Here is a 922746-nt window from a genome sequence, read left to right on the forward strand (position 1 = left end):
TCGAATCGCCTGGGTAAAATAATTCTTCAAGGCGTTTGGCGATACCAATTATTGTAATTTTACCACGTAAACCCAGCTCATCTATACTTTTTAAGGCTGATGATAATTGTCCTTTTCCACCATCGATAATAATAAGTTGTGGTAATGGTTCATTCTCTTCTAGTAATCTTTTGTAACGGCGGTATACTACTTCGGTCATAGACGCAAAGTCATCTGGACCTTCGACGGTTTTTATATTAAAATGGCGATAATCTTTCTTGCTAGGCTTTCCATCTTTAAAAACGACACAAGCCGCAACAGGATTTGTTCCTTGTATATTAGAGTTATCAAAACATTCTATATGACGGGGTTCAACAGGCAAACGCAAATCTTTTTGCATTTGTGCCATTATTCGTTTAGTATGACGATCCGGATCTACAATTTGTAACTGTTTGAGTTGTTCGATTCGGTAAAATTTAGCGTTTCTAATTGATAGATCTAGAATTTGTTTCTTATCGCCCAATTGCGGAACAGTAACCTTAATATTTTCTCCTAAATCAACTTCAAAAGGGACAATTATTTCTTTGGAGAGTAATTGGAATCGTTCACGAAGTTCTATTATAGCTAGTTCGAGTAATTCTTCATCAGTTTCGTCTAATTTCTTTTTGATTTCTAAAGTATGTGAACGAATAATAGAACCGTGTGAGATTTGAAGAAAATTGACATAGGCTGAACTTTCATCCGAAATTATTGAAAACACATCAATATTGGTAATCTTTGGATTTATAATGGTTGATCGCGATTGATAATTTTCGAGTACTTCTATTTTTTCTTTTATTTTTTGAGCTTCTTCAAATCGTAAATCTTGTGCTAATTGGGTCATAAGGCGCTTGAAATCTTTCATACTTTCTTTGAAATTACCTTTCAAGATTTCGCGAATTGCATCGATTTGTTTTTGATAATCTTCTAGTGTTTCTAATCCTTCACATGGACCTTTACAGTTACCAATATGAAATTCTAAACACACTTTAAATTTTCCGCTATTAATATTTGATTGGCTCAAATCATAATTGCAAGTTCTAAGTGGGTAAAGCTCTTTAATAAGATCTAAAATCGTATGTACTGTTTTAAAACTGGTATAGGGACCAAAATATTCAGAACCATCTTTTACCATTCTACGTGTAGAAAATATTCGAGAAAAAGGTTCTTTTTTTATACAAATCCAAGGGTAACTCTTATCATCTCGTAATAATACATTATAACGGGGCTGTAAGGTTTTTATAAGATTGTTTTCTAATAAAAGTGCATCAGTTTCTGTAGGAACTACAATGTGCTTTATCGTTACTATTTTTTTTACCAAAACATTGGTCTTGGCAGTATCATGAATTTTATTGAAATAGGAGGAAACTCTCTTCTTTAAATTTTTTGCTTTACCTACATATAAAATTTTTCCATCTTTATCATAATATTGATATACGCCAGGGTTATCTGGTAAGGTTTGGATTTGGAGTTCGAGAGGAGTATGCATATAACAAAATTAAACTTTTGAGTTTAATATATATAATTCTTTTGATTTTCTTCAAATAAAAAAGAGTCCGTTTTCTATAGAAAACGGACTCTTTTTTATTATTATGTGTTTTACTTTATCGTAAAGTATTCCGTTTGTAATAAATGGGTTCTTTCGTCAAATGAGAAGTCTACATATTTGGCATTATCTTTTTTAATATCAACTTCCAAGCTACTTCTACCTATCTCTTTTTTGTTGGCGTCAAATGCTTTTAAAATTATATTCCCTTTAAAGTCATTTTTAGCAATCAAGTAAATAGTTACTTTTTTTTGCTTATCAGTATCTGCTCCATAGATTTTCTCAGCCTTGCACTCTTCGAAGTTAGCTTTAAAAGCGGGTTCAGAAATTACTTTTGATGTATTTATACTTTCGGTTATCCCTGAATTTATCCCTTTAATTACATCTCCAATTCCTTTTGAAGCGCTTTTGGCAGCTTCTTTTCCTTGTTCTTGAAGTGCTTTTCCGGCGCCTTCTATTAGTTTAGATTTTACAGCGATTGCTTCGTTTCCATCAGCTTCTGCTTCTTTCATTTTTTCTTCTTTGCTCATGCAAGAAATCAATAGAGTTAATGCACCAAATAAAATTGCAATTTTCTTCATTTGTGTTATAGGTTAAATGATTCTACTTAGGAAATTTTGCGTTAAATGTCAAATATACAAATATAAAATATAATTTCTATATTTAGCTTTTATTATTGAATATGAGAAACAGTATACCATTGGTGATTTTTGGAGAATCCATTTTACCAGGTGAGAGTAAAACCATCAATGTCGAAATAGCCCGACTGCATACTACAACCAAACTTAATATTCCTGTTATTGTAAGACGTTCTAAGGTTGAAGGGCCTGTAGTACTTTTTTCGGCAGGAATTCATGGGGATGAAATTAACGGTGTAGAAATTGTTCGCCAGATAATTAGCAAGAGAATAAATCGCCCTCAAAGAGGAACTATTATTTGTATTCCAGTTATAAATATGTACGGTTTTGTAAATAAAGCTCGTGAGTTTCCTGATGGACGCGATTTAAACCGTGTTTTTCCTGGAAGCAAAAAAGGATCTTTAGCTAGTCGATTTGCTTATCATATTGTTAATGATGTATTACCAATTGTTGATTATGCAGTAGACTTTCATGCAGGTGGTGCAAGCCGCTTTAATGCGCCACAGATCAGACTTTCTGAAAACAATATGGATTTAAAAATACTAGCCGACGTATTTAGTGCGCCTTTTACGTTGTATTCTAAAAATATTTCGGGCTCGTTTAGAAGTATAAGCGAAAAATTAAAAGTGAAAATGTTACTTTTTGAAGGAGGAAAATCATTGGATATTAATCATGATATTGCCAATATTGGGATTGATGGTGTTAAGCGTTTATTATCTCATTTGAGAATGCTAGATGCAGGCCATTTTGTTGAAGCTCCAGAGAAACCTTCTATTTATATTGAGAAATCGGTATGGCTGCGAGCTAAATGTTCTGGGTTATTACATGACTATGATACAATTGGAAAGTTTGTTAAAAAGGGTACTATTTTAGCAATTATTACCGATCCATTCGGTAAGTTTGAAAGAAAGGTAAAAGCGCCGCATGATGGTTATATTATTAATGCAAATCATTCTCCGATTGTATACGAAGGTGATGCTATTTATCATATGTCCAAAACCAATCTAGATGATGATGACAACTAAAAAAGAATTACGCTTACAAAAAAAAGGATTGAGAAAACAGTTTACAGAAGAGGATATAGATGAAATTAGTTTGATAATTGCTAACCATGTTCTTTCCTTACCAATTTGGGATAAAACTTATTTTCATGTTTTCTTACCAATAGTTGAGCATAATGAAGTAAATACAGAATTTATCTTGCATTTACTTGCAGGAAAAGATAAGGAAATTGTAGTTTCTAAAAGTGATTTTGAAACTCGAAAAATGACTCATTATTTGCTTACAGATAACACAAAAATAAAAAAGAACGAATATAATATTCCTGAGCCTGTAGACGGTTTGGAAGTTCCATCAAGTAAAATTGATGTTGTCTTTGTTCCTCTTTTGGCTTTTGATACTTTTGGGAATAGAGTAGGATACGGAAAGGGATTTTATGATAAATTTTTATCAGAATGTAAACCTGAAACTATAAAAATAGGGCTGTCTTTTTTTGAAGCCGAAACGGAGATTAAAGATGTATTTGAAGGGGATGTAAAACTTGATTATTGCGTCACTCCAAAGAAGGTTTATCAATTTTAGATTCTTTAACCACAAAGTCAGTAAATAAGTTTTACGCTTTGCTCACAGTTTAAACTTATAAATTTGAATGAGTAACTGTTGAATGTATGACAGAATATATTTACCATAAGAAACATATAAATTGATGTTTCTTATGGCTTTATAAAAGATTATTTGACTTCTTTTACAGCCGAACTTTCTATCCAGCCTTCAGTTCCATCAGTCAATTCAATTTTTTTCCAGTTTTGTAATGACTGCTTTACATATACTTTTGCTCCTTCATGAAGTGTTAGAATAGGAGATCCAGCCTTTTGTGGCTCGCTGCGTACTTCAGCAATTTCGGAAAATACGATTGCGGGTCTTTCATTATCGAAATGGCTTTTTTCTAAAAATCCAGATATTATACTTACTAGTAAAGCAAGTAATATTAAAAACATACCAATAAAATAAACTCTTTTTGTACGTGTACGTTGTGAAAAATAATAGCCAATAAAGAATAGTAAAAACAATACTGCTATGCTTACAGAAATCCATGCCCAGGTATTGTAATGATATATTCCAGTAAAGTTTCGGATGAGTTTTGCAAAGCCTACTTTAGGAACTTCTTTTATTTCGTCGATAGTTAGCTTTTTTGCAAATTTTAAATTGTTTAACGTCCCAATATCATTAGGTTTCAAGACTAAGGCTTTCTCGTAATTATATATTGCAGGTGCAACTTTATTTAGCTTATAATAACAATTACCTAAATTAAAATACAATTCAGCTGATTGTTTTTTTTCAGTTTTTATAACATTTTCATATTCTTGAACAGCCTGTTCGTATTGCCCTTTTTGATATAAAGCATTTCCTTTTTCAAAGCTATTTTGAGCAAAGAAAACTTGGGATAATAATAAGAATAGATATAAAAGAATGTTTTTCATTTTTAGTGATATGTAATAAGAATTTTAACTTTTTGAATCTCGATTCTGCATAAGCTAAATTTAATTTTTAGCGTGCTTTTGGGTTAAAAACCATTAAACAATTTGTTTTTCTAATTCTGAAATTATCAATACTGCTTTATCAAAATCTTGTTGGATAGAAGCACTAGATGCTGGTGCATATCGTGCAAACTCGCAGTTTTCTGTCAGGTTAATGAAATTCTGAACTGATTCTGGATTTGCTTTTCTAGATAACAAAAGTTCTTTGATATTATCCTTGCTCATTTCTGATGTCTCAATATGTAATTTGGCTTTCAAGAAATTATGCATTGCTTTTTCAAGCGCAATGTAAAAGGCCTCTTTATTATTGATTTGTTTTTTAGCTTGTGATAGATATTTCTTGGCTAGTTTATTATTCATTCTAATTCTGTTTCCAGTGATATCACCATCGATTGCTTCTTTTTTCTTTTTAGCCAAAACAATAATTGGTAAAATTAAGAATGGTACAAATAATAATGCATAATATAAATTAGAACCATAGAAATCATCTTTTGCGACTGAGACGAAATTGCTTTTCAGTTTGATGTATTTGAATTGCTCATTAGCTGATACTTTATTTTTTGCTGTTGGACTAGATGCTACATTAGCGTCTGATGGTGTTGGACCATCAAGAACGTTTACCATTATTTCTGGAGAAGTAATTGTTTTATAGCTTCCTGTATTTAAGTCAAAATATGAGAATTGCATAGGTTTTATGGCATAATTCCCTTTGTATTGTGGTATTATGGTATAGGTATCAGAAATTTTCCCTGACATGCCACTAAGAGTTGTATTTACTTTTTCATCATGTACGGGGTCATACATTTCCAAAGCATTTGGCACAACTGGTTTTGGTAAAGTAAACAGTTTCATGTTTCCGCTACCAGCAGCACTAACTATTAGCTCTAAGCTTTCTCCATTTTTTAATGTTGTTTTAGATGGAGTTACTTTGAAATCAAATCGGCCAACAGCTCCTGAGAATCCTTCTGGTTTGGTGGTTTCAGGAAGTGCTTTTACATAGATTGTTTTTGTACCAGCAGATACACGTTTGTTACCCTCTGTAATTACAACCTGTCCAAACATATTTCTTCGGTTGGTAGGCAATTGTACATCAATATCTAATGATAGTGGTTCGATTACTAGTTTTCCTGATTTCTGAGGATATAATACAGTCTTTCTAAGTACTACATAACGATATCTTTCTCCTTTAAACATACCTTCCTCTGCAACAAGTTGTTTTATGTCGATGTTCTGACTCCAAAAATCATTGTATTTTGGTTTGTCTAATTCTCTCCAACTTGTGATACCAATGTTGTGACTGAAATATAATTTATAAACCACAGTAATAGGTTCATTTATGTAGGGTGTCGTTTTAGAAATGTCTGCTACTAAATATAGATTATCATCAGCAGATATTTGTTGAGGATCATTAGGGTCTCTTTCCTGTGCGACAGCAGCAGTAACATTTATTTTTATTGGCGAAGTTTTGTAAATCTGACCGTTATATTCTATTGCAGCTTGTCTTATTACAAGACTTCCTTTTTGGTTTGGTAATAAAAAATAAGAATAAATTTTTTCAAATGAACTTCTTCCGTTTACCCATGATTGACTGACTTGTTGACTTGGTCCTCCAACAATTCGAAAACCATCAAATGAAGGTTGAACAAAATTATCGCCATCAACGTTCATAATGAAGTCAATTCGAAGTCTTTCGTTTAGACCAAGCGTAGTTTTGCTTACTCTGGCTTCAAATTGTACTTGAGCCATAAGCCCTTGGAAACTTAATAGTAATAGAATTAAATATCTTTTCATTACTTGTTTGTCAGTTTTTTTAACCGTTTGTTTTTAAAAGTTTAATTGTTTAATCGTTTGCTGTGTTCTAATTTTAAATGAACACAGTAAGGATTCATCTTATATTTACCAGTCTTTCTCTGTTTTTTTAGGAGCTCCTTTTACTTTTTGAGCATTTACTTTGTCTTGAATTTTCTTTTCTTCATTATTTACGGCGTCTAGAAGATTCTGTAAACGTTCTTTTGATATTCCTCCAGGTGCAGGTTTTGGCTCTCCTTTGTTATCTTCTTTTTTAGGGTCCCCTTTATCATCTTTTCCGTCTTTTTTATCTTTATTAGGATCGCCCTTGTCATCTTTTTTATCTTTGTCCTTATCGCCTTTGTCGTCTTTTTTGTTTTTATCGCCGTCTTTTTTGTCGTCTTTCTTATCCTTGTCCTTGTCTTTATTCTTGTCTTTGTTTTTATCTTGTTTAGGAGGATTCTCTTTTAGCATTTTCTTTGCCAATGCATAGTTATAACGTGTTTCATCATCAGAAGGATTGTTACGTAATGCATTTTTATAGGCCTCGACTGCTTGACCATAATCTTTCTCTTTCATGAAAACATTTCCAAGGTTATGAAAAGCTTTGTGTTTTTGAGACGGTGTTTTGGCATTTTTTATAGCTTTTGCATAGGCATATTTGGCTTCGCTTGCTTGGTTTTGTTTATAAATAGCATTTCCTAAGTTATAAGGCGCAACGGTACGATTTGGAAATTTAGATTGCGAAACTCTATAATTAGCTTCTGCATCTGCAAATTTATTCTGTGTATATTCTTCATTAGCTTTTGGCAACGCTTTATCCTTTTCTTGAGCCGAAATGGTCAAAGAAAGCGTTAATAAAATATATAGAAGTAAATTTCTCATTCTAATTTTTTTGTTTTTTGTTTCAAAAGATACTAACTGTCTTGAAACAATTATTTTTTTTCGTTAAATAAATTCAACTCTTTTATCCAATTTGTTTTTCTTTCTAATAAGAATAGATCAATGAACAGTAAAATAAATGCAATACCAATAAACCATTGGAACTGTGATTGAAAATCGGCCATTTGTGTAGCTTCAAATTCTGTTTTTTGGATATTGTCTAAAGCATTTTTTACATAATCTAAGACTTCTTTCGTGCTACCGCCATAAACATAGCCCCCTTTAGTTGCTTTCGCAATAGCTTTTAAGCCTTCTTGATTTAGTTTTGTTATAACAATTTGGTTATTGTTATCTCTTTGAAAACGTTCGACAACACCATTTTTTTTCAATGGGATTGTAGCTCCTTTTTCAGTTCCAATACCAATAGTAATGATTTTCATTCCTAATTTGTTGGCTTCTTCAGCTGCGGCTTCGGCTCCTTCAGAATGATCTTCACCATCAGAAATCAAAATTAAGAGTTTGCTTGTTTTGCTTTTTTCGTCAAAATAAGTTGCTGATAATCGTATAGCTTCGTCAAGAGATGTTCCTTGTGATGAAACCATATCTGGACTCATACTTTGCAAGAACATTTTGGCAACGCTATAGTCGGTGGTAATTGGTAAAACTGGAAATGCGCTTCCTGCGTAGGCTACAATTCCGATTCGGTCATTCCCTAACTGGTTGACGATTTGTGAAACTAGTTGTTTACTTTTTTCTAAACGACTTGGAGCGACATCTTCTGCGAGCATACTTTTAGAAACGTCTACTGCAAACACAATATCGATTCCTTCTCGTTTCACAGTTTCCATTTTTGTTCCAATTTTTGGATTAACCAATCCTAAAATTAGTGTTGCTAAAGCCAAAAGGATAACTCCTAATTTTAAAAATGGTTTAAAAACAGAATGCTCAGGAGTTAGTTTTTTTACTAATTCCAAATCTCCAAATTCACGTTGTTTTTTTCTTTTCCAGTACATATTGAAAAAGAAAATGCAAGCCAAAATTGGAAGCAGTATAAGAAGGTATAAATATTTTTTTTCGTCTAATTCCATTTTTTAATTCTAGTTTTCACTTTCAATCAATGCCTTTGTTAATTCTTTAAAAACTGTGACTGAAAACGGTAACATTATATAAAGCTTCTGTAAACAGTATTTCGTAATCCAATTTCCAATAATAGCAATATACCTGCTAGTATTACAAAAGGGCGGAATTTTTCATCGTAATCATAGAATTTTAATTCTTCGATTTCGGTTGTTTCCAGTTTATTAATCTCATTATAAATAGAGGCTAGTTTTTCATTACTTGTAGCTCTAAAATATTTTCCTCCAGTTTTGTTTGCAATAGTTTTCATCATTTGCTCATCAATTTCTACTTTCATCATTCTAAATAGAAACTGTCCATTAGGAGCAATTGCATACGGGAATTCGGCCATTCCATTAGTTCCAATTCCAATTGTGTATACTTTGATTCCGTACTGTTTTGCAATATCTGCTGCAGTATCGGGTTCAATAAATCCTGCGTTATTAACACCATCTGTCATTAAGATAATCACCTTGCTTTTGGCTTTACTATCTTTAAGTCTGTTTACGGCTGTTGCTAGTCCCATTCCGATTCCTGTTCCATCTACCAAAACATTGTCGTACTTTATACTTTTAATAGCTTCAAGTATAATTGCTTTATCACTTGTTACAGGTATTTTAGTATAGGCTTCAGATGCATATAAAACAATTCCAATTCTGTCATTTGGTCTTTCAACCACAAATTCAGAAGCTAATTTTTTAAGTGCTTGCATACGATCTGGCTTTAAATCTCGAGCAAGCATACTTCCAGAAACGTCTATAGACATTACAATATCTATTCCTTTTGTTGTTTTTGTCTTGTTGCTTACATCTACCGTTCTAGGTCTTGCAAGTGCAATTATCAATGAACTTAATGCTAAAATTCGAAATACGCCCAAAAATGGTTTTAGTTTTGCCAGCAATGATTCTGAGGATTTAAAACCTTGCAATGAACTCATTTTTAACGTTGCCGATTGCTGATTTCTTTTCCAGAATAACCAAGCAATTGCAATGGGAATCAAAAGAAACAACCAGAAAAACTCAGGGTTTAAAAAAGTTATTTTATCCATTAATTAGTTGCTTTTTTTAGTTCTACTGAGTTTAATATGCGGTCTGCAATATCATTAGCATAAGTGTCTCCCTCTTCGTGGAAAATCATTATTTGTTGTAACCCGCCTTCTTGGCTAAATAAAAGAATCTCGTAATACATTTTGGTGCTTGATTTGCTGCCTTCATCTATACTAGAGAATGTTCCATATCCTTTGATTCCACGAATTCCTTCTTTAGTTTCAAAGTCTTCTTCTTTTACAATCATGTTTCGAGCTCCTTGAGCTTCGATAGTTTTGAGGGTAACTTCTAGTGATTTTGATAAATCAATTTGAGTTTCTTTTTTGTATTTTAAAGTAGAAATCATCAATGAGAAATTATCTACTAAGCTTCCATATCCAAAAGATTGCATTTCTTTAATTAGGGCTAAACCTTCTTTCGGTAAGGTTTTGGTTAAATCCATTCGTTTTAAAACCTTTGGAGTCTCAATCAATATACCTGGATTTCCATATTCACTTTTTACCCATTCGCCTTCTAATAGTTCTTTAGATGGATGTCCTATGATATTGTCTTTTACATAAGTAAAGCCTTTAGTCGCGATAAAATAGCCAGTTACAACAATTATCAAGAATAAAACTGCTGCTACAGATAAAGCAATGCGTTTGTTGCGTTTTTTTAGTAATTGAAGTTTTATTTGTTTTTGTCTTTGAGCTTCATTTAATAAAGTGTCTTCTTCAACAACTACTTCAACAGGAATTGCACTGTCAAGAGTAAGAATTACTTTTTGAATTTTATTTCGGTCATCAGTAATTTCAAAATCTAATGGTTTAGATTTTGCAAATTTTACTAAATCGGCTTGTTTTAGTACTCGTTCTAAGTTTTCGACAGTCTCGGGTGTTAGTGTCATTTTCTTTTTTACAGAAGCTGCTCTAATACCTTGTATTAATTCAGAAGTAGTGCTTTCCATTGCAGGAATTTCTATTGCTTCCTCAATGTAATTTCTAGCGATATCGGTTAATTCACTATAATATGCTTTGACTTCACCTTTTTGCCAAAGTTCTTTTTTCTCTAATGTATTAAGTAAACTAGTTGCTTTCTCGATAGGAGTTTTATAAATTTCTTCTTCGATTTTTTTCTGTTGTCTTTTTTTGATCAACCAATATACTAAAGCACCAATTCCTAAAATTAAAACGAGAGCCAAAAGGTATTTCCACCAGTCGCCAATCTCATCTTCAACTTTAGTAATGTCTTTAATGTCATACATTTTTTGTTGTAAAGTGTCTACCTTCACATTTGCAACTTCTACTCGAATAGAATCAGATAGGTAAGGTTTTTTATCAATAAGGATTTGAATGCTTGGAATCGTATATCTTCCAGAATCAAATTGTGTTAAGCCATATTTTTTAATCAATTCATAACGATCATCTTTTTTGACAGTATCAATTGGATATGATTTAATTACCTCAAGTGGGCCAATAGTTTTAAGTTTAGGAAAAACAACTTTCGACTTAGAGTCGACCGTAGTTTTAAGTGTTAACTTAAATTCAGCTCCAATTTTATTTTTAGTAGTATCTATGCTAGTCTCAATTTGTTTTTGTTGTGCAAAAACAGTTGCAGAGAGCAAGAATAAAAATATGTAAAGTTTTAATTTCATTTGATTAACGATTTCAGATTTTAGTCTAAAATGAATGCTTAAATAGGAACATTAATGTTACAGGTTTAAGCGAATTTTATTTTTTAATTTTTGTCTTCAGATTTTGTTTAAATCTAAGAAGTCTAATAATCCAATTTCTTTATCTCGATTTAAAATAGCCTAATAATTTGGTTACATAACTTTCATCAACACGAGTATTTACAACACCAGCACCCGATTTACTAAAAGTTTCTTTAAAATAATTTACTTTACTATGGTAATGTTTTTCATAGTTAGTACGTATTGTTTTTGAGCCAGTATTGATTAATTGCGTTTTGCCAGTTTCGGCATCAAGCATAGAAACCATTCCGATATTTGGTATTTTTTCTTCTCGTATGTCATATACTCGAATGCCAGTAATATCGTGTTTTTTGGAAGCAATTTTCAATGTATGTTCATAATCATCAGACATGAAATCAGAAATCATAAAAACAATCGCTTTCTTTTTTTGTGTACCCGATAAAAATTTTAATGCCTGAGCAACATCAGTTTTATGACTTTTAGGCTCAAATTCGATTAATTCACGGATGATACGTAATACGTGAGATCTTCCTTTTTTAGGTGGAATATACAATTCGATTACATCCGAAAATAAAATCAAGCCTATTTTATCATTGTTTTGTGTTGCCGAGAACGCCATTGTTGCGGCAATTTCGGTTACGATATCTTTTTTAAACTGACTTTTTGAACCAAAATTTTCAGAACCCGAAATGTCTACCATAAGTACCATGGTAAGCTCGCGTTCTTCTTCAAAAACTTTTACGTGAGCTTCATTATAACGTGCAGTTACGTTCCAATCGATAGCACGTATGTCATCACCATATTGGTATTGACGCACTTCGCTAAAAGTCATTCCTCGTCCTTTAAATGAAGAATGATACTCCCCCGAAAAGATATGATTGCTCAATCTTTTGGTTTTTATTTCTATTTTACGTACTTTTTTTAACAGGTCTTTTGTATCCATTTTTTTAGTTTTCAGTCGCAGTTTTCAGTCTCAATAAGTTTTAATTTCTTTACTGAGAATGAAAACCGAAAACTATTTTTTAAGGTACTTCAATTTCGTTTACAATTTTATTGATGATGTCTACAGAAGTTATATTTTCAGCCTCTGCTTCGTAAGTGATACCTACTCTGTGACGTAATACATCGTGTACAACTGCACGAACATCTTCCGGTATTACATATCCACGACGTTTAATAAAAGCGTAACATTTAGCAGCATTGGCTAAGTTGATACTTCCACGTGGAGATGCTCCAAAACTGATAAGTGGTTTTAAATCGGCTAGTTTGTATTTTTCAGGGTAACGTGTTGCGAAAATAATATCTAGAATATATTTCTCTATCTTTTCGTCCATATAAACTTCACGAACAGCTTCTTGTGCACGTAAAATTTGGTCTACAGAAACAACAGGGTTTACTTTTTCGTAACTTCCTTTTAGATTCTGACGAATTACTAAACGCTCTTCATCCATTTTTGGATAGTCAATTACAGTTTTAAGCATAAAACGATCGACTTGCGCTTCTGGAAGTTGGTATGTTCCTTCTTGTTCAACAGGGTTTTGAGTTGCTAGTACTAAAAACGGACGATCTAGTTTAAAAGTAGTGTCCCCAATGGTAACTTGTTTTTCTTGCATCGCCTCCAAAAGTGCTGATTGTACTTTGGCTGGAGCACGGTTAATTTCATCGGCAAGGACAAAATTAGCGAAGATTGGTCCTTTTTTGATAGAAAATTCATTTTGCTTAATGTTGTAAATCATCGTACCAACAACATCGGCAGGTAATAAGTCGGGTGTAAATTGAATACGGCTGAACGAACCTTGCACTGCCTGTGACAGTGTATTTATGGCAAGAGTTTTTGCTAATCCAGGAACTCCCTCTAGCAAAATATGGCCTTGACCAAGAAGTCCAATTAACAAACGTTCGACCATATGTTTCTGACCCACAATAACTTTGTTCATTTCCATTGTGAGAAGGTCTATAAAAGCACTTTCTCTTTCGATTTTTTCATTGATCGCTCTAATGTCTAAAGTCGTTGTATTTTCTTCCATATAAATATTTTTAAAACCTTGAATTTAATGCCTTACTTTTGAGAGTGCAAATTGAATATTTTTTGAGAAGTAAGATGTTAAAGAATGGTTAAAACTTCAGACAAAGCTCTAATTTTAAGGACGAATTGTGATTCTATTTTTATATTTTTAAGAACTTTGATGATTATGCTTTAGAAAGCAAGATTTATTACTACAAATAATGTTATATTACCATGAGCAAAACACTATTATCGCCTATAATTGTGGGCACTATGAATTGGGGAGTTTGGGATAAAAACCTGAGTCCAAACGAAATGGAAAATCTTATCCAAGTATGTTTAGAGAATAAAATAAGCACCTTTGACCTTGCTGATATTTATGGTTCCTATACCACCGAAGCTGATTTTGGAAAAGCATTCGCGGCAAGTAAAATCTCAAGAGAGAAATTACAACTGATTTCTAAGTGTGGAATTCAGATGATAGCCGAAAATAGAAAAAATACAATTAAGCATTACGACTATTCGAAAGAATATATCATTTGGTCTGTAGAAAATTCTTTGAAGAATCTAAAAACTGATTATTTAGATGTTTTTTTACTACATAGACCTAGCCCTTTAATGCAAGCTGATGAAATCGCTGAAGCTATTGAAAAGCTTAGAACAGAGGGTAAAATTGTTGATTTTGGATTGTCAAATTTTACAACTTCACAGACAGAATTAATTCGTCAAAAAATAGAGGTTAGTTATAATCAAGTGCAATTCTCGGCTACAAATTTTGAACCGATGGTAGACGGTAGTTTTGATTATATGCAAATGCACGGAATTCGTCCGATGTCTTGGAATCCATTAGGTACTATTTTTAGAGAAGACAATAAAAAAACAAGAAGATTAAAGAAATTATTGGCAACATTGGTTTCTAAATATAGCTTAGGTTCAGATACTATTTTGCTAAGTTGGATTTTAAGTCATCCTGCAAAAGCTATTCCTATTGCTGGAACAGTAAATGTAGCTAGAATTCAAGCTTTGATGAAAGCTGTAGAGTTACAATTAGAAAAAGAAGATTGGTTTGCTATCTGGACAGAAAGCATGGGCGATGATGTGCCTTAAATTTTAGTTTACATTATTTTGATTTCCAGATGTTATAAATTAAAAATAAACACATAGAAATATAGTTTTCTAGAAATAAAATCAATATTTCTATGTGTTAAAAATAAAAGAGAATGAAAAAAACAGCTTTAATAACTGGAGCAACAAGTGGTATAGGTAAAGCTACAGCACAAATATTAGCCAAAAACAATTATAAAGTTATTCTTTGCGGAAGAAGACAAGATCGATTGACAGAGCTGGAGAAAGAACTTTCAGAATATACTGAAGTGCATATTTTAGCATTTGATGTTCGTGATAAAAAAGCCGTTTTAGAGTGCATTGGTTCGTTGCCAGAGTCGTTTTCTGATATTGATGTTCTTATTAATAATGCAGGAAATGCACATGGATTGGATCCGATTCAAACTGGTGATTTAGAGGATTGGGATGCTATGATTGATATAAATGTGAAAGGACTTTTATATGTTTCTAAAGCGATTATACCACAAATGACTGCAAGAAAATCTGGGCATATTATCAATATTGGATCTACTGCTGCCAAAGAAGTATATCCTAACGGGAATGTGTATTGTGGTACAAAACACGCTGTTGATGCTATTAGTCAAGGAATGCGCATAGATTTGAATCCATTCGGAATAAAAGTAGGAGCAATTCACCCAGGGATGGTTGAAACGGAATTTAGTGAAGTGCGTTTTAAAGGAGATGCCGATAGAGCTTCTAATGTTTATAAAGGATTTACTCCACTACAAGCGGAAGATATTGCTGATATTATTCATTTTGTGGTTTCAAGACCGTATCATGTGAATATTGCCGATTTGGTTGTTATGAGTACGGCTCAAGCTTCATCGACAATCGTTAATAAAAATATTTAATACATTTTTAGATTATTAGACTTCTTAGAGTCATAGATTTGTAATTGTCTAGAAATCGGAAGTCCAATAATCTAACAAGTTTAATTCTATGATTAATAAGCGCCTTTTAATAAAAAATTTGCTCGCACATAATGATGAGAGTAGTTTTTATGATAAAAAAAGGCAATTGAATTTGCATTCTCGTGAAGGGAAAGCTAAGTTTTTAAAACACATTTGTGCGTTATCCAATTCTAATCCAACGAATAATTCTTATATAGTTGTAGGGGTTGAGGATCATGATAATGAGATTGTAGGGGATGATTTTTTTGACGATAGTAGAATTCAGAATCTAGTCAATGCTTTTCTTGAAAATCCACCAAAAATTCAATATGAAAATGTACCTTTTCCGAATCTTCCAAAGGATAAGGTAGTAGGATTAGTTACAATTAAACCTAAAAGAAAAGTATCTTATTTTAAAAAAGGAATTCATACCATTATTGCCAATAGCGTTTTTATTAGGCGAGGAAGTAATTCGGTTCCAGTTGAAGAAGGAGAAGTTGAGAAAAATTATCAGAATACTGAGACGGTAATCGGAATCGAAAATAATTCACGCAATAGTATAGAGTATACGTTAGACGGTGTAATTGATTTTATGAATTTTCGACATAAAGATATGTCGCCAAAGTATAAAGTTTTCAAAGAGTTATTTGTGATTTGTTGGGCTGGTGTTCCGAATAAATCTCGTGATAAAACATTTTTATCCAGAGTAGATATCGAATTGATAAACGAACAAATCAAGCTGTTTTATTCCGCTCAGGATGTGGTTACCATTACTTATAATGAGGATACTTTTACTATTCTTGAATACGTTCCGTTAGGACTAAATGATAAAACTAGTTATTATCCGTTGGAGCAACAAACTATTCATTTTTTTGATAACGGTTATTATAAAATTGATAGAGAAATACTTTTTCAGCCACCGGAGTTTAATAGAAAAATGCTGTTTCATATATATAATTCCAATATCGCATTACTAGCCAAATTACAAAAAGGACAGGTCTTGTCTAATCGAGAAATGTTAGACTTAGAGAATTTGCCTTCTACTTTTATGATTTGTTATCTCAATGGTTTTGAAGATGCTAAGCAAAAATTAATTGATGCAAAGCTACTTTTAAAGCCTTTTACACAGGTTTATCTATCTTTTAAAGAAGCTTTACGAATCTTGCGAAAGATGAAATATGATGTAGTGCAGTAATATTTTTTTTTATTTTAAAGAGTTAATTATTTAAAAGCCAAGTAGCTACTAACTTTTTCATAAGGTAATAGTAATTCTTTTGGACCATCAGCATACGAAGCGACTTCATAAGAATTGTAATAAAGTAATAGTCCTTCTTTTGTGTAAAAAATATTTAAAGGCAGATTGAATTTTTCATTTTCAAACATTAAGCCAGTCGCATTAATACTTCCGGTAGCAGGAATTTTATATTTTGCTCTGAATTGTTTTTCTGCAAAAGTTTTAAAATCTTTTTCGTTTACAAATAATTGGTTATTTGTAATTGTTTTTCCTGTTTTTGGATTAAATAATAAAGAACGGTATCCTTGGTAGCCATGAGCGCCACCAGTAAAGGTGTAGTGATTAATTTTTATGTTTAAGATACTATCTGACTGGTACTCTACATTGCCTTCAATTTTGGCTTCCCAGCCGAATTTGTCATCAGGGAATTTTTTATGCATCTCTTCATAAGAGTCAATAAAGGAAGTTGTTAAGTTATTGTAGTCAGTGGATTCAAAAGGTTTTTCTCCAAAATAAACGATTTCTTTTAAAACAGAAAACACTTTTTTATTAATACTATCTGCTGCGATTGGAGCATTTTGAGCAATTGGAATTTTTAAGCTAATTTGTGGACAATTGCTTTTACAAGGTAAAGTCGATTTCTTTTCAAACGTTTGTTCTTTAAACGAAAGTTCTCTAGTGCAACTTGTTAAAACAAAAAAGGTTACGAGTAAAAAAGTATAATGTCTCATCTTGAAAATGTTAATTAATTACAAAGGTATTAACTTGTAACTTGATTAAAATAAATTAAAGGGTAAATTTGTAAAACATTTTAGAGTTACAAAAATATAAAGATATGAAATTCAATACAAAAGTTATACATGGTGGACAGCATCATGATCCAAGTACAGGAGCAGTAATGCCTCCAGTATATCAAACATCGACATTTATTCAAACAAGCCCAGGACAGCCTTTAGGAGATTATGAGTATAGTAGAGCTTCAAATCCTACTAGAACAGCTCTTGAAAATGCTTTGGCTAGTATTGAAAATGGAACACGTGGATTGGCTTTTTCATCAGGATTGGCTGCCACTGATTGTATTTTACGTTCATTTAAAGCAGGTGATGAAATCATTGCTATGGATGACTTATACGGAGGGACATATCGTATGTTTACTCGTATTTATAAAGATTCAGGAATAAAATTCCATTTTGTAGATATGAATGATATCGCAAAATTTAAGTCTTTGATAAACGAAAATACAAAGTTGGTTTGGGTAGAAACTCCAACTAACCCATTAATGAAGTTGGCAGACATTCAAGAGATTGCTAAAATCACTAAAGAGAAAAAAATATTGTTTGCAGTAGATAATACTTTTGCAACACCATATTTACAAAAACCTCTTGATTTAGGAGCAGATATTGTAATGCATTCTGCAACTAAATATTTAGGAGGACATTCAGATGTTATTGCAGGAGCTTTAATTGTAAAAGATGAGGCTTTGGGAGATCAATTGCATTTTCAGCAATTTGCTACTGGTGCAACTCTAGGCCCAATGGATAGTTTCTTGGTTTTGAGAGGAATTAAAACACTTCATTTACGTGTGCAAAGACATTGTGAAAATGGAGAAAAAGTGGTTGAATTTTTAAGCAATCATCCTAAAATAGCTACTGTTTATTATCCAGGTTTACCTAGTCATCCGTTTCATGAAATTGCCAAAAAGCAAATGAAAGCTTTCGGAGGAATGGTTTCTTTTACTTTTGTTTCGGGTAAAAAAGAAGATTCGATTGACTTTTTAGAAAAATTAAAAGTATTTACTTTGGCCGAATCGCTAGGAGGTGTAGAGTCTTTAGCAAATCATCCTGCTTTAATGACACATGCTTCGATTCCGGCAGATAAGAGAAAAGAAGTTGGAATTACGGATGATTTAGTTCGATTAAGTGTTGGTATAGAAGATGCAGAAGATTTAATTGCGGATTTGAAACAAGCTTTAGAATAATAAATAAGCTTAAAATATAAAAACCCCAACATTTATTAAATGTTGGGGTTTTGTTTTATATGTGATGTTTTTAAAAATCTAGGTAGTATACATATCCAAAATTAAACCAGATTTGATTGTCATTGGATTTGTTCTCTTTATATATGTCTTTGTTTGGGTTTAGTCCATCAATCCAGTCAGAGTTGTAATATTGAAATCTGACCTCGAATAATAAATCATGTAAAGGAGCTAATTTATAATGTACTCCAGCTCCATAGGTAACTGATAAAACGGTTCCTCTTTGGCTAGAAAAACCATATTTATGTCCATCTGAAGGGGTTAGGTATTTGTAAAAAGTACTTGCGGTATTTCCTAAGGGACCCAACGTTGAACTCACTTTGGTGTTGTAATAACTAAACTGAACTCCTGCACTTATATAAGGGCTAAATCCTCCAATAGTATTTTCATAAGCATGTATTCTCATGAATGGAGAATATTCTAATTGGAAACCAACATTCGCTAATGTTGATTTTCCGCTCATAGCTTTGAGTTGTTTAACACCAAGTTTGTTAGGGTTGCCATCTACAGTTGCTCCAAAATGTTCTAAATTGGTTTGGTTGAATGAAATTTCAGAACGAACTTTAAAGTGTTCATTAAAATAATTTTCTCGTCTAGAATTGTATGAAAAGTTTAAAAAATGGACAAGACCAATACCGAATCCTGTGTTTCCAACATTAGTTGAAAAATCATCTCTTTGCCCATAATCAGACTTGAATGAAATAGGTCCGGCTATAACGCCGATTTCATGTGCCAGTCTAGATTGGGCCTCTAAATTGTGTGAAAAAATAAACGAAATTAATAATGATATTATTGTGCTTTTTAACATTCTGTTTAATTTTCTAATCCGGGCAAAGATATAAATATCTCTAAGAAATCATAAAATTTTCAAAAAAAATATAATTAGTAAGAAGTGTGTCTTTTTGTCTTGAAAACTATAACGTTTTCGTGTAAGACATTGCTTTAAAAATATGTATTTTAAAAAATTGGTATTAATAACATAATTCTACTTATAAATTGCGAAATAATAAGCCCAATTTCTTTATTAGATGTATATTTGTGCAAAATAACAAAAGACAACTTTTATGTGAGTTTTTTGTTATTTTGGTTGAGTAAATAATAAGATTAATTTATTTGATAATTTTTTATAAAATGAAACAAAAAATAAATGAATTTATGGCTCTTGTAGAGTCAAAAAATCCAAACGAACCTGAATTCATTCAAGCAGTTAGAGAATTTGCTGAAACAGTAATTCCATTCATTGCTGAACAAAAAAAATATGATGGGAAGAATTTACTTCTTAGAATTGCAGAGCCAGAACGTTCTATCATCTTTAGAGTTCCGTGGGTTGATGATAAAGGAGAAATTATAGTAAATAGAGGATTCAGAATTCAGATGAATTCAGCAATCGGACCATATAAAGGAGGAATTAGATTTCACCATACAGTAAATTTATCAGTTTTAAAGTTTTTGGCTTTTGAACAAGTTTTCAAAAACAGTTTAACAACACTTCCTATGGGAGGTGGAAAAGGTGGTTCTGATTTTGATCCAGAAGGAAAATCAGATGGTGAGATTATGCGTTTTTGCCAATCATTTATGACAGAATTATGTCGTCATATTGGACCAGATTTAGACGTTCCTGCAGGAGATATTGGAGTAGGAGCTAGAGAAATTGGATACTTATTTGGTCAATACAAAAGAATCAAAAATGAGTTTACAGGAGTTTTAACTGGTAAAGGAATTGCTTATGGTGGTTCATTAATCAGACCAGAAGCTACTGGATACGGTGTGGTATATTTTACGGATCAAATGTTGCGTACTATCGGACATGAGATTAAAGGAAAAAGAGTTGCGATTTCTGGTTTCGGAAACGTTGCTTGGGGAGTAGCTTTGAAGATAAATGAATTAGGTGGAAAATTGGTAACAATTTCTGGGCCTGATGGATATATTTATGATGAAGAGGGAATCTCTGGAGAGAAAATCGAACATATGGTCGAAATGAGAGCTAGTGGAAATAACAGAGCAGAAATGTATGTTAAGAAATATCCAAATGCTCAATTCCATAAAGGAAAAAGCCCATGGGAAGTAAAAGTGGATATTGCTATTCCTTGTGCTACTCAAAATGAATTGAACGAAGAAGATGCTAAGAAATTAATTGCAAATGGAGTTTTATGTGTTACTGAAGCAGCGAATATGCCATGTACACTTGATGCAATAAAACAATTTGTAGGTAAAAAAGTTCTTTTTGCGCCAGGAAAAGCTGCAAACGCAGGTGGGGTTGCTGCATCTGGATTAGAAATGACTCAAAACTCAATTCGTTTAAACTGGACTAGTGAAGAAGTTGATCTTAGACTAAAAGATATAATGGTAGGAATTCATAACCAATGTAAGAAATACGGTGTTGGTGCAGATGGTTACGTAAATTATGTTAAAGGTGCTAATATTGCTGGATTTGTAAAAGTAGCAGATGCTATGCTTGCTCAAGGAGTAGTATAGTTTTTATATACAATTAAGATGCCTCCATTCGAGTTTCGAATAGGAGGCATTTTTTATTTATAGTATATCGAAATCCAAATACTCTCGTTTGTATTATATTTGTGAAACCAATTGTTAGGTATAAATAATGGAAAAAAAGTTTCTTTACGTTTTGATTTTGTTGCTAATGCAATTTGGTTTTGCACAAAATAAACTCTTATGGCAAGGGTATTTTTCATATAACCATATTAAAGATGTTTCTGATTCGCCTGTAGCAATTTATGCAGCTACAGATAATGCATTGTTTTCTAAAAATACTGCAACTAATATTGTCAAGACTGTAAATACTGTAGATGGTCTTTCTGGGCAAACTATTTCATCCTTATATCATAGTGAGTTATTTCGTAGAACCCTTATTGGATACGAAAATGGATTGATGACCGTTATAAACGAAGCTGACGGAAGTATTGTAAAAGTGGTTGATATTATTAACAAACAGCTTCCATCCAATCTTAAAAGAATTAATCATTTTGCGGAATATGATGGAATGGTTTATGTCTCATGTGATTTTGGAATTGTTCAGTTTAATTTAAAGACTTTACAATTTGGAGATACTTATTTTATTGGAGATATCGGAGCTCAGATTAATGTGAGGCAAGCTGCAATCTATGACGGATTTATTTACGCAGCTACTAACAATGGTATTAGGAGAGCTAGTATTACAAATGCTAATTTAGTTGATTATAGCCAGTGGGCTGTTGTTGCTGGAGGAGATTGGTCTAGTGTTGAAGCGAACGATACAAAGCTAACGGCAATCAATACTTCGGGCTATGTTAATAATTATGATCCAAGTCAAAGTACTTTTGTTGGTTTTACGTCACTTCCATTGCCAGCTAAAGATATGAGGGCTAAAAATCATAATTTATTTATAACCACTGCAAATACGGTTTACGTATATAACAATCAAATGGTTTTGCAACGCCAAATAAATAATAGTGATGTTTCAACAATAGCGTTAAGCTTTACCTGTGCAACTGCAATAGGAGATAATATATATATTGGTACAGATGAAAACGGGCTTTTTGTTTCAACACTTTCTGGAGCTTCAGTTTTTGAGAATACAATGCCGATAGGTCCATCGCGAAATGATATTTTCGCTATAGACGTTACGCCAAATGTATTATGGGCTGTTTATGGGAATTATAATTCATCTTATAACCCATATCCTTTAGATAGTTATGGCGTTAGTAAGTTCAGTACTACAGGCTGGTTGAATATACCATACGAAAAAGTGCTTCAAGCCAAATCAATGACAAGAGTTATTGTTAATCCTAATAATGAGAATCAAGTGTATGCAAGTTCATTCTTTTCGGGATTATTAAAAATAGAAAATGATACACCTTCAATTTTATACAATCAATCAAATAGTGGGTTGGAGACTCTTACTTTCTTAGGGCCTGGTTATATAGATGTTCGAATAAATGGAACTGCTTTTGATAAGTCGGGAAATTTATGGGTAACCAATAGTTTAATAAAAAATGGATTAAAGGTTTTAAGAACTAATGGGCAGTGGCAAACCTTTTCTGTAAGCACAGCTCTTATTAAGGCTGAAGACACAAGTTTTAGTACTATGGTTATTGATAATAATAGTACAAAATGGATTGGTACAAATAGAGATGGTATAATTGGCTTTAACGAAAGTACAAATACGGTCAAAAAAATTACTGAAGGGATAGATAGTGGTAATTTACCATCAATAGATGTAAGAGCTGTTGCTGCAGATGCTAAAAATCAGCTTTGGATTGGTACTACAAAAGGACTGCGTGTTTTGAGTAATGTAAATAACTTTCGTACAGAGAATCAATTAAAAGCCAATCCGATAATTATTATGGATGATGGTTTGGCTCAGGAATTACTTTATGAGCAATTCATTACTACAATTGTTGTTGATGGGGCTAATAATAAATGGATTGGGACTGCAGATTCAGGGGTGTTTTTTGTTTCGCCGAATGGTCAAGAAACTAAGTATCATTTTACTATAAATAACTCTCCATTACCAAGTAATCAGATCAATGACATTAGTATAAATAGTGCTACAGGAGAAGTTTTTATAGCAACAAATAAAGGGATGATTTCATATAAAGGAATTGCTACCCAAGCTAATGAGAATTTGAACAATGTATATGTGTATCCAAACCCTGTTCGTCCCGAGTTTTATGGAACTGTAAAAATTGCTGGATTACTTGATAAGGCCAACATAAAAATTACGGATATAGAAGGTAATTTGGTGTATGAAACAACTTCAGAAGGAGGAACAATAGAATGGGATACGACTGCTTTCGGAAAACACAAAGTAGCTTCTGGAGTGTATATGATTATTGTTTCGGCAGAAGATGGAGGAGAAACTAAAGTAAAGAAAGTAATGATTATTAGGTAATTATTAGTGTTCGGTACTTGTATTCAGTCTCAGGGTTCTGTCCCAGTAATTAGTTTTATAAAAATCTAAACATCAAATTTTGCAAGTAAAAACTAAGGCAATTGTTATTTCGGCTATAAAATTTCAGGAAAAAAGCTTGATTGCTAAGTGCTTTACGCTTTCTCATGGGCTGAAAACTTATTTTGTCAGAGACGCTTTTTCTGCTCGGAAAGCTAGCCAAAAAATTGCCTACTTCCAGCCACTAACTATTCTTGAGATTGAAGCTGTACATAAAAACAAAGGAACATTAGAGAATTTTAAGGAAATAAAAATTGGAATCCCCTTCCAAACCATTCATACCGATATTGTCAAAAGTACGATTGTAATGTTTCTTTCAGAGATTTTACATTATTCTATTCAAGAAGAGGAGAAGAATGAGTCTTTATTTATTTTTTTGGAAACAGCTTTGTTTTGGCTTGATCAACATGATGAAATCACCAATTTTCATTTGATTTTAATGTTGGAGACTACTAAATATCTAGGTTTCTATCCTGATGTTTCGGATGCGGACTTGCCGTTTTTTGAAATGAACGAAGGAGTGTTTACCCTTTTTCATGGACTGAGCGCGTTAACTGAGCATGAAACAAACTTGTTAAAGAAGCTTATTGACTTAAAGTTTGATAACGATCAAAAAGTTTTTCATGTAGTTGAACGACAATTGCTTTTGAAAATTTTAATAGACTATTATAGCTTCCATTTAGACGGCTTTAAAAGGCCAAAATCACTAGAAGTTTTGAAAGAAATATTTTCTTAAAACCGAATCCTATTTTTATATATTTGCGCTGTAATTTTTATAAAATTTTGAGGTTTTCAATCTTTTATAATTAATTTCAAGAACATTATTTATTCTTAACTATAAAATTTTAAAAAAACCTATGAGGAAAATTACTTTTTCGATTCTTTTACTTTTACTTGTGAGTGTATCTGCTTTCTCACAAAGAAAATATGATGAAATCATCAAAACAGAAAATAGTGTACAGGACATGGTACAAAACGAAATTACAGGTATCGTTGTTTTTAAAGAAGGAGGTACTGTAAAAGGATTGGATCCAGAAACGAAGCAAATAGTTTGGACTTTGACCAAAGAAGATTTTGGGACAACTTCTGCAGGTGACATTTTGAGTGATCCAGATTTTGGTAAAATGTTTAAAGATAAAAGGGATCTAACAAGTGTTCCAGAAAGCCCTTATGTAGAGGCTTATATTAATTCAAAGTATTTAATCATTAATACTGATACTGGTAAAGTTGTGTACAACTCTTCTAAAGAATCTTTTTGGGTTACTCAATCAGATTTTATTCCAGAAACAAATGAATATTTGCTTACTCTGAAAAAAGATGGTGATATGGCTATTGCTTTATTAGATATGACAACTGGAGAGTTAAAATGGAATACAACTGTAGATAAAGCAAAGTCTTTGTTTAGTTTTTCTCTTAAGGCTACTATAAATAAAGCTAAGATAAACGGAAATGTAGTTTATTATTTATTGTATGGAAAATTGTATTCTTTTGATAGAAATTCAGGAAAATTAAACTGGAAAGCAGATGAAGAATATACTAGATTTTTTGAAACACAAAATGATAAAAATATAGTTGTAGTTAATAGCGCTGGAATTTTTTCAACGAAAGAGTATTTAAATGTTTTGAGTACAGAAACGGGAAAAAGTATCTGGAAAGAATCTATTAAAACAAAACGTGTTGTTTATTTAGAAGATTGGGGAACAAAATTATTAATAGCGCATTATAGCGGATTTAACTTTTACGACTTAAAAACAGGAGAGAAAATCTGGAAAAAAGATGCTCGTGGTGATGGATTGAAAAGAGTAATTCCAATTGAGCAAGATTTTTTATATGTTGCAGAGAATGAAATGATGTTGATTAATAAAGATGGAGAAAAGCTTTGGAAAAAATTTATTGAGATTTCAGACGATAAAGAAGATCCAATTTATTATTTAGGTAAAGTGGGTGATAAAGTAATGTATTTAACGGGTACTTACGGAAATATGGTAGATTATAAATCGGGAAAAAAATTATGGAAACGTAATATTCAATTTGATAAAAATCGTCCAGTTTTACCAACCTTTGATGAATTAACAAATTCATATTTAGTTTACAACGATGAAAAGCTATATAAGTTTGATCCAAGTATTAGTGATAAACCAGAGCCTTTTGCTAAAGTAAATATCAAAAAAGAAAAAGAATTAAACAATATCGAATTGTTTCCTTGGGGAGTTGTACTTTCTGGGCCAGTTGAGCTAATGGGAGTTAATATGGATGGAACAATAAAATACCACCATATATACACACAACCAGGTGAAGGAACAAGACGTTTACTTAAAAGCGCTGCAATTGCAGGAAGCATAGGTTTAGGAGTTGGCTCAGCAGTTAGTGCTGTACAAGCTTCTGAGTTAACAATGACATATCGTGATTCTGACGGAAATATGAGATCTGCTGTTATTAAAGAAGAAGATAAATCAAAAATGAATCAGGCTAAGAATATGGCAGGAGCTTCAGCTGCTCTTGGTATTGTAGCTGCTAAATTTAATTCTCGTTTTAATGCGATGAAACAAAACAGAGATTTTTCTTATATTTTTGCAAAAGCAGATAGTGGAGAAAAGATTCTTGTAAAAGTTAGTAAAGCTGAAGGTGTTGAAGTTGATAAAATTATTTTCAATAACACAAAACCAGTTTATGAAGTAGATCCTGCAACACAGAATATTTTTTATGTGTCAGATAAATCAATTCAAATTTTCAATAAAAAATAATCATAAAAACCCCAAAAGCCATCAGGATTTGTTTCTGATGGCTTTTTTTTTTGCCTATGAAAAAAATAGTACTCTTATTACTTTTTTTTGGTTTCTCAGGGATTCAAGCACAAGAAAAAGTTAGCTATAAAAAAAAGAAATTTTTTATTCCTTCAGTTGTTTATTCAAAATATCCAATTCTTGATAATGTGATTACACAAACATCTTTTTATCAAATAGATAAAGGATTGCGTGAGCAAGAACAGTATTTAAAGAAAAAATATTTTGATATAGAAGGGTATATAAAAGACCCTGCTAATGGTAAGCTTAAGATTTATGTTACTATTGCAATGCCAAAATACACAGCAACGAAGATTGATAGCACATATGATAAAAAATATAGAGCTTGGAAGTACCAGCCTCAATCACGATTTGATGTTAAAGTTAATGTAGAGGTAAAATATGCCGATAAGATGCTTCTTTCAGAAGTATTTGTTACTTCAGAGGCATTTGATTTAGAAGCAACGTACCAAAGGTCAAATTTGAAAGATATAGTAGCGTTAAATGATAAGAAACTTAGAGATGCAGATTTAAAAGAAGAATATGGTGATGATTCAGGAGTTGAAGCTGTGATATACGCTTCCATGGATAAAGCGCAAAATTTCTTGAATTATAAATTGAAATATTATACTACAGAGACTAAGGAAAAGTTTGAGTTTATGACCTCTAAAGGGCATCCTGAATACAAGCAAATGCTTGATTTTGAGAATGAAATAACCACTCAACTTCAAAAAGTAACTTTAGAAAAAGGACTTGATGAAAAGTTATTGGCACCTCATTTAGCATATTTAGATGGATTGTTGGTTAAGTATCCACAGGTACCAGAAAACGAAGCTATTCGATTTATAATTACAAATGATTTAGCTTTAACTTATTTGTTGTTAGAGAATAAGGCAAAAGCATTGTTTTATGCTGATTTACTTATCAAAAATGATAAACGAGATTCTAGAGGTTCAGATATTATAGAAAGAGCTAATAGTGCCGATTTTGTAGATAAAAAGATAAGAACACATACGAACCGTTTTGTAGATTTAAAAAAGTTAGGTTTTAAAATAAATGAGGAAAAAGAAGAATTAAGGCTTGCTTTTTTTGAAAAAATAGATAGACAAGAGGCTGATTGGGAACAAGAAAAAGTTACGAGAACTGAGTTTTTAGAAAAAAGTAAAATTCAAAGAGATAATATGCTTGATTCTATTGCTTATCAGAGTAATCCAGATTTGTTGGCCAAAATAATAAGCAGATTAGGAGGAAGTGAAAGCTTGAAAAAAATAGATAAAACGCATTTGACATCTAAGTTGTTATTAGAAGAAAGTAATGTGCCTCAAACTGAAGAAAGATGGGCGACACAAACTAATTTTCTTCTTAAGAAGAAAATGCCTGAAACGTATTATCAAGTTGTGAATGGTCCTGAATCATGGAGTCATGATGATAGAGAAAAAGGTATAGGAGTAAAATGGAAAAAATTATCTGCTGCAGATCATTCAAATCTTACGACGAATCTTGATCCGATTAATTTGATCTCAGGTTTTAGGTTTGATTTATGGAATAAGTACGAATTGTTAGGTGAAGAAATGGCAGGAGGAAAATTATGTTATCACCTAACTTATTTCGAAAAAACATTAAATTCAAGCAATAGAACAATTCCTAAAACGGAGTATCATCTTTTTATTGATAAAGAAAATTTTAATGTTGTTTCAGCTGAGAAAACAGAGTTTGATGATGGGAATAAAAGCTTTTTTGAGAAAAGAACTTTTAAAGATTATCGTGAAGTCTCAGCTTTAAATAATGGTAAGATTCCTTATAAGATTCAATATGAAATAGAAGATTTTTATGGAGATACGGTTTATGAAGAGCATAGAGATAAAATAGAAATTAACCCAATGTTTGCTAATCGAATTTTTATAAAGGAAGTATATTTTGGGTCTTTTAAATAAAAAGGTTGGGCTATTTCTGTAAGTAATTTTACCTACAATAGGTTGTAGTGTTTTACTTTTTGAAAAGTAATAATAAATATTTTCTCGAAGATTGAAGTCTCATGATTTTCAATTTTCGGGAAAATATTTTCATTTAAATCAATAATTATTTTTTGATAAATGTAGAATTATAAATGTATTAACAAATTTAATTAGTGAATTGGTGGCTAAAAAAATCAAAATTCCTTACTTTCGCACTTCGATTTAAGAAAAGGATAAAATGAGCACAAAATTTACTGAATACAAAGGACTTGACTTGCCAACTGTAGCGTCTGAAGTACTTGACTTTTGGAAGAAAGAAAATATATTTGAAAAGAGTGTTACTACTCGCGAAGGTGCAGTGCCTTTCGTATTTTTCGAAGGACCTCCTTCGGCAAATGGATTACCAGGAATTCACCACGTGATGGCACGTGCTATTAAAGATATTTTTTGCAGATATAAAACTCAAAAAGGCTTTCAGGTAAAACGTAAAGCTGGATGGGATACTCATGGATTGCCTGTAGAATTAGGTACTGAGAAAGAATTAGGTATTACCAAAGAAGATATCGGAAAAACAATTTCTATCGAAGAATATAACGAAGCGTGTAAAAAAACCGTAATGCGTTATACAGATGTATGGAATGACTTAACTGAAAAAATGGGATATTGGGTAGATATGGAAGATCCATATGTAACTTATAAACCAAAATATATGGAATCGGTTTGGTGGCTTTTAAAACAAATCTATAATAAAGATTTGATGTACAAAGGTTACACGATTCAACCGTATTCTCCTAAAGCAGGAACGGGATTGTCTTCACATGAAGTAAATCAACCAGGAAGTTATAGAGATGTTACTGATACAACAGTAGTAGCTCAATTTAAAGCATTAAATGAAACATTACCAAGTTTCCTTCAAGGATTTGGAGATGTGCATATTTTGGCTTGGACAACAACTCCTTGGACATTGCCAAGTAATACTGCATTAACAGTTGGTCCAAAAATTGACTACGTTTTAGTTAAGACTTTCAATCAATATACATTTGAGCCAATCAATGTTGTTTTAGCTAAGAACTTAGTTGGAAAACAATTCAGTAAAGGCTTCTTTGAGAGTAGTGATGTTGCAGATTTTGAAAATTTCAAAAGCGGAGATAAAAAAATTCCATATCAAGTGCTTACTGAATCAAAAGGATTGGATTTAGTAGGTATTCGTTATGAACAATTGTTGCCTTTTGTATTACCATATCAAAACCCAGAGAATGCTTTTAGAGTAATCTCGGGTGATTTTGTAACTACAGAAGATGGAACTGGTATTGTACATACTGCGCCTACATTTGGAGCAGACGATGCTAAAGTTGCTAAAGAAGCTAAACCAGAAGTACCACCAATGTTAGTATTGGATGAAAATGGAAACCCAGTTCCTTTAGTGGATTTACAAGGAAAATTCACTTCACATGTAGGTGAATATGCTGGTAAATATGTGAAAAATGAATATTATGATGAAGGTACTGCACCAGAACGTTCTGTAGATGTAGAAATTGCGATTCGTCTTAAAGAAGAAAATAAAGCATTTAAGGTAGAGAAATATGTGCACAGTTATCCGCATAGCTGGAGAACAGATGAGCCTTTACTGTACTATCCTCTTGATTCATGGTTTATAAAAATTACCGATGTTAGAGATAAAATGTTTGATCTTAATGAAACAATCAACTGGAAGCCAAAAGCAACTGGAGAAGGTCGTTTTGGAAATTGGTTAAAAAATGCTAACGATTGGAACTTATCACGTTCACGTTATTGGGGAATTCCATTGCCAATATGGAGAACTGAAGATAAGCAAGAAGAAATTCTTATTGGATCAGTAGAAGAATTATACAATGAAATCGAAAAATCTATAACGGCAGGTTTTCAAACAGAAAATCCGTTTAAAGGTTTTGAAATCGGAAATATGAGCGAAAGCAATTATGATTTAATCGATTTGCATAAAAATATAGTTGACAAAATTACTTTGGTTTCTCCATCAGGAAAACCAATGCAGCGTGAAGCTGATTTAATAGATGTTTGGTTTGATTCAGGAGCTATGCCTTATGCGCAATGGCATTATCCTTTTGAAAATAAAGATAAAATTGATGGGAATAAAGATTTTCCAGCTGATTTTATTGCTGAAGGAGTAGATCAAACACGTGGTTGGTTTTATACATTACATGCAATTGGGACATTGGTTTTTGATAAGGTAGCTTATAAAAATGTTGTTTCAAACGGATTGGTTTTGGATAAAAACGGACAAAAAATGTCTAAACGTTTAGGTAATGCAACAGATCCTTTTAAAACATTAGAAGAGTATGGACCAGATGCGACACGTTGGTATATGATTTCAAATGCAAATCCTTGGGATAATTTGAAATTTGATATTGAAGGCATTGCTGAGGTACGTCGTAAATTCTTTGGAACATTATATAATACTTATTCGTTCTTCTCATTGTATGCAAATATTGACGGATTTAAATATGCAGAAGCAGAAATTCCGTTGAATGAAAGACCAGAAATTGATCAATGGATTATTTCTGAATTGAATACGCTTATAAAAGAAGTGGATACTTTCTATGCTGATTATGAGCCAACAAAAGCAGCTCGTGCGATTTCAGATTTTGTACAAGAGAATTTAAGTAATTGGTACGTTCGTTTATGTCGTCGTCGTTTTTGGAAAGGAGAGTATGCGCATGATAAAATAGCTGCATATCAAACGCTTTATACTTGTTTGTTAACTATAAGTAAACTAAGTGCTCCAATTGCTCCGTTCTTTATGGATAAGCTTTACAGAGACTTAACAATTTCAACACAGTCAGAAAATTATGACAGCGTACATTTGGCTGAGTTTCCAAAATACGTTGAAAACTTTGTTAATAAAACGTTAGAGAGCAAAATGCAGAAGGCGCAAACAATCTCATCGCTTGTTTTATCACTCCGTAAGAAGGAGATGATCAAGGTACGTCAGCCATTGCAAAAGGTAATGATTCCAGTACTTGACGATAACCAACGTAGTGAAATTGAGGCTGTTTCTGAGTTAGTGAAAGCTGAGGTTAATGTAAAAGAAATAGTTCTTTTAGATGATGCTTCAGGTATTTTGGTAAAGCAAATCAAACCTAATTTTAAGGCATTAGGGCCTCGATTTGGTAAGGATATGGGCTTGATTTCCAAAGAGATACAGTCTTTTACTGCGCAGCAAATCAGTCAGTTAGATAAGGAAGGAGCATTAGACATTGTTATTGCAGGAAAAAGTGTAACTTTATCATTAGAAGATGTCGAAATTACGTCACAAGATATCGAAGGTTGGTTGGTTGCAAATTCAAACGGAATAACAGTTGCGCTTGATATAACAATCACGGAAGAATTGAAAAATGAGGGTATCGCAAGGGAATTGGTAAATAGAATTCAAAATATCCGTAAAGATTCTGGATTTGAAGTAACCGATAAAATAAAGGTACAAATAAAAAGAAGTGGCATATTAGAAAATGCTATTCTTAAAAACGAAGACTACATCAAGTCTGAGACATTAACAGATAGCTTGGTTTTCTTAGACGAATTAGAAAGCGGCATAGAAATTGAGTTTGATGATATAAAAACAATGATATTAATTTCAAAATAAATATAAGATGGTAGATGAAATTACAAGATACTCTGACGCTGATCTAGCGGAATTTAAAGAGATCATTTTGGGTAAAATACAAAAAGCGCAAGCAGATTTAGACTTGATTAAAAGTGCTTATATGAATGATTTAAATAATGGTACTGATGATACATCTCCAACATTTAAAGCATTTGAAGAAGGAAGCGAAACGATGTCCAAAGAAGCAAACTCGCAGTTAGCTATCAGACAAGAAAAGTTTATTCGAGATTTAAAGAATGCGCTATTCCGTGTAGAGAATAAAACATACGGTGTATGCAAAGTAACAGGGAAATTAATCGGAAAAGAAAGATTAAAAATAGTTCCTCATGCTACAATGAGTATTGAAGCTAAAAATTTACAACGATAATTTTTTAAACATAATTTAAACGCCACTTTTTTATTGAAAAAGTGGCGTTTTTAGTTGTATTCAATGTGTTAGATGCGGTCTTGTTCTTCCGTTTTTTTGATGTTTCTTTTGGTTTTGATGGTTTGATTGCCAAAGTTGTATTTCAAAGAAATAGAAACTCTTTGAGTGTCACGGTAGTCTAAAAAATAATTATTCTGATTAGCATAATTAGTAGATATTTTAGATTTTTCAGTTTTAAAAATATCACTAAATTGTATACTTGCCTCTATCTTTTTAGCTGAAAACTTTTTATTCATTACAAAATAAGTACTAGACTCTTTACTAATTGTGAAAGTTCCTTGTATAGTAGGAGTGCGGTAATAGTAGCCTATTTCCATATTCCAATCAGTTTCTTTATCTAGAAGAAAGTTGCTACTTGTTTTTCCATAAAACATCCAAATGTTATTTTTATACAGTTCTTTGTCTACTCCGAAAAAATAATTTTCATTATATTCTGTTGATAGATATGTATTTAAAGTCCACCAAGAATAAAGATCGAAATTTTTGCTAATATCTATTCCTCCTGCTTTTCCTTCTTTAATATTTGTGTAGTGATAGATTAAATTATTGGTCTCTGGGTCTTGAAAAGATATTTCCATAGAAGGTAATTTTTCATTTCTAAAGTATAAATCAACATTCCAATTATTCCAAGAATAGGTTAAATTTAAATTGTGAATAATCGTTGCCTTCAGTTGTGCATCTCCTTGAAAATAGGAAAACAAATTATAATAGGATTTTGCAGGATTCAACCAAGAATAGGAGGGTCTGTCGATTCTTTTACCATAAGATATTCCAAATTGATGGTGATTTTCTGTTTCATATTGAGCATATAAAGTAGGGAACCACTTTAAATAATTTTGTTGATTATGCTCTTTTGGTTGTGAGACGTCACCAGTTAAATCAGTGTATTCTGCTCGTAATCCTCCTTTAAAACTCCATTTTTCCCATTTATATGCTACAGTGGTATAGGCAGCAAAATTATCCTCCTTATAATTAAATATATTGCTTTTCTCAGGTCTAAATGCCAGAGTGCCATATTCATCGTCAAAAAAGTTCAAAGCACTATTGGTTTTTACTGTACTGTATTTTAAACCGCTATCCCAATTCCAAGTCGTCCTTTTTAAACTGTAATCTAATTGAGTGGAAAAGAGCTTTACTTTACTCGCATTGTCATTTTCAAATGTTGATTCAGAAGGTTCTTGTTCTTTAAAATTAAGCTGTGTATGTACATTTTGAAATTTATTCTTGTGATTATTGGTTAGATAATTGGTCCAAATTATTTGATTGCCATTACTCCATTTTTTATCGGCTTGTAAATAAAAATTATGATAATCAGTAGTGTTCGTATGTTCATTTCTTGTATTGTAGTTCGATTCTATTTCTCTGTCTTTATTGTAGATTAATGTTGGGACATTATAAATTCCTTCGCCTTTAAGACTTGTATATCCATTAGCACCAAAAGTAAAATTTGTTAAGCTGTCTAAGTCGTATTCCATATTAAATGTATAACTGTTTTGGCTTTTATCTGTGTCTTTTCGTGTCATCTTGCTCTCCCATGTTGTTTTGTCTTCAACGAAGTTTACAACATCAAACCCCTCTCTTAAATAGGTTCCCATGCCTAGATAATAAGATCCCATAAGAGAGAGTTTGCCTTTTTTATAATATTGTGACAGTCCAAAGACTTCCTTATCGTATTTACTCTGTATATATCTGCCGTATAGTACGCCTCTGTATCCTTCGAGGTTGTTTTTTACCATTTTAATATTTAAAACAGCACTTCCAGAAGCATCATAATTTGCTGGTGGATTAGTGATTACTTCGATAGATTTAATATCTTTTCCTGGAGTGTTTTCTAATAAACTCTGTAATTCATCCCCAGTCAACATGACTTTTTTGTCGTTTATAGTTACTAAGATTCCTTGGCTTCCTTTAATTTTCAAACTGCTTCCTTGGGTTGTAATACCCGGAGTTTGTTTTAGAATTTCCCAACCGCTTAAACTAGATAAGGTGCTATTTTCTACATCAAATTCTAATCGGTCTATTTTTCGTTTTATAAGAGGTTTTTTTCTTTTGATTATCAACTCGTTTAATTCATGTTCCTCACGTAGTAAAACTATATTTAATTGTTTCTTTAATTCGTCAATATTAAAAACACGTCTATATTTTAAATACCCCACATAAGTAACGTCTAAAATAATAGAATCATTCTCAATGTTTTTAAAATGGAAAATGCCTTCAAAATTAGTAGTAACGATTTGCTCATTTAGTTTGCTCTTATTTATTACTACCGTTGCAAAAGAAAGTAGTTCTCCGGTTTCATTGGTTACTTTGCCCTCAAAAGTCTTGGTTTGCCCTTTAATTAAAAAGGGAAAAAGGAGTAAAAAAAGTAAATTTTTCATTGTTTATGTTTTTGTCAAATGTGTGACAATTTCTATTTGTATGAGGTTAATGAACGGTTAATGATGGGTTAATGTGAATTAATGGTGGGATAATTATTATGTTTGTTCTAATGAAAAATAACAACTCATTATATGTAGGTGCTTTTACTTTGCTTTTTTCGCTTTTAATAGGGATACATGCATATTATTTTTATAATTCTTATAAATTAAAAGAGAAGGTTATTCTTAATACAGTACATGCTCAACTATCAAACTTAGAAGATGAAGTGCCTTATTTTTTTGAAAATGATACTCTGGATGATGAAATAGCCCTCTTGTTTTCTGATTTTAAAAATAAGAAGATTGATTTCGCTACTGTAACTCGATATTTTCAGAATAAAAATCAAAAATTGAGTCCACTTATAACAAAATATATTGATAGCCTTTTTCAAAAACAAGGCTATCAAATAGCTATAAGAAAGGAAGTGAGGGATTTAATTTCTTTGCCATCAAAAGACACCTTAATTAATACACCCTTAGTGCTCTATCAGACTACTACGCCTATTTCTAAATCTAGAACTATTACCGAAGGTAAATGGACAACTATTAGTTCCAATTCAAAAGCGGACCTACTCGATTATAAAAATCACAAAAGAGATAAGAAGCCTGAGTATCATTTTCAAATAAATAAGCTAACTCATTATGATATTATAGACCTGCCTTTAATTGTTTTAAAAGAATTGATTCCTTTGATGGTTTCTTCTGTATTAATTTTGATATTGGCGTTAGTTCTTTACTATTTGACCTATAAGAATTTAGTTAAACACAGACAAGAATCTATGATTTTGCATGATATTGTAGATAATATTTCACATGAGTTTAAGACTCCTATTGCTACTTTGAAAATCGCAGCAAAAACACTTTATAAAGAAGATTCTTTAGAGGTACTTCCTTTGATTGATAGGCAAATAGATCGTTTAGAAAAGCTTTTAAAGCCTATTCATATTGATGAAGAATTGGATACAGCACTGGATCTTCTTGAAGAGAATGATATCACAAGTCTTTTAAATGATTTTGTCTTTAGTAACAGCAAAATAATATTTAAACAGCAAATCGATATTACGATTCCGATGCCGTTGTATAAGATAGAAGCCCAGACAATAATCGAAAATTTAATTAATAATAGTATTAAATATGGGGCAAATGAAATTGATATTCAGATAAACAGTCGGTTAAATGAGTTAGAGATTATTGTAAGTGATGATGGAATTGGGATGGCAAACAATGAGTTTAAACATGTTTTTAAGAAATTCTATCGCATTCAAAAAAATAATGTTCAAAATACTAAAGGGCTTGGATTAGGGCTTTATCTTGTTCATAAAATCGTTATGAAATACCACGGAACGATCCAACTTAAAAGTAAATTGAATGTAGGTACAACAGTTAAAATTAAAATTCCGTATGAAAATTAATTTACTTTTAATTGAAGATGATGATGACTTTGGATTAATTTTAAAGCAGTATTTAAACTTGTCTGATTTTGAGGTAACTTGGATAATAAATCCTTTAGATGTATTAGGATTAATTCATCAAAATTTTACTTATGACATTATTATTTTAGATGTCATGATGCCTCAATTAGATGGTTTTAGTTTGGCGCAGAAAATTAAAGAAATTCATCCCGATATCCCCATTGTTTTTTTAACGGCCAAAAATCAAAAGATAGATAGACTCACTGGGTTAAAAATCGGTGCAGACGATTATCAAGCAAAACCATGTGATCCAGAAGAATTAATTCTCAGAATACATAATATCCTTAAAAGATATCAGCCTTTACGTGCTTCTAAAACATTATTTATTGGATCTTATTGTTATGATCACCATAACTTGCTTTTAGTACATCCAGAGGAAAAATTTCGTCTTACACAAAGAGAAGCTGACTTGTTGCAGCTTTTACTGCAATACAATCATAGTGTAATTAAAAGAGAAATTATTTTGAAGACTATATGGAATTCGGATGATTATTTTTCAGGTAGAAGTATGGATGTATTTATAAGCCGACTTCGTAAATGTTTTTATCGTGACAAAAGTATACAGATTATTTCGATTCGCGGAATTGGTTTTGAAATAAATTTCCCTCTTTGAGGTTTAATAAGGAGGATTTTCTGTTGAAGTAATGATAATTTTAAATATAAAAAACGCTCCTGTTAAGGGGCGTTTTTTTTTGCAATAATATCTAAGGAGGGAGCTAAGATTTAAAAATTAGCTAAGACTTATTGTGTGTTACTTATTTAATTAAAACTATCTAAGGTAAAGACAGTTTTAATTAAAAATAGTAATGTTGTTATGCTAGGTTTTTTTCTAAATCTGCTTTGTGCTTTCTTAAAACAGCTCTTGTCATCCCTAAATTAGCTTTTGTAGAGTCGGCAACTAGATAAACCATGAATTTATTATTTGGAGAAATGTCAATAATATGAATTTGACTGGTAAGAGTAATCAGGATGTCCTCGATGTCTTGGTTTAAATTCAATGCCTTTACAGCACTTAATTTTGCTTTAACTACTTCAAGATTGTAGGCTGAGGCTAATTCGGGGTCAAATGCTGAGTCGATACTAATATTACCATAGCTTAATCCTGTTTCAATTTCGGTTACAGCTACAGCTATAAAACCATTCACATTTGTTTTCATTTCAGTTAGAAAAACATTTAAGAAGTCGTTGCTCATAATTTTGGGGATTTGTTGATTATTAATTATTTTAAAAGACTGATTTTGCTAAGTTGAGTGGCTAGTTCATCGATATTACGTAAAAACAATCCAAGGTTACTTCCGTCATTAGAGAAAACAATAATACCGTGAGAATTGTTTATTTTGTTCATTACAGCAACACCGTCAGTGGTTTTAAGATATAATTGCTTTAAAGAGCCTTTGTCTAAATCGGTTAGGAATTTGTCACTCATAGATAGAATTGCATCACTCATTGCAGCAACACTGTCGCTGTAATCTAAATGCAAAGAAGTGATTAGTTTTCCTTTTGTACCGGATATTAGTGCTGATGTTGATTTGGTTTGAATTAAAAACTCATTTAGGATGGTAGTGATTTCATTCATAGTGAGGATATTTGGGGAGTTGTTAAAAAATAATTGATTTAGCTAATTTAATCAAAAAAACATATCATTATCATGAATTATCTCGTTAATTTATTTAATAAATAAAAAATAATTGTGTATTATTGTAAGTAAGTATGGGAAATCAATAAAATTTTAATTTAATATAAAACGTTATGGCTAAAGTATTGAAGTTTAGAGATGTTAAGTCGGATGTTGATGGTAGAATGAAAGATTTTGAAAAGATAAGGATTAAGCTGAATGTTGCTCGGTCAAAAAGTACTCAGAGTAATACAGTTACAACTGGAGAATTGAAAAAAGAAACAAAAGGATTGTTTAATTCTATTTCAAGTTTTTTTTCAGAGGGGTCAAAACCAGTTAGGAATAATGGAAGAAATTAATGAAACATTTTGTTACGAAATAATTAACGCTCCTAAGGGGGCGTTTTTTTTGATTTAATTGTTACTTTTGCGCCAATAAAAAATTATAAAATGTCACTACGAAGAGCGTATTTACTTATTTTCATTATTTTAATTATTGATCAGATTTCTAAAATTTACATTAAGACTAATTTTGTCTTAAGTGAAGAGGTAGAAGTTTTTAAATGGTTTAAGATTCTTTTTATTGAAAACGAAGGAATGGCTTGGGGGACAAAAATCCCAGGAGAATATGGAAAATTGATTCTGACTGTGTTTAGGATTTTTGCTGTTTTTGGTATTGGATATTGGCTATATGATTCAGTTAAAAAAGAAAGTTCAACATATTTGATTGTTGCTATTTCTTTGATTTTGGCAGGAGCAGCAGGGAATATTATTGACTCTGTTTTTTATGGTGTGATTTTCGATGATAGTTACAATAATTTAGCAACATTATTTGCTCCAGAACATTATGGAACTTGGTTTCATGGTAAAGTAGTCGATATGTTGTATTTTCCTATTTGGGAAGGGATTCTACCAAGTTGGTTGCCAATATGGGGAGGACAAGAGTTTAAATTTTTTAATGCAATTTTTAATTTTGCCGATATGGCAATTTCTACAGGTGTTGGAATCTTAATTGTTTTTAATAAAAAAGCATTTAACAAACACTAATAAATTTTACTTCATAGAATTTTAGTTTTCTGCAGTCAATAGTTCTTGGGATGTTTTACTTTTGTAGTGTAAAAAAAGTAAAAAATGCAAAGACCCTCTTTCTCTATATATGATGCATCTGCGGGTTCTGGGAAAACGTATACTTTAGTTAAGGAATATCTTAAAATTATTCTTTCGGCACCCAAAAATGATGCATATCGTAATATACTTGCGATTACATTTACCAATAAGGCGGTGCATGAAATGAAAAGCCGTATTGTAGGCAGTTTGTCAGAGTTTGCAAAAAATGAGCCATCTATAAAGGCGATAGATTTGATGCAAGACTTAGCTCGAGAAACAGGGCTTTCAATCATTGAATTAAAAACTAAATCACAAAATATCATTAAGCATATTATTCATAATTATGCAGCTTTTGATATTTCTACAATTGATAAATTCACACATAAAGTTATTCGGGCTTTTGCGCACGATCTTAATTTGCCAATGACTTTTGAGGTAACTCTAGATACCGAAAATTTACTTATTGAGGCAGTTGATGCTATTATTGCACAAGCAGGACAAGATGAAACTTTGACCAAGTTATTGATTGATTTTACGATGGAAAAAACTGACGATGACAAAAGTTGGGATGTTTCTCGTGAAATTCTTGAAACTGGAAGATTGATCTTGAATGAGAACAATCGAAACGAGATTATACATTTTCATGATAAATCAATAGGGGAGTTTGTTGAAATAAAAAAGAAACTTAAGGTTTTGTGTAAAGATCTAGAAGAAGAGAATACAGTATTTGTTACAGAGGCTCTTTTACTAATTGAAAAAAATGGAATTGATTTAAAATCTTTTTCAAGAGGAACATTTCCAAATCACTTGGAAAGCATCCGAGATGGAAAATTCAATCCTAAGAATAAAACATTTCATGAGTTTGATGATATTGCAATAAATAAAACAGCAAAAGACAGGGCTTTAATCGAAAATATTATCCCAGAGTTACTTCAGATTCTGAGTAAGGTTTATAAAAATTTTGAGAAAAGGGATTTTTACAATGCATTTCTTAAAAATATCACGCCACTTTCCTTGTTGAATACAGTGAGTAATGAGTTAGAAAAGATTCAAAAGGAGCAAAATGTTTTGTCTATTTCCGAATTCAATGCTATTATTCATCGCGAAATCCAAAATCAACCAGCACCTTTTATTTATGAACGTCTAGGGGAAAGATATCGTCATTTTTTTATTGATGAGTTTCAGGATACATCCGAGATGCAATGGCAGAATTTAATTCCGCTAATTGATAACGCGCTTTCGGGTCAAGATGATTTTGGAGTAAAAGGTACTTTGATGATAGTGGGGGATCCAAAGCAATCTATCTATCGTTGGAGGGGAGGAAAGGCGGAGCAGTTTATTGAATTGAGTAAGGATTTAAATCCGTTTAATAATCCTGATAAAACAATAACACATTTAGATACTAATTATCGTAGTTATAGCGAGGTTATTGAATTTAATAATGGTTTCTTTAAATTAATCTCGTCAGAGTTTGAGAATGCAGATTATAAGGATTTGTATGAAAATCATAGTTATCAAAAAACAAATGCGAAGAAAGGGGGCTATGTAAATGTCTCGTTTCTTCCAATAATTGATAAAAATGATCAGATTGAGGACGATACGATGTTAGAAAAAACGGATTTGTATGTCTTGGCAACTTTAAATATAATTCAAAAAGTACTACGAGAAGGATTTGAGTATAAAGATATTGTTATTTTGACTCGAAAAAGGAGTCAGGGTATTGCTGTCGCAAATTACTTAACAGAGCAAAATATTCCATTATTGTCTTCTGAGACATTGATGATTCAGAGTGCTACTGAAGTTCGATTGATTGTGCATCTGTTGAAGTATTTGAATAATAATGCTGATTTAGAAGCGAAGGCTAACTTTTTGCATTTTTTAGCTAAGAATACAGCTATTGAAAAGCCAATCCATGATTTTATAGCAGAGGGAATGGCAGAAAGAAATGAAATTGCTTTTGAGAAATGGTTGGAGAAATTTGATGTTTCGCTTTCATTTGAAAGTATTCGAAAAAAATCACTTTATGAGTCAGTTGAGACTATAGTTTCGAAATTCGTACGTCCAGAGTATAATAATGCATACGTACAATATTTTCTTGATATAGTCTTGGAACGGGATATTCGGAACCAAGCTGGTATTTCGGATTTTTTGAGCTACTGGGATAAGAATGCAGAGAAATTTAGTATTCCGTCCCCAGAGGGAAATAATGCAGTTCGTATTATGACTATTCATAAATCGAAAGGATTGGAATTTCCTGTTGTTATTATGCCTTTTGCAGAAGAAGATTATAGTCGAAAACCCAAAGATAAGTTGTGGTTAAATGCAGAGGAGGAAGAGTTTGGTTTACCAAAAGTATTAATAGATAATAGTAGTGCTGTAGCTGGATTTGGAGAGGGCGCGGCAGAGGTTTTTAATTTAAAAAAACAAGAAGAATTACTTGATAATATTAATGTTTTGTATGTTGCGTTAACTCGAGCAGAAGAACAGTTATATGTTATTTCTCAGGAGATAAAGCCTAGAAAGGACGGTGATTTCCCTGATAATATGGCTTCTTTTTTTATAAAATATCTCATTAATATAGGGGTTTATGATGAAGGAAAGTTAGAATATGAATTTGGAAGTTCAGTTAAATTGTCTTCGGGAGATAAGCATGCCTCATTTACAAAAACAATTCCGTTAGTCTCTGAGGTTTTAAATCCTAAGAATATTAAAATTGCTCAACGTGAAGCGTTAATGTGGGGAACACATCAGCAAGAAGCTATATCTTACGGAAATGTAATCCATGAAATATTGGCTTTTGTAAAGTATAAATCTGATATTGATTTGGCTATTGTAAAAGCGTTAGAGGATGGGTTGATTACTTTTGAACAAAAAGATATTGTTTTAAAGACAATTCAGGAAATTGTGAATCATCCTGAAATTAGCATTTGCTTTGAAGGGAATAATAGGGTTCTAAATGAAGAAACGATAATTCAAAAAGAAGGAAAGGTGTTAAAGCCTGATAGAGTGGTTATTACTCCGAACAGAGAGGCGTATCTTTTAGATTATAAAACGGGGCTAAGTAACCCAAAATATAAACAACAAGTAGAAGAATATCAGCTTGCAATTGAAGATATGGGGTTTAAAGTGTTAAAAAAGGCATTGGTGTATATAGGAACCGATATCGATGTAGTAAATTTGTGAAAAAATTAGTCAGTCGTTAAAAAACTGAATTTGGATAACTTGTTAAAATTTAACATATTAAATAAGTAAAAATGTACGGAAAAATTAAAGAGCACTTGCAGAATGAGTTGCAAACTATTGAAGAAAACGGAATTTTTAAGAGAGAAAGAATAATAACTTCTGCTCAGGATGCTGAAATAACGATTTCTACGGGAGAGAAGGTTTTGAATTTTTGTGCAAATAATTATTTAGGATTGTCTTCACATCCAGAAGTTGTTCAGGCAGCAAAAGATGCAATGGATACGCATGGTTTCGGAATGTCATCTGTGCGTTTTATATGTGGTACGCAAGATATACATAAAACATTAGAGAAAAAGATTGCTGATTTTTATGGAACAGAAGATACGATTTTATATGCAGCGGCCTTTGATGCTAATGGGGGTGTTTTTGAACCTTTATTGGGTGAGAATGATGCAATTATTTCAGATAGTTTAAATCATGCTTCTATTATAGATGGTGTTCGCTTATGTAAAGCGGCTCGTTATCGTTATGAGAATAGCAATATGGAGGATTTAGAACAGCAGCTGATCAAAGCGAATGAAGCTGGAGCTCGCTTTAAATTAATTGTTACTGATGGTGTATTCTCTATGGATGGACTTGTAGCTCCGTTAGATAAGATTTGTGACTTAGCAGATAAATATGATGCTATGGTTATGGTCGACGAATGTCATGCTGCTGGATTTATTGGAGCAACAGGAAAAGGAACTCTTGAAGCAAAAGGAGTAATGGGTAGAGTTGATATTATTACAGGAACTCTTGGTAAAGCTTTAGGAGGTGCTATGGGAGGTTATACTACGGCTAAAAAAGAAATCGTAGAATTGTTACGTCAAAGATCAAGACCTTATTTGTTTTCAAATTCATTAGCGCCAGCAATTGTAGGGGCTTCTATTAAAGTATTTGAACTTCTTGAAAAAGACACAGTATTAAGAGATAGATTAGAGTGGAATACTAATTATTTTAAAGAAGGTTTGAAGAAAGCGGGATTTGATATAATAGATGGAGATTCGGCTATTGTTCCAGTTATGCTTTATGATGCAAAATTATCGCAAAATATGGCAAATGAACTTTTAAAAGAAGGGATTTATGTAATTGGTTTCTTCTTTCCTGTAGTTCCAAAGGAAAAAGCAAGGATAAGAGTACAATTATCTGCAGCCCACACAAAGGATCATCTGGACAGAGCTTTAGAGGCATTTGTTAAGGTAGGTAAAATGTTAAAAGTTGTATAATTCCCACTTTTTGCATTTCTTATTGCTTTTTTTTAACATTTCATTTTGTAGTTAAAAATTTACGCATTACTTTTGTCTATAATTAACTAAATTGTAATTAAATAAATTAAGTATGAAACATCTTAACAAACTTTTAGTTGCTGTGATGATGGTGATGGGGTTAAGTTCTCACGCACAAGACAGTAACAATCCATGGGCTATCTCTTTTGGAGTTAATGCCGTTGACACTAAAACAAGTGCTGGTGGAGGAAATAACTGGGCAGATAAGCATTTCTCTCAGCCTTTCGCGGCGAAAGACAACTGGAACGTTCTTCCTTCTGTATCTTACATTAGTGTATCTAGATACGTAGGTAGCAATTTTTCTGTAGGATTACAAGGTTCTGTGAATAAAATTGATAAATACGTTAAATTTGACCCAACTGCACCTGGTCACGATTCTCGTGGTTATGTAGTTTCTAATCCTGGAGATTTGATGTATTATGGTATTGACGCTAATATTAGATATAGCTTCATGTCATTAATTAAATCTAAAGTAATTGACCCTTCGTTACGCGTTGGTGGAGGTTATACTTTCTTTGGAGATAGCAGTTATGGTACTGTTAACCCAGGAGCTGGTTTAACTTTTTGGTTTACTGAAGCAATTGGTTTGTCTTTAGAAACTACTTATAAAAAATCTTTCGGAGATAGAGAAGATAAATTTGGTACTCCAGATGCTCCATCTCATTTCCAACATTCAGCTGGTCTTACTTTCAAATTTGGAGGTAAAGATACTGACGGTGATGGTATCTACGATAAAGATGATGCTTGTCCAGATGTTGCTGGTTTAAAACAATTCAACGGATGTCCTGATACTGACGGTGATGGTATCGTTGATGCAAGTGATGCTTGTCCTACTGAATTTGGTTTAGCTGCTTTAAACGGTTGTCCTGATAGAGACGGTGATGGTGTTGCTGATAAAGATGACGCTTGTCCAGATACATTTGGTTTAGCTGCTTTAAAAGGTTGTCCAGATGCTGACGGTGATGGTATTGCTGATAAAGATGACAAATGTCCTACTGTAGCTGGTCCTAAAGAAAATGGTGGATGCCCTTGGCCAGATGCTGATAAAGATGGTGTTCTTGACAAAGATGACGATTGTCCTACTGTAGCTGGTCCAGCTAGTAACAGAGGTTGTCCAGAAGTAACTACTGCTGTATTAGATGATCTTAAAGTTCAAGCTAGAGCGGTATTCTTTGACACTGGAAAAGCTACTTTCAAAAAAGGAGATGCTACTACTCTTGCTAGATTAGATGCTATCAAAGAAATCCTTAAAGCTTATCCAAATGCTAAATTTAGCATAGAAGGACATACTGATAGTACAGGTTCTGCTAAAATCAACAACAAATTATCTGAAGATAGAGCTAATGCTGTAATGAATGCATTAATCGAAAGAGGTGTAAGCCCAGATAACTTAGTTGCTAAAGGATTTGGTTCATCTCAACCAGTAGCAAGTAACAAAACTGCTAAAGGTAGAGCTGAAAACAGAAGAACTGAAATCAGACACATAGGTTCTAAATACGAAGGTAAATTGTAATTTACTTTTCTAAATAATTTTAAAAAGCCATTCTTAATTGAATGGCTTTTTTTATTTTTATACAATGACAGAGATTTACTTTTTAGATAGCATTGCGAAAGTTATAATTGAAGGATATTCGGGTAAATTGGCAGAGACAACAATTGTCTTACCGAATAAAAGAGCCAAAATTTTTCTTGTTGAGGCTTTAAAAAAACAAATTCATAATACAGTTATTAGTCCGAAGATAATTAGTATAGAAGACTTCATTCAGGATATTGCTTCAGTGCGTTCAATTGATTCAATAGAATTGTTGTTTGAATTTTATGAAGTATACCTATCAATTACAGATAAAAAAAATCAGCAGTCTTTTGAATTGTTTGCCAATTGGGCTAAAACATTGTTGCAAGATTTTAATGAGATTGATAGATACTTATTAGATCCATCACATGTTCTTTCTTATCTTAAGGATATCGAGGATATTAAAAAATGGGGAATTGAGGTCGAAAATAAAACACAATTACTAGAGAATTATATCGATTTCTGGAAGTTACTTCCTAGTTATTATGAATCCTTATATGTCCATTTGTTGAATAAGCAAATTGGCTATCAAGGGTTGATTTATAGAGAAGCAGTAAATAATATAAATCATTTTACAAATTCTGTTCCAAATCAGCATTTTGTTTTTGCTGGATTTAATGCTCTAAATGCTGCGGAAGAAAAAATTATTCAGCATTTAATTGCTTCAGATCAGGCTAAAATATATTGGGATATTGATAAAACATTTTTAAACGATCCGTACCATGATGCGGGGCTGTTTGTAAGACGTTTTAAGCAAGATTGGAAGCATTATAAAGCAAATCCTTTTGAATGGATATTTGATGATTTCTCTCAGTCTAAAAACGTACAAGTTATTGGAACTCCAAAATCAATTGGTCAAGCTAAGATAACAGGGAGTATAATAGAAGAAATTATTACTAATAATCCGGGTTCATCCTTGGATAAGGTTGCTGTAGTATTAGGTGATGAAAATTTATTAGTACCACTTTTGTATGCTTTGCCATCTACAGTTGGAGCTTTAAATATTACGATGGGATATTCAAGTAAGAATAATCCAACTCAAATTTTAATTGCTAAATTGTTTAAGATGCATACTAATGCATTGTCAAGAAATAGTAGTTCTTATGTCTTTTATTACAAAGATGTTTTGGATATCTTGACACATCCTTTAGTTGAGCCTTACGCTAATGTGAACGAGCTGGTAAAAAAGATAAATCAGAATAATTATACTTTTATAGCGCATTCTAAAATTGTTGAACTTAATGAGAGTCATTCAGATTTGTTTTTGTTATTATTTCAAAAGTGGGATTCTGGATCTGTTGCTGTCTTAAATAACATATCAGCACTTTTGCTTGTTATAAAAGAGAATTTGAGTAATGATAGTGAGGAGGATAAAATTGCTAAAACATTTGTCTTTGCTATTTTTAAAGTAATTAATAAGTTGATTAATTATTACTCACAACACCAACATATTGATAAAATAGAGACACTATATGCTATTTATAAGCAAGTGATAGAGGTAGCAGAAGTTTCGTTTGAGGGTGAACCGCTCAACGGGTTGCAGATAATGGGAGTTTTAGAAAGCCGTGTTTTGGATTTTGATACTGTAATTGTGACTTCTATGAATGAAGGTAAATTTCCTGCAGGTAAATCGATGAACTCGTTTATTCCTTACGATGTAAAACGAGAATTAGGCTTGCCTACTTTTAAGGAAAAAGATGCTATTTATACCTTCCATTTCTATCATTTATTGCAACGTGCAAAGAATATTTATTTGCTGTATAATACCGAAAGTGAAGGATTAGATGCAGGAGAAAGAAGTCGTTTTATAACGCAATTAGAGGTTGAAAAGCAGCCACTACATAATTTAACTCATGAAATTTACAATGCAGTTTTACCAGAAAACGCATATGAGCCAATGGTTATTCCGAAATCTGAAGCAGTAATGGTACGTTTGAAAGAAATCGCAACTACTGGATTTTCACCATCGGCTTTAACAAGCTATATTCGAAATCCTATTCAGTTTTATTTTCAAAAAATATTACGAATTCGTGAAGTTGAGGAAGTTGAAGAGAATATTGCCTTAAATACATTGGGAACGATTATCCATGAAACGTTAAAAGCACTATACGAACCTTTTATTGGGAAGTTTATCTCTGAGAATGATATTTTAAATTGTTTTAAGTTGTTGGATAATGAAGTTCTGAAACAGTTTAAGTTGGTTTATAAAGAGGGAGAGATAAAAAAGGGGCGTAATCTTTTGGCTTTTGAAGTGGCTAAACGAAATGTTTCAAATTTCTTGAAAGTTGAACTTGATAGTATTAAAAAGGATGATGCTATTAAAATTTTGGCAATCGAAGAAACTTTTGAAAGAACATTAATGCATCCCAGTTTACCATTTCCTGTTTTAATAAAAGGAAATGTAGATAGGATAGAGGAGCGTAATGGTATCATTAGAATTATTGATTATAAAACCGGTAAAGTAGACAAGGCGAATGTTGTTCTTAAAAATTGGGATGGTCTTGTGACTGATATAAAAAATGATAAAATTATTCAGGTTTTAGCGTATGTTTTTATGTATGAGAATAATGCCAAAGGATTGCCTATTGAAGCAGGAATTATCTCTTTTAAAAATTTAAAATCAGGATTTTTACCCTTTGGATTCAAAGAAGATAAAGATATTAATGCGATTATTACTGACGAGATAATGCGTGACTATTTAGAGCAAATAGTGTTGCTTTTAAATGAAATCCTAAATATTGAAATAGCCTTTGAGGAAAAAATATTGTAATGTTGTTTTAAATTTTATTGAAAAAATCTAACAAAACAGCAGTCAATTCTGTCTCATTTTCGATAGAGCTCATATGCCCATCAGGGAATGTAACCAATGATACATCTGTGTTTTCTATTTGTAAAATAGTTTCTTCATAGTTTAAAACGGGATCCATCTTGCCTAAAATTAATAGCTTCGGAAAAAGATCAGTATGTAAGATGAGTTCTTTGTCTTTTCTTATTTTCATTCCTTCTAATGAAGCTATTATGCCTTGAAGTGGAGTTTTTAAAGCTTCTTCCTTTACTAGTTCTATATTTGTGGCAAGTCTTTCTCGGTTGTTTTCACTAAATAAGTTGCCTATGGCTAAGCCTATAAAAGTTGTATAGTTCTGTTTGACGGCTTTAATGGCTCTGTTTCTGTTTAGCTTTCGTTCAGTACTATCGGGTTTAGATGTAGAATTCAATAAAACCAAACCTTGTACATTTTCAGGATATAATTCAGCGAAAGCTAATGCTATATATCCTCCCATAGAGTGTCCTACAAAAACGGCTTTATTGATCTCAAGATGAGATAAGACTTCTTTAACTACATCAGCATTATCTTCCATTGTATGAACGTAACCTAGGGGTTCCGTTTTTCCGTGACCTAATAAATCAATAGTAACAACACGGTAATTTTTAGAAAATACATCAACATAATGATTCCACATAGTTTTGTTTTCTAAGAAACCATGAAGCAAAACTATTGTAGTGCCTTTTCCTGTGTCGGAATAAGAGATATTGGTGTTTTTGAAGAGGATATTTTTCAATGAGATGAATTTATGTTGTAAAAATAGGAGTTTGTGATAATTAGAAAAGCAAAAACGGTCTACAAATATGTAAACCGTTTATTTTTATTATCGAAATGGACAGTAATATTAAACGTTCATCAAGCTTTCAATTTCATCAGCTTCGATTGGGATGTTGCGCATTAAGTTAAATGGTTCTCCAGTTTCCTGAATTACAACATTGTCTTCAAGACGAATACCAAAGCCTTCAGCAGGGACGTAAATTCCAGGCTCAACAGTAAAAACCATATTGGCTTTCATAGGCTCGTGTAGTAATCCATAATCGTGAGTGTCTAATCCCATATGGTGAGATGTTCCGTGCATGAAATACTTTTTATAAGCTGGCCAATCTGGGTTTTCATTTTGCACATCGGCTTTGTCTATTAGTTTTAAATCTAATAATTCCGATGTCATTATTTTTCCAACTTCTAAATGGTATTGTTTCCAAAGTGTTCCAGGAGTAAGCATCTTTGTAGCTTCATCTTTCACACGCAATACTGCATTGTAAACGGCTTTTTGACGAGCAGTAAATGTACCAGATACAGGAATCGTACGTGACATATCGCTAGAATAATTAGCATATTCGGCTGCTACATCTAGCAAGATTAAATCTCCAGCTTTACATTGTTGGTTGTTTTCGATATAGTGTAATACGTTTGCATTATTTCCAGAAGCAATAATTGGAGTGTAAGCAAAACCTTTTGAACGATTACGGATAAATTCGTGGATAAGTTCCGCTTCAATTTCGTATTCAGTTACATTAGGTTTTACAAAAGGCAATAATCTTCTGAAACCTTTTTCGGTAATGTTACAAGCTTGTTGAATCAAATCGATTTCTTCGCTTTCTTTTACCGAACGGATGCGTTGTAATATAGGGTTGCTTTTTGCAACTTGGTGTGCAGGATATCTTTCTTTCCACCATTTTACAAAACGAGCTTCACGAGTTTCAGTTTCCACCGTTGCGCGATAATGTTCGTTAGTATTAATATACATAGTATCAGAATAAGTCATCATTTCGTTCAGGACTTTTTCAAAATCTTGTAACCAATAAACAGTTTTTATTCCAGAAACTTCAAATGCACGTTGTTTAGTAAGTTTTTCGCCTTCCCAAACAGCAATATGGTCATTCGTTTCTTTTAAAAATAAAATCTCACGTTGATTTTCGTATGGTGCGTCTGGAAAAAGCAATAAGATGCTTTCTTCCTGATCAACCCCACTTAAGTAAAAAATATCTCTATGTTGAGCAAAAGGTAATGTACTATCAGCGCTAACTGGGTAAATATCATTTGAATTAAATACCGCTACACTATTAGGCTTCATTTGTGCCATGAATTTTTCGCGATTTTTTATAAAAAGAGAACTGTTTATTTGATGATATTTCATATTAATTGTGTTTTATACTTTGAATACTCAAAAATACTAATTTTAGAAATACTAAAAAGGGTTGGTTTATTAAAATTTTCTTATTTATTTGAGATTTTTTTCATGCTGATTTATGTAATCTTGTCAATTTCGATGGAGGAGAAATCTCTTTAGGTAGCTCAACAATGATTGGTAATTATGTTTCACGCAGATTTAGCAGATTTTTTTAATCCTAGTAAATTAGAGTTTTAATAATGATGTGTCCCTTCGGGACGGCTTTATCTTTTATTCCGCTATCGCTGCATAAAAGAATATCGCCTCAGATGAAATTTACTGAACTTCAATTAAAATAAAGTAATGTGAAGTAATCCCCCATGCATCAGGTTTCATAAGAATTTTAAGATTGCAAATAGTATTACTTAAAATGTTATTTTAGCAACTTTAGAGGTAAAATGAAAAATGAGATTTAAAAGCGATAGGAAATTTAGAATTTGGATATATACTGTAAGTCATTCTTCTTTGATAATTAGAAATGAAATGCAATACAATGATGTTGGTTTTCCCGTTGAATATAATCCTGCATAATACAATAGACCTTGAATTCTCTTTTGTCGAGTTTATATCACTCCCAGAAAGGTTTAATGTAATTGATCTTAGAAAAGAAAATGATGAATATTTTTTTAATGATAATAAAGAACATTTTGTAATTGCAAGTACTTGTAGAATAGGTATGAGTCAGTTTGATTGTACGGAAGATATAATTAGTAATTTTAGTCTTAAGTATGATCAAATTTTAATGGTTATTTAGAATGATAAATTTATAGAAAGTCAAAATGAATGAATTAGGTTTTAAGTTAATTACAATAAAAGAGGTTAAAATAAAATATCCTTTTCTGATAGAGCGAGAAGGGTTTGATTATTTTGATGAATGGGATGATCAGGATTTTTTTATTGTAGCAAATGGAGATGTAAACTTTGAAGGTAACTTTTATTTAGATCTTTATGAAGATAAAGAGAAAAAATGGCTGGCTAATTTATTGAATCTATCATTAAAAGGAATTGATGCAATAAGAATTGAGGGCGTTTTAATAAATGGAAATTTATCAACAACAGGAACTATTATAAATGCTGAGGGTGATTATGGACCGTATGTTTTTATTACAGGAAACGTTACTTGTCAAAGTATCTTATTAGGAGGTTCGTATGTAGAGATGAAAGGCAATGTTACGGCTCAGGAAGTAGTTATGACCTCTTATAATCATGGTAATTTTAAATGCGAAGGACTAATTGATGCTCCTGTTTTTATAGTCGAAGATCATTATACAATATTTGCGGAGCGTAAAAACAACCTATTTTATTATAATGACAGAGCAGGTGATTTTGATACCGAAAACGAATGTGAATACGATGAAGTTTCAGGAGAAGATATTATCTCGATAGAATTGCGTAAACATTTTGATAACCCATTAATAGAGACTTTTGAAGAATTAAAACGGGAATTAGAATTTGGAGAATTGATTTTAAAACAAAATAATCCTCCTGTTAAAAGTTATGAATATTGGCATAAAAGAGTATTGTCAAATTATAGAGACCTTAAATTGGTTCCGAAACAATTTAAAACCGAGGAGCTTTGTAATCTGGCGTTAAATATTACCTATCATGCTTTGTCATTTATTGATGAGAACTTGATAACTTTTGAATTCTGCGATAAATTAGTTGGCAAAGATGGTTTTGCAATTCAAGTTATTCCAGATGAATTTATGACAAAAGAACTTTGTTTTAAAGCTGCTGAAAAAGGAACGATGTTAAGGTTAATTCCGGAAGATTATTATTCTGAAGAATTGATTTTGTTAGTTTTTAAGAATGGAAAACATCAACCAGATATTAATGATGTTCCTTCGGAGTTTATTACTGAAAGGTTGCTCAAAGAATATGTGAAAATTGGAAAAGGATTATGGCTTGATAAGGCTTGTAAAGAAAATGAAATAGATAAATTATCTGTTTTGAAACAAGTAATCAATTCAGGGATAGAATATTTAGATACTGTTTTCGGTAATCATTGCAGTAAAGAAGTCGTGGATTATGCTGCATCTATTTATAAGAATGAAGAGTATAAAGAAGAATGGAATAGCTATGTCTTAAAATATAAAGTTAAATTTGAACGTCTTGGCTTGAATTATTAATGAGAAATATGAAAGAATTAAATCCATCAATAAAGAACCATTTAATAGTTGGTATTCTAATTAGTTTATGGGTTTTTGTTTTTGCATTTATTATAAAACCTTTTGATGATGGGACTTTAAATTTTAGATCTTGGTTTTTAATAAGTTTAGGCTTTAGTCTGGTAGCGTTTTTGTGTTACACTATTCTTGCTGTCCTTCAGAAAAAGATTTATGAAAAAATAGCAAAGTGGAGTATTGGTTTGGAAATAGCTAGTATTGCCTTTTTTTATTTAATCTATTTGATTGGAATTTATGGATATTATAAAAGCCCGATTTTGAAGGGAGGATATAGTTTTACAGAATTTTTTTCGATAATATTTATTAAAGTTGCTTTGGTTTTGACACCAGTAGTTGTTCTAGCGAGAAGATATTTGATTAAACTTATTCCGATAAAAGATGATTTTTTGATATTTAAGGGAGAAAATAAATTAGATATTCTGAAAATTAAAAAAGCAGATTTAGTTTGTATCTCTAATGCTCAAAATTATGTGGAGATTTTTTATACAGAAAATAATGTGCTCCGTTCAAAATTAATTCGTTCTTCACTCAAAAAAGTTCAACAAGATTTTGATTTTTTAGTCCAGATACATCGTTCACATCTAATAAATCCAATTCATTTTAAGTCTTGGAGAAACCCAAACACTATTATTCTTACTCAAATAGAGCTTCCAGTTGCAAAAAACTATAAAGAAGCTTTATTGTCATTATAATATTCATACCTAAAAGGCTATGTTTTGTACCTAAGTCAATGATGGCGGTATTTGACTAAGTCTCTTGTTTTAGTTTTGTTTTCTCAATTTAAAACTTAATTATGAAAACAAAACATCTTTGTCAGATTGGATTACTATTTTTTCTTATCAGTTATTTATTATTTTCTAAGGTTTTGCCAGATTTTCAAAAACCAGTCGATTTTGCGCATTGGTTTAATTTAATTGGAGCATGTTTGTTATTGTCATTTAATTACATATTCCCTAAAAATAAATTGAATTCTGTAGCTTCAGTAGTAACAGCTTTGGGGGTTATTGCTCACATAGGTCTTTGTACTATTGACTTTATAATGTGGAGTTTTGGGGATAATGATTTTGCTAGAAATGAATTAAGCAAGCATATCAGTAATACACCATCTATTTTTTACCCTTTTATTGTTATTGGTCCATCTTTGCTTTTTGTTGGTTTGGCCATGCATGCGTTTAATTTTATTAGAACAAATACGATGAGTGCTGCAATGGTGGTTCTTGCTGCACCAGCAATAGGTTTCTCTTTTTTTGTATTAAAAGATGGAGTTTGTATGTTGTTGAGTTGTATGGTTTTTGTCTTGGGATTAGGTCTTTTACTTTATAATACTGAAGAAGAAAGGGGATAAATAAAGAATCTGTGTTTTGTTTTCACGCAGATTCTGCAATTTTTTTTTATCAATGAAAATCTGTGTAAGTATTTTTTTTAAAATAGTTTAATGGCAAACGGAGTGCATGCTGAAGATACAAGAATTAAAGGGAGTCAAAACTATACTGAACAGTATAAGAAAGATTAATCTTTATTTTATAAAATATGTTTGTTGTACAAATTTATTTACATTAGCATCACAAAAAAACGCAGAGAATACTTATTATAAAGTAGAGTATCTGCAAACCAAAAACTAATTTAACACCAAGATTATTATCTATGAAAGCAAAAATCTATCGATTTGCAACCCTGTTATTTTCTTCTTTCTTAATGTTTTCATGTGCTTCAGAAAGTGTGCCATTACGTACGGAAAATAAAATCTTATCATTTACTATCACTAAAGGCGACCTCTCTAAGAATTTTGATATTTCAGGAAATTCAATAACTGGTAAGGTTGAGAGTAAATTTGAATTGAATGATATTAATTTAAAAGTTTTAATTTCTGAAGGAGCAGTGATATCTCCAGATCCAAGTACAATCAAATCGATTACTGGTTCATTTACTTTGGCGGTTAAAGCAGAAAATGGTGATGAAAAAAAATATGAAGTGACTATAAATAGAGAACCAAGTATTGAAAATTCTATTTTGGAATTCAATATTAAGGACAAAAATCTGTTAACAAATGTTGAAATTAATGAGCAAACAGGAATAATAACCAAAAGATTGCCTGAATTTGTTGACTTAAAAAATTTAAATATTAATTTGAAATTTTCAAAATACGCTTCAATTTCACCAGAACCGGGTACAATTAAAGATTATTCGTCTCCAGTAATTTATACCGTTAAATCGGAATCTGGAGTAGAAAAAGTTTATCAGGTGAAGTTTACACATATGGATACTGATAGATTTGAGTCATGTTCAGAAGCAAACGCATGGAAATGGTTTGGAGGTGATGACAGAACAAATGCACCAGATATTTTGCCTTATGACAGAAATATTGGTACTGGACAGGCAATTGTGTTTGATAAAGATTTTGTTCCTTCAGCTTTTAGTATACATCTTCGTGAAGGGTTTAAATATTCTGGAGCTAACACTGATTATCGTCAAGATGTTGTCTTAAAATTAATTATAAGAGATGCAAGCGATAAATTTATAGCGTCGACAACAGCAAATGTTTTAGGAAATTTTAGTGGTGGTTTTGTTCCTTTTAATCTAGAAAGATTGAATGTTTTTTTAGAAGCTAAAAAAACATATGTTTTTTATTGGTACCTTGTAAATGGGGAGGCATTAGGTGTTGTAGCAAGCAGTTCAGGTAATAATAATGATGGATCAGGATTCTGTTTTAATTCAGGTTACGCAGGAGAGTCTAAAAAGAGTGCTAACAACACGCTTGAAAATGTAAACGTTTGGTATAAACATAACTGGCATTTTAATATAGAAATAAAAGGAAAAGAATAAAAAATTAATTTAATACAAAAAACCGAAGCAATTAAACTTCGGTTTTTTGTATTAAATTAATCAATCCATTTATAATATCTCGCTCCAATTAAATTCGGAATTTCTTTTTCGATTCGATCCAGAATCCATTCTTGTTTTGGTGTTCTGATACTTTCTTTTTGTTCTTTTTTATGAAGTCTTTCGTAAGTTTCAAAATCAATTTCTACACTTTCTTCTAAGTTCTCAAAAAGTTTAATTTGGCTTAAAGCCGATTGCCACTCGAGCTGAATTGTTCCTTCGAAAACTTTTGATTTTGATCCACTTCCATATGCTAAAAACCCGAACTTAGTTCCGGAAATGTCTTTTTTGGTATCATAAAAATGAGCCAGAGTTGATAATAATCCCATGAAAATAGAACCAGTATAAAGGTTTCCAATTAATGAAGAAGCTAATTCGGCAGGCTGTAATTTATCGGTAACAAAAGCTTTGTATTCTTCGGATTTACTTGTTTCTTTTAGTTTGTTTTGGTATTCAGATGTAGATTCATCTCCTGAGATAATTTTGGATTCACTGTCCAAAGCATAAATCTCTGACAACATTCTCCTTCCTTGAAAAGAGTAGGGAAGATGCATGATGATACTATTCCAAGTTTTGTATAAAGTTTCAGTAGTGTTTTTTAATTTTTTGAATGAAAAGTATGCATTACGAGTACGATCCATATAACATTGGTTAGAATATTGACCATCAAAAACGGGTTGATCTTTGTGGATTTCAATTTCAGTTTCTAAATTATCAAACCAAGAATCGTTGTTTTTGTTTTGTGTAATTGTTTCCTTGGAGAGACTTCTGTATGGTTTGAAAAAGTCAAAAACACCTTTTGTGCTTGTTGCCCAGTTTTCGTCAAAGGCAATAATTCTAGGGTTTGCAGTTACCAACATAGCCAATGCTCCAGCACCTTGTGTGTATTCACCAGTTGAGTTTAAATCGTATTTAGCGAAATCGGTTGTAACAACAATTGCTTTTTTTGTTGGATTCAGTTTTATAAAATCAATACAGTTTTGCAAAGCATCAACACCACCTATACAGGCAAAGGTGAAATCGACAACATCACATTCGGACAAAGAATCTTCTCCAAATTTTTGTTCCATTAATGCGATTAAAAACGAACTAATGGGTTTTGAACTATCTATAGCACTTTCAGTTCCAACATAAATTCGACTTATTTCATTTAGGTTTATTTGATTCTCAGTAATTAGTTTTGTTAATGCATTTGCACCAAAAACTACTGGATCTTGATAAGTGTCTGGGAGTGTCATTTTGATTAAACCCAAGCCTTTTTCTAATTTTTCGGGTTCAATATTTCGGGCAGTTGCCAAAGTTTTTATGGGCAAATGTATGTTGGCTACATCAAAAGAAATAGCATCAATTCCTGTTTTCATTCTGGTTTTTTTGAGGCGATAAAGGTAAAATTAAGCTTTCAGACTTCGGTTGTTTTAAATAGATAAAATTTGGTTTTGGGGTACTTTTGAGGAAAATAAATTAAAAAGCTGAAAAAAATAGCAATTTGGTAATTACATAAAAAGCAAGAATTATCTATACTGTAATTTTTTCAAAACTTATTTTGTTGTTTTTAAATTAATTGCAAAGAAGTCTATGAAAACTCTTTAAAATCATTATAAATAACAACGAAATGGTTGTAGTTCATTAGTATTTAAGTTATTTTTGTATAATTTTTTAAAACAAACTACTTAAACTCTTATGGCACAATCTGCACTATTGAATGCTTCCATCTTAAAGAAAGTGGCTATGGCTCTTTCGGGAATATTCTTAATCACGTTTTTAGCGCTGCATGTTTCCTTAAATTTCATTTCTATTATAAGTATAGACGTCTTTAATGAGGCTTCTCACTTTATGGGATACAATCCGCTGATTCAATATGTAATGCAACCAGTTTTGGCAATCGGTGTAATTTTCCATTTTGTAATGGGATTTGTATTGACGGTTCAAAATAGCGCGGCAAGACCAATTGCATATGCAAAATACAACGGAGCTGCTAATGCTTCATGGACATCAAGAAATATGATTATTTCTGGATCTGTTATTTTAGCATTTTTAGTATTGCATTTTTATGATTTTTGGTTTCCTGAAGTTACCTATAAATATATCGTAGGTACTGCACCAGATGCTACAAGGTATTACGGTGAATTAGTTCATAAGTTTCATGATCCAATTCGTACAGGATTGTACTGTATTTCTTTTGTGTTATTAGGTTTTCACCTTTGGCATGGATTCAGTTCTTCTCTTCAGTCAATGGGGATGAACAATAAGTACTCTAGATCTTTAAGTAGATTCGGTTATGGATTTGCGGTAGTAGTACCTGCCCTTTTCGTAATAATCGCATTATTTCATCATTTCAATAATTAATATAAATTATAATGGCATTAGATTCAAAAATTCCACACGGCCCAATATCGGACAAATGGACAGATTATAAAGATCATATTAATTTAGTAAACCCTGCTAACAAACGTAACTTAGATGTTATTGTTGTTGGAACTGGTTTAGCTGGAGGTTCTGCAGCAGCGACTCTTGCTGAATTAGGGTATAACGTAAAAGCATTTTGTTTTCAAGATTCACCACGTCGTGCGCACTCAATTGCAGCACAAGGGGGAATTAATGCAGCAAAAAATTATCAAGGAGATGGGGATTCAGTTTTCCGTTTATTTTATGATACTGTAAAAGGGGGTGACTACCGTGCGCGTGAAGCAAACGTTCATCGTCTTGCCGAAGTTTCGGCTAATATTATTGACCAATGTGTGGCTCAAGGAGTTCCATTGGCTCGTGAATACGGTGGTTTGTTAGATAACCGTTCTTTTGGAGGAACTTTGGTTTCTAGAACTTTTTATGCAAAAGGACAAACCGGACAACAATTATTATTAGGAGCATATTCTGCAATGAACCGTCAAATCGGTCGTGGAAAAATCAAAATGTACAACCGTCACGAAATGCTAGATTTAGTTATCGTGAACGGAAAAGCAAGAGGTATTATTGCTCGTAACTTGATTACAGGAGAAATCGAAAGACATTCAGCTCATGCTGTTGTTATTGGTTCAGGTGGTTATGGTAACGTATTCTTCTTATCAACAAATGCGATGGGAAGTAATGCAACTGCTGCTTGGAAAATCCATAAAAAAGGAGCGTTTTTTGCAAATCCTTGTTACACACAAATTCACCCTACATGTATTCCAGTTTCAGGAGATCATCAGTCTAAATTGACTTTGATGTCTGAATCGTTACGTAATGATGGTCGTATTTGGGTTCCAAAATCATTGGAAGATGCAAAAGCTATCCGTGAAGGAAAGAAAAAACCAACAGATTTGTCTGAAGACGAAAGAGATTATTACTTAGAAAGAAGATATCCTTCATTTGGAAATTTAGTTCCTCGTGACGTTGCATCTCGTGCTGCAAAAGAGCGTTGTGATGCAGGTTTTGGAGTAAATAAAACAGGTGAAGCAGTTTACCTTGATTTTGCTGCAGCGATACAACGTTATGGTAAAGAACAAGCTTATGTTAAAGGTTTGGATGCTAATGACAAGAACTTAGTTATTAAATTAGGAACTGAAGTTGTAGAGAATAAATACGGAAACTTATTCCAAATGTATTTAAAAATCGTTGACGAGAATCCATACGTAACACCAATGATGATTTATCCTGCGGTTCACTATACAATGGGTGGAACTTGGGTTGATTATAATTTAATGACTACAATTCCAGGATGTTTCTCTATTGGAGAATCTAATTTCTCTGATCACGGAGCAAACAGATTGGGTGCTTCTGCATTAATGCAAGGTTTAGCAGATGGTTATTTCGTATTGCCTTATACTATTGGGGATTATTTATCACCAGATATTAAAATGGGAGAAATTTCTACAGATTTACCTGAATTCGTAGAAGCGGAGAAAAATGTAAAAGACCAAATCGAGAAATTCCTTAACAATAACGGAACACATTCTGTTGATTATTTCCATAAGAAATTAGGAAAAATTATGTGGGACAAAGTTGGTATGGCTCGTAATGCAAAAGGATTAAATGAAGCTATTGTAGAAATTGCCGCTTTACGTGAGGAATTTTATAAAGATGTAAAAGTACCAGGAAAAGCGAATGAGTTTAATCAAGAATTAGAAAAAGCAACGCGTGTTGCCGATTTCTTAGAGTTAGGAGAATTGTTTGCGAAAGATGCTTTACACAGAAATGAATCTTGTGGAGGTCACTTCCGTGAAGAATACCAATCTGAGGATGGAGAAGCACAGCGTGATGATGAAAACTTTGCATATGTAGCAGCTTGGGAATATAAAGGAAAACCTAGCGATGCAGTATTGCATAAGGAAGAATTAGTTTTCGATAATATTAAATTGGTAACTCGTAGTTATAAATAGCAATTAGTTAAAAGACAAAAGCCTTAAAGTTAAATGACTGAATGTTAATTGACTTTCGACTTTCGACTTTATGACTTTCAAACTAAAAAAGTATGAAACTTACATTAAAAATATGGCGTCAGAAAAACGCTGAAGATAAAGGAGCAATCGTAGATTACCCAATCGACGGTATTGAACCAGATATGTCTTTCCTTGAAATGTTAGATGTTCTTAACGAGCAATTAATAAACAAAGGAGAAGAGCCAGTTGCATTTGATCACGATTGTCGCGAAGGAATTTGTGGAATGTGTTCATTATTTATTAACGGAGAGGCACATGGACCAGATAGAGGTATAACAACTTGTCAATTGCACATGCGTATGTTTAAAGATGGAGATACGATTTTTATCGAGCCATTTAGAGCAAAAGCTTTCCCTGTAATTAAAGATTTAGTTGTAGATAGAAGTTCTTTTGATAGAATTCAACATGCAGGAGGATTTATCTCTGTAAATACTTCAGGAAATACAATTGATGCAAATACAATTCCGATTAACAAACACGATGCAGATGCAGCTTTTGATGCAGCTACATGTATTGGTTGTGGAGCTTGTGTTGCCACTTGTAAAAACTCATCAGCAATGTTATTCGTTTCTGCTAAGGTATCTCAATATGCTTTATTACCACAAGGTCGTATTGAAGCTACGGATCGTGTTTTAAACATGGTTCATCAAATGGATGTTGAAGGTTTTGGTAACTGTACCAATACTGGAGCTTGTGAAGTAGAGTGTCCTAAAGGAATCTCTCTTGAAAATATTGCACGTATGAACCGTGAGTATTTATCAGCAAGCTTGAAAGGATAAATCTGAAATAAAATTCAATTTAGTTTTTATAAAAAACGCATTCGCCTTGGCGAATGCGTTTTTTTGTTTTTGCCTATTCGTAATACAATTGAGAAGGACTTATTTCTTGTTTTTCTTTGCCTTCTTGTCTGATAAAGCACTGCAAGGTTGAACTTCCAGCAGCATCAAAATAGCTAATGTTTATTTTATGAAACCCCTTTTCGAGTTTTGCGGCTCCAAATGCTTCATTGATCCAATGTCTTCCATCGTTATCAACTATAAGTTGGTTGTCAATAAATAATTTGGCACCATCATCTACAATAGTAGAAAATTCATATTGAGCAGTTTCGGGAATGTAGATATAACCTTCAAACTTTAAACCCATATATAAGTTTTCCTTTGACTTGTATTTCTTCATTTCGATTACACCTTCATGTATCCCAGATTTTGCAAACTTTATAGTATCTAGTTCAAGGGTTTGTTGTACAAGTTTATTTGTATAGAAATATTTCAAACCATTTTTTGTTGGTTTAATAGCTAAAGCAGGCTGAGTTTCTGAATTTTTAATAGAAATAGTAGTAATAGAACTTCTTCTGCCACTAGGACTTATTTGTACTACTTTTATCTTTCTAAATTCTCCTTTTGGAATGTAAATGGCAACTGGTTTTTTGTAATTACTACTTGTTTCATCAGGATTATAACCATCAATGGTGTAGAAAATTTGCCCATTTTTAATTGTTGGTTGCATCTCTAATGTGTATTTTGAGGCTATAACAGTAGTATCTTGTATTCCAAAAGGGGTAGGGACTTTGTATAGTCTTTTTTGAGATTCCAACTTTTCTATATGATGCGGGAATCTTTTTAGCATCAAATTAGGATAATTTTTATTTTTAGTTTCCGTCCAAGCGATTTCTGCAAAGGGAAATAATCTAGGATAAAGCATGTAATTTAGTTTTGCAGGACTTGTTACATATTCAGACCAAATATTTGCCTGAACTCCATAGATATATTTTTGTTGATCAATAGTTAAACTATCTACTGGTGTTGGGTTGTAGTTGTATACTTCGTGAACAGTAGTTAAACGTCCAACAGATAATGGTTCTTGTAATGAATATCCTTGGTTATGATCAAAATAAACATAGTCTTCGGGAGTCATAATTACTTTGTGTTTTTCTCTTGCGGCTGCAATTCCACCAGATTCTCCTCGCCAAGACATAACAGTAGCATTAGGAGCAAGTCCACCTTCTAAAATTTCGTCCCATCCAAAGATTTGTCTTCCATTTGCATTAAGGAATTTCTCCATACGTTTTATGAAGTAACTTTGAAGTTCGTGTTCGTTTTTTAAGCCTAATTCCTTTATTCTTTTTTGGCAATTTGGACATTTCTCCCATCGAGATTTCGGGCATTCATCCCCACCAATATGGATGTATTCGCTAGGGAAAAGTGCCATTACTTCTTTTAAAACATCTTCTAGAAAAACAAAAGTTTCTTCTTTACCTGCGCAAAAAACATCTTCAAATACACCCCATGATTCAATTACCTTTAGGTCAGATGAAGGAAAGCAGGCTAGATTTGGGTAAGCGGCAACAGCGGCAGATGCATGCCCAGGCATTTCAATTTCTGGAATAATGTTTACAAAATGATCTTCGGCAAATTTCACAACCTCTTTAATTTCTTCTTGGGTGTAATACCCTCCATAAGGGATATTGTCAAAAAATCTTGGGAATCTCTCGAACTTATTTCCAACAAGTGTTTGTGCTCTTATAGATCCAATTTCGGTGAGTTTCGGATATTTTTTTATTTCAATTCTCCAACCTTGGTCATCTGTTAAATGCCAGTGAAAATTATTTAATTTGTAATATGACATTTGGGCAATGAAGTCCTTAATGACAGCTGCTGAGAAAAAGTGTCTGCAAACATCTAAATGTAAACCTCTATATGGATATCTTGGTTGGTCTATAATTTCTGCAGTTGGTAGTTTTATCTGAGAATTAATGGATGGATTATTTGGTAGAAGCTGGAGTAAACTTTGTACTGCATAAAATAAACCTTGTTCTTGACCGGTAACAAAAATTCCTTTAGAAGTAATATTTATTTTATAGGCTTCTTTGTTTGTTGGTACCGAGGCAGGTTCGGTTGTAAATTGAACAAGAATGTTAGCTTTACTTTTTGGGGTATTTTTGTTTATGACAGATTCGAAAATTTGAGCAGTTTTAAGTTCTTTAGGTGTGTATTTGTTGTTTTTGAAAACAATTTTTATTTGTCCTTTTATGGTAATGCTATCGCCAGTTTCTTTGTAGAAATTTGGCGCTGGTATTATTGTGGTATTGTTTAATGACTCTTGGGCATTTCCTAAAGAATAACATAGTATTAGAATGAATAAGAGGGTTTGTTTCATGTTTGGGTTTTGATTGGTTAAAAACAAATTTAAAGCTTATAATGGGATTAGTTGTTTTTTGTGCAAAAAAATTGCACGCTGTGTTTTTGTATTTAATGTATTGTAAATGATAAGATTGTCTTGTTTGTTTGTTCTATTTTTATTTTGGTTAGCAATATAATTGCATTATTTTCTTATTTTTGTTTTAGTAAAAAGAACCTTATGAATGATAATGAATTGGTTAATTATACCAAGGAAGAAAGAAAAGCTCATATTTTAAAAGAGATTAATTTACATACCCGAGTGAGTTTTGATACACTTTCTAATAAGTTGTTTGTTTCAGAAGATACTATACGAAGAGATATAAATGAACTTGAATCTGAGTCTTTATTGATAAAAGTGAAGGGTGGAGCTATGACAAAAGCATATCATCATTCTTCGGTATCACAAACTTATGCTGGTGAATCTAAGCAAATAATTGGAAAAAAAACAGTAGGATTGCTTCATGACGGGATGGTTCTGCTACTTGGTGGAGGTACTACTATTAGAGAGTTCATCCGATTAATTCCTAACGATTTAAATCTTACAATTTTTACTGTGACAGTTTTGTCTGCAGTAGAACTTTTGGATAAACCCAACGTTAAAGCTATAATGATTGGAGGTAGTATTTCTCCTTATAGTCAAATGTGTGTTAGTGGAGATGTGTATCATCAGTTATCAAGTATTAAGGTTGATTTATTAATTTTAGGAACAAATGCACTAGATATCGAGGGTGGTTTTTCAGATTCAGATTGGGACACTGTTCAGGTAAAGAAAGCAATGATTCAAGCTTCTAGAAAAACGGCTATACTTAGTATATCTGAAAAATTAGATACTGTTTTAAAGATGAAAATCGCGAGTTTATCTGAAGTTGATTATGTTATAACTGAGATAGATCCGGATCATGAAAAATTAAAACTATACAAGCAAGCCGTTCCAGGTTTGACTTTAATTTAAGACCAATTTTTCATTAAAAAGTTAATCCAGTTTTGATGGAATATTTTTTTTAGATCTTCTTCTGCATAACCATGGCTTCTAAAAATGAAAACTAATTTTTGTAAATCGGCTATGGTATCCAAATCATATGGTGTTTGCTCAGTTCCGAATGCGCCATCTAGGTCTGAGCCTATACCAATGTGATCTGCATTTCCAGCTATTTGACAGATGTGATCCATGTGTTTGAAAGCTGTTTCTAGATTGCATTGCATACTGAGTGGAGTAGAAATTCCTCTTTGCCAATTAGGTACTAACATCCAGGCATCTAATGCTCCTCCTATCACAGCGCCTCTGGAAATAAGTTCTTTTATTTGTTCATCACTATATTGTCTATTATGATCAACTAAGCTTCTGCAATTATTATGGCTTGCCCAAATAGGGCCATTGAAATTTTCTAATGCTTGCCAGAAAGCATCATCACATAAATGTGTTGCGTCTAAAATAATATTTAAACGTTCCATTTCTTTAAGTAATTCGATTCCGTTTGCTCCCATTTTTCCAGTCGAATCGGTTCCGTTGGCATAACGACCTGGGCCATAATGGGCGGGGCCAATAGCTCTTAGCCCGTAGTTGTATGCTTTTTCGAGGTATGGAATGTCAATGATAGAATCGGCACCTTCTAGGCTTAAGATATAGCCTATAGGTTTTTTATCATTTGAGGTACCATCATTCCATAATTCAATTTGTTGCTGTAGCGATTTTTTGTCAGTGATTGCAACCATTTCACCTTCTTCTTCCATGGATTTGTACCATGCCACTTGTGCTTGAGTTTGTGCCCAAGCTTGTTGTGGAGAATTCCAACCAGGAATTGTGCTGCCAGGCTTGACAAATCGTGCAATTTGAGTTGCTACCACAATACCAATGTTCCCTTTTCTTAAATCAGGAAATGAGACCGTAGCTTTTTCTCTGTCGGGTTTGTCATTCATCCCTTTTTCTAGATGGCGTAATGTAGTTACATCATTTCTTAAATCTCTGTTCCATTCCATAGCATTCATGCTTAGGTCAAGATGGGCATCAAATATGAACATAGTGTTTTTTTTAAAAATTTATTTTTCTATTACGGGCAAGAACAGTCCATTGATCGTGAATTTCTTGCTGAGAGTTTACTATTTGAACTGTTTCGTATAGCGCACAAGTTGGACAAATATGATAAGGGATAGCATAAATAGTATCTCCTATATTGTATGGTTTGGCTCCTTTGTTCTCTAATACTAAGTGTTCTTCTGAATGTGATATTGGAATTAATTTGTCGTCATTTAAAATAGTCAAACGCTTGTCTAATGGGTTTTCAGATGCTACAGATTTGTATCCGATATCAATACATAGAGTGTTTTTTGTAGGTTTAGATATAACTGTTCCAACTAAAACTGCTGCAGGTTTGAAATTTTGTTCTGGCAAATTGTTTTGGTAATTAATATCCCAGAATACAAATGTGCCTGGGCTGCATTCGACATTTTTTTGACTGGTATAAAAAGGAAATGTATTGGAGCCACCAGCAACAACCTTTAGTTTGCAATCTAGTTTTTGCTCTAGTTTGAAAAGTTTATCAATTATTTGAGTAAATGTATCTGATGCTATTTTGATTCGCTCATCAGCTGAGCCTTTTAAATGACCATCATAGATATGTAATCCAAGAAATTTTATATTGGATAAATTGATTATTTCGCAAGTTAAATGATCCCAATTACTTTTATAGTCTACACCAGTTCTATCCATTCCGGCATTTATATCCAGATAAATATTTAATGTTATATTGTTTTTTTTACCTAATTCTGATAATTCATTTGCTGTCTCGAAATTGTCAACAATGGTTGAGAAAATAAGATTAGGGTATTTTTGCAATAAACTAATCCAACGCTGTTGTTTTAATTTGGTTGGTTGGTAGGCTAATAATATATCTGTAATATTATGAATCGCACATAATTCTGCCTCAGCAATAGTTGCACATTTAACCTTGTCTATCTTATATGTTTTATACAAATCAAGAATTTCTCCTAATTTATGTGTCTTTATATGTGGTCTTAATTTTTGAATATCGCCTTTTACAGATTCAATTAAATGCTCGATATTGTATTGAATACGATCAGTATAAAGTGCTAAAAAAGGAGTGTCAATAAGAGTTTCCGGTTTTATTTCCCACCAATTATTTTTCATGTCTTCAGTTTCTAGATTTTTCAACTATAGTGATTAAGTTTTTAAAAGCTGCAAATGATTTGTCATAATCTAATTGGGATAAAACTTCTTTTGAAAACAAATGTGATCCTATCCCTACGCAAACAACTCCTGCTTTAAACCAGGGTTTTAAATTATTCTCTTCTAATGTTACACCACCACTAGGCATCAGTTTTAAATTTGGGAACGGTGCTTTTATGGCCTTAACGTAACTCGGTCCTCCTATTTTATCGGCAGGAAATAATTTTACAATTTCGGCTCCTAATTTGTTGGCATGAATGATTTCGTTTAATGTAGCTGCACCGGGAATCCAGTATAGATTGTTTTTAAAGCAAAAGTTACCTATTTCAGAATCTGTATGTGGACATACTATGCAATCAGCGCCTAGTTTATGATATGCTTCAGCATCATTTAAAGTTAAAATCGATCCTACAGCTAACTTAATATTTAAATTATTCGTGTTTCTAAAATTTATCATTTGGGCAAAAACTTCTTTTGCATCTGGTGAACGAGCTGCAAATTCGATGATTTTAATCCCTGAATCTGAAGCGGATTTTAGTATTATTTCGGCAGTTTTAATCCCAATTTGTGTTACTAAAGGGAGTACTCCTTGCGTTTTTAAAATATCGTACATTTTGTAATTATGTTTTATCTATTAATTCTATTGCTTGAGCCATTTTTGATAAAATGGTTTATTTCTTCAGGAGTGGTTATGGCAAAATCTCCTACTATACTCTGTTTTATAACTCCGCATGCTGTTGCCCAATCTATGCATTCTTGCCCGGATAGATCATTTTTAAGGCTGTAGAGTAATCCTGCGGTGAAGGCATCTCCTGATCCGATTTGATCAGTTACAAGATGTATCAAGTAGGGTTTAGATTCGTAAAAAGTACCTTTATGTAGTAACATGCCTGAATACAAATGAGTTTGGCCTTCTGATTTTCTGAAACTCATGGCTAGTGTATCCAGATATGGCATTTTTTCTTTTAGAAGATCATAGGTTTTTAGAAACCGATCTGAATCGGAATCATTTTTGTCAGTTTTGATATTGAAATATATTTCGGTTGAATCTAAATCGGCAATAGTAATTGTGCTGTAATAGAGTAGTTCAGGCATGATTTCTGAAGGTTTTTTTCCATATTGCCATAATTTAGTACGGAAATTAAAGTCAGATGATATTGTTATGCCTTTGCGATGAGCAGCTAATATTGCTTCTTTACATACTAAATTGGCTTCGTTGGAAACACCAGGGCTAATGCCTGACCAATGAAAATGTGTTGTGTTCTCTAGAACTTCATCCCAATTAATTTCATTTTCATTAATCGTTGCAAATGCTGAATTGCTTCGGTCATAGATTACTTGCGATTGTCGTATTTGGTTACCAGATTCAATAAAATATAAGCCAATCCGATCTCCTCCATAAATGCAATTAGTCGTGCCTACTTTGTATTTATGGAGTTCGTTTAATGCGAGTTGGGATAAATCGTTGTTAGGTAGGCGAGTAATATAATTGGTCTTTATACCTAATTGTGAAAGTAATACACAAACATTTGCTTCAGCTCCACCTATGTGAATCTGCATTTCTTTGGCTTGTGTAAATCGATTGCCATGAGCTACACCCATTCGCAATAATAACTCACCAAATGTTGTAATTTTTGTTTGTGAAGATTTCGTTTTCATTTCAAATGGATTTAGTGTAATTCAAAAATAGCTTCAACTTCAACAGGAATATTATCGGGTAATGAGCCCATTCCTACGGCACTTCTTACTCCAATTCCATTTTCTTGTCCCCATACTTCAGCAAATAGTTCACTGCAACCATTGATTACATAAGGATGTCTTAAGAAATCAGAGCTACAATTAACCATTCCGAGTACTTTGATGACTCTTTTTACTGCGTTAAGACTATCAAAGTTGGTAACAATAGTAGATAGCATTGTTAGTCCTACTTGTCTTGCTGCTAATTTCCCTTCCTCAATGTCCATGTCGTCCCCAATTCTTCCAATAATTAATGATTTATCATCTCTTACAGGTCCGTGTCCAGATAGGTATAAGTATTTGCCATCTATTAAAAATGGTTTGTATATTCCAAGAGGCATTGGTGCTGGAGGTAACGTTAGGTTAAGCGTCTCAAATTTTTCTTGTGGTAATAAATCCATAGTAGTTAATGTATAAAAGTGTTTAATATAAAAATAAAAATAATTCCAAGAATAGATACAAATGATTCCATTACTGTCCACGATTTAATTGTATCCTTCATACTGGTTCCAAAGTATTCTTTGAACATCCAGAATCCGGGATCATTTACATGTGAGCACATAAGGCTACCTGCACCTATTGAAAGGACTAGTAAATTTGGGTCTAGCCCTTGTAGTTTTAGTAAAGGTAATAATACACCGGCTGTCATTAAACCGGCAGCAGTAGCTGAGCCAACACAAATTCGTATTAATGCAGCAATTAGCCAAGCAAGCAAATAAGGGTGGATGTCTATTTTTATTAAAGAATCAACAATAGTCTGGCTAACACCACTTACCATCATTATTTCTTTTAAACTCCCAGCTCCACCAATTATAAGTATTATCAAGGCAACGTCTTTAATGGCTATTGCATATTCATCCATGATTGTTTTCATGTTTTTACCTGTACGAAGACCTAGTGTATATGTACAAATTATTAATGAGATTAGCATAATAATACTAGGCTCTCCTATTGTTTGACATACTAACTTTACTTGTTCGTCTTTCCAAATTAAAGGAAGTAACGAGGTAATTGTTAAGCCAAAAACAGGGAATAGAGAAGATGTTATACTAGTAAAAAAGCTAGGTTTTGTTGTTAAATTTATAGGTTCTTCTGTTGGGACTATGGCATTCTTATCATTAGATTTAATATTCTTGAGTGTGTTTGAGAATAACAAACCAGCAATAAGAATGGTAGGTATGGAAACTACGATACCGTAAGTTAAAACCAGACCGATATCTGCATTTAATATATTGCTCAACGCCATTGGTGAGGGGTGAGGAGGCAAGAAACCATGTGCTACCGAAAGTGATGCTAGCATTGGAATAGCTATATAAACTTTGGGTAATTTAAATTGATTGGCTACAGAAAATATCAAGGGTACCAAAAGGATAAAACCTACGCTGTAAAATAAAGGTATTCCAACTATAAATCCTGTAATCATTAGGCCTAGGCGAACATATTTCTCACCTGTCCATTGCATCACTGTTTTTGCGATTACAGATGCTGCACCAGAAGTAACGGTAAGTTTACCAATGCAGGTACCAAAAATAATGATTAAGGAAATTGACCCGAGCATATCGCCTAGCCCTTTTTGAACTGTCCCTGTTAATGTTGTTATTGGCAGACCTAATGCGAGGCCTGCCAGTAAAGATGTTATGATAAAGGCAATAAATGGATTGATTTTAAACCATGTTATTTGTAACACTAAAAAAATAATGCATGCCGAAAGAATTATTATGCTCATTTAATTTATTTTACTATTTATCCCACCACATTTTTGTTGTAAATGAATCGCTACCCTGACGTTTTATGGCTTCAGCTAAGTTAGCTGAATTAACTGAATATTCGCCAGTTGGGTATTTGATACGCCTAGGAATTGTTCCGTTTGTTACATTTCCTGGAAAATTAACCGGAACTAATATTGGGTAGCCAGTTCTTCTCCAATTTGAATAAACTTCTTGCTCATCTACAAATAAGGTAATCCAAAATTGGGTATGTATTTGATTCATTTTTTGATCAAATGTGCCACTTGCCATGTATGGATTTTCAGTTAAGTATGGTGTTGCATCCGTTATGGTGTAAGAAATACCATAAATCCCAGCATTTAGAAAAGAGGCTTTTACGGCTTTTTCGTATAAACTCTGATCGCTTTCTCCCGTATACCAACCTCTTAAAGCCGCTTCGGCCAGATATAAATTTGTTTCAGCATTACTAAGTATAATAAGAGGAGAGTCAACTCTTAGAACAGTGCTTTGATTGGGCTCTGAGTAAGTAGCTTGTTCAATTGGAGTTGGTGCTGTTTTAAGCCCATTTGGAAAACCTTTTTGGACTTCTGGATTTGTGTTTTGCACCGTGCCTTGCCAAACGCCAGCATATACGCTAATTCTTGGGTCGTTGGTTGATTTTAATACGTCAATAAAGGTTTTGCTAAGTTTTCCACCTTCATTGTTTGTTTGCCCATACGATCCTTTTGAATAATCAAGTCTTATTGGGTCAAAAGCAGAAGGATTGCGATTAAAATCGTTAGGTCCATTAGTATATTTCATGATAGCATTGTCTGCAGTATTGAGGATTACTCCACCTGTAATTGCTTTGTTTACCCAAGTTTTAGAGAGGGCAGGGTCGACTTTGCTTAATCTCATTCCTAGACGAAGCATTAATGAATAAGAGAATTTTTTCCATTTATTGATATCTCCATCATAAATAAAATCAGCTTTTCCAAAACTAGGTTTGGAAGCGTCCAATGCTAATGCTGCCTCATCTAGTTCTTTTAGTAAGTCTTTGTATATAGACTCTTGGCTGTCATATTTAGGTAGAAAAATATTTTCAGTTCTTGCTTTTGCAGCTTCAGAATAGGGTACATCACCGTATAAATCTGTAAGACGATGATATAGATATGCTCTCCAGATTCTGGCAATGTTTAGCTTATTGCTATCATTCGGATTGTTTTTTAATGTGTTTATGACAATAGTTATCTGATTTATTGAATTTGGATAAGCTTGTGCGAAGTATGCTGAGTAGTAAACTTCATTATCAAGATATTTGTCTCCAACTCCGGAAGCTTCTTTATAGGTTGAATAATGCTGGATCATTTGCCCGGATTGAAGAATTGCTGTGAAAAAATAATTATTATTTAAGCCTTCTAGTTGGGATCTGCTAAAGATAAAATTTGGATTGGGTTTGTCTACTGAGTTTGGATCTGAATTGATTTCTTCAAAATCTTTTGAGCAGGCAGATATAGTTAATATAAGGATGCCTATTATGTATATGGATAGTATCTTTTTCATGTCTTTTAATTTATTGAATCATCATTAAAAATTAGCTTATATTTTAACATTTAAACTTAAACCGAAGCTTCTAGTTTTAGGCACTCCAAATTGTTCTATACCTTGAGCGTTACCTGCACTGAATACAGATTCGGGATCTACATTTGGAGTTTTTTTATAAAGAATGAATAAGTTTCTAGCAACAAATGAAATTGATGCACCTTGTATTTTTGAAAGTCCTTTTATCTTGTTTAGTGGTAACTGATATCCAATGATTATTTGTCTCAGTTTTATAAAACTTGCATCATATATAAAGGTTGATGAAATGTTTCTTAGCCCATCATAATAAGTTCTTAGGTTTTCTGGAGCAATAACCATGTCAACAGGGGCGCCATTTACATCGACACCTTTTATAGGTAATCCATTTTCACGACCATCCAATGTAAGCTTTGTTAATCCCATTCGAGTTCCGTATAAGTCGGTGCCAGAATATAAGCTTCCACCAAATTTACCATCTATAAGGAAGCTAAATGTTAGTGCTTTGTATCTAAATTCATTACTGATTCCTGCTCCCCAAGGATGTACACCTTGACCTAGTTCTTCAAGCGGTCCTCTTGCAATAGTTGCTGAGCCACCACTTACATTGTAGACAGTGTTTCCGTTTGCGTCTTTAAGAGGTTTGTATCCTTTTATTATACTGTAGGGTCTGTTAACGTCACTTGTAATTGTGGCGTAGCCATTTACAGAAGTTGCCATTGTTATAGAGCTCAATTGATCGGTTAAGGCTACTACAGTATTTTTATTGTAAGAGCCGTTTAAGGTGATGTCCCATGAAAAATTTTCTGATTTCATGATTTTTCCATTTATTAAAAGTTCAATACCTCTATTTCTCATCTCGCCAAGATTTAATAGAGACGTGGATGCTCCTGATGCGTTAGAGATTGTAGTTTCTACAATGTCGTTGGTAGTTGCACGATTGTACCATGCAAAATCGATATTCATGCGATTGTTGAAGAATCCTAAATCAGTTCCTATCTCAAATGTGGTTGAAGTTAAAGGGCTTAATGTAGGATTAGGTACTCTTGAACTAGTTGGGCCTTGTAACTGCTGTCCGTTATGCCCGCCTTGTAGCATAGAGTAAGAAGCATTTAATGCATATGGATCTGGAGTCGCTCCTCCTACTTGTGCCCAAGAACTTCTTAATTTGGCAAATGAAATCCAATGAGGCATTGTTACTATTTCCGAAAGGATTAAGCTACTTCCAATAGAAGGGTAGAAGACGCTATTGTTTCCTTTGGAAAGAGTAGAGAACCAATCTTGACGACCTGTAAAGTTTAAAAAGAATACGTTCTTGTAGTCTAAATCTATTGCGCCATAAACAGAGTTGGTTTTTGTTTTTCCGTATGGATAAGTATAGCTTAATGTGGCTAAGTTTGTTAATGAGTAGAAATCATCTAATACAAATCCAGAACCTTCTGCTCTAACTTCGTCTCTTAATGTAGTTCGAGAGTTAACTCCTAATAAGGCAGTTAAGGAAATGTCTTTGTAAATGTTTTTCTTGGTGTAATTAAGTATAGCCTCAGAGTTTATATTGGATAATGTTACTTTTGAGCTTTGAGCATATCCAATTGGATTGTTTAATGTTGTTTTTGGAATGTATCCAAAAAAGTCATAATTAGTATAATCTTGTCCAATACGTCCTTGTAAAAACAAATCGGGTGTGAAATTTAATTTTACGTTCAACATTCCTATGAAACGGTTTTTCGTATCGTTATTTCTGATTTTATTAATTACATATTGAGGGTTAGTTGCTATTGGAACAGGATTCCAAGCTACTTCTTTTCCGTTTTCATCATATCCAGGGGCAAGGTTTCTAATGTCAACCGTATTAGCAATCATATAAGTTCCCCAGTTTGGATTCGCCTCTGCATCAGATACAGTTGGTCGATTGTTTGATTTTTCAATATTATATTGAGTTACTATATCAAATTTTAACCAATCAGTTAAGTTCACATTGCTCGCTAGATTGATTGTTTTGCGGTTAAAGTCAGAGTTGGGAACAATGCTTTCGTTGTCCATATTCGAGAAAGAAAGACGCCCATTAGCGTTTTCAGCACCACCTGTTAATGCAATTGAATTGATATAGGTGGTTCCGGGTCTGTAGAAATTTTTGATGTTGTCTTTTTGCGGGCTATAGGGTCTTTTTACTCCGTCAAATTGTATTACATCTGTTCCGTCCATTTTAGCTCCCCATGACCAGCGTCCTGCATCTACAGCCTCAGCTTGTGTTAGTGGTTTCTTTCCACTAGCACCAGATCCGTATTCGTATTGCCAATCTGGAATTACCGATGGAGTTTCCAATGTAAATGAAGTGTTGTAATCTATTCCTATTCCTTTTTGGGCACCACCTCTTTTGGTTTGTATTAAAATTACTCCATTTGCAGCATTTGCTCCATATAGAGCTGCAGCGGTACCGCCTTTAAGTACTGTTATGGTTTTAATGTCATCGGGGTTTATAAGTGAAGTACCATCACCTCTGTCTACGTTTATTCTTGTTGAATTTGCACCATTACCAATGTTGGGTAAATTAAGTTGTGTGTTGTCTATTGGTAAATCATTTACAACATACATAGGTTGGTTGTTTCCGTTTAATGAACCGTTTCCTCTTATTACAACTCTGCTGGATCCATTTGGACCTGTTGCGGTGCTGCTAACATTTACTCCAGCAATTTTACCAACTAATGCATTGGCTATGTTTGCTTCTTTTGCCTTGTTGAATTCAGATCCTTTTAGTTCGGTTACTGCGTATGTTATGGATTTGCTTACTTTTTTAACTCCTAATGCAGTAACAAAAACTTGGTCCAAAACATTTTCAGATGGTTTTAAGTTTATGGATAATTGAGTTGTACCGTTTATTTTTGATTCGATTGTTTCGTAGCCCATGTAACTAACAATGATATAGTTTTCATTTTCTGGTACACTTAATTTAAAGTTTCCGTTTTCGTCCGAAATTGTTGCTATTTTGTTGTTGCTCTTAGCGTATATAGTTGCTCCGGCAATGGGCATTCCATCATCTTGGCCAATTACTTTACCGCTAATCTCAATTTGGTTGGTATTTTGTTCAATAAAGTGCTTTTTTATTGCAAATTCATGAGCGTTTACTGAAAACATCATTCCTCCGATAAATACTAGGGATAATAACTTTTTTTTCATAATTCACTGGTTTACATTAATTTAATGTTTATTTGGTTTTTGATTAGTATCCAAATATATATAATTAATTTTCATACACGCAATATTTTTGCATTAAATATGCAAAAATATTGCACATTTTTTTTGCATAATGTTTTTTTATTCCCAAAAGACTGATGTTTGTTGAGTTGGGTGTTTTTTTTAAAAGGATAATTTTTAAATTTGAGTTTGATAAAAAAATTAATCTTAAAAAGAGTATTTTTATAATATGAAAATAGCACTAATTCAATCTGCCCTTCATTGGGAAAACCCTGAGAAAAATCGAAATCATTTTGAGCGTGAAATCAATGAAATTAACGAAGCTGTTGATTTGATTGTATTGCCTGAAATGTTTTCTACAGGATTTACGATGAATCCTTCTCAAGTAGCCGAAACTATGAATGGGGAAACCGTTTTGTGGATTAGGTCATTAGCTAAGGCTAAAAAAACAGCAATTACTGGGAGTTTAGTAATTGAAGAGAATGGAAATTTTTATAATAGATTATTGTTTGTTTTTCCTTCGGGAGAATTACAGCATTATGATAAACGTCATTTGTTTACCCTTGCAGGTGAAGATAAAGTGTATACTAAAGGAACACAGAAGTTAATTGTAGATTATCTAGGTTGGAAAATTTGCCCACTTATTTGTTATGATCTTAGATTTCCTGTTTTTTCTAGAAATACTGAGGCTTACGATTTAGTTTTATATGTAGCCAATTGGCCTAAAATAAGAACTAATGCTTGGGATACATTGCTAAAAGCACGCGCTATTGAAAACGTATGTTATTCGATAGGAGTAAATAGAGTGGGTCTTGATTATCATCAATACGAACACATTGGACATTCGCAAGCCATTGATTTTTTAGGAGAATATCTAATTAAACCCCAAGAAGCAGAAGGTGTTTTTATTGTTGAATTGGATAAAGAGATAATGTATGAAACCAGAAAAAAACTTGATTTCCTAAATGATAAGGATCGTTTTGTAATTGAAGGGTTATAAATTATTTCTTTTTATCAGTTTTCTTTTTTTCGGGCTCAGGAGTATAGGGAATGCTTAAGTCGAAAACTTGTTCAACATCCCAGTTGGCTCGAACATCAACTTCTTTTGAGAAATAAATTACCTCTTCGGAATATCTTTTTTCTAGAAAATTTCCTGGGTCGTATTGTTTGTTTTTATTGTCGTCGTAAATAGCACGAAGTGTAAATAATGTTGGTTCTAAGAGGTTGAACTCAATTTTTGTATTGCCTTCGGTATATTCGCTAGCAAAAACTTTTTCTCCTTTTTTATCTGTTAGCTCTATGATTACAGGAAAGCGTTTTACATTCTGTAAATTAAGAGTTAAATTTCCGTAGTCGGCAGTATTTCTTGTGCTTAGATTGTATTTTAGAGTGTCATTCGTTTTTTCATAAAAATCATTCAATGCACCAGGTAAAAGAGTGAATGCATACTTTTCTGCGGGTTCTTTTTTAAAGTCTAAAAATAGTTGTTGATTAAAATCATCGTATTCTATCTTGTAAGGAACAGCAATGGAATCTTTGTTTATTAGTTTTATTTTTGATTCATCAAAACGTACTAAGGGAGTTGCGCTTTCTAATGTAAATCGATCTCTAAAATGTATGATTCCATTTTGTAGTGCGCTAATACGCAAAGTGTCTTTTTTCTGGTCTTTTATTTTAAAAGTGTAATTCTTTTTGTAGCTGTCTTTGTTTATTTCGATTGATAGGGAGTCAGCTTTTAAAGGTTTATACCATATTTGTAAGGAGTCCTTTTTAGGGAATTGTGTAACAATTGAAGATAGAACTTCGGTGTTGTTTTTCAAGACAATCTTAGGTTTTGAGTTCTTGAAGTTTTGCTTACCATCGTATCCTACAACTAATCTGTTTCCTGAAACTTGAGCAGGTTTGTGCGTTTTTAAAGGAAGTACTTCTTTGAATAATTCCAATTCATAAATAGTGTCATTAGGAATTGTAATAGGATGTTTTATGAAACCAATTTTGTCGTCTTTAGGGTTGAATTTATTGTTGTTTCCTTTGTCTTTTAATGCAACTAAAAGATATTTCCCAGCTTTTAAATTTTCTAATCTAAACGTTTTTAAACTGTCTAATGTATTGGTGATATATCGTGGGCTTTCTTTATAAATAACAGAATCCTTATAGGTGTCGTTTACTTCGTAGAGCATTACAGATACAAACGAATCAGCTTCTTTATCATATGCGTCTTTTATTTTTCCGCCTATAGCTAAAGAATCAATATAAGTTCCTGTAGAGAATATATATTTAAATTGGTTGTATGGGTTTCCTTCATTATTATCGGTAATACTTTGTCCAAAATTGAAACTATAAGTAGTATTGGGTTGTAAAGTATCAATTATCTTGATGTTGATGAATTTACTTGCTGTAGTAGGAGTTATAAGAGGCTCGTGTTTCATTGGTGGTGAAATAATCAATTGCTTATTTGCATTTTTTAATTTCACGTACTCATCAAAGGTTAATTTTATAGTGTTTCCTTTAAATTCAGTGCTGAAATTCTCAGGAATGCTAGATTGTAGAGTAGGAGCAATGGTGTCTTTTAATCCGCCAGTTATGCTTCCGCGCTTGGCGCAACTTACCATAAATAAGGTCAATAAAAAGAAAATATATTTTGAGTTGCTCTTCAACATAATGAGTTTTGATTTTGAATCCACAAAATAACAATTATATTTGCTTTAATTGAAATTTTTTATCGAATTATTAGGAGTTATTGTTCTGTTTGAAAATATAAAGAGGTACGCTTTGTTTTTTGTCTGTTTATAGAAAAACATACCTAATTTTATTAATAAAATAAAATGTATTCTTACATTTGACTGAGAATCTAATTTAGAATATTTTGAAACTTCGTGTTATTTTTGGTGTTTTGTTTTTGCTATTGATTTCATGTAATAAGCAAGAAAAGCCAGTTGCCGCTTTTTATTATTGGAAAACTGTTTTTAAATTGTCTGCAGAAGAAAAACAGGTGTTGCAGCAAAATGAGGTCAGTAAGATTTATATTCGATATTTTGATATTGATTTGCATCCTAAAACGCAAGAGCCATTTCCGTTAAGCCCAATTCATTTCGAAAGTAAAACACAAAACTTAGAGATTGTTCCTGTAGTATACATCAAAAATAAAGTGATGTTGAAGAAAGGAATTGATGTAGAAAGTTTGGCTAAAAAAACATTTGATTTTATCGAATTAGTAAATAGTAAGAATGGAATTTCTTGTCAAGAAATTCAAATCGATTGTGATTGGACCTTGGCAAGCAAATCGAATTATTTAAAATTCATTGAATCATTTAAGAGGATTTCTCATAAAAAACTTTCGGCTACAATACGATTGCATCAGGTTAAATATTTTGAAAAAACCAAAATTCCTAATGTTGATTCCGGAGTGTTGATGTATTATAATATGGGGACAATTGCTCCTGATTCACTTAATTCTATTTATGATAGAAGAATAGCACAGCGATATATAAAAAGTTTAAAAAAATATCCATTACCACTTGATTTTGCATTGCCTATTTATTCATGGGTGATTCATATTCGAAATAATAAAGTAATAGGGGTAAAAAGTAAAATAGACATAAGAGAGTTGCAGAATGACACTAATTTTGTGCAAAAGCAAAAGAATTATTTTGCTGTAAAGTATTCAAATTATAAAAAAGACTCTTTTTATAAACAAAATGATGTTTTAAAAGTAGAGGCAATATCTAAAGATGATTTGCTGGAAATGGCTTCCGATTTAGAGGAGAATACAGCTCAATATCCTAAAGAGATTATTTTTTACGACTTAGATGAATTCAATTTAATAAATTATGAAAAAAATATTTTTAAACAAGTTCTTTCTTGTTTCTAGTGGTGTTTTATTATTTGCTTATGGTATAATCTATGCTTGCGGTGGTGGCGATGATTGGGGTATGGGATATAGTTCAAATTTTACTCCAGAAACTTTTGTGGAGAAATCGTATAGACCATTGTTTTTGTCTGGAGAGGTTTTTTATGGAATTGGGTTCGATACCGAACATAATTCTAGATTTAATAATAATATCAAATCAGATTGGAGTGTATATTTAAAAACGAAAGCTGATACTACAACGGTAAATTATTTTTTAATTGGTGATGAGACGCCAAGGTATTCTTATGATAGTGATAAAACTTCAAAATACAAGGATGAAATCACTCAGCTTCATGTGTTTTTCAAGACCAAGAAAAATAATCAGGCCTCTTTAAAATGGGGTAAGAAAATGAATTTGAAAGATGATAAAATAAAGGCTTTTGTCGAATTTTTGTATTTGGCACAAAAAATAGAAACAGTATCAGTTGGAGAGAATTATTGGAGCTATGAGCCTGTTGTTGCTAAAACTTTTAAGGATTTGAAAGTGATTCAGTCTATCGAAAATGTATATAACACGATGTCAGATCCGTTCTTAAAAAACAGGTATTGGTTTCTTACTATGAAAGCTTATTTTTATAGTAGCAATCAACAAAAAGCAATTGCATTTTTTAATAAAACATCAGCGTCGGTTCCAAAAAATGTGTTGTATTATCGAGCGCTTTCGTATGTGGCCGGGATAAATTATCAACAAGGTAAATATTCAGTGTCTAACTATTTATATGCGCAGGTATTTGATAAATGTCCTGAAATGAGGGTTGTTACTGCTTATAGTTTTCGACCTAAAGATGAAAGTGATTGGAATAAGTCGTTGGCAATGGCTAAAAATAACAAAGAAAAAGCAGCACTTTGGGCAATTCATGGATATTATAAGGATGAGGTGCAGGCAATCGGGAAAATTTATGAATTAGATCCTAAAAGCGAACATTTAAACTATTTGCTTACTAGGTTGGTTAATCAGCAAGAGCAAGGTATAAATAATTCGTTTGAAGTAAGTCTTAATGATAATCAGCCATCAAAAAAACAGACAGTTGCAGAAAATAAAGAGACAAATAAAAGCAAAATAGATACAAAAGCATTCGATTTAGTGTCAAAAATTGCTGTGGCGGGAAATACAGAGAAACCTTATTTATGGGATATTGCTTTGGGGTATTTACAAACGCTAAAAAGTGATTTTGTTAAAGCAGATGAGAATTTTGCTAAAGCTGAAAAGACAATGCCTAAAACGGAATTGGCAAATAATCAGCTTAGATTACTTCGATTTGTGAATAATATGAGTAAGATTGAGAAGTTAAATTCGAATAATGAAAAGACGATTCTTAAAGACTTGAATTGGCTGTATAAAGAGCTTCCGAAACGAAATGTAGGTGATTTTCGCTATGAAAATGCTTCTAGTTGGAGTAAAATGTATTTGGCAACTCTTTATAAAGAGCAGAAGAACTATGTAATGGCGGAGTTATTTACTAATAATTCAGCTTATAGTTATGGCTATTGGGGAGAAGGGAACTCTTTTTATGATGTCGAAAAGGATTTGTTAGGAATGAAAGAGTTTTTGGCTAAACCGGATAAAACGGAAATAGAAAAGATAGGAGCTGGTATTTATAACTTGAATTTGAATAATATCAATAATTTTCAGGCTATACAGGCTACATATCAGAATAAAATTCCAGAAGCAATAGCTTTTATGAAGCAAACAGATACATTGCAAAATGCAGTTTTTTACGGAAACCCATTTAATGGAAGTATTAAAGATTGCCATGATTGTGATCATGCTGCATTCCAGAAAAAGAAATATTCTCAGATAGATTTCTTGACGACGATAAAAACCATGCAGGACAAATTGGCTAGCAATGAAGATGTGTATACAAATAGTTTGTTGTTGGGAAATGCATTTTATAATATTACTCATTTTGGAAATGGAAGAAGTTTTTATGAAATTGGTATCGTTGGGTATGGTTCAAGTCCGTATTCATTTAGAGGTTCTATGAAAAAAATGATAACAAATTGTTCGCTTCCTAAAATGTATTATCAAAAAGCATTAGAGGCTGCTACTACAAAAGAGCAAAAAGCAAAATGTATTTATATGTTGGCTAAATGTGAGCGAAATGAATATTATAATAAGAAGTATATTTCGGTAGAAAATTGGTGGAGTGCTACTGATGATAAGGTGAATTTTTTAGCGTGGAATGGTTTTAAAACGTTGAAAAAAGATTATTCGGACACAAAGTATTATCAGGATGTTATTGCTGAATGTGGGTATTTTAATACGTATGTTAATCAGTAAATTGAATTTATTATTTAAAAAATCAAATTGGGATGATGAATAAAATAGAACATATAGGAATTGCAGTTAAAGATTTAGAAGTTTCGAACCTTTTGTTTGAAAAACTTCTAGGGGTTTCTGCTTATAAATCTGAAGCAGTGGAAAGTGAGGGGGTTGTCACTTCGTTTTTTCAAAACGGACCAAATAAAATAGAGCTTTTGGCAGCAACTAGTCCAGATAGTCCTATTGCTAAGTTTCTTGAGAAAAAAGGAGAAGGAATTCATCATATAGCATTTGATGTAACAGATATCGTTGCTGAAGTAGAGCGTCTCAAAAGTGAAGGTTTTGTAGTTTTAAACGAAATTCCTAAAAAGGGAGCCGATAATAAACTCGTTGTTTTCTTGCATCCTAAAAGCACAAATGGGGTTTTGATAGAGTTGTGTCAAGAAATTAAATAATTTTTAAGTGGTTAATGAGAGAATTAGTTACTTAAAAATCAGTTAGTTTTAATTTTAGTTGAATTAATTAATGAAATTAACGTAAAAATCATGTCTAAATATTTGCTACAAACGAAAAATAGTGGTAATATTGCAACCTCAAAACCGGTCCTATAGCTCAGCTGGTTAGAGCACCTGACTCATAATCAGGTGGTCCCTGGTTCGAGCCCAGGTGGGACCACTATTAAAATCAAGCCTTTACAGCAATGTAAGGGCTTTTTTGTTTTCATCAGTACAATATATGTATAACAAATTGCTGACCTCGTAAAGATAGTAAACTTTTCATTCTGTTTCAATTAGCTGTGTTTTTTAGTATTTTTACTTTTCAATTAAAAAATAATTAGCGTTATGGCAAGAATAATTGAAAAAATATTTTTCTTTCTCCATCAACAAGTACAAAAGGTAAATGCTAAAATAGCTTCCAAAAAGGTTTCACTTATTTTAGCCCCGGTATTACCTATTTCGGTAGTTATTCTAAGTACTTTTCAGTTATACAATGGTAATTTTATTTTATTCCATTTAATACTTCTAATTTTAGGAGTAGTTTTTTCATTTTTACTTACGGTATCATCTATGTATTTTTTAAAAGGTGATAATATTTTTAATCGATATAATAGAGAAAAGTCTAATAGTAATTTATCTCAGTTTCAAAATACATCAAAGTCTTCAAACAATATATCTGAAAAAAAAGTAGCTGATTTAATTGAGGCTAATAAAGAGGCAATAAATTACTATTATATTGAATTTAAAAAGATTGAACTATTTAACGATGACACATTATTAATTGACTTTCAAAGTTTTATTGCTAATTGCTTAAAAAACTCTAAGAACAATTATTTTTTTAAATTAGAAATTAGTGCTCAGGAAACACACGGTTTTATCAATGAATTTATGATTCCTTTCTTGATAAAATTAGATTCAAACCGTGTAATTCCTAAAAAAAGTATAGCTTCTCTGTTACAATATAAGAAAGCAGGTAAATATATCCCTGTAAATGAAAAATCATTATCCGATAAGAATAGAATAACCGTTACCCTTTGTCAAAAAAAGGCATACGAAAGTGTTCAAAAAATGTAAATTCTTCGAATTATTATGCGACCAAGTCGCAATTCCACGTTTCATTTAGTTTCATTCCAATAGTTTAGCCTCATAATTCTAAAACAAAAATTATGAACCCACAAAAAATTATTGAACAGTTAAATGAAATTAAAATGATGATTACAAAAGGTAATCAGTTCCAAAAAGAGATTTTTACTATTAAAGATCTCATGAACTATACAGGCTTTTCCGATAGTACGATTCACAAATTATCTGCTAAAAAATTAATCCCTCATAACAAGCCAACCAACGGAGCTTTATTCTTCGATCGAGTTGAAATAGTTGAATGGATTAGAAAGCACAAAGTCTATTCAGATGAGGAAGTTTTGTCTAAATTTTCCAAGCAGTTAAAAAAATAAAAGCATTCCATTCCAACAAATTGCAACGCTTTATTTTAACTCTAATTATGTTGTATCCTCCAAGTATACAATAAAAAACATTGTACAAAATGAAAGAGAAATATTTACGAATAGGAACTTCCTATTTTAAGAAATCCCTGTACCCTTTATCTTCGGGTGATTTTGTGGAAATTTTGGTTATATGGTCTCCGGAATTGATAAGGCAAGATCATGGTAAAAATGTTCTTTCAGAAATTGAAAGATATGATGGTTTCATTTGTATTCCTGAGAACCGCCCTGAATTTTTTTTAAAAAGAATTGAGGATTATTATAATACTTATCATCAAATAAGTAAATCGCCTTGCGAAGGAGAAATAGAAAATACCCTTAGTTTTTTAACTCATATTTTTGGAGAGCAATTGGAATTAGGAATTGACTATCTACAATTGATTTATTTAAGGCCAACTCAAATTCTTCCAATTTTATGTTTAGTGAGTAAAGAACGTAATACAGGTAAGTCTACTTTCTTAAAATGGCTTAAAGAAATATTTGAATACAACCTCACTTTTCTGACCAATAGTGATTTCACCTCAAATTTTAACGCTGATTGGAGTTCCAAACTTTTAATTTGTATTGATGAAGTACTATTTAAGACAGATGAACTAACCGAGCGAATAAAATACCTATCTACCACTAACACTCATAAAACAGAAGCAAAAGGGAAAGATAAAAAAGAAGCATCCTTTTTTGGAAAATTCGTTTTGTGTTCAAACAACGAAACCTCATTTATTAAAATTGATGCGGACGAAATCCGTTTTTGGGTAATAAAGGTTAATAAATTTCAAAAAGAGGATGTTGATATTTTACAAAAACTAACCGATGAAATTCCAGCATTTTTACATTTTTTAATCAATAGAAAACTATCTACTGAAAATCAATCACGAATGTGGTTTACTCCAAATCAGATTAAAACAAAAGCTTTGTTAAAATTAGTCAGGTATAATTCAAATCAAATTGAAAGAGAATTAGTCAATGTTTTATTGAATACAATGGAAAGTTTGGACATTGAAAATTTAGATTTTAGCTTCTCCGACTTATTAAACATTTTAAACAAGTTTAAGATTAGATATGATGCTGCTGAAATAAAAAATATTATACGTAAAAATTGGAAGCTAGAGCAAGCAAAAAATTCAAACCAGTATCAAAAAGTAAGCATCACAAACGACCTTGATTTTTATCAAAACTTAACAAAAGGTCGTTATTATTCGATCACTAGAGATTTTTTATCTGATTATAATGATGAATTGATGACAATGTAGAATTAAGTCAACAACAGTAAGGCTTTTTTTTGTCATCACTTTGTCATCAAAAAATAAAATGATGATAAAAAATGATGACTGAATTTTAAAAGTGATGACATGATGACAAAATGATGACGTGTAAAACGCTGTTATTATTGGGCTGATTGTACTTTGTCATCAATTCATCATTTTTTTTTAATTTTTTAAACCGCCAAAAAATATTGAAATGAATACAACACAAGCAAGAGAAATACCAATAGAAAAAGTTCTTCAAAATTTAGGTTGTGAACCCACTAAATGTAATGAAACCGAAAGTTGGTACCTGTCTCCATTTAGGATTGAAAAAACAGCTTCATTTAAACTCAATAGAAAAATTAACAGATGGTTTGACCATGGGGAACAAGTGGGAGGAAACGTAATAGATTTTGTAATTCAAAAGTTTGGATTTAATGTTACAGAAGCTTTGCGCTACTTAGAAAAATTTGACACTCTTTTTTCTTTTCAAAAGCAAATTTCTGAAATTCCAATTAAAGAAAGTGATGCTAATCAAATTGAAAAAATAATTCCAATCCAACATTTTGCTTTATTACAATATCTGGAGAGTAGACATATAAAATTTTATAAAAATATTGAACAGCTAAAAGAAGTACACTATATCATCAATGATAAAAAATACTTCGGTATTGGATTCCAAAATAATAGTCAAGGTTGGGAAATAAGATCCAAGTATGCGAAAATTTGTTTGAAAAAGAAAGATATAACTTTGATTAACAATAATTCACAAATACTTAGGGTTTATGAAGGTTTTTTTGACTATTTGTCGTTTCAGCAAATTTGGAATAATCTACCAATGGAGGAATCAGATTCTTTGATTTTAAACTCTGTAACATTACTTGAAAAGAATACTTCTATTCTAGAAAATTATAAAATAATTGAATTGTTTCTTGATAATGATGAAGCTGGAGACAGATACACTAAATTGATTTCAGCTCAATTTCCAGGAGCCAAAGATGGTAGAGTAACTTATTCAGAATGCAAAGATTTAAATGAATTTTTATGCAAAAGATATGTCTAAAATATTAGAAATCTATAAAATAGCGCAATCTAAATGTCTCTGAAAGAGTAGCAAGTAGGACAGGGGCGGAAAAACCCCTATCCTACTTGCTCTGCGAGGCTAGAGCCTTGAAAATAAGGCTTTCTTTAAGAATGAAGTTTATAAGATTTTATAATTTAAATATAATTAGAGGCTTAACTCATTGATTAACAGTATTAAAAATTATAATTATGACTAAAAAAAGTATTATTATAGATGAAAAAGCTCATACAGAACTTGGAAAATTATCTGAAAGTCTGCGAATGAACTTAGGGGCTCTTATACAAGAAATGATTTATTATTTCAAGAAAACTGGTATCGACCCTAAAGATGCTGTAAACAAAGATCCATCTTTAATGGTTGCTGCTTTAGATAAAAGAATAGTCTCTTTTTTAAAAGTTCAAGAAAGAGATATTTTGAAACCATTAAGACAAGATATTTTTAATTATCAAAATGCTCAAAAGGAAGAAATATCAAAATTAATTATTTCAATCAATAAACTCTTAGAACAACATTCAGAACGAACTACTGAAATAAAAAAAGCTCATTTTGAGAATCTGAATAAAATAAATAGCAATGATGTAGAAAGAGTTAAAATGGTAGTTGCTGAATTACAAAAAAACCGACAAGCCATTTTACTTCTTTGTCAACTATTAGACGATAAAAATAAATCTGGCACTTTGAGTAAAATTAAATCTCTTTTTTCATAATGCCAATATCTAAACCACATAGTACACTTGGAGCTGACAACAAAGGAAGTTGTTCCAATTTGGCAATTTACTTAGAAAAGGAAAATGAAGAATTAGATAAACTCATCAAAAAGTCTTCCTTAATGAATGAAATATTTAAGCTAGAAAACATGAAGCAAGGTTTCTTTACAGCTTCAGAGATTAATATCAGCACGATAGATGTTATTAGTTCTATCGATAATAATAAAAGAAAATTAGGAGCAAATGATGCTAAATATTTTGCTCCTACAATTAGCTTCAGCGAGAATGAGTTGAGTCATATTGCTTTTCTAGCCACTGGTAAAAGAGAAGTAACAAGTGTTTTAGAATTAAATTCATCCGAATTAGAGCAATTTAATAACCTTATTAGAGAGTATGGTCGCAAAGCGATGGATAACTATGCTTTGAATTTTAATCGTCAAGACAAAGGAATAAAAACGGGAGCTGATTTAGTTTATTTTGGTAAAATTGAACATTTTAGGAAATTTAAGGGTACAGATAAAGAGGTTGTTGACGGAAAGGAAATTTCTGGACAGTATAAAAAAGGATTGCAATCTCATATTCACATAATTGTTTCCAGAAAAGACAAAACTCAACAATTAAAATTAAGTCCGACTTGTAATGAAAAACATACCAATAGAAAAATTGGTAATAACGAATATCAAGTAGGATTTGATAGAGTTAAATGGATTAATTCGAACGAAAAAATTTTTGACGAACATTTTAATTATAAAAGAAAAGAACTGGAAAAATTTCAAAATCAAAATATTTTAAAAAATGGAAGCCCTCAGGACAAACATGAAATCAATAAAAAAATAGAACTAGAATCGATTAATATTGGTGATATAAAAAAACAAATTGTGAATGCTCATTTCAATGTTTTGATGATAAAACCAAAGAATTTAAAAGAGTATCAAGAGCGAATGATAAAATTTGCTATTCAAGTTTTACCAATAATAAATAAAGGAGGTTTTATCCAGGAGAATCACTTCTTTCATGAACAATCAGGTATAGATTTCAAAGAGGGTGAAGTTGATCAAAACTTAAAACTCCATGAATTATTTAGTGCTGATAATAAAATAGACAATCAAATGAAACAAACTGAGCAGTCATTGGCAGATTGGCAGATTAACACCGAAAAATTAGCATCTATTTTATTATCTCCTTCCTTTGAAATCGATCCACGTGTTGATGATGAATTGCTAAAAAGAAAAAGAAAGAGAGCCATAAAAAGATGATTTAATATAAAATACAACAATATAAGAAATCAAAAATATGGGAATTATCCAGTTCTGGACTAATTTCTTTCCTTATCAGGATAGAAATATGACTCTTCATCATAAATTATCAAAACTAAACAAAGAAGAGGTTTCTCATATGAATATTATAGTGGAGAAGTTGATGGATGAACTGCACAATTTGGTTATTGAAGACGGGTTATTGAGCTTTGAGCAAGATGAACCAGATTAGTAAACGACAATTTTGGAATAAAACTAATTTTTAATTCAAAATCCATGATGAAAATAAGAAATAATACAAAATTGTTTTCATAAGACGGAAGAGCCTCGCTATTATTGCGGGGTTTTTCTCATTTCAGTGATTTAAATTCATAATTTCTCATCTATTACTAAAGGATGTATTGGTTTTATAATTAAGTGTGTCAGAATAAATATAAGTATCAGATAAACTACATTCCTTTTGGGGTATTTTTTAATATCTTAGCAATTAAAATATCAGGTTTCAATCTAAACCGCATTCCTCAAAATTGTAACATAATGTACTTATGAACATTGCCCAAATAGAACAGAATCTTCAAGACTTGATTCTGGATTTCAATAAAGAAACTTTTATTTTTGAGTTACTCTTGGCTTATGGTTCGCCAAAAGCTTCCATAACACGATTGCAAAAAGGGAATTTAAATCTTTCAAAAATAGAAGGAGAAATATCGTGGAAGAAAAAAGTATTTTTCAAACAAGTCTTTGATCAAGATTTACATCAAGCCATATCAGAGATAAAAAGCGCGTTGAAACAAGAGCAACGTTTCGTTATCGTTACCGATTTCAAAACTTTGTTGGCAATAGATACAAAAACAAACGATAGTTTAGACATCGATTTTATATTGTTACCCAAGCACTTTGATTTCTTTTTGCCCTGGGCAGGTATGGAAAAAGCACAACACCAAAACGAGAATCCGGCTGATGTAAAAGCGGCTGAAAAAATGGCAAAGCTTTTTGACGAAATTAAAAAAGATAATCCCGATAATTCTCCTGAATTTATTCACGGATTGAATGTATTTCTTTCCCGCTTGTTATTTTGTTATTTTGCTGAAGATACAGGGATTTTTGAAAAGAATTTGTTTACTCATTCCATTCAAAACCACACACAAACAGATGGTAGCGATTTAAGCGACTATCTCGATAAAATGTTTGAGGTAATGAATACCCCATCAAATGTTAGAAATAATCTGCCTGTTTATTTGGATGCATTTCCATATGTAAACGGTGGTTTATTTCAAAACAAGCACAAAGCTCCCGTTTTCACAACCCGAAGCCGACAAGCTGTTTTGAATAGTGGTGAGCAAAATTGGGAAGCCATAAATCCCGATATTTTTGGCTCGATGTTTCAAGCTGTTATTTCAGTAGATCAACGAGGAAGCTTAGGACAGCACTACACCAGTGTCCCTAATATTATGAAAGTAATAGAGCCTTTGTTCTTGAATGACTTATATACCGAATTTGAAAATGCCAAAAGCAATAAAAACAAGCTCGAAGCATTACTAAAAAGAATATGGAACATCAAACTATTTGATCCTGCTTGCGGTAGTGGAAATTTTCTGATTATTGCCTACAAAGAATTACGAAAATTGGAAATGGTAATCTTTAAGGAAATAGATACTGTAAACAAAACCTATACGACCCAATATTCAGGTATAAGCTTAAATAATTTTTATGGTATAGAGATTGACGATTTTGCTCACGAAATTGCCATACTCTCGCTTTGGTTAGCTGAACATCAAATGAATCAGGAATTTTTTAAGGCTTTTGGTAGGACAAAACCGGCACTACCATTGCAACAAACAGGTTCGATCATTCACGGAAACGCTACAAGAGTAGATTGGGAAATAGTTTGCCCGAAAAATGAAAGTGATGAAGTTTACATTATGGGTAATCCACCATTCTTGGGTTCGAAAAATCAAAATGAACAACAAAAGGAAGATATGAAGTTTGTATTCTCAGCATTTGAAAACTATGCAAAGCTGGATTACATCGCATGTTGGTTTAAAACTGCTTCAGATTATTTTAGAGCAATAAATGGAAAATTCGCTTTTGTTTCGACAAACTCGATTTGTCAAGGTGAGCAAGTTTCAATTATTTGGCCTTTTATATTTAATAAAAATCAAGAAATTAATTTCGCATATAGATCTTTTAATTGGGCTAATAACGCTAAAGACAAAGCAGGTGTTACTTGTGTAATTGTTGGAGTTGCCCCTTCAAGTTTGATAAAAGAACGAAAACTATTTAATGATAAAAACATTCTTTCTGTTAAAAGTATAAGCCCATACCTTGTGGCAGGAAGTCCGCTTTGTGTTTTTCCTAGAAATAAACCAATTTCTAAAATTCCATTGATGGTACGTGGAAGCCAGCCAACAGATAATGGGAATCTATTACTATCAGAAGAAGAAAAAAATAATCTACTCGCAAAACACCCTGAATCACAACAATTTATAAAAGAGTATATGGGGGCAGATGATTTTATAAATGACAAAAAAAGATGGTGTCTTTGGATTTCAGATGATCTTAGAGAAGTCGCCGAAAAAATATTGCCAATCAAAGAACGTATAGAGAATTGTAAAATATTCAGATTAAACAGTAAAAAAGAAGCAACAAGAAAAAAATCTGCAACTTCTCATAAATTTGACGAAAACAAGCATAAAGACTCACCTTCTATCATCTTTCCTGTAATTTCTTCAAGTAGAAGAAAATATGTACCAATTGGATTTCTAGATAGTAATACGGTAATTAGTAACAAAGGTCAAGTAGTTTATGATTCCCAACCATTCATTTTTGGAATACTAACTTCAATAATGCACATGTTATGGTTGAGTATTACAAGCTCAAGAATGAGGAATGATTACCAGTATTCAAATACCCTTAGTTATAATACTTTTCCATTTCCTCCAATTTCTGAAGCCCAAAAAGAAGAACTAACACAATGCGTTTTCAGAATTCTAGAAGAAAGAGAAAACCATTCTGAGAAGACCTTGGCACAATTGTACGACCCAGAAAAAATGCCAGAAGGTTTGCGTGAAGCACACCGTTTAAATGATTTGGCAGTAGAACGTTGCTATCGTAGCAAAGATTTTGAGAGTGATGAAGAACGATTGGAATATCTTTTCAAATTATACGAAAAAATGATTGCAGAGAAAAAAGAAAAAGATATGTTGTTTTCGAAAGAAAAGAAAGTAAAACAAGTGAAGGATTAATGAAAAGAGAATATTATTCTGTTCGTACAGGGGACGGTAAAATTGATTTTGAAATGTTAAAAGACCTTTTTTTGAGTAATTATAATATTCTTAATAAAGAGGGATACTTTCAAGAGTATATTGGGTTTTGGTGTAATAACGATCATATACAAGGAAAAGTGAGTAATCATTTTAGCGATTATATTTTCCTGAAAACACGAAAAAAAAATTTATTTCCAATATCAGCTTCTCTTTACAATTATACTGAAGAAGATTTTTTTGATGTTTTAGAATTTTTATACGACCATTGTTCAAAAGGTCACAATGGTAATTATTGTGATGAAAGTAGATTTGGATGTGGCAGATATCATTATGAATCTTATAGTAAACTAGATGGACAACTACATTTCAGAAATACGATGAATATTATTTTAGTCGACTATAAAGATGGATTTGAAATTTCAGAAAACGGAGAGATCTTAATTTTGTCCGATAATGGGCTAACTAATTTGTTTGAAGCTGATATTCCAACAAATGATGTCGATAATATTTCTAATAAAATGAATGCTGCAATACTAAAGTTTAGGAAAGCTAAATCTACATTAGATGATAGAAAAGAAGCTATTAGAGAATTGGCCGATGTACTAGAATTTATAAGACCTGAAATAAAAAAACATTTGGATAAGAAAGATGAAAATGACATTTTCAGTATTGCTAATAATTTTGGCATAAGACATCACAATGCTGACCAAAAAACTAATTATAACAAAGCGATTTGGTACAGCTGGATTTTTTATTATTATTTAGCAACATTGCATACTGTTTTAAGAATAAGTAAATTAAAATCTTAAAAGGTAGAAAAAAACTAAAAATACACAATGATAAACACAGAATTAGTAGAACTTATAGACGAGCTGAGAGCTTTACCCAAAGAAAACGAATGGGTAGAGTTTAAAAAAGGCACTGCAACTACCAACGACAAAATTGGTCAGTATATTTCTGCCATATCAAATGCGGCTTGTATTAACAATCAATCTTTTGGTTATTTTATTTTTGGTATCGACGATAATACGCATCAGGTTACAGGAACAACTTTTAAACTTAAAAATAAGAAAGAAGGCAACCAAGAACTAGAATTGTATTTGCGCCAATATTTACATCCTTCGGTTCGTTTCAATCATTTTGTTTGTCAGTATGATAATCTTCATGTCGAAATATTTAGAATTCCTGCTGCTAAAGGAGAGCCTACACATTTTAAAAAAATACCATATATCAGATTTGATAGTAGCTTAACTGATTTAAGAAATTATCCGGAGCATGTTAAAGCAATTTACAATTCAGAGGAAGATTGGTCTGCAAATTGTATTGACAATGCAACTATTGACGATTTAGATCTTGATGCTATTGCAAAAGCTAAAGACAAGTTTAAAGAAAAAAATGCAGGTACAGCCATTTATGATAAAATAGACGATTGGGATGCAAAAACATTTCTTGACAAAGCCAAAATAACAATTGGAGGAAAAATAACGAATACAGCAATAATACTTTTAGGAAAACCCGAAGCATCACATTGTATTTCGCCATCAGTAGCACAAATCACTTGGAAATTGGATACCGAAGAGAAAGCCTATGAGCATTTTGATATTCCTCTATTTGTTAGTATTAACGATATTTTAAAAAGAATACGAAACGTAAAGTATAAGTTTTTCCCAGACAATCAACTGCTTTCAACCGAAGTGAATAAATACGATACAAAAGTAATTTTAGAAGCTTTAAATAATTGTATTGCACATCAAGATTACAGCCATAATTCACGAATAGTATTGACCGAACAAGTTAATAAACTGATTTTTTCTAACGAAGGAGGTTTCTTTGAAGGAACAGCCGAAGATTATACAACTGGAGAAAAAACACCCAAAAAATACCGAAATCGTTGGTTAGTCAATGCAATGGTTAATCTGAATATGATTGATACAATGGGTTATGGCATTTACAGAATGTATGTAGAGCAACGCAAAAGATTTTTTCCATTACCAGATTATACAAAATCATCTAGAGACAATGTAGTTTTAGAGATTTATGGACATACAATAGATGAGAATTACTCTAAACTGCTAATTGAGAAAAAAGATGATTTAAGTTTAACAGAAGTAATCCTTTTAGACAAAATCCAGAAACATTTACCCATCAATGATGATGCTGCAAAACTATTAAAGAAAAAAGAACTTATTGAAGGTAGAAAACCAAACTATTATATATCAGCAACGCTTGCAGAACTTACAGGACAAAAAGCCAATTACACTAAAAACAAAGGATTAGACAAAGATGTTTATAAAGGTTTTGTTATTCAGCATATAAAAAACCACGGTTTTGCTACCCGTGAAGAAATTGATTCTATACTATTTACTAACCTTCCAGATTATAAAAATGAAAAGCAGAGAAAAATCTATATCAATAATTTAATTCAAGAAATGGCAGGAAATACTATTGAGAATATTGGTAGTAGAATAAAGTCCAAGTGGGTATTGATAAAAAATATTAAATAAAAAATATTAAATAAAAAATAAAAATATTAAATAAAAATATTAAATAAAGCAGTAGTAATACAACGTAAACAACTGTTAATCAATGGATTGCTTGTGTTTTGTTAATTAATTAAAGTGTTTAAAATTATTAAATAAACTACCGTTTTATTAAAAAATCAAGCTCATAATAGAGACAAACCATTAACCATCAACCATCAACAACGAAATATATGCCAGATATAGTAAATGTAAATTATCATAAAACGGGAAACAGTACAAAAACAAATCCGATGGGTATGAGAGAAATGCAAACTCGTGCCTTTGAATCTCGTGATGCACAGTATTTATTATTAAAAGCACCTCCGGCATCAGGAAAATCACGTGCCTTAATGTTCTTGGCATTAGACAAACTAGTAAATCAAGGAATTAAAAAAGTAATTGTTGCAGTTCCAGAGCGTTCTATTGGTAGTTCATTCTCTTCAATGGATTTAAAAAAAGATGGTTTTTTTGCCAATTGGGAACCAAACGATGTGTACAATCTTTGTACACCAGGAGACGAAGGAAGCAGCAGTAAAGTAAAAGCATTCCATAAATTTATGGATAGCGACGAGAAAATATTAATCTGTACACACGCCACTTTACGCTTTGCTTGTGAAGAACTTGATGAAACAAAATTCAATGATACACTTCTTGCAATCGATGAATTCCACCACGTTTCTGCCGATGCGAATAATAGATTGGGAGAATTATTAAAATCTATAATGAGCAAATCTACAGCTCATATTGTGGCAATGACAGGTTCTTATTTTAGAGGGGATAGTGTGCCTATTTTAACACCTGAGAACGAAGCAAAGTTTACTAAAGTAACTTATAATTATTACGAACAATTAAATGGTTACAACTTTCTAAAATCTTTGGGAATTGGATACCACTTTTACACAGGAAAATATACTTCGGCTATACTTGAAATTCTGGATACCAATAAAAAAACAATACTCCATATTCCAAACGTAAATTCAGGAGAATCTACCAAAGACAAACACAACGAGGTCAATTTCATTTTAGATGCCATTGGAGACGTAATCAAGCAAGACTCCGATACTGGTGTGATTCATATCAAACGCCACGGAGACGGTAAATTATTGAAAGTAGCCGATTTAGTGGAGGATAGTTCAAGAGAAAGAGATAAAATTGTCAACTACTTACGCAACATCAAATCAGTTGATGATATGGATTTGATTATTGCATTGGGAATGGCAAAAGAAGGTTTCGACTGGCCTTTTTGTGAACACGCTTTAACGGTGGGGTACAGAGGTTCCTTAACCGAGATAATCCAGATTATTGGTCGTTGCACTAGGGATAGCAACAATAAAACCCACGCCCAATTTACCAATCTTATTGCCAGTCCTGAAGCCATCCAGGACGATGTAAAAATTGCTACTAATAATATGTTGAAAGCCATTACTGCTTCATTGTTGATGGAACAGGTATTGGCTCCAAATTTTAAGTTCAAGACTAAAATCGATAATGAGGACGAAGATGTCAAATCTGGTGAAATCAGAATAAGAGGATTTAAAGAGCCAAGCTCTAAAAGAGTCAAAGACATAGTCGAATCAGATTTAAACGACCTGAAAGCTACAATATTGCAGGACGACACTATGCTGAAAGCAATGCCGGGAAATATTGATCCCGAAGTAATCAACAAAGTTTTGATACCCAAAATTATTAGGGTCAAATATCCTGAATTGTCTGATGAGGAAATTGAAGAAATTCGTCAATATGTTGTGGTGGATTCAGTTGTCAAAAACGGAGAAATTAAAGAAGTGGGTGACCAGCGGTTTATCAGGATGGCCGATAAATTCATAAACATAGATGACATACATATCGATTTAATTGATACCATTAATCCTTTTCAGAAAGCTTTCGAAATCCTTTCGAAATCGGTGACAACAAAAGTGCTGAAAGTAATTCAGGACACCATTGAAGCCACAAGAATCAAAATGGATTTTGAAGAAGCCAAAATTCTGTGGCCCAAAATTGTTGAGTTCAAAAAAATGTATGATAAAGAACCTAGTCTAAATGCAAACGATCCATTGGAAAGAAGAATGGCCGAGTGTATTATTTATTTGAAGGAGGAAAAAAGAAAACGAATGCCAAATGGATAAGAATAAAGTTCTGGATGATATTTTTAATAACGATGAGTTTGACATTCTAAATGTCAAACCAAAGATTTCTAATGCTCGTAATGCAGAAGAAAGATTGGTGGCTTCTTTTGGCGAAATTAATGATTTTTTCAAAAAGCACAATCGGGAACCTCAACCCAATCCGGCTAACATATCCGAATACCAACTTTATACACGATTAAAAGGAATAAGAGCCGATATTAATAAATTAGAATCTTTACTAAGGGAAGATGATCACGGTTTATTGAAATTGGAAGTGAAAACAATTGAATCCTTTGATGATATTTTTGCCGATGATACTTTCGATTTATTGGATGATAGTACCGATTTGTTTGATTTCAAACACACTCCGAAAGATGACGATAGAGCAGCTGCCGATTTCGTAGCAAGAAGAAAATCAATAAAGAAATTTGACGAGTACGAACGCTTGTTTAAGGGTGTTCAAGATGATTTGTCCAATGGGAAAAGAAAATTAGTCGATTTTAAACAAGGCAATTTGCGTGAAGGAACTTATTATGTTCATAATGGAGTTTTGTTTCTATTGGAAAAAATTCGTATAACCAAAAAAGAGCATTACAAAGAAGACGGTACCCGAGTTCGCGAAGACGGCCGAACCAGATGTGTTTTTGAAAACGGAACCGAATCGAATATGTTGAAAAGGTCTGTAGAGAAAATTTTGTATGCCAATGGGAAAGTCGTTTCTGAAAACGTTGATGAAGTAAATGAGGCTTTTATCGAAAAGTTCAATGACATTACCGATGAAGACAAAGAAGCAGGCTTCATCTATGTGTTGATCTCGAAAAGCAAAGACGAAAAAATCAGTACGATAGAAAATTTATATAAAATAGGTTATTCAAAAGATGAGGTTCGGGAAAGAATCAAAAATGCCGAAAAAGAACCAACCTACCTGATGGCTCCGGTACAAATAGTCAGTGCTTGGAAATGCTACAATATGAATCCCCAAAAACTGGAACAGCTGCTGCATAATTTCTTTGGAAAATCTTGCCTTAATATTGATATTTTTGACGAAAATAAAAAGCGCTATACCCCTAGAGAATGGTTTATCGCCCCACTGGTAGTTATTGAGCAGGCTATTGAATTAATTATTAGCGGGGAGGTTATTAAGTATGAATATGATGCGGGGAATAGTGTGATTGTCTCAAGGTAAAATTTATAATAAGATTTAGATCTTAATAATTACAAACCACCAAAATGTATAATATATTACTAAATCAAAAACTATGATAAAATTAAGACTTCCTGCATTAGAAAAAAATTATTGGAAAAAAGTTGGTAACAAAAATTTTGTAAAACAACTACTCTCACCAAGTTTAGAAGTTAATTTTAATTTCATTTCTAGCCACAGGAGCCATTCAGTCATAGAGAAAGATGGTGTAAGATATTGTTTATCCAGTAATAGAATTAATATTCCAGAAGAATTTGATTATATTCTATTAACTAATCAAAAAGCAACAGAAGCTAAATTAATGTCAAATAGTATCAAGTTAAAAGAATGGTTAAAGCACCCACTTGATATAGAGTACACAAATGACGAAATTTTAACTTCGTGGAATAATGATTTTAATTTTATCGAAGAAGATTTAAGTGTTCCGCAATTCGGTTTAAGGGAACCTCAAATTGCAGCATTATATTCAATATTGAGTCATTTAAAAGTTTATGATGAAATAGGTACAGTTGTAATGCCAACCGGGACAGGGAAGACAGAAACAATGTTAACTACCCTAGTTGCTAATAAATGTAATAAGGTAATAATAACAGTCCCTTCTGATGCCTTAAGAAATCAAATCTTTAAGAAATTCTATACTCTAGGCCTTTTAAAGCAATTTAATATTGTTGGTGAAAAATCATTATATCCAAAAGTTGGAATTATTCAAGAAAATTTTAGCACAGTTGAAGAATTAGAAGAGTTTATTCAAGAATGTAATGTCCTAGTTACTACAATGGGTATCCTTTCTAATAGTTCAAATGAATCCTTATTAAAATATTCTGATTTATTTTCACATCTTTTCATTGATGAAGCACATCATATAGAGGCTAATTCTTGGAATAGAGTCAGAACGTTTTTTTCAAAAAGTAAAATATTACAATTCACAGCTACGCCTTTCAGAAATGACCGGAAGAGATTGGAAGGAAAAATTATATTCAATTTTTCATTGAAGAAAGCGCAAGAACAAGGATATTTTAAACCTATTAATTTTCTGCCTATTAGAGAATATGACTTTAAAAAGGGAGATAAATTAATTGCAGAAAAATCTGTGTCTCAATTAAAGAAAGACATTGAAAATGGTTTTGATCATATTTTAATGGCAAGATGTGAGAATAAAATACGGGCACAAGAAGTTTACGAAATATATAAAGAATATGAAGAGTTGAATCCTGTCTTAGTTCATTCAAGTGTTCTTAATAAAAAAGAAATATTAGATAGAATTGTAAAAGGTGAGCATAAAATAATTGTCGCAGTTAATATGCTTGGAGAAGGTTTTGATTTACCACAATTAAAAATTGCGGCCTTTCACGATATTAGAAAAAGTCTTCCAATTACACTACAATTTGCAGGTCGTTTTACAAGAACATCAAAAGATAATGAACTTGGTAATGCAACATTTATAGCCAATCTAGCTGATTCGAACGTTGAAGAAGAATTAAGTGAATTATATGCACAAGATTCTGATTGGAATTTATTATTATCAAAACTGAGCTCTGGTGAAATTGACGAGCAAGTAGATTTTGATGAATTTATAAATGGATTTCAACATTTGGACAATTCAAAAATTCCATTTCAAAATATTCGATTTGCATTAAGTACAGTTGTGTATAAAAATAACTTTGATACATCCGTCGAAGATTTAAACATCTTAGATATGTATGATTTAAAGAAATTCAAAAAAGGAATTCCAAACTTTGATGAGTTTGAATACAAGTTTGCAGATTATAATCCTAACTCAAATACGGTAGTAATAATTACTGCAAACAAAAGTGAAATCGAATGGGTAAATTATAAAGAAGTTTTCGGGTTGGATTGGAAATTAACAGTTTTATATTATGATTCTGATACAAATCTATTATTTATTCATAGTTCTGATAAATCAAGTTTATATCAAGAATTGGCAAATGCTGTTCTTAATGACAATGCGGTTTTAATTAATCAAATAAATGTGTTTAAAACTTTCTATGATATAAAACGAGTTTCCTTACAAAATGTAGGCCTTAAAGAATTTTTAAATCGAAAAATTAGATTTACAATGAGAGTTGGAACCGATATAGAGGAAGCATTGTCTATATCTGAACAACAAAGTGGTCAAAAAGCGTTTGTATTTGGTTCTGGATATGAAGAAGGTAATAAAATCACATTAGGTTGCTCCTATAAAGGACGTATTTGGAGTTATTTAAAAGGTGATTTAAAAGAATTTATAAATTGGTGTAAGAATATTGGAATCAAATTAATTGATGATACAATTGATCCGAATCAAATTTTAAGAGAGACATTAATTCCTGAAATAATAAACGAAATACCCAACATACATCCTACACATATCGATTGGGATGAAACTGTTTACAGTTATTCAGAATCAAAAGTTTCGATAATAGTTGACGGTAGAGAATTTAATCTTGTAAATTGTTCTCTTAATATTATAAACCCATCAAATAATCAAGAAATACATTTTGAAATTGAAACTCCAAATGCAAAAATTCACTTTCAAAAAGAATTATTCATAAATACTACATTAGAGCCCAATTTCTCCGATTTCAGGATAATTAAACATAGTATAAACAATGTATCTATAAAAATTGGCACTAAAGAAATCGGTATTATTGAATATTTCAAGTATAATATCCCTACTGTATGGTTCGCAGATGGTTCAGCACTCCAAGGTAATTATTACGTTGTTTTAAAACAATTAATTAATTCTTACCCAATTGAAAATTTGATTGGATGGAAATGGGGTGGTATTGATTTGAGTAAAGAGGCACAAGGAGTACTTCCATTACAGACAGATTCCATTCAATATAAAGTTATTCAAGAATTAAAAAAAGAAGACTTTGACATCATATATGACGATGATTATTCAGGAGAAATTGCGGATATAATTACAATTAAAGAGTATGATAATAGACTCGACATACAATTTTATCATCTGAAATTTGCCAAAGATGGTTTAGTGAATACTCGTGTAGACAATTTTTATGAAGTATGTGGGCAAGCACAAAAATCTATTCATTGGAAGCATAAAAAAGGGAAAGAATTCTTTGAGCATCTGTTACGTAGACTAATAAAAACAAGAAGTGGTGAAGAAAGAAGTCGTTTAGAAAGAGGAACTAAACCTGATTTAGAAAGATTATTGACAATAGCTAAGAATAGTAAACCAATGAATTTTGAAGTTTTTATTGTTCAACCTAGCTTATCGATAACTAAGGCATCTGAGAGTATATTAACATTACTTGGAGTTACCGAAAATTATTTGAAAGAAGTCGGAGATATTAACCTGAAGGTAATAGTAAACGAATAAATATTGTTCAAAATGAGCAGTTTTTATTTGCATATCCAATTTGAGTTTGAAGGAAAAAAGAATGTGTAGAGAACAGATAGTCATAAAAAAATGAGAACAGCATTATTTCCTAAATTTAGAGAATTATATCAAATCTATAAAATTTCTAATGATTATACTGACCGAAAAAAGCAGTTTGCGGTTGTAGCACTAAACAAACAAATTATTGAAGAAACGTTAAAGAATAATCCATTAGAGAACGAACATCTAACAGGATTAATTCAGATGTTTAAATACGGTTGTAGTGACAAAACCTTTGATAAATATTTAAAACTAAATGTTTCAGATGGAACACGACTTGAAGAATTGTCAGTATTAGCTGCTAAAATAGACCTGTGGGGTTATACAGGTGCGGGATTAAATGCGATAACCAGTCTAGATTCACAACAACTTATAAGTATCAGTGATTTTCTCAAAAAAGCCTTCACTATTAATACAATTGAAGAGGCTGCAAAGTTTTGCGCTGATTTTGATAATCTAGGGATACCATTAGTGAAATCAGGAATTTATTCACCCTGGTTGTATTATATCAATCCTCAAGTATTTCCAATCCTCAATAACTCGCATATAAAATTCAGGGAATGGATAGATATTCCTGCTGATTATCCTAGCTGTATAAAATATTTTAATGAATTAAGAGCATTGGCAAATGAAACCGATTTAGGTTTAATAGATATGTTTGCCCATAATTTTGATAAATATATCAATGTTCCAAATGAATTAGCTACTCTAGACATAAAAGGCAACAAACTCTATAAAATATCACATGGGATTTTTAAAAAAGAAAAACGTTTATATAATTCTGGATTTGCTCGTGTTTTAGAACAAAACAATTGGATTTGTTTATTTAGTAAAACAGGTAAAAGTCAAGGTTTCAACTTTGAAAGTAAACTTCAAATAGGAGATTATGTGTACGTCTGCTACGGAGGAGATGAGGTCTACACAATTGGAAAAATAATTTCCAATTCGAAACCATTAGATACAGATAGTGATGATTTAATTGAAGGAAAAGGAGAATGGATATACCGTGAAATCAAACCTTTTTTCTACCCTATAAATAATTCTGTTCGTGAATTTAAAAAAGACAAACGTTTTTTTATGCCAAGTGGTAATTCAACTTTTTATGAAGTGCCCAAATGGGAACTTGATTTCATGAATAAAAACATATTTCAACCAAAATACAATGTGAATATAATAGATGGAGGAAATGGAACTATTCTACCAGTACCGCCAACTATTGAAAAACAAAATAAACAAAATAATAATCCATTTGATATGACACTAAACACGATACTTTTTGGACCTCCGGGTACAGGTAAAACATACAGTACAATTGATTTAGCACTTGAAATATTAAATGTTAACATTGGAAATCTTGAAAGAGAACGAAGAAAAAGTCTTTTTACAAATTTTCAATATGAAAATAGAGTTTACTTCACTACATTTCATCAAAACATGGCTTATGAGGATTTTATAGAAGGAATAAAACCAATAGAACCTAAAGATGACGATGAATTTCTTAAATATGAAATTCAAGATGGGGTATTTATGAAAGCGTGTATTGAAGCAACATACAATTTCATCAAAAGGAATTTTCCGGAAAACGAACAGGAAATTCAAATCAGAACTTTCAATCAATTGTATGACCAATTATTTGATGATGTGGAACAAGCGGGTGAAAGTGCATTAAACACATTAAATGGTGGCAATGTTTTAGTATCAGTAACAGACCAAGGCAATTTTAGTGTTAAGCACGTAAATGGGACAAGAACTTATACAGTTTCAAGAAATAGATTAGCACCTTTGTTTGAGAGATTTCCCGACCTAACTGAAATTAATAACATCCATGAGGAATTCAGAAATATAATTGGAGGTTGTAACTCTACTGCTTTTTGGAGTGTATTGAATGCAATTCATAATTTGCAGCCAAACCAACAGCCTGTAAACGAAGATGTAATTGATTTAAAATATGAAGACAAAAAAAGTATCGTAAGATCCTATTGGAAAAATGCAGAATATAAATTAATAGAAGATGATAATAGTGAACCGTATGTTTTTATTATAGATGAAATTAACCGTGGCAATGTGGCACAGATATTTGGAGAACTAATAACGTTAATTGAAGAGGATAAAAGATTAGGAAAATCTGAAGAAATTAGATTAGAATTACCATATTCAAAAACTGCATTTTGCGTCCCCCCTAATTTATACATCGTTGGAACTATGAATACGGCTGATAAAAGTGTAGAAGCATTAGACACAGCATTAAGAAGAAGGTTTTCGTTTGTTCCAAAACTACCCGAAGAAGACAAACTTAGTATAACTACAGATGATATTAATTTAGTCTTAATGTTGACTAAAATAAATGAAAGATTAAAGGTATTGAAAGATAATGATCATACAATTGGTCATGCTTGGTTATGGAACATTCATAATGTGGCTGATTTAAGAAAAGCCTTTGCAGATAAAATTATTCCATTGTTACAGGAATATTTTTATAATGATTATGAAAAATTAGGATTAGTATTAGGGGATAATTTCTTTGAAATAAAAGAACAAATATCAAGCAATATTTTTGCAACATTCAGTGGCGGAAATGGAATAGCAGGACAGTATGATCAGTCTTGGCAATATAAATTAAAAGATTGTGACGCCATAAGTATTAGTGATTTTCAATCATTGTATTAATAAATTTTAAAAACATCAAATGCGTATTAATAAGCCCATACAAGTTTTTGAGTGCAAAACACTCACTATTAATTCTAATGGCTTTAAAGAAAATCATTGGAAAGCTTTGGGTTGGTATAATGAGAAACATGGTGGAAATTTTTTTACGCTTACTCCCAATGGTGTGAGATTTAATCAATATGTTGGAGTAATACAAGTTGGTGATTTAACTATTGAAGTGCTACCAAAAATTGGACAAGCTGAAGAAGAAAAAGACAAAGCAAAATGGCAAAAAGTATTAATAGACATGCTAAGAGAATGTCGATGGATGAATGTTTATTCTCATGAAAAAGCAAATTTAAATTTTAAACCAAATAGCATTCTTGAAGTGTACTTAGAACTTTTCATAAATGAATGTGAAAAAATCCTTCGTATGGGTTTACTTAAAAAATACCGTTTTGAAGGAGGGAATTGTAAAGCGCTAAAAGGAAAACTACTATTCAATATTCAAATTCAAAAAAACCTGGTTCATCAGGAAAATTTTTACACTAAACATCAGGAGTACGATAGAGAAAATGAATTTAACCAAATACTTTTTAAAGCATTAAAATTAATCCCTAAAATAAGTTCAAGTCCATTTTTAAAAGATAAAGTCAGTAGTCTTATTCTATCTTTCCCAGATTTAAAAGACATTCAAGTTAGCGAAGAATTGTTTACTAGGTTAAATTATAATAGAAAGAACAATCATTATCGTGAAGCTATTGAAATTGCAGCTATGTTATTGCTAAACTTTCGTCCAGATATCAGTAGTGGCAAAAATCATGTGCTTGCAATCCTTTTTGATATGAATAGTTTGTGGGAAGAATATGTTTACCGTCAATTATTCAAAGGAAAACATAGAGATTGGGATTTAAAAGTCCAGAATTCTAAACCCTTTTGGAGATTATCAAATTCGATAAGAAGCAAATCTATTCGACCCGATATTGTCATTGAGCACAAAATAACAAAATGCACTATCATCATAGATACTAAATGGAAATTGGCAGAAAACAATATTCCATCGGATGATGATCTAAAACAAATGTTCGTTTATAATGAATATTGGAATGGAAAAAACGCAATTCTTTTATATCCTAAATCAAAATATCAAGTGGAACCTGAATATATAAAAGGGAATTTTACAAACAAAGGAGGAAATACTAAAACACATGAATGCGGGTTAATGAAAATATCAGTGCTCGATGATACTAATTCAATGTTAGACACGAAAATGGGTATTCGTTTAAATAAATATTTAGAACGTAATATAATAATTTAATTTTCAAGACATACGCCAAAGTAAAACCTGACGTTCTGGATATTGCAGCACTTGGATAGTACGAAATTTATTTTCATACCAGTAAATAGAAGTAAGGTAATCAGCTAAAGACTACTTCCAAAAAGAGACCTGTTTTAAGAAGTCAGAATAAAAAAATTCCGCTTCAAAACACATCACGTATAGCATTACGGGCAATCAAGCGGTCTCACTCTGGTCGTTCACTTTGTTCCGTTCGGCTGTGTCAGTCGTAAGTATAGTGTTGGCCTGCCCCGAAAAAGGCCAGGGCGCGACTACGCTTTCTCGACCTCATCTTCGCATGCTCTCTTCCTATGTTACGTTCGGGGGTATACTATAAAGTATAATTGGAAAAAGTAAATGTAAAAGTAAATGTAAATGTAAATATATTCAAGTAAGGCACTATCTCATCAGCTACTCAAAATCAAATTTAATCCAATATTTCTAAACTCGCATTTTTTGGTTGTTCACTTTCATTAATTAAAAAAAAAAGTAATGTCAAAATGACATGTTGTTTTTTTGGTTTAGTATTTGTAGATGATTATGTGCGCGTGGAAATGTCCAAGCGGTTAAATGTTTAAGTTGATGAATTGTTGATAGACCAGCAACAACTGTACCAATGCTTCCATGTTAGCTGTCAGACTGTCTGACAGACCCACTAATATAAGACATAATACTGCTGTTGTCAAGTATATTAATTTATTTATTGATTTCATAACATTTACTTTGTTAAAAAGACCTCCTAAGCATTTTGTTTAGTATGTCCGAGCAGATAGGAAACATATTCTGCGAGGTTTCAAGGGATAAAACCAACGCAGTTCCAGTCAAACTGTTAGTAATCTTGAAAGGGTTAGAGGAATCTAATCTGAAGTGTCACATAAAAGCATTTATGTTTTTATGATTGGCCAAGTGAGGATTAAGGCATGTAGAGGTGAAAATCCTTGATGATGGAGGCAAGTCATCAGCCAAGCAATGTATAACATTGTGCATTAGCGAGTATTGAAAATGACTGATATTGCTTACTCGCTAATGTCCCTATAAAACTATGGCAGTTAAATCATTATACACAGATGAACTTTGGAAAAGATATTATGACAAAGTTGTTGATGGCAAAGCGGAATTTGCTATTAAAAAATATCCTCAATTAGATCCTTTTTTTGACTTTCAAAACCAAAGTGATAAAATCAAAGATTTAGTTTCCGATGCAACTTTAAACTCTGTTGCCAATCATCCTTTTTTACCTTTTGTTAAAATTCTAACTAAAACTCCAAGATTTAGATACCAAGAGACAGAAAAACAATATGCATTGGATACTAAAATTAGACCAATTGCCTTTGCTTCTCATTTTGATACCTATATTTATGGTTTTTATGCATTTGCCCTAAATGAAAAGTATCAAGATTATATTAAATCCAAAAAGTTTGACGATTGTATTTTAGCTTATCGTACCGATTTAGATGGAAAGTGTAATATACAGTTTGCAAAAGAAGTTTTTAATATTGTTCAGGATAGAATTAAAAACAATAAATCTTGTTCAGCAATTGCTATTGATATAACTGGCTATTTTGATAATATTGACCATTCAATATTAAAAGAGAAGTGGCACAAAATTCTCGGGACACCTATATTGCCAATTGACCAGTATAAAGTATTTCGGTCATTAACTAAATATAGTTACATCAGTAAGAATAGTATTTTAAAACATTTTCAAATAGATTTAGATAAATACAGCAAGCATTGGCAATCTCTTTTAGATTTGATACCTAATAGTATTAATGGTTCTACATTTAAAGAAAAATTTGATTTATTACGCAAACGAAAATTAATAGTAACCAATCTGCCAAAAAAGAATAAAAAGGATGGTCGCTTAGAAAACCGTGGTATTCCTCAAGGTTCTGCAATGAGTGCAGTTCTTTCTAACATTTATCTAATAGATTTTGATAATTGGTTAAAAGAACAAAGTATAAATCTCGATTTTACATATAGAAGATATTGTGATGACATTATCATAATTTGTAATACTATTGATGCTAAAGACATAAATCAAAAATTAGTCGAAGAAATTGAAAAATACAAAGTTACAATTCAAAGTAAAAAGACAGAGTTAATTGAATTTAAAGTAAATTCTAAAGGGGTTATTAGAGGATTTAATAAGAGTAAAATAATTAAAGAAAATGCAACAATAAATAGCCAAAACGAGCAACAGTATTACAAAAATTTACAATATTTGGGTTTTGAATTTAATGGTCAAAACATATATATTCGTCCAGGAAGCTTATCGAGATATTTTAGAAAAATGAAAGGCAGAATTATTAAGTCAATAATGATGTCATATAGTGATAAATCGAAAAAAGACAAAATACTCAAAAAACAAATATTTGAAAGATATTCCCATTTAGGAAAAAGAAACTTTCTTTCTTATGCTATAAATTCTTCAAAAGAATTTTATTCTAATTCAAAAGGTGTAAAAAAAGAAGGAATGAATTCTTTGAGTATAAAAAGACAGCTAACCTCCCACTTTAGTATAATGGAACAATCAATTAATAATAAGTCATTTCAGAGATATGAATTCAAAATAGTCAAAAGAAATGCCAAAATTGAAGCAGGTAAAAGGGTAAAAGAAGTTATTTATAAGGAATAAACTTTTTTCAGCTCATTTACTGCACAAAATCTTAGTCTAGTCCAATTATTCCTAAACTCACATCTTTGTTTGTTTCAATTCGCTAATTTTATTTTTCAAACAACATTTTGTATCTTTAATTCCGTCTTTTAAAGAGGTATTTTTTTATGGAAACTATCGAATTAACTAGAAAAGAATTATACGATATAGTATGGTCAACAACACTTTCAAAGTTGACGCACCAGTATGCATATACAAATGACGGAATTAAAAAACTGTGTAAACAATTTGAAATCCCTATGCCTGATGGTAGTTATTGGTCAAAACTCAAATTCAATAAAAAGTGTAAAAAAGAAAAGCTCAATCCAATCTTCGGTGGAGTTGATAAAATCGTTTTAAAGATAAGGAAAGAAGGTGATCCCATCAATGTAGATCAAACACCACTAACCATTAGAAGTAAAGAGATTGAGAATGATCACAATGCGCCTTTAATTGTTCCGGATGAAATAATAAAACCGGACATTCTAACCATTCAAACCAAACAATATTGGAAAGAAAAAATTTCTTTCTCCTCATATAGAGAGGATAATAGAATTATATACCCTATCCGAGTTGAAAAAAAAAAATCGGGAAAGAGCGTTGCGATTTATGGATACATTCACAAAATTAATTAGATATAGAGGACATACAATTTCTAAACAATATTATGATACTGGCGTACTTATAGATGAAATTTTCATTGAAATAGATTTAAGAGAGGCATCTAAAAGAGTCCCAGCAAAACCTCCGTATAGCGGAACAGAATTAGTCCCAATTGGTGAATTTATTTTTAAAGTAGGTAAATATTCAGGAGAAAAAGAATGGCGTGACGGTAAAGTAAAATTAGAAGAAATACTATCGAGAATAGTTGCCAAAATAGAGCTTTTAGCACAAAGTGAAAAGGAATGGAAAGAACGTTCAAGAATTGCAAGTTTAATAAGAGAGGAAGAGGAAAAACGCTTGGCAGAAATTAAAAAACGTAGAGATGAAGAAGTAACCAAATTCAATAAGCTAGTAGCACTATCAGAACAATACAACAAAACGCTTTTAATCAGACAATATATAGAAGCCACCAAACAGAAGGCTATCGACACTAATAGTTTAACTTCTGAAAAACAAGAATGGATCAATTGGGCAACTGATAAAGCGGATTGGCTTGATCCATTAATCAACAAATCAGATGTTATTTTAGATTCCTGACCTATTACTAATTAAGCATTTTACATTTAGTTAAAATCAAGATTTGATTTATGTTTTTTCTCTAATTTTATATTAAAAATGGAAAATCCTTTTGAACTTATTTTAGAAAGATTAGATGAAATTGAAAAAGCAATTTCAAAACTTAACATAAATACTCCAATTGCCGAAGTAAATCATCCAATGGATATTAAAGAGTTAACAGCATATCTAAAAAATAGTAAGTCCGCTATTTATAAAATGACTGCCTCGAATGATATTCCACATTATAAAAGTGGTAAAAGACTCTATTTTAAAAAATCAGAAATAGATAAATGGATATTTTCAAATAAGATAAAGACCAATGATGATATCGAAAGAGAAGCAATGGAATACATAAGGAAAAATCCAAGGAGATAAAATATATCATTCCCTAAGAAAGTTTTGCATTCCAAAGAAACACGGGTAATCAAGCGGTCTCACTCCAGTCGTTCGCTTTGTTCCGTTCGGCTGTTCCGTTCGTTCGTTGGCAGAAAAAAGCCACCTTCCTTCATTCCACAGTCCACTCGTCAGCATAGCGTCGGCCAGCCCCGAAAAAGGGCAGACCGCCACTACGCTTCCTCGCCCTCATCTTTACACGCTCTCTTCCTGCGTTCGGCGGGGCTATTACATCCACAATACAGCTTCATTCCATTTCTCTCTGCAGGCTCCGCTCCATTATATTCAGCAGTATTATGTCTGTCGCCCCTAGTTTTTTCAGCGGTTTCTCCTTCGCCAGCCATCGGGGGTAGTAACCCCGCAGTTTCATGCTCATACCCGCTCCGTGTCTCCCTTGTACTCCTACGTCTATGGTGACAGTTCGATTGCCACAACCCCACCACTGGACTCCTCGTCCCGTCAGAAAAAGACGGGACTGCGGTGCTTGGGGGTGTTTATTGCCGTTTTTACAAGAACTTTCCCGAAAAGTGCTAAACAACAATATCCATCTTTGAAAAAAAATAAAAATAAGATAGTAAAGTAAAGTTCCTATTTCAAAAAGTAAAGTTCAAGCCCTCCGGGTTTTTGATAAAATCTCCACCCATTCGGGTTATATTTTATCAAAAAAACTTGACTTCTTTTGAAATCTCCACTAATGCGAGGACTTTCTTTTTTTTTTTCTTTTTTTCTTTGTGAAAATTATAAAGGAAAAAACCGTGGATTGATAATCCTTCTGATTATAAAAAAGTAAGTTTATCGGAGACTATAATTACATTCGTAAAAAGATGAAGTTTTTGTATTTTAAAGTTCCAATAATTTTAGATCAAGTTCTCAAAGGCGAAATCTAAATCTGTAGTGTTGAAATCTTCTAAATAAGTTTCAGTTGTTTTAATAGATTGATGTCCTAAGGCTTGCTTAATCATGACGGTATTGATGCCTTTTTTTAAAGATATTGTTGCAAAGGTGTGTCTAGCAGTATAAAAAGTTACTTTGTTTTTAATACCACATTGGAGTGCAATAATGTTGAGAAGTTTTCCATAATAATTTAAAACACTTTTTTTTCTATCTCTCAATTCTTCTTTTGTATAGAGTTTTTCATTTTTGTCTAAAATTGGAAAAATGTAATCGGTATCAAATGGCCGATAAATTTTAAAGTAGTTTAGAATAGTTCTCGTATAATTATTATTTGGTATTTTTACATTTAATTTTACTTGCGTTTTGTTTCTAATATACGAAAAACTGCTTAAATCAACATCTTCCCATTTTAACTCAGCTACATCTGTAAAATTCATGCCTCGGCAGTAAAAACTAAATAGATAAGCATACAATGCTTTCGTACCCTCTTTGTTTTCAGAAACGTCATAGTCCAGTAATAGTTGTAACTCTTGTTTACTTAAAGCCTTCTTTACTTTACTGGATTTCAATTTTGAAATTATATAATCTTTAAAAGGATAAAACTCACTAGAAATAATTTTAGATTTTATTGCTGAGTTATATATTGCTCTAATATTGCGCATATATACGCCAATACCACCATCGTTACAGTTATGAGCTCGCAAATGAGATTCGAAAGCTATCAGAAGATCGTAATTAATTTTTGTAAAATCGTAAGTTATAATTGTTGGTCTAAATCTCATAAGAGCAGAAATGGTGTCACGATAGGAACAGCTTGAACTAATTTTTCCAGATTCTTTTAATTGAAGTTTTCTCTCCTCAAAATAAGCGATAAAGCTTAGTTTTTTAACTTCTTCAGGTCTAAATAAAGAGTCAAATGATTCAAGAGAATAGTTATGACCTTCCTCAATCATAATATTTAATATTTTGGAAGCATCTTGTTTTATTGAATTTAATATTCGATTACATTGTAAATAATTTGGGAATTTAGATGTAAATTCATTTGCTTTGTTGTTCCAAAATTTTGGTAATACATTGTAAGGGGTTTTGTAGAATTTCGATTTTCTGTTTATGGTTATCCTTAAATTAATAGGAAAAGTGCCGTCATTAAGAATTGTTTTTTTTAGGATGATTTTTACACTAGCTTTCATTTTTAATATTTTTAAAAGTTCAACATACGTACAACAAAGGCATACATATTGTGAAGCAGGATGAAACAAAAATATTTTTAAAAAATGATAAATAGCTATAATATAGTAGCTTTGAAGCTAAATGAAATTAAATACAAACATTAATAGTCTATCTCATAATCAGGTGGTCCCTGGTTCGAGCCCAGGTGGGACCACAGTTTAAATCAAGCCTTACAGAAATGTAAGGCTTTTTTTGTGGGTTTTTGTTTTAGGTTTGATTTGTGTTTTAGCTAGAGATAAAATGCAACGAGTGTTTTTGGGTAATCTATAATTGTTTAAGAGTTTGGTTGGGAGGTTGTTTTCTTTTTGGCTTTAAATTCAAAATAAAATCTGTGTTGTGGCTTTTTTGATGATTAGATAGTAGTATTGGAGTTTGTGATTTTGTTTTTAGATATCATTGTGTAAGATTTTATTTATTTTAACGATTGGTTTTTTAGTAGTGATTGTTTTCTTTTTTGGTTTAATGTATTTGGATGCCAGTTAATTGTATTTGTTTTATTGAGTTTTATGAAGCTTTTTTATTAGTGGTATTGTAGCTTTCTTTAAAAATGATACATTTGTTGAGTAATTCTGTTTGGAATTTATAGTCTGCGGAATTTAGTTTTAAAAAAAAAACAGATTTTCCGATTTATTGCATTTAATTTTAAAGGATTAAATTTTTTGTATGAAAATTATTTCACGTAGGTTTTTAATGGCTATAATAGCCTTGTTTGGAGTCATCAGTGTTTTTTCAGCTCCTGCTCCTCCTGCCCCTCCTATTCAGCAACGTACTGGTCCTCCAGTGCCGCCAGAGGAGCAACTGCCTATTGATCAGGGCTTGGTGTTTCTGATTGTGGCTGCATTAATATTTGGAACGTATATAATATACAAGCATAAATTAAAGCAAAAAACTCCAGCGTAAACTGGAGTTTTTTTTGTTTTTAAGACAATTTTCTTTAATTGTTTTGGTAAAGTCTTGAGACGTATTTGCCGATTACATCAAACTCTAAATTTATTTTTGTTCCAACTTTAAAGTCTTTGAAATTAGTGTTCTCAAATGTGTATGGAATTATTGATACGCTAAATTGATTCTTTTTAGAATTCACAACAGTTAAGCTAACTCCATTTACGGTAATTGATCCTTTTTCGATTGTGATGTTGTTTAGTTTTTCATCGTATTCAAAAGTGTAGTTCCAGCTACCATTGGCTTCTTCAATAGAAATGCAGTTGCCTATTTGGTCTACATGACCTTGAACAATGTGTCCGTCAAGGCGGTCGCTTAATTTCATGCCTCTTTCTAGGTTGATGATATCTCCGACTTTCCAGTCACCAATGTTTGTTTTTTGGATTGTTTCAGCTATGGCTGTAACGGTGTAAAGTGAGTTCTGTGTATTTACAACAGTTAAGCAGATGCCGTTGTGGGAGACACTTTGGTCTATTTTGAGTTCGTTTGTAATAGAAGAATCTACAGTTATGTGAAGATTATCTCTGTCTTTTCTTATTTCGACTACATTGCCAAGGGTTTCTATGATTCCTGTAAACATTTCTTATTTTATTTTACTAAATTTGCACATCAAAATTAGTAATAAATAACCTGTGGTCATGATAAAAAATGCAGAAAATATAATCGTCGGAATTTCAATTGGAGATTTAAACGGTATTGGAAGCGAAGTTGTTCTTAAAACATTCGAAGATTCTCGAATGCTAGAGCTGTGTACCCCAGTTATTTTTGCAAATGTAAAAATACTGTCGTTTATAAAAAAGAATTTCACGTCATCAGTAATGTTGCACGGAATTGATAAATTGGATCAGATTTTACCAGGAAAAATTAATGTTTATAATCTTTGGAGAGAAGGTATTGATATTAATTTGGGGACTAATGATGATAAAGTAGGAGGGTATGCGATACGATCTTTTGTTGCTGCAACAAAAGCTTTAAAAGAAGGAATTGTTGATGTTTTGGTTACTGCGCCTATTAATAAATATAATATTCAGTCAGAAACATTTAAATTTCCGGGGCATACTGATTATTTGGATCAAGAGTTAGAAGGTAATGCTTTGATGATGATGGTTCAAGATAATTTAAGAGTTGGTTTGTTGACAGATCATATTCCGTTAAGTGAAGTAGCTTCACATCTTACAGAAGAATTAATCGAGCGAAAAATCCAAACGATAAAGCAGTCGTTGATTCAAGATTTTAGTATTAATAAGCCAAAAATTGCAGTTTTAGGACTAAATCCACATTGTGGAGATGGTGGTGTAATTGGTAAAGAAGACGATGCTGTTTTGAAGCCAGCATTAAAGAAAATATTTGATAAAGGAACATTGGTTTTTGGACCTTTTCCTGCAGATGGTTTTTTTGGAAGTAGTCAATATGAAAAATATGATGCAATTGTAGCGACATATCATGATCAAGGATTGATTCCTTTTAAGACATTATCATTTGGTAAAGGGGTTAATTATACAGCAGGTTTAAATAAGGTCAGAACCTCGCCAGATCACGGTACGGCGTATGATATTGCTGGGAAAGATATTGCAGATTACAATTCATTTAAGGAGGCTGTTTATTTAGCAATAGACATATTTCGCTCTCGTAATCAATATGAGGAGATTAGCAAAAAACCTCTCAAAATAAAAGAAAAACAGTTATAAACAAAAAAAGGTGAATAAGATTATTAGTTTTACAATAATTTTATATCTTTGCACCCCGATTCAGAGTTCTGTGACTCAGAATATGAATTAGGAAAAATGATGTTGAAATGAGCAAAACAAAAGAATATTTAATTCCATTCGTTGGGTTAAAGTTAGGTAAACACCATTTTGAGTATCAAATAAGTAATGTGTTCTTTGAAGACTTTGATTATGATGAATTTCAAAATTCAGATATTAAAGTAAATTTAGTTTTAGAGAAGAAAAGCAACATGTTAGAGTTGAGTTTCAAACATATAGGGACAGTGAATGTGCCATGTGACTTAACGAGTGAAGATTTTGATTTGCCTTTAAAAGGTAAAATGAAGTTATTAGTTCGTTTTGGAGAAGCTTTTAATAACGACAACGAAGAACTGCTTATTCTGCCTTATGGTGAATTCGAAATAGATATTGCACAATATATCTATGAAATGATTGCACTTTCGGTACCTCTAAAAAGGATTCATCCAGGGATTAAAGATGGAAGTTTAAAGACGGAAGCTTTAGATAAACTGAATGAGTTGACTATAAAAGAACAAAAAGAAGAGAGTACAAAAGAAGAAGATATTGACCCTCGTTGGGACAAATTAAAGAAACTATTAACGGATAAATAATATAGTAAAATGGCACATCCTAAGAGAAAAATCTCGAAAACAAGAAGAGATAAGAGAAGAACACATTATAAAGCTACTGTAGCTCAAATCGCTACATGTCCTATTACTGGAGAAGCACATTTATACCACAGAGCTTACTGGCATGAAGGAAAAATGTACTACAGAGGGCAAGTTGTTATAGATAAATCTGTAGCTGTTGCTTAATACATTTTTGTAAATGATATTAGAACTCTCACTATGTGAGAGTTTTTTTTGTTGGTTATAATTTTCTTTATTTAAGAAAATTAAGACAATACGTTTAGAATTTTTTTTGTAATTTTCAAGTCTTTTAAAAATTTTTCAAATACCAGTATTTGAAAGGAAATAATTGAATATAATGAATACAATCACAGCCGCAATAACCGCTGTTGGAGCTTATGTTCCAGACTTTGTACTTTCAAACAAAGTCTTAGAAACTATGGTAGATACCAACGATGAATGGATCACTACCCGCACCGGAATAAAAGAAAGAAGAATTCTTAAAGATACTGATAAAGGAACCTCATTCCTTGCTATAAAAGCAGCACAAGATTTAATAGCCAAAGCTAATATTGATCCATTGGAGATTGATATGATAATAATGGCAACAGCTACAGCAGATATGCCAGTAGCTTCTACAGGAGTTTATGTGGCTACAGAAATTGGAGCAACAAATGCTTTTGCATATGATTTACAAGCAGCTTGTTCTAGTTTCCTTTACGGAATGTCTACAGCAGCAGCATATATTCAATCAGGTAGATACAAAAAAGTATTACTAATAGGAGCAGATAAAATGTCTTCGATAGTAGATTATACAGATAGGTCTACTTGTATTATATTTGGAGATGGAGCAGGAGCAGTTTTGTTTGAACCAAATTATGAAGGTTTAGGATTGCAAGACGAATACTTGCGAAGTGATGGAGTTGGTCGTGATTTTTTAAAAATACCAGCTGGAGGATCTTTAATTCCTACTTCTTTAGAAACAGTTCAGAATAACAGACATAATATTATACAAGACGGGAAAACCGTTTTTAAATATGCTGTTACTAATATGGCAGATGCAAGTGAATTAATTCTTAAGAGAAATAATTTAACAAATCAAGATGTAAATTGGTTAGTTCCGCATCAGGCAAACAAACGTATTATTGATGCAACTGCAAGCAGAATGGACTTAGAAGACTCAAAAGTATTAATGAATATCGAAAGATATGGTAATACAACATCGGCTACATTGCCATTGGTACTTAGTGATTTTGAGCATTTACTAAAAAAAGGAGATAACATTATTTTTGCCGCTTTTGGAGGTGGATTCACATGGGGATCTATTTACTTAAAATGGGCTTACGATAAAAAATAAATTTAAACTAAAAACGAATATTATGGATTTAAAAGAAATTCAAAACCTAATCAAATTTGTAGCAAATTCGGGAGTTGCTGAAGTAAAGTTGGAGATGGATGATGTTAAAATCACTATCAGAACTACTTTAGAAGGTAATGTAACTGAAACCACGTATGTTCAACAATTGCCTACTCAAGCAACTTTACCGCAAGCTGTAGTGCCACAGCAAGTTGTGCCAGTAGTAACAACTACAGAAGCTCCAGCTGCTGCAGAAAACTCTAATTTGATTACTATAAAATCACCAATTATTGGAACTTTTTATAGAAAACCTTCACCAGACAAACCTGCATTTGCAGAGGTAGGTTCAACAATTGCAAAAGGAGATGTTCTTTGTGTTATTGAAGCAATGAAATTATTCAATGAAATTGAATCTGAAGTTTCTGGTAAAATTGTTAAGATTTTAGTAGATGATATGTCTCCAGTTGAGTTTGATCAACCATTGTTTTTAGTAGATCCATCATAAAAATTAGATTTTAGATTTTAGATTTTAGAAATTTTCTATAATCTATTAATCAAACTATCTAATTATCTAATTATCTAATTTTAAAAAGATGTTTAAAAAAATATTAATTGCGAATAGAGGGGAAATTGCACTTCGTGTAATTCGTACATGTAAGGAAATGGGGATTAAGACTGTAGCAGTTTACTCTACAGCTGATGCTGAAAGCTTACATGTTAAATTTGCAGATGAAGCGGTTTGTATAGGTCCTCCTCCGAGTAACTTATCGTATTTGAAAATGTCAAATATTATTGCTGCTGCAGAAATTACAAACGCAGATGCAATACATCCGGGATACGGATTTCTTTCAGAGAATTCAAAATTTTCTAAAATCTGTCAGGAACATGGAATCAAATTTATTGGTGCTGCTCCTGAGATGATTGACAGAATGGGTGATAAAGCTTCTGCGAAAGCAACAATGAAAGAAGCAGGAGTTCCTTGTGTACCAGGTTCAGAAGGATTATTAGAATCATTTGAACAAACACAAAAATTAGCCGAAGAATTTGGTTATCCAGTAATGCTTAAAGCTACTGCTGGTGGTGGTGGAAAAGGAATGAGAGCTGTTTGGAAAGCTGAAGATCTTCAAAAAGCTTGGGATAGTGCACGTCAGGAATCATTAGCTGCTTTTGGTAATGACGGAATGTATCTTGAAAAATTAATTGAAGAGCCTCGTCATATCGAAATTCAGATTGTTGGTGATTCTTACGGAAAAGCATGTCATCTTTCAGAAAGAGATTGTTCTGTACAACGTCGTCATCAAAAATTAACTGAGGAAACTCCTTCTCCTTTCATGACAGATGAATTACGTACTAAAATGGGTGAAGCTGCTGTAAAAGCTGCTGAATTTATTAAGTATGAAGGTGCAGGAACAGTAGAATTTTTGGTTGATAAACACAGAAATTTCTATTTCATGGAAATGAATACACGTATTCAAGTAGAGCACCCTATTACAGAGCAAGTTATTGATTATGACTTGATTCGTGAGCAAATTATGGTTGCTGCTGGAATTCCAATTTCTGGGAAAAATTATTTACCAGAACTACATGCTATAGAATGTCGTATTAATGCAGAAGATCCATATAATGATTTTCGTCCTTCACCAGGAAAAATTACTACGCTTCATATGCCAGGAGGTCACGGTGTACGTTTAGATACCCATGTGTATTCTGGTTATAGTATTCCACCAAATTATGATTCGATGATTGCTAAATTAATTACTACTGCACAATCTCGTGAAGAAGCAATTAGCAAGATGAGAAGAGCTTTGGATGAATTTGTAATCGAAGGTGTGAAAACAACGATTCCTTTTCACAGACAATTAATGGATGATCCACGTTATATTGCAGGAGATTATACGACTGCTTTTATGGATACATTTAAAATGAAAGATCTGGAATAGATTATTACATATAAACAAAAAAAAGCCTCACAGTAATGTGAGGCTTTTTTTTGTTTATGATTTTAGCAATCAACTTATGTGTATTTTTTATACACTTTTTATCCACTTTACACACTTTGTAACTGGCTATTGTTTATTTTTAAAAACACAAAATACTGATAATCAACAAGTTGATTTGTTTTGTTTTTTTCTGATTTTTGCGGCATAATAATTTCTTTATCTGAAGTGTAAAAACAATACAAATAATTTAAAATCTATTATTATGAAAAAGTTAATATTATCAGCCGCTATCGTATTAGGAAGTTTATCTTCATTTGCAACAACTTTACCAACTTCAGTTATAGATGTTAAAACTATATCGGTTCAAGAAGAATATACTGAAATTAAAATTGAAGAATTGCCAGCAGCAATCCCAGAAGCTTTGAAAAAAGCATACCCAGATGCAGTGATTAATAAAGCATATGTAAATGCAAACAAAGAGTACAAATTAGATGTTACTGTAGGGGACAAAGTAGGTAACCTTTTTGCAGATGCAACAGGAAATTGGATTAAAAAATAATTCAATTTAGAAAATCAAAATAAATTAAAAACATATAAAATTATATCATTATGAAAAAGTTAATCTTATCAGCAGCAATCGTATTAGGAAGTTTATCTTCATTCGCAACAACTTTACCAACTTCAGTTATAGACGTTAAAACTACATCGGTTCAAGAAGAATATACTGAAATTAAAATCGAAGAATTGCCAGCAGCTATTCCAGCAGCTTTGAAAAAAGCATATCCAGATGCAGTACTTAATAAGGCGTATGTAAATGCAAACAAAGAGTACAAATTAGATGTTACTGTAGGAGATAAAGTAGGTAGTCTTTTTGCAGATGCAACAGGAAACTGGATTAAAAAATAATTCAATTTAGAAATTTATAAACACTAAATTTAGTATCATGAAAAAGATAATCTTATCAGCAGCAATTGTATTAGGAGGATTCTCAGCTAATGCTACCACGGTAGCTCTTGCAGAATCAACTGTAAAAGTAGTTAGTATTCAGGATGAATATGTAGAGATTAGTGCAGATGCACTTCCAGCAGAAGTAAAATCTACTCTAGAAAAATCTTTTCCAGATGCAAAACTTGAAAAGGCTTATAAAAACGAAAAAAATGTATATAAATTAGAAATCGTTCATGGCGATAAAAAATATACTATTTTCTCTGATGCGTCAGGAAATTTGATCAAAAAATAATTGATTACAAATCAAAGAAGTTAAAATTAAACATATCATTATGAAAAAAGTAATCTTATCCGCAGCAATTGTTTTAGGGAGTCTGTCAATTTATGCAGCAACCACAACAGTTACAGAGCCAGTTGTTAAAGTTGCAATTGTGCAAGACGGCTACACGGAAGTTAGTGAAAGCGCAGTGCCAGTGGCAGTAAAAACTGCTTTACAGAAGGCTTATCCGGATGTGAAACTTGATAAGGCATATGTGAATGAAAAGAAAGAATATAAATTAGAAATTTCAGTTGGTGACCAAAAGGCTACTGTCTATTCAGATGTCAATGGCAATTGGATAAAAATATAATTTAGGTAGATTAGTTTAGGTTTTTTTGAAAGAGATTGCATCTGCAATCTCTTTTTTTTTGCAAAATTTTATGAGAATACAATTAATTTAGTCTTATTTTAGCATGAAAAGTTCAAACACTAATGCCAAAGATTTTATTAATAGAAGATGATATTTCGTTTTGTAAATTATTAGATAAGTTTCTAACAAAAAAAGCATACACAGTTGTGACTGCTTTTTCTGCAAACGAAGCTCGAAATATAATTAAGAACGAATCTTTTGATCTTATTATTACCGATTTAAGACTTCCAGATTCAGATGGAATTGGATTAATGTCTGAATTTAAAAAAATGTACCCTGAAATTCCAGTTATCTTAATGACAGGGTATTCAGATGTAAATACAGCAGTAAAAGCAATAAAAAATGGTGCTTCAGATTATATCTCGAAACCATTTAATCCCGAAGAGGTTTTATTAGTAATCTCAAATGCACTACAAAATTCTGAGGTAGTTCCAGAGAAAGAGCAAAAAGTAAAGTCTCAAAAAAAATCAAATGAATTTGAGTTTGTAAAAGGAATTTCCAAAGCTTCAAAGAAATTAGCTGAGCATATTAAGTTGGTTAGTCCAACTAATATGTCCGTTTTAATAATTGGAGAAAGTGGTACTGGAAAAGAAATCATTGCCAAGAGTATTCACGAACAAAGCCCTAGAAAAGGAAATAATTTTATTGCAGTAGATTGTGGTGCAATACCTAAAGAATTGGCAGCAAGTGAGTTTTTCGGTCATTTAAAAGGATCTTTTACTGGAGCGATAACAGATAAAATTGGTTATTTTGAAGCTGCTAATGGAGGGACCATCTTTTTAGATGAAATTGGAAATCTTTCTTATGAAAATCAAATTCAACTTTTAAGAGCTTTACAAGAACGAAAGATAAAACCTGTTGGAAGTAATAAAGAAATCGATGTTGATATTCGTATTGTAACAGCAACCAACGAAGATTTGCGAGAGGCTGTACAAAAAGGAGATTTTCGTGAAGACTTGTATCATCGAATAAATGAGTTTTCTATTCATTCTCCTTCATTGATTGAAAGAGAAGAGGATTTAATGGTTTTTGCAGATTACTTTCTTGAAAGAGCTAATGAACAGTTAAATAAAAACATTATTGGCTTTTCGGATGAAGTAGTCGCTGTTTTTCAAAAATACAGATGGCCAGGAAATTTAAGGGAACTTCAAAACTGTGTCAAGAGAGCAACCCTATTATCACAGGGAGACTTTATAGAAACAAATGTATTGCCGTTAGAATTCTTTCAGATTCAAAAACAGGTGCCAAATGATTTTTCGTTATCTGAAAATGAAAAAGAAGCGATTATTCATGCTTTAGCAAAGGCTAAAAATAATAAATCGGAAGCAGCAAAAATGCTGAAGATTACCCGAAAAACACTATACAATAAGTTAAAACAATATAATATAGACTAAGTTGTTTCTTTTTCCAAAGTTAGAAGTAGTGTATTAATTTTAGTTTTTAATTTATTGAAAGCTATTTCTAAGTTAGCATCAGAGTATTTATTTTGTTCTAAATCATTTAATATTTCACTGATTTCAGAGGCATTTATTTGCTTAAACATTGGAGACATTCGGTGTGCAACTGCATTTATCTCTATGGTGTCTTTATTGAGGATGCTCTTTTCTAAAGCGATTAAGTTTTCTTTAGTTGTTTTTATAAATGTCTTAAGCACTTCTTGAAGGGCTTCTTTGTCATTGGCTAGAAATAATTTTAGAGAATCAAGTGAGAATCCTTTTTCTAAATTAGAAATGCTAATATCTTTATCTTCAGACTCAATTTTAGAAGTACTATCAAATAATGAAAGTATTGTTTTTAGTAATATTTTAGGTGAATATGGCTTTTTCACAACAGTTGTAAATCCAGCATCTGTATAAGCTTTCAGATCCAAATCATCTCTTCCTGTTAAAGCTATTATGGGTTGATTTTGATATTGAGAATTACGTATTTCTTTTAGTTTTTCTAAAAATTGGAATCCATCAATTTCCGGCATTTGAATATCGGTTATGATAAAATCAAAAGGAGTGTCTTGTATTGTTTTTAATGCATCATAGGCGCTATTAAAAGCCAAAACGGTGTAATTGTGTTGTTTTAAAACCTCAGAAGTTAAACCTAATAAATTAGTGTCATCGTCTATTACAATTGCAGTTTTAGAAGAAGTTATAGGAGCAATATGGTCATCTAAAATTGGTTCTTCTTGTTCAGATTTTGAATCGTTGTCAAAAACTAGTGGAAGTTGAATTTCAAAAGTACTGCCTTTGCCAAAAACACTTTTTAAGTGTAAATCACCACCCAAGAGGGTAGCTATTTTTTTTGATATGGCAAGACCTAAACCTGTTCCGCCATATTTTTTTTCAATGTTTTCATTCGCTTGAGCGAATTCTTCGAATATTAGATTTTGATTTTTTTTCTCAATTCCGATACCAGAATCTTCTACTTTGATAAGTACAAAATCTCCTTTGTCGTTAATTGTAGCGTTGATTTTTATAAAACCTTTTTCAGTAAATTTATAAGCATTACCAATGATATTACTTAGGATTTGTTTCAGTCGAAATGAATCCCCGATTATTCTTTGATTTAATTTTTCTTCAGCAAGAATGATGAGTTCTATGTCTTTTTGATTGTAAACAGATTGAATGTTTTTTGCAACTTCGGTTATAATTTCAGGAAGCAAGAAAGGTTTTTTCTCGATTGTAATTTTTCCAGCTTCAATTTGAGAAAAATCAAGTAAGTCTTGTACTAATTGCGAAATATATTTGGATGAGTTTTTAATGTTCTTGATAAAATACGATTGCTTTGTATTTATATCAGAATTGTCTAAAAGTTCGGTGTAGCCTACAATTGTACTCAATGGAGTTTTTAAGTCATGACTTACTGTAGAAATAAGTTGTTCGCGGCTCTTTAAGAGGTTTCTCGTTTTGAAGTTGGCTATTTCTAATTGTTTTTTATAAAGCTGTGTTTTGGAGAAATCACTCGCAATAAGAATCGAAAAGAAGATAGTAAGCAGTAAACCTACAATGGCTGCACCAGTTACAATCTGGTTTATTTTTTTTAGTGATTTTTCTTTGTCAGTGTTGTATTTTATGGAGTTTATTATAATTTCTCTTTCAATAATGCGCAGTACTTTTCGGAGTTGTTCAGAAATTAAAATTTCATTTTTAAGAAGCTTATTTTCTTGGTAATTGAGGGATTCCTTTTTCTTTTCAGTCTCTCTTTTTACTGAACTTAATAATTTTTTAGAAGTAGATAAAATTGAATCAGTTGCTTTTTTGCTTAATGTGTTTGTACTGTCATCAGGAATATTCTGATTGAGATAATCAACATATTTTTGGAGTACATTACGTTGATAGGTGCCTAGTTTTTCTGGATTTTTGGTGAAATCTTCAAGCTGTAATTTGCGTAATGAAAATTCGAGTTTTGTTAATTCATCAATGGCATTATTTACAGTAACTTCATCACTAGCTTTGTTTTTGATGGATTTTAATTGTCGAATATTTTTGGTTTTTTCTGCCAATAAATAATTAACACTATCCAATAAAATAATTTGAGATTGGGTAGTAACTATTTTTTTTAAGGAATCAATTCGAATTTGTAAGGAGTCAGATTCTTTGATATAGAGTTCAAAGTCGGTTTCGGAATTAGACTGAATTGTTTTTCGAGCTAGACTTTCAGTTTTGTATACATTAGAAAAGAGTTGACTAACTTTTATTATTTTGGTTTTTTCAAAAGCAATTTTGCTTTCTATGCTTGAATAAATTACATTCTCTGTATATAAAACCCAACCCACACTAATTACAAGCGAAGCTAATGCGATGTAACTTATAAAAACTTTAAGCGGAATGTAGCTGTTTTTACTCTCCATAGATTATAATTGTAGGGATTTTGTTTTTTTTATATTCTCGCAATTTATTTAAAATTTTCTGATTAAGGCTTATAAAACGTTGTCAATATGTTATATGATTTTAATTAGAAATTGAAAAAAGCCACAGATACATATTAAGTATCTGTGGCTTTTATATAAAACTATTTAATTGTTTTAGTCTTGTTTAGAGCAATTTGATTAAAGTGTTTCGCTTAACCATTTAAAAAATTCACCTTGCCAAACTTGAGCATTTTGTGGTTTCAACACCCAGTGATTTTCTTCTGGAAAATATAATAATCTACTTTTTATTCCACGCAATTGAGCAGCTTGAAATGCTTCTTGAGATTGTCCTATTGGTACACGGAAATCTCTTCCACCTTGAATAATCAAGATTGGTTTATTCCATTTATCCACATAATTTATTGGGTTAAATGTAGTGTATGCTTTTTGAGCAGCTGCATTGTCTTTTTCCCAGTATGGACCACCAAAATCCCAGTTGTTAAAGAAAACTTCTTCAGTAGTTCCTAGCATACTTTGTGTGTTGAAGACACCATCATGAGCAATAAAAGTTTTAAATCGGTTGTTGTGAATTCCTGCTAAAAAGAAAGCTGAATAACCACCATAACTTGCACCTACGCAACCTAAACGAGTTTTGTCAACGTAGCTTTCTTTTGCTACATCGTCAATAGCAGATAGGTAATCATTCATAACCTGTCCACCCCAATCTTTACTAATTTGCTCATTCCATTCTACTCCGTGACCTGGCATTCCACGACGATTAGGCGCTACAACTACATAGCCTTTAGCTGCCATTAATGAGAAATTCCAACGGTAAGAATAGGATTGTGTTAAAGCAGATTGTGGTCCACCTTGGCAATATAAAAGTGTTGGGTATTTTTTTGAAGCATCAAAATTTGGAGGTAAGATTACCCAAACCAACATTTTTTTACCATCTGTTGTAGTTACATAACGTCTTTCTGTTTTACTTAACGTAAGTGTGTTGTATGTATTTGTATTTACATTTGATAATTGATTCCAAGTATTCTTTTTTAAGTTAAAAGAAAAAATCTCGTTAGCATGATTCATATCTGATCTGGTAACAATGATATTATCACCTACAAAACCAACTATATCATTCACATCAAAATCACCATTTGTAATACGATGAACGTTTACTGCAATTTTTGTTAATCCAGGGAAATTCACTTCAAAAAGTTGTTTTGTACCATCAATAGGTGCTACAAAGAATACTTTTTTACCATCTTTACTCCACATAAAGCTATTTACTGTTCCATCCCAATTAGCAGTTAGGTTTATTTTCATACCTCTAAAATCAACAATAATGTCGTTTTTATCAGCTTCATAACCATCACGTTTCATTTGCAACCAAGTTAGATTTCCTGATGGAGAAAATTGTGGTGCCATATCGTAACCTAAATTCCCTTCAGTTCTATTTGTTGTTTTACCAGTTTCAAGGTTGTACTCGTAAATATCAGTATTAGTTGAAATTGCATATTGTGTTCCAGCTTTCTTTTTGCTTACATACAGAATACTTTTACTATCAGGAGACCAGATGTAATCTTCGTCTCCACCAAAAGGTTTTTGAGGACTATTAAAGTTCTCTCCTTTTAAAAGATCAATCCCAACAGCACCATCTTTGTTCTCTTTGTAAAAAACATGGTTAAATTGGCCTTCGTTCCAAGTATCCCAATGACGGTAATCTAAACCATCGTAGATTTGTGCATCAGATTTATCTAGATTAGGGTAAAAATCCTTCCCTAAAACTTTGTCGATTTTTACTTCTTCGTTATACACTAAAAATTTTCCGTCTGGAGAAATGTTTTTATCAGCCAAAACGGTTTTTATATCCGAAACTTCACTTGCATTTCCACCATTTACAGGTAAAGAATAATATTTTGATTGCGAATTGTTTTCGGCAATTGAAGGCGTTGTAACCTTATAGACAACGTTTTTTCCATCTTTTGAAAGACCAAGAGCTGTAACTCTTCCTAATTTCCATAATAGTTCTGGTGACATTACATTCTGTGCCATGGTGCTTAAGCTCATCATTACTAAGGTTGTAAGTATTACTTTTTTCATAATTTAAACTAAATTTTTAAGATTCTAAAAGTACAAAATTTATTCCAGCATCCTGATGATAATAGAGTAGGTATTGTTTTAAATAAAAGATAAAAGTTAATTAGGGCTATATAGAAAATAGTAGAATGATACAAGTAATTTTTGACAGTTTTATATATGAATTACTATTTGTTAATGTTTATAGGAAACACATAATCTGTAAAAATCTTCTTATTGTAAATACTCAAAAAATCACTATTTTTATAAAAAATATCAAATGGAGTTAAGTTATTGGGAACTTAAAAATTGGTTCACAAATGTAGATTTTACTATTGTGGGTAGTGGAATTGTAGGCTTGCATGCGGGATTACGCTTACGCGAAAAGTTTCCAAAAGCTAAAATTCTGATTTTAGAAAAAGGAATGCTACCTCAAGGGGCAAGTACAAAAAATGCTGGCTTTGCTTGTTTTGGTAGCTTGTCGGAAATAATTGAAGATTTAAAGTTTCATAGTGAAGAAGATGTAATTAAGCTTATTGAAAAACGTTGGAAAGGATTGCAATTATTACGTAAACGATTGGGAGATCATGCAATTGATTTTAAACCTTATGGAGGATATGAGTTATTTTTAAAAGATGACGAAATAGGATATAATGAATGCTCTAGCAAATTGCCTTTTGTAAATGAAATACTTAAACCATTTTTTAAGACAGATGTTTTTGCCAAAGAAATAGATTCTTTTGAGTTTAAAGGTATTCATGAGTATTTAGTTTTTAATCCTTTTGAGGGGCAAATAGATACTGGTAATATGATGCAGGCACTGTTAAAAGAAGCAATTGAAGCTAATATTTTAATTTTGAATCAACAAACTGTAACTTCTTATTTAGATAGGGGAAATGCTGTTGAAGTTGTACTGGGGGATTTTAGTTTTGTTACAAATAAGATTCTTTTTGCGACTAATGGATTTGCAAGTAAGCTTACAAACGGAGAGGTAAAGCCAGCAAGAGCACAGGTTATAATTACAGAGCCTATCCATGATTTAGAAATTAAAGGTACATTTCATTTAGATAGAGGGTATTACTATTTTAGAAATGTGGGGGATAGAATCTTATTGGGAGGTGGTAGAAATCTGGATTTTGAAACAGAAACGACAGCCGAATTTGGGCATACAGAAATAATACAAAATAAATTGGAAGATTTGTTGAAAAATGTAATTTTACCAAATCAAAAAATAGATATTGCTCATAGATGGAGTGGGATAATGGGAGTAGGAAATACTAAAAATCCAATTGTAACTCAATTATCTGAAAATGTATATTGTGGCGTTCGATTAGGAGGGATGGGAGTAGCAATAGGTAGTTTAATAGGAACAGAATTAGCAGATTTAATATAATGGCGACTAAAAAAGCAGCACCAAAAAAAACAACAACAAGTAAAGGAAAGCCAACTTCTAAAAAGAATAATCGATCGTTTGGTAGTAAAATTATCCGCTTTTTTTGCAAATTACTTTTGTGGTTCTTTGGGGTTTCAATATTTTTTGTGGTTCTTTTTAAATTTGTGCCTGTACCTTTTACTCCTTTAATGGTAATTCGTGGCATTGAAAACAAAATGGCAGGTAAAGAAAATTATTTTAGCCATGATTGGGAACCAATTGAAAATATATCCATGAATTTGCAAAAAGCAGTTATTGCGAGTGAAGATGGAACATTTTTAAAACATAATGGTTTTGACTTTAAAGCATTACAAAAAGCATACAAAAGTAATGAGCGTGGTAGAAAAATTAGAGGAGGAAGTACCATATCTCAACAAACGGCTAAAAATGTTTTTTTATGGCAAGGAAAAAGTTATTTCCGTAAAGGACTCGAAGCCTATTTTACTGTTTTAATAGAATTGGTTTGGGGAAAAGAGCGTATTATGGAAGTATACCTCAATAGTATCGAAATGGGTGATGGTATTTATGGAGCTGAGGCTGCAACGCAACATTGGTATCGTAAGAGTGCAAAGAGTCTTACGCCTATTCAGGCAGCAGGAATTGCTGCTATTCTGCCAAATCCACGTAAATTTAAAGCAACAGGATCTTCAAGCTATATTAATAGAAGAAAAAATAAGATTGTCATAATTATGCGTAGCGTTGGTAAAATTGATTATTAATGATACTAAAAAAAGCATTAAGCGCTATCTTGATATTTATTGTAACTTATGGTTTTGCTCAAAGCAGAACTCAAGAGATAGGTTTTGTCACAGACAATGATTTATATACATCATCTAAAAATGATAAGTATTATACCAATGGACTGGAACTTTTTTACAGGTTTTTGTCTGAAAACAATAATGAAAAAGTAAATAAAAAAATCACTGAGTTTAGAGTAGGTCAGTATATTTATAATCCACATACTATAAATGCTGATGATATTGCTTCAAACGATAGGCCGTTTGCAGGCTATCTTTTTGCTGGAATAGGCCGTAATATTTTTTATCAAAATGAATCAGTCTTAAAGCTTGATTTTCAGTTAGGTTTTGTTGGTAAGAACTCATTTGGAGAAGAGATGCAAGAACAATTTCATAATTTCTTCCAATATAGAGCTGTCCATGGTTGGCAACATCAGATTCAAAATGCTTTAGCAATTCAAACACACTTTTTATATTCTAAAAAATTGTTTCCAAAGAAAGCTTACAATTATATCGATTTTAACTTTCAATCAGAAGCTAATCTAGGGACTATTTTCACAGGAGTAAAAACAGGGTTTATGACAAGAATTGGTTTTAAAAAACTAGTTCCAATTTACGATTCCAATCTTCATGGCGCTTCAATGAATGTTAATTCAGGGCAACAAAGCGAATTTTATTTTTATGCAATTCCTAGTATTAATTGTCAACTGTATGATGCTACAATTCAAGGAAGTCTTTTTAACGATAATAGCCCAGTAACATATAATTTAATCCCGCTTCGTTTTAATGCTGAAGCAGGTTTAAAATACCGCAAGAACAGTCTTAATTTATCTTATGCATTCATCTATAGAAGTAAAGAAATAAGAAATGATGTTAATACAGGTTATTTTTATGGATCAATTCAAGTTTCTTATTTGTTGAAATAAGGTTTGTAGTGTGTCCTATGAAGTTAGAGTTATTATAAAACTACAAGCTTTAATTTATTAGCATAAAAAAACCGTAATCACTTATTTAAAGTTAGATTACGGTTTGACGTTTGTTTTTCTTTTAATAAACACTTTTAATATTGTGTTTTATTTCCACTTACTAATTCAGAAATATATAAAATATGTTGTATTTTATTTGAAAAACAAATATTTCTCTTTTTTGTAAAATTCTCATCATTCTCTTGACTTAAATAAGCCAGTTGGTATACTATAAAAATCATTATTTCGATTCTTATGACTGAGCAAATATAAAGCTTTTTTCTTACTAAACAATTAAAAATTGAATTAAATTGTAAGTTTATATTTATTTAAAACAAATTACACGTTGTTTTAAACTGTGTTATTTAAAATTGATCAAGTAACTTATAACTAGTTAAACTAATTTAAAGTAACAGTCAATTTCGTTTGTAGCATTAATTGTGCCAAAAAAGAGTAAAAAGGGATTTAATTAAATATTATTTTTTGGTTATCAAGAGATTGAAAAACAAATTTCACGGAAACTATTTTATTATTTGCTATCAGATGTTATGGTAATGAACATTTATTATGGAGTGTTCCTCAAGAAGCTTTTGAATTAAGGCTTAGAATTATGTAGGATTGTAGTCAAGATAATTGTAGAGGAGGTTGCTAATGAGGCTAAATAAAATAGGGTTCAACTTTAACTAAAAGTTGAACCCTATTTTTTAAATGGATGGTTTTAACTGCTGCCGTATTTTACTTTCTAAATTATTTTGTGGTTTTAGGGATAAGGAAATTTTGTTGGAAACAAAAACACATTTTTTTATATAAATACTTTAGCGTAAAAGGGATCATTTATTGTTCTTGTCTTCTTTATAATATTTTGAAATAGAGAGGTTTTGTGCTGTTTACTTACTGTGTCAGTAATTATTGCTTTGTATAGTTTCCGGGTAGATGTCCTTTTGACTCTATTGTGATATCTGTCTTCTTTAAAAAGTTGAATCTGATTACTGATCCATCAAGACCCTGACCAAAATCTACGATATATAAGTCATCGGTTTTGGTTATTTGTTGTAGTATGCTTTGCTTTGATGCGTTTTTAATTTGATTTCTACTGAAAGAATAAATACTTCCATTCGAATTGTATTTTATATCATTTTTAGTAAAGGTTAAGGTCGCTCCGGTTGTATTGTCTATCCAGCTTCCTTGTATCCAGGAGGGAGAATTGAAAACACCTTGTGTATCTTCGTCACTTGATGAACAAGAGGTAATTAAAATAAGGCTGAGTAGTAAAATTAAATTTTTCATCTTTTTTTGGCGTTTAAAAATAGTAATAGTCAAATCTAACAAAAAACAATTTCGGGCTCTATTTCCTTGAGAGGTTTAACTTAGATTTATAGGTATAGACCCATTTTTTATGAAATTATTAAAATAAATGCCTTTTTAATAATGAAGGAAATAGATAGTAAAGAGTGCTGTTCTGTATTAGTAAAATATGCTACTTTGAATTCTTGTAATGTTAAGGTTTAACCTTTTGTGATGTTGCAAAAAATCTAAATTTTCATTTTTAGATTAAAGTTATGGAAATCAATAGGATATTTTTAGGGGTTGTTGCGGTAATAGTAATTGTTTTAATTTAGGTCTCCATTAGAAAAAATCAGAGAAAGAAGATGTTGATTTTGAAGATTCAGCAAATGAAAGATAATTAAAAACAGAATTATCTGAAAACAACAAACCCTTGTAAAATTTACAAGGGTTTGTTGTTTTGTGGAGAATATCGGATTCGAACCGATCACCTCTTGCCTGCCAGGCAAGCACTCTAGCCAAATGAGCTAATCCCCCAATCCGATAGCAAATAAAGTCATTTAATTAGCAAAAAGCAAATTTCAAAACGCATCACCTTAAAATAGTTACCAAAATCGTAACTTTACAATCAAATCTATTTTTTATGAGTTCAGAAAACACAAATGGTACACTTCATACCATAATCCAAAATAATGTAGCTTCGGTGGAGTTTAGTCATCCTGCAAGTAATTCTTTTCCTAGAGTTTTGCTGAATAAACTAACTGCCGAAATAGATAATTTGAGTAAAAATAGCACTGTCACTGTTATTATTTTAAGAAGTGAAGGTAGTGGTGCTTTTTGTGCGGGAGCTTCTTTTGATGAACTCTTAGCAGTTGAAAATGAAGAACAGGGAGCCGAGTTTTTCTCTGGATTTGCACATCTTATCAATGCTATGAGGAATTGTTCTAAAATAATTATTGGACGTATTCATGGTAAATCAGTTGGCGGAGGAGTTGGAATTGCTGCTGCTTGTGATTATGCTTTTGGTACACAAGAAAGTGCTGTGAAACTCTCAGAATTGGCTATCGGAATTGGACCATTTGTTATAGAGCCTGCTGTTTCTAAAAAAATTGGAAAAACTGCAATGGCTGAGATGACACTTGCTCCTCATGAATGGAAATCGGCTACTTGGGCAAATCACAAGGGTCTTTTTGCTAAAGTATTAGAAAACGAAGTTGAGTTGGATGAGGAATTATCTCATTTTGCGTTGAAATTAGCAAGTTACAATCCAGTAGCATTAGGAGAAATGAAGAAAATTATCTGGCAAGGCACAGAAAATTGGGGTTCATTACTTTTGGAACGTGCTCAGATTTCAGGAAAATTAGTTTTGTCAGATTTTACAAAATCGGCTTTATTGCAATTTAAAAAACAATAGTTATGAATGTTATTCTATTCGTTCAGCAAGTGGATGTTGCGGAGAAAATAAAGACTGCTCCCGATAGTAGTTATCAAATAGGAGTACTTATAGGTTCCTTTATTCCATTCGTTATTTTGGTTGGAGTAGCCTACTGGATGTATAACCGCGCTAAAAAAAGAGATAAAAACGGTTTTTAATTTAGTAAATTTGCAACCTAAAATACAACTCGATGAGTAATATCAGAATTACAAAACAATTTAGTTTCGAAACAGGGCATGCACTTTATGGTTATGATGGAAAATGTAAAAATGTTCACGGACATAGTTATAAGCTTTCAGTAACGGTTATTGGTTCACCAATTACAGACCGTAATAACGTAAAGTACGGAATGGTAATTGATTTTTCGGATCTAAAGAAAATTATAAAAGAAGAAATCGTAGATCAGTTTGATCATGCTACGGTTTTTAATGAAACAACACCACATATTGAATTGGCAAACGAACTAAAAAATCGTGGTCACCATGTGATTTTAGTTGACTATCAGCCAACAAGTGAGAATATGGTTGTTGATTTTTCAACAAGAATCATCAAAAGATTACCAACAAATATCTCTCTTTTCTCTTTAAAACTTCAAGAAACTGAATCATCATTTGCAGAATGGTACGCAAGCGATAATTTGTAATCGAAATCTATTTTCATGCAATTACCCAATAATAAAAAAGTTTATTTTGCTTCGGATCAACATTTTGGAGCACCTACACCCGAATTAAGTTTTCCTCGCGAACAAAAATTTGTTGCGTGGCTCGATGAGGTAAAAAAAGATGCTGAGGCAATTTTTTTATTAGGTGATTTATTTGATTTTTGGTTTGAATATAAAACAGTTGTTCCAAAAGGATTTATTCGTGTTTTAGGTAAACTGGCAGAAATTCGTGATAGTGGAATTCCAGTATATTTCTTTGTAGGAAATCATGACTTATGGATGAATGATTATTTTGAAACGGAACTTAATATTCCTGTTTATCATGATAATATGGAATTTACTTATGGTGAAAAAACATTTTTGATAGGACATGGTGATGGAAAAGGTCCTGGGGACAAAGGGTATAAAAGAATGAAAAAAGTCTTTACAAATCCATTCTCAAAATGGATTTTTAGATGGCTTCATCCAGATGTTGGTGTGAAATTAGCGCAATATTTATCTGTAAAGAATAAATTGATTTCTGGTGCCGAAGATGTGAAATTTTTGGGTGAAGAAAATGAATGGTTGGTGTTGTATGCTAAGCGTAAATTAGAAACCAAACATTATAACTACTTTGTTTTTGGTCACCGCCATTTGCCTATGATTATTCCAGTAGGAGAGGACTCTAATTATGTAAATTTAGGAGATTGGATAGGGTATTTTACTTATGGAGTTTTTGATGGGGAAACTTTTGAACTTAAGAAATTCGAAAAATAACTATTTTTATTAATACAAGTATATTTCGGATATATTCAAAATATACTTGTATTATGAAAATTCATGTGTTACACAGAAAGAAATTTGTCTTAGTTTAGGCCTACTCCATAAACATATTCTTCTAATTGGATTTTAAATAAAGAACCTTTTACTAAGTCCTCAATCGCTTTTAATTCATCCATAGAGACTGCCAAATCTATTTGAGAACAAGGAGTTTTCAATAAAAATTTATGGCACTTGTTTTTTAAGGCACATTCATCACAGCATGCATTTGTCATCAAGCTATCTTCAATTAAATCATCAAAATCTTTTAATTCGGAAACAGAAAAGTAAAATCCAGTTTCTTTAAAGATCAATTGTATTTTATCAAAAAGAGTCTCATTATGGCTCTTCCAATAAAATGAAATTCCGAAGTCGTTGTGATATATTTGTTCTATTTCTCTCATGATCAAAAATTATAGAAACAAATATAATTATTATTTATATTAATTCTAAATAAAAAAATAATAAAAAAGGTTAAATTTTGTTAACTATATAAGTAGCATAAATTCAGTCAAGATTGGCGGTATAAATCTTTACAGGAATAGCTCCTGTTCATATTGCTTAAGAGAAAGTAAAAAACTAGGTTTTAAGCCAGTTTTTTAAGGTATTAAGAAATTCCTTTTGCTGGTCTACAAATAGATAATGAGAGCAGTTTTCTATAGCTACAAAATTTTGTTTTCCTACAATGTTTTTTAAAGCATCAATTTCTGAAACAGAAAAAATGCCATCTTGTTTTCCATATATAGCATAAATGGGTAGTCCTTTTGCTTTTAATTTTCTTAAAATAGACTTTGTGTCAATATTGTTTTTCTTTTCGTTTTTATAAAACAAGAGCGGTGCATTTTTATTTCTAATATTAGTTTTATAAAAATCACTTATTTCATATTGATGGTATAATGCAATGGATTCTGAAGTTGGATTTGGTATTTTAAAGAAATTATTTTCTCCAGCCAGTTCGAAACACCCTTTTCTATATTCGGCAGATTTTTTATCAAGTTTTTCTACATGAGCAACTTTATCAAGTTTAACCCGATCATTATTCTTCTTGTAAATTTTTTTGACAGAATCTAAAATATGATTGTATGTTTTTTGTTGTGAAAACAAAGCGCCTGCAAGAATGAGAGCGTTAATTTTTTCAGGATATTTTTCAGAATAAAGAGTAGCAACTAAGCCACCAAAACTGTGTGCAAGTAGCGTTGCTTTTTTTAAATTATATGTTTTATAAATAGTGTTTAAATCCTTGAAGGCTTCATTATAAGTAAATGTAGCATTCGGATCTATGGATCTTCCTTCCCCACGACGATCGTAAGCAATTACATAAAATCCTTTTTTAGCGAGTGCTTCAGCGGTATTAGTGCCTTCAAAAAGAGTTGCATTACCACTTGGGCCTCCATGAATAAATATAATCGGAGCATCGGTTTTGTTTCCATACGCTTTTATATAAAGTGTTTGACTATTGGCTAAAAAGGTTATAAAGAGAAGGTAGAATAAAAATGCTTTTTTCATTTATTAATTCATGTTTTGATGGTCTTCCATGTCTTTTTGTAAATCTAGGTTTCTAAAAGTAGGTGATTTTATTCCGAAACCTAAAACGGTTAAAAGAGTCATGCTTCCACCAAAAACAACTGAAGTAACAGTTCCCATAAGTTTAGCGGTTAAGCCACTTTCAAAAGCACCTAATTCGTTAGAAGAACCTACAAACATCGAGTTTACTGCTGCAACACGACCACGCATATGATCTGGTGTTTTAAGCTGTAAAATGGTTTGTCGTATAACAACAGAGATTCCATCGGCAACACCACTTAAAAATAAAGCTGCAACTGAAAGCCAAAAAATAGTTGATACACCAAATACAATGATACATAGTCCAAAAACAAAAATTGCAGCCAAAAGTTTCATTCCTGCTTTTTTATACAAAGGAACATAGGCGGAAATTAGCATTGTGATAAAAGCCCCAACTGCTGGAGCAGCCCGCAAGATACCAAAACCTTCAGGACCCACTTTTAAAATGTCTTGAGCAAATACGGGTAATAAGGCAACAGCACCGCCAAAAAGAACGGCTACCATATCTAGTGACAGTACGCCTAAGATGGTTTTGTTGTTAAATACAAATTTGATTCCTTCTTTTAAGCTTTCCATGACTGGCTCACCAATTTTTGGGTTTAAAATAGGTTTTTTGCTAATTTGAGATAAGGCAATTAATGCAAAAAGAGAACAGGCAAAAACAGAACACATAGACCAATGAACACCTATGTAGTTAATTGAAAATCCTGCAATAGCGGGACCTAAAACGGAACCCACTTGCCAAATAGAGCTACTCCAAGTAGCAGCGTTTGGATATAATTTTTTAGGTACGATCAATGATAGAAGAGAGAAAATTGTTGGTCCTAAAAAGGCTCTTACCAATCCACCTAGAAATACCAAAAAGTAAATAGAGTATAAAATGGTTTCTTTAGAAAATCCACCTACTATTTTTGGCCATGTTAGTAGAAATAAGCCAAAACTAATAACTGAAAACCCCAGAATACATTTTACCAGCAATCCTTTTTTCTCATTTTGATCTACAATATGACCAGCAAACAAAGCCATTGAAACAGCTGGAATTACTTCCATTAAGCCAATAATCCCTAGCGAAAGAGGATTTTTAGTTAAGCTATATACTTCCCATTCGATAACAATAAATTGCATAGACCAGGCAAAGACCATGGCGAAACGCAATAATAAAAAAACATTAAATTCTCTGTAGCGAAGCGCTGCATATGGATCGTTTTTTTTGATTTTATCTGTCATCTTATTGGATGTCTTTTAACATTAGCTGAGTAGAAATTGTACCATTCCATTCGTTTTCTGAGATAGAATATACAGCTTGAAATGGTTTCTGATGTGTTGTTAAGTCTAATTTTTTGCCTAAGCCAAATCCAATTGCCGCTATTCCTTCGGAGCTGTTTTGCTTTACAAAAACTTTAAGATGGTCTTCATCTGCTCCCATTGCTTTGGCATAACCAGTATCTTTTATGCTTTTGGTCATAAAAACAGGAGTCATGTTGAGAGGTCCAAAAGGTTCGAATTGTTTTAAAATCCGAATTAATTTTGGAGTAATATCGGTGAAGTTAATCTCGGCATCAATTTCGATTTCGGGAGTTAACATCTCAGGTAGAATAGTTTTCTCTACTTGTTTCTCAAAGGCTTCTTTAAAAGAAGGATAATTTTCTTCCTTCAAAGTCATTCCAGCTGCATACATATGTCCTCCAAATTGTTCTAAATGTGAAGAGCAGGCATCTAATGCATTGTATACATCAAAGCCTTTTACAGAACGAGCAGAAGCAGCATATTTATCACCACTTTTTGTGAAAACAAGTGTTGGTCGGTAATACGTTTCTATTAATCTAGAAGCTACAATACCAATAACACCTTTGTGCCAATCTTCCTGATAAACTACAGTAGAAAACCGATTCTGTTCTTGATTTTTTTCTATTTGCTGAAAGGCTTCTTTGGTAATCTGTTTGTCCAGATCTTTACGATCGGCATTGTATTTTTCTATCTCCGATGCAAATTGTTGTGCTTGCTCAAAGTTGAACTCGGTTAATAATTCTACAGCATGGTTGCCATGTTTGATACGACCAGCAGCATTAATTCTTGGTGCTATGATAAAAACAACATCAGTAATATCGAGTGTTTTTTTCTTAACTTGATGAACCAAAGCTTTGATTCCGGGTCTTGGATTGCTATTGATGACTTGTAAGCCGTAATAAGCCAAAACTCTATTTTCTCCAGTCATTGGTACAATATCTGCAGCAATTGCAGTTGCAACCAAATCTAAGTAGGGAAATAAATCATCAATAGTCTGATTGCGATTAGTTCCTAATGCCTGAATTAATTTAAAACCTACACCGCAACCACATAACTCATCGTAAGGATAAAAACAATCCTCCCTTTTTGGGTCTAGTACTGCAACAGCATCGGGAAGAGTATCTCCAGGACGGTGGTGATCACAGATTATAAAATCGATATTTCGTTCTTTTGCGTAAGCAACATGGTCAATAGATTTTATACCACAATCTAGTGCAATAATGAGTGAAAATCCATTGTCATCGGCAAAATCAATTCCCATATAAGAAACTCCATAACCTTCGGCATAACGGTCCGGAATATAAGTTGCTACATTTGGGTAAAGGGATTTTAAGTAAGAAGAAACCAAAGAAACGGCAGTTGTACCATCAACATCATAATCACCAAAAACAAGAATATTTTCTTGATTAGTAATTGCTTCTTCGATTCGTGAAACAGCCTTATCCATATCTTTCATCAGATAGGGATCGTGCAGATGTTCTAATGATGGACGAAAGAAATTCTTAGCGTCTTCGAAAGTTTCGATTCCACGTTGAATTAAAAGAGTTGCTACAAAGTCTTCTACATTTAGTGCTTGTGCTAAATGATTGATCTTATCTTCAGAAGGTTTTGATTTTAATGTCCAACGCATTTTAATTCTTGATTTTTAATGCCACAGATTAAAGGATTCTTCGAGGATTTCTTTAGTAGAAATAATCTCTAATTATTTTTTAATCTGCATTAATTCATAAAATCTGTGGCAACAATTATTTAGAGACTAGCCTTAGCTAATCATTTATTTTAATTCTAAAGCTTCCCCTTCAAATTTAATTCCATCCCAACCTGTGTTAATGAAATTGCGAATGTTTTGATGGTTTGTTCCTGTTGGATCTCCTAAAACTTCTTCAAAATAGTAGGCTCCAAAACAGGCTAAAGTTTCTTCTACAGTAAGGTTTTGTAATTTCGCGAAAGCAAATAATTTACAAGAACCTGAGTTTTCGCCAGCAGCATTGTATTGAGTGCCGTTTTGAAAAGCTGTTGGAGTAAAGTTGTAATTGTCTTCTATTACAGCTAGAGTATCAGGAAAAGTAAATGTTGTAGGGTACTTTTTTAGTTTTTCTAAAAAAAAATCGATTGTCATAATTATAAAGCTTTATTCTTGTTCTTCTTCTTTTTCATCATCCTTAGAAAATTTACTTTTCTTAGGTTCTTTTATTATTGTTTTTCCAGCAACAACTACGACAATTTCTCCACGTGGTGCTGTTTTTTCAAAATGAGCTAATACTTCTTGAGCAGTTCCGCGAACATTCTCTTCATGTAATTTGGATAATTCTCTGCATACACAAACTTGTCTGTCTTCTCCAAAATAAGTGATGAACTCAGCTAGTGTTTTTAGTAATTTATGTGGAGAAACATACAAAATCATTGTTCGGGTTTCTTCGGCAAGAACCATAAAGCGGGTTTGACGCCCTTTTTTATCAGGTAGGAAACCTTCAAAAACAAACTTGTCGTTTGGTAATCCGCTATTAACCAATGCAGGAACAAAAGCAGTTGCGCCAGGCAAGCATTCTACCTCAATTTTATTTTCAACACAAGCACGCGTAAGTAAAAAGCCAGGATCTGATATTGCAGGAGTTCCTGCATCTGAGATCAAGGCGATGGTTTCTCCTGCTTTTAATCTTGCGATTAAATTCTCGGTAGTCTTGTGTTCGTTATGCATATGATGGCTGTACATATGTGTGCCAATCTCAAAATGTTTTAAGAGTTTGCCACTTGTACGCGTATCTTCGGCTAAAATTAAATCTACTTCTTTAAGAATGCGAATGGCTCGAAAAGTCATGTCTTCTAGGTTGCCAATAGGCGTGGGAACAATATATAATTTAGACATATTTTATATTTATAACACGAATTTCACGAATTCACACAGATTACAAGTGTTTTTAAAAATTTCACAAAGAAAAATTCGTGTTAATTCGTGAAATCTGTATTTTATTTTTTTAAGAGAATTTTTTCTCGATAATTCCAACGAAACGTTCTGCATATTCATCTTTGCCATCCCAGTTGTTATAATCTGGTTTCACCATGTTTTCAATAAAATCATTGGCTTCATCAAAACTATCAAACGTGATTAATTGATTTAAAACACGGTTGTAATCCTCAGGGCTGTTTCCAAAAAGATGTTTTGTAAATGCAATACGATCATTAAGATCAATATGAAATCCTTTAGAAAGTTTTTCGTTTAAAGAAACAGGTTTAGGTTCTTCTAGAACTGCTGTCGATACTACTTCTTTCTTCTTTTCTTTGAATTCTGTTGGAGCAGGTGGGGTTGGAGTAGGAGGTACTGCTTCAAAACTATCTACTTTTACAAATTGTGCATTGCTATAATCAATACCCATTAAATCTTCGAACGAAATATGAACAACATCCGATTTATCTGGAGTTTCATTTTTTGTTTCTGGGGTAAAATCAAATGAAGGGGTGAAATTAGCAATTGGAGTTTCTGCAACTACTTCTTCTATTTTTTCTTCTTCAACAGTAATTGCTTCAGGAGTTACTTTAATTTCTTCTTCTACAACCTCTTCTGTTTTACTCTCGATTACTTCATCTACAATTGGCTCAGGAATCTCTTCGATTGGCTCAGGAATTTCCAGAACAGTTTCTTCAATAATTTCTTCAGCCTTAGTTTCGATTACTTCATTTACAACTGGTTCAGAAACTTCTTCGATAGGAGCTTCTAAAACTTCGTTTACAATGATTTCTTCTTTTGCAATAGGTTCTTCAATTACAATAGTTTTCTCAGATTGAATTACTTCTTCTTTTTCAAATGCAGTTTCAATTGTAGTATCTATTTGGCTGCGACCAATAGTAGGTTTAGCATCTTCGAAGTTTTCATCAATAAATTTTAAAACAGCTAGTTTTTCATATAATTTCTGCGTTTCAAGATATAATTGATTGATATCGGACTTGTTTTTAAGTTTTAAAATTCGATGTGCAATGCTGATTAAATCGGCTTCCAATTTTTTTTTCATAACGTTTGAAAATTATAATGTGTTAGGCATATTTATTAATGTGTATTCTTTTGAATGAAATCTGAAAATGAAAGAAACGTTGTGCAATATTCTTTTTATTTATTTAAATAACTGCTCTTGAATCTTCGATTTGATAAAAATTTTCTACTTTTGAAAAAACGTAAAAGCACAGAATTTTTATGTTGATTTATTACTTGTACAAAGTAATGAAAACTATTCATTTTTAAAGGTAGAAAAATACAAAATGTTTCTCGAAAATACAGTAAATCACAAAGAACAGTTTGGTTGGATTGAAGTTATTTGTGGGTCAATGTTTTCGGGTAAAACCGAGGAGCTTATCCGCAGATTAAAACGCGCTCAATTTGCCAAGCAAAAAGTCGAAATTTTTAAACCAGCTATTGATACCCGCTATCATGACGAAATGGTTGTGTCGCATGATTCCAACGAAATTCGTTCAACGCCAGTCCCTGCAGCTGCTAATATAGCTATTCTCGCACAAGGTTGTGATGTTATTGGAATTGATGAAGCTCAGTTTTTTGACGACGAAATTATTACAGTATGTAATGATCTTGCCAATCAAGGAATTCGTGTAATTGTTGCAGGATTAGACATGGATTTTAAAGGTAATCCGTTTGGTCCAATGCCTGGACTTATGGCAACGGCTGAATATGTGACCAAAGTGCATGCAGTTTGTACAAGAACAGGGAATCTTGCTAACTATAGCTTTCGTAAAACAGATAATGATAAATTGGTCATGTTGGGTGAAACCGAAGAATATGAGCCATTAAGTCGTGCAGCATATTATAACGCAATGAAAAAAAATCAGGAAAAATAGATTGTTTTCCTTCAGATATTCTAAATAATTTTAAGCTTTAAAAACGATGCAAGAAAAAACGAGTAAAAGAAAACAGAATATTTGGTTAATAGTTCCAATTGTAATTGCAGTAATTTTAGTAGGTTTCTTTCAGATTTATTTTTATGAAAATGCCGATGAGGTAAAAACTGAAGTAACAGAATTGGTGGCTAAGTACAATAAAAGTTGCCCTTTAGCAATTCAAGAAGGAATTCGTTTAGATAGTGTGAGCTTGCATCCGGATAGAGTTGTACAGTATAATTTAACTTTATTAAATGTAGAAAAAGAAACAGCTGAAGTTGCAGTTATACATGAAGAAATTGAAAAAAGTCTGTTGAGTACAGCCAAAGCAAATTCAGGTCTTAAAGTTTTTAGAGAAAATGATTTTACATTGGTTTATAACTATAATGACAAAAAGAAGGTGTTTTTGTTTAAAGTTACCATCTTGCCAAGTCAGTATAAATAAGTAAATTTTATATAAAAAAAACCGACACGTTTGACTTGTCGGTTTTTTTATGTTTTAAAGCGTAATTAATTATATTTTTTTACGCATTCTTGCTACAGGAATATCAAGCTGCTCACGATATTTTGCAATAGTTCTTCGAGCAATAGGGTATCCTTTTTCTTTTAAGATTTCAGCAAGTTGATCATCTGGAAGAGGTTTTCTTTTGTCTTCTTCTTCAATTGTATTTTGTAAAATTTTCTTGATTTCTAAAGTTGAAACATCTTCACCCTGATCGTTTTTCATCGCTTCAGAAAAGAATTCTTTTATCAATTTTGTTCCATAAGGGGTTTCTACATATTTGCTGTTGGCAACACGCGAAATAGTCGAAATATCTAACCCAACCATATCAGCGATATCTTTAAGAATCATTGGTTTTAGCTTGGTTTCATCACCCTCTAGGAAGTATTCTTCCTGATAATGCATAATCGCATTCATGGTTACGTATAATGTTTCCTGACGCTGACGAATAGCATCTATAAACCATTTAGCCGAATCCAGTTTTTGTTTTATAAATTGTACTGCATCTTTCTGTGCCGTCGATTTATCTCTGGAATCTTTATACGTCTGCATCATTTCTTGATAATCTTTAGAAACGTGTAGTGATGGAGCGTTTCTTCCGTTTAAGGTCAATTCAAGCTCACCATCAACAATGCGTATTGCAAAATCTGGAACTACATTCTCAGTAACTTTATTGTTTCCTGTAAATGCACCTCCCGGTTTAGGATTTAATCGTTCTATTTCATGAACTGCTTTTTTGAGCTGCTCATTCGAAACATTGTATTTTTGTAACAGTTTATCGTAGTGCTTTTTTGTAAAAGCATCAAATTGATTTTCGATAATATCGATTGCCAATTCTACATATTCTGTTGGAGTTCTGTGTTTTAATTGTAATAATAAACATTCTTGTAAATCACGTGCACCAACGCCCGAAGGTTCTAGTTCATGAATTACATGTAACATTTTTTCGACCATGGCTTCATCGGTATAAATACCTTGCGTAAACGCCATATCATCTACAATGTCTGGAATACTTCTTCGAATGTATCCCATATCATCGATGCTTCCTACAAGGAACTCAGCTATTTCACGCTCTTCATCAGTTAAGATAAAAGTGTTTAACTGATTGATTAAGTCTTGATGAAAGCTAACGGGTGATGCAAAAGGAGTTTCACGCTCTTGATCGTCATCACTATAATTATTGGCTTGTGTTTTGTAATCTGGAGTATCGTCGTCGCTTAGATATTCGTCGATGTTAATATCATCAGCTTCGATTCTGTCGGACTCTGCATCATCATAATCATCGTATTCTTCATTTGAAAATTCATCAGCTTCGTACTCTTCTTCTTTTCCAGCTTCTAAGGCTGGATTTTCGTTCATTTCTTCTAATAAACGTTGTTCAAATGCTTGCGTAGGCAATTGAATTAACTTCATCAGCTGAATTTGCTGTGGAGATAATTTTTGGGATAATTTTAAATTTAAAAATTGCTTTAGCATTTATTTTTGTTTGAAAGTTCAAAGTTTCAGACTTCAAGTTAGGGGTAACTCGAAGTCTGAAACTTAAAACATTTTTTACTTTACTTCTTCTTAAAATTCTGCATTTCCAGGAGTTCTTGGAAAAGGAATTACGTCACGTATGTTTGTCATTCCTGTTACGAACAATACCAAACGCTCAAATCCTAAACCAAACCCAGAGTGAGTTGCTGAACCAAATCTTCTAGTATCTAAATACCATGATAATTCTTCTTCGTCAATCTCTAATGCTTTCATTTTTTCTATTAAAACGTCATAACGTTCTTCTCTTTCTGAACCACCAACGATTTCTCCAATTCCAGGGAAAAGGATATCCATTGCACGAACCGTTTTTCCATCTTCATTTAAACGCATATAAAACGCTTTTATGTTCGCTGGGTAATCAAATAAAATTACTGGACATTTAAAGTGTTTTTCAACCAAGTAACGTTCGTGTTCTGATTGTAAATCAGCACCCCACTCGTTGATGATATAGTTGAATTTTTTCTTTTTATTTGGAGTTGATTCTCTTAAAATGTCAATTGCTTCAGTATAAGAAACACGTTTGAAATTGTTTTCTAATACGAAGTTTAATTTTTCTAATAAAGCCATTTCGCTTCTTTCAGCCTGAGGTTTTGATTTTTCTTCGTCTAATAGTCTAGTTTCCAAAAATTTCAAATCATCCTGACATTTGTCTAACGCATATCTAATTACATACTGAATAAAATCTTCAGCCAAATCCATATTGTCATCCAAATCATTAAAAGCAACTTCTGGCTCAATCATCCAAAACTCAGCCAAATGGCGAGAAGTATTTGAATTTTCAGCTCTAAAAGTTGGTCCAAAAGTATAAATTTGGCCTAATGCCATTGCATAAGTTTCTCCTTCTAATTGTCCAGAAACTGTTAAGTTTGTTTCTTTTTCAAAGAAATCTTCTTTGTAATTTACCTTTCCATCTTCGGTTCTTGGTGTGTTGTCAAAAGGCAAAGCAGTAACTTTAAACATTTCTCCAGCACCTTCAGCATCAGAACCAGTGATGATTGGTGTATTTACATATACAAAACCTTTTTCTTGAAAATAGCTATGTACAGCATATGATAATACCGAACGTACACGCATTATTGCTCCAAACATATTCGTACGTACACGCAAATGTGCATTTTCACGTAAGAAGTCTAAGCTTGGTTTATTTTTTGGTTGTATCGGAAATTTTTCAGCATCCGAATCTCCTAATATTTCTAGTTTTGCAACTTGAATCTCAACACTCTGACCAGCACCTTTACTTTCTATCAAAGTTCCAGTTACCGATACCGCAGCACCAGTAGTGATTCTTCTTAAAGTTTCATCTGGTGTATTCTCAAAATCAACAACACACTGTATATTATTAATGGTAGACCCGTCATTAAGAGCGATAAATTGATTGTTTCTAAATGTTCTCACCCAACCCTTTGCATTTACTTCCTGAAGCGTCTTTGTACCGTTTAGTAAGTCTTTAACTTTAGTATGTTTCATTTTAAGTATAAAATTGATATTAAAAATTGTCTTTCAATCGAATTGCAAATATAATCGAAATGTTTGTAAATGCCATAAGGAGTTGTGAAGTAAGGAGCTATTTACTTTATCAATTTGTTCAACTCCTGTCCCGCTATTCGCTATATCTTTATGTTTTTAAAGAAAAAACATAAAGGATGCCACTGCTATCGGGGCTAAGTGAGATTGTTTTAAATAAAAAAGCCAGTATTAATGTAATGTGCATAATTAAATGCAACTACAATCAATACTGGTTTTGAGTATAAAGTAAATGTTTTTTAAAATTAAATTATTTTAGCTCGCTCCTATAGCAGTAAGTATGATGGCTAATAATACAAGAGCTGCTACCATTATAAAAATAACTTTTGCAATCTTCATGACAATTACATGGAAAGGACTTTTGGGTCTTATTCCTACTACTTTTCCATTATGTCCATTTACATACATTTGGTTTATTTTACCCTTATACTCATAGGTAAGTATATAAAGAGGTAATAAAATATGCTTGAACTTAATATCGTTATATTGAGATTGAACAGATTTTATCTTTAAACTTCTATCGCCAGATTTCGATAAGATATTATTTCTAATCGATTGATCAATAACTCCTTTCGCTAGATAAAAACCTTGCTTTAGATCGGTTGTGTATTTCTCAACAATATAGTCTTTTAAATACTCATCATTAGTGTTGGCTAGGTTTTTTGTGTTCCAAGGCCCTGCCTGTGCTAATAAAGCGTTGTTTGTGTTTTTTGAAGCAGGAACCAATATATCATCAAAGAAAATTGAAATGTTACCTGTAAAAGATTGTGTGTAAAATTTATCGCCGTTTTTTTGTGTTTTCTCTAAAAGATAATTAGAATTAGTCTGGATATCATACGTCCAATGTGGAACATATAGGCTTGTTAGTGTTATTGATGAAGACTGAATCTCTTTTGTATACCAAGTGTCTTTAGCCCAATTAAAAGCCAACTCTTTCGCTTTCTGTTTGTCAATTTTAAAAGGCAATAAATAAGTGGGCTTAATCGCGCGGTTTTCTTTTGTATCGCCTTCAATTAAAGGGGTACTACAGTACGGGCAATTAGATGATTTTGCATTTATATTTACAGTTGAAGCAGCACCACAACTTTTGCATTGTAATGTTTCTTCAACAACAGAATTTGCTGCTTCTAGTTTTTCAAGATAGGCTACAAAATCAGTTTCTTCAACAATAGTTTCTTCCTTCGGAATATTGTTTTTTGCGTTACAATATTCACACACTAAAGTAGTAGTACCAGGCTTATATTTTAATCCAGCTCCACAATTAGAGCAGTCGAAAGCTTTTAAGGTTTCATTTTTTATTTCGGCGTTTTCCATTTTATAAGTTAGATGTTAGGTAGAGGAGGAGGGGTTTGAGAAAATAAATTTTGCAGTTCAGGAACAGTTGAGGCTTTTTGCCATCCCGTCATTCCTTGATTCCATACCAAGCTATCCGCAGAAAGTTGTTTGTTTTGAATTAAAGCTAAAAGTTGGTTTTCATTAAAAGGTCCTGACTGGGCATTATTAATAGCTACAAAAAATGTTTTCCCTTCTGTTGGTAATGGAGGGGGCATTTGGTGAAATGAGGTCGAAAATGAAGATTGCGTTGAAGATGAATTTTGTGATAAATCATCAAAGGATTGCATCATTTGTCTTGCCATATTCATGCCTGTTCCAAAACTAAAAGCAGTTCCCGCTATTCCAGAAGGATTTTCGGCAGCCTTTTCTATAGATTGGGCTGTTTTATACTGCGTAAACTTTTTCATGTCAACTTTGTTAAGGCGGCTTAGTTCAAAAATCTCTTTCTTAACTTCATCAGGCATAGAGGTGTTTTCGAGTAAAAACTTGCTAAGTTCTATTCCATAAACAGCAAAATCATCCTTCATGATACCTAAGATGGTAGCCGAAAGCTCATTGGTGTTGCTTACATAAGATTCTATAGGTAAGTTAGCTTCTCCTATTGCATCAGTAAATCGAGAAACTATAATGCTTTTTAATTGTTCTGTAATTTCGTTAGTCGTAAATTGACCATCAGTACCAACAATTTCTCGGATGAATTTTTGAGCATCAACAATTTTAAAAGTATAGGTTCCGAAAGCTCTAATTTCAAGCATACCAAAACGTTCATCATTTAAAATTAGTGGGTTTTTTGTTCCCCACTTTTGGTCAATGAAATTTCGAGTGTTTATAAAGTAAACTTCTGCTTTAAAGGGGCTATTAAAATCATATTTCCAACCTTTTAAAGTAGATAGTATAGGTAAGTTTTGAGTATTTAAGGTATATGTTCCAGCATTAAAAATATCTGCAATTTTACCTTCATTCATAAAGATTGCTTGCTGACCTTCTCTGACGATAAGTTTACTATTATTTTTTATTTCGTTCTGAAATCTTTCAAATCTATAAACAAGTGTATTGTTGCTATTGTCTATAAATTCGATAATATCTAGAAACTCATTTTTTAGTCTGTCAAATATTCCCATTTTAGTTTTGATTTATTTTAAATTCAAATGTAAGAATAATTTATTCTCTTGTTTTAAGAAAAAAACTTTTATTGTTCTCAAAGCCTTTCCAGTTTTGGCTTTTTTAAATGTTGAATTAACTAAATAAAAAGAATGAAATAGGTTAATCAGATAATTATGAATAAGAAAGCGGCCTTGACTAGTAGAAAAACAAAACCCCGATAGAGATTTAAATCTATCGGGGTTTTTTGTAATTTTTTTCAATGATTAATTTCGTCTTCCTCCCATATATATTGAAACATAATATAACAAAGTGGCAATCGAACCAATAGCAGCTACTACGTATGTTCTAGCAGCCCATTTTAAAGCATCTTTTGCACCGGCTTGCTCTTGTTGAGTAAGCATTCTTTTATTTTCTAGCCATGCAAGAGCACGATTACTTGCATCGTATTCTACAGGCAAAGTCACTATCGAAAATATAGTTGTTGCAGCAAAAATGATTATCCCGATCAATAATAATTGCGGAAAAGTTTTAAGCATTAAAATACCTGCAAGCAAAATCCATTGCATATAAGAAGAGGCAACGCTTACAATTGGCACTAGTTTAGAACGCATTGTTAGCCATTGGTAACCTACAGCATGTTGTACAGCATGTCCACATTCGTGAGCAGCAACTGCAGCCGCTGCAGCATTGCGCTGGTTGTAAACAGCTTCGCTTAAGTTTACTGTTTTATCTGCTGGGTTATAGTGGTCTGTTAACTGGCCTGGTGTCGAAATCACTCTTACATCACGAATCCCATTATCAGCAAGCATTTTTTCCGCAATCTCAGCACCAGTCATTCCGTTTTGTAATTGCAATTTCGAATATTGTTCGAATTTACTTTTTAGTCTTGAACTAACTAACCAGCTAAATAGCATAATTGCTCCAGCAAGAATTAAATAACTCATTCCCATATCATTTGTTTTTTAGTTTATTATTTAAAGTTACTAGATAAATAGCAATTTCTGAACCAAATTAAAAAAATGTCATTTTGTCACCATAAACTTTATTTAGTTTAGAAGGTTATTTTTAAGAAGATGAATCATCAATTCGGCAACATTTTTCATTTTGTATTTCTGTAAAATATTTCGTCTATGCGTTTGTACAGTTAGAAAGCTTAAAAATAATTCATCTGCAATTTCCTGAGTTGATTTCCCTTTAGAGAGTAGCATAACGATATCTTTTTCTCTACGACTAAGGCTTGGGACCTTTTCTAAATCTTCAGATAATGGCTGGCTAATAATTGTTTTGACTTCATCGCTAAATACAATTTCACCATCAATGGCTTTATAAATACAAGACTTGAATTCTTCGAATGAAGCATTTTTAAGAATATATCCATTTCCTCCGTTCTGGATAAACTGCATTACCAAACTCCTTTCAGACTGGCTGCTCATACCAATAATAATAGTTTTAGGATACTTCTGTTTTATTGTTTTACATAAATCGACACCATTAATTACGGGTAAAAAAATATCCATTAAAATAAGATCTACTTCATTCGTATCAATATAATCGTGAAGTGTAATACCTGAATCTAATTTTTGCACGATTTCAATCGCATCCAAATCATTTAAAAGTCCAGCGATTCCAGAAATCACTATTGGATGATCGTCTACAATTACAGTTTTATATTTAGTATTCATTATAGTTTTTGTTTAAACTTTTAATTCGATATATACCGAAGTTCCTTTCTCTATAGCACTTTCTATTTCTAGCTTTCCATTTAAAAATGCCACCCGATTTTTAATGTTTCGTAATCCCATTCCTTGTTTATTTTTAGCTTCGGTAATATCAAATCCAATTCCGTTGTCTTCTACCGTGATAAAAAAAATATCTTTATTTTGAGAACAAGAAATCAAGATGTTTGAGGCATTGGCATATTTCAACGCATTGTTCAACAATTCTTGAATTATTCTATAAATCATGATCTCAAAATGTTTTGGTACGTTTGATTTTTTAATTAAATACTGAAACTCCACATCGGTTTTTGCATTAGAATTAGCCAAGCATAAATCTCTTAACGCGTCTTCTAAACCTAATTTCAAAAGGCTTTCAGGCATTAAATTCTGCGAAATATTTCGAAGTTCTTTTATCGATTCATTCAGTAATAAATTAATATTTGGGGCATTCACTGCATTTTCTTTATCCGCTAAATTTAAATGAATCTTTAATCCAGAAAGCATACTTCCGAGTCCGTCGTGTAGCTCTCTTGCAATTCTTTTTCGTTCTACTTCTTCACCTTCGATCAAGGCATTCGAAATGGATAATTTCTGTTGATTTTCAAGTGCCCTTAAATCCTGTTGATGATTTCGTTCTTTTTGAAAACTTAATTTCTTCTGATTTTTATTCAAGATCCATAAAAACAAAACTGTAAGAAATAAAAGAAAAGACAATACAGCAAAAAGAACAGAATTCAATTTATTATTATTCGCTAATAAAATGGAATTCTTATTTTCAGACTGAAGTAAGGATATTTTCTTCTCACTCTCTGCTTTCTTATATTTTGCTTCAAGTTCTATAATTTCATTTTTAAACTTAGTGCCATTCAGACTGTCATTGATAATATTGTATTTGTTTGAATAGAAATAGGCTTTATTGTATTCTTTAGTAGCGTTATACACTTTTGCCAATTCATTATAATAATCCTTTTTATCTATAATAGAAGGCGTGTTTTCTATAAGATAATCCAAATTACTTCTGGCTTTTGAATAATTTTTTAATTTAAAAAGAACTTGATACTCTGCAAACTTTAATCGATTTAAAGCAATGAAATTTTGATGTTCTTCAGCTGATTTTATTCCTTTTTTATAACTTTCTAATGCATTGTAATTTTTATTTTGTTTTGCATAATAGATTCCTTCCGAATAAAAATAAGAATCGTTTAAGTTGGATTTGGGAAATTTTTTTAAAGTAGAAAATGCTTTGTCTAATACTTTTTTTGCATCGTAAAAATGCTTAAGCTCAACGAGATTTTCAGCATTAATAATATAGGTTTCCATTTTTGACTCTGCGACTGTTGGTGTTTTTTTTATTGCTCTTTCAATATAATTTTGTGCTTCATTTAAATATTCACTTGCCTTTTCACGTTCATCATTATCCATAAAAATAATTGCAACGGCCTTATATAAACTACTTATAAGCTCATAATCACGGCTTTTTTTTGCAATAGGAATAGCTTCATTCACCAGCAGTTTCATGTATTCTCTTTCATTGTTTTTTTGTTGCTGTATGACTCCATAATTATGCAGTATACTAGCTCGGAATCTGTAAGCTTCGGTATTATTATATTTTTTAAATCTTTTATTAGCCTCAAGAAGTGTATTCTCAAATCCTTCTGTGTCACCTTTATCCATAAAGCTAAAGGAATTATAATAGAGTGCTATGTCGTTTAAATATGGAGATTTAGTTTTAAGTCTATTTGCCTGAGCAAGGTACTTTTTAGATTTTTCGATATCCTGAACAATTAAATACAGTTTTGACAATCTAAAACTATAAAGACTTTTTAAGCTGTCTGATTTTATGTCTTTAGTGACTTTAGCAATACTATCAATATAAGGAGAATGATCTTCAAGGGAAAGGATAACTTGAGAATTTGTAATGACTGATATAAATAGGAATAGTATATAAAAGTAAATCTTCTTCATGAAACGGTATTTGCTCAAATTTATTAAAATTTAAAATATTCTAAAAAAAATCATCTTTTTTTACCTGATATCAGGTAATATAAAATACATTTTATCAGGTATTGCCCTCTTTTTAGTTAGCTTTTAACTTTGTCATTAGCAAATATTAACTATTAACGAATTTAATTATGAAATCAATTTTGAAAACTTTAGCGATTGTAATGACTCTTGCTTTTACAGTAGTGTCTTGCAGCAGCGACAAGGATAATGACGGTGATCCAGTGTCAGCTTCAAGAGATGTAAAATATGAAGTAACTGGGAATTTTGGAGGAGAACTTAGTGTGATTTATATGGAAAAAAGCACTGCTCCACTTAATGAAGATATTGAGAAATTACCTTGGACTAAAGAGTTTACAGCCAATCCTGATGCTACTGGAGCATCAATGAATGTAAGTGGTAATGGAGGGGTTAAAGGACAAACTCTAACAGGTAAGATTTATGTTGGAGGAAAAGTGGTTAAAGAATTAACTGCAACAGCAGATAACAGTGGGATTATTATACTAATGCCAGGTACTTATGTTTTTCCTAGATAAGGAAGCATAAGAATAATAAAAAAGAGCGGTTTGTAATTCTACAAACCGCTCTTTTTTTGCTTAATGGGCATTTTTGTATTACTGATTGGAGTTTAATTGATTGTTTATTGTTTCAAATTTGGCAATCAGACTATTGATTTTATTTTGTTGTTTTTTGATTTCTTTGGGTCTTAGATAAAACCAAGTAAAACCAATCCATGCTAACATTACACCGTATGAAAAAATTCCCCAAAAAAGAGTCATTTTGTACACGTACTCATACATATACAAGCTTAATCCAGATCCGAGTAGTATAAAGTACAAACTCAATATGGTGGATTGTAAAAATTGTTGCTTTGTTTTAATGCTAACTAGTTTTCGTAGGTATTCGTTATTGCTTTGTGTGCTATCAATGTTTTGATAAGAGAGAATTAATTTATTGTAAACGAATAAATACATGACCATTGCCAGAACAGTTAGAATAATTCCAATTTTAGTTGAGATAAATTGTGGTTGATAATGATACCAGATGAAAACAATAAACGCACATGTTGTAAGGAGTATTATGTTTGTGATAATTAATATTCTCAAACTAACTCTTTTAAAATGTTTTAGTTTAGAAAGTAATTCCTCTATGTTGGGTTGACTTACAGATTGTTTTTTCCATAAATCTTTAAAGTCTATATTATTGTCCATTTTCTTTGAATTTCTGAGTTAGTTTTTCTTTTATTCTATGAATTTTCACTCTTGTATTAGCCTCAGTAAGCCCAACAATACTAGCTATTTCGGCTTGTTTTACGTCTTCGAGTTCTAATGAAATAATAATACGGTCGGTTTCAGGTAATTCGGCAATACATTTATATAAAAATAGGATTTGAGGTTCTAACGATTCCTGCTTTTCTTCGGTAATATATGTAGGTAATTCTGATTTTTGAAAACGTTTATCCTTTTCTATTTGACGTAAACAATTGTTAGACGCAATCCTGAAAATCCAAGTTCCTATACTTGCTTCATTGCGAAAAGTATCAAGTTTTTTCCAAACAATGATGAATGTTTCCTGAGCTAAATCCTGAGCGATATCGTAGTTATTTACATAACCCATACATAAACGAAATACCTTTTGCCAGTATAATTTGTATAGTTCTTCGAACGCCATTATTTAGCTTTTATAAAGTTGTTTAAATGGTTAAAATAAAAGTCTTTGTCATCATACATGATAAAATGTAAACCTTTGTTCGCATATTGAAGATTGGCTTGTTTTAAGTTTTTATATTGTGCTTCAATAGCAGGTTTTAAATTTACAAAATAAGACTCAAGCAATATTAATGATGGACATTTTATAGCTGCAATTTTCTCTCTTAAATCTGTATTTGAAAAATCACAAAATATCTCTCCAAAAGTTTTTCTGTCAGATTTTACACTCCAACTAAGTAACAAATCGTATTTTGAAGTATCCTCAGAAAGTTTTGGAAGATATTTTTTTTGATTCTCAGAAAATTGATTATCACTAATACTAGTCATTTGATTAACAATCGGAGTGCAATCATTATTTTCTTTTGATTTAAAAGTAGGATTCATCAAAGCAGCCAAACAAGGTAGTGCATCTACAACTACAATTCTGTCAACTAAATTCGGATAATCTGCTGCGATTGCTAGTGCTAATCCACCACCCATGCTATGTCCAATTAGTATTGGTTTTTCGATTTTATTGTCTTTTATATAAGTGGCAATTGCATCTTCCCAATTTTTGAATGAAGCGTTTGGTTGTGGTTTGACTCCGGCGAAACCAGCCATTGTAAGTGTGTAACAAGTGAAATTCTTTTCGAAGTTAGCCTTAGTGTCGTTCCAAACTTCTCCTGAAGAGGCAAAGCCGGGAATAAATAAAATAGCCTGTTTCCCTTTTCCTGATTTAATAACCTCAAACGGATACGATTTTGTTTGTGCAAACACATTTAAACATACTGCTGAAAATAATAATGCAATAACTAAGATGATATACTTTTTCATTTTAATGGTTTTAAATTGTTAATTAATCAAATTCGCCTTTTGGATACAGAAACAATTAAAATGTTACAAAAGTTAAAATATTTTTTTCAATTAATTGATTAAAAACACATTGAGGCTTTTAAATACAATAGTTTTAAACAAAAAAATCCAAATCCCAACATACATTGGAATTTGGATTTTAAATATTTAAAGCAGGAATTGTTATCCTACTAAGTTGATTATTTTTCCAGGAACAATAATTACTTTGTTAGGCGTTCTACCATCCAATTGTTTTAAAGTTCTTTCATCTTTCATAATGATTTCTTCGATTTGAGCTGCGGTTAAATCCAAAGGCAATTCGATTGTGAAACGCATTTTTCCATTAAATGAAACTGGGTATTCTTTGCTGCTTTCTACCAAATATTTAGGTTCAAAAGTAGGGAATGCAACAGCTGCAATAGATGTTGTGTGCCCTAATAATGACCATAGTTCTTCTGCAATATGTGGAGCATAAGGCGAAATTACAATTGCCAAAGGTTCTAATACTGCACGTGAATGACAGTTTTGGGTTGATAATTCGTTTACACAAATCATAAACTGAGAAACAGAAGTATTAAAAGAGAAATTTTCGATATCTTCTACTGCTTTTTTAATGGTTTTATGTAATGATTTTAAGTTGTCTTTTGTAGGTTCGTCATTAGTAATAATCAAACCATTGTCATCAAAATACAAACGACATAATTTCTTAAGGAAACCAAATACTCCCGAAATACCTGCAGTGTTCCAAGGTTTAGCTTGCTCTAATGGACCTAAGAACATTTCGTACAAACGTAATGTATCAGCTCCATATTCATTACAAATATCGTCTGGTGTAACTACATTGTAATATGATTTCGACATTTTTTCAACCTCGCGACCTACTACATATTTACCATTTTCATCCGTAATAAATTCAGCATTTTGGAAATCATCTCTCCAAGCTTTAAATCTTTCAATGTCTAATTCATCAGATGAATTTACCATTGAAACATCTACTCGAAGTGGTTGTACGCTCTTGTCTTCAATTTTATTTTTAGATACAAATGTATTTGTTCCTTCAATTCTGTAAACAAAAGCAGTTGTACCCAAAATCATTCCCTGATTAATCAGTTTTTTGAATGGCTCTTCAGTAGGAGCAAAACCTTTATCTTTTAAGAATTTATTCCAGAAACGAGAATATAGTAAATGTCCAGTTGCATGTTCGCTTCCACCAATATACAAATCGACACTTTCCCAATAAGCTAAAGCTTCTTTGCTAGCAAATTCAGTTTCGTTATGAGCATCCATATAACGCATCCAATACCATGAACTTCCTGCCCAACCTGGCATAGTATTCAATTCTAAAGGAAAAATCGTTGTATGATCTACTAAATCTGTATTGACAACTTTATTTTGTTTGGTATCCCAAGCCCAAACAGCTGCATTTCCTAAAGGAGGCAAACCGTCTTCTGTTGGTAAATATTTCTCAACTTCTGGTAAAATGATTGGCAAATGTTGTGCATCAATCATTGTAGGCAATCCGTTTACATAATAAACTGGGAAAGGCTCTCCCCAATAACGCTGACGTGAAAATACGGCATCACGCAAACGGTAATTGGTTTTTCCAGTTCCTTGGTTGATTTCCTCCAAAGCGATAATTGCTTTTTGAGTGGCTGCTTTATAATTTAATCCGTTTAAGAAATCAGAATTAGCGATTTCAACATTGTCTTTAGAACCGTAAGCTGCTTCAGAAATATCAACATTTGCGAAGATATTTTTGATTTCTGGCATTCCGTTTTGACCTTTAAAGAAATTTGTAAATGCATAATCTCTTTCGTCTCCACAAGGAACCGCCATTACAGCACCTGTTCCATATCCAGCTAGAACGTAATCACCTATCCAAACCGGAATTGGTTCTTTGGTAAAAGGATGTTCAGTATAAGCTCCAGTAAATACTCCAGAAATAGTTTTTACATCAGCCATACGCTCACGTTCAGAACGTTTTGCAGTTTTTTCGATATAAGCTTCAATTGTTTCTTTTTGTTCAGGAGTAGTAATCTCGGCTACCAAAGGATGTTCAGGAGCCAATGTCATAAAGGTAACTCCAAAAATAGTATCAGGACGAGTGGTAAAAACTTCAATGAATTTTACATCCGACTTATCACTATTTACTTGAAACTTCACCATTGCACCAACCGATTTTCCAATCCAGTTGCGTTGGCTTTCTTTGATGCTTTCGCTCCAGTCGATATTATTAAGACCTTGTAACAAACGTTCTGCATAAGCAGAAATACGCATGCTCCATTGTGTCATTTTTTTACGAATTACAGGATAACCACCACGCTCAGAAACTCCGTTAATGATTTCGTCATTTGCTAAAACCGTTCCTAAACCAGGACACCAGTTAACTTCAGTTTCTGCTAGATACGTTAATCTGTATTGTAATAGTATTTTTTGTTGCTCATCTGATGAAAAAGAGTTCCAATCATTAGATGTGAAAGGAGCGATATTGTCATCAGAAACGGCATTTACAGTTGCATTTCCTTCATTTTCGAAAACAGCAATCAAAGTCGAAATATCTTCAGCTTTATCTGAATTCTTGTTGTACCAAGAGTTGAACAATTGGATAAAAATCCATTGTGTATGTTTATAGTAGTCTGGATTTGAAGTACGGATTTCTCTGTCCCAATCAAATGAGAATCCAATTTTGTCTAATTGTTTTCTGTATCCAGCAATTTGCTTACCTTCTTTATCTACACCACCATCGATGTTTACACGAGTAGTATCTTCTGGACGTTGCCCCGTTTGTATCGCATATTGTTCAGCAGGCAATCCGAAGCTATCATAACCCATTGGATGCAAAACATTAAAACCTTGATGTCTTTTAAAGCGAGAATACACATCAGAAGCAATATAACCTAGCGGATGTCCTACGTGTAATCCTGCTCCAGATGGATAAGGAAACATATCGAGTACATAATGTTTTGGTTTTTCGGAGTTATTCTCGGCTGCAAAAGTTTTATTGTCTGCCCAATATTTTTGCCATTTGGCGTCTATTTCAATCGGATTGTATTTCATGTCTAAGGTTCAAAGTTGCAAAGTGACAAAGTTTTAAGGTTTTTCCACGATGAATTATAAGTTCGCAAATTTACATTTATTGTGGATTGTACCAAAGTAATTCTTTCAGATATAATAGAATGATAAAAATCAGTATTTAAATAACCATGAATATTTAATTTTACACTTCTATGATGTAGATAAGTGTTTTTTATCTTTTTAATAAATAAGTAATTCAAAGAATAACTTCACTTAGAAATGGATTGTTTTAGTATTGATTTATAAAGAATAAAATGGGTAGTAGCAAAAAATATTCTATCAAAGTGCGACTTTGGATTGAAGAAGCCGAAGGCCCATTTTTAGGAATTGGGAAAGTTTGGTTATTAGAAAATATTAAAAAAACAGGTTCTATAACCAATGGTGCCAAAGAAATGAAAATGGCATATCGACAAGCGTGGCAATTGGTTGAGGAGATGAATCAGAGAGCAGAATCACCTTTGGTAGAAAAACTTCTAGGAGGCAAAGGGGGTGGAGGTGCACGACTAACTGAAGCTGGAGAAACAGCAATTGCAGTTTTTTATGAAATCGAAAAACGAATCAGAGATTATGCTGAAAAAGAAGTACAGAATTTAAAGTTCTAAATTTTTTAATATTCAGTATTCATTTTAAAACATATTGAAAATTGTTATCTAATTGTGGATCGCAAATAAAAACACCAACTATCAGTGTTCTTTTAAAAACATACTGATTAATTATTAAAATTATGAAATTAAAGATTTTAACTTTTTTACTATTTCCACTTATTGGTTTATGCCAACAAAACAATTCGGTTGCAACTGATTCTGTAAAAAATGCCAATATGTTTATGTTAGGTGAGGTTGTTATAATAAACAACAAAACTAAAGATACGTTAAACAGAGTGACGACCAAAAAAATGGAATCACAAAATAAAATGAATGTTTCTCAAGCCTTAAATATGCTTCCGGGAGTAAGTTTAACCACTTCGGGACCTAGAAATGAATCTATGGTTTCGATTCGAGGATTTGATTTAAGACAAGTTCCTGTATATATGGACGGAATTCCGGTTTATGTTCCTTATGATGGTTATGTTGATCTGGCTCGATTTACCACTTTTGATTTGGCAGCAATAGATGTTTCAAAAGGATTTTCATCAGTACTTTATGGTCCGAATTCGCTCGGAGGTGCTATTAATCTTATCTCGAGGAAACCTTCTAAAATATTAGAATATGATGGGTCGTTTGGGATGATTAATTCAAATGGGTATAAAGGGAATATTAACCTAGGGTCTAATTTTGGTAAGTTCTATGTTCAGGGTGGTTATTCTTATTTACACCGCGATTCATTTAGGATGTCTTCTAATTATGTTTCTTCAAAAAATGAAGATGGGGGAAAAAGAGACAATTCCTATCAGACTGACCAGAAAATTAGTTTTAAAGTAGGGTGGACTCCCACTGAAAAAAGTGAGTATGCAATAGGGTATATTAATCAGAAAGGCGAGAAAGGAAGTCCTGTTTATACAGGGAATGATATTCTTAATGCACTTTATGCAAAGCCTCGTTATTGGCAATGGCCAAATTGGGATAAGGAGAGTTATTATTTTATTTCCAATTCAAAATTTGATGACAAGAACGGTTTTAAAGCAAGAGTATATTACGATAGATTTAAAAACAAGTTAGATAGTTACGATGATAACTCCTATTCTGCCCAAACCAAACCATATGCATTTCAGAGTAATTATAATGACTATACTTATGGAGGGAATTTGGAATACCACACCCAGATAATTCCGAAAAATGATTTCAAAATTGCATTTCATTTTAAAGAAGATGTACATAGAGAGAATAACCTTGGAGAACCAGTGCGTAATTTTACAGACAATACAATCTTGATTGGAATTGAAGATGTTTATAAAATTTCAAATAAACTAACATTAGTTCCAGGTGTGAGCTACAATATCAGAAAAAATAAAGAAGCAGAAGATTATAATAGTACAACAAAAGTAATTTCAGATTATCCAACAGCTGAAGCCAGTGATGCTTTCAATGCGCAAATAGGTGTTTTTTATATGCTAAATGAAAATCAAAAACTAGGAGCTACGGTTTCTCAGAAAACACGGTTTGCAACAATCAAAGACCGTTATTCATACCGAATGGGAACAGCAATTCCCAACCCAGATTTAAAGCCTGAAAAAGTAGTGAATTATGAAATAAATTATACAACAAACCTTTTTAGTAAAATAACATTTCAAACTGCTTTATTTTATAGCAATCTTACCGATGCAATTTTAAATGTGAGTAATGTTGCCCCAGGAAAATCGCAAATGCAAAACTTTGGTAAAGCTGAATATATGGGAGTAGAAGCACAAGTGAATTATTCGATCCTGCAAAATTTATCTTTGAATGTTAATTATACTTACATTGAAAGGAATAATTTAACTGATCCAACGATTCACTTTACTGATGTGCCAAACACAAAAGTGATGGGTATATTAGAATATCAGCCTATTAAATTATTGAAGTTAATCGTGAACTCTGAGTTTAACTCCTCTAGAATTAGTACTAGTTACGGTACGAGAGTTTCAGATTATACGCTTTTAAATATGTATGGTTCAGGTAAAATCGCTAAAAACTTTAGTATTGATGCTGGAGTAAATAATATATTCGATAAAAATTACAGTCTTGTAGAAGGATATCCTGAGGAGGGGCGTAATTTTTTTGTAACACTACGTTTTTTTAACTCTAAATAATTATAAAATAAATCAAATTCATATGAAAGTACAAACTTACATTCTAGTTCTTTTTATTGCATTAACATGCAGTATGTGTAATACTTCTAAAAAAGAAGATGTTGTTGCTACGGAAAAAAACACTGCAATGGGAAAAGAAAGTTGTAGTTCGCCATTAACAGTTGCTGATAGTTTAAAATTGGTTAATCATCAGATTGAAGTAAAAGGGGAAGTTGAGTTTCCATTACAATTAATTGTAGATTCATTGCGTAAAATGAAAGTAGCGACAATATCTGATTTTAAAGTGATCTGTCAGAGTGGAGGAGTTAAGAAAGATGACAAAACAGCTAAAGGAGTATTGCTAAAAGATATTTTGGAGAAGGCTAAAATCAAACAAAGCGGACATAAAGACCGTAACTTTTATATCGTAGCTAGAGCTTCAGATGGTTATATGGCTACATTTTCATGGGCAGAAATTTTCAATAATCCAACGGGAGAAAATGTCTATGTTCTTTTTGAAGAAAACGGAAAACCTGTAAGAAATGGAGAGATGATTATAATTTGTAAAAATGATATTAAAACAGGTCCACGTCATGTGTCTTGGCTTAAAAGCATTGAAGTTTATAAAGTAAAATAGTTTTTTTCAAGGTTTAAAGCAGTAAAGCGACATAGATTCAAAGCTTCAGACACAATAATAATACGTTCGCAAATTTGTATTTATTGTACGAAAGTTAAAACTTTGGTCGTTATTAACTTTAAATAATGAAATTCTTTATTATTTTTACCACATAATTTAAGCAAACTATGAGTTCTAACTTTGATAAATTTCAAAAACGCAGGTTAATTTCCTCTTATTTTTCGGTTGTATTAAGTGTATTTCTGGTTTTATTCCTTTTGGGAGTACTAGGATTATTTATTATTAATTCTAAAAAACTAGCGGATGACTTTAAAGAAAAAATCGCGATGACGGTTTTCTTTAAGAACGAGGCTAATGATAGTATCATAAAAGCATTCAATGCCGAATTAAAAAGAGCTCCTTTTGCAAGATCATTTGTTTATGTAACTAAAGAAGAGGCAGCTAAACAACATACTGATATTATTGGTGAAGATTTCTTAACATTTTTAGGAGAAAATCCATTATTGAATTCATACGATATTCACTTAAAAGCAGACTATGTAGTTAAAGATAGTATTGCTAAAATAGAAGGTCGCTTACGTAAAAATGTTATGATTTCGGATATTGTTTATGATAAACAATTGGTGAATTTGGTGAATGATAACATCAAGAAAGTAAGTATGTGGATTTTAATTGTGAGCGGGTTTTTGACTGTAATTGCGGTACTACTTATTAATAGTTCATTACGTTTATCAATACATTCAAATCGATTTATCATTAAAACAATGCAAATGGTTGGTGCTACAAAATCGTTTATTCGTAAACCATTTGTAATGCGAAGTATAAAATTAGGACTAATTGGTGCTGGTTTGGCAATTGTTGCTTTAGTTGGACTTTTGATTTACGTAGATACGAACTTCCCGGGACTTGGAATACTGGAAGATAAAGCACTTATCGGACTTGTTTTATTGACAGTTCTAGGAATCGGAATTTTAATAACTTGGTTAAGTACACACTTTGCAACCCAACGATTCTTGAATTTAAGAACTGACGATTTATATTAATAAAACACTGATTTGCCTTTGATCTTGTTCAAGGTGACAAAAAAATAAAAATGAAAAATAAAGAAGAACAAAATAAAAAGGAATTTCTTTTTGATAAAGTAAATTATAAAATTTTATTGATTGGAATTGGTGTAATTGCATTAGGTTTTATCCTGATGGCAGGTGGTGGAAGTAATGATCCAAATGTTTTTAATGAAGCTATCTTTAATTTTAGACGTATTCGTTTGGCCCCAACTACTGTTTTAATAGGTTTTGGAATTACAATTTATGCTATTCTTAAAAATCCTAAAAAAGCATAAATGAATACTTTACAAGCTATTGTTTTAGCCATTATTGAAGGAATTACAGAATTTTTACCTGTTTCTTCAACTGGCCACATGATTATTGCCTCATCTTTTTTTGGAATTGCCCATGATGATTTTACAAAACTATTTACAATTGTAATTCAGCTAGGAGCTATTCTTTCGGTAGTAGTTTTGTACTTCAAACGTTTTTTTCAAACACTTGATTTTTATTTTAAATTATTGGTTGCCTTTATACCAGCTGTTGTTTTAGGATTATTATTAAGTGATTTTATAGATGGTTTATTAGAAAATCCAGTAACAGTTGCAATTTCACTTTTAATAGGAGGACTTATTTTATTAAAGGTTGATGAATGGTTTAATAAACCAAATACAGCTGAAACTTCACAAGAAATAAGTTATTTGCAAGCTTTTAAAATTGGATTGTTCCAGTGTTTGGCAATGATTCCAGGAGTTTCAAGAAGTGGTGCAAGTATAGTAGGAGGAATGTCGCAAAAATTGTCAAGAACAACAGCTGCAGAGTTTTCATTCTTTCTAGCAGTTCCGACCATGTTTGGAGCTACTGCAAAAAAATGTTACGATTATTATAAAGCTGGATTTGAATTATCACATGATCAGGTTAATTTATTGATTATAGGTAATATTGTTGCTTTTATAGTAGCACTTTTGGCAATTAAAACCTTTATAGGATTTTTGACTAAAAACGGATTCAAAGTATTTGGATACTACCGTATTATTGCAGGAATTGTATTGTTGTTAATACATTTCTTTATTCATCCGCTTACCATTATATAATGATTACTCCCGAAGATTTTTTAAACGGACAAATTTTACTGATAGATAAGCCTTTAAATTGGAGTTCTTTTCAAGCAGTGAATAAATTAAAATACGCATTAATAAATAAAGTTGGACTTCCTAAGAAATTCAAAATTGGTCATGCAGGAACGTTAGATCCTTTGGCAACTGGATTATTGCTTATTTGTACTGGGAAGTTTACCAAAAGAATTGCAGAGTTACAAGGTCAGGCCAAAGAGTACACTGGTACTTTCTTTATTGGAGCTACGACACCTTCTTATGATTTAGAAACCGAAATAGATCAAACTTTTCCAACAGAACATATCGATGAGGTATTGATTCATGAAACGGTAAAGCAATTTTTGGGCGAAATAGATCAAAAACCACCAATATATTCGGCTATTAAAAAAGATGGAGTTCGTTTGTATGAGCATGCTCGTGCAGGAGAAACCGTTGAAATTGCAAGTCGAAAAACTACAATTCACGAATTTGAAATTACAAGAATTGCACTTCCAGAAATCGACTTTAGAGTGGTTTGTAGTAAAGGAACTTATATTCGCTCACTTGCCTTTGATTTTGGAAAAGCAATGAATTCAGGCTCGCATTTAACAGCTTTACGAAGAACCAAAATTGGAGACTACGATGTAAAGAATGCTACTGATGTTACTTTGTTTGAAGAGAGTTTATAAAGACTTTTATTTTGAATAGCAGCTTCTAGATATATCTATGAGATTGTTTTAAGATTCTTGGTTTCGTTTTTTTTTTGTAATTTAGAATTATGCTTTGAAAACAAAAAATATGAAGAATCTATTTCAGATGGTTTTTTTGATATTGACAATGTCGTGTTATTGCCAAATTAAAAATCAAAAAATTGTATCTACTGATATTGATAATTTTTGGAATGCTTACGAGAAAATTATTTCTACAAACGATAGCGTAAAACAATATAATTTTTTGAAAGAATTATATATTGACAAAGGAACCCTAGGTTTAAAAAGTTTAATAGAAGTTCGAAATTATACTTCAAAAGATTTCATTAATGCTATAAATAAATATCCTAAATTCTGGAATTCGTTAAAGTTAAACACTTTAAATTGCGAAAATCTTTATCCAGAAATTGAAGCTGATATTAATAAACTCAAAGAAGCTTACTCTAGTTTAAAACCTGCAACTATTTATTTTTCTATTGGGGCATTTAGAACCAATGGTACTGTGCGAGAGGATCAGATTTTAATTGGAAGTGAGTTGAGCTTGGCAGATGAAACTACTATTATTGATGAATTACCTCAGTGGAGACAGTCTTTTTACAAAGAATATAATCCAAGAAAAAATATTGCGTTGCTATGTACGCATGAGTATATACACACGCAACAAAAAGAATTAGTTGAAAAATTACTTTCAATGTGTTTGTACGAAGGTGTTGCTGAGTTTATTTCTTGCAAAGTAACGGGTAAGGAAACAAATACTCCAGCAATAGCATATGGGAAAAATAATCAAAACAAAGTAATAGAGCAATTTATTTCAGATTTATATATTGTAACTAATAATTATAATTGGTTATGGGGTGAGAATAAAAACACTTTAAAAGTTAGGGATTTAGGGTATTATGTTGGTTATGAAATTTGCGAGCGTTACTACAATTTATCAAAAGACAAAGTTAAGGCTATTAAGGATCTTATAGAGCTTGATTATAATGATGAAAAAGAAGTAGAACGAATCGTCGATGCGACAAAACTATTTCCAGAAAGATTAGAAAAATTAAAACGCAATTACGAAAAAATGCAACCAACAGTTGTAGCAATATCGCCCTTTAAGAACGGTAGTAAAAAAGTAAAATATGGATTAACTGAGATTACAATCACTTTTTCAGAGTCATTAAACGGATATAATACAGGTTTAGATTTTGGGCCACTAGGTAAAGAGTTTTGCCCAAAAATAGAAGCTGAAAAAACTTGGACGGAAGATTTTAAATCTTGGACTTTTAAAGTTGATTTAAAACCAAATCAAAAATACCAAATTTTAATTACAGATAGTTTTAGAAAGCAAAACGGAATAAGATTAAAGCCGTATTTGATGGAGTTTCAAACTGGTGAATAATCCATACCTTATAAAAACAACAAAGCACATTACAATAAAGATAATGTGCTAAGTCATAATTTTAAAAGTATTGTTATTCATACTGTGCTTTTAGAAGTTAATAATGAGACATGTTTTTCCCTCCGAATAAAAATGTCGAAAAAAAATTGTAAAACCTTTCAAATAACTTTTTCATAATAGGTTGTTTTTAAATTGTTAGACATTAAATAAACACTAATAAAAAAAGCAAATAATAGAAATGGGATTCTTGCTACAAGATACGATTTTTTTTATTAAAAACAAATAATTTTAAGCATTAGTTATTTGTTGTCAGTATGTTAGGTGTTTTTTGGTCTTGGAGGTTTATGTTGTAATGATTAAAATTGTGATTGTATTTAACGGTTTCCCATTATTTCCATGATCTCATTTTGAGTTGAAATTCCTTTATCGTGCAAGTACCACAATTGTAAATTTGTTTTGACAGTTTCATCAAATGCTCCAAACTCTTTTTTGTAGTTATTCACTAATTCGCTTGCACCTTTTGGGCGAGGCCCCCAATCAGCAAGAACTTCAAGTTTTTCTTTGTCAATTATAATTAACTTCGGAATTGCTTTTCCTCCATTTGTTAAAAACAAATTCATTAGATCTGGATTTTCATCACGAAGTACAATTTTTAGTTCGATTTTATCATTAGATGCTGCTGCCATTTTATAAATAATTGGTAATAATTGTGCAGCATCTCCGCACCAACCTTCAGAAATAACGAGCCAAATGTAGTCTCTATGAAGGTTTTGCAGCTTAGAAATTGTTGTTTCGGTAATTTTTATTGTTTTTTCTAACCGATTCATTCGAGTTTCGTTCAAACTACTATAATGTGTTAGATCTACAGACTGTTCGGATCCTGTTGATTTTCCTTCTGCCAATAAATCAGTAACTAGTTTTCGATATTCGATGTATGAATAGCTGTTGGACAGTGCATTGGTGATACTCTTTTGCATAAATTTATTTTTTTATGTGGAATACAAAATTACAGATTTAAAAGAAATGGATACTGATTTTTGTCATATTGCATCCTAAATGTATTATTTAAATCAAGCTTTTTAAGTAAAAGATAGAAGATAAATTAATTTTTTTAAAACACTATTTTTAAAAATCAGAATATGTCTATATTTGCACAAACCAACGCAACATAGAAATGAAATACAAAAGAATTCTTCTTAAGTTAAGTGGAGAAGCTTTAATGGGAGATTTACAATACGGAATTGACCCAAAAAGATTGGACGAATATGCTGAAGAAATTAAGCAAATTCATGCTAAGGGAGTAGAAATTGCCATTGTAATTGGAGGAGGAAATATTTTCAGAGGAGTTTCTGGGGTAAGTTCAGGAATGGATAGAGTACAAGGCGATTATATGGGAATGCTTGCTACCGTAATTAATGGAATGGCATTGCAAGGAGCTTTGGAGAATAAAGGAATGTTAACACGTTTGCAAACGGCTCTAAAAATCGAATCAATTGCAGAACCTTATATTAAAAGAAGAGCAGTACGTCATCTTGAGAAAAACAGAATTGTGATTTTTGGGGCTGGTACAGGAAATCCATACTTTACAACAGATACTGCAGCAGTTTTAAGAGGTATTGAAATTAATGCAGATGTGATCTTAAAAGGAACACGCGTAGATGGTGTTTATGATTCTGATCCAGAAAAAAATGCAGCTGCTGTAAAATTTGACTTCATCTCTTTTGAAGATGTACTTAAAAAAGGATTAAATGTAATGGACACTACTGCCTTTACATTAAGTCAGGAAAATAAATTACCAATCGTAGTTTTTGATATGAATAAAATCGGGAATTTATTGAGAATTTGCGAAGGTGAAAATATCGGAACTGTAGTAAATATATAGATTGCTTGAATTAAGGATTTTAAGAAAGTAATAATCCTTAAAAGAAAGAATCTTTTTAAAAAATTAAAGTATATTAGTTGTATTCATTTTTAGAAAATCAAACAATCTAAAAATTTAAAAATCTAGAAAAAAAATGACTGAAGAAATCGAATTTATCTTAGATAGCACTAAAGAATCAATGGCAAATTCTATCGCGCATTTAGAAAAAGAATTTCTAAATATTCGTGCAGGAAAAGCATCTCCAGCAATGCTAGGAAGTGTTTTTGTAGATTATTATGGTTCAGCAACACCATTATCACAAGTAGCAAAAATTAGTGTTCCTGATGCAAGAACAATTACTTTGCAACCTTTTGAAAAAAATATGTTGCAAGCAATTGAAAAAGCAATTATGGTAGCCAACATTGGATTCAATCCAATGAATAATGGAGATGTGATTATTATAAGTGTTCCACCATTAACAGAAGAGCGTCGTAGAGATTTAGCTAAACAAGCAAAATCAGAAGCAGAAGATGCTAAAATTGGTGTGAGAAACGTTCGTAAAGACGCTAACACAGAAATTAAAAAATTAGAAAAAGAAGGAACTTCAGAAGATGTTTGCAAAAGCGCAGAAGAAGAAGTACAAAGCCTAACTAACAGTTATATTAAAAAAATTGATGAGTTATTAGCTAATAAAGAAGCTGAAATCATGAAGGTTTAACCTTTTTATAATAATTAGAAAATCCGTCTTGTTAATTTTATACGAGACGGATTTTTTTATGCTTACTTTTGTGTTAGTAAAGCCTAATCTGTAATATTGTTTTCTGTATGAAGTTATTGTGTTTCTTAGCATTATTTTTCACGCTTTCTATACAAGCGCAATTCCAGATAAACGGAATTGTAACAGAAAAAGCTACTAACAAACCACTTCCCTTTGCTACAATCGTTGCCGATGATGGGATGAATACCATCACTGATGTTGATGGAAAATTTATATTGCAATCTACCTCTAGTATCGAGTATTTTACGGTTTCTTATATTGGTTATACTCCAGTTGTACTATATACTTCTACTAATAAAAAGTTTTATAAAGTTGGTTTAGTAGAATCTACAGCTGCTTTGAAAGAAGTTGTTATCTCAAACGAAAATCCTGCTCTTGCCATTATTAGGAAAACCATTGCGAGTAAGAATATAAATAATCCACAAAAAAAGCTAACTAGTTTTGAGTATAAAGCATATAATAAATTAATTGTAACAGCTAATCCAGATTCTATAAATTCAAGGCTAGATTCTATCTTTGTTCAAGAAGCAATAGGAAGGAGATTTGTTAAAGTTGATTCGGCCAATTATAAATTCAAAGAGATTTCTAGTAAGCAACATTTGTTTCAGACAGAAAAAGTATCGCAATATCAATTTGGGAATAATAAACTAAAAGAAACTATTTTAGGGACGAAAATGGCAGGGTTTAAGCAGCCTATTTATGAAATTATTGCTTTTAATTTACAGTCTATTTCTATATATGATTCGAATTATGAACTTTTCGAAACAAAGTATAATAGCCCAATTGCCAAAGATGCTTTAAAAGATTACAACTACAAATTACTAGATACAGTTCTGATAAAAGGTAGAAAAACCTTTATGGTTTATTTTAAAAACCGAATGAAGAAATCGGAGTTAGGGTTAGAAGGACTGCTTTATATAGATCAGGATAGTTATGCTATTGCAAAAGCAGTAATGCGGATTAAAGGCGTACTTGATATTAGTGGAACTCATGAGTTTGATTATATTCCAGAAGAGAAAATATGGTTTCCAAAGAGTACTTCTTTCAAAATTATAAAAGGTAAAAACGACGACGATATTAAGATTCTTGGTGGGACAATCCAGTTTGATGGAGATGCTGAGCAAGAAGATACACATAGAAAGAAAGGAGCTTCAGATTACACTTATTTAGAGTCAGAAAGCAACAATTTTGATGTGCATTATAATACACCAATAGAAATAAAAAATTCTTCTTTATATATTGAGATTAAAGATGATGCCATAAAGAAACCTGAAAGTTTTTGGAATAAGTATCGAAAAGATAGTTTGGATATACGCTCCCAGAAAACGTATATGTTACTAGATAGTATTTCCTTAAAGAAAAGGATTGAAAGCAAAATTAGATTTGGAAGAAAGATTATTAATGGGTATTTGCCAATAAGCGTAGTTGATTTAGATTTAAGAAAATTATTCAGCTATAATAATTACGAAGGATTCCGATTTGGCTTAGGAGGTGTTACTAATGAACTTTTTTCAAAAAAATATAAGATTGGTGGTTATACTGGATATGGAACTAAAGATGGAGGTTTTAAGTATAATTTAGACTTGTCAACTCGAGTAGAGCGATTTTCAAATACATGGGTAGGGGCATCCTATACTAACGATGTAAGAGAGATTGCAAGTACTGTTTTTGCTGTTGATAAAAGAGTGTTTAAATTGTATGATCCTCGACCTATCAATATTAGTACATTTTATAAGTATGTTAGTTGGACTGGTTATTTGGCAACACGTATTGTACCGAAGACAGAAAGTATTTTTGAACTTTCGCGATCAGCCATTGAGCCTAAATTTGATTACGCTTACAATCTAAACGGAAGACTGTATTCTAATTATGTTATGACTACAGCCATGCTTTCATTGGCTTGGAACCCTTTTAGTGATTATATGCAGACTCCAACAGGACGAATCGAAATTGAAAAGAGGTTTCCAAAGTTTACAATACAATACACACAATCGTTGCCCAAAGTAGCAGAAAATGATTTTAATTTCTCCAAAATAGACTTTAAAACAGAATATGAGAAAAAATATTTGAACGGACAAAAAACGAGTTTGCTCTTGCAAGGAGGGTATGCAATGGGAGACGTGCCTATTACTCATTTGTATAATACCTCGCCGAATAATATCACCAAAGAAACAATGATTCAGAGGGTGACATTTGCTGGTAGAAACAGTTTTGAAACGATGTTTTTTAATGAGTTCTTTTCAAGTGAATATGCGATTTTTCAAGTTAAGCATGGTTTTAACCGATTTAAAATAATTAAAAAAGTAAGACCATCGTTAGTGTTGGTTTCGCGTATGGCATGGGGTGATATGAAAAACCCAGAGCAACACGTTGGGATTGATTATAAAACATTAAATAAAGGTTTTTTTGAATCGGGTGTAGAAATTAACCAGATTTTCAGTGGTTTGGGATTAAGCGGGTTCTATCGTTATGGGCCTAACCAGTTGCCAAGATTCGAAGACAATATAGCTGTTAAGTTGAGCTTTGTACTTAATTTAGGTATCTAGATAAAAAAAATCCCATTCAACTGAATGGGATTTTTTTATCTATTAGGGTTTAAGAATTAAAACGGATGGTGTATTATTAAGCCATGTGCTTTGAGATTCGATTAGTTTTTTCCAACTGTCTAAACTAATAATCATTAAATCCTGACTCTCTAAAAACTCTTTTTTAATAGTTCGATCATGCATTAGCATAATATGATTGGGTGCTATTTGTTCAATAGATCGGATAGATTCCTGCATATCACGGGTATTCTTTAATTCACCACTTGCATCCAAAATGGTAATTTGTGAGCCATTATTATTAATTAATTTTTTAGCATATTCAATAAGAAAAGCATCTTCTTTGCTGAAAATAGGCATGAAAACCTGATTTATTTCCTCTAGTTCCTTATTTATAAAAATTCCGACAGGCATTTTACTCTTAGTGATAACATGCCTTGTTCTTTCGTCAAAAGGAGAGTTTTCGAACAAACCTTCCTTTCCTGTGAATTTATCGATTAAACGGTCTGGATTTACTATTCTAGTTGTGAATCCAAGTATCTTACCTAATAAAGTTCCTTCAAAAATAGATTGTCCTAAACTAACCAATAATAAATCGTATTCGCCTTGATTTGCTGTTTCGGTTATATCGGCATCAATATCATTAGATAATTTAAAAAGACTAATCATATTTTGATTTAAGTTTTCAGATTCAGAAATGATAGGCAAAAGCATTTCTCTTTCATGATCTTTCACTTCAAATGGATGTAACTCTGAGCTTAATGATAAATGTAATGCGGTTACAATAGTGTTGTCTGGTTGTTTTTTAGTTAAGCTATTTGCAATTCGTAATAGTGTTTTTCCTTTCTCAGGAGTCTCAAACGAAAATAAGATTTTGTATTTGCTTTTGTTGCCTATTTCTTCTGGAATAATAGTTTTTTTCTCTTTAAAAATAAAATTGATAAAATCTAAAGCGGGTCCAGTCATAAAGGTGGTAACTAATGCCATAATCACCATCATGGTAAAAATCTCAGTAGATAAAACACCTAAATCATATCCTATGTTTAAAACAACCAACTCCATTAAACCACGGGTATTCATTAAAGCTCCGATGGCCAAACTATCTTTCCAGCTTTGCCCCATGAATTTGGCAGCAAACGCACTTCCGAAGAATTTTCCAACTACTGCTACTGCAATAATTACTCCAGTAACTTTCCATAAATAAGGGTCGTTCAGTAAGCCTATTTGAGTACGTAATCCTGTAAAAACGAAGAATAAAGGAAGTAAAAGTATAACAGATACATCTTCTACTTTTTCGATAAAAATATTACGGAATTTATGGTTTTGAGGCATAATAGCTCCTGCTAAAAAAGCACCAAACAAAGCATGAATTCCTATTAGTTCAGATGCATAAGAAGAAAATAAAAGCGTCAAAAAGAAAATAGCAACAACAGGTTTGTTTAAGCTTTCACGTGTTGAGTTTAAGTCACCTACACGTTTTAAAAACGGGCGTACTATTTTAAGCATTACAATTACGTACACTATGGCTAATCCAATTACGTATAATGAGCTAGTAAAAGAACCTGCTTTTACAATAGCAATAACTACAGCTAGAATACACCAAGCGGTAATGTCATCGGCAGCAGCACAAGTTATGGCAATGGTTCCGAGTTTGGTTTTTTGTAAACCTCGTTCTTGAACGATTCTGGCTAAAACAGGGAATGCTGTAATACTCATGGCAATACCCATAAATAGTCCGAAAGAAGAAAATTCAACTCCAATAGGAGCAAAAGTATGATAAATGAAATAGGCTAAAGTTAGACCTAAAGCAAATGGAATTACGATACTAGCATGACTAATTACAACAGATTCATGCGCTTTATTTTTAAGTACTTTTAAGTCTAGTTCCATACCAATTACGAACATAAAAAGTATTAAACCAATTTGGCTTAAAAACTGTAAATTTCCTAAAGACTCTTGTGGAAACAAAGTAGATGAAAATTCAGGAAAGTACATTCCGATAAGGGATGGTCCTAAAACAATACCAGCAACCATTTCTCCAATTACTGATGGTTGACCAATTTTTCTAAAAACCCATCCAAAGAAGCGAGCTACCAAAATAATCGTAATAATTTGGGCAAGTAATATAGCAAGCGGATGTTGTAGGTTTTCTACCATTGCCGTAAGGAAATCATTCCAATGGCTACTCTGAGTTTTTTTCTCAACGATTTCTCTTCCTATTTCTAATGCTTTTCCTTTTGAGATTACCAAATAAATTAAAGCAGAAAATCCACCAATAATTATGAGATAAAATAATGAGTTTTTGATGTTCTTCATATCACGTCATTTTTGAATTATTGTGTAAAGATGAGAAGTGACCCTTAAGTAAAAAAGAAAATCGAAAGCTAATTCTTATTAGATGTAATAAGATGGGGAAATTTTGTAATAAGTTATATTTTTACTTTAAGCAAAAAATCAGATCGGTAGGTTTCGCTTAAAGAAAGGGTAATGTTTTTTCCGTTTTTTCTTTGATGGTGTAGTACAATTTCATTGTGATTGAAAAACTGAATCGCACTCATCGCAATGATTTCCTTTTTGTTTACCCTACAAAAATGAGCATCAGGCAATTGTTTTAAAAGTGTACCGAAGTTAATGTTTTTTAAAGTAAGTAAGCTCCCATCTGTAAGAAGTACAGTTTTGTCACGACTATCAGTTATAGCAGTTTCTATGTATTGAATTTGGCTAAAATACAATAAGGTTTTGCCTTTGTCTGTATTTAAATGCATGAAGTTTTTGACTGCTTCGGGTTTGTTGTATTGCTCAAGTGCTTTGGAAATAGCTTTTTGTAAACGCTCTAGTTTTACAGGTTTTGTAATGTAATCTACAGCATCAATATTAAAAGCTTCAGCAGCATATTCTTTGTAAGCAGTACAAAAAATAACTAATTTACCCTCTAGTAAACGGGCTAGATTCAGTCCGTCAATTCCAGGCATTTCGATATCAGATATTAATAAATCGAATTCTAAATTTGGAATTTCAGACAATAATTTTTCAGGATTATTAAAAGCTTTTACAATCTCTAATGCTGGAATTTGCTCGCATAACATTTTTAGATAAGTTAATCCAGGTAACTCATCATCCAGTAGTAAGCATTTGAGTTTTGTATTCAAGTAGATTAATTTTTAAATGAGCAATGTAAGTATCGTTCTCTACAAATTTATCAAGTTTGAATTGATTTTTGTAGATAATTTTTAATCGTTGTTCTAATGTGGCATTTCCAATACCGCTTCGTTCTTTCTTTAAAACCTTTTTGTCTGAGATTTTATTAGATACAGTTAGAGAAAAATGATTGTCTTTAAGTTCAAATATTACCGAAATAAAAGCATCTGCATTTTGGATATCAGCATGTTTAAATGCATTTTCAATTAAATCGATAGAAATTAAAGGAGCAAGTAAGGGTTGCTCGTATAGTTTTTCATCTTCTCCAATAATCGTCTTGACCTTTAATTCAAAAAGCGGACTAATTTTAATTTTGTTAATTTCAATTAAATTCAATGCAAATTCAATTTCTTCTTTTGGAGTTACCAACTTTTTTTTGCTTTCGTAAAGGATGTAATCAAGTACATTGGCCAATTTGTCTAAAGCAAAATAAGTTTGATAAGCATGCGATTGAATCGAATTAAGGATATTCTTGAAAAGATGTGGGTTAAGTTTAGATTCTAATGTTTCTAATTGTAGATCATTTACTTTCATCTCTAGCAAGTAAAAATTCTTTTCGGCTATTTCCTTGGCTTTTCTAGATTGAACCAACTGATAAACGATATAGCCAATCAAGGCTACTAGCAATAGAATTATTGCTAGTAGAAGATTAGTTATAGTAGTAGTACTTGTTTGCATGTTATTAATGGCTAGAAACAAATTTTAGCCCAATAATTGAAGCTATTAAAGTTGTTAAGAAAAATATTCTCCAAAATGTTGCTGGTTCTTTAAAAATAAGGATTCCAACCAAAACAGTTCCTACAGCTCCAATCCCAGTCCAAACGGCATAGGCGGTTCCTATAGGTAAAACTTGAGTTGCCTTGTATAATAAAAGCATGCTTATTGTAAGGCATACAAAAAATCCAATCATCCAGTAGGTGGCTACCATTCCAGATGATTCTTTGGCTTTGCCAAGACAAGAGGCAAAACCTACTTCAAATAGACCAGCTATTACGAGTAAAATCCAATTCATTTTTTAAGGTTTAATAATTAATACAGAAGGCACATTGCTTAACCAAGTGCTTCTAGAGTCGACTAATGCTTTCCAGCTTTCAAGGCTAATGATCATTAGGTCTTGTTTGTCTAAAAACTCTTTTTTGATGATACGATCGTTCATCATTGATATGTTTTTAGGGAATTTTTGCTCCAAGGTAGTAATAGCACTCTTGATTACAAAATTGGTCTCAATGTTTCCATTCACATCTAGAATCATAATGTGTGAATTGTTGTTAAAGATTAGTTTCTGTGCGTAGTCAATCAAGAACATATCTTCGATGCTAAATATTGGTATAAAAACCTGATTTACATTTTGTAATTCTTTGTCGATTAATATTCCTAAAGGCATTTTTGTTTTAGAAACGATTTGTCGCGTTCTTTCGTCAAAAGGAGAATTTTGAAACAAGCCTTCCTTACCAATAAATTTATCAATCAATCGGTCAGGGTTAATAATTCGAGTTGTAAACCCAATTACCTTTCCTAATAGCGTTCCTTCAAAAATAGATTGTCCTAACCCTACTAATAATAAGTCGTAATCTCCTTGATTGGCAATGTCAGCAATATCAGTTTCGATATCAATAGTTGCTTTAAAGATAGTTGTGATTTCTTGCTTAAGAATATTAGATTCCTCAATAATAGGATTGAAGCTGTTCTTTTCTTTATCTTCAATGTTGAAAGCGTGCATCTCATCGCTTAGGGATAAGTGCATGGCGGTAACCTCAGAAGTGTTTTGTTGTTTTTTTACTAGACTATGGGCTAATCGTAAAAGTGATTTCCCTTTTTCATTGTTTCCAAATGAAATTAAGATTCGATATTTGTTATTTGTAGATGGCTCTTCGAGAGCAGGAACTTCTTTGCTCTTAAATACGTAGTCAATTAAATCTAATGCTGGCCCGGTCATAAAGGTAGTTACTAAAGCCATAATTACCATCATTGTAAATACTTCGGGTGTTAAAACTTTAAGTTCTAATCCAATATTTAATACAACCAATTCCATTAATCCTCTGGTATTCATTAAAGCACCAATGGTTAAACTATCTTTCCAACTTTGTCCTACGAATTTAGCTGCTAATGCGCTTCCAAAAAATTTACCAACAACTGCCACCAAAATAATCATCCCGGTCACAGTCCATAAATAGGGGTCATTAATAAGTCCGATTTCAGTTTTTAATCCAGTAAAAACAAAGAATAGAGGAAGTAATAAAATCACAGATACATCTTCGACTTTCTCGATAAACATCGTTCGGAATTTAGGAACATCAGGCATGATTGCACCAGTCATAAAAGCTCCAAAAAGGGCATGGATACCAATAACTTCAGTCGCGTATGAGGAAACAATAAGGGTAAGTACAAAAATGGCAACAACAGGTTTGTCAATGCTAGATTTGGTTCCGTATAAATCACCTATCCTTTTTAAGAACGGTTTTACGATGTACAACATTGCTAGGACATAAATGACGGCTAAAAAAATGATGTATATTGAACTGACAAAAGAGCCCGCTTTTACAATGGCAATAACTACAGCAAGTAAACACCAAGCGGTGATATCATCTGCGGCGGCACAAGTAATAACAATGGTACCTAATTTAGTTTTATGAATGCCTCGTTCCTGAACAATTCGGGCTAAAACAGGAAATGCAGTTATACTCATGGCGATACCCATAAATAAACTAAATGATAAGAATTTTACACCTTCAGGAGCAAATCGGTTATATACAAAATAAGCGAGTCCAATACCTAAAGCAAATGGAATTACGATACTGGCATGACTTATTACAACAGCTTCATTTGCTTTGTTTTTCAATGCTTTTAAATCAAGTTCCATTCCAATAACAAACATGAAAAGAATCAACCCAATCTGACTTAAAAATTTCAAATTACCTAATGATTCAACTGGAAATAGAGCCATGGAAAATTCAGGGAAATATAATCCTAATAAGGAAGGGCCAAGAACAATACCAGCAATAATTTCACCAATTACTGATGGCTGACCTATGCGTTTGAAGAGCCACCCAAAAAAACGGGCTACAAAAATGATTGTTATTATCTGGGCTAACAAAATTGCAAGTGGGTCTTGAAAGTTTGATTGCATTGAAGCAATAAAATCATACCATGAACCTTTTCCAGATCCTAAAACTTCTATTGTTTTATTTGCTTCTAAGTATTTTCCTTTAGTGATAATCCAGTATATTAAAGCTGTAAAACCTCCAGTTACTCCTATATAAAACAACGCGTTTTTGTAGTTTTTCATCCTGTATTTTAAATAATGTAATTATTTTCTCAAAAATAATACAAATATCAGAAAAGGGAGCTAAGAAATAGCATCAATTTTAATTAACTTATTGTAAAAAATTAACGGTAATTTATAGATCTAACAACATAAAAGTTTAACCAAAATTTATCCTTTCCTGTGTTTTTCATTACATTTGCAACCATTTTAATACTTTTATGAAAAATAAATTATATGTAGGTTTCTGGGAGTTAGTCGCCAGAATTATACTTAAAAATAGAGTTGCAATTTTAGGAGGTATAATTGCAATTACACTTTTCCTTGGTTACCAATGGAAAAACCTTGCTATGACTTATACAGAGGCTAACTTGCTTCCTAAGAATCATATTGCAAATAAAGACTATCAAAAATTTTTAGATAAGTTTGGTGAAGAAGGAAATCTTATTGTGATAGGTTTTAAAGATCCAACTTTTTTTACTCCAAAAAATTATGCTGCCTGGAATGAATTAATGACGGGTTTAAAAAAGGCTAAAGAAGTAGATTTAGTAGTTTCTTTAAGTGATTTGAAGAAATTAGAAAAAGATACTGTAAATGAGAAATTTGTTTTAGCTCCGTTTATTGATCAAAAGAAAGCGCTTGATCCTGAGTATTTAAAAAAGATAGAATACGATTTGTTTCATAATTTGCCGTTTTATGAAGGGCTATTATTTAATAAACAAAGCGGAAGTATTCGATCTGCAGTTTACATGAATAAGAAACTTGTAAATACTGCTGAACGTAAAACCTTTATTCTTGAAAATCTAGTTCCTAAAATCGATAAATTCGAGAAAACAACAGGGATCGATTTGCGTGTTTCAGGAATGCCATACATCAGGACTATTAATGCAGATAATATGAAAGGTGAAATAGGTCTTTTTATTGGAGCTGCTTTACTTACTGTCTCATTGATTTTCTTTTTCTTTTTCCGTTCGTTCAGAGCCACATTTATTTCTATTTGTATTTTAATTGTAGGTGTAGTTTGGTCTTTTGGAACACTTGGATTGTTTCATTATAAAATCACAGTTTTAACGGCTATTATTCCACCTTTGATTATTGTAATCGGAATCACGAATTGTATTTTCTTGATTAATAAATATCAACAGGAAATAAAACTTCATAACAATCAGGCAAAAGCTTTACAGCGTATTATTTCTAAAATTGGGGTTTCGACTTTGATGACGAATCTAACAACTGCAATTGGTTTTGCTACGTTTATGATTACGGGCAACGATTTGCTTTTTGAGTTTGGTTTAGTGACATCGATTAATGTTATCTCGGTTTATTTATTGACACTTTTAATTGTGCCGATTGTGTATAGTTTTATGTCAATTCCAGACGAAAAACACTTGAACCATTTAACCAAGACTTATATTTCGGTATTGTTAAATAGAGTAGAAAGCATAGTTAGAAATAGAAGAAAAGTTATTTATACCATCTACGGATTGCTTTTATTGCTTAGCGTTATTGGAGTTTCGCAAATGAAGGTTTCAGGAAGTTTGATTGGAGAAATGCCTAAGAGTGCTTCTTTCTTTAAAGATATTTTATTTTACGAAAAGGAGTTTAATGGAGTGATGCCTTTGGAGATTATGATTGATACCAAGCACAAAAAAGGTGTTATGAAATTATCGACAATGCGTAAAATGGATGAACTTCAAAGTACTATTGAAAGTATGCCTGAATTGTCTAAGCCAGTTTCAATAGTGAATTTGGTTAAATATTCGAAGCAAGCTTTTTACAATGGAAAACCTGAATATTATCAATTACCAACTTCACAAGAGCAGACATTTATATTGGCTTATGCTAAAAATGCGGTGAAAAATAGTAAGGATAATTTGATGAAGAGTTATGTAGATTCGACTGGACAATACGCTCGAATTACAACTTTTATGAAAGATATTGGTACTGATGAAATGGCAAGAGTAGAGAAGAAGCTTCATTCTAGGATAGATGAAGTTTTTCCTAAAGATCGCTATGAAGTTACAGTAACAGGTAAAGCATTGGTTTTTCAAAAAGGAACTTCTTATCTAGTGGATAATTTAATCGAATCGCTAATTTTTGCCATCTTTGTTATTGCAGCACTTATGTTGTATTTATTCAGATCGTTTAAGATGGTTTTCGCATCAGTTATAACAAATATTTTACCACTTTGTATTACGTCTGGATTAATGGGGTATTTTGGGATACCACTTAAGCCATCAACGATTTTAGTGTTTAGTATTGCATTTGGTATATCTGTAGATAATGCAATTCAGTTTATGGCAAAATACCGTGATGATTTATTGCAGAATAATGGAAAGGTAAAAAAATCAGTTTTCAGTGCATTGAGAGAAACAGGAATTAGTACTTTTTATACTTCCGTTGTATTGATTTTAGGGTTTGCTACTTTTACACTGTCAAGTTTTAGTGGGACAATTGCACTTGGAGGATTAATTTCTTGCACTTTGGCATTTGCAATGTTTGCAAACTTATTAGTCTTACCAGCTTTGGTATTGACATTTGAGAAGAAAAAAACAAAAAAAGAAGATAATATTGAAGGAGAGATTTAATCTCTCCTTTTTTTTGTAATGAAAATGATAGGAAAAGGTATGTTGTCTTAAAATTGGTAGCTCTGATGATTTATATGAAATAATGTGACGTATTTTATTATGATAAAATAAGATTGACAGAGAGAAGGAATATTTCTGGATGATAGATAGGACTTAACATGGTAAATGTTATCCTTTATATAGAATTAATGAGTATGGGGAGTGTAAGAGCCACGTAAGTGAAGCCTACGAATCTATATAGAGTTAGCGTACTTAAGGGCAACGAATGTTATCGTTATTCATAACCATCTTAGTAGAAATATGACTCCATCTGAAACAAGTTCTGGAAATGAAAACTGAGATGGAGAAAATAGAGAAGCTTAAGGTAAAAACAAATAAACTTATAGAAGAAGTAAGAATAGGAGCAGTAAAAAAAACAGCAAGATACTCTCGAAATGACTGTTATTAATCTATTAAAGAAGAGTATGACAAATAGCTGTTATCTTGAGTCTTACTCCAAAAGAAGTGGAAGAACTTAGTAAAAATAAAACAGTATAATAGCTATAATAGTTCTTTGTTTTTGCATATAGTTTCTTCACTATCTTTTTTTCTCTTATTTGCAGACTCAGTTAAGTCTTCATTTTGCGAAATCTCTATAGTTTCGTTAAAGTATTTTAGGCTATTTTCACAATCAGCTAAATGGTCATAACTAATAGCTAAATTGAATAGTAAAAGTGATTTAAGATGTAGGTTTTTATCACTTGTGAATTTTTTTCCTTTTAATAATATCTCGTTTGCTTTTTCAAAATATCCTGTATTCAAATAATTGGCTCCTAGATTTATATAAGTGCCAGCAAATGTGCTGTCAATTAAAATAACATTTAATAACATTTTATTAGCTAGTTCTCTATTTCCTAAATTAAATTCTGCTTCAGCAATACCATTAAGTATTGCAATGTTTTTGCTTTCTATTTTGTCAGCTTGAATAAATTTTTCTCTTGCAGACTCGTAATCTCCAAGATCTACATCTTTTAAGCCTTCTCCAAATATTTTTTTAGCTGTTTTGTTTTTTATTCCAGAGTATCCAATAAATAGTATTTCATTTGTTTTAGTTTTGTATTTAACTTCTTTTTCCTTTTTCTCATTACAAGAAACAATCACTATAATAATGGCAAATAGATATACTGCTTTTTTCATTGTTTATAATACTCTAGGTTCTTTTGGCTTTTTCTATTCTCATTCCTTTTTTTTGATGTTTATCAATGACTATCACTCTTTTAGTAAGCCTAGTTTCATGGATAATTAGTCTATCCATAGGTTTTCCATTTTTGCTTTTAGCTCCATGTGATATGTATACTTCATCGGTAATTATACCATCAATATAATTAATACCTAACTTATCAAATCGTATACTATATATGGGAATTAGTCTATTGTTTTCTGCAATACACGTATCATTTACTATCTTTTTTAGATGCTCATCGTTATAATTGATATCTTTAGTTGTTATGAGAGTATATCGAAGAAATCTAGTGTTTTTTTGTAATTTCCGAATTTCAGTTGTTAATGTGTCTAAGTTATTTTTATAATTTATCTTGCCGTTATACCATGTATTTATATACACAGTATCTGGGAAAATAATGCTTATTTCACGAATAGCAATTTTATCCTTCTTTGTTGTCTTTTTCTCTTCTTTACAAGAAATTAGTACTAAGAGTATTGTTGTTAAAAATAAGGCTACTTTTCTCATGGTGCTATTGTTTGTAATAATCTAGTTTCTTTTGAAATTCGTCGTTCTTTGCATCTCTTTCTTTTTCTGCTTTTCTGCGATTTTCTTCATTGATTCTATTTATAGTTCCCTTTTGAGAGACTTCTACAGCTGTATCTTTTGCTTTCGTTTCATGAAGTTGAGAAGGGTTTCCGCCAAAAACATCGGTAGCAGTATAATTATATAATTCCATTAAATGCATTTCTGGATCAGACGGAACTGTGGTTTTAGTATCGGACGATTGCGGTTTAGGAGTGCCATATTTCAATCGAAGCTGAAATTCTAAAAGCCATGGATACATCATTGATGGATTTGGAAATAATTTCCCTAATAAGTAACCAAGCTCAAAAAGGCCATTATAGCTATGTCCTGGAAAATCAATTGATCCCCTACCTCTGTCATTTTTCATATTCCCGCTTCCTGCAACCGCATCTCCACCTACTCCCCAAAAATTTCTACCATCTTGTTTGACAATTGTAGCAATTAAATGTTTAATTACCACGGGATTCAATTCTGTAGCTTCAGTCCAAGTGCCGTTCATGTTTCCTCTATAGATTTTATTGTCAACTTCATCAAAATAAACTTCACCTCCAGTAGCTGTTCTGCTTGGAGGGTTAGAAAAGAAATCTTTGGTCTTTCTTTCTCCCAGCATTTTTTCTAATACACTTGGCCTGTCCCATATATCATCATCCATAAAATTGTTATAATCAAACAGATTTTTGTTCTTCTTTTTGTCTGATTCAAAATGTCTATTCATAATAAAAGTATTGGTTTTTACTGATTTTTAATTTGTAACAATCGTAAAGTTGTATACGAGTGAAAACAAATTTTTATAGTAAATATACTATATAATTATTTACGGCATGATTAAATTTGTAAGATTTTTACTTTTAAAAAAAAGAGTTATATATTGTTTGATGATTTTAATTATCGGAATAATAGTGTTTTTATGTTGGATTTAAGGGTGTTAATGCGTTTTTTCTAGGGTTTGTGAAATAGAGTAAATACTCTATTTTTTTGAAGAAAATGAAGCATAAAAATAAATAGGTTTATCTAATAGCATTAATGTGCTTATGGTAGTTATCCAAAAAATTAAAGCTGAATTTGTCTGTCTATTTGTTGATCTAAGGAAATGAATGTTTCTGTTCTTGAAACGCCTTCTATTGCTTGAATCTTGGTGTTTAATAACTGCATGAGGTGTTCGTTGTCACGGCAGATAATTTTGATCAATATTGACCAGTTTCCTGTGGTGTAATGGCATTCTAAAACTTCAGGTATTTTTTTTAATTCTTTTACCGCTTCGGGATTTCGAGCTGCTTTGTCAAGGTATACGCCTACAAACGCCATTGTGTTGTATCCTAATACTTTGTTGTTGACGGTAAATTTCGAGCCTGATATCACACCAGATTGTTCTAGTTTACGTAGCCGCTGATGGATGGCAGCACCAGAAATTCCAATTTTATTTGCAATTTGTAAGATTGGCTTTCGTGCATCTTCCATTAGGTGTCGTAAAATTTCTTTGTCGATGCCATCTATTTCAATAACTAGGGAATTAATCTTCATATTATTTCGATTTAAAACTAATTTGAATGAATAAGTTTAAATTATAAATCAAATCTAATGATAAAAGTTTAAATTTTAAAACGAAGTGGGGTATAAGGCTGAATTTTTAGTCTCAGTTTCCAGTTTCCATTCTCAGTTTATATTTCACATTTCACATTTTACAACGATCATTTCACAGTTTTCATTTCACAGTTAAAATAAGACTATGAATTCCTTGCGGTTAAATGGGAAGATTAGGAATCTTAAAGCTGAAATTTAGGCATAAAAAAAGCCGCGAAATTCGCAGCTTTTTTTTATTTAGGTAAAAGGATTATTTTCCTTTATTTGCTTCAGCAATATATTTTTCTAACGCCATTGTCATTGATGGAGTTTCTGGAGTTGGAGCAAGAATATCTATTCTTAAACCATAATCTAAAGCCTCTTTTTGAGTAGTGCTTCCAAAAACTGCTATCCTAGTTTCATTTTGTTTGAAGTCAGGGAAGTTTTTAAATAATGACTTTATTCCAGTTGGACTGAAAAAAGCTAAGACATCATAATAAACATCCGCTAAGTCAGACAAGTCACTCATTACAGTTTTGTAAAAAATTGCTTGAGTCCAATCAACTTTTAAATTATTTAAAGTGATAGGAGCATCTGCGTTTAATTGATCAGAAGCTGGTAGTAAGAACTTTTCGTCTTTGTACTTTTTGATTAATGGAGATAAATCTGCAAAATCTTTTGCGCCAACGTAAATTTTACGTTTTCTGTACACTACATATTTTTGTAGGTAAAAAGCAACGGCTTCAGATTGACAAAAATATTTTAATCCTTCAGGAACTTTGTAACGCATTTCCTCTGCTACTCTAAAAAAATGATCAACAGCATTTCTACTTGTTAATATGATTGCAGTGTAATGATTAAGGTCGATTTTTTGTAGTCGAATCTCTTTCGCGTTTACTCCTTCCACGTGAATGAAAGGTCTGAAATCAATTTTTATTTTGTGTTTCTGTTGGAGCTCAAAATAAGGGGAGTTTTCCACTTTAGGTTCAGGCTGTGACACCAAAATTGTTTTCACTTTCATAAGTTGTAATATTTTCTAAGCACTCCCTTTGGTAAACCAATAATATATAAAATAATAAGGTGCTATTTCAAGAGTGCAAAGATATAAAATAAAATAAAATAACTTACTCAATATTACGTTTTGATAGTTTTTAATTGAAATAAAATAAGAGAATAGGCTAATACATAGTGATATAGCTAGTATTATTAATAGCACATTTTTAGAAATATCATCATAATAGAACAAAATCGCGTTAATTGGGAGTATTAAAATACCAATATATGCCCTATAAGTTACTTTTTGTAGGTTAAAGTGCTCGATAAATTCTTCAATATTGAATGAAGTCGCTACTATTTTTTCTATTAAATACTTTGATAAAATAAAGAATGCTAATAAAGTTACTATTTGGATGTATTGAAGCCAATCGGTTTTTGTTGCATATCCAAAACTACTAAGCGTAAGTTGTATGAAAAAAGCAAAAGAAATGATTTGTAAGAAGAATAAAGCAATTGTAAAGCCGCTTTTTATATGACTACTATCTCGATATATTTTAGCGTATTTATCAGAAAAAATCAATTTAGTAAAGTCACCAAAACGACTTTCGTAGATAGATTTTGTCATAGCAATAACTGCAAAGCATAACACAAACAAAAGTGTTGCCCAGTCTTTATTTTCAGTAATTCTTGGATGAAGGTGTTCAATCATAGCGATGCAAAATTAGTAATTTTTTGTATCATTACTTTTATTATAACTTTATTATGAATGAAATGCTATAAAAAGTTTACTTTTGCGTTGAAATTACTCAGAAAAATGAATGATTGTATTGTTATAATTCCCACTTACAACGAAATTGAAAACATTGAAAGCATTATTAGAGCTGTGCTTTCGCAACATAAATCTTTTCATCTTCTTATTGTTGATGATAACTCTCCAGATCGTACTGCAGATAAAGTTGTTATGCTTCAAGAGGAGTTTGAGGGGAAGTTGTTTATAGAAAACAGAGCTAAAAAAGCTGGATTAGGTACTGCTTATGTTCATGGATTTAAATGGGCTTTGGATCGAAAATATAATTATATATTCGAAATGGATGCCGATTTTTCACATAATCCTAATGATCTAGAAAAACTTTTTGACGCTTGTCATTTTGGAGGTGCTGACTTAGCTATCGGATCTAGATATGTAAAAGGAGTAAATGTAGTAAACTGGCCATTAAGTCGTGTATTGATGTCATACTTTGCATCAGTTTATGTGAAATTCATAACTGGTATGAAAATACATGATGCTACAGCAGGTTTTGTTTGTTACAAAAGAGAAGTTCTGGAAGCTATTAATCTTAACAAAATAAAATTTGTTGGTTATGCTTTTCAAATTGAAATGAAATATAGAACATATTGTAAGAAATTTGAAATTACAGAAGTTCCTATTATTTTTACAGATAGAACAAAGGGAGTTTCTAAAATGAGTAATGCTATTATCAAAGAAGCAATTTTTGGGGTTATTTCACTTCGACTAAAACAATTAGTCAATTCTTTATAAAACAATTAGAATGAATAGGATATTAATAAAAAATGCTAAAATCGTAAACGAAGGGTCAATTTTTGAAGGCGATTTGTTAATCGAGAATGATTTAATTGTAGAAATTTCAGATAGTATAAGTCTGAAATCGTCTAACTGTATTGTTATTGATGCTGAAGGAAGTTATTTAATGCCAGGTGCAATAGACGATCAAGTACATTTTAGAGAACCAGGATTAACACATAAAGGAGATATCGAATCGGAGTCTAAAGCAGCAGTTGCTGGAGGAATCACATCGTTTATCGAGCAGCCTAATACTGTTCCTAATGCTGTTACTCAGGAAATATTAGAAGAAAAATACCAAATAGCTTCAAAGAAATCACATGCGAATTATTCGTTTATGATGGGAGCTACCAATGATAATTTGGATGAAGTTTTAAAAACAAATCCAAAGAATGTTGCGGGAGTTAAAATATTTTTAGGTTCATCAACCGGAAATATGTTGGTTGATAATGAAACGACACTTGAAAAAATATTCTCAAGTACTCCAATGCTTATTGCAGTACATTGTGAAGATGAGACAACAATCCAAAATAATTTAGCAAAGTATAAAGAAGAGTATGGCGAAGATGTTCCTGTTACAGCACATCATTTGATTCGCAGTGCTGAAGCTTGTTACATCTCATCATCCAAAGCTATTGCATTGGCTAAGAAAACAGGAGCGCGTTTGCATATTTTTCATCTTTCGACTGCAAAAGAAATGGAATTGTTTACGAACAAAATTCCTTTGGAAGAAAAGAAAATCACTGCCGAAGTTTGTGTTCATCATTTGTGGTTTACAGATGAGGATTATAAAACTAAAGGTAATTTTATAAAGTGGAATCCCGCTGTGAAAACTGCTGATGATAGAAAAGCTCTTTGGGAAGCTTTGATTGACGGACGAATAGATGTTATTGCAACAGATCATGCGCCACATACAAAAGAAGAAAAGAAACAATCATATTTAAAAGCACCTTCAGGAGGACCTTTGGTTCAACATGCTGTTGTGGCTATGTTTGAGGCACATCATCAAGGAAAAATCAGTATTGAGAAAATCGTTGAAAAAATGTGTCACAATCCAGCTAAGATTTTCAAAATCGAAAAAAGAGGATTTATCAGAGAAGGATATTATGCCGATTTGGTAATTGTAAATGCTGGCTTGCCTTGGAGTGTGAATGCAGATAATATTTTGTCTAAATGCAAATGGTCACCATTTGAAGGATATACTTTTAAATCAAGAATTACACATACTTTTGTAAACGGACAATTGGTTTACAATTCTTTTAAAGTGAAAAATGTTCATGCAGGGAAGAGATTATTGTTTGATAGATAGAATATGAAAAAAATAATCATAATTATTTCGATATTAATCTTTGCTGTTGGCTGTAAAAAAGAACTGGTCAAAAAGCCAGAACGACTTGTTGATAGAGACAAGATGATAGATATTATGTATGATTTGTCATTATTGGAAGCAATAAAATATCAAAATCCATTATCACTTGATTCTTGTGATACAAACCCAACTAGATTTATATTGAAGAAATATAAAGTAGATAGTTTGCAATTTGTTAAGAGTAACATGTATTATGCGGCTGATTATAATGATTATAAACTCATGTTTGATGAGATTGGTACGCGTTTAGAAAAAAACAAAAAGAAAATTGATTCATTAATTAAGATAGAGGAAAAGAAAAAGAAATTACTCGATAAAAAGACTAAACTAGTTAAAAAGGACTCGATTAAAGGTGAAAAAGAATTACTAAAAGTAAACCCAGATTCACTTAAAAAAAATCCTAAGTTAAAGTAATTAAGAGGTCTTTTATAAAATTGAAATTTCTTTGATGTATTCGTGAATGTCTTTAAAGTCAGTTTTTAAAGTCGTTTTTATTTTCTCATTTGAATATACATCTTTCGTATAAGAGGATTTTGCTGTTGCTTTAGTAATCTGTCTTTTCTTCAAGAAAAAAGCAGATAGAAACCAATCTATTCTCCATATTATTTTCATAAGTAAAGGACTTGCATGATTTGCAGGTCTTTTTACTTTTAATGCATCGGCAATAGTATTTAATACATCTTGAAAAACAACATTATCCGAAATCAGAGTAAAACGTTCGTTTTTTATTTCACTTTTCATTAAAGTTGCTGCAATTCTAACAACATCATCTACAGTAACAAATCCAGTACTTCCTAGTGTGTAAAAAGAAAGTCCGTTGGCTACTTTTGTATAAAGCTCAGCGCTTCCTTGCTCATTACTTTTAGATTTTGGAATAGGCCCTAAAATAACACCGGGATTTATAATAACAACATCTAGACCTTCTTGCCAACCGCGCCAAACTTCCATTTCAGCACCATATTTAGATATTGCATAGTCGCTATGAGGTTTTTCGGGATTCCACTCAGTCTCTTCGGTTATAATAGATTCATGAGGAGCGAGGTCTCCAAGAGCAGCAATTGAACTTACGAAGCATAATTTTTTTACTTGCTTAGCGATACAAAAGTTCACAATGTTTGCTGTACCTTCAATATTGGTTTTTCTAACCAAGTCTTCATCTTTTGGATCAAAGGAGATTACAGCGGCACAATGATAGACATATTCTACATCAATAAAAGCAGTTTCTAGAGAAGGAACATCAAGCACATCAGCTTCTATCCATTGTATTGATTCAAATAAATGTGATTTTTTATATAAATCAAAAACAGACTTTGTTCTTTCTATTTTTTTTCTATTTCGATAAATTGCCCGAACACTATCTCCATTTTCAATTAAATGAAGTAATAAATGTGCACCAACTAAACCTGTTCCTCCTGTTACTAAAACCATTTTGTAAAGATAATTAGATTGTTGGATTTTTAGATAGATAGATTTTCAAATTGTGCAATTAAAACTATCTTTGTGGAAATTGATTAAAAGATGAAAAATTTTATTGAAGAAGTGACTTGGAGAGGAATGCTTCACGACGTTATGCCAGGTACCGAAGAACATTTGATGGAACAAATGAGAGTGGCATATGTGGGAATTGATCCAACTGCGGATTCATTGCATATAGGCCATTTAGTTGGGGTAATGTTATTGAAACATTTTCAGTTATCAGGACACAAACCATTAGCGTTGGTTGGTGGTGCAACAGGAATGATTGGAGATCCATCAGGGAAATCGAATGAAAGAAATTTACTTGATGAAACAACATTGCGTCACAATCAAGAAGCGATAAAAGGACAATTATCTCGATTTTTGGACTTTACTTCAGATGCTGCTAATGCTGCCGAGTTGGTAAATAATTACGATTGGATGAAGGAATTCTCATTTCTAGATTTTATTCGTGATGTAGGTAAGCATATTACAGTAAACTATATGATGGCTAAAGATTCTGTAAAGAAAAGATTAACATCAGAGGCGGCCGAAGGAATGTCGTTTACAGAGTTTACTTATCAGTTGGTTCAAGGGTATGACTTCTTGCATTTGTATAAAAACAAACAATGTACTTTGCAAATGGGAGGAAGTGACCAGTGGGGAAATATTACCACGGGAACTGAATTAGTGAGAAGAATGGAAAGTGGAAAAGCTTATGCTTTAACTTGCCCTTTAATTACAAAAGCGGATGGAACAAAATTCGGAAAATCAGAAGGAGGAAATATCTGGTTAGATGCTGTAAGAACATCTCCATATAAGTTTTACCAATATTGGTTAAATACGTCAGATATTGATGCTGAAAAATATATTAAAATTTTCACTTTCTTATCAAAAGAAGAAATTGAATCTTTGACAATCGAACATAGAGAAACACCTCATTTGCGTATATTACAAAAAAGATTGGCTGAAGAAATTACTGTAATGGTACATTCTGCTGCTGATTTAGAAAATGCAATTAAGGCTTCAAACATATTATTCGGAAATTCTACTTCTGATGATTTAAAGCAATTAGATGAAGCAACTTTCTTAGATGTTTTTGATGGTGTGCCTCAAGCAGAAATTGCAAAGGCAGATCTAGAAAATGGATTAGAGATTATATCTGTTCTGAATGAGAAAACAGGTTTCTTTAAATCAAACGGAGAAGCAAGACGTGCTCTAACTGCTAATTCTATTTCTGTAAACAGAGAGAAAATAACGGAAGAGTTTGTTCTTTCTAGTAAAGATTTAATTAACAATCAGTTTGTATTATTACAAAGCGGAAAGAAAAATTATTTTGTGGTAAGAGTAGTTTAACTACTTATTTATATGACTTAGATTTAAAATACAAAAAAGCATCAGCTTTGGCTGATACTTTTTTGTATTAGTTCAAAGAATGTTTTTATTTAATGACTTTTCGGGTTTCATCTTTAGATTTAATGATGTAAATACCACTTTTTAATGAATCTAATGATTTGTTTTCTTCTCCTTTAGAATTAACTTCTTTGGTTAAAACTTTTTGTCCATCAAAAGTATAAACATTTATAAAATAAGGTGCTGCAGGTTGCTCACTCTCTAATGTAGCGGTTGCTATTTTTGCAAAAGGATTATAGAAAGTTACAGGAATAATTGTTATATTGTTGTTTTCGTTTGATTCTGTAATTATTTTAGAGTCGTCAACAACCATAAGGATGTTCCAGTTTCCAGTAAATTTTGAGCCAATGTTACCAAAGTTTGAGGGAAAGAGTGTACTTGATACTTTAATCGATGTACCTGGATTAATGGCTTTTATTGCAATGCTATTTTCTGTGTATTTTAAATCAGCAGAATCAAGAATGCCATCTTGAGATAAATAAAACTGAAGATTTGTTGGTGATGCTACAACATCGCCTATGTTTTTAATGGTTATTGTTTGCAAATTGATGCTCCCAGATTGATTATGTATTGTATGTCTTTTGTTTCCTAAATCACTTAATATCGAATTACAGTCACTACAATTACTAGAAATAAATGTATTATTTGGATCAATAGTTAAATCTGGTTTTCCTGTAGGTGTTGATGTTTGATTAATAGTAAAAGTTGAAATTGATGAGATTGTGTTGTTACTAATATCTATGTCTTCACTATTAATTAGCTTCATAATTATATAATAAGTGCCGTTGCTGATATTTGTAGGAATAGTTATTGAAGGATATTCACGTTTTGTTGCGTTAGGATTTAGTGGTTCGATAGTTATTTCTTTTATAAATATATCATCTGAACTTAAAGTAGAATCGTTTTTAGAAAAATAAATTAAGCAACGAGAAGGGTTAAAAGCTCTTCCTCCAATATTTTTTATTATATAAGAAGCTGTTGCTGTAGCTCCAGTATTCATTGAACCTGAACTTGGACCAAAAGTAATAGCTACGGCTTGTATATCGGGTTTTGGACAATTAAGTGAGCTAGATAAAACAGGAGAAAATATAGAATTACTATTTGTAGAGTCTAATTGATACTCGCTATCTCCAGCTTCAATGGCTGATCCACTAATTAAATAATAATTAGAACCTTTACCGAAATCCATTAAATACACATTACCTATAGTTAAAGGTTTGGTTGTTCTAATGTTTACTTTTTCTCTTATGGTATTTGCTGTTAAATTGGAACAATAATTGCCTTGAGCTTCTTCTAGAGTTGATCCTAGTAAGATTGGTCTTGCGTATTTCCAAGATAAAGAATTACATAAATCAGGAATTAGTTCAAAATTTGCTGGCTCATCTATATCACTTCCTTTGTCAAGATAATAATCTACAGCGTAAAGAACCCTATAATACCTTGATCCAGAAGTTGAACCTAAAATAAGGTCTGATTTGTAAATTTTACCAACTTCTAATTTAAAACTTTGATTTAGATTCACATCTCTATTTGGTCCAACTGTGACACTTTGAGCGCATCCAGCAGAAATAGCTATTTCAATATTAGGTCCTAAATCCTGAAGGGTGTGAAACTTGTATGTCTGAGACCAACCTGTGAAATTTAAAAAAACAAACAATAATAAAGTAATTTTTCTCATAATTTTATATTTAAATATTTTTTAAATATAAATCTTAGGTATTAGTATCGTGTTTTCTGAGTATTAATTGTTGGTTATTAAATCATGTAAATTCGTGTTAATTTTACCTGTGTTAGAATATTAAATAGTATAAAGTAATTGTTTGTTTTTTACAAAACCATCAGGTTACAACCTCGAATATCTGAGTTGTCAAAACGTCCCAATACCTCGAAAGAGTTGTTGGGATATTTTTTGCCCAAATCTTGCGTAGCGATAAATGAACAAGAATTAATATTGGCTAGATCGATTACGTTTATACCACCTGTTTTTCCTTCTTTTACGTAGGTTAAGGCATCTTCAGTATCTCTAACAAGTATTTGTATCCATGAAGGACATTCAAATATTCCTTCGCCTAGAGAATAAGCTTGTGATAATAATTCGGTCATACCATATTCAGAATGTATTGCCGACACACCAAATCCTTCACATAATTGTTTGTGTAATTCTTCACGAATCATTTCTTTGCGTTTGCCTTTCATTCCACCAGTTTCCATTATGATGGTGTTTTGTAATTTAAACGAGTTTTTTTCGATTAAATCCAATAAAGCATACGTTACTCCAATTAAGATGGTGTTTTGCCCTGATTGATCTAATTCGATAAGCTTTTTAGTAAGCTCTTCGTGGTTGTGTAAATAGAAGCCGCTTTCTGGATGATTTGATAGTTTTATTAAATCCTCGACCATATAGATTAATGAAGACCCGTCACGCTCTAAATAGGATGGAAGTAGTGCTAATACAACATAATCTTCGATATTGCCATAAAATTGAGAAAAACCTTTGCGATAGCTTTCTTCGTATAAGGAAACATCGGTTACTATGTGTTTACTTGTAATCATTCCTGTTGTACCACTGCTAGTAAAAGTAACTTGTGCAGGATCAGAATTTGAAACCACTGAGTGGCTCTTAAAAAACTGAATTGGTAAAAAGGGAATCTGAGTAAGAGATTTTACTTTTTGAGGATCTGTTTTAAGATAATCACAGAAAGTTCGATATACTACGTTGTTTTCATATTGAAAGCGGAATACTTTCAATGCTATTTTTTCAAATTGTTTTTGACTAGAAATCGTAAATATATCAGTTGTTGTAATCAAGATCTTTTTTTTTGCAAAGGTAATTTATTTAAAAGAAAAAAGCCCCAATATTACTTTGGAGCTTTTTTATGTTTTTATTTCGAAAATTTACCTGACAATTAGTTTTCTAGTTGCAGTTGCATTTTCTTCATTGATTTTTATGATATAAACACCAGGTGAAAGATTAGAAATATTAAGCTCTTTTGAACTTAATTGTGTTTGTAATACTTTTTTTCCTAGTATATCAAAAATAATTATTTCTTTTTCTAAATCATTTTTAGATGATATGTATACTTTACCATTACTCACAGGGTTTGGGTACAAACTTAAGCCCTCTATAACGGTGCCGTCTGTTTTTGGCTGTTGTTTACTGTCTTGTGCCGAAACACCTGCAGTAATAAAGAAAAAAGCCAATAAGAGTGTAATATAAAAGTAGTTTTTTGCCATCGCTCAATTTTATGTCTAGTAAATATACAAAAAAACTTTTCAAAAACTACACCAAAAAAAAACATCCTAGAAATTTAGGATGTTTTTAACATTTTGTTTCGAAGTTATTAGAAATCAACTAATCAATAAGTAATTGTGTCTTTTTCTAAAACTTTATTTAATTACTTAGTCCAGTTACCCCAAGTAGGTAATTCAGCACCAGCACCAGCACCAGTTGCACCAGTAGTTATTCCTGATAATTTAGCACCATCAAAAACAGTTACAGAAGCTCCAAAAGTATAGTTTGTGATAGTAAAGTTACCAGCAGCGATATTTGCAGTTGCACCAACATCAGTAGATAATTTAGTAAGGTCTTTAGGCATTCCATCAGCAACATATAAGTTTGTGTAAGTTTGTTTTCCACCACCTTCTTTATAATTGATTGCTTTTTCGTCAGCTGTGAAAGCCGCATCACCTTTAATGATAGAGATATTAATGATTTTAGCGTCAGTCATTGGAACAGCTGTACTTGGATTTTTTTGGTTGGTAGATCCTTCAACACCTGCTTTAGTAACACCTTTGATGTAAACGTTTGTAGCAGTACCTTGCCATCCGTCAGCAAAATCTAATGAATCATCATAAGAATTGATAATTACTAAGTTAGAAGCATTTACTGCTCCTCCGAAGAACTCAATTCCGTCATCACCACTTTCGAAAGTGTAGATATCAGATACTACTGTTCCTGAACCTACTCCGAAGAAAGAAACTCCATTGTATTCTTTATCAGCAGTGTATTTAGAACCTGTGTAAGAAATTTTTAAGAAGTTGATATTTCCAGAAGAATCTGCATTGTTATTACCTCCATAGCTTAAAGCACCTACTTCAGAAGTACCATTGTCTCCTGTGTTCACTTTAGCATTACCAGCGATAATTAATCCACCCCAATCACTTTGAGCAGGAGTAGCTTTTCCAGATGTCATAATAACTGGTTTAACAGCAGTACCATTGATGTTAATTTTAGCATTTCTCTCTACAGCAATGAATAAAGAAGTAGCTTCTGCAGTAGCAGAACTTTTAATTACCGTTCCGGCAGGAATTACTAAAGTAGCTCCACCTTTAACGACTAAACCTCCAGTTAAAGTGTAAGTTTTTGTAGGGTCTAAAGTTACAACACCTTCATTGATGTCTCCTTTTAAATCGTCAGCCTTTAATACGAAATTACTTTTGTTTCCGTCGGTTTTGTTGTTATCATCAGAACTACAGCTTGTTAAAGCAAGTCCCAATATTGCAGCCATTGCAAAAAATGATTTTTTCATTGTTGTTGTGTTTTATTGTTTTGATTTATTCATGGCAAAGTAAATGAACATATGTTTTTGCTGAGTTAAGACCGCATTAACAATATATTAAGTATATTGGGTAAAAGATAAATCTGCTTAATGTAAAATTTACATTGAGTTATTGATTAATAAAAAAAGGTGATTAGTATTATCTAATCACCTTTTTGAATTTTTTATGGTTTTACTTTTAGAATGTATAGCTTAAAGTAAGCCTAAAATCTGAACCTGTTTTATATGAAATTGCAGTAATATCACCAACAGATTCCTTTCCTGGTACTTTTCCTTGCTCTTGTACACGATTGAAAGCAGGGTTTAAAATATTGTTGTAAATAAAGCCTAATTTTAAGTTTTTAGTCAAACTTGCATTTGCGATAAAGTCTAGTTTATTTACAGCTTTATCAACCATGTTTCCTACTTGTCCAGTTCCAATAACAGCTAATTTATCTGAAAAATAAGAGTATGATATTGTTGTAGTTATATCTTGGCCTTCTCTGAATTCATTTAAAAATGATAAGTTAGCATTGGCAAGGAAATTAGAAGCCCCTGTTAATTTACTATCTGTAAAAGTAAAGTTTGCTCCAAAATCATTTTCGTTATTCACTTTCTCATTACTTAAATCCTGATTTGTATAAAGGTAAGACCCGTTGGCATCAAACGAAAGTTTTGTCTTTAGGTTGTTACTATTTTTAATTTCAAAAATGTCTTTTCTAAATTCTAATTCTACCCCCGCTACAGTTGCTTTGTCTCCTGTATTGGCATAAGTAATATCATTTGAAGATGAATTAAGGAACATTTCGTTGATTGGGTTTTGAATAATTTTTCCAAATGCTGTAACAGAAATTAATTCGCCTGCCTTAGGGAAAAATTCCCATCCTAAATCAAAGTTGTAATTTGTTGAAGCATACAAATTAGGGTTTCCTTCGTATGCCTGTGCGACATCTTCGTAAATAATAGGCACTTTTTCTTTAAATTGAGGTAGTGTATACGTTTTACTTGCTGAGAATTTTAAATTCTGCTTTTCATTCAAGGTATACTTCGAAATTAAACTTGGTAATATGTTTAACTTTGACTCATCAGAACTATCCCCATCAGGAACTGTGGTTGTGACATAGGAAACATTTTGAGTCAATTGTTCCAATCTCGCACCTAATATCAAACTCAATCTATCAGTTAAAGAGTATTGAACATTAGCGAATGCAGCATTAATATATAAATTACCATTATACAATTGGTTAATTCTGTTTGAGTAAGATGAACCCCAATGTGCAGGATCTAAATAGTTGTCTACTCTATGTATGTCTTCTTTAGGAAAAGAGATTGTAGTTCTGTTTGGGAAGAATGAATATTGTTCCATTTTGTAATCTACATCCTTGAACTTTCCTGAATAACCAACAGTTACTTTTCCTTTGTATGTATCATCGCTTTTTTTGTTGAAATTATACGATAATGCAATATTAGCAGCGATTTCATTCTCTTTTAAGTCCTGAAAAAATCGGTGATTATTGATGTTTGAATTGGTGAAAAATGTATAATCTATACCATTAGGTGCATGTACAAAAGAGTTTTGCATACGATCTGGGATTGCGCTGTCAGACATGCTGTATCCTACTCCCCAATTTAAATTCCACTGATCGTTGAATTTGTTTTTTCCTGTTAATTGGTTTACAATTAATTGAGTTTTTTCAAAAGTTCCACGTTTGATAAAACCTGAAATTTGTTGAAGAGCATCTCCACCACCATCAAAATTCTGATTTGTTCCTTCATATTCACTGTAATCCTGATCAGTTGAGTTTAAGAATAAAGAAGTAAAGAAGATTGAGTTTTTATTGTTGATTTTATAATCAGCTGTAGCCATAACTGTTGTAGTAGTGCTATGTTTGTATGCTGTTCTGTAAAAATCAGAAAAGATATCTCCGTCAGCACTAATTCCACCTCTGCTGTATCCTTCTGTAAATTTATTTCTTGCACTAAAAGATCCTGTAACAAAAGTTCCTATTGAGCTTTCGTCGTTTATATTAAACTTCTTTCCAGCAGATAGTGTGTAGAATGCATTCAATACATTTTTGTTTTCTTGTCTGTCCCAGCTCGTTGAATAATTATATGGTTGAAGTGGAGAATTAGGAACACCTGCTTTTTTGAATCCAGTGTAAGACGGTCCGTCTTGTAAATAGAAATGATCTTGTCCTAAAACGTTTGTATTGGCACCTGTTCCAATTGAAAAGCTGATAAAAGGTTTTCCGCTGAATTTTTTTGAACTAATATCAATATTTGCTCCTCCAAAATCGGCATAGTTTTGAGCTTCAAATGTTTTACTTACTCCAATATTATCCACAATATTTGTAGAGAATATGTCTAGAAGTATATTTTTATTTGCAGGATTGTTTGACGGTAATGGAAGACCATTTAAAGTAGTAACATTGTAGCGATCCCCTAATCCTCTTACAAATACATTTCCTGAGTCATCATTTTTAGAAACTCCACTTACTTTAGATACTGCATTAGCAACATCGTTAATTCCTTTCCTTGAAATTTCTTCTGCACCAATGGCTGCTTTAAAAGCAACAGCATTTTTTTGTTCTAAAAGTAAAGCAGATTCTTTTTGTTTGCTAACAGCTGATGCTTTTACCACTACATCTTTAAGAGTGTAACTTCCTGAAGATAATGTTTGATTAATAGTTGTAGTTTCATTTGCTTTAACAATTACTACTGCTTCAATAGTCTCATACCCCAAGAAACTATAAATCACAGTATAGCTACCAGGAGCTATATTTATCGAATATTTACCGTCGATATCAGTGTTTGTACTGTTGTTAGTTCCTTTGATAAGAACGTTTGCAAATGGAAGTGCTTCATTATTAGTTTGTTTGTCTGTTAAAACCCCAGAAATTGTACCTTTGGTCTGAGCCATAGAAACAGCGCAAATAAATAATGTAATAAATAGAAATTTTAAGTTGAATTTCATTTTCGTTTGTTGTTTGTTTATTTTTTTGCAAATAAAGGACGGCTTTGTAAAGTTCATGTTAGCTGCTTGTTATTCTTTTGTCTCCAATATATTATGAAATTGTTATGAAATTAAATTACCGTTAACACTACTTTTTAACAGTCGATTTATTATTATCTTTACACTCGCAACTAGAATCATTGAATACTATGTAGTATAAGAATCAATGAGATAACCCAATTTTTGCTATTTTATGAAAAAAACACAAACTAAGATTTTACTAGTAGATGATGAACCGGATATTTTAGAAATTGTTGGATATAATCTTTCACAAGAAGGGTATCAAATAATTACTGCCTCTAACGGAAAAGACGCAATTGCTAAAGCTCAAAAAGAATTGCCAGATCTTATAATAATGGATGTTATGATGGCTGAAATGGATGGTATGGAAGCTTGTGAGCATATTCGAAAAATTCCTGAACTAAATAATGTTATTATTACTTTCTTAACAGCAAGAAGTGAAGATTATTCGCAAGTTGCTGGTTTTGATGCTGGAGCAGATGACTATATTACTAAGCCTATTAAACCAAAATTATTAGTAAGTAAGGTAAAAGCATTGTTAAGACGCTTAAAAGAACAAGAAGTTAGTAGTGATACATTAAATGTAGGCGGTATCGAAATTAATCGCGAAGAATATAAAATCGTAAAAGATAATATTGAGATTGCTTTGCCTAGAAAAGAATTTGAACTATTCTATTTATTGGCTTCAAAACCAGGAAAAGTATTCAAGCGTGATGAAATTCTTGATAAAGTTTGGGGTAATGAAGTAGTTGTAGGTGGAAGAACGATTGATGTGCATATTCGAAAATTGAGAGAAAAAATAGGAGAAGATTTATTTAAAACCATCAAAGGAGTAGGTTACAAATTCGAGGTTTAAAATAAAGATTCCTAAACAAAAGCATAATGCAAAGAAATCAGAATTATCTTTGTAGAAAGCTATCCATGAATTAAATGAAAATAAGTTTTAAAAAAACCTATAAGTTTGCTGTAAAGTCAGCACTATACATAAGTCTCTTTGCTACAGGATTCGTAATAATTTTGATTTTATTATTCTTCAAAAATAAAACAATAAATTTATTACCATTTAGTCTTGTTTTTCTCATATCAGTATACGCGTTCTCATTTCTCGTATTACAATATCGTGTAGAACGTTTTATTTACCGAAGAGTAAAAAAAATCTATGATGAGGTTTCGTTACTAGAATCTAGTACCCTTATTAACCAACCGATTACAACTGATATGGAAACGCTTTCGCGTGAAGTCAAAAAATTTGCTACTGATAAAAAGCTGGAAATTGAGATGCTAGAAATTCGTGAAGAATACCGACGTGAATTTCTTGGTAACGTTTCACATGAACTTAAGACTCCACTGTTTACCGTTCAAGGATATGTTTCGACATTATTGGATGGAGCAATGGAAGATAAAACCATTCGAAAAAAATATCTTAAACGAGCTGAAAAAGGGGTAGAGCGATTAATTTATATCGTTGAGGATTTAGATATGATCACTAAATTAGAATCAGGCGATTTAAATTTGGTCATTACCAATTTTGATATCATAGAACTTATCCAAAATGTTTTTGATTTATTGGAAATGAAAGCCGATAAAAAGAAGATAAAATTAACTTACGAGAAGAAATTTCAGCAGTCTATTTTTGTAAAAGGAGATAAGGACAGAATTCAGCAAATACTAGAAAATCTGATTGTAAATTCTATTAAATACGGTAAACAAGGAGGAACTACTGAAGTAGGAGTAGTAAATCTTACAAAGAAAAAAGTACTTATCCGTATTAGCGATAATGGAGAAGGAGTCGAGAAACAAAATATACCAAGACTTTTTGAACGTTTTTATAGAGTAGATAAAAGTGGTGCTCGTACTGAGGGAGGTTCAGGATTAGGACTTGCTATAGTTAAACATATTATCGAAGCTCATAAAGAGAAGGTGTATGTAGAAAGTGAATTTGGTATTGGTTCAGAGTTTTCATTTACCTTAGAGAAAGCTTATAAAAGCATTAATGGTGAAGTTAAATAAATGTAATCTGAATACCTTGATTCGGCATTAAATATCCCCCTTTTTACACCAATTTAAAATTGCCGATAGCCTCTTAATATTAAATTCTCATTATGATAACATCTTGGTAACGTTATGTTAACCTTGATGGGTGATTTTTGCATTTTGAATGTGGAGTTAAAAAAATAAGATGAAAAAAATTTTAGTTGTAGCTTTATCTTTAGTGGCGGGTTTTGTTCATGCACAAGAGGTAAACAAGGAGGAGATCAAGAAGGAGGTAGTTCGTATTTTAGATTCTATAAATAAGGCAAAAGAAACGGTAACAATTATGGAACCAAAGATTGAACCTAATTTTCATAAAGAAGAAAAGGATCGTTGGTATGATAAAATATCACTACGTGGTTATGTTCAGATAAGATATAACGGGCTTTTTTCTACCAATGATAAGGTTTCCTGCGAACAATGTGATAAGTCTTGGGGAACTACTTCAACAGAACCAGATGCGAAATCTAATAATGGGTTTTTTATTAGACGAGCACGATTAGTATTTTCTGGACAAGTGCATCCTAATGTGTTTTTTTACTTCCAACCAGATTTTGCAAGTTCACCTAGTACAGGAATTAATAATTTCGTTCAAATTAGAGACATATATTTTGATATTTCTTTTGATCCTAAAAAAGAGTATCGTGTTCGTGTAGGGCAAAGTAAAATTCCTTATGGTTTCGAAAACATGCAATCAAGTTCAGTTCGACTTGCTTTGGATAGAAATGATGCTATGAATAGTGCTATATTAAACGAACGTGATTTAGGAGTGTTTTTTTATTGGGCACCAAGCAAAATCAGAGAACGTTTTGAAATGTTAGTAAAAGAGGGGTACAAAGGTTCGGGTGATTATGGTGTATTTGCTTTCGGAGCTTATAATGGTCAATATTCTAATAAACTAGATAGTAACAGAGATTTAAATGTTGTAGCGAGAGTTACTTATCCTTTCGTAATAGGAAACCAAATTATCGAACCAGGACTTCAAGCTTATACAGGAAAATGGGCATTTACTAATGAAATTTCAACAGGAGTAGCAGTAGATGCTAATAAACAATATGTTAAAGATCAAAGAGTAGGAGCAACTTTTGTTTTATATCCAAAGCCTTTTGGAATACAAACAGAATATAATATTGGTAAAGGCCCTCGCTATAATAAGGAAACCAATACTGTTGATGTAACAAATATAAATGGTGGTTATGTTTTATTAAATTATAAGTGGGATTTAGGAAAACAACTATTATATCCTTTTGCAAAATTTCAATATTATGATGGAGGGAAAAAATATGAAAAAGATGCCCGAAGCTATGTAGTTCGGGATTATGAAATTGGGATTGAATGGCAACCACTAAAAGCATTAGAGTTCACCGCAGAATATGTTATTGCTGATAGAACTTTTGAGGATAGTGTATTACCAAATAATCGACAACAAGGAAATTTATTGAGAATACAAGCTCAATTCAATTTCTAAAAAAATATAAAAATGGAGTTTATTGTTTTTCAAAAACGGAAAATAATGAACTCCATTTCGCTTTCTTTTTATATTGAGGCAATCCTTCATACTCATGGATTTTTGCAATATCCTCAATCTTAAAATCATCCTGCAATGCATAAGGAACAAGTCCTTCTTCTTGTAGTTTCTCAGCAAGATATATTTGCTCATATTGACCCGGAGTTGGTATGAAAAAAGCTTTCTTTTCTAGTTTGACCAAGTCCATAACGGTTGTGTAACCAGAACGACACAGGATTTGTTCACTTTCATTAAAGGTTTGTTCTAGTTGTCGAGTATTCATGAAATTGTAATAGGTAACATTCTCAATGATTTCCTTTTTTTGGTCTTTTTCAACGACACCTTTTACAAAAACAACTTTTCCTTTATAGCGAAGTACTTCTTTCTTTAACTTTTCCTCAAGATAGCCTCGTTGAGGTTCTGGTCCAGATAAGATTACCATTAAATCATATACTTTTGGTGTTTCTTTCTTGCGCATTCTGCTTAAAGGACCAATGTATTTTAACTTAAGTTTTTTGGTTTTTAAATGGCCTAATTCCCCCGTTAAGTTAGGTTTCTTTTTTATGTCAGGAACCCAACATTCAGTATATTTTTTTATAATATATTGATGGCATTTACTGGTAAACCAAGTTGTGTTTCCTGTCATCACATTCAGTTGGTGAGTAATAAAAACTGAGGGGATTTTGTTAGAATAAACACCTAAACGATTATCAGAAATAATACCATCGATACCATATTTTTTTATCCAAGACTTTACCATCTTTTTCTCATCCAAGACGGCTTCAATCATTTTAGGACAATTTTTGATTAATTTCCATTTGAAGTTCTTACCATTTTTTGCATACTCTATTTGGTAAGAAGGCAATTCGAGAGTTTGGATATAAGGAAATTCTTTTCGTAATAATTCTAAAGCAATACCATCTGAGGCAATTATCGGTATGTAATTATTTTCCTGAAGAGCCTTAATTATAGGGATGCATCTAGTGGCGTGGCCTAAACCCCAATTTAATGGAGCAATTAAAATAGTTTTATTGGTTGAATCTAAATTCATATAGAATTGGGTTATATTAAGTTAACCCTGCGAAAGTTACAAATAGTAAGTGTTTTCCTTATTTATAAATGATTACTAAAATATTAAGTTATTATTTTAGTAAAAGCAAAAAGGTTAGACGCTATAAGAAGTCTAACCTTTTTTGTCTATCAAGAATAAGTTATTTAGTCTTGAATATAAGTTTTATTCCCATTAGAATTAATGTAGTATTTACCGCCTCTTGGACCAGTATACACTTTTTTACCATTATACTCTCCAGTAACTTTATCAGCTACTTTAGGTGCTTTTTCATTAGTTTCTTTAACCTTTTTTGTAGCAGTTTTTGATGCTGTTTTAGTATCAGCCTTAGCCTTTTCTACTTTTTCAGTAGCTGCTTTAGTATCAGCTTTGGCTTTTGTTACTTTTTTAGTAGCATCATCGCTTGCACTTTTAGCATCTGTTTTTGCTTTAGCTGCTTTTTTTGCAGTAGACTCTTCTGCTTTAGTGGTTTTAGCTTTAGCATCACTTTTGGTCTTTGCAACTTTGTCATCTACACTTTTTGTAGCGGTTGCTTTTTCTTTAGCTGCTTTTTTCTCTGCAGCAGTTTTAGAGTCAGTAGCCTTTTTTTTCTCTTTAGCTGCTTCTGTTTTAGCTTTTGCTTTAGTCGTTTTTACAGCAGTTTCTTGAGCGTAAAAATTACTAGAGAAAACAAACATAAAACAAAGTAATAATAGTTTTTTCATGTCTTAAAGTGTTAAAATTCATAATAAAATTAATCAATTAATTGTAATGTTTTTGAAAATGAATCAAAAATAAGCTCTCAATTGGATGTTCCCAGTATGGATAGTAGTTCCAGTTTCTCCTTTACGTCCTTGATAATTTACATTAACATCCAAAAATTGGGTGATATTTTTTTGTAATAACAATCTCCATACCAAATTTTGTCCCGTTTGCAATCCCTCCAACATTTGGAAGCCCACGGATGAAAATTCATTACCAGTGAATTTATTTTGGTAAAAAGAAAACTCCCCATTTAGTGTTATTTTTTTATCCCCAGCGTAAGAGAATGATGTTCCTAATCGGGTTTGTTTTAAGGTTTCTTCATCGCCAATTTGATTGTCTTTGTTTTGGATCTCATAAAAGAAATCCAAGCTAGTACTCTTAGAAAATAAATAACTAATTTTTGGTGCTAGTTGGTAACCAGTAAGTTTATAATTCTTTTCAGGGAAACTTTCAGATATAAGATCAGTTTGGATGGTTTTGGTAAAAATGCCTAATAGCCAACTTTTATCATATAAATGTGAATATTGCAATTGATGTGAACTGTTTGTAGCTTGTTGGGATCCTATTGTAAGTAGGTTTCTGCTTTTGTTTTGTAAATAGGTATAAGTTGTTGAGTGTTTTTGCTTACCACGATTATAGAATAAACTGTTCCTAAAACTAGAATTTAATCCCAGTACATTTTCATCAGAGGAATTAAAAGGATTAAGTTCAAAACGATCGCCATTACTTTTTACTTTTCGATCTAATATAAATGAGGTTTGATTATAAAAATAAGAGATTACTTTTTTTATACCAGTTTCATTTAACCATTGATTTGGATTCAAGGTTACCGACTGAGAAAATTTATTCTGATTTGTTTTAATATAAACTCGATTTGGTAAAAAGATTCGGATATATTTTGCTTGGTCAATAAATGCTGCTACTTCAAATTCTTGTAATTCCTGGATTCCATTGTTATTATAATCAATCCAAGTATAGACTCCTTGTCCTGCTGGAACTTCTACGTATGTATAGTCCTGCTGAGGCATTGTTCCTGAGCTGGTTTCATAAGCAGTAGTAGTCTGGATAAATTGATTAAAGAAACGATCATTATAGAGAATTCTAGAATTTAGGGATGGTTCTTTTTTCTTTGTAGCATCTTCATAATTCAAGACCCTATAACTTGCATATACAGATAAATCACTTTTGGTTGTTTGTATCAATTTTGATTTAAAGTAATAAGTTTGAGAGTTGTTTACATGTTGTAATAATCCGTTCTGCAAACTATCATTACTACGTCTTAAAAAACCTAGTTCTACAAAAACTTTAGTACTATCGCCTCGACCTACAAATAAGCCATATTCATTAAATCTTTGACTTAAAGCCGAAAATTGATTGGTATTTTTGTTTTTCTCTTGATTGTCTTCAAGTTGTATTGTACCACCAATCCAGTTTTTATTAAAATGATAACGAGCTTGGGTTTGGTTTCTTAAAAATTTAGATGTCGATATAGTACTGCTGCTATTGAGCAAGCTACCTTGGTTCTGGATAAACCAATTTTTTAGTTTAAAGAGGCCATTAATGGTATGTCGACTTCCAGAATAGTTTTCGGTAAAATCTAAATTTTCAAATTGATAGGTTACCAATCCTATGTCAGAGGATTTTTTTTGAGGAAGTAAATCGAAGTTTAAACCTGAGATTAATAAGCTCTGATTCCCAAATCGAATTGCAGGAAGGTTCCAATCTCGATCAAACTCAATATTATAAAGCCGTTCAACCGATTTAAAATTTTCCTGAATAAATTGATAATTTATAAAAGCGTCCAGATTCCAACTTTTGGTAAACAAGCGTTGTTTAGCATTTATTTTGGTAGCAATACCTTTGTTGTTACTATCCTGTATATTCGAAAACAGGTTTGCATCATTATTACTAACTCCAATTTCGAAATCAAAATTTGTTTTTTCGGTTGGATTGTATTTGCCTAAAAAAGTAGCTACTTGTAGCTTTATTGGAGCAACGAGTTTGATAACTGGAGCATAATTTCCTTGCGGAATACCATTTATAGGTGGAACATATTCATAAATACGATCTATAGTATTTACATTCTTAAGAATATAGTCTCCAGACTGAGCACCAATTAAATTAAATCTTACATTGTATAATTCATCTTTTGGATTGTTAGAGAATTCGTAAGCTTCCTCTCCATTTACCATTATTTTTTTGTAGAGAATTTTGTTATCCGAATAAGTATCTGCGTATGCTGAGGGAGCAATCATAGCATTAGTATCATCTCCAGCGTTATTTAATATTTCAACTTGTTCCTTGGTTAAATTTTGTTGTAGAGGCTGATTTTTTAAATCATTTTCAGAGTACAAATACCCTCCAAAACTCCATTTTTTATTTTCATGAGTAACACCAGCATACGTTACAAATCGGGTATAGTTTTGATTTGAATATTGGTATTCGATGCTTATTCGCATTTCGGAAGTAATGGTAAAAAGAGAAGTAAAAGTAATTTCACCAGCATTATAGTCGATTGTATAATCTTTATTTTCGCCTCGTTTTAATAAAACACCATTTACATACACCCTTTCAGAACCAGAAATTACCAATATATATAATTCACCGTTTTGACCAGTTAATTTATAAGGACCTTGATTTCCTTCTTGCCCAGTAAGGTTGCTTTTAGCATATTGTCCTCTTACCAATGCGGCTGAAGCAAATACATTTGTTTTGTTGTCTTCATCACCAAAATTAAAATTGACTGCAAGACCTTGGACCTTTTTGTCAAAATTAAGGAATTGTGTCTTTTTGTTCTCAAGAAAAATATCCCCAGCTCGTAACGCCCAATTATTACTAAAGAGTTCTATAAAGATATTATCGAATTGATCTAGTTTTTGTGAGTAGCCACCATCTTGTAGCGGAATATTGTTGTCTTGTAATGAAGCACGAATACTTACGTTGTCTGATATTTTTCCTGTAATTTGAAGGTCAAGATTGGAGTTTAATACAGTGCTTTGATTATTGCCAATAGTGATTCCACGAGTAATACTTCCCGAAGTGGTTAATCCGTCAAATGGAGTAACCGTTTTAACGTTTTTGGGCTTTATTTGGTACAAAGATTCAGCAGTTGCACCATTGTTTACAATTCGATTAGAATCATAAATTTTATATTCTTTGGTTAGGATGTCGGGAAGTTTCAAATACTCAACTGTAAGTGAGTCAGTACCCAAAGTTAATTTTTCATTTAAAAGTAATGTCCCTTTCTGGAAATCTATTTTGTATAAACTACTATCAATAAGTTTTTTATTGGTATCTAAAAGCTGAAAATAATTGGAATTAATACTGAAACTCTCTAGATGTATAGTATCTCTAGTAGCAACAACCTTTTTGGTTTTATAGTACGAGTTTATTTCCTGGGCGTGAAGTCCAGAACAAAAAATAATTACAATCCAAAAGAGTAATTTTTTAATCATAAATACTTTAACTCCAAAACCTCAAAAGTAGTATTTATATTCGGGAAATTATGGTGCTGGTTTTTATCAATGAATTTGAGAATATTGTAAAGTGGTGTTTTGTTGATTTTGATGAGGAATGAAGAATAGAAATTATGATATATAGGAATAATTCAGTATCTAAAAGTTTTAATTTTCAGGCAGTTTAACGGATAGTTTTACTTTTTGAAGTAAAATCCGGAAGTAATTTGAAATAATGCTAATGCAAAAATTGGTTATTTTTAGTCTAATTCTGAAAAATAGTAAAATATTTCTTATTTTTATACTGACTAAACTTTTGATTATGAATGAATCAGTAGGAAATAAGCTAAAAAAATTACGAAAAAGCAAAGATCTATCACAAGAACAAGTGGCAAGTTCGTTGCATGTGTCACAATCTACGTATGCACGTATAGAGAGAGGGGAGAGTAGTTCATGGGCAAGCCATATTAATAAAATATGTGAGGTCTTTAAAATAAGTCCAGAAGATTTGGTAAAGGATGAAATAGGAGAGGATAAAGAGGATAACAGCGATTTAAATGAAACATTTATTATCAATCAATTGTCAGATAAAATAATAGAACAATACGAAGCTCGAATAAAAGAGTTGAAAAAAGTGATAAAAGATTTAAGGAGAAAGCGGAATATATAAAAAGCAACAAGGTTTCACCTAAAGTGAAACCTTGAAAGGATGTGAAATAAATTAAGTTATTCAGAAATAGAATGTTTGTTTATCTCATATTTAAGTTAATTTTATTTTGGAGGAGGAAATTTAAAACAAGATAGTATTCCAACATGTATAAAAAGTGCAGATATAAATGCATATAATAAAGCAATATACATTTTTATGTCTTCGCGATGTTTATATATAGTGCTCCAACTAAATTCTTTATCACTAAAAAAATATGACCAAAAAAACATTATTGTTGTTATTAAAATAAAAAAAACAAACTGACGTATCCCTATTTTGTGTATTTTTTCAAATATTGTCATTTATTCTAGTATAAAAGTTAATGAAGTTTTTTCAGATGCTTCTAATATAGAATTAATAAATTTAATTTTTTCTAAACTTAATTCTAAGCGTTCTTCAGGGAATTTTTCTAATTGTTGTTTTAGATTTGATGAACAATCTGCAGCAGCCCAAACAGCAGCTACAGCAGCTCCTCTTACTGCTCCTAAAGTACTTCCAAACACAGCTCCCCAACCGCACCAGTTATAGTTCCAATTCCAGGTAATGCTACTGTACCTCCTGTTGCTCCAGTATAGGCACCTGCTATAGCTCCTCCTATGGCTCCTGTTGCAATGCCCCTCCCTATGTCTTTTCCTTTTCCTCCCATACAACTCCAAAAACCGGTACCTTTTGAATAAAGTGTATTTTCTTTATATAAAATGGGATAAATTTTAGAAGTAGTTTCTTCGATTATGTCAAAAAGAAGATTTACTTCTTGTTTGAAATTAGAAGGGAATGAAGTTTTATTAAGTACTTTTCTTTTTGAATCAAGTAAATTAAAAATATCTTTATCATATGAATTAGCTAAATCTTGATAAAAAGCTAGCATAAATGTCGCCTCTTTTATATTGTAATGTGGAGCTAAAGAAATTTTAAAATTTAATTGCTCTGTGAATTTTACTTGTTTAGAATAAGATTGTTCTTTTATAGTGAAATATTTAGATATTTCATTTTCTAAAGCAACGTTGCTATTTATTTTTTCTTCTAATTTAGAAATGTTTCTAATCGCGTCGAGTTTGATTTCAGAATAATTTATAGCGTCCGATAAGTTCTTTTCGGGAAAATTTTCCTTATTATCACATGAATACAATAACTTAATTAAAAAGATTATTAGTAAGGTAAATTTTAACTTTTTCATATCACGATGGTTTAATAGTTGGTAAAAATTTATTGTAAAGGACAAATCTAAACGAGAAATTAAATAAGACTTATGTGAAAAACGGTTATTCTTACCCTGAATTTGAGTGTTTTTCCTTTGTTGTATGAAAAAGTTAGATTTACTGAGTATTTGTTTAAAAATCTGTCCTCTATGTTTTTATAGAGTTATTTGGGGTATTAAAATGGTAGATAGTATGAATGTGATTATCGGAAATAAGTTAAAAGAACTCAGAAAAAGTAAAAACATTTCACAAGAAGAGGCAGCAGATTATTTGCATTTATCTCAATCAGCTTATGCTAGGATCGAAAGTGGTCAAAGCAATTCTTGGGCAAGCCATATTAATAAAATATGTGAGATCTTTAAAATAAGTCCAGAAGATTTGGTAAAGGATGAAATAGGAGAGGATAAAGAGGATAATAGCGATTTAAATGAAACATTTATTATTAATCAATTGTCAGATAAAATAATAGAACAATATGAAGCTCGAATAAAAGAGTTGAAAAAAGTGATAAAAGATTTAAAGAGAAAGCGGAATATATAAAAAGCAACAAGGTTTCACTTTTGGTGAAACCTTGTTTTTAAATTATGTAATTAACTTCTAAATAAAATTAATCTACTTCTTTCGTTACCACTTGCATAGTTTCACGGCTTACTTGTTTTAATAAAACAACTTTGTTTTCTTCTACTGTTTCAGCAGCTTTATCGTCAAAATGACGAATGGTGTATAAGGTTACATTTTCGCTGAAATCAACTTTGAATTTTTTAGAAAGTATTGCATTCAAGTCATTGAAGTTCTCAAATTTGTCTTCTACACAAACAGAAAAACTAATTGCTGAGTTTTGAATTAAATTTACTTTAATCTTAAATTCATGGAATAAGGCAAAAATCTCACTGATATTTTCTTCCATAATAAAAGAAAAATCTATTGATGAAAGAGAAATTAAAAGCTGGTTTCTCTTTACAATAAAGCAAGGTAAATAAGGTTCTAGATCTACTCCTTTAGAAACACTTGTTCCTTTTAATAATGGGTTTATAAAAGATTTTACATACAATGGAATCTCTTTTTTCTGTAGAGGTTGTAATGTTTTTGGGTGTATAACTGTTGCTCCATAAAAAGCTAATTCTATAGCTTCACGATATGAAATTTGATTAAGTAAACTTGCATTTTCAAAATAACGTGGGTCAGCATTCATTACTCCAGGTACATCTTTCCAGATAGTAACACTTTCTGCATTTAGGCAATAAGCAAAAATAGCAGCAGTATAATCAGATCCCTCACGACCTAAAGTTGTAGTAAAGTTGTTTTCATCAGCACCTAAGAATCCTTGTGTGATGTTTAGCATGTTTCGTTTTACGTTTTTGCCAATATTTTTTTGGGTTAATTCCCAATCTACTTCTGCATCTCTGTAAGTTGCATTGGTTTTTATAAAGTTACGTACATCAATCCATTGGGTCTGAACGCCCATAAAATTCATAAAATGACTTAAAATAGTAGTTGAAATCAATTCTCCAAAGCTTACAATTTGGTCATAAACAAAGTTGTAGTTAGGAGATTTGTTATGAGCAAGAAAATATTCTAACTCTGAAAAAAAAGCATTTACAGCAGTAAAAACTTCATGTTTTTCATCCTCAAATAAATCCAGCAATATCTGATTATGGTATTTTTTTACTTCTTGCACTGACGAATTTAACTCGCTAGATTTCTCGAAATAATTCTTTATTACAACCTCAAGAGCGTTTGTGGTTTTTCCCATAGCCGAAACTACAAGCAATACATCTTCATAACCTACTTTTTGCAAAACGTCATATACGTTTTTAATTCCTTCAGCATCTTTTACTGAGGCACCACCAAATTTGAATACTCTCATTATTTATTATTATATATTGTGTCTTAATTTTTGTTTTTCTCTAAAAATGTATCGATTCCAGTTTCGTCCATTTGAACGACACGCCACTCTTCAAATATTTTAGCACCAGTGTTTTCGTAGAATTTAACTGCAGGGGTATTCCAATTGAGTACATTCCATTCAACTCTTCTTACTTTATCTTTTTTTGCCTGCTCCATTATTTCGGAGTACAATGCCATTCCTAAACCAGATCCACGCATTTTGTCTTTAACGATCAAATCCTCTAAATGTATTGTTTTGCCTTTCCAAGTCGAGAATCGATAATAGTATAAGGCAATTCCAACTATTTCGGTATCGACCTCGGCTACAAATACATGAAAAAGAGGATTTTCGCCAAAGCCATCCCGAACCAAATCGCTCTCAGTAATCAAAACTGCATCGGGTTCATTTTCGAATATGGCTAGTTCCTGAATCAAGCTTAAAACAGCTTTCATGTCTTCAGGATTCCCTTTTCTAATATTCATAAATTCTTATTATTAATATGTTTATATCTAAAATAATGGTTTTTTTGAACTTGTTTTTTACTTTTGATTAACAAATATACAATACGCGCAAACTAACTAAATAATTTTTAATTCAATTTCACAAAAAAGGCGATATTTGTGACTTCAAAAAAAAATCTACAACGATATAGTATAATGGAAGAACGCAATAAAACATTAGGTGAGTTTATCATCGAAAACCAAAAAGCATTTCAATATTCGTCTGGGGAGTTATCCAGAATCATTAATTCTATACGATTGGCTGCAAAAGTGGTTAATTATAAAGTTAACAAAGCCGGCTTGGTGGATATTGTTGGAGCAGCAGGAGAGCAAAACATACAAGGTGAAGATCAGCAAAAACTGGATGTGTATGCAAATGAAGTTTTTATTCAAACTTTAATCAATCGTGAGATTGTTTGCGGAATTGCTTCAGAAGAAAACGATGATTTTATTACTGTTCAAGGAAGTGATAATAGTCATAACAATAAGTATGTAGTATTGATGGATCCGCTAGATGGCTCGTCTAATATTGATGTAAATGTTTCTGTAGGAACTATTTTTTCGGTTTATAGAAGAATTACACCAATAGGGACTCCAGTTACGCTTGAGGATTTTTTACAACCAGGAGTAAATCAAGTTGCAGCAGGATATGTAATTTATGGAACTTCAACAATGTTGGTTTACACTACAGGTCATGGTGTAAATGGATTTACTTTGAATCCTGCGATTGGAACATTTTATTTGTCACACCCGAATATGAAATATTCAAAAGATGGAAAAATTTATTCTGTCAATGAAGGAAACTATGTTCATTTTCCTCAGGGAGTAAAAGATTATATTAAATATTGTCAGCATGAAGAAGATGACAGACCTTATACTTCAAGATATATCGGAAGTTTGGTATCTGATTTTCATCGAAACATGATTAAAGGTGGAATTTATTTGTATCCAACAAGTAGTAAAGCACCAAAAGGAAAGCTTCGTTTATTATACGAATGTAATCCGATGGCATTTGTTGCAGAGCAAGCTGGAGGGAAAGCATCGGATGGTTTTAATAGAATCATGGAAATTAATCCAACCGAATTACACCAACGTGTTCCTTTCTTTTGTGGAAGCTATAATATGGTCGAAAAAGCAGAAGAGTTTATGCTTAAAGCTAAATAATAAAAAAACAAAACCCGATTAGTCTATAATCGGGTTTTATTTTTTTGATCGTAGTATTCAGTATCAGTTTAAAAACTGTAAAGTATTACTGTGAACTTTTTTATTTATTCATATTCTGCATTTCGAAAGTAAAAGTATCTAAATCTACTTTTTTATCTACTAATGAAAGTGCTTTTGCAATGATGTAGTTTACGTTTCCAGGAGTAAATCCTAGTGCTAATCCAAATCTTCTTAACATAATTTCTTGACTGTCTCCCATTTGGTGATCTACATGTACCATACGAGCCAAATCGTATAAACGCTCTAAACGTTGAGAATACAAATAAGGTGCGTTTATTGGGTGTTTCATAGGGTCAGCAAGAATCTCTTTGTATTCTTCATCTGAAATTTCTAATCTAGAAGCTAACTTATCTAAAAAGGCTTTTTCTTCTTGATTAGTTTTTCCATCAGCAAGGGCTACGCGAACAATAGCCGAAAAGTGACCTTTATTTCTTAGTTTAAATTCGCTATCAAATAAATCTGAAAATGACATAATTAATTGGTTTTTTGTATCACAAAGATAAATCTATTTTTAAATTATTAATTTTAATTTTTTTATAATTTTTATAATTCAGAAAACGGCAATTTTAACTTATTTTTATTTAATCATTTTAGAAAAGCAATCTATCACTTTTCAAAATTAATCGTAAGTTTACACACCCTTTATCAATTTTAAATTAAAATACCCATGTCAGATTTTTGGATTTATTTTCAAATAGGATTAAAACACGTTCTAGATATTCATGCATACGATCACGTAATGTTTTTAATGGCCTTAACCATTCCTTATGCGTTTAAAGATTGGAAGAGAATTTTGCTGCTTGTGACTGTTTTTACTGTTGGTCACACATTAGCTTTATTGCTTTCGGTTTATGGAATTATTACTATTAAAGTAAATATTGTCGAATTTTTAATTCCGATAACTATTTTAATAACAGCCTTTTTTAACTTTTTTACAGCAGGAAAATCATCTAAAACGGAGAGTATTAATTTAGTGTTTTTTATAACACTTTTCTTTGGAATAATTCATGGTTTGGGGTTTTCTAATTATTTTAGAACGATATTAGGGGGGAGTCCAACATCAAAATTGTTGCCTTTGGCAGAATTTGCATTAGGGATTGAGGCGGCTCAAATTATTGTGGTTTTTGTAGTTTTAATAATCTCATATATTGTTCAAACAATTTTCCGTTTTTCAAAACGTGATTGGACTTTGGCTATGTCGGCTTTTATAATAGGAGTTGTAATCCCGATGGTTATTGAGAGCGAAATATGGAGTAGATAAAAATGAAAAAAGAAAAATTAAATAGATACGACAAAGCTTATTTGCGAATTGCAAAAGAATGGAGCCTGTTGTCGTATTGTAAGAGAAAGCAAGTTGGTGCAATTATCGTAAAAGACCGGATGATTATTTCTGATGGATATAACGGTACGCCATCTGGGTTTGAGAACTGTTGTGAGGATGAAGAAGGGTTAACACGCTGGGATGTTTTACATGCCGAAGCCAATGCTATTTTAAAAGTAGCCCGATCAACTCAATCTTGTGAAGGAGCAACTTTGTATATAACGCTTTCCCCTTGTAAAGAATGTAGTAAATTAATTCATCAATCGGGAATAAAAAGGGTAGTTTACCAAAATGGATATCGCGATGACGCTGGGATTCAGTTTTTAATAAAAGCAGGAGTAGAAGTCGAGCATATCCCCGTATTAGAAGAGTAGAAAGTTGCAGTAATTTCAAACACATGGTTACTTATGAAGAATAGCAATAGTATATTCTCGTAAAACAAATATTAGCTACATATGAAATTCAATACTAAATATTTGCCAATAGTTATTGGAGCAGCTTTAGCTCTAGGAACTGTACTTGGAAGCTTGTTAAGTACTCCAGCGCAGGACCAGTTTTTGGCTAAAAATAACTCTAAGAACAAGCTCAATAAATTAATTGATTTCATTAATAATGAGTATGTCGATAGTATCAATACAGATTCTATTGTTAATCTTACAGTTGATAATATTCTATCGAAATTAGATCCTCATTCCGTTTATATTCCGCCAAGCGAACAAGCAGAGGTTGCCGAAAGCATGAAAGGTGATTTTGTGGGAATTGGGGTGAATTTTTATATGTATAGAGATTCAGTTGCCATAATTAAACCAATAGAAAATGGTCCTTCGGCAAAAGCAGGAATTCAGGCAGGAGATAGGATTTTATACGTTGGAAAAACTAAATTATTTGGGCGAAGACTTCCGTCAGATAGTTTATTTGCTAAATTAAAAGGCAAAAAAGGGACAGAAATAGAACTTACTGTTTATCGAAAATCAGAACAAAAGAAATTAAAGGTTAAGATAAAAAGAGACATTATTCCTATAAAGAGTGTTGATGTCTCAATGCTATTGGATAAAAGTACTGGATATATAAAGATAAATCGTTTTGCAGAAACGACTTATGCTGAGTTTAAATCAGGTTTAACCAAGTTAAAGCAAAAAGGGATTCAGTCTCTCATCATAGATCTTCGTGACAATGGAGGAGGATATATGGAAGAAGCAGTTGCAATTGCTGATGAATTCTTGAAAGACAAGCAGCTTATCGTTTTTACTAAAAATAAAAATGGCGAAACTGAAAAAACGTATGCTACAGGAAGTGGTAGTTTTGAAAACGGAAAAGTGTCAGTTTTAATCAATGAAAATAGTGCTTCGGCAAGTGAAATCTTGGCAGGGGCAATTCAAGATAATGATAGAGGAAATATAATAGGTCGTCGTTCATTCGGAAAAGGGTTGGTACAACGTGAAATGGATTTTAACGATGGATCTGCTGTTCGATTAACTGTTGCGAGGTATTATACACCTACAGGACGCTCTATTCAGAAGCCTTATAGTCATGGAAACGAAGACTACTTTAAAGAGTCAGATTCGCGTTTCAATAATGGAGAATTATACAGTAAGGACAGTATTAAAGTTGTTGATACATTAAAGTATAAAACACCAAAAGGTAAAATTGTTTATGGTGGCGGTGGTATCGTTCCAGATGTTTTTGTGCCTATTGAAATAGAACATGGTAGTGAAGGTTCTGCTTATTTATTGCAAACAGGAATTGTAGGGCATTTTGTTTTTGAGCAATTGGATAAAAACCGCAAGGCATTCACAGGATTAAATTATCAAGAATTTGTTGCTAAAATGAAGGCAACAGATGACTATTTTAAATTGTTCCAGAAGTATCTTTTTAAGAACGGGTTGGATTTAAAATTAGAAAAAAATAAAGAAATCATTAGTCGTTATATTACAGCCGAATTTGCTAGACAATTGTATGGTGAAATTTATTATTACGATACGATTCTTAAAAATGATGCAATGATTAAGGCTGTTTTAAATCCGAAAAAATAATTCTAATTTTTTTTGAAATGGAAATAAATACTGTTGTAAATGCTGAAATTGAGCTATTAACTGCAATTAAAAACGCAGATGTTTTAGCTTTAGAAAAAATTCTCCATGATGATTTGTTGTTTAATTTACCTGATGGACAAACAATTGATAAGGAGTTTGATTTAGATTCGTATCGTTCAGGTAAGATGAAAATCGATGTATTAGAAGCCTCAGATCAGGTTATTAATGTAATTGATGACACAGCTGTTGTTGGAGTTACTGTTTTATTAAGAGGAAAATATGATGGTAAACCTCTAGATGGTATTTTTAGATATAGCAGAGTTTGGAAACGATTTGGAGAGAATCTGAAAGTTATTGCAGGAAGCTGTGTGCAGTTGAAGTAGTATTAATGTAGCTAAGTAGATTTAGCGGTAAAAATATAAAAAATGAAAAATGCCAAAAGAATAAGTTTTCTATTTGTCTTGATGGTTTTTGTAATTTCTTGTGCAACGATGAAAAGCAGCAGTACGATTTCTGGGAAAGTTGAATCTATTGAGTTTGGTAAAGATGGATATACAGCCAAGATTAAGACAGAGGGAAATAAAGTTTACTATGCTACAGTTAGTGTTGTAAACATGGGTGGTCCTGAAAATTACAAAAAGCTTAAAGAAGGTGATGTAGTTTCTCTAAAAGGAGAGGTCTGGAAAGCAGATACAGAAAAGCATATAAAGGTAAAGAAGATTCTGTCTGTCAGATAGAGTAAATTTGATTTAAAAATAAAAACCATTAAGAGGATAAGAAAAGCATACTGCTTAAAACGTAATCTCTTAATGGTTTTTTTGTATTTATAGGTGACTATCGAGTGCTATCGTGAGCATGAGTTTGAACTCCGTTATTCCATACAGTTAAAATATCTGTTGCAACGGCAGCTCCACTTCCTGCAGCAATTGCCAGTTGACTTCTCCAGCCAGCCAGAGTACCTATAACATAAATGCCTTCGGTGATTTTATGGTCAATATTTTTTAACTGAATTCGTTGTTTTTCGGGAAGTGCTTTTTTATGAGGTTCAATGTATTGTGTTAAACCTTCGATAGCAAATGTGTTTGCAGATCCAATCCCTACAACTATCATTTTGGTTTTGTATGTGCTTTTGTTGGTAGTGATTAAAAATTCAGGATATTCTCCTTCAACTTTTATTACTTTCTCATTTGGTATCTGTGTAATATGAGGATATTCCTGATTTAAATGCTCAGTACTTTCTGATAATAATTCAGACCCTAATTTTCCAGGTGCAATACCATAAGCATTGTTGAAAAGGGCATCTTGGAGAGAAGAACTTTTTTGATGTGTAAAAATTCCAATTTTTTTGTCAATGGCAAAAGGTTTGTTTTGTGCAGATCCTAAAACAAGTGCACAGGACATGCTCGATACGCCTCCGCCAATAATTAAAACGTCAAACATATTATTGTTGATCGTTCATTTTTTCTTCTATTTTTTTAGAAATTCTAAAAATCAAAAGAATTAGTACGGCACAAAAAGAAGCTGCTATTCCAATAAAAGCTACCATGCTATCTCCTTGTAAAGGATTTTGAAAGTCAAGCAAAGTAATATTGAAAATAATCAAAGCTACTGCTAAAAGCACTAATATGGAAGTAAAAATTTTCATAGGATAACTATTTATTTCTAAATGATTAAAAGAAATATTTAAAAAAAGAAATATTGTTTTTGGTGAATCCGCAAACGAGTATTTCGACATTTAAGTATTTCTAGTGGGTAAATTTATGAAAATTAATTTTAGACAAACAAACCTTTAACATTAGCTGCGAATAATTTAACAGCAATTGCTAAAAGTACGACTCCAAATGTCTTACGAACCACGCCAAGTCCGTTTTTTCCTAGCATTTTCTCGATTTTTGAAGATGATTTTAAAACGATATATACAAGAGTTATATTAAGGATGATTGCGATTACAATATTTATAGTATGAAATTGTGAGCGCAATGAGAGTAATGTGGTCATGGTTCCTGCTCCTGCAATTAAAGGAAAAGCTAATGGGACAATAGAGGCCGAGCTAGCTTCTTCGTCACGATATATATGAATTCCAAGAATCATTTCTAAGGCAAGAAAAAATAACACAAATGATCCTGCTACAGCAAAAGAGTGTACGTCGATACCAATTATTTTTAGGAACCCCTCTCCAATAAAAAGAAAGATGATCATAATTAAACCAGCAACTATAGAAGCTTTTTCGGATTCTATATGACCAACTTTGGATCTTAGGTTAACAATAATAGGAATAGAACCAACGATATCAATTACAGCAAAAAGTACCATTCCAACAGTAATTATTTCTTTTAAGTCTATTTCTAGCATGTTTTTCTATTTAGGAGTTAAATATGGGCAAAGGTAAAAAATAAATGGCTTTTTTTAACATTTTAGGCTTAATCTGTGATTTTTTGTTATAAAAATGTGTTTTAACGCCTCTTGTGTGATGTTTGTAACAAGATGTAGCTTTATTCTGTTAATTCGATAGGTGGAATTGAAGTCTGTGTTTTTGATTCAATTTATCTAGTCGGCATCGAGATAGATTGACTATCTTTGCACTTTATAATTCAGTACTCTATTATCATGTTTCAATTAGGAAAAACTATCATTTCTGAGGATATTCTTGAAAAAGAATTTGTTTGTAATTTATCTGCTTGTAAAGGCGCTTGTTGTGTCGATGGTGATGCAGGAGCTCCGTTGAGTGAAGAGGAGACAAAGATTTTGGAAGAAATTTATCCAAAAGTAAAACCATTTTTACGTAAAGAAGGGATTGCTGCTATCGAAGCGCAAGGAACTTGGATTAAAGGTACAGATGGCGATTTAGAAACGCCGCTAATTGACAATAAAGATTGTGCCTATGTGATTTTCGATGGTAAAACTGCGCTTTGTGGTATCGAACAAGCATACAATCAAGGAATCGTGAGCTGGAAAAAGCCAGTATCATGTCATTTATATCCAATTAGAGTGAAAGACTTTACTGAGTTTGCAGCGGTTAATTATGACAAATGGGATATTTGTGACGCTGCCTGTTCTTTAGGTCAGGAGCTTGAAGTTCCGGTTTATAAATTTGTCAAGGAAGCGCTAATTCGTAAGTTTGGTGAAGATTGGTATGCTGAGCTTGATAAAGTTGCGCAAGAGATTAAGCGTACTTAAAAATTAATCTATTTTCATTATTAAATAAAGCTGAGATTGTAATAAAAAATCTTCCAAATGAGTAGGAAAAAAAGATTTTTAAAATTTATAAAAAAGGCTTGCGTTTTATTATAAAAATCCTATATTTTACGGACGGTTGTATGAATTTGAATGGTTTTAACTGTTTCATTTTCAGAAAGTTAATATTTGTATGAAAATTATTCTGTTTTTAGCCCTTTGTTAAAAACTAGAGTCGATTGTGAATAAGTTTGGCTTTTATTTTAGCCAACAAATGACAATCTTTGTAGTCTACAGAAATGGATGAAAATTCATTGAAATTTTTTAAAATAAAACACAACAAAATGTCACAAGTCGAACCAATTTTACAAGAAAATAAGAACCGTTTCGTAATTTTTCCAATCAAGCACCATGATATTTGGGATTGGTATAAGAAGATGGAAGCGAGTTTTTGGACAGCTGAAGAAATTGATTTACATCAAGACTTGAATGATTGGAATAACAAGTTGTCAGATGATGAAAGATATTTCGTTAAACATATATTAGCATTCTTTGCTGCATCTGACGGAATTGTAAATGAAAATCTTGCTGAGAACTTTGTAAACGAAGTACAATATGCTGAAGCTAAATTTTTCTATGGTTTTCAAATCATGATGGAAAATATTCATAGTGAAACGTATTCGCTTCTTATTGATACTTACGTAAAAGACGAAGCCGAAAAAGATCAGTTGTTTAATGCGTTAGACGTTTTTCCTGCAATTGCAAAGAAAGCAAATTGGGCATTAAAATGGATTGAATCTGATTCGTTTGCTGAGCGTTTAATTGCTTTTGCTGCGGTAGAAGGAATCTTTTTCTCAGGGGCTTTCTGTTCAATTTTCTGGTTGAAAAAACGTGGATTAATGCCAGGTTTGACTTTCTCAAATGAATTAATTTCTCGTGATGAAGGAGTACATTGTGATTTTGCAGTGCATTTACATAATCACCATTTGTTAAACAAAGTTCCAAAAGATAGAATTAAAGAAATTATCGTTGATGCTTTAGACATCGAAAGAGAGTTTGTTACGGAATCTCTTCCTGTAAGTTTAATTGGTATGAACGCAGTTTTAATGACACAATATTTAGAATTTGTTGCAGATAGATTACTTGTAGAATTAGGTTGTGATCGTGTTTATGGCTCATCAAATCCATTTGACTTTATGGATATGATTTCACTTCAAGGAAAAACTAATTTCTTTGAAAAAAGAGTTTCAGAATATCAAAAAGCAGGAGTAATGAACAGTAGCTCAGCTGGTGATAGTGATTCTCAGAAAATTAGCTTTGATGCAGATTTTTAGAGAACTGTAAGTTTTAGTGATTACCACGATACTAAAAACAATAAAATTAAGAAACGAAGGTTTCATAACTAGACAATTTAAAGATTGAATCTCTTTTCCCAAATCGTAGATTCAATGGTATTACTGATTGATTTTCAAACTATATATTAGATTGAGGACAGGCAAACTATTGGGAAGCTACTAATTCCTATAATTAATAATAAAACACACAATGTTTAAGTGCTGAAATTCGTTATTTCAGCGTCTTTCATTTTTTCAATAACAATAAAAAAGTAAGCTTATGTATGTAATAAAGAGAGATGGACGTAAAGAGCCAGTAATGTTTGATAAGATTACAGACAGAATCAAAAAATTGTGTTACGGCTTAAATGAACTTGTAGATCCTGTTAAGGTAGCCATGCGTGTTATTGAGGGATTGTATGATGGAGTTTCGACTTCAGAACTAGATAATCTTGCTGCCGAAACTGCGGCTTCTATGACAATTGCGCACCCCGATTATGCACAATTAGCTGCTCGTATCGCTGTTTCTAATTTACATTCTAATACGACAAAATCTTTCTCTGAGACAATGTCAGATATGTATAATTATGTTAATCCAAGAACAGGCAAAGAGGCACCTTTGTTAGCAGATGATGTTTACGAAGTAATTAAGAAAAACTCACAGGTTCTGGATTCAACAATTATTTATAACCGTGATTTTAATTACGATTATTTTGGATTTAAAACTTTAGAACGCTCTTATTTATTAAAAATAAATGGGAAAATTGTTGAGAGACCACAACATATGTTGATGCGCGTTTCTATAGGAATTCATAAAGACGATATTGAGTCTGCGATTGAAACGTATGAATTAATGTCTAAAAAATTCTTTACTCACGCTACACCAACATTGTTTAATTCTGGAACACCAAAACCACAAATGTCATCTTGTTTCTTATTAACAATGAAAGATGATAGTATTGATGGAATTTACGATACGCTAAAACAAACAGCTAAAATTTCACAATCTGCAGGAGGTATTGGTTTAGCAATACACAATGTTAGAGCAACTGGATCTTATATCAGTGGAACTAATGGAACTTCTAACGGAATTGTTCCAATGCTTCGTGTGTATGACATGACAGCTCGTTATGTAGATCAAGGAGGAGGAAAACGTAAAGGAAGTTTTGCTATGTACATTGAGCCTTGGCATGCTGATATTTTTGATTTCCTAGATTTGAGAAAAAACCACGGTAAGGAAGAAATGAGAACACGTGATTTATTTCTTGGAATGTGGATTCCAGATTTATTCATGAAGAGAGTTCAAGAAGATACAACTTGGACATTAATGTGTCCAAATGAGTGTCCAGGATTGTCAGATGTACACAGCGAAGAGTTTGACGCTTTGTATTTAAGCTATGAAGCAGCTGGAAAAGGAAGAAAAACAATTAAAGCAAGAGAAATTTGGGAAAAAATCCTTGAATCTCAAGTAGAAACTGGACTTCCATACATGTTGTATAAAGATGCAGCAAACCGTAAATCAAATCAAAAGAATTTAGGAACAATCCGTTCATCAAATTTATGTACTGAAATTATTGAGTACACATCTCCAGATGAAGTTGCGGTTTGTAACTTGGCTTCGATTTCATTACCAATGTTTGTTGAGAATGGACAATTTAATCACCAAAAATTATTTGATGTTACTAAACGTGTAACATTCAACTTAAATAAAGTAATTGATAGAAATTACTATCCAGTAAAAGAAGCAGAAAATTCTAATGTTCGTCATAGACCAATTGGTTTAGGAGTTCAAGGGCTTGCTGATGCTTTTATCATGTTAAGAATGCCTTTTACAAGCGATGATGCAAAACAATTAAATCAAGAGATTTTTGAAACTTTATACTTTGCTGCTGTAACTGCATCTATGGAATTGGCAAAAGTTGAAGGTCCATATTCTACATTTGAAGGATCTCCGATGTCAAAAGGAGAATTCCAATACAATATGTGGGGAATGAAAGACGAAGAATTGTCAGGACGTTGGGACTGGGCTTCATTGCGTAATGAAGTTGTAGAGCACGGTGTTCGTAACTCTTTATTAGTTGCACCAATGCCTACAGCATCTACTTCTCAGATTTTAGGGAACAACGAAGCTTTTGAACCATATACATCAAATATCTATACAAGAAGAACCCTTTCGGGAGAATTCATCGTGGTAAACAAACATTTACTTCATGATTTAGTAGAAAGAGGATTGTGGAACGAAACGTTGAAGCAAGAAATTATGCGTCATAACGGATCAGTTCAAAATATTGATGGAATTCCAGTTGATCTTAAAGAATTGTATAAAACAGTTTGGGAAATGTCAATGAAAGACATTTTAGATATGTCGCGTCAAAGAGGTTATTTTATTGACCAATCGCAATCATTAAACTTGTTTATGCAAGATGCAAACTATTCTAAACTTACATCAATGCATTTTTATGCATGGCAATCAGGTTTAAAAACAGGAATGTATTACTTGAGAACAAAATCGGCTGTAGATGCAATTAAATTTACATTAAACAACGATAAAAAAGAAGAAATTGCACCAGTAGCTAAAGCACCGGTTGCAGTTTTAACTCCAGAAGTAGAGCCAATCAACGTAGAGGATTATAAAGCAATGCTATTAAAAGCACAAGCAGCAGGTCCAGATGATTGCGAAATGTGTGGATCTTAAAAAACATTTAGCGAGTTCGAGTATATTAGTTAACGACAGAAACGCTCGCTTTTGAATAAAGTATTCTGTCTTGGATTAAATTTAGCTGGGGTAATCTTGGCGACCTAAAACTAAATGGCTTATGTATATTAAGTTCAAGAAGTTTGAAGTTAAAATATCGATAATTGACATTGCAATTTTATATGTTCTATTATCTTAAATTATTTTAAAGACTGATGTTTAACATCAGTCTTTTTTATTTAGTTTAGTTGCAAATGAAGCTTATAATTAGAAAAAATTTCAACGATATAAAAAATAGTTTGCAATGAAGAAAATTGTATTTATTCTCCTTCTTAAGATGAGTATTGTTTCTGCTCAGAAAAAAGATATTATTTATAGAATGTCTTATGATTCTTATCCTACGGTTGGCTATTCTTATGAAGTTGGTGTGTTAAGATTGCACGAAGATTATAGTTACAGTCTTTTATGGCAAAAATACAATTCACGGAAAATGGCAAGAAAAAGCATTTTAAATAGTTCTAATAAAGAAATTGGTATGTGGAAAACGTCAGGTGATACTTTAGAACTTCATGATAACAATGATAAAAAATCTAGAAAGTTCATTGTAATTGGTGATAAGAAAATGGTTTTCTTAATTGAAGGAACTGAAAGATCAGATAAATATTGGAGAAAAATAAAATACTGAAGAATCTCTGTGATTAAATTCCGTAAAGGTTGATGATTTTGATTGTCGAGTTTCTAGTGTGATTTCTCTGCTTCGCTCGAAATGACAAACAAGCTGAATGTTATTTTCCTTTCTGTAAATAACAATATTTTAAAACCAATTCTCGTTTAAACTATTCTGTACGATTCACTATGGAAAACTTAGAGCCTTTGCAACTAAGAATCTTAGAATCTTGCCTAATTAAACCTTTTAAAAAAACAAAAGTCTTATTTCAATATAATTCCAGTTGTTATGAAAAAAAGCAATCTTTGGTCGTTACGATTAGGTTTCTCAGGGAAAGAAGCTAGTGAAATCGAAAAGTTAGGATTAGAAAAATTCCTAAAGAAATCGTATAGCTTAAAGGTTGATAAGCAGCTTCCAGCTTTTTTAGATGATGATCCTAAAACACTCCTAGAGCTTAAGGAACTAAAACAATCTATAAAAAACGCAGATACAGAAGCTAAAAAGAAAATCCTAAAAAAAGAGATTTATTCAGCAATTGAACTGCGAAGATGGTGGATTGATAAAATGCGGAATGATGAATTTCCGTTGCTGGAGAATATGGTTTGTTTTTGGCACAATCATTTTGTTGCAACCTCACAAAAAGTAAAAGTCAACTACTGGATTTATCAGCACAACATGATTTTGCGTGAAAATGCTTTTGGTAATTTCAAAGACCTGATCAAGAAAATAATAAAGTCGAATGCAATTGTCAAATACTTAGATAATGTCGACAATAAGAAAGATAAAATTAACGAAAACCTAAGTCGGGAATTACTGGAGTTATTTACAATAGGAATAGGGAATTATTCTGAGAGTGACATTAAAAACGGTGCGCGAGCTTTGGCAGGATTGAATTACGGTGATGATAACGCTGTTTATAGAAAATTTGCTGAAGACAATACTGATAAAACTTATTTTGGTAAAACGGGAAATTGGAAAGCCGATGATTTAGTTGATATTATTTTTGAGCAAAAAAACATTCCCTACTTAATAACCCGAAAAATTCTGAAATGGTTTGTTTATGATAATCCATCAGAAGAATTGGTGACTTATTATGGCGATTATTTTCGAAAGAAGAACTTTGAAATAGAACCTCTGCTTACTAAAATTTTTATAGAAGAATACGCTAAAGATAATGTGGGAACAAAGATTAAAAACCCTTTAGTATATCTGCTTCAGCTTATTGATGAACTAGAAATTGAAGATTTTGATAATGCATTAATTGCTTATTTTCTGAGGCAGCAAGGAATGGATCTGTATAATCAAGTAAATGTAAAAGGATGGGATGGCGGAAACTCATGGTTGACCTCACAGATATACTTGCAACGAAATAATACGTCAGATTTGCTTTGTAATGGTCGGAATATTTCAAGAAAAGTTTTGGACACAATGGGAGATGAAGCAGGGAAGCCAAAACTAGAACTCGATAAAATTGATGTAAAGATTGATTTTGATTCTAATGGAAGTAATAAAACAATCATTACTGAATTGTCAAATAGATTGTTATTTACTGTAACAGAATCATCACAGAAGGATATGGAAAATTTACTGAAATATGATTTTGATCCGAAAGACTCCCATGCCAATTTTGCTGTGATTCGATTGTTTAATTACATCTCAAAATTGCCAGAATACCAATTAATCTAGAAGTCTAAAGCTATGAACAGAAGGAATTTTATATCGATAACAGGGACATTTACTGGTGGAATGCTTTTACTTCCTGATTTTTTGCATGCCTATGGTACGCAAAGTAATTTGATGATTGGAGAACAATGCGTTGTATTTGTTCAGCTTAATGGAGGGAATGACGGATTGAATACTTTTATTCCATATGAGAATCCATTGTATTATGATTATAGGACTAAAATTGCTTTGAATAAAGATGTAGTCGTGAGTAAAAATAAAGGGATGGCATTTCATCCATCGTTAAAAGATTTTGCTCAAATGCAACAGAATGGCGATTTAACAGTAATTCAGAATGTAGGTTATCCAGAGCCAGTTCGCTCTCATTTTCGTTCTCAAGAAATTTGGCAAACGGCTACAGATTCTAATAAATACATAAACGAAGGTTGGCTTGGGCGCTATTTAGACTTGCAATGTAAAGAGCATAATCCAACAGCAGGGATAAATTTAGACTCTATTGATAATTTGGCTTTAAAAGGAATTGAACCTAATTCGATAACAGTAAAAGATCCCAATCGATTTAAAGTGAAATCAGACAAGGAAGAGAATGTAATATTGTCTAATAATCCTCAATTGGATTTTGTTCGTAAAATTGCTAATTCAGTTACAGAGGGTTCCGATGAAATTCAGAAAGCATTGGTTAGATCAAAAAACGAAATTAGTTATCCAAAAACTGGATTATCTAAAAACCTAGAGTGGATTGCAAGATTGATAAAAGGAAATTTAAATTCTAAAGTGTATTATACTTCTCTTGGAGGTTTTGACACGCATGATAATCAGTTGGCAATTCACGAACGAAAATTAACAGAATTAAACGATGCTATTTTTAGTTTTTATCAGGATTTGAAACAAGCTAAAATGCTTCAAAATGTTACTGTTGTTGTTTTCTCAGAATTTGGAAGAAGAGTAAAAGACAATGGAAATGGTACGGATCATGGAACTGCGGCACCAATGTTTATTATTGGGGGAAGTAATAAAGGTACTATTTTAGGAAAGAATCCAGATTTGTCTAATCTTGATAATGGCGATTTAAAATATGAAATTGATTTCAGAAGTGTTTATGCATCCTTATTACAGCAAAAAATGGATTTCGATTATTCTAAAATAGGAATAAATAATAAACCAGTTGCAGGATTGTTTTCTTGATTTTGATGTTTATCGAGCTTCTAGTATCATTTCTTCTTCTTCGAAATGGCAAACTAAGGATGCAGATTTTTAAAGAATGACTGAAAAATAGAAAATCTTTGAGTCTCATCGACTCAGAATCTCAGCAACTTATGAAAAAACCAATTAGCTATATCTCATTTTTGGCTTTATTTTTTTAGATATCATACAAAAAAAATCAAATTTGTTAAGAAATCCCTTTTTGTTTCATAAAATTTCTTTTTTTTTTTGGTGCAGTAAAAATAATGTATACATTCGCAAAGAATTTATTGAAAAACACAAACAGAAATGTCACATAACCGTTTTTATTTTAGCAACACTTATTATTTCTTCTTTAGTAGAAGTAAGGATTGTGCTATGGTTATTTGAGAAAATTTTAAAGACAAATAAAACTAATATACAATCCTGATATCTATCAGGATTTTTTTTTGAGTATATGACAACAAAAATTGCAATACAAGGTATTAAAGGCTCATTTCATCATCAGGTAGTGAATGAGTATTTCTCTGGGAACGTGGATATTGACGAATGTTTATCATTTGAAGAATTAATTGATAGTGTTCTTTCTGGAAAATCGGATCAGGCTGTAATGGCTATCGAAAATTCAATTGCAGGGCCAATTATCCCTAATTATGCTTTGATAGATAAGAATAATTTACACATAATTGGAGAGCATTATTTAAGTATTCATCAGAATTTAATGGCACTAAAAGGTCAGAAAATGGAGGATATTACAGAGGTTCATTCGCATCCAATGGCATTGTTACAATGTATGGATTTCTTGAAAAAGTATCCAAATGTTAAATTGGTAGAAGATAAAGATACTGCTGAAACTGCTAGAAGAATTCAGGAAAAACAATTGACTGGGATTGCAGCAATTGCAAGTAAAACGGCTTCGGTTATGTATGATTTGGAAATTCTGGCGCCAGAAATTCAGACGATTAAAAATAACATGACTCGTTTTGTGATTATCAAGAAAGAGAACTCTTTTTTGCCAGTTAAAGAAATAAACAGAGCGTCGATTAAATTCGAATTAAATCATAAACGAGGAAGTTTAGCAGCAGTTTTGAACGTAATGAGCGATTGTAAATTGAATTTAACAAAAATTCAATCGTTGCCAAAAATAGAGACACCTTGGAAATATTCGTTTTTCGTAGATGTAACTTTTGAAGATTATGAAGATTATGCAAAGGCTAAATCACTAATAGAAATTATGGCTGAATACTTTAAAGTCTTAGGTGAATATAAAAACACAAAACCTTAAGAAAGTTTGAAGTTACTAGTAAAAGGACAACAGTTAAAAAGGATAGCATAAAGTTTAAGGCCTAAAGGCTAAAGCTGATAAAATATAAAATAGAACCATGATTACAACAGCAAAAAGATTAGATGTCGTAGAGGAATACTACTTTTCTTCAAAATTGAGAGAAGTAAGACAGCTACAATCAGAAGGCAAACCAATTATCAATATGGGAATTGGAAGTCCAGATTTAAATCCTTCTAAAGCAGTTATCGAAGCAGTAGTTTCGGCAATGCAAGATGAGAATGCGCATCAATATCAGAGTTATCAAGGATTGCCAGAATTGAGAAAAGGAATGGCCGATTTTTATCAGAATAATTATGGTGTTGTTCTAAATCCTATTAATGAGATTTTGCCATTGATGGGGTCAAAAGAAGGAATTATGCATATTTCATTGGCATTTTTAAATGAAGGTGACCATGTTTTAATTCCGAATCCAGGGTATCCAACGTATACTTCAGTAACTAATTTGGTGGGAGCAGTTCCAGTTTATTATGATTTGAAAGAGAACACTAATTGGGAGCCAGATTTTGAGGCTTTAGAAAAATTAGACCTTTCGAAAGTAAAGATTATGTGGTTGGGTTATCCTCACATGCCTACGGGGGCAAGAGGAAGCTTAGAGTTATTTGAAAAATTGGTTGCTTTTGCAAAAAAACATAACATTTTATTAATTAATGATAATCCGTATAGTTTTGTTTTGAATGACAAACCAATGAGTTTGTTGCAGGTAGAGGGAGCAAAGGATGTAGCGTTAGAACTTAATTCATTGAGTAAGACCTTTAATATGGCAGGATGGAGAGTTGGAATGATTTTAGGAAATGCTGCTACTATTGATGCTGTTCTGAAAGTGAAAAGTAATATGGATAGTGGTATGTTTTACGGAATCCAGAAAGGAGCGGTTGCAGCTTTAAATTGTGATAAATCATGGTTTGAAGATCAGAACAAAATTTACAGACGCCGTAGAGAATTAACTGAGAAACTAGCAGAAAAATTGGGTTGTAAAGTTTATGCAGCAGGAGTTGGACTTTTTGTTTGGGCAAAATTACCAGAAGGAATCGAATCATCAGAAAAGTTCATCGACGAAATATTATACGAGAAACATATTTTTATCACACCAGGAACAATATTCGGAAGCAATGGTGAAGGGTATATTAGATTCTCATTGTGTGTGAAAGAAGAAAAAGTACAAGAAGCAATTGACCGATTTTAAATCTAATAGTTGTTGCAAAACGAAAAAGTATAGCCCTGATGGAAGCGACATCCTTTTTCTAGCTTCTTTAGCAAGAAAAAGATAGAGTTGGACAGCAGGATTAGCTTCAAATAAAAATAAAAAATGAATATACACGTAATAGGAATAGGGTTAATAGGAGGTTCAATGGTTTTAGATATCAAAGAATTATATCCAAATGCTACTATTTACGGAATTGATAATAACGAGGCACATTTGCAAGAAGCAATCGCATTAGGAGTTATTGATAAAGCGTCAACTTTTGATGATTTAGGAAATGCTGATTTTGTAATTGTTTCGGTTCCTGTAGATGTTGCGCTTACCGTTTTACCTAAGGTTCTGGATGTAATAGGTGAAAATACAATAGTTTTTGAAGTTGGATCGACTAAAAAACCTATTTGTGAAGCTGTAGCCAATCATCCAAAAAGAAGAAACTTTATTGCAACGCATCCGATTGCAGGAACAGAGTTCTCTGGACCGTCGGCAGCGATAAAAGGGCTTTTTAAAGGGAAAACGAATATTATTTGCGAGGTGGAAAAAACCACTTTTAAATTGCAAGAAAAAGCCTTGCAGCTTTTTACAGCTATAGGAATGCGTATACGATACATGGATCCAACATCGCATGATAAACATATTGCTTATGTATCGCATTTGTCACACATAAGTTCGTTTATGCTTGGAAAAACGGTTATCAATAAGGAGAAAGACGAACAAGATATTTTTGATATGGCGGGAAGTGGATTTGAAAGCACTGTTCGTTTGGCCAAAAGTTCACCAGCAATGTGGACACCTATTTTTAAACAAAATAAAAAACAGGTAATCGAAACCTTAGAAGAATATATATCAAATCTTACCCAGTTTAAAGATTTGCTGGTTGCAGATGACTACAATGCCATTTATGAGGAAATGGAAAGTGTAAATAAAATAAAAGAAATATTAAACGGAATTACAATAAAAAAATAAAACTAAAGAAAAGATGGAAAATAAGAAAGAAATGAGAAACTGGTTAGATGCATTCAAATTGGATCACCCATTAGTAATAGCAGGACCTTGTAGTGCTGAAACTGAAGATCAAGTGTTAAAAATTGCACATGAATTAAAAGATTCAGATGTAAGTATTTTTAGAGCTGGAATCTGGAAACCAAGAACACGTCCAGGAGGATTTGAAGGTGTAGGAGAAATTGGTTTGAAATGGTTACAGAAAGCAAAAGCTGAAACTGGTTTATTAATGGGAACTGAAGTTGCAACTGCAGCACATTGTAAGCTTGCTTTAGAGCATGATATTGATGTTTTATGGGTTGGTGCTCGTACGACAGCAAATCCATTTGCAGTTCAAGAAATTGCTGATACTCTTAAAGGAACAGATAAAATAGTTTTGATTAAAAATCCTGTGAATCCAGATTTATCTTTGTGGTTAGGTGGTGTTGAGCGTTTGCATATGGCAGGAATCGAAAAACTAGGTGTAATACACAGAGGATTTTCTACTTACGAAAAAACAAAATACAGAAATATTCCAGAATGGCAGATTGCTATCGAATTACAAAATAAATTCCCTGATTTACCATTAATCATTGATCCATCTCATATTACAGGAGATCGTAAAATGATTCTTGAAGTAACTCAAGAAGCGTTAGATTTAAATTATGATGGTATGATTATCGAAACTCATACTGATCCAGATAATGCTTGGAGTGATGCTGCACAACAAGTTACTCCAGATGCTTTGAAGCAAATTTTCAAAGATTTGAGAGTAAGAAAAACAGATGATAAAACAGATGAATACAGCCAAAAAATGTCAAAATTAAGAGCTAATATCGATGTTTTAGATGCTAATTTATTAGACTTGTTAGGAAAACGTATGAAAGTAGCTGACGAAATTGGTCAGGTGAAAAAAGATGCAAACGTTGCTATTCTTCAAAACAATCGTTGGAATGAAATTTTAGGAAAAATGATTCTTGAAGGAGAGAAAAAAGGATTGTCTGAAGAATTTGTACTTAAAATGTTCAAAGCAATTCACCAAGAAAGTATTAGTCACCAAGAGAGAATCCTTAACGCATAGTTTTTTAACACATCAGTGATGTAGAAGTGTATAAGGAATAGTACGTGATTTTTTAAATATTCTGCATTGCTTTTGTGGTTAATAATTCTCAGAAAATGAATCCCCATAGGTTTTTAGAGCTTATGGGGATTTTTTAATTTGAAGCAAGTATCAAAAACTTTGAAGTTTTAAACTTTAAAGCTGAAACAAAATTTTATCTTTGCACTATGACAGGAACCGTTTACAAATCTACAGGGAGTTGGTACACCGTAAAATCCGAAAGTGGTGATTTTATAGAGTGTAGAATGAAAGGAAAGTTTAGGATGAAAGGTATTAAGAGTACCAATCCTATAGCTGTAGGCGATGTTGTGGATTATGAGCTCGAAGAAAGTTCAGATACTGTAACAGGTACAATTCATCATATTCACGAAAGAAAGAACTATATCGTTCGGAAATCAGTGAATTTATCTCATCAGATGCATATTATTGCATCTAATATTGATTGTGTATTTTTATTAGTAACAATCAATAATCCACCAACAACATTTAATTTTATTGATCGCTTTTTGGTTACTGCCGAAGCCTATGGTATTGAGACAATATTGATTTTTAATAAAATTGATACTTTTGATGAAGCCACGCTTGATGAGCAATTGTATATGCAACACGTATATCAGGAAATAGGATATAAATGCTTGCGTATTTCATCGACAGAAGGAAAAGGTGTTGAGGAATTAAAAGGAATGATGATTGGTAAGGTAACGATGTTCTCAGGACATTCTGGAGTGGGTAAATCGACTCTTGTAAATGCGATGGAACCTAGCTTGCATCTTAAAACCAAAATGATTTCGACTGCGAGTAAACAAGGGCAACATACAACAACATTTGCTGAAATGTTTGATTTGTCTTTTGGTGCACGTATTATTGATACACCAGGGATTAAAGGTTTTGGTATTGTTGATATGGAGAAAGAAGAAGTTAGTGGTTATTTTCCTGAATTCTTTAAATTAAAAGATCAATGTAAATTCAATAACTGTTTGCATAAAGACGAACCTCATTGTGCTATAAAAGCAGCTCTGGAAAGAGATGAAATTGCTTGGTCACGTTATAATAGTTATCTTAAAATCTTAGAAGGTGATGATGAGCATTACCGTACAGATATTCATAATGAGGATCGCGCTGCCAGCGATGAAACAAGGAAATAAGTATTAATTCATAATTTGCAATAATTTTGAGAGTTGTTCTTCAAAGAGTTTCTTCTGCTTCGGTAGTCGTTGATAATAATAAAGTAGCTGATATTCAAAAAGGATTACTTGTTTTTGTAGGGATTGAAGATGCCGACAATCAGGAAGACATTGATTGGCTAGTTGGGAAAATAATCAAAATTAGAATTTTTAACGACGAAAATGATGTCATGAACTGCTCAGTTCAAGATGTAGATGGTGAGATGATTGTGGTTAGTCAGTTTACACTCCATGCTTCTACCAAAAAAGGAAATCGCCCTTCATACCTAAAAGCTTCAAAACCAGATACTGCAACCCCAATGTATGAGAATTTTGTAGCTACTCTGGAGAGAGAATTTGGAAATAAAATCCAGACTGGAATCTTTGGTGCAGATATGAAAATCAGTCTATTAAATGATGGCCCCGTAACAATAACGATGGATAGTAAAAATAGGGAATAAAAAGTATTAATTTTTTGTTAAGTAACTCTCGAAATAATATATATATTTGGAGAAAATACTTACTAATGAAAAACCCTTGTTGCGTATTATTTTTCTTCTTCTTTACACTTCTTTCTTCCGCTCAAAAAAACGACTATTTAATAGGTCCTATTGCTGATAGCCTTAAAGAAAATGCTAATGCAGTTATTCGTTTAAATCAAATAGATATTGTGATTGCTTCTCAGAGAAGTATGAAAAGGAAGCATACAAGAATTATAACTGTATTTAATAAAAAAGGTTTAAATGCTATTGATGCCGTTGAATATTATGATAAATCTACAACTGTTAAAAGTATAGAGGCTATTGTATATGATTTACAAGGCAAAGAGTTAAAGAAGATAAAGCGTAAGGATTTCAGAGATGAAAGTGTTATCAGTGGAGGTACATTTTTTTCTGAAAGTCGTTATATTTATTTAGATTATACACCTATTCAATATCCTTTTACTTTAGTATACGAAAGTGAAGTTGAAACTTCTACAACTGCTTTTATCCCTAAGTGGTTCCCTATTGATAATTATTACACAAGTGTAGAAAAAAGTATCTTGAATGTAACTTATCCGAATGACCTAGGATTCAAGAAAAAAGAATTTCGTTTGTCAGGATTTGATATAAAAAAAACTACGGATACTAATACTCAGATTTCTTATATAGCTACTAATATAATAGCTCAAAAAAATGAAGATTACAGCCCTATATTTAGTGATGTTTTTCCTTTTGTTATGATGGGGTTGGAAAGTTTCCATCTCGAGGGAGTAGATGGAAATGCAACCACATGGGAGGCCTTCGGGAAATGGTACGCCGATAAAATTTTATTGGGTACTACAGTTTTGCCTAATGAAACTAAAATTAAAATAAAAGAATTGGTAGGTAACGAAAAAGATCCTGTGAAAAAAGCAAAAATAGTTTATGACTATGTGCAAAAAAAATCAAGATATGTAAATATAGCCATCGGTATTGGTGGATGGAAGCCAATGTTTGCTAATGACGTAGATCGTTTAGGTTATGGAGACTGTAAAGCATTAACAAATTATACAAAAGCGCTTTTAGACGTGGTTGATGTCCCTTCTTACAACACGATTTTATATGGGAACTCTTATAAAATGGATATAGATTCAGACTTTGTTTCTATGCAAGGAAATCATATGATATTATCAATTCCTAATGGGGATAAATATATTTGGCTTGAATGTACAAGTCAAGACGATCCTTTTGGATATCAAGGAACTTTTACAGATGATAGAAATGTCTTGGTAGTTAAGCCAGAAGGTGGAGTAATTGTTAGAACTAATATTTATGAAGATAAAGGGAATTTTCAAGTAGATAAAGGAGTTTATACTATTGATGAAGATGGTAATTTTTCAGGTTCCATATCGATTACTTCAGAAGGTTCTCAATATAGCTCAAAAGCTAGAGTTGAGCCTTTACAACCGACAGAGAAAGAAGCACACTATAAAGCATATTGGAACAATATCAATAATCTTAAATTAGTGAAAATAAACTTAACCAATGATAAAGAAAATATTCGTTTTACGGAAGGTATCCAAGTAAGCGCAATAAATTATGGAGTGATTTCTAATAATAAAATGATATTTGCAATCAATGCTTTCAATCAATATAGAGGAAGTGTTAATCGTATTAGAAATCGAAAAAATCCATTTCAGATGCAACGTGGCTATTTAGATACTGATGAAATTGAGATTAATTTACCAGTAGGTTTTACTATTGAATTTTTGCCTTCAAATTTTGAATTAAAAGGAAAGTTTGGAGAATATAAAACAGAAATCATTAAAATAGAAAATAATAAACTAACATACAAAAGAAAAATGCTTCTTAATAATGGGAAATATTCTAGTAAAGAATATGACGAATACCGTCTTTTTATGGAACAGGTTTCAAGAAATGATAACGCCAAAATTATATTAACCAAGAATTAAACCAATGAAATCTATTAAATATTTTAGTTTATTATTAGTGTTGTTAATTGCCTCAAAAATTACTGCACAGGAATTTAAATTAGGAAAAGTATCTATTGATGAGCTAACAGAAAAAGTACATCCCAAAGATTCAGCTGCACCAGCTGCTATTTTGTATAAAAAAGGGTATATAAGAATTGAATTTGATCCCAATGATGGTTTTGTTACATCGACAGAGGTTGAAACTAGGATAAAAATTTATAAAAAAGAAGGTTACAATTGGGCTAATCAGGCTGTTTGGTATTATAGTTATTCGGGTTTGTCAGAGAAAGTGTTTATTAGTGACGCTGTGACTTATAATTTAGTAGGTGGTAAAATTGAGAAAGTGAAGCTTAAAAGTGATGGAATATTCGATGAGAATATTAATAAATATCGCAATCAAAAAAAAATAACAATGCCTAATGTAAAAGAAGGATCGGTTATAGAGTTTAAATATACAATAAGAAGTTCAAGCGATGGAATGATTAGAGAATGGGATTTTCAGAGCAGTATACCAGTTAATTTTTCTGAATTTAAAACTTTTGTGCCAGAGTTTTATGTGTTTAATTCTAGACAAAAGGGATATGTTTTTCCTAAAGTAGTATCTGAAAAGGTAAGTAAATCTGTAGTTTTTACATCTAAAAATCGTTCTGATGGAGGAGCTTATATTGGTCCACGTACATCAGATAAATTTGATTACTTTGAAACACAGACAACCTATACGGGAGTGAACTTACCCGCAATGAAGGAAGAAGCGTATGTAAACAATATAGATAATTATACCTCGAGTGTTCAGCATGAATTGGCAATGATAAAGTTTCCTAATCGACCAATTAAACCTTTTTCTACAGATTGGAATTCTGTTGTTAAAACGATTTATAATTATACTGATTTTGGACCAGAATTAAACAAGACAGGTTATTTTGAAAATGATTTAAAAGTGCTATTAGAAGGGAAAAAGACTTCTGAGGAAAGAATTTCAGCAATTTTTAATCATGTCAAAAATAGTGTGAAATGGAATGATTATCATGGGTACAGTTGTGATAATGGAGTTAAAAAGGCATATAAAGAAAAGACAGGAAATACCGCTGATATTAATTTAATGCTTACTGCGATGCTTCGATATGATGGTATAATAGCTAATCCAGTTTTGGTAAGTACACGTTCTAACGGAATTTCATTATTTCCTAACAGAAATGCTTTTAATTATGTAATTGTTGCAGTTGAAACTGCTGATGGTAACATTTTATTAGATGCATCGGACAAATTTTCTATTCCAAATATTTTGCCTTTTAGAGCTTTAAACTGGATGGGTAGGTTAATTCGTAAAGACGGTACTTCAGAAGAAGTTGATTTAATGCCTAAAAAACCTTCAAATGATGTTGTTTTTATGAGCTATAGCATTGATCCAGATGGGAAATTATCAGGGAAAATTAGAAGGCAATACACCGATTATAATGCAATGGTTTTTAGGAATAAAGTTGATAATGTTAAAGAAGATTCTTATTTAGAAAAGTTAGAAAACGATAATGATAAGATTGAAATAAGTGAATATAAACGAACCAATGAGAAAGAATTAGAGTTGCCTACAGTTGAGACTTTTTCATTTACAGGTTCTAATCTTTGTGAAGTCATTGGAGAGAAAATCTATATAAACCCAATGTTGTTTTACACAGAAAAAGAAAACCCATTTAAACAAGAAGAGAGAGAGTATCCAGTAGATTATGGTTTTCCTTCATCGGATAAATATAGTATAACAATTCAAATTCCCGACGGATACACGGTAGAGTCGCTTCCTGAACCAATAGCAATAGCTATGGAAGATAATTTAGGGATGTTTAAATTCATAGTAGCTGCTAGTCAAAACACATTACAATTGGTTATAACACATCAGATAGATGCAGCGATTATACCAGTAGGACATTATTCGATGTTACAGGAATATTACAAAGGGATGATTGCGAAAATGAATGAAAAAATAGTTTTAAAAAGAATATAATATGAGGTTTTGGAGTTTAGTAATGGTTGTTTTTTTATTTTTTAAAATTTCAATAATCAATGCTCAAAGTTATGATTTAGGGAAAGTTACTGTTGCAGAATTAAAAGAGAAAGTAAATCCAAAAGATACAACAGCTCCAGCTGCAATTTTGTTTAAAAAAGGAAGAACATTTTATACTTTTACTAAAGACAAGGGGTTTTTTGCCAATCATGTTTATGAATTTAAAATTAAAATTTATAAAAAAGAGGGACTAAGATGGGCTGATCAAAAAGTGCGTTTTTATATTGGCTATGAAAATTTGAATGAGGATAGATTAGAGTTTTCTAATGCGGTAACGTATAATTTAGAAAATGGATCTATTGTAAAAAACAAATTGGACAATCAAGGCACATTTAAGAAGAAAGTAAATAAATATTGGAGTGAAAAAATAATAACACTACCAAATGTAAAAGTGGGCTCTATTATTGAGTACAAGTATATTCTTAAATCTGAAAATATTGTAAAATTACCAGATTTTGATTATCAATATGATATTCCTGTAAACTATTTTGAATATAAGACAGATATTCCAGAATACTATATTTATAAGGCAATTTTGACTGGTGGACATAAAATTGAAACAGATTCAAAATTAACTAATGTAAGGCAGTCATTTGATGATGATTATAGTAAAACAACTTTAATTTCGTATAATCAAATTAGTGCTTTTTACAGAGGAAACGATATTCCAGCTTTAACACAAGAACCTTATGTAGATAATATTGAGAATTATAAAGGTTCTATTCAGCATGAATTAGAAAGGGTTCGTTATCCAGATCAGCCTGTAAAAGATTATGCAATGACATGGGAAGGTGTAGCGACGAGTATTTTTAAAAATGAGAAGTTTGGGAAAGAATTAAAAGAAAATAGTTTTCTTTTAGAAGATGTCAAAAAACTACTAACTAATGTTGAGTCTCTAGAGGAGAGGTTGAATATCATCTTTAAATTTGTTCAGAACAAAATGAATTGGAACGAAGTTAGGGATTGTTACACTGATAAAGGTGTGATAAAGGCTTATGCGGATCAAACAGGAAATATAGCCGAGATCAACTTTATTTTAATTAATATGCTCAAATTGGCTGGTATTGATGTAAGCCCTGTTTTAGTAAGTACAATAGAAAACGGAGTACCAGTTTATCCCACAAGAATAGGTTTTAATTATGTAATAGCTGCTGCTCAGATTGATGGGAAACAAATATTTTTAGATGCAGCTCATAAATTTACTTATCCTGGTGTTTTGCCTTTAAATGTTCTCAATTGGGAAGGAAGGTTGATTAAAGATGATGGAACTTCAAATGAGGTTAATTTAATGCCGACAACAAAATCAGGAGTGCTTACAAATTTGATGGTTAAAGTTGATAATCTTGGTAAAATAGAAGGTAAAATTAGAATTCAAAGAACCGATTATGAAGCATATCGTTTTAGAGTTGAAAATGCCAATAGTAATCAGGAAAATTATCTCGAAAAATTGGAAGGCCGATTGGGTGATTTGAGAATTTCAGATTATACGATTGAGAATAAGAAAACAAATTTTCAAGATCCTGTAATAGAAACATTCTCATTGGTTTCAGACAATCAAGTAGATATTATTGGAGGAAAGATTTTTATAGAACCTTTGTTGTTTTTTACAAGATCCAAAAATCCTTTTAATCAGGAAGTAAGGCAAATGCCCATTTATTTTGGATATCCAACTCAAGAAAAAATTAATTTAAATATAGAAATCCCCGAAGGTTATGTAGTTGAATCATTGCCAATTCCTATTCGAATTTCGTTAGAGAATAAAGAAATAGTTTATCTTTTAAATATATCAAGTGAAGGAAACAAAATTAAAATAAGTAGTTTAAAAGAAATTAACAATAGTATTTTTGCTGCTGAGAAATATAGCGGATTAAAAGCTTTTTTTCAAAAAATAACTACTAGTCAAAATGAAAAAATAGTTTTAAAAAGAATATAAAGATGGATTTAAAAAATGCCCAACTAGATGTTGATACTTGGATAAAAGAACACGGAGTTCGATATTTTAACGAATTAACAAATATGGCACAGCTTACAGAAGAAGTAGGTGAGGTAGCCAGAATTATTGCTCGCAGATATGGCGAACAATCGGAAAAAGAAAGCGATAAGAATAAAGATCTTGGAGAAGAATTAGCCGATGTTGTTTTTGTGGTTTTGTGTTTAGCTAACCAAACAGGAATTGATCTTCAGGCTGCTTTTGATAAAAAAATGGATTTGAAGTCGATTCGTGATAAAGATCGTCATAAAAACAACGATAAATTAAAATAATGTGATAAGTTAGGGTAAAGCTTTGGAGTATCCTTTTTTTGAAATAAATTTGCCAAAACGCATAAAACAATTACCCTACAATGAATTTACTATTAAAAACATCTCAAGCTAATTTACAAGGACAAATTGCAGTAACTGGCTCAAAAAGCGAAACCAATAGATTATTATTGTTACAAGCGTTGTTTCCAAATATTAGTTTGGCAAACACATCAAACTCTGATGATAGTGAAGTAATGCAAAAAGCATTAGTTGGTAATGAAGAAATAGTAGATATTCATCATGCAGGAACAGCCATGCGTTTTTTAACAGCTTATTTTGCAGTTAAAGAAGGTAGAGAAGTTGTAATGACGGGTTCAAGCAGGATGCAAGAACGTCCGATTAAGATTCTTGTTGAAGCTTTGGCTCAGTTAGGAGTAGAAATTTCATATTTAAAAGATGAAGGATATCCTCCGATTCGTATCAAAGGAAAGAAAATAACAGCTTCAAAAGTTACATTAGCTGCTAATGTGAGTAGCCAATATATCTCGGCATTACTACTTGTAGCACCTAAGTTAGAAAATGGTCTAGAGTTGACATTAGAAGGAGAAATCACTTCTATTCCTTATATTAAAATGACTTTGGCATTGCTTAACGATTTAGAAATCAAAACTAGTTTTGAAGGAAACGTAATCAAAGTATATCCAAAGGCAGAAGTGACTGCAAAAGAAATGGTTGTAGAGTCTGATTGGAGTTCGGCTTCTTACTTTTTTAGTTTGGTGGCTCTTGCAGATACAGCATCAATCACACTTAGTAGTTACAAAGAAAATAGTTTGCAAGGAGATTCAGCATTAGTATCGCTTTATGAGAAAATGGGAGTTCAAACTACATTTCAAGATAACAAGATGACTTTGGTTAAACAACCAGGTTTTAAATTTGAAACTGTAAATTTTGAGTTGAACAACACTCCAGATATTGCACAAACTATTGTGGTTACTTGTCTTGGTTTAGGAATAGGCTGTCATTTAACAGGTTTACACACTCTAAAAATCAAAGAGACAGATAGATTGGAAGCTTTAAGAATTGAACTAACTAAATTGGGAGCTAATATTTCGGTTACTAACGATAGTTTAACACTTATTGCTACAAACGAGATTAATTCAAATATAAAAATTGCTACTTATAACGATCATCGTATGGCAATGGCATTTGCTCCGTTAGCATTAAAAGTGCCAATAATTATAGAAGATGCAGGGGTAGTTTCTAAATCGTATCCAGATTTTTGGAAAGATTTAACAAATTTAGGTTTTGAGACAGCAGAAATAGTTGCGTAATAATCAATGTTTACGGCTAAAAACGTGAATAAACTTTGAAGTTTGCAATTTTTAAACTAAATAAAAGCCAAAAGACTTGACAACGCCTATCTCACAGTCGTATATTTGCACTCTAAATAAATAGACTACATGAAATTATCTCATTTTCAATTTAATTTACCAAAAGAACTTTTAGCTGAATTTCCAGCTGAAAACAGAGATGAGTCTCGTTTGATGGTAATTGATCGTAAAAAACAAACTATAGAGCACAAAATGTTCAAAGATGTAATCAATTACTTTGATGATGGTGATGTTCTTATTTTAAATAATACTAAAGTTTTTCCTGCTCGTTTGTATGGAAACAAAGAAAAAACTGGAGCAAGAATTGAAGTTTTCTTATTGAGAGAATTAAATTCAGAGCAACGTCTTTGGGATGTTTTGGTTGATCCAGCTCGTAAAATCCGTATTGGAAATAAATTATACTTTGGTGATGACGATTCGTTAGTTGCTGAGGTTATAGATAACACTACTTCTCGTGGTAGAACATTACGTTTCCTTTATGATGGTTCTTACGAAGAATTCAGAAATAAATTAACAGAACTTGGAGAAACTCCAATTCCTAAATATATCAGTAGAGAGGTAACTCCAGAAGATGCTGAAAGATACCAAACGATATATGCTAAAGAAGAAGGAGCTGTTGCAGCACCAACTGCTGGATTGCATTTCTCTAAACACCTTTTGAAAAAATTAGAAATTAAAGGAGTAAACTTTGCTGAAGTAACACTTCACGTAGGTTTAGGAACTTTTAATCCTGTTGAGGTTGAAGATTTATCAAAACACAAAATGGATTCTGAAGAGTTAATTATTACTCCAGAAGCTTGTGAGATTGTAAACAATGCAAAATCAAAAAAGAAACGTATTTGTGCTGTAGGAACAACTTCAATGCGTGCTATTGAAAGTTCTGTTTCATCACAAAACACATTAAATCCTTTTGAAGGTTGGACAAATAAATTTATTTTCCCTCCTCATGATTTTAGTATTGCAAACTGTATGATTACAAATTTCCATACTCCAAAATCAACATTGTTAATGATGATTTCAGCGTTTTGTGGACATGATTTAATGAAAAGAGCGTATGACGAAGCTATAAAAGAAGGATACAAATTCTACTCTTATGGTGATGCAATGCTTATCATCTAAGAAATATAGAATAAGGTTAATTCAAAAATCTCGCTAGTAATAGCGAGATTTTTTTTTAAATTCTAATTAACTTGATAAACTAGTTTTACAGTAATATTAGCAGTTTTGTTTTTGGAAGTTGTATTAAATGACCCTCCATAAGAAAAATCTTCAGATGAATTTTGTGCTATTATTTGAAAAACCCCCATATCAGATTTCTTTAATTTTCCTAAAGAAGCATCTGCATTTTCGGCAATACTTTTGGCTCTAGAAGAAGCATCTTTAGTCGCCTCTGCAATCATTTTTATTTTAAGTTCAGCCAGCTTGGTGTAGTAGTATTCAGGAGGATTAGAATAGAATTCAATTCCAGAATTTATTAGCTCACTAGATTGTCTAGAAATATCTTCAATTTTATTTACTTCTTTAGATTGGATAGTTACACTTTGTGTTAATGTGAATCCTGTGAAAACTTGTTGTTTTGGAGTTCCGTTTTCATTGTAAGAAGTGTCAAAATCTTTATTGAAGTTGACAGCTGAAAAAACGATTTCAGAAGATTGAATCCCCTTACTGGTTAAGTAAGCTTTTATTTTGTCTCTATCGTTGTCCAATGAGGCATAAGCTTCTTTTAGGGTAAAGCTGTTTTTAGAAAATGTACCGCTCCAAACAATTAAATCTGAAACGAAATCTGTTTTTCCTAAACCAGTAACGCTAATGGTGTCATTATTTTTATTTCTATTCTGAAATGCGTTTGAAAATAAATAGGCAGAGATAATAATTGCTAACGAAATGATAGTAATATTTAAATGGTGTTTTAACATGGCTTATAATTTTAGATTAAATCAAATATACCGAAATTAATTGTATTTATTTTTAACACAGGCTTATGGCTTTCTTTTTTTGTGTTAGGTCTTTTTTTTCTACATTTACCAAACAAAATTCAAACAATGACTTTCGAAAACACCCGTGAATTTGCACAAAAGCTTGATTCAGAAGATGTATTACATAAATATCAGGACGAATTTATTTTTCCTGAAGTGAATAATAAAAAGGTTATTTATTTTACTGGAAATTCTTTAGGATTACAGCCTAAACGTACAAAATCATACGTTGATGAAGTAATGACGGATTGGGCAAATCTAGCCGTTGAAGGACATTTTTATGCCGAAAAACCATGGTGGGATTATCAAGAGCGTTTCGCTAAACCACTTAGTAAAATTGTGGGAGCTTTGCCAAGCGAAGTCACTGTGATGAATACATTAACAGTTAACCTTCATTTATTGATGGTTTCTTTTTATAGACCTACAGCAACAAGATATAAGATCATTTGTGAAGAAAAAGCATTTCCTTCAGATCAATACATGTTTCAGAGTCAAGTACATTTTCATGGTTATAAAACCGAAGATGCTATTGTGGAAATTAAACGTCGTGAGGGAGAACATAATATCCGCTTAGAAGATGTTCTGGCAAAGATCGAAGAAGTTGGTGAAGAGTTGGCTTTGGTATTAATTGGTGGAGTAAATTATTATACAGGACAAGTCTTCGATATGAAGACAATTACTGCGGCTGGACATAAAGTAGGAGCCAAGGTAGGTTGGGATTTAGCTCACGCTGCAGGAAATATAAAATTAGAATTGCACGATTGGGATGTTGATTTTGCAGCTTGGTGTAGTTATAAATACATGAATTCAGGGCCAGGAAATGCATCTGGTTGTTTTGTGCATGAAAAGCATCACAACAATTCAGATCTGCCTCGTTTTGCAGGCTGGTGGGGTCACAATAAAGAACGCCGTTTTAAAATGGAACCTAATTTTGACCCAGTTCATGGAGCCGATGGTTGGCAGATTAGTAATTTACCAGTACTTTCTTTAGCACCTTATCTGGCATCAGTAGAAATGTTTGATGAAGTAGGTATGGATACTTTAATAGTAAAAAGAGATAAGATAACAGCTTATCTTGAATTTATTCTTCATGAAATAGACAAGGAAGTAAAGGGGAATTTTGAAGTTATTACACCAACAGAGCCTAAAGAAAGAGCATCGCAATTATCAGTTTTTTTACACGGTGAAGGGCGTAGTTTATTTGATTATTTAATGAAAAATGGTGTTATTACAGATTGGCGTGAGCCTAACGTTATTCGTTTAGCCCCAGTTCCGTTGTACTGTTCTTTTGAAGATATGTATGATTTTGGACAAATTCTTAAAAAAGGAATTTTAGAATAACCTAGATATAAAATATTTTAAAGCCGACTAATTCAGATTGTTATGAATTAGTCGGTTTTTTTGTATCGTTTAATTTTATAACGATCCCTCGTAATTATGTAATTATTAGGTAGTAGTATACACTTTACTTTGTTATGTTATAAAAACTAAAAATTACGATCATGAAAACATTATATTTAATAGTACTTTCTTTTGCTATTTTTTCTTGTCAAAATCAAGGAAAAATGGATATCCAAAAGGCAAAACAAGCCAGTATTGATTCAATGAAAATCGAAATGAATAAACAAATGGTTATTGATTCGATGAAAACTGAAATGGCAAAAGTTCAGGAAGAGAAAGAAAAAGAGAAAATTCAAGCGGAAGCAGTACCTCAAAAAGTAGTTGTTGTAAATCAGCAAGCGCCGGCAGCAGTTACACCGAAGAAAAAAGGATGGAGCTCAACTGCAAAAGGAGCTGTAATTGGTGCTGGAGTTGGAGCAGTTACAGGAGCAATTGTTAGTAAGAAGAAAGGCGAAGGCGCAATAATAGGAGGATTGGCAGGTGCAGGTGTAGGTGCGGGAACTGGAGCAATAATAGATGGAAGAAAGAAAAAAGAATAGAGGAAGCGCTATTTTTAATAAGTGTTAGTTAGATTCAAATAGAAAACACCTCAAATTAATTTTTGAGGTGTTTTTTTATGCAATACTTTTTTCCTTTTATGCAGGAATCGCAATAGCAATTAGCTTAGTTCTGTAATCATTAAATTGATTTTTGATTTCTGATTTTTCATTCTTAAAGTAAGAAGAAGAGGTAAGCAGATTTTCGTAATATGCAATTCCGCTTAAAAGATTGTCTTTAAAAGCTTGTAATTTTTTAGTTTGCGCAGCAGTTATCTCTGCCGAAAGATTTTCGATTTCTTTCTTAAAATAATCGAGATACATTTTTAATTCCTTTACAAACAAGTTTGGGCGATTTTCAACACGTATAACCGATTTGTTTCCATAAATATGCTGTATCATGTCAGTCAAAGAGACTTCTTGGTCAAAATAGGCCATATTAGGACCAGGGCAGATAACAACGCCTTGCGCTTGTCCTTTTATTTTAATATCATTCTCTAAATAAGATGCATTTGCTAAACCTACACATAAACATGACTTCTCAGTAATGGCCGCTTTATTTTTCTCAAAAGCTTCTGGAGAGAAAGTATCTTTTTTGCTTTCTAATTCAGCTAATTTTAAATCTTGGTATTTCTTTGATGCAGAACAAATTCCTTTTGGGTCATATTCTTTGCTTAATGCTAAGAATTTTTTTGGACAAGAGCTTCCTGCTTTATTATCATGGATCCGTTTTTGCTTAAGGATTTCGTTGGTAGTACCTTTTAATGTATTAAATGGCACTCCTAGAGGTGAAATATGACTTAAGTATAAGTCCTCTTCTTGTGCTTTCATTAATAAGTTTCGTGTAGTTTGGTCAACAGATGTTGCTTCTGGAACTAATAAAAAAGGAGTTCCCCAACCCACAGAATCGACACTATAATTGTCTAATAAAAATTCATGTTCTTCAGCAGTTCCTACTCCTCCTTGTACAGTTATTTTAAGAGGTAAAGGTTTTTCGGGAACTAGGAATTGTTTTTGCTGTAAAGCTTTTACCATTAAATCATGGGCAGATTGAATCAATTGGTCTTTCTTTTCTTTAAACTCTTCTAATATAGGTCCTAGTAGCAAGCCTTCGGTAGCAAAAGCATGTCCACCACAATTTAATCCAGATTCAATACGATATTCAGAAACCCATAGTCCTTTTTTTGCTAAAAAATTACCTTGAATCATAGCTGACCTAAAGTCGCTTACTTTTAATATTATTTTCTTTTTAAGCTCATTATTGCTATTTGGAAAAAAGTCCGGAAAATTCTCAAAGTAGCTATATAATCTAGGATTCATACCAGCAGAAAGGACTAAAGAAGACTCAAGATTGCTGTTGGCAAAACCGCGAAGTGCAGCATGAGCATCATTAAATTCAATTGGTAATTGTTCGTCTTTGATAAAATTATCTTTATCAAGCTTTGTCATTATATTTACATCGATAGCACCTGCAGAAAGGTGTGATTCGATATAGTTTTGAATGTTTTCTTTGAAAGAAATCCCATCTTCCATTAAGTTTAGAATCCCTTTTTTTATTTCAGAACTATTAGGCAGCATTGAGATATAGTTCTCTAATGCTAATTTGCTTTCAGATAATTCGGTTTTAAAACTTTCAAATTTTTGCTTTACAATTTTGTCAACTAAATTTAAGTAGGTTGTAATACGTTTGGCTCTGTAATCATGAATTTTTTGACTTATTTCCTGATAAGAAGAATTGAATTTTTCAGAATAAAAAGCAGTCATCTTTTCAATTAATTCGTCATCAGCAATTGAAATTACAGATGAGATACCGTATTTGGCTACTCGAATCGGACTGTCAATAGTATAAGCAAGTCCCATTACAGGAATATGAAAAGAGTGTATTGGAGTTTTAATCATTTGCTATTATTATAAAATTTAATAAGTGACAAATGTTGTAAAATCATTTTGGATAAAAGCTGATATATATCATGTTTATAGATGATTAAGTTTGTTTTGTAGCGTAATTAAATTAAAATCTTCTTCAAGGATTCGGCTATGCTTCTCCATAAAAAATTATAAAATGACTTTTCTTGAATTCGTTCCAGTTCTATTTTTGCCTTTTTAGCTTCATTATCAGAGTCTTTTTTAAGGATTAAATTAGCTATTGAGCTTTTTAATTTTGCTTCTTTTTCAGGGTTTTTCTTTTTGTATAGTGTAACTTTTAAGTCTTTATATTCTAAACTAGCATTTCCTGTAGCCCTTTTATCGTTCCCGGTAATGTCAAAACGATAATCATCAAAAGTACCCTTGAATGAAGTGTTAGTATACGGTTTTGTAAAAGCATACATTGCTTGAACATCAAATTTTGAAATGCTTCCTTTTATATGAAATCCATCATTTTTGTCTAGTACATTTAATGTCCAATGTACTTTTAATGGAGAATTTTTCATAAAAAGACAGTTGATTTTGATGTCTAAATCAGCGGCTTTTTTTAATCCATAACCACTCTGGATATTTGTTGCATTTAGATTAAAACGCCCAAAATTTAATATTGCAGGACCTTTCTGAAAATTGATTTCTTCTTCATAAACTAGTTTTGAATTTTGGATAGAGAGCGTGTCAATTTTTAAAGGGAATGGAATTTTTCGTAACAAAGTATTATATAGTGGTTTTTTGCTTACATCATCTTCAGGTAATTTATTTCGATAGATATTTGCATTTAAATCATCAAAAACAATTGAATTTGCATTAAAGAAGAACACATTGTTCTTGAATCCCCAATCCATAGAATTGATGTTTATATCAGTAGCTTTAATGGTAAAAATGTCTTTCTCTTTGGCTATTTTTTGTACAAATTGATGACGGGTATATAAAGGGATGTAACTAAAGTTTTTTATTTTTAAAGAATGATTATTGGTTGTTATTTGTGAAGCATTGATTGTGTAAAAAGGATTGGGCTTATAATAGATACTGTCACAATTAAGTGCATATTTCTGAAATGAAAAAGGAATCTTTTGTTTAAGAGTTGTTTCATTGATAATAATTTCTTCTAATACAATTGCGATATTTCGAGTGTATAAAATAGGCTTGTTTGTTTGGGTAGACATGATATCTAAACTTGCTTTATTAAGATAAATGTTAGAAACAACAATGATTTTTTGGAACGGCTCAATTACTTGTGTACGGATGCTGTTGCTGTTGTCAATAGCATTTTCATCTTTTTTGTACAAAATCACACGGGCATGATCAATTGTAATGCTTTTGGCATGTAGGACATCGTTAAAAATTAGATTCCAAATGCTAAAATCAGTTATGGCAACGGTTTTAATTTTAGAATAGATTCCAATTTTAGTTGCACTATCTTTAGGAGCATTCTTAGGATTGATAGCAATATTAGATGCATAGATATCTGCAGACCAAAGGTCAATTTTAATATCTTCGTAAGTGATTTGATAAGGAGTTGTATTGTTGTCTTGGATGATTTTAGGCAGCTGTTTTTTTACCCAAAAATTTAATCCTGAATTTATTAATAACAAGAGGGTTAGAAATGAAAAGATTCCTATGGTTATTTTTTTATTTAAAGACATTTAGTGTTATTTTATTTTAAATATATAAATTTAAAGACTTGAAAGAAATAATTTTTAGATACAATTGTGATTTTGATAATAAAGAATTTCGTTAAAATATTTACTTATTTAATTTAGAAACATGAAAAAAATTAAAAAAATACTGCTTGTTTTGTTCTTACTGCTTATTGTTTTAGGGATTGTTTTGTGTACTTATATTTTTCATTTAAAACCAAAATATGAAGGAGAAGTAAAACTGAAAAATATTCAAAAAGAAACAACTGTATACTTTGATGATTTTGGTGTGCCACATATTTATGCAGATTCTCAAAAAGAAGCCATGACCGTTTTGGGTTATGTACATGCTCAGGACCGTTTGTGGCAAATGGAGTTAATGCGACGAATAGCTTCAGGACGATTGTCGGAAATTTTTGGTTCGGTAATGCTTAAAAATGATAAGTTTTTCTCTGGTTTAGGAATAGAAGAAGCGTCAGAGAAAGCAATAGCGCAATTAGATAAAAACAGTCAGAGTTATCAATTAACAATGGCTTATTTAGATGGAATAAACCAATATATGGATGAAGGGGTTACACCAATAGAGTTTCAATTGGTTGGAGTGAAAAAACAGAAATTCACTATAAAAGATGTGTATAATATTTTTGGATATATGTCATTTAGTTTTGCAATGGCACAAAAGACAGATCCCTTAATGACTGATATTCGTAATAAATATGGAGATGAATATTTAAAAGATTTTGGTTTAAATGGAGAATTGAATACTACTCAAATAAGAAGTGCAAAAGAGAAGCCTGAGGAATATGCAGCAATTTCAAAATCGGTTGCTTCACTTCTTGAAAAATCTCCAATTCCACCTTTTATAGGAAGTAATAGTTGGGTGATTTCTTCTCAGAAAACAAAGAATGGGAAAGTTATTTTTGCTAATGATCCTCATATTGGGTTTTCACAACCAGGAACATGGTATGAAGCTCATATTGTAACTCCAGATTTTGAATTGTATGGTTGTTATTTGGCAGGAACGCCATATCCTTTATTAGGACATAATAGAGAATATGCATATGGATTGACAATGTTTGAAAATGATGATATTGATTTTTATCAAGAAGAAGATAAACAGGGTGATTCTAATCAATATAAAACACCAAATGGGTTTGAAAAATATGAAATTAGAAAGAAGACTATAAAAGTAAAGGATTCATCAGATGTTGTAGTAAATGTAAAGATAAGTCGTCATGGACCTGTTATGAATGGGTTGATAGAGGATTTAAAAAATAGCAATAAGCCAATAGCAATGTCTTGGGTTTATACGCAGCAACCTATAAAAATTCTAGATGCTGTTTATGGTATTTCGCATGCTAAAAATAAAAGTGATTTTAAGAAAGCGGTTAGTCTTATTGCTGCCCCTGGATTAAATGTAATGTATGGTGATGCAAAAGGAAATGTAGGCTGGTGGGCTACAGGAACGTTATACAAGCATAATAAAGGAGTGAACCCTAATTTTATTCTTGATGGCGCAAGTGGCAAGGATGATATTGCCGAATATTTGGATTTCTCTAAAAATCCTTCTGCTGAAAATCCAGAATGGGGTTATGTATATTCTGCAAATAATCAGCCAGAAGCTATCGATGGGTTTTTATACCCAGGATATTATCTTCCAGAGGACCGTGCTAAAAGAATCACACAATTACTTGATGCAAAATCAGATTGGGATAAAGAAGCAGTGAGTAAAATGATTTTTGATAATACTACAATAGTAGCTCCAAAGGTGGTTGAGAATTTAATTTTGAATATCAAAAATGAAACGCTTACAGCAAATGAAAAACAAGCATTAGGTATTCTTAAGGATTGGAAAGGAACTAATAACTTGCAAGATGTAGCGCCTACAATTTATAATAAATGGGTGTACTCTTATTTAAGTAACACTTTTGAAGATGAATTAGGGAAAGACAGTTTTAAAGACTTTTTAGGAACACATCTTGTAAAACAAATTATTGCAAAACAGATGCAAAATGAAAACTCTGTTTGGTGGGATAATATATTGACTAAAGATGTAAAAGAAACTAAGAAAGAGATTCTAGTAAAGTCATTTCATGAGGCTGTAGCAGCTTTAGAGAAACAATTAGGAGCAAATGTTCAAGATTGGAAATGGGAAAAAGTACATACAGTAGAGTATCATCATCCATTAGGGCAGGTGGCAGCTTTGCGAGGCATTTTTAATGCAGGACCTTTTGCAACTTCAGGTTCGTCGGAAGTAATCAACAACCAGTTTTTTGATTTTACTGATAAAGGGGTTTATGATGTAAAGGGTGGTCCATCGACAAGAAGGATTGTAGACTTTTCGGACATAGAGAATAGCTGGAGTATTTTACCAACAGGACAATCAGGAAATCCGTTTAGTAAACATTATACAGATCAAGCAGAACTTTATAATGAAGGAAAGTTCCGAAAAATGAAACTAAACAAAGATGAAATTATAAAAACGTCTACTAAGTTGATTTTTAAGCCTAAATAGAAAAATGGAAGGTTTTGTGTTTTAATTTATTTCATTATGTAATTGATTGCGTGAAGGATTGAAGTGGAAATCCTTTTTTGAGGAACGAAAAAAGATTGTAAAGAAAAGCCTGACCTGACCTTTTGGGAGGGTCACGCCCAAACATTTCTTTGATTTATAGTCTATTCTATAGATTATATACTTATTTTTACGATTCGTATAATTACATTTTTTCTTTAATGCAAACTCCACTTAAAATTGCTGTTGTAGGTTCTGGATTAGTTGGCTCATTGTTGGCAATTTACCTTAAAAAAGAAGGACACGAAGTTCATGTTTATGATCGAAGTCCAGATATTCGTAAAATTAATTTTTCGGGACGATCGATAAATTTAGCTATGTCTAATCGTGGTTGGAAAGCGCTTGATGGTGTTGGTGTGGGAGATGCAGTTCGTGAGATTGCTATTCCGATGGATAAACGAGCCATTCATTTAGTTGATAAGCTTAATTTTCAGAATTATGGACAAGAAGGAGAAAGCATCTACTCAATTTCGAGAGGAACACTGAATCGTAAAATGATCGATTTAGCAGAAAATGCTGGAGCTGAGTTTTTCTTTGAACAAAAAATATGGGATGTAACATTGAGTGATGCGACATTACATATTGGTGAAACGGAAAGAGGAGAATGGGAAGAGAAAAAATATGATATGGTTTTTGGAGCCGATGGTGCTTTTTCGAGAATTCGTCATCGTATGCAACGCCAAAGCATGTTTAATTATTCACAAGAGTTTTTGAATATGGGATATAAGGAATTGAATATTCCTGCAAATCCTGATGCGACACATAAACTAGATAAAAACTCATTTCATATTTGGCCACGAGGAGAGTATATGCTTATTGCATTGCCAAATTTAGACGGCAGCTTTACGTGTACTTTATTTATGCCTTTTGAGGGAGAAAACTCCTTTGCCTCGCTTACTGATAGAAAACAGGTAGAAGATTTCTTTGAGAGAAACTTCCCCGATTCTATTGAGGTTATACCAAAATTAGCGGAGGATTTCTTTAATAACCCAACAAGTACATTGGTGACAATGAAGTGCTTTCCTTGGACGTATAATGATAAGATAGCATTGATTGGGGATGCCTGTCATGCTATTGTTCCTTTTTATGGTCAGGGAATGAATGCTGGTTTTGAAGATATAACCGTTTTGTATGAGATGATGCTCAAATACGGAGACGATTGGAAGACAGTTTTCTCTGAATATGAAATTTCACGTAAACCAAATGCAGATGCAATTGCGGAACTTTCGTATCGAAATTTTATGGAAATGAGTACCAAAACTGCTGATGAAAAATTTTTATTGCAAAAGAAGATAGAAAAAGCTTTTTCGGATAAGCATCCAGACAAATGGATTCCGCTTTATAGTCGTGTTACTTTTAGTGAACGACCTTATGCCGAAGCATTGGCAATTGGAGATTTCCAAAATACAATTATGGAAGAAATTTTAAGAATGGATAATATAGAGACAATTTGGGATAGTCCCATTGTCGAAAATAAAATTCTTGATTTGTTGAAATAAATAAAAGCAGCCACAGTTTACAGTCTTGGTTTTAATTTAAAACCTGAGACATTTGCTTTTCTGTAAATAGTGTGAGTTAACTTTATAAAAAGAAACCCTTTTGATATTATGTCAAAAGGGTTTCTTTTTTATTTACTTCTTGAACATTTTTGATAAAACGCCAAAGACACCTCTTATAAAGGTAGCACTTGTTACTACTTTTAGTACCGATTTGCCAACGACACTAGCAGTACTTGGTTCGTTGCTTGCTTTCTTTGAAGGTTTTTCTTCTTCTTGTGAAGCAGCAGCTTGTTCGGCATCGCTAATTTTTTTGGTTAGTATTTCGTAAGCGCTTTCACGGTCGATTACTTCGCTATATTTCTTTACTAATTTTGATTTCTGATTGATTTCTTGGATTTCACTTTCTGTAAGTACATCCATTCTACTCATTGGGGCTCTCATCATAGTAGCTACCAATGGTGTAGGGACACCCTTTTCGTTTAATGCTGTTACCAATGCCTCTCCAATACCTAAACTTGTAAGGAGTTCATCAGTTTTGTAATATTTAGAAATAGGGTAGTTGTCTGCGGTTTTTTTGATGGCTTGTCTATCATTCGCTGTAAAAGCTCTCAAGGCATGTTGGATTTTTAATCCTAATTGTGCCAGAACTCCACTAGGGACATCCATTGGGTTTTGAGTTACAAAATAAACTCCAACTCCTTTTGAACGAATCAGTTTTACAATAGTCTCAATTTGTTCTAATAATACTTTACTAGCTTCATTAAAGATTAAATGGGCTTCATCTATAAAGATGACTAACTCAGGCTGATCAACATCTCCTTTTTCAGGCATTTGTTGGTATATCTCAGCAAGTAGGCTTAGCATAAAAGTCGAGAATAATTTAGGTTTATCCTGAATATCTGTTAAGCGAATAATGTTTACGTATCCTTTTCCATTTTCGTCAATACGCATTAAATCATCAATCTCGAATGATAATTCTCCAAAAAAGATATCCGCTCCTTGCTGTTCAAGTTCTATTATTTTTCTTAGGATTGTTCCAGTGGTAGCGGTAGATATTTTGCCATAGCTGGCTGCAATTTCATCTTTTCCTTCCTCTGTAATATAATTAATGACCTTTTTAATGTCTTTTAAATCTAGTAAAGGCATTTTATTGTCGTCACAATATTTGAAAATAACAGAAATAACACCTGATTGTGTATCGTTTAATCCTAATATTCTAGAAAACAATACAGGTCCAAATTCCGAAACTGTAGCGCGCAATCTCACACCACTTTGCTCAGAAAGTGTCATTAATTCTACTGGGAATTGTGATGTTTTATAGGGGATATCAATTTTAGCATGACGTTCGGTAATAAAGGATTTTTCTTCACCTTCTTTTGCAATACCACTAAAATCTCCTTTTATATCCATCATTAAAACTGGGATTCCTGCTAGAGAGAGCTGTTCAGATAATACCTGAATTGTCTTTGTTTTCCCAGTTCCTGTTGCCCCAGCAATTAATCCGTGACGATTTAATGTTTTTAAAGGTATTTTTACATGTGCATTTAGAGGCTCCCCGTCATAGATTGCTCCACCAAGAATAATGCTTTCTCCCTTGGTTTGATAACCGTCATTTATACTTTGAATAAATTCGTCTTTTTGGCTCATATTTGTGTAACATTAATTCAGTTGCAAGATATCGTTTTTTTCTTAAATCGTTTAATTTAGAGATGTTAGCGTGAAAAAAAAGTGTTTTTGTTAAAAATAAAAGTAAAAAATATTTTCTTAACATATTACAAAGATTTTGGAAGATTGTGTTTCTTTTTACTAAATCGTTGTAAATTTTATCATAAATAATTATTTTTTAACTTCGATTTTATTTAAAATACAATTAATGTGATTAGATATTTTTTGTGTTTAGGTTAAATTAATTGGAATAAAACTGAAAAAAGTTTTTTTATTTAAACTAAAAATATAAATTTGCTCCACTACAAGTTTATTATAACTAAAAAATAAAAATTATTTAAAACTATTAAAATTAAAAAAAATGGCAAACGTTAAAGTTAAAAAGGAAAGTACTTCAAATGGCGGAGGAATGGTGTCAGGGTTGATTATTGCAGCATGTATTTTTGTGGGTTGGTGTATTTGGAATTTCCTTATGGGTTCTCCTTCGAATTTTGAAGGTGGTACTGTTGAGGGGCATCCATTAAATATATTAGGTATGGTTTACCATGGTGGTATTATCGTTCCGATTTTGTTAGGTATGTTATTAATGGTTCTTGTATTTTCTATCGAAAGATATACAGTTATCACTAAAGCTGCTGGAAAAGTAAACTTGGATAAATTTATGAAAAGTGTTCAAGGAAGTATTAAAGAAGGAAACATTGATGCAGCTATTGCTTCATGTGACAAACAACAAGGTTCAGTTGCAAATGCAATTAAATCAGCTTTAATTAAATACCAAGAAGTTAAGAAAGAAGGATTCAATAGTGAAGAAGCTTCAGAAACTATTCACAAAGAAATCGAAGAGGTAACTTCATTAGAAATGCCAATGTTAGAGAAAAACATGACAATTATCTCAGCTTTAGTATCTTTAGGTACATTAGGAGGATTGTTAGGAACAGTATCTGGTATGATTAAAGCATTTAGCGCGTTAGCTTCTACAGGTTCTCCTGACCAAGCTGCATTAGCAAATGGTATTTCTGAGGCACTTGTAAATACTGCAACAGGTATTAGTACTTCTATCTTTGCTATTATTGCTTACAACTTCTTTACATCTAAAATTGATGATTTGACTTACTCTATTGATGAGGCTGGTACTACTATCGTAAATACTTACAGACATTTCAGAGGAAGTTTAAGACAATAAATAATTTTTTAGCATGATTATTGCTAAATTTAAAAATAAAAGATAATGGCAAAAATAAAAATGAAAAAAAAGTCAATGTCTACGGACATGACTGCCATGTGTGATGTTGCGTTTCTTTTGTTGACATTCTTTATTTTGACTGCTACCGCAAAAGTGCCTGAGGCACTTCCTGTAGACACGCCTTCATCTACTGTACAAACTAAATTACCTGAAACGGATTTAGCTACTATTACAATAGGAAAAGGAAAAGTATTTTTTGATTTAAAAGGAAGAGAAGTTCGTACAAGAACTTTGGAGCTAATGGGAGAAAAATATGGTGTTGCTTTTTCTGATAAAGATAAAAGTGAATTTGCTTTGATGGAAGGATTTGGTGTTCCAATTACAAGTTTGAAACAAATCATCGACATGAAAGCAGCTGATAGAAGTAAAGCTGGTCAACCTGGTATTCCTAAAGATTCTTTAGATAATCAGTTAAAAGAATGGATTTACAATGCGCGTATTGCAAATATTGAAGTTGCTGATAAGGAATTACAATTCGCTATAAAAGGTGATGCTAAAGAAGAGTATCCAGCGATTCGTAAAGTAATGGATATCTTGCAAGATCAAAAAATCAATACCTTTAACTTGGTTACTGGTTTGAGAGGAAAAGACTTTTAATTAAAAAACATACACTAAAATGGCTGAATTAAATACCGGCGACGGTGGAGGCGGAAAAGGTGGTAAAGTAAGAAGTAAAAAGCAAAACGCAAAAGTAGATTTAACTGCGATGGTGGATTTGGCTTTCTTATTGATCACGTTCTTTATGCTTACCACAACGTTGTCAAAGCCTCAATCGATGAGCTTGGGGTTGCCAGATAAAGAGGATAACAAGATAGATCAAAAAATTAAAGTTGATGAAAATCGTACAATGACTTTAATGTTGGGGCCTGACAATAAGTTAGTTTATTATATGGGATTGCTTGCAACTCCTATCGCTGGGCCTAAAGACATTGCTTATGGTAAAGACGGGATTCGTAAAGAATTGTTAAGCAGAAAAAAATCTGTTTTAGAATATTCTGCTGCAAAAGGGAAACCGAAAAACGGAATTATTGTAATCATTAAACCGACTAAAAAATCTTCTTACAAAAATTTGGTTGATATCTTGGATGAAATGGCTATTACTGGTGTAGAAACCTATGCGATTGTTAATGATTTTTCACCAGAGGAAACAAAATTGGTAGATAAAAAATAAGAGCAATCTTATATTTTAACACCCTAATAATCAAGAAAAATGAAATTAGATATTATAAAAAACCAGTGGCTTGATATCGTATTCGAAGGGCGTAATAAGATATATGGTGCATATGAGCTAAGAAAATCTAACAAAAAGACTACGGTAAGAGCACTTATCATAGGATCTGTTATTTTTTCACTTCTTATTGCTGCTCCAGTTATCGCGAGCCTTTTGCCAGATTCTAAAACAGAAGAAGGAACTAAGGATATTAAGATTACCACTGTAAAGTTACCGCCTAAAAAAGAGGAGGTAAAACCTAATCTTCCGCCGCCACCGCCGCCACCTCCAAAAGTGGATCAAGTGAAGTTTGTGAAGCCGGTTGTAGCAAAAGCTGATGAAGTGACTGAAGAGCCACCAAAATTAGTTGAGCTTAAAGAGAAAAAAATTGGTGCTGAAACTATTAAAGGAGATCCAGATGCAGTATTAACTGTTGAACCAGTAGGTACAGGAACTGCAGCAGTAGTTGAAGAAGATAACCAAGTATATAACACTGCTGGTATCGAAGTTAAACCAGAATTCCCTGGAGGAATTGAGAAATTCTACAAATTTGTAGGAAATAACTACAGAACTCCAGAAGAAGAAGGATTAAAAGGTAAAGTATATGTTACTTTTGTTGTTGAAAAAGACGGTTCATTAACAGACATTAAAGTTTTAAGAGATATTGGTTATGGAACAGGAACCGAAGCTATTAGAGTTTTAAAGAAATGTCCAAAATGGAATCCAGGTGAGCAAAATGGTAAAAAAGTTAGAGTATTATATTCTCTTCCTATTACTATCCAATCTGCAGACTAATGTTGAGACAACTGCTTGATAATATTAAGAAGAAATCGCTAAAAGAGCGATTTCTTCTTGTTTTAGGAATGTTCTTCTTCCTAATGTATTTCGTGATAGGTTTAGCGATCATTTTTTGGAAAACTTTACCAATTACGATGGAATATAAGTACAGAGTTGCTTTTGGTGTATTATTAATTGTATATTCGTTTATAAGATTTGTTAGATTTTTTAATTCAAACACAGATTAGACATGCTTAAGAATAGTAAAATTTTGTTATTAGTGGCGTTTGGCTTCTTGTTTATTACTTGTAATCAGAAAGATAAGAGTAAAGATGAAAAGGAGACTATACTTAAAGGGACTATGGATATTGCGGTGGACGAAACATTGGTTCCCATTGTTGAAGATCAGGTAGCTGTTTTTGAAGGAACTTATGATGCAAAGATTACTATTAAGCCTAAATCTGAAGCTGAAATTATTAATGATTTATTAAATCAAAAAGCTACTGTTGCTTTTACTGCAAGAGATTTAACTAAAGAAGAGAGAGCTATTTTTAATCAAAAGAAAATAGTTCCTAAAGTAACACCAGTTGCTACAGATGCAATTGCATTTATTTCAAACAAAGGCAATAATGATACGTTAATCGCGTTGAAAAGTGTAATTAATTTTATGCAAGGTAAGCCAGAAGCAAATATCAAAGGATTAGTCTTTGATAATCCGAACTCGAGTACAGTGCGATATTTGAAAACTTTAGCAGGGATTAAAGATATTCCTAAAGAAGGTGTTTTCTCATTTAAAACCAATGAGGAAGTAATTAAATTCGTGTCTGAAAATGCAGGAATGATTGGAGTTGTTGGTGTAAATTGGTTATCACAACCATCTCCTGAATTAAAAAATTATGTAGCTAAAGTAAATGTGTTGAGCGTAAAAGGCCTTACTAGTGATAAATTTATTGCTCCAACTCAAAACAACATAGCAGAACAGACTTATCCTTTGGCACGTGATTTGTATATTATAAACTGTCAGGGATACTCTGGATTAGGTATTGGGTTTGCTTCTTTTGTAGGAGGGGATATTGGACAAAGAATAATTTTAAAATCTGGATTATTGCCAATACGAGTTCCTGGAAGAAAGCTCATTATTAGAAATGAAATTATTAAAGAAAAAGAATAAATTAATTATAATAGAGATGAATAAATTTAAAATTTTTAGTGTTGCGTTAATGGCGACAGCTGCGGGAGCTTATGCGCAAGACATAAGCCAGGCTAAAAAAGCTATCGATGCAGAGCAATTTGAAAAAGCAAAAACAGTTCTACAATCAATTATTAAAGCAAAACCAACAGATGGTGAAGCTCCATTTATATTGGGTAATGTTTACTTAAGTCAACAAGTTGCTGACTCAGCTAAGATATATTATCTTAATAGCGTAGCTGCATCAAGCCGTGCTAATCTTGGTTATATTGGTTTAGGTCAATTAGATTTAGATAATAAAAATACAACGGCAGCTCAGGCTAATTTTGCTTCAGCTACTAAGCCAATGAAAAGAAAAGATATAGAAGAGTTTATCTATATTGGTAGAGCATACATGAATTCTGTTAACCCAGATTACAAAAATGCGATTGCTACTTTAAACCGTGCATTGGCAATAGATCCACAAAATGCTCAAGTACTTTTAGCACTTGGAGATGCATATTATGGAGATAACAATCAAAATGAAGCTTATAAATCATATCGTAATGCATTCCAAGCAGATCCAACTTTGTTGAGAGCAAAAATGCAACTTGGAGTATTGTTAAAAGGTGCAAAATCTTATGACGAGGCTATTAAAGCGTTTAATGAGGTTATTGCTTTAGATGCAAATTACGGTCCTGTTTATAGAGAATTAGCTGAAACATATTACAAATGGGCAAGAAATAAGCCTTCTACAAGAGAAGCTAATTATCAAAAAGCGATTACTAATTATGAGAAATACTTAAGTCTTACAGATTATTCTATTCACTCTAGAATGCGTCATGCAGATTTCTTAATTTTAGTTGAAGACTATAAAGCTTTAGAGAAAGAAGCGAATGAAATGGTTAAGCTAGATAAAGTTAATCCTAGAATTTTTAGATACTTAGGATATGCTGCTTATGAAAATGGTAATGTAGATGTTGCTATTAAATCATTAGAAGATTATGTAAAAAACCCTGCAAACAAGATAATTGCTAAAGATTACTTGTATTTAGGTTTTGCAAAAATTAAAAAAGGAACAAGTGCTGATGGTGCTTCAATTGAGCCAGCTGCATTCGAAGCAGGTTTAGTTGACATTAGAAAAGCTGTCGCAATGGAGCCTTTAGCTGTTCAGGATTTAGGTGATCTTGGAAAAGCTTTGTTTACTAAAAAATTATACAAAGAAGCTGCTATGCTTTTTGAATTTGGAACTAAAGTTCCTGAGTCTTCAACTTACTTAGATGATAATGTTTATTACGGATTGTCTATATTTTATGATAACAATAAAGCTAATGTGAAACCAGATGCAATTGCTTTGCAAAAAGCAGACGCTGCATTTGTAAATGTAATCACAGCTTCACCAAATTATCAAGAGGCTTATCTTTACAGAGCAAGAACAAACAGATTGCTTGAAAATGATGAGGAGATGACTAAAAATTACGAGACATATATTGCAAAATCTACTGAAAAAGGAGCTGAAGAACTTGCTAAACCAGCAGTTAAAGCTAAATTTGTAGAAGCTTACAATAATATGGCTGCAAGTTATGCTAATACTGACAAAGCAAAAGCAATTGAGTTTTTCAATAAAACTTTAGCATTGGATCCTACTAATGCATACGCAACACAGTCTTTGAATACTTTAAAATAATTTAAAGTTTACTAATATTTTAAAACCGATAACTCTTTGAGTTATCGGTTTTTTTATTGTTCCATTTTTTATTGACTATCTTTGCACTTTAAATTTTAGTAATGTTATCAAAAGAAATACAATTAGAAGTAAATAAAGGTGCGATGTTACCCTTGATGGAAGAATTTTATACGATTCAGGGAGAAGGATTTCATACAGGAACAGCAGCTTATTTTATCCGTATTGGTGGGTGTGATGTGGGTTGCCATTGGTGTGATGTTAAAGAAAGTTGGAATGCAGAACTGCATCCGCCAACAAGTGTTGATTTAATTGTGAGTAATGCAAGTAAATATGCTGATACAGTAGTTGTTACCGGTGGAGAGCCGTTAACATGGGATATGACTGTACTGACGAAGGAATTGAAAAATAAAAATTTGAAAGTCCATATCGAAACCTCAGGCGCTTATCCGCTAACAGGAACGTGGGATTGGATCTGTCTTTCGCCAAAAAAGAATAAATTACCTACACAAACAGTTTATGATAATGCTCATGAATTAAAGGTAATCATTTATAATAAGCATGATTTTATCTTTGCCGAAGAACAAGCTGAATTGGTAAATGGAAATGCAATATTGTTTCTTCAGCCAGAATGGAGTAAGAAAGAAGAAATGACTCCGCTTATTGTTGAGTATGTCATGAACAATCCAAAATGGAGAGTATCACTTCAAACGCATAAATATTTAAATATCCCTTAAGAGGATGTTTGTAAAGAAAAAGCCTTTTCATGCGTGAAAAGGCTTTTTTATTTATTGCAAGTTATATAGAACGATATGAGTAAAAAGTATACGTCTTGTATAAAAAGGTTTCAATTTGTATTTAGTAGGTGATTCTTTTTGTGATTACCACCCTTTTTGTTTCTTTAAAGTTGTAATATGAGCCAAATGGTGATTTCCATGCCAAGCGTAGGTTCCTATTATTTGTTTAAGAGGAACTATTGAGTTATTTTCGGGGTGAATAAATGTTTTTTCTAAATCGGCTTTAGAAAGATTCTTCATGATAAATCCTAAACGGAAATGCAAACTTTCGAGTAAAGACAAAGTTGGTTGGATAGGCATTGTTAAATTGTCTGGCAATTCAGCCCAAAGATCTTCATGATACGCTTTTATTATTGGATTGTCTTCAGTCAAAGTCCATTTTATTCTTATAAAACAATTCATATGACTTTCTGCACAATGATGAATGAGTTGTCTTACTGTCCATCCACCTGGTCGATATGGAGTGTTGAGTTGTTCGTCGGATAAATTAATGACTTCCTTTTTTAGTCTTTCTGGAAAAGAAGAAATCTCTTCGATTTTGTTCGAGATATAATCAGCCGAATAAGTATCAGGTGCTATAAATTTTCCGATTGGGTATTTTAATTTCTCTAAATCTAAATTTTCCATTTTTTTATGTTTTATTTTTTAAACCGTAAGTCTGGCCAAATAATCATAATGCTCTCCTTCTAAAACAAGCTCACATTTAAATCCGTTTGCTATAGCGGCATTTTGTAGCGTATTGTAATCTAAATATAGCCATTCAAAAGCAGATTCTTTTTCTCCTTTATAAGAGATGTTAAAAATAACTTCGCCATAATATTCAGTGTCAGATGGAATCCATTTGCCACCGTCTTCATCTTCGTCAAACATATATATGATGTCAGAGCTGTCTAGTAAGATCTGACCCCCTGGATTTAAGAGTGATTTTAGCTTTGATAAAAATTTATTACAATTTTCTAGTTTCCCAAAAATCCCAACACCATTCATTAAAGATATAATTGTGTCATATTTTTCTCCTTCAAGAGTTAGTACATCTTGTACCCTAGCATCATTAACTCCACGAAGCTTACAGGTTTCGATGGCTTTTTCAGAAATGTCTATCGAAGTTACGTCTAATTTCTTTTGATTCTGTAAATATAAGCTATGACTTCCTGCTCCACAGCCTACATCAAGTATTTTTCCTTTGGCAAGTTCTAATGCTTTTTGCTCCAGTTTGGGCATTTCGTTAAAGGAACGAAACAAATAAGCAACGCTCATTTCGTCAGCCTCAGAGATTGTGGTTTCGGTAATTAAATCTTCAGGCGAGTTGTTGGTCTGGAAATCAAGCATTGCTTTCCCAAAAAGGTCTTTCATTGTATTTTAGTTCAAAGTTTAAGGTTTCGAGTTTAAAGTTGTTTAATTTTGCAGTTCAACTTTAAATCTTAAACTTGAAAGAAATTTTAAACAACTTAAATAAGTTGGCCAAAGATAAGCATATCGAAAACAAAAAGTATTTCGATAAGCTCAAAAAGAAACAACCTAAAAATTTAGATTATGTAATGCAGGAATTACATGATGCTGAATTTAAGAAAACGGATTGTTTAAAATGTGCTAATTGTTGTAAAACAACTGGTCCATTATTTACAACTGCCGATATTGAACGTATCTCAAAACATTTACGACAAAAGCCACAGCAGTTCATTGAGCAATATCTTCGAATTGACGAAGACAAAGATTATGTTTTGCAAAGTGTTCCGTGTACTTTCTTGGATAATGAAAACTATTGTATGATTTACGATGTACGTCCAAAAGCGTGTCGTGAGTTCCCACATACAGACCGTAAAAAGTTTCAGCAAATTTCAGACCTAACACTTAAAAATGTTGCAATGTGCCCAGCAGCATTTAATATCGTTGAAGCAATGAAAAAACGCATGCCTTTATAAGGAGGTCTTTTGCCTTAAATATTTCGTAATTGTTTTTGCGAGTAATTTAAGTTTACTTATTAAACCGTATTTTTGAATTTATAAAAAGACAACCCAATCAATTTGAATCTAGAATATTTTATAGCCAAAAGACTTATTACTGCCAAAGATTATAAAAGCAGTATCTCCGCACCAATTATAAAAATTGCAATCTCAGCTATTGCAATCGGAATAATAATGATGTTGGTTTCAGTAGCAACTGGAATTGGCTTGCAGCAAAAAATTCGGGAAAAAGTGTCAGTCTTCAATGGACAGGTGATTATTTCTAATTACGATAATAATCAATCAGAGGTAACAATAAGTCCTATTTCTATAAAACAAGATTTCTATCCTAAGTTTACTTCAGTTCCTGAGGTAAACCATATTCAGGCAATAGCAAGTAAAGCGGGGATAATAAGAACCGAAGCGGCTTTTGAAGGAATCATATTTAAAGGAGTTGGTGCCGATTATGATTGGAATAATATAAAGGAGTATTTGGTTGATGGAAAACTTCCAGATTTCTCTAAAGCTATTAATGAAGAAGTGTTATTGTCTCGTTTTCTTGCCAACAGATTGAATCTTAAAGTAGGGGATGAGTTTAATACATTCTTCATGAAGGAAGATCAGAATAAATTACCGAATGTTCGTAGGTTTAAAATTGCTGGAATTTTCAATTCAGGATTTCAGGATTTTGATGCTACCTATATAATAGGAGATATTCGCCATATACAACGTATTAATAAATGGGCTCCAGATCAGGTTGGAGCATTTGAAGTTTTCCTGAAAGACTTTGGAAAGATAAAAACAATAGGAGAGGAAATCTACCAGCAAACATCATCGACACTTGATACGAAAACTATAATAGAGAAATACAGTTATATTTTTGATTGGTTAGAACTCTTTGATTTTAATATAGTAGTCATTTTAGGTATCATGATTATTGTAGCTACGATAAATATGGTAGTTGCGTTGCTAGTCTTGATATTGGAGCGTACTCAAATGATAGGTATTTTAAAAGCATTAGGTGCTAATAACTGGGTCATCCGTAAAATATTCCTTTATAATGCGCTTTACCTTATATTGAGAGGATTGTTCTGGGGGAACCTTATTGGGATTTCACTTTTGTTAATTCAACAGCATTTTGGGATAGTTCAACTTAATCCGGAGAACTACTATGTCAATCAAGCGCCAGTTTATCTTAATTGGGGATATGTGTTGTTGTTGAATCTGCTTACTATAACGGTTTGTTTTCTGGTGTTATTGATTCCTTCCTATATAATAACGAAGATTTCTCCAGTCAAAGCAATACGATTTGATTAATTTCTAGGAGCTTTAACCTGCTATTCGCTGTAATCTTTCTCTTTTTAAAGGAAAAAGAGAAAGGATTTTCGCTGCTATCAGGGCTAGGGGAGCAAAACAGAAACAGCCAAACCCCAGAAACCCCAGCAAAACCAAAGGCAATCTAAACACCCCCACAGAAAAACCCCACAAAACCTAAAAACGAGAAGTCTGTAAAGTTGGTATTATCAGATGGTTAAGAATTAAAGCTAAAATAAACTAAAAATAGTGATTTAAAAGTATTGTTTATCTAGATAAAGGTGGTAGTTTTGCACCCGCAACAAACAAAAACGTTCATCTGAAATACTGACAAGAGACTTTAATCAAACGGAAAATTTTTCTGAAAAAAAGATTAAAAAAAGCTTGTGAGTTTGGAAAACGAAAGTTACATTTGCACCCCGCAAAACACGGAGTTCTTTGAAATACTGCTAAGATTTACGAATGATTTTTGAGAGAAAAATTTCTTAAAAAAAACTTCAAAAAAATCTTGCCAGTTAAAAACAAGTTCACTACTTTTGCACCCGCTTTGAGAAACAAGCGGCACAAACAAAAAGAACACGTTCCTAGACATATTGAATTGACAGCCGTTTCGAAAGAGATTTCGAAACACAGAATAAAGAGTAATAGAATCGCAAGATTTGAATATAACCGATAGAATCATTAGTCGCAATATAATATAAAAAATATACGATGAAGAGTTTGATCCTGGCTCAGGATGAACGCTAGCGGCAGGCTTAACACATGCAAGTCGAGGGGTATGCTTCTTCGGAAGCAGAGACCGGCGCACGGGTGCGTAACGCGTATGCAATCTACCTTTTACAGAGGGATAGCCCAGAGAAATTTGGATTAATACCTCATAGCATAGCAACTTCGCATGAAGTCACTATTAAAGTCACAACGGTAAAAGATGAGCATGCGTCCCATTAGCTAGTTGGTAAGGTAACGGCTTACCAAGGCTACGATGGGTAGGGGTCCTGAGAGGGAGATCCCCCACACTGGTACTGAGACACGGACCAGACTCCTACGGGAGGCAGCAGTGAGGAATATTGGACAATGGGCGCAAGCCTGATCCAGCCATGCCGCGTGCAGGATGACGGTCCTATGGATTGTAAACTGCTTTTATACAGGAAGAAACCCTGGTTCGTGAACCAGCTTGACGGTACTGTAAGAATAAGGATCGGCTAACTCCGTGCCAGCAGCCGCGGTAATACGGAGGATCCAAGCGTTATCCGGAATCATTGGGTTTAAAGGGTCCGTAGGCGGTTTAGTAAGTCAGTGGTGAAAGCCCATCGCTCAACGGTGGAACGGCCATTGATACTGCTAAACTTGAATTATTAGGAAGTAACTAGAATATGTAGTGTAGCGGTGAAATGCTTAGAGATTACATGGAATACCAATTGCGAAGGCAGGTTACTACTAATTGATTGACGCTGATGGACGAAAGCGTGGGTAGCGAACAGGATTAGATACCCTGGTAGTCCACGCCGTAAACGATGGATACTAGCTGTTGGGAGCAATCTCAGTGGCTAAGCGAAAGTGATAAGTATCCCACCTGGGGAGTACGTTCGCAAGAATGAAACTCAAAGGAATTGACGGGGGCCCGCACAAGCGGTGGAGCATGTGGTTTAATTCGATGATACGCGAGGAACCTTACCAAGGCTTAAATGTAGTTTGACCGATTTGGAAACAGATTTTTCGCAAGACAAATTACAAGGTGCTGCATGGTTGTCGTCAGCTCGTGCCGTGAGGTGTCAGGTTAAGTCCTATAACGAGCGCAACCCCTGTTGTTAGTTGCCAGCGAGTCATGTCGGGAACTCTAACAAGACTGCCAGTGCAAACTGTGAGGAAGGTGGGGATGACGTCAAATCATCACGGCCCTTACGCCTTGGGCTACACACGTGCTACAATGGCCGGTACAGAGAGCAGCCACTGGGCGACCAGGAGCGAATCTATAAAACCGGTCACAGTTCGGATCGGAGTCTGCAACTCGACTCCGTGAAGCTGGAATCGCTAGTAATCGGATATCAGCCATGATCCGGTGAATACGTTCCCGGGCCTTGTACACACCGCCCGTCAAGCCATGGAAGCTGGGGGTGCCTGAAGTCGGTGACCGCAAGGAGCTGCCTAGGGTAAAACTGGTAACTAGGGCTAAGTCGTAACAAGGTAGCCGTACCGGAAGGTGCGGCTGGAACACCTCCTTTCTAGAGCCTTAGTGTTAGCATTTATGCACGCTAGGGAAAGAAGACGAAATGTCTATTTGTTACATCTCTAAAGATTATATTACTCTGCTGTTAGTTCAAATAATACAATTTAAGTAAAAACAGAGTCTCGTAGCTCAGCTGGTTAGAGTACTACACTGATAATGTAGGGGTCGGCAGTTCGAGTCTGCCCGGGACTACTATTTTAAACTTAAAAAAAAGGAAATTCTAGAAGTTGGAATTCACCAAAAGAAATTGAATCTGAAATAGGGTTTAAAATCTGAATTCAAAATTCTAAAATTGAAATTGGGGGATTAGCTCAGCTGGCTAGAGCGCCTGCCTTGCACGCAGGAGGTCAACGGTTCGACTCCGTTATTCTCCACTATTCCGAAAGGAAAAAAGTTCATTGACATATTGAGATAAGAAAATAATAAAAAGTAGAAAGCATTTTTTATTGACGGTAGTAATACTGTAAATAAAGAAAACGGTCTTAATTAATTTTAAGGCTGGTACAATAAGCAAAATAAGGGCGTATGGGGGATGCCTTGGCTCTCAGAGGCGATGAAAGGCGTGATAAGCTGCGAAAAGTTACGGGGATCGGCACACACGAATTGATCCGTAAATACCTGAATGGGGCAACCCACTATGTTGAAGACATAGTACACCGATAGGTGGGCAAACCCGCTGAACTGAAACATCTAAGTAGGCGGAGGAGAAGAAAACAAAAGTGATTCCGTAAGTAGTGGCGAGCGAACGCGGATTAGCCCAAACCAATGTTGTTACGGCAATGTTGGGGTTGTAGGACCACGACATTTCTTGCACAAAGAATTAGAATCTACTGGAAAGTAGAACCATAGAGGGTGATAGTCCCGTATAGGTAATGAGTGTAAAGGATAGTGGTATCCTGAGTAGGGCGGGGCACGTGAAACCCTGTCTGAATTTGGCGGGACCATCCGCTAAGGCTAAATACTCCTGAGAGACCGATAGTGAACCAGTACCGTGAGGGAAAGGTGAAAAGAACCGTGAATAACGGAGTGAAATAGATCCTGAAACCATACGCTTACAAGCGGTCGGAGCCCTTTCGTGGGGTGACGGCGTGCCTTTTGCATAATGAGCCTACGAGTTAACGTTGCTGGCAAGGATAAGTGGTTAAGCCACGGATCCGTAGCGAAAGCGAGTCTGAATAGGGCGCTTTAGTCAGTAGTGTTAGACGCGAAACCGTGTGATCTACCCATGGGCAGGTTGAAGCTGTGGTAACACACAGTGGAGGACCGAACCGGTTGACGTTGAAAAGTCTTCGGATGACCTGTGGGTAGGGGTGAAAGGCCAATCAAACTCGGAAATAGCTCGTACTCCCCGAAATGCATTTAGGTGCAGCGCTGAATTTAAAGTTATATAGAGGTAGAGCTACTGATTGGATGCGGGGGCTTCACCGCCTACCAATTCCTGACAAACTCCGAATGCTATATAATGTTTCTCAGCAGTGAGGGCTTGGGTGCTAAGGTCCAAGTCCGAGAGGGAAAGAACCCAGACCATCAGCTAAGGTCCCCAAATATATGTTAAGTTGAAAGAACGAGGTTTGTCTGCCCAGACAGCTAGGATGTTGGCTTGGAAGCAGCCATTCATTTAAAGAGTGCGTAACAGCTCACTAGTCGAGCGGACGAGCATGGATAATAATCGGGCATAAACATATTACCGAAGCTATGGATTTTGACTTAGGTCAAAGTGGTAGGGGAGCATTCTAACAGGGTTGAAGGTGTATCGTAAGGTATGCTGGACTGGTTAGAAAAGAAAATGTAGGCATAAGTAACGATAATGCGGGCGAGAAACCCGCACACCGAAAGACTAAGGTTTCCACAGCTATGCTAATCAGCTGTGGGTTAGTCGGGACCTAAGGCGAACCCGAAAGGGACAGTCGATGGACCACGGGTTAATATTCCCGTACTACTTATTACTGTGATGGGGTGACGGAGTGATGAAAGCGCCGCGAACTGACGGAATAGTTCGTTGAAGTACCTACCTATAAGCTGTGCAGGCAAATCCACACGGCTTGGGGAAATACGATAGTACTCGGAGACTTCGGTCAAAGAGATAGTGCGCCTAAGGGCTTCCAAGAAAAACCTCTAAACTTCAGGTAATAAGTACCCGTACCGCAAACCGACACAGGTAGTCGAGGAGAGAATCCTAAGGTGCTCGAGAGATTCATGGCTAAGGAATTAGGCAAAATAGACCTGTAACTTCGGGAGAAAGGTCGCCAGCAGCAATGCTGGCCGCAGTGAAGAGGTCCAGGCGACTGTTTATCAAAAACACAGGGCTCTGCAAAATCGTAAGATGAAGTATAGGGCCTGACACCTGCCCGGTGCTGGAAGGTTAAGAGGAGATGTTATCTTCGGAGAAGCATTGAATTGAAGCCCCAGTAAACGGCGGCCGTAACTATAACGGTCCTAAGGTAGCGAAATTCCTTGTCGGGTAAGTTCCGACCTGCACGAATGGTGTAACGATCTGGACACTGTCTCAGCCATGAGCTCGGTGAAATTGTAGTAGCGGTGAAGATGCCGCTTACCCGCAGTGGGACGAAAAGACCCTGTGCACCTTTACTATAGCTTAGTATTGACCTTGGATAAATGATGTGTAGGATAGGTTGGAGACTGTGAAGTGGCGTCGCTAGGCGTTGTGGAGTCATTGTTGAAATACAACCCTTTGTTTATCTGAGGCCTAACCCCGCGTTGCGGGGGACATTGCTTGGTGGGTAGTTTGACTGGGGTGGTCGCCTCCAAAAGAGTAACGGAGGCTTCTAAAGGTTCCCTCAGTACGCTTGGTAACCGTGCGTAGAGTGCAATGGCATAAGGGAGCTTGACTGAGAGACATACAGGTCGATCAGGTACGAAAGTAGAGCATAGTGATCCGGTGGTTCCGCATGGAAGGGCCATCGCTCAAAGGATAAAAGGTACGCCGGGGATAACAGGCTGATCTCCCCCAAGAGCTCATATCGACGGGGGGGTTTGGCACCTCGATGTCGGCTCGTCACATCCTGGGGCTGGAGAAGGTCCCAAGGGTTGGGCTGTTCGCCCATTAAAGTGGCACGCGAGCTGGGTTCAGAACGTCGTGAGACAGTTCGGTCTCTATCTACTGTGGGCGCAAGAAATTTGAGTGGATCTGATTCTAGTACGAGAGGACCGAATTGGACAAACCTCTAGTGTATCTGTTGTTCCGCCAGGAGCACCGCAGAGTAGCTACGTTTGGAAGGGATAAGCGCTGAAAGCATATAAGCGCGAAACCCACCACAAGATGAGATTTCTTTTAAGGATCGTGGGAGATGACCACGTTGATAGGCTATAGATGTAAAGGCAGTAATGTCATAGTCGAGTAGTACTAATAATCCGTAAGCTTATGTACGCTTTTCCCCACACTTCGGTGTGGGGGAGAAACTTTCTAATAGTATTTATGTTTCTTTATCTCAGTATGTTAAGATATTGTTTGATTGCTTGTTATCCTAGATGATAACAAATGATTGAAAAGTTGTCCAAAGCAACTAACGACCTTAAGGTGGTTATTGCGGCGGGGCTCACCTCTTCCCATCCCGAACAGAGAAGTTAAGCCCGCCTGCGCAGATGGTACTGCAGTTATGTGGGAGAGTATGTCGTCGCCTTTCTTTAAAACCCTGTTCTAACGAACAGGGTTTTTTTCTACAAATGTAGATATGGTACCTTAGCTCAGATGGTAGAGCAATGGACTGAAAATCCATGTGTCCCTGGTTCGATCCCTGGAGGTACCACTATAATGCTCGGATGGTGAAATTGGTAGACACGCTGGACTTAAAATCCAGTGAACAGCAATGTTCGTGCGGGTTCAAGTCCCGCTCTGAGTACTAAAAACTTCAATTGGCTTTGCTAATTGAAGTTTTTTTTTGTCTATTACTTAACGAGACAAGATGTACGATTGATTGGCTTATAAACTATTTCATGTTTTAGGAATCAATATATACCCAAAGAGTATGAAACTAGGCTATGGTTAGCCTAAAAAGGAAAATCTATACAAGTCCTCATACTTCAATCTAAACCCTCTTTATTTTTCCTCAGAATGATTCTGTTCAAGTTTTCAGTATTCCAATTGACAAAGTAATTTAAAATGTTTGATAGGGGCTTATAGGTATTTGTAATTGTTCGGGAGAAATGTACAGAAAGACTTGAATATAGATTGATTTACTTTATGTCTAATACGTGAAGTGCTGTTGATTTGGATTGTCAAAAGAATAGCAATTTTTTTAATTTTATAGTGTTATAATTAGTTTTACAGGTTCATACATCTCTAAGTTATTAGAGCGCTTTAAAACAAAGCTAGATGTGTATAAATATTATTTCATATGTATAAATAAAAAAACCTGCTCAAGGAGCAGGCTTAGTAACTATTTTAAATTTTAGATTAATCTTCGGTATCTTTAGTTTCTTCTAGATCTTCTGATTTTCTTCCAATTTTTATTTTAGGGTTGTCTTTGGTTCCTTTGATTATTAATGGAATCCCTATGATTCCTAAAGGTGGTAATCCTAATCTCATTTTAATATTTAATTTACCATCTAAACTAGTTGTTCCTTCTATTCTTGGTCTGAAACCTGCAAATTTGAATTTGAATCGTTCTAGGGTAATTATATTATTTTTGATACTACTCTTAATATCAACTTTAGTGATTTGTGGATTTTTTATTGCTTCATGGCTTGTTGTTTTGCTTACAGCATTAAACATTTTCATACCATAGAGTTTAATGTCATTTACAGAAATTACACCTTCGCCAACTAATGATGGGTAAACAGGTTCCATATTGGCATTAAGTCTTCCTTTTAATTTGTAATCTAGAGAAACGGTTCCTTGTGCTTTTTCTGCTGCACTAGCCATTTTTCTAAACATTTCAATTTCATTATAGGCTTTTTTAACGTCAAAATCTGTTGCTTTAATGCTATAGTCAAATAAAGCTTTTTTCATTGTTAAAGCTTGATAAGTTGCGTCCATCGCTACTTCACAGCCTATTAGATTGAAACCTGTATTTTGCATGGTTAAAATCCCTTTGTTCATTTTGAGATTTCCTTTTGCGTTATTTAAGGCAAGTTTATTGAAGTTAACTTTTTGAGCGTTTGCTTGAAATTGTAAATTGAAATTCTTCGGAATCATGATAACTCCTGTTTGTGTCACTTCTACTTTAGGAGCTTCAGTATTTGTATCAGTGCTTGCAGTTGTATTACTTGTCTCAGTAGTTGTACTTGACATAAATTCATCAACATTGATGTATTTTGAATTTATAACAAATGATCCTTTTAAGACACCATTTTTGGTTGTCATGAAATTAAAGACATTTTGTAAATATCCATTCATTTTAAAATCGGACTGACCATACGTTGACATAAAGTTTCTGAAAAACATTTTGTCTTGGTTTATTTTAAAGACTCCTTCTTTAATAATAAACTTCTTAGGCAGGTATTCAGATACAATTCCTATATTCTTAATTGCTAAAGTCCCTTTATTATTGAGCTTGCTGTAGTTTCCTTTTTCGGCATCACTTTGCTTTCCTTTTAAAACTAAATCGGCTTTAATTGAGCCATCTAAATCTAGTCCTTTTTGAGAAAAAACTCTATATATTTTACTTATATCCAATTCTCCTTTGGCTTTAATGTCATAAGTTAGATCATTAAAGTTGCTTAGGTCTGCATTAATATAAAAGGGTTTTCCTTCAAAGGTTATCTGTGCTGGAGACAATTTAACTTTCAAATCATCAAAAGTTCCTTTTTCATTATTAATTTTTGAAACAATAGTTATATCAGTAATTGGATTTGGATAATATTTAGTTTTTATATATCCATTTTTTAAGTCTATAGTTCCTGAGGTTACTGGGAAAAGTTTGTTTTTTAAATCAAATATTCCTTTTGCTTTGACATCTCCAATAAGATTTCCTTTTAACTCAATGTCTGGGATTGCAAATGCTTGAATTAGTTTTTCTATATCTATTTGACTGTTTAGATCAATGTCTACTTCTGGGGTATTAACTCCTTTTACATGAAATTTAGATCTTAAATAATCTTTATTGATGTTTAAGGCCAAGTTTTTTGCATCTACAACTAGAAGATCTGGATTTAACGAAGGTAATTTTGTGTTTATATCTAGATTTAAATTGGAAATAGGAAATGAACTTTTATTATAGTTTACATACCCATCTTTTATTTTTAAATCTACGTTTAAATCTGGTGCAATATTCTGAGAGGCGATATATTTACCTTTTAGGGTAAGTAACAGGTTTGTATTTCCTTTTAAATCTGTTTTTGATAGCCAAGTAACAAATTTTGGTGGGAATGCTGTAAATACATCATGCAATTGACTGTCGTCTGATTTTATTATGAAATCAATATTATAACCGTCTTTTAAAAAGTCAAATTTCCCTTTAAAATCAACTATTAGCTGATTTATTTTTAAGTTATTTTGCTCAAAAAGAAAAGATAAAGAGTTTACATTTACTTTGGTGATTAAGTCTGCATCTACCTTTTTATTCATTAGGTAGGGCTCATTTTCATATAAGATATTAAGCTTTTCGATTTTAGCTTTTGAATATAAATCGAAGATGTCTTTACTTAAATCTCCCTTTCCTGAATAATTGAATCCAAAAACATCTAGATGTACATTGGTTGATAAATCATCATAGATTATTTTGCTATTGATAATTTCAATCTTTTCTAATTTTAAAGATGTATCATCACTACTCTCTGTAGTTTTTTCTGCTTCAGCTGATTTGTAAATGTTATAATTTGCTTCACCATTTTTATTAACTTTTACATTAATAAAAGAATTAGACAGATAAATTTGGTCGATGCTAATAGTTTCTCCAAAAAGCAAACTACTTATGTTGATACCAAAAGAAACTTCTTTTGCAGTAACAAAGTCTTCTTTTTGAAATGGAGCTGATCCATTTAATTTTAAATCATTTAAAGTTAACGTTAATGATGGGAAATGGTGAAAGAATGAAATATTAGCATCTGAATAATTTAGCTCAGCATTAAGTTTTCTATTTGCTGTTTTTTTTATCTCTTCTTTTATCTTATCTGAAAAGATATAAGGTGTTACAAAAAGTAGTGCTAAAATAACGACAAACGCTATTCCAATGTATTTTACTATTCTGTATAAAATGGGTTTCAAATTACTTTTTGCCATGATATGTGTTTTGAAAAAAATTAGTTTTTATCCGTGAATAGTTTCTTGTTTACCATAATTTGTTATGATTGAAGTCTCAAATTCAATCCACTCAGCCCAACGTTTATCAACATCTATATTATCTGTGTACTTTCTCGCAAAACCAAGAAAAGTGGTGTAATGTCCTGCTTCAGATATCATTAAATCACGATAGAATTTTGCTAATTCCTGATCTTGTATGTTTTCTGAAAGAACTTTAAAACGTTCACAACTTCTAGCTTCAATCATAGCAGAAAATAATAAACGGTCAACTAATGCATCTTTACGGCTCCCATCTTTTTTCATAAATTTAAACAACTCATTTACATAATGATCCTTGCGCTCACGGCCAAGGGTCAATCCTTTTCTTTTAATTAAATCATGTACCATTTGTAAATGTTCTAATTCTTCTCTTGCAATTACCAATAATTCCGTTACTAATTCCTCTAATTCTGAATTGTAAGTAATTAAACTAATAGCATTTGAAGCAGCTTTTTGCTCACACCAAGCATGGTCGGTAAGAATCTCTTCGATGTTCGATTCGACAATGTTTACCCAACGTGGGTCTGTAGCTAATTTTAATCCTAACATGATATTTAATTTATAACCTACAAAATTAGTGTTTTATTCCCGATTTTTGGTTTTTATGATGATTTTGCGACTTAAATAGTATTATTTTGTAGTTGAAATAAAATAGGGTATGAGTAAGCTTAAAAAGCTTTTAATAATTGGTTTTGTATGGCCTGAGCCTAATTCATCGGCAGCAGGTGGAAGAATGATGCAATTAATTTCAATTTTTCAAGAACGAGGATTTGATATTACTTTTGCTAGTCCAGCTTTGGATAGTGATTTTATGATTGATTTGCCAGCGTTGGGAATTGATAAGAAAACCATTGCATTAAATTGTTCTAGTTTTGATGACTACATAAAAGAACTAAATCCATCGATTGTTTTGTTTGATCGGTTTATGATTGAAGAACAGTTTGGATGGCGTGTGTCTGAAAGTTGTCCTGAGGCGTTACGTATTTTGGATACTGAAGATTTACATTGTTTGCGTCAGGCACGTCAAAAAGCATTCAAAGAAAATAGAAATTTTGTAGTTACTGATTTATTCTCAGAGGAAGTGGCCAAACGTGAAATTGCTAGTATTTTGCGTTGTGATTTGTCATTGATGATTTCTGAGTTTGAAATGGAGTTATTACAAACTGTCTTTAAAATTGATACTGCATTATTGTATTACTTGCCTTTTTTGTTAGAATCAATTTCTGAGGAAACATTAGATGAATTGCCTTCTTTTGAAGAAAGAGATCATTTTATTTTTATTGGTAATTTTTTGCATGAGCCCAATTGGAATACTGTTCAATATTTAAAAGAATCGATTTGGCCTTTGATAAGAAAACAATTGCCTGATGCAGTTTTAAATATCTACGGAGCATATCCTTCACAAAAAGTTTTACAATTGCATCAGCCTAAATTTGGTTTTTGTATTATGGGTCGTGCAGAGGATGCTCAAGAGGTGGTGAAACAATCCCGAGTAGTTTTGGCTCCAATACGATTTGGTGCAGGATTAAAAGGAAAATTAGTTGAAGCCATGCAAGTTGGAACACCAAGCGTAACGACAGCAATAGGTGCTGAAGCGATGAATGGAGATTTGCCTTGGAATGGTTTTATTGTTAACGAGGCTCTGGATATTGCAAATGCGGCTGTTGCTTTATACCAAAATAAAAGCCTTTGGTTAGAAGCACAAAAAAAGGGAGTAGAAATTATTAATTCTCGTTATCTAAAGGATAATTATGCAATAGACTTCATTAAAAAAGTACTGTATTTACAATCTAATTTACTCTCGCACCGTAATAATAATTTTATGGGAAGCATGTTACAGCATCATACTTTAAGAAGTACAAAATATATGTCTAAATGGATTGAAGCCAAGAATAAAAATTAAATTATTGTCTTGCCAAATCCTACCGTTTCTCTATATATCTGTGGCGATACATCGGCATTTGTTTTAAAGAATCGGCTAAAATAATGCTCGTCATCATATCCTAATTCATAGGCAATTTCTTTTACTGTCTTGTTTGTCATGTATAATTCTCTTTTGGCTTCGATGATGATTCTTTCAGCAATAAGATCTGTGAGTGTTTTGTTGAAATAATTTTTAGATAGTTTTGCTAATGCTTTAGGAGAAATATTTAGTATTTCGGCATAATTACCTGCTGAATGTTTTGTTTTAAAATTAAGTTCAATAGCATCTTTAAGACTTTGAAGTATGAATGGTTCTTTAGAATCCGGGGTTAATTTTATTTCTTCTTGCTGTTGTTTTTTAAGTCTAGAAGCTGTGATTAAAAATATCTTTAAATAAGAAATCAACAATTCATATTGTGCCAATGCTGTGTTTTGCATTTCTGCTTTCATTTGGTTCACAACCATTTTAAAAGTTTCTGCTGCTTGATCTGTAATGTGTGTAAATGGTGGTTGATATACGTTGTTGAATAAAATACCATTGCAAGAAACTTCTTTTTGATGCATGTGGATGCAGTAAAAATCTGGATGAAAATGGATGGCAATACCTTGAATATTTTCTTTTACACATAACATAAAAGGTTGGTAAGGAGAAAACGCTAGTAGTGAATTTTCTTCAAAAGCATGCTCTGCAAAATCAGCTTTTACTTTTCCGTGTCCTTTGGTAACCCATATTAATGAGAAATAATTGTTGCGTTGCAAATGATCATAATGACTATTGTTGTCAAAATAAAATAATTTGAAAGCTAGATTTCCATTCTGAGGATTAATTATAGTGTAAACATCTTGGTTGTTCATTTCAAGTACAGATTTGTAGATTACAGTATGTTTCTTTAAGTTGATTAAAGAGTATGTAAATCGTTTGTGTATTTTATACTAAAGGTAGTCATGAAAATTTTTCAGAACTACCTTATTGTATATTTTTTATTAAATAAGATTGAGAAAATTATACTGTTGGAAAATCAATTTCGGTATTTGCAGTATTATTAAAATAATTGGTAAGAATGTTTAAAGCTACATGTGCGACAATTTCTCCAATTTCTCCGTCTGAATAACCTGCGGTTTTAACGCTTTGTACATCTTCATCATTTACCAATCCGTTTTTGCTTATTAATGTTTTTGCAAATTGTAGCGCAGCATTCGTTTTTGAATCTGTTGAAATTCCTTTTCTAGCATCTTGTAAAATAGTTTTGTCAATTTTTACTAATTTTTCGCCAATGTAGCTATGTGCTGCAATGCAATAATCGCATGAATTACTTTCTCCGATTGTTAATGCAAGTAGTTCTCCTGTTTTTGTCCCAAGTTTACCATGACTCAATGCACCGCTCAAATTTAAATACCCTTCTAGTACTGCAGGTGAGTTTCCCATAGTTCTCATCATATTAGGAACTGTACCTAGTTTTGTTTGTACAGCGTTAAATAATTCTTTTGTTTTTCCTGTTGCTTCTTCTGGTGATAATGCTTTTAATCGTATCATTTTTATTTGTTTTTATGTTATGCCTTATGACATTACAAAGATGCGACGATGCTTAATCTTAGAACATGGAGAATTTACGCTATGTGATGGACAATTTTTCTTGTTGGTTTTTGGATATAAAAAAATCCCGATTATTTTAAGTAATCGGGATTTTTATAAATCTATTGTTTTAGCAAGTTTTCTACACTTTGAATTGTGGTTTGGTGATAACCTGATTTTGCTTTGTCAAAAATTTGTTTTGCCCAAGCTTTGCCTTCAGGAGTTTTTACCATTTCTTTATAAAGTGTCATTAATGAGCCTGTTCTACTAGTGGCAATCATAAATTGTTCTATTGCTGGATAAGCTACTGTATATTTATGACGAATAGAAGGAACAAACCATTGGCGCTTAATCACGAAGTTACCTCCTTTTGTGAAGTTAAATTCAGCATCTATTTCACCCATCTCTTTTGGAGTTATATCTTCTGGAAGATAATCTATGAAATGTTGTTTTTCTGTAGTTGATTTTATTTTTTGACTCAATCCTTTAATTCCTGTTTTTCTCCACGTTTTTTGGATTTGGTCTATTGCATTAAAATCTTCAGAATTTACAGGAGTTATGTTTGATGGTACACCAGGTTTGTAAATCCATTCTTCTGCTTTTATTTTATCTGCTAAAGCTTTGTCATTTTTTATCAGGTTTTCGTTTAAGTAGCTTACGAAATCTTCTGTTGTTATTGATTTAAATGCATGCGCATTAAAGTAATTTTTAATGAAAGCATCAAATTTTTCACGACCTACGGCATGTTCGATTACTTTTAAAAATTCATATCCCTTTGCATACGGAATTTGATTTATTCCATCATCAGGGTTTTTTCCTGTAAGAGATACTTTTAAACGGGTATCTGGATTTGTTTTTCCAAATTCTGCGATATTGTCATCTAATTCTTTGCGGCTTATAACGGCTTGCATTTCAGCTTCTTTTTTGCCAAAAATTTCCTCACCAATTCTATGCTCTACATAAGTTGTGAATCCTTCATTTAACCAAATATCATCCCAAGTAGCATTGGTAACTAAGTTTCCGCTCCAGCTATGTCCTAATTCATGTGCTAATAAACTTGTTAGTGAACGATCCCCAGCCAAAACTCCAGGAGTTAGGAATGTTAAATTTGGATTCTCCATTCCGCCATAAGGGAAACTTGGAGGTAAAACCAATACATCATATCGACCCCAACGGTATGGACCGTACAATTTCTCAGCAGCAACTACCATTTTTCCTAGTTCTGCAAATTCCCATGCTGCTTTTTTAAGAACTGATGGTTCTGCGTAAACACCTGTTCTGTTATCTATAGATTGAAATTGAATGTCTCCAACTGCAATTGCCATTAAATAAGATGGTATTTCTTTGTCTTGCTTAAAAGTATATACTCCTGTATCGTTTTTTTGTTGTGGATTTACAGCGCTCATTACTGCCATTAAATCTTTAGGCACAGTAACTTTTGCAGAATAAGTAAAACGAACGCTAGGGGAGTCTTGACATGGAATCCAAGTGCGTGACCAAATACTTTCTCCTTGGGAGAAAAGAAAAGGATGCTTTTTATCTGCTGTTTGTTGTGGAGTTAACCATTGTAATGCAATAGCTTCTTTGGTTGTGCTGTAATAGATGTTGACTTTGGTTGTAGTTGGCTCTATTGTTACGTGAAGCGGTTTTCCGTGTAATTCAACTTCTTTCCCAAGTTCGAATTTGGTTTCTTTTTCGTCATCGCCTAATGTTACTTTGGTGATGTTAAGTGTGTTTTCGTCAAAAATAATTTCGTTGCCTTTGCTAACATTGTCAATTAACCAAGATGCTTTTCCTGTAATTGATTGTGTTTCAAAATCAACTTTAATATCAAGATCTAAGTGTTTTACAACAGCTAGTTCTGGTTTTGAGAATGAATGTTCGTCTTTAACGATTGTTGGTTGTTTTGTTTCGTCTTTTTTCTGACAAGCCAAAGCCGTCAAAAAGAGGGTTAGTAGATATAGTTTTTTCATTTTTATAAGGAATTGGTTTAAAATGTAAAATAAATAAAAAAATCCCATTTTGAAACTTCAAAATGGGATTTTTAATAAATATAACCTTCGATTTTACTCAGGTTGACAAAATTATGCCAACATTGTAACTGGGCTTTCGATGTATTGTTTCAATGTTTGTAAGAATTGAGCACCTGTTGCACCATCAATTGTTCTGTGGTCACAAGCTAATGATAACATCATTGTGTTTCCTACTACAATTTGACCGTTTTTAACCACTGGTTTCTCTACGATAGCACCTACTGATAAGATTGCTGAGTTTGGTTGGTTTATGATTGAATTAAATTCAGTAATACCAAACATTCCAAGGTTAGAAACTGTGAAAGTACTTCCTTCCATTTCTTGTGGTCCAAGTTTTTTGTTCTTAGCTCTTCCAGCAAGATCTCTTACGCTAGCGCCAATTTGAGATAAGCTCATAGCATCTGTAAATTTCAATACAGGAACTACTAATCCATCTTCAACAGCTACTGCAACACCAATATTTACATGGTGGTTGATGATGATAGCATCTTCTTTCCACTGTGAGTTAATTTTTGGGTGTTTTTTCAATGCCAAAGCACAAGCTTTGATTACCATATCATTAAATGATACTTTAGTATCTGGAACACTGTTTATTGTAGCTCTTGATTGCATTGCTTCATCCATGCTTACTTCTATCACTAAGTTATAGTGTGGAGCTGTAAACAATGATTCTGCTAAACGTTTTGCAATAATTTTTCGCATTTGCGAATTTTTGATCTCTTCTGTGAAAACTTCACCAGCAGGAACAAAAACTTTAGGAGCAGCAACTGTAGCTTCTGGAGCTTTAGCAGTTGTTGCAGCTGGTTGTAAAGGAGTAGCAGTTGCAGGTGTGAAGTTTTCGATATCGCTTTTTACGATACGTCCGTTTTCACCAGTTCCTTTTACTTGTGATAATTGAATTCCTTTATCAGAAGCAATTTTTTTAGCTAATGGTGAAGCAAGAATTCTTTTTCCATCACTAACTACTTCAACAGTTTCGGCAGTTTCTTGTGCAGGAGCTGCTTTAGTTTCTTCTGTTGCTTTTGCAGGAGCAGTTCCTCCAGCAGTATAGTTTTCTGAAATACCTGAAATATCTGTTCCAGCAGGTCCAATGATAGCTAATAAACTATCAACAGGAGCTGTATTTCCTTCTTGTATTCCAATATATAATAATGTTCCTTCGTTGAAAGACTCAAATTCCATTGTTGCTTTGTCTGTTTCGATTTCAGCAAGAATATCTCCTTCAGCAACTGCATCGCCAACTTTTTTCAACCAAGTTGCAACTGTACCTTCGGTCATAGTATCACTTAATCGAGGCATAGTAACTACAACAACACCTTTTGGTAATTCTGTTGCAGCTTTTGCAGGAGCTGGTGTTTCTGTAGTTGTAGCTGGTGCAGCTTCAGCTTTTGGAGCTTCAGCAGCAGGAGCATCTCCTCCAGCGATTAATGCCGTAACATCTTCGCCTTCGTTTCCTATAATTGCTAATAATGAATCAACAGGAGCAGTTTCTCCAGCTGGGATTCCTATATATAAAAGAGTTCCTTCATTGAAAGACTCAAATTCCATTGTTGCTTTGTCAGTTTCAATTTCAGCAAGGATATCTCCTTCGCTAATTTTGTCTCCTACTTTTTTAAGCCAAGTTGCTACCGTTCCTTCCGTCATAGTATCGCTCAAACGAGGCATTGTTACTTTTATCGCCATAATATTTTATAGTTTATGAGGGGTGAATGGATAGTTTTCTTGTGCGTATACCACATCATAAAGTTGTTGTAAGTCTGGATATGGTGATTCTTCAGCAAATTTCACACATTCTTCTACTAAGTCTTTAACTCTTTGGTCAATAACTTCAATTTCTTCTTCTGTAGCAAATTTTTGATCTAGAATTACATCAAGTACTTGTGTAATTGGGTCAATTTTTTTGTATTCTTCTACTTCTTCTTTAGAACGATATAATTGTGCATCAGACATTGAGTGTCCTCTGTAACGGTATGTTTTCATTTCTAAGAATGTTGGACCATCACCACGACGAGCTCTTTCAACTGCTTCGTACATAGCTTCTGCAACTTTCACTGGGTTCATTCCATCAACTGGTCCACAAGGCATTTCGTAACCTAAACCAAGTTTCCAAATATCAGTGTGGTTTGCAGTTCTTTCAACAGAAGTTCCCATTGCATATCCGTTGTTTTCAACAATAAACACTACTGGAAGTTTCCATAGCATAGCCATGTTAAAAGCTTCGTGTAGAGAACCTTGTCTTGCTGCTCCATCACCAAAATAAGTCATGGTTACACCACCTGTTTCAAAATATTTATCTGCAAAAGCTAAACCAGCTCCTACAGGAATTTGTCCACCTACAATTCCGTGACCTCCGTAAAAACGGTGTTCTTTTGAGAAAATGTGCATTGAACCACCCATTCCTTTAGATGTTCCAGTTGCTTTTCCTAAAAGTTCAGCCATTACACGTTTTGGGTCAACACCCATACCAATTGGTTGCACGTGATTTCTGTAAGCAGTTATCATTTTATCTTTTGTCAAATCCATGACATGCAATGCACCAGCTAGTACAGCTTCTTGACCATTATATAGGTGAAGAAATCCTCTTACTTTCTGTTGGATGTACAATGCTGCTAGTTTGTCTTCAAACTTTCTCCAAAGTAGCATGTCCTCATACCACTTTAAATATACCTCTTTTGTAACTTCTTTCATCTGAATTCTTTCTTTTGCTAAAGTGTTTCTGTTATCAATTGTTGCCTATAACGCAAAATAGTTTCCTCCCACAAATTTGCGCCCGATGGGTCGGGATGCAAAAATAAGACTTTCCTACTTAGAACTAAAATTTATAAGCTAATTTTTGGTTTTTTTTACAAGAACTTTTTATCAAACATGAAAGGAAGTAAATTTTTTAGGGATGCAGATTGATAAATTTGACCTATTTCGCCCATGAAATAAATTTCGATAGGGGTGTCTTGTTTTATCTCATATTCTGCAATTGATTGTCTGCAAGATCCACAAGGTGGAATAGGGGCTATTGTTTGATTTGTATCTGAAGCTGCTGAAATTGCAATTTTTAAAATTTTAGCTTCAGGGTAAATGGCTCCTGCATGAAAAATAGCTACTCGCTCTGCACAAAGACCAGATGGATAAGCAGCATTTTCTTGATTTGAACCTAAAACAATTTTACCATTATCTAAAAGTAAGGCAGCACCAACTCTAAATTTAGAATATGGAGCATATGCTTTTTTACGAATAGCGACTGCTTCGTTCATTAAGTCTTGAATGTCTTTTGAAAGTTCGTCGATAGATTCAAAAACTGAAAATTGTGTGGTAATAGATATTTCTTTCATTATGTATTTAGGAAAAAAAATCCAAATTTCAATATTTTTGAAATTTGGATTGTTATAATTGTTTATAAGTGCTTTTATTAATATACTTCGTATTTGTCCCCAAAGTTAAACGTTAGAGAGAAACGAAGTGTGTTTTCTAATGGATTTTTTACGTTTGAAGTAGAGAATAGGTATGAAACATCTACTTTAACTACGTTGTATTTGAAACCTGCTCCTAAAGAGAAGAATTTTCTAGCTCCTTTTTCTGGGCTTTCATGAAAATAACCAGCACGAAATGCAAATGAATCTTGATACATGTATTCTGCACCAATACTATAGGTTATCTCTTTTAATTCTTCACTAAATCCGCCTGGTGCATCACCAAAAGATTTAAAAATTCCAGATGCCCAACCTATTGATCGGTAGTTTTCTCTATTTTCTCTTATTTCTTGTGTTGTAGTTGTACCGTCTCCATCTAAATCAGGGTTTTGTGGTGTTGGAACTAATAATTTTCCGAATTCTACACCTACACCGATTTTGTTGTAATCATCTAAGATAAAGTCAAATCCTCCACCTACTTTTAAATTTGCAGGTAAGAAGTTAGCATTGATTTCATCATTATCGTATTTAATCTTTGGTCCTATGTTTTGAATATTGAAACCAGCTCTCCATCTTCCGTTAAAATCGCTATATGCAATTTCTTCTGATTGATAGAAACCAGCAACGTCTACAGCAAAAGAACTTGCTGGAGATGCATCTATATTTTCTGATGCAATTTTCAGATTAGAACGAATATATCTTCCTGCTACTGCCATAGAGAATTTCTCGCTTAGCTTTAATGAGTAGGATCCGTCAAGAGCAAACTCATTTGGAGATACAATTCTTTCTTGTTCTAGTGGATTATCTGTTTCTCGTAATGCAATATCACCAAAACCAAAATAACGGAAACTCGCTGCAAAAGCATTACGATCGTTTAGTTTGTTGTAATAGGTGATTTGACCTAATGAAACATCGTTTACTAAATCAGTAAGATAGGGGGTGTAACTGACAGAAAATCCTTGTTTGTCTTCGGAGAAGGCATACTTTGCGGGATTCCATTGTTGAGAAAAAGCGTCTACAGATGTGGCGACTCCTTGGTCGGCCATACCTGCTGCTCTAGCGTCGGCAGCTACTAATAAAAATGGCACTGCAGTTGTGATTGTTCTTTCTTGTGCCTTTGCTAGGGTAGCAATGAAAAGGCAAATTAAAATGAGGGTAGTTTTTTTCATCTAGGTTTCTAATAGTAAACAAATATAATATTTAATTAAAGTATGACAAGTTTTTCAATTTTTTCTGCTTTTTTATTTGTTGTGTTCGATTTGACTGTTAGTTTATAAATATAAACTCCTTTACCAATTCGATCTCCAAAATCGTCTCTTCCGTTCCAAGTTATGTCCCGAGATAAAAAACCTTCGGTAGTAATAATTTGGTTTTTTGTCCAAACAACTTTTCCAGTAATTGTCATTACTTGTATCTGAACTTCTAAGGGTTCATAAGGTCTGTTGTGTGAAAACCAAAACTCAGTATAGGTTGTGAACGGATTCGGGTAATTTAAAACATGCGTTAACGTAATTGTATCATCTCCCGATACTATAAATTGAATTTCGGCTGTTACTGGATTGTTGTAAACATCCCAAGCTGTAACCGAAACGGTGTGCAATCCTACTGCTAAATTACGGAATGGAAAGCGTAATGTTCCATGCGTATAATCATCTAACTTGGTTTGGTAGTAATCGTTTAATATATAAGGATTACTTACGTCTCCGTCTAAAATTGCAACTATGTCATGCCCGATTCCACTTGCAGTGTTGATCCCGTTTTCATCTTCAAGATTCGCAAGTAAAAAAGGAGATTCATTTGTAACCCCTCCTGATACAAATGTTTCATCATTCATATATAACTGCACTTTTGGACTATTATTGTCCTTGGGTGCATTTTCATTTATTCCTCCTATTTTTATTGTAGAATCATAGCCTGTCTGGTTCTCGAGAAGCTGTTGTTTTTTTGAATAAAAGCTAATTTTTCCGTTGCCTAGTGGAATTCTAATGTCTCTTGGTACTACAAAGCTAAACTCAAATAACCCATTTGTGATTGAGGCACTTCCTCTAAATATTGTTTCTCCTAGGGTGTTGAATTGCATTGGTGAGCTAAAACCGTTGTTATTAAGAGTTGAAGCTGTGATTATTTTATCGAATATCGCAGTTGTTAATTCTCCATTGTAGTTTGTTAGTAAATTATTGTTTTCATCTGTTATTTCGCCTGATAATTTGATTTTTGCTAGTGATTTAAAATCGTCAATTGGTTGAGAAATAACAACATCGTTTACTTTTGTTAGTTTTATTTTTGGTTTTGGGATTGCGAGCATTATGGCTGGATCACCAATATATACAATAACATTGCTAGAAGAGCTAGGATTACTGTTTTTAGAAATTCGTAATGATTCAGAAATAGTAGTGTATTGGTTAGATCCGTACGATAAGAGGTTTTTGGATAGAATGTCATTAAAGTTTTCGGCACTGTATTGTCCGATAGATCTTGTAGTTGTAAGCATGGCTATGGCGCCTCCTCTTGGATTCCAGTAGGTATATTCTCCTGCGGTTGGTCTTGTTGGGTCGTCAAATCTTGAGAATTCGCAAGTGATAGTTATAAATAAAGGATATTTGTATTGATTGTTTAAATTTTGTCCATCCGATTTTTCCCAGATTCGTTCTCCTGCTAAGCCATCTTCACCACCATGACCTAGGTAATTAAAGACTAGTGCTCCTTTTTCGAAAGCATTAAATAGGTCGGTTCTTGCTTTAGGATATCGAGCTCCCCCTGCAGAAGCTTCTTCTACATAAGAGTCTAGGAATATCTTGTCTACATTAAAGAAGGGTTTTTCGGTAGTGATAACATCAGCTAGTTTGTTTTGTCGGCTTTGCAATGTAGCGTCCGAAGCTTTGTCGGAGTCATCTGCGATTAATACAAAGTTGTTTTTCCAGTTTCCGAATGATTTTATATCGTGGTATTCGAGTACTTTATTGACCATTTCGCTTGCTTGTTTTGTGTCGTTAACAAGCATTCTTCCTACGGCTAAGTCTATTCCTCCGAAAAAGGAAGTTATATTTCCTTCATTGTTATCCATTAATCCATAAAAGTCGTCTGATGCAAATGAAGATTCTCCTGAAGTATTACTTTTTAATGAATGATATATAGGTACAATGTTTCCGTTGTTGTTGATTCTGTTTTTGTAATCGTAAGAAGCATCTCCAAAAAGATTGACATATTTAATTCTTTTTTCTGGCGTAGATGCGTTGTCGTAGATGTATTTAATGCAATTTCGAATAGCGGCTATGTCTTGTTTTCCAGATGAGAATTCTTGGTATATGGATTCTATTGTAATTACTTTTACACTTAAGTTAGAATAAGACCTGTGGAAAGTGGCTAGCTTTTCGGCTTGATTGAATAAAAAAGAAGGAGTGATGATGACATAATCAATGTCTTGAAAAGCGCCTTGGTTGTTCTTTAATAGTGTTCCTTTTAAGTTTTGATTGGAAATTTTGCTTTTGTTTTCTTTGTACGGTATGTAGTAATCCGAAGGGTCAAGGGCTATGTATTTCCGTACTTCTCCTAATTGCGCTTTAAAGTTGATTGTACTTTGATTTGAGTTTTCAATAGTAGTTACATTATATAGGTCTGTAACATCCCAAATTTGTGTAATTCCTGCTGTGTTTGTGATGTTGTAGTTAATAATCCCAATGCTTGAATCTGCTAAATCATATTGAAAAGGAAATTGTTTTCCATAACCTTGTAGTTTTCTTTTTGCAATTAGGCTTATCCTATCTAGGTATCCTTTAGATCCTGGAACTCCACTGTTGTTGTAGCTTAGTTTTATTTTTATGTTTTCGGCTCCTGTAAATGTTTTGTTTGAGGGTAAGGAATCAGTGAAGAATTTAATGTCAGAAGTTGGGCTTAATGAGCCTAAATTGATGTTTCCGATATCTTGCCCATTTGCGGTAATTTTAAAAGATGTATTTGTAAAGGAAGCAGCTGCTGTTTTTACTTGTATTTTGACAGGGATTGAGGTGTCAATATTTGGAAAGCCAAAATCGAATTCTTGTTCGTTATTGATGTCAAATGCTTCTCCGTACCATTCTCTACCTAAGTGAGCAATGTTTGTAAGGTCCTTTTCATGGAATTGACGGTCATCAAATGTTGAGATATTTATTGTGCTACTTCCTGTTGGAGGTTGCATTTGTGAAATTCTTTTCCCATCTCCTCCCTGAGTCGTTATATAATAGTATGATTTGTTGTCGTATAAATTATTGTAGGTTTTACTTTCGTTACTCCAAGTGTCTACGCCTTCTGCATAAAATAAGATGTAGTCATCATTGTCAAAGCTTCCGTCGTTTTCTCCAATAATTTGAATGGCATTTTCTATTAAGTCATTTGGGTAATAGGTGGCATTAGATAAAGGAAGCATTCTTCCTCCATTGCCGTATATTTTTATTTTTTTGGGATTGGTTTTTGTTAGGTCTGAGTTTATGCTTTGTAAGAAGCTTTTAGAGATTTTATAAACTCCTGATTTTTCAACATAAAATCGGTACCAATCTCCTGATGATAATACCGAATTGGAAATGCTTGCGCTTTTTCTAGTCAATGATGTTCTTGAAGAAGTGTTGTTTTGAGAGCTAGCTACTATATTATAGGTAAAGGATTTTACCCTTTTGTATCCATTTCCATCATTGATTATTGGAGATAGCGTTAGTAAAGCTTGATTTATTCCTCTTGCAGATGAAATTCTTATCGACTCATTGGTTGCTTTTGGTATGTTTTTTAGGGTTAAATCACCAAGTTGATTCTCTGAAATTGTTTCATAGATTATATTGGATAATTGAACGCTGCTGTTTTCAGAATAATTAGATTGTGTAAGGTTTAAAGTATATAAAATAGACTTTGTTTCGGCGTTTAAATAGTAATTATTACCCGAAAACAAAGGAGCATTTACAATAAAGTCTCCAAAATACATGTCTTTTTTGTCAAGCCAATTTAAAATGACATCGTCTTTTGTTTGAGCAAAAGAGTTGATATATAATAAGATAAAAAAAGTAAGTAGTGTCTTTTTCATTGTATGTGTTAACGAAAATATCATTGTTATATTATGGTAAGTAAAAATATGGTATTTAGTGTTATAGTAAATAATAAAAAGTATATTTTTGCGTTCGAGTAATGTAAGATGATTTGACAAAAATCGGGTACATGAAATATTTATAATTGTTTTTATAATTGATGTTGCAAATTAATTTTAATTATTATATTGCAGCACCTAAATTATTACCTACTAAAGAGTATGAAAGTAAACAAAATTATGGCCTTACAGTTAATGTTATCGATGACATTAGTTCTGGGAATGGCTAGCTGTAGTAAAAAATCTAGTTCAAGTGCATCAAGAGCTACGGGTTGGGATGTTAATAGTATTAATGGAACAGCACAAAATGTTTCTAATAAAAAACAACAAGCAGGACCGGGATTAGTTTTTGTAGAAGGAGGAACATTTACCATGGGTAAAGTTCAGGATGATGTTATGCATGATTGGAATAATACGCCAACACAACAACACGTTCAGTCTTTCTATATGGATGAGACTGAGGTGACAAATATGATGTATTTAGAATATCTTGAGTGGTTGAAAAAAGTTTTCCCACCTACTGAAGATAATTACAAACATATATATGAAGGAGCTTCGCCAGATACTTTGGTTTGGAGAAATCGTTTAGGTTATAATGAAACAATGACTAACAACTACTTAAGACATCCTGCATACGCAAACTACCCAGTAGTAGGTGTAAACTGGATTCAAGCAGTTGAATTTAGTAAATGGAGAACAAATCGTGTGAACGAAGCTGTTCTTGAGAAAAACGGATACCTTAAAAAAGGCGCTAAAACAAATGATGTTAACGCTGAAAGTAACTTTAATACAGAAACATATTTAATCGCACCTACATCTACATTTGGTGGAAACGAGGAAATTGTTTTAAAAGAAGGTAAAAAAGTAAGAAGAGCTAAAAAAGGAGAAACTGCTGAAGAGCCTAAAAATGTTTATGCACAGCGTTCTTCTGGAATTATCTTGCCAGAATATAGATTGCCTACAGAGGCTGAGTGGGAATATGCTGCTGCTGCTGATGTTGGACAAAGAGAATACAATATCTATAAAGGACAAAAGAAATATCCTTGGTCTGGAGATTATACTCGTTCTGGAAAAAGAGCAACTAGAGGAGATCAATTGGCAAACTTTAAACAAGGAAATGGTGATTATGGTGGTATAGCTGGATGGTCTGATGACGGTGCAGATATTACAAACGAAGTTAAAAAATATCCTGCAAATGATTTTGGATTGTATGATATGGCTGGAAACGTAGCCGAATGGGTTGCCGATGTTTACAGACCTCTTATTGATAATGAAGCAAATGACTTTAACTACTTTAGAGGTAACCTTTATGCTAAGAATAAAATTGGTAAAGATGGTAAAGTAGAAATCGTTACTAAAGAAACTATCAAATACGATACATTAAGTAATGGTAAAATTGTTGCTAGAAATTTCCCTGGAGATATCGCACAAGTACCAGTTGATGAGCAAGAAACTTATTTAAGACAAAACTTCTCTACAAGTGATAATATCAACTATAGAGATGGAGATAAGCAATCGACTAAGTATTATGATTTTGGTGGATCTGGAGAGGAAACTGCTGCAGAAAAAGCAAAACAAGCTATGTATAATTCTCCTAAACATAATGTAACAACAGATAGTTTAGGTAACATGGTTAGAAAATATGACAAGTCTAGCAAAAGAACAACTTTAGTAAATGACAATGTTAGAGTTTACAAAGGAGGTTCTTGGAGAGATAGAGCATATTGGTTAGATCCAGCACAAAGAAGATATTTGCCTCAAGATATGGCAACTGATTATATTGGTTTCAGATGTGCAATGTCAAGAGTAGGACCAAAATCTGAAAAAAGAAAATCACCTAGAAATTAAGAAATTTAATAATAGTAATAAAAGCCCTTTGATTAGGGCTTTTATTGTTTTAAATCTGTTTTAAAATGGATATTGCTTACATTCATAATTTATTTTTACAATGCCAGTCAGTTTCTACTGATACGCGTAAAATAGAGTTAAATTCAATGTTTTTTGCTATTAAAGGAGATAACTTTGATGCAAACACATTTGCAGAAGAGGCTTTGGAAAAAGGAGCCTTATTTGTAGTAATTGATAATGCATCTTACTTTATTGATCAAAGAACAATTCTGGTTGAGAATAGTTTGATTGCGTTGCAAGAATTGGCAAAATTTCACCGAGCTTATTTGCAATTACCTATTATTGCTTTAACAGGAAGTAATGGTAAAACAACTACCAAAGAGTTAATAAATGTTGTGCTTTCAAAAAAGTACAAAACCAAAGCGACAATTGGGAATTTAAATAATCACATTGGTGTTCCATTAACATTATTGTCATTTACAAAAGATACTGAAATTGGTATTGTAGAAATGGGTGCAAATCATAAAAAAGAAATTGAGTTTTTATGTGAATTGGCGCAACCTGATTTTGGATATATAACTAATTTTGGGAAAGCACACCTTGAAGGATTCGGAGGAATAGAAGGTGTTATAGAAGGAAAAAGCGAACTGTATAAGTATCTTTCTGTAAACAATAAAATCGCTTTTGTTAATCTTGACGATCCAATTCAAGTAGAAAGAACTACTGCAATCAAGAATTTTACATTTGGTTATAAAAAAGCCAATGCTGATGTTGTTATAAATACTATTACAGCTAATCCTTTTGTGGTTTTAGGTTTTGATCACCAAACAATTACTTCGCATCTAATAGGGCTTTATAATGCTAATAATATAAGTGCTGCGCTATCAATTGGTAAATACTTTAAAATAGAGGATTCGGCTATAAAAGAAGCTTTAGAAAGTTATATTCCTGAGAACAATCGTTCGCAATTATTAACCAAGGGAACTAACGAAATTATTCTTGATGCATATAATGCAAATCCTAGTAGTATGGCGGTTGCGATTGAAAATTTTATTCAATTAGAGAAGCCAAATAAAGTTATGATTTTAGGGGATATGTTTGAGCTTGGATCTGAAAGCGAGCAAGAACATAAAGCTATTGTAACATCGCTTTTGGATGAGAATAAGACCAAAAGTTATTTTATAGGACCTTCTTTTTACAAACATAAAATCGAAAAAGCGAACCTGTATTTCTTTGATTCATTTGATGCTTTTGTAGCTTATCTTGTAACGGTACCTTTTAATGAGCAAACAATGCTTATTAAGGGCTCTCGTGGGATGGCTCTAGAAAGAACATTGAATTTTATATAATAAGACTAATATATAAAAAAGCCATCTAAATTTAGATGGCTTTTTTTGTTTAGATACTCATCAAAAAACCAATAAGGTTTTCTTTTTTGTTTAGTTCTAGTTTTTTTCTTAATCGGTAACGAGCTAACTCAACTCCTCCATTTGAAATATTCATGATTTCGGCAATTTCTTTGGTTGACATATTCATTAATAAATAAGTCGCTAAATCTAGTTCTCTAGGTGAAATTTTAGGGTATTTTTCTTTTAAGCGCTTCAAGAATTCAAAATGCACATTTTTTATGTGCTTTTCTAAATCTTTCCAACTCTTATCCGTATTTACTTCTTTGGTAATGCTTTTATTAAGCTTGGTGAACTGAAATTTTGTTGACTCATCGAATGTTTCACTGTCAATTTCTTTTAGTTTATGTATAATCCCGTTTAGTATTTTATTTTTCTTTACTACTTGTAACGAGTTATTAACTAGTTCTTTGTCTTTTGTGAGTATTTTTATCTGAAGCTTGTCATTTTTTAATTTTTCAATTTCTTTTTCTAATTGATATTGTTCTTGTCTTATTTTGGATTCTTTCTCAAGATATAGTCTTCGTTGCTCAATGGTTTCGTAATATTTGTTTTTTCTAATTTTCATTTTGATACGATAAGAGGTAGAATAGATCCCCATCAGTATAAGAATAAAATAAATGATGTAGGCTAAAGGATGTCTGTACCAAGGTGGGGAAATGATAAATGGTATCATATCTACTTCGGACTGTATTCCGTAGCTGTTTCTTACCTTTACTTTCATATTGTAATGCCCCTCAATTAAGTTGGTGTATTCTTTTACTGATATTGTTGACCAATTACTCCAATTTTCATCAAAAGGTTCCAATTGATAGGAGTATTCTACATTTTCAAGACTTTCATAAGTAGGGGATGAAAAAGTAAATCGTACATGATTTGATGCGTAAGGGACTGAATATTTCTCTTGAACTTTTGTTTGATTTCCAAACGTCAAAGTGTCGTTTGCGTATGTAAAGGTTCGAATGAAAACAGTAGGCTTTGTTACAGTATTGTTTATTAGTTGTGAATCATAATGGGCTAATCCATTCGTTAGTCCAATGAAAATATTTTCTGGGTCAATAGTGTTGACAGAAAGATAGTTGGTTACTAGGTTGCCTGTTAAGTTTGAAAATGGAGCAACAACATTTTTATAACTACCATCCGATGATTTAACAAGTTCGCCTAAAGATTCGTTGAATACATACCAGAGATTACCATTTGAGTCTTCAAAAAGTGAGCTAATAGTTGGGATGTCTTTAAAAACTTGAGTCATTTTTTTATCCTTAAAGAAAGCTTCTTGTTCTTTTGAGTATTTATAAAAATGATTGTTGGTTTGAAAATAAAGACTCTTATTTATTTTTTGAATGCTTCCCATACCTTTTTCGCCGGGTAGATTATGAATTTTTTTTATTGATTTGAATCTCTTTAAATCTTCAGATAATTCCATTTGATATAAAAACTCGTCTTTTTTTAACCATAAATAGTTGTTGTCAAGTTCAAATAAATTAGAGGAGTTGCTAAATCCCGTAATTTGATTTCGAAATTCTATTCCAGTAGTCGTTTTTTCAAATAGTGCAAAACCATTATAATTTGATCCTATTATGTAGTTGGGGTGATTAGGAATTGTTTTAAAACCAAAATAGCCATTTTTGTCTAATATTTTTATTGCCTTATTGCCTTTTATAATTAACGCACCTCTATTGTTGGCGCATATTAATTCGTTATTAATAACCTGAATATTCCATGTCTGTGTATTTGTACCTTCTACAAGTGAGAAAGCATCTTCTTTAAAAGCGGTATTCCATGCATGATAAAAGACACCTTGATTTGTTGCTACATATAAATAGCCATCATAGATAATCGATGCATAGACTGTACTAATATCATAACTAAATCCAAAGTATGTAAATGGGGAACTCTCATTAATAAATGCAATACCGTTATCTAGTCCTAACCAAAGATTGTTTTTGTTGTCAATATACGATGTGAGTACAGTATTATTCTGTAACCCTTTTTTTCGATCTATATGTTGAATTATTTTCCCATTTAAATCGGATATTATAATACCATTTAATACAGAATTTAAAACAATAAATTTATCTTTTATGGTAACACCTCCTAAGGAACTGTTTTTTCTTATAAATGCATTCGCTTCAGTGTCCCATGAGGTTAATTTTTCATTGCTGTAAATAAAGAGTCCTTTTTCTAAAGTAGCGATAAGGATTTTGTTGTCAGGCATTTTAAACATAGCCCATACCTCAATATTGTTTAATGATGTTGTACCTTTTAATGGATATAACTTTTCATTCTTATATTCTAATATACCAAGTGATTTGTCTTGAATATAGACTTTGTTATTTATTTGAAATGAAAACTGAAAGCGTTTAGGCGCTTGAATGATTTTGATTTTATTGTCTTTGAAGATGTATATCTTGGTAAACGATTGAAAAATCACTTCGTCTTTAGTGATATGAATTTTCCATAAAAAATCTAGTTCTTGATTATTTGTAGATTTAAGTAGTTTAGATAATGAGGTGTATTTTAATTTGCCTTTCGAGTCTGCTTGAAAATAACCAAATTCTTTATAGCCACCTACATATATCCTGTCAGCATTGTCAACTTTTACAGATCGTACAGATGTAGAATTAGGTAAGAGGTATTTAGTCCATGAGGAACCATCAAATTGTAAAAGACCACTATTGTTGGCAAAATATAGATTTCCATTTTTATCCTGATCGATATCCCAGTTTTGAGTCGCGCCTTTGTATTCCGTTCGTTTGTAGTTTTGGATGTCTGGAACTCCAATGTTTTTAACTTGGGCTAATAATGCAGTTGAAAGCAATAACAAGGAAACTGTTGTGATCTTAAATTTTACAAAATTCATAATTTCATTATAATAGGTTTAAAGATTTGTTTCGTTTTTAAATGATTCTAAAAACCTTAAAATCTTAGGCTTAATACTGTTTTATTTTTGAAAATATACCTTACTAAAGCTAAAGTAATCGATTAATACTTATTGTAGTGTTTATTTTAATTTTATATTTTTTTTAAATATCATAATATGTTTTTTAAATATTTGTATATTAAGTAATTATTTTTTTTTTGATGTGTTTTTGTCTAGTCAGTTTTTCTATATTGATGTGTTTTTGTAGTGATTATTAATTGTATATAGTAAAATAAACTTCCTATTATTGTTTCAAATTACTAATTAATTAACCAAAATTTTTAGAAAAATGAAATTAACAAAATTGCTTATTTTTTGTTTTTCATCTATTCTATTCTCAGTTTATGCTCAAGCACAAGATGTAACAGTAAACGGAATAGTTAATGATGAAAGTGGTATGCCAGTACCAGGTGCATCTGTTATAATAAAAGGAACGGGAAAAGGGACGTCATCTGATTTTGATGGTAAGTTTCAACTTCAAGCGCCTTCTAATGGAGTTTTGACAATTACTTTTATAGGTTACGCTACTATTAATGAACCGATAAATGGTAGAAATAAAATCGTTGTACAGTTACGTCCAGAATCACAAAACCTAAATGAGGTTGTTGTTATTGGATATGGTACTCAAAAGAAAAGTGTAGTAACAGGGGCAATCTCAAAGGTAAAATCTCAAGATATTGAAAACTTGCCAATATCAAGGGTCGAGCAAACCTTACAAGGTAGAGTTTCTGGAGTTACCATTGCCGCTAGTTCAGGACAACCAGGTTCTGCTTCTACCATTCGTGTGCGTGGAATTACTACTCTTGGAAATAATGATCCACTATGGGTTGTTGATGGTGTGGTCGTTGATGCTGGTGGAATTGGTTACTTAAACCAATCTGATATAGCATCTATGGAGGTATTAAAAGATGCCGCCTCTCAAGCTATTTACGGTGCAAGGGCCGCAGCGGGGGTTATTATCATTACTACCAAAAAAGGAAAATCAGGTAAACTGAGTGTAAGCTATAATGGTTATACTGGTTTTTCTTCAGCAGCAAGGAAATTAGATCTTTTAAATGCTACAGAATATGCAACTTTAAGAAATGAGAAGTATGCAAACGGATACGTTAAAAAATCTCCTACCGATACTTTTACATTGCCTTTTCCGAATCCTAATGCATTAGGAACAGGAACAGATTGGCAATCGGTTATTTTTAACGATAGTGCAGCACGCATTGGTCAAGAGTTAAGTTTATCTGGTGGAAATGATGTTTCTACTTTTTATGCTTCTTTTGGTCTTTTGGAACAAGAGGGTATTGTAACAACAGATATTTCTAAATACAATAGAAAAAATATGCGTTTAAACTCTACGCACAAAATATCTAAATGGATAACTTTTGGTCAAACACTAGGTTATTCGAGAGAGAAAGTAGTTGGATTAGGAAACACAAATAGTTTATACGGAGGACCTTTGGCATCTGCAATTAATCTAGATCCTATTACTCCTGCCATAGTTACAGATCCTAATATGGCTGCGCTACCACCATATTCTGTTGGGATTGCTGATGGTAAAGGAATTTTAAGAGATTCTAATGGAAATCCTTATGGAGTTTCGACAATAGTTACTCGAGAGATGTCAAATCCATTGGCTTATACCCAAACAAGATTAGGAAATTATGATTGGTCAGATAATTTTGTTGGAAATGCTTACCTCGAAGTGGAGCCTATAAAAGGATTAAAATTTAGAACTACATTAGGAGGTAAATTAGCTTACTGGGGTTATGAAAATTTTACACCAGTTTCTTATTTGAATTCAGATAATATAACTAAACTGAATAATCTTTCAAGAAATACAAACAAAGGTTTCGGATGGAATATTGAGAATGTAGTTTCATATACAAAAAGTGTAGGTAATCATAATTTTAGTGTGTTACTAGGTCAAGGTGCTTATGTAGATAACCAAAATAGTGGTTCGACAATTACTTATACTAATTTGCCAGTAGATAATCGTAATGATGCCTCTTTTAATTTTAATCTTCCTAAGGATCAGATAAACGCTACTGCTAAAACAGGAAATGAGCATAGAGTAACTTCTATATTTTCTAGATTAACATATGATTATAAAGAAAAATATTTAGCAACAGGTATTATTCGTAGAGATGGATCTTCAAGATTTGGGGCAAATAATAAATATGGAACATTCCCTTCATTTTCTCTAGGATGGGTTCCTTCAAAAGAAGATTTTTGGATTGAAAATAAAGTAGTAAACCAGTTAAAATTCAGAGGAGGTTATGGAGTAACGGGTAATGATAATATTGGAGATTTTAAATATTTGGCAACAGTTGGGGATGGTCGTAATTATACCATAGGAACTTCAGGATCTGTAACCATAGGAAATAGCCCTGATGCACCATCAAATCCAGATTTAAAATGGGAAGAAACAAGTCAGACAAATATTGGTTTAGATGCTACTTTCTTTTCTGATTTTAGTTTATCAGTTGATTGGTATATTAAAAAAACTACAGGAATTCTTCAGGATATTCAATTACCAGGTTATGTAGGTTCAGGGAATCCAACAGGAAACGTTGCCGATATGGAAAATAAAGGTATCGATTTAGAATTAGGATACCGTAAAAAAGTAGGACAGGTTAATGTATCTCTTAGTGCAAACATATCTTATTTAGAAAATGAAGTAACTTATTTAGGGCGTGGAATTGATTTTCTTCCATCAGGTGAGCAATATCAAGCGTCTACATATGATATTACAAGAACTCAAGTTGGACAGCCTTTTGGATCATTCTATGGATTTAAAACAGCTGGAATTTTCCAAAATCAAAATGAAATTAACTCTTATAAAAACGCAGCAGGAGGATTAATTCAGCCAGATGCTAAACCTGGAGATTTCCGTTGGACAGATATCAATGGGGATGGAAAAATTACTGCTGATGACAGAACATTTATTGGTAGTCCAATCCCAAAATACACTTTTGGATTTACAGTTAATTTAGATTACAAAAACTTTGATTTATTGATTTTTACACAAGGAGCTGCAGGAAATGACATCTTTCAAGGATTACGTAGGTTAGATATTGAAAATTCTAATTACCAAACGGCAGCTTTAGGGCGTTGGACAGGTGAAGGTACATCTAATACTTACCCAAGATTAACATCTGATGATACCAACAAAAACTTTAATAATCCTTCTAATTTTTATCTTGAAAAAGGAGATTACATAAGAATTAAAACAATTCAGTTAGGATATTCATTACCAACTAAAGTTATTGGACAAATTGGTTTAGAAAAAACTAGAGTGTATTTAACAGGTGAGAACTTATTCACTTTTACTAAGTACACTGGATTTGATCCTGAAATTGGAGCAAGTGGTACTAGTAATGTTATGGGTATTGATAGAGGTTTTTATCCTCAGGCTAAAACTATAATGTTAGGAGTTAATTTACAATTTTAATAAAAACAAGAATCATGAAACTAAAAAATATAAAATATTCACTTGCTGTTTGCGGCGTACTTTTTACTGTCCTGTCTTGCAGTGATGATTTTTTAACTGTAGAACCAAAAGGGACTTCACTTGAGGCTAACTATTATAAAAATGAAAGTCAAGCTTATGCAGGATTAGTAGCCGTTTACGATATATTGGGTAAACAATCTAAAGGTTTTGAAAATATGATCTGTATGTTAAATGCAGGTTCAGATGATTTTTACGCTGCAGGAGGAGGTGCTACAGATGGTGCAGGAATACATGGTTTTTCAGATTATTCACTTAGTCAATCAACAATTCCACGTAGTTATTGGGATGATTTTTATCGAGGGGTTTTTAGAGCAAATGTATTGCTTAAAAAGTTGCCAGCTGTACCTATGGATGAAGCTAAAAAAGCAAGATTTGCAGCAGAAACAAAGGCATTACGTGCTTATTATTATTTTGAATTAGTCCGTACTTTCCGAAATATTCCATTGATTTTAGAGCCAATACCTACTGCTGATATTTTTAATGTGGTTCAGGCAACTCCCGAAGCTGTATATGCACAAATTGAGCAAGATTTGAAAGAATCACTTCCTGCATTACCAGTTATAATCACAAATATGGGAGATGAGGCAGGTCGTTTATCTCAAGGTGCCGCTAAAGCATTACTAGGAAAAGTTTATTTATACCAAGGAAAAAATGCATTGGCAGCAGCAGAATTGGTTGATGTAAATGGTACTCCTGGTGGAACAAGTATGTATGGATATAAGTTGGTAGCTAATTATGCAGATTTATGGAAAATAAGCAACAAATTTAATTCAGAAGCAATTATTGAAATTTCACATACAGACAAAAGTAATGCCGATTGGGATTTTTGGGGTGGAGGAAAAGATGAAGGAAACTCAGTTTGTGTTATGGTAGGTCCTAGAGGGTATAATAGATTATTAAATTCTGCACCAGATTATGTTTCGGGATGGAGTTTTAATACAGTAACTCAAGGGTTGTATGATGTTTTAAAAGGAGATCCACGTTTTGATGCTACAATCCTTGATATGAAAGCTTTAAAAGCTGCTGGACAAGCTGATTGGGCTCCTGGTTATGATGATACAGGGTATTTTTTGAAAAAATTCATGCCTTTAAAATCAGATATCTCAACAGGTGGTGGAGCAGCAGATTTAAATTATAAACAAGATGTTTATGCAATTCGTTTAGCAGATACTTATTTAATGGAGGCAGAAGCACTAGGAGCTACTGGGACAAGAGCACAAGCTTTATTAGACGCTGTAAGAGCACGTGTTGGTTTAGGGTCAATTCCAGTTTCTATGGATGCAATTATGTTGGAAAGAAGAAAAGAATTAGCTGGTGAGGGACACCGTTGGTTTGATTTAGTAAGAACAGGTAGGGCAGCAGCTGCATTGGCTTCTAGAGGATTTATGCCAGATAAAAATGAAATTTGGCCAATTCCTTTTAAAGAACTAGAAAACACTAAACTGGATCAGAATCCTAATTATAACAATTAAATAAAATTTGAAATCGTATGAGTTTAAATATAATTTTTAAAAAGAGCATATACCTATTGTTTGCTTTAGCAACATTAGGTTCATTAATAAGTTGTGAGCCTGATAAAGCAGGTGCAGATAACGGATTGTCTGATCCAAGTGTCGATCCTTCATTTACAATTACTCCAGTAGAAGGAAAGGTAAATATGTACTTATTAGAGTCGGCTACAAAAAATGTTCTAAATTCTTATTGGAAGGTAGGAAAGGTAGAATATTTCGGAAAAATGGTACTTGAAATTTCTTTACCAGATGCAGGAAAATATACTGTCGAACATACAGCTGTAGGCCGTGGAGGAACAAGAAGTTTTGCAACTAAAGAAATTATTGTTGCGACTTCAGATCCAGAGAAAGGAAATTTAGTTAAAGGAGGTAATTTTTCAGATGCAGCAGATCAAGCAAAATGGACAATTTTAAATCTTAATACTAACGGATTGGCATCATGGACATTTAACTCAGGAAGCGCAATTTTAAATGCAACTGGAACGACTTGGAATCAAGAGGGAATTTATCAGGCAATAGATGTTGTAAAAGACAAAGAATATACAATAGATATGTTTATATCAGCAAAAAGCGGATCTCCAGATGCTTGGTTTGAGGTCTTTGCAGGAAAAACGGTTCCAACTTCAGGAGTTGAATATGGAGACAATAAAGTTATGGGAATGAGTTCTGGGGATGGTTGTGCAAAAGAAGCATTTGAAGGACAATTGTCGCTTATAGGATGTGTTAAAAATAGTGCAACTGGAAAGGTGAGTAACGTAGTGAAATTTACAGAAACAGGTAAAGTCTATTTAGTAATTAGAGGTGGTGGTAATGGATTTACTCCAACTGGAATGGTAATTACAGCGGTAGAATTTAGAGGGAAATAATTAAGTTAAGTTTAAGTTAGGTTGTAAAATAGCCCATATTCCTTATGACTATGGGCTATTTTTAAATGGATTAGATATTAAAAGTATGTTTTAGTGACATTGAAAATGCCATTAGAATTTGCATATTAAAAATTAAATAATGAAAAAAAACAGCTATAAGATTCTTTGCTTATTGGTTACGTTGACCGCTTTTTCGCAACAACAAAAAAACAAGCAAGAGTTTACAACAAATGGAAAAAAAATTGCAGTTTATACAACAGCAGATAATTCAAAATTAAGAATTACACCAACAGATAATTTAGTTTTTTCTACCTCAAAACAACCATTAGAAACCGAAATATCAATTTTTGTAGAACCTAAAAAGACCTATCAAGCCTTCATGGGAATTGGAGGAGCAATCACAGATGCAAGTGCTGAGGTTTTTGCCAAATTATCAAAAGAAAAGCAAGCCGAATTTTTAAAAGCGTACTACGATACTCAAAACGGAATAGGCTATTCGTTGCTAAGAACAACGATTCATAGTTCTGATTTTAGCAGTGGAAGCTATACTTATGTTGAGGAAGGAGATAAAGATTTAAAAACCTTTAATATTGATCATGACAGACAATATCGCATACCTATGATTAAAGAGGCAATGAAAGCTGCTAATAATAATCTAGTTTTATATGTAGCACCTTGGAGTCCACCAGCATTTATGAAAAGCAATAAAGACATGCTAAAAGGAGGAACTTTATTGCCAGAATACAATCAAGCTTGGGCAAATTATTATGTGAAATTTATAAAGGCATACGAAAAAGAGGGAATGCCAATTTGGGGGACATCAGTTCAGAATGAACCAATGGCAACACAAACATGGGAATCTTGTATTTATTCGGCAGAAGCAGAGAGAGATTTTATTAAAAACTTCCTTGGTCCAACGATGAAAAAAGCAGGTTTAGGCGATAAAAAAATTATTGCTTGGGATCATAATCGTGATTTAATGAGCCAAAGAGCTAATGTAATTTACTCCGATCCAGAAGCTTCAAAATATGTTTGGGGAATGGGCTTTCATTGGTATGAAACATGGACAGGTGGAACGCCTATGTTTGATAATGTAAAACAAGTAAATCAAGACTATCCAGATAAAAAATTAATGTTTACAGAAGGGTGTGTTGAAAAATTTGATGCTGCTAAATATCAATTTTGGCCAAACGCTGAAAGATATGGAATCGCTATGATTAATGATTTTAATAACGGTACAGTGGGTTGGACAGATTGGAATATTCTTTTGGACCAAAACGGAGGACCAAATCACGTAGGTAATTTTTGTTTTGCCCCAATACATGCAAATACAACCACAGGAGAATTAATCTATACGCCATCATATTATTATATCGGGCATTTTTCAAAATTTATTCGCCCAAATGCAAAAAGAGTAAGTACAGCAGTAAGCAGAAGTTCTTTATTAAGTACCTCATTTCTTAATGCAGATGGTAAGATGATTACTGTTGTAATGAATCAAACGGATTTAAGCGTGACTTATAATCTAATTATAGCATCAGAAAAAACAGTTGTTACAATACCTGCTCATGCCATGCAAACTTTAGTATATTAATTATAATAAGAGTCAGGAGATGAATTTGTCTAGCCATTTTTAACTCCTGATTTTCTTTAAAACCCAATCTACCTAGATGAATAATATAATAAAACGGATAAGAAATATTTCACCAATATTGATAACAGTTTTTGCATTTGGCTGTTCTTCATCGAATGTAACAGACATCAATTCAAAAAACGAACACAATCAAAACCATCAAAAGATTGAAGTATTTACAACAGCAGAGAATACAACATTTAAGCTATCCAAAACAGATGGTTTAGTTGTTACTTCTGCCATTAAAGATTTAAAAAATACAATTACTGTAAATCTTCAAAAAACAGATCAGACTTTCTTAGGAATCGGAGGAGCAATTACAGATGCAAGTGCTGAGGTTTTTGCTAAATTAAGTGCTAAGAAACAACAAGAATTTCTTAATGCTTATTATGATAAAGACAAAGGAATAGGTTACTCATTGGCGAGAACAACGATTCATAGCTCTGATTTTAGCAGTGGTAGTTATACATACATCAAGGAGGGAGATAAAGATCTAAAAACGTTTAGTGTAGAACATGATCGAAAATATCGTATTCCTTTATTAAAAAAAGCAATTGCAGCTGCAGGAGGAAAACTAACACTTTTTGCAAGCCCATGGAGTCCTCCAGCATTTATGAAGACCAATAATAATATGCTAAGAGGAGGCACATTATTGCCAGAATATGCACAATCATGGGCCAATTACTATGTGAAATTTATTCGGGAATATGAAAAAGAAGGTATTCCTATTTGGGGACTATCTATTCAGAATGAACCAATGGCAACACAAAGTTGGGAATCTTGTATCTATACTGCTGAGGCAGAAAGAGATTTTCTTAAAGACTTTTTGGGGCCAACAATGGCAAAGGAAGGATTAGAATCTAAAAATATTATCATTTGGGATCATAACCGTGGAGACATGTTGGTACAAAGAGCAAAACTGAATTTTTCGGATCCAGAAGTATCTAAATATGTTTGGGGAATTGGATTTCATTGGTATGAAACGTGGAATGGTGGACCTCCAAAATTTGAGTCAGTTGCAGAAGTTCACGAAGCATTCCCAAATAAGAATTTATTGTTTACAGAAGGATGTATCGAAAAATTTGATGCTTCAAAATATCAATTCTGGGGGAATGCAGAACGATATGGAATTAATATGATAAATGATTTTAATAACGGAACAGTTGGTTGGACAGATTGGAATATCCTTTTGGATCAAAATGGAGGACCAAATCATGTAGGTAATTTTTGTTTTGCTCCAATTCATGCCAATACAAATACTGATGAATTACTATACACTCCGATGTATTATTATATTGGCCATCTTTCAAAATTTATTCGACCTAATGCCAAAAGAATCGTAGCCGAAGTAAATTCAGATGTTTTGATAAGTACTACATTCATTAATACAGATGGAAAAATTGCAACAGTTGTAATGAATAAAAATGATAATGAAATAACATATTCTTTAGTAATTGCTTCTGAGAAAAAAGCAATCACAATTCCGGCTCATGCAATTCAAACTTTAGTTTATTAAAAAATAAAAAAATAGAGATGAATCAATATTTTAAAAAAATTATAAAAGTAGCATTATTCGCAGCAATAGTAATCTTGCAGCTTAAATGCTCTTCTTCTAGTGATACTGTAGATCCAGCAGCAACTCTGCCACCAGTAGTAACAAATCCACCAGTTACAGTAACAAATGAGGTAGATTTTTGGTTAACCAAAGGAGATCAAACAGTATTGCTAACCAAACAAAATGGAGTTCTTGGATTTAATACCACAACAAACTCATACACCAATATAGAGGTAAATGAATCTCAAAAATACCAAACGATTGATGGTTTTGGTTATACATTAACTGGAGGTAGTGCTGCCGTAATTAATCAATTAACGGCTCAGAAAAAAAAGGATTTATTGCAAGAACTATTTGGTTCGACAGAAACATCAATTTCAGTAAATTATATAAGAATAAGTATTGGAGCATCAGATTTAAATGCAACGCCTTTTACCTATAATGATTTACCAAAAGGAGATACAGATCTTGAATTAACTCGGTTTAGTTTAGATCCTGATAGAAATGGAGTACTAGCACTCTTAAAAGAAATTTTGGCAATTAATCCAAATATTAAAATTTTAGCGACTCCTTGGTCAGCACCGCTTTGGATGAAAGATAAAGATAGCTTTATTGGTGGAAGTCTGAAAACAGAATATTATAACGTGTATGCAAAATATTTTGTAAAATACATTCAGCAAATGAAGAATGAGGGAATTGTTATTGATGCTGTAACACCACAAAATGAACCATTGCATGATGGTAATAATCCAAGTATGCATATGACAGCTGTAGAGCAAGCAAATTTTATTAAAAATAATTTAGGACCCGCTTTTAAGGCTGCCAATGTTGCAACAAAGATTATTGCTTACGATCATAATTGTGATAACACACAATATGCTATGACGATTCTAGGAGATCCTATTGCAAGCCCTTTTGTAGATGGATCAGCCTTTCATTTATATGCAGGAAACATCAATGCACTCACAACAGTTCATAATGCATTCCCAAATAAAAATCTATACTTCACAGAGCAGTTTACATCTTCGACAGGAGATTTTAAAGGAGATCTAAAATGGCATCTTAAAAATGTGATTATTGGCTCAATGCGTAATTGGAGTAAAAATGTATTAGAATGGAATTTGGCAAATAACGGTTCTTTTGCACCCCATACTCAAGGAGGTTGTACCACATGTAAAGGAGCATTGACAGTAAATTCGAGTGATTCATTTAATCGCAATGTGGCTTATTATATTATAGCCCATGCTTCAAAATTTGTTCCAGTAGGATCTATAAGAATTTCGAGTAATATAAGTGGGAATTTGCAAAACGTAGCTTTTGTAACACCAACTGGGAAGAAAGTTTTAATTGTAGAAAATGATGGAGATACCAACGTGATATTTAATATAAAATTTAATGGGAAGTGGGTTACTACATCATTGGACGGAGGTTCAGTAGGGACTTATACTTGGAAATAATAGCAGTTAATAATAATAGTCATTTTAAGATTGAATAAAAAAAACAGCAACATGAAAAAAATAATATTCCCATTACTAGTATTGTTTTCATTGACATCATTTGGACAAGGATTTTTGCACCAAAGCGGACAAAATATTGTAGATGGAAAAGGTAAAAATATAGTATTAAGAGGATTAGGATTAGGAGGTTGGATGGTTCAGGAAGGATATATGATTCAGACCGAACCATTTGCAAGTCCACAATATGTAATAAAACAAAAAATAACAGATTTAATAGGAACTGAAAAAACGAAGAAGTTTTACGAGGCATATAGAGCCAACGGAATAACCAAAAGAGATATCGATTCGTTAGCCAAATGGGGGTTCAACTCCATACGTTTGCCAATGCATTATAATTTATACACACCACCTATTGAAGCAGAAAAAAATGGAGAAATCACTTGGATAGAAGAAGGTTTCACAATGACTGATAACTTATTAAAGTGGTGTGCTGAAAATAAAATATACCTTATTTTAGACCTTCATGCTGTACCAGGAGGGCAAGGAAAAGATGCTGCAATTTCAGATTATGATGAAACAAAACCATCCGTTTGGGAAAGTGAAGCCAATCGCAAAAAAATGATTGAATTATGGAGAAAGCTAGCTTTACGTTATAAAGATAATCCATGGATAGGAGGGTATGATATTATAAACGAGCCCAATTGGAATTTTACAGGAACAAATAAAAATGGTTGTGATGAAACGTTAAATGCGCCTTTACGTGAACTTCAGGTTGCTATAACAAAAGCAATTCGAGAAGTAGATAAAAACCACATGATTATTATCGAAGGAAACTGCTGGGGTAATAATTATAATGGCATGTTTCCGCTGTGGGATGATAATATGGTGTTAAGTTTTCACAAATATTGGAATTATAATACAATAGCCTCAATTCAGAAAATGCTAGATTATAGAAAACAATATAATGTGCCAATCTGGATGGGAGAAGGAGGAGAAAATTCGAATGTTTGGTTTAAAGAGGCTATTTCTTTATTTGAATCAAATAATATAGGATGGGCATTTTGGCCGATGAAAAAAATAGAAAATATTGCAGGAATTGCTTCTGTTACCAAAACGCCAGAATATGAGAAACTACGTTTATATTGGAAAGATGGAGGAGAAAAACCAAGTCCTGATTTTGCAGAAAAAGCATTGATGCAATTAGCAGAAAATTTTAAATTAGAGAATACCACAATAAAGACAGACGTACTTGACGCAATGTTTCGTCAAGTACGTACAAATGAAACAAAAAGTTATAAAAAACGAGTTTTACCAGCGAGAATATATGCAACCGAATACGACTTGGGAACAAATGGATTCGCCTATTCGGATAAAGATTTTGTGAACTATCGCGTAGAAACAGGAACATTTGAAGAATGGAACAAAGGGAAAACAATGCGAAATGATGGAGTAGATATTTTGCCTTGTAAAGATGATTCCACAAATGGATATCAAGTATCGTTTATTGAAAACACCGAATGGTTACAATTTACAGCAACCACAAAAGCAACCACATTTGATGTTGCAATTCGTTACTCGAGCGAAAAAGAGGAAGGAAGATTACATCTGGAAAATGAAACTGGAAAAATATCCAATACAATTACACTTCCAGCAACAGGAAATAATGCAACCTGGAAAACAATTATACTCTCAGGAGTAAAGCTGAAAAAAGGAGAAAACAAAATAAAAGTTGTTTTCGATAACGGAGGATTTAACTTGAACTACTTAGATTTTACGCTGGCTAAGAAGTAAGTTGCTAAAGAAAAGCGAACTAAAATGTATAATAGAGTTTGTTATTAATATTTTGTTAGATTAGTTTTCTCCATTAAATGCTTTAGAATAAATCTGAAGCATTAATGGATTAAAAACCTTAATTATGAAAAGAGTAAACAAGTTAATTGCCTTAGTGATGTTTTTGTCCTTTTGTGGAGTTTATGGACAGAATTTAAAAATAATGACATACAATATCCGTTTAGATGTTGCTTCAGATGGAGAGAATGCATGGGCAAACCGCAAAGATTTTTTTACATCACAAATACAATTTTATGCTCCAGACATATTTGGAGTACAAGAAGCAATGCCAAATCAAGTAAATGATATTGCATCGGCATTGCCAAGTTACAATCATGTAGGTATCGCTCGCGAAGGAGAAGGCAAAGGCGAATCATCTTCGATATTCTATAAAAAAGATAGGTTTTTAGTACAGCAATCTAGTACATTTTGGCTTTCACAAACACCAGATGTAATCTCAAAAGGTTGGGATGCAGCTTATAATAGAGTTTGTACATACGCACTTTTTAAGGACTTAAAAACTAAAAAAACATTTTGGGTTTTTAATACACATCTTGATCATATTGGTGAAGAAGCCAGAACCAAAGGATTAGAACTTATTCTTTCTAAAATGGCAACAGTGAATACTAAAGGATATCCCGTTTTCCTTATGGGAGATTTTAATTCAGAGCCAGATACAGACCGCATTGTTTCACTAAAAAAAGCAATGAACGATACTCGTGAAATTTCTGAAGAAAAACCATTCGGACCATCAGGAACCTTTAATGATTTTAAGCATGATAAACCAGTTACACTATTACTGGATTATATCTTTCTTTCTAAGAATAACAATCTAAAAGTAAAAAAACATGCAGTTTTAAGTGATTCAATAGATTTAAAATATCCATCAGATCATTTTCCTGTTTTAATTGAAATTAACTAAACCATGAAAAAAATAAACAACACCTTGCAAATTTTGATTTTGCTGCCACTTATTGCAATACAAATAAAGTGTGGTTCATCAAAAAATGCCAGTACTACTAAAACAGACAGAGTCGAATATTGGGTTACAAAAAGTGACCAAACAGCAAAGCTTCAAAAACAAGCAGAAGCATTGGTTTTTACTTCAGTAGTAAACTCAAATCCAACGATAGAAATTGATGCTTCTAAAAAGTTTCAAACTATTGATGGGTTTGGATTTTCATTGACAGGAGGAAGTGCCGAAGCGATCAACAAATTAGAGAAATCAAAAAAAGCAGCGCTATTACAGGAATTATTTGGTTCAAAAGATAATTCAGTTGGAATTAGTTACCTGCGTATTAGCATTGGAGCATCAGACCTTAATGCTTCGGTGTTTTCTTATGATGATATGCCAACAGGAGAAACAGATTTAAAACTAGAACATTTTAATCTAGGTCCAGATGCTACAGAGTTAGTTCCACTTTTAAAAGAAATTATTGCTATAAATCCAAAGATTAAAATTATGGGATCACCTTGGTCACCACCAGTTTGGATGAAAGATAACGGAAGTACCAAAGGAGGTAGTTTGCAACCACAGTATTATGAAGTGTATGCTAATTATTTTGTAAAGTACATTCAAACAATGAGAGGTGAAGGGATAGTAATTGATGCAATAACACCACAAAATGAGCCATTACATCCAGGAAATAATCCAAGTATGTATATGACAGCGTTACAACAAACAGATTTTATTAAAAACAATTTAGGCCCCGCTTTCGCAAAAGCAAAAATCAAAACCAAAATTGTTACTTACGATCATAATTGTAACAAACCAGAATATCCGTTAACGATTTTGAATGACCCAAAAGCATTGCCTTTTGTAGATGGTTCAGCTTTTCACTTATATGAAGGAGATATTAGTGCACTATCGACAGTTCATGATGCATATCCGAATAAAAATATTTATTTTACAGAGCAATATACAGGTTCGGGGAGCAGTTTTGAAACAGATCTAAAGTGGAATGTGAAAAATGTTGTGATAGGCTCAATGCGTAATTGGAGCAAAAATGCTCTTTCATGGGGCTTAGCCAATGATGAATTTTACAAACCTTTTACTCCAGGCGGATGCAGTACTTGCAAAGGAGCTTTGATGATTGATAAAGAAGGAGTAATAAAAAGAGAAGTTGGATATTATATTATTGCACATGCATCAAAATTTGTACCCGATGGTTCAGTACGAATTGCAAGTAATGTGAGTGGTAATATACATAATGTAGCTTTTAGAACTCCAAAAGGGAACATAGTTTTAATTGTTGAAAATGATGGTGAGACAACAGAAACATTCAATATTAAATACAATCAAAAACAAATAGTAACTTCGTTAGACGCAGGTTCGGTAGCAACTTACGTTTGGTAGAAAAATCAATACCAATTTAATATTTATTTCATGAAAAAAATTACAACATTGACTTGTTTGATGCTATCCTTTTTTGCGATAGCACAACAGCAAACAATCGATCAGAAAGTAAATGCGTTATTAAATAAAATGACGTTAGAGGAAAAAATAGGTCAGCTTAATCAGTATACAGGTAATAATGCAGCAACAGGACCTATTACTATAAATCCAAACAAACAGGCAGAAATCAAAGATGGTTTAGTTGGTTCAATGCTTAATGTTGTTGGAACAAAATATACTCGCCAATATCAGGAATTAGCAATGCAATCCCGTCTTAAAATTCCGTTGTTGTATGGTCAGGATGTAATACATGGATTTAAAACAACATTCCCAATTCCGTTAGGAGAAGCAGCAAGTTGGGATATGGCAGCAATCGAACTTTCGGCTAGAATTGCAGCAACAGAGGCTGCTGCTAGTGGGATTCATTGGACATTTGCTCCAATGGTCGATATAGGGCGTGATCCGCGATGGGGACGCGTAATGGAAGGAGCAGGAGAAGATACTTATTTGGGGTCAAAAATAGCATATGCTAGAGTAAAAGGATTTCAAGGAGATAAACTAGGAAGCTTAAACTCAGTGATGGCATGTGTAAAACACTTTGCAGCTTATGGGGCAGCTATTGGAGGTAGAGATTATAACTCAGTAGACATGAGTGAAAGAATGTTATGGGAAACATACTTGCCACCTTTTAAAGCAGCCCTTGATGCAGGAGCAGCCACATTTATGAACTCGTTTAATGATATTAACGGAATTCCAGCAACAGGAAATGTCCATCTACAAAGAGATATTTTAAAAGGAAAATGGAATTTTCAAGGATTTGTAGTTTCAGATTGGGGGTCTATTGGAGAAATGGTTGCTCATGGATATTCTAAAGATAATAAAGAAGCAGCACTCGCAGCAATTACTGCTGGTAGCGATATGGACATGGAAAGTAATGCATACAGGTATAATTTAGCTGCATTGGTAAAAGAAAATAAAGTTTCGATAGACTTGATAGATGATGCAGTAAAAAGAATCTTGCGCAAGAAATTTGAATTAGGGTTATTTGATGATCCATATAAATATTCTAATCCTAATAGAGAGAAAAAAGAATTAAATAATCCAGAGCATCGTAAGGTAGCTCGCGATGTTGCAGCAAAAAGTATTGTTTTATTAAAGAATGAAAACGCGACTTTACCACTTTCTAAAGATATAAAAACAATTGCGTTTATAGGACCAATGGTAAAAGAGTATAAAGCCAATATGGGGTTCTGGGCAGTTGAATTACCAGAAGTAGATTATAATAAATGGGTAGTTTCACAATGGGATGGTTTACAAAATAAAGCAGGCAAGAATACAAAGTTGTTGTATGCAAAAGGATGTGAGGTAGAAGGAGATAATAAAGATGGTTTTGCAGAAGCTGTTGCTACAGCTAAACAAGCAGACGTAGTAATCTTAAGTATTGGAGAGCGACATGATATGAGTGGGGAAGCCAAAAGTCGAAGCAATATTAATTTGCCAGGAGTTCAGGAAGAATTAGTAAAAGTGATTCAGGCAACAGGAAAACCAGTTGTAGTTTTAGTTAATGCCGGAAGACCTCTTGTTTTTAATTGGACAGCCGATAATGTTCCTGCTATTCTCTATACTTGGTGGTTGGGTAGTGAAGCTGGAAATGCTATTGCCGATGTCTTATTTGGAGATTACAATCCGTCAGGAAAATTACCAATGACATTTCCAAGAGAAGTAGGGCAAGTTCCTATTTACTACAATCATTATAATACAGGAAGACCAGCAAAAAGTGAAAATGATATAAATTATGTATCAGCTTATATCGATTTAAAAAACAGTCCTAAATTTCCTTTTGGATATGGATTAAGCTATACTAAATTTGATTATTCAGATTTAAAATTGTCTACAACAAAAATGAAAAGCAATGAGAAAATTCAAGTTTCTTTTCAGTTAAAGAATGCTGGAAAAGTAGCTGGAGAAGAAGTAGTTCAATTGTATTTAAAAGATAAATTCGGATCAGTTATAAGACCAGTTTTAGAACTTAAAGATTTTCAAAAAGTGAAATTAAATGCAGGAGAAACCAAAACAATTCAGTTTACAATTGATAACGAAAAATTATCTTTTTATAATGATAAAATAGAATGGGGTTCAGAGCCAGGAGATTTTGAATTGATGATAGGTGCCTCGTCTGCAGATATCCGTTTGAAATCTAATTTTGAATTACAATAAGAATTCATTTGATAAAAATAAAGGGGCTAGAAAGCCCCTTTATTTTTTATAGAATAGCAATGAAGCTTATTTAAATATTTTTTTGAAATTAAATTTCAACGTATTCATAAGACCTTGTTCAACAATGTCAATTCCAAGACCAGTATTACTGTCAGCAATAATATGATGTGCCGATCTGAATGCTTCAAAATCACTTTCAGGGATTTCTAAATTAACTAACGGTTTGAAGTCGATATAAACAGTTCCTCCATTTTTAGTAATTTTTTTGCGAGTCACATAATCAAAATAAGGATTGTTGATTGTACATTCCTGTATAGTATATTTCTCTTGAGTATCTATTTTTTGATCTGTATAAACATTGATTTCATATTTTTCATTATCAAAATTATGCCAGAACGGATAGTCTTTGTGCATAAAATCTCTTGCATTTTCTTTAACCATATTGCGGTCAAAGTACATCATAAAGCGATTCTTTTGGTCATCTACAAAGTACGGGTTCTCAATAGTTGCATTGTATTTAATGGTAAATTCATTCAGTTTTTTATCATCGCTTATAATTTCAATAACAGCATCGGTAAAAATATTTCTAATATCAGTTCCGTTTCTATCATTATTATAATTCAGAGTATAAAATAAAAAATTATTCCAACTATCGATAACTTCTCTTTTATTGGTATTTTTAAAATACCTACGCATGCTATTAGCACGGTTCCCTTTATAAGTTGTTGTCAGCTTTAATTTTCCAGTAGTATCTTTTGCATTGAATTCTACTTTTTCATTTATACAGTAATAAGGAAATTTATAAGGCTTTCTTACTTGTAATTCTTGGTTGGGGTTAATTTCTAAGTAATGTCTAAAAAAGATGAATCCACGATTTTCAATTAAACCAAACTCATCTCGAATGGTGGCATCAATAAAATAAGTTTCCCCTTTATAATTAATTTTGACAATTACATGGTTGAAAGTAAGCAGTGATGGTAAGTAGTATTTAATATAATAATCAGTATTAAAATTGACCAAAACGATTGAAGAATCAACATCAATATAATCTAAAATTACTTTTAACAAAACAGATTTTGCTTTACAATCCCCTTGTTTGTTTTGATAAGTTATAGATGGTTCTTGCGGTTTATGACCGTTCATTTCATCAGCATTATAGACGTAATAAACGTGATTTTGAACATAATCTATAGCAAATTGTAATTGTTCGTCTTTATCTGCTATAGCATCTAGTTTCTCAACAAGATTAGGTGCAAAATCTTTTAAAGAAGATTGATTATAAATGTCCTCATATATGGGATAGATATAATTAGATAAATCCATCCAATTGCTATGAGTAGCAAAATCTATAAAAGGAGATAATTCTCTGTTTATATCAACAGTATTTATATAGTTTTCTTTTTCAATTGTAAATCTTTCTCCTTTTTTTAAGAGGTTTATTTCAGGCTCCAGTACGTTTCCTTCTTCATCTCTAAAAAAAGTTTTTTTGTAAGCAATGGTTTTTTCACGATCATTGATAAAAGAGAATTTATAACTTCCATAGGCCCAATAAGTATCAGGGCTAAACCAAACATATTTAGAAAACTCCTTGCGTAAAAAATCACGTTCAGTAAAAATCTTTACTCTAGAATCTTCCATAATCAAGACATCATATAAACGCAAGTCTTTGATAGTAATGTTGATTTTTTTATTACTGTTCAAAATACCTCCGCTACTCTGATTTTCACTATCCAGAACTTTAATTTTGGTGTCAGAAATTTTGTCTATTAAAACTCCTTCACGCAAAACACTTATTCTATGTATGATGTAAGTTTCATTTTCTTCGACCACAATATCCACCACAGATGCTCTTTCTAGATTGGCAGGTTCATTAAGAGTATAAGCTAAGCAGGCGTATTCACTGTTTTCATCATCACTCGTATAATAAATTTTATCTAAAAAGAAGCAATAATCGCGGCCTTCATCTATTTGTTTACTAGAAAAGTCGGATTCCTTTATATACTCAATAAGTTGATTGTCATTAATAACTGTTGCCCAATGTTGAGGCTTTTGAATTTTGTAGTGTTCTAATTGAATTAGGTTTTCTATATTAGTATCCATAATCTAAGTAAAATCTTATTTTTGTTAATTGCAAAAATATGAAATTTATAGGTATTTACGGCTTATTGTAGTTGAGTAAAAGAGGATTGTTTAAATAAATGGATTTATTTAAAAGAGAAGGATTCTAGACTGTTGATTTAAAAAATAATAATGAATCAATCTCTAGATTGAATTGGAGAAATAATAGAACTTTTTATTTTAAAGTATTCATAAAATCCATAACTCCAATGCCTTTATACGATTCGTTAATGGCTTTTTCGTATGCATCTTTTTTTGCTTTTTTGTCTTTAGAATCTACATTACTTAAAAGCTGATCAGAAATTTTTTCTTGCCTGATACTATACTTTAATGATTCTTCTAAAAGGTCATTTTTAGACACTAATCCAAAAGAGGAATATATTTTTCTAATAAGCTTCTTGTTCAGTTTTTCTAGATTTGGAATGCCCATATTACAATTAGTTATGTTTTCAATTAATAAGATTGTTTTTATTACAAACAGCTCTCTTTTTAATTCTACATTAATTATTTATGTGTTTTATAATTAGCTTCTTATGGGTTATTTTATGAAAAAATAACAAACGAGATATTAAATGTGTTATTATGACGCAATGTACTTATTTTTTTTAAATCGATTAATGTTTGATTGTAAATTTGACATTAATTTATGATTTACATAAAGCACAATTAACTTGTGTTCTAGACATCTAATTATAGAGATAGATTCAGCAAATAAGAAAGGTTTTCTTTGTATTGAAAATACAACTAAATTGCGCCTTGATTTTATATTGAATAAATAATGATTGCATGATAAGTACCACTTTATATAACCATGAAGATTACCAGCCAGGACTTTCTATTGATTGTGTGATTTTTGGCTTTCATGACAACCAGCTTAAGGTTTTACTAATTAAAACTCCGTATGAAAACAAATGGTCATTACCAGGTGGATTTGTTCCTGTAAATGAGGACATAGATGATGCTGCAGTAAGAGTTCTTAAAATTAGGACAGGAGTAGAGGGGATTTTTTTAAGACAATTTGCAACTTTTGGTAAGGTAAAAAGAAACGACAATCATTTTGGAGAGGCACTTTTAGATCATTTGAAAATACCTAGAGAAGCTGGAAAATGGCTTTCTCAACGATTTGTAACTATAGGATATTATGCTTTGGTTGATTTTTTACAAACTGTTCCACAACAAAGTAATAAAGAAGAATTAATAGAATGGATTGATCATAAAGAAGTCCCCGAATTAATTTTGGATCATAAAGAAATTCTAGATAAAGCATTAATCACACTTCGCTATGAGCTGAATTTAATGCCAATTGGGTATAATTTATTACCAGAAAAATTTACAATTCCAGAGCTTCAAAAGTTATATGAAACAATTTTAGATAGAAAATTAGATAGAAGAAATTTTCTGCGAAAAATAACCAACATCGGAATCTTGAATAAACTAGATGAAAAGAAAAGCAATGTGGCGCATAAAGCACCCAATTTGTATACTTTTGATAAAGATAAATACGATGAGGTTCTCAAGAACGGATTGAATCAAGGTTGGTAAAAGTAAAAGTTTAACTTAAAATAATTGATTATGGTATCGATTGAAACATTTAGAACTTTAGCCATGTCATTTTCTGAAGCAACCGAAGAGCCACATTTTGAAAAGACTTCTTTTCGAGTGAAGAAGAAAATATTTGCAACTTTGGATGTAAATAAAAAATTGGGAGTATTGAAATTTAGCGAAATAGAACAATCTGTTTTTTCTGCTTCAAGCGAAAAGTTTTTTTACCCTGTCCCTAATAAATGGGGACAACAAGGTTGGACAATTGTAGATCTTGCTAAGGTGCCAGAAGCGATGTTGCTAGACGCATTGTCTGTTTCATATCATAATGTTCTACCAAAGAAGTAACCATTAAAATTACTCAACAATAGTTCTAAAAGTTAGATTTACTCTAGGTTTTGAGGTAGTTTTTGTTGGAGGTAAACGGTGCAACCAATGGGTTTGAGTTGTATCTTTCATTACCAATAAACTTCCATGTTCTAAGATTAAAGAAATAGTCTCTTTGGTATCTTTATGTTTAAAAGCAAACTTTCGTTCAGCACCAAAACTTACCGAAGCGATAGCTCCATTTTTCTTTAAATCTTTTTCGGCATCGCTATGCCACGCCATTCCTTCGTCACCAGAATGATATAAATTGAGCAAGCAGGAATTAAATGTTTCTCCAGTTTTTTCTTCTATAAAAGCTTTTAATTCTAATAATTCTGTAGTCCACGGGAGGGCTTTCTTAGTAGTATTAGAATAGGAGTATTCAAAACTAGAATCACCATACCAAGCGACTTTTCTTTTAGTAATTATTAATTTACCAAAGATAATAGCTTCATCATTTTTCCATTCGATAGTGTTTAACAAAGTATCGCGATAGGAGTCTGCTTTTTCTCTAGAGAGTAGTTTCCCATAATAGTTTACAGTACCATCTTTTGGTAATAAATTAGTGTCTTCGTTTGTTTCAGGATTAAATAAGTCCATTTTTCCAGTTTTGATATTTGGTTTTCATACAATGACCACAAGGTCTAAAACCATTTTTTTTAGCTTCAGTTTCAGATGTGAAAAACACTCTATTTTCAAGTTTCATTCTTTTTCCAGAAGCACATTTTAGCGTTCCGTAAATTTTTAGTTTCTGATTTCCACCAAAGCAAATTTCGCCATTTTTAATTTTATTCCGTAAATCAGAATCAGAAATTTTATTGTGTTCAATCATTTTTTTTGAGGTTCAAAGTTACAAAGATGTAGAGGAATAGAGGTTTTAAAAAAACTTTGAACCTATGTTCCTTAAGAAAGAGCATCATGAAATATAATACCTAATGTATGTCGCTCACCACTATGAATTTCGCTTACCCCATGTTTCATATTTACCCGATAATAGCCTTTTGTGCCTTTTACAGGTCTAAAATTGGTGGTAAAAACTAGAATATCTCCCTTTTTAGGTTTTAGAACAATAGCTTTAGATTGTGCTCTGGGTGTTTGTTGGGTGAGAACAAATTCACCACCAGTAAAATCTTCATCAGGTTCATTCAAGAAAAGAACGATTTGTATCGGGAAATAAATAGTACCATATAAATCCTGATGTAACGTATTGAAACCGCTTTTCCCGTATTTTAAAATCAAAACAGTAGCTTTTAATTGATCATTTTGATGGCATTGTTCTAAAAGTTCCTCGTGTGTTTCAGGAAAAGCAGTATTTATGTTCAAGGCTTTCATCCAAGCATTTGCAATTGGAGCAAGTTTAGGATAAACCGAAGTTCGAATCGTTTGAATTAAATCAGGTAGCGGATAATTAAAATATTTGTATTCACCCAAGCCAAATCGATAACGCTCCATGACAACCGTTTTTCTGTATAAATTAGGATCCGAATAATCCTTTTTTAAGGCTTCACATTGATCGTTACTAAGGATATTCGGAATGATTGTAAATCCGTTTTCGTGCATAGATTCGGTGATGCTTTCCCAATTAAGAGAGGCAATTTTTGATTGTATAATTTCCATGAAGATGAGTGTTAAATTTCCAAATTAGATTGAACACCTTCCCAGCCAATAATAGCTGTTTTGCGTGTGTTTCCCCACATATAACCGCCAAAGGTTCCAGTAGATTGAATGACACGGTGGCAAGGGATTAAGAAAGCAACAGGGTTGCTGCCAATTGCAGTTCCAACGGCACGTGAAGCATTTGGCTTCTCTATTTTTTGTGCAATTGAACCATAGGTTGAAAGCTGTCCCATTGGTATTTTAAGCAATGTCTCCCAAACTTTCAATTGAAAATCAGTACCCTTTAAGTGTAGCTTTATTTCGGATAATTTACTCCAGTCATTCTGAAAGATAAACAATGCATTTTGCTGAGCTAAATCTAGTTTTCGTGTAAATGTTGCATTGGGGAATTTTTGCTTTAAATCTTTAAAACCGATTTCTTCACTTTCGGCGAAAGCCATAAAACAAATTCCTTTTTCGGTTGAAGCAACAATGAGATTCCCAAACGGGCTTTCGGCAAAACTAAAATTAATGACTAAGTTTTTACCACCATTTTTGTATTCCGCAGGGGTCATTCCTTCTATATTTACAAATAAATCGTGCAAACGGCTTGTGCCCGAAAGCCCAGTGTCAAAAGCAGTATCAAATAAAGTAGCTTGATTGTTCTCTTTAAGTATTTTTTTTGCGTGTTCAACACTAATATATTGTAAGAACTTTTTCGGACTCGTTCCAGCCCATTCAGTAAATAAGCGCTGAAAGTGAAACGGACTTAAATGTACTTTTTCGGCAACCTCATCTAAGTTAGGCTGCTCCTTGAAGTTGGCTTTGATATAATCTATTGCATCGGCAATGCGATTATAATTGATGTTTTCCTGTGTCTTCATTTTGTTCAATTTTATAATACAAATATCGACAAGGCTCTACAGTTATAAAATCCGAAACTTGCGGTCTTTTTTTTGTTCTCTTTTGTTCTTTTTGTTTCAGGTTTCAAGTTCCACAAAACTTCAAACAACTATTCGTTTTTTAGGCTTTTTTCCATTTTATAATTAATGAGTTCTACTCCTAATCTTTCTATTCTTTGTTCGGCTTTTACAATAAATCCTTTCTTTTCAAAAAATGGTTTTGCTGTTATACTTACATCAGCAGTTATAGTTTTAGAATGTAGTTTTTTTGCTTCAAGGACTAATTCATTCAAAATTTTATTGGCGATTCCTTGTTGCTGATACTCTTTATGGATGTAAAAGAGATCAATATAATTTCCTTCTTTTAAAGTTCCATAGCCTACAATTTTATTTTCGATAATTGCCAATAAAACAAACTGAGTATTAATAACGGCGACCCAACGCTCGGTATTATTTACTCCAGAAATCCAAACCTCAATTTGTGCTGGATTATAATCTTTTTGACAAACAGTTTTAATGGTGTCAATATATAATTCTTGCATTTCTTTTAAGTCAAGAATAGTAGCATTTCTGAAAATCATTATTTTAAAAATTGATTCGTTTTATATTCTTTGATAGCATCATTTGACGCTATCAAAACATCTGTTTTTAATTAATGAGCAGTAGTTTGCGAAAAAACATTAATTACAATAACCCCAATTAGTATTAAGGCTAATCCAATAATTGCAGGTAAATCAGGAATTTGTTTGAAAAAAACGGCGCCAATAATAGTAATCAAAACAATACCAACTCCAGACCAAATTGCATAGGCAATACCGATTGGAATAGTTCTAATTGCAAAACTCAAAAAATAAAACGCCCCAAAATACCCCACAATCGTAATAATACTTGGAATTAATTTAGTGAATTCTTCAGATTTTTTTAGTGCTGAGGTTGCAATGATTTCAAATACTATAGCAACAGCTAAGAATAAAAAGTTTTTCATATTCACGTTTTTTACAAAGTTAAGATTTGTATTTAAGTGAAAAGAAGAATTTGATATGTTTTATTAAATAGTTTGAGTTACAAGAATTATTAGAAAATAGGCGGGTGTAATTTATTTTTTTAGTTCTTTAATTCTATTTTCGAGTGTTCGTTTTGTCAATAAATACTCTTTTGCGGTAATATTATATCTGTTTGCCTCTAATTGAGTAAGTTGCTTATACAGTTCGATTATTTGTTTCTCCTCTTCTGAATGTTCTATCTCAGGGTAGAGCTTGTCAAGCTCCTCTTCAATATTAATTGTTTTACAGAGCATCTCTTTCAATGTTTCGCCAATAACAACAGTACTTTCATATTCTAAATTACCAGCAGCTACAGCAACAAGGTTAATGTTTGTAGGATTTCTAAAATCGTAGGCATAAAATATTCCACCTCCATTAAGGGCAATAGGCATAAGGAGAGGGGCGTATTTATCAAATTCATAGTCAAGATAAAAGGTGCTTATTTCAACTAAGGAGAAATAGCCAAATTCTCTTTCTCCGTTTAATATTCCACCACCATTTGAATACTGTAATAATTCGTGTAATTCAACAGGTAAGAAAAACGCATTGGGAAGTGTAGTATTCCAATTTTTTTCAAGGGATGTTCTATTTAACGCATCAGTTAATCCTTTTTGTTTATCAAAAAAAGTATAGTTATTGTACCACATAATTTAAGATTGTTTTATTTCATTTAAATCTATTTTATGAAGAAGTTTTTCTGAATTTGGGTCGTAATAGCGATAGGGAATGCTTGGCCCTAATGCGCGAAAAGGACCGTCTTTGTGATTTAGAAAAGCCGAAAATCTTCCGCAACATTCTAATGTTATGTAACTAAAATTAGAATCACAACTACTAACTTGAACATTAATCCATTGTGGGACTTTACTATTTCGCCATAAATAATCAATTACAGTCGATTCAGTAGCAGGATTAATAGAACTGGTTTCGTCGATTTTATCATGAGGATAAACTTCCTCATCGGCTGTTAATTCATTTCCATCGTATGAACAATTGGTTTTGATTATAAATTTATGCTCATAAGGTAATTTGTTGGTTACCATTTCTTGAGTAAAATTGATAAGTCCATCAAGGGCTTTTTTTAGATTAATTTCAAAATCTTCCTTTTTCATAATTAATTTTGCGATTTAGTACAAAAACTATTTAAGTTCTCCTTTTCGTATTGTCACACTTATTAATTTATAGCCACTTTCAGTTCTTAAAAATTCAAAATGATCTTGGGTAATATCTTTTTTATCACGGTGGGAAATAACAATGTTTTTTACTGGATAAATCCATTCTTTGGCTTGATAACAATTGTCAAAATAGTGATCATATTTCTTGTTTTCATATATAAATGGATTTAGACGTTCGTTAAAAACGGTATAATCACAACTAGTTGATTTAAGTTCTAATAATTTGTTTTTTATTAGCTTATAATTACGTTTTATAAATACTGTTTTTGGGTTACTAATCCAACCGTTTGGTTCTTTCCAATAAAAAATTTCATCATCAGAATGTTTGAGTAAATTAGCTATAGACAAATCAGAGAGTAAATCGTTTGTTAGCCAAGATTTGAATTCTTTTTCATAATTTATAAACGAATAGTATTGCCCATCAACTCCTTGAAAATTTTCTCTTATTGAATCCTTACTAGGGGCAATTGATTTCTGTAGGGAATAGAAATTAAGTTCATCACTATAATCAAAATTCTCAATTAATATTTTATTGTTGGTGTCAATAAGATATTGCTTGCCACCAGTCCAACCAAAATGATTGCAGCCTCCTCCATGAGTGTCATTAACCTTCTCGGCACCTTTTAATACGATGACCATTCCGTTGTGCGCTTTGGTTAAGCTGTTGTATTCTGCAGGAATTACAATTTCACCATCACTGTTAAACATTCCCATCTTGTCCGTTTTAGGATCACTAAAACGAATAAAACCTTCATTCTCACAATCAGAACCATTGTCAAAAACATACAAACTATCTCGACCAACTATTTTGCCAGATTTAGTTAAGTAATAATTTTTCCAACTATTATTAGTCTCTTCACTAACTGCAATAATACCATCAAATTTATAGGCAGAAGTCATGCCCATGAATTTAGGTTCTATTTTGACATTACCGTTTTTATCTTTAAATCCGACAAGAGTAGTATCCTTATTCCAAAAGGAAACCCATATGTCTTTATCTTGTGCAAATATTGTACAGTTTGTAAAGAGAACCATAAGGAGAAGAATGTGTTTCATAGTTGGCTATCTATTAAAAGTTGTATTCGTAGTTTATTTCTTTTAAATCTTCTTCTAGTAATTCCCAATCTTCAATTTCTTCAACAATAGATAAAACCATTTCTTTAGTTAATGGTTTACCTTGATAAATTTCAGTTACAGTTTTTAAAGGGATTCCAGTTTCTTCAAAATACTCACTAGCCCAATCAATATAGGTCTGAGGATTTCCGTCAAAAATAGCGAGTAAGTCTTCAGAATTATCGTTGAAATCTTTAATCTCTCCAACTTCCCAGTTTTCGGATTCATTTGTCCATAAACAAAATGTTGTGCCGTTTGTGGCAACTGGTTCATCAAAAATAAACTGATTGTAAATTTCAGGTAGGTTCTTAGTCAGGTCACTTTTTTGGTTATGCTGAAATTCGTGTGCAAAACCACTAATTACACAATGATTTTCAAGAAAAAGGATATCCATCAAATCGCCAGATCCATCTCTCATACCAAAGTATTCTTCATCCTCTGCCCATTTAGAGTTGTATAAATAATAACGATATTCCCATTCTTGACAAATAATAGCGTCTAATACAGAAATTGCTTTACAGATATTCTGTAATGATTTTTTATCGGGTAATAATCCAAAGTGTTTAGTAGAAATCATATTCTTAATTAAATTTTATCAGGTCCAAATTGAATTTCTTTGGCTTCGTCATAACAATCGGAGCATAATATTTTAAAATCGGCTAGAGTTTCAAATGCTTCATTCCATTCTTCACCATTATCTAGCAGCCATTGTTCGCATGATCCACACCATGCAATTTGAGGGAGGTCTTCTTCGGCTTCAGAATAAAAGAATCCGACCTTTTCTTTTTTGTCTATTGCCATTGCGATATGAATACAGGCAAAAGACATGTCTTTTGAACCATGTTGTTCACATAAAACTTTTTCAATCATATTTTTTAATAGTTATCAGTTTAATTACCGATAGTTTCTTAGCTAATATATAAATATAATCTGCAATTTACTTCTTGAATAAAAGAAAAACCCTTACTATAATTGATTATACTAAGGGTTAGTTATGTTGCTGAAATGAATTGCTTACTTTTTTAGTGCTTTCTTTTGTTGTTCTTTTTCGTTCTTCTCTTTTTGTTTTTTCTCTTTCTCTTCTTCTCTAGCCTTTTTTTCTTCCTCGTGTTTTTTGGTGAGTTCTTCTTTTTCTTTTTTAGACTTTTCTACTTGTTCTTTTAGGTCTTCTACTTTTTTCGAACTCGATTCTAGTTTTGTTCTGCTTTTGTCTCGTTTCTCTTCAGACTTTGTTATTTCCTTTTCAGATTTTTCGATATTTTTTTGAAAGTCAGAATTATTGCTGTCTTCTGTATTATTTTTAAGACTAGCTAATTTCTCTTGCTTTGTATTTAAATCGGCGTTTAATTTCTCCGTTTTTTGTTCAAGTTTTTTTCTGTTTTTTTCTTCTTTAGCTAATTTATTTTCAGCAGTCTGAATCTTGTTTGTCTGAGACATCATAGTTCTCATTTGCCATTGCTGATTTGCCATTGAACGTTCACTTGCCCATTTTTGATTTTGGTTGTTCATTTGTTGATGCATGGCCCTTGCTTGGTTGTTGAATTGTGCAGAAGCAAAAAAGGGTAGCATTATTAATACTATTAAAATAAAGCATGTTCTCATAATTTGGGTTTAAGTTTGTTTTGAATCCAAATGTAGATTTATATTTTAAAATTATTCAAAAATATCTTATTAATTTTTAGGTGTCCTTGCCGTTTGCGTGAAGGATAGGAGGAAGCTACCGAAGTAGCCCGGATAGCCTGACAGTATTAAAGAAAGAGCCAATGAACGTAATGCTCATCGGCTCTTTTTTTAATGGTGGCACGCCCAAATTATAAATTTTATATTTATGAGTTTTTTAAGGATTGAGTGATAATCCGACGCTAAAAAACAATCGTACTTTGTCGATATTATTTATCCAAGAAGTATCAAAATGAATAGGTCCCAAAATTGACTGATAGCAAATAGCGGCTCCTCCAGATATTACAAGGCTAGGGTCAAAGTTATCATCCCAATTTCCTTTTGGGCTAAATGCCTTGTTAATGTATTTGTCAAAATTTTCAAACCCAACGGTCGCGATATTAAAATGGGGAGTTAGATAGATTTTTCCGATAAGATTTATTTGAGAAGCGATTTTTAGGCCCATATATTGCGTAACATTGAGCTCGTCTTCATGTAGGCCGGGAAATGAAAAACGATTACTGCCAGAAGTTGGAATAACCCCTCCTAAGAAATATTTTGAAGCATAACTAAGATCTGAAAATGAGATTTGATTGTCTTTAAGTTTATCCTGAAAAATAAAATAAGAATCAAATCCAATGATTCCTGTGATTTTCTTTTTTAAGAGTGCTCTCTTTTCAAAGCTGAAACCAAATTTTGTATAACCATTGGTTCCACCAGATATGCTTGTTAGCTCAGGGTCATTAAAAGAGGTGTAGACATTCGATAACAATGATCTGGATACATTTGCTTTTATAATTGTTCCATTTTCAGCAAAGAAAACTTTATCCATATTATTGTATGAATAATGCATGTTTATTTCTATACTGTTTAGAGAATAATTGTTGATATTGATTGAGTTTGGGTTGTATTCTCTGTCGTATTTTGGTTTTAAATTAGTGTAATGATAGTTTAAACCGTAGCCAAAATAGCTTTTTAGCGAATTTAAATTTCTGTTCATCTCATTATTAAATTCAAAAGAATTGTAAAGTACATTATCTGATGCTCTACCATTGATGTAAATTTCTTGTCTTAAAAAGGCTCCATAAATTTCAGATGCCCACCACCAATCTCGGTTTTTTCCAAAATTTTTCTGAAAATTGATTCGTGCTTTTGGTTGCTCAGCAATATCGACAGTTAAAAGAAGGCGAGATGCTCTAGCAAGAACATTTCTGGCAGTGTAGTTAAAAATGATTCCAACTCCTCGGTAGGTATCGTAATGTACTGATGTGTTCAGTTGGTTTTTAGCACGTTCATGTCCAAATATTGTAATTCCTAGTTTGTTGCCATCTTTGATGAAATAGCTATATGTAATCTCGTCAAAAAGATTAGTACCCATTGCTCTATTAATACCTGCTATTAAATCTTTGGTAGTATATTTTGTATTGGTTTTGAGATTTGTTCTTCCTAATACTAGAGCAAGATTTTCCGGACTGATTTTTTTGTAAACAATAGTGTCAAAAATAAATTCTGCAGGCATGTTTGGCAATTTGTGAGTTCGTTGAGTATATCCTTTTAATTTTTCAGATAATGCAATTAAAGCCGGAAGGTTTTCTGCTGTTGCAATTTTACCATCTTTGTAGATTTCATCACTGTCTGCAAAATCAGCAGTAGAAAAGCGTAAGTTTGGCAGGTGATCTACTAATATTGTACAAAGTGCTCGGTTTGAAGGATTTTTTATGTTACTTGGAAACATACTGGTTTGAGTCAATATAGTTACAAGGTTATTCAGTTTGTCTATTGGTTGCAATCCACCACCTACATCACTACCAATAATAATGTCAGCACCCATTTGTTTAGCAACGTCAGTTGGAAAATTATTCATCACGCCTCCATCAACCAATACTGTTTTTTCATAAGGCATAGGCTTAAAAATCGCTGGTAAAGACATACTGGCTCTCATGGCATAAGCTAAACTACCTTTGCTTAGAATAACCTCTTTTCCTTCAGACAAATCGGTAGCCATAGCTCTAAACGGTATTGGCAGGCTATCAAAATCTTTAATATTATACACCGGATAGGTTAATTCTGAGAGATATTCTCTTAAGTTTTGATCATTTAAAAGTGAGCCAATGCTGTTTAGTTTTTTATCTTTAATCCCTATTCCTATTAAATATCTCTGGAATTCTCTTTTTTCCTCTACGCTTGCGGATGTTAACGACTGGCCTCCGCCAAGTAATTTATCCCAATAAATGTCTTTGGTTAATTTTTCGATACTATCACCAGAATATCCCATCGAATACAAACCTCCTATAATGCTTCCCATACTATTTCCAACAATAAGATCAGGAACGATGTGTAAAGAATCTAGTTTTTGTAAAAGTGGAATATGCGCAATTCCTTTTGCACCACCACCACTTAAGACTAAAACCACTTTAGGTTTCTTTTCCTGAGAAAAAATAATTTGCGGGAGAACAAGTAAAAATAAAAAGACGAGTAGATAAGATGTTTTTTTCAAGAGTACAACGTTTATGTATTTGAGAAATTGAGACTTATTTTATAAAGGTATAATTTTTTTATAAGAAATTTTTTTGTGCATAAAAATAAACGATTTGCTTATTTTTAAAAGAGGTCTAAAATAGAAAACCCTCACATTTCTGCAAGGGTTGTATCTTAATTACTTAGTAGTAAAAACTTAATACTAGTATCTGTAATATTCTGGTTTGAAAGGACCTTCAACAGGAACACCAATATAAGCAGCTTGATCGTCACGTAAAGTTTCCAATTCAACTCCTAATTTAGCTAAGTGTAAAGCAGCAACTTTTTCATCTAAATGTTTAGGTAACATATAAACGTCATTGTTGTAAGCAGCACTGTTTTTCCATAATTCAATTTGAGCCAAAGTTTGGTTTGTAAATGAGTTACTCATTACAAAACTTGGGTGACCTGTAGCGCAACCAAGGTTAACTAAACGACCTTCAGCAAGAATGATGATATCTTTTCCAGCGATAGTATATTTGTCAACTTGTGGTTTGATTTCGATTTTAGATGCACCGTGGTTTTTGTTCAACCAAGCCATATCAATTTCGTTATCAAAGTGTCCGATGTTACAAACAACAGTTTTATCTTTCATTTGTTCGAAGTGCTCACCAAGAACGATATCTTTATTTCCTGTAGTTGTAATGATGATATCAGCATTAGCAATAACAGTATTTAATTTTTTAACTTCATAACCGTCCATTGCAGCTTGTAAAGCACAAATTGGGTCAATTTCAGTAACAGTTACAATAGATCCAGCACCTCTAAAAGAAGCAGCAGTTCCTTTTCCAACATCACCGTATCCACATACGATAACTCTTTTTCCAGCAAGCATTAAATCAGTTGCACGACGAACAGCATCAACAGCAGATTCTTTACAACCGTATTTGTTATCAAATTTAGATTTAGTAACAGAGTCATTAATGTTAATTGCAGGCATTGGTAAAGTTCCAGCTTTTACTCTTTCGTAAAGTCTGTGAACACCAGTTGTAGTTTCTTCAGATAAACCTTTGATTCCAGGAACCAATTCTGGGAAACGGTCAATAACCATATTAGTTAAATCTCCACCATCATCAAGAATCATGTTCAATGGTTTTCTATCTTCACCAAAGAATAAAGTTTGCTCAATACACCAGTCAAATGATTGCTCATCTAGACCTTTCCAAGCATAAACTTGAATTCCAGCAGCAGCAATAGCAGCAGCAGCTTGATCTTGAGTAGAGAAAATGTTACAAGAAGACCAAGTAACCTCAGCACCAAGAGCAATTAAAGTTTCGATTAAAACTGCAGTTTGGATAGTCATGTGCAAACATCCTGCAATACGAGCACCTTTAAGAGGTTGCTCATCTTTATATTCAGCACGAAGTGCCATTAAACCTGGCATTTCAGCTTCAGCTAGTTCAATTTCTTTTCTTCCCCAAGCCGCTAGAGAAATGTCTTTTACTTTGAAAGCCACAAAAGGCGTAGTTGTAGTACTCATTTATAGTATATTTGTAATTACTTTGTCCGTTTGCCTTCTAGGCTCGGGCGTAAAATTTTTGCAAATTTACGTAATAACTTTATAATTTAACTAATTTCTAAAAGATTTGTGAAATGTTTAATTGCTTAATCTTTTGAACATTAGCTAAATTATTTTTATTCGAAGCTATTTCCTGCTGTTCACTATATCTATTGCGGCGAACCCCGCCACAATAGGATGCCGTTACCATCAGGGCTAGAAAAAAAGAACCGATGCTAACAACTTATAAAAATATTTAGTAGATAAATTAAATATCGCTTAATTGGTTTAAAATAAAGCGGAATGTATATTTTAGTACTGTGTTTAATTTATAACGAGTAATTTATAATTCACAATTTAAAAAAAATGCCTTTACATCAAACAATACAATTTAACCCAACAACCCAAATTTTAGTTTGGAAGATAACTGAGTCTTTCGAAGAGTTGTTTGATAAAGTGGTTTTAAAAGAAAAAACGCAACTGAGATTAAACGGAATGAAATCTCAAATGCACCAACGTGCTTTTCTAAGTGTACGTATGCTGATTCAGGAAATGGGTTTTACGGATCATGATTTGCATTATGACGAATTTGGAAAACCGTACTTAAGTTGTCATAATTATATTTCGATTACGCATTCTCATAATTTTGCTGCAATTATTATCAGCGAAGAAACTGTAGGGATTGACATGGAATTACAGCGTGAAAAAATCCTCAGAATTGCCGATAAATTCGTAGATAGAGAATTCGATTATTTAAACCCAGATGTACTAGAAGAATACATAAAAAAACTAACAGTGATTTGGGGAGCAAAAGAAGCAATCTTTAAAATCAGAAACGAAAAGGGAATCAGTTTTAAAGATCATATTCGTGTAAACCCTTTTTCATTAAAAGAAAATAAAACTCAAGCCAGTCTTCATTTTGAAGATTTAATAAAAGAGTTTAATGTGTATTACGAAGAAATCGAAAATTTCACTTTAGTTTATGCATTTGAGAAATAACTTTTTGCATAAAACATTGAAGAAAAATAGAAAGAATATTATTGATGAGAAAACAATTTTTTATAGTTTGGCTTTTCTGTTTCTCACTATCAATTTATGGACAGAAAAATGATTTAGAAAAACAAGCCAAAATTGATAGAGTTAATTATTTAGTCAAATCAATAGATAGTATAGCTAGAGAAAAAAGAGAAGGTATAATTGAAGGAGTTGTTGTTTATTCACATGGATTAAAGAAGAATTTTGGTTGGGAAGCTTATTTTTTGAATGATGAAAATGAAAAACGCCCCTTAAGGATTAAATACAATGAAAATAAGCCAACTGGACTTGAATCTTTGAGCTTATATTATCATGAAGGGGAGTTGATATATTCAGAATTAATAGAAGTTGTAATAAATAAAAAGTCAAAACCAATAAGGGAGATAATTAAAAGAATATCTTTTGAAAAGGGAGAGCCTTTAAATTTTGATGATACATTATTAGATCGAGATTTATTTTATATTCTTGAAAAAGAAAAAGAGCTTTTGAAATCAATATATTACAAGTAATTTTACTTAAAATAATTTAGTGATTAGAGGCAAGATTTTTAATAAAGAATGAGATAATAATCTGCCAAATCAGCGTGCAAAAAAACAGTCTCCGTGTGAAACTTAAAACAAAAATTAACAGTTACACTTTAAATTTTTTAGCGAGCCTTAGTGATTTCTTTGTGAAACTTTGCGTAATACTCATCTAGCTTTTTGAGCGGTTTTCAAACATACTTAAATACAAAAACGTACTCATTTTTCGAGCTCTTCGTTTAAGTATATCTACATTTTCACCTTCAAAAAGCTCGTCTAATGTTTCAAACCATATATTTAGCCAAATCCCAAACTCATGTGATGAAATCTGATGGTTAAAATTATCGTCGATTTTATTATGTGCTTCAATGGGATTTCCTTTGTATTTTTTGACAGCAAATAAATTGGTTTCCCAAAAATCAATTAGCTTCTCCAAGTGTTCGTCCCAATCTTTAATCATATCATTAAAATAAAAGCCAATTTCAGTATTGGCTCTTATTTTAGTATAGAAAGTGTTTACCAGAAGCGAAATGTCTTCTCTGTTTTCTATTTGTTTTTTCATAACTAAATGTTATTTATAATAATGAACAAGATACTAAAAAAGACACTTGTTATAATCAGGTTAAAAACCGTTTTATGGCTCATTTGCGCCAAAATAGAAGTATTAGCAATAATATTAGCAAATACAATTATAGCAAGCTGAATCATTTGTGTTAAAGATGTTCCATTAGCAAGGATAAACATTGCAGCGGCTGCACCAAGACAGCTTTGTCCAATTATTGCCATAGTAGCAGAACCGATGTAGCTTTTATCAAAATTTTCGAATGTTGAGTTATAGAGTGTCATGATATATAATTTTAGAGTAACAAAGTTACATGCATCATATACCTCACATTTATGACTCAAATCATAAAGGGATAATTATCGATATACTTTTCTGTTTATAATTTTTAGCTCCCCCTTTTTTTCAAGTGATTTTATAGCACGTATAACAGTTTCAACACGTAGTCCAGATAAATCTCCAATTTGTTGTCTAGTAAAATTGATGAGGTAGCCGTTAGCATCTTTTTTAAAGTTAAAATTTGCAATAGCATAATCTATCAATCGCAACACACGATGTTCAGGTTCATGAGTAGATATTTCGGCAGCCATTACAGATTTGTAATACAATCGCTGTGCTAAATTTTCGATGATTTTGATACTTATTGCAGGATTTTCATTTAGCAGTTTCATGAAGTTTTCCTTAGAGACACAAAGTATTTCAGCATCTTCTACAACAACAGCATTTGCAGGGTATTTTTGATTTAAGAACAAAGGAGGCTCACCAAAAGATTGGTTTTTATAGAAGATACCTTGAATGAATTCTCGTCCGTCATCATTGTAATTATTCATTTTTACTTCGCCGGAAAGAATTTGATAATAATGTGTAGGCAATTTTCCTTCACCAAAAACAGAAGTTGCTTTTGCATAAGATTTTTGTGTTGCACCATATTTTTCAAGCAATTCAATAGTAATCATAAATTTGTTTCTTTCATTAGTGAAAGCGAATACACAAATATAATTGATTCAAAATAGTTCTCTTGCATTAAAAAACTTTTACTTTTACACTCGTTATGGAACAAAAAGTACAAGACATATACAAACAAATACGATTAGCGAAGGTCGAGAATCGAAAATTACTTGCGATTCTTTTGGATCCAGATAAAATAAATTGGGAAAATTTTGATGATTTGTTGTTAAAAATAAATCAATCTCCAGCTACACATATATTTGTAGGCGGGAGTTTAGTTGAAAGTACCATTTTGGAAGATTTGGTTTTTCAGTTAAAGTTAAAAACGAACTTACCAATCATAATTTTTCCGGGAGATCCATCGCAAATTTCAAGTCAAGCCGATGCTATTTTATTCTTGTCGTTATTGTCAGGTCGAAACCCAGATTATTTAATAGAATATCAGGTTCAGGCAGCGCCAATTTTAAAGAAAATGAATTTGGAAATTATTCCAACAGGATACCTTTTAATAGAAAGTGGGAATGAAACGGCAGTTGCAAGAGTGAGTAAAACAAAGCCAATGGATAGAGCAAATCTTGATTTGGTGTTAGCAACAGCACAGGCTGGGGAAATGTTAGGCAACAAATTAATTTATCTCGAAGCGGGGAGTGGAGCGAAACAATCTGTTCCGTTAGAAATGATTCGATTGATTTCTCAAAATGTACATATTCCTATAATTGTTGGTGGAGGAATTGTAGCTTTGTCACAAATTCAAAAAGCTTACGAAATGGGAGCTGACGTAGTTGTTATAGGAACAGCTTTTGAAAATGACATTCATTTTTTTGAATCATAAACAAAGTATTGTATAATGAAAACAAACAAACTCAATGATTGATTTTTTTCTTAATGCGTATAAAAATGTTCCACTTTGGCATATTGGCTTAGAGTTTCTTGTTTTTGTTTTCGGAATATTAAGTGTTTGGTTTGCCAAAAAAGAGAATATTTTGGTATATCCTACAGGATTAATTGCTACAGTAATTTCTGTTTATTTATTATACATAGCGGGTTATTTAGGCGACATGATGATTAATGGATATTTCTCTATTATGAGTCTTTATGGCTGGTACAACTGGTCAAAAGGAACGAGTCAGGAAGATAATTTGCCTATTACTCGTACCAATAATAAAGAAAAATTAATAGGTATCGCCTTGTTCTGCATCACAATTTTTGTAGTTTTCGGAATCTATAAATTTTTTGATTACAAGTTACATAAAGATAACTATGTCGATATTCTTGCTTCAGGTATATTTTTTACTGGGATGTGGTATATGGCAAAGAAAAAAATAGAGAATTGGACCCTTTGGATTATTGGTGACATTATTGTAGTGCCTTTATATGCATACCGTGGGTTAGGAATGTTATCGTTCCAATATTTAATTTTTACAATTTTGGCTATTTCAGCTTATTTAGAATGGAAGAAAATCTTAAACAACAAGATACAGGAATATTAAAATTTGCTTTATTCGGTCCAGAGAGTACCGGTAAAACAACTTTAGCTCAGCAACTTGCTTCGTATTATGAAACAGAGTGGGTGCCTGAATTTGCACGTGATTATCTTCAGCAGAAATGGGAAGAAAACCAGCATATTTGTGTAGAGGCAGATATGATGCCAATTGCTTATGGACAAACCAAATTAGAAAATGACAAATTAGTTTCAGCAAATAAATTTTTATTTTGTGATACTAATCTCATGGTGACTAAGGTGTTCTCAGAGATGTATTATAACTATTGTAATCCATTGTTAAATGAAGCAGCATTAGAGCATGAATACGATTTGTTTTTTCTTACTGATATAGATGTTCCTTGGGAAAAAGACGACATAAGAGATAGTCCAAAAGAAAGAGAATCTGTTTTTTCTGTTTTTAAAAGAGCATTAATAGAGGCTAAAAAGCCTTATATAACCCTTTCGGGAAATAAAAAATCGCGCTTGGCAAAAGCAGTAGGAATTATTGATAACTTAGTTCTTGCTAAAGAGTTAGGTTTTTCTTCAGCAGATTTTGTTCAAATTTATGAGCATGGTATATCCTTTGAAAAGATAAAGGAACAATTACAGATTTTTAAAAACGGAATAAATAAAAGTCATCTAATAAGTCCAGCAACAGTTTCAAATGGAATTTTAAGTTTGTCAGAAGCAGACTTTGAAACAAAAGCAGCCTTGTTTGATGCGAATAAATCAAAATTAAAATTAAAAAAATTCGTTCCTGCATCGGGAGCTGCGAGTAGAATGTTTAAGTTTTTGAGTGCCTTCTTAAATGATTTTGATATTGAAAAAGAAAGTATTAATGCCTATATCAACAGAAAACAAGAAAGCCAATTGTCTCTTTTTATTATAGGGATGGATAAGTTTCCTTTCTTTGAAATGGTAGATAAGAAATTAAAAGAGGTATATCCTGATTTTGATTCTCTAAACGTAGATTATAAAAATTATTATTTTATAAAGATGCTACTGGCTTCGGATTATTTTGATTTTGCTAATAAGCCAAAAGCAGTTTTACCATTTCATAAATACAAAACACATACTGCAAATCCCATAGAGGAGCATTTGCACGAATGTGCTCATTATGCTAGTTCAAATTCTGTATCTAATTTACATTTTACAGTTTCAGAAATACATCAGAGTCAATTTGAAGAATGTGTTAAGGCAGTTAAAGCAAAATCCGAGAAAGAGTCTGGAACAAAAATAGATATTAGTTATTCATATCAAAATAAAAGCACTGATTCAATTACAGTTGATTTAGAGAACAAACCAGTTAGAACAGAAGAAGGGAAATTGATTTTTAGGCCAGGAGGACATGGTGCTTTGATTGAAAATTTAAATAACCTTAATGCAGATGTCATTTTTATTAAGAATATAGATAATGTAATTCAGAATCATATTGAGAAAATTTCTTTGTATAAAAAAGCATTAGCTGGTATTCTAATAGAATTGCAGGATAAGGTTTTTGATTATTTGCAGGATATCGAAAATAAGAAGATTACAGAAGATAAGATTACAGAGGCAGCTTTATTTTTAAAACAGAATCTAAATATCGAAATAGATTTTGAAAAGCTAACCTTTGAAAGCAAAATAGATAAAATTAAAGAAGCATTGGATAGACCAATTCGCGTATGTGGAATGGTTAAAAATGAAGGAGAACCAGGAGGAGGACCATTTTGGGTTCAGAATGAAAATGGAGTTATATCACTTCAAATCGTCGAAACTTCTCAGGTAGATTTGACAGATAAAAATCAAATGGCAATACTAGCTAATGCAACACATTTTAATCCAGTAGATTTGGTTTGTGGAACCAAAAACTATAAAAATGAAAAGTTTGATTTAATACAATTCGTAGATCATAATAGTGGTTTTATTGTAGAAAAGAGTAATTTAGGTAAGAGTGTCAAAAGTTATGAATTGCCAGGATTGTGGAATGGAGCAATGGCAAATTGGTTAACAGTTTTTGTCGCTGTACCAATAATTACTTTTAACCCTGTAAAAACAGTAAACGATTTATTAAAACCAGCACATCAATTGCAATAATGGAAATAGAAAAAATTGTTACAGAACTAACTTACAAAGCTGTTCGTAGTAGTGGTGCGGGTGGACAAAATGTGAACAAAGTATCCTCAAAGGTAGTTTTGACTTTTGATTTGCGAAATTCACAAGCTTTATCAGATGAAGAAAAAATACTTTTAGAAATAAAATTAGCAACCAGATTAACATCAGATGCTATTTTAATTCTGACCTGTGATGAAGATAGAAGTCAATTAAAAAATAAAAGTATTGTGACAAAACGGTTTTTAGAATTGATTAAAAATGCTTTAATAATTCAGAAACCTCGAAAAGCGACAAAGATTCCAAAATCAGTAATTCGTAAGCGAATTAAGGATAAAAAAAATGTTTCAGAGATTAAACAATCCCGTAAAAAACCAAATTTAGATTAGTGCTTTTTGATTTTAATTAATTTAAAAAATCAAATGCGTAAAGAGTTCAAATATCTAAAAATCTTTTCTACTTTTGCGACGTCTCAAAGGGGTGCTCTAAATAACGAGCTGAGATCATACCCAAAGAACCTGAGCGAGTAATGTTGCTAAGGGAAAAAAAATGACAATTGTTGGCGTATATGCTATATTTTGTCATGGAACAATCATTTATTAATTTAACAAAAGAATAATTCCCCCTTTTATTCGTAATCTTTTTACGGATGAAAACTATTTTAAGTTTTAAAAAAGGTACTGAGGTACTAAGTTACAAAGCTTCTAAGCTTTCTAAAAAGCTAGACTACAAGTTGTTTTGCTTTTTTTTATTCACTTTTTTTTATTCACTAATTTCTTTCTCTCAAGTACAAGATACGACCAAGGTAAATCAGCTAGATAATGTATTGGTTTCTGCAGTGCGTGTTACTACAAAAACGCCAGTTTCCTTTAGTAATATGGATAAAAAGGAAATCAAATTTAGAAATCTAGGTCAAGATATTCCAATTTTAATGAATTACTTACCCTCAGTAGTTACTACTTCTGATGCAGGAAATGGTATGGGATATACCGGAATTAGAGTGCGTGGTAGCGATGCAACGAGAGTTAATGTTACAATCAACGGGATTCCGTATAATGATTCCGAAAGCCAAGGTACATTTTGGGTTAATATGCCCGATTTTGCTTCTTCGGTAGAGAGTCTGCAATTACAGCGTGGTGTTGGGACTTCTACAAATGGTTCAGGAGCTTTTGGAGCCAGCTTAAATATGCTTACAGACAATTATGCTTCAAAAGGCAATGGCGAAATCTCAAATTCTTTCGGGAGCTTCAACTCTCATAAACATAATGTAAAGTTTAGTACAGGTCTATTAAATGATCATTTTGAAATCGCAGGACGTTTGTCTGTAATAAAATCGGATGGTTATGTGGATAGAGCAAGTTCAGATCTAAAATCCTATTTTCTGCAAGGAACTTATGTAGGTAAAAAGACTTTAATTAAAGCATTGGTATTTGGAGGGAATCAAAGAACATATCAATCTTGGAACGGAATTGATGCTGAAAAACTAAATACAGATCGGACTTACAATTCTGCTGGAAAGTACAAAGATGAAGCTGGAAACATTCGTTATTATAATAATGAAACAGATAATTATAAACAAGACCATTACCAGTTGCATTGGAATGAATCTGTTTCTGATAAATGGAGTACTAATTTAGCATTTCATTATACAAAAGGGTTAGGTTATTATGAGAATTATAAATACGATACGCCTGTTGAAGGTTATGGAGGAATCGAGCCTACTAAAATGGTTGAAAATGATAAGGGAGAATTAGTTCCAGGAACAGATTTAATTCGTCAGAAATGGTTAGATAATGATTTTTACGGAACCACTTTTTCGGCAAAATATAAAGAGGAGAAGTTAGATGTTATTTTGGGTGGTGGTTGGAATAAGTACGAAGGAGATCATTTCGGAAAAGTAATCTGGGCACGAAATATGGGGAAGGTTGAGTTAGGAGATCATTATTATGATGATTATTCCGCTAAGACTGATGGAAATGTTTTTGCGAAAGCCAATTATCAATTTACAGAAAAATTGAGTTTTTACGGAGATTTACAATACAGGCGAGTTACTTATAAAGCCAACAGTCATGAAACGGGTGTAGTAGATGATACTTTTAATTTCTTTAATCCAAAAGTGGGTTTGAATTATGAGCTTAATCAAAACAGCACTTTGTATTTTTCGTATGCAAGAGCTAATCGAGAGCCAAACAGAACCGATTACGAAGGAGGGAATGTCAAGCCAGAGAAATTAAATGATTTTGAATTAGGCTGGAGATTCAATTCAGAGAAATTCCAATTGAGTTCGAATGTTTATTATATGGGATACAAAGACCAATTGATTCTAACAGGAAGATTAGATGATGTTGGTGCGCCAATACGCGCTAATACTGATAAAAGTTACCGTTTAGGGTTGGAAGTTGATGCGACGATTAAATTGTCTGAAAAATTATTATTTCGACCAAACTTTACATTAAGTAGTAATAAAAATGTTGATTTAGCTGTTGAGGGGCAAAATTACGGAACAACAGATATTGCCTATTCTCCGTCTGTAATTGCAGGGAATATTATTGTTTACAGTCCGATTAAGAATTTACATCTTTCATTATTGCAGAAATTTGTTGGAGAACAATACATGAACAATATAGAATTACCAGAAGCTAAACTAGCAGATTATTTTGTAAACGATTTTAATGTTTCTTATGAGATAAAACCAAAATCTATTTTCAAATCAATTTTGATTACAGGGTTAGTAAATAATATTCTGGACAAAAAATATGTTTCAAATGGGGCAATGTGGGATATTTATCCGTCCTATTACCCACAAGCTGGAATTAACTTCTTAGCTGGAGCTACGTTAAAGTTTTAGAGCCATTTAGTTAATAGCAACAAAAAAGCCTGAGAGATTGTACTTTCAGGCTTTTTTGTTTTTTAATTGTAAATGCGTAATATATTTCCAGCTGCATCGATGCGATATTGTTTCATAGGATACTCTAGATCACCTAATCCTGTATATAGATTATAAGTGCTTTTATCACAAGAGCAAACAGCCATTATACCATCAATAGTCATGGCTTTACATGTTGAGATAGCCTGATTAGGACAAGCAGCATCAAAAACATTATAAGTTCCTTCTCCTGTTTTCATCACAATTAAGCCTTTTGCTCCATAGTTAGGAATGTAAACTGGATTGCTAATAAATTTTAGATTGTTGTACAAAGGTAAATTAGTATCTACAGTAAGATTAACGGAGTAATTTGGAATATTAGGGTTCTTACTTCTTTCACGACTATCACTACAGGATATGAGTAAGACAATAAACAGGGATAAAAGCCAGATTTTTTTCATTATTGTAAAAAGAATTAGTGAAACAAAAATAATTTAATTAGATTTGAAATCTATATGATTAACATATAATTATGTACTATTAAAAATAATAGTATCTTTGTAATAAGAAATCCCGTCCCGATGGGATTTTTTCTATTTATATAAACGATGAAGTTATGAGTAAAGTATCTTATTATACAGCAGAAGGATTAAAAAAGTTAAAAGATGAATTGGAGCACTTAAAAAGTGTAATGCGTCCAAAGGCATCTCAAGATATAGCCGAAGCAAGAGATAAAGGTGATTTATCTGAAAACGCAGAATATGATGCAGCAAAAGAAGCCCAAGGGTTGCTTGAAATGCGAATTTCTAAGTTAGAAGAAGTGTATTCGAACGCTAGATTAATTGATGAGTCGCAATTAGATGTTTCTAAAGCATTGGTGCTTTCTAATGTAAAAATTAAAAACCAAAGTAACGGTATGGAAATGACTTATACCCTTGTTGCTGAAAGTGAAGCAGATTTAAAAACAGGAAAAATATCAGTTACTTCTCCAATAGGAAAAGGATTGCTAGGTAAGTCTGTTGGTGAGGTAGCCGAAATCACAGTTCCTAATGGAGTTTTGAAATTTGAAATCCTTGAAATCACAAGAGACTAATTTTTTAACTGTCTAATCATTTATTGGGGCAACCAATTATTTGATTAAACAAATAACAAAATAAACAATGAGCATATTTACCAAAATAGTTAACGGAGAAATTCCAAGTTATAAAATTACTGAGGATGCTAATTTCTTAGCGTTTTTAGATGTAAATCCAAATGCTAAAGGACATACACTTTGTATTCCGAAGCAAGAAATCAATAAGATTTTTGACATGGACGATGAACTATATCTTGGGCTAATGCAGTTTTCTAAAAAAGTTGCAATTGCTTTAGAAAAAACGGTTCCATGTAAAAGAGTAGGAATGGCAGTAGTAGGACTTGAAGTTCCTCATGCACATGTGCATTTAATTCCGCTTAACGAAATGGATGAAATGCGCTTTCATAATAAAGTATCACTTACTAAAGAAGAATTTGAAGATTTAGCCAAAAGTATTCAGGCAAATTTATAGTCTTAATTAGCAAGTTTTAAATAAAATAAAACCACAAATTCAATAATGAGTTTGTGGTTTTTTATTTTTTATGAAAGAGAATTTATTTTATAATTCAATTGAATGATTGTTCCTTTCCCTATTTCAGATTGCAAGACTTTTATTTTTCCACCATGGTATTCCTCGACAATTCTTTTTGTTAGTGAAAGACCCAAACCCCAACCTCTTTTCTTGGTCGTAAACCCAGGTTCAAATATGGTTTTGAATTGGTTTTTAGGAATTCCGATTCCAGTGTCAGAAACATTTATCTTCACTAGATTTCCGTCTTGTTCAATTTTTAATGTCAGATTGCCTTTTCCTTTCATAGCATCAATGGCATTTTTTACCAAATTTTCTATGGTCCAGCTATGAAGAATTGGGTTAATCATAACCATAATTGGAGTTTTGGGCATCAGACAAGAGAAATTAACCTGTTTAGAAAAACGAGATTGTAAATAATCATATGTATTTAATGTTTCCTGAACAATATCTTTATTTTCAAGAACAGGAGTAGATCCTATCTTCGAGAAACGATCTGTAATAGTTTGTAAGCGTTCGATGTCTTTCTCAATCTCAGAAGTAATCGATTCATCAATATTTTCAGTTTTTAATAATTCGACCCAACCAATTAATGAGGATAGTGGGGTTCCTATTTGATGAGCTGTTTCTTTTGCCATCCCCGCCCAAAGTTTATTTTGGGTAGCCATTTTTGTGCTTCTGTAAAAATTGTACACTAAACCTGCAAACAAGAAAATTATCAATAATAAAGCAACTGGATAATATTTGAGTTTGTTTAATAGTTCAGAATTACCATAATAAAGTTCCTGATGTTTTCCTGGTGCATATTCAATTACTATCGCTTCGTTTTCACGTTTTAATTTCTTTAAAAAGGAAGAGGCTTTATAGTGGTCCTTTATAATCGTTTCATCAATATTTATAGCACTTATAATACTGTCTTTCTCAGTTAAAATAATAGGAATTGAAGTGTTGTTGCTAAAGATCTGAAGAGGTAATTCGACATCACTATTTTCATCAGCATTAATCAATGTTTTTTGAGCATTTGCCCAAAGATTCATTTTTAGTCGTTCTTCGTTTTTGAAAATCTGAAAAAAGGTATAAGTGTTCCAAAGGATTAAGGAAATAATCAAAAAGGAAGCGCAAATAATGATCCAGCGGGTTGTATTTCTTCTTTCTGAAAAAAACATAAATTAAATTTTGAGGTATAAATATAACGAAATAAACACAGTATATATTTTGTATGCAAACAAAGATTTTTATTTTTAAAATGGATAGACTTCTTTTGAAACTTAAACGATTTATGTACTTTTGTTGTCTTCTAAAAACGATTAGAAAAATAAAACTATGATTAGTATTGATCCAAAGGAAATTCCGACTGCAAAATTGCAAGGCTATTTACAAAGTGCGGTTGGACCGAGACCGATTGCTTTTGCAAGTACTATAGATAAAGACGGAAATCCGAATTTATCACCATTTAGTTTCTTTAATGTTTTTAGTGCCAATCCGCCCATTTTGGTTTTTTCACCATCTCGAAGAGTACGTGATAATTCTATTAAACATACTTTAATAAATGCTGAAGCGACACGCGAAGTAGTTATTAATGTTGTTAATTATGATATTGTACAGCAAACATCGTTGGCAAGTACAGAATATGGCGATGGAGTAAATGAATTTATAAAATCGGGATTAACACAGATCCCATCGGATATTGTAAAACCGTATAGAGTAAAAGAATCACCTGTACAGTTTGAATGCAAAGTAACTCAGATTATTCCATTAGGAACAGAAGGGGGAGCTGGAAATCTTATTCTTTGTGAAGTAGTAAAAATTCATATTCACGAGGAGATATTAGATGAAAATGGAGCAATAGATCAATATAAAATTGACTTGGTTTCTCGCTTAGGAAGTAACTGGTATTCAAGATCGAATCAAGGGCTTTTTGAAGTCGAAAAACCGCTTACAACACTAGGAGTAGGAGTGGATGCAGTGCCAGATTTTGTAAAGGTAAGTCCTGTCTTTGATGGGAACGATTTAGGTAAATTGGGCAATATTGAATCCTTGCCTACAACAGAAGAAGTTAGTATATTTGTGAAAGAAAACTTTTCTGTGAAGGGAGTATTGAGCTCAGATGATGAGGTAAAAGTGCATCAGGAGGCCAAAAAGTACCTTGATGAAAATGATGTAATATCAGCTTGGAAAGTGCTTTTGGCTAAAAAAATAAAAAAATAAATAACAATTAAATAAAAACGGAGATGGAAGTTACAGGAAAAGTAAAAGTTGTTAATCCAGAACAACAAGTTAGTGCATCATTTAAGAAAAGAGAACTTGTAGTTACTACAGAAGAGCAATATCCTCAACATATCATGATCGAATTTACTCAAGATAAATGCGATTTGTTGAGTAATTATAAGACAGGAGATCCAGTAAAAGTTTCAATTAACTTAAGAGGAAGAGAGTGGGTTAATCCACAAGGAGAAACGAGATACTTTAATAGTATTCAAGGATGGAGAATTGAAAGATTAGATACTGCTGCTCCAGCTCAAACACCTCCAATGCCTGCTGCAGAAGCTTTTGCACCAGCAACAAATTTAAATGAAGACGAACCAGACGATTTACCATTTTAATCAATAGGTTTTGATTTTATAATAAACAAACCCGACAATTTTTTAAATTTGTCGGGTTTTATATTTTACTTTAAATGTATCATTTATCTGAAGTTTTATTTTTTCCGCCAGTTTCAGAAGCTAACTATGAAGGAGTTTTGGCAATTGGAGGAGATTTATCTACCAAGCGATTGCAATTGGCTTATCGTAGTGGAATTTTCCCTTGGTTTAATGAAGGTGAACCCATAATATGGTGGTCACCTGATCCTAGAATGGTTTTGTTTTTGGATGAATTAATTGTGTCCAAGAGCATGCGCAATATTCTTAATAGAAATAATTTTAAGGTTACTTTCAATCAGAGTTTTAGAGATGTAATTTCAAATTGCCAGAAGATAAAACGGGATGGTCAAAACGGAACATGGATTTCTAATAATATGATCGATGCCTATTGTAAGCTTCATGAGATGGGTTTTGCTAAATCAATTGAGGTATGGCAAAATGATGAATTGGTAGGTGGTTTATATGGAGTAGATTTAGGACATGTTTTTTGTGGAGAAAGTATGTTCTCTAAAGTGTCGAATGCTTCAAAAATTGCTTTTATAGCTTTGGTTGAATATTTAAAAAGAGGTAATTATAAACTTTTGGATTGTCAGGTTTATAATGAACATTTAGAAAGCTTAGGCTGTCGTGAAATTGATCGAAAAGAATTTATATCGATTTTAAAAAAGGAGTAAAATGAATCATATTGTAAAAGAAATTTATATCTATCCGATAAAAAGCTTAGCAGGAATAAACTGTAAACAAGTTTTAGCCGAAGAAATGGGATTTGAAAATGATCGCCGCTGGATGTTAATTGATGCCAAAAAGCTTCATGTAACACAGCGTGAGTATCCTATTATGAGCCAGTTTTATCCACAGATTTTGGATGGAAAAATTCAGATTACTTTTCAAAATCATAAACATGAATTTTTTATAAACGAACAATTAGATATTCCAATAGAAACCAAAGTTTGGGATGATAAAAGTGAAGTAGTTGAGGTAAATAAATCAACTTCAGAATGGTTCAGCAAACATTTAGGTTTTGAATGTAAATTAGTCAAAATCATGAAAAATGGTGACAGGAAACATGAAAATTCAAGACTAAATGAAACTTTCAATGTAAGCCTTGCTGATGGTTATCCTTATTTGATGATAGGTACAGAAAGTCTTGATTTTTTGAATGAAAAACTAGACGATAAAATTTCCATTTTAAGGTTTCGTCCTAATATTGTAGTAAGTACGCAAAATGCTCACGAAGAAGACGATTTTGATACTTTTGCAATTGGCGAAGTAAACTTCAAAAATATAAAACCTTGTGGCAGATGTATTATGGTAAATAATGATCCGCAGAAAGGCATCATCAAAAAAGAACCTCTGAAAACATTAAGCAAATACAGAAATTTCAATAACTCAGTTTTATTCGGAACTAATATTGTGGCTTTAAATAATGGAATTATATGCGTAGGTGATGAGATTGTTTTCTAGAAATTCAATTTGTTAAAACTCCAATTTAAGGTATTAAAAAGAACCAATTCATTTCTTAAAGTAGGCAATTCTAATATTAGTTTTAAAGTTTCATGCGCCATCATAGTACCGATAATTCCAGGTAAAGTTCCTAAAACACCATTTAAATTACAATTAGGGACGTCTTTTGGATTGGGCATTTCAGGAAATAAATCACGTAAATTTTTACTGCCATTATGATTAAAAACGGCTACTTGTCCTTCAAATTTTAGAATGCTTCCGTAAACCAATGTTTTGTTTAAACTCACGCAAGTATCATTAACTAAATAACGGGTTTTAAAATTATCAGAACCATCTACTACAATATCAAAACCTTCAATAATAGTAGATGCATTTTCAAGAGTTAGTTTTTCTTCAAAAGCGATAACAGTAATTAAAGGGTTCAACTTCTCGACCATAACTTTGGCGGTCGACGCTTTGGTTTGTCCAACTGTATTTTCGGTATATAAAATCTGACGGTGTAGATTATGAATTTCTATTATATCAAAATCTACAATGCCAACGGTTCCGACCCCTGCAGTTGCTATATATTGTAAAATAGGACAGCCTAGACCTCCAGCACCAATAACTAGGACTTTTGCCTTTTTTATTTTTTCTTGGCCATCGTCCCCAATTTCAGGTAACATCATTTGGCGGTTGTAACGTAAAAAATCTTGTATAATACTCATTGGTTATGTGTGTGGTAAAATGTATTTAGATAGTTTGACTGAAAGTTCGATCCCAATCTTTCCAAACAGGTTCGTAGCCAGATTTTCTTATAATTTGAGATATTTCTTTAGCAGAACGCTCGTCGCTAATTTCAAATTGCTCTAAAGATTGCGGATCAACAACATAACCACCGGGATTTGTTTTAGAGCCTGCACTCATGCTTGTAGTTCCAATTGGGATGATATTGTTTCTGAATTTTTCATTCTCACGTGTTGATATCGAAATTTCTAAATCTTCATTCCACAAGCGGTATGCACAGATAAGTTGCGTTAAATCCTTATCATCCATAATAAAATTAGGTTCGATAATTCCTTCTGCAGGACGCAATCGAGGAAAAGAAACAGAATACTTTGTTTGCCAATATTTTTTTTGAAGGTAATCGATATGCAACGCATTAAAAAAGCTATCTGTGCGCCAATCTTCTAAACCTAAAAGAACACCTAATCCAATTTTATGAATGCCAGCAGTTCCAATTCTATCAGGAGTTTCTAGTCTAAAATCAAAATTTGATTTTTTGCCTTTCGTATGGTATTTTTTATATACTTCCTGATGATACGTTTCTTGATACACTAAAACAGAATATACACCAGCTTGATGTAAACGTTCGTATTCTTCGGAAGACAGAGGTTGAACTTCAACAGAAATAATAGAAAAATGCTCTTTTATTTGAGTAATTGCATTTAGAAAATAATTAATGTTTACAGTATAATTTGCTTCACCTGTAACTAATAAAACATGGTCGAAGCCAACGTCCTTTAAAGCTTCAACTTCTAGTTTAATCTCAGTATCAGTAAGTGTTTTTCGTTTTAGTTTATTGTCTAAACTAAAGCCACAATACGTGCATATATTTTGACATTCATTACTTAAGTATAAGGGGGCATACATTTGAATTGTTTTCCCAAAACGTTTCTTGGTTAATTCATGACATTCTTGTGCCATTTGCTCTAAATAAGGTAATGCTGCTGGAGAAATTAAAGCCAGAAAATCATCCAGATTTCGTTTGTTCTTAGACAACGCACGTTCGACCTCCTTAGCCGAGGTTTGGTATATTTTAGATTGAATAGTATTCCAATCGTAATTAGCAAATATGTCTTTGAAAGTTTTCATGTTGTTTGTGTTTAACCGCAAAGTGCGCAAAGGTTTTGTTTACTTGTAAGGTTCGCAAGGTTTAGTAAACCATGTAAAAATATTTATAGACAACGTGGATTAGATTTTGTTTACTATTCGGTTAATATTATCTAGAATATTTACGCAATTAAAGTTGACTAGTAATCCAAGTTTTTTATCTGCTAATTTTAAATATGTTGTTAATTGTTTGTAATGAATAGATTTTAATTCTTCAACAGATTTTAATTCAACTATTACTTTGTCTTCAACTAATAGATCAAGCCGAAATGAAATGTCTAAAACAATATTATCATATTTAACAGGTAAATCAATTTGTTTAATAACTTTTAAACCATCTTTTTTAATTGATAATGTAAAGCGTTTTCGTAAATGGATTCTAATAATCCAGGACCTAATGTGTTGTATACTTTAAAAATAGCACCTCTTATTTTATATGAAATCTCGTTTTCTGTCATAATTTTAAATTTTGATTACCAAAACATAAAATTAAAGAATTTTCTTTCATTTAGAATAACTCACGCAGATTTTGGAGATTAAGCAGATATCTGAAATAAAGCTTAAAAAAATCAGCCTAATCTCCAAAATCTGCGTGATAAACTAAAACTATTCATATAAAAAAGAAGTCAAAGGACTCGAAGCAACGGCATGATTGTATTGCTTTCCTAGTTTGGCTTCATACGCCTTTCTACCAGCGATTACAGCTTCTTTAAAAGCTTCTGCCATTAATTCTGGATTTCCAGCTACAGCAATTGCAGTATTAACCAGAACAGCATCGGCACCCAGTTCCATTGCTTTTGCAGCATCGGATGGAGCTCCAATTCCAGCATCAATAATTACGGGAACATTACTTTGTTCAATAATAATCTCTAAAAAATCGATAGTTTTTAATCCTTTATTGGTACCTATAGGAGAGCCTAAGGGCATTACAGCTGCTGTTCCTGCATCTTCTAATCGTTTGCATAAAACAGGATCGGCATGAATATAAGGCAGAATAATAAAACCTAGTTTTGCTAATTCTTCGGTAGCTTTTAGGGTTTCGATAGCATCTGGCATTAAATATTTTGGGTCAGGGTGGATTTCGAGTTTTAACCAATTTGTTTCAAGTGCTTCCCGAGCCAATTGTGCTGCAAATATTGCTTCTTTTGCATTTCTTGCTCCTGAAGTATTCGGTAATAAATTAATTCTCGGATGTTTCAAATGTGATAAAATAGCATCAGTTTCAGTCTCTAAATCAATACGTTTTAAAGCTACAGTAACCAATTCACTTCCTGAGGCTAAAATGGCTTTTTCCATTTCTAGATTAGAGCCAAATTTTCCTGTTCCTAAAAACAAACGGGATTCTAGGAGTTTATCGCCTATTTTAAATGATGACGTTTGCATATAATTTTTCGTTAAGTTGTGTAATAAGATTTCCTTTTTGGGAACTTTCAGTAATTATTCCAGAAACGGCGATTCCATGTACCCCGATTTCCATTAATTTATCGATATCATCTATAATAACTCCACCAATGGCATAAATTGGAATCTCAAGATTGTTAGTTTTTAATTTTTGAAGAATCTCATGGTAGCCTTCAAAACCTAAAATTGGGCTTAGTTTTTCTTTAGTTTTGGTGAATCGAAGAGGGCCAAGACCTACATAATCACAGCCATTTTTTATATGATTTGCAATATCTTCAAATGTGTTGGCTGTTCCTCCAATAATCTTGGTATTTCCTAAAGTAGTTCGAGCTTCCTCAATTTTTGTGTCCAAAAGACCTAGATGAACTCCATCAGCAGCAATTTGTTGCGCTAGGTAAACATTATCATTTACAATGAAATTGGCTAGGTACTCTTCGCATAAAAATTTTACAGCTTCGGCTAGAGCAAAACAGTTTTTAGCATTTTGGTTCTTGAATCGCATTTGTATCCAATCGCAACCATTGTCTAACGCTTCATGGATGTTGTATAATTGTTCTTTGATTGTATTTCCTTGTGAGATATATTGCAGTTTGTTATACATAGTGATAGCCGATTAAAGTTGACGTTGTATTCAAATATTTTTCGATATAAATTTTAGCATTACTACAAGCAGACTTCATTTCTAGGCCCAAAGCTAAATTGGCTGCAATTGCAGATGATAGTACACAACCTGATCCATGTTTTGCATGACAGTTTGTTTTATTAGGTGAAAGCATAAAGACTTCATTCTGAGTATACAAATAATCGGTTCCAATTGCTTGAGAATTGTGGCCGCCTTTTAATAAAATTGCGGTTGGAATTTCTTTATTTAGATTGTCTTTTTCAAAAATGAAATCAGGAAATAGTTTTGTTATTTCATTATAATTTGGTGTAATCAAATCTATCTTGGATAGTATTTCCTGTAAATCTGATTTGTTTTCGATTGTTATAAAATTAAATTCAGTGGTAGATTTTAAAACAGTGTCCCAAACGATAAGAGTTGAAGGTGAAAGATTTTTTATGCTAATAATAATTTCTTTCAAATAACTTAATGAAGGAACAATTCCAATTTTTACCGCCTTTATATTATAATTTTCAAAAAGTGTTTTTATAGATTCTAGTACAAAATCAAGAGCCGTCCATTCTATTTTAAAGAATTCTTTTTCTGTCTGAATAGTGTTTCCAGTATTGATAGCAAGTCCATAAACTCGATGTTGTTCGAAAGTTTTACAATCTGCTAAAATCCCAGCAGAACCCGAAGGATCTAAACCAGCTATTGTAAGGACGAAAGGGCGATTCTCTGACATGACTTAAAATTTTTAATTGGGTTTTCAACATTCCAGATGGCTCCTAATAGTGCTATATTATCAAAACCATTTGTAAGTGTTCTTGCTGTATTTTCAGAGCTTATTCCTCCCAAAGCAACTAGTTTTGTTTTGGTATTCGTTCTGGTTTTTATAGCTTCAAATAAATTTTCTTTAGGGAAATAACCTTCTTTAGAGATACTTGGATAAACAGGACTCAAAAAAGCATATTCAAAATCGGGAGCTAATGCGTTAAAATCTGCAATTGAATGTGTAGCTGTAGACAATTGAATATTTCTGTTTCTGTATTCTTTTAAATCGATTGTTTTCCTTTTCTCTTCGGTGAAATGAATTCTATTAATTTTAAATTTTTCTATTAATTCATGATGACTGTGCAATACCAATTGTGGTCGGAATTCAGGATTTACCTGAGCTACAAACGAAATCATTTCCTTAAGTGAGTATTCTGGTTTTCGTATATGAAACAATTGTAATCCTTCCTCAAAAAGAGAATGGATTACATTGATTTCATTTGCTATAGCAGTTGGATTTGAAATTACGATCATTTGAGGTGAAATATTTTTTGTAAAATCTAAAATGAAGAAGAACTTTTTAATCATTTTATATCCCACAAAATTTATCATACTAAATATAGATTTCCTTTCCTTGTTCGATAAACTCTTCTGATTTTTCTTGCATGCCTTTTTCGGCTGCAGCCACATCGCGTATTTCCTGAGATATTTTCATAGAGCAGAATTTTGGTCCGCACATAGAACAGAAATGGGCTATTTTGGCGCCTTCTGCAGGAAGTGTTTCATCATGGAATTCTCTTGCTGTGTCTGGATCTAGAGATAAATTAAATTGATCTTCCCAACGGAATTCAAAACGTGCTTTGCTTAATGCATTGTCACGATATTGTGCACCTGGATGACCTTTGGCCAAATCAGCAGCATGAGCTGAGATTTTATATGTGATTACGCCATCTTTTACGTCTTTTTTATTAGGCAATCCAAGGTGTTCTTTTGGTGTAACATAACAAAGCATTGCACAACCGTACCAGCCAATCATTGCAGCTCCAATAGCCGATGTGATGTGGTCATAACCCGGTGCGATATCTGTTGTTAATGGTCCAAGTGTGTAAAAAGGCGCTTCATTACAATGTTCTAATTGTTTGTCCATATTTTCTTTAATCATATGCATTGGCACGTGACCTGGACCTTCAATAAATACTTGAACATCATGTTTCCAAGCAATTTTAGCTAATTCACCTAAGGTTTCTAATTCGGCAAATTGTGCAGCATCATTAGCATCAGCAATAGAGCCTGGACGTAAACCATCACCTAATGAAAAAGCCACATCATATTGTTTCATGATTTCGCAAATTTCTTCAAAATGGGTGTATAGGAAATTTTCTTTGTGATGAAATAAACACCATTTTGCCATTATAGAACCTCCACGAGATACGATTCCAGTAACACGTTCAGCAGTAAGATGTATGTAGCGTAACAAGACACCAGCATGAATCGTAAAATAAGAAACTCCTTGCTCAGCTTGTTCGATAAGAGTATCACGGAAAACTTCCCAAGTTAAATCTTCAGCAATTCCTTTTACTTTTTCTAATGCTTGATAAATTGGAACCGTACCGATTGGTACTGGCGAATTACGAATAATCCACTCTCTAGTTTCATGGATGTTTTTTCCTGTAGATAAATCCATTATTGTGTCAGCACCCCAGCGACAAGCCCAAACAGCTTTTTCAACTTCCTCTTCGATGGTCGAAGTCACAGCGCTATTTCCAATATTGGCATTTATTTTTACCAAGAAATTACGTCCTACAATCATAGGCTCACTTTCTGGATGGTTAATGTTGTTTGGGATAATGGCACGACCAATAGCTACTTCACTTCGGACAAATTCAGGAGTTATTTTGCTTTTTGGAGTATTAGCACCAAAACTATGACCTGCGTGTTGGCATTGCATTGCTTTGGTTTGCTGGTTTAAAAGCTCAATTCGTTGGTTTTCACGAATAGCAATGTATTCCATTTCAGGAGTAATAATTCCCTGTTTGGCATAATACAATTGTGTTACGTTTGCACCTTTTTTGGCACGTTTTGGTTGGTGTAAGTATTCGAAACGAAGATGATTTAAGTTTTCATCTTTTAATCGCATTTGTCCGTAATCAGAAGTTATTTCATCTAGTATTTCTACATCGTTTCGGTCTAAAATCCATTCTTCTCTTAAACGAGGCAATCCTCTGCGAATATCGATTTCGATGTTTGGATCGGTATACGCACCAGATGTATCGTAAATTGTTATTGGTGGATTTTCTTCTATTCCGCCATTTGAGAGTCTTGTGTCACTTAGTGCGACTTCACGCATAGCTACTTTTATAGGATGTATTTCTCCGTTAACATATATTTTTTTAGAATTCGGAAAAGGGGTTCTTGATATTTTTTCTTCGTTTGTCATTTCTAGTGAGTTGTAAAATGTTAGATGTGAAATGTTAGATTTGAAATGTTGTATGTAAAAGGAGATACCAAATGATTAGGATATTCTACGTTTACAGAAAGTATTTTATAAGAAAGATTATGGCATGAAATAGATAGCCTAATTATCCTCCTTGTGTGGCTGAAATAATTAGAATTTCGTCGGTTTCGTTGATGAAGTGGGTATTCCAGTTTGGTTTTGGAATTATGGTGCTGTTTATAGCAATGGCAATTCCAGTCTGTTTGTTAGGAATTTCGAGATCGAGTAATGCTTGAACGCTAAGAGTTTCAGCATTAAATTGTTTGGTTTGTTGGTTGATTTTTAGTTCCATTCCTTCAGAATTTAGTATATAGTTATACTTTAGGAATGGCTACAATTGCACATAAAAATGCACGCGGAAGTCATCTTACTTTTCCCTACGCTAGTATAAACTAGATCAGGTTCAGAGGGTAAAATCTCAGCCTACAATGTTGTAGGCACCCCTAAAGTGTGAAGCAAATGTATGAAAAAAATGTTTGAGAACTAAAAAAGTTTCAATTTTCAGGTTTCGAATTTGTCAAAATAGACTGAAAAACTGTAGCTGAGAACTAAAAACTGAGACTGTTTACTTAGCTCGTGTCCAGCAATCTTCAACATGGTCGTTGATCATTCCTGTGGCCTGCATGTGTGCATAAATAACAGTTGAGCCCACAAATTTAAAGCCTCTCTTTTTTAAATCTTTGCTGATTTCATCTGAAAGTGGAGTAGTGGCAGGAACATCTTTTAAGGTCTTTGGGTTGTTGTCAATAGGTTTTCCATCTGTAAATTTCCAGATATAATCAGAAAAACTTCCAAATTCTTCTTGTATTTTTATAAATGCTTGTGCATTGGTTACAGCCGAACGTATTTTTAGTTTGTTGCGGATTATCCCTGTATCTTCTAATAGCGATTCTATTTTCTCTTCGGAATATTGTGCTATTTTTTTATAGTCGAAAAGGTCAAAAGCAGTTCTGAAATTCTCTCTTTTGTTTAATATGGTTATCCAACTTAATCCTGCTTGAAAGGTTTCAAGAATTAAAAATTCAAACAAAGAAGCATCATCATAAACAGGAACTCCCCATTCTTCATCATGGTATTTTTTGTACAAATCACTTGCTGAGCACCAGCCACATCTTATAGGTTCTTGTGTCGTCATTATTTTCCAATTTTCCAATGGTAGCCTTTTACCGAAGGGATATAGGCAGAAGTTCCAATGATTATTAAGTCGTTATAGATTTTCTTATTGTGTTTTATTCCAATGGCTTTTCCAGAGGTATGCATTTTGTTTGCTTCAAATCTGATCTTTATTCTAGCATCGGCAAATTTAGCATCCGAAATTTTTTCGATAAACCAAGTTGAATTCCATTTAATGTCGATTTCATCTTCGGCAGTCTTGGTAATACTTTTTATTAGTCTAACCCCTTCTTTTGGGATATTATGATTTTCAATTAACTCTTTTTGTGTTAGCGTTTCACCTGTTTTGCAAGTTGATAGTAATTTTTTAAAATAGATAAAGCCTTTGAGATTTTCTGTTTCAAAGTTTTCTGTTTCTGTACTATTTTCTAAGTTAGTTGCTTCTTCTGTAATTGTTTTATTAGTTTTAATTTTATCTGATGTAATTACTGTTTTTGTAATTGAATCTTTAACAGTAGCTATGGTTTCTATTGCATTTTTTGAGATGTCTTTTATTTTTTCGGTAACACTCGATGTTGACTGTAATAATTGTTCTCTATCATTTTTATTACAGCTTGAGAGGGAGCATATAATTAAAATCAATAAAAAAATGGGATTGTAATTTTTCATGCAATTTAATTGTCTTTTTTTTCTTTTGGATGATCTTCTTTCAAGTAATTTTTGATTAAATGATGTCCAAGATAAATTAATGGTGTCAACAAAACAGCGACAGTAAGTTTAAATGTATAGCCTGTTAGTCCAGATGAAATAAAAGTATCAAAATCTATTTTTCCGGGCAACCAAAATGCAATTCCTAAAACAATAAAAGAATCGAACAATTGCGAGATTACAGTAGATCCAGTAGTTCTAAGCCAGATTTTCTTTTCACCAGTTCGTTTTTTGAAAAACCAAAACATCCAAACATCTATTAGTTGTGATGCCATAAATGCAATAAGGCTACCTATAATAATCCACATACTTTGCCCAAATACAGCTTGAAATTGATTATCATTTACAGGACTAATCCCTTTTGCAGCGGGAACTACTATTGCCATGAACAATATGATAAAGGCATAAGCAATTAAACAAGCAGTTATAAGTGAAAGTTTTTTAACGCCTTTTTCTCCAAAATACTCATTGATTAAGTCGGTTGTTAAAAAAACAATTGGCCAAGGCAAAATTCCAATACTCATTACAAACGGACCAATTTGAATTAGTTTCCCTCCAATTAACTCAGCTACAACGGCATTGGTAATAAAAATTCCGGCAAGGATTACAAAGACAATTTCTTTTTTGGTCTTAAACATAAATAAAATTTTATTTTTCAAATTTAAGATATTATTCGGAGTATTTATTTTTATAAAAAATATAGTTGTGATGCTATTTTACTTATGATTTTTCTCAGTTTGTTAAAATCGATTGATAGTTGTATTTGATTGTTATATTTGCTTTTAATATATTAAATAATGCACATGAAAAAAATTGTTACAATTCTAATTATGGCTACTTCTTTAACTTCCGTTCAAGCACAAACAAATTCTACAAATCCATTATTACAAAAATGGACAGGTCCGTATGGTGGTGTGCCTGCTTTTACAGAATATAAAGTAGCTGATTTTAAGTCTGCTTTTGATGTTGCTATTAAGCAAAAAAATGAAGAGATTGAGGCTATTGCAAATAATTCTAAGCCTGCAACTTTTGACAATACTATTGCTCAATTGGAGCGTTCTGGAAAGACGTTGTCAAGAGTAATGACTGTTTATGGAATTTATTCTTCGAATATTAGTACTCCAGAATTGATGTCAATAAAAAAGGATATTGAGCCATTGTTAGCCGCTCAATCTACACAGTTTTATCAAAACAGAAAATTGTTTGGTCGAATTGAAAAGCTTTATAATTCTCCAGATAAAAAGAAATTGACTAGTGAGCAACAAAGGCTTATTTGGGTTTACCATACAGAATTTAATAAGCAAGGTGCTAATTTAAGTGATGCAGATAAAGCTAAAGTTGGAGAAATAAACAAACAATTATCAACACTTTTTTCTCGATTTAGCCAAAATTTATTGGCTGAAGAAAATGACCAATATGTTGCATTATCAACGGAGGCTGATTTTGATGGTTTGCCAGATGAAATAAAAAAAGCAGCTATAGCTCAAGCTAAAGAAAGAAAGCTTTCTGTAATGGGATGTATTGCAAACACACGTTCATTTGTGGAGCCTTTCTTGACTTTTTCTACTAATAGAGGATTGAGAGAAAAGGTTTGGAGAATGTTTATTAATAGAGGAGATAATGGTGATGAGCATGATAATAAATCGACTTTGGTTGAAATATTACAACTTCGCGCTGCAAAAGCAAAACTTTTAGGGTATCCTACTTTTGCACATTGGAATTTAACCAACAGAATGGCAAAAACTCCAGATAGAGCTATGGCTTTAATGGAGGCAGTTTGGGAGCCTGCGGTAGCACAGGTTCACAAAGATGTTGCCGATATGCAAAAGATTGTTGTAGCAGAAGGAGGAAAGTTTGAAATAGAGCCTTGGGATTACCGTTATTATGCTGAAAAAGTTAGAAAAGCAAAATATGATTTAGACCAAAATGAGGTTAAAGAATATCTTCAACTTGAAAATCTACGTGAAGGGATGTTTTGGGTTGCGGGGGAATTATTTGATTTGAAATTTAAGCAAATAACAGATGTTCCTGTTTATCATCCAGACGTAAGAGTTTGGGAGGTGTCTAATTCAAAATCGGGTAAAGTAGTAGGATTGTGGTATTTTGATCCTTATGCGCGTAAAGGAAAACGTTCTGGAGCTTGGATGAATGCTTATAGACAACAACAGAAACTTGATGGTAATGTGTTAACTATTGTTTCTAATAACAGCAATTTTATTAAAGGAAATGATAATGAACCAGTTTTAATTTCGTGGACAGATGCAACTACTTTGTTTCATGAATTTGGACATGCGTTGCATGGTTTATGTTCGAATGTCACTTACCCAACTCTTTCAGGTACTGCAGTGGCAAGAGATTATGTAGAGTTTCCATCTCAAATCTTAGAGCGTTGGTTAGAGACTCCAGAGGTGTTGAATAAATTTGCTTTAAACTATAAAACGGGAAAACCTATTCCTAAAGATTTAGTAGATCGTATTGCAAAAGCAGCAACGTTTAATGAAGGATTTTCTACTGTAGAAACAATTTCAAGCTCACTTATAGATATGAAATTGCACTTAGCGGGAGATACGCTTATCGATCCTACTGTTTTTGAGAAAGAAACATTGACTAAACTTAAAATGCCTAAAGAAATTGTAATGCGTCATCGTATTCCTCAATTTGGACATATTTTTTCTAGTGATGGGTATGCGAGTGGGTATTATAGTTATTTATGGGCAGACGTAATTAGTGCAGATGCGTATGAGGCGTTTACCGAAGCCAAAGGACCATACGATAAAGAGGTAGCAAAAAGATTGCATGATAAAATATTTAGTGTTGGTAACACAACAGATCAAGAGGAAGCTTACAAATCATTTAGAGGACACAATCCAGAGATTAATGCCTTAATGAAAGCGAGAGGTTTTGATGTTCCTGTTGCAAAACCAAAGAAGTAATTAGCATAAAAAAGAGAGACATTTGTTTCTAGTTAAAGTCGGAAGATATTCTTCCGACTTTTTTTATTCTATTAACCTGAGTTTAGGTTCGTGTTATTATTTACGTAGATATAAATAAAACAAAAGCAGCCTTGTTATTGGCTGCTTTTTAATATCTAGTACGTAACATTATTAGTGTCCCCATGGTTTTTCAGGTACAGGGATTTCTTTACTGAAATCAAAACGAACTTGAAAATGATTCGGAGAATTGGCTTTTCTTAAATTATAAGTATATTCCTTTTCGTCTACTGTTACCCACCAAACATTAGCTGCGGCAGCAGGTATTAAATCAGTTGTTTCTTGATCGGCAGGGAAGAATTGAATTTGTGCTGCTCCTGTATTTGTTGTAGTTCCTCCGTATTGTGTGATTTTATCTTCTGATCCATCTTTTAAACGATGGTCATGTTTTAATTGAATTCCGTTTTTTGTTTTGGTAAATACCCAAGTTCTGGAATGGTCATCGCCTACATAAAAAGGAATTTTTATTTCTGAATCTGAGCAACTCATTACATACATCGATAATTTTTTATTGGCAAAATCTTTGGGTGCAGGTTCTGTACTCAGTTTGCCTGAGTAAGCTTTACCACAATGTGCTTGTAATTGTTTCCAAAAGTCATCTTGAGCATTCTTGTTTTGTGCAAAAACAGAACCCATTGTAAAAAGCAGAACGAGTAAAAAATAATTTATTCTCATTATTTTATTTATAAATGTTATTTTCAAATATAGCCTTTTTATCTAAAGTAATCTTTTATGTAGTGATGGTTCTGCGTTTTTATCCGATAGGAGTCTGTTGTTTATGGATTAGATATGCTTTAAAACAAAAAAAATGATGAAGTTTTAAAGCCCCATCATTTTTAGTTCACAGATTTACTGCGGTATTGTTTAAACTAAAAAAGGTTGGAATTTCTTCCAACCTTTTTTATATATAATTTAAAATATAGATTATCCTAAAGCAACTCTTTTGAAACCTGTAATTTCAACGTTGAATCCTTTAACATAATCACCAACTTTTTTACTATCATCTTTGATAAAGTTTTGATCTAATAAAGCTTTCTCTTGATCTAAAGTAGTATTGTCAGAGATGAAACGTTGAACTTTTCCTGGAATAATTTTGTCCCAAATTTGTTCTGGTTTACCTTCAGCTTTTAATTCAGCTTTAGCATCTTCTTCAGCTTGTTTTAAAACTTCTTCAGTTAATTGAGAGAAAGAAATATATTTAGGAACATTTTTTAAAGTTTTTCCTAAACGTTTTGCCTCTTCATTTTCTTTTTCGATTACAGCAATACGAGCAGCAAGTTCAGAAGCAACGAAAGCTGGATCAAAATCTTTGTAAGATAATGTATCAGCTCCCATAGAAGCAACTTGCATAGAGATGTCTTTAGTTAAAGTTTCAGCGTTAGGAATTGGAGCAGAAATTGCAGTTAAAGCAGCAATTTTGTTTACGTGAACGTAAGATCCAACGAAAGCACCTTCTAAAATTTCAAAACCACCGATTTCGATTTTTTCACCAATAACTCCAGTTTGCTCAATTAATTTTTCAGCAACAGTCATTCCGTTGAAATCTGAAGCTAAGAATTCTTCTTTAGAAGAGAAGTTGATCGCTTTTTCTACTAATTCTTTAGCCAAAGTTACGAAAGCCTCATTTTTACCTACGAAATCTGTTTCGCAGTTTAAAGTGATGATAACTCCTTTAGTTTTGTCAGCATTAATAAAAGAAACAGCAGCTCCTTCAGAAGACTCACGGTCAGAACGGTTAGCAGCAACTTTTTGTCCTTTTTCTCTAAGGTTTTGTATAGCTTTATCGAAATCTCCTTCAGCTTCAACTAAAGCTTTTTTACAGTCCATCATTCCGGCACCTGTAACTTGTCTTAATTTATTTACGTCTGCAGCAGTAATTGTTGCCATATTGTATATTTTTTATGAGTTAAAAGTAAAAATTCCAATCCTTAAATCTCAAATTCCAGTTTTATCAAATTATCAACGTAATGTTTCTAATTTTTTATGGGATTTGGAATTTAAAAATTGGAATTTAAAAGTTTATTTATTCTTTTGTTTCAGCAGGAGCCTCAACAGCTTCAGCAGCAGGAGCCGCTTCTTCTGTAGCAGGTAATAACGCTTCAGCCTCTTTGTCAGAACCTCTGTCAGAAAGACCTTCAACGATAGCAGCAGTAACTAAAGATAAAATTTTATCAATTGATTTAGAAGCATCATCATTTGATGGGATAACATACTCTACTTCTCTTGGATCAGAGTTAGTATCCACCATTGCGAAAACTGGAATGTTTAATTTTTGTGCTTCTTTTATTGCGATATGTTCAGCTTTGATATCTACTACGAACAATGCTGCAGGTAGTCTAGACATGTCTGCGATTGAACCTAAGTTTTTCTCTAGTTTAGCACGAAGACGATCTACTTGTAAACGCTCTTTCTTAGAAAGTGTCATGAAAGTACCGTCTTTCTTCATTTTATCAATAGTAGCCATTTTTTTAACAGCTTTACGGATAGTTACGAAGTTAGTTAGCATTCCACCAGGCCATCTTTCAGTGATGTAAGGCATGTTTGCAGCTTTTGCTTTATCAGCAACGATGTCTTTAGCTTGTTTTTTGGTAGCTACGAATAATATTTTTCTACCTGATGCAGCGATTTTTTTCAAAGCTTCATTAGCCTCTTCAATTTTTGCTGCAGTTTTATATAGATTGATAATGTGAATACCATTACGCTCCATATAAATGTAAGGAGCCATGTTTGGATCCCATTTTCTAGTCATGTGTCCAAAGTGAACACCTGCTTCTAGTAATTCTTTTACGTCTATTTTGTTTGCCATTTTTGTACTAGTTTACGTTCTGTTGATTAGCAATGCATAAATGGCGGTTTCCCAGGCTTTATACATTTAGATGCTAAACTATTTCCTACCTCGATAGGAGAGCAACAACAACTGTGTTTTTTAAATTCAATAATAATTGATATGCCTTGTTCGTAATGAACAAGACAGGTAATATTAACGTTTAGAGAATTGGAATCTCTTACGAGCTTTCTTCTGACCGAATTTCTTACGTTCAACCATTCTTGGATCTCTTGTTAATAAACCTTCTGGTTTTAAGATAGCTCTGTTTTCAGCATTTACTTCACACATAACACGTGCTAATGCCATTCTTACAGCTTCTGCTTGACCAGTTGAACCACCTCCATAAACGTTTACTTTTACATCAAAGTTGTTTACATTTTCTGTCATAGACATTGGTTGTAAAACTTTGTATTGCAAAGTTGCAGTTGGGAAATAGGTTGCGAATTCTTTTTTGTTTACAGTGATTTTTCCTGTTCCTTCTGAAACATAAACACGTGCAACAGCGGTTTTTCTTCTACCGATTTTGTGAATAACTCCCATTACTTAAGATCGTTTAGGTTAACAGTTCTAGGTTTTTGAGCTCCTTGTTTGTGCTCAGATCCTACAACAACATTTAAATTTCTGAAAAGTTCAGCTCCTAATTTGTTCTTAGGTAACATTCCTTTTACTGCTTTTTCTACTAATAATGCAGGGTTTTTTGCTTGCAATACTTTAGCAGTTAAAGTTCTTTGTCCTCCTGGGTAACCTGTATGACGCATGTAAATTTTGTCATCCATTTTTGTACCTGTAAGGTTAATTTTTTCTGAGTTGATAACAATTACGTTATCTCCACAGTCAACGTGTGGTGTGTAACTAGGCTTGTACTTACCTCTTAAGATCATTGCAACCTTTGAAGCAAGACGACCTAAGTTATGACCATCAGCATCTACAACAATCCACTCTTTAGTTACAGTGGCTTTGCTAGTTGAAACTGTTTTGTAGCTTAATGCGTCCATAATATTATTTTAATTAAACATTCCATCCCCAATAAAGGGGTTGCAAAAGTACAATTAATTATTTTAAATACAAATACCTTAAAAGATTATTTTAACTGCTGAAAATCAGGAGGTATCTTTTTATTTAAAAGAATAAAAAAACCACCTTTACAATTAAGTAGAGATGGTTCGGATATTTTGGTGTAAATTTTGTTACACAATAAACAAATTTACTATGTCTACAACCTGTTGCGTTGTAAGTGGTTCGTCGTATGCTTCAGACCCAGCAGCAGCTCCAAATAGTGTTGCTGTGTTGTATCCTGCTTGAATAGTAACCTGTTCTCCATCATAACTTGCTTGAGTCGCTGGTGGCATTCCTGCGCCTCTCTCGTTTCCAGTAATCCACCCTTTAAGTCCGCGCAATCGTCGCACTTCAGATGCATGACGAGCTTCTACCGAATGTATTTGTAGCGCTGCTGTTAATAAATCGGGTGTCGAAATTAAATTTCCTGCTTGACCTTTATAGGCTCTTACTCCTGTATCTTCAAAGGCTTGTGCCAATGCTAGAAATGTTGGATAGTCGTTAAATGGGTCAAAAGCTCCACCAACAGTAAAGTCAAAAGTAGGCTTTGGAACAAAGTTGGCACTTGCTGGTCCGCCTAATCCTGCAATTAAAAATTTAACATGATCTGATTCGTGAGCCGCAATTTGTTGAAAAACTTTTAAATCGCGTCCTCCATTTTCAGATGCAGGAATAACTCCATGATCTAATGCCATAGCATAAAACTCATTTTCTAGATATTCTAATGTTAATGCAAATTGCAATGCTCCTATAGGAGTTGCTGGAGTTGCAGTTATATCTTTTGCCAAAGCTTTATTGGCTAATGAAGATAATCCGAATGGGATTGAGGCTATTGCCAAAGTCTTTCCGATATTTCCAAATTGTGTAAAGCTATCTCTTCTTGAACCTGTGTTTCTCATCGCGCTTTCGTCTGCAAAGGTTTCTATAAATTTTAATATATTCATAATTTCTAAGATTTAAAAGGGTTTAGATTAAGGTAAATACTTGGCTGTAAATGGAGTTGTTATAAAACTACCAGCAATAGGTAAGATTTTAGATGGGTCTTTAGCTACATCCAATCCAGTAGTAGAATTTACGATATCGTCACCCGCAAAATCTGCAGAATTTGGGTTAATTAAACTTCTAATTGCAGATGCATGTCTTGCTTCTACAGAAACAATTTTCCCTGCTAATAACAAATAGTCAGCACTCTTGATTAGTTTTCCTGCACCGTTATATGCCGCTACTCCTGTGTCTTCAAGAGCTTTGGCAGTAGCGAGTACTTCTGCACGGCTGTTAAAGTTCATGGAGCCATAATTAAAAGCTAAGCTAGGGAGTAATTGTGTACTTGGGTTAGGAAGGGCTCCTGTTAAAGCAACTTTAAAAAAATCTCTATGAATTACTTCGTGATGGTATAAGTCGGTAAGCACTTGTTTTTCAATGTCATTAAAAACTGAATTAAAGCTTGATGCATTTACAACTTTAGTATAAAAGTCAGCTTCTAATTGTTCCAAGGCATATGCGTATGTTAGTATACCGAAATCTCCAGAACCTAAGTCGAAGACACCATTTCTAATTCCGGGTAGTGAAGTGTCATCAACTGGCATATATTCATTATCGTCGTGACTACATCCTGCCAAAAGTAAGCCAGTGGTAACAAGCGTTAGGCCACTGATCTTAAGGAAACTCCTTCTGTCGTTCAGTAAGGGGTTAACTTCGTGAATTTTAACTTCGTTTTTCATAATTCAATTTCTTTAAAATGGTTGTTAATAGTAATTTAATCATGCGTAAATAGGTATAAACGAAATTTTTAGGGAGGCGGTTTTAAAATTTTTAATTTTTTTTAATTTTTCTTTAAAGTATTTTATGGGAGAGCTGTAATTACTTGAAATTTTAAAGCATGTTTTGTCTGTTTTTTGTTTTAATTTCCGTAATTCTACTATATTTGTATTAATTCAATAAAATTATCTTATAATGAAAGCTAAAGCAACTCTAAAACAAATCGCAAAAGAACTTAATGTTTCCGTGTCTACAGTTTCTAAGGCACTTAATGATAGTCCTGAAATTAGTGAACAGACTAAAATTAAAATTAAAGAGTATGCCAAACTAAAAAACTACAAGCCAAACGTTATCGGTTTGAATTTAAAAAACCGTAAAACAAAAACGATTGGGGTTATTATACCTAATATATTGAACTCATTTTTTGCTAAAGTTTTTAGTGGTATCGAAAAAGTAGCAGACAAAAAAGGATATAATGTAATTACATGTATTTCAAATGAATCTTTGGAGAAAGAGATTCATACTCTAGAAATGTTGAGTAATGGAACTATTGATGGTTTTATATTGTCAGTTTCTGAAGAGGCTCAAAAACTACAAGAATACAATCACTTTAAAGAGATTATAAATGATGGAACGCCAATTGTAATGTTTGATAGAATTGCAGAGGGGGTAGAATGTGACAAAGTGATAGTTGATGATTTTGACTCAGCTTTAAACTCAACACAGCATTTAATTAATTTAGGGTGCAAAAATATAGCCTTGATTTCATCTGTAGATAATTTAAGTGTTGGGAAATTGAGAGCAGATGGATATTTGAAAGCTTTGGAAAATAATAATATTCCAGTAAATGAAAATATTATTCTTCGTACCGATTCTGAAGAGGATATGAAAAGTAAAATCGACGCTATTTTTGATAATAAAATTGATGCTATTTTTGCTTTAGATGAAAATGATTCGGTTGCGGCTTTAAGAGTTAGTTTGAAGAAAGGATACAGAGTTCCAGAAGATATATCGATAATAGGTTTTGCAGACGGAATTTTGGCTTCGAGACGTTTGTCGCCAAGTCTGACTACAATAAGTCAGCACGGAATAGAAATTGGGGAAGTAGCTGCCAAACGATTAATCTCAAGATTAGAAGAAAAAGAAGGCGAGAGTAGCGATTACGAAACCATCGTAATTAAAACCAAATTAAAAGAAAGAGAGTCAAGTAAAAAATCTAAATAATAAAAAACCATCAGTTTAACTGATGGTTTTTTTATTTGTTCTAAGTTGTAAGGAAACTTTGGGTTTTTATATTTTTTTTAGTTTTTCAAAAAGAGCTAAAAATGAATGCTCACAAAATTTGTTTACTCTAGCAAAAGTGGTTGTAAATTCAATACCTTTTTTATAAATTACAGTGTGAATTTATTTAAGAATTTACAATCATAATTAACCCCAATATAAGCAACGGGAGAGCATAAAAAGCTAATAGGACATAATTAGTATTTCTCAAATATATTTTATTCTTCTTGTTAAGGTTAGAAGCCTCAATTAAAAGGGCAACAATTATTAAAAAAAGGATAAAAAGTGAGACGAAAAAAGCTATAAATACTATTCCTATGTCGTTTGAATGTTCTACAAACGAGTATAATAGAAAAAAAATAAAAAATGGGATTATTGTTCTGATCAAGAGATGAATAACTATATCGAATAGATCCGAGTCTGTGCCTTCTTCTAGTTGAGTATTTTTAATCTCAAAAAGTTCATTTAATTCTTCATTCATGATAATTTTTATTTATTGTTTTTTGTATAATGTCACAAAAAAAGGTAATAATCCAACATACGCTATTAATTCTAGAAATCTTGTAATTTTTGAAAACTGATAGGATATTTCTGAATCTATTGATATTGACGCAATGGATATAATAAACCAAAATAAATTTACTGTTATAAGTATGCAAATTGATATTATTACTAATAAGGTAGGTTTTTTCATTTTTATTTTAGAAAAGATTAGTCTTGTTATTTTATGTTTTAATAAGGTATAAATTTTCTCATTCCTAATTTTGACTTTTTAATGAAGAGATCAATTGAGGAATAAATGTAGCATTTTTTTATTTTTAATGCGCCTCTAACCAATCTCTACCTAAGCCTAATTCTACTTCTAGTGGAACTGCCATTATAAACGCATTTTCCATTTCGTGTTTAATCATTGGTTGGATTTTTTCAAGTTCATCGTTGTGTACGTCAAACACAAGCTCATCATGTACTTGAAGCAACATCTTAGATTTCCAGTTTTCGTCAGTTAATTTTTTATGAATGTTAATCATTGCAATTTTAATCACATCGGCAGCACTTCCTTGAATTGGTGCATTTACAGCATTTCTTTCGGCTCCACCACGCACAATTGCATTTTGTGAATTAATATCTTTTAAATAACGACGACGACCTAAAATAGTTTGTACATAACCATTTTCTCTGGCAAAATCTATTTGTTCTTGGATGTATGATTTTAATCTTGGATATGTTTTGTAGTATGCTTCAATCAAAGTAGCGCTTTCGCTTCTTGATAGTGAAGTTTGATTACTAAGTCCAAAAGCCGAAACACCATATATAATACCAAAGTTTACTGTTTTGGCATGGCTACGTTGTTCACGAGTCACTTCTTCTAATGCTACATTAAATACTTTTGAAGCAGTAGATTTGTGAATGTCTTCATGGTTCTGGAATGCTTTTATCATGTTTTCTTCGCCACTTAAAGCAGCAATGATTCGCAATTCAATCTGAGAATAATCGGCTGAGATTAAAGTATAATTTTCATCACGTGCGATAAAAGCTTTACGTATTTGTCGGCCTCTTTCAGTACGAATTGGAATATTCTGTAAGTTAGGATTGTTTGAGCTTAAACGACCTGTTGCAGCTACAGTTTGCATATAATCGGTATGCACTCTTTTAGAAACAGGATCTACTTGTAACGGTAAAGCTTCTACGTAGGTGTTTTGTAATTTTACAAGAGAACGCCAATCTAAAATTGCAGCAACAATCTCGTTGTCTTTGGCTAGGTAGCTTAAGATTTCCTCGCCAGTTGCATATTGACCTGTTTTGGTTTTCTTTTGCTTAGCTCCACCAATTTTTAGTTTATCAAATAAAATATCACCTAGTTGTTTAGGAGATGCAAGGTTGAATTGTTCTCCAGCAATTTCATAAATTTTAGCCTCTAATGTTTTAATATCATTGCCTAATTCTTCTGATAGTGATTTTAAGAAATCAACATCAAGGTGAATTCCTTCCGTTTCCATTGCAGCTAGAACGCTAACTAATGGAATTTCGATTTCGTCGAATAACTTTTTGGTTTCGGTTTTGTCTAATTCAGTTGTGAATATTTCTTTAAGTTGTAAGGTTACATCAGCATCTTCAACTGCATATTCTTTTATGTCTTCGAGTGCAACTTCGCGCATCGATTTTTGATTCTTTCCTTTTTTACCAATTAAATCCTCAATAGATTTTGGGGTATATTTTAAATAAGTTTCAGATAGAATATCCATATTATGACGCATATCTGGATTAATCAGATAATGAGCAATCATAGTATCAAATAATTTTCCTTTTACCGAAATACCATAATTCAATAATATTTTTAAATCATATTTTAAATTCTGACCAATTTTTTCGATTGCTTCGTTTTCAAAAAACGGAATAAACTTTTCGATTAATGCATTTGCTTCATCTTGATTTTCTGGAAACGGAACATAGAACCCTTTTCCTTTTTCGTAAGAAAATGAAATTCCAACCAATTCAGCATGCAGAGCATTTAATCCAGTAGTTTCTGTATCAAAACAAACAGCAGCTTGGTTTTGTAAATTTTGTAAAAGTAACTTCAATCCTAAATCACCTTGTATGATTTGGTAGGAGTGAGGCGTGTTTTCTAAATTAGTATAGAAAGAAGTTCTTTGAGTTTCTGGGTTTTCATCAGTAGTAGCACTTCCAAAAAGGTCAAATTGATCTTCGTTTTTAGGTTGTGGTTTTTTGTATAATTTCGCGTCAGGAGTAGTAGGAGCATTAGATACTAATCCGCTTCCGTCAGTTTTAAAAAGATTGTCAAATTGCTCAGCCATTCTTCTAAATTCCAATTCTTGAAAAATAGCATCGGTTTTTTCGATATCAGGACGAGTTAATTCGTAATCAGTTTCATTGAAAGTTACAGGGCAATCTAGTAAAATTGTTGCCAATGTTTTAGATAATAACCCTTTCTCAGCATTCGCTTCGATGTTTTCTTTCATTTTTCCTTTTAGCTTGTCAGTGTTGGCCAAAAGGTTTTCCATAGAACCATATTCTTTCAATAGTTTCTTGGCTGTAACTTCACCAACACCTGGAAGTCCAGGGATATTATCGGCAGCATCCCCCATCATTCCTAGAAAGTCAATTACTTGCTCAGGACGCTCAATTTCAAATTTAGCTAATACTTCAGGAACTCCCCATATTTCTATTCCGTTACCCATTCGGGCAGGTTTGTACATAAAAATATTGTCGGAAACTAGCTGAGCAAAATCCTTATCAGGAGTTACCATAAATACCTTATAATTTTCTTTTTCGGCTTGTTTAGCAATAGTTCCAATTAAATCATCGGCTTCATAACCGGCAACTTCTATAATCGGAATATGCATTGCTTTTAATAATTCATGTATATAAGGTACAGCAATTTTTATTGCCTCAGGAGTTACATCACGATTGGCTTTGTATTCAGGGAATATTTCATTTCGTAAAGCACTACCACCTTTGTCAAAAGCTACAGCTAAATGATCCGGTTTCTCTCTCTTAATAACATCCAAAAGGGAGTTCATGAACCCCATAATTGCAGAGGTATCCATTCCTTTGGAGTTGATTCGTGGGTTTTTTATAAAGGCATAATAACCACGAAAAATTAAGGCGTAGGCATCAAGTAGAAAAAGACGTTTTTGAGTTGACATAAAAAAAATATTAGTCTGTAAAAATAAACAATTGGGTTTTAATAACGATTCGGTTATCAAAAATTTAATCTGGATTAGTCTTAATTTGGATTAAAAGACTCAGTATGAAAGGGTTTTTGAATATATAAATTGTATAAGACAATATAAGCAAGCAGCGTTGTTGCTTTGTTAATGGCATTTCATTGTTTGTATGTGTATATAGGGTTAAGAGTGTTATGTTAGGTGCAAATCGTTAATAACAAGTTAAAATTTCTATATCGCTATTATCTTCATTTGGTCTTCATATTACAGGTGTACATTTGATCTATAAATAAGTAAGATAATTAATTTAAATATTAGAAATCATGAAAAATTTAGCAATGTTATTAGTAGCAGTTTTAGGAACAAGTGTAATGGTTAGCGCAGCTCCAACACCAGTAAAAACAACTCCAGTAAAAGAGGTTAAAGCAACTAAACACCCGAAAGCAAAAACAAACAAAAAAGCAAAAACTGCAAAAACTGCAAAAACTGTAGCTCCTACAGCTGCGCCAATGAAATCTGAACCAATGAAAACAAAAAAATAAGTGTCGTTTTTGTTTTGTTTTCAATGATATTAGTAATGGTCGACAAAACAAAAAGGATAATTATTGATAAGGCTGATAAAGAAATTTATCAGCTTTTTTTATATTCAGATAGGCGTTAAATTTTTAATAATTTAAAAATTACGTTTTCATTATTTGCTTACTTTTAATTAATAAAATACAGTCTATGAATATTCTTATTGTCGAAGATAATAAAGAGCTGGCTATCGAGGTTCGTGATTTTTTGAGTGATGGTGGTTATGTATGCAAAATTGCAAATACTTGTGATGAGGCATTAGATGAAATAGGAGGGAATGATTATGATGCGATGCTACTCGATTTGGGTTTGCCAGATGGTGATGGTTTTGATGTTTTAAAAGCAGTTCGGAAAACCAAATCCAAAATAGCAGTAATCGTTATTACAGCACGTGGAGAGTTGGACGATAGGATAGATGGTTTACATCTAGGGGCAGATGATTATCTTACGAAGCCTTTTGCATTGACAGAATTAAGCGCACGTTTGTTTGCTGTTATTCGTAGAATGCATGGGTATACATTAAATGATTTGGTAGTACATGGGTTTTCTTTGCAATTGCAAGATTACAAAGTGAGTTATGAGGGAACGCCTATTAATCTAACCAAGAAAGAATTTGATATTTTTCAATATTTGGTCTTGAATAAAAATCGCGTAATTACAAGATTACAATTAACAGAACATATTTGGGGGGATATATTAGAGATTAATTCAGATTCTAATTTTATAGATGTACATGTTCGGAATCTTAGAAAAAAATTAGACAAGCACACTACTATAGATTGGTTTGAAACAGTAAGAAATGTAGGGTATCGTATTAATACTTAAATAAATCAACGTGAAGATAAAGCATCAATTAGCCATTTTTAATGCACTAACACGATTGTTGTTGATTTTAGTTCTATGGCTAATGTTGCCTATTTTGATTCAAAATGTAGTTTATAGACACATTAATAATGGACTTGTAGAAAAGAAGAAGAAGTTCATCGAGCATTTAAATCAAAATGAGATAGATGATTTTATTGAAAATGCAGGAGATTCTACCGAAACGTATTCACAGTTTTCGAGCTTGCATAGTGAGTTTTTGGTGCTTTCGAGATTGTCAAAACTGCCAAGACAAGAAAAAAGCACCTTTGTTGATGAGAACAGGATAATCGAAGGAGAAGAAAATGAATACAGGATATTAAAATATCATTTTACGTATGAAAATATAGGGTATGAGTTAGAGATAGGAAGCAGTTTGGCAGAGGTAAAAGATCTTACCTTTATTATTAAGCTCTTTATCATTATAGTTTTGGTTGTAGTAGTTTTGATTACATTCTTGGCAGATACTTTTTATATAGAGTATTTACTCAAACCTTTCTATAAAATTATTGATACAAAAATTAGACGAGTTAATGAGCCGGAAGCTTTTGATCACACTCCAATAAAGGCACATTCAGCAGATTTTAGGGAATTAGATTCGGTTTTAAACCAAATGATGGATAGGATTGCTGAATTGTTTAAGAAAGAAAAACAATTTATATCAAATGTTTCTCATGAGCTGTTAACACCAATTGCATTATTGAAAAATAAATTCGAAAATTTATTGCAAAATGAATCTTTGAACGATAATGCTGTAGATAAAATAGCCAGTTCGCTCAAGACATTGGACATGTTGAAGAAAATAATCAATAATTTATTGCTAATCTCTAGAATTGATAATAATCAATATGCCGCTAATGAGGCTATCGATTTTCATGAAATTGTAAATGGTTTGTATGAAGATCTTCAAGACAGAATTGATGACAAAGGAGTAGCGTTTATTAATGAGATGAAGCATGAATTTGATTTTAGAGGCAATAAAACTTTAATACATATCTTATTGTATAATTTGGTTACAAATGCAATAAAGTATAATAAAGAGAATGGAAGTATTATTGTTAGTGATGGCTTCTTAAATCAGCAGTACTATTTGTCTATTTCCGATTCGGGAATAGGAATGAATGAAGCCCAAATCGAAAATATTTTTAATCGATTTACTCGTATTAGTTCAGATCAGGATGGGCAAGGTTTAGGGCTTGCTATCGCTGATAGTATTGCATCATTTCATCATATAGATATTAAGGTAACTTCTAGTCCAAATAAAGGAACAACGTTTTTATTATTATTTCCAAATAGTGCTAAAGCTTAATTAAAAGTTAAAATTTTTGGGTAGGGCAAATCTTCATTTAATCTTCATTTTGTGATTATATCTTTGACCTATAAATAATGAGTTAATAATCATAAAAACCACAATCATGAAAAAAGTATTAATGCTAGCTATAGCAATTTTAGGAACAACAGCAATGGTAAGTGCTCAAACAACACCAGCACAAACAACACCAGCAAAAGAAGTAAAAGCAACTAAACATGCTAAAAAGAAAGCTGATAAAAAAGCAGAATCTGTGAAAATGGAAACTGCTAAGCCAGAAGCTGCAAAAGCAAAAAAATAAGGGTTTGATTAATGTTTTACTTACTGTAAATTAGGGTTAATAATTTACATAAGGGGGTAAGTAGAATAATAGTTTTAGTAGGTGAAAGGCTGGTGAATTTATTCATCAGCTTTTTTGTTATTGGTTGCGTTAAATTTTTGATAATTAAAAGTTTTTGCATTTTCATTCTTTGTTACTTTGCCTAAAAATTTACCAATGATCATTCGTTTTATAATTATTTGTGCTCTTTTTTTATTTATAGAGTTATATTCTTTTCAGGCTATTCGAACTTTGATTAAATTAAGATGGCTCTTGATAAGTTACCAAGTAATAAGTTTATTGCTTTTTGTATTTATAATATATTCATTTACACAATTTGATCGTTCGGTTGGTCAAACCAAACAAACCATGTTTACAATGGGGTTGATGTTATTGGTTTATGTGCCTAAAATTGTGATAACATTAGTGCTTTTGGGCGAAGATATTTTTCGTGCAGGAGTTGGGATTGTTAATTATTTTATCGAAAATCCAAATACAACAACAAATAGTGTAATTCCTAGTCGAAGAAAATTTGTAAGTCAATTGGCAGTAGGGCTGGCAGCAGTTCCTTTTTTATCTTTGATTTATGGGATTTTTGAAGGAAGATATAATTTTAAAGTATTTAAGCAGACAGTGTTTTTTCCAGATTTGCCAGATGCTTTTGATGGATTTACAATTACACAAATTTCAGACGTACACTCAGGGAGTTTTGATAATCCTGAGAAAATAAGTTATGCAATTGATTTGGTAAATGAACAAAATTCGGATATGATTTTGTTTACTGGAGATATTGTTAATACCCATGCTACCGAAATGCATCCTTGGTTGGAAACATTTAATAAAATCAAAGACCATAAGTATGGTAAATATTCAGTTTTAGGAAATCATGATTATGGAGAGTATGTTACTTGGCCATCAGAGAAAAAGAAAGAAGAGAATTTTGAGGACATAAAAAAATTATATGGACAAATAGGTTTTCAATTACTGTTGAATGAACATACTTATATTCAAAAAGGAGATGACAAAATTGCTTTGGTTGGTGTTGAAAACTGGGGACATAATTTTAAAAAAGCAGGCGATTTAAATAAGGCTTCGCAAAATGTTCATCAAGATGATTTTAAAGTTTTAATGAGCCATGACCCAAGCCATTGGGAGTATGAAATAAAAGAGCACCCTAAGAATTTTCATCTTACTTTGTCAGGACATACTCATGGAATGCAATTTGGAATAGAAATTCCGGGTTATTTTAAATGGAGTTTGGCACAATATGTGTACAAACAATGGGCTGGTTTGTATGAAAATGCAGGTCGCTATGTATATGTAAATCGCGGTTTTGGTTTTCATGCTTATCCAGGACGTGTAGGGATAATGCCAGAAATTACCGTGATTGAACTAAAAAAAGGCAAGAATGTGTCATAATTCGTTAAAAATGCTACATTTGTATATAATAAATTCTTTTTAGTAGATTTAAAAAGATTAAAATTTTTGGTTTTATGTCAAAATTCGGAGAACTTATAAATGCTCAAGTTCCAGTGTTAATAGATTTTTACACCGATTGGAACGAATCATCTGTGTCCATGCATCCTGTAATTAAGGATGTTGCAGCTGCTCTAGGCGATAAAGCCAAGGTGATTAAAATAGATGTGGATAAAAATCAGGAATTAGCCGATGCTCTTAGAATTAAAGGGCTTCCTACTTTAATGATATATAAAGAAGGTCAAATGATTTGGAGGCAATCTGGCGAACTAGATGCAAATACTATTATTGGAATTGTGCAAGAACAATTCTAATTTCTTCTATTTACCACAAACTCGTGGTGTTTTATACTTTATAGGATGTTTTATGCTTAATAAATAACATCAAATATAAAATTGTTTTCCTTTAAATAATCTAATGTTTTTGGTAATGCAAATTTAAGGTTTTGCGATGCTTTTACGCTATCGTGAAAAACGATTATGCTTCCTGATTTTACATTTTTGATTACATTCTGCAAGCATTTTTCAGGAGATATGCTTCGGTCAAAATCTGCACTTAAAACATCCCACATTATTATTTTATACCCCAATTGACGTAATTGAGTCGATTGTGATTTTGTTATTTTCCCATAAGGAGGACGGAAAATTTTTGGTTCAAGGTTTTTGGTTGAAGATTTTTGAATCTGTTTATCGCATAAAAGGCTATTGTTTAAATAGGCGTCTGTGGTAGTTTTCCAGCCTTTTAAATGATCATAAGTGTGATTTCCTATAATGTGTCCCTCATCGATTATTTTTTTGAATATTTCAGGATGTTTTTCGATGTTATTCCCAATGCAGAAAAATGAGGCTCTGGCATTTCGTTTTTTTAGTTCAGATAAAACCCATTCTGTAATTTCGGGAGTAGGGCCGTCGTCAAAGGTCAAATAAACTTTATTCTCTTTATTAGGGATGTCCCAGTAATAGTTAGAAAAAAAATATTTGATTAGCTTGTTTGTCTTAATCCAATAAAAACTCATTTTCAGAAATTTTAGGTTATGTAAAAATAAAAAATGTAGCGGTATTTTTCAATAGCGCTACATTTTTTAATTATTATATTTTGAATATTATTTATTCCTTTTCACGACCAAATCGTTCGAAAACATTCACATAAGTATTAAAGATAGTCTTTTGTTTGTTATAAAACGGTAAGTCTTTACTGTCTTTCATTACTTGTAATAGGCTTCTGTATCTTTCGATATCGGTAATTATATCGATAGCTAAGCTTGATTGATCAGAAGGAGTTAAATGACTGTAGTAGTCAAGGTTCTCTTTGTATTTGTTTATTAGTCTTTCTAGTAAATCATGTGCTTTGGCTTTTTCACCAACATCATAGTATCCTTTTGCAAAAGGTTCTACTAATGAGTAGTAGCCAAATTTATCCAATGGCATTTTAGTCATTGCTAAATTGATGATGTTCTTGGCTTTGTCGATTTTGCCTTCAGCGATTAATTGTTTCATCAATCTAGAAAGATTAGTACGGTATGTGATGCTGTTACGTCTGGTTTCAGGATCATGATAAATTTTGTCACTATCGCTATTACCCCAATCCCATTTCATTACGATATCATACATTTTATCAGAGTCAATTTGTCCCATATCCATTGGCCCACCTTCTTTAGAAGGAGTGTTTTTGATAGGTACAAGTTTGTATACCATTCCGTCAAGTTGAAGGTAGCTTTTTAGCCATAGGTAATCTTCATCATCAAAAGCACCACCACTAAAATAAATAGGTCTTTTCCAGTCGTTGTTTGCTAGTATATCAAGCATCATCAAACGATTTTTGTATATAGCACTTCCTTTAATGTCAATGTCGATATAAGGAACTATAGAGTCGTAATACTTTGGAGCTACTACTTTGTTCTTAATAATATTGTCTTTATTTATAGTAAGACGGATTTTATTAGTTGGGTAGAAATGTATTGTTTGCCCATTTTGCATTTCAACAGTTGACTTTGGATTTTTTATAAAACTTATGAAATCTTTAATGTCCCATCGGCTGTCAATTTTAGGAATGTGAGCTACATAATCTCGTTTGTCTCCCACGTACTGATCGTGTGTGAAAGAAATTGGTAACGGATCTGATTCGTAAGCTTTCATTTTCATCTGATCAATATACCAATCAGTCATGAATAGACTTGTGTTTACAATTTTCACATCGGTTCTAATGTTTTCAATTTCTTGAGCATACCACAATGGGAATGTATCATTATCACCAATAGTATATAAGATAGCATTTGGATCACACGAGTTTAAATACGCTTTAGCCATTGCTACAGCAGTATATTTGTTTGATCTGTCATGATCATCCCAGTTTTGAGAAGCCATTAATACTGGTGCCGCTAGAAAAGTAGCAGCAATAATTATTGGTCCAGCAATTTTTGGAGCTAAATATTTCTGTAAAGTTTCGTAGAGGGCGTATACACCAAATCCAATCCAGATTGCAAATACATAAAAGGATCCTACTAGAGCGTAATCTCTCTCACGAGGTTCAAAAGGTCTTTCGTTTAGGTATATTTTTAAGGCTAAACCTGTAAATAAAAATAGAGCTAGTAAGACATAGAAGCTTTTTAGGTCTTTATTTGCATGGTACATTAATCCGATTAAACCAAGGATGAACGGTAAGAAGAAGTAAACATTTCTTCCTTTATTGTTTAATACATCTGATGGTAGGTTGTCTTGAGAACCTAAATGTATAGAATCCATAAATTTGATTCCGCTAATCCAGTTTCCATCTAAGTTGTCGTATTTTCCTTGAACATCACTTTGACGACCAGCAAAATTCCACATTAAATACCTCCAGTACATATATCCGAATTGATATTCGAACATAAAGCTAAAGTTGTCTACAGTTGTTGGTTTCTCAACGATTAAGTAATCACCATAGCTTTTTAAGAATTTAATGTAACCATCGTTGTCAATTTGTTTCTGAGCATATGCTTTTTTGAATTCCATGACAGTTTTTTCAACTTCATGTCTTAATTGAGCAGTTGCTTTATTGTATTCCTCTTCAGATAGTTGACTTGGGTCGATACCGTATTTTTGCAAATCATCTTCGTAAGGATAGTTTGGATTTATCTTAAATGCAGGAGGATTGGTAAAGTTAACATAGTTCTCTGCATGTTCAGTACTCCACATTCTTGGTAAAAATGCTTTTTGCGCATCATCAGTATTTTGCACTGCATTTTTATAATTGTTGGTAATAATATATTTACCAGTTGTGTAGTCTCTTTCGTAATTTGGTTTTTTGTCAAGATAAGGAGTGTTTTTATCTAGTCCAGAAAACATTTCTGTGTATTGAGGACCATAAAACAATGGGTTTACACCATATTGTTCACGATTGTAATAAGCAAGAACTTCAGTCGCATCCGAAGGCTTGTTTTCGTTAATTACAGTATTGGCATTGGCTCTGATAGGTAACATTAACCAAGTAGAGAATCCAATTAAGATAAATAAGATACAAAGTATTATTGTGTTGTAAAAAACAAGTCCTTTTTGTTTTGTGTAGCGTAATCCGAAATAAAAGAAAGCAATAAATACTAAAGCAACAAAAATAGTTCCTGAGTTAAAAGGCATTCCCATTTCATTAACCATGAAGATCTCAGTTTTACCAAAGAAAGCCATTGTTAACGGAAGTAATAATATAAAGATGAATAGTAGGACAGCTACTACTACAATATTGGCAATAATAAAATTCTTAATTGTAACTTTTTCGTAGTTCTTAAAGAAATAAAGGAACCCAATTGCAGGAATTGTAAGTAATGCCATGAAGTGAACTCCAAATGAAAGACCTACTACTAATGATATAATTAGTAACCATTTATTACCCCTTGGAGTATGCATGTCTTGTTCCCAACGTAATCCCAACCAAAAAAGTAAAGCTATTAATAAGGATGCCATAGCGTAAACCTCTGCTTCAACAGCATTAAACCAGAAACTGTCAGAAAAAGTATAGGCAAGTGCTCCAACAAAAGAGCTACCTAAGATAACAATAGCATTGTTTTTATTGATTTCTGAAAAGCGAGCTATCATTTTTTTAAGAATAATAGAAGAAGACCAGAACATAAATAATATTGTAAAGGCACTTGAAAATACAGACATCATATTAACCATTAAGGCTACATGCTGATCATCCATTGCAAACATTGCAAAGAAAGCACCCATCATTTGGTATAAAGGAGCTCCGGGTGGGTGTCCTACTTCAAGTTTAGCTGCTGTAGCGATGTATTCACCACAATCCCAAAAACTCATTGTGGGTTCGACAGTAAGGGTGTAAGTTATTAAAGCGATTGTAAAAGTTAACCAACCAATAATTGTATTCCATTTATTAAAGTTGAATTGTGCCATATTTAGGTGTTAAAAATTTGTCCTTATTTAATCTTACAAAGAAAATGTTTTTTTGTGTAACCAAACCAGCATTAACAAATTTTTCTATAAAAGTAATTGATTGGAGTAATGTATTGTGTATGAATTGGTTTCGTGCTACCGTTGAGATTGTTTGAAGAAAAAACGATTTTTTTTGAAATTTTTTGCTTCAAAAGTTTGTACAAACTAAAAAAAGCTTTAAATTTGCACTCGCTTAACAGCACTGCTGGTCTATGGTGTAATGGTAACACAACTGTTTTTGGTGCAGTCTTTCAAGGTTCGAGTCCTTGTAGACCAACATAAAAAGCCTCTCAATCGAGAGGCTTTTTTTATGCAATAAAGTTTGTGAAAAAAAATTTGTGTAAATCAAATAAAACTGTAAATTTGCACTCGCTTAACAGCACCGCTGGTCTATGGTGTAATGGTAACACAACTGTTTTTGGTGCAGTCTTTCAAGGTTCGAGTCCTTGTAGACCAACTGGCAATTTTGAAAACCCCGTAAACATTACGTTTACGGGGTTTCTTCTTTTAGTATTATTTCAACTTTTTACTTCTAGTATTGCATTACTAATTGACTTGTTAGTCCCTTGGTGTTGTGAGTTTATTGTGCTTGTTTTTCTGGATTTGCGATATCAGAATGTATAGTCATAAACTGTTTTGTTTTTTCTAGGGGGTTATATGTGTCCTGTGTTTTTCTCGGCCCTGAATAAATTTATCATTGCAGGGTAGGGGTAGGTTTTTCTCTGTTATAGATAATGATATTGATTCTGTTTTTATTTCTATAATCCAAATCTGGATAGTTATCTCGTTCTTTCTAATAAAAAAATTAGCCTAAGATGTTGATTTGTAAAATTTTATCTATTTTTAATTAGTGGAATAGTGGTAGAAATGTTTTTTTATTGCAAAATCATAAGTATCGTCTTACGTGTATAAGTGAGTTTTAAATTTTTTTTTCGATGTGCTTATTCATGTTGAAGATAGATATATTGGGATGTGGTTGTGGTTTTGATATGTTTTGAGGCAGTTTAGCTACTAATATATTTTAATAGAATATTTGCGCAGTTAAATAATTGCATATATATTAGCAGTCAAATAACTGCACAATGAAATTAAGAAGAGATGTTTTTCAAGCAATAGCTGATCCAAACCGTAGAATGATAATTTCTTTGCTGGCTATTCAATCTATGACACCAACGGCAATAGCTGAGAGTTTTGATTCGTCAAGGCAAACTATTTCAAAGCACATACAAATACTTACTGAATGTGATATTTTGAAACAAGAACATAAAGGGAGGGAGATATATTATCATTTAAACCCAGATGGGATGAAGCAAATAGCTGACTTTATTGAACCTTTTAGAAATATGTGGGAAGAACGATTTGATAAATTAGAAACTTTAATGAAAAATCATCAGTTAAAAAAATAAAACAAAATGGAAGCTAAAACAAATATTGATGCGCTAGAAGGAAAGCAAGATTTAATAATAAGAAGAGAGTTTGATTTGCCTGTAGAATTACTCTTTAAGGCATATAGCGAACCTGAACTTATAGAACAATGGATGGGGACAAAAGTTGTGAAATTTGAGAATGGAAATCAAGGTAGTTATCAGTTTGAAACTTCGTATAATGGCAATGTTGTGTTTAGAGCAAGTGGGACAATTCATAAGATAGTACCAGATCAAAAAATAATTCGAACCTTTGAAATAGAAAATGCTCCTATTGATGTGCAGCTTGAATTCCTGGAATTTGAAAAACTTAGCGATAGTAGAAGTAAATTGACTATTCAGATAATATATAAATCAGAACAACACAGGGCAGAACAGTTAAAATTACCTTTTACCAATGGCTTAAATATGGCTCATAACAGACTACAAGAATTATTAACTAATTTAAAATAATCTAAAATGAAAAAAACAAATGTTATTATTTATTGGGTATCTACCATTTTGCTTTCAATTGGGATGTTTTCAGGAGGAATAGCTCAATTGTTAAAAGCAAAAGAGACAGTTGATGGAATTGTTCATCTGGGTTATCCAATTTACTTTACAAGTATAATTGGTACATGGAAAGTTTTAGGGGTGATTGTATTGTTGATTCCGAAGTTTGCTTTAATGAAAGAATGGGCGTATGCTGGTTTCTTTTTTGCAATGTCTGGAGCTGTGTTTTCTCATGTAGCCAGTGGTGATGCTATATTGAACTACTTAGCGCCTTTTGTGTTTGCATTGCTTACGGTAGTGTCTTGGTATTTTAGACCGGTGGATAGAAAAATAATAACTAAGTAATAACAAGCGAAACTATGACTGCAAAAGTAGATTTTAAAGACGTATCTGTATCTGGCTTAAGTTCGTCGCCAGTTGCAGAAGCACTGGCAGGTTTACGGGCACATGAAGCTCGTTATTTTATGAATAAATATAATCTTGATTTTGTGGTTGTGTCAGCTAATGAAAGTCAGGGTGTTATTGATTGGGTGAGTCAAATTTTAAAAAAAGAAAGAGATATTGAAATTGCATCTAAGCCACTAGAAACGGCAAGTTTGCAAGTGGAGAATATAAAGTGGGTATTCGTTTTTTATGAAAGCGGTCTTGCAATCAATATTCCTTATACAATTGATAGTGCTAAACAACGAGCAGTTGGATTCAAGCTTTCTGAAGGTATGGAAATTCCGAAAGAATTAGAAAGTAAATTTAAATTTGCTAGACAAAAATCGAAATTGGCTGGAACCATTCGAGGTTCGTTTTTTGTTATTAAAGGCGAATATTAAAAAGAGAAACAATAATCATTAGGTGTTTGAAATTTTAGAAATCTACTCTTGATTAGGATAATAAAAAAAACCTCTCGACTGAGAGGTTTTTTTGTGATAATTTTATTAGGGTTGGTTTAAATTTTGAAAGTCATTACTGGTCGTATAGCATGATTTACTAAATCTCCGCTAATGCTACCATTAAAGAAGTAGGAGAATCCGGTTCTTCCGTGAGTACACATACCAATTAAATCGGCATCAATACTATTAGAGAAATTAATAATTCCGTTTTCGATGTTAGTATCGTTGTAAATATGAGTCGAATAGTTGTCAAGGTTAAATGGTGCGATAAAATCAGTCATTATTTTTTCGGCAACATGAGTCGGTTTGAAGGTATTTGGAGTACAAATCATTACCAAATGCAATTTAGAATCAAAGAATTTTGTAAACTCTATCAATTTTTTAAAAGGTTTTTCAGTTTCTTTTGAAAAATCTGAAGCAAAAACAAAATTTGTAGTTTTGAATGCATCCATGTGTTTTTTGATTACTAAAACTGGGATTTCAGAATGGCGAACTACTTTTTCTGTGTTGGATCCGATGAGTAATTCTTCAAAGCCAGAAGACCCATGTGAGCCCATGACGATTAGGTCAATTTCGTGTTCATTACTTACTTTTGCAATTCCTTCAGCTGGTCTGTCGAGTTTTACCATCTCAATTATTGTAAGTCCATCTAGGTAGGCTCTCTCGGCGATTTTTGAAAGCATTTCATTAGCCTTTTTCATGAAAAGCATAGTCTCAGGGATGCTAATTCCGCCCGTAATTGCATCGCTCATTTGACTAGGTAATTCTAGCGTATGAAGTATGATAATCTCAGAATTATTTTTTTTTGCGATTTGTGCTGCGACTTTTAAAGCGTCTTCAGCATGTTCAGAAAAATCGGTAGGAACTAATATGCGTTTCATAACTTTTTGATGTTAAATTATATGAAAAATTGTTTAATTTGGTGCTTATATAAAGATAAGAAATATTTTTAGAGCAATCAATTTATTTTGATTTATAAAAAAACACTATATTTGCACCGTTATTTATTAAAATCTAAATAATGAGGGGACTAAATGTCCCCTCTTTTTATAAAAGTATGACATTTAAAGAAAAAGTAAACGTATTAATAGCTGAGGGTCTCTTAGAAAAACCATCAATTTTTTTAATCGACCTGACCATTACCGATGCTTTCAAGATAATTGTATCTTTGGATGGAGATAATGGTGTGCTCTTGCAAGATTGTATTGATGTTAGTCGCGCTATCGAGAATAATTTGGACAGAGAAGAACAAGATTTTTCTTTGGAAGTTGCTTCGGTAGGAGTTGGTTCTCCTCTAAAATTGGTTAGACAGTACAAGAAAAACATTGGTAGAACATTGATAGTTAATACTAATGGTGAAAAAATTGAGGCTGAGTTGGTAGATGCTAATGAAGATTTCATAATTTTGTCTTGGGAAGCAAGGGAACCTAAGAAAATAGGAAAAGGAAAAGAAACAGTTCAAAAAGAGCAACAAATACCTTATACAGAAATTAAAGAGGCAATTGTTACAGTAACATTTTAATTAAAGAATTCGCATGGAAAATTTAGCATTAATCGATTCATTCTCAGAGTTTAAAGATGATAAACTTATTGATCGTGTAACGCTTATGGCAATCTTAGAAGATGTATTCAGAAATGCATTGAAGAAAAAATACGGTTCAGATGATAACTTCGATATTATCATAAATCCTGATAAGGGAGATATGGAAATTTGGAGAAGGAGAGTAATCGTTGCTGACGAAGATCTTGATTTTGAAAATGAGGAGATTACTTTGACAGAAGCAAGAAGAATTGAAGCGGATTTTGAGATTGGAGAAGAAGTTTCTGAAGAAGTAAAATTGATTGATTTAGGTAGAAGAGCTATTTTAGCTTTACGCCAAAATTTGATTTCTAAAATACATGAACACGACAATACAAATCTTTATAAGCAATTTAAAGATATTATTGGTGATATTTATACTGCCGAAGTGCACCATGTTCGCCCAAGAGTTGTAATTTTGGTGGATGATGAAGGGAATGAAATTGTATTGCCAAAAGAAAAACAAATCCCATCTGACTTTTTCCGTAAAGGAGATAACGTTCGTGGAATTATTGAAAGTGTTGAATTAAAAGGAAATAAACCACAAATTATTATGTCTAGAACTTCAGAGAAGTTTTTAGAAAAATTATTTGAACAAGAAATTCCAGAAGTATTCGACGGATTGATTACAGTTAAAAATGTAGTTAGAATACCAGGAGAAAAAGCAAAAGTAGCGGTTGATTCTTATGATGATAGAATTGATCCAGTTGGAGCTTGTGTTGGTATGAAAGGTTCTCGTATTCACGGAATTGTACGTGAGTTAGGAAATGAAAATATTGATGTTATTAATTATACTAGTAACATTCAGCTATATATTACAAGGGCTTTAAGTCCTGCAAAAGTATCTTCAATTAAGATTAATGAAGAAACTAAAAGAGCCGAAGTTTTCTTGAAATTAGAGGAAGTTTCTAAAGCTATCGGTAGAGGTGGTCATAACATTAAACTAGCAGGCCAATTAACAGGCTATGAGCTTGATGTTATTAGAGAAGGAGATGTAGCAAGCGGTGAAGACGATGATGTCGAATTAACAGAGTTCTCTGATGAAATCGAAGGATGGGTTATCGAAGAGTTTGCTAAAATAGGATTGGATACTGCAAAGAGTATTTTAAAACAAGAAGTAGAAGATTTAGTAAGAAGAACAGACTTAGAGGAGGAAACAATTCTAGATGTAATGCGTATACTAAAAGAAGAGTTTGATAGTTAATCTATCTTTCTCACAACACAACGAATAGGTAATAATAAAAAGGTTTTATGTCTGAAGAGAGAGTAATAAGAATAAACAAGGTTTTAAGGGAATTAAATATTTCATTAGAAAGAGCTGTGGATTATCTAAAAGATAAGGGAATTGCTATTGATGCAAATCCAAACGCAAAAATTTCTAATCAGGAATTTAATATCCTACAAAGCCAATTTGCGGGCGATAAGGGAAATAAGGAGGCTTCTAAAGAAGTTGGTGAGGAAAAGAGAAAAGAGAAAGAAGCATTGCGTGTAGAGCGCGAAAAAGAAATTGAAGACAAACGCAAACAAGACGAAGAGCGCCAAAAACAACAAGAGGTTATAAAAGCGAGAGCTGTTGTAACTGCTCCTGTTCAAGTTGGTAAAATTAATCTAAATCCAAAAAAACCTGCAATTATTCCAAACACTCCTTCAGTAGCGGCAGAACCAGAAAAAGTTGAAACACCTAAGGAAGTTGTAAAGGAAGAAAAACCTGTTGAAAAAGAGGTAGTTCAACCTGTACAACCACCAGTTGCTGTTACTGAGAAAAAAGAAGAAAAACCTGTTGTAGAGAAAAAGGAAGTTAAGCCAGAAGTAGTGGTTCCTGTAGAAAAAGCACCAGTTGCAAAAACAGAACCTGCTGTGGTAACACCTCCAGTTGAAGAATCTATAACAACACAATATCAAAAATTATCTGGAACTACTCTTACAGGTCAAACAATTGATTTATCTCAATTTAATAAACCTAAAAAGAAGAAAGAAGATCCAAAGATAACTCCTAATAAACCAGGAGCTCCAGGAGCAGCGAATAACGCTAATAAAAATAAGCGTAAAAGAATTGTTCCTAAACCAGGTGCACCTAGACCGGCAACGCCTCCGGGAACACCAAATCCTAACAAAATTACTCCTAATACAGGAGGAGCTGGAGGAGGATTTAATGCTAACAGAAGTTCAAGACCAGGTTTTGTAAAAGGAAACCGCCCTGCAATTGTAGCTAAGGTTGAGCCTACTGAAGAGGAAGTAAAAAACCAAATTAGAGAGACACTTGAAAAACTTCAAGGTAAAGGTGGTAAATCAAAAGCTGCTAAATATCGTAGAGATAAAAGAGATACGCACCGTCAGAAATCTGATGATGAGCAAAGAGCTTTAGATGAAGGAAGTAAAACTATTAAGGTTACTGAATTTGTTACTGTAGGTGAAATTGCTATCATGATGGATGTGCCAATTACCAAAGTTATTGGTACTTGTATGTCACTTGGAATCATGGTTACCATGAATCAGCGTCTTGATGCAGAAACATTAACTATTGTAGCTGATGAGTTTGGTTACGAAGTTGAGTTTATTACTGTAGATATCGAAGAAGCTATCGAGGTAGTTGAAGATAGAGAAGAAGACTTAGTAGTTAGAGCGCCAATTGTAACTGTAATGGGTCACGTCGATCACGGTAAAACATCTTTACTGGATTATATCCGTAAAGAAAATGTTATCGCTGGTGAGTCTGGAGGTATTACACAGCATATTGGAGCATACGGAGTAACATTGGATAATGGTCAAAAAATTGCATTTTTAGATACACCAGGTCACGAAGCGTTTACTGCGATGCGTGCACGTGGAGCTCAAGTTACGGATGTTGCTATTATTGTAATTGCGGCTGATGATGATATCATGCCACAAACAAAAGAGGCAATTAGCCATGCGCAAGCAGCTGGAGTGCCAATTATATTTGCTATCAATAAAGTTGATAAGCCAAATGCTAATCCAGAGAAAATAAAAGAAAAATTAGCAAGTATGAATTTACTTGTTGAGGATTGGGGAGGAAAAATCCAATCACATGATATTTCTGCAAAAACTGGATTAGGTGTTAAAGAATTATTAGAAAAAGTATTATTAGAGGCAGAGATTTTAGATTTAAAATCGAACCCAAATAAACCAGCACAAGGAACTGTTGTTGAAGCTTTCTTAGATAAAGGAAAAGGATATGTTTCTACTATCTTGGTTCAACACGGAACACTTAAAATTGGAGATTATATGTTGGCTGGAAAGCATCATGGTAAAATTAAAGCCATGCATGATGAAAGAGGGCATACAGTTTTAGAAGCGGGTCCATCAACTCCAGTATCAGTTTTAGGTTTAGATGGTGCAGCAACTGCTGGTGATAAGTTTAATGTATTTGCAGATGAAAAAGAAGCGAAACAAATTGCTTCAAAACGTTCTCAATTAATGCGTGAACAATCTGTACGTACTCAAAGACATATTACGTTAGATGAAATCGGACGTCGTATTGCTCTTGGTCAATTTAAAGAATTGAACGTAATCCTTAAAGGAGATGTTGATGGTTCTGTAGAAGCATTGTCAGATTCGTTCTCTAAATTGTCTACTGAAGAAATTCAAATTAATATTATCCATAAAGGAGTTGGAGCGATTACTGAAACTGACGTTATGTTGGCTTCTGCATCAGATGCGATTATTATCGGATTTAATGTTCGTCCAGCAGGTAATGCAAGACAATTAGCAGATAAAGAAGAAATTGATATCCGTTACTACTCTATTATCTATGCTGCTATCGATGACTTGAAAGATGCAATGGAAGGAATGTTAGCTCCAGAGATGAAAGAAGAAGTTCTTGGTACTGCAGAAATTAGAGAGATATTCAAAATTTCTAAAGTTGGATCTATTGCAGGATGTATGGTAATGGATGGTAAAATAGCAAGAAACTCTAAAATTAGAGTTATCAGAGATGGTGTTGTTGTATTTACTGGAGAATTGTTAGCATTAAAACGTTTCAAAGATGATGTTAAAGAAGTTAGTAAAGGATACGATTGTGGTATTCAAATTAAAAACTTTAATGATATCGAAGAGCGTGATGTAATAGAAGCTTACCACGAAGTAGCAATCAAAAAGAAATTGAAATAAGATTTTATAGATTTCAAATTAAAAAATCCCGACTTGTCGGGATTTTTTTTGCTTAATACTGAAAGTTCTTTTTTTGAACGAAGAGAAAATAATTAGTGATGGTTTTTGTTTTAGTTTATGAGTAGAGATATTGTGAATGAAGGTTAGTGTTTTTTGTATGATGGACAATTATGTTATTGATTAATGATTGGAAGTTTGTTTTGTAGGTGACTTTTAATGTTGTTTCTCGGATTTGTGTTTTAAGAGCGGGTTTGGCTTGTTTGTTTGATTTACTAAGCTAGCCGTGATAATATAGGATTGAGCTTGTATTTGACTTGAATAAGGGGTTAAAATCTCAATTTGTAGGGTAGGGGTGGTTTTGAGTTTAAGTCTAGTTTTGATAATGTTTGCCGTTGTTGGCATATTTAAAATAGGGATGTATTGCTAAAAGGTTGATTTTTTTAAATCAAATTGTGTTGCCAATGTGATGTTGTTTAAAATTGAAATGATTATTTGTCATAAGTTCGTGGAGTCATAGTTTGGTTTTTGGTTAGATTTCTAAGAATTAAAAGGATCAATTAAGAGATGATATTGGATATGGAGTTTAATAATATGTTCTTGGTAGAGTATTGTGTTTTTTTATTTACTGCTTCAGTTTTTAAAGTAAATACGCTGCTTCAATTTCTTTTGGAGTTGTGTTTTTATGTAGGATTAGAGATGAAAAAGGGTTTGTATTTTGTCTGTTTAAGTTTATCGGTATCTTTTTGAGTGTGTTCTTTGAGTGTGTTCTTTGAGAGAGTAATTATGAGTATGTGAGAATGAGGATTGTTCATGTTTTTTTGAATTTATTATTGCTGAAACAATGTTTTGCTCCAGATTTTGGATGAGTAATGTACTGTTTCGATGTTAAAATCAATTGTTGTAATCGCTTTATAGAAGATAATCAAGCACGATATTGTTGTTAATTATTTGTTGTATTTAAATAAATGAAATAAAATAGAAGTCATTTTGTGAAGGAATAAGTTGCTCTTGGGAGAGCTAATAAATATGAAATTTGATTGTTGTTTTGATTAATCGTTTTCTTATTGGTGATGAATTAATAGTCTGTTCTTTGAGATTTGTAAAAAGCGGTCCAATTGGATTGATTTATCTGCTTGATTTTAGAGTTAGGAATGTAATTTAATGTTTCTTTTATTTGTTTTAGTGTTGGAATGATGCTCTTGTAACATGTCGGTTTTTGATTTTAATTTTTGAATTAAGCTTCAAGCTTATGATGTTTTAGAGATTTGTTGAAAACAAAAAAGCCATTCAAATTGAATGGCTTTTTTGTTTATAACGAGGTGCTTTTTTTAATAGCTACTTTTTATTTGCTTGGTTTGATGAGAAATACGTTTTTGTATCTTCTTTTGATCTCAATTAAGTTTCTTTCAGCTTCAATTTTGCTTTTAAAATTACCAACTAGAACTTTGTAATTTGGTGTATTGAAAATAATGGTTCCATCTATGTTTTTGAACTCTTGTTTAAAGTCGCTCAAGGTTTTTTTTGCTTCGTCACTCTTACCACTAAAAATCTGGATTTTATAGCTGTCGTTAACGCTAATTGACGCGTTAATTTTTCGTTTTTCGTTCAGTAATTGTTCGAATTTTGGGTCTTGATTTAGTGTAATGTTTTGATCTTGCGCATTAATGTTATAGGCTGAAATCAGTAGTAATAATGTGTAAAGTGCTTTTTTTCTAGGAGTTAAAATTCTCATAATGTGATGGTTTTTATGCAAAAATAGTATTTAATATATAAATGGATATTAGAAAAATTATTTAGAATTGATATAAATTGGTATTTAAGGCTGTTTTAAGGTTTTGAGAATAGTTCTTAAATTGTATTTTTGTGCAAGTTTTAAAAGAAGGTATTCTATTTTGTGTAATTTATATACAGAAAAAACCGTACCAAATTTTAGTAGATAATCATTATACAATATGGAAAAGGTGGGTAACCATAATTCGATCTCAAGGAAATTATTTTTAAGCTTAGGGCTAACGTTAATTTTCTCGCTAACTTCATTTGCACAAGATGCTGCTGCTCCAGCAGCGCCTGAAGCTGCTCCAGTAGCAACTCAGGGAGGTGATCCGGTAAAGGGTAAAGAACTTTTTAATGCAAATTGTGCTGCATGTCATAAACTAGATGCTAAATCGACAGGTCCCGCTTTGAGAGGGGTGTCGGAAAGACATGATAAAGCTTGGCTTTACAAGTGGATTCATAATAGCTCTGAAATGATCAAGGCAGGCGATCCTCTAGCTGTTAAACTTTTTGAAGAAAACAACAAGTCAGTAATGACTTCGTTTCCTCAATTATCTACAGGAGATATAGATAATATTATCGCATATACTTCTGAGCCTAAGGCTGAAGCTCCAGCTGCTACTGCTACTACAGCCGTACCAGGAACTGGAGGAGAAAGTGGGGCTATTTCTAATAATGTTATCCTAGGAGCTCTTGCTCTAGTAATGGGTATGTTAGTAGTAATGCTTTACTTAGTGAACAACGTATTGAGAAAGGTTGCGAAAGCAAACGGAATCGATGTTGCTCCAAAGGAACCTAGAGTTTCTTTATGGAAAGCATTTGCTAGAAATCAATTTTTGGTTTTAGTTGCTTCTATATTCTTGCTATTGGCAAGTGGTTATTTTGTATACGGTTACTTAATGCAAGTAGGTGTAGATCAGAATTATGAGCCAATTCAGCCAATACATTATTCTCATAAAATTCACGCAGGTGATAACGAGATCAATTGTAAATATTGCCACTCTGCTTCACGTGTAAGTAAAACTGCTGGTATTCCATCTTTGAATGTTTGTATGAACTGTCATAAAAACATTTCTGAAGTTGCTGAATCAACTGCTACTCCTGAGTACAGCAAAGCGTTCTACGACGAACAAATACAAAAATTATACAATGCTGTTGGTTGGGATAAAACAACTCAAACATATACAGGGAAAACGCAACCAGTAAAATGGGTTCGTATTCATAATTTACCTGATTTTGTGTATTTTAATCACTCACAACACGTTACTGTTGCTGGTATCGAATGTCAAACTTGTCACGGTCCAGTACAAGAGTATGAAATCATGAAACAATATTCTAAATTAACAATGGGATGGTGTATTGATTGCCATAGAAAAACTGATGTTAAGATGGAAGGGAATGAGTATTATACTAAAATACATGAAGAGCTTTCTAAGAAATACGGTGTAGAGAAATTGACTGCAGCGCAAATGGGAGGTTTAGAGTGTGGTAAATGCCACTATTAATCAAATTATTAAGATTTTAATATTTATATACAATGTCATCAAACAAAAAATACTGGAAAAGTGTTGAAGAGCTAGACGAAAATAGTTCTATTGTTGAGGCGCTTAGAAATAACGAATTTGTTGAAGAAATTCCTACTGATGAATTTTTAGGAAATGCTGGAGCTTTGGCTTCATCTTCAACATCACGTCGTGACTTTTTAAAGTACGTTGGGTTTAGTACTGCGGCAGTTACACTTGCAGCTTGCGAAGGCCCTGTTCACAAATCGATACCTTATGTACTACAACCAGAACAAATCATACCTGGAGTAGCAGATTATTATGCGACTACTGTTTTTGATGGTTTCGATTTTGCTAATCTTTTAGTAAAAACACGTGAAGGGCGTCCTATTAAAATTGACAATAACACAATTTCAGGAGCGAAATTTTCAGCCAATGCTAGAATTCATGCGTCTATATTATCGTTATACGATAGTATGCGTTTGAAAGAACCTAAGTTGGAAGGAAAAAATGCAACTTGGTCTGCTGTTGATTTAAAAATTAAATCTAGTATTGCTGAGGCAAATGCTAAAGGTGGGCAAATTGTATTATTAACAAATACTTTGGCAAGTCCATCGACTGAAAAATTAATAGCTGAGTTTATAGCTAAAAACCCTAATGCAAAACATGTTGTTTATGATGCAGTATCGTCATCATCTGCTCTAGATGCATTTGAAACGGTTTATGGTGAAAGAGCTTTAGTTAATTACGATTTCTCAAAAGCATCACTTATCGTTTCGGTAGGAGCTGACTTTTTGGGTGATTGGCAAGGAGGAGGGTATGACTCTGCTTATGCACAAGGTCGTATTCCTAGAAATGGGAAAATGTCTCGTCACTTCCAATTAGAAGCAAACATGACTTTGTCTGGTGCTGCTGCTGATAAGCGTTTGCCTATGTCAACTGCAAATCAAAAACAAGCATTAGTACTTATATATAATATTGTAACAGGTTCTTCTGTTGCTGTTAATTTAGACAGCCAGTTTAAAGCTGAAGTTACAAAAGCAGCTCAACAATTAAAAGCAGCTGGTTCAAAAGGAGTATTAGTATCAGGTATTCAAGATAAAAATGCTCAGTTATTAGTTTTGGCTATCAACCAAGTGTTGGCAAGTGAAGCTTTTACTACTTCTGAAACAAGACAAATAAGAAAAGGATCTGACGCAAAAGTTGCTCAATTAATTAATGATATGAAAGCTGGAAGCGTTCATACTTTACTTATGAGTGGTGTTAATCCAATTTATACATTAGCAGATAGCGAATCTTTCGCTACAGGATTGAAAAAAGTTAAAACATCAGTTGCTTTTTCTTTAAAAGAAGATGAGACTGCTTTACTTTCTACAATTGCTGCTCCAGTTCCTCATTACTTAGAAGCTTGGAATGATGTATCTATCACAAAAGGAACTTATGGTCTTACTCAACCGACTATTCGTCCTATATTTGATACAAAACAATTTCAAGATGTTTTATTATCTCTAACAGGAGCTTCTGGAACTTTTTATGATTATATCAAAGCAAACGCTTCTGGAATAATTGCAGGTTCTAGCTGGAATAAAGTATTACATGATGGTATCTTTGTTGGAAGTTCTACGGCACTTTCTGCAGGTTCTGTTGATTATAGTGCGGCTGCAAATGCAGTATCACAATCAAAAGCTTTAGGTGATTTCGAATTAGTATTGTATACTAAAACGGGAATGGGAGATGGACAACAAGCAAACAATCCTTGGTTGCAAGAGTTTCCAGATCCAATCACAAGAGTTTCTTGGGATAATTATGTAACAGTTTCTAATGCGGATGCTAAGAAATTAGATATAACTAATGAAATTGTTGCTAATGGTGGTTTAAACGGAAGTTATGCTACTATCACAACAGCTGATGGAGTTAAACTTGAAAATGTACCAGTAATTGTTCAACCAGGACAAGCGGTAGGTACTATCGGATTGGCTTTAGGTTACGGACGTAAAGCTGCTCTAAAAGAAGAAATGATTGTAGGTTTAAATGCTTACTCTTTATATAAAGGTTTTAATGACATTCAATCTGTGAAGCTTGCAAAAGCTAGTGGAGAACATGAGTTTGCTTGTGTACAAGGTCAAAAAACATTAATGGGAAGAGGAGATATTATTAAAGAAACCTCTCTTGAAATATTCAATACTAAAGATGCTGAATTTTGGAACGAACAACCAAAAGTATCTTTAGATCATAATGAAGTAGCAGCTACATCTGTAGATTTATGGGATTCATTTGATCGTTCTACAGGACATCACTTTAACCTTTCTATAGATTTAAATGCTTGTACAGGATGTGGGGCTTGTGTTATAGCTTGTCACGCTGAAAACAATGTACCAGTAGTAGGTAAATCAGAGGTAAGAAGAAGTCGTGATATGCACTGGTTGCGTATCGATAGATACTATTCTTCTGAAAGTACTTTTGCTGGAGATAACGAAAGAAAAGAAAATATCGCGGGATTGTCAAGTTCATTGTCTACATTTAACGAAATGGAAAAAGCTGGAGATAATCCACAAGTTTCTTTCCAACCGGTAATGTGTCAGCATTGTAATCATGCGCCTTGTGAAACTGTTTGTCCAGTTGCGGCAACTTCACATGGTCGTCAAGGACAAAACCAAATGGCTTATAACAGATGTGTTGGTACTCGTTACTGTGCTAATAACTGTCCGTATAAAGTACGTCGTTTTAACTGGTTCTTGTACAACAAAAACAGTGAATTTGATTATCACATGAATGATGATTTAGGTCGTATGGTATTAAACCCAGACGTAAACGTTCGTTCTCGTGGAGTTATGGAGAAATGTTCTATGTGTATTCAAATGACACAAGCTACAATATTAAAAGCTAAGAATGAAGGTAGATCAGTAGTTGATGGAGAATTCCAAACAGCTTGTTCTAATGCTTGTTCTTCTGGAGCGATGATATTTGGAGATGTAAATGATAAAGATAGCCAAGTGACTAAATTAGCCGCTGATGATAGAATGTATCATTTATTGGAGCATGTTGGAACAAAACCTAATGTGATTTATCACGTTAAAGTTAGAAATACTTAGTACAAAAAATTATTAATTAAGAAACAATATAAAGGATTATGTCGTCTCACTACGAAGCACCCATTAGAAAACCTTTAGTTATAGGTGATAAATCTTATCACGATGTAACTGTAGATGTAGCTGCACCTGTTGAAGGTAAAGCAAATAAACATTGGTGGATTGTATTTACAATCGCATTAACAGCTTTCCTTTGGGGATTAGGCTGTATAATTTACACCGTATCTACAGGTATCGGAACATGGGGATTAAATAAAACAGTTGGTTGGGCTTGGGATATCACAAACTTTGTTTGGTGGGTAGGTATTGGTCACGCCGGAACTTTGATTTCAGCAGTATTATTACTTTTCCGTCAACGATGGAGAATGGCGATTAACCGTTCAGCTGAAGCAATGACAATTTTCTCTGTTGTACAAGCAGGTTTATTTCCAATTATTCACATGGGACGTCCATGGTTAGCATACTGGGTATTACCTATACCAAACCAATTTGGTTCATTATGGGTAAACTTTAACTCACCATTACTTTGGGACGTTTTTGCAATCTCTACGTATCTTTCAGTATCATTAGTTTTCTGGTGGACTGGTTTATTACCTGATTTTGCTATGCTACGTGATAGAGCAGTAACACCTTTTAATAAAAGAGTTTATTCTATCTTGAGTTTTGGATGGAGCGGTAGAGCAAAAGACTGGCAACGTTTTGAAGAAGTATCTTTAGTACTTGCAGGTTTAGCTACTCCACTTGTACTTTCTGTACACACAATTGTATCTATGGACTTTGCTACATCTGTAATTCCAGGATGGCATACTACAATTTTCCCTCCTTACTTCGTTGCAGGAGCGGTTTTCTCAGGATTTGCAATGGTAAACACCTTGTTGATCATTATGAGAAAAGTTTCTAACCTTGAAGCTTATATTACAGTCCAACATATCGAATTAATGAATATCGTAATCATGATTACGGGTTCTATCGTAGGGGTTGCTTATATTACTGAGTTATTTGTAGCTTGGTATTCAGGAGTAGAATACGAGCAATATGCATTCTTAAATAGAGCTACTGGACCTTACTGGTGGGCATATTGGTCAATGATGACATGTAACGTTTTTTCTCCACAATTCATGTGGTTCAAAAAACTAAGAACAAGTATCATGTTCTCATTTATAATTTCGATTGTTGTAAACATCGGAATGTGGTTTGAAAGATTCGTAATTATTGTTACTTCTTTACATAGAGATTATCTTCCATCTTCTTGGACAATGTTTTCACCGACATTTGTTGATATTGGAATTTTCATCGGAACAATTGGATTCTTCTTCGTATTGTTTTTACTTTACTCTAGAACATTCCCAGTTATTGCTCAGGCAGAGGTGAAAACTATTTTGAAAGGAACAGGAGATAATTACATAAGAGAAAGAGCAAATAAAGATTCACATCATGAGTAATAAAGTAATATACGCCATTTATAATGACGATGATATTTTGATGGATGCTGTAAAGAAAACTAGAGCTGCACATCATCATATTGAAGAGGTATTTACTCCATTTCCGGTACACGGATTGGATAAAGCAATGGGCTTAGCGCCAACAAGATTAGCAATATGTTCTTTCTTATACGGATGTGTTGGTATAACTGTAGCGACTACGATGATGAGTTATATTATGATTCATGATTGGCCTCAAGATATTGGTGGAAAACCAAGTTTCAGTTTCATTCAAAACATGCCAGCATTCGTGCCAATTATGTTTGAAATGACTGTGTTTTTCGCAGCTCACTTAATGGTAATTACTTTTTATATGAGAAGTAGATTATGGCCATTTAAAGAAGCAGAAAACCCGGATGTTAGAACAACAGATGACCATTTCTTAATGGAAGTTGCTGTTAACAATAACGAAGAAGAATTAGTTTCTTTTTTCCAAAACACGGGAGCTGTAGAAGTTAAAGTAATAGAAAAGAATTAATTGTAGCTATGAAAGGTATATATAAAATAACACTTTTAGTTGGTATAACTATTTTAGTTTCATCTTGCCACAATATTTCGGCACCAAACTATCAGTACTTCCCTAATATGTATGAGTCTTTAGCGTATGAACCATATGCAGAAGCTAGCATTTTTAAAGGAGGAAAGGAAGCTCAACTTCCAGTAAACGGAACTATAAATAGAGGTTTTGAGCCTTATGAATATGAGAATTCTACAGCAGGTTATGAATTGGCTAAAGCTAATTTAAAATCACCTTTAGATTCTTTAGATAGAAAATCAGAAAAAGGAAAAGAACTTTTTGAAATCTATTGTATGAGTTGTCATGGTGCAACTGGAAATGGAAAAGGTAAATTGGTAGAAAGAGAAAAATTCCTTGGAGTTCCTAGCTATAAAGATAGAGAAATCACTGAAGGAAGTATTTTTCATGTTGAGACTTACGGATTAAATGCAATGGGTTCTCATGCAAATCAATTAAGTACTCACGAACGTTGGTTAGTTGCTGACTATGTTCTAAAACTAAAAAGCCAATTATAATAATTGTTGAACAAACTGATCGTATTAGATATGTATACATTTTCAAGTAAATTAAAAACTTTTTCTATCATCTTAATGGCTTTAGGTCTTTTGGGTATTGGGTATGGTTTTTTAAATGCACCTAAAGATATTCAAGAAGTTGAAAAAATACTAGCTGCTGAGTCTGAGTCACATGGTGGTCACGGAGAGGCGACTCATGCTACTGCTGAGCCTGCTCATGGTGCACACGCTGAAGCTACTCATGATGCTGCTGAGCCAGCACATGATGCACATGCAGAAGGAGGAAAAAAAGAACACGCTCAAGTTAGCGCTGCAGATGAGCATAACAAGCATTTAACGCATGTTTTGCACCAATTGCAAAACAAACCATGGTCAGCATTATACGTTGCAAGTATCTTCTTTTTGTTACTTTCTATGGGAGTTCTTGCATTTTACGCTATTCAACAAGTAGCACAAGCAGGATGGTCTCCAGTATTATTTAGAGTTATGCAAGGTATTACGGCTTATTTGCCTGTTGGTTCTGCAATATTTTTTGTAATCCTAATTCTTTGTGGACTACACTTTAATCATATTTTTGTATGGTTAGGTGAGGGAGTAACTGATCCTACTAGCCCTAATTACGATGCAATTATCGCTAATAAAGCGGGGTATTTAAATTTCCCTTTTTGGATTATTAGAGCTGCTATATTTTTAATAGGATGGAATTTATATAATTATTATTCAAGAAAAAATTGTCTTGCACAAGATGAGGCTAAAGATGATTTATTCTACAAAAAGAATTTCAAATTAACTGCTGGATTCTTAGTATTCTTCATCGTTTCTGAGTCTATCATGTCTTGGGATTGGATTATGTCTATTGATCCACACTGGTACAGTACATTGTTTGGATGGTACGTATTTGCTAGTTTCTTTGTAAGTGGTATCACTACAATTGCATTAGTAACTGTTTACTTGAAATCTAAAGGGTATTTAGAACATGTAAATACAAGTCATATTCATGATCTTGCTAAATTTATGTTCGGTATTAGCGTTTTCTGGACTTATTTATGGTTCTCACAATTCATGTTGATTTGGTATGCTAATATTCCAGAAGAGGTAACTTATTTTATAACTAGAATACAACTTTATAATCTTCCTTTCTTTGGAGCGGTTGTTATGAATTTCCTTTTCCCATTATTGATTTTAATCAATACAGATTTCAAGAGAATCAGTTGGGTTATTGTTATGGCTGGAATTGTAATTTTATTAGGACATTATCTTGATTTCTTTAATATGATTATGCCTGGTACAGTAGGTGATAGATGGTTTATTGGTGTTCCAGAAATTGCATCAGTACTTTTCTTCTTAGGATTGTTTATTTTTGTAGTTTTCACTGCATTAACTAAAGCTCCTTTGTTACCAAAAAGAAATCCATTTATAGAAGAAAGTAAACATTTTCATTATTAATATTTAAAGAAATAAACAGATGACAAGTTTGTTGGTAATTATAGTTTTAGTTTTATTGGCTGTAGCATTATGGCAATTGACCAAGATATTTGATCTTACTCAGGTAGGTGCAAATTCGGACGATTCTCAGGTTGCATCTGATAACGATAATAATATTCAAGGATATTTGATGTTCGGATTTTTAGCGTTCATATATATATTTACGATATATGGAGTGTTTAAATGGGGACCATTAGTATTACATACACCAGCTTCTGAGCATGGTAGTTTGGTTGATAGCCTTATGAATATTACTTGGGTTTTGATTTTCGTAGTTCAATTTATTACTCAAGGTTTACTTTATTATTTTTCTTTTAAATATAAAGGTGATAAAGATAAAAAAGCATTGTACTTTGCAGACAATAATAGATTAGAAGCACTTTGGAGTGTTATCCCAGCTGTAGTTTTGGCAGGATTGATTCTTTACGGATTATATGCTTGGAATAATATTATGTTTGTTGACGAAGATGAAGATACAATCGTTATCGAATTATACGCTCAACAGTTTAAATGGACAGCAAGATATGCTGGACCAGATAACGTTTTAGGAAAAGCTAACGTTAGATTAATTGAAGGAGTAAACACTTTAGGTGTTGATATGTCTGACCCATATTCACAAGATGATATCGTGGTTTCAGAATTACATATTCCAAAAGGAAAGAAAGTACATTTCAAAATGCGTTCTCAAGACGTATTACACTCAGCTTACATGCCTCACTTTAGAGCGCAAATGAACTGTGTTCCTGGAATGGTTACTGAATTTGCTTTTACACCAGTTTATACTACTGCAGAATATAGAGAATTGCCATATATGATCGAGAAAGTTGCTCATATTAATTCAATACGTTCTAAGAAAAGTGTTGACTTAGTTGCAAAAGGAGAAACAGCTTTAGATCCTTATACTTTTGATTATTTGTTACTTTGTAATAAAATTTGTGGTACATCACACTACAACATGCAAATGAAAATTGTAGTTGATACTCCAGAAGAGTATAAAAAATGGTTAAGCGATAAAGCAACATTGGCTCAGGATATTAAGGCAGCAGTAGCTCCAGCTCCAGCAGAAGGTGCAGCAGGAAGTACTGATACTACTAAAGTAGATACTACTGCTAAAGTAGAAGCTCCTAAAGTAGCTATGAAATAATATTTATTTAAGAAATTTAAAGTATACATATATGTCAGCAGAAGGTCACGATCACGGACAAGATCACGAACACGAACACCACCATAAAGAGACATTCATTACTAAATATATCTTTAGTATTGATCACAAAATGATTGCCAAACAATACCTACTTACGGGTATTATTATGGGGGTAATAGGTATTGCAATGTCCTTGCTTTTTAGAATGCAATTAGCATGGCCTGAAGAGTCTTTTAAAATATTTAATGTTTTATTAGGAGATAAATTTGCACCAAACGGTGTTATGACTAATGATGTTTATCTAGCATTGGTAACCATTCACGGTACAATCATGGTATTCTTTGTTTTAACGGCCGGTTTGAGTGGTACGTTTAGTAACTTATTGATTCCACTTCAAATTGGAGCACGAGATATGGCTTCAGGATTCATGAATATGGTATCTTATTGGTTGTTTTTCTTATCAGCAGTAATAATGTTATGTTCTTTATTTGTTGAAGCTGGACCTGCTTCTTCTGGATGGACAATCTATCCACCATTAAGTGCTTTACCACAAGCAATTCCTGGTTCAGGAACAGGTATGACATTATGGTTGGTTTCTATGGCAATCTTTATTGCTTCGTCATTAATGGGATCTTTAAATTATATCGTTACTGTTATTAATTTAAGAACAAAAGGGATGTCTATGACTAGATTACCTTTAACTATATGGACTTTCTTTGTAACAGCTGTTATTGGAGTTATTTCATTCCCAGTATTATTATCAGCAGCATTATTGTTGATTTTTGACAGAAGTTTTGGTACTTCATTCTTCTTATCAGATATTTATATAGCTGGAGAAGTTTTACATTACCAAGGTGGTTCACCAGTTTTATTCGAACACTTATTTTGGTTCTTAGGACACCCTGAGGTATATATTGTAATTTTACCTGCAATGGGACTTGTTTCTGAAATTATGGCTACGAATTCACGTAAACCAATTTTTGGATACAGAGCGATGATTATGTCAGTTTTGGCAATTGCTTTCCTTTCAACAATCGTTTGGGGTCACCATATGTTCGTTTCAGGAATGAATCCATTTTTAGGATCAGTATTTACATTTACAACTTTATTGATTGCAATCCCTTCTGCTGTAAAAGCGTTTAACTGGATTACAACTTTATGGAAAGGTAACTTACAATTTAATCCTGCAATGTTATTTTCTATCGGAATGGTTTCTACTTTCATCACTGGAGGTTTAACAGGAATCATATTAGGAGATAGTACTTTAGATATCAACGTTCACGATACATACTTTGTAATTGCTCACTTTCACTTAGTAATGGGTATCTCTGCACTTTACGGAATGTTTGCTGGTATTTACCACTGGTTCCCTAAAATGTACGGTAGAATGTTAAATAAAAACTTAGGATATATTCACTTTTGGGTAACTGCAGTTTGTGCTTATGGAGTATTCTTCCCAATGCACTTTATTGGATTAGCTGGTTTACCAAGACGTTACTATACTAACACAAGTTTCCCTTTATTTGATGATTTACAAAACGTAAACGTTCTTATAACTGTATTTGCTTTAGTTGGTGGAGCTTTCCAATTAGTGTTCTTGTATAACTTCTTTAGTAGTATTTTCTACGGTAAGAAAGCAGTACAAAATCCATGGAGATCTACAACTTTAGAATGGACTACACCAGTTGAACATATTCACGGTAACTGGCCAGGAGAAATTCCTCACGTTTACCGTTGGCCATATGATTATAGTAATCCAAACTATGATGTAGATTTTGTACCACAAAACGTACCAATGAAAGAAGGAGAAGAAGTTCTTCATCACTAAAAATATTTAAAACCTCTGCTGTTAGTAGAGGTTTTTTTTTGTCTTCCTTTTTCTTTATCTATCTTTGTCCAATGAATGAGAATTTAGATCCAACAACGAACCGCTATAACTCTGAAGAATTTGATCTTGAGAAAAAATTAAGACCACTTTCGTTTGATGATTTTGCAGGTCAAGATCAGGTTTTAGAAAACCTGAAAGTTTTTGTTGCGGCAGCCAACCAACGTAATGAAGCATTAGATCACACTCTTTTCCATGGACCTCCGGGACTTGGAAAAACTACTTTGGCAAATATACTTGCTAATGAATTAGAGGTAGGTATTAAAATTACATCTGGACCAGTTTTGGACAAGCCAGGAGATTTAGCAGGATTACTAACTAATCTAGACGAGAGAGATGTTTTGTTTATAGACGAAATCCATCGTTTAAGTCCAATCGTTGAAGAATACCTATATTCTGCAATGGAAGATTTTAAGATTGATATCATGATAGAGTCTGGGCCAAATGCAAGAACTGTACAGATTAATTTAAATCCATTTACTCTAATTGGAGCAACAACGCGTTCAGGATTGCTTACGGCGCCAATGCGTGCTCGTTTTGGTATTTCGTCACGATTACAATATTATACTACAGAACTTTTAACTACAATTGTAGAAAGAAGTGCTACCATATTAAAAATGCCAATTTCATTAGACGCAGCAATTGAGATTGCTGGCCGTAGTCGTGGAACACCTCGTATTGCAAATGCGTTATTACGACGTGTCCGAGATTTTGCACAGATCAAAGGAAATGGAACCATTGATTTGAGTATTTCGCAATATGCGTTAAAAGCTTTAAATGTCGATGCACATGGTTTAGACGAAATGGATAATAAAATCCTTCTTACGATAATTAATAAGTTTAAAGGAGGACCAGTTGGCTTGTCTACACTTGCAACGGCAGTTTCCGAAAGTAGCGAAACCATCGAAGAGGTGTATGAGCCATTTTTAATTCAGGAAGGGTTTATTATGAGAACTCCAAGAGGGCGTGAGGTTACCGATAAAGCATATAAACATTTAGGTAAAATAAACACCAATATTCAAGGCGGATTATTTTAATTTTTTGAAGCTATTTCCTGCTGTCCACTATATCTTTTTCTTGTAATCCTTCATTCGTAGGATGACAAGAAAAAGGATGTCGTTTCCATCAGGGCTAAAACCGTTTCATATTAAATTCACGTTGATAAATTCAAAAACTACATATTCGCAATTTATAAAATCCGAAGCCAAAAGACTCGGCTTTTTATCTTGTGGTATCTCAAAGGCAGGTTTTTTGGAGCAAGAAGCTCCGCGATTAGAAAATTGGCTTAATAAAAACCATAATGGGCAAATGGCCTATATGGAAAATCACTTCGATAAAAGATTAGATCCTACTTTATTAGTTGATGATGCTAAAAGTGTAGTGTCACTTTTACTTAATTATTACCCTTCAGAAACTCAAGAAAACGATAGCTTTAAGATATCAAAATATGCTTATGGGCAAGATTATCATTTTGTAATTAAAGAAAAACTTAAAGAATTACTTTATTCTATTCAGGAAGAAATAGGTGAGGTTACTGGACGTGTATTTGTAGATTCTGCACCAGTTTTAGATAAGGCGTGGGCGGCCAAAAGTGGATTAGGTTGGATAGGTAAAAACAGTAATTTAATCACACAAAAAGTAGGTTCCTTTTATTTTATTGCAGAGCTTATTTTAGACTTAGATTTAGAATATGATTATGCTACAACAGATCATTGCGGTTCATGTACAGCTTGTATAGATGCATGTCCGACAGAAGCAATTGTTGCGCCTTATGTTGTTGATGGAAGCAAGTGTATTTCTTATTTTACAATCGAACTCAAAGAGAATATTCCGCAAGAAATGAAAGGTAAGTTTGATGATTGGGCATTTGGTTGTGATACTTGCCAAGATGTTTGTCCATGGAACAGATTCTCCAAAGCGCATTCAGAGCCACTATTTAATCCTAATCCAGATGTTATGGCGATGTCCAAAAAAGAGTGGTTAGAGATTACCGAAGAGACCTTTCGAGTGGTGTTTAAAAATTCACCCATAAAGAGAACAAAATTTGATGGGCTCAAAAGAAATATTAATTTCTTGAAATAGCTTTTATCGTAAATTTTTATGTTAATTTTTGTTGATTTTACCGCTTTAATTGTTAATAAAAAGGGTTTATTTAGCTAGAGGTGAGATCGAAATAAAGTAATTTACTGTTAAAATATTTTCAGACGCAATTTTAAATTGCGTCTTTTTTTTTGATCTATTATTTGAATTTTAATTAGTTATGAATTTTGTTGACAGAATTTGTTCGATAAAATACCTTATGTTGCTATAATAAAAATTTATTGTTGCTGAAAAGTTAATTTTTTTATCTATTGAAGGCAAAAATGTTTGTCAAAAAGAGTATTTCAACGACAAAACTGGTAGTTCGACGAATAATCTAGTAATTACTTTACTGTTTATATACTTTCGCCCCACCAAACTACCTATTTCTATAAACTTTAAGACTAATTTGAGTCGAACTTAATGTATTTATGGCGCTTATCTTATTTTATTTTTATGAAATTTCAGAAAATCTTGTCCTAAGATTTTCAGGTCAACGGTCCCCTTTATTTAATTTAATTTTTTCGGATTCCTTTAGTAGGTTTTCGACTTACTATAGTATTACCCTTAAGAAAACTGTCTATGCAAAATTGTACTCTTAAAAAGCTTAATTTTTTTAAGCTAATATCTTTTATTGTATTTTTTTTATTCTCAACTAGCTTATTTTCACAAATTTGTGGAACACCTGGAGGTGATGGTCCTGTTACGGTATCTAGTTCTGTAAATACATATTATCCTATTGCAGGTAACATCACATTGAATGCAGGTGGGCAATCTATAGTGTTAGGTAAAGTCCCTGACACTGATGTTCATGGTAATAATTTTGGAGGAATCCAAATTTCTGTTGGAGATTTAATCTTGATTATACAGATGCAAGATGCTACTATAGATTCTAGTAATAGTTCTTTTTATGGTTCAGGAACTGCGAATAGTGGTCTAGATAATTTAGGAGGTACTGGGTTTACAGATATCGGAAATACAGGTATTTTTGAATACGTTATTGCAACTAATAATGTTCCGCTTTCTGGTGGAAATTTAACATTTAAAGGTACTGCTGCCAATGGTGGTACTTCAAATAGTTATTTTAATGCGGATGCAACAACGGCAAGAGGTAAGAGAACATTTCAAATCGTTAGAGTGCCTCAATATTCTAATTTAACATTAACAAAAGATATAACAACACCACCTTTTAATGGGGTAGCAGGAGGTATTATCGCTTTTAATGTTTCTGGTGCTTTTGATTTTAAAGGATTTAAGATAAATGGAACAGCAAGAGGTTTTAGAGGAGGTTATAGTCCTATAGCTAGATCTGATGAAAATAATGCATCAACTTATGTTGGTGATGCTAAGACTACAACTATTTCTGGAAAAGGAGAGGGAATTGCAGGAACACCAAAGTTCATGTGGGATGGATATAATCAAGTAGATAATGGAGATGAAGGATTGCCGGGAGGATCTTCAGGAAGAGGAGCTCCTGCTAATGCCGGTGGTGGTGGTAATGATCACAACTCCGGTGGTGGAGGTGGCGGTAACGGTGGTTATGGTGGTAACGGTGGATACGGATGGCAAGGTGCTGGAGGAGCATCTTGGTCAGCTAATCCTCGCTTAACAGGAGGTGGAAGACCAGGCTTCTTGTCTTTTCGCACGACTACCCCTGAGTTGGCAAGACTTATTATGGGAGGTGGCGGTGGAGCCGGAGATGCTAATAATGCTATAAATGGAGTAAAAGGAGGTGTTGGTGGTGCTATAGTACTTATTAATGCGGGTACCGTTATAGGACCAGGTATGATTGAAGTAAATGGTGGTGCTGGAGCAGCTGGTGCTTTTCAAAGTTCATCGGATGGTGCAGGGGGTGCAGGTGCAGGAGGAACTGTTCTTTTGAATATTTCTGGTGCTACAACTGGCGGAAAAATTACAATTAATGCAAAAGGAGGTAATGGAGGACATACTGATAATGATACTAATAATGAACACGGACCCGGTGGAGGAGGAGGAGGTGGTATTATTAGACACAATATTGCACCAGCGAGTGTTACAGCTTCTGTAATTGGAGGATCAGCAGGTTTAACAAACGGGAGAGGTTCTAATAATCATGGAGCTGAGGCAGGTACTGTAGGTTATGTCGCAACGTTTGCTAATAATGAGATGCCACCAAATTTACAAGTTAATTCAAATTGTTTTCCTATTCTTGATACGAAAGTAAAAGCTCTGCCTACAGCATCGGCTTGTAATTCGATTGATGAAAAGGTTACTTATGAAATCCAAATAAAAAATACAGGTGTTGGAAATGCAGCTGGAGTTGTTTTAGATTTTAGCTTTCCAGCTAATATTGCATTTGATTCTGCTGTAGCAGTATATTCTGATGCATCAGGACCTTTAGGTAATTTGACAAATACTGCTACTGGCAATAGACCTTTATTTGGAGGGTTTAATATTGCACAAAACGGAGTGGTTACAATAACCTTAATTGGAAAAATAACTGGATCTATTGCTGCAGGTACGTATAGTTCTAGTGCGCAGGCTTTATATTTGGATCCAACACGTTTAACGGGTAGTGATAATAGAAAGATAACTGCAGTTCTAAATAACTCTGGAGGAACAAATACAAAATATCAAGGTGCTAATCAAGCAGATGTTCCAGGTTCAAATTTTAATGGAGCTACAACAACTGTAGATGATATAACAATTTTAGCTTTACCAGCAACACCAAAAACTTCGATTGCACAGTCAAGCTGTGCTGTACCAACAGGAACGATAACTGTAACGAATCTCGTTAATGGTTCAGTTTATACGATAAAAGGAACGAATCCAGTAACGACACCAATAAGTAATACAACAGGTGTTTTTTCTGGATTGGCACCAAATACGTATGTGGTCACTACAACAAATCAAGAAGGATGTATTTCGCTTCCTACTAGTGGTATAGTTATCAATGCAGTTGCTGGAGCACCAAAAACTACAGGAGCTTCTGTATGTGAAGGAGACACAAATGGGGCTTTACTGACAGCAACTTCTACTTCATGTTCAAGTGCTAATATAAAATGGTATCTTGATGCTTCAGGAGGAGTAGCAATAGCTACAGGACCTTTCAATCCATTTAAAAACACAAGTTCAGGTTTAACATCTACTAGTGCACCACAGACTAAAACGTATTATGCGGCTTGCGATGATACAAGTTGTAGAACAGCTACTAATTTTGTTATTAATGCAAAACCTACTATCACTGGAACGACTCCAGTGTCAAGATGTGATGCGGGAACAGTAATTTTGGAAGCTACAGCATCAGCAGGAACAATTAACTGGTATGCTGATCAAACAACGACTGCAGTATTGGCTACAGGAACGAGTTTTACAACACCAAGTTTATCTGTAACAACTACATATTATGTTGGTGTAACTGATAATGGTTGTACTTCTGCTAGAACAGCAGTTGTAGCAACAGTAAATGCTTTGCCAACAATTAATTCTACGACTCAAGGCTCTAGATGTGGTGCTGGAGATTTAACATTACAAGCTACTGCATCAGCAGGTGCGACAATCAATTGGTATGCTGCTCCAATAGGAGGAGTGTCATTAGGAACGGGACCAAGTTTTGATATATCAAATTTATCGGCAACTACAACTTATTATGTAGGGGCTACTACAGCCGCAGGTTGTACTACGACATCAAGAATTGCGGTTGCAGCAGTTGTAAATACAGCTTCTACAATTGTATTTACTAGTGGTACACAAAGTCCTGCAGTTTGTATAGCAACAGCTATTCCTACGACTGTTTATACTTTTGGTGGTAGTGCTACAAATGCTATAGTATCAAACTTACCAGCTGGATTGACAGCTGTTGTAGATGCTACAGCAAAAACAGTGACAATTTCAGGAACTCCAACTATAGGTGGTACTTATACAATAACAACTGTTGGCCATACAGCACCTTGCACAGAAGTGACTATAAATGGGACTGTGACTATAAATGCATCAATTCCTACACCAACAACAAGTGCAGTAACACAACCAACTTGTGCAACAGCTACAGGAAGTTTTACAATCATAAATTATAATTCATCTTATACTTATACAATAACCCCTTCAACAGGAGTAGTGCAAACTGGTAGCACAATTACAGCACCAGTAGGAAAATATAAATTAACTGCTAAATCTGGAAATTGTATTTCAGGACAATCAGTTGAAGTAGTAATCAACGCACAACCAGCAACCCCAAGTCAACCAACAGTAAGTGCAGTAACACAACCAACTTGTGCAACAGCTACAGGAAGTTTTACAATCACTAACTATGACGCAGCGTACACTTATACAGTAACACCATTAACAGGAGTAACTCAAGCAGGTAATAAAATAACAGCACCAGCAGGAAGCTATAAAGTAACAGCTACATTAGGAGCTTGTATCTCAGGAGAATCAGTTGCTGCAGTAATCAATGCACAACCAGCAACTCCAAGTCAACCAACAGTAAGTGCAGTAACACAACCAACTTGTGCAACAGCTACAGGAAGTTTTACTATCACTAACTATGACGCAGCGTACACTTATACAGTAACACCATTAACAGGAGTAACTCAAGCAGGTAACAAAATAACAGCACCAGCAGGAAGCTTTAAAGTAACAGCTACATTAGGAGCTTGTATCTCAGGAGAATCAGTTGCTGCAGTAATCAATGCACAACCAGCAACTCCAAGTCAACCAACAGTAAGTGCAGTAATACAACCAACTTGTGCAACAGCTACAGGAAGTTTTACTATCACTAACTATGACGCATCTTACACGTATACAGTAACTCCATCAACAGGAGTAACTCAAACAGGTAACACAATAACAGCACCAGCAGGAAGTTATAAAGTAACAGCTACATTAGGAGCTTGTATCTCAGGAGAATCAGTTGCTGCAGTAATCAATGGACAACCAGCAACTCCAAGTCAACCAACAGTAAGTGCAGTAATACAACCAACTTGTGCAACAGCTACAGGAAGTTTTATTATCACTAACTATGACGCAGCGTACACTTATACAGTAACACCATTAACAGGAGTAACTCAAGCAGGTAACAAAATAACTGCACCAGCAGGAAGCTATAAAGTAACAGCTACATTAGGAGCTTGTATCTCAGGAGAATCAGTTGCAGCAGTAATCAACGCACAACCAGCAACTCCAGTTCAACCACTGTCAAAGGAGCAAATTTTTTGTTTTATAGATGCAAAAAGAGTAAGGGATTTAGTTGCTACTGGAGCAAACATCCAGTGGTATAATGCTTTAACAGGTGGGACTTTATACGATATAAATGATTTATTAGGTTCGAATACATATTATGCTAGTCAAACTACTGATGGATGTGAAAGTGCGAGAATTGCAGTAAATGTAATTGTAACAGCAACTCCTTTAGCTGGAACATTATCAGGAAAACAAAATATTTGTTTAGCTGAAAGTACTGTTTTCTCATCAACAGGAGGTGATGCTGGAGGAGTATGGAGCAGTAGTAATACAGCAGTGGCTACAGTAGATGCCTTAACAGGAACAATTACTGGAGTCAGTGTAGGAATTGCAAAAATTAAATATACCGTAATAGGAAAACAAGGTTGCGATGATGCTACAGCAGAAAGAGAGATAAATGTTAATTCTTTACCTACAGCTTCAATAACAGGTGTATTAAATGCTTGCTTGACGACAACATTAACCGCAGTGAGTGATGCAGATTCTCCAAGTTATGTTTGGTATAAAGATAATTCAGTTATTAATGGGCAAACAGCATCAACATTAGTTGTAACGTCTAATGGAGATTATAAAGTAAAAGTTATAAATGGTTTAACTTTTTGTGAGCAGACTTCAGCTAATTCAGCTGTAATCGTAGCCGATACAGAAAAACCAGTTATTACATGTCCAGTAGCAATTGCGCAAGCAGCAGATGCAGGAAAATGTAGTGCAGTTATAACTATTGTAAACCCAACAGCAACGGACAATTGTTCAGGAGTTGTAAGTTTTACAGGAGTTCGTTCAGATGCATTATTGCTTACAGATGCTTACCCAGTTGGAACAACAACAATTACTTGGACAGCAACAGATGCTTCAGGAAATGTTTCAGCAACATGTACGCAAACTATCACAGTTACCGATACAGAGAAACCAGTTATTACATGTCCAGTGGCAATTGCGCAAGCAGCAGATGCAGGAAAATGTAGTGCAGTTATAACTATTGTAAACCCAACAGCAACGGACAATTGTTCAGGAGTTGTAAGTTTTACAGGAGTTCGTTCAGATGCATTATTGCTTACAGACGCTTACCCAGTTGGAATAACAACAATTACTTGGACAGCAACAGATGCTTCAGGAAATGTTTCAGCAACATGTGATCAAACTATCACAGTTACCGATACAGAAAAACCAGTTATTACATGTCCAGTGGCAATTGCGCAAGCAGCAGATGCAGGAAAATGTAGTGCAGTTATAACTATTGTAAACCCAACAGCAACGGACAATTGTTCAGGAGTTGTAAGTTTTACAGGAGTTCGTTCAGATGCATTATTGCTTACGGATGCTTACCCAGTTGGAACAACAACAATTACTTGGACAGCAACAGATGCTTCAGGAAATGTTTCAGCAACATGTACACAAACTATCACAGTTACCGATACAGAGAAACCAGTTATTACATGTCCAGTGGCAATTGCGCAAGCAGCAGATGCAGGAAAATGTAGTGCAGTTATAACTATTGTAAACCCAACAGCAACGGACAATTGTTCAGGAGTTGTAAGTTTTACAGGAGTTCGTTCAGATGCATTATTGCTTACAGACGCTTACCCAGTTGGAACAACAACAATTACTTGGACAGCAACAGATGCTTCAGGAAATGTTTCAGCAACATGTACGCAAACTATCACAGTTACCGATACAGAGAAACCAGTTATTACATGTCCAGTGGCAATTGCGCAAGCAGCAGATGCAGGAAAATGTAGTGCAGTTATAACTATTGTAAACCCAACAGCAACGGACAATTGTTCAGGAGTTGTAAGTTTTACAGGAGTTCGTTCAGATGCATTATTGCTTACAGACGCTTACCCAGTTGGAACAACAACAATTACTTGGACAGCAACAGATGCTTCAGGAAATGTTTCAGCAACATGTACACAAACTATCACAGTTACTGATACAGAGAAACCAGTTATTACATGTCCAGTGGCAATTGCACAAGCAGCAGATGCAGGAAAATGTAGTGCAGTTATAACTATTGTAAACCCAACAGCAACGGACAATTGTTCAGGAGTTGTAAGTTTTACAGGAGTTCGTTCAGACGCATTATTGCTTACAGACGCTTACCCAGTTGGAACAACAACAATTACTTGGACAGCAACAGATGCTTCAGGAAATGTTTCAGCAACATGTACACAAACTATCACAGTTACCGATACAGAGAAACCAGTTATTACATGTCCAGTGGCAATTGCACAAGCAGCAGATGCAGGAAAATGTAGTGCAGTTATAACTATTGTAAACCCAACAGCAACGGACAATTGTTCAGGAGTTGTAAGTTTTACAGGAGTTCGTTCAGATGCCTTATTGCTTACAGACGCTTACCCAGTTGGAACAACAACAATTACTTGGACAGCAACAGATGCTTCAGGAAATGTTTCAACAACATGTACGCAAACTATCACAGTTACCGATACAGAGAAACCAGTTATTACATGTCCAGCAGCAATTGCACAAGCAGCAGATGCAGGAAAATGTAGTGCAGTTATAACTATTGTAAACCCAACAGCAACGGACAATTGTTCAGGAGTTGTAAGTTTTGCAGGAGTTCGTTCAGATGCCTTATTGCTTACAGATGCTTACCCAGTTGGAACAACAACAATTACTTGGACAGCAACAGATGCTTCAGGAAATGTTTCAGCAACATGTACACAAACTATCACAGTTACTGATACAGAGAAACCAGTTATTACATGTCCAGTGGCAATTGCGCAAGCAGCAGATGCAGGAAAATGTAGTGCAGTTATTACTATTGTAAACCCAACAGCAACGGACAATTGTTCAGGAGTTGTAAGTTTTACAGGAGTTCGTTCAGACGCATTATTGCTTACGGATGCTTACCCAGTTGGAACAACAACAATTACTTGGACAGCAACAGATGCTTCAGGAAATGTTTCAACAACATGTACGCAAACTATCACAGTTACCGATACAGAGAAACCAGTTATTACATGTCCAGCAGCAATTGCACAAGCAGCAGATGCAGGAAAATGTAGTGCAGTTATAACTATTGTAAACCCAACAGCAACGGACAATTGTTCAGGAGTTGTAAGTTTTACAGGAGTTCGTTCAGATGCATTATTGCTTACAGACGCTTACCCAGTTGGAATAACAACAATTACTTGGACAGCAACAGATGCTTCAGGAAATGTTTCAGCAACATGTACACAAACTATCACAGTTACCGATACAGAAAAACCAGTTATTACATGTCCAGTGGCAATTGCACAAGCAGCAGATGCAGGAAAATGTAGTGCAGTTATAACTATTGTAAACCCAACAGCAACGGACAATTGTTCAGGAGTTGTAAGTTTTACAGGAGTTCGTTCAGATGCCTTATTGCTTACAGACGCTTACCCAGTTGGAACAACAACAATTACTTGGACAGCAACAGATGCTTCAGGAAATGTTTCAACAACATGTACGCAAACTATCACAGTTACCGATACAGAGAAACCAGTTATTACATGTCCAGTGGCAATTGCACAAGCAGCAGATGCAGGAAAATGTAGTGCAGTTATAACTATTGTAAACCCAACAGCAACGGACAATTGTTCAGGAGTTGTAAGTTTTACAGGAGTTCGTTCAGATGCCTTATTGCTTACAGACGCTTACCCAGTTGGAACAACAACAATTACTTGGACAGCAACAGATGCTTCAGGAAATGTTTCAACAACATGTACGCAAACTATCACAGTTACCGATACAGAGAAACCAGTTATTACATGTCCAGCAGCAATTGCACAAGCAGCAGATGCAGGAAAATGTAGTGCAGTTATAACTATTGTAAACCCAACAGCAACGGACAATTGTTCAGGAGTTGTAAGTTTTACAGGAGTTCGTTCAGATGCATTATTGCTTACAGACGCTTACCCAGTTGGAACAACAACAATTACTTGGACAGCAACAGATGCTTCAGGAAATGTTTCAGCAACATGTACACAAACTATCACAGTTACCGATACAGAGAAACCAGTTATTACATGTCCAGTGGCAATTGCACAAGCAGCAGATGCAGGAAAATGTAGTGCAGTTATAACTATTGTAAACCCAACAGCAACGGACAATTGTTCAGGAGTTGTAAGTTTTACAGGAGTTCGTTCAGATGCATTATTGCTTACAGACGCTTACCCAGTTGGAATAACAACAATTACTTGGACAGCAACAGATGCTTCAGGAAATGTTTCAGCAACATGTGATCAAACTATCACAGTTACCGATACAGAAAAACCAGTTATTACATGTCCAGCAGCAATTGCGCAAGCAGCAGATGCAGGAAAATGTAGTGCAGTTATAACTATTGTAAACCCAACAGCAACGGACAATTGTTCAGGAGTTGTAAGTTTTGCAGGAGTTCGTTCAGATGCCTTATTGCTTACAGATGCTTACCCAGTTGGAACAACAACAATTACTTGGACAGCAACAGATGCTTCAGGAAATGTTTCAGCAACATGTACGCAAACTATCACAGTTACTGATACAGAGAAACCAGTTATTACATGTCCAGTGGCAATTGCGCAAGCAGCAGATGCAGGAAAATGTAGTGCAGTTATTACTATTGTAAACCCAACAGCAACGGACAATTGTTCAGGAGTTGTAAGTTTTACAGGAGTTCGTTCAGACGCATTATTGCTTACGGATGCTTACCCAGTTGGAACAACAACAATTACTTGGACAGCAACAGATGCTTCAGGAAATGTTTCAGCAACATGTACACAAACTATCACAGTTACCGATACAGAGAAACCAGTTATTACATGTCCAGTGGCAATTGCGCAAGCAGCAGATGCAGGAAAATGTAGTGCAGTTATAACTATTGTAAACCCAACAGCAACGGACAATTGTTCAGGAGTTGTAAGTTTTACAGGAGTTCGTTCAGATGCCTTATTGCTTACAGACGCTTACCCAGTTGGAACAACAACAATTACTTGGACAGCAACAGATGCTTCAGGAAATGTTTCAACAACATGTACGCAAACTATCACAGTTACCGATACAGAGAAACCAGTTATTACATGTCCAGCAGCAATTGCACAAGCAGCAGATGCAGGAAAATGTAGTGCAGTTATAACTATTGTAAACCCAACAGCAACGGACAATTGTTCAGGAGTTGTAAGTTTTGCAGGAGTTCGTTCAGATGCCTTATTGCTTACAGATGCTTACCCAGTTGGAACAACAACAATTACTTGGACAGCAACAGATGCTTCAGGAAATGTTTCAGCAACATGTGATCAAACTATCACAGTTACCGATACAGAAAAACCAGTTATTACATGTCCAGCAGCAATTGCGCAAGCAGCAGATGCAGGAAAATGTAGTGCAGTTATAACTATTGTAAACCCAACAGCAACGGACAATTGTTCAGGAGTTGTAAGTTTTGCAGGAGTTCGTTCAGATGCCTTATTGCTTACAGATGCTTACCCAGTTGGAACAACAACAATTACTTGGACAGCAACAGATGCTTCAGGAAATGTTTCAGCAACATGTACGCAAACTATCACAGTTACTGATACAGAGAAACCAGTTATTACATGTCCAGTGGCAATTGCGCAAGCAGCAGATGCAGGAAAATGTAGTGCAGTTATTACTATTGTAAACCCAACAGCAACGGACAATTGTTCAGGAGTTGTAAGTTTTACAGGAGTTCGTTCAGATGCATTATTGCTTACGGATGCTTACCCAGTTGGAACAACAACAATTACTTGGACAGCAACAGATGCTTCAGGAAATGTTTCAGCAACATGTACACAAACTATCACAGTTACCGATACAGAGAAACCAGTTATTACATGTCCAGTGGCAATTGCGCAAGCAGCAGATGCAGGAAAATGTAGTGCAGTTATAACTATTGTAAACCCAACAGCAACGGACAATTGTTCAGGAGTTGTAAGTTTTACAGGAGTTCGTTCAGATGCATTATTGCTTACAGACGCTTACCCAGTTGGAACAACAACAATTACTTGGACAGCAACAGATGCTTCAGGAAATGTTTCAGCAACATGTACGCAAACTATCACAGTTACCGATACAGAGAAACCAGTTATTACATGTCCAGTGGCAATTGCGCAAGCAGCAGATGCAGGAAAATGTAGTGCAGTTATAACTATTGTAAACCCAACAGCAACGGACAATTGTTCAGGAGTTGTAAGTTTTACAGGAGTTCGTTCAGATGCATTATTGCTTACAGACGCTTACCCAGTTGGAACAACAACAATTACTTGGACAGCAACAGATGCTTCAGGAAATGTTTCAGCAACATGTACACAAACTATCACAGTTACTGATACAGAGAAACCAGTTATTACATGTCCAGTGGCAATTGCACAAGCAGCAGATGCAGGAAAATGTAGTGCAGTTATAACTATTGTAAACCCAACAGCAACGGACAATTGTTCAGGAGTTGTAAGTTTTACAGGAGTTCGTTCAGACGCATTATTGCTTACAGACGCTTACCCAGTTGGAACAACAACAATTACTTGGACAGCAACAGATGCTTCAGGAAATGTTTCAGCAACATGTACACAAACTATCACAGTTACCGATACAGAGAAACCAGTTATTACATGTCCAGTGGCAATTGCACAAGCAGCAGATGCAGGAAAATGTAGTGCAGTTATAACTATTGTAAACCCAACAGCAACGGACAATTGTTCAGGAGTTGTAAGTTTTACAGGAGTTCGTTCAGATGCCTTATTGCTTACAGACGCTTACCCAGTTGGAACAACAACAATTACTTGGACAGCAACAGATGCTTCAGGAAATGTTTCAACAACATGTACGCAAACTATCACAGTTACCGATACAGAGAAACCAGTTATTACATGTCCAGCAGCAATTGCACAAGCAGCAGATGCAGGAAAATGTAGTGCAGTTATAACTATTGTAAACCCAACAGCAACGGACAATTGTTCAGGAGTTGTAAGTTTTACAGGAGTTCGTTCAGATGCATTATTGCTTACAGATGCTTACCCAGTTGGAACAACAACAATTACTTGGACAGCAACAGATGCTTCAGGAAATGTTTCAGCAACATGTACGCAAACTATCACAGTTACCGATACAGAGAAACCAGTTATTACATGTCCAGTGGCAATTGCGCAAGCAGCAGATGCAGGAAAATGTAGTGCAGTTATAACTATTGTAAACCCAACAGCAACGGACAATTGTTCAGGAGTTGTAAGTTTTACAGGAGTTCGTTCAGATGCCTTATTGCTTACAGACGCTTACCCAGTTGGAACAACAACAATTACTTGGACAGCAACAGATGCTTCAGGAAATGTTTCAGCAACATGTACGCAAACTATCACAGTTACCGATACAGAGAAACCAGTTATTACATGTCCAGCAGCAATTGCGCAAGCAGCAGATGCAGGAAAATGTAGTGCAGTTATAACTATTGTAAACCCAACAGCAACGGACAATTGTTCAGGAGTTGTAAGTTTTACAGGAGTTCGTTCAGATGCCTTATTGCTTACAGACGCTTACCCAGTTGGAACAACAACAATTACTTGGACAGCAACAGATGCTTCAGGAAATGTTTCAGCAACATGTACACAAACTATCACAGTTAGCGATACAGAGAAACCAGTTATTACATGTCCAGTAGATGTTGTTGCTAATACAGATAGCGGTTTATGTACTGCAACAATTGTTCTAGGTACGCCATTGGCTACTGATAATTGTGGAATTGCTTCTGTAGTAAATGATGCACCAGTTGCATTTTCTATCGGAGTTACTACAGTAACTTGGGTAGTAACAGATAATAATGGAAACGTTTCTACTTGTCAACAAAAAGTTACAGTATTTGGTCCAATCAAATCTAACGATGATATGGGGATTCCTATAAATAGTTATGTAGGAGGGATTGCAGTTTCAAGTGTTCTAAATAATGATTTATTGAATTGTGTTAATTTAACACCAGATCTAGTAAAAATAACTTTAGCTACTACATTACCATCTGGAGTGAATTTTAACACGACTACTGGAGAAGTAAGTGTAGACCCACATACACCATCAGGTACTTATACATTTGATTACACTATTTGTGATGTTTCAAATATTTCAAATTGTAGTACATCTACAGTTAAAATAGTAGTAAACAAACCAGTAATTGAGGCTATAACCGAAACTACCGATTCAATCAATGGAATCACAGGAGGAATTACTCCGCCATTAACATCAAATGATACATTGAATGGAGCTAAAGTAGTAATTGGAACAAACCCGGGTGATGTAATATTAACACCAAAGAATGTACCAACAGGACTTACATTAAATCCTGACGGAACAGTAACGGTAGCTCCAAATACACCAGCAGGAAATTACAATGTTGAATATCAAATATGCGAAGTAACAAATCCATCAAATTGTAGCACAGTAACTTCAGTTGTTGTTGTAGGTGCAGCAATAATTGATGCAACAGATGACAATGTAATTTTTGCAGATGGTATTAATGGATCATTAGAGGTAATCAATGTTTTAGATAATGATAAATTAAATGGTGGTAAAATAAATAATCCAGCTACTGTTATCTTGAAAGATCTAACAAAGATACCTGGAATCACATTAAATGTAGATGGAACAATTGATGTAGCGCCGAATACTCCAGGAGGAACTTATACACTTACATATCAAATTTGTGATGTTGTAAATAGATCAAACTGTGTTACAGCGAAGGTTGTAATCTTTGTAGAAGTTCCATCGATTGCAGTTGTAAAAACAGCAGTGTTTAATGACGAAAATAAAAGTGGTTATGCTAATGCAGGAGAAACGATAACGTATAAATTCAAAATCACAAATACAGGAAATACACCTCTTTATAATATTACTATAGATGATCAACTTCCTGGACTTGTTATGACAGGAGGACCGATAACATTAGGAGTAAATGAAATAGACGAACATTCTTTTATAGGTACTTATGTTATCAAACAATCAGATATCAATTTAGGTAAGATTAGTAATCAAGCAACGGTATTTGGAACAAGTGCAAATGGAATTACTGTTGAGGATCAATCAGATAATCTAAGTGAAGTGGATGACAATCCAACTGTTTCTCCAATAGAAGGATGTGTGATTAAAGTGTTCAATGCGATATCACCAAATGGAGATTCACAAAACGAACGATTCTATATCCAAGGTCTAGAATGCTATCCAGATAATACAGTAGAGATCTACAATCGTTGGGGAGTTTTAGTATTTGAACGCGAAAGATACAACAATGAAGATAGAGCTTTCAGAGGCTTTTCAGAAGGGCGTACAACAGTTCGAAAATCAGAAGGATTACCAGTTGGAACGTATTATTATGTTCTGAAATACAAGGATAGTGAATCTAATGCGCATCAAAAAGCAGGATATTTATACATTAATAAATAATAGTAAAAACAAATAGAAAAGGCTTAGTGATAAAAAGCTAAGCCATTCTTAAAAGAAAAATAAATGAGAAAATTAGTTTTAGTTTTTATGTTTTTTTCAGCGATGGGATATGCGCAACAAGACGCACAGTTCACGCAATATATGTACAATACCATCAATATAAATCCAGCATACGCAGGTTCAAGAGGAGCAATGAGCATCTTTGGACTCTATCGTACTCAATGGGTAGGACTCGATGGAGCACCAGAAACCAGTAGTTTTTCATTAAATACTCCATTAAATAACAGTAACCTTGGATTGGGAGTTTCATTAGTAAATGATAAAATTGGACCAACAAATGAGAATACCCTTTCTGCTGATTTATCTTATACAATTCCAACATCAGAAACCTTTAAGCTATCTTTTGGAATCAAGGGAACAGCAAACTTGTTTAATTTAGATATCAATAAACTAAATCCAGAACACCAAGGAGATCCACAGTTTCAAAACCTAAATAGTAAATTCACTCCAAATGTAGGAGCAGGGGTGTATTGGCATTCAGATAAAGCATACATCGGATTATCAATTCCAAACTTCATCGAAACCAACCGATATAGTGATAAAGATAATGAAGTAGCAATTTTTAAAGACAAAATAAACTATTATTTAATAGCAGGTTATGTGTTTGATTTAGATCCATACATTAAGTTTAAACCAGCTGTACTTACCAAAATGGTCGAAGGATCACCATTACAAGTAGATCTTTCAGCAAACTTTATGTTCAATGATAAATTTGTTGCTGGAGTTGCTTATAGATGGAGTGCAGCATTAAGTGCAATGGTAGGATTTCAAGTAAGCGACGGATTGTATATAGGATATGCATACGATCGAGAAACTACTAGATTGAATAATTATAACTCGGGATCACATGAGATATTTTTACGATTTGAATTCTTCAATAATTACAGCCGTATAACCTCACCAAGATTCTTCTAAATCCCCCAAAGATGAAAATTAAATATATAGTTACTGCCATTTTTTTAGTACTGATAGTACTAGAAGGAAAAGCACAAACGGCAACAGAAAAAAAAGCAGACAAAGATTATGCTCAATATGCCTATATCGATGCAATTGCTACTTATGAAAGAGTAGCCGAAAAAGGCTATAAAGACGAGAAGATGTTCCAGAAACTAGGGAATGCTTACTACTTTAATGGAGAACTAAGCAAAGCTGCTAAATGGTATGATGCTCTTTTTGAAATGAACCAAGAGCAAGAATCAGAATATTATTACCGCTACGCACAAACATTAAAAGCTACGGGAGATTATGCCAAAGCAGATAAAACCCTAGAAGCATTCAATAAAAAAATAAATACAGATAAAAGAGGGATATTATTTGAAAAAAATAAGAACTACCTAGAACAAATAAAAGCTAATTCAGGTCGTTTCGAAATAGCAGATGCAGGAATTAACTCTACACAAACCGATTACGGAAGTGCTTATTATGATAATAAAATAGTATTTGCATCAGCCAGAGATACGGGAGGAGTGGTTAAAAGTAAATTTAAGTGGACAAATAAAACATTTACCAATCTTTACTCGGCTGAATTAAAAGCTGATGGAACAGTTGGAAAGCCAGAACGATTTGAAAAGAAAATTAATTCAAAATTTAATGAATCAACACCTGTTTTTACAAAAGATGGGAAAACGATGTATTTTACAAGAAACAATTTTCTAGATGGAAAAAGAGGAAGAGATGAACAAAAAATCACTCTTTTAAAACTTTATAAAGCAGATTTTTCTAATGGGAAATGGACTAATGTAACTGAATTACCATTTAATAGCAATCAATATAGCACAGCGCATCCAGCACTAAGTAAAGATGGAAAGAAGCTTTATTTTGCATCAGATATGCCAGGAACTCTAGGACAATCAGATTTGTATAGTGTAGAAATTAATAGTGATGGAAGCTACGGTAAACCCGAAAACTTAGGAGCTGCAATAAATACAGAAGGGAGAGAAACTTTTCCATTTGTCACAGCTGAAAATGAGTTATATTTTGCAAGTGATGGACGACCAGGTTTGGGAGGATTAGATGTGTTTGTATCAAAAATTAACAATGACGGAACCTATGCAGCCGTACAAAATGTAGGTGCACCAATAAATAGCAAACAAGATGATTTTGCATTTATCATTGACAGCCAAAAAAGAAATGGTTTTTTCTCGTCAAATAGAGAGGGAGGAAATGGGAATGATGATATCTACCGATTTACAGAAATCAGAAAATTACTTTGTGAGCAAGTGCTAATAGGAACGGTAGTTGATTTAGAAACTAACAAAATTGTAGACAATGCCAAAGTAATTTTGTTAGACGAGCAATTTAAAACAATTAGCGAAGTTGTAACAGGAGTAGACGGAAGTTATACATTTAATGTAGATTGTGGTAAAACTTACCATGTAAGAGCTAGTAAGCAAGATTACGAAACCAAAGAACTTTCAGTTGTAATTAAAACAGAAACAGGAAAAACGAGACTAGTAGTTCCTTTAGAAAAAAGAATAAAACCAATAGGAGTAGGAACAGATTTGGCGAAAACGCTTGATATTCCGATTATCTATTTTGATTTAGATAAATCACACATCCGTAAAGATGCTGCTTTTGAATTAGAGAAAATTCTAACGGTAATGAACCAATATCCAAAGATGAAAATCGATGTACGCTCACATACAGATAGCCGACAAACAGTTAAATATAATATTGCTTTATCAGATAGAAGAGCAAAATCAACAGTTCAATGGTTAGTAAAAAATGGGATTGCTCCAAATAGAGTAACAGGGAAAGGTTATGGAGAGAGTCAGTTAGTAAACAACTGCTCAGATGGAGTGCCATGTACAGAAGCTGAACATCAGCAAAACAGACGAAGCGAATTTATTATCGTTTCGATGCAATAATATAAGTAGTACATCTAAAGTAAATACCACATTTACAAACAAAGCCTTTTCTTCATTAAGAAAAGGCTTTGTTTGTTTTAGATAGTCCTTAATTGTTGTAGATAAATATGCAATAAATACGTTATAAAAATATAATAAATGCTTTGTTTTGCTGGTTTTTATGATAAATTGAGTGTATTTTTAAGTTTAAATTAAAATTAATGTTATTTGTAACGTGTTTTTTTTTAAATTTATAGTTCTTAAAAATATCAGATATGACTGTTAATCAAATACTAAGCGCGAAAGGAAAAGAAGTTTATTCAGTACTTTCATCGACCACCGTTTACGAAGCATTGAAAGTAATGGGTGATAAGAACATTGGTGCCATCTTAGTTATAGATGGAACAGAGTTAAAAGGTATATTATCGGAGAGAGATTATGCACGAAAAATTGTGCTGAAAGACAAATCTTCAAAAGAGACTTTTGTTCATGAAATTATGGAAAGTAATGTCATTACAATAAGCCTATCCGATAGTTTAGATTCATGTATGGAATTGATGAGTAGTAAAAGAATAAGACATCTCCCAGTAGTGGATAATGGTATTGTGGTCGGAATTGTTTCTATAAGTGATGTTGTGAAATCAATAATAGAAATTCAAAAAGACACCATTAATCATCTAAATTCTTATATATCACAGTAAAAAAATAAACTAAATGTATATTGTAAAATAACCCGAAATTAATCGGGTTATTTTTTTGTAGATTAAGATCAAATATCATTTTAAATAAAAGAACAGTAAAAAAGCTTCCTTTTTAAACCAAGTCTTATATCTTTGTAAGCTAGAATAAAATCTAAAAACAATGAATAAAGATAGTAAAAGAAGCGAGGCGTTATTGTATCATTCAAAGCCTACTCCAGGTAAAATTCAAGTAGTTCCAACCAAAAAATATGCAACCCAAAGAGATTTGTCTTTGGCGTATTCACCAGGTGTTGCTGAACCATGTTTAGAAATTGCAAGAGATGTAAACGAAGTATATAAATACACTGCAAAAGGGAATCTTGTTGCTGTAATAACTAATGGAACCGCGGTTTTAGGTTTAGGAGATATCGGTCCTGAAGCATCAAAACCAGTAATGGAGGGGAAAGGATTGTTATTTAAAATATTTTCGGATATCGATGTTTTTGATATTGAAATCGGAACAAAAGATATTGAAGAATTCATTCAAACAGTAAAGAATATTGCTCCAACATTTGGAGGAATTAATCTAGAAGATATTAAGGCACCAGAGTCTTTCGAAATAGAAAGAAGATTGGTAGAAGAACTTAATATCCCAGTGATGCACGATGATCAGCACGGTACAGCAATTATATCTTCAGCAGCTTTAATAAATGCATTAGAGTTGGCAAATAAAAAAGCCGAAGATGTAAAGATGGTAGTTTCAGGAGCAGGATCAGCAGCTTTAGCTTGTGCTGATTTGTATGTTTTATTAGGAGTAAAAGTAGAGAATATCTTAATGTATAACAGTAAAGGGCTTTTAACAAAAAATAACCCTTCATTATCTGCTTTACAATTAAAATATGCTAAAGATATTGAACCAATTGGTTTAGAAGAAGCTTTAAAAGGAGCAGATATATTCCTTGGATTATCATCAGGAGATATCATGACAGCAGATATGTTGTTAGGGATGGCAGAAAATCCTATTGTTTTTGCAATGGCAAATCCAGATCCAGAAATCAATTATAACCTAGCTATTACAACTCGTAAAGATGTTATTATGGCTACTGGTCGTTCAGATTATCCAAATCAAGTAAATAATGTATTAGGATTCCCTTATATTTTTAGAGGAGCTTTGGATGTAAGAGCTACTAAAATTAATGAAGCAATGAAAATGGCTGCTGTTAGAGCACTAGCTTCATTAGCTAAAGAATCAGTTCCAGAGCAAGTAAATGTTGCTTATGGAGCTACTAAATTAGGATTTGGAAGAGAGTATATAATTCCAAAACCATTTGATCCAAGATTAATTACCGTAGTTGCACCAGCAGTAGCCAAAGCAGCAATGGAGTCAGGAGTAGCTTTAAACCCAATTACAGATTGGGAAAAATATGAAGAAGAACTTTTGGCACGTTTAGGTAATGACAATAAAATGGTTCGTTTGATTACAAACAGAGCAAAAATGGATCCGAAAAGAATCGTTTTTGCAGAAGCAGACCATTTAAATGTATTAAAAGCAGCTCAAATTGTACATGAAGAAGGTATTGGTTTCCCAATATTATTAGGAAATAAAGAAATCATTCTTGAGCTTAAAGCAGAATTAGGTTTTGATGCAGATGTAGAGATTATTGATCCAAAAACAAAAGATCAAGAAGAAAGAAGAAATCAATTTGCAGCATCTTATTGGTCAACAAGAGAGAGACGTGGTATATCTTTACTAGACGCTCAAAAATTAATGCGTGAAAGAAATTATTTCGCTGCAATGATGGTTAATGAAGGAGAAGCAGATGCATTGGTAACTGGACATTCAAGAAGTTATCCATCAGTTGTAAAACCAATGTTACAACTTATAGAGAAAGCGCCAGGAGCTTCACTTGTTGCTACAGCAAACATGATGATGACAAATAGAGGACCAATGTTCTTATCAGATACCGCAATTAACATCAATCCATCTGCAGATGATTTGGCTAAAATTGCTGTTATGACTGCTAAAACTGCAAAAATGTTTGGTGTAGAGCCAGTAATCGCTATGGTTTCGTATTCTAATTTTGGGTCTTCAACAAATCCAGGAGCATCAAAAGTGAGAGAAGCAGTAGCTTATTTGCATAAAAATCACCCAGAATTAGTTATAGATGGAGAAATTCAAGCAGACTTTGCTTTAAATCCAGAATTACTTCAAGAAAAATTCCCTTTCTCTAAATTGGCAGGAAAAAAAGTAAACACACTTATTTTCCCTAATCTAGAATCGGCAAACATTACTTATAAATTATTGAAAGAACTTAATAAAGTAGACTCAATAGGTCCAATAATGCTAGGAATGGGTAAACCAGTTCATATTTTCCAATTAGGAGCAAGTGTAGAAGAGATGGTAAACATGTCTGCTATAGCAGTTATAGATGCTCAAGAAAAACAGATTAAAAAGAATAATTTAAATAAATAACATGATGTAATTAAGTATTGTTTTTAGTTGTCGTATTTTTACTTCAAATTTTGTTATATTTGGCAATTATTAACATTATATTATGATTACACATTTGCAAGGAAAATTGGTAGAAAAGACCCCTACCGAAGTTGTTATTGATTGCGGGGGAGTTGGGTATCACGTAAATATATCCTTGCATACCTATTCTTTAATTCCAAATAATGATCTTATAAAATTGTATACGCATCTTCAAATAAAAGAAGATGCGCATACATTATTTGGTTTTGTAGAAAAATCTGAAAGAGAAATCTTCAGAATGCTACTATCCGTATCGGGAATTGGGGCAAATATTGCCAGAACAATGTTATCTTCGTTAGACCCGAAACAAATAATTAATGCAATAGCATCCGGAGATGTTGGTGTAATTCAATCAATAAAAGGTATTGGGAACAAAACTGCCCAACGAGTAATCCTTGATTTGAAAGAAAAAATTGTTAAATTGTACGATTTAGATGAAGTTTCGATGCTTCAAAACAATACAAACAGAGATGAAGCGTTATCAGCTTTAGAAGTTTTAGGATTTGTTAGAAAAACGTCTGAAAAAGTGATTGAAAAAATCATTAAAGAAGACCCTGAAGCGACTGTTGAGTCAATAATTAAGAAGGCTTTAAAAAGTTTATAAAAAACGTACATAAAAACACACAGGATATATGCATAAAATTTGTATTTCTTTACTGGTTTTATTTTGTGGGTTTGTATCCAAAGCTCAGGTTAAACAAGAAGCTCAAGATACAACGAAAGCAGGGTATTCTGTTGGTAAAATACAAATAAAAGATCCGCAAAGTATTCTTTCTGCATATACTTATGATCCAGTAACAGATCGCTATATCTATACTAATACTGTAGATGGATTTTCAATTAATTATCCTATTGTCTTAACGCCAGAAGAGTATGAGAAACTTATCTTAAAGGAATCTCGAAGAAACTATTTTAAGAAAAAAGTAGATGCTATTGATGGTAAAAAAGATGGAGCCGAAGATGCCAAAAAAGATTTATTACCTCGATATTATATTAGATCTGGACTTTTCGAATCTATTTTTGGAAGTAATACCATCGATGTAAAACCAACTGGTTCTGTCGAAATAGATTTAGGAGCTCGTTATACAAAACAGGACAATCCATCATTTTCTCCTAGAAATAGATCAAATCTTTCTTTTGATTTTGATCAACGTATTAGCATGAGTTTGCAAGGTAAAGTAGGTACGCGTTTAAATGTAAATGCGAATTACGATACGCAATCAACATTTGCTTTTCAAAATTTAATAAAATTAGAATATACCCCATCAGAAGACGATATCATCCAAAAAATTGAGGTTGGTAATGTAAGTTTGCCACTTAATAGTACTTTAATTAGAGGAGCACAAAGTTTATTTGGAGTAAAAGCGCAATTACAATTTGGAAAAACTACGATTACAGGTGTTTTCTCAGAACAAAAATCACAAGCCAAAAGTGTAGTAGCAGAAGGTGGAGGTACAGTTCAGAATTTTGATTTGTATGCCTTGAACTATGATAATGATAGACACTTTTTCTTATCACAATATTTTAGAAATAAGTACGATTCTTCATTAAGAAAATATCCTTTTATAGATAGCCGTGTCCAAATAACACGATTAGAAGTTTGGGTTACTAATAAGCAAAATCGAGTTAGTACAACAAATAATAATTTAAGAAATGTTATTGCACTACAGGATTTGGGAGAAGCACAAATAGCCGGAATTCCAGATAGCGAAATTGTAGTTTTAAACCCTTCGGCAGGGATTTTCCTTAAGTCAGTAGGTTCACCAGTAGATAATGGTAATAATAAATATGACCCTAAATTAATAGCTGGAGGGACAGGTTTATTGAATAGTAATATTCGTGAAATTGTTACTTCAAGTTCAGGATTTAATACTACAGTAAGTGAGGGACAAGATTATTCAAAATTAGAAAATGCAAGAAAGTTAAATTCAAATGAATATACCTTTAATGCGCAATTAGGATATGTATCATTGCAACAACGATTAGCAAATGATGAAGTTCTAGCAGTTGCCTATGAATATACAGTAGGTGATCAGGTATTTCAAGTCGGAGAATTTGGAAACGACGGTGTAGATGCTACAGTAGTGACAGGAAATAATCCTTCGAATCAGGCTATCATAACACAAAGTTTGATATTGAAGATGCTGAAAAGTAATTTGACCAATGTCAAAAATCCAGTTTGGAACTTGATGATGAAAAACATCTATCAAATCCCTGGAGCATATCAAATAAAACAAGAGGACTTTAGATTCAATATTTTATATACAGATCCGTCTCCTATAAACTATATCACACCAGTTTCAGGAACGCCATTTCCTCCAAATCCTACTCCAGATAACAAAGTAGCTGAAACGCCTTTGTTAAAAGTATTTAATTTGGATAAGTTAAATTATAATAATGACCCTCAAGTAGGAGGTGATGGTTTCTTTGATTTCTTACCAGGATTGACAGTCGATGCTCAAAATGGTAGAATTATATTTACGACCAAAGAACCTTTTGGAGAATTGTTATTCTCTAAATTGTCAAATAGTACAGCTGAAGATTATCGTAATACGAGTACATATAATGCGAATCAAAGAAAATATGTATTCCGTAATATGTATTCTAATACACAATCGGGAGCTTTACAGGATAGTGATAAAAATAAATTCTTATTAAGAGGTAAATATAAATCCACTGGTGGTGACGGAATCCCTATTGGAGCTTTTAACGTTCCACAAGGATCAGTTGTTGTTACTGCCGCAGGTCGTGTGTTAGTCGAAGGAATTGATTATAGTGTAAACTATCAATTAGGAAGAGTTCAGATTTTAGATCCATCACTTCAAGCATCAAATACACCAATTGAAATTTCATTAGAGAATAACTCTATTTTCGGACAACAAACCCGAAGATTTATGGGAATAGATGTACAACATAAAATTTCTGAAAATTTTACTGTTGGGGGTACTTTCTTGCAAATGACAGAGAAACCTTTTACACAAAAATCAAGCTATGGGCAGGAATCTGTAAATAATATGATTTATGGTTTCAATACAAATTTCTCTACAGAAGTTCCTTTCTTTACCCGATTGGTAAACAAATTGCCATTTATGGATACTGATGTTCCTTCAAATCTTTCGATAAGAGGAGAAGTTGCTTTCTTAAAACCAGGAACACCAAAAGCAGATAATTTTGAAGGAGAATCAACTATTTATGTAGATGATTTTGAAGGATCGCAATCTACAATTGATATGCGTTCAGCTTATGCATGGAGTTTAGCATCAACACCAGAAGAGAATGCAACAAGTACCTACAATTTTAACGCAAAAAATAATGATTTAAGTTACGGTTTTAAAAGAGCGAAACTAGCATGGTATTCAATTGATCCAATTTTTTATGCTTCGAAACCTTCAGGAATAACTAACGATGATTTATCATTAAACTCGACTCGTAGAATTTATAGTGAAGAGTTGTACCCATTAACAGATATTGCACAAGGACAATCACAAGTAGTAAATACGTTGGATTTAACGTATTATCCTTCAGAAAGAGGACCGTATAATAATGATTTGAATTATGCATTAAATCCGAAGGATAATTTTGGAGGTATAATGCGTTCTTTGAGTTCAACAGATTTTGAACAAGGAAATGTCGAGTATATTCAGTTCTGGGTATTAGATCCATTTGTAGGAGTAGGACAAACAGATCAAACAAATACAGGAAAGGTATATTTTAACTTAGGTGAAATTTCAGAAGATATTTTAAAAGATGGTAGAAAACAATATGAAAATGGTTTAGGACCAAATCAGATAGTAGTAAAGCCACAGCCTTTATGGGGAGATGTTCCAGCGTCACAATCTTTAATTTATGCATTTGATAATAGCAGTTCAAATAGAGCAAATCAAGATGTTGGTTTAGATGGTTTGCCAAATGCTAAAGAAGGAACAGTTTATAATAATTTTGCTTCAGAGGCAGATCCAGCAGCTGATGACTATAGATATTATTTAAACACTACAGGAGGGGTTTTAGATCGTTATAAAAATTATAATGGAGTAGAAGGAAACTCAGCAGTAGATATAAATGACGCCAATAGAGCATCAACAACACTTCCAGATGTAGAAGATATCAATAGGGATAACACTATGAATACGATTAATGCATATTATGAGTATAGTATAGATGTTAAGCCAAACATGAAAGAAGGACAAAACTATGTTACGGATATAAGAAATACACAAGTGACAATGGCAAACGGAACAGTTACAGATGCCAGATGGATACAGTTTAAAATTCCAGTTTCTCAGCCTCAAAATACAATTGGTAATATATCTGATTTTAGATCAATTCGTTTCATGAGAATGTTCATGACAGGGTTCGCAAGTAATGTTACAGTTCGTTTTGGAGCATTAGATCTAGTAAGAGGAGAGTGGAGAAGATATACAAATACATTGGATCCTTCAGATGTTAATGTGGATGATGATAATACAACTTTTGATGTTGCAGCAGTAAATATAGAAGAGAATGGGGCTAGATGCCCAGTAAATTATGTTTCACCTCCAGGTGTTGCGCGTGAGCAATTGTATAATAACAATACAATTATCAATCAAAACGAACAGGCACTGGCATTACGAGTTTCAGGAAATGGTTTACAGCCAAAAGATTCAAGAGCAGTATTTAAAAATGTAAGTGTTGATATGCGTCAATACAACAGATTAAAAATGTTTTTACATGCAGAATCATTACCAGATGAAATCGTATTGAGAGATGGACAAATGGTAGGTTTTATTCGTTTTGGAAATGACTTTACACAAAATTTCTACCAAATTGAGGTTCCATTAAAAGTAACAATTCCAACCTCTACAACAGGTTCAAATTGTTCGCCTTTAAGCCCAGAAATTGTTTGGCCAGAAGAAAACAATATTGATTTGTCATTGTCTTTATTGACAAAGATGAAAATTGAGGCGATGAAGATTGATCCGAATACGCTTCCGCTTGACGGGATTTATTATCCAGATGATGATATCTCTAAGCCAGATGGTGACGGAGATAGTAATTTGCGATTAGGTATAAAAGGTAATCCGAATTTTGGATTAGTTAGAAACTTAATGGTGGGGGTTAAAAATGCAGAAACACACCAAGATATTAAAGGTGAAGTTTGGTTTAATGAGTTGCGTTTAGCCGAAATGGATAACAAAGGAGGTATGGCAGCAGTGTTAAATATTGATACCAATTTTGCCGATTTTGCAACTGTTTCTGCAACAGGAAGAAAAAGTACAATAGGATTTGGTTCACTAGAGCAAGGACCAAATGAAAGAAGTAGAGAAGATATTCAACAATATAACATTGTAACTAATTTAAATTTAGGAAAGTTATTGCCACCAAAATGGGGAATTAATTTACCTTTTAATTATGCAGTAGGAGAAGAGACAATTACGCCAGAGTATGATCCGTTTAATGAAGATATTAAATTGAAACAGTTATTGGATGTAACAACAGATTCTGCTGAAAAAAATAATATCAAAAATCGCGCTATTGATTATACAAAGCGTAGAAGTATTAACTTTATTGGAGTTAGAAAAGACAGAGCACCAGAACAAAAACAGCATATTTACGATCCTGAAAACTTTACATTTTCACAATCATATAACGAGGTAGAGCGCCATGATTATGAGATAAAAAGCTATCAAGATCAACAATCTAGCACAACTGTAAATTATGCTTACAGTTTTCAACCAAAAACAGTAGAGCCATTTAAGAAAAGTAAATATTTCAAGAAAAGCGACTATTGGAAGATGTTGAGTGATTTTAATTTTAATTATTTGCCATCAAATATTACATTCAATACTAACATCATAAGACAGTATAACCGTCAGGAATTTAGACAAGTTGAGAATGTTGAGGGTATCGGATTAGATCCAATGTATAGAAGAAATTTTGCTTTTAATTATCAGTATGGATTTAATTTTAATTTAACAAAATCATTAAAAATAAACTATACAGCATCGTCAAATAATATCGTTAAAAATTATTTGAATGCCGATAATGAACCAATTGATAGCTTCAGTATTTGGGATAGTTATTGGGATATTGGTACGCCAAATCAGCATATGCAACAATTGGTTTTAAATTATGAAATTCCGTTATATAAAATTCCAGTATTAGGATTTTTAAAAGCGAGTTATTCTTATACGGGTGATTATAGTTGGCAGCGTACATCAGAAGCATTATCAAGTTTTGAAGATGATAAAGGGGTTTTATATGATTTAGGAAATACAGTTCAGAATGCAAATTCGAATACATTTACTGCAGCAATGAATATGAATACGCTTTATAAGTATTTAGGACTTACAAAAGGAGGTGCTAAAACTCCTAAGGCAAAACCAACTGTACCAAAACCAGGGGAGAAAGTAGTAAATACAAATCAAGCATTGGCAAAGAATAGTGCTTTCCAAGATGGTTTAATAGGAGTGTTGACAAGTATAAAAAATATTCAGGTTAATTACACTGTTAATAGTGGAACAGTTTTACCGGGATATACACCAAGTGTTGGATTCTTAGGTTCGTCTAGACCATCATTAGGATTTATTTTTGGAAGTCAGGATGATGTGCGTTATGAGGCAGCCAAAAATGGTTGGTTGACTAATTATCAGGATTTTAATCAGAACTTCTCACAGGTAACGAATAAGATGTTTAAAGCAACGGCTAATATTGATTTATTACCTGATTTAAAAATCGACTTGAATGCAGATCGTGCTTATTCGTCAAATTTCTCAGAGCAATATGATGTTGATGAAACAGGATTGTATCATGCGAGATCACCATATAATTATGGAATGTTCTCTATTTCGACAATTTTAATAAAAACAGCATTCTCTACAAGTGATCAGAATTTTTCATCTGCGTTTGATGACTTTAGATCAAATCGTTTAGTAATTGCAAATCGTTTGGCAGAAAGTTATTATGGATCAGAAGCCAATATTCCAAGATATGGAGATATACTTAATCCTATTCCTGCAGTAGGTGATTCAAAATATGCTTTGTATAATGGAAATGTGGGATACCCAATTGGATTTACAAAAAGTAATCAGGCAGTTTTGCTTCCTTCATTTTTGGCAGCTTATTCTGGAGGGAATGCTTCTAGTAGTTCAACAAGTATTTTTAAAAGTTTTCCACTTCCAAACTGGAGTATAAAGTACAACGGATTGATGCGTTATAGATACTTTAAAGAAAAGTTTAAGCGTTTTTCATTGCAACATAATTATAGAGCATCTTATACAATTAATCAGTATCGTTCTAATTTTAAATATGATCAAAACCCAGGAGGAAGAGATCCAGAAAGCGATAACTTTTATAATGCAACAATCATGTCTAATGTGAATTTAGTGGAGCAATTTAGTCCGCTTATCAGAATGGATTTTGAGTTGAAGAGTTCTTTAAAAGTGCTAACTGAAATTAAGAAAGATAGAGCATTGTCAATGAGTTTTGATAATAATTTATTGACAGAAGTTAAAGGAATGGAATATATCATAGGTCTTGGATATCGTATTAAAGATGTGATTTTTTCATCGACATTGGCAGATAGTCCAACAGGAATTATAAAAAGTGATATCAATATAAAAGGAGATTTCTCATATCGAAATAATCAAACAATGGTTCGTTATTTGGATTATGATAATAATCAACTGGCTGCAGGACAGAATATTTGGTCAGTAAAAATAACTGCAGATTATTCGTTCAGTAAAAATCTAACAGCAATCTTTTATTATGACCATTCATTTTCTAAAGCAGTTATATCGACATTATATCCTTTAACGAATATTCGATCAGGATTTACCATTCGATATAATTTTGGAAATTAATTTTCAGATTCTAAAGAGAATTTGATTAGAAGATTGTTACATTTGCCCTATTAAAATTCTATTATCAATTATCAATAAGTATTTATTATGAATATACCAACAAATTTAAAGTACACAAAGGATCACGAATGGGTTAGCATTGAAGGTGATGTTGCAACAGTAGGAATTACTCATTTTGCACAAAAAGAATTAGGAGATATTGTTTATGTTGAAGTAGAGACTTTAGATCAAACACTTGATAAAGATGAAGTTTTTGGAACAGTTGAAGCTGTAAAAACAGTTTCAGATTTGTTCTTGCCTTTGTCTGGAGAAATTATTGCTTTTAACGAAAGTTTAGAAAGTGCTCCAGAAACAGTAAATTCTGATCCTTATGGAGACGGATGGATGATTAAAATTAAAATTTCAGATACATCAGAATTAGATTCTTTATTATCTGCTGAGGCTTATAAAGAATTAATAGGTGCTTAAAAAAATATTTTTTTTATGTTTGGCTTTATTATGGACAGGGGTTATTATTTTTCTCTGTTTGACCGAGTCAAGTAATATACCGGTTGTAAGTATACCTCACATAGATAAATTAGTTCATTTTTGTTTTTATTTTGGTTTTGCTTTTCTGTGGTTTTTGTATTTTAAAAAACAATTTAAGAATGCAGATGATTTTAGACCATTATTACTTTCTTTTGTTTTTTCGACCTTTTTTGGAATTACAATCGAAATCTTGCAAAGTGAATACACTTTAACAAGAAGTGCAGACATGATGGATTTTTTGGCAAATTCGCTAGGAGCAACATCAGCCATAATTGCTGTATTGTTGTTTAATAAGATAGTCACTAAAATAGTAAATTAAAAAATCCCACTTCGGTGGGATTTTTTGTTTATTGGAACTTATATAATATACTATTTGTAGTCAAAAAACACTTCCATTTAAGCTTGATTAAAAGTAGCAGTTAATTCTAAACTTATCTCAATATAAAATGTATTTTTGTCAATCAGGATTTAATACAATTAATTTATTTATGGCTATGAATATTAGACAATACTTAGACTCAACATATTTAAAAACGGCTGCTCAGGCAAATTTGACAGAAGCAGAAAATACACAGATAGTTAAGGATACTATTGAAGAAGCTATAGCAGAGCAATTCAAATTGATAATGATTCGTCCAGACAAAGTAAGTTTAGCTAAGGAAATGATTTCGGAGGCTAAATCGAGTCTTTTAATAGGGACAGTAATTGATTTTCCAGAAGGAAAATCAAGTTTAGAAGCAAAGTTAGCGGAGGCAAATGTAGCGATACAAGATGGAGCAAATGAATTGGATTTTGTATGCAACTACGAAGCTTTCAAAAATGGAGAAATTGATTTAGTGAAGAATGAAATTTTACAGTGTACACTATTAGGATTGACTAATAATAAAGTTGTAAAATGGATTATTGAAGTTGCTGCGCTTAATGATAAAGAAATTATACAATTGTCAGCATTGATAAAGAATATAATTATTCAAAATTTTGAAGAGAATGAATACTCTTCAGTTTTTGTAAAATCATCGACAGGTTTTTATAAAACAGAAAATAACTTGCCAAATGGCGCTACAGTTCCGTCAATTATAAAGATGTTAGAAAATGCTTCACCATTACCTGTAAAAGCAGCAGGAGGCGTGAGAACATACGAAGAAGCTGTTGAAATGATCAATCTTGGAGTGAAGCGCATAGGAACATCAAATGCCAAAGCAATTGCAAACGGGGAAATTTCGCAAAACCAATACTAAATTCACAACCAAAACCATATGAATAAAGGTTTCTTAACTTTTCTTATAACATTATACTCATTACTAGCTCTTTCACAGGAAACACATAATCTAACAGTTAATTCTGGTTTTACTTCAGAAGAGTTCCCGATTTTTCCAACCTGTGAAAATTTAAAAGGCAAAACCTTGGAACGTTGTTTTTATGATAAGGTGCAGGATTTTGTATTTAATAATTTCCAAGTTCCATCAACTTTAAAGCAGAATAGTTATAAAGGTGATGTAAGAGTGCTTTTTGAGGTTGATAAAACCGGTGAGTTTAAGGTTATATATGTTAATGCAAATAATGAGGAATTAGTTCAGGAAACAAAACGTGTTTTTGCAGCATTTCCCAAAATTAAGCCATCGACTTATGATGGGAAGCCTACGTATTCAAAATATACAATCATAATTAATATACCATTAAAAACAGCAGGGCAAATTTCAGAAGAAGCTATAGCTGCTGCTAAAATTATTAAACCAGCTACTAAGCCATTAACAGAATTGGATAGTATTGTTTATAAAAAATATACAAATCCAGAATTTGAAAGCCATTTAAATGTTCCGTTTTCGCATAGTTATTATGCCCAGTTTGACGGTGCTATGAATAGAGTAGGAAGTAATAATCATACAGCTTCAAAGCCATATACCTACGCCGAAGTTTCAAAGTACTATAATCTTAAAGCGGTGAATGAATCGCTTAAAAAGAATGTTTCAAGTTGGTTAGGGCGCAAGCTTTGGAATGAAAGTTTAGTCGAAGTTGAAGGAGAAGGGTATTGGTTTACATTAAATGCTATCATGGATTTACAAGTAGGTAAGGACACAAAAAGTGATGTTTCTTATACTTACGTAAATACACGAGCACTTAATTTTAGAGGAGGGCTAGGTAAGCAACTTAATTTTACCACAACAGTTTTTGAAAGCCAAGGAAGATTTGCAGATTATTATAATAGTTATGCGCAGTCAATAAAGCCTTCAGGAGGTAACCCTGGGGTTGTTCCGGGGATCGGTATAGGTAAGGAGTTTAAAACAAATGGTTTTGATTTTCCTTCAGCTGAAGCAAATTTGACCTATACACCAAGTAAGATTTTTAATTTTCAATTGGGTTATGGCAGAAATTTTATAGGAGATGGATATCGTTCTTTATTGGAAAGTGATGGGGCGAGCCCTTATCCATATTTTAAAATGAATACTACCTTTTGGAAAATAAAATACACGAACACTTATATGTTTCTAAAAGATATTCGACCAGATGCAACAGTTGATAAAACGTATGCTAGTAAATTCATGGCGAACCATTATTTGAGTTTGAATGTTACAAATAGATTGAATTTAGGTTTCTTCGAATCAGTAATTTGGACCAATAATAATGATAGAGGATTTGATATGGCATTTGCTAATCCAATTATTTTCTATAGATCCGTAGAGTTTGCTTCCTCATCTAGAAGTGGTAATGCTTTGTTAGGTTTAACGGCAAAATACAAATGGAATGACCAAATAAATTTATATGGACAATTCCTTTTGGATGAATTTTCGGTTAGTGATATGAAAAGCGGAGAAAAAAGCTGGAAGAACAAATTTGGATATCAATTAGGAGCTAAATATTATAATGCTTTCCAAGTACCAAATTTATTGTTGCAGTTAGAGTACAATCATGTTCGTCCATATGTATATTCACATAGCGCAGTTATTACAAATTACGGGCATAATAATCAAAGCATAGGGCATCAATGGGGAGGTAATTTTAGTGAACTTATTGCAATTGCTCGATATCATAAAGGAAGGTATTTTGCAGATGCAAAAATTACAACAGGAACAAGAGGTTTAGACTTTGACACAGCTGAAGATTCATTTAATTATGGCTCAAATATTTATAAAAGTTATGATGAAAAAAGACCCTATAATAAAGGGGTGAATGTGGGTCAAGGAAATAAAACATCAGTTTTTATTGCAGACATACAGGCAGGATATTTGGTAAATCCAGCGACTAATTTAAAATTATTCGGAAGTTTGATTTACAGAAGTTTTGATCCTACTAAAGATACTGTGACTACTTTTAAGCAAAGTACCACATGGTTTACTTTCGGATTAAGAGCAGATGTCTTTAATTGGTATTTCGATTATTAGAATATTTAGTAAGATTTTTTGCAGATGATTGGCTTTTATGGTAAAATTGAGGTGTATTTGATCGCTTCATTTGAAAAAATGTAATTTTATCATCCTAAATTCTGCAATCTAATTTGTACATTTGCACCAGTTTTGAAAAAACAAAAATAACAACGCATTGGACGCAACACAAAATACACTTTCACTCAAATCTATTTTTAATGATTTCAAAGAAATCACAAAAGCAGGACTCGCTGTAAGTGTTTTGTTTTCTTCAATAGCAGGTTATTTACTTGGTTTTGATGACAAACATCCTTTTCAATGGACAGTACTTCTAATTTTAGCAATTGGAGGATATTGTATGGTAGGGGCTTCAAATGCCTTTAATCAAGTTATCGAAAAAGATCTGGATGCCTTAATGGACAGAACAAAGAATCGACCAGTTCCTTCAGGAAGAATGTCTCCAAAAGTGGCTTTGTTTGTAGCGAGCTTACTTACAATTATTGGATTAACTTTACTTTATACAATCAATCCAAAAACAGCAATGTTTGGGGCGATTTCCATATTTTTATATACCAGTGTTTATACCCCATTAAAGACAGTAACATCGTTATCAGTTTTTGTTGGAGCTTTTCCTGGTGCAATTCCATTTATGTTAGGATGGGTTGCAGCAACAGGAGATTTTGGTATAGAAGCAGGAACGCTTTTCTTAATTCAGTTTTTCTGGCAATTCCCTCATTTTTGGGCGATTGGCTGGTTTTTGTATGAAGATTATGAAAGAGCAGGATTTTTTATGCTCCCTACAGGAAAAAAAGATAAAGGAACTGCATTGCAGGTTATTTTGTATACGGTATGGCTTATAGTGGCATCATTATTACCAGCTTTAGGATATACAGGTAAATTGTTTATTACGCCAATAGCGGCAATTTTAGTGTTCTTATTGGGTGTTTGGATGTTGGTTTATGCCGTTCGTTTGTATAAGCTGAGAACAGCCAAAGCAGCAAGAACATTAATGTTGGTAAGTGTTTCTTATATTACCTTGTTGCAGTTGATTTATATATTAGATAAATTTTTAAGATAGTTATGGAAATGACAATGACAGCAGATGAAAATAGAGCTAGGAGCGCTAAGTCATCTAAATTAATTTTATTGTTTGCAATGGTTAGTATGACCATGATGTTTGCAGGACTTACAAGTGCTTTTGTGGTTAGTAAGTCAAGAACCGATTGGTTGAAGGATTTTCAATTACCTCCAGCATTTTTTTATAGTACATTGGTTATTATAGGTTGCAGCGTTACTTTTCATTTAGCGAAAAAGGCAATGCAAAAAGATAATAGAACAGCTACAACTAACTTACTTTTGACTACATTAGCATTAGGAATTTTGTTTGTGATTTTACAGTTTGTTGGATTTGGACAAATCGTAGCAAATGGGTATTATTTTACAGGAGCTGAGAGTACAATAACAACAACTTTCTTGTATGTTGTAACAGTTACACACTTATTTCACTTAGCTGGAGGGATTATTTCTCTTTTAGTTATTATTTATAATCATTTTAAACAGAAATACAATTCGACTCAAACTCTTGGAATAGAACTAGGTGCAATGTACTGGCACTTTCTTGATTTCTTGTGGGTCTATTTATTTTTATTTTTATATTTCTTTAAATAAGAAAAAAACGTAAATTTGGGAACTTTTTAACGAATATCTTTTATGGAAGCGACAGTTACTACTGCAAATAATGAAGAAAAAACTTGGGGAGGCGGCAATGAGCCATTAGGAGCAAGTTATGGTAAAATGATGATGTGGTATTTTATCGTATCGGATGCCTTAACGTTCTCTGGATTTCTAGCGGCTTACGGTTTTTCTAGATTTAAATTTATTGAAACTTGGCCATTGGCTGATGAAGTGTTTAATCACTTCCCTTTTATGCATGGTGTATCTGCACCAATGTACTATGTCGCATTAATGACATTTATTTTGATTTTCTCATCTGTAACAATGGTTTTGGCTGTTGATGCAGGACATCAAATGAAAAAAAACAAAGTTGCAGTATATATGTTTTTAACTATTATTGGAGGTTTGATTTTCGTTGGGTCACAAGCTTGGGAATGGAAAAACTTTATTAAAGGATCATACGGAGCTATTGAAACAAAAGGAGGAAGTTTACTTCAGTTTGTTGATAAAGATGGTCAACGTGTTGCTATTGCAGATTTTGCAGTAAAGTTACCAGAAGGAAGAGAGGTATTGACTAGAGATAAAGGTAAATGGTTTATGAGCGATGCTGAAACATTGCCAACATATTCAGTTGCTGAAGTACAAGCAGGTTTTAAAGCGCATCCAGAATTATTAGTAAGAACTGAAAAACTTACTGAGAAAAAACAAAAAACTATTCTTACTAGAGAAGAGTCAGAGTCAAGATTAGGTGACGCACATTATGTTGTAGAAGGTGCTAATTTAACTAGAAACGAATACGGAAATAAATTGTTTGCTGATTTCTTTTTCTTTATTACAGGTTTTCACGGTTTCCACGTGATCTCAGGAATTATCATTAATATTATTATCTTTTTTAATGTATTGATAGGTACTTATGAAAAAAGAAAAAGCTATGAAATGGTGGAGAAAGTTGGTTTATACTGGCACTTTGTCGATTTAGTTTGGGTATTTGTATTTACAGTTTTCTACTTAGTTTAATTTTAGATTTATATTATTATGTCACACGAATATGTATCACATACAAAAAGAATCTGGTTTGTTTTTGCACTTTTATCAGTTGTAACAACAGTGGAGGTTCTCCTTGGTATTTACAAACCAGGAGTATTAGAGTTTAATCATTTTATAGGTTTGAATTTATTGAATTGGATATTTTATATTCTAACAATATACAAAGCTTATTATATAGTTTGGGCATTTATGCACATGGAAGGTGAAAAAAGTGGTCTTAGATGGTCGGTTGTTTCAACGGTTATTTTCCTAGTTTTGTATTTATTGTTTATACTTTTAACCGAAGGACATTATATTTTTGGGGTTTTTAAAGATTCTACCATTAAATGGAATTTTTAACATGATATTAATTCAAAAAGAGGGTACGCATTGCGTACCTTTTTTTATTTTTGTACTTTAATTTTTTCCCTTGTATAATGAAAAAAAATATAGTTCTTTTTGTTCTCTTCGTTTTGCCTATAGTTGCTTATCTCTTTTTTGCATCTGGCGTGAATGGCTTTACTAAACTACCTGTTGTAACACCTAAAATTGCCAACTTAGGAGATTGGAAATCCTTAAGAGGTGAAAAAGTTGGTTTGGATAATAAAATAACAATACTAGGTTTTTCAGGATCAGAAATTTTAAAAAATCGTGGTAATTATTTTAATCTAAACGAAAAAGTTTATCAACGTTATCATGGTTTCCAAGATTTACAGTTTGTCGTAATTTGTCCCTTAGGAACAGAAGAAGATACACGTAAAGTTGTAGACGCTTTAGCAGCATTTACTGATGTATCACAATGGCATTTTGTTTTTGCTTCTCCAGCCGAAATTAGTGCCTACTATGATCAATTGCATTTAGTTGGAAAACTGGATCAGTATCTAGGAACGCCTAATGTCTTTATTGTTGACAAAGAACGAAATTTAAGAGGGCGAAAAGATAAAGAAAATTACAAGGAAGGGTATAATACATTCCATCCTTCAGAATTAAGCAATGAAATGCTAGATGATTTTAAGATTATTCTTTATGAATATCGTGCTGCTCTTAAGAAAAATCATAACGCAACAAAACAACTTTAAAATTATATTATCATGTTTAAAAACAAATCATACATCGGTATTTCATTTATAGTATTGATTTTTGGTATTTATGCTGTTCCTAAAATTATAGATAGAGTAAAAAATGATACTGTCGTAAAAGGAAGCCGTTTAGATAGTGTTAGTGGGAAAAATGTTAAGGATGACGGGAAATTAGTAAAAATTGGTCCAGCTCCTAAATTTGAATTAACAAATCAGGATAACGTCAAAATAACTAATGAAACTTATAAAGGCAAAGTTTATGTTTTAGAGTTTTTCTTTACAACATGTCCATCAATTTGTCCAAAGATGAATTTGAGTATGTTAGAAATAGAGAAAAAGTTTTTTGGAAATCCAAACTTTGGAATCGTTTCAATAACAATTGACCCAGCTCATGATACAGCACAAGTTTTAAAAGACCACGCGAAAATACTAGGAGTTAAGTCATCTAATTGGAATTTCTTAACAGGAGATAAAAATGTTATTTTAGATTTATCTAATAAAGGATTTAATTTATATGCAGGAGCAAATAGTAAAGTAAGCGGAGGTTTTGAGCATTCAGGCTTATTTGCTTTAATAGATAAAAATGGAGATATCCGTTGTCGCAAAGATGATTTTGGAAACCCAATACTTTATTACGATGGATTGGATAAAAAAGGAGTTAGAGACATACAACAAGATATAAATATATTATTAGAAGAATAAAATGGAGGATAATTCATTAGAAAAAAAATACAACAAGTACATCGTGCTTGTTTCAATTGTAATTCCTGTTGTAGTAGCTATCTTGTTTGGAGTAAAACTTAAAGATTTTGGGTATAATGTAGAGCCACTTACTTTTTTGCCACCTATTTATGCTACAATAAACGGTATTACAGCCTTGGTTTTAATTATTGCAGTAATGGCTATTAAAAAAGGAAATCGAAAGCTACATGAGCGTTTGATGACTACAGCAATTGCTCTTTCATTGGCTTTCCTAGTGATGTACATCGCATATCATATGACATCAGATTCTACTAAATTTGGTGGAGAAGGAGTGATTAGATATGTGTATTTCTTTATTTTAATTTCTCACATTTTATTGTCAATTGCAATCGTTCCATTGGTTTTGATAACATATGTTCGTGCAATTGGAAAGAACTTCAATAGTCATAAAAAAATTGCAAGAATTACATTTCCACTTTGGTTATACGTTGCTATTACCGGAGTGATTGTTTATTTAATGATTTCCCCTTATTATGTTTAATATAAATACAAACAACAAGAAACATAATGTTTCTAGACTAGCAAAGATTAGTTTCTTGTTGGTTATTTTTTTCTTTAGTTTATCTACCAATGCGCAATGCGCAATGTGCCGTGCAGCTCTTGGTGGTGATGAAAATACAAAACAAGCCGAAGCAGTAAATGATGGAATTGTCTATCTAATGGTAGTGCCGTATTTACTTGTTTTAGTAATTGGTTACTTGATTTATAGAATGTACCAATCTAAAAAGAAAAACGCGTAAGCTAGATTTTATTTCAATCCGTTTACCGAGACATTTACAGTTCCATTAACTTTTATAAAAGCAATAATGGCTTGATTTGTCAATTCTACTTTTTGAAATTCGATATCTTCCATTTTTCCATTTACAAAAACACCAGGCATAGGAGAATAATTTTTAAGATAGGTAAGCATACTTTGTTTTCCTTCTTCTAAGTTTGGTTGTATTGAGTAACGGCAGCTTTCCTCCATTTTCTTTAAAATGTAGCCCTGCATAAGCCAGTTAGCTGTGCGGGTTAGTCTACTTTTTGTATCAAGAACGTAGTCGAGTTTGTCAAAATAAAGTTCTTTAGATTGTGGGTTGTATTTTGGAAAACCATTTAAATATAAGGTTCCGTTTACAGCTCCTAAAACATCTAAGGCAATAATCATTTTTCCTTCCTTGTGCCAAATTTCAACATTCTTTACTGTGATTTTTTTGCTTCCAGAACCAAATTCTTGTCCAGAAAAATTTCTAGTCATGATTTTAGAAGCGTCCTTATAGCTTGAAACTGCAGCGATATTAGCAGTAATTTGTTTTGGAATTTTTGCTACAGGTTTCAAAACAATTTTGGAAGCATTAAATTTGCTTTCAGGTTGCTTGCCAATTATAGTCTCCATATTACATTTCATACCCATTTCTAACAAAAAAGAATCGTTTTTTAGTAAGGCATCAGTAGAGTATATTTCTATAGGTACAATTCTCAGCCAGCTTTCGTATTGTTCATTCATTTGGAAAGGAGTACAAATTTTTTCCAAAGCTGCTAAAACATTAGGTTTAAAATCCATCGATTTTTCGATTGCTGCATCAATACTTTTTTCTATTTTTGATTTGAAAATAGAAACAGCCGGATTTATAAGATAAGTTACTGGCATATTTTTTCCAAAAACACTCATTGTTGGGCTCTCATTCCAATCTAATGATTTTAATTCGGTTTTAGTGTTCAGCTTCCAGTTGGTTAATCCTACTGAGCTAATTAATGTAATTACCCCATTCAAATTAAATTCTCGCGTGTCGTATAATTCGACGCCTAATTGTTTAGTGCCTATTCGGTACTTTACAAGCGCTTTTAAAGGTAAAATAGTTTTTATTTTTTTGCCAGGATTAGTTGGGTCAGCTTCAATTTTTATAGGAGCTAATTTCCATATCTTGATTTCAATATCGTCATCTTCAATGTTGTTGTCTTCGTAAATTAAGCCATTAAGGATGGTATTGGTTTGGTTTTCAATGTCTTTTAGTTTTACGGTTATGGGTAAATTAATAAATGAAGGGGTGTTGTCATATAGTAGTGGACTGGCATCATCTGGTTCGGGTTTTAATGTTGTTAGTTTTTGAGAAGAAGAACAACTGGCTATAAACAGTGTAACCATTGAGAGAATTAGAAACGAGAATAATTTCTTCATTATATTTTTTTATTTTAGATGCAAAATTAAGAAAACAAATATATTTTAAGATTAAAGTGTAACATTTTGATGGAAATTTAGTCTTATTGATATGATAGATTAAAGCTATTAACATTTTATTGTAGTAAATTGCTAGCCAAAATAGGTATTATTGTTTTAAAATTAACAAACCATGATTGAGATTAAAGACTTACATAAATCCTACAAAATGGGAAAATCAGAATTGCATGTACTGAAAGGTATTAATTTCAATATAAAAGAAGGAGAGTTGGTTGCAATTATGGGGTCATCAGGTTCTGGGAAATCAACGTTGCTTAATATTTTAGGAATATTAGACGAAGCAGATTCTGGAGAGTATATTCTGGATAATGTACCAATCAAAAACCTGAATGAAACTATTGCTTCTAGATATAGAAATAAATTTTTAGGTTTTGTTTTTCAGTCATTTAATTTAATTAATTATAAAACAGCCTTAGATAATGTAGCTATGCCTTTATATTATCAAGGTATAAAAAGAAAAGAGAGATATGAAATAGCGCTTAACTACTTAAAAAAAGTAGGTCTGGATTCACATTCGCATCACTTGCCAAACGAACTTTCGGGAGGACAGAAACAACGTGTAGCAATTGCTAGAGCATTGGCGTCTAATCCAAAAGTTTTATTAGCAGATGAGCCAACAGGAGCCTTAGATACAAAAACGTCGTATGAAGTAATGGAATTGATTCAAGGAATCAATGATGAAGGAAAAACAATCTTGATTGTAACACACGAGCCAGATATTGCAGCAATGTGTAAGAGAAATGTAGTCTTAAAAGACGGACTAATTATAGATGATAAATACGTAGAACAAGTAAGAGCATCAGCTTATGTTTAATATTGAGCGTTGGCAGGAAATATTTGAGGCAATTGCTAAAAATAAATTAAGAACGTTTCTTACAGGAGTTTCTGTAGCTTCGGGGATTTTTATATTGGTTATCCTTCTTGGAGCAGGTAAAGGGCTTCAAAACGGAATTGAAAAACAATTTGAACGTGATGCTGCTGGTATTATAGAAGTTTGGACAGGTACTACTGCAAAACAATATAAAGGACTAAATCCAGGAAGACAAATTCAGTTTAGAAATAGTGATTACACACAATCAGTTCAAAAATTTGAAGATAAATTAGATAAAAGAGCGTCAACTTATAACTTTTGGGGAGCTTCAGTTAGTTATGGAAAAGAATCTTCAACGTATCAATTTAGAGGTGTTGATCCTGATTATTTGGGTATTGAAAATGGTACAGTTGTGATGGGAAGATTTATAAATAGCAAAGATTTGGCTAATTATGAAAAAGTTGCTGTTATTGGGATGAAAGTAAAAACGGATTTGTTTAAAGATAAAAATCCACTTGGAGAACAGATAGCGATTAATAATATTAATTTTAAAGTAGTCGGTGTTTTTACTGATCCAGCAGGTGAAAGAGAAGAAACAAGAGTTTACTTGCCAATGTCAACAACACAAAGAGCCTATGGAATTGGTGACAAAGTAAGTAATTTGTTCTTTACATTAAATAAGAAAGCTACTTATGAAGAAGCGTTAGCAGAGTCTAAAAAATTCACAGCAGAATTAAAAGCTCTTTTAAAGAACAAAAATGTTGTTGCTCCAGACGATGATAGTGGTATTGGTTTATACAATTCAGTTGAGGATGCAAAACAGGTATATGATTTAAATCTTTACATCAGGCTGTTTTTTTGGTGGGTAGGAATTTGTACAATCATAGCTGGTGTTGTTGGAGTTAGTAATATTATGCTAATTATTGTAAAAGAAAGAACCAAAGAAATTGGTATAAGAAAAGCACTTGGTGCTTCTCCAATATCGATTGTGGGGATGATATTACATGAATCTATTTTTATTACTACAATCGCAGGTTTTATAGGTTTATTGGCTAGTTTATTATTGCTAGAAGTGGTAGGCCCAATGATAAAAAGTGAATTCTTTTTAAATCCTCAAGTTGATTTTAGTGTGGCATTAACCACTCTAGTTTTACTTGTATTTGCAGGAGCAGTTGCTGGTTTTTTTCCAGCATATAGAGCAGCAAAAATAAAACCTATTGTAGCACTTAGAGACGAATAATTATGTTTGATAGAGATAATTGGGAAGAGATTTTAGAAGCTTTAACGGCTAATGTATTTAGAACGGTACTTACCGCCTTTGGTGTATTTTGGGGAATATTCATTTTAGTAATATTACTCGCTGCCGGAAATGGTTTGGAGAATGGAGTTAAAAAAGGATTTGACGGGATTGCGACAAATACTATGTTTATGTGGAGTCAAACCACATCAAAAGCATATAAAGGGTTGCCTAAAACGCGTCGTTATGATTTTAGGAATAGCGATGTGATGGCCCTAAAAGAAGCTTTTCCAGACTTATTATATGTTTCTCCTCGAAATCAGTTAGGAGATTTTAATGGAGCGAATAATGTAGTTCGAGGTACAAAAACTTCCGCTTTTACTATTTATGGCGATTACCCAGAGCTTATTAAGCAACAGCCGATGACAATAATAAAAGGACGTTTTATAAACCAACAAGATATCAAGCACAACAGAAAAGTAGCAGTTATTGGAAAAGGAGTTATAAGCGAACTTTACGGAAAAGCAGAAGAAGTTATAGGGACTTATGTTAAGGTAAATGGAATAAGTTTTATGGTTGTTGGAGTATATCATTCTAAGAATCAGAATAATGGAGGTGCAGAGGCAGAGCAGAAAAATATATTTGTTCCTTTTACTAGTTTTCAGCAAGCCTTTAATTATGGAGATAAAGTAGGCTGGATGGCATTAACAGCCAATGATAAAGTTTCGATTACAGATCTAAAACCTAAAATTATAGATCTAATAAAAGAAAGGCACTCTGTTAATCCTATTGATGATAGAGCAGTTGGGAATTTTGATTTGTTTGAGCGATTCAATCAAGTGCAAGGATTGTTTACAATCTTGACATTTATTGCTTATTTCGTGGGTACGTTGGTTTTAATTTCAGGAGTTATTGGTATTTCTAATATTATGCTTATTGTAGTAAAAGAGAGAACTAAAGAAATAGGAATACGACGAGCCTTGGGAGCAACCCCAGGAGCAATTCGAAGACAAATACTTTCAGAATCTATATTTTTAACTATTATTTCAGGAATGTTAGGTATTGCAGTTGCTACAGGAGTTATTGCAGTTCTTAATATGGTGCTGGCTTCGATGCCCCAAGAGGGAGAAACGATGTTTGCTAATCCAACGGTAGATTTAAGAGTTGTTTTTGTAGCATTATTAATTTTAATAGGATCAGGTTTGTTAGCAGGATTTATTCCAGCTCAAACTGCAATAAACGTAAAGCCAGTAGACGCTTTACGATCAGAATAAATTATCAATCAATAAAATAATCGATTAAACTAAAAAACAAAATGAAAAAAGGAGTAACGATAACCATTTTAATTTTTATTGCAATAGTTTTCTTTGGTGCTTTGTATTATTTGTATGCAAAAAATCAAGAGTCACCTATTGTTTATCAAACAGAGAAAGCTGAAATAAAAACGATAGTTAAAAACACAATCGCAACAGGTAATATTCAGCCAGATGAAGAGGTACTTATTAAACCAAATATTTCAGGAATTATTGAGGCTGTTTATATCAAAGCAGGAGAAAGTATCAAAGCGGGAGATATGATTGCAAAGATAAAAGTTGTTGCAAATGTTTCGAATGTAAGTAGTACTCAAAATCAGGTTCAAACTGCTAAAATTGCATTGGATAATCAAGAAAAGTTATACCAAAGACAAAAAACATTGTTTGATAAAGGGGTAATCTCTGCAAATGATTTTGATGCAGCACAATTAGCTTACAAACAAGCGAAACAGACTTATTTGTCATCAAAGCAAAGTTTTGATATCGTAAAAACAGGAACTACATCAGGACTTGGAAATTATGCAAATACCTTAATTCGCTCTACAGTAACAGGAATGGTGTTAGATGTACCAGTAAAAGTAGGAAATCAAGTTATTGAGAGTAATAACTTTAATGAAGGAACTACAATTGCTAGTGTTGCAGATGTTGGAAGGATGATTTTTGTTGGAAAAATTGATGAATCAGAAGTTGGAAAAATCAAAGAAAAAATGCCAATCGAAATTACAGTTGGAGCTATTGAAAACAAGAAATTTGATGCAATTTTACGTTATATTGCACCAAAAGGAGTAGTAGAAAATGGAGCTATCCAATTTCAAATAAAAGCATCATTAGAAAATAGAGATGATACATTTATTAGAGCGGGGTTAAGTGCTAATGCATCTATTATATTAGAGAAAGCGGAAAAAGTTTTGGCGATAAAAGAATCATTAGTTCAATTTGATAAAAAAACTCAAAAACCATATGTTGAAGTAGAAACTGCACCGCAAAAATTCCAAAGAAAAGATCTTGTTTTAGGAGTTAGTGATGGAATTTACGTTCAGGTAAAAAGTGGAATTACAGCTACAGACAAAATAAAAATCTGGAATCAGGGCTTAGTAAAAGAAGAAGAAAAAAAATAAGTAGCAGTTAAAAAAAAAGAATTTTTGGTTTTTAAAGAATGTTAAATTTGTATAGTATCTTTGCTATGCTTTGATTCAAAGTTTATGAAAAATAATAAATATATTTATCTTGTTTTTGTCTTACTACTAGGAGCGTCAATACAGGCGCAATCAAAAAAATGGACTTTAGAAGAATGTGTAAGGTATGCGTTGGAAAACAATATCTCGATTAAACAATCGGAATTGGATACTCAAACTATTGCTATCGATAAAAAAGATGCATTTGGAAAATTTCTTCCTACAGCCAATGCACAACTGTCACATTCATGGAATATTGGTTTAAATCAGGATATCACAACAGGGATTTTACGTAATCAAACTACACAGTTTACCTCTGCTGGGGCAAGTGTAGGAATTGATATCTATAGAGGATTGCAAAACCAGAATGCGTTAAGAAAAGCAAATTTATCTATAATGGCTTCTAAATATCAATTGTTGAAAATGCAAGAAGATATTTCGCTTAATGTGGCTAATGCTTTTTTGCAAGTTCTTTTTAATAAAGAAAATTTAAAAGTACAACAGGAACAACTTGCAATTAGTGAAAAGCAATACACACGTTCTGATGAATTAGTAAAAGCAGGAACAATCCCTAGAGGAGATTTGCTAGATATTAAAGCCACAGTAGCAACAAATAAGCAAAATGTTGTTATTGCAGAGAATACATTGTTAATCTCTAAGTTAAGTTTAGCGCAGTTATTACAATTAAAAGAGTTCGATGATTTTGATGTAGTAGATAATACAAATATTAGTGCAGGAGAAACTATTTTAGCTCAGTCACCAGTAGCAATTTACGAAAAAGCTAAAGAGACCAGAACAGAATTAAAAATTGCTAAGGCCAATCTTGAAATTGCAGAGAAAAATGTAGCTATTGCAAGAGGAGCTTATCAGCCTTCATTAAAAGGTTTTTATAACTTTAATTCCAGAGTATCAAATTCAGATAGAACCACACTAGTTGGAGGAACAGCTGTAGTAACAGGCCCTGCTCCTTTTTGGAATCAGTTTAGTGATAACAAAGGACAGTCATTTGGAGCAGAATTATCTATTCCAATTTTTAATGGATTCTCAGTAAGAAATAATGTAGAACGCAATAAGGTAAGTTTAGAGAAATCTAAAATTGAATTAGAACAAAAAAACTTAGATTTGCAACGTAATGTTTATACAGCTTTTACTGATACTAAAGGTGCTTTAAATGCACATGAAGCAGCAGTTGTAGCTTTAGAAGCAAGACAAGGAGCTTATGATTATGCAAAAGAAAAATTTGCAGTGGGTTTAATGAACGCTTTTGATTTTAATCAATCGCAAACATTACTTACCAATGCACAATCAGAAGTAATTAGAACTAAATACGATTATATCTTTAAAACAAAAATATTAGAATTCTATTTTGGAATTCCTATTGTTCCGATAGTTAAAAACTAGTTTATTATGTCAAAAAAAACAATTTATTTCTTATTAGGAGGCTCAATTATAGTTATTGCTGCCTTAATTGGATTTTCGAAAGCAGGTGTGATAGGAAATAAAGATACAGGTACAGAAGTAGAAGTTGCAAAAGTTGTAGCGTCGACAATTGTAGAAACAGTATCGGCAACAGGGAAAATCCAGCCAGAAATTGAAGTGAAAATTTCATCAGAAGTTTCGGGAGAGATCATAGCACTAAATGTAAAAGAAGGACAAATCGTTAAGAAAGGGGACTTATTGGTAAAAATAAATCCTGATTTATATACATCAAGTTATAACCGTACAGTTTCTAATTTGTCAGGAACTAAAGCTAGTCTAAGTCAATCAGATGCATCATTTAAAGAAGCAAAGTCTAGTTATGAGAGAAACAAAAAGTTATTTGAGAAAGGAATAATTTCTAAGTCAGATTGGGATAAAGCTATAGCTTCTTTTGAAGTAGCAAAAGCTGCTAAGCAGAATTCTTATTTTGCAGTACAAAGTGCTTCAGCATCTGTAAATGAAGCTAAGGATAATTTAAGACGTACTACTATTTATGCTCCTGCAGATGGAACAATTTCGGTACTTAATGTAGAGTTAGGTGAGCGTGTTTTAGGAACGCAGCAAATGGCTGGAACTGAAATTTTAAGAGTTGCGAACTTAAATAACATGGAAGTTGAAGTAGATGTAAACGAAAATGATATCGTAAAAATTAAAGTTGGAGATCAGGCAAATGTAGAAGTAGATGCTTACTTGAAAAAACAATTTAAAGGTATAGTAACTAGTATTTCTAATTCAGCTAGTACTACTTTAACATCAGATCAGGTAACTAATTTTAAAGTTAAAGTAAGAATTCTAAAAGAGTCTTATAAAGATTTAATAGAAGGGAAACCACAAGCATATTCTCCTTTTAGACCAGGAATGACAGCTACAGTTGATATTATAACAAATACAAAAAAGAATGTGTTGGCAGTGCCAATAAGCTCAGTAGTTGTAAAATCGGATACGGCAGCAGTAAAAGAAATTAAAATTGAAGATCCAAATGATAAAAAAATACTTCCTAAAAATGACAAAAAGTTCGAATGTGTTTTTGTAAAAGAAGGAGATAAGGCTAAAATTAGGATCATAAAAACAGGAATACAAGACGATACAAATATCGAAGTAACTTCAGGACTTAAAGCAGGAGATGTGGTTATAACAGGGCCATATACAACCGTTTCAAAAGATCTGAATTCAGGAGATAAGGTTAGTCTTAAATCCGATAAAGTAGAAAAATAATAATGACAAAACAATGTAGTTCTATAATAGAACTACATTGTTTCTTGTTACCATAAAATATAAAATTAGTTTGGCTTACATTCTTAATATTGAAACCGCTACAAAGAACTGTTCTGTTGCTTTAGCAAAAGAAGGAAAAATAATTTTGTGCAAAGAAATCTCAGAAGAAGGCTATTCTCATGCCGAAAGATTACATGTTTTTATCGAAGAATGTATTCAGGAAGCTGGAATTTCTTTTCAGGATTTATCTGCAATTGCGGTTAGCCAAGGCCCGGGTTCATATACAGGATTACGTATAGGAGTTTCGGCAGCAAAAGGCTTATGTTTTGCATTAGAGATTCCATTAATTGCTATTGATACCTTGCAAACATTGGCTTCTCAAGTAAATAATACAGATGGCTTAATTGTTCCGATGTTAGATGCAAGAAGAATGGAAGTATATAGCGCAGTGTTTAACTCAAAATTGGAAAAACAAAGAGAGATTTTGGCTGAAATAATCACTGAAAATTCTTTTGAAGAGTATAACGAAAAACTTTATTTTGTTGGAGACTGTGCAGAAAAATGTAAAACAGTCTTGACAAAAGAAAATTTTATTTTTCTAGAAGATATTAAATACCCTTCGGCAAAAGAAATGAGTGCTATAAGTTTTGATAAATACAAAAAAAGCGACACTGTAGATGTCGCTTATTTTGAACCTTATTATTTGAAAGACTTTATGGTTACAACTCCTAAAAAACAATAAAAAGTATTTTATTTTTGTAGAGTATAAGGCTGAATTGAAATTCCCGCTTCATCTAAAGCAATTTTACAATTCTCTAAAGTCTGAGAAAAAACTATTCCATAATTTTCATTTTTTGCCCAAGGACGTACAGCAAATTCTATGGAACTAGTTGTTAAGTTTTTTACGAAAACTTCCGGAGCAGGATTCTTAAGCACATTCGGATTGTCGTTTAAAATTCTCTCAAGAATGTCTTTAGTTTTTTTAATATCAGCATCATAGGCAACAGCAAATGTTAAGTCTGCTCTACGTTGTCCTTGCATAGAATAGTTAATAATTGTACCATTAGATAAAGCTCCATTTGGTATAAATACCGTTTGGTTGTTTCCAGCTAACAATTTAGTTACAAATATTTGTATTTCAGATACAGTTCCAACCATGCCTTGTGCTTCAATAGTATCACCAACTTTAAAAGGTTTGAAAAGAATAATAAGCATACCACCTGCAAAATTAGAAAGAGACCCTTGAAGAGATAAACCTACAGCAAGACCCATAGCTCCTAGAATGGCAACAAATGATGATGTTTCTATACCCAGTTTAGAAATGAATGAAACAAATAGTAATATTCGTAAAGCCCATAATAAAATATCAGCTAGGAATTTCGTTAAGGTAGGGTCCAGATTTCGTTTTACCATTATTCGACGTATTAATCTATTGATTACACGAATAATGTAAAGCCCTACAAATAGGATAAGAAAGGCAGATATTAGTTTAGGTGAATAATCAACTAGTACTTGAATTAATTGATTAGCGTAATTACTGATTTGATCAGGATTTAAGTTCATTTTTTTAGTATAAAAAAACCTTCTCAATGAGAAGGTCTGAATTAGTTAGGCAAAGATAAAAATTAATTATTTTATTAATAAATATTGCTGTTATCTTTAACTATTTATTTAATACTTCATCTGAAGCTTCATCGGCAGCATCAGTTGTAAGAGATTTAGCTTCTTCGACAATTGTACTAGAAGTGGTATTTTCTTTAACTGAGTCAACTACTTTATCTAAATTATCTGAAGCTTTCTCAGTATTATTTAATACAGGAGCTGCTACTTCCTTAACTTTTTCTATTGTTTCTTCGGCTAATGTCTCCGCTTTTTCAAGATATGGAGCAGATACTTCTTTAACTTTTTCTATTGTTTCTCCAGCAAATGTTTCCGCTTTTTCAAGATATGGAGTAGACACTTCTTTTATTTTATCTATTGTTTCTCCAGCTAGTGTTTCAGCTTTTTCGATATAGGGTGCTGCAGCTTCTTTGGCTTCTTCAAATGTGTTTTCGGCTTGGCTTGCAAACTCTGTAGCAGATTCCTTAGCAGTGCCGAATAAATTCTTAAAAAACGATGATAATCCCATAATAGTTGTTATTAGTTAATATAGAATACAATATTAATCTTTTTTTAAAGAATTATAGTGACTGTTGAGTTATAATTTATTGATAGTGAATAATTTGTGTTTCGTTTTAGGTAATAAAAAAAGCGCTTCATATGAAGCGCTTTTTAAATTTTTATAAAAGATGTTTATGCGTTTACAGCTTCTACTTTAATATTGTCATCATTTAACATGCTTTTTAGCATGTTTTCTATACCACTTTTAAGAGTAAAAGTCGAAGAAGGACAACCACTACAAGCCCCTTGCAAAATTACTTTTACAGTTTTATCAGTTTCATTATACGAATCAAAAGCAATATTTCCACCATCAGCTGCTACAGCAGGTTTTACGTATTCTTCTAATATATTAATAATCTGTTGTGATGTAGTATCCAGTTTGTCAAAAGCTTCATCTTTAGTAACATCATTTTTGGTTGCTACTTCAATTAAACTTTCGTCTAAAACGGTTCCTCCATTTTCAATATATTGTTTGATGAAAGTTCTTAGTTCAAGAGTGATTTCCTGCCAGTCGTTAATTTCATATTTAGTTACCGAGATGTAATTCTCATCGATAAAAATTTCTTTTACGTAAGGGAATTTAAATAATTCTTTAGCTAGAGGCGAAGAGGCAGTTTGATCAATATTCTTGTATTCAATTGCATTTTTTGTCAACATTCTGCTTACTACAAATTTTAAAGCAGCAGGATTAGGAGTTGATTCACCGTAAACAGTTATAGGTTGTTTCTTTGGTTTATTTTCGTCAATAGCAATAATTACTCCACCATCGTTTACAAATGTTTCGATTTGGTCAACTACAGCATCTTTTACATCATCCCATTCAACAATACTGTATTTCTCAATGGCAATAAAATTACCTGAGATGTATACTGTTTTTACGAACGGTAAATAGAATAGTTTTTGTGCTAGTGGAGAACTTTTAGCTTCATCAATGTTTTTAAATTCAAAGCTCTCATTTTTAGTTATAAAGTCTGGAAATTCAAATTTTAATATACTAGGATTTTGTGTTTCTTTTATAGTGAGTTTTGTCATGATTTAGTAATTTTTTACAAATTTACTAAAGTTATTTTCTACTAATAGTTATATTTGATTTTTAATATAAAAATAACGTATTATTTCCTGTATCTCAGCAATATTTACTTTAGTATGATATGGAAATAAGTTTTTAACATCTATTTTAAATAAAGCTACCTTTAATGTATTCTAAAATTAAATATTCAATTTTTATTTTATTTATATTTTCATATGCTTACTCACAAGAAGGTATTCCCGTTTATTCAGATTATTTATCAGATAACTATTATTTGATACATCCTTCGATGGCAGGAGCAGCAAATTGTGCAAAACTTAGATTAACAGCACGCAAGCAATGGTTCGGCCAAGATGATGCACCAGCACTTCAGACTTTAAGTTTTAATGGTCGTATTGGTGATAGATCAGGGGCAGGAGTTATACTTTTTAATGATAAAAATGGATATCATTCTCAAAAAGGAATCAAACTTACTTATGCTTATCATATTCTTTTTTCGAGAGATGAAATAGATTTAAATCAGCTATCATTCGGTATTAATGCAGGAGTAATTCAGAATCAGTTAGACGAAACTTCATTTGGAGAATTTGATCCAATTGTTTTTGGAAACATCCAAAAGGATTCTTATTTTAATGTAGATTTTGGAGCATCCTATAATTTTCTTAATTTCTATGCACATGCTACAGTCCAAGGTGCGGTAGAAACAAGACGACAGATATATACAGACTTTGAAAGCGATAATCTCAGAAAATATCTTTTGAGTGCAGGGTATGTTTTTGGAAATAAAAGAAAACTATTATGGGAACCTTCGGTGCTTTTTCAATTGTTTGATAAAACGAAAGAGAAGTTAATCGATTTTAATCTAAAAGCTTACAAAAACATGGATTTTGGTAGTGTTTGGGCTGGATTATCATATAGAAGAAGTTTTGATGGAGCTCAGTATTATAATGGTTCAAGTATGTCTACTCAAAAATTACAATACATAACACCTATTTTAGGAGTTAATTATAAAAATTTTATGTTTGCCTACACATACTCACAAGTTACAGGTAATGTAAAATTTGATAATGGAGCATATCATCAAATTACATTGGGGCTTAACTTATTCTGTAAGCGTGAAAAATATGATTGCGATTGCCCTGCGATAAACTAATTTATAATTCAATTTTAAAAAATAATAAACTCATGCTGATAAAAACTGTAAACGGAAAAACACCAAATATTCCAAATGATTGTTATGTAGCCGAAAATGCAACAATTGTAGGAGATGTTTCTTTTGGAGATTCATGTAGTGTTTGGTTCAATGCTGTAATTAGGGGAGATGTTAATTTTATTAAAATAGGAAATAAAGTTAATATACAAGACGGGGCTATTATTCATTGTACTTATCAAAAACATCCAACAATTATAGGAAATAATGTTTCTATTGGACATAATGCAATTGTACATGGTTGTACAATTCAAGATAATGTATTAATAGGAATGGGAGCAATTGTAATGGATAATTGTGTAGTCGAAAGCAATGCTATTATCGCTGCTGGAGCAGTAGTAACTCAAAATACCATCGTTACTTCAGGCAGTATTTATGCTGGAGTACCAGCTAAGAAAGTCAAAGACATTGACCAATCAGATTTTGCTGGCGAAATCGAGCGTATTTCTAATAATTATGTAATGTATTCGAGCTGGTTTAAGGAAGAGGAGAAATAGTTATAAATTTATTTTTTCGAAGAAAGCATTTTTATAGCTTTCACTAATAGGAATTCTTTTATCTCCAATCAAAGCTTTGTTTTTTTGGATTGATTTTACATGCTTAATATTAATAATATACGATCGATGAATTCTGGAGAAACCTTTACTAGAAAGTAGGTTTTCAAGCTTCATAAGGCTTATTAGAGTTAAAGTATACTTGTTGTCTGTAGTATAAATTTTCACATAATCTTTTAATCCCTCAATAAATAAAATATCCGAAAAGTTTAGTTTTATATTCTCATATTCAGCTCTAACAAAAATGAAATCCTGATTAATCTCAGGAGCAGAAATAGGGTTTACACTTGCAGGAATATGTAACGGATTGAATAATTGTTGTGCACGTACAACCGATTTTAAGAAACGATGAAACGGAATTGGCTTAACTAAATAATCTACAGCTCCTAGATTAAATCCTTCAACGGCATAATCAGAATAGGCTGTCGTGAAAATAACTAAAGGTTTTTTCTCGATAGCATTTAGAAAATCTATTCCTGAAAAATGAGGCATTTCAATATCCAAAAAGATCAAATCGATGTTTGTTTGATTTATAATAGAAATAGCATCAATTGCATTGTTAAAAGTGCTTACTAATTCTAAAGAATCAATTTTACTAACAAAATCTTTAAGTAATTCTACCGCCAACGGTTCATCATCTATAATTACACATTTCATTGGTTGTCTTTTTTAGATAAAATTTATGATGCGAAAATATAACTTGACATCTAAAGACAAGTTAAAATTAGATTCTCAATAGTTAATTTGCTGTTATAATTTTTTTCAACTATAACATTGTTAATTAGGCTTTTGGTAATGGCGTTTGTATCTGGTCAAGTTTTAAGTTGAGATGTACATTATAAAACTTTTTAGTTTCAGTTATTTTTAGTTCATGTGCTTCTGGATATAGAAGATCCAAACGACTCTTAATATTCGTTAATCCAATTCCAGAATTTTCAGGGTCCTTTTTATAGTTTTCAACCTTATTTTCGACCCAAAAATCTAGGCTGTTTTCTTCGATAACGATTCTTATTTTTACAAAAGCAGCACCTTTATAGTCTGTTCCATACTTAAATGCATTCTCTACAAATGATATTAATAATAGTGGTTCAATGAATTTGTTTTTAGGTTCACCATGAACATTAATTGTGATATTCTCGATGTTGTTTAATCTTAATTTTTGTAGTTCGATATAGTTTTGAATATAGTTTATCTCTTTCTCGAGAGCTACAGTTTTATTATCGGTTTCATATAACATATAGCGCATCAATTCAGATAATGTGACGATTGCATCAGGAACTAAATCTGATTTTTTATGAGCCAAAGAATAAATACTATTTAATGAATTGAATAAAAAATGAGGGTTTGTTTGTTTTCGTAAATAAATTAATTCGGTAGTTGTTCGATGAGTTTCAGCTATTAATTTGTTCTGTTGGTTATTATAAAATTCTGACAATGTTTTGATGATAGCACTTATTGTTACTATTAGGATATAAAAGAAGGAAGGTGCTATTTTAAAAAACAATGGTTGTACAGCCATAGTGGTTCTAAATTTTAAGTTTTTAGGGATTGGATGCCCATCTTCGTCTATAGCTAGCATTTTTGGGGGAAGAATTCTTTTCGCCATTTGGATTTCTGGGATAAAATAGCTTGCTCGAATAATCATAAAAGTGATAATAAGTGCTACTATGAAAGCCGAATAGAGCCAGTATTTTTTCTGCAAAAGCAACGCAGGCACTAAATAGAAATAGTTTAGATAAAATAATATAATTCCAGTAATCCATTGGACATAAAAATCTGAATTTATCTGAAAGGGGCTTTCGTAAAATTGAATCAATGAAGTAAGGATAAAGAAAGTCCATATCACACTGTGAAATAGAATCTTGTTTGTATTTGTATTTTTGGTTATTTCAATATTCATTTAGATACTTATATCTAATAAAATTAAATCTTTTTTTGTTATTGTAGGAGATAAATTAGCTTCAAGCTTCTTAACCACTAAATGAGCTGTTTTTAATGCATCCTTTTCAGTTGTAAAACTCTTGTTAGTATTAATGACAGGAACTACGGTTTGTTTAATTATGATTCTCTCATCATTGGCAATTGTATATCCCCAACCATTGGCCGTTTTTATGGATTCTACATGATAGTTTTCTTTATTATTACAAGCTGTAATTAGCAGTACAGTAGCTATTGTAATAGTCTTTGAGAATAAGCAAGAATAATTCTTCTGGATTTTTACCCAGAAGAATTGTTTTTTTAGATTAATTATCATCATCATTTTGTTCTTCAAGTGGTTTAAATTCCCATGCATCATCAAAATAAGAAGAGCCAGATCTTCCTAATAAAACAAATCCTCTATCATTAATTGCAAATCCTATAGCATCAGTTCTAGAAGACCCTTCTAATGCAGTTCTTTCTTTCCAAATATCAGTAATTGGATTATATTCCCAAACTGATTTTAAACCTTCTCCACAAAGTATATATCCTAAACCGTTCATAGTGAAACTAGAAGCATTTGAACGTTTTATATAATAGGTATCATGGTCGCTTTCACTGTCATCTAAGTTTCTTTTTTTTGTCCAAACATCAGTACTTGGATCAAATTGCCAAAAATCATTTTGGTTTACACCATTGTTTACACCAGTGCCTAAATAGGCTTTATTATTAATTACAAAAACAGTTGCATTTCTTCTTTTATCCCCGCTAAAACCATTAACTTGAGTCCAGGTATTGGAGTCTTGATTGTATTGATAAAAGTCTTTTAAATAATTTCCGTCGTAACCAGTCCCGAAATAGGCCTTTCCTCCAACTTGAAACCCTACAGCCGAATAACGTGCACTACCTGTAAAATCTGCTTTTTGTTCCCAAATATTTGTTGTTGGGTTGTATTCGTAAAAATCTTTCAATCTATTAGTTCCATCATAACCAAGTCCAATATATCCTTTTCCGTTTAGCTCAAATGCAGATGCTGCATTTCTTGCAACTCCTATAAAGTCTGCTTTTTGCTCCCAATAATCTCCCGTTGAATTATATACCCAAAGATCTTTTAAACGTTCATCACCTGTATATCCAGTTGCTACATAGGCATAGGCTCCAATTACAAAACTTGTGGCACTGGATCTTGCTGGACCATCAAAAGCAGATTTTTTAATCCAGTTTCCTATCAATTCATCATCAGAATTATCGTTACTACAACCCACAAAAGTGAGACTTATAATAAATGTTGCGAATAATATTCCTTTTTTTAAGCTATTCATAATGTATAATATTTGTTAGTGTTTGTATTTTATGCCAATGTTTAGAATGTAGCTATTGCCAATATTGAAATCATAAACATTGTCATTGCTATGATTTGATAGATGGTATTTTTTATTAAAATTGTAACCACTTTTAAAATTTACAAACCAATTTCCATCCATATTTCTTTCGTATTCAAATGCAGTAGTAATTTGGGATAAACTAACTTTTGTGGCTGCATTATTGTTTAGATAGGTAGTGTCCAGATTAAAAAAATCACCATTAAAATGATTCGTAATGCTAAATGCATTTCGTATGTTGTTAGAATATGTAATTGCTGTATTGGGAAAACCAATAGTCATTACAGCCTTATTATTTATTTTATGATAAAAAGAAAATGTAGGTGTTATTTTTGGTAATCCTAAAGCATTTGTTCTTTTTACTCCAATAGTTATTGCGCTATTTTTGTTTAAAATCTGATTAATTTCTACTCCACCTAAAATTGATAAATCAGAAAAATTAATATTTTCTTGAAAGTTCAATGTTGGTTCTATTTCTAGATTAAATGTTGTTTTTTGTGTCAATTGATGTTCTATTGATAACGTGTTTTTAATGCTATTATAAGAACTGTAATTGTATTTATAATCATAATCCTCTATGTCGTACTTTGCTTCAATGTTCTTGTATTGTAGCGTATTTGTGACCTTATTTTTTGCATTGATGTTTTTATATGCTGAAATCCCGATGCTAGTTTCATTTAAAGTGATTTTATCTGCAGGTTCAGTTTTTATATTCAAATCCATGCTGAAACCATCTTGAGCATAAATTGTAAACATAGGAGCCATAATAAGTAAGGATAGTAAAGGTTTTATTTTCATTATTTCTTTATTGGCTCAAAAGTAGTTATGATATTATTTTCAAAAAAAGAAGATATATGTACGGGGCTTTCCTATAGACTAAATGGCAAATTTTAGTGCCGAATGGGGTATTTGTCCCTGCTTTGAGGTTATAGATTGTTTTTAGGTATTTATAGATGTAAAAGCCTAGGCTGTATATGTTATGATGTTGTCTAGAAAACACCATTTTATATTTGTTCAAAAAATATTTATGTACAAATTATTGTTGCTATTGTTTCTTGGTTTTTTTGTGGTCTCCTGTAATACCGATGCCGATGCAGGAGAATTTGTTGTTGGATCAGATTATTTATCTATTGGAAATAAAGTGATTTTGATCGATACATTAACGGTTGATATGTCTACAATCAATTTTGATTCATTGGTTACATCTAGCCAAAATAGAATCTTGCTAGGCAACTATGATGATCCTATTTTTGGGAAAGTAAAATCGGATAGTTATCTTCAATTATTGGCTAATGATTACAAATTGAATATAGAAGATTCAGACACGAATTTGCCAAACTATGTCTACGATTCCATAGCAATGATTTTAAAGTATGACAATTATTTTTTTGGAGATACTACTCAAATTCAGACTTTAGATATCCACCGATTGACTCAAAAAGTAAAGCCAAATAAAGAGGATAAAAATTTTTATAATAATTCAACTTTAACTTATGCTCCAGAAAGTTTAGGTATGATTTCTTATAAGCCAAGACCAACTGAAAAGGATTCTATTAATATAAGAATGAATGATGCTTTTGGTTCAGAACTTTTTCAGAAGTTAAAGAAAAGAGAGGTTGTTAATTTGGATGAATTTACAGAATATTTAAAAGGAATAGTTCTCACTTCCACAGGAGCAAGCTCATCGAGTGTTATTGGATTTAAAGGTGCTACAAGTGTAGTAAGGCTTTACTATTCAAAATACCAAGGAGATGCTGAAACTTCTTTAGTGAAGGATTTCTCTATTTTAGATGCTACCAAGCAATTTAACGCAATCACATTAGATAAGACAGGTACTATTATTCAAAACTTACCAATTTCTTCAAGTAAATTATCTAGTTCACAAACAGAAAACAAAGGCTTTATTCAGTCAGGAACGGGAATCGCATGTAGAATTGATTTTCCCAATATAAAGCAACTTAAATATATCGCCGAAAAGGGAGCAATCGTTGATGCGGTACTGTTTATAAAACCGGTTGCGAATACATATTCCAAAATCTATCCTTTGGCAGATTCATTGCGAGTTTATGTTGGAGATAATTTAAACAGAATTAGTGGTACGCTTAATAATTCGTCGGGTACAGCCATGTATGCATTATTAAATAAAGCAAGTGATGAGTTTAATGAAAATGTAGGCTATAAAATTTCGATAGGAGGTTTTTTGCAAAAAGAGATGTTGAAACAATCAGATTCGAAATCGTCATTAATCCTTACGCTACCTAATATTAATAAAGCGGTTAATCGGATTGTTTTAGGGGATCAGAAATTCCCAAGCAATAAAATGGAATTGAAAATTTATTATATTACTTATTAAATGAAAAATAAAATAGCGTTCGTAGGTTTACTAGTTTTAATGTCAGTGACTTCGTTTTCTCAAAGTATTTCCACTTCTCCTTATTCGCTCTATGGATTAGGTAGTTTGTATGATTCAGATTTTGGTTCGCTTCCTTCTATGGGGTCTTCAGGGATTGCCTTGCCATCTAATCAATTCATCAATAATCTTAATCCTGCTTCATTGGGATTTATGTCACAAAATCATTTTTTGTTTGATATTGGGGGCAAATTTATAGAGAGCACATATCAAAACAATTTAAAATCGGAGAACCGTAATAATGCTCAGTTCTCACACATAGCATTTGCTTTTCCGATTACTCAAAAATCTGCTTTTAGTGTAGCTTTACGACCTTATTCAAGTGCATCATTTAAAATTTTAAATCTAAAGATTCCTATAGAAAATAGTCAGGAGCAATATAATTTGGATGCAACAGGTTCGGGAGGTTTGAATAATTTTGACTTTTCATATGCCTACAAAATCAATAAAAAATTGTCTTTAGGACTTTCTGCAGCTGTGCTTTTTGGAAATACTACTGATGATAGATATTATACCATTAATAACTCAGTAACTAATATTAATAAAAAAACAAATTATAACGGATTTAGGCCAACGCTTGGAGTGCAATATCAAATAGATTCAACACTAACCATTGGTTCGACTTTTAAATCACCCTCAAGAGTTAAGGCTTCCAAGGTGCAAACTGTGACAATTGTAGGTGATTCAGGTACAACAACTACAGATTCAAACACAAATTCGGATGTTGATGATTATTACTTGCCTTCAGAAATTGGAGTAGGAGTTAGCAAGCTTTTTAAGAATAATTTGAATATTACTTTTGATTATGAAAAGAGCCTTTGGAACAATACGAGACAATCTGAGTTGTATGGAAATTTTGTGAATCAAGACCGATTTGCTTTAGGCTTATCTTATAAAAGCAATAAGAATGCTCGGAAATATATAGATCGTATTCGTTATGCGACAGGGATTAATTATGATGCAGGGTATCTTGAAGTCGACAATCAAAGAGTTAAGAATGTATCTTTTTCGTTAGGATTAACTCTCCCTTTAGAAAGCAATACTTTTTCAGCTCTAAATATTTCTTACTCTTACGGACAAAAAGGTAAAATAGGGGATGGTCTTATTAAAGAAAATTATCATAAATTATCACTCAATTTATCATTGGATGGAATATGGTTTGTGAAGAGTAAATTTGATTAATTGTTTAGAACTCTTTTTCTAAAACTTTGTATTTGTTTTCTAGTATGTCCGATAAAACTTTAGGATTACTATTGCAGTAAAAGATAGGTTCGTTTACAGGACCGTTATTAAAACCAACTTTTTCGCGTAGTATGTTCTGGGTTTGTTTCGCTACAGCTTCTCCAGAATCGATGATATGAATGTGTTTTGGAAGGATTTTTTCTATCTGTGGAATCAGATACGGATAATGACTACATCCTAACACTAAATAATCAATATTAGCCTCAACCATAGGTTTGAGGTACGATTCTAGAAGTTGTGTCATCTCAGGAGAGTATAAGTCCCCATTTTCAATTAACTGTACTAAGCCATGACCAACTTGCTCGATGATTTTAGTGTCTTGGTACATTTCGGTTGCTTTATTAAAAAGCTCACTGTTTAGAGTACCTTGAGTAGCAAGTATTCCTATAGTTTGTGTTTTTGATTTTGTTGCTGCTGGTTTTATAGCAGGTTCAATTCCTATAAATGGAATAGTATATTGTTCTCTTAATTCTTTAATCGCATTTGTAGTTGCTGTATTGCATGCAACGACAATCAATTTGCAATCCATATCTAGTAAAAAGTCTACATTTTTTTTGCTTAAAGCAACTATTTCCTCTTTGGTTTTTTGACCATAGGGAGCATTTTTACTGTCAGCTAAATAGATTGTTTTTTCGTTTGGAAGTAATTGATGAATTGCATTCCAAATAGAAGTACCACCAATGCCAGAATCGAAAACGCCTATAGGATTATTGTTTGTCATAAAAACAAAGTTAAGTATTTTTTAGAATCAAAAAAAAGGCTTTATTTAAGATTTTTGATTAGAATGGAATTAATTTTTATGCATAAAAAAAAACTGCTCGAACCATTTATTGGTGAGCAGTTTTTTTTGTTATTAAGACAGGTTTTTAGAAACCTAAATCTTTTTTTACGTCAGCTGTAACGTTTGGACCATCAGCTAATAAAAGAGTAGAACCATCTAAAACATATTGGTATCCTTTTGCTTTTCCAACTTTTTGGATAGAAGCTCTCACTTTTTCCATTAATGGTTTAACGATATCAGATTCTTTTTGTTGTAATTCTTTTTGAGCATTGTCTCTATAGTCAACAATTCTTTTTTGCATATCTTGAACTTCTTTCGAACGCTCTCCATTAACTGCATCTGTTACCGTAGCTGATTCAGCTTCGTATTTTTTTAATTTTGCTTGGTATTCTTCTACCATTTTCTTGTAATCTGCATCATATGTTCCGCTTAATTTCTCAAGTTGTTTTTGTGCATCTATCATTGCTGGCATTTTAGACATAATTTCGCTTACGTCAACGTGAGCTACTTTAGCTTGAGCATTCATTTGGTTTGCTCCTAAAACTAGTATTGCAGCAATTAGTAAAGTTTTGATTTGTTTCATCATCATTTTAAAATATTAATTAATTATTGGTCGTATTTCCTTTTTTTTCCTTTTCCTCTTTTGCCTTTTGCTCTCTCGCTTTTTTGGCAGCTTCTCTTTCTTCTAAGATTTTATTTCTTCTTTCTTCTAAAGCTTTTTTACGTTCATCATAAAGCTTTTGTCTTTCTTCGGCTTGTTTAGCTCTCGTATCATCAGTTACAGTTGTTTTGGCTGCTTCTGTGGTTGGAGTAGTTACTGCTGGACTGCTTTCCTTTTTTACTGTTTCAGAAACCGTGCCATTTTTTTTAGCTTCCCTTGCTTCTCGAATCGCTTTTTTGTTTTCTTCGTATAATCTTATTTTTTCTTCTTGAGCTGCTTTCCTGTCTTCTAGGATTTTATCTCTTGCAGCTTTCCTTTCATCTAAGATTTTTTGTCTTTCCTGTAAAGCAGGACTTTCATCAATCGCAGTTTCTTTATTTTCCTTTTCTTCTTCTATAGCAAGTTGTTTCTTTGTCAACTGCTCTCTTTTATCAGTTCTAGTGATAACTCGTAAAACTTGATCACTAACATCGAATCTTTTTGCTGCAAAAAGCATTGTTAAATCAGATGATCTATCAAATATGAAATCATATTTTCTAGCTTCTGCTATATCTTGAACAGCAGTAAAAACCTGATCTTGTATTGGTTTTGCTAAAGCCGACTTTTGTCTAATTAAATCACCGTTAACACCAAAACGTTGTTGCTGATAGTCTAATGTTTCTTTTTCAAGAAACTTGATTTCAGTTTCTCTTTCATCAATTAACTCATTCGTTAATAATGCTTTTTCAGCTTTCAAAGCGTCTTTAAGTTTATTGATTTCTAATTTCTTAGTTTCAATTTCTTGTTTCCACTTTTCGGCTTTTTGTTCTAATTGTGTTTGAGCCTCTTTATAGTCAGGGACATTTTGTAAAATATACTCCATGTCGATGTATCCTATTCTTGTCGATTTGGTTTGTGCTTGACTTGTATTTACTACTATCAAAGCCAAAATTATAAATAAAAATTGTTTTCTCATAACATTAATTTTATTTGAAATTTTTTAACCAATACGATTAAAATTGTTGTCCAATAATAAAGTGCGTGCGTAAACCGCTTGGTTTTGTTTGTCCTGGTAATGTATCAAATCCGTAACCAAAGTCAATTCCTAATAATCCAAATGCAGGCATAAATACACGTAAACCAGCACCAACAGAACGATTTAAGTCAAAAGGATTATAGTTTTTGAAATCAGCATAAGACGAACCTGCTTCAGCAAATGTAAGTACATAAATCGAAGCTGATTGTTTTAATGTAATTGGATAACGTAATTCTAATGAGAATTTGTTATATATCGTTGCTCCAATTTGTTCTCCTTTTAGTACTGGCGTTAATGAGTTATTTTCATATCCTCTTAACGCTATTGTTTCTCTACCATCCATAGAATAGTTAGCCATACCATCTCCTCCTAAATAAAATCTTTCAAAAGGAACTACTCCTCTAGATTGATCATATGCTCCTAAGAAACCAAATTCAGTTAGCGTTCGTAGTACTAATTTACCATAAACTTTTGTATACCAATCAGCTTTGAACTTAATTTTGTAGTATTCTAGCCAATTAAATTTCTTTTGGTCAACTTTTCCTTGATCTGTAGCGGCTTGAGTGTAGTCGTCAACCTTATTACCTCTTGTGTCAACATAGTCTCCAATTTGCACGACTCTGTTGTTTTCGTCCAATTGATTTCCTCTATCAACAGTATTTCTTAATTTGTATTCTTTTTGATTTGCTAAATCACTGTAATTAATTCCATTAAATAATGAGTATGGAGGAGTAAGTTTAGCAGAAATACTAAATTCCGAACCATATGTTGGGAAGATTGGATTCACCCCTTTATTACTTCTGGTTAATCCAATAGTATAAGCTAAGTTTCTTGAAGTACCATTACCAAAAGTAAATAACCCTGTGTTGTAATTATGTAAGTCGTAGTGTTGGTAACTAATCGATTGTGACAATACGAAGAAATCATCTGGCACTGATAATCTTTTAGCTTTACCAACAGATAAAGTCAAAATATTAAAGCTTTTACTTCTGTCTACTTTTTGTGTGATATAGTTATTTAAAAACTGTGTACTATAAGATATCGATGTGCTAAATTGTACTGGTTTTTTTCCTCCAAACCAAGGCTCTGAGAATGATACACTATAGGTTTGGAAATAAGTACTTCCTTGTAAACGAAGTGCTACTTTTTGTCCATCACCCATTGGTAATGGTTTGTAAGCTTTTTTGTTGAATAAATTTCTAGCAGAGAAGTTGTTGAATGAAAGTCCTAAGGTTCCAATGAAACCACCTCCACCATAACCACCTTGAAGTTCTATTTGGCTTGATCCTTTTTCTACAAGATTATATTCTATATCTACAGTTCCTGCAGCAGCATCCACATTCTTGAATTTTGGGTCAATTGCTTCTGGATCAAAAAATCCTAATTGTCCAATCTCACGAATTGTTCTTACTAATAAGTCTTTACTGTATTTCTCACCTGGTTTAGTTCTTAACTCACGGTAAATTACTTTATCATTAGTTTTGTCATTACCTACAACTGATATTTTATTAAAATATGCAATTGGACCTTCAGTAACTCTAATTTCAAAATCAATGGTATCATTTACTGTTCTTACCTCTACAGCATTAATGTTAGAGAATAAATACCCGTTATTTTGGTATAGATTGGTAATGTCTTCAGCATCAGGTTTTGTTTTGTCAGCAATCCTTTTTTCTAAAAGTACACCATTATATGTTTCTCCTCTTTTGATACCTAAATAGCGAGACAATAATTGATCCGGATATACTGTGTTTCCTAAGAATTTGATGTCACCAAAGTAGTATTTGTTTCCTTCTTCAACATTTATTTTTATAGCTAAAGTGTTTTTCTTTTTATCGTAAGCAATAGTATCAGATAATATTCGAGCATCTCTATATCCTTTCTCTTTGTAGTTAGCGATAACTTTTTCTAAATCACTTTTGTATTTGTCTTTAATGAATTTAGATGCTTTAAAAATACGAATAGGGTTCTTTTGCTTCGTATCTTTCATTGCACTTCGCAAAGCAGCGTCTGACAATTGTTTATTGCCTTCAAATTCAATTTTGCTGATTTTTACTTTATCCCCTTTATCTACACGTACCAACATATTTACTTGGTTTGTAGTGGTGGTGTCAGCGGTAGTGGTAATGGTTACTTTGGTATTGTAGTAACCTTCTTTTTTATATTTATTTTCAATGTAATTCTTGGTAGTTGTAATTAAATTTTCGTTTACAATTTTGTTTTTTGTTAAACTATTGTCTTTAATTAACCCCTCAATTTTACCTTTTTTTACTCCAACAATTTTAACTTCGTTTAATTTAGGAAGTTCAATGATGTTTAAGTCTAGGTATATGCTATCATTTTCAATTCTATTTACATAGAACGAAATTTCGTCAAAAAGACCAAGCTTTCCCAGCTTTTTGATGGCTCCACTTATTTCTTCACCAGGAACAGTTATTTCCTGTCCTTTTTGTAGGCCAGAAAAAGTGACAACTGTATTCTCATTGAAGCTTATTTTACCAATTACAGATACGTCGGCAAGAATGTATTTTTTCCCTTGATCAAAAGGAAGTTTCTCTTGCGCTTTTATTTGTGAAAAACTACTAAAAACCAATAAGGTAAGTACTATTTTTATTCTTTTTTGTAACACTAAAAAATCATTTAATTTGTTCACTTGTTTTTCCAAATCTACGTTCTCTTTTTTGATAACTAATGATAGCCTCATATAAATCTTTTTCTTTAAAGTCTGGCCATAAGACATTAGTAAAATATAGTTCTGCATAGGCAATTTGCCATAACAAAAAATTACTTATTCTATGTTCTCCACTTGTTCGTATTAATAAATCTACATCTGGTAAATTTTGCGTGTAAAGATGCTCATTTATAATTGAATCGTCAATAGTGTCTATTGAAATTATATTATTTTTAACTTTATTACTGATGATTCTAACAGCGTTCACGAGTTCTTCTCTTGAGCCGTAACTCAAAGCTAATGTGAGCGTTAGTCTTGTGTTGTTTTTTGTTTTTTCTATAACATCCAACAGCTCTTTTTGAGCAGATTTAGGTAGTTTTTCTAGATTACCAATTGCATTAAGTTTGATGTTGTTTTTCTGTAATGTACCAAGTTCCTTTTTTAATGAATTTATAAGTATCTTCATTAAAGTTTCAATCTCTAATTTGGGTCTATTCCAGTTTTCAGTAGAAAAAGCATATAATGTTAGGTACTCGATTCCTATTTTAGCACAGGATTCGATGGTTTCTTTTACAGATTTTGTTCCATTTTCATGACCAAAAGCTCTTAAGAATCCTTGTTGTTTGGCCCAGCGCCCATTCCCATCCATTATGATAGCTAAATGTCGTGGTAAGTTTGTTTTATCTATTGTGTCTAAATTCATTTTTTTAATATGGGCAATAGCAAGGTTTGTTTCCAAATGTATACGTTAAAGTTACTCCTGAAAAAACATACCAGTCATTATTATTTAAGTCTCCAAAACGTAATGATTTTAAATTATCATTATCTGGATTGCTACCATCAAGATTATCTGTAAAGGTATATCGTGCACCAACTTCTAGTCCCAAAACAAAATTAGTGGTTAAATTTGTTTTTATGCCTACTATCATCGGAATTGCAATAGAACCTGTCTTTTTTTCTTTTTTTGTTTCGCCAGCTAAGATATATAATTCATCATATCTGAAATAGCTAAGCCCTGAAAATACATATGGAGTGAATTTTCTTTTGGATTCATGTAAATTGAAGTCAAAAAAATTGAATTCAAGTCCAGCAGAAAGTTCTCTAATTGTATTATCAAAACGATATCCTCTTAGTTTTCGTCCTCCTTCTTTCGAATCTAAATCATTTGCTGTGATTGTCGATTGAGTGTATGAAAAACGATAGGCATGTCTCGGACTTTTATTCCATCGGTACAATAGGCCAAAAGCCGGCTTGTCTGGTGAAATATAAGTTGTACTTCCAACATCTCCAATATAGTTACTACCTCCTAAAAAAACACCAACCTCATGTATCTGAGCATTCATGCTTGTAAAGAAAAAGAAACATAACAATAAATTAAAAATTTTGTTCATTTAATTAAAAATTGCGTGCAAATATAATAATAATCAATACTAATCAATGCTCATTAAGTTAAAACTGTCTTTTTTTGAATTATAGACGAAATATATCAATGATTACTGGATATTTAATACTTGCAAAACGAGAAAAACATTACAAATAGTATAAAGTATGCTCAAAAAGAACTTAATTTCTTTTGTCTTCTCCCCAAAGTAGTTTATTACGTAAGGTTTTTAAGAAGGTTTCTCCAGGGATTTCAACCATGTTTATTTTAAAATTGGTTTTCTTTATTGTTAAAATAGATTCGTTTTTTATTGAAGCTATTCTTGAGTCTAATGAAACAAGATAATGATCTTCTCTTCCAGATACTCGAAGTTTAATTTCGGTATTGTCTGGTATTATAAGTGGTCTGGCTGTTAAATTATGAGGAGCAATTGGTGTAATAACTAGGCTGTTTACATCTGGAGTCAATATTGGACCGCCACAACTTAATGAGTATCCTGTTGAACCTGTAGGTGTCGATATAATTAATCCATCTGCCCAATATGAATTTAAGTATTCACCGTTTAAATAAGTGTCTACTGTTATCATCGAAGTAGTGTCTTTTCGACTTACTGTAACCTCATTCATGGCAAAATTTAACTCTTCTATCGCTTCATTTTTTGGCTCAGTCGTTAAACTTAAAAGAGTTCTTTCAGAGATGGTATATTTTTTATCGATTACAAATTGCATAAATGCAGCTATGTTTTCTTTTTGTACAGTAGCAAGAAATCCTAATCTTCCTGCATTAATACCTAAAATAGGAACACCTGAATTACGGATTAAGGTTGCAGCTCTTAAAATAGTTCCATCGCCACCAATACTTATTAGCATTTCAAAGCTACTGTCTAATTCAGTATGAGAGGAGAACGTTTTGTATTCTTTTTCAATTATCTTTTTTTCATGGAGCATCTTCAAGAAATTAACTTCGATGATCATTTCGACATTATTTGTGGTAAAAAAAACAAATATGTCTTTAATAATTGGGTCTGTACTATTTAAATAGTATTGTCCGTAGATAGCTACTTTCATTCTTTTTGATTAGATAATGAGAAATTAGGTAATTTGTCAATGTGAAAATTAGATCAGTTGAGATTGTATTCTAATTCCCTAATTGACACATTTAATCTGTTTTCTAATTTATATGTTAAGGTACTTGTCTAAATAATCAGATCGTTCCTTTAAATTATTAATATATGTGTCTTCTTGGTGTTCTGATATAATTTCGTAATTATATCTTCGGAAGGTTTGAATGATTTCATTCATCGCTCCTAAACTAATTTTAATGGTTATCTGAACGCTATCTGTATTGGCATCAGAAGCAAAGGCGCCTAAAATTCTACCATTATTACTCTCTACAATTTGAGTAATCTCGCTCATTGAATAATCGAGAAGTCCTTTCTTTACGATTATTACCCCACCTGGTTCTTTTAAAAAAGGTGTTTCATGAAAAAATTTGATGATATCACCTATTTCATAAAACCCAAGATAAGCATTGGTTTCATCTAAAACAGGGATTAAATTGGTGTGGTTTTTAGCAAAAACTTCCAACACATCAAGCCAAATCATGCTGTTTCGAGCAAAAAAATGTTCGAGGGTATATTTGTAATCAATTACTTTTTTGTCGCTATCAAAAGTTTCAATATCATCGGAGGCTATACAGCCAATGTATACTCCGTCTTCCAGAACAGGAAAATGAGAGAAGCTTAAATCAGCAAAGAAATCCTGTACCGAAGCAATGGTTTCTTGGCTATTAATAGCTCTGTAGTCATTGGTAATATAATTAGTAATATCTGTCATAATTCAATTAGCAATATTTGATGCAAAATAATCAAAAAATAGCAAAAACTCCTAAGTTTTACTTTGTATTTTTGTCGTAACAAATATAGTGTTACTAGAATTAATATCCATTTATATGACAAAGTTAAGTGTAAATATCAATAAAATTGCAACGTTACGTAACGCACGTGGCGGAAATGTGCCTGATTTATTAAAAGTTGCTACCGATATTCAGAAGTTTGGAGGGGAAGGAATAACTATACATCCTCGTCCGGATGAGCGTCATATCCGTTATCAGGATGCGCGTGATTTAAAAGCAATCGTATATACCGAATATAATATCGAAGGGAATCCTCAACATAATTTTATCGATTTGGTTTTAGAGTGTAAACCAACACAGGTAACATTAGTGCCTGATGCTATTGGTGCTATTACATCTTCTGCAGGTTGGGATACTGTGAAAAATCAAGCGTATTTAACTGAAGTTATACAAGAATTTCAACGCAACGGAATCAGAACTTCGATTTTTGTTGATCCAGTTTTAGAAATTATTGAAGGGGCTAAAAAAACGGGGACGGATAGAATTGAATTATATACAGAGGCTTTTGCACATCAATATGGTTTAGGAAATAAAAATGGAATAGATCCTTATATAGCTGCTGCAAAATTGGCAAACGAACTGAATTTAGGAATCAATGCAGGACATGATTTAAGTTTGGATAATATAGAGTTCTTTAAACAAAATATTCCAGGTTTATTAGAAGTTTCAATAGGGCATGCTTTAATTTCAGAGGCTATTTATCTTGGTTTAGATAATGTAGTTAATATGTATTTGCGAAAACTAAAATAATTATGTTATACTCAAAAATAGAAGGAGAAGGCAAACCATTATTAATTCTTCATGGATTCTTGGGAATGTCTGATAATTGGAAGACATTAGGAACACAATTTGCCACTGATGGTTTTCAGGTTCATATTCTGGATTTACGGAACCATGGGCGTAGTTTTCATTCAGATGTATTTACATATGAAGCGATGGTACAGGATGTTTTTGAATATTGTCAAGCTAATAATTTAAGCAAAGTTGATATTATAGGGCATTCTATGGGAGGTAAAACTGCGATGTTTTTTGCAACAACACATCCTGAAATGGTTAATAAGTTGATAGTAGCTGATATTGCTCCTAAATATTATCCACAACATCATCAAGATATTTTGGCAGGATTAAATGCAGTCGATTTTTCAGTAAAACCAAGTCGTAATGAGGTCGAAGCTATTTTGTCAACTTATATTTCTGATTTCGGAACACGACAATTCTTGATGAAAAACCTGTATTGGATAGAGCCAGGGCAATTGGCATTCAGATTCAACTTACCAGTTTTTAATACTAACTTAGAAGCTATTGGAAAAGAATTAGATGCTCATTTAGTTTTTGACAACCCTACTTTGTTTATTAGAGGAGGTGCTTCGAGATATATTTTAGATTCTGATTTTGAGAATATCAAGCAGCATTTTCCAGACTCGAATATTGCGACAATTCCGAACGTTGGACATTGGTTACATGCCGAAAACCCTAAGATGTTTTATGAACTGTCTATAGAGTTTTTGAAAAAATAATTGCTTCTTTTAATGAAAAATTTAGTACTTTTAAAGTAAATTTTAAAACGAAAAAATATGAAATTACTACTCAGAATATTGATTACCGCAGGTTTGGTATTGCTAATTGCTCATTTTATGCCAGGCGTTCATGTAGCTAGTTTTACTATTGCTTTAATTGTAGCTGTGGTGCTAGGTCTGCTTAATGTTTTTATTAAACCGCTCTTAGTATTGTTCACATTGCCAGTTACTTTGGTTACGTTTGGATTGTTCTTATTGGCTATTAATGCTATAATTATTTTACTGTGTACTAAAATTGTTGGTGGATTTACAGTCGATTCGTTTTGGACGGCACTAATATTTAGTATCGTACTGTCTATACTACAGTCTATTACATATAAAGTATTAGGAGAAGATAAATAAATGAATAAGAAGCAAGTGTCTTAAAAAACACTTCTTATCAATATATTAAAAAGCTTGGTTGGGTTGCAAAAATTTTATAATTTTGCAACCCAATTTTATTATGTAAATTAAAGAAGAAGATGGATATTAAAAGAGTAGCAATAAACGCAGTAAATGAGACAATTGTATTGAACGTTGTTCATATGGATTACAAAGGTCAAGTTCAAAAAAGATTAAACGAAAAAATGCCTTTGGCAACTGTAAAAGGTTTTAGAAAAGGACAAGTACCTAAAGATCTTGTTGAAAAACAATACGGTAAAGGAATTAAACAAGAAGAAGTTAAAAAAGTAGTTGATTTGGCTTTGGAGCGTTATGTACAATCTGAAAGATTAAATCTTCTTGGAACTCCTCTTGCTAAAGAAAACGAAAATTTTGATTGGGATGCTGAAGAATTAGTATTCGAATATGAAATTGGTTTAGTACCAAACTTCGAAATTGATCTTGAAGCTAAAAATGATATCGTAAAATATATCGTTACTGCTGATGATAAATTAATCGATGGTCAAGTAGAGCGTATCCAAAAACAATTTGGAAAAGCAATTCCTCAAGACGTAGTTGTAGCTGATTCTGATATTACAGGAACTTTTGCAAACGAAGAAAAAGGAATCAATAATACTACAACAATCTCACTTTCTATCTTTAAAGATAAAAAAACTGCTGATAAATTTATCGGTAAAAAAGTTGGAGATGTTGTAACAGTAAACACAAAAGGTTTATTCGAAGATGATCACCAATTAATGGATTACTTAAAAGTAAGTCATGATGATGTTCACGGTTTAGATGCAGATGTTAACTTTACTATCGAAGCTATCAACGGAGCAGAATTGGCAGAATTAAACCAAGAATTGTTTGATAAACTTTTTGGTGAAGGTAAAGTAGCTTCATTAGAAGATTTGAAAGCAAAAATTAAAGAAGATGCAGAGCTTCAATTTGCACAACAAGCAGATCAAAAATTATTAGCAGATGTTCAAAATTTCTTAATTGAGAGCACTAAATTTGAATTGCCAGCTGAATTCCTTAAAAAATGGTTGCAAACTGTAGGAGAGAAAAAATTATCTCCAGAAGAAGCAGAAGTTGAATACACAAGATCAGAAAAAGGATTGCGTTTTCAATTAATTGAAGGAAAAGCAATGGCTCAAAGTAATATCCAAATTACATTTGAAGATTTGAAAGCATTTACTACAAACGCAATCAAACAACAAATGGCTCAATTTGGACAAACAAATCCAACAGACGAAGAAGTTCAAGGAATTGTTGCAAGAGTATTATCAAACCAAGAAGAAGTGAAAAGACTTTCAGAGCAAGTTGTAGCTGAGAAGTTATTGGTATTGTTCAAAGAAAAAGCAAATCCAACAACTAAAGAAGTAACTTACGAAGAATTTATTGCAGCTTCTTACGGAGAATAATTTCTAAAAAAATAAGTATATTTGAGCGTCAAAAGAATAATATTCTTTGACGCTCTTTTTTTAGGTTATAAATTTAGAATAAGACATATTGGCATTGTTTATAAAGAGGTATGACCTTTGATTAAATAAAATATATAATATAGTAACGTACAACTTAGAACAAAAAAATATGAACTACGGTAAAGAATTTAAAAAATTTGCTACAAAGCACCAAGGAGTGAATGCTATGTATTACGATAAAATCGTAAGTGCAATGACTCCAACTAATATGACTCCATATATTATAGAAGAACGCCAGTTGAATATTTCACAGTTGGACGTTTTTTCAAGATTAATGATGGATAGAATTATTTTCCTTGGAACAGGAATTGATGATCAAATTGCAAATATCGTTCAAGCGCAATTGTTATTCTTAGAAAGTGCAGATGCATCTAAGGATATTCAGATTTATCTAAATTCACCAGGAGGAAGTGTTTATGCAGGATTAGGAATTTATGATACAATGCAATATATCAAGCCAGATGTAGCTACAATTTGTACAGGTATGGCTGCTTCAATGGGAGCTGTTTTATTATGTGCAGGTGCAGCAGGAAAACGTTCGGCATTACCACATTCAAGAGTAATGATTCACCAACCATCTGGAGGAGCACAAGGAGTTGCTACAGATATGGAAATTAACTTACGCGAAATGTTGAAACTGAAAGATGAATTGTATAATATCATTTCTCATCACTCAGGACAAACTTTCGATAAAGTACATAAAGATAGCGAGCGTGATTATTGGATGATTGCTGATGAAGCTAAAGAATATGGAATGATTGATGAAGTTTTGAGAAGAGGATAATTTTTTAAGATTCAAAGTTGCAAAGGCACTAAGATTCAAAGTGCTTTGCTTTATGAATTTGAAGATGAAAAATTTAGGTTAAAATAAAATGAAGTTATAGGTTATCTTAGTTCTGAGTTTCCAATATAGGCAACTCAGAACCTTAGAGCCTTTGTAACTTTGCAACTAAATATAAATGGCAAAAGAAGTATTAGAGTGTTCGTTTTGTGGGAGAAAAAAGCCAGAAACCAATTTATTAATTGCTGGTATAAATGCACATATCTGTGATAAGTGTATCGAACAAGCACACGGAATTGTTTTAGAAGAATTAAAATCAAGTGGAAACTCAAAACTAGTTGGGGATTTAATATTAAAGAAACCAAAAGAAATTAGAGCGTTCTTAGATCAATATGTAATTGGACAGGATCAAACTAAAAAAGTAATGTCAGTTGCGGTTTACAATCACTACAAACGTTTAATGCAACAACAGTTGGATGACGAAGTAGAGATTGAAAAAAGTAACATCATCATGGTTGGACAAACAGGAACAGGAAAAACATTAGTTGCAAAAACTATTGCAAAAATGTTAGACGTTCCATTGGCAATTGTTGATGCTACAGTTTTAACCGAAGCAGGATATGTTGGAGAAGACGTAGAGAGTATTTTGACACGTTTGCTTCAGGCTGCCGATTATGATGTGGCTAAAGCCGAAAGAGGAATCGTATTTATTGATGAAATAGATAAAATTGCACGTAAGAGCGATAATCCATCAATAACGCGTGATGTTTCGGGAGAAGGTGTACAACAGGCATTATTGAAATTGTTAGAAGGAACAGTTGTAAACGTACCACCAAAAGGAGGACGTAAGCATCCAGATCAAAAATTTGTTGAGGTAAACACACAAAATATTTTGTTTATTGCCGGAGGAGCTTTTGATGGAGTAGAGCGTATTATTTCAAAACGTTTAAATCGTCAAGCAGTAGGTTATAGTACATCTAAAAATGTGGATAACATCGATAAAGACAATTTATTGCAATACATCATTCCAAAAGATATTAAAGATTTTGGATTGATTCCAGAGATTATTGGTCGTTTACCAGTATTGACACATATGGATCCTTTAGATAGAGAAACATTACGTGCAATTCTTACTCAACCTAAAAATGCATTAATCAAACAATATCAAAAATTGTTTTTAATGGATGAAGTAGAGTTTACAATTACCGATGAAGCATTAGATTTTATTGTAGACAAAGCACTAGAATATAAATTAGGTGCACGTGGATTGCGTTCATTATGCGAAGCAATCTTAACAGATGCAATGTATGATTTACCAAGTTCAGATGTTAAGACATTAGAAATTGATAAAGATTACGCTAAAGAAACATTAAATAAAAACTTATTGAAACGATTAGAAATCGCTTCTTAGTTTTTTTTAGAATTATATTTAAACCTGCTCATTATTTGAGCAGGTTTTTTTATTTTTTATAAAATAACTTTAAAGCTAAAAAGTAATATTTTATTGATTAAATTTTGTTACATGACAAAATTTGTTAAGTTTGTAATTTTAAACTTACAATTTAATTCTAAATTTTGGAAGATCATGAATAAATTTTTATCAATTCTAGCTTTAATAGGTGTTTTTTCTTTGTTGCTATTAAGTTCATGTGCTACAGAAGATTATATTAATGAAAAGCCGATTGATCCTACTATTGTAAATCAGGCTAAATATTATTTCGAAAAGAATTCAATTGAATTAAAAAATAATATTTATTTTTTAGGGAATCCAGATTGGCAAAAAGGGATTTTTGTAAATGATACATTGTTGGTTTTACTTATTTCTGAGGATCCTATTTTTATAAAAGATGTAAATAAGGACATAGAATTTGGATATTTGAAGTCATCTCTTGTTATTACAAAGAACAAATATGACAATGGCTTTGATTATAATTTGAAAGTTTCTTTTTATTCTGATATAAATACTTTTATTATAAAACGTTATCATTTGTATGATAATAAGAATGTACTAATTTCTGACAATGGAAAAAAGCCAAGAAAAAAAAATAAAAATCAGTCTATAACAAGTAAGACAAGTTGTGTACATTGGGGAACTTTTTTAATTAGAGAAGGTGGACAAGATATATTATTACGTGATTGGTGGGAATGTACTGGGACTGTTGACGATGATGAGCAAGCTCCTCCAGATGGTGGTGGAAGTGGTGGAGAAGTATTAACAAAAGCTCAACTTATAGAAGATTACATATACGATGCAAAACTTGATCCTTGCCCAAAAGCAATTTTAGCGCAGTTAAAGAATGCTACGAATTGTGATATAGCTAATATATTGACTAAGTTAGGTGCTAATTCTGTTTATAGTGTTACAATTTCTTCTGGAGATGCAGGAATGGTACCTGCATTTTCAAAAGCAGTATCACCTAATAATTATGAGATTGTTATGAATAATGAAAGATATACGTCTTCTACTCAATTGTATAAAGCAGCTAATTTAGTACATGAGTTGGCACATGTTTTTTTTATGAGTTTAGTGGATGATTATAATAGTTCACAAAATCCAAATGTATTTAATGAGTTTCCAGTGCTTTTTCAGAAGTATGTTGATACAAAATATCCGGGAGGAAAAGAAAATGCTCAACATGAAGAAATGGCTGATAATTATGTAGATGCAATTGGAGCTACTTTGCAAGAATTTCAAACTGGAGTTGCAGTTCCTTATGGAAAAAAACCGCTTCAAGTTTATGTAGATTTGGCTTGGGGAGGATTAAGAGATGCACCTATTTTTGGAAAAAAATTTCCAAAAGGATCTGCTGAAAGATTAAGGATAGAAAATAGATTGGCTTCTGAACAAACAGGGAATACTGTTGGTACAGGTACTCCACAACAACAAAACACTATAGGTAAACCTTGTAAATAAACGAATATGAAAAGGCTTTTATTCATTATTATTGTTTTTCAATTTCTTTTTAGTTGTTCGGTAAATAAAGATCAACAGGCACCTATTAATGATTATATATCAAGTTTGAATCTGAAAGAATCAGATAAAATTGTGATTATCCAAGAAAAAATTAATAATAATGTGACGATTGATATATTTAAAGGAAAGACATTTTATTATCAAGGGATTAATAAATTTATAAAAGTTGAAGGAGTTGATAAACCTCTATATGATGAAAAATATTGGGAAAAAATGAAATTGAAATATGAAGATAAATATATTCAAGATTATTGGATTAAAGAAGTTTATTGGACTTTGAAAGATTTCAAACATCAAAATATCATTTTTATCAAACATGAAAAATTTGTTGATTTTTTGGAATACGAAAAGGCCAATTTTAATGAAAACTACAGCGTTTTTTCATTTTCTACTCCAATTTATTATAAGCATAATAAGTATGCCACTTTTACTATAAAATCAACCACTATCGATCATGAAAACATCGACTCCACTTCGATATTAATTATGATTAAGGTTAAAGGTAAATGGGTTGTTGTTGAGGAAGTCGGAGATGGTATTTACCGCTAAAAATAAACATCATTTTGTTCGGATGATCATAAAAAAAATCCCAGTTCTTCTTTACTGGGATTTTTTTTTATCTTACTCTAAATTTCTCCCGATATTCAATCGGTTTCATTCCTACCATTTTGAAAAATACTTTTCTAAAAGATTTGGGGTCATTATAACCTGTTTTTTCGATAATCTCAGATATTGAAAGTTGTGTTTGCTCAAGATATTTCTTAGAACTTTCTACGCGAATGTTTTGCAAATATTCTATAGGTGGAATTCCAACTACTTGTTTGAATCTTCGAGTCATATTGCGATTACTAGTCGGAATATCTTTAGTAATCTCTTCTAGTTTTTCTATGGTACTGTATTCGTTTTCTATTTTGTGCTGCAATTGAGAAACTAGAGAATCATTATGTAAATGATTAGGACGAAAAGTACTAAAGTAACTTTGTTTGTGACGGTTTAAGTCGATAGCAAATATTTTAGCAATTTGAACAGCAATTTCATTTCCACAATACTTTTGAACTAGAAGAATTAGCAAATGAAAAGATGAGGTAGATCCACCACTGGTGTAAAGTGTACCATCGGCAGTTAAAGTTTCCTCAGGCTTCAAGTTCACTAAAGGAAATGATTGGTTAAAAGCACTACAAGCATCAACATGCGTTGTCGCTAATTTTTCATCCAATAGACCAGAAGCACCAAGTAAGAAAGCTCCAGTGCAAAAACTGGCTATTTCTGCTCCAAACAAATGTTGCTTTTTTAACCAAGGAATAAAATTACTATTTTTTAAAATCATACCTCTCATGTCATCCGTGGTGAATGCAGGAATTAAAATCAATCCTAATTTTTCTTCAGAAGATTGAATGGAATTAACGTTATAATTAAATAATTTTTCTTGCTCTATCTGTTCAGAAGATTGAAAAATAAATATTTCAAAAGGTTTTTGGTCTTCAGAATGCAGTTTATTGGCAGTTTCAAAAACTTCAAGTATGGCTGCAATACTCAATAATTTATAGTCATGCGGAACGATTAACCCAACTTTTTTGCTCATTATTTCTATGTTTTTAATGAAAATTACCTGTACAAAAATAGTTTTTTTGTCTTAAATGACCCTAAAAATGACTTTTATTATGGTCTAAAGGCTAGATGATTACTTTAAATTTGCTTTAAATAATTTGTAAATTTATATAAAAATGAAAACAGAAATTTTCTTAAATCTTCCAGTGAAAGATTTAAAACGTAGTATGGGCTTTTTTACAGAATTGGGATTTACATTCAATTTAAATTTCACAGATGATAAAGCAGCTTGCTTAGAAATCGGGGAAAATATTTTTGCAATGCTATTGTTAGAGGAATTTTTTAAAACCTTTACTAAAAAACAAATTTGTAATACAGCAACGACAAGCGAAATTTTAATGGCATTATCAGTTGATAGCCGAGAAAAAGTAGATGAAATAATTGCATCAGTAGTAAAAGCTGGCGGTACCGAATATATGGAAGCTAAGGATTATGGCTGGATGTATCAAAAAGCATTCTTGGATTTGGATGGTCATCATTGGGAGATATTCTTCATGGATGAAAGTCAGGCTCCAAAAAATTAAAAGACAATTTATAAAGTATAATTTTAAAACGATTCAATATGATAACAGTTAAGAGTACAGTAAAAGCACCAATAGCTAAAGTTTGGGAAATGTGGAAAACTCCAGCACATATACAAGAATGGAATAGTGCTTCGCCAGAGTGGCATACTCCATATGCAGAAAATGATTTACAGACAGGAGGTAAATTCAAATCTACTATGGCAGCTAGAGATGGTAGTATGAGTTTTGATTTTGTAGGAGAATATACTTTGGTGAAAGAAAATGAAGCCATTGAATATGTAATTGGAGATGGGAGAAAGGTCGAAATTGTTTTTAGAGAAACTCCAAATGGAGTAGAGGTAATTGAAAGTTTCGATCCAGAGACAGAAAATTCAGAAGAGATGCAACGTGGTGGATGGCAAGCTATTTTGGATAATTTTAAAAATTATGTTGAAAATAAAACAACTTAAAATATCAAAAAAATGGCAAAACAGATATGGCTCAATCTGCCAGTAAAAGATATAGAAAAATCAAAAGCTTTTTTTTCGAAAATTGGATTTACTTTTAATGAAGATCACGATACACCAAAATCAACTTGTATGCTAGTTGGTGAAGGTAAATTTGTAATAATGCTTTTTGAAGAGAATATGTTTGCCGATTTTTCTCAAAATAAATTAACAGATACAAAAACAAGTTCAGAGATATTAATTTCTATAGATGCCGAAAATAAAGGAGAAGTAGATGCGCTTGCTAAAAAAGTTGAAGAAGCTGGTGGGACCGTTTTTGCTCCTCCTGCCGAGAGTCAAGGGTGGATGTACGGTTGTGCTTTTGCCGATTTAGATGGACATCGTTGGAATTCTTTATTTATGGACTTTAGTAAATTATCATAAGAAAATAAGATATGGAAACATTAAAATTCATCATTAAAATAAAAGCATCACGCGAAACAGTTTGGACTGTTTTATGGGGTGAAGAAACCTATAAACAGTGGACAAATGTTTTTTGTGAGGGAACTTATGTTGAGACTACTTGGAATGAAGGTGATAAAATCCATTTTTTAAATCCGAATGGAGAAGGAATGAATAGTATCATTGAAAAGAAAATCTCCAATGAATTCATGGCGTTTAAGCATATAAGTGGGTTGAAAGATTTTAAAGAAATGCCTATTGATGCTGAAACAGAAGAATGGACAGGCGCAATGGAAACCTATCGATTAACTGAGGAGAATGGGTTTACAATTCTTGAAGTTAATATTGATACGCTCGAAAAATATATTGATTATTTTAAAACAACCTTCCCAAATGGATTAGAGGTACTAAAAAAACTCTCAGAAGAAAAATCATAATAGCAATTAAACAAAAAACAAATAAACAAAAAATATCATGACAGCAGTAAATCCCTATTTAATTTTTAATGGAAATTGCGAAGAGGCATTTCTATTTTACAAATCAGTTTTTGGAGGCGAATTTGCATTTATTGGAAAATTCAAAGATATGCCTGCAGACGAAAATTGCTCTAAAGTGTCAACTGAAGAAGCAGAAAGAATTATGCATGTTAGCTTGCCAATTGGTCAAACCATTTTAATGGGAAGCGATAGTACCGAACAATCAGGCGCTGTGAAATTTGGAGGAAATTTTTCGGTTTCAATTAATGTCGAAAGTACAGCAGAAGGAGATAGAATTTTCAACGGACTTTCAGCTGGAGGAAATCCATTTATGCCAATGGGCAAGACCTTCTGGGGGGCTTATTTCGGAATGTTTACTGATAAGTTTGGAGTAAATTGGATGGTGAACTTTGATGAAAATATGTAAAGTGCCTAAACAAGATAATTGTGATTAAGCAATTAATATAAAGAGATTATTTAAGACAATTTTAGAACATGATAAGCATGTTTTTTCAGTTGTCTTAAATGATCTCTTCTTATTTGTAGTCTCACAAATTCAGCTTATTTTAAGCAATAGAAATAAAGAGTAAATTATTTAATTAAATCACATTGATTTGTGTTTTTTCTTTACAAGAAAACAAAGCATAAGTTTTTTTATCAACAATAGATTGCCGATTTTTGTCACTTCTAAAACAATAAAGATAAAATGGCAGCAGAAGATAAAGAGATTATTTTATTAAAGGTTTCAGGTCATGATAAACCAGGAGTTACAGCTGGTTTAACCGCAGTATTGGCTACTTATGATGCTATTATTTTAGATATTGGGCAAGCCGATATCCATGACACACTTTCTCTAGGAATTTTGTTCGAAATCGAAGCCGGTTCCAATTCAGGGCCCGTTTTAAAAGATTTATTGTTTAAGGCCTATGAATTAGAAGTTAAGGTTAAATTTATTCCAATTTCTGTTGAAGATTATGAGATGTGGGTAAAAACGCAATCTAAGCAACGCTACATCATCAATATTCTAGGAGAAAAGTTAGCAGCGTCACAATTGGCAGCTGTAGCTAAATTATTGTCCGACCAAAACTTAAATATTGTTTCGATAATTCGATTAACAGGGAGAACATCAGTTGTAGAAACAGAAGAATATCCACGGTCATGCATACAATTGTCACTAACAGGAGATGTTGTAGATAAGATTGCTATGACGGCAAGTTTCATGGAAATTTCCAGAACATTAAATGTAGATATCTCTTTTCAAGAAGATAATATTTATAGAAGAAACAGACGTTTGGTATGTTTTGATATGGATTCAACCTTAATTCAAACCGAAGTAATAGACGAGCTAGCTGAGTTGAATGGAGTAGGCGAGCAAGTAAGAGCAATTACAGAATCGGCTATGAATGGCGAAATAGATTTTAATGAAAGCTTTAAGCAGCGTATGGCATTGTTAGAAGGGCTGAGCGAAGATGTGCTGCAATCTGTTGCCGAAAAGTTGCCAATAACCAAAGGAGCACATCGATTAATGAAAGCCCTAAAATATTACGGATATAAAACGGCTATACTATCGGGAGGATTCACCTATTTTGGAGAATATTTACAAAAAGAACTAGGTATCGATTACGTGCATGCCAACCAATTAGAAATTAAAGATGGTAAATTAACGGGTAAATATTTAGGCGATATTGTAGATGGTCAAAAGAAAGCAGAATACTTAAGAGCTATTGCCGAAAAAGAAGGGATTCACATCAATCAAACCATAGCGGTTGGAGATGGAGCAAACGATTTGCCAATGCTTAATTTAGCAGGTCTAGGAATCGCTTTTCATGCAAAACCTACAGTAAAAGAAAACGCAGCAACTTCTATTTCAAGTTTAGGACTAGATGGCGTTTTGTATCTATTAGGATATCATGATAGGTATATCGATATGATTAATAAATAGAAGATTATTAAATACAATCTTGTTGCTTCGAAGAAGAAGGCACTTGATAAAATATATAAAAAGAGAAACCTCAGCTTAAATTAAAGTTGAGGTTTTTTTATGGGCATGCCCCGCAGAAAAAGCGGGTCGGGCTATACATTTCAATCTTTTATGCCATCCCGATTGCTATCGGGACCAGCACAAAAGGATTTCCATTGCTATCCCTCATGCGATATAGTACATTTGTTTTTAAAATAGAGTAAATACTCAATCTCTAAACCTTGTCACTTCGACAGAGGAGAAGTCGCACGAGTAGTTCAAGTCGACTAAAACTAATTAGATTTCTAACTCATCTGTTTCAACTGTTCCAAATAATCTCTTTGATTCGAAAGCCTTGGGATTTTATGTTGTCCGCCTAGTTTATCGCGTTCTTTTAACCAGTCGTAAAATAAATTCTCTCTGGCAACATTAATCACCAAAGGATTTAGTGTCATATTATTGTAACGTTTGGCTTCGTAATCAGAGTTCAAAGATTGTAAGGTTTCATCAAGTGCTTTTTGAAAAAGACCAACATCAGCGGGTTTTTTCTTAAATTCAATCATCCATTCGTGAGCCCCTTTTTCTTTGTCTTGCATGAATATCGGAGCTACAGTATAATCTATAACTTCGGTATTTGTTAATAGGCATGCTTTGGCAATAGCTTGATCGGTATTTTCGACCATTAGCTCTTCGCCAAAAACATTGATATGGTGTTTAGTTCTTCCAGTAACTCTAATTCTATATGGATTTAAAGAAGTGAATCGAACGGTATCACCAATTAAATATCGCCATAAACCCGAATTAGTAGTAATAACGATTGCATAATTTTTGTCTAATTCAACATCGGCTAATCGAATAACTTTTTGTTCCGGTCTTCCAAAAGTTTCCATTGGAATGAATTCGTAAAAAATTCCATAATCCAACATTAGTAATAAATCGCTAGAATTATTTAAATCCTGAATAGCAAAGAACCCTTCAGAGGCATTGTATATTTCGTAGTATTTAAAATCTTTTTTCGGTAATATGTTTTTGTATTGTTCTCTGTACGGAGAGAAACTCACACCACCATGGAAATAGACTTCCAGATTAGGCCATATTTCAAATAAATTTCCTTTTCCAGAATCTTCCAGAACGCGGTTCATTAATACCAACATCCACGACGGGACACCAGCAAAACTGGTCACATTCTCATTTTTTGTTTCATTTATAATAGCAGCAATTTTAGTTTCCCATTCGCTCATAAGCGAAGTTTTATTACTAGGAGTGCTGCTAAACTCTGCCCAAATAGGCATGTTTTCAATTAATATAGCCGATAAATCTCCAAAGAAAGTATTGTTGTTCTCGTAAATTTGAGAACTTCCGCCTAAACGAAGGCTCTTACCCAAAAATAATTCAGAGTCCTCATTGTTGTTCAAGTATAAGCACAATAAATCTTTACTTCCTTTATAATGGCAATCTTCTAAAGCTTCATTACTTACAGGTATAAATTTGCTTTTTGCATTTGTAGTTCCGCTAGACTTAGCAAACCATTTTATAGGAGTTTCCCAAAAAACATTTTGCTCCCCCTGACGCGTACGTTCAATTAAAGGTTGTAATTCTTCATAAGTAGCAATAGGAAGCCTTTCAGAAAAAGTTTGATAAGAGTTAATCGAAGCAAAATCATATTGTTTACCAACAATAGTATTCTCGGCAGCCAATATTAAATTATGAAGTAGCTCTTCCTGTACTTCATTTGGGTATTTAAGAAAAAGCTCTATTTGATGAATTCTTTGTTTAAGAACCCAAGAGGCAAATGAATTGATTATTGATAGAGGCATGAATGATTTTAGATTTTAGTTCAGATAGTTATCAGAAGCTGATTTTTCTATTAACGCAAAAAGTCAGGAATTTAAGATTTGAATATCGGTAGACAAATACTAACTTTGTCGTTGTACCAAAAATAGTGTTTTTTTATAAATGACAATTCTATTTATGGCAAAGATTCCAATTCAAAAATGGAATTTTAACAATAAAAAAATTAAATTCCTCGAAGAGAGTTTAAAATTCAAAAGTAACTTCCGATGGCTCGGAACTAAAAACTAAAATCTAATGCAATATCAAGGAGTACTTACAAAGATGCAAACCGAAATGGGGAGCCCAATTCAATATTATTTAGTTTTTGAAGACAGCTTTATTAATGTCAATCAATTATTGAATAAAGAAATTGAAATCAATTTTGTAGGTTACCAATGTTTGAATTGTGGTAAAAAGAAAAAAATATTCCGTCAAGGATTTTGCTACGATTGTTTTTATTCAAGTCCAGCAGTTGGCGATTGGATTATGAAACCAGAATTAAGCACAGCACATTTAGGAATTCAGGATCGTGATTTGGTATATGAAGAAAAAGTACAATTACAGCCTCATATTGTATATCTAGCTTTGTCTAGTGAAGTAAAAGTAGGAGTAACCAGAAAAACACAAGTACCAACCCGTTGGATAGATCAGGGAGCAACGCAAGCTTTGGCAATTGTAGAAGTTCCAAATCGATATTTAGCAGGAATTACTGAGGTAGCTTTAAAGAGTCATTATGCGGATAAAACAAATTGGCGAAAAATGCTTCAGAACAATATCGAAAGTGTTGATTTAGTTTTAGAAAAAGCTAAAGTCGAAAGCTTGATTCCAAATGAAGTTCGTGACTATTTCTTTCCGGAGAAAAATGATTTGTATGAAATGCATTATCCAGTTTTAGAATATCCAAAAAAAGTAGCAAGTTTAAGTTTAGATAAAACACCAACATTTCAAGGAAAACTTACTGGAATAAAAGGGCAATATTTATTGTTTGCAGACGGAACCGTTTTTAATATCCGTGGATCAGAAGGATACGTGGTAACGATTAACGTTTAGTCATCCTTATTATCTCATCGTTGATTCTCTCTCGATAATAAGTGTTGGAAGTTCGATGGTTTCATGTGTAACCGGAAGACGTTCCTTAATTTGAGCAATTTCATTTATTAATATAGCAGCTGCCCGTTGACCAATATCATAACCAGGTTGGTCAATAGTGGTTAGCTTCGGAGAAATTACAGTAGACATAAACCAATTGCTAAAACCAAAAACAGCAATTTGCTCAGGAATCTTAATCTGCATATCGTTAAGGTATTTAATAATACCAATAGCTACTAAATCTGTGATAGCAAAAACAGCATCTACATCCTTATGTTCCTCAACTAGTTTTTGCGCATTGGCGTAACCATCTTCAAAATCAGAATTGTGATCACACAAATAAACTAGAGAAGGGTCGTAAGGAATATTATGATCCTCAAGAGCTTTTTTGTATCCAAGAAAACGATCAATAGAATTTTGAGGAGTATAAGAACCTCTAAAATGAGCAATTTTTTTATACCCTTTATTTATTAGATAAGTTACTGCATCGTAAGCAGCTTTACGGTCATTTATAATCACTTTCGAGCAATCGACAAGCTTGGCTATTTTATCAAACAATACTACAGGAGTATTCTTTTTTATAGCATCGTTAATATGAGAGAAATCATCCGTTTCGTTAGACAATGAAATTAAAATTCCATCTACTCTTTTTTGTTGTAACAAGGTAATCTGCTTTTTTTCAAGTTCATATTTTTCATTAGATTGTAAAATAATCACAAGATACCCCCTGTTTTCAGCTTCATCTATAATACCATTTAAAACACTCGAAAAGAAATGATGAACCATTGTAGGAATAACAACTCCAAGAGTTTTGGTTTCGTTTGTCCTAAGGTTTACTGCATTAGCATTGGGCTTGTAATTCATAATAGCGACCATTTCAAGAACTCTTGCTCTGGTAGTATCGCTAATATCAGTATAGCCCTTTAATGCTTTCGAAACAGTTGTAACGGATATTCCTAAAGCAGTCGCAATGTCTATAAGTCTGGTATCATTCATTTAATAAATGTAATAAAACTAATTGATAATTATTTAATTTTAATTAATCGAAAACGTTTTCGGCGAAATCGAAAACGTTTTCGGTAAAAATCAGCATTGAGATGAAAAAATAGGCAATAGTTTTACCCTAACTAATAACCTAACCAAATAATAAATCATGAAACAGTTTAATTCAAACACAATAACATCGTTTTGGATGTTGTTGTTATTTATCATTCCAGCAATGGTTTTTTCACAAGAAAAAGGCAGTGTATCTGGACAAGTATTTGATGAAAATGGGCAAACAGCTCCAGGAGCAAATATTGTTATTCAAGGCTCTTCAATAGGGGTAAGCTCAGATGTAGATGGAGGATTTACACTTCTTAATCTTTCAGGAGGGACTTACATTATTCTTGTTACAAATATTGGATATAAATCAACTCAAAAGAGTGTTGTCCTTAAAGATGGGGAAAACATAAAGCTTGATTTTCATTTAGAGGCAGAATCTCAAAGTTTAAAGGAAGTAGTTGTTACAGGTTCATCAAATCCAAGGTCAAAATTAGAGTCAAGTATTGCAATTACTACTTTGGGAGCAAAGGCTATTGAGAATAGAGCTCCTATTAGTACGGCAGATATTCTTCAGACTATTCCGGGGTTTGTGGTTGAAACATCGGGTGGAGAAGTAGGGAATAACCTTTTTGCGAGAGGAATTCCATCAGCAGGAGCTTATGAATATGTGCAAATTCAAGAAGATGGTTTAGCAGTTTTTGAAGATGGAGCTTTGCAGTTTGCAAATGCAGATAACTGGTACAGACTAGATGAAACGGTGAGCAAAATGGAAGCAGTTCGAGGAGGTTCAGCATCAATTTTTGCATCAAATGCTCCAGGAGGAATTGTCAATTTTATTTCGAAAACAGGACAGAATGAATTTCAAGGAAAAGCAAAATTGACTGTTGGAGATTATGGTTTATTCCGTACCGATCTTAACTTAAGTGGTGCATTGGTTAAAGATAAATTGTTTTTTAATGTAGGAGGATTTTATAGAGCCGATGACGGAATTAGAAAAACAGGTTTTACTGCAAATAAAGGGGGGCAAGTAAAAATGAATCTTACCTATAAGTTTGATGATGGAGGATATTTGAGATTAAATTACAAAAAATTAGATGATAGAAACACCTTCTATTTACCAATTCCATTAAAAAGTAATAATGGAAAGGTAGAAGGCGTAAGTGGTTTTGATCCAAATTACGGAACGCTTACTTCTGCAAATTTCTCTCGTTTGAGTGTGCCACAATATGGAGGAGGAACTTTTAAAGCTGATTTAGAAGATGGAGTACATCCAGTTGTAAATGCTATAGGAGCTGAATTTAAAAAGAAAATAGCCGAAAAAGTTACTTTAAAGAATGCATTCAGAAACACAAAAATAGATTTGAATTACAATGCAATTTATAGTAGTGGCGGACCGTGGACACAAGCAGGTTATGCAACAGATGTACAAAACTTAGCTCCAGCAAATACAGGAGATTTAAGTTATACTTATGTAGATAATAATACAGCCTTAAATCCAAATGCATTGATTATGAGAGCAGATCATTGGTACATAAATAAACAAATGGATAATTTCGCCAACAATTTGTCTTTTAACTTCGATTTAAAACCTGTTAATCTTACAGTTGGATATTATTATTCTAATTGGAAATCAAATCAATACTGGAATTGGAGTAATTATCTAGTAGATGTTACTGATAATCCAAGATTGGTAAATGTAAACAATACCGCAAGTGGGGTAGCCCATACTTGGAACGGAATAGAAAGAATTACATGGTTAGAAAGAGATGCACAAACAAAAGGGAAACTAAACGATTTTTATGTGGATGCTGAAATCGAAGCAACAGATAAACTAACATTTAATGCAGGTTTGAGATACGACAAAAATATATATTCAGGATATAGAGATAATGCACGTTTTGGAGCTGAAAATTTAGGAGTTTTAGATAATAACACAGCAGATGATGCAGTAACTACAATTCAAGGAAATCCATATACGTATTGGAGATATGATGTAAGTGAGATTTCGTATACAGCTGCAGGAAATTATAAGTTCAATGATAATATGGCCTCTTATTTAAGATATAGCCACGGTTTTAGATCACCAATCGAGGAGTCATTTTATGACAATGCTAAAGATTTAAGCAAACTAAAAAATACTTTCGTAAATCAATTAGAGCTAGGTTATAAATATGCCAACTCATTCCTTTCTGTGAATGCCAACTTATTTCACATGAATTTAAAGAATGTAGCCTTTACGGATATATTAGCGGATGGATCATCTGAAAATAAATTCGCGGATATAAACAATCTAGGATTAGAAGTAGAAACGAATCTAAGATATAGTATAGCGAGACTGAATTTTAACTTCACAGTTCAAAATCCAAAGTATGATAATTTTACAGGTCAAAATGCCGATGGAAGCACTTTCGATTTTAACGGAAATACAGCCCGTAGAATACCTAAATTCTTCTGTACGATAAGACCAGAAGTGGATATAACCAAAAGATTAGCAGGGTATGTTCAGTATACTTATTTTGATAAAAAATATACAAATCAGGATAATAAGCAAGTTTTGCCAGCTTTTAAAGAAGTTGGAGCAGGTTTAAGCTATGTAGTTAATAATTTAAGATTTGCTGTAGATGGGACTAATTTATTCAATGAAATTGGCTTAACAGAAGGAAATCCAAGACAATCAACATCAGATACAGATGTGTTTTTAGCAAGACCAATTTTGGGGCGTGCATTCAGATTTTCAGTAGCAATCAACTTTTAGTTTTTTTATATTAATTAGTTCAGCCAAATGCTGTTGTAATAACGGCATTTGGGTTTTTGTTACATTCGTTAGTAAATCAATATGTTAAGATGAAAAAAGCAGGAATAACAGCAGTATTATATCTCAATTACTTTGTGTTTGCAATATTGCTGAATAGTGTTGGGATTGTAATTTTGAAATCACAAAAAAATTATGGTGTAAATGAATTACAGGCTAGTATTCTAGAAGCTTTTAAGGATTTACCCATTGCAATAGTGTCTTTTTTAATAGCCTCTTTTTTGCCAAGAATAGGATATAAAAAAGCAATGCTTATCGGTTTAGGGTTGGTAACTTTTGCCTGTATTGCTATGTTTTATGGCAATTCGTTTAATTATGCCAAATTGCTTTTTGCAACCGTTGGAGTTTCTTTTGCACTAATAAAAGTATCAGTTTACTCGCTTATAGGTACAGTAACCGAAAATCAAAAAGAACACAATGCATTAATGAGTAGTGTAGAAGGGGTTTTTATGATAGGAATTGCATTGGCATATTTTTTATTCCCAGCGTTTAACACAGAGACAAATCCAGATTCATGGCTTAATGTGTATTGGTTTTTGGCTTTGTTGACCTTACTATCCTTTGGCTTTTTGTTTTTTATAAAAATAGAGAAACCAGTAGAAATTCCGGGAGCAAATCTAGCTGATGATTTTGTACAAATGATTAAGCTAATGGCAAAATCGCTTGTAATTGTTTTTGTTGTTAGTGCCTTTTTATTTGTAATGATCGAGCAAGGAATCATGTCATGGCTACCAACATTTAATGATAAAGTACTTCACTTATCTGAGAACAATAGCATAATGATGGCGAGTATTCTCGCAATTTCTTTGGCAATTGGACGAATTCTGGCAGGAGAAATTACTAAGAAAATAAATTGGATTTGGGTACTGAGCTTCTGTATTATATGTGCAATGCTTATCGTGGTTTTTGTATTGCCAAAAGCGGTTGGACTAGAAGTTAAGACGATTCATTCCTTTAGAGATATTCCATTAATAGGATTTGCATTTCCACTTGTAGGATTATTTATTGCACCCATTTATCCGTTGCTTAATTCAGTTATATTAAGTGCTTTGCCTAAAAAGTTGCATAGTTCAATGACTGGACTAATTGTAGTGTTTTCTGCTTTGGGAGGAACAATAGGTTCAAGGATAATTGGTTGGTTATTCCAGAACCAAGGTCCACAAAATGCATTTTATTACACCTTGATTCCAATGTCATTACTATTGGTCTCATTCTTTATATTAAAAAAAATAACGACTAAAAATGAAATTTAAATTAAACATAAATCAGACGCTTCAAAGTTTATTAGCCCAAGAAGATACAGATGGCGATAAAAAGATTACGATTGATGATAAAGGGCCTAAAAGTTTTTTATTAGAAGATGAAAATGGAAATTCATTGAATGTCGAGGGAACCTATCATTTATCTAATTTATTACAGGAATTAGCATTGTCTAAAAAAAGCAATTCAGAATTTGCTGAAATAAACAGTTCCGAAATAATCGAAAGCCCAGTAAGTCGAATTTCTAGAAAAATAAAGAATTTATATTGGAAAGGCTTAACGAGAACCATTGATGGCAAGGGAGTCGCTAAAATTGTAGAAGATGAAAAAATAGAAAATGCAATCTCTTATTTATATGTTCCAGCAACAGATGATGTCGCTTTTGAGTATTTTAAAGCGTTAGAGCAATCCATTCCAAAATTAAAGGTAGTTCAGTTAGCCGAAGATATTTCTTCGGAGTATGTACTCACGTTGAATAAAAAACCAGGGATTTTGGCTTTGGCATTGCAGCAAGAAAATAAAGAGATAAAAGGCGTTCCTTTTGTCGTTCCGGGAGGTAGGTTTAACGAGATGTATGGTTGGGATAGCTACTTTATTGCTATAGGGCTTTTGTTAGATAATGAACCAGAACTTGCTATTGGGATTGCAGAGAATTTTAAATATCAAATTGATCATTACGGAAAAATTCTTAATGCAAACAGAAGTTATTATTTAACCCGAACACAACCGCCATTATATACATCTCTGATTGTTGCAATTACAAAAGAAGCAAAACCAACGAAAGATTGGATTGCAAAACACCTTCATACTGCAATAAAAGAATATCAAACGGTTTGGATGGAAGAAGGAAAGCGACTTACATCAAATGGACTAAACCGATATAAAGCAGAAGGAATTGGGCTTCCGTTTGAGGTTGAGGTAGGACATTTTGATGATGTTCTTGAAAAATATGCACAGTTATACAATTTGCCATTAAGAGATTTTGAAAAAAAATATCTTGATAGAGAAATTACCGATGCTAGTCTGGATGCTTATTTTGTGCATGATCGTAGTATGAGAGAAAGCGGACATGATACCACCAATAGGTTTGTTGATGTTTGTGCAGATTTAAATACGATAGATCTAAACAGCCTACTTTATAAATACGAAACAGATATTGCTTTTTTGATTGAAACAGAGTTTGAGAATCGTTTTGTAAATGAGAAACAAACAACTTATACTGCGGAGTATTGGAAAGAGAAAGCGGCTTTAAGAAAAGAGAAAATTAATGAATTGCTTTGGGATAGGAGTGCAGGAATTTATTATGATTATAATTTTGTGAAAAAAGAACCGCATCTATTTGATGCAGCCGCAACATTCTATCCACTTTGGGCAAAATTATGTAATACTGAACAAGCAGATATTTTAGTAAAAAGCGCGTTGCCAAAATTTAAATTAAAGGGAGGAATTGCTGGAAGTACAAAAGAAGCAATAGAAGATTTAGACGCAAATTCACCACAACGACAATGGGATTACCCTTTTGGATGGGCACCGCATCAAATGTTCCTTTGGGAAGGACTATTAAACTATAATTATATAGATGAAGCCCAAGAAATGATTTATCGCTGGTTATGGCTTATTACTCGCAATGCAGTAGATTATAATGGAACTATTCCAGAGAAATTTAATTTAGAGACTAGTTCTCTTAAGATTTTTGCAGAGTATGGAAATGTTGGTACCGCATTCGATTATATAACTGAAGAAGGGTTTGGTTGGATGAACGCATCCTATCAACTAGGACTTAGTATTTTAAAGACAGAGTTAAAAGCAGAGTTAGAAAAGTTAACGGATCCAGACCAGTTGTTTTAACCACAATAAAAAAGCCTAAGAGTATAATTTCTTAGGCTTTTTTATTATTTAATGATATGGTTTTATGGAGTCGTTGCAGGCTCTTCTTTTTTCTTTTTCTTAAACAAACCGTTTAATAAATCAGCAGCTTTGTTTACCTGTTCGGTAGTTTTTTCTTTATTGGTAGCTGCTTTTGTAGTATCTTTTGATTTGGTGTTTTTATTAATCAAATCAGTTAAAGCAGTTGTACCTTGTTTAGTCAGTTTCTCTTTTTGTTGATTAACCAATTGTGTAGTTAAGTTAGTAACAGCACTTTTCATATCGGTAGAAACTTTTGGATTAGAAAAATTCCCCGTCAATAATGCATTAATCGGAATGCTTTGCAGTTTTGCTGCATCAGCAGGAGACATTTTAGCTAAAAAAGCATTTGCTTCAGATCCAAGGTATTTTGCTGGAACATCTAGTTTTATGTTGTAGTTCATCGTTTGGTCAAAACCATGTGTTCCACCAATTGTAGCTTTTATGTCTTGGTACTTTATGTCAAATGGTTTAACGTTTACTTTACCATTGTCAAATGTAAGACCTACTTTCAAGTCATTTAAGTTTAGCTTATTAATATCAAGAAATTTAATATTAGAAGTTAAAGCATTTAAAACAGTCGAGTTCTTAGCATTTACAGTCGTAGAAAGTAATTGACCTAATAAATCACCTGATATAGATTTTAAGTCAGGAGTTAATTCGGTAGCATTAAGATTTCCGTTAAGTTTTATCGTTGAATTTATTTTACCATTGATAATTCCTGCTATTGGAGCAATCTTTTTCAACATGTCTAATTGCGTAAACGATTGTGCAATATCTACTTGGTTGAATCCTAAATTCATATCAAAAGTAGGTACTTTGGCTTTTGTAGAAACAGCTCCGTTTAAGGCAATTGTACCTCCAAAAATAGATGTTTTGAAGTTCTCTAAAGTTGCTTTTTCGTCTTTTACAATTATCTTCCCAGAAACATCTTTTAGTTTTAAATTATCATATAAAACAGTATTTGCTTTTGCTGTTAATGTACAATTTAAGAAAGCAGGGATTTTCATTGCTTCAGCTGGTTTGCCTTTAGCTTTAGAATCTGCTTCAGCTTTAGCTGGTGCAGGCTCTCCAGTAGTCATAAAGTCATCAACAGCCAATTGGTTTGAACTCATGTTGAAATTTCCTCTTAGTTCTTGTTTTTTAAACATAAAACCATAGAAATTTTCAAGAACACCATTGATGCTTAAATCACTTTTCCCAGTTGTTGCATCAAATTGTTTTAAGTTGATTGTAGTTGGACTAAACTGAACCAATGCAGTACTGATGTTCATTGATTTGTTATTCTCATCTGTGTATTTAAATCCAGACAAGCTCATTGTACCAGCATTTTTAATATTTTGATATTGACTTTTTTCTACTGAAGCCATATCGAAATTAGTAGTTACATCAGCTTTTAGAATACCAGACAAAGGTTTGTCCATTTTTATAGGATAAGCTTTAGAAAGGTTAGCTAAGTTAATAGTTCCTTTTAATGCAGCATCTACAATAGGATTTACAGTAATGTTCTTGATGTTTGCTTTAGCATTAAAAACATCCTGATCAATTTTAAACGAAAGTTTGTCCAAGTTTACATAAGTATCATTTAAGACACCAGTTTCGTTTATGATTCTAGTATCGATGACAATGTTCTGAACTGATTTTGGTAAGTTTGGATATTTAAATGAAGCATTGTTAGATGCAATCTCAATATTGAATTTAGGAACAGTAGTGTCTGAATATATTCCTTTGGCAAATCCTGCAACAGTAAAATCTCCAGTAGTTTTTACACCATCTAATCCAGAAGAATAGGCTGATGGAATTAAACCTAAGAAATTTGTAAATGATGAGGTAGGTGTTTTAAATTTTAAATCATATTGTTGACCACCTTTAACTATTTGAATGAAACCATCAAATTCTAGTGGTAACTGATTAATTAAAGCTTTGTTTTCTTTAAATGTATACTTGCTTTTTTCTAAATCGATGCCTAAAATAGCATCAAGAGTTAGCGATACATTTTTCATGTAATTTATTTTATCCATGTCCAAAGATACTTTGGCAGTCGATTTTGTAGTTAAATCTAACTTGGAAGCTGTAAAATCACCTTTCCCTTCATGGTTCAAGCTATCGATAACCATTTTTATTTTTGAACCTTGGTCAAAATATCTAAAAGTGAAATTTTCAATTTTATAACCTTGGATTTTTAGAGCAAGTGGCTTGCTGGCTGATTCGTCTTTTTTTGATTCGTCCTTTTTTAGTGCAATATCAAAATTTCCAACACCGTTTTTATCAAATATAATATTGACTAATCCATTTTTAGTGTCAATTCCTTGAATATTTAAAGCTTCATCTTTTCCTTTGAAAAGTTCTTTGATACTCATCTTTAAATTTAATTCGCCTAATGAAACCAAAGTATCCCCTTCAAAAGGAGCTTTGTTTATAATCACTAATTTCTCTATAGAAACGTTAGCATTCGGGAAGTTTTTAAATAAACTCAAATCGGCATCGACAAAACTAACTTTGGCGTCAACGCTTTCATTGATAGCTTCGGATATTTTGGCTTTGATCTGATCTTTAAAAAAAAACGGAAGGGCAAACAACGATGCAATCAGTAAAACGATTACTATTCCTGCGATTTTCAGAACTTTCTTTAGCATATGTATAGTTATTTGAATTCAATTATTACAAGCAATTTTTGTGCCTGATTATTGCAAAAATAAACTTTTATGCGTGATTCTTTTTGTGTTTTCTTCATAAAAAGAAAATTATGCAAATTCGTTTGTAGGCTTTGTCTTCTTTTTAATTAGAAAAAATAGCCTACTACATATCGAGGGGCAGATATGAGTAAGCTATCCAAAAAAATAAACAGGGTTATAATCGTTATGAATTCTACTAGCGAAAAATGTCTTAAATGCTGGTATAACTGACCTTGTAATATTCTGCTAAAGTAGCTATAACATCTGCTTACATGTGTTACCAGTAAATTAAACCTGAGTTAACTTTAAGCGATTTATATAAAACAAAAAATCCGTTTAAGTTTAACCTTAAACGGATTTGAAATTGTAATGAAGTTTATTTATTGAATGTTAATTTGAAAAGGCAACATAGCTTGAACGCCTTTTTTAGCTTGTAATCTTTTTACTTGCTCGATAATAAAATAATTTTCTTCACCTATTTCTTCTTTGATGAAATTCTCTTTTGATTTTGCAAAAGGTAAATTTTGTAACAAATCATTAAATTTCTTATCGTATTCAGGGTAGTTTTGAGTGCTGTAATCTTTTATTTTGGCAAGAGTAGCAGCTTCAGCAATTGCATCATTTAAACCTCCAATTTTATCCACAAGACCAATTTTTACAGCTTCAGAACCAGCCCAAACTCTTCCTTGAGCAATAGCATCAACTTGGTCAAAAGTCATTTTTCTTCCTTCAGCAACATGAGTTACAAAAGTTCTGTAAATATGTTCAACACCTTCTAATGTTACAGCTTTGAAGTTTTCATCCAAAGGTACAAATGGACTATAATTAGCTGCATTTTCATGAGTTTTTACCTGCTCAGTATTAATACCTAATTTGTTAGCCAAAGGAGTGAAATTTGGCAATACTCCAAATACTCCAATAGAACCAGTTATTGTATTGCTCTCAGCAAAGATTTTATTAGCATTACATGCAATATAGTATCCTCCAGATGCAGCATAATTACCCATAGAAACAACCACAGGTTTTACTTTTTTAGTCAATTCAACCTCTCTCCAGATTAAATCTGAAGTTAAAGCACTTCCACCCGGACTATCAATTCGTAGTACAATAGCTTTTACATCTTTGTTTTTACGAGCTTCTTGTAAAGAACGACGCATAGATCCTTCTCCGATAACAGTAACATCACCTTCACCACTTTGGATTTCTCCTTGAGCATAAATAATAGCTATTTGGTCACCTGAAGTACTAGAACTTGAAGCAGTTGTAATGAAGTTTTGAGTATAATCAGAGATAGAAATTTTATTATAGTCATCATCACCAGTTACTTTCAAGGCTTTTTTAATGGCATCATGATATACATCTTCATAAGCTATAACATCTACAAGACGTTCCACTTTTGCCATTTCTGGTGTTCTAGCCAAAAGACCGTTTGCGATTTCATTTAATCGAGCAACAGGAATGTTACGGCTTTTAGAAATGTCGGCAACAACAGTATTCCATATTGAGTTTAATAAAGCACCAGTTTGCTCTCTGTTGGCATCACTCATTTTATTTTCAAGAAATGGTTCAACAGCACTTTTGTATTTTCCATGACGAATTACTTCCATGTGAATACCTGATTTATCTTGAAAATCTTTGAAGAACATAATTTCAGAAGACAATCCTTTAAAGTCTAAATCTCCAACAGGATTTAAATAAATTGTATTTGCAACAGAATTTAAATAATATTCTTTTTGAGAATACCCATTAGAATAAGCCATTACAAATTTTCCTGATTTTTTAAAGCTTTCAAGAGCATTTCGTAAATCTTTACTTTGTGCCATTCCTAAAGAGGATGCATCGTTAAGAATAGAAATTCCTTTAATATTATCATCAGTTTTTGCGACATCTATAGCATTAATGATATCTGTTAGACCAATACCTTTTTGCTCAGAAAAAATAGTAACCAAAGGGTCTTTGTATTTTCCGGCATAATCATTTTGTATTTTTCTTAAATCAAGTTCAATTACAGAGTCACTTTTTACTGTAACAGCATTACTATCACCTCCAAAAAGAGCAGCTAATAACATTATTCCGAAAAAGGAGAGCATGAAAAAAACAAAAATACCGATTACGGTAGCTATTACATTTCCTAAAAATTTCATAATTACATTTTTTTAATAAGTAGCTAAAAAGCTAAAATGTTACAAGTCGAGACTTTATATTTTTTATTTTGTTATAAGTCGTTATACAAATATATTGTTATTTCTAAAATACTTTTAGTTAATTTGCATCTAATTATGAAATCACAATATCAGGTCGTTTTATCCCTAGGAAGTAACCAAGGAAACAGGTTGGAAAATATCAAAAACTGCATTAATTTGATACATCAGGAAATTGGTACTGTTGTTCAAGTTTCGAGGTTGTATGAGACGCCAGCTTGGGGTTTTGAAAGCGATGCATTTTATAATTGTGCCTTGATTTTACACACCAATGCATCGGCACAAAAAATATTAAATCAGGTTCTAAAAGTAGAAAAACAATTAGGACGTATTCGTTCAGAACAACAAGGATATCAATCCCGACTTATAGATGTTGATTTAATTATTTATGAAGATGAGGTTATTGATACTGATAAACTTAAAGTGCCACATCCTTTGATGCAAAACCGAAATTTTGTCTTGATGCCAATTCAGGATTTAAATTTAAATTGGAAGCATCCAATCTTTCAGAAAACAATTTCAGAATTAATTGCAATAACACCTGACGATAGTATATGTACAGTGGTTCAGGATCTAAAAAGTCCATTGCAGGAGATTCCGATGCAGCGATTTAATTATATCGCTTTTGAGGGAAATATAGGAGCAGGTAAAACAACTTTGGTGCATAAAATAGCCGATGATTTTAATGCTAAAACAGTATTAGAACGTTTTGCAGATAATCCTTTTTTGCCAAAATTTTATAAAGACCAAAACCGATATGCTTTTCCACTTGAAATGTCATTTCTGGCAGATCGTTATCAACAATTATCAGATGATTTAGCTCAATTTGATTTGTTTAAAGATTTTATCGTAGCCGATTATCATATTTTTAAATCATTGATTTTTGCTAAAATAACACTTGCTGAAGATGAATATCGCCTGTATCGAAACTTGTTTGATATTATTTATAAAGAAATGCCAAAGCCTGATTTGTATGTTTACTTATATCAAAATACAGAACGCTTATTGCATAATATAAAAAAGCGAGGCAGAAGCTACGAGCAAAACATTTCAGCTGATTATTTGGATAAAATCAATAATGGCTATTTAGAATATATTAAATCACAGACAGATTTAAATGTTTTAATTATTGATGTTTCTGACCGTGATTTTGTAAAAAAGCATGAGGATTACCTTTTTGTTTTGGAGGAAATCCAGAAAAAAATAGGATAGTTATTCCTTTCTTAACCAACCTAAAATACGATCATTGTCAATTGTCCATTTGCCTTCTTTCTTAAGTAAAGGGAAAACTTCTCTGGATTTGCTAAACGGACCTGGATTTTGCTGAATTATTTCAATCTCATTATCAGTAACGTTCGAAACAATTGCAACGTGCCCAAATCGGTTAAAAATAGTTCCGCTATAAATTAAAAGATCATCAACTTTAGGTTTGCTTGTACTTGGATTAGTATATTGTGTTAAATCTCTTTTTTCGTTTTTTTGACCATCAGAAAGTTCAGCGTTAAAAAAGTCTTTGGCATGACCGTAACTATCAGGCATTTTGTGATTAAAATGTTCGTAATAATATCTCTTCACAAACTCTACACATTGGTATTTTAAACCAAGATTGTAATTGTCTGCGGTAAGATTTCTATCCGTAACATTATTCACGCCTCCATTGTAGTAAACGCAAATACCATTTAGGCTATCCAAAGGCTGTCCTATTGTGTATTCAGAATTGAAATTAAATTTTTTAAAAGCCCATATTCCTGAAAAAAGAAATAATAATAATCCAATTAAGAAGTAAGTCCAGCGTTTGGTTTTCATTGTAATAGTAGAGTTATTTTAAGTTTTATTATTTCAAAATTGAAAATTTCTAGTTCAATATTCAATCTTGTTTTTGTGTGTGTTTCTGTATTAAAAATTCTTGAAACTATTTAGAGCCTATTTTTATTTAGGCCAATTCATTTTTTGAAATAAATCCCAAACAACAATACCTGCGCTTACAGATATATTCAGTGAATGCTTAGTTCCTAGTTGTGGAATTTCGATACAACCATCACAAATAGCAACTGCTTCTTGAGCTACTCCATATACTTCATTTCCGAAAATTAAAGCATATTTTTTGTCTTTCTCTACTTCAAAATCTTGCAGAAAAATAGCACTTTCAACTTGTTCGATTGCTAGAGTGGTAATGTTTTCTTTTTTAAGATTTTCGATTACCTCTAATACGTTTTCATGATGTTCCCAAGTAACAGTTTCAGTAGCGCCAAGTGCCGTTTTGTGAATCTCTTTGTTGGGTGGAGTAGCAGTGATGCCACATAATATTATTTTTTCTATCAAAAATGCATCTGCCGTTCGAAACACAGAGCCTATATTGTGCAAGCTACGAATATCGTCTAATACTAATATAAGAGGTGTTTTGTCTGATTTTTTAAAATCAGCAATAGATTTTCTTTCAAGCTCGCTGTTTTCGAGTTTTCTCATAATTATTTAAATTCTAGTAATAAAAAAAAGCTTCCAAATATAAGGAAGCTTTTCGTTTATTTTGTTGTTTTACGATTTAGCTTTTTGGAGCTTCATCTGATGCTAAAACGGTACCTTTAATAGTAAGTATTTTAGTAGGTTGTCCAGTTGCATTAGATGTAACTGTTACAGTTTTTGTAAAAGCACCTACTCTATCAGTAGCATATTTTACACCAATAACACCTTTTCCACCTGGAGCGATAGGCTCTTTTGGAGAAGTTGGTACTGTACATCCACAAGATCCTTGTGTATTAGTTATAATTAATGGTTTGTTACCATTGTTAACAAATACAAACTCACGTTTTCCATCAGAATTGTGTGCAATTGTTCCGTAATCGATAACTTCATTAACGAAAACCATTCCAACACCATCAACTTTAGGCATCGTAGTTTTAGCCTTTGCTTGAGCATTAGATGTAGCAACGCCTAACACTGTAAACATTACAAGTAAAATTATTTTTTTCATTTTCAGTTTTATTTTTAATTATTAACAAATTTATGTAAAATAATGAAAGTGTAACTTAAAATTGCCTTAAAAATATTTTAATTTTTTTCTAAGATTCTTTATTCGCTTTAAAATTTATAAATTCGCTGTCATAATTTTTCATTTAAAAAACACAGTAATTTGGCAGCGAAAGAGAAAGTGGTGAAAGAAACACCGTTAATGAAACAGTACAATGAAATCAAGAGAAAATACCCAGATGCATGTTTGCTTTTTAGAGTTGGTGATTTTTACGAAACCTTTGGAGAAGATGCTATTAGGGCTTCAAAAATCCTTGGTATAACATTAACAAAACGCGGCGCTGGTTCTGAAACAGAAACGGCTTTGGCGGGTTTTCCACATCATTCTATTAATACGTATTTGCCAAAATTAGTAAAGGCAGGACTTCGTGTGGCGATTTGTGACCAGCTAGAAGATCCTAAAATGACTAAAACAATTGTTAAAAGAGGTGTTACAGAACTAGTAACTCCAGGAGTTTCTCTTAATGATGAGGTGTTGCAGTCTAAAACTAATAATTTTCTGGCATCTGTTTATTTTGCCAATAAGAATATAGGAGTTTCATTTTTGGATGTTTCTACAGGAGAATTCCTTACAGCCCAAGGAAACGCTGAATACATTGATAAATTGTTGCAGAATTTTAGACCAAGTGAGGTTTTGGTTCCAAAACATAATAAGAATGACTTCAAAGAAGCTTTTGGAGAGGATTTCCATAGTTTTTACTTAGAAGATTGGATTTATAAAGAAGATTATGCCCTAGAGATTTTAACGAAGCATTTTCAAACTGTTTCTTTAAAAGGTTTCGGAATCGAAGAGTTAAAAGAAGGAATAATTGCTTCTGGAGCTATTTTGTATTATTTGTCCGAAACGCAACATAATAGAGTACAGCATATAACTACAATTCAGCGTATAGCAGAGGATGCTTATGTGTGGATGGATCGATTTACGATTCGAAATTTAGAATTATACCACAGTTATAATCCCAACGCAGTTACACTTCTAGATGTTATTGATAGAACGCTTTCGCCAATGGGAGGACGTTTATTAAAACGTTGGCTTGCATTGCCTCTTAAGGATGGAGATAAAATTAAGAGTCGTCATGAAGTAGTTTCGTATTTGAAAGAAAATCAAGAAGTGCTACATGATATCCAATATCAAATTAAGCAAATTTCAGATTTAGAACGTTTAATATCAAAAATAGCCGCAGGGAAAGTTTCTCCCCGAGAGATTGTTTATCTGAAAGAATCGTTAGATGCTATAATTCCGATAAAAGATCTTGCTCTTAAAAGCCCACAAGCAGCAGTAAAAGTAATAGGTAATAATTTGCATGGTTGTGAATTATTGCGAGAGAAAATCAAAACGACTTTAAATCAAGAGTCGGCACCAGTATCTATTAATAAAGGTAATGCTATTGCAAAAGGGATTAGTGAAGAGCTTGATGATTTACGAGATATCTCGACTTCAGGAAAAGAATACTTGGAAGGGATTGAAAAAAGAGAATCAGAGAGAACAGGAATTTCTTCTTTAAAGATATCTTTTAATAATGTTTTTGGATATTATATTGAAGTTAGAAATACACATAAAGATAAAGTACCCGCAGAATGGATTCGTAAGCAAACTTTGGTAAATGCAGAGCGCTATATTACTGAAGAATTAAAAGAGTATGAAACTAAAATTTTAGGAGCAGAAGAAAAAATTCACAAAATAGAGCTAGAGCTTTTTGAGCAATTGGTTTCATGGATTACAACATACATTAAGCCAGTGCAAATGAATGCAAACTTGGTGGCACAACTAGATTGTTTGTGTTCGTTTACCCAGTTGGCAATTGAGAATAAATATGTTTGTCCAGAAATTGATGATACATTCGAATTAGAAATTAAAAACGGAAGACATCCTGTTATTGAAAAACAATTACCAGTTGGAGTACCTTATATTGCTAATGATGTTTTCTTAGATAGAGAAACACAACAGCTCATCATGATTACAGGACCGAATATGTCTGGTAAGTCGGCTATTTTGCGTCAAACAGCTTTAATTGTACTGTTGGCTCAAATGGGAAGTTTTGTTCCTGCAGATAGCGTTAGAATGGGAATGGTAGATAAAATCTTTACTAGAGTAGGAGCATCAGATAATATCTCGATGGGAGAATCGACTTTTATGGTTGAGATGAATGAAACAGCTTCAATCTTGAATAATATTTCAGACAGAAGCTTAGTGTTACTAGATGAGATAGGAAGAGGGACTAGTACATACGATGGAATTTCGATTGCATGGGCTATTGCCGAATTTTTACATGAGCATCCATCAAGACCAAAAACTTTATTTGCTACGCACTATCACGAGTTAAATGAAATGACAGATTCGTTACCAAGAATCCAGAATTATAATGTTGCTGTAAAAGAATTAAAAGATACAGTTCTTTTTATTAGAAAGCTTGTAAAAGGTGGAAGTGCACATAGTTTTGGAATTCATGTGGCAAAAATGGCTGGAATGCCACAGATAGTGATTTTAAAAGCACAAAAGCTTTTAAAGAAGTTGGAGAAAGACCATTCAAGCGATGCGTTAAACGGGATTAAATCGGATAATGATGAAATGCAAATGAGTTTCTTTAATCTAGATGATCCATTGTTGGAAGAGATTAAAGAGGAGATTTTAAATCTTGATATAAATGCAATAACTCCAGTAGAGGCGTTAATGAAGCTTAATGAGATTAAAAGAATGATTACTAGAAAATAATTCAGATTTAAAGTTTAGGTTATCAATAGGTTATAAAATAAGTGAAATTTTTTTTCAAAAAACGCTTGTGTAACTCAATAAATGTCTTAAATTTGCACTCGCAATACAGAACAAGTTGTGTGTTGCAGTTCTTAATTAGAATTTGAAAGGCGAAAATAGCTCAGTTGGTAGAGCGCGACCTTGCCAAGGTCGAGGTCGCGGGTTCGAGCCCCGTTTTTCGCTCAAAGCCATATAATGCTCGGATGGTGAAATTGGTAGACACGCTGGACTTAAAATCCAGTGAACAGCAATGTTCGTGCGGGTTCAAGTCCCGCTCTGAGTACAAGAAACCTCTTCTTTTTGAAGAGGTTTTTTTATTTTACAAAGGTTTGTAATCTGTAAGTAAACTTATAATACTTGATTTCAAGCTTTAAATAAATCTTCGTTGATTCTGAAATCAACAATCTAAAAAAATCTAAAAAATAAATGGGTGCTTTCGTAATAAGTAAGAGGTTTAATGATGAGTATAAATTTGTGTTTACCTCCAGAAAAGGGAAGGTCATCTTTACAAGTCTTAGTTATGAGCTTAAATTTGAGTGTGAAGAGGAGATTGAGAAATTTAAAGGGGATATTGGCTCTGCTCAATTTTTGAAGTTTAAATCGTCTGGAGGAAAGTTCTTCTTTAAGTTGGTTTTTAATGATGCTCATTTTGCGACAAGTAGAAAGTATACAACCGAGTTGTTGCTTCAGAAAGGAATAAAGGAAATTGTTAATTATGGGTCTAAAGCTGAGATTTTGGATTTCTCTGTAAATGATTTTGTTTTTGAGGATTAGGTAGAGCGGATTCGTAAATAAAAAAAAGAGAGCATTTTGATTTATCAAAATGCTCTCTTTTTTTTGCTTAAAATATAATACGATACTTTAATCCAATAAAAAAGCCATCTCGCTAAGCGGATGGCTTTAAAAATTTTAGAATCTAAGTTCTAATTATTTTTTTACAGCTTCAGTTGCAGTTTTAGCAGCTTCAGTAGCAGTAGCAGCAGCAGAATCAACTACAACAGCAGCAGAATCAACTACAGCAGCAGCAGAATCAACAACTACAGCAGCAGAATCAACTACAGCAGCAGCGTCATCAGCAGGAGCTGCATCAGCTTTTTTACAAGAAACAACAGTTAAAACAGCAACAACAGCTAAACTTAAAAATACTTTTTTCATCTTACTTTATTATAAAAGGTTAATTATTAATTCGTGGCAAAGATATAAATTTTTTAATATGTAAAATATTTTTTTATTTTTTTTTTAAAATATTCTTCAATGCCTACGTTTATCTTATTATCAATTAACGTGCCAAAAACGTTAAAAAGCTTTTTTAGGTAATGAATTAGTGTTTAATTAAATGTTTCTTAAAGCGAAATGCTTGGTAATGCTAGTAAACAAGGCACTTTTCTCTTTTTTAGCTGAATTTAGTGTAATAAAAAAGAGTAGGAGTTAGTTGTGATATATTTAAAAAAATAAAATGATTTTATCTTCAAGCAATGAAAAAATTATGATTTGGATAACATATTTTATGGTAAAATAGGGAGTGAGATTAAATTGCGCTCATAATTGTGTCTGTTGCACCCTTTTTATTTTGAACATATGACTTACAAATTAGCCCTTTTTCATCAAGGTAATTTTGATTAGAAATAAGCTTGTTGAAAGCAGTTTCTAATTCAGTTGCATTACTAATAGAAATACAGCCTCCTAATTGAACAAGTTCTGTTGCTTCGGCAAAATGAGAGTAATTTGGACCAATTATAATTGGAAGACCAAAAGTTGCAGGTTCAAGGATATTATGAACGCCAGGGTTTCCAAAACCGCCACCTACATATGCAATTGTTGCATAGCTGTATATTTTGGTAAGTATTCCAACAGTATCAATGATAAAGACGTCGTAATCCGTTAGGTTTTTGCCTTCTTTTTCAGAAAATAAGATTGACTTTTTAGTAATAGAATGTTGTAGAGCGGTAATTTGTTCAGGTTTGATGTTATGAGGAGCAATGATGAATTTTACGCGTTCTTTCGTAGAGTTGATGTATTCAGTTAGCAACGCTTCGTCTTTGGGCCATGAGCTTCCAATAACAATAGTAGGAATATTGTTTTTAAATTCAGCAATAAAATCTAATGTGTTGTTTCGTTCTAAAATAGCTACCACACGATCAAATCTAGTATCGCCTGAAATAATTACATTTTTATAGCCAATAGATTCGATTTTGTTTTTTGAACTCTCGTTTTGAACGAAGAAATAAGTAAATGCGTCAAGGGCTTTTTTGTAAAAACCACCATACCACTTAAAGAATATCTGATTGTCTCTAAATATTCCTGAAACTAAATAGGTTGGAGTATTGCTCTTTTTTAATTCATTAAGATAGTTTGGCCAAAATTCATATTTGATAAAGAAAACAATCTCAGGATGAGCTAATTTTAAAAATTGTTTAGCATTTTGTTTCGTATCCAATGGTAAATAAAGAGTTACATCGGCAACGGTATTGTTTTTTCGAACCTCGTAGCCAGAAGGAGAAAAGAAGGTAACGATGATTTTATGAGAAGGGTATTTTTTTTTAATTTTTTCAATAACAGGTAAGCCTTGTTCGTATTCGCCTAGTGATGCGGCGTGAAACCAAATTGTTTTGTCTGAGGGTTTTATTTTTTCTTGTAGGGTGCTAAAAACGGTTTTTCTGCCATCTACAAAAAGGTTGATTTTACGGCTAAAAAGCGCTACTGTTTTTAATAAAAAACTTACAATAATAACGATTAGATTGTATAAGAAAAGCATAGTTGGATATTTGGGGCTAAAATACGTTTCTTTCAATTATTTTCATTGGTTTGAACTCATTAAATAACTATTTTTGTTCCTCGTTTTCGGAAGTATTATTTTGAAAGTCAATTAAGATGTGGCTTTCTTTATTCGGAAACGCAAACTTTAAATTAGAATATCGAAATGAAAAAAATTCAAATGGTTGACTTAAAAAGTCAATATGATAAAATAAAAGGAGCTGTAAATGCTTCTATTCAAGAAGTTTTAGATACAAATACATATATTAATGGACCATTGGTACATCAATTTCAAAAAAATCTAGAAACATATTTAGGAGTAAAACATGTTATTCCTTGTGCAAATGGTACTGATGCATTGCAAATAGCAATGATGGGTTTAGACTTAAAACCAGGTGATGAAGTTATTACTGCCGATTTTACTTTTGCTGCTACTGTAGAGGTGATTGCTTTATTGCAATTAACGCCAGTTTTGGTAGATGTTGAAATGGATAGTATGAATATTTCTATTGACGCTATTAAAAAAGCAATAACTCCAAAAACAAAAGCAATCGTTCCAGTACATTTGTTTGGACGTGCAGCTAATATGGATGCGATTATGGAGCTGGCAGCAGCGCATAATTTGTATGTAATTGAAGATAATGCACAAGCAATTGGAGCAGATTATATTTCTAAATCAGGAGCAAAAAACAAAGTAGGAGTTATGGGGCATGTGGCTGCAACTTCTTTCTTTCCATCTAAAAACTTAGGTTGTTATGGAGATGGTGGTGCTATTTTTACTAATGATGATGCCTTGGCGCATATTATTCGTGGGATTGTAAATCACGGAATGTATGAGCGTTACCATCATGATGTTGTGGGAGTTAATTCGCGTTTAGATAGTATTCAAGCAGGAGTTTTAAATGTGAAACTTCCGTTATTAGATGAGTACAATAAAGCGCGTCGTGAGGCTGCAACAAAGTATAATGCTGCATTAGCTGGACATCCTAATATTATTACTCCTTCATTTAACGTTAATGAAAACGATCACGTTTTTCATCAATATACATTGCGTATTATAAATGCAGATAGAAACGGATTATTGCAACATTTACAGGATAAAGGAATTCCTTGTGCAATTTATTATCCAATTCCGTTGCATTCACAAAAAGCTTATGTTGATGTTCGTTATAAAGAAGAGTATTTCCCAGTAACCAATCAGTTGGTACAAGAAGTGCTTTCATTGCCAATGCATACAGAGCTTGATGATGAGCAAATTAAATTTATTACGGATAGTGTAATTGAGTTTTTGAAATAAACCAAATCAAATAAATAGCCAAAAAACAACCAAGAAATGAAAGTATTAGTAACAGGAGGATTAGGATTTATCGGATCGCATACTGTAGTCGAATTGCAAAATGAAGGCTTTGAAGTTGTGATAATCGATAATCTCTCTAATTCCTCAGAAGATGTTTTAAAGGGAATCGTAGCCATCACAGGTAAAACTCCACTATTCGAAAAATTAGATTTAAGAGAAAAAGCTGCGGTACAAAATTTCTTTAAAAAACATGATGACGTTACTGGGGTAATTCATTTTGCAGCTTCAAAGGCAGTTGGTGAAAGTGTTGAAAATCCACTTTTGTACTATGAAAACAACATTAGTAGTTTGGTGTATCTTTTACAAGAATTACAGGAAAAACCAGAAGCTAGTTTTATTTTTAGTTCATCTTGTACTGTTTATGGTCAAGCTGAAAAAATGCCAATTACAGAAGATGCTCCTGTACAGCAACCAATGTCTCCATACGGAAATACCAAGAAGATAGGAGAAGAAATCATTAGAGATACTGCAAAAGCGACTAATATCAATGCTATTTTATTGCGTTATTTTAATCCAATTGGGGCGCATCCTTCAATAAAAATTGGAGAATTGCCAATTGGTGTTCCTCAAAATTTAGTTCCTTTTATTACACAAACAGGAATTGGATTGCGTAAGGAGTTATCAGTATATGGAGATGATTATCCTACAACAGATGGTACTTGCGTTCGGGATTATATTCATGTCGTCGATTTGGCAAAAGCGCATGTTGTGGCTCTGCAAAGATTACTGAATAAAAAGAATCTAGCCAAAGTGGAAACCTTTAATCTAGGAACGGGAACAGGAAGTTCTGTTTTAGAAGTGATTACTAGTTTTGAGAAGGTAAGTGATAAAAAACTACCATACAAGATTGTAGCACGCAGAGAAGGAGATATTACTGAAGCATACGCAAATACAGCAAAAGCTAATGATGTGTTGGGTTGGAAAGCTCAATCAACGCTAGACGAAGCAATTAAGAGTGCTTGGGAATGGGAACAAAAGATAAGAAATGAAGTTTCTTAATTTAAAATAGATAGTATTTTAAAAGTCCCAAATTATACAATTATAATTTGGGACTTTTTTATTAAAGACATATTACATACACAGCGTCAAGCAATGAAACAAAATCCGGATTATAAATTATTTCTCTGTATGGCAACAGTAGGAATCGTATGGGGAACTACTTTTTTAGGAATAAGGGTTGCGGTAGAAACAATTCCGCCATGGTTTGTTACTTCTATTCGTCAAGGCTTGGCAGGATTCATTATAATGGTAATTTTATTGTTTAAAAAGGAGCTGAAATGGATTGGTTGGGAGAATTTTAAACACCAATTAATTCCATCCATATTAATGATTGTTATTGCAAATGGGTTTACTACCGTTGCTGAACAAACTTTGCCAAGTGGGTTAGCATCTATAATGAGTGCCTTATCGCCAGTGCTTATCTTTATAGGTAGTGTTTTGTTTGGATTACAAAAGCCAAGTTTAAAGGGCTTTATAGGTGTTATAATTGGTTTTATGGGAGTTGTATTTATTTTTAAAGAAGGACTTGGGTCATTTTTAGACTCTAATTATCAACACGGACTTGTATTTATGAGTTTGGCAATTTTAGGTTGGGCTTCAGGAACAATTTACACGAAGACTCACGCTCATAAATCGAATAATATTAAACTGAATTTATTTTATCAATTTACAATTGCTACTTTGGTGCAGTTAGTTTTAGCATTTATTTTTTCTCCAAATCCAGATGTAAGTTCATGGAGTTCGAGAAGTATTTTTGCAGCGTTGTATTTATCTGTTTTTGGATCTATACTTGCTTTTTTCTCTTATCATTATGCTTTAAAACGAGTAACAGCCATTCAGGTTTCTATTTTGTCTTATATCAATACTATAATAGCAGTTTTTCTAGGTTGGTTGTTGTTAGATGAAGTAATTACAGTCGATTTTATTATTGCAACTGTACTAATCATTTTAGGAGTCTTCATCATCAATTATAAAAAGAAAGAAAAAAAGATGGTCTAAAAGATGTTTTTTTTGAATATATAAGAATCTCAAATTGTCGATTTTGATAATTTGGGATTTTTTTTGTGAAATTACATAACTGATATTTAACTTAGTACTAACGATAGTTACGATAAAAATGAATTTATTTGTTAAAAAAATATAAAGTATGAGTTCTATTATAAGTTTAAGAAATGCTATTTTTTTAGGGGGAGCTGTTTTTTTATTATCTTGTACTACAGATAATAATAGTCAGCCAGTGGAAAATGTAAAGTACCCAACTTTAACAGGGGCAAATCCTATTGTGGTTGCTCATAGAGGAGCATCAGGTTATTTGCCAGAGCATACCATCGAAGGGTATACTAAGGCGATTGAGATGGGAGCCGATTTTATAGAGCCAGATTTAGTAATGACAAAAGATGGACAACTTGTTGTACGACATGAGCCAATGTTATCGGGAACAACTAATGTTGCCGAGATTCCTGCTTTTGCTTCCAAAAAAACGACAAAGAACTTAGATGGAGCTATGGTGACTGATTGGTTTGTTTCAGATTTTACTCTAGCAGAAATAAAACAATTAAAGGCAAAACAGGCTTTTGCAGAGCGTTCACAAGAGTACAATAATAAGTATGCGATCCCAACATTTGCAGAAGTAATAGCTTTGGCAAAACAAAAATCGAAAGAATTAGGACGTGTTGTCGGAATTTATCCAGAAACAAAACACCCTTCTTTTCATGAAGCCTTAAGTCTAAAAATTACCGATAAGTTATTAGAAATGCTAACTGCTGAGGGGTGGAATAGTGCTGCATCTCCAGTCTATGTTCAGTCATTTGAAGTCTCAAATTTGCAATACATTAGAAGTAAATCAACAGTAAAAACAATTCAATTATTAAGTTGCTACAATGTGGCAATCAATGGAGATTTGATTTTTAAAGTTCCGCAAGGCGAAGCTATCTCTGATGGGCAACCGTATGATTGGTATCTAAAAGGAGATACTAGAGATTTTGGTTTCTTTAGAACACAAGAAGGATTGGATTTCGTTAAAACGTATGCGACAGGAATAGGTCCTTGGAAACCATTTATTATTTCTTATAAAGGAACAGATGCTAATAAAGATGGTAAGGCAGATGATATAAACGGAGATGGTAAAGTTGATGATGCTGATAAAGAAGCGTTGTTGCCAACGACTTTAATAACAGATGCGCATAAAAAAGGATTGCAAGTACATGCATATACGTTTAGAAACGAAGCAAAACGATTATTGCGTAATTACAATAATAACCCAATCTTAGAATATCAAGCTTTTTATAAGTTAGGATTGGATGGTGTGTTTTCAGATTTTACAGATACAGCAGTTAAGGCAAGATAATTTTTGCTTCAGCATAAAAAATAAACCCCAACTATTATATAATGGTTTGGGGTTTTCTTGATTTAATAGCTAATTGTTAATGAGAGTCAAAAGTTTGAGGGATTTTTTGATTCTCTCTTTCTTTGTCAAATATCCATGATATAATCCACCATCTCCCTTCGCTGTAATAAAGTTGAATGCTGTTAATGCCTCTTCGTACTACAGGGCCATTTTTTACTAATCGAGTTTCATACGTGCTCCAAACATTGGCAATAGTACCAAATACACGAACTTCTCGGTTTATTTCATTTTCATAAAAAGCTGTTGTAGCAACCATATTGTCTGTTTCTTTATGAAATTCTTTAAGAGACATAGTAGTTTGCTTTGGGCTTCCTGCTGTTTTTTCTGAAGGAAAAGAATAAATAGCATTTGGATCGTGAAGGGAAAGGTCACGCTCCCATTGTCGTTTTTCGCCAGCTTCTCCTGAAACGGCTTCGTAAGTTGCTTTTATAATTCCATTAATAGAAGCTACATCTTCTTTTAAGGGGTATTTTTGAGCATTCGAAATTTGTGTAGCCATAATAATAGTTAATGTGGTTTTTAAAATTACTTTAAACATTGCTAAATTTTTAATATTCAGACAAATGAAGGTAAAGTACAGATCACAAGGAACTATTTTATACAGACGTGTGTAAAAACTATACACATGGCTTGTTTCTTTATGTTGATGGTTACAGCATGAGTTTATCGAGCGTATTAATCAAGCACTCTTTGTAGGTTTTGCCAATAGTTACTTTGTTCCCTTTGGCGATAATATGATTGTCCTCGATACTATCAATAGTAGTTAAATTAACTATATATGAATTGTGAACTCTCATGAATTCATTGGGTAATACTTCGATTAAATCTTTCAGGGATTTGTAATAAGTATATTTCGTATTGTCAACAGTTATTATTTGGACATAATTCCCCAAACCTTTAATAACAGCGATAGTGTCAAAGTATAATTTGATTATCTTTTTATCGGTTTTTATAAATGTGAATTTTTCATCTGTCATTTTCGAAATATACATTTTGTTATGATTATCAAAATTACATTAAATATGGAGTGAATTTAAATAACTTGATGTTATTTAAATAAAAAAATCCCCACAAACTATTGTTCGTGAGGATTCTATTTTTGTTGACAATTTTTAGACTGATTTAAAATTGTAACAGCAACTAAAATTATGCATTTGCAGTAACTGCTTCTTTGTTAATTTTTCCAATTAATCCAGCTAAAACTTTTCCTGGACCTACTTCAGTAAATAAAGTAGCGCCATCAGCAATCATTTGTTGTACAGATTGAGTCCATTTTACAGGAGCTGTAAGTTGAATGATTAAATTCTTTTTTATTTCATTTGCGTCAGAAACTGCAGTAGCAGTTACATTTTGATATACAGGACAGATAGGAGTAGAGAAAGTTGTTGCTTCAATCGCAGCAGCTAATTCTTCTCTTGCAGGCTCCATCATTGGTGAGTGAAATGCTCCACCAACAGGTAATAACAAAGCACGTTTTGCACCAGCAGCTTTCATTGCTTCACAAGCTTTTTCAACAGCAGTTGTTTCACCAGAAATTACTAATTGTCCAGGACAGTTGTAATTTGCAGCAACAACAATTCCATCTATTGAAGCACAAACCTCTTCAACTACATTATCAGCTAATCCTAAAACAGCCGCCATTGTAGATGGAGTAATTTCGCATGCTTTTTGCATTGCCAAAGCACGTTGTGAAACTAATTTTAATCCGTCTTCAAAAGACAAAGTACCGTTTGCAACCAAAGCAGAGAATTCTCCTAAAGAGTGACCAGCTACCATTTCTGGTTTAAAGTCTTCTCCTAAAGTTTTGGCTAAAATAACCGAATGCAAGAATACTGCAGGTTGAGTTACTTTGGTTTCTTTTAGTTCCTCAGCAGTACCTTCAAACATGATATCTGTGATTCTGAAACCTAATATTTCGTTCGCTTTTTCGAATAATTCTTTGGCTAAAGCCGAATTTTCATATAAGTCTTTGCCCATTCCTGTAAACTGTGCGCCTTGACCTGGAAATACGTATGCTTTCATTTCTTTTAATTTAAAAATTTAATGATTCTAAAATTGAAAAATTAGTTTCAATTGAAAGGCAAAAATAGTATTTTTTTAGCTTGAATAATTCTTAAACATGTAAATCCATAACAATCTCGAAAGTCGGATATTAAAAAAAGAAAAAGCAATGATTACTACGGCAATAATTGGGATAATTCTTAAATCAAAATTCTTTTCAAAGAAAAATTGAGCAATGCAGTAAGTAGCAATACCTTGTGCAACTGTTAGTCCATAGCTCATGTACATGGCGCCGAAAAAGAAACCTGGTTCTTTCTCGAATTTAAAACCGCATTCGCTACAGACTTTGTTCATTTTTGGAAATTTGAATGTGAAAAATATATTTTTCTCATCAAGTACTTTTCCTTTGTGACAATTAGGACATTCATTTCGTAAAACATGGGTGATCATATATGACATAATTGATTCGTTTTTTATTATATACAAAGATACTTTACAGGGTTATTAATTTAGTTTTTATATCTTCGCTTGTTATAGCACAATAAAGACATTAGTAGCCATGAAAAAGTATCCAATTTATAGTGTTGCCAATTTTAGTTGTGGTGATACAAGAAGTGATTTTTATGTAAATTCTTTTACTGAACATTTAAAAACGCATAGTTTTGTTGAGAAGCCACATCGACATGATTCCTATTTGATGGTGTTTTTTACAGCAGGTTCAGGAATTCATGAGATTGATTTTGATCGTTTTGAAATAAAAGAAGGGAGTTTGTTTTTACTTCAGCCTGGGCAAATTCATTTCTGGAGTTTGTCACAAGATGTAGAGGGATTTGTGGTGATCTTTTCTCAGGAAATGTACAACCTGTATTTTGGTGAAAAAAAAATCAATGATTATGCTTTTTACAGTTCGATTAATAATAAGCCCGAAGTTTATTTTGATGCTAAAGCTATAAAAGGAATTACGCCTTATTTTGAATTGCTAATGCGAGAAAGCAAGCAAAAAAATAAATACCAATTGGATAAAATGCTTAATCTATTGGATTCCATTCATATTGAAATTGCAAGAAAATATAATGATTCTGAGGTTCATCAGGTGCATTCGTATAATGTGAAAATAAAAAAATTTGAAGAACTCCTAGAGCTGTATTTTAAGGCAAATAAATCGCCTTCGTTTTATGCTGAACAATTACATATTACCTTAAAACACCTTAACAGGATATGTAATGATATCTTGAAAAAAACTGCTACAGAAGTAATTACAGATCGTGTTGTTTTGGAAATAAAAAGAATGTTGATTGATAAACAGCTAGCAGTAAATGAAATTGCTGAAGAGGTGGGCTATGAAGATTATTCGTATTTCTCTCGAGTTTTTAAAAAATCTACTAATTTGTCGCCAACAGAATTTAGGAGCTTGAAGAAATGATTTTTTGTGAGAGGTAAGATGTAAAATGATTTTGGGTTGATTAAATATGATAATGCTTAAAACGAGAAAAAATAAAACCCCATACTTCTTTCAAAGCATAGGGTTTTGGCCAAATTAAATACTAAATTTATGATAGGATAATTATTGTTTTGCAAATTGTAATTCAATGTTCAAACGAACATCATCACTTACTAAAACTCCACCAGCTTCTAATGCTGAATTCCAGTTTAATCCCCAGTCTTTACGGTTGATTTTTCCTGTAATATTCAAACCAACTTTTGTGTTTCCCCATGGGTCAGTCATGATTCCGCTAAATTCTACCGGAAGTTTAACTTCTTTTTCAGTACCTCTTATGTTTAATTTACCAGAAAGCTCATAGTTTCCGTCATTTACTTTGGTAAAAGAGTTTGATTTGAAAGTCATTTTTGGACTGTTTTCAATATCAAAGAAATCAGCACTTCTTAAGTGATTGTCTCTGTCAGTATTTCCAGTATCGATAGATTTGATATCTGCAGAAAAATTGATTGTTGCATTTTCGAAGTTATTCTCATCACTAGCAATAGTTGCTTCGTAATCATTAAATTTACCAGAAACATTTGTAAACATCATGTGTTTTACTTTAAAACCAATTTCTGAGTGTGTTGGGTCAATTGACCATTTTGTAGTTGCCATAATTTTTTGTTTTTATTTAAATAATAATACTTTCGTTTTGATAGGACAAAGTTACTTCGAGAGTAATCTAGTTGCACTTAACCTAGATTAAGAAATGAAAAGTGAATTGTTTTTTGATTGTTACTTTTTTTTATTCATATAAAATGACAAAGCACCAGAAGGACATTTCTTTACTGTTTCAATGATTTTATCTGTATTTGAGTTCTCAGGTTGTATCCAAGGTTTTTCTTTGGGGTGAAAGACATCAGGATTGTTTCTTACGCAATTTGTAGAATGAATACATTTTCCAGATTGCCATACTATGGTTACTTCTCCATTAGTATATTCTTTTGTTAGGTCGTTTGGATTCATGATTGAAAATTTTGCGGTTCAATTAAATCGATTAGTCTTATAAAATTAATCTTTCTTTTTGGGTTTTGTGAATGATTATAAAGAAAAAACAGCGTTAATAATTTAAAATTCAAATCATTAACGCTGTTTTAGAAGTGTTGTTATTATAGGTTGAATTAATAATTCATTGGAATTTCCATTAAAAGAAATTCAGCATCAGTATTTGCTTTAATAGCTACAGTTTTGAAATCTGTAATTCCAATAGCATCACGTGTGTTTAATTCTTGACCATTTATAGTTACGTTTCCTTTTAGAACAAAGGCATATAAACCGTTTCCTTCTTTCTTAATAGAATATTCTGACGCGGTTCCTGCATCAAAATTCCCCATGTGAAACCATGCGTCTTGATGGATCCAAACTCCATCATCATCTGGATTTGGAGATAGAACTTGTTGTAACTTATTGTGTCTGTCTTCAGTGTTTAAAGAAATTTGTTGGTAACGAGGGGTAACATTACGTTTGTTTGGAAATAACCAAATTTGTAATAATTTAGTTTGTTTATCGGCATTTGGATTGAACTCACTATGCTGGATTCCAGTTCCTGCACTCATTACCTGAATATCTCCATGCTTGATGATTTCAGTATTGCCCATGCTGTCTTTATGTGCTAAATCACCTTCAAGTGGAATGGTGATAATCTCCATATTGTCGTGTGGGTGTGTACCGAATCCCATTCCTGCAGCAATAGTATCATCGTTTAAAACACGAAGTGCTCCAAATTGTATGCGCTCAGAATCATAATAAGCTGCGAAACTAAAACTGTGATAAGCATTTAACCAGCCGTGATTTGCATTTCCTCTTGTTTCTGCTTTGTGAATTACTATATTTTCCATGATTGTGTGTGTTAATTGTTATTTGATAGGGCAAATTTACAACCAAAGAGGAGGGAAAGCACTTAACCTAGATTAAGAAGTGATTTTTGAGGTTTCTGTTGTGAAGGTTCAAAGTTACAAAGGTTCTGAGTTGTTGAGTTGCTAAGTTGCTAAGGTAGTGTTGGGTGAATTATAGAGTATTTACTCTATTTTATAGGTAGCCCAATCACAGACCAATCACAGACCAATCATTTCGAAGAATGAGGAGTCACATAATCTAATAAAATGCTGTATGTCAAATTAAACGAACCATAAACCTAGCGTACTGAGGTACGAGGCATCTTTACAATAAATCAATGCAAAATATCTCTATATTGTCGAGTTGCTTAATGTGATGTCTCATTCTTCGACATGACAAGATTATGTGTGAAAATTGTCTAATGATCTAGCGGTCTAAATTGTTAGCTATATTTCGCAATATATTGTTGTACAACTAAATCGGTGTTTTCGTGGCGTTTTTTACTTTCTAATTGTTTTGGAGGAGAAGCTCTTTCTAGGCAGTTTTTAACAGCGCAAGTTTCGCAGGTAACACCAACGATTTGTTTTACAATTGGTTTTGCATCTATGAATTTGAATTTCTTTTTCATAGCTGGAGTAATTAAAATTCCAACCGAAATACTTCGCATGCAATTTTCTACAAAAGGATCTTTGGTAGCTGATGAAAAAACTAAATATTCGTTTCCGCTATTTTCGTAACTTGAAATTTGAGCATCAAAAAAATGGGCTTTCTTTTGCTTGATGGCTTCATCTATAGTTTTAATAGATACCCAACGACGGCAATAATGCTCATTCATTTCATTAGCATGCGGTTCCTGTTGATTGGTAATGTGAAGCTCTTTTTTTATTTGATACGTGCCAGAGCCAATTTGGTGTGACATTCTCAGGAAAAACAAGTTTTTTAGATGGAAATCTTTCGGTAAAAGATTGGTTAATCTCTGATAGAAAGATTCAGGAGAAACATTAAATTTTTCGATTAATGCAACAAACTCTTCCGGTCTTGGGTTTTCTTTGGTTAAGAAAAGATTGATATCGTCAATTAATAGTTTTCTAGGTAATAATAGTGCTCCGGCAAAATAGGAAGCATAGAAATTATGCAAGACCTGATCAAAATTATCAAACTTTATCCAGCTAAATGTTAGTAAGCGATCTGTTATTTCTAAGTAGTTGTATGCTATTTCTTTGGCTAATATAAAAGCCCTTTGTGGATCGTCTATTTCTTTAGAGAGCAATAATGTTTTGCTTTTTGGAACATAAATAGAACGCAAATCACCTAAAGCTTCTTGATCTTTAAAAAGAAGTTCTTTAATAGTGTATCCATATTCCTCTTTCAGAATGGCGCTTAATTCAAGCGTCGAGATTTGATTTTCCAGATTAATCTGAAATGATTTAGAGAAAGCAATTACTTTATTTTCTAAATCTTCGAAGTAATTGATATGTGCTTCTTGGTAGGAACGTAATGATGCCAAGAAGAAACTCTCTCGACTTAAATTGTAATGTTGGGCAATTTCGATTATGGTACTAATAAAGGCATTGACCTTTGCAGGGGCATTAGCAATAATATCAATTAGATCGTTCTCATGAATACCAAAAAGTTCTAAGGGAATTTCTTTAAGAATTCCAGATTTTAAAATTTCACCTATCGGGGCTAAGTTATTATCCAGCTTTAAAGAAACCATTTGATCGTAACTAATGTCAAGTTTTTCGCACAAGAGTAAAATCTTATCAGTCTTAGGGTATTTTTTACCTTTTTCTATTTCGTTCAAATAGGATTTAGAAAGGTTCGTGAGTTTGGCTAAGCCAAATAACGAAAGGTTTTTTAGGGTTCGGACCTGCTTGAGTTTTAGCCCAAAAATAAGCTTGATGTAGTCTTTTTCGATATCCATATATCAAATGTAACCAATAAAAAAATAATCGCCAAAAAAATATTTTTAAAATTTAGCGAACGTTCGCTTGTTTTGTATAAAACTTTTTTATAACATTGTAGTGTAAAACATATTAGCTATGAAAAATCAATTAGAAACTACAGAGTCGGCAATGGAATTTTTAGCCGAAAAAAACAATTCTTATGCTGCTATTTGGACAGAAGAAGCGGTTGCATTTATCACAGAACTGCACCTAAAATTTGATTCTCAACGAAAATTATTGTTGTTACAAAGAGAGGAACAACAAAGTTTATTTGATAAAGGAGTCATGCCAACTTTTCCAGCTGAAACAAAATTAGTCAGAGAAGATAATTGGACTGCTGGAGCTATTCCGAAAGATTTATTAGACAGAAGAGTGGAGATTACAGGGCCAGTTGATAGAAAAATGATTATCAACGCTTTGAATTCTGGAGCTAAAACTTTTATGGCCGATTTTGAAGATAGTACTTCTCCAACATGGGGAAATCTAATGAGTGGACAAGTAAACTTAATTGATGCAGTAAATAAAACAATCAGCTTAACAGATGAGGTGAAAAATAAGACCTATCAGTTAAATGAAAACATAGCGACTTTAATTGTTCGCCCTAGAGGATTGCATCTAACAGAAAAACATGTTCTGGTAGAAGGTCAGGTAGTTTCAGGATCATTGGTGGATTTTGGTTTGTATGTTTTTCACAATCATAAAAAATTACTTGAAAACGGAACAGCACCTTATTTCTATATTCCAAAATTAGAGCATTATCTAGAAGCACGTTGGTGGAACAACGTAATTGAGTTTACTCAAAACTATCTAAGAATTCCGCAAGGAACTATTAAGGTAACCGTGCTTATCGAAACAATAACTGCAAGTTTTCAGTTGGATGAAATTATATTCGAATTAAAAAATCATATAGTTGGACTGAATTGCGGTAGATGGGATTATATATTTTCATACATAAAAAAATTCCACAAGCATCCATCATTTTTGGTTCCAGACAGAGATCAAGTAAATATGACTTCGCCTTTTATGAAAGCTTATTCAAGCTTGGTAATTCAGAGATGTCATAAAAGAGGAATCCATGCAATTGGAGGAATGGCAGCTCAAATTCCGATTAAGAATAATGATGAAGCCAATGCGATTGCTTTTGCAAAAGTAAAAGCTGATAAAGAGCGTGAAGTAAGCAATGGACATGACGGAACTTGGGTGGCGCATCCAGATTTGGTTTCATTAGCAAGAGAAGTATTTGATGCAGGAATGCCAACACCAAATCAGATTCATGTAGTAAGACCACATCTTACAATTACAGAGCAAGATTTACTTCAAGTGCCAAAGGGTACTATAACAGAAGAAGGAGTTCGAAAAAATATTAATGTAGGTGTTTTGTATTTGGCTTCTTGGCTTAACGGGCAAGGTGCAGCAGCTATACATAATTTAATGGAAGATGCAGCAACGGCAGAGATTTCGAGATCGCAATTGTGGCAATGGTTATATAATAAAGTGGTTTTGGATAATGGCAAACAATTGAATTTGGCTTATTATCACGAATTGGCTTTGGATGAATTCAGAAAAATTAAAAAGGAATTGGGCGAAGAAAACTATGAAAAACGCTGGTTTCCTTTGGCTGAAAAAGTACTAGAAAGATTGGTCGTTACACTCGACTTTGTGAACTTTCTTACTATCCCATGTTACAAATATTTATAAAAAGTGCTTACTAACAACCAAATAACTATACGATGAAAACAACAGAAGACAGAATTCAAGAATTGATCAAGGATTGGCTAACAAACCCAAGATGGGCAGGAGTAGAAAGACCTTATACCGCAACCGAAGTGGTTACATTACAAGGGTCTTATCAAATAGAACATTCTATTGCTCAAATGGGTGCTCAAAAATTATGGGGAAAACTTAAAAGTCAAGATTTTGTAGCTGGGTTGGGTGCCTTGACAGGTAATCAAGCAATACAAGAAGTTGATGCAGGTTTAGAAGCTATTTACCTTAGTGGATGGCAAGTCGCTGCAGATGCAAATTTGGCTGGCGAAATGTATCCTGATCAATCTCTTTATCCTGCTAATAGTGTACCAATGGTGGTTAAGAAAATAAACAATGCTTTATTGAGAGCCGATCAAATTCAGGTTGTTAATGGAGTAGAAGATAAAAAGGATTATTTAGTGCCAATTGTTGCTGATGCTGAAGCGGGTTTTGGAGGAAATCTAAATGCTTTCGAACTGATGAAAGCAATGATAGAGGCTGGAGCTTCAGGAGTTCATTTTGAAGATCAATTGAGCTCTGCTAAAAAGTGTGGGCATTTAGGAGGGAAAGTTTTGGTACCAACACAAGAAGCTATTAATAAATTAGTAGCAGCAAGATTAGCAGCAGATGTTATGGGAACACCAACACTTATTGTAGCTAGAACAGATGCCGATGCAGCTAATTTATTAACGAGTGATGTTGATCCTAGAGATGCTCCATTTATTACAGGTGAGAAAACTAACGAAGGTTTCTTTTATGTAAAAAGTGGAATCGACCAAGGAATTGCAAGAGGCTTGAGCTACGCGCCTTATGCTGATTTAATTTGGATGGAAACAAGTAATCCAGATTTAGTATATGCTAAGAAGTTTGCTGATGCCATGCGTGAGCAATTCCCAAATAAGATGTTGGCGTACAATTGTTCTCCATCATTTAATTGGGCAGCTAAATTATCTGTTGCTGAAATGGAAACTTTTAGAGAAGATTTGGCAGCAATGGGGTATAAATTCCAATTCATTACTTTGGCAGGTTTCCATGCTTTGAACACTAGTATGTTTGAATTATCTAAAGCATACAGAGAAAGAGGAATGGCAGGATATTCTGAATTACAAGAAAGAGAATTTGCTTTGCAAAATAGTGGATTTAGAGCTGTAAAACATCAAGCGTTTGTAGGAACCTCTTATTTTGATGCGGTTCAGAATACTGTTACGATTGGTAAATCAACAACAACAGCAATGAAACATTCTACAGAAGTAGAACAATTTTAATTTTTAATTCAAAAAAAACACGGCTCAGTTACGAGCCGTGTTTTTTATTTTTTTAAAAGTCTTGCTTTCATTTTACTGAAAAATTCAGGGGTAACACCAATGAAAGAAGCAATATGCTTTTGAGGTACTTTCTGGATAAGCGTTGGGTGTTTTGCGCAGAATTTTTCTAAACGTTCTTCGGCAGATAAACTCAAGTTATCCATTAAGCGTTGTTGATTGGCAACTAAAGAGTTCTCGGTTAAGATTCTAAAAAAACGTTCCAATTTTGGAATGTCAAAATACAATTGTTCTTGATTTTCTTTAGAGAGAACCACAACTTCGGAGTCTTCCAAAACTTCTATAAATAATTGACCTGGTTTTTGTGTAATTAAGCTGTACATATCACTAATCCACCAACCTTCACACGAAAAACTCAATACATGCTCTACAATATTGTCATTGATATTAAAGCTTCGAATGATTCCTGAGTTTATGAAATAAGATTCTTTACAAACATCTCCAGCATTTAATAAAATAGTCTTGGCTTTATAAAAACGGGTTTCAGTCTTAGATAAAAAATGTGCTTGCTCTTCAGGTGTTAGGGAAACGTGTTTGGCAATATTTTCTAGAATTAAAGCCATTATTTTTCTTTTAGTAATGTAAACGAAGTTACTTTGTATCGGTTATTTTCTATTTTTCCAGTAACTGATGCTTTACGTATAGCATTGCAAAAACCATCTTTTGCATGAGCATCTCCATGTTCGTCAATTTTGGTTCCGTCTACAAAATAAGATTTGCCATCAATGCGAACGGCTAAATCACAACTGTTGCCTTTCATTCCAAATTGGCATTCTCCACAAGCAGCTTCTACAACTTGAGGTTTTTCGGTAGTTTTTTTATCTTGAGCATTTATTGTGATACTTAAAAATAGGAACATCACGGCTGTTATTTTTTTCATGTTTTATGAATTTACGGTTATTAATTGTGCGGTTTTTTTTGCTCTTTCTATGACTTCTTCAATCGGAGTTTCTAAGATATCGTGTGATAAAACAACTCCCATACGGCGATAAGGTCTTGAAGTTGGTTTTCCAAAGATACGGAAGTCTGTTTTAGGTAATGCAGCTACTTTTTCTATTCCAGTATAAGTAGGATTGTTTGATTCTTTTGAAGCCAAAATTACAGCACTAGCTCCTGCTTTTTCTAATGTAATTTCGAAAATAGGCAAACTCAGGATAGTTCTTAAATGCAATTCAAATTCATTGAAGTTTTGTGTTCCTGCTAAGGTTACCATTCCAGTATCATGCGGGCGAGGGGAAAGCTCAGAGAAATAAACACCTTCGTCAGTCAGGAAAAACTCTACTCCAAAAAGTCCTGCTCCACCTAAAGCTTCAGTAATTTTCTCGGCCATATCTTGGGCTTCGTACAAATCTTTGTCGGATACCCTAGCTGGTTGCCAGCTTTCTTGATAATCACCACGTTCTTGTCGGTGACCAATTGGTGCACAAAAAAGTGTTGGATTGTTATTTTGAGTAATTGTTAGTAGGGTAATTTCAGAATGGAAATTTACAAAGGCTTCTGCGATTACTTCAATAACGTCTCCACGAGAACCAGCAACAGCATATTCCCATGCTTTTAAAATGTCCTCTTGATTTTTTATGGTTGATTGTCCTTTTCCTGATGAACTCATTAAAGGTTTTACTACACATGGCATGCCTACTTCCTGAACAGCCTTTTGTAATTCCTCGGCTGAGGTTGCATATTGGTATTTGGCAGTTTTAAGTCCGAGTTCTTTAGCGGCTAAATCACGGATTGCTTTACGATTCATGGTGAAATTTGCTGCTTTTGCAGACGGAACAACTGTAATGCCTTGTTTCTCATAATCGTAAAAGCGTTCAGTACGAATGGCTTCTATTTCAGGAACTATAAAATCGGGCTTGTGCTTGGCTACAATGCGATCAAGTGCTTCGCCATCGAGCATATTAATGACCTCAAAGCCATGAGCAACTTGCATTGCTGGAGCATTCTCGTAATTATCAACAGCAATTATGGTTTGACCAATTCGTTGTGCGGCAATGGTAAATTCTTTACCTAATTCGCCTGAACCTAGAAGTAGTATTTTCATTTTTTTTGAAATCTAAATTGAATAGTAAAAGTAAAAAAATGCTTTTTATTATTGCTTAAATATTGGTAGAGATTTTAAGGTAATCTAAAGAGATGTCGTTTGAATTGTGTGTTTTGACGAGTAGGCCAACTCCCTTGGTTTTAGTAGTAAAATTGTTAATAAATAATAAGTAGATTAATTTGAAGAACCCCTTGAAACGATGTGATATTTATATATTTGCCGGCTCATAAATAAAATAATTTAAAGTAATGAAAGTAAATGTTTTTTTAATAATTGGTGTTTTATTGGTTACATCTGCAGCACAGTCTCAAGCTGCTGGATTAACATTTAGATTTGGAATGGGGCAACAAAAAGCAGACGCCATAATTTTTAAAAAGGACAATCAAAAAGTTACTGGAATTGTTCAGTTTCCAGGTTTTGAAGATAAAAAAGTGAAAATTAAAGTTGGTGAAGAGAATGAGAAATATGCTAGTAAAGACATTGACTCCATTCAGATTTTTGACCAAAATAAAAAATTGTCTTATACTTTTATATGGACAAAATCAAAAGTGTACAAATCAAAAGGGAAAGAATTTAAAGTTATTGATGAAAAATGGTTGTGTAAAACAATCAGCGGAAAAGCTTCTTTGTATTTAGGCGGTGAAGAATATGGAATAAAAGAAGTTAAGGTAGAAGATGAGAAGACAAAAACTAAGGTAAAAGAAGATAAGATGAAAGTCGTTTCTAAAGAAGTTAATCATTATCTGAAAAGAAGCAAGGAAGACTATCCGATATTGGTTTCTTTGAGTTCAAATGCTTTTTCTGCGGGATACAACGCTTTTTTTAGAGAGTATGGAGTTTATTATTTTAGTGACAATCCAGAGATTGCTAAAAAAATAGAAGAAAAAGAATATAAGTATGATGATATTGAAGCGATTCTGATGTTATACAATAAGAAATCGGAGCCAAAACCAACACCAAAACAAGAACAAAAAAGCACAAAAACAAAGGCAGTAAAAACTCCAAAAAAGAAATAAATAAAAAAGCGATACTTTCTAGAAAGTATCGCTTTTGTTTTTTTAATGAAAATGATCTTCTTCAATTTCAAATTCGGCATCTTTTTCCCAAATTTCCATTTCACAAGGTTTACAGTTGAATTTTAGTTTGTATTCTAGTTCGCCTTGTTTTAATACCAATGGTTCTTTGACTTTTACACCTACAATATCTTTTTGGTGTATTGGGCATTTTTTTAATTCGTATTTGATGCAATATTTGGTAGTCATTACACGAGATTTTCCTGGATCCCATTGTAACTCAAATGCTTTTTCGATTTCGGTTACGCCATGACGTTCGTAAAACTTACGAGCCGTTTTGTTTGAAACGTTGTACATAAAGTCCAATTTAGTTTCTGGGTAAGGATGTGAAGTTTTTACCATTTGGTGTTCTTCACGTTTGTAATTGGCTAAACGAATTTCTGATAATTGTTCGTAAACCGTTCTTCTCATTTCGTTGACTTTTGAAATAGGAAGGAACCAGTTTTGAGAGAACATTACAGTAATTTCATCAGCACTATAAGGTGTAAAACCTGTTTTTGCTAAATTGGTTTTAAAGTTTTCTGCGATAGATTCGTTGTTTTTGGTTTGCTCTTTAGGGTGAACTAAATTCACAATACTTACATTTCCATCTTCGTCAGTAGCGATTAATTCGAAACCATTTTCATTTTCTGTAAGCAATAAAGTAGTGCTGATTTTACGAATCGCACTGTCTTCTCTTTCTACAATTTTGATGAAAGCAGCATCGTTATTACGGTAAATAAAAGTACCGTCTTTAATTTCTTTTAAAACGTTAGGATAAGCCAAACCATTTTCTGATTTGTTAACGTAAATTCCCTCTGCTTCATTATTTTCATTGATAAAACAAAGTCCGTCACCATTATTTAATAATTCGCCGTTCTCAATTTCGTAAGCGTTTCCAACGGTTTTAATTAATTTACCAATATATTGTCCTTTTGATTTTGGACTTTCCCAAGAACCGATTGAACTATGTCTTTCGTTTACAAAATAGTCAGTGTAACCGCGGTTAAAACTTTTGTCTAGAGCAGAATCAAAAGTATAGGTGCATTTTCCAGAAGAAGCTTTAGTGTATTTATCACTTCCTTCTAGGAAAGTGTCTAATTTTTGGCGTAAGTACGAAACGTTATTTTTTACATAAACGATATCTTTTAGTCGGCCTTCGATTTTGAAAGAAACAATTCCTGCTTCAACCAGATTTGGAATTTGGTCTGAAACATCAAAATCTTTAATAGAAAGTAAGTGACTGTTTTTGATTAATGTTTCTCCGTTTCCGTCGATTAAGTTATAAGGTAAACGACAGTTTTGAGCACAAGAACCACGGTTTGCACTTCGTTCTCCATTAGCCACACTCATATAACAGTTTCCACTGAATGATACACATAATGCACCAGTAACGAAAAATTCTAATTCAACATCAGCTTTGTCGTAGATGTCTTTTATTTGATGCAAGTTTAATTCGCGTGCTAAAACCACACGTTTTATTCCGGCATCTTTTAAGAATTTTATTTTATCAGCATCACGATTATTGGCTTGTGTACTTGCGTGAAGTACGATAGGAGGTAAGTCCATTTCCATAATCGCCATATCTTGAATAATCAATGCATCAACACCAATTTTGTATAAATCCCAAATCATTAAACGACACGTTTCTAGTTCGTTGTCGTATAAAATGGTATTGATAACTACAAAAACCTGAGCGTTAAATAAGTGTGCGTATTTTACCAATGCGGCAACATCTTCAATTGAGTTTGTAGCATTAGAACGTGCTCCGTATAATGGAGCACCAATATAAACGGCATCGGCGCCGCTATTTATGGCAGCCATTCCTTGGATTAAATCTTTAGCTGGAGCTAATATTTCGATCTTCTTCTTCATTTTTAATACTTTAGGCTTTTGTGGGATTCACGGAAAAAAGTCTGCAAAGTTCTTATAAATAAATCGAGTTTGCTAATGCTGAAGTGACTTTTTTTGAAATACTTAACTAATATGGAATGATGATGTTTAAGGTTTGTTTTTATTTGCTTCGTAAGTAAGCTGAACAACTCCCGATTTGAAAACATTGGTATTAATTAAACTCAATTCTATTCGTTCTTTTAAGTTTTCAAACAATGGTTTTCCGCTTCCTAAGGCTATTGGGTGTACTGATATTTTGTATATATCTATGAGGTTTAATTCAATGAAAGTTTTAATAAGACTTGCTCCACCATATAACCATATATCTTTTCGCCTTGTTTTTTAATTTCAGTTACTTTGTTGACTATATCAGTATTTATAAAAGTGGCTTTGTCATCGTGTTTAGTTTGACTTGAAAAAACAAATTTTTCCTTTGAATGTAATGCTTTCCATAGCGTTTGTTCTTCTGGACTAGCATTAGTTTCCGGTTGGTAATTGCCCCATATATCATAACTTACTCTACCATAAAAAATAGTATCGACGCTTGATAAAAATCCATCAAAATCCATATCATCATCCATGATACACCAATCAACTTCTCCGTTTGGACCTTCAATAAAGCCATCTAATGTTACAGCTAAATCTAGAATTACTTTTTTCATTTGTAAAATGTTTAATGTTTGTCTTACTTGGTTTTTTTGATATAAAATATAGGTTTTTCAATTTATATAAAAAACAAAAACTACTTGATTTAGTAGCTAATTAGTTTTTTGGGTGGTACCGGTTTTAATCAAAATAATTGCCTTTTTTCTCTAGTTAAATTTAGGAGAGAATTGAAATTAGTAGTTTTTTGGTATTACCATTTCACAGGGAAAGTAAAGCCTATGGCCGCTGCTCCTGAAAATTGTTCTGCAGCTGATGTGTAATAATATGTAAATGCCACATCGAAATTATTTTTGCGACCTAATGCTAAACCAATACTGAAAGGTACATGCATCAATAGTCCCTTCTTTTTTATTGTAGTTAATGGTGTATAGGTTTCAAATGAGCCAATAGAAGTACCAATACCAATCTCGACATATGGAGCAACCCATGGTAGAGGTGCACAAATACGGGCTTTTCCACCAATTAAAAAAGCATTAGTTGTTACTTTGTACTCAGGTTGGTTCTGGTGATTGGAATTTTGATTGGTTGATGTTAAAACAAGTCCGACATAAGGCCTTAAGCTGAACCATTTGGTAAAACCAAATACATATTCTCCTTGTGCATAAAAACCAGTGCCGTCTATGTCAGTTTCGTCATAAGGGGAGGTCAGTCCTAAGCCTGCTGCGACATTAATAAATTCGCCTTTTCTTGGTTGGGCTTTTGTTAGATTAGAAAAAAATAGTGTAAAAGTAATAATGATAAAAATTTTCTGAAATACAGAAGTCATAATTTAGATGTTTTTTTGGTTTGTAATGTTTTATAGTTTTATTGCGTTTAATGTCCGTAACTAATTACTCTTGAAATTTTCCAGCCTGTTGGCGTTTTTTTCCAGACATGGGTGAATTTATAAGTTCCGCAATTTATAAGTTCTCCGTTTTCAAGCCGACAGAATTTATGTACTCCAGTTTGTATTGCTCCATAATCTTTAATAGGGTAAACTTCAATACTTCCTTCTACAAGAACTCTTCTGGTATATCCATAATTGGTGAAAATTCGCTGAAAGTTTTCCATTGTTTTTGTATAATTGTCGAGTCCTCCTGTGTCATGAAAGAATTCAAGATCTTCGGTAAATAAAGTTTTTAGTTTTTCTAAATCACCTTTGTTAGCAGTATCAAAAACAATATGATCCATTTTTACAATAGTGTCGAATAATTCCTTAGATACTGGTATGTAAGGTTTCGATTCATTTGATGTTGTGCCTTTTTGGGCATTACATGGTATTGTTAGCATTTCTATTGTTAGCATTAATAAAATTGCAGAAATTGTATTTTTCATTTTTGTTGCTTTATGAGAGTTATACAAAAAGAGCATGGTAAAAAAGTTTTGTGCTGTAAAAAAGAGGTCTTTATTTTTGTTGCTAAAAATACTAATAAAAGTAATGTCATAAACTTTAAATTTTGGGCATGTTTCTTTTTGTTTTGTAACCAAAAGGATATTGAAGCCGTCAAAGTTTTCATCAATCACTAATTAATCGCAAAATGAAAACAATCTCAAAATTTTTTATTGTACTATTTTTAATTTCGAATTTGGCACTATTTGCTCAAAATCTGGATAGGAAAATAGATAGTTTAATAACTTCAAAGTTCAAACCTGGAAATCCTGGAGCTGTTTTTATGGCTGTTAAAAAGGGAAAAATCATATATCGAAAGGCTTTTGGAATGGCAAATCTAGAATTTGATATAAATATGAAACCTGAATTTATTTTTGAAATTGGATCGATGACAAAACAATTTACGGCTGTTTCTATTTTGATGCTAGCTGAGCAAGGAAAGCTTAAACTTAATGATGAAATCACAAAGTTTATTCCGGATTACCCAACGAACGGAAATAGGATTACAATTCATCATTTATTAACACACACTTCGGGAATTAAGGATTTTACAAGTATGGAATCAATTAAAAATATCGCTAGAAGTGATTTATCGCCTAAAGAATTAATTGATTTTTTTAAGAATGAACCAGTAAATTTTAAACCTGGCGAACAGTTTAAGTATTGTAATTCAGGTTATGTTCTCTTAGGGTATATTATTGAAATTGCATCGGGTCAGACGTATCAGGAGTTTGTTAGTCAGAATATCTTTGAGAAGATAGGAATGATGAATACCCATTATGCAAGCCATGAGAGAATAATAAAAAATAGAGTTTCAGGATATCGAGATAAAGAGGGGATTGTAAATGCAGCTTATATTAGTTTTTCTATTCCTTATGCATCAGGGTCGATAATGTCAAATGTGGATGATATGTTAAAATGGCAAAATGCAATTGACACTAACATATTGCTTAATTCTAATACTACAGAAAAGGTATTCACTAATTATAAATTAAATAATGGTGATAAAATTGATTACGGATATGGCTGGCATATAAAAGAGTTGAATGGAAAACTTGTACGCGAGCACGGAGGCAGTATTTTTGGTTTTAAATCGATGGGTGTTTATGAGCCTACTAAGCAAATTTATGTAATAGGACTGAGTAATTGTGATTGCAACTCTCCAACCGCACTCACAAAAGATATAGCGGCTTTGTTAATCGATTAACTATAAAAAAAAACTGCTTAGTTATAATTAACCGAGCAGTTTTCTTTGCTTTAATTATAAGGTCTATTAATGTTGATTGATGTCATTAAACTCCCAAAGAACATTGATGATCTTCCAAGAACCGTTGATTTTAACAAGATGCATATAATCAATCCAGTCATCGGCAATCAATTTTACAGAAGCTGTTCGTTCTGAAACATCAAGAAGTTTGACATCCTTTTTTGGTAAAGGTGGAAACTTATCTCCATTCTTGTTGTAACTTTCTGCAAGTAAAACCATAGATTCTGTAGTTGTTTCACGAACATAATCTTTGCCTGTTGCTTTGTCTTTCCAAAATGTTCGCTTAACCATTCTTGGATGTAATGCTCGTTCCATTTGTTTTGGGTTTGGTACGTGCTGCGATTCGATATAATCAAGAGTGGCTCTTTTTATTTCCAGACTATCTTGTTTAGTTTGCCCAGAAATGAAATTACTAATCAAAAATAAAATAAAACAGATAAGTGGTTGTTTCATAGTTAATCAAATTGGTTTAGTTATTGATTTTTATTTTTAGGAGATTTAGAATACTACTATTACAAAGGGATGTGGTTAACGAATGTTCTTATGATTTGTTATCAAATATAGTAATATAATTTTGTCGATTTTTTAAATGTAATGTTAACAAAAAAAGCCTCAAGAAAATTCCTGAGGCTTTGATTTATATAATTTGAATCTTGATTAAGCTGTTAAAGCTTCTTTGATTCTGCGTAAAGCTTCTTTTAAAATGTCTTCGCTTGTTGCATAAGAGAAACGAATACAGTTTGGATTTCCAAAAGCATCACCTGTTACAGTTGCTACGTTAGCTTCTCCTAAAAGATACATTGATAAATCGTTTGCATCTTTAATTTCTGTTCCTTTTAATGTTTTTCCGAAGAAAGAAGAAACGTCTGGGAATACATAAAATGCTCCTTCTGGAACGTTGATTTTTACTCCAGGAATTTCTTTTAATAATCCCACAACTAAGTCTCTACGACCGTGGAAAGCCTTAACCATGTGGTTTAATACACTTGGATCAGCATCTACTGCAGTAATTGTAGCACGTTGTGCCACAGAATTTGCTCCAGAAGTTACTTGTCCTTGAATTTTTGTACATGCTTTTGCAATGAATTCAGGAGCTCCAATATAACCAACTCTGTATCCTGTCATTGCGAATGCTTTTGCAACTCCATTTACAGTGATTGTTTTTTCTAACATTCCCGGAATTGAACCGATGCTGCAGAAAGTTCCAGAGAAATTGATGTGCTCATAAATTTCGTCAGCAACTACGTATATATTTGGGTGTTTTTCTAAAACTTTTGCAAGGGCAGTTAATTCTTCTCTACTGTAAACAGATCCAGAAGGATTACAAGGAGAACTAAACCACATCATTTTTGTTTTAGGTGTGATTGCTGCTTCTAATTGCTCAGGCGTAATTTTAAAATCTGTATCTACAGATGTTGGAACTTCAACAGGAACACCTCCTGAAAGTTTTACGATTTCAAAATAAGAAACCCAGTATGGTGCTGGCAAAATAACCTCGTCACCATCATTTAACATTACTTGTGCAATGTTGTATAAAGATTGTTTTGCTCCTGTAGAAACTACAATTTGAGTAGGTTTGTAATCTAATCCGTTATCTCTTTTGAATTTTTTGCAAATTGCTTCTCTTAATTCTAAGTAACCTTCTACTGGAGAATAGGTGCTGTAATTTTCGTCAACTGCTTTTTTAACAGCCTCTTTAATAAAATCTGGTGTATTAAAGTCTGGTTCACCTAAACTTAAACTTATAATGTCTTTTCCTTGTGCTTTTAATTCACGTGCTAAAGCAGCCATTGCCAAGGTTTGTGATGTAGCTAAATTGTTAATTCTGTCCGAAAGAATGTGATTCATTGCTGTAGTTAATTGTGGTTTGTTATTAGATTATTGTCGTTAAGATGTTGTGTCTTTATCTTAACAATTATGCTAGTTTAGGTTTCATTCCTAAATCTCGTAAATGTTTGTAGTGTGCCAAAATTGCGCTTCTCGTAGTTTTAAATTCATGATATGGCAAGTTGCATTCGATTGCAGTTTGTTTTACAATTTCTGCAATTTTCCCGTAATGGATGTGGCATATATTAGGGAAAATGTGGTGTTCAATTTGGTGATTTAATCCGCCTGTAAACCAGTTTATTACTTTGTTCTTTGGAGCAAAATTAGCTGTAGTATACAATTGGTGAATTGCCCAAGTGTTTTCAATTTCGCCATCTTCATTTGGAACTGGGTTTGCAGTCTCTTCAACTACGTGTGCTAATTGGAATACAATACTTAAAATTAATCCTGCTGTATAGTGCATTACAAAGAATCCAATAACAACTTTCCACCATACAATACCTAAAAGCATTGGTAGTGCCATCCAGATTAATACATAAATAATTTTTGTGATTACCAATACAGTCCATAATTTGGCAGGACTTTGTGGTGTTCCATAAGATAATTTTCTTTTTATGTAGTTTTTCATTTGCTTAAAATCGGTTGTTAAAGCCCAATTGAAAGTCAATAATCCGTAAAGGAAAAATGAATAGTAATGTTGGAATTTATGAAAACGGTGCCATTCAGCATTTTGTGTAAAACGAATAATTCTTCCTGCGTCAAGATCTTCGTCATGACCATGGATATTAGTATAGGTGTGGTGTAACACATTGTGTTGTACTTGCCAGTTATGTACGTTTCCTGCAAGGACATAAATACTTCCTCCCATGATTTTGTTTACCCAACTTTTGGTCGAGTAAGAACCGTGATTTCCATCATGCATTACATTCATTCCAATTCCAGCCATTCCAATTCCCATAACGATGGTTAATAGTAAATGAGCCCAAAACGGCATATTGAGTGTAAGTATCAAAAAATAAGGAGCAAGAAAAACTGTAAATAGGATTATAGCTTTTAAATGAAGTTTCCAATTTCCTGTCTTTTGGATATTATTGTCTTTAAAGTAACTGTTCACCCGCGAGTTAAGCGTTCTGAAAAACTTTAAATTGTCTTGCTTAGCAAATGTTGGTATGGTCTTATTCATAAGAAATTTAAATAGTGCTCAAAGGTAATTATTATAAATTTTCAATTTACAAAATTGAGTTAAATATTTCAACTGTAAAGTAGTACTTTTGTTAAAAAAATAGACCGATGGATGAGATTCTGAAATATTTTCCTGATTTGACTGACACTCAAAAAGAACAATTTCAAAAATTAGATTTTTTATACCATGATTGGAATGAAAAAATAAACGTAATATCACGTAAAGATATTGACGCATTATACACTAAACATATTTTGCATTCTCTTGGAATTGCAAAAATCACAAAATTTGAACCAGGGACTTATGTTCTTGATGTAGGTACTGGTGGTGGATTTCCTGGAATTCCTTTGGCGATTCTTTTCCCAGAAACTCGTTTTTATTTGATTGATGTTATTGCTAAAAAAATAAAAGTGGTTCAGGGTGTTGTTGATGCTTTGGATTTGAAGAATGTAAAAGCAGAACAGCTTCGTGCTGAAAATGTAAAAGGAGATTTTGATTTTATTGTAAGCCGTGCAGTGACTAATATGCCTGATTTTGTTTCTTGGATTAAAGACAAAATCAAGAAAAAACACAAACACGAACTTAAAAATGGAATTTTATACCTTAAAGGTGGAGATTTAACTGAAGAACTAAAAGATTTTCCTAAAGCAACAGAATATAATTTAGCAGATTTCTTTGAGGATGAATTTTTTGAAACCAAAAAAGTAGTTCACCTCCCTTTGAAGTTTACTGTTTAACTTTATCGAATACGATTTAATATAAAAACCCTATCATTTGATGGGGTTTTTGCATTTTAAGTTGATGTTTGATTGTCATAACACAAAGATAATTTTGTTGCTAAGTGTATTTTTTTATCTTTGAAATACTTACCAAACAAAGAAATGATGGATAGAAGGAAGTTTTTTAGAAATGGCTCTTTATTTACAATTGGAGCAGCAGTGATGAATCCTTTTCAGGGTTCAGCTAATATTTTGGATTTAGAATCAGTTAATAAAAATAAGAAAGCCAAAAATATTATTCTTTTAGTTAGTGATGGGATGAGTACGGGGACATTAAATATGGCCGATTTGTACCTAAATAGAAAAACAGGAAAAGGATCCAATTGGATTCAGTTGTATAAAGACAATAGAGTTTCGAGAGCGTTGATGGATACTGCTTCTGCCAGTTCTATTGTGACCGATTCATCGGCTGCTAGTTCTTCATGGGGTGGTGGTTTTAGAGTAAACAACGGAGTGCTTAATGTGAGTCCTCAAGGAGAACCGCATTTACCTATTTGGCAAAAATTCAAAAAGGCTGGAAAAATGGCTGGTTGCGTAACTACAGTTCCAATCACTCATGCAACTCCTGCAGGTTTCTGTGTAAACAGTAAAAGTAGAAATGCTCAAGATGATATTGCCGAACAATATTTAGATCTTGGTTTTGATGTTATGATGGGTGGAGGGGCAAATTATTTTAGCTCAGAGGTGAGAAAAGATAAAAAGGATATGTATGCTGCTTTTAAAGCAAAAGGATATCAGGTTGTAAAAACACGCTCTGATATGGATGCGGCTTCTAATTCTAAACCTATTTTAGGAGTATTTTCAGAAGATGGTCTTCCATATTATGTAGATAGAAATAGTGATGAGAATCTTAAGAAAACAATTCCAAGTTTAGCCGAAATGGCTCAGAAAGCTATTGATAGAATGAAAGACCATAAAAATGGTTTTGTTTTGCAGATAGAAAGTGGAAAAGTGGATTGGGCTGCTCACGGAAATGATATTGCAGGTTTGATTAACGATCAAATTGAGTTTGATGAAACGGTAAAAATTGCAATTGATTTTGCTGAAAAAGACAAAGAGACTTTAGTTATTATCACTACTGACCACGGGAATGCCAATCCAGGAATTATTTATGGCAAATACGCAAATGAGAATTTTGATAGTATCCAGAAATACACTCAGACTAACGAATGGATTTTAAATCAAATTAAACCAGATTCTTCAATCTCTCAAGTAAAAGAGATTATTGAAAAGGCAAATGGACATTCTGTTTCAGATGAAGATGCCAAAACAGTTTTGAGTTATTATGATGGATTGCATAAGGAAGACGGATTGTATAACTACAAAAAATTACCTTATAAAGCTTTTGCAGAAATGCAGGGTAAAATAAACTCTGTAGGCTGGATTAGTATGGATCACTCTGCTGATTATGTTGAGTTGGCAATGTTTGGTCCAGGAAGTGAACTTTTAAAACCTTTTGTAAAAAATACTGACTTGCACTATTTGATGTTACAAGCTGCAGAAGTAGAGAATAAATTTTAATTTTATTTGATAAAAAAAAACACAAGTTTCAAATCAATAGAAACTTGTGTTTTTGGTTTTTAGATATAATATATCTGTCTAGCGAGCTTCGCTTGGATAGTTTAAAAAAGGATTTATTTCGTAGTCTAATCTTGCTATAAAATTTTTAATTGCAATTTCTGAAGATTTTGCGGTGTGCTTATAATAAGGATCAAAGAAAAAATCACGACATATTACAGGTTCTGCAGAAGGATTATATACTTCATCGTTATTGTTTAAATCGTCATAAGCATATTGACAAGGAAATAATTGTGTAAGTTGTTTTAAAGTATTTTTAAGCCATTGATTAAATATTTTTTTCTTAGGTGAGACATGACGTGCGAGCAGTGCGAGACCAACAATTTCGCTTTGTAAATAGTAAGATCCTTTTCGGCGTAGTACATCTATCATTCTTACATTCATAAGTGCAACCCACAGTGGTCCGTCTACAGGTCCAGATGCAGGAGCATTCATATTGAGGTCAAAAACTAGTGGTTTGGTATGTTCAGGATTTGATACAGAACACCACAGTGCTTCAATACGCTGTTTCATTTCTTGAGATGATTCGCTATGGTTTTTATATCGCCAATATACCCATTCGAGTAGAGCTGCTGTTAATCCTAAAGAAGCTTTGTGACTAATACCTGTTAAGGCAAGTTCTAGCTTGTTATGATTTTCAGCTGGATCGATAAGTTTCTCCATTATTTTTCCATTCCATTTAAAATCAATTGGATGATTTATGCTTTTGGCTTCGCGGATTATTTTAGGCGCTTTTTCAATAGTTTGCATAATTTCTTAAATTTAATTTTTACATATGAACATTTGTTTTGTTTCTTAAGTTTATTAGGTTAATCAAGAATTCTCAAATTTACAGGAGTGCTTCATTTTTTCTATATCATGATAAGTTTTAAAAATAGCACGATAGGGTATTTTATTGGCTGTATGTTTTTGAAAATCAGTAAAGAACGAAAAGTATTACAAATAAAACAGCTGTATGATTAAATTTTTTATATGAAAAGCAAAACCCACAAGTTTCAAAATATTTGAAGCTTGTGGGTTTTTTTATAGTTTTTTAAACTTTAGAGATTATTCTCCTAAAAACGGATATCTATAATCTTCTGGAGTTACAAAAGTTTCTTTTATTGTTCTTGGAGAAGCCCAACGCAATAAGTTTAATGCAGAACCTGCTTTGTCATTTGTTCCTGATGCTCTAGCACCACCAAATGGTTGCATTCCTACAACAGCTCCTGTTGGCTTATCATTAATGTAGAAGTTACCTGCAGCATTCTGTAGTTTAGTTGTAGCTACTTCAATAGCGTAACGGTCTTGACTAAATACAGCTCCAGTAAGAGCATATTCAGAAGTAGTGTCAACTAATTCTAAAGTCTCTTCCCATTTTGCATCTTCATACACATAAATAGTGATTACTGGTCCGAATAATTCGGTTTCCATTGTAGTATATTTAGGGTTTGTAGTTACAATTATAGTTGGTTCAATAAAGTATCCAACTGATTTATCGTAATTTCCACCAACAATAATTTCAGCATCAGCATCTTTTTTAGCTTGGTCAATAAAACTAGCTAATTTATCAAATGATCCTTCGTGAATAACAGCAGTAATAAAGTTTCCAAAATCTTCTGGTGAACCCATTTTCATAGATTTCACATCAGTGATTAATTGTTCTTTAATAGTTGGCCATAAACTTTGTGGAATATAAGCTCTTGAAGCAGCAGAACATTTTTGTCCTTGAAATTCGAATGCTCCACGTACAATTCCAGTTGAAACTTGTTTTGCATTAGCACTTGGATGAGCAATGATAAAATCTTTACCACCAGTTTCACCTACGATTCTTGGGTAAGTTTTGTAATGGTGAATGTTTGCACCGATTTTTGCCCAAATGTCTTTAAATACATGAGTTGAACCTGTAAAGTGAACTCCTGCAAAATCACGACTTGCTAATACAGTATCAGTAATCATTAATGCATCACCAAAAACTACATTTATTACACCGTCTGGAACTCCAGCTTCTTTAAATACATCGATGATAATTTTAGTAGAAAATACTTGGCTATCACTTGGTTTCCATATTACAACATTCCCCATCATTGCAGCACTTGCAGGAAGATTTGCAGCAATAGCAGTAAAGTTAAAAGGAGTAATCGCGTAAACGAAACCTTCTAGAGGTCTGTATTCAAGGCGATTCCAAGTTGTAGAATCTGATTTTGGTTGATCTGCATAAATTTGAGTCATGAACTCAACATTGTAACGCAAGAAATCAATCAATTCACAAGAAGCATCAATCTCTGCTTGGTGAATGTTTTTTGATTGTCCAATCATTGTAGCTGCATTTATTCTAGCTCTGTAAGGACCAGCAATAAGTTCAGCAGCTTTTAAGAAAATAGCAGCACGTTGTTCCCATGCCATATTTGCCCATGCATCTTTTGCTTCAAGTGCATTAGCGATTGCTTTTTCTATATGTGTTTTTTCGGCTAAGTGGTAAGTTCCTACTACATGTTTGTGGTCATGAGGAGCTGTTATGTTTTTAGTATTTCCGGTTTTAATCTCTTCACTTCCAATATATAAAGGAACATCAATTTTAGAGTTCCACATTGAAGTATAAGCTGCTTGTACTGCTGCTTTTTCTGGTGAGTTTGGTGCATATCCTTTTACGGGTTCGTTTACCGCTTTAGGTACATGAAAAAATCCTTTTAGCATATTGTTTAAAATTAGATAATTAGACAAATTAACAGTTGGATAATTCATTTTATACGAATTATCTAACGCTCTACAAAAGTACGAAGGTTAAATTAATAATCTGATAATTTTGTTATAAGTTAATTATAAAATATTTCTATGCGATAAAGAAATTAGTTCAATGCAAATGGTGCACACATTCTAAAAGTAGGCACTATAACTTTGAAAATTTTTGTAGTTGTAAAGTTTACCATATTGAAATATCCTTTCATTGCTCCGTATGGAGATGATAGTAAGCAACCTGAACTGTAGGTATGAAATTCGCCAGGTTTTAAAACTGGTTTTTTGCCTATTACGCCTTCACCATCAACTATTTCGATATCATTTAATGAATCAAAAATTTCCCAATGGCGTGAAGTAAGTTGTACAGAATCTTTGCTATGATTTTCAATAGTAACTACATAGCTAAAGGCAAAATGAATCTTATAGTTCTTGAAGTAAGTACCTTCAAAACTAGTTAAAACGGAAATTTTTATGCCTCTTGTTATTTGAGAAACCATACTAAAGTGTTATATATGTGCGTAATAGAAGCAAATTTACAAAAAAAAATGATTTAAAAGAATCATTTCCTAAATGTTTTTTAGTTGATGATATTCAATGAGTTAGCAGATCCTTTTCCGATTACATGGTCATAACGGTCACTGCTCTCACGATAATAAACCAATATGGTATATTCATTCTCGGTTTGATAAAAATTACCATCAATCGCATTTTCAAAATCGATTACTCCTTTTCTGTCTGCTATTTGATACTGATAATTAGTAAATCCCTGCTTTATCATTATTGCTTTTTCATAGACGCCTTTCTCAGAATTATACTCCATTTTATTCTCAGGAGTTAATCCGTAATTATTGAACATTCCGTTAATATAAATGTCTTTATTAAGACGGAAAGCAGGTGCCGAAAGTGTAAAATAAACCCATGCATAATCGGCTTCAACCTCATTATTTGAGGCATTTATGTTTTTTACAACAAAGTTACCGTTTATGTCCTGATAGTTTGTGTAAGGAAAGTTTCCTCTAGCTTGGTTAGTATATAGGTAAGAATTATAAATGTCTTTACTTGAATCTACTTTTCCTACGTTGTTACCAGCGTTACGGATGTCTTTGTTCTCAAAATATAAAAATTCATTTCCTGCCCAGAATTGAGTTTCGTCATTGTATTTGTATATCAAGTCATTCCCAATAGTATATTGCGGTGGAACATTTTTTATTCCTGTGTTAAAATTACCATTTTGTAATAAAAGCACTTTTACACTTTGTAAAGGGGTTTGAAAATTAAGAGTATTGGATTTTATGGCAAAATCTAGATTGTGTTTATATTCGATATTGCTTACTGTTCGACTTCTTTTTACTTGTGCAGGAACTGTAACTAAATTTTCATAGACAATAAACTTTCTAGAAAAAACAACTTCTCTATCTTCATTCAGAATTTTTAGAATGTAATTCCCTGTAATCAATAATTGAGTGTTTGGGTTTGGGAATGAGAGCTTATAGTGTGAATATATTTGTAATGTATTAAAGGAATTGGTGTAATTGGTAATTCTTTGTCCATCGAATCCTTGTAGGTAATCAGTTTTAGGAATATCAGATGGAATCCAATTATAATTACAGTGTGTTATTTCGTAGTAATAATCAGCTTCATTGCCAAAAAGATCATCAAATTGTAATTGAATTTCACTTCCTAATTCGAATATCGGAACAACATTTTGTCCGCTTTGTACAAACGTAACCGTTTTGATATTATATGGTGGGGTAATTTCAGATTGTACTTGGGCAGCTGCCGAAGTAAAAACAAAAACAAAAATTAATTTTCGGAGGATAGATTTTAGCATAATATATTACGTTGCAAAAATGTAAATATAACAAATAATGCAACGTAATAGTATGCAGTTTTTTAAGAACCTAATATGTATTCTAAATTAACTCCAATCTCGTCGTTAATATAACTTTCTTCTAATAGGGAATCAGATAATAGTTTTTTGTTTTCCTGTAGTTTAATTATTTTTTCTTCTACTGTGTTTTTCGAAATAAATCGGATAACATTTACTTTGTTTAATTGCCCAATTCGGTGTGCTCTTCCCACACCTTGTTTTTCAGCAAAAGGATTCCACCAAGGATCTAAGAATAGAACATAAGAGGCTTTGGTGATATTTAAACCAACACCACCTGCTTTGAGTGAGATAAAAAATAGTAAAGGATTTTCGTTTGTCTGAAACAGATTTACTTGTTGTTCTCTTTTCTTAGAAGGAGTTTCGCCTGTAATCTCACAAAAATCTATTTTGTTTTCTTTACACCAATTCGTGTAAAAGCTCAAATTGGTAACGAACGAACTGAAAATGATTGTTTTTTGTTTCCCTTTTACTAAATTTTCTAGATAATTAGTGACCGCAATATATTTTCCAGAATCAATTTCTGACTCCTGATCTACCATTTTCGGATGATTGCTCAACTGTCTTAACTTCATCAAAGTATTGATAATGCTAATTTTGTCTGGGCTGGAACCATCTGTTTTTAGTAAAAAATTACGTGCTTTTGATTTCTCTTTTTCATATAATTTCTCTTGTTCAGGATCCATTTCGCAGTAATAAATCTGCTCTGTTAATTCAGGCAAATCTTTTAAAACCTGCTCTTTGGTTCTTCTTAAAATATAAGGCTGAATTAGATTTTTTAATTCTGATAAACTGATTTCGTCTTGTTTCTTTTCAATTGGAATTTTAAAATTCTCTGCAAAAAAATTATAAGTGCCCAAAATGTCTGGATTTATAAATTGCATTTGCGACCATAAATCATCCAAAGAGTTTTCGATTGGAGTACCGCTTAGCGCTATTTTGTGAGCTGTATTTATTTTGTTAATCGCTTTAAAAATTTTAGAATTTTTATTTTTAATATATTGACTTTCGTCCAAAATTAAATAGCGAAAATTATATTTTTCTAAAATAGAAATATCGCGATGAATGATGTTGTAGCTAGTGAAAATTAAATCTGTTGATTCTAATCTATTCACTAATAGTTTCCTGTCGTTACCAACATATTGCATTTTTGAAAAATGTGGTGTGAATTTTTGAGATTCGTTGTACCAGTTAAAAACCAACGAAGACGGTAAAACAATCAAGGTTTTTAAGGGGGCTCTTTCGATAATAGTTTCATTTTGAAATAAATCAAAATTTGTGGTTTTTGTTGTAAATCCAAGTTGTTCTTGTACTGCAACCAAAACAGCTAAGGTTTGTAAAGTTTTACCAAGTCCCATATCATCGGCCAGACAGGCACCTAAATTGGAGTTAAAATGACTTAAAAGCCATTTTACACCATCAATTTGATAAGGTCTTAAAGATGCTTTTAGTAAATCAGAAGATACATATTCAGCTTCTTGAATTGGATTTACATCGTTCTTGATTTCTGGGATCGCATCTAAAGCAGCAAAATTACTTTTACGCAAAAGCAGATTTCCATTTTCTGTTTTGGTTAATTTTGCCAGCGAACTATATTTACTAAGCCATTCTAAAGGAATTAAAAAATAGTTTCCATCAGGCAATAAAAAGAGCCTCTCTTTGTTTTTTATATTTGGAATAATTTCACTGAAGTTGATTGTATAGGCTCCAATAGAAATGATTATCTTGATGTCAAACCAATCTTCTTTTGTTTCTCCTTTCGAAAATAAAACAGTGTGGTTTTCTGTAATGATTTCTTTGCCTTCCAGTTGTAAATTTTGGATTGTAAAACCTAAGTTTTCTAGCTCTTCTTTACGATTAATAACCAGTTGAATATTAGCATAAGGATCGGGAGTTTCTGTATCTGAATTCCATCCAAATAATTCGTTTTTAATTTTTACGAAACCAATTTCAAGTAGTTTTTCGGTGTATAAATCTTCGTCTGCGCTTCGTTTAAACTGAATTATTTTAGGCTCATTAGCAAGGCTAAAATCAACAAACGTATGTGTTTTTTTAGTTTTACTGGCATCAAATGAATACCCATTATAATCGAAATGAAGGTTGAGATAGTAGCAATTTTTAAAGAAATCATAGACGGGTTGAATCGTACATGAAATAATTTTATCACGTAGTTCTATTTCAAAACCTGTTGCTTCAATGTCAGTTTTCTTGGCTATTTCAGGAATGAAATTTTTAAAATAATCATCAACTAATCTTGATGGTATTTCGATTGATTTTTTCTTTAAAAAAGGAGAAAGCTTCTTAGAGTTTAGCTCTTTTAGCTGTCCTAGTTTTTTATCAATAATCAACCAGCCTGGTTCGTCCAGCAGCATATCAATACTACTATTCATAGGTGAAAATGTAGTTTCGTTTTCTTTTAGAGATAGGGTATATGTAATCCCTTCTGAATGTTTGTCAAATTGAATTTGAGGCTCAAAATCGAGAGGATTGATGCTAACTCGCGAACGATAAAAATCCTTTTCAGCTCCCATGTTAATAGATAACGGAAATTGTTCTTTTACAATTAAGGTGTAAAAGGAATCTAAATTTAGTTGCAGATGCTGGCGAATTGCAAAATCAATTTTAGAGTCTTTTTGTAAATCAGCAATAGTTTTTGCTGATTTGATTTTTGCGCTAAATTTCTTGAAAATAAATTCAGACTTTAAAGATTCACAAGCCGTTAGTATTCTTTTGGTATTGGAATCTAAATTTTCGAAAGCAATTCCAAAACTTTTAAGAACGTCTGTACTTGCTTTTTTATTTAAATAACTGATTTCGTTGGTTTCTTCAACAATATAAGCGGTTGGGATATATGCATTCAGATTTTTTTCAAAACTGACGTCAAAACAAAATTGAAATGATTTAGGAAGTTCCAAGATTAGTAGGTTTAGTTTTAATTTGGGAAGTTGTCTAAAATTTAAAAAGTTTTCAAACTATTGCTATTTTGAAAACTTTTTAGATGAAATTATATGGAGAAAAACGGTTTAGTTTTCCTGTTTAAAGCAAAGTGGGATAATTTCGCCTTTGGCTAAACAATATTTTTCGACTAGTTCTGGAGTTATTCTGTTGGTGTAATCTTCTTCAATAACTATAAAACCAATGCTTCTTAATTTGTCAAAATAATCACGTCCGTATATACGTACATGGTCGTATTGTCCGAAAATTTTAGCACGTTCTTTTTGATCAGTTATTGTGTCATCTGCAAAAGTGGTTGCTCTTGACAAATCTTGTGGGATTTGTAAAACAGCCATTCCACCTGGTTTTAAAACACGAAATAATTCCTGCATGGCTTTGGTGTCATCTGGAATATGTTCTAAAACGTGATTACATAATATAACATCATATTCGTTATCCTTGAAAGGTAGATTACAGATATCTGCTTTTACATCTGCCAAAGGCGAAAATAAATCAGTTGTAGTGTAATCTAGGTTTTTCTGTTTACGGAATAGTTTGTAGAAAGCTTGTTCCGGAGCAAAGTGCAATACTTTTTTTGGAGCTGTAAAAAAATCGGTTTGATCGTTTAGATACAACCATAACAAACGATGTCTTTCTAGAGAAAGAGTACTTGGTGATAATACATTGTTACGTTGTGTTCCATAACCATACGGTAAAAACATTTTGAAACTTTTACCATCTATAGGATCAGTAAATTTATCTCCTTTTAATGTAAAAGCTAAAATTGGGCGTGCCACATAACTCAATCGAATTAATAATGGACGTGGAATGGTATTAAGAACTAGTTTGAAAAGTTTTTTCATAAATTTTAAACACGAATTTCACTAATTAACACAAATTAAAAAAAATGCGAAATGTAAATTTCATGGATTTCAATGGTTAAAGTATTATTCTACGATATTTAAGGCTATCTTCTCCAAAATTAACTAATAAGCCTAATTTATTTTTTGAAGCAGCTAAGTAATTTAATGTTTGTTTTATTTCACTATTAGAAAGACTTTGTATTGCTTTTAACTCTAAAATTATTTCGTCAAAAACTACAAAATCAGCAAAGTAATAACTTGGTAAAATAACATCTTTATATGATATGTTGAATTTTGATTCTCTATTGTAAGAAATGTTATTTTTCTTAAATTCATATTCCAAAGCATCACCATAAACAATTTCACTATGTCCTTTTCCAAGAATCTTATGAACTTCCATGCAAAGACCTATAATTTTATATGATTCTTCTTTTAAATAAAGATCATCCATTATTATGTTTTTGTTTTAGATTTTCTGAAATTTTAATTTGTGTTAATTAGTGAAATTTGTGTTACAATATCAAGGGCACTTTTCTAAACTCATCTTCTTCATTACTCTCGATTCCTAATGCTTTATAGATGTAAGCAAATGTGGATAAGATTTCTGGTTTACCATCGATTAAAGCTACATCATGCTCAAAATGGGCACTTGCTTTTCCGTCTGCGGTTGTAATTGTCCAGCCATCTTTATGTTGCTTTATATTTCTTGTACCAAGGTTGATCATTGGTTCAATAGCAACAACCATCCCTTCAACAAAAAGTTTACCTCTGCCTTTTTTTCCATAATTAGGCATTTCTGGATCTTCGTGCATTTTTTGCCCAAGTCCATGACCAACTAATTCACGAACAACTCCGTATCCATGTGCTTCAGTGTATTTTTGTATTGCGTTTCCAACATCTTCTACGCGGTTCCCAGCTTTAAATTCACGGATTCCCACATATAAAGACTCTTTAGTAACTTGTAGTAGTTTTTTAACTTCTGGAGCAACTTCTCCTATTTCAAAACTATAAGCATGATCTCCGTGATAACCGTTTTTGTATGCACCACAGTCTACCGAGATAACATCACCACTTTTTAAAGGAGTGTTATTTGGAATACCATGAACAACTTGTGAGTTTGGACTCATACATAACGAGTTTGGAAAGTCGTATAAACCTAAAAAACTAGGTACTGCACCGTGATCACGAATGAATTCTTCGGCTAGTTTATCAAGATATAATGTGGTAACTCCTTCTTTTATCTCAGAAGCAATCATTCCTAATGTTTTTGATACGATTAAGGCACTTTCGCGCATTAATTCTATTTCTTCACGTGATTTTACAATAATCATAATTTCGGATTTTCAGATGGCAAAAGTACAATTTTTATATTGTTTTTTTAAAATAGCTTTTCTATTTAATTGGATCAATCATAATTCTAGTCCTATAGTAATCTATAAATATATAGAAAGTTTGTAAAATTATCTTATTAAAATGAAATCACTTGTAGAAACAATTGAATAAATTAGCTTATTAATTAATTCTTCATGTCATGAAAAATAGTAATAACCAAGAGGGTAAAAGCAAGGCAGCTGGTTTGATCAAAATGAAAAGATTTGCTTTGGGAGTATTGGGAGTAGCTGTTATTCTTTTTCTAATTGCAATTTATTTTAAAATAGGCTGGCTTAAAGCTTTTAGTGAAGCAGCTATGGTTGGTGGAATTGCTGATTGGTTTGCAATAGTGGCGTTATTCAGGCATCCTTTGGGATTGCCAATTCCGCATACCGCTTTGATACCTAATAATAAAGATGCTATTGGGCAGAATCTTGGCACTTTTGTTTCTGACGAGTTCTTGATTAAAGATAAATTAGAAGCAAAAATTGAACAGTTTAATTTTGCGGAAAAAGCAGCTCATTGGCTTTCTGAAAAAAATAATGCCAATACGATTGCGTCCTTAATTATTGAAGATGTAATCCCAGGGATTTTAAAAACAATTGTTGATGAAGATGTTCAGAAATTTATTCAGGTCAAATTTGAAACCAAATTGCGAGAAATAAATTTTGGAGAATGGATTGCAGTTGGATTGGAGTCTTTGAGTAAAAGCGAAAAACAGGAGCAATTAATCACCAATGTTCTCAAAATACTTACAGAAGAATTGCAGAATAATAGGGATGTAATTCGTGAAAAAGTAAATAAATCAACTCCTTGGTACACATTAGGGGTAGCAGACAAAAAAATTGCAGATGGTATTTTTAATGGACTTTATGAGTTCATTGACGAAGCAAAACATTCTGATAGTTCTATTCGAAGAAAAATAAATGCATACGTTCTTGATTTTATTTCTGAATTAAATAGCTCGCCTGAGTTGCAGCAAAAAGTAAATGATTTAGTTATCGATTTTGCTCATAAAAGCGAAGTAAAAGAGTACGTCAATGCAATATGGAGTCAGATAAAGGATGCAATTACTACCGATTTAGAAAAAAAGAACGATTCTAAAATAAAAAATAGAATCATTAGTATGGTTCAGAATTTTGGAATCAGCATAAAGAATGATCCAGTTATGTTAAGTAAAATAAATGATTTTATAAAAATTGATTTGCTTGGTATTCTTTTGAAAAATAAGCAGATGATAGGGGACTTAATAGCTTCGTCAGTAAAGAGCTGGGACAAGGAAGAGATTTCTAATAAACTAGAATTAGAAATAGGTAAAGACCTTCAATTTATTCGCATTAACGGAACTGTAGTAGGAGGGTTTGTTGGACTATTGATTTATTTTGTAGAGCACATTATTACCTAGATTCCTTTTAATAAAAAAGAGACAAGTTTTAAGGATTGTCTCTTTTTGTTTTTTCTTAAGTTTAGTTTTAATCAGGGTTTGCCATAATTTTAAAGAGCTCAGAATTTGAGATGTAAAATCGGTTTTCTAAAGCAATCGCTGCAAGTTTAGCACTTACTAAATTATTTTCCCGAGTATTAATTAAAAACAAAGAGCTTTCTCCAAATGAAAATAAGCGTTCTTCAGAGAGGAGCATTGTAATATTGTTTTCGACTAAATCTTTGGCAAGTTTCTTTTGTTTCAACAGTGAAGTGATTTCTGTTTTTTGCGCAATTATCTTATTTGTTAGCTGTACTTTTTCTAAAGCCAAAGCAAATTGATTTTCTTGAAGTTTGTATTTTGCTAACTTCAAACTCCCGCGTTCTTTTCTTAAAAATAAAGGGAAATAAAATTCTACTCCAACTTTATAATCTTGAAAACGATAATTATCTATATAGCTGGGTTCAGATAAATAGGAGTAGCCTACATTTATTTTGGGCAGCAGCATATTTTGTTTTAGATCTTTTTCTACATTCAAAATGTCTATTTTGTTTTGTAAAGCACTTATCTTAGGATGAGTATCTAAGCTAATGTCTTTTTGTAATAGATCATTGGTTTTTAGAGTCTCTTGCAAGCTGTTTTCTAATGTGGCTTCTGGTATAAGATTTTCTGAAATTTCTAAAGGAATATTGTTTTCTAGCCAAAGAAAATTAGATAGTTCTAGTTTGGATTTGGTTAGTTTTAATTTAGAATCTTCAAAGCTAAGTTGTCTGTTTTTTAAACTAATTCCTGCTTCTATACTGTCTATTGCAGGTTTGTCTCCTTGACTTATTAAAGACTTAATTGCTGTTAAGCGTATTTCAGCATTATTATTGTAGGTTTCGTACAGCTTCATCTCGTCAAAATTCTTCTTCCAATTAAAATAAGCGATCGAAGCATCGTATAAAATAGCAATGGCTTGAAGTTTTCTTTCGGATTCGCTTAATTTTATTTGAATTTTGGCTTTTCGAACATCGGCCATTCTTTGATTAATGAACAATCCTTGCCCAATAGGTACACTGATTCCAAAAGAGGTTAGTCCTTGATTTGGAGTTGTATTCTCGGGATTTAGATAAACGCCTTCGTTATTGTCAAATCCTGCCTTTAATTCTATTCCATACCAAGTTGGAATTTTAAAACTACTGTTTAAGATGGAGTAGTATTCTTTATCTTTAAATTCTTTTTTACTGAAATCTACTTCAATTTTTGGGTCGAAACCTCCTCGAGCCATCATTAAATTTGCTTGAGCTTTACTTAGTTCTAAATTAGCATTTTTAACCAGAGGGTGGTACTTTTTCACATATCCGAGAAATTCATTATAAGTGAATTCTTTTGAGATTGGTTCTTGGCCAAAAAGGGTAAAACCAATAAATAGAAAGGCTAAATATATCGGTTTCATTATTTTTTTTCTTTAGTGTTTTTTGTCTCGCTTTTATAATAATTAGGAGGGAATCCGTTGAGAGTTCTCCATATCTCAAACCAAATTGGGACAGTGTCTAATAAAGCAAGTGTTTGTGCACCAGAGCCAATGCTAAGTTGTTTTGGCCATTTTGCCTCAGATGGATCTGGAGCAATAAGTATTCTGTACTTACCATTTTCGCTAATAAAATTTTCTATAGCTACTACTTTTCCTCCAAATGTTCCATAAGAAATGTCGGGCCATCCAGAAAATACAATAGTTGGCCAACCATCAAACCAGATGCGTACTTTTTCTCCTTTTGACATTAAAGGCAAATCGATAGGGTTTATAAAAGTTTCAACAGCAATATCATATTCAGATGGCATTATAGTCACAATTGGAGTTCCTTCTTTTATGGTTTCGCCTATACCCGCCATCAAAGCTCTGTTGATGTATCCATTTTGAGCTGCTTTGATATAGTACATGCCATTTCGAACACTGTAATTTACGTACTGGTTTTCTAATTTATTGACCTGAGCTTCTGTATCAAATTTATTACTCAAAGTTGTAAATTGATCGCTTTTTGCTTTAGCTATTTTTTCAGAATATTCAGCAGTAATCCTGTTGATCTCAACTTTAGAATTAATGTATTCATTTTTACTAGTCAGGTATTTGTTTTCCTGAGTTATAATTTTAGCATCAACATCTTGTAATTTCAAGCGTTTTTCCTCAACATCAGTTAGCGGTTTTAGTCCTTCTTTGTTTAGTTGTACTGAACGATTGTATTGCGTGTTTGCAATTTTTAATTGAGTTTTTACTGCAATAAGGTCAATGCTGTCACTTTTTATTTTAAAAAGAGATTGTTTTACTTTATTTTTTGCTTGTTCTAATTTTAAGTTTTTCTCGTTTTCTATAAACTCTATTTGTTTAGAAAGAGTGTTTACTTTTGAGTCGTATGATTCTAATGAGTGCTTCTTTGCATTTACTTGGTTTTTGGTGTTCTCTACTAAATTTGGATCCATGTAGTCTTCCTTTATCTCAGATATGTACATGATGGTATCTCCCTTTTTTACAAAATCACCTTCTTGTACGTACCATTTTTCAATTCGACCAGAAATAACACTCTGAATAGATTGTGGTCTTTGGTTAGGCTTTAGCGTTGTTACAGCTCCTGATCCAGAAATGTTCTGTGTCCATGGTAAGAAAAGAGCAATTATTCCAAAGATTGAAGTCCCAATTATTATTTTGTTTAAAATTTTATAATGAGGTCTGTTGCTTAGGTTTTTTACAGTTTCATACTTGTCAAGAGGCTGTATTTTCGTTTTGTTGTCAGAAATATTTAGCATAACTTTTATTTTTTTTGATCAAGTATGACGTGACCGTTTTGCATCGTTAATTTTCGAGTAGATTTAGTTTCCCAATAAGGGTTCTTAGAGGAAACAATAATGGTCCATTTGTTTTTGTCAGAAGTTATAAAATCGATAATCTCATTGGCAACTTTATCATCCATAGTATCAGTTGGATCTTCATAAAAGAGGATTTTTGGTTTATGGATAATGCTTCTTGCTAAGAGTAATTTTTGAGCATTAGATGATGATAACTGCTGTCCTTCAGGAAAAATATGAGTGTCTAACCCTTTTGGTAATTGCTTGATGAATGAGCCAAGTTGAACCCCTTCAATAGCCCATTTCAGGTCTTCTGAATTTATTGTGGGGTCATTAAAAGTTAAGTTTTCTAAAATAGTTCCCTCAAATGGAGTTTCATTGTAATTGATGTAACTAATCTGTGAGCGGTATTGCTTTAAATCTATTTTTTTATAGGTGTCATCATTGATATAAAGGGAGCCAGAATTTTGTTTTAGAACGCCTGATAATAATCGAATGAGTGTTGTCTTTCCGGAACCGTTCTGGCCATCAATTACTACTTTTTCGCCTTGTTCTATTTTAATATTAATGTTTTCTAAAATATAACTTTCTGAATCTGGAAATTTAAAATTTAAGTTCTCGGTTTCTAATGTTATGTTAGTATAATAAGTGTCTTTTTTTGAATCTGAATATTCTTCTAATTCTAAGTCAGTGATTTGTCCTATTTTTTCAACAGAACTCAAAACGTCATAGAAAGTCTGAAGTCCTAAGATGATTTTTTCAACAGAGTTTATTACAAGTAAGATTATGATTTCGGCTGCTACAAATTGACCAATATTCATTTCCTGACTCAGTACTAAAAAACCTCCGATGGATAGTAAACCAGCACTTATTATAATTTTAAAAATGATTAATTGTGAGAATTGTTTTTTAATAACACTAAAATGTTTCTCACGATAAGTAAGGTAATCAGTGATTAAGGTGTCGTTTTTTTGAAGTGCAAAATCATGGTTGAGTTCGTTGATAAAACTAAAGCTATTGCGTGCTATTTCCTGTAACCAACTCACAACATTGTATTTGGCTTTTGATTCTTTTAAACTTGTTTCTATACCAGGATTGTAAGAGAATTTAAAAATAAAGAATAAAAGTAAAAGCAAAAGAACTCCGAAAACAATAAAATAAGGATGGTATAGGGATAGCAAAATAATTCCAAAAACAATTTGAAGCAAGGCTGCCGAGAAATCAATTAATAATTTTGAAGTCCCTTTTTGAATGGTTAGTGTATCAAAAAATCGATTTGTTAATTCTGGAAGGTAATGCCCATATATTTGGTTTGATTTTATTTTTGGTAGTCGAGCAGCAAATTCAAATGAAAATCGAACAAATATCTTTTGTTGTAAATTTTCGGTAATACGTAATTGCATTAAAGATAAAATTCCTACCAGAGCAACACCAATCACAACCAATATAATAAGTACAATCCAAGAAGCACTTACTCTACCAGATTGTATAAAATTTATGATTGCTTGAATACCTAACGGAAGTGATAAGCTGACTAATCCTGCAAAAATTGCATAGAAAAAAATTTGATAGATATCTTTTTTATCTAGCTCTAGTAAATTATAAAATCGTTTTATTGGAGTCATAATTGTTGTTTTTTAGCGCAAAACGTTTTCTGCAAGGTTTAAGTAAAATTGGGTAGTGGTAACAGTTTCATTGCAATCTGTGATTGTTTTTAAATGATCCGTCAGGAAATGTTGGTGTAAACTTCCTTCGACAATAGTCGATACTAAAGATTTTGCAAAGGGATATTCTGGGTTAACTTCCTTCACAATAGCAACAATTCGATTAATAACTCTTTTGTATATTAAGAAAAAGCCTTCTTTGTTTTCTTGGTCAACTTCCTTGGTATGAAGTGTTTTTGTGAATTCTGCAATTATAATTTTATTTAAAATTGCCTCATTAATATGTTCTGTTGATGTGTCGTCTGTTATTTTTTCGGTAACAATGGTTATGGCTTTATTGAGCTTTTCTTTCTTGTCTACAATGTTAGTAGTGCTAAAGACCAGCTTGTATTCCATCCAGCTCCAATACCAAGAAGATAGGTAGACTAATAATTTGTGTTTGTTTTCAAAATAACGATAGATAGAACTTTCGTTAGAGCCTATTTCTTGACCTAATTTTTTAAATGTAAAGTTATCAAAACCAATGGTATCAATGAGAAGAATACTTTGTTCAATGATTTTTTTTCCTAATACAGATGTTTCAGGATCTTTTACATAGATCTTTTCATTGACTTGGATTTTTAAATTTGATAGTATAATTTCCATAATAGTTGTTTATAATGCAAATGTAATAGTATTACTTTCAATTATGCGAATATTTATCTTTAATTTATGTAAAAAAAAACTGCTCTTATGATTAAGAGCAGTTTTTTAATTATTTGTTTGAGATTATTTTACAACAACGAGTGACAAGTCATTGCCGCAGGTTGTGGTATTCCCATTAATTCAAGAATAGTAGGGGCGATATCGCCTAAGACACCATCATGTATTGTTTTTAATTCTTTGTCAACTAAAATAATTGGAACAGGATTAGTTGTGTGGGCTGTATTTGGGCTCCCATCAGGATTAATCATGGTTTCGCAATTTCCGTGATCGGCAATTACAATAGTGGTGTAGTCATTTGCTAAGGCAGCTTCAATAACTTCTTTTACGCAAGCATCAACAGCTTCACAGGCTAATATTGCAGCACTCATGATTCCAGTATGTCCTACCATGTCTCCATTGGCAAAATTCAAGCATACAAAATCTACTTCACCTTTATTTAATTCAGGAACTAATGCATCTTTTAATTCAAAAGCACTCATTTCTGGTTTTAAGTCATAAGTCGCTACTTTTGGAGAATTTCTTAAGATTCTAGTTTCGCCTTCAAAAGGAACTTCTCTTCCGCCAGAAAAGAAAAAGGTCACGTGAGGATACTTCTCAGTTTCGGCAATACGAATTTGTTTTTTATTGGCTTTTTCTAAAACTTCCCCTAAGGTTTCTGTGATGTTGTCTTTATTGTAAACAACTTTTACATTTTTATACGTTTCGTCATAATTTGTAAGCGTAACATAGTACAAGTTTAGTTTGTGCATGTTTTGCTCATGAAAATCTTCTTGCGAAAGCGCTTCAGTTAGTTCACGACCTCTATCGGTTCTAAAGTTGAAGAAAATAACAACATCGTCTTCTTCAATAGTTGCTAATGGTTTGTCATTTGCATCAACCATAACGATTGGAGCAATAAACTCATCAGTAATATCATTTTTGTAGCTTTCTTTTATTGAAGCAACAGCATCTTTTGAGTGTGTACCCAATCCGTTTACTATTAAATCGTAAGCTAATTTTACACGTTCCCAACGTTTGTCACGATCCATTGCGTAATAGCGACCTATAACCGACGCTATTTTTACTGGAGTATTTGCAATATGATTTTCTAAATCTTGAATGTAAGTTGCGCCAGATTTAGGGTCTACATCGCGACCATCTGTAAAGGCATGAACAAATACTTTGTCTAAGCCATATTCTTGTGTAGCATCTATTAATCCTCTTAGGTGAGAGGTGTGTGAGTGAACACCACCGTCAGAAACTAATCCTAAAAAATGTACTTTTTTGTTGTTTTCTTTTGCGTAAGTAAAAGCTTCTACAAGTACTTGCTCTTTGGCTAGAGTATTGTGAGCTACTGCTAGGTTGATTTTTGCTAAATCTTGGTAAACGATTCTTCCTGCACCAAGGTTCATATGACCAACTTCACTATTTCCCATCTGGCCTTCAGGTAAACCTACGTTTAAACCGTCAGTACGAAGTTGTGCGCTTGGGTAGTTTTTGTAAAGGCTATTTATAAATGGAACATTTGCATTGTCTATTGCGGATACTTTAGGGTCAGGAGATTTTCCCCAACCATCTAAAATCATAAGGATTACTTTTTTGTTCATCAGAATTTATTTTCTACAAAGATAAGCCATTTATAAAACGTTTAAGGACGACCTGGTTACAATTATGCTTTATAAAGGGAACCGTATCAAAAAATAATAATTTAATTATAGAAGCTTATTTTTTTTAAAATATATGCAGATTAGATTTTCTTTTTGATGGTATCATAGTTTGTGAAATGACGAATGTTTGTTAAAAAAACAATTTTAAGATAGTAACACTAGGGGGAGTTGTTTTTTAGTAAATGATTCTTCTTTTTTTATCTTTTTTTGATTGTTGTGTAAGCTTGTTAAATGTGTATTTTATTGATAATAAATGAGTTAATTTTATTGATTTAAGACGATATATTTGGTTTAAATGACAAGGTTTAGTTTGTACTTTGCTGTTTTTCAGCACTTTTATTTATAATTTTATTAAGAGAATGCAATAATTATTAGGTTAGATTCGTTAAAAAATGATTAAAAAGCACTTTGTTTTCCTTTTAAAATTTTGAAAGCTATGATTTTTTTATACATTTGCGAACCCAGAAATAAATTATAACCTAAACATATTCAATGATTTATAAGATTTATCCCGCATTGCTTTTTCTGTTTTTGTCATTTACCACGGATACAAAAACTGATGCTGAAATTAAAAAAGTTGAAAAGAAAAACATTGCAAGTACAGTAATTACAAGTTTAGACTTAAGAGTTAAGGCGGCTTATAGCACGCTTAATACAAATAATTTTGATTTACCTGATATTAAAAGTTTTACAGAAGCTTTAAAAGGGTTTTATCTATTAAAAGAAAAAGGAGTTATACAAAAGGATCTTTTGACTCTGATTGATTTTAGTTTGTCTTCTAATATGAAGCGTCTTTGGGTTATTGACCTTTCTACTAATACAATATTATTTCAATCTTTAGTTGCTCACGGAAAAAACACAGGAGACGAATTTGCTTCGGATTTCTCAAATGCGAATTCATCTTTTAAAAGCAGTCTTGGATTTTATGCAACTGCTGAGGTTTATAAAGGGAAGCACGGAATTTCGTTGCGTTTAGATGGTTTAGAAAGAGGAATTAATGATAATGCACGAGAAAGAGCAGTTGTAATTCATGGAGCTGATTATGTTTCTGAATCATTTATCAGAGGCAATAAGAGACTAGGGCGTAGCTTGGGTTGTCCAGCTATTCCGGTAGAATTAACAAATGCAATTATCGAAACAATCAAAGATAAATCATGTTTGTATATCTATCATCCATCAAGAACTTTTGCGATGGAGGAGAGGCTAATTTCTTAGTTTAGCATATAAATCAGCATCTAGATTATAAATATCATCTCTAAACTGTAAAGAGTTGTCTTTGCTCCAAGCAGTCCAATACCATTGATATATTGCATATTTTCTAGCAATTCTAACGTTGGTGGTCTTTTTGGTTACAATGATAGAATCTATTTTTTCTTTTGACCAATTATTAGAGTCTAATATATGTTCAGCTAATTCTAACGGATTTTCGACACGAATACAACCAGAGCTTAAAGAGCGGTTGCTTCTACCAAATAAACCACGATGATTTGTATCATGTAAGTAGACACTATGATTGTTTGGGAATAAGATTTTCATTAATCCCAGAGAGTTGCTACTTCCGGGGCTTTGTACATAACGGTACCTGCCTGGAGAGTTTTCGTTCCAATCATTCGGTTCTACTACCGAATTATCTTTATCATAAATTGTGATGTTCTTATTCTTTAAATAATTTCGATTTCGCTTCATTGCAGGAACAACATCTTCTTTTAGAATGGTTGGAGGAACGGTCCATGTAGGGTTGAGAACTACAGTTTTAAGAGTCGAAGTTAGAATTGGTGTTTTTCGACTAATAGTTCCAACAACAATTTTTCGAACTACGGTGGTATCTTTGTTCTCAACAACGTTTAAGCTGTAATCTGGAATGTTTATTATAAAATAATTTTCAGCTAGAGTATCTGCATACCATTTCCAACGCTCTATGTTAGCAATAATTTGATGCTTTCTTTTGTTTTTAGAAAAGTTCAAAGCATTAACGGTTCCTCTACCAATTACACCATCGGCTGCTAGTCCATGACGTGTTTGAAATTTTTTAATAGCTTCAAATGTTTTGCCATCATAAATAGATGTTAAGCTGTCTCTCCCTGTTAGATCTTTCCAATATAAAAGTCGTTTTTTTACCGTAATCATAGCGTTGTTAGTATCGTGTAGAACTACTTTATCTTTGATGTCGATTGTATTTATATTGTCATTTGGAAACTCATTTAGCAACGCAAGAGTTTTTAAAAGGTTCTTATAGGTGTATGTTTTAGGTTGGCTTTGCTCAATAGTAAGGGCTAAATCATTATCATTAAAAGCTTTAATAAGGATAGTATTTACATCAAATGGTTTTTCGTTTAAATCCCAATCATTATATAGTTTCTTTGGATTTAGTTTCCCTTTATGTAAATGCGTTAAGTATTTTTGAAAATTATAAGTAAGTAAAACATCATAAAGCGCCAAATCAGTGTCGTTTAGCTTGCTTATTCTGCTTTCGAAGTCTTTTAATTTTGTTATGTTATAATCGTTTGGCTCTAAACCAAGTGTTTCTGAGTTTTTTAATTCATCTATAATGAATGTTCTTTTTTCTAGGTTTCCCCAAACAGTTTCGTTCTTTGAAGCGATATAAAACTTTTGAAGAGTTTCACTTTTAAAAGAACCAATCAATGCAGTGTCAAGCTGAATTTTTCGTTCATCAGTTTGAATAATTGCAGGAAGAGGTTCCGTTTTTTTTGCTGGAATTACTTTTTCTTCTTTCTTGCAACTAATGACAACAATTGATAATACTATAAAAAAGTAAAGTTTATTCATTTATTTAAGTTTTTTAAACATTAGTAGATGTTCTCCAACATCTTTTATTTCAAAAGCAGGTCCCGTTTTTTGATAGCCCATTTTTTCATAAAAACCGACAGCCTCGGTTCTAGCGTTAAACCATATTAACTCAGAATTGTTGTTAATGCAGTATTCTTCACAATAATTTACCAAAGCTTCTCCGAATCCTTTCTTCCTGAAATCGTCTAAAATTGCCATTCCTCTAATTTGAGATTGGAAATTTTCTGCAAATGTAATGTTAGAATTTTTGAATAACGAAATAATTCCTACTAAACTTTTATCCTCAAATAGACCAAAGTGATGAGTTGTGTCTAAATCATCGCCATCAAAGCGACAACTTTCTATAGGTTTTCCTTTTCTTAGGACTGGATTGCGTACCAAATATGTTTCTTGGGCGGGTATTTCTTGTATGTTTGACATAGTATTTTATAAAAAAGTAAAATTATAACTTTTTAGTTTTAAATATATTATAGAATTTGAATAAAATTTTATGAAATTTTAATAAAAAAAACTTGTTTACAAGTTAACTTATTATCTATATTTGCACCACAGTAATGCGAAAGTAGCTCAGTTGGTAGAGCTCCAGCCTTCCAAGCTGGTTGTCGCGAGTTCGAGCCTCGTCTTTCGCTCTAAGAGTTAAAATTTAATCGTTTTAACTTCGTTTTGAAAAGAATTATTGTTTAGATAATTAATTAAATTTGTTTTGGATATTTAAAATAAATTTTTATCTTTGCAGCCTGTTAATGCGAAAGTAGCTCAGTTGGTAGAGCTCCAGCCTTCCAAGCTGGTTGTCGCGAGTTCGAGCCTCGTCTTTCGCTCTTAAAAAGCCGAAACTTAATTGTTTCGGCTTTTTTATTGCAGATAACTCAAATCTGTTTGAGGTTCTAATTCTTCAGGTTCCTGATTTTGTCTAAAAAGACGAGCAGACAAGTTTCCTTTCAAAATGATTTTGTCTCCTTTTACATCCAGCCAGCTTCCTTCTCGTAATCCTAAAACAGGTAGTGTATTAAAAGCATGAAATTCTTTTATTCTTGTTTCGCGTGTTTCTCCCATATGTTTAGATTGAGAATCTGGGTCTAGGTAATGAGGGTTCAGGTTAAACGGAATTAATCCTAAGGTTTGAAAGCTCGGAGGGTAAATAATAGGCATATCATTAGTGGTTTGCATTGATAAACCGCAAATATTACTACCAGCACTTGTTCCTAAATAAGGTGTTCCGTTTTTAACAGCTTCGGCAAGAGTGGTCATGATGTTGTTCTTGTATAGCTGAGTTACTAGCAAAAAAGTATTACCGCCACCAGTAAAAATCCCTTGTGCGTTATTAATTGCTGCTGTTGCATCTTCAAATTCGTGAATTCCTTTTACGCTAATATTTATTTTTTTGAATGCTTGAGAAACCGTATCGGTATATTGTTCGTGCGAGATGCCTCCGGGTCTTGCAAAAGGGATAAAAAGAATAGATTCGCAGTTCTTAAAATGCACTTCTAATTGGGGTAATAAATAATCTAAATAGCTGCCTCCGTGTAGCGTAGACGTGCTGGCAATGATGATACTTTTCATAGGTGTTGTACTGTTTTTATTTAAGTTAAAGATATTAAATTGTAGATTTTAAAGCTGTAAAATAAAGCTTTAATTAACATATTTTTACCAAGTCATTAGTATTAAATTTGGAATACATTAAGATACTTTTACAACTTATCCTTATAATGATTTGATGAACAAAGCGGTATGTATATTTTTTGTTTTTCTTGCGAACAATCTTTTGGCGCAAGTTGAGGTGCCTACTGTTTTGAAAGGGAGAGTAGATGCTAATATAATGGATTTAGAGGGGATTTATGTGGTGAATGTGAGAACAGAAGCCTCGGTGGTTACCAATTCTAATGGTTCATTTTCAATATCAGCTCAAATAGGAGATACGCTCATTTTTTCGTCAGTACAGCTTAAAGAACGACGAATTGTTTTGGTAGATGAAGATTTTGCTTCGACAAATTTTGTTGTAAAGATTGAGGTAGGGATGAATCAACTGCGGGAAGTTGTCATAAAAAGATATGATAATATTAATTCGGTTGCTTTAGGGATAATTCCGGCAGGACAACGTTCATATACGCCTGCTGAGCGTAAGTTAAAAGCAGGTACAGATTTGGATACTAAAGTAGGTTTAGGAGGATCTGTGGCTTTGGATCCTTTACTGAATATGTTTTCAGGAAGGTCAAAAATGCTCAAAAAAGAACTTGCTATAGAGAAGAAAGAAATCTTTATGCAGCTTTTGGAAAAAATGTTTAATACAGATCATTTTGTACGAAACTTAAGTATTCCTTTAGACTATGTAAAAGGGTTTGAATATTTTGCTGTAGAGAATGAAAGTTTTACGAAGATTTTAAATACAAAGAATAAAACCACAACGGAGTTTTTGTTAGCAGAACTTGCCGTGAAATACAAAGAAATAATAGCCTGTGAAAATAATTAATATTTTATTTCTGTTTACTTTATCTTTATTCTTTCAAGTAAGTTTGGGGCAGACTATTGTCACAAAAGAAATTTTGGGTAAAGTTACAGCTGATTCGAGTTCGGTTGAAGCGATAACAATTGTTAATAATACAACTCAGGAGACTACAATTTCAGATAATAAAGGACAGTTTTCTATAGTTGTAAAAGAAGGAGATGTATTGGTTTTTTCGGCAGTAAATCTAGAGCCACTTCGAAAGCGAATTACAGCCAATGATTTAAAATTGGATTTGTTGTTGATTAAGATGACGGCTAAAAATTTTGAATTAAAAGAGGTGGTTATAAATGAGTTTTCGAATATAAATGCCGAAAATTTGGGAATCATACCATACGGGCAGAAAAAATATACTCCAGCAGAACGGAAGCTATATACGGCTAAGTCATCCATTACAGAAAGTCTTTTGAATAAAATATCAGGAAGGACAGCTATGCTGAAAAAAGAAGCAGCTGTAGAAAAAAAAGAAATTTTGTATTCAAAAATTGAATACCTTTTCGAAGAGAATTATTATACAGAAAGATTAAAGATTCCACTAGAACATATAAAAGGGTTTCAACTTTATTGCATAGATGATCCAGAGTTTGTAAATTCGTTGAATGCAAAGAATAAAACAGTTTGCATGTTTTTGATTACAGGCCTTGCACAGAAATATTTAACAATTATAGCGAATGAAAAATAAAATAGGAATACTCGTTTTAGGTTTATTATGTCAACTTAGTTTTGCACAATCTTTAGTAAGAAAGCCATTGCATGGACGGGTAATAAACGATTTTATTGCAATAGAGAATGGGTATGTGGTGAATATTAATGCAAATGTTAGAACGTTTATTAATGCTGATGGGCTGTTTGATATTGTGGCAAAGCCAAAAGATACTTTGTTGTTTTCAGGTTTAGCATTTCAATCTAAGAAGATTGTTTTAACAGAGAAAGATTGCGCTCAGGTGCTTTTTATGGTAAAGCTAGATTTGGTAAATAATCAGTTAAAAGAGGTGGTTATTCAAAAGGATTTAAAAGTAAAAGCTTTTCAGGGTGGATCTCAGCAATATGTTGACATGCAATTTGAAGATGACAAACAATCTACGGCAAAAAATACTGCAATGTATTCTGATCAAACTATAAAATATGGAACTGATTTTGTTCGAATATTTAAAGATGTTTCTAAATTGTTGAAGAAGAAAAATAATGTTCAAGAAGATTATGTTAGTGATGTAGCCTTTTCTGAATATGTAAAACTTCATTTTAGCCCTAAGTTTTTTGCAAAAGATTTAAATCTTAAAGATGATGAAGTTGAATTGTTTCTATTATACTGCTCTAATGATGCCCATTCTAAGGAATATTTAAGACCAGAAGATCAATTTCAGTTAATGGATTTCTTAGTTAACAAGAGTAAAGAGTTTAAAAAGTTAAATGACTCAAAATAAATGAGAAAAAGGATAATTATTCCTGTTCTTTTTATGTTGTTTATATTGAGTACTGCTTTTTCTTTTCATAAGTTTTATGTTGGAGTTTATCAAATAAATTATGCTCCTGAGAAAAAAATGCTACAAATTACCTCCCGAATTTTTATCGATGATTTAAATAATGGAGTTGAGAAAAAATACAAAACGAAAACTAATATTGGCACAGGAAAAGAAACAGAAGCAGATCTTGCTCTTCTGAAAAAATACTTAGCTGAGAATTTTATCATTAAAGTAAATGGTCAGTCAAGACCAATTGTGTTTTTGTCTAAAGAGGTTGAAGCAAATGATGTTTTAGTTTGTTACTCCAGAATAAATGATGTGAGTAAAATTAAAACCTTAGAAATTTCAAATACAATTTTGGTAGATTGGAATTCTGATCAGCAAAATATTACGCATGTTTCAGTGTTAGGAACTAAGAAAAGTGTGCTTTTTACGGAGTCTTCAAGGAAAGAATTGTTAAAATACGAATAAATCGATACGAATATTCTTTTAATTGCTATTTTCACGGCTTGACAAAACTCCAAAAACCAGTTATGAGAAGAATTTCATTTTTATTATTTTTCCCTGCTATCCTTTTTGCTCAGGAAAAAAATACCACAAATGTAAGGCAACAAGGAAAGTACGATACTAATAAATTTAGCCAAATGTATGATTTGTTGGCTACTCCGAATATGTTTCGTACAGCATCAGGGGCACCAGGCCCAGCATATTATCAGCAACAAGCCGATTATAAAATAGATGTTGAATTAGATGATAAAAAAGCAAAATTAACTGGTTCAGAAACGATCACTTATTCTAATAATTCGCCAGATAATCTAGAATATTTATGGGTGCAATTAGACCAAAATCAAGCTAAAAAAAATACACAATCTACATTGGCAGAAAGCGACAAAATTAGTCAAGCATTACCATTGGCTGGTTTTTCGAATAAATACTTAAAAGAAGGATTAGAACGAGGTTTTAATATCGATTATGTAAAAGATGCTAAGGGAAATCCAATGTCATATACTGTTAATGAAACGATGATGAGAATTAATTTGCCTACGCCATTAAAGGCAGGTGAAAAAATTTCATTTTCTATTAAGTGGTGGTATAATATCAATAATTACAGACAAGATGGAGGACGTTCAGGGTATGAATTGTTCGAAAAAGATGGAAACAGATTGTATGTAATCGCACAATTCTATCCAAGAATGGCAGTTTATAATGATGTAGAAGGCTGGCAGAATATGCAATTTTGGGGTGGAGGAGAATTTGCTTTGCCTTTTGGAAATTTTGATGTAAATATTACAGTTCCTGCAGATCACGTAATGGAAGCTACAGGAGAATTAATGAATAGAAGTGAAGTCTTTACTCCAGAACAAGTAAAAAGATATGAGTTAGCTCAAAAATCATACGATAAACCAGTTATTATTGTTACACAAGCAGAAGCAGAGGCAACAGAAAAAGGGTTTTCAGAGAAGAAAAAAACATGGAAATTCAGTGCTAAAAATGTTCGTGATTTTGGAATTGCAACTTCAAGAAAGTTCATTTACGATGCAATGGCTGTAAAACTTGGAGATAGAACAGTAATGGCAGCTTCAGTATATCCAAAAGAAGCAAATCCGCTTTGGGAGGAAACTTCAACAAGAGTAGTTGCGCATACTTTAAAAAGTTATTCTTCGCACACATTTGATTATCCTTATCCAAAAGCAGTTTCAGTTTCGGCAGAGGATCAAGGGATGGAATATCCTATGATTTGTTGGAATTATGGTCGTCCAGATGAAAATGGAGTTACTAGCAAAGAGATGAAAAACGGAATGATTGGTGTGGTGATTCACGAAGTAGGACACAACTTTTTTCCGATGATAGTAAATTCAGATGAGCGTCAATGGAGCTGGATGGACGAAGGTTTAAATTCTTTTTTAGAATATTTAGCAGAACAAGAATTAGATCCAAATTTCCCTTCAAGAAGAGGTCCTGCAAGGAATATAGTTCCTTATATGAGCGGAGATCAGAAATTCTTAGAGCCAATTATGTCTAATTCAGAAACGATTATTCAATTTGGAAATAATGCATACGGGAAACCAGCTACAGGGCTTAATATTTTAAGAGAAGTAGTTATGGGAAGAGAACTGTTTGATTATGCTTTTAAAACATACGCAAACAGATGGAAGTTTAAACACCCAACACCAGAAGATTTCTTTAGAACAATGGAAGATGCTTCGGCAGTCGACTTAGATTGGTTTTTTAGAGGCTGGTTTTACTCAACAGATTTTGTAGATATCGGAATTAAAGAGGTAAAACAATATTATGTAAGTGAAACGGCAACTGCTGAATTAAAAAATGTTAAAATCAAAAAAGGACGTTTTGGTTTTGAAAAAGGGCCTTTCGTGTATTTAATTGATGGTGATAATCAAGAGTTAAAAAAATCAGATAAAAAAGCTTTAAAAATTGATGAAGTAAAGTTATTGTCAGATTATGTAGCGGAGACTTTTACTGCAGAAGAAAAAGCAAATATAAAAGCTCCAAAATATTTTTATGAAGTTGAGTTTAATAAGCCAGGCGGAATGATTATGCCTATTCTTGTTGAAATCACGTATGAAGACGGAACAAAGGAAGAATTTAAATACCCAGCGCAAATTTGGAGAAAAAATAATGATACTGCCAAAAAAGTATATGCTACAGAAAAGGCTATAAAAAGTATTCAAATTGACCCAAAATTACTTACGGCAGATATTGATGTAACTAATAATACATGGCCAAAAGTAGAGGTAAAATCAAAATTTGATTAAGAGTAAAACTAAAAGAGACTTGCAAGAGTCTCTTTTTTTAAGTTAATTTTAAAGCAGTAGGCTACAAAATTTAATATCTTTGTGGCACATAAAAATAAAAAAGATATGTTTGGTATAGGAGGAGGAGAATTAGTTTTCATACTATTTGTGGTACTTATGCTTTTTGGTTCAGATAAAGTGCCGGAAATTGCTCGTACAATGGGTAAAGCTATGGCGCAACTTAAGAATGCAACTAATGATATTAAAAGTGAAATCCAAAAAGGTGCAGAAGCTAACGGTTTCGATGCGAAAACTTTGGATGATATGACAGGTAATATCAATTCTGAAATAGAGAAGGCAAAAACTAATTTATTAGGAGATGCTACCACACAATTTGAGAAAACAAAAGAAGATATTGATGCCATTACAGGCCCTATAAAACGTCAGATATAATGCTTGAAAAATTACAAGAATTAGACACAAATCTATTTGTATTTCTTAATGGATTAGGTTCTGAAACATATGATAAACTTTGGTTGGTAATCACTAATCAGTTAAATTGGACTCCACTTTTTTTACTATTACTTTATCTTATCTATAAAAAATTAGGGACAAAACAAACCTTGTATTTACTCTTGTTTTTGGCGATTTTAATTGCATGTACAGATCAATTAACCAATGCAGTTAAGTATAGCGTACAGCGTTTAAGACCTTGTAATAATCCTGATATCAATTCGTTTATTCGAATTGTACAATCTCGACAATCATTTAGTTTTTTCTCAGGTCATGCAGCAAATTCATTGGCAGCAGCTACGTTTTTATATTTAGTCCTTAACAAACACTTTAAGTATTTTGGACTCTTATTTTTATGGCCGTTAATTTTTGCTTATAGCCGTATTTACTTAGGATTGCATTATCCATTGGATATTCTTTGTGGTTATTTGGTAGGGATAATAATGGGATTCTTAATCTACAAACTATACCAGAAAGCAAAAGCGAAGTATTTTCCAGTTTAGTTTTTAGGAGTATTTCCAGTTGTATATTCGATTCTTTCTATTGCATAAACTACAACTTTAAGGATTACTAAAGTAATTCTTAACTACATTTGATTTTAAGCAACTTGTTGGCTTTTAATCAATTCTTCTTGTGCAAAATAATTTATTCAAATCAGGTTTTAGTATAAAAAAAATAACTAAATTCATCATACTTAATAGTAGTGCTATAGATGAAAGTTAGTGAGATAATACGCCTGATAGAGGAAAATAATCTGGTAGAAAAAACGATTACGATTGGACGTAATGAATTTCTAAAAGTCAAAGGAAGCATTGATACCAATATCTATTTTATAGAAGAGGGCAGTCTCCGAATTTTTGTACTTGACAATTATGAAGAACGTATTATTCGCTTTGGGTATAGAAACAATATTATTGTTTCTATAGATTCATTTTTATCCGAGAAGCCATCAGATTTTTATATCCAAGCCATAAAGAAAACGGTGATAAAAGTAATTCCGAAAAAGGGTTTTATGGATTTTATCAATCAAAATGAAGATAATCTCAAGCTTTGGATAAAAATCATGGAGGACTTGATTTTGCAGCAAATAGAAAGGGAGAAAGATATCCTTACTAGCTCACCTAAAGAACGTTTTGAAAGGGTTTTAATGAGAAGCCCACAACTATTTCAGGAAATTTCAAACAGACATATCGCAAATTATTTAAGGATGAGTCCTGAAACTTTGTCAAGATTAAAAAAGCGTTGATTTCAATCAATGTTTTTTGGTTAAAAGTTTGAGAAATTTGTCAAAAAATAATGAGATGAAAATTGAATCAGATGTTTTAATATTAGACTTAATTGAGCGTACCCGTTTGATTATGAATAAAGCTGAATCTTTGAAAGCCGAAAGCGATACAGTGCTTAATCACAGAGTAAGCTCTGAAAGTTGGAGTGCTCTAGAATGTTTGGAACACCTTAATTTGTATGGTAGGTTTTATCTTCCAGAAATTACAAAACGAATATATGGAGTGACTACTGAGGGAGCTGAATTATATTTTAAAAGCGGTTGGCTAGGAGATTATTTTGCAAAAAGCATGCTGCCAAAAGAGAAGCTCAATGCAATGAAAACCTTTAAAAGTATGAATCCGATAAATAGTAAACTTGATAAAACTGTTATTACTGAGTTTATCAATCAGCAAATTCAGATGCTAGAGTTACTTAATAAAGCTAAAGATGTGAGTCTTAATAAAACCAAAACAGGAATTAGTATCACAAAGTGGATACAGCTGAAATTAGGTGATACATTTAAGATTGTGATTTACCATAATCAGAGACATGTTATGCAAGCTGAAAAGGTAGTAGGTAGTTGTTTTATAGAATGATTTAATTTTTTATAAAATGCTTCTCGCTCCATTCTAATCCGTTTGGAAGTTCAAGATTACTGAATTCAATATGAATAACTCGTCTTCTTTCGTTATTAGTAGTTTTATTTGAAGCATGGAAAAGTAATGGTTTCATAATCATTATTCCACCTTTGTCGACTTCACAAATTGTCTCCTTTTCATTTTTTAAGTCCATATTTTCAACTCTATAAATTCCTTTAGAATGGGAGCTATTAATTACTTTTAAAGCTCCATTGTCTTTTGTTGTTTTGTCAATATGAATTCTTATTGTGAAATTTTTTTCAAGAATTTCTTTTGGAGGTTGCACAGCAAATTGATTTTGCTTGGTGGTCCAATTTTCAAAATTCTTGATATCTATTTTTTTATCCACAGAGATTGTTAAATCTTGGTGATAAGCAACAAACCAATTTGATTTTTCTGGTTTGTCAAAATATATTGATTTAGTTATAAAATAATTTTCTCCAAAGTTGGATTGAATAATATCCTTTAAATTTTGATTAAAAATATAATCTAGGGTTTCGGGAATTTCTTTGTGGAATTGTCTTATCGCAAATAAATCTTCTGATTTTCTGAAAGTTGTTTTTTCGGCTTTGTTTTCTGTGCTACTTTCAATTATTGAAATCAGTTTTTCAATTTCACTTTCGTTATAAACATTCTCTATAATCGTAAAACCATCAGCGTTTATTTCGTCGATATATTTCATTCTGAATTTTGTTTTTCTAATCTCAATAACTTTGTTTCAAAACCTGTGCAACGAAGGGATTCAAAACCTCGTTTTAAAGAACTCTACTAACAGTTAATCCGTCTCGAATAGGTAGTAAAACCGTTTCTACTCTTGGGTCATTCTTTAAAAGAAGGTTGTACTCTAAAAGGATCTTTGTACTAATGTCATTTGGATGTAATGGTTCTAAAACTTTACCACTCCATAAAACATTATCAGATAAAATGATACCGCCTTTATTCATTTTAGGAACAATCATTTCGTAGTAATTAATGTAGTTTTCTTTATCAGCATCTATAAATACTAAATCAAATTTTACATCAATCGTAGGGATAATGGTTGTGGCTTCGCCCAAATGTTGGAAAATTTGTTTTCCCCATGGAGATTGGTCAAAATATTTTCGTTGAAAATCTATTAATTCTTCTTTAATGTCAATTGTATGTAATTGCCCGTTTTCTTGCATTCCTTCGCATAGGGATAAGGCAGCATAGCCAGTATAGGTTCCAATTTCAAGAATGTTTACTGGGCGAATTAATTTAGATAACATGCTTAAAACACGACCTTGAAAATGCCCACTTAGCATACGTGGCAATAGTATTTTTTGGTAAGTCTCTTTGTTTAAACGCGCTAGTAACTCAGGTTCTTTTTCAGAATGTTGTTCTATGTAGTCTTCTAGGTCTTGTGATATAAAATGCATGATATGTATAATCTAAAATTGAAATGCAAAAATACAAAAATATCTACTACACTTTTTTGCATAAAAAAAACCATCCGCGGTGGCGAATGGTTTTAACTTTCACATGAAATGAAAATTATTTTTTTAAAGCGTCATTAACTTCTTTAGCTGTTTTTACAGTTCCGTCTTTTGCAGCTTTTGCAGCTTCTTCTACTTTTTTAGCTCCTTTTTCTGTAGCATCTTTTACATCTTCAGCAGCTTTTTTAGTAGCGTCTTTCACATCTTTTGCAGCATCTTCTACTTTAGTTACTGCAGTGTCTTTTACTTCATCAATGTCAGTAGTCAATGAGTCAACTTTGTTTCCAAGTGTTAATTCATCTTCCGTTGGTTTTGGCTCTTTCTTTTCGCAAGATTGTACTCCGAATGCTAATAAAGCGATAACTGCTAAGCTTAAAATTTGTTTTTTCATAATTAATTAATTTTTTTGGGTTGATACAATGTTAAGTGTATGGTTCTAAGAAATAACAATTTACATAAAAAAACGTGACCTAGTATGTTTTTTTGTAAGACGATCTCTCTTTTGAGTGTAAATACAATTCTTGTACCAAACTTTTATTTTTTAGATTATTATATGAAAAGTTTTTTTGAAGCTGTTTAATTAGTTTTTATACAAACTAAAGTCTATTGTTATTTGATCTTTCACTTTTATAAGCCCAGCCATCTTTACGGGTGGCTTAAGGCCAATATCAGAAAAATTCAAATTGAAGGTTCCTTGGATTTTATTGCCAGTGGTATTTAATATAAAGTCTTTGTATTTAAGCGTTTTGTCTGTTATTACAAAAGTAAGATTGCATTTGTAGTTTTTACCACAAGGTCTAATTTCAGATAGGGTTACATAGCTACTAGGGTATGTTTTTGTTTTTACTGTAGCTTGCAAGTCCTTGGTCATTATTTTGTTTCTGCAATCAAAGTTAGACATTGGAATTTCTGCCGAAATACTATTTTTTTTACTTAAGTTTAAAAAGATGCTATCTTTCTTAATTAATGAATTACCACAGTTATAATCTCCAACAGTTGATTTTCCACTAATTTTAATTTCAATTTTATTAATAATTAAAATTGAATCGTCAGGGAAAAAAGTGGGCTTAGCACTTCCTAAACAGAGGAATAATGCTAAACCCAACAATCCAATTGTAAATAAATTTTTCATTGAGTAAATTAGAATGTAATAACTGCTTCAAACATTACACCGTTGAATTTTCCTTTGTATAAATCATTTGGATTTCCAGCAGCATTAAATTGGCTGTAATTTTTATAGCGTTGGTCTACATAACCCACTTTAGCCAAAATGTTTTTAGTCATAAACCAACCTGCACTAGTTTCAAATCTAGTTATGTTAACAGCTTCGGCATCAGAGTTTCTTAATTTCCCGTCAACTAAGTTGTATTTTGCTCCAACAAATAGGTTCTCGTTTGTACCAAATCGGTATACGATGTCTCCTGCATATTGGTTTACTGAACGTGAAGATTCAACACCTTTTGCATCACCACCAGAAGTAAACTCTAAGGTACCAAAGAACTCAAGTCCTTTATATTTAATAAATGGGTTAATCATATATGATGTTGCCCAATTTCCGTATCCAGGATTGAAACGTCCAGTGTCTTTATTTGCAGTTGGGTCAAAGTTGTCAGCAACAGGAGCTCCATTGGCACCAGTATAATCACTGTGACTCATTACACCATAAAAACGGCTTCCAGCTCTATCTGATGCATATAGGTTTCCACTTGAATTTGCAGTGTGGTATAAAGATCCTGTTAATCTTATTCTTAAATCTGGGTCAAGTTGTTTGTCGAAACCAATTTTTGCCAAGATAGTAGGGCTAACAGTTGTGTTATGTGTTGGGCTAGCTTGTTTTACTTCTTTAACATCTTGATCTAGTTTAGAGTTTGTAACTCCAATCATACCCACAAAACCACTTCGGTTATAGTAAAGTTCGGCACCCATTTCTGTAATAAATGCATCCATGATATTATTCCCAATAAAAGGGTTCATTAAAGCATTACCATTATCAGATCTTCTAAAGTGAGCGTCACCATAGTTGTTCTCCATTTGACCAATTTTAATAGTGGCATATTTCATGAAATCGGCTAAGAAATCTTTTTTAATGAAATCTAATTTATCAATTTGTAAATAACCTCCTTTTACCCAAGTTTCATGATGGTGTCTTGAAGCAAGATATACATCTAGATTTACACGCACCCCATCAAATAATTGTGCTCCAATGGTAAAGTTTGCAGTAGGTAGATTAAAATTATTTTCAAGATTGTTTAATCTGTAGCCAGAAATTGGTGCACTCAGATTTTCTTGTCCATTAAATGAATTTACTCCTTGGAATTGTAATGCAAATGCCGCTCCTATATCGATACTTAATCCTTTGTATTGAACAGTATCTTTTTTTACGTCAAATTGATTTATTCCATTTTTGTCTCGTGAAATTTGATTCTGAATTTGTCCAAATCCAACTTGAGCTGTTGCTGTAGCCATGCTTAATAAAACGGTAGCTATGAGATAGATTTTTTTCATGTGGTATTTATTTTAGAATGATATTGAAATTTAATGTAAGATCCTTTCCTGTTTTGATGGTTCCAAACAAAGCTTTTGGTGGAGTCATCCCAAAATCGGCAAAAGTTATTTTATTAGACCCCTGAAGTGTTACAACTCCATTGTTAACAGTTGTTTTTACTTGAGTTTTATACTCTTTACTAACTCCAGCGATAGTGTATGTTCCTGTTAAGTTCCAAGTTGTTTCATTTACTTTTTCGGCAGATTTTAAAACGTACTTAATGTTTTTGTGTGTTTTAGTTTTTAATGTTTCGTATGCTACCTTATCCATACTAGTTTTCTCACTTTTTATGCTTTCAGTCAAAAGGGTTATGGCTAGGCTATTAATGTCTGTTAGTTTAGCATCTGTAACAGTTAAAGTTCCTGTACCAGTTCCAGAATTAGATTTCATTTCCCAATCATGCATAGTAGATGTTCCTGCCACCGAAAAACTCGATTTTGCATCTACGGTATAATTCTTTTGTGCACTCATGTATGTTGACATTGCTAAACAAACTACTGTTAAAAAAATAGATTTAATTGTTTTCATTTTTATTAATTTATTCGTTAATCATTTAATAAGACATTGTTTGTAAGTTGGCGTGTATGTTGACTTCGCGAGCAATACTTATTTTCTTTTTATCAAATTTATTATGTATGCATAATAAAAAGCATGATAATAATCATTGTTAAAATTTTAATAAAGAGTTATATTAATAGTCAGTGCGGAAGTTCATTGAAAGAAACAGTCATTATTAATTAAATGCTGTTTTATATATGGTTGTTAGTTAGTTTGTTGTGAGGTTATGTGTAGGAACTATCGGATTTTATTTGAATGAAATTTTAAATGCGATTTTATGATAAAAAATGTTTTTATGTTCAAATGACAAGAAGTGAGGGTTTATAGGCTTTTACGTCTCATATAACGATTGAAATTTTTTTGAAAATAATTTCATGAAATTTGACATTTTAGCAAGAATGCATCTAAAAAACATTAAAAAACAACAAAAGTGATTAAATTTGCAGCATGCAAATGGAGAAAAAAGACATACGAGCCTTATCAAAAGAGGAATTACGCGAATTTTTTGTTACTAATAATGACAAAGCGTTCCGTGGTAATCAAGTTTACGAATGGTTATGGAGCAAAGGAGCACATAGTTTTGAAGACATGACGAATGTTGCAAAAGCAACACGTTCTATGCTTGAAAATAATTTTGTTATCAATCATATTAAGGTTGATACAATGCAGCGTAGTAATGATGGTACAGTAAAGAATGCCGTTCGATTACACGATGGATTGGTTGTAGAGTCGGTTTTGATTCCTACTCAAACTAGAACTACTGCTTGTGTATCTAGTCAAGTTGGTTGTAGTTTAGATTGTAATTTTTGCGCTACAGCGAGATTAAAAAGAATGCGTAATCTAGAGCCAGCAGAGATCTATGATCAGGTAATTGCTATAGATAAAGAAAGCCGTTTGTATTATAATCATCCGTTGTCTAATATTGTTTTTATGGGAATGGGAGAACCGCTCATGAATTATAACAATGTTATGAAAGCTATTGATATGATTACGTCTACTGAAGGTTTAGGAATGTCGCCAAAACGTATTATGGTATCAACATCGGGGATACCTAAAATGATCAAAAAAATGGCAGATGATGATGTTAAATTCAAATTAGCAGTTTCATTGCACTCGGCAATAGATGAAATCCGTTCTCGAATTATGCCTTTTAGTAAAAATTTCCCTTTGGCAGATTTACGTGAGTCATTAGAGTATTGGTACAGAAAAACGAAATGTAAAGTTTCATACGAATACGTAGTTTGGAAAGGAATTAACGATGATAAAGCATCAATTGATGCCTTGGTTAAGTTTTGCAAATACGTGCCTTGTAAGGTCAATTTAATTGAGTATAATCCAATTGATGATGGTGAGTTTCAACAAGCTTCAGAAGAATCAATTAATGCATACATAAAAGCACTTGAAAATATTGGAGTAGTAGTAAAAGTACGCCGAAGTAGAGGAAAAGATATTGATGCTGCTTGCGGGCAATTGGCTAATAAAGAAGCAGAAGTTTAATATAAGTTAAGCATAAAATAAAAAAGCATTAAAAACGAGATTACCACTTGTTTTTAATGCTTTTCTTTTGGTAAAAAGAGTTGTTATTTTTTTAAATGAATTTCTTCAGATACGCCATCTCTTGTTACAACAGCAAGATCATCACATTCGCCATTTCCAAAATCAATTAAAGCAGTGGCTTCGTTTTTTGTAATTGAGATAGAACCTTTTACAGGGAATGGTTTTTTGCATGCCATTGAGAATTGTAAAGGAAGTTTAATTTCACTCGAAATTTTATCGCCATTTGGGAAGGTGGTTTCTCCAGCGCCAGTAATAACAAAAATGTTATCGTCCCAGTTGAACCAAGTATCAAAACCAGCAATCATTTCTTTTGTTAAAGTGCCTGTTCTTTTATAAATCTTTCCATCTTCAAATGTAATCGTCATATCGATGGCTGAAATAGATACAGGATGTACAGTTGCTAATAAGTCGGTTGCTTTTTGAGTTAGACTTATGCTTTTGCTCCCTTGAATCTTATTGCCATTGTGATAAAAATCTTCAAAACTATACATGATTGTATGTTCGGAGCTGGTGAAATCATTGGTAAACGAAATGGTAATTTTTCCTTTCAATATATTTCCGTTAGATAGTGTACAGCCTGCTGTGCCAAAATCGATAGTTTTTGTCCATGTATTATCAGTTAATACAGTTGTAACGATGGCACATTCGGGTAAGAAGTTCTTAATAGTTCCAGTTGCTTTTTTTGAACTATTTTGTTGTGTGCTAAATTGGTCTTCTGCAATATTTGAAACATCATCAATTGATGCATCAATTTTTGAATTTGTAGCTATTTCATCATTTGAAATAGTTTTAGATGAAACATCTTGTCTTGTCTCATCTGAATTGCAACTAATAAAAAATGTAAAAGCTGCAATAACTCCCAATAATAAAAATTTTGTTTTCATAATAAGTAATTTAATTTTTTTGTAATAGATGAATTAAATTAAAGTGGAGATTATAATGTAGATTTTGAGTTAATGCTATTTTATAACGGGGAAATAAAATAGTAACAGTGCAATTAGACGCGAGCTAATAATGAACTTTCAAGTAAATTAGGCTTACTTGAATAAGAATAGTGTATAAAAAGTTCTAAATGTTGATATACTTCTATAAAATACACAACGTTTTTTTATTTAAAATAGTATATTTGGAATCGAAATGAATATTACTTCTCAAATAAAACAGCCCATTTTTAGCGAGATGGAACTTTTTGAAAAAAAGTTCCATGAATCGATGACTTCAAAGGTGGCTTTGCTCAATAGAATTACTTATTATATTGTAAATAGAAAAGGAAAACAAATGCGACCTATGTTTGTTTTCTTGACAGCAAAAATGGTGTCAGAAGGAATTGTAAACGAACGCACTTATCGTGGGGCTTCGGTTATAGAATTAATTCATACCGCAACCTTAGTTCATGATGATGTAGTTGATGATAGTAATCGTCGACGTGGCTTTTTTTCGATTAATGCACTATGGAAAAATAAAATAGCAGTTCTAGTTGGAGATTATTTACTTTCAAAGGGATTGTTGCTTTCTATAGATAATGGAGATTTTGATTTACTTAAAATAATTTCTGTTGCAGTACGTGAGATGAGCGAAGGAGAATTGCTTCAAATAGAAAAAGCAAGAAGACTTGATATTACCGAAGACGTTTATTACGAAATTATCCGAAAAAAGACAGCAACACTTATTGCTGCTTGTTGTGCGCTAGGTGCAAAATCGGTTATTGAAGATGAAGTTCAGGTAGAGAACATGCGTAAATTTGGAGAACTCATAGGAATGGCTTTCCAGATTAAAGATGATTTATTCGATTATAGCGAAGAAGCTATTGGAAAACCTACTGGAATAGACATCAAAGAGCAAAAAATGACTTTGCCCTTAATTCATGTTTTAAATAATTGTACTACCAAAGAAAAGAATTGGCTTATTAATTCTATCAAAAACCATAATAAAGACAAAAAGCGTGTAAAAGAAGTTATTGCTTTTGTGAAAGATAATAATGGTTTGACTTATGCCGAAAATAAAATGGTAGAATTTCAACAAGAAGCACTCTCTTTACTTGATAACTATTCAGATTCAGACTTCAAAGCAGCTTTGACTTTGATGGTGAACTATGTAATTGAAAGAAAAAAATAACAAATAATTTTTAACGGTCAATAACTTTAAACACTTGTAAGACAGTGTTTTACTTGTTGTTTGTTTTTGTTGAAGGTTTTAATTATTATTTTTTTTCATTCCCATGCAACCTTTTTTAATTGTAAATCGTCTATGCTAATAGAAGTCAGTTTGGTTTTTAGCTGGCAATTTATAATGCTATTATTTGAATTAATTTTACCGAATCATTTTTTTAAAATTTCTACTGAGTTTTTATGAAAGTAATCCAATTGCATCAAGAAGAAGCTGAAATCATTCAGTTGGCTATCGATAATAATCGACAGGCACAACAGCAGATATACAGTAAATTTTCTTCAAAAATGCTAAGTGTTTGCCGACAGTATATCAAAGACATCCAATTGGCCGAAGATGTAATGATAACATCATTCATGAAAGTTTTTACCAATCTTAAAAGATTTGAAAACAAAGGAAGTTTTGAAGGATGGATTAGAAGAATAATGGTAAATGAATGCATTTCATATCTACGAGTTCAAAAAAAGGTAAAGTTCATCGAGGATGAGAATTATGCAGAAGAGAGTTTTAATGGTATCGAGAGCCAATTGTCAACAGATCAAATTCAGTTTTTAATAGATGGCTTGCCAGATGGGTATAAGATGGTTTTTAATCTTTATGCTATCGAAGGATATAAGCACAATGAAATTGCAACAATGTTAGGGATTAATGAAGGAACGTCAAAATCGCAATTATCACATGCTCGCAAAATGTTGCAAAAGCAAATAATTACATTAAAAAAACAAGAAAATGGAACCGAATAAATTAGAAAGAGAGTTTCGTGAAAAACTAAATGAAAGAGAAATTAATCCTAGCGATAGAGCTTGGGATCGATTGGATGCTATGTTGCAGGTGGCAGAGGAGAATAAACCTAAACGAAAATATACTTGGATGTATGTTGCGGCAGGTTTTATAGGATTCTTGTTAATCAGTACTATTTATTTTAGCCAAAAAGAAATACCTAATGACCGTATAAATAATCCTGTAGTTGTTAAAGAAGAGCAACCGAAAGATTCGGTAGGGGAAGTTAAGAATGAGCAAAACAAAATAATCTCAAAATCTTTAAATAATGATGTACTCGTGATAAAAGAAACAGAGAAAGTTTTAGAAGAAAAAAATCAACAAATAAAGCAACATAAAACAAATCAAAATCAAGTAGAGGAGCGTTCAATCATCAAAGAAGCCAATAACGAAAATTGGAAAAACAATCAAAAAACAGAATCAAAAATCAATCAAACTGCAATTGTGGAGAATTCAAAAAATGTAACCGTGGATCAACTGTTGGTTTCGGCAGAAAAAACATTGGCAATGGATAAAGGAATTCAACAAAAAAACAAAGTTAAGATAAATGCAAACGACTTACTCTCACAAGTTGATGGAGAGTTGGAACTTTCATTTAGAGAAAAAGTAATCAATAAAGTCAACAAAAACTACCAAACTGTAAAGGTTGCTTTAGCAAACAGAAATGCCGAAGAATAAACCTTTGCGAGTATTAAAATCATTTACATTAAAAATCATCAATCAATCAATCTTTAAAAAAATCATCATGAGAAATTTTACCATTTACTTAGTCCTCATCCTATTTTTATTTGTTAGTAAAATGATAGGCCAGGAAACATTTGAATCTAGAGCGAAACAAATTGCTAATAAAATAGAGAGAGTAACCAAAGAAGAAAAAGCAGCTTTAAAGGAAGAAGTTGAAGTTGTAAATGTTCAACTTTCTGAGGGGAAAATTACAAAAGAAGAAGCCGATAAAAAGAAAAGACAATTGGCAGAGGCAAGAGCAATTATAATCGAGCAAAAAGTTACAGTTGCTCAAAATGAATTAAATGATTTAGTACAACAAAAAGTAGACGGAAAAATTATGGAAAGAGATTCTACTAGTAGATATTCAATTGGAAGATGTTGGAAAGGAAAAGATTCAATTTATAGAGAAAAGAGAACGACATCACAATTTGTGTTTGCAGCAGGATTAAATAATTTGGTAACCGATGGAAGGTTGAAAAATTCAGATTATAAATTTATGGGTTCACATTTTTACGAATGGGGTTTTACATTTAATTCAAGAATATTAAAAAACCATAATCTATTGCATGCTAAATATGGTTTGTCAGTGATGTACAATAATATTCGACCTACAGAGAATCGTAGTTTTGTTGTAGATGGAAAACAGACAGTTCTAGAAGTTAATCCGATAAATTTAGATGAATCTCGTTTTAGAAATGTTTATTTAGTTATGCCAGCACATTTAGAGTTTGACTTTTCGGGAAGTAAGACAGAAAATGGGAAAACTTATTTTAGAACACATAAAAGCTTTCGTTTTGGTATAGGGGGGTATGCAGGAATCAATGTTAAGTCAAAACAGATTCTGAAATATGATCAAGAGGATATAAAAGAAAAAGTAGTATCAAAAGGAGATTATAATGTAAATAATTTCATTTATGGATTAAGTACATATATGGGGTATAAAGACATGAGTTTGTATTTAAAATATGACTTGAATCCTTTATTTGCAGATAATGAGATAAAACAAAACAATGTTTCGTTAGGATTACGTTTTGATTTTAATTAATTAAATTGAGTTAGTTTTTTAGTAATGAAGCACTTCGAAAGGAGTGCTTTTTTTGTGTCATATTTAATTTAAATATGAAGTTTGATTTATGTAATTTTACAGGCTTCAATCTTTAAAAAATAAATACGTTTTGATTTCACAAAATACCATAGATACTGTTTTTGAAACTGCTCGTGTAGAGGAGGTTATTGGCGATTTTGTGCTTTTAAAACGAGCAGGAAGTAATTATAAAGGATTGAGTCCGTTCTCTGATGAGCGCTCTCCATCGTTTATGGTGTCACCTGTAAAAGGGATTTGGAAAGATTTTAGTACAGGAAAAGGAGGGAACTCAGTTAAATTTTTAATGGAGCATGAGCATTTTACCTATCCTGAAGCCATTCGATATTTGGCCAAAAAATATAATATCGAAATTGAAGAAACCGAACAAACGGATGCTGAAAAAGCCATAACTGATGTTCGTGAAAGTATGTATCTAGTTTCAGAGTTTGCCAAAAAATATTTTCATAATGTACTTTTAAATACAGATGAAGGTCAGGCAATAGGATATTCGTATTTTAAGGAAAGAGGATTTACAAACGAAACAATCAAGAAATTTGAATTAGGATATTCTCCAGAAACCTGGGATGCTTTTACTAAAGAAGCGCTTGGTCAAGGATATAAACTAGAATTTTTGCAAAGTACTGGACTAACAATTCCTAAAGATGATCGTCCTTTTGATCGATTTAAAGGACGTGTTATGTTTCCGATACAGAGTATGTCGGGACGTGTACTTGGTTTTGGAGGGCGAATCCTTACAAATGATAAAAAAGCGGCAAAATACTTAAACTCACCAGAGAGTGATCTTTACCATAAGAGTAAAGTATTGTATGGTATTTTTCAAGCCAAACAATCTATTGCTAAACAAAACAATTGTTTTTTAGTAGAAGGATATACCGATGTAATACAGTTTAATCAAGCAGGAATAGAAAATGTAGTTGCTTCTTCGGGAACTGCCTTGACACCTGATCAGATTAGATTGATAAATAGATTAACAAAAAACATTACAGTACTTTTTGATGGGGATGCAGCTGGATTACGTGCATCTATTCGAGGAATCGATTTGATTCTAGAAGAAGGTATGAACGTAAAAGTATGTACTTTTCCTGACGGAGACGACCCAGATAGTTTTGCTAGAAAGACTCCGTATGATGATTTAGTAGCTTATTTAGATGAGAATGCTAAAGACTTTATTCAGTTTAAGGCATCGCTTTTAATGGATGAGGCCAAAAATGACCCCGTTAAGAAGGCCGATTTAATTCGGGATATGGTTACGAGTATTTCTAAAATACCAGACCGTATTCAGCGCGAAGTCTACATTCAGGAGTGTGCTAGAATTATGGATATTTCAGAGCAAGTACTTGTAAGTACTTTGGCGCAGCTTCTTCAAAAAGATGTTGCTGAAGTTGGAAAAAAACAAAAGCAGGAGCAAAAACCTTTTGAGGTTTTAAGAAACCAGAAACCAAAAAATACAGGCTTTTCGGGAGGAGATCCAGAAGATCCAAGAGGTGCACCAGATGATTATTATCCGGGAGAGCCAGGATATCCAGAACAGCAGCAAGCAGAAAAAATAGATATCCTTTATGGTTTAGAAAGAAAAATAATCGAAATTTTATTGCTTTATGGAGATAAAGTAGAGAAGTTTGAAGATGCTTTTTTTAAGGCAAATGAAGAAGGGGAAGTTGTGCTTGTTAGTGAAATTAAAGAATATAAGGTTTATCAAAGAATCTACCTGAGTTTACAGGAAGATGAGGTGGAGTTGTCTAATACGCTGTTTAGAGATGTTTTTACAAATTTAATAGCATTCTATAACCAGCATGAAAAGTTTAATTTAGAGCAATATCTAATGCGTCTGGAGCCTGAATTTGCTCAGGAGGTAACGGATATTTTAATGGAGGATGAAAAAGTGACACTTCATGACTGGGAAGGACAAAATATTTTTTCGAAGGGGAAGTCAGAATCAATAAGTCAATACGTGACAGAGACAATCATGTCTATGCGTTGGTTTTTGGTGGATAAGATAATTGAAGAACTAAAAAGCTCCATAGTATCAGACCCTAAGGAAGATAATATGGAGCTTTTAATGATGGTTATGGACTACTCAAAATTAATTAATTCGTTTTCAAGAAAATTAGGGAGAGTGATGTCCCGTTACCATAATTAAATAATTTCTAGTGTTTTGGCTTTATTAACTAAATCTACTAGATTGGTAACGTTTAATTTAGTTAGTAACCTTAGTTTGTAAGTACTAATTGTTTTTTCGTTAAGATTTAGAATTTTAGAAATCTCATTGTTTTTCTTACCATCGCTTAAGTAACGTAATACTTCAATTTCTCTGTTTGATAATTTTCGGTATAGACGTTCGCTTTTGCTCTGTTTTGCAATCAATGCCATGTTTTTACGTACAGTTTCATTGATGATAATTTTCCCTTCATGTACTTTGATAATCGAAATCCCCAGAGTTTCTAATTTTTCTGTTTTGTGAATGTATCCAGAAACACCAGCTTTTATAGCATTTGGAGCATACATTTGTTCAGATAGATTACTGAAGATGATGATTTTTGTTTTAGGGAAGTTTTTGAGAATAGACTTAACTTCAAAAATACTTGCAAGACCTTCTAATTCTAAATCTAAAATAAGAATATCAATGTCTTTAGTTTGAAGAATGTCTTTTACCATCGTAAAGTTACCTACATTTGCAACGATTGAAATGTCATCATGGTCTTTAAAATACGACTTAACGCCAAAGTGCGTCACAGGGTGGTTGTCTGCTAAACATACTTTAATCATAGTTTTACCTTTTTAAGAATTGTTCATTTTTTTTTGGAATTGTAAAATTAATAAATAAATTCTGTAATTTATTGTAAATCAACATAAAAATGATTATTTTAACTTTTTAGGTAAAGAACACACAGGTATTGGGTTCATTTTGTGCTGATTGGCTGTGTTTAATTTCTTGTATATTTCGAAAACAATTTTTTCTCTTCCAGTGAAGTCAGTAGCTGATTTTCCTAGTTCATCGGCTAACATTGCCCACTCTAATTCGTCATAATTTGCACCCAATTGGTCTTCATCTGTTCGGTTATCTCCAAACAAACCATCAGTAGGTGCAGCTGTTAAAATTGAGTCAGGAATTTTAAGAAATACCCCTAATGCATACACATCAGATTTCATTAAATCGGCAATTGGACTCAAATCTACGCCACCATCTCCGTATTTTGTGTAAAAACCTACTCCAAAATCTTCAACTTTGTTCCCTGTTCCAGCAACTAATAGACCATGAATACCTGCTAGATAGTATAAGCTAGTCATACGCAAACGAGCACGAGTGTTGGCTAGTGATAAATTAACTTTAGCAATATCACCATCGCTAGGGGTTGCCGCTTTAAAAGCTTCAAATGTACTTGTTAAGTCAGTTTCGATATTAGAAACATTTGGGAAACGTTTTTTTAATTGATCGATATGTTCTCTTCCTCTAGAAACTTGATTTGGAGCTTGATATATTGGCATTTCTACACATAAAACCTTTAATCCAGTTTGAGCACATAATGTTGAGGTTACAGCTGAGTCAACACCACCAGAAATTCCTATAATAAAACCATTCACTTTAGCATTGTTGGCGTAATCTTTTAGCCACTCTACAATGTAGGTATTTACTTTTTCTGTTTGAATAGTGCTTTTTTTAGCCATAATAGTTTAAGTTTTAAAATGCAGGAATGTATATTTGCACAATTATATTTAAGTAGTCAGTACTTAATAAAATTTGCAACACAAACTTAATTAAAATAAAATGAAAATATATCGGTTTGCTATCGCTCTAGGTGTCTTTTTTTTGTCCTGCGATAAAAAAAGTGAAATTGAAAAAGCGGTAGAAGAAATTCCTGTTGATATTAAAGTGGAGCGTTTTGATAAAGTGTTTTTTGAAACCCAACCCAAAGATTTAGCGAAGGTGAAAAAAGAATATCCTTTTTTCTTTCCGCAAGGGAATGATGACTCGGTTTGGTTAGAGAAAATGCAAAATCCGCTTTGGAGAGAGTTGTATGCTGAGGTTCAGAAAAAATATGGAGATTTTGAGCCGGTTCGTAAAGAATTTAATAGCTTGTTTCAGCATATCGAGTATTATTTTCCTAAAACAAAAACACCAAAAGTAATTACTATAATTTCTGAAATGGATTATAATAATAAAGCAATTTATGCAGATAGTTTAGTTGTTGTTGCGCTTGAGTTGTATTTAGGAAAAGAACATAAGTTCTATACATTTCCAAATTATATAAAGGAGAACTTTGAAGAGAAGCAAATTATGCCAGATGTAGTTTCTAGTTTCTCACTGAAGAAAATTTCGCCAATTACCGATAAAAGTTTGATAAACAAAATGGTGTATTATGGGAAGCAATTGTATCTAAAAGATTTGCTTTTGCCAGATTATACGGATGCAGATAAAATAGGTTATACGCCAGAGCAAATAAAATGGTGTGAGGAGAATGAAGGCTATATGTGGCGTTATTTTATAGAAAAAGAGTTGTTGTATAGTGATGATGTAAAACTTACAACACGATTTATAAATACAGCACCATTTTCTAAGTTTTACCTCGAAATAGATAATGAATCACCAGGGCGTGTTGGAACCTGGATTGGGTGGCAAATTGTACGTTCGTACATGAAAAACAATGATGTGCCGATTGAACAATTATTAAAAACCAACGCAAAAGAAATTTTTGAAAAATCAAAATATAAACCTAAGAAGTAATGTCAGATAATACACAAACATCAGAAATTAAATTCCTTATAGAATTAGACGAAAATAGAGTTCCAGAAAAGCTAAAATGGTCTGCAAAAGATGGAGGAGTCGAAGCGCAAGATGCAAAAGCAATTATGCTTTCTATTTGGGATAGTAAAGTGCAGGAAACCATGCGTATTGATTTATGGACGAAAGATATGCCTGTAGATGAAATGAAAATTTTCTTTCACCAAACCTTAGTAGCAATGGCAGATACATTTAAGCGTGCTACAGATGATGAGAAGATGTCGGATACAATGAAGGATTTCTGTGATTATTTTGCAGAGAAACTTGAATTGAAAAAATAAAACCCGAAAAAATTTAATACAAATCCTGAATTCCAGTTTTGCGACTAGGGATTTGGGATTTGTTTTTTTATTGAAATTAATTAGAACTTTATGTATATTTATTCGGTAAGCTATATTGAAAAAAGTAAAGTTGTAATTTAATGAAATCAATTATTATGTTATTTCCTTTTATTATAAGTCTAATTGGATTGTTCTTTTTACTTGTAAATAGTATTTGCTTTTGGTTGAAACGAAAGAGCAAAGATGTATTGTACAATATAATTACTATCTATTTAATTCTTTTATTTATAGAAGAGTTATGTTGCAATATTATTGGGTTTTTGAATCCGGGAGCTAATTTTTTTCTTTCTCATTACTATTTTGTTTTTCAATTTATAGTATTGAGTGTTTTTTTTTACAACATATTTTCAAGTGTTGTTTTAAAAAGAATTGTATTGTTTTTTTTAGCAGTGGTTTTGATTTTGCTAAGTGTACAATATTATATTACACCAGGTCTTTATTGGCGTTTTAATATGTTTGAAATTGGAGTAATTTCGACATTGTTGATTTTCTACTCCTTAGTTTTTTTGATACAGAATTTCAAGAAAGTTAAGCATGATTATTTTTATTTCTGTAACGGCTTAATACTTTATTTAGCTAGTAGTGCTAGTATTTTTTTGAGTGGTAATAGTGATTCAGTGCTTTTTACAGAGCCATTTATTTTGGATTTCTGGTTCTTTAATTCCCTATTTTATATTTTGTATCAGTTTTTAATTTTTAAAGAATGGAGGGCTTTAAATGCTAAAAGAAAAATGGAAGAAACTGAATTGGTTGATTCTTTATCCTATTTTGAAAAGAAAGAAGAAGTATAATGATATAAAAAAATCCCAAATTCTAATCTTAGAATTTGGGATTTTTTTTATGTTTTGAAGTTTTAATCTAAAACCCTGAGTTGTTTTTGAATACCTCTTGGTTTACTTCGTCGATGTAGTTTAAGACATCATCTTTACCTGTAGATTCTGTTGCGGATGTTACAAAATAATGAGGCATTTCGGCCCAGTTGTTGGCAAACATTTTCTTTTTGTAAGCTGCAATATGAGAATCAATTTTAGTTTTACTGATTTTATCAGCTTTGGTAAAAATGATACAAAATGGAATTTCGCTTTCGCCCATGTACGACATGAATTCAATATCGATAGATTGTGCTTCGTGGCGAATATCGATTAATACAAAAGCACAAACTAATTGTTCGCGAGTTTCAAAGTAATCGGTGATGAACTGTTGGAAAACAGATTTTGTTTTTTTGGAAACTTTGGCATAACCGTATCCTGGTAAATCGACAAGGAACCAATTGTTGTTAATCAAGAAGTGATTTATCAATTGTGTTTTTCCAGGACGACCAGAAGTTTTTGCTAAGTTTTTATGATTGGTCAACATGTTGATCAAAGAAGACTTTCCTACGTTTGATCTTCCTATAAAAGCATACTCAGGCAAGAAGTCCTTAGGACATTTGCTAACATCTGAATTACTAATTATAAATTCGGCGGTATTTATTTTCATATCTATACTATTTCTAAAACCTCCTCAAATTCGAAAGTGTTTATTATAAATTGGTTTTTTTCAACCATTCTTCAAGAATTTTATTAAACTCTTCTGGATGTTCCATCATGGCAGCATGTCCACATTTGTCAATCCAATATAAAGAAGAGTTAGGAAGTAATTTGTTAAACTCTTCGGCTACGTCCGGTGGAGTTACTTTGTCATTTTTACCCCAGATGATACAAGTTTCTACTTGCATTTTTGGTAAGTCTTTTGCCATATTATGACGAATGGCACTTTTTGCTATGGTAAGTGTTTTGATTAATTTTATACGATCATTTACTGAGGCATAAACTTCATCAATAAGTTCGGGAGTTGCAATCTTCGGATCGTAAAATACATCTTCGGCTTTTCTTCTTATGTATTCGTAATCTCCTCTTTTAGGATAGCTATCACCCATTGCACTTTCGTAAAGGCCAGAGCTTCCTGTTATTACTAGTCCCGCTACCTTTTCAGGATATAATTTTGTGTGATATAGAGCAATATGACCACCTAATGAATTTCCTAGTAAAATAACCTTATCAAATCCTTTGAATGTGATAAAGTCTTTAACATATTTGGCAAAACTTTTTACGTTGGTTTTTAAAATGCTTTGTGTGTATATCGGTAAATCGGGTATTACTATTTTGTATCCTCTATTTGAAAAATATTCGGCTACGGCATCGAAGTTACTTAGTCCTCCCATGAGGCCATGTAATATAACAATTGGTGTCCCTTCTCCAGCTTCATAATAGCTGTATCTGCCTTCTTTTTTGTAATGTTTATCCATCTAACTAAATACCGATTTCAATTTGGACAAATATAGGGTTTAATACATAAATATGGATTTTTGAAAACAATTTTTAACTAGATAATTTTAGTCGAAGAAATAAATAGCTAAAAATCAGTTGCTAGATGTTTTAATTTTTTTTCTTTTTCTCATGAAAATTGCCAAAAACCACCCCATATTTTTTAATAGCTGGACTTCATTTTTTGTTATGTAGAATCATTCTTACAGTAATTTTTGAATTACCTAACGATCTGACTGTGCATAATTTAAGAGTTTTTGGGTAAAAGTGGTTAAACTTATCAACAAAGTGGTATAAAGTGGTAAATTGTGGTGATATTTTTTATATTTTTGCTGTATAACATAACCATGCATTTTTTTGAACACAATTGTAGGAACATATGAGTGTAAAGTCGATGCTAAAGGGAGGCTGCTAATGCCAGCTCCCCTAAAAAAGCAGTTGGCAACCTCACTTCAAAACGGATTTGTTTTGAAGCGTTCCGTGTTTCAGACGTGTTTGGAGCTGTATCCGATGGAAGAATGGGATTTGATGATGCAGAAAATTAATAAACTGAATCGTTTTGTAAAGAAGAACAATGATTTTATCAGAAGGTTTACCGCTGGAGTTAAGATTGTTGAGATTGATGCATTAGGGCGTTTGTTAGTTCCGAAAGATCTAATGGCATTTTCTGGTATTTCGAAAGACGTGGTGTTTTCATCTGCGGTGAATATTGTTGAAATATGGGATAAAGAGTTATACGAAAAATCAATTAGCGGCGAAGATATGGATTTTGCAGATTTAGCCGAAGAAGTAATGGGAAATATAAATGACGACGACAATGGAATATCATAATCCGGTTTTGCTTCATCCAACAGTAGATGGCTTGAATATTAAGCCTGACGGCATTTATGTAGATGTGACGTTTGGTGGTGGGGGACATTCAAAAGAGATTTTAAGTAGGCTAGGGCCAAACGGAAAATTATTTGCTTTTGATCAAGATGAAGATGCTTTGGCAAATGCTTTGCCAGACGAAAGGTTTACTTTGATAAATGAAAATTTTAGATTTATAAAAAGGTTCTTGCGTTTTCACGGTGTAAGAGGGGTAGATGGAATTTTAGCAGATTTAGGTGTTTCATCACACCAATTTGATGTTGCCGAAAGAGGATTTTCTACTCGTTTTGATGCAGAGCTAGATATGCGAATGAGTCAGAAGAATGATTTGAATGCGTATCGTGTAGTAAATGAATACGACGAACAAGATTTGCGTAGAGTTTTCTTTGATTATGGAGAATTGAAAAATGCTCCTGTTTTAGCGAGAACAATTGTAGAGGCTAGAGAAAACAAGGCTATCAAAACTACAGATGAATTGAAAGAAGTTTTGGCAAAATATTTACCTGAAAGAGTTCGTAATAAAATATTGGCTCAGATTTATCAGGCGATCCGTATCGAGGTAAATCAAGAGATGGATGTATTAAAAGAATTTATTGAGCAATCGTTAGAGATCTTGAATCCAGGTGGAAGATTAAGTGTTATTTCATATCACTCATTGGAAGATAGATTGGTGAAACGTTTCATTAAAAACGGAATGTTTGAAGGGGAGCCAGAACGTGATTTTTATGGAAATTTTTCAGTTCCATTTAAAACCATCGGAAAGCTAATAGTTCCTGATGATGCAGAGATTAAAATGAATAACAGAGCTAGAAGTGCAAAGTTAAGAATTGCTGAAAAAATGTAGTACTATAATAAGGTATAATGAAAAACGGAGTATTTGATATATTAAAAGCAAGATTTCTTATTAATGATGACGCTATGAAAAATTGGCGTTTTATCGTTTTTATAATTCTGCTAGCGATAATAATGATTGCAAATACACAACGATACGAACAAAAGGTTTTTGAAATTGCAAAATTGAACAATGAAGTAAAGGAATTGCGATCAGAGTTTGTAGACAGACGTTCGGAATTGATGAAGTTAAAAATGGAATCGACAGTATCGGAAAAAATGCTTGCTAAAGAAATTTATCCATCAACAGTTCCACCAATTAAAATTGAAGTAAAGAAAGAAAAAGAAAAAAGCTTTTTTAAACGCATATGGCAGTAGACGATAAAAATATATCCTACAGAGTTTATCTGGTAGCAGCCTTCATCTTTTTGATGGCGATTGGTATTGTCGTGAAGTTAACTAATATTCAGTGGGTTGAGGGTGATTATTATAGAAAATTGGCCAAACAACGTACGGTGAAAAATTTTGTTATTCCGGCAAATAAAGGAAATATTTATTCTGCAGATGGGAGTCTTTTGGCGACTTCTATTCCTAATTATGAAATTCGATTCGATGCGGTTGCACCAAAAACGGAAGCGTTTGAAAAGAATGTAAAATTACTTGCAGATTCACTGTCGGTTGTTTTGGGTAGACCTAGTGGGTATTACCAAAATGAGTTAAGAAAGGCTAGAGCGAATAAGAATAGGTATTTCTTGATAGCTCGTAAACTGAGTTATACAGATTATGTAAAAATAAAAGGGTTTCCGTTGTTTAAACTAGGACCTTATAAAGGAGGAATTATCATTGAACAGGAAACAGTGAGAGAGCATCCTATTGGAAAAATTGCCGAACGAACAATTGGTTATGATAAAGGCGGTCCTAATGGAGATCCGACGGGGAAAGGAATCGAATGGGCGTTTAGACAATACCTGAATGGGAAGGATGGTAAAATTCTAAAACAAAAGATTGCAAAAGGACAGTGGAAACCTATTCGTGATGTAAACGAAGTAGACCCGCAAGATGGATACGATGTAATATCGACTATAGATGTTTTTATTCAGGATATCGCACATCATGCCTTGCTAAAACAATTAGAAGATTATGAGGCAGACCATGGTTGTGTAGTGGTAATGGAAACTGAAACAGGACATATTAAAGCAATTTCTAATTTAGGGAGAGCAGATGATGGTTCGTATTATGAAACAACAAATTATGCTATAGCAGAGTCGCATGAGCCAGGATCAACTTTTAAATTAGTTGATTTAATGACAATTTTAGAGGATAAGGTTGCTGATACCAGTACAGTTTTCGATTGTAATAATGGGGAAGTTCGTTATTACGGAAGAGCTGTTCGTGATTCAAAAAGAGGCGGGTATGGTAAAATATCATTGGCTAGAGGTTTTGAATTATCATCTAATACAGTAATGGTTCAGGCGGTGTATGATAATTATAAAAATAATCCATCCAAATTTGTGAATCGCATTAATAGTTATGGATTAAATAAAACATTAGGATTGCATTTTCAAGGAGAAGGAAAGCCTTATATACCACAGCCTGGAGACAAGCATTGGTCAGGGGTTTCATTGCCATGGATGGCATTTGGATATGGAGTTTCGGTAACGCCATTACAAACCTTGACTTATTATAATTCAGTTGCAAATAATGGGGTAATGGTTAAACCACAGTTTGTTTCGGAAATAAAAGAATGGAATAGAACCATTAAAAAGTTTGATGTTGAAGTTTTAAATCCTAAAATATGTTCGCAAGAAACCATTAATAAGCTAAAAGCAGTTTTGGCAAATGTGGTAAAAAGAGGAACTGGGTCTAAATTGTATTCAAAAGACTTTTCTATGGCAGGTAAAACAGGAACGGCTCAAGTTAATTACGGAAATAAAGACAGATCAGGCTTGTATTATGCTTCTTCGTTTGTAGGGTATTTTCCAGCAGATCATCCTAAGTATTCTTGTATTGTAGTCGTGCATAAGCCAAATACATCACGTAATAATTATTATGGAGCCGATGTTGCAGGTCCGGTTTTTAAAAGAATCGCTCAAAAGATTTTTACAGATGCACCATCAACGAATGAAATAAAAAAATTGGATGTAAAGATTCCAAAACAAGAAAATAATTACAACGCTTATTATACGCAAGTACAAAAAAAGCAATCTATTCCTGATGTAAAAGGAATGTCGGGTATGGATGCAATTGCTTTACTTGAAAATTTAGGGCTTAAAGTGAAAGCTGTTGGAATAGGAAAAGTGAAAAAACAATCGCTTCAGGCAGGAGAGAATATAGCTAAAAACACAACTATAGTATTAGAATTATCGTGAACATATTAAAAGACATATTATACAAAGTAGCTATTGAATCAGTAACTGGTTCAACAGATATTGCTATTCATAAAATAGATTTTGATTCTAGAAAGATAGAAGCGAATGATGTTTTTGTTGCCATTCGTGGTACGCTTTCAGATGGTCATGATTATATTCAAAAAGCAATTGAACTTGGAGCAACTGCTGTCATTTGCGATACATTGCCAGAAGTTTTAGCAAAAGAAGTTACTTATATTAAAGTTAAAGATACCAACTCGGCTTTGGCTTTTATGGCGGCAAACTATTTTGGTGACCCATCAGGAAAATTAAAATTAGTGGGTATTACAGGAACAAACGGAAAAACTACGATTGCGTCCTTGTTGTATCAATTATTTAAAAAAGCAGGATTTAAAGTAGGTTTATTATCTACGGTAAAAATATTAGTTGACGAAACAGAATATAAAGCTACACACACAACCCCAGATTCAATTACAATCAATCATTATTTAAATGAAATGATAGAAGCTGGAGTTACGTATTGTTTTATGGAAGTGAGTTCACATGGAATTCATCAAAAACGTACAGAAGCTTTGCATTTTGTAGGTGGGATTTTTACAAACTTATCTCATGATCATTTGGATTATCATCCAACTTTTGCTGAGTATAGAGATGTTAAAAAATCATTTTTTGATTCACTGCCTAAAACAGCCTTTGCATTATCGAACATCGATGATAAAAATGGTCCAGTAATGTTACAGAATACTGTTGCTCAAAAACGTACCTATGCTTTAAAATCTTATGCTGATTATAAAGCACAAATTTTAGAAAATCAATTATCAGGTTTATTATTAAAAATAAATGATAATGAAGTTTGGGTAAAATTGATAGGGACATTTAATGCTTATAATTTATTGGCTATTTACGGAACAGCAATCGAATTAGGAATTGATAGTTTAGAAGCTTTGCGATTGTTATCGGATTTAGAAAGTGTTTCAGGACGTTTTCAGTTTATCGTTTCAGATTCTAATATCACAGCTATTGTAGATTATGCTCATACACCAGATGCATTAGAGAACGTGTTGAAAACCATAAATGATATTCGTACTAAAAACGAACAATTAATTACGGTTGTAGGTTGTGGAGGAAATAGAGATAAAACCAAGCGTCCTATTATGGCACAAATTGGGTCAGAGCTAAGTGATAAAGCAATATTTACATCTGATAATCCTAGAAATGAAGATCCAGAAACTATAATAAGTGAGATGGAAAAAGGGGTTGAACCACAAAATTATAAAAAAACATTGGCAATTACAGATAGAAAACAAGCAATAAAAACAGCTTGTCAATTGGCACAGCCAAACGATATTATTTTAATAGCAGGCAAGGGGCACGAAACATATCAAGAGGTAAATGGAGTACGTCATGATTTTGATGATATGCAGATTGTTAAGGAGATTTTATTACAACTAAACAAATAAAACCAGATATATGCTATACTATTTATTTGAATATTTAGACAAAACATTAGACATACCGGGAACAGGTGTTTTTCAGTACATTACTTTTAGATCAGCATTGGCATTTTTGCTTTCGCTGCTTTTGTCTACAATTTATGGAAAAAGAATTATTAATTTCCTAAGGAATCAACAAGTTGGAGAAACTGTTCGTGAACTTGGTCTTGCAGGTCAAAACGAAAAAGCAGGTACACCAACCATGGGAGGTTTAATAATCATATTTGCTACGCTTGTACCTGTTTTGTTGTTTGCTAAACTTCATAATATTTATATCGTGTTGCTTATTGTGACTACGCTTTGGATGGGAGTAATTGGTTTTGTAGATGATTATATTAAAATTTTCAAAAAAGACAAACAAGGACTTAAGGGAATCTTTAAAGTAATAGGACAAGTAGGTTTAGGTATAATTGTAGGTTCTGTACTTTATTTCAGTCCTAATGTTACGGTAAGAACAGATACAGGAAATAGTGATATTTATAGAGTTCAATCAACAACGAGTGTTATAGTTCCAGCGTTAATTGAAGAAAAATCAACAGTAACAACTATTCCTTTCTTTAAAAATAATGAATTTGATTATGCTGAGTTATTGGCTTGGACAGGTGAAGGATATGAGAAATGGGCTTGGTTAATTTTTATTCCAGTTGTAATTTTCATCATCACAGCAGTTTCTAATGGAGCTAATCTAACAGATGGTATAGATGGTCTTGCGGCAGGAACTTCAGCAGTTTCGGTGCTCGCCCTCGGGATATTTACATTTCTTTCAGGAAATATTATTTTCTCGAATTACCTCAATATTATGTATATCCCTAATTCGGGAGAGATGACAGTTTTTATATCCGCCTTTGTAGGAGCATTAATTGGATTTCTCTGGTATAATTCATTTCCAGCATCTGTATTTATGGGTGATACGGGAAGTTTAACAATAGGAGGGATTATAGCTGTTTTGGCAATTGCGGTTCGTAAAGAAATGCTGATTGTTTTATTCTGTGGTATTTTCTTAGCAGAGAGTGCTTCGGTAATTATTCAAGTAGCTTATTTTAAATATACAAAAAGACGTTTTGGCGAAGGTCGAAGGATTTTCTTGATGTCGCCATTGCATCATCATTACCAGAAGAAGGGGTATCACGAAAGTAAGATTGTAACCCGATTTTGGATTGTTGCCATCATGTTAGCCATATTATCTATTGTAACATTAAAACTAAGATAATATGAGGTTAGTAGTCTTAGGAGGAGGAGAAAGTGGTGTAGGTACTGCTATTCTTGGAAAGAAAAAAGGATATGATGTTTTTGTTTCCGATTATGGAAAGATAAACGAGAGTTATAAAGAAGTTCTTATCATTAATGGGATTGCTTGGGAAGAAGAAAAGCATACAGAAGATTTGATTCTGAATGCCGATGTGGTAATGAAAAGTCCAGGTATTCCTGAAAAGTCACCAATAGTTAAAAAACTGGTAGAGAAAGGAATTAAAGTAATCTCTGAAATAGAGTTTGCAAAGCCTTTTACAGAAGCATTAACAGTTGGAATTACAGGAAGCAACGGTAAGACAACCACAACGATGTTAACGTATCATTTGCTGAAATCAGCAGGACTAAATGTTGGATTGGGAGGTAATATCGGAAAGAGTTTTGCATGGCAGGTAGCCGAAAACAAATTCGATTTTTATGTGCTGGAGTTAAGCAGTTTTCAATTGGACGGAATCATAGATTACAAGCCAGATATTGCTATCATAACCAATATTAGTCCAGATCATTTAGATAGATATGATTATAAGTATGAGAATTACATTAACTCGAAGTTTCGAGTAACAATGAATCAGACGGAGAGTGATTATCTTATTTATGATGGCGATGATGAAGCATCAGCCGAATGGTTAAAAAATAATACGACAAAAGCAAAACTAATTCCTTTTTCATTGACTAAAGAATTCGATGAAGGAGCATTTATAAAAAACAACAAAATGGAAATTAAGATTAACCAAGAAGAGTTTACAATGGATACTGAGTACATTGCTTTAGAAGGAAAACATAATTTGAAAAACGCAATGGCAGCAAGTTCAGTAGCTAAATTGATGCAAATAAGAAATGCAACAATTCGTGAGAGTTTATCTAATTTTCAAGGCGTTGAACATCGCTTAGAAAAAGTTCTGAAAATTCAGAACGTACAATATATCAATGATTCAAAAGCAACAAATGTAAATGCTACATTTTTTGCATTGGATAGTATGAATGTTCCAACAGTTTGGATTGTTGGAGGAGTTGATAAAGGAAATGATTACAATGAGTTAATGTCATTGGTTCGTGAAAAAGTAAAAGCAATTATTTGCCTTGGTGTTGATAATCGAAAAATAATTGATGCTTTTGGTAATGTAGTTGATATCATGGTTGAAGTTAATAATATGGCCGATGCTGTAAAAACAGCACAGCGTTTAACTGAAAAAGGTGACGCAGTATTATTGTCTCCAGCATGTGCAAGTTTTGATTTATTCGAAAACTACGAAGACAGAGGAAAACAGTTTAAGCAAGCAGTACATAATCTATAATAAGAGTAAGGACTAAGGTTTAAAACACGTTAATCAAAAAAAAGATATTATAGAGTATGACGACAGATGGAATGAAAGTAAGAACAAAGAAATTTTCTTTGATGGTAATAAATTTGGCAGAGAAATTACCAAATTTTGGTTCAAGTGAAATAATTGCAAGTCAAATTATTAAAAGCGGAACTTCGGTTGGAGCAGATTATAGAGCGGTTTGTAGATCAAAAAGCGACGAAGAATTTGCATCAAAAATGGAGATTGTTTTAGAGAAAGCTGATGAAACTTTATTTTGGATCGAAATCATAGCAGAAAAAAAATGGATTGGAATATCTGAATTAGAAACAATTTGGAAAGAAGGAAATGAGCTAACCGCTATTTTGGTTAACAGTCTAAAGGCAGTTAACAATAGAATTAGTGTAATGAGCTAGAATTAAGAATTTATAAAAATCTAAATTCATAAATCTAAAAAAATAAAATGAAAGAACTAGTAAACAAATTAAAAGGAGATAGAGTAATATGGTCATTCGTGGCTTTATTGGCTTTGTTTTCGTTTATGCCTGTTTTTAGTGCGAGTAGTAATTTGGCTTATATAGGTCATGGAACTGGTAATACATTGGGGTATTTGGTAAAACACTTAGCTCATATTTGTATCGGGTTTTTAATTATTTACTGGGTGCACAAAGTGCCATACCATTATTTTAGAGCTATTTCAAAAGTAGCTTTACCAGTGGTTTGGATTTTGTTGGCTTACACGCTTTTAAAAGGAACTGTTATTGCTGGAGCAAATGCAAGTCGATGGATTCAGGTTCCGTTTATCGGAATCACATTTCAGACTTCTACATTAGCATCGATGGTGTTGTTTATTTTTGTGGCGCGTTATTTATCGAAAACCAGAGATGAAGATGAGCCTTTTCAAGCCTCGTTGATACAGCTTTGGATGCCGGTTTTTGTTACGTTGATGCTTATCTTACCAGCCAATTTTTCGACAACAGCACTTATCTTTTCAATGGTATTGATGCTGACTTTTATTGGTAAATATCCTTTAAAATATATCGGAATCATTATCGGCTCGGGAGTAGTAATGTTTTTGTTCTTTCTTCTCTTGGCGAAAGCCTTTCCTGAATCTCGCTTTTTTAGCAGGGTAGGAACATGGGGAAGCCGAATCGAGAATTTTACAACAGATAAACCAGATGAGGATGATTACCAGATAGAAAAAGCAAAAATTGCTATTGCATCAGGAAAATTAGGAGGTTTAGGACCTGGGAAAAGTGTTCAGAAGAACTTTTTACCACAATCATCTTCCGATTTTATTTATGCGATTATTGTAGAAGAATATGGATTGATTGGAGGACTTACAATATTGGGCTTGTATTTATTGTTGATGTTTCGATTTGTAATTGCATCGCATAAAGCCAATACGCTATTTGGGAAATTAGTCGTCGTCGGGCTCGGTTTTCCAATGATATTTCAGGCGATGATTAATATGGCTGTTGCAGTCGAATTATTGCCCGTAACAGGACAAACCTTGCCGCTTATTAGTAGTGGGGGTAGTTCGATTTGGATGACTTGTTTTGCACTAGGTATCATTATTAGTGTCACCAAAAAAGATGAAGAAATAGAAGAAGAGCTGAAAGAAAAGGAAAAAAGAGAAGAGGTGCTCAAAAGAATGATAGATAGACAATTGCAGGAGGAGAATGAATTAGAGAGTGAAGAAGAAGTTGGAGGGTATTCAATCGAAGATAATGCTAAGAATCCAATGGATGCAGTTATGAAGTGATTGCAGTTGAAAAAAGAGAATATAATAATTTTTAAAATGTAGTAACATTTAAAAATATGACAAAATATAAATTCATATTAAGCGGTGGAGGAACAGGAGGACATATTTATCCTGCAATTGCAATTGCGAATGAATTAAAATTACAATATCCTGATGCTGAATTTCTTTTTGTTGGTGCAAAAGACAAAATGGAAATGCAGAAAGTACCACAAGCAGGATATAAAATAAAAGGACTTTGGATAGCTGGATTGCAACGAAAAATAACTTTCCAGAATGCTATGTTTCCTTTTAAGTTAATCAGTAGTTTATTGCAATCAAGAAGGATAATAAAAGCATTTAAACCTGATGTCGTAATCGGTACAGGTGGTTTTGCTAGTGGTCCGTTGTTGCAAATGGCTGGTTCTGCTGGAATCCCTACAGTTGTTCAGGAGCAAAATTCGTTTCCAGGCATCACTAATAAATTGCTTAGCAGTAAAGCAAGTGCGATTTGTGTAGCGTATGAAAATCTAGAACGTTTTTTTCCTGCAGATAAAATTGTTTTAACGGGTAATCCAGTTCGTCAGGATTTAATAGATATCGATAGTAAAAGAGATGAAGCTGTTGTATTCTATAATCTAGATGCTAATAAGAAGACGTTGTTGATTCTTGGTGGAAGCCTTGGCGCTCGTAGAGTAAATCAATTAATAGAAAAAGAATTGCAAAATATACTTTCTCAAAATGTTCAGATTATCTGGCAATGCGGAAAATTATATTTTGAAGATTATAAAAAATACAATCAACCAAATGTAAAAGTGGTTGATTTTATAGAGCGAATGGATTTTGTTTATGCGGCTGCAGATGTTATCATTTCAAGAGCAGGAGCATCATCGGTTTCGGAATTATGTATAGTTGGGAAGCCTGTTATTTTTATTCCATCACCAAATGTTGCAGAAGATCATCAAACAAAAAACGCGCAAGCAATTGTAGATCAGAAGGGTGCAGTTTTATTAAAAGAATCTGAGCTAGACAGCGAGTTTAGCATTGTTTTTGAAGCACTGTTGAAGGATGAAGGAAAGCAAAAACAGCTTAGTGAGAACATAAAACGATTGGCAAGACCAGGTGCAACAAAAGCAATTGTTGCGGAAATTATAAAGTTGATTAAATAAAAAAATAGTCTGAAGTCGAAAGACATAAAGACAATATGACCTAATTATGAATTTAAACCAAATACAGAACGTCTATTTTATAGGAATTGGAGGCATCGGAATGAGTGCCCTGGCTCGTTATTTCAAAAATATTGGAAAACAAGTTTCAGGTTACGACAAAACGCCTTCAACACTTACAAATGAACTAATCGAAAGTGGAATTAATATTCATTTTGAAGATAATATCAATTTAATTCCAAGTGATTATTTTGTAGAAAATACATTGGTTATAATCACGCCAGCAGTTCCAATTACACATTCAGAGTGGAATTACTTTTTAGAAAGAAATTATGTAGTTAAGAAAAGAGCAGAGGTTTTAGGAATCATTACAAAAGATACCTTTTCATTTGCTGTAGCTGGTACGCATGGTAAAACAACTACATCAAGCATCTTAGGACATATTCTCTATGAAAGTGGAGCTGATGTTACTGCTTTTGTAGGTGGAATTGTTGAGAATTATAATTCGAATTTAATAGGGAACGGAAAAACGGTTACTGTTGTTGAAGCAGATGAATTTGATCGCTCGTTCTTGCATTTACATCCGAATATTGCTTGCATCACATCAATGGATGCAGATCATTTAGATATTTACGGAACAAGTGAAGCTATAGAAGAATCTTTTGTTGAGTTTGCTTCAAAAGTTGAAAATAAAAATAATCTTTTTATAACCAAAGAATTGCCTTTGGAGGGAGTTCAATGTGCTATAAATGAAGATGCTCCGTTTAAAGCATTTAATGTTAGAATAGCAAATGGAAGTTATGTTTTTGATGTGCAAACGCCATCAGAAATTATGAAAGATTTGCATTTTGGTTTACCAGGAAAACATAATTTGATGAATGCGCTAATGGCAATTGCTATGGCAAAAACATACGGAACCTCGACAGCAGCAATTGCAAATGCTATTGCTTCATTTAGCGGAATAAGAAGACGTTTTTCATACCAAATAAAAAAAGATAATCTGGTTTATATAGATGATTATGCACATCATCCAACAGAAATAAATGCAGTAAACCAAGCAGTTAGAGAGTTGTATCCAGGGCAAAAAGTGTTAGCTGTTTTTCAGCCGCATTTGTTTAGTAGAACGAGAGATTTTGCTGATGGTTTTGCCAAAAGTTTATCTGCTTTTGACGAAGTGATTTTATTAGATATTTATCCTGCAAGAGAATTGCCGATGGAAGGAATTACATCGCAATGGTTAATGGATAAAATGAGTAATTCTAACAGGAAAATAGTTGCTAAAAATGATTTATTAGCCTCAATTAAAGCGAGTAATGCAACGGTAATTGTAACTATTGGAGCTGGTGATTTAGGAGAATTAGTACCGTCAATTAAAAATATTTTAAATGAAACTAATTAATTGGGTAAATGTTCGTTTAATCCTTATGTTTGGGGTGGTTGTTTTTTTATTTTCGTTTACTTCACATAGAAATGGAGCGCGAAATTTAAAGAAATCTACCGTTGTTTTTGTAGGGGAAAACGCTATTTTTGTCAAGCCAGAAGCGGTTAATAAATTGTTAATAGAAAATAAAAGAGATGCTTCTAGCATTAAAAAAGAAGGGTTAGATTTGAATAAGATAGAGAAAGCCCTTAATACGCAAGAGATGATTGAAAAATCGGATGTATTTGTGAGTATTGATGGCGTTCTAAAAGCAGTAGTAAAACAGAAAACGCCGATAGCCCGCATTATGAACGGGAATGAGTCGTTTTATATTGATTATGAGGGAGGTAAAATGCCTTTGTCTGATAATTTTACGGCTAGAGTTCCTCTTGTTTCGGGGGATTTAAAAAAAGAAAATAACGGAGAATTGGCTACATTATTCCGCATGATTTATGACGATACATTTTTGAAAAAAAATATCATTGCGATTCAAATTATGCCTAATGGTAGCCTAAAAATGCTCAACAGAAATTTTAATTACGAGGTAGATTTCGGAAGAATGATAAATGTTGAGCGAAAATTTAATAATTATAAGGCCTTTTTTCAAAAGGCAGTTTTAGATAGTTCGTTATATAAATACAAAAAGATAGATCTTAGGTTTACGGAACAAGTAGTTTGCACAAAATAATAGATAATGGGAAAAGATAATATTGCAGTAGGTCTAGATATTGGTACAACAAAAATTGTTGCCATGATAGGTAAGAAGAATGAATATGGTAAGCTTGAGATCCTAGGAATAGGAAAATCAAAAAGCTTAGGTGTTGCGAGAGGTGTTGTAAACAATATTACTCAAACAATACAATCTATTCAGCAAGCGATACATGAAGCGGAGAATAATTCGGGTTACAAGATTAAAGACGTAGTCGTAGGTATTGCAGGACAGCATATTCGCAGTATTCAGCATACAGATTACATTAGCAGAAGCAATCCTGAAGAGGTGATTGGTGAAAATGATATTCAACTTTTAATAGATCAAGTTAATAAACTTGCAATGTTACCAGGGGAAGAGATAATTCACGTTTTACCACAGGAATTTAAAATTGATGGACAATCGGAGATTAAAGAACCGATTGGAATGTATGGTGGAAGATTAGAATCAAGTTTTCACGTTGTAGTTGGACAAGCTTCATCTATTAGAAACGTAGGAAGATGTATTCAGAGTTCAGGAATTGAATTATCAGGCTTAACACTAGAGCCATTGGCTTCGGCAGATGCAGTATTAAGTCAAGAAGAAAAAGAAGCAGGAGTAGCACTTATTGATATAGGAGGCGGTACAACAGATTTAGCAATTTTTAAAGATGGAATCATTCGTCATACAGCTGTAATTCCTTTCGGTGGAAATGTAATTACAGATGATATAAAAGAAGGTTGTTCGATTATCGAAAAACAAGCTGAGTTATTGAAGATTAAATTTGGTTCGGCATGGCCGGGTGAAAACAAAGACAATGAAATTGTTTCTATTCCAGGATTAAGAGGAAGAGAGCCAAAAGAAATTTCTTTGAAGAATTTATCAAAAATAATTCATGCACGTGTAGTCGAAATTGTTGATCAGGTTTTTACTGAAGTAAAAGCATACGGACATGAAGATCCTCGTAAAAAATTAATTGCAGGAATCGTTCTTACAGGTGGTGGAGCTCAACTAAAACACATTAAGCAGTTAGTAGAGTACATTACAGGTATGGATACCAGAATTGGATATCCAAATGAGCATTTGGCAGGTAATTCAAACGAAGAAATATCAAGCCCATTATATGCCACCGCTGTTGGTTTAGTAATGAACAGTATTGAAAACAGCACTCAAAGTGCCATAAGAATGGATGTTGTAGAACAACCAAAGGCACCTGTATATAGAGCCCCGGTACAACAGCAACATCATGAGGTTGAAGAATCTTATGTAGAAGCAGTTGAAGAAGTGAAGAAAGTAGTTAAAGAAGAATCGACTGAAACAAAAATAAGAAGATCATTTTTTGACCGCTATGTCGATAAAATCAAAGATTTTTTAGACAACGCTGAATAAGCGATTATAAAACAAGACAAGAATTAATATTTAATATCAAAAAACCAAAAATATGATGGGCAACTCAGAATTTGGAAGCATTTCATTTGATTTACCAAAAAATCAATCAAATGTAATAAAAGTTATCGGTGTAGGAGGTGGAGGTAGTAATGCTATAAACCACATGTTTAAGCAAGGAATTAAAGGGGTAGATTTTATCGTTTGTAATACCGATTCACAAGCGCTACAAAATAGTTCTGTGCCTAATAAAATTCAGTTAGGAGTTAATCTAACAGAAGGTTTAGGAGCAGGTGCTAACCCAGATGTAGGACAACAATCGGCTATCGAAAGCATTGCAGACATCGAAAAGATGTTGGATCGCAATACTAAGATGGTATTTATTACTGCAGGAATGGGTGGAGGTACCGGAACAGGTGCTGCGCCAGTAATTGCACAATTATCTAAGGAAAGAGAGATTCTTACAGTTGGAATCGTTACTATTCCGTTTCTTTTCGAAGGAAAAGTACGTCAGGAGCAAGCGCTTTTGGGTATCGAAAAGTTACGTAAGCAAGTTGATTCATTAATTGTAATCAATAATAATAAATTAAGAGAAGTATACGGGAATCTTGGATTTAAAGCAGGATTTTCTAAAGCGGATGAAGTTTTGGCAACAGCCTCAAGAGGTATTGCTGAAGTAATTACGCATCACTATACTCAAAATATCGATTTACGTGACGCCAAAACGGTATTGTCAAACAGTGGAACCGCTATAATGGGATCATCTACTGCATCTGGAGAAAACAGAGCAAAAGATGCTATTATTTCAGCATTGGATTCTCCATTGTTAAATGATAATAAAATTACTGGAGCCAAAAACGTATTGTTGCTTATCGTTTCAGGTTCTAATGAAATCACACTTGATGAAATAGGTGAGATCAATGATCACATTCAAGTAGAAGCTGGTTTTAATGCTAATATCATTATGGGGGTTGGTGAAGACGAAACTCTTGGTGATGCTATTGCTGTTACAATCATTGCTACAGGTTTTGATGTTGAACAACAAAATGAAATTGTAAATACAGAGCCTAAAAAAATTATACATACGTTAGAAGATGAGCAAAGAAGTGTTCATAATTTGACGAATAAAACACTTACTTCTTTTGATTTAAATGCTGAAACACCATCAACACCAAAAGCAGAAGAAAAAATTGTTTTTGAATTACTTGACGATGCACCTGAACCTACAGCAGTAGCGCCAATTGTTCAAGCACCAGTGATTAACGAAGATGAATTAGTTGTAATGTCTGAATTTATTAAAAATTTGGATGTAACTTTTGAAATCGTTTCTCCGATTACAGATATTGATTTTACAATTTCAGCTCCGGAAGTTGCCCCTGTAAGAGCTGTTCAACATAAAATCGTAGAAAAAGAAGAGCAAACTACTTTTTCTTTTGACTTGCCTCTTTTTAGAGCTGAACCAGAAGTGAAAGCAGAGCCAGTAGTAGAAGATACTAGAGTTTTGTTTGAATTAACAAATGAAACACGTGATATTAAAGTAAATCAGCCAGTACAATTCGTACCAGTTACGGAGCTTTCTGATAACGGAATTATCAAGTATTCTCTTGAAGAGTATATGGAACTTGAAAATGATTTAACTTCATCAAAACCTGCTGAAAAAGTAATTGAAGAAGTTATTCCAGAAGAGTTGAATATTACAGTTCACCAAAGAGCAGTAGCGCCAGAAACTAATTTTTCTGAAGAAGTATCTCCAATGGAGTTAACTATCGAAGAAACATTACGATTAAGAGCTGACGAAAGAAGAAAAAAATTAAAAGAATTTAATTATAAGTTCCATAATAATGTTTCTAGAGTAGAAGAATTAGAGAAAGAACCAGCCTACAAAAGATTAGGTATTGATCTTTCAAACAGTTCACAAAACAATACAAACTCAAGAATCTCTGTAGGAACAGATAGTAATAATGATTTGCAGTTGCGTTCTAATAATTCATTTTTGCACGACAACGTAGATTAATACGCTAAAATCAAAATGAGGTAACCCGAAAATTGAATTTAATTTTCGGGTTATTTTTTTTATCTTCGCACAGAATTAAGAAATTTGACTTTCTTTTGAAGTTTTAAAAGAATTTTTAATTTCATGGAGACATAAAGTCCCGTATAATAAAATGTCAATCTATAAGCCTAGCTTATTTAAAAATAGAACTAAAATGAGTTTACAAACAACCATCATGGACGAAATTAAAAACGCCATGAGAGCAAAAGATACTGTAGCATTGGAGGCTTTAAGAGCTATTAAATCAGAAATGTTATTGGCTGCTACAGCTTCAGGAACAAAAGAAGAATTAACAGAAGACGATGAAATTAAATTACTTCAAAGACTAGTTAAAACTCGTAAAGAAAGTGCTAGAATTTTTACAGAACAAAATCGTCCTGACTTGGCTGAACCAGAATTAGCACAAGTAGCGGTAATCGAAAAATTCTTACCAGCACAATTAAGTGAAGAAGAAATAGAAGCTGTAATTGCTAAAATTATTGCTGAAACTGGAGCTTCAGGAATTGCATCAATGGGGAAAGTTATGGGATTAGCTTCTGCTCAATTAGGTGGAACTGCTGAAGGAAAAACAATCTCAGCAATTGTAAAGAAATTATTAGTATAAAAAATAGATCGTAGTATTCAGATTCTAAATGAGAATTTAAAATCTGAATACTATAATCAAAATGACTGCGTAGTTCAACTGGATAGAATATCAGATTTCGACTCTGAGGGTTGTAGGTTCGAACCCTACCGTGGTCACTGAATAAAAAAAGCCTGAGAATTTATATTCTCAGGCTTTTTTTGTGGTTCGAAAATTTTCAATATTTTCTTATAGACCTTGAAAATGCCTATATTTAAAGGAGATTTTGGTTCGAACCCCTTCATGGATTTGTTAAGTTTTACGATTCTATTTTAGAGCCTTAAGTTAAAGTTTAGTCTCATTGAACTCTTTTTTAAGTTATCTAATTCAAATAAAAATAACATTTTTCCTTTAATTAAGTAGTAAAATCCGTTGTAATAGCTGTCACGTAAAAGTTTTTATAATCCTATAAAAAGTGTGTCGTTAAAGTGTTCTTTAGCAAAATCCATTGAGAGAATTTCAATAGTTTCGATTTTAAAGTCAGGAATAGTTTTGCCATCAATAGTAGCAGAGTAAATCTTATCTACGAGTTTAACTGGTGGATAAATTACTAAACCGTCAAAAGGATATTTTGTAAAGAAGCTATGATCTAAATCAAAGCCAAAATTACTCTCAGCTTTTATAAGTTCGCTAATTTTTGAACCAATTCCAAAACCATTTAGTAGTTTTCCTTGGTAACCTTTTTCACAAACCATTGAACTTATTTGACCTGAAAATATATCTATCTCAATTTTAAATTCATTATTATTTGTTCTTAGAGTCAGATATAAATATTCATTATCTAATGTATGTTCAATAACTTTCTGAATGTTTTTTTTGTTTAAAAGTTCATTTGTCAATACATATTCAAAGTCAGTCAAAATGTTTTTAAAAGTTACGCCACCTACACCAATTTCTGGAACGATGTCTGAAGTTATATCAAATTGAGTTAATCCTTTTATCTTTTCTATGCGTCTAGTGCTTTCATGTCATATAATGTTCTAGTACTACAGCGGGTTTGGTATAAATTGGAGCCATTCTTCGGATTTGCCAAATCATTTAAAATGCAAAATTATTTTTCCATAAATCCTATTGCTCAAATTCGTTGTAATGGCTATTAGCTGTAGTTGCTTTTGCAGTCAGTTTTATATCTACTTTATTATTTCGTCAAGATGCGCTTTAACATAGTTAATCCTTAATTGTACATAATGATCTAATTCATAAAATTTGTTGTCAAGAGGATCAAAATAAGGGTTCCGGTCATCAGCATATAGCTCTCTGTCTCGTAAATAAATTTCTTTTGATTTAATTGCAAGTTCAAGAAATTCATTTGCACCAAATTCGCTCAATCCACCAATTGCGTCGTCAATATATTCGTTTTCATTGTTAAAGTAAAATTGGTCAAACCCGCCATTGAAAACTTCATTGTCAAGAATATTAGTTGATACAACTCTTCTTTGGATTTGATTAAGAATCTTTCCTTCAAATTTTATAGTTAACAAATAATCAGCTACTTCAAAGTCAAAATCGTCGTCAGATTGAGTTTTAAGTTTTTCTTTCAATTTTATCAAATCAATGCTCATATGTTTTTAATTTGCAATTAAAGCTAAAGTTAGGGTGCTACAGAGGGTTTGATACTAAATTAAGTCCATTCTTAGAATTTTTAAAATCATGCAAATACAAAATTAATTTCCATTAGTCTTGATAATCAGATTGTTGAATTCGGTATTAGCATTGACTTTTTTGTTTTTCATAGGTATTCAGTATGTTTTCCATTATATTGTAAAATCCCTCCTTATTAAAATCCTTTGGCTTTCTTTTTAAGTCGTCATAATCGTTTATGCCTTCGAGTATTTTTGCTTTCAATAATCGATATTGTTGCTGTTCATCAAGTTTTTTTATTTCCGAATAATCAAGGTGTTTTACTACAAGATAGTTTTTGTATTTAGTTCCGTATCTTTTATAGTTCTCTGTTTGTTTCAAAAATGTTGCAAAGCCACCATTGAAGTCATAAAGTTCAAATCCAAAGTCTACGGTAGTAACAGATTTACCGAATGTTCTGCCAGCAATCTTATTATTTATATAATCCTGAACTTCGTTAAGGTCAAAATAGATTTTGCTTTTGTCAACTTCGATTGTTTCTGTTCTTCTAAAAATAAAACGAGTGGTGTCAAAAAATTTGATAACAGCTCGATCTGTTTCATTTTGGTCTAATAACAAACATTGGCTTTTTAAATATTGTTTGTAGTCTTCAAACAAATTGTCTGCATTAAAATCCTTTGGCAAAGGAACTCTTTGTTCTAAATATTTAACTAGAACTAAAGACGCATTGAGAAGTAACTTCAATTTTTCGTCATCATTTGCTGTGTCAAAAAGTTGCTTGTCAACATGAGCAGACAAGTGAGCGCAAGTAGAATAAATACTATCAGTTTGTCGATCAAAATTTACATTTTGTTCAACATAAATATCAAAACGAAAAAGTCCGACACCTACTCCATAATTTTTATCGGAAATAAAATCAAGGAAAACATTTATAGCTTTTTGTTCAATTACCTCAAATTCTTTTTCAAAAATATGCTGGTTGACTAAAAACCAACATCCATATTTCTTTTTGTTGTCATTTTTCATTTTAGACTTTCGGCTCTTTTTATACTATTTGTTATCTGATAAATATCAGTTGATTTTTATTTCGTAAACTATCAATTACACATCTATTAGAATCTTTAAATCCTCTAACAAAAGGTTCGAATTCTGTACCGTCAAGGTCACAAAATAAAAAAAGCCTGAGAATTTATATTCTCAGGCTTTTTTTTATAGCTTGAAGTTTATTTTAGGCTCTGCAAAGGAGGTTACTTTTTAGGTAGATAATCAAATTACGGTTGCATTAGATGTTAATAGAATTCCTTTTTTTAATTCTATTTTGATAAAGCAAAGTTGTACTCAAAATAAGTTTTATTTTATAGATTAAGAGTACGGTATTATAAATTAAAACCTTTAAAATATTTTTATACTGGATATTTGCACTCATTATTAACAATTTAAAATTTTAAAAATGAGAAAAGTATTTTTATTTATTTCCCTTTGTTTTTTGTCTTTTAATACGAATGCCCAAGCTACTGATGCTGACAATGACTGGCTTTTGGTTCAAAAAACACTCAATCTTTACATAGATGGTCAAGCCACTGGAGATTCACTTATGGTCGCTACGTCATTTCATGACTCTTGGCAACTGAAATATTTTGCTGAAAATAAATTTAATATTGTACCTAAATCAAAGTATATTGTAGGTTATAAAAAACATCCTAAATCTAATAATTGGTCAGGGCGTATTGTGTTTATGGATATTACAAACGACATAGCCAATGCCAAAGTCGAAATTAGTACTTCAAAACTTTTATTTGTAGATTATTTCCATCTTATGAAAATAGATAAGAGTTGGTTTATCGTAGACAAGATTTCAACAAGAACACCTCATAAAATAGTTGAACTGCCAGCTCCCAATACAAAAGGATAGGTCAATTTATTTTTTATACAGTTTTACCTCATTTTAATTCAAGTATTATATATGATGTGATTATGAACGAAACTAAAAACACAATACTCTGGATCTTCCAAGCTTATTAGCAATTTTTATTGTAATATATATAGACGATATAAACCAAAGTATATAGATAATCAATACAGTAATTAAGAATGATGTTGTAATATGATCCATAACTTTTTATGTGAAATTATTGATGTTTTATGCAATTTATCAATTACTAATGTATTTGAAACCAAATGATCTAATAATCTTCTCTTAGAAGTTTGTAGGCTTCCCTGAAAGACTTTCAAGCCCTTCAGGGAAATTCTGCATGAAGTCTAGTGTCATGATTTAAAGTTTTTGATTATTTTTTAGTAACAAATATATTTTTACAGGATATGTATGCATCATCTTTTCTAGTGTTTCTTAATTCATAGTCAGTTGTTGCCAAACCATTATTGTCTATATGTACTAATCTGGAATCGAACCCATATTTTTGTCCACATCTTGTTGCATTATTTAACTAGGAAACAAAATCTGAATGCTCTCCGAAAGATTTGAGTTTTAATGTAATTTCTACGTCCGATGTGTTGTTTAAACAACTTATTTTTAATTATTTAATAAATAAGAAAACCTATGAATAATTAAAAGACAAATACTATGAAAAAATATTTGTAAGAATTTTTGTTATATATTTACTCAAATTAAAGTACCTATAACTTCTGAATTAAGAATCTTGAAGTACAAAATCTTAGTAACCAATAACCATAAATAGATGAAAAAAATCAAATTAGGAGCGATCCTTGTTTTAATTTTATTAGTGTTTTCTAACTGTAATTATGAAACATCAGAAAATGCGCAAGCGGTAAGCGCGACAACAAAATTATTATCTGGGATAAAAGAAGAAAATATAAGTCTTGATGAAATTAAAAAAGATTACTATTTAAGTCCAATTTTACAAAACACCTCAAAAAAACTTAAACAAAACACAAACAATTTAAAAAATCAAAATCAAAATTTATTTAATTTAGATTTATCAAACCGAGTAAAAAAATATATACTAAACGATTATACTTCTTATACAATACCTATAATTAATGATTCTGGAAATTGTTATATTTTTCAAAATCTTGTAATTGAAAAAGATGCCCTAAGGGATGCCGCTTATCTTGTGACATACTATCCCGATGAAAATTACAAAGAATCTATACAAAAGCATCTTGTAAATCCAGATGACAATATTGATTTCACAGGAAGTAAAACGATTGAATATTTATACTATAAACGAAAAGTAAACATTGATAAAACAACAACTAATACAAATAAAGGTACAATTGAAATAGGTTCAGATGGAGTAATAGATGAACCTCTAACCATTTGCGTAACAACCTACACCCCTAAACAATGTACTGCAGGAGGGAATCATTCTCCAGGACAGTCATGCACTGGCACGACTGGGCAACAACCTGGTTGGATTGTCTCCGAAAGTTGTACTCCTATTCCGCGTCCTACTGATCCTGGTCCTGGTCCTTATCCTGGTGGATGTAAGGGTTGTGTAACAACTCCTACAACTCCAAGTCAAGGATCAGGTGCTTTTTTCCCTCCAACTAGCCCAAGCCCAGATTGGACACCAGAATTTATTTGTGTTGCTACAGGTCCAGGAGGAGCATGTACTAAAGTAATACCTTATACTCCTATTTTAACTATACCTATGTATGATCCTTATAATTACTACACTAATGTACTAAGCCGCGAAGAAATTGACCTATTGCTAAGAGCTGAATATCATGATGCTAGAAAAAGTATTGATTTTTATTTAGAAAGCAATAAAACATTAGAAGGTGGTTACACTCGAGAAACTGGAATTTTTGTATCTTGGACACTTGATTATTTCAAGAATAATCGTGATACAACATTTGAACAATTCGAGAATTGGTTTATGGGAACGTCTGAGGGGACTGATGGGGATTATGATGCTACTTATTGGGAAAATCCGAATCTTATTTTTCAACAACAAAATTTACCGACATTTGAAAATTTCAAAAATGCGTGCCCAAGTAAATACACAAACGCAGAAACTCTTTGTACTAATATTGGTGGAGAAGTCTTAAAAATGTATAATGATGTTATTGCAAGTGGGGCTAAACTAAATACTTGTGCAATTCGAATGTCAAAAGCATTTAATGATGCAAATGTAATAATTCCTTCATTGCCTGATAATCCAAATGGAACTAAAAACACCATCAAGGATAAAGATGGCAGAAATTATATTATAAATGCGAAAGCTTTAAATACTTGGATGAAAAAAACCTTCGGGACAAACCCATCAAATTACCAGCACTATGATGCTTCTAAAGGAGGAAATAAGGGAGAAATTTTCCCTAGTTTATTTACTGGTAAAAACGGTATCTATACAATGGTTGCTAGAGATGCAATTCAAAAAGATTGGGGATCAGGACATGCTGATCTATTAGAAAATGGTAGTTGCTTACTAAACTGTCATTTTTATGATATTACGAATCAATTTGTACCTGTTAAATTTATTGATGTATGGTATTTAAACTAAAAAACATAAAGAGCAAAATAGTTTTAATAACTAGTTGTTTATTAATTTCATGTGGGACTTATAAACGAGATAAATTTGAATACCACTTTGGAGATGAGAACAATAAATGGATAAATATGTTTAAAACAAGAGTTTATTTTTCCTGTATACAGAAAGGGTATAAGGATAAAAATATCTTCGAATTAATATCCAAAGAAGACCTTATGGTGCCTTACGATCCTATTTATTTTGAATATGGAAAAATAGATACTTTAACTACAAAAATAATAAAAAACATACCTAAGCCAATTTATCCGAATTGTGACGATTGTAGTGAAGAAGAACAACAAGAAATAATTAAAAAAAATTATATCTGTGCAACCTGCTTAAATTATTATGCAAGTCGAGAGTTAGATTCTATTGCTAAAGCAGCATATAAAAAGTATCAGAAAACAGAATAATATAAAAAGAATAATTATTTATTCCAATTAGCAGCATTTCAATATTTTGAATGCTGCTTTTTTTATTTTAACTGAGAATAGACTTCAAGATGATGTCTTTATCATTTTAAATATGTAGAAAGTTTATTTGTGAAGATTGGTTTTGTGTTTTTAAGTTGATTTTAATTTTGTACAGTTTTGCCTCATTTTTATTTAGATAATATTCTTAGATGTGTATATTGCTTCAGTATGAAACAAGAGGCTTAAATTTGAGCTTATTATGATATTTAAATAATTTATTTTTCCTCTGAAAGCACGAGGTTCGATGTATTTTTCGCCTTAAATTAAAATACCATTTATTGTGAAAACAAATAACAGCGAAAGAGAAGAAATTATTAGAGATAATAGAGTAGCTAGACTGCTTTGGTTTGGTTTAGGATTTGTGTTTTCGCTTATTATTTCCCGTTTGTTATAAATCAAATAACTTTGATATTGGGAGAATGTAAATGATTTCAATGAAAAAATATATTATGAAGTGGGTAGGAGTATGGTAGTTCTGGTTTTGAAGTGTATCTCTTTTTAAATAATCGGTTTTTAATAAAAAGGTATTTCTATTACTTTGCCTAGTTTTATTTTAAATAATTCGGGGACGTACAGAAACAACTTCGCCCACTCATTTATATAATCTGATTTTTTTACATCTATCTTAAAGTCATTTGGATATTGTAATTCGTTTTGAATATATTAGTAGATAAGCGTTAATAAGGGATTAACTAAACCTATTTTGCCCTGTAAAATGTAAAATGAAAGGAGAAAAAATTATCAGAATAACAAACGAGAAAAATTAAGAACTTCAAAAAGTATAATTCTTTTTTACTTTAGCATTAATGTTAACTAATTGAGAGGTTGAGGATGATGTAGCAGAGTAGTTACAATTGTAATTAAAAAGTTGATTATCAATGTTAAGAATAAGATTTTATTAAAAGTGAATTATTTTGAAAAACAAAAACTAAAAACAAGCAATATAATACTATGAAAAAAAGTTTTTTCCTATTCATTTGTATAGTTTTAAATTTCAACATTATTTTATCTCAAAAAATAGAGTTAGATACTACACAATTTACAAAATTTGACAGCATTAATCATAAAAGAATTTATGAAATTGGAATAATTGATTATCCACTAGGTTTTGAGTTGATTGAAATGAATAATGGAGATTTTGTTGGGAATGTAAAAATAGCATTGATTAGGAAAGAAGGAAAAAAATCAAAAGAATTTATTACAAAAATTTCAATAGACAAAGTTATAGTCAAAAAATTAATGGCTAAATTAAATAAAATTGGAATTGAAACAATTATAAATTGTGAAGAGAACAACGACTGTGTTATTGGATATGATGGAAGTTGGATGGGTTTTAAAATTAGAACACATTCCTTAAATAGGAAGTATTTATTTTGGGGACTAATGTTATACTATGATTTTGAAACCGAAATGCCTTATAATAGAAAACAAGCATACAAAATATTGAAGGTTTTAGATAAAAGTATAAATTTTAAACGAACATTTTTCGAAGTAGAGAAAGAGCTATCAATTGGGAAATATTACTATTATTTTGGAGGTGGTGCAGAAACAAGTTTCGAGAAGAAATAATGTTTTATAAAAAGCAAATAGATTTTAATTTTGATAAAAGATCTAGAGGTAAAGAATTTCTGTGGATAAAAGAAGATAGTGAAAAGTATCTACTTTGGTTTAGGATTTGTGTTTTCGTTTATTATTTCCCATTTGTTATAAATAAAATGACTTTGATATTAGAAAAATGTAAATGATTTCAATGAAAAAATATATCATTAAGGGAGGTAGAAGTACGATACGTTTTGAAGCTTGAAGCATATCTTTTTTTAAATAATCAGTTTTTACTTGTGATAATATCTAGATCTTTAAAAACAGATTTAGTGATATCTTTTCGGCAGTTCCCAAAATTAGGAGTATTGGATTTTCTGTCTTGTAAAAGGCGTGTTGCAAAAAAGTAAGTGCCTTTTTTATTTATAATGTAGCCAGTCCACCAGCCTGTATTAATATTGTTTTCTCTTGTCCAACCTGTTTTTGAGTGGATAGTGTATTCTTTGTTTTGTTCAGTTATCATTACCCTTTTTACTATCTCAATATTTCGTTTTGAAAAGGGTAATTTTTCTTCGTAAAGTTTTTTAAGGAATTTCACTTGATTGATTGGTGAAATCGCAAATGCACCAAAATTCCAAAAATCAGCATCTGTTTGGGAGAGGTTACCATTTCCGTAATTGCAAAGCGTTAAATACTTTTTGTAATTCTCCTTGCCAATTTTCTTTGCTAATTCTATAAATGCCCAGCCTGCTGATACTTCAAAGGCTTCTTTTACTGTTATATCGTGATAAATAGAGGGACGATAATCATATTTTAGAGTATCTGTAGTTCCAGGCCATTTTACAATGTCATTTTCACTAGAAATAGTGTTTGTTTCTAATGCAATAAGTAGATTGATGATTTTAAAAGTTGACGCGGGTAAGGTTTCTTTTTTTGTACCAATTGTATCCGATAAAATCCATGTGTGGGAGTTGGTATCATAGATTGCAATTGAACCATCGACATTGCAGTTTTCAAAATATTTTTTAAAATCTTGACGCACCACAATTGTACCACCATTTTTTAAGAGTGAATTACTAGCAATTCTATTACTTGATGCACAAGAGAAAAAAAGCCCAATGCATATAAATCCGATAAATACATATTTCAATTTCATTTGCTGCGGTTGAATATTGTTCGTACTTATTTATAAACTTAAAAAAGGAGAGACGATTATTAGTCGTCTCTTTTTCTTGAAATATTTTTTAACCTAAACGGATAAAAAGTAATGAGATTATACTTTAAAAATAAGTTTCTTTTTATAGAAAACCCATAGAATAAGTGACCAAAATATGGCGTATGATATAGCGTATGCTAATGATGAATTCAGTGGATTTTCAAAACAAGGAGCAATACCAAATTTATAAATTAAAGTTTGTAGGTTGATTTCTTCTGTAGCTATTTCGGGATTCTGTACTTTAATAGAGCTTAAAACTCTTGGTATGATACCTGAAAAGAAAAATACAATCATCGGGTTTACTCCCCAAATTAAAAAGAGTTTTGTCCATTTTTTATAGTTTGCTACATCTATGATGTAATACAATATCGTTAAGCATACTGTTGCAATACCGGCTGTATACAAAACGTATGAGCTTGACCATAATGATTTGTTTATTGGGAATATAATGTTCCAAAGTAAACCAGTAATCACTAGAACAATTCCAGCGATGGCTAATTTTTTTACAATTTCAATTTTAGGGATTTGTAAGTTTAGTATTTGTCCAATAAACATTCCTAAGATTCCTGTGCCTATAGCTGGTAAAGTGCTCAAAATCCCTTCAGGATCCCAAGTTTTAGAGTAGCTCCATAAATGTCCGTTTAATAATAAATTGTCTAACCAAGCTGCTAGATTTGTTCCTTTTTCAAAATTGGGTGCGCCAAATCCTGGTACTGGAACAAAAGCCATTAGAGTCCAATACCCTAATAAAATGGAAACAGCAATTAGAAGTTGTGTTCTTAGATTTGTTTTTAAATACAATAGGGATGCAAAGAAATATACAATTCCTATTCGTTGTAAAACACCTGGGATTCTTACATCTTGATATGCTTCTATTTGACTGTACGCTAAGAATAATAGTATAGCAAAGATTCCTAAAATGAGGTAGGTTTTTATCTTTAAAGTAAAATTTCCTAAAAGGGCATAAGCTACCCCAAAGGTTATTGCTAGTCTAAGTAGTAATAATGGGATTCCTTCTAAACCAAATAATTGGATTCTGCTGAAGTAAGCTAAAAACAATCCTAAACAGAAAATTCGCAAGGAGCGAACTAAGATTTTATTAAAAACACTAAAGTCTAAATGTTTTGTTGGCATCGCAAATGGGATTGCTGTTCCCATTATAAAAACAAAAAAAGGAAAAACTAAATCGGTAGGAGTACAGCCATTCCATTCTGCATGTTCTAATGGTGGATATATGGAGGCCCAGCTTCCCGGGTTGTTGACTATTGTCATTAATAAAATAGTAAATCCTCTAAATACATCTAGCGATATTAAACGTTCTTTGGTCATTGGTTTGGTTTGTTTTTGGTTTCGTTATTTATTTAAATAAGGAATTTTTAGCTTGGAAAAGAGATTTTGCCCATTGCTACTGATGGAATGCCTTTGCGTGTTCCAAAATCTGAAGTTCCTCCTGAAACAGTTTCATTTGCCAAAACAGCAAATAATATGGCTTCTTTTGCATCTCCAGAAATACCTAACTCGGCAGTGTTTGAAAACTCACAAGGTAATAGTTCTTTGAGCCAGCTTACTAATAAAGGATTGTGTGCACCTCCACCTGACATATAAATAGTGAAACTCTCAATAGAATAGGATGTGTTTTTTATAGTTGAATGTATGGCACTGGCAATAGTCTCGGCACTAAATCGTGTTAATGTTGCCAATAAATCTTCAATAGTACTATTCTCTGTGTTGCTTTGGATTTGCGCTTTTCTAACATATTCAATATTGAAAAGTTCTGGTCCAGTTGTTTTTGGAAATGGAGCATGAAAGAATTCATTTTCTTTTAAGGCTTTCAGAAGAGCAGGGTTTACGGTGCCTTTTTTTGCAATTTCAGCATCTTTATCGTAAGATTTCTCAGGAAACGAAAGTCTGGTAAAAGCATCGATTAAGGTATTTCCTGTTCCTGTATCTGTAACAAAAACTTCTTCTGGATTACTACTTGATGGCAAGTAGGTGAAGTTTGCAATTCCGCCCATATTAAGCATAATACGATTGGCTCCTTTTTTTGTAAATAGAAAATAATCTCCATAAACAGCCAGTGGAGCACCCTCGCCACCTGCTGCAAGGTGTTTTTGTCTGAAGTCAGAAAGAGTGATGATTCCTGTTTTTACTGCAATATGATCTCCATCGCCAATTTGTAAAGTTGCATTTGGAAATTTTTCTTGTTGATGTAAAATCTTTGGGGCATGAAAAACGGTTTGTCCGTGTGAGGCAATTAAATCAACTTGGTCGGTTGGGATGCTCCAACGTTTCAAACAGTCCAAAATGATATTGGCATGAAGAACGCCAATCCACTCATTTAATAATACGAGTTTTTGAAAATCGATTGTTTGCTTAGCAAATACACTTCTAATTTCTGATTTTATTTCTTCTGAATAATCAACAGTATCAAATTGAGTTAATTGAACAGTTGTATTTTCGCCTGAACCTGAAATCTCGCATAAAGCTACATCCAGACCATCCAAAGAAGTACCTGACATTAATCCGATAATATTTCGGGAAGGTTTTTGGGCAATTTTATACAGTAATTCCAGATTTGCGTTCATGATCTTTGTTGTTTAATAAATAGAACTATTCTTTAACTTGTTGGGTGTGTGTTTATTTTATAATAGCGTCCTGAATTATTTGCTGGATATCTTCTCGGATTTTTCCTTTTGATAATTTATTCTCGTCATTAATAACACCCGGATAGGTTCTGTTGGATAAAAATACATAAACAATTTCTGTTTCTGGATCTACCCAAGCAATGTCTCCTGTAAATCCTGTATGTCCAAAACTAGATGGAGAAACACAAGCACAAGTAGGTCCGCCTTTTTCTATTCTTTTATCAAAACCTAAACCTCTCTGTACTCCTTTATCGGCATAATAACAAGTATTGAATGCATCAAATGTTTGCTCTGAGAAGTATTGTTTATTGCCATAATTTCCTTTTTGTAAAAAGAGCTGCATCATTTTGGCAACATCCATGGCATTAGAAAATATTCCAGCATGACCAGCTACTCCGCCTTCCATTGCTGCTGCCATATCGTGAACATATCCTTGAATCACTTGATATCTGAAATAATTATCTATTTCGGTAGGGGCAATGTTATTTTTGTCGAATTTGTTTAATGGATTGTAAAGCGTGTTATTCATTCCGAGTGTGCTATAAAAATTTTGCTGGCTCAGATCTTCTAATTTTTTATGTGTTTTTCTTTCTAAGTATTCTTTCAGGATAATGAAAGTGAAATCACTATATCTGTATTCTTTTTTAGCCGATACTGGACTATCAGCAATAATCTTCATGATGGTGTCGTGATAGTCATTTCTAATAAAAAGACCATCTGCTACCTTTGTAGAAAATTCAGATTCGGCTACTCTACGATAATATTTAGCCGAAGGTTTGCCTTGACTGTCTAGTGTTGCTTTGTAAAACGGAATCCAAGCTTGTAGCCCTGCATAATGGGTTAGTAAATCCTTGAAAGTGATATTCTCTTTGTTTGTTTTTGCAAAAAGAGGTACCATATCTTTTAATTTGGTATCTAGATTTACTTTATCATTATCGTATAGTTGCATTACATTAGGTAGTGTCGAAATCATTTTTGAAAGCGAAGCGACATCATATAAATCGGAATTGGTTACTTTTCTTGTATTATCATAGGTTTGATGACCATATGATTTTTGGAAAATAACATTTCCTTTTCGCGCTACAAGTACTTGCATACCGGGAGTCATTTTGCCATCAATTGCTTTTTGAGCAATAGCATCTATTTTAGATAAAATTTGTGGATTCATACCTACATTTTCGGGAGTTGTAAAACCCAAACGATTTAATTTCTCCGTTGATAATCCATCATTTACATTAAAAGAGGTATTGATAGATACAGGTAATTTTCCTTTGGCTGGGATGGCTCCAAATAGTAATTCTGCCGAAACGATCTGGCTGATATCTGAGTTTTGATAAGAAACTACTAATCCTTCTATATCATCAAAATTAGTGATTGGTAATAATGAATATGGTTTTGTAAAAATATCTAGTATCACTTTGTTGTGCTTTGCAATTTCTTGCAGCCAAACCAATTCGGTTTCTGTAAAATTCTGCTTTTCCCAAGTTTTATTTACTTTATGGAAACCAATGATAACAACATCATATTTTCTTAACTCATCGTTTAGGCTGTCAATATTAGTGTTAGCAACTTCAGTAACGTCTGTGTATTTTTTTAATGTAGTTACAAAATCACTGTTGACATCTTCTCCTAGTTTTACATAAGCGATTTTCTGATCTAGATTTTTGATAGGAAGTATTTCCTTTTCATTTTTTAGAACCGTAATAGCATTTTCATATAATTTATAATGTAAAGCATCATTCTGCGATGGATTAAGATCGTTGTAAATGTTTGCCATATTTATTGGGTTGTATTTATTTAGCCCAGCTTTAAATTTATAATGCAAGATCTTTTTAACCGAATGCGCTAAACGTTCTTCGGTGATGATACCATCATTATAAGCTACTTCAAGTTTTTGAACTGCCACAGGTACATTTTCTGGGCAAAGTAAAATGTCATTTCCAGCAAGAAGTACAGCTATTTCCAAATCACCAGGACCTTTAAAATTACTTGCGCCTTTCATTGCTAAACCATCTGTAAAAATTAAGCCTTCAAAACCTAATTCTTTTTGAAGCAGGTTGGTTACTACATTATAGGAAGCCGAAGAAGGAACATTTGGAGTAGGCTCTAAACTTGGAATATTAAGATGGGCAACCATAACTGATGCTAAGCCCTCATTGAAGATTCGTTTGTATGGATATAACTCAACTAATTCTAAGCGATCTTTTGAGAAATTCACCAAAGGTAAAGCGTAGTGTGAGTCGGTTGACGTATCACCATGTCCCGGAAAATGTTTTCCAGTGCTAAAAACGCCTTGACTTTGTACCCCTTTCATTAAGGCAATGGCTTTATCGCTAACATTAACTTTGTCTTCACCAAAAGAGCGGTTCCCAATAATAGGGTTTTTAGGATTGGTATTGATATCAAGTACTGGAGCAAAATTAAAATGAACTCCGATTCGCTTGTTTTCATTGGCCATATTTCTTCCAACATTCTCAATTAAACTCAAATCTTTAATAGCTCCCAAAGTCATATTCCAAGGATAACGATAAGTAGAATCTAATCGCATACCTAATCCCCATTCGGCATCAATTCCTATGAATAAAGGAACTTTTGCTTTTGATTGGTATTGGTTGGTTAATTTAGCTTGACGTACAGGACCACCTTGAAAAAAGATTACTCCGCCTACTTTATAGTCTTGAATTAATGTATTGACTTGATTTGTATGAATTGAATCTTTATTAGAATAAGCTGAAATCATAAACAACTGACCTACTTTTTCTCGAAGTGACATTTTGTTGTAAATGCTGTCAACCCAATTAGTTTCTTTATCTGAATCTTTAAAAAAAGTTTTTTTCTCCGATTTATTCGGAGCAATATAAACAACAGTATCTTTTGTAAGAGCGTCTTTATTTGAATCTATAATTGTATTGTTTTTTCTGGTAGCACAATTGATAACCAAAAATAAAAATGTGGCGTATAGGCTAATTTTTATGAAGGAATTTTTCATATAATTATTTTTTGAATCAATTAAAAACTACTTGCTCGTAGTTTCTAATTGATTTGTCGATTAGTTATGTTTTTAACGTGGTTTTAAAAACTTATTTTTTCACTGCTGCGAGAGCTAGTCAGATATAATCCTAGATAAGTTATTAATCCATTTAATACTATTAATTCATTATCAAATACGTATCCTGCAAATAATACTTTTGAGTTTTCATTTATCAGATAAGTGAAGAAAGGGGATAATAGGCAGATGAGTGGAACCAGTTTATCATTTACATTTCTTGTTTTTTGAAACAGTCCAAAAGCATATAATCCTAGTAATGGGCCATAGGTATATGAGGCAACTTTAAATATCATTCCAACAACAGAACTGTCATTGATAGAATTAAAGATGAGTATTACAAAGAAGATTAATGCTGAGAAACTGATATGTACCAAATGCCTTATGCGTACAGTATTTTTCTTTTTACTATTTTCGGCTTTATCCATACCTAAGAAATCAACGCAAAATGAAGTTGTTAAGGCTGTTAATGCTGAATCGGTAGTAGCAAAAGTTGCAGCAATGATTCCAAGTAAAAATACAATTGCAGGAACTATAGCCAAATGGTTCAAAGCTATTTCAGGAAAAAGTAAATCGGTTCTTGGTTTGCCTGTAACTAAGTCAGTAGGAATTGCGATTCCGTTTTTGTTAGCATAAATGTATAGTAAAGCGCCAACACTCAAAAAGAAGATGTTAATAACAACAAAGATTCCTGTAAAGGTGAACATGTTTTTTTGTGCTTCGCCAATGTTTTTACAGCTCAGATTTTTTTGCATTAAATCTTGATCTAGCCCTGTCATTGCTATCGTTACAAACATTCCTCCTAATATCTGCTTTATAAAATGGAATTTGCTTCCTAGGAAATCATCAAAGAAAAATATTTTTGAATAGTTACTATTTTTCACTTCTTCAAAAGCACCGATTGCACTTAAATCCATGCGGTCACAAATAAAATAAATAGTAAGAAATACTGAAGTAACTAAGAAAAAAGTCTGTAAAGTATCAGTTATAATAATTGTTTTTAGTCCACCTCTATAGGTATAAGAAAAGATAAGAAGCAGGGAAATTAATACGGTGAATGCAAAAGGAATATTATAATAATCAAATACAAAGCGCTGCAATACGATTACAACTAAATAGAGTCTAAATGCCGAACTTACGGTTCTACTGATTAAGAATATTGAGGCTGCTGTTTTATAGCTGTAAAAGCCCATTCTTTGTTCAATATATCCGTAAATAGAAGTTAAGTTCATTCGGTAATACAGGGGCAATAATAATTTTGTAATTATTATAAATCCTATAGCATTACCTAGTACAAATTGAAAATATTTGAATTGTTCACCACTCGCAGCTCCTACTTCTCCCGGAACCGATATAAAAGTTACTCCAGAAAGAGCAGTTCCTATCATTCCAAAGGCAACTAAATACCATTTTGAGTTTTTATTAGCTGTAAAAAAGGCTTCGTTTCCATCATCTTTTCTGCTGACTCTGTGCGAGATATAGAATAATGTTCCGAAGTAAATGATGATTAGGATTAGGATCGTGCTTGGTGTCATTTTATATCTTTAAAGGTTTATTCTTTTATAAAACTATAAAAGATTTTGAATAGTTTGCTTGTTAAACTTCTAGATTTTTATTTTCTGCTAGTAAAACCGCTCTAACGCTTTTATGTTTTTTTAGTAATTCAGAGGCTAGTTTTTCATCAATCTTAAGCTCTTCTACAATCATTTCGACCCCTCTTTGTACCAGTTTTTTGTTAGACAATTGCATGTCTATCATTTTGTTACCGTAAATTCTACCTAGCTTAATCATAACTGATGTTGAAATCATGTTTAGGACTAATTTTTGAGATGTTCCAGCTTTCATTCTTGTACTTCCGGTAAGGAATTCTGGGCCTACAATTAGCTCAATAGGATGATCTGCCTGCTTTGATATTAAACTAGCACTGTTGCATGAAATACTACCTGTAACGATATTATTTTCTCTAGCTTTTTTTAGTCCGCCAATAACATAAGGCGTATTTCCTGAAGCTGCAATTCCTAGGACTACATCTAAACTCGAAATGTCATAAGCAGATAAATCTCTCCACGCTTGATCAATATCGTCTTCGGCATTTTCTACTGCTTTTCTGATAGCTGAGTCACCACCTGCTATGATACCAATAATCCAATTGTCAGGAACTCCAAAGGTAGGAGGACATTCAGAAGCATCAAGAATACCAATTCTTCCAGATGTACCTGCTCCGATATAAAATAGTCTTCCGCCAAGTTTCATTTTAGAAACAATAATATCTACTAATTTTTCAATATTAGGAATTTGTTTTTCAATTATATCGGCTACTTTTTTGTCTTCATTATTTATATTTGAGAGTAATTCATTAGTACTCATTTTATCTAAATTCGAATAAAGAGATTCTCTTTCTGTATCAGGATTTATTTTTGCCATTTTTTATTTTTTTTACTGATTTCTTTACTGTTTAATTTCTTTTTTGATGGGTTCAATGGTACTATTTCATTGAGTTTTAGTCTGATTTTATTCTATAATAAATAAGGGCATTGCTTTAATAGACTAAATATTTCATGCGCATTTTTTTAAAAGATTCTAAATCCTTTTGCCAGCTCTTTCTTATTTTGCTTTCAGAAATTCCACTTTCAATTTGCTGTTGTAATTTTTTTGTTCCAGCTAGTTTTGTGAAAAAGGGATTGAAGAATTTCGTTTTATCAGAAGTATTTTGATAGGCTTTAATTAGCCATTTTAGTTCTAATCGTGTTAGTTTAGGATAAGCTGTTAGATCTTCACCAAAACATTCTTTTCCATTATATAGGGGATCTTTGGCTCCAAAATTTGGTTTAGGAGTAAAGCTGAAATTTGTTTTTGCTAAATAGGGAGAACCATAAATCTGAAATTGTTTTTCGGTTCCACGTCCCATACTCACATTAGTACCTTCAAAAAGACATAAACTTGCGTATAGGTTTATAGATTGGTCATTGGGTAAATTTGGAGATGGTTTTGCAAGTAAGCTATATTCCATTTTTCGGTTATAATCCAGACATGGTATTACAGTCAATTTACATTGAATTCCATTTTTAAGCCATTTTTCTCCATTAACCATTTGAGCATATTCTCCAATAGTCATTCCGTGAAGTAACGGAATAGGGTGCATGCCTACAAAGCTGGTGAATTCTTTTTCTAAAAGTGGCCCATCGACAATACCTCCATTAGGATTTGGTCTATCAAGTACCATAAGCGGAATCCCGTTTTCTGCACAAGCCTCCATTACATAGTGTAAAGAAGAGATATAGGTATAGAAACGTGCTCCTACGTCTTGTAAATCAAAAATCATAACATCGATTCCTGCTAGCTGTGCTGCCTTTGGTTTTTTGTTGTCCCCATAAAGAGAAATAATTGGCAGTCCTGTTTTAGTGTCTTTTGCATCTACTATATGTTCGCCTGCATCTGCTGTTCCTCTAAAACCGTGCTCAGGAGCAAAAATAGTTTGAACAGCAATTTTTTTCTCTAATAAGAAATCTACCAGATGTGTTTTGTTAGATAAAATTCCTGTCTGATTAGTTACGATTCCTACTTTTTTATCTTTCAATAAAGGCAGGTATTTTTCATAATTATCGGCTCCAGTTTTAATACCAGGATTGTTGATTTCTAACAGGTTGTTTTTTGCAACTGGCTGAAATGTATTCGAATATGATGGAACGTAAAATACAGTTGCTATAAGAAGAGCGCTTTTTGCTATGAATTTTATCATTTTAATTTACGGTTTAGTGGTTAGAAGGCTGAAATTGACTAAATAAAGTTTTTAAATTATTGATTGATTGGTATTCAGTTTTTTGATTGTTGTTGTGAGTTGTAGTTTATTAAAGGTACTGTTTATCTGCAATTTCAGATAGGTCTTTTTATTTTCGTCGAATTATTTCATTTACATCTTCGGTTTGCGAAGATATGATTTTATAATACTACCTCTGGGTGTCTATGTCCAGAGGTAGTTTGTTATTTTATCAGATTAAGTAATTACCAACCTGTGTTTTGTTTTAATTCTACACCTTGAGCTTTATACAAATCAATATCATTAGTAGGGATATTCATTAAGTAGTGTTTTGCTTCAAAGTTTCTAGTGCTTGTTGGGTATATTTTTACATATCCATTAGCATCTACAGTTGTTTGTGATCCAACAGGAGTACCAATTCTCGCTCCAAGATTTACATCTAAGTTTTTAGAAGTATCTAAATAATCTCCTTTTTTCCAACGGTAAATGTCCATTTGTCTTAAAGTAGTCCAGCTCATGAATTCAATTTGGCGCTCACGACGAACTTCCCAGATTAGAGGGCTAACAGCTCCAGAAATTTGCTCTAAAGTAGAAGTTCTTCTTGGGTCGTTAATTTGAACACCGCCAGCAAAAGCATTGCTTCCATCAGTAGTTAAAGCAGCTATTCCAGCACGTGCACGTACTTTATTGATAGACATATCAAGATCTGTATTGGTAGCAGTACCAAGTTCAGCACAAGCTTCAGCATAATTTAAATATACTTCGCTTAGTGTAAACAATGGACTGTCTGTGTAATTACGTCCACCTGTTGTAACATCAGGACCTGTTGTTGCAGGGTTGTTGTATAATTCAAACACATATCCAGACATAGAAACCAATGCAGCTGTACTAAAAGGCTTTCCTTTATAGCCATAATTGGTAGGGTTAACTGTTTTTCCAAAGCGAGGATCTCTATTAGCAAAAGTTTTTGTAACATCATCATCACCTGTATATTGTGCATTTCCTGCTTGCTGTATAGGTAATCCATTAGTAGTTACATAACTATCGGCAGCCCATTTTGTTAAGCCATATTGTATGGTTGATGAATTTGTATAATTTTGAAGAGAGTGCATTAATACGTTTGTTAAATAACGTTTTGCAAGTATCACCTCAGTATTACCAGCCAATTCAACAGAGTTATAAAGAGATTTCCAATCTGCGTTTAATTTATACCCACCATTATTTATTACAGCTAATGATGCAGTTTTTGCTTTGTTAAGATAAGCGCTTCCATCTTGACCCAAATGGTATTTTCTGTAAGTTCCTTCATAAAGACAAGCGTTACTCAAAGCTGCATAAGCAGTATATTTATTAACGGTTACGTTTTTGTCGTCAACAGGAAGTAATAGGTTAGCTGCTTCTTCTAATTCGGCAATAACTTTATCGATAATTTCTGCTCTTTGTTTTGCTGGAGCATAAACCGCAGGATCATTTTGAGATAGATAGCGATCGGTATATGGTACGTCACCAAATTTTTGTACTAAGCGAAAATAGGTATAGGCTCTGAAAAATTTAGCTACTCCTATATAATGATTCTTTTTTGCCTCTGACATTGGAACAGTAGGTATTTTTTCTAGCATTAAATTACAACGACGGATAAGTGTGTAATATTCATTCCAAGAATAAACATTAGTCGTACTTGCTGTAACTGGCATCTGATAGAAAGTGAAAGCAGATAGATTATCGTCTACTTTAAAATCGCTACCGTGATAGTAAAAAGAGGAAAGTCCAATTGTTGTACCATTTCCGTAACCATAAAATGTATCATAATTAACCCATGAAAATGTCTTTACGTTATCTTCTGATTGCCAAAAGTTTTCGTTTGTAAATTTATCTGCTGGATCATCTGATAAATAGTCGTCACAACTAACTGAGGTTGTTGCTACAAAAGCAGTAGCAAACATCAGTAGTAATTTAGATTTTATAATTGATTTTTTCATTTTAAAATTTTTGAATAGTTAGTATTAGAAAGATAGCTCAACACCAAAAGACCATGTTTTGGTAAAAGGATAACTTCTTCCCCAGAAGATTTCTGTTTCATTAATTTCTGGATCTACAGGTAGACGGCTATCAGCCCAAGTCACTAAGTTCTCTCCTGAAGTATAGATTCTTACTTTTTCTAAGCCTGCCTTTTTGATGAAGTCTTTTGGTAAAGAGTACCCAAAACTAAAATTCTTAAGACGTAGGTAAGACATATCAAGTAGGTATCTTGATTGTGTAATGAAGTTATTCATACCGTTAGTACTACCTCCAAAAGCAACAGATTCACTAGCGTAAGAAGGATTAGGCCAGTACGCACCTGTATTCTCTGGTGTCCAATAGTCTGCTTGATTTGCATACATTTGTTGAGGCGAACGGTAAAAAGGCAATACAGCATCAGAAGCTGCCCAATAATCACGTTTAGCTACTCCTTGGAAGAAAGCAGAAATGTCAAATCCATGAAACGTACCACCTAATGTTATTCCGTATTTGTAACGAGGAGTTGTGTTCCCAATTTTCTTTAGATCTCCATGATCATCTGCAGTTCCAGCTCCACGAGAGATAACACCATCGCCATTAGTATCTACATAATGAACATCTCCAGCTCCGTATTTGAAGTTACCAACTATTGTTTTAGAATAGTCTACACCATTTACTGTTTTGCCATTATTGGTGAACACGTCATCAGATTGTAAAAGTCTATCACTTGTTAAACCCCAAATTTGACCAATTTCATATCCATCATAATAAGTAGATAGTAATTTTGAGCTATTGTTCCATTTTGTAACCACTGATTTATAGTCAGATAAAGCAAGGTCTACAAATACTGAAGCATTCTCGTTTATTTTTTTGTTGAAATTCAAAGCCAATTCCCATCCTCTTGTTCTCATGTTTCCTGAGTTGGTTTGAGCAGCAGTTTGACCAAATGAACCAGGAAGAGTTATACCAGGAGCTAGCATTCCTTTTGTGTCACGTTGGTACAAGTCAAATGAAGCACCAAGCATGTCAAATATTCTAACATCTATACCTATATCTTTTGTGTATACTTTCTCCCAAGTTAATGATGGATCAACATTAGTTGGCAAATCAGTAGAAGGAGGTAAAACAGCTCCACTATTAATCCACGATGGATTTTTAGCATTTAATACAGATAAGAAAGCATTGTTTCCAATGTTTTGATTTCCAATTGCTCCCATAGATGCACGTAACTTAAGGTCATTTAACCAGCCACGTGTGTTTTCCATGAATTTTTCATTGCTAATTCTGTATCCTACAGAAGCCGATGGGAAGAATCCCCATTGTTGATCTGTTGGGAATTTAGAAGAACCGTCATAACGAGCATTCAATTCTAACAAATAAATTCCGTTATAATCATAATTTACACGAGCAAAGAAACCTGCAATTGAATAGTTTGTTTCTGCTGGATTCAAAGTGGTATTTGCAGCTCCAGAAACAAATTGTTCCCCTACTGCAAGGTTGAATTCTGGTTTAGACTTGTCTAGAAGGGTATTTCTTCTTGCATAAGTACGTGAGAAATCTTGCCATTCTGAGTTAAAACCTCCTAAGAATTTAAAATTGTGATTGTTGAATTGTTTTTTGTAGTTAGCATAGATGTTAACCACATTTGTTTTTGATTCTGCTTTTGATTGCGCAACAAAATCATTTCCTGCTTCAAGAGTAGTAGGAGTTGCTGTTTGTATTGTTGTAGCATCATAAGGCATAGCTGACCAGCTGTCCCAAGCTTGAAATTTACCGCCGTTTTGTTTTCTCGAATAATAATCAGTTACGCTACTTACTTCAGCTATTAAGTTAAGATCTTTTGCGATTTCTGCAGTGAATTTTGCACTTAATCTACTGTTATATTGATCATTTTCATTCATAGAAGCATTAGATAAATATCCTCCAGCAGTACGGAAATTATACCCTCTATACGTACCAAAATTTGGTGTGTATTGTCCCCAGCGAAGTGCATAACCAAGATATCCTCCATAGCCTGTATCATCTGTACCGGCACCTCCATAATAATTAAATGGTTGTTCGTAGGTATTACGAATGGTCATTACTTTGAAATCACCAGTAAGCCAATCGGCTAATTTTGTTGTGAATCCTAAATTTATATTTGTTCTCTTTCTAGTTTCTTGATTTACTCTTAGCATTCCTTTTTGATCAGTAAGACCAAATGAAGCAAAGAAAGAGCTGTTGTTTCCTAAGTTACCTTGTGCAGAGAAATTGTGGAAAGTTTGAACAGCATTACTTGCATATAATTCTTTATTAGCATCCCAAACTCTGTAAAAATAAGGAGTACCATTTTTAATTTCCCAATCTTCGCCATAAACCATTTCATTGCTAGTACGGTTGTTTGCGTATTTTTCTTTCCAGTTTTTAATTCCTGTAAGTAATGTGTTGTAATTTGCTCCAAAAAATTCTGGTACAGCACCATCAGTACGTGTTCCTGCTGCAATTAATCCCGGAATTTCCTCAGTTGGGTCTAAGAATTCTAGTGTAGAAATTGGGTTGGTTAAAGCAGTGTTTCCACTATAAGAAAATCTAACTTTTCCTTCTCCTGTTTTACCTCCCTTTGTGGTAATAAGGATTACACCAAAAGCAGCACGAGCACCATAAATAGAAGCCGAAGCTGCATCTTTAAGCACAGACATCGTAGCCACATCATTTGGATTAATAAGCGATAAGTCAGTTGGAACACCATCTACTAATACAAGAGGAGAGTCAGAACCATTAATAGTTCCGGCACCACGTATATTTATATTTGCAGGGCGATTAATGTTTCCAGAGTTAAAATTAATATTTACACCCGGAGTAGTACCTTGCAATGCTTTACTTACGTCAGTTAACGGTCGGCTTCCTAGTGTTTTACTAACATCTATAGAAGCAACGGCACCTGTTAAATTGGCTTTTTTCTGAGAAGAAAACCCTACGACTACTACTTCATCTAATTTTGAAGTGCTTTCTGAAAGGTCAACATTGAGCTTTTGTTGTCCCTCAAATTTTATCACTCTGGTTTCAAATCCCATATAGCTAAAGCTAAGGCTTTGTCCTGGGGATACAGCGATACTGTAATTTCCATCAAAATCAGTTGAGCTACCATTTGCAGTTCCTTGAATAAGGACACTAACTCCTGGTATAGGAATCCCATCTGCTTTGTTTTTTACAGTTCCGGTAATTGTTTTTGTTTGCCCAAATGTTACTTGAATGAACAAAACCAACAATGAAATAAGGAATAATTTTTTCATGATTATTTGGTTTTTTTAATGGTTGTTGAGCAAATATATTTATTTATTGCATATAAATGCGGTATATTGTAATTATTTTCAAAAATTAACTAAAATAACGCAAAACAATGCAGTTTTTGTTCTGAATTAGCTTTGTTTTGTTTTTTGTAATTAAAATATGCAAACTATTGCAGTTGTTGAGGTGCTCTCTGCTTTTGAATTGAAATATTTGATATATTTGTGCTAAATCTTTAATTTATAAAAAATGCTAAAAGCCGAAAGACATAAATATATAATGACTAGACTCTTTGAGGATCAAAAAGTTGTTACGACAGACTTGGCTTTGGCTTTAGATTTGTCGGAAGATACAATACGTAGAGATCTGAACGAATTAGACAGTAAGAATCTTCTTGAGAAAGTTTATGGCGGCGCAATACAACCTACAGAAAAGTCTGCTAATGTTTTTGATATAGCGATATCGGCTGAAGAAGAGAAGAAAAAAATAGTAACAAAAGCATTGTCATTATTGCATGATGGGCAAGTTATTATAATGAGTGGAGGAAGTACTAATTTGGTTTTTGCAAAATTAATTCCTTCTGATTTGAAAGCTACTATATATACGTATAGCTTGCCAATAGCGATGCAGTTGTCTCAGCATCCAAATATAGATTTGATATTCATTGGTGGGAAAATGCAGAAAAATGCAATGGTTACTATAGGTATGGATGTAATACAGGTCCTGTCTAAGATCAAAGCTGATATTTGTTTTATAGGAGCTAGTAGTATTAATGTAAAACAAGGGTTGACAGAGATAGGCTATGAAGTTTCTATTGTTAAAAAAGCAATGATAGAATCCTCAGATAGAGTTGTTTCTATGTTTTCTTCAAATAAATTAAATACAAAAATGCCGCACGTTGTTTGCGAACTTAGCCAGCTAGATACTATTGTGACTGATTTAGATCCAGAAGATTTAGCACTGGAAGAATATAGAAAATCTGGCGTTTTTGTGTTGTAATCTGAAATTCAATCAATGATTTCTGCATTATTTTACGGTATTTTAATTTATTTTTGTTAAATAACGCAAAATAATGTATTCGTTTTGTTTTTTGTATATATTTGTTAAACTAATTTTTTAACTAAGAGATATATTATGAAAACCAATTCTTCTTTGGCTTATGACATACCTGGGAAATTTGAAGAAACTCGATTTGAAAAAAATCATAATGTGATTTTTGAAAGTTCAATTGAGGCTTCAAAAGTTGTTGCTCAGGAAATAGCCGAATTAATCCGTTCAAAACAAGCTAAGAATGAATCTTGTGTGCTAGGACTAGCCACAGGCTCATCACCTATAAAAGTATATGAAGAATTAGTTCGGATGCACAAGGAAGATGGGCTTAGTTTTAACAATGTAATCTCTTTTAATTTGGATGAGTATTATCCAATGACCAAAGAGAACCGTCAGAGTTATCATTATTTCATGAATCAGTATCTATTTAACCACATAGATATTAAGCCTGAAAATGTAAATATTCCAGATGGAACAGTTGTGCTAGAAGAACTTAATCAATATTGTGTTGATTATGAAATGAAGATAAAAGAGGCTGGAGGACTAGATTTTCAGTTATTAGGAATTGGTCGTACTGGGCACGTAGGTTTTAATGAGCCAGGTTCGCATATCAACTCAGGAACCAGAATTATAACCTTAGATCATATTACGAGAGTCGATGCATCATCAGATTTTAATGGTATTGATAATGTTCCGAAAAGGGCAATTACTATGGGAGTTTCAACAATTCTTAGATCAAAAAGAATTGTTTTAATGGCATGGGGGCAAAATAAAGCAGCAATCATCAAAAGAACAATCCAAGGAGATATAACTTCAGAAGTTCCCGCTACTTTTTTACAAAACCATTCTAATGCAACGTTCGTTTTAGATAAATTTTCTGCATCTGAATTAACCCGATTCGAAACGCCATGGCTAGTTGGAGGTTGTACTTGGACACAAGAATTAAAAAGTAAAGCAATCGTTTGGCTTTGTAAAGAAACCAAACAATCGATATTAAAACTTACTGATAGAGATTATAACAATAACGGAATGTCTGACCTTTTGGCTCAAGAAGGTTCTGCTTATGATTTGAATATTAATATGTTCAATGTTTTGCAGCATACCATTACGGGCTGGCCAGGAGGAAAACCAAATACTTCAGATTCACACAGACCAGAAAGAGCTAATCCTGCTAAAAAAAGAGTAATCCTTTTTAGTCCACACCCAGATGATGATGTGATATCGATGGGAGGAACATTTTCTAAATTAATAAAACAAGGACATGACGTGCATGTTGTGTACCAAACTTCAGGAAATATTGCTGTTACAGATGATGAGGCCTTAAAGTTTGCAGAAGTATGTAATGATTTTATAGGGAAAGAGATAGAGGGAGTTAATTTCTCAACAGTAATTGATTTCCTAAATAATAAGACAGAGAATCAAGTAGATTCGTTAGAAGTTCGAAAATTAAAAGGGTTGATAAGAAGACGTGAGTCCTATGCAGCCACTAGATATATTGGTTTAAAAGATGAGAATACACACTTTTTGGATCTCCCTTTTTATGAAACGGGGCAAATAAAGAAAAATCCTTTGGGATTAGAAGATATTGCAATCGTTAGAGATATTATTGCAAAAATAAAACCACATCAAGTATTTGCAGCAGGAGATTTAGCAGATCCACATGGCACGCATGAAGTATGCTTGAATGCTATATTTGCAGCAATGAAGGAATTAAAAACGGAAGCATATATGTACGATTGTTGGTTATGGTTGTACAGAGGTGCTTGGCATGAATGGGATATTCATGAGATAGATATGGCTGTGCCATTAAGTCCAGACGAAGTAACTATTAAAAGACACGCCATCTTGTATCATCAATCTCAAAAAGACAGAGTAATGTTTCAAGGAAATGACTCCCGAGAATTTTGGGTACGAGCAGAAGAACGTAATAAAAACACAGCAAAACTGTATGATGATTTAGGTTTGGCAGAATATGAAGCAATTGAAGCTTTTAAGCGTTTTTACTACTAATAACCAGATATCAATTAACAAAATAGTAATTTCTATAAGAATTATAATCCTGCAAGATTTTTTACCGCAAACCGAACAAGTTTTTAAGATCAATTAGGTTTAATTTTGCAAACCTACAAGATCAAAAAAAGACCTTGAAAGGCGATAATAAAGATTAATTATTTTGTATTTTTAAAAAAACAATAGCACCAATTAAATGTCCGACTCTCTTCAATTACAACAACTATCCAATTCATTAGAAGGAACACTTTTTTATGATGAACTTCATAAAAAATTATATGCTACTGATGCATCTGCTTATAGAATTATGCCAGTTGCAGTGGCGGTTCCAAAGACAGAAGAAGATATTGTTAAAATTATTCGCTTTGCAGCAAAAAATAAAATTTCAATAACACCTAGAACAGCAGGAACTTCTTTGGCTGGGCAAACGGTGGGTAACGGAATAATTGTAGATGTCTCTAAACATTTTACCAAGATTGTCGCTTTTGATCCTATTAAAAAAACAGTAACAGTTCAACCCGGAGTAATTCGAGATGAACTGAATTTATATTTAAAACCACACGGCTTATTTTTTGGACCTAATACTTCGACTACAAATCGATGTATGATTGGAGGAATGGTAGGGAATAATTCATCAGGGACAACATCCATTCGCTATGGAGTTACCCGAGATAAAATAGTCGAGATAAAAGCTATTTTAAGTGATGGTACTACTGTTGTGTTTAAAGAAATGTCTTCAGAGGAATTTATAGAGAAGACAAAGGGAGACACACTTGAAAGTAAAATTTACAAAGCAGTTTACGAAGAGCTTTCTAATAAAGAAAACCAAGAAGAGATTGTAAAAGAATTTCCAAAACCAGAAATACACAGAAGAAATACAGGTTATGCAATTGATTTATTATTAAAATCAGAACTGTTCTCGGGTACAGAAAGCACAATAAACTTAGGAAAATTGCTTTGTGGAAGTGAAGGAACTCTAGCATTTACCACAGAGATTACATTGAAAGTAGATGATTTGCCACCAACAAATAATGTTATGGTTGTGGCTCATTTTCATACTATTCAAGAAAGCTTAGAAGCTGTAGTTACTGCAATGAAACATCATTTGTACACCTGTGAAATGATGGATGATACAATATTAGATTGTACTAAAACCAATAGAGAACAGGCTAAAAACAGGTTTTTTATACAAGGAGAACCAAAGGCAGTTATTATGCTGGAAGTGGGTTCGCATATCAGTATGGAAGACGCCGAATCACAGGCAGATGCTTTGGTAGAAGATTTGCGAAAAAATAATTTTGGGTATGCTTTACCTAAAATTTATGGAGCAGATATTGATAAAATTAATGAATTGCGAAAAGCTGGTCTTGGTCTTTTAGGAAGTATTGTAGGCGATGATAAAGCGGCAGATTCTATTGAAGATACAGCAGTAGAATTAAGTGATTTACCGAATTATATTGCTGATTTCTCTGCCATGATGGAGAGTCATGGGCAAAGTGCAATTTATTACGCACATGCAGGAGCAGGAGAAATTCACTTGCGTCCAGTTTTAAATTTAAAAACAAAAGAAGGATTACACCAATTTAGAAACATAGCTACTGAAGTGGCTATTTTGGTGAAAAAATATAGAGGTTCGCTAAGTGGAGAGCATGGCGACGGAATAGTTCGTGGAGAGTTTTTACCTTTTATGATAGGGGATAAAAATTATGAATTATTAAAACGAATTAAAAAAGCTTTTGATCCAGATACAATTCTGAATGTTGGAAAAATTGTAAACGCTTTTAAGATGGATGAAAATCTTCGAGTAGAAGCGGGTAGAGTAGAACCAGATATTAAAACCATTCAGGATTTCTCAGATAGTATGGGGATTTTACGTGCTGCGGAAAAATGTAATGGTTCAGGTGATTGCAGAAAATTACCTTCGGCTGGAGGTACTTTGTGTCCGAGTTACCGAGCGACACGAAATGAAAAAGATACAACTCGTGCTAGAGCCAATGCTTTGAGAGAATATTTAACACATTCTGAGAAAGACAATAAATTTGATCACGAAGAATTGTATAAAGTATTTGAGTTGTGTGTGAGCTGTAAAGCCTGTGCAAGCGAATGCCCGAGTAATGTAGATGTAGCAACTTTAAAATCAGAGTTCTTGTATCAATATCAAAAAGCAAATGGGTTTTCAATCCGTAATAAAATATTTGCTTTTAATTCTAAACTTAATAAGTTAGGAAGCATTGCTCCATCAATGACTAATTTTGTAGCCAATTTGGCTCTGGTTAAAAAAGGAATGGGAGTAGCATCAAAAAGGCAAGTTCCATTATTAGCACCAACGACTTTTAGAAAATGGTATCAAAAGAATAGAAGATCAGCAGATAAGAATTCTTTCGAAAACGGAAAAGTCTATCTTTTTTGTGATGAATTCACGAATTATTATGATGTTTCGGTTGGAATTGATGCCTATGAACTGTTAACCAAATTGGGTTATGAAGTGGTTGTAATAGATCATGAAGAAAGTGGAAGAGCTTTTATTTCTAAAGGGTTTCTAGAAGAAGCACAAGTTATAGCCAATAAAAACGTAGCTATTTTTAAGGATTTAATTTCAGAAAGTACGCCGTTGATAGGAATAGAACCATCAGCTATATTGACTTTTAGAGACGAATACATTCGATTAGTAAAAGACAAAGAGAGTGCCGAAAAATTGTCAAAAAACACATTTACTATTGAAGAGTTCTTTAAAAGAGAGATAACAAAAGAGAAAATTCATTCAGAGCAATTTTCGGATGTAGAGAAAACAATTAAAATTCACGGACACTGTCATCAAAAGTCATTGAGTACAATTGAAGCTTCATTTGCTATGTTGAATTTACCAAAAAACTGTTCAGTTACCATTTACAATTCAGGTTGCTGTGGTATGGCAGGTTCATTTGGTTATGAAAAAGAGCATTATGAAATTAGTATGCAAATGGGAGAGGATACTTTATTCCCAAAAATCCGCACAACCGAATCCACAACAGCAATAGCAGCTGCGGGAACGAGTTGCCGTCATCAGATTTTTGATGGAACCAATAGAAAAGCAATGCATCCAGTGACAATTTTGAGAGATTGTTTGAGATAAAATTCTCAAATTTTATTTTTATATTTTTTGTAAAATGTATGAGGGAAGTTTTTTCTTCATACATTTTAAAGGAAGTTTATTGCTTTTTTTTAAAGAAAAACACACCATGATTTTATGAAAAAAACAATTTATATAGTACTCTTAATATTCGTATTTTTTTCTGCTAAAGCTGCTAAAATAGACACTTTACAAGTTTTTAGTACAGTAATGAAAAAGAATATAAAAACCTGTGTTATTACTCCAGATAGTTACAAAAAGAACAAGAAAAAAATGCCAGTTGTTTATCTACTTCATGGGTATAGTGGAAATTATGCAACATGGGTAAAAAGCTTTAAAGAGGTAGCACAACAGGTTGATAAATATGGTTTTATAGTAATAGGTGTTGATGGGGGATATTCAAGTTGGTACTTTGATAGCCCAATGGATCCTGCTTTTAAATATGAAACATATATAATCGATGAATTAATTCCGTTTATAGATCAGAAATACAAAACGATTGCAAGTCGGGAAGGTAGAGCTATTTCGGGACTTAGTATGGGAGGTCATGGAGCATTGTATTTATCATTTAAGCATCAGGAAGTGTTTGGGGCGGCAGGAAGCATGAGCGGAGGAGTTGATTTTCGTCCATTTTCTGAAAAATGGGATATAAAAAAACGCCTAGGTTCAATAACTGAATTTCCTGAAAATTGGGATAAAAATACAGTTGTTGCAATGTTAGAATTAGTAGAAAGTAATAGGCTAAATCTTATTATTGATTGTGGTGTCGATGATTTTTTTATCGATGTAAACAGACAGCTCCATGAGAAGATGCTTGCTTTAAAAATAAACCACGATTATATAGAACGTCCAGGAAAACACAACATCGAATATTGGGAGAACTCCTTGAAATTTCAATTGCTATTTTTCTATAATTTTTTTAATAATCAGGTTAAACAAAATAAATAACAGCTTATGAAATATCTATATTCCAAAATTCTGTTCCTTTTTATAATGGCATCTTGCTTTTCTCAAAAAACAGAAAAAACAGGAAACATGAAGTTTGTACAGCTTACTGATTTACATGTTTCTGTAGGGAATGAAAATGATTATTTATTGCAAAATATTATAAAAGAAATTAATAATTCGGATAATGAATTTGTTGTAGTAACAGGAGATTTAACCAATCGTGGGGCAGATGATGAGTTAAAACAAGTACATTCTATACTGGCGAGTTTGAAAACTTTGCGAACCTTACGTAAGCCTTTGCCAGCTTTGCGATTAGATTTTTAAAAAGACTATAATGATTTTAGAACGTATTAATAAACCAAAAACAGTAATTATGAAAAGTATAAAACTTTTGATTCTAGTGCTATTGTTTCAAACCAATCTTTTTAGCCAAGAATCGCCAAAAAGAGAAATGCGGGCGGCTTGGATATCAACCGTAGATAATATTGATTGGCCATCAAAACCAGGTCTTTCAGACAAAGAAATGAAAGCCGAAATGATAACGATTTTAGATAATCTACGATCATATAATCTGAATACAGTAGTTTTTCAAATCCGTCCTACGGCTGATGCTTATTACAAATCGACCAAAGAACCAGCATCACATTGGATAACTGGAACTCAAGGAGTAGCTCCCGGTTTTGATCCGTTGCAGTTAATGATAGATGAAGCAGGAAAAAGAGGAATGAGTGTACATGTTTGGTTGAATCCCTATCGTGTACAAAAAGATACAACCAAAGATGTACTTGCAAAAACACATTTGTATTTTAAGAAACCACAGCTATTTGTTACTTATGGAAAAACAAGATATTTTAATCCGGGTTATGAAGAAACTAGAGATTTTGTTTCTTCAGTAGTGGGTGAAATAGTTCGAAATTATGACATCCAAGCCATACATATGGATGATTATTTTTATCCTTATAGAATCGAGGGGCAAGAATTTCCAGACCAAGTAGCATTTGAAAAAGAACCTCGCCAATTTAATGATAAAGAGGACTGGAGAAGAGATAATGTAGACTTGATAATTAAACAAATAAGAGATACGATAATTGCAAATAAACCAGAGGTCGAATTTGGAATTTCGCCTTTTGGAGTTTGGCGCAATAAAGCCAAAGATTCCGATGGTTCAAACACTAGGGCAGGAGCTACGAATTATGATGATTTGTATGCTAATGTTTTGAAATGGCAAAAAGAGGGCTGGATTGACTACATAACACCTCAACTGTACTGGCACATTGGTTTTGATAGAGCTAATTTTGAAGTTTTGGTTAAGTGGTGGGCAAAGCACAAATACGGCACAAATGTTTATATAGGTCATGGTATTTATAAGATTTCGAAAACGTCTAATGATGTTGAATGGAGAAGTCCAGATCAAATTGTGAAGCAAATAGAAATGGTTCGAAGCTTGCCTTTACTAGATGGTTCGATGTATTTTACGGCAAATGTTTTTAAAAGAATGGGAGATACGCTCAGAAAGCCTATTATCCAAAAGCAGTATAAATATATTGCATTGACACCTGAAGCAAATAGGATTACCAGAATAAAACCCGAGCCACCAATAAGTACTTCGGTTGGTCAAAAAGGAGACAAAACCCTTCTTACATGGAAGCCCGGAGTAAATAATCAAAAGTTTGTGATTTATAGATTTGCCAAAGGAAAAATAACAGATTTCTCTAATTCAGAGAATATTTACTATGTAACCACATCTACAAAATTAGAAGTACCAAGTGCTAATTTTAAAGATTATACCTATGCTATTACTGCTTTGAGTCCAACACAAACTGAAAGCATTCCAATACAATTTTAATAAAATAAAAAGCTAAAAAAATGAAAAAAAGAATACTGCTAATTGCCATTTTCTTGAGCTCTCTGAGTGTACTACAGGCTCAAAAACTGGATATAATTCCGAGGCCTGTAAAGATAGAACAGAAAGAAAAAATGTTTGTAATACCTTCAACAGTAAAAATTATTATTGATAAAAAAGTACAAAAAAGTGCTGATTATATAGCAAGTAGTTTTTTAAAAAACACAGGAATTAATTCCATAGTTTCTATTGGAAATAAACAGGATAAAAATGCAATACTCTTTTTGGTAGATGAAAAAATGAATATCCCTAATGATGGTTATGAATTGAACGTAACTAAAAAAGGGGTTGTTGTAAAAGGAAAATCTCCAAACGGGGTATTGAATGGTTTTCAGACTTTACTGCAAATTTGTTCTGCAAAAGAGGTTACAAAAGGAACAATTCCTTTTGTGAAAATAGAAGATTATCCTCGTTTTGAATGGAGAGGAATGATGCTGGATGTATCAAGACAGTTTTTTGATAAAGGAACCGTTAAGAATTACATCGACTGGTTAGCAGCACACAAAATGAATATTTTTCATTGGCATCTTACAGATGATAATGGCTGGAGAGTAGAAATTAAATCAATGCCAGATTTAACTTTAAAAGGAGCTTGGAGAGGACCAGGAGAAGTATTGCTTCCATCCTATGGTTCAGGAAACAAACGTTATGGAGGGTATTATACACAGGAGGATATAAAAGAAGTTGTGGCTTATGCTTTAGAACGTGGCGTTTCGATTATGCCCGAAATAGAAATCCCGGGACACTCGCGTGCAGTAACGGCATCATATCCAGAAATTGGTTGTGTAACAACGCAAGAAACTAAAAGTGTTCAAGGAGAAGTTAAAAATGTATGGTGTGTAGGTCGAGAAGAAAATTACCAAATTTTAGATTCAATTATTAGAGAATTTACAGGATTGTTTCCTTTTGATTATATTCATGTTGCAGGCGATGAGGTAAACAGAGCCAATTGGGAGCAATGCCCAAAATGTAAAGCTTTGATGGCAAAAGAGGGATATACAGATACTTTTCAACTTCAGAATTATTTCTTTAAGCGTGTAGAAAAAATTGTCGAGAAGTACAATAAGAAATCGGCAGGTTGGAATGAAATTCTAAAGGGAGGAGAAATAAGCCCTAAAACAGAAATTTTTGCATGGCAAGGTATAAGCTACGGAATAGAATCTGTTAAAAAAGGACACCCAACAATTATGATTCCGGGGCAATATACTTATTTTGATATGGCACAGTCTGAGAATGAACGTGGCCATCGTTGGGCTGCTATTACCGACACAAAAAGAGCCTATTCGTTTGAACCTATTCCAGAAAGTGATTTAACAGCAGAGGAACAAAAATTGATAAAAGGAGTTCAAGGAGCTTTGTGGAGTGAATATTTAGACCGTCCGACACGATTTGTAGAATACCAAAGTTATCCAAGGATTAGTGCCTTGGCAGAAATTGGATGGACACAAAAAGAAGGTAAAAACTGGGATGACTTTTATGCAAGATTAACAAATAGCCATTTGCAACGTTTGGCTAATATGGGAATTGCCTTTAGAGATTTTCCACCTACAGCAATTTATAAAAGCGGTAGTATTACTGTAACGCCACCTTATGAAGGTGCTGTTGTGCGCTATGATGCACAAGGAAACGAACCTACGAGACAATCCCCTTTATATACAAATCCAATTCAGACAAAAGATTACGAGCAATACCAGTTCCGTACTTTTTTTAATGAAGATGCAGCAAGTCCAGCTGTAAAAGTAGAGAAGTTGCCAGTTGCAACTTGGACTACTTCAAAAGTGGAAACCTTAAATATTTCAGAGAATATTTCGGAGAACATTGATAAAAAAGGAATTTGGTACTTAACTTTTAATCCAATAACAGACGGAGCAACTAGTGGCGTAATAAGAGCAGTTTCACTTTTTGAAAATGATAAACTAATACAAACTTATTTAGAAGATAGAACATTAAAATCAAAACCTCGTTTGCGATTTTTAATTGATAATTACAATGATAAAAATACTTATCGTTTAGACTTTACGGTTGAAAATAAAGAAGAAAAAGAATCCGCAGCGAAAGTAAATTTCAATTGCTCACCTTATATAGAACCAGAGGTAAAAGTAACCTCATCAATGATCGAAAATCCGAAATTTCCATTCACAAGATTAGAAGATTATAATATAGAAACCTATTTGCGTACAGATGCACCATGTGTAAATGGAGATTGGATTTTATACACTTTTACCAACCCAGTTGTTTCATCTAAAATAGATGTGTTAACAGGAATACCGCATCACCCAAGATTTATAATCAACGATGGATATGTAGAGTATTCATATAATGGAATTGATTTTGAAAAGGGAGATAGTTTTGATTATGGAAATGCATCTATCTATCCAAAACAACCTGTAAAAGCAGTAAAAATAATGATTACAGGAACAAACAACGAGCTAATTATGGCAGGTCAGGATTTAAGAATTAACCCTTAAAAAGGATGAAGAAAATAGGAGTTAGAATCGTACTTGTTTTTTTGATCCTTTTAGGGATTAGTTGCCATTCCCTAAAAAACTCAAAAGAGTCTTTCGATACAAAGAAAAACGAAGTTTACATCGATTCGATGATGAATAATGCACTCGAAAAAGGTTTTTTTCCTGGAGCACAAATTGTTGTAGGAAGTAAAGACTCTGTTTTTATATTGAAAAATTATGGATACCACGATTATTCAAAACAACAACAAGTAAAAACAGACGATGTGTACGATCTAGCTTCTATGTCTAAAGTATTGGGAGCAACATTGGTAGCAATGCGGTTAGTAGGAGAAGATAAAATAAACTTAGAAGATAAATTGGGAGATGTAGTTGCAGTGTACAAAAACACAGCCATTGCCGATTTAACCCTTTTTGAGTTACTGACACACACCACGGGGTTAAAATCAGGGATTGTTTTTTATCAGAGCTTGCTTTCTACTTCAGATGGATCACCGTTGTTGAGTAATCAAAAATCAGAAAATTATCCAGTCTTATTCGACAATATGTATGTAAATAAGAATATCATTTACGATGCAAAATATTTGTCTTTTGAACCAAAAGATAATTACATTCAGATTTATAAAAACATGTGGTTGAATCCTGAGTTTTATAAAACAGTTTATGAAAAGATAGGTTTAGCTAGTACCAATCCTCGTGGAAATTATTTGTATAGTGATCTAAATTTGATACTTGTACAACAAATGATGGAGACAAAAACAGGTTTGAAACTTGACCAATTAGCAAGAGGGATTTATAATGAATTAGGTAGTAAAAAAATTGGATATAATCCTTTGAAATGGACTACTGAGCAAGATGTTATCCCTACTGAAATTGATAACTTTTTTAGAAAGGATACTATTAAAGGATATGTGCATGATGAAGCCGCTGCCATTTTAGGAGGTGTTTCAGGAAATGCAGGCTTATTTGCAAATGCTGCATCTATTTCAGTACTATGTCAAATGTTGCTTAATGATGGAAAGTATCAAGGAAAGCAAATCTTAAAAGCAAAGGTGGTTAAAGAGTTCACAAAATCTCCTTTGGTCAAAAAGGGAATTTATCGCGGACTTGGTTTTGATAAGCGAAAACCAGATGAGTTTTACAGCAAAAATGATTTTGGACATACTGGTTTTACTGGAACTTTTTTCTTCCTGAATCCTAATACCAATAGATTTTTGATCATTCTTACCAATCGTGTAAATCCTTCGAGAACAAACAGATTAATGTATAAAGATGATTTTTGCCCGAAAATTTGGAAACAAATAAACAAATAAAAAGAATAACGCTATGAAAAAGCTAACACTAATTTGCGTGCTAATTGCAACGGTTTCTTTTGCACAAAATATAAAAACAGGTGCAGAGAATTATACAGAATACCTACCCTTATTAAAAGGAAAGACTATTGGTATAGTGACTAATCAAACGGGAATCATTGATAAGAAAACCCATTTAGTGGATTTTTTAGTTGAAAAGAAAATAAAGATAAAAACCATTTTTGCACCAGAACATGGTTTTAGAGGGACTGCTGATGCAGGTGAGCATGTATCAGATGAAATAGATAAAAAAACAGGATTGTCAATTGTTTCTCTTTACGGAAAAAACAATAAACCAAACTCAGAGCAATTAAAAGGTATTGATGTTATGGTTTTTGATTTGCAAGATGTAGGAACAAGGTTATATACTTACGTTTCTACGATGCATAGGATAATGGAAGCATGTGCAGAGAATAATGTTCCGTTAATTGTAATGGATCGCCCCAATCCAAACATAGCTATTGTAGATGGTCCCGTTTTGGATATTGCTTTTAAAAGTGGAATAGGGATGCATCCAACACCTTTGCTTCACGGAATGACGTTGGGCGAAGAAGCTAAAATGATTAATGGAGAAAAATGGCTGAAAGATGGAATTCAATGTAAGCTGACCGTTATTCCATGTTTGAATTATGGCAGAAGCATGAGTTATAGTTTGCCAGTTAGACCTTCGCCTAATTTGCCTAATGATCAATCAATAAACTTATATGTTAGTTTGTGTCTTTTTGAAGGTACTAATGTGAGTATGGGACGAGGAACTGAAAAACAATTTCAGATTTATGGTTCTCCCTATTTGCCAAAAAGCAATTTTGCATTTACTCCCAAACCAAATTTTGGAGATAAAGACCCTTTGTATAATGGAATAGAATGTAATGGAGAGGATTTATCAGCAATTCCCAAAATCGATAAACTAGAAATCAAATGGTTGATAAAAGCCTATCAAACAACATCAGATAAATCTAAGTTTTTTGATAAGAGAAAGTTTTCAATACGAGCTGGAAATGAAAAATTACAGCAACAAATTGAAGCAGGAGTCTCAGAAGAAGAGATAAGGAATAGCTGGAAAGAAGGTGTTCAAGCCTTTAAAAAAATGAGACAGCAGTATCTAATTTATAAATAGAAATGATGAATCTAGAACTGTGAGAAAAGAATAAAAAGCCTTATGGTAAGTATTTTTAGTTTTTTAATTTTTTGTTGGTAAAAAAATACCGCCTCAGATTATGAGGCGGTATTTTGCTTTTAATTAAATTCTTATTTGTCTATGCGAATAAAATTTCCCTCAATATCAAAGATGAGTTCTAGATTATTAGTAAGGTCTATTTCAATATATGTTTTTTCATTATCAATTGCAGTAACAGATTGATCCGGATAATTTTCTTTCACATAAGTATTGATTTTTTCGGGAATTAACTCCACAGGAATTGCTTGATTATTTCCATCAATATCAATCCAATTTCCATCGATATCAAAATCAATTTCAAAATTATTACTTAGCAAAACATCATAAATAGAGCCATCAGAGTCAGGAATATTTTGTTTTTTTATTTGCTTATAAGTAGCGCTAGGAAAGTAAGAGGTAACAAAAGTAGTTGCCAGTTTAGGTAAATCATCAGCACTAATTATGTATTCATTGTTATCGTCGTCGTCATTATCACTGCTACAAGATGTTGTCGTGAATAGAAGTGCTAAGGCAATAAAGCCAGATAAGATTATTTTTTTCATGATTATAGCATTAAATTATTGATTTTTTAATCGTCAATTCTTATAAAGTTACCTTTAGAGTTAAACTCTAATTCTAAATTGTTACTCAAGTTTACTTCATAACCCCAAGTACCTTTATCAATTTTGGTTATTGATGTGTTGGCAAAGTGAGTATTTACATAAGCCATAATTTTTTTAGGAATTACAGTCGTAGGGATAGCTTGGTGATTTCCATCTACTTCTTCCCAATTTCCTTTTCCATCAAATTCGACTTCGACATTATTTGCAAACTGAACTTTGTAATCTTTAGAGAACATTTCTTTGTCTTCAACTATATAAGTAGGTTCCTGTCCTGAAAAGTGAGTTTTTAAAAAGGTTTGTGCACTTGCTGGCAATGCAGCCTTAGTGATTACTGTTTTTTGAGCATTTGCAGAAAGTCCAAATGCTAATCCTGCTATTAGACAAATAGCCAAGTTTAATTTAGTTTTCATATTATTTGTTTTTTAATTCTAATACAAGAGTACAACCAGAATTTGGAAACAATTAGGAAAAACATAGAAAAAAGACTACTTTTTATAAAAACTAATTTTGAATTGATGATTTCCTGTAAATAAATATTCGATAGTGATTGAATAGTTATTTATAATCGATTTCACAATAGATAAACCTAAACCAGTAGACTCATTGGTTGTGGTATGTCGATAAAATCTTCCGAAAATCATTTCAGAATTTAAAGGGGGATTATTACTGCTATTTGAAATTATGATATCATTTTTGTTTATTATGAAATTGACAAAACCATCTGGATGATTATGTATTAAAGCATTTTTTAATAAATTACTAATTAAAGCAATTGCCAAACCTTTGTTCATTATATAATGCAACGTATCATTTTCGATCACAGTTATTTTTACTTTCTTGAATTCGGCCAAATCTGCGTAGTCCTCGGTTAGTAGTATAATGAGTTCATTAAAGTTGACATTTTCTTCTTCAGAAAATTGTTGGTTTTCTATTTTGGATAACATTAATAAAGACTTATTCAATCGTGTCATTCGATTTAATGTATCGGTTATCTTTCCTATTTCCATCATCTGTTCGTCAGGAAGAATATTATTCTCTGCAAATAATTCTAGTTTGTTGATACTTATTGCCAGTGGAGTTTGTAATTCATGAGAAGCATTTTCGATAAACTGTTTTTGACTTGAATAAATTATCTCATTACGATTTAGCATTTTCTCTACTTCCTTTGCCAAAATATTGAATTCATCTATAGGAGAGTTTATCGGTTTTAATCGACTGCCTGTCCCTAATTTAATCTCTTTAAGATTTTCTAAAATGATATGAAATGATTTCCAGATTCTTTTTAAAAGTAAATGATTTACGGCTAGTATGCTAATAACAAGCATGATGTATAAACCTATTAATGCTAGAAATAGGTCTTCAAGTAATTCATCTTCTTCAACAATTGATGCTTTTATAGTTAATTCATAAGGATTGCCTTTATCATCTTTAAAGACTGTTTTTAATGTACGGATGGGTTGGTTATCATTATCATATTCCATGAATTCTTTAGAAGTAGAGAATTCGTCTTTTCGAGAATAATTGCCTTTTGGAAGAGGTTTTATTGTAAACTTGTTGATACCAAATTCAGGAGAATTCAATAGTTTATTGTCGGCAAAGGCATGTCGGATAATAATGATTTTAGAATTTTTTAAATCATCATCAATATTATCATGTACTTCATCTAAAATTAGCATATAAAAAATCCCTGCCCAAATTGGAATAACAATAAGCAGTGTAAGTGCTAGATAGCGAAGTGTATAGTTTTGTAATTTCATTAATTCATTTTGTATCCAATCCCGTAAACTGCCTGAATATCAATTTCGGCATCACTGTCTTTCAGTTTTTTGCGTAAATTCTTAATTTGGGAATATACAAAATCCAAATTGTCGGCTTGATCAGTATGATCACCCCATACATATTCGGCTATTGCCGTTTTATTAATTAATCGATTTGGATTTATTATAAAATAGTAAAGTAAATCAAACTCTTTTCTGTTTAGGATTAGTTCATTATTATCTATAGAAACTGTTCGTTGTTCAGGATAGAGTATTACGTTTTTCCAAGTAATTAAATTATCTCCATTATGATTGTTTCTACGAATTGCCGATTTGATTCGAGCATGTAATTCAGATAAATGAAAAGGCTTACTTAAATAATCATCGGCTCCCAAGTCTAGTCCCTTTACTTTATCATCAACAGCATCTTTTGCCGAAATAATAATAACGGCACTTTGTTTTTTTTGTCTTTTTACTTCCAAAAGTAAGTCAAGCCCATTTCCGTTAGGGAGCATGATATCAATTAGAATACAATCATAATCATATGCGCCCAGTTTGTCTAGTCCAGAAATATAATCATGGGCAGTTTCGACAATATATTTTTCTTTTTCAAGTGATTGTTGTACTACTTCACGTAAACCAGCCTCATCTTCTATTATTAAAATTTTCATGTTTTGTCTGTTTTATGTAATTCAAAAGTATGAATACCAACCAAAATAAAACTGAGTTTCTGGAAACATTTGGGAATAAATGAATCGGTTAAACCTCACTTTTGAAATACATAGTTCCAGTTAGTATTGATTTATAGTCTTATAGAAGTATAAAAAGAGCTATGATTAATTAATATTTATGTCAACTTGATTTTTGTGCAAACCGTGTCTGTTGTCTTTCAGGAGTTTTTTTACAGCTTCGGGAGTTTTATAAATAGTCTTGGTGTTTTTAGTGTCAAACTCAATATTATATATCGAATTTGAAAACTCATCAATTACAGGATCTGACCAAACTCCAACGCCAAAAAATATCCCTTCTGTATTATTCTTTTTTAAATTAAATACAATGGAATCCCCATTTGATTTGTCTTTTAGAACATCCGAAGTGTAATTTTTAGCTTCTGGATTTAATTTGATTTTTATTTTAATATCAGAATCTGTTTTATTCATAAAGGTGATATCTCTTACTGGGTCGCAACTGATTAAGAGAAGGCAAGAAAATAATAGAATTAGTGATTTAATCATGATGCTTGTTTTAAGTTACTAACTTAATTACAAAATCAAAATAAAAGGGACTTAATACATTTTAAAAATATAAAGATAAGTCGTTTTTTAAGGTAGAAAAATCAATTTATAATATCCATTGGGTTTAATTCTGTTTAAACGATTCTAATGTTCCATCATCTTTAAATTGTATCGAATATCTTTCTCGGCTGCCATTAATATTTGTTGGATACCAATGCATTTGGTTATCCCATATCGAAATATATGCACTCGTAAGGGGTTTGGCTCCTTCAATTTCTTGTGCCTTTTTATTGTAAATAGCAGTTACTGTAGCAACATTTGTAAAATTTATTTTATTAAGTGGAACTAAACGCTTTTTTATATCATCTTTAACCGATAATTGTACAGGCTGAGGTTCTGACCATTTGCCATTTTTATAGTCATACGTATCAATATATTTTGGATTTTCAGGATGTTGAAGCATAATATTGATAGTACCATAATCATAAAAATAAACTATAGAGTAAACAAAGATTTCTTTGCCTGCATATTGAGGTAATTTTTTTAAATCGTCTTCTGCTTTTTGCAGCTCACTCGAGTCTGTTAATAGATTTATATTTTTACCATTGGCATTTTGTTGCCTATGTATTGTTATAGCATGTGTTTCGAGTACAGTATTTATAATTGCCTGAATATCGGGTTGTGGATTTTCTGGTATTTGAGGGCTAGGATTCTCAATTTCTTTTTTTACTACTGTATCATTAGTTTTAAATGTATCACTGATACTTTTGGATATTTGCTCACAACTTAAAAGAAAGCAACTGCAAATTATTAAGATGATTAATTTTTTCATTTTTATTCGATGTTATTTAAGTCGCTTGCAAATGCAATTTGACTTGGATTCTCAGGTAAATAAAAAATTTCTATTTGTTCTTGCTTAGTAATATCGAGTTCAAGAAGTCCTATAACTTTTTTTAAGCTACCTCTATGAACATGATGGCGGTTATCAGTATACTCAACGTCAAAACGGATCATAGGTTGTTCATTGATGTAGGTTCCGGTTTGGCTAGCCTTAACTAGTTTCGCCATGGTTTTTATGCCTTTAAATTTTATAAGAGGGGAGTTGTCATTTATGCCGGTAAGTTTGTGGAAAATAAATCTTGCAAGAAATCTATAGAATAGAAGTACTGCGGGACATACAATTAATGGATGTCCAAAGCTCATAAAACGCCATCCCATGCCATAGCTTTCGGTTTGGTATGAATAGAAATAATAACCGATTACTATTACTAAAAGGAGTAACCAACCTAATATCCTTAAGGCAAGATTTAGTAGGTTTATTGTGGCTGTTGTGGTTGCAATGATAAAGTAAGGAGGTTGTTTCATGTCTCTATTGAGAATTAAACTAATTTTTTTTCCTGCTTCAAAACGGCGTTCATGAGGCTTACCATCAATAATAGTTGTTTTATGAGTGATTTCTGTATTTGCCAGATTCTTAAACGATAATTCAAGCTCATAGGTATTGAATTTCGCTTTAGGTTTTGAAGTCTTTATTGCTTTTATAATTTTTGCTTCACGTACTGCTCCCTTGATTTTTACTTTTTCTAGATTTCTCTTTGTAATGAAAATTTTTAAAATCCATTTTTGGAAATAACCAATTAAAAGAATTAGCCAAAGTAGTACAGACAGTACTAGAACACTTATAGCCAACCAAGGATCTTTATCTTTTAGGGTGCTTACATCAAATTCGCTATTAATGACATAATACATAATTACAGGAAAAGGAATTGCAAAAAACAGCATATAAATAGCCCAGAAAGTTATAGCAAAATATTTTTTCATTCCTTTTAATTATTTGGGGGTTCTTAATTAAAATGATTTATAATCGATAATTAATTTAACTGTATTGAAATTATGGTAAGAGGCAATGACTTTGTTATTAGTTAATTGTGTTGTTTTTTAGCCAATCAAATTTACATAAAAAAATATATTAGAAAGGAATTAAGGTAAAATTAAATAGAAGGGATTGTTTATGTTTTTCAGCAGTAATGACTGTTTGATAGAAAATGTTGAAGTTAGAGTAAGCATCGTTATTTCGTTTAGATATATCGAATTTGTAAGTAGAATCAATTTATTTAGTATTATTTTTATAACCCAAAAAAACTCTTTTTAAATACATTTTCAGGAAGTACTAAGAGTAATTAATTTTCGTTTTATAGCATAATGAAAACATATTTTTATTTTTTACTCATTTTTATTCTTCCTTTTTTTAGCCAAGCTCAGGTTCAGGTCGATAGTTCTTATATTAAACCTTTTGAGAATAACCTTTCGATAAGAAGTTATTTGTCAATGAAATTCATTTCGATGAAACAAAAAGTAGAAGGTGAGACTAAAGATTTTATGCCTAATACACCGATGAATTTAGGGTTTGGAGTTTCTATAAATAATACGATAATTAATTTAAGTTATGGATATGGCTTAAATTTCATGAAGGATAAAGAAAAAGGAAAGACTAAAGCATTAGATTTTCAAATTCATAACTATGGGCGAAAGTTTATAATAGATCTTTTTATTCAAAAATATCGTGGATTTTATACTGCTGATGATAATGACAAAAACATAGAATTATATCCAGATATAAATATTCAACAATATGGAGCATTTGGGCAATATGTTTTCAATAATAAAAAATTCTCTTATAAAGCAGCCTTTAATCAAAATGAAAGACAATTAAAATCGGCAGGAAGTTTTTTGCTTGGTGGAGGTGTTTATTTTACAAAAATAGGTTCGGATAGTTCTTTTGTACACAAGACTAAGAATTCATTGCGCAATTTTCAGTTTGGTGTAAGCGGAGGTTATGCGTACACATGGGCAATTAATGAAAAGTGGTTTGCTAGTGGTTCAGCAACAATGGGAGCCAATTTTGGTACAGAAAGAATAAATGATTTTGGCAAAAAAAAGATAGAAATATATCCCACATTTTTTCCAAGAATGGCAATAGGATATAACAAAGAGAAATGGTCGCTAGGGTTATCCTATGTTAATAATCTTATTTTTTCTTCATTTACAGATAATAACAATAGTAACATAGGATTGTCCTCTGGAAACTTTCAGATTGCTTATATATGGAGACTTGATTCTAATCCATTCTGGGGCAAGAAAAAAGCAAATTAAACAATCTGCTTCCGTTTAAGTAATTGGTTTTATAGTTGTTTCTAAATTTTACTAACTCTAGGATTAAAAATTTTAAAACTAATCAAAGCTAAAATCCATACACCAATACCTCCATATAATAGTACTAAGTCAAAACCGTGAGCAAGAGCCTCATGTGCAATTTGTCCTGAAGAATCCAGAGCAGCTAATTCTGGGAAATCTTGGTTAAGAGATGAAAAATTCCCTGCAGCTATTTTTTCTGATATTAAGCGTAAGCTTTCTTGATTTAGTGATTTTGAAAATGCAGTTGTTAAATGAGATAAGATTCCTTCGACTAATATAAACCCCATTAAAGCAATATTAATAGACAGTGTAATCATTCGGGCACTCATATCTATTCCAGATGCCATTCCAGCTCTATTGTTAGAAACAGAACCAGTCGTTGTATTGGTTACGGGAGTGTTAGTTAAACCTAGTCCGATACCAGCTAATAGCGAACCAGGTAACATGGTTAACCAGCTAGCATGTTCTGCAACGCTACCATATCGCATGACGATAAAACCTAACCCTAATGTAAATAACCCCAAAGGAATTACAACTCCAGAGCGATATCGAGCAGAAAGATATTCTGCAAATGGAGGTATAACTAGAGTAGGTAGGGTATAGGCAAGCAAAGAGAGACCTACCGTTATAACATCGTAACCCAAATAGCTTTGAAAAAAAATGGGCAAATAAATTATAAATGGCCAGAAACTAAAATTCATACCAATAGAACCAAATATAGCACCTGAGAAGGTATTGATTTTAAATACTGAGAAATCAAACATGGGATGAGGATTTGTTTTTTCGACCCATAGAAAGAGAATCAAACTGATTAGGGCAATTACGATGCTGGCTAGGGCGATTGGGCTAGAGAACCCTAAATTAGGACCTTGGGTAATGAAATAGGTAAGTCCGAAAATGGAGAGAGATAATGTAATCATTCCCCAAACATCTAATTTTTTGGCTTGCGAATCTTTGGATTCGGTTACCGTGTTGTACACAAGATTTGCGGCAATAATAGCTATGGGAACATGTATTAAAAACACCCATTGCCAAGATAGCAAGGCTACTATTGATCCACCAATAATAGGACCAAAACCCAGTCCGATGCCAAGGATAATTCCCCAAACGCCAAATGCTTTACTACGTTCTTTGCCCTCCTGAAATTGATGGGATAAGGTCGCTACTTGACAAATAAGCATGGCGCCACCGCTTACTCCTTGAAAAAAACGACTAATGATTAATACGGTTACATTTTGTGCTAAGCCGCAAATTAAAGAGAAAAGACCAAATAGAATTAGTGTGATGATTAGAATGTATTTTCTCCCATATCTATCAGCCAAGGTTCCAGCAGCCATTAGAACAGCAGTACAGCCAATGGTGTAAATATTCATTATCCATTGCATGTCTCTGAGATTGGCATTTAATACTTTTTCGAGAGTAGGTAGAATTACGGGCACACTTGAAATTTCTAGTGAGAACATTAAATTGGCTAGACAAATGGCAATTAAGGCAATTGTATTTTTGGTTAGGTTGAATTTTTGCTTCATTTCTTAATATTATTTAGATATAGCAAAAATAAACTGAACATGTTTATTATTTCAGTACAATTCTATGACAAAGAAGTATCTTTGCAAGATGAGAAAAGAAAATATGCATCAATCTGTTGAGGTAATTTATAAGAAGGTTAATGAATGCCCAATTGTAAATTCAAAGTTTAATTTTTTTCAGATGGTTTATGTTATTTCTGGAAATGGATTTCTTCATATCAATGGTAATCGTATTTCTTATCAAGCAGGAAATTTAATGTTGCTTACGCCAAATGATTATCATACGTTTGATATTGTAGCGACGACCGAGTTTTTATTGGTTAAGCTTAATAGTGAGTATGTAAAAGAATATAAGTCGAAAAGTATTGATCATATTGAGTGTTTATTGCATTATGCCACTCATCTATCAGGTTGTATTTTAAAAAATAAAGCCGATGAGTTCCTTGTTAGATCTATAGCTGAATCTTTGATACATAGCATAGAAAACAAAGATATTTATGATGAAGATTTAGTTTCACATTATGTAAATGCATTGATTGTGATAGCGGCAAGAAATCTAGCCAAGATAAAACCTGTTGGAATAAAAGAAAATGCAGATAAGAGAATTCTGGAAATTATTAATTATATTCAAACTAATATTTTTAGCCCTCAAAAATTAAAGGCTTCAGTCATAGCAGAGAAGTTTGATATATCTGATACATATCTGGGAAGCTATTTCAAAAATCAATGCGGAGAAACGATACAATCTTTTGTTTCAAATTATAAAATTAGATTGATAGAGCACCGATTGAGTTTTAGCGATATGAGAATTAATGAGATTGTAGATGAGTTTAGTTTCTCTGATGAAAGCCATCTCAATAAATTTTTTAAAAAACACAGAAACATTAGTTTAACAGGATATCGTAAGGCAAAAATTTCATTGAATCAAGATTCTAGTGTTGCTCTTTAAGAATATAAAAAAAGCCGAAGATTTCTCTTCGGCTTTAGCATTTTTATAGACTTTTGATAATTAAAAAGAAGTCAATGCTTTTAAGTCTGCAATAGTTGCTGTTGGATTTTCGGCTTTAAAAACGAAACTTCCAGCTACTAATACATCAGCTCCGGCTTCTACTAATTGTTTCGCATTTTTATTAGTCACACCACCATCAATTTCGATGATAGTTGATGCATTTTTTCTAGTAATTAAATCTTTTAGCTTTTTTACTTTTGCATAGGTATTTTCAATGAATGATTGTCCACCAAAGCCAGGGTTTACACTCATGATACAAACTAAATCAATATCGTTTATAACATCTTCTAATAAGTCAATGTTAGTATGTGGATTGATTGCTACTCCAGCTTTCATACCTTCTGCTTTTATAGCTTGCAAGGTTCTATGAAGATGCGTGCAAGCTTCGTAATGTACGCTTAATATATTTGCGCCTAAGTCTGCAAAAGTTTTAATATATCGATCAGGATCAATAATCATTAAGTGAACATCGATGGTTTTTTTAGCATGTTTGTTAATCGCTTCCAAAACTGGCATTCCAAAAGAAATGTTTGGAACAAAAACGCCATCCATAATGTCAATATGAAACCAGTCGGCTTGACTGTTGTTAATCATCTCGATATCACGTTGTAGGTTTGCAAAATCGGCTGCAAGAACTGACGGTGCTATTAGTGTGTTTTTCATTGTGTAGTTGTGTTATTTTTGCAAAAGTAGAATTTTAACCGCAAAGTTCACAAGCTTTTATACTAAGTTCATAAAGAAAATTGTTTTTTGATCTGTATGATGATTTTGCGTGAGGGATTGAGTGTTTGTTTGAGCTCTTTTTAAATGATGTAACGGAGTGTAATTATTTAATAAAAGCGAGTACGAAAGCCCGACCTGTAGTTTTACGAAAGGGCACGCCCAATTATAAAATGAAATTCGGCTGGTACTAAAAAAATAAAACTCCGGTAATCAGCCGGAGTTTCAATCATCAATCAAAAAACGAACAGTCAATCAAACTGTTGTTTGCTTTACATCCGAAAGTCATAAGACTTTCTGACTTTGAGGTTTATTAACCTAAATAAGTTTTAAGAATTTTACTTCTTGAAGTATGTTTTAATCTACGGATTGCTTTTTCTTTAATCTGACGTACACGCTCACGAGTTAAGTCGAAAGTCTCACCAATTTCTTCTAGTGTCATTGGGTGTTGATCTCCAAGACCAAAGTATAAACGAACTACATCTGCCTCTCTTGGAGTTAATGTTTCTAGTGAACGTTCGATTTCTGTACGTAAAGATTCGTGAATTAATTCTCTATCTGGGTTTGGAGATTCACCTGAACGTAATACATCGTAAAGGTTTGAATCTTCTCCTTCTACAAGAGGTGCATCCATTGATAAGTGACGACCAGAGTTTTTCATAGACTCTTTTACGTCATTAACTGTCATGTCTAGTTCTTTTGCAATTTCTTCAGCAGAAGGTGGACGCTCATTAGATTGCTCTAATAAGGCATACATTTTGTTGATTTTATTGATAGAACCAATTTTATTTAACGGTAAACGAACGATACGTGATTGCTCAGCTAATGCTTGAAGAATCGATTGACGAATCCACCAAACTGCGTATGATATAAATTTGAAACCACGTGTTTCATCAAAACGCTGTGCTGCTTTGATTAAACCTAAATTTCCTTCGTTTATTAAATCGGGAAGTGTTAACCCTTGATTTTGATATTGTTTTGCAACCGAAACCACAAAACGTAAGTTGGCTTTTGTTAATTTTTCTAATGCTCTTTGATCACCGGCTTTAATCTTCTGTGCTAACTCTACTTCTTCGTCAGCGGTAATTAGGTCAACTTTTCCAATTTCTTGTAAATATTTGTCTAATGAAGCAGTCTCACGATTGGTTACCTGCTTGGTGATTTTAAGTTGTCTCATGTTTTTTGTCTCCTCAATTTTTAAGTGTACATATGGTTATACGTATGAAGTAACAAAAAGGTTACAATTAATTTAAAAATATTTTTTAAATTGTAAACCTGCTAGAATATTTAGCTTTTTATAAAATAAAATAGGGAGAGTATAAAAAATAAAACTCCGGTAATCAGCCGGAGTTTCAATCATCAATCAAAAAAACGAACAGTCAGTCAAACTGTTGTTTACGTTAAAAATGGTTCAAGTTTTAAGTTGTTTTGAGTGCCATGAAATTTTAAGCCTGAAGCCAAATTGTATTAGCCTAAATAAGTTTTAAGAATTTTACTTCTTGATGTATGTTTTAATCTACGAATTGCTTTTTCTCTGATTTGACGCACACGTTCGCGAGTTAAATCAAAAGTTCCTCCAATTTCTTCTAGTGTCATCGGATGTTGGTTTCCAAGACCAAAGTACAAACGGACTACATCTGCTTCTCTTGGTGTTAGTGTGTCTAATGAACGCTCGATTTCAGTACTCAATGATTCATGAATTAATTTTTTGTCTGGATTTGGTGATTCATTAGAGCGTAATACATCATAAAGATTTGAATCTTCTCCATCTACAAGAGGTGCATCCATTGATAAGTGGCGCCCCGAATTTTTCATAGATTCTTTTACTTCGGTTATTGTCATGTCTAGCTCTTTTGCAATTTCTTCAGCAGATGGGGCACGCTCATTGGTTTGCTCTAATACAGCATACATCTTATTGATTTTATTGATAGAGCCAATTTTATTTAAAGGCAAACGAACGATACGGGATTGTTCTGCTAATGCTTGAAGAATTGCTTGACGAATCCACCAAACAGCATAGGATATAAATTTGAAACCACGGGTCTCGTCAAAACGCTGTCCAGCTTTAATCAAACCTAAATTTCCTTCGTTTATTAAGTCGGGAAGCGTTAATCCTTGATTTTGATACTGTTTTGCCACAGATACCACAAAACGTAAGTTGGCTTTTGTCAATTTCTCCAATGCTTTATGATCACCGGTTTTGATCTTTTGTGCTAACTCAACTTCCTCCTCGGCTGTAATTAGGTCAACTTTTCCAATTTCTTGTAAATATTTGTCTAATGAAGCAGTTTCACGATTGGTTACTTGCTTGGTAATTTTAAGTTGTCTCATGTTTTAATCTCCTCAATTTTTAAATGTACATAGATATGCGAATGATGTTGTAAAAAGATGCAACCATTCAGAATGTGTTAATGCTTAGTAATAGTTAGTGCGCTCCAGTTGCTTTTCATCAGGCACTTCTTCTTCAAGATAGCGTTCGATACTGTCATCTAGTTCTTTCATCCATGGTGTATGGTGTTTTTCTGCTTTACATTGGTCCATTACCGAGGTGTATATTTTATCTCTATAAGTAAGTACGTTATCTTCTTTGTCGTGAATCCAGCTTTTAAACATTATTGCCACTTGGTCAATATTAAACGTTGGGTAGTCAGTTCTTTTAATCAAATCCCGAATGTATTCTGTTTGAAAATCAACATGATCAAAAGGTGTTTTTGCATCTTCTTCTCCTTGCAGCCATTTTTCGATATCTGCTGTACGTTCCGTCTTGGTAGGTAATTTTATTCTATCCAGTATCAGATCTCGAGCATACCAAGCTTGGGCATCAAACATATTAAACGTATAATACTGATCTTGCATTCCTAGAAAAATTAGTTTTGTAAGTTCATTAAAGACAACCCCTTTATATAGCTGATCTGGATACAGACAGTTTTTGGTTTTTATTCTCAAATTATCGGGTAAGAATGGGAATTTATGTTGGTATCCTGTGCAAAGGACTACTGCATCAAACTCTTTATGAGTTCCATCTTTAAAATAGGCTGTATTGCCATCAAAACGGGTTACTAAAGGTACTTCCTCGATTCCTTCTGGCCATTTTGAGCCTATAGGAGTTGTGCGGTATGAAATGGTAACTGATTTGCTGCCGTGTTTGTAGCATTGTACGCCAATGTCTTCTGCAGAATAGCTGCTTCCGATTAATAATATGTTTTTGTCCTTAAATTGGTCTGCTCCTCTAAAATCATGAGCGTGCATTACTGATCCTGAGAAATTTTCAATTCCTTTAAAATAAGGCATATTAGGTGTTGAGAAGTGTCCAGTTCCCACTACCAAATAGTCAAAGACCTCTTCAAAGGTTTTATTATTGATTAAATCATCAAAAATTACTCGGAATTGCTGGGTTTCGTTATTGTAATCTACCCATCGGGCTACGGTGTTAAAGGTGATGTGCTTTCTGGCTTGACTTTGCTTGATGCGTCCCTCGATATAATCAAAAAGTACCTCACGTGGCGGGTATGAAGAAATGGGTTGTCCAAAATGTTCTAAGAACGTATAATCTGCAAACTCCAAACATTCTTTAGGTCCATTTGACCAAAGGTATTTATACATACTTCCGTGTAGAGGCTCTCCGTGTTTTCCTACTCCTGTTCTCCAGGTGTAGTTCCACATTCCGCCCCAGTTGTCTTGTTTTTCATAACATTTGATTTCTGGTATTTTATTGCCTTTTTTTTGTTCTGATTCAAACGCACGCAACATAGCTAGGCCACTCGGACCGGCTCCAATAATTCCGACTTTAAAATTCATAATGTAAAAAGTTTCCACTGCGATGAAACCGCAGTAATTAAATATGATTGTATCGTTAAACGATAGGATAAAAATCTTTGATGGCTGTAATTATTTTGTCTTGATTAACTAAGCAGGATGATATTTCCTAAAACGACAAAATCAATTCTAGCGGAATTAGAATTACTTCCGAGAAAAGAGCGCTAAGATTTTTTTAATAAAAAAAAGCAGCTGTTTAAAACTATAATTTTAATGATGCATACATTCAAACTTACATAAAAAAGAAGTGTATTCCTAATAAAATACAAAACACCGTATCGTAAAGTGTTAAAAATCAAGTAAATGAAAAACGCTTATCACAATGAAGTAACATGGTTGTTTAAGAAAACTCAAAATAGGTGCTTAAATCATTCGGAAAGCTTAGTAATTACAGATATATCTGTGTTTTTGGTAAAAGAGCCTATTGTGTGAAAGTAGATGAGGATATTGCGCTTATTTGTTGTTTTTGTGCTAACTGCTCTGTTTTTTATTTAATTTGAGAAGGGATTTTTTTAAGAATGATTAATCTTTATAATGCGAAAAACCCCAATTCAAATAAATGAATTGGGGTTTTTTCTATAAATAAACCTTTAGTAAACTAAGATCTGATTACTCTTTTTTCTCCTCACGTGGAGGTCTTGGTAAAAGTGCTTTCTTAGACACTTTTTCTTTTCTTGTTTTAGGGTCAACTCCTAGGTATTTAACTTGGAAAGTATCTCCCATTTTAACTACATCAGCTACATTTTCAGTACGTTCCCATGCTAATTCAGATACGTGAAGTAAAACTTCATTTCCTGGAGCAGCAACATATTCTACTACAGCTCCAAAATCTAGCATTTTGATAACTTTAACGTCGTAAGCTTCTCCTACTTGAGGTTTGAAAGTTAACGAGTCAATTTTACGTAAAACTGCATCAATTCCGTCTGGATCAGTACCTAAAATTTCAACTACACCTTGTTCGTCAACTTCGTTGATTACAATAGTTGTTCCAGTAGCTTTTTGTAATTCTTGAATTACTTTTCCACCAGGTCCAATTAAAGCACCAATAAAGTTACCAGGAATAGTTACTGTAATGATTTTAGGAGCGTGTTTCTTAACTGTTGCTTTTGGAGCTGCCAATACTTCGGTAATTTTACCTAAGATGTGTAAACGTCCATCACGAGCTTGAGCTAATGCCGCTTCCATAATGTTGTATGCTAAACCTTCAATTTTGATGTCCATTTGACAAGCAGTGATTCCATCAGCAGTTCCAGTTACTTTAAAGTCCATATCTCCTAAGTGATCTTCATCACCAAGAATATCAGACAATACAGCAAATCTTTCACCGTCAGTAATTAATCCCATTGCAATTCCAGAAACTGGTTTTGTCATTTGGATACCTGCATCCATAAGAGCTAATGTTCCAGCACAAACTGTAGCCATAGAAGAAGAACCGTTAGATTCTAATACTTCAGATACAATACGAATAGTGTAAGGACAATCAGCAGGAATCATATTTTTTAATGCTCTCTGTGCTAAGTTTCCGTGACCAACTTCTCTTCTTGAAGTTCCTCTTAGAGGTTTTGCTTCTCCAGTAGAGAAAGGAGGGAAGTTATAGTGTAAGTAGAATTTCTCTTCACCTTGTTCTGATGGAGAATCTATTTGGTTTGCTTCTCTAGATGTTCCTAAAGTTGCAGTTGCCAATGCTTGAGTTTCTCCTCTTGTAAAAAGTGAAGATCCGTGTACAGATGGTAAATAATCAACCTCACACCAGATTGGTCTGATTTCGGTAGTTTTTCTTCCGTCTAAACGAGTTCCTAAATCTAGGGTTACGTTACGAACAGCTTCTTTGTTAGTTTTGTAAAAGTATTTAGAAACTAAATCACCATTTTCTAGTAATTCTTCTTCTGTAAATAATGCTTTTACTTCTTCTTTTACGTCAGCAAATGCAGCTGTTCTTTCTTGTTTAGAAGAACCTACTTTTGCGATATCGTAAATTTTATCATAAGCTGCAGCTTTTACTTTAGCGTAAATAGCTTCGTCTTCTTTTTCTTCTTCGTAGATTCTAGTTTCTTTTTTACCAAAAGCTTCAACTAATCTCTCTTGAGCGTCGATTTGAATTTTGATAGCTTCGTGAGCAAATTTAATTGCTTCAACCATTTCTAATTCTGAAATTTCTTTCATCTCTCCTTCTACCATTGCGATAGAGTCTTTAGAAGCACCAATCATCATATCGATATCAGATAATTCTAATTGAGCACGGCTAGGATTGATTACAAGTTTTCCGTCGATACGTGCAACACGTACTTCAGAAATTAATGTAGAAAAAGGAATATCAGATAAGGCTAATGCTGCTGATGCTGCTAAACCTGCTAATGCATCTGGCATAACTTCTTCATCATGAGACATTAACTGAATCATTACTTGTGTTTCAGCGTGGTAATCATCTGGGAAAAGTGGACGTAATACACGGTCTACTAATCTCATTGTTAATACTTCGCTGTCGCTTGGTCTTGCTTCTCTCTTGAAGAAACCTCCAGGGAAACGACCAGCTGCTGCAAATTTTTCGCGATAATCTACCGTTAATGGTAAAAAATCAACTGGACTTGCTTTTTTGGCAGATACTACTGTTGCAAGCAACATAGAATCTCCCATTCTTACTACTACAGAACCATCAGCTTGTTTAGCTAATTTTCCTGTCTCGATTGAGATGCTTCTGCCATCTCCTAAATCGATACTTACTGTTGAAACTTGTGGAATCATAAATTTTTTTCCTTTTTGATTATACAATGGGTTTTAGTTGTGTTGTAGTTGTTGTTGTGCGTAGTTAATGCCTAAAACCCAATGAAAAACCAAACTTTTTTTATTTGTTTGCGTAAAAAACAAAAAGAGGCACTTTCGCACCTCTTTTTTATATTGATTATTTTCTGATATTCAATACTTTGATAATCTCACGATATCTGTTGATTTCTTTTTTCTTCAAGTAATCTAACAATGATCTTCTTTTTCCTACTAGTAGTACTAATGAACGTTCAGTGTTATAATCGTGACGATTTTTTTTCAAGTGCTCAGTTAAGTGTGAAATTCTGTAAGTGAACAATGCGATTTGAGCTTCTGCTTTTCCAGTGTTTGTTGCTTCACCGTGTTTTGCGAAAATCTCTTCTTTAATTTCTTTAGTTAAATACATTCCAATATTATTTAATGATTTTTATGTATGTCATACATCTCTTGTAAGACGGGTGCAAAAATAGTATTTTTTTTCTGAAAAATAAATTTTATTAATGCTTTTTTGCAATTGTTATAGGTAATGAGTAAATAACACTAGTTGGAATCCCTCTTTCTATCCCTGGATTCCATTTTTTAGACTCTTTAATTAATTTAATTGCGCTCTCGTCTATTCCGTAACCAATTCCTTTTATTATTTTAGGATTAATTAAATTTCCTTCTGTATCTACAACAAAAGATAAGTAGATTTTACCAAAAACTTTATTTCTAACATCTATTGGAATAAACATTTCTCTAGCTATATATCTATAAAAGCCTTCTGTTCCATTTTTATAACTTGGTTGTTCGCGTATAACTTTGTAAGGATGCTCAATATTTAAAGAATCGATACTTACACCAGAAATTAATTCGCCATTCTCATACTTCTCAGTAAAGCTGAATTTGCTTTTTAGATTATTTCCTTTCCAAATACCGTCTGGGAAACCATTCTTTATTTTTCCACTACTTTCGTAATTTTCATCTTCTACCTTGCAATCCCCATTCCCTGATATTACTTTTTGCTCGTTTTGCTTGTTCCAGTAATTATTAACTTTAAAAAGAACTTCTCCTTTTTTATCTTTAAAATATTCGATTTCAGATTTTAAAAGACCAGTATCATACCAATTGAATTCTTTTCCCTCTTTTTTTGAATTTACATAGCTAACGGCTGATTTCTTCTTACCGTTTTCATAGTAATAGACAAACTGACCTTCTCTTTTTAAAAAATCTTTATCGGTTGACGTTCCAACCATTTTTAATGTTTTGGACTTATAATAATCTTTAAAGACATAAATTTTTTTGTCCTGAAAATATTCCTCGACGATTCTAATGTATTTATAGTTTTCTTCTGTGGCTTCTGTATATGTAGAATCCAAGTAAATCATTTTGTTTTGAGCTACGGGACTTTGTGCGAATGATTGTGTAGTTAGTAATAAAAAAAAGGCAATCGTAAAATTATAATGAAGACGAAATTTCATGTATATAATGTTTTTAAAACAGAGTAAATGTGGTTGTGGTTTTAATATAACTTAGCAACTTCTTGATTTACAAATTCCAAAAACTTTTCGTCAGCTTCAGTAAATGGATCTAAAACATGACTGTCAATGTCGATTTGTCCAATGTTTTGTCCGTTAACAAATAAAGGAACTACAATTTCTGATTTTACAGTAAAGCTGCAGGCAATATAATTATCCTGAGCAGCAACATCTGGTACCACAAAATTTTCGTTAGAAACGGCAACTTGACCGCAAATTCCTTTACCAAAAGGAATCACAGTGTGGTCAGTTTCAGCTCCTACATACGGGCCTAAATGCAATGTTTTGTTTTCGTGATTGGCAAAATAAAAGCCAACCCAGTTGTAATAATCTACATTGTCACTTAATAATTGACAAATGTTTAATAGTTTTTCGTCTCTTGAGTAATTTGTATCTGCTACAATTGCAGTTATTTTTGGTTGTAATTCTTGAAATGTCATCTTATTTAGTTTTTATACAAAAGTATTTAAAGCCAAATCAAAAAATACATAAATTTGTTAAAAATTTCTCTTGAAAAAATATTTACTCCAGTACAAACCTTTTCTTCTTTTTATAGGTGCATTTTTTGCAACTTATATTCTGCTAACATTAGTTTATCAATTTTATTTGAGCAGTTTCGGAACCACCGATACGTTAGATGGGATAACAAATTTGGTAGGATATCATACTGAGCGATTGTTACAATTATTTAATAATGATGTTAGATTCGATAAAATTCTTTCAGAGCCGTATATTATAATAACATACAATCAAAAGACGGTTGCTTCAATTGTAGAAGGATGTAATGCAATTAGTGTGATTATTTTATTTGTATCTTTTATAGTTGCTTTTTCGGGGAAATTAAAACCAACTATACTCTATATTTTAGGAGGAAGTCTTTTTATTTATATTCTTAATATTTGCAGAATAGCATCATTATGTGCGTTATTGTATTATTTTCCAGAGCAATCACATTTATTACATGGAGTTCTTTTTCCGTTAATGATTTATGGTTTGGTTTTTATTTTGTGGATTGTTTGGGTAAGTAAATTTTCTAAGTATGCTAAATGATATTCTTCAAAACAAATCGAAGATTCTTTCTTTGATAGGATTAGTACTTCTTTTAGTAAGTATAAGAGCCTTTGAAAATCAGTTGTTTTATGATCCTTTTCTCGTTTATTTTGAAAGAGATTATAAAATGCTTCCTTTGCCTGAATTTGATTCCATTCAATTGTTTTTTGGATTATTGTTTCGATACGCATTAAATACAATTGTATCACTGGGAATAATTTATGTGATTTTTAAAGAAATCGAATTGGTGAAATTTGCTTCAATTTTATATGGTGCTTTTTTTCTGTTTTTAATTATTGCTTTTTATAGTATTATTTATTTTTATGCCAATCAAAATAATTTGATGCTTTTTTATGTGCGTCGTTTTTTAATTCAACCAATTCTTATACTGTTGTTTATTCCTGGATTTTATTATCAAAAGATAAATAAATAGCCCTTTTTTCGTATCTTTATTAGTCGGTTTGTATTTGTTTAATTATCAAATCAAGAAGCAGATGAAAGTTGTAAAAAAATCAGGAGATTTTGTTGTTTTTGATAGGAAAAAATTAGAAAAGTCTCTGTTGAATTCAGGGGCAAATCAATTAATTGTTCAGGAAGTTTTACAGATAATTGAAAAGGAAATTTATGAAGGAATTTCTACCAAGGCAATCTATAAAATGGCTTTTAGGCTGTTAAGAAAAAAATCCCATTCTCATGCCGCACGTTATAACTTAAAAGAAGCCATTCAGTTATTAGGGCCCGCTGGCTTCTACTTCGAAAAATATATTGCCAGACTTTTCTCGATGGAAAATTATGAAACGAGAACTAATTTAACGCTACAAGGGAAGTGCGTTTCACACGAAATAGATGTTTTGACAAAGAAAAACAGTGTCATTGCAATGATCGAGTGTAAGTTTCATATGGGAAAAGAAGCTTCTACAGATGTAAAAGTACCTATGTATATCTTGTCTCGATTTAATGATCTTAAAGAAAGAAAACATACTGTTTTTTCTGAGAAAGATGCTATCTCAGAATGTTGGATAGTTACAAATAACCGATTTACATTGGATGCAACGACTTTTGGAGTGTGTTCGGGATTGAATTTATTGAGTTGGGATTACCCCGCAAATAATAATTTGAGAACAAAGAATGAGAATAATAATTTATATCCGATCACTTGTTTAACGACACTTACGCTTGCTGAAAAAGATAAATTATTGGCTTTGGATGTGATTTTGGTAAAAGAGTTATTGCATAATCACAATTGTTTAGAAGAAATTGGACTGAGTTCTCAAAGAATAAGAGGAATTACAAAAGAAGCATCTGAGTTGTGTAGGTATTCTTAAAAGTATAGTTTTTTATTTTATGTAATTTAAATTTAAATCAAATGAAAGTTAAATTCATTGGTGGTGCAGGAACTGTTACAGGGTCTAAAACATTGATTGAGAGTAATGGTGTTAGGATTTTAATTGATTGCGGACAGTTTCAAGGGATAAAACCTTTGCGTGAACTTAATTGGGAACCTTTATCGGTTCAACCTTCAACGATAGATTTTGTGTTGCTTACCCACGGGCATTTAGATCACTGTGGCTGGTTGCCGAGATTGGTATATCAGGGTTTTAAAGGAAAAATATATTGCTCAGGCCCAACAAAAGAAATTGCTAGGCTTATTCTTTTGGATAGTGCTAAGATTCAGGAAGAAGAAGCGAATAAAGCTAACGAAGAACGATATTCTAGTCATGAGATTGCAGAACCTCTTTATACAGTAGAGCAGGCTAAGAAGGTTTTTCCGCTTTTTAGAGTGGTTAAAATTAATGAGCCATTTCTTTTGGAAGCGGATATTTCGGCAGTTTTTTCTACTGCAGGACATATCATGGGGGCTTGTAGTATTGCGTTGACAGTTGAAAAGAAAACTTTAGTTTTTTCAGGAGATATTGGTCGAGATGATGATGTATTGCTGTTTCCTCCAGAAAAACCCAAAAAAGGAGACTATATATTTTTAGAGAGTACATACGGAAACCGATTGCATCCAGATACAGATCCAAAAGAAGAACTTGAAAAATATATCAATAAAACGTTTCATAAAAAAGGAACGGTTATTATACCCAGTTTTGCTGTAGAACGTGCGCAAAGCATAATGTATTTGTTGTGGCAGCTAAAAAAAGAAGACAGGATTCCGAATATGCCATATATTATAGATACTCCCATGGGGATTAGTGCTTTGGAGATCTTTACTAATAATAAAGAATGGCACAAACTATCAATGGAAGAATGCACTGGTATGACTAAGATGTTTTCTTTAGTTTCAGATTATCGGGAGACAATGGATATTATTTATAATAAAGGAGCAAAAGTGATTATTGCTGCAAGCGGAATGGCAACAGGAGGTAGAGTTTTGAATTATTTTGAACATTATATAGGAATGCGAGAAACAACCGTAATAATTGTTGGTTACCAAGCAGAAGGTACTCGAGGTAGGAAATTATTAGAGGGAGCAAATGAAATCAAAATACGAGGAAAATATTTTTCAGTTAAAGCAAAAATTTTAGAAATAGGAGGGCTTTCAGCTCATGGAGATCAAGATGATTTACTTATGTGGCTTTCGGTATTGGAAAATAAGCCTAAAAAAGTGTTTTTGGTTCATGGAGAAAATGTTCCCGCAGATGCTCTTCGTATAAAGATTAAGGAGAAATACGGTTTCAATTGTGTTATTCCTTTAATGGGGCAGGAGTTTGAATTGTAAAATAATTTTTAAATTTTTAACAAGAATTTCATTTATGGGATTAATTATAATGCTAGTTTTGTAAACGATATGAATATAAAAAGATGCACTAGTTTATTTTTAGCATTTCTACTATTGGTTTCCAATGTAGGATTAGCTTTTGATGTGCATTATTGTGGAGGTAAATTATCTTCAATTTCATTAAATAAAACTTTAGAAGCACCACCAACTAAAAAATGTTGTGGGATTGCTGCCAAAAAAAAATCATCTTGCTGTAAAGACAAAGTAGTTCATTTTGAGAAAAAATCAGATACTGCTACTATTAAAACATTTTTGTTTCAGCTTGATTTTCCTTTTACAATTCAAGAATTCAAAACGGTTGCTTTTTTCTTTATTCCAAAATTTAAAAGCAAACAGTTAATTGCTTATTATAGTGATGCTCATGCACCTCCGCTATTTAAGCTCTATCACCAATATATATATTACGCCTGATTTTAATGTTTTTTAAAGTCAAACCATCTTCTATGGTTTGAATCTACCTTTTTTTAAACATTAAAATTATTCTCATGAAAAAAAATATAGTGCTTTTTGCTATGCTTTTACTTTGTATTCCTGTCTTTTCACAAGAAAATCTGGAAGAAGTTAAAATTGTCAAGAAGCAAAAAGGAATTAAAAAATCATATACTCTTACAGGAAATACGTCACTTATAACAAGTAAAGAATTGCTTAAAGCAGCTTGTTGTAATCTTGCCGAAAGTTTTGAGACAAATCCATCTATCGATGTTAACTTTTCGGATGCATTAACAGGGACAAAGCAAATTAAAATGTTAGGGCTTACAAGTCCATATTTAATGATTACCGAAGAAAATGTTCCATCTGTTCGTGGGGCTTCTCAAGCTTATGGATTGTCGTTTACTCCTGGAACTTGGGTTGAAAGTATTCAGATAACCAAAGGGGCAGGAAGTGTTGTGAATGGTTATGAAAGCATCTCGGGGCAAATAAATACGGAGTTGTTAAAGCCAATTAATGACATCCCGTTTTTTTTAAATGCTTATGGTTCTAGTGATTCTCGTTTTGAATTAAATACTCATTTTACCAAACAACTATCAGATAAATGGGCAACTAGTTTATTGGTTCATGGTAATGCGCGTGTTGCTAAAACCGATATGAATCATGATGGATTTTTAGACAATCCATTGGCAAAACAAATCAATATTTTAAATCGTTACCAATATACTAATGCTGAGAAAGGTTGGGTTGGTTTTGTCAATCTTAGGTATATGAATGATAAAAAGCAAACGGGCGAACTCGATTTTGATAAAGATTGTGATAAAGGCACAACTTATTATTGGGGATCTGAAATCAATACAGAACGAATTGATGTCGCTACTAAAATAGGTTATGTTTTTCCAGACATGCCTTATCAGAGTATTGGTTTTCAGAATGCATTCAATAGTCATAATCAGAGATCTTATTTTGGCTTGAATCAATATGATATCAAACAGAATAGTTATTATTCTAATTTGATTTTTAATTCGATTATAGATAATACCAAGAATAAATTTGCGGCAGGATTAAACTTTACATACGATCAATATCAAGAGTTTGTAAATGTAAATGATTATAGCCGAATCGATAATTCAGTTGGAGCTTTCTTTGAGTATACCTATGACAACACCGATAATTTTAGTGTTATTTTAGGAGGAAGAATTGATAATCATAATCGGTTAGGTACTTTTGTAACGCCACGTTTACATGTAAGATATAATCCTTGGGAGAAAGCAGTTTTACGATTTTCTGCAGGAAGAGGTAAGCGTTCTGCTAATATTTTTGCTGAAAATCAGCAGTTATTTGCTAGTTCAAGAGTGTTTTCTATTTTGGATAATAATGGCAAAATTTATGGAATGAATCCTGAAATTGCATGGAACTATGGATTGAGTTTTTCTCAAAAGTTCTCTCTTTTTAATAAACATGCTGAAGTAGTTTTTGATTTCTATAGAACTGATTTCCAGAATCAAGTTGTTGTCGATGTAATGCAAAGTCCACAAGAAGTTTTGTTTTATAATTTAAAAGGGAAATCATATGCAAATAGTTTACAAGTTGAGTTTAATTATGAATTGCTAAAGAATTTTAATTTCCGTTCAGCATATAAATATTATGATATTCGTACCGATTATTTGTCTGGAAATTTTGAAAGACCCTTACAAGCAAAACACCGTTTTTTTGGTAATCTAGAATATGAAACAAATGCTGTGGATGGAAAACAGTGGAAAATTGATTATACCTTTAATTGGATTGGAGAACAGCAGTTGCCAAATACAGCATCTAACCCAGTAAATGATAGATTACCTGAGTTTTCACCTTCGTATTCTTTGATGAATGCACAAGTGACAAGAATTTTTTCAGATACTTTTGAAGTATATGTAGGAGGGGAGAACATTGGGAATTATCGCCAGCACGATGCGATTTTAGGAAGTGATAACCCGTTTGGACCCAATTTTGATGCGTCAATGGTATACGCTCCGGTTTTTGGACAAATGTATTACGCAGGATTGCGATTTAAAATAAAATAAAACAATTTAAATATTTGATAACCCCTTAATAATTAAGAAAATGAAAAACGTAATAATGGTTTTACTTGTGACTTTTTTATCGTTTGCAGCTCAAGCTCAGGATAAAAAGAACAAAAATGCAAAATATGAAATAGAAGTAAGTGGTAATTGTGAGCATTGTAAAAAGCGAATAGAAAAAGCAGCTTTTGGAGTTTCAGGAGTGAAGTCAGCAACATGGGATGTAGGTACTCATAAATTGAGTTTAATTTTGAATGAAGAGAAAACTTCTCCTGTAGATGTGAAAAATGCTATAGCTAAATCGGGTCATGATACTGATGTTGCGAAGACTACGCAAGAGGTTTATGATGGACTTCCGATGTGCTGTAAATATGAAAGAAATTAATATCGAAGCTTAACAGAGAATTTGGGCTTTTTTAGCGTTAATAAAACTTTAAAATATCTTAATTTATTGTGGTTAAACTAATTTATTATTACTTTCACCAACTTATAAATTTAACAAATAAATCGCTTATATGAATAATTTTGATTGGACTCAATTAATCAATCCTGAGTTTTATATTACCCTTAACATTGGTGGATTTCAAATTGGTTTGTACATTGTTATATTTATAGTTTTTGCCGAAACAGGACTTTTTGCAGGTTTCTTTTTACCAGGTGATAGCTTATTATTTTTAGCTGGAATTTATAGCCGAGATCTAATTCAAAATATGGTTTACATTGAAAGCGATTTTATAAATGTTTTTCTCCTATCCCTAATGGTTGCTATCTCAGGAATTTTTGGGAATATGACCGGATATTGGTTTGGAGCAAAAAGCGGTTATTATTTATTTAAAAAAGAAGATACTTTTTGGTTTAAGAAGAAGTACTTATTGCAATCAAAAGATTTCTTTGAAAAATACGGTGGTAAAGCTATAATCTATGCTCGTTTTTTACCAATCTTCAGAACATTTGCACCTATAGTTGCTGGAATTGTATCTATGGACAAAAAGAAATTTATGTTCTATAATATATTAAGTTCATTCTTATGGGCTTTCATTCTGATATTTTCTGGGCATTACCTTTACGGAGTGTTTTTGAAACAAGGAGTTGATTTAAAACAGCATATCGAATACATTATTATAATTATTGTTATCATAACGACTTTCCCAGTTTTAGTAAAGCTGTTAAAGAAAAGACCAGTAGATAAAATAGAATAATAAAACAAAAAAAATCCGAAGCTATAAACTTCGGGTTTTTTGTTTCTAAACTTGTGTAAGTCAAGAACAATATTGTATCATTCTTAGCATACTACAGCTTGTTGAGTTTGTGGTTGTATGGGGTTATCTGGTTTGATAATGGACAGCTAAATGTATTTGTATTTTAATAGTATAGCTCCAAATAAAAGAGATGTAGCTTTTTAAATCTAAAACAAAAAAAATCCGAAGTTATAAACTTCGGATTTTTTATTTCTAGACTTTGTAAGTCAAGAGTGATATTACATCATTCCTGGCATACCACCACCCATCGGGTTTCCGCCTGCATTATCTTCTTTAATATCGATCAAAGCACATTCAGTAGTTAAGATCATACCAGCTACAGAAGCGGCATTTTCTAAGGCTACACGAGTTACTTTTTTAGGATCGATAATACCTGCTTTAAGCATATCTACATACTCGTCTGTTTTAGCATTGTATCCAAAGTCACCAGTACCTTCAGCAACTTTAGCAACAACTACAGAACCTTCAAGACCTGCGTTTTCAACGATAGTTCTTAATGGAGCTTCTACAGCACGAGATACGATTTGAATTCCAGTTGCTTCGTCAGCATTGTCAGCTTTTATTTCGCTTAAAGCGTTTTTAGCTCTTAGTAAAGCAACTCCACCACCAGCAACAATTCCTTCTTCAACAGCTGCACGAGTAGCATGTAATGCATCGTCAACTCTGTCTTTTTTCTCTTTCATTTCTACTTCAGATGCAGCACCAACATAAAGAACAGCAACACCACCAGCTAATTTAGCCAAACGTTCCTGTAGTTTTTCTTTGTCATAATCAGAAGTTGTAGCTTCCATTTGACCTTTAATTTGGTTCACACGATTTTTAATCATGTCTGCTTCACCTGCACCACTTACAATTGTAGTGTTATCTTTGTCGATAGTTACTTTTTTAGAAGTACCTAACATTTCGATTGTAGTGTTTTCTAATGTGTATCCTCTTTCTTCAGAGATTACAGTTCCACCAGTTAAGATAGCGATATCTTCAAGCATTGCTTTTCTTCTGTCACCAAAACCTGGTGCTTTTACAGCAGCAATTTTTAAAGCTCCACGTAATTTATTTACTACTAGAGTTGATAAAGCTTCTCCATCAACATCTTCAGCAATAATTAATAATGGTTTTCCTGATTGAGCTACTGGCTCTAGAACTGGTAAAAGTTCTTTTAAAGAAGAAACTTTTTTGTCATACAAAAGGATGTATGGGCTCTCTAATTCTACTTCCATTTTTTCAGGATTAGTAACGAAATATGGAGATAGGTATCCTCTGTCAAATTGCATTCCTTCTACAACATCTACGAATGTATCTGTTCCTTTTGCTTCTTCAACAGTGATAACACCTTCTTTTCCAACTTTAGCGAAAGCAGTAGCGATAAGCTCACCAATTACTTCGTCGTTATTTGCAGAGATAGATGCAATTTGTTTTATTTTTTCTGAATCACTTCCTACAACTTTTGCTTGTTTAGCTAAGTCTGCAACGATAGTTTCAACAGCTTTGTCAATTCCACGTTTTAAATCCATTGGGTTAGCTCCTGCAGCTACGTTTTTCAAACCTTCTTTTACGATTGCTTGTGCTAAAACTGTAGCAGTAGTAGTACCATCTCCAGCTAAATCATTAGTTTTTGAAGCTACTTCTTTAACCATTTGAGCTCCCATATTTTCTAATGGGTCTTTTAATTCGATTTCTTTTGCAACAGTAACACCGTCTTTAGTTACGTTTGGTCCACCAAAAGATTTTCCGATGATTACGTTACGTCCTTTTGGTCCTAAAGTTACTTTTACTGCATTTGCTAATGCATCAACACCACGTTTTAATCCGTCACGTGCTTCAATATCAAATTTTATATCTTTTGCCATTTTTTTTTGTTTTTTTTGCTTGAGGCTTTAAGCTGTTGGCTTTAAGCTGTTGGCGAAATTAGTTTTAGTTTTTATTTAAATAGAATTGATTAAAGCTTTTTTTAAATTGTAAATTTTGCTTTTAATTATATTTATCTCTTTTTCAAGAGGCTCATATATTTCAATACTAATGCCTATGCTTGAGGCTTTTTTTAAATGATTGCTAAGATATCATCTTCACGCATAATCAAATAATCAGTTCCTTCATGTTTTAATTCAGTTCCTGCGTATTTACCATAAAGTACTGTATCTCCAATTTTTACAGTCATAGTATGGTCTTTAGTACCATTTCCTACTGCTACAACAGTTCCTTTTTGTGGTTTTTCTTTGGCAGTATCTGGAATAAAAATCCCTGACGCAGTTTTAGTTTCTGCTGCAACTGGCTCAATAAGTACGCGATCTGAAAGCGGTTTAATGTTTAAAGTCATGATTTTATAATTATGTTATGTTTATATTTTGTTTGCTTATAAACTTTCAGAAACTATGCCACCTTGGGTAAACTGACATTATTTCTTATAAAAAATGCCAGCTTTGACAGGCTGGCATTTTTATATTTTATAAAGATTGTATTATTTTGCTGGGTTAGTCGCAGCAGGTGTTTCTTGAACTGGAGCTGCTGGCGTTGTGCTTGGAGCAGTAGTAGCAGATTTCTCGATAAGTTTAGATTCTACATCACTTAATGACCCTGTAAAACTTAAGCTAGAAAGTAAGATTAATGCAATTAAGATTGTAGCTAACGTCCAAGTACTTTTGTCTAAAAAGTCAGTTGTTTTTTGTACTCCACCTAACATTTGAGATCCACTAATTGTTGAAGATAATCCTCCACCTTTAGGGTTTTGAACCATGATTACTACGATCAATAGAAAACAAACTATTGTGATTAAAACTAAAAAAATTGAAAATGTGCTCATTGTTTAATTATTATTGTTATTTTGTTGTAATGTCTTAATATCCGATATACGGTCTGCAAAGAAACTAATTTTTTCTGGATATTTCAAAATTAATATTTCATATGCTTGTATTGCTTTTGTGTATTTTTTTTGTTCCAAATATACTCTAGCTAAAGTCTCAGTCATTAAGTAAGAATTGTCATCTTTATTAATGTCTATCTGAATGTTAGCTGCAATTGTTGTGCTCGATTTAACAGGAGATATTTTTGGGCTAGTCTCAATGAACTTGTCAATTAACTCCGCTTTTTTCTTTTTCTCTTCGTTGATTTCGATTAAAGAATTGTCTATTTCAATAGTTGGAGCTTCTTGTTTCTCCTCTTCCTTTTCGCTCTTTTCTTCCTTCTTTTCCTCTTTTCGCTCAATAGGCTCTGTTCTTGAAAGTTGAAGCCACTCTTGGAAAGAATGTTTCTCTTTTACAGAAAAATCTAGGGGTTTACCAATTTCTAAATTTTCTTCTGCAATTTCTATAGCCTCTTCTGTAGCTTCTGCTTTTACTTCAATGTTTGGTATTGAAGCTTCTTTTATAGAAGTAAGAATAGATTGTTCAATAGGATCTACAGCTTTAGTTTCTACTTTTTCGATTATTTCTTCTTCTATTACAACTTCTGGTAAAAGATATTCACTATCAATAACATCTATGTCCAAAAGAGCTAAAGCTTTCTTGTCGTAATATTCTTTTTGAATGGTTGAGAAAGTTTCTGATGTTATAAAATCAAATAAAATTGCTCTATCTGTTGTATGGGCAGCAGTAACCTTTAAGGCATAATTATACTTAAAACTGTTTTGACTATAAAGCCCTTTTAATCGCAATGCTCTCGCACTTTGAAAATATGGGAACTCATTCAATACACTACCTAATTCATCCGTTTGCTTTTCGGTAATAGCATCGGGTCTATTTATTAGGTAAGTATAATCGTTAACATTCATTATTTTTTTTCTTTAATCGTTGAAATTGTTTATTCGTTTAATCTGATGCTTTGTTTAATTGTTTCTGTTATTAAACAAAGCAGTATTTTACCATTTTGCCAATGATGCATTAAATATGTCTTGAGAAATACGGTCAAGAATTTCTTTAATAGCTGTGTCTTTTACGCCTCCTACAAGTTGATCTTGCGCTGGATAGTCATAATAAAATTCAAATGATTTTTCAAAATCATCTGTTTCTTTCTTTTTATTAGTGAATCGTACGTTTACACGAATTTTTAATCTGTTTTGTGATGCCTGCTGATCTGCAGTTGCAGTCATTGGACTAATTCTATAATCTGTAATTTCTCCTTCATATATTAAATCTCCACCTGAACTCACTAAGTTTAAGTTAGTTTGATTTTGAATTAAATCCTGTAATTGCAAAGTAAAAGTACGATCCAATCCTGGTTCAATTAAATCAGCATTGTTTTGGAAGTAGTTTACTTGAAATGTTTTTGCATCAATTTTACCAGTTCCTGTAAAGTTGTAAACAGAACAACTACTAAAGGTAAAAACAATTGCGATTATGATTAGGTACTGTATATTTCTCATTTTATTTTTTAAAAGAACCAAAGGTATTTATTTTAGTTGTCAATTTTTACTCAATTTGAATGTGTTATTTTATAAATCAAATTGTTTTATTTTCCGATATAAAGTTCGTTCCGATATTCCTAGTTCGTCTGCAGCAGCTTTTCGTTTCCCTTTATTTTTTTCTAATGATTTTTTTATCATTTCGATTTCTTTTTGCTCCAATCGTAAAACTTCTTCTTCTTCGATTGTTTCTGCAAATAAATAATTATCATCGTTTGATTGATACTGTTCCTCACGATTAGGAGTTGTCATAACAGCTGTTCTTGGTTCTTCTTCAAAATCAATTTCACTATCATTTTCTGGTGAACCATATATTTTTTTAATCAAATTTTTATTGGCTTCTTGCACATTTGCACTACCATTTTGCATTAATTCAAGAGTAAGTTTCTTTAAATCATGCAAATCACTTTTCATATCGAAAAGGACTTTGTATAAAATCTCTCTTTCGGTATTAAAATCGCTATCACTTTTCTTATCATTGATTACTGAAGGCAAATTAGGACCTTCGGTTGGTAAATAAGATTGTAATGTTGCAAGTGTAATATCGCGATTAGTTTCTAGAACTGAAATTTGTTCGGCTACATTTCGCAATTGACGGATGTTACCATTCCATCTGAACTTTTGTAATAATTGAACAGCATCATCATCTAGTTTTAATGGAGGCATTTTGTATTTATGAGCAAAATCGGATACAAATTTTCTAAATAGTAAATGAATATCATCTTTACGCTCACGCAATGGAGGTAGGGTAATTTCGACAGTACTCAAACGATAGTATAAATCCTCACGGAATTTACCTTTTTCGATAGCATTGAATAAATTAACGTTTGTTGCAGCTACGATTCTTACATTGGTTTTTTGTACTTGAGAAGAACCTACTTTAATAAACTCACCATTTTCAAGTACACGAAGTAACCTTACTTGTGTTGTTAAAGGTAATTCTCCAACTTCATCTAGAAATATGGTTCCTCCATCAGCAACTTCAAAATAACCTTCACGTGTACTTGTAGCACCAGTAAAGGCTCCTTTTTCGTGACCAAAAAGCTCACTGTCAATAGTTCCTTCTGGAATAGCACCACAGTTTACAGCGATGTATTTTCCATGTTTTCTATGGGAAAGGGAATGTATGATTTTTGGAATACTTTCTTTACCAACACCACTTTCTCCAGTTACCATTACCGAAATATCGGTTGGTGCTACCTGAATTGCTTTTTCGATGGCGCGATTAAGCTTAGGATCATTTCCAATAATTTCAAAACGTTGTTTTATTGCTTGAACTGTCTCCATTTATATTTTTTTTGATACAGATTAATTAGATATTATTGTAGCCTTATTTGCACTGTATTTACTTTCTTTTGTGATTACACCGTTAAGGTTTGTATTGAAGATTAATAAAGCGTTTTTAAGAATTGTTTTAGAACCCTTTTTTTTCTTGAAATTCAATTCTTCGGTGCCTAAATATTCTTTTGTTAAAACTATACTATCTTTTTTTATTTCTCCTTCGGTAATAATTTCTTTATCTATCAGTGTTACATTTGTATTATTTCCTAATCTAGTAGGTAAAAACATAAACATAAAATTGTAACTATATTTTGGTTTAATTTTTACAAATTTATCAGTATCCTGCTGTATTTTAATGATGTTACCGCTTACTGAATATCTTCCAAATGGTGTTGTTGATAGTTTTAGTTTGCCAATAGAATCATTATCTCTTTTTGTTATCTTCGAGAAATAGACAACGCTATCGATTGAACTAAAATAATATATGTTTGTTAAATTGTCATCGAATTTCTCTGTATATATGCCATCTGGTTTAAAAAAAAACTGATTTGAAATTTCTTTGATTTCTGTCTTGCTTTTGATAGAAGAGCAGGAAATTAAAGATACGAAAATCACAAAAGTTATTGTTTTAAGAACCATATTTGCGCTTATTAATTCATCTCAGAATATCCGACGGCTTCACCTTTTAAAGTTCCTGATGTGCAACTTGTAATTTTTACATTTACAAAGTCACCAATTTTATAATCTTCTTTTGGAAAAACTACAGTAATACTTTGTGAGTTTCTTCCAGAGAATTCTTCTTTAGATTTTTTAGAAACTTTTTCGACTAAAACTTCTACGGTTTGTCCTATAAATTCTTCTGAACGAAACCATGCATGCTTTTGTTGTAAATCGACTATCTCTTGCAGTCTTCTAGCTTTGGTTTCTTCAGTAACATCATCTTCCATTTTTCTTCCAGCCAAAGTTCCTGGGCGCTCTGAATAGGAATACATATAACCGAAGTTATATTTTACATATTCCATTAAACTCATAGTGTCTTGGTGATCTTGCTCTGTTTCTGTAGGGAAACCAGCTATCATATCTTGTGAGATAGAACTGTTTGGAATTATTGTTTTGATTTTATCTATCAAAGTCATGTATTCCTCACGAGTATGCAAACGGTTCATCTCTTTTAAGATTCGATTACTTCCAGATTGTACTGGTAAGTGAATGTGTTTGCAAATGTTAGGGTATTTTGCAATAATATGCAAAACACTTTCGTGCATATCTTGTGGATTCGATGTTGAAAATCGAATACGCATTTTAGGATATGTTACCGCTACCATTTCCAATAATTGGTCGAAGTTTACAGCAGTTGCTTTTTGCATATCTGATGCGCTAACAAAATCTTTTTTCAATCCACCACCATACCATAAATAACTATCTACGTTCTGACCTAATAGCGTAATTTCTTTAAAGCCTTTGTTCCATAAATCTTGAATTTCGTTCATGATGCTTTGTGGTTCACGACTGCGTTCACGTCCGCGGGTAAAAGGTACCACACAAAACGTACACATATTATCACAACCACGTGTAATCGAAACTAAAGCAGTGATTCCGTTGCTCATCAATCGAACAGGTGAAATATCTCCATAAGTCTCATCTTTTGATAAGATTACGTTTATGGCATCACGTCCTTCTTCGACTTCACTTAATAAATTTGGTAAATCTTTGTAAGCATCAGGGCCAACAACTAGATCTACTATTTTTTCTTCTTCTAGAAACTGACTTTTCAAACGCTCAGCCATACATCCTAAAACACCAACTTTCATTTTTGGATTAATACGTTTTACAGCGTTGTATTTTTCTAAACGTTTACGAATAGTTTGTTCGGCTTTGTCACGAATAGAACAGGTATTTACTAAAACCAAATCGGCTTCTTCAAGAACCGAAGTTGTATTGTAACCACCATCAGATAAAATTGAAGCTACAATTTCGCTATCCGAAAAATTCATCGCGCAACCATAACTTTCTATAAAGAGTTTTTTAGTATTCTCAGGTTTATTTTCTAAAACAAGACTTTCACCTTGTTTACTTTCTTCAATAATCTTTTCCATAAGGCACTTTCAAAAGTGTATTTTAATAAGGCCACAAATGTACGATTATTTGAATGATTATGACAAGATGTCAGATGAAGATTTAACATTGTTTTTGTATTTTGACTTAACATGAAAAAACTCCCTTTAAAATAAAGAGAGTTTTAGTTAACAAATTAAAAAAACCAAATGAGTTTAGAACAGATTGACGTCTAGTTGTAATCTGGCAATTTTGTTTTCAGGGTTCCACATTGCGGTTGCTGAAACAGGTAATTTATAATTAAAAACAGAAATTTCTTTGGTCGCTTTTATTCCGGTATTTACAATTCCGAAACTACTTTCTGCTTTGTTTGAGTATAGAAACTTATCTCCATTAAGTGCATAGCCTGCTCCCAAAAAAATATCTAGATTTACTTTTTGGTTTCTGATAGCTGGATAACTTAATTCGGTATAAGTTGTATATCTGCTTTTGTAGCTGTTATTACTATTTAGTTGTCTGTCATTTAAACCACTGTAAAGCAATATATCAACTTCTACTCGTAATGGGAATGATTCTGGGAAACGATACGAAGTTCTTAAGTCTATAAGATGCGTAGTTGTCAGTTTGTTGTAATTAAACACTTCAGGATTTTCAATTCCAGTAGTATTAAACAAATCCCATAATCCAATTGAAAAATTATTTTTCTGGTATTGAATATAGTAGTTTATTTCACGGTATTTTCCATCAAATCCCGCACCTCCCCATATTCCAACAGTAAAATTTCTTTCTTTATCAAATGTGTAATGAATGTTTCCAGTAGCAGTCATACCGTCATTAATAACGAGTCCTCTCCATAAGTGACTTGTTTTTAGGTCAACATTAAAGTCTAGGCGAGGCGGTTTTGTGTCTTCTGTTGAAACGGAACTACTATCTGAAACCGCTGTTTTTTGAGCGTATCCGGTTAGCCCTATAATTGAGATTATAGAGAAAAATAGTATTTTTTTCATGATTTCTTATTTTATAAAAAAATGGTATTAAAGTAGCGTTATATATAAGAGGGCTGCTAAACCTGATCCTATGATGGGGCCTATAATGGGAATCCATGCATAATCCCAATTACTACTTCCTTTAAATAGGAGCGAGTGGGTTATACGAGGACCTAAGTCTCTTGCTGGGTTAATAGCATAGCCTGTGGTACCGCCTAAAGAAAGTCCAATTGCCCATACTAAAATGGCAACTGGTAAAGCACCAATGGAGCCTAATCCTATTTTAGCGTCAGTAGCTGTACCGATGCTAAGTTCTGGACCTACAATGTAGAAGATTACAAAAATAAGAACGAAAGCTCCGATTATCTCACTAATCAAATTTGAAAGGTTGTTTCTGATTGCTGGTATTGTACTGAAGCAGGCTAGTTTTGAGCCTTCATCTTCGGTTATAGAAAAATGATCTTTATGGAATAACCAAACTAAGAATGCGCCTAGCATGGCTCCAAGTAATTGGGCAATGATGTACGAGGCAACTTGCCCCCAAGCAAATTTTCCTATAATGGCTAACCCGATTGTTACAGCAGGATTTAGATGGGCGCCACTAATTGGTCCTGCAACGGTTACACCTACAAAGACGGCAAATGCCCATCCAGTAGTAATTACTATCCATCCAGAATTGTTTCCTTTTGTTCCTTTAAGAACCACGTTTGCTACGACTCCGTTACCTAATAAGATAACGAGCATTGTGCCGATAATTTCTGCTATAAATGGTGACATCTTTTTGTTTTTTATTGGTTTATCTCCTAGTCTTCAATCCAGTTTGTAGTACGACCTACAGCTTTGTTCCAGTTGTGTACCAATTTGTCCACTTCTGCTTTTGGCATTTCTGGAGAGAATTCGCGGTCAATAGACCATTGTTTCTGTAGTTCGTCTATGCTTTTCCAGTATCCTACAGCCAATCCAGCTAAGTATGCAGCTCCTAATGCTGTTGTTTCTAAAGTTTTAGGTCTAATTACTTTAAAACCAAATAAATCAGATTGAAATTGTAGCATTAAGTTATTGACAACTGCTCCGCCATCTACTCTTAATTCCTTTCCTTCATTTCCGAAGTCAGCTTCCATTGATTTTGCTAGATCAAATACTTGATAAGCAATTCCTTCTAAAGTTGCGCGTGCTATATGTGCATTTGTTGTTCCTCTAGTAATACCGAAAATTGCTCCTCTGGCGTATTGATCCCAATGTGGTGCGCCTAATCCTGTTAAAGCTGGAACAAAATATACACCTCCATTGTCGGGTACACTTGCTGCTAAACTTTCGATTTCATCAGATGAATTAATCATTTTTGCACCATCTCGTAACCATTGTACTGCTGCTCCACCTACAAAAACACTACCTTCTAAAGCATAGGTAGTTTTACCATTTATTTTCCAAGCAACTGTTGTTAGTAAATTGTTTTTAGAATAAACAGGTTTATCGCCAGTATTCATTAGCATAAAGCAACCTGTACCATAAGTATTTTTTACCATTCCAGGTTCTGTACAAAGTTGCCCAAAAAGAGCTGCTTGTTGGTCTCCTGCCACGCCAGCAATTGGAATTTTAGTAGAAAATAGCGTTGTGCAAGTTTCTCCATATATTTCACTGCTTTGTTTTATTTCAGGAAGCATTGCTTTTGGAATATTAAATAATTCCAACAATTCATTATCCCATTCTAATGTATGGATGTTCATTAGCAGGGTTCTACTTGCATTAGAAACGTCAGTCATGAACATTTTACCTCTGGTTAATTTCCAGATTAGCCATGTGTCTACAGTTCCAAAACATAATTTCCCTTGCTCTGCTTTTTCGCGTGCTCCTTCAACATTGTCCAAGATCCATTTTAGCTTAGTTCCAGAAAAATAAGCATCTAGTTTTAATCCAGTTTTTTCTTGGATCATGTCAGTAAGACCTTGTGCTTTTAATTCGTCACAATATTTTGCTGTTCGGCGGTCTTGCCAAACAATAGCGTTGTATAGTGGTTCGCTGGTTTCTCTATCCCAAACGATTGTTGTTTCACGTTGGTTGGTAATTCCGATTGCAGCTATTTCTTTTCCTGAAATCCCCATTTTTGCAATAACTTCGGCTGCAACGCTAATTTGTGAATACCAAATTTCATTAGGATCGTGTTCTACCCATCCTGGTTTTGGAAAAATTTGCTCGTAAGGTTTTTGAGAAATGCTTGCGATTTTGCCATCATGGTTAAATATGATGGCTCTAGAGGAGGTGGTACCTTGATCTAGTGTTAGGATAAATTTGTTTTCCATAATGGTGTATTATTAATGATGTTTTTCTTGAAAATCTGATAAAATGAATCCGTTTGCAAGATGTTTAAATTCTGATATTTGTCTTTGAGCCCATGTTTCGTCGTGACCTAATTCTTTAGCTAATAATAGGGCAACTTTTTCAGAAGAGGCAATAGCTGCACGTGCATCTAAAAATAGTAAACGAACTCTTCTTGCTAGCACATCATCTACGGTTCTTGCCATTTCGTAACGAATCGCCCATGCTACTTCTGCCATGGTGTATTCGTAATCAGGGTGTAGCTTTTCTTTTAATTCAGGTTCGTTATTCTGTAATTCTAATATTTTAGGAATGTCACTTCCGTAAATATATAAGTGATTTTCTCTTGCTTTTGCATCGGTTTGTTTGTTTCCGTGAATTGCAATGTGCTCCGTTTTACATTTTATTTTTGGCAAATGGTGTACACTAATTGCTTTGTCTATAATGTCTTCAGCAATTTTTCTGTAAGTAGTCCATTTCCCTCCTGTTATTGTGATTAGCCCAGTTTCAGAAACAATTATTTTGTGACTTCTTGAAACTTCTTTAGTGCTTTTTCCTTCTTTTTCTGGTGCTGCTAATGGTCTTAGTCCAGCAAAAACAGATAAAACATCGGCACGAGTAGGTTTTTTAACTAAGAATCGTTGTGCTGTTTCTAGTACGAATTCAATTTCACTTTCTAATGCAATTGGTTCTAAGCTGTGTTTTTTAATCAAAGTGTCAGTTGTTCCTACTACCACCTTGTTGTGCCAAGGCACTGCAAATAATACTCTTCCGTCACTCGTTTTAGGAATCATTAATGCTTCATCACCAGGCAAGAAAGATTTGTCAAAAACAAGGTGAATTCCTTGACTTGGAACAATGTATTTTTTATATACAGTATCGTTTAGTTTCATTATTGCATTGGTGAAAACACCTGTTGCATTTATGACTGCTTTACCTCTTACTTCGTATTTCTCACCAGATTCGTGATCTACTATCTCAACACCAGTAACTTGGTTTTTATCATCTTTTAATAAGCCAATAACTTTAGCATAGTTTAAAAGACAAGCACCATTTTCTACTGCAGTTTGAGCAATGTTTATAGCTAAGCGGGAATCATCAAATTGACCATCTTGGTAAATAACACCACTTACCAGACCTTTTGGTTCTACAGTAGGAAGTAACTCGATGGTTTTTTTCTTAGAAATATATTTAGATCGACCCAAACTAAGTCTTCCGGCTAGTAAGTCATAAATAGTAAGTCCTATAGTATAGAAATAGCCACCCCACCAGTTGTAGTTTGGTATAACGAAAGATTGATTTTTAACTAAGTGACCTGCATTTTGAGCCATTAGTCCTCTTTCTTTTAAAGCTTCTGTTACTAGAGAAATATCACCTTGTTCTAGGTAACGAACGCCTCCATGAACTAACTTAGTGCTTCTACTAGATGTTCCTTTGGCAAAATCAACTGCTTCAATCAAAACAGTTTTGTATCCCCTGCTTGCGGCATCAAGAGCTGTCCCTAGTCCGCTAGCACCTCCTCCGATTACGATTACATCCCATTCGGAGGTTTGTTTTAGTTTTGCTAATTGTTCTATTCGTTTCATTGTTTGGTTTTATTTGTTTCGTATTTCTTTAAATGCTTTCGAAAAACAAATTTAATGAAATTAAACGAAACCAAATAAAATAAAGTGAAATTTATTTTATTATTTTATTTTCGTATCTTTCGCCATGACGAATCTTAATATTAAAGCGACATTATGACTATTATCAACAGAAGACAAGAAGATATACTTAAAGAATTAGATCTAAAAGGATATGTAAATGTGGTTGATTTGTGTGAAATGCATAATGTTTCAACCGTAACCATACGAAAGGATCTGAATTTTTTAGAAAACGAAAAGCTATTACATCGTACACATGGTGGAGCGAGTAAAAAGCCGATTTATGCTTTCGAAAGAGATGTTAGTGATAAAGAAACATTGCAGGTAGAGCAGAAAAAGCAAATAGCCAAAGAAGCTTTGAAATATATTAATGAACACGATTATATTATATTGGGTTCAGGTTCTAATATTCATTATTTGTCTCGAATAATTACTGGATTTCAAAAACTAACAGTACTTACTCCTTCGTTAAAAGTGTCTTTAGAGCTTACTAAAGAAATGAATATTGATACAATACAATTAGGTGGAGATGTTCGAAATAGTTCTACTTCAGCAGTTGGCCCGATTGCCGAAGCAACTCTAAGTCAATTTTCGTGTAATAAATTATTTTTAGGTACAGATGGTGTTCATTTAGACTTTGGTCTGAGTACATCAAATGCTTTAGAAGCACATTTAAATCAAGCAATGATTGAGGTAGCAGAAAAGGTTATAGTACTTGCAGATTCTACGAAGATGAATATTAGAGGTTTTGGTAAAATCTGTAATTTGAATAAGATTGATGTACTAATTACGGATGATGGTATTGATTTGGAAACTAAAATGAAACTGGAAGAAATTGGAATAGATGTGGTTATAGCTGGTAAGCTTTAGTTTAGAAGGTTTCTGTGTAGATTCGGTCATTTTGTAGGATAAACGTTTTTGATGGATTTAAGTATTTGTATTGTAGGAAAAATACAGTATGTTTTATTTGTGTTTGCATACTTATTAATAGTATAAAATATTTTTAAAATTTACTAAAGCTCAATATTTAAAAAAAATAGATACTTTTGTTCCAGAAAAATAGAGTAATGGCAAAGAATTTAGTAATAGTTGAGTCACCTGCAAAGGCAAAAACGATAGAGAAATTTTTAGGAAGTGATTTTCAAGTAGAGTCAAGTTATGGGCATATTGCCGACTTGCCTTCGAAAGAAATTGGTGTAGATGTAGAGAATGGTTTTAAACCTAAATATGAAGTTTCTCCAGATAAAAAAGCTTTGGTTAGTAAGCTAAAAACATTATCTAAGAATGCCGAAATGGTTTGGTTAGCAAGTGATGAGGATCGCGAGGGGGAGGCTATTTCATGGCATCTTGCGGAGGAGTTGAAATTGGATACAAAAAAAACCAAACGAATTGTTTTTCATGAAATTACAAAATCGGCTATCCTAAAAGCAATCGATAATCCAAGAGAGATAGATTATAATTTGGTTAATGCACAACAAGCACGTCGTGTATTAGATAGATTAGTAGGATACGAGTTGTCTCCTGTTTTATGGAGAAAGATTAAAGGAGGTTTGTCAGCAGGACGTGTACAGTCAGTTTCAGTACGTTTAATTGTTGAAAGAGAGCGCGAAATTCAGAATTTTAAAGCTGTAGCATCTTATTCTGTTGTAGCTGAGTTTACTAATGAAACTGGGAAAACGTTCAAGGCTAAATTGCCTAAAAATTTTAATACAAAAAAAGAAGCCGAAGATTTTTTAAATAAAAATATAGGTTCTTCATATAAGGTTTCAGACTTAGAAACGAAACCTACAAAAAAATCACCAACAGCACCATTTACAACTTCTACCTTACAACAAGAGGCAGCAAGAAAATTGTATTTGCCAGTTGGAATCACAATGCAGTTAGCACAACGTCTGTACGAAGCGGGACTTATTACTTATATGAGAACCGATAGTGTTAATCTTTCTAAAGATGCAATGGATGCTGCTCAAGCTGAAATTATTAAATCTTACGGAAAAGAATTCTCTAAGCCGAGAACATTTACAAACAAAAGTAAAGGAGCGCAAGAAGCACACGAGGCAATTCGTCCTACGGATATGTCACGCCATACAGTAAATATTGACAGAGATCAAGCGCGTTTGTATGATTTGATTTGGAAAAGAACATTGGCTTCACAAATGAGTGATGCACAATTAGAAAGAACCAATGTAAAAATCGAAGCTGATAATCATAGCGAAATATTTACAGCATCTGGAGAAGTTTTGCTTTTTGAAGGATTCTTAAAAGTGTATCTTGAAGGTCATGATGATGATGAGGAAGAGCAAGAAGGAATGTTGCCAGCTATGAAGGTGAATGAGAAATTAGTAAATAACTACATCACAGCAACTGAAAGATATTCAAGACCACCAGCACGTTATACAGAGGCTTCTCTGGTAAAGAAATTAGAGGAATTAGGTATTGGTCGTCCTTCTACTTATGCACCAACTATTTCTACTATTATTAATAGAAATTATGTTGAAAAAGGAAATCTTGACGGACAAGAACGTAATTATACACAGCTTACTTTACAATCTAATAAGGTAGGAGAGAAGTTGCTTAAAGAAAATACGGGTTCAGATAAAGGGAAGCTAGTGCCAACTGATATCGGAACTATTGTTACAGATTTCTTGGTTAAGAACTTTGGGTCAATATTGGATTACAATTTTACAGCAAAAGTAGAGCAGGATTTTGATGAAATTGCTGAAGGGAATATCGATTGGGCACAAATGATGCAGGAGTTTTATGATAAGTTCCATCCAAATGTAAAAGATGTAGAAGCTAATGCAGAGAGAGAGAGCGGAGAAAGAATATTAGGTAAAGACCCAGTTTCAGGAAGACCAGTTTCAGTTCGTTTAGGGAAATTTGGTCCAATGGCACAAATTGGAGAGCCGGATGATGAAGATAAGAAATTTGCTAGTTTAATGGCAGATCAAAATATTGGAAATATAACTTTGGAAGAAGCTTTGAACTTGTTTTTATTGCCTAAAAACTTAGGAGAATATAAAGGAGAAGAAGTAGAGGTGAATAATGGGCGTTACGGACCTTATGTTCGTCACGGAAGTGTGTTTATCTCATTGCCAAAAGGAGAAGACCCGCTTGATGTAACCATTACAAGAGCACAAGAGTTAATAGATGAGAAAGCGCTTGCTGATGCACCTATTGCAGTATATAAAGGAGAAGGTGTACAAAAAGGAGTAGGTCGTTTTGGTCCATTCATTAAATGGAATGGGTTGTTTATTAATGTGAGCAAAAAATATGATTTTGATAATTTATCACAATCAGATATAGAAGCTTTGATTGAAGATAAGCTTCAAAAAAATATTGATAAAGTGCTTCATAACTGGGAGGAAGAAGGAATCTTGGTTGAGAAAGCACGTTGGGGACGTTCGGTTATTACAAAAGGTAAGATTAAAATTGAACTAAGTAAAGATGTTGATGCTACAAAATTAACATTGGCAGAAGTTCAAGAAATGATAGCTAAGAAGACCCCAGTAAAAAAGACAGCTGCTAAAAAAGCACCAGCTACCAAAAAAGCTGTAGCGAAAAAAACAGTAGCAAAAAAGAAATAAAAAATGGAATTTGATTTTCTACAACCAGTTGCCGAAGAAATTCTAAGCTACATTGGTACATTATCATCTCAAGAATTGGGGAGTAAAATAGTTTTACATACCAAAGATCAATTCCCGGATATAAGTAAAGTTAATATTGCTATAATCGGAGTTTTGGATAATCGAGGAGATACATCAGCAATTAATGATGTAAATCTGAATCCATTTCGTAAAAAGTTATATGGCATGTTTCCTGGAAATTGGGAGATGTCTATTGCTGATTTAGGAGATATTGTACCTGGAGATTCGGTAGATGATACTTATTATCTTCTAAAAAAAATAACTGCAGCTTTAATAAAAAATAGAGTAGTACCTATAGTTATAGGTGGTTCTCAAGATTTGACCTATGCATTATATCGCGCTTACGATGATTTAGAGCAGATGGTTAATTTAGTTGCAGTTGATAATAAATTTGATTTTGGAAAAGAAAGTGAAGATTCTTCAGCAACTTCATATTTAACTAAGATCATAGTAGATGAGCCTAATAATTTGTTTAATTACTGTAATATAGGATATCAGACTTATTATAACTCACAAGAAGAAATAGATTTAATAGAAAAGCTGTTTTTTGATGCTTATCGATTAGGTGAAATTTCAAATAAAATAGCACTAGCAGAGCCCGTTTTTAGAGATGCTGATTTAGTTAGTTTTGATTTGAATTCAATTAAATCTGCCGATTCAGGAAATACTATTGCTTTTGAGCCTAATGGATTTGATGGTAAAGAGATTTGTTCGTTGGCGAGATATGCAGGGATTAGTGATAAAGTGTCTGCTTTTGGATTATTTAATCATAATAATACATCACAAGAAGCTCCAATTATAGCTCAAATAGTTTGGTATTTTATCGAGGGGTATCATTACCGTTCGAATGAGTATCCTTATGGTAGTCGAAAAAACTATTTAAAATATATAGTTCCATTAGAAGAGGAAGAATTGGTTTTTTATAAAAGCGATAAAACGGATCGTTGGTGGATAGAGATACCTTTTATTACAGATGGGAATAATAAATTGAAGAGAAATACGTTGTTATCTTGTTCTTATGACGAATATTTGGTAGCCTGTAATCAGGAATTACCTGAAAGATGGTGGAAAGCACAGCGAAAAAATACTGTGTAACCGTTTTCGTAATAAGATGCTATTAATTGAAGGGTTTTTTAAAGGCTTGATTTTGTTTTCATTAGTAGGGTTAGACTTATAAATATTAAAATTTAACGTTTTACGGCGATATTTTGTGGTAGTTTATCGACTAAATATTTTTTTTTTATTTTTTTTAACTTTATTTTTGAACCGTGAAATAAATTACACAAGAAGCTATTGTTTTTTAAGAAAATAATAAATAGGTTTACGGACTTATAATAATGAATAGATAATCCAAATATATATGAAGAAGTTTATTGCATTTGCGGCATTTTTAACACTAATGATTAGTTGTGGTAGGTCAAGTGACAAAGGAGAATTGGTAGGTGTTAAAGGCGGGAAATGGTATCCAGAAAAACCTTATGGAATGACTTTAGTTCCAGGAGGGTCTTTTATCATGGGTAAGTCAGATGATGACTTGGCACAAGTAGAGGATGCACCAACTAAAACAGTTACAGTTCGTTCTTTTTATATGGATGAAACAGAGATAACAAATAGTGAATACCGTCAATTTGTTGAATGGGTAAAAGATTCTACAATGAGAGTTCGTTTGGCTATTATGGCAGACGAAATGGGACAAAAACCAGGTGGCGGAACAGATGCTAAAGGTAAAAAAGGTGGAAGCATAGGAGATTATGCTTTTAACGATTCAGATCCTGAAAAAATGACTGCTTACGATAAGTATATGTACGATAACTATTATAGTATAGGTACGGCAGATGATCCTTATGCTGGAAGAAAATTAAACAGAAAAGTAAAATTAGCAAAAGGTACACAAGCATACCCAGATGAGTACTATGCTGAGGTAATGGATTCAATGTATATTCCAGTTGAAGAGTCATACAATGGTTTAAGAACTATTGATGTTAATAAATTGAAATTTAGATATTCTTGGATGGATATCCAGGCTGCAGCTAAAGCTAAAGTTGGAAAAAGAAAAGATTTTGTTAAGACAGAAGAGGTTAAAGTTTACCCAGATACAACTGTTTGGATTAAAGATTTTACATACTCATATAATGAGCCAATGCATAATGACTATTTCTGGCATAAGGCATATGGAGATTATCCAGTTGTTGGAGTAAAATGGACTCAGGCAAAAGCATTTTGTGCTTGGAGAACTTTGAATAAAAACACATACATAAAAGCAAAAAAGAAAGGACATGATTTAGTGAACTCTTTCAGATTGCCTACAGAGGCAGAATGGGAGTATGCTGCTAGAGGAGGTCTAGAGTCAGGAACTTACCCTTGGGGAGGACCTTACATCAGAAACGATAGAGGTTGTTTTATGGCTAACTTCAAACCAAATAGAGGAGATTATGCTGCTGATAATGCTTTATACACTGTAGAGGCAAAATCGTATGATCCAAATGGTTATAATTTATATAACATGGCAGGTAACGTAGCAGAGTGGACAGATTCTTCATACAGTCCAAATGCTTACGAATATGTTTCTACAATGAACCCTAATGTACAAGATGGTTCAAACAAACGTAAAGTAGTACGTGGAGGTTCGTGGAAAGATGTTGCTTATTTCTTACAAGTAAGTACTAGAGATTTTGAATATGCGGATTCTGCAAGAAGTTTTATTGGATTTAGAACTGTTCAAGATTATATGGGAACGCAAGCTACCGGAAATAAAAAGAAATAATTAAATTATTAAGAGAAAGAAAATTAAATTCAATAACCAAATCCTTATTTTAAAACCTAAAACAAACAAACAGAATTATGGCATTATTAAGTAAAAAAGCGATGAACTTCGCTTACGGTATGGGAGCAGCAGTAGTAATTATTGGAGCTTTATTCAAAATTACTCACTTTGAAATTGGACCGTTAACAGGAACCTTGATGCTTTCAATCGGATTAGTAACAGAGGCGTTAATCTTTGCTTTATCTGCTTTCGAACCAGTTGATGAAGAATTAGATTGGACATTAGTTTACCCAGAATTGGCTAATGGACAAGCAAAAGCAAAAGTTGCAAAAGCTGAGACTCCTTCAGATGCACAAGGATTGCTTTCTCAAAAATTAGACGTTATGCTTAAAGAAGCTAAAATTGACGGAGAGTTAATGTCAAGCTTAGGTAACAGTATCAAAAACTTTGAATCTGCTGCTAAAGGTATTGCTCCAACTGTTGATTCAATCGCTTCTACTAAAAAATACAGCGAAGAATTATCTACTGCAGCTGCACAAATGGAATCATTAAATAGTTTATATAAAGTACAATTAGAAAGTGCTTCTAGAAATGCAGAAGCAAACAAAGAAATCGCTGAAAATGCAAGTAAATTAAAAGAGCAAATGCAATCAATGACTGCAAATATTGCTTCTTTAAACAATGTATATGGTGGTATGCTTTCGGCTATGAATAATAAAGGATAATTAGTTAAAGACAATTATTATTAATAAAAAACTACTAATTATTTAGAAAATATGGCAGGAGGAAAATTAACCCCTAGACAGAAGATGATTAACCTGATGTATCTGGTTTTTATCGCAATGTTAGCAATGAATATGTCAAAAGAAGTTTTGTCGGCTTTTGGCTTAATGAATGAAAAATTTGAAAGCGCAAATGAGGCTTCAAATATGACAAATGCACAATTGCTTTCATCATTAGATCAGAAAGCTGCTGAAGCTAAAGGAGAATTTGAAACAGCTGCTCAAACAGCGCACAAAGTTGAAGCTATCTCAAAAGAATTTTACGATTACGTTGGTGGATTAAAAGGTGACGTAGTAAAAGGATTCGAAGCTGATAAAGAAACTGGAAAATTACCATATGAAAATATGGATAAAGGTGATAATATCGACAATTGGTTTACTGGAGAAGGGTATACTGCAAAAGGAAACGAAATTGTTGCAAGAATCAACAAATATAAAGCTGATATGAAAGCTGTATTGACTGATAAAAAATACAGTGCAATCGTAGCTGAAATTGATAATAAATTTGATACTTCTGACGTTAAGAACAAAGAAGGTTTAAAAGACAAATTTTTAGCTTACCACTTTAAAGGCTTTCCAGCAGTTGCTTCAGTTGCAAAATTGTCAGCTTGGCAAAGTGATGTTAAAAAAGCAGAATCAGATGTATATAGTTCAGCTTTAGGAAAAGCGGCAGTAGCTGCAGCTTCTTATAGCAATTATAAAGCAATTGTAGTTCTTGATAAAAATGCATATTTCCAAGGAGAAACTGTTACTGGTAAAGTAGTTTTAGGTCGTTATGACGAAAACACAAAACCAACTTCATTCTCAGGACCTGGTAAAATTGTTAACGGACAAGCTGTTATTTCGATGACTGCTGGTGGAATTGGAGAACAAAGTATTAACGGACAATTTACATTCTTAGAAGATGGGAAAACTATTCCACTTAAATTTGAAGGTAAATATGTTGTAGTACCTAAGCCAAATTCAGCTACTATTTCTGCAGACAAAATGAATGTAGTTTATAGAGGTGTTGTTAACCCAATCTCAATCTCATTTGCTGGTGTTGCAGATAACAAAGTGGTAGCAACTGCTCCAGGATTATCATCTGCTGGTAAACCAGGAAAATATAATATGAGCCCAGGTACAGGTACAGAAACTACAATTTCTGTTACAGGTAAATTGGAAAATGGATCTACAGTTTCTGACAAGAAAACTTTCAGAATTAAAGGTATTCCTGGACCAACTGGTACTGTTAGAGGTGAAATGGGTGTTGTAAAAGGACCTAAATCAAACTTAGAAGTAGCTACAATTGGTGCTAAATTAGTTGATTTTGATTTCGAAGTAGGATTAGATGTTGTTGGATTTAATTTAAAAGTTACTGGACAACCTACAGTTGTAGTTTCAGGTAATAGATTAAACGCACAATGTAAATCTGTACTTTCAAAAGCAGGTAGAGGAGATCAAGTTACTATTTCTGAGATTAAAACTAAACTTGTTGGAGCAGGAAGTTATTTATTGCCAAGAACAGCTCCAGTAATTTTTGAAATACAATAATAAGTAGTTCTATAAAGTAAACTACTTCAATATCTTATACTGATACCATGATGAATGTAAGAAATTTTTTAATAGCTATTATCTCTGTTGCAGGGACTTATACAACGTATGCACAGTCAAATTTGCTTAATGCAAAAACACCTGCAGAAATTGGATTAAAAACGCCTGCACAACTTATTTCGGATAATGACAAACCATTAGCTTATGGTTATGTACACGATAGAGATGTTTTGATGGGGAAAACTGTTTGGGAAATCATTGATTTGAATGAAAAAATCAACTTCTCAATGTATTTTCCAATTGATACAGCTAATATCGGTTCAGACAGACGTTCTATGTACGATGTCTTGACAAAAGCAATTAAGAATGGTAAAATTACTGAAGTTTACACTGATAGTTATTTCAATACCAAAAAGTCTATGAAAGATATTCAGGCTTCTTTATCTCGTGTCGATACAACAGATGCTGGTAGAGAGCAATTGAATCAAGATCCGGGTGCGTATGTTACACAAACGATCCAGAAAAAGAAGACAACAGGTAAAGGAAAAAATAAAGTAACTACAAGTGAAACAGTAACTGTTCCTGCATCTAAAACAATATCTTCAGAGTATATCTTGAAAACTGATTTAACAGCTCAAGATGTTACTGAATATAAAATTAAAGGGTATTGGTATTTTGACAAACGTCAAAGTGAATTGAAGTATCGTCTATTAGGAATTTGTCCTGTTACTCCAGATGTTTATACTATTAATAGTGAGGAGAAAGATTATATAGAGTTGTTCTGGGTATTCTTCCCAGATGCTAGAGGTGTTTTACATGAAGCGAAAGCGTTTAATGACAAAAACTCTGCAATGCCAATTTCTTTTGATCAAATCTTAAACTCTAGACGTTTTAACAGTACAATCTATAAAGAAGAAAACGTTTATGGAGATAGAGCCATAGAAGAATACATGAAGGATAACGCTCAGAATCAATTATTAGAATCTGAGAGAGTGAAAGAGAAAATTAGAAATTTCGAATCAGATATGTGGAATTACTAAAAATTAATTTCCTTCTTTAATATAAACTCTTACCATTCGTGGTAAGAGTTTTTTTTTATTTAAGTTTGATGGCTGTAACAGTTTAATATATTTTTCATGATTGACTATTTAATTATTGGCTCAGGTTTGGCAGGGATTTCTTTTTCAGAGAAAGCATTGTCGCACAATAAATCTATTTTGGTAGTAGATGATAAATCACAAAACTCATCAAAAATTGCAGGAGGATTGTATAATCCAGTAATTTTAAAAAGATTTAGTGAAGTGTGGCAAGCACAACCACAACTTGTTTTAATGGATTCGTTTTATGCAGATATAGAAAGAAAACTTGCTACAAAATTCAACTACCAACTTCCAATCATAAGAAAGTTTTTCTCAATAGAAGAGCAGAATAATTGGTTTAGTGCTTCAGACAAAAAAAACTTAGCGCCTTTTTTATCTACTAAATTAATTACCAAAAAATACAATAGTATAGATTCTCCATACGATTATGGCGAAGTTTTACATACAGGTTATGTAGACACTGCCTTGTTGTTAGAAAAGTATAGAGAATATTTAATAGCCGAAAATTTACTATTGCAAGACACATTTGATTATAGTCAAATTGAGTTTTTGGATTCAGGAATCCAGTATAAAAACATTCAGGCGCGTCATATAATTTTTGCTGAAGGATTCGGGTTGCATAAGAACCCATTCTTTAATGATTTACCTTTGGATGGTACAAAAGGGGAGTTGTTTATTATAAAAGCAGTAGGTTTAAATTTAGATGTAATTGTGAATACAAGTGTATTTATCTTGCCCTTAGGAAATGACTTGTTTAAGGTAGGAGCAACATACAATTGGAAAGATAAAACCGACTTGCCTACCGAAGAGGCTAAACAAGAACTTCTAGAGCGCATTCGCGAAATTATCACATGCGAATTTGAAATCGTTGAGCACTTTGCTGGAATTCGCCCTACAGTAAAAGACAGAAGACCATTGGTAGGAGCGCATAATACACATAAATCACTTCATATTCTAAATGGATTAGGTACACGTGGAGTTATGCTTGGACCAGCAATGGCAAAAGCCTTATTTGAAAATATTGAAAATGAAATCCCTTTGGATAATGAAATAAATATCCAACGCTTTTATAAAAAGAACAAGAAGTAATTTATTTTATATTGGTAGTAGGGTCATAAGAAACAAACATATTGATGTATATATTTCTTGACCATCTTAATACAAAAGGGAATAACAAAACAAGAGTTACTACAATTGCTATAAACGAAGCTTCGATACTAGAATCTAATAAAACATAAGATATTACAAAGGCTGCAATTCCTAAAGCAACGTTTAAGCCATAGCTTACATACATTGCTCCATAGAAAAAAGAAGGCTCAATTTGATATACAAATCCGCAATGGCTACAAGATTCATTCATTTTCAAAACCTTAGTTAAATGTAGCGGATTCTTGTCTTCGTACATACTTTCGTTTTGACATTTAGGACAAGTTCCTTTTAAAATACTATTTAGTTTAGATCCTTTTTTGAACATTTTGAGTAGGTTTTTTTGTAATAAATAAAAAATGAGCTACATAAATTCAGAAGAGAATAATATAGACCATTTTAAATAAAAAATGTGAAATAAAACCAAAGATAATGATTGATTGTCACATTAACAATTTTGAATTCTTAATAACCTGAAAACGCATAAATAAAGGCTTCTAAGTATGTCGTAAACAGGGTTTTTAACTTTATAGTATAATACATTCCTTTTCACTACCTTTGCATTTTTAAAATTATAAGTAAATAGCAATGTAAATTGCTATATATTTTAGAAAATAAAGAATCAAAAATGCTGATTACAGGTTGATTAAATAAAATTAAAGTTTTAGTAAGCTTAAATAAACGTTTAGTTACTCAGTAAGAAGTATTTTAATGTCTACAAAAAGTTAGCTCTTCATTAATTTGAAGGTGTTAATTTACACAATCAATTAGTTATAAAATAACAATAATAAATGCTTAATATACATAATTTATCTGTTTCGTTTGGGGGTTCTTATTTGTTTGAGGAAGTTACTTTTCGTTTAGGTGCAGGAGATCGAGTAGGTCTTGTAGGGAAAAATGGTGCTGGAAAATCAACAATGCTAAAAATTCTTGCAGGAGATTTTAAACCAGATTCAGGACAAATTGCAACAGAGAAAGAAGTAAGAATGGGTTTCCTACGTCAGGATATCGATTTTGAACAAGGAAGAACAGTACTCGAAGAGGCGTACGAAGCTTTTACAGATATAAAAGTTGTAGAGAAAAAATTAGAGCAAATCAATCATCAATTGGTAACTAGAACCGATTATGAAAGTGAAGAGTACAGCCAGATTATCGAAGACTTATCTGATTATACCCACCGTTTTGAATTATTAGGAGGATATAATTATGTTGGAGATACAGAGAAAATTCTTTTAGGTTTAGGTTTTAAAAGAGAAGTGTTCAATAACCAAACCGAAACTTTTTCGGGAGGATGGAGAATGCGTATTGAGTTGGCGAAATTATTATTACAGTCTAATGATATTTTGTTACTGGATGAGCCTACGAATCACTTGGATATCGAGAGTATCATTTGGTTAGAAAGTTTCTTGCGTAATTATCCTGGTGTTGTGGTAATTGTATCACACGATAAAATGTTCTTGGATAATGTAACCAATAGGACAATCGAAATTTCATTGGGTAAGGCGTATGATTTTAATAAGCCGTATTCAGAATATTTAGAGTTACGTCATGAAATTCGTGAAAAACAATTGGCTACACAAAAAAACCAAGCCAAGAAAATTGAAGAAACAGAGAAGTTAATCGAGAAATTCCGTGCTAAAGCTTCAAAAGCATCAATGGCACAATCGCTTATCAAGAAATTAGATAAAGTAGAGCGTATCGAGGTAGACGAAGATGATAATTCAGTGATGAATATTTCATTCCCAGTTTCAAAAGAACCAGGGAGAGTAGTTGTCGAAGCTGATAATGTTACCAAAGCTTACGGAGATAAAGTAATACTTAAAGATATAAATCTGTTGGTAGAACGTGGAAGCAAAATTGCTTTCGTGGGACAGAACGGACAAGGTAAATCAACTTTTATAAAAGCAATCGTTGATGAATTTGAATATCAAGGAAGCATAAAATTAGGGCACAACGTTCAGTTGGGTTATTTTGCTCAAAATCAAGCTGAATACCTAGATGGAGAAATCACATTGTTACAAACAATGGAAGATGCTGCAATGGACACCAACCGATCAAAAGTTCGTGATATGTTGGGTTCGTTTTTGTTTCGTGGAGATGATGTAGAAAAAAAGGTAAAAGTTCTTTCGGGAGGTGAAAGAAACCGTTTGGCATTATGTAAGTTGTTGTTACAACCTATAAATGTTTTGCTAATGGATGAGCCTACGAATCACTTGGACATAAAATCTAAGAATGTACTGAAAGCTGCGCTTCAAAAATTCGGAGGAACATTATTGTTAGTTTCTCACGATAGAGATTTCCTTCAAGGAATGTCTAATTTGGTGTATGAATTCAAGGATCAAAAGATAAAAGAATATTTAGGAGACATCAATTATTTCTTAGAGCAACGTAATTTGGAAAACATGCGTGAAGTTGAGAAAAAAGATGCTACAAAAGCAGGAGCTCCTAAAGAAAGTAATAAAGCTTCATACGAAGATCAAAAGAAAAATAAAGCGTTGCAGAATCGCTTGAGTAAAGTTGAAAGTCAAATCAAACAACTAGAAAAAGACATTCAGCACGACGATAAAATGTTAGCATCAAATTATGATAAGCATATCGAAGATGCTTCATTCTTTATGGCATACAATAAAAAGAAAGCCGAATTAGATAAATTACTTTCAGAATGGGAAGTAGTTCAAGAAGAAATAGATAATCTATAAGCAATGATTTAGTAGTTAGGAGCTATTCCAGCTTTCGCTACAAGTCCTCACAAAAAAACTGCATTTCTAATGTTATAAAAAGAGCTTCTAAAGTCGCTTTTTTAAAACAGGAAATGCAGTTTTTTTTGCTCCAGGCTTTACGCTATAATCTGGGCTAGGGGTCTTGTGTTGAGAATTTAGTTTACAGTATTCAGTCGCAGTATACAGTTTTCAGTCGCAGTTTCCAGTTACAATAAACTTGTGTTCCTTGCGTATCCCGATAGCTATCGGGACTGTGCTCTTTGCGGTTAGTTTTCAGTTTACAGTCACAGTATTCAGTCGCAGTTTTTAGTTTCAGCTTACTGCTGCAGTATCAGTTTCACTTGTGTCCCTTGCGTAGTTCTTTGTGCTCTTTGCGGTTAGTACTCAGTCGCAGTTTTCAGTTTACAGTTGTAGTATTCAGTTTTCATTTTGCAGTCTACATCTCACATTTCTACATTTCACACTCTCCTACATCTCAGGCAATAATTCCAATCTTTTTAGAATGCTCAATTGCTTCGCTACTATGCTTGAAATAGCAAACAGAGACTTCAAGATTTTCTAAGTTTTTCAGAATAGTTTCGGTTGCTTCTTTTTTATGTTTACCGGTTTGTCTTATATAAACAGCTTTTACTGTTACAGGGAATATTTTGCAAATTCGTTCGTATAATATTGGATCATGTTGAGAATCATCACCTAATAATACATATTTAAGGTTTGGGTAAAACTCCAAGACATGTTTGATTTTATCAAACTTATGATCGTGATTTCCTCTGCCGCTCATAAAAAAGTCGGACATTCCAGTTTTAATGTCCTTTAGCAATATTACAGCTCTTGGTAAGTCGTGAATTTTTGTGAACTGAATAATAAAACGATACAAATTCCATTCGCTACTTGAGATATAGAAAAAAGCATTTTTTTCGTTTTTATTGTTTCTCCCAGCAGAACTTAGTGCTTGATAATGCGGAACAACATCATCGAATATTTTTCGGTCATTTACATTTCTAAAAAGCAGTATGTATAATTTTCTGAAGAAATTTTTTGTATGTGAGATTAGAAAAGTATCATCAATATCAGATATAATTCCTAAATTTCCTTCATGAGGTCTGATGAAAGAGGCAGAAGATGTTATGGTTTCCTTTTTATGGGTGATGCTAACCTCATAGTCCATCCATCCAAAACCAGTTTCTTCTTTTAAAGGAATACAGAATTTAAAAAAGCCATCATTGAGAGTTTTAGTATGAATCTGTCGATCACCATGTTTTAGATAAACATCATAATTAGGAATTGTTTTTATCTGGAAAAGTTTGAGTACAGAAGTAGCATTTTTGAAATTTTTCTTTTGAAAATCATAATCATTAGCCGTTGATGGTTTAAAAACATGTCCCATGACAATTAGTTCCTGATCATTGGCATATCCGCGATATAATTTTAAAATAGGTTTCATTAATTGCTTACTTTTGGAATAACTAGTATAATTACTTTTAAATAAATATAAAGATAAAATTTTGAAGCGAAATATCATATTTGTTGTAAACCCTATTTCAGGTGATTTGGATAAGTCAGAACTTATCGCAACCGTAAAATCCTATGCGGTAACTTGTCATATTAATTTGAGTGTATATGAAACTACTGGAAAGGATGATATTGCTAAAATAATAGCACTGTATAATGAGTACTTGCCTTCTAGAATTGTTGTTGCTGGTGGAGATGGAACTGTAAAGATGGTAGCTGAAGCAATGGAGAAGTATGATGTAGTTGTTGGGATATTACCAGCAGGATCAGCTAATGGTTTATCGGTGGATTTAAATTTGCCAAAAACACTAGAAGAAAATTTAAGTATTGCTTTTCATAATAATTATACCGAGATGGATATGATTTCTATTAACGGCAAGAAGAGTATTCATCTGAGCGATATTGGTCTCAATGCTGATTTAATTAAGAACTATGAAGAAAGTAATATAAGAGGATTTTGGGGTTATGCATCACAGGCTTACACGACCATAAAAGAGTCAGGAGATCCTTTTATCGTATCTATTTCAGCCAACAATCAAACAGTAGCGCATGAAGCAAGAATGGTGGTGATTGCCAATTCTCAAAAATATGGAACAGGCGTTGTAATCAATCCTAAAGGCAATGTTAATGATGGTAAGTTTGAATTGGTGGTTTTAAAAAGCTTAGATTTAATAATCCTAGGAAAAATTATTACAGGAAACATGCCTATCGATTCAGAAGACATTGTTATTATTTCGACAGATAGAGCTGTGATGAGAACGAATCATCCAGTTAGTTTTCAAATCGATGGAGAGTATTGTGGAGCTCAAACAGAATTAGACATCCATATTTTGCACAAGCAAATGAAAATTGCAATTCCTTAAAAATCTCAAACAGAGTTCGGGACTTGATTAAATAGGATTATTTAAATGGATTTCGTTCTTGCCAGTCGGTTTTGGGTTCTAGATAATTAAATAGTTTGGCAATATTATGATTGATTAAGGAGTTGCTATGTGTGATAAGCCCATACATTTTAACAGGTTTTGCACCCACAGAACTTTTTATTTCTAGAGCCGTTCGTGCAAAAATAATCTCTTTAAAACCTTTGTTAATAGAAAATGCTATCATGTCGTAAAGCATGTTTAAATACAGCATTTTTTCACGCTGAATGCTTTCGTCATACCCTAAGAAATAAGTATCCATTGCGGTACCATTCATGATTAAAGTATTGAAACCAATTAAATTCCCGTCAATAAAATAACCATAAAAAAGAAACTTTTCTTTTAATGTTTCTTTAAAAACGCTAAAATGATTTTTTGCCAAGAAAAAAGTGTTGAATGGGGCATTTTTGGCAACATGATAATACAAATCATAAATAGTATCTTCAAAAGCAATGATATCATTTAGATCCATTTTCTTTTTCTCTATTCCCAAAGCTTTTTTACGAGTGCGTTTGTATTGGTCGCGGTATTTTTTTGATAAAGCATCGATATAATCGGCTTCGGTTTTCCAGTTTTCATTGATTTTAAAAACCATGTTTGGCTGAATAGAAAATGTATATCCTTTCTTAAATTCGGCAGCAAGCATATGAATTTCCTTAGCAGAAAAATCTTTGATAGTTGTAATGTGAATTTTTTTGCCTTTAGATTTAAAATCCTTCTTTAATGCATTTATAGCTTTGTGCAATAGTTTAATTGCTTTTGGCAGGGAGATTTTTTCAGAAAATGAAAATGCATTTTGTCCAGTGAGCATATTGTTACCCACAAATAAAACATGAGAAGCAAATTTTTTGAAGGCAAAATTGCGAACTGAAGTTTTTACACATTGATCTCGTTCTCCAAATGATTCAAGTTTATTAGAATCTAAAAATTGTGTAAGGGTAATGCCTACTAATTCAGAATCTTTAAAAAAACCAATATAATGACACAGCATATTGGTTGGTGCTGATTTCTCTAATACTTCTAGATATTCTTTGGATAAAAAAATATTATGGCTAGCCAAATCATTCCATGATTTAGGAAGTGATGCAGTATTGTTGTAAATCTGGAAGGAATAAGATGTATTCAAGGTAGGAGTACTATATATTATTCAAATTTACTTAATAATAACAGAATATTATAATTTATGGCTTATTTAGCTAGAGTATACTTAAAGAAGAAATCCGTTTGATTTTTTAATTTTTCAAACGGATTTTTATGCTTTGATTTTATGCCCATGCACAAATAATTCCACCCATTATGGTTAGGGTAAGAATCCAATATCCTGCATGTATGAAAATATATTTCCAAGATTTTCTTTCGAATAAACCATTAATTGCTAGTATTGGGAAAACAAAAAAGACTCCTGTTAAGAATCCATGAAGTGAACCGTGTTTAAAGGTGCGATACGCAGTTCCATAATCAGCCATGAAAGCAGCAAAAGATGGTTTTGCACTTTCTACCATTGGAGGACCTCCAACCATTCCTAATGCTCCCGTTTGATGAATTGTTAATGCCGAAACAATTATAGTTATCATTAAAGAAAAGATATAAGTTAATCCAAAAATTTTAAGCATATTTCCTTTCTTGAGGTCATCTTCGGTTATTTTGGCCTCTCGCATCCAGATTGTTCCAAAGACTTTAGGGTTGTACCAGATAAAACCAGTAATAAGAGTTGTTAAGGCTGAAGCCAAAAATGCTATGAAATTCATTTCCATAAGATTAGGGTTTAAGATTAGTTATTCAAATTTAATAAAATATTAAATACCAATTACATTGATTAAAATTATACTTAATTGCTAAATTTTTATCGTTTATTTAATAGTTATGTTGAGATATTGATAATCAGGTGTTGAAAGTGCTTTGAATAAAAAAATACAGAATGTGCTGTATTTATGTTTTTAAAATTTCAGAATTAATTATGAATGGAAATGATTTTTATTAGTAAATTTATATTTCAGAAAAGGCTTGGAAAACCTTATAGATGAAATTATACTTAATTTAAATTGATAAACTATGAGAGTACAATATCAGGGAGAGCATAACGGAAAACGCACTACATTCGAAATAAGAATAATAGGTAATAACCTTTCAAAATCTAGTTCTAATTATCAAATCGATTTATTGGTAGGAGATAATAAATTGCCTATGACTTCATCAATGATACATCAGAGCTTATCAAATTGTTTGAAAGATATTTACTTATTCAGAAAGGCAAATAACATTAAGTTAGATGCGACTTCAGAGAAGGTATTACCAAACGTAGTACCATATGATTTGGTATTGTATAACTATAATAAGAATATGTTGTTTATGGCTTAGAGGAGGTTCTGAGTCGCAAAGGTTTTGAGGCTCTGGGTTATAAAGGTACAAAGTTGCAGAGGCCCAAAGTCACAAAGGTTTAGTTACTTTGTCTTTCGACATAGGAGGAATCTCCATAAGTTGCTCAATATAGTTTGGAGAGTTACTTGTGGAGATTTTTTATCTTTAAACTAAACCAATACAAATCAAGAACTCAGGCACTCAGACACTCAGAATCTTAGCCACTTTCTCTTCAATAAATACCAAACAGACGATAACAATTATTTCAAGGATAAAATATATTAATCCCAATAGTGTTAGGGTTTGAAAGTTGTAGAATATAAGACCAGTTGTAAGGCAACAATACAGAATATTGGCTACTATAATTACTTTAAGAAAGTTATTCTGTTTATTAGAAACAAAGCAATAACAGCTTAAAGAATATATAGCGAAAACGAATGCTAGAGCAGATAAAAAATAAAGTGTTTTTTGAGGCATTCCAACAATAGATTCAAATCTTGCAAGGACAAACCCCAATAAGAAAGCAGTTAAAAAAGCACCAATACTATCCAAAAGAAAGATATTCTTTGGACTAGAAGTTAGTTTAGATAGTATTAATTGGATGCTATTAATCATTTGTTTTAGTTTTTAAATCATATTCTTACTACCGTTCACAATGATAATCATTGTGTTTTTATATACTCAAACTTAACCTTTGCACCTTTGAGCCTTTGCAACTCAGATACTCAGAACCTCAAAACCTTTTAGAATCCTTAATCTCTTTACTAATTCTTTTATTGATATCAATTTTTGCATCAGTAAAAACAAAAATAGTTGTTCTGTATTCTCTTGCATTTTTATTAGTGATGGAATCGGCTACTGCATAGGAGTTAAAATAGGGACTAGTTTCTGCAATTTCATCATCGTTTTCATGGTACTCTTTTATACGGATTAAGTTGGTGTATTGGACATCAAGATTAAACCAATTTACATAATCGGCATTAAACGAAACAGCTCTAATTCCTTTCTGAGTGTAATAATTAATAGCTCCAGCCTGGCCGTAATTATCACAAAGAACCAAGGTTTTTTCAGGATTGGCAATAGTTGCATAAACCGAATCGGTTTTACGGGCGAGCTCTTTCCAAGCCAGCATATCGGCATAATCTTGTGGTAAATTATGATCTTTGCCATCTTCCCATTTGAGCATTCCTAGTTTTTTATAGTTCTCGGGGTGTTTTATTATATATTCAGGGCTTTTATTTGGGAATGATAAATTGTACATAGGAATGAAAAACAATAGTGGAATGGCGACAAATACGGGTTGCAGATAACGTTTCCAACCAGTTTTTAAAATTTCAGAAAGGTAAACAGCCCCAAAAGCTATATAAATAGGATATAAACCGATGGCGTAATACGCTTTGGCTTTAAAGTATAAGAATACAATAAGGGTGAAAATTAGTGAAGTAAAAAAGAATCTATATTTTTCATAAGGTTTGTAAAACAATAAGGCATACAAGGCTGAAAGTAGCACAAAGAACGAACCTATAAAATAAAGTAATTGCTTTTTTAAAAAGTCAAAACGATCCATGTTGACTAATTGAGTTTCTGCCAATTCTTTCATATGGTGAACAACTGGAAAGTGGTTGCTGTATTGCCATAAGATATTGGGTAAAATAAGAATCATTCCTAAAAGCAAGGCAACATAGAGTTTTTTATTAGTGAATAGTTGCCTTTGTTTGGTTAATAAAATAGCAGGAATTAGACCTATGAGTAGGAATAGGATATTGTATTTGTTGAGAAAACCCAAGGCAAATACGATTGCTCCTATATAAAGCCATTTTGATTTTTCGGTAGTGACGTATTGAATTATGATGTAATAAAAAGCGGTCCAACATAATACATCTAATGAGTTGGGTTGATAAAGGATGTTTATTCGTAGCAATGATGAAAAAAGAAGACACGTTGTGCCTAGAATTAAAGCATATAAATTTCCATTGAGTTTTTCAATAGTCTTCCAAACGATTATGAGTGTCAAAACACCAAAGAGAGCAGGGAAGAACTTAATCCAGAAAACAGAATTTCCAAGTAGCAGTATGATATAAGAAATCCAAGATGTTACTGGAGGGACTGATAAATAGCCCCAAGCTAAGTGACGTGCTTGATCGAGATGAAGGTATTCGTCACGTTGCAAATCATATTCGGAACTTATTAGCGTATACTGTAAAGCAAATTTAACAATGATAAATCCGAATAAGATTATGGTTTTCTTAGTCATGGGCTTTGGTCTAAAAGGCTAAAATAGATAGAGTTAATTCTTTAGCTAATATATAATTTATTTTGAATTTAGCTTTAAATGAGGATCGTATGAAATAATAAAAGCTTCAGGTTTCTCCGAAGCTTTTATTGTTTTATTTTAATTCGTATTCAATGTAATCATTATCTAAATCGGCAGTTTTAATAAAGTTAAGCCTTTCGAGAAGTTTAATTGCATTATTGTTTTCTTGAGATGTTTCAGCCCAAATGCGGTTTAGCCCTATATGATTGTTTCCAAATTTTATGGCTAAAGACATTGCTGATGTCATAAAGCCTTGTCCACGATATTTAGGTAATAAAACACAACCAAGTTCACCAGCACCTACATCGAGACCACGATAATAGCCACAAGTTCCAACAATTTTATTTGTAGTGTTTTCTGCAATACCCCAATGAATAGAGTTACCATCAGTATAGTCTTTGTTAATTTTAGCTTGCATTTCTGTAGCTTGTTCCAGTGTTGTAGCCTGTACAGCATCATAATATGAAATTTCGATGATGTCAATAATATCAGAGGGAAGAATTTGTCGCAATGAGATTTTATCACCAGTAATATTTGGAAAACTAGTGTAGGGAGGTAGTTTCATTCTTTTGGTTTTAATAGTATCTAGCTAAGATATAATTTATTTTAGTAAAGTTACTATAACGTAAAAAGGCAAACTCTCAAAAATACTTTTTGAAACAGAAGTTTAATAGGTGGCGTTTATTCTGATAGTTGCTTTAACTAAGGCCAATCCTTTTATATTTTTAAAAAGAATTTCTTTAGGTTGGTGTTGGGGATTTTCGCTTACTAATTTTATCCAATCATCACCTTTATCAGATTTCTGTACCCATTTAATCATGATGAATTCTTCAAGATCATCAGTCACCAGTGCAACCAAATACATTTCGCCCCAAAAGATATTTTCAGTAGTGTTATTTACTTTTTTGTAGATAATAACATCACCACTCTTTATGATAGGATACATGCTATCACCATTTACATGAATTGCACCATCGCATTTAGGTAAATTAGGTATCGATATGAAATCTATTGGAGTTTGATCGGTATCATTAAATAAAGAGGCAATTCCAGTAGGAGTTTGTATATCGTATAAAGGAACTTGTTGTTTTAGAGATGCTTTATCTATTTCAGCATTGTAAGCTGAATTTGGTTCCTGAATCAAACCGTTTTCTACATCAGATTTATTTTCAAGATCAATTGGGTTTAAAAGCATATTCCCTTTTCCAGTTAAAAGCCAGATCATACTAATTTCAGGATAGGCATTGAGTATATGCTCTATTTTTGAGGCGCCAATATCCTTAACCTTATCTAAAAACCCATTAGATAGACCCGTTTCGATATAGAACTTCCTCTTGTTAATTCCTTTGTATTCAATAATTTGTAGTATTCTGTTTACTATCATTTTATTTTTTTATAGATTATTTACTCAATTTATTGCAATATGTAGGATATACTCTATATATTTGTGATATTATAAGAAAAGTATTAAGTAAAAGACAAACGTACAAAAAAAAGAACAAATATGCCTATGAGCCCCATAGTAGATTAATGGTTTAGTTAAAAATGGGTTGATAAACGTATTAAGATTATTAGTGTTTAGAAATTATATATAGTCATTAAATGGGGAGTTGTTTTAATATGAAAAAATAAATTTATGGATTATCCGATCAAAATAGCAAAAAGTAATCCCAATCATGAAAGATTAGAAAAAGCAATTGCAGACTTACTTCAGTTTATTGAAGCGGGAGCAATTTATGTATCGCATAATAGCAATAATGGTATTGTTATCATAACATTTATCTTGAAAGAAAATTGCAATCAGGATGGAGATGCATTGGGTGAAACAACACTTAAGCTTGCAAAATTATATCCCGATTTTGTTTTTAAATTCATCAATTCTAAATGGGCCGATTATGGATTTAGAAAAGGGAAATTGTACTTTATAAAACACTGTAGCTATACAGAATTAGTTTATTTTGAGTCAGAATCAAAAGTGTATTATCCAAGCATAGATACTTCAAAAAAGTTATCTAAAAAAGCAAAAAGGCGCTTTGATATAGATATTGAATCAGCAGTGGTTATTTTTCGGAATGTATCTATCTACAGAAGAAGTAATAAAAGTATCGATACTGCCTTTGCAATGCACCAAACGTTGCGTTATATCTACATCTGTGCTTCGGAGTTTCTGATGCCAGAATTTATTAGTTCTACTTGTTTGTTAGTACACTATGATTATATAATTGCTTTTGCACCCACATTCAAAACCATACTCGATAAAGAGATTCAAGAAGACAAAGAGATTCTTATTATGCTTAATGATGCCTATAATAGTATACAGCAAAATCATGATATGGCAGCCATAGATTTTGTATTGATAGATAAGGCAAAGGCTAAAATAGAATTAATGCAAAGGGAAATTAATAGGCTCTTTCACGAACATATAAAGTCATGTAAACAAAAAGTAAGAAAGCTAAACAATCAAACTTACTTAGGAAAATCAATTTTTAATGATAGGATGCAGTCTAACTACATTATGGACGAGGCATTCTCAAAGATAAGTGCAGTAATTACAGAATCCTTTCAGAAAACAAGGAGTATATATTGTTTTGGATATAATACAATTCATGAGAGCAATACCTTAAAAAATACAAATTATAGCAAACAACTTCCCAATTATCATTTTTATTTGTTTGTACTTAATTTGGAACATATCGATAAGGCGGTAGTATTAATGGAAGCACTGATACAGGAAAAATTTGGAGGTAAATACAAAGTGACAATTCTTAATCACAGTATTAATTATTTGCACAAGAAAAATCATAATCAGAAATATTTTTTTAATGCAATTATATCAAATGGTCTTTTGATATATAATAATCCTTTATTTCTTGTTTATTCTAAAACTTTTGGTTTAGAAAGAGAGACGCTTTTTGTGAAGAAATTTTATGATGACAAAATGCAACTGGCGCAGCAATTCTTTAGTCTTGGACAAGATTGTTGCAATGACGATTTGGTTTTAATGAAAAATGAACTTTTGCATAAGGCGTTAAAACAAATTGCAATTGGACATATACATTTATTCTTAGGGTATTATACAGGTAGATTTTCAGTGAATTGTTTGTTCTCTTTATTGAAATATATTCAAGAGATAGAGCTTCCTTTTGATTTTGCTGAAGATGAAGAGAGTTTAATATATCAATTGTTATCTGTAAATTCTGAGAGATTACAACATAAAGATACTATAGCGTATAGTAGTTTTCTTGAAGAGAGATGTGTTGATTTTTTTGTGAAAGCACAGCTAATAGCTGATAAGGAGTTTAAAAGATTGGAGAATGAGAGTAAATAATGTTTTTAAAACGTTGTATTTATTTGCTTCTCATAATGAATGCTTGATGACAGAATAGCTTCATTTTTAGGTTTTAATTTTTATTGTTTAATTAGATCAGTTTTGCGGTTTGGTCGCTCCATTTTCAATCGTATAGGTTGTGGTACAAAACAAACGAGAAGATGAGCACGCTTCCATCGATGGCATTTTTGGAAAAAGAACATTGCCACAAATAAAAAGACTGCTGTTCCGATAGCCACTTGAAAAGGATAGGATAATACATTTTCTTGAGGGATAATCATTGGGACAAGCGCAATAGCACAGGCAGGGGCAAAAGGTTTTCCGATGATTTCAAAAAAGAGGAAAAGACACGAAAATAGTAGTAATACTGTATATACTAAAGGCAAACCAAATATTGTATGTAGGTAATATTGAAAGAGTGCACCTAAAAAAGCTGCAATTACCATTATTGAATAAACTTGAATTGGACGGTTGCGAAAGCCCGCAGTAGAGGAGCTAAATTCTATAAACATTACCACCAGCGGAGGCACTATATAATACACTCTTCCAGTAGATACGGGAACTACAGCAATGACTAATAACCAGAAAAATAATTTAATCCAGTGTTTCGGATTATGGACATAACGCTTTTTTATATGTAAAGGGGTGACTTGGCGTAATTTGTTTTTTTCTAGAAACCACTGTCCAGTAACAACCAAAATGCTCATGATAAAAACGGAAGTAGGATAAACCAACGAATGGGTTCCCATTAGCACAGGAAGCATCGCTGCTGATGTTATCGGAATTAGTGAGGTACGTGTTATAATGAGACAAAGTGTAGTGAAGACAAATGAAATTGCAATATTGACCAGCAATGGAAACGGAGAATAACGAACAAGGAGAATTCCAAAAACAGCACAAATAGTCATCAGTACAATTAACATAGGTCTGCTTACAGTCCATATTTTTTTATCTATAACCCATAAGCCAAGCACTAACGCAGCCATTTCGGGAAAGAGAATTTCTTTTTCTCCTAGCCATTCCGAAACTCCAATCATTGAGCCAATCATAACTAGAGCAAATAAGTATCGGATTAATTTATTTCTGTTCATGGAAGTTGGTAATATAAGAAGCTGCGTTGATTCCATGCAAAATTAAGCAGCCTATTTTATGAATACAATGGACAAATAGGGATATTACCTAGACAAATCTGCAGGGGGAGTTATTTGTTTTTGTGTTTTATCAAAATTATCATTTTGAAGAATGTGGAGATTGGAGTAGGTAATTATATAGTGTTTACGGATTATTTAAAATGGAATAATTAATAAATAAACTGCTCAATGCTTTTAAAGCAAGAAAAAGATTATTTTTTTTATTTTTTTTTATTGCTAAAAAATATCTTTTAATTGTTTTTAAATCAAACAACTGGCATTGATTTTATTTAGATTAAATATAAATAGTTTTAAAAAAATGAAATCTAATTTTTGTTTCCCAAGAAGAAATGACTATTATTGTGCATTAAAAAACTTGTTAAAAAGCTTATGTTAAACGTTTTTTAATATAAAAAATGTTAATTATAACTGTGTTTTGATTTAATAGATATTTCTGTTTATCAAGAAAAAAATAAAAAAAAAGAATATAATAAATAAACATTTTTATTGTCTATTCTTTATCTCAGGTAAGTCACAAAATAATTTATCAATCTTTCAATTCAAATCGATATGAAGTATATTTACTTTTTATTTTTATTCAATGTATCTATAATTTTTTCTCAAGATGGTCCTCCTCAGAGATTCCCTCCTCAGATTATGTCGCCTAGTCCAACTCCATCCGCATTAGGTAAATTTGTAGATCAGCCTGTTAGTCTTTATACAGGTATTCCAAGTATTCAAATACCTCTTTGGGAAATAAAATTAAACGATTTTACATTGCCTATTGAATTGAAATACCATTCAGGAGGAATTAAAGTCCAAGAAGCAGCATCTAATGTCGGTCTAGGTTGGGCTCTAAATGCAGGAGGTGTAATTACTAGAGCAGTAAAGGGAAATGTTCCTGACGATTTTGCAAAATTAAGCCAAGAATATTATCATCATGCTAATGATTTCGATGAATTCCCAACAATTGGAAGATTTTGGACAGGGAAATATGAAGTTTTAAAAAACATGAATATGGATAGTCCCGATAATCAGTACTTAGATAACCAATTAGGATTGGCAATGAGAAATGATCCAAGTTTTCCTTATACATTTACTGGGTCAAATGACCTTGAACCTGATGTTTTCTATTATAGTTTTGGTAATAAATCTGGAAAATTTGTATTTGATGTAAATGGAGGTAATCAAAGTATTGAATTGATTCCACATGAAGATATTCGTATTACTCATAAATTAGATGCTAAAGGAGAGATTATTGCTTTTACTATTATTGATGAGGATGGGACAGAATATTTTTTTGATACTGTTGAAAGAGTTCAGGAAAATCAATTTGCCCAAACTTTTGATCCTGCTACAATAATTAGAATACTAAAATATAATTCTAGTTGGTACTTGTCAAAAATAAAAACTAAAAATAAACAAGAAGTAAATTTTGAATATGCTGATGAACAAGTTTATATTTGGCAAGAAACAGGAGCTTCAAAAACGCAGCAATTTATTGATATAGATCCAGATGATGGGTGGCCGAGCGGAAAAGTTTATGATGTTTATACTTATAGTATTTCTGCTACAAAATCAGATAATGCTAAACGACTAACAAGAATAATTACGGATAATGAAATTATAGATTTTAATGCAATTGCAAGGTTAGATGTGTCATTAATGGGGGGATTGACAAATCCTCAAAAAGCAATATCTTCAATTGTTGTTAATAATAAATTTTCTCAATTAATAAAAAAATATGATCTAGGATTCGATTACTTTGTTAGTTCTCGAGTTGGAGTGGAAACCCCAGATTCATCAGATTTTTATAGATTAAAACTAAATCATGTAAAAGAACATTATACGCCTTCAGCAAATAAAACATATAGTTTTGAATATAGTAATATAGCATTGCCTAATAAAAGATCGCCACGACAAGATTTTTGGGGATATTTTAATAATAATAATGCAAAAGAATTTACACCTAGTAATGAGGGGCGAGGAATGATACCTCAAATTTATGTATACCCTTCTCTAATTGGGAATAATAAATATCAGCTTAACCCTTTATGTTATCCCTACAATTTTACAGATAATTATGTAGAACCAGGAGCAAATAGAAATGCTAACCCTATTTATGCCCAGGCAGGAATATTGACAAGTATAACATATCCTACAGGTGGGAGAGCAGAATATACGTATGAATCAAATGACTTTTTATATAGTGGATGTTTGCAGAAAGGCGGTGGATTACGAATAAATAATATTAAAACTTTTGAAAAAGGAAATTTTTCAAATCCTCTTACAGTTAAAAATTATAGCTATTTGAATGAAGATGGTACATCAAGTGGTAAAGTCACGGCAATGCCAATCTTTACCAATATTCTCAAACGTTTGACAACAGCTTTTTTTAATTATAAAAATATTTCCAGCGTTAGCCAATCTAAGCTTGGGACAACTAATGGAAGTTATGTGGGGTATAAAAGAGTAACAGAAAGTGTAAGTGGTCTCGGAAAAACTGTTTATGAGTATAGTGCTCCAGGGATGCTTGGTGATGGTGATGATACTGAATACGGACTTTATAAACCAACTAAAATAACATGGATTAGTCCTTCTGAATCACTAGTTCCATTGCCTTCAGGATATGTGGCTCTTAAAAACTATTATGTTCAAAATCATTTATTCCCTAATAATTACCCTTTTCCTGAAAACCCAGACTATGATTGGAATCGAGGAAAAATAAAAAAAGAAAGTTATTTTGATGAACTAGGAAATATAAGAAAAGAGAAAATATATAACTACGCAACATATACTAAACCCAACAAAACAAATAAAGTTTTTGGTTTAAGTTATAATAATCTTATTCCTAATGTTAAGGGTAAATATCTTTTTCATTATTATGTGGGATTAGTAAGTAAGTACAGTTTAATCACAAACAAAGCAAATATTCTCGAATCAGTTGAAACTAAAGATTATGAAAGCCCTAGTACATATGTTACTACTACTGAAAAATACAAATATAATAGTGCTTATCATAAAAAAATGATGCAAAATATTTCATATGACTCATCAAATAAAGAATTAAGAACTGAATATCAATATACTGCGGATTTGTTGTTGCCTCCGCACTTATTAGATAAACAAAAACCTTATATGGAAGAATTGTATGATCTAAATTATTTAGCTCCCATAACGACAAAAAAATTTGTTGCGAATCAAAAAGTTTCAGAAGAAGAAGTAGCTTATGGTCAATTTAATTTGGGATCATATTTGCCTAAAGCTATATTTTCTACTAAAGGAGCTGCAAGTATTAACTTATTTAATACAAATGACAGGAAAATTGAATTTATAAAATACGATACATATGGTAATGTTCAGGAATATAAACTAGAAAATGGAGTTCCTGTTTCAATAATATGGGGATACAATAATTCACAACCCATTGCTAAAATAGAAAATGCTTCTTATCTTCTAATTGCAATTGCTTTAGGTAAAACAACTGGAATTGTGAATAATTATAATGAGACCAATCTGAACATTATAAATAGTTTGCGTGTCTATTTGCCAGATGCAATGGTAACGACATATACTTATAAACCGCTTGTTGGAATAACTAGTATTACTGACCCTAAAGGAGATACTATAACATATACATATGATGAATTTGGAAGACTCGAATTTGTAAAAGATAAAGACAATAAAATACTCACTGAGAGCCAATACAATTACAAACAATAAACCCAAAAGGATCATGAAAAAAATAATCAAATTGCTTTTGGTATTGTTTCCAGGTTTAATTATTAGCCAGACACAAACTGAGAATTATGTCAAAAATATTACTTATAAAGTACCAAGTTCTACTAAGATAATAACGCCAACAGCTGCTCAGGCTTTACAAGAGATAACTTATTTGGATGGATTAGGTAGGCCAATACAACAAATTTTGGGTCAACAATCGGCCTCAGGAAAGGATATAATTACACATATTAAATATGATAGTTTTGGAAGACAGGTTGAAGAATATTTACCATTTAAATCCTCAAATAATAATATGACATTTGATCCAGCTGCTGAGGTAAATGTTTTGGCTTATTATAAAAACCCTACTATTTCTGTAAACGGAAATCCTTCACAAGAGGCTACTACAAATCCTTTTAGTAAAAAAGAATTGGAGGCTTCGTCTATAGGACGGATACTGAAACAGGCAGCCCCGGGAAATGATTGGAGATTAGGTTCAGGGCATGAGATAAAAATGAATTATCAAAGCAATGTCGCTAACGAGGTTAAATTTTTAGAGGCAAGTACAAATTGGGATGCTGTGTCAGGATTATACACTATTTCATTTGTAAATAAAGGTTATTATGTGGAAAACCAACTATACAAAACTATTATATATGATGAAAATACCGCTGCTATGCCAGTTGAGAGTAATGGATCAACTGTAGAATTTAAAAATAAGCAAGGACAGGTTGTTCTTAAAAGAAGCTATGGGACTGTAGGAGTTAATAGTTCAAACGAAAAACACGATACCTATTATGTGTATGATATTTATGGAAACTTAACTTATGTAATCCCACCCAAGGGGTCAGATTTGATTAGTTCTACTTCAGTAGTGGCAACGCAAGCTGATCTCACTTCAGAAGTTATACTGACTTCTTCAAGCACTCCTTTGCATTTAGTAGCTACTAATTCAATTCGATTATTACCAGGTTTTCATGCTCAGAGTGGAAGTACTTTTAGTGCTGCTATTGATGCTAACCAAGCAGTTTTAGATAATTTATGTTATCAGTACAAATATGATAATCGAAATCGTTTGGTAGAAAAAAAATTGCCAGGCAAGCAATGGGAGTTTATAGTATATGATAAATTAGACAGACCTGTAGCTTCAGGCCCTGCAAATTCACCTTTTTCAGATGTTGATTCTGTTGGATGGTTAATAATGAAATATGATATTTTTAATCGTCCTGTTTATAATGGTTGGATGTCTTCAACTGCAGCTACTGCAATTGGGAGGATAGCATTACAGGCAGCACAAAACAATGCAGTACTTAATTTAATTAGCGAAAGTAAACAAGAATCAGGAACTATAGATGGTATTGCAGCATATTATAGCAATATTGTTGAACCTACTAATTTTAAGCTTTTAATGGTGAATTATTATGATAATTATGTTTTTCCAAGTTCACCAGCAATTCCAATACCAACGAGTTTAGAAGGGCAAAATGTTTTAACGACTACTCAAGTAAAAGGGATGGAAACGGCTTCTTGGGTAAGAGTGCTTAATACTAGTACCTCAATAACAGGAGAAACAACTGCCATTTTTTACGATGCTAAAGCAAGGCCAATTCGTAATTATTCACAAAATTATTTGGGTGGTTATGTCTATACTGATTGTAACTTAGATCCTTTTTCAGGACAGTTACAGTATACCATAACAAGACACAAAAGAGTTAGTGGTGATCCGGAATTAAAAACAAAAGAAGCGTTCACCTATTCAGCCCAAGACCGTTTGCTTACACATACCCATCAGATTAATGATGGAACAATTGAACTTATTACAAATAATACTTATGATGAACTTGGACAATTAATTTCTAAAAAAGTAGGAAATAATATCCAAAATATAAATTACAGTTATAATATTAGAGGTTGGTTGAAAGAGATTAACAATGTAGCCACTCTTAATCAGGGAGCTGACCCTAAAGATTTATTTGCCTTTAAGCTGGATTACAATACGGTACCAACAGGTGTCCCAGGAGTATTACCTTTATACAATGGGAATATCTCGGAAACATCATGGAAGTCAAATTTAGATGTGACAAGTCGTGGGTATGGGTATAAATACGATGGCTTAAACCGTCTTAAAACAGCCATTTTTCAAAAAAATAATGCTGTGACTAATACTTATAATGAATCCTTATTTTATGATAAAAATGGTAATATAATGGGGTTATCCCGTTATGGATCTTCAGATACTACTCCAACATTAATAGATGATTTGGTTTACAGTTATGGCAATGCAAATAAAACTAACCAACTTATGAAAGTGGCTGATAGCAGCAATAAAGCCGTTGGTTTTGTTGATGGCTCTAATACAGGAGATGATTACAGTTACGATGCCAATGGAAATATGATTAGTGATGCCAATAAAAACATTACAGCTATTACTTATAATCATTTGAACTTACCAACTCTTATCACTTTTGGTTCTACTGGGAACATTGCCTATACTTATAATGCAACAGGACAAAAAGTGCTAAAAATTGTAACTAGTGGAACTAATAAAACGAGTACTGATTATGTTAATGGATATCAATATGAGAATAACATACTTCAGTTCTTCCCTCAATCGGAAGGGTATGTAAATAACAATTCAGGAACTTTTGAGTATATTTACCAGTATAAAGATCATTTAGGGAATGTACGCTTGAGTTATGATAAAAACCTGAGTATTGTTGATGAAAACAATTATTACCCGTTTGGTTTGAAACAAATAGGATATAACAATAATATTAGTTCTTTAGGTAATGCAGCTGCTAAAAAGTATAAGTACAACGGGAAAGAACTGCAAGACGAGAATATTGGCGGGAATCAGCTGAATTTGTATGACTATGGTGCACGTAATTATGACCCTGCAATTGGTCGTTGGATGAATATTGACCCGTTGGCAGAAAATTCTCGTAGATGGACACCATATAATTATGCTTATAATAATCCAATATTTTTTATTGATCCAGATGGAATGCAAGCAGATGATTGGAAAACGGATGCAAATGGGAATATGGTTTTTGATGCTAATCTTACTAAAGAAAATGCATCGACTCAATTAAAAGCAGGAGAATCTTATGTGGGTAGTTCGTTCATTGCAAAAGACCAAAATGAAAACATCTATTCTTTCAACAGTGATGGAAGTGTCGATGCTTCACAAGCTACAGAATTTATGTTTAAAGCCAGTGGTATAGATACTAGTTCAATGATACAAGTTGAATCATCGGTTAGTGTTGGAAAAGGTGTAGATGTTGCCCAACCTCAAATGGGAAATATTTTACTAAGTATCACTGCTACAACAGCTACTGCGGATGCTTTAACACCTGACCCTTCTGATGTAGCCGCTATTCCAAAAGGTATTGGATATGGAATTGCAGCAACAGCAGCACTCATAACAGGTATTATATTAGAAAAATCTGATGTAGTGATGTCATTTGCACAAAGAGGAAGTAATAATGGGAAGTTACAAGATGATGAATTGGAATCAATTACTGCTAGAAAAGCGGCTGGTACAGCTAGTAGTTCTGACCTTCAAAAATTAAAAAAACATGAAAAAAATACAGGAGCACGAAATTCAAGACAAAGTAAAGATAAGAAATAATGAATTTTAAATTAAAAAGTATCGAAAGCCTTCCTTTTATAGAAGCAAATAATATTATTAACGAGCTATGTAATGATAGAATAAAGTTTTCTAAAGATGATATTGAGTTTGTTTTAAATCTTAATGAAAAAGAATTAATAGGAACTTTCTTTTCAGAATATTCCTTATTTGAATATGAAGATTTTCTTTATATTGAAAAATTTATTAATTCTAATTTAGATAATTCTAATTTAGATTTTCTTTCTGATTTGATTTATTTCGCTACCGATTTTGGACTCGACATAAATTATAAAAAAATATTAGAATTTCTTTTAATCGACGAAATTGATAATGACTTTTTAGTTTTAGCTTGTTTACAATATTTGAATGCAAACATTAAATTTATATATGTTGAAACAATTGTAAAAAATCTTGAAGTCATCAGAAATAATACTATATATCATCAGAATGAACAGTTATTAGCTAGTTTAATATTGTTTAGAATAACACATCAAACAAATTATTTAGATTTTATAATTGAATTAGTAAATTATGATGCTACTAACTTAGAGTTTCTAAATAACACTTTAAAAGACAAATCGTATGATTCTACGTATTTTAATCTTCCAAAAATTTTGAAGAATATTTTATCTGATAACGCAAATTTGTTGTAATCTGTGCTCGCAGAGAGAATCAAAAAAGCCACTTCATTATAGAGTGGCTTTTGCTTTTATATGCTAATTATATAAGATTTAAACAAAATTTTAGCTTTGTTTTCTATATCCGATTGCTCAGATTTGTAATCTGCAGATATAATGAGAATAAAAATTCTATTCTAAATCAGCAGAAAGTAATTTAAAGTTTTCTGATAAAGGTGTCGAAACCAAAAACTTTAATTTGATGGCTGGGTTTAACGCAGGAGTTACAGGAGGAAATTCAATAATTTTATATAATTCTAAAAATAAAAAATGATGATTGTGAAATATAGCTTGTTGATTTTATTGATTTTGACGTTTAATTCTTGTATGAAAGTTGATTGTGATCGTTTAGCAGAAGCAATGAGGAAAGATGATTTTTTGATTGTTGTTTATGATATGCCAAATACTGGTTCTTACAGGTTTGATGTTAGTGGTATTAATCCTGTAACAGGTAAAAAAAAGAATGTAAATCAAGCAATGGATGGGACGAATATAATAATCGCATTTCCATAGGAGACACAATAATTAAAAGAAAAGGAGAATTGATTTTTAATATCCATAAGAAAGATACAGTTTTATCTATTACTTGGGATTGTGAAGAGAAAATTTATAAATAAAGTAGCATAGTCCGATGGTGTAGATTTAAATATTTACACACAAAAGGAATCAAACAAAACTGATGACTGATGAAAGTGGCTGATAGCAGCAATAAAGTAGTTGGTTTTGTTGATGGCTCTAATACAGGAGATGATTACAGTTACGATGCCAATGGAAATATGATTAGTGATGCCAATAAAAACATTACAGCTATTACTTATAATCATTTGAACTTACCAACTCTTATCACTTTTGGTTCTATTAGAAACATTGCCTATACTTATAATACAACAGGACAAAAAGTGCTAAAAATTGTAACTAGTGGAACTAATAAAACGAGTACTGATTATGTAAATGGGTATCAATATGAGAATAACATACTTCAGTTCTTCTCTCAATCGGAAGGCTATGTAAATAACAATTCGGGAACTTTTGAGTATATTTACCAGTATAAAGATCATTTAGGGAATGTATGCTTGAGTTATGATAAAAACCTGAGCATTGTTGAGGAAAACAATTATTATCCGTTTGGTTTAAAACAAATTGGTTATAATAATGGTACTCCTTCAACTAATGATGCTTTAAAGTATAAATATAATGGTAAGGAATTGCAAGATGAGAATATTGGAGGCACTCAACTTAATTTGTATGACTATGGAGCGAGAAATTATGACCCTGCAATTGGTCATTGGATGAATATTGACCCGTTAGCAGAAAATTCTCGTAGATGGACGCCATATAATTATGCATATAATAATCCAATGTTTTTTATTGATCCAGATGGAATGATGGCAGAGCAGTCTTTAGATGGGATGATGGCTGACCCCTCCAATTGGAGTTGATGCAGAAAATGGAGCTCTTCATACAGATAGTAGTGGTAGTTGGAAATAAGAAAAAACGACAACTACTTGGAAAGGTCTAAATGGCGCAAAGGATATGGGGAATACTATTGAATTAAATGAAGTAGTAATTGAAGGAAATAAAAATACTTATGTTCCATCAGGTGAATATGGACCTACAATGCAGTTATGGGGTGATGATAATAAATTTATGAATGGTTTAAGTAATACCACATTTGGGGTTATTGCTACAATTACTGCCGTTTCAGCAATTCCAGAAACTTTTGGAGCTTCAGGATTGGCATTACCTTTGACTATAGGACAAATTTCAATAGGAATCAGTCAGATGGCTGACTCTTTTAATGATAAGCCTAGTGATGTTCTTCATAAATATGCTTCTATTCCTGGTCTTATAGCTGGTCAAAGTGGTAATAAATATGCCCCTTTAATTGATGTTGCTTCGGTTTGGGCCGTAGGAAGTGTTAGTTCTCCTAAGCTTTTAGGGAACTATAAAGGTACTCTTAATGCTTTTGGTGAATTATCTAGAGGGCAAAATGTTTTATTTAATGGGATTTCAATCTATAGTACTTATGGTACTCTTAATAGTGGGGTTTCTAGTGGGGTTTCAATTTATAAAGATTTTACAAAGGAATAAAAGGTTATGATGTTTAAAAGGAATAAAAAATATTTATTATATAGAGTTTTAGTGTCCCATCTTTTTATTTTATTAATTGCTATTGGTGGAAATTTGACATGTAATAATGTTTTACCGATATGGAGTATATTTGTTGTTGTTCCGAATTTGATTCTTACTTTTTTTAAAAATTTAAGGGGTATAGAAATTAAAGATGACTGCATAATATTAATTTTTAATAAGTATTTCTTTAAAGAGCATATAGAAGTATATGAATATAAGGATTTAAAATTTACTTATGGAAATGAATTTGAAGGAGCAAATTCAATAAGTTTGAAATTTAGGATATATAAAAAAGATTGCAATAAGAGTATAATTAGCATCGGTGGTATTATTGATGGATGGTATAAAGAACAAATGGATGAAATAATAGAAGAATTAGAAAAAAAGAGGATCGAAGTAATTTTATAATATAAAAATGGAAAAAAAGAAAAGATTAAAAGTTTTAGGTGTAAGCTTAATGGTTGGAGTCATTTGGTCAGTTTATTTATTATATAGTAAAAGAGGTGGGTACATTGCGGGTAGTGATTGGTTTGCAATTGGGGTTGTTTGTTTATTATCGATAGGTCTTTTTTTTTATTTCAAAAAAAAATGGTAGTATTCGAAAGTTAGTAATATGGGATTGTATGTTTTTGGATAATGCAAAGTAGGATCATAAACGTTATAGTGTAGATTTTAAATCTGTGTTCTTAAAAGAGAATCAAACACAAAACCACTTCGTAATGGAGTGGTTTTGTTGTTTATTGTAATTTTCTAAAAAAACTTTAAATTTTTGTAGAGAATGATAATTATTATGTTTTTTTTGGTGAAAAATCTTATAATAAATATAAGAAATTCTCTGTAAAATAATTAAATAGTTGTTGTTTTTGTTGAAAAGTATCTCTAATATTGCAAATTAGGTTTTTGCTTACAAAAAAAAACAATATTTTGTCATAATTAATTCAAAAAATGAAAAATAACTACTTATTACTTCTATTTATTTGTTCTTCTCTAATACTACCTCAAACTGTTCTTTTGAGAAAAATGTAAAATTCAGTAAAGTTTACTCATAATTTTCAAATAACGTGTACTGACACAATAAGATAGGGTGTAAACATAAGAGAAATTACAGCCGAAATACTTGCTGTTTATAACATTTAATATTACTAACAGTATCGTTACTATTAATTATGTCGTATTAAATGAAATCTATATTGCAAAAAAATAAGCTTAAATACAATGGGTTTAGAATGTAATATATAAAACTAAAAATACTTTCAAATATAAAACTAACCCCTCCTTTTTAAATATTAATGAAAACAAAATTCATAATTCTTTTTTTGTTATTTGTCATTTCAAGTAATAATTTTTTTGCTCAAAACGTATTGCAGGTTAAACCTCCTTCTGCCGAGGTTGCTTCATTAGGGAAGTATATTGACCAGCCTGTTTCTTTAAGTTCAGGTATTGTAGACATTAGTGTTCCTATTTATAATTTTAAAGAAGGGCAATTAGAAATTCCGATTTCACTATCCTATTATTCTGGGGGAATAAAAGTAGAAGAAACAGCTTCTAAAGTAGGGTTGGGTTGGAATCTAAATGCTGGTGGGGTAGTTTCCCGAACAATAAAACAATTGCCTGACGATTCTCCAACTGGTTATATGTATACCAATCATACCGTGAATGAGTTTCGCATTGGAATTCAGAATGCTCAGTTTACTAATGAGTATGTTAATTCTATGAGTAATAGAGATTATGAGCCAGATACTTTTTCATTTAGTTTTCTGAATTATAGTGGTCGTTTTCATTATAACAAAAGTAGTCAATCCTTTATGCAGATCCCATTTAGTAATGTTAAAATCACTCCTATTTTTGATACTAACAAAAATATTACTTCATGGATTTTTACAGATGAAAAAGGAATTAAATATTATTTTGGAAATACAAATGATAGTGATAACAGGACTCAAGTAGAAAGACAGTTTAATTCTATCAGCTACAATTATAATAGTGAAGTGGGGATTACAGGTCAAAATAGTAATTCAGATTATATTTCATCGTGGTTTTTAATGAAAATAGAGAGTCCTAAGAAAGATATTGTGAATTTTTACTATCAGGAAAGTGATTTCTATGATGAAATAATTAAAACAGAAAGCAGTATTTTTAAATGTTATGATAACAACTCTACGGATTTAAATCACAGAGATGAAAATTATCTAGAAAGGAGAATTAAAGATACTTATCTAAATAAAATTACTTCAAAATCTCAGGAGGTTATTTTTGAAAATAAAAAAGAAGAGCGATTAGACATCCCAAAAACAAAAGCCTTAGGAAGTATTTCTATTAAAAATGGCACCACATTATTAAAAAAATACAACCTTAATTATGACTATTTTATTTCTCAAGATACTAAGTACAATTGGGTATTAGGCAATCGTTCAAGTAGTATTTACCGACTAAAATTAAATACAATTCAAGAAGAAAATGCATTGGAACAAAAGTTGCCAGCTTATAAGTTTTTTTATAATACAACCGATTTACCAAATAAAACCTCATATGCTCAGGACGCATGGGGGTATTATAACGGTGAGACCAATAATACTTCTCTAATTCCTAAAATTCTCTACTATGGGTTGGGTTTTGAAGTGACAGTCGGATCAGCAATACGAGCTCTAAATGAATCATATGCAAAAGCAGGGATATTAACTAAAATGGAATACCCAACTGGAGGAAGTAGAGAATTTTTTTATGAAAGTAATGAAGTTGGACTTATCGTAGACAAACCCGATAATAATTCATTTACGGAAATCCAAATAAGAAATGAAGGATTCCTGCCTGACCCAGAAGATCTGAGTTCTGATTTAGGAGAAAACCCTACTGCAGAATTAAAAGAATTCTATTCAAAAGAATTCACAGTTAAAGGTAGAGTCAGTGATTTTAATATAAACTTAAATGTTGAAGGTGTCCCTGATGACTATTTATATACAACTAAAGCTCATTTTACTTTTAGTATTCGTGGAGTTACTGATCCTAAGTACTATATAGGATTAGGCAGTAGACATTCAAAATTACAAATACCAGATGGTGTATATAAAATTGAAGCAAGAAGGCAAAGTTATCCGCGTTCAACATATGGTTTTGTTGTAACCATGGCTTGGAATGAAAAAAATACAGAAAAAGAAAAAGTAGGAGGATTGAGGATTAAAAGGATTATCACATCTGATGCAAAAGGAAATGATTTAATTAAAGAATTTGATTACAACAGGTTCTCAACAAAGATGTCAAGTGGATATTGTATCAATTATCCTTTTTTTATAGAACGAAATTATTTTTTGGATTTTTCAAATAGCTATAAGCTTTCGAGCCAATCTCAACTTCCAGCCGTTAATCTTAGTAAAAGTGTTGTAGCCTATGAAAATGTTACTGAATTGGACATAGATGCGACTAATAAAGCTAATAATGGTAAAATAGAGTACACTTATTTAGCGAATTTCGTACACGATGAGCCTTGGAATAGTGCAGTTGGAAATGGTAAGATGATTGACAAAAGGGATAAATATGTAGGATGGAAAGTTGGAAATTTATTACAAGTAGATACTTATGCTAAAAAGGATACTATTTTTAAAATAATTGAAAGTAAAATAAATGAACATGAAACTTTTGGGCCTTCTATTATTCCAGACTTTGGGGTAATGTCAGAAGTTAGAAATTATGGACATAATAATACTCCAGGAGTTGCATACCTTATATATTCTTCTGGTTCACAATGGTTCAGGCCAACATTTTCAAAAAGCATTAGTTATTTTAACGAAAATACTCCACTAGAGACTATAGAAACGTACACTTATAATAACAATCCATTATTGCCTTCACAAGTCAATAAGACCAATAGTAAAGGGGAAGAAATCATAAGCAAAACATTTTATCCAGATGATATTATTAGCTCTACTACGTTAACACCTCCATTAAATTCGGGAGAATTACAGATTATTAATAAATTAAAATCAAATGACCAACATCAATTAACACAGACAATTCAAGAAGAATCTACAATCAAAAAAGATGGGGTAATCTCCAAAATAGCAACAAATAGAATAGTATTTGATGATTGGGGTGATAATTTAATAGCTCCTAAAATGGTAATGTCTGCCAAAGGAGATGGAATTCTTGAAAGAAAAATTAAATATGATTTAATTGATAAAACAAGTGGTAATCTTCAGCAATATACCCCAGAAGGAGGTACTTCAGTTTGCTACATTTGGGGCTATAATAAAACCCAACCTATTGCCAAAATAGAGAATATCAGTTATGCAAACATTCCAGCAGGTTTGATTACAACTGCACAAGATGCTTCAAACACAGGAATAGAAACAGCATTAATAGATGCTTTAAATGCCTTACGCATAGCATTACCTAATGCAATGGTTACAACCTATACTTATATCCCACTAGTTGGAGTAAGCACTATTACAGATCCAAAAGGAGATACAATCACTTATAGCTATGACAACTTTGGAAGATTGCAATTTGTAAAAGACAAAAACAAAAATATCCTTTCAGAAAACCAATACCATTATAAACAATAAGCCAAAAATGATTATGAAAAAAATTACAGCCCTACTTTTGGTTTTGTTTCCTATAATAATGATTGGACAAACTCAAAGTGAGAATTACATAAAATCAGTAACCTATAAAGTCGCTACCCAAACAGCTATTGCAGCTCCCACGATTAATCAGGCCAATCAGAATATTACTTATTTTGATGGCTTAGGAAGACCAATTCAACAAATTAGCTATCAGGCATCCGCAACAGGAAAAGATATTGTAATCCCTACAGAATATGATGGTTTTGGAAGACAACTAAAAGAATACCTTCCTTTTGCTTCTGGACAAAATAATTCAAATTATATTGCTCCTTCAACTTTAATTCCTGATTTAGTACAGCAGTATAAGACCAAATATGGCGCAGTAAATGCGAACCCTTATAGCGAAAAACAAGTAGAGGCATCCCCTTTAAATCGAGTGCTACAACAAGCGGCTCCAGGAAACGATTGGGCATTGGCTAATAATCATACCGTCAAAATGGATTATCAGGCCAATAGTGATACAGATCAAGTCCTGTTATTTATTGCTAACACTACTTGGAAAGAGTCTTTAGGCTTATATGATATAAGTTTGAGTAAAGCAAATGGAACAGGATTTTATCCAGCCAATGAGCTTTATAAAACAATTACCTATGATGAGAACACAACAGCTTCACTAGTTGAAGCTAACGGTTCTACTGTAGAATTTAAAAATAAAGAAGGACAAGTAGTTCTAAAAAGGACTTATGATGCAGGAGCAAAACACGATACTTATTATGTGTATGATCAATATGGTAATTTAACCTATGTAATTCCCCCTAAAGCCTCAGATCTTATAAATGTATCCAATAGTCCATATGACACTAGCTCTAAAGCTACTGTAGCTTCAGGAACTACATTAGATTTAACAGCAACCAATTCAATTACATTGTTACCTGGATTTAATGCTGTAAAAGGAAGTACTTTTTCGGCAAGAATAGAGTCTGGAAGTCTAGCAATTTTAAATGATTTATGTTACCAATACAAATACGATTATCGCAATCGATTGGTTGAGAAAAAACTACCAGGCAAGCAATGGGAGTTTATAGTATATGATAAATTAGACAGACCTGTAGCTACAGGTCCTTCAAATTCTCCTTTCACAGATTTAAGCACAACGGGTTGGTTAATTACCAAATACGATGCTTTTAGTCGTCCTGTTTATACGGGCTGGATGACAGAAACTGCAGCTACAGACACTGGTAGAAAAGCATTACAAGATGCTCAAAATAATGCAACAGTTTTATTCGAAACCAAACAAGCAACAGGAACCATAGATGGTATTGCAGCTTATTATAGTAATATTGTTGCCCCTACTAGCTTCAAGCTTCTTACTGTAAACTATTATGATGATTATACTTTTCCAAGTACACCTGCTATAACAATACCTACAAGCGTAGAAGGACAAAACACTTTAGCGGCTTCACAGTTAAAAACAGTAAGTACCGCTTCATGGATAAGAGTTGCTACCTTGAGTACCGCAACACTGGGGGAAACAACAGCTGTTTTTTACGATGCCAAAGCAAGACCAATTCGTAATTATACTCAAAATTATTTGGGAGGTTATGCCTATACTGATAGTAATTTAAATCCTTTTTCAGGACAGTTACAGTACACCATAACAAGACACAAAAGAGTTAGTGGTGATCCGGAATTAAAAACGAAAGAGGCCTATACTTATTCAGCCCAAGACCGTTTGCTTACACATACCCATCAGATTAATGATGGAGCTATTGAACTTATTGCGGCCAATACTTATGATGAATTAGGTCAGTTGGAAATAAAAAAGGTAGGAAACACCACCACAGCTCCAACTCAAAAAATAGATTTTACTTATAACATCAGAGGATGGTTAACAGGAATAAATAATATGTCTTCACTTACTCAAGCTGGAGATCCTAAAGATTTATTTGCCTTTAAGCTAGATTACAATACAGTACCAACAGGAGTCCCTGGAGTATTACCGTTATACAATGGGAATATCTCGGAAACATCATGGAAGTCAAATTCAGATTCAGGTACAACAACTCGTGGGTATGGTTATAAATACGATAATCTAAACCGTCTTAAGACAGCCGTTTTCCAAAAAAATAATGCTGTGACTAATACCTATAATGAATCGTTATCTTATGATAAAAATGGTAATATAATGGGGTTATCCCGTAACGGATCTTCAGATACTACTCCAACATTAATAGATGATTTGGTTTACAGTTATGGCAATGCAAATAAAACTAACCAACTTATGAAAGTGGCAGATAGCAGCAATAAAGCCGTTGGTTTTGTTGATGGCTCTAATACAGGAGATGATTACAGTTACGATGCCAATGGAAATATGATTAGTGATGCCAATAAAAACATTACAGCTATTACTTATAATCATCTGAATTTACCAATTCTTATCACTTTTGGTTCTACTGGAAACATTGCCTATACTTATAATGCAACAGGACAAAAAGTGCTGAAAATTGTAACTAGTGGAACTAATAAAACGAGTACTGATTATGTTAATGGATATCAATATGAGAATAACATACTTCAGTTCTTCCCTCAATCAGAGGGCTATGTAAATAACAATTCGGGAACTTTTGAGTATATTTACCAGTATAAAGATCATTTAGGGAATGTACGCTTGAGTTATGATAAAAACCTGAGTATTGTTGACGAAAATAATTATTACCCGTTTGGATTAAAACAAATGGGATATAACGATGTCATTAGTTCTTTAGGTAATGCAGTTGCTAAAAAGTATAAGTACAACAACAAAGAGCTCCAAGACGAGCTGGGGCTTAACTTCTACGACTATGGTGCACGTAATTACGACCCTGCACTTGGACGTTGGATGAACATTGACCCGTTAGCGGAGCAATTATATAGTAATACGCCTTACAATTATGTTAGCAATAATCCATTGAATTTTATTGACCCTGATGGACGTTCTGGAATTGGAACACTTGATGAGAAAAACAAAACGGTTACAATTAGCTCAACTATGTATTTTTACGGTGGCGGAGCGAGTAAGCAACAAGCTACTGATACAGCTACAAATATTCAGAAGCTTTGGAATGCCGCAGGAGGAACGATGGATATTGATGGAGTTACATATTCCGTACAATTTGCAATATCAGGCGAATATGTTAGCGAACAAGACGCAACAGATATGGCAAAGAACAATGGAAGTGATGCAGAAAATAATTTTGTCCGCGTAGAAGACGGTTCGCAATTGAGTTTTAAATCTTCTTTTTACGATACCCCAGGTAATTCAGGGTACTTTATAGGAAGCGAGTTAAACAATGGCTCTACTGATGGTCACGAGTTCGGACACGGTTTAGGTTGGTACGAAGCGGGCGAGGCCGACGGCGGTAGACATGATGCGACAGTCGACAGCGGTGTTCCTGGCATCATGTCGCCAAGAGGAACACCAGTTTCTGACCAATACGGTTACGGTGGACAACCAGCGGGACAGAAAACCATGAGTCCATATAGACGTGGCGTACTAGCTTCGGATATTACGAAACTTAATATTGATACAAAAACTCTGAAATCTTCTGGAACGGTAAACGTTGGAACGGCAACAAATAACATATATAATGCAAATGGTACAGTTAAGACACCTTAAGTTAATTTCAATATTGATTATTTTACTATCTATTTCGTCTTGCGCAACTGCGCAGAAAATAGACGATGAGACAAAAGGTAAAATTGAGGAAGCTAAAAAAACTAATGAATTAAAAATTCAGAATAGAAATCGCTACAAGGAAATTCCAAATGAAATTTTCGAGTTACGTGGCCTTCAAATTTTGTCTTTTTCGGGTTCGGAATGTGATATTAAACCATGTACAAATATTTCAAGAATCCCTGCCAAAATTCGGAATCTAAAGAGTCTTAGACAGCTCAATCTAGTTATGAATGATTTAAAATCATTGCCCGTAGAAATGAACAGCTTAAAACTGGAAAGTCTTGATTTGTCAAACAATTTTGATATAGATATTTCCAATCTCGATATAAAATCATTAAAGATTTTAAATTTAAATGATTGTAATCTGAATAGTTTGCCAAAGGGTATTTGGAACATGAAAAAATTAACCGTTTTGGGCATTGAAGGGAATGATAATATTCCAGAAGAGCAAATAACTCGGCTTAAGAAAGAAATGCCAAATTGTGTTATTTACACGAAGTAGTTATTTGATGATTAACTCAGATGGCTCGGATATATTGCCAACGATAGCGGTTTTGCAAACCGTGTTCCCCCGCTAGTCCGAACAATTAGTAGCCATTAGGCTAGTGCGAGTGTCACACTCGTACCCACAACAATAAGCAAACAAACCAAGAACCACTCCATTTTTAAGAGTGGTTTCTTTAGTTTAAATAGTGAGTTTATGTAAAAAAACAATGATTTTTTTTGTACCAAAACAGCTAGTTATTCAGTATGAGTCTCACGTATTTGTTATAGAGCCTCAGAACTCCCCCTGCTGGCGCGAGCATCTTGCTCGTGAGCTCATGTATGTCTCTTCTTAAAAAAAGTTTACATATTTCAAATACAAATACAATAGTTTGCAGTATTTTCCAACAGCTGAGGGTATGTAAACAACACTCCTGTAAATGGTACCAACAGTTATAATTATGTATTTAATTATACGGATCATTTAGGAAATGTTCGCCTTAGCTACAAAAAAAATGCTCAAAACGTTCTTGAAATTCTTGAAGAGAATAATTATTACCCGTTTGGATTAAAACATGAGGGATATAATACCGATAATAAACAACAAAATTATAAGTATAAATACAACGGGAAAGAACTGCAAGACGAGAGTATTGGTGGGAATCAGCTTAATGTTTATGATTATGGATTTAGATTATACGACCCAGCAATTGGAAGAATGCAAAATCCTGACCCTTTAGCAGAATTAGCTTATGAATTAACACCAAATCGCTATTGTTTTAATAATCCTGTAAATTTTATAGACCCAAGTGGATTATGGGAAATTACTGCAGGAGGAGGATATACCACAAATAAAGAAGAAGATATAAAACGGTTTATGTCTTACTTGGGATTTGAAAATAATGCTTTGAATAATTCCCCTACATTTGAGCAACAAAGTACTTTTATCGATGGTGAGATGTCTGTAGGAGGACAAGGCAAATTAAGTGATGGTTCAACTTTAGCGGATGAATTCTCAGTAACAACATATAAACAAGATGATGGAGGAATTAAAGGTTATGCCGATGAAAAGTCATTTGGTAATTTTTGGCATGGAGTTCAAAAAAATCTAACTCCAAATGGTTTAGACACAAGAACCGTTGGGCACAATATTTTTTGGCTAACCTATCCTGGTCCATTGAATCCAAAGACTTATGCTGGTGATGATGATTATTCATATGTTCCTAATAGAGTTGAGGAATATTCTGCACTTGCTCATGATTTAGGATATGATAGATTAAATATTAGAGGTGGCGGGGGGGTACTGCTAAAAGTGCGAGTGTTGCAGATTATAAATTTGTTACACAAGAATTAGCTATAGCTCTATCTCCAGCTTTCAGTCTAAGGAGTAGATTTTCAGCAGGTGTAGTGGGTGTCGGCTTAGGGCTTGCCGCTCTGCCAAAAACAGTATTAGACACTAGAAGTAACGAAAGTATGAATATGCAAACTAATGCAACAATAATGGGACATTAAAATGAATAAAATAAAAAGAAAATTGTATTTACTATTTTTAATAGTGATATGCATAAATTGTGATGGTACTTTAGGTGGTTTTAATAATTTGAGTTTTCCAGTCCCAAAGAAAAAACTAGAAGTTGCTTTTGATAGCCTATATTCTAATTATCCTGAGTATAAAATCCCAGCCAAGTATCAAAATTTTAATAATTGGTCAAAAAGGGGATATGATTTCTTAGATAGTCGCATATTTTATTTCAGCCAATCACCAGAGGAGATGTATTATATTTCATTTGTTGGGGATGAACAAAACCTTAAGGATACCACCCATATAGATATTGCTATCCGTGCGGTTTTTGCTGGAAATAAAAAAAAATGGCTTAAACAAGAAGATTTTACTAAAGAAGAAGAAAATAGAATTCAAGAAAGATTTAAAACAGAAATAATTTCTAAACTTGAAAAATATACTAATAATGATGCTAAAGATTTAGGTAATTAAAAATGCCCAATAGCTTAGATTTGCAATCTGTAACGTCAAAGAGAATCAAAAAGCTGGAGATAATATGACTACAACAGGATTTGCCAGTGCAGCTGTCGGGGCAATAGTCACAACTCCAGTAGGTGGTGAGGGAGCTGCTCCAGGTTTAGCTGTTGCTGGAGCAGGCGAGATAGTTAGTTTAGTAGGTACTGTAATAGAAGGCGCGGCTAATCTAATATCTGGTGATTATAATAAAGCAGCAGAAGGAGGTGCTACCTATGCCACAGGAGAATTGGTTGGTATCGCTATAGATAAAGTAATACCTAGTCCAAATCCAAGTGTGGCATCTGAAGTTACTGCACTCTTTCAAATTGGACAAAAAGTTACTAAAAACATTACAGCAGATAAGGCTAAAGAAGTAATAAAAAAGGTTAATAATTAAATTATGTAATGATGGATTATAAGAATTTACTTTACGGTATTTTGTTTGGGATATTGACTTTTGGATACTATAAAATCCATAAATGGTGGCTAGAAAGTCGAGATAAAAATCCTATTTTTTATAAGCGTGACACTACTATTGGAACATTTAAAAACTGGGTTATTATAATTATGTTAGCAGTAACATCGCTTGTATTCTTTTTCAAATCACTTTAGTATCTAGATTTAATAAAATAAAAAAAATGAATTTTCAAGAATTTAATAGCTATTTAGCACCTGTTGGGTTAATTTTAGCAGGTATAATTATAAAACTTTCTAATAACAATGAACTTTTCGGTTCTTTTAAAAAAAGATGGTATGTCTTTTTGATGTTAGGTTTTGTTTTGCTTATGATTAAAATTTTAAATCTATAGGTAGTACTATGCGATAGAATACGTTTGTAATTTGAGGGTAGTGGGTAGTGTTTTAGATTAGGCATTTTTATAAAATGGTAATGTATCTAATATGTTCGTTGGTGGTTAATAATTCTACCTAAATATTTACAGATAACCCCGCTAGCGCAGATTTGCAATCTGTGCCTGTAAAAAGAGTCAATAAAGCACTTCAATAACGGAGTGGCTTTTGTCTTTATATGCTAATTATATAAGATTTAAACAAAATTTCAATTTTGCTTCCTGTATTCTGAAGGTGTCATATTTGTATATCGTTTGAAGTAACGGCAGAATAGTGAAATATCAGAAAAGTTAAGTAAATCGGTGATTTCTTGGATGCTAGTATCTGTGGTTTTGAGAATAGATTTAGCGTGAGTAATAACAGCTTCGGTTATCCATTCTGATATAGATTTTCCCGTTTGTTTACGGATAGCAGTTGTTAAATATTTTGGAGTCAAATTCATTTTGTCTGCATAGAAGGAGATGTTTCCCCAGATAGTCCACATCAACATATATGGGAACCAAGTAAAACAGGTGGAACACCACAAAGATCAAAAATACCAACAAAAATACCATGGCAATAAAAAAGATTAGAATTACTGGAAAATCAGATGAAAATATTCTGACAATAAAACTAAAAGACATATTAGAATGTATTGATCATCCATCAATTTATAAATGGAATTTACTGTGGATTGAAGCAATAGGAACATATGAAGAATCAATTTTGGAATTTGAAGCAAAGATTAATGACTCAAATAATGGTATTCAATTTGAATTTGATGAATTGATTAAATTGTCTAATTCAATGGATCAAATTATAGAACTGACTTTGATAGCAGATTTAGAAAGTGAAAAGTTAATAAGGTACGACACAGATGACAAGATGTACAAAAATTGTAAATATGTAATGGAATTGATAGATTCTTCTTTTTGGGAATTCACAAGTTCGGATTCTAAAGTTCTAGAAATTATCAAACAAAAATTCGATGGCGTATCAGATGTTGAATATTTTGGGTAGTGTTTCAAAGTTAGTGATATGAGATTTAATATTTCTAACGTATTGAAATAGAATGAATATCAGCAAAAAATAATTTAAAGATGAGCAGTAATGCTCATCTTTTTTGTTTTAATATTGTCTTAAATGAGCTAAAATGATTAAAAATCCGACAAGGTGTTCCAGAGTTAGTGATGTTATAAATTGTCCGAAATGTAAAGAACAAAAGGTTATTAAAAATGGGAGAACAAAAAACAATAAATAGCAGTACTATTGTAAAATGTGCTGTCCCTGCTAGCGCGAGCATCTTGCTCGTGAGCTCATGTATGTCTCTTCTTTAAAAAAAAAGTTTACATATTTCAAATACAATAGTTTACATTTTTTTTCCGACTGCAGAGAGATACGTAAATAATACCCTTGCTGGCGCGAGCGTCCCGCTCGTGAAGACAAAGAGCATCGACAAAGAATAGAAAAGAAAACTCCCAATTGCTCGGATATATAGACAGTGATTGCGCGTAAATTCTTTCCGTACCCACAAAGAGAATCGATTAAAATAAACCAAGACGAGATGGAGCTTAACATGACAGCGATGGAATTTCGCCAATATGATAACGCTTTAGGTAGGTTTTAATTCTGTTGATGTTTTAAGTGAAAAATTCCCAACCGTATCTGCTTATTCTTTTGCTGTTAACACTCCAATATTATTAAATAACACAAGTGGCAAGGATTGCTCAATTTCAGCTAAAACTGATGAAAATACTTATTACATTAAATACTATTGGAGTTATTTTGCTTATTTTTGAAGGGGAAATATATTTATAAAAACCAAATTCGAATACTTTGTAATACGTGTAATTTGTGCCTAATAGTTTGTTTTTATTAATAGTGCGATATTTTAGGCGAGATAAATACTATAAGATTTATGTATTCAACTCTTGAAAAATTCATAAAAAGTAAAATAGCAGTAGATGACAAAACATTAAAAAAGATTTGTTCATGCTTTGAGTTAATAAAGACAAACAGAAACGAAATTCTTTTGAATTATGACCAAGTATCTAAGCATTATTATTTTGTAAATAAAGGCTGTGTTCGTTTGTTTACCATTTCTAAAGGAGGAAATGAAAGTTCAAGATTTTTTGCTTTTGAAGGTAGTTTTGTTACAGCTTTACCAAGTTTTATTGATCAGCAACCTGCTGAAGAGTATTTACAAACGATTCAGAAATCAGAATTGCTTTGTATTTCAAGAATTGATTTTTATAACTTGGTCAATGAGATACCACAATTTACAAAGATATATACAGAAATTTTGGAACTTGGGTTTATAATGGCTCAAAAAAGAATTTACGGATTTCAAGGTTTTGATGCTTTAGATAAAGTAAAATGGGTTATTAAGTATCAACCAGAATTATTGGTTAATGTATCCAATAAAATGTTAGCTTCTTATTTAGGAATGTCACCTTCTACTTTGAGCAGAATAAAATTGAAATTATAAAACGTTGACATAGGGCAACGTTTTTAAAGAGTATAGCGATTAGATTTGCCGTAACAAATTTTATATGAAAACGATATTTTTATTTCTCATACTAATTTCAACTATATGCTTTGGTCAAAACAAAGGTGAAGCAAAAAAAACACAATCATCAGTAAATAATTATATTAAGACTGTTGATAATTTAACTTTGGAAGCTGCATTTGAGTTAGCAAAGCATGTTACTGAATCTGCGACTTCATTAAATAAAAAAGTTTCTATAGCAATACTTGATGCTTCAGGAGCAATTATTTTACTTACTCGTGCTAATGGGGTTGGACCACATAATACAGAAGCTGCAAGAAGAAAGGCTTATACAGCTTTATCTACAAAAAATGCGACACTTTCATTGTTAAGAAACGCAGAAAGTAATCCGGATACAAAAAATTTAAATACGCTACCAGAATTGTTACTTTTAAGTGGAGGTGTTCCAATTTGGTATCAAGGTAACATAATCGGCAGTGTTGGAGTGGCAGGAGGAGGAAGTCCAGAAAATGATGATTTGATAGCTAGGGCAGCTGAAATTGCAGAAATTGGAATAACAACAAAATAATTATAACTTTAAAAATATAAAAAATGAAAAAAATAATAGTAGCTCTGATCTTCATGATGTTTTCAACATTAATGTTTGCACAAGAAAACAGTTTTCAACTTTCAACTCATATTTTAGACGTATCAAAAGGAATGCCTGTAAATGATGTTTCTATTAAGTTAGAGCAATACAATGAAAAAACTAAAACATGGTTTTTTATAGAAGAGAAGAAAACGGATTTGAACGGAAGAATAACCGATTTTTTAAACTCAAAAAAATCTAACATTGGAATTTATAAACTGACTTTTTTTACAAGTGATTATTTTAAAAAGAGCAACGTAGAGAGTTTTTATCCATTTATAGAAGTCGTATTTCAAATTAATGACCAAAAGCATTATCACGTTCCGATAACACTTTCTGCATTCGGATATTCGACCTATAGAGGAAATTAAACTAATAAATTGTTTAACTAAAAAAAGCTTCAGAGTTATCTGGAGCTTTTTTTGGTTGTTGAAATACCATCTTAACAAAACCAATAGCGATTGGTAATCTGTACCCATAAAGAGAACTAACAAAGCCGCTTCTATAATGAAGTGGCTTTTGTTTTTTATAGAATTGTATACAGATTTTTAGATAGAAGATAGACTATAGTCATGACAACGCTGTAAAAGATAAGATTGTAATTTTGACAGAAGATTATTATTTTAGTTCGGTAATAAATTATTCAGATTAGATAATGATTTGGAGGTAATCTTATAGATTTGTTGGAGGATAATCTTTGCAAGCAAAGATTGCAAATCTGCGCTATTGGGATTCTAAAGATATTTTAAAAAATACTTCAGGTGACGCTGTTAAAAAAATTACGCAATAATTAAATAGAATTTTCATGAAATATAATATGTTTATCAGTATAATTTTAGCTATTATATCGTTTATTGTTTATAAATTTCATGTTTTTTGGCTCAAAAATATTAAAAAAGAGCTTCCTTCAGAAGAAGGTACGCGCCTTAATAAAGTGCAACATTGGGTCATTATTTTAGGAACCGCTATTTTTTCTATAATATATTTTTTAAAATCAATTATAAATTAAGTAAAATGAATTTTCAAGAATTTAATAGCTATTTAGCACCTGTTGGGTTAATTTTAGCAGGCATAATTATAAAACTTTCTAATAACAATGAACTTTTCGGTTCTTTTAAAAAAAGATGGTATGTCTTTTTGATGTTAGGTTTTGCTTATGATTAAAATTTTAAAACCCAATAGCGCAGATTTGCAATCTGTGCCTGCAAAAAGAGTCAATAAAGCCACTTCAATAACGGAGTGGCTTTTGTCTTTATATGCTAATTATATAAGATTTAAAGAAAATTTCAATTTTGCTTCCTGTATTCTGAAGGTGTCATATTTGTATATCGTTTGAAGTAACGGCAGAATAGTGAAATATCAGAAAAGTTAAGTAAATCGGTGATTTCTTGGATGCTAGTATCTGTGGTTTTGAGAATAGATTTAGCGTGAGCAATAACAGCTTCGGTTATCCATTCTGATATAGATTTTCCCGTTTGTTTACGGATAGCAGTTGTTAAATATTTTGGAGTCAAATTCATTTTGTCTGCATAGAAGGAGATGTTTCGCTCTTCTTTGTAATGTTTCATTAGGCATTGAAAAAACGCATTGGTCAATTGATCTTGCCTACTTATCTTTTTGTTGATATAATCTCTTTCTGTATATAAAGTCTGAACATCAGTAACTAAAGCACAAAGCAGATAGGAGAGAACATCTTTTTTCCCTTTTTCTTGTTTTCTATAGTAATGTATGGCAATAGAGGTATGATGTGCTTGGAAGAGCTCAAAGTATTCGTCATCTAATAGCTGACAGGGATTATTACTTATTTTCTCTAAAAGATCGAAATCGTTGACAAAAGCAGTCTTCATAATAAGATCATAAGAGAAAAAGATAGTATTGATATGTAAATCGTCAGAGATGTCTATAGGATCCATCATCGAATCAGGTAAAACAACCATTAAGATACCAGGCTTTAATTCTTTTTCCTGAAAGTTAATTTTTAGCTTAGCATATCCTTTAATACATATTGCACAAATTATTCCATCTACAAGGTGAGGATGATCTGTAAGCCCTATTCGCACCGCATCGGCAGATCTGTTTACAGCAATTCCCTTTATTTCTTGCAAACCAACTTCTTTGGCTACAGCCGAAACATCATATGTTCTTACTTTTTCTTTCATAAGAGTGTATTTGTATGTAGAAATCCTAAATATAAGCCATTAATACAATAATAAAGAACTTATTGCACAATTTAAGTGCGTTTTTGTCAAGAATATCCGTCTTAGTAAGTCTTTCCTTTGTAAAAGTTAAACGCAATAGTTGAACTAAAAGATTTAATACTAAATTATAAAGAGTACAGTTATGAGAACAAAATTGGAAATTCCAGCACCATTAACATTGAAGGAACGTGATCGCCGTTGGCAAATAGCTCGCACGATTATGCAAAATAACAACTTAGATACCCTTGTCATTTATGGAGATCGTGAGTCGGCAGCACCAGCTCCGTTTTGTATAGATCATTATTTTACAAACGACAGACTTGGTTCTGTGGTTGTGTTTCATAAAGACAAAAAGCCTACTGTAATTACTTTTGCACCGATGATGGTTGCAGATCATATGCAAGCAGCATCGCGAGGTGATCAACAGTGGATTGCGCCAGAACAAATTTATGTTGGGAAAACAGGTGAGAATATCGGTCGAATGCTCAAAGAAATAGGGGTGTCCGAAAATCCAAAAATCGGAATCATTGGATTAGAGCCATATCCCCCTTTTTATTTTGATGGAGCACTTCCGCATCGTACATGGAAAGGAATAATGGAGGTGTTCCCTAAAGCAGAACTTAAACCAGTATTCTTAGATTTTTTTAAACTTGCAGCACCCAAAAGTGAAGAAGAATTAGCTTTAGTGCGTTATGCGGCTAGCATTGGAGAAGCGATGAGTGAAGCAATGAGAATGACCGTGAAACCGGGAGTTAGTGAAGCAGAAATTGCAGCAGCAATAACTTCTACTTGTATTTCTATGGGCGGATTTACTGCAGAAATATTGATGGGATCAGGGCCTGAATATATTGGATGGGGACCTCCAGCATGGCAATATCGCTCTCAGGCTCCTCGTATTATTCAAGAAGGAGATATTGTATTGTCAGAAATATTTGCTCTTTATGGTATGTATGAAACGCAACATCAAGCAGCGGTTGCAGTTGGAGAAATTCATCCCAATTTAGAACGTGCGGCACAAGTGGCTCGTGAATGTTATGAATTAGGTGTTGCTAGTTTAAAGGCAGGTACTACGTTTGGAGAAGTGGTTGATTGTATGGAGAAACCACTATTAGATTCTAAAGGATGGCATGTACACCCACTTATTCATAGCATTAATCCATATGGACCAATCGGATTTGGTGCAGCTCCAGGTATAGAAGTTTTACCTCAAGCGAAAAGATATGGTAATGTGGGAAGACTGCCCAATCCAGGAAGAGATATTGTTTTGCAACCCGGAATGACATTTGCCTTTGAGCCCAATTGTGCTTTTGGAAATCATCTGGCAAATATAGGAGGAACAGTAGTTGTAGGGGAAAATGGAGGTATAGAATTGAATCATAATTCTACATATTTAATGCGTGCTGAATATTAGAAGTACGTGCCATTGTTTTTAGAATTCTCTTCCCGATGGTATAAGCATTTCATTTGAGAGTTTATGTTCATATGCGGAATGCTCTTAACAACGGGGGGAGTTTTAATGAAAAGTTTTAGTAGTTCTAGCGATTGGATTTTGTGATGTATAAGTAATAGAATAAATCAATAAAAAATAAATCTGATAAAATATAATAGTCATTATTATCAAATTTAATTATAAATTCGTTTAAATTTTTGGATGCAATAAAAGCCTTTGAGGTGTGTAATATTTAAATAAAATTTTAAAAGAATACTCTTTGTTTTATGAATCTTGATAACCAACTAATATTCTTTTTTAGTGCTTTAGGAGCTTTTAACGGTCTTTTATTATCCTTTTATTTTGCATTCATTGCTAAAAAGAAACAATTTTCAAACAATTTTCTAGCGCTATTGTTATTTACATTGAGCATCAGAATTATTAAATCCATATTTTTTTATTTCAACTCAAACTTATCTGGAATTTTTATTCAGATTGGTCTTTCGGCTTGTATTTTAATTGGGCCCTCTCTTTATTTATACTTTAAAAGTATTATAACAAACAGTGTAAATAGATGGAGAATTCATATTCTTCCATTTTTAGTAGGCATTACAGTTTTGGGAATTATTTATCCTTATGTTGAGCATAGAGGGGTATGGAGTAGGTATATTGTAATCGGTATTTATATGCAGTGGTTAATTTATATCATTGCTTCTTTTAAATTTATAAAACCTACTTTTCAAAAAACGTTTAAGAAAAAAGAAAAATTGACTGCTATTGATATTTGGTTATTGAGTATTTTCTTGGGAGTAACTTTAATTTGGTTTGCTTATACTGTTGGTTCTTATACTTCTTATATTGTAGGAGCACTTTCTTTCTCTTTTGTTCTCTATCTTATTATATTCCTTTTTGTTTTAAAGTTTAGAAAAGGAACCTCGTTTTTTGAAGAAAAAGAAAAGTATAAAAGCAAAGAAATTGACCATGCTACGCTTGAACAAATTACTCAAAGAATAAATATTGTAAAAGATAGGGAGCTATATTTAAATCCAGATTTGACACTTTCTGATGTAGCTAAAGAATTAGGTATTTCTCAACATAATTTATCTCAATTTTTAAATAATAATTTAAATCTCTCCTTTTCAATATTTATTAACGAATTAAGAATTGAAAAAGCCAAAGAAATGTTGTCCTGTTCTAATTTGTATACTATTGAAGCTATAGGTTATGAAAGCGGTTTTAAGTCGAAATCTACTTTTTTTACTACTTTTAAAAAAGTAACTAATCAAACTCCTGCCGAATTTCAAAAAGCAAAAAAATAAGTTCAATATTATAAATCCGAACTGATCTCCAATGTATTCATACACCTTGATTTAGTGAATTTTGCATATTTGCTTGAAACTTTTAAAAAGTAAAATATGCACAAATTTATTCCCTATTTAGCTTTTCTTTTTTTATTATCGAGCTGTTCGTTTAAACATAAAAATAAAGAAAAAATACTCTTCGTTACATCCAATCAGCATACTTATGGAAATACAGATTTAAATGCTGCAAATCACTTTGCTGAGATAGTATTGGCATACGATGTATTTATAAAAAATGGTTATAAAGTTGATTTTGTGAGTCCTAATGGAGGTGCAATTCCAATTGGTTATATCACTACTTCTGATTCTATCCAAAAGAGATACTTATATGATAATCATTTCATGAGTTTGCTTAGGCAGACAAAATCACCAGAAAAAGTAAAAGCTTTAGAATACAAGGCTATTTATTATGTTGGAGGGGGGGCTGCCATGTTTGGAATAGCCGAGAATATTGATATTCAGAACATCGCGAAAGAAATTTTTAAAGCCAAAGGAATTATTTCTTCAGTTTGCCACGGAACTGCTGGATTAATTCATTTAAAAGATGAACAAGGAGCCCCTCTCTATCTGAATAGAAAAATAAGCGGTTATCCAGATTTATTTGAAAATAAGTCAATGCCCTATTATCAAACATTTCCTTTTTCGATTGAAAATAGTATCAAAGAGAACAAAGGGAATTTTGTTTATTCAACCAATTCAGGAGATGCTTTTATAGTTGTTGATGGTAATTTTATTACTGGTCAAGACCCCTCATCTGCTGCACCAGTCGCTAAAAAAGTCATTGAAACCATTCAAAATAAATAGACATGAAAAAAGCAATTATTGCATCAGCTCTCTGCCTGATAGGGTTTCTTGGATTTTCGCAAACAGAAAATAAATCTGAATTTGAGCAAATATCCAAAATACTAATGGATTATATAGAGGGTACTGCTAATGGAGAACCTGAAAAGTTAGAAAAAGCATTTTATCCAGATTTTAATCTTTATACAGTTACAGAAAAAGATAGTTTGCGAATTCGTTCTGGAAAGAAGTATATCTCTAATATAAAAAAAGGCGAAAAATTAAATAGGATTGGGCGAATAATTTCTATTGATTATGAAAATAATGCCGCAATGGCTAAAGCTGAAATTGTAATTCCTGATAAGATGATTTTTACAGATTATTTTTTGCTTTTAAAATATGAAGGCAAATGGAAAATCATACAAAAAAGTTATACTTGGAGGAAAACACTCTAAATGATAGAGATGAGCTTTTAACGTTGCACTAGATGCAGTTTTTGTCATAGAAAATACCCGATTAATGAAACTATTTAGTGGAATTTGATTTGTAACCCTTTGATGACTTGTAAGAAAAAAATAATACATTTGAAAAACAGAAAAATCAAAATATACCTTTGGCAATCTACCTAAAAAAGGTTGTATTTAAGAAGGCTTGTATAGAATATATACTAGTTAGCGATAATTTTAACCTACAATCACATGGAAATAGAAAACATAGATGACTATACTCTTGCTAAAGTTTTATACTCGTATCTAATAGAAGAAAAAAGTCATAGATGGATTCAAAAAGAAATACTCGGTCTACCAGCACCACCGAGAGGAGGAGGATTTGTTGCTATGAATATCCTCCATCATTTCGAAATCAAAGGAGATAGTAAAGGAATTCTTAAGAACAATTTGAATGATATTAAAAATATTACAATTGATGCTCAAACAATTCTAAATAGTTTCATCGCAATTCAGGAAGAAGCAAAAAAAATAATTGAACGTAAGCCAATAAATTCTAAGCATAAGGAGACAGAAAGATTATCTCAAGTAAAAACTAGAATTTATCAAGATGTATTAAAAAAATATCTTTCAGAAAATTATGAGAATTGTTGTGCCTTGTGTGAAATTGACCAACCAGAATTATTAGTAGCTAGTCATATTATTCCTTGGAGTGTTGATAAAGAAAAAAGATTAGATTTAAGTAATTGTATATTGTTATGCAATTTCCATGATAAATTATTTGACAAAGGATTTATCAGCTTAGATGAAAAATTTAGAGTCATAATTTCTAAAAAGTTAAGTAAAAATGTAGCGAAACTATTAAAAGACACTGTTTTCAAAAAGCCAAATGAAGATTGCCCGAATCAAGAATATCTAAATTTACATAGAGAAGAAATATATCGATAATCAAACCTTACCTAACAGCTGTTTGCCGTGATTTTGGGGAGTTGAATTAGAGTCTTTTATCATATCTTCGTTTCAGCAAAAAAATACTCTGTTATAAATTTTTCAACCCCACCAAGCGTCAGAACGTTAGCAGATATTTTAGCGTAAAAATCAAATAAACTAATAAAACCGAATGAAAATATCAGATATAAAAGAAGGAATAATGATTTCTTTATTTTTTAATATTCCATTTTCTCTTATTACTTATTTGATGACTGAAAACATATTAATCTCATTAATTGTTTTTGTGTTGACATCTTTTTTTATCATAATAGGCGGATTACTAACTAAGCGATTTGGGTACAAAAGGCATTGTGAAATAATTGAAAGCGAAGGATTCAAAAAATTAATATCAATTGGTTTCGAAATAGAAAAAGTTAATGATTATGTTGGTTTAAGTGGGGTTTATAGAAATTACTTGTTTGACGTTTATTATGATTGGTTAACATTTTCAGAAAATAGGAATTCTAAAGCTTTAGTTTTAAATATTCACTTTGAATCACCAACAATAAATAATGAAATAGATTATATACGTTTAAGGAAAATTTCAGAAAAGCATATAATTTCTCATTGGCGTTTTATACCAAGAAATTACTGTTTTCGTTGGAGAGAAGGAAATGTAATGATGAACAATTCAATTAGGTTTAAAAACCCAAATTATGAATTCATTACTCAAAAAATGGATGCATTAATTGAAATATTAAAGGCAGAAAATTTTCAACCAATTGAAAAAACAAAGCTAATCGGAATAAGAAAAACCAATGAAATGGCACAAATCCCAGAAATTGGAGTTTACTTAAAAAATATCTGCTAACACCCGTTTAACGTAATTAGGTTTTTAGATTGAATTTAAAAATAGTTTTGTATTTTAAAAATTTGTGTATAATTGAAAAAAACTCGCGTCTTTGAATGGAATATATCGTTATGATGGAAAGACTATCACGGACTTTAAAGCTAAAGAGAGCCAGAAGTAAACCCTATAGTGCATCTTTATAAGTTGAATTAGAAAAGCAAACATAAACAACAAAGCTTCAGAGAAATCTGAAGCTTTGTCTTAGTAACTGGAAGTATTTAAATATCTAGTCCGTTTATTCAAGGTTTATAAAAAGCTGGAACAAGGATTTAATTTCTTTTTTAGATTGAATCGTATGTTTTTTTTCCATCAATTGAGCTTGAAACTCCCAATCCTTCATCAAAAAAAAGCTACTATTTTCTAAGTAGTTCTAGTGTATAAAAGTATTGGAATTATTAAGTTTTAGAAAAAGAAATAACCAACAGATACTTGAAGTACTCCGTTTTTATTTTTACCAGAATAATTATCTATATTGTTGATATCAGTTAATCCTAGATTATATCTTGCACCAAAATTAAGTCCGTTTTCAAGTTTATAGCCTAAGCCAAAATTAACACCAAAATCAAAAGTATTAAACGATTTTTTTACATTTGTGTTGTCATCTTTAGCAGAAAGTAAAAAACCTATTTGCGGTCCAGCTTCAACGCTCAATCCTTTTGTTAAATAATATTTTCCCATTAAAGGAATGTTCAGATAACTTAAGGCAACTGTATTATCATTGAAACTATACCCTTGACCAGAATACATTAATTCAGGTTGAAAAGAAAATTTTTCTGAAATGGGAATTTCTGATACAACACCAAAATTAAATGATGTTACAGCATCAACATCTTTGGTATCATCTCCGCTGATAGACGCAAAGTTTAAACCTCCTTTAACACCAAATTTAATTTTTTGAGCGTTAACATTTGTAAATCCTAAAACTGTTAGAACAGCTAGTAATAAAAATTTTTTCATAAAAAAGTTGTTTGAATTTATTTGATGTCAAAATTCTATAAAACCATATTGAATAAGGTTTCAATACCTTAAAACTGTATAAATCGGTACTTATTTATTTGAATTTCGGTACTCATTTGGAGTCTGTCCGGTAGCTTTTTTAAAAGCTTTGTAAAAAGTAGTTTTTGAAGTAAACCCAGACTCTAATCCCATCGTCAATAAATTGTAGTTTTCGTATTCAGAATTTGAGATCATTCCCTTGACAGCTTCAATTCGATATTGATTGATGTAATGGGCAAAGTTGTCTCCTGTTATCGTGTTTATAATTTGGGAAACATATCCTGCGCTTATGCCTAGTTTTTCAGCAACTTTTTCTCTGTTTAATGTACTGTCAGTATAAATGTGCTGGTCTTTGCAAAGAAGCTCCAGTTTTTGAAAATAAAGATTATCTGCCGTGATAGATTCCTTGTTTTCTTCTGAGATACTATTTTCTACAATTGGTAGATTAGCATACGAAATAGCCAAATCTGTATTTAGAAAATTATAAACAGCATCTTTGTTTTTGGCCAGTTTGTATTTGTAAATGCCTATATAAGTAGTCCAGTGAATTATGAATGTTCCAAATAAAGCTAGGGCACTCATAGTAGATGACATATCATATTGAAGGAATAAACCAACTAGACAGGTAATGAGATAGAAGAATATCAATGAAGAGACAAGGGTTAATAAGGTGATTATCCATTTTTTTTCCTGCATATCTTTTAAATGTTTTATCATAAAATAAGAGTAAAGCAGTAGGAAAGGGGTAAATGTAATGGCTAAAAAAAGGTGGATAAGACCAAGTATGTTCATTATCTGGATTCCTAACTCAGGAATTTTATAAATTCCTACAATACTATCAAGATCGGCTGTAATACTAAGGATAGCGGAATAGGCAAACGGAATAAAGCACAAATAAATTTTTTGCTTGCTTCTTACAGTATCATCAATCCGGTTTATGATAAACAGAAATATGAAAGCAGGTAATAGAAATGACCACTCGATATGGTCAATAAAGCGTAGAAAAGGATAGGGGGTAAATGCTTTTTCAATCTCAAAAACATGATTCAGTAAAATAATTGAAAATGTAAATATTAAGTATGCTAGATACTTATTTGAATTACTATTGAATAAGGAAGACTTTAAAATAATTAAGCCTAAAACTATTCCCTGAAAAATCGCAATATTTAAAAGTGTTGTATAAATCAATTCTTTAATATAAAAGTTGTTTTTAAGATTTGTTTTGGGATATCATGCTAATTAGTCTTTTGCTAAAACATAGCTAATTTCATATGAATTGACAGGACGAAATTATATTAATACAGATGATTTTTCTTAATGGATTAAGAAATGATTAACTAAAATGACTTATTAATTTGTAATTAAAAAGCAACTTAAGGGGTTTTTAAGAGACGGATTTGCAAAGGCTGTTCCAAAAAGATTTCTGGATTTCTACCTGCTAAAATAGTACTGTATAAGACCAGATTTGGTAACACAGATTTGTAAACTGTGTCTGTAAAGAATCTATAGAAATAAAGATAAAACGAAAAAAGCCTCAGATTTCTCTGAAGCGATGTCTTAGTAGTGGGAAGCATTGAAATGGCTAACCCATTTTTTGAAGATTAGTATAGTATTGTTGAATATGCATTTTACATTTTAAAATAGAACAATAATTTTTAAATAATTATTCTATTCATACTTACTTAAATCTAGATTAAGAATAGTACCTACTCTGCTAAACTCTTCATTAATCTTTGCATTCAAGATTAGTTGTTCGTTTTTTATTGGATGATTAAAAATTAACTGATGTGCATGAAGCATCATTCCTTTTAGGTCATAATTCTCCAACCATAATTTATTTTGTTTGTTACAACCATGTGGTCGACTTCCTAAAATGGGATGGAAAATATGTTTGAAATGTTTTCGTAATTGATGCATACGTCCAGTTTCAGGAATCGCTTCTACCAAACAATATCGTGATGTTGGTTTATTGTTAAATTCTAACTCAATTTCGACATTTTGCAAACGATGAAAGTATGTTATTGCATTTTGTTTAATGTCATCATCATTGGTTAAATCATAATCAATAGTTAGTTCTTCGGGTGACCAACCACGTAAAATTGCTAAATATTTTTTTTCGACTTCGCGTGTGGCAAAACGATCATTCATAATTTTCAAAACCTCTTTATCCAACGCAAATAACAAGACACCAGATGTTTTTCGGTCTAACCGATGAATAGGATAAACGTGTTGCCCTATTTGGTTTCTCAATTCTTGAATAGCATAAACTTTTGCATCGCGTGCATAAAATGATTTATGAACCAGCAATCCACTTGGTTTATTAATTGCTATAATATATTCGTCTTGGTAAAGAATTTCTAACATTTGGCAAAAATAAACGAGATTTCGGTTAAAATCCCTTTTAGGGCTTATTTATTTCTATACCCGTTAGCAGATTTACAACCTGTGACTGAGTGGGTAGAGATGATTACTAAATTTGCTTCAAAGCCAAACTTTACAGGCACAGATTACAAACCTACGTTATCAGGGTCATTAAGTTTTTAATACAACCACCAAAAAACCTTTTTTAAATGATGAAATAAAACTAAACCAACGAAGCCATTTCCATCTTTTTTATAGTAATCAAGCTTATAAAAAATTTCTTCAGATTTCCTGAATTTTTTTGTTTTGGTGGAGCGGGAAGCATTCAAAGATCTAATCATTTTTGTATGATTATTATAGTATTATAGCGTGCGCATCCTAGTTTTAAAATATTACAATGAGTTGTTTGAAGAATAAAAAAAATCACTTTGCGTTGAATATAAAGCTATCGAAAGCGTTCAGCAAATTAAAAGTGTTTTTGATGAGTTATATAGAATTATCAATATATTTGGTTTAAATAATGTATGACGTTTGTAATTCTTATCAACCCAAAATTGGGTGGTTTTGTATGATTTTATCATGCATATATAAGTTAGCGGTAATTTTATACAAATACACTGAAAAAAATGAAATTATTTGAAATAGGAGACGGATTAAAATCTATAAAAGTATCGAGCAACTATTTTGCAGAAAGAGAAAATGATGGAACGGTCATTTTGTACGACCCTGAAATTGATTTTGCAGAAATCAGAATTAGTGTAATCACAGTTGAATCTAAAGACAGTTCGGATTTGCAGGCAATGTATAGGAGAGTAATTGAATTAGCGAAAGAAAAGGAAATCGAGGTAAATCTTACGGATGAAAAAAGTTACTATAATTATGTTAAAGAAAATGAAGAAGATGGCTTAATGATTTTCTATTTTGAAGTTGGTTATTTTAATCATCTTATCATTATTAGTGTTACAACTAACGCAGAGTATGCTCAAAATAATGAAGAAAATATCGAAAATGTACTAAGTGATATTACCAATTTTATCTCTACTATAAAAGAAATAAATATTGATAGTCAGCATATATTTGAACCAACATATAATGATATCGATGATATAAATGAAAGAATTAAAAAGGTGCTTAATATTCATGAAGACGAAATAGATGCCTATCATGATACCGACAAAACAATCTCTTTAATACAAAAAATTATTGACGAAAATGTATTTCAGGTTGACAATACATATGAACTTCAATCTTTAGGAATTGCTTTAGGAGATTACATTCAGTATAAAAACAATGACTTTCATTGGGCTGTAATTCGGGATGAATACGGAAGAGATATTTGCTTACAATATAAAACATTAGCATTGACTGTTTTCCCTATGACGATGATTTCTAAAAGAATAGAAGATGGAGAAAATGTAAATGTATCAGAATTATTTTCGGACCTTTTAAATAAGATTAATGAATTAGTAATAAGTGGAGATTTTACGGAATTAGACCATAATGATTAAAAACTACCGCTAATAGGGGTTTTGCATTAGGCGGGCTGAAGTGCAAAATTCAACAGTAGTTTTTCCGTTGTATTAGTAGAGCATTATGCTAGAGTACTGCATGGATAATAAATAACTGCTTATGATTCTTATAAGTAGTAATTCTAGTGAAAAACTTTAGAATTAAAAACTGAATTTGTATATTGTTCTGCTAAAATTATATATGCCAAGCAGATACATTTAAAAATAGATGCCTTCAAACGTTTTTCAGTTCATTTTAATAGAAATAATCTAGATTATGAAAAAATCATTAATACTCTTCATTGCATTCTTAGCTTTTACAGCGTGCTCAAAACATCAAGGAAAAAAAAATATTGCTATCACTGGAATAGATTCCACATTGCGACCTGGGAATGATTTTTTTAGATATGTAAATGGTAAATGGTACGATTCTGTGCCGATACCTGCATCTCAAGCCGGAGTTGGTGTCTATATGTTTATGAATTATCCACAACGAATGCGCCTGCAAGGAATATTGGATAGTATTTCGCAAAGCAAGAATCCAGCAGGAAGTATAGCACAAAAGGTAGGAGACTTTTATGCATCAGGTATGGATACAGTAACCATTGACAAACGAGGTTATGCACCTATCAAACCCCTGCTAGCCAAAATTGAAGCAATTAGCGATTTACCTTCCTTAATGAACTTTGTAGTTAATGAAGTAAAAGTGGACAATTCTTCTATTATAGGTTTTGGAGTGTCACCCGATGATAAAAACAGCAGTATGAACATTGCACAAATCTATCAAACAGGTATAGGTTTGCCAGACAAGGACTATTACTTCAAATCAGATTCATCAACTGTTGCCATACAGGAATCGTACAAAAAATACCTTGCTACATTATTTCAACAAACAGGTAGTAATGCCAAAGAAGCTATAAAGAATGCTAATTTGGTTTACGATATTGACAAACAACTCGCCGTTTCGCATAAAACAAAAGTTGAACTTCGGGATGTGCAAGCAAATTATAATAAGATGGCTGTGACAGATCTTGTAAAAAGACACCCTAACATAGACTGGGCTACTTTTTTAAAAAAATTAGGTGCTCAAACCGATTTCATTAATGTAGGGCAACCTGCCTATTATGATGCCCTTAATAAGCTCTTAAAAACCATCCCTATCAATAATTGGAAAATTTACTTGAAAGCAAATTCTCTAGAAAGATATGCCGATGATTTAAGTAAACCTTTTGCAGATGCCTCATTTGAATATACCAAAGTACTTTCCGGCCAAGCTGTTCAAAAATCACGTGGCGAAAAAATGGCTAATGTCGTTGATAATTACTTAGGCGATGCGTTGGGTGAATTGTATGTAAAGAAATATTTTTCTGAAGATGCTAAAAAGCGTATGTTAATACTGGTGAATAATCTGCAAAAAGCGTATGCCAAAAGAATTGATAAATTGGAGTGGATGAGTCAAAGTACAAAACAAAAAGCCAAAGAAAAATTGGCAGCCATGACTAAGAAAATTGGATATCCAGACAAATGGAAAGACTATAGCAATGTACATATAGTTAGGGATGCCTACTTTGAGAATATGGTTGCAGCCGCAACAGCTGCATATCAATTTCAATTGGCAAAATTGGACAAACCAGTCGATAAATCAGAATGGTATACTACAGTTCCAACAGTTACGGCATATAATAACCCTACTGCAAATGAAATTGTTTTTCCTGCAGGTATTTTACAACCTCCGTATTTTGATAATAATGCAGATGATGCCCTTAATTATGGAGGTATTGGAATGGTTATAGGTCACGAAATAACCCATACTTTTGATGATCAAGGTGCTCAATATGACAAGGATGGCAACTTAAAAAACTGGTGGACAAAAGAGGATTATGCACAGTTTAAGTCAAGAATACAACAGGTTATAAATTTGTACAGTACCTATACCGTTTTAGGTGATCTACACATTAATGGTGCAATGACAGTTGGCGAAAACACGGCAGATATTGCTGGAATAGCAGTTGCTTATGATGCATTTAAAATGACCAAAGAAGGACAAGGGAATACAAAAATTGACGGTTTTACTCCAGACCAACGTTTTTTTATTTCTTTAGCTAAAATATGGAGAGTAAAAATGAAAGACGAGTACCTGCGTTTGTGGATTAACAATAATCCGCATTCTCCACCCAATTGGCGTGTTAATGGGCCTCTAATGAATACTACACCTTTTTACGATGCATTTAATATACAACCTGGAGATAAAATGTTTTTGCCGAAAAAAGACAGAATTACAATTTGGTAATCCCTTCGCTCTGCGAAGTGAATCAATATAACATTTATCAAAAGTAAACATAAACAAAAAGCTTCAGAGAAATCTGAAGCTTTTTGTTAGTGGAAAGTATTAAATATCTAACTGGTTTATGAATGGTTTTAATGCAATTTTAGCTGCGTAAATGAAATCTTTATTTTTGGGAATATTTTAGAATTGTATAGAATACTTAACTAATTTTAGCGAATACAATTAGTATATTCGTTTTTAAAGAAAAGTTAAATTACAATACAAAAAGATATTAGATAAAATTCTAGGATAAGCATTAGAGTTTGTAAATTATAAATATACATGAAATTAAAACTTTCAATTTTCTTTTTAGTTCTTCCATTTATAATGGTAGCACAGCACAATTTTGTGTTAAATGGTGTCTGCTCCAAAAACGCTAACAAAAAGAAAATTTATTTGACATATAAGGTCAATGGCAAGAGCATTACCAAATCTTCAGAGATTTATAACAATAAATTTGTATTTAAAGGAGAAATTGATTTCCCTGTTAAAGCAATTATTTGTACTCACCCTAATTTTTATATGACAAAATTAAACTCAATGACATTTTATTTGGAGCCGCGTATAATTAATATTAAGCTCGATTTTGATGATTTGAGTACTATAATTATAAATGATTCTAAAACGAACGGTGAGTTTTATGCATTACAAAATACAACGGAAAAGCAAAAAAATCACAAAAAAATTGATTCTATCAAAGAATTGAGTAAACTTTATTCTATTAAAATGATTGAAACAAGTGATAATTCTTTAAAAAATAAATTTCAAAAGAGTTTAGATTCGCTTGATCAACAGTTGGATAAATTAGTGGATCAAAATAAAACAATAAGCAAGCAATTGGATTTTGAATTTATAAAAAAAAATCCAAATTCATTTTTAGCACCTGACTTATTAGATCGCATATTAGCAGAAGAGGATAATCAAATTCCATATGATACAATTAAAAAATTATACGATAAATTAGGACTAGAAGTAAAAAAATCTTACAGCGGAAAACAATTGGCTGAAAAATTAAATTATTTTAAAAATAGTAGAATTGGAAGTTTAGCCCCTGATTTTAAAGTAAATGATATGAATGCTAACTTGTTGCAACTTAACTCATATAAAAACAACAAATATGTGCTTCTTGATTTTTGGGCAAGTTGGTGTGGCCCTTGCAGAGAAGATTTTCCTTTTCTAAAAGAAATGTACTCTAAATATCAAGACAAAGGCTTTGAAATTATAAGTGTTACAAAGGATGAAAAACTAGATTTGTGGAGAGCTACAATACAAAAAGAAAATGTTGAAAAATGGAAACATTTTTCAATCAAAGAAAATAAAAGTACAATTGAAAATACCTATGCAGTAACAGGAATTCCAGTAAAAATCTTAATCGATAAAGATGGAAATATCATCGGCAGATGGATAGGTAGCAGTGTAGAAATCAAAGCAGAAATCGAAAATATGATTACTGAAATATTTCACAACTAATAGATAATATATACCTGATAATACCTTAAAAATAATAAACAATCATAAGCAAACCTTATTCATTTCTTACACAAGAATTAATTTATTGAGAAATAAAACAATGTTCAGATAATCTTTATCAAACCCGATCGCGCAGATTTGTAATCTGTGTCCACAAAGTGAATCAATTCAAAAGTAAATATAAACCAAAAAAAGCTTCAGATTTCTCTGAAGCTTTTGTCTTAGTAGCGGGAAGCTTTCAAATATCTAATCAGTTTAGTTGAAGATTTGTATGAAATTATTAACCCTAGTTATGCACTTTAAAATAAATGATTTTTGATATTCTTGAAGTCATTATTTGCAGATATAAGACTGATGATCTATAGGTTTTGAAACAAAATTTTTAAAAATAAAAACAACTACGATTTGTCAAAAAAATACTATTTTAGTCAAATAAAGCCATCCAAAATAGGTTAAAAGATTTTTTTAGTAAAAAACATAAAGCAAAATGATAACAAAATTACTTAGGTTAGTATCTAACAAAAAAATTACATCTTATGTAGTTTGTCTTAATATTGAAAGGTATTGTGGGAAAATAAAAGATAATGGTGTGACTTATAAAGTTCCTGTAATTAAATTAGAAATCGATAAAAATGATGAGTTTGTAAATAATTATATCGAACAGAACAATACAAATGTAGGTGTAGTTTTATTAACTGCGTCTAATTTGGTATACTTACCGAAATTAAATACAATTGGTATTGGTCTTTACATTAAAAAGAAAGTACTTTTAAATATTGCATTTGACTTAAATGATGAATTGCATCGCTTCTATCTTGCAGGCTTATTAATTTCGAAATCTTTACTAGTTGTAAGCAATAAAAATTTAGAGTCAATTATGAATATAAATTTTAGTAATGATGGAAGTGAGTTCACAAATAAAGCGAACGAACTATTATTAATTATAACAGAAAAAATTGCAATTAAAAACCTGAAGGGAAATCCAAAATTTAAAGATTTTAATAAAAATCAAATTGCACAGTTTTTAAAAGAACATCCAAATTATTTATCTGAAATTTATGATGAGATAAGAAATACTTGGATATACACAGAAGATTAAATTCTTAAGTATACCCCTGCGCTGGCGCGAGCGTCTCGCTCGTGAACGTATAGTTATCTCAAATAATATAAAAAAAAGCTTCAGATTTTTCTGAAGCTTTTTTAGTAGTGGGAAGTATTAAATATCTAACCAATTTGTTGAAGATTTTTATGCAATTACTGCGTGATAATTTGTAATTCAGATTTTATTATTGTCTTTTTATTTAGTTTTAATTGTAGTTCCTTTAACAGTAAAAAAAAATAATTAAGTATAGTTTCGTCAAATAAAATATAGGTAATAACCTAAAAAAAAACAGAAGCAAGGCGTAAACTAAATAACTACTATATAGATTGATCTTTACAATTTTTTTTAACACCGCAATTTTTCAAGGAATAGTTCTTGGGGCAATTATTTTAAAATCACCACTATTTAAGAGCAATGCAAATAAATATTTAGCTTATGCAATATTTACACTCTCTCTTCTTATTACTAATCTTGTTTTTGAAATAATAGATGTTTACAGCATTGTTCCGTTCTTGCTTTTTCTTGATGATATTGAATGGGCATTTCTCTTTCCTGTTTTAATCTTTATGTTTGTTATACATCAGGTAAATCATCCCATTAGAAATTCGAAAAAAATTAGGTGGTTATTTGTGCCGTTCATTTATTCAGCCTTTGCAAATATTTTTTATGATTGTGATGTTGTAGCGCATATTTTTAAAATCCCAAATGTTCTCAAAACATCTATAGAAACTTTAAAAGACTTTGATTTTTTTATTATTCTGATATTTCTTCCTTTTATGGCTGTATATACTTTGAGGTTTATTAAATTTTCAAAGGATAAGCAAGAAAGGAAATGGATAATTTTTTTATGGTCTTTGGTTTTTACATTATTGCTTTCCTGGCTTATTGCTGTTCTCATAGCACTTTTTTTCGAATATGATCTTTCTTTTTGTATGCGGATTCTCGCCTTATTTGCTACATTTTTAATTCATTGTACAGCTTATTACGGAATTTTTAGATACAGATTGGCTGGTAATAAGGAAGGAATAGAGGGATTATTAAGTAAAAGTGTTTCATTGCTTCCTAACGAATTTCCTAGCGAATTAATTCTTAAAAAAGAAATTGAAACGGCTAATTTAGATTCATTTACAAAAGAAAACGTTTATTTTAAAAAATTGGAAACACTTTGTGAAGTCCATCAGATTTATAGAGATAGTAATTTAAACAGGGAAAAAGTTGCAGAACAATTAGGAATAAGTGCAGGATATGTTTCTCAATTAATTAATGTAATTACAGAAGATAACTTTGCCAATTTTATAAATAATTACCGTGTAGAAGCCGTTAAGAAAATGATTCTTGATTCCGACTTTGAAAATTACAGTCTTTTGGCAATGGCCATGGAATCAGGTTTTACTTCAAAAACAACATTTTATGACGCCTTTAAAAAAGCAACTGGAATGACTCCAAACAGCTTTCGTAAAACAAATAAATAGGTTCGGATTTCTTCAGTCTTAAGGTATTCGGACTTTGCCATTTTTTATTTCATTTAGGTTTGCCGAAGATAATCAACTTAAATTTATATGAAATTAAATCGGCTCCTGTTTACTACTGCGATTTTGTCTGCGGTATCAGTTCAATCACAAACCATTCAAAAAAAGAACCAGCTGGAATTTTCAGTAGGAAATAATTTTGGTTTTTTAAAAAATCTCGAATTTGCTCCAGTAGTGATGTATGAGTATGAAGGACCGGTGTATAAATTAAATTATACTCGAACCAGTAAAAGAGAGAATCTTTTTGAAGTAAAACTCGACTACCTTACTGCTGGACTGAAAACCGATAAGCTTTCCAATCTTAATACAGATTTTGCGAAAGTCGGATTAGGTTTTTCGTATCTAAAAAAGATTTATAAAAAAGATAAATTTACTGTATATGCGGGACTTCACTCGCAGACAAATACTTCTATTTACAGTAATCCGAATACTTCGCCTTTTAATAATGGGGATTATTATACTTTACATCAGGAATTTGGAGTCGCAGGCAGATTCGGCTATCAGTTAAACGATAAACAATACCTATCATCAAAACTAACCATTCCTGTGCTGCTACTTAGGGTTACAAACGCTGAGAGTAAGTTTTATGCATTAGACAACTATCAAAGTGTTTTATGGAATCTAGAGTATGGTTATAGGCTTTCTAATCATTCTGATGTCAAAGCAGTGTATAATTTTAATTATGCAAGACTTCAGGTACCAAGTGCTTATAGAGAACTACAGCATCAGCTTAATCTAGGTATTAACTATAAATTTTAATCATGAAATTAATTAAATCTTTAAGTTGCTTTTTTGCAATCATCATTATTCTTTTATTCACTTCATGTGCGGACATTCTTATGGGGGATGAAGGAAAATACGATGAAGACATCTATTTAAATTATAAGACAAAAACAGTATTAGAGCTCCCTTTTGAAGGTGATTGGTATATAGTTGCGGGAGGAAAATCTCTGGAGTTAAATCATCATTTTACTCCTAACCGCCACCAGAGATATGCTCTGGACATTGTTAATGTAATAAATCGAAGAGTAAATATGGGAGATGGAACCAAAAATGAAGATTATTATTGTTTTGGGAAACGTTTAAATGCTCCTGGAGACGGAAAAATAATAGCTGTAGAGAACGAAATTGATGATAATATTCCGGGAATTAAAAATAGTAAGCAATCCTTAGGGAATTATATTATTATTAATCATTTAAATGGAGAGTTTTCCTTTATGCTTCATTTAAAAAAGAATTCTATTATAGTAGCTGTAGGAGATACTGTAGAGAGAGGCCAGCAGGTTGGCCTGGCTGGAAACAGCGGTTATTCTACTGGTCCACATCTGCATTATCATCTGCAGACAACTTCATCTCTTGTAACGGGTGTTGGTCTTCCAATGCAGTTTTTAAATTATTATGCCGACGACGTTTTTACGGAAAGAGGAGAACCAATTACTTCTCAAATAGTCAGGAAAAAGTAAAAATTTAAAAAAGCCAAGAAATATACATTTCTCGGCTTTTACTAAAAGTTGTAACCAACCAAAAAAGGCACTTGAAATGAGTACTAAATTATAAAACCGTACTACAGTTTTATAATTTAAGCCTTATAAATCAGGAAGATCCCGCACATTTGCATTCATTATTAATAACCAAAGAAAATTAAAAATGAAAAACGTGTTTTTGTTTATCGGATTAAGTTTGTTCTTTTTTAAATCAAATGCCTAGAGCCAGAATGCTGGTGATGATTGGGGTTTGATTCATAAAACGCTGGATCTCTACATTGATGGTCAGTCCATCGACAATTCTGTTAAGATAGACCTGATATTCTACAGTTCATGGCAGCTGAAAGGGTTCGGATATAAAGAATTTGTAATAGTGCCCAGATCAAAGTATATAGTTGGGTGTAAAAAACATAATGTTAAACCGGATAACTGGCTGGATCATAGCTTTTATTGATTTTACAAATAACGTAGTCAGTGCGAAAGTAGAAATCAGTACTGAAAAACTATTATTTGTAGATTATTTCAATCTTTTGAAAACAGATAAGTACTGATTTATTGTAGACAAAATCTTAACACGAACGCCTCAAAAAATGGCTGATGGAGAAACCAAACCAAAAGAAAAGTCATAATTTGAAGGCAACTCTAATTAATTTTTAAAATTCAATTAATAGACTATGTTTTTGATTACAAGTCTTATATATACACTCTAATTCTTTGTGACAGAAAAAGATATCGTTTCTACTTCTTTTTTAATTTAAAAGATGCTTCAGGACGAAAAGGCAGTAAAGCGAATATTTAATATGTTAAAATTTTGGAGAATATGGGTCAGGTAAGAATATACAAGGATAAAAATAATATTTGCACGAATATTCGTATCAATAAATAATTGCTTTTCTATAAAAATTAAAACTACCAAAAATATACTATGAAGAAAATTTTTACATTTATTTTGTTTGCGATTTTTAGTTTATCTCATGCGCAGCAGAAAATCACATTCGAATATGATGCCGCCGGAAATCAAATCAGTAGGACATTATGTTTAAGCGGCTGTACAGCCAAACCAGCTCATCAACCTAAAGAAATAGAAGCTGTCGTCGATGAAGATTTAGAGAAGTTCTTTCCTGAAGATGTGATTTCATATTATCCAAATCCTGTCAAAGAAGAGCTTTATTTGAAATGGGAATTGACAGAAGGTAATAAAGTTGCTTCAGTAATAATCTACGGCATAAACGGTCAGATCTTAAAAAAACTATCTAAAATAGAGACGTTGAACAGCCTGAATGTTTCTTTTCAGGAGTATCCTACAGGTATTTATCTGGTAGAACTCAATTATCTCAATGGCGACCCAAAAACAATCAAAATTATTAAACAATAAGGTTTTAGTATGAAAAAAATTTACTCATTTCTTTTTCTTTTATATACTTCTTTTGTCTTTTCGCAAAATTTTGCCGACACAAAAGGAGAATTACAAATTTCGGCTTCGGGTACTGCAACATATACTTTACCCATCGCAACTCCCCCCAGTATAAAAGGGGTGGCGCCAGTGATAAATCTTAATTACAGCAGCGGTATGCGTGGCGGTATAGCAGGCCAGGGCTGGAGTATAAATAGCATTTCGACTATTAGTCGTATAGCAACCCGCCGTGATATTGATGGTTTTATAGATGGTGTCGATTTTGATGCCGATGATAAATTGGCTTTAGATGGGCAACGATTGCTGATTAAAACAGGAACCTATTGGGCAGCCGGATCTACCTATGAAACAGAATACAAGAGCAATACAAAAATTGAGTTGAAAGTAGAGGGGACTACTACCTATTTTATCGTAACTACTCCCGATGGATCCAAAAGCTGGTATGGTTCTAAAGGATTAGGGAATTTGCAGCATTCAGTTTCTGTAAATTCATGGTATATAGTGAGGTATGAAGATGTCAATGGTAATTTTATCGATTATAATTATAGCAATGTGGCCTATAACAGTACAAATCAATTGTATATTGATAATATCGTTTTTAGTGGAAATACAAAAGCAGGAATAGGTACCCAGAATAAAATTAGTTTTTTTTACAAAGCAGCAGCACGTATTGAAAGAGATTATTTGAAAGGGCAAGCAGTTTATGCTACTCAATTACTTAATAATATAAAAGTTTATACTAACAATGCAGTTTTCAGGACTTATAAATTGACGCATGAAGATGATGCAGGATTAGGGTATCAGAGAGTGAAGGAAATACAGGAAATTAATGCGCAAAATGAGCCTTCAAGCCCTGTCGTTTTCGAATATAATAAGACGGAAACAACTACAACAAGAAAGGTAAACCATTATGCTAATACATTAGAATTTGAAAAAATTGATGCTGCGGGGGATTTTGATGGTGACGGCAGATTAGATTTTGCGGTTGATAATAAACTTTTTACCAAGTTGTTTGATGATAGTGGGGAAAAAACTCCCATTACGATGCCTTTCCGGGCTTTTCACGGAAATACATTAGTGGCTACAACTTTAACCAATAACAAGGTAAATCAGGCAAGTACGATGGTAAATGCATGGGCGGAGCTTAATTCGGTTAATTTTGATTATTATAAACTTGAGGGTAATACAGTTAGTTTGGCCTATACTAAATCAGTTCCTATCGTAAATGATGGAGTCTATAATTCAAAGTTCTGCGCTACAGGTAATGGAGATGAAATAGGAAGTACTTGGGAGAAAACGGGAGAGGTTAATCATTATAACGAGTATATTGAAGGAGATTTTAATGGTGATGGTATTTCTGATGTCATAATATCAAAATTTCAGCAAGTGAATCATTACTCAATGGATGGACCCTGTTTTAACTCCAAAGGTGAGGCATTAGACTGCAATTGCGTTAATGACCGAATGACTGTAGATAGTTTTTCAATGGGTTCTTATTTTCTAAGTCTTGATGCTAATGGTTCAACGGTATTGAATACTAAAGATTTTGTTTTTTTTGATGAAAATGAATTTCGATATTTTAAAGATCACGAGACCAGATTTGTGGGCGATTTTAACGGAGACGGAAAAACAGATATTTTATTTTTTGACAATCATCGCAAAGATTATCATATTGTGAGTTTTCGCCAGCTAACTACAGCTCCCTGGATGAAAGTCGAAATTATTGGCAGCGGAACTATAGCTTCATTCTCCACCACAAAACAAATTTTGTTGGGGGATTATAATGGAGATGGAAAAATAGACCTTATGATGCCTACCAGTGAAGGCGGGCGGGACGAAAGAGAATGGAATATTTTTTATAGCAATCCAAATCCTGCCGGAGGAGAGTTTTTTACAAAAGAAATATTAAATTTTGAGGAGTATTGGCCTAATACAGGAGATGCTTATAAAACACAAACTCATTACAGTAATTTTTATACGGCAGACATTAATGGTGACGGAAAATCTGATGTAGTGCGCGTTTGGAGAGAACATTTTAAAGTTAACGGAAAATTAAATAATCATGATTCGCGATGGGCAGTTCACGGCTATACAAACAATATAGGGAAAGTAGGAGCATCTGGTTTTGTACAGACCTATGATTCCAGTACTTTTAGGACGGGATCACCGGTGCTGGCAATTCCAATAGTTTCCAATTACAAGTATGCCGGAGCCAATACGGAGGTAATATTAGTGAGAGCGCATAATAGTCAAATTGAGTATTATCAGTTTAACAAAAATGTGGATGACGAAAATCGATTGAAGTCGGTAACAGAATCCAATGGTAATATCAAGCAGACTATTGATTATCTACCTATGGAGGCAGCTAATGGAGGTTTAGGTAGCGCTGCGACTGATTTTTATTCTTCAGCTAATGGTGTTACTTATCCTAATATAGAAATTATCAGGAATACTGAGAGTTATCTTGTATCTAAATTAACAGCTACTATAAACGGAGTGTCTAAGTATCAGGATTTCAGGTACAGGGGGTATGTATCCAATCTCAATTACGGAACGGTTGGCTTTACCAGAACCACAAGAAGCAGCTGGTATTTAACGCCATCTGATACCAAAATTTGGACTACTGCGCATAATGACACAGCTTTTAGAGGTGCTAATACAATAAGCTGGACAAGCACTAATGCGTCAACCGTTTTTGATACAACTCCGACGGGTCTGTTAAGTACCAAAACCAATGTGTTTTCGACCTACACTAATCCAACGTCTAAACAGTATAATGTATTGCTGAATACACAAACCACTCTTGATGCCTTATCTGGAGTGAAATCTGAAAAGACCTATACCTATGATGGTGTTGTAAGTTCTACAGATTATTATGGTTTGCAAACAAAAAGTGTAAGTAAACAGTATAGTGGAACTACACTTCAGGGTTCCGTGATCATAGACAACGAGTATAATAGCAACCCGACAGGTACAGGAAGTGCTTATTATATTGGAAGACCAAAAAAAGTAAATACATCCGCTAACAATATTGCTTCAGGAGATATTCGCACCTCTGAAGAAAACTATACTTATAGCGGATCTAATCTGACCAAAACTGAAAAAAAAGGACATAATACCTTTGCCATCGTTGAGGATATGACATACGATGCAGTGGGTAATTTATTAACCAAAACTGTCTCTGCTCCCGCAGCAGTACCGGTACCTGCTGCCAGAATGATTCAGGACGATTATGACGCTACCAAACGATTTGTAGTTAAAAAAACAGATCACCAGAAATTTGTAACCAATTTTGCTTATAATACTTTGGGGCAGGTGATCAAGTCTACGGACCATATGGGAGTCGTTAGTGATTTTATCTATGATAATTGGGGTAAATTAACCAATTCAACTGTCACAGGTTCATCAGCAGTACCAATTACCACGGCAATTGTGTACGAAAAATTTTCGAATGGCGGATATAGCACTATCACAACTAATAATCTGGAGGCCAAAACAGTTCGGCAGTATGATGTTTTAGGTAGAGAAGTATTAAGTTCTACAAAAGGATTTGCGATGAATACCATGGTGTCCAAAAGGATCATTTATGACGGATTAGGGCGTAAACAAAGAGAAAGTGAACCGTATTTTTCAACGCCCAATCTTTGGACAAATTATGAATACGATTATCTGTTGAGGCCAACCAAGGTAACATTGCCTACGGGAAAAATACAAACTCTTTCGTATTCCGTTTTAACTACTACAAGCAATGATGACGGTAAGATTACCACTGCCACGATTGATGCTTTGGGAAATAAGGTACAAAGTACAGATCCGGGAGGAACAATAAATTTTGCCTATTTTGCTAATGGACAGTTAAAAGAGTCTGATTATCAAGGGAACAAAGTGAAAATAAATATAGACGGCTGGGGGAACAAGGTGAGAATGGAAGACCCTAGTGCTGGAATTTATACCTATAGTTATGATGCTTTTGGTCAGTTAAAAACAGAGAGTACGCCTAATGGAACAACTTCCTTAGTGTATGATGCTGCTGGTAAACCAACTGAAAAAACAATTGTGGGAACCAAAACCAATAGTAAAACAACTTATGCGTATAATGCTTTAAATCAAATTACCAGTAGTACCTATCTAGACAATACAGAAGCTAAAACGACAACAAGTACATATGAATACGATGCTCTAAAAAGACTTTTTAAAACTACAGAAACAACACCTTATGCTATTTTTGTAAAACAATTGTCCTTTGATGCTCTTGGCAGAGTTGATAAAGAAACTTCAGAAGCAACGGCAGCTGGAAAAACCAGTGTTAAAACAATAAAAAATACGTATCAAAACGGATTTCCGTGGCAAATTGTCGATGATAACACACAACAAGTATTGTGGCAGTCGAATACATTGAATGAGAGAGGACAGCTTTTGACGGCTGCTTTAGGAAACGGAATAGCCATAACAAATACTTATGATCAATATGGTTATGCCACGCAAATTAGGCATGACAAGACAAGTCCGACCGTTCAGAACATTTTGACACTCAATACTGCTTTTGAAATTAAAAGAGGAAATTTAAACAGTCGTAACAGTAACTTGTTTAGCAGAAATGAAATTTTTAAGTACGATACCTTAGACCGTCTGACGGAATATACTAATGCGTTAGGTATTCAGGAGACACAGGTTTACGATGACAAAGGAAGAATCACGCAAAATGCGGTAGGTACATACGGGTATGATACTGCTAAAACGTATCAAAATAAAACCATAACACCAACCCCGGAAGCAACAGGCTATTATGCCGGAAGAGAAGGAATTTTTAATGACAGTTTCGAAGACAGGACTGGATGGGGTGTAGAGAGATATCCTATCACAGGATTTTACAGCTATGACAATACAACTACCCGTACAGGGAAGAACTCTGTAAAATTGGTGAATGCAGCTGCAGCAAAACAATTTTTATTTTTGGATAAATGGGTTGATATTGATAACGCAGTTCCTACTCAATATACTTATTCGGCTTGGGTTTATAGTGACAATCCACAGTCAGAGATATTCTTGTATATGAAAGACGGAACCAATGCAGTTACACAAGTTAGTACCGTAAACAATATAAAAGGAGCATGGACCCAAATTGTAGGTACATTTTTAGTTCCTGCAAACGTAAAGAAGTTACGTCTTCGTTTAGACAATAACGGAATAGGGAATGTTTGGTATGATGATGTTCAGATTCGTAAAACAAGCGATGCAGCGACTGCAGCCAGAGCTTTAAACGTTACCTACAATACTTTTAAAAGTCCTGTAGAAATTGAGGAAACAGGAGTAGATAAAATAAGTTTTACCTATAATGATGGTAACGACCGCAGCAGTATGTTTTATTGGGGGCTGCAAACGGATAAACTGTTGAGAACCTACCGAAAACATTACTCGGCAGACGGTACTATGGAAGTAAAGCAAAATATGGCCACCGGAGCCATTGAGTTTGTCACTTATATTGGAGGAGATGGATATACAGCACCGATAGTTTTAAAAAGTGATGGCACAACACAAAATTATCTATATTTACACAGAGATTATCAGGGAACAATTGTAGCGGTAACCAATCAGACAGGAGCGTTAGTTGAAAAAAGATTGTTTGATGCCTGGGGTAATATCGTAAAAGTACAGGATGGCGCTGGCAATATTCTGGCAGGTTTGACCGTTTTGGACCGTGGGTATACCGGACACGAACATTTGCAAAGTGTTGGAATTATACATATGAACGGACGTTTGTACGACCCGAAATTACACCGTTTCCTACAGCCAGATAATTACATACAAGAACCTGATAATACACAGAATTACAATAAGTACGGGTATGTATTAAATAACCCACTTAAATATACAGACCCAAGTGGTGAGGAAGCAGTTAGCGCAGCTGCATTTGGAATAGCCGTCGGTATTGGGGCACTTGTTGCAGGGTTAACTTATACGTTGACAGCGTTATGGTCAGATGTTCCTTTTAATATTGGAGGATTGGCAAAGGCTACCTTTATTGGAGCAGCAAGTGCTGCAGTAACTTTTGGTATTGGTGCCGGAACATCAACAATTACCAGTTTTTATAGCAAAGTTGCTGTAGGCGCGTTAATGCATGGTTCTTTTCAGGGATTTATAGCAGGTGTACAAGGAGGGAATTTTGTGAGCGCTTTTACTCAGGCAGCTGCAGCTAGTATTGCAGCTAGTTTGTGGACGGGCGGGTTAGATTTAGATGCGAAGGGTAACCCTTTAAAAGATACCGGAATGAAAGGAATAGGAGGGAAATTTGCAAATTCAGGAGCAGGTACAATTGCTTTTGGTACCGTTGCAGGAGGTGCTACAGCAGCAATTACTAAAGATAATATATGGCAAGGAGCAATTAGAGGCATGATAGTTAGTGGACTCAATCACGCGATGCACGGGGGCTTTGATAAAAAGTATAAATTCAATGTCATGTTAGACGAAGATGGTGCAAGAGGGGCTGGACATCATGCTATTTCTGGAGAATTAGACAACGGAAAATACAGATTTATTTCTTTAAATGGGACTCTAGATCCAAATGATGCTAATTATAGTGGTGAAAGTCATTATACGAATGAAGTATTTGATAGTATGAATGATATTCAAGAATATTATGGAACTAAAATTACGCCTGGTCATTCCTTTAATAAAATAGATACATATTTGATGACCAGAAGTCAAATGAATAGAGCATTTGCAACTGGAAGAAGTGTGGCTAAACAAAGTTATCATTTATTAACTAATAGTTGCACGAATGTGGTAACACAATCATTGGCAGCTGCGTTTGGTTGGTCTTTTCTTAGTGGTACTACTCCATTAGTAAATCATGTAAACCAAAGATTAAACCATTACGAACATTATTTTTATTCTACTTCTAAATAAATTCAGAAACAATTTAATGAGAAAATTAGCTGTCATTATCACCCTTTTTTTTAATTTTTCATGTATGAAAGATACTTTTATTCAATCTCCTAACAGTGTAAAAGAATCAAAAGAAAGAAACGCATTTATTAAAGAGTTTGTATGGGATAATTCAGTTATTTCAATAGACAATAATAAATATTTATTAAAAGAAGTTTATTTGACTTACTCAATAGATAGCAAGAAAGTTTATAAACAGGTATCTTCCTTAATTTTTAAAACAATAGATCTCAAAACTAAAGAATTTGATTGCCCTGAAGACTACACCAAGTTTAAAATAGTTATTGATGAAATACAATATGACTTGGGAGATGTTTCAAGAAATTTAGCCTGTGAAATTCCGGTTTGTACTAATTATTTTAAATTAATATATTATGATAATGGAGTTAAGAGGAGTATAAATTTTAAAGAGAACTAAAGTTTAAAAAAAGCAATCCCGATCATGTAGATATTTAGGTAATGATAGGGTGGATGTGCAAACAAAAAGTAGAGACAAAGTTAAGGGGGCAATTTGCACCCTTAACTTATTTTAAATCCCCTTATAAGATCTCTTTTTTTTGCTTAAATTGTTTAGAAACATAATCATTTATCTTTTCTCCACGAAGCAGAATATCTGCCAAATTTTCTCCTCCACTGGCGCGAGCGTCTCGCTCGTGAACGCATAGTTGTCTCAAAATAACCTAAAAACAAAAAAGCTCCAGATTTCTCTGAAGCTTTTGTCTTAGTAGCGGGAAGCATTCAATTATCTAACCAGATTTTCGTGGATTATTATAATATTTTAAAATGCGCATCTTGATTTTTCTCATGATGTTGTTTGCATAGCCACTCATATAAATGCCAAAAATCATCAATCAAATTAAAGGTCTTTTGATAATTCATAGTGAAAAAATATATATATATTTGAAAGTAAATAATATGTGAAATTTAATACACATATCTGCCCCAAATTGTATCGCTTTGTGTGATTTTGTCACACAAGTTATAAGCCATTTCAAGAACGATTAAAAGACATTTATGGTAAGAAAAAATGATTTAATAATAAAATTCATTTCGGAAAATGAAACCAACGAGCTACTTCCTGCTTATTTTGATAAATGTTATGAAAATTTAAAAGACTTAAACAAAAGCGAGGAAAAATTTACTATTGGTTTGGTGCTATTAATTTTTCTGCATATTATTTTTAGTAAAGACAGTATAGAATCTTTCACTATTGGCCCAATAAGTATAAAAGATATTTCTATTATACCGAAGCTTCTTCCAATTTTAACTACTTATGTTTTGTTTAATATGTATGCTATTGAGAAACATAAAGCTAATGTAATCAATGCAATAAAGATCTATTCATACACATTTTATAAACAAGATTATTCATCCGAACATTTAAAAAAAATAAGAACTACATTTATAACCAGACTGTACCTCCCATTTTCATTTTCAGTTGTAATTAGCTCATTACTTGATGAAAAACCAAGTTTAATAAAATCAATAATGGGCTTCATAATTTTATTACCAACAATAATTCTTGGATTATTACCTTTTTATTTCTTTTACCAAATGTTGAAAACTATATTCTATCAATATTACGATGATTCATTAGGTTTTTATTCTTTTTGGATTAGTCTTTGGGTTTTTATCTTGATAATCTTCTATATTATTTCTGAAACTATATCTGAAAACAAAGCTGATAAAAAAAATTTATTCTAAAAATTAAAGATAAGATGATAGATAATGGAAATATAGTTTTGTATTTGGGAAGATACGACAACACATATAATTGGCTTAATTTAGTCCTAAACCGCTGTAGTACCAAAACATTAGTAGTTATTTAATAAAGTATAGAGCTAAAATGAAACTTGAAGAAGCAAATATCGACATTGATTGTGTAAAAGAAATAGGAGAGCAATTAAATTCAGACTATCTAAAAATTATACATACTAAATATTGCGCTTCTGTGGAGCAAATCTTAACGATGATTTCAAGTCCGTTAATTTTAATGACATTTGCTATGGCTAAAGTCAAAGAAGACCACTTATCCATTCAAAGCGCGGTAAAACTTGGTTTTTTAGTTAACAATCCACCAAAAGACCCTAAAGAAACAGCAAAAAAATTAGTCGATTTTTTTGAAGAAGAATTAAAAAAAGAAAATGAGAATAATGTTGAGGATGCTCAAAAGGAATCCAATAAACTTTACGAAAAAAGTGAAGAGATTAGAAATTGCTTTAATAATATTGGCTTAAATGCTGTCGTAAATTCTTGGACATTGTTTGAAGCATATATGAAAGATATTTGGATAAAAACCTTAAACAACAAACCAGACTTACTAAATAACAAAATTATTAATGCAAAAAGTAATAGTGAAAACGGAGCAAGTAGTAAAACGATTCCTCTAAACTTATTATCAAAATATAATTATAATGTTTCAAATCATTTAGGAGAAATCTTATCTAACAAATATGATTTCACAGGAGTTGAAGGAATAAAAAAAGCCTATAAAGATTTATTTGACCTTAATGATTCTGAAATATTATTTCTTGAAAAAGTAAAATTAATACAACTCGAAATATGTCGACATATTATTGTACATAATGCCGGAATTATAGATAGTAGATATTTAGCAAGAAGTAAAAGAGCTAATGAAACTATTAATGAAAATTTAAAATTAGACATAATTGAAATAAGTGAAATGATAAATTATTCAATAGAATCTGTTAAGTCGATTTTAATATTAGTTGATGACAAAATAGACAATCGCTAAAAGCATCTAACAACCGTTACAAGTAATTTTGCGCATTAGGGTTAATTTGAAGCTGGTTTTGTATTTGGATGATTTGGTAAATCCCAAGAACGAGCTTAATTTAGTCCGAAACCCGCTGTAGCCCCCAAAACGTTATGCTATGTTACAATAGAATAATAAACATTATACAATCTAAGTTAACAACGAAAAATTGAATCTCAAAAAAAATGATATGACAAATTGGCTAGAAATGGATTATAGAGTTGAAAGTTTGACTTTAATAATAAATGGACTTGAAAATTCAATTCAAACAATAGTTAATAAAAATAAAGAATTTGATTGGTATGATGGAATTTGGATGAGAGAAGAAAGCGAACCAATTTATGGACTCGCTTTTATTGCTTTTCAAAATTATATAAATGGCAGTATAAATGATTTATTTGACAAGCCTGAAAATAAAGTGCAATATTATAAAAGAGACAATAAGCATAAAGATTTTGAAAGAACTCGTATTGAATTAATAATTGGACTTGCTAATTACTACAAGCATAAAGATGCAAAATTTCATAATGGAACAGCTGAAATATTAAAATCATTTAATTTAGATATTAATAGTGAGAACGTCATAGATGATTCTCCAATTTTTGAAGGTTTAGAAATTCTTAATTATGAATGGAACCTATTTGAAATCAAAAAAATAGTTACAGATTATAGAAAAAAACTTTTAGAGATCGCAACATAAAACCCAGCATACAACAGCTCCTAAAATAGATTGCGCAATAGGCTTAATGGAAAGCTGGTTTTGTATTTGGAGATTTGGCAAATCCCAAAAAAAAGGGCTTGATTTAGTTTCAAACCAGCTGTGCCAGCACGTTACCAACAATCACCAAAAGCCGAAATATAACACAAATTATAATTTAAACAGTAGAAAATGTCAGATGATATAAGAAGGGTTGTTTATTATTCAAATAATGATTTAGGCAGTAGAAGAAATTTAGAGAATGCAGAAAAAATTATTCAATTATTCGATAAGAATAACTCCTTTACCATAAATGATTTACTAGAATTATATAACATTCAATTATACTTTAAAAACAATCTGCGTTTACCTACTTGGTCTGATGAACAATATCAAAAATATAAAACTATAACAAGCAATTTTTGGGAGTTAATAAAAAGCTTTTTTTTATCAATTGATAACTCAAATTTCACTCAAATTTTCACAGAAATAAATTTCCAGTATACTCATAATTTTTTAGAATTATTCAACAAATTAAATGTATTTAAAAAAGTTGATTCTAGTTTAATTTCAGCTTTATTGGTTTCTAAAAAGTATATATTCCAAGAACTTTTATATAATCAAGAATTAGTAAATTACTATTCAAAGGAAATTGTGGAGCATTTCGAAAAAAATCCCGAAACTGCTGAAATAATTTTATCTCACTTTGAGGAAATTTCCTTTAGTGAGAAGAAAAAAATTTACATACCTAAAATCTTTTCTTTTGATAAAATTGAAACATTGATCAACCGATACATTTCACTTCCGGAACCAAATTTAAATTACATTAATCTTATTGTAAATTCTCAAAATTTAAAACTTGATTATAAGACAAAATTTAGAGCTTCTAAAAAAGAACGTGAAATTACAAAATCATTTTTCAAGGAGAATAATGGAATATCATATGGTGTTGAAATTGGAATTTCAGGAGAACAATCAGAGCCTAAAACATTAAAACACGATGAAGTAAACAATAGATTAATTTATACCTATAGCAGAAATTATCTTGATAATGCAAGAGATTTTTTTTCGATATTCAAAAACTTCACTTTCTTATTTGAATATGCAAACTTTCAAGGTTGTATGAATTTAGTGCAACGAAATTGTGAGATGGGCACTATGGATAAGATTTTTATGCGTTCAAAAGGAGAATTTTTAAAATATATAAAATTTAATCAAAAAGAACTTCTCTCTAATGGACAATTTGCTATATATAAGCATTACTTAAGAAATAACAATGTTGACATTGAAGATGTTATTTCTTTTGTCGTTGTGGAAACACTACAAAAAGTCTATGGAATTGAAAAACTAAAAATTTCACTACCCTCAAAAGAAACTGAATTTTTTGAAAAGGTACGTATTCTAGCACCAGAATTAGAATTTCTATTAAAACAATATAATGCATTTATTGAAGACGGAAAGATAGATTTTGAATTATTACGATTTAACTCATCTCCTATCTATTTCAGCAAACTAAAAAGCAAAGTAGAGATTAAATATGTATATCCAAAAGGCGAAAATATTTATCGCATAAAAAATGGTTTGTTTTCCACACAATCATCTTTAACCTATATTGATCCCTTTAAGAATAAATATAGCCATCTGTATGAACTCCTTTTAAAAGAAAATATCACTTATGATTTATTTGAAGGTTTTCAACAACGTGAAATTGATTATTTATTAGAGAAAAAAATCATCTTTTTTGATATCAATAACTTTATTAGAGTTGATCAAATTATGTCTCTTATATTTAGTTTATTTCATTATCAAGAGGTTATAAGTTTTTGGCATTTTCCTTTAGAAATGCGAAATATTTTAATTGAGTTTGAAAAGCAGAATGAAGTAATATTTGAAAATTGTTTGTTTACTCGAGAAGAAATACGCTATTTAAACTATAATTTGAACAAAAAAGAATTTTCCAACGGTTTAGATTTACGAAATAAATATATTCACGGTTCAAACTCTGAATCAAAAGATGTTCAAGAAAATGATTATAATGTACTTTTGAAAATTTTGATATTAATTCTTATAAAAATTCAAGACGATATATTAATTAGTAAAGTAGAAAACTGAAAATAATAACTGCTAGTAGCAGTTATTATAACGGATTTGGGCAATTTGCTTAATAGAAAGTTTGTTTTGTATTTGAATGATTTGGTAAATCCGAAGAATGGGCTTAATTTAGTCCCAAACCCGTTGTAGTAGTTGAACGTTACCATCAAGCATAAAAATAAACGGAGAATTAAAAATTTATATCTGTAAATTTAATGAACGAAATAATTTCGCCAAAATACCAAATGAAACTTGTGAAATCCGTTCACGATGCTATTTGGGAGGAATATAAATCATACAAAGAAGTTAGTTTGTACATTAGTAAATGGTACGAGGGAGATCAATGGAATAATAATTGGGAAAACTTCCATATATACCAAAAAGACAACGGGGAAATTGACTTATTAAGTACTTTACACTCAATGATTGGAAGCGACATATTAAAAATAGCTATTGATATGGGAGTTGAGACGCCAGATTTTATTCCATCAATTCCAACATTCAAAAATGAATTGAAATCGGATTTCAAAATTGCTTATGATACTTTTACAAGAGCTTTTAAACAAATCGAAATAGATCCAGGTCTTGCAATTGGTTTAGCAAATTCAGCGTTAGAAAGTATTATAAAGGAAATTTTAAAAGATGAGCGAATAAGTAGTAAAGTCAAGGGAACTGAAACACTTTATAAATTGACTACGATAGTTTTAAAAGAATTTAATATTCTTGACGATAATCATCCTGTAGAACTAAAAACTATTGGGAGTGCACTTTTGTCTATAAATCAATCAATTGAAAAATTAAGAAGCGAAAAAACTAATTTCCATGGGAAAACATCGGATGATTATTTAATAAATGATACAGTTTTTACATATTTTGTAATTAATTCAGTCGCAACTGTTGGACTTTTTCTAAACTCATATTTTAAAACAAAATTTCCTAAACCGATAGAAATAAAAGAAGAAACTGACGATTTGCCCTTTTAGATTTTATAGAAAGAAAAAACCAGCCGGTAATTGCTACTATAACAGATTGGAGCAATAGATATAAGGAAAGTTGGTTTTGAATTTAGGATGATTGGCAATTCCTAAAATGGACATAATTTAAACAAACCCGTTTTAATACAAGAACGTTACCAGTAATTTTGAAACCATCTAAAGCTGTATTATGAAGCAATTAGTATTCTTGTTTTTTATTATTTTTGTTAAATTTGGGTTTGCGCAACAAACCGAATTTAGATTTTCAGAAGAAGGACTAACAGATTTCTTAGTGGTAGAATGTGAAAATAAAACTCAATCTCAACTATATAAGAAAACAATTGATTGGATAGCGGTAACGTATAATACTCCAAAGGCAGTGCAAAAAGCTCAGATAGAAAATGAATATATAAGAATTGAAGGATCCGCCAAAGACCTTCTTGGTAGCGGTACAAAATATCAGATTGAAATCTCATTTAAAGACGGAAAATATAAATTTGATATAACACAAATTCAATTTTGGAATGAGCTTGATAATTTCTTACTTGGTGGCTCAGAGCCAATTTGGAAAGACTTTGAAATGACCCATACAAATAGGTATGTCGATAAAAAGGGACAGATTAAAGGTCGGTATAAATCCACATGTGAGAAAGTAATTAATTATTTCAATACTTTAAATCTAAGTTTAAAAGTTTTTTTGCTGAGTGAACAAATTCCAAGTAAGAATAAAGATTGGTAAAAAGACAACTTTTACTAGCCTGTCACCGCAATTGCGAAGGTCTCTGTAATTGACGATTCATTTTCACGACGAAATTCTATTTTAGAATAGGGAACTCTGTCTGCTTTGACTCGCGACTACTTTTGTTTATTAAAAATGAAGTGATTATGGAATATAATGGAGAAAAAAACTGGGTTTATTTCGTATGATAGAGAAGGACGAAGATTTAAAGAATACTTAAAAGAACTAGCTAAAAAGAGCTATAACAAACTGATTTAGGCAATTCACTTAAGAAAGTGGTTTAGTATTTGGTAATTGGAAGAACTTAAAAATGGGGGCTTAATTAAATCACTGTAGTACAAGAACGTTATTAGAAATAGAAAATCGTGAAAAAAAGAATAAATTATTATTATTTACCACAAGAATATTGGAAAAAACACGATTACTGTGAGTTTCTAATCAATCAAGTTGAAGATTTATTACTGAATAAAGTGTTTAAAGATTTAAATACTCAAACTATAACTTTTCCAGATGAATTCATGGAAGCTCTACAAGATATTGATGATGAGCAAAATCATATATTCGATTTTCTTGAAAAACACAAGTTCAACGATGAACTTACCCATATTGTCAGATGTCATTTATTAAGTGCTTTAATAAGAGAAACTTGCTACTCAATACAAGAAAGTTTACTTTGCTCATTGAAAATGAGACTGACTGTTAGTTTTACCCTTTTAAGAAAACCTTTTCTTGAAATTCTAATAGTACTTATGCGAATGCTAAATGAAACAGATTTTATTGAAAAATTTAATTATCAAGATAATTTTGACCCAATAAAAACGACATCTGAACAAAAAAGAAGATTAATCGCAAATACAAATAAATTCTTCTTTGAAAAATATAATTGTGAGGATTTATTCGAATGTATTTTTGATAAAGACGAAATTGAAAGTATTTTTAATATTACCAATAATGCTATTCATTTATTTACAGATCGAAACCCGAAAAATAAAACTGAAAAACAGAATTTAAATTTTATTTTTAGTGATTATCAAAACACCGATTCACAATGGGAGTATATCTATTTTACACTACCTATGATACTAAATTTTTTAACGGACTTAATTGATTTGTTAGTATTGAAATGTACTCCCGTAGAACAAAAGGTATTTACTTTAAGGATGCAAAAGAGAGACAGATTTAGAAGATTAAATAATGTCTGCTAACACTTATTTTAAGGGGTTTAGGTAATTGGTATAATGCAAATTAATTATAAAACTTAACCTGACGTTTTTTAAGGATACTCTAATAATATTTTATTAAGTCGTGAGTTGATTCAAACGGCTTATCCACCACGAAAATATATAATAAAATAGAAGTATTTACGACCCTGTTTAGAAAATATTTCTGTATTATTTAAAGATTTCAATTAGGGAATTGTGCGAGATCTTTTCAATTAAAAATCTAGGTATGTTTTAAATATTCTTATATTGCTTTCATAAAAAATAAATTATTGCAATTAAATATAGGAAATGCGAAAATTCGTCGAAAAAAAAGGAAAATATGTTATTAAATTACCAGAAGATTGGTTTCATAAAAATGCTTTGTATGATGCCAAAGAAAGTGACCCAAACAGTTTTGAATTAGTAGAAGAATCAGTCGGTACATTTCAAATTAATGTAATAGATATAGCTAAAGGAAAAATACCAGATTTAATAAAAAATAATAATATCCAAAATCAAGAATACGGAAAATCTAATTTAGATATTGTTGAACGTTTTATTGAAATGGATAAATTTGGAATGTACATGTGGTTTGTCAGAGTTGAGGATAATTTTGTTATTTCAAAATACATATATGATGTTGAAAGAAAAAATGATGAAAAAGTAAAGCTTGAAATTGAAAAAGCAAAAGAATCTCTTAAATCGTTAATTTTTGTTCCGGCTGAGATTAGAGAACAAATACTCATTCATTATCAATTTGACAAATTTATGTTCTCTTTAGCTAGCGCCGGAGATTTAATATCTCGAGCATATAAATCGACAAATCCAATTGAATTAGTGATATTACTAGCAAATCAAATTGATGCTTTATTAAGATTGTGCTTAATACTTCATAATCAAATTGAAACTAAAACAAAAGAAATAGATATAAAATTAATTTCACAAAGAGATGAAGATAAGGTTGTGATGGAAAAAAGTATTTATAAAATGACTTTTGAAAAAGGGATAATTACCAAAGAGTTACACGATGAATTACATAATCTTTATAATAAACGTAATAAAGTGGTTCATAGGTATATAATTAGTGACTTAACGACAAAAGATGTTTATGAAATTTCTATTGATTATAGCCTAATGGAAAAGAAAATTGGTGATATTGTAAAGTTTTATGAAAAAGAACAACATGATAAAAAAATTGGAATGTATGGAAAAGGTGATTCTCCAAGCCGTGCTATGACTCAGGATGAAAGAACGATACTTCAATTGATGATTGATGAAAAGCATTCTCATTATAGTTTTATTACTAAGGAGAAATAACTGTAAAGAAAATCAGTTAAAAGATCTGATTTTTTTTGATTTGATTAAAGTTGGTTTTGTATTTATGCTCTTTATGACAAAATCAATATTTAAATAAAACTCATCTGAACGTCGCATAGCCATAAGACGTAAAGTGTAATTTCTAACAGAAAAGAAAAGTAATACTCAATTAATAAGATAAATGAAAGAAGAAACTATTTATATAGACAAGCCTCAAGAAAGTTTAGATGAAATTCAAAAACTAATAGGAATAGTATATGAAGGTTTTATGGCTCTTGCTATGGATTATGGTTATCATATAAATAATGTTTTTGGGCAATCAAAAGATGGAAAGCACGAAATTTATGAATTAAGAGATAGTATAAACTATAGAATTAAAAGTGCAAATTTACATTTTTATCTATTACTTGTAAGAAAGCTTGAAATTGAAAATCGATTTGCAAATATGCTCAAAGAAAAGCCATCAGTGTTCAATGGTTTTATTATGGGAAATCCTCATTTTGATATGGCAAGTGATGAAATCATGGCTTTGTATGATAGTATAATATTTCATCTTTCTTCTTGCTTTGACTATTTAGCAATGCTTACGCAATTTATATTTGGTAAAAACCCCGAAACAAAATTGCAGTGGATTACTTTAGTTAAACATTGTCACAATAGAGAAAGTGAATTTGGGAAAAGAAAATTTGTTGAGAATATTAAACAGATTGATGCAGATTTTGTAAGTAAGTTTAATGATTATAGAGCAGAATTAATACATAGAAAGAAGTCGACATCATTTGCTGACGTTTCTTGGCAATTAAACTCTGGTAAAGTAATTACCAAATTTCTATGCTCGGATAAAATTAAAACTAATCTTAAAAAGATTATTGACAAAGACTTAAATTACTGTGTCACCTACGCTTCATCTGAATTAATAAAACAAACTCTGCTAAAAATTGCATATGTTTTAAACGGAATGCACGATGAATTCAGAGAAAACTATGTTCAGCATTCTCCAGTTATGAATAATGGTGGCTTTCAAATTATTTCAATGAATTCAGAAACGAAATTTGCAGAATCGCCTGCTATAGGTTTTTGGGAAAAGTTTATGGAATACAAAAAGTTTAATTCAAAATCATAAACAATAGCTTCTGTCAGCCGTTTGCCATTATTTATCAGATCGAATTAGTATAAAAAAACTCAAAGACTGAAATAAAATTTAATCACTAATAAATTATCAAAAGGATACAATTAAATGATAACTATAACTTATACTAAAGATGTTTAATGAATTATTAGAGATTATTGAATTAACAAAGATAAAGGAGTTTAAAACAGATATAACCTATGAACAGATTTTCCAAGCTAAAGAGATTATAAAAAAAGCACCTGAATCATCACAGCATTTATTTCTTATCCTTTGTGCAATGAACTTAATAAATGCGGCTATAAAAACAAAAAAATTTAAGGATGAAATACATTATGGCATGCTTAAACCAAAAGTTTCAGGGCTTTTAATGACAATATTAGATATTAATACGATAAACCTAGATGTTGAATTTTATATAGATAAATTAAAACAATGTGCATACATAGAGATTTACGACTTACAATTTGGCTTTCATAATATAACAATTTATAAAGAACTTGAAGATTTTATCAATTCTCCACTAAATAAAGCAAAAATATGGAAGGAAGTTCCTTTGCAAAAAATTGCAGGGGAATTATTTGATTATGCAATTAAAAAGAATTAAAAATGAAGAATTAAGGTAAGTTAAATTTCATTATAATCATTTTTAATTGAAAAAAAGGTTTCAACTTAATTAAAAAGTCATACCCAGTTATTTTAGAACTTACACACTTTTAGGACAGTGTCATAGCCTTAGAAAGTTGAACCGCTATTTGCAGACAATTATGAAAAACTGTACTCTTTGTCAAGAACGCATAGCTGATAAATTAAATTCGCACATAATTCCAAAATTTATGTGCAAAAGGTTATTTGAGAATTCAAATCCAAGACATTCTATTCAACTATCAAAAGACGGAAAACAGTTTAAACTTCAAGATGTTCCCAAAGAGAATAATATTTTTTGTAAGCAATGTGAAAACCGATTTGAGAAGCTTGAAACATACTTTTCACGGGTATTAATTGAAATTAATTCACTCCAAAATGCAGTTAGAAAATATGAAATTGAATTGACGGATAATCAAGATGTATTAAGTTGCAACGACATAACTCCATCCTTATTTCATTTATTCTTTTACTCTCTCTTGTGGAGGGCTTCTATTTCAAAACATATTTTATTTGACACTTTTAAAATTGGTACTGAAGTCCAAGAAGAACTTCGAATATTTTTAAATGAGAACCTTTTTGATACGCAAAAAGATTTATTATTAAATGCAAAAACGATAACTAAAATTCCAATCTATCATACTTGTTTTATAAAACCGAAAAATAATACTCGTGGAATTTTCAGTGCCTATAATTTTGCTCCAAATGCCTATGCTATCTATACCGTAGATTATGCACTTTTTTTCTACACAAAAGAAGATGATTGTATGCCTGCCCACAAATTATATGGAAATATAAGTAATGAAATAATCAAGGTTGTTTTAGCAAATGATGAGAATTGGAAGGTTTTAAATAATTCAGTTGTTAAAAACATGCTAAATCATCAAACCCCCAGATAAGATCTTTTTTGTCAAGATTGGTATTATATTCTCAACTGGAAATATATGTATCTTTACAACTTAGCAATAATTTTCGATTGCACAAAGTCTTGGAAGGTTATAATAAAGAAGGTGACTATTTTAAATATATGAAGATCCAAATGAAAAATTTTTTGTGGTTTACACATACTAATATCGACTGCTCGGCAAGAAGTGATTTTTCCTTTGATCTAACACCATATATAGAAGTTTTCATCAAGAAAGAATTATGGAGAAAGAAAAGATATCGAACTGAATATAATTTTGAATTTGAAAAAGAAAATTTAGAAAATTTAAAATCTATTAAAATTAATTTTCACATAAAAGCTTCGCCTTATTCAAATTGTCATGAATATGAATTAATTTTAGAAAAGTACTTCCCACTAAAAAAAATTGAACGACTTAAAATAATTTCTTCTGGGATTTCAGATGCGTCTCGCATTGCAGTTATTGAAGCTCAATTCAAATCAAAAAAAATTCTACGTAGAAATTTAAAATATTTAGAAGAGAAAAATTATGAAAAAGTATTAGACCAATTAGATAATGAAAATCATGAATCTTGGGAGGAGTCAAACAAACTAAAATCTATTATTTCCGAATTTATTCAGTTTTTGACTTTCAATTTACACCTCAATTTCTTAACTCATCGATATTCGTTTAGTTTTACAGATAAGCCAAATCCATCTGGCTTTTCCTTAATTAATAAAAACAATAATTATTTTTATGAAACAGATAGGATGGAAATGCTTTCACATTATATAAAGTATGAAAGAGAAACTGATGAACTTGACTCATTAATGAGGAAGACTTCACAGTTTTGGACGAGGGATATAAATTCGATTCACTTTTTCATGGAAGCGTTAAAAAGTAACTATATTACTTCAAATAACTTTATTAAGCTGGTGTTTACATTAGAAACTTTTTTTGGACAAAATGTATCGAACGACTATGTTTCTCTTGTCATTCCGTTAATTATTTCCGACAACATTAGTGATATGAAAAAATTTAGAGAAATAATAAGAAAGAGTTTCAATCTAAGAAATCAAATTGTTCATGGCAACACTCTTGTTGACTTTAATTCTTCAGCAAAACCATATTTTAATGATATAAGAAATGACGAACTTTTTTTTGAATTAAAAAACGTAATTATTAACATTTTTCATTTTTACATAAAAAAAGATTTGTATCTGAAAAAACAGAATGTACATATAAATCATGAACTTATATTTCAGTTATTACCCAGAGGAATATATTAACCGAATATGATTTTCACTCTAGAAGTCCGTTTAATAAGATTTCACGTAGAAATAAAAATATTATAAGCCGAAATTATTATATTAGACAATTATGAGCTATAGCTACAATACACCTGAACAAGCAATAATTTCGTTAGAAAATGCATTTTCTAACAAGGATATTGTAAATGTGGTCGCTTCTAAAAATTTTGAAGCTGAAGCAAAAATAGTTTTGCAAAGAACAAATGTGGAGCTAAATGAAGAGACTATTGATTTGACTGCTAAATTACTTGAGCTATCACTTGTTGAGTATATTCTAAATAATGGGTTTCCTGATTTTTCTATGGTAAAAAGGCAATTTTCTGAATTAAGTGAAATAGATAATGATTTGTATTTCATCGAGGAAACATTAATTTATGAGGATGGTAAAACCTACAGCAATATAATTTTTCTAACAGTTGAGGATAATAAATGGAAAGTAGCTATGAATGAGGAAAAATAATTGTTGAAATTACTCATATAATTTTCCAAAAATACGCCAAACAAAAAATGTCAAAGATGTCAATAAATAAAACGCATAGTGCCAAAAGAAAAAATTTTATACATTTAAAATTATTAAAAACGGCATATAAGGAACTTAAATATCTATATCTATAAAATATGGAAAGTTGCTATTCAGGAACTTTCCATATTGTTTAATTGTTCCAATATTCGTTTTTTATTCTCATTACTTCATTAACAAGTCGATTTCTTTCATCTTTATCAATTAGTCCAAACATAATACGGTCATCTAGTATCTGTATTACATTTATTGTTTGTTTATCAAATTCCTTTAAAAGTTCTTCTGCTTCTTCTACTTTTCTTATTACATTTTTATCATTCGAAAAATCTACTACTTTAATACCACTAAATACATCTGTCACAACTCTAATAAAACCTTTTTCTTCTGTCATATGTTACTAATTATAAGGTGAATAATATTGAAGGTAGTAATATTTTTAAGAAATCAAAATAAAAAATATTTTTTGTGCACATTACTATTTTATGACACCGCTTTTTATTAAAATATATAAATGTTTGAAAACAAAAAAGAGACTCGAAAGTCTCTTTAGGAATTAATATATATCATTTTATAAAAGCCTATTTTGCTTTTAGTAATTTTTCCAAATATTCGATTTTATCCTGTTCTGCTTTCAATAGTCGCTCGTAAAGTTTTCTATTTTCTTCTACAGATTCCATTAGTTTATCTAATGGATTAAACGTGCAATGATGATTCCCCACAGTTCCCTGACTATTATCGTAAAAATTGTTGAAATAGTTAAACACGCCTTCTTCTGAAAAATTCTTAATTGCCTCTACGCTTACTCCCAACGCTTTTGCTACTTCGATAAGTTTTTCTTCTTCTATAGTTTCGCTGTTTTCCATAATAGAAATGGCCTGCTGGTTTGTTCCCATAGCCTGGGCTAAAGCTTCTTGTTTCATGTCTTTTAATTCACGAATACGACTGATTTTTCGTCCTATGTGATTTGGTTTTGTAACTGTACTCATAGCTCAAAGATAATAATTAAGAATAAAAAAGTAAGTCTCCTGTATGATATAGAAATAGTCTTGTACGGTACAATACAAATTGATACGGTACAGTACGACTAATCACTTACTTGCCTGTGTGTTAAACAAAAATACAATTTTTCACACAAGTATTAATTAAAAAAATTAAAATTATGAGTAGTGCAATTCAATTTCAAGATCAGAAAGAATTGGAGAATGCCGTTAGAGAGCTCCAATCATTTATGGACATTACAGCGGTCACCCTGCATGAGGCAGAGACAGCAGGGAAAAGAGGTTATATACTTACTATAATCTTAAGGGAAGATTCACAGCAGATCGCATCGGAAATGTATGACTGGGCGGATAAGGTTTTAAAAAAATATCCGTCTGTACCTTTTGTAATTATAAATCTATGGGATGTACTGCATCGCTTAAAGCATGGGAGCTTGTATTATTTAAAGTGGTATTTATCAAACATAAGTCTGTTTAAAAACGAGGAGTTTGATTTTAAGATTAAAAAAGATATTCCCACTGTATCTGTTCTGCTTAAAAAAGCAGTAAAGAAAAACAGCGGGCTTTTATCCAAAGCAGAATCATTAAGAAGAGGTTCCCAGCATTATGAAGGAACAAATAACCATTATATGGCACTCTATACAATCCATCAGGCGGTAAACCTTCTTTTTGGTATAATCGGAGAACTGGTCATGGGAAAATCTCATTCGAATCATTATACACTAGAGCACTTAAATACGATAAAGGACTATGCACCGGTTTTGAAGCAGGTGTTCAATATTGATCTTGATAAGGATAAAGAAATTGCTGATTTGCTTGATAGAGCAAGGATTGAATTTCCTTATGGAGGCAAAACAAAGATTAAGAAAGACAGGGTTAAAGAAGCACAGAAGAAACTTTACCGCATCTTGAAAGAAACTAAAAAGATCTTCCAAGACCAGCTTTCCTACTGCGAGGAAAAATCCATTTTTTTTATTGAACCAAAACTGAATAAAGATACTTTAAACGATGGAGTAATCGACTATGAAAAGATTGTCAGTGATACCGTTACGTCTTATCTTAAGACTGAGGTGGTTTATTGTTTTGGAACAGCGGAAAAAAGGTTTAAACACTTTTATCTATTAATACTTGTCAAAGAAAGTAAAGCAAATGCAGTGCATGATCTGGCTGATATTATTAAAAGCAGAACCAAAGGGCAGTGCACGGCAACACTTTTGATTCATCATATTTCAGAGATTAAAAGCGCAACAGGTGATCAGAAATATTTCTTTTTGAATGTTATAAAAAATGGAAAGGCTTTGTTTAAAAAAGAATCTGCTGTTCTTGAATCTGCTGATCTTCCAGTTCGCAGTATAACATCAGCAAAAGAATACCTGTGCTACAGAAATATTGTGGTAAACAATATGGAAAAATGGCAGGAAGATTATGAATGGGCATGTTACGCTCCCCTTAAAGGCTTGATGCTCCATACTATGACAGAACAGATCTGTCTTGGAATGATCCGTTTATTTATGGGATATTCTCCAAATCATTTTTCCCTTTCTTATCTATTGGAAATCTGCGATCATTTTAATCCTAAAATAAGCAGTTACTTTCCGAGGGTTACAGAGCAGGACAGAAACCTGTTTACGATATTAAGCAGATCATATACTCAGCTAAGATACAGCGGTGCAGATACTTTTTCTGAACTTGATATGAATCTTTTGCAGGATCGATACAATAATTTTGCGGCTTTCTGCACAGGTGTTGTACAAGATGAATTAAGACGTACTGAGAAGCTGATGTCGGCTGAACTTTAAACAGACAGATCATGTATTATAATATTTTAACACAGAAAGGCCATCCCAAATATCGGACAGTCAAGAAAATATTGAAACTCTTAGTAGAGTTTGTAGAAGCTGATTGTATTTACTTTTCGGAATCTGCTGTAGAATCAAAAACAGGGATTCTGACAATTGTTGTGAGCAAAAAAAGCCCCCATTACTATGACGATGTTGTCTTCCATTTATGGAAAGTAATTGAAAACTACAATACTTTTTCATTCTGTTTTTTTGACAGGGAGTGTATAAAGAGAGAAGTCGGAAAAGGAAATTTATTTTTTATTTTCAATTGTAAAGAAATAGATCTTGTGTATAGAAACACTGTAGGAAAACCTGTTCTGGATATAAAAAAAATAAATATGAAACGGCTTTTGAAAAAGACTGTTGCAAATTATCAAATGTGGATATCAGAGGCCAATACTATTGGCAGGGACTTAAAATACCACCGTGGAAACGAGAATCATTTAATGGCATTGTATGTTATACATGAGCAGTTTCGATATGTTTTTATTAATGCTTCATGGGTTCTAACGGGTGAATGGGTGATAGATGGAAACATTTCAGAGCAGCAGGAGCGTATTGCGAAGTTTAATAGTGTCTTAGGTGGAACTTTTGATTTAGATAACATAGAAGATAAAGAAGTTTTAAGAAAGCTTGATCTTGCCCGAAAAGCTGTTCAGTGGGGAGAAGAAATTGAACCGTTAACTGCAGAAATTGTTGAATCGGCATATGAAAAAATGCAGTGGCTTATGAGTGAAGTAAAAACAATGTATCAGCAGTATGCTGAGCAAACAAAACAAATATTTAAAGAATATGGAAACCAATGAAAATAAAAAGGCGGATGATTTTATCAAAGAACTGAAAAGCAGTTTTTATTTTAGAACATTGACCCCGCAGAGAGATAAAGAAGGCACTTATTATGCCAGTATAAAATTTACAAGCTACATCAATCTGATGTTCACTGTACAGGATCTTCTGAAAATAGCACTTCACACGCTGGAGAATTCAGATCTTGAGAATTCCAGCCAGATCGAAGATCCCGCTTTTCATCTTACGAGTATTTTGGAAATTGCAATACAGCTAATGCCGTGTAGTGAAGCGGAAGGGCTTGACAAACTGCATAAGCTTTATTTAGAGATTAATAGCGAAAATAAAAATGAAAAAATGGATAACTAATTTTTTAAATCATGAAAAAGAAGAAAAATAACTTTGAGACTAAGTTCTGGGCTGGATTTGAGGCAGGAAATCCATTTGAAGCATCTGATGCCCTTTTTGATTTTGCACATCTTGACTACTATAAGCGAAATTTAACACAGGCAGTACTGTACAGCTTTAAAGAAGAAATCTGCAGTAATGATAGACCAAGCGAGATTTTTATATTCTATAAAGCAATATGCTCATTTTTGAAAACATACTACTGCCTGTATAAAAAAAGCAGTAATTGGAGAGTGAAAGAATCAGTCCGCACAGAAAATGTATTTCATCTCACTTCACTGACAAAGCAGGAATATGACAATCCTTTCACCGTATTTCGAAAGGCATTTGCAGAGAAAAGCCTTAAGGAGTTTGAATTTTTCCTTTCTGAAATAGTGAGCGTTTCATTGTCTCCATACAAAGGAGACGGTGATATTGATCTTACGACTCCGTATATCCATTTAATAAAAATGCTTGATGCAGGAGAGCTTATGCGTGAAAGAGGGCTTGAAAAAATAAAAAAAGTTAATGAATCGAAAGAGAATTCCGAATGCTAAAATTACTGCATCAATGCAGACATGCTCGATTTAACTAATAAAATATATTGATATGAAAAAAAATAAAATCAAATTAAATGATCTGGTTGAAAATCCGGAACATTACTTTATAATGCTTAAACCTGCATCAAAAATGCGGAACGATATACACAATATCGAAATAAATGTTCAGGGATATTCAGACTTGTTTTGTATGATTATGGATTTACTTAAGGCAGGAATGCTTGCATTAGACGGAATGGAAGTCAGTACAAATAATAGTCCGAGGCATGTTGAAAGATACGTTTACAGTCTGCTGAGGATAATAGAAATGCTAATCCCATTGGAAGAGGCAGATTTATTGGACATGCTTTACAGAAAATATTTAAAAGAAAATAAAAAGAGTACTACGAACTAATCTATGTCCATTCATAATTTTAATAAAACGCCGACTTCGGAGGCGTTTTCCAGCCCCGCAGGGCAAGTTGTTTTGAGATGCTGAATTCATTTCAAGCATCTCAAAACACAACTTGCCATTGTCCTGCGACAACTTTTTTAGGAATGGATTTAATTGAAAGGGCTTGATGCCCTTTTTTTATAGGTATGGTTAAACTAATTTATTTTTAAGGATTCAAGGAATGCAGGAACATACAGTACAGTCTGAGCACACGGAATGTTGCAAATCAAGTCAGCAAAGGCATTAGCGAAGAATAATATATAAATAATTTATGCAGGCAGGGCAAATCCACAGGTATTCTTGCTTTTAGGTATTCAGGCAATCAAGCAATCAAGCAATCAAGTACTCATGTGCGCAGGTAAGCTTGTATGCAGGTTTGCATTCCTGCCTGCAAGCCTTCCTGCTATCCTGCAATCAAGTGTGCAAGTATACACACAGTTCAGCAGGTGCTCAGGCACTCCAGCAATACCAATAAAAAATATTTTTCCAAAAGAAAACAGAAAAAAGGAAAAAAGAAAAAGAAAGCAATATCAAAGGACGGGATGCAGACAGGCCAAAAGGAATCGGAATAAGTCCCGAAGGGTGTCTTGTGAGGAACGAGCAAGGCATTATGCCGAAGTCTTTTTGCCAGACTGCTAAACCCGTCATAACTTGGATTTCTTTTTATTATTTCTCTGAAAAAATATAAAGCTAATACGTAAAATATCCGTTCTTTTTTTGACATACTAAGTCAAAGAGCACCAAATAATTTCCAAATCTGCTTATAACTCATTAGGAGAGTCGTTTATTTTAAACTTAAAATTTTCAATGCTCCTCTACCAACTAAAAAGAATACACAAATACCAATGAGGAGGTCGGGCAACATAGAATTGGTATAATAAACTAAAATTCCTGCAATGATAACTCCAACGTTGATTATTACATCATTGGAAGTAAAAATCATGCTTGCTTGCATATGTGCCTCCTTACTTTTAGATTTTTGAAGTAAATAGAGACATAATGAATTGCCCAAGAGAGCAAATAAAGAAACTATTATCATTGTGCCGAATTCGGGAATATTTTCTTGCTGTATATATCTTCTTAGGACTTCTATAAGGCCTAAAATCGCCAGCGTCATTTGAAAATATCCACTTATTTTAGCTACTCCAATTTTCCTTGAAACAGTGCTGCCGACTGCAAATAGAGCTAAACCATAAACAATGCTATCAGCAAGCATATCTAAGCTATCAGCAACTAACCCCATTGAGTCTGATATAAAACCTGTTACGATTTCAATTAGAAAGAATGAAAAATTTATAATCAAAATTTGCCATAGCAGTTTACTTTGTCCAGAATTATCAATTGGACTCATAACATCAAGAGTTTCTTCAGATGTTAAGAGTGAGCTATCGAGATTTAGGCTGTTAATTGCATCTGTAATGTTATCTGTATCACCTAAGTGATAAACCTGTAACTTTCTATTTGAGATATCAAATTCAAGCCCTTCAATGTGATCAATATTATTAAGTTTCATTCTAATAAGCTGTTCTTCACTGGGGCAATCCATTTTTTTAATATTATAGATACTTTTTTTCATATTCTATATTTTTATCTTAATTCCTGCATTTACGACAAATCCATCTAGTGGAGCATAAATATCTTTGAAAACAGGATTTGAAATAGGCCCTGTATATATACTTCCAAATTTAGTTTGTCTGGTGTCGGTAAAGTTTTCAAAATTGGCATAAACGGAAAAATTCTCCCATAATTTTTCAACCATAAAACCGAAAACCCAATATTCTCTTCCAGTCGTTCCATCATTTAATTTTTGTGGACTGTAGTAATAAGCCTCTAATCCGGCTTTCCATTTATCTTCTACTTCATACATTAAAACGTTATTCAATCTATGTTTGGCGGTCAAAGGATTTTCGGATTTAATACCATTATTATCGATTGATGCATCAGTATAAGTATAACCTATAAAAAGTTTAAAATCCTTATATCCTAATTTTACATTTGTTTCAGCTCCTTTTGTATCCAAAAAGCCATCAATATTAACAAACTGATAAATGGCATTAGGAAGGGAAGTTAAGATTAGGGGATTATCTACATTTGTGTAAAAGAACAACTGATTGAGTGATAAAGATATATCTTCGGTAATATTAGTCTTGTAATTAACATCAAAATTGACGCCATAGCTTTTTTCAAGTTTATTAAAATCGCTATTGATAGGCAATACATTCTGGTACTGAATACGCTCACTTTCTTCAGTAAATATGGTTGGTGTTTTATAGCCTAAGCCTCCGCCGAGTCTTGACGTAAGTTTAGGACTAATTTTAAATAAAGCAGAAACTCGCGGCAAAAGCGAAAATCCGTAATCAATAACATAATCCCCTCTAAGACCAGTTTCAATATCCAGCCATTCTTTAGCCTTTACTGTATTTTGAATAAAAGCCCCATATGTAATCTGATTGTAATCCCTCAAAGGAAAAGCAGTAATGCTATTCTCTGTAAATTTATCCGTATATAAATTGGCTCCTGTTACCCATTCGGATATCTTACCATTGTGTGAATATGTAATTTCAGAAAAAGTACTATTCTGAAGCCCGTCAAAAGAGTATTCTGGAATAGTTATAATACGGCTAAAATTATTAAAACTATTTTTGAATGTTATTGATTCCTTTTCATTGAATTTATGTGTAAGGGTAAATTGCGTGCTAATTCGCTGTGTCTTATTTTTTTCAAAATAACTGTCAGGATATTTGCTTTCGTCTTTTATGTAATCTATGTTTCCTCCGATGCGATTTTCGAAAACAGTATTTATGCCAAAATTAAGTTTTGTGTTTTCATTAAAATAGACAAATAATTTTGGGTTAAAATTAAAACGTTCAAATTTTGGAATAGCCGTTAGCTGGATATCGGCAGGATCATATGGTGCATTTCTATCATGAGAAGCGAAAACAGTCAATCCAATTTTATTGAATCGCTGTGAATAAAACCCATTAATATCTAAACCAAGTGCTGATGTTCCATTTAGTAAAAATCGTAATTCTCTTTCCTCTGTAGGAGTTTTAGAAATTAAATTCACCAAACCAGCAATTGCTCCACCTCCATATAAAGTTGAGGCAGATCCTTTAATGATCTCCACTTGTTTTAAATCCAGTGGTGGTGTCTGCAGTAATCCCAGTCCGCTGGAAGCTCCTGAATATACAGGGAAACCATCCTTTAATATTTGAGTATATCTACCGTCTAATCCCTGAATTCTAATAGATGAATTTCCTGATGTTGCCGATGTCTGTTGGGTTTGAATACCAGTACTTTCATTAAGCATCATTCTAATATCACCTGGTTTCATATTGGCTTTTTCTTCTAATTCTTCTCCTGCAATAAATTCCACTCTGGTAGGAATGTTACTTATTGTTCTTGTGCCTCTGGTAGAAGTGACAATAATTTCATCCATCTCTTCGGCTTCGCTTTCTACTGATATCTCTAAAAAATCGCCTGTAAAAGGTATTGTAAAGGATATTGTACGCGATTTATAACCTTCCATCGAAAAAGAAACATTATAATCTCCCTGCTGTAGATTTTCAAAAATGATTAATCCTTCTGAGTTTGACACAGATGATAAATTAGTCTGCTCAATTTTAGCCGTGATGCCGTTAATTGGTAAGCTTGTCTCAGCATCCTTAGCGATAACTTTAATTTTGTTCTGTGCTTGTACTGTGCCAATAGTCGTTATTGCCACAATCAATAAAATATATTTAAACATTTATAATTTCTTAATATTAATACATAAAGATGTTCATGATCATAAAATCATGAAGTAAAACTATTGTAAGTATTAAAAAATTTTGGGTGGCTGCCAAATTTTACAAATAAACGAGGAATCGACAAACTTGTCGTATGATATAGACTGTAGTATTTTGTTTGTTGCAACTTCTAATTTTTCTGAAATTATTCCTGAAGTTTGTGTCATGGTAAAACCCATGCAAGTGCCACAAGAATAAAAAGGAGAACATTTTCCATTACAATTATTTCCGCAGTCATGCGAATCATTTTTGCAATTCTTCTCTACATTACATTCTGCATGTTTAGAATATGCAGAACAAGGTACTGTTGAAAGAAACAGCACAACGATCGATAGTAATGTTACCCAAATTTTCACTTAACAAATTTAAGGATAAAATTTACTATTGGAATTTTTTTTACAATTTTCTTTAATGCCTCACAATTTAATTATTATATGATGACTGGTTTTATGAAATACTTCTTTCTACACCAAAATTATTCACTACAATATGCGCCGGCACTCCCACCAATGTTCATATAAATCCTACAAATTACAGACCACTGTTTATACCAAAGACACTAATTACAAGTTCGAAAATTATTAATACTGGCGGGAAGATTCGCTGGGACAGTTTACAAACAAGTCTCTTAAGACCGTCGTTAAGAGAGAACTGAATAAGGAACAGGAAGTAAATAAACTATAAAAATCGTTAACTCACTAAATCCAGTGATATGGTTTGTCCATGCGGTTGAGGTAGCAGTACATTTCTTCCTTTTTGAGTTCGGGAAAGAATTTTAAAGCACGGTCAATGGCATAATTGGGAAGGAAATAGATTTCGTCACGAATAGTTCTGATAACTTTTTCATGACCATAAAAACGTACGATTTCATCCATTTCGTCCTGTCCTCCACGTTCTATGATACGGGCAATAATAGTTTTGTAGGCTTTATCAAAGTCCATAGCATCTATATCGAAATCCCAAAAAAAGACCCGATCCAAATTAGGAACTCTGTTATTTTTTTTAACTACTGCCATATAGTAAAAATACGATTTTTATGGTTCTTATTCAAGTTTTTACCTTCTAAATCCACGTCCTTTTTTGGGTGGAGGAATTTGATTTTTTGGTTCGGAAAAATTAAAAGAAGGATTAAAAACTGCTATTTTTAGGCGCTGGTTCATTTTGTTCCAGTTGGTTTCTTTTCCTTTCAGGAGTTTAACTTTTTCTTCGTGGTCTATATTTTCATGATGGAGTAAGGAATGAGAAGCCAGTGCGGGATTTCCATTGTATTTGTTCTGGTAAGCATCTAAATAGGTTTTAAGGGGATGATGTTCCAAAAGAAAGTACATATCCACAAAATCTTTTATTCTTGTGCCATTTTGAAATATAGCATGGAGTTTCATAGCACCTATGTCATGTAAAGATACAAGTCTGATTCCCTGTTCGGTTTGAACAGGTTCTTGCCATGGGTATTTATGGGCTAGAATATCTACTTTAACCTTACCTATATTTAGAAGCATTGTATTGTCAAATAGATCCCTGATTGTAACAGGATGTTCACTACTTAAATGAGCAAGCATAGACTGAACATCAAAATCCTGTGTGGAGAATAGGTCTAAATCGATACTTAATCGATGTCCTATCATCAGGCTTAGGGCAGTACCTCCTACAAGATTAAATTCCTTCAGTTTTTCATCTTTCATAAGCCTTTGGAGAAGTTCCCACATCTGGGGAGTAACGGTTTCTTTGTAGAGCATAATTTCATGTTTTCAGAAAATTAATTCTGAAAAAGCCCTTCTCTTTTGAAGTGTCCTTTAAAGGCTTTATTTGACAGCGGATGTCTAGTACTAAAGCTTTAAGATTGGGTTAGGAACAAATAAGCCAAATGCTTCCAACTACTTCCAACTACTTCCAAATTGGATTGTAACTGCTGAGTATAAATTATATTGGTTTTTAAGTAATATCAGTAATTGAATTATGGAAAATGAAGAAAAAAAGAATCTGAATAAAGGAGGCAGACCTTCCAAAATAGATCCCGCCGTCCACCGCTATTCTATCAGTCTTACTGCAGAAGAAAATGCACGTTTCCTGACTCTTTTTGAAACATCAGGAATGCATGTAATGGCGCACTTTATTACAGCGTGTGTTTTTCAAAAAGGGATAAAAACAGTTAAGATCGATAAAGCGACATTGGATTATTATATGCGCCTGACCACCTTTTACAGCCAGTTTCGGGCTGTCGGGGTAAATTACAATCAGGTTGTCAAGATTTTATATCAAAAATTTTCCGAAAAGAAAGCTTCAGCCTATCTGTACAAACTCGAAAAGCAGACAATAGAATTAGCTGTTTTATCCAAAAAGATAATACAGATGACAGAGGAATTTGAAGAAAAGCACATTAGAAAACCTTGACATAACAGCGAAATTTCAAAAAATGTAGGTCTACAGACGTGTTTAATTCGCGTCCAATGTATGAAACATGATTTTCAGTGTGCCATATATAAAGAATTGATAAGATACATCGGTAAGATTTTATTAATTGCTGTTATCGAAAAAGCACCTTTCGATTATGTTCTATCCAAGCTTTAATTATTGAAATTGCTGTAAGCCTGCAATTTACGTTTTGGATATTATGCCTTTAAAAGACAAAAAGTACCAGTGACACTATAAACGTCATAGCTTCAAACATGCCTAATTATATTTATTAAAATAAATATAATTAGGTGTAATTAGTAAAGATCGTGAAAGCGGTCTTTTACAGTTTAGAGCAGGAGGTGCACGATGAGAAATGAAAGAACGGATAAAAGAAAAACTACTGTAGGCAGGGACTTAGTAGAGCCACATGCTGAAAGCATAAATATAATGCTCGAACAAAGAGAGAGCGTTTCTGGCAATGAGAAAGAAAAAACCGAAAAGAATCAGCAAAAATTGACTATTGAAGAATTAAGAAGTTGTAAAGGTTTTGAAACAATATCAGAAGCGGAAGGTCAGGAGATAATTGAAAGCCTGTTTCAATTGGCAGTAATAGTTTATAATTTTTAAAACTAAGAATATGAGTATTGAAAATTTCAAAAAATTTCAAAAAGAAAAATTAGCTCAAAAAGATGAGGTAAAAGAAATTTGGGGTTACACTAGGGTAAGCTCAAAACTACAGTTAGTAAATAATAGTCTGGAGGAACAGCGCAGTGAAATAGTTCAGTTCGCATCTAGGAATGGCTATACACTTAAGAACATACTTGGAGGTACTTATGAAAGCGCCTCTGGAGATTTCACAAGAAAAGAGTTTACAAAACTATTGGAAGAAGTTAAAAGCTCAAAGCAGAAACCTTTCGCAATTGCTATTAAATTTATCAGTAGGTTCTCCAGAACAGGAGGCAACGCTATCACTATAGTACATGAACTAGTGGATAAACTGGGTGTTCATCTAATTGAGACATCATCAGGACTATGCACCAATAATGAATACAGTAAACTGGATATTTACAGCAAGCTTTTGGACGCCAGAAGGGAAAATATGGACAGATTAGAGAAAACAATTCCTGGCATGAAAGCACTGCTACGATCAGGGAACTGGCTTGGCAAAGCTCCAAGAGGCTATACAATGCGAGGAAGAAAAGTAGGCGACTATGCCTTAATGCAGGACACGCAATCTATTACAATTAATCAGGAAGGAGAGATTTTAAAAAAGGCATGGAAATGGAAACTTGCAGGGGAAAGAGATTATGTGATCAGACAGAAACTTGAAAAACTGAATTTGATTATTTCAAAACAAGGGATTAGTTCCATGTGGCGCAACCCATTTTATTGCGGGATCTTAGTTAATGCACTAATTGAAGAACCAGTAAAAGGAAACTGGGTGGGCTTAGTTAGTGAGGAAGACTTCTTGAAAGTTGATAATATGCTTTCGGAAAACAACGTGATTACAGTTAAAGAATATTGTAAAACTAAAGTCAATGAGTTTAGACCCCTTACAGGATTTTTAAGATGCGAGTGCGGATGCCTGCTGACAAGTTATGAGGTTCGAAAAAAGAAAGCACATTATTACAAATGTCAAAAATGTAAAAATGCCAGTTTTAATGCTCTGACCACTCAAAAATCAAAAATGGAAGGTTTGAATGATTCTTTCGAAAGATTATTGTCAAAGTATACATTAAACTCAAAATTTGTAGAGCCTTTTAAAATACAGTTAAATAAATTCTTTGATGCTGTGAACGCAGAGGCTAAAGAGGAAACGAAAAGCTTACTTCTAAAGAAAAAAGATATTGAAATTAAAATTGAGAATTTGGATAAACGCTATTTTGAGAATACAAATTTTGGAGATGATAAATACAATAGATATGCGCTTCAGTTTGAGACCGAATTAAAGATGATTGAAAACCAGATATACTCCAATGCCAAAAAAATATCTAACCACAACAGACATATCGATAAGGTTGTTGAAAAAGTCTCGAACATCAGTAAATACTGGAGTGAGGGAGATATAGAGAGTAAAATAAAAATTCAAAACTTGGTATTTCCTGAGGGATTGTCAATTAGGGCTGAAAACAGGCAATATCTAACCAATAAGGTTAACCTTGTTTTTAGGTTAGTGTCAACATTTACAAGGCTTTATGCAGGTAATAAAAAACAAAAAACCCATCAAAATTTTGATGGGTTATTCTCTGTAGCGGGAACAGGACTCGAACCTGTGACCTTCGGGTTATGAGCCCGACGAGCTGCCTACTGCTCTATCCCGCGTTGTTTCGGGTGCAAAGGTATAACCAATTATTGGATATTTCAACAAAAAATTAAAAAAATGTTTTTATTTTCTGTATTGGCTTGATATAACTACCTTTGCAGAATAAATAATTCACAAATGTCACATAAAGCAGGTTTCGTAAACATTATCGGAAATCCAAACGTTGGAAAATCAACACTTATGAATGCTTTCGTTGGAGAACGATTGTCAATCATTACATCTAAAGCACAAACTACACGTCATAGAATCCTAGGAATTGTTAATGGAGAAGATTTTCAGTTAATCTTATCTGATACTCCTGGTATCATCAAACCAGCATACGAAATGCAGGAATCGATGATGAACTTTGTAAAATCGGCTTTTGAAGATGCTGATATCCTAGTTTATATGGTTGAGATAGGGGAGCAGGAACTTAAAGATGAAGCTTTTTTTAATAAAATCATCCATGCCAAAATTCCAGTATTGTTGTTATTGAATAAAATCGATAATTCAAATCAGGAACAATTAGAAGAACAAGTTGCTTTCTGGACTGCCAAAGTTCCTAATGCAGAGATTTTTCCAATTTCGGCATTGCAAAACTTTAATGTACCTGAGGTTTTTGGAAGAATAATCGAATTATTACCAGAATCACCAGCATATTATCCAAAAGATCAACTTACAGATAAACCAGAGCGTTTCTTTGTAAATGAAACTATCCGTGAAAAAATCTTGTTGAATTACAGCAAAGAAATCCCATACGCAGTAGAAATTGTAACTGAAGAATTTTTTGAAGATGAGAATATCATCCGTATTCGTTCTTTGATTATGGTGGAGCGCGATACTCAAAAAGGAATCATCATTGGGCACAAAGGAGCTGCTTTGAAAAAAGTAGGAACAGAAGCTCGTGCTGATTTAGAGAAATTCTTCGGAAAACAAATTCACATTGAACTATATGTAAAAGTGAATAAAAACTGGAGAAGTAACGCTAATATGTTGAAACGTTTCGGATACAATCAATAAGAAGAAGGTTTAATCGTTAAATTGTTTCAAGTTTAATGTTCCAAGTTATGAAAATTGGAAGCCAAAAACTTGAAACTTGAAACCTGAAACTTGAAATTAAAACTATAAAAACTTAGGTACATAGAAACTTAGCGACTTAGCGACTTTTTTAACTACCTTTGCAAAAAATTAAAATATGGTATTTTGGATTTATAGAGGAATACGATTTTGTGAATACGAAATCTAGAATCTAAAATTTGAAACCTATAAATAAATAAAAATGAATAACATTGTTGCGATAGTAGGAAGACCTAATGTAGGGAAATCAACCCTTTTTAATAGGCTGATACAAAGAAGAGAAGCTATTGTAGATTCAGTTTCTGGAGTTACCAGAGATAGAAACTACGGTAAAAGCGAGTGGAACGGAAAAGAGTTTTCTGTAATTGATACCGGCGGATATGTTCGCGGAAGTGATGACGTATTTGAAGGAGAAATTCGTAAACAAGTAGAACTTGCTATCGACGAAGCCGATGTTATTATTTTTGTTGTAGATGTTGAGGAAGGTATTACACCAATGGACGATATTGTTGCACGTTTGCTACGTAAAGTTACAAAGCCAGTTTTATTGGCTGTAAATAAGGTAGATAATGCAATGCGTGAGAAAGATGCAATTGAGTTCTATAACCTTGGTTTAGGGGAGTATTTTACATTTGCAAGTATTTCAGGAAGTGGAACAGGAGATTTATTAGATGCTTTAATCGAATCTTTTCCTGTAAAACCTGAACCAGTACAAGAAGAGGTGGTTTTGCCTCGTTTTGCAGTGGTTGGTCGTCCAAATGCTGGGAAATCAAGCTTTATCAATGCATTAATTGGTAAAGAACGTTTTATGGTAACTGATATTGCGGGAACAACTCGTGATGCAATTGATACAAAATTTGACCGTTTTGGTTTTGAATTTAACTTGGTTGATACAGCGGGAATCCGTCGTAAAGCAAAGGTTAAAGAAGATTTAGAATTTTATTCAGTAATGCGTTCAGTTCGAGCAATTGAGCATGCTGATATTTGTATTTTGGTTATTGATGCCACTCGTGGATTTGAAGGTCAAGACCAAAGTATTTTCTGGTTGGCAGAGAAAAACCGTAAAGGAGTTGTAATCTTAGTGAATAAGTGGGATTTAGTAGAAAAAGATACTATGTCTACACGTGATTACGAAGAGAAAATCAAAAAAGAATTAATGCCTTTTACAGATGTGCCTATTCTTTTTGTTTCTGCTTTAACAAAACAACGTTTGCTAAAAGCATTGGAAGCTACGGTTGAGGTTTTTGAAAATAGAAAACAAAGAATACCAACATCTAAGTTCAATGAATTTATGTTGAAGGTTATCGAAGCATATCCACCACCAGCGACTAAAGGAAAGTATGTGAAAATTAAATATTGTATGCAGTTGCCAACACAAACTCCACAGTTTGTATTTTTTGCCAACATGCCACAGTATGTTAAAGAACCATATAAAAGATATCTTGAAAATAAAATTAGAGAAAACTGGAACTTCGCAGGAGTGCCAATTGATATTTATATTAGAGAGAAATAAAAACGAAAATCCCGAGAAATCGGGATTTTTTTATGGGTTTAAAGGGCGTGATGAAATTTTTTTATTTTTACTAAGTTATCTTTGTTTAGAAGATTATTTGCCGGATTTAAAAAAACAGATTAAACCCTTGGCTTTTTTTTGAGTCGTATACTATTAAAAATTCTTTACATGTTTAGATTGTACTCCTTTTTATTGCTTTTTGTTTTAGGTTATACTGTTAGTGCTCAAAATGATATTGTTATTAAAGGAACAGTCATTGACATTAATACGCAACTGCCATTGGAGCTTGCTACAGTTTATTTTTCTGCAGCTAAGGATTCAACTGTAATTGATTATGCAACGACAGATAAAAATGGTTTTTTTAGTATAAACACCAAGAAATATGATAAACCCGTTTTTTTGAAGATAAATTACATGGGGTATCAGCCTTACTATGAGGAGGAAAAAGGACTTTTGGCAAGTAAGGATTATGGTAAATTATATTTACTCGAAAATATAAATGCCTTAGACAATGTAATTATAAAAACAGAGGCTGCTCCCATAACAATGAAGAAAGATACGTTGGAGTTTAATGCTTCTTCATATAAAGTGCGTCCCGATTCAAATGTAGAAACGTTATTAAAACAATTGCCTGGTGTTGATGTAGATAATGATGGAAAGGTAACAGTAAACGGAAAACAAGTAACTCAGTTTTTGGTAAATGGAAAGCCCTTTTTTGATAAAGACGGTGCTATTGCTTTGAAAAATTTGCCAGCAGAGATTATAAAAAAAGTTCAGGTATCAGATTTTAAAACCAAAAAAGAAGAGCTGTCTAAGCAGGAATCTACATCGGATTATTCTAGTATTAATTTAACAATAGACGAGAAGAAAAATAAAGGTTTCTTTGGAAAAATTCTTGGAGGTTATGGTTCAGATGATCGGTATGAGAGCAGTTTAATCATGAATTTTTTTAATAACAAACAAAAAATAAGTGTTTTAGCATCTTCTAATAACATTAATTCTAGTGGATTTTCTATGGATGATGTGTTTGATAATATGGGAGGTGGTAGAAATAGCAAAGGATTAGGTTCAGGTTTTTCAGGAGGAGGGAAAGGAATCACGCAGTCGAGTTTGCTCGGATTTAATTATTCAGATGAATGGGCTAAAGATTTGGATGCTTCTGCGAGTTATAATTTTACAAATTCAGTAAATAAAAACGATAGTAAGTCAGATCAAACTAGTTTTTTGCCTACAGGAAACATTCTAACAAGTTCTGATTCGAATAGTAGAAATGAAAATACAGGGAACAACTTAAATCTTGAATTAGAGTACAAAATCAGTCCAAGTATTCAAATTTTTGTTTCGCCAAAGATTGGGCAATCTCGTTCCAATAATAATTCTGATTCTTCTAGTTTTTCAGAAGATGAGAATGGGGTATCTTTAAATGAGAGTAATTCAAAATCGTATTCAGAAAGTACAAATAATAGCTTTAGTAATATTATAAATTTCAATAAGAATTTTGAGAAGAAAAAACGCAATCTGAATTTTGTCTTTATGAATAATAATACAAGTAATGATTCGGATGCATTGAATGTTTCAGAAACTATTTTTTATCAAGATGGTAAACCTAATGATCAAAGAAATCAGAATACTAAAAAGAATACTGTTAATGATTCTTATTCGTTAGATTTTGAATATACAGAACCGATTACGGATTCTTTGCGAGTGCGATTTGGAACAGATTTAAATTTGGCAAGTACTGTAAACGATGAAAAAACATTTAATTTTGATGCAGATACACAATCGTATTCGGACTTAAATTCATCATTGACTAATTACATAACTTCAAGACAAAATACGTTTAGCCCTAAAGTTGGAATCACTTGGCAGAAGAGTAAATTTACTATAAACATGAATTCCAGAACAGCTATTGTTGATTATGACAATCATTCTTTATATCTGAATAATGCAACTGATTTGAATAGGAAATATGCTTTGCCTTATGGAGATTTCCAAATTAGATATAAGTTTAGTAAGTCTAAAAATTTGTCATTTAAGTTTGATCATTCAAATACACTTCCTACTTCAGGTCAGTTATTACCAGTCTTGAATTTGAGTAATCCATTGAATACTATAATAGGAAACCCTGATTTAAATCCTATAGAAAAGAATAGTGCGAACTTGAATTTTAGAAATTTTGATTTCCGTACACGTTCAGGGTATAGTTTGTTTGTTAGAGCAGATTATTATAAAAACGATGTTGTTTCGACTTCAGTTTACGATGATAGTGGAAAAAGAACAACTACCTATACAAATATTTCAGGTACCTACACTACCTCTGTAGGGGGAAATTGGAACCAATCGATTAAGAGAGATGCTCATGTTTTAAGATATGGTTTAGGATTAAATGGTAGTTATGCTTTTGATAAAGGATATACAAATGCTGTTTTATACAATGCAAAATCAACAGCAATTACACCAAAGGTATATTTGTCATACGATTATGGAGAGTTGCTTACTATTGCTCCATCGTATAATTTATCTTACAATGAAACAAAATATGAGAATTCTTCAAGAGACGCTACTTCTAATGTGATTCATAGCGTTAATTTACAGGCAACAACATATTGGCCTGAAAATTTGGTTTTTGGAAATGATTTTGGATACACTTATAATTCTAATATTTCTAGTGACTTCAGGAAAGACTTTTTCTTATGGAATACAAGTTTGTCTTATGGGCTTTTGGATAAAAAATTGTTTGTAAAAGTAAAAGTGTATGATCTTTTAAATCAAAATCAGAGTGCTACAAGAACGATTTCTTCTACCTCGATTCGAGATGAAGAAAATACCGTTTTAAAGCGTTATGTGATGTTTTCGCTATCATATAAAATCGGAAATTTTGCGTCTACCAAAAAAGGATCTAAGAGAAAAGAAAGAGGGGCTTAGAGGGGGAAAGAGGTACAAAGGTACAAAGGTACAGAGAGACAAAGGGACAAAGGGACAAAGGTTAAAAATTGGCATTAGCCAATTTTTAAACATCTCACATCTCACATCTCACATCTCACATCTCACATCTCACATCTCACATCTCACATCTCACATCTCACATCTCACATCTCACATCTCACATCTCACATCTCACATCTCACATCTCACATCTCACATCTTCCGATTGATTTTGTGGTAAACTGTAAATCGTAGAATATCTCGGTCGTAGAAATCGACTCCGCTAGCTCTTCTTTGAAAACTTTTTAAGTAGCCAAGTTCTAAACCAATATTTGGGGTGGGATGATACCGTAACGCAACGTAAATTCGGTTTTGGTCAAAGGTGTTTTTCTTGTTGTCTTTTCCGAAATTAAATAATATTTCATCCGAAATAGTTCCTTTAATACTTCGCTTGTCTTTTTCCCAAATCGTAAAAGTAGATTGCAAACGATATCTAAATCGGAAAGAAAAAGAGAAATCATCTAGTAATTCGGTTTTACTTGCTTTTTGGATAAAACGCTCTTCTAGCTGAAAGCGATTGTGGAAAGTGATTTTTGCAATGTCGCTTATAATTGTAATGTCTTGTTGTCCCCTATATTCTGGAACAGAAAAATGGGGATCATTATTAGGGTCTTGGGTATTGACATGAAAATAAGCAAATCCGCCACCTAAATCTATATTTTTATTTGCTCTGTATCTTCCTTGTGTTCTTAAAACCCATAGATTTTCATGAATAGGATTAAGAAAACTTCGGTTGTCGAATTCGGAATGAAGGGACCACTTTTCGGTTAGGGGCAATATATTGTAATATCTTATCCAAGTAAGGGATTGTTGGTCGATATTCTTTTTGGTTTGTCCTGTCAATAATTGACTTGTAAGCGCTAGAATAAAAAGTAATCTGCAGGATTTCATTTAGTTGGTATAAATTCAAGCTGCGAATATATACAAATGATACTGTTTTATAGAAATAAAAAATGATTTTTAAATTTGTTTTTGATCGGATTTTGTGATTATGGTGAGTGACGCAGACGATGCAGATTTGCTTAGGCGAAAACACAGTTTTTTTTATTGTTTTTAAAAATCTGTTTTTATTCGCGTTCTTTTATCGATAATCTAAGTTTTGTAAAATGCTGTAATTATGAAATGATTTGAATAAAAAAACTGGAGCAAGTTATTTTAAAACTTACCCCAGTTAATAGCTTTTAATTTATGTATAATTCTATAAAGAATATTTTAAAGTAACTCCATAGGTTCTTTGATCGCCTAATACACCAGCATATTGACCTGTGTTTCCTCCAGCAGGCAATAATTGCTCATAGTAGTCCTTGTTTAAGATATTGCGTCCCCAGAACTGAACAGACAAGCCTTCGGATGCACGGAAACCTAAACGAGCATTAAAAATTGCATAACCCGGAACAACTAAGTATTTAGAAGCTGAAGGGCTTGATGAGAATTCAGAACGAGCATAAGAATCAATCGCTAGGAAAATTTTACCTATGTTTCCAAAGAATTTTGCTTTATCAGAAAGTTCCCCTCCTAATGATCCTGCCCATTTTGATGCACCAGGTAAATCAGTTCCTGATACATCTTTAAATGCTACTGGAGCACCAGTTTCTTCTAACGGGAGTGGTGCATTTGTAAATTTGATATATTTTCCGTCAGTATAAGTAGCAGCACCATTTATAGTTAGATGGCTATTGATTATAAAGCTAGCATCTAATTCAGCACCTCTTACACGTACTTTATCTGCATTAGCAAGATAACCACGATTAACACCTAATTCGGCAGCTTGAACATTTGTTTGAAAATCTTTAATATCAGTATTGAAAAAGGCTAGGTTAAATATTGAATTTTTAAAAGGAGATGTTTTAATTCCTATTTCGTAATGGTTTACTTTTTCTGGTTTGATTACTGCAAGATCAAGCAAAGGTTGACCTTTTGAATCCGTTGGAAGTCCAGCCACATTTACACCAACAGGCTTATAGCTTTTTGCATAAGTAGCATAAGCATTGATTTTATCAGAAGCTTTATAAGTGATAGTTAAGTTTCCAGAAAAATCCGTGTTGTCAGTATCTGATGTAAAAGCTTGGTCGCTATAAACAGATTTTTTCAAAGCTAGCAATGCAGGATCAGTAGTTTGAAGACCTCCGTAAGTTGTACGAGAGTAATCAGCTTCTTTTTTATCGAAGTTATAACGTACACCAGGAAGTATATGTAAACGATCAGTAATAGCCCAGTCTAATTGCCCGAATACTGCAGCACTAGATGATCTAATTCTGGCATCAGTCTTTATTCCGTATCCTTCAAAAAGACCTGGAGTTTTCCATAATGGGCTAGTAGAACTTTGAGAAAATCTCCATTGTGCATTACCAGATTCTTCAGTACCATTTGTTTTTGATGTTTGATCAATAAAAAATACTCCTACAACACCACTTATTTTAGATGTAAGCTGTCCTGCATAACGAACCTCTTGTGTTATTTGTGTTTGTCTGGTAGGGTTTTGTGATTTAGCGAGTACTTGTAACCCTGTAAAATCTCTATCGTTTGATGGATCCCAATTCCAAAAACGCCATGCTGTAGTTGAGGTAAGGGTTCCGTTTCCGATTTTAGTATCAACATTAAGAGAGATACCTCCTAAATCTTGTCCAGAACGCCATGGAGTATCTTGGTCAATTTTACGGTCAAAAGCATTTAGAGTTGGAAGTTTGTAATTTAAATCAGCTGTAATTGCATCAAATTGGCGATAAGGAGCTCTTTGCGTTGGAGCAACACCAGCAACTACTTGAGCATATCCATCTGGACGCTGAGTAGTAATATCTGCAGCTAATATAATATTTGTATTTTCTGATGGAGTATAGAGTAATTGCCCTCTAATTCCTTGGTTATTTAGTGTGTTTGTAGCTCTACCAGTTACAATATTATCGATTAAACCATCGCGTTGTGTACCAGAGAATGATAAACGACCTGCTATTTTTTTACTTAGTGCTCCAGTAACCGATGCTTTGGCTTGCAAGAATGCGTAATTTCCATAGCTAACTTCAAAATCGGCACCAGATGTAAAACTAGGCTTACGAGTAGTAATGTTGAATGCTCCAGAAGTTGTGTTTTTACCAAATAAAGAGCCTTGTGGCCCACGCAATACCTCGATTTGCTCTACATCAATAAAATCAAGTGTTGTTGCCGCTGGACGTGCATAATATACACCATCAACATAAAAACCTACACCAGGATCGATTCCGTCATTGGTAAGTCCGAAAGGAGAACCTAGGCTTCGAATATTAATACCAGTATTTCTTGGATTTGATGAATACAGTTGTACCGATGGAACTAGTTCTTTTATACGATTAACGTTGAATGCACCAGTTTGCTCTGCTTGTTTACCTGTTATAACAGATACCGCAATCGGGACATCTTGTGCTCTTTCTATTCGACGTCTTGAGGAAACTACGACTTCTATAAGTGCGTTTTCTTCGTTTAAGGTTATTAGTAATGGGGTTGCTATTGGTAATTGGGTAATTTCTATTTCTGCAGTTTTGTAACCCACATATTGAACTAAGAGAGTTAATGGGAGTTTCCCTTTGGATTCTATGCTAAATTTTCCGCTTTGATCTGTAGTAGTATTAGAAGTAGTTCCTTTTATGATAATGTTAGCGGCTTCTAATGGAATGTTTTCGCTGTTTGTAACAACACCTTCAATATTTTGTGCAAATGTGATTGAGAAGGTTAAAACTAGTAGTACTGTAAATGTATTTTTTATAGAATTTTTCATTTTATATTAAGTATATGTAATTAGTAGAATTTAAATTAAATTTTTTTTACTAACACATACACATAATAAGGCTGTTATCGTTTTTTACAATAAATGTTGGGATGCTATTCTGCAACCGACTTGTTTTTAAAACAAGAATTCTTTTTACTGGTTTCATAGGGTTGGTTTTATTAGTGTGTTTATTTTTGGCAAATATATATAAATTCTACATAATTAATAGAGTTTAAAATATATTTTTTTATTTTTCCACTAATGAGGCTATGGTTATCCCTTGCATTGCTTGTAAAGTTTTGTCTCTAATAAGCATTAGACCGTGTCTTAAGTGACATTCTGACTCAGTTTTACAATCTGAACAAGGTTCGTAAAAGTTTAAAGATGCACAAGGCAAAAGCGCAATTGCACCATCAAAAAGACGATGAATTTCGGCTAGTGTGATATCATTTTTGGATTTTATAAGATAATAACCACCGTATTTTCCTTGTTTACTGCTCACAAAATGACCTCTTTTTAGATCAAGTAAAATTTGTTCTAAAAATTTTTTAGGAATATTTGCACCCTCAGCAATTTCTATAGTTTTAGAAATGTGATTCTCGTCTTGCTCAGCTAAATAGAGTAACGCTTTAAGGGCATATTTGGCTTTATGTGATAACATTATAAGTTTTAATTTTGCAATAAATTGTATTGATAATCGTGATAACCGTTGATGAACTACTTTCAGCAAATGCCTAGAAAGTTGTCATATTCTTAATTAATCGTCAAATATAAATTAAAAATACCAATTTTACCAACTTCCTCCTGAACCTCCGCCAGAAAATCCACCTCCGCCGAATCCGCCACCAAATCCGCCACCGCCGCCAGATGATCCACCGCCGAAGCCTCCAAAACCACCTCCGCCACTACGACCAAGATTGCTTAAGATGATAACATCAAGTAGGCTAGGGCCTCCACCACCATTATTTCCAGAGTTTCCACCGCCACCTTTGTTTCTTGACATAAGAAACAATACAAGGGCTACTATGAAAATAATTGGTAAAATTGGAAAATTTTGTCCTTGATTAGCTTGTTTTCGACTTCCTTTATATTTTCCTTTAAATACATCAAAAAGAGCATCAACACCTTTGTCAAGTCCTCTATAATAACTTCCAGCTTTAAATTCTGGGATAATAATATTTCGAGTTATTTCTCCACCAATACCTGCTGTTAATTTGTCTTCAAGACCATAACCTGGAGCTATCCATATTTTTCTTTCAGCTTTTGCTAATAAAATAAGAACTCCATTATCGTTTTTGGCAGTTCCTCCAATTCCCCATTGTTGCGCCCATTTCGGAGTTAGTATTCCGATATCTTCGCCTTTAAGGCTTTCTATGGTAATTACAACAATTTGAGTAGTGGTAGAATCCGAATAACGAATAAGTTTTTCCTCTAATTGTGTTTTCTCTGTAGGACTTAAAACATTTGCGTAATCGTAAACTGACGTCTGAAATTTTGGTTTCTCAGGAATTGTAAATTGAGCAAAACCAATTTGGGTAAAGAATAGACAAACAATTAATTTTAGGAGAATCGAGGTATTTAGTTTGGGTGTAATCATTATCCTTTTGAGATTTCGTTTGATAATTCGTTAGTATTGTCAGCAGACCAAGGGAAATATTTTTTCAATTGTTCACCTGCTACCAAGATACCATCAATAAGTCCTTGTTTGAAATTTTGTTGTTTGAATTGTGCTGACATTGCTTCTTTGGTAGAATTCCAAAAATCAGGATGTACAACATCGTTTATTCCTTTGTCTCCGCAAATGACAAATTGTTTGTCATCTACAGCAATGTATAATAAAACACCGTTTTGAAGTTGTGTTTCGTCCATTTTTAATTCATGAAAAACCTCTAAAGCCCTATCAAAATGGGCTTTAGAAGTTGATTTTTCTATATGAACTCTAATTTCGCCAGAAGTATTTTTTTCGGCCACGCGAATCGCTTCAACAATTGCTTCTTCCTCTTCTTTGGTTAAAAAATCTTCTACTTTTGACATTGAAATTATTTTTAAATGGATAGTAATAATTCTCAGTTTTAGAATTAATTTCTACAATCGAAAATCATTTATTAAAATTATAAATCTCTTTTAGAATTTTACTTCAACAGGTTTATCAGCTCCTGTAACAGCTTCAAAATATGGTTTTTCTTTGTAATCTAAGAACCATTTATTTGGAATAGTAAGGATGTATCCATTGTATTCCTGTACTGATTCATTGAAACGAGTTCTTGCAGTAAGAATTTGATTTTCTGTACTAGCCAATTCGTCTTGTAATTTCAAGAAATTTTGATTTGCTTTTAAATCAGGATATTTTTCTACAGATACCAATAATCTTGACAATGAAGATGAAACTCCACTTTGAGCCTGATTAAATTGAGCTAATTGTTCTGGAGTAACATTGCTTGGATCAATTGTAACAGCTGTTGCTTTTGCACGTGCTTCGATAACAGCAGTTAATGTTGATTTTTCAAAATCTGCAGCACCTTTTACTGTATTTACTAAATTTCCAATAAGGTCATTACGTCTTTGGTAAGCCGTTTGTACATTTCCCCATTCTTTATTAACGGCTTGATTGTATTTTAAACCAGTATTTTTAATTCCGATAGACCAAAAAGCTATAATAGCTATTAATGCAATAATAATTCCTACAGGGATTAACCATTTTTTCATATTTTTCTAATTTTAAGTTTAATAATTTATTGTTACAATTCGTTTTTAATCTCTATTAATTCTTTTTTTATCGTCTCTAATTTACGTATTATTTCGAATTTATCTAATGTTTTCTTTTGTCCTTCTTTTAGGTGGGTTTTGGCACCTTCTAGTGTAAAACCACGTTCTTTGACTAAGTGAAAGATTAGCTGTAAATTTTTCACATCCTCCGGAGTAAACATTCTGTTGCCTTTAGCATTTTTTTTAGGCTTAAGAATATCAAATTCTCCATCCCAAAACCGTATCAAAGAAGCATTCACATTAAATGCCTTGGCGATTTCGCCAATACTATAATATCGTTTATCAGGTTGTAATTCTATGTGCATTTTAGTCTAATGATTGATTTTCTTGATTTGCTAATTGTGAAATAGCAACATATTCTACCGCCGAAATATTTCCGTAATAAAAATTAAGCGGGTTAACTACTTTTCCATCTTTATGAACTTCGTAATGGCAATGTGGTCCTTCCGATCTTCCTGTGCTACCTACATAACCAATTACGTCGCCACGTTTCACTCTTTGTCCAGGTCGGCAGTTGTATTTGCTTAAGTGGGCATACAAAGTCTCGTAGCCAAAACCGTGCCTAATTACGACATGATTTCCAAAACCAGATGCATTATTGTCGGCTCTATCTATGACACCATCTCCAGTGGCATAAACAGGAGTTCCTACTTTAGCTGTAAAATCCATACCCTCATGCATTTTACGTACTTTAGTAAATGGATCTGTTCTATAACCAAAACCTGAAACCATACGTTTTAAATTTTCATTCTGCACTGGCTGAATGGCAGGGATTGCCGATAATAAATCTTCTTTGGCGCTCGCTAATTTTAAAATTTCATCCAATGATCTTGATTGTATTGCCAACTGTTTAGAAAGGACATCAATTCTTTTGGTGGTCTTAATTACCAATTGCGAATTATTATATCCTTCTAGAGCTTTATATCTTTCGATTCTCGAAAATCCTGCTTTTCGTATTGAATCTGGAATTTCTTTTTTGTTAAAATAAACCCTGTATAAATTATTGTCTCGTTCCTCAATACTCTCAACTACAGCATCAATCTGATCCATTTTTTTGTTTAAAATCGAATAATTCAATTTTAAATTTTCAATTTCTCGAGCTTGTAAACGGTCTTTTGGAGTTTCAAAGTAAGGAGTGTTCAACAAAATTACAAAAGCCAAAAAGCCAAATAACGTTGAAGCCACTAAAAACAATACAATAAAGCCAAATTTAGTCCTTTTTTTAGTTTTTATTTTTCGGTAGGCCAAATTTTCCGAATCGTAATAATATTTTACTTTCGCCATATTTTAAAATACCCTATTTTTGCACATTGTAAAAATGTTAGTGGAACAAATTTAATAAATGTTTCAGTTGTTCTGCCCTTTTTTCAATAATAAAAAAATAATTAGGTAATTAAATAACGAGGCAATTAGATGATTAATTGTAAAATTTTAAATCACCACATTTTCAAATAGGCACATTTTCAAATTAATATATGAAATCACAAGACGTACGTAAGCAATTTTTAGACTTTTTTCAGAGCAAAGGACACTTAATTGTTCCATCTGCACCAATTGTTCTTAAAGACGACCCAACCTTAATGTTTAATAATTCTGGGATGGCCCAGTTTAAAGAATATTTTTTAGGAAACGGAACACCAAAAAGTCCTAGAATAGCCGATACGCAAAAATGTCTTCGTGTTTCAGGAAAGCATAACGATCTTGAAGATGTAGGTTTTGATACGTACCACCATACAATGTTCGAAATGCTTGGGAACTGGTCTTTTGGAGATTATTTCAAGAAAGAAGCAATTAATTGGGCATGGGAGTTATTGACTGAAGTTTATAAAATACCAAAGGAAAATCTTTATGTTTCTGTTTTTGAAGGAAGCAAAGAAGATAATGTTCCTTTTGATCAAGAAGCTTGGGATATTTGGAAAACTCTAATTGCTGAAGACCGAATTATTCTTGGAAATAAAAAGGATAATTTTTGGGAAATGGGAGATCAAGGACCATGCGGACCTTGTTCAGAAATTCACGTTGATTTACGTTCTGCTGAAGAAAAAGAACAAGTATCAGGAAAGAGCTTAGTAAATAATGATCATCCACAAGTGGTAGAAATCTGGAATAACGTATTCATGGAATTCAACCGTAAAGCTGACGGATCTCTTGAAAAACTTCCTGCACAACACGTTGATACTGGAATGGGATTTGAGCGTCTATGTATGGCATTACAAGGTAAAACTTCTAATTACGATACAGATATTTTTACACCGCTTATAGAAAAAATAGAGCAAATTACAGGCTTTAAATATACTTCTGATGAAGTTAAACACATCAGTGAAGAACAAAATAAAACTAATATTGCGATTCGTGTAGTAGTAGATCACGTTCGTGCTGTTGCATTTGCAATTGCCGATGGACAATTACCATCAAACACAGGAGCAGGATATGTAATACGTAGAATATTACGTCGTGCTATTCGTTATGGTTTTACATTTTTGAATACCAAAGAGCCTTTTATCTATAAATTGGTAGAGACATTAAGTACACAAATGGGGAGTTCATTCCCAGAAATTAAATTGCAAAAAGAGCTTTGTTCAAATGTGATTCGTGAGGAAGAAAATTCTTTTTTACGTACACTTGACCAAGGACTAGTATTATTAGATAATATTATTGCAACTAATACAGATAAAGTTATTTCAGGTAAAAAAGCATTCGAATTATATGATACGTATGGTTTTCCAATCGATCTAACTGCTTTGATTCTTTCTGAAAAAGGCTTGAAGTTAGACGAAGCAGGTTTTGAATCAGAATTACAAAAACAAAAAGAGCGTTCTCGTGCAGCTTCAAAAGTAAAAGCAGGAGATTGGCAAATTTTGATTGATGATGAAGATGAAGAATTCATTGGATATGACCGTACTGAAGCGATGGTTAAAATCACTCGTTACCGTAAAGTTGAAAGTGCTAAGGATGGAGAAATCTATCAAATCGTATTTAATATGACTCCTTTTTATCCAGAAGGTGGGGGACAAGTAGGTGACAAAGGATATTTTGAAACTAGTAATGGAGATGTAATTTATATTCTTGATACTAAGAAAGAGAATAATGTAATTATTCATTTTGCTAAAGAAATTCCGAATAACCTTTCGGAGACTTTTAAAGCTTTTGTAGATGTAAGCACAAGAAAAAGTTCTGCTTCAAATCACTCAGCAACACACTTAATGCATCAAGCATTACGTACTATTTTAGGTACGCATGTGGAGCAAAAAGGATCATTAGTAAGTCCGAAGTACTTAAGATTTGACTTTTCACATTTCTCAAAAGTAACAGATGAGGAGTTGCAACAAGTTGAAGATTTTGTAAATGCAAGAATTCAAGAGCAATTGCCATTAATAGAAAGAAGAAACGTACCATTTGAACAAGCAGTTCAGGAAGGTGCAATGGCTTTGTTTGGTGAGAAATATGGAGATCATGTACGTGCTATCAAATTTGGTGATAGTATGGAATTGTGTGGAGGAATTCACGTTAACAATACTGCTGACATCTGGTATTTCAAGATTGTGAGTGAAGGTGCAGTAGCATCAGGAATCCGTCGTATCGAAGCAATAACTTCAGATGCTGTAAAAGAATATTTTGCAAGCCAAGCAGAAAAGTTAAAAGAAATCAATGCCGTTTTAAAAAATGCACAAGATCCTATAAAAGCAGTTGTTTCGTTACAAGATGAAAATGCTAAGTTAAAAAAGCAGTTGGAAGCTTTATTGAAAGATAAAGCAAAAAACATGAAAGGAGAATTGGCTAAGGAATTACAAGAAATAAACGGAGTACAGTTCTTAGCAAAACAAGTTGATTTATCTCCAGATGGGGCTAAAGATTTGGTTTATGAGCTAGGAAATCTAGGAACTAATTTGTTTTTGGTTTTGGCTACAGCCGAAGAAGGAAAACCAATGCTAACGTGTTATATCTCTAAAGAATTAGTGGCAGATAAAAAACTAAACGCTGGACAAGTTGTTCGTGAATTAGGAAAATATATCCAAGGTGGAGGAGGAGGGCAACCTTTCTTTGCAACTGCAGGAGGAAAAAATGCTGATGGAATTCCAGAAGCTTTAGCGAAAGCTATTGACTATGTGAAGTAATAAAATAAAATTCTGAGAGCTGAGGTTCTTGAAATTTTTGTATATCTCGCAAAGACACAGAGTTACAAAGTTATTTAAGCTTTGTATTTTGGGTGTCTTTGCGAGATTTTTTTTAGAATTATCTTATTTATGAATTTTACCGTACTGTAGTGAGTTTTTATTAGGTTATTTATTAATTTTTGGTTTACATTTATGGCTTATTAATAAAATATAACCTATTAAAAAATGAAGAAAAAATTACTTTGCTTATTTAGTGTATTATTGGTGTTCAGTTCTTGTTCTAGTGATGTAACCAGAGAAGATGATGATACTACAGTTGTAACTAATCCAACTGAAGGTCAGATATTTTTAAAGAAAACTGTTGAAAAAAAAGCAAATGGAACTACTGAAACAACTATCTATACTTATGATGGAAATAAAATAGTTAGTCAGGTATATAATAATACTAAAGAGGGTATTTATTATACATATTCAGGAGATTTAATTACTAAAATGGAATTTAAACTTGCAGATGGAAGTATAGAACAGATAAATACATATAAGTATGATGGAAATAAAAAACTAACTGAATTTCTAAGAACACAACCTGGACAAGAGGATTGGGACACTAAAGATACATATGTTTATAATGTAGATGGTACAGTATCAGTATTTGATGAAGATGGATTTAAGAATTCAACTATTACTTTTTTAAATGGAGAAGTAAGTGAAGTTGTTAGTACAAACTCACCAAATTTTAAGTATACATATGATACTAAAAATAATCCGTTTAAAAATGTTTTAGGTATGGATAAAATTGCTTTTGTAGATGGTGAAGGTAACGGAATTTTACATAATATTATTACTGAAATATCAAGTTATGGTACTGACAACATTACTACCACTACCACTTCAAAAATAACATATAATGTGGATGGTTACCCAACAAAATCTTTTGATAATTTTGAAGATGCAGGAACTACAACAGAATATTTTTACAAGTAGTTATAACAAAATATGACTTAAGCTTGTTCTTAGGATTATATAATAACAAAAGGCACATATAATTTTTAGAAACCCCTTTCATTTTAGTGAAAGGGGTTTCTGTTTTTAGAATAGAAAACTTAGCTACTAAGAACCTTAAGATCTTAGCAACTCATAGAAAAACTATTTTCGTTCACCGATTTGTTGACGCCACATAGCATAATATAAGCCTTTTTCGAGAACTAAATCATCGTGCTTACCTTGTTCAATGATTTTACCTTGTTCTAGTACAAAAATCTTATCGGCATGCATTACAGTAGATAATCGGTGAGCAATTAAAACTGTAATTCTATTTTTGTCGGATATATTTCGGATTGTAGTATTAATTTCTTCTTCGGTAATTGAGTCTAATGCTGAAGTAGCTTCGTCAAAAATCAATAAATTCGGATTTCTTAATATCGCACGAGCAATGGATAGGCGTTGTTTTTCTCCACCTGAAACTTTGATCCCACCTTCTCCAATTGTGGTATTTAAGCCATCTTCAGCACGTTGTAGCAATTTTTCGCAACTAGCTCTTTTCAAGGCATCATACAAATCTTCATCTGTTGCAGATGGCCTTACAAACAATAAATTTTCTCGAATTGTTCCAGAAAATAATTGTGCATCTTGAGTTACAAATCCTAATTGTTTTCTTAAATCTAATAAATCAATTTCAGTAGAATCGATATCATTATAAAGAACCTTACCTTGAGCAGGAGTGTATAATCCAACCAGTAATTTTACTAAAGTCGTTTTTCCTGAGCCTGATGGACCTACAAATGCTACTGTTTCTCCTTGTTTAATATCAAAATTAATGTTTTCTACAGCTTTGAATTTAGCCGTTTTATGCTGAAAGCTTACATTAGAAAAAAGTAATGAACGTATTGGACCTACATGTTTTGGATTTTTTGGGCGAAACTCTTTTGGAGCACTTAGTAAGGTTTTAAAATTCTCCATAGAGACTTTTGTTTCGTTAAGAGCAATGATAAAGTTTCCTAATTCTTGCAAAGGACCAAAAATAAAAAAGGTAAAGAATACCATAGTTAGTAAATCACCCACAATTATTTTTTGTCCAAACAAAAAATAATATAGAGTAAAAACTACACAGGTTCTTAAAAAGTGAACTGTAGTACCTTGTATAAAACTTAAACTTCTGATGAAACGGATTTTTTCTAATTCCAGTTGCAGAATTTTAAACGTATTCAAATTCAATCGTTTTTCTTCTTGATAGGTTAATCCAAGACTTTTTACAAGTTCAATATTTCTTAAACTTTCGGTTGTAGATCCAGCCAATGCATTGGTTTGATTTACAATTTTTCGAGATACAATTTTTATTTTCTTTCCTAAATACGAACTTACTAAAGCTATAATTGGTGCAGTAATTAAGAATATTATTGAGATTCGATAATCAATTCGAGCAACATAAATGATTACAAATATGAACCCGATGACAGTTTGGAAAATTAGAGAAATAGAAAGTGTAATTAATTTTTCAGAGTCAGAACGTACTTTGGTTAACTTGCTTAATGTTTCACCACTGCGTTGATCTTCAAATTCAGCAAAAGGTAAATCAAGTGATTTTTTAATACCATCAGTATACATTTGTGCACCCGTGCGCTGGATAACAACATTGGTGAAGTAATCCTGAAAGTTTTTGGTAATTCTGGAAATCATTGCAGCTCCAAGTGAAAGGCCTAGCCAGAAAGCTACAGATTTAATAAAGCCAATTTCATTTTCTTTGTATTTAGCTAATCCAACACCGCAATCTTGCATTAATTTACCAGTAATTACAGAGTCAGATAAACTAAAACAGATGTTTATTGAAGCCATAATTAAGGCTAAAAACAACAGCATTTTATGTTTAATTATATAAGAATATAATAATTTCATGTGTGAGTTTTAATTTATAGAAGATGCAAAAGTAGTGAATAGATTGATTTGGTAATTCTGATTACTGTTATTAAAAATGTATTTTTTTATAGAGAACTTTATTTGATATCAGCATTTTAGAAATATTATGAGATTAAAAAGTTGGAGTGTCGTTGATTTTCTATTTGGGACTATTATATTTGCTTTTTATTAACAATATTTAATTTATAAAATGAAAAAAATTTTATGCCTATTTAGTGCTTTGACTTTAGTTTTAACGTCTTGTTCAAATGATAAAGATGATAATTCAGTTGGTTCTGTTGAAGATTCAGTTGGGGATGTTAGTGTAGTTCTTCCTAAAATATTAAAATATACAGATATAGAAGATTCATCTGAAAATGCTACATACATATCTACATATGATGGGAATAAAATTTTGAGTACCAAAGATGAGGCAGGAAGAACAGATTATACGTATGATGGTAATTTTATTGTAAAAGAAATTAATTATGATACTGAGAGCATACCAGGCAAAGATGTAATAAGTGATGTGACAGTTTATTCTTATGTAAATGGTAAATTAGTAGAATCATCATTTACTGAGGCTTATTCGACAGATTTTCCTAATGGAAAATATAAAAGGAGAACAGTATTTACTCATAATACTGATGGTACAGTTAAAAGAGAGGTTTATAAGACAGATTATGCGACTGGAATAGAAGAAAAAAGTAATTATTTTGAAGTCCTTACTTATGCAAATGGTAATTTAGTTAAAAGTGTAGAAACAAATAGCGAAATGAATAGTGTTTTTACAGCTACATACGAATACGATGATAAAAATAATCCTTTAAAAAATATTTTAGGTTTTAGTTTATTAATAGATCATAGTGAAGGAGAAGGATCTATGAGTTCTGTTAATAATACTGTAAAATATACGGCTTCATATAGTGTTAACGCTGAGGCTAATGTTTATAAAAGAGAGCTTGTTTATGATGCGAATGGATATCCAGCGAAAATTACATCTTACAAAAACGATGGTACAACTGTGAATAGAATAGATGAATACACATATTAATTAGACTATTTTTTTTAATTATTATAAAACCAAATACTTCTGTATTTGGTTTTTTTGTTTGTAGAAAATGGTTGAAATTTGTTTAAAACTTCAAATCATGCGATTCAGAATCCAAATGCCTATCCTACAAGTTAGAAGGATTTTATTATTGAAATGGATTCTGCTTTATTAGGCAGTTAGTTTTGATTTCTTTTAATTTGCCCAAAAAAAGAAATTTATACATGAAAAAACTACTCTATTTATTTACTGCCTCATTATTTGTTTTAAGTTCGTGTTCATCTGATGATGATAATTCTGTAGATGTTGTAAATGGGATTCTGCCTAAAATATTAAAATACACAGATGTAGAAGATCCTTTGGAAAATGTAATATATCTGTCTACTTATGATGGAAATAAAATTTTGAGTACCAAACAAAATAGAGGAAGAACAGATTATACTTATGATGGAAATTTTATTGTAAAAAAAATTAATTATGGTACTGTGGGCATATTTGGTAAAGAAGTAATAAGTGATGTAACTGTTTATTCTTACTTAAACGGTAAATTAGTTGAAACATCTTACGTTGGTGCATACTCGACTGATTTTCCAGATGGAAAATATAAAACGAGAACAGTATTTACTCATAATACTGATGGTACAGTTAAAAGAGAGATTTATACGAAAAATTATGGAATTGAAATAGAATATAAAAGTAATTATATTGAAATTCTTACTTTTGCAAATGGTAACTTGGTTAAAACAGTAGAAACAAATAGTGAAATAAATAGTGTTTTTACATCTACATATGAATACGATAATAAAAACAACCCTTTAAAAAATATTTTAGGTTTTAGTTTATTAATAAATCATAGTGAAGGTGAAGGATCTATGAGCTCTGTTAATAACATTGTAAATTATACATCTTCTTATGATAGTAACATCGAGCCGAATGTTTACAAAAGAGAGTATGTTTATGATGCGAATGGATATCCATCGAAGATTACATCTTACAAAAAAAATAGTACAACTGCGAATAGAATAAATGAATACACATACTAATTAGATTATTTTAAAATCATTTAAAAAACCAAATACTTCTGTATTTGGTTTTTTGTTTGTGGAAAATGGTTGAAATTTGTTTAAAACTTTAAATCATGCAATTCAGAACTCAGATGCCTATTTCGCAAAGTAATACTCCACTTGATTATAATTCTAAAGTGTTGTCTTTAGGTTCTTGTTTTGCGGTGAATATGGCAGAGAAATTGGATTATTTTAAGTTCTATAATAATTGCAATCCGTTAGGGATTTTATTTCATCCACTAGCTATTGAAAAATTGATAGACTTTGCAGTTTTGCAAAAGACATTTACAGAAAATGATGTGTTTTTTCATAACGAACGTTGGCATTCGTTTGATGTGCATTCTGATTTAAGTAATGTGGATAAAGAAGATTTGATTCGTAATCTCAATCAGATTATAAAAAGGACACATCAAGAATTGACTGAAGCAACACATATTATTATAACATATGGAACTTCATGGGTATATCGTGCCAACGAGAGTAATGCAATAGTTGCCAATTGCCATAAAGTACCACAAAAGCAATTCACAAAAGAGCTTTTATCAGTTGAGACAATCAAAGAAAGTATTAAGAAAACAGTAGATTTAATTGCTTCAATAAATCCAGAAGCAAAAACCATTTTCACAGTATCTCCTGTTCGTCATATAAAAGATGGTTTTATCGAAAATCAATGGAGTAAATCCAATTTAATTTCTTCGTTACACGATACTCTGAATACTGAAAACTATAAACAGCAAACTGCATATTTTCCTTCGTATGAAATCATGATGGATGAACTTCGTGATTATCGATTTTATGCTGAAGATATGCTACATCCAAACCAAATTGCTATTGATTATATCTGGGAACGATTTAGTGAGAACTATATTTCTAAAGAAGGCATTGCCGTAAAGCAAGAGATTTACGAAATACAAAAAGGGTTATCGCATCGAAGTTTCAATCCAGACTCCGAACAACATCGTGCTTTTTTATCAAAACTGAATAAGAGAATAAAAAGTATAGAAGAAAATTGGCCGCATATCAAGTTTTAAAGGCGTTCTTTGTTTAAATCTTAAGCAAGAATATACTTATAATAAGGTTTAATTCTAGAATAAGTTTGAATAATTATGTAAAGTATTGAAGTATATTTTTTACAATTTTGTAAATTGTATATAGTTAGTTAAATTAGTAACTGCATATCAATAATCTAAACCAGTTTTATTAGCCTTATTTTCTTTGTATGAATAAAAAACGAATTTTTTTTCTCAAAAAAATACTTCGTGTACTACTTTGGTGCATCACTATAATAGTGACATTATTGTTGTTGATCATAATTTTAATTCAAGTTCCAGCGGTACAAAATTTTGCCAAAGACAAAGCAATTACTTTTTTACAAAAAAAAATAAAAACCAAAGTTTCTCTAGATAGAATAGCGATTAATTTCCCGAAAGAAATCGTATTAGAAGGGTTTTATTTTGAAGATCAAAACAAAGATATTTTATTAAGAGGGAAGCGATTAGAAGTTGATATTGATTTGTTTAAATTAATAGATAGTGAGGTAGAGATAAATTCTATTTCTCTTGAGAATACGACTGCAAATATTTCAAGAAATAAAGACGGAGTTTTTAATTTTGATTATATAATTGCCGCTTTTGCGTCCAAAGAGCCAGAGCCAGTAGATCCCAATAGCAAACCATTTAAAATATCAGTTGTGAAAATCAACTTGAATAAAATCAATTTTAATTTTAAAGATGATTTATCTAAAAATGATATTCGAGTTAAACTGACCGATTTTCAAACCGAATTTAAAAAATTCAATTTAGATAAAATGGATTTCGATATTCCGAATATTGATTTAAATGGATTGAAATTAGTTTTAAATCAGGATTTGGTTGAGAAAATAGCTGAAGTATCTGTAAATACAGTAGATACAATTTCTAAAAGATCAGACTTTAATTTGAAATTACGCAAGATCAATCTGTCTAAAATTGATATTTCATATGACAATAAAGATTCAAAACTGGCTTCAGGGGTAACTCTAGATAACATGCAGTTGTTGGTTAATGAGTTAGGCTTAAATCACCAAATGTTAGATTTTGATACTTTCGAATTAAAAAATCTAAAAGGGAATTTACAGTTAGGGATAAAAGAAAAGCAAATTAAGACTCCAAATCTAGATTCTACAGCAATTCCTCAAGCGGGATGGAAATTAAAACTTAAAACTGCAGACATACAAAATGTAGCATTTAAATACGATGACATGCAATCGAAACCTACTAAGAGAGGGATTGATTATGGACATATTGATTTGGATAGTTTTAATTTGAAAGCCGAAAAGCTATATTATGCTAATGATACTATTTCGGGGAGTATAAAATCATTTGCAGTAAATGAAAAGAGCGGACTTAAGATTCAGACACTGAAAGCAGATTTTTTCTATGGACCTAAAAATGCTTATTTAAGCAATCTGTATTTAAAAACGCCACAAACGGTATTGCAAAAAGAGATAAAAGTTGGTTATCCTTCAATTGCATCGGTTACTAAGAATATCGATAATCTTATATTGAATGCTAATTTCAATCAAACAAAAGTTGGATTTAAAGATATATTGCTTTTTGTTCCAGATTTACAAAATACCAATCCGTTTAAGAGTAATCCCAATGCAGTTTTGTCTATTAATGCACGATTGAATGGGAAGATAAAAGATTTAACCATTCCGATGTTTGAAATGAGCGGAATTGGAACTACAAAAGTTTCGGTTTCAGGAAAAATTACAGGATTGCCAGATGCACAAAAAGCCTATTATGATTTGGATATAAAAAACTTTGTGAGCTCATCTAAAGATGTGATTTCGTTTGTACCAGCAGGGACAATTCCTAAGAATATTCAATTGCCTTCTCAATTTAATTTAAAAGGAAAATTTAAAGGTTCAGTCAATAATTTTAAAACTAATTTGGCTTTAAATAGTAGTTTCGGAAATGCCAAAGTCGATGCCTTGTTCGATCAGCGTATTAAGAAATCAGAGAAATATGATGCTACGATTTCCTTATTAGAATTTGATTTAGGCAGACTGATAAAAAATGATTCATTAGGAAAAATTACGCTTAAAGCAAAAGTAAAAGGAAAGGGACTGGATCCTCAAACGGCACAGGCACATTTAGACGGTATCGTTCAAAAAGCAGTATTTAATAAATATACATACAGAGATTTAACTTTAAATGGAGAAATTGCCAAAGGAGCATTTGCAGTTAAATCGGGTATAAAAGACCCTAATTTGAACTTTGGTTTAGTTGCCAATGGAAGGTTTGATGATAAATACCCAGCTGTAAAATTAAAATTAAACCTTGATATTGCAGATCTTGAAAAGTTAAATCTTCATGCAGGCCCGATGAAACTTCGAGGTAATATTGATGCAGATATAACTAATAGTAATCCTGATTTTTTAAACGGAAAGGTTTTCTTGTCTAATATTCAGCTTTTAAAAGATGCACAACCAATCGTGTTGGATTCAATTAAAATTTTGGCTTATGCTGATAAAGAAAAAAACAATATCAAGATACAATCACAGTTTCTTAAAGCCGAAGTTGATGGAAAGTATAAGTTAACAACATTATCGGCTGGATTAAAAAAATCACTATCTAAATACATGGATTTGCAAGTCCCTAAAACAAAAGGGGATTCTGATGAACAACAAGTAACGTTTAATTTATCAGTAGATAGTGATCCTTTGTTATTTCAACTTATTCCAAAGCTTAAAGGTTTAGAGCCTATTGCGATTACAGGAAAATATAATAATGTGGTAGATTCTTTGGAAATAAAAGGAACTATTCCAAAGATTATGTATGATGGAAACACAATCTCTAATGGTAAAATAAATATAGAAGCAAAGGACAAAGCATTAGAATATCAAGTTTCTGTAGCTCCAGTAGAGAGTGGAGAATTTAAAATTCCTTTTGTTGGTTTATCAGGTAAAATTGAGAACAATATTCTATCGTATGCTTTACAAGTAAAAGATAAACAAGATAAAGAACAGTATTTTATCAAAGGCGAATTACTTCATGAGAATGCTAAGAATACTGTGAAATTTGATTCAGATAGCTTTGTGCTTAATTATGATAAATGGAATATAAATCCTGAAAATTCTATTGAATTTGGAGGGCAAAGACTTTATATTGATAAGCTCTATTTGGAAAATTCGGGTAATGAATTAAAAATTCAATCACAAAACGAAGGGAAGAGTGCACCATTGCAAATAGATTTTGTCAATTTTAAAATTGAGACCATTTTAAATATGGTTACAAAAGACAAATTGCTAGCGCAAGGATTGATAAATGGGTCGGCTTTGGTTGAAAATGTTATGACAAAACCAACTTTTACTTCAGATCTAAAAATAGATGATTTTAGTTTTAAAGGAGAACCAGTAGGAGATATTGATATAAAAGTAAATAATAAAACAGATAATTTATTAGCTGCTAATATTACACTAAGTGACCAAGGAAATGATGTAAGCCTTACTGGGAATTACAAAATTGATGATAGTACTTTTGATTTAGATATAGACATCAACCATTTAAACATAAAAAGTATTCAAGGCTTTAGCATGGGGAATGTTACAGATGGGGCAGGCTATTTGTCTGGAAAGTTTAAAATCACAGGTAGTGCTGATGTGCCTAAAGTAGAAGGAGAATTAGATTTTAACGATGCTGCTTTTAGGGTAACCAAATTTAATTCTATTTATAAAATTGCCAATGAAAAAATCAAAATAGAAAACGAAGCGATTGTCTTTGATAATTTCTCTGTTTATGATGAGAATAAGAATGAGCTATTTGTAAATGGAAAAATCAATTCCAAAGATTTTAGAAATTACGATTTTGCTTTAACAGTAAAGGCAGATCAGTTTAGAGCGATTCATTCTACCGAAGCAGATAATGACTTGTTTTATGGAGACTTGTCATTGGATGCAAATCTAAGTATAAAAGGAACATTGGATAATCCAGTGGTAGGAGGAAATGTGAAAATTAATGAGGATACAAAGTTTACAGTTGTTATGCCTCAATCTGATCCATCTATTGCTGATAGAGAAGGAATTGTAGAGTTTGTAAATGAAGATAATTTATTATTGAAACAAACGGCAGCAATGGAAAGTAAACTTAATCAATCTCAATTGCTTGGCATGGATGTAAGTGTTGCCATATCGATAGATAAAAAGGCTGAACTTACTTTGGTAATCGATAAAGGCAATGGGGATTACTTGAAATTGTTAGGAGAAGCTGATCTTATTGGCGGAATTGATCCTTCGGGTAAAACTACGCTTACGGGTAAATATGAGTTTAGTGAAGGCGCTTATGAGATGAGTTTTAATATGATAAGGAGAAAATTTGATATTCAAAAAGGCAGCTATATTATATGGAATGGAGAGCCTACAATGGCAAATTTAAATTTAACAGCAATATATAAAGTAAATACTGCTCCGATTGATTTATTAGGGAATCAGCTAGGAACTTTGTCGGCGGCGGTTAAAAACACATACAAACAAAAAATTCCGTTTCAGACTTTATTAAAGATGAACGGAGAACTTATGAAACCAGAAATTTCGTTTGATATTGTTCTTCCAGATGGTAACTACGATGTCTCATCGGATATTATAACAACTTCTCAAGCAAAATTACAGCGTTTAAGACAAGATCCTGCTGAATTAAACAAACAGGTTTTTGCACTTTTACTTCTAAACCGATTTGTTGGTGAAAATCCTTTTGCAAGCGAAAGTGGTGGCACAAGTGCCGAATCTATGGCTAGACAAAGTGTGAGTAAAATACTTTCGGATCAATTAAATAATCTAGCTGGGGAGTTGATAAGTGGAGTCGAATTGGAATTTGATTTAGAATCTAAAGAGGATTACTCTTCGGGATCTAAACAAAATAGAACGGATTTAAATGTTGGTATTTCTAAAAAACTATTAGATGACAGATTAAAAGTAACCATCGGAAGCAGTTTTGCATTAGAAGGACAAGAACGAGAGAATGAGCAGGATGCAAATATTGCAGGAGATGTTGCTATAGATTATCAACTTACAAAAGATGGAAGATATATGCTTAGAGCGTATAGAAAAAATCAATATCAAGTAGCAGTAGAGGGACAGGTTATTGAAACCGGAGTGGCATTTATTATTACGATGAATTATAATAAGTTTAGAGAATTATTTCATCGAAGCAAAGAAGAAAAGGAACTAATTAGAAAAGAAAAATTACGCAAAGAAAAAGAAAGCCAGAAAGAGAAGGAAGAGAAAAAGAAAGAAGAATTAGATAATGAATATGAGCAAAAAACGTAGCAATATGGAAATTAAATATCTAAAATATTTTATAATACTTTCTTTATTTTTTGCTTTTGGATGTAGTAATACAAAGTATTTACCAAAAGGGGATTTGTTGTACACAGGTGCTTCAGTAAAAATAGAAGACTCTATCCTCAAAAAGAAAGAAAAAACAGCGCTAGAGGATGAGCTGAAAAGTTTGTTACGTCCTTTGCCAAATAAACAATTTTTAGGATTGCGTATTAAATTATGGATATACAATGTGGCAGGAGAACCTAAGAAAAAGAAAGGGACAAGATATTGGTTAAGAAATAAAGTTGGAGAAGCTCCAGTGCTGTACAGTAAAGTCGATTTAGATTATAACTCGGCAGTCTTAAGAAATTATGCCGAGAATAAAGGTTATTTTAAAGTGAGAGTTAGTGCTGATTCTACTGCAAAGGATAAAAGAGCAACAGCAGAATATACTGTTTTGCCTAAAAAACAGTATAAAATAAAAAGCGTTACATTTCCCGATGATTCTTCGGCTATAGCCAAAACCATTGCTAAAACTACTCGTAGATCATTACTAAAAGTAGGTAAACCCTATGATTTGGATGTTATAAAATCAGAAAGAGAACGCATCGATTCTCGATTGAAAGAAAAGGGATTTTATTATTTTAATCCGGATTATATCTTGGCTCAAGTCGATAGCACCAAGGGAGATTATGAGGTAAGTATAAAATTAAAAATAAAAGACGAAACGCCAGCCAAAGCTAAAATTCCCTATACAATTAATGATATAGTTGTGTATCCTAATTTTTCTATTTTAAAAGATAGTACCGCAGTAGCTTATAAAAAAGAGGATATTGTTAAATATAAAGATTTCACGATTATAGATTCTACAAATACATTTAGACCGAGAGTATTTGATAGAGCCTTGTATTTTAAGAAAGGAGATTTTTATAATCGATCAGATCACAATCTTTCCTTGAATCGCTTTGTGAATTTAGGGACATTTAATTTTGTTAAAAATGAATTTAAAGAATCCGATAGTGTGAAAAATGCATTGGATGCTTATTATTATCTAACCTTGTTACCAAAGAAGTTCGTTAGAGTTGAGGTTTTAGGAAAAACGAATTCAGCTAGTTATTCAGGTTCAGAAATCAATTTAAATTGGAACAACAGAAACTTACTAAGAGGTGCCGAATTGTTTACGGTATCAATATTTGGAGGAGCCGATTTTCAGATTTCAGGGCAGAATAAAGGAAATAATATATATAAAGTAGGGGGAGAAGCAAGCTTAACTTGGCCAAGATTAATTACACCATTTAACTTTCAAGGTTCTAGCGAGTTTGTTCCAAGAACAAAAGCAACTTTAGGATATGAATATCAAAACAGAATAAACCTTTATGCTTTAAATTCATTTAAAGGATCATTTGGTTATTTATGGAAAGAAAATGTTAGAAAAGAACATCAATTAGATATCATAGAGGTTAATTATGTGAGTCCAAACCACGTAACACCTTATTATAGTGCTGAGGCATTAAAAGACCCGTCATTATCCAAAGTATTGGAGAAACAATTAATTTTTGGACCAACGTATTCGTATACCTATACCAATACAATGCAAAAAAGAAAAAAGAATACATTCTATTTTAATGGCGAACTTGATTTAGCAGGTAATATAACAGGTTTGGCAACTAAAGCCAATGTCAAGAAAAATGATACTATAAAAGTATTCAATGTTCCTTTCAGTCAATATGTAAAATTTAAAACTGATTTCAGGCATTATTTTAAGCTAGGAAAAGAAAGCCAATTAGCAAGCCGACTTATTCTTGGAGTAGGCTTGCCATATGGTAATTCTTCTTCTCTGCCATCAATTAAGCAATTTGTTGTTGGAGGAACCAACAGTATTCGTGCTTTTAGAGCCCGATCAATTGGTCCGGGTAGTTTTGTAAGCACAGATACAACCAGTACATTTTATCCAGATCAATCTGGTGATTTAAAACTAGAATTTAATACAGAATATAGAGCCAAACTCTTTAGTATAGTAAGAGGAGCAATATTTCTGGATGCTGGAAATGTTTGGTTGCTTAATAATGACCCAAATAAACCTGGCGCAAAAATCAGTAAAGACTTTATGAAAGAAATTGCTGTTGGTGCGGGAGCAGGATTACGTTTTGATTTATCATTCTTAATACTAAGAACAGACATTGCATTTCCATTACGAATACCATATTTGCCCGAAGGAAAAAGATGGGTAATAGATGATATTAATTTTGGAAGTGGCTCTTGGAGAAAGGACAATCTGATACTTAATATTGCAATTGGATATCCTTTTTAGGATAATCCAATACAAAATTCGAGTGTTTAAAAATGTAGTTTTGTTGCCATACTCAGGTTAAAACAGCATCGTACTATTAACATCAATACCTTTCAGTAGTTGTACGTTTGTTTTTAATAAATTAGATAAAAGCAACTTTTTAGATTTATCCTTTTTGCCGCTTATATCTCGTATAATTCTGTAAATATATCTTTTGGTGATATATTTAATTTTTCTGTGAGTTTTCATAGTGAACGGATTTAGAATTTGTAATAATCTAAAGTTACAAAAAATAACGTTTAGAATCATCAAACTGTCTTGAGAAATTTTTTGCCTCCAACTATTCTGTAATCATTCAAAATAAACAAACATATCTATCGATGTTAAATTTATTTAACGGTGTTAAAAATTTATAATTCAATTAACAATTGAGAATTAACAAACTAGATATTAATGGTTAATTTTGCAAAAAGATTAATCAAAATGAATAACAATATACCTATTTCTTTATTAGAATTAGCATTCATTACAGAGGGTAGTGATGCTAAAGAAACTTTTCAAAAAACAAAAGAACTTGCTCAACTAGCTGATAATTTAGGTTATAACCGATTTTGGTTAGCCGAACATCATAATATGGCACATGTGGCTAGTACAGCAACAGTCGTTTTAATAAGTTACATAGCAAGTCAGACACAAAATATCCGCGTAGGCTCAGGAGGAATAATGCTTCCTAATCATTCACCGCTAATTATTGCAGAACAATTTGGAACATTGGAAACACTTTATCCAAATCGAATAGATTTAGGTTTAGGGAGAGCGCCAGGAACAGACTCTTTAACAGCACAAGCTATTCGAGAAGATTTTTATGAACAGTCGCAGCGATTCCCAAAAAATGTGCAAGCAATTCATGATTATTTTTCTCCAGATAATGCTTCGGCAAAAGTGCGAGCTTTCCCTGCCGAAGGAACTAATGTCCCAGTTTGGATATTAGGGTCTAGTATGGACAGTGCTTCACTAGCTGCTGCAAAAGGATTACCATATGCTTTTGCAGGACATTTTGCACCAAGAATGATGCTACAGGCATTTGAGTTTTATAGAAAGAATTTTATTCCTTCAAAATATTTGAGTAGCCCAAAAACAATGGCTTGTGTAAATGCTATTGGAGCAGATACAGATGAAGAAGCCGAAGTTTTATCAACTACTTTATACCAAATGTTTTTGGGATTAATACGCAATAATAGAAAACCAATGCAACCGCCACTCGCATCATTGGAAGGATTAATGAGCGAAGAAGAAAGATTTCATGTAGATCAAATGACAGCATGTACCTTTACTGGAAGTAAAGAGAAGTTAGAAAAAGACTTAAAGCAATTTATAAACCATTCAGGTATAGATGAATTGATGATTACAAGTCCAATTTTTGATCATCAGGATAAAATGAAAAGTTTAAAAATCCTTAAAGAAGTTATTGATAACATAAATAAGGGGTAGTGATGTTTTCTAAAAAAATCACTAAATTGGCTACATAATAGTCATTATTAAAACATAATTATGTCGAGAAGAATCTTAGTTGGAATTGCAATTATAATCGGGATCGTCCTTGCATTCAAGTATTGTGAATTTAAGAAAGATGATACATCGAGCTTAGATTATAATACCAATTTGATACAGCAACAAATTGTAAATGTTGGGAAACTGATAGTTACGGAAGGACATTTTTCAGAAGTGGTAACTTATAAAAACTCAAATAAGTATTTACTAGATATGATTTCTTTTGAAAAGAAGGCATTAATTATAGTGAATGCAAATGTTACAGTTGCCTACGATTTACATAAAATGAAGTATGAAATCGATGAGAAAAACAAGGTTATAAAGATTGTATCAATTCCAAAAGAAGAAATTACAATCAATCCAGATATTCAATATTATAATGTTGAACAAAGTCAGTTAAATGCATTTACAGGAGATGATTATAATAAAATAAACAAATCGGTAAAAGCGAACTTAGCTAAGAAAATAGAAAAATCTTCGCTTAAAACAAATGCTCAAAATCGATTGATAAGCGAATTATCTAAGATTTTAATCCTAACAAATTCAATGGGTTGGAAGTTACAATATGATGGTAAAGTTATTCAAAGCGAAGCTGACTTAAGCAAGGATTTAAAATTATAATTGGCATGCTGTAAAGTATAGATAGCATGTGATATTTAATCCCACTCTGTTAAAACTATATTGTATAACAGAGTGGGGTTTTATTTTTTAGCACTTTTCTTTATCAAAAATCAAATCTAGGCCACCAGAAATTAAATGGGCAACTTCAGGTCTTCTTGTTTTTAAGGTTTCAAGATGTGCCAAGACTTCTTGTAATAATTGAGGTTGATTGCTGTTCTTTAAAAGCTCTGCAATTTCTACAGATAGCAACCAATCATTAGAATGATTTGTTTTTATTTTTTCAAATATAGAAGTCAACAATGTTTCATGAGAATTAGTTTCTCTGATGGTTCTAACCTGTTGGTATAATTCTTCTAGTTCATCACGTTCCTTAGAATGTTTGGCTTTGATTGTTTTTGTTTTTGGAACTGAATTATTCAGGTCAAAACTATTTACATCGGCTGGTCCAGAAAATGCAGAAACAACTTTCTTACCAATTGCCATATCATAATTACCCCATTCAGGTTTAAACAAAATAGTGTCTCCGTGAGTAACAGTACAATTTTTAAAACTGATTAAAATAATCTCACCATGTAAGTTTCTAGAGCCAGTAATAATCTCACCTTGTACAATAACTCCTCCTTCAAATTCGAGTTTTATAGTCTCGTTTTCGACTATTTTGTAGGCATTTAAATCCATCGGACTCATGTCTTCGATTGCCAGATTAAAGCCTTTTAGTTTACCAATAGGGCTACCAAAGCCTTCTGGATGCGTTAATGTTCCGTGTCCAACTAATTCTTTTTCACGGTACGATAAAGCAGCCTTTCCTGTTGTTTGTATGTAAACTGGTTTGCCTTCTGCTTCAATAACATTGGTAAATACACTAGAAATTTGTAGACCAGTACTTAATTCGATAGTCCCTAAAGCATTGGAGTTTATTAATTTTTGAATACCTGAAATGCCTCCAGTACGTAATGCCATTTTATTAGCAAATTCTTCAAGAATAAGGCTTAAATAAGCAAAAGTAGGTGTAACATATAGTTGAGGTTGCAATTTTGTAATATCAAAACTTTGGTTGGCAGCAGAAATGTCATAAGGAATCTTAGTAACATTATTGGTCATACACCAAGCACTCTCTCCAATTGATGATAATAAACCAGCACCATAAATTTTAGGGTCATCAATAGTTCCAATTAAACCATATTCAACAGTCCACCAATGTAAGTTTCTGATCTGTGCCATTTCTGACAGCTCTCCCATATTATTTTGTAAATCTTCAACTGCTTTTTCAGCTTGATCTATATCAGCTTGAGGAGTTCCTTCAGCTTCTTTTAAAATTGAAAGCAATCGAATAGCTTCATACATTTGGTAATCTTTATGTGAAGAAATGGCTTTACAGCCAATTTCACCAAAGCGACGCAGGTATTCAGCATATTCAGGATTAGCAATAATAGGAGCGTGACCAGCACCTTCATGAATAATATCTGGTGCAGGTGTGTATTCAATATGTTCTAACTGACGAATATCTGAAGCAATTACCAAGACATTATAGGCTTGGAATTCCATAAAAGCATTTGGAGGAATAAAACCATCTACTGCTACAGCAGCCCAACCAATTTCGGTTAAGATTCGGTTCATTCCATACATGCTCGGTATGTTATTGATTTCGATTCCAGTTTTTTTCAATCCGTCTAGATACGAATGGTGAGCCACTTTAGATAAGTAGTCGACATTTTTGCGCATTACATATCTCCAAACCGCTTGATTAATTGGAGTGTAGTCACTATAATCTTGAGGTTTAATAAATTGCTTTAAATGATTAGGCAATCTATCTAATAATGGATTTGTTTCAATAGTTGGGTTCATTTCGAAATCGTTGTAGTTCTTCTGCGAAATTACGAATTTATAGAACTATTTTTAGTTTTTTATTTAGTTGTTTTTCCTAAATCTCTAAAATATTCAATTTTATGCAGGAACATGGATGCCATATTTACACCTCGCATCTTAGCTTCTTCAGCAAGAATTCCTATAAAAAGACTGTCCACTGTTTTTGTGAAAATTTCAATCCATCTATTAAAATGTGATTGATCTACAGGTAAATGTTTGTGCGGTGGAAATGGACTTCCTGAATAGGCACGTTGTTCCAGTAAAATAGTTTGCCAAAATTTATACATTGTTTCTAAATGTTCAGGCCATCTTCCTTGAATCCTTTCATTAAAAATCGGACCGATGAGGTCATCTTTCTGAACTTTGGCATAAAAAGTATTGACTAATAATTTTATGTCTTCGATTGTTGTTATATCTAAAATTACCATGCTTTTATGTAAAAAAATTATATGTAAAAATACAACTAAATGTAGGGTTTTGTCTCCTTGAATTAGTTAAATGAATCTAAAAATTTGTATGAATAAAATTATAATTATCCTTTAGAGAGAATTGGTTATTTTTATCCAATAAGTTGTGTGTATAATTCTTGATTTTCATTGAGATATTGAAATTCAAATCCTTTGGTAACCATATTGTTTTTAATATTTAGAATATCCTTTTTGTTTTTTAGTTCTAATCCAACTACTACAGAACCAACTTCTCTGCTGTTTTTCTTTGCAAATTGAAAATAAGTAATGTCGTCGTTAGGTCCTAATATGTCATTTACAAATTCTTTAAGCGCACCTGGACGCTGAGGAAACTGGATCATGAAATAATGCATTAATCCTTCATAAAGTAGGGAGCGCTCTTTTATTTCGGCAGTTCGCTCAATATCGTTATTACTTCCACTTACTACACAAACTACGGTTTTGCCTTTTATTTTCTCTTTGTAAAAATCTAATGCAGCTATAGTCAGTGCTCCTGCAGGTTCTACCACCATAGCTTCTTCATTGTACAGTCGCAAAATAGTAGTGCAGACTTTACCTTCAGGAACAAGAATAATATCATCTAAGTTTTTGCGACAGATATCAAAAGTGATATTACCAACTTGTTTTACGGCAGCGCCATCTACAAATTTATCAATGGTTTTTAAAGGCGTGTTCTTACCATCAATAATAGATGTTTTCATCGATGGAGCTCCTTTTGGTTCTACACCTATAATTTTGGTCTCTGGGCTTAGGTGTTTAAAAACTTCCGAAAGTCCAGATGCTAGTCCGCCGCCACCAATAGGAACAAATACATAATCTATAGGTTCTTTATATGATTCCAGAATCTCCAATCCTACCGTGCCTTGTCCTGCAATGACTTTTAAATCATCAAAAGGATGAATAAATATTCTATTGCTTTTTATCGCATCTTCAGTTGCTGATGCATAAGCATCGTCAAAAGTATCTCCTGTAAGGACAATTTCTACAAATGATTTTCCGAATAACTGTACCTGTTTTACTTTTTGTTTTGGGGTCGTTTTTGGCATGTAAATTTTGCCTTTAATTTGTAGTAAGTTACAAGAGTAAGCTACACCTTGAGCGTGATTACCCGCACTTGCACATACTATGCCCTTTGTTTTTTCTGTAGCATTTAAAGAAGATATTTTGTTGTAAGCTCCTCTGATTTTATAAGAGCGTACAATTTGTAAATCTTCTCTTTTTAATAAAATAGTAGCCTTAAACTCGTCTGAAAGATTAAGGTTTTGTGTCAGTGGAGTAGCAGCAACTACTTTGGTTAGTTGTTCTTTGGCTGTAATTACTTCGTTAAATAGCGTCATGATATTCTGGTTGTTTTTTAAAATAAAAAACCTCCCGATTGGGAGGTTTTGATAAATTGTATTTTGTTTACTTATTTATATAACACCTCGCCACTATTGTAGAATTACAATAATGTTAATAGCGATAATAATGTTATTTAAGTTTGTCATTGTTTATTATTTGAAAAAACAAATGTATTAATTATTTAATAAGAACAATAAAAAAGATTATTTTTTTGCAATTGTAGGAGGATATTGTGCTAATATTTTGCTCACAAAGTCAGCAACTATTTTGTCTTTTTTATCAGCTCCTTGGTTGGTTAAATAACCAACTCCTTCACCTTGCCAAATCATTTCTTTTTTCTTAGCATCGATAAAATCGATGTATAAAGTTCCTTGGGTAGATGTTGATACTGAAGTTTGGTTTCCCATCATTAAGTAAGGATTCCAACCATAACCCCATCCATAACCCCATCCAGCGCTAAACTGGTTCACGTTTACTTCTTCTCTAGCTTTTGTGAAAATGTTTATTAATAAATCTGGATTATCACTTTTAGTAAAACCTTTTGCAGCCATTTGTTCATCGATAGCGCGTAAAATTCTTCTTTTATCTAAATCTGAAATTTCTACTTTATCGATACCTGCTTTAAAATAAGCATATGTTTTATAATTAGTAAAATCAACTGATTTATCATAATCTGAATGTACGCTAATAGAGCTACAAGAAGTTAAGATAAGAAGTAATAGAATCGGTAAAATAAATAATTTTTTCATGTTTAGATAGTTTAAGGTTATACATATTTTGATTTAAAATAATGTTTCGTCAACTATATTAGGGATGGTTACTTTCAATAAAGGTTGCGTGTCCATGGCTCTTTTTATTGCAAAAATAGCTTCATCATTACGTGCCCAACTTCTTCTTGAAATCCCGTTGTTGACGTCCCAAAAAAGCATTGACGCTAAGCGTCTTGACGCTTCTTTAGATCCATCAAGAATCATACCAAAACCACCGTTTATAACCTCGCCCCAGCCTACACCGCCGCCATTATGAATCGAAACCCACGTAGCGCCTCTAAAACTGTCACCAATAACATTTTGTATTGCCATATCAGCTGTGTATCTTGAACCATCATAAATGTTAGATGTTTCTCTATATGGAGAATCTGTTCCAGAAACATCATGATGATCACGTCCTAAAACCACAGCTCCAATTTCGCCTTTTGCAATAGCTTGGTTAAAAGCTTCAGCAATTTTTATACGACCTTCTGCATCAGCGTATAAAATACGTGCTTGTGATCCTACAACCAATTTGTTTTCTTGAGCCCCTTTTATCCATTTGATGTTATCCTGCATTTGTTGCTGAATTTCATCTGGTGCTGTTTTTGCCATTTCTTCTAAAACTTGTGAAGCGATGTTATCTGTTTTTTGTAAATCCTCAGGTTTTCCAGAGGTACAAACCCATCTAAAAGGACCAAATCCATAGTCGAAACACATAGGTCCCATAATGTCTTGAACATAACTAGGGTATTTAAAATCGATATTGTTTTCGGCCATTACCTGTGCTCCAGCACGAGAAGCTTCTAGTAGGAAAGCGTTTCCGTAATCAAAGAAATAAGTTCCTTTGGCGGTGTGTTTGTTTATTGCATCTGCATGTCGGCGTAGTGTTTCCTGTACTTTCTCTTTAAATAAATCAGGATTATTTGCCATCATTTCATTGGCAGCCTCAAAGGTAATGCCAACTGGATAATAGCCACCAGCCCAAGGGTTGTGTAATGAAGTTTGATCTGATCCTAAATCAATTTTGATGTTTTCTTGGTCAAATTTTTCCCAAACATCAACCACGTTTCCTAAATATGCGATAGATACTACTTCTTTATTGGCTTTGGCCAAAGCAACTCTTTTTACCAATTCGTCAAGATCTTCTACAATCTCATTGATCCAACCTTGTTCATGGCGAATTTTAGTGATTTTTGGGTTTACTTCGGCACAAACAGTGATACAACCAGCAATGTTTCCTGCTTTGGGTTGTGCACCACTCATTCCACCCAATCCAGAAGTTACAAATAAGTTTCCTTCAGGATTTAGTTTTATTTTTCTAAAACCATTTAATACTGTAATTGTTGTTCCATGCACAATTCCTTGTGGTCCTATGTACATATAACTTCCAGCAGTCATTTGTCCATATTGAGAAACTCCAAGCGCATTCATTTTTTCCCAATCATCCGGTTTTGAATAATTTGGAATGACCATTCCGTTAGTTACAACTACGCGTGGTGCCTCTGCATGCGAAGGGAAAAGTCCCATTGGGTGACCAGAATACATGGTAAGCGTTTGCTCATTTGTCATTTCCGACAAATATTGCATAGTAAGTAGGTACTGTGCCCAGTTTTGAAAAACAGCACCATTACCACCATAAGTAATTAATTCATGTGGATGTTGAGCAACTGCATAATCCAAGTTATTCTGAATCATTAGCATGATTGCTTTTGCTTGCTCTGATTTTCCAGGATATTCACTAATTGGTCTAGCATACATTCTGTAGTCTGGACGAAAACGGTACATATAAATACGTCCGTATTGTTCTAGCTCTTCTGAAAATTCAGTGATTAATTCCGCATGATGTTGCGGTTCAAAATAACGTAATGCGTTTTTTAATGCTAATTTTTTTTCTTCAGCAGAAAGAATTGCTTTTCGCTTTGGTGCGTGGTTTATAGCTAAATCGTATGCTTTTTTGGGAGGTAATATAGATGGGATTCCTTGTTGAATTTGTTCTTGGAAAGTCATTGTTTTTTAATTTTTTATATTGTTGGACTTTTAGATTATAGGTTTTCTAGATGTTTCGAATATCCGAAGCATCTACAAAAAGCGCATAATCATTTTCAATTAACACATTTTCTACTTAATAGCTAGGGATACCGAATATCCGACCTGTGATAGGATTTGTGGATGGTAATCCTAAATTTTCGCAAGAGAATATCCATAGTGGTTGTTTTATTTAAAGATTAAAAAGTGCCTTTCGGCAAAATTAAAATGTTAAAATATTTCCTACATTTTATCGTTTTAAGGATTCGGAAATTTAAAGATTTAAAAACTTGTTTCAAAATAATTTCCAAATTAGTTTATTTTCTAATTTGCCCCGTTTTTTTATCATATCCATACGGACAATGGCGACAGCCGCTTTTGCAACAATAGCCTCTTTTTAAATGATGTTTTTCGGTAAAACATTTATATCCTTCAGGGGTATAATAAAAATCTTCGCCTTCGATTAATTTATTTTCCTTATTTTGTTCATTCATAATCCTGAATTTGGCAAAACGCTATTTTTATCTTTAATTTTAAGTAAATTCGGTTGATTATGTTTTTCTTTGTGTAGAAGTAATTTACTAGTACAAATTTATAAATTTTACAGCAAATGTTTTTGATTATTGCTAAATATTTAATTCCGAAAGGATATCGTGGCATGGCTGTGTTTCCATTTGTATTGGTGAAATATGCTTCAGATAAAAAAAATAAGGTTTTTGTTAATCATGAAAAAATACATTTACGTCAGCAGTTAGAATTATTGGTAATACCTTTTTTTCTTTGGTATTTAATTGAATATGTGGTACGTTTAGTTCAATATAAAAATGCTGATTTGGCCTATCATAATATTAGCTTTGAAAGAGAAGCCTATCGCAATGAAACCAATATGGATTATTTAAGAAACAGACCTTTTTTTAAGTTTGTTCAATATTTAAATTACAAATAAAATAAAATTTTGAATCAAAATATACATACCGTATTCCCTAATAATATTACACTTACAATCAAAAGAGAAGATTTGATTCATCCTTTTATTTCTGGAAATAAGTATCGAAAATTAAAATACAATTTGCTTCAGGCGAAAGCCGAAAATCAAGAAACACTACTCACTTTTGGAGGGGCTTTTTCTAATCATATTGCTGCTGTGGCTTATGCAGGAAAGGAAAGTGGATTTAAAACCATTGGAATTATCCGTGGAGAGGAACTTATTGATAAGATAGATGGAAATCCAACTTTAAAGTTTGCTCAGGAAAACGGAATGCAATTTGAATTTGTTACTCGAGAAGATTACCGACTTAAAAGTGAAATTGAGTTTCAGGATCATCTAAAAAATAAATTTGGATCATTTTATCTGGTCCCCGAAGGAGGAACAAATGAGTTAGCTGTTCGAGGTTGTGAGGAGATTTTAACTCCCGAAGATGCCGAGTTTAATTATGTATGTTGTGCAGTAGGAACAGGTGGAACTATTTCGGGAATTAGCAATAGTGCGTTACCAAATCAAAAAGTTTTAGGGTTTCCAGCGTTAAAAGGGGATTTTTTAAAAGATGAAATTCGTATTTTTGCAAAGAATCAAAATTGGGAACTGATTACTGACTACCATTTTGATGGCTATGGCAAAGTGAATTCTGAGCTAATAGTCTTTATTAATCAGTTTTTTGATGAAAATCATATTCCTTTGGACCCAATTTATACAGGAAAGATGGTTTTTGGCGTTATAGATTTAATTAAAAAGAATTATTTCCCTGCCAATTCTAAAATTTTGTTGATTCATACAGGAGGATTACAAGGAATACAAGGAATGAATATGAAGCTGATGAATAAAAACTTACCAATAATTAAAAGCAATGTTTAAAAAGACACTCTTACTCTTATTAACGATAACTCTAATAGGTTGTAACGCAAGCAAACCTGCTATTGCAACAACCAAAAAGGCGGATATTAACCGAAAACAAAGAGTTGCGATTCAAACTAAGAAAAAACCAACTTATACTAAGCCTTCAACAAATACTAGAACGGAAGTTATCGAGTCAACTTCAAAAACGGTTGTTACTAATAACTTAATTAGTGATTACGTTTCTCAGTATAAGGATATCGCAATGGGGAATATGAAAAACTACGGGATCCCTGCAAGTATTATTTTGGCACAAGGAATTTTAGAATCTGGGGCGGGAAGAGGCGATTTAGCGCTTTCATCAAATAACCATTTTGGGATAAAATGCCATAAGGATTGGGTTGGCGAGAGTGTTCGTCATGATGATGATTCGTTACAGGAATGTTTTAGAAAATACAAAGATCCATCAGAATCATTTCGCGATCACGCTTTATTTCTAACTGGAAAAAAACGATACGCCGAATTATTTACTTATGAAAAAGGAGATTATAAAGCTTGGGCAAAAGGTTTAAGAGCTGCGGGATATGCCACGGATCCGAGATACCCTGAGAAATTAATTAGCTATATTGAGCGTTACGAATTACATCAATATGATAATCTAGCTATGGGTAAAGGGTATGTAGCAGTAGAAAAAACAACTACAGTTGTCGTTCCAAAGAGTCCTAATACAACAAATAATAATACAGATAATCTTGCTTCTTACGAAGTCCAGAAAGGAGATACATTGTATTCTATTTCAAAAAAATTCAACGTACTTGTTGATGACTTAAAGCAAAAAAATAATCTTGTCGATAATACCCTTTCTATCGGACAGCGGTTAATTGTAAAATAAAATTCCAAATAAAGATAAAAGTCAAAAGATAAAATTAAAATGATATATCAAAGAAGCAGTCAGCTTTTTGCTGAAGCAGAAAAAGTAATTCCGGGTGGTGTAAATTCACCTGTAAGAGCATTTAAAGCAGTAGGAGGAACTCCAATTTTTGTAAAAAGCGCCAAAGGAGCTTATTTATTTGACGAAGATGGAAACAAATTGATTGATTATATCAATTCATGGGGGCCAATGGTTTTAGGTCATGCTTATACTCCAGTTGTTGATGCTGTAATTGAGAAAGCTAAACTAGGGACATCTTTTGGAATGCCTACAGAATTGGAAACACAAATTGCTGCTTTGGCAGTTTCGATGGTTCCAAATATCGATAAAATTCGTTTTGTAAATTCAGGAACTGAGGCTTGCATGAGCGCAATACGTTTGGCAAGAGGATTTACTAAGAGAGATAAAATTATAAAATTTGCAGGTTGTTACCACGGTCATTCAGATTCATTTTTGATTCAGGCGGGTAGTGGAGCTGTTACTTTTGGAAGTCCAAATAGCCCTGGAGTTACAGAAGGAACTGCAAAAGATACTTTGCTAGCTAAATACAATGATTTAGAAAATGTAGCTACTTTAATTGCAGCTAATAAAGAAGAAATTGCAGCAATTATCATTGAGCCTGTAGCAGGTAATATGGGATGTATTCCACCAAATAAAGGATTTTTGGAAGGCTTACGTCAATTGTGTACAGAAAACGGAATATTATTAATTTTTGATGAGGTCATGACTGGTTTTAGACTAGCTCGTGGTGGAGTTCAAGAATTATTTAATATTAAAGCTGATATTGTAACTTTTGGAAAAGTAATTGGTGGTGGTTTGCCTGTAGGGGCATTTGCTGCTCGTGCAGAAATCATGAATTACCTAGCTCCAATAGGACCAGTTTATCAAGCGGGAACATTATCAGGTAATCCGTTGGCAATGGCAGCAGGATTAGCAATGTTACAAGCTTTGGATAATGATCGTGCTATTTTTACTCGTTTAGAGGAGAAAACGGCTTACCTAGAAGCAGGTATTTCTAAAGTTCTTAAAGCTAATAATGTAGTTTTTACAATCAATAGAGTTGGTTCTATGATTTCGGTACATTTTGATGCTGCTCCTGTAACTGATTTTAAAAGTGCTGCTAACGGTGATAACGAAACGTTTAAAAAGTTCTTCCACGGATTATTGCAAGAAGGAGTTTACATTGCCCCTTCAGCATACGAAACGTGGTTTATTACAGATGCATTAACATACGAAGATTTAGATTTTACAATTCAAGCAATTGATAAAGTTTCTAAAACTTTCTAGTTTTAAAATCTTAGAATAAATAAAGTATTTAAGGTTTAGCTTTTTAATTAAAGTTAAACCTTTTTTTATTTTTGATTCTTTAGTTGTTAATGAAAAGTTAAACAAAAAGGAGTCGCTTATAAAATTCGAATCAAAAGTTATTTTTGTTTGCTAAATAACCATTAAACCAATACTTAAGTGAAGAAAATTTTAATTCTTACTATAATAGCTACTTTAGGGCTATTATCTACAAATCTATTTGCACAATCTAAAAAGAAGAAATCCAAAAAAGAAGAAACTACTGTTGCTGTTCCTGATAAAAAACCAGAGTCATCAATTAAAGAATATGGTAAGGTAATTACAAAGGAGGCTGTTTCTGATGAAGGGCTTTTTACGGTACACAAAGTAGATAAAAAATACTATTTTGAGATTCCGAATAAATATTTAAATAAGGACATGCTTTTGGTAAGTAGATTATCAAAGTTACCTTCTAATTTAGGTGGAGGATATGTAAATGCTGGTTCAGAAACTAATGAGCAATTAATAGTTTGGGAGCGCTTTCAAGACAAGATTCTTATTAAATCAAAATCATATAATGCGGTTGCAAACGATACGTTGCCTATAAGTATTTCTGTTAAATCAAATAATTACGAGCCTACATTATTTGCTTTTGATATTGTAGCTTTTAGTAAAGATTCTGCTAATACTGTTATTGATGTTACTAAGTTTTACAGTACTGATGTAAAAGCAATTAGTGGGCTTTCTGCAGAAATGCGAGAAGTATATAAAGTAAAAGGACTAGATGAATCTAGAAGCTTTATTAACGGAATGAAAAGTTTTCCGATGAATATTGAGGTTATTCAGGATATGACTTACAATGCTTCTAAGCCAACAATGTTACAAGAAAGTGAAACGATAAGCATTCAAATGAATCAATCGATGATTTTATTGCCAGAAGTGCCAATGAAACCAAGATTAGCAGATCCAAGAGTAGGATGGTTTACTGTGAGTCAATACGATTATGGAAGTAATGAGTTAAAATCGGATCTTAAAACCTACATCCGTCGTTGGAGATTAGAGCCTAAAGATCCAGAGGCGTATGCAAAAGGAGAATTGGTAGAGCCAATAAAGCCAATAGTATATTATTTAGATCCTGCAACTCCTGTAAAATTGAAAAAATATATTAAGCTAGGAATTGAAGAATGGCAGAAAGTATTTGAAACTGCTGGGTTTAAAAATGCGATTATTGCAAAAGACGCTCCAACAAAGGAAGAAGACCCTGATTTTAGTCCTGAAGATATTCGCTACTCAGTGATACGTTATGTTGCTAGTACAACTAGAAATGCTATGGGACCAAGTGTTTCAGACCCTAGAACTGGAGAGATTATAGAAAGTGATGTAATCTGGTATCACAATCATTTGCGTTCTTATAGAAATAGATATTTGTTAGAAACTGGTGCAGCAAATCCATCGGCTAGAACTTTGAAAACAAGTGATGAAGAAATGGGGGAGATGATGCGTATGGTTATTGCTCATGAAGTGGGGCATGCACTAGGTTTTCCTCATAATATGGGAGCAAGTTGTGCCTTTGATACCGAAAGTTATAGAAACGGCGATTTTACACAACAAAGCGGAATTGCAGCGAGTATAATGGATTATGCACGTTTCAATTATATTGCACAGCCTGGAGATAAAAATATCCGTTTTATTCGCAAAATGGGGGCTTATGATCATTATGCTTTAAATTGGGGATATAGAGTTATTCCTAACGTAAAATCTGCAGAAGATGAATTACCAACATTAGACAAATGGATTCTTGAAAAAGCTGGAAATCCAATCTATAAATTTGGAAAGCAGAGCAGTACTTTTGATCCATCGTCGCAAACTGAAGATATTGGAAATAATTCGATGAAAGCAGGTACATACGGGCTTAAAAACTTAGAATATGTAGCAAATCATTTGAGTGAATGGACAAGTACTATTTCTAATAATTATGATGATTTAGACGAATTGTATAAAGAATTATTAGATGTATGGAGTAGGTATGTAGGTCATGTTGTGACTAACGTAGGTGGTGTTTATGAAAATCTTAAAAACCCAAATCAAGCAGGAAATGTTTACGAAGTGGTTCCAAAAGCAAAACAAATAGAGGCAATGAATTGGCTTCAGACAAATGCTTTTGCTTCGCCTACATGGATTGTGAATTTGAATACTTTAAAAAATACAAATTATTCAGGCTATACAGAGCGATTTAGAAGTTTACAAGTTAGACATTTAAATAGTTTATTAAGTTTTGGACGTGTTGGTAGATTAATGGATGCCGAAATAATTGGTACAGATACGTATAAAGCATTAGATTTTTTGAAGGATATCAGAAAAGGAATTTGGAAAGAAGCTAGTGCCTCAACTAATGTAACCATATACAGAAGAAATTTACAGCGTGCTTATATTGATAGAATGGCTTATTTAATGACTGAGGAGATTAAACCATCAGATAGAGCAACGGAGTATTATAATGTAGCTCAGTCAGACATTAGAGCTTTAGTTAGAGGAGAATTAAATACATTGAAAAAAACACTCTCAGCAGCAAAAGCGATGGCTGTAAATACAGAAACAAAATATCATTATGAAGATTGTATTAAAAGAATTGATTTAGTTCTTAATCCAAAATAATTAGATATCCAATAAATAAAAAGAGGCCCTAGGGCCTCTTTTTATTTATTGATTGTTTCTTCTCTCTTTCATTTTTTCTTTCATCTTCTCTTTGTTTTCCTCTCTCATTGCAGTCCATTTTTTGTATTGGTCAGCATTTAAGATTGATTTCATTTGAGTTTCATTTGCAGTTTTTTCGTCCATCATTTCTTTTTTAAGAGCTGCTTTCTCTTCTGCGGTTGGTTTTACATTACTGTCTTTTCTTGCTTTACGCATTTCCATTTGTTTTTGCCCTTTGGCACTTCTGTCAGCTAGTAATTTTCCAACTTGAGTTTGTTGGTTGGCATCTAGATTTAATTCGGTAGTTAGTTTTTTTAATTGTTTCTCATTTCGTTGTTCAGGAGTCAACCGTTCTCGTTGTTGTTTAACAGGTTGAGTAGCATCTTGAGCAAAGCTTACCATTCCAACGAACAATAAAGCAGCGATAAATAATTTTTTCATGATTTGTTTGTTTTAAAAGGTTATTGATGTTAGACATTTATAAAATAAATAGGTTTAATGCGGTTTTTTTAATTATAATTTATTTAACAGATGATAAAACAGATTTTGTTTCTTAAATTCGCACCGTGAAAAAAATGGTCTTCATATTGATTCTAGCTATTTTTCTAAAGCCAGTATTTCCGGTTATAGAATATATTGTCAATTATGATTACATTTCGACTGTACTTTGCGAGAATAAAGCGCAACCTGTTATGCAGTGTAACGGAAAGTGTCATTTAATGAAAGAATTGGCTAAAGCTGCTGATGCTGAAAAGCCTTCTTCATCTGATAAAAAAAACACCTCTCTGGATAAAGTCGATTTAATGTTTGAATCTGCAAACGAATTCACATTACAATTATATCCAAACATCAATAAATCACAAATCAATGCGGCTTATGCTAATTTGTATTCGCACCTTAATGCCGATTTGTTTTTTCATCCGCCTACAAGTATTTCTTAAATTTTAATTAAAACACTTTTGTGTCTTGCTATTTCATTTGATTACTGTCATTTGAGGTAAGCTTATGCACATACTATTTTAAATCTATTAAGAATATACAACTCAAAAATGAAAAAAATATTATATAAAGCAGTAGCTATTTTGGCTATAACTGCTGCTGTGTCAGCATGTTCAAGTGATAACGACGAAACTGTTTCTGGAACTGGGAAAATGGGATTGAAATTTGATAACTCATTTGGATCAAATGATTTAATTCTAGAAACACAAGGAAATAGGACGTCTAATAATGAGGTTTTAAAGATTACTAACGTTAAATACATTGTAAGTAATGTTGTTTTAACAAAGAGCGACGGAACCTTATTTACATACCCAAAAGCAAAAAGTTATTTTATTGCTGACGAAGCAAGTGAGGCTGGTTACAAATTTATATTATCAGATATTCCTGCAGGAGATTATATAAAAGTAAAATTTGGGATTGGAGTAGATAAAGAACAATGGCAATTGGGTGCATCTGGACAAGGTGATTTCCTTGCACAAGCTCAAGCTGCTGGAATGCTTTGGAATTGGACTGCTGGATACAAATTTCTTGCTTTCGAAGGGAATTTTACATCTGAGACTGTAACAACTCCTCTTCCTTTTATGATTCATACAGGACAAACAGGAACTGATTATAATTATACTGAAGTAACATTGGACTTTCCAACAAAGGCTTTGGTAAGAACTAATATTCAACCAGACGTACATATTATAACCGATTTGTCTAAAATTCTTGACGGCCCTAACAAAATCAAACTTTCAGATTATAATAAGGGTGGTATGGGTGCTATGATTATGGGGGGAGCTTCTTTGCCTTTAATTACTGCCAATGTAGCAACCATGTTTAGAATAGATCACGTACATAACGATTAATTTCATTTTTAGGAGCACAAAAGTTATTTTTCATAAGGAACTCTTGTTCCGCTTTTTGCTATATCTTTTTAATTTTTTGAAGAAAAAATAAAAAGGATGCCGCGTCAATCGGGGCTAGCGATGGGCTTTTGTGCTTCTTTCAAAATTTTAAAACCATGAGAATAAAATATTTTCTTTGGGTGATGATTCCATTATTATATAGTTGTAGTAATCAGGATGATGAATATATAAATGTGCCTTTAGATTTTAAGGTACCATCTAATTTTCCAGCTTTAGTTTATGATATTACTGCAAACCCACCAACTGAAAAAGGATTTGAGTTAGGTAAAAAACTTTTCTACGATGGGCGTTTGGCTTCTGATGGAATTGTTTCATGTGGCTTTTGTCACATTCAAGAGAATGCATTTACACATCACGGACACACAGTGAGTCATGGTGTTGGCGATGCATTAGGAACTCGAAATGCACCACCAATTCAGAATTTGGCATATCAAGCCATTTTTATGTATGATGGGGTAACCAATCATTTGGACTTGCAGCCAATAATTCCGCTAACGAGTGATATCGAAATGAATGGTAATTTGAATGCTATTCTCGAAATGATGCGAGGCGATAAAACATATCGTACTTTGTTTGGACAAGCTTTTACCGATGGGGCAATTACTACTGAGAATATGCTAAAAGCTCTTTCGCAGTTTATGGTAATGGTAACCTCATCTAATTCTCGTTTTGATAAATACCGTCGTAATGAAGCAGGGGGAACACTTACAACTGATGAATTGGCTGGATATGCATTGTTTAATTCAAAATGTGCTTCGTGTCATGCAACCGATTTAATGACTGATGATTCGTTTAGAAACAATGGTTTGGCAGTAAATCCTAGAGTAAACGATGTGGGGCGTTATAAAGTTACTGAACTAGTTAGTGATTACTATAAGTTTAAAGTGCAGAGTTTACGAAATGTAGAAGTTTCGGCTCCCTATATGCACGATGGGCGTTTTGGAACGCTAGAGGCTGTTCTAGATCATTATGCTAATGGAATAGAAGCTTCGGCAACTTTAGATCCGATATTGAGGCAAAATGGAAAGCTAGGAATTGAACTTTCGGAAATGGATAAAAAACAGATAATCGCGTTCTTAAAAACATTAACGGATCGTCAATTCTTAACCGACAGACGATTTTCGGAGTTTTAGTAGTTCCTAAAAGGACTTGAATGCTCTGTAGAAGGAAATAATATAATGAAAATTGGAGTTTTAGCCCCGATTGTAGTGAAAAGCCTTTTTTAAAGAAAAGCCTTTGTTTTCTTGGGTTTAGGAAGTGACCAACGGAAACTTTGTAAACGTATAGAAAAATGGATTTTTAAGAAAAGCTTGTAACGGAAAGCGGGAATAGCTCCTGAAAAAAGATAATAAAATGAAAAAAATAATAGTTTTAAGTTTAGTTTTAGTTTGCAATTTTACTTTTGCTGCAACAGTAAAAGATAGTCTTTCGATCTTTACATTTCAACGATTGGCAATGATGGAAGACTTTGATTGCGACGCTTGTGGTTGTTCAGCAAGTGGAGGAAGCATGGGGTTTAGCTCGATGTTAAATTCTAATTTTGTTGGGATACGTTATTTCAATCAAAGTTATACGAGTCGTGATGGTATTTTTGCTAATTCTCCTTGGATCGATGAGAATTTTAATACTGTTCAGGCATGGGGGAGAATTCCAGTTAGTAAGAGGGTTCAGATTTCGGCATTGGTTCCTTATCATTTTCATAATCGTGAATTAACTGCAGGAACAGAGAGTATTTCTGGGTTGGGAGATATTTCGGTAATGGCGCTTTATACATTATTTGAAACTCAAAAAGATAGTGCTGTTTTTACTCATAAAGTTGAACTTGGTGGAGGTGTAAAAATGCCAACAGGAAGGTTTAATGAAGCAAATAATACGGGGAGTGTAAACAAGAGTTTTCAGTTAGGAACAGGAAGTTGGGATTATTTATTAGTTTCAGAATATGTAATTAAGAGAAAGAATTTAGGATTAAATACCATGTTAAACTATGTTATAAAGACCGAAAACGAGCAGAAATACCAATATGGTAACCAATTTAATTATTCGGGAACGTTCTTTTATTTGTTTGATTTACCATCAGTACAATTAGTTCCTCAATTAGGTTTTGCAGGAGAAGTATATGCTACAAACAAACAACACGGATTGGACTTGCCAAATACCGCAGGAGATATTCTTTTTGGCAAATTTGGATTAGAAGTAGGAAAAGATAAATTCTCGGTTGGTGTAAATGGGATGCTTCCTATAAATCAAAATTTATCTAGTGGTGCTATGGAGGCTAATTATCGTTGGAGTATAAACCTGAATTATACTTTGTAATAGGATTCAGAACGATTTTAAGTGTTTAAAATCTATTAGGTTGATTTTGTACGATTTATAGTTTAGTTTTACAAGGTTTTATTTATACATATGAAATTAAGAAAAATAACTGTTGATAATAATGTTTACCTCTATGTAATGAAGGGGAGCGTTGATTTTTTGTCAAGAGAAGCTACATTGTCAGTAAAAATATTCCTAAGAGATTATAAGCAAACGCCATTAATAGTTGATTTTGTAACTTGGGATGATCCGATAATTGGACATCCTTTAAATTTTGGTTTTCCACTTCTTAAGTCATTAGCGGATGAAAAGGAAGTTGTCAATTTGAATAGGCCTAAATATATTAGAGAATGTATTTTGCATGGATTGGAAAAAGGATGGACTGGGAAAAATAAACTAGAACCACTTGATGGGTTAGAAATGTTAGCTAATTTAGGATATGACGTTTCTGTTTTATGTATTAAAAAAGAAGATAGCGCCAAATAAAGTAGACTTGTAGATTAGTTGAAATAAAATTTAAAAGGCTTCTATATCAGTAGGTTCAATAGCTTGTTGATAGAGAAGCTTTTTTATGCAAGATAGTTTAAGAAAATTATGTGCTATCGAGAGTTCTTTGTACGATTGAGTTTTTAAATTTGTGAAGAGATTAAACAAATTATAATAGATAGAAGTAAGCGAAAAAATGGAGTTTAATAAGAAAAGTAAAAATAGGGTTCTAAAAGCTGTCAGCGGCGAAATGTCTTATAAGAAATTAACTGCTCCAGAATTACATCAGTTTGTTCAGAACTGGAATTATGATGATGGGCTTGAGCCTTTTGACTGGATTGTAAAGCAAAAATATTGTGATAAAGGAACTGCTCTTTGTTTGTATTGGTTTCTTCAACCTGATTATTTCTGCAGGTTTGAAAATAAAGATGAAATAGAAGAGGACATAAACTATGAGAGCTATGCGTTAATAAAAGAAATTGAAGAGAAATATTGTGCTGGTTTTTATGAGGATGAGAATTTCTCTTTTAATCCTAAAGATGAATTTCTTGACGAAAATTCTAATACGAAATGTATTCCTAAAGAGATGCTTGAGAAATCGACAGGGGATGTTTTTGAACGACAAGATATTGAATTTGCTTTTTTAAGAAAACCGAATGAAAAGGAATTAAAAACAATCAATACCAAGATAGAAGCTGCAATAAAGATTATTCAGTTTTCAAATCCTGACTTTGTTTATGGTCAAACTGATATCGCAATACAAGCTATAGTAGCAAGTGTTGAATATTGGAAAGGGAAAGAATTAGGAAAGATTAAAATTAATAATTTGTCTTATTTATGGATGGATTGCGTTCAGAAAGAACACAGTTGGAACTGGATAATTTGGGATTGGGAAACAGCAAATAATATAGGAGTGTCAAACGCTACAAAAGAACTTACTTGTCTTGCAGATACAATTATAAATCATACGATAGATGGATTTATGCCAAGTTCAATAATTGCCGATTTGTATAAAGATTTGAAGGGAGTGCGTAATTTTTACGATTTAAAAAGAGATCCCTATAGTGGCATTGGATTATTGTTTAGTTCAGATCATTTGAAATTTAGAGAATAATATTCTTAAAGATTAGTAATCAAGCACCAAAACTAGTAGAAGAAATTACTGTTGAGGTTTATAGTAATTTCACTTTTAAATAATGTCATACATAGTTTGAATTGCTTAATTTTACAGTCCAATTTTAATAAAATTAATATGTTTCAGAATAAAAATTTGTGGTTTGTAGTTTTAGTTTCGTTCATTTTTAATTTTGGTTTTGCCCAAGAAAATGAATATTTATTAAAGTTTAAAACTTCTAAAGAATTACAAAAGTTTTTAAATTATTCTAAGAAAACTATACCGTTGGTAAGTGCACATAGAGGTGGACCAACTGTTGGGTTTCCTGAAAATTGTACACCAACATTTGCTAATGCAATAAAATACAATCCTACAATCGTAGAAACAGATATTGCTCTTAGTAAAGATTCTGTTCTAGTTATGATGCATGATAATACGCTTGACAGAACAACAACTGGAACAGGTGTAATCGAAGGATATACATATAAAGAATTACAACAGCTTTTCTTAAAGGATACGGAAGGAAAGGTAACTCCGTATAAAATTGAAACTTTAGATCAAATCCTACAATGGGGTAAAGACAAAGTAATCTACAACCTAGATATTAAAAAAGGAGTTCCAATGCAAATGATTATTGATGCGGTAAGAAGAAATAAAGCTGAGGCGTATTCGGTAATTATTACATATAATGCAACACAAGCTGCTGAGGCTGCTAAACTAGCACCAGATTTAATGATTTCGGTTTCTGCAAAAGGAAAAGAAGATGTGGAGCGTATGGAGAAATTAGGTGTTAAAGCCAATAAAATGATTGCATTTGTAGGTACTTCAGAACCAAAACCAGAAGTGTATGAATATTTACACAGCCGTAAGATTTCTTGTATTTTAGGAACGATGGGGAATCTTGATAAAAGTGCTGCTGCCAAAGGAGATGAACTATATTATAAATTAGTTGCCAATGGAGCCAATGTGCTTTCTTCAGACCGTAATGTAGAGGCTGGTAAGCAGTTGATAAAATATGCTACTGATAAAAAATTAAAGTCAAAGCATATTGTCGTTAAGGAAATAAAATAATAAAAAAAAGAGCTTCAATTTGAAGCTCTTTTTTTTATTAACTAGAAAATTATTTTACAATAAATTGCTTAATTTTAATGAAGAAACAATTCTAATTTTAAAGAAAGAAAGATATGGATTTAGATAGAGTAGCAGGTATGAATAAAATAACATTTTTTTCGGCTCAGCCATATGATAAAACTTTCTTTAACAAGCACAATTGTGAATTTGGATTTGATTTAGAATTTTTCGAGACACAGCTTAATAAACATACCGTAAATTTAATTCAGAGCTCAAATATCATTTGTGTTTTTGTAAATGATATTGTTGATGAAACTGTGATAAAACAACTGGCAGAAAAAGGAGTGAAGATTATTGCTTTGCGTTGTGCAGGTTTTAATAATGTAAATCTCGAAGTGGCAAAGAAATATGGAATTCAGGTATGTCGAGTCCCAGCTTATTCACCCGAAGCTGTTGCTGAGCACGCAATGGCAATGATTCTTACACTTAATCGCAAAACCCATAAAGCATATAACAGAGTTCGTGAGCAGAATTTTTCCTTAAACGGCTTATTAGGATTTGATTTGAATGGTAAAACAATAGGTATAATAGGAACAGGAAATATAGGGAAAGCTTTCTCAAAAATAGGAAAGGGCTTTGGCTGTAAAATTATTGCTTATGATATTGCAACAAGCTCTGAAATGGAAAAAGAAGGCGTTGTGTTTACTGATTTGGATACTGTTTTTAAGGAAAGTGATATTATCTCATTGCACTGTCCGTTAAACGAAAAAACAAAACATATCATAAATAAGCACTCTCTAAAGCAAATGAAAAATAGTGTTATGATTATTAATACAAGCCGAGGTGGGTTAATAGAAACGGCGAGTGTAATCGAAGCGCTAAAAGAAGGTAAAGTGGGATATTTGGGAATTGATGTGTATGAACAAGAAGAGGAATTGTTTTTTAGAGATCTCTCAGAAGATATTATAAAAGATGATGCAATCCAGCGGTTAATGAGTTTTCCAAATGTATTAGTTACAGCACACCAAGCTTTTTTTACAAGCGAAGCATTAACACAAATTACACTTGTGACTTATAATAATATTAAAGAATTACTAATAAGAAAAGATATTCAAAATAAATTGGCATTGCTGGTCTAGAGCAGATTTACTCGTATGTAGTATAATTTATTTTTGTATTTTTAATGCTTATAAAAAACATAAAATCATGAAAAAAACAATTTTTATCGGCTTGGCATTAATTAGTTTGTATTCTTGCCAGAAAAAAGAAACTCCAGCTGATGAAGTAAAAAATATTGATTCGACTACTATGGAGGCAGAAGCAAAGACTGACTCAATATTAGTTAATGATAAATCAAGAGGGATAGATAATCAAGTAGTTGATTTAATTCGCAAGCAGTTGACTACAGTGTTGTTAAAAGATGATTTAGCAGCAATGACAAAAGAAGATCGATTCTTTTACTATGATACTTTCGATTTAAATAATGATGGTAAAGACGAGTACATTATAGGCTTTTCGAGCCCTTATTTTTGTGGAACAGGAGGATGTTCAGGTTTTGTTCTAAATAACGACGGGAGCCTGTTAAATAAGTTTACAGTAACCGATTTTCCTCTTTTTGTGGGTAAAGGTACCTCTGAGAAATTTCATGACCTTATAGTGAGCAGCAAAGGGGTTTTGTATAATGTAAAAATGAAAAACGGAAAATATCCATCCAATCCTTCAGTTCAGGAAAAACGTAATGGTGATGTTCCAGAAGAATCTCCAACGATTCTAGATATAGATAATAAAAAATATCAGAAAATTTCTTTTTAAGATTTTGAGAAATTCAATAAAAAAACCCGACAGATTACATAATCTGTCGGGTTTTTGTTTATATCGAATAAAAAAATTATCCTACGAATTCAACCATTTTAAAATCACCTTCAACAGCAACTTTTGTCAAACCATTTTTAGATAAGTTTTTCATTGCGGCATCCCATTTTTTACCGCTTAAATTAGCTTTTACTTTTAGTTGAGCCAAATCAATTTTGTTGTCATTTACTTTTAATAGATCTATGATTAATTTCTCCTCATCAGTTAATTCAATAGCAATTTGTTTTTTCTCAGGACGCATTTGTGGAAACAATAATACTTCTTGAATTGAAGCATTATTAGTAAGGTACATGATCAAACGGTCCATACCAATTCCCATTCCAGATGTTGGAGGCATTCCGTATTCAAGAGCTCTTAAGAAATCCTCATCGATGATTCCTGTTGCTTCATCATCTCCTTTTTCAGACAAACGCATTTGGTCTTCAAAACGCTCACGTTGGTCAATTGGGTCATTTAATTCAGAATAAGCATTGGCTACTTCTTTACCGCAAACCATTAATTCAAAACGCTCTGTCAATTCAGGATTGTCACGGTGCTCTTTACACAATGGTGACATTTCTTTTGGATAATCAGTAATGAAAGTTGGTTGAATATAATTTCCTTCGCATTTAGCTCCAAAAATCTCATCAATAAGTTTTCCTTTACCCATTGTTTTATCAACGTCAATTCCCATTCCTTTAGCCGCTTCGTAAAGCTCTTCTTCGGTTTTACCAGAAATATCAAAACCAGTAAAATGTTTGATAGAATCAGTCATTGTAACACGAGCATAAGGTGCTTTGAAGTTTATTTGGTGTTCTCCAAAAGTCACTTCGCTAGTTCCGTTAACTGCAATTGCGCAATGCTCAAGTAAGTCTTCAGCAAAGTTCATCATCCAGTTGTAGTCTTTGTAGGCTACATATATTTCCATAGCAGTAAACTCAGGGTTATGCGTTCTGTCCATTCCTTCATTTCGGAAGTTTTTAGAAAACTCATAAACACCTTCAAAACCACCAACAATTAATCTTTTTAAATACAACTCATTTGCAATACGCATGTACAACGGAATGTCTAGCGAGTTATGGTGTGTAGTAAACGGACGTGCTGCAGCTCCACCAGGGATTGGCTGTAAAACAGGAGTTTCAACCTCAAGGTAACCAGCATCGTTAAAAAAGTTACGCATAGCGTTAAACAATTTTGTACGTTTAATAAAAGTATCTTTTACGTTTTGGTTCACCGTTAAATCTACATAACGCATTCTGTAACGCAATTCAGCATCATTAAAAGCATCATGTACATTTCCATCTTCATCTACTTTTGGTAATGGAAGTGGACGTAACGTTTTACTCAAGAAAGTAAATCCGTCAACACGAATACATTGTGCACCAACTTTAGTTGTAAATAATTCACCTTCTATACCGATGAAATCACCTAAGTCTGTTAGTTTTTTAAATACTTGGTTGTATAACGTTTTATCATCACCTTCACACAAAACATCACGATTAACGTACAATTGAATACGTCCTTCGCTATCTTGTAGTTCAGCAAAACAAGCTTTTCCTTGATCTCTTACACTCATCAAACGTCCAGCAACAATCACCTTCTTACCCTCTTCAAAAGACTCCTTAATTTGCTTCGAAGTATGATTTACAGGAAAAAGATTAGCAGGATAAGGATTGATTCCTAAGTTGCGTAAGTTTTGAAGTTTTTCTCTTCGGATGATTTCTTGTTCAGATAAGGCCATTATATACTGTTTTTTAAGTGTGCAAAGATAGTCAAATTTGAAAAAGTGGCAATTTCAAAATTTGAAAATAATTTTAGTTTTTTTAGAAGCAAAAATATGTCTCGTTATTCTGGGATTAGTTTTCAGTAGCAGTAGTTAGTTTTCAGTCACAGTTTCCTCTCAAAACAAAACTTTAGCGTCCCTAGCGGGTGCTCTTGCGAACTTTGCGGTTAAAATTTTGTTTCAAGAATCTTTGCTTTGTCAAGGAAGTAGGATTGAGAATTAAAATCTGTTTGATCTCCAGAATCTGCGTGCCGAAAATAGTAGTTATTGATTTCAAGTTTCAAATAAATCTTTGCTTCTCTAGCGGGTGCTCTTGCGAACTTTGCGGTTAAGTCTCAGTGTTTAGTATTTAGTTTTCAGTGTTCAGTTTAAAGTCTCGGTTTACAGTAATCAGTATAGATAAAACTTTGCGAATCTTTGATTTGTCAAGGAATAGGATTGAGAATTAAAATCTGTTTGATCTCCAGAATCTGCGTGCCGAAAATAGTAGTTATCGATTTCAAGCTTCAAATAAATCTTTGCTTCCCTAGCGGGGGCTCTTGCGAGCTTTGCGGTTAAGTCCGAGTGTTTAGTATTTAGTTTGCAGTCACAGTTTTCAGTGTTCAGTTTAAAGTCTCGGTTTACAGTAATCAGTATAGATAAAACTTTGCGAATCTTTGTTTTGTCAAGGAAGTAGGATTGAGAATTAAAATCTGCTTGATCTCCTGAATCTGCGTGCCGAACAACATTAATTCTTACGCTTTATACTCTAGAATTTTAAAACTTCAGTACATTAGCAATCAAAAATCTTTGCCTTTAAATAAAAATGAAAAAATATTTCTTCTTCTTTTTGCTCACAATTCTTTTTACAAGTTGTCAGGTTACCGAAACAATTCATTTAAATGCAGATGGAAGCGGAAACATTGAAATAACCAAGCTTCGAGATGAACAGAGTTATATGCTTTTGATGAGAGATAAATACTCAAAAGATGAGCAATTTCAGGATACAACCTATGTTTTTCAAGATTATATTACAAAGTACAACGAAACATTTTTAAAATATACACAATCAGAACAGCAGCTATTCCAGAAATACGCAAAAGCCAAAGTTCATGTGAAAAAGAGTTCTTTTGATAAAGAATTCAAGACTACAATTATATTTCCTTTTGCTAAAATAGAAGAAGCTCCGAATTTATATAATACGGAAGATTATGCAAGTGATATTGAGAATAATTATGCGCTCACAGCCGAGAAACATTTTTTTGATGTGCAATATAGTTTTGATGGAACTACTTTTAAACGAACTTTAAATGTTATCAATGAGGCAGAAATTCAAAGAAATAAAAATCAGATTGAGAAATTTAAATCTAAAACCAACTCCTTGGATTTAACTCAAACCTACACACTCAAATATAATTTCCCTCGTAAGATTAAGTCAGTTTCAAATAGTAATGCAATACTAAGTTCGGATAAAAAAGCATTGACACTTACCTTTCAATTATTAGATTGTTTGCAAGACCCTATGAGTACAAATTTAGAAGTGATTTTAGAATAAATAAATTTAAATATATAAAAAAAGAGAATGAAGAAAATTTTAGTTTGTCTGTTGATTGTTTTGTCTTTTTCGAGCTGTACAATGAAAGAAAAAATGGTTATGAATGAAGATGGTTCAGGGAGTTTTTCATACGGATTTGATTTGTCCGGAATATTTAAATTGGGTTTTAAGAGTACAGATTCTACAAAAAACAGTAAAGTAATTGATAGTGTTTTTACTTTTAAAGAAGTTTTTGCAAAAGTAAAAGATAGCGTTGCCAAATTACCAGAGTCTGAAAGAAAAAAAATAAAAATGCTTGAAAACTTTAAAGTGAGTGTAAAAGCAAATGAAGGTAAAGAACAATTGAAACTTGACATGGAATATAATTTTCAGTCAATAGATAGTCTTAAAAATATGCTTTCGCCCCTAGAAGCCCTGGAAGCAATGCCAAAAATAGGCCCAAGCAAACAGTTAAGTAATTTAAGTGTTCCTGAAAAAGAGAATAAAAAAACAATGTTTTCATATAAATATGATGGAAAGGTCTTTGAGAAAGTAATTTTGCTTCCCGAAGGTGCTAAAGCAAATAAGGATAAGAAGAAGAAAGAAAAAAATGCTGATAATGATTTTTCAAAAAAAATGGATGAAATTTTAAAAGAATGTAAATATTCAATAGAATATCAATTTCCCAAAAAAATAAAAACGATTTCATTAAAAAACGCAATAATCTCAAAAGATAAAAAAAGTTTTATTCTTGAAATTCCGATGAAAGATTTTCCGGATGATGAAGAAAAACTTGGCTTTAAAGTAACATTTGAAAATTAGTCAGAATTCATAAAAACAACAATTCTTCAAAATAGACTTCGTATATTTGAGGAAAAATATAATTTACAATATGAGACTATTAAAATTTCTTAGTTTTTCCTTTTTATTGGCAACATTAACGAGCTGCACTTTTACAGAAAATATCAATATTACAGATAACGGAACTGGTAAATTCTCACTGGAGATGGATGCATCGGGACTTATGAAGATGGCAGGGGAACAATTAGGAAATGAAGTGAATGATTCTAAACAAAAGATTGATACCACTTTTTCATTCAAAGAAATGTTTAAAAATAAGAAAGATAGTATCGCTAAACTTTCTCCTGAGGAGCAAAAAGAACTTAAAAAGTTAGAAAACTTTTTGGTTCATATGAAGATGAATACAACAGAAAATGTGTTTTTATTGAATTTAAACTCTGATTTCAAAAATGTAAACGAATTGCAGGATATGGTGAAAAGCTTGAGTACAATTCAAAATATTGAGAAAAATAATTCACAAGACAAACTACCTTTTGGCGGGAATTTTAATAACAACACTACTGTAAGTTTTAATTACGATGGTAAAAAGTTTAACCGAAAAGTTATCTTAAATCCAAAAGAAACAAATAAGCCAGTAGAAGATTCATTAGGGATGAATAAAATGATTTTTGCTTCTTCAACGTATGTTTTAAAATACAATTTTCCTAAAAAGGTAAAAAAAGTATCTAACAGTAATGCTGTATTTAGTGAAGACCGTAAAACGGTAACTATCGAGTACCCTTTTACTGAATATATGGAAAATCCAACTAAAATGGCGCTAGAGGTAGAGTTTGAAAAATAATACAATGAACAAAAAAATTCAACTTCAAGATTTAGGTCAAAAAGATTATAAATCAACTTGGGAATATCAAGAAGAACTATTTAAAGATGTTGTAGACTTAAAAATAAAAAATAGGAGAGAAGAACTTGATTTGCCAACTCCTAATTATTTTCTCTTTGTCGAACATCCACATGTATATACGTTAGGGAAAAGTGGTGATTTGAGTAATTTACTATTGTCCGAAAAACAATTGGAAGCCAAAGGAGCAACTTTTTATAAAATAAACCGCGGTGGTGATATAACCTATCATGGACCAGGGCAAATTGTAGGATATCCTATTCTAGATTTAGAAAATTTCTTTACAGATATTCATAAATACTTGCGATTACTTGAGGAATCTATTATTCTTACTCTTCAAGAATACGGATTAGAATGTGGCCGAAGCGAAGGCGAAACTGGAGTTTGGCTAGGAGTAGGAACACCCTTTGCCCGTAAGATTTGTGCACTTGGGGTACGAGCTTCACGCTGGGTAACGATGCATGGTTTTGCTTTAAATGTCAATGCGGACTTAGGTTATTTTGACAATATTATTCCGTGTGGAATTCGAGGTAAGGCAGTAACATCGCTTCAAGTAGAACTTGGTGTAGAAAAAGTTGATGAAGCTGAAGTTAAAGCAAAAATATTAAAACACTTCACGGCTTTGTTCGAGTCAGAATTTATTTAAATAATATGTTTTCTCAGAGACGCAAAGCTGTTAAGCACGAGCTTTTTTCTCTGCGACTCTGAGAGAGACATTCGTGTAAGCCAAAATCTTAGCTTACAATATCATCTAGTGCCTGAAATAAATTCAGAGGATATTCGGCTATTCTATTGCATAAATACAAATACCATTCTTTACCATATACAAAATAGAGTTTAGTAGCATAACCTTGTTCCTTCAGGCGTTTTAATTGTTCCGTTTGGATTCCGTATAAGCTTTCAAACTCATAAATATCATTACTGGTTTTGTGTTTTTTAATTAGTGAAACAACTTCTTGCTGAATAAAATCATGATGAGTTGCAATAGCGCAGCGATGATTTTTTGATAGTAGTTGATCAATATAATACAAGTAGCGTTCATCTAATTCGGTTCCTCTTGGTATCGAAAGATTGGCAGGAGTATCAAAAGCTCCTTTTACGATGCGTATTCTTCCGTTTTCCTGTATTAATTCTTTAAAATCATCTTGAGATCTATGTAAATAGGCTTGAAGTGTAATTGATGTGTTTTTGTATGTTTGAGCAGCAGTTTTGTAAATAGAAATTATAGCATCTGTTATTTCAACATTTTCGGCACTTATGGTTACTTCAATATTCTCTTTTTCGGCTTCTTTGCATATAGAGGCTAAGTTATTCAAACATAGGTCATGAGATATAGATAATCCGATATGAGATAGGTCTAGAGAAACAGTTGAATTAAGTTTTTGATTCTTAATTTCTTGTGCAATTCTAATAAATTCATCAGTAGCTGCATTGGCTTCCTTTTCTGTTAAGGTATTTTCTCCCATAAATTCCATGGAGCATTTAAAGCCTTCTTTATTTTGTGTTTTTACTTTAAGAATTGTTTCTTCTAATGTTTCTCCACCAATATATCTATTAGCAGCCTTTTTCATTGTTCTAAATAATATTTCGTTAGAGAGTATATGCTCTTTGGCTTTATTATTCATAGCAGCTCTTCTTAAAGCACTAGCTCCAAGTAGTATTAAATCTTTTTCCATTTTGTGTTGTTTTTAGGGCTTGTAATATAGGAAAGATTTCATGGAAAAGTCATAATCAGAAGCTTCAAATTTAATCGAAAAGGCCGCAAAGTTTTATCTTGAAATTTGTAATTAAAATCTAATTGCAAAGTCAGTAAGGAATGTAAAGATTCTTGAAACTGAAACCTCAAGATCCACAAAGTTTTATGCTTACTAAATACTAAGACAGAATACTGAGACTAAAAAATAAAGGCAATAAACAAGATTATAAATTCTCTTTTATCAGGCTTGTAGGATTGTATCCAAATTGTTTTTTAAATGCAAATGAAAAGTGAGAGATATTTTCGAAGCCTAAATCAAGGTAAATATCAGATGGTTTTTTTCTTTCTTTTTCAATTTGGAAATGGGCTTCTTGGAGTCTTTTTTGTATCAACCAGCGATTAGGAGTGTCGTTAAAAACTTTTTTGAAATCCCTCTTAAAAGAAGATAAACTTCTACCAGTTAAGTAAGCGAGTCTTTCGAGGCTCACATTAAACTTATAGTTTCGATATATAAACGCTTCTAAATCTAATTTTTCAGGAATACTTTGGTCAAACAAAGCATTCGAAATTTCGGGATTCGTTTGTAATAATATAAGCAAGAGTTCTTCTCTTTTTACTTTCGAAAATGTTTCGTCAATAACTCCTCCATCATTGTAATAAGGCATTAACGAACGTATAAAATTAGGCACTAAAGTATCTTTTTTAAGAAAGATAAATGCATTTTTAGATTCAGATTTTATACTCGTAATAGCATGATTTTTTTTGAATTCTGTTAGGAAATCTTCGTCAAAAACAACTACAACCTTTTCAAATTTCCCATTGTCTTTTTGTTTGTTGTATTTAGCCAAATGGTTTTTCCTTACAATGCAATAATCTCCTGATTTGATGGTATGCATTGTAAGACCATCATAACCTTCGATTTCACCAACAGCCAGATATAAAAACAGATGCTCAGGAACAAATTGTTCACCAGAAATCTCAGGGCCAATATAACATGATTTTATTTCGGAAATTTTCATCTTGATTTAAATTATACTTCTGCTAATTTACATCTTTCCACCATTCTTTAAAAACTTGTGTGCTATCATTTAAATATACAATTTCGCCAATCATCGGAGTTACCAATGGTAAGTTGGTTGTTTTGTTCAGTTTAGATAATTCTGTCAATGGTTCATCCCAAGAGTGCATTGCTAATTTAAATTTTGAAGAATGCACAGGAAATAGTCTTTTGGCATTTAAATCTTGAGCTGCTTTGAGTACTTGTTCTGGAAGCATGTGTATGGCTTCCCAAGCTAGATTATATTGTCCGTTTTCTAAAATTGCAAAATCTATAGGTCCGTATTGTTCGCCAATTTTTTTAAAATGAGTATCATAACCACTATCACCACCTATGTATATTTTGATGTTAGGTGTCTGTAAGATATAAGAAAGCCATAAGGTATTGTTTTTAGACAATCCTCTTCCCGAAAAATGTCTGGCAGGAGTTGTATGCACTTTAAAACCATCTTCTAAAATGATGGTTTCGTCCCAATCTTTTTCAATTATTTTGTCTGTAGAATATCCCCAGCGTTCAAAATGTCCTCCAACTCCAAGGCCACAAATTACTTTTTTTACCTTAGGTTTTAAAGCAACTATAGTTTCGTAATCAAGATGATCGTAATGATCGTGGCTAATAAACAAATAGTCAATTGTGGGTAAATCAGCAACAGTATAGCCATTTGCTCCCTTAAATGAGGTCACAGTTCCAGGTAGTGGTGAAGCGTTTCCGCTAAATACAGGGTCAACTAAAAAGCGTTTTCCATCTATTTGCATGAAGTAAGAAGAATGTCCAAACCAAACCAATACATCCGTATCAGGAGAAAGATTATGCAAATCGGTCTTTATAGATGGAATAGAGTCAACAGGCTCACGTCTTGGGTGACTGCCAAATAGTTGGTCATAAAGAATGCCGCCAAAGCTGTATCCATTTGTGAGAGTGGGCGTGTCATGGGTGTTCTGAAATTTTCCATTACTATAATTTTTGGATTTCTTAACTAATTCCAAACGACTGCCTTCTGGTGCTTTACCAAATTTTGGTTGCATCATATATGCAAAAGTAACCAAGGTTAAAATTGCCAAAATACTTATTACTATAATCATAATTCTTTTTGTAATTTTTAAAAAACGTTTCATTCGACTTGTTCTATTATTAATTCTTTGGATGCAATTGTTGTTGCGTATAGAAATAATGTATTAAAAAGATGTTTCAGACGAAATAAGCATTATAATTCAGTGCAAAAAGAAAGAGTGGTTAAAATTAAATTGATGTTTTAAATGGCTCCTTTTGATGGTCCTTATGCAATTGCTAACGCTGTTTTATTTAATCTTTTATAAATATCTAAATTAATGGTACAAAATTGCGCCAAAAAAAATAGTTTTATTTTGTTGAGAAGTCCAATTTTACTTTGTTGAAAAGTTCATTGTGATGCGTAGTTCGTATTTTAATTATGTAAAAGATTCTAGTCAAGGTATATGAGGGTAGCAGTAAGTTTCTACTGTTTACTTTTATCACATAGTCATAGCCAAGTTTTCCTTTTACTATGCATAATTCAATTTTCCCCCTTCGGAGAGTTCATTGTAAAAGGCTTTCTTAATTGTAAATCGTTCTTCTTTATGATTATCAGTGTTTATAAAAATAAAGTGTTCTTTATAACGTGTCCCGCCAGTTCCTTTTCTTAAAACGATATGTTCTGCACAAGATTCATTAGCAGTAGCGTAGAAATGATTTATAAAGCTAGTTGTTGCTGCAGTAATCAAAAACAACCCAACAAGCAACCCAGAGTGAACTATATACCTTCTTTCGCTTACAAAATACACCGAAGGGTTTGTAATTTTTAAGATGATTGTAACCAATAGGGCTATAGCGATTCGTTTAGACGGGATGAGGTAGGTAAAAGTTTATTGTAGATTACTATTTTGTTATTGGCTTTTTAGTTTTTTCATAAAATCACCAAATGCGGGGAAAAAATCCTCAAAAAGTGGATGTTTTCTGTTTTTAAGCATTACTTCACTGAACAGTTTTAATCCAATTGCAAATTCGGTAGATTGATTTTCATTTTCAAAAAGGTTTTTCTCTTTGATTATGTCAATAATTTTAAAAATTTCATCGTGATTTTCAAATTCTAAGGATAAAGGTTCAGATAAGATTGTTTCTTCTTTCATTAAAGAAACCTGTTCTAAGGTAAGTTTATATTTATTTGCTCGCTTCGTCATAATTATTTTTTTTAGTGCTATCGCAGGATTAGTGTCTGCGGGGTATGAGCACCCGAAAGTACAAAATAAAGTTGTAATTCTAAGAAATAATCAATCATTTCAAAAGGGTAAACCAAGTGCAATAAGCAATTTTAAACTAAGACAAAAGAGAATAAAACTCTAGCGGATTGTTATTAAAATTTAAAATAACTCCAATTGATCTGGTAATAGTTTGAAAGACATTCTATGGTATTTGGTCGTGCCGTATTTTCTAATTGCTTCACGATGCTCTTTGGTAGGATATCCTTTGTTTTTTTTCCAATTGTACATTGGGAATTCTTCATGAATTTTGTTCATGTATTCGTCACGATAGGTTTTAGCAAGTACTGATGCTGCAGCAATGCTCAAAAACTTGGCGTCTCCCTTTATGATACTTTGATTCGGAATAGACTTTAATAATTCGATTTCTTCTTGCGTAAATTGTTTTCCAGTAGTGTTTTTTAACCCCAGCTTTGCATTCAGCATCCTGTTACCATCGACAATAATAAATTCAGGGACTTTGTTTAATTTCAGAATGCATTCCTGCATTCCTTTCATAGAGGCATTTAGAATATTAATTTCATCTATTTCATTGGGAAACAAATGAGTTATGGCAAAAGAAATAGCCTGCTCTTCGATTATAGGTTTAAGATTTTCTCTCACTTTTTCAGATAGCTGCTTGCTGTCGTTTAATGTTTTATTCTCAAAATTAGAAGGCAAAATTACAGCTGCTGCAGTTACTGGTCCTGCTAGACAGCCACGACCAGCTTCGTCGGTCCCCGATTCTAAATTATATCCTGAATAATTGAGTTGAAGCATACTTTATTTTTGAATCACAAATATTGTAAATTTTTCTTGAAATAGCCTAAAAGGGTAATTGAAATTATCAATCACTATCAAATCAAGGCTCTGATTTCTTAGTTGTAAAATGTTAAATTTTTAACATTTTATTTTTGAGTTTTTTAGAGTCAAGTGTTAGTTGTTCTTTTTAGTATAATTATCAATACAACAATTTATGTTTGCTTTTTATAAATTATTTCTTTCTTTTATGTTTAAATAAAGTAGGAAAAATATTTTATTTTTATTTTGTAAGATTGTTATTGTCAGAAATTTTTATCATTTTTGGCAAGTTATTAACCAAAAACAATTTAACATGAGGACAAAATTTACAGTTATTTTAACATTATTTGCGACATTGACCATGCAATTTTCTTTTGCGCAAGAGAAAATTATTTCTGGAATCGTTTCAGATGGGGTGACAGGTGCAATCCCTGGGGTAAACGTTATTGTTAAAGGCACGAATACGGGTGTCCAGACAGATTTTGATGGTAAATATGCTGTTAAGGCTAAAATGGGAGATGTACTTGTATTTTCTTATATGGGAATGCAAGACATAACAGCTACAGTTGGTACTTCTTCGGTGATTAATATGAAGATGAAATCATACGATAATACACTTGATGAAGTTGTCGTTGTTGCGTATGGCAAGGCAAAAAAATCATCATATACGGGTTCGGCTACTCAAATTAAATCAGAACAATTAGAGAATAGGGCCTTAACAAATGCGCTTGCGGTTTTAGAAGGAAGCACTTCGGGAGTTCAAATTCAGAGCTCAGCTGGACAGCCTGGATCTGCACCCGAAATAAGAATACGTGGGTTTAGCTCGATTAATGGATCGAATACGCCACTGTATGTTGTTGATGGGGTTCCATTTGCGGGACAAATTAGTAGTTTAAATTCAAACGATATTGAGAGCTTAACCGTTTTAAAGGATGCATCATCTACATCACTTTATGGGTCAAAAGCAGCTAACGGCGTAATTATAATTACTACTAAGACAGGAAAGTCATCCAAAGATAAATTTTCGTTAAATCTAAGTCAGGGGATAACCTCACGATCTATTAAAGAGTATAAAAGGGTAAATGCATATGATTATTATCCTTTGGAATGGGAAGCGATAAGAAATAGCCGTCCAATGGCTACACAAACACAAATTGATGCAGCAAATTCGTATGCTTCTGCGAGAGTTCCTGTAGTTTTAGTAACAAACCCATTTAATGTTCCTAATGGTAGTATTGTTGGAACTGATGGTAAACTAAATCCTAATGCACAATTGTTATATCCTCAAGATTTAGACTGGGAAAAACAATTGGAAAGAGCAGGAGTTCGCCAAAATGTTGATTTTTCATATCAAGGAAAATCAGAAAAATCAAATTATTTTGCTTCTTTAAGCCATTTGAAAGAAGAAGGATACATTCAGAAATCAGATTTTGAAAGAACAACAGGACGTCTGAATTTAAACACAAGCTTAAAGGACTGGTTTAAAACAGGAATTAATATTGCAGGAACTTTAAGTAATTCAAATTTAGGAATTGACGGTGTAGAAAACACAAGTTCTTTTAGAAATCCATTTAGAACCATACGATATATGGGGCCAATTTATCCTGTTTTTGATCACACTGCAACTGGAGATTATGTGCTTGATCCGGCAACTGGAGATAAAGTATATTCAACTCTTCGAGGATCTGGGGCCTCTAATGGTAGAAATGTTGTTTATGAAACACTAAATAATACAGATAATATGAAAGGACTAGCACTTTCAGCTAGGACCTTTTTTGAAATAAGCTTTTTAAAAGATTTTAAGTTTACAACTAATCTTTCTATTGATAAGTCCTATTTTAATAGAAGATATTCATATAATACTTTGATTGGCGATGGTGCTCCTAGAGGATTAATGGCTAAAACAGAAGAAATATTAACAGGTGTAACTTACAATCAATTGCTTAATTATTCTAAAAAAATAGGCAAGCATAATATTTCGGCACTGGTAGGACATGAAAGTTTTGATTATGAAAGAAATTGGGCAAGTGGAACCAAGACAGGACAAGTTGTACCAGAAATCATAGAATTTATTAATTATTCTACAGTAACAAATTTAACTTCATATACAAGGAATTACGCAACAGAATCCTATTTCTCAAGAGTTGGGTATGACTATATGGATAAATATATTTTCTCAGCATCGTTGCGAAGAGATGGGTCTTCAAAATTTAAGACTAAGTGGGGAAATTTTTGGTCATTTGGAGGAGCTTGGGTAATTTCTAGAGAAAATTTCTTAAGTGACAATTCTTGGATTGATGATTTGAAGTTAAGGGCCTCAATAGGCGAAGTCGGAAATGATTCTCATATCAGTAATAGTGGCTTAAACTATTATGTAAACCGACCTACATTTAGTTTGGGATATGATAATGGAAGTGAAGGAGGCATTATTACATATGCAGCGGGGGCACCAGATTTAAAATGGGAAGTTAATACTCAAAAAGATATTGCTATAGAGTTTGGATTGTTTAAGAATAGACTTAAAGGAAGTGTAGAGTATTATAATAGAAATACGGATGGACTTATTTTTGATGTGCCAAATCCATTATCCTCAGGATTAGACTATAGAGTTGAAAACATTGGATCTATGTATAACAGAGGATTCGAAATTTCGTTAGATGGGACTATTATAAAAGCATCGGATTTTTCATGGGGAGTAAATATCAATGCTTCTACAATCAAAAATGAAATTACAAAGTTACCACAAAAAGAAATCATTGATGGTACCAAAAAACTAGCAATAGGTAGGTCGATATATGACTATTGGCTAAGAGATTGGTATGGAGTAGATCCTGCCGATGGATATGCTCTATATGTTGCTGATCCAAATCTAATGGCGACTAATGACACTACAGGAAGAGTAGTCAATGGAGTTAATGTAACTACAGATCAGAATAAAGCACTTTATCATTATGCAGGTTCAGCAATACCAGATTTATTCGGAAGTTTTGGAAATACATTTAAATACAAAGGAATCCAATTGGATGTTCTGTTCTCTTATCAAATAGGAGGTAAGATGTATGATTCAAATTATGCAGCTTTGATGCATACAGGTAGTAACTATGGATCAGCTTTAAGTACGGATATTCTTAACAGATGGCAAAAACCTGGGGATGTTACAGATGTTCCTCGTCTAGATGTAAATAGAAATACACAAGCTAGTGCTGCATCAGACAGATGGTTAATAGGGTCAGATTATCTAGCATTAAGACAGATTAATTTATCTTATAAAATACCTTCTGATTTAATATCCAAATTGGCTATTGATAACGCAACTATTTATGTTAATGGTGAAAATCTATTATTGTTTACTAAGCGTCAAGGGATGGATCCAACCCAAACCTTTAATGGAACAACTCAGAATAGATATATCCCGTCAAGAGTAATAACATTAGGCTTTAATTTAAATTTTTAACGACATGAAAACAAATTATATAAAACTGATATTTTTTATAATATCAATTGCGATGTTAGGATCGTGTTCAGATGATTTCTTAGATAAAACACCTACAGAGTATGTAGATCTTGAAGGAGCAACTAAAACAACAGAAAATTTAATGACCCTTTTAAATGGTATTCATAGATCACTATATATCAGATATGAATCCAATCAAAATGAAAGTGGTTTGGGAGGAATGATGCAACAAACTGATATTGTTGGAGAAGATATTGTTTTTCCTATAACTAACGGTTGGTTTTTGCAAGTATATAATTGGAATGCATTAAACAATGAAAATTCACAAGATGTTCGTTTCCCTTATAGAACGTATTACAGAATAATAAGAGATGCTAATACAATAATAAACGCAACAGATGCTGCTGTAGGAACAATTGCAGATAAGAATATTGTAAAAGGGCAAGCACTATTATATCGTGCTTTTAGCCATTTTCAATTAGTACAATTGTATGGGAAAAGATATGTAAATGGAGAAACTAACTCACAGTTAGGAGTTCCAATTATTTTAACGGTTGGGAATGATAATTTTCCACGTTCTACAGTAGAAGAGGTATATGGGCAAATTAATAAAGACATAGACGAAGCTAATATCCTGTTAGTAGGGTATCAGAAGTTAAATAATTCTCATTTAAATTTAAAAGTTGCGCAAGGATTAAAAGCACGTGTAGCTTTGACTCAAGGAAATTGGGATATTGCTGCAGATTATGCTAATAAAGCAAGAAGCGGAATGAGTTTAATGTCTATGGCAGATTATGGTGCTGGTTTTAATGATTTTAATAATAAAGAATGGATGTGGGGAAGCCATATTAATGAAGTGCAAACTAATTATTTTGGGAATTTTGGAGCCTATATGTCAAGAAATTATAATTCAACAGTTATACGTTCTTGTCCAAAAGCAATTAATAGTAAATTGTATGATATGATACCAGCAACAGATGTACGCTCTACTATTTTCAGTAAAGATGGCAAGCATCCCAATCTTTCGCTTGCAAAGAATTTTGATACGTTTCCATATACAAGTCAAAAATTCTTATCGATAAGTACAGGAGATAGTAGGTGTGATGTGCCTTATATGCGTGCAGCAGAAATGTATCTTATAGAAGCAGAAGCAAAAGCAAGATTAGGACAAGCTGATGCAGTTACAATTCTTTTTGAATTTGTAAAAGCAAGAAATTCAAGTTATGTTTTGTCTACTAATACAGGACAAGCTTTAGTAGATGAAATATTAGTGCAAAGACGAATAGAGTTATGGGGAGAAGGGTTTAGATTTTTTGATTTAAAGAGAACTAATTCTTCTTTAGATCGAACTGATACTAATCATGATTCAGGAATTGTAAATGGGGTTCTAGCAGTGCCACCTACAGATAAAAGATGGCAATGGCTAATTCCAAGAGCAGAAATTGATGCAAATCCTTTGATAAAACAAAACGAACTTTAAATGAATTACAAAAGCTACAACATCACCGCTGTAGCTTTTGTTTTGTTATAATTATATAGTTATTAGGTTTGTGTAATAAGGCATTTGTGGAATGTACATTATTTATGTAGTTTTACCAAGAATAGTTGAAAAGTAGAACTAGAATCATCCCTAATAAAATAGAAATATGAAGTTTAAAATGTATTTATTTGTTTCTTTATTTTTTGTTGCCTTTGTATCATTCGCACAAAAAAAATCACTTACTGTGAATGATTATGATAATTGGAAACAAATAGAAAAAGCACAGTTGTCAGAAAATGGAGCTTATTTAGTATACGAATATAATCCAGGAAATGGGGATGGCAAGCTTGTAATTGTGAATACCAAAACAAAAGCATCAGATACAATTTCTAGAGGTTATGATGCTCAAATAAACGGAAAAAGTACGTTTGTATCATTTAAGATAAAACCAGAAATAGCTGTTCGAAGAAAAGCAGAAACAAAAAAACTAAAAAAAGAAAAATTGCCTGTTGATTCTTTAGGGATCTATGTGTTTAAAACAAAAGAGGTAAAAAAATACCCAAGCCTGAAAAACTTTAGTCAGCCTGCAGAAGGAGGAGATTGGCTTGCTTATAAAACTATTTCAAAATCTGTAAAAGCGAAAGATTCAGCAGGAGTAGATAAAAAATCAAAAGCAAAAATAAAGAGTGATACTATTGTCGTGATTTATAATCCGATACTAAAAGATAGTTTGGCGTTTTTGAATATTAAAAATTTTAGTTGGTCAAAAAAGGCAGATAAATTATTACTTCATTCAGAAAAAAAGAAAGATTCTTTAATTGCATCAGCATTATTATATTTTGATGCAGGCAGCAAAAAGACAGACACTATTTTTAATTCAAAAGGGACAATAACAAAGATCGCTATTGAAGATAAGGGGGATAAACTTGGATTTTTATTCTCATCAGATACAACGAAAATTAAAAAATATCAGTTATATAAAGGAACAAAATCACTGCTGCTAGAATTAAAAGCAAACAGAATTAAGAACCTTCCAGAAAACTGGAATTATTCAGACAAAGGGAATTTGTTTTTCTCAGAAAATGGGAAAAGACTATTCTTTGGAAATACTTTATTTGAAGGAGAAAAAACTAAAGATACCTTGTTAAATAAAGAGCGTGCAACATTAGATATATGGGCATGGACAGACAAAGAATTGCAACCTGAACAAATTGTAAAAAATAAAAAAGAACAAAATAGGACCTACCAAGCTGTATATGATTTTGACTCAGATAAAGCAGTACAGTTAGCAAACAAGCTAGTTCCTGATGTTACAGTGTTAAATAATGGAGATGGTAATTTTATTTTAGGAGAAGATGAAGAATCGTATAAAAAGGCTTCTTCATGGACTGCTTTATTTGTAAAAGATTTTTATAAAATAGATCTTAATACAGGAGAACAAAAGCTATTGGTGAAAGAGCAAAATCAGATATGGTTTGGTGGCTCTCAGAAATATGCTGTTTACTATAACAGAAAGGACAGTATTTATTACTCAATTAACTTAAAAACGAATCAACAAAAACCGTTAACTAAAGGGGTAAGTGTTGCTTGGTATGATGAGCGTAATGATCAACCCAATGAGCCTTCTCCTTACGGTATTGCTGGTTGGGATGAAGGAGATAAATCAGTTTACATATATGATCGTTATGATATATGGAAATTAGATCCAGAATCAAAAATAAAACCAATAAGAATAACTAAAAACGGAAGAGAGACTAATAGGATTTATAGATATTTTCAGATAGATAATGAAGAGAAATTTATAGACACTAAAAAACAAGTGCTCTTATTAGTTTTTGAAGAAAGTACTAAAAAAGCAGGATATGTTTATTCTGATTTTAACAAAGAAAAAACGCCTACTGTTGTGATGGAAGGAGATTATTTCTTTACACCGCCTAAGAAATCAAAAAATAGTAAAACTATTTTTTATACCAAGCAAAATTACCAGCAGTATCCTGATATTTGGGTTACTACGACAGATTTTGGATCTCATGAACAATTAACGAAAGCAAATCCACAACAGAAAAACTTTAAATGGGGATCAGTAAGCCTAGTAGAGTGGAAAAATAATGATGCAGTTACTTTACAGGGATTATTATATAAGCCTGAGAATTTCGATCCTAATAAAAAATACCCGATGGTAGTGTATTTTTATGAGTTGAATTCAGATACATACCATCGTCATTATGCTCCTCAACCGAGTAGATCTACAATTAATAGAACATTGTACACGAGTAATGATTACTTTGTTTTTATTCCGGATATCATCTATAAGGAGGGTCTTCCAGGTCAGAGCGCTTATAACTGTATTGTAAGTGGTGTAGAGAATATGATAAAACAATATCCAGCTATAGATGAAAAACATGTAGCTCTTCAAGGACAAAGCTGGGGTGGGTACCAAACGGCATACCTAATAACCCAAACTAATATGTTTGCAGCAGCTATGGCAGGAGCTCCAGTTAGTAATATGACTAGTGCTTACGGGGGTATTCGATGGGAGACAGGTATAAGTAGAATGTTTCAGTATGAACATACTCAAAGTAGAATAGGAGAAACTATTTGGGGTAATTTAGATGCCTATATAAAGAACTCGCCTTTGTTTTATGCAGATAAAGTGCAAACTCCTTTATTGATGATGCATAATGACAATGACGGAGCAGTGCCATGGTACCAAGGAATTGAATATTTTTCAGCATTACGTCGTTTAGATAAGCCAGTATGGATGTTGAATTATAATGGAGAACCACATAATCTTAAAGCTGATAGTTGGGGTAATAGAAAAGATTTGTCAACACGAATGAAACAATTTTTTGATCATTATCTAAAGGGAGAAAAAGCTCCTGAATGGATGGTTAAAGGGCGTACAAATTTAGAAAAAGAGACCAATAAAGCGTACTAAATAAGTATGGATTATACTCTAAGGAGATATAATATGAGTTGTCTTTTTAACTGCTTATATGGCAAGTTAAAAGAACTTTAAATTTTAATGAATGAAAAAAAACTGTCCAAGATAACTTGGGCAGTTTTTTTTTGAAATAAACACTACTCTCTTTTTTTTAATTGATTCAGATAGCAATTATAGCTTATAAAGTTTAATTGTTTTTATGAGTTTATTCTATTATGTCGAACTAATATCTAAATTTTAACATTTTGTTTCTTGTTAAAATAATCAAGAGTGTTATTTGTCTTTTAAAATTATAAAACACCATAACCTTCTTTGTTTGTGAGTTTTGTGGCTTATTTCCTTTTTTATTGAGTCTAAAAAGTAGGAAAATATTCTTAATTGGTTTTATTTAGTTGTTATTGTAAGAAATTTTCATTTGTTTTGTTGGCTATTAATTATAAATTATTTAACATGAAAGTGAAATTTACATGGATCTTAACATTATTAGTGGCATTGACCATGCAGTTTTCTTTTGCACAAGAGAAAACTATTTCTGGAATTGTTTCAGAGGCGATAACAGGACCAATTCCTGGGGTGAATGTTAATGTTAAGGGAACAAACATTGGCGTTCAAACGGATTTTGATGGTAAATATTCTATTAAGGCAAAGCAAGGAGATGTTCTTGTGTTTTCTTATATGGGAATGCAAGATATGATGGCTAAAGTGGGTACTTCTTCTGTGATCAATATGGTAATGAAAGAAGATGGAAAAGTTTTAGATGAGGTTGTGGTAGTAGCTTTTGGGACACAAAAGAAACAAGAAATTACTGGTGCAGTTTCTAAAATTGACTCAAAAATGTTAGAAAATGCACAGGCTTCTAATGCTGTTCAATCACTAACAGGTAAGGTTGCGGGAGTTCAAATTAGTGCAAATTCTGGACAGCCTGGTGATGCTCCTCAAGTAAGATTTAGAGGTATTGGTTCTATTTCATCTTCAAATTCTCCTTTATATGTTATTGATGGTATTCCTTATAATGGTGATATAAATGCTATTGCAACTCAAGATATTGAATCTATAAGTTTTTTGAAGGATGCATCTTCAAACGCATTATATGGTAGTAGAGGGGCAAATGGAGTAATTATAGTTACTACAAAAAAAGGGCAAAAAGGTAAATTGAAAGTTACTTATGAAACTAAAATTGGAGTCAATTCAAGAGGGGTGTCTGAGTATAATATAATAAAGAACCCAGGGGATTATTATAAAGCAGTTTATAATAGAGTAAGAAATGGATTGATTTATCAAGGACAAACATTAACAGATGCGGCAAATACAGCGGCTAAAAACTTAATTAAAGGAGATAGTTATTCATTAGGATATAATAATTATAATGTACCTAATGATCAAGTCATAAATCCAGCAACTGGAGAAATAAATCCTGATGCTAAATTATTATATCATGATGACTGGTCAAAAGAATTATTTAGAGATGCTATTAGACAAGAGCATTATTTAAGCCTTTCGAGTAGTAGTGACAATCTTAGTTCTTTTCTATCATTGGGGTATTTGTCAGATGATGGTTATACTATTAACTCAAATTTTGAACGTATAACTCTTAGAGGGAATATTGATTATACAGTTTCAAATAAAATTAAAATTGGAACAAACATAAATTATGCACGTTCAAACCAAAACGCACCTATTTCCCAAGTGTCTTCTAATACCTATAGTAATTTGTTTGGCTGGGCAAGAAGTATTGCGCCAATTTATACAATATGGGAAAGAGATGCAAATGGAAAGATGTTGTATAACAAAGATGGAAGTAGAGTATATGATTTTAACAAATCTGGAAATCGTCCATATGGTTCAAACCTTAATCCTTATGCAACTACATTATTAAATACAAATTTAAGTGAAGAAAATAAATTTGGAGCAAGAGCTTACGTTTCTATTGATTTTCTGAGGGATTTTAATTTTAAATATAATTTGGGATATGACCTATTATCTGGGTATTATTTAAATACTACAACTGGGTTGGGGGGAGATGCTATGGGGGTAAATGGTAGAATTGGTACTGCTACAAAAAATGAATATACATTTACAAACCAACAATTATTATCTTGGAAAAAAAGCTATGGAGTGCATTCTTTTGATGTGCTCGTAGGTCACGAATCATCAGATTTTATATCTAAGATGTTAGTTGGGCAAAAAAGTAATATCGTAATTCCTGATTTGACAATTATAAGTAATGCGACTAAATATGGTTATTTAGATGGTTACAATGATTTATATAAAGTAGAAGGATATTTCTCTAGGTTAAATTATAATTACAAGAATAAATATTTTTTTAATGGTAGCTTTAGAAGAGATGGTTCTTCTGTATTTGCACCAGAGAATAGATGGGGCAATTTTTATGGCTACGGAGCAGCTTGGTCGATAATGAAAGAGTCATTTTTTCCTAAAACAAAATGGATTACTGATTTAAGGTTAAAAGGGAGCTATGGAGAGCAAGGTAATGATAACATATATTATCCAGTAACTTCAAGAATCAATCATCGTAACTATTTTGGTAGCGAAAGGAATTATTATGCATATCAAACACAGTATGGAATAGATCCTGATTCTGAAGGAGAAGCAGGTGTTTTAAATGTTTTTGAAGCTAATAGGAATGTTAAGTGGGAAAAATCTAAAAATTTAAATCTAGGATTTGATATTGTATTATTTGATAAAATTTCTATCGAAGCGGAATATTTTGAAAGAAATGTAAGTGATTTGATATATAATTTCCCAATACCATTATCTACAGGGACATCATTCGTTTCAAAAAATATTGGAAATATGGGGAATAAAGGGATAGAAGTAAATTTAGGAGTGGATATTATTAAAACTGAAAATATTGATTTTAATATTTGGGCAAATGGAACTCATTATAAAAATAAAGTAACCTCTTTACCAATCGCATTTACTGATGGTAGATATCGATTTGAAGTTGGTGCTCCTGCTTACTCTTATTTTTTGAGAGAATATGCAGGTGTTGATAAATCTAATGGAGATGCATTGTGGTATATGGATGAAAAAGATACTTCAGGAAATTTGACAGGAAATAAAGTAACGACGAATGTTTATGGAAATGCTACCCAATACTTAAGTAAAAAAGATGCTAACCCAGATGTTTATGGTGGTTTTGGAACTCTTTTTAGAATTAAGAATGTTACTTTCCAAGCTAGTTTTGCTTATCAATTTGGAGGTTATATGTATGATGGGGTTTATCAAGATGCAATGTATTCTGGATCAGATAATATTGGACAAAATTACCATAAAGATGTAGCTAAGGCATGGACTACAGAAAATCCTAATTCAGACATTCCAAGAATTGATCATATTTCGACTTTTCAAATGGGAACTTCTGATTATTTCTTAATTAAGTCAGATTATATAAGTCTTCAAGATGTTTCTATATCATATGATTTTAAAAATAGCAAATTGGTAGACCTAGGAATTCAATCTACAAAATTTAGTTTAATGGGATCTAATCTGGCATTATGGTCAGAAAGAAAAGGTATGGATCCAAGATTGAATAATTTAGGGTCAAGAACTAATAATGGTCAATCTTTAAATGTGTATGGAGTGATGAAGTCGATTTCATTTGGTTTAACAGTAAATTTTTAAGAATATGAAAAGAATAGTAATAATAACAGCAGTGTCTTTATTGATGTTAGTAAGTTGTGATAAAGATTTTCTGGATACAGTACCTGAATCAACAATTAACAATGATCAACTTGCGACATCTGCTTCAGCAAACCAAGCAATTGTTAATGGGATTTATACAGGATTAAGGTCTTATGGGTTAGCAATTGGAGGCAATCATGAGGATTATGGGCATAAATCGGTGCTTTCAGCAATGGATATGATGTCTAATGATATGTTAATGACTAAATCAAGTTGGTATGGCTCTTTTTATAATTATTTAGGAAGACAGCAAACAAATGTTAGGTCTAGATTAGTTTGGAATACTTATTATCCACAAATTAAATCAACAAATGTGGTTCTTGCTGCTATCCCAAGTATAACTGAAGATGATAAATTAAATGCAATTAGAGGACAGGCTTTAGCTTTAAGGGGATATTTTTATTTTATGTTGGCTCGTACATATGGACCTACTTACTTAGGTAATGAAAAAAAATTATGCGTGCCAATCTATACTGAGGTTACATTGGAAGGGAAAGCTAGGTCTACAGTTAATGAAGTGTATGAATTAATTGAAAAGGATTTGAAAGAGGCTATTGAGTTATTGACTAAATACAATCGTTCAAATAAGGATTCAGTTGATAAAACTGTTGCAGAGGCATTTTTAGCTAATGTTTACTTGGAAATGGGGAAGTATTCAGATGCTTCTAATATGGCAAATTCCGCAAGACAGTCTTATGTATTACTTAATGAACAAGAATGGATGACTGGTTTTTCTGAAACTAAATCTAAAGAAACTATGTGGGGAGCGACAATGAATTCAGCGACTAGTACATTCGTTGCAAATTTCTTTTCTCATTTTGATAATACCAATAATTCAGGTTATGCAGGTGGATTGGGAATTTATAAAAATATAGATAAAAACCTGTACAATAGTATCTCTGATACTGATTTTAGAAAGAAGGCATTTGTTGCGCCTGGAGGAGATAACCCAGTTTATCCAAGTTTACCAGAATATGCAAATATAAAATTTAGAGACCCTACGATTAATGCTGGTAGCTATATTTATTTAAGATCTTCAGAAATGTACTACATAGAAGCTGAGGCTCTTGCCAGAGCTGGAAATGAAGTATCTGCAAAAGATGTGTTATATGAGATAACAATTACTAGAGATCCTAAATATGTAAAATCTACAAATTCTGGAACTGCCTTGATAAATGAAATTATACTTCAAAAAAGGATTGAATTGTGGGGAGAAGGCTGTGCTTGGTATGATATGAAACGTTTAGGAATTGGGCTCTCAAGAGATTATATAGAATCAAATCACCCAGCTTTTGGTAAATTTAATATTCCTACTGGTGATAATAGGTTTATTCATCAAATGCCTCAAGCAGAAATGGATGCAAATCCTTTAATGGTTCAAAATCCATTATAAATTATTTTCAATCTATCTTATTAATAATAATAAAAACTGTCTAAAATATTTTGGACAGTTTTTTTATTTTATATCAGAATTATTATCAAATTTCAAGAAAAGATAAAGTTCTTTTTTTATTTGTAAGTATATTACTTTAGGTCATTTTGTTTGTAAATTTTTAGGTTTTATTTCTCCTCAAGCTGTAATTAATATCCCCTTTATAAAGGGGATATTTTTTTAGTACTCTGTTTCTTCTTGGAGTGAAATAATCAATAAATGAAGAGGGTTATGAGTGGGAAATAAAATATTTAATCATGCCATATTATATATAATGAATGCTATGTGTACTTAGTTGGTTTACAGTTGTGTATTGTGTATTCTTTTTAATTTTATTGAGATGTTAATTATGTAAGTCTTGATGAGTGCAGCAGTAGCTGTTGAGATTATAAAATTGTATTGCTTTTTGTAAGTATTTGATTGTAAAATAATTCTGTTTTTTCATGAAAATTATTTGTTAGAAGTATTCTTTGTTTTAAGTTTTGTATTCAACTTTTTGATCATCATTAAGAATATATCCGTGAATTAGTTTCAATTATAGGATTCACTCTTGTTTTCCCCGTTATTCATGCATTTAGAAGGTTAATTTTAACAGTTTTGATGAGCTGATAACGAGTAATAATTGAAGAAATTGCATGTTTTTTTTGATTTTTTTAAAAATAATTTTTTTTAGCTTTTTTCTTTCTTTTTTGATATTTTTTAATTTTCATGCTTTATAATCAATAAATGAATTAATTAATTTTTTTAATGTTAAGTGTTTGTATTGTATGTAGTTGTGTTTTATTTTTTTTAATTAAATGCTAATTATGTATATTTTTTTATTTTTTATTTTTAATAAAATGTAAGAAATTTACTTCGGTTGTGATTTTGCTTAATAAAATGTGTTTTTCTTGTTAAAAAAAATATATTCCGGTTAACTTTTGGTTAATTAACTTTTTATTAAGATGTTTGCAGAATTACTAATTCAAAATATATTAATATGAGATTAAAATTTAAATGGATTTTTACACTACTAATGTTAGCGTTATCTATGCAGTTTTCTTTTGCTCAGGAGAAAAACATTAAGGGTGTGGTTACAGACGAGTCTGGACCAATTCCTGGAGTGAATGTTGTAGTAAAAGGAACAAAAGTAAGTACACAAACAGACTTTAATGGTGTTTATTCTATTCAAGCAAAGCCAGGGGATGTTTTACAGTTTTCTTTTATGGGAATGAATGATTCTTCAGTAACTGTTGGAGCATCAAATAGTGTAAATGCAAAATTAACATCGGCTTCTCAATCACTTGATGAGGTAGTGGTGGTTGCTTACGGTAAGCAAAAAACTAAATCTATTGTAGGTTCAGTAGCAACAGTAGGTAAAGATATTTTAGAAAAACAACAAGCTACGAATGTTTTAACAGCAATTCAAGGTAGTGTTGCTGGGGTTAACATTATCTCAGCAGGAGGTCAACCAGGTGAAAGCCCAAACATACGTATTCGTGGTATTGGTTCTATCAGCTCTTCTGCAGAGCCTTTGATAATTTTAGACGGTGCACCTTTTTCAGGAAATATTAACTCTATTAGTTCTGATCAAATTGAAAGTATGAGTGTCTTAAAAGATGCATCATCTACTGCTTTGTATGGTTCTAGAGGAGCTAATGGTGTAATTATTATTACTACTAAAAGAGGTAAATTTAATACACCTGTAAGTGTACATTTAAATTCTGTAGTTGGTGTTGGTAGCAATGCTGTTAAATTGCATAAATTATTGCCAACTGATCGTTTTATGGAATTGAGCTGGGAAGCTAGACGTAATGTTAATCAATACGGAAGCGGACAAACTCCTGCAGTAGCAGGTCAAAATGCATCTAATTCATTAATATCTGCTTTAGGATATAATCCTTATAAAGCTGCTGTTCCTGTTGATGCAAATGGAAAGTTGGTTACAACTGATAAGTATTGGGATACTGATTGGGAAAAGGCTTTAATTAATAATTCAGCTATCAGAAAAGAAAACTCTATTGCAATTAATGGAGGAGGAGAAAATGCTGCATATTCATTTACAGCTAATAATTTAAATCAAGAAGGAGCTTTAGTAAACTCTAACTTTAAAAGAACTTCAATTAGAGTTAGTGTGGATACTAAAATTAATGAGTCATTAACTTCAGGTTTAAGTATTGCTTACGGAACTTCAACTCAAAACTATCCAACGCAATCAGGAAATTCTTTTCAAAGTCCAGTACAATGGATTTATAATGTTTCTTCTATCTACCCGATATATAGACATGATGCACAAGGGAATGAAATTTTTGATAACTTCGGAGGTAAACTTTATGATTACGGAACTGGATCAGGTCTTGTAAATGCTACACGTCCATTAATGAGTAATGAAAATGCTTTAGGAGCATTGTATAATTATACTATCAAAAATGATAGAGATGATGTTACAATTAACGGATATGCAGGTTATAAAATTACAAAAGATTTATCTTTCAAAACTACAATAGGATACCAAAGATATTTATTTGATAACTTCAATTATAGCTCTTCTTTATTTGGTAATGCTGCTTCAGTTGGAGGTAGAATAACACAAAATAGAGATATTACAACTTCTATAAATATTACAAATGTTTTAAGTTATAAAAAACAATTTGGAAACCATAACTTTGGTATAGATGCAATCCAAGAAGCTTATAAGCTGAAAATAGATAGAATGTATGCTCGTGGTGAAGGATTTTTAGCAGGAGTTGAAGTTAATGATGGTGCTACAAAACCAGCAGGTGTTGGTGGAAGTATTACAGAAGAACGTCTTAATAGTTATTTAGGTCGTGCTACATATAATTATGCTAATAGATATTTCCTTGAAGGATCGTATCGTACAGATGGATCATCTCGTTTTGCAAGAGATTCACGTTGGGGTAATTTCTTTTCTATAGGTGGAGCTTGGAGTATTAAAGATGAAAGCTTCTTAGTTGATAGTAAGATTGTTAGTACTTTGAAACTTAAAGGATCTTATGGAGAATTAGGAAATAATAGAGCACAGAATACAGATGGTACTGACTCATATTTCCCTTACCAACAATTATATAATTTAGGTTTTAGCGAAATTAATAATGCAGGTGTTGTATTAGGAGCTCCAGCTGACAAAAAATTAACTTGGGAGAAAACAGCTTCGTCAAATATTGGTATTGAGTTAGGATTTCTTAATGATAGATTCAAAATGGGAGCTGATTGGTATCAAAAAAAATCAATTGATTTGATTTATGCAGTTCCAGTTGCAGGTTCAACAGGTAATACAACTTATGTAACAAATGCAGGTTCTTTGAAAAACTTCGGTTTAGAGGTTTATTTAAGTTCAGTGAATGTTAAAAATGCTAATTTTACTTGGAATACTGATTTGAATTTCTCTTTTGATAGAAATGAAGTTACATCATTAACACAAGATTATATCGTTAATGGTACTAAACGTTGGGAAGTAGGTAGATCTATTTATGACTTCTGGGTTCAAGAATGGGCTGGTGTTGATCCTGCTACAGGTAGAGGGCAATGGTATAAAGATGGTGTAGATGCTAATGGTAACAGAAACACTACATTTAGTTATACAGAGGCTTCTCGTAATTATGTAGGAAAATCATCATTACCAGATGTAGTTGGAGGACTTTCAAATTATTTCAAATACAAAAACTTTGATATGAACATTTTGTTCAATTTTAGTTATGGAGCTTATGTTTATGATTCTTCTTATGCATCATTAATGACGGGATTAAAAGATCCAGGACGTCCAGGATCTGTTGATTTAGAAAACCGTTGGCAACAACCAGGAGATATTACAGATACTCCAAGATTGTACCAAGGAACTCAGGATTATGCATCTCAATCTACAAGATTTTTGTTTAAAAACAATTATATCCGTTTGAAAGCATTGAATATTGGTTATAATTTTCCAAAAGATGTAATGAATTCTATTGGAGTAAATAACGTGAGAATTTATCTACAAGGTGATAACTTGTTAACTTTCCAATCTCACAAAGGAATTGATCCTGAGCAAAGTTTTGCAGGTACAACAGATAGTAGAACATACAACCAAAGATTAGCGTCTTTAGGGTTTTCGATTGATTTTTAATAATAAATTTAGTATATGAAAAATATAGTTAGAAATATAACAGCTGCCTTTGTAATTGTAATGTGCTTAGGTAGTTGTAGCCAGGAATTTTTAGATGAGGTAAAACCTACTACTGGAGTTCCTATTGAGAGTGTTTTTGAAACCAGAACTACAGCAGAAGGAGCTCTTTCTGGGATAATGAGACGTTTTAGAACGCAATTCCCAAATGCAGCTGGTGCTACTTCTACGGATACAGGAGGAGTAAACTCATTGTTTTTTGCAAGATCGGTTAAAGGAAATGACGTAATTTCTGCAAACAACTGGTTTGGTAGTGATTATGAGAATGCAAATAGAGAACCTACTTTTCGTAGAAGTATTTTTACATGGAATTATCCTTTTTATATGATTAACCAAGTTAATAGTTTTATTAAGTCGGTTAAGGCAAGTACTTTTGAAGAAAAAGATAAAAATGAATTGTTAGGACAAGGATATGCACTACGTGCGTTTTTTTACCATCAATTAGTTTTAGAGTTTTCAAAATCGTATAGTGAGGATCAGAATTATCAAGCGCCACCTATATATAAAGAGCCTACTACAGTTGCTAAAGGAATGTCTACTGTAAAAGAAGTTTATGATTTTATGGTTGAGGATTTGACTACAGCTATTCCTTTGTTGTCTAATTCACGTCTAGGTAAGTCTTTTGTAAATAAGCAAGTTGGAAATGCAATATTAGCTCAAGTTTATCAAGTTATGGGTAAATGGGACTTGGCTGAAGCTGCTGCTCTAGCTGCATATGGTGGAGATCAAAACGCAGTTTTAGATGCAATAAATTATAATTCAGGTTTCAAAGATAACGCTAGTAAAGAGTGGTTATGGGGATCTCCTCAAGCAGCAGATCAGTCTATGTTTTATTATTTAGCTCCTCATGCTTTTTCTGATCATAGAGCAGCTGGTTATTCTTCAATATTTGTAAATTCATCGTTTGTTAATTTGTTCTCTGCTACAGATGTTAGAGGAGGAATAGGAACTGAGCCTACTAAGTTGTTTAGTATAAAAGCTACTACAATCCCAGTTACTGATTATAGATATTATGTGTCAAACAAGTTCTCGTTTGCATTTAGTTCTCATTCTCCAATCATTAGATATGCTGAGATGATTTTAATTGACGCTGAAGCTAAAGCAAGACAAGGAAAAGATGGTGCTGCAAAAACGGTATTATTTGCATTGCAAAAAAATAGAGATGTAAATGCAGTACAAAGTGCTAATACTGGTCAAGCTCTTATTGATGAAATCTTAGTTGAAAGACGTAAAGAATTATTCATGGAGAATGGTGTAGAGTGGTTTGATGCAAAACGTTTAGGAAAAGGAATACCTAGAGATGGTAACCAACGTTTAAAAGGACCTAATAATGCTGCAGGACCAGGTGTAACTTTTGATTTGCAAGCTCATGATTTAAGATTCATTATTAAAGTTCCTCAAGCAGAAATTGATTCAAACCCACTGATTGATGATGTAGTTAATACTGGAAAATAAGATTAACATAATAATTATCAAAGTAGATTGTTAAAATCCGCTTTTTTAAAACCCGCTTTTTATAAGCGGGTTTTTTATTTTTAAAAACTTTTTTCATTTACCTTTGCCACATTCAAATAGTCGATAATAATATCTAAATATATACTCCTTTCAAATGAGAATTCTCTTTTTAATTTATCTTTTAGTACTTCCCACACTATTGTTTTCTCAGGCAAAAGTCAATAATAAAAGTAATTTAGACATGAGTGGTGAGCACCGTGGGCTTAATGATACAATCAAAGCAAAAAAGAAAGTTGCAAGGATTGATCAGTATAGATATATAACACTTGAGCGTGATACAACATATGTTGATACATCACTTACAATTCAAAAAGAATACAGTCATAATTATTTGCGAAAAGATAATTTCGGATTATTGCCATTTTCTAATGTTGGTCAAACATACAATACGCTTCAATATAGCTTAACCAATTTTACTCCATATCCAGAAATGGGTTTTAAAGCAAAGCATTTTAATTTTATAGAAGCGAATCAGGTTCAGTATTATTCTGTTGCAACACCATTAACCGAATTGTTTTTTAAATCTACAATCAACAAAGGGCAATTGCTTGATTCGTTTATAACGTTGAACATGACAGAGCGATTTAATGTTTCTGCAGAATATAAAGGATTGCGATCAGAAGGAAATTATATAAATCAATTGTCAAGTACTGGGAATTTTAAATTGACAGCAAGTTATAGAACAAAAAAAGGGCAATACTATATTAATGGACATTATACCTATCAAGATATTTCTAATGAAGAAAATGGAGGGATAACTTCGCCTGGGGATTTTGAAAGTGGTGATCCAGATTTTAAAAACCGACAACGATTAGAGGTGTATTTGACCGATGCAAAATCATTTTTAAAAGGAAAGCGATTGTTTTTTGATCATGCATATAGGGTAAATCCAACAGAAGGGAATAATAATTTGTATGTAACGCATCAATTTAATTATGAGAATAAATTTTTTGAATACTATCAACCTACAGTTTTTTCAACAATTGGAGGAAGAAGTGTTTTTAGATTTGGAGATTCCTATGTAACAAGTAATATCAATGATCAGGCACATTATAATAAAATGTATAATAAGGCTGGAATAGCTTACGAGAATATATTATTAGGGAAATTTCAATTTTTCATAGATGATTTTAGAAGCAATTCGTACTATAGTAGAGTTTTAATTTTTGATAATGGGGTAATCATTCCTAGTTCATTAAGTCAAGATATTAACAGTTTTGGAGGGCAATATGAATATCAAAAAAACAAATGGAATGGAAGGTTTTTATATTCAAGATCAATAACAAATCAATCGCTCTCAAATTTAGAAGCAAAGTTGAAGCATGATTTCAGTGATAAAATTAAACTTTCATTTGAGTATCAAAATATAAACAAGTTGCCTAATAATAACTATAATTTGTACCAAAGTAGTTATGTAGAATACAACTGGACTAATAAATTTAAAAACGAAAAAATAAACTCACTAAGTGCAAGCGCAGCTACACCATGGGTTAATATGTCATTTCAATATACAATCTTAAATGATCATATGTATTTTGCAGATCAATCAACACCAAAAGAAGCTATCTCAGGTACTCAAATTGTAAAGCCAGTACAATATAGTGGTACAATTAATTATCTAGAAGTAAAAGCAAGTAAAGAATTTAAATTTGGACGCTTTGCATTAGATAATACGATTTTATATCAAAAAGTAGAACAAGCAGATGCTATTTTGAATGTGCCAGAAATTGTGACAAGAAATACGATTTATTACACAAATTATTTCTTTAAAAAAGCACTTTTTTTACAAACGGGAATTGTATTTAATTACTTCACTAGTTATTATGGTAATGATTATAATCCTGTAATAGGAGAGTTTTTTGTTCAAAATAAGAAAGAAATCGGAAATTATCCGAACTTTGACTTTTTTATAAATGCAAGAATTAGACAAACAAGAATCTTTTTAAAAGCAGAGCATTTTAATTCGTCATTTTCAGGTAGTAATTACTATTCAGCACCTAATAATCCCTATCGTGATTTTGTTATCCGATTTGGTTTAACTTGGAATTTCTTCCAATAAAATTAATTAATAATAATGGGAATCAGACCGTATAATTTCCAAACTTAATATAATGAATTACTCAAAAAATATTTTAGAAACAATTGGCAATACGCCATTAGTAAAATTGAATAAAATCGTTGCTGAAATTGACGCATTGGTTTTAGCAAAAGTAGAAACTTTTAATCCAGGAAATTCTGTAAAGGATAGAATGGCAGTAAAAATGGTAGAAGATGCTGAAGCAGATGGACGTTTAAAACCAGGTGGAACTATTATCGAGGGAACCTCTGGTAATACAGGAATGGGATTGGCATTGGTTGCGATTATAAAAGGATACAAACTTATTTGTGTAATTTCGGATAAGCAATCAAAAGAAAAAATGGATATTTTGCGTGCAGTAGGCGCAAAGGTGGTAGTTTGCCCAACAGATGTTGAGCCAACAGATCCTCGCTCATATTATTCAGTTTCGAAAAGATTAGCAGAGGAAACTCCAAATTCATGGTATGTAAATCAATATGATAATCCATCTAATGCATTAGCACATTACGAGCAAACAGGTCCAGAAATATGGGAACAGACTGATGGTAAAATAACACATTTTGTAGTAGGAGTAGGTACAGGTGGAACAATATCTGGAGTTGCAAAATACTTAAAAGAGAAAAATCCTAATATTAAAATTTGGGGAATAGATACTTATGGATCAGTTTTTAAAAAGTACCATGAAACAGGTATTTTTGATGAGAATGAAATTTATTCATATATCACTGAAGGAATTGGAGAAGATATTTTACCTGAAAACGTTGATTTTTCATTGATAGATGGATTTACAAAAGTAACAGACAAGGATGCTGCTGTTTATACTAGAAAGATTGCACTTGAAGAAGGTATTTTTGTAGGGAACTCTGCAGGAGCTTGTATAAAAGGATTGTTGCAACTAAAAGAACATTTTACTAAAGATGATGTAGTAGTAGTTCTTTTCCATGATTCAGGAAGCCGTTATGTAGGTAAAATGTTTAATGACGATTGGATGCGTGAACGTGGTTTTCTAGAAGAGAACATTACCAAAGCAGAAGATGTAATAAAAGATCATATCGACAAACAATTAATTGTTGTGCGTACTGAAGAATTGGTTTCGCATGCTATTGAAAGAATGCGTAAATATAAAATCTCGCAAATTCCAGTGGTAGATATTACAGGATTTGTAGGTTCTGTTGACGAAACAGATTTGTTTAGAAGCTATGTAGCAGACAAAAATGTAGCCGAAAAACCAATTAAAGAAGTGATGGGTAAACCTTTTCCTATTGTGAAATTAGGGACACCAATAGAAGAAGTTTCAAAACTTTTTACAAAAGAAAACGATGCCGTTTTGGTAGATCTAGGAAACGGAAATCATCATATCATAACAAAATACGATATTATTGGTTCGATAAAATAAGACAATAGTTCATAATAAATTAAATAGCCACAAATCTAGTGAGATAGTTCGCTGAATTTGTGGCATTTTTAGCTTATAAAAATATTAAAAAATGACTTTTACAGCTATAGATTTTGAAACTGCTACAGGATATCATCCTTGTTCAGTGGGTATTGTTACAGTAGAGAATGGAGTAATTGTAGATGAGTTTGTTACTTTAATCAAGCCTCCTAACAATGAGTATTCGCCATTTACTATTAGGGTACATGGTATTTATCCTCGAGATACAATAAATTCGAAAACATTTGCTCAAGTGTATCCAGAAATAAAAAAACGTCTGGAAAATAGAGTTGTTGTTGCTCATAATGAAAGTTTTGATCGTAATGTTTTAGAGAAATCAATGGCATTATGTGGTTTAAATTATAGTGATTTAAATATTGCATCGCGTTGGGAATGTACTGTTAAAATATACAAAGCGAGAGGGTTGAAACCAACGAAGTTGAGTGATTGCTGTCGCGAAATGAAAATTCAGCTCAATCATCATGAAGCATTATCAGATGCTCGAGCATGTGCTAAATTGTATTTATTGAGGTAATTTTCCTTCATTTTTAATTTTTTTTGAATTACTTTAGTCAATCTTTAAATGACTAAATAATGAAAGAAGATTTTCTGCATTACCTATGGAAATATAAAAAGTTCGATACTTTAAATCTAAGAACTTTTAATAATGAGGAGCTTACAATTATTAATGTTGGTCAATATCTAAAACTGGCAGGGCCAGATTTTTTTAATGCTCAAATAATAATTGGAAATCAAAAATGGGCTGGAAACATCGAGATCCATTTAAAATCTTCAGATTGGTACTTACACCATCACGAAAAAGATATAGCTTATGAGAGTGTAATTTTGCATGTTGTTTGGGAACATGATAGTGAAGTTTTTAGCCAAAATAACTCGGAAGTTCCTGTTTTGATTTTGAAAAATTATGTTTCTGAAGAAATTATTAAAAATTATAAAAGCTTAATTATTCCAAAATCTTGGATTTTTTGCGAGAAAGAAATTAAAAACATTGATAAGTTTTCATTTTTAAATTGGCAGGAACGGTTATTTTTTGAACGATTGGAACGCAAATCACAACCCATTTATGATTTGTTAGAATTAACAAATAACGATTGGGAAGCAGTTCTGTTCTGCTTTTTGGCTAAAAATTTTGGATTAAATACAAATGGAGATTCTTTTCTTCAATTAGCGCGATCAATACCCTTTGGTGTAATTAGGAAAGAAAGTTTTGAAGTTGAAAACTTAGAAGCATTACTTTTTGGAAATGCAGGATTATTAGATGCAAATAAAGAAGATAATTATTTTAAGGATTTAAAAATTAGGTATTTTTATCTTCTACGTAAATATCAACTAGAGCGAGAACACGTGGAACCAATGCAATTTTTTAAGCACCGCCCAGATAATTTCCCTACAATTCGCCTTTCTCAATTGGCAAATTTATATCATAAATACCAAAATTTGTTTTCAAAGCTTATCGATTTAAATACTGTTCAGGAAATTTATGATTTGTTATTGGTTTCGGTAGCTCCATATTGGCAAAATCACTATCAGTTTGACAAAGAAAGCCCTTTTAGAGCAAAGAAAATAGCCCATTCTTTTGTCGATTTACTTATTATAAATACAATTATCCCAATAAAATTTGCCTACGCTAAAAAGCAAGGTGGGGCTATTTCAGAGGATTTAATTGTGATTTTAAATGAAATTAAACCTGAAAAAAACTCCATTATTGATAAGTTTAGAACATTTAAGATTAACGCTAAAAATGCTTTACAAACACAATCATTATTACAGCTGAAAAATGAATATTGCAATAAAAATAGATGTCTTGATTGTACTGTTGGAGTGGAACTACTCAAGAGTAATTAGAGAAATTGTGAATTGTAGAATAAGATGATGGGTTATTTTTGTATTTTTGCTCATTATCTTAAGTATATATGTCAGCAATTATCAAACTTAAATTCTTTTTTGAAAAATACGGTTTTCACGTTTCTTCTAGGTTGGCCGACAGATTAGGAATGCGTGTTACAAGTGTTCGTTTATTCTTTATATATATATCTTTTGTTACTGCTGGACTTTGGTTTGGAGTATATTTAACATTAGCATTCTGGATTAGATTAAAAGATTTAGTTCGAGCTAAAAGGACTTCCGTTTTTGATTTATAATTCATTTTATTCCATAAAAAAAAGGGATAATAAAGTAACTGATACTTTATTATCCCTTTTTAATATTGAGATATATTATTTATTTGGATTGTTTAATTTACTGTTTTTCTTACCGTAGGTAAAGTAAATAAGAACACCTAGTGCCATCCATATTACTAGTCTTACCCAACTTTCGTTTGGTAGAGCATACATTAATGCTAAACAAATTACAATTCCAGCAATAGGAACAAAAGGAACTAATGGAGTTCTGAAAGATCTTGGAGCATCTGGCATTCTTTTACGCATTACCATAACACCAATACATACTAACACAAACGCTAATAGGGTACCAATACTAACCATATGACCTAAATCACTTACAGGAACGAATCCAGCAAATAGACTTACAAATATTAAAAAGAACACGTTAGTTTTCCAAGGAGTACGGAATTTAGGGTGGATTTCGCTAAAGAATTTAGGTAGTAATCCGTCTTTACTCATCGTGTAGAATACACGGCTTTGTCCCATTAGCATTACTAGAATTACCGATGTGTAACCCGCTAAAATCGCAACAATCAAGCCAGTTTGTAAAAATGAATATCCAGTTTTAGCAAAAGCAGTTGCTGCAGGTTTTGCATCGCCAGCAAACTCGTAATAAGGTACAAGGCCAGTCATTACGTGGGCAAATAAAACATATAAGATAGTACAGATTATTAAAGAACCTAAGATACCAATTGGCATTCCTTTTTGTGGGTTCTTTGCTTCTTGTGCAGCTGTAGATACAGCGTCAAAACCAATGAAGGCAAAAAATACAGTTCCAGCTCCGGCTGCGATACCAGACCAGCCAAACTCACCAAAAACTCCCGTATTTTTAGGAATATATGGAGTGTAGTTTGCCGTGTCAATATGACTCCATCCTAGTACTATGAAGACAATTACAACAGTAACTTTTAAAACAACTAAGAAATTGTTTATAGATGCAGACTCTCTAGTACCTCTTATTAATAATAAAGAAAGCAACGAAACGATAACAATAGCAGGAAGGTTGATTATACCACCTTCTATGATGGTTCCATCACTTAATTTTAATGTTTCCCAAGGAGAACAAATTAAATTATGAGGCAGATGGATATTGTATTTATTAAGCAATTCGAGTAAATAACGGGACCAACTTACACCGACTGTTGCGGCTCCTAATGCATATTCTAAAACTAAATCCCATCCAATTATCCAAGCCATAAACTCACCCATTGTTGCATAGGAGTAGGTATAGGCACTACCTGCAACCGGTATCATGGAAGCAAACTCAGCATAGCAAAGACCAGCAAAAGCACATCCAATTGCAGCAAGAATAAAAGATAATGTAACTGCGGGTCCAGCGTGTTCAGCTGCAGCAATTCCTGTTAATGAAAATAATCCGGCTCCAATAATGGCACCCACTCCAAGTGCTACTAAGGAGCGAGAAGATAAAGTTCTTTTTAGGCCTCTTTCAGACTCGGAAGCTTCATCAAGCAATACCGATAGTGGTTTAGTTTTCCAAATTGACATATATTATTTTGGTTAATTGTTATTAAGCTTCAAATGTATTCTTTTTTGTAAAAAATAAAAACAATATGTGCATTTTATGTTGTGAAATAATTAAAATTCTACGAAATTCTTTACTAATCGATTATTTTATACTGCAAGGTATTTAAATAATTTTATACTTCGCAAGCTAATTTTAAATATTTTCTTACAAAAAATGATATTTTTTGGTTTAATTTACAACTTCAAGTTAAAAGTTTTTAATCAAAGATGAATTTCAGAATAATTACCTCTTATTTTAAATTTAGTAGAGAACAGCGAATTGGTATTGTTTTTCTTTTTGCAATAATAATTGTTTTACAGTTGGTTTATTTTTTTGCTGATTTTGGTTCGTCACCACAATTTTTTCCTGAGAAAGAAAAGTGGATGTCTTTGCAAAGAGAAATAGATTCGATTAAAATTGAAAATGATAATAAGGGAGAAAAAAAATACCTGTTCAATCCAAATTTCATTACAGATTATAAAGGATATAAATTAGGAATGACGGTAGAGCAAATTGATCGATTATTGGTTTTTAGAAAAGAGAATAAATATGTCAATTCTGCTAAAGAGTTCCAGATGGTAACTAAAATTTCAGATTCTTTGTTGGATATGATGACTCCTTATTTTAAATTCCCTAGTTGGGTAGGCAATAAGAAAGAAGTGAAGAAGTATGAAAATCACTCTAATCAGAAGATATTCATTAAAAAAGAGAGATATGTAGTAATGGATATTAACAGAGCAACTCAAGAAGATTTAATTAAAGTTTCTGGAGTAGGAGATATTCTTTCTTTAAGAATTTTAAAGCAAAAAGAAAGCTTAGGCTATTTTGTTTCGATGGAGCAGCTTAAAGAGGTGTGGGGACTTTCGCCTGAGGTTCTTTCGAATTTAAATAACCATTTTGAAATTTCGGAACTTACTTATTTTAAAAAAATAGCTATAAACGATGCTTCATTAAAAGAGTTGTCAAGCTTTCCTTATTTCCGATATACATTGGCAAAACAAATTATTACTTATCGAAGTATGAATGGAAATATAAACAATATTGAGGATTTGATAAAAATTAAGGGCTTTCCTGTTGAAAAAGCAAAAATAATTGGTTTATATTTGGAGTTCTAAAAATATACTAATGAATTTTGATTATAACGAAACGCAATCTATGATTGCTCAGTCCATAAAAGAATTTGCTGAAAAAAATATCCGTCCATATATAATGGAGTGGGATGAAGCACAAACATTTCCAATTTCGCTGTTCAAAGAATTAGGAGCAATGGGGTTTATGGGAGTTTTGGTGCCCGAAGAATATGGTGGATCAGGACTAGGTTATCATGAATATATAACTATTATTGAAGAGATCTCAAAAGTAGATCCTTCAATTGGATTGTCGGTTGCGGCTCATAACTCATTATGCACAAATCATATTTTGACTTTTGGAAACGAAGAGCAAAAGAAAAAGTGGCTTCCTAAATTGGCAACTGCAGAACATATTGGTGCATGGGGGTTGACGGAACATAATACGGGGTCCGATGCAGGTGGTATGAATACAACTGCTGTTAAGGATGGTGATTTCTGGATTGTAAATGGAGCAAAAAACTTTATTACACATGCTATTTCTGGAGATATTGCAGTTGTAATTGTTCGTACTGGAGAAAAAGGTGATTCAAAAGGAATGACTGCTTTTGTTTTTGAAAAAGGAATGCCAGGTTTTTCTTCAGGGAAAAAAGAAAATAAACTAGGGATGCGTGCAAGTGAAACTGCAGAACTTGTTTTTGATAATTGCAGAATTCCAGATGCTAATAGATTAGGAGAAGTTGGGCAGGGCTTTGTGCAAGCAATGAAGATTTTAGATGGTGGGCGAATCTCGATAGGAGCTTTATCACTTGGTATTTCAAAAGGAGCTTATGAAGCAGCATTAAAATATTCAAAAGAAAGATATCAATTTGGGCAACCAATTAGTAGTTTTCAAGGGATTTCGTTTAAATTAGCGGATATGGCTACTGAGATAGAAGCTTCTGAATTATTATTGCATAAAGCGGCATTCTTAAAACAACAGCATAAGCCGGTAACTACTTTAGGTGCGATGGCAAAAATGTATGCATCTGAGGTGTGTGTAAAAGTGGCTAATGAGGCAGTTCAAATTCATGGAGGATATGGATATACTAAAGATTTTCCTGTAGAAAAATTCTATAGAGATTCTAAGTTGTGTACTATAGGAGAAGGAACTACTGAAATACAAAAATTGGTTATTTCAAGAAATATTTTAAAGGACTAAATTATATAATACGGGCATGCCCATTAAAAAAAAATAAGCCATTCACATCATGTAGAGTGGCTTTTTTTTTGATTAAGAAAAGTAAAATGTAATAAGTGAAAAGTGACTAGGTTTTAAATTTGATTCTAGAGGGATTGCTGGTTAAAAAAAACGAAATGATTTTGTGTTTGTTCTGACTTAATTCTGTTGGTTGGGGTATTGTTATAGCAAAAATAGGGGTAGTTTTATTTTGGATCTCATATTTCATGTTTTATATATAACATTTACGTCTTACTTTTCACATCTCGCATCTCGCATCTCACATCTCATATCTCACATCTCACATTTCACATCTTTATAGTAAACATGATAAAAAAAAATATTCTAAGATTTATGGTGTGTAATTAGAATAAATGTTTAATTTTGCACGCTTAACGAGAGGGGGTGTCAATATTATGTTAATTATACCAATTAAAGACGGAGAAAATATCGATAGAGCATTAAAGCGCTATAAAAGAAAATTTGATAAAACAGGAACTGTTCGTCAGTTAAGAGCACGTACTGCTTTTATTAAGCCTTCTGTCAAAAATAGAATTAAAATTCAAAAAGCTGCTTACATTCAAAACATGAAAGATAGTTTAGAGAGTTAGATAAAAATCTATACTGAAATAAATACCGTTAGTCATCAAAATTTTATAACTTTGATGCTAACGGTTTTTTTGTTTTGTAAAATCGAAACAATTCTAGATTTGGAATTGTGAATAAGGGTGATGGTGTATTCTTTAGGAAAATAAATAGAGAGTAAGTGTGAAAACAAATAAACAAGCATTTCAGGAATATCTTCAGTTAGAGAAAAAGTATTCTTCACATACTCTGGGTGCTTATATGAATGATATAGTTTCTTTTGAATCATTTAATAAACTTCATTTTGATCAGGAAAATATTGATCAGGTAAATTATAGTCAGATTAGATCTTGGGTGGTTTCTCTTGTTGACGCTAATATGTCTAATGTTTCGGTTAATCGTAAAATGGCGTCTTTGAAAGCATTTTATAGATTTTTGTTAAAAACGAAACAGATAGAGATTAGTCCGATGCAAAAGCATAAGGCGTTGAAGACTCCTAAGATGGTGCAGGTTCCGTTTTCTGAAAAAGAATTGGTGGATTTGATAAATCAGATGGGGGATTCTGTGGGTTTTGAAGAAATTAGGAATAAATTGATAATTGATTTGTTTTACACGACTGGTATCCGAAGGGCTGAGTTGATAGGATTGCTTAGTGTTAATGTTGATTCGTCTGCTAATACGATTAAGGTGTTGGGAAAGCGTAATAAAGAGCGTGTGATTCCAATTTTACCTGTTATTACAAAGCAGTTTTTGTTGTATGTAAAAGAGCGTGAAAGTGTTGAAAATATAGTTGATGGGGATTATTTTTTTATTACTAAAAAAGGGTTAAAATTGAATGAAACCTTTGTTTATCGATTAATAAATTCATACTTTAGTAAAGTCTCTGAAAAGGTAAAAAAAAGTCCTCATGTCCTTCGACATACGTTTGCGACTCATTTATTGAATAACGGAGCTGATTTGAATTCAGTAAAAGAATTATTAGGACATTCAAGTTTGGCATCTACGCAAGTATATACACATAGTAGTTTAGCGGCTCTTAAAAAAGTGTATGCAGATGCGCATCCGAGGAATAAATAGTAATTCAAAAATGTTTAATTCTAAAATAACTATTATGAAGGTAAGTATTAATGCGGTTAACTTCACTGTTGACAGAAAATTGGTAGATTTCGTTCAAGACAGAATGGATAAGTTAGAGAAGTATTATGACAGGGTGGTATCAGTGGATGTTTTTTTAAAGGTTGAGAAAACTAGTGATAAAGAAAATAAAATTGCTGAGATAAAAATTAATGTCCCAGGTGATGATTTTTTGGTAAAAAAGCAGTGTAAAACCTTTGAAGAGGCGGTTGAGCTTTCGGCGGAATCTTTAGAACGATTGTTGGTTAAGAGGAAAGAAAAGATAAGAACACATATTTAATGTAATTTTTTTTAAAAAATGTTTTGATTCAAAGATAAAATAGCTACATTTGCAGTCCGTTAGAAATAGCGGACTTTTTTTATTGAAATTGCCAGCGTAGCTCAGTTGGCTAGAGCAGCTGATTTGTAATCAGCAGGTCGTGGGTTCGAGTCCCTCCGCCGGCTCAAAATGGTTCAAATGCGATTTGAACGGGTTCATGTAATTATTGATAAAAAAAAGGGGAGATACTCAAGCGGCCAACGAGGGCAGACTGTAAATCTGCTGTGTGAACTTCGCAGGTTCGAATCCTGCTCTCCCCACTAAAGAAATTGAAATTTTGTTTTAGGTTTTTGAAATCAAAAAAGCTAAATTTTAAAATCTGAAATTGAAAATGCTCTGCCGGTGTAGCTCAGGGGTAGAGTGCTTCCTTGGTAAGGAAGAGGTCTCGGGTTCAATTCCCGACATTGGCTCAAGTAAGTAGGAAATTGAAAATTAATATATAACTAAGATTAAAAATTAAGTAAAATGGCAAAGGAGAATTTTAATCGTTCCAAACCGCACTTAAACATAGGTACAATTGGACACGTGGATCACGGAAAAACTACATTAACTGCGGCAATTACTAAAGTATTGTCTGATGCAGGTTACTGTCAAGCTAAATCGTTTGATCAAATCGATAACGCTCCAGAGGAGAAAGAAAGAGGTATTACAATTAATACTTCACACGTAGAGTATGAAACAGCTAACCGTCACTACGCTCACGTTGACTGTCCAGGTCACGCGGATTACGTAAAGAACATGGTTACTGGAGCAGCTCAAATGGATGGAGCTATCTTAGTAGTTGCTGCTACAGATGGTCCAATGCCACAAACACGTGAGCACATCCTTTTAGGACGTCAGGTTGGTATTCCAAGAATGGTTGTATTCATGAATAAAGTGGATATGGTTGATGATGCTGAGTTGTTAGAACTTGTTGAGATGGAAATCAGAGACTTGTTATCTTTCTACGAGTATGATGGAGATAATGGTCCTGTTGTTCAAGGTTCTGCTTTAGGAGGATTGAATAATGATCCTGCTTGGGTTCCTAAAATTTTAGAATTGATGGATGCTGTTGATAACTGGATTGAAGAGCCAATTCGTGATACTGCTAAGCCTTTCTTGATGCCAGTTGAAGATGTATTTACAATTACAGGACGTGGAACTGTTGCTACAGGTCGTATCGAAACTGGAATTGCTAATACTGGTGATGCTGTTGAAATCATTGGTATGGGAGCTGATAAATTAACTTCTACTATTACAGGAGTTGAGATGTTCCGTAAAATCCTTGATAGAGGTGAAGCTGGAGATAACGTAGGTTTATTGTTAAGAGGTGTTGATAAAGAATCTATCAAAAGAGGAATGGTTATCATTAAGCCAGGATCAGTAAAACCACACGCTACTTTTAAAGCAGAGGTTTATATCTTGAAAAAAGAAGAAGGTGGACGTCATACTCCATTCCATAATAACTACCGTCCACAGTTCTACGTACGTACAACTGACGTAACAGGAGTTATTACTTTACCAGAAGGAGTAGAGATGGTAATGCCAGGAGATAACTTGACTATTAATGTTTCTTTATTAAGCCCAATCGCAATGAGCGTAGGTTTACGTTTCGCTATCCGTGAAGGTGGTAGAACAGTTGGAGCAGGTCAGGTAACTGAAATCGTAGGATAATCCTATAAAATAAAATTTTAAAAGCCAGTTGGTTTTCTTAACTGAGACCACTGGCTTTAATTACGGGCGTAGTTCAAGGGTAGAATAGCGGTCTCCAAAACCGTTGATGGGGGTTCGAATCCCTCCGCCCGTGCAATAATAAATATATCTCATGACAAAAGTTGTTAATTACATATCAGAAGCATTCGAGGAATTGAAGTCAAATGTAACTTGGCCAGCATGGGCAGAAGTACAAAGATTGACAATTGTAGTAGCTGTATTTTCAGTATTATTCGCTTTGGCAACTTGGGGAGTAGATGAATTTTTTGCAAAAGCATTGGCTGGATTTTTTAACTGGATAAAAGCGTAATTTTTTTGTAATGGCAGATAATAATGTGAAAAAGTGGTATGTAGTTCGAGCAGTAAGTGGACAAGAGAATAAAGTCAAAGCTTACATCGAAACTGAGATTGCCAGATTAGGTATGGGTGATTATGTTTCCCAAGTTTTAGTTCCTACTGAAAAAGTGGTAACTGTAAAAGAGGGCAAAAAGATAGCTAAGGATAAAGTATATTTTCCTGGATATGTTATGATCGAAGCCAATTTAGTTGGTGAAATACCTCATATTATTAAATCAATAACTAGTGTAATTGGTTTTTTAGGTGAAACTAAAGGTGGAGAGCCTGTTCCGCTTAGATTATCAGAGGTAAATAGAATGCTAGGTAAGGTTGATGAACTGGCTGTTAATACAGATACACGTTCGATTCCTTTTAACTTAGGAGAAACAATTAAGGTAATTGATGGACCTTTCAACGGTTTCAATGGTACAGTTGAAAAAATCAATGAAGAAAAGCGTAAACTTGAAGTAATGGTTAAGATTTTCGGAAGAAAAACACCATTAGAGTTAAGTTTTATGCAAGTAGAAAAAGTATAATTTTTGTTACATCTATAATAACCACTACAATTGCTTCCAATAATTGCAGTGTTAAATTTTTTAAAAAATGGCTAAAGAAATTAGTAAGGTAGTTAAACTACAAGTTAAGGGAGGTGCTGCGAATCCGTCGCCACCGGTTGGACCTGCTTTAGGAGCTGCTGGGGTTAATATCATGGAGTTCTGTAAGCAATTTAATGCTAGAACACAAGATAAACCTGGCAAAATATGCCCAGTACAAATTACTGTGTATAAAGACAAATCATTTGATTTTGTTGTAAAAACTCCTCCAGCAGCAGTTCAGTTAATGGAAGCTGCAAAGCTAAAATCTGGTTCAGGTGAGCCTAATCGTAAAAAAGTAGCTAGTGTTACTTGGGAACAAATTAGAGCTATTGCTGAAGACAAGATGCCAGACTTAAATGCATTCACTATGGAGTCTGCAATGAGTATGGTCGCTGGAACAGCTAGATCTATGGGTATAACTGTATCAGGAGATTCTCCTTTTTAATTAAGAGAAAGACATGGCAAAATTGACAAAAAAGCAAAAAGAGGCTGCTTCAAAAATTGAAAAGAACAAACTATATTCTCTTAAAGATGCTGCTGCATTAATTAAGGTTATAGCTTCTGCAAAATTTGATGAGTCTGTTGATATCGCAGTTCGTTTGGGTGTAGATCCAAGAAAAGCGAATCAAATGGTTAGAGGTGTGGTAACATTACCTCACGGAACAGGTAAAGATGTAAAAGTATTAGCATTGGTTACTCCAGATAAAGAAGCGGAAGCTAAAGAAGCTGGAGCAGACTATGTAGGTCTTGATGATTATTTACAAAAAATAAAAGACGGTTGGACAGATGTTGATGTTATCATCACTATGCCAGCTGTAATGGGTAAATTAGGTCCATTAGGTCGTATTTTAGGACCTAGAGGTTTAATGCCAAACCCTAAAACAGGTACTGTAACTATGGATGTTGCAAAAGCTGTTCAAGAGGTTAAAGCTGGTAAAATTGACTTTAAAGTTGATAAAACTGGTATCGTACATGCAGGAATTGGTAAAGTTTCTTTTGGAGCTGAGCAAATTTATGACAATGCACACGAAATTATTCAAACATTAATCAAACTTAAACCAACTGCTGCTAAAGGTACCTACATTAAAGGAATTCACCTTACTAGCACTATGAGTCCAGCAATTGCTTTGGACCCTAAAGCAGTATAATTGGTAGTTAAAAATTTTTAGTATGACTAGAGAAGAAAAATCAATCGCGATTGAAGATTTAACTGCACAGTTAGCTGGTACAAATATTGTTTATGTAGCAGATATTTCTGGACTTAATGCAGAAACAACTTCAAATTTGAGAAGAGCTTGTTTTAAAGCAGGTATAAAATTAGAGGTTGTAAAAAATACATTGCTTGCAAAAGCTATGGAAGCTTCTGAAAATAATTATGGTGAGTTACCTTCAGTATTGAAAGGAAACACTTCAATCTTTATTTCAGATGTTGCAAATGCACCTGGTAAAATTATCAAAGATTTCCGTAAGAAATCTGATAAACCAATTTTAAAAGGAGCTTTTATTAATTCAGAAGTTTACATTGGAGATGATCAATTAGATGCATTAGCAACTATCAAATCTAAAGAAGAGCTTCTTGGAGAACTTATTGGATTACTTCAATCTCCAGCTCAAAGAGTTATTTCTGCTTTACAAAACCAATTCGCAAACAGCGAAGAGGCAGAAGCATAATAACGCAAATGCAAGGGGATTGTGTTTCCTTGCTGCTTAATTAGCGCACAATAAATAATTATATTTTACAAATCATTTTAAACGATAGAAAAAATGGCAGATTTGAAACAATTCGCAGAACAATTAGTTAACCTAACAGTTAAAGAAGTTAACGAATTAGCAACAATATTAAAAGACGAGTATGGTATTGAGCCTGCTGCTGCAGCTGTTGTAGTTGCTGCTGGTGGTGATGTAGCTGCTGAAGAAGCACAAACTGAATTCACAGTTGTATTAAAAGAAGCTGGTGCTTCTAAATTAGCTGTAGTTAAATTGGTAAAAGAACTTACAGGTTTAGGTCTTAAAGAAGCTAAAGATGTAGTTGATAGTGCTCCAAGTAACGTTAAAGAAGGTGTTTCTAAAGAAGAGGCTGAAGGTCTTAAAAAATCTTTAGAAGAAGCTGGAGCTGTAGTTGAACTTAAATAAGTTTACTCGGTTTTAAGAACTAGGTTTAGGTCTTGAGTTAATGCTCAATGGCCTAAACCATTTTTCGTATAATAAAATATATCAAGTTTTATTATCAAATAGTTTAAAATACGAAAAAGTTTTTGATCAATACGAAGACAAAAAATTAAGCAAAATTTAGTTGTTTATTTTTAAAGATGTATTGATTACAATAAGAAAGTATAAATTAAACAGTGTGTTTTTACACAAAAAACTACTTTTTTTTAATCAAAATTTTGTCCATTGATGATAACAAATCAGACTGAAAGATTGAATTTTGCCTCTACAAAAAATATTCCTGTATATCCAGATTTTCTAGATGTTCAGGTTAAGTCTTTTAAAGATTTTTTTCAATTAGAAACTAAATCTGACGAAAGAGGCAACGAAGGGTTGTACAACACCTTCATGGAAAATTTCCCAATTACAGATACAAGAAATAACTTTGTATTGGAGTTCCTAGATTATTTTGTTGATCCACCACGTTATACAATTCAAGAATGTATAGAGAGAGGTCTTACTTATAGTGTGCCTTTAAAAGCTAGGTTGAAACTATATTGTACAGATCCAGAACACGAAGATTTTGAAACTATTGTACAAGATGTTTATTTAGGTACAATTCCTTATATGACTCCAAGCGGTACTTTTGTTATCAATGGTGCTGAGCGTGTTGTTGTATCGCAATTACACCGTTCACCTGGAGTTTTCTTTGGACAGTCATTCCATGCAAATGGTACCAAACTTTATTCTGCAAGAGTAATTCCTTTTAAAGGTTCTTGGATAGAATTCTCTACAGATATTAACAGCGTAATGTACGCATATATCGATAGAAAGAAAAAATTACCTGTTACAACTTTATTCCGTGCAATTGGATTCGAAAGAGATAAGGATATCCTTGAAATTTTTGATCTAGCAGAAGAAATTAAAGTTTCTAAAACAGGAATTAAAAAATACATTGGAAGAAGACTTGCTGCACGTGTATTAAACACTTGGCACGAGGATTTCGTGGATGAAGATACTGGTGAGGTAGTTTCTATCGAACGTAACGAAATCATCCTTGATAGAGATACTATTATCGACAAAGATAATGTTGAAGAAATCATTGATTCAAATGTTAAATCTATTTTGTTACATAAAGAGGATAATAATCAAGCAGATTATGCTATTATCCACAATACATTACAAAAAGATCCAACAAACTCTGAAAAAGAAGCTGTTGAGCACATTTACCGTCAGCTGCGTAACGCAGAACCGCCTGATGAGGAAACTGCTCGTGGTATTATCGATAAATTGTTCTTCTCAGATCAACGTTATAACTTAGGTGAAGTTGGTCGTTATAGAATGAACAAAAAACTTGGTTTAGATATCCCAATGGAAAAGCAAGTGCTTACCAAAGAAGATATCATTACCATTGTAAAATATTTGATCGAATTAATCAACTCTAAAGCAGAGATTGATGATATTGATCACTTATCAAACCGTCGTGTTAGAACAGTTGGAGAACAATTGTCACAACAATTCGGTGTTGGTTTAGCGCGTATGGCTAGAACTATTAGAGAGCGTATGAACGTTAGAGATAACGAGGTGTTTACACCAATTGATTTGATTAATGCTAAAACATTATCATCAGTTATCAACTCATTCTTTGGTACTAACCAGTTATCTCAATTTATGGATCAAACGAATCCACTAGCTGAGATTACGCACAAAAGAAGATTATCTGCACTTGGACCTGGTGGACTTTCTAGAGAAAGAGCTGGTTTCGAGGTACGTGACGTTCACTATACGCATTACGGACGTTTATGTCCGATTGAAACTCCAGAGGGACCAAACATTGGTTTGATTTCATCTCTTGGTGTTTATGCTAAAGTTAACGGAATGGGATTCATTGAAACTCCTTACCGTAAAGTAACTGATGGTGTTGTTGATCTTGAAACTACTCCAGTATATTTAAGTGCTGAAGAAGAAGAAGGAATGTTGATTGCGCAAGCAAACATCGAAATGGATGCAACAGGAAAAATTATCGCTGAAAACGTAATTGCGCGTCAAGAAGGTGATTTCCCAGTAATCGAACCAACTCAGGTAGATTATACTGACGTTGCTCCAAATCAAATTGCTTCTATTTCTGCATCTTTGATTCCTTTCTTAGAGCATGATGATGCGAATAGAGCCTTGATGGGATCAAACATGATGCGTCAGGCAGTACCTTTGATTCGCCCTGAAGCTCCTATTGTAGGAACAGGTTTAGAGCGTCAAGTTGCGTCTGATTCTAGAGTATTGATTAATGCTGAAGGAAATGGAACAGTAGAATATGTTGATGCAAATATCATCACTATTAAATACGACCGTTCAGAAGAAGAAAGAATGGTTAGTTTTGAGTCAGATGAAAAAACATATAATCTAATTAAATTTAGAAAAACCAATCAAGGTACAAGTATTAACTTGAAACCAATCGTTAAGAAAGGTGATAGAGTTGCACTTGGACAAGTATTGTCAGAAGGATATGCTACACAAAATGGAGAATTAGCTTTAGGTCGTAACCTAAAAGTAGCGTTCATGCCATGGAAAGGATATAACTTTGAGGATGCGATTGTAATTTCTGAAAAAGTAGTTCGTGATGATATCTTTACGTCAATTCACGTAGATGATTATTCATTAGAAGTTAGAGATACAAAATTAGGTAACGAAGAGTTAACTAATGATATTCCTAACGTTTCAGAAGAAGCTACTAAAGATTTAGATGAAAACGGTATGATTAGAATTGGAGCAGAGGTTAAACCTGGCGACATTCTTATCGGAAAAATTACTCCAAAAGGGGAATCAGATCCTACTCCAGAAGAGAAATTGCTTCGTGCAATCTTCGGGGATAAAGCAGGTGATGTAAAAGATGCTTCATTAAAAGCTTCTCCTTCTTTACATGGTGTAGTTCTTGACAAAAAATTATTTGCAAGAGCCGTAAAAGATAAACGTAAACGTACACAAGACAAAGATGCTTTAGGTGCTTTGGAAATGGAATTTGAAACTAAATTTGTTGAATTAAAAGACAGATTAGTAGAAAAATTATTCTTGATCGTTAACGGAAAAACATCTCAAGGTGTAATGAATGATTTGGGTGAAGAAGTTTTACCAAAAGGTAAAAAATATACTCAAAAAATGCTTTATGCAGTAGAAGATTTTGCTCACTTAAGCAAAGGTCAATGGGTTGCTGATGATGCTACTAATAAAATGGTTAATGATTTAATTCATAACTATAAAATTAAGCTAAACGACTTACAAGGATCTTTAAGAAGAGAAAAATTCACTATTACTGTTGGAGATGAATTGCCAGCAGGAATCTTGAAATTAGCAAAAATTTATATTGCTAAGAAACGTAAGTTGAAAGTAGGGGATAAAATGGCAGGACGTCACGGTAACAAAGGTATTGTTGCACGTATCGTTCGTCATGAAGATATGCCTTTCCTTGAAGACGGAACACCAGTAGATATTGTATTGAATCCACTTGGGGTACCTTCTCGTATGAACATCGGTCAGATTTATGAAACTGTTTTAGGATGGGCTGGACAAAATTTAGGTAGAAAATTTGCTACTCCAATTTTTGATGGTGCTACTTTAGATCAAATTAATGAATTGACTGACGAAGCGGGAATACCAAGATTCGGTCATACTTATTTATATGATGGAGGAACAGGAGAGCGTTTCCACCAAAGAGCAACTGTGGGTGTAATTTACATGTTGAAATTAGGACACATGGTAGATGATAAGATGCACGCACGTTCTATAGGTCCTTACTCTTTAATTACGCAACAACCACTTGGAGGTAAGGCTCAATTTGGAGGTCAACGTTTTGGAGAGATGGAGGTTTGGGCACTTGAAGCTTATGGAGCATCAAGTACACTTAGAGAAATCTTGACTGTTAAATCTGATGATGTTATTGGTAGAGCTAAAACTTACGAAGCAATCGTAAAAGGTGAAACAATGCCAGAACCAGGATTACCTGAATCATTCAATGTATTGATGCATGAATTGAAAGGTCTTGGATTAGACATTAGATTAGAAGAATAAAAAAATAATCAGACGCAGTCTCAGCATTCAGTTTAATACTGAAGATTGAGACTGTAACTGTTTACTAATATTAAAGTTTTTAGGATTTATACCCGTAACCCGTTCCGATTTTTTATTTAAACCTGATAGGTTTTATAATTAGCACTTCAAAAAAGTTGAAGTTTAGAGAAGTAATTCGAGGTAGTGTTAAGTCAAATGTCATAAATTTTCAAGTCCCCAGAGGTTTTTGGCCTTCGACTTTTAAAATTTCGACTTAAACAAAATCAATTTTTAATTGCAAATAAATCAATAGTAAAAACTATGATGAATAATAGAAATAATAAAGATAAAAATCCAGTAAAAAGATTTAACAAAATCTCAATTGGATTAGCTTCACCTGAATCTATCTTGAAAGAGTCAAGAGGAGAGGTTTTAAAGCCAGAAACAATCAACTACAGAACGCACAAACCAGAACGTGACGGACTTTTTTGCGAAAGAATCTTCGGACCTGTTAAGGATTTTGAATGTGCTTGTGGTAAATATAAAAGAATTCGTTACAAAGGGATCATCTGTGACCGTTGTGGTGTTGAAGTTACTGAGAAAAAAGTACGTCGTGATAGAGTAGGACACATCAACCTTGTTGTGCCAATTGCTCACATTTGGTATTTCCGTTCACTTCCTAATAAAATTGGTTATATCCTTGGACTTCCTTCTAAGAAATTAGATATGATTATTTACTACGAAAGATACGTAGTAATCCAAGCTGGTATTGCTAAAAACGCAGAAGGAGAATCTTTACAAAGATTAGACTTTTTAACTGAAGAAGAATATTTAAATATTTTAGATTCTCTTCCTCAAGATAATCAATATTTAGATGATTTCGATCCAAATAAGTTTGTTGCCAAAATGGGAGCAGAGTGTATTATGGATTTATTGGCACGTATTGACTTAGATGAGTTATCTTACCAACTAAGACACAGCGCTAACAATGAAACGTCTAAACAACGTAAAACAGAAGCATTAAAAAGATTACAAGTTGTTGAGTCTTTCCGTGAGTCTAACTTAAACCGTGAAAACCGTCCAGAATGGATGATTATGAAAGTGGTTCCAGTTATTCCACCAGAATTACGTCCGCTTGTGCCACTTGATGGAGGTCGTTTTGCAACTTCAGATTTAAATGATTTATACCGTCGTGTAATTATACGTAACAACCGTTTGAAAAGATTAATGGAGATTAAAGCTCCAGAAGTTATCTTAAGAAACGAAAAACGTATGTTGCAAGAATCTGTAGATTCATTATTTGATAACACACGTAAAGCTTCTGCTGTTAAAACAGAATCAAACAGACCATTAAAATCATTATCAGATTCATTAAAAGGTAAACAAGGACGTTTCCGTCAAAACCTTTTAGGAAAACGTGTGGATTATTCTGCTCGTTCGGTAATTGTTGTTGGACCGGAATTAAAATTATTCGAATGTGGTATCCCTAAAGATATGGCATCTGAATTATACAAGCCTTTCGTTATCCGTAAATTGATAGAAAGAGGTATTGTAAAAACGGTAAAATCTGCTAAGAAAATTATAGACAAAAAAGAGCCAGTAGTTTGGGATATCCTTGAAAATGTAATTAAAGGTCACCCAATATTACTGAATCGTGCTCCTACTTTGCACAGATTAGGTATACAAGCATTCCAACCAAAATTAATTGAAGGAAAAGCAATCCAATTGCACCCTCTAGTTTGTACGGCATTTAATGCCGATTTTGATGGGGATCAAATGGCGGTACACTTACCATTAGGACCAGAGGCTATTTTGGAAGCTCAATTGTTAATGTTGGCTTCACACAATATCTTGAACCCTGCTAACGGTGCTCCGATCACTGTACCTTCTCAGGATATGGTCTTGGGTCTATATTATATGACCAAAGAGCGTCTTTCTACTCCAGAGCTTACAATTTTAGGTGAAGGCTTAACTTTTTACTCTGCAGAGGAAGTAAATATTGCATTAAACGAAGGAAGATTAGAATTGAATGCTTCAGTGAAAATTAGAGCAAAAGATTTTAATGAAGCTGGAGAATTAGTGTACCAAATTATTAAAACTACCGCTGGTCGTGTATTGTTTAATGAAGTAGTACCAGAAGCAGCAGGATATATCAATGATGTATTGACTAAGAAAAACCTTAGAGATATTATTGGACACGTTTTAAGCGCAACCAATGTACCTACTACAGCAGCCTTCTTGGACAACATGAAAGATATGGGGTATAAATTTGCCTTTAGAGGAGGTTTATCATTCTCTCTTGGTGATATTAGAATTCCAGAGCAAAAAACTAAATTGATTGCAGATGCCAGAGAGCAAGTTGAAGGTATCTCAACAAATTATAACATGGGTCTTATTACCAATAACGAACGTTACAACCAAGTTATTGATGTTTGGACTTCAGCAAATGCTCAACTTACAGAGTTAGCAATGAAAAATATTAGAGAAGATCAACAAGGATTCAACTCTGTATATATGATGCTTGACTCTGGAGCAAGGGGATCTAAAGAACAAATTCGTCAGTTAACTGGTATGCGTGGTTTGATGGCTAAGCCTAAAAAATCTACTGCTGGTGGTGGTGAAATTATTGAAAACCCGATTCTTTCTAACTTTAAGGAAGGACTTTCGATTCTTGAGTACTTTATCTCTACTCACGGTGCTCGTAAAGGACTTGCGGATACGGCTCTTAAAACTGCCGATGCTGGTTACTTAACTAGAAGATTACATGACGTTTCTCAAGATGTTATTGTTAACATTGAGGATTGTGGTACTCTTAGAGGTGTTGAAGTTTCTGCATTGAAAAAGAATGAGGAGATTGTTGAATCGTTAGGAGAAAGAATTTTAGGACGTGTTGCATTGCAAGATGTAATTAATCCTTTAACTAGTGATTATTTAGTAAGATCAGGTGAGCAAATCACAGAAGCTATAATGAAAGCAATTGAGGCTTCTCCAGTTGAGAAAGTTGAAGTTCGTTCTCCATTAACTTGTGAAGCGCTTAAAGGAATCTGTGCTAAATGTTACGGTAGAAACTTAGCTACTGGAAAAATGACTCAAAGAGGAGAGGCAGTTGGAGTAATTGCAGCTCAATCTATTGGAGAGCCAGGAACACAGTTAACATTACGTACTTTCCACGTTGGAGGGGTTGCGGGTGGTATCTCTGAGGAATCTAGCATCATTACAAGATTTAATGGTAAACTAGAAATCGAAGATTTAAAAACTGTTAAAGGTGAGGATAACGAAGGTAATGCAGTTGATATTGTAGTATCTCGTTCTACTGAATTGAAATTAATTGACGAAAGAACAGGTATCTTATTAAGTACAAATAACATTCCTTACGGTTCAAGTATCTTTGTAAAAGATGGACAATCGGTTGTTAAAGGAGATGTAATCTGTAAATGGGATCCATATAATGGAGTTATCGTTTCTGAGTTTACTGGTAAAATTGCTTACGAAGATTTAGAGCAAGGTCAATCATTCATGGTTGAAATTGATGAGCAAACTGGTTTCCAAGAAAAAGTAATTTCTGAATCAAGAGCTAAAAAATTAATTCCAACTTTATTAGTTTATGGTAAAGAAGGTGAATTAATTCGTTCTTATAACTTACCAGTTGGAGCCCACTTAATGGTTGAAAACGGTGAGAAAATTAAAGCAGGTAAGGTATTGGTGAAAATCCCACGTCGTTCTTCTAAATCAGGAGATATTACCGGAGGTTTACCTAGAATTACAGAGTTGTTAGAAGCTCGTAATCCTTCAAACCCAGCTGTAGTTTCTGAAATTGATGGAGTTGTTTCTTTTGGAAAAATCAAAAGAGGTAACCGTGAGATCGTTATCGAATCTAAATTTGGTGATGTTAGAAAATACTTGGTTAAATTATCAAGCCAAATTCTAGTTCAAGAGAATGACTTCGTTAGAGCAGGTGTACCATTGTCAGACGGTGCTATTACTCCAGACGATATTTTAAGAATTCAAGGACCAGCAGCTGTTCAACAGTATTTGGTTAATGAAATTCAAGAGGTATACCGTTTACAAGGGGTAAAAATCAATGACAAACACTTTGAGGTTGTTATTCGTCAAATGATGCGTAAAGTAAGAGTACAAGATCCAGGTGATACTTTATTCTTAGAAGATCAATTAATTCATACTAAAGACTTTATCGTTCAAAACGATAAATTATACGGAATGAAAGTAGTTGAAGATGCTGGAGATTCTAGCGTATTAAAAGCGGGTCAGATTATTTCTCCTCGTGAATTACGTGATGAAAATTCATTATTAAAACGTACAGATAAAAATCTAGTAGTAGCTAGAGATGTAATTACTGCAACTGCAACGCCAGTTTTACAAGGTATTACAAGAGCTTCGCTACAAACTAAATCATTCATTTCTGCTGCTTCTTTCCAAGAAACAACGAAAGTACTTAACGAAGCTGCAGTAGCTGGTAAAGTAGATTATTTAGAAGGATTAAAAGAAAATGTAATTGTTGGACACAGAATTCCTGCAGGAACTGGTATGAGAGAATACGATCATACAATTGTAGGTTCTAAAGACGATTACAATGAAATGATGGCTAATAAAGAAGAATATATTTATTAATTTAGGAAACTATGAGTAATTCGAATCAACAACAAGAGCAAATTAATATTGAATTAGACGAGAAAATCGCTGAAGGAATTTATTCTAATTTAGCAATTATTAATCATTCTTCTTCAGAATTTGTTTTAGATTTTGTAAGTATTATGCCAGGTATTCCTAAAGCCAAGGTAAAGTCAAGAATTGTCTTGACACCACAACATGCTAAACGATTACTAAAAGCAATTGGAGAAAATATTCATCGTTTTGAAGTCGCTCATGGCGAAATCAAAGAAACTGAACAAGCACCAATACCGCTTAACTTCGGTCCAGCAGGACAAGCATAAATTTTAAAAGCCCCAGTAATGGGGCTTTTTTTATATAATAGAATTTTGATATCTGAGCTAAGAGAAAGGATTGTATTTTTTTAAAATAAATTGAAAAACACTTTATCCGATTTTTAATTCACTTTGTCGATTAAGTTTTGTCTTCAGGGAGTATTTTTCTAATTTGCGACTTCCTAAAAATGGAATACTCACTCAAGGTTGTTTTTTTGTTAATTCATATTCAAAAAAAAGCGCTACTTCTAGAAGTAGCGCTTTTTTTATATAATTTAGAATAAGGTGATTATTCAAACTCAGAAGTAAAAAATAATTTTACACTTGGGTATTTATTCTGAGTCATTTGTATTGTAAAGTCAGAATCGGCTAAAAATACCAACTGACCATATTTATCTTTTGCTAAGAACTTTTGCTTAATACGTTTAAATTCTTTGAATTCATCATTTTTAGCATCGTCAGGTTTAACCCAACAAGCTTTATGAACAGGGAAATTTTCATAGGTGCATTTTGCACCATATTCATGTTCCAAACGGTATTGAATTACTTCGTATTGTAGAGCACCTACAGTTCCAATAACTTTACGGTTGTTCATTTCTAAAGTAAACAATTGCGCAACACCCTCATCCATCAATTGGTCGATACCTTTGTCTAATTGCTTAGCTTTCATTGGATCGGCATTGTTAATGTATCTAAAATGCTCAGGAGAGAAACTTGGAATTCCTTTAAAGCTCATTACTTCGCCTTCAGTCAATGTATCTCCAATTTTAAAGTTTCCAGTGTCATGTAAACCAACAATATCTCCAGGATATGAAATATCTACAATCTCTTTTTTCTCTGCGAAAAAAGCATTTGGACTAGAAAATTTCAGATTTTTCTTTTGGCGTACATGGTAATAAGGTTTGTTTCTTTCGAAAGTACCAGAAACAATTTTTATAAATGCTAAACGGTCTCTGTGTTTAGGATCCATATTGGCATGTATTTTAAATACAAAACCAGTCATTTTTTCTTCAGTAGGATCAACTAAACGTGTTTCAGAATCTTTTGGTCTTGGAGAAGGAGCGATTGTAACAAAACAATCTAGCAATTCACGTACTCCAAAGTTATTTAAAGCAGAACCAAAGAATACAGGCTGTAATTTTCCGTCTAAATAATCTTGACGATCAAATTTAGGGTATACTTCATCTATTAATTCTAATTCTTCACGTAGTCTATCGGCAGGCTTTTGACCAATTATTTTTTCTAGTTCAGGATTTTGTACATCTGAGAAAGCAATTGTTTCTTCAATGTTTTTACGACTGTCTCCACTAAATAAATTGATGTTTTGCTCCCAAAGGTTATAGATTCCCTGAAAATCATATCCCATTCCGATAGGGAAACTTAATGGAGTAACTGTTAAACCTAGTTTTTGCTCAACTTCATCCATCAAATCAAATGCATCTTTACCTTCACGATCTAATTTGTTTATAAAAACAATGATCGGAATTTTACGCATTCTACATACTGCAACTAATTTTTCGGTTTGTTCCTCAACCCCTTTTGCAACGTCAATTACTACAATTACACTGTCTACAGCGGTTAAAGTTCTAAAAGTATCTTCAGCAAAATCCTTGTGACCAGGAGTATCAAGGATGTTGATTTTTTTATCTTTATAATTAAAGGCTAATACAGATGTAGAAACCGAAATTCCTCTCTGACGCTCAATTTCCATGAAATCACTCGTAGCCCCTTTTTTTATTTTATTGTTTTTTACTGCACCAGCTTCCTGAATAGCACCACCAAATAACAATAGTTTTTCAGTTAATGTTGTCTTTCCAGCATCGGGATGCGAAATAATTCCAAATGTTCTTCTACGTTGTATTTCTTTTAAAAAGCTCATATTTAATATCAATAGTTTGCAAAAGTACTATTAATTACGGCTTAAAAAAAATAGTAGCTTCTATTTTAAGCTTGTTTGGTCTAGATAATTTCTAGTTGTTTATTGTTTTGTTTGAATAAGAAATAGGCTGATTATACAAATCAGCCTATTTCTTAGATTCCAGTCTTAATTTTAGTTTTGAGCCTCAGTCTTTAGTTATAATAAAACGTTGTGTTTCTAGCGTAAGCCTTTGCGAGCTTTGCGGTTAGTTTTTTTTATTTTACTATTTTAAAATGAGTTCAGCATGTTTGGTGGCAAATGTAATTTCTGGATATAATCAATTGTTGATTGACCATACTGTATATCCTTTTGGTGGACATTGAATTTTTACCCATTGATCACCTTGTGTTGTTGGATACCAACTAGAATTTCCAGTAAAATCTTTAATTTGGGTATTTGCCCAATTGGTTTGAATCCATCTCTCTTGCCAAGAAGATGAATTGTTGATATAAACTACTAATCCAGGATTTCCGTTGTACCCATTTCTTCGAGCAATATATTCGTCATTATCGGAATATAGAATAGAAGTTGTTCCTGTAGCTTTGTTGTTGTGAATCCATATAAGGTTGTTCAATTTATTTTTGTCTAACCATTCTTCATAATCTCTATAAAAGATTGTTGGATAGCCCTCATGAGTTAAAATATAGGAGTAAGCCAATAGTTTATTCGATATTTCATCAGTATCATGATTAGTAACAAAGGTAACGGCTTTGTAAGGGTTTCTTTTCCACATCATATCATCATTTAATATGGCAAGATTATTTCCGTCAAACGCATCATTCATTTTGTAGTAACAAGCAAAATCAAATACAGAGCTATTGGCATTGTTTGCCCACCATTCGAGTGTGTTTACATTAGAATCCCAGTATTCACCCACCGAAAATCCACCTACATTAGTATTCCATTGATTTACAACCCATGGGCCAAAACCTTTTACATAATCAAATCTCCATCCATCAAACTTCATCGTGTTTTTGTAATATTTACCGACACCGTCAGCACGAAGCCAAAGCCAGTTTTGAACATTTGGAACCACATGAGCTAAATCAGGAAATCCACCAAAAGCACCTTCATCGTTATTTCCGTATGCATTTTTATAGAAATCGGCACTTGTTCTAGGGAATTTTCCAGAAGCCACTCCAGTGAAATTAGTCCAAGTTTGAGTTCCTGTAAAAGGGTTATTTTCTAATTGTCCACCGCTATTATGATTAATAACAATGTCGGCATAAACTTGCATGTTTTCAGCATGTACTTTGGTAATCAAACTCACAAGTTCAGTTTTAGATCCAAAACGAGTTTCTGTAGAGCCATTTTGATTGTAATCTCCAAAATCGAAATAATCAGTAGGGTCGTACCCCATTGAGAAAGCGCCATTTTGTGCTTTTGAAACAGGAGGTAGCCAAATAGAGCCAATTCCTGCATTTGACCAATCAGTGATTTTAGTATTAAGAGTATTCCACCAGTTTCCACCAGCAGGAACATCCCAATAAAAAGCTTGCATCATTACTCCACCACCTGGATTTGCGACATATTTCCCAGTAATAGAAGCTCCAGTGCTAAATGGGCGACCATCGTGATTGGTAACATTTATAATTTTAAATTTAGAGTTAGCAGCTTCAATTTCAGCTTCAGTATTTTCATTTGAGCTGCAAGAATAAAAAAAAGCTGTTAGAGCAGTAATTAAATAAAGCTTTACAATTTGTTTTTTCATAATTAAAAAATTTTAGGTTAAGTTTAGATTTGGTAAATAAAATTGTGATAAATTAAATAATGAATGAAATATTTAATTTATTTATATAATTTTGGGATAAATAATAATAATCACATATCGAATGTAAGTAAAACTTGCTTCTGTATTTATTTAGGGATTTTATTTTCTAAACGAAAACGTTGTAGTGTTGAAAACTTTAAATTATTTGCTTGAAAATTAGTTGTTTGGAGGTGTTTTTTATAGAGGTTAATCAGTGTTATGGCTAAAAAAAGTCTGATTGATTTTTTATACTTGTTTCAAATATTTAATGCGACTAATTTTTGGATATGAGATTTTTTTTGATTGCATATAATTTTTTGTTAATAGTAATAAGGAAACTTGTATTATGTGATTGAATTGTTATTTTTGTTCGTTATAAGTTAATTAAGCAATGTTTGTTAGATTTGTAAAGATTTTTATTTTCTGAACATTTAAAATATATATTGAAATACGCGGTTTACTATATTTGTAACCGGATAATGCTGAAAAATAAAGCTACTTTACATTAAATTAAATTTTAAAATAATGCTATTAAAAAAATTACGAATAAAAACTATCAATTGTCAATTTGTATTAACAATAAGTTTTTTGCTTCTTTTCAATTCGCTAACTAGAGCGCAAGAAATTATTAAAGATTCTGTTGCAGCAAAACCAGTTGAAGTTAAAAAAAGTAATCAAAAACAAAAAATTGATGGTATTATCGCTACAGTAGGTGATTATATTATTTTAGATTCAGATATTGACAAAAGTTATTTAGAGATTAGTAGTCAAGGAGGATCAGTTAAAGATATTTCAAGATGTCAAATGCTTGGAAAACTTCTAGAAGATAAACTATACGCACATCAAGCGATTCAGGATAGTATTATTGTAAGTGATTCCGAAGTAAAAGGGATGATGGATGAACGATTAAACTATATGGTTCAGCAAATCGGAGATATAAATAAGGTAGTTCAGTATTACAAAAAGAATTCAGTTGAAGAATTCAGAACTTATTTTGCAGATATCTTAAAAGAACAAAAACTTGCATCAGAGATGCAGAAAAAAATTATCGATGGAGTAGAAATCACTCCAGAAGAGGTTCGTAATTTCTTTAAGAAAATTCCAACTAATGAGTTGCCAACTTTTGGAGCAGAGATGGAAGTAGCGCAAATTGTTGTAGATCCTAAAGTTTCTAAAGAAGATAAGCAAAAGGTTATCGATAGGTTAAATAGCATTAAAAAAGATGTAGAGGACGGAGCAAGTTTTGCAACTAAAGCAGTTTTATATTCTCAAGATCCAGGTTCTAGTTCAAATGGAGGGTATTATAAAATGACAAGAAAGACACCTTTCGTAAAAGAATTTAAGGATGTTGCTTTTAGTCTTCAAGAAGGAGAAGTTTCGGCTCCTTTTGAAACTACTTTTGGGTTTCATATTATAAAAATAGACAAGATTAAAGGGCAAGAAGTAGAGTTACGTCATATTTTAATAGCTCCAGTAGTTTCAGAAGACGCTTTAAAAGAAGCAAAAGAAAGAATTGCTGCAATCAGAGAAAAAATAGTTGAGAAGAAAGTTACTTTTGCTGAAGCAGCAAGAGCAGATTCAGATGAAAAAGAGACTCGTGCAAATGGAGGAGCTTTAATTAATCCAAATACACAAGATACTCGTTTCGAATTAACAAAAATGGATCCTACGTTGTATACTCAAGTTTCAAACTTAAAAGACGACGAAGTATCACAACCAATTTTGAATACAGACGATAAAGGTAAAAAAACCTATAAGTTAATTACTGTAACAAACAGAATCGAAGAGCATGTTGCTGATTATGGTAAAGATTATATCAAGATTAAAGATTTGGCTTTAAAAGAAAAACAAATCAGTACTATTGCAAAATGGTTTGATGAAAAAATAAAAGAAACATATATTAAAATTATTGGAGAGTACAGAGATTGTGCTTTTACTAATAACTGGTTGAAAAAATAATTTTTATAAAATAAATAAAAAGAGTTAGTTTTATGAATTCATAAAGCTAACTCTTTTTAATTTTAAATACATTCATAAAATGTCTGATGTAACAGCAATTCATAACTTAGTTCAAAAACGTAATGAATTAAAAACTGAAATCGCAAAAATAATTGTAGGTCAGGATGATGTTGTAGATCAAATTTTGATTTGCATTTTTTCTGGCGGGCACGCTCTTCTAATAGGAGTGCCTGGATTGGCAAAAACATTATTGATAAATACATTATCACAAGCTTTAGGGCTTGATTTTAAGAGAATTCAATTTACTCCAGATTTAATGCCATCAGATATTTTGGGGAGTGAAATTTTGGATGAAAACAGACGATTCAAGTTCATAAAAGGACCTGTTTTTTCTAATATTATTTTGGCAGATGAGATTAACAGAACGCCACCTAAAACACAAGCAGCTTTACTAGAAGCAATGCAAGAGCGTTCAGTAACAATAGCAGGAGAAAATCATAAATTGGATTTACCATATTTTGTACTAGCCACTCAGAATCCAATTGAGCAAGAAGGAACGTATCCTTTACCAGAAGCTCAATTAGACCGTTTTATGTTTGCTATAAAATTAGAGTATCCAAGTTTTGAAGAAGAAGTACAAGTTGTAAAACGCACTACTTCGGATAATACAAATGTGATTAATCCATTATTTACAGCTCAGGAAATTATAGATTTTCAGCATTTAATCCGTCGAATTCCTGTTGCGGATAATGTGATAGAGTATGCGGTAACATTGGTAAGTAAAACCCGCCCAGACAATAGCTTGACAAATGATTTTGTTAAAAATTATCTAGATTGGGGAGCAGGGCCAAGAGCGTCACAAAATTTAATATTAGCGGCTAAAGCACATGCTGCATTTAAAGGTAAATTTTCGCCAGATATTGAAGATGTAAAAGCTGTAGCAACTGGAATTTTAAGACATCGAATTATTAAAAATTATAAAGCCGATGCCGAAGGAATTACAGAAGAAATTATAATTCAAAAACTACTATAACGTTAGAAAAAGGCTTATTTAGAAAGGTTCTTTGCTTAAAACATGGCAAAGGACCTTTTTCTTTATAGTAAGGAATTTCGACTTTGCTAAAGAAAGGATTTTATATTATTAATAATTTAATATTTTGACGTAAAATTGCAATTTTGCTAAATTTACGCAATGTAAATCGTTATTTTTCAATAATAATTTTTGAAAAGGCGACTTCTGTTATATTTTTTTTAATTCTCATCTTTAATTTTTAAATTTGCGTACAAAAAATAAATAGACTCCTATATATTATGAATACTTATAACGATTACATCAAAGAGATCGAAGAACGCAAAGGTCAAGGACTTCATCCAAAGCCAATTGATGGTGCTGAATTATTAAGCGAAATCATTGCGCAAATTAAAGATTTAGATAGCCCATTCCGAGAAGATTCTCTTAAGTTTTTTATTTATAACACTTTGCCAGGAACGACGAGTGCTGCTGGCGAAAAAGCTAAGTTTTTAAAGGAGATTATTCTTGGAGAATCTGTACTAAAAGAGATTACTCCGGCTTTTGCTTTTGAGTTATTGTCGCATATGAAAGGCGGGCCCTCAATAGAGGTGTTGCTTGATTTAGCTTTAGGTAATGATGTTGCTATTGCAAAAGAAGCAGCAAAGGTTCTTAAGACTCAAGTTTTTCTTTATGATGCAGATACAGATCGTTTAGTAGAAGCATTCGAAAAGGGTAATGAAATTGTTAAAGATATTCTTGAAAGTTATGTACAGGCTGAGTTTTTTACAAAACTGCCTGAGGTAGCTGATGAAGTTCAGATAGTTACTTATATTGCTGGTGAGGGAGATATTTCGACAGATTTACTTTCTCCGGGTAATCAAGCTCACTCACGTTCAGATCGTGAGCTTCATGGTAAATGTATGATTACTCCTCAAGCACAAGAAGAAATCAAAGCATTACAAGCAGCACATCCAGATAAAAGCGTGATGTTAATTGCTGAAAAAGGTACTATGGGTGTAGGTTCTTCAAGAATGTCAGGTGTAAACAACGTGGCTCTTTGGACAGGTAAACAAGCAAGCCCATATATTCCATTCGTTAACCTTGCACCAATCGTTGGAGGAACAAACGGTATTTCTCCGATTTTCTTAACAACCGTTGATGTTACAGGAGGTATTGGTCTTGATCTTAAAAATTGGGTAAAAAAGCTTGATGCAAATGGTGAAGCTATCCGTAATGAGAGCGGAGATCCAGTTCTTGAAGAAGCATACTCTGTTGCTACTGGAACAGTTCTTACAATCAACATCAAGGAAAAGAAACTTTATAAAGGTGACCAAGAGCTAATTGATATTTCTAAGGCATTTACTCCTCAGAAAATGGAATTTATTAAAGCTGGTGGGTCGTACGCTATTGTTTTTGGTAAAAAACTTCAAACATTTGCGGCTAAGACTCTAGGTGTTGCTATTCCAGCTGTATACGCTCCATCAAAAGAAATTTCTAATGAAGGACAAGGTCTTACAGCAGTAGAAAAAATATTCAATAGAAATGCAGTTGGAAATACTCCAAATAAAGTATTACATGCAGGTTCAGATGTTCGTGTAGAAGTTAATATTGTAGGTTCACAAGATACAACAGGTCTTATGACTGCTCAGGAATTAGAATCTATGGCAGCTACGGTAATTTCACCAATCGTTGATGGTGCATACCAATCAGGTTGTCACACTGCATCAGTATGGGATAAAAAAGCTCAGGCAAATATTCCAAAGCTTATGAAATTTATGAATGACTTTGGTTTGATCACTGCACGTGACCCGAAAGGCGTTTATCATGCAATGACAGATGTAATTCACAAGGTACTTAATGATATTACTATAGACGAGTGGGCAATCATCATTGGTGGTGACTCACATACAAGAATGTCTAAAGGTGTTGCTTTTGGTGCTGACTCGGGAACAGTTGCTCTTGCACTTGCTACTGGTGAAGCTTCAATGCCAATTCCAGAATCTGTAAAGGTAACGTTCAAAGGAGATATGAAAGGGTACATGGATTTCCGTGATGTGGTTCATGCTACACAAGCTCAAATGCTTCATAAGTTTGGAGGAGAGAACGTATTCCAAGGAAGAATCATTGAGGTTCATATCGGAACTCTTAACGCTGACCAAGCCTTTACGTTTACTGACTGGACTGCAGAGATGAAAGCTAAAGCTTCTATCTGTATTTCTGAAGATTATACTTTGATTGAATCATTGGAAATTGCTAAAGGCAGAATCCAGATTATGATTAACAAAGGTATGGACAATGAGAATCAAGTGCTTCAAGGATTGATTGATAAAGCAAATAAGAGAATTACAGAGATTATCTCAGGAGAGAAACCAGCTTTAGTTCCAGATGCAAATGCTAAGTATTATGCTGAAGTTGTTGTTGATCTTGATCAGATTTCAGAACCAATGATTGCAGATCCAGATGTAAATAATATCGATGTTTCTAAACGATATACTCACGATACAATTAGACCTCTATCGTTTTATGGAGGAGATAAAAAAGTAGACCTTGGATTTATTGGATCATGTATGGTTCATAAAGGGGATATGAAAATCCTTGCTCAGATGTTAAAGAATATAGAAGAGCAACATGGTAAAGTTGAATTCAAAGCGCCTCTTGTAGTAGCGCCACCTACATATAACATCGTTGATGAGCTTAAAGCAGAAGGAGACTGGGAAGTTTTACAAAAATACTCTGGTTTCGAATTTAATGATGATGCTCCTAAAGGTGCAGCACGTACAGAATACGAAAACATGTTGTATTTAGAGCGTCCAGGATGTAACCTTTGTATGGGTAATCAAGAAAAAGCAGCAAAAGGAGATACTGTTATGGCAACTTCTACGCGTCTTTTCCAAGGAAGAGTTGTTGAGGATACAGAAGGTAAAAAAGGGGAATCCTTGCTTTCGTCTACTCCAGTTGTAGTGTTGTCTACAATTCTTGGTAGAACTCCTACAATCGACGAATACAAAACTGCAGTAGAAGGAATCAATCTGACTAAGTTTGCCCCTTCTCACAAGTTGTTGGTAAAATAATAGCATAATTAGTTCATAATTCAAAAAGCCTGAGTCACAAACTCAGGCTTTTTCTTTTATAGCTACTCTATTTTTTGTAACTTGTCATGTTCAAAAAAGAATAAAAACAAAACAAGTATATTATGGCATTTGATATTGAAATGATTAAAAAAGTGTATGACAACATGCCAAGTCGTGTTGATAAAGCACGCGAAATTGTTGGACGTCCACTTACTTTAACTGAGAAAATTTTGTACAATCACCTATGGGATGGAGCCCCGACAAAGGCGTTTGGAAGAGGAGTTGATTATGTTGATTTTGCACCGGATCGTGTTGCATGTCAAGATGCAACTGCTCAAATGGCATTATTGCAATTCATGCACGCAGGTAAATCAAAAGTTGCAGTTCCTACAACAGTACATTGTGATCATTTAATTCAAGCTAAAGTTGATGCAGCAACCGATTTGGCTAGAGCAAAAACACAAAGTAACGAAGTATTTGATTTCTTGTCGTCAGTTTCTAATAAATACGGAATTGGTTTCTGGAAGCCAGGAGCAGGGATTATTCACCAAGTAGTACTTGAGAATTATGCTTTCCCAGGAGGAATGATGATCGGTACAGATTCACATACTGTAAATGCAGGTGGATTAGGAATGGTTGCTATTGGTGTTGGTGGAGCCGATGCAGTAGATGTTATGTCAGGAATGGCATGGGAATTAAAATTCCCTAAATTAATCGGAGTAAAATTAACTGGTAAATTATCAGGATGGACAGCTCCTAAAGATGTTATTCTTAAAGTTGCTGGTATTCTTACTGTAAAAGGAGGAACAGGAGCAATTGTTGAATATTTTGGAGAAGGTGCTACTTCAATGTCATGTACAGGAAAAGGTACTATTTGTAATATGGGAGCAGAGATTGGAGCTACAACTTCAACTTTTGGTTATGACGCTTCTATGAGTCGTTACCTGCGTTCAACAAATAGAGCAGATGTTGCAGATGCAGCAGATAAAGTAGCTTCATACTTAACAGGAGACCCAGAAGTATATGCAAATCCAGAAAAATATTTTGATCAGGTTATCGAAATTAACTTGTCAGAATTGGAACCACACTTAAACGGACCTTTTACACCAGATTTAGCTACTCCAATTTCTAAAATGAAAGAAGAAGCGATTAAAAATAACTGGCCATTACAAATTCAAGTTGGTTTAATAGGTTCATGTACAAACTCTTCATACGAAGATATTGCTCGTGCAGCATCTTTAGCAAGACAAGTAAGTGCTAAGAACTTAAAAACTAAATCACAGTTTACAATTACTCCTGGTTCAGAAGTAGTTCGTTATACAATCGAGCGTGATGGTTTTATCGATACATTCCATAAAATTGGAGCAACAGTTTTTGCTAATGCTTGCGGACCGTGTATTGGTATGTGGGATAGAGAAGGAGCTGAAAAAGAAGAAAGAAATACAATCGTTCACTCTTTCAATCGTAACTTCTCAAAACGTGCCGATGGAAATCCAAATACATTAGCATTTGTAGGTTCGCCAGAATTGGTGACTGCAATGGCTATTGCAGGAGATTTAAGCTTTAATCCATTAACAGATACTTTGATTAACGAAGATGGAGAAGAAGTCATGTTAGAAGCTCCTACAGGGGACGAATTGCCTCCAAAAGGATTTGATGCAAAAGATCCAGGTTTTCAAGCACCAGCTGAAGACGGTTCAGGAGTTAAGGTTTCTGTAAATCCAGAGTCAGAGCGTTTGCAATTATTAGCTCCGTTTGAAGCTTGGGATGGTAAAAACATTATGGGAGCTAAATTGCTTATCAAAGCATTTGGAAAATGTACAACAGATCATATCTCTATGGCAGGACCATGGTTGCGTTTCCGTGGGCACTTAGATAATATTTCTAACAATATGTTGATAGGTGCAGTAAATGCATTCAACCAAAAAACAAATTCAGTTAAGAATCAATTAACTGGAACCTATGATGCAGTTCCAGCAGTTGCACGTGCATACAAAGCAGCAGGAGTTCCGTCTATCGTTGTGGGAGATCATAACTATGGAGAAGGGTCTTCTCGTGAGCATGCAGCAATGGAGCCACGTTTCTTAGGTGTTAAAGCAGTATTGGTGAAATCGTTTGCTCGTATCCACGAAACAAACCTTAAGAAACAAGGGCTTTTAGGATTGACATTTGCTAACGAAGCAGATTATGATAAAATCCAAGAAGATGATACAATCAATTTTGTTGATTTAGTAGATTTTGCTCCAGGTAAACCATTAACATTAGAATTCGTTCACGCAGATGGAACTAAAGATATAATCTTAGCAAATCATACCTATAACGAAGGACAGATAGGCTGGTTCGTAGCTGGTTCAGCATTAAACCTAATTGCCGCTGGAAAAGCATAATTAAAGGTATAAAATTCTTTAAAAACTCTCAAGGTAACTTGGGAGTTTTTTTATTAGAAGCTATTTCCTGTTGTCCGCTATATCTTTTTATTTTTAAAGAAAAAATAAAAAGGATGCCGCTTTCATCAGGGCTAGAACATTAGGTGTTATAAGATGATATTAATTAAAGGGGATTCTCATTGGTTTTCGCAAAACTCACCCCTTGCGATAGTGTTTTAGTTTTGTTGGGTTTTGTAGTTTTAAAGTCGCTAATATCAATACTGAATACGTCATCAGAAGGTTTTTTTGTAAAGTTTTTTTCAATAAGGCCTCCTAAAACATAAAGCTTATTATTGTCATAGTACATAGCCGAATATTTCATGTCTAAATTGATTTCATATTCTTTCAATTGTTTAGATTTTAAGTCGTAAGTATACATTATTTGATTTTCAAAAACATATATCATATTTCCGTCAGTGGCTATAGCAGGTCGTAGTAGTCCAGAAAATAATTCACCTTCAGTCTGCCATTTTTCTGTGACCAAATCAAAAGTTTCAATACTAGTCATCGGTTTTCCGTTATCTCCGCCAATAAGATATATTTTGTTGTCAATCAAAATTCCGGTTGCTTCTTTGGCGATTGGCATGTTGGTAAGTTCGTACCAATAGCCGGAAGGAATATTATATAAATGTACTTTGTTGGTAAAATCTTTTTTGCCTTCATCAGTCATTTTAACAGAACCTCCCATTACTATAATATTGTCGTTATAAACAAACGAAGCAAAATTTACTGCCTGATGCGGATTTGTATTATCTATTTTTATGGTTTGTTTTTCTATGTCAAAGACTTCAATTTTATCTTCTAAGTATTCCCAAGATGTTTCTTTGTTTACGAACATTCGTTTTCCGCCCAGCACATAAATAGAATTGTTGTAATAATGAATGTTATGATAAGCTCTTTTTTTTAATTTTGTCTTTGTGAATTCCCAAGTATCTGTTTTGGTATTATATATAGAGTAATTTCCTCTGTAATATAAAAATTTAGGATTGTTTCCTGCATCCTTTAAGTAGTCTGTTAAATTGTAGTCGGCTTTTTGTGCTCGACCTTTTGCCAATTGATCTGTTTTAAAAGAAGCTTCTCCGCCAACAATGTGAATTTTGCCATCCTTCAGAAAAGAACCAAAAGAGAAAGTTGATTTCTTTGAAGGAGACAATTTGTTAAATGGAAGTTTTGATTTTAGATTTGGATTAGCAATAATAGTTACTCCAGATAAGTTTTGGATATCCTCTTCGAGAAAAATATTCAAGTGTTGGTTTATTAAATAGCTTAAAGAGAATCTTGTAGTAGTGTAGCCAATATGTGAAAATTCTATTACTTCATTATCTGCAAATTTGGGATCAATGTTTAGAGTAAATTCTCCTTTTAAATTGGTTATGGTTCCGACTTTACTAGATAATGCAAAAACATTAGTGTTTTCTATGGGTAAATTGTTTTTTTTAGAGAAAACAATCCCTTTCATACCTTGAGCGATTGAAAAGAAAGGTAATAAAGTGAAAATTAAAATTAGTTTTTTCAAGAAAGTCATTTTTTAACGGGTTATTCCTTGTTTAAAAGTAAGAATATTTTTCAATAAAAAATAATGGAATTAATATAGAACGATTATGTTTTATGTGGAATTTGTTAATTTGAATATAAAGAGTTGTTAAAAATTAGTGATTTTTAGTTTAAAAAGTTAAATTAGCTTTTTTAGTAATTAGATTGTTGTTTTTTGATTTTTTAAAAAGAATTAAATAGAATCTGCGAATGTAATTTGAATAAGAATGAAAAGTTTTGGACTAGTATTAGCATTGTTTTTTTTTAGTTTTGGTGTTTTTTCACAAGAAAAATATATCAAGCACAAAATTTCTAAAGGAGAGAATGTTAGTGTGATAGCAAAAAAATACAATGTAAAAGTAAAAGACATTCTTGATTTAAATCCCAAAGCAAGTAAGTTGTTGAAACTAAATTCAATCTTGCTAATTCCAAGTTCTCAGAAAGCTATCGCCAATAAAACAACAAAGACCAAAGAAGTAATTGTAAATAATACAAATAATAATCTTCAGGAAACAACTACACATGAAATTCAGGCAAAAGAAACATTGTACGGAATTTCAAAGCAATACCAACTTACAGTCGAAGAATTAAAAAAAGCCAATCCAAAATTAGAAAGTGAAGGGCTTAAAATAGGACAGCAAATTATAATTCCAGGTACTGCTAAATCAACGCTAATAGCGAGTTCTAAAACAGTTACGACAGAAGATGCAGTGGTTACGGGAACGCAGCCAGAGATAATTGAAAAAGTTGTAGAAACTCAAATTGTACGGGAGGTTTTACCTAAAGAAACTAAATATGCAATTGCTAAGGAATATGGACTTACAGTTGCAGAATTAGAAAAACAAAACCCATTTATCAAAAAGAGATTACCTGTTGGTTCAGTCTTAAAAATTCTTCCTTCAAGCAACTATGTGAAGAAAGAGGTACAAGAAGAAGCCAAAACTTCAATAGACAATACAGCTACAGCCGTAGCAACAACAGTTGTTAAAGATACTGCAACAACAACTGATAGTAAGTTTACTCATAACTCAGATTTATTAAACCAATTGGTTCTGAATGCAACCGAAAATGTAGGAGTACGTTACCGTTCAGGTGGAACGACTAGATCCGGTTTTGATTGTTCAGGTTTAATGGTAACAACATTTGGAAGTTTTGATATTAAATTACCTAGAAGCTCTATCGAGCAATCTCGCATAGGTACTAAAATTGCTTCAGAAGAAGCAAAAAAAGGAGATTTAATCTTCTTTAAAACGAATGGAAGACGTCAGATAAATCATGTAGGAATGGTAATAGAAGCTAACGATGGTGAAATAAAATTCATCCATTCATCAGTTCATCGTGGTGTTATAGTATCATCTACAAAAGAGGCGTATTACGAAAGAAACTTTACACAAGTTAATCGCGTTTTAGAGTAAATATCCACTTAAGATATTATCTAAACCACACAGTTTAAAAAAACTACTTTTTTATTTTCTCTAAATTTTCTTTAACTCGAAAATTTACAATCTTAGTTATCAAATCCAAGGGCATTGGTTTGTCTATTGGGAATTGAATCGAGCCTTTTCCTGCTTTGTAAGTAGCTAGTTCTTCTTGAAAAGCTTCATTGCCTGTGGGCATTGCATAAAAACCAATATGGTTTTTGAAAGCAGCAAAGTGCACCAAATTACCATTAAGCGTAAAAGTTGGAATGACATAACTTATTTTTTCTTCAGCATCAGGAGCAGCCTTTTTTATTGTTTGGCGAACTTGCTCTAATATTTGCTGAGTTTCAGATGGAAACCCAGCAATATATTCATCAATGGTTTTAGATTTAGGAGTTATCATGTCTTATTGTTAGTATAAAGCTACTAGTGTAGATGTAGTAGTAGTGACTCTAAGAGATAAGTTATGACTAATCATGTATGCTATTATTTTTATAGATTGCAAAATAGATGTTTTATTCGTGTTTATTGCGATGCTATGATTGTGATAAGGTTCATATTTTTTTTGCTCACTAATTGAAAATAGGCCAACAGTAGGTGTTTGCACAGCACTTGCTAAATGCATGATTCCGCAATCGGCTCCGATGAAAGCTTGAGTGTTTGCAATTAACGCTCCAATTTCTCGAATGTCTTTACTGTAAAAATGAGGGGCTTTAAAGTCAATTTGAGAGACATTTTCGATAGGTAAAATTTCAATGATATTGTAATTAGGGTATTTGGTTTTTAATTTTTTGTAAAACTTCCTCCACCATGATTTTGAATGACATTTTTCTCCAGTAGCATAGGTGTATATGCAGAGTGTCATTTTATCATTATTGATTAAATTGCTTAATATTTTTTTCCCTTCAATAATTTCTGAATCACTTAATTTTAGATTTAATGCTCCAATTGGGCTATTGTTAAAAGTGATGCCAATCGCGCTTAAGTAGCTTCTGAAATTATAAACTGGGTATTTTGCGATATGCTCGTAATCGTTATATTGTAATTGAATATCTTCGGTAGTAGGATCTCCAAAGAATTTGAATTTTGAATTAGAAAACTTGACAGAGAGTCTTCCAGAAGAAGAATTTTTATCGACATTAATTGCAATGTCATATTGTTGTAGTCGAAGAGATATCCATACTTTAATGTATTGAAGTAAACTCTTAAAGGGTTTTTTAGGTAATTGGATTATTTTATCGACATTATCATAATTTTCGAATAATATGGGAGCTAAGTTTCCTTTTACAAATAAATCTATTTTACATCCAGGGAATGTTTTTGTGACTTCTTCTATTAGAGGAGTAATTAGGAGTAGGTTTCCTAATCGGGCATTTGGTCTGGAAATTAATACTCTTTTGACTTCAGGACTAATGCTTGAATCCATTTTCTTATTGAGCGTCGAATTGCCAATGTTTTTGGTTAAGCGATGCATTAAATTGCGCCTTACTATGTTTAAGGTTTTTAAGGTTTTCATAGTGTAAAAATTATTCGTTAAACTTGTTTTAATTAAAAAGAATAATTGGGAGCTCAATAAAGCAACAAGAACAAAGAATAAATTAGTAAGGCTCATTTTTAAATAATGTAGAAAAATGATTCAATAAATTATTTTGTAAAGTGCTTATAGTAAAGTTAATCTATTCATTTACAAGGGGATTATATAATTTGTTTTTTTTATTATATGATTTGACTAAATTCATTTTTTTTAAGTAATTATTAGTTAAGCCTTGGTTAACTTACAGTTAGCTTTTTATGCACCAGTAAAAATGTGAAAGAAAATTATTTGTTGATTTTTTGGATTTTGTATTGTTGTAAAAAAAAGCTTAGGCTTTATTCTGCTTGACAGTGTGGTTAAAACTAAATTTTTTAAATCGGCTATAATCTAAAAATCAATGATCTAAAAACTAAGATTTCCAAAAAAAGTATATCTTTAGCTAACCAAAAACCAAAATATATGCAAGAAAACAAACCAGAAGATTTTAAAAGAGAGCTCGGATTATTGGACGGAACTATGCTTGTAGTTGGATCCATGATAGGTTCAGGAATATTTATTGTAAGTGCCGATATTGCTCGACAGGTAGGTTCTGCTGGTTGGCTAACTATGATATGGTTAATTTCAGGATTAATTACAGTTATTGCTGCTGTGAGTTATGGAGAGCTAAGTGCTATGTTTCCAAAAGCAGGAGGGCAGTATGTATATTTAAAAGAAGCCTATAATAAATTAATAGCTTTTCTGTACGGATGGAGTTTTTTTGCTGTTATTCAAACAGGTACTATCGCAGCCGTGGGTGTTGCTTTTGCAAAATTTGCAGCCTATCTCTATGAGCCTTTTAGTGATGAGAATGTCCTTTTAGAATTAGGTAATTTTCGTTTAAATGCAGCTCAGTTGGTTTCTATTGTTACGATTGTTTTTTTGACGTATATTAATAGTCGTGGAGTTAAAAACAGTAAAATTTTGCAGACGGTTTTAACAATCATTAAAATTTTATCACTTTTAGGATTAATTGTTTTCGGGTTAACACTTGGAGCTAAAGCTTCTATTTGGGATGCCAACTGGGCAGATGCTTGGTCTACACGAGCTTTTGATGCAGATACTAAATCTTGGTTCCCAATAGGGGGTACAGCATTAATTACTGGTATTTCGGCTGCGATGGTCGGATCTTTGTTCTCTAGTGATGCTTGGAACGGAGTGACTTTTATTGCAGGTGAAATTAAAAATCCAAAACGTAATGTAGGTTTTAGTTTGTTTTTAGGGACTTTTATAGTTACGATTATTTATGTTCTAACAAATTTAATGTACTTGGCTGTTATTCCTTTGGATGAAATTGCCACGGCAAAATCAGATAGGGTAGCGGTTGTGGCATCACAATATATTTTTGGAAATATTGGAACATTAATCATTGCCATTATGATTATGATTTCGACTTTTGCTTGTAATAATGGTTTGATTATGGCAGGTGCCAGAGTGTATTATACAATGGCAAATGACGGTTTGTTTTTTAAGAAAGCAGCAGTATTGAATAATTTTAGTGTTCCAGCTTGGGCTTTGTGGGCACAATGTATTTGGGCTTCGGCCTTGTGTTTAACCGGAAAGTATGGAGACTTATTAGATTTTGTAATTATCATTGTTTTGATTTTTTACATATTGACGATATACGGAATCTTTATTTTGCGTAAAAAAATGCCAAATGTCGAAAGGCCTTATAAGGCTTTTGGATATCCATTTTTGCCAATTTTATATATTGTAGTAGCATCGGCAATTTGTATTTGTTTGTTGCTAACTAAATTCTCTACTTGTGGTTGGGGTGTTTTAATTATGCTAACAGGAATTCCTGTTTATTATTTAACCAAGCCGAAAGAATAATATTAAATGGGAGGTTTGTTTTAGCTTCAAACTAGGAACCAGAAGGGTAACCGCAAAGTTCGCAGTCCCGATGGTTATCGGGATACGCAAGGGCACCAAGATTATTTTAAATGTGACTAGTAACTAGGCTGCTATGGTTAAAATTTTTATGCACGCAGATTTAAGAGATTTAGCTATATTAAAGTTGTTTCGCAAAGATTTGCAATGAGATGCGTAAAGGCTCTTAAAACTCAAGACTTGAAACTTGAAACTGTGTACTGAAGACTTAAAACTAATACTATATAAAACAGAAAACCCGTCATATGACGGGTTTTCTAGTGTAGTAAGCACTTGTATAATGCTAGCAACTATGCGTTTGCTATCACTAACTCTTCATTATAAGGAAGATTCCAAGCTTCGGCAACTCCTTTATAAAGAATTTTTCCATTAGCAATATTCAATCCTTTTCTCAATTCTTCATTTTCAGCACATGCTTTTTGCCATCCTTTGTTTGCTAATTGTAAAGCATAAGGAAGAGTAGCATTTGTTAAAGCAAGTGTAGATGTGTAAGGTACAGCTCCAGGCATATTAGCCACACAGTAATGTACAATATCGTCAATGATAAAAGTTGGGTTTTCGTGAGTTGTAGGAGTACATGTTTCAATACATCCACCTTGATCAACAGCAACGTCAACTACAACAGTTCCTGGACGCATTAATTTAAGCATATCACGAGTAACTAAGTGAGGTGCTTTTGCTCCTGGAATTAAAACAGCTCCAACTATTAAATCAGCATCAGCAATCGCTTTAGTGATATTATAATGGTTAGACATTTCTGTATTTACATTTGCAGGCATAATATCATCTAAATGACGTAGACGTGCTAAACTTACATCCATAATAGTAACTTGAGCTCCTAAACCAGCAGCCATTTTAGCAGCTTGAGTACCAACAATTCCACCACCAAGTACTAATACTTTAGCTGGAGGAACACCTGGAACACCACCTAAAAGAATTCCTCTTCCTTTTAATGGTTTCTCAAGATACTTAGCTCCTTGTTGGATAGACATACGTCCAGCAACTTCTGACATTGGAACTAATAATGGTAAACTACGGTCTGTTTTTTCAACAGTTTCATAAGCTAAACATACAGCTCCTTTTTCGATCATAGCATGTGTTAACGGCTCAGATGAAGCAAAATGGAAGTATGTAAATAATAATTGATCTTTTTTGATTAAATCATATTCAGATGCAATAGGCTCTTTTACTTTAATAATCATTTCAGCAATAGCGTATACCTCTTCAATAGTTGCTAAAACCTGAGCTCCAGCAGCTGTGTACTCCTCATCACTAAATCCACTTCCTAAACCTGCAGTTGCTTGAACGTAAACAACATGTCCATGTTTTTTCATTTCAGAAACCCCAGCTGGTGTAACAGCTACACGGTTTTCGTTATTCTTGATTTCTTTTGGAACACCTATTATCATTTTCTAAGTATTTTTTGTTTTTGTTAATTTTGTTTTACAAAGCTACATATAGAGAATATATTATTGATATTATGGTTATAATTAAGAAAATATTGTTTTTATTTAATATTTTTACAAAAAAATATTCTTTTTAAGGAGCATTTAATGACTGTAAAAAGAAAAAATGACTGATTATTAATAATTATTTGAAACACTTTTTACTATGCTTTTAGACGAAACTGACAAAAAAATCTTACGCCTTTTACAAGAAGATGCGCGCCATACTTTAAAAGACATAGCTAATAAAATAAATTTGTCTCTTACACCTGTTCATGATCGAGTTAAACGTCTTGAGAGAGAGGGAGTTATTGAGAAATATGTGTCTATTTTGAGTAAGAAAAAATTAGGGAATAACCTTACGGTTTATTGCCAAGTAACACTCACAAAACAGACGTATGATACTTCAGAAGGGTTTAATCAGTCCATTTTGAATTTGCCAGAAGTTGTAGAATGTAATTATGTTTCTGGAAATTTTGATTATATGCTTAAAATTATCATTCCAGATATGGAATCGTACCATCATTTTCATCAGAAAAAATTATCTGTATTGCCTGAAGTTTCTCTAATCAATACAGTCTTTGTAATCTCAGAAGTAAAAAGTACAACCGTTTTACCAATAATATAAAACAAAATAAAAAACCACCAAGTAAACTTGATGGTTTTAATAAAAATAGGTTTTGGTTGTTTGTATGCTAGTAGTAAGTAAAACGTCTCACTTTGGCAATATATTTAGCCAATCGAATTACTTGATGACTGTAGCCATATTCGTTGTCATACCATATATATAATACAATGCTTTTTCCATCTTTAGAAACTATTGTAGCATTACTGTCATAAATAGATGGTGCTGAAGTACCAATTATATCTGAAGAAACTAACTCAGTATTCAAAGAGTATTTTATTTGCTCTACCAGTTCCCCTTCAAGCGCATATTTTTTCATTATTTTATTAATAGCTGTAACCGAAGTTGCTTTTTTTACATCTAGGTTTAATACAACTAGAGATCCGTTAGGAACAGGAACACGAATTGCATTTGAAGTTAATTTTCCTTCAAGTGATGGTAAGGCTTTTGCAACAGCACTTCCAGCACCAGTTTCAGTAATAACCATATTTAATGCTGCAGCTCTACCACGACGGTGTTTTTTATGCATATTATCAACCAGATTTTGGTCATTTGTATATGCATGAATAGTTTCTAGATGACCTTTTACAACTCCTAATGTATCTTCTATAGCTTTTAAAATAGGAGTGATAGCATTTGTAGTGCATGATGCAGCTGAGAAAATGTCATTTTCATCAGGATTATACTCATTATGGTTTACTCCATGTACAATATTAGGGACTCCCTTTCCAGGAGCAGTAAGTAAAACTTTGTCAACACCTTTAGAAACTAAATGTCTGCTCAAAGCCTCTTGTGTTGTAAAAGCACCAGTATTATCAATTACAAGAGCATTGTTTATACCATATAGAGTATAATCTATTTCTTCAGGTGAATTTGCTGCAATAACATGTACAGTAGTTCCATTAATTAATAATGCATTGTTTTTAGGGTCAGCAGTTACAGATCCTTGAAAATCACCATGAATAGAGTCGTATCTTAATAGAGAAGCTCTTTTTTCAAGATTTGCAAGTTCGCTTTTGTCACGAATAACAATAGCTCTTAATCGCAATTGATTTCCTTTTCCAGTTTTCGACATTAATTCTCTTGCCAATAAACGGCCAATTCTACCGAAACCATAAAGAACAACATCTTTAGGTTGAATTTCTTCAGTTAATTTAGCATCCTTAAGTTTCTCAATCACAAAATGACGAGCATCAGGATATTTTTCATCCTCCAAGCGATATTCGTAAGTTAACTTTCCAATATCTATTTTGGCAGGTGGTAATTTTAGTGATAAAACAACTCTTGCAATTTCAACAGAGTCAAAAACAGTAATTGGTTTACCTACAAATTCTCCTGCGTATTGGTGCAGGTTAATAATGTCGCTTACATTTTTGTCCAGTAATTGATTTTTAAATAAAACCATTTCAATGGATTTATCATACCATAAATCGCTTATGATTTTAATCAATTCTACTCCGGCTTTTCGTCTGTCGACTTGAAATGATACTTCTTTTTGGTACAAAGATTTTTTGCTCATAGTTGAAAATTTCTAAAAATAAAACAGCTTGTTTTTTTAAATTTGGCGCAAAAGTACCTATTTCAATCGATTTCGTAAACTATTTTATGATTTATTTTGGAAATAAAAAAGCCACCTTGATTTTACAAGATGGCTTACGTTTTGGGAAATAAAAAGAATTAGATGATAACTCGAATAACCTCTCCGTTTTTATTGATCATTTCAATTCGTATACTTTGGTTTTCGTCTTTTTTATTTAAAAGTTTCGAAACCGTTTCAATATCTGTCGCTTTTATGTTGTCAATACTTAAAATAATATTGCCTCTTAACTCATCATTATATTGCTGCAAACTTTCATTTGTAAGAGCTTTAATTTTTACCCCATAATTGATACGGAATTTTTTTTTATCACTTGCATCGATGTTCTCCAATTCGATTCCTTTATATTCAGTGCTGAAAAATTCATTTTTGCTTAAAATAACTGGAACAGCTTTATTTTTACCATCACGAATAAAACTTACCTGAACTTTATCATTTGGTCTTTTTGTATTAATGTATCCCGAAAGATCAGCAAAAGTAGAGATGTCATGATTGTCAATTTTTACAATAATGTCTCCTTTTTGAAGGCCGGATTTTTCTGCACCAGAATTTTTAGACACTTTGCTAACGTAAAAACCTTGTGTTTGAGAAACGCCTAGTTCTTTAGAAGCGGCATCATTAAGTTCTCCACCTTCAACACCTAGAATAGCTCTTTGAACATTACCAAATTGCATAAAATCTTCAATGATTTTTTTAGTAATATTGGATGGAACAGCAAATGAATATCCTACATAAGAACCTGTTGTAGATGATATCATAGTATTGATTCCTATTAGTTCCCCTTTTGTATTTACTAATGCACCACCACTATTACCCGGATTTACAGCAGCATCTGTTTGAATAAAAGATTGAATTCCGCTTGTACCTAAATTTCTAGCTTTTGCAGAAACAATTCCTGCAGTTACTGTAGAATTTAGATTATAGGGATTACCAACTGCTAAAACCCATTCTCCAACTTTTACCGAATCAGAATCTGCGAAAATGGTATACGGTAATTTTTCGTCAGCGTTAATCTTTAATAAAGCAATATCCATTTTAGAATCGGTTCCTACTAGCTTAGCTGGATACGATTTTTTATTATTTAAAGTAATTTCAATCTCGGAGGCTCCTTTAATTACGTGATTGTTGGTTACGATATAACCGTCTTCAGAAATAATTACACCAGAACCAGTACCAACTTGCTCTTGTAATTGTTCGCCTCTGTAACCATAAAAATATTCCAACACTGGATTAGTAACCGTTCTACGAGATACATTTTTTACGTGTACTACTGTATGAATCGTTTTTTCAGCAGCAGCTGTAAAATCAACCGTCTCTGCAGCTAATCCTAATCCAACTTGTTTAGAGTAAGAATTTGGTGCAACGGTGACAATTGAGTTTTTTTTACCAAAAAAAGAACCGTTGTTGTCAAATAATAATTTGTATGCACCAAGCGTTGTTGCTCCGCTTAATAAGGACACTAAAAATAAGGTTGAAAATCGTTTCATAGTTGATTTATATTTAAGTTATCTATAGTAAAATTATATCAAAAAAAAACTGAAGTAAAGTGGTTTAACTCTCTTTAACAATGATTAACTTTTCATTAATAGTTCGTACTTTTGTATTACTTAATTCAAGAATAATGCAAGTAGAATTTTATAAATATCAGGGGACGGGAAATGATTTTGTAATGATAGACAATCGTTCAGATTTCTTTCCCAAGAAAGATACGAAATTAATTGAACAATTGTGTGACAGAAGATTCGGAATAGGAGCAGATGGACTTATTTTGTTAGAAAACGATTCTGATACCGATTTTAGAATGGTGTATTATAACGCCGATGGGAATCAAAGTTCAATGTGTGGAAACGGTGGGCGATGTTTGGTTGCATTTGCTAAAAAGTTAAATGTAATTGAAAATGAAACTACTTTTATAGCTACTGATGGTTTGCATCATGCTACAATAGCGCCTGACTCTATTGTTTCTTTACAAATGATAGATGTTGATGCTATAAATAAATTTGATGACCACACGTTTTTAAATACTGGTTCTCCACACCATGTACAATTAGTCGATGATTTAGAACATTATAATGTCAAAGAAAATGGTGCTGCTATACGTTATGGCGATTTATATGGTAAACCTGGAAGTAATGTCAATTTTGTAAAAAAAATAGATGACAAAACATTTTCATTACGTACTTACGAAAGGGGAGTTGAAGATGAAACCCTTGCATGTGGAACGGGTGCTACAGCAGTAGCAATAGCTATGAATGCAATAGGCGAAACAAACGAAACAGATATTAACTTAAATGTTGAAGGAGGTAAACTAGTAGTTTCTTTTGAAAAAATAGGGGAGCATTTTACCAACGTTTTTCTTAAAGGACCTGCTGAGTTTGTATTTAAAGGGACAATCGAAATTTAATAAGTAGTTCCTATATTATTAGCCTGAGAAAGGTTAAGAATAATTAAAAGCATAAAATGATAACATTAAAAGGAGATACTATATATATACGAGCATTAGAGCCCAATGATTTGGAGTTTATTTATGCAGTCGAAAACGATCTTAGGATTTGGGAAGTAAGTAACACACAAACACCTTATAGTCGTTTTTTGATAAAACAGTATCTAGAAAATGCGCATCAGGATATTTACGAAGCTAAGCAATTGCGATTAGCTATATGTCAAGATCAGGATTTTCCAGCCATTGGTTTGGTTGATTTATTCGACTTTGATCCTAAAAATAATAGGGCAGGTATTGGAATTGTAATTCAAGATAATGAAAAAAGAAACCAAAATATTGGTTCAGAGGCTTTAGAGCTATTAATTAAGTATTCTTTTTATCATCTTAATTTGCATCAATTATATGCAAATATTGGTGTTAAAAACGAAGCAAGTAATGCACTTTTTACTAAATTTGGCTTTGAAAAAATTGGAACAAAAAAAGATTGGCTTTTAGTGAATGGTGTTTATCAGGACGAAGCAATGTTTCAATTAATTAATAAGAAGTTTTAAATATTTATTTTTCAATTAGTTATAATTCAAGAAATACTAGCAAGTAATGCAACCCCATATGAATATAAAGAAAATTATAACGATAAGTGCCGTAATTGTAATTTCGGTTTTGATGGTTTATGGGTTTATTTTGATAAACCAAATTTTTAGTGCTAATACTAAATTTTCAGAGAAAGAGGTATACATACATGTACCTACAGGATCTAGTTATGAAGATGTCAAAAAAATATTGGAGCCCTATATCAAAGATTTAAGTAATTTTGAGATGGTTGCTAATAAAAGAAATTACCCTGATAATGTAAAACCAGGACGTTTCTTATTGACCAAGGACATGAACAATATGGATTTGGTAAGAGCAATGCGATCTAATGTTCCAGTTAAATTAGCTTTTAATAATCAAGAACGTTTAGAGAATTTTGCAGGACGTATCGGTTCACAAATTGAAGCTGATAGTTTGTCTTTGTTAACGGCTTTTAAAGACCCTGAGTTTTTGAAAGAGAATGGTTTTAATGAAGAAAATGTATTTGCGATGTTTATTCCAAATACTTATGAAGTGTATTGGAATACTTCGGCATTAAAGTTTCGTGATAAAATGATTAAAGAATATCATAATTTCTGGACTGATGAACGTATTGCAAAAGCTAAAGCACAAGGATTAACTCCTGTTGAAGCTACCATCTTAGCTTCGATTGTACATAAAGAATCAGTTAAAAAAGACGAGCGACCTAGAATTGCAGGGGTTTACCTGAACAGATTACGTTTAGAAATGCCATTACAAGCAGATCCAACGGTTATTTATGCAATCAAAAAGAAAACAAATGACTTTGATCAAGTAATAAAAAGAGTTTTTTATAAAGACTTAACAATGTCTTCTCCGTATAATACCTATATGAATACGGGACTTCCTCCTGGACCAATTGCAATGCCAGATATTACAGCACTAGAAGCAGTTTTGAATCCTGAGAAAAATGATTATATCTATTTTTGCGCAAGTATAGATCGTTTTGGGTACCATGAGTTTGCATCTACTTTAGCACAACATAATGTAAATGCGAAAAAATATTCAGATTGGATTAACAGCCAAGGAGTGGTAAGATAGTTTTGAAGAAGAAAATAACAATTGTGCCTAAATGCAATTTTAGATACAATTAGATAATAATAAAGATGCCGAAGTGAATTACTTCGGCATCTTTTTTTTAGTCAATTTGAAGGGAATAAACTTTGTTTATTCTGAGGTCAAAAATTGTTTAAATAGTGGTGTTCATTTTTGACATGATATTATAAAAAAATAGCATTTATTTGGATGTTTAGGATTCAAATATTGCTCGTTGATTTTCTTCTTGTCTCGACGTTTATCTTACAAAAATTGAAAGAAAAGTAGTTTTCTTGAAAACGTTTTCATTGGGTTTCAGCAGGATTTAGAATTAAAAATATTTTTTGGAACGCTCTCCTAACTAGGGGTTTAAGGGAGGTATTTTGCGTTTTTAGAAAAGTTTAACTGGTTGATTTATAGCTTTATAAATTTTGTTGTATCTTTGCAGGCAGAAATTTTTGAATGGGACAGCGTTCAAAAGAAAAACAATCTATGATAAAGAAATGGTATTTTTACACAACGTTAACAGTTATAATTGCATTTTTAAGCACGGGTTTTAAACCCTTTAAATTAGACGCCAAACCTTGGTTTCTTACAGAAAATACAGATGGGACCGAATACTTATTGCCATCTAAAGAAAAGAAAGATTATCCTGTTTTAGACAGTATTCCTTTCACCGGAAACCACCTAATCGGTTTCAAAGAAGCAATCGCTTTAAGAGAATCTCAAGGTAAATACAGAAAAGTGAACACACTTGGTTATATGGGAAAATATCAATTTGGAACCCAAGCCTTACGTGCAATTGGAGTTCGAAATGATGAAGCATTCCTGAAAAATCCTGCGTTACAAGAAAAAGCATTTATTGCTTTATTGTCTAAAAACAAATGGATATTGAGAAAAGAAATCGAAAAATACGAAGGGAAGTTAATCAATGGAATTTATATTACCGAATCAGGAATATTGGCAGCAGCCCATTTAGGAGGCGCTGGTTCTGTTAAAAACTTTTTCAAGCATAATGGACAAAAATATTTCAGAGATGCTTACGGAACGTCTATAAGAAGTTATATGAAAGCTTTTGGAGGTTATAATGTATCTTCTATTGAAGCAGATAATGATGCTACAGTACACTCCATATAATTTGTTGGTTAAGAATGACTAGTTTTTAATAATCGAATACAGATTATTAGACAAAATAATTAAATAGAACCCTTGCAAAAATATTTTTGCAAGGGTTTTTTATTTTTAGTAATTATTTTTCAGATTTCTTGTTCCAAATATTCATATTTGGAAAATTATATTTGCTGTTATCAAAGACAGGATCAATTCCTGCTTTGATTTGTTGATTGTAATCTTTGAAGAGTACTATGACTTTTTTGTGTAACAGTAAGATAGCGACAATATTAAGCCAAGCCATTAATCCTACACCAATATCACCTAGTGCCCAAGCTGTTTTTGCTTTGGTAATGCAGCCGACAAAGGTAGAGAGTAAGATAAATACTCTTAACGACCATATTAATATTTGACTTTTGCTTTTACCCATTACAAAGCTAATATTACTTTCTGCTATATAATAATAAGCCATAATAGTTGTAAAAGCGAAGAAAGCAAGTGCTATAGCAACAAAACCACTACCAATAAGAGGAAAGTGTTGCGAAACGGCAAATTGAGTATATTCAGGTCCCATTTCTACATTAGGGATGTTCTCTAATATAAACCCTCCTTCCGGATTTACTACATTGTATTGTCCTGTAAAGAGAATCATCAAGGCAGTTGCTGTACAAACAAATAAGGTGTCCACATATACAGAAAACCCTTGAACTAACCCTTGTTTTACAGGGTGAGAAACTTCGGCAGCAGCTGCAGCATGTGGTGCGGTTCCTTGGCCAGCTTCGTTACTGTATATACCTCTTTTTACACCCCAAGAGATTGCTAAACCGACTATTCCTCCAAATGTTGCGTCGAGACTAAAGGCTGAGTTGAAGATAAGAGAAAACACTTCCGGTACTTTAGTTATGTTTACACCAATTATGATTAAAGACATGATGATGTAAGATCCAGCCATAAATGGAACGACATATTCAGCCACTTTACTAATTCTTTTAACTCCACCGATGATAATAACACCAAGTAATAGAACGATGGCTATTCCTGTTTGATATACAGGTATATCAAAGGCAGATTTTACCGCAACAGAGATACTGTTACTTTGAACACTAGGTAATAAGAATCCGGTGCTTATTATTGTTACAATAGCAAAAGTCCATGCGAATACTTTGTTATTTAGACCTTTTAATATATAAAACGCGGGTCCCCCTCTGTATTGTCCGTTTTTTTCTTCCTTATACATTTGTCCAAGAGTAGCCTCAACAATTGCAGAAGCACTTCCTAAGAATGCTATAGTCCACATCCAAAAAACTGCTCCTGGTCCACCCATCGCTATTGCTGTAGCAACACCTGCAATATTACCAGTTCCTACTCGGCCAGAAATTGCAAGCGAAAAAGCTTGAAAAGATGAAATCCCTTTATCTGAAGAACTATTATTAAACAGGAGTTTAATCATTTGTTTGAGATACAAAATCTGAGGAAATTTAAAGCGTATGCTAAAGTATATTCCAGTTATCAGACAAAGAAATATTAGGACGTCATTCCAAATAATATTGTATATTTTTTCTATAAATAGTTCCATATTTGATAATTAGATATTAAGTTAATTGCTAAAATAGAAAAAAGAAATTGATGAAGACCGTTGTTATTTGGTTATTTTAGGGATTGTTTTTTGAAAGTAGGGGTGTTAAAGTGTTCTAAAGAAAATTTATTGAATAAAAAAAGGCAAACGTATTTTTGATACTTTTGCCTTTAAATAGAATGCTTTTTTGTGTGATTTTTCTGTCTTAATTGGTTTTAAGTCAGTAGCTTATATTAAATTAACACCTTCCTTAAAAGAAGTGTAAAATGTGACGGATTTGTATGTAAAATGCGTTAAATATTAACTAAAAATGAGGGTTAATTAGAGAAATTATGGATATGTTAAATTTTATTAATCAATTAAAATTTCTAGGATTGTAATTGCTGCTTCACTGATTTTTGTCCCAGGACCAAAAACGGCAACTGCACCTGCATCAAATAAATATTGATAATCTTGTGCTGGTATTACACCACCAACAATTACCATAATATCTTCACGACCGTGTTTTTTAAGTTCTTCAATAACTTGTGGTACAAGTGTTTTATGTCCTGCAGCAAGTGAAGAAACACCTAGAATATGAACATCATTTTCTACAGCTTGTTTGGCAGCCTCAGCTGGAGTCTGGAAAAGTGGACCTATATCTACATCAAAACCTACATCGGCATAACCAGTTGCAACTACTTTTGCACCTCTGTCATGACCGTCTTGCCCCATTTTGGCAATCATAATTCTTGGACGACGACCCTCTTGTTTTGCAAAGGTATCGGCCAATTGTTTTGCTTTTTCAAAGCTTTTGTCGTCTTTTATTGCTGTACTATACACGCCACTAAAGGATTTAATTTGTGCTTTGTATCTTCCAAAAACAGTTTCTAATGCATCACTGATTTCGCCAAGTGTAGCACGATATCTTGCTGCATCGATAGCTATTTCAAGTAAATTACCGTCGCCAGTTTTTGCACAATGGATTAATTTTTCGAGTATTGCTTTTACTTTTTCAGAATCTCTTGTTGCTTTAATGTGTTCGAGTTGAGCAACCTGTTGCTTTCGTACCATTTGGTTATCTACATCAAGAATCTGTAGGGGGTCTTCTTTTTCAAGTCGGTATTTGTTAACACCAACGATTATATCTTGTCCACTGTCTATTCGGGCTTGTTTTCGTGCCGCAGCTTCTTCTATTCGTAGTTTAGGAATTCCAGCTTCAATAGCTTTCGTCATTCCGCCTAGCTCTTCAACCTCTTCTATTAATTTCCATGCATTGGTAACAATCTCATTTGTTAGGCTTTCTACATAATAACTACCTGCCCATGGATCAACTGTTTTGGTTATTTTAGTTTCTTCTTGCAAGAAGATTTGTGTATTACGTGCAATTCTAGCTGAAAAATCGGTTGGTAGTGCTATGGCTTCGTCTAGTGCATTTGTATGTAAAGATTGTGTGCTACCTAAAGCTGCTGCTGTTGCCTCAATACAAGTACGAGCAACATTATTAAAAGGGTCTTGCTCTGTTAAACTCCATCCGCTAGTCTGACAATGTGTTCTTAATGCTAAAGATTTATCGCTTTTTGGGTTAAATTGCTGAACTAGTTTGGCCCAGATCATTCTTCCTGCACGCATTTTAGCAATTTCCATAAAGTGATTCATTCCTATTGCCCAGAAAAAAGACAATCGTGGGGCAAAATCATCTATAGACATTCCTGTTGCTAATCCTGTTCGGATGTATTCTAATCCGTCGGCAAGAGTGTAAGCCAATTCGATATCAGCAGTAGCACCTGCTTCTTGCATATGGTATCCAGAAATTGAAATCGAATTGAATTTCGGCATTTTTTTGCTCGTAAATTCAAAGATATCAGCTATAATCTTCATTGAAGGAGTTGGCGGGTAAATATAAGTGTTACGCACCATGAATTCCTTTAAGATGTCATTTTGTATAGTCCCTGAAAGTTTTACAGGCGGAACACCTTGCTCTTCGGCTGCAACTATATAAAAAGCCATAATTGGTAAAACCGCTCCATTCATTGTCATTGAAACTGACATTTCTTCAAGTGGAATTTGATCAAATAAGACTTTCATATCTTCGACAGTGTCGATAGCAACTCCCGCTTTTCCAACATCACCAACAACACGTTCGTGATCGGAGTCGTAACCACGGTGAGTAGGCAAGTCAAAAGCAATTGATAAGCCTTTTTGACCAGCAGCTAGATTACGTCTGTAAAAAGCATTACTTTCTTCGGCAGTCGAAAAACCTGCATATTGCCTAATTGTCCAAGGACGTCTAACATACATTGTAGCATAAGGGCCTCTTAAATTTGGGGCAAATCCGGCTCCAAAACCAATATGCTCTATATTCTCAATGTCTTGTTCGCTATAGGTTGCTTTTAAATCAATGCCTTCAGCTGTTTCAAAGTTATTAGTTGGTTGTTGCTTTTTTGATGCAACATCTAATTTCTCTGTTTTGACATCTAGCTTGATATGGTTGAGGTCTTTTCGTATCATTTAAACACTTTTTGGATGGGTTGTTACTTTAAAATTGAATTATTCAAGAGCTAAACGTTCTTGTTCTAATTTCTCAGACAACCGTTTTTCTATTATTGGTGTAATTAATGTCTTTCTAGGTTTTATTTTTACAAAAGGAAAGAGTTCTAAATCATGTTTCATTTTGTCGTCTTTGTTCGGGTACTTATTTGTTCCGAGCAATATTTCTTTCTTTGCATCAAATAATTCTTGTTCCTTATCGGCACTTTCCTGAATTCTTCTTTTGATGGTTCCATCGTTTAATTGCTTTAAGAAACCGCCATCTGCCTCTATGTCTTTAAATAAGGTTAAGGCTTTTTCGGCAAGTTGCTTGGTTAGGCTTTCGACGTAATAACTCCCGTCGGCAGGATTATTGACTTTGTCAAAATAGCTTTCGTTTTTAAGAATCAATAATTGATTGCGTGCAATTCGATCTCCAAATTCATTGTCTTTGTGATATAAAGCATCGTATGGTAAATTTGCAATAGCATCAGCACCACCAATTATTGCCGACATACATTCGGTTGTGGTACGTAACATATTTACATTGTAATCATACAAGGTTTTATTTCGTTTTGTTGGAGAAACCAGCAAATGACATTCTAGGTCTGGATTGTATTCGGTTGCGATTAAATTAAAAAGTAATCGTAAAGCACGAAGTTTAGCTATTTCAAAAAAGTAATTTGTACCTACGGCTATTTGTAAAACTATTGTTCCGCTTATTGAAGGGATTCGATTGAAATATTCGTTAGCATGTGCTACTGTATAGGCAATTTGCTGTACCATATTGGCACCTGCATTTTGATATAGGCCCGCATTAATGCTTATTAGTGATGCGTTAGGAATTTCTTTCGAAAGAATTTCTAGTGTCTCAAAATTGTTTTTTTCTTTGGTTGTAAATGAAAACCAATTTCCATCTTTTGCCAATTGCCCAACTGGATCAATGGTATAAAAAAAGGTGGCTTTTTTCTGTTTCGAGATTGTATTTAGTCTTTTTACGAAATCGATTGAGATAAAACTCAAATTAAAGTAAACGTTTTTATTTTCCAGAGTTAAATTTTGGAATAATTTCTCAACGTCAATAGTGCTGTCCTCAATAGTAAAGCGCAAACTTTCGGCTCCTCTATTTAGTGAATCTGAAGCCCTTTCAACTGATTTTAAAATATCATGAACAAAAATGTTCTGGCAAATTTTAAAATCAGTTGCTTTTGTTGTTACTTCAACTGGCTTTATATCTTCATCATTATGATAAAATGGTTTTACCTGAATGTCTTCTGGCGAATTCCAAATCAGGGTTTCGTTATAATCGGCACCATCCAATTCAAATTGGATTTGTTGTTTCCATTGTTTGGATGATACGGGACTAAAATTATCGAAAAGGGGAGTAGCCATTTTTATCTTTTTATAATTCTGATTTTATTTTTTTTTGATAGTATCACCTTCAAATTCGATGATGTATATGTCTTCACTATCTTTTTTCATAAAGTACTTTTCCCGTGCATATTTCTCAATTTGCTCCGGGTTTTTAAGTTCTTTTATTTGTTCGTGATCCTTTTTTATTTCTTCTTGATAATAGGTTTTGTTGTCTTGTAACTCTTTTATTTGATTATCGAGAAAGCGATGGTCAAAATAGGAGTAATTATCTAGAAAAACCATCCAGATTATAAAAAATAACAATACCCAAACATACTTGTTGCTTAGGAATTTAAACCAGGATTTGTCTTTATATGGATTTGTCATTTTTTATTTTTTAGCCCCGGTAGAGCCGATATCCTTTGTGAGGAACGAACAAAGATAAAGGCGAAAACGGGATTAGCTCCTAATTTTTAATGCAATAAATTTACAATAAAATTATAGAATACGTTGATTAATTACTGCACGAACTACATCTATTGCTACAGTGTTGTATTTGTCGTTTGGTATTATAATATCGGCAAAAGCTTTGGTTGGCTCTATAAATTGCTCATGCATAGGTTTTAACGTGTTTTGGTAACGTGTTAAAACTTCATCTAGATCACGACCACGTTCTGCGATATCACGCTTTAAACGTCTGATAAGTCTTTCGTCTGAATCGGCATGAACATATACTTTAATGTCAAAAAGCTCTCTAAGTTCAGGGTTAGTAAGGATTAAAATCCCTTCTACGATCATTACTTTTCTAGGATGAGTACTAATTGTATCATCAGTTCTGTTATGTGTGATAAAAGAATATACCGGCTGATCGACAGTTTTTCCTTCTTTAAGGTCTTTTAAATGGCTAACTAATAAATCGAAATCTATCGCACGTGGATGATCAAAATTAATTAGTGCTCTTTCATCAAAAGATAGATTTTTATTTTCTTTGTAATACGAATCCTGAGAGATTACGCCCACTTCAGCATGAGGTAATTCATTCATGATTTGATGTACTACGGTTGTTTTCCCGCTTCCTGTTCCGCCTGCAATTCCAATGATGAGCATAAAAATGTTGTTATAATTTGAAGCGGCAAAAATAAGAATTAATACGGATTTGTCATTAGATAAAATTCTTAAAATTCTGTGTCGCTTTTACGTTGCTTTTTACTCTTTTTTAGTAAAAGAAAAGGTCTCAATTACGGTGTAATTGAGACCTTTTGTGCAATCAGTGATTTGTTTAAATACCTGACTTTAGTAAGCACTTATTATTTATTTTTCTTTGCTTTTATCATCATTTCTAGCTGATCCCAAAGTTCTTCTGGAATTGCTTCTAGCAAATTAAATTGTCCAGCTCCTTTTAGCCATTCGCCACCATCGATAACAATTACTTCACCATTTACATAGGCTGAGAAATCAGAAACTAAATAGGCTGCTAAATTGGCTAATTCTTGGTGGTCTCCCACACGTTTTAAAGGCACTTTTTTTGCCATGTCAAATTTTTCTGAGAGATCTCCCGGAAGTAATCTGTCCCAAGCTCCTTTTGTAGGGAATGGTCCTGGAGCGATAGCATTTGTACGTATTCCGTATTTTGCCCACTCTACAGCAAGACTTCTTGTCATGGCTAGAACACCTGCTTTTGCAGTTGCACTTGGTACTACGTATGCAGATCCTGTCCAAGCATAAGTAGTTACAATATTTAATACCGTAGCTGATGTTTGTTTGGTGTCAATCCAGTGTTTTCCAAAAGCTAGTGTACAGTTTTTAGAGCCTTTTAATACAATATCGATAACTGTGTCAAAAGCATTGGCAGATAATCTTTCTGTTGGTGAAATAAAATTTCCAGCTGCATTATTTAGTAAAACATCTACTTTACCAAAAGCTTTTAAAACTTCTTGCAGCATGTTTTCTACTTCTTCATAATGGCGTACATCACATTGCAATGGTAAACAAGTTCCACCAGTCTGAGTTTCAAGTTCTGTCGCGGTGTTTTTTAGTTTTTCTAGATCTCTTGACGTGATAGCAACTTTAGCACCTAACTCTAAAAAGTATTTGGTCATCGCTTTTCCTAAGCCACTTCCTCCACCAGTTACTACTATTACTTTGCCTTGTAAAGCATCGTCTCTTAACATTTTATCTGTATAACTCATGTTTCTTTAAATTTTAAAGGTAAATATAGGAATTTAATAGTATGCATGCATAATATATGTGTTAATTTTAGTTTATGCTAAATACTACATAATCTTTTGGCTGCTGCTTCTAGTGTGGCGTTGTCTTTAGCAAAACAAAAACGGATTAATTTTAAGTCTTTTCCGTTGGCATAAAAAGTTGAGATGGGTATTGCGGCTACTCCGTGTTCAGTAATTAGCTTCTTGCAAAAAGCAACATCATCTTCATTTGAAATTGATTTGTATGATGCAACCTGAAAATAAGTCCCTTCGCATGGTTTTAATTCGAATCGACTTTTTTCTAATAGTTGTTTAAAGTAATCTCTTTTTTCTTGATAGAATTTGCCAAGTTTTGTTACGTCAACAACATCTAAATATTCGCTTATAGCAACTTGAGAAATACTATTAACACTAAAGACTAAGAATTGATGGACTTTTTTAATTTCTATCATTAAATATTCTGGTGCTACAACATATCCAATTTTCCAGCCTGTAATATGGAATGATTTTCCAAAAGAAGAAATCATGATGCAACGTTCTAGAAGCAGTTGACGTGTATGTGCTGAAATGTGTTTTTCTTCAAAAGTGATGTATTCATAAACTTCATCAGATAATACTAATAGGTCTGGATATGTATTGAGTATTTTTTCTAACTGTACAAAATCGGCTTCTGTTAGAATTTTTCCTGTTGGGTTATGTGGATTATTGATGATTATCATTCGGGTTTTTGCAGAGCAAGCCTTTCCTATGATTTCCCAATTTGGTGTATAATCGTCATTTAAAGGAACGCGAACAGAATGCGCATTGCATAATAATACTGGAGCTTCGTAGCAGTCATAACTTGGGTCAAGTATTATTACTTCGTCATTTGCTCTAACTAATGCTTGAATGGTAGTAAAAATACCTTGTGTAGCTCCTGCAGTTACCAATATTTCAGTTTCTGGTTGGACTACACGTTTGTATGAGTCTAGAATTAGTTTAGCTATTTTGGTTAATAGCGGTGGATAACCAGACATGGGTGTGTATTGATGTACATTCTCGGTTGCAAGACGTGCTACAATGCTGGTTAGGCGTTCGTCAACTGGGAAGTTTGGAAATCCTTGAGATAGGTTAATGGCGTTGTATTCGCTTGCCATCTTAGACATAACAGTAAAAATACTGGTTCCAATTTGAGGAAGTTTACTCATAAAAAATCTATAATTACTTTTATAAAGATAGCTTTTTTATGACAATCACAATTTATTTTCTGAACCGAATATTTTTTTTAAAGAGGATTTTGTTTTACTAGTTTACAGATAGTTTATAGATATTGATGCTGGATAGAGTACTCTAACTTGCTTGCCATCCTTTGTTCCTGGAGTCCATTTAGGAGAATTCTTTAATGTTCTAATAGCTTCTTGACCAGTGCCGCGTCCTAGATCTCTTAGTATTTTGATGTCAGATAATGATCCGTCTTTTTCAATAATAAAAGTTGTGTAGACTTTTCCTTTTATGCCGGCTACATCTGGAGTTTGATAGCTTTGTTTTGTAAAACTTTCAAATCCTAGTTGTCCTCCAGGAAATTCAGGTTTTGTTGTTATACCAGCCATATTGTAGATTTGATAATCCTCATTAGGAATACTTCCTTGAGGTGGGGTAGCTACAATTGGGGTGTCTTTTGTTGTGGTTTGTGAAAATGTATTTTGTGCAAAGCAAATTAAAATTAATATTAGGAACTTTTTCATTTTAATTGTTTTAAATGGTTAGATTACATTTTATGGGCAATAAGTATAGTAGGAGTAAATCTACTTAATTTTTCCAATTGGCTACACGTATTGTTTTGATGAATTCGTTTGGCAAACGGATATCAGTGGGAAACAAAGATATAGAATTGGATTTGAAATTCGTAAGGTATATTTGATTAATTTATTATTTCTGTATGGAGTTTCAGTAAACGTTTGATTAGGGGAAAACTGCTGAGTGAGATAGGGGGTGAAGAGGGCTATTTTATAAAATTAATTTACGTTAATTGGTAAATTATAAAGTACTCTAACTGATTTGTCTTTTATTTTTGCAGGACTCCACTTAGGAGATGTTTTTAAAAGGCGAACAGCTTCGGCTCCAGTTCCGTAGCCAATATCTTTTGCAACTTCAATATTGCTTAATGATCCATTTTTTTCTATTATAAAACTGATGTATATTCTCCCTTTTATTTCTGCCTTTGGATTTTTATAATTTTCTTTGATAAAATTGTCAAATGCTTTTGAACCTCCTGGAAATTCTGCTTTTACATCGGCACGCTCATTGTAATGGATGAAATTTTCATCATAAGAAACGGTTTTTTGTGGGGAAACCTTATCGTCAATTTTATCTACAGTAAGAATAAGGATTTCGTTTTCTTTAGTAGTTTGAGAAAAGATATTCTGCGCGAAACAAATCAAAATTAATGCTAAAAATTTTTTCATTATAGAATGGTTTCAAAATTGGGTTACATTTTGTGCAGGATAAAAATAGTTGGTCTGTTGTGAAGATCAACTTTAAGTTTCTTCCAGTCTGAAACTCGCATTGTTTTGATGAATTCAGTTGGTAATGTAATATCTGTAGCAATACAAAGATGTGTTGCTGGATTTAAAATTTGTAGAATATCTTCGACTAGTTTATTGTTTCTATATGGAGTTTCAATAAAAAGTTGCGATTGATTTTTGTCTTGAGATAATTTTTCAAAATACTTTAATGCCGATTTTTTTTCGTCTTTATCGATAGGTAAATAGCCATTAAAAGTAAAGCTTTGTCCATTCATTCCAGATGCCATCATGGCAAGTAAGATTGAAGACGGACCAACAAGTGGTACTACCTGAATTCCTTTTTCATGTGCTAATTTTACAATTACAGCACCTGGATCAGCAACGCCAGGGCAACCTGCTTCGCTCATTAATCCGACATTTTTACCTTCTAGCAAAGGTTTTATGAAATCTAAATGCTCGCTATTTTCGGTGCGTTTATTTAGTGTAAAAAGGATAAGTTCAGATTGTTTTTTTTCTGGAGAAACTGCTTTTATTGACTTACGTGCTGTTTTCTCGTTTTCAACAATATAATGATCTATGAAATCAATACTTCTCTTTATTGTTTGTGGTAAGACATCCATAGGATCGCTTTCACCTAAGGTTGTCGGAATCAAATAAAGTTTTCCTAATAAAGAAGTTGATTTCATGTGTTTGATTTTTAATTTATAAAGCCGAGTTTGGATGTTGATGTTTGGCTATTAGTTTTTTTGCAATCACTTCAGAAACTTGGTCTAGCATTTCGTAAACCGAGTTAAATCCATTTGGTATGCCATAATAGGGGTCTGGAACATCAACATTTTCTGAAGGGAATAATTCGTTCAGGATAAGTTGTACTTTGTCTTTTTGCTCTTGGTTTTTTGTCAATGCAATAACGTCATCGTAATTGGAATTATCCATGACGTAGATATAGTCGAAAGTATCAAAATCAGAAGTCTTGAATTGTCTTCCTTTTTGATTTGAGATATTTAATCCATTTTTTTTGGCTACTGCAATAGAGCGTTCGTCTGGAGTGCGACCAACATACCAAGAGCCCGTTCCTGCCGAATCAACTAAAAAAATGTCTTTAGGTAATTTTGAGGCTAAAATGCCTTCGGCCAATGGTGATCTGCAAATATTTCCCAAGCAGACCATTAGAATTTTTACGGGCATGTTGCGTTTATAGCGTTAATTTTTTATTGATGTCTTCGACAAATTTTTTGAATTGTTTGTCTGTAGAAACTAAATTGTCAACAGTCTTACAAGCGTGTAATACGGTTGCGTGATCGCGATCGCCAATTTGTGAGCCAATATTTGCTAAAGATGCTTTGGTAAATTTCTTTGCAAAAAACATAGCTAATTGTCTTGCTTGAACAACGTGCCTCTTTCTAGTTTTAGATTGAAGTGTTTCGATGTCTAGCTGGAAATAATCAGATACAATTTTTTGAATGTAATCAATAGAAATTTCTCTTTTTACATTTTTAACGAATTTTTCGACTACACTTTTAGCCAATTCGATTGTAACTTCTTTTTTGTTGAAAGAAGATTGTGCAATCAATGAAATAATTGCTCCTTCTAACTCACGTACATTTGATTTAATGTTACGTGCTACGTATTCGATAATATCTTCTGGAATTTCAACTCCATCACGATATAAGATATTTTTTAAGATAGAAATTCTTGTTTCGTAATCTGGCTGATGTAACTCGGCAGATAATCCCCATTTAAAACGTGACAATAAACGTTGTTCAATGTCTTGCATGTCAACAGGAGCTTTGTCAGAAGTCAAAATTACCTGTTTTCCGTTTTGATGTAAATAATTAAAAATATGGAAGAAAACGTCCTGAGTACCTGATTTTCCAGATAAAAACTGAACATCATCAATAATTAAAACATCAATTAACTGGTAAAAGTGAATGAAATCATTACGATTGTTTTTCTTTACCGAGTCAATATATTGTTGTGTGAAAATTTCGGCAGAAATATATAAAACCGTTTTTTCTGGGTATTTGTCTTTTACTTCAACACCAATTGCGTGAGCTAAGTGTGTTTTTCCTAAACCCACTCCACCAAAAATCAATAAAGGATTAAATGATGTTCCTCCTGGTTTGTTGGCAACTGCCATACCTGCAGAACGAGCTAAACGGTTTGAATCTCCTTCAAGGAAATTGTCAAAACTATAATTTGGATTTAATTGAGACTCGATTTTTAAATTACGTATTCCTGGAATTACAAAAGGATTTTTTAATTCTGGATTTAAGTTTTTAAACGGAGCGTCAACATCTTGAGGTTTCATTGGTCCTCTATTGGCACTTGGCAGCTGTTCCGTAAACGGTTGTTTGTTGCCATAAGTGTTTTCCATTTTAATTTTATAGAGTAACTTTGCATTTTTTCCCAGTTCTTTGGTAAGAGCAACTTTTAGTAATTTTACATAGTGCTCTTCTAACCATTCGTAGAAAAATTTACTTGGGACTTGAATATATAATGCGTTGTCGGTTAGTTCAACTGATTTGATTGGCTCAAACCAAGTTTTGTACGCCTGATCTTGAATGTTGTCTTTTATGAAAGACAAACAGTTTTCCCATACCGATTGTGCAGTTTTAGTCATAGATTCAATTAAATTTATGTGTATTGATAATGTTTCTCTTATAAAAACGAGGTTGGATATTTGTCATTTTTCAAGATAACAAATATGTGAACAAATTTTGTTAAAACAAAATATTTTGAATGGTAATTTTCTAAAATATTGTTGTATGGAGGGCTCAAAAAAATAATTTTTTTTAATAAATAAATAATGAAAAATCATCAAACTCAAGTGCGTGTTCGCTACTCAGAAACGGATCAAATGGGAGTCGTTTATCACGGAAATTATATTCCTTATTTTGAAATTGGTCGCGTGGAATGGCTTAGAAATAAAGGGGTTTCGTATAAAAGCATGGAAGAAAGTGGGATTGCTTTGCCGATTGTTTCTATGAATATTAATTATAAAAAATCAGCACGATATGATGAATTATTAACAGTGCATACAACATTTAAAAGTCAGACTTCTGTTAAGATAGAATTTGATTGCGCAATCTATAATGAATTAAATGAGTTATTAACAACTGCTGTCTTTATTTTGGTATTTGTATCTCTAAAAACAGGTCGTCCAACTGCTCCTCCAAACTACATTTTAGAGCTTCTTAAAAATATTGAGAATTGCTAAAATTTGCCTTAAATGAGGATGGTTTTAGCAAGATTTTATCTCTATTTCAAACATTGAATCAAAAATGTCGAACACCATTTCGGCATTTTTTTTGCGAATTTGAACCGTTATCTTGCCAATTGGGAGCCCTGTAACCTCGTTTATTTCCATTTCTTGGGATATAATTTCCAGTTTTTTTTCTTTAATGACCCGCATTACTTTATTCATGTTTTTGTAATCAAATGAGATTAAAAACTGTACATCGATTGTTTTTTCGACAATTTCACAAACTTCTAATGCCATTTGTGCTGTAGTTCGGTATGCGGCAATTAAACCTCCAACGCCTAATTTTATTCCACCATAGATACGTACAACGACTATAAGAACGTTTGTTACACCAAAAGATTGTATTTGTCCGTAAATAGGCATTCCAGCTGTATTGCTTGGTTCTCCGTCGTCATTGGCTCTATAGCTTACAGTAGGTTCGATTCCTAATTGATAAGCGTAGCAATAGTGTACGGCACTCGGATGTTGTTTTTTTAAAGTTTCAATAATGGGTTTAACTTCTTCTTCGGAGGTTATTGGGTAGGCGTAGCCAAAAA

At 32.5% G+C, this 922746-nt stretch carries 764 protein-coding genes, 18 tRNA genes, 3 rRNA genes, 3 pseudogenes and 1 riboswitch (2 of these 789 cut by a window edge); of the genes and pseudogenes, 466 read left to right on the plus strand and 322 right to left on the minus strand.

Going from position 1 to position 922746, the window contains the following annotated elements; translation table 11 throughout:
* Both uvrC and LNQ49_RS13750 read right to left on the minus strand, forming a co-directional pair.
* Positions 1-1507, minus strand: the 5' portion of a protein-coding gene (uvrC, locus tag LNQ49_RS13745) for an excinuclease ABC subunit UvrC (protein WP_229989531.1). It extends 290 nt beyond the left edge of the window; the window shows 1507 of its 1797 coding nt (coding positions 1-1507); the start codon lies at positions 1505-1507; its stop codon lies beyond the left edge, outside the window.
* 110 nt (positions 1508-1617) lie between these two features.
* A complete protein-coding gene (locus LNQ49_RS13750) occupies positions 1618-2145 on the minus strand; it encodes a hypothetical protein (protein ID WP_229989532.1) in 528 nt (175 codons plus the stop codon).
* Positions 2146-2246: 101 nt separating this feature from the next.
* Between LNQ49_RS13750 and LNQ49_RS13755 the strand changes: the two genes are divergently transcribed.
* Complete coding sequence (locus LNQ49_RS13755; RefSeq protein ID WP_229989533.1) at positions 2247-3227, plus strand: succinylglutamate desuccinylase/aspartoacylase family protein; 981 nt, start codon at positions 2247-2249, stop codon at positions 3225-3227.
* On the plus strand, positions 3214-3783 hold the full coding sequence (locus LNQ49_RS13760; protein WP_229991336.1) for a 5-formyltetrahydrofolate cyclo-ligase: 570 nt from the start codon (positions 3214-3216) through the stop codon (positions 3781-3783). The genes LNQ49_RS13755 and LNQ49_RS13760 overlap by 14 nt, the downstream gene beginning before the upstream one ends.
* Positions 3784-3932: 149 nt before the next feature.
* Here the strand turns inward: LNQ49_RS13760 and LNQ49_RS13765 are convergent, their stop codons facing one another.
* The 8 genes from LNQ49_RS13765 to LNQ49_RS13800 form a co-directional block, all read right to left on the minus strand.
* Positions 3933-4682 (minus strand): tetratricopeptide repeat protein, encoded by a 750-nt coding sequence (locus LNQ49_RS13765; protein ID WP_229989535.1) that lies wholly within the window; start codon positions 4680-4682, stop codon positions 3933-3935.
* A 93-nt stretch (positions 4683-4775) separates the two neighbouring features.
* Complete coding sequence (locus LNQ49_RS13770) at positions 4776-6530, minus strand: BatD family protein (protein ID WP_229989536.1); 1755 nt, start codon at positions 6528-6530, stop codon at positions 4776-4778.
* 105 nt (positions 6531-6635) lie between these two features.
* Positions 6636-7412, minus strand: coding sequence for a tetratricopeptide repeat protein (locus LNQ49_RS13775; RefSeq protein WP_229989538.1), 777 nt, complete (start codon positions 7410-7412; stop codon positions 6636-6638).
* Between the two features lie 50 nt (positions 7413-7462).
* Positions 7463-8497, minus strand: coding sequence for a VWA domain-containing protein (locus LNQ49_RS13780; RefSeq protein WP_229989540.1), 1035 nt, complete (start codon positions 8495-8497; stop codon positions 7463-7465).
* A gap of 74 nt (positions 8498-8571) precedes the next feature.
* Positions 8572-9573: a vWA domain-containing protein gene (locus LNQ49_RS13785; protein WP_229989542.1), complete on the minus strand. Its 1002-nt coding sequence runs from the start codon at positions 9571-9573 to the stop codon at positions 8572-8574.
* Positions 9573-11204: a hypothetical protein gene (locus tag LNQ49_RS13790; RefSeq protein ID WP_229989544.1), complete on the minus strand. Its 1632-nt coding sequence runs from the start codon at positions 11202-11204 to the stop codon at positions 9573-9575. Before LNQ49_RS13790 ends, LNQ49_RS13785 begins: the two co-directional genes overlap by 1 nt.
* Positions 11205-11343: 139 nt before the next feature.
* Complete coding sequence (locus tag LNQ49_RS13795) at positions 11344-12207, minus strand: DUF58 domain-containing protein (RefSeq protein WP_229989546.1); 864 nt, start codon at positions 12205-12207, stop codon at positions 11344-11346.
* A 79-nt stretch (positions 12208-12286) separates the two neighbouring features.
* Positions 12287-13291, minus strand: a complete 1005-nt coding sequence (locus tag LNQ49_RS13800) for an AAA family ATPase (protein WP_229989547.1) — start codon at positions 13289-13291, stop codon at positions 12287-12289.
* A 212-nt stretch (positions 13292-13503) separates the two neighbouring features.
* On the opposite strand from LNQ49_RS13800, the gene LNQ49_RS13805 reads away from it, so the two are divergent.
* From LNQ49_RS13805 to LNQ49_RS13815, 3 genes are all read left to right on the plus strand, one after another.
* Positions 13504-14376, plus strand: a complete 873-nt coding sequence (locus tag LNQ49_RS13805; protein WP_229989549.1) for an aldo/keto reductase — start codon at positions 13504-13506, stop codon at positions 14374-14376.
* 113 nt (positions 14377-14489) lie between these two features.
* The gene (locus LNQ49_RS13810; RefSeq protein ID WP_229989550.1) at positions 14490-15245 is read left to right on the plus strand and encodes an SDR family NAD(P)-dependent oxidoreductase; all 756 of its coding nucleotides are present in this window, start codon (positions 14490-14492) and stop codon (positions 15243-15245) included.
* Positions 15246-15333: 88 nt separating this feature from the next.
* The gene (locus LNQ49_RS13815) at positions 15334-16479 is read left to right on the plus strand and encodes an ATP-binding protein (protein WP_229989552.1); all 1146 of its coding nucleotides are present in this window, start codon (positions 15334-15336) and stop codon (positions 16477-16479) included.
* Between the two features lie 26 nt (positions 16480-16505).
* Here the strand turns inward: LNQ49_RS13815 and LNQ49_RS13820 are convergent, their stop codons facing one another.
* Complete coding sequence (locus LNQ49_RS13820; protein ID WP_229989553.1) at positions 16506-17249, minus strand: DUF3298 and DUF4163 domain-containing protein; 744 nt, start codon at positions 17247-17249, stop codon at positions 16506-16508.
* Positions 17250-17353: 104 nt separating this feature from the next.
* Between LNQ49_RS13820 and LNQ49_RS13825 the strand changes: the two genes are divergently transcribed.
* Positions 17354-18496 carry a cystathionine gamma-synthase gene (locus tag LNQ49_RS13825; protein ID WP_229989554.1) on the plus strand — a complete coding sequence of 381 codons (1143 nt, stop codon included), beginning with the start codon at positions 17354-17356 and terminating at the stop codon, positions 18494-18496.
* A gap of 70 nt (positions 18497-18566) precedes the next feature.
* Here the strand turns inward: LNQ49_RS13825 and LNQ49_RS13830 are convergent, their stop codons facing one another.
* Positions 18567-19361: a THC0290_0291 family protein gene (locus tag LNQ49_RS13830; protein WP_229989555.1), complete on the minus strand. Its 795-nt coding sequence runs from the start codon at positions 19359-19361 to the stop codon at positions 18567-18569.
* A 323-nt stretch (positions 19362-19684) separates the two neighbouring features.
* Here LNQ49_RS13830 and gdhA point away from each other — a divergent pair, with 323 nt between their 5' ends.
* The 7 genes from gdhA to LNQ49_RS13865 all read left to right on the plus strand — a co-directional run bounded on the left by gdhA (position 19685) and on the right by LNQ49_RS13865 (position 32267).
* The gene (gene gdhA, locus LNQ49_RS13835; protein ID WP_039113147.1) at positions 19685-21028 is read left to right on the plus strand and encodes an NADP-specific glutamate dehydrogenase; all 1344 of its coding nucleotides are present in this window, start codon (positions 19685-19687) and stop codon (positions 21026-21028) included.
* 127 nt (positions 21029-21155) lie between these two features.
* Positions 21156-23444 carry a type IX secretion system anionic LPS delivery protein PorZ gene (porZ, locus tag LNQ49_RS13840; protein WP_229989556.1) on the plus strand — a complete coding sequence of 763 codons (2289 nt, stop codon included), beginning with the start codon at positions 21156-21158 and terminating at the stop codon, positions 23442-23444.
* Positions 23445-23523: 79 nt separating this feature from the next.
* Positions 23524-24237: a DNA repair protein RecO gene (gene recO / locus LNQ49_RS13845; RefSeq protein ID WP_229989557.1), complete on the plus strand. Its 714-nt coding sequence runs from the start codon at positions 23524-23526 to the stop codon at positions 24235-24237.
* 121 nt (positions 24238-24358) lie between these two features.
* Positions 24359-26245, plus strand: coding sequence for an outer membrane protein assembly factor BamB family protein (locus LNQ49_RS13850; protein ID WP_229989558.1), 1887 nt, complete (start codon positions 24359-24361; stop codon positions 26243-26245).
* A 56-nt stretch (positions 26246-26301) separates the two neighbouring features.
* Positions 26302-28218 (plus strand): hypothetical protein, encoded by a 1917-nt coding sequence (locus tag LNQ49_RS13855; RefSeq protein WP_229989561.1) that lies wholly within the window; start codon positions 26302-26304, stop codon positions 28216-28218.
* 259 nt (positions 28219-28477) lie between these two features.
* Positions 28478-31879, plus strand: coding sequence for an isoleucine--tRNA ligase (ileS, locus tag LNQ49_RS13860; RefSeq protein ID WP_229989563.1), 3402 nt, complete (start codon positions 28478-28480; stop codon positions 31877-31879).
* Between the two features lie 7 nt (positions 31880-31886).
* Positions 31887-32267: a TraR/DksA family transcriptional regulator gene (locus LNQ49_RS13865; RefSeq protein ID WP_082001802.1), complete on the plus strand. Its 381-nt coding sequence runs from the start codon at positions 31887-31889 to the stop codon at positions 32265-32267.
* A 68-nt stretch (positions 32268-32335) separates the two neighbouring features.
* Here LNQ49_RS13865 and LNQ49_RS13870 read toward each other — a convergent pair whose 3' ends face one another.
* Entirely contained in the window at positions 32336-34705 is a 2370-nt protein-coding gene (locus tag LNQ49_RS13870) for an outer membrane beta-barrel family protein (protein ID WP_229989565.1), read from the minus strand.
* Positions 34706-34815: 110 nt separating this feature from the next.
* Here LNQ49_RS13870 and LNQ49_RS13875 point away from each other — a divergent pair, with 110 nt between their 5' ends.
* The gene (locus LNQ49_RS13875; RefSeq protein WP_229989566.1) at positions 34816-36156 is read left to right on the plus strand and encodes a sensor histidine kinase; all 1341 of its coding nucleotides are present in this window, start codon (positions 34816-34818) and stop codon (positions 36154-36156) included.
* A complete protein-coding gene (locus LNQ49_RS13880; RefSeq protein WP_229989568.1) occupies positions 36146-36829 on the plus strand; it encodes a response regulator transcription factor in 684 nt (227 codons plus the stop codon). The genes LNQ49_RS13875 and LNQ49_RS13880 overlap by 11 nt, the downstream gene beginning before the upstream one ends.
* Positions 36830-37028: 199 nt before the next feature.
* Here the strand turns inward: LNQ49_RS13880 and LNQ49_RS13885 are convergent, their stop codons facing one another.
* Both LNQ49_RS13885 and LNQ49_RS13890 read right to left on the minus strand, forming a co-directional pair.
* Positions 37029-37409: a hypothetical protein gene (locus LNQ49_RS13885; protein ID WP_229989570.1), complete on the minus strand. Its 381-nt coding sequence runs from the start codon at positions 37407-37409 to the stop codon at positions 37029-37031.
* Positions 37410-37435: 26 nt separating this feature from the next.
* The gene (locus LNQ49_RS13890; RefSeq protein ID WP_229989573.1) at positions 37436-37792 is read right to left on the minus strand and encodes a roadblock/LC7 domain-containing protein; all 357 of its coding nucleotides are present in this window, start codon (positions 37790-37792) and stop codon (positions 37436-37438) included.
* 173 nt (positions 37793-37965) lie between these two features.
* On the opposite strand from LNQ49_RS13890, the gene LNQ49_RS13895 reads away from it, so the two are divergent.
* The 6 genes from LNQ49_RS13895 to LNQ49_RS13920 all read left to right on the plus strand — a co-directional run bounded on the left by LNQ49_RS13895 (position 37966) and on the right by LNQ49_RS13920 (position 47788).
* Positions 37966-38190 (plus strand): hypothetical protein, encoded by a 225-nt coding sequence (locus LNQ49_RS13895; RefSeq protein ID WP_229989574.1) that lies wholly within the window; start codon positions 37966-37968, stop codon positions 38188-38190.
* Between the two features lie 90 nt (positions 38191-38280).
* The gene (locus tag LNQ49_RS13900; RefSeq protein ID WP_229989576.1) at positions 38281-38877 is read left to right on the plus strand and encodes a lipoprotein signal peptidase; all 597 of its coding nucleotides are present in this window, start codon (positions 38281-38283) and stop codon (positions 38875-38877) included.
* 84 nt (positions 38878-38961) lie between these two features.
* Positions 38962-42120, plus strand: coding sequence for a UvrD-helicase domain-containing protein (locus tag LNQ49_RS13905; protein ID WP_229989578.1), 3159 nt, complete (start codon positions 38962-38964; stop codon positions 42118-42120).
* Between the two features lie 71 nt (positions 42121-42191).
* On the plus strand, positions 42192-43385 hold the full coding sequence (gene kbl, locus LNQ49_RS13910; protein ID WP_229989580.1) for a glycine C-acetyltransferase: 1194 nt from the start codon (positions 42192-42194) through the stop codon (positions 43383-43385).
* A 112-nt stretch (positions 43386-43497) separates the two neighbouring features.
* The gene (locus tag LNQ49_RS13915) at positions 43498-44958 is read left to right on the plus strand and encodes an OmpA family protein (protein WP_229989581.1); all 1461 of its coding nucleotides are present in this window, start codon (positions 43498-43500) and stop codon (positions 44956-44958) included.
* Positions 44959-45022: 64 nt separating this feature from the next.
* Positions 45023-47788, plus strand: a complete 2766-nt coding sequence (locus LNQ49_RS13920; protein WP_229989582.1) for a PD-(D/E)XK nuclease family protein — start codon at positions 45023-45025, stop codon at positions 47786-47788.
* 7 nt (positions 47789-47795) lie between these two features.
* Here the strand turns inward: LNQ49_RS13920 and LNQ49_RS13925 are convergent, their stop codons facing one another.
* Together LNQ49_RS13925 and LNQ49_RS13930 are read right to left on the minus strand one after the other, a co-directional pair.
* Positions 47796-48578 (minus strand): alpha/beta fold hydrolase, encoded by a 783-nt coding sequence (locus tag LNQ49_RS13925; RefSeq protein WP_229989583.1) that lies wholly within the window; start codon positions 48576-48578, stop codon positions 47796-47798.
* A gap of 108 nt (positions 48579-48686) precedes the next feature.
* Entirely contained in the window at positions 48687-49979 is a 1293-nt protein-coding gene (locus LNQ49_RS13930; RefSeq protein ID WP_229989584.1) for an aminopeptidase P family protein, read from the minus strand.
* 511 nt (positions 49980-50490) lie between these two features.
* On the opposite strand from LNQ49_RS13930, the gene LNQ49_RS13935 reads away from it, so the two are divergent.
* The 5 genes from LNQ49_RS13935 to LNQ49_RS13955 all read left to right on the plus strand — a co-directional run bounded on the left by LNQ49_RS13935 (position 50491) and on the right by LNQ49_RS13955 (position 55021).
* Positions 50491-50766, plus strand: a complete 276-nt coding sequence (locus tag LNQ49_RS13935; protein ID WP_229989585.1) for a hypothetical protein — start codon at positions 50491-50493, stop codon at positions 50764-50766.
* Between the two features lie 25 nt (positions 50767-50791).
* Positions 50792-52141 carry a polymer-forming cytoskeletal protein gene (locus LNQ49_RS13940; protein WP_229989587.1) on the plus strand — a complete coding sequence of 450 codons (1350 nt, stop codon included), beginning with the start codon at positions 50792-50794 and terminating at the stop codon, positions 52139-52141.
* Positions 52142-52149: 8 nt separating this feature from the next.
* Complete coding sequence (locus LNQ49_RS13945; RefSeq protein WP_229989588.1) at positions 52150-52890, plus strand: LytTR family DNA-binding domain-containing protein; 741 nt, start codon at positions 52150-52152, stop codon at positions 52888-52890.
* A 101-nt stretch (positions 52891-52991) separates the two neighbouring features.
* Positions 52992-53543 carry a hypothetical protein gene (locus LNQ49_RS13950; RefSeq protein ID WP_229989589.1) on the plus strand — a complete coding sequence of 184 codons (552 nt, stop codon included), beginning with the start codon at positions 52992-52994 and terminating at the stop codon, positions 53541-53543.
* A 299-nt stretch (positions 53544-53842) separates the two neighbouring features.
* Entirely contained in the window at positions 53843-55021 is a 1179-nt protein-coding gene (locus LNQ49_RS13955; protein WP_229989590.1) for a DUF5018 domain-containing protein, read from the plus strand.
* 56 nt (positions 55022-55077) lie between these two features.
* On the opposite strand, the gene LNQ49_RS13960 is transcribed toward LNQ49_RS13955, so the two are convergent.
* Entirely contained in the window at positions 55078-56439 is a 1362-nt protein-coding gene (locus tag LNQ49_RS13960) for a hydroxymethylglutaryl-CoA synthase family protein (protein ID WP_229989591.1), read from the minus strand.
* A 319-nt stretch (positions 56440-56758) separates the two neighbouring features.
* Between LNQ49_RS13960 and LNQ49_RS13965 the strand changes: the two genes are divergently transcribed.
* From LNQ49_RS13965 to LNQ49_RS13975, 3 genes are all read left to right on the plus strand, one after another.
* On the plus strand, positions 56759-57424 hold the full coding sequence (locus LNQ49_RS13965) for a succinate dehydrogenase cytochrome b subunit (RefSeq protein ID WP_229989592.1): 666 nt from the start codon (positions 56759-56761) through the stop codon (positions 57422-57424).
* A gap of 11 nt (positions 57425-57435) precedes the next feature.
* A complete protein-coding gene (locus LNQ49_RS13970) occupies positions 57436-59436 on the plus strand; it encodes a fumarate reductase/succinate dehydrogenase flavoprotein subunit (protein WP_229989593.1) in 2001 nt (666 codons plus the stop codon).
* A 92-nt stretch (positions 59437-59528) separates the two neighbouring features.
* Entirely contained in the window at positions 59529-60275 is a 747-nt protein-coding gene (locus LNQ49_RS13975; protein ID WP_229989595.1) for a succinate dehydrogenase/fumarate reductase iron-sulfur subunit, read from the plus strand.
* A 73-nt stretch (positions 60276-60348) separates the two neighbouring features.
* Here LNQ49_RS13975 and LNQ49_RS13980 read toward each other — a convergent pair whose 3' ends face one another.
* Positions 60349-62652, minus strand: a complete 2304-nt coding sequence (locus tag LNQ49_RS13980; RefSeq protein WP_229989597.1) for a family 20 glycosylhydrolase — start codon at positions 62650-62652, stop codon at positions 60349-60351.
* 201 nt (positions 62653-62853) lie between these two features.
* On the opposite strand from LNQ49_RS13980, the gene LNQ49_RS13985 reads away from it, so the two are divergent.
* Positions 62854-63627, plus strand: coding sequence for a DeoR/GlpR family DNA-binding transcription regulator (locus LNQ49_RS13985; protein WP_229989599.1), 774 nt, complete (start codon positions 62854-62856; stop codon positions 63625-63627).
* Here the strand turns inward: LNQ49_RS13985 and LNQ49_RS13990 are convergent.
* From LNQ49_RS13990 to LNQ49_RS14025, 8 genes are read right to left on the minus strand one after another with little or no spacing between them, the layout of a single operon-like run.
* Positions 63624-64694, minus strand: a complete 1071-nt coding sequence (locus tag LNQ49_RS13990; RefSeq protein ID WP_229989600.1) for a dipeptidase — start codon at positions 64692-64694, stop codon at positions 63624-63626. The genes LNQ49_RS13985 and LNQ49_RS13990 overlap by 4 nt on opposite strands.
* A gap of 10 nt (positions 64695-64704) precedes the next feature.
* Entirely contained in the window at positions 64705-65820 is a 1116-nt protein-coding gene (locus LNQ49_RS13995; RefSeq protein ID WP_229989601.1) for a D-TA family PLP-dependent enzyme, read from the minus strand.
* Between the two features lie 4 nt (positions 65821-65824).
* Positions 65825-66472 (minus strand): bifunctional 4-hydroxy-2-oxoglutarate aldolase/2-dehydro-3-deoxy-phosphogluconate aldolase, encoded by a 648-nt coding sequence (locus LNQ49_RS14000; protein WP_229989602.1) that lies wholly within the window; start codon positions 66470-66472, stop codon positions 65825-65827.
* A gap of 14 nt (positions 66473-66486) precedes the next feature.
* Positions 66487-67518, minus strand: coding sequence for a sugar kinase (locus tag LNQ49_RS14005; protein ID WP_229989603.1), 1032 nt, complete (start codon positions 67516-67518; stop codon positions 66487-66489).
* A gap of 11 nt (positions 67519-67529) precedes the next feature.
* Positions 67530-67997: a RidA family protein gene (locus LNQ49_RS14010; protein WP_229989604.1), complete on the minus strand. Its 468-nt coding sequence runs from the start codon at positions 67995-67997 to the stop codon at positions 67530-67532.
* 5 nt (positions 67998-68002) lie between these two features.
* A complete protein-coding gene (locus tag LNQ49_RS14015; RefSeq protein WP_229989605.1) occupies positions 68003-69322 on the minus strand; it encodes a GntP family permease in 1320 nt (439 codons plus the stop codon).
* Positions 69323-69335: 13 nt separating this feature from the next.
* Positions 69336-70865 (minus strand): SusD/RagB family nutrient-binding outer membrane lipoprotein, encoded by a 1530-nt coding sequence (locus LNQ49_RS14020; protein WP_229989607.1) that lies wholly within the window; start codon positions 70863-70865, stop codon positions 69336-69338.
* A gap of 36 nt (positions 70866-70901) precedes the next feature.
* Positions 70902-74057 carry a SusC/RagA family TonB-linked outer membrane protein gene (locus LNQ49_RS14025; protein ID WP_229989609.1) on the minus strand — a complete coding sequence of 1052 codons (3156 nt, stop codon included), beginning with the start codon at positions 74055-74057 and terminating at the stop codon, positions 70902-70904.
* 247 nt (positions 74058-74304) lie between these two features.
* Here LNQ49_RS14025 and LNQ49_RS14030 point away from each other — a divergent pair, with 247 nt between their 5' ends.
* Positions 74305-75075, plus strand: coding sequence for a nitrilase family protein (locus LNQ49_RS14030; protein ID WP_229989611.1), 771 nt, complete (start codon positions 74305-74307; stop codon positions 75073-75075).
* A 1-nt stretch (position 75076) separates the two neighbouring features.
* Here the strand turns inward: LNQ49_RS14030 and LNQ49_RS14035 are convergent, their stop codons facing one another.
* Complete coding sequence (locus LNQ49_RS14035) at positions 75077-76735, minus strand: Ig-like domain-containing domain (protein ID WP_229989613.1); 1659 nt, start codon at positions 76733-76735, stop codon at positions 75077-75079.
* 206 nt (positions 76736-76941) lie between these two features.
* On the opposite strand from LNQ49_RS14035, the gene LNQ49_RS14040 reads away from it, so the two are divergent.
* The 23 genes from LNQ49_RS14040 to LNQ49_RS14150 all read left to right on the plus strand — a co-directional run bounded on the left by LNQ49_RS14040 (position 76942) and on the right by LNQ49_RS14150 (position 107293).
* Positions 76942-77946: a hypothetical protein gene (locus LNQ49_RS14040; protein WP_229989615.1), complete on the plus strand. Its 1005-nt coding sequence runs from the start codon at positions 76942-76944 to the stop codon at positions 77944-77946.
* Positions 77906-80266, plus strand: a complete 2361-nt coding sequence (locus LNQ49_RS14045) for a hypothetical protein (protein ID WP_229989616.1) — start codon at positions 77906-77908, stop codon at positions 80264-80266. Before LNQ49_RS14040 ends, LNQ49_RS14045 begins: the two co-directional genes overlap by 41 nt.
* Before the next feature lie 35 nt (positions 80267-80301).
* Positions 80302-80703, plus strand: a complete 402-nt coding sequence (mce, locus tag LNQ49_RS14050) for a methylmalonyl-CoA epimerase (RefSeq protein WP_229991337.1) — start codon at positions 80302-80304, stop codon at positions 80701-80703.
* A gap of 146 nt (positions 80704-80849) precedes the next feature.
* Positions 80850-80923 (plus strand) — tRNA-Ile (locus LNQ49_RS14055).
* Positions 80924-81090: 167 nt separating this feature from the next.
* Positions 81091-81819 (plus strand): hypothetical protein, encoded by a 729-nt coding sequence (locus LNQ49_RS14060; RefSeq protein WP_229989617.1) that lies wholly within the window; start codon positions 81091-81093, stop codon positions 81817-81819.
* Between the two features lie 92 nt (positions 81820-81911).
* Positions 81912-82199: a helix-turn-helix transcriptional regulator gene (locus LNQ49_RS14065; RefSeq protein WP_143376224.1), complete on the plus strand. Its 288-nt coding sequence runs from the start codon at positions 81912-81914 to the stop codon at positions 82197-82199.
* An 89-nt stretch (positions 82200-82288) separates the two neighbouring features.
* The gene (locus LNQ49_RS14070) at positions 82289-83497 is read left to right on the plus strand and encodes a primase-helicase family protein (RefSeq protein WP_229989618.1); all 1209 of its coding nucleotides are present in this window, start codon (positions 82289-82291) and stop codon (positions 83495-83497) included.
* Positions 83498-83705: 208 nt separating this feature from the next.
* On the plus strand, positions 83706-84554 hold the full coding sequence (locus LNQ49_RS14075) for a toprim domain-containing protein (RefSeq protein WP_229989619.1): 849 nt from the start codon (positions 83706-83708) through the stop codon (positions 84552-84554).
* A gap of 209 nt (positions 84555-84763) precedes the next feature.
* Entirely contained in the window at positions 84764-85282 is a 519-nt protein-coding gene (locus LNQ49_RS14080; RefSeq protein WP_229989620.1) for a BfmA/BtgA family mobilization protein, read from the plus strand.
* A complete protein-coding gene (locus LNQ49_RS14085; RefSeq protein WP_229989622.1) occupies positions 85282-86538 on the plus strand; it encodes a DUF5712 family protein in 1257 nt (418 codons plus the stop codon). The genes LNQ49_RS14080 and LNQ49_RS14085 overlap by 1 nt, the downstream gene beginning before the upstream one ends.
* A 37-nt stretch (positions 86539-86575) precedes the next feature.
* Complete coding sequence (locus LNQ49_RS14090) at positions 86576-86770, plus strand: hypothetical protein (RefSeq protein ID WP_229989624.1); 195 nt, start codon at positions 86576-86578, stop codon at positions 86768-86770.
* Between the two features lie 313 nt (positions 86771-87083).
* Entirely contained in the window at positions 87084-89783 is a 2700-nt protein-coding gene (locus LNQ49_RS14095) for a class I SAM-dependent DNA methyltransferase (RefSeq protein ID WP_229989625.1), read from the plus strand.
* Positions 89783-90613, plus strand: coding sequence for a hypothetical protein (locus LNQ49_RS14100; RefSeq protein ID WP_229989627.1), 831 nt, complete (start codon positions 89783-89785; stop codon positions 90611-90613). Before LNQ49_RS14095 ends, LNQ49_RS14100 begins: the two co-directional genes overlap by 1 nt.
* A gap of 27 nt (positions 90614-90640) precedes the next feature.
* Complete coding sequence (locus LNQ49_RS14105; RefSeq protein ID WP_229989628.1) at positions 90641-92308, plus strand: RNA/DNA-binding domain-containing protein; 1668 nt, start codon at positions 90641-90643, stop codon at positions 92306-92308.
* 209 nt (positions 92309-92517) lie between these two features.
* The gene (locus LNQ49_RS14110) at positions 92518-94452 is read left to right on the plus strand and encodes a DEAD/DEAH box helicase (protein WP_229989629.1); all 1935 of its coding nucleotides are present in this window, start codon (positions 92518-92520) and stop codon (positions 94450-94452) included.
* Entirely contained in the window at positions 94445-95638 is a 1194-nt protein-coding gene (locus tag LNQ49_RS14115; RefSeq protein ID WP_229989630.1) for a GIY-YIG nuclease family protein, read from the plus strand. The genes LNQ49_RS14110 and LNQ49_RS14115 overlap by 8 nt, the downstream gene beginning before the upstream one ends.
* Positions 95639-95711: 73 nt before the next feature.
* Positions 95712-98999, plus strand: a complete 3288-nt coding sequence (locus LNQ49_RS14120) for a DEAD/DEAH box helicase (RefSeq protein ID WP_229989631.1) — start codon at positions 95712-95714, stop codon at positions 98997-98999.
* 90 nt (positions 99000-99089) lie between these two features.
* On the plus strand, positions 99090-101726 hold the full coding sequence (locus tag LNQ49_RS14125; protein ID WP_229989632.1) for an McrB family protein: 2637 nt from the start codon (positions 99090-99092) through the stop codon (positions 101724-101726).
* A gap of 19 nt (positions 101727-101745) precedes the next feature.
* The gene (locus LNQ49_RS14130; protein WP_229989634.1) at positions 101746-103023 is read left to right on the plus strand and encodes an McrC family protein; all 1278 of its coding nucleotides are present in this window, start codon (positions 101746-101748) and stop codon (positions 103021-103023) included.
* Between the two features lie 1060 nt (positions 103024-104083).
* Positions 104084-105679, plus strand: a complete 1596-nt coding sequence (locus tag LNQ49_RS14135; protein ID WP_229989635.1) for a reverse transcriptase domain-containing protein — start codon at positions 104084-104086, stop codon at positions 105677-105679.
* 146 nt (positions 105680-105825) lie between these two features.
* Positions 105826-106332 carry a hypothetical protein gene (locus LNQ49_RS14140; RefSeq protein ID WP_229989636.1) on the plus strand — a complete coding sequence of 169 codons (507 nt, stop codon included), beginning with the start codon at positions 105826-105828 and terminating at the stop codon, positions 106330-106332.
* Positions 106307-106897, plus strand: a complete 591-nt coding sequence (locus LNQ49_RS14145; protein ID WP_229989637.1) for a hypothetical protein — start codon at positions 106307-106309, stop codon at positions 106895-106897. Before LNQ49_RS14140 ends, LNQ49_RS14145 begins: the two co-directional genes overlap by 26 nt.
* A gap of 78 nt (positions 106898-106975) precedes the next feature.
* Positions 106976-107293: a helix-turn-helix domain-containing protein gene (locus LNQ49_RS14150; protein ID WP_229989638.1), complete on the plus strand. Its 318-nt coding sequence runs from the start codon at positions 106976-106978 to the stop codon at positions 107291-107293.
* 875 nt (positions 107294-108168) lie between these two features.
* Here LNQ49_RS14150 and LNQ49_RS14155 read toward each other — a convergent pair.
* A complete protein-coding gene (locus LNQ49_RS14155) occupies positions 108169-109395 on the minus strand; it encodes a site-specific integrase (protein ID WP_229989639.1) in 1227 nt (408 codons plus the stop codon).
* A 730-nt stretch (positions 109396-110125) separates the two neighbouring features.
* Here LNQ49_RS14155 and LNQ49_RS14160 point away from each other — a divergent pair.
* Complete coding sequence (locus LNQ49_RS14160; RefSeq protein ID WP_229989640.1) at positions 110126-110335, plus strand: hypothetical protein; 210 nt, start codon at positions 110126-110128, stop codon at positions 110333-110335.
* 34 nt (positions 110336-110369) lie between these two features.
* Here the strand turns inward: LNQ49_RS14160 and LNQ49_RS14165 are convergent, their stop codons facing one another.
* Positions 110370-110957, minus strand: coding sequence for a riboflavin synthase (locus LNQ49_RS14165; protein ID WP_229989641.1), 588 nt, complete (start codon positions 110955-110957; stop codon positions 110370-110372).
* 58 nt (positions 110958-111015) lie between these two features.
* On the opposite strand from LNQ49_RS14165, the gene pdxA reads away from it, so the two are divergent.
* The 11 genes from pdxA to LNQ49_RS14220 all read left to right on the plus strand — a co-directional run bounded on the left by pdxA (position 111016) and on the right by LNQ49_RS14220 (position 119061).
* The gene (gene pdxA, locus LNQ49_RS14170; protein WP_229989642.1) at positions 111016-112065 is read left to right on the plus strand and encodes a 4-hydroxythreonine-4-phosphate dehydrogenase PdxA; all 1050 of its coding nucleotides are present in this window, start codon (positions 111016-111018) and stop codon (positions 112063-112065) included.
* Between the two features lie 107 nt (positions 112066-112172).
* Entirely contained in the window at positions 112173-112715 is a 543-nt protein-coding gene (locus tag LNQ49_RS14175; protein ID WP_229989644.1) for a YceD family protein, read from the plus strand.
* Between the two features lie 9 nt (positions 112716-112724).
* A complete protein-coding gene (gene rpmF, locus LNQ49_RS14180) occupies positions 112725-112919 on the plus strand; it encodes a 50S ribosomal protein L32 (RefSeq protein ID WP_007137315.1) in 195 nt (64 codons plus the stop codon).
* A gap of 172 nt (positions 112920-113091) precedes the next feature.
* Entirely contained in the window at positions 113092-114090 is a 999-nt protein-coding gene (locus LNQ49_RS14185) for a beta-ketoacyl-ACP synthase III (RefSeq protein ID WP_229989645.1), read from the plus strand.
* A 22-nt stretch (positions 114091-114112) separates the two neighbouring features.
* Entirely contained in the window at positions 114113-114595 is a 483-nt protein-coding gene (gene accB / locus LNQ49_RS14190; RefSeq protein WP_229989647.1) for an acetyl-CoA carboxylase biotin carboxyl carrier protein, read from the plus strand.
* An 88-nt stretch (positions 114596-114683) separates the two neighbouring features.
* On the plus strand, positions 114684-116030 hold the full coding sequence (gene accC / locus LNQ49_RS14195) for an acetyl-CoA carboxylase biotin carboxylase subunit (RefSeq protein ID WP_229989648.1): 1347 nt from the start codon (positions 114684-114686) through the stop codon (positions 116028-116030).
* Positions 116031-116292: 262 nt separating this feature from the next.
* The gene (locus tag LNQ49_RS14200) at positions 116293-116589 is read left to right on the plus strand and encodes a hypothetical protein (protein WP_229989649.1); all 297 of its coding nucleotides are present in this window, start codon (positions 116293-116295) and stop codon (positions 116587-116589) included.
* Between the two features lie 50 nt (positions 116590-116639).
* Positions 116640-116936: a hypothetical protein gene (locus tag LNQ49_RS14205; protein ID WP_229989650.1), complete on the plus strand. Its 297-nt coding sequence runs from the start codon at positions 116640-116642 to the stop codon at positions 116934-116936.
* Between the two features lie 37 nt (positions 116937-116973).
* The gene (locus LNQ49_RS14210; RefSeq protein WP_229989651.1) at positions 116974-117270 is read left to right on the plus strand and encodes a hypothetical protein; all 297 of its coding nucleotides are present in this window, start codon (positions 116974-116976) and stop codon (positions 117268-117270) included.
* A 40-nt stretch (positions 117271-117310) separates the two neighbouring features.
* Positions 117311-117607, plus strand: coding sequence for a hypothetical protein (locus LNQ49_RS14215; protein WP_229989652.1), 297 nt, complete (start codon positions 117311-117313; stop codon positions 117605-117607).
* A 122-nt stretch (positions 117608-117729) separates the two neighbouring features.
* The gene (locus LNQ49_RS14220) at positions 117730-119061 is read left to right on the plus strand and encodes a sigma-54-dependent transcriptional regulator (protein ID WP_229989654.1); all 1332 of its coding nucleotides are present in this window, start codon (positions 117730-117732) and stop codon (positions 119059-119061) included.
* Here LNQ49_RS14220 and LNQ49_RS14225 read toward each other — a convergent pair.
* Together LNQ49_RS14225 and LNQ49_RS14230 are read right to left on the minus strand one after the other, a co-directional pair.
* Positions 119058-121508 carry a hybrid sensor histidine kinase/response regulator gene (locus tag LNQ49_RS14225; RefSeq protein ID WP_229989656.1) on the minus strand — a complete coding sequence of 817 codons (2451 nt, stop codon included), beginning with the start codon at positions 121506-121508 and terminating at the stop codon, positions 119058-119060. The genes LNQ49_RS14220 and LNQ49_RS14225 overlap by 4 nt on opposite strands.
* Before the next feature lie 198 nt (positions 121509-121706).
* Complete coding sequence (locus tag LNQ49_RS14230; protein WP_229989657.1) at positions 121707-123608, minus strand: S9 family peptidase; 1902 nt, start codon at positions 123606-123608, stop codon at positions 121707-121709.
* 256 nt (positions 123609-123864) lie between these two features.
* Between LNQ49_RS14230 and LNQ49_RS14235 the strand changes: the two genes are divergently transcribed.
* The 3 genes from LNQ49_RS14235 to LNQ49_RS14245 are packed head-to-tail and all read left to right on the plus strand — an operon-like array spanning position 123865 to position 126679.
* Positions 123865-124977, plus strand: a complete 1113-nt coding sequence (locus LNQ49_RS14235) for an NAD(P)/FAD-dependent oxidoreductase (protein WP_229989659.1) — start codon at positions 123865-123867, stop codon at positions 124975-124977.
* Positions 124977-125735, plus strand: coding sequence for a monofunctional biosynthetic peptidoglycan transglycosylase (gene mtgA, locus LNQ49_RS14240; RefSeq protein WP_229989660.1), 759 nt, complete (start codon positions 124977-124979; stop codon positions 125733-125735). Before LNQ49_RS14235 ends, mtgA begins: the two co-directional genes overlap by 1 nt.
* Positions 125735-126679 (plus strand): lipid A deacylase LpxR family protein, encoded by a 945-nt coding sequence (locus LNQ49_RS14245; protein WP_229989661.1) that lies wholly within the window; start codon positions 125735-125737, stop codon positions 126677-126679. Before mtgA ends, LNQ49_RS14245 begins: the two co-directional genes overlap by 1 nt.
* A gap of 945 nt (positions 126680-127624) precedes the next feature.
* Here the strand turns inward: LNQ49_RS14245 and LNQ49_RS14250 are convergent.
* A complete protein-coding gene (locus LNQ49_RS14250; RefSeq protein ID WP_229989662.1) occupies positions 127625-128005 on the minus strand; it encodes a hypothetical protein in 381 nt (126 codons plus the stop codon).
* 460 nt (positions 128006-128465) lie between these two features.
* Positions 128466-128539, minus strand: a tRNA-Ala gene (locus LNQ49_RS14255).
* Positions 128540-128645: 106 nt separating this feature from the next.
* On the opposite strand from LNQ49_RS14255, the gene LNQ49_RS14260 reads away from it, so the two are divergent.
* From LNQ49_RS14260 to LNQ49_RS14275, 4 genes are read left to right on the plus strand one after another with little or no spacing between them, the layout of a single operon-like run.
* Positions 128646-129416, plus strand: a complete 771-nt coding sequence (locus LNQ49_RS14260; protein WP_229989663.1) for an enoyl-CoA hydratase/isomerase family protein — start codon at positions 128646-128648, stop codon at positions 129414-129416.
* Between the two features lie 2 nt (positions 129417-129418).
* Positions 129419-129595 (plus strand): hypothetical protein, encoded by a 177-nt coding sequence (locus LNQ49_RS14265; protein WP_229989664.1) that lies wholly within the window; start codon positions 129419-129421, stop codon positions 129593-129595.
* Between the two features lie 32 nt (positions 129596-129627).
* Positions 129628-130080, plus strand: coding sequence for a 6-pyruvoyl trahydropterin synthase family protein (locus LNQ49_RS14270; protein ID WP_229989665.1), 453 nt, complete (start codon positions 129628-129630; stop codon positions 130078-130080).
* A 15-nt stretch (positions 130081-130095) separates the two neighbouring features.
* Positions 130096-130854, plus strand: a complete 759-nt coding sequence (locus LNQ49_RS14275; protein ID WP_229989667.1) for a UDP-2,3-diacylglucosamine diphosphatase — start codon at positions 130096-130098, stop codon at positions 130852-130854.
* An 89-nt stretch (positions 130855-130943) separates the two neighbouring features.
* On the opposite strand, the gene LNQ49_RS14280 is transcribed toward LNQ49_RS14275, so the two are convergent.
* From LNQ49_RS14280 to LNQ49_RS14310, 7 genes are all read right to left on the minus strand, one after another.
* On the minus strand, positions 130944-131300 hold the full coding sequence (locus LNQ49_RS14280; RefSeq protein ID WP_129540629.1) for a PH domain-containing protein: 357 nt from the start codon (positions 131298-131300) through the stop codon (positions 130944-130946).
* Between the two features lie 175 nt (positions 131301-131475).
* Positions 131476-132402, minus strand: coding sequence for an alpha/beta hydrolase (locus LNQ49_RS14285; RefSeq protein WP_229989668.1), 927 nt, complete (start codon positions 132400-132402; stop codon positions 131476-131478).
* A gap of 3 nt (positions 132403-132405) precedes the next feature.
* Positions 132406-133686 carry an MFS transporter gene (locus LNQ49_RS14290; RefSeq protein WP_229989669.1) on the minus strand — a complete coding sequence of 427 codons (1281 nt, stop codon included), beginning with the start codon at positions 133684-133686 and terminating at the stop codon, positions 132406-132408.
* A gap of 1 nt (position 133687) precedes the next feature.
* Positions 133688-135376: a single-stranded-DNA-specific exonuclease RecJ gene (gene recJ / locus LNQ49_RS14295; RefSeq protein ID WP_229989670.1), complete on the minus strand. Its 1689-nt coding sequence runs from the start codon at positions 135374-135376 to the stop codon at positions 133688-133690.
* A 144-nt stretch (positions 135377-135520) separates the two neighbouring features.
* Entirely contained in the window at positions 135521-135865 is a 345-nt protein-coding gene (locus tag LNQ49_RS14300; protein ID WP_229989671.1) for a HopJ type III effector protein, read from the minus strand.
* 12 nt (positions 135866-135877) lie between these two features.
* The gene (rsmI, locus tag LNQ49_RS14305; protein WP_229989672.1) at positions 135878-136612 is read right to left on the minus strand and encodes a 16S rRNA (cytidine(1402)-2'-O)-methyltransferase; all 735 of its coding nucleotides are present in this window, start codon (positions 136610-136612) and stop codon (positions 135878-135880) included.
* 109 nt (positions 136613-136721) lie between these two features.
* Positions 136722-137753 (minus strand): hypothetical protein, encoded by a 1032-nt coding sequence (locus LNQ49_RS14310; protein ID WP_229989673.1) that lies wholly within the window; start codon positions 137751-137753, stop codon positions 136722-136724.
* 244 nt (positions 137754-137997) lie between these two features.
* Here LNQ49_RS14310 and LNQ49_RS14315 point away from each other — a divergent pair, with 244 nt between their 5' ends.
* Both LNQ49_RS14315 and LNQ49_RS14320 read left to right on the plus strand, forming a co-directional pair.
* Entirely contained in the window at positions 137998-138588 is a 591-nt protein-coding gene (locus LNQ49_RS14315) for a thymidine kinase (protein ID WP_229989675.1), read from the plus strand.
* A gap of 46 nt (positions 138589-138634) precedes the next feature.
* Positions 138635-139072 carry a hypothetical protein gene (locus LNQ49_RS14320; protein ID WP_229989676.1) on the plus strand — a complete coding sequence of 146 codons (438 nt, stop codon included), beginning with the start codon at positions 138635-138637 and terminating at the stop codon, positions 139070-139072.
* A gap of 69 nt (positions 139073-139141) precedes the next feature.
* Here the strand turns inward: LNQ49_RS14320 and rpoN are convergent, their stop codons facing one another.
* The 7 genes from rpoN to LNQ49_RS14355 form a co-directional block, all read right to left on the minus strand.
* On the minus strand, positions 139142-140605 hold the full coding sequence (gene rpoN / locus LNQ49_RS14325) for an RNA polymerase factor sigma-54 (RefSeq protein ID WP_229989677.1): 1464 nt from the start codon (positions 140603-140605) through the stop codon (positions 139142-139144).
* 90 nt (positions 140606-140695) lie between these two features.
* A complete protein-coding gene (gene asnS, locus LNQ49_RS14330; protein ID WP_229989678.1) occupies positions 140696-142132 on the minus strand; it encodes an asparagine--tRNA ligase in 1437 nt (478 codons plus the stop codon).
* Positions 142133-142444: 312 nt separating this feature from the next.
* Positions 142445-143503 carry a TFIIB-type zinc ribbon-containing protein gene (locus LNQ49_RS14335; protein ID WP_229989680.1) on the minus strand — a complete coding sequence of 353 codons (1059 nt, stop codon included), beginning with the start codon at positions 143501-143503 and terminating at the stop codon, positions 142445-142447.
* 8 nt (positions 143504-143511) lie between these two features.
* On the minus strand, positions 143512-144645 hold the full coding sequence (locus LNQ49_RS14340) for an SPFH domain-containing protein (RefSeq protein WP_229989682.1): 1134 nt from the start codon (positions 144643-144645) through the stop codon (positions 143512-143514).
* A gap of 246 nt (positions 144646-144891) precedes the next feature.
* On the minus strand, positions 144892-145578 hold the full coding sequence (locus LNQ49_RS14345; RefSeq protein ID WP_229989684.1) for a zinc metallopeptidase: 687 nt from the start codon (positions 145576-145578) through the stop codon (positions 144892-144894).
* A 96-nt stretch (positions 145579-145674) separates the two neighbouring features.
* Positions 145675-146310: a response regulator gene (locus LNQ49_RS14350; protein ID WP_229989686.1), complete on the minus strand. Its 636-nt coding sequence runs from the start codon at positions 146308-146310 to the stop codon at positions 145675-145677.
* Positions 146311-146322: 12 nt separating this feature from the next.
* Positions 146323-148311, minus strand: coding sequence for a tetratricopeptide repeat-containing sensor histidine kinase (locus LNQ49_RS14355; RefSeq protein WP_229989688.1), 1989 nt, complete (start codon positions 148309-148311; stop codon positions 146323-146325).
* Positions 148312-148478: 167 nt separating this feature from the next.
* On the opposite strand from LNQ49_RS14355, the gene LNQ49_RS14360 reads away from it, so the two are divergent.
* Positions 148479-148883 (plus strand): MmpS family transport accessory protein, encoded by a 405-nt coding sequence (locus tag LNQ49_RS14360; protein ID WP_229989689.1) that lies wholly within the window; start codon positions 148479-148481, stop codon positions 148881-148883.
* A gap of 78 nt (positions 148884-148961) precedes the next feature.
* On the opposite strand, the gene LNQ49_RS14365 is transcribed toward LNQ49_RS14360, so the two are convergent.
* The 4 genes from LNQ49_RS14365 to leuS all read right to left on the minus strand — a co-directional run bounded on the left by LNQ49_RS14365 (position 148962) and on the right by leuS (position 153944).
* Complete coding sequence (locus tag LNQ49_RS14365; protein ID WP_229989690.1) at positions 148962-149558, minus strand: hypothetical protein; 597 nt, start codon at positions 149556-149558, stop codon at positions 148962-148964.
* On the minus strand, positions 149548-150018 hold the full coding sequence (locus LNQ49_RS14370; RefSeq protein ID WP_229989691.1) for an RNA polymerase sigma factor: 471 nt from the start codon (positions 150016-150018) through the stop codon (positions 149548-149550). Before LNQ49_RS14370 ends, LNQ49_RS14365 begins: the two co-directional genes overlap by 11 nt.
* On the minus strand, positions 150018-150869 hold the full coding sequence (locus LNQ49_RS14375) for an alpha/beta fold hydrolase (protein ID WP_229989692.1): 852 nt from the start codon (positions 150867-150869) through the stop codon (positions 150018-150020). The genes LNQ49_RS14370 and LNQ49_RS14375 overlap by 1 nt, the downstream gene beginning before the upstream one ends.
* Positions 150870-151070: 201 nt before the next feature.
* Positions 151071-153944, minus strand: coding sequence for a leucine--tRNA ligase (gene leuS, locus LNQ49_RS14380; protein ID WP_229989693.1), 2874 nt, complete (start codon positions 153942-153944; stop codon positions 151071-151073).
* A gap of 272 nt (positions 153945-154216) precedes the next feature.
* Between leuS and LNQ49_RS14385 the strand changes: the two genes are divergently transcribed.
* The 8 genes from LNQ49_RS14385 to LNQ49_RS14420 all read left to right on the plus strand — a co-directional run bounded on the left by LNQ49_RS14385 (position 154217) and on the right by LNQ49_RS14420 (position 161543).
* Positions 154217-154564 (plus strand): winged helix-turn-helix domain-containing protein, encoded by a 348-nt coding sequence (locus LNQ49_RS14385; protein ID WP_229989694.1) that lies wholly within the window; start codon positions 154217-154219, stop codon positions 154562-154564.
* Positions 154565-154686: 122 nt separating this feature from the next.
* Positions 154687-156690 (plus strand): TonB-dependent receptor plug domain-containing protein, encoded by a 2004-nt coding sequence (locus LNQ49_RS14390; protein WP_229989697.1) that lies wholly within the window; start codon positions 154687-154689, stop codon positions 156688-156690.
* A gap of 22 nt (positions 156691-156712) precedes the next feature.
* Complete coding sequence (locus LNQ49_RS14395) at positions 156713-157306, plus strand: molybdopterin-dependent oxidoreductase (RefSeq protein ID WP_229989698.1); 594 nt, start codon at positions 156713-156715, stop codon at positions 157304-157306.
* Between the two features lie 167 nt (positions 157307-157473).
* Positions 157474-158349, plus strand: a complete 876-nt coding sequence (locus LNQ49_RS14400) for a cell division protein FtsX (protein ID WP_229989700.1) — start codon at positions 157474-157476, stop codon at positions 158347-158349.
* A 50-nt stretch (positions 158350-158399) separates the two neighbouring features.
* A complete protein-coding gene (locus tag LNQ49_RS14405; protein WP_229989702.1) occupies positions 158400-158648 on the plus strand; it encodes a DUF3098 domain-containing protein in 249 nt (82 codons plus the stop codon).
* The gene (locus tag LNQ49_RS14410) at positions 158649-159446 is read left to right on the plus strand and encodes an undecaprenyl-diphosphate phosphatase (RefSeq protein WP_229989703.1); all 798 of its coding nucleotides are present in this window, start codon (positions 158649-158651) and stop codon (positions 159444-159446) included.
* A 2-nt stretch (positions 159447-159448) separates the two neighbouring features.
* Entirely contained in the window at positions 159449-160135 is a 687-nt protein-coding gene (gene truB, locus LNQ49_RS14415) for a tRNA pseudouridine(55) synthase TruB (RefSeq protein WP_229991338.1), read from the plus strand.
* Positions 160136-160244: 109 nt separating this feature from the next.
* Entirely contained in the window at positions 160245-161543 is a 1299-nt protein-coding gene (locus LNQ49_RS14420; RefSeq protein WP_229989704.1) for a DUF2268 domain-containing putative Zn-dependent protease, read from the plus strand.
* Between the two features lie 374 nt (positions 161544-161917).
* Here LNQ49_RS14420 and LNQ49_RS14425 read toward each other — a convergent pair whose 3' ends face one another.
* Positions 161918-162520, minus strand: a complete 603-nt coding sequence (locus tag LNQ49_RS14425) for a thioredoxin family protein (RefSeq protein ID WP_229989705.1) — start codon at positions 162518-162520, stop codon at positions 161918-161920.
* Positions 162521-162717: 197 nt separating this feature from the next.
* Between LNQ49_RS14425 and pyrH the strand changes: the two genes are divergently transcribed.
* From pyrH to LNQ49_RS14440, 3 genes are all read left to right on the plus strand, one after another.
* Positions 162718-163425: a UMP kinase gene (gene pyrH / locus LNQ49_RS14430; protein ID WP_195736036.1), complete on the plus strand. Its 708-nt coding sequence runs from the start codon at positions 162718-162720 to the stop codon at positions 163423-163425.
* A 133-nt stretch (positions 163426-163558) separates the two neighbouring features.
* Complete coding sequence (gene frr / locus LNQ49_RS14435) at positions 163559-164122, plus strand: ribosome recycling factor (RefSeq protein WP_229989706.1); 564 nt, start codon at positions 163559-163561, stop codon at positions 164120-164122.
* Positions 164123-164229: 107 nt separating this feature from the next.
* On the plus strand, positions 164230-166728 hold the full coding sequence (locus LNQ49_RS14440; protein WP_229989707.1) for a DUF5686 family protein: 2499 nt from the start codon (positions 164230-164232) through the stop codon (positions 166726-166728).
* 42 nt (positions 166729-166770) lie between these two features.
* Here the strand turns inward: LNQ49_RS14440 and LNQ49_RS14445 are convergent, their stop codons facing one another.
* From LNQ49_RS14445 to LNQ49_RS14465, 5 genes are all read right to left on the minus strand, one after another.
* A complete protein-coding gene (locus tag LNQ49_RS14445; RefSeq protein WP_229989708.1) occupies positions 166771-169041 on the minus strand; it encodes a cation:proton antiporter in 2271 nt (756 codons plus the stop codon).
* Between the two features lie 113 nt (positions 169042-169154).
* Positions 169155-169874 (minus strand): LytR/AlgR family response regulator transcription factor, encoded by a 720-nt coding sequence (locus tag LNQ49_RS14450; protein ID WP_229989709.1) that lies wholly within the window; start codon positions 169872-169874, stop codon positions 169155-169157.
* Entirely contained in the window at positions 169840-170601 is a 762-nt protein-coding gene (locus LNQ49_RS14455; RefSeq protein WP_229989710.1) for a sensor histidine kinase, read from the minus strand. Before LNQ49_RS14455 ends, LNQ49_RS14450 begins: the two co-directional genes overlap by 35 nt.
* A 4-nt stretch (positions 170602-170605) precedes the next feature.
* Positions 170606-170935: a DMT family transporter gene (locus LNQ49_RS14460; protein ID WP_129540661.1), complete on the minus strand. Its 330-nt coding sequence runs from the start codon at positions 170933-170935 to the stop codon at positions 170606-170608.
* A gap of 3 nt (positions 170936-170938) precedes the next feature.
* On the minus strand, positions 170939-173209 hold the full coding sequence (locus LNQ49_RS14465) for a cation:proton antiporter domain-containing protein (protein WP_229989712.1): 2271 nt from the start codon (positions 173207-173209) through the stop codon (positions 170939-170941).
* Positions 173210-173406: 197 nt separating this feature from the next.
* On the opposite strand from LNQ49_RS14465, the gene LNQ49_RS14470 reads away from it, so the two are divergent.
* Positions 173407-175773: an efflux RND transporter permease subunit gene (locus LNQ49_RS14470; protein WP_229989713.1), complete on the plus strand. Its 2367-nt coding sequence runs from the start codon at positions 173407-173409 to the stop codon at positions 175771-175773.
* Positions 175774-176313: 540 nt separating this feature from the next.
* Here LNQ49_RS14470 and LNQ49_RS14475 read toward each other — a convergent pair.
* From LNQ49_RS14475 to LNQ49_RS14500, 6 genes are all read right to left on the minus strand, one after another.
* Positions 176314-176949 carry a tetratricopeptide repeat protein gene (locus LNQ49_RS14475; protein WP_229989714.1) on the minus strand — a complete coding sequence of 212 codons (636 nt, stop codon included), beginning with the start codon at positions 176947-176949 and terminating at the stop codon, positions 176314-176316.
* 13 nt (positions 176950-176962) lie between these two features.
* Positions 176963-177502, minus strand: a complete 540-nt coding sequence (locus LNQ49_RS14480) for a hypothetical protein (RefSeq protein WP_229989715.1) — start codon at positions 177500-177502, stop codon at positions 176963-176965.
* Between the two features lie 4 nt (positions 177503-177506).
* Positions 177507-178277 carry a hypothetical protein gene (locus tag LNQ49_RS14485; protein ID WP_229989716.1) on the minus strand — a complete coding sequence of 257 codons (771 nt, stop codon included), beginning with the start codon at positions 178275-178277 and terminating at the stop codon, positions 177507-177509.
* A 335-nt stretch (positions 178278-178612) separates the two neighbouring features.
* On the minus strand, positions 178613-179083 hold the full coding sequence (locus LNQ49_RS14490) for an Lrp/AsnC family transcriptional regulator (RefSeq protein WP_229989717.1): 471 nt from the start codon (positions 179081-179083) through the stop codon (positions 178613-178615).
* Between the two features lie 310 nt (positions 179084-179393).
* Positions 179394-180143: a uroporphyrinogen-III synthase gene (locus tag LNQ49_RS14495; protein WP_229989718.1), complete on the minus strand. Its 750-nt coding sequence runs from the start codon at positions 180141-180143 to the stop codon at positions 179394-179396.
* Positions 180144-180158: 15 nt separating this feature from the next.
* Positions 180159-180827, minus strand: coding sequence for a DUF4271 domain-containing protein (locus tag LNQ49_RS14500; RefSeq protein WP_229989719.1), 669 nt, complete (start codon positions 180825-180827; stop codon positions 180159-180161).
* A gap of 105 nt (positions 180828-180932) precedes the next feature.
* Between LNQ49_RS14500 and LNQ49_RS14505 the strand changes: the two genes are divergently transcribed.
* From LNQ49_RS14505 to LNQ49_RS14515, 3 genes are read left to right on the plus strand one after another with little or no spacing between them, the layout of a single operon-like run.
* Positions 180933-181658 (plus strand): polyprenol monophosphomannose synthase, encoded by a 726-nt coding sequence (locus LNQ49_RS14505; protein WP_229989720.1) that lies wholly within the window; start codon positions 180933-180935, stop codon positions 181656-181658.
* A gap of 10 nt (positions 181659-181668) precedes the next feature.
* Complete coding sequence (locus LNQ49_RS14510; protein WP_229989722.1) at positions 181669-183009, plus strand: dihydroorotase; 1341 nt, start codon at positions 181669-181671, stop codon at positions 183007-183009.
* Between the two features lie 3 nt (positions 183010-183012).
* Positions 183013-183483 (plus strand): DUF4296 domain-containing protein, encoded by a 471-nt coding sequence (locus LNQ49_RS14515; RefSeq protein ID WP_229989723.1) that lies wholly within the window; start codon positions 183013-183015, stop codon positions 183481-183483.
* 12 nt (positions 183484-183495) lie between these two features.
* Here the strand turns inward: LNQ49_RS14515 and LNQ49_RS14520 are convergent, their stop codons facing one another.
* Complete coding sequence (locus LNQ49_RS14520; RefSeq protein ID WP_229989725.1) at positions 183496-184497, minus strand: NAD-dependent epimerase/dehydratase family protein; 1002 nt, start codon at positions 184495-184497, stop codon at positions 183496-183498.
* A gap of 90 nt (positions 184498-184587) precedes the next feature.
* Here LNQ49_RS14520 and tyrS point away from each other — a divergent pair, with 90 nt between their 5' ends.
* On the plus strand, positions 184588-185880 hold the full coding sequence (gene tyrS, locus LNQ49_RS14525; RefSeq protein WP_229989727.1) for a tyrosine--tRNA ligase: 1293 nt from the start codon (positions 184588-184590) through the stop codon (positions 185878-185880).
* Positions 185881-185965: 85 nt separating this feature from the next.
* On the opposite strand, the gene LNQ49_RS14530 is transcribed toward tyrS, so the two are convergent.
* The 5 genes from LNQ49_RS14530 to LNQ49_RS14550 all read right to left on the minus strand — a co-directional run bounded on the left by LNQ49_RS14530 (position 185966) and on the right by LNQ49_RS14550 (position 193449).
* Positions 185966-187615 carry a CARDB domain-containing protein gene (locus tag LNQ49_RS14530; protein WP_229989729.1) on the minus strand — a complete coding sequence of 550 codons (1650 nt, stop codon included), beginning with the start codon at positions 187613-187615 and terminating at the stop codon, positions 185966-185968.
* 149 nt (positions 187616-187764) lie between these two features.
* Entirely contained in the window at positions 187765-188745 is a 981-nt protein-coding gene (locus LNQ49_RS14535; protein ID WP_229989731.1) for a LuxE/PaaK family acyltransferase, read from the minus strand.
* An 87-nt stretch (positions 188746-188832) separates the two neighbouring features.
* Positions 188833-189171, minus strand: coding sequence for a T9SS type A sorting domain-containing protein (locus LNQ49_RS14540; RefSeq protein WP_229989732.1), 339 nt, complete (start codon positions 189169-189171; stop codon positions 188833-188835).
* Positions 189172-189332: 161 nt separating this feature from the next.
* Positions 189333-190466 (minus strand): hypothetical protein, encoded by a 1134-nt coding sequence (locus tag LNQ49_RS14545; protein ID WP_229989733.1) that lies wholly within the window; start codon positions 190464-190466, stop codon positions 189333-189335.
* A gap of 208 nt (positions 190467-190674) precedes the next feature.
* Positions 190675-193449: a TonB-dependent receptor gene (locus tag LNQ49_RS14550; protein ID WP_229989734.1), complete on the minus strand. Its 2775-nt coding sequence runs from the start codon at positions 193447-193449 to the stop codon at positions 190675-190677.
* A 232-nt stretch (positions 193450-193681) separates the two neighbouring features.
* On the opposite strand from LNQ49_RS14550, the gene LNQ49_RS14555 reads away from it, so the two are divergent.
* From LNQ49_RS14555 to LNQ49_RS14565, 3 genes are all read left to right on the plus strand, one after another.
* Positions 193682-194365, plus strand: a complete 684-nt coding sequence (locus LNQ49_RS14555; protein ID WP_035617332.1) for a response regulator transcription factor — start codon at positions 193682-193684, stop codon at positions 194363-194365.
* Between the two features lie 74 nt (positions 194366-194439).
* Positions 194440-195519, plus strand: coding sequence for a sensor histidine kinase (locus LNQ49_RS14560; protein ID WP_229989735.1), 1080 nt, complete (start codon positions 194440-194442; stop codon positions 195517-195519).
* 169 nt (positions 195520-195688) lie between these two features.
* Positions 195689-197008, plus strand: coding sequence for a porin (locus LNQ49_RS14565; RefSeq protein WP_229989736.1), 1320 nt, complete (start codon positions 195689-195691; stop codon positions 197006-197008).
* 19 nt (positions 197009-197027) lie between these two features.
* Here LNQ49_RS14565 and LNQ49_RS14570 read toward each other — a convergent pair whose 3' ends face one another.
* The 3 genes from LNQ49_RS14570 to LNQ49_RS14580 form a co-directional block, all read right to left on the minus strand.
* Positions 197028-198098, minus strand: a complete 1071-nt coding sequence (locus LNQ49_RS14570; protein WP_229989737.1) for a glycosyltransferase — start codon at positions 198096-198098, stop codon at positions 197028-197030.
* Between the two features lie 164 nt (positions 198099-198262).
* Positions 198263-198820, minus strand: coding sequence for a hypothetical protein (locus tag LNQ49_RS14575; RefSeq protein ID WP_229989738.1), 558 nt, complete (start codon positions 198818-198820; stop codon positions 198263-198265).
* A 63-nt stretch (positions 198821-198883) separates the two neighbouring features.
* Positions 198884-202315: a hypothetical protein gene (locus tag LNQ49_RS14580; protein ID WP_229989739.1), complete on the minus strand. Its 3432-nt coding sequence runs from the start codon at positions 202313-202315 to the stop codon at positions 198884-198886.
* Positions 202316-202637: 322 nt separating this feature from the next.
* On the opposite strand from LNQ49_RS14580, the gene LNQ49_RS14585 reads away from it, so the two are divergent.
* On the plus strand, positions 202638-202985 hold the full coding sequence (locus LNQ49_RS14585; RefSeq protein WP_229989740.1) for a helix-turn-helix transcriptional regulator: 348 nt from the start codon (positions 202638-202640) through the stop codon (positions 202983-202985).
* Positions 202986-203326: 341 nt separating this feature from the next.
* On the opposite strand, the gene LNQ49_RS14590 is transcribed toward LNQ49_RS14585, so the two are convergent.
* Both LNQ49_RS14590 and LNQ49_RS14595 read right to left on the minus strand, forming a co-directional pair.
* Positions 203327-203527: a hypothetical protein gene (locus tag LNQ49_RS14590; RefSeq protein WP_229989741.1), complete on the minus strand. Its 201-nt coding sequence runs from the start codon at positions 203525-203527 to the stop codon at positions 203327-203329.
* The gene (locus LNQ49_RS14595; protein WP_229989742.1) at positions 203509-204201 is read right to left on the minus strand and encodes a hypothetical protein; all 693 of its coding nucleotides are present in this window, start codon (positions 204199-204201) and stop codon (positions 203509-203511) included. Before LNQ49_RS14595 ends, LNQ49_RS14590 begins: the two co-directional genes overlap by 19 nt.
* Before the next feature lie 214 nt (positions 204202-204415).
* On the opposite strand from LNQ49_RS14595, the gene LNQ49_RS14600 reads away from it, so the two are divergent.
* Entirely contained in the window at positions 204416-204763 is a 348-nt protein-coding gene (locus LNQ49_RS14600) for a helix-turn-helix domain-containing protein (RefSeq protein ID WP_229989743.1), read from the plus strand.
* A 67-nt stretch (positions 204764-204830) separates the two neighbouring features.
* Here the strand turns inward: LNQ49_RS14600 and LNQ49_RS14605 are convergent, their stop codons facing one another.
* Both LNQ49_RS14605 and LNQ49_RS14610 read right to left on the minus strand, forming a co-directional pair.
* Entirely contained in the window at positions 204831-206090 is a 1260-nt protein-coding gene (locus tag LNQ49_RS14605; RefSeq protein ID WP_229989745.1) for an aspartate kinase, read from the minus strand.
* Positions 206091-206113: 23 nt separating this feature from the next.
* A complete protein-coding gene (locus LNQ49_RS14610) occupies positions 206114-206593 on the minus strand; it encodes a GNAT family N-acetyltransferase (RefSeq protein ID WP_229989747.1) in 480 nt (159 codons plus the stop codon).
* A gap of 174 nt (positions 206594-206767) precedes the next feature.
* Between LNQ49_RS14610 and fbp the strand changes: the two genes are divergently transcribed.
* Positions 206768-207775: a class 1 fructose-bisphosphatase gene (gene fbp, locus LNQ49_RS14615; protein WP_229991339.1), complete on the plus strand. Its 1008-nt coding sequence runs from the start codon at positions 206768-206770 to the stop codon at positions 207773-207775.
* A gap of 100 nt (positions 207776-207875) precedes the next feature.
* Here fbp and LNQ49_RS14620 read toward each other — a convergent pair whose 3' ends face one another.
* Positions 207876-208307, minus strand: coding sequence for a tellurite resistance TerB family protein (locus LNQ49_RS14620; protein WP_129540694.1), 432 nt, complete (start codon positions 208305-208307; stop codon positions 207876-207878).
* Between the two features lie 195 nt (positions 208308-208502).
* On the opposite strand from LNQ49_RS14620, the gene LNQ49_RS14625 reads away from it, so the two are divergent.
* The 5 genes from LNQ49_RS14625 (at position 208503) to LNQ49_RS14645 (ending at position 211926) form a co-directional block, all read left to right on the plus strand.
* A complete protein-coding gene (locus LNQ49_RS14625) occupies positions 208503-209096 on the plus strand; it encodes a HupE/UreJ family protein (RefSeq protein ID WP_229989748.1) in 594 nt (197 codons plus the stop codon).
* Between the two features lie 2 nt (positions 209097-209098).
* Positions 209099-209530 carry a deoxycytidylate deaminase gene (locus LNQ49_RS14630; RefSeq protein WP_229989749.1) on the plus strand — a complete coding sequence of 144 codons (432 nt, stop codon included), beginning with the start codon at positions 209099-209101 and terminating at the stop codon, positions 209528-209530.
* A gap of 81 nt (positions 209531-209611) precedes the next feature.
* Entirely contained in the window at positions 209612-211189 is a 1578-nt protein-coding gene (locus LNQ49_RS14635) for a S41 family peptidase (RefSeq protein ID WP_229989750.1), read from the plus strand.
* 17 nt (positions 211190-211206) lie between these two features.
* Entirely contained in the window at positions 211207-211572 is a 366-nt protein-coding gene (locus LNQ49_RS14640) for a nuclear transport factor 2 family protein (protein WP_229989751.1), read from the plus strand.
* Positions 211573-211614: 42 nt separating this feature from the next.
* Positions 211615-211926: a hypothetical protein gene (locus tag LNQ49_RS14645; protein ID WP_229989752.1), complete on the plus strand. Its 312-nt coding sequence runs from the start codon at positions 211615-211617 to the stop codon at positions 211924-211926.
* A 97-nt stretch (positions 211927-212023) separates the two neighbouring features.
* Here the strand turns inward: LNQ49_RS14645 and LNQ49_RS14650 are convergent, their stop codons facing one another.
* From LNQ49_RS14650 to LNQ49_RS14660, 3 genes are all read right to left on the minus strand, one after another.
* Positions 212024-212629: an FAD-dependent oxidoreductase gene (locus LNQ49_RS14650; protein ID WP_229989753.1), complete on the minus strand. Its 606-nt coding sequence runs from the start codon at positions 212627-212629 to the stop codon at positions 212024-212026.
* Position 212630: 1 nt separating this feature from the next.
* Entirely contained in the window at positions 212631-212834 is a 204-nt protein-coding gene (locus LNQ49_RS14655; protein WP_229989755.1) for a hypothetical protein, read from the minus strand.
* A 128-nt stretch (positions 212835-212962) separates the two neighbouring features.
* Positions 212963-213541, minus strand: a complete 579-nt coding sequence (locus tag LNQ49_RS14660) for a MarC family protein (RefSeq protein ID WP_129540701.1) — start codon at positions 213539-213541, stop codon at positions 212963-212965.
* A 255-nt stretch (positions 213542-213796) separates the two neighbouring features.
* On the opposite strand from LNQ49_RS14660, the gene LNQ49_RS14665 reads away from it, so the two are divergent.
* From LNQ49_RS14665 to queA, 18 genes are all read left to right on the plus strand, one after another.
* A complete protein-coding gene (locus LNQ49_RS14665) occupies positions 213797-214366 on the plus strand; it encodes a DUF3109 family protein (RefSeq protein ID WP_229989756.1) in 570 nt (189 codons plus the stop codon).
* Between the two features lie 341 nt (positions 214367-214707).
* On the plus strand, positions 214708-215697 hold the full coding sequence (locus tag LNQ49_RS14670) for a ribonucleotide-diphosphate reductase subunit beta (protein ID WP_229989758.1): 990 nt from the start codon (positions 214708-214710) through the stop codon (positions 215695-215697).
* A 280-nt stretch (positions 215698-215977) separates the two neighbouring features.
* A complete protein-coding gene (locus LNQ49_RS14675) occupies positions 215978-218392 on the plus strand; it encodes a ribonucleoside-diphosphate reductase subunit alpha (protein ID WP_229989760.1) in 2415 nt (804 codons plus the stop codon).
* A gap of 304 nt (positions 218393-218696) precedes the next feature.
* The gene (locus LNQ49_RS14680; RefSeq protein ID WP_229989761.1) at positions 218697-219077 is read left to right on the plus strand and encodes a hypothetical protein; all 381 of its coding nucleotides are present in this window, start codon (positions 218697-218699) and stop codon (positions 219075-219077) included.
* Positions 219078-219347: 270 nt separating this feature from the next.
* Positions 219348-220745: a DUF1800 domain-containing protein gene (locus tag LNQ49_RS14685; RefSeq protein WP_229989762.1), complete on the plus strand. Its 1398-nt coding sequence runs from the start codon at positions 219348-219350 to the stop codon at positions 220743-220745.
* A gap of 12 nt (positions 220746-220757) precedes the next feature.
* Positions 220758-221927: a DUF1501 domain-containing protein gene (locus tag LNQ49_RS14690; protein WP_229989763.1), complete on the plus strand. Its 1170-nt coding sequence runs from the start codon at positions 220758-220760 to the stop codon at positions 221925-221927.
* 454 nt (positions 221928-222381) lie between these two features.
* Positions 222382-223209, plus strand: coding sequence for a prephenate dehydratase (locus tag LNQ49_RS14695; protein WP_229989764.1), 828 nt, complete (start codon positions 222382-222384; stop codon positions 223207-223209).
* A gap of 97 nt (positions 223210-223306) precedes the next feature.
* Positions 223307-224452: a pyridoxal phosphate-dependent aminotransferase gene (locus tag LNQ49_RS14700; protein ID WP_229989765.1), complete on the plus strand. Its 1146-nt coding sequence runs from the start codon at positions 223307-223309 to the stop codon at positions 224450-224452.
* Positions 224453-224575: 123 nt separating this feature from the next.
* Positions 224576-225433: a prephenate dehydrogenase gene (locus tag LNQ49_RS14705; protein ID WP_229989766.1), complete on the plus strand. Its 858-nt coding sequence runs from the start codon at positions 224576-224578 to the stop codon at positions 225431-225433.
* 13 nt (positions 225434-225446) lie between these two features.
* Complete coding sequence (locus tag LNQ49_RS14710; RefSeq protein WP_229989768.1) at positions 225447-226529, plus strand: bifunctional 3-deoxy-7-phosphoheptulonate synthase/chorismate mutase type II; 1083 nt, start codon at positions 225447-225449, stop codon at positions 226527-226529.
* Positions 226530-226735: 206 nt separating this feature from the next.
* Positions 226736-227713 carry a ribosome small subunit-dependent GTPase A gene (gene rsgA / locus LNQ49_RS14715; RefSeq protein WP_229989769.1) on the plus strand — a complete coding sequence of 326 codons (978 nt, stop codon included), beginning with the start codon at positions 226736-226738 and terminating at the stop codon, positions 227711-227713.
* Positions 227714-227739: 26 nt separating this feature from the next.
* Complete coding sequence (dtd, locus tag LNQ49_RS14720; RefSeq protein ID WP_229989771.1) at positions 227740-228192, plus strand: D-aminoacyl-tRNA deacylase; 453 nt, start codon at positions 227740-227742, stop codon at positions 228190-228192.
* A 65-nt stretch (positions 228193-228257) separates the two neighbouring features.
* Positions 228258-230165, plus strand: a complete 1908-nt coding sequence (locus LNQ49_RS14725) for a DUF3857 domain-containing protein (RefSeq protein ID WP_229989773.1) — start codon at positions 228258-228260, stop codon at positions 230163-230165.
* Positions 230166-230169: 4 nt separating this feature from the next.
* On the plus strand, positions 230170-232182 hold the full coding sequence (locus LNQ49_RS14730; protein ID WP_229989775.1) for a DUF3858 domain-containing protein: 2013 nt from the start codon (positions 230170-230172) through the stop codon (positions 232180-232182).
* Between the two features lies 1 nt (position 232183).
* Entirely contained in the window at positions 232184-234175 is a 1992-nt protein-coding gene (locus LNQ49_RS14735) for a DUF3858 domain-containing protein (RefSeq protein ID WP_229989776.1), read from the plus strand.
* 2 nt (positions 234176-234177) lie between these two features.
* Entirely contained in the window at positions 234178-234504 is a 327-nt protein-coding gene (locus tag LNQ49_RS14740; RefSeq protein ID WP_041518431.1) for a nucleotide pyrophosphohydrolase, read from the plus strand.
* Positions 234505-234584: 80 nt separating this feature from the next.
* Entirely contained in the window at positions 234585-235814 is a 1230-nt protein-coding gene (aroA, locus tag LNQ49_RS14745) for a 3-phosphoshikimate 1-carboxyvinyltransferase (protein WP_229989778.1), read from the plus strand.
* Positions 235815-235943: 129 nt separating this feature from the next.
* The gene (queA, locus tag LNQ49_RS14750; protein WP_229989779.1) at positions 235944-236993 is read left to right on the plus strand and encodes a tRNA preQ1(34) S-adenosylmethionine ribosyltransferase-isomerase QueA; all 1050 of its coding nucleotides are present in this window, start codon (positions 235944-235946) and stop codon (positions 236991-236993) included.
* A gap of 62 nt (positions 236994-237055) precedes the next feature.
* Here queA and LNQ49_RS14755 read toward each other — a convergent pair whose 3' ends face one another.
* Positions 237056-237790 (minus strand): SIMPL domain-containing protein, encoded by a 735-nt coding sequence (locus tag LNQ49_RS14755; RefSeq protein ID WP_229989780.1) that lies wholly within the window; start codon positions 237788-237790, stop codon positions 237056-237058.
* Positions 237791-237916: 126 nt separating this feature from the next.
* Here LNQ49_RS14755 and kynU point away from each other — a divergent pair, with 126 nt between their 5' ends.
* A complete protein-coding gene (kynU, locus tag LNQ49_RS14760) occupies positions 237917-239191 on the plus strand; it encodes a kynureninase (protein WP_229989781.1) in 1275 nt (424 codons plus the stop codon).
* 161 nt (positions 239192-239352) lie between these two features.
* Entirely contained in the window at positions 239353-239790 is a 438-nt protein-coding gene (locus LNQ49_RS14765) for a glycine zipper family protein (RefSeq protein ID WP_229989782.1), read from the plus strand.
* Between the two features lie 96 nt (positions 239791-239886).
* Here LNQ49_RS14765 and LNQ49_RS14770 read toward each other — a convergent pair whose 3' ends face one another.
* Together LNQ49_RS14770 and LNQ49_RS14775 are read right to left on the minus strand one after the other, a co-directional pair.
* The gene (locus LNQ49_RS14770; RefSeq protein WP_229989783.1) at positions 239887-241686 is read right to left on the minus strand and encodes a hypothetical protein; all 1800 of its coding nucleotides are present in this window, start codon (positions 241684-241686) and stop codon (positions 239887-239889) included.
* Positions 241687-241793: 107 nt separating this feature from the next.
* Complete coding sequence (locus tag LNQ49_RS14775; protein WP_229989784.1) at positions 241794-243356, minus strand: DUF748 domain-containing protein; 1563 nt, start codon at positions 243354-243356, stop codon at positions 241794-241796.
* 121 nt (positions 243357-243477) lie between these two features.
* Here LNQ49_RS14775 and LNQ49_RS14780 point away from each other — a divergent pair, with 121 nt between their 5' ends.
* A complete protein-coding gene (locus tag LNQ49_RS14780) occupies positions 243478-245865 on the plus strand; it encodes a penicillin acylase family protein (RefSeq protein ID WP_229989785.1) in 2388 nt (795 codons plus the stop codon).
* Between the two features lie 218 nt (positions 245866-246083).
* Entirely contained in the window at positions 246084-247421 is a 1338-nt protein-coding gene (locus LNQ49_RS14785) for an FAD-dependent oxidoreductase (protein WP_229989786.1), read from the plus strand.
* 132 nt (positions 247422-247553) lie between these two features.
* On the opposite strand, the gene LNQ49_RS14790 is transcribed toward LNQ49_RS14785, so the two are convergent.
* Positions 247554-249068, minus strand: a complete 1515-nt coding sequence (locus LNQ49_RS14790; RefSeq protein WP_229989788.1) for a helicase HerA-like domain-containing protein — start codon at positions 249066-249068, stop codon at positions 247554-247556.
* A 379-nt stretch (positions 249069-249447) separates the two neighbouring features.
* Here LNQ49_RS14790 and LNQ49_RS14795 point away from each other — a divergent pair, with 379 nt between their 5' ends.
* The 7 genes from LNQ49_RS14795 (at position 249448) to LNQ49_RS14825 (ending at position 255905) form a co-directional block, all read left to right on the plus strand.
* Positions 249448-250269, plus strand: coding sequence for a MotA/TolQ/ExbB proton channel family protein (locus tag LNQ49_RS14795; RefSeq protein WP_229989789.1), 822 nt, complete (start codon positions 249448-249450; stop codon positions 250267-250269).
* A gap of 45 nt (positions 250270-250314) precedes the next feature.
* Entirely contained in the window at positions 250315-250926 is a 612-nt protein-coding gene (locus LNQ49_RS14800; RefSeq protein ID WP_229989790.1) for an ExbD/TolR family protein, read from the plus strand.
* A gap of 19 nt (positions 250927-250945) precedes the next feature.
* Positions 250946-251500, plus strand: coding sequence for an ExbD/TolR family protein (locus LNQ49_RS14805; protein WP_229989791.1), 555 nt, complete (start codon positions 250946-250948; stop codon positions 251498-251500).
* A 39-nt stretch (positions 251501-251539) separates the two neighbouring features.
* The gene (locus LNQ49_RS14810; RefSeq protein ID WP_229989792.1) at positions 251540-252334 is read left to right on the plus strand and encodes an energy transducer TonB; all 795 of its coding nucleotides are present in this window, start codon (positions 251540-251542) and stop codon (positions 252332-252334) included.
* Positions 252335-252566: 232 nt separating this feature from the next.
* Positions 252567-253487 carry a PstS family phosphate ABC transporter substrate-binding protein gene (locus LNQ49_RS14815; protein ID WP_229989793.1) on the plus strand — a complete coding sequence of 307 codons (921 nt, stop codon included), beginning with the start codon at positions 252567-252569 and terminating at the stop codon, positions 253485-253487.
* A gap of 16 nt (positions 253488-253503) precedes the next feature.
* On the plus strand, positions 253504-255171 hold the full coding sequence (locus LNQ49_RS14820) for a tetratricopeptide repeat protein (protein ID WP_229989794.1): 1668 nt from the start codon (positions 253504-253506) through the stop codon (positions 255169-255171).
* 101 nt (positions 255172-255272) lie between these two features.
* A complete protein-coding gene (locus tag LNQ49_RS14825; protein ID WP_229989796.1) occupies positions 255273-255905 on the plus strand; it encodes a 7-carboxy-7-deazaguanine synthase QueE in 633 nt (210 codons plus the stop codon).
* 144 nt (positions 255906-256049) lie between these two features.
* Here LNQ49_RS14825 and LNQ49_RS14830 read toward each other — a convergent pair whose 3' ends face one another.
* Entirely contained in the window at positions 256050-256592 is a 543-nt protein-coding gene (locus LNQ49_RS14830; RefSeq protein WP_229989798.1) for a YfiT family bacillithiol transferase, read from the minus strand.
* 18 nt (positions 256593-256610) lie between these two features.
* Positions 256611-257318, minus strand: coding sequence for a class I SAM-dependent methyltransferase (locus tag LNQ49_RS14835; protein WP_229989799.1), 708 nt, complete (start codon positions 257316-257318; stop codon positions 256611-256613).
* A 74-nt stretch (positions 257319-257392) separates the two neighbouring features.
* Between LNQ49_RS14835 and LNQ49_RS14840 the strand changes: the two genes are divergently transcribed.
* The 9 genes from LNQ49_RS14840 to LNQ49_RS14880 all read left to right on the plus strand — a co-directional run bounded on the left by LNQ49_RS14840 (position 257393) and on the right by LNQ49_RS14880 (position 265309).
* Positions 257393-257887 carry a YkgJ family cysteine cluster protein gene (locus tag LNQ49_RS14840; protein WP_229989801.1) on the plus strand — a complete coding sequence of 165 codons (495 nt, stop codon included), beginning with the start codon at positions 257393-257395 and terminating at the stop codon, positions 257885-257887.
* Between the two features lie 102 nt (positions 257888-257989).
* Positions 257990-259225 (plus strand): ABC transporter permease, encoded by a 1236-nt coding sequence (locus tag LNQ49_RS14845; protein ID WP_229989803.1) that lies wholly within the window; start codon positions 257990-257992, stop codon positions 259223-259225.
* A gap of 705 nt (positions 259226-259930) precedes the next feature.
* Positions 259931-261444, plus strand: a 16S ribosomal RNA gene (locus LNQ49_RS14850).
* A gap of 123 nt (positions 261445-261567) precedes the next feature.
* Positions 261568-261641 (plus strand) — tRNA-Ile (locus LNQ49_RS14855).
* Positions 261642-261749: 108 nt separating this feature from the next.
* Positions 261750-261823, plus strand: a tRNA-Ala gene (locus tag LNQ49_RS14860).
* A 130-nt stretch (positions 261824-261953) separates the two neighbouring features.
* A 23S ribosomal RNA gene (locus LNQ49_RS14865) occupies positions 261954-264837 on the plus strand.
* Between the two features lie 146 nt (positions 264838-264983).
* Positions 264984-265093, plus strand: a 5S ribosomal RNA gene (gene rrf, locus LNQ49_RS14870).
* The 16S, 23S and 5S rRNA genes sit together here with 4 tRNA genes alongside, the layout of an rRNA operon.
* A gap of 50 nt (positions 265094-265143) precedes the next feature.
* A tRNA-Phe gene (locus LNQ49_RS14875) sits at positions 265144-265216 on the plus strand.
* 7 nt (positions 265217-265223) lie between these two features.
* Positions 265224-265309: transfer RNA gene (locus LNQ49_RS14880), tRNA-Leu, on the plus strand.
* 554 nt (positions 265310-265863) lie between these two features.
* Here LNQ49_RS14880 and LNQ49_RS14885 read toward each other — a convergent pair.
* Both LNQ49_RS14885 and LNQ49_RS14890 read right to left on the minus strand, forming a co-directional pair.
* Positions 265864-268629: an AsmA family protein gene (locus LNQ49_RS14885; protein WP_229989804.1), complete on the minus strand. Its 2766-nt coding sequence runs from the start codon at positions 268627-268629 to the stop codon at positions 265864-265866.
* Positions 268630-268656: 27 nt separating this feature from the next.
* A complete protein-coding gene (locus LNQ49_RS14890; protein WP_229989805.1) occupies positions 268657-269238 on the minus strand; it encodes a MiaE family protein in 582 nt (193 codons plus the stop codon).
* Between the two features lie 109 nt (positions 269239-269347).
* On the opposite strand from LNQ49_RS14890, the gene LNQ49_RS14895 reads away from it, so the two are divergent.
* Complete coding sequence (locus LNQ49_RS14895; protein ID WP_229989806.1) at positions 269348-270592, plus strand: glycosyltransferase; 1245 nt, start codon at positions 269348-269350, stop codon at positions 270590-270592.
* On the opposite strand, the gene LNQ49_RS14900 is transcribed toward LNQ49_RS14895, so the two are convergent.
* The 8 genes from LNQ49_RS14900 to porU form a co-directional block, all read right to left on the minus strand.
* Complete coding sequence (locus tag LNQ49_RS14900; protein WP_229989807.1) at positions 270589-271467, minus strand: helix-turn-helix domain-containing protein; 879 nt, start codon at positions 271465-271467, stop codon at positions 270589-270591. The genes LNQ49_RS14895 and LNQ49_RS14900 overlap by 4 nt on opposite strands.
* A gap of 148 nt (positions 271468-271615) precedes the next feature.
* The gene (locus LNQ49_RS14905; protein ID WP_229989808.1) at positions 271616-272146 is read right to left on the minus strand and encodes a carboxymuconolactone decarboxylase family protein; all 531 of its coding nucleotides are present in this window, start codon (positions 272144-272146) and stop codon (positions 271616-271618) included.
* Between the two features lie 161 nt (positions 272147-272307).
* A complete protein-coding gene (locus LNQ49_RS14910) occupies positions 272308-274158 on the minus strand; it encodes a hydrolase/aminopeptidase (protein ID WP_229989809.1) in 1851 nt (616 codons plus the stop codon).
* 111 nt (positions 274159-274269) lie between these two features.
* Positions 274270-275901, minus strand: a complete 1632-nt coding sequence (locus LNQ49_RS14915) for a dihydrolipoamide acetyltransferase family protein (RefSeq protein ID WP_229989810.1) — start codon at positions 275899-275901, stop codon at positions 274270-274272.
* A gap of 6 nt (positions 275902-275907) precedes the next feature.
* Complete coding sequence (pdhA, locus tag LNQ49_RS14920; RefSeq protein WP_229989811.1) at positions 275908-276906, minus strand: pyruvate dehydrogenase (acetyl-transferring) E1 component subunit alpha; 999 nt, start codon at positions 276904-276906, stop codon at positions 275908-275910.
* Between the two features lie 155 nt (positions 276907-277061).
* Positions 277062-277544: a cytidine deaminase gene (cdd, locus tag LNQ49_RS14925; protein ID WP_229989813.1), complete on the minus strand. Its 483-nt coding sequence runs from the start codon at positions 277542-277544 to the stop codon at positions 277062-277064.
* A 77-nt stretch (positions 277545-277621) separates the two neighbouring features.
* Positions 277622-278791 (minus strand): type IX secretion system outer membrane channel protein PorV, encoded by a 1170-nt coding sequence (gene porV / locus LNQ49_RS14930; RefSeq protein ID WP_229989815.1) that lies wholly within the window; start codon positions 278789-278791, stop codon positions 277622-277624.
* A 35-nt stretch (positions 278792-278826) separates the two neighbouring features.
* Positions 278827-282669 (minus strand): type IX secretion system sortase PorU, encoded by a 3843-nt coding sequence (porU, locus tag LNQ49_RS14935; protein WP_229989817.1) that lies wholly within the window; start codon positions 282667-282669, stop codon positions 278827-278829.
* A gap of 222 nt (positions 282670-282891) precedes the next feature.
* Between porU and gldJ the strand changes: the two genes are divergently transcribed.
* Together gldJ and LNQ49_RS14945 are read left to right on the plus strand one after the other, a co-directional pair.
* Positions 282892-284577 carry a gliding motility lipoprotein GldJ gene (gene gldJ, locus LNQ49_RS14940; RefSeq protein WP_229989818.1) on the plus strand — a complete coding sequence of 562 codons (1686 nt, stop codon included), beginning with the start codon at positions 282892-282894 and terminating at the stop codon, positions 284575-284577.
* A gap of 65 nt (positions 284578-284642) precedes the next feature.
* Positions 284643-285926: a UDP-N-acetylmuramoyl-tripeptide--D-alanyl-D-alanine ligase gene (locus LNQ49_RS14945; protein WP_229989820.1), complete on the plus strand. Its 1284-nt coding sequence runs from the start codon at positions 284643-284645 to the stop codon at positions 285924-285926.
* Between the two features lie 49 nt (positions 285927-285975).
* Here LNQ49_RS14945 and LNQ49_RS14950 read toward each other — a convergent pair whose 3' ends face one another.
* Positions 285976-288846, minus strand: coding sequence for a triple tyrosine motif-containing protein (locus LNQ49_RS14950; RefSeq protein WP_229989822.1), 2871 nt, complete (start codon positions 288844-288846; stop codon positions 285976-285978).
* A gap of 349 nt (positions 288847-289195) precedes the next feature.
* Here LNQ49_RS14950 and LNQ49_RS14955 point away from each other — a divergent pair, with 349 nt between their 5' ends.
* The 10 genes from LNQ49_RS14955 to LNQ49_RS15000 all read left to right on the plus strand — a co-directional run bounded on the left by LNQ49_RS14955 (position 289196) and on the right by LNQ49_RS15000 (position 305875).
* Positions 289196-292351: a SusC/RagA family TonB-linked outer membrane protein gene (locus LNQ49_RS14955; RefSeq protein WP_229989824.1), complete on the plus strand. Its 3156-nt coding sequence runs from the start codon at positions 289196-289198 to the stop codon at positions 292349-292351.
* A gap of 14 nt (positions 292352-292365) precedes the next feature.
* On the plus strand, positions 292366-293883 hold the full coding sequence (locus LNQ49_RS14960) for a RagB/SusD family nutrient uptake outer membrane protein (RefSeq protein ID WP_229989826.1): 1518 nt from the start codon (positions 292366-292368) through the stop codon (positions 293881-293883).
* 17 nt (positions 293884-293900) lie between these two features.
* Positions 293901-294788 carry a hypothetical protein gene (locus LNQ49_RS14965; protein WP_229989828.1) on the plus strand — a complete coding sequence of 296 codons (888 nt, stop codon included), beginning with the start codon at positions 293901-293903 and terminating at the stop codon, positions 294786-294788.
* A 139-nt stretch (positions 294789-294927) separates the two neighbouring features.
* Complete coding sequence (locus LNQ49_RS14970; RefSeq protein ID WP_229989829.1) at positions 294928-296382, plus strand: glycoside hydrolase family 30 protein; 1455 nt, start codon at positions 294928-294930, stop codon at positions 296380-296382.
* A 76-nt stretch (positions 296383-296458) separates the two neighbouring features.
* On the plus strand, positions 296459-297937 hold the full coding sequence (locus LNQ49_RS14975) for a glycoside hydrolase family 30 protein (protein WP_229989830.1): 1479 nt from the start codon (positions 296459-296461) through the stop codon (positions 297935-297937).
* A 17-nt stretch (positions 297938-297954) separates the two neighbouring features.
* Positions 297955-299433, plus strand: coding sequence for a glycoside hydrolase family 30 protein (locus tag LNQ49_RS14980; RefSeq protein ID WP_229989831.1), 1479 nt, complete (start codon positions 297955-297957; stop codon positions 299431-299433).
* A 51-nt stretch (positions 299434-299484) separates the two neighbouring features.
* A complete protein-coding gene (locus LNQ49_RS14985) occupies positions 299485-301224 on the plus strand; it encodes a cellulase family glycosylhydrolase (RefSeq protein ID WP_229989832.1) in 1740 nt (579 codons plus the stop codon).
* 124 nt (positions 301225-301348) lie between these two features.
* Positions 301349-302185: an endonuclease/exonuclease/phosphatase family protein gene (locus LNQ49_RS14990; protein ID WP_229989833.1), complete on the plus strand. Its 837-nt coding sequence runs from the start codon at positions 301349-301351 to the stop codon at positions 302183-302185.
* Between the two features lie 3 nt (positions 302186-302188).
* Positions 302189-303619 carry a glycoside hydrolase family 30 protein gene (locus LNQ49_RS14995; RefSeq protein WP_229989834.1) on the plus strand — a complete coding sequence of 477 codons (1431 nt, stop codon included), beginning with the start codon at positions 302189-302191 and terminating at the stop codon, positions 303617-303619.
* 30 nt (positions 303620-303649) lie between these two features.
* Positions 303650-305875: a glycoside hydrolase family 3 N-terminal domain-containing protein gene (locus LNQ49_RS15000; protein ID WP_229989836.1), complete on the plus strand. Its 2226-nt coding sequence runs from the start codon at positions 303650-303652 to the stop codon at positions 305873-305875.
* Between the two features lie 66 nt (positions 305876-305941).
* Here the strand turns inward: LNQ49_RS15000 and LNQ49_RS15005 are convergent, their stop codons facing one another.
* Positions 305942-307975 (minus strand): DUF3857 domain-containing protein, encoded by a 2034-nt coding sequence (locus tag LNQ49_RS15005; protein ID WP_229989838.1) that lies wholly within the window; start codon positions 307973-307975, stop codon positions 305942-305944.
* 193 nt (positions 307976-308168) lie between these two features.
* Positions 308169-308423 carry a hypothetical protein gene (locus LNQ49_RS15010; protein ID WP_229989839.1) on the minus strand — a complete coding sequence of 85 codons (255 nt, stop codon included), beginning with the start codon at positions 308421-308423 and terminating at the stop codon, positions 308169-308171.
* A 356-nt stretch (positions 308424-308779) separates the two neighbouring features.
* Between LNQ49_RS15010 and LNQ49_RS15015 the strand changes: the two genes are divergently transcribed.
* On the plus strand, positions 308780-309535 hold the full coding sequence (locus LNQ49_RS15015) for an NUDIX hydrolase (RefSeq protein WP_229989840.1): 756 nt from the start codon (positions 308780-308782) through the stop codon (positions 309533-309535).
* Positions 309536-309565: 30 nt separating this feature from the next.
* Complete coding sequence (locus tag LNQ49_RS15020) at positions 309566-309883, plus strand: MmcQ/YjbR family DNA-binding protein (protein ID WP_229989841.1); 318 nt, start codon at positions 309566-309568, stop codon at positions 309881-309883.
* A 9-nt stretch (positions 309884-309892) separates the two neighbouring features.
* On the opposite strand, the gene LNQ49_RS15025 is transcribed toward LNQ49_RS15020, so the two are convergent.
* The 14 genes from LNQ49_RS15025 to ahcY all read right to left on the minus strand — a co-directional run bounded on the left by LNQ49_RS15025 (position 309893) and on the right by ahcY (position 321383).
* Entirely contained in the window at positions 309893-310501 is a 609-nt protein-coding gene (locus LNQ49_RS15025; protein ID WP_229989842.1) for an alpha-ketoglutarate-dependent dioxygenase AlkB family protein, read from the minus strand.
* Positions 310488-310733: an Ada metal-binding domain-containing protein gene (locus tag LNQ49_RS15030; RefSeq protein ID WP_229989843.1), complete on the minus strand. Its 246-nt coding sequence runs from the start codon at positions 310731-310733 to the stop codon at positions 310488-310490. The genes LNQ49_RS15025 and LNQ49_RS15030 overlap by 14 nt, the downstream gene beginning before the upstream one ends.
* Before the next feature lie 71 nt (positions 310734-310804).
* Positions 310805-311518 carry a 2OG-Fe(II) oxygenase gene (locus LNQ49_RS15035; RefSeq protein WP_229989844.1) on the minus strand — a complete coding sequence of 238 codons (714 nt, stop codon included), beginning with the start codon at positions 311516-311518 and terminating at the stop codon, positions 310805-310807.
* An 11-nt stretch (positions 311519-311529) separates the two neighbouring features.
* Entirely contained in the window at positions 311530-312381 is an 852-nt protein-coding gene (locus tag LNQ49_RS15040; protein WP_229989845.1) for a methylated-DNA--[protein]-cysteine S-methyltransferase, read from the minus strand.
* A gap of 128 nt (positions 312382-312509) precedes the next feature.
* A complete protein-coding gene (locus LNQ49_RS15045) occupies positions 312510-312980 on the minus strand; it encodes a GNAT family N-acetyltransferase (protein WP_229989846.1) in 471 nt (156 codons plus the stop codon).
* Positions 312981-313051: 71 nt separating this feature from the next.
* Positions 313052-313384 (minus strand): DMT family transporter, encoded by a 333-nt coding sequence (locus LNQ49_RS15050; protein ID WP_229989848.1) that lies wholly within the window; start codon positions 313382-313384, stop codon positions 313052-313054.
* A 111-nt stretch (positions 313385-313495) separates the two neighbouring features.
* Positions 313496-314089, minus strand: coding sequence for an SMI1/KNR4 family protein (locus LNQ49_RS15055; RefSeq protein WP_229989850.1), 594 nt, complete (start codon positions 314087-314089; stop codon positions 313496-313498).
* Positions 314090-314092: 3 nt separating this feature from the next.
* Positions 314093-314551, minus strand: a complete 459-nt coding sequence (locus tag LNQ49_RS15060; RefSeq protein WP_229989852.1) for a hypothetical protein — start codon at positions 314549-314551, stop codon at positions 314093-314095.
* 27 nt (positions 314552-314578) lie between these two features.
* Positions 314579-315670 carry a WG repeat-containing protein gene (locus LNQ49_RS15065; protein WP_229989854.1) on the minus strand — a complete coding sequence of 364 codons (1092 nt, stop codon included), beginning with the start codon at positions 315668-315670 and terminating at the stop codon, positions 314579-314581.
* A 13-nt stretch (positions 315671-315683) separates the two neighbouring features.
* Positions 315684-316304, minus strand: coding sequence for a hypothetical protein (locus LNQ49_RS15070; protein WP_229989855.1), 621 nt, complete (start codon positions 316302-316304; stop codon positions 315684-315686).
* 8 nt (positions 316305-316312) lie between these two features.
* Complete coding sequence (locus LNQ49_RS15075) at positions 316313-316597, minus strand: hypothetical protein (RefSeq protein WP_229989856.1); 285 nt, start codon at positions 316595-316597, stop codon at positions 316313-316315.
* Between the two features lie 144 nt (positions 316598-316741).
* On the minus strand, positions 316742-317329 hold the full coding sequence (locus tag LNQ49_RS15080; protein ID WP_229989857.1) for a hypothetical protein: 588 nt from the start codon (positions 317327-317329) through the stop codon (positions 316742-316744).
* Between the two features lie 235 nt (positions 317330-317564).
* Positions 317565-319883: a patatin-like phospholipase family protein gene (locus LNQ49_RS15085; RefSeq protein WP_229989858.1), complete on the minus strand. Its 2319-nt coding sequence runs from the start codon at positions 319881-319883 to the stop codon at positions 317565-317567.
* Positions 319884-320066: 183 nt separating this feature from the next.
* Entirely contained in the window at positions 320067-321383 is a 1317-nt protein-coding gene (gene ahcY / locus LNQ49_RS15090; protein ID WP_229989859.1) for an adenosylhomocysteinase, read from the minus strand.
* 384 nt (positions 321384-321767) lie between these two features.
* Here ahcY and LNQ49_RS15095 point away from each other — a divergent pair, with 384 nt between their 5' ends.
* Both LNQ49_RS15095 and LNQ49_RS15100 read left to right on the plus strand, forming a co-directional pair.
* Positions 321768-322400, plus strand: coding sequence for a 4'-phosphopantetheinyl transferase family protein (locus LNQ49_RS15095; RefSeq protein ID WP_229989861.1), 633 nt, complete (start codon positions 321768-321770; stop codon positions 322398-322400).
* A 44-nt stretch (positions 322401-322444) separates the two neighbouring features.
* On the plus strand, positions 322445-322945 hold the full coding sequence (locus LNQ49_RS15100) for a hypothetical protein (protein WP_229989862.1): 501 nt from the start codon (positions 322445-322447) through the stop codon (positions 322943-322945).
* Positions 322946-323129: 184 nt separating this feature from the next.
* On the opposite strand, the gene LNQ49_RS15105 is transcribed toward LNQ49_RS15100, so the two are convergent.
* From LNQ49_RS15105 to LNQ49_RS15115, 3 genes are all read right to left on the minus strand, one after another.
* Positions 323130-323519 (minus strand): group III truncated hemoglobin, encoded by a 390-nt coding sequence (locus LNQ49_RS15105; protein WP_229989864.1) that lies wholly within the window; start codon positions 323517-323519, stop codon positions 323130-323132.
* A 2-nt stretch (positions 323520-323521) separates the two neighbouring features.
* Entirely contained in the window at positions 323522-323803 is a 282-nt protein-coding gene (locus LNQ49_RS15110; protein ID WP_229989866.1) for a hypothetical protein, read from the minus strand.
* Positions 323804-323878: 75 nt separating this feature from the next.
* Entirely contained in the window at positions 323879-324475 is a 597-nt protein-coding gene (locus LNQ49_RS15115; RefSeq protein ID WP_229989868.1) for a Crp/Fnr family transcriptional regulator, read from the minus strand.
* A 95-nt stretch (positions 324476-324570) separates the two neighbouring features.
* Between LNQ49_RS15115 and LNQ49_RS15120 the strand changes: the two genes are divergently transcribed.
* The 5 genes from LNQ49_RS15120 to LNQ49_RS15140 all read left to right on the plus strand — a co-directional run bounded on the left by LNQ49_RS15120 (position 324571) and on the right by LNQ49_RS15140 (position 330889).
* Positions 324571-325299 (plus strand): phosphoglycerol geranylgeranyltransferase, encoded by a 729-nt coding sequence (locus LNQ49_RS15120; RefSeq protein ID WP_229989870.1) that lies wholly within the window; start codon positions 324571-324573, stop codon positions 325297-325299.
* Positions 325300-325333: 34 nt separating this feature from the next.
* Positions 325334-325957, plus strand: coding sequence for a nicotinamide riboside transporter PnuC (pnuC, locus tag LNQ49_RS15125; RefSeq protein WP_229989872.1), 624 nt, complete (start codon positions 325334-325336; stop codon positions 325955-325957).
* Positions 325918-328026 (plus strand): DUF4301 family protein, encoded by a 2109-nt coding sequence (locus LNQ49_RS15130; RefSeq protein WP_229989873.1) that lies wholly within the window; start codon positions 325918-325920, stop codon positions 328024-328026. Before pnuC ends, LNQ49_RS15130 begins: the two co-directional genes overlap by 40 nt.
* Entirely contained in the window at positions 328026-328430 is a 405-nt protein-coding gene (gene arfB / locus LNQ49_RS15135; RefSeq protein WP_229989874.1) for an alternative ribosome rescue aminoacyl-tRNA hydrolase ArfB, read from the plus strand. The genes LNQ49_RS15130 and arfB overlap by 1 nt, the downstream gene beginning before the upstream one ends.
* A 260-nt stretch (positions 328431-328690) precedes the next feature.
* Positions 328691-330889, plus strand: coding sequence for a TonB-dependent receptor (locus LNQ49_RS15140; RefSeq protein ID WP_229989875.1), 2199 nt, complete (start codon positions 328691-328693; stop codon positions 330887-330889).
* 62 nt (positions 330890-330951) lie between these two features.
* On the opposite strand, the gene LNQ49_RS15145 is transcribed toward LNQ49_RS15140, so the two are convergent.
* Positions 330952-331368, minus strand: a complete 417-nt coding sequence (locus tag LNQ49_RS15145; protein WP_229989876.1) for a Rieske (2Fe-2S) protein — start codon at positions 331366-331368, stop codon at positions 330952-330954.
* 155 nt (positions 331369-331523) lie between these two features.
* Between LNQ49_RS15145 and greA the strand changes: the two genes are divergently transcribed.
* Positions 331524-332000 (plus strand): transcription elongation factor GreA, encoded by a 477-nt coding sequence (gene greA, locus LNQ49_RS15150; RefSeq protein ID WP_129540774.1) that lies wholly within the window; start codon positions 331524-331526, stop codon positions 331998-332000.
* 67 nt (positions 332001-332067) lie between these two features.
* Positions 332068-332454 (plus strand): HIT family protein, encoded by a 387-nt coding sequence (locus LNQ49_RS15155; protein WP_229989877.1) that lies wholly within the window; start codon positions 332068-332070, stop codon positions 332452-332454.
* 68 nt (positions 332455-332522) lie between these two features.
* Here LNQ49_RS15155 and LNQ49_RS15160 read toward each other — a convergent pair whose 3' ends face one another.
* Positions 332523-333677, minus strand: a complete 1155-nt coding sequence (locus LNQ49_RS15160) for a sensor histidine kinase (RefSeq protein ID WP_229989878.1) — start codon at positions 333675-333677, stop codon at positions 332523-332525.
* A 157-nt stretch (positions 333678-333834) separates the two neighbouring features.
* Here LNQ49_RS15160 and LNQ49_RS15165 point away from each other — a divergent pair, with 157 nt between their 5' ends.
* The 4 genes from LNQ49_RS15165 to LNQ49_RS15180 all read left to right on the plus strand — a co-directional run bounded on the left by LNQ49_RS15165 (position 333835) and on the right by LNQ49_RS15180 (position 336617).
* Positions 333835-334719 (plus strand): flavin reductase family protein, encoded by an 885-nt coding sequence (locus LNQ49_RS15165; protein ID WP_229989879.1) that lies wholly within the window; start codon positions 333835-333837, stop codon positions 334717-334719.
* Between the two features lie 23 nt (positions 334720-334742).
* Positions 334743-335114, plus strand: coding sequence for a DUF3127 domain-containing protein (locus LNQ49_RS15170; RefSeq protein ID WP_229989880.1), 372 nt, complete (start codon positions 334743-334745; stop codon positions 335112-335114).
* A 74-nt stretch (positions 335115-335188) separates the two neighbouring features.
* Positions 335189-335827, plus strand: a complete 639-nt coding sequence (gene aat, locus LNQ49_RS15175; RefSeq protein ID WP_229989881.1) for a leucyl/phenylalanyl-tRNA--protein transferase — start codon at positions 335189-335191, stop codon at positions 335825-335827.
* A gap of 1 nt (position 335828) precedes the next feature.
* On the plus strand, positions 335829-336617 hold the full coding sequence (locus LNQ49_RS15180; RefSeq protein ID WP_229989882.1) for an MOSC domain-containing protein: 789 nt from the start codon (positions 335829-335831) through the stop codon (positions 336615-336617).
* On the opposite strand, the gene LNQ49_RS15185 is transcribed toward LNQ49_RS15180, so the two are convergent.
* The 12 genes and pseudogenes from LNQ49_RS15185 to LNQ49_RS15240 form a co-directional block, all read right to left on the minus strand.
* Entirely contained in the window at positions 336614-337324 is a 711-nt protein-coding gene (locus LNQ49_RS15185; RefSeq protein WP_229989883.1) for a HesA/MoeB/ThiF family protein, read from the minus strand. The genes LNQ49_RS15180 and LNQ49_RS15185 overlap by 4 nt on opposite strands.
* Positions 337325-337349: 25 nt before the next feature.
* Complete coding sequence (thiH, locus tag LNQ49_RS15190; RefSeq protein ID WP_229989884.1) at positions 337350-338471, minus strand: 2-iminoacetate synthase ThiH; 1122 nt, start codon at positions 338469-338471, stop codon at positions 337350-337352.
* 99 nt (positions 338472-338570) lie between these two features.
* Positions 338571-338947 (minus strand): annotated as a pseudogene (locus LNQ49_RS15195) (GxxExxY protein).
* Positions 338948-339095: 148 nt separating this feature from the next.
* Positions 339096-339872 (minus strand): thiazole synthase, encoded by a 777-nt coding sequence (locus LNQ49_RS15200; RefSeq protein WP_229989885.1) that lies wholly within the window; start codon positions 339870-339872, stop codon positions 339096-339098.
* Positions 339853-340491 carry a thiamine phosphate synthase gene (locus tag LNQ49_RS15205; RefSeq protein WP_229989886.1) on the minus strand — a complete coding sequence of 213 codons (639 nt, stop codon included), beginning with the start codon at positions 340489-340491 and terminating at the stop codon, positions 339853-339855. Before LNQ49_RS15205 ends, LNQ49_RS15200 begins: the two co-directional genes overlap by 20 nt.
* A complete protein-coding gene (locus tag LNQ49_RS15210; protein ID WP_229989887.1) occupies positions 340484-341236 on the minus strand; it encodes a hydroxymethylpyrimidine/phosphomethylpyrimidine kinase in 753 nt (250 codons plus the stop codon). The genes LNQ49_RS15205 and LNQ49_RS15210 overlap by 8 nt, the downstream gene beginning before the upstream one ends.
* Positions 341203-341853 carry a thiamine phosphate synthase gene (locus LNQ49_RS15215; protein ID WP_229989888.1) on the minus strand — a complete coding sequence of 217 codons (651 nt, stop codon included), beginning with the start codon at positions 341851-341853 and terminating at the stop codon, positions 341203-341205. Before LNQ49_RS15215 ends, LNQ49_RS15210 begins: the two co-directional genes overlap by 34 nt.
* Positions 341854-341878: 25 nt before the next feature.
* Entirely contained in the window at positions 341879-343702 is a 1824-nt protein-coding gene (thiC, locus tag LNQ49_RS15220) for a phosphomethylpyrimidine synthase ThiC (RefSeq protein ID WP_229989889.1), read from the minus strand.
* A gap of 142 nt (positions 343703-343844) precedes the next feature.
* Positions 343845-344051: a sulfur carrier protein ThiS gene (gene thiS / locus LNQ49_RS15225; RefSeq protein WP_229989890.1), complete on the minus strand. Its 207-nt coding sequence runs from the start codon at positions 344049-344051 to the stop codon at positions 343845-343847.
* Positions 344052-344116: 65 nt separating this feature from the next.
* Positions 344117-344214, minus strand: a riboswitch (TPP riboswitch).
* 110 nt (positions 344215-344324) lie between these two features.
* Positions 344325-344894 carry a DNA-3-methyladenine glycosylase I gene (locus LNQ49_RS15230; RefSeq protein ID WP_229989891.1) on the minus strand — a complete coding sequence of 190 codons (570 nt, stop codon included), beginning with the start codon at positions 344892-344894 and terminating at the stop codon, positions 344325-344327.
* A complete protein-coding gene (locus LNQ49_RS15235) occupies positions 344894-345541 on the minus strand; it encodes a hypothetical protein (protein WP_229989892.1) in 648 nt (215 codons plus the stop codon). The genes LNQ49_RS15230 and LNQ49_RS15235 overlap by 1 nt, the downstream gene beginning before the upstream one ends.
* A 5-nt stretch (positions 345542-345546) precedes the next feature.
* The gene (locus LNQ49_RS15240) at positions 345547-346218 is read right to left on the minus strand and encodes a queuosine precursor transporter (protein ID WP_229989893.1); all 672 of its coding nucleotides are present in this window, start codon (positions 346216-346218) and stop codon (positions 345547-345549) included.
* A gap of 165 nt (positions 346219-346383) precedes the next feature.
* Between LNQ49_RS15240 and LNQ49_RS15245 the strand changes: the two genes are divergently transcribed.
* On the plus strand, positions 346384-348513 hold the full coding sequence (locus LNQ49_RS15245) for a M3 family metallopeptidase (RefSeq protein WP_229989894.1): 2130 nt from the start codon (positions 346384-346386) through the stop codon (positions 348511-348513).
* A gap of 171 nt (positions 348514-348684) precedes the next feature.
* Here the strand turns inward: LNQ49_RS15245 and LNQ49_RS15250 are convergent, their stop codons facing one another.
* The 7 genes from LNQ49_RS15250 to LNQ49_RS15280 all read right to left on the minus strand — a co-directional run bounded on the left by LNQ49_RS15250 (position 348685) and on the right by LNQ49_RS15280 (position 354174).
* Positions 348685-349245, minus strand: coding sequence for a hypothetical protein (locus LNQ49_RS15250; protein ID WP_229989895.1), 561 nt, complete (start codon positions 349243-349245; stop codon positions 348685-348687).
* Positions 349246-349494: 249 nt separating this feature from the next.
* Positions 349495-350457, minus strand: coding sequence for a translation elongation factor Ts (gene tsf, locus LNQ49_RS15255; protein WP_229989896.1), 963 nt, complete (start codon positions 350455-350457; stop codon positions 349495-349497).
* A gap of 136 nt (positions 350458-350593) precedes the next feature.
* Positions 350594-351376, minus strand: a complete 783-nt coding sequence (gene rpsB, locus LNQ49_RS15260) for a 30S ribosomal protein S2 (protein ID WP_229989897.1) — start codon at positions 351374-351376, stop codon at positions 350594-350596.
* 174 nt (positions 351377-351550) lie between these two features.
* On the minus strand, positions 351551-351937 hold the full coding sequence (gene rpsI / locus LNQ49_RS15265; RefSeq protein ID WP_007808909.1) for a 30S ribosomal protein S9: 387 nt from the start codon (positions 351935-351937) through the stop codon (positions 351551-351553).
* Positions 351937-352392 (minus strand): 50S ribosomal protein L13, encoded by a 456-nt coding sequence (gene rplM, locus LNQ49_RS15270; RefSeq protein WP_195737753.1) that lies wholly within the window; start codon positions 352390-352392, stop codon positions 351937-351939. Before rplM ends, rpsI begins: the two co-directional genes overlap by 1 nt.
* 192 nt (positions 352393-352584) lie before the next feature.
* Positions 352585-353397: a ferritin-like domain-containing protein gene (locus LNQ49_RS15275; protein ID WP_229989898.1), complete on the minus strand. Its 813-nt coding sequence runs from the start codon at positions 353395-353397 to the stop codon at positions 352585-352587.
* A 27-nt stretch (positions 353398-353424) separates the two neighbouring features.
* Entirely contained in the window at positions 353425-354174 is a 750-nt protein-coding gene (locus tag LNQ49_RS15280; protein WP_229989899.1) for a ferritin-like domain-containing protein, read from the minus strand.
* A gap of 232 nt (positions 354175-354406) precedes the next feature.
* Between LNQ49_RS15280 and LNQ49_RS15285 the strand changes: the two genes are divergently transcribed.
* Positions 354407-355435: a LacI family DNA-binding transcriptional regulator gene (locus LNQ49_RS15285; RefSeq protein ID WP_229989900.1), complete on the plus strand. Its 1029-nt coding sequence runs from the start codon at positions 354407-354409 to the stop codon at positions 355433-355435.
* An 875-nt stretch (positions 355436-356310) separates the two neighbouring features.
* Here LNQ49_RS15285 and polA read toward each other — a convergent pair.
* Positions 356311-359157, minus strand: a complete 2847-nt coding sequence (gene polA / locus LNQ49_RS15290) for a DNA polymerase I (RefSeq protein WP_229989901.1) — start codon at positions 359155-359157, stop codon at positions 356311-356313.
* A gap of 344 nt (positions 359158-359501) precedes the next feature.
* Between polA and LNQ49_RS15295 the strand changes: the two genes are divergently transcribed.
* From LNQ49_RS15295 to LNQ49_RS15320, 6 genes are all read left to right on the plus strand, one after another.
* Positions 359502-359720 carry a hypothetical protein gene (locus LNQ49_RS15295; protein WP_229989902.1) on the plus strand — a complete coding sequence of 73 codons (219 nt, stop codon included), beginning with the start codon at positions 359502-359504 and terminating at the stop codon, positions 359718-359720.
* 184 nt (positions 359721-359904) lie between these two features.
* The gene (locus LNQ49_RS15300) at positions 359905-360579 is read left to right on the plus strand and encodes a response regulator transcription factor (protein ID WP_229989903.1); all 675 of its coding nucleotides are present in this window, start codon (positions 359905-359907) and stop codon (positions 360577-360579) included.
* Positions 360580-360589: 10 nt separating this feature from the next.
* Positions 360590-361924 (plus strand): sensor histidine kinase, encoded by a 1335-nt coding sequence (locus tag LNQ49_RS15305; protein WP_229989904.1) that lies wholly within the window; start codon positions 360590-360592, stop codon positions 361922-361924.
* A gap of 106 nt (positions 361925-362030) precedes the next feature.
* Positions 362031-362225: a hypothetical protein gene (locus tag LNQ49_RS15310; protein WP_229989905.1), complete on the plus strand. Its 195-nt coding sequence runs from the start codon at positions 362031-362033 to the stop codon at positions 362223-362225.
* A 195-nt stretch (positions 362226-362420) separates the two neighbouring features.
* Positions 362421-363662 carry a metallophosphoesterase gene (locus tag LNQ49_RS15315; RefSeq protein ID WP_229989906.1) on the plus strand — a complete coding sequence of 414 codons (1242 nt, stop codon included), beginning with the start codon at positions 362421-362423 and terminating at the stop codon, positions 363660-363662.
* A 74-nt stretch (positions 363663-363736) separates the two neighbouring features.
* A complete protein-coding gene (locus LNQ49_RS15320; protein ID WP_035623602.1) occupies positions 363737-364033 on the plus strand; it encodes a thioredoxin family protein in 297 nt (98 codons plus the stop codon).
* A 56-nt stretch (positions 364034-364089) separates the two neighbouring features.
* Here the strand turns inward: LNQ49_RS15320 and LNQ49_RS15325 are convergent, their stop codons facing one another.
* Together LNQ49_RS15325 and LNQ49_RS15330 are read right to left on the minus strand one after the other, a co-directional pair.
* Positions 364090-364734, minus strand: a complete 645-nt coding sequence (locus LNQ49_RS15325; RefSeq protein WP_229989907.1) for a polysaccharide deacetylase family protein — start codon at positions 364732-364734, stop codon at positions 364090-364092.
* A gap of 91 nt (positions 364735-364825) precedes the next feature.
* Positions 364826-368101: a glycosyltransferase family 117 protein gene (locus LNQ49_RS15330; RefSeq protein ID WP_229989908.1), complete on the minus strand. Its 3276-nt coding sequence runs from the start codon at positions 368099-368101 to the stop codon at positions 364826-364828.
* A gap of 245 nt (positions 368102-368346) precedes the next feature.
* Here LNQ49_RS15330 and LNQ49_RS15335 point away from each other — a divergent pair.
* The 6 genes from LNQ49_RS15335 to LNQ49_RS15360 all read left to right on the plus strand — a co-directional run bounded on the left by LNQ49_RS15335 (position 368347) and on the right by LNQ49_RS15360 (position 370880).
* Positions 368347-368417, plus strand: a tRNA-Gln gene (locus LNQ49_RS15335).
* 109 nt (positions 368418-368526) lie between these two features.
* Positions 368527-368597 (plus strand) — tRNA-Gln (locus tag LNQ49_RS15340).
* Between the two features lie 625 nt (positions 368598-369222).
* A complete protein-coding gene (locus LNQ49_RS15345) occupies positions 369223-369546 on the plus strand; it encodes an ArsR/SmtB family transcription factor (protein WP_229989909.1) in 324 nt (107 codons plus the stop codon).
* 6 nt (positions 369547-369552) lie between these two features.
* Positions 369553-370017, plus strand: coding sequence for an SRPBCC domain-containing protein (locus LNQ49_RS15350; RefSeq protein ID WP_229989910.1), 465 nt, complete (start codon positions 369553-369555; stop codon positions 370015-370017).
* Between the two features lie 6 nt (positions 370018-370023).
* Positions 370024-370401 carry a DoxX family protein gene (locus LNQ49_RS15355; protein ID WP_229989911.1) on the plus strand — a complete coding sequence of 126 codons (378 nt, stop codon included), beginning with the start codon at positions 370024-370026 and terminating at the stop codon, positions 370399-370401.
* 14 nt (positions 370402-370415) lie between these two features.
* Positions 370416-370880, plus strand: coding sequence for a hypothetical protein (locus tag LNQ49_RS15360; protein WP_229989912.1), 465 nt, complete (start codon positions 370416-370418; stop codon positions 370878-370880).
* Between the two features lie 116 nt (positions 370881-370996).
* Here LNQ49_RS15360 and LNQ49_RS15365 read toward each other — a convergent pair whose 3' ends face one another.
* A complete protein-coding gene (locus tag LNQ49_RS15365) occupies positions 370997-371821 on the minus strand; it encodes a universal stress protein (protein WP_229989913.1) in 825 nt (274 codons plus the stop codon).
* 176 nt (positions 371822-371997) lie between these two features.
* On the opposite strand from LNQ49_RS15365, the gene rimP reads away from it, so the two are divergent.
* From rimP to infB, 3 genes are read left to right on the plus strand one after another with little or no spacing between them, the layout of a single operon-like run.
* Positions 371998-372462: a ribosome assembly cofactor RimP gene (gene rimP, locus LNQ49_RS15370; RefSeq protein WP_129540811.1), complete on the plus strand. Its 465-nt coding sequence runs from the start codon at positions 371998-372000 to the stop codon at positions 372460-372462.
* A 13-nt stretch (positions 372463-372475) separates the two neighbouring features.
* Entirely contained in the window at positions 372476-373723 is a 1248-nt protein-coding gene (gene nusA, locus LNQ49_RS15375) for a transcription termination factor NusA (RefSeq protein WP_229989914.1), read from the plus strand.
* A 47-nt stretch (positions 373724-373770) separates the two neighbouring features.
* On the plus strand, positions 373771-376647 hold the full coding sequence (gene infB / locus LNQ49_RS15380; protein WP_229989915.1) for a translation initiation factor IF-2: 2877 nt from the start codon (positions 373771-373773) through the stop codon (positions 376645-376647).
* 1342 nt (positions 376648-377989) lie between these two features.
* Here the strand turns inward: infB and LNQ49_RS15385 are convergent.
* Positions 377990-378379, minus strand: a complete 390-nt coding sequence (locus LNQ49_RS15385) for an SPOR domain-containing protein (protein ID WP_229989916.1) — start codon at positions 378377-378379, stop codon at positions 377990-377992.
* A 220-nt stretch (positions 378380-378599) separates the two neighbouring features.
* Here LNQ49_RS15385 and LNQ49_RS15390 point away from each other — a divergent pair, with 220 nt between their 5' ends.
* The 29 genes from LNQ49_RS15390 to LNQ49_RS15530 all read left to right on the plus strand — a co-directional run bounded on the left by LNQ49_RS15390 (position 378600) and on the right by LNQ49_RS15530 (position 429873).
* Positions 378600-379925: a c-type cytochrome gene (locus LNQ49_RS15390; RefSeq protein WP_229989917.1), complete on the plus strand. Its 1326-nt coding sequence runs from the start codon at positions 378600-378602 to the stop codon at positions 379923-379925.
* Between the two features lie 32 nt (positions 379926-379957).
* Positions 379958-383014, plus strand: a complete 3057-nt coding sequence (locus LNQ49_RS15395) for a TAT-variant-translocated molybdopterin oxidoreductase (protein ID WP_229989918.1) — start codon at positions 379958-379960, stop codon at positions 383012-383014.
* A gap of 38 nt (positions 383015-383052) precedes the next feature.
* Positions 383053-384453 carry an NrfD/PsrC family molybdoenzyme membrane anchor subunit gene (nrfD, locus tag LNQ49_RS15400; protein ID WP_229989919.1) on the plus strand — a complete coding sequence of 467 codons (1401 nt, stop codon included), beginning with the start codon at positions 383053-383055 and terminating at the stop codon, positions 384451-384453.
* Positions 384446-384970 carry a DUF3341 domain-containing protein gene (locus LNQ49_RS15405; protein WP_195737733.1) on the plus strand — a complete coding sequence of 175 codons (525 nt, stop codon included), beginning with the start codon at positions 384446-384448 and terminating at the stop codon, positions 384968-384970. The genes nrfD and LNQ49_RS15405 overlap by 8 nt, the downstream gene beginning before the upstream one ends.
* Positions 384971-384978: 8 nt before the next feature.
* Positions 384979-385524, plus strand: a complete 546-nt coding sequence (locus LNQ49_RS15410) for a c-type cytochrome (protein ID WP_229989920.1) — start codon at positions 384979-384981, stop codon at positions 385522-385524.
* 30 nt (positions 385525-385554) lie between these two features.
* Positions 385555-386970 carry a quinol:cytochrome C oxidoreductase gene (locus LNQ49_RS15415; protein WP_229989921.1) on the plus strand — a complete coding sequence of 472 codons (1416 nt, stop codon included), beginning with the start codon at positions 385555-385557 and terminating at the stop codon, positions 386968-386970.
* 19 nt (positions 386971-386989) lie between these two features.
* Entirely contained in the window at positions 386990-388153 is a 1164-nt protein-coding gene (locus tag LNQ49_RS15420) for a cytochrome c oxidase subunit II (RefSeq protein WP_229989922.1), read from the plus strand.
* A gap of 31 nt (positions 388154-388184) precedes the next feature.
* Positions 388185-389981 carry a cytochrome c oxidase subunit I gene (locus tag LNQ49_RS15425; RefSeq protein WP_229989923.1) on the plus strand — a complete coding sequence of 599 codons (1797 nt, stop codon included), beginning with the start codon at positions 388185-388187 and terminating at the stop codon, positions 389979-389981.
* A gap of 71 nt (positions 389982-390052) precedes the next feature.
* Complete coding sequence (ruvB, locus tag LNQ49_RS15430) at positions 390053-391075, plus strand: Holliday junction branch migration DNA helicase RuvB (RefSeq protein WP_229989924.1); 1023 nt, start codon at positions 390053-390055, stop codon at positions 391073-391075.
* Between the two features lie 76 nt (positions 391076-391151).
* Positions 391152-392120 (plus strand): tRNA epoxyqueuosine(34) reductase QueG, encoded by a 969-nt coding sequence (gene queG / locus LNQ49_RS15435; RefSeq protein WP_428978339.1) that lies wholly within the window; start codon positions 391152-391154, stop codon positions 392118-392120.
* Positions 392121-392699: 579 nt separating this feature from the next.
* Positions 392700-406745 (plus strand): HYR domain-containing protein, encoded by a 14046-nt coding sequence (locus LNQ49_RS15440; RefSeq protein WP_229989925.1) that lies wholly within the window; start codon positions 392700-392702, stop codon positions 406743-406745.
* 63 nt (positions 406746-406808) lie between these two features.
* Positions 406809-407720, plus strand: coding sequence for a PorP/SprF family type IX secretion system membrane protein (locus LNQ49_RS15445; protein ID WP_229989926.1), 912 nt, complete (start codon positions 406809-406811; stop codon positions 407718-407720).
* A gap of 11 nt (positions 407721-407731) precedes the next feature.
* Positions 407732-409672, plus strand: coding sequence for an OmpA family protein (locus LNQ49_RS15450; protein ID WP_229989927.1), 1941 nt, complete (start codon positions 407732-407734; stop codon positions 409670-409672).
* A gap of 254 nt (positions 409673-409926) precedes the next feature.
* Positions 409927-410352, plus strand: a complete 426-nt coding sequence (locus tag LNQ49_RS15455) for a CBS domain-containing protein (RefSeq protein WP_229989928.1) — start codon at positions 409927-409929, stop codon at positions 410350-410352.
* 160 nt (positions 410353-410512) lie between these two features.
* On the plus strand, positions 410513-412804 hold the full coding sequence (locus LNQ49_RS15460) for an NADP-dependent malic enzyme (protein ID WP_229989929.1): 2292 nt from the start codon (positions 410513-410515) through the stop codon (positions 412802-412804).
* A gap of 82 nt (positions 412805-412886) precedes the next feature.
* Positions 412887-413468, plus strand: a complete 582-nt coding sequence (gene ruvA, locus LNQ49_RS15465; protein WP_229989930.1) for a Holliday junction branch migration protein RuvA — start codon at positions 412887-412889, stop codon at positions 413466-413468.
* A gap of 28 nt (positions 413469-413496) precedes the next feature.
* The gene (gene sov / locus LNQ49_RS15470; RefSeq protein ID WP_229989931.1) at positions 413497-420702 is read left to right on the plus strand and encodes a T9SS outer membrane translocon Sov/SprA; all 7206 of its coding nucleotides are present in this window, start codon (positions 413497-413499) and stop codon (positions 420700-420702) included.
* Positions 420703-420789: 87 nt separating this feature from the next.
* Positions 420790-421170 (plus strand): glycine cleavage system protein GcvH, encoded by a 381-nt coding sequence (gene gcvH / locus LNQ49_RS15475; protein ID WP_229989932.1) that lies wholly within the window; start codon positions 420790-420792, stop codon positions 421168-421170.
* Positions 421163-421549, plus strand: coding sequence for a VanZ family protein (locus tag LNQ49_RS15480; protein WP_229989933.1), 387 nt, complete (start codon positions 421163-421165; stop codon positions 421547-421549). Before gcvH ends, LNQ49_RS15480 begins: the two co-directional genes overlap by 8 nt.
* 175 nt (positions 421550-421724) lie before the next feature.
* A complete protein-coding gene (deoC, locus tag LNQ49_RS15485; protein WP_229991341.1) occupies positions 421725-422468 on the plus strand; it encodes a deoxyribose-phosphate aldolase in 744 nt (247 codons plus the stop codon).
* Between the two features lie 18 nt (positions 422469-422486).
* Entirely contained in the window at positions 422487-424610 is a 2124-nt protein-coding gene (locus LNQ49_RS15490; protein WP_229989934.1) for a gliding motility protein RemB, read from the plus strand.
* Positions 424611-424767: 157 nt separating this feature from the next.
* Positions 424768-425670: a heme o synthase gene (cyoE, locus tag LNQ49_RS15495; RefSeq protein ID WP_229989935.1), complete on the plus strand. Its 903-nt coding sequence runs from the start codon at positions 424768-424770 to the stop codon at positions 425668-425670.
* 2 nt (positions 425671-425672) lie between these two features.
* Positions 425673-426260, plus strand: a complete 588-nt coding sequence (locus LNQ49_RS15500) for a cytochrome c oxidase subunit 3 (RefSeq protein WP_229989936.1) — start codon at positions 425673-425675, stop codon at positions 426258-426260.
* A gap of 42 nt (positions 426261-426302) precedes the next feature.
* Positions 426303-427283 (plus strand): cytochrome c oxidase subunit 3, encoded by a 981-nt coding sequence (locus LNQ49_RS15505; protein WP_229989937.1) that lies wholly within the window; start codon positions 426303-426305, stop codon positions 427281-427283.
* A gap of 18 nt (positions 427284-427301) precedes the next feature.
* Positions 427302-427652, plus strand: coding sequence for a cytochrome C oxidase subunit IV family protein (locus LNQ49_RS15510; RefSeq protein ID WP_229989938.1), 351 nt, complete (start codon positions 427302-427304; stop codon positions 427650-427652).
* A 77-nt stretch (positions 427653-427729) separates the two neighbouring features.
* On the plus strand, positions 427730-428371 hold the full coding sequence (locus tag LNQ49_RS15515) for a hypothetical protein (RefSeq protein ID WP_229989939.1): 642 nt from the start codon (positions 427730-427732) through the stop codon (positions 428369-428371).
* A 12-nt stretch (positions 428372-428383) separates the two neighbouring features.
* Positions 428384-429073 (plus strand): SCO family protein, encoded by a 690-nt coding sequence (locus LNQ49_RS15520; RefSeq protein WP_229989940.1) that lies wholly within the window; start codon positions 428384-428386, stop codon positions 429071-429073.
* Position 429074: 1 nt separating this feature from the next.
* Entirely contained in the window at positions 429075-429614 is a 540-nt protein-coding gene (locus LNQ49_RS15525; protein ID WP_229989941.1) for a DUF420 domain-containing protein, read from the plus strand.
* Positions 429607-429873, plus strand: a complete 267-nt coding sequence (locus LNQ49_RS15530) for a hypothetical protein (protein WP_229989942.1) — start codon at positions 429607-429609, stop codon at positions 429871-429873. Before LNQ49_RS15525 ends, LNQ49_RS15530 begins: the two co-directional genes overlap by 8 nt.
* Before the next feature lie 8 nt (positions 429874-429881).
* On the opposite strand, the gene LNQ49_RS15535 is transcribed toward LNQ49_RS15530, so the two are convergent.
* Entirely contained in the window at positions 429882-431291 is a 1410-nt protein-coding gene (locus LNQ49_RS15535; protein ID WP_229989943.1) for a DUF4403 family protein, read from the minus strand.
* A 172-nt stretch (positions 431292-431463) separates the two neighbouring features.
* On the opposite strand from LNQ49_RS15535, the gene LNQ49_RS15540 reads away from it, so the two are divergent.
* From LNQ49_RS15540 to tsaB, 7 genes are all read left to right on the plus strand, one after another.
* Entirely contained in the window at positions 431464-432165 is a 702-nt protein-coding gene (locus LNQ49_RS15540; protein WP_229989944.1) for an ABC transporter ATP-binding protein, read from the plus strand.
* On the plus strand, positions 432158-433402 hold the full coding sequence (locus LNQ49_RS15545) for an ABC transporter permease (RefSeq protein WP_229989945.1): 1245 nt from the start codon (positions 432158-432160) through the stop codon (positions 433400-433402). The genes LNQ49_RS15540 and LNQ49_RS15545 overlap by 8 nt, the downstream gene beginning before the upstream one ends.
* Before the next feature lie 2 nt (positions 433403-433404).
* Positions 433405-434673 carry an ABC transporter permease gene (locus tag LNQ49_RS15550; protein WP_229989946.1) on the plus strand — a complete coding sequence of 423 codons (1269 nt, stop codon included), beginning with the start codon at positions 433405-433407 and terminating at the stop codon, positions 434671-434673.
* A gap of 41 nt (positions 434674-434714) precedes the next feature.
* A complete protein-coding gene (locus LNQ49_RS15555; RefSeq protein ID WP_229989947.1) occupies positions 434715-435830 on the plus strand; it encodes an efflux RND transporter periplasmic adaptor subunit in 1116 nt (371 codons plus the stop codon).
* An 84-nt stretch (positions 435831-435914) separates the two neighbouring features.
* Entirely contained in the window at positions 435915-437288 is a 1374-nt protein-coding gene (locus LNQ49_RS15560; RefSeq protein WP_229989948.1) for a TolC family protein, read from the plus strand.
* 6 nt (positions 437289-437294) lie between these two features.
* Positions 437295-438581 carry an efflux RND transporter periplasmic adaptor subunit gene (locus LNQ49_RS15565; RefSeq protein ID WP_229989949.1) on the plus strand — a complete coding sequence of 429 codons (1287 nt, stop codon included), beginning with the start codon at positions 437295-437297 and terminating at the stop codon, positions 438579-438581.
* Positions 438582-438651: 70 nt separating this feature from the next.
* Positions 438652-439323, plus strand: coding sequence for a tRNA (adenosine(37)-N6)-threonylcarbamoyltransferase complex dimerization subunit type 1 TsaB (gene tsaB, locus LNQ49_RS15570; RefSeq protein ID WP_229989950.1), 672 nt, complete (start codon positions 438652-438654; stop codon positions 439321-439323).
* Between the two features lie 8 nt (positions 439324-439331).
* Here tsaB and LNQ49_RS15575 read toward each other — a convergent pair whose 3' ends face one another.
* From LNQ49_RS15575 to LNQ49_RS15585, 3 genes are all read right to left on the minus strand, one after another.
* Positions 439332-440144: a mechanosensitive ion channel family protein gene (locus LNQ49_RS15575; protein WP_229989951.1), complete on the minus strand. Its 813-nt coding sequence runs from the start codon at positions 440142-440144 to the stop codon at positions 439332-439334.
* Between the two features lie 100 nt (positions 440145-440244).
* Complete coding sequence (locus tag LNQ49_RS15580) at positions 440245-440709, minus strand: apolipoprotein A1/A4/E family protein (protein WP_229989952.1); 465 nt, start codon at positions 440707-440709, stop codon at positions 440245-440247.
* Between the two features lie 164 nt (positions 440710-440873).
* On the minus strand, positions 440874-441773 hold the full coding sequence (locus LNQ49_RS15585) for a NifU family protein (RefSeq protein ID WP_229989953.1): 900 nt from the start codon (positions 441771-441773) through the stop codon (positions 440874-440876).
* Positions 441774-441937: 164 nt separating this feature from the next.
* On the opposite strand from LNQ49_RS15585, the gene LNQ49_RS15590 reads away from it, so the two are divergent.
* On the plus strand, positions 441938-442924 hold the full coding sequence (locus LNQ49_RS15590; protein ID WP_229989954.1) for a PorP/SprF family type IX secretion system membrane protein: 987 nt from the start codon (positions 441938-441940) through the stop codon (positions 442922-442924).
* Between the two features lie 32 nt (positions 442925-442956).
* On the plus strand, positions 442957-443478 hold the full coding sequence (locus LNQ49_RS15595) for a gamma carbonic anhydrase family protein (RefSeq protein ID WP_229989955.1): 522 nt from the start codon (positions 442957-442959) through the stop codon (positions 443476-443478).
* Here LNQ49_RS15595 and LNQ49_RS15600 read toward each other — a convergent pair whose 3' ends face one another.
* The 5 genes from LNQ49_RS15600 to LNQ49_RS15620 form a co-directional block, all read right to left on the minus strand.
* Positions 443479-444192, minus strand: coding sequence for a LytR/AlgR family response regulator transcription factor (locus LNQ49_RS15600; RefSeq protein ID WP_229989956.1), 714 nt, complete (start codon positions 444190-444192; stop codon positions 443479-443481).
* A gap of 124 nt (positions 444193-444316) precedes the next feature.
* Entirely contained in the window at positions 444317-445435 is a 1119-nt protein-coding gene (locus tag LNQ49_RS15605) for a sensor histidine kinase (RefSeq protein WP_229989957.1), read from the minus strand.
* A complete protein-coding gene (locus LNQ49_RS15610; RefSeq protein ID WP_229989958.1) occupies positions 445436-445795 on the minus strand; it encodes a DUF4907 domain-containing protein in 360 nt (119 codons plus the stop codon).
* The gene (locus LNQ49_RS15615) at positions 445779-446774 is read right to left on the minus strand and encodes a Kelch repeat-containing protein (protein ID WP_229989959.1); all 996 of its coding nucleotides are present in this window, start codon (positions 446772-446774) and stop codon (positions 445779-445781) included. The genes LNQ49_RS15610 and LNQ49_RS15615 overlap by 17 nt, the downstream gene beginning before the upstream one ends.
* Before the next feature lie 15 nt (positions 446775-446789).
* Positions 446790-447632 carry a DUF6268 family outer membrane beta-barrel protein gene (locus LNQ49_RS15620; RefSeq protein WP_229989960.1) on the minus strand — a complete coding sequence of 281 codons (843 nt, stop codon included), beginning with the start codon at positions 447630-447632 and terminating at the stop codon, positions 446790-446792.
* Between the two features lie 229 nt (positions 447633-447861).
* On the opposite strand from LNQ49_RS15620, the gene LNQ49_RS15625 reads away from it, so the two are divergent.
* Both LNQ49_RS15625 and bamG read left to right on the plus strand, forming a co-directional pair.
* Positions 447862-449187 (plus strand): DUF4270 family protein, encoded by a 1326-nt coding sequence (locus LNQ49_RS15625; protein WP_229989961.1) that lies wholly within the window; start codon positions 447862-447864, stop codon positions 449185-449187.
* Positions 449188-450426, plus strand: a complete 1239-nt coding sequence (gene bamG, locus LNQ49_RS15630; RefSeq protein WP_229989962.1) for a BamG family beta-barrel-assembly machinery protein — start codon at positions 449188-449190, stop codon at positions 450424-450426. It begins immediately after the preceding gene.
* A 4-nt stretch (positions 450427-450430) separates the two neighbouring features.
* Here the strand turns inward: bamG and murI are convergent, their stop codons facing one another.
* The 8 genes from murI to LNQ49_RS15670 all read right to left on the minus strand — a co-directional run bounded on the left by murI (position 450431) and on the right by LNQ49_RS15670 (position 458830).
* Complete coding sequence (gene murI, locus LNQ49_RS15635; protein ID WP_229989963.1) at positions 450431-451207, minus strand: glutamate racemase; 777 nt, start codon at positions 451205-451207, stop codon at positions 450431-450433.
* 145 nt (positions 451208-451352) lie between these two features.
* On the minus strand, positions 451353-451850 hold the full coding sequence (locus LNQ49_RS15640) for an OmpH/Skp family outer membrane protein (protein WP_229991342.1): 498 nt from the start codon (positions 451848-451850) through the stop codon (positions 451353-451355).
* Positions 451851-451869: 19 nt separating this feature from the next.
* Positions 451870-452883 carry an OmpH family outer membrane protein gene (locus LNQ49_RS15645; RefSeq protein WP_229989964.1) on the minus strand — a complete coding sequence of 338 codons (1014 nt, stop codon included), beginning with the start codon at positions 452881-452883 and terminating at the stop codon, positions 451870-451872.
* A 37-nt stretch (positions 452884-452920) separates the two neighbouring features.
* Entirely contained in the window at positions 452921-455647 is a 2727-nt protein-coding gene (gene bamA / locus LNQ49_RS15650) for an outer membrane protein assembly factor BamA (RefSeq protein WP_229989965.1), read from the minus strand.
* The gene (gene uppS, locus LNQ49_RS15655) at positions 455580-456317 is read right to left on the minus strand and encodes an undecaprenyl pyrophosphate synthase (protein ID WP_229989966.1); all 738 of its coding nucleotides are present in this window, start codon (positions 456315-456317) and stop codon (positions 455580-455582) included. Before uppS ends, bamA begins: the two co-directional genes overlap by 68 nt.
* Before the next feature lie 4 nt (positions 456318-456321).
* A complete protein-coding gene (porG, locus tag LNQ49_RS15660; RefSeq protein WP_229989967.1) occupies positions 456322-457005 on the minus strand; it encodes a type IX secretion system protein PorG in 684 nt (227 codons plus the stop codon).
* 172 nt (positions 457006-457177) lie between these two features.
* Positions 457178-458062, minus strand: coding sequence for an NAD kinase (locus LNQ49_RS15665; protein WP_229989968.1), 885 nt, complete (start codon positions 458060-458062; stop codon positions 457178-457180).
* 108 nt (positions 458063-458170) lie between these two features.
* Complete coding sequence (locus LNQ49_RS15670; protein WP_229989969.1) at positions 458171-458830, minus strand: CBS domain-containing protein; 660 nt, start codon at positions 458828-458830, stop codon at positions 458171-458173.
* A 115-nt stretch (positions 458831-458945) separates the two neighbouring features.
* Here LNQ49_RS15670 and LNQ49_RS15675 point away from each other — a divergent pair, with 115 nt between their 5' ends.
* The 8 genes from LNQ49_RS15675 to LNQ49_RS15710 all read left to right on the plus strand — a co-directional run bounded on the left by LNQ49_RS15675 (position 458946) and on the right by LNQ49_RS15710 (position 466637).
* A complete protein-coding gene (locus LNQ49_RS15675) occupies positions 458946-459659 on the plus strand; it encodes a pyridoxine 5'-phosphate synthase (protein ID WP_229989970.1) in 714 nt (237 codons plus the stop codon).
* A 2-nt stretch (positions 459660-459661) separates the two neighbouring features.
* Positions 459662-460426: an alpha/beta fold hydrolase gene (locus LNQ49_RS15680; protein ID WP_229989971.1), complete on the plus strand. Its 765-nt coding sequence runs from the start codon at positions 459662-459664 to the stop codon at positions 460424-460426.
* Between the two features lie 57 nt (positions 460427-460483).
* A complete protein-coding gene (locus tag LNQ49_RS15685) occupies positions 460484-460828 on the plus strand; it encodes a phage holin family protein (protein WP_229989972.1) in 345 nt (114 codons plus the stop codon).
* 119 nt (positions 460829-460947) lie between these two features.
* Entirely contained in the window at positions 460948-462273 is a 1326-nt protein-coding gene (locus tag LNQ49_RS15690; protein ID WP_229989973.1) for a trigger factor, read from the plus strand.
* A gap of 169 nt (positions 462274-462442) precedes the next feature.
* Entirely contained in the window at positions 462443-463117 is a 675-nt protein-coding gene (gene clpP, locus LNQ49_RS15695; protein WP_229989974.1) for an ATP-dependent Clp endopeptidase proteolytic subunit ClpP, read from the plus strand.
* A gap of 175 nt (positions 463118-463292) precedes the next feature.
* On the plus strand, positions 463293-464525 hold the full coding sequence (gene clpX / locus LNQ49_RS15700; RefSeq protein ID WP_229989975.1) for an ATP-dependent Clp protease ATP-binding subunit ClpX: 1233 nt from the start codon (positions 463293-463295) through the stop codon (positions 464523-464525).
* Positions 464526-464699: 174 nt separating this feature from the next.
* A complete protein-coding gene (locus tag LNQ49_RS15705) occupies positions 464700-466028 on the plus strand; it encodes a hypothetical protein (protein WP_229989976.1) in 1329 nt (442 codons plus the stop codon).
* A gap of 6 nt (positions 466029-466034) precedes the next feature.
* Positions 466035-466637, plus strand: coding sequence for a hypothetical protein (locus tag LNQ49_RS15710; protein ID WP_229989977.1), 603 nt, complete (start codon positions 466035-466037; stop codon positions 466635-466637).
* Between the two features lie 67 nt (positions 466638-466704).
* Here LNQ49_RS15710 and LNQ49_RS15715 read toward each other — a convergent pair whose 3' ends face one another.
* Positions 466705-467670 (minus strand): GlxA family transcriptional regulator, encoded by a 966-nt coding sequence (locus tag LNQ49_RS15715; RefSeq protein ID WP_229989978.1) that lies wholly within the window; start codon positions 467668-467670, stop codon positions 466705-466707.
* A gap of 142 nt (positions 467671-467812) precedes the next feature.
* On the opposite strand from LNQ49_RS15715, the gene LNQ49_RS15720 reads away from it, so the two are divergent.
* The 6 genes from LNQ49_RS15720 (at position 467813) to serB (ending at position 471525) form a co-directional block, all read left to right on the plus strand.
* Entirely contained in the window at positions 467813-468220 is a 408-nt protein-coding gene (locus LNQ49_RS15720) for a VOC family protein (protein ID WP_229989979.1), read from the plus strand.
* Positions 468221-468258: 38 nt separating this feature from the next.
* On the plus strand, positions 468259-468669 hold the full coding sequence (locus LNQ49_RS15725; RefSeq protein ID WP_229989980.1) for an SRPBCC family protein: 411 nt from the start codon (positions 468259-468261) through the stop codon (positions 468667-468669).
* Positions 468670-468681: 12 nt separating this feature from the next.
* Positions 468682-469089: a VOC family protein gene (locus LNQ49_RS15730; protein ID WP_229989981.1), complete on the plus strand. Its 408-nt coding sequence runs from the start codon at positions 468682-468684 to the stop codon at positions 469087-469089.
* Positions 469090-469100: 11 nt separating this feature from the next.
* Positions 469101-469544, plus strand: a complete 444-nt coding sequence (locus LNQ49_RS15735) for an SRPBCC family protein (protein WP_229989982.1) — start codon at positions 469101-469103, stop codon at positions 469542-469544.
* Between the two features lie 37 nt (positions 469545-469581).
* On the plus strand, positions 469582-470010 hold the full coding sequence (locus LNQ49_RS15740; RefSeq protein WP_229989983.1) for a VOC family protein: 429 nt from the start codon (positions 469582-469584) through the stop codon (positions 470008-470010).
* 279 nt (positions 470011-470289) lie between these two features.
* A complete protein-coding gene (gene serB, locus LNQ49_RS15745) occupies positions 470290-471525 on the plus strand; it encodes a phosphoserine phosphatase SerB (RefSeq protein ID WP_229989984.1) in 1236 nt (411 codons plus the stop codon).
* Positions 471526-471848: 323 nt separating this feature from the next.
* On the opposite strand, the gene LNQ49_RS15750 is transcribed toward serB, so the two are convergent.
* Positions 471849-473360, minus strand: a complete 1512-nt coding sequence (locus LNQ49_RS15750; protein WP_229989985.1) for a GH3 auxin-responsive promoter family protein — start codon at positions 473358-473360, stop codon at positions 471849-471851.
* A gap of 271 nt (positions 473361-473631) precedes the next feature.
* Here LNQ49_RS15750 and LNQ49_RS15755 point away from each other — a divergent pair, with 271 nt between their 5' ends.
* Positions 473632-474426, plus strand: a complete 795-nt coding sequence (locus tag LNQ49_RS15755) for a DUF2797 domain-containing protein (RefSeq protein WP_229989986.1) — start codon at positions 473632-473634, stop codon at positions 474424-474426.
* 9 nt (positions 474427-474435) lie between these two features.
* Here LNQ49_RS15755 and LNQ49_RS15760 read toward each other — a convergent pair whose 3' ends face one another.
* Positions 474436-475461, minus strand: a complete 1026-nt coding sequence (locus tag LNQ49_RS15760) for a LacI family DNA-binding transcriptional regulator (RefSeq protein WP_229989987.1) — start codon at positions 475459-475461, stop codon at positions 474436-474438.
* 157 nt (positions 475462-475618) lie between these two features.
* On the opposite strand from LNQ49_RS15760, the gene LNQ49_RS15765 reads away from it, so the two are divergent.
* The 3 genes from LNQ49_RS15765 (at position 475619) to LNQ49_RS15775 (ending at position 481429) form a co-directional block, all read left to right on the plus strand.
* The gene (locus LNQ49_RS15765; protein WP_229989988.1) at positions 475619-478264 is read left to right on the plus strand and encodes a TonB-dependent receptor; all 2646 of its coding nucleotides are present in this window, start codon (positions 475619-475621) and stop codon (positions 478262-478264) included.
* Positions 478265-478353: 89 nt separating this feature from the next.
* Entirely contained in the window at positions 478354-479574 is a 1221-nt protein-coding gene (locus LNQ49_RS15770; RefSeq protein WP_229989989.1) for an MFS transporter, read from the plus strand.
* Positions 479564-481429, plus strand: coding sequence for an alpha,alpha-trehalase (locus LNQ49_RS15775; protein ID WP_229989990.1), 1866 nt, complete (start codon positions 479564-479566; stop codon positions 481427-481429). The genes LNQ49_RS15770 and LNQ49_RS15775 overlap by 11 nt, the downstream gene beginning before the upstream one ends.
* 62 nt (positions 481430-481491) lie before the next feature.
* On the opposite strand, the gene LNQ49_RS15780 is transcribed toward LNQ49_RS15775, so the two are convergent.
* Together LNQ49_RS15780 and sppA are read right to left on the minus strand one after the other, a co-directional pair.
* A complete protein-coding gene (locus tag LNQ49_RS15780; protein WP_229989991.1) occupies positions 481492-484122 on the minus strand; it encodes an AsmA-like C-terminal region-containing protein in 2631 nt (876 codons plus the stop codon).
* 419 nt (positions 484123-484541) lie between these two features.
* Positions 484542-486305, minus strand: coding sequence for a signal peptide peptidase SppA (gene sppA / locus LNQ49_RS15785; protein WP_229989992.1), 1764 nt, complete (start codon positions 486303-486305; stop codon positions 484542-484544).
* Positions 486306-486440: 135 nt separating this feature from the next.
* On the opposite strand from sppA, the gene folK reads away from it, so the two are divergent.
* On the plus strand, positions 486441-487574 hold the full coding sequence (gene folK / locus LNQ49_RS15790) for a 2-amino-4-hydroxy-6-hydroxymethyldihydropteridine diphosphokinase (RefSeq protein ID WP_229989993.1): 1134 nt from the start codon (positions 486441-486443) through the stop codon (positions 487572-487574).
* Here the strand turns inward: folK and LNQ49_RS15795 are convergent, their stop codons facing one another.
* The 3 genes from LNQ49_RS15795 to LNQ49_RS15805 all read right to left on the minus strand — a co-directional run bounded on the left by LNQ49_RS15795 (position 487575) and on the right by LNQ49_RS15805 (position 489333).
* On the minus strand, positions 487575-488168 hold the full coding sequence (locus tag LNQ49_RS15795) for a CHAP domain-containing protein (protein WP_229989994.1): 594 nt from the start codon (positions 488166-488168) through the stop codon (positions 487575-487577).
* Positions 488169-488291: 123 nt separating this feature from the next.
* Positions 488292-488828 carry an RNA methyltransferase gene (locus tag LNQ49_RS15800; RefSeq protein WP_229989995.1) on the minus strand — a complete coding sequence of 179 codons (537 nt, stop codon included), beginning with the start codon at positions 488826-488828 and terminating at the stop codon, positions 488292-488294.
* Positions 488829-488904: 76 nt separating this feature from the next.
* Complete coding sequence (locus LNQ49_RS15805) at positions 488905-489333, minus strand: DUF1573 domain-containing protein (protein WP_229989996.1); 429 nt, start codon at positions 489331-489333, stop codon at positions 488905-488907.
* Positions 489334-489492: 159 nt separating this feature from the next.
* Here LNQ49_RS15805 and mutS point away from each other — a divergent pair, with 159 nt between their 5' ends.
* From mutS to LNQ49_RS15825, 4 genes are all read left to right on the plus strand, one after another.
* Entirely contained in the window at positions 489493-492102 is a 2610-nt protein-coding gene (gene mutS, locus LNQ49_RS15810; protein ID WP_229989997.1) for a DNA mismatch repair protein MutS, read from the plus strand.
* A 149-nt stretch (positions 492103-492251) separates the two neighbouring features.
* A tRNA-Gly gene (locus LNQ49_RS15815) sits at positions 492252-492324 on the plus strand.
* Between the two features lie 14 nt (positions 492325-492338).
* Positions 492339-492424 (plus strand) — tRNA-Leu (locus LNQ49_RS15820).
* 143 nt (positions 492425-492567) lie between these two features.
* Complete coding sequence (locus tag LNQ49_RS15825) at positions 492568-492915, plus strand: DUF1508 domain-containing protein (protein ID WP_229989998.1); 348 nt, start codon at positions 492568-492570, stop codon at positions 492913-492915.
* A 153-nt stretch (positions 492916-493068) separates the two neighbouring features.
* Here the strand turns inward: LNQ49_RS15825 and LNQ49_RS15830 are convergent, their stop codons facing one another.
* The gene (locus tag LNQ49_RS15830; protein ID WP_229989999.1) at positions 493069-493296 is read right to left on the minus strand and encodes a hypothetical protein; all 228 of its coding nucleotides are present in this window, start codon (positions 493294-493296) and stop codon (positions 493069-493071) included.
* 373 nt (positions 493297-493669) lie between these two features.
* Positions 493670-494896, minus strand: coding sequence for a 3-deoxy-D-manno-octulosonic acid transferase (locus LNQ49_RS15835; RefSeq protein ID WP_229990000.1), 1227 nt, complete (start codon positions 494894-494896; stop codon positions 493670-493672).
* Between the two features lie 165 nt (positions 494897-495061).
* Between LNQ49_RS15835 and LNQ49_RS15840 the strand changes: the two genes are divergently transcribed.
* The 4 genes from LNQ49_RS15840 to LNQ49_RS15855 all read left to right on the plus strand — a co-directional run bounded on the left by LNQ49_RS15840 (position 495062) and on the right by LNQ49_RS15855 (position 499598).
* Complete coding sequence (locus tag LNQ49_RS15840) at positions 495062-496192, plus strand: DegT/DnrJ/EryC1/StrS family aminotransferase (protein WP_229990001.1); 1131 nt, start codon at positions 495062-495064, stop codon at positions 496190-496192.
* 36 nt (positions 496193-496228) lie between these two features.
* Complete coding sequence (galE, locus tag LNQ49_RS15845) at positions 496229-497251, plus strand: UDP-glucose 4-epimerase GalE (protein ID WP_229990002.1); 1023 nt, start codon at positions 496229-496231, stop codon at positions 497249-497251.
* A 93-nt stretch (positions 497252-497344) separates the two neighbouring features.
* Complete coding sequence (locus tag LNQ49_RS15850; protein WP_229990003.1) at positions 497345-498250, plus strand: DMT family transporter; 906 nt, start codon at positions 497345-497347, stop codon at positions 498248-498250.
* A gap of 148 nt (positions 498251-498398) precedes the next feature.
* Positions 498399-499598 (plus strand): glycerophosphodiester phosphodiesterase, encoded by a 1200-nt coding sequence (locus LNQ49_RS15855; protein ID WP_229990004.1) that lies wholly within the window; start codon positions 498399-498401, stop codon positions 499596-499598.
* A 76-nt stretch (positions 499599-499674) separates the two neighbouring features.
* On the opposite strand, the gene LNQ49_RS15860 is transcribed toward LNQ49_RS15855, so the two are convergent.
* From LNQ49_RS15860 to LNQ49_RS15875, 4 genes are all read right to left on the minus strand, one after another.
* Complete coding sequence (locus tag LNQ49_RS15860) at positions 499675-500196, minus strand: hypothetical protein (RefSeq protein ID WP_229990005.1); 522 nt, start codon at positions 500194-500196, stop codon at positions 499675-499677.
* Positions 500197-500308: 112 nt separating this feature from the next.
* On the minus strand, positions 500309-500635 hold the full coding sequence (locus LNQ49_RS15865) for a LytR/AlgR family response regulator transcription factor (protein ID WP_229990006.1): 327 nt from the start codon (positions 500633-500635) through the stop codon (positions 500309-500311).
* A gap of 169 nt (positions 500636-500804) precedes the next feature.
* On the minus strand, positions 500805-501680 hold the full coding sequence (gene fabD, locus LNQ49_RS15870; RefSeq protein ID WP_229990007.1) for an ACP S-malonyltransferase: 876 nt from the start codon (positions 501678-501680) through the stop codon (positions 500805-500807).
* Positions 501681-501755: 75 nt separating this feature from the next.
* Positions 501756-502118, minus strand: a complete 363-nt coding sequence (locus LNQ49_RS15875; protein WP_229990008.1) for a DUF983 domain-containing protein — start codon at positions 502116-502118, stop codon at positions 501756-501758.
* Positions 502119-502218: 100 nt separating this feature from the next.
* Here LNQ49_RS15875 and LNQ49_RS15880 point away from each other — a divergent pair, with 100 nt between their 5' ends.
* Entirely contained in the window at positions 502219-503082 is an 864-nt protein-coding gene (locus LNQ49_RS15880) for an AraC family transcriptional regulator (RefSeq protein WP_229990009.1), read from the plus strand.
* A gap of 141 nt (positions 503083-503223) precedes the next feature.
* On the opposite strand, the gene LNQ49_RS15885 is transcribed toward LNQ49_RS15880, so the two are convergent.
* The 4 genes from LNQ49_RS15885 to LNQ49_RS15900 form a co-directional block, all read right to left on the minus strand.
* A complete protein-coding gene (locus LNQ49_RS15885; RefSeq protein WP_229990010.1) occupies positions 503224-503754 on the minus strand; it encodes a YceI family protein in 531 nt (176 codons plus the stop codon).
* 120 nt (positions 503755-503874) lie between these two features.
* Positions 503875-504105, minus strand: a complete 231-nt coding sequence (locus LNQ49_RS15890; protein ID WP_229990011.1) for a (4Fe-4S)-binding protein — start codon at positions 504103-504105, stop codon at positions 503875-503877.
* A 155-nt stretch (positions 504106-504260) separates the two neighbouring features.
* Positions 504261-504977 carry a pirin family protein gene (locus LNQ49_RS15895; protein WP_229990012.1) on the minus strand — a complete coding sequence of 239 codons (717 nt, stop codon included), beginning with the start codon at positions 504975-504977 and terminating at the stop codon, positions 504261-504263.
* A gap of 440 nt (positions 504978-505417) precedes the next feature.
* Complete coding sequence (locus LNQ49_RS15900) at positions 505418-506899, minus strand: helix-turn-helix domain-containing protein (protein ID WP_229990013.1); 1482 nt, start codon at positions 506897-506899, stop codon at positions 505418-505420.
* Positions 506900-507017: 118 nt separating this feature from the next.
* On the opposite strand from LNQ49_RS15900, the gene aceB reads away from it, so the two are divergent.
* Together aceB and aceA are read left to right on the plus strand one after the other, a co-directional pair.
* Positions 507018-508619, plus strand: coding sequence for a malate synthase A (gene aceB / locus LNQ49_RS15905; RefSeq protein WP_229990014.1), 1602 nt, complete (start codon positions 507018-507020; stop codon positions 508617-508619).
* 32 nt (positions 508620-508651) lie between these two features.
* Positions 508652-509932: an isocitrate lyase gene (aceA, locus tag LNQ49_RS15910; protein WP_229990015.1), complete on the plus strand. Its 1281-nt coding sequence runs from the start codon at positions 508652-508654 to the stop codon at positions 509930-509932.
* Positions 509933-509976: 44 nt separating this feature from the next.
* On the opposite strand, the gene LNQ49_RS15915 is transcribed toward aceA, so the two are convergent.
* From LNQ49_RS15915 to purT, 3 genes are read right to left on the minus strand one after another with little or no spacing between them, the layout of a single operon-like run.
* Positions 509977-510552, minus strand: a complete 576-nt coding sequence (locus tag LNQ49_RS15915; RefSeq protein WP_229990016.1) for a Crp/Fnr family transcriptional regulator — start codon at positions 510550-510552, stop codon at positions 509977-509979.
* On the minus strand, positions 510552-510869 hold the full coding sequence (locus tag LNQ49_RS15920) for a DUF6370 family protein (protein WP_229990017.1): 318 nt from the start codon (positions 510867-510869) through the stop codon (positions 510552-510554). The genes LNQ49_RS15915 and LNQ49_RS15920 overlap by 1 nt, the downstream gene beginning before the upstream one ends.
* 3 nt (positions 510870-510872) lie before the next feature.
* On the minus strand, positions 510873-512033 hold the full coding sequence (gene purT, locus LNQ49_RS15925) for a formate-dependent phosphoribosylglycinamide formyltransferase (protein ID WP_229990018.1): 1161 nt from the start codon (positions 512031-512033) through the stop codon (positions 510873-510875).
* 248 nt (positions 512034-512281) lie between these two features.
* Between purT and LNQ49_RS15930 the strand changes: the two genes are divergently transcribed.
* On the plus strand, positions 512282-513049 hold the full coding sequence (locus tag LNQ49_RS15930) for a hypothetical protein (protein WP_229990019.1): 768 nt from the start codon (positions 512282-512284) through the stop codon (positions 513047-513049).
* Positions 513050-513091: 42 nt separating this feature from the next.
* Here the strand turns inward: LNQ49_RS15930 and LNQ49_RS15935 are convergent, their stop codons facing one another.
* The 4 genes and pseudogenes from LNQ49_RS15935 to LNQ49_RS15950 all read right to left on the minus strand — a co-directional run bounded on the left by LNQ49_RS15935 (position 513092) and on the right by LNQ49_RS15950 (position 516958).
* On the minus strand, positions 513092-514960 hold the full coding sequence (locus LNQ49_RS15935) for a peptidase U32 family protein (RefSeq protein ID WP_229990020.1): 1869 nt from the start codon (positions 514958-514960) through the stop codon (positions 513092-513094).
* Positions 514961-515086: 126 nt separating this feature from the next.
* Positions 515087-515640: pseudogene (locus LNQ49_RS15940) on the minus strand (dihydrofolate reductase family protein).
* Between the two features lie 194 nt (positions 515641-515834).
* Positions 515835-516410, minus strand: coding sequence for an outer membrane beta-barrel protein (locus LNQ49_RS15945; protein WP_229990021.1), 576 nt, complete (start codon positions 516408-516410; stop codon positions 515835-515837).
* A gap of 47 nt (positions 516411-516457) precedes the next feature.
* Positions 516458-516958, minus strand: coding sequence for a nuclear transport factor 2 family protein (locus LNQ49_RS15950; protein WP_229990022.1), 501 nt, complete (start codon positions 516956-516958; stop codon positions 516458-516460).
* Between the two features lie 203 nt (positions 516959-517161).
* On the opposite strand from LNQ49_RS15950, the gene LNQ49_RS15955 reads away from it, so the two are divergent.
* Complete coding sequence (locus tag LNQ49_RS15955; protein ID WP_229990023.1) at positions 517162-518220, plus strand: serine hydrolase domain-containing protein; 1059 nt, start codon at positions 517162-517164, stop codon at positions 518218-518220.
* A 66-nt stretch (positions 518221-518286) separates the two neighbouring features.
* Here the strand turns inward: LNQ49_RS15955 and LNQ49_RS15960 are convergent, their stop codons facing one another.
* The 3 genes from LNQ49_RS15960 to LNQ49_RS15970 all read right to left on the minus strand — a co-directional run bounded on the left by LNQ49_RS15960 (position 518287) and on the right by LNQ49_RS15970 (position 521290).
* Entirely contained in the window at positions 518287-518733 is a 447-nt protein-coding gene (locus LNQ49_RS15960; RefSeq protein WP_229990024.1) for a nuclear transport factor 2 family protein, read from the minus strand.
* A gap of 204 nt (positions 518734-518937) precedes the next feature.
* Entirely contained in the window at positions 518938-520128 is a 1191-nt protein-coding gene (locus LNQ49_RS15965; RefSeq protein ID WP_229990025.1) for a pyridoxal phosphate-dependent aminotransferase, read from the minus strand.
* Positions 520129-520195: 67 nt separating this feature from the next.
* Entirely contained in the window at positions 520196-521290 is a 1095-nt protein-coding gene (locus tag LNQ49_RS15970) for a fatty acid desaturase family protein (RefSeq protein WP_229990026.1), read from the minus strand.
* A gap of 107 nt (positions 521291-521397) precedes the next feature.
* Between LNQ49_RS15970 and rsmG the strand changes: the two genes are divergently transcribed.
* Positions 521398-522027 carry a 16S rRNA (guanine(527)-N(7))-methyltransferase RsmG gene (rsmG, locus tag LNQ49_RS15975; RefSeq protein WP_229990027.1) on the plus strand — a complete coding sequence of 210 codons (630 nt, stop codon included), beginning with the start codon at positions 521398-521400 and terminating at the stop codon, positions 522025-522027.
* A gap of 147 nt (positions 522028-522174) precedes the next feature.
* A complete protein-coding gene (locus tag LNQ49_RS15980) occupies positions 522175-523590 on the plus strand; it encodes an alkaline phosphatase (RefSeq protein ID WP_229991343.1) in 1416 nt (471 codons plus the stop codon).
* Positions 523591-523668: 78 nt separating this feature from the next.
* Here the strand turns inward: LNQ49_RS15980 and LNQ49_RS15985 are convergent, their stop codons facing one another.
* From LNQ49_RS15985 to map, 8 genes are all read right to left on the minus strand, one after another.
* On the minus strand, positions 523669-524397 hold the full coding sequence (locus tag LNQ49_RS15985) for a hypothetical protein (protein WP_229990028.1): 729 nt from the start codon (positions 524395-524397) through the stop codon (positions 523669-523671).
* 297 nt (positions 524398-524694) lie between these two features.
* On the minus strand, positions 524695-526323 hold the full coding sequence (gene pruA / locus LNQ49_RS15990) for an L-glutamate gamma-semialdehyde dehydrogenase (RefSeq protein WP_229991344.1): 1629 nt from the start codon (positions 526321-526323) through the stop codon (positions 524695-524697).
* A 152-nt stretch (positions 526324-526475) separates the two neighbouring features.
* Positions 526476-526862, minus strand: a complete 387-nt coding sequence (gene apaG / locus LNQ49_RS15995; protein WP_035618015.1) for a Co2+/Mg2+ efflux protein ApaG — start codon at positions 526860-526862, stop codon at positions 526476-526478.
* Positions 526863-526942: 80 nt separating this feature from the next.
* Positions 526943-528196, minus strand: coding sequence for a type IX secretion system plug protein (locus tag LNQ49_RS16000; RefSeq protein ID WP_229990029.1), 1254 nt, complete (start codon positions 528194-528196; stop codon positions 526943-526945).
* Positions 528197-528258: 62 nt separating this feature from the next.
* Positions 528259-531168: a DEAD/DEAH box helicase gene (locus tag LNQ49_RS16005; protein ID WP_229990030.1), complete on the minus strand. Its 2910-nt coding sequence runs from the start codon at positions 531166-531168 to the stop codon at positions 528259-528261.
* A gap of 108 nt (positions 531169-531276) precedes the next feature.
* The gene (locus LNQ49_RS16010) at positions 531277-532050 is read right to left on the minus strand and encodes a class I SAM-dependent methyltransferase (RefSeq protein WP_229990031.1); all 774 of its coding nucleotides are present in this window, start codon (positions 532048-532050) and stop codon (positions 531277-531279) included.
* A gap of 76 nt (positions 532051-532126) precedes the next feature.
* A complete protein-coding gene (locus tag LNQ49_RS16015) occupies positions 532127-532501 on the minus strand; it encodes a GxxExxY protein (RefSeq protein ID WP_229990032.1) in 375 nt (124 codons plus the stop codon).
* 61 nt (positions 532502-532562) lie between these two features.
* On the minus strand, positions 532563-533381 hold the full coding sequence (gene map, locus LNQ49_RS16020; protein WP_229990033.1) for a type I methionyl aminopeptidase: 819 nt from the start codon (positions 533379-533381) through the stop codon (positions 532563-532565).
* Between the two features lie 200 nt (positions 533382-533581).
* Here map and LNQ49_RS16025 point away from each other — a divergent pair, with 200 nt between their 5' ends.
* A complete protein-coding gene (locus LNQ49_RS16025) occupies positions 533582-534826 on the plus strand; it encodes a DUF445 domain-containing protein (protein WP_229990034.1) in 1245 nt (414 codons plus the stop codon).
* 67 nt (positions 534827-534893) lie between these two features.
* Here LNQ49_RS16025 and LNQ49_RS16030 read toward each other — a convergent pair whose 3' ends face one another.
* The 5 genes from LNQ49_RS16030 to gpmI all read right to left on the minus strand — a co-directional run bounded on the left by LNQ49_RS16030 (position 534894) and on the right by gpmI (position 541622).
* A complete protein-coding gene (locus LNQ49_RS16030) occupies positions 534894-536282 on the minus strand; it encodes a TolC family protein (protein WP_229990035.1) in 1389 nt (462 codons plus the stop codon).
* Entirely contained in the window at positions 536282-537628 is a 1347-nt protein-coding gene (locus tag LNQ49_RS16035; protein ID WP_229990036.1) for an HlyD family secretion protein, read from the minus strand. Before LNQ49_RS16035 ends, LNQ49_RS16030 begins: the two co-directional genes overlap by 1 nt.
* A gap of 5 nt (positions 537629-537633) precedes the next feature.
* Positions 537634-539292 (minus strand): peptidase domain-containing ABC transporter, encoded by a 1659-nt coding sequence (locus tag LNQ49_RS16040; protein WP_229990037.1) that lies wholly within the window; start codon positions 539290-539292, stop codon positions 537634-537636.
* A 12-nt stretch (positions 539293-539304) separates the two neighbouring features.
* On the minus strand, positions 539305-539976 hold the full coding sequence (locus tag LNQ49_RS16045; RefSeq protein WP_229990038.1) for a TetR/AcrR family transcriptional regulator: 672 nt from the start codon (positions 539974-539976) through the stop codon (positions 539305-539307).
* A 128-nt stretch (positions 539977-540104) separates the two neighbouring features.
* On the minus strand, positions 540105-541622 hold the full coding sequence (gpmI, locus tag LNQ49_RS16050; RefSeq protein ID WP_229990039.1) for a 2,3-bisphosphoglycerate-independent phosphoglycerate mutase: 1518 nt from the start codon (positions 541620-541622) through the stop codon (positions 540105-540107).
* Between the two features lie 552 nt (positions 541623-542174).
* Between gpmI and LNQ49_RS16055 the strand changes: the two genes are divergently transcribed.
* Positions 542175-542897, plus strand: a complete 723-nt coding sequence (locus tag LNQ49_RS16055) for a murein L,D-transpeptidase catalytic domain family protein (protein ID WP_229990040.1) — start codon at positions 542175-542177, stop codon at positions 542895-542897.
* Here the strand turns inward: LNQ49_RS16055 and LNQ49_RS16060 are convergent.
* Together LNQ49_RS16060 and LNQ49_RS16065 are read right to left on the minus strand one after the other, a co-directional pair.
* Positions 542886-544469, minus strand: a complete 1584-nt coding sequence (locus LNQ49_RS16060) for a L,D-transpeptidase family protein (protein ID WP_229990041.1) — start codon at positions 544467-544469, stop codon at positions 542886-542888. The two genes, LNQ49_RS16055 and LNQ49_RS16060, sit on opposite strands and share 12 nt — an antisense overlap.
* A complete protein-coding gene (locus LNQ49_RS16065; RefSeq protein ID WP_229990042.1) occupies positions 544470-544910 on the minus strand; it encodes a GNAT family N-acetyltransferase in 441 nt (146 codons plus the stop codon).
* A 136-nt stretch (positions 544911-545046) separates the two neighbouring features.
* Here LNQ49_RS16065 and LNQ49_RS16070 point away from each other — a divergent pair.
* Together LNQ49_RS16070 and LNQ49_RS16075 are read left to right on the plus strand one after the other, a co-directional pair.
* Positions 545047-545119: transfer RNA gene (locus LNQ49_RS16070), tRNA-Gly, on the plus strand.
* Between the two features lie 116 nt (positions 545120-545235).
* Positions 545236-545308 (plus strand) — tRNA-Gly (locus LNQ49_RS16075).
* Positions 545309-545342: 34 nt separating this feature from the next.
* Here the strand turns inward: LNQ49_RS16075 and pepE are convergent.
* Positions 545343-546050: a dipeptidase PepE gene (pepE, locus tag LNQ49_RS16080; protein WP_229990043.1), complete on the minus strand. Its 708-nt coding sequence runs from the start codon at positions 546048-546050 to the stop codon at positions 545343-545345.
* 154 nt (positions 546051-546204) lie between these two features.
* On the opposite strand from pepE, the gene LNQ49_RS16085 reads away from it, so the two are divergent.
* The 9 genes from LNQ49_RS16085 to LNQ49_RS16125 all read left to right on the plus strand — a co-directional run bounded on the left by LNQ49_RS16085 (position 546205) and on the right by LNQ49_RS16125 (position 553581).
* Positions 546205-546957 carry a hypothetical protein gene (locus tag LNQ49_RS16085; RefSeq protein WP_229990044.1) on the plus strand — a complete coding sequence of 251 codons (753 nt, stop codon included), beginning with the start codon at positions 546205-546207 and terminating at the stop codon, positions 546955-546957.
* Positions 546944-547672 carry a peptidase associated/transthyretin-like domain-containing protein gene (locus LNQ49_RS16090; RefSeq protein ID WP_229990045.1) on the plus strand — a complete coding sequence of 243 codons (729 nt, stop codon included), beginning with the start codon at positions 546944-546946 and terminating at the stop codon, positions 547670-547672. The genes LNQ49_RS16085 and LNQ49_RS16090 overlap by 14 nt, the downstream gene beginning before the upstream one ends.
* A complete protein-coding gene (bamP, locus tag LNQ49_RS16095) occupies positions 547662-548414 on the plus strand; it encodes a BamP family beta-barrel-assembly machinery protein (protein WP_229990046.1) in 753 nt (250 codons plus the stop codon). The genes LNQ49_RS16090 and bamP overlap by 11 nt, the downstream gene beginning before the upstream one ends.
* Positions 548415-548924, plus strand: coding sequence for a DUF6702 family protein (locus LNQ49_RS16100; protein ID WP_229990047.1), 510 nt, complete (start codon positions 548415-548417; stop codon positions 548922-548924).
* 62 nt (positions 548925-548986) lie between these two features.
* Positions 548987-551227, plus strand: a complete 2241-nt coding sequence (locus LNQ49_RS16105; protein ID WP_229990048.1) for a M1 family metallopeptidase — start codon at positions 548987-548989, stop codon at positions 551225-551227.
* 105 nt (positions 551228-551332) lie between these two features.
* Entirely contained in the window at positions 551333-551659 is a 327-nt protein-coding gene (locus LNQ49_RS16110; protein ID WP_229990049.1) for a Sec-independent protein translocase subunit TatA/TatB, read from the plus strand.
* Positions 551659-552222: a phosphatase PAP2 family protein gene (locus LNQ49_RS16115; protein WP_229990050.1), complete on the plus strand. Its 564-nt coding sequence runs from the start codon at positions 551659-551661 to the stop codon at positions 552220-552222. Before LNQ49_RS16110 ends, LNQ49_RS16115 begins: the two co-directional genes overlap by 1 nt.
* Before the next feature lie 209 nt (positions 552223-552431).
* On the plus strand, positions 552432-552965 hold the full coding sequence (locus LNQ49_RS16120) for a Crp/Fnr family transcriptional regulator (protein WP_229990051.1): 534 nt from the start codon (positions 552432-552434) through the stop codon (positions 552963-552965).
* A gap of 55 nt (positions 552966-553020) precedes the next feature.
* Entirely contained in the window at positions 553021-553581 is a 561-nt protein-coding gene (locus LNQ49_RS16125; protein ID WP_229990052.1) for a DinB family protein, read from the plus strand.
* 1 nt (position 553582) lies between these two features.
* Here LNQ49_RS16125 and LNQ49_RS16130 read toward each other — a convergent pair whose 3' ends face one another.
* The 6 genes from LNQ49_RS16130 to LNQ49_RS16155 all read right to left on the minus strand — a co-directional run bounded on the left by LNQ49_RS16130 (position 553583) and on the right by LNQ49_RS16155 (position 558150).
* Positions 553583-554305, minus strand: a complete 723-nt coding sequence (locus LNQ49_RS16130) for a phytanoyl-CoA dioxygenase family protein (RefSeq protein ID WP_229990053.1) — start codon at positions 554303-554305, stop codon at positions 553583-553585.
* Between the two features lie 73 nt (positions 554306-554378).
* The gene (locus LNQ49_RS16135) at positions 554379-555020 is read right to left on the minus strand and encodes an O-methyltransferase (protein ID WP_229990054.1); all 642 of its coding nucleotides are present in this window, start codon (positions 555018-555020) and stop codon (positions 554379-554381) included.
* A gap of 115 nt (positions 555021-555135) precedes the next feature.
* Positions 555136-555468, minus strand: coding sequence for a hypothetical protein (locus LNQ49_RS16140; protein ID WP_229990055.1), 333 nt, complete (start codon positions 555466-555468; stop codon positions 555136-555138).
* A gap of 189 nt (positions 555469-555657) precedes the next feature.
* The gene (locus tag LNQ49_RS16145; protein ID WP_229990056.1) at positions 555658-556209 is read right to left on the minus strand and encodes a YceI family protein; all 552 of its coding nucleotides are present in this window, start codon (positions 556207-556209) and stop codon (positions 555658-555660) included.
* Between the two features lie 8 nt (positions 556210-556217).
* Positions 556218-557582: a hypothetical protein gene (locus tag LNQ49_RS16150; RefSeq protein WP_229990057.1), complete on the minus strand. Its 1365-nt coding sequence runs from the start codon at positions 557580-557582 to the stop codon at positions 556218-556220.
* Positions 557583-557589: 7 nt separating this feature from the next.
* Complete coding sequence (locus LNQ49_RS16155; protein ID WP_229990058.1) at positions 557590-558150, minus strand: YceI family protein; 561 nt, start codon at positions 558148-558150, stop codon at positions 557590-557592.
* A 477-nt stretch (positions 558151-558627) separates the two neighbouring features.
* Between LNQ49_RS16155 and rlmN the strand changes: the two genes are divergently transcribed.
* Entirely contained in the window at positions 558628-559677 is a 1050-nt protein-coding gene (rlmN, locus tag LNQ49_RS16160) for a dual-specificity RNA methyltransferase RlmN (protein ID WP_229990059.1), read from the plus strand.
* Positions 559678-559760: 83 nt separating this feature from the next.
* Here the strand turns inward: rlmN and LNQ49_RS16165 are convergent, their stop codons facing one another.
* The gene (locus tag LNQ49_RS16165; protein ID WP_229990060.1) at positions 559761-560621 is read right to left on the minus strand and encodes a hypothetical protein; all 861 of its coding nucleotides are present in this window, start codon (positions 560619-560621) and stop codon (positions 559761-559763) included.
* A 253-nt stretch (positions 560622-560874) separates the two neighbouring features.
* On the opposite strand from LNQ49_RS16165, the gene LNQ49_RS16170 reads away from it, so the two are divergent.
* The 5 genes from LNQ49_RS16170 to dnaG all read left to right on the plus strand — a co-directional run bounded on the left by LNQ49_RS16170 (position 560875) and on the right by dnaG (position 566654).
* The gene (locus LNQ49_RS16170) at positions 560875-561852 is read left to right on the plus strand and encodes a polyprenyl synthetase family protein (RefSeq protein ID WP_229990061.1); all 978 of its coding nucleotides are present in this window, start codon (positions 560875-560877) and stop codon (positions 561850-561852) included.
* 233 nt (positions 561853-562085) lie between these two features.
* Positions 562086-562646 (plus strand): RNA polymerase sigma factor, encoded by a 561-nt coding sequence (locus LNQ49_RS16175; RefSeq protein WP_229990062.1) that lies wholly within the window; start codon positions 562086-562088, stop codon positions 562644-562646.
* On the plus strand, positions 562633-563361 hold the full coding sequence (locus LNQ49_RS16180) for a hypothetical protein (protein WP_229990063.1): 729 nt from the start codon (positions 562633-562635) through the stop codon (positions 563359-563361). The genes LNQ49_RS16175 and LNQ49_RS16180 overlap by 14 nt, the downstream gene beginning before the upstream one ends.
* A gap of 67 nt (positions 563362-563428) precedes the next feature.
* On the plus strand, positions 563429-564454 hold the full coding sequence (locus LNQ49_RS16185; protein ID WP_229990064.1) for a F0F1 ATP synthase subunit B family protein: 1026 nt from the start codon (positions 563429-563431) through the stop codon (positions 564452-564454).
* Between the two features lie 130 nt (positions 564455-564584).
* The gene (gene dnaG, locus LNQ49_RS16190) at positions 564585-566654 is read left to right on the plus strand and encodes a DNA primase (protein WP_229990065.1); all 2070 of its coding nucleotides are present in this window, start codon (positions 564585-564587) and stop codon (positions 566652-566654) included.
* Here the strand turns inward: dnaG and LNQ49_RS16195 are convergent.
* Positions 566651-567280, minus strand: a complete 630-nt coding sequence (locus LNQ49_RS16195; protein ID WP_035618090.1) for a LuxR C-terminal-related transcriptional regulator — start codon at positions 567278-567280, stop codon at positions 566651-566653. The two genes, dnaG and LNQ49_RS16195, sit on opposite strands and share 4 nt — an antisense overlap.
* Positions 567281-567373: 93 nt before the next feature.
* Positions 567374-568180 carry an NAD(+) synthase gene (nadE, locus tag LNQ49_RS16200; protein ID WP_229990066.1) on the minus strand — a complete coding sequence of 269 codons (807 nt, stop codon included), beginning with the start codon at positions 568178-568180 and terminating at the stop codon, positions 567374-567376.
* A gap of 100 nt (positions 568181-568280) precedes the next feature.
* Between nadE and gldB the strand changes: the two genes are divergently transcribed.
* The 3 genes from gldB to LNQ49_RS16215 all read left to right on the plus strand — a co-directional run bounded on the left by gldB (position 568281) and on the right by LNQ49_RS16215 (position 570426).
* Entirely contained in the window at positions 568281-569237 is a 957-nt protein-coding gene (gene gldB / locus LNQ49_RS16205) for a gliding motility lipoprotein GldB (RefSeq protein WP_229990067.1), read from the plus strand.
* Positions 569237-569575, plus strand: coding sequence for a gliding motility protein GldC (gene gldC, locus LNQ49_RS16210; RefSeq protein WP_229990068.1), 339 nt, complete (start codon positions 569237-569239; stop codon positions 569573-569575). Before gldB ends, gldC begins: the two co-directional genes overlap by 1 nt.
* A gap of 140 nt (positions 569576-569715) precedes the next feature.
* Complete coding sequence (locus LNQ49_RS16215) at positions 569716-570426, plus strand: hypothetical protein (protein WP_229990069.1); 711 nt, start codon at positions 569716-569718, stop codon at positions 570424-570426.
* Positions 570427-570493: 67 nt separating this feature from the next.
* Here LNQ49_RS16215 and yihA read toward each other — a convergent pair whose 3' ends face one another.
* Together yihA and LNQ49_RS16225 are read right to left on the minus strand one after the other, a co-directional pair.
* Positions 570494-571114, minus strand: a complete 621-nt coding sequence (gene yihA, locus LNQ49_RS16220; protein ID WP_229990070.1) for a ribosome biogenesis GTP-binding protein YihA/YsxC — start codon at positions 571112-571114, stop codon at positions 570494-570496.
* Positions 571115-571157: 43 nt separating this feature from the next.
* The gene (locus tag LNQ49_RS16225) at positions 571158-571922 is read right to left on the minus strand and encodes an alpha/beta fold hydrolase (protein WP_229990071.1); all 765 of its coding nucleotides are present in this window, start codon (positions 571920-571922) and stop codon (positions 571158-571160) included.
* 376 nt (positions 571923-572298) lie between these two features.
* On the opposite strand from LNQ49_RS16225, the gene LNQ49_RS16230 reads away from it, so the two are divergent.
* From LNQ49_RS16230 to LNQ49_RS16305, 16 genes are all read left to right on the plus strand, one after another.
* Positions 572299-572772, plus strand: a complete 474-nt coding sequence (locus LNQ49_RS16230; protein ID WP_129540959.1) for a division/cell wall cluster transcriptional repressor MraZ — start codon at positions 572299-572301, stop codon at positions 572770-572772.
* A complete protein-coding gene (gene rsmH / locus LNQ49_RS16235; protein WP_229990072.1) occupies positions 572747-573655 on the plus strand; it encodes a 16S rRNA (cytosine(1402)-N(4))-methyltransferase RsmH in 909 nt (302 codons plus the stop codon). The genes LNQ49_RS16230 and rsmH overlap by 26 nt, the downstream gene beginning before the upstream one ends.
* A gap of 17 nt (positions 573656-573672) precedes the next feature.
* Complete coding sequence (locus LNQ49_RS16240) at positions 573673-574020, plus strand: FtsL-like putative cell division protein (RefSeq protein WP_229990073.1); 348 nt, start codon at positions 573673-573675, stop codon at positions 574018-574020.
* Complete coding sequence (locus LNQ49_RS16245; RefSeq protein WP_229990074.1) at positions 574011-576011, plus strand: penicillin-binding protein; 2001 nt, start codon at positions 574011-574013, stop codon at positions 576009-576011. Before LNQ49_RS16240 ends, LNQ49_RS16245 begins: the two co-directional genes overlap by 10 nt.
* On the plus strand, positions 576008-577471 hold the full coding sequence (locus LNQ49_RS16250) for a UDP-N-acetylmuramoyl-L-alanyl-D-glutamate--2,6-diaminopimelate ligase (protein ID WP_229990075.1): 1464 nt from the start codon (positions 576008-576010) through the stop codon (positions 577469-577471). Before LNQ49_RS16245 ends, LNQ49_RS16250 begins: the two co-directional genes overlap by 4 nt.
* 10 nt (positions 577472-577481) lie before the next feature.
* Positions 577482-578714 (plus strand): phospho-N-acetylmuramoyl-pentapeptide-transferase, encoded by a 1233-nt coding sequence (mraY, locus tag LNQ49_RS16255; RefSeq protein ID WP_229990076.1) that lies wholly within the window; start codon positions 577482-577484, stop codon positions 578712-578714.
* Between the two features lies 1 nt (position 578715).
* Entirely contained in the window at positions 578716-580047 is a 1332-nt protein-coding gene (murD, locus tag LNQ49_RS16260) for a UDP-N-acetylmuramoyl-L-alanine--D-glutamate ligase (protein ID WP_229990077.1), read from the plus strand.
* A gap of 56 nt (positions 580048-580103) precedes the next feature.
* On the plus strand, positions 580104-580469 hold the full coding sequence (locus LNQ49_RS16265; RefSeq protein ID WP_129540966.1) for a four helix bundle protein: 366 nt from the start codon (positions 580104-580106) through the stop codon (positions 580467-580469).
* Between the two features lie 47 nt (positions 580470-580516).
* Positions 580517-581818, plus strand: a complete 1302-nt coding sequence (locus tag LNQ49_RS16270; RefSeq protein ID WP_229990078.1) for an FtsW/RodA/SpoVE family cell cycle protein — start codon at positions 580517-580519, stop codon at positions 581816-581818.
* A gap of 56 nt (positions 581819-581874) precedes the next feature.
* Complete coding sequence (murG, locus tag LNQ49_RS16275; RefSeq protein WP_229990079.1) at positions 581875-582963, plus strand: undecaprenyldiphospho-muramoylpentapeptide beta-N-acetylglucosaminyltransferase; 1089 nt, start codon at positions 581875-581877, stop codon at positions 582961-582963.
* Between the two features lie 46 nt (positions 582964-583009).
* Positions 583010-584359, plus strand: coding sequence for a UDP-N-acetylmuramate--L-alanine ligase (murC, locus tag LNQ49_RS16280; RefSeq protein ID WP_229990080.1), 1350 nt, complete (start codon positions 583010-583012; stop codon positions 584357-584359).
* On the plus strand, positions 584346-585068 hold the full coding sequence (locus LNQ49_RS16285) for a cell division protein FtsQ/DivIB (protein WP_229990081.1): 723 nt from the start codon (positions 584346-584348) through the stop codon (positions 585066-585068). The genes murC and LNQ49_RS16285 overlap by 14 nt, the downstream gene beginning before the upstream one ends.
* 6 nt (positions 585069-585074) lie before the next feature.
* Positions 585075-586457 carry a cell division protein FtsA gene (gene ftsA, locus LNQ49_RS16290; RefSeq protein ID WP_229990082.1) on the plus strand — a complete coding sequence of 461 codons (1383 nt, stop codon included), beginning with the start codon at positions 585075-585077 and terminating at the stop codon, positions 586455-586457.
* Between the two features lie 52 nt (positions 586458-586509).
* Entirely contained in the window at positions 586510-588468 is a 1959-nt protein-coding gene (gene ftsZ / locus LNQ49_RS16295) for a cell division protein FtsZ (protein ID WP_229990083.1), read from the plus strand.
* A gap of 193 nt (positions 588469-588661) precedes the next feature.
* Positions 588662-589111, plus strand: coding sequence for a GatB/YqeY domain-containing protein (locus tag LNQ49_RS16300; RefSeq protein WP_129540971.1), 450 nt, complete (start codon positions 588662-588664; stop codon positions 589109-589111).
* Between the two features lie 63 nt (positions 589112-589174).
* Positions 589175-589248 (plus strand) — tRNA-Arg (locus tag LNQ49_RS16305).
* A gap of 279 nt (positions 589249-589527) precedes the next feature.
* Here the strand turns inward: LNQ49_RS16305 and LNQ49_RS16310 are convergent.
* The 3 genes from LNQ49_RS16310 to LNQ49_RS16320 form a co-directional block, all read right to left on the minus strand.
* Positions 589528-589989, minus strand: coding sequence for a hypothetical protein (locus tag LNQ49_RS16310; protein ID WP_229990084.1), 462 nt, complete (start codon positions 589987-589989; stop codon positions 589528-589530).
* A 270-nt stretch (positions 589990-590259) separates the two neighbouring features.
* Positions 590260-590691 carry a DMP19 family protein gene (locus LNQ49_RS16315; RefSeq protein ID WP_229990085.1) on the minus strand — a complete coding sequence of 144 codons (432 nt, stop codon included), beginning with the start codon at positions 590689-590691 and terminating at the stop codon, positions 590260-590262.
* Between the two features lie 145 nt (positions 590692-590836).
* Positions 590837-591736, minus strand: coding sequence for an Imm44 family immunity protein (locus LNQ49_RS16320; RefSeq protein WP_229990086.1), 900 nt, complete (start codon positions 591734-591736; stop codon positions 590837-590839).
* A 424-nt stretch (positions 591737-592160) separates the two neighbouring features.
* Between LNQ49_RS16320 and LNQ49_RS16325 the strand changes: the two genes are divergently transcribed.
* From LNQ49_RS16325 to LNQ49_RS16340, 4 genes are all read left to right on the plus strand, one after another.
* Complete coding sequence (locus LNQ49_RS16325; protein ID WP_229990087.1) at positions 592161-592622, plus strand: nuclear transport factor 2 family protein; 462 nt, start codon at positions 592161-592163, stop codon at positions 592620-592622.
* Between the two features lie 784 nt (positions 592623-593406).
* Entirely contained in the window at positions 593407-595197 is a 1791-nt protein-coding gene (locus LNQ49_RS16330; protein WP_229990088.1) for a T6SS effector amidase Tae4 family protein, read from the plus strand.
* Positions 595182-595637 carry a hypothetical protein gene (locus LNQ49_RS16335; protein ID WP_229990089.1) on the plus strand — a complete coding sequence of 152 codons (456 nt, stop codon included), beginning with the start codon at positions 595182-595184 and terminating at the stop codon, positions 595635-595637. Before LNQ49_RS16330 ends, LNQ49_RS16335 begins: the two co-directional genes overlap by 16 nt.
* Before the next feature lie 1011 nt (positions 595638-596648).
* The gene (locus LNQ49_RS16340) at positions 596649-597266 is read left to right on the plus strand and encodes a hypothetical protein (protein ID WP_229990090.1); all 618 of its coding nucleotides are present in this window, start codon (positions 596649-596651) and stop codon (positions 597264-597266) included.
* Positions 597267-597522: 256 nt separating this feature from the next.
* Here the strand turns inward: LNQ49_RS16340 and LNQ49_RS16345 are convergent, their stop codons facing one another.
* The 9 genes from LNQ49_RS16345 to LNQ49_RS16385 all read right to left on the minus strand — a co-directional run bounded on the left by LNQ49_RS16345 (position 597523) and on the right by LNQ49_RS16385 (position 613170).
* Positions 597523-598392, minus strand: coding sequence for a penicillin-binding transpeptidase domain-containing protein (locus tag LNQ49_RS16345; protein WP_229990091.1), 870 nt, complete (start codon positions 598390-598392; stop codon positions 597523-597525).
* A gap of 117 nt (positions 598393-598509) precedes the next feature.
* Entirely contained in the window at positions 598510-599781 is a 1272-nt protein-coding gene (locus LNQ49_RS16350) for an acyltransferase family protein (protein ID WP_229990092.1), read from the minus strand.
* A gap of 47 nt (positions 599782-599828) precedes the next feature.
* Positions 599829-601037 carry an anhydro-N-acetylmuramic acid kinase gene (locus LNQ49_RS16355; RefSeq protein WP_229990093.1) on the minus strand — a complete coding sequence of 403 codons (1209 nt, stop codon included), beginning with the start codon at positions 601035-601037 and terminating at the stop codon, positions 599829-599831.
* A 52-nt stretch (positions 601038-601089) separates the two neighbouring features.
* The gene (locus LNQ49_RS16360) at positions 601090-604086 is read right to left on the minus strand and encodes a serine hydrolase domain-containing protein (RefSeq protein WP_229990094.1); all 2997 of its coding nucleotides are present in this window, start codon (positions 604084-604086) and stop codon (positions 601090-601092) included.
* Positions 604087-604169: 83 nt separating this feature from the next.
* The gene (locus LNQ49_RS16365) at positions 604170-605678 is read right to left on the minus strand and encodes a sodium:solute symporter (RefSeq protein ID WP_229990095.1); all 1509 of its coding nucleotides are present in this window, start codon (positions 605676-605678) and stop codon (positions 604170-604172) included.
* Positions 605679-605739: 61 nt separating this feature from the next.
* Positions 605740-606567, minus strand: coding sequence for an N-acetylmuramic acid 6-phosphate etherase (gene murQ / locus LNQ49_RS16370; RefSeq protein WP_229990096.1), 828 nt, complete (start codon positions 606565-606567; stop codon positions 605740-605742).
* Positions 606568-606682: 115 nt separating this feature from the next.
* Positions 606683-607882: an exo-beta-N-acetylmuramidase NamZ family protein gene (locus LNQ49_RS16375; RefSeq protein ID WP_229990097.1), complete on the minus strand. Its 1200-nt coding sequence runs from the start codon at positions 607880-607882 to the stop codon at positions 606683-606685.
* Between the two features lie 263 nt (positions 607883-608145).
* Positions 608146-609879, minus strand: coding sequence for a RagB/SusD family nutrient uptake outer membrane protein (locus LNQ49_RS16380; RefSeq protein WP_229990098.1), 1734 nt, complete (start codon positions 609877-609879; stop codon positions 608146-608148).
* 24 nt (positions 609880-609903) lie between these two features.
* Positions 609904-613170 carry a SusC/RagA family TonB-linked outer membrane protein gene (locus LNQ49_RS16385; protein ID WP_229990099.1) on the minus strand — a complete coding sequence of 1089 codons (3267 nt, stop codon included), beginning with the start codon at positions 613168-613170 and terminating at the stop codon, positions 609904-609906.
* 244 nt (positions 613171-613414) lie between these two features.
* Between LNQ49_RS16385 and LNQ49_RS16390 the strand changes: the two genes are divergently transcribed.
* From LNQ49_RS16390 to LNQ49_RS16430, 9 genes are all read left to right on the plus strand, one after another.
* On the plus strand, positions 613415-614164 hold the full coding sequence (locus LNQ49_RS16390; RefSeq protein WP_229990100.1) for a DeoR/GlpR family DNA-binding transcription regulator: 750 nt from the start codon (positions 613415-613417) through the stop codon (positions 614162-614164).
* Between the two features lie 135 nt (positions 614165-614299).
* The gene (gene nagB, locus LNQ49_RS16395) at positions 614300-616225 is read left to right on the plus strand and encodes a glucosamine-6-phosphate deaminase (protein WP_229990101.1); all 1926 of its coding nucleotides are present in this window, start codon (positions 614300-614302) and stop codon (positions 616223-616225) included.
* 196 nt (positions 616226-616421) lie between these two features.
* Complete coding sequence (locus tag LNQ49_RS16400) at positions 616422-619337, plus strand: FAD-binding and (Fe-S)-binding domain-containing protein (protein ID WP_229990102.1); 2916 nt, start codon at positions 616422-616424, stop codon at positions 619335-619337.
* A 114-nt stretch (positions 619338-619451) separates the two neighbouring features.
* Complete coding sequence (locus LNQ49_RS16405; protein WP_229990103.1) at positions 619452-620282, plus strand: alpha/beta hydrolase; 831 nt, start codon at positions 619452-619454, stop codon at positions 620280-620282.
* 6 nt (positions 620283-620288) lie between these two features.
* Positions 620289-620606 (plus strand): metallophosphoesterase family protein, encoded by a 318-nt coding sequence (locus tag LNQ49_RS16410; protein ID WP_229990104.1) that lies wholly within the window; start codon positions 620289-620291, stop codon positions 620604-620606.
* A gap of 49 nt (positions 620607-620655) precedes the next feature.
* A complete protein-coding gene (locus LNQ49_RS16415) occupies positions 620656-622128 on the plus strand; it encodes a glycoside hydrolase family 10-like protein (protein WP_229990105.1) in 1473 nt (490 codons plus the stop codon).
* A 20-nt stretch (positions 622129-622148) separates the two neighbouring features.
* Positions 622149-624653: a beta-N-acetylhexosaminidase gene (locus LNQ49_RS16420; protein ID WP_229990106.1), complete on the plus strand. Its 2505-nt coding sequence runs from the start codon at positions 622149-622151 to the stop codon at positions 624651-624653.
* Between the two features lie 5 nt (positions 624654-624658).
* Entirely contained in the window at positions 624659-625963 is a 1305-nt protein-coding gene (locus tag LNQ49_RS16425; protein WP_229990107.1) for a serine hydrolase domain-containing protein, read from the plus strand.
* Positions 625964-625976: 13 nt separating this feature from the next.
* Positions 625977-627119 (plus strand): exo-beta-N-acetylmuramidase NamZ family protein, encoded by a 1143-nt coding sequence (locus tag LNQ49_RS16430; protein ID WP_229990108.1) that lies wholly within the window; start codon positions 625977-625979, stop codon positions 627117-627119.
* Positions 627120-627250: 131 nt separating this feature from the next.
* Here LNQ49_RS16430 and LNQ49_RS16435 read toward each other — a convergent pair whose 3' ends face one another.
* The 7 genes from LNQ49_RS16435 to LNQ49_RS16465 all read right to left on the minus strand — a co-directional run bounded on the left by LNQ49_RS16435 (position 627251) and on the right by LNQ49_RS16465 (position 632594).
* Complete coding sequence (locus LNQ49_RS16435) at positions 627251-627721, minus strand: PepSY-like domain-containing protein (protein ID WP_229990109.1); 471 nt, start codon at positions 627719-627721, stop codon at positions 627251-627253.
* 26 nt (positions 627722-627747) lie between these two features.
* Positions 627748-628191: a PepSY-like domain-containing protein gene (locus LNQ49_RS16440; RefSeq protein WP_229990110.1), complete on the minus strand. Its 444-nt coding sequence runs from the start codon at positions 628189-628191 to the stop codon at positions 627748-627750.
* A gap of 75 nt (positions 628192-628266) precedes the next feature.
* Positions 628267-629538: a sensor histidine kinase gene (locus tag LNQ49_RS16445; protein WP_229990111.1), complete on the minus strand. Its 1272-nt coding sequence runs from the start codon at positions 629536-629538 to the stop codon at positions 628267-628269.
* The gene (locus tag LNQ49_RS16450) at positions 629538-630209 is read right to left on the minus strand and encodes a response regulator transcription factor (protein ID WP_229990112.1); all 672 of its coding nucleotides are present in this window, start codon (positions 630207-630209) and stop codon (positions 629538-629540) included. The genes LNQ49_RS16445 and LNQ49_RS16450 overlap by 1 nt, the downstream gene beginning before the upstream one ends.
* A 165-nt stretch (positions 630210-630374) precedes the next feature.
* Entirely contained in the window at positions 630375-630773 is a 399-nt protein-coding gene (locus tag LNQ49_RS16455) for a hypothetical protein (protein WP_229990113.1), read from the minus strand.
* A gap of 124 nt (positions 630774-630897) precedes the next feature.
* The gene (locus tag LNQ49_RS16460) at positions 630898-631605 is read right to left on the minus strand and encodes a hypothetical protein (protein ID WP_229990114.1); all 708 of its coding nucleotides are present in this window, start codon (positions 631603-631605) and stop codon (positions 630898-630900) included.
* Positions 631606-631607: 2 nt separating this feature from the next.
* Positions 631608-632594 (minus strand): hypothetical protein, encoded by a 987-nt coding sequence (locus LNQ49_RS16465; RefSeq protein ID WP_229990115.1) that lies wholly within the window; start codon positions 632592-632594, stop codon positions 631608-631610.
* 381 nt (positions 632595-632975) lie between these two features.
* On the opposite strand from LNQ49_RS16465, the gene LNQ49_RS16470 reads away from it, so the two are divergent.
* Positions 632976-633926 (plus strand): DUF4421 family protein, encoded by a 951-nt coding sequence (locus tag LNQ49_RS16470; protein WP_255680810.1) that lies wholly within the window; start codon positions 632976-632978, stop codon positions 633924-633926.
* 41 nt (positions 633927-633967) lie between these two features.
* Here LNQ49_RS16470 and LNQ49_RS16475 read toward each other — a convergent pair whose 3' ends face one another.
* Positions 633968-635497 carry an MFS transporter gene (locus LNQ49_RS16475; RefSeq protein WP_229990116.1) on the minus strand — a complete coding sequence of 510 codons (1530 nt, stop codon included), beginning with the start codon at positions 635495-635497 and terminating at the stop codon, positions 633968-633970.
* An 88-nt stretch (positions 635498-635585) separates the two neighbouring features.
* On the opposite strand from LNQ49_RS16475, the gene LNQ49_RS16480 reads away from it, so the two are divergent.
* Entirely contained in the window at positions 635586-636446 is an 861-nt protein-coding gene (locus LNQ49_RS16480; RefSeq protein ID WP_229990117.1) for a helix-turn-helix domain-containing protein, read from the plus strand.
* A 60-nt stretch (positions 636447-636506) separates the two neighbouring features.
* Here the strand turns inward: LNQ49_RS16480 and rpe are convergent, their stop codons facing one another.
* From rpe to LNQ49_RS16520, 8 genes are all read right to left on the minus strand, one after another.
* A complete protein-coding gene (rpe, locus tag LNQ49_RS16485; protein WP_229990118.1) occupies positions 636507-637169 on the minus strand; it encodes a ribulose-phosphate 3-epimerase in 663 nt (220 codons plus the stop codon).
* A 370-nt stretch (positions 637170-637539) separates the two neighbouring features.
* Complete coding sequence (locus LNQ49_RS16490; RefSeq protein WP_026707723.1) at positions 637540-638403, minus strand: sigma-70 family RNA polymerase sigma factor; 864 nt, start codon at positions 638401-638403, stop codon at positions 637540-637542.
* Between the two features lie 290 nt (positions 638404-638693).
* Positions 638694-639557 (minus strand): sigma-70 family RNA polymerase sigma factor, encoded by an 864-nt coding sequence (locus LNQ49_RS16495; RefSeq protein WP_229990119.1) that lies wholly within the window; start codon positions 639555-639557, stop codon positions 638694-638696.
* Positions 639558-639641: 84 nt separating this feature from the next.
* Positions 639642-641027, minus strand: a complete 1386-nt coding sequence (locus LNQ49_RS16500; RefSeq protein WP_346432486.1) for an NAD(P)-binding domain-containing protein — start codon at positions 641025-641027, stop codon at positions 639642-639644.
* Positions 641028-641651: 624 nt separating this feature from the next.
* Positions 641652-643784 carry a polyribonucleotide nucleotidyltransferase gene (locus LNQ49_RS16505; protein WP_229990121.1) on the minus strand — a complete coding sequence of 711 codons (2133 nt, stop codon included), beginning with the start codon at positions 643782-643784 and terminating at the stop codon, positions 641652-641654.
* Between the two features lie 157 nt (positions 643785-643941).
* Entirely contained in the window at positions 643942-644208 is a 267-nt protein-coding gene (rpsO, locus tag LNQ49_RS16510) for a 30S ribosomal protein S15 (RefSeq protein WP_129537341.1), read from the minus strand.
* A 91-nt stretch (positions 644209-644299) separates the two neighbouring features.
* Complete coding sequence (locus LNQ49_RS16515) at positions 644300-645262, minus strand: energy transducer TonB (RefSeq protein ID WP_229990122.1); 963 nt, start codon at positions 645260-645262, stop codon at positions 644300-644302.
* Between the two features lie 41 nt (positions 645263-645303).
* Positions 645304-645759, minus strand: coding sequence for a GAF domain-containing protein (locus LNQ49_RS16520; RefSeq protein ID WP_229990123.1), 456 nt, complete (start codon positions 645757-645759; stop codon positions 645304-645306).
* Positions 645760-645829: 70 nt separating this feature from the next.
* Between LNQ49_RS16520 and xrtF the strand changes: the two genes are divergently transcribed.
* The 8 genes from xrtF (at position 645830) to LNQ49_RS16560 (ending at position 652839) form a co-directional block, all read left to right on the plus strand.
* Positions 645830-646369 (plus strand): exosortase family protein XrtF, encoded by a 540-nt coding sequence (xrtF, locus tag LNQ49_RS16525; protein WP_229990124.1) that lies wholly within the window; start codon positions 645830-645832, stop codon positions 646367-646369.
* On the plus strand, positions 646359-646802 hold the full coding sequence (locus LNQ49_RS16530; protein ID WP_229990125.1) for an exosortase F system-associated membrane protein: 444 nt from the start codon (positions 646359-646361) through the stop codon (positions 646800-646802). Before xrtF ends, LNQ49_RS16530 begins: the two co-directional genes overlap by 11 nt.
* Before the next feature lie 61 nt (positions 646803-646863).
* Complete coding sequence (locus LNQ49_RS16535; RefSeq protein ID WP_229990126.1) at positions 646864-647694, plus strand: ATP cone domain-containing protein; 831 nt, start codon at positions 646864-646866, stop codon at positions 647692-647694.
* Between the two features lie 41 nt (positions 647695-647735).
* A complete protein-coding gene (locus tag LNQ49_RS16540; protein WP_229990127.1) occupies positions 647736-649091 on the plus strand; it encodes an MBL fold metallo-hydrolase RNA specificity domain-containing protein in 1356 nt (451 codons plus the stop codon).
* A 69-nt stretch (positions 649092-649160) separates the two neighbouring features.
* Positions 649161-649562 carry an HYC_CC_PP family protein gene (locus tag LNQ49_RS16545; RefSeq protein WP_229990128.1) on the plus strand — a complete coding sequence of 134 codons (402 nt, stop codon included), beginning with the start codon at positions 649161-649163 and terminating at the stop codon, positions 649560-649562.
* Positions 649563-649636: 74 nt separating this feature from the next.
* On the plus strand, positions 649637-651643 hold the full coding sequence (locus tag LNQ49_RS16550) for a TonB-dependent receptor plug domain-containing protein (protein ID WP_229990129.1): 2007 nt from the start codon (positions 649637-649639) through the stop codon (positions 651641-651643).
* A 40-nt stretch (positions 651644-651683) separates the two neighbouring features.
* Entirely contained in the window at positions 651684-652025 is a 342-nt protein-coding gene (locus LNQ49_RS16555; RefSeq protein WP_229990130.1) for a heavy-metal-associated domain-containing protein, read from the plus strand.
* Between the two features lie 130 nt (positions 652026-652155).
* Positions 652156-652839, plus strand: coding sequence for a DedA family protein (locus LNQ49_RS16560; RefSeq protein WP_229990131.1), 684 nt, complete (start codon positions 652156-652158; stop codon positions 652837-652839).
* Between the two features lie 278 nt (positions 652840-653117).
* Here the strand turns inward: LNQ49_RS16560 and groL are convergent, their stop codons facing one another.
* The 12 genes from groL to LNQ49_RS16620 all read right to left on the minus strand — a co-directional run bounded on the left by groL (position 653118) and on the right by LNQ49_RS16620 (position 665516).
* Entirely contained in the window at positions 653118-654746 is a 1629-nt protein-coding gene (groL, locus tag LNQ49_RS16565) for a chaperonin GroEL (protein WP_229990132.1), read from the minus strand.
* 191 nt (positions 654747-654937) lie between these two features.
* Entirely contained in the window at positions 654938-655213 is a 276-nt protein-coding gene (locus tag LNQ49_RS16570) for a co-chaperone GroES (RefSeq protein WP_129537348.1), read from the minus strand.
* A gap of 141 nt (positions 655214-655354) precedes the next feature.
* Positions 655355-655696 (minus strand): preprotein translocase subunit SecG, encoded by a 342-nt coding sequence (gene secG / locus LNQ49_RS16575; protein ID WP_129537349.1) that lies wholly within the window; start codon positions 655694-655696, stop codon positions 655355-655357.
* Between the two features lie 3 nt (positions 655697-655699).
* The gene (locus LNQ49_RS16580) at positions 655700-656662 is read right to left on the minus strand and encodes a tetratricopeptide repeat protein (protein WP_229990133.1); all 963 of its coding nucleotides are present in this window, start codon (positions 656660-656662) and stop codon (positions 655700-655702) included.
* 87 nt (positions 656663-656749) lie between these two features.
* A complete protein-coding gene (locus LNQ49_RS16585; RefSeq protein WP_229990134.1) occupies positions 656750-657253 on the minus strand; it encodes an LptE family protein in 504 nt (167 codons plus the stop codon).
* Positions 657254-657322: 69 nt separating this feature from the next.
* The gene (locus tag LNQ49_RS16590) at positions 657323-658579 is read right to left on the minus strand and encodes a sigma-54 interaction domain-containing protein (protein WP_229990135.1); all 1257 of its coding nucleotides are present in this window, start codon (positions 658577-658579) and stop codon (positions 657323-657325) included.
* A gap of 21 nt (positions 658580-658600) precedes the next feature.
* Positions 658601-659188, minus strand: a complete 588-nt coding sequence (locus LNQ49_RS16595; RefSeq protein WP_229990136.1) for a hypothetical protein — start codon at positions 659186-659188, stop codon at positions 658601-658603.
* A 35-nt stretch (positions 659189-659223) separates the two neighbouring features.
* Positions 659224-660669, minus strand: a complete 1446-nt coding sequence (gene miaB / locus LNQ49_RS16600; protein WP_229990137.1) for a tRNA (N6-isopentenyl adenosine(37)-C2)-methylthiotransferase MiaB — start codon at positions 660667-660669, stop codon at positions 659224-659226.
* A gap of 174 nt (positions 660670-660843) precedes the next feature.
* A complete protein-coding gene (locus LNQ49_RS16605) occupies positions 660844-661635 on the minus strand; it encodes a hypothetical protein (RefSeq protein WP_229990138.1) in 792 nt (263 codons plus the stop codon).
* Between the two features lie 27 nt (positions 661636-661662).
* Complete coding sequence (locus LNQ49_RS16610; RefSeq protein WP_229990139.1) at positions 661663-662391, minus strand: MIP/aquaporin family protein; 729 nt, start codon at positions 662389-662391, stop codon at positions 661663-661665.
* Positions 662392-662417: 26 nt separating this feature from the next.
* On the minus strand, positions 662418-663914 hold the full coding sequence (glpK, locus tag LNQ49_RS16615; RefSeq protein WP_229990140.1) for a glycerol kinase GlpK: 1497 nt from the start codon (positions 663912-663914) through the stop codon (positions 662418-662420).
* Positions 663915-663926: 12 nt separating this feature from the next.
* Positions 663927-665516, minus strand: coding sequence for a glycerol-3-phosphate dehydrogenase/oxidase (locus LNQ49_RS16620; protein WP_229990141.1), 1590 nt, complete (start codon positions 665514-665516; stop codon positions 663927-663929).
* 153 nt (positions 665517-665669) lie between these two features.
* Here LNQ49_RS16620 and LNQ49_RS16625 point away from each other — a divergent pair, with 153 nt between their 5' ends.
* From LNQ49_RS16625 to LNQ49_RS16660, 8 genes are all read left to right on the plus strand, one after another.
* Positions 665670-666443, plus strand: coding sequence for a DeoR/GlpR family DNA-binding transcription regulator (locus LNQ49_RS16625; RefSeq protein ID WP_229990142.1), 774 nt, complete (start codon positions 665670-665672; stop codon positions 666441-666443).
* Positions 666444-666640: 197 nt separating this feature from the next.
* Positions 666641-669160: a type I DNA topoisomerase gene (gene topA / locus LNQ49_RS16630; protein ID WP_229990143.1), complete on the plus strand. Its 2520-nt coding sequence runs from the start codon at positions 666641-666643 to the stop codon at positions 669158-669160.
* Positions 669161-669163: 3 nt separating this feature from the next.
* A complete protein-coding gene (locus tag LNQ49_RS16635; protein WP_229990144.1) occupies positions 669164-670315 on the plus strand; it encodes a formimidoylglutamase in 1152 nt (383 codons plus the stop codon).
* Between the two features lie 265 nt (positions 670316-670580).
* Positions 670581-671984: a T9SS ring complex lipoprotein PorK/GldK gene (gene porK / locus LNQ49_RS16640; protein ID WP_229990145.1), complete on the plus strand. Its 1404-nt coding sequence runs from the start codon at positions 670581-670583 to the stop codon at positions 671982-671984.
* Between the two features lie 77 nt (positions 671985-672061).
* Complete coding sequence (gene porL / locus LNQ49_RS16645; RefSeq protein WP_229990146.1) at positions 672062-672709, plus strand: type IX secretion system motor protein PorL/GldL; 648 nt, start codon at positions 672062-672064, stop codon at positions 672707-672709.
* Between the two features lie 51 nt (positions 672710-672760).
* Positions 672761-674299 (plus strand): type IX secretion system motor protein PorM/GldM, encoded by a 1539-nt coding sequence (porM, locus tag LNQ49_RS16650; protein WP_229990147.1) that lies wholly within the window; start codon positions 672761-672763, stop codon positions 674297-674299.
* A gap of 50 nt (positions 674300-674349) precedes the next feature.
* Positions 674350-675339 (plus strand): type IX secretion system ring subunit PorN/GldN, encoded by a 990-nt coding sequence (porN, locus tag LNQ49_RS16655; RefSeq protein WP_229991346.1) that lies wholly within the window; start codon positions 674350-674352, stop codon positions 675337-675339.
* A gap of 96 nt (positions 675340-675435) precedes the next feature.
* Positions 675436-676488 (plus strand): NAD(P)/FAD-dependent oxidoreductase, encoded by a 1053-nt coding sequence (locus LNQ49_RS16660; RefSeq protein ID WP_229990148.1) that lies wholly within the window; start codon positions 675436-675438, stop codon positions 676486-676488.
* A gap of 1 nt (position 676489) precedes the next feature.
* Here LNQ49_RS16660 and LNQ49_RS16665 read toward each other — a convergent pair whose 3' ends face one another.
* Positions 676490-676873, minus strand: coding sequence for a DUF983 domain-containing protein (locus LNQ49_RS16665; protein ID WP_229990149.1), 384 nt, complete (start codon positions 676871-676873; stop codon positions 676490-676492).
* Between the two features lie 463 nt (positions 676874-677336).
* Here LNQ49_RS16665 and LNQ49_RS16670 point away from each other — a divergent pair, with 463 nt between their 5' ends.
* Positions 677337-679244, plus strand: a complete 1908-nt coding sequence (locus LNQ49_RS16670) for an ABC transporter ATP-binding protein (RefSeq protein ID WP_229990150.1) — start codon at positions 677337-677339, stop codon at positions 679242-679244.
* 496 nt (positions 679245-679740) lie between these two features.
* Here the strand turns inward: LNQ49_RS16670 and LNQ49_RS16675 are convergent, their stop codons facing one another.
* On the minus strand, positions 679741-680709 hold the full coding sequence (locus tag LNQ49_RS16675) for an App1 family protein phosphatidate phosphatase (protein ID WP_229990151.1): 969 nt from the start codon (positions 680707-680709) through the stop codon (positions 679741-679743).
* Between the two features lie 61 nt (positions 680710-680770).
* Between LNQ49_RS16675 and LNQ49_RS16680 the strand changes: the two genes are divergently transcribed.
* Positions 680771-681640 (plus strand): diacylglycerol/lipid kinase family protein, encoded by an 870-nt coding sequence (locus LNQ49_RS16680; protein ID WP_229990152.1) that lies wholly within the window; start codon positions 680771-680773, stop codon positions 681638-681640.
* A gap of 37 nt (positions 681641-681677) precedes the next feature.
* Here the strand turns inward: LNQ49_RS16680 and LNQ49_RS16685 are convergent, their stop codons facing one another.
* Positions 681678-682823 (minus strand): peptidogalycan biosysnthesis protein, encoded by a 1146-nt coding sequence (locus LNQ49_RS16685; RefSeq protein WP_229990153.1) that lies wholly within the window; start codon positions 682821-682823, stop codon positions 681678-681680.
* A gap of 139 nt (positions 682824-682962) precedes the next feature.
* Positions 682963-683451, minus strand: a complete 489-nt coding sequence (locus LNQ49_RS16690; protein ID WP_229990154.1) for a DUF1761 domain-containing protein — start codon at positions 683449-683451, stop codon at positions 682963-682965.
* 298 nt (positions 683452-683749) lie between these two features.
* Between LNQ49_RS16690 and LNQ49_RS16695 the strand changes: the two genes are divergently transcribed.
* Complete coding sequence (locus LNQ49_RS16695) at positions 683750-684055, plus strand: hypothetical protein (RefSeq protein WP_229990155.1); 306 nt, start codon at positions 683750-683752, stop codon at positions 684053-684055.
* Between the two features lie 201 nt (positions 684056-684256).
* Here LNQ49_RS16695 and LNQ49_RS16700 read toward each other — a convergent pair whose 3' ends face one another.
* From LNQ49_RS16700 to LNQ49_RS16715, 4 genes are all read right to left on the minus strand, one after another.
* The gene (locus LNQ49_RS16700) at positions 684257-684670 is read right to left on the minus strand and encodes a hypothetical protein (RefSeq protein WP_229990156.1); all 414 of its coding nucleotides are present in this window, start codon (positions 684668-684670) and stop codon (positions 684257-684259) included.
* Positions 684671-684788: 118 nt separating this feature from the next.
* Complete coding sequence (locus tag LNQ49_RS16705; protein WP_229990157.1) at positions 684789-686309, minus strand: ArnT family glycosyltransferase; 1521 nt, start codon at positions 686307-686309, stop codon at positions 684789-684791.
* Positions 686310-686442: 133 nt separating this feature from the next.
* Positions 686443-686934 (minus strand): GNAT family N-acetyltransferase, encoded by a 492-nt coding sequence (locus LNQ49_RS16710; RefSeq protein WP_229990158.1) that lies wholly within the window; start codon positions 686932-686934, stop codon positions 686443-686445.
* 102 nt (positions 686935-687036) lie between these two features.
* Positions 687037-687753, minus strand: a complete 717-nt coding sequence (locus LNQ49_RS16715; RefSeq protein ID WP_229990159.1) for a S24 family peptidase — start codon at positions 687751-687753, stop codon at positions 687037-687039.
* Positions 687754-688005: 252 nt separating this feature from the next.
* Here LNQ49_RS16715 and LNQ49_RS16720 point away from each other — a divergent pair, with 252 nt between their 5' ends.
* On the plus strand, positions 688006-689697 hold the full coding sequence (locus tag LNQ49_RS16720; RefSeq protein WP_229990160.1) for a hypothetical protein: 1692 nt from the start codon (positions 688006-688008) through the stop codon (positions 689695-689697).
* 80 nt (positions 689698-689777) lie between these two features.
* On the opposite strand, the gene LNQ49_RS16725 is transcribed toward LNQ49_RS16720, so the two are convergent.
* Complete coding sequence (locus LNQ49_RS16725; protein ID WP_229990161.1) at positions 689778-690788, minus strand: hypothetical protein; 1011 nt, start codon at positions 690786-690788, stop codon at positions 689778-689780.
* 609 nt (positions 690789-691397) lie between these two features.
* Between LNQ49_RS16725 and LNQ49_RS16730 the strand changes: the two genes are divergently transcribed.
* From LNQ49_RS16730 to LNQ49_RS16805, 16 genes are all read left to right on the plus strand, one after another.
* Positions 691398-694550, plus strand: a complete 3153-nt coding sequence (locus LNQ49_RS16730; RefSeq protein WP_229990162.1) for an RHS repeat domain-containing protein — start codon at positions 691398-691400, stop codon at positions 694548-694550.
* Positions 694551-694563: 13 nt separating this feature from the next.
* Positions 694564-698181 (plus strand): DUF6443 domain-containing protein, encoded by a 3618-nt coding sequence (locus tag LNQ49_RS16735; protein WP_229990163.1) that lies wholly within the window; start codon positions 694564-694566, stop codon positions 698179-698181.
* On the plus strand, positions 698181-698834 hold the full coding sequence (locus LNQ49_RS16740; protein ID WP_229990164.1) for a hypothetical protein: 654 nt from the start codon (positions 698181-698183) through the stop codon (positions 698832-698834). The genes LNQ49_RS16735 and LNQ49_RS16740 overlap by 1 nt, the downstream gene beginning before the upstream one ends.
* Positions 698835-699128: 294 nt before the next feature.
* A complete protein-coding gene (locus LNQ49_RS16745) occupies positions 699129-699371 on the plus strand; it encodes a hypothetical protein (RefSeq protein WP_229990165.1) in 243 nt (80 codons plus the stop codon).
* Between the two features lie 173 nt (positions 699372-699544).
* Positions 699545-700297, plus strand: coding sequence for an RHS repeat domain-containing protein (locus LNQ49_RS16750; RefSeq protein WP_229990166.1), 753 nt, complete (start codon positions 699545-699547; stop codon positions 700295-700297).
* 94 nt (positions 700298-700391) lie between these two features.
* On the plus strand, positions 700392-700949 hold the full coding sequence (locus tag LNQ49_RS16755) for a hypothetical protein (RefSeq protein WP_229990167.1): 558 nt from the start codon (positions 700392-700394) through the stop codon (positions 700947-700949).
* A gap of 6 nt (positions 700950-700955) precedes the next feature.
* Positions 700956-701399, plus strand: a complete 444-nt coding sequence (locus LNQ49_RS16760) for a hypothetical protein (protein ID WP_229990168.1) — start codon at positions 700956-700958, stop codon at positions 701397-701399.
* A 7-nt stretch (positions 701400-701406) separates the two neighbouring features.
* Positions 701407-701586: a hypothetical protein gene (locus LNQ49_RS16765; protein WP_229990169.1), complete on the plus strand. Its 180-nt coding sequence runs from the start codon at positions 701407-701409 to the stop codon at positions 701584-701586.
* Positions 701587-702280: 694 nt separating this feature from the next.
* Positions 702281-705550: an RHS repeat domain-containing protein gene (locus LNQ49_RS16770; RefSeq protein WP_229990170.1), complete on the plus strand. Its 3270-nt coding sequence runs from the start codon at positions 702281-702283 to the stop codon at positions 705548-705550.
* 13 nt (positions 705551-705563) lie between these two features.
* Complete coding sequence (locus LNQ49_RS16775; protein ID WP_229990171.1) at positions 705564-709205, plus strand: DUF6443 domain-containing protein; 3642 nt, start codon at positions 705564-705566, stop codon at positions 709203-709205.
* Positions 709183-709767: a leucine-rich repeat domain-containing protein gene (locus LNQ49_RS16780; RefSeq protein ID WP_229990172.1), complete on the plus strand. Its 585-nt coding sequence runs from the start codon at positions 709183-709185 to the stop codon at positions 709765-709767. Before LNQ49_RS16775 ends, LNQ49_RS16780 begins: the two co-directional genes overlap by 23 nt.
* A 516-nt stretch (positions 709768-710283) precedes the next feature.
* Positions 710284-711102, plus strand: a complete 819-nt coding sequence (locus LNQ49_RS16785) for an RHS repeat-associated core domain-containing protein (RefSeq protein WP_229991347.1) — start codon at positions 710284-710286, stop codon at positions 711100-711102.
* A 159-nt stretch (positions 711103-711261) separates the two neighbouring features.
* Positions 711262-711741 (plus strand): hypothetical protein, encoded by a 480-nt coding sequence (locus tag LNQ49_RS16790; RefSeq protein WP_229990173.1) that lies wholly within the window; start codon positions 711262-711264, stop codon positions 711739-711741.
* 64 nt (positions 711742-711805) lie between these two features.
* A complete protein-coding gene (locus LNQ49_RS16795) occupies positions 711806-712162 on the plus strand; it encodes a hypothetical protein (RefSeq protein ID WP_229990174.1) in 357 nt (118 codons plus the stop codon).
* Positions 712163-712173: 11 nt separating this feature from the next.
* Positions 712174-712377, plus strand: coding sequence for a hypothetical protein (locus tag LNQ49_RS16800; RefSeq protein ID WP_229990175.1), 204 nt, complete (start codon positions 712174-712176; stop codon positions 712375-712377).
* 26 nt (positions 712378-712403) lie between these two features.
* Positions 712404-712574, plus strand: coding sequence for a hypothetical protein (locus tag LNQ49_RS16805; RefSeq protein WP_229990176.1), 171 nt, complete (start codon positions 712404-712406; stop codon positions 712572-712574).
* Between the two features lie 248 nt (positions 712575-712822).
* On the opposite strand, the gene LNQ49_RS16810 is transcribed toward LNQ49_RS16805, so the two are convergent.
* Complete coding sequence (locus LNQ49_RS16810; protein ID WP_229990177.1) at positions 712823-713098, minus strand: helix-turn-helix domain-containing protein; 276 nt, start codon at positions 713096-713098, stop codon at positions 712823-712825.
* Positions 713099-713166: 68 nt separating this feature from the next.
* On the opposite strand from LNQ49_RS16810, the gene LNQ49_RS16815 reads away from it, so the two are divergent.
* From LNQ49_RS16815 to LNQ49_RS16840, 7 genes and pseudogenes are all read left to right on the plus strand, one after another.
* Complete coding sequence (locus tag LNQ49_RS16815) at positions 713167-713613, plus strand: hypothetical protein (protein WP_229990178.1); 447 nt, start codon at positions 713167-713169, stop codon at positions 713611-713613.
* Positions 713614-713746: 133 nt separating this feature from the next.
* A pseudogene (locus tag LNQ49_RS23365) lies at positions 713747-713851 on the plus strand (IS1 family transposase); the annotation flags it as partial.
* A 660-nt stretch (positions 713852-714511) separates the two neighbouring features.
* A complete protein-coding gene (locus LNQ49_RS16820; protein WP_229990179.1) occupies positions 714512-715081 on the plus strand; it encodes a Crp/Fnr family transcriptional regulator in 570 nt (189 codons plus the stop codon).
* 64 nt (positions 715082-715145) lie between these two features.
* Positions 715146-715670 (plus strand): heme-binding protein, encoded by a 525-nt coding sequence (locus LNQ49_RS16825; RefSeq protein WP_229990180.1) that lies wholly within the window; start codon positions 715146-715148, stop codon positions 715668-715670.
* A gap of 23 nt (positions 715671-715693) precedes the next feature.
* Entirely contained in the window at positions 715694-716101 is a 408-nt protein-coding gene (gene uraH, locus LNQ49_RS16830) for a hydroxyisourate hydrolase (RefSeq protein WP_229990181.1), read from the plus strand.
* 434 nt (positions 716102-716535) lie between these two features.
* Complete coding sequence (locus tag LNQ49_RS16835) at positions 716536-716739, plus strand: hypothetical protein (RefSeq protein WP_229990182.1); 204 nt, start codon at positions 716536-716538, stop codon at positions 716737-716739.
* 5 nt (positions 716740-716744) lie between these two features.
* Entirely contained in the window at positions 716745-716894 is a 150-nt protein-coding gene (locus tag LNQ49_RS16840; RefSeq protein WP_229990183.1) for a hypothetical protein, read from the plus strand.
* 122 nt (positions 716895-717016) lie between these two features.
* On the opposite strand, the gene LNQ49_RS16845 is transcribed toward LNQ49_RS16840, so the two are convergent.
* Positions 717017-717889, minus strand: coding sequence for a helix-turn-helix domain-containing protein (locus tag LNQ49_RS16845; RefSeq protein ID WP_229990184.1), 873 nt, complete (start codon positions 717887-717889; stop codon positions 717017-717019).
* 181 nt (positions 717890-718070) lie between these two features.
* Between LNQ49_RS16845 and LNQ49_RS16850 the strand changes: the two genes are divergently transcribed.
* From LNQ49_RS16850 to LNQ49_RS16875, 6 genes are all read left to right on the plus strand, one after another.
* The gene (locus LNQ49_RS16850) at positions 718071-719339 is read left to right on the plus strand and encodes a M24 family metallopeptidase (RefSeq protein WP_229990185.1); all 1269 of its coding nucleotides are present in this window, start codon (positions 718071-718073) and stop codon (positions 719337-719339) included.
* Positions 719340-719644: 305 nt separating this feature from the next.
* Complete coding sequence (locus LNQ49_RS16855; protein ID WP_229990186.1) at positions 719645-720676, plus strand: helix-turn-helix domain-containing protein; 1032 nt, start codon at positions 719645-719647, stop codon at positions 720674-720676.
* A gap of 96 nt (positions 720677-720772) precedes the next feature.
* Positions 720773-721522 carry a type 1 glutamine amidotransferase domain-containing protein gene (locus LNQ49_RS16860; protein ID WP_229990187.1) on the plus strand — a complete coding sequence of 250 codons (750 nt, stop codon included), beginning with the start codon at positions 720773-720775 and terminating at the stop codon, positions 721520-721522.
* Between the two features lie 2 nt (positions 721523-721524).
* Positions 721525-721953 carry a nuclear transport factor 2 family protein gene (locus LNQ49_RS16865; RefSeq protein ID WP_229990188.1) on the plus strand — a complete coding sequence of 143 codons (429 nt, stop codon included), beginning with the start codon at positions 721525-721527 and terminating at the stop codon, positions 721951-721953.
* 243 nt (positions 721954-722196) lie between these two features.
* Entirely contained in the window at positions 722197-722892 is a 696-nt protein-coding gene (locus LNQ49_RS16870; protein ID WP_229990189.1) for an HNH endonuclease, read from the plus strand.
* 172 nt (positions 722893-723064) lie between these two features.
* Positions 723065-723745, plus strand: coding sequence for a hypothetical protein (locus LNQ49_RS16875; RefSeq protein WP_229990190.1), 681 nt, complete (start codon positions 723065-723067; stop codon positions 723743-723745).
* 441 nt (positions 723746-724186) lie between these two features.
* Here LNQ49_RS16875 and LNQ49_RS16880 read toward each other — a convergent pair whose 3' ends face one another.
* The 3 genes from LNQ49_RS16880 to LNQ49_RS16890 all read right to left on the minus strand — a co-directional run bounded on the left by LNQ49_RS16880 (position 724187) and on the right by LNQ49_RS16890 (position 727144).
* Positions 724187-724741 carry a porin family protein gene (locus LNQ49_RS16880; RefSeq protein ID WP_229990191.1) on the minus strand — a complete coding sequence of 185 codons (555 nt, stop codon included), beginning with the start codon at positions 724739-724741 and terminating at the stop codon, positions 724187-724189.
* Positions 724742-724831: 90 nt separating this feature from the next.
* Complete coding sequence (locus tag LNQ49_RS16885; protein WP_229990192.1) at positions 724832-725968, minus strand: helix-turn-helix domain-containing protein; 1137 nt, start codon at positions 725966-725968, stop codon at positions 724832-724834.
* 480 nt (positions 725969-726448) lie between these two features.
* On the minus strand, positions 726449-727144 hold the full coding sequence (locus LNQ49_RS16890) for a pseudouridine synthase (protein WP_229990193.1): 696 nt from the start codon (positions 727142-727144) through the stop codon (positions 726449-726451).
* A 623-nt stretch (positions 727145-727767) separates the two neighbouring features.
* On the opposite strand from LNQ49_RS16890, the gene LNQ49_RS16895 reads away from it, so the two are divergent.
* The 4 genes from LNQ49_RS16895 to LNQ49_RS16910 all read left to right on the plus strand — a co-directional run bounded on the left by LNQ49_RS16895 (position 727768) and on the right by LNQ49_RS16910 (position 733544).
* Positions 727768-728649, plus strand: coding sequence for a DUF3806 domain-containing protein (locus LNQ49_RS16895; protein WP_229990194.1), 882 nt, complete (start codon positions 727768-727770; stop codon positions 728647-728649).
* Between the two features lie 277 nt (positions 728650-728926).
* Positions 728927-730939 carry a M13 family metallopeptidase gene (locus LNQ49_RS16900; RefSeq protein WP_229990195.1) on the plus strand — a complete coding sequence of 671 codons (2013 nt, stop codon included), beginning with the start codon at positions 728927-728929 and terminating at the stop codon, positions 730937-730939.
* A 318-nt stretch (positions 730940-731257) separates the two neighbouring features.
* Positions 731258-732445 (plus strand): TlpA disulfide reductase family protein, encoded by a 1188-nt coding sequence (locus LNQ49_RS16905; RefSeq protein ID WP_229990196.1) that lies wholly within the window; start codon positions 731258-731260, stop codon positions 732443-732445.
* A gap of 487 nt (positions 732446-732932) precedes the next feature.
* On the plus strand, positions 732933-733544 hold the full coding sequence (locus LNQ49_RS16910; RefSeq protein WP_229990197.1) for a hypothetical protein: 612 nt from the start codon (positions 732933-732935) through the stop codon (positions 733542-733544).
* Between the two features lie 667 nt (positions 733545-734211).
* Here LNQ49_RS16910 and LNQ49_RS16915 read toward each other — a convergent pair.
* Complete coding sequence (locus LNQ49_RS16915; protein ID WP_229990198.1) at positions 734212-734445, minus strand: hypothetical protein; 234 nt, start codon at positions 734443-734445, stop codon at positions 734212-734214.
* Between the two features lie 34 nt (positions 734446-734479).
* Between LNQ49_RS16915 and LNQ49_RS16920 the strand changes: the two genes are divergently transcribed.
* The 19 genes from LNQ49_RS16920 (at position 734480) to LNQ49_RS17010 (ending at position 759143) form a co-directional block, all read left to right on the plus strand.
* Complete coding sequence (locus LNQ49_RS16920) at positions 734480-735019, plus strand: helix-turn-helix domain-containing protein (protein ID WP_229990199.1); 540 nt, start codon at positions 734480-734482, stop codon at positions 735017-735019.
* A gap of 87 nt (positions 735020-735106) precedes the next feature.
* A complete protein-coding gene (locus LNQ49_RS16925; RefSeq protein ID WP_229990200.1) occupies positions 735107-735835 on the plus strand; it encodes a hypothetical protein in 729 nt (242 codons plus the stop codon).
* A 2-nt stretch (positions 735836-735837) separates the two neighbouring features.
* Positions 735838-736539 carry a M23 family metallopeptidase gene (locus LNQ49_RS16930; RefSeq protein ID WP_229990201.1) on the plus strand — a complete coding sequence of 234 codons (702 nt, stop codon included), beginning with the start codon at positions 735838-735840 and terminating at the stop codon, positions 736537-736539.
* A 946-nt stretch (positions 736540-737485) separates the two neighbouring features.
* Complete coding sequence (locus LNQ49_RS16935) at positions 737486-737935, plus strand: T9SS type A sorting domain-containing protein (protein ID WP_229990202.1); 450 nt, start codon at positions 737486-737488, stop codon at positions 737933-737935.
* 9 nt (positions 737936-737944) lie between these two features.
* A complete protein-coding gene (locus tag LNQ49_RS16940; RefSeq protein WP_229990203.1) occupies positions 737945-744880 on the plus strand; it encodes an RHS repeat-associated core domain-containing protein in 6936 nt (2311 codons plus the stop codon).
* Between the two features lie 64 nt (positions 744881-744944).
* A complete protein-coding gene (locus tag LNQ49_RS16945) occupies positions 744945-745337 on the plus strand; it encodes a hypothetical protein (protein WP_229990204.1) in 393 nt (130 codons plus the stop codon).
* 596 nt (positions 745338-745933) lie between these two features.
* Positions 745934-746623, plus strand: a complete 690-nt coding sequence (locus LNQ49_RS16950) for a hypothetical protein (protein ID WP_229990205.1) — start codon at positions 745934-745936, stop codon at positions 746621-746623.
* Between the two features lie 142 nt (positions 746624-746765).
* Positions 746766-747674, plus strand: a complete 909-nt coding sequence (locus LNQ49_RS16955; protein ID WP_229990206.1) for a hypothetical protein — start codon at positions 746766-746768, stop codon at positions 747672-747674.
* Between the two features lie 211 nt (positions 747675-747885).
* On the plus strand, positions 747886-748395 hold the full coding sequence (locus tag LNQ49_RS16960; protein WP_229990207.1) for a hypothetical protein: 510 nt from the start codon (positions 747886-747888) through the stop codon (positions 748393-748395).
* 189 nt (positions 748396-748584) lie between these two features.
* Complete coding sequence (locus LNQ49_RS16965) at positions 748585-750504, plus strand: hypothetical protein (protein ID WP_229990208.1); 1920 nt, start codon at positions 748585-748587, stop codon at positions 750502-750504.
* 194 nt (positions 750505-750698) lie between these two features.
* Positions 750699-751466 (plus strand): abortive infection family protein, encoded by a 768-nt coding sequence (locus LNQ49_RS16970; RefSeq protein ID WP_229990209.1) that lies wholly within the window; start codon positions 750699-750701, stop codon positions 751464-751466.
* A gap of 181 nt (positions 751467-751647) precedes the next feature.
* Positions 751648-752196 carry a DUF4468 domain-containing protein gene (locus LNQ49_RS16975; protein ID WP_229990210.1) on the plus strand — a complete coding sequence of 183 codons (549 nt, stop codon included), beginning with the start codon at positions 751648-751650 and terminating at the stop codon, positions 752194-752196.
* 365 nt (positions 752197-752561) lie between these two features.
* Positions 752562-753401, plus strand: coding sequence for a hypothetical protein (locus LNQ49_RS16980; protein WP_229990211.1), 840 nt, complete (start codon positions 752562-752564; stop codon positions 753399-753401).
* Between the two features lie 306 nt (positions 753402-753707).
* Positions 753708-754715 carry a hypothetical protein gene (locus LNQ49_RS16985; RefSeq protein ID WP_229990212.1) on the plus strand — a complete coding sequence of 336 codons (1008 nt, stop codon included), beginning with the start codon at positions 753708-753710 and terminating at the stop codon, positions 754713-754715.
* 181 nt (positions 754716-754896) lie between these two features.
* Positions 754897-755838: a hypothetical protein gene (locus LNQ49_RS16990; RefSeq protein WP_229990213.1), complete on the plus strand. Its 942-nt coding sequence runs from the start codon at positions 754897-754899 to the stop codon at positions 755836-755838.
* Positions 755839-755977: 139 nt separating this feature from the next.
* Positions 755978-756451, plus strand: a complete 474-nt coding sequence (locus LNQ49_RS16995; RefSeq protein ID WP_229990214.1) for a hypothetical protein — start codon at positions 755978-755980, stop codon at positions 756449-756451.
* A 160-nt stretch (positions 756452-756611) separates the two neighbouring features.
* The gene (locus LNQ49_RS17000) at positions 756612-757388 is read left to right on the plus strand and encodes a hypothetical protein (protein ID WP_229990215.1); all 777 of its coding nucleotides are present in this window, start codon (positions 756612-756614) and stop codon (positions 757386-757388) included.
* A gap of 89 nt (positions 757389-757477) precedes the next feature.
* Positions 757478-758662, plus strand: a complete 1185-nt coding sequence (locus tag LNQ49_RS17005) for a HEPN domain-containing protein (protein ID WP_229990216.1) — start codon at positions 757478-757480, stop codon at positions 758660-758662.
* Between the two features lie 91 nt (positions 758663-758753).
* Positions 758754-759143 (plus strand): hypothetical protein, encoded by a 390-nt coding sequence (locus LNQ49_RS17010; RefSeq protein WP_229990217.1) that lies wholly within the window; start codon positions 758754-758756, stop codon positions 759141-759143.
* 193 nt (positions 759144-759336) lie between these two features.
* Here LNQ49_RS17010 and LNQ49_RS17015 read toward each other — a convergent pair whose 3' ends face one another.
* Positions 759337-759594 (minus strand): hypothetical protein, encoded by a 258-nt coding sequence (locus LNQ49_RS17015; RefSeq protein WP_229990218.1) that lies wholly within the window; start codon positions 759592-759594, stop codon positions 759337-759339.
* 187 nt (positions 759595-759781) lie between these two features.
* Positions 759782-760189, minus strand: a complete 408-nt coding sequence (locus LNQ49_RS17020; RefSeq protein ID WP_229990219.1) for a helix-turn-helix domain-containing protein — start codon at positions 760187-760189, stop codon at positions 759782-759784.
* A 173-nt stretch (positions 760190-760362) separates the two neighbouring features.
* Here LNQ49_RS17020 and LNQ49_RS17025 point away from each other — a divergent pair, with 173 nt between their 5' ends.
* The 5 genes from LNQ49_RS17025 to LNQ49_RS17045 are packed head-to-tail and all read left to right on the plus strand — an operon-like array spanning position 760363 to position 764169.
* Positions 760363-762000, plus strand: a complete 1638-nt coding sequence (locus LNQ49_RS17025; RefSeq protein WP_229990220.1) for a hypothetical protein — start codon at positions 760363-760365, stop codon at positions 761998-762000.
* A gap of 11 nt (positions 762001-762011) precedes the next feature.
* Positions 762012-762848 (plus strand): hypothetical protein, encoded by an 837-nt coding sequence (locus LNQ49_RS17030; RefSeq protein ID WP_229990221.1) that lies wholly within the window; start codon positions 762012-762014, stop codon positions 762846-762848.
* Positions 762835-763197 carry a hypothetical protein gene (locus tag LNQ49_RS17035; protein ID WP_229990222.1) on the plus strand — a complete coding sequence of 121 codons (363 nt, stop codon included), beginning with the start codon at positions 762835-762837 and terminating at the stop codon, positions 763195-763197. Before LNQ49_RS17030 ends, LNQ49_RS17035 begins: the two co-directional genes overlap by 14 nt.
* Positions 763198-763208: 11 nt before the next feature.
* Positions 763209-763772 carry a hypothetical protein gene (locus tag LNQ49_RS17040; protein WP_229990223.1) on the plus strand — a complete coding sequence of 188 codons (564 nt, stop codon included), beginning with the start codon at positions 763209-763211 and terminating at the stop codon, positions 763770-763772.
* A 52-nt stretch (positions 763773-763824) separates the two neighbouring features.
* On the plus strand, positions 763825-764169 hold the full coding sequence (locus LNQ49_RS17045) for a hypothetical protein (protein ID WP_229990224.1): 345 nt from the start codon (positions 763825-763827) through the stop codon (positions 764167-764169).
* A gap of 823 nt (positions 764170-764992) precedes the next feature.
* Here the strand turns inward: LNQ49_RS17045 and LNQ49_RS17050 are convergent.
* The 4 genes from LNQ49_RS17050 to LNQ49_RS17065 form a co-directional block, all read right to left on the minus strand.
* Positions 764993-765784 (minus strand): cation efflux transmembrane domain-containing protein, encoded by a 792-nt coding sequence (locus tag LNQ49_RS17050; RefSeq protein WP_229990225.1) that lies wholly within the window; start codon positions 765782-765784, stop codon positions 764993-764995.
* A 3-nt stretch (positions 765785-765787) separates the two neighbouring features.
* Complete coding sequence (locus LNQ49_RS17055) at positions 765788-767956, minus strand: TonB-dependent receptor (RefSeq protein WP_229990226.1); 2169 nt, start codon at positions 767954-767956, stop codon at positions 765788-765790.
* Positions 767957-768694: 738 nt separating this feature from the next.
* Positions 768695-768976 (minus strand): DUF6922 domain-containing protein, encoded by a 282-nt coding sequence (locus LNQ49_RS17060; RefSeq protein WP_229990227.1) that lies wholly within the window; start codon positions 768974-768976, stop codon positions 768695-768697.
* Positions 768977-769051: 75 nt separating this feature from the next.
* A complete protein-coding gene (locus LNQ49_RS17065; protein WP_229990228.1) occupies positions 769052-769702 on the minus strand; it encodes a nucleotidyl transferase AbiEii/AbiGii toxin family protein in 651 nt (216 codons plus the stop codon).
* A 250-nt stretch (positions 769703-769952) separates the two neighbouring features.
* On the opposite strand from LNQ49_RS17065, the gene mobA reads away from it, so the two are divergent.
* The 3 genes from mobA (at position 769953) to LNQ49_RS23370 (ending at position 772680) form a co-directional block, all read left to right on the plus strand.
* The gene (gene mobA / locus LNQ49_RS17070) at positions 769953-770387 is read left to right on the plus strand and encodes a conjugal transfer protein MobA (RefSeq protein ID WP_229990229.1); all 435 of its coding nucleotides are present in this window, start codon (positions 769953-769955) and stop codon (positions 770385-770387) included.
* A 369-nt stretch (positions 770388-770756) separates the two neighbouring features.
* The gene (locus LNQ49_RS17075; RefSeq protein WP_229990230.1) at positions 770757-771017 is read left to right on the plus strand and encodes a hypothetical protein; all 261 of its coding nucleotides are present in this window, start codon (positions 770757-770759) and stop codon (positions 771015-771017) included.
* A 10-nt stretch (positions 771018-771027) separates the two neighbouring features.
* Positions 771028-772680 (plus strand): recombinase family protein, encoded by a 1653-nt coding sequence (locus LNQ49_RS23370; protein WP_428978354.1) that lies wholly within the window; start codon positions 771028-771030, stop codon positions 772678-772680.
* On the opposite strand, the gene LNQ49_RS17080 is transcribed toward LNQ49_RS23370, so the two are convergent.
* Positions 772640-772712, minus strand: a tRNA-Met gene (locus tag LNQ49_RS17080). The two genes, LNQ49_RS23370 and LNQ49_RS17080, sit on opposite strands and share 41 nt — an antisense overlap.
* A gap of 118 nt (positions 772713-772830) precedes the next feature.
* Here LNQ49_RS17080 and era point away from each other — a divergent pair.
* The 3 genes from era (at position 772831) to LNQ49_RS17095 (ending at position 778207) form a co-directional block, all read left to right on the plus strand.
* Entirely contained in the window at positions 772831-773712 is an 882-nt protein-coding gene (gene era, locus LNQ49_RS17085; protein ID WP_129537395.1) for a GTPase Era, read from the plus strand.
* Positions 773713-773971: 259 nt separating this feature from the next.
* Positions 773972-775282, plus strand: a complete 1311-nt coding sequence (gene der, locus LNQ49_RS17090) for a ribosome biogenesis GTPase Der (RefSeq protein WP_229990231.1) — start codon at positions 773972-773974, stop codon at positions 775280-775282.
* Between the two features lie 168 nt (positions 775283-775450).
* A complete protein-coding gene (locus LNQ49_RS17095) occupies positions 775451-778207 on the plus strand; it encodes an outer membrane beta-barrel protein (protein ID WP_229990232.1) in 2757 nt (918 codons plus the stop codon).
* 213 nt (positions 778208-778420) lie between these two features.
* Here the strand turns inward: LNQ49_RS17095 and LNQ49_RS17100 are convergent, their stop codons facing one another.
* From LNQ49_RS17100 to LNQ49_RS17135, 8 genes are all read right to left on the minus strand, one after another.
* Complete coding sequence (locus tag LNQ49_RS17100; RefSeq protein ID WP_229990233.1) at positions 778421-779158, minus strand: DUF2490 domain-containing protein; 738 nt, start codon at positions 779156-779158, stop codon at positions 778421-778423.
* A 307-nt stretch (positions 779159-779465) separates the two neighbouring features.
* Entirely contained in the window at positions 779466-782015 is a 2550-nt protein-coding gene (locus LNQ49_RS17105; protein ID WP_229990234.1) for a TonB-dependent receptor, read from the minus strand.
* Between the two features lie 238 nt (positions 782016-782253).
* Complete coding sequence (locus LNQ49_RS17110) at positions 782254-782667, minus strand: RrF2 family transcriptional regulator (RefSeq protein ID WP_035619335.1); 414 nt, start codon at positions 782665-782667, stop codon at positions 782254-782256.
* Between the two features lie 129 nt (positions 782668-782796).
* Entirely contained in the window at positions 782797-783603 is an 807-nt protein-coding gene (locus LNQ49_RS17115) for a TPM domain-containing protein (protein ID WP_229990235.1), read from the minus strand.
* Positions 783603-784040, minus strand: coding sequence for a TPM domain-containing protein (locus LNQ49_RS17120; protein ID WP_229990236.1), 438 nt, complete (start codon positions 784038-784040; stop codon positions 783603-783605). The genes LNQ49_RS17115 and LNQ49_RS17120 overlap by 1 nt, the downstream gene beginning before the upstream one ends.
* Before the next feature lie 90 nt (positions 784041-784130).
* Positions 784131-784712, minus strand: a complete 582-nt coding sequence (locus tag LNQ49_RS17125) for a LemA family protein (RefSeq protein WP_229990237.1) — start codon at positions 784710-784712, stop codon at positions 784131-784133.
* Between the two features lie 32 nt (positions 784713-784744).
* Complete coding sequence (locus LNQ49_RS17130) at positions 784745-785077, minus strand: MerR family transcriptional regulator (protein ID WP_229990238.1); 333 nt, start codon at positions 785075-785077, stop codon at positions 784745-784747.
* Position 785078: 1 nt separating this feature from the next.
* Positions 785079-786056 (minus strand): M23 family metallopeptidase, encoded by a 978-nt coding sequence (locus LNQ49_RS17135; RefSeq protein ID WP_229990239.1) that lies wholly within the window; start codon positions 786054-786056, stop codon positions 785079-785081.
* Between the two features lie 191 nt (positions 786057-786247).
* On the opposite strand from LNQ49_RS17135, the gene alaS reads away from it, so the two are divergent.
* Together alaS and LNQ49_RS17145 are read left to right on the plus strand one after the other, a co-directional pair.
* Positions 786248-788887: an alanine--tRNA ligase gene (alaS, locus tag LNQ49_RS17140; RefSeq protein ID WP_229990240.1), complete on the plus strand. Its 2640-nt coding sequence runs from the start codon at positions 786248-786250 to the stop codon at positions 788885-788887.
* A gap of 225 nt (positions 788888-789112) precedes the next feature.
* Positions 789113-789871 carry a hypothetical protein gene (locus LNQ49_RS17145; RefSeq protein WP_229990241.1) on the plus strand — a complete coding sequence of 253 codons (759 nt, stop codon included), beginning with the start codon at positions 789113-789115 and terminating at the stop codon, positions 789869-789871.
* Between the two features lie 162 nt (positions 789872-790033).
* Here LNQ49_RS17145 and LNQ49_RS17150 read toward each other — a convergent pair whose 3' ends face one another.
* Positions 790034-791779 (minus strand): ABC transporter ATP-binding protein, encoded by a 1746-nt coding sequence (locus LNQ49_RS17150; RefSeq protein WP_229990242.1) that lies wholly within the window; start codon positions 791777-791779, stop codon positions 790034-790036.
* A gap of 211 nt (positions 791780-791990) precedes the next feature.
* On the opposite strand from LNQ49_RS17150, the gene LNQ49_RS17155 reads away from it, so the two are divergent.
* The 7 genes from LNQ49_RS17155 to LNQ49_RS17185 all read left to right on the plus strand — a co-directional run bounded on the left by LNQ49_RS17155 (position 791991) and on the right by LNQ49_RS17185 (position 804657).
* A complete protein-coding gene (locus LNQ49_RS17155) occupies positions 791991-792833 on the plus strand; it encodes a hypothetical protein (RefSeq protein WP_229990243.1) in 843 nt (280 codons plus the stop codon).
* A 221-nt stretch (positions 792834-793054) separates the two neighbouring features.
* On the plus strand, positions 793055-793873 hold the full coding sequence (locus LNQ49_RS17160) for a hypothetical protein (RefSeq protein ID WP_229990244.1): 819 nt from the start codon (positions 793055-793057) through the stop codon (positions 793871-793873).
* 95 nt (positions 793874-793968) lie between these two features.
* Entirely contained in the window at positions 793969-794925 is a 957-nt protein-coding gene (locus LNQ49_RS17165) for a GSCFA domain-containing protein (protein WP_229990245.1), read from the plus strand.
* A gap of 188 nt (positions 794926-795113) precedes the next feature.
* A complete protein-coding gene (locus LNQ49_RS17170) occupies positions 795114-800201 on the plus strand; it encodes a translocation/assembly module TamB domain-containing protein (protein ID WP_229990246.1) in 5088 nt (1695 codons plus the stop codon).
* Between the two features lie 4 nt (positions 800202-800205).
* The gene (tamL, locus tag LNQ49_RS17175) at positions 800206-802506 is read left to right on the plus strand and encodes a translocation and assembly module lipoprotein TamL (RefSeq protein ID WP_229990247.1); all 2301 of its coding nucleotides are present in this window, start codon (positions 800206-800208) and stop codon (positions 802504-802506) included.
* 462 nt (positions 802507-802968) lie between these two features.
* Positions 802969-803976, plus strand: coding sequence for an LLM class flavin-dependent oxidoreductase (locus LNQ49_RS17180; RefSeq protein WP_229990248.1), 1008 nt, complete (start codon positions 802969-802971; stop codon positions 803974-803976).
* Between the two features lie 60 nt (positions 803977-804036).
* On the plus strand, positions 804037-804657 hold the full coding sequence (locus LNQ49_RS17185) for a DUF4230 domain-containing protein (protein WP_229990249.1): 621 nt from the start codon (positions 804037-804039) through the stop codon (positions 804655-804657).
* A gap of 87 nt (positions 804658-804744) precedes the next feature.
* Here LNQ49_RS17185 and LNQ49_RS17190 read toward each other — a convergent pair whose 3' ends face one another.
* From LNQ49_RS17190 to LNQ49_RS17215, 6 genes are all read right to left on the minus strand, one after another.
* On the minus strand, positions 804745-806502 hold the full coding sequence (locus LNQ49_RS17190) for an aromatic amino acid hydroxylase (RefSeq protein ID WP_229990250.1): 1758 nt from the start codon (positions 806500-806502) through the stop codon (positions 804745-804747).
* Positions 806503-806561: 59 nt separating this feature from the next.
* Positions 806562-806951 (minus strand): group III truncated hemoglobin, encoded by a 390-nt coding sequence (locus LNQ49_RS17195; protein WP_229990251.1) that lies wholly within the window; start codon positions 806949-806951, stop codon positions 806562-806564.
* Between the two features lie 131 nt (positions 806952-807082).
* Positions 807083-808327, minus strand: a complete 1245-nt coding sequence (ilvA, locus tag LNQ49_RS17200) for a threonine ammonia-lyase IlvA (protein WP_229990252.1) — start codon at positions 808325-808327, stop codon at positions 807083-807085.
* A gap of 207 nt (positions 808328-808534) precedes the next feature.
* On the minus strand, positions 808535-809080 hold the full coding sequence (locus LNQ49_RS17205; protein WP_229990253.1) for a DUF4136 domain-containing protein: 546 nt from the start codon (positions 809078-809080) through the stop codon (positions 808535-808537).
* Between the two features lie 33 nt (positions 809081-809113).
* Complete coding sequence (gene hutU, locus LNQ49_RS17210) at positions 809114-811090, minus strand: urocanate hydratase (RefSeq protein WP_229990254.1); 1977 nt, start codon at positions 811088-811090, stop codon at positions 809114-809116.
* A gap of 335 nt (positions 811091-811425) precedes the next feature.
* Positions 811426-811602, minus strand: a complete 177-nt coding sequence (locus tag LNQ49_RS17215; protein ID WP_229990255.1) for a C1orf53 family protein — start codon at positions 811600-811602, stop codon at positions 811426-811428.
* A 116-nt stretch (positions 811603-811718) separates the two neighbouring features.
* On the opposite strand from LNQ49_RS17215, the gene LNQ49_RS17220 reads away from it, so the two are divergent.
* From LNQ49_RS17220 to LNQ49_RS17240, 5 genes are all read left to right on the plus strand, one after another.
* On the plus strand, positions 811719-812054 hold the full coding sequence (locus tag LNQ49_RS17220; protein ID WP_229990256.1) for a hypothetical protein: 336 nt from the start codon (positions 811719-811721) through the stop codon (positions 812052-812054).
* A gap of 9 nt (positions 812055-812063) precedes the next feature.
* Positions 812064-812960, plus strand: coding sequence for a 1-aminocyclopropane-1-carboxylate deaminase/D-cysteine desulfhydrase (locus LNQ49_RS17225; protein WP_229990257.1), 897 nt, complete (start codon positions 812064-812066; stop codon positions 812958-812960).
* Positions 812953-813831: a glucosaminidase domain-containing protein gene (locus tag LNQ49_RS17230; RefSeq protein WP_229990258.1), complete on the plus strand. Its 879-nt coding sequence runs from the start codon at positions 812953-812955 to the stop codon at positions 813829-813831. Before LNQ49_RS17225 ends, LNQ49_RS17230 begins: the two co-directional genes overlap by 8 nt.
* Positions 813832-813870: 39 nt before the next feature.
* Positions 813871-815157 (plus strand): glutamate-1-semialdehyde 2,1-aminomutase, encoded by a 1287-nt coding sequence (gene hemL, locus LNQ49_RS17235; protein ID WP_229990259.1) that lies wholly within the window; start codon positions 813871-813873, stop codon positions 815155-815157.
* A gap of 177 nt (positions 815158-815334) precedes the next feature.
* Entirely contained in the window at positions 815335-817809 is a 2475-nt protein-coding gene (locus LNQ49_RS17240; RefSeq protein WP_229990260.1) for a zinc-dependent metalloprotease, read from the plus strand.
* A gap of 45 nt (positions 817810-817854) precedes the next feature.
* Here the strand turns inward: LNQ49_RS17240 and LNQ49_RS17245 are convergent, their stop codons facing one another.
* Positions 817855-818289 carry a DUF4890 domain-containing protein gene (locus LNQ49_RS17245; protein ID WP_229990261.1) on the minus strand — a complete coding sequence of 145 codons (435 nt, stop codon included), beginning with the start codon at positions 818287-818289 and terminating at the stop codon, positions 817855-817857.
* Positions 818290-818423: 134 nt separating this feature from the next.
* Between LNQ49_RS17245 and LNQ49_RS17250 the strand changes: the two genes are divergently transcribed.
* The 9 genes from LNQ49_RS17250 to LNQ49_RS17290 all read left to right on the plus strand — a co-directional run bounded on the left by LNQ49_RS17250 (position 818424) and on the right by LNQ49_RS17290 (position 826554).
* Positions 818424-818789 carry a hypothetical protein gene (locus LNQ49_RS17250; protein WP_229990262.1) on the plus strand — a complete coding sequence of 122 codons (366 nt, stop codon included), beginning with the start codon at positions 818424-818426 and terminating at the stop codon, positions 818787-818789.
* Between the two features lie 108 nt (positions 818790-818897).
* Positions 818898-819698, plus strand: coding sequence for an MbnP family protein (locus tag LNQ49_RS17255; RefSeq protein WP_229990263.1), 801 nt, complete (start codon positions 818898-818900; stop codon positions 819696-819698).
* A 155-nt stretch (positions 819699-819853) separates the two neighbouring features.
* Positions 819854-820891 carry a cytochrome-c peroxidase gene (locus tag LNQ49_RS17260; RefSeq protein ID WP_229990264.1) on the plus strand — a complete coding sequence of 346 codons (1038 nt, stop codon included), beginning with the start codon at positions 819854-819856 and terminating at the stop codon, positions 820889-820891.
* Positions 820892-821111: 220 nt separating this feature from the next.
* Complete coding sequence (locus LNQ49_RS17265) at positions 821112-822071, plus strand: transporter family protein (RefSeq protein ID WP_229990265.1); 960 nt, start codon at positions 821112-821114, stop codon at positions 822069-822071.
* A 138-nt stretch (positions 822072-822209) separates the two neighbouring features.
* Positions 822210-822557, plus strand: a complete 348-nt coding sequence (locus LNQ49_RS17270; RefSeq protein WP_229990266.1) for a hypothetical protein — start codon at positions 822210-822212, stop codon at positions 822555-822557.
* 196 nt (positions 822558-822753) lie between these two features.
* On the plus strand, positions 822754-823671 hold the full coding sequence (locus LNQ49_RS17275) for a DUF4274 domain-containing protein (protein WP_229990267.1): 918 nt from the start codon (positions 822754-822756) through the stop codon (positions 823669-823671).
* A 138-nt stretch (positions 823672-823809) separates the two neighbouring features.
* The gene (locus LNQ49_RS17280; protein WP_229990268.1) at positions 823810-824742 is read left to right on the plus strand and encodes a glycerophosphodiester phosphodiesterase family protein; all 933 of its coding nucleotides are present in this window, start codon (positions 823810-823812) and stop codon (positions 824740-824742) included.
* 113 nt (positions 824743-824855) lie between these two features.
* Positions 824856-825881, plus strand: coding sequence for a 2-hydroxyacid dehydrogenase (locus LNQ49_RS17285; RefSeq protein WP_229990269.1), 1026 nt, complete (start codon positions 824856-824858; stop codon positions 825879-825881).
* A 67-nt stretch (positions 825882-825948) separates the two neighbouring features.
* Positions 825949-826554 (plus strand): hypothetical protein, encoded by a 606-nt coding sequence (locus LNQ49_RS17290; protein WP_229990270.1) that lies wholly within the window; start codon positions 825949-825951, stop codon positions 826552-826554.
* 76 nt (positions 826555-826630) lie between these two features.
* On the opposite strand, the gene lysS is transcribed toward LNQ49_RS17290, so the two are convergent.
* The gene (gene lysS, locus LNQ49_RS17295; protein WP_229990271.1) at positions 826631-828334 is read right to left on the minus strand and encodes a lysine--tRNA ligase; all 1704 of its coding nucleotides are present in this window, start codon (positions 828332-828334) and stop codon (positions 826631-826633) included.
* Between the two features lie 847 nt (positions 828335-829181).
* On the opposite strand from lysS, the gene LNQ49_RS17300 reads away from it, so the two are divergent.
* From LNQ49_RS17300 to lipB, 4 genes are all read left to right on the plus strand, one after another.
* On the plus strand, positions 829182-829910 hold the full coding sequence (locus LNQ49_RS17300) for a hypothetical protein (RefSeq protein ID WP_229990272.1): 729 nt from the start codon (positions 829182-829184) through the stop codon (positions 829908-829910).
* A gap of 27 nt (positions 829911-829937) precedes the next feature.
* Positions 829938-830711, plus strand: coding sequence for a hypothetical protein (locus tag LNQ49_RS17305; protein WP_229990273.1), 774 nt, complete (start codon positions 829938-829940; stop codon positions 830709-830711).
* 70 nt (positions 830712-830781) lie between these two features.
* Positions 830782-831531 (plus strand): hypothetical protein, encoded by a 750-nt coding sequence (locus LNQ49_RS17310; protein WP_229990274.1) that lies wholly within the window; start codon positions 830782-830784, stop codon positions 831529-831531.
* Between the two features lie 4 nt (positions 831532-831535).
* The gene (gene lipB, locus LNQ49_RS17315) at positions 831536-832234 is read left to right on the plus strand and encodes a lipoyl(octanoyl) transferase LipB (protein ID WP_229990275.1); all 699 of its coding nucleotides are present in this window, start codon (positions 831536-831538) and stop codon (positions 832232-832234) included.
* An 88-nt stretch (positions 832235-832322) separates the two neighbouring features.
* On the opposite strand, the gene LNQ49_RS17320 is transcribed toward lipB, so the two are convergent.
* The 6 genes from LNQ49_RS17320 to rnhB form a co-directional block, all read right to left on the minus strand.
* On the minus strand, positions 832323-833264 hold the full coding sequence (locus LNQ49_RS17320; RefSeq protein WP_229990276.1) for a proline dehydrogenase family protein: 942 nt from the start codon (positions 833262-833264) through the stop codon (positions 832323-832325).
* A gap of 244 nt (positions 833265-833508) precedes the next feature.
* Positions 833509-834303: a helix-turn-helix domain-containing protein gene (locus tag LNQ49_RS17325; protein ID WP_229990277.1), complete on the minus strand. Its 795-nt coding sequence runs from the start codon at positions 834301-834303 to the stop codon at positions 833509-833511.
* 22 nt (positions 834304-834325) lie between these two features.
* Positions 834326-835423 (minus strand): MBL fold metallo-hydrolase, encoded by a 1098-nt coding sequence (locus LNQ49_RS17330; protein WP_229990278.1) that lies wholly within the window; start codon positions 835421-835423, stop codon positions 834326-834328.
* A 438-nt stretch (positions 835424-835861) separates the two neighbouring features.
* Positions 835862-836176, minus strand: a complete 315-nt coding sequence (locus tag LNQ49_RS17335) for a hypothetical protein (RefSeq protein WP_229990279.1) — start codon at positions 836174-836176, stop codon at positions 835862-835864.
* Between the two features lie 66 nt (positions 836177-836242).
* Entirely contained in the window at positions 836243-836536 is a 294-nt protein-coding gene (locus LNQ49_RS17340; protein WP_229990280.1) for a DUF3861 domain-containing protein, read from the minus strand.
* A gap of 180 nt (positions 836537-836716) precedes the next feature.
* Positions 836717-837373, minus strand: coding sequence for a ribonuclease HII (gene rnhB / locus LNQ49_RS17345; RefSeq protein ID WP_229990281.1), 657 nt, complete (start codon positions 837371-837373; stop codon positions 836717-836719).
* Positions 837374-837707: 334 nt separating this feature from the next.
* Here rnhB and LNQ49_RS17350 point away from each other — a divergent pair, with 334 nt between their 5' ends.
* From LNQ49_RS17350 to LNQ49_RS17405, 12 genes are all read left to right on the plus strand, one after another.
* Positions 837708-840848: a SusC/RagA family TonB-linked outer membrane protein gene (locus LNQ49_RS17350; protein WP_229990282.1), complete on the plus strand. Its 3141-nt coding sequence runs from the start codon at positions 837708-837710 to the stop codon at positions 840846-840848.
* Positions 840849-840852: 4 nt separating this feature from the next.
* Positions 840853-842328: a RagB/SusD family nutrient uptake outer membrane protein gene (locus LNQ49_RS17355; RefSeq protein ID WP_229990283.1), complete on the plus strand. Its 1476-nt coding sequence runs from the start codon at positions 840853-840855 to the stop codon at positions 842326-842328.
* Positions 842329-842494: 166 nt separating this feature from the next.
* Positions 842495-845266, plus strand: a complete 2772-nt coding sequence (locus LNQ49_RS17360; protein WP_229990284.1) for an alpha/beta hydrolase family protein — start codon at positions 842495-842497, stop codon at positions 845264-845266.
* Between the two features lie 456 nt (positions 845267-845722).
* The gene (locus LNQ49_RS17365) at positions 845723-848917 is read left to right on the plus strand and encodes a SusC/RagA family TonB-linked outer membrane protein (RefSeq protein WP_229990285.1); all 3195 of its coding nucleotides are present in this window, start codon (positions 845723-845725) and stop codon (positions 848915-848917) included.
* Positions 848918-848921: 4 nt separating this feature from the next.
* A complete protein-coding gene (locus tag LNQ49_RS17370; protein ID WP_229990286.1) occupies positions 848922-850370 on the plus strand; it encodes a RagB/SusD family nutrient uptake outer membrane protein in 1449 nt (482 codons plus the stop codon).
* A gap of 1018 nt (positions 850371-851388) precedes the next feature.
* Complete coding sequence (locus LNQ49_RS17375; protein WP_229990287.1) at positions 851389-854511, plus strand: SusC/RagA family TonB-linked outer membrane protein; 3123 nt, start codon at positions 851389-851391, stop codon at positions 854509-854511.
* A gap of 15 nt (positions 854512-854526) precedes the next feature.
* Positions 854527-856023 carry a RagB/SusD family nutrient uptake outer membrane protein gene (locus LNQ49_RS17380; RefSeq protein ID WP_229990288.1) on the plus strand — a complete coding sequence of 499 codons (1497 nt, stop codon included), beginning with the start codon at positions 854527-854529 and terminating at the stop codon, positions 856021-856023.
* A 154-nt stretch (positions 856024-856177) separates the two neighbouring features.
* Entirely contained in the window at positions 856178-858142 is a 1965-nt protein-coding gene (locus LNQ49_RS17385) for a putative porin (protein WP_229990289.1), read from the plus strand.
* Between the two features lie 52 nt (positions 858143-858194).
* Positions 858195-859556, plus strand: coding sequence for a pyridoxal-phosphate dependent enzyme (locus LNQ49_RS17390; RefSeq protein WP_229990290.1), 1362 nt, complete (start codon positions 858195-858197; stop codon positions 859554-859556).
* Between the two features lie 91 nt (positions 859557-859647).
* Positions 859648-860130 carry a 3'-5' exonuclease gene (locus LNQ49_RS17395; protein ID WP_229990291.1) on the plus strand — a complete coding sequence of 161 codons (483 nt, stop codon included), beginning with the start codon at positions 859648-859650 and terminating at the stop codon, positions 860128-860130.
* A 59-nt stretch (positions 860131-860189) separates the two neighbouring features.
* The gene (locus tag LNQ49_RS17400) at positions 860190-861461 is read left to right on the plus strand and encodes a DUF2851 family protein (protein WP_229990292.1); all 1272 of its coding nucleotides are present in this window, start codon (positions 860190-860192) and stop codon (positions 861459-861461) included.
* A gap of 68 nt (positions 861462-861529) precedes the next feature.
* A complete protein-coding gene (locus LNQ49_RS17405) occupies positions 861530-861757 on the plus strand; it encodes a PspC domain-containing protein (protein WP_129537458.1) in 228 nt (75 codons plus the stop codon).
* A gap of 75 nt (positions 861758-861832) precedes the next feature.
* Here LNQ49_RS17405 and LNQ49_RS17410 read toward each other — a convergent pair whose 3' ends face one another.
* Entirely contained in the window at positions 861833-863284 is a 1452-nt protein-coding gene (locus LNQ49_RS17410) for an amino acid permease (RefSeq protein ID WP_229990293.1), read from the minus strand.
* Positions 863285-863530: 246 nt separating this feature from the next.
* On the opposite strand from LNQ49_RS17410, the gene LNQ49_RS17415 reads away from it, so the two are divergent.
* The 19 genes from LNQ49_RS17415 to LNQ49_RS17505 all read left to right on the plus strand — a co-directional run bounded on the left by LNQ49_RS17415 (position 863531) and on the right by LNQ49_RS17505 (position 881392).
* Positions 863531-864418 (plus strand): ComEA family DNA-binding protein, encoded by an 888-nt coding sequence (locus LNQ49_RS17415; protein WP_229990294.1) that lies wholly within the window; start codon positions 863531-863533, stop codon positions 864416-864418.
* Positions 864419-864428: 10 nt separating this feature from the next.
* Positions 864429-865571 carry an acyl-CoA dehydrogenase family protein gene (locus LNQ49_RS17420; protein ID WP_229990295.1) on the plus strand — a complete coding sequence of 381 codons (1143 nt, stop codon included), beginning with the start codon at positions 864429-864431 and terminating at the stop codon, positions 865569-865571.
* Between the two features lie 434 nt (positions 865572-866005).
* On the plus strand, positions 866006-866200 hold the full coding sequence (gene rpsU / locus LNQ49_RS17425) for a 30S ribosomal protein S21 (protein ID WP_035619195.1): 195 nt from the start codon (positions 866006-866008) through the stop codon (positions 866198-866200).
* Positions 866201-866357: 157 nt separating this feature from the next.
* Positions 866358-867251: a tyrosine-type recombinase/integrase gene (locus LNQ49_RS17430; protein ID WP_229990296.1), complete on the plus strand. Its 894-nt coding sequence runs from the start codon at positions 866358-866360 to the stop codon at positions 867249-867251.
* A gap of 34 nt (positions 867252-867285) precedes the next feature.
* Complete coding sequence (gene hpf, locus LNQ49_RS17435) at positions 867286-867588, plus strand: ribosome hibernation-promoting factor, HPF/YfiA family (RefSeq protein WP_229990297.1); 303 nt, start codon at positions 867286-867288, stop codon at positions 867586-867588.
* A gap of 90 nt (positions 867589-867678) precedes the next feature.
* A tRNA-Thr gene (locus LNQ49_RS17440) sits at positions 867679-867752 on the plus strand.
* Positions 867753-867806: 54 nt separating this feature from the next.
* Positions 867807-867887: transfer RNA gene (locus LNQ49_RS17445), tRNA-Tyr, on the plus strand.
* Positions 867888-867965: 78 nt separating this feature from the next.
* Positions 867966-868037: transfer RNA gene (locus LNQ49_RS17450), tRNA-Thr, on the plus strand.
* A gap of 55 nt (positions 868038-868092) precedes the next feature.
* Positions 868093-869280, plus strand: coding sequence for an elongation factor Tu (gene tuf / locus LNQ49_RS17455; protein WP_229990298.1), 1188 nt, complete (start codon positions 868093-868095; stop codon positions 869278-869280).
* A gap of 62 nt (positions 869281-869342) precedes the next feature.
* A tRNA-Trp gene (locus tag LNQ49_RS17460) sits at positions 869343-869413 on the plus strand.
* An 18-nt stretch (positions 869414-869431) separates the two neighbouring features.
* Entirely contained in the window at positions 869432-869629 is a 198-nt protein-coding gene (secE, locus tag LNQ49_RS17465; protein ID WP_035619188.1) for a preprotein translocase subunit SecE, read from the plus strand.
* Positions 869630-869639: 10 nt separating this feature from the next.
* Entirely contained in the window at positions 869640-870191 is a 552-nt protein-coding gene (gene nusG, locus LNQ49_RS17470; protein ID WP_229990299.1) for a transcription termination/antitermination protein NusG, read from the plus strand.
* Between the two features lie 67 nt (positions 870192-870258).
* Positions 870259-870696: a 50S ribosomal protein L11 gene (gene rplK / locus LNQ49_RS17475; protein WP_035619182.1), complete on the plus strand. Its 438-nt coding sequence runs from the start codon at positions 870259-870261 to the stop codon at positions 870694-870696.
* 13 nt (positions 870697-870709) lie between these two features.
* Entirely contained in the window at positions 870710-871399 is a 690-nt protein-coding gene (rplA, locus tag LNQ49_RS17480; RefSeq protein ID WP_055094620.1) for a 50S ribosomal protein L1, read from the plus strand.
* 22 nt (positions 871400-871421) lie between these two features.
* Entirely contained in the window at positions 871422-871922 is a 501-nt protein-coding gene (gene rplJ, locus LNQ49_RS17485) for a 50S ribosomal protein L10 (RefSeq protein WP_129537466.1), read from the plus strand.
* A gap of 93 nt (positions 871923-872015) precedes the next feature.
* The gene (rplL, locus tag LNQ49_RS17490; RefSeq protein ID WP_039111372.1) at positions 872016-872384 is read left to right on the plus strand and encodes a 50S ribosomal protein L7/L12; all 369 of its coding nucleotides are present in this window, start codon (positions 872016-872018) and stop codon (positions 872382-872384) included.
* Positions 872385-872648: 264 nt separating this feature from the next.
* Positions 872649-876461 carry a DNA-directed RNA polymerase subunit beta gene (gene rpoB / locus LNQ49_RS17495; protein ID WP_229990300.1) on the plus strand — a complete coding sequence of 1271 codons (3813 nt, stop codon included), beginning with the start codon at positions 872649-872651 and terminating at the stop codon, positions 876459-876461.
* Between the two features lie 300 nt (positions 876462-876761).
* Entirely contained in the window at positions 876762-881069 is a 4308-nt protein-coding gene (gene rpoC, locus LNQ49_RS17500) for a DNA-directed RNA polymerase subunit beta' (protein WP_229990301.1), read from the plus strand.
* Positions 881070-881080: 11 nt separating this feature from the next.
* Positions 881081-881392: a DUF3467 domain-containing protein gene (locus LNQ49_RS17505; protein ID WP_129537468.1), complete on the plus strand. Its 312-nt coding sequence runs from the start codon at positions 881081-881083 to the stop codon at positions 881390-881392.
* Between the two features lie 280 nt (positions 881393-881672).
* Here the strand turns inward: LNQ49_RS17505 and LNQ49_RS17510 are convergent, their stop codons facing one another.
* Together LNQ49_RS17510 and LNQ49_RS17515 are read right to left on the minus strand one after the other, a co-directional pair.
* Positions 881673-883262, minus strand: a complete 1590-nt coding sequence (locus tag LNQ49_RS17510; protein ID WP_229990302.1) for a peptide chain release factor 3 — start codon at positions 883260-883262, stop codon at positions 881673-881675.
* Between the two features lie 316 nt (positions 883263-883578).
* Positions 883579-885012, minus strand: a complete 1434-nt coding sequence (locus LNQ49_RS17515) for an alpha-amylase (protein ID WP_229990303.1) — start codon at positions 885010-885012, stop codon at positions 883579-883581.
* 564 nt (positions 885013-885576) lie between these two features.
* Here LNQ49_RS17515 and LNQ49_RS17520 point away from each other — a divergent pair.
* From LNQ49_RS17520 to LNQ49_RS17535, 4 genes are all read left to right on the plus strand, one after another.
* The gene (locus LNQ49_RS17520) at positions 885577-887010 is read left to right on the plus strand and encodes a peptidylprolyl isomerase (RefSeq protein WP_229990304.1); all 1434 of its coding nucleotides are present in this window, start codon (positions 885577-885579) and stop codon (positions 887008-887010) included.
* Positions 887011-887089: 79 nt separating this feature from the next.
* Complete coding sequence (locus tag LNQ49_RS17525; protein WP_229990305.1) at positions 887090-888043, plus strand: AAA family ATPase; 954 nt, start codon at positions 887090-887092, stop codon at positions 888041-888043.
* Between the two features lie 278 nt (positions 888044-888321).
* Positions 888322-891093, plus strand: coding sequence for a bifunctional aconitate hydratase 2/2-methylisocitrate dehydratase (locus LNQ49_RS17530; protein WP_229990306.1), 2772 nt, complete (start codon positions 888322-888324; stop codon positions 891091-891093).
* 122 nt (positions 891094-891215) lie between these two features.
* Positions 891216-893480 carry an aconitate hydratase gene (locus LNQ49_RS17535; protein WP_229990307.1) on the plus strand — a complete coding sequence of 755 codons (2265 nt, stop codon included), beginning with the start codon at positions 891216-891218 and terminating at the stop codon, positions 893478-893480.
* A gap of 163 nt (positions 893481-893643) precedes the next feature.
* Here the strand turns inward: LNQ49_RS17535 and LNQ49_RS17540 are convergent, their stop codons facing one another.
* On the minus strand, positions 893644-895035 hold the full coding sequence (locus LNQ49_RS17540; protein WP_229990308.1) for a Kelch repeat-containing protein: 1392 nt from the start codon (positions 895033-895035) through the stop codon (positions 893644-893646).
* A gap of 244 nt (positions 895036-895279) precedes the next feature.
* On the opposite strand from LNQ49_RS17540, the gene LNQ49_RS17545 reads away from it, so the two are divergent.
* Entirely contained in the window at positions 895280-896467 is a 1188-nt protein-coding gene (locus LNQ49_RS17545; protein WP_229990309.1) for a peptidoglycan endopeptidase, read from the plus strand.
* Positions 896468-896510: 43 nt separating this feature from the next.
* On the opposite strand, the gene LNQ49_RS17550 is transcribed toward LNQ49_RS17545, so the two are convergent.
* Positions 896511-896876 (minus strand): iron chaperone, encoded by a 366-nt coding sequence (locus tag LNQ49_RS17550; RefSeq protein ID WP_229990310.1) that lies wholly within the window; start codon positions 896874-896876, stop codon positions 896511-896513.
* Between the two features lie 9 nt (positions 896877-896885).
* Positions 896886-897989 (minus strand): glycosyltransferase family 9 protein, encoded by a 1104-nt coding sequence (locus LNQ49_RS17555; RefSeq protein WP_229990311.1) that lies wholly within the window; start codon positions 897987-897989, stop codon positions 896886-896888.
* Between the two features lie 477 nt (positions 897990-898466).
* On the opposite strand from LNQ49_RS17555, the gene LNQ49_RS17560 reads away from it, so the two are divergent.
* A complete protein-coding gene (locus tag LNQ49_RS17560) occupies positions 898467-899876 on the plus strand; it encodes an APC family permease (RefSeq protein ID WP_229990312.1) in 1410 nt (469 codons plus the stop codon).
* A gap of 347 nt (positions 899877-900223) precedes the next feature.
* Here the strand turns inward: LNQ49_RS17560 and ald are convergent, their stop codons facing one another.
* Positions 900224-901342: an alanine dehydrogenase gene (gene ald, locus LNQ49_RS17565; protein ID WP_229990313.1), complete on the minus strand. Its 1119-nt coding sequence runs from the start codon at positions 901340-901342 to the stop codon at positions 900224-900226.
* A 202-nt stretch (positions 901343-901544) separates the two neighbouring features.
* Here ald and LNQ49_RS17570 point away from each other — a divergent pair, with 202 nt between their 5' ends.
* Entirely contained in the window at positions 901545-902006 is a 462-nt protein-coding gene (locus LNQ49_RS17570) for an Lrp/AsnC family transcriptional regulator (protein WP_229990314.1), read from the plus strand.
* A gap of 67 nt (positions 902007-902073) precedes the next feature.
* On the opposite strand, the gene LNQ49_RS17575 is transcribed toward LNQ49_RS17570, so the two are convergent.
* The gene (locus LNQ49_RS17575) at positions 902074-903522 is read right to left on the minus strand and encodes a glyceraldehyde-3-phosphate dehydrogenase (protein WP_229990315.1); all 1449 of its coding nucleotides are present in this window, start codon (positions 903520-903522) and stop codon (positions 902074-902076) included.
* A 158-nt stretch (positions 903523-903680) separates the two neighbouring features.
* Complete coding sequence (locus LNQ49_RS17580; protein ID WP_229990316.1) at positions 903681-905087, minus strand: trypsin-like peptidase domain-containing protein; 1407 nt, start codon at positions 905085-905087, stop codon at positions 903681-903683.
* A gap of 134 nt (positions 905088-905221) precedes the next feature.
* Here LNQ49_RS17580 and dapF point away from each other — a divergent pair, with 134 nt between their 5' ends.
* From dapF to LNQ49_RS17600, 4 genes are all read left to right on the plus strand, one after another.
* Positions 905222-906004 (plus strand): diaminopimelate epimerase, encoded by a 783-nt coding sequence (dapF, locus tag LNQ49_RS17585; RefSeq protein ID WP_229991348.1) that lies wholly within the window; start codon positions 905222-905224, stop codon positions 906002-906004.
* 56 nt (positions 906005-906060) lie between these two features.
* Positions 906061-906594, plus strand: coding sequence for a GNAT family N-acetyltransferase (locus LNQ49_RS17590; RefSeq protein WP_229990317.1), 534 nt, complete (start codon positions 906061-906063; stop codon positions 906592-906594).
* Between the two features lie 58 nt (positions 906595-906652).
* Positions 906653-907693 (plus strand): endolytic transglycosylase MltG, encoded by a 1041-nt coding sequence (gene mltG / locus LNQ49_RS17595; protein WP_229990318.1) that lies wholly within the window; start codon positions 906653-906655, stop codon positions 907691-907693.
* A 486-nt stretch (positions 907694-908179) separates the two neighbouring features.
* Positions 908180-908824 (plus strand): peptidoglycan-binding protein LysM, encoded by a 645-nt coding sequence (locus LNQ49_RS17600; protein ID WP_229991349.1) that lies wholly within the window; start codon positions 908180-908182, stop codon positions 908822-908824.
* A 112-nt stretch (positions 908825-908936) separates the two neighbouring features.
* On the opposite strand, the gene LNQ49_RS17605 is transcribed toward LNQ49_RS17600, so the two are convergent.
* The 12 genes from LNQ49_RS17605 to dnaA all read right to left on the minus strand — a co-directional run bounded on the left by LNQ49_RS17605 (position 908937) and on the right by dnaA (position 921568).
* A complete protein-coding gene (locus tag LNQ49_RS17605) occupies positions 908937-910373 on the minus strand; it encodes an alanine/glycine:cation symporter family protein (protein WP_229990319.1) in 1437 nt (478 codons plus the stop codon).
* A gap of 351 nt (positions 910374-910724) precedes the next feature.
* Positions 910725-912863 carry a methylmalonyl-CoA mutase gene (gene scpA, locus LNQ49_RS17610; RefSeq protein WP_229990320.1) on the minus strand — a complete coding sequence of 713 codons (2139 nt, stop codon included), beginning with the start codon at positions 912861-912863 and terminating at the stop codon, positions 910725-910727.
* A 39-nt stretch (positions 912864-912902) separates the two neighbouring features.
* On the minus strand, positions 912903-914273 hold the full coding sequence (locus LNQ49_RS17615; protein WP_229990321.1) for a methylmalonyl-CoA mutase subunit beta: 1371 nt from the start codon (positions 914271-914273) through the stop codon (positions 912903-912905).
* 24 nt (positions 914274-914297) lie between these two features.
* Entirely contained in the window at positions 914298-914621 is a 324-nt protein-coding gene (locus tag LNQ49_RS17620) for an FtsB family cell division protein (protein WP_229990322.1), read from the minus strand.
* Positions 914622-914732: 111 nt separating this feature from the next.
* Positions 914733-915341 carry a uridine kinase gene (udk, locus tag LNQ49_RS17625; protein ID WP_229990323.1) on the minus strand — a complete coding sequence of 203 codons (609 nt, stop codon included), beginning with the start codon at positions 915339-915341 and terminating at the stop codon, positions 914733-914735.
* A gap of 200 nt (positions 915342-915541) precedes the next feature.
* A complete protein-coding gene (locus tag LNQ49_RS17630) occupies positions 915542-916423 on the minus strand; it encodes an SDR family oxidoreductase (RefSeq protein WP_229990324.1) in 882 nt (293 codons plus the stop codon).
* Positions 916424-916500: 77 nt separating this feature from the next.
* A complete protein-coding gene (locus tag LNQ49_RS17635; RefSeq protein ID WP_229990325.1) occupies positions 916501-917628 on the minus strand; it encodes a methionine aminotransferase in 1128 nt (375 codons plus the stop codon).
* Between the two features lie 102 nt (positions 917629-917730).
* On the minus strand, positions 917731-918165 hold the full coding sequence (locus LNQ49_RS17640; protein ID WP_229990326.1) for an energy transducer TonB: 435 nt from the start codon (positions 918163-918165) through the stop codon (positions 917731-917733).
* A 270-nt stretch (positions 918166-918435) separates the two neighbouring features.
* The gene (locus LNQ49_RS17645) at positions 918436-918885 is read right to left on the minus strand and encodes an energy transducer TonB (protein WP_229990327.1); all 450 of its coding nucleotides are present in this window, start codon (positions 918883-918885) and stop codon (positions 918436-918438) included.
* Positions 918886-918908: 23 nt separating this feature from the next.
* Positions 918909-919631: an SAM-dependent methyltransferase gene (locus LNQ49_RS17650; protein WP_229990328.1), complete on the minus strand. Its 723-nt coding sequence runs from the start codon at positions 919629-919631 to the stop codon at positions 918909-918911.
* 16 nt (positions 919632-919647) lie between these two features.
* Positions 919648-920133, minus strand: a complete 486-nt coding sequence (locus tag LNQ49_RS17655; RefSeq protein WP_229990329.1) for a low molecular weight protein-tyrosine-phosphatase — start codon at positions 920131-920133, stop codon at positions 919648-919650.
* 7 nt (positions 920134-920140) lie between these two features.
* Positions 920141-921568, minus strand: a complete 1428-nt coding sequence (gene dnaA, locus LNQ49_RS17660; RefSeq protein WP_039111581.1) for a chromosomal replication initiator protein DnaA — start codon at positions 921566-921568, stop codon at positions 920141-920143.
* Positions 921569-921754: 186 nt separating this feature from the next.
* Here dnaA and LNQ49_RS17665 point away from each other — a divergent pair, with 186 nt between their 5' ends.
* A complete protein-coding gene (locus LNQ49_RS17665) occupies positions 921755-922165 on the plus strand; it encodes an acyl-CoA thioesterase (RefSeq protein ID WP_229990330.1) in 411 nt (136 codons plus the stop codon).
* 24 nt (positions 922166-922189) lie between these two features.
* Here the strand turns inward: LNQ49_RS17665 and LNQ49_RS17670 are convergent, their stop codons facing one another.
* Positions 922190-922746, minus strand: the 3' portion of a protein-coding gene (locus tag LNQ49_RS17670) for an IMPACT family protein (RefSeq protein WP_229990331.1). It continues 76 nt past the right edge of the window; the window shows 557 of its 633 coding nt (coding positions 77-633); the start codon falls outside the window, past its right edge; the stop codon is at positions 922190-922192.

The sequence above is a fragment of the Flavobacterium pisciphilum genome (assembly GCF_020905345.1).
In the GTDB taxonomy this organism is placed as follows: domain Bacteria; phylum Bacteroidota; class Bacteroidia; order Flavobacteriales; family Flavobacteriaceae; genus Flavobacterium; species Flavobacterium pisciphilum.

Excerpts from the sequence above, each read along its gene's own strand:
- LNQ49_RS13750 (WP_229989532.1), bottom strand. The coding sequence starts at position 2,145 with ATGAAGAAAATTGCAATTTTATTTGGTGCATTAACTCTATTGATTTCT.
- LNQ49_RS13755 (WP_229989533.1), top strand. The coding sequence starts at position 2,247 with ATGAGAAACAGTATACCATTGGTGATTTTTGGAGAATCCATTTTACCA.
- LNQ49_RS13760 (WP_229991336.1), top strand. The coding sequence starts at position 3,214 with ATGATGACAACTAAAAAAGAATTACGCTTACAAAAAAAAGGATTGAGA.
- LNQ49_RS13765 (WP_229989535.1), bottom strand. The coding sequence starts at position 4,682 with ATGAAAAACATTCTTTTATATCTATTCTTATTATTATCCCAAGTTTTC.
- LNQ49_RS13770 (WP_229989536.1), bottom strand. The coding sequence starts at position 6,530 with ATGAAAAGATATTTAATTCTATTACTATTAAGTTTCCAAGGGCTTATG.
- LNQ49_RS13775 (WP_229989538.1), bottom strand. The coding sequence starts at position 7,412 with ATGAGAAATTTACTTCTATATATTTTATTAACGCTTTCTTTGACCATT.
- LNQ49_RS13780 (WP_229989540.1), bottom strand. The coding sequence starts at position 8,497 with ATGGAATTAGACGAAAAAAAATATTTATACCTTCTTATACTGCTTCCA.
- LNQ49_RS13785 (WP_229989542.1), bottom strand. The coding sequence starts at position 9,573 with ATGGATAAAATAACTTTTTTAAACCCTGAGTTTTTCTGGTTGTTTCTT.
- LNQ49_RS13790 (WP_229989544.1), bottom strand. The coding sequence starts at position 11,204 with ATGAAATTAAAACTTTACATATTTTTATTCTTGCTCTCTGCAACTGTT.
- LNQ49_RS13795 (WP_229989546.1), bottom strand. The coding sequence starts at position 12,207 with ATGGATACAAAAGACCTGTTAAAAAAAGTACGTAAAATAGAAATAAAA.
- LNQ49_RS13800 (WP_229989547.1), bottom strand. The coding sequence starts at position 13,291 with ATGGAAGAAAATACAACGACTTTAGACATTAGAGCGATCAATGAAAAA.
- LNQ49_RS13805 (WP_229989549.1), top strand. The coding sequence starts at position 13,504 with ATGAGCAAAACACTATTATCGCCTATAATTGTGGGCACTATGAATTGG.
- LNQ49_RS13810 (WP_229989550.1), top strand. The coding sequence starts at position 14,490 with ATGAAAAAAACAGCTTTAATAACTGGAGCAACAAGTGGTATAGGTAAA.
- LNQ49_RS13815 (WP_229989552.1), top strand. The coding sequence starts at position 15,334 with ATGATTAATAAGCGCCTTTTAATAAAAAATTTGCTCGCACATAATGAT.
- LNQ49_RS13820 (WP_229989553.1), bottom strand. The coding sequence starts at position 17,249 with ATGAGACATTATACTTTTTTACTCGTAACCTTTTTTGTTTTAACAAGT.
- LNQ49_RS13825 (WP_229989554.1), top strand. The coding sequence starts at position 17,354 with ATGAAATTCAATACAAAAGTTATACATGGTGGACAGCATCATGATCCA.
- LNQ49_RS13830 (WP_229989555.1), bottom strand. The coding sequence starts at position 19,361 with ATGTTAAAAAGCACAATAATATCATTATTAATTTCGTTTATTTTTTCA.
- gdhA (WP_039113147.1), top strand. The coding sequence starts at position 19,685 with ATGAAACAAAAAATAAATGAATTTATGGCTCTTGTAGAGTCAAAAAAT.
- porZ (WP_229989556.1), top strand. The coding sequence starts at position 21,156 with ATGGAAAAAAAGTTTCTTTACGTTTTGATTTTGTTGCTAATGCAATTT.
- LNQ49_RS13850 (WP_229989558.1), top strand. The coding sequence starts at position 24,359 with ATGAGGAAAATTACTTTTTCGATTCTTTTACTTTTACTTGTGAGTGTA.
- LNQ49_RS13855 (WP_229989561.1), top strand. The coding sequence starts at position 26,302 with ATGAAAAAAATAGTACTCTTATTACTTTTTTTTGGTTTCTCAGGGATT.
- ileS (WP_229989563.1), top strand. The coding sequence starts at position 28,478 with ATGAGCACAAAATTTACTGAATACAAAGGACTTGACTTGCCAACTGTA.
- LNQ49_RS13865 (WP_082001802.1), top strand. The coding sequence starts at position 31,887 with ATGGTAGATGAAATTACAAGATACTCTGACGCTGATCTAGCGGAATTT.
- LNQ49_RS13870 (WP_229989565.1), bottom strand. The coding sequence starts at position 34,705 with ATGAAAAATTTACTTTTTTTACTCCTTTTTCCCTTTTTAATTAAAGGG.
- LNQ49_RS13875 (WP_229989566.1), top strand. The coding sequence starts at position 34,816 with ATGAAAAATAACAACTCATTATATGTAGGTGCTTTTACTTTGCTTTTT.
- LNQ49_RS13880 (WP_229989568.1), top strand. The coding sequence starts at position 36,146 with ATGAAAATTAATTTACTTTTAATTGAAGATGATGATGACTTTGGATTA.
- LNQ49_RS13885 (WP_229989570.1), bottom strand. The coding sequence starts at position 37,409 with ATGAGCAACGACTTCTTAAATGTTTTTCTAACTGAAATGAAAACAAAT.
- LNQ49_RS13890 (WP_229989573.1), bottom strand. The coding sequence starts at position 37,792 with ATGAATGAAATCACTACCATCCTAAATGAGTTTTTAATTCAAACCAAA.
- LNQ49_RS13895 (WP_229989574.1), top strand. The coding sequence starts at position 37,966 with ATGGCTAAAGTATTGAAGTTTAGAGATGTTAAGTCGGATGTTGATGGT.
- LNQ49_RS13900 (WP_229989576.1), top strand. The coding sequence starts at position 38,281 with ATGTCACTACGAAGAGCGTATTTACTTATTTTCATTATTTTAATTATT.
- LNQ49_RS13905 (WP_229989578.1), top strand. The coding sequence starts at position 38,962 with ATGCAAAGACCCTCTTTCTCTATATATGATGCATCTGCGGGTTCTGGG.
- kbl (WP_229989580.1), top strand. The coding sequence starts at position 42,192 with ATGTACGGAAAAATTAAAGAGCACTTGCAGAATGAGTTGCAAACTATT.
- LNQ49_RS13915 (WP_229989581.1), top strand. The coding sequence starts at position 43,498 with ATGAAACATCTTAACAAACTTTTAGTTGCTGTGATGATGGTGATGGGG.
- LNQ49_RS13920 (WP_229989582.1), top strand. The coding sequence starts at position 45,023 with ATGACAGAGATTTACTTTTTAGATAGCATTGCGAAAGTTATAATTGAA.
- LNQ49_RS13930 (WP_229989584.1), bottom strand. The coding sequence starts at position 49,979 with ATGAAATATCATCAAATAAACAGTTCTCTTTTTATAAAAAATCGCGAA.
- LNQ49_RS13935 (WP_229989585.1), top strand. The coding sequence starts at position 50,491 with ATGAAATGCAATACAATGATGTTGGTTTTCCCGTTGAATATAATCCTG.
- LNQ49_RS13940 (WP_229989587.1), top strand. The coding sequence starts at position 50,792 with ATGAATGAATTAGGTTTTAAGTTAATTACAATAAAAGAGGTTAAAATA.
- LNQ49_RS13945 (WP_229989588.1), top strand. The coding sequence starts at position 52,150 with ATGAAAGAATTAAATCCATCAATAAAGAACCATTTAATAGTTGGTATT.
- LNQ49_RS13950 (WP_229989589.1), top strand. The coding sequence starts at position 52,992 with ATGAAAACAAAACATCTTTGTCAGATTGGATTACTATTTTTTCTTATC.
- LNQ49_RS13955 (WP_229989590.1), top strand. The coding sequence starts at position 53,843 with ATGAAAGCAAAAATCTATCGATTTGCAACCCTGTTATTTTCTTCTTTC.
- LNQ49_RS13960 (WP_229989591.1), bottom strand. The coding sequence starts at position 56,439 with ATGAAAACAGGAATTGATGCTATTTCTTTTGATGTAGCCAACATACAT.
- LNQ49_RS13965 (WP_229989592.1), top strand. The coding sequence starts at position 56,759 with ATGGCACAATCTGCACTATTGAATGCTTCCATCTTAAAGAAAGTGGCT.
- LNQ49_RS13970 (WP_229989593.1), top strand. The coding sequence starts at position 57,436 with ATGGCATTAGATTCAAAAATTCCACACGGCCCAATATCGGACAAATGG.
- LNQ49_RS13975 (WP_229989595.1), top strand. The coding sequence starts at position 59,529 with ATGAAACTTACATTAAAAATATGGCGTCAGAAAAACGCTGAAGATAAA.
- LNQ49_RS13980 (WP_229989597.1), bottom strand. The coding sequence starts at position 62,652 with ATGAAACAAACCCTCTTATTCATTCTAATACTATGTTATTCTTTAGGA.
- LNQ49_RS13985 (WP_229989599.1), top strand. The coding sequence starts at position 62,854 with ATGAATGATAATGAATTGGTTAATTATACCAAGGAAGAAAGAAAAGCT.
- LNQ49_RS13990 (WP_229989600.1), bottom strand. The coding sequence starts at position 64,694 with ATGTTCATATTTGATGCCCATCTTGACCTAAGCATGAATGCTATGGAA.
- LNQ49_RS13995 (WP_229989601.1), bottom strand. The coding sequence starts at position 65,820 with ATGAAAAATAATTGGTGGGAAATAAAACCGGAAACTCTTATTGACACT.
- LNQ49_RS14000 (WP_229989602.1), bottom strand. The coding sequence starts at position 66,472 with ATGTACGATATTTTAAAAACGCAAGGAGTACTCCCTTTAGTAACACAA.
- LNQ49_RS14005 (WP_229989603.1), bottom strand. The coding sequence starts at position 67,518 with ATGAAAACGAAATCTTCACAAACAAAAATTACAACATTTGGTGAGTTA.
- LNQ49_RS14010 (WP_229989604.1), bottom strand. The coding sequence starts at position 67,997 with ATGGATTTATTACCACAAGAAAAATTTGAGACGCTTAACCTAACGTTA.
- LNQ49_RS14015 (WP_229989605.1), bottom strand. The coding sequence starts at position 69,322 with ATGAGCATAATAATTCTTTCGGCATGCATTATTTTTTTAGTGTTACAA.
- LNQ49_RS14020 (WP_229989607.1), bottom strand. The coding sequence starts at position 70,865 with ATGAAAAAGATACTATCCATATACATAATAGGCATCCTTATATTAACT.
- LNQ49_RS14025 (WP_229989609.1), bottom strand. The coding sequence starts at position 74,057 with ATGAAAAAAAAGTTATTATCCCTAGTATTTATCGGAGGAATGATGTTT.
- LNQ49_RS14030 (WP_229989611.1), top strand. The coding sequence starts at position 74,305 with ATGAAAATAGCACTAATTCAATCTGCCCTTCATTGGGAAAACCCTGAG.
- LNQ49_RS14035 (WP_229989613.1), bottom strand. The coding sequence starts at position 76,735 with ATGTTGAAGAGCAACTCAAAATATATTTTCTTTTTATTGACCTTATTT.
- LNQ49_RS14045 (WP_229989616.1), top strand. The coding sequence starts at position 77,906 with ATGAAAAAAATATTTTTAAACAAGTTCTTTCTTGTTTCTAGTGGTGTT.
- mce (WP_229991337.1), top strand. The coding sequence starts at position 80,302 with ATGAATAAAATAGAACATATAGGAATTGCAGTTAAAGATTTAGAAGTT.
- LNQ49_RS14060 (WP_229989617.1), top strand. The coding sequence starts at position 81,091 with ATGGCAAGAATAATTGAAAAAATATTTTTCTTTCTCCATCAACAAGTA.
- LNQ49_RS14065 (WP_143376224.1), top strand. The coding sequence starts at position 81,912 with ATGAACCCACAAAAAATTATTGAACAGTTAAATGAAATTAAAATGATG.
- LNQ49_RS14070 (WP_229989618.1), top strand. The coding sequence starts at position 82,289 with ATGAAAGAGAAATATTTACGAATAGGAACTTCCTATTTTAAGAAATCC.
- LNQ49_RS14075 (WP_229989619.1), top strand. The coding sequence starts at position 83,706 with ATGAATACAACACAAGCAAGAGAAATACCAATAGAAAAAGTTCTTCAA.
- LNQ49_RS14080 (WP_229989620.1), top strand. The coding sequence starts at position 84,764 with ATGACTAAAAAAAGTATTATTATAGATGAAAAAGCTCATACAGAACTT.
- LNQ49_RS14085 (WP_229989622.1), top strand. The coding sequence starts at position 85,282 with ATGCCAATATCTAAACCACATAGTACACTTGGAGCTGACAACAAAGGA.
- LNQ49_RS14090 (WP_229989624.1), top strand. The coding sequence starts at position 86,576 with ATGGGAATTATCCAGTTCTGGACTAATTTCTTTCCTTATCAGGATAGA.
- LNQ49_RS14095 (WP_229989625.1), top strand. The coding sequence starts at position 87,084 with ATGAACATTGCCCAAATAGAACAGAATCTTCAAGACTTGATTCTGGAT.
- LNQ49_RS14100 (WP_229989627.1), top strand. The coding sequence starts at position 89,783 with ATGAAAAGAGAATATTATTCTGTTCGTACAGGGGACGGTAAAATTGAT.
- LNQ49_RS14105 (WP_229989628.1), top strand. The coding sequence starts at position 90,641 with ATGATAAACACAGAATTAGTAGAACTTATAGACGAGCTGAGAGCTTTA.
- LNQ49_RS14110 (WP_229989629.1), top strand. The coding sequence starts at position 92,518 with ATGCCAGATATAGTAAATGTAAATTATCATAAAACGGGAAACAGTACA.
- LNQ49_RS14115 (WP_229989630.1), top strand. The coding sequence starts at position 94,445 with ATGGATAAGAATAAAGTTCTGGATGATATTTTTAATAACGATGAGTTT.
- LNQ49_RS14120 (WP_229989631.1), top strand. The coding sequence starts at position 95,712 with ATGATAAAATTAAGACTTCCTGCATTAGAAAAAAATTATTGGAAAAAA.
- LNQ49_RS14125 (WP_229989632.1), top strand. The coding sequence starts at position 99,090 with ATGAGAACAGCATTATTTCCTAAATTTAGAGAATTATATCAAATCTAT.
- LNQ49_RS14130 (WP_229989634.1), top strand. The coding sequence starts at position 101,746 with ATGCGTATTAATAAGCCCATACAAGTTTTTGAGTGCAAAACACTCACT.
- LNQ49_RS14135 (WP_229989635.1), top strand. The coding sequence starts at position 104,084 with ATGGCAGTTAAATCATTATACACAGATGAACTTTGGAAAAGATATTAT.
- LNQ49_RS14140 (WP_229989636.1), top strand. The coding sequence starts at position 105,826 with ATGGAAACTATCGAATTAACTAGAAAAGAATTATACGATATAGTATGG.
- LNQ49_RS14145 (WP_229989637.1), top strand. The coding sequence starts at position 106,307 with ATGGATACATTCACAAAATTAATTAGATATAGAGGACATACAATTTCT.
- LNQ49_RS14150 (WP_229989638.1), top strand. The coding sequence starts at position 106,976 with ATGGAAAATCCTTTTGAACTTATTTTAGAAAGATTAGATGAAATTGAA.
- LNQ49_RS14155 (WP_229989639.1), bottom strand. The coding sequence starts at position 109,395 with ATGAAAGCTAGTGTAAAAATCATCCTAAAAAAAACAATTCTTAATGAC.
- LNQ49_RS14160 (WP_229989640.1), top strand. The coding sequence starts at position 110,126 with ATGGCTATAATAGCCTTGTTTGGAGTCATCAGTGTTTTTTCAGCTCCT.
- LNQ49_RS14165 (WP_229989641.1), bottom strand. The coding sequence starts at position 110,957 with ATGTTTACAGGAATCATAGAAACCCTTGGCAATGTAGTCGAAATAAGA.
- pdxA (WP_229989642.1), top strand. The coding sequence starts at position 111,016 with ATGATAAAAAATGCAGAAAATATAATCGTCGGAATTTCAATTGGAGAT.
- LNQ49_RS14175 (WP_229989644.1), top strand. The coding sequence starts at position 112,173 with ATGAGCAAAACAAAAGAATATTTAATTCCATTCGTTGGGTTAAAGTTA.
- rpmF (WP_007137315.1), top strand. The coding sequence starts at position 112,725 with ATGGCACATCCTAAGAGAAAAATCTCGAAAACAAGAAGAGATAAGAGA.
- LNQ49_RS14185 (WP_229989645.1), top strand. The coding sequence starts at position 113,092 with ATGAATACAATCACAGCCGCAATAACCGCTGTTGGAGCTTATGTTCCA.
- accB (WP_229989647.1), top strand. The coding sequence starts at position 114,113 with ATGGATTTAAAAGAAATTCAAAACCTAATCAAATTTGTAGCAAATTCG.
- accC (WP_229989648.1), top strand. The coding sequence starts at position 114,684 with ATGTTTAAAAAAATATTAATTGCGAATAGAGGGGAAATTGCACTTCGT.
- LNQ49_RS14200 (WP_229989649.1), top strand. The coding sequence starts at position 116,293 with ATGAAAAAGTTAATATTATCAGCCGCTATCGTATTAGGAAGTTTATCT.
- LNQ49_RS14205 (WP_229989650.1), top strand. The coding sequence starts at position 116,640 with ATGAAAAAGTTAATCTTATCAGCAGCAATCGTATTAGGAAGTTTATCT.
- LNQ49_RS14210 (WP_229989651.1), top strand. The coding sequence starts at position 116,974 with ATGAAAAAGATAATCTTATCAGCAGCAATTGTATTAGGAGGATTCTCA.
- LNQ49_RS14215 (WP_229989652.1), top strand. The coding sequence starts at position 117,311 with ATGAAAAAAGTAATCTTATCCGCAGCAATTGTTTTAGGGAGTCTGTCA.
- LNQ49_RS14220 (WP_229989654.1), top strand. The coding sequence starts at position 117,730 with ATGCCAAAGATTTTATTAATAGAAGATGATATTTCGTTTTGTAAATTA.
- LNQ49_RS14225 (WP_229989656.1), bottom strand. The coding sequence starts at position 121,508 with ATGGAGAGTAAAAACAGCTACATTCCGCTTAAAGTTTTTATAAGTTAC.
- LNQ49_RS14230 (WP_229989657.1), bottom strand. The coding sequence starts at position 123,608 with ATGAAAAAAGTAATACTTACAACCTTAGTAATGATGAGCTTAAGCACC.
- LNQ49_RS14235 (WP_229989659.1), top strand. The coding sequence starts at position 123,865 with ATGGAGTTAAGTTATTGGGAACTTAAAAATTGGTTCACAAATGTAGAT.
- mtgA (WP_229989660.1), top strand. The coding sequence starts at position 124,977 with ATGGCGACTAAAAAAGCAGCACCAAAAAAAACAACAACAAGTAAAGGA.
- LNQ49_RS14245 (WP_229989661.1), top strand. The coding sequence starts at position 125,735 with ATGATACTAAAAAAAGCATTAAGCGCTATCTTGATATTTATTGTAACT.
- LNQ49_RS14250 (WP_229989662.1), bottom strand. The coding sequence starts at position 128,005 with ATGAAAAATTTAATTTTACTACTCAGCCTTATTTTAATTACCTCTTGT.
- LNQ49_RS14260 (WP_229989663.1), top strand. The coding sequence starts at position 128,646 with ATGAGTTCAGAAAACACAAATGGTACACTTCATACCATAATCCAAAAT.
- LNQ49_RS14265 (WP_229989664.1), top strand. The coding sequence starts at position 129,419 with ATGAATGTTATTCTATTCGTTCAGCAAGTGGATGTTGCGGAGAAAATA.
- LNQ49_RS14270 (WP_229989665.1), top strand. The coding sequence starts at position 129,628 with ATGAGTAATATCAGAATTACAAAACAATTTAGTTTCGAAACAGGGCAT.
- LNQ49_RS14275 (WP_229989667.1), top strand. The coding sequence starts at position 130,096 with ATGCAATTACCCAATAATAAAAAAGTTTATTTTGCTTCGGATCAACAT.
- LNQ49_RS14280 (WP_129540629.1), bottom strand. The coding sequence starts at position 131,300 with ATGAGAGAAATAGAACAAATATATCACAACGACTTCGGAATTTCATTT.
- LNQ49_RS14285 (WP_229989668.1), bottom strand. The coding sequence starts at position 132,402 with ATGAAAAAAGCATTTTTATTCTACCTTCTCTTTATAACCTTTTTAGCC.
- LNQ49_RS14290 (WP_229989669.1), bottom strand. The coding sequence starts at position 133,686 with ATGACAGATAAAATCAAAAAAAACGATCCATATGCAGCGCTTCGCTAC.
- recJ (WP_229989670.1), bottom strand. The coding sequence starts at position 135,376 with ATGCGTTGGACATTAAAATCAAAACCTTCTGAAGATAAGATCAATCAT.
- LNQ49_RS14300 (WP_229989671.1), bottom strand. The coding sequence starts at position 135,865 with ATGACAATCGATTTTTTTTTAGAAAAACTAAAAAAGTACCCTACAACA.
- rsmI (WP_229989672.1), bottom strand. The coding sequence starts at position 136,612 with ATGTCTAAATTATATATTGTTCCCACGCCTATTGGCAACCTAGAAGAC.
- LNQ49_RS14310 (WP_229989673.1), bottom strand. The coding sequence starts at position 137,753 with ATGAAAAAAAAATTGGAAGCCGATTTAATCAGCATTGCACATCGAATT.
- LNQ49_RS14315 (WP_229989675.1), top strand. The coding sequence starts at position 137,998 with ATGTTTCTCGAAAATACAGTAAATCACAAAGAACAGTTTGGTTGGATT.
- LNQ49_RS14320 (WP_229989676.1), top strand. The coding sequence starts at position 138,635 with ATGCAAGAAAAAACGAGTAAAAGAAAACAGAATATTTGGTTAATAGTT.
- rpoN (WP_229989677.1), bottom strand. The coding sequence starts at position 140,605 with ATGCTAAAGCAATTTTTAAATTTAAAATTATCCCAAAAATTATCTCCA.
- asnS (WP_229989678.1), bottom strand. The coding sequence starts at position 142,132 with ATGAAACATACTAAAGTTAAAGACTTACTAAACGGTACAAAGACGCTT.
- LNQ49_RS14335 (WP_229989680.1), bottom strand. The coding sequence starts at position 143,503 with ATGGAAAACGCCGAAATAAAAAATGAAACCTTAAAAGCTTTCGACTGC.
- LNQ49_RS14340 (WP_229989682.1), bottom strand. The coding sequence starts at position 144,645 with ATGGGAATATTTGACAGACTAAAAAATGAGTTTCTAGATATTATCGAA.
- LNQ49_RS14345 (WP_229989684.1), bottom strand. The coding sequence starts at position 145,578 with ATGGGAATGAGTTATTTAATTCTTGCTGGAGCAATTATGCTATTTAGC.
- LNQ49_RS14350 (WP_229989686.1), bottom strand. The coding sequence starts at position 146,310 with ATGAATACTAAATATAAAACTGTAATTGTAGACGATCATCCAATAGTG.
- LNQ49_RS14355 (WP_229989688.1), bottom strand. The coding sequence starts at position 148,311 with ATGAAGAAGATTTACTTTTATATACTATTCCTATTTATATCAGTCATT.
- LNQ49_RS14360 (WP_229989689.1), top strand. The coding sequence starts at position 148,479 with ATGAAATCAATTTTGAAAACTTTAGCGATTGTAATGACTCTTGCTTTT.
- LNQ49_RS14365 (WP_229989690.1), bottom strand. The coding sequence starts at position 149,558 with ATGGACAATAATATAGACTTTAAAGATTTATGGAAAAAACAATCTGTA.
- LNQ49_RS14370 (WP_229989691.1), bottom strand. The coding sequence starts at position 150,018 with ATGGCGTTCGAAGAACTATACAAATTATACTGGCAAAAGGTATTTCGT.
- LNQ49_RS14375 (WP_229989692.1), bottom strand. The coding sequence starts at position 150,869 with ATGAAAAAGTATATCATCTTAGTTATTGCATTATTATTTTCAGCAGTA.
- leuS (WP_229989693.1), bottom strand. The coding sequence starts at position 153,944 with ATGAAATACAATCCGATTGAAATAGACGCCAAATGGCAAAAATATTGG.
- LNQ49_RS14385 (WP_229989694.1), top strand. The coding sequence starts at position 154,217 with ATGGGTAGTAGCAAAAAATATTCTATCAAAGTGCGACTTTGGATTGAA.
- LNQ49_RS14390 (WP_229989697.1), top strand. The coding sequence starts at position 154,687 with ATGAAATTAAAGATTTTAACTTTTTTACTATTTCCACTTATTGGTTTA.
- LNQ49_RS14395 (WP_229989698.1), top strand. The coding sequence starts at position 156,713 with ATGAAAGTACAAACTTACATTCTAGTTCTTTTTATTGCATTAACATGC.
- LNQ49_RS14400 (WP_229989700.1), top strand. The coding sequence starts at position 157,474 with ATGAGTTCTAACTTTGATAAATTTCAAAAACGCAGGTTAATTTCCTCT.
- LNQ49_RS14405 (WP_229989702.1), top strand. The coding sequence starts at position 158,400 with ATGAAAAATAAAGAAGAACAAAATAAAAAGGAATTTCTTTTTGATAAA.
- LNQ49_RS14410 (WP_229989703.1), top strand. The coding sequence starts at position 158,649 with ATGAATACTTTACAAGCTATTGTTTTAGCCATTATTGAAGGAATTACA.
- LNQ49_RS14420 (WP_229989704.1), top strand. The coding sequence starts at position 160,245 with ATGAAGAATCTATTTCAGATGGTTTTTTTGATATTGACAATGTCGTGT.
- LNQ49_RS14425 (WP_229989705.1), bottom strand. The coding sequence starts at position 162,520 with ATGCAAAAGAGTATCACCAATGCACTGTCCAACAGCTATTCATACATC.
- pyrH (WP_195736036.1), top strand. The coding sequence starts at position 162,718 with ATGAAATACAAAAGAATTCTTCTTAAGTTAAGTGGAGAAGCTTTAATG.
- frr (WP_229989706.1), top strand. The coding sequence starts at position 163,559 with ATGACTGAAGAAATCGAATTTATCTTAGATAGCACTAAAGAATCAATG.
- LNQ49_RS14440 (WP_229989707.1), top strand. The coding sequence starts at position 164,230 with ATGAAGTTATTGTGTTTCTTAGCATTATTTTTCACGCTTTCTATACAA.
- LNQ49_RS14445 (WP_229989708.1), bottom strand. The coding sequence starts at position 169,041 with ATGAAGAACATCAAAAACTCATTATTTTATCTCATAATTATTGGTGGA.
- LNQ49_RS14455 (WP_229989710.1), bottom strand. The coding sequence starts at position 170,601 with ATGCAAACAAGTACTACTACTATAACTAATCTTCTACTAGCAATAATT.
- LNQ49_RS14460 (WP_129540661.1), bottom strand. The coding sequence starts at position 170,935 with ATGAATTGGATTTTACTCGTAATAGCTGGTCTATTTGAAGTAGGTTTT.
- LNQ49_RS14465 (WP_229989712.1), bottom strand. The coding sequence starts at position 173,209 with ATGAAAAACTACAAAAACGCGTTGTTTTATATAGGAGTAACTGGAGGT.
- LNQ49_RS14470 (WP_229989713.1), top strand. The coding sequence starts at position 173,407 with ATGAAAAATAAATTATATGTAGGTTTCTGGGAGTTAGTCGCCAGAATT.
- LNQ49_RS14475 (WP_229989714.1), bottom strand. The coding sequence starts at position 176,949 with ATGAAAAAAGCAGTATATCTATTTGCCATTATTATAGTGATTGTTTCT.
- LNQ49_RS14480 (WP_229989715.1), bottom strand. The coding sequence starts at position 177,502 with ATGAGAAAAGTAGCCTTATTTTTAACAACAATACTCTTAGTACTAATT.
- LNQ49_RS14485 (WP_229989716.1), bottom strand. The coding sequence starts at position 178,277 with ATGAATAGACATTTTGAATCAGACAAAAAGAAGAACAAAAATCTGTTT.
- LNQ49_RS14490 (WP_229989717.1), bottom strand. The coding sequence starts at position 179,083 with ATGAAGATTAATTCCCTAGTTATTGAAATAGATGGCATCGACAAAGAA.
- LNQ49_RS14495 (WP_229989718.1), bottom strand. The coding sequence starts at position 180,143 with ATGAAAGTGAAAACAATTTTGGTGTCACAGCCTGAACCTAAAGTGGAA.
- LNQ49_RS14500 (WP_229989719.1), bottom strand. The coding sequence starts at position 180,827 with ATGATTGAACACCTTCATCCAAGAATTACTGAAAATAAAGACTGGGCA.
- LNQ49_RS14505 (WP_229989720.1), top strand. The coding sequence starts at position 180,933 with ATGAATGATTGTATTGTTATAATTCCCACTTACAACGAAATTGAAAAC.
- LNQ49_RS14510 (WP_229989722.1), top strand. The coding sequence starts at position 181,669 with ATGAATAGGATATTAATAAAAAATGCTAAAATCGTAAACGAAGGGTCA.
- LNQ49_RS14515 (WP_229989723.1), top strand. The coding sequence starts at position 183,013 with ATGAAAAAAATAATCATAATTATTTCGATATTAATCTTTGCTGTTGGC.
- LNQ49_RS14520 (WP_229989725.1), bottom strand. The coding sequence starts at position 184,497 with ATGGTTTTAGTAACAGGAGGAACAGGTTTAGTTGGTGCACATTTATTA.
- tyrS (WP_229989727.1), top strand. The coding sequence starts at position 184,588 with ATGAAAAATTTTATTGAAGAAGTGACTTGGAGAGGAATGCTTCACGAC.
- LNQ49_RS14530 (WP_229989729.1), bottom strand. The coding sequence starts at position 187,615 with ATGAGAAAAATTACTTTATTATTGTTTGTTTTTTTAAATTTCACAGGT.
- LNQ49_RS14540 (WP_229989732.1), bottom strand. The coding sequence starts at position 189,171 with ATGGCAAAAAACTACTTTTATATTACACTCTTATTGGCTTTTTTCTTT.
- LNQ49_RS14545 (WP_229989733.1), bottom strand. The coding sequence starts at position 190,466 with ATGAAAAAATCATTTTTTGCAATGGCTGCAATATTGGGACTTGCTTTA.
- LNQ49_RS14550 (WP_229989734.1), bottom strand. The coding sequence starts at position 193,449 with ATGAAATTCAACTTAAAATTTCTATTTATTACATTATTTATTTGCGCT.
- LNQ49_RS14555 (WP_035617332.1), top strand. The coding sequence starts at position 193,682 with ATGAAAAAAACACAAACTAAGATTTTACTAGTAGATGATGAACCGGAT.
- LNQ49_RS14560 (WP_229989735.1), top strand. The coding sequence starts at position 194,440 with ATGAAAATAAGTTTTAAAAAAACCTATAAGTTTGCTGTAAAGTCAGCA.
- LNQ49_RS14565 (WP_229989736.1), top strand. The coding sequence starts at position 195,689 with ATGAAAAAAATTTTAGTTGTAGCTTTATCTTTAGTGGCGGGTTTTGTT.
- LNQ49_RS14570 (WP_229989737.1), bottom strand. The coding sequence starts at position 198,098 with ATGAATTTAGATTCAACCAATAAAACTATTTTAATTGCTCCATTAAAT.
- LNQ49_RS14575 (WP_229989738.1), bottom strand. The coding sequence starts at position 198,820 with ATGAAAAAACTATTATTACTTTGTTTTATGTTTGTTTTCTCTAGTAAT.
- LNQ49_RS14580 (WP_229989739.1), bottom strand. The coding sequence starts at position 202,315 with ATGATTAAAAAATTACTCTTTTGGATTGTAATTATTTTTTGTTCTGGA.
- LNQ49_RS14585 (WP_229989740.1), top strand. The coding sequence starts at position 202,638 with ATGAATGAATCAGTAGGAAATAAGCTAAAAAAATTACGAAAAAGCAAA.
- LNQ49_RS14595 (WP_229989742.1), bottom strand. The coding sequence starts at position 204,201 with ATGAAAAAGTTAAAATTTACCTTACTAATAATCTTTTTAATTAAGTTA.
- LNQ49_RS14600 (WP_229989743.1), top strand. The coding sequence starts at position 204,416 with ATGAATGTGATTATCGGAAATAAGTTAAAAGAACTCAGAAAAAGTAAA.
- LNQ49_RS14605 (WP_229989745.1), bottom strand. The coding sequence starts at position 206,090 with ATGAGAGTATTCAAATTTGGTGGTGCCTCAGTAAAAGATGCTGAAGGA.
- LNQ49_RS14610 (WP_229989747.1), bottom strand. The coding sequence starts at position 206,593 with ATGAATATTAGAAAAGGGAATCCTGAAGACATGAAAGCTGTTTTAAGC.
- fbp (WP_229991339.1), top strand. The coding sequence starts at position 206,768 with ATGGAAGAACGCAATAAAACATTAGGTGAGTTTATCATCGAAAACCAA.
- LNQ49_RS14620 (WP_129540694.1), bottom strand. The coding sequence starts at position 208,307 with ATGTCATTTTCAGATTTATTTGATAGCGAATTTAAACTAAGAAATAAA.
- LNQ49_RS14625 (WP_229989748.1), top strand. The coding sequence starts at position 208,503 with ATGTCAGATTTTTGGATTTATTTTCAAATAGGATTAAAACACGTTCTA.
- LNQ49_RS14630 (WP_229989749.1), top strand. The coding sequence starts at position 209,099 with ATGAAAAAAGAAAAATTAAATAGATACGACAAAGCTTATTTGCGAATT.
- LNQ49_RS14635 (WP_229989750.1), top strand. The coding sequence starts at position 209,612 with ATGAAATTCAATACTAAATATTTGCCAATAGTTATTGGAGCAGCTTTA.
- LNQ49_RS14640 (WP_229989751.1), top strand. The coding sequence starts at position 211,207 with ATGGAAATAAATACTGTTGTAAATGCTGAAATTGAGCTATTAACTGCA.
- LNQ49_RS14645 (WP_229989752.1), top strand. The coding sequence starts at position 211,615 with ATGAAAAATGCCAAAAGAATAAGTTTTCTATTTGTCTTGATGGTTTTT.
- LNQ49_RS14650 (WP_229989753.1), bottom strand. The coding sequence starts at position 212,629 with ATGTTTGACGTTTTAATTATTGGCGGAGGCGTATCGAGCATGTCCTGT.
- LNQ49_RS14655 (WP_229989755.1), bottom strand. The coding sequence starts at position 212,834 with ATGAAAATTTTTACTTCCATATTAGTGCTTTTAGCAGTAGCTTTGATT.
- LNQ49_RS14660 (WP_129540701.1), bottom strand. The coding sequence starts at position 213,541 with ATGCTAGAAATAGACTTAAAAGAAATAATTACTGTTGGAATGGTACTT.
- LNQ49_RS14665 (WP_229989756.1), top strand. The coding sequence starts at position 213,797 with ATGTTTCAATTAGGAAAAACTATCATTTCTGAGGATATTCTTGAAAAA.
- LNQ49_RS14670 (WP_229989758.1), top strand. The coding sequence starts at position 214,708 with ATGTCACAAGTCGAACCAATTTTACAAGAAAATAAGAACCGTTTCGTA.
- LNQ49_RS14675 (WP_229989760.1), top strand. The coding sequence starts at position 215,978 with ATGTATGTAATAAAGAGAGATGGACGTAAAGAGCCAGTAATGTTTGAT.
- LNQ49_RS14680 (WP_229989761.1), top strand. The coding sequence starts at position 218,697 with ATGAAGAAAATTGTATTTATTCTCCTTCTTAAGATGAGTATTGTTTCT.
- LNQ49_RS14685 (WP_229989762.1), top strand. The coding sequence starts at position 219,348 with ATGAAAAAAAGCAATCTTTGGTCGTTACGATTAGGTTTCTCAGGGAAA.
- LNQ49_RS14690 (WP_229989763.1), top strand. The coding sequence starts at position 220,758 with ATGAACAGAAGGAATTTTATATCGATAACAGGGACATTTACTGGTGGA.
- LNQ49_RS14695 (WP_229989764.1), top strand. The coding sequence starts at position 222,382 with ATGACAACAAAAATTGCAATACAAGGTATTAAAGGCTCATTTCATCAT.
- LNQ49_RS14700 (WP_229989765.1), top strand. The coding sequence starts at position 223,307 with ATGATTACAACAGCAAAAAGATTAGATGTCGTAGAGGAATACTACTTT.
- LNQ49_RS14705 (WP_229989766.1), top strand. The coding sequence starts at position 224,576 with ATGAATATACACGTAATAGGAATAGGGTTAATAGGAGGTTCAATGGTT.
- LNQ49_RS14710 (WP_229989768.1), top strand. The coding sequence starts at position 225,447 with ATGGAAAATAAGAAAGAAATGAGAAACTGGTTAGATGCATTCAAATTG.
- rsgA (WP_229989769.1), top strand. The coding sequence starts at position 226,736 with ATGACAGGAACCGTTTACAAATCTACAGGGAGTTGGTACACCGTAAAA.
- LNQ49_RS14725 (WP_229989773.1), top strand. The coding sequence starts at position 228,258 with ATGAAAAACCCTTGTTGCGTATTATTTTTCTTCTTCTTTACACTTCTT.
- LNQ49_RS14730 (WP_229989775.1), top strand. The coding sequence starts at position 230,170 with ATGAAATCTATTAAATATTTTAGTTTATTATTAGTGTTGTTAATTGCC.
- LNQ49_RS14735 (WP_229989776.1), top strand. The coding sequence starts at position 232,184 with ATGAGGTTTTGGAGTTTAGTAATGGTTGTTTTTTTATTTTTTAAAATT.
- LNQ49_RS14740 (WP_041518431.1), top strand. The coding sequence starts at position 234,178 with ATGGATTTAAAAAATGCCCAACTAGATGTTGATACTTGGATAAAAGAA.
- aroA (WP_229989778.1), top strand. The coding sequence starts at position 234,585 with ATGAATTTACTATTAAAAACATCTCAAGCTAATTTACAAGGACAAATT.
- queA (WP_229989779.1), top strand. The coding sequence starts at position 235,944 with ATGAAATTATCTCATTTTCAATTTAATTTACCAAAAGAACTTTTAGCT.
- LNQ49_RS14755 (WP_229989780.1), bottom strand. The coding sequence starts at position 237,790 with ATGTTAAAACACCATTTAAATATTACTATCATTTCGTTAGCAATTATT.
- kynU (WP_229989781.1), top strand. The coding sequence starts at position 237,917 with ATGACTTTCGAAAACACCCGTGAATTTGCACAAAAGCTTGATTCAGAA.
- LNQ49_RS14765 (WP_229989782.1), top strand. The coding sequence starts at position 239,353 with ATGAAAACATTATATTTAATAGTACTTTCTTTTGCTATTTTTTCTTGT.
- LNQ49_RS14770 (WP_229989783.1), bottom strand. The coding sequence starts at position 241,686 with ATGATTAAAACTCCAATACACTCTTTTCATATTCCTGTAATGGGACTT.
- LNQ49_RS14775 (WP_229989784.1), bottom strand. The coding sequence starts at position 243,356 with ATGTCTTTAAATAAAAAAATAACCATAGGAATCTTTTCATTTCTAACC.
- LNQ49_RS14780 (WP_229989785.1), top strand. The coding sequence starts at position 243,478 with ATGAAAAAAATTAAAAAAATACTGCTTGTTTTGTTCTTACTGCTTATT.
- LNQ49_RS14785 (WP_229989786.1), top strand. The coding sequence starts at position 246,084 with ATGCAAACTCCACTTAAAATTGCTGTTGTAGGTTCTGGATTAGTTGGC.
- LNQ49_RS14790 (WP_229989788.1), bottom strand. The coding sequence starts at position 249,068 with ATGAGCCAAAAAGACGAATTTATTCAAAGTATAAATGACGGTTATCAA.
- LNQ49_RS14795 (WP_229989789.1), top strand. The coding sequence starts at position 249,448 with ATGGCAAACGTTAAAGTTAAAAAGGAAAGTACTTCAAATGGCGGAGGA.
- LNQ49_RS14800 (WP_229989790.1), top strand. The coding sequence starts at position 250,315 with ATGGCAAAAATAAAAATGAAAAAAAAGTCAATGTCTACGGACATGACT.
- LNQ49_RS14805 (WP_229989791.1), top strand. The coding sequence starts at position 250,946 with ATGGCTGAATTAAATACCGGCGACGGTGGAGGCGGAAAAGGTGGTAAA.
- LNQ49_RS14810 (WP_229989792.1), top strand. The coding sequence starts at position 251,540 with ATGAAATTAGATATTATAAAAAACCAGTGGCTTGATATCGTATTCGAA.
- LNQ49_RS14815 (WP_229989793.1), top strand. The coding sequence starts at position 252,567 with ATGCTTAAGAATAGTAAAATTTTGTTATTAGTGGCGTTTGGCTTCTTG.
- LNQ49_RS14820 (WP_229989794.1), top strand. The coding sequence starts at position 253,504 with ATGAATAAATTTAAAATTTTTAGTGTTGCGTTAATGGCGACAGCTGCG.
- LNQ49_RS14825 (WP_229989796.1), top strand. The coding sequence starts at position 255,273 with ATGTTATCAAAAGAAATACAATTAGAAGTAAATAAAGGTGCGATGTTA.
- LNQ49_RS14830 (WP_229989798.1), bottom strand. The coding sequence starts at position 256,592 with ATGGAAAATTTAGATTTAGAGAAATTAAAATACCCAATCGGAAAATTT.
- LNQ49_RS14835 (WP_229989799.1), bottom strand. The coding sequence starts at position 257,318 with ATGAAAGACCTTTTTGGGAAAGCAATGCTTGATTTCCAGACCAACAAC.
- LNQ49_RS14885 (WP_229989804.1), bottom strand. The coding sequence starts at position 268,629 with ATGGCAAAAAGTAATTTGAAACCCATTTTATACAGAATAGTAAAATAC.
- LNQ49_RS14890 (WP_229989805.1), bottom strand. The coding sequence starts at position 269,238 with ATGTTAGGATTAAAATTAGCTACAGACCCACGTTGGGTAAACATTGTC.
- LNQ49_RS14895 (WP_229989806.1), top strand. The coding sequence starts at position 269,348 with ATGAGTAAGCTTAAAAAGCTTTTAATAATTGGTTTTGTATGGCCTGAG.
- LNQ49_RS14900 (WP_229989807.1), bottom strand. The coding sequence starts at position 271,467 with ATGAACAACCAAGATGTTTACACTATAATTAATCCTCAGAATGGAAAT.
- LNQ49_RS14905 (WP_229989808.1), bottom strand. The coding sequence starts at position 272,146 with ATGATACGATTAAAAGCATTATCACCAGAAGAAGCAACAGGAAAAACA.
- LNQ49_RS14910 (WP_229989809.1), bottom strand. The coding sequence starts at position 274,158 with ATGAAAAAACTATATCTACTAACCCTCTTTTTGACGGCTTTGGCTTGT.
- LNQ49_RS14915 (WP_229989810.1), bottom strand. The coding sequence starts at position 275,901 with ATGGCGATAAAAGTAACAATGCCTCGTTTGAGCGATACTATGACGGAA.
- pdhA (WP_229989811.1), bottom strand. The coding sequence starts at position 276,906 with ATGAAAGAAGTTACAAAAGAGGTATATTTAAAGTGGTATGAGGACATG.
- cdd (WP_229989813.1), bottom strand. The coding sequence starts at position 277,544 with ATGAAAGAAATATCTATTACCACACAATTTTCAGTTTTTGAATCTATC.
- porV (WP_229989815.1), bottom strand. The coding sequence starts at position 278,791 with ATGAAAAAAACTACCCTCATTTTAATTTGCCTTTTCATTGCTACCCTA.
- porU (WP_229989817.1), bottom strand. The coding sequence starts at position 282,669 with ATGAAAAAGACACTACTTACTTTTTTTATCTTATTATATATCAACTCT.
- gldJ (WP_229989818.1), top strand. The coding sequence starts at position 282,892 with ATGAAAGTAAACAAAATTATGGCCTTACAGTTAATGTTATCGATGACA.
- LNQ49_RS14945 (WP_229989820.1), top strand. The coding sequence starts at position 284,643 with ATGGATATTGCTTACATTCATAATTTATTTTTACAATGCCAGTCAGTT.
- LNQ49_RS14950 (WP_229989822.1), bottom strand. The coding sequence starts at position 288,846 with ATGAATTTTGTAAAATTTAAGATCACAACAGTTTCCTTGTTATTGCTT.
- LNQ49_RS14955 (WP_229989824.1), top strand. The coding sequence starts at position 289,196 with ATGAAATTAACAAAATTGCTTATTTTTTGTTTTTCATCTATTCTATTC.
- LNQ49_RS14960 (WP_229989826.1), top strand. The coding sequence starts at position 292,366 with ATGAAACTAAAAAATATAAAATATTCACTTGCTGTTTGCGGCGTACTT.
- LNQ49_RS14965 (WP_229989828.1), top strand. The coding sequence starts at position 293,901 with ATGAGTTTAAATATAATTTTTAAAAAGAGCATATACCTATTGTTTGCT.
- LNQ49_RS14970 (WP_229989829.1), top strand. The coding sequence starts at position 294,928 with ATGAAAAAAAACAGCTATAAGATTCTTTGCTTATTGGTTACGTTGACC.
- LNQ49_RS14975 (WP_229989830.1), top strand. The coding sequence starts at position 296,459 with ATGAATAATATAATAAAACGGATAAGAAATATTTCACCAATATTGATA.
- LNQ49_RS14980 (WP_229989831.1), top strand. The coding sequence starts at position 297,955 with ATGAATCAATATTTTAAAAAAATTATAAAAGTAGCATTATTCGCAGCA.
- LNQ49_RS14985 (WP_229989832.1), top strand. The coding sequence starts at position 299,485 with ATGAAAAAAATAATATTCCCATTACTAGTATTGTTTTCATTGACATCA.
- LNQ49_RS14990 (WP_229989833.1), top strand. The coding sequence starts at position 301,349 with ATGAAAAGAGTAAACAAGTTAATTGCCTTAGTGATGTTTTTGTCCTTT.
- LNQ49_RS14995 (WP_229989834.1), top strand. The coding sequence starts at position 302,189 with ATGAAAAAAATAAACAACACCTTGCAAATTTTGATTTTGCTGCCACTT.
- LNQ49_RS15000 (WP_229989836.1), top strand. The coding sequence starts at position 303,650 with ATGAAAAAAATTACAACATTGACTTGTTTGATGCTATCCTTTTTTGCG.
- LNQ49_RS15005 (WP_229989838.1), bottom strand. The coding sequence starts at position 307,975 with ATGGATACTAATATAGAAAACCTAATTCAATTAGAACACTACAAAATT.
- LNQ49_RS15010 (WP_229989839.1), bottom strand. The coding sequence starts at position 308,423 with ATGGGCATTCCAAATCTAGAAAAACTGAACAAGAAGCTTATTAGAAAA.
- LNQ49_RS15015 (WP_229989840.1), top strand. The coding sequence starts at position 308,780 with ATGATAAGTACCACTTTATATAACCATGAAGATTACCAGCCAGGACTT.
- LNQ49_RS15020 (WP_229989841.1), top strand. The coding sequence starts at position 309,566 with ATGGTATCGATTGAAACATTTAGAACTTTAGCCATGTCATTTTCTGAA.
- LNQ49_RS15025 (WP_229989842.1), bottom strand. The coding sequence starts at position 310,501 with ATGGACTTATTTAATCCTGAAACAAACGAAGACACTAATTTATTACCA.
- LNQ49_RS15030 (WP_229989843.1), bottom strand. The coding sequence starts at position 310,733 with ATGATTGAACACAATAAAATTTCTGATTCTGATTTACGGAATAAAATT.
- LNQ49_RS15035 (WP_229989844.1), bottom strand. The coding sequence starts at position 311,518 with ATGGAAATTATACAATCAAAAATTGCCTCTCTTAATTGGGAAAGCATC.
- LNQ49_RS15040 (WP_229989845.1), bottom strand. The coding sequence starts at position 312,381 with ATGAAGACACAGGAAAACATCAATTATAATCGCATTGCCGATGCAATA.
- LNQ49_RS15045 (WP_229989846.1), bottom strand. The coding sequence starts at position 312,980 with ATGATTTTCAGAAATGCTACTATTCTTGACTTAAAAGAAATGCAAGAA.
- LNQ49_RS15050 (WP_229989848.1), bottom strand. The coding sequence starts at position 313,384 with ATGAAAAACTTTTTATTCTTAGCTGTTGCTATAGTATTTGAAATCATT.
- LNQ49_RS15055 (WP_229989850.1), bottom strand. The coding sequence starts at position 314,089 with ATGTGGTACAATAACTATACTTTTTTTGATAAACAAAAAGGATTAACT.
- LNQ49_RS15060 (WP_229989852.1), bottom strand. The coding sequence starts at position 314,551 with ATGAAAAAGGAAGATTTTGAAATTAATCTAAAAAAAGCCCTTGATGGA.
- LNQ49_RS15065 (WP_229989854.1), bottom strand. The coding sequence starts at position 315,670 with ATGAAACACATTCTTCTCCTTATGGTTCTCTTTACAAACTGTACAATA.
- LNQ49_RS15070 (WP_229989855.1), bottom strand. The coding sequence starts at position 316,304 with ATGATTTCTACTAAACACTTTGGATTATTACCCGATAAAAAATCATTA.
- LNQ49_RS15075 (WP_229989856.1), bottom strand. The coding sequence starts at position 316,597 with ATGATTGAAAAAGTTTTATGTGAACAACATGGTTCAAAAGACATGTCT.
- LNQ49_RS15080 (WP_229989857.1), bottom strand. The coding sequence starts at position 317,329 with ATGAGAACATGCTTTATTTTAATAGTATTAATAATGCTACCCTTTTTT.
- ahcY (WP_229989859.1), bottom strand. The coding sequence starts at position 321,383 with ATGAGTACTACAACTACGCCTTTTGTGGCTTTCAAAGTAAAAGACATT.
- LNQ49_RS15095 (WP_229989861.1), top strand. The coding sequence starts at position 321,768 with ATGCCTTTACATCAAACAATACAATTTAACCCAACAACCCAAATTTTA.
- LNQ49_RS15100 (WP_229989862.1), top strand. The coding sequence starts at position 322,445 with ATGAGAAAACAATTTTTTATAGTTTGGCTTTTCTGTTTCTCACTATCA.
- LNQ49_RS15105 (WP_229989864.1), bottom strand. The coding sequence starts at position 323,519 with ATGAAAAAACAAATAGAAAACAGAGAAGACATTTCGCTTCTGGTAAAC.
- LNQ49_RS15110 (WP_229989866.1), bottom strand. The coding sequence starts at position 323,803 with ATGACACTCTATAACTCAACATTCGAAAATTTTGATAAAAGCTACATC.
- LNQ49_RS15115 (WP_229989868.1), bottom strand. The coding sequence starts at position 324,475 with ATGATTACTATTGAATTGCTTGAAAAATATGGTGCAACACAAAAATCT.
- LNQ49_RS15120 (WP_229989870.1), top strand. The coding sequence starts at position 324,571 with ATGGAACAAAAAGTACAAGACATATACAAACAAATACGATTAGCGAAG.
- pnuC (WP_229989872.1), top strand. The coding sequence starts at position 325,334 with ATGATTGATTTTTTTCTTAATGCGTATAAAAATGTTCCACTTTGGCAT.
- LNQ49_RS15130 (WP_229989873.1), top strand. The coding sequence starts at position 325,918 with ATGGAAGAAAATCTTAAACAACAAGATACAGGAATATTAAAATTTGCT.
- arfB (WP_229989874.1), top strand. The coding sequence starts at position 328,026 with ATGGAAATAGAAAAAATTGTTACAGAACTAACTTACAAAGCTGTTCGT.
- LNQ49_RS15140 (WP_229989875.1), top strand. The coding sequence starts at position 328,691 with ATGAAAACTATTTTAAGTTTTAAAAAAGGTACTGAGGTACTAAGTTAC.
- LNQ49_RS15145 (WP_229989876.1), bottom strand. The coding sequence starts at position 331,368 with ATGAAAAAAATCTGGCTTTTATCCCTGTTTATTGTCTTACTCATATCC.
- greA (WP_129540774.1), top strand. The coding sequence starts at position 331,524 with ATGAGTAAAGTATCTTATTATACAGCAGAAGGATTAAAAAAGTTAAAA.
- LNQ49_RS15155 (WP_229989877.1), top strand. The coding sequence starts at position 332,068 with ATGAGCATATTTACCAAAATAGTTAACGGAGAAATTCCAAGTTATAAA.
- LNQ49_RS15160 (WP_229989878.1), bottom strand. The coding sequence starts at position 333,677 with ATGTTTTTTTCAGAAAGAAGAAATACAACCCGCTGGATCATTATTTGC.
- LNQ49_RS15165 (WP_229989879.1), top strand. The coding sequence starts at position 333,835 with ATGATTAGTATTGATCCAAAGGAAATTCCGACTGCAAAATTGCAAGGC.
- LNQ49_RS15170 (WP_229989880.1), top strand. The coding sequence starts at position 334,743 with ATGGAAGTTACAGGAAAAGTAAAAGTTGTTAATCCAGAACAACAAGTT.
- aat (WP_229989881.1), top strand. The coding sequence starts at position 335,189 with ATGTATCATTTATCTGAAGTTTTATTTTTTCCGCCAGTTTCAGAAGCT.
- LNQ49_RS15180 (WP_229989882.1), top strand. The coding sequence starts at position 335,829 with ATGAATCATATTGTAAAAGAAATTTATATCTATCCGATAAAAAGCTTA.
- LNQ49_RS15185 (WP_229989883.1), bottom strand. The coding sequence starts at position 337,324 with ATGAGTATTATACAAGATTTTTTACGTTACAACCGCCAAATGATGTTA.
- thiH (WP_229989884.1), bottom strand. The coding sequence starts at position 338,471 with ATGAAAACTTTCAAAGACATATTTGCTAATTACGATTGGAATACTATT.
- LNQ49_RS15200 (WP_229989885.1), bottom strand. The coding sequence starts at position 339,872 with ATGCAAACGTCATCATTTAAAATAGGCGATAAACTCCTAGAATCCCGT.
- LNQ49_RS15205 (WP_229989886.1), bottom strand. The coding sequence starts at position 340,491 with ATGTATAACAAACTGCAATATATCTCACAAGGAAATACAATCAAAGAA.
- LNQ49_RS15210 (WP_229989887.1), bottom strand. The coding sequence starts at position 341,236 with ATGTCAGAGAATCGCCCTTTCGTCCTTACAATAGCTGGTTTAGATCCT.
- LNQ49_RS15215 (WP_229989888.1), bottom strand. The coding sequence starts at position 341,853 with ATGATTAAAAAGTTCTTCTTCATTTTAGATTTTACAAAAAATATTTCA.
- thiC (WP_229989889.1), bottom strand. The coding sequence starts at position 343,702 with ATGACAAACGAAGAAAAAATATCAAGAACCCCTTTTCCGAATTCTAAA.
- thiS (WP_229989890.1), bottom strand. The coding sequence starts at position 344,051 with ATGGAACTAAAAATCAACCAACAAACCAAACAATTTAATGCTGAAACT.
- LNQ49_RS15230 (WP_229989891.1), bottom strand. The coding sequence starts at position 344,894 with ATGACGACACAAGAACCTATAAGATGTGGCTGGTGCTCAGCAAGTGAT.
- LNQ49_RS15235 (WP_229989892.1), bottom strand. The coding sequence starts at position 345,541 with ATGAAAAATTACAATCCCATTTTTTTATTGATTTTAATTATATGCTCC.
- LNQ49_RS15240 (WP_229989893.1), bottom strand. The coding sequence starts at position 346,218 with ATGTTTAAGACCAAAAAAGAAATTGTCTTTGTAATCCTTGCCGGAATT.
- LNQ49_RS15245 (WP_229989894.1), top strand. The coding sequence starts at position 346,384 with ATGAAAAAAATTGTTACAATTCTAATTATGGCTACTTCTTTAACTTCC.
- LNQ49_RS15250 (WP_229989895.1), bottom strand. The coding sequence starts at position 349,245 with ATGAGAATAAATTATTTTTTACTCGTTCTGCTTTTTACAATGGGTTCT.
- tsf (WP_229989896.1), bottom strand. The coding sequence starts at position 350,457 with ATGGCAACAATTACTGCTGCAGACGTAAATAAATTAAGACAAGTTACA.
- rpsB (WP_229989897.1), bottom strand. The coding sequence starts at position 351,376 with ATGGCAAACAAAATAGACGTAAAAGAATTACTAGAAGCAGGTGTTCAC.
- rpsI (WP_007808909.1), bottom strand. The coding sequence starts at position 351,937 with ATGGGAGTTATTCACAAAATCGGTAGAAGAAAAACCGCTGTTGCACGT.
- rplM (WP_195737753.1), bottom strand. The coding sequence starts at position 352,392 with ATGGACGCATTAAGCTACAAAACAGTTTCAACTAGCAAAGCCACTGTA.
- LNQ49_RS15275 (WP_229989898.1), bottom strand. The coding sequence starts at position 353,397 with ATGAATATATTAAAATTTATAGAAACCTTTGCAGACGAAAGCGCGATG.
- LNQ49_RS15280 (WP_229989899.1), bottom strand. The coding sequence starts at position 354,174 with ATGAAAAACGAAGTTAAAATTCACGAAGTTAACCCCTTACTGAACGAC.
- LNQ49_RS15285 (WP_229989900.1), top strand. The coding sequence starts at position 354,407 with ATGAAAGCTAAAGCAACTCTAAAACAAATCGCAAAAGAACTTAATGTT.
- polA (WP_229989901.1), bottom strand. The coding sequence starts at position 359,157 with ATGTCAACTCAAAAACGTCTTTTTCTACTTGATGCCTACGCCTTAATT.
- LNQ49_RS15295 (WP_229989902.1), top strand. The coding sequence starts at position 359,502 with ATGAAAAATTTAGCAATGTTATTAGTAGCAGTTTTAGGAACAAGTGTA.
- LNQ49_RS15300 (WP_229989903.1), top strand. The coding sequence starts at position 359,905 with ATGAATATTCTTATTGTCGAAGATAATAAAGAGCTGGCTATCGAGGTT.
- LNQ49_RS15310 (WP_229989905.1), top strand. The coding sequence starts at position 362,031 with ATGAAAAAAGTATTAATGCTAGCTATAGCAATTTTAGGAACAACAGCA.
- LNQ49_RS15315 (WP_229989906.1), top strand. The coding sequence starts at position 362,421 with ATGATCATTCGTTTTATAATTATTTGTGCTCTTTTTTTATTTATAGAG.
- LNQ49_RS15320 (WP_035623602.1), top strand. The coding sequence starts at position 363,737 with ATGTCAAAATTCGGAGAACTTATAAATGCTCAAGTTCCAGTGTTAATA.
- LNQ49_RS15325 (WP_229989907.1), bottom strand. The coding sequence starts at position 364,734 with ATGAGTTTTTATTGGATTAAGACAAACAAGCTAATCAAATATTTTTTT.
- LNQ49_RS15330 (WP_229989908.1), bottom strand. The coding sequence starts at position 368,101 with ATGGCACAATTCAACTTTAATAAATGGAATACAATTATTGGTTGGTTA.
- LNQ49_RS15345 (WP_229989909.1), top strand. The coding sequence starts at position 369,223 with ATGAAATTAAGAAGAGATGTTTTTCAAGCAATAGCTGATCCAAACCGT.
- LNQ49_RS15350 (WP_229989910.1), top strand. The coding sequence starts at position 369,553 with ATGGAAGCTAAAACAAATATTGATGCGCTAGAAGGAAAGCAAGATTTA.
- LNQ49_RS15355 (WP_229989911.1), top strand. The coding sequence starts at position 370,024 with ATGAAAAAAACAAATGTTATTATTTATTGGGTATCTACCATTTTGCTT.
- LNQ49_RS15360 (WP_229989912.1), top strand. The coding sequence starts at position 370,416 with ATGACTGCAAAAGTAGATTTTAAAGACGTATCTGTATCTGGCTTAAGT.
- LNQ49_RS15365 (WP_229989913.1), bottom strand. The coding sequence starts at position 371,821 with ATGAAACGCATATTAGTTCCTACCGATTTTTCTGAACATGCTGAAGAC.
- rimP (WP_129540811.1), top strand. The coding sequence starts at position 371,998 with ATGACATTTAAAGAAAAAGTAAACGTATTAATAGCTGAGGGTCTCTTA.
- nusA (WP_229989914.1), top strand. The coding sequence starts at position 372,476 with ATGGAAAATTTAGCATTAATCGATTCATTCTCAGAGTTTAAAGATGAT.
- infB (WP_229989915.1), top strand. The coding sequence starts at position 373,771 with ATGTCTGAAGAGAGAGTAATAAGAATAAACAAGGTTTTAAGGGAATTA.
- LNQ49_RS15385 (WP_229989916.1), bottom strand. The coding sequence starts at position 378,379 with ATGAGAATTTTAACTCCTAGAAAAAAAGCACTTTACACATTATTACTA.
- LNQ49_RS15390 (WP_229989917.1), top strand. The coding sequence starts at position 378,600 with ATGGAAAAGGTGGGTAACCATAATTCGATCTCAAGGAAATTATTTTTA.
- LNQ49_RS15395 (WP_229989918.1), top strand. The coding sequence starts at position 379,958 with ATGTCATCAAACAAAAAATACTGGAAAAGTGTTGAAGAGCTAGACGAA.
- nrfD (WP_229989919.1), top strand. The coding sequence starts at position 383,053 with ATGTCGTCTCACTACGAAGCACCCATTAGAAAACCTTTAGTTATAGGT.
- LNQ49_RS15405 (WP_195737733.1), top strand. The coding sequence starts at position 384,446 with ATGAGTAATAAAGTAATATACGCCATTTATAATGACGATGATATTTTG.
- LNQ49_RS15410 (WP_229989920.1), top strand. The coding sequence starts at position 384,979 with ATGAAAGGTATATATAAAATAACACTTTTAGTTGGTATAACTATTTTA.
- LNQ49_RS15415 (WP_229989921.1), top strand. The coding sequence starts at position 385,555 with ATGTATACATTTTCAAGTAAATTAAAAACTTTTTCTATCATCTTAATG.
- LNQ49_RS15420 (WP_229989922.1), top strand. The coding sequence starts at position 386,990 with ATGACAAGTTTGTTGGTAATTATAGTTTTAGTTTTATTGGCTGTAGCA.
- LNQ49_RS15425 (WP_229989923.1), top strand. The coding sequence starts at position 388,185 with ATGTCAGCAGAAGGTCACGATCACGGACAAGATCACGAACACGAACAC.
- ruvB (WP_229989924.1), top strand. The coding sequence starts at position 390,053 with ATGAATGAGAATTTAGATCCAACAACGAACCGCTATAACTCTGAAGAA.
- queG (WP_428978339.1), top strand. The coding sequence starts at position 391,152 with ATGTCGTTTCCATCAGGGCTAAAACCGTTTCATATTAAATTCACGTTG.
- LNQ49_RS15440 (WP_229989925.1), top strand. The coding sequence starts at position 392,700 with ATGCAAAATTGTACTCTTAAAAAGCTTAATTTTTTTAAGCTAATATCT.
- LNQ49_RS15445 (WP_229989926.1), top strand. The coding sequence starts at position 406,809 with ATGAGAAAATTAGTTTTAGTTTTTATGTTTTTTTCAGCGATGGGATAT.
- LNQ49_RS15450 (WP_229989927.1), top strand. The coding sequence starts at position 407,732 with ATGAAAATTAAATATATAGTTACTGCCATTTTTTTAGTACTGATAGTA.
- LNQ49_RS15455 (WP_229989928.1), top strand. The coding sequence starts at position 409,927 with ATGACTGTTAATCAAATACTAAGCGCGAAAGGAAAAGAAGTTTATTCA.
- LNQ49_RS15460 (WP_229989929.1), top strand. The coding sequence starts at position 410,513 with ATGAATAAAGATAGTAAAAGAAGCGAGGCGTTATTGTATCATTCAAAG.
- ruvA (WP_229989930.1), top strand. The coding sequence starts at position 412,887 with ATGATTACACATTTGCAAGGAAAATTGGTAGAAAAGACCCCTACCGAA.
- sov (WP_229989931.1), top strand. The coding sequence starts at position 413,497 with ATGCATAAAATTTGTATTTCTTTACTGGTTTTATTTTGTGGGTTTGTA.
- gcvH (WP_229989932.1), top strand. The coding sequence starts at position 420,790 with ATGAATATACCAACAAATTTAAAGTACACAAAGGATCACGAATGGGTT.
- deoC (WP_229991341.1), top strand. The coding sequence starts at position 421,725 with ATGAATATTAGACAATACTTAGACTCAACATATTTAAAAACGGCTGCT.
- LNQ49_RS15490 (WP_229989934.1), top strand. The coding sequence starts at position 422,487 with ATGAATAAAGGTTTCTTAACTTTTCTTATAACATTATACTCATTACTA.
- LNQ49_RS15500 (WP_229989936.1), top strand. The coding sequence starts at position 425,673 with ATGGAAATGACAATGACAGCAGATGAAAATAGAGCTAGGAGCGCTAAG.
- LNQ49_RS15505 (WP_229989937.1), top strand. The coding sequence starts at position 426,303 with ATGGAAGCGACAGTTACTACTGCAAATAATGAAGAAAAAACTTGGGGA.
- LNQ49_RS15510 (WP_229989938.1), top strand. The coding sequence starts at position 427,302 with ATGTCACACGAATATGTATCACATACAAAAAGAATCTGGTTTGTTTTT.
- LNQ49_RS15515 (WP_229989939.1), top strand. The coding sequence starts at position 427,730 with ATGAAAAAAAATATAGTTCTTTTTGTTCTCTTCGTTTTGCCTATAGTT.
- LNQ49_RS15520 (WP_229989940.1), top strand. The coding sequence starts at position 428,384 with ATGTTTAAAAACAAATCATACATCGGTATTTCATTTATAGTATTGATT.
- LNQ49_RS15525 (WP_229989941.1), top strand. The coding sequence starts at position 429,075 with ATGGAGGATAATTCATTAGAAAAAAAATACAACAAGTACATCGTGCTT.
- LNQ49_RS15530 (WP_229989942.1), top strand. The coding sequence starts at position 429,607 with ATGTTTAATATAAATACAAACAACAAGAAACATAATGTTTCTAGACTA.
- LNQ49_RS15535 (WP_229989943.1), bottom strand. The coding sequence starts at position 431,291 with ATGAAGAAATTATTCTCGTTTCTAATTCTCTCAATGGTTACACTGTTT.
- LNQ49_RS15540 (WP_229989944.1), top strand. The coding sequence starts at position 431,464 with ATGATTGAGATTAAAGACTTACATAAATCCTACAAAATGGGAAAATCA.
- LNQ49_RS15545 (WP_229989945.1), top strand. The coding sequence starts at position 432,158 with ATGTTTAATATTGAGCGTTGGCAGGAAATATTTGAGGCAATTGCTAAA.
- LNQ49_RS15550 (WP_229989946.1), top strand. The coding sequence starts at position 433,405 with ATGTTTGATAGAGATAATTGGGAAGAGATTTTAGAAGCTTTAACGGCT.
- LNQ49_RS15555 (WP_229989947.1), top strand. The coding sequence starts at position 434,715 with ATGAAAAAAGGAGTAACGATAACCATTTTAATTTTTATTGCAATAGTT.
- LNQ49_RS15560 (WP_229989948.1), top strand. The coding sequence starts at position 435,915 with ATGAAAAATAATAAATATATTTATCTTGTTTTTGTCTTACTACTAGGA.
- LNQ49_RS15565 (WP_229989949.1), top strand. The coding sequence starts at position 437,295 with ATGTCAAAAAAAACAATTTATTTCTTATTAGGAGGCTCAATTATAGTT.
- LNQ49_RS15575 (WP_229989951.1), bottom strand. The coding sequence starts at position 440,144 with ATGAACTTAAATCCTGATCAAATCAGTAATTACGCTAATCAATTAATT.
- LNQ49_RS15580 (WP_229989952.1), bottom strand. The coding sequence starts at position 440,709 with ATGGGATTATCATCGTTTTTTAAGAATTTATTCGGCACTGCTAAGGAA.
- LNQ49_RS15585 (WP_229989953.1), bottom strand. The coding sequence starts at position 441,773 with ATGACAAAACTCACTATAAAAGAAACACAAAATCCTAGTATATTAAAA.
- LNQ49_RS15590 (WP_229989954.1), top strand. The coding sequence starts at position 441,938 with ATGTATTCTAAAATTAAATATTCAATTTTTATTTTATTTATATTTTCA.
- LNQ49_RS15595 (WP_229989955.1), top strand. The coding sequence starts at position 442,957 with ATGCTGATAAAAACTGTAAACGGAAAAACACCAAATATTCCAAATGAT.
- LNQ49_RS15600 (WP_229989956.1), bottom strand. The coding sequence starts at position 444,192 with ATGAAATGTGTAATTATAGATGATGAACCGTTGGCGGTAGAATTACTT.
- LNQ49_RS15605 (WP_229989957.1), bottom strand. The coding sequence starts at position 445,435 with ATGAATATTGAAATAACCAAAAATACAAATACAAACAAGATTCTATTT.
- LNQ49_RS15610 (WP_229989958.1), bottom strand. The coding sequence starts at position 445,795 with ATGATGATGATAATTAATCTAAAAAAACAATTCTTCTGGGTAAAAATC.
- LNQ49_RS15615 (WP_229989959.1), bottom strand. The coding sequence starts at position 446,774 with ATGAATAGCTTAAAAAAAGGAATATTATTCGCAACATTTATTATAAGT.
- LNQ49_RS15620 (WP_229989960.1), bottom strand. The coding sequence starts at position 447,632 with ATGAAAATAAAACCTTTACTATCCTTACTTATTATGGCTCCTATGTTT.
- LNQ49_RS15625 (WP_229989961.1), top strand. The coding sequence starts at position 447,862 with ATGTACAAATTATTGTTGCTATTGTTTCTTGGTTTTTTTGTGGTCTCC.
- bamG (WP_229989962.1), top strand. The coding sequence starts at position 449,188 with ATGAAAAATAAAATAGCGTTCGTAGGTTTACTAGTTTTAATGTCAGTG.
- murI (WP_229989963.1), bottom strand. The coding sequence starts at position 451,207 with ATGACAAACAATAATCCTATAGGCGTTTTCGATTCTGGCATTGGTGGT.
- LNQ49_RS15640 (WP_229991342.1), bottom strand. The coding sequence starts at position 451,850 with ATGAAACAAATCAAAACTTTACTAATTGCTGCAATACTAGTTTTAGGA.
- LNQ49_RS15645 (WP_229989964.1), bottom strand. The coding sequence starts at position 452,883 with ATGAGAAAACAATTTTTATTTATAATTTTGGCTTTGATAGTAGTAAAT.
- bamA (WP_229989965.1), bottom strand. The coding sequence starts at position 455,647 with ATGAGGCTATCATTAGTTATCAAAAAAGAGAACGTAGATTTGGAAAAA.
- uppS (WP_229989966.1), bottom strand. The coding sequence starts at position 456,317 with ATGAATTTAGACACAATAGATAAAACAAACTTACCACGACATTTAGCT.
- porG (WP_229989967.1), bottom strand. The coding sequence starts at position 457,005 with ATGAACAAAATTTTTAATTTATTGTTATGTTTCTTTTTCTTTACAAGC.
- LNQ49_RS15665 (WP_229989968.1), bottom strand. The coding sequence starts at position 458,062 with ATGAAAGTAGCTATCTACGGACAATACTATTTAAATAGTACAGACCCA.
- LNQ49_RS15670 (WP_229989969.1), bottom strand. The coding sequence starts at position 458,830 with ATGACAGATATTACTAATTATATTACCAATGACTACAGAGCTATTAAT.
- LNQ49_RS15675 (WP_229989970.1), top strand. The coding sequence starts at position 458,946 with ATGACAAAGTTAAGTGTAAATATCAATAAAATTGCAACGTTACGTAAC.
- LNQ49_RS15680 (WP_229989971.1), top strand. The coding sequence starts at position 459,662 with ATGTTATACTCAAAAATAGAAGGAGAAGGCAAACCATTATTAATTCTT.
- LNQ49_RS15685 (WP_229989972.1), top strand. The coding sequence starts at position 460,484 with ATGAAATTACTACTCAGAATATTGATTACCGCAGGTTTGGTATTGCTA.
- LNQ49_RS15690 (WP_229989973.1), top strand. The coding sequence starts at position 460,948 with ATGGATATTAAAAGAGTAGCAATAAACGCAGTAAATGAGACAATTGTA.
- clpP (WP_229989974.1), top strand. The coding sequence starts at position 462,443 with ATGAACTACGGTAAAGAATTTAAAAAATTTGCTACAAAGCACCAAGGA.
- clpX (WP_229989975.1), top strand. The coding sequence starts at position 463,293 with ATGGCAAAAGAAGTATTAGAGTGTTCGTTTTGTGGGAGAAAAAAGCCA.
- LNQ49_RS15705 (WP_229989976.1), top strand. The coding sequence starts at position 464,700 with ATGAATAAATTTTTATCAATTCTAGCTTTAATAGGTGTTTTTTCTTTG.
- LNQ49_RS15710 (WP_229989977.1), top strand. The coding sequence starts at position 466,035 with ATGAAAAGGCTTTTATTCATTATTATTGTTTTTCAATTTCTTTTTAGT.
- LNQ49_RS15715 (WP_229989978.1), bottom strand. The coding sequence starts at position 467,670 with ATGAGCAAAAAAGTTGGGTTAATCGTTCCGCATGACTATAAATTATTG.
- LNQ49_RS15720 (WP_229989979.1), top strand. The coding sequence starts at position 467,813 with ATGAAAACAGAAATTTTCTTAAATCTTCCAGTGAAAGATTTAAAACGT.
- LNQ49_RS15725 (WP_229989980.1), top strand. The coding sequence starts at position 468,259 with ATGATAACAGTTAAGAGTACAGTAAAAGCACCAATAGCTAAAGTTTGG.
- LNQ49_RS15730 (WP_229989981.1), top strand. The coding sequence starts at position 468,682 with ATGGCAAAACAGATATGGCTCAATCTGCCAGTAAAAGATATAGAAAAA.
- LNQ49_RS15735 (WP_229989982.1), top strand. The coding sequence starts at position 469,101 with ATGGAAACATTAAAATTCATCATTAAAATAAAAGCATCACGCGAAACA.
- LNQ49_RS15740 (WP_229989983.1), top strand. The coding sequence starts at position 469,582 with ATGACAGCAGTAAATCCCTATTTAATTTTTAATGGAAATTGCGAAGAG.
- serB (WP_229989984.1), top strand. The coding sequence starts at position 470,290 with ATGGCAGCAGAAGATAAAGAGATTATTTTATTAAAGGTTTCAGGTCAT.
- LNQ49_RS15750 (WP_229989985.1), bottom strand. The coding sequence starts at position 473,360 with ATGCCTCTATCAATAATCAATTCATTTGCCTCTTGGGTTCTTAAACAA.
- LNQ49_RS15755 (WP_229989986.1), top strand. The coding sequence starts at position 473,632 with ATGCAATATCAAGGAGTACTTACAAAGATGCAAACCGAAATGGGGAGC.
- LNQ49_RS15760 (WP_229989987.1), bottom strand. The coding sequence starts at position 475,461 with ATGAATGATACCAGACTTATAGACATTGCGACTGCTTTAGGAATATCC.
- LNQ49_RS15765 (WP_229989988.1), top strand. The coding sequence starts at position 475,619 with ATGAAACAGTTTAATTCAAACACAATAACATCGTTTTGGATGTTGTTG.
- LNQ49_RS15770 (WP_229989989.1), top strand. The coding sequence starts at position 478,354 with ATGAAAAAAGCAGGAATAACAGCAGTATTATATCTCAATTACTTTGTG.
- LNQ49_RS15775 (WP_229989990.1), top strand. The coding sequence starts at position 479,564 with ATGAAATTTAAATTAAACATAAATCAGACGCTTCAAAGTTTATTAGCC.
- LNQ49_RS15780 (WP_229989991.1), bottom strand. The coding sequence starts at position 484,122 with ATGCTAAAGAAAGTTCTGAAAATCGCAGGAATAGTAATCGTTTTACTG.
- sppA (WP_229989992.1), bottom strand. The coding sequence starts at position 486,305 with ATGAAATTTTTAGGAAATGTAATAGCTACCGTAATCGGTATTTTTGTT.
- folK (WP_229989993.1), top strand. The coding sequence starts at position 486,441 with ATGAAATCACAATATCAGGTCGTTTTATCCCTAGGAAGTAACCAAGGA.
- LNQ49_RS15795 (WP_229989994.1), bottom strand. The coding sequence starts at position 488,168 with ATGAAAACCAAACGCTGGACTTACTTCTTAATTGGATTATTATTATTT.
- LNQ49_RS15800 (WP_229989995.1), bottom strand. The coding sequence starts at position 488,828 with ATGAGAAAACTCGAAAACAGCGAGCTTGAAAGAAAATCTATTGCTGAT.
- LNQ49_RS15805 (WP_229989996.1), bottom strand. The coding sequence starts at position 489,333 with ATGAAAAAAATAATTTTACTTGTAATGTTTACAGTGTTAGGCGTTGCT.
- LNQ49_RS15825 (WP_229989998.1), top strand. The coding sequence starts at position 492,568 with ATGGGTGCTTTCGTAATAAGTAAGAGGTTTAATGATGAGTATAAATTT.
- LNQ49_RS15830 (WP_229989999.1), bottom strand. The coding sequence starts at position 493,296 with ATGAAAAAAGTATTTTTAAGTTTAGCTGTTGTTGCTGTTTTAACTGTT.
- LNQ49_RS15835 (WP_229990000.1), bottom strand. The coding sequence starts at position 494,896 with ATGCTTTTCTTATACAATCTAATCGTTATTATTGTAAGTTTTTTATTA.
- LNQ49_RS15840 (WP_229990001.1), top strand. The coding sequence starts at position 495,062 with ATGAAAAAAATTCAAATGGTTGACTTAAAAAGTCAATATGATAAAATA.
- galE (WP_229990002.1), top strand. The coding sequence starts at position 496,229 with ATGAAAGTATTAGTAACAGGAGGATTAGGATTTATCGGATCGCATACT.
- LNQ49_RS15850 (WP_229990003.1), top strand. The coding sequence starts at position 497,345 with ATGAAACAAAATCCGGATTATAAATTATTTCTCTGTATGGCAACAGTA.
- LNQ49_RS15855 (WP_229990004.1), top strand. The coding sequence starts at position 498,399 with ATGAGTTCTATTATAAGTTTAAGAAATGCTATTTTTTTAGGGGGAGCT.
- LNQ49_RS15860 (WP_229990005.1), bottom strand. The coding sequence starts at position 500,196 with ATGTTTAAAGTAATTTTAAAAACCACATTAACTATTATTATGGCTACA.
- LNQ49_RS15865 (WP_229990006.1), bottom strand. The coding sequence starts at position 500,635 with ATGACAGATGAAAAATTCACATTTATAAAAACCGATAAAAAGATAATC.
- fabD (WP_229990007.1), bottom strand. The coding sequence starts at position 501,680 with ATGAAAGCATACGTATTTCCAGGTCAAGGCGCACAGTTTACAGGAATG.
- LNQ49_RS15875 (WP_229990008.1), bottom strand. The coding sequence starts at position 502,118 with ATGTCATATATGATCACCCATGTTTTACGAAATGAATGTCCTAATTGT.
- LNQ49_RS15880 (WP_229990009.1), top strand. The coding sequence starts at position 502,219 with ATGAAAAAGTATCCAATTTATAGTGTTGCCAATTTTAGTTGTGGTGAT.
- LNQ49_RS15885 (WP_229990010.1), bottom strand. The coding sequence starts at position 503,754 with ATGGCAACTACAAAATGGTCAATTGACCCAACACACTCAGAAATTGGT.
- LNQ49_RS15890 (WP_229990011.1), bottom strand. The coding sequence starts at position 504,105 with ATGAATCCAAACGACCTAACAAAAGAATATACTAATGGAGAAGTAACC.
- LNQ49_RS15895 (WP_229990012.1), bottom strand. The coding sequence starts at position 504,977 with ATGGAAAATATAGTAATTCACAAAGCAGAAACAAGAGGAAATGCAAAT.
- LNQ49_RS15900 (WP_229990013.1), bottom strand. The coding sequence starts at position 506,899 with ATGGATATCGAAAAAGACTACATCAAGCTTATTTTTGGGCTAAAACTC.
- aceB (WP_229990014.1), top strand. The coding sequence starts at position 507,018 with ATGAAAAATCAATTAGAAACTACAGAGTCGGCAATGGAATTTTTAGCC.
- aceA (WP_229990015.1), top strand. The coding sequence starts at position 508,652 with ATGAAAACAACAGAAGACAGAATTCAAGAATTGATCAAGGATTGGCTA.
- LNQ49_RS15915 (WP_229990016.1), bottom strand. The coding sequence starts at position 510,552 with ATGGCTTTAATTCTAGAAAATATTGCCAAACACGTTTCCCTAACACCT.
- LNQ49_RS15920 (WP_229990017.1), bottom strand. The coding sequence starts at position 510,869 with ATGAAAAAAATAACAGCCGTGATGTTCCTATTTTTAAGTATCACAATA.
- purT (WP_229990018.1), bottom strand. The coding sequence starts at position 512,033 with ATGAAAATACTACTTCTAGGTTCAGGCGAATTAGGTAAAGAATTTACC.
- LNQ49_RS15930 (WP_229990019.1), top strand. The coding sequence starts at position 512,282 with ATGAAAGTAAATGTTTTTTTAATAATTGGTGTTTTATTGGTTACATCT.
- LNQ49_RS15935 (WP_229990020.1), bottom strand. The coding sequence starts at position 514,960 with ATGAAGAAGAAGATCGAAATATTAGCTCCAGCTAAAGATTTAATCCAA.
- LNQ49_RS15945 (WP_229990021.1), bottom strand. The coding sequence starts at position 516,410 with ATGACTTCTGTATTTCAGAAAATTTTTATCATTATTACTTTTACACTA.
- LNQ49_RS15950 (WP_229990022.1), bottom strand. The coding sequence starts at position 516,958 with ATGAAAAATACAATTTCTGCAATTTTATTAATGCTAACAATAGAAATG.
- LNQ49_RS15955 (WP_229990023.1), top strand. The coding sequence starts at position 517,162 with ATGAAAACAATCTCAAAATTTTTTATTGTACTATTTTTAATTTCGAAT.
- LNQ49_RS15960 (WP_229990024.1), bottom strand. The coding sequence starts at position 518,733 with ATGAAACAACCACTTATCTGTTTTATTTTATTTTTGATTAGTAATTTC.
- LNQ49_RS15965 (WP_229990025.1), bottom strand. The coding sequence starts at position 520,128 with ATGAATCACATTCTTTCGGACAGAATTAACAATTTAGCTACATCACAA.
- LNQ49_RS15970 (WP_229990026.1), bottom strand. The coding sequence starts at position 521,290 with ATGAATAAGACCATACCAACATTTGCTAAGCAAGACAATTTAAAGTTT.
- rsmG (WP_229990027.1), top strand. The coding sequence starts at position 521,398 with ATGGATGAGATTCTGAAATATTTTCCTGATTTGACTGACACTCAAAAA.
- LNQ49_RS15980 (WP_229991343.1), top strand. The coding sequence starts at position 522,175 with ATGGATAGAAGGAAGTTTTTTAGAAATGGCTCTTTATTTACAATTGGA.
- LNQ49_RS15985 (WP_229990028.1), bottom strand. The coding sequence starts at position 524,397 with ATGCAAACTATTGAAAAAGCGCCTAAAATAATCCGCGAAGCCAAAAGC.
- pruA (WP_229991344.1), bottom strand. The coding sequence starts at position 526,323 with ATGCTAAAAGGATTTTTTCATGTACCTAAAGCGGTAAACGAACCCGTA.
- apaG (WP_035618015.1), bottom strand. The coding sequence starts at position 526,862 with ATGGTTTCTCAAATAACAAGAGGCATAAAAATTTCCGTTTTAACTAGT.
- LNQ49_RS16000 (WP_229990029.1), bottom strand. The coding sequence starts at position 528,196 with ATGCTAAAATCTATCCTCCGAAAATTAATTTTTGTTTTTGTTTTTACT.
- LNQ49_RS16010 (WP_229990031.1), bottom strand. The coding sequence starts at position 532,050 with ATGAAAAAACTTTTCAAACTAGTTCTTAATACCATTCCACGTCCATTA.
- LNQ49_RS16015 (WP_229990032.1), bottom strand. The coding sequence starts at position 532,501 with ATGGATGATCTTTATTTAAAAGAAGAATCATATAAAATTATAGGTCTT.
- map (WP_229990033.1), bottom strand. The coding sequence starts at position 533,381 with ATGATTATTGTAAAATCACGTGAAGAAATAGAATTAATGCGCGAAAGT.
- LNQ49_RS16025 (WP_229990034.1), top strand. The coding sequence starts at position 533,582 with ATGAAAAATAGTAATAACCAAGAGGGTAAAAGCAAGGCAGCTGGTTTG.
- LNQ49_RS16030 (WP_229990035.1), bottom strand. The coding sequence starts at position 536,282 with ATGAAACCGATATATTTAGCCTTTCTATTTATTGGTTTTACCCTTTTT.
- LNQ49_RS16035 (WP_229990036.1), bottom strand. The coding sequence starts at position 537,628 with ATGCTAAATATTTCTGACAACAAAACGAAAATACAGCCTCTTGACAAG.
- LNQ49_RS16040 (WP_229990037.1), bottom strand. The coding sequence starts at position 539,292 with ATGACTCCAATAAAACGATTTTATAATTTACTAGAGCTAGATAAAAAA.
- LNQ49_RS16045 (WP_229990038.1), bottom strand. The coding sequence starts at position 539,976 with ATGGAAATTATACTATCAAATTTAAAAATCCAAGTCAATGAAAAGATC.
- gpmI (WP_229990039.1), bottom strand. The coding sequence starts at position 541,622 with ATGAACAAAAAAGTAATCCTTATGATTTTAGATGGTTGGGGAAAATCT.
- LNQ49_RS16055 (WP_229990040.1), top strand. The coding sequence starts at position 542,175 with ATGATTTATAAGATTTATCCCGCATTGCTTTTTCTGTTTTTGTCATTT.
- LNQ49_RS16060 (WP_229990041.1), bottom strand. The coding sequence starts at position 544,469 with ATGAATAAACTTTACTTTTTTATAGTATTATCAATTGTTGTCATTAGT.
- LNQ49_RS16065 (WP_229990042.1), bottom strand. The coding sequence starts at position 544,910 with ATGTCAAACATACAAGAAATACCCGCCCAAGAAACATATTTGGTACGC.
- pepE (WP_229990043.1), bottom strand. The coding sequence starts at position 546,050 with ATGAAAAGTATCATCATTGCCAGCACGTCTACGCTACACGGAGGCAGC.
- LNQ49_RS16085 (WP_229990044.1), top strand. The coding sequence starts at position 546,205 with ATGAACAAAGCGGTATGTATATTTTTTGTTTTTCTTGCGAACAATCTT.
- bamP (WP_229990046.1), top strand. The coding sequence starts at position 547,662 with ATGAAAAATAAAATAGGAATACTCGTTTTAGGTTTATTATGTCAACTT.
- LNQ49_RS16100 (WP_229990047.1), top strand. The coding sequence starts at position 548,415 with ATGAGAAAAAGGATAATTATTCCTGTTCTTTTTATGTTGTTTATATTG.
- LNQ49_RS16105 (WP_229990048.1), top strand. The coding sequence starts at position 548,987 with ATGAGAAGAATTTCATTTTTATTATTTTTCCCTGCTATCCTTTTTGCT.
- LNQ49_RS16110 (WP_229990049.1), top strand. The coding sequence starts at position 551,333 with ATGTTTGGTATAGGAGGAGGAGAATTAGTTTTCATACTATTTGTGGTA.
- LNQ49_RS16115 (WP_229990050.1), top strand. The coding sequence starts at position 551,659 with ATGCTTGAAAAATTACAAGAATTAGACACAAATCTATTTGTATTTCTT.
- LNQ49_RS16120 (WP_229990051.1), top strand. The coding sequence starts at position 552,432 with ATGAAAGTTAGTGAGATAATACGCCTGATAGAGGAAAATAATCTGGTA.
- LNQ49_RS16125 (WP_229990052.1), top strand. The coding sequence starts at position 553,021 with ATGAAAATTGAATCAGATGTTTTAATATTAGACTTAATTGAGCGTACC.
- LNQ49_RS16130 (WP_229990053.1), bottom strand. The coding sequence starts at position 554,305 with ATGAAATATATCGACGAAATAAACGCTGATGGTTTTACGATTATAGAG.
- LNQ49_RS16135 (WP_229990054.1), bottom strand. The coding sequence starts at position 555,020 with ATGCATTTTATATCACAAGACCTAGAAGACTACATAGAACAACATTCT.
- LNQ49_RS16140 (WP_229990055.1), bottom strand. The coding sequence starts at position 555,468 with ATGAAAAAACAAATTTTAAGCTTAGCAGTTATCGCTTTATTAGCATTC.
- LNQ49_RS16145 (WP_229990056.1), bottom strand. The coding sequence starts at position 556,209 with ATGAAAAATTTATTTACAATTGGATTGTTGGGTTTAGCATTATTCCTC.
- LNQ49_RS16150 (WP_229990057.1), bottom strand. The coding sequence starts at position 557,582 with ATGAAAAAAATCTATCTCATAGCTACCGTTTTATTAAGCATGGCTACA.
- LNQ49_RS16155 (WP_229990058.1), bottom strand. The coding sequence starts at position 558,150 with ATGAAAACAATTAAATCTATTTTTTTAACAGTAGTTTGTTTAGCAATG.
- rlmN (WP_229990059.1), top strand. The coding sequence starts at position 558,628 with ATGCAAATGGAGAAAAAAGACATACGAGCCTTATCAAAAGAGGAATTA.
- LNQ49_RS16165 (WP_229990060.1), bottom strand. The coding sequence starts at position 560,621 with ATGAAAACAAAATTTTTATTATTGGGAGTTATTGCAGCTTTTACATTT.
- LNQ49_RS16170 (WP_229990061.1), top strand. The coding sequence starts at position 560,875 with ATGAATATTACTTCTCAAATAAAACAGCCCATTTTTAGCGAGATGGAA.
- LNQ49_RS16175 (WP_229990062.1), top strand. The coding sequence starts at position 562,086 with ATGAAAGTAATCCAATTGCATCAAGAAGAAGCTGAAATCATTCAGTTG.
- LNQ49_RS16180 (WP_229990063.1), top strand. The coding sequence starts at position 562,633 with ATGGAACCGAATAAATTAGAAAGAGAGTTTCGTGAAAAACTAAATGAA.
- LNQ49_RS16185 (WP_229990064.1), top strand. The coding sequence starts at position 563,429 with ATGAGAAATTTTACCATTTACTTAGTCCTCATCCTATTTTTATTTGTT.
- LNQ49_RS16195 (WP_035618090.1), bottom strand. The coding sequence starts at position 567,280 with ATGATTAAAGTATGTTTAGCAGACAACCACCCTGTGACGCACTTTGGC.
- nadE (WP_229990066.1), bottom strand. The coding sequence starts at position 568,180 with ATGGCTAAAAAAAGCACTATTCAAACAGAAAAAGTAAATACCTACATT.
- gldB (WP_229990067.1), top strand. The coding sequence starts at position 568,281 with ATGAAAATATATCGGTTTGCTATCGCTCTAGGTGTCTTTTTTTTGTCC.
- gldC (WP_229990068.1), top strand. The coding sequence starts at position 569,237 with ATGTCAGATAATACACAAACATCAGAAATTAAATTCCTTATAGAATTA.
- LNQ49_RS16215 (WP_229990069.1), top strand. The coding sequence starts at position 569,716 with ATGAAATCAATTATTATGTTATTTCCTTTTATTATAAGTCTAATTGGA.
- yihA (WP_229990070.1), bottom strand. The coding sequence starts at position 571,114 with ATGAAAATAAATACCGCCGAATTTATAATTAGTAATTCAGATGTTAGC.
- LNQ49_RS16225 (WP_229990071.1), bottom strand. The coding sequence starts at position 571,922 with ATGGATAAACATTACAAAAAAGAAGGCAGATACAGCTATTATGAAGCT.
- rsmH (WP_229990072.1), top strand. The coding sequence starts at position 572,747 with ATGACGACGACAATGGAATATCATAATCCGGTTTTGCTTCATCCAACA.
- LNQ49_RS16240 (WP_229990073.1), top strand. The coding sequence starts at position 573,673 with ATGAAAAACGGAGTATTTGATATATTAAAAGCAAGATTTCTTATTAAT.
- LNQ49_RS16245 (WP_229990074.1), top strand. The coding sequence starts at position 574,011 with ATGGCAGTAGACGATAAAAATATATCCTACAGAGTTTATCTGGTAGCA.
- mraY (WP_229990076.1), top strand. The coding sequence starts at position 577,482 with ATGCTATACTATTTATTTGAATATTTAGACAAAACATTAGACATACCG.
- murD (WP_229990077.1), top strand. The coding sequence starts at position 578,716 with ATGAGGTTAGTAGTCTTAGGAGGAGGAGAAAGTGGTGTAGGTACTGCT.
- LNQ49_RS16265 (WP_129540966.1), top strand. The coding sequence starts at position 580,104 with ATGACGACAGATGGAATGAAAGTAAGAACAAAGAAATTTTCTTTGATG.
- LNQ49_RS16270 (WP_229990078.1), top strand. The coding sequence starts at position 580,517 with ATGAAAGAACTAGTAAACAAATTAAAAGGAGATAGAGTAATATGGTCA.
- murG (WP_229990079.1), top strand. The coding sequence starts at position 581,875 with ATGACAAAATATAAATTCATATTAAGCGGTGGAGGAACAGGAGGACAT.
- murC (WP_229990080.1), top strand. The coding sequence starts at position 583,010 with ATGAATTTAAACCAAATACAGAACGTCTATTTTATAGGAATTGGAGGC.
- LNQ49_RS16285 (WP_229990081.1), top strand. The coding sequence starts at position 584,346 with ATGAAACTAATTAATTGGGTAAATGTTCGTTTAATCCTTATGTTTGGG.
- ftsA (WP_229990082.1), top strand. The coding sequence starts at position 585,075 with ATGGGAAAAGATAATATTGCAGTAGGTCTAGATATTGGTACAACAAAA.
- ftsZ (WP_229990083.1), top strand. The coding sequence starts at position 586,510 with ATGATGGGCAACTCAGAATTTGGAAGCATTTCATTTGATTTACCAAAA.
- LNQ49_RS16300 (WP_129540971.1), top strand. The coding sequence starts at position 588,662 with ATGAGTTTACAAACAACCATCATGGACGAAATTAAAAACGCCATGAGA.
- LNQ49_RS16315 (WP_229990085.1), bottom strand. The coding sequence starts at position 590,691 with ATGAGCATTGATTTGATAAAATTGAAAGAAAAACTTAAAACTCAATCT.
- LNQ49_RS16320 (WP_229990086.1), bottom strand. The coding sequence starts at position 591,736 with ATGAAAAATGACAACAAAAAGAAATATGGATGTTGGTTTTTAGTCAAC.
- LNQ49_RS16325 (WP_229990087.1), top strand. The coding sequence starts at position 592,161 with ATGAGAAAAGTATTTTTATTTATTTCCCTTTGTTTTTTGTCTTTTAAT.
- LNQ49_RS16330 (WP_229990088.1), top strand. The coding sequence starts at position 593,407 with ATGAAAAAAATCAAATTAGGAGCGATCCTTGTTTTAATTTTATTAGTG.
- LNQ49_RS16335 (WP_229990089.1), top strand. The coding sequence starts at position 595,182 with ATGGTATTTAAACTAAAAAACATAAAGAGCAAAATAGTTTTAATAACT.
- LNQ49_RS16340 (WP_229990090.1), top strand. The coding sequence starts at position 596,649 with ATGAAAAAAAGTTTTTTCCTATTCATTTGTATAGTTTTAAATTTCAAC.
- LNQ49_RS16345 (WP_229990091.1), bottom strand. The coding sequence starts at position 598,392 with ATGAAATTGAAATATGTATTTATCGGATTTATATGCATTGGGCTTTTT.
- LNQ49_RS16350 (WP_229990092.1), bottom strand. The coding sequence starts at position 599,781 with ATGACCAAAGAACGTTTAATATCGCTAGATGTATTTAGAGGATTTACT.
- LNQ49_RS16355 (WP_229990093.1), bottom strand. The coding sequence starts at position 601,037 with ATGAACGCAAATCTGGAATTACTGTATAAAATTGCCCAAAAACCTTCC.
- LNQ49_RS16360 (WP_229990094.1), bottom strand. The coding sequence starts at position 604,086 with ATGAAAAATTCCTTCATAAAAATTAGCCTATACGCCACATTTTTATTT.
- LNQ49_RS16365 (WP_229990095.1), bottom strand. The coding sequence starts at position 605,678 with ATGACACCAAGCACGATCCTAATCCTAATCATCATTTACTTCGGAACA.
- murQ (WP_229990096.1), bottom strand. The coding sequence starts at position 606,567 with ATGGCAAAAATAAATCCTGATACAGAAAGAGAATCTCTTTATTCGAAT.
- LNQ49_RS16375 (WP_229990097.1), bottom strand. The coding sequence starts at position 607,882 with ATGATAAAATTCATAGCAAAAAGCGCTCTTCTTATAGCAACTGTATTT.
- LNQ49_RS16380 (WP_229990098.1), bottom strand. The coding sequence starts at position 609,879 with ATGAAAAAATCAATTATAAAATCTAAATTACTACTGATGTTTGCTACT.
- LNQ49_RS16385 (WP_229990099.1), bottom strand. The coding sequence starts at position 613,170 with ATGAAAAAATTATTCCTTATTTCATTGTTGGTTTTGTTCATTCAAGTA.
- LNQ49_RS16390 (WP_229990100.1), top strand. The coding sequence starts at position 613,415 with ATGCTAAAAGCCGAAAGACATAAATATATAATGACTAGACTCTTTGAG.
- nagB (WP_229990101.1), top strand. The coding sequence starts at position 614,300 with ATGAAAACCAATTCTTCTTTGGCTTATGACATACCTGGGAAATTTGAA.
- LNQ49_RS16400 (WP_229990102.1), top strand. The coding sequence starts at position 616,422 with ATGTCCGACTCTCTTCAATTACAACAACTATCCAATTCATTAGAAGGA.
- LNQ49_RS16405 (WP_229990103.1), top strand. The coding sequence starts at position 619,452 with ATGAAAAAAACAATTTATATAGTACTCTTAATATTCGTATTTTTTTCT.
- LNQ49_RS16410 (WP_229990104.1), top strand. The coding sequence starts at position 620,289 with ATGAAATATCTATATTCCAAAATTCTGTTCCTTTTTATAATGGCATCT.
- LNQ49_RS16415 (WP_229990105.1), top strand. The coding sequence starts at position 620,656 with ATGAAAAGTATAAAACTTTTGATTCTAGTGCTATTGTTTCAAACCAAT.
- LNQ49_RS16420 (WP_229990106.1), top strand. The coding sequence starts at position 622,149 with ATGAAAAAAAGAATACTGCTAATTGCCATTTTCTTGAGCTCTCTGAGT.
- LNQ49_RS16425 (WP_229990107.1), top strand. The coding sequence starts at position 624,659 with ATGAAGAAAATAGGAGTTAGAATCGTACTTGTTTTTTTGATCCTTTTA.
- LNQ49_RS16430 (WP_229990108.1), top strand. The coding sequence starts at position 625,977 with ATGAAAAAGCTAACACTAATTTGCGTGCTAATTGCAACGGTTTCTTTT.
- LNQ49_RS16435 (WP_229990109.1), bottom strand. The coding sequence starts at position 627,721 with ATGAAAAAAATAATCTTATCTGGCTTTATTGCCTTAGCACTTCTATTC.
- LNQ49_RS16440 (WP_229990110.1), bottom strand. The coding sequence starts at position 628,191 with ATGAAAACTAAATTAAACTTGGCTATTTGTCTAATAGCAGGATTAGCA.
- LNQ49_RS16445 (WP_229990111.1), bottom strand. The coding sequence starts at position 629,538 with ATGAAATTACAAAACTATACACTTCGCTATCTAGCACTTACACTGCTT.
- LNQ49_RS16450 (WP_229990112.1), bottom strand. The coding sequence starts at position 630,209 with ATGAAAATTTTAATAATAGAAGATGAGGCTGGTTTACGTGAAGTAGTA.
- LNQ49_RS16455 (WP_229990113.1), bottom strand. The coding sequence starts at position 630,773 with ATGATTAAATCACTAATTCTATTATTTTCTTGCCTTCTCTTAATCAGT.
- LNQ49_RS16460 (WP_229990114.1), bottom strand. The coding sequence starts at position 631,605 with ATGAAAAAATTAATCATCTTAATAATTTGCAGTTGCTTTCTTTTAAGT.
- LNQ49_RS16465 (WP_229990115.1), bottom strand. The coding sequence starts at position 632,594 with ATGAAAAAATATTTTGCTATAACTTTCTGGGCTATTTATATGCTGTTT.
- LNQ49_RS16470 (WP_255680810.1), top strand. The coding sequence starts at position 632,976 with ATGAAAACATATTTTTATTTTTTACTCATTTTTATTCTTCCTTTTTTT.
- LNQ49_RS16475 (WP_229990116.1), bottom strand. The coding sequence starts at position 635,497 with ATGAAGCAAAAATTCAACCTAACCAAAAATACAATTGCCTTAATTGCC.
- LNQ49_RS16480 (WP_229990117.1), top strand. The coding sequence starts at position 635,586 with ATGAGAAAAGAAAATATGCATCAATCTGTTGAGGTAATTTATAAGAAG.
- rpe (WP_229990118.1), bottom strand. The coding sequence starts at position 637,169 with ATGAAAAACACACTAATAGCACCGTCAGTTCTTGCAGCCGATTTTGCA.
- LNQ49_RS16490 (WP_026707723.1), bottom strand. The coding sequence starts at position 638,403 with ATGAGACAACTTAAAATCACCAAGCAGGTAACCAATCGTGAGACTGCT.
- LNQ49_RS16495 (WP_229990119.1), bottom strand. The coding sequence starts at position 639,557 with ATGAGACAACTTAAAATTACCAAGCAAGTAACCAATCGTGAAACTGCT.
- LNQ49_RS16505 (WP_229990121.1), bottom strand. The coding sequence starts at position 643,784 with ATGATTCCACAAGTTTCAACAGTAAGTATCGATTTAGGAGATGGCAGA.
- rpsO (WP_129537341.1), bottom strand. The coding sequence starts at position 644,208 with ATGTATTTAACTAAAGAAATTAAAGAAGAGATTTTCGCAAAACACGGT.
- LNQ49_RS16515 (WP_229990122.1), bottom strand. The coding sequence starts at position 645,262 with ATGAAATTTCGTCTTCATTATAATTTTACGATTGCCTTTTTTTTATTA.
- LNQ49_RS16520 (WP_229990123.1), bottom strand. The coding sequence starts at position 645,759 with ATGACATTTCAAGAATTACAACCAAAAATAACTGCAATTGTAGCAGAT.
- LNQ49_RS16530 (WP_229990125.1), top strand. The coding sequence starts at position 646,359 with ATGCTAAATGATATTCTTCAAAACAAATCGAAGATTCTTTCTTTGATA.
- LNQ49_RS16535 (WP_229990126.1), top strand. The coding sequence starts at position 646,864 with ATGAAAGTTGTAAAAAAATCAGGAGATTTTGTTGTTTTTGATAGGAAA.
- LNQ49_RS16540 (WP_229990127.1), top strand. The coding sequence starts at position 647,736 with ATGAAAGTTAAATTCATTGGTGGTGCAGGAACTGTTACAGGGTCTAAA.
- LNQ49_RS16545 (WP_229990128.1), top strand. The coding sequence starts at position 649,161 with ATGAATATAAAAAGATGCACTAGTTTATTTTTAGCATTTCTACTATTG.
- LNQ49_RS16550 (WP_229990129.1), top strand. The coding sequence starts at position 649,637 with ATGAAAAAAAATATAGTGCTTTTTGCTATGCTTTTACTTTGTATTCCT.
- LNQ49_RS16555 (WP_229990130.1), top strand. The coding sequence starts at position 651,684 with ATGAAAAACGTAATAATGGTTTTACTTGTGACTTTTTTATCGTTTGCA.
- LNQ49_RS16560 (WP_229990131.1), top strand. The coding sequence starts at position 652,156 with ATGAATAATTTTGATTGGACTCAATTAATCAATCCTGAGTTTTATATT.
- groL (WP_229990132.1), bottom strand. The coding sequence starts at position 654,746 with ATGGCAAAAGATATAAAATTTGATATTGAAGCACGTGACGGATTAAAA.
- LNQ49_RS16570 (WP_129537348.1), bottom strand. The coding sequence starts at position 655,213 with ATGACTTTAAACATTAAACCGCTTTCAGATCGCGTACTTATTGAGCCA.
- secG (WP_129537349.1), bottom strand. The coding sequence starts at position 655,696 with ATGAGCACATTTTCAATTTTTTTAGTTTTAATCACAATAGTTTGTTTT.
- LNQ49_RS16580 (WP_229990133.1), bottom strand. The coding sequence starts at position 656,662 with ATGAATGTTAACGATTATACTTACCTAATAAATAGACCCGATGCTATT.
- LNQ49_RS16585 (WP_229990134.1), bottom strand. The coding sequence starts at position 657,253 with ATGAGAAATATACAGTACCTAATCATAATCGCAATTGTTTTTACCTTT.
- LNQ49_RS16590 (WP_229990135.1), bottom strand. The coding sequence starts at position 658,579 with ATGGAGACAGTTCAAGCAATAAAACAACGTTTTGAAATTATTGGAAAT.
- miaB (WP_229990137.1), bottom strand. The coding sequence starts at position 660,669 with ATGGAAAAGATTATTGAAGAAAGTAAACAAGGTGAAAGTCTTGTTTTA.
- LNQ49_RS16605 (WP_229990138.1), bottom strand. The coding sequence starts at position 661,635 with ATGAAAAAAATACTATTTTTCTCTATAATCTCAATTATAGGGCTAACC.
- LNQ49_RS16610 (WP_229990139.1), bottom strand. The coding sequence starts at position 662,391 with ATGTCACCATTTATAGCAGAAATTATCGGCACAATGCTCGTTATCTTA.
- glpK (WP_229990140.1), bottom strand. The coding sequence starts at position 663,914 with ATGGAAAACAAATTTATCCTAACACTAGATCAAGGTACCACCTCCTCT.
- LNQ49_RS16620 (WP_229990141.1), bottom strand. The coding sequence starts at position 665,516 with ATGAAACGAATAGAACAATTAGCAAAACTAAAACAAACCTCCGAATGG.
- LNQ49_RS16625 (WP_229990142.1), top strand. The coding sequence starts at position 665,670 with ATGACTATTATCAACAGAAGACAAGAAGATATACTTAAAGAATTAGAT.
- topA (WP_229990143.1), top strand. The coding sequence starts at position 666,641 with ATGGCAAAGAATTTAGTAATAGTTGAGTCACCTGCAAAGGCAAAAACG.
- LNQ49_RS16635 (WP_229990144.1), top strand. The coding sequence starts at position 669,164 with ATGGAATTTGATTTTCTACAACCAGTTGCCGAAGAAATTCTAAGCTAC.
- porK (WP_229990145.1), top strand. The coding sequence starts at position 670,581 with ATGAAGAAGTTTATTGCATTTGCGGCATTTTTAACACTAATGATTAGT.
- porL (WP_229990146.1), top strand. The coding sequence starts at position 672,062 with ATGGCATTATTAAGTAAAAAAGCGATGAACTTCGCTTACGGTATGGGA.
- porM (WP_229990147.1), top strand. The coding sequence starts at position 672,761 with ATGGCAGGAGGAAAATTAACCCCTAGACAGAAGATGATTAACCTGATG.
- porN (WP_229991346.1), top strand. The coding sequence starts at position 674,350 with ATGAATGTAAGAAATTTTTTAATAGCTATTATCTCTGTTGCAGGGACT.
- LNQ49_RS16660 (WP_229990148.1), top strand. The coding sequence starts at position 675,436 with ATGATTGACTATTTAATTATTGGCTCAGGTTTGGCAGGGATTTCTTTT.
- LNQ49_RS16665 (WP_229990149.1), bottom strand. The coding sequence starts at position 676,873 with ATGTTCAAAAAAGGATCTAAACTAAATAGTATTTTAAAAGGAACTTGT.
- LNQ49_RS16670 (WP_229990150.1), top strand. The coding sequence starts at position 677,337 with ATGCTTAATATACATAATTTATCTGTTTCGTTTGGGGGTTCTTATTTG.
- LNQ49_RS16675 (WP_229990151.1), bottom strand. The coding sequence starts at position 680,709 with ATGAAACCTATTTTAAAATTATATCGCGGATATGCCAATGATCAGGAA.
- LNQ49_RS16690 (WP_229990154.1), bottom strand. The coding sequence starts at position 683,451 with ATGGAAATGAATTTCATAGCATTTTTGGCTTCAGCCTTAACAACTCTT.
- LNQ49_RS16695 (WP_229990155.1), top strand. The coding sequence starts at position 683,750 with ATGAGAGTACAATATCAGGGAGAGCATAACGGAAAACGCACTACATTC.
- LNQ49_RS16700 (WP_229990156.1), bottom strand. The coding sequence starts at position 684,670 with ATGATTAATAGCATCCAATTAATACTATCTAAACTAACTTCTAGTCCA.
- LNQ49_RS16705 (WP_229990157.1), bottom strand. The coding sequence starts at position 686,309 with ATGACTAAGAAAACCATAATCTTATTCGGATTTATCATTGTTAAATTT.
- LNQ49_RS16710 (WP_229990158.1), bottom strand. The coding sequence starts at position 686,934 with ATGAAACTACCTCCCTACACTAGTTTTCCAAATATTACTGGTGATAAA.
- LNQ49_RS16715 (WP_229990159.1), bottom strand. The coding sequence starts at position 687,753 with ATGATAGTAAACAGAATACTACAAATTATTGAATACAAAGGAATTAAC.
- LNQ49_RS16720 (WP_229990160.1), top strand. The coding sequence starts at position 688,006 with ATGGATTATCCGATCAAAATAGCAAAAAGTAATCCCAATCATGAAAGA.
- LNQ49_RS16725 (WP_229990161.1), bottom strand. The coding sequence starts at position 690,788 with ATGAACAGAAATAAATTAATCCGATACTTATTTGCTCTAGTTATGATT.
- LNQ49_RS16730 (WP_229990162.1), top strand. The coding sequence starts at position 691,398 with ATGAAGTATATTTACTTTTTATTTTTATTCAATGTATCTATAATTTTT.
- LNQ49_RS16735 (WP_229990163.1), top strand. The coding sequence starts at position 694,564 with ATGAAAAAAATAATCAAATTGCTTTTGGTATTGTTTCCAGGTTTAATT.
- LNQ49_RS16740 (WP_229990164.1), top strand. The coding sequence starts at position 698,181 with ATGAATTTTAAATTAAAAAGTATCGAAAGCCTTCCTTTTATAGAAGCA.
- LNQ49_RS16745 (WP_229990165.1), top strand. The coding sequence starts at position 699,129 with ATGATGATTGTGAAATATAGCTTGTTGATTTTATTGATTTTGACGTTT.
- LNQ49_RS16750 (WP_229990166.1), top strand. The coding sequence starts at position 699,545 with ATGAAAGTGGCTGATAGCAGCAATAAAGTAGTTGGTTTTGTTGATGGC.
- LNQ49_RS16755 (WP_229990167.1), top strand. The coding sequence starts at position 700,392 with ATGGGGAATACTATTGAATTAAATGAAGTAGTAATTGAAGGAAATAAA.
- LNQ49_RS16760 (WP_229990168.1), top strand. The coding sequence starts at position 700,956 with ATGATGTTTAAAAGGAATAAAAAATATTTATTATATAGAGTTTTAGTG.
- LNQ49_RS16765 (WP_229990169.1), top strand. The coding sequence starts at position 701,407 with ATGGAAAAAAAGAAAAGATTAAAAGTTTTAGGTGTAAGCTTAATGGTT.
- LNQ49_RS16770 (WP_229990170.1), top strand. The coding sequence starts at position 702,281 with ATGAAAACAAAATTCATAATTCTTTTTTTGTTATTTGTCATTTCAAGT.
- LNQ49_RS16775 (WP_229990171.1), top strand. The coding sequence starts at position 705,564 with ATGAAAAAAATTACAGCCCTACTTTTGGTTTTGTTTCCTATAATAATG.
- LNQ49_RS16780 (WP_229990172.1), top strand. The coding sequence starts at position 709,183 with ATGGTACAGTTAAGACACCTTAAGTTAATTTCAATATTGATTATTTTA.
- LNQ49_RS16790 (WP_229990173.1), top strand. The coding sequence starts at position 711,262 with ATGAATAAAATAAAAAGAAAATTGTATTTACTATTTTTAATAGTGATA.
- LNQ49_RS16795 (WP_229990174.1), top strand. The coding sequence starts at position 711,806 with ATGACTACAACAGGATTTGCCAGTGCAGCTGTCGGGGCAATAGTCACA.
- LNQ49_RS16800 (WP_229990175.1), top strand. The coding sequence starts at position 712,174 with ATGGATTATAAGAATTTACTTTACGGTATTTTGTTTGGGATATTGACT.
- LNQ49_RS16805 (WP_229990176.1), top strand. The coding sequence starts at position 712,404 with ATGAATTTTCAAGAATTTAATAGCTATTTAGCACCTGTTGGGTTAATT.
- LNQ49_RS16810 (WP_229990177.1), bottom strand. The coding sequence starts at position 713,098 with ATGTGGACTATCTGGGGAAACATCTCCTTCTATGCAGACAAAATGAAT.
- LNQ49_RS16815 (WP_229990178.1), top strand. The coding sequence starts at position 713,167 with ATGGCAATAAAAAAGATTAGAATTACTGGAAAATCAGATGAAAATATT.
- LNQ49_RS16820 (WP_229990179.1), top strand. The coding sequence starts at position 714,512 with ATGTATTCAACTCTTGAAAAATTCATAAAAAGTAAAATAGCAGTAGAT.
- LNQ49_RS16825 (WP_229990180.1), top strand. The coding sequence starts at position 715,146 with ATGAAAACGATATTTTTATTTCTCATACTAATTTCAACTATATGCTTT.
- uraH (WP_229990181.1), top strand. The coding sequence starts at position 715,694 with ATGAAAAAAATAATAGTAGCTCTGATCTTCATGATGTTTTCAACATTA.
- LNQ49_RS16835 (WP_229990182.1), top strand. The coding sequence starts at position 716,536 with ATGAAATATAATATGTTTATCAGTATAATTTTAGCTATTATATCGTTT.
- LNQ49_RS16840 (WP_229990183.1), top strand. The coding sequence starts at position 716,745 with ATGAATTTTCAAGAATTTAATAGCTATTTAGCACCTGTTGGGTTAATT.
- LNQ49_RS16845 (WP_229990184.1), bottom strand. The coding sequence starts at position 717,889 with ATGAAAGAAAAAGTAAGAACATATGATGTTTCGGCTGTAGCCAAAGAA.
- LNQ49_RS16850 (WP_229990185.1), top strand. The coding sequence starts at position 718,071 with ATGAGAACAAAATTGGAAATTCCAGCACCATTAACATTGAAGGAACGT.
- LNQ49_RS16855 (WP_229990186.1), top strand. The coding sequence starts at position 719,645 with ATGAATCTTGATAACCAACTAATATTCTTTTTTAGTGCTTTAGGAGCT.
- LNQ49_RS16860 (WP_229990187.1), top strand. The coding sequence starts at position 720,773 with ATGCACAAATTTATTCCCTATTTAGCTTTTCTTTTTTTATTATCGAGC.
- LNQ49_RS16865 (WP_229990188.1), top strand. The coding sequence starts at position 721,525 with ATGAAAAAAGCAATTATTGCATCAGCTCTCTGCCTGATAGGGTTTCTT.
- LNQ49_RS16870 (WP_229990189.1), top strand. The coding sequence starts at position 722,197 with ATGGAAATAGAAAACATAGATGACTATACTCTTGCTAAAGTTTTATAC.
- LNQ49_RS16875 (WP_229990190.1), top strand. The coding sequence starts at position 723,065 with ATGAAAATATCAGATATAAAAGAAGGAATAATGATTTCTTTATTTTTT.
- LNQ49_RS16880 (WP_229990191.1), bottom strand. The coding sequence starts at position 724,741 with ATGAAAAAATTTTTATTACTAGCTGTTCTAACAGTTTTAGGATTTACA.
- LNQ49_RS16890 (WP_229990193.1), bottom strand. The coding sequence starts at position 727,144 with ATGTTAGAAATTCTTTACCAAGACGAATATATTATAGCAATTAATAAA.
- LNQ49_RS16895 (WP_229990194.1), top strand. The coding sequence starts at position 727,768 with ATGAAATTATTTGAAATAGGAGACGGATTAAAATCTATAAAAGTATCG.
- LNQ49_RS16900 (WP_229990195.1), top strand. The coding sequence starts at position 728,927 with ATGAAAAAATCATTAATACTCTTCATTGCATTCTTAGCTTTTACAGCG.
- LNQ49_RS16905 (WP_229990196.1), top strand. The coding sequence starts at position 731,258 with ATGAAATTAAAACTTTCAATTTTCTTTTTAGTTCTTCCATTTATAATG.
- LNQ49_RS16910 (WP_229990197.1), top strand. The coding sequence starts at position 732,933 with ATGATAACAAAATTACTTAGGTTAGTATCTAACAAAAAAATTACATCT.
- LNQ49_RS16915 (WP_229990198.1), bottom strand. The coding sequence starts at position 734,445 with ATGAGAACAGCAATAAGCCAGGAAAGCAATAATGTAAAAACCAAAGAC.
- LNQ49_RS16920 (WP_229990199.1), top strand. The coding sequence starts at position 734,480 with ATGCGGATTCTCGCCTTATTTGCTACATTTTTAATTCATTGTACAGCT.
- LNQ49_RS16925 (WP_229990200.1), top strand. The coding sequence starts at position 735,107 with ATGAAATTAAATCGGCTCCTGTTTACTACTGCGATTTTGTCTGCGGTA.
- LNQ49_RS16930 (WP_229990201.1), top strand. The coding sequence starts at position 735,838 with ATGAAATTAATTAAATCTTTAAGTTGCTTTTTTGCAATCATCATTATT.
- LNQ49_RS16935 (WP_229990202.1), top strand. The coding sequence starts at position 737,486 with ATGAAGAAAATTTTTACATTTATTTTGTTTGCGATTTTTAGTTTATCT.
- LNQ49_RS16940 (WP_229990203.1), top strand. The coding sequence starts at position 737,945 with ATGAAAAAAATTTACTCATTTCTTTTTCTTTTATATACTTCTTTTGTC.
- LNQ49_RS16945 (WP_229990204.1), top strand. The coding sequence starts at position 744,945 with ATGAAAGATACTTTTATTCAATCTCCTAACAGTGTAAAAGAATCAAAA.
- LNQ49_RS16950 (WP_229990205.1), top strand. The coding sequence starts at position 745,934 with ATGGTAAGAAAAAATGATTTAATAATAAAATTCATTTCGGAAAATGAA.
- LNQ49_RS16955 (WP_229990206.1), top strand. The coding sequence starts at position 746,766 with ATGAAACTTGAAGAAGCAAATATCGACATTGATTGTGTAAAAGAAATA.
- LNQ49_RS16960 (WP_229990207.1), top strand. The coding sequence starts at position 747,886 with ATGACAAATTGGCTAGAAATGGATTATAGAGTTGAAAGTTTGACTTTA.
- LNQ49_RS16965 (WP_229990208.1), top strand. The coding sequence starts at position 748,585 with ATGTCAGATGATATAAGAAGGGTTGTTTATTATTCAAATAATGATTTA.
- LNQ49_RS16970 (WP_229990209.1), top strand. The coding sequence starts at position 750,699 with ATGAACGAAATAATTTCGCCAAAATACCAAATGAAACTTGTGAAATCC.
- LNQ49_RS16975 (WP_229990210.1), top strand. The coding sequence starts at position 751,648 with ATGAAGCAATTAGTATTCTTGTTTTTTATTATTTTTGTTAAATTTGGG.
- LNQ49_RS16985 (WP_229990212.1), top strand. The coding sequence starts at position 753,708 with ATGCGAAAATTCGTCGAAAAAAAAGGAAAATATGTTATTAAATTACCA.
- LNQ49_RS16990 (WP_229990213.1), top strand. The coding sequence starts at position 754,897 with ATGAAAGAAGAAACTATTTATATAGACAAGCCTCAAGAAAGTTTAGAT.
- LNQ49_RS16995 (WP_229990214.1), top strand. The coding sequence starts at position 755,978 with ATGTTTAATGAATTATTAGAGATTATTGAATTAACAAAGATAAAGGAG.
- LNQ49_RS17000 (WP_229990215.1), top strand. The coding sequence starts at position 756,612 with ATGAAAAACTGTACTCTTTGTCAAGAACGCATAGCTGATAAATTAAAT.
- LNQ49_RS17010 (WP_229990217.1), top strand. The coding sequence starts at position 758,754 with ATGAGCTATAGCTACAATACACCTGAACAAGCAATAATTTCGTTAGAA.
- LNQ49_RS17015 (WP_229990218.1), bottom strand. The coding sequence starts at position 759,594 with ATGACAGAAGAAAAAGGTTTTATTAGAGTTGTGACAGATGTATTTAGT.
- LNQ49_RS17020 (WP_229990219.1), bottom strand. The coding sequence starts at position 760,189 with ATGAGTACAGTTACAAAACCAAATCACATAGGACGAAAAATCAGTCGT.
- LNQ49_RS17025 (WP_229990220.1), top strand. The coding sequence starts at position 760,363 with ATGAGTAGTGCAATTCAATTTCAAGATCAGAAAGAATTGGAGAATGCC.
- LNQ49_RS17030 (WP_229990221.1), top strand. The coding sequence starts at position 762,012 with ATGTATTATAATATTTTAACACAGAAAGGCCATCCCAAATATCGGACA.
- LNQ49_RS17035 (WP_229990222.1), top strand. The coding sequence starts at position 762,835 with ATGGAAACCAATGAAAATAAAAAGGCGGATGATTTTATCAAAGAACTG.
- LNQ49_RS17040 (WP_229990223.1), top strand. The coding sequence starts at position 763,209 with ATGAAAAAGAAGAAAAATAACTTTGAGACTAAGTTCTGGGCTGGATTT.
- LNQ49_RS17045 (WP_229990224.1), top strand. The coding sequence starts at position 763,825 with ATGAAAAAAAATAAAATCAAATTAAATGATCTGGTTGAAAATCCGGAA.
- LNQ49_RS17050 (WP_229990225.1), bottom strand. The coding sequence starts at position 765,784 with ATGAAAAAAAGTATCTATAATATTAAAAAAATGGATTGCCCCAGTGAA.
- LNQ49_RS17055 (WP_229990226.1), bottom strand. The coding sequence starts at position 767,956 with ATGTTTAAATATATTTTATTGATTGTGGCAATAACGACTATTGGCACA.
- LNQ49_RS17065 (WP_229990228.1), bottom strand. The coding sequence starts at position 769,702 with ATGTGGGAACTTCTCCAAAGGCTTATGAAAGATGAAAAACTGAAGGAA.
- mobA (WP_229990229.1), top strand. The coding sequence starts at position 769,953 with ATGGAAAATGAAGAAAAAAAGAATCTGAATAAAGGAGGCAGACCTTCC.
- LNQ49_RS17075 (WP_229990230.1), top strand. The coding sequence starts at position 770,757 with ATGAGAAATGAAAGAACGGATAAAAGAAAAACTACTGTAGGCAGGGAC.
- LNQ49_RS23370 (WP_428978354.1), top strand. The coding sequence starts at position 771,028 with ATGAGTATTGAAAATTTCAAAAAATTTCAAAAAGAAAAATTAGCTCAA.
- era (WP_129537395.1), top strand. The coding sequence starts at position 772,831 with ATGTCACATAAAGCAGGTTTCGTAAACATTATCGGAAATCCAAACGTT.
- der (WP_229990231.1), top strand. The coding sequence starts at position 773,972 with ATGAATAACATTGTTGCGATAGTAGGAAGACCTAATGTAGGGAAATCA.
- LNQ49_RS17095 (WP_229990232.1), top strand. The coding sequence starts at position 775,451 with ATGTTTAGATTGTACTCCTTTTTATTGCTTTTTGTTTTAGGTTATACT.
- LNQ49_RS17100 (WP_229990233.1), bottom strand. The coding sequence starts at position 779,158 with ATGAAATCCTGCAGATTACTTTTTATTCTAGCGCTTACAAGTCAATTA.
- LNQ49_RS17105 (WP_229990234.1), bottom strand. The coding sequence starts at position 782,015 with ATGAAAAATTCTATAAAAAATACATTTACAGTACTACTAGTTTTAACC.
- LNQ49_RS17110 (WP_035619335.1), bottom strand. The coding sequence starts at position 782,667 with ATGTTATCACATAAAGCCAAATATGCCCTTAAAGCGTTACTCTATTTA.
- LNQ49_RS17115 (WP_229990235.1), bottom strand. The coding sequence starts at position 783,603 with ATGATTACACCCAAACTAAATACCTCGATTCTCCTAAAATTAATTGTT.
- LNQ49_RS17120 (WP_229990236.1), bottom strand. The coding sequence starts at position 784,040 with ATGTCAAAAGTAGAAGATTTTTTAACCAAAGAAGAGGAAGAAGCAATT.
- LNQ49_RS17125 (WP_229990237.1), bottom strand. The coding sequence starts at position 784,712 with ATGAAAAAATGGTTAATCCCTGTAGGAATTATTATTGCATTAATAGCT.
- LNQ49_RS17130 (WP_229990238.1), bottom strand. The coding sequence starts at position 785,077 with ATGCACATAGAATTACAACCTGATAAACGATATTATAGTATTGGCGAA.
- LNQ49_RS17135 (WP_229990239.1), bottom strand. The coding sequence starts at position 786,056 with ATGGCGAAAGTAAAATATTATTACGATTCGGAAAATTTGGCCTACCGA.
- alaS (WP_229990240.1), top strand. The coding sequence starts at position 786,248 with ATGAAATCACAAGACGTACGTAAGCAATTTTTAGACTTTTTTCAGAGC.
- LNQ49_RS17145 (WP_229990241.1), top strand. The coding sequence starts at position 789,113 with ATGAAGAAAAAATTACTTTGCTTATTTAGTGTATTATTGGTGTTCAGT.
- LNQ49_RS17150 (WP_229990242.1), bottom strand. The coding sequence starts at position 791,779 with ATGAAATTATTATATTCTTATATAATTAAACATAAAATGCTGTTGTTT.
- LNQ49_RS17155 (WP_229990243.1), top strand. The coding sequence starts at position 791,991 with ATGAAAAAAATTTTATGCCTATTTAGTGCTTTGACTTTAGTTTTAACG.
- LNQ49_RS17160 (WP_229990244.1), top strand. The coding sequence starts at position 793,055 with ATGAAAAAACTACTCTATTTATTTACTGCCTCATTATTTGTTTTAAGT.
- LNQ49_RS17165 (WP_229990245.1), top strand. The coding sequence starts at position 793,969 with ATGCAATTCAGAACTCAGATGCCTATTTCGCAAAGTAATACTCCACTT.
- LNQ49_RS17170 (WP_229990246.1), top strand. The coding sequence starts at position 795,114 with ATGAATAAAAAACGAATTTTTTTTCTCAAAAAAATACTTCGTGTACTA.
- tamL (WP_229990247.1), top strand. The coding sequence starts at position 800,206 with ATGGAAATTAAATATCTAAAATATTTTATAATACTTTCTTTATTTTTT.
- LNQ49_RS17180 (WP_229990248.1), top strand. The coding sequence starts at position 802,969 with ATGAATAACAATATACCTATTTCTTTATTAGAATTAGCATTCATTACA.
- LNQ49_RS17185 (WP_229990249.1), top strand. The coding sequence starts at position 804,037 with ATGTCGAGAAGAATCTTAGTTGGAATTGCAATTATAATCGGGATCGTC.
- LNQ49_RS17190 (WP_229990250.1), bottom strand. The coding sequence starts at position 806,502 with ATGAACCCAACTATTGAAACAAATCCATTATTAGATAGATTGCCTAAT.
- LNQ49_RS17195 (WP_229990251.1), bottom strand. The coding sequence starts at position 806,951 with ATGGTAATTTTAGATATAACAACAATCGAAGACATAAAATTATTAGTC.
- ilvA (WP_229990252.1), bottom strand. The coding sequence starts at position 808,327 with ATGACGCTATTTAACGAAGTAATTACAGCCAAAGAACAACTAACCAAA.
- LNQ49_RS17205 (WP_229990253.1), bottom strand. The coding sequence starts at position 809,080 with ATGAAAAAATTATTTATTTTACCGATTCTATTACTTCTTATCTTAACT.
- hutU (WP_229990254.1), bottom strand. The coding sequence starts at position 811,090 with ATGACTTTCCAAGAACAAATTCAACAAGGAATCCCATCTATATTACCT.
- LNQ49_RS17215 (WP_229990255.1), bottom strand. The coding sequence starts at position 811,602 with ATGAATGAACAAAATAAGGAAAATAAATTAATCGAAGGCGAAGATTTT.
- LNQ49_RS17220 (WP_229990256.1), top strand. The coding sequence starts at position 811,719 with ATGTTTTTGATTATTGCTAAATATTTAATTCCGAAAGGATATCGTGGC.
- LNQ49_RS17230 (WP_229990258.1), top strand. The coding sequence starts at position 812,953 with ATGTTTAAAAAGACACTCTTACTCTTATTAACGATAACTCTAATAGGT.
- hemL (WP_229990259.1), top strand. The coding sequence starts at position 813,871 with ATGATATATCAAAGAAGCAGTCAGCTTTTTGCTGAAGCAGAAAAAGTA.
- LNQ49_RS17245 (WP_229990261.1), bottom strand. The coding sequence starts at position 818,289 with ATGAAAAAATTATTTATCGCTGCTTTATTGTTCGTTGGAATGGTAAGC.
- LNQ49_RS17250 (WP_229990262.1), top strand. The coding sequence starts at position 818,424 with ATGGTCTTCATATTGATTCTAGCTATTTTTCTAAAGCCAGTATTTCCG.
- LNQ49_RS17255 (WP_229990263.1), top strand. The coding sequence starts at position 818,898 with ATGAAAAAAATATTATATAAAGCAGTAGCTATTTTGGCTATAACTGCT.
- LNQ49_RS17260 (WP_229990264.1), top strand. The coding sequence starts at position 819,854 with ATGAGAATAAAATATTTTCTTTGGGTGATGATTCCATTATTATATAGT.
- LNQ49_RS17265 (WP_229990265.1), top strand. The coding sequence starts at position 821,112 with ATGAAAAAAATAATAGTTTTAAGTTTAGTTTTAGTTTGCAATTTTACT.
- LNQ49_RS17270 (WP_229990266.1), top strand. The coding sequence starts at position 822,210 with ATGAAGGGGAGCGTTGATTTTTTGTCAAGAGAAGCTACATTGTCAGTA.
- LNQ49_RS17275 (WP_229990267.1), top strand. The coding sequence starts at position 822,754 with ATGGAGTTTAATAAGAAAAGTAAAAATAGGGTTCTAAAAGCTGTCAGC.
- LNQ49_RS17280 (WP_229990268.1), top strand. The coding sequence starts at position 823,810 with ATGTTTCAGAATAAAAATTTGTGGTTTGTAGTTTTAGTTTCGTTCATT.
- LNQ49_RS17285 (WP_229990269.1), top strand. The coding sequence starts at position 824,856 with ATGGATTTAGATAGAGTAGCAGGTATGAATAAAATAACATTTTTTTCG.
- LNQ49_RS17290 (WP_229990270.1), top strand. The coding sequence starts at position 825,949 with ATGAAAAAAACAATTTTTATCGGCTTGGCATTAATTAGTTTGTATTCT.
- lysS (WP_229990271.1), bottom strand. The coding sequence starts at position 828,334 with ATGGCCTTATCTGAACAAGAAATCATCCGAAGAGAAAAACTTCAAAAC.
- LNQ49_RS17300 (WP_229990272.1), top strand. The coding sequence starts at position 829,182 with ATGAAAAAATATTTCTTCTTCTTTTTGCTCACAATTCTTTTTACAAGT.
- LNQ49_RS17305 (WP_229990273.1), top strand. The coding sequence starts at position 829,938 with ATGAAGAAAATTTTAGTTTGTCTGTTGATTGTTTTGTCTTTTTCGAGC.
- LNQ49_RS17310 (WP_229990274.1), top strand. The coding sequence starts at position 830,782 with ATGAGACTATTAAAATTTCTTAGTTTTTCCTTTTTATTGGCAACATTA.
- lipB (WP_229990275.1), top strand. The coding sequence starts at position 831,536 with ATGAACAAAAAAATTCAACTTCAAGATTTAGGTCAAAAAGATTATAAA.
- LNQ49_RS17320 (WP_229990276.1), bottom strand. The coding sequence starts at position 833,264 with ATGGAAAAAGATTTAATACTACTTGGAGCTAGTGCTTTAAGAAGAGCT.
- LNQ49_RS17325 (WP_229990277.1), bottom strand. The coding sequence starts at position 834,303 with ATGAAAATTTCCGAAATAAAATCATGTTATATTGGCCCTGAGATTTCT.
- LNQ49_RS17330 (WP_229990278.1), bottom strand. The coding sequence starts at position 835,423 with ATGATTATAGTAATAAGTATTTTGGCAATTTTAACCTTGGTTACTTTT.
- LNQ49_RS17340 (WP_229990280.1), bottom strand. The coding sequence starts at position 836,536 with ATGACGAAGCGAGCAAATAAATATAAACTTACCTTAGAACAGGTTTCT.
- rnhB (WP_229990281.1), bottom strand. The coding sequence starts at position 837,373 with ATGCTTCAACTCAATTATTCAGGATATAATTTAGAATCGGGGACCGAC.
- LNQ49_RS17350 (WP_229990282.1), top strand. The coding sequence starts at position 837,708 with ATGAGGACAAAATTTACAGTTATTTTAACATTATTTGCGACATTGACC.
- LNQ49_RS17355 (WP_229990283.1), top strand. The coding sequence starts at position 840,853 with ATGAAAACAAATTATATAAAACTGATATTTTTTATAATATCAATTGCG.
- LNQ49_RS17360 (WP_229990284.1), top strand. The coding sequence starts at position 842,495 with ATGAAGTTTAAAATGTATTTATTTGTTTCTTTATTTTTTGTTGCCTTT.
- LNQ49_RS17365 (WP_229990285.1), top strand. The coding sequence starts at position 845,723 with ATGAAAGTGAAATTTACATGGATCTTAACATTATTAGTGGCATTGACC.
- LNQ49_RS17370 (WP_229990286.1), top strand. The coding sequence starts at position 848,922 with ATGAAAAGAATAGTAATAATAACAGCAGTGTCTTTATTGATGTTAGTA.
- LNQ49_RS17375 (WP_229990287.1), top strand. The coding sequence starts at position 851,389 with ATGAGATTAAAATTTAAATGGATTTTTACACTACTAATGTTAGCGTTA.
- LNQ49_RS17380 (WP_229990288.1), top strand. The coding sequence starts at position 854,527 with ATGAAAAATATAGTTAGAAATATAACAGCTGCCTTTGTAATTGTAATG.
- LNQ49_RS17385 (WP_229990289.1), top strand. The coding sequence starts at position 856,178 with ATGAGAATTCTCTTTTTAATTTATCTTTTAGTACTTCCCACACTATTG.
- LNQ49_RS17390 (WP_229990290.1), top strand. The coding sequence starts at position 858,195 with ATGAATTACTCAAAAAATATTTTAGAAACAATTGGCAATACGCCATTA.
- LNQ49_RS17395 (WP_229990291.1), top strand. The coding sequence starts at position 859,648 with ATGACTTTTACAGCTATAGATTTTGAAACTGCTACAGGATATCATCCT.
- LNQ49_RS17400 (WP_229990292.1), top strand. The coding sequence starts at position 860,190 with ATGAAAGAAGATTTTCTGCATTACCTATGGAAATATAAAAAGTTCGAT.
- LNQ49_RS17405 (WP_129537458.1), top strand. The coding sequence starts at position 861,530 with ATGTCAGCAATTATCAAACTTAAATTCTTTTTTGAAAAATACGGTTTT.
- LNQ49_RS17410 (WP_229990293.1), bottom strand. The coding sequence starts at position 863,284 with ATGTCAATTTGGAAAACTAAACCACTATCGGTATTGCTTGATGAAGCT.
- LNQ49_RS17415 (WP_229990294.1), top strand. The coding sequence starts at position 863,531 with ATGAATTTCAGAATAATTACCTCTTATTTTAAATTTAGTAGAGAACAG.
- LNQ49_RS17420 (WP_229990295.1), top strand. The coding sequence starts at position 864,429 with ATGAATTTTGATTATAACGAAACGCAATCTATGATTGCTCAGTCCATA.
- rpsU (WP_035619195.1), top strand. The coding sequence starts at position 866,006 with ATGTTAATTATACCAATTAAAGACGGAGAAAATATCGATAGAGCATTA.
- hpf (WP_229990297.1), top strand. The coding sequence starts at position 867,286 with ATGAAGGTAAGTATTAATGCGGTTAACTTCACTGTTGACAGAAAATTG.
- tuf (WP_229990298.1), top strand. The coding sequence starts at position 868,093 with ATGGCAAAGGAGAATTTTAATCGTTCCAAACCGCACTTAAACATAGGT.
- secE (WP_035619188.1), top strand. The coding sequence starts at position 869,432 with ATGACAAAAGTTGTTAATTACATATCAGAAGCATTCGAGGAATTGAAG.
- nusG (WP_229990299.1), top strand. The coding sequence starts at position 869,640 with ATGGCAGATAATAATGTGAAAAAGTGGTATGTAGTTCGAGCAGTAAGT.
- rplK (WP_035619182.1), top strand. The coding sequence starts at position 870,259 with ATGGCTAAAGAAATTAGTAAGGTAGTTAAACTACAAGTTAAGGGAGGT.
- rplA (WP_055094620.1), top strand. The coding sequence starts at position 870,710 with ATGGCAAAATTGACAAAAAAGCAAAAAGAGGCTGCTTCAAAAATTGAA.
- rplJ (WP_129537466.1), top strand. The coding sequence starts at position 871,422 with ATGACTAGAGAAGAAAAATCAATCGCGATTGAAGATTTAACTGCACAG.
- rplL (WP_039111372.1), top strand. The coding sequence starts at position 872,016 with ATGGCAGATTTGAAACAATTCGCAGAACAATTAGTTAACCTAACAGTT.
- rpoB (WP_229990300.1), top strand. The coding sequence starts at position 872,649 with ATGATAACAAATCAGACTGAAAGATTGAATTTTGCCTCTACAAAAAAT.
- rpoC (WP_229990301.1), top strand. The coding sequence starts at position 876,762 with ATGATGAATAATAGAAATAATAAAGATAAAAATCCAGTAAAAAGATTT.
- LNQ49_RS17505 (WP_129537468.1), top strand. The coding sequence starts at position 881,081 with ATGAGTAATTCGAATCAACAACAAGAGCAAATTAATATTGAATTAGAC.
- LNQ49_RS17510 (WP_229990302.1), bottom strand. The coding sequence starts at position 883,262 with ATGAGCTTTTTAAAAGAAATACAACGTAGAAGAACATTTGGAATTATT.
- LNQ49_RS17515 (WP_229990303.1), bottom strand. The coding sequence starts at position 885,012 with ATGAAAAAACAAATTGTAAAGCTTTATTTAATTACTGCTCTAACAGCT.
- LNQ49_RS17520 (WP_229990304.1), top strand. The coding sequence starts at position 885,577 with ATGCTATTAAAAAAATTACGAATAAAAACTATCAATTGTCAATTTGTA.
- LNQ49_RS17525 (WP_229990305.1), top strand. The coding sequence starts at position 887,090 with ATGTCTGATGTAACAGCAATTCATAACTTAGTTCAAAAACGTAATGAA.
- LNQ49_RS17530 (WP_229990306.1), top strand. The coding sequence starts at position 888,322 with ATGAATACTTATAACGATTACATCAAAGAGATCGAAGAACGCAAAGGT.
- LNQ49_RS17535 (WP_229990307.1), top strand. The coding sequence starts at position 891,216 with ATGGCATTTGATATTGAAATGATTAAAAAAGTGTATGACAACATGCCA.
- LNQ49_RS17545 (WP_229990309.1), top strand. The coding sequence starts at position 895,280 with ATGAAAAGTTTTGGACTAGTATTAGCATTGTTTTTTTTTAGTTTTGGT.
- LNQ49_RS17550 (WP_229990310.1), bottom strand. The coding sequence starts at position 896,876 with ATGATAACTCCTAAATCTAAAACCATTGATGAATATATTGCTGGGTTT.
- LNQ49_RS17555 (WP_229990311.1), bottom strand. The coding sequence starts at position 897,989 with ATGAAAACCTTAAAAACCTTAAACATAGTAAGGCGCAATTTAATGCAT.
- LNQ49_RS17560 (WP_229990312.1), top strand. The coding sequence starts at position 898,467 with ATGCAAGAAAACAAACCAGAAGATTTTAAAAGAGAGCTCGGATTATTG.
- ald (WP_229990313.1), bottom strand. The coding sequence starts at position 901,342 with ATGATAATAGGTGTTCCAAAAGAAATCAAGAATAACGAAAACCGTGTA.
- LNQ49_RS17570 (WP_229990314.1), top strand. The coding sequence starts at position 901,545 with ATGCTTTTAGACGAAACTGACAAAAAAATCTTACGCCTTTTACAAGAA.
- LNQ49_RS17575 (WP_229990315.1), bottom strand. The coding sequence starts at position 903,522 with ATGAGCAAAAAATCTTTGTACCAAAAAGAAGTATCATTTCAAGTCGAC.
- LNQ49_RS17580 (WP_229990316.1), bottom strand. The coding sequence starts at position 905,087 with ATGAAACGATTTTCAACCTTATTTTTAGTGTCCTTATTAAGCGGAGCA.
- dapF (WP_229991348.1), top strand. The coding sequence starts at position 905,222 with ATGCAAGTAGAATTTTATAAATATCAGGGGACGGGAAATGATTTTGTA.
- LNQ49_RS17590 (WP_229990317.1), top strand. The coding sequence starts at position 906,061 with ATGATAACATTAAAAGGAGATACTATATATATACGAGCATTAGAGCCC.
- mltG (WP_229990318.1), top strand. The coding sequence starts at position 906,653 with ATGAATATAAAGAAAATTATAACGATAAGTGCCGTAATTGTAATTTCG.
- LNQ49_RS17600 (WP_229991349.1), top strand. The coding sequence starts at position 908,180 with ATGATAAAGAAATGGTATTTTTACACAACGTTAACAGTTATAATTGCA.
- LNQ49_RS17605 (WP_229990319.1), bottom strand. The coding sequence starts at position 910,373 with ATGGAACTATTTATAGAAAAAATATACAATATTATTTGGAATGACGTC.
- scpA (WP_229990320.1), bottom strand. The coding sequence starts at position 912,863 with ATGATACGAAAAGACCTCAACCATATCAAGCTAGATGTCAAAACAGAG.
- LNQ49_RS17615 (WP_229990321.1), bottom strand. The coding sequence starts at position 914,273 with ATGGCTACTCCCCTTTTCGATAATTTTAGTCCCGTATCATCCAAACAA.
- LNQ49_RS17620 (WP_229990322.1), bottom strand. The coding sequence starts at position 914,621 with ATGACAAATCCATATAAAGACAAATCCTGGTTTAAATTCCTAAGCAAC.
- udk (WP_229990323.1), bottom strand. The coding sequence starts at position 915,341 with ATGCTCATCATTGGAATTGCAGGCGGAACAGGAAGCGGGAAAACAACC.
- LNQ49_RS17630 (WP_229990324.1), bottom strand. The coding sequence starts at position 916,423 with ATGAGTTATACAGATAAAATGTTAAGAGACGATGCTTTACAAGGCAAA.
- LNQ49_RS17635 (WP_229990325.1), bottom strand. The coding sequence starts at position 917,628 with ATGAGTAAACTTCCTCAAATTGGAACCAGTATTTTTACTGTTATGTCT.
- LNQ49_RS17640 (WP_229990326.1), bottom strand. The coding sequence starts at position 918,165 with ATGAAAAAGTTCCTAATATTAATTTTAATTTGCTTTGCACAAAATACA.
- LNQ49_RS17645 (WP_229990327.1), bottom strand. The coding sequence starts at position 918,885 with ATGAAAAAATTTTTAGCATTAATTTTGATTTGTTTCGCGCAGAATATC.
- LNQ49_RS17650 (WP_229990328.1), bottom strand. The coding sequence starts at position 919,631 with ATGAAATCAACTTCTTTATTAGGAAAACTTTATTTGATTCCGACAACC.
- LNQ49_RS17655 (WP_229990329.1), bottom strand. The coding sequence starts at position 920,133 with ATGCCCGTAAAAATTCTAATGGTCTGCTTGGGAAATATTTGCAGATCA.
- dnaA (WP_039111581.1), bottom strand. The coding sequence starts at position 921,568 with ATGACTAAAACTGCACAATCGGTATGGGAAAACTGTTTGTCTTTCATA.
- LNQ49_RS17665 (WP_229990330.1), top strand. The coding sequence starts at position 921,755 with ATGAAAAATCATCAAACTCAAGTGCGTGTTCGCTACTCAGAAACGGAT.